This window comes from Vibrio sp. Y10_XG_PY6 (assembly GCF_024181795.1).
Classification (GTDB): domain Bacteria; phylum Pseudomonadota; class Gammaproteobacteria; order Enterobacterales; family Vibrionaceae; genus Vibrio; species Vibrio diabolicus.
On record NZ_JAMZAQ010000002.1, the window covers coordinates 114034 to 1036779 of the forward strand.

Genomic DNA, 922746 nt, shown 5'->3' on the forward strand with positions numbered 1-922746 from the left:
CGCTCTGATACAAACGACATCTCTCTACTGGTGGTACACAACATCAGTTTGCCTCCTGGGCAGTTTGGTGGACCATATATAGAGGACTTCTTCACTGGCAAGCTAGACCCAAACGCACATCCATTTTTTGAAGTTATTCACAAAATGGGCGTTTCTGCACATTGCTTGATTAAGAGAAACGGCGAGGTTGTTCAATTTGTTTCTTTTCTCGATAGAGCATGGCATGCCGGTCAATCCAGTTTCGCGGGTAGGGAGCGTTGTAATGACTATTCCATTGGTATCGAGCTTGAAGGGACTGAATTTACTGCCTACACAGAAGCGCAATATCAATCACTTGCAGAGATCACTGAGGTGATTATGCAGTCTTATCCTCAAATCACCCCGCCACGAATTACCGGTCATCAATATATTGCGCCCTTGAGAAAAAGCGATCCTGGTCTAAGCTTTGATTGGGTGAAATATAGACAGCTTATACAGCGTTGATTTGTAGCGAAAGTGTAAATTCAAAAAAGCGAAATAAATAAGGCATACGATCAGGTATGCCTTTTTTTGATACCAGAAATATTAATGATTGTTAAAAGTTAACTACATTTTTACGCTCGTATACGCCGTTTTGGTGAAGAAATAGACTGATAATTTTGTCATTTTCTGTATTTCTTTTCCAAAATTGCTAGCACGTCGACTTCCCATTTGTATGCTTTATGTAATTGGTCATACCAATTCTATTGCTGTTTTAACAGTCGATTGTTATCAGAGTGTTGGAAGTAAGCTCGTTCTATGATTTAGGTCAATTTTCGGCTGGACAGTGGCGTTTTAATTATGTTAATTTCTGCACCAACTTAAAATTGGTATTACCAATTACCTGCAAGAGTAGAAGAACAATAAATTATGGCTTATCAAAGGATTCGTCAGCCAAAACTCTCTGATGTTATAGAACAAGAGTTAGAAAGGTTGATAGTGGAAGGAACATTGTCTCCGGGGCAACAACTGCCTCCAGAGCGAGAACTGGCAAGACAGTTCGATGTGTCTCGTCCTTCAGTCCGAGAAGCCATTCAACGCTTAGAAGCGAAGCGTTTGTTAACTCGTCGCCAAGGTGGCGGAACATTCGTAAGTGAGAATATCTGGAAGAGCTTTTCAGATCCCTTGTTGAATTTGTTGTCTAGTCATTCTGAAACCCAGCTTGATGTGCTTGAGTCTCGTCATGCAATGGAAGGAATTTCAGCTTACTTTGCAGCTTTACGTGGTACCGAAGAAGATTTTGCGCGTATTCAAGGTTGCCTTGAACGCATTAGCCAAGAGCAAGCAAACAACGATATCGAAGCTGAATCTGCGGAAGTGATGCAATTTTTGATCGCTTTGACAGAAGCCGCGCACAACGTGGTTTTGTTGCACATTGTTCGAAGCTTAGCGCCTTTGCTTGAGCAAAATATTCTACAAAATTTTAAATTACTACGTCGCCGCCCAGAAGCGGTCGAGAAAGTCAGTAAACACCGAGCCAATATCGTGGATGCGATTGTTTCTGGTCAGCCTGAAAAGGCGCGAGAAATGTCCCACTCGCACTTGGCTTACATCGAAGAAACATTGTTGGATTTGACTCGAGAAGAGTCTCGACGAGAGCGTTCTCTACGTCGAATTCAGCAGGGTAATGACTCGTAAGAGCGTTACTTAAATAAGTAGATCCAACCAACAGAAGGATAGATCGCCATGTCTGATATGAAGCATGACGTAGATGCACTGGAAACTCAAGAATGGCTACAAGCGCTTGAGTCAGTTGTACGTGAAGAAGGTCTAGAGCGTGCTCAATTCCTATTAGAGCAAGTTCTAGATAAAGCACGTCTAGACGGTGTTGATATGCCAACAGGTATCACAACTAACTACATCAACACGATTCCTGCAGACCAAGAACCAGCATACCCAGGTGACACAACACTTGAGCGTCGTATTCGCTCAATTATTCGTTGGAACGCTATCATGATCGTTCTACGTGCATCTAAGAAAGACCTAGAGCTAGGCGGCCACATGGCGTCTTTCCAGTCTTCTGCTGCGTTCTACGAGACATGTTTCAACCACTTCTTCCGTGCGCCAAACGAGAAGGACGGTGGCGACCTAGTTTACTACCAAGGTCACATTTCACCAGGTATCTACTCACGTGCATTCGTTGAAGGTCGTCTAACTGAAGAGCAGCTAGACAACTTCCGTCAAGAAGTAGACGGCAAAGGTATTCCTTCATACCCGCACCCTAAACTGATGCCTGAATTCTGGCAGTTCCCGACAGTATCGATGGGCCTAGGTCCAATCGCTTCTATCTACCAAGCTCGTTTCCTTAAGTACCTAGAAGGCCGTGGTCTTAAAGATACTTCAGAGCAGCGCGTTTACGCGTTCCTAGGTGACGGTGAGATGGATGAGCCAGAATCACGTGGTGCTATCTCTTTCGCTGCGCGTGAGAAACTAGACAACCTATGTTTCCTAATCAACTGTAACCTACAGCGTCTAGATGGCCCTGTAATGGGTAACGGTAAGATCATTCAAGAACTTGAAGGTCTGTTCAAAGGTGCTGGTTGGAACGTAGTGAAAGTAATCTGGGGTAACAACTGGGATTCACTACTAGCTAAAGATACTTCTGGTAAGCTTCTACAGCTTATGAACGAAACGATCGATGGCGACTACCAAACATTCAAATCAAAAGATGGCGCGTACGTACGTGAGCACTTCTTTGGTAAGTACCCAGAGACAGCGGCACTTGTTGCTGACATGACTGATGACGAAATCTTCGCACTTAAGCGTGGTGGTCACGAGTCTTCTAAGCTATACGCGGCATACAAAAACGCGGCAGAAACTAAAGGTCGTCCAACAGTAATCCTAGCTAAGACTGTTAAAGGTTACGGCATGGGTGAAGCGGCTGAAGGTAAGAACATCGCGCACCAAGTTAAGAAGATGGACATGACTCACGTACTACACCTACGTGATCGTCTAGGTCTTCAAGACATCCTAACTGACGAAGCTGTGAAAGAACTTCCGTACCTGAAACTTGAAGAAGGTTCAAAAGAGTACGAATACCTACACGCTCGTCGTAAAGCGCTACACGGCTACACACCACAGCGTCTACCAAAATTCACTCAAGAATTCATCGTTCCTGAGCTAGAAGAATTCAAGCCACTACTAGAAGAACAGAAGCGTGATATCTCTTCTACTATGGCATTCGTACGTGCACTGAACGTTCTACTTAAGAACAAGAACATTGGTAAGAACATCGTTCCTATCATTGCTGACGAAGCGCGTACATTCGGTATGGAAGGTCTGTTCCGTCAAATCGGTATCTACAACCCGCACGGCCAAACTTACACACCAGAAGATCGTGGCGTTGTTTCTTACTACAAAGAAGCGACTTCAGGTCAGGTTCTACAAGAAGGTATCAACGAGCTAGGTGCTATGTCTTCATGGGTTGCTGCTGCGACTTCATACTCGACAAACGACCTACCAATGATCCCGTTCTACATCTACTACTCAATGTTCGGCTTCCAACGTGTTGGAGACATGGCGTGGATGGCTGGTGACCAACAAGCACGTGGTTTCCTACTAGGTGCAACTGCGGGTCGTACAACGTTGAACGGTGAAGGTCTACAGCACGAAGACGGCCACTCGCACATTTTGGCGGGTACGGTTCCTAACTGTATTTCTTACGACCCAACATTCGCGTACGAAGTAGCAGTAATCATGCAAGACGGTATCCGTCGCATGTACGGTCCAGAACAAGAAAACGTGTTCTACTACCTAACGCTAATGAACGAAAACTACGCAATGCCAGCAATGCCAGAAGGCGCTGAAGAAGGCATCCGTAAAGGTATCTACAAGCTAGAAACTTACACTGGCGACAAAGCGAAAGTTCAGCTAATGAGCTCTGGTACTATCATGAATGAAGTACGTAAAGCAGCTCAAATCCTAAGCGAAGATTACGGTGTTGCTTCTGATGTTTACTCTGTAACGTCATTCAACGAACTAACTCGCGATGGTCAAGATGCAGAGCGTTTCAACATGCTTCACCCAGAAGCGGAAGCAAAAGTACCTTACATCCAAACAGTAATGGGTACTGAGCCTGCTATCGCAGCAACTGACTACATGAAGAACTACGCAGAGCAGGTTCGTGCATACATTCCTGCTGAGTCTTTCAAAGTGCTTGGTACTGATGGCTTCGGTCGTTCAGACAGCCGTGAAAACCTACGTCGTCACTTCGAAGTGAACGCAGGTTACGTAGTAGTAGCAGCGCTAACTGAACTAGCGAAACGTGGCGAAGTTGAGAAATCTGTAGTTGCAGAAGCAATTAAGAAATTCGACATCGACACAGAGAAAACAAACCCGCTATACGCTTAATTAAGAAGGTAGATAAGAAATGGCAATCGAAATTAATGTACCAGACATCGGTGCGGATGAGGTTGAAGTTACTGAGATTCTTGTAAGCGTTGGCGACAAGGTTGAAGAAGAGCAGTCTCTGATCACAGTTGAAGGCGATAAAGCTTCTATGGAAGTTCCTGCTTCTCAAGCGGGTATCGTTAAAGAAATCAAAGTTTCAGAAGGCGACAAGGTTTCTACTGGTTCTCTAATCATGATTTTCGAAGCCGAGGGTGCAGCTGACGCTGCACCTGCTCCTGCGGCAGAAGCAGCTCCAGCAGCAGCAGCTCCAGCTCCAGCAGCAGCGGCAGAACTAAAAGAAGTTCACGTACCAGACATCGGTGGTGATGAAGTAGAAGTTACTGAAATCATGGTTGCTGTTGGCGACAGCATCGAAGAAGAGCAATCTCTTCTAACTGTTGAAGGCGACAAAGCTTCTATGGAAGTTCCAGCGCCATTCGCAGGTATTCTAAAAGAGATCAAAGTTGCAGCAGGCGATAAAGTATCGACTGGCTCACTTATCATGGTATTCGAAACAGCAGGTTCAGGTGCTCCAGCAGCACCAGCGGCAGCTGAAACTCCTGCGGCAGCAGCTCCAGCAGCGTCTGCGACAAAAGAAGTGAACGTTCCAGATATCGGCGGCGACGAAGTTGAAGTTACTGAGATCATGGTTGCCGTTGGCGACACAGTGGAAGAAGAGCAATCTCTAATCACTGTTGAAGGTGACAAAGCTTCTATGGAAGTTCCTGCACCATTTGCTGGTACGGTTAAAGAAATCAAGATTGCAGCTGGCGACAAAGTGTCTACTGGCTCACTAATCATGGTATTTGAAGTCGCAGGGACCCCTGTGGCGGGCGCAGCACCTGCTCCTGCAGCGGCTCCAGCTCAAGCGGCAGCACCTGCAGCTCCAGCTCCTAAAGCAGAAGCTCCAGCGGCAGCAGCTCCAGCAGCGACTGGCGATTTCAAAGAAAACGATGAGTACGCTCATGCGTCTCCAGTTGTTCGTCGTCTAGCGCGTGAGTTTGGCGTTAATCTTTCTAAGGTTAAAGGTTCTGGTCGTAAGAGCCGTATCCTAAAAGAAGACGTTCAAGCTTACGTGAAAGATGCACTTAAGCGTCTTGAGTCTGGCGCAGGTGCAGCAGCATCTGGCAAAGGCGACGGCGCGGCTCTTGGTCTACTACCATGGCCAAAAGTGGACTTCAGCAAGTTTGGTGAGACAGAAGTTCAACCGCTATCTCGCATTAAGAAGATCTCTGGCGCTAACCTACACCGTAACTGGGTAATGATCCCGCACGTTACACAGTGGGATAACGCAGACATCACGGCTCTTGAAGCATTCCGTAAAGAGCAAAACGCGATTGAAGCGAAGAAAGACACTGGCATGAAGATCACACCACTTGTGTTCATCATGAAAGCGGTAGCTAAAGCGCTTGAAGCGTTCCCAGCGTTCAACTCTTCTCTATCAGAAGACGGTGAGAGCCTAATTCTGAAGAAATACGTGAATGTTGGTATTGCGGTAGATACACCAAACGGTCTAGTTGTTCCTGTATTTAAAGATGTGAACAAGAAAGGCATCTACGAGCTATCTGAAGAGCTAATGGCTGTTTCTAAGAAAGCACGTGCAGGTAAGCTAACTGCTGCTGACATGCAAGGTGGCTGTTTCACTATCTCTAGCCTAGGCGGTATCGGCGGTACGGCGTTTACTCCAATCGTAAACGCGCCAGAAGTTGGTATCCTAGGTGTGTCTAAGTCAGAAATGAAACCGGTATGGAACGGTAAAGAGTTCGAACCGCGTCTACAACTTCCACTATCTCTATCATACGACCACCGTGTGATCGATGGTGCTGAAGGTGCGCGCTTCATCACTTACCTAAACTCATGTCTATCTGACATTCGTCGTCTAGTTCTGTAATAGAAATTAGATGAATGAGAGGCGGCAACTTAGCCGCCTCTGCTAATCATAATTACCGACAATTTGGTTATCAGCCTTGCTTCGTTCAGGGTTTTCACAATCGAATTGTTGTCTAGCTCACAGGCTAAATTGATTTACTTTTCACACCATTAACATCTCTGTAAACTGTTAGCGGTCTGAAAATAACTGTTTAAAACAAATCTCTCTTAAACATAAAAAATCGATACCCACTCAGCCTGTTAGGGATAATGACTACAAGAGGTCAAAATGAGCAAAGAAATTAAAGCCCAAGTTGTTGTACTTGGTTCTGGTCCTGCTGGTTACTCCGCTGCATTCCGTTGTGCGGACTTAGGTCTTGAAACTGTACTAGTTGAACGTTACAGCACGCTTGGCGGTGTATGTCTGAACGTGGGTTGTATCCCATCTAAAGCACTGCTTCACGTTTCTAAAGTAATTGAAGAAGCGAAAGCGATGGCTGACCACGGCGTTGTGTTCGGTGAGCCTCAAACAGACATCAGCAAAATCCGCATCTGGAAAGAAAAAGTTGTTAACCAACTAACTGGCGGCCTAAGCGGCATGGCTAAGATGCGTAACGTAACAGTAGTTAACGGTTACGGTAAGTTCACTGGCCCTAACTCTATCCTTGTAGAAGGCGAAGGTGAGCCAACAGTTGTTAACTTTGACAACGCAATCGTTGCGGCTGGTTCTCGTCCAATCAAACTGCCATTTATCCCGCATGAAGACCCACGTATTTGGGACTCTACTGACGCTCTTGAACTAAAAGAAGTGCCAGAAAAACTGCTTATCATGGGTGGTGGTATCATCGGTCTAGAAATGGGTACGGTTTACCACTCTCTAGGTTCTAAAGTTGAAGTTGTTGAAATGTTTGACCAGGTAATTCCTGCAGCAGACAAAGATATCGTGAAAGTATTTACTAAGCGTATCAAAGACAAGTTCAAGCTAATGCTAGAAACGAAAGTAACAGCAGTTGAAGCAAAAGAAGACGGTATCTACGTTTCAATGGAAGGCAAGAAAGCGCCAGCTGAAGCTGAGCGTTACGATGCGGTTCTAGTTGCTATCGGTCGTGTACCAAATGGTAAGCTAATCGACGGTGAAAAAGCGGGTCTAGAAATTGACGAGCGTGGCTTCATCAACGTTGATAAGCAAATGCGTACTAACGTTCCTCACATCTTCGCGATCGGTGATATCGTTGGTCAACCAATGCTTGCTCACAAAGGTGTGCATGAAGGTCACGTAGCTGCTGAAGTTATCTCTGGTAAGAAGCACTACTTTGACCCTAAAGTTATTCCTTCAATCGCGTACACTGAGCCAGAAGTGGCTTGGGTTGGTAAGACTGAGAAAGAAGCAAAAGAAGAAGGAATCAAGTACGAAGTGGCAACATTCCCTTGGGCTGCATCAGGTCGTGCAATCGCATCTGACTGTGCAGACGGTATGACTAAGCTAATCTTCGACAAAGAAACTCACCGCGTAATCGGTGGTGCTATCGTTGGTACTAACGGTGGTGAACTACTAGGCGAAATCGGCCTTGCAATTGAGATGGGCTGTGATGCAGAAGATATCGCTCTGACTATCCACGCTCACCCAACTCTACACGAGTCTGTAGGTCTAGCTGCTGAAGTATTTGAAGGTTCTATCACTGACCTGCCAAACAAAAAAGCAGTTAAGAAGAAGTAAGTTTTTTCTGACTGAATGATAGAAGCCGCTGCATTGCAGCGGTTTTTTTATGTTTGTTAGTTAGGAATATAAAACGTGTGTTCAGCTGACAGCAGACAATAAAAAGCCCACCAAACGGTGGGCTGATATATATCGTGAGTTAAGCTTTAGTGTTCACGGTTGTAAATGCAAAGCATGTCTAAGTATGAACTAACAAGGTGCTTAAGTTCCGCTTCACTTTTTGCACGGTTCGCTTGGACAAACAGTGAGTAACAAATACCGTGGAACAAGTTTGCCAAGTGTTCTGAATCGTGCTGGTCACATACTTCGCCACGTTCAATTGCTTTAATGAACATGTTTTGTACCAGCAACTGGTTAGTACGGTTAGTTGAAACAAACAATGGCCATACTTCATCACGTGTTGAAGCGCTCCACTCGAACCAAACTTTTAGCCAGTGACAATCTTGGCTGACAAGCTCGATCATCGCATTAGTAATATTGGCGATGTTTTCACGCGCGTGTAAGTCTAAGTCAATGTTATCCGATAGGAAGTTCGAGAACTGACGTACGACGTGGTTGAGTACTTCATCAACTAAGTCTTCACGAGTCGGGAAGTAGTTAAAAACGGTCGCCACAGAAACTTGAGCAATTTCTGCGATATCTGCGTGACCACCACGACCGATGCCGCGGCGCGCAAACACTTCCAATGCGATTTCCATTAACTGTTGCTTACGTTTGATCGGGGAAAGCCTAGTTCTAGGTCTCTTTGCAATTGAGTCCATATCCATTTTCCTTGCCATTTGAGTTGATATTGGGGATAACCCCCTAATTGATTATTTTAATAGTTGCTTAAAGCAGTGATGAGTGTAATGGTGCATATCAACAAGGTCAACATCTGTAGAACAATTTATATACAGTAATGTCATTATTATTGATAAAATTAGCTATGAACTTTATAAAACTAAGACCTTCTTCCAAGATTTTTTGGCAACAGGATGTGACTTTCAACCCAATGAACGTGGTGATACACTACACGCCGTAAGATTAGGTGATCGTTTGCGTGCGACTTACCTCAACCCACAAATTAGATTGAGCACAGTATGAAACATACAATAGAAGTCATGATTTCTGAGCAAGAAGTTCAGGAACGAGTTCGTGAATTAGGCAAACAAATTACAGAGCGTTATCAAGGTAGTGAAGATCTTGTGTTGGTAGGCTTATTGCGTGGCTCATTTGTATTTATGGCAGACTTGGCACGTGCTATCGAACTGACTCACCAAGTTGATTTTATGACAGCGTCAAGCTACGGCAACACAATGGAAAGTTCACGTGACGTTCGTATCTTGAAAGATTTGGATGATGACATCAAAGGCAAAGACATTTTGCTTGTTGAAGACATCATTGATACAGGTAACACACTAAATAAAATCCGTGAGATCTTATCGCTGCGTGAGCCGAAGTCTATCGCGATTTGTACGCTCTTAGATAAACCATCTCGTCGTGAAGTGAATGTTCCTGTGGATTGGATTGGTTTTGAAATCCCAGATGAGTTTGTCGTTGGTGTGGGTATTGATTACGCGCAGAAATACCGCCACTTACCATACATCGGTAAAGTTGTACCTCAAGAATAATCATTGAGAGCAGCATTAAAAATATAAAAAAACGCCCATCTCAGATGGGCGTTTTTTGTTCAATTTTTAGATGTAGCTTAGCGACAAAGCAGCTTGTTGTCTGTATTTAGAATCGTCGAAAGAGCTTTCTGATAAGACGCTTCTACGGTTTCCTTCGAGTTAGAACGAATGCCTAAGTACTCTAAGCGACCATCTTCAATTCCGTATACCACGCCATGAATTTCAACATCTTGCCCACGCTCCCAAGCGTTTTGCAGGATGGTTGAGTTACCCAAGTTGTACACTTGCTCTGCGACATTAAGCTCGCCTAGTTTATCTGCTCGATCTTGCTGCGGCATTTGATCTAGGTAAGTGCGGTGTTTGAAATAGATATCTCTGATATGTAACAGCCAATTATTAATAAGACCTAGCTTAGGGTTATCAATGGCAGCGTTTACGCCACCACAGCCATAGTGTCCACAGACAATGATGTGCTTAACCTTAAGAACGTCTACGGCGTATTGAACGACGGACAGACAGTTGAGATCAGTATGGATGACTTGGTTTGCAACATTCCGATGAACGAATAGTTCACCCGAGTATAGTCCGGTTAGTCGCTCGGCAGGGACACGGCTATCAGAACAGCCAATCCAAAGAAAATCGGGCTTTTGACCCTCTGCGAGTTTTGCGAAGTATTCAGGTCGATCAGATTTGATCTCTTGAGACCATTTTGAATTGTTTTCAAATAACTGTTTAATTTCCGGCATCTTGCAAACTACTTCCCTTAAAAGACAAAAGCGCTGCCGCTTATATGAACATGCAAGCGATCAGTGTTGTAACTATACACAATGTTACAATTTCGATCTCGTTAAATATTCGTCAGACAGGACTCATCTGACTAGTTTTCATCAATAAAAACGTAAAATTAGGCCTAATTATTTGTGGTGTGAATTTAGCCTTAATCTATTTATGGTTTAAATTTTCGCCTGGCTCGTTAAAGTAATGACATTTTACTTTTTAAAATTGAATGCAGGGAAATCAGCAGTGTTCGGTAGTCGTTTTGAAGATATTAATTTCAAAGGGGATGTATTTGGCGGGGTAACCACGGCGATTATCTCTCTTCCTTTGGCGTTAGCGTTCGGTGTTGCATCCGGTGCAGGGGCAGAAGCAGGCCTCTGGGGCGCAATAATGGTCGGTTTGTTTGCTTCGTTGTTTGGTGGTTCTAATACGTTAATATCAGAACCAACAGGGCCAATGACGGTAATCATGACCGCTGTGTTAACCAGTATGATGGCGAAGTATCCAGAAACGGGCATGGCCATGACCTTCACGGTTGTTATGATGGCTGGCGCGTTCCAAATCCTATTAGGGACGTTAAAACTGGGTAAATACGTTACCTTGATGCCATATAGCGTGATTTCGGGCTTTATGTCAGGGATTGGCGTGATTCTTATCATTTTGCAGCTATCACCTTTGATGGGGCATGCTGCTCCTTCTGGAGGAGTGCTCGGAACATTATCTGCTTTGCCGGAAACCATTTCTAACCTTAAGTTCAGTGAACTGTTTTTAGGTCTACTGACTTTGGGGATTCTCTTTTTCTTCCCTAAGCAATATCGAAAATATGTACCAGCGCAACTCGTGGCGTTGGTTGCGGTGACTTTGTTGTCTGTGATGCTCTTCGATATGGAAGACATTCGTCGTATCGGTGAAATCCCGGCAGGATTGCCTTCTCTCGTTGCACCTCATATTGATCCAGATATGTTTGTTGAGATGGTTATTGATGCGTTGGTGCTCGGCACCTTAGGTTGTATCGATACTTTGTTAACGGCGGTTATCGGTGATTCCTTGACTCGTAAAGAGCACGACTCAGACAAAGAACTGCGAGGCCAAGGTCTTGCCAACATGATCTCAGGCTTGTTCGGTGCACTACCTGGCGCGGGCGCAACCATGGGCACGGTGACTAACATTCAAGTTGGGGCTCGTTCGCCATTGTCCGGTGTGATTCGTGCACTTATGCTTGCATTGGTCGTATTGGTTGCGGGTGGATTAACGGAGCCGATCCCAATGGCTGTGTTGGCTGGCATTGCAGTATATGTCGGCTTTAACATTTTGGATTGGAGTTTTATTCAACGAGCACACAAGGTTAGCTTTTCCGGAATGGCGGTAATGTATGGCGTTATGTTGCTCACAGTGTTCGTTGATCTTATCGTTGCCGTGGGCTTGGGCGTCTTTATTTCCAACATTATTATCATTGAGCGTCTGAGCCGAGAACAGGCGAGACAAGTGAAAGCGATCAGCGACGCGGATGAAGACGATGTGCCGCTAACTGACAGCGAGCGTGGCTTGCTTGATCGCGCCAATGGCAAAGTACTGTTCTTTTATCTTTCGGGCCCAATGATCTTCAGTGTTTCTAAGGCAATTTCACGCCAGCACTCCAGTATTTCGGATTATGATGTGATGATTCTCGATCTTACCGATGTACCTATGATTGATGTTACTGTCGGTTTAGCGTTAGAAAACGCGATTAAAGATGCGCTCGATGCTAATTGTGCCGTGTATTTGTTGTGTCCAAATGAGCGCACGCGAGAACAGCTAGAAAAGTTCCACGTTATTGATCTTGTCCCGAATGACAATATGTACCAATTCCGTTATGAAGCATTGAATGCGGCGGTAGCACATGTCGAGGCGGACCAGTATCAGCGTATAACGGCGTAATCACTCTGATCGTTAAAAACGCAACAGCGCTCTGTTGCGTTTTTTATTCCCTAACTTTTCCTTACTTGCAGATAACCTTTACGTTGATAGGGACTATATTTCCAATATTATCGAAAGGTTTAATTGTAATCATCGTTATTCAACGATAAACTGATGGACCTCCAGTACAATACCCAAGGCGATTTCGTAGTAAACCGCTGATAAACATTGAGTCGGTATTAGTAATCACAAACAAACGGCAATCACGACCTTATGTACGCATTAGAAATTGAACAGCTGCGCAAGACGTATGCAGGTGGCTTTGAGGCGTTAAAAGGTATTAGTCTCCAAGTGAAAAAGGGTGACTTCTACGCGCTTCTGGGTCCCAATGGTGCAGGAAAATCGACCACGATCGGCATCATCTCTTCCTTAGTGAACAAAACTTCTGGGACGACGAAAGTTTTCGGTTATGACATTGATACCGACCTTGAGTTGGCCAAACAGAATTTAGGCTTGGTGCCACAAGAGTTCAACTTCAATCAGTTTGAAACTGTTGAACAAATCGTGATGCAGCAAGCGGGCTATTACGGTGTGTCTAAAGTATTAGCCAAAGAACGAGCTGAAAAGTACCTGAAAAAACTCGATTTATGGGAAAAACGTAAAGAGCGTGCCCGTAATTTATCTGGCGGAATGAAGCGCCGTTTGATGATCGCCCGAGCTTTGATGCACGAGCCGCAGTTGCTCATTTTGGATGAACCAACGGCTGGGGTGGACATTGAACTACGCCGCTCAATGTGGGAATTTCTGAAAGAGATCAACCAAGAGCAAGGGATTACGATTATTTTGACGACGCACTACCTAGAAGAAGCGGAGATGCTGTGTCGAAATATCGGCATTATCAACCGGGGTGAGTTGATTGAAAACACCACCATGAAGGCGTTGCTAGGTAAGTTAAGCGTCGAGACATTTATCCTAGACATTGAATCTGAAGGCGAGGTGCCTGAGCTTGAAGGCGTCAATCGACAAAGTATTGTTGATGGCTCTTTAGAGATAGAGCTAGATAAAAGCCAAGGATTGAACTCAGTGTTCAGTCAGTTAACAGAGCATGGTATTAGAGTTCTTTCAATGCGTAACAAAGCCAACCGACTGGAAGAGTTGTTTGTCAGCATTGTAAGAGAAGGGAGTAAGTAAATGTACGGTTTATATTGGACGGCATTTCGTAGCTTGCTGAGCAAAGAGATCACCCGTTTTACGCGTATTTGGGTGCAAACTTTAGTACCGCCAGCTATCACAATGACACTGTATTTCATTATTTTCGGTAATCTTATTGGCTCTCGAATCGGTGAGATGAGCGGCTTTAGCTACATGGAGTACATAGTTCCAGGTTTGATCATGATGTCGGTGATCACCAATTCATACTCGAATGTGGCGTCTTCGTTCTTTAGTGCAAAACTACAGAAGAACATTGAAGAGCTGCTGGTGGCACCGGTGCCAAATTACGTGATTATTGCTGGATACGTAATGGGCGGTGTGACTCGAGGTTTGTTAGTTGGCGCTATTGTTACCTGTGTGTCTCTATTGTTTGTGGATCTGCAAGTTGAACACTGGGGCATTATTGTTGCGACCGTCTTCATGACATCCGTTGTATTTGCTCTAGGCGGGTTGATCAATGCGGTCTATGCAAAAACGTTTGATGATATTTCGATCATTCCTACATTTGTGTTGACCCCGTTAACCTACTTGGGTGGTGTTTTTTATTCCATCAGCTTACTGCCTGAATTTTGGCAAGGTGTCTCTAAGATTAACCCAATCGTCTACATGGTGAATGCGTTCCGTTATGGTTTTTTAGGCGTATCGGATGTGGGTATTGTCACCTCATTCAGTGTGCTTGCGGTGTTTGTGATAGCGCTGTATGCCGTTGCTCATTACTTAGTAACGAAAGGTATTGGGCTAAGAAGCTAAGACTCTCCCACACAACAAAGAGCAGCGAATCATGCTGCTCTTTGGCATGCATAACAATACATACCCATACAATCATTCAGTTTTTATCATGATAGGTTTCAATCATTTGTAATAAATGAGTGACCCTATGAATATTGTCCCGCCGCCGCCTTTCTCCTATCAGTTACTTAAGCCCAAATATTGGTCTGTATGGCTGGCATTTGGATCTTTAGCGATTCTTGTTAATGTACTGCCATACATAGTATTGCGAATCTTAGGTAGAAGCATCGGTTGTGTTGCGATGCATGTAATGAAGCGCCGACACAAGATCGCTCTGCGTAATCTCCAGCTGTGTTTCCCTGATTTTACGGACTGGCAATGTAAGGACGTAGTACGAAAAAACTTTCAATATACGGGAATGGCGATCATCGAAACGGGGATCGCCTGGTTTTGGCCAGATTGGCGGATACGTCGGATAACCTCTATTGTTGGAAAAGATCGTTTACTCGCTGAGGAAAAGAATGGCCGTGGTGTGTTGGTGGTGTGCAGTCACCATTTAAACTTGGAGATAACCGCTCGTATTTTTAGCCAGTGTGCCAAAGGTTATGGCGTTTATCGCCCAAATTCGAACCCTGCTTATGAGTTTATTCAACATCGAGGTCGAACTCGTTTTGGGCATCAAATGATTGATCGAAAAGACGTTAAATCAATGCTCAAAGTTCTGAAAAATGGTCATCGACTGTGGTATTTGCCCGACCATGATTATGGCGTCAGCCATTCTGTTTTTGCGCCGTTCTTTGCTGTTGAACAAGCCGCGAGTACCGTGGGCTCTAGTGTGCTTATAGACGCAACAAAGTGTGCGGTCATATCTGGCGTCACAGTGAGCAAGAATCACCATTACACGTTATATATTGGAAAAGATATCAGTGAGCGTTTCGAGAGGCGTAATGCGATTAAAGCGGCAAGTATCTTGAACCAAGAGCTTGAGAAAATGATAAAACGTGATATTCCAGCGTGGATGTGGCTGCACAAGCGGTTTAAAACACGCCCTGAAGGGTTAGATTGCGTCTATACGTAGAAAATAAAAAAGGTCGACTAAGAGTCGACCTTTTTACGTCTTGATGGCTCAGAGCTTACTCTGCGCTCTCTGAGTTTGTATTACTAGACTCTGCTTCTTCCTTCGCTTCGACAACCATATCTACCGTTTGGTTATCGATAAGACGAGCTTTGCCTAAGAACGCAGACATCAGAATGACGGCTTGTGTCGTTTCTGGTGTGATCACTTGTAATGTACGAGCATCACGAATGAAGATCTCATCAGGGTGCAAACCTGCAGCTCGCAGTTGGTCGCTCGCATCTTCGATGATCGATGCGTAGTCATCACGGCCGCCACGAATGGCACTGCTGATCCAACGCATTGTACGAGCAAGTACTGGCGCACGTTGACGTTCGTCAAGTGTAAGCAGACCATTACGTGAGCTCATTGCTAAACCGTCCATTTCACGTACGGTTGGTACACCGATGATTTCAATGTCCATCGCAAGATCGACAACCATCTTGCGGATAACAGCAAGTTGTTGAAAATCTTTCTCACCAAAACAGGCCACATCTGGCTGAACGATGTTAAATAGCTTGTTTACGATGGTTGTGACGCCACGGAAATGACCAGGGCGTGAAGCCCCTTCTAAAATAGTCGATAGACCCGGAACATCAACAAACGTTTGTTTATCAAGCCCTTCAGGATAGATAACTTCTGGTGTCGGCGTAAATACCACATCGACCCCTTCAGAGGTTAACTTGCTTAAGTCTTCCTCTAGCGTACGCGGGTAATTATTTAAATCGTCTGCACGATCAAACTGCATCGGATTAACAAAGATGCTTACGACAACGATATCAGCGTATTCGCGTGCTTTACGCACTAAAGTTAAGTGACCTTCGTGAAGGTTGCCCATGGTTGGGACAAACGCAATTTTACGACCTTCACGTTTAAAGGTTTTAAGGTGTTCACGAACTGCTGAGATTTCCGCAAAAGTTTGCATGCATTTATCCTCTAGGCAATGGTATGAGCGTCGTCTGGGAATACACCGTTGGCTACATCTTCAATGTATTTAGCAACGGCTTTGCGCATATCACCTGTTTCAGCAAGAAAGTTTTTGGAGAATTTCGGCATGTAGTTGGCAGAGATACCGAACATATCATGCATCACGAGAATTTGACCATCTGTCACGTTACCAGCTCCAATACCGATAACAGGCACGTCGAGCACTTGCGTAATACGCTCAGCAAGCTCAGCAGGCACGCACTCTAGTAAGACGATTTGAGCGCCTGCTTCTTGCAGTGCTAACGCATCTTTCACCATGCGGTCCGCTTTTTCTTGATCGCGACCTTGAACTTTGTAACCACCAAAAATATTCACGGCTTGAGGAGTTAAACCAAGGTGAGCACAAACTGGAACCGAGCGTTCAGTGAGCATTTTTACAGTGTCGACTAGCCAGTCACCACCTTCAATTTTCACCATATTGGCACCAGCACGCATCAGTGTAGCCGCATTTTCGCAAGCTTGCTCTGGCGTGGTGTAGCTCATGAATGGCATGTCAGCCATCAACAAACAATTTGGGCTACCTGCGCGTACGCAACGAGTATGGTAAGCGATATCATCGACCGTTACTGGCAGAGTATCGTTGTGACCTTGCAAAACCATACCTAGAGAATCACCAACAAGAAGTACTGGCATTTCTTGGCTTTCAAACAGTTGGGCAAAGCTCGCATCATAAGCGGTTGAAGTAGCAAATTTACGACCTTCTTGCTTCCACTTGATTAGGTCGTTGATGGTCATTTTTTTCATGGTTTTATCCTTACTAGGAGTTGGCTATGACTGCCAGATACTGAGGCCGTTTCTATCTACTTGTTCCAGTAGTTTAGAGACCTCGGTCCCATCGGGGAGTTGTAAACTTGGTGCAATTTCCGCAAGAGGGTAGAGTACGAATTCACGCTCTTTCATTCCATAATGAGGAACGATCAGCCTCTCGGAATTAATCACCTCATTGCCATAAAGCACAATGTCGAGGTCCAAGGTTCTTGGTCCCCAACGTTCGTCTTTACGGACACGCCCTTGTTCTTGCTCAATGGCTTGTGTGCAATCGAGCAACTCAATAGGCGTCAAACTGGTGTTAATCGACACAACCGCATTGATGTAATCCGGTTGGTTTTGTGGTCCCATTGGTGTGCTGCTGTATAGCGAAGAAGCCTGAACAAATTCTGATTTAGGCAGCGTTTTTAACGCTTCAATCGCTTGCTTCGCTTGGCTGACAGGATCAGCCAAGTTACTGCCTACCGCAATGTACGCTGTGATCATGACTTAGGCTTACTCTTTTTCTTGCGATAGGTTTTACGGCGGCGCTGACCACTCTTCGGTGATTGACCGTCTAGGTCGGCAGCCATTGCTTGACGCATTTCTCGGCCTGCATTTTGGAAAGTTTCCCACCACTTGGCAAGCTTCTGAGTGTCACCACCTTCAATTTCACCGCGCATTTCAAGAAAATCAAAGCCAGCTCTAAATTTATTGAGCTCCATAAGACGGAATGCACGTTTACCGTTACGTCGAGGAAGGCGCAGCTGCAGCTGCCAAATCTCGCGAATGGTTGCGGTGTGGCGTCTTGGAATGGCAATTGTACGAACTTGTTCATCAAGAATGATGTTACTCGCTTCCATAATAGCGTCGTAATGGCCTAGGTTGCGCTCTTCCATCAGTTCATCGGCTTTCGCACACAGTGGGTACCACAGCATTGCAGCAAACATAAATGCTGGATTGATGCGTTTCCCATCTTCGATGCGCATGTCGGTAGAATCTAGGACAAGATCCAACATTTGCTCAGTGTGAGAGGAGTAATCTTCCGTGAAGTGCGCTGCAATCGTCGGGAAGAGCTGTTGGAATAAGTTGTACTCACGCAGTAGGTGGTAGGTTTCTAAGCCATGACCGGATTGCAATAACTTGAGTGACTCTTCAAAAAGACGCGCTGACGGAATGTCACCGAGCAACGGTGCCATGTGTTCGATTGGCGCCGCGGTGTCTTCTTCAATATCAAAGTCCAGTTTTACCGCGAAGCGAACTGCACGCAACATACGTACTGGATCTTCACGGTAGCGTGTTTCTGGATCGCCAATCAGTCGAATGAGGCGATCTTCTAAATCCTCAATACCACGTGCGTAGTCGTGAATCGAGTAATCCGCGATGTTGTAGTACATCGAGTTAATCGTGAAATCACGGCGCTCAGCATCTTCATCGATGGTGCCGTAGACATTGTCCCGCAGCAGCATTCCTTCTTTCGATTGCTGAGAGATGCTCTTATTCTTTTGCTCTTGGTGGTGACCACGGAATGTCGCAACCTCAATGATGTCTCGGCCAAACATAATGTGAGCCAAGCGGAAGCGGCGACCAATCAAACGGCAGTTACGAAATAGCTGTTTGATCTGTTCCGGCGTTGCGTTGGTCGCAATGTCAAAATCTTTTGGTTTCTGTCCAAGCAGTAAGTCTCGAACCCCGCCACCCACAAGAAAAGCATCGAAACCAGCACCATTTAGGCGGTACAGTACCTTCAGTGCATTATCACTGATCTGCTTACGCGAAATGTTGTGCTCTTCACGAGTTATTACATTGAGAGCGAGCTCTGGAATAGTGGCAGGTTCGCTTGGTGTATAGTCGTTTGTATTCATGTGCATCTGGCAATAACTGGGTTTAGTCCAATCTTGCTTTGGTTAGTTTTTGCGCCTCTAGGGCCTAATTTGCGGCTAATGATAGCCTACACAATGCCATTTGAGAATCACGCTGTGATCTCGATCTCTGTTGGAAGCTGTTCCAAGCGCCAGTTTTCGCAGCCCCAACGAAGAATCTCTTCTATGTTGGCCGCTTTTATGGCTTCAGGTATCTCGAAGCCCAAAAATGTCATGGCGCGTAATAGAGTAGGCTTTGGTGTCTCTATATCAATAGCCGTCGCGTGATTTTGTTTCGACAGTTTATTGCCGTTGTTGTCCATCGCCAATGGTAAATGCAAGTAGCTGACTTCAGGCTGCCCAAGTATCTGGTACAGACTGATTTGACGCCCTGTTGGCTCGATTAAGTCTGCACCACGCACGACTTCGGTGACGCCTTGGTCGATGTCGTCCAATACTACCGCAAGATTATAAGCAAATAATCCATCTCGACGTTTAATAATGAAATCTTCATTAACGAGTTGCTCTGGAATTTTAATTGTTCCACGCTTCTGATCGAAGAAATGAGCGACAGGCTTGGTCATTTTTAGGCGAATCGCGCCGTCTTTCAAGTTTTTATCGCGGCAAGTGCCAGGATAAAACCCGCCATGCTCTTTAATTTGCTTTCGAGTACATTGGCAATAATAGGCCTCACCATTTTCGAGCCATGTGTTTATTTGGGCTTGGTAAAGGTCATGACGTTCACTCTGGTATACCACCTCTCCATCCCAATGCAGCTGATAGGCTTTGAGCGCATCTAGGATAAGTTGCGCCGCACCTGGCATTTCTCTTGGTGGGTCCAAGTCCTCAATACGTACTAACCAGGTTCCGTTGTGTGCTTTCGCTTGAAAATAGCTGCCAAGAGCGGCAATCAGTGAACCAAAATGTAAAGGACCAGAAGGAGATGGGGCGAATCGACCTACATAGCGTGTCATGCGTGTATCTCGAATTTAGTAAACAAATGGGATGCAAAGGTAGTCAAAACAAAAAGGGAGCCTGAGCTCCCTTCAATAATCATAATGCTTGGTTGATTAACCTTGCATTTGCTTCTCTTTGATTTCTGCAAGTGTTTTACAGTCAATACATAGGTCAGCGGTTGGACGTGCTTCAAGACGGCGAACGCCAATCTCTACGCCACAAGACTCACAGAAGCCAAAATCGTCTTCTTTGATTTTATCCAAAGTCTTTTCAATCTTCTTGATCAAACGGCGTTCGCGGTCGCGGTTACGCAGTTCTAGGCTGAACTCTTCCTCTTGAGAGGCGCGGTCAACTGGATCTGGGAAGTTTGCTGCTTCGTCCTGCATGTGGTGAACGGTACGATCCACTTCAGCTCTCAGCTGGTCGCGCCAAGCTGTTAAGATTTTCGTAAAGTGTTCAACCTGCTCTGGTGACATGTACTCTTCACCAGGTTTTTCCTGATATGGCTCCACGCCGGCAATGGCTAGGATGCCTATCGTTTTCTTCTTTGATTCTGGCATACAGCATCTCCTACTTACACCTAGTCAACTGCTACGCAGTCAATTTAAGGCGGGTATCTATAGCAAAAAGAGGCGGTGCAAGCAAATACTGAATCGCAAAGTTATCGTCAATGTGAAGACGACATCATTTTTTCTCTTAATTGATAAAATCAATAGCGGAAATCAGCTTCATTCCAGTATCGCTCAGCTCAGCTTTGTAGCAGAGAACTTCCACTCCAGCGTCTTGTGCTTGTTTGAGTAATAGTGAATATTTCGCGTCTATATGGTGCGCCGCGGATACTTTTTCAATACCTGAATGTAAAACAGTGAATAAAAGTATGGCTCTACTTCCATTTTGTGCCATTTCTGTGAGCTCTCTCAGGTGCTTTTGTCCCCGAGTCGTGACCGCATCTGGGAAGTATCCTTGTCCAATAGAGTCGGTCTCATCAAGAAGAGTGACGCTTTTCACTTCTATATAGCACTTTGGCTTGTTGTCTGCGCTGAGCAAGATATCAATTCGGCTATTTTCATTACCGTATTTCACCTCAGTTTGAAGTGTGTCATAACCACAAAGCTCTGAAATGACATTATTTTCAATAGCCTCAACGGCTAATTGGTTGGCGCGCGCGGTATTGATACAAATGCGGTGGCCTTGTTCGGTTTCACTCAACTCCCAACTATTGGGATATTTTCGTTTCGGGTTGTCGGAAGTGGAAAACCAAACTTTGTTTCCGGGTGTCGCACAACCTGTCATAGCGCCAGTGTTTGCGCAGTGGATAGTACGAATTTCACCGGTATCGAGTTCGATATCGGCAAGAAAGCGTTTATAGCGTTTGAGTAGAGTGGCGGACTCTAAAGCGGGTGTGAAATGCATTTGCTTATTTAGACAAAAATTTTTTTATGTACAATGTTGCCACCATTACACCATAAGGTATTTCCTTTGTCACAATTGCCGATTGAAGCCGTGATGCCTGAGTTGCTGACGGCGGTCAAAAATCAACATCAAGTGATCTTAAAAGCGGCGCCTGGTGCCGGTAAGTCGACCTACTTCCCTTTACAGCTCCTCTTAAACCATTCGGTTGTTGGAAAAATCATCATGCTCGAACCAAGACGACTCGCGGCGCGTAACATTGCCCGTTATCTTGCTGAGCAATTGGGAGAACAAGTTGGTCAACGCGTGGGTTATCGAGTTCGTGGCGAGGCAAAGGTAAGTTCTGCAACGCAGTTGGAGATCGTGACTGAAGGGATCATGACTAGGATGATTCAAACTGACCCTGAACTGGATGGTGTTGATCTGCTGATCTTTGATGAGTTTCATGAACGCAGCATTCATGCCGATACCGCTTTGGCATTCAGTTTAGAAGTTCAAGAGGCATTGCGAGACGATCTCAAGCTGGTGGTAATGTCGGCAACGCTTGATCAACAAGCCTTACAGTCGTTGTTGCCGGAAGCCAGTTACATTGAATCAGAAGGACGCAGTTTCGACGTAGAAATGCGTTACCAACCGTTAGGTGTGAATGATCATTTACCTACGAGTATGGCAAAAACAATAGAAAGTCTTATGAACAAAGAGTCCGGCTCTTTGTTGGCTTTCCTACCGGGCGTTGGGGCCATTAAACAAGTCGAAGAACGTTTATCTCATTTGGCGGATGATATTGAAGTGTGTCCGCTTTATGGGCAACTGAGCTTTACTGAGCAACAAAAAGCCATCACGCCGGCAGAACACGGCAAGCGTAAAGTCGTACTCGCGACCAACATCGCAGAAACTTCACTGACGATTGAAGGCATTCGCCTTGTGGTTGATTCTGGGTTAGAGCGTATTGCCCGGTTTGATTTGAAAAACGGTTTAACACGCTTAGAGCAAACACGCATTGCACAGTCTTCAGCGATTCAGCGTGCAGGACGAGCGGGACGAATAGAAGAGGGCATTTGCGTTCGCCTCTATTCTGAAAGTCAGTTCAAGCAGCAACCTCTGGTTCCCCAGCCCGAAATTTTGCATTCCGATTTGGCTAGTTTAGTTATGGAGCTCACATTTTGGGGAGCGAGTGATATCCACGATCTCAAGTGGCTTGATGTTCCCGCTAATGCGTCATTGGAACAAGCGAAGCAGCTATTGGTGTCATTGGGACTACTGACGGAAAAAGGGCAATTAACGTCCGAAGGAAAACAGGCGCATGAACTAGGCGTTGAGCCTCGTGCGGCTGCGATGCTAATTAAAGCGCAATCTTACAGTGATAAGATGTTAAATGCTGCTTTGGCGGCGGTCGCACTGATTGAAGAGCCAGAGAGAAACGTTACCAATATCGCTCATAGCTTGCATCGTTGGCTTGTTGGTACTCATCCAAAAAAGTCGCTGTTGTTCAAGCGTGCTCAATCTCTAGCGTACAAATTGGATACAGTATTTGACCTGAAAGGCGTGGATGAAGATGCATTACCGCTGGTGTTAAGTTTGGCATTTCCAGATCGCATTGCGCAGCAGCGCACAAATCAATTTGGGCGATTTACTTTGGCTAATGGTCATGGTGCAGAATGTCGTCAGGAAGACATGCTAGGTGGCTGTGAGTATTTGGTTGCCGTTGACTTAATGCGTTCTCATTCTAACTCCAGTCAAATTCATTCGGCATGTGAATTGGATGTCAATATATTGCGAGCGACCTTTGAAGCGCTATTTTCGTCTGAAGAAGTTGTAGACTGGGATGAAAAAAGAGGGCGTCTAATGGCTGAGCGACAAACAAAACTCGGTCAGCTGGTGGTTGAACGCGAGCCTTTGCCAAGCCCTGGCAAAGAAAAAATGACACAAGCTTTACTCACGTATGTCCGCCGCCAGGGCTTACAGAGTCTAAACTGGACACCGGCAGCGGAGAGCTTGTTGGCTCGGGTTCGTTGTGCGGTGGAATGGTTACCCGAGCAATCATGGCCAATGTTTGATGAAGCCAGTTTGTTGGATTCATTAGAAGAGTGGTTAGAGCCGTACATGACGTCCGTCAGTTCGGTTAACGATTTGAGCAAGATAAACTTGGTCGAAGCGCTGAACGCTCGATTAGGTTGGCCACTCAATCAACAGCTGGATGAATGGTTACCAGAGCATTACCAACTGCCGACAGGTTCAAAGAAGCGTATCCGTTACCAGTATGGCCATGAGCCGAAATTATCGGTGCGTATGCAAGAGGTATTTGGTGAGAGTGGCTCCCCTACGGTAGCGCTTGGTCGCAAGCGTTTAGTGCTTGAACTGCTTTCACCGGCACAACGTCCGCTGCAAGTGACGTCTGACTTGGCGGCTTTCTGGAACGGAAGCTATAAAGACGTTCAAAAAGAGATGAAAGGGCGCTACCCAAAACACAGGTGGCCTGATGACCCTGCCAATCATGTAGCAACTACGAAAACAAAAAGACAATTGAATAATGACTAACAGCAAGAAGCCTAGCGCGAAAAAAGCGCCAGCGAAGAAAAGTACAACCAATAAAGGAACGACAAAACAGACTCGACGCACACCGAGTAAAAAGCCGGCTAACGAGAAACGTTCGTGGCTGAAAGTTTTGTGGTCATTTAGCTGGAAAGCCGGTGTTGCGCTTGCCGCTGTTTTGCTGTTTGTGGGTATTTATTTAGATAGTGTTGTGAAAGAGCGCTTTGAAGGCCAGCTGTTTGAACTGCCAACGGTGGTTTATGCTCGCATCTTGAACTTAAATCCGGGTGAAAATATCACCATTCAAGAACTTCGTAACGAGCTGGATGTACTGAATTACCGTAAGGTAAGTCAGCCTCGCTACCCTGGAGAGTACTCATCTTCTTCCACTCGGATTGAATTGATTCGCCGTCCATTCGAATTTGCCGATGGTCCTGAACCGGATCGTCACGTGATGCTCCATTTTTCAGATTCTGGCTTACAGCGTATTCAGTCTTTAGAGTCCCGAGGTGATCTTGGTTACTTACGCTTAGAGCCTAAGATGTTGGGTATGCTGGAGAAAGATCAAGATGAGCAGCGTCTGTTCTTGCGTCGTGATCAGTTCCCAGAAATTTTAGTTGATGCACTGCTTGCGACCGAAGACCGGGATTTTTATCAACACGATGGGGTGTCTCCACTCGCGATTGCACGAGCAATGGTTGCAAACATTAAAGCGGGTCGTACTGTTCAAGGTGGTAGTACGCTAACTCAGCAGTTGGCGAAAAACCTGTTTTTGACCCGTGATAAAACGCTGTGGCGAAAAGTTAGAGAAGCGTATATCGCGTTAATTTTGGATTACCGTTACAGCAAAGATCGTATTTTAGAAGCCTACCTTAACGAAGTGTATCTAGGGCAAAGCGGTGGTGAAGCGATCCACGGGTTTGGCTTGGCATCGCGTTATTACTTTGGACAACCGATCCAAGAGCTGCGAATCGATCAACTGGCGATGTTAGTTGGGATGGTAAAAGGACCGTCTTACTACAATCCAATTCGTTACCCCGAGCGCACGAAAGAGCGCCGCGATCTTGTATTACGTTTGTTGATGCAGCAAAACATGCTGACATCTGAGCAGTATGAGCAAGCCGTCAGTCGTTCGCTTGATACGCAGAGCAAACCACGTATCGCGAGCCGTCAGCCCGCTTATTTCCAACAATTGAGCATTGAATTGAAAGAAAAAGTGGGGGAGCGATTTAAAGCGGAAACCGGACTGCGCGTGTTTACGTCTCTGGATCCGGTATCGCAAAGCAAAATGGAGCAAGCCATCGCGAAAAAGATCCCGGAGCTAGCTAAACGAGGCGGTAAAGAATTAGAAGCCGCTGCAGTCGCGGTTGATCGTCATAGTGGTGAAATCCGTGCCATGGTTGGCGGTAAACGTGTTGGTTATGAAGGTTTTAACCGCGCGCTCAATGCCAGTCGTCCAATTGGTTCTTTAGTTAAACCAGCGATTTACTTGACGGCTCTAGAACAACCGGAAAAATATAACCTAGGCACGACGCTACACGACACGCCGCTAAGCCTGAAAAGCAGTAAAGGTAAAGTATGGACACCGCGTAACTACGACCGAAAATACCGTGGTGATGTGCCACTCTACATTGCTTTAGCGAAGTCACTCAACGTGCCAACGGTGCGCTTAGGCATGGCGCTTGGTATCCCAGAAGTATCCGATACTTTAGAGCGTTTGGGCGTCAACAAAGACGAAATCCGCCCAGTGCCTTCGATGTTTTTGGGCTCGTTTTCTTTGACGCCGTTTGAAGTCGCGCAGATGTATCAGACACTGACGAACTCAGGCAAACGTGCGAAACTGACCGCTCTGCGTTCAGTGATGGATATGGAAGGTAATGTGCTTTATCAATCCTTGCCTCGTTCATCAAGAGCCGTGGATGAGCAAGCAGCATGGCTAACGACCTACGCGATGAAACAGGGGGTTGCTCAAGGTACAGGCCGCTTCTTACAAAGCCAGTTTGGTTGGGCTGCACTGGCAGGAAAAACGGGTACCAGTAACGATAACCGCGATAGCTGGTTTGTCGGTGTTGATGGCCGTGAAGTGACGACAATTTGGCTAGGCCGCGACGATAACAAATCGGTTCATCTAACGGGATCGAGCGGTGCATTACGAGTGTACGCAGAGTATTTGAAGCAACGCATTCCTGAGCGTTTAGAGCTTCCATGGCCAAGAGAGATCACCACGTTAGGATTTAAGCCGACATCAGATGGTGGTTTAGAAATGAACTGTCGCAGTGATTATAAACTGCCAGTTTGGGATAAAACGGGTCAAATAAAGCAGCAGTGTGAGAAGAAATCAAACTGGCTTAACAGCTTATTTGATTGGTAGCATCGCCAAATCAACAACATTAGCTTGTCTCTCTGGTCAATTCTTAGTACATATTAGGGCGTGTTAGTGCGGTGCTGCTAGCACGCCCTACTTGATAAGAAATTCAACAAAGGAAGAAGTGAATGTTCAAAAAGCTGTTATCAAGCCCGTCGACTCGCCATTTCGCGCTTTGGGTTAGTGCCTTTTTGATCACCACTCCTTCAGTTTCCCTCGCCAACTCTCTAGCAAAAACGGATGACGTGGAGCCTCGTCCAAAGGTGGCAGTTGTGCTCGCCGGTGGCGGAGCAAAAGGCGCTGCGCATATCGGCGTCCTCAAAGCGTTAGAAGAGATGCAGATCCCGGTCGATATCGTAACGGGCACCAGTATGGGCGCTTATGTTGGTGGTCTCTATGCAACGGGGATGAGCGCTGATGAAATTGAAAGTTTTATCTACACCGTCGATTGGAGCAGTGGTTATCGAGATCGTGTCGACCGTAGTCAACGCCGAGTTCGTGATAAAGAGTATGAAGACCGCTATCAAATTAACACTGACCTCGGCTTAAGATTTGGTGAGGTTCGTGCCCCAACGGGTGTCGTGCAAGGCCAGAACATGTTGCGCGTATTGCGTGAGACTACAGGGAACTTAGGGCGATTCGATTCTTTTGATGATCTTGCCATTCCTTATCGCTCTGTGGCGACAGATATTCTTGCGCTAGAGGAAGTGGTTCTTGGCAATGGCTACCTTGTGGACGCCATGATGGCTAGCATGTCTGTACCAGGAGCGCTTCCTCCCTATAAGCTCAATGGCCATATGCTTGTCGATGGCGGCGTGGTCAATAACATGCCTGTCGATGTGGCTCGCGCCATGGGGGCTGATGTTGTTATTGCTGTCGATATTAGCACCGACTACAAAACCGAAGATGAGTTTACCGGGCTGTTTACTGTAGCGGATCAACTTTCTAATTACCTAGTTCGTCGCAGTACGCAACAGCAAGTGGACGAGCTTGAACCACAAGATATTTATATTCGTCCCAATGTGGGCACCATGGAAACGGTCGAGTTCGACAAAATGCCTTGGGCTTTTCAAGCGGGCTACGATATTACCAAGCAGCTTGAAGATAAGCTGCTTGGTCTAAGTTTATCGAACGCAGAATACCAAAAGTACATTGATCACAAGCAAGAGGTACGTAAGACGCTGGTTTACGGTGATAAACGCATTGTTGATGACATTGTGATAGTGAATAACACCCACTACAGTGATGTATTACTTACCAACCGTATCCAATTGAAAACAGGTCGTCGTATTCCAACGGCTGAAATAGAAAAAACCGTTGAAAATCTCTATGCGTTGGATCGTTTTGAGTTAATCACTTACCACTTTGAAGATGTTGATGGTAAGACATTGTTGGTTTTTGATGTTAACGAAAAGTCGTGGGGGCCGAATTACGTTAACTTTCGATTTTTCCTTGAAGATGACTTCGATACGGATAGCCAATACGGCATCGGTATGTCGACCAATTTTACTAATTTAAATTCGCATGGTGCGGAGTTGGCGTTCAACGTAGAAATGGGCACGGATAAGCTGATAGAAGCTGAGTTGTATTCGCCTGTTTTATCTAGCCAAACGCTTTTTGTTGCTGGCCGTGTTGGATACAGCAGTGAAGATAGAAACTTACCTTTTAGCGAGTTTGAAAACCCGGACCTCAGCTCAGTTAACGACTTCTTACCCGTTTCCTATAATGACTTTGCTTCTGAACTGGCTATTGGCATTCAACCTACGTTATGGCAAGAGTTGCGCCTTGGTGCTCGTTACTCTACAGGAGATATTGAGCTGTCTACCTTGGCCTCGGCAGGGCAGCTAGACTTCGAGCGCAAAGGTATATTTGCGAGCTATCGACTCGATACGCTTGATGATTTTGCATTTCCTACTCGCGGACTGCTGGTCGATCTTGAATATTTCGTATCTCATGACAAGAGTCCGGAAGGCATCACTCTGCTCGACACGGAAAAGATGATTGAAGATACTGTGTATGAAATCTCCGCGCGATTCAAAGGTGCGGTCAGTCATCAGCGTCATACTTTAGTCGGACATGCAGAATATAGTTTTGTAGAAAGTAAAAATTCATCGGTTCCACTTGATCCGAGAGAGTTAGGCGGCTTTTTAAACCTATCTGGCATCCCAAGAAATAGCTTGATTGGACAGAACCTGTTTTTTAGTAGCTTGGTGTACCGATACAAATGGTTCGACAACGACTTTGGACTATTTGAAGCGCCAGTCTACCTAGGTGCATCAGTGGAATACGGTGGAGTGTGGTCAGATAATGATCTGAAGCTGAATGAAGCGCCACTTTACAATGCTGGCTCTATTTTCTTTGGTGTTGACTCACCAATCGGGCCAATTATGTTGGCTTATGGTCGTACTGAGCAGGATATGGATGCTGTGTATTTGATCGTAGGAACGTCGTTTAATTAACCGGGTATAAGAAAGCAAAAACTTGGCATATTTGGTCAAAATTAGCAGAACTTTAGTCGTAAGTTGCTATGTTGGTCAAAATGATAAGATTTTAATTTAAGGTTAAATTTGCTATTATTTTGCCCACAGTTTGGCCTCTACGGCGCTGTTTCTCAATCATAATTGAATGAAAACAAGGGCAATGGAGAGCCAAGTTTCCAAGGATGTTCACTCCTTTACTTTAACAATAGTAATAATAGAGGAGGAACCGCAATGAGAGGAAAAAGTCGTGCTTGAAGCCTACCGTAAACACGTCGAAGAGCGTGCTGCTGAAGGAGTTGTTCCTAAACCGCTAGACGCAGAACAAGTTGCTGGACTTGTAGAACTTCTGAAAAATCCCCCGCAAGGTGAAGAAGAGTTCATTCTTGACCTACTTGAAAACCGTATCCCTCCAGGTGTTGATGAAGCTGCTTATGTAAAAGCGGGTTTCCTAACAGCAGTAGCAAAAGGTGAAGTTAAATCACCATTAGTGAGTCGTGAAAAAGCGGCTGAACTGCTAGGCACTATGCAAGGTGGTTACAACATCGAGCCGCTAGTTGAGCTACTTGATGACGAAGCACTGGCAGAGATTGCTGTAGAAGCACTGTCTCATACACTTCTGATGTTTGATGCTTTCTATGATGTAGAAGAGAAAGCAAAAGCAGGCAATGCGCATGCACAGAAAGTACTTCAGTCATGGGCTGATGCTGAGTGGTTCCTTTCTAAGCCTAAGCTTGAAGAAAAAGTCACTCTAACTGTATTTAAAGTAACAGGTGAAACGAACACGGATGACCTTTCACCTGCACCTGATGCTTGGTCTCGTCCTGATATCCCAGTGCACGCACTTGCGATGCTGAAGAACGAGCGTGAAGGCATCAATCCTGATCAACCGGGCAATATTGGTCCGATCAAGCAAATTGAAGAATTGAAAGAAAAAGGTCACCAATTGGTTTACGTTGGTGATGTTGTTGGTACTGGATCTTCACGTAAATCTGCAACCAACTCAGTACTTTGGTTCATGGGAGATGATATCCCTTACGTTCCAAACAAACGTGCTGGTGGTTATGTGCTTGGTGGTAAAATTGCACCTATCTTCTTCAACACAATGGAAGATGCGGGCGCACTACCAATCGAAGTCGACGTGACTAAGCTCAACATGGGCGATGTTATCGATGTTTACCCATATGAAGGTAAAGTTTGTAATCACGAAACAGGTGAAGTTTTAGCTGAGTTCTCGCTGAAAACGGAAGTACTGATTGATGAAGTTCGTGCTGGCGGTCGTATCCCATTGATCATCGGTCGTGGTTTGACAGACAAAGCGCGTCAATCGCTAGGTCTTGAGCCTTCGGATGTATTCCGTAAACCTGGTGAAATTGCAGATTCTGGCAAGGGTTACACGCTTGCACAGAAAATGGTTGGTAAAGCGTGTGGCGTAGAAGGCATTCGCCCTGGTACCTACTGTGAGCCGAAGATGACGACAGTAGGCTCGCAAGATACTACCGGCCCTATGACTCGTGATGAACTTAAAGACTTGGCGTGTTTGGGCTTCTCTGCTGACCTTGTCATGCAGTCTTTCTGTCACACCTCTGCGTACCCAAAACCAGTAGACGTAAACACGCACCACACACTTCCGGACTTTATCATGAACCGCGGTGGCGTATCTCTTCGCCCGGGTGACGGTATTATCCACTCATGGCTAAACCGTATGCTACTGCCGGATACAGTCGGTACGGGTGGTGACTCACATACTCGTTTCCCGCTAGGTATTTCATTCCCAGCAGGTTCGGGGTTGGTTGCCTTTGCTGCTGCGACAGGCGTTATGCCACTAGATATGCCTGAGTCAATCTTGGTTCGCTTTAAAGGTGAAATGCAACCGGGTATCACACTACGTGACCTTGTTCATGCCATCCCTTACTACGCGATTCAGCAAGGTCTACTAACAGTAGAGAAAGCGGGCAAGATCAACGAATTCTCTGGTCGTATCCTTGAGATTGAAGGCCTAGAAACGCTAACTGTTGAGCAAGCATTTGAGCTGTCTGATGCTTCTGCTGAGCGTTCGGCGGCAGGTTGTACTGTAAAATTGTCGCAAGAGTCGATCGAAGAGTACCTAAACTCTAACATCGTGATGCTGAAGTGGATGATCTCTGAAGGTTATGGTGACCGCCGTACTATCGAACGTCGTATTACAGCGATGGAAGAGTGGTTAGCAAATCCTGAGCTGATGCAAGCTGATAAAGACGCTGAATACGCACATGTTATTGAAATCGATATGGCTGAAATCAATGAGCCAGTACTATGTGCACCGAATGATCCGGATGACGCTCGCTTGTTGTCTGAAGTACAAGGCACAGCGATTGATGAAGTGTTCATTGGTTCTTGTATGACGAACATCGGTCACTTCCGCGCTGCTGGTAAGCTGCTAGATAAGTTCAACGGACAGCTTGCAACTCGTCTATGGATCGCTCCGCCAACGAAGATGGACAAGGATCAGCTAACGGAAGAGGGTTATTACGGTATCTTTGGCCGTGCTGGGGTTCGAATCGAAACACCAGGATGTTCACTGTGTATGGGTAACCAAGCGCGTGTTGCAGACAAATCAACAGTGATGTCGACCTCAACGCGTAACTTCCCGAACCGTCTAGGTACTGGTGCGAATGTTTACCTGTCGTCTGCGGAACTAGCTGCCGTAGGTGCAATCCTTGGTAAGATTCCAACCAAAGAAGAGTACTTGGAGTATGCGAAGCAAATTGATGCAACCGCTACAGATACTTACCGCTACTTGAACTTCCATAAAATGGATCAGTACACCAAGAAAGCGGATGAAGTGATCTTCCAAGAGCCTGCATAAGTTTAACTGCACAATTAAAAAGCACCTCAAACGAGGTGCTTTTTTTATGGGCGCAATTCGCTATACTCCGCACCAAATTGATACGAAAAGGCAATCTCGATGGAATTTGAATTCATCCGTAACACGTTGATGGGCGAGTACTACGTAAAATGCAGCATGGGGCATGAGATTGTTGGGCGCTGGCTACAAGAAGAAATTGGCAAAGATCCTATGAAGATAGCTCAGGTTGAAAAGCTAATTGAGCAGTCATTTTCAGCGCCTTCTCAAGAGCATAACCTAACAGGTACAGAAATTAGCTTGATGATTCTGGGCGATGAAGTCCTAGTGCAAGAAAACGCATTGGCCCATGACCATGATGTTGAGATGGAAAGTGAATTCGATTTCTACAATGCAGAAAGTACAGCAAGCTGTGGAATAGAGGACTTCATGATTCTTATCGAGCGATGGAAAGACTTTTTGAACATTTAGTGCACAGTTTTGGGTAACTTTCCTTCTGTTGCTTTAAATTTGTGAAAAGGGTGCACCGATATGGTGCGCTCTTTTTGTTTATAGATATGTAAATTGACGTTAGTTTTTATTATTCAATGACTTAAAAACTTGGCACGTAGATTGGATTATTAGAAGTGTTTCAGGATGAAAGCTTCGGAGAGAATTGAATGAAAATAATCAATGCCATTATTAAGCCGTTTAAATTAGACGATGTGCGAGAAGCATTGGCTAACGTCGGTATCGAAGGGATGACGGTATCAGAAGTTAAAGGGTTTGGTCGTCAAAAAGGCCACACGGAACTGTATCGCGGCGCTGAGTATCAGGTCGATTTCCTACCAAAAGTGAAAATTGAAATCGCTACTCACGCGGATAATGTTGAGCGAGTGGTTGAAGCGATTACAAAAGCTGCGCAAACAGGAAAGATTGGTGACGGTAAAATTTTTGTCTACGACCTGAACCAAGCGGTGCGTATACGAACGGGCGAAATGGACGCAGAAGCACTTTAAGAATTCAAGGGATTGGAGAAACTTATTATGGAATTAACAACAACAGTAACCGAGTTACGTTACGCACTTGACACCTTTTTCTTCCTCATTTCCGGTGCGTTGGTAATGTGGATGGCAGCTGGTTTTGCGATGCTAGAGGCTGGTCTTGTGCGCTCTAAGAACACAACAGAAATTCTTACGAAGAACATCTGTTTGTACGCAATTGCATGTACGATGTTTCTGATCGTTGGTTACAACATCATGTATGTCGACAACGGAGAAGGAGGCTGGTTACCTTCATTTGGTGCGTTGATTGGTACCCAAGGAGAAGGGGCTGATCACTCTCTAGAATCTGACTTCTTCTTCCAAGTCGTCTTCGTTGCAACGGCAATGTCCGTCGTTTCTGGTGCGGTGGCTGAACGTATGAAGCTTTGGTCTTTCTTGGTTTTCTCTGCAATTTTGACCGCATTTATCTACCCAATGGAAGGTTATTGGACATGGGGCGGTGGCTTCCTAGCAGAAGCTGGATTTAGCGACTTTGCAGGTTCAGGTATCGTACATATGGCTGGTGCTTCTGCAGCTCTTGCTGGTGTATTGCTTCTTGGTGCTCGCAAAGGTAAATATGGCAAAAACGGTGAAATCTACCCGATTCCAGGTTCAAACATGCCTTTGGCAACACTAGGTACTTTCATCCTTTGGTTTGGTTGGTTTGGGTTTAACGGTGGTTCTCAGTTGATGGTTTCAGACTTTGAGAACGCAACAGCGGTAGGTCAGATCTTCCTAAACACCAACGCAGCTGCTGCTGCAGGTGCTATTGCGGCGCTATTTGTATGTAAAACAACTTGGGGCAAAGCGGACTTAACGATGATTCTCAATGGTGCGCTAGCTGGCTTGGTTGCCATCACTGCAGATCCTCTATCACCATCGCCATTATATGCGGTTGCTATCGGTGCAGTATCTGGCGCGCTAGTCGTATTCAGCATCATTGGCCTAGATAAACTGAAAATTGATGACCCAGTCGGTGCGATTTCAGTGCACGGTGTTTGTGGCTTCTTTGGTTTGATGGTCGTACCACTAAGTAACGGCGATGCTACATTCGGTGCACAGCTTTTAGGTGCTGTCGTTATCTTTGCTTGGGTATTTGGTGCTAGCCTAGTGGTGTGGGCTATCTTGAAAGCAACCGTTGGAATTCGCGTCACGGAAGATGAAGAAATGGAAGGTATGGACATGCATGATTGTGGCGTCGGTGCGTACCCAGAATTTGTCACTGTGAAGTAATCAATAGCCTGTAATAAATAGTTACACTCTCAACATATAAAAACCTGCTCCGATGAGCAGGTTTTTTAATATTTGTCATTGTCTTCTTATTGAACATACATATAATAACGCAACTGATAAACGTTATCATTAGCATGGTAAAGGATTAAACAATGAAAAAACTGCTAACTCTTTCAGCATTAACTTGCGCAACCTTAGCTCCAACAGCAATGGCTGCTGAAGAAGTGAACGTCTACTCTTACCGTCAACCTTTCCTAGTTGAACCTATGTTCAACGAGTTCACTAAAGAAACTGGCATCAAAGTAAACGTAAAATTTGCTAAAAAAGGCTTAGCAGAAAAGCTAGCTCAAGAAGGCGAGTACAGCCCAGCTGACGTTATCCTTACGACAGACATCAGTCGTCTAGCTGAACTGACAAACAAAGGTTTAGTTCAGAAAGTAGATAGCAAAATCATTGAAGAAAACGTACCAGCTCAATACCAAGATAAAGAGAATGAGTGGTTTGCTCTAACTCTACGCTCACGTAGTGTTTACTCTTCACGTGATCGCGTAGGTAAACTAGGCGCAGATTTCAACTATGCAGATCTGGCTAAGCCAGAGTTCAAAGGTAAAATTTGTACTCGTAGCGGTAAGCACCCGTACAACGTTTCTCTAGTTTCAGCAATGATTGCTCACAATGGCGAAGCAGAAACCAAAGAGTGGTTGGAAGGCGTGAAAGCAAACCTTGCTCGCAAACCACAAGGCAACGATCGTGCACAAGTTAAAGCGATCAAAGAAGGTCTATGTGATGTTTCTCTAGGTAACAGCTACTACCTAGGTAAAATGGTTAACGACAAAGAGCAAAAAGCTTGGGCAGATGCAGTTTACATCAACTTCCCTAACCAAGAGACTACAGGTACTCACGTAAACATCTCTGGTATGGCGATGGCGAAGTACTCTCCAAACAAAGACAATGCTGTGAAGCTAATGGAATTCCTAACGGGTGACAAAGCGCAGCAGATGTACGCAGAAGTTAACTACGAGTACCCTGTTAAAGAAGGCGTGAAGCGTTCTGAACTTGTGGAATCTTGGGGTGACTTTAAAGCAGACAAGCTTTCTCTAGACGATATTGCAGCCAACCACGAAGCGGCAATTAAGCTATTAGACGAAGTGAAATTTGACCTTTAATTCCTTGTGGGGGTATAACAGTACCCCCATTTGATTAAAGGATATGAGATGTATTTGCAACAGCATTTGTATTTCATACAGCCTTGCAGTAATTAGGCGATGAAAGATAAACACTCTTTATGGAAAACCAGTAGTGGGGTAATAACTCTGTTACTGGTTTTGCCGATCTTAGCGATCTTCTACACCGCAATTGGTGAAACGGATGATTTGTTTGCCCATTTAATGGCGACAGTCATGCCGACTTATATTTTTAACACGGTTGCGCTCACTATTGGCGTAATGGTGTTGTCCTTAATTCTTGGTATACCAAGCGCTTGGATAATGGCCATGTGTAAACTGCCGACCGAAAAATGGTTGCAGTGGGCATTGGTGCTACCTCTTGCGATGCCAGGTTATATCATTGGTTATATTTTTACTGATTGGTTTGATTTTGCAGGACCGATTCAGATCTTTTTGCGTGATGTAACCGGATGGGGACCAGGCGAGTATTGGTTCCCTGATATTCGCACCTTGCCTGGCGCGACCTTTGTGTTGGCTTTAGTGCTGTACCCTTACGTGTATTTGCTGTGTCGAGCTGCATTTATGGAGCAAAATGTCTCTTTGTTGCAAAGCGCGCGTTTGCTCAAATGCTCTCCATGGGAAAGCTTTTGGCGCATCTCGATGCCACTAGTGCGACCTTCTATCGCTGTGGGCTTGTCGCTGGTCGCAATGGAGACTATCGGTGACTTTGGTACTGTAAGTTACTTCGCTGTGAATACGTTAACCACAGCGGTCTACGATACTTGGTTGGGGTACTCTAATCTTAATGCAGCAGCCAAGATTTCAGCCATGATGCTTGTCATTGTAGTACTGCTCCTCAGTGCCGAACGCTACAGTCGTCGTAAACAAAAGCTTTTTCAAAGCCAATTTAACAGTCACGAAGATTTTCGTTATGAGTTGACGGGCTGGAAAAAGTGGACCGCGCTGGTTTGGTGTTGGGGCTTGGTTTCGGTCGCGTTTATTTTGCCATTACTACAGCTGATTGATTATGCGATAACTTACTTTGCGCAGAGTTGGACCCCCGAGTTTCGTGAATACGCATGGAATAGTTTGGTCGTGTCGGTTATTGCCGCCATTATTGGTGTTGCTGTCGCACTGATCGTTAACTTTACCCATCGCGTCAATGGCAAGCGCGAAAGCTTGGCATTTATGCGTCTTTCTTCGATGGGGTATGCAGTGCCAGGAACCGTATTAGCGATTGGTGTGATGGTCGCAGTACTGTTTATGGATCACCGCGTCAACGACCTTGCTAAAGCCATGGAGTGGGGAAGACCGGGACTTATTTTTTCTGGCTCCATGTTCGCCCTGGTTTTTGCCATGGTTGTGCGCTTTTCAGCGGTGGCGATTGGTAGTATCGAAAGTAATTTAAATAAAATTTCGCCTTCGTTAGATATGGCGTCTCGCACCATGGGTTGTAAGCCTAATGCCATGCTGTGGCGTGTGCACTTTCCGCTGGTTAAACGTGGTGCACTGATTGCGGCTCTGTTAGTGTTTATCGAGTCGATGAAAGAGCTCAATGCGGCTCTATTACTTCGTCCATTTAACTTTGAAACACTAGCCACATACGTTTATAACTTCGCCTCGGATGAGCATTTAGAATTGGCCGCTTTGCCTGCGGTTCTGTTGGTTCTTGTTGGGTTGATCCCGCTTGTTGTTGTTAACCGTTCACTGGAGCAAAATCACTGATGAGCTGCGCATTATCAATTAAAAACCTAACTTGCCAATATGATGATCAAACCGTACTCGAATCATTATCTCTTGAGGTGGAACAAGGGCAAATTGTCTGTTTACTAGGTGCAAGTGGTTGCGGAAAAACAACACTATTAAAAGCCGTTGCAGGGCTATTGCCATTAACGTCAGGCGAAATGAGCTTAAATTGCGTCACGATTGATGATGGGGAGAACTGGTTGCCACCAGAACAGCGTAATATCGGGATGATTTTCCAAGATTATGCGCTTTTTCCTCACCTGACGGTGGAGCAAAATATTGCCTTTGGCTTAAAGCATTACTCGACAAAAGAGAAAAATGGCAAAGTTCAAGAGATGCTCGAGCTCGTGCATTTGCAAGGCTATGGCGATCGTTATCCACATCAGTTGTCTGGTGGACAGCAGCAGCGTGTTGCGATTGCTCGCTCATTAGCTTACAGCCCAGACTTATTGTTGCTAGATGAGCCGTTCTCTAATATTGATACGCAAGTTCGCCATGAGCTGATAAGTGAGATCCGTAAGATTTTTAAGGCGCAAGGCGTGACTGCCATTTTTGTTACGCATAGCCGTGAAGAGGCTTTTGCCTTCGCTGATAAAATGGCAGTGATGAACAATGGTGTTATCGAGCAATATGGCACGGCATCTGAGCTTTACTACCAGCCTTCAAGTAAGTTTGTTGCGGATTTCTTAGGTGGTGGTAGCTATCTGGCCGCTAAACGAGTTTCGGATTCAGAATATGAAACCCACTTGGGTGTGGTTGAAGCCACAGCCCAACAAGAGATCCCAGTGCAGTCTGAATGCTCTTTGTTGCTAAGGCCGCAACATGTACAAATTCAATCCGATGAAGAGAGCTCAGTAACGGTGCTGGAGCAGCACTTTATGGGTGACCATTGCCGTTACGTGATTGATGCGAATGGCGACCGTTTGTTGGCTACAGCATCGCAGGCATTAAATATTGGTGAGTCTGTTGCAGTGAAAATTGAAACGCAGGGCGTGCTGGCATTCGCATAATTACTATTCTCTTATGTCTTCCTACACAATAAAAAAGCCCGGCAGTGATGCCGGGCAAGTATTCTTCCCCTTAGCGACAGCTTGAATTACATGACAAGCTTATCCGAAGTGCTCGGGCACAAGGTCAGTTATAGAGACAAGAAGTCTTTAAACTGTTGAAGAACACGTTCCGCAGTGTCCTTATCTTGCATTTCTGCAAAAATACGTAGTAATGGCTCAGTACCAGAGAAGCGCGCGATGATCCAACCGCCGTTCTTGAAGTAGACTTTCGCGCCATCTTCGTAGCTGACTTTTTCAATATCGAACTCAAACTCAGGCAGTTGTTTTTCAACATATATCTTGTTGAATAGGACTTCTTTTTGCGCTGGTTTGAATTGGCAATCACCTTCTGCCATGTACGCGTAGCCGTACTTGCCATAAATTTCATCCAGTAGCTCAGACAACTTTTTGCCCGTTACCGAGATCATTTCAACCAGTAAGCTCGATGCGAACACACCATCTTTACCTTTGATATGACCGCGAATAGTTAAACCACCAGAGCTTTCTCCACCAATCAGTGAGTCATCTGCTTCCATTTGCGAGCTGATGTGTTTGAAGCCAACTGGAACCTCAAAACATTTCTCACCGTGATCTTCGGCGATTTTGTCTAGTAGATGTGTTGTCGCGATGTTACGTACGACTGAGCCTTTCCAACCTTTGTATTTCAATAGGTAGTAATACAGAAGAATCAGCACTTCATTTGGATGAATGAAGTTGCCTTTCTCATCGATGATACCAAGACGGTCTGCATCGCCGTCAGTCCCAATACCGATGTCGTAGCCTTCTTGCTCGACAAGGTGCATCAAGCGGTACAGGGTCGCAGCACTTGGAGAAGGCATTAAACCGCCGAAGTCTGGGTTTTTTCCGTCGTTGATCACGTCTACTTCACAGCGGCCGTTGATTAGGACGGTTTGTAGTGCGTTTTTCGCGACACCAAACATCGGGTCAATCAGCACACGAAGGTTGGCTTTTTTGATTGCTTCAATGTCGATAAAGTCGATGATTGAATCAACAAACTCGTTCATCGGGTTGATGATTTCAATCAACTTGTCTTCAACCGCTTGATCAAAATCGACACTTTTCACATCTTGTGCGGTAAGTGTGGAAATTTGAGTTTCAATTTTCTCGGTAATGATTTCATCTGCATCACGACCACCTTCAATGAAGACTTTGATGCCATTGTAATCGGCAGGGTTATGCGATGCGGTGATGCACGCCGAGTAAGCACAGCCCATCTCTTTTGCTTTGAACATCACGATTGGTGTTGGAACAAACTTATCGATAAAGCTAACTACAATGCCATTTGCCGCTAAAACTTCGGCAAACCAACGGCCAGCTTTATCAGATAGAAAACGTCGGTCATAGCCAATGATAAAGCCACGATCTGCCACTGATTCTCTGTTAGTGATGTTTGCTACTGCCTGAGCAACCAAACGAACATTATCTTTAGTGAATTCTTCACCGATGAATGCGCGCCAACCGCCTGTACCAAATTTGATCATGATTCGAACCTCAATAAGGGCGGCAATACACCGCGCCTTAAAATTTTGCTAGCGAACCCAATGCACAAGCTAAAGAGCAAAAGTGCATTGGGGCATTTTTAAGCGATTAACCTAGTGTTACGATCACTTCGTTCACGGAGCCTTCCGCTTGAACTGGTACTGATGCGCCAGTGATAGCTTCGCCGTTCAGAGTGATAGATTTCACGCCTTTGCTGACTGAATCAGGGTTAACAACTTTGATGTTGTAAGTCGCGCCTAGCCACTGACGAGTGACTTCAAATCCAGGCCAGTTAGTTGGAATACATGGATCGATAGTTAGACCATCAAAACCTGTGCGCACACCAAGGATAAAGTTGGTCACTGCGAAGTAAGCCCAACCAGATGTGCCGGTTAGCCATGGGTGGTTTGCACGACCGTGATCTTGGTGGTCTCGACCCATAATGAACTGCACGTAGGAGTACGGTTCTGCGATACGTTTTTCGATGATGTCGTTTTGGTTGTATGGGTTGAGTGCATCGTAGAACTTCATCGCACGGTCACCGCGCCCCAATTTTGCTTCAGCAACCCAAGCCCATGGGTTTGGATGTGAGAAGATCGCACCGTTTTCTTTTACGCCTTGGTAAACGCGCGTTACAAAGCCGATATCATCATTTGGTGTTGCGAATGATGGTGAGTTCAGATGTAGGCCGTATTCAGAGAATAGATTCTCGTCGACTGCGTCCATTGCCTTTTCACCGCGCTCTTGAGATACCGCACCAGACAGCACCGCAAGAGTGTTTGACTCTAGGTGTACACGACCTTCTTTTTGTTGCGCTGTGCCAATCTTGTCGCCGTTTTTCGTTAGACCACGAATGTACCAGCCGCCTTCTTCGTCCCAAAGGTGTGTTTCACACGCTTCACGCACGTTTGCTGCCATCTCGGTGTATTTCTCAACGTCAGCTTCTTTGCCTAGGTATTTTGCAAGGTCGATGAACTCTTGTAGCGCCCAGAAGTGTAGGAAAGACACCATTGAAGACTCGCCGCCACCTAGGTTTAGACAGTCGTTCCAGTCGGCACGTAGACCTTTACAGATGCCCGTTTGACCCACGTATTCAGCTGAGAAGTCTAGCGCAGCTTTCATGTGGTCATACACGGTTGCATCACCGCCATCCGCGTAAGGAATCACTTCGTCGAAGAAGCTGTGCTCACCGGTTTCCATCACGTATTTACAGATGGTTGGTACTAGCCATAGGTGATCATCAGAGCAAGTGTCTTCAATACCGTGGATCTTATCTTCATCGGACGGAGTAGGAACAACCGTTGGAGACTTAGATGGTTTAACATCTGCTTTTTCAGGATCGAACCAATCAGGATCGAATAGGTGTAGGCCGTAACCCGCTTTTACTTGACCACGCAGTAGATCAACGATGCGCTTGCGAGTCATTTTCGGGTTCGCGTGAGGAACTGAAATTGCGTCTTGCGCCGTATCGCGGTAACCAAGACCAGTACGGCCACCGACTTCGATGAACGAAGCAAAGCGAGACCAAACCACACATGTTTCTGCTTGGTATAGCGTCCAAGCATTGATCATGGTGTCTAGGCCTTCGTTTGGCGATTTCACTTGGAACTTGCCACAACGCTCATCCCAGTGTGCTTTGATGTCAGCAAATGCATTGTCGACTTCTGCAAGGTCTTGGTACTTAGCACGCAGACGCTCACCGTTGCCTTTACCGATACCTAGAATGTAAGCAAAGCGAACTTCTTCACCTGGTTGGATAGTAAATTGCTTGTGCAGAGAGCCACAGTGGTTGTAACACGTTTGTGCGGTGTTAAAACACTTACCTTGTTCTACTGCTAGTGGGTTTGCTTCGTCGCGGTATAGACCTAGGAAGCTATCACGTTGACCGTCGTATGAATCTGGATCAAACGTTGACGCTAGGTAGTAGAAGCCTTCGAAATCGTTAGTGTTGTAGTACAGGTCGTATTCAATCACGCCTTCGTTGTATGACGTACCAGCAGAGTAGAGAGACATCTGGTGGTTTTGGTTATCAGATTGAATGTGGCTGAACGAGAACTCAACAAATGAGAATGCGCTGATCGTACGCGGTTTGTCAGAGGTGTTCTTGATGACCACATCCCAAATTTCTGCATCTTCGCCTTTTGGTACAAAGAGCGTTTTGGTTGCGCTAATGCCGCTGTATTCACACTTGAATTTAGAGTACGACAAACCATGACGAACTTCGTAGTTCGCTTCGTCTAGGCTTTTGGCAACTGGTTGCCAAGAGATTGACCAGTAATCACCCGTCTCATCATCACGTAGGTAAACGTAGTGTCCTGGGCGATCGAATGTCGCGTTTGGACGGAATTTAGTAACACGGTTGTATTCTGGAGAGTTGTAGAACGAGTAGCCACCCGCGTTGTGCGAGATAACGGTACAGAATTTTTCTGTACCTAGGTAGTTGGTCCAAGGAGCAGGTACATCAGGGCGAGTAATGACGTATTCGCGATTCTCGTTATCGAAATAGCCGTATTTCATTTGTGTCTTTCCTTTTTACGAAGCTGCATCTGCAGCCAAAATTTAAAAACTCTTCAAGCGTGATGTTTCGACATCAGTTTTGTATTACTTCCACGGTTTACGGTAATTCACTCCCTGCAAATCAAGCAGAGGTAGATGGCCTTTCAAACGTGATAAATAGTCGGTCCAGTCTCGGTGTTGTTTGTCTGTCCAACATGCTTCTGCCATTGCGGTTAAGCGCGGGAAGACCATGTAGTCCATACGAGACTGGTTGTTAATGATTTCGCACCACAATGCGGTTTGAATGCCCCAAATGCGTTTACGTATTGGATCGTCGGCTGGCAATTCAGCGAGTGGTTCATAGTTGTAAGCTTTTTCTAGCGGCAACGGGTTAGCCCAATCCACGCCCGGTTCTTCTGGTGCGTAATCTTGGGTCATATCTAGGTAGGTGGTTTGTGCAGGTTGTAGCACCACATCGAAACCTTGGCGTGCGCAGTTCAACGCCGCCTCTTCGCTTAACCACGAATAGATCACTGTGTCTTTGCTGACTTTGTCGCCATGCTGTGCTTCTTCCCAACCCAGCATGCGCTTGCCAAGTTTGCGCAGTTTGTCTTCGGCATGACGCAAGAAGTGCCCTTGTAACTCTTTGTAGTCGCTGTAACCCAGTTGTTCCATTAGTGCTTGGCACGCTGGGCTTTTTGACCATACGCCGTTAGGTACTTCATCCGCACCGATATGAACATAAGGGGCAGGGAACAGCGCGGAGACTTCTTCCAACACTTTGTCGATAAACTCATAACTTCCCGGAAGAGCAGGGTTAATGACGTTGTCGTTGTAATGCTGAATGCTGCGGTATTCGGTGGTATCTTCTGCTTCTACCAATAGGTGTGGTAACGACTTGATGGCAGCTCGGCAGTGGCCTGGTACATCGATTTCAGGGATAACAGTGATGCCTCGTTTAGAAGCAAATGCAACCACGTCTTTGATGTCTTCTTGAGTGTAAAAACCGCCGTAACGCTCAGCAAGGTGCGTGTACTGTGGCTCATTGGTTTCATCCAGCCCACGCCATGCACCAATATCGGTTAGTTGAGGCAATGATTTGATCTCAATTCGCCAACCTTCATCATCGGTAAGGTGCCAATGGAATGTATTGAACTTGTAGTGAGCCAACTGGTTGATCAAACGTTTGACTTGCTCAACGGAGTGAAAATGGCGAGCACAATCTAGCATCATACCGCGGTAACGAAAACGTGGTCGGTCTTTGATTGAACAGCAAACCACTTCCATTGAGGCTGGTTGATCGCCAACTTTGATCAGTTGTAATAACGTTGCACAAGCATGGGTAAAACCAGACGAAGAGCCTGCTTCAATTTTGATCGATTCTTCTGCTACCTTCAGTTTGTAAGCGCCTTCATCCAAGGTTGGGTTGCCTTTGAAGATGATCTGACTGCCATTGTTTGATGCGAACTCAAATTGATGAATGCGCTTAAGCTCTTCAAGTAACCACTCTTTAGCTGCATTGGCTAGGTTTGAATAAACCGCAACGCCAGCGTGATGATTAAAGCTAAAGCAGTGATCGCTGACTTCTATATGGTTTGGTTTTGGCAATAAAGGCTGCGCATGCGTCAAGCTGGAAGGGATCTCACTACGTTCACGGTACGGTGAAGCCAATACGATCGGCGTGACATCGACTTGAGCTCGCTGAAGGTTGCCGTTGACTTCAAAGTTGACCAAGGCTTCATTGAATCCATCAGAATAGTAACGGAATGGGTTCGAACCAATACTGAACTCGCAGTAAAAATGATGGTTAGCTGCCAGCACCAACCCTTCTGGTTTGAGGGTGCAGTAGCTGCCAATTTGCTTGAGCTGACCATTCGAAATACTATCCGGCAGAATGTAGCGATCAAAAGCAAAAATCAGGCTCCAATTGTGGAGATCTTGATCGCTCAAGTTATGGAAAGTCAGTCCAAAACGGCAGTTTTGCTTTTGTTCTGATAGGACGACGAGATCAACACGATATTCCATATCTACTCCTACGCCGCATTGAGCGAGTAAAGGTTATGTTCAGGCTTCCCTGCAAACATAATTGCGCCTTCAATCGCGTCAAACTGTGGTTCAACAACCCATTGCTGAACGGGTGGCGAAAGCCAACGTAAAATACGTTCAGCAATGCTGCCCATTAAACAAATACGCGTTGCGCCGCGCTTATTTAATGCCACGAGAAACATTTCGATATCAGCTGCAGTTTGCTTTAGCATCTCAATTGCCAGTGCATCACCTTGCTCTGCATGTTGGAAAATTGCAGGAGAAAACTGGCCATAATCACGAGGAAGCGCTTGTTTAGACCAAGCCACCACGTTATCGACGTCATTTTCGAAATGTGCCATGACGTGTTGTGCTAGAGGCGTTTTCTCTCTGATGCCATCTTCAGCTAACAACACTTGTTGAACTAGGCGAAGCCCCATCACTGCGCCGCCACCTTGATCCGAAATCGGGAATTCACGACCACCGACAACGTGCTGTTCCAATCCTTTTAGATAGATGCCACAAGAGCCTGTTCCTGCGATCATGATTGCGCCATCTTCGCCATTGTGTGCACCAACGCACGCGCCGTAAGCATCAGTGTTTAGAGTCATACTGGCAAACGGATGAGGAAGAGACATGAAGGCTTGCCAAGATGCTTTGTGCTCGGCACCTGCAAGGGCTAAGCCGACATGCATCGATGCAAAATCTTGTTGTGTCAGGCCGCCTTGCTCGGCAGCCGAAGTGATGGATTCAAGAATCGAAGCCATTGCAATTTCAGCGCCTAGCATTATGTTGGCGCTGCCGCTTTTAGCCTCGCCAAGAAAATTACCTTGTGAATCTTTAATCCTGGCTCGACATGACGTGCCGCCACCATCGATACCGACAAAATACATCCCCATGATTATTGTTCCTTAATATTTTTAGAGGTTGCCAACTGAGAAATATGCTGAACTTGACTCATTATCGCGAGTAAGTACCAAGCGCCATGCGGGATCCATTGTTCGCCCCAGCGCCAGTTTTGTAACATGTCGTCTTTTTGTGCTGGTGGGTTAAATGCGATGTCTTCCTCGTCTTCAAAGCCGCCAGTGATTCCGTTACACACACCGCCTTTAGCGTTGAAGAAACCATATTGAGGAAGGTAATCAGGGTTGTTACGACCGTGGCCATCAAGCATGCACATGTCGTATGGGTTTAAGCCTACAATCCAGTTCAATGCATCTTGAGCAAACACGGAAAGTTGTTGCTGTATTTCTTGCGACGCTATATGCGGTTGAGCAAGATACGCCATGGTCGCGAGTGAGCCCAATCGAGCATTCTCGCCTTGCCACCAATAGCCGGATTCATTGTTGTGTGCGACAAAAAATGCATCGCGTTTTGACTCATTTACGCCTTTAACATACTGGCGAGGGTAACCGAATGGGTTGGTCACTTTATTCGATATATTGATCTCAAACTCGCACGCTCGGTTAACAATGCGTTTTACCGATTCTATCTGTACGGAGTCGTCTTCAATTGCTAGGTATTCGCACAGGGCAATAACGGGTAGACCTGCTTCGGCAGCGTGAAAGTATGGACGACTGCCGTCTTGGTTTGCTGACCAAAAGTGTTGAATCTGTTCGTCGCTCATTTGGCGAGCAATTAAGCGTTGTGCCCACAAACGGCCCTCTTCCAAGTAGCGAGTTTCTTTGGTGGCTGTAAACAGTTCTACACTGGCTAGTAGCGCACAGTATTCGTCGATAATGTTTTCTTCATTATCATTGAGGTACTGCGTATTGTGCTCTTTTAAGTGCCAGTAACCATTTTCAGCAGCGTTGCGGTATTTCTGTTGATCGTATTCGCCGTGAACACCTAAACGCGACGCCGCGGCCAGCGCAGCGATGGCGACACCGCCACCTTGTCGAAAGCCTGCTTGGTAGTCATCAAATTTGTGACCAAGTTGCGTTTCGTAGGCACAGATTTCTCGTTGCGCAGTATCTTTGCTCCACTTATCAAAGACCGTCATGTAGAAGAAGCCTTTTTCGTTTTGCATACGAACAAGGAAGTCTGCACCGAACAGGGCTTCTTCAATAAGACGTGTACGTGTGAAGGCTGCAATGTCTTCGCTTCCTTCAAGCAATGAAAGCCCTTTTAGGATGTTCCAAATCACCATTGGGGTTTGTTGAGGGTTCAAATAATTAGCGTATGAAAGATGACTTAAATATTTGCTAACGTCTCCAGATGCGTCGTACCAGCCTCCGTGTACATCAACCGTTTGGTTGGCGTTGAGCACTGGAACTTGTCGATCTTGTTGATCGAAAATTCCACCACAACGTTGTGATTTGAAGTAGTGGATCACATCCGACAAAGTTTGATCCAACAGAATATGTTCGCCAATGGTGAAAGAGGAAGAGCGCGTATCTTCCACTTGCAGGAAATAGTCGCCTGAATCTGTGAAAGATGAAAAGTCGATGAGGTAGAAATAGCCCTGATGCCAGTTCGCCACTTTCCCCTGTTCTTCAACCGCAAAAGTTGCCACGGTTTGCTCGGTAGTGGCACAAATCAATTGGGCAGTGTAAGAAGACAAGTGTGGTTGTTCGGTCTGGACAATGGCTTTCTTTGGGCCCAGATGTTCATAACCAATGTGGTTAGTCAGTAGCAGCATTCAATGTCTCCGGGAAACGATAAAACAGGAATGGGTCAGGCTGAACCTGACCCTCGTTATAATTAATCTTCAAATAAGTAACAGCGAACAAAGTGGTTCTCAGAAAGCTGAGTGACTCCTGGTAGTCGTTCGCGACATTTATCGGTTGCGTGTACGCAGCGTCCTGCAAATGGGCAGCCGACTGAATCCGGTGTCCAAAGTGGGATTTCCCCTTTGTTGCCTTTCAGCTTCTCGTGGATAGACTTCGATGGATCAGGCACAGCAGATACCAAGAGTTGCGTATATGGGTGCTGAGGATCGTGAATGATTTCCTCAGTATCCCCCCATTCAACCATGTGACCTACGTACATAACCGCGAGATCTTCAGCAATGTAACGCGCCGTTGCGATGTCGTGAGTGATGTAAAGCAGAGACATTTGTTTCTCGAACTTCATCTCTTCCATCAAGTTAAGAACACCAGCACGAATTGACACGTCCAGCATTGATGTTGGCTCATCTGCCAATACCACTTCTGCACCTACAGCGATGTTACGAGCTAGGTTTACACGTTGACGCTGACCGCCAGATAGCTGGTGCGGGAACTTTTGCGCGGTTTCTTTTGGCGGAATCAGACCAACTTGTTCTAGTAGGTCATACACACGCTCTTCCAGTTCCTTTTTGTTGCCTGGTGCAATCTTTTTATGGATCAGCAACGGGCGAGCAATATGGTGAAAGATATTGTGTGTAGGGTTTAGTGAGCCAAATGGGTCCTGCCATACCATTTGTACGCCTTCACGGTATGTCATCAAGTCATGTCGAGAGGTAATATCTTGGATATCACGACCTCTGTATTCGATTACACCCTCGGTAGGGGCGTACATTTTAGCTATCATTTTAGCGGTAGTAGATTTACCAGAGCCTGATTCACCTACTACTGACAAACCGCGGCTCTTGTACATCTTGAATGACACGTCGTTGATCGCGCGCATTTTTGACTGCTTGATTGAGTTACTATTTAAAGGGAAGTCCTTAACGACATGTTTACCCTCAATCAGCAGTTCGCCGAGTTGTTTGCTCATAATTCTCTCCAGTGTAATTTTGTTCTTAGCTAGCGTTATTTTTTGTTGTTAAACCTTAGCTTGAGCAATCGTGTCGCCGTATAAGTGGCAATTTGAAAAACGACCAGGTTCAATTTGACGCAGCTGAGTTGGTACTCGTGTACAAGCTTCGTGGACGCGGTCGCAGCGAGCTTGGAATCGGCAGCCTTGAGGAATCTCTAATAGGTTCAAAGGGTTGCCTGGAATACCAGTTAATTTGGTTTTAGGGCCAGTTAGTGGAGGGAAAGAGCTACCCAAACCTTTGGTGTAAGGGTGGTAAGGACTTTCCAGAATTTGCTTAGAAGGTGCGACTTCAATCAACTCACCGGAGTACATAATGCCGATTCGATCCGAGAACTCGACCATGAGTGACAAGTCGTGAGTGATGAAAAGGATCGAGAAGCCGAACTCTTCTTTCAGAGCATAGATTTTTTGTAAGATTTCACGCTGAACCACAACATCGAGTGCCGTCGTTGGCTCATCCATGATGATCATTTTTGGATTGAGAGCTAGAGCAATCGCAATGACTAAGCGCTGGCGCATACCACCAGAAAATTGGTGTGGGTAGTCATTCAAGCGGCTTGGGTGAATATCAACGATTTCCAACAATCCTTCGGCGCGCTTTTTCGCTTGTTCACGTGTCATGTTGGTGTGGCGCATGATGACATCGCAAAACTGCTCTTCCATCGTAAGCACCGGATTTAATGCGTTCATAGCACTTTGGAACACCATCGACATCTCGCTCCAGCGGAATGATTGCATACGTTCATCGCTGTACTTGATGATGTCTTCTCCGTTGAAGATGACCTCACCACCAGTGATGAATGCTGGCGGCTTATGAAGACGCATGAGCGAGAAAGCAACTGTGGATTTACCACAGCCAGATTCACCTGCCAGGCCAAAGACTTCACCTGGCGCAATGTCAAAGCTAACGTTGTTACAGGCGCGGACATCGCCCGCATCTGTGATGTAATCTACGCATAGGTTACGGATAGAAATTAGTGGTGCAGTCATGATTATTTATCTCCGCTCCATAGTGCATTTTGTGGTGCCATTTCAGGCGCGCGCTCTTTCTTGTCTTTCTCTGCCAGTTTCTTCCAGCGTTTCATGCCTTTGTGAGAACGAAGCTGTGGGTTCGCAATTTCATCAACGGCAAAGTTAAGTAGAGCAAGACCAGTCACCAAAAGAGTTAAGGCGATACAAGGTGCTAATACTTCCCACCATGCGCCAATCAACATCGCTGATGAGGTTTGCACGTTGTAGAGCATGATGCCCCAACTGATGGTGTTGGCATCGCCCAGGCCCAAGAACGAGATTACAGCCTCAGTATTGATAGCGAGCATTACTGAGCCGATGAAGCTTGCACCGACAATCGGGATTAGGTTTGGTAAAATTTCAACGAAGATGATGCGGAATGAAGACTCGCCCAATACTTCAGCGGCTTTCACAAACTCTTTCTCGCGTAGAGCCATGGTTTGAGAACGGACAACACGTGCGCCCCACGCCCAAGAGGTACCAGCGATAATCAAGGCAATGGTGAGTGGACCTGCTTCGCCAATAAAGGCTGCCAGTACAAAGAGCAATGGGTATTGAGGGATTACCAGCATGATGTTCATCGCTGCACTCAATATGTCATCCACTTTGCCGCCGAAGTAACCTGCCGAGATACCAATGACCGTCGCTAGGAAACATACGATGATGCCAGCACCAAAGCCGACACCTAGCGATACGCGAGCACCGTAAGCCACTTGTGACCAAATATCACGACCCATACGTGAAGTTCCCAGAACGTGATCAGCCTTTTTCGACATAATCAGCGTACGACGATCATCTGCTAGATTTTTAGCTACCCAGCCATCAGGATTATTTTGCGCTTGTTTTACGACAAAGCTAGGGTATTCGTGTGGATTACCGGTTCGCTTGTCTGGCGCATGTTTCGTAAGTAAAGGAGCTGCGATCGCAACGAATACGAATACGGTAACAATACCAAGACCGATTCGAGCGAATGAGTTACCTAAAATAAGTTTGAATAGTTCTTTCATGATTATTTGCCTCCCGTACGTAGGCGAGGGTCTAGAATCATGTACAGCATGTCAGCCATTAAGTTGAAGCACAGCATGAACATCGTCATGATAATTAACTGACCTTGAAGTACTTGGTAGTCACGAGCGTGAATTGCGTTAAGTAGCACGGTGCCTAAACCTGGGTAGTTGAAAATCATCTCGATGATCAATTGACCACCAATGGCCATACCCAAAGACATAGATAGCGCGGTTACACTTGGAAGTAGCGCGTTACGTGCGGCGTAATTGAAGACGACACGGTTCTCGCTCAGCCCTTTGCCTTTCGCCATCGTGATGTAGTCTTCGGCGAGAAGGTTGATCATGTTGTTACGCATATTGACGAGGAAGCCGCCGATCTGAACGATGGTTGCACAGAATAGAGGGAGTACTGCGTGGTAACCCACGTTTTTGATGAACTCCCAGCTTGACCAATCAGGGATAGTACCTGGCGTGTAAGCATAGCCAGATGGGAACCATTTTAGGCCAATCGCAAAGGTAAACAGCGCTAACATTGCGATAACCATCTGTGGGATAGCTTGAATGATCAATGTACCAGGCGTTACGAATGCATCGTACTTACTACCACGCTTCCATGCGGCAAAAATACCGAGTACAGAAGCGATTGAGAAAGAAAGTACAACCGCAGTACCAGCTAGGAAGAGAGACCAGCCAAATGCACTACCTAGTAAAGAGTTAACTGAAAGAGGGTAGAACTGGATTGATGTACCTAGCTCCCAACTTAGAATGTTTTTAATGTACGAAAAGTACTGAATGTAAATCGGCCCATCAACGAAACCGAGCAGTTCTTTCATTGCTGCGATTCGTTCTGGTGTCACCTGTACAGAAGCGTTAGCAAACATCATGGTAACTGGGTCACCAGGCATTGCTCGCGGAATAATAAAGTTTAACGTCGCTGCAACTAAGAGCGCGACAAGATAGAACGACAAACGTCTTAAAAAATAACCCATAACTCACACCTTACTCACCCAGATTTTTTCCCTGTTTCTGGTTTCAGGTCGCTCCTAGCGAAATTTAGAGCGAAAAATCCCCTGACGACGAGCGCCACATCTTGGTTTCGTTAACAAGGGATTTTTATAGGCGGCACACGGGATGTATGCCGCTTGAAATGAACTTCTACTTATTTAACTGGTTTTAGGTCCAGTACGTGAAGTAGACGCTCTGGGATACCAGCCCAAATGTTTGGACGGCCCTTAGGATTTTCTTCGTTCCACCAACCAGTGAAGCGAGTTGTGTTGTATTGATACATGTACGCGCCAGATAGCACAGGAATGGTTACTTGGTCCTGAGCAATGATCTTCTGGATACCATGAGCGATTTCTAGCTGTTCTTGCTTATCAGCGGTTTTGTAGAAGCTGTTAAGAAGACCGTCTAACTTATCGTTCTTGTAGAAGTGCATTGCAAAGCGAGGCATACCGTCACCAGACTGTAGCTTCGAGTTGTAGCCGCTGTCCCAGTACAAGTGTGGATCCGCACCGTGGAAGTAGTTGGTGTAAGCAACGTCGTATGTACCTTCTAGCATTGCTTGGTTGTATACCGAGAAATCTGGGGTACGAGCACGTGCTTTAATGCCGACTTCTGCTAGTTGCTCAACAGCTAGTTGTACAGTGTTGTTAAAGTCAGTCCAACCGTTTGGCGATTGAATGAGAAGCTCGAAAGACTTGCCAGATGGTGTATCTACAAAGCCATCTTTGTTTACATCTTTGAAGCCTGCTTTAGCAAGAAGCTTTTTCGCACCTTCGGCGTTGTATGTGTTGTAACCTTTGTACTTGTTGTGCGTCTCTTCGTCAGACCAAGCTTCGAATGCGTAGCCTAGACCTGAAGCGAAGTCATTTACTGTACCGCCACCGTAGAATGCAATGTCGATAATCGTTTGACGGTCTAGCGCCATAGAGAACGCACGACGGAAGTCAACGTTAGTAAGTGCTTCGTTTTTCGCCGCGTCTGGGTTTTTGAAGTTCACTACAAACGCTTGAGTACCCGCTGGTGGGTACCAGTAGTGGTGATTCGGACTTGCTGCAGCGTAAGTGCGGTCGATGTCTGGTACGAATGAAGACGTCCAGTCCATTTCGCCGTTAACGATTTTGCCCAAGAATTGGTCGTTGTTCGCGATTTGTGGCACTCGTAGACAGTCTACATCTAGGTTATCAGCATCCCAGTAATTCGGGTTCTCACACTGAATGTATAGTTGCGGTGTAAAAGTGTCGATTTCGGTAAATGGACCACTACCTACAGGATTTTCGTTTGTGAATGTTGCTGGATCTTTCACTTTGCTCCATACGTGCTTAGGTACAACTGGTACTTTCGCAATTTCGTAAGGAACGTTTGAGTTTGCTTCGCTTAGACGGAATTTAACTTTGTAGTCGTTAACTTTCTCTACGCCAGTAACCCAAGAGTTGATACCAGATTGGTCTAGCTCTGGCTTCTCTTTAACTAGGTTGAAAGAATAAACTACGTCATCAGCGGTAAACGCTTTGCCGTCAGACCATTTTACGCCCTTACGAATATCGAAGGTCACGCTCATTAGGTCATCAGCCATGGTGAAGTTTTCTGCTAGACGAAATACTGGCGTGTTACCGTGCATTTCGTTAAAAACAACGAGCGGCTCGTAAATAAAGTCGGTTGTTGTGTGCAGGTTAGTTGCACCCAAGAAAGGGTTAAAGTTACGAACGAAAGTTGTAAACTCTTTAGGGTGGATAGTCAGTTCACTGCGTTCAGCCGCAGTAGCTACCGATGCAAAACCTGTAGTAGCCGTTGCAATAATTGCTGTTGCTAGTGCTGTTTTTTTAATATTGGCAAGCATAGCTGTTCCTTACTATTTGCTTTCATTTCACTAAATGGAATTGAATGTCATCAATTGATAAACACTCTCCAAGACCTACCTCTTGTTTATGCATTACTCATTACAACATTGAGTTTCGCCAAGAGTGGCCTGTAGGCCTTAGGCAGGAGTAAGAAAACACCTTATCCATAAAATAATCAAACTCGATTCTCGTTAAAAACGTTAAAATATCGTCACTCTCCGTTATAAACGTTATTTTGGCTAATTTTGACTAGAGATAGACCAAAAAGTAAACGTTGATATGCGTCGCAGTTTATATCCTTGTTAATAGTGAGTGTTAGTGATTGCTAACCTATAATCTATTTAAAATAAAAGCCTTCTGATTCTATTCCTGGTTCGGAGATCTCGCTCACATGCAGAAAATGTGTTAATTAATTAGCTAAAAATTAATCTGCCGTTCTGTTGTGATTGAGTTCGCAATCTCTGTCAATTGTTGGTTAAAAACCGTTTGTTATCTGAAAAATAGTCTCTTTTATCGACAGTTTTCTCTCATTTATTGCTCTTTTTTTATTGTGAAAATGAAGTGTTTTATTCGCTCGACTCAACCTAATTTGGGCAGGTTAGAGTGATAGAAGCGTATGTTTGGAGTGCCTACCATGGACAACTTCGTCCAGAGGCTTATTCGGCATTTTAATGTGGTAACGGTAGAGAGTCGCTGTCTTGTTCGTCTTTAGAGAAAGAGAAGGCTTGGATAATAAAAAGCCCAGCGTATGCGCTGGGCTAGTTTTTTGATAGGTATTAGCTGGTCAACAGTCGCTGTAGTTTATCTCGTTGAGCTTCGATGTACGCACGCTCAGGACTCTGTTCTTTACAGTGTTCAAGGATGAATTCTATCGAGCTCAATACCGTTCTCCAACGTGGCGTTTTTGGCAGCGTTTCTATACGCATGTATTTATCCAAAGTGCGTGTTTGCAGAGTGCTACGGTCAAGATAAACGCGCCATAAGCCACTTTGTTCGGCAAATGCGAATTTACTTTCACCAGTGACTGACTCCCAATACTCTAAGGCATGTGTCATTGCGTCGACCAGAATTTCTCGCATTAGCTCTTGTTTGTCTTTTTTGTTACCAAGCGCTTTGTCTGCAAGGCGTGTAAACTCTCCACCGAGTTCTTTCAGCTTCTGCAGCTGGTCTTTATCGCCATCAAAAGCATAACTTGAAAGCACCTCTACTGCGGTTTCTAGGTTGTGTATGCGAGCGGCATTGGCTCCTCCGCCAACATTAAAGATATACATGACATCTAAGCCTGAGCCTTCAGGTAGTTTAAGAATGTCTGCTTCGATGTTTTGACGAATATCTTCAATATAGATATCAATCTTGCCACAGTAATGAGGTTGTTTGACGGTCAGATACTTAGGTGCAATCAACTCATCGGCAGATGAACGTTTTAATTGTTCTAAGTTACGCTTGAATAGCTTGCAAGCAGCTTCATTAGCAAACCGGATACGTTTATCTTCACGCAAACAGATAATCGCTTCAGGAGCCGATTCCAGTTGTTCCAACAATCGCCCTTGAGTTTCTAATAAGCTTGCCTCTACAGCCGCTCGTTGGCGAAGTTCAGATTCAAGTATCTTATTCTCCATGTGGCGCATTTCAGCTTGGCTTGCCGTTAAGTGCGCTTGGATGCGCGCAGCTAGCTCTTGTTTATTGAATGGCTTAGATAAATAGTCGTTGGCTCCTGCTTCAAAGCCTCGTACACGATCTTCTGTTTGACTAAGCGCGGTTAGCATAATGATAGGTAGCTCGGCATGGTCATAAGTTTCACGTAATTCACTGCAGACTTGATAGCCGCTCATGCCTGGCATCATTATATCCAATAACAGGAGTTCCGGTTTTTCCTGCTCAACGAGTGCTAATGTTTCTGGTCCATCAGAGACGGTACGTACGCGATAGCCCTCTAAACGTAAGAAACTCTCAAGCACACGCAGGTTTACTGGCTCATCGTCAGCGACATACAGTAACGGGCCGTCTGGATTCTCTGGCAGTGATAAGTCTTCATTGTTCTCTACATCGATTTCAGGAATCTGGAAGTGTCCGTGCGCTGCAAGGGTTTGAGTTGTTTGGATCTCTTCTTCACTGGCAAGTGGTAACGTGAAACTGAAGGTGGTGCCGACCATAGGCTGGCTGCTGACGTATAACGAGCCACCCATCAACTCAATCAATTGACGGCTAATCGAAAGCCCGAGCCCCGCACCTTGACGATAGCGACTTGCGTCTTGTCCCGCTTGGATAAGTGGTTCGAAAATATGTTCAAGATGTTCTGCGGGAATACCTTGCCCAGTATCCACAACTTGCACACGAACATGATCATCAACCACATTGGCGGAGATAACGATTTTACCTTCAGAGGTGTACTTAATCGCATTACCGATCAGGTTATATAACACTTGTTCAAGGCGTTGAGGATCGGCAGACACCGCTTTCAAATCCGCTGGTACTTGGTTGATGATACGGATGGTTTTATTTCCGAGTAAATGACTGGAAAGCTCTAGTACCAGTCGCGTTGCACTGGCTAAACTCACCGCTGACTTCTGGATATCCATGCTTCCGTAACGCATTTTATGATAATCCAATAAGTCATCAACAAGGTTTGCGAGACGTTGCCCACTTTTAATGATGATATCAAGCTGATATTTTTGGCTAGCAGGAATAGCACCGTTAGCGCCGGACGCTAAAGTCTCAGCGATTCCGACCATGCCGTGCAATGGTGTGCGGAGTTCATGAGAAGTGGTGGCTAAGAACTCATCTTTAAGTTTGTCGGCCAATTGCAGTTCATCATTTTGTTTTTGAATGATCTGTATGTTGCTCTCGAGTTCTTCATTTTGCTTCTTAATGGTTTGAATTTTCTCTCGAATAGAGCGTTGCATTCGTTCAAAACTCAGCGCAAGACGGCCAATTTCATCTTTGCGAACCGTATTAAAGGTGGTGTCATCAAGATCTCCGGCAGACACTTTTTCGGCAGCCCAAGTTAACTTCAGCAACGGAGAAGTAATAAAGTTTGATAAATAATGGGAAGCGATTACCACTAGAATGATGGCGATCAGCATGGCGATAACAAACAGTTTTTCTAGTTGATGAATACGAGCGAAAGCTTCGTTTTCTGGTAATTGCACGACGAGTGCCCAAATAACACCACGCGTTTTAATCGGTGCATAAGCAGCGATGATCTCTTCACCTAAACCGTTCGTGTAAGTGCCGACGCCAAATGCACCAGAGAGTGCTTTATCGATCACTTCTAAGCTGTTCTTAATGTCATCTTGCTTGGTGTTAATTGTGCGAGGTTGGTGATCATTTCCAACCAGTAAGGTGTTAATGGATGACTCTCGGTTGGCGTCTGCGGCTAACTTCGTGATGCCATTATTTGGTAAGCGGAACATAGCATAGCTGTGTAGGTAGCCTTGCTGAACAATTGGAGCACCTAACCAAGCGACTTGTTTACCATCTTCTAGTTCGAAGTCAGACACAATCACAGGGGTGTAGTCTTCATTCACCTTACGGCGTTCAGTGACGTCATCAGCTAGACGCTTGAAGGTTTTGCCAAGTGCTGAGTCTTTGTAGGGGCCTGATAATAAGTTTGTTCCGTAGTTATCGTCTTTGTTGATCGAGTAGGTGACATTACCGTTGATATCGACCAGCAAAATATCATTAAAATCAGAGCGCTTGAGGAGCTCCAAGTAGGCCCAGTGGTAACGTTTATGTAAGAGTCGGTAACGTTCACTTCCGACATAGTTGGAAGACTCGGGTAACGTTGACGTTTTGATTTGATCTCCGCTGCCTTCAATGTAGCGCTGTTGGGCATTTTTACGAGATTCTTCAATGTCATTACCTAAACGACTAAAAGCATTGACGAGACCGTAGAATCGACCACCACTGGCGTAAGCCAGTTCAGAGCGCACAAAGCCCATGACTTCGGTTTCCCGCGCCTCAAAGTAGTCGATAATTTGCTGTTGTTTTGTATCTCGAACAGACAACAAATGTGAGGTGCTTTGTTCTTGCAGATCTTTACTGTGGGACTGTAGGAAAAAGATCGCAGTAATAGTAAGAGGTGTGATACTGAGCACCAGAAATGCGGTCATCAGTGTACTCTGAAGGCGCTTAAATTTCTGTTTTTTGTAGAATTTAAACATGGATAAGATTACAACTCATAAAGGGCAGTTCTAAAATGTACTTCGCTGCCGAGGTTCTCGTTAAAAACGGATAAGAAGTTCAACTAGATAGAATTAACAAAATTAACGAGTTTTTTTTCTTTGACAAGAAAGTTAGTTGTAAAGCGTGCAGGGTGACGCAGTTTTTCTTATGAGTATTGAGTTTTTGAGAAAAAATCGCGCAGGTTTGTACCTGCGCGAGGGAAGATTATGACTTTTTCGCGTAGTAGATAGAAAACTTATTGGTCTTATTTAGCGTCTCGCAATTATTAAACGCTCGCTCAATAATTGGTGGATATTTTAAGAAGCTATTCGCGACAATGATCATTTCACCATGGCTATCTAGATACTTTGGAGCCTGACCCAATAGTGTTTCTGCTGCGTTGTAGTTCGTATCCAAACCACTGTGGAAAGGTGGGTTACTGATGATAAAACGATAATCGTCGGCAGTGTCTGAGTAAATATCAGAGGCGAATACATGGCCGGTTAATCCATTGGCTTTTAGTGTGGCTTGACTCGATGTGATGGCATACGCGTTAATGTCACACATCTCAATCGCAATTTCTGGATTGGCTTTTGCCATGAAAGCACCTAATACCCCAGCACCACATCCAAAGTCGAGGACTTTACCTGATAGAGTAGGTAGGGTTTCGAGTAATAGGCGGCTACCTAAATCGAATTCGCCATGACTGAATACTCCAGGCAAACTCTTAACAGTCAGTGATTGCTCACCAAGTGTGACCGTATAGGTTTTAAACCAGTCTGCTTGATTGAACGGCTTTGGTTCATTGAGGCAAGTGCCCCAGTAAAATGAACAGCGACGAGCGGAATCGTATTTATTGACCGGGCCATACTCTTTGAACATCTTCTCGATGCTTTTAACACCTGAGCGGTTTTCGCCAACCACTACAATTTCAGTGTTCACGCCTAGTTTCGCCATCAACATCGCCAGAAGGTATTCGGCTTCGGCTTTGGCTTTAGGCCAGTACAAAAGCACCATGTCTGCTTGTGTCTCAGTATTAAACTCAGAACCAAAATGGCTTTTAACCTTGTTATGAGTGCGAATTTGACGGTAGAAGCTGTAGTTTGATGTGAAGACTTCTACAGATTCACAGTGTTTGGTCAGTTCAAGTGTAAAGAGATCTTCGACTTCACCTGCAACTAAAACATGTTTTCCGTTGAAGTACTCGAGCTGACGCTGAGCTATTTGGCTAGGAGCGATATAAGCAGACATAAATTGGGTTCATCTGAAATAATTTGGGGCAGATTTTCGCACAATCTGCCCCAAGCTTGAAGTGATTAAGCTGTGACTAGCTGTTGTCTTGCTGGTTGAGGAAGTCTTTGAATTCTTCTTCGTAGATATTAAACAGTACCATTGTCACGGCAAAAATAAGTGGACCGTAAATCAGGCCGATCAATCCGAATAGATGCAGACCACCCAGTAACGAGAAGAAAATCATTAGGGTATTCATGCCTGCGCTGCCTTGCATTAGCAGCGGACGCAATAGGTTATCAATAGAACCAACGACGACCACACTCCACACCGTCAAGAAGATAGCCCAAGTCATATCGCCTGTTAAGAACAAGTACGCCGCTGCAGGAATCCAGATTAGTGCGGTTCCGACCACAGGGATGAATGATGCAAAGCCCATCATCGTTCCCCAGAATAACCCCGGGAAGCCAGCAAGCCACATACCGATACCGCCAGCCAGACCTTGAGCAATCGCTGTCATGAATGAGCCCATCACGGCTGATTTAGAAACTTGCTCTATCTCTGTCAATATGCGGTCTTCCTGGCTACGTGAGAGTGGCAGAATATGACGAATCGCAGAGATAATTTTGTCGTGGTCACGAAGCAGAAAAAACAGCACAAACAGCATCAGGAAGAAGTTCATTAGGAAGTTGGTGGCGTCTCCTAAAATCTTGGCGCTGATAGCAACTAAGTTAGAGCCAAACGATGTAGCAAATTGACCAATTTTCTCAGCAATGGCTTTTGGCTCGATTTTATCGAAAGGTAAGTACTCATTAACTATGGATAAGCCTTTGATAACAAAAGGATGTTGGAATATATCTTGGATTCCGCCATTAGTGACCCAGTTGTACGTATTTTGTGAAAAAACAGAGCCTTGTTGAACAATGGCTGCAAACACAAATAGCAGTGGGATAACGATAATAAACGTCAAGACGACACATGACAGCAGTGCGGCCATATTGGGGTGCTTGGGAATTTTTCGCTCAAACCATTCGTGTACCGGAAACATGAGCAAAGAAATGATAAAAGCCATCACAATGGAATTGATGTATGGCTCAACCAATAAGTAGCAAGCAAAAGCAGCGGCGAGCAAAGCGACCATTAGCACTCGGTGACTCGACGTTATTTTTACATTATTTGGCATGAGATTTGTCCAACTTACAGGTGACGTTTACGGTTTGCGCCTTCAAAGGTGGCGTTGAACCTTTATTACTTTGCACTCTTAACTCTTTCAAGCTTATGACAATGCCGAATTAGAGCAGAGCAATATACCTTGTTATAATGACCACAAATCAGTCGGTTATCAATCAAGAGATGAACTATGGGTTGTTGCAACGGTGATAAAAAGTGTCAAACCGAGAAAAAAGCCAAACGAATACCGTGGTTTGGCATTGTTATTGGTGTTTTAGCAGTATTGGTTATATTGAATTGGCAATAAAAAAGGACCGTGATGGTCCTTTTTTAAATTAGTTATCGCAGCTTTTAAGCGATTATTTTGCTTCTTCTGCAAGAGTTGCAAAACAGCGGTCAGCCGCTTCTAGCGTGGCATCGATTTCTTTAGAACCGTGAGCAAGGGAAGTAAAGCTCGCTTCGAACGCTGAAGGCGCTAGGTAGACACCGTGTTTGAGCATTAAGTGGAAGAAGCGCTTGAAGCGTTCCACATCGCACTTCGTTACGTCTTCGTAGCAAGTCACTTTTTCTTGGTCAGTGAAGAAGAAGCCGAACATGCCGCCCACTTGGTTCACAACCAGAGGAATACCGTGTTTCTCTGCTAGAGACTTAAAGCCATCTGCTAGTTGTTTGGTTTTTGAAGCTAGGCGCTTTTCGTTGCCTTCTTCTTTTAGAAGGTTCAAACATGCATAGCCTGCAGCCATTGCGACAGGGTTGCCAGAAAGCGTACCCGCTTGGTAAACCGGACCCGTTGGCGCAACGTATTGCATTACTTCTTTACGACCACCGAAAGCACCCACTGGCATACCACCACCGATCACTTTACCCAGTGTCGTTAGGTCTGGCTTGATGTTGTAGTGCGCTTGTGCGCCACCAAGTGCCACGCGGAAGCCTGTCATTACTTCATCAAAAATCAGTAGGGCGCCTTCTTGATCACAGATTTCACGTAGACCTTCGTGGAAGCCTTCCACTGGTGGGATACAGTTCATGTTGCCTGCAACTGGCTCAACGATGATACAAGCGATTTCGCCTTTGTTAGCAGCGAATAGCTCGCGTACAGAATCTAGGTCGTTGAATGTTGCTGTTAGCGTGTGCTTAGCAAAATCTGCAGGAACGCCAGGAGAGCTTGGTTGACCAAGGGTCAGTGCACCAGAGCCCGCTTTTACTAGTAAGCTGTCTGCGTGACCATGGTAACAACCTTCAAACTTCATGATCTTGTCGCGACCAGTGAAGCCACGTGCAAGGCGAATCGCGCTCATAGTCGCTTCTGTACCAGAACTTACCATGCGGATTTGCTCCATTGATGGAACAAGTTCAGAAACTAACTCTGCCATCGCGATTTCAAGTTCTGTTGGCGCACCGAAGCTAAGGCCACGTTGCGCTGCGTCAATGACGGCTTCGCGGATAACCGCGTGGTTGTGGCCAAGAATCATTGGACCCCAAGAGCCAACGTAATCAATGTACGCTTTACCATCGGCATCAAAAATCAGTGGACCGTCTGCTCGTTCGATAAATAGCGGAGAGCCGCCAACGCCGTTGAATGCACGAACTGGTGAATTGACACCGCCAGGTATGGTTTGCTGAGCTTTTTGATACAGCTCTGATGATTTGGTCATGGGGTTATCCTCTTTTGATTGCTCGGACCAAGTGGAGCGCATTGTACCTAGCTATAATCAAGTTAGAAACGTTTTGCTTAATTTATGTGTTGTTTCGCAGTGTAATCTTATATATCCGCATCTGTTATAAAGAATCGGCGGTGAATACTTGAACGAGTTTGTCAGGTATTGGATAATCGTCTCAATTAGCACAAATTTGACGTCTTGCTTCAGGCTTGACGCATTACACGAGTGAGAGAGGTCTTCGTGAGCGAAGTAAACGTACCATTATCTTTTTCTGACGCAGCAGCATTTCGCGTTAAAGCATTGATTGCTGAAGAAGAAAACCCAGCATTGAAACTGCGCGTATACATTACTGGTGGCGGCTGTAGCGGCTTCCAATACGGCTTTACTTTTGATGAAAATGTAAACGAAGGCGATACGACAATCGTAAACAGTGGTGTAACACTGGTTGTAGACCCTATGAGTCTGCAATATCTCGTTGGCGGCATTGTTGACTACACTGAAGGGTTAGAAGGAGCGCGCTTCTTTGTAAACAACCCAAATGCAACGACAACATGTGGTTGTGGTGCATCGTTCAGTGTGTAATTAACACCAATCAGGCAGCCAGTGGCTGCCTGAACTTTACGTAGAAGGATGTCACGTAAAGTCGCTCTCGCAGAATATGCAGAGAAATAATAAAAAGGACTTTATATGTCTGGATCGTCTTTCGGACGTCGCATTGTCGAGCGCCCGTGGCTAGTATCTCTTATCCTCATATTGCTTCTTGTTGCATGGTTGGCAATCGGTCAACTGAAAGCACAAGATGATAATCTCAATTCTTCATCCTCTTCAACGAACACCACGCCACTTGCAAAGGTGATGTTCGATACTTTTATTGCTGAACCCACAAGTAAAACCATCGAACTGTATGGGAGGACTGCACCCAATCGTCAAGCGCGCCTTGGCGCTGAAGTCGCCGGTAAAATAGTCAGCCTCAATATAGAAAAAGGTCAAACAGTCAAGCAAGGGCAAGTGATCGCAAGCATCGACAAGCGCGATCTTGGTATTCAGCTCAAGCGGGCTCAGGCGATGCTGTTGGTTAAAGAGAAAGAGTTTAATGCAGCTAAATCGCTAAAAAGTCGCGGACTACAGGGCGAAGTTGCGTTTGCGACAGCACAAGCGGCATTGGTGGATGCTCGAGCGAATTTGAGCAACGTGCAAACGGCATTGAGAAATACCGAGGTGAAAGCACCATTCGATGGCATTGTTGAGCACCACTTTGTTGAGTTAGGCGACTTTGTAGGGATTGGCGATCCTATTGCGACGGTCATTGATTTGGACACTTTGGTGATTGAAGCTGATGTCAGTGAGCGGCATATACAATACCTTAAGGAAGGTCTACAAGCCGATGTAAGAACCATTAACCAACAGCATTATCAAGGTCGGGTACGCTACATTGGGCGTGTTTCTTCTGCTTCTACTAACACCTTTCCAATTGAAATCGAAATTGATAACCAAGACGCAAGAATTCCGGCCGGTATGAGCGCTGAAGTACAGCTGCCGTTGAGTGAAGTGTTGGCGGTAAAGATTACGGCTGCAATGCTAGCACTCGATGAAGAAGGTAATTTAGGTGTTAAAACACTGCGTAATGAGCATGTTGAATTTGTTCCGATTCAGCTCGTTAAGGCCGAGGATGATGGCGTTTGGCTCTCTGGGTTAGGAGAGCGAGCCGATATTATCGTGCTGGGGCAAGGGTTTGTACGCGATGGCGATCAGGTGCTGGCCAATAAAGTTGATGACGTAGTTGTTGAAGCGGCTAGTGAGCAGTAAGGAGCACCTATGTACACTCTGATTGATGCTGCGTTATCTCGCGCTCGCACCATGCTGACATTATTGGTGATGATCTTAATTGCCGGTGTCATTACTTACGTCACTATCCCCAAGGAATCGAGCCCTGATATTACCATTCCTATTATCTACGTTTCCGTTGGACATCAAGGCATTTCTCCCGTCGATGCCGAGCGTTTATTAGTTCGCCCAATAGAGCAAGAGTTGCGCTCTATTGAAGGCGTAAAAGAGATGACCTCTGTGGCATCAGAAGGTCATGCTTCGGTGACGCTGGAATTTAGTGTTGGAGTGGATCTTGATAAAGCGATGGCAGATGTCCGAGACGCCGTTGACCTTGCGAAGCCAAAATTGCCTGAGGACAGTGATGAGCCAACGGTAAACGAAGTCACGTTTGCATCTGAAGAGCCTGTTTTGACCGTTGTGCTCTATGGCACCGTACCAGAGCGAACCATTGTTCAGATTGCTAGAACGTTACGTGATCGTTTGGAAAGTTTCCGTCAGATTCTTGAGGTTGAAATCGCAGGAGATCGCGAAGACATCGTGGAAATAGTTGTCGATCCACTATTAATGGAAAGCTACGGTCTCGATCAAGCGGATATCTATAATTTAATCGCCTTGAATAACCGGGTTGTGGCAGCGGGGTTTGTCGATACTGGGTATGGACGCTTTTCGGTAAAAGTCCCATCGGTGTTTGATTCACTGAAAGATGTGCTTGAACTACCGATCAAGGTGAATGGCAAAGAGGTGATCACTTTTGGCGATGTGGCGACAGTACGACGTGCATTTCGCGACCCTGAAAGTTTTGCTCGTTTAGATGGTGAATCTGCCATCGTTTTGGACGTAAAAAAACGGGCAGGGGAAAACATCATTGAAACGGTTGAGCTGGTCAAAGAAGTACTGGCTCTGGGTCAGAAGCGCGCCGAGTGGCCGGACAATTTGCAAGTCAAATACACTTGGGATCAATCCGACGATGTCAAATTGATGCTCAGTGATCTACAAAACAATATCTTATCCGCTATTATCCTCGTAGTTATCGTCATTATTGCCATATTGGGGGTTAGGACCGCGCTTCTCGTAGGGATTTCTATTCCGGGATCGTTCTTGACTGGGTTGTTGGTGTTATCGGTATTTGGGCTTACGGTCAATATCGTCGTACTGTTTGCTTTAATTATGGCGGTGGGCATGTTGGTGGATGGTGCCATTGTGGTGACAGAGTTTGCGGATAGGCGCATGCAAGAGGGTACACCTCGTAAAGAAGCCTATCGAGATGCAGCAAAGCGGATGGCATGGCCTATTACCGCATCCACAGCAACCACATTGGCTGCGTTTGCTCCGTTACTTTTCTGGCCAGACATCACAGGTGAGTTCATGAAGTACTTACCACTTACTTTAATTGCTACCTTGGCCGCTTCGCTGATGATGGCTTTACTGTTCGTTCCTGTCATAGGTGGGATCATTGGCAAGCCTCAAGTAGTCAATCAGAAAGCTCAGCGAGAAATGGTTGAGCTGCATAACGGCAACTTTGAAAAAGCGACAGGCATTACCAAGCTTTATTACCAGACTCTGTCGGTGGCGATTCGTCACCCATGGAAAGTATTACTCAGCGCGATACTGCTAGCGGCAGGTGTCGGTTTTACCTACAACAAAGCTGGCTTGGGCGCAGAGTTTTTCCCTGAAGTGGACCCTGCCTTTTTTACCGTTAAAGTTCGCTCTTATGGTGACCTGTCTATTCACGAAAAAGACGTTGTTATGCGCGAAATCGAGAAGGTGATGCTCGGTCATGACGAGTTTGAAAGTGTCTACACGCGCACAGGATCGAGCGATAATGGGGACGAGATTGGCCAGATTCAAATAACTCCTGTGGATTGGCAGTATCGACGCAAAGTGAAAACCATTATTGAGGAACTAAAAGAGACGACAGATCGCTTTTATGGTGTTGAACTTGAGTATAAATTCCCGGACGCAGGACCGCCTGTTGAGCATGATCTCGTGATTGAAGTTTCATCGCGAAACTTGAGTGTTAGTGCGTTAGATGAAGCGGCCAAAAAAGTCCGACACTGGGCTGATGGTAATCCTGCACTGACCAATTTGAGTGATACCACTAATAAGGAAGGGATTGATTGGCAAATTGATATCCAGCGAGATGACGCCTCTCGCTTTGCAGCGGATGCGACCTTAGTCGGGAATACTGTTCAGTTTGTTACAAACGGTTTGAAAATAGGCGATTATTTACCCGATGATGCGGATGAAGAAGTCGATATTTTGGTGCGCTATCCACAAGATAAGCGCGATATTGGTCGATTTGACCAACTGAGAGTGAAAACGGCTGCTGGTCTGGTACCGATTACGAATTTTGCTCAAATCAAACCAGATCATAAGCAAGACACCATTCGTCGGGTCGACGGCCATCGAGTTATCAATATTAAAGCAGATATGGTGGAAGGTTACAATTTGGCGCTTGAGCTACCGAAGATTGCCGCTGGAATGGAACAGCTCGACTTACCGGAAGGCATTGAATATAAGATTCGGGGTCAAAATGAAGAGCAGGAAAACTCATCAGCATTCTTGCAAAATGCTTTTATTGTCGCGCTTGGTGTGATGGCTCTGATTTTAATTACGCAGTTTAATAGCTTTTATCAAGCTTTATTAATCCTCAGTGCTGTGTTGTTTTCTACCGTTGGTGTCTTCGCTGGGTTGCTTATTTTCCAAAAGCCATTTGGCATCATTATGTCGGGAATTGGAGTGATTGCGTTGGCTGGTATCGTGGTAAACAACAATATTGTTTTAATCGATACTTACAATCAGATGCGTAAACGTGGCTTAGAGAAATCTGAGGCTATTTTGCGCACAGGTGTGCAGCGTTTAAGACCCGTTTTACTCACGACGGTGACCACCATATTAGGCTTATTGCCAATGGTGTTAGAAATGAACATCGACTTAGTTAACCAGAAAGTGGAGTTTGGCGCACCAAGCACTCAATGGTGGTCTCAACTTGCGACGGCTGTCGCGGGTGGGTTGGCGTTTGCGACTTTGCTAACACTGGTTCTGACACCATGCTTGCTCATGCTCGGGAGAGAGCATCACTCCGAAAAGTAAGCTTCATCGTAATGATATTAAAGAAACAAAAAGGGCAGCTGAGCTGCCCTTTTCAATACCTGGCTTACTTCATTGCTAGCAGTTTGCTGTAGCGCTCAAGTTTGTCCATGCTAATTTTCGCGTTTGCCATGAAAGTTTGTCTCGCTTTGCCTGTTAGGGATTTAGACTGTGGCAAATTCACCGTACGCGGGTTTTTGTGGACACCATTCACAAGGAACTCATAGTGCAAGTGAGGGCCTGTTACACGACCTGTTCCGCCAAGCGTACCAATGGTTTGACCTTGTTTAACGCGTTGACCCGCTCGTACCGTACGTTTGGTTAAGTGCAGGTACTTGGTAATGTAAGTATTACTATGTTTAATGAAAACGTAGTTACCATTAAATTTGTTGTAAGACGATTTTTGAACGACACCATCGCCAGCCGCCCAAATCGGGGTGCCCACAGGTGCCGCATAATCTGTGCCTCGGTGAGGACGAACGCGTCCCGTTACAGGGTGTAAGCGGCGTGGGTTGAAGTTAGACGATACTCGACGGAAATCCAACGGCGCGCGTAAGAATGCTTTTTTCATTGCACGCCCATTTTCGTCATAATACTTGCCACTTTTCTGATCCAGTATTGCGGTGAAAGTATCGCCTTGGTTTTTAAATATCGCAGCAATGATTTTTCCGCGTCCAATCACTTCACCTTCTACCACTTCCTCTTGGTAAAGCACTCGGAAGCTGTCGTTTTTACGAATATCTAAAGCAAAGTCGATATCCCAGCCAAATATGCCGGCCAGTTCCATGATTTGGTTGCCATTTAATCCTGAAGAGATTCCCGCATTCCAAAAGTTTGATTTGATGGTGGCTTCAGCGTAGTTGTACTGGAAGTCGACTTCTTTTTTATCGACTTCTGAGACGTATTTGCCGTCTTTTAACGTGATACGAAAAGTTTCGAATGCGCTTAATGTTCTTCTTAACTGTACTAAGTCGTTGTTTTCATCAAAACCGAATTGCAATCGATCGCCAGGTCGAAGTCGGGTTAATTGCTTTTCCACTTCTTTGTCTGATGAGACAAGCTCATGCAATAGACGGGCTGAAAGCCCCACGCGACTAAACAAGATGGCGGCACTCTCACCATTTTTCACTTTGTACGTTTCCCAACGCAGTACAGCGGGGGACGCTGGAGACGAACTGTTTAGTGCACTGAGTTCTAGGGAAACTGGCACAGGATAATGTTGACCAACTTTTAATCGGCTCTGCTGTGGGTCTAGGTCTTGCGGATCAGGTAAAAAGAAGAGCGCGAAGATAATCAGCGCACTAAAAAAACCGATCAATACTTTGTGCAAGAGTGGAAGTCGGACAAAAATCGAATGCATGAGGTACTTGATTGCTAAATTAAACGGAAAAATTCACAACTACCTAGTCTAACGTGTTTCAAAATGCATCGCTATTCAAGTAATATGTTCAGCTATTATATTTTTGCCAAATCTGTGGGAGTGAACAAGAATGGCGAGCATTGAAGCTGCACTAGCCGAGATTAAGCGCGGTGTTGAAGAGCTGATTCCAGAAGAAGAGCTTATCGCAAAACTAAAAGAAGGCCGTCCTCTACGTATTAAATTGGGTGCGGATCCTACGGCTCCAGATATTCACCTAGGTCATACGGTTATTTTCAATAAGCTTCGCTTGTTCCAAGAGCTAGGTCATGAGGTGACGTTCCTAATTGGTGACTTCACTGCAATGGTTGGTGACCCAACAGGTAAAAACACAACACGTCCACCGCTAAGCCGCGAAGACGTATTGCGTAATGCAGAAACTTACAAAGAGCAGGTATTCAAAATTCTAGACCCTGCAAAAACTAAGATTCAGTTCAACTCTGAGTGGTTATCTGAGCTTGGTGCAGAAGGTATGATTCGTCTTGCTGCAAACCAAACCGTTGCTCGTATGCTAGAGCGTGATGACTTTAAAAAGCGTTACGCGGGTGGTCAGCCAATTGCTATTCATGAGTTCATGTACCCACTTCTACAAGGTTGGGACTCAGTAGCAATGGAAACTGACGTTGAGCTTGGTGGTACTGACCAGAAGTTCAACCTGCTAATGGGTCGTGAACTGCAAAAGTCTCACGGTCAAAAACCACAGGTTGTACTGATGATGCCTCTTCTAGTGGGCCTTGATGGCGAGAAGAAGATGTCTAAGTCAGCAAACAACTACATCGGTATCAGCGAAGCGCCAAGCGAAATGTTTGGTAAAATCATGTCTATTTCTGATGACCTAATGTGGAGCTACTACGAGCTGCTATCTTTCCGTCCTCTGGAAGAGATTGCTCAATTCAAAGCTGATGTAGAAGCGGGCAAAAACCCTCGTGATATCAAAGTATTGCTAGCAAAAGAAATTATTGCTCGTTTCCACAGTGAAGCTGATGCAGATGCGGCAGAGCAAGAATTCGTAAACCGTTTTGCGAAGAACCAAATTCCTGATGAAATGCCAGAATTTGATTTTGATGCAGGTCGCCCAGTGAGCAATCTGTTGAAAGAAGCTGGCTTATGCCCATCATCGTCAGATGCGATGCGTATGGTTAAGCAGGGCGCTGTGAAGATGGATGGTGAAAAAATTGCGGACAGCAAATTTGCTCCACAAGCGGGTACTTACGTGTTCCAAGTGGGCAAACGTAAATTTGCACGTATTACTATTCAGTAATCAATAATCGCTGCAAATGAAAGCGCCTGATGGGCGCTTTTTTTGTATAAAAATTTAGCGAAAAAGACAAAGTAAAACTTCCAAACATGTTTAACTTTGCTACTATACTCACGCTGCCAATAATGGCAGCGTTATCGGAGATTTACATGAACAATACCGACCATCCTCCCAGTCGTTGGGTGAGTAAGAGCAAGGGAGCGAAATAACCCGCTTCGGTATTGGCGATCTCCGCCTTACCTAAGTGGTGAGGCATCTTTTCTAATTTTCTTCTCGTTATTTCCTTCATACATTCTGAATAGACAGTGCGTCCGCATTGGTTTTCTCTGTGCATCTTAATTGTTGTGTGACTTTAAGTATGCAAGAGTGACTTTGCGTGCCTTGTCGATGGTCGTTACCAATGCCAATCGGGAGATTCGCCATGACGGTAATGAACAACACTTTTATTGAAACAACACCAAACTTTTCTGAAGTAGAAATTGGTGCAGCTCGCAATGCATTTTTGCAGTATGAGCAAGAGCAACAAGTCCATTTGCTTACGATCATGCCGATTGATGAGGCGGTAGGTATTTTGCAGCATTGCTCTGTCGGTTATGTGAATAGTCTTATTGCTCAACTTGAGCAAGCAGGCCATGACAAACGCGCACGTCATTATGCTCACCAATTGGGTTTGCATATGTCTGAAGTTGATACACCTGATGGTTATTTATCGACTAGTGTTTTGGGGCACGTGAAGCAGCGTATTGGGTGGATCATTGCACTGGCCCTTTTAGGGATTGTGTCGGGTTTGATCATTGCTCAGTATGAGGACACCCTTAGCCAGCTCGTTTTGCTTGCGGTGTACATGCCTGTGATCGCTGCGGCTGGTGGTAATACAGGAACACAAGCTGCAACTTTGGTGATTCGTGCTCTTGCAACTGGAGAGCTAAAAAAACGCCAATGGTTAGAAGTTTTGTGGAAAGAGAGCCGCGTTGCTCTATTTATTGCGTTAGCTATCGCTATCGTGATGATTGGACGCATTATGTTATTTAGTGCCGGTCAATCAACAGGGGGCTTTGAACTTACCGATATCGCACTGGCAATAGCAGTTGCGCTGTTCATTCAAGTCACCATTTCTACAACATTGGGCGGGCTGTTGCCAATTATTGCACGAGCTTGCAAGATGGACCCAGCGGTATTGGTGAGTCCAGTTCTTGCGTCTATCGTCGATATTTCAGGAATGTGGGTTTACTTTAACGTGGTGAACTATTTCTTAGGTATTGCCTGACTAAAGTTCACAATATCATTGTAAAAAAGCTGCTCAAAATGTGTGATCGGGGCGATGACAGGCGTGTTATCGTCCCTTTTTTCTGGGAAGTAGTCTGAAACAAACTGAACAAAAATGGTGTTAGGTTGACCATTTTTATCCAAGCCATATCCGGCCATGTTGTAAGTTCCGTAGAGGGAGCCGCTTTTGGCGATCAGCTGTCCTTTAATTGGCAGTTTTCGCATACTTTGTCGGTACTTTAATGTGCCGGATTCACCTGATTTCGGCATGATAGCGATCAGTTTAAGCTCGTCTTCGTGCTTCCAAATATAACGAAGAATTTCCGCCATTTTGGTGGCGGAGATACGATTGTTTCGTGAAAGTCCTGAGCCGTCTTCTAGGCGCGCATTACGAATATCAATACCAGTATTGGCGAAAATGATCTGCTTGATCGCCTCTGTACCGTTGGCAAAGCTACCTGACTGAACAAAAAACTTAGCGCCAAGTGTTTTGGTTAATGTATCTGCAATCAAGTTATCAGAGTTTTTAAGCATCTCTTCCAGAATGTCTGGTAATGCCTCTGATTGATGCATGGCGATTAGCTTGCGCTGTTTTTCCGGAGCCGAACCGATCCTAATCTTTCCTGACAACTCAATATTGAGCTGCTTAAGCAAAGCTGCCAATCTATGGCTGGTATAAAGTTCGGGATCTTGAACGGCAAATTTAAGTGGCAATGGTTTCTCCCTCTCAACTAAGCATCCAGTTAGTTTGTAGTTGTTATCAGGGTTTGCGACTAAGCCTAAATCGCAATGACGACTTTTCTTAATGGTTTTAGAAACGGTCTCGACAGTACTTGTTACACGAATAGGTTGATGCTCAGGTACGTAGACTCGAGTCCCACCGTCTTTTTGCGTATAGATAGAAGCCTGCACACAGTTGTTATTGAGTGTGATGGTCGATGCCGGAGCGCTGTAGCAAACTCCCAAGATATCCCACGGCCAGCCTACTGCACGGTTGTAACCAGTGAATGCGTTGTTATCGAGCCATAAGTCACCGTCAATACGTTTTAAACCATTTTTCTTGGCTAGGGTAAGAAGTGATTTTAAATCGTTGGTTTGGAGCGTTGGATCGCCGACAAAGTAAATCACTGCGTCTGAGCCCGACGCTTCTAGCTTGGTTCGAAAGCGGAAGTTATCACCCAGCTCTAACTTCGCCGCTAATGCTGTGACGATTTTTAATGTACTGGCTGGTGGAAATAATTGTTCGGTAGGATGAACACCGTCAAGTTCAGCATTCTCACTGAGTTTTTCCGCGACTAAACTGATGCGAGAGCCTTCCGGCAACACTTCTTGATGAGGGTACGCTTGTGAAAAAGCAGAAAGTAATGAAGAGAATATGAGCAAGGGCCAACGTAAACGCATAATGATACTTTCTAAGGTGAGTTATGTGATTGAGTATACGCAAGTCCTTTCAATATGCTAGGTAACTAAAGAAATGCTTTATATGTCATCAGGAATGAGACATGAGAGAAAGGCGCGCGGCTTAAAATGGAGTATAAAAAATGCCCGCTTGAAGCGGGCATTCGATATTCTAGTCAAAGACCGGAATTAGAAGTCGTAACGTAGACCTAGAGCTAGCTCGTCTTCAGCATCGATCTTGTTCGCAACTGTCTTACCGCTAGTTGAGCCGAACTTATCGCCAGCGTCAATTAGGTTGAAGTTGTAAGAAACGTAACCGCGGAAGTTAGGTTTGAAGTAGTAAGAAGCATCAACAGCGAAGTTGTTTGCAGAAGTTTCGTTGTTAGTTTCTGCATTGTTGTACGTTGTTGTGAATACTGTTTGACCTAGCGTGTAAGCACCCGCTAGTTCGTAACCAGTGTAATCAACAGTGTTGTTGAATGTGTCAGTCATTTTTTCGCCATCTGTGAAGATACCAGCGAAGTAAAGATCAGACATTGTGTAAGATGCAGCTAGCATGTACTCGTTTGCATCGTATTGGTCTGCGTAACCAGCACCAAGCTCAAGACCAGTGTCCGCTACAGCGTAGATAGCTGATAGAGAGTAGCCGTCTTGTTTGTTATCAGAGTATTCACCGTTTTGTTCTACACGGTCAGCGAAGCGGTAGCTTGCTTTAACACTTAGGTTTTCGAATTGACCTTTGTAAGCCATCATGTTGTCTGTACGGTCTGCTACAGCTAGTTTGTCTGCTGCAGAGTTACCGTGGTAAGCCATGATATCTGTGAAGTCAGTGATAACGCCTAGTGCACCTTCAGTTTTACCGTATGCGAACTCACCGTAAGCACCGCCAAGACCAGCGTAAGCAAGACGAGTTTCTAGATCGCTCTTGTCGTCGCCGTCTACAGTACCGTTTTGAGCAGTCTCAAATTCACCTTCCCAGAAACCAACACCGTATAGGTTGTCATTGATCTCTTGTTTACCAAGGAAGTTTAGACGGATGCGAGATTTGTCTTGAGCGTCGCCATCTTTCATAGATAGACGTGCTTCAGCACGGCCGCCCATTTCTAGAGAAGTGCCGTCTTGGTTGTAAAGTTCAGCTGCGTTTACGCCAGTTGCCATAGCTGCTGCAGATACAGAAAGAGCAATTAGAGTCTTTTTCATCTTATTTGTCCTAGTTAGCTGTCCATAATCATTGTTGTATGGGGGAGAGGTAATCTCTCACAAGTTGTTGGTCTATAATCGGCCAATGAGCGGTATAATTCGCCCTTGTAAGCCTTTGATCTAACAACTCGCTGGACATGTTTTACTGCTAAAGTTTCCGTATGAGTTAGTAAAATGATATAAATCGTATCGATGAACACTGTTCGATTGTTCTGGTTTTTGATTTAACTTTTTGTTTTAAATGGCATTTTGTGGCTATAACATTCGTCTGACATTGATTAGTTTTTATCTTTTTTGATGTTTTTGGTGTAATGAACAGTGTTGTTTTTCAACAAATTGCGACAGTGATGCACTCTAGAATCGTTCTAAAAGTGACTTATATCATTATGCCGAAAGTGCATAGTCTTACGCCTTTCGAATTAAGATGATTTCGTCCGGGAGTTTGTTTACACTAAATGAAATACATCTTTAAGCGCACTACCCAGCCCTATGGCAGGGTGGGCTTTTTTTTGTCCAAAGACCCATTTGGGCTTGAGGTTATAAAATGGAAAAAGTTCCAATGACACTACGTGGCGAGCAAAAGCTACGTGCAGAACTCGATCGTCTACTTAAACTACGTCCTCAAATTTCAGAGGCAATCGCTGAAGCTCGTGAGTTAGGTGATTTAAAAGAGAACGCAGAATATCACGCCGCTCGAGAAGAGCAGGGTATCTGTGAAGCACAAATCCGTGACATTGAATACAAACTGTCAGTTGCTCAAGTTATTGATGTAACGAAGATGGAGAACACGGGTAAAGTTATTTTTGGTTCAACCGTAACCTTGATTGACATCGACACCGAAGAAGAAAAAACATACCAAATTGTTGGTGATGACGAAGCAGACATTAAAGCTGGCCGTATTTCAGTAAGCTCACCAATTGCTCGTGGCTTGATCGGTAAGATGGAAGGCGATGAGGTTGCTATTCAAACTCCGGGTGGCGCGAAAGACTTCGAAATCGACCGAGTAGAGTACATCTAAGTCGTTGAGAGTAGTCTGTTACTCCAATAAAACGCAAAAAGGTCGCCAATGGCGACCTTTTTTCTTCAGCAACGTAAGTAGAATTACTTACGAGGGATTTCGATTTTACGCTCTTCAGACTGGCGGTACAGCACAAGCACTTTACCAATAGTCTGAACTTTTTCTGCGCCCGTCTCACGTACGATAGCGTCGATGATTAGCTGTTTTGTTTCACGATCTTCTGAAGCAACTTTTACTTTGATTAGTTCGTGATGGTTAAGAGCGATTTCAATTTCTGCTAGCACGGCTTCTGTAAGTCCATTTGCGCCCATTAGCACGACAGGTTTTAAACTGTGAGCTAGGCCTTTAAGGTGCTGCTTTTGTTTGGTGCTTAGGTTCATTACGCGGCCAATTTTCTTTAAAATAAGGGTTGAAAAAAGCTATTTTAACGCCATCTATTGCTGAAGACTATAATTTATTGAGTAATAGGTAGCGCCTATTAAAACAATAGCTCCAATTTGCGCCTTGTTGGGATTAAAATGAGTAAACAAAAACATTCGGCTAGTTCTGGTCGTTGGTTGAAAGAACACTTTGATGATAAATACGCGAATGAGGCTCGTAAAAAAGGCTATCGCTCACGTGCTTATTTCAAGATCGATGAGATTCAAACGAAAGATAAATTGTTAAAGCCTGGGATGACAGTCGTCGATTTGGGTGCGGCACCGGGCGGGTGGTCTCAATATGCTGCTAAGATAGTAGGAGACAGTGGTCAGATCATTGCGTGTGATTTGCTTCCTATGGACCCGATTGCAGGTGTCAGCTTTTTACAAGGCGACTTTCGCGATGATGCAGTATTGGAAGCTTTGCTAGAAAGAATCCAACCTTCAATGGTAGACGTAGTAATGTCTGACATGGCACCTAATATTGCGGGAAATAACTCTGTTGACCAACCTCGTGCTATGTATTTAGTTGAATTGGCTTTAGATATGTGTCGACAAGTTCTAGCGCCTAATGGTAGCTTTGTCGTAAAGGTTTTCCAGGGGGAAGGCTTCGATCAGTATGTGAAAGAAGTCCGAGACATGTTTAAAGCCGTAAAAATTAGAAAACCAGACTCATCGCGAGCTCGCTCTCGAGAAGTCTTTGTTGTAGCCACTGGTTACAAAGGTTAACCATTTTGCTCTCTTGAGAGCGTGTTAACACTATAGCTACAGTGAATGAACTGTAGTACCCTACCTTTAATTACAATTAGTTATCGAGAGGCTTACACCTTGAGTGACATGGCAAAAAATTTAATTCTGTGGCTTGTTATCGCCGTCGTATTGATGTCGGTATTCCAGAGCTTTGGCCCTGGAGAAAGCAATGGCAGAACCGTGGATTACACCACGTTTGTACAGGAAGTTGGCCAAGGCCAGATTCAAGAAGCAACTTTTAAAGACGGTGAAATTAGCTTTGTTCGTCGTGGCGGCGGTGCCAAAATGGTCACTTACATGCCAGTGTATGACCAAAAGCTTCTAGATGACCTAATTAACCAAAACGTGAAAGTACAGGGCACGCCTCCAGAAGAGCAAAGCTTGCTTGGTACTATTTTCATTTCTTGGTTCCCAATGATCTTACTGATTGGTGTATGGATTTTCTTCATGCGTCAAATGCAAGGCGGCGGCGGTAAAGGCGCCATGTCTTTTGGTAAGAGCAAAGCTCGAATGATGAGCGAAGAACAAATCAAGACAACTTTTGCTGACGTTGCAGGTTGTGACGAAGCAAAAGAAGACGTGAAAGAGCTGGTGGACTACCTGCGTGATCCAAGCCGCTTCCAAAAACTGGGTGGTAAGATTCCTACTGGTGTGTTAATGGTTGGTCCTCCTGGTACTGGTAAAACGCTTCTAGCGAAAGCCATTGCTGGTGAAGCAAAAGTACCGTTTTTTACCATCTCGGGTTCAGATTTCGTAGAAATGTTTGTGGGTGTCGGTGCATCTCGTGTACGTGACATGTTCGAACAAGCTAAGAAAGCAGCGCCTTGTATTATCTTCATCGATGAAATCGATGCGGTAGGTCGTCAGCGTGGTGCTGGTGTTGGTGGTGGTCACGATGAACGTGAACAAACACTAAACCAAATGCTAGTAGAGATGGATGGTTTCGAAGGTAACGAAGGTATCATCGTAATCGCTGCTACTAACCGTCCAGACGTTCTTGACCCAGCGTTGCTACGTCCTGGTCGTTTTGACCGCCAAGTAGTGGTTGGATTACCAGATGTACGTGGTCGTGAGCAGATTCTAAAAGTACACATGCGTAAAGTCCCTCTAGCAGGTGACGTAGAGCCTTCTCTAATCGCTCGTGGTACACCAGGCTTCTCTGGTGCTGATTTAGCAAACCTAGTCAACGAAGCGGCGCTATTTGCTGCGCGTGGTAACAAGCGTAACGTTTCTATGGTTGAATTCGAATTAGCGAAAGACAAAATCATGATGGGTGCCGAGCGCCGTTCAATGGTGATGTCTGAAGAGACAAAAGAGTCAACGGCTTATCACGAAGCGGGTCACGCAATTGTTGGTCGTTTAGTACCTGAGCACGATCCAGTGTACAAGGTGTCGATCATTCCACGCGGTCGCGCGTTGGGTGTGACTATGTACCTACCAGAGCAAGACCGTGTCAGCATGTCTCGCCAGCATCTAGAGTCTATGATCTCTAGCTTGTACGGTGGTCGTCTAGCGGAAGAGCTCATCTACGGTGCTGATAAAGTCTCAACAGGCGCGTCAAACGATATTGAACGTGCAACTGATATTGCTCGTAAGATGGTTACTCAATGGGGTTTCTCTGAAAAGCTTGGTCCTCTACTGTATGCAGAAGATGAAGGTGAGGTGTTCCTTGGTCGTAGCGTGACTCAGACTAAGCATGTATCTGACGATACGGCGAAGTTGATTGATGATGAAGTTCGTCAGATCATTGACCGCAACTATGACCGTGCGAAGAAGATTCTTCAAGAAAACATGGATATCATGCATGCGATGAAAGATGCGCTGATGAAGTATGAAACCATTGATGCTCGTCAAATTGATGATTTAATGGAGCGCAAAGCTGAAATTCGTGAGCCTGCGGGTTGGAGTGATAACTCAACTAGCAAACCTGAAGACAGCGAGAAGCCTCAAGCAAAGTCAGAAGTTAAAGAAGAAGCAACGGACGCTGCGAAAGATGCAGAAAAGTCTAGCTCTCCAGAAGCGACTTCTAGCGAAGCGCCTGAAAAGAAAGACTCTGAATAAAGAGTGTTGATAATAATAAACCCCGAGTTATCTCGGGGTTTTTGTGTTTATGATGATGATTACAGCAAATAACAAATCTTTAGATCTTTCCCGTCCACATGTTATGGCCATTCTAAATGTGACTCCGGATTCCTTTTCGGATGGTGGTAAATACAACTCGATTGAACTCGCCCTTGCTCAAGTTGATAAAATGATAAAGGCTGGTGTAAGCATTGTTGATGTTGGTGGGGAGTCGACAAGGCCAGGCGCGCCAGATGTGTCTTTAGAAGAAGAACTTCGACGTGTTGTCCCAGTAATCAAGGCCATTCGTGAAAAGTACGATGTGTGGATTTCGGTCGATACCAGTAAAGCGGAAGTTATGCGTCAAGCTATTGATGCTGGTGCAGATTTGATCAATGACATTCGATCTTTGCAAGAACCTGGTGCTCTCGAAGTCGCAGCAGAAGCAAAGCTTCCAATTTGTCTGATGCATATGAAAGGTCAACCTAGAACCATGCAAGTTGCACCTCATTATGATGATGTGATGAGCGACGTATCTGCCTTTCTAGAAGAACGTATCGCGGCATGTGAAGCAGCAGGGATTGATAAATCTCAACTGATTCTCGATCCTGGATTTGGCTTTGGCAAAACGATAGAACACAATTATCATATGCTCGCTCATCTTGAAAAGTTTCATGAATTCGGCCTGCCAATTTTGGCTGGTATGTCTCGTAAATCAATGATTTTTAAATTGTTGGATAAGCCAGCGGCTGAATGTACAAATGCGAGTGTCGTTTGCGCTACGATTGCAGCAATGAAAGGCGCGCAGATCATTCGTGTGCATGACTTTGAAGAGACAATCGAAGCAATGAAAGTTGTTGAGATGACGAAAAACAATATTTAAAAATAATAAAGGAAAGTTTATGTCGAATAAAAGACGTTACTTTGGTACTGACGGTGTGCGCGGTAAAGTAGGACAATACCCAATCACTCCGGACTTCGTACTTAAGCTTGGCTGGGCTGCTGGTCGTGTACTAGCAAAACAAGGCACAAAGAAAGTTATTATAGGTAAAGATACGCGTATCTCCGGTTATATGCTCGAATCTGCATTAGAAGCAGGCCTTGCTGCAGCGGGACTTAAAGCAACATTTACTGGTCCAATGCCAACCCCAGCAGTGGCATATTTAACTCAAACTTTCCGCGCAGAGGCGGGGATTGTGATTTCTGCATCGCATAACCCATATTACGACAACGGCATTAAATTCTTTTCTTCTGAAGGTACTAAGCTACCTGACGATATCGAGTTGGCGATTGAAGCTGAGCTGGATAAAGACATTGAATGTGTTGAGTCTGCAGAACTTGGTAAAGCCACTCGTCTAAATGACGCTGCAGGCCGTTACATCGAATTCTGTAAGAGTACTTTCCCATCTGAATTGAGTCTTGCAAACTTTAAAATCGTGGTAGATTGTGCGCACGGTGCAACGTACCACATTGCTCCAAATGTCTTCAAAGAGCTTGGCGCAGAAGTTATTGCAATGGGCGTAGAGCCTAACGGCATCAACATTAATGAAGAAGTGGGCGCAACAGATGTTCGTGCGCTTCAAAAGCGTGTCGTTGAAGAGCAAGCGCACCTTGGTTTAGCATTTGATGGTGATGGTGACCGTATCATTATGGTCGACCACCTTGGCAACAAAGTCGATGGCGACCAAATTGCTTACATTATTGCTCGTGATGCTCTTCGTCGTGGCGAGCTAAAGGGTGGTGTAGTTGGTACGTTGATGACCAACTTGGGCATGGAAAATGGCTTAAAGCAGCTAGGCATTCCATTCGTACGTGCCGCTGTTGGTGACCGTTATGTCATGGAACAACTGCTAGAAAAAGGCTGGAAAATTGGTGCTGAAAACTCAGGCCATGTGATCTTATTAGATAAAGTCACCACGGGCGATGCGATTGTTGCAGCACTGCAAGTGCTTGCTTCTGTAGTTGGCAGTGATATGTCTTTGCATGAGCTATCGCAAGGCATGACGTTGTATCCTCAGGTTCTAGAAAATGTCCGCTTTGCAGGGGAAAGTAATCCTCTTGAAGCTCAAGCAGTACTAAACGCCGTCGCCGAAGTAGAAGCTACGCTGGGTGATAAAGGACGTGTATTGTTGCGTAAATCTGGCACAGAGCCTTTGATTCGCGTTATGGTGGAAGGTGAGGATGGCGAGCTAGTTCAAAGCTCTGCACTGAAAATTGCCGAAGCTGTAAAAGCAAGTTGTTAATCATTGCGTTAAAGTGTGCAGTGAATGAAAAGGGCATCTTTTGCCCTTTTTTTGAGCGCTTAGCGCATTGGCATTGATTTTTTACTAATTTTCCCTTGTCAGCGTTACCGGCTTTCGCTAGTATTGCTCCGCCTCCCGTTAGGAGGTCGCTAGCCTTGTTCAATTATGATTTATTCTCTTGAACGGCGCTGGCTCAACAATTTGGAACATAGGTGGAAAAAATGTTTTCAGTTCTACTTGTGATTTACCTGTTGGCAGCGCTTGGTGTGATTGGCCTTGTGTTGATTCAACAAGGTAAAGGCGCAGATATGGGAGCCTCGTTCGGTGCTGGTGCTTCAAACACAGTGTTTGGTGCTGGCGGCTCAGGTAATTTCTTAACCCGAACAACTGCTATTTTAGCAACCGTATTCTTTATCGTTAGCTTGTTGCTTGGTCGTATGTCTACGCACCAGACTGAATCACAATGGGTAGACCCAACATTAGGTCAACCAGTTGTTGAACAAGTTAAGGATGCAGCGAGTGAAGTTCCAGCCCCTGCGGGTGATGAAATTCCTCAATAAGCTGTAAGGTTTTGATGCCGAGATGGTGAAATTGGTAGACACGCTAGCATGAGGTGCTAGTGCCTTAGGTGTGAGGGTTCGAGTCCCTCTCTCGGCACCATGTATTTACAAACTTGTAAATCACTTGTTTGCGAGTATAATGCTCAGCAAGTCGGACGCGGGGTGGAGCAGCTTGGTAGCTCGTCGGGCTCATAACCCGAAGGTCGTCGGTTCAAATCCGGCCCCCGCAACCAATCTCTTTCTTTAAGAAGAAATCGTAGATTGGCAAGTTTGCGTAGTGCTAACCACACTACGAGTTAAGAGAAGCATTTGTTGGCTATTCTTAACGTATCAGGGTCCAGCAGCATAAAACCCCGACTATCGGGGTTTTTTGTTATCTGAGCTTTTTGAAATAGCTCAGAGACTGCTTGGTTTTTTGATTGGGCTCTGAGCCCTTTTTTTGTTTCTGGAGTGGTTAAATGACTGGTTTAGAAAGACAACTTACTGAAATGCTTGAAGCACCAGTAGAGGCATCAGGCTATGAGTTGGTTGGATTAGAATTCATTCGTGCAGGCGCGCACTCAACGTTACGCATCTACATTGACCATGAAAATGGTATTAACGTGGACGACTGTGCAGAAGTTAGCCACCAAGTTAGTGCGGTTTTAGACGTTGAAGATCCAATTTCTGTTGCTTACAGCCTAGAAGTGTCTTCTCCAGGTTTAGAAAGACCACTTTTTAAAGCAGCACATTACGAGCAATTTATTGGTCACGAGGTCAGCATCGTATTGAAAATGGCTGTAGCAAACCGTCGTAAGTGGAAAGGTATTATCCACGGCGTTGATGGCGAAACAGTGGCAATTACTGTAGACGGTCAGCAAGAAGAGTTTGCTCTAAGTAACATTTCCAAAGCTAACCTGATCCCTAAATTTTAGTTCCCTAAAAAAGTTTAAGCTTAGAGGCTAAATACAATGAGTAAAGAAATTTTAGCGGTAGCAGAAGCGGTATCGAACGAAAAAGCGGTACCTCGTGAGCGTATCTTTGAGGCTCTTGAGATTGCTCTAGCAACTTCTACAAAGAAAAAATATGAAATCGAAATCGACGTACGTGTTGCCATTGACCGTAAAACTGGTGAGTTTGTGACTTACCGTCGTTGGTTAGTTGTTGATGATGTTGAGAACCCTACAAAAGAGATCTCACTAGAAGCAGCACAGTACGAAGATGACTCAATCGAGCTTGGCGACTACGTAGAAGACGAAATCGAATCAGTAACGTTTGACCGTATTACGACTCAAACGGCTAAGCAAGTTATCGTACAAAAAGTTCGTGAAGCTGAACGTGCACAAATCGTTGAGCAGTTCATCGACAATGAAGGTGATCTAATCACTGGCGTTGTGAAAAAAGTAAACCGCGACACAATCGTACTTGACCTTGGTAACAACGCTGAAGCGGTAATCCTACGTGATGACCAACTTCCTCGTGAAAACTTCCGTCCAGGCGACCGCGTTCGTGGTCTTCTTTACAAAGTCGCGCCAGAAGCACGTGGTTTCCAACTGTTCATCACTCGTTCTAAGCCTGAAATGCTGGCAGAACTATTCCGTGTTGAAGTGCCTGAAATCGCTGAAGATATTATCGAGTTGAAAGGCGCGGCACGTGATCCTGGTTCTCGTGCTAAGATCGCTGTCAAAACAAATGACAAACGTATCGACCCTGTAGGTGCGTGTGTTGGTATGCGTGGTGCACGTGTACAAGCTGTTTCTGGCGAACTTGGTGGTGAGCGTATCGATATTGTGCTTTGGGATGATAACCCAGCTCAATTCGTTATCAACGCAATGGCGCCAGCTGATGTTGCTTCTATCATCGTTGATGAGGATGCACACTCAATGGACATCGCAGTTGAAGCTGACAACCTAGCGCAAGCTATCGGTCGTAACGGTCAAAACGTGCGTCTAGCATCTCAGCTAACAGGTTGGGAACTGAATGTTATGACAGTTGCTGATCTTCAGAAGAAACACGCTGAAGAATCACAAGCATCTATTGAAAACTTCATGAAGTACCTAGATATTGAAGAAGACTTCGCTCAACTTCTTGTTGAAGAGGGTTTCTCAACGCTAGAAGAAATCGCATACGTGCCAGTTAACGAGCTACTAGAAATCGATGGTTTGAATGAAGAACTAATCGAAGAGCTTCGTGGACGTGCAAAAGATGCACTAACGACGATCGCACTAGCACAAGAAGAGTCTTTTGAAGGTCTAGAACCAGCTGAAGATCTGCTTGCACTTGAAGGTCTTGAGCGTGAGATGGCATTTAAATTGGCAGCGAAAGGTGTAGCGACACTGGAAGATCTTGCTGACCAAGGTATTGACGATTTAGAAGGTATCGAAGGCCTGACCGAAGAACGTGCAGGTGAGCTAATTATGGCCGCACGTAACATCTGTTGGTTCGGCGAAGAAGCATAATTTTCGGCAAGGAGGAAGCGGCATGACACAATTAACAGTTAAAGCACTGAGTGATGAGATTGGTACGCCAGTCGACCGCTTGATTGAACAACTTGCTGACGCTGGCATTAAAAAGGCGAGCTCTGACAATGTTACTGATGAAGAGAAGCAGAAGCTTCTCTCTCATCTAAAGAAAGAACACGGTGATAAATCAGGTGATTCAGAGCCGACTCGCCTTACGCTTCAGCGTAAAACTCGTAGTACACTTAGTGTGAACGCGGGTGGTGGTAAGAGTAAGAATGTTCAGGTTGAGGTGCGCAAAAAACGTACATACGTGAAGCGCAGCACAATTGAAGATGAAGCGAAACGTGAAGCTGAAGAAGCAGCACAACGTGAAGCAGAAGAAGCAGCAAAACGTGCAGCAGAAGAAGCTGCAAAACGTGAAGCTGAAGAAGCTGCAAAACGTGAAGCTGAAGAAGCTGCAAAACGTGAAGCTGAAGAAAAAGCGAAACGTGAAGCTGAAGAAAAAGCGAAGCGAGACGTAGATACGAATGCACAACGTAATGCTGAAGAAAAAGCAAAGCGTGATGCTGAAGAGAAAATTAAGCAAGAAGCAGCGCGAAAAGAGGCCGACGAGCTTAAACGTCGTCAGGAAGAAGAAGCTAAGCGTAAGGCTGAAGAGGAAAGTCAGCGCAAGCTTGAAGAAGCTCGCGAATTGGCTGAAAAGAATAAAGAGCGTTGGTCTGCTGCAGAAGAGAAAAAGGGTGATATGGAAGATACAGATTACCATGTAACGACTTCACAATACGCACGTGAAGCCGAAGATGAAGCAGATCGCAAAGTAGAGAGCGGTCGTCGTAAGAAGAAAAAAGCTTCAGGTAAAGACGACCAAGCTCGCGGTGGCCGTAACAACCAACGTGGCGGTAGAGGTCGTAAAGGCAAACTTGCTAAACCGACTTCAATGCAGCATGGCTTTGATAAGTCAGCAACGGTTGCTAAGCAAGACGTTGTAATTGGCGAAACGATCGTTCTATCAGAACTTGCTAACAAGATGTCGGTTAAAGCGACAGAAGTTATCAAAGTAATGATGAAGATGGGCGCTATGGCGACTATCAACCAAGTGATCGACCAAGAAACAGCACAACTTGTTGCTGAAGAAATGGGCCATAAAGTAGTTCTTCGTAAAGAGAACGAACTGGAAGAAGCGGTACTATCTGACCGTGACACTAACGCGGAAGCAGTTCCACGTGCTCCAGTTGTTACTATCATGGGTCACGTTGACCACGGTAAAACGTCAACACTTGACTACATCCGTCGCACACACGTTGCTTCTGGCGAAGCGGGTGGTATTACTCAGCACATTGGTGCGTACCACGTTGAAACAGACAACGGCATGATCACGTTCCTTGATACTCCTGGACACGCAGCGTTTACTGCAATGCGTGCTCGTGGTGCTCAAGCGACAGATATCGTTGTTCTTGTAGTTGCAGCAGACGATGGCGTAATGCCACAAACAGTAGAAGCGATTCAGCACGCGAAAGCGGCAGGCGTTCCTCTAATTGTTGCTGTGAACAAGATCGATAAAGAAGACGCGAACCCAGATAACGTTAAGAACGAGCTTGCTCAATACGACGTTATTCCTGAAGAGTGGGGCGGTGAGAACATGTTCGTTCACATCTCTGCTAAACAGGGTACAAACATCGATGGTCTTCTAGAAGCAATCCTTCTTCAGTCTGAAGTTCTTGAACTTACAGCTGTAGCTGAAGGCATGGCATCTGGTGTTGTTGTTGAATCTCGCCTAGATAAAGGTCGTGGTCCAGTTGCAACAGTACTTGTTCAATCAGGTACACTAAACAAAGGCGACATCGTTCTTTGTGGTCAAGAATACGGCCGTGTTCGTGCAATGCGTGATGAGCTAGGTAAAGAAATTACTTCGGCTGGCCCATCTATCCCTGTAGAGATCCTAGGTCTTTCAGGTGTACCATCTTCAGGTGATGAAGCAACAGTAGTTCGTGACGAGCGTAAAGCGCGTGAAGTAGCTAACTACCGTGCTGGTAAGTTCCGTGAAGTGAAACTTGCTCGTCAGCAGAAATCTAAACTAGAGAACATGTTCTCTAACATGACTGCTGGTGAAGTTGCTGAACTTAACGTTGTACTTAAAGCAGACGTTCAAGGTTCTGTAGAAGCAATCGCAGACTCACTAGTTAAGCTATCTACTGACGAAGTTAAAGTGAACATCGTTGGTTCTGGTGTTGGTGGTATTACGGAAACTGACGTAGTACTAGCGGAAGCTTCAAACGCAATCATCCTTGGCTTTAACGTTCGTGCAGATGCTTCTGCTCGCCGTGCTGTAGAAGCCGCAGCTGTTGACTTACGTTACTACTCAATCATTTACCAATTGATTGACGAAGTTAAACAAGCAATGGGTGGTATGCTTGCTCCAGAATTCAAGCAAGAGATCATTGGTCTTGCTGAAGTTCGTGACGTGTTTAAGTCACCGAAACTGGGCGCTATCGCTGGTTGTATGGTTACAGAAGGTGTGATCAAGCGTAACAACCCAATCCGTGTACTACGTGATAACGTTGTTATTTACGAAGGTGAACTAGAGTCGCTACGTCGTTTCAAAGATGACGTTCAAGAAGTTAAGAATGGCTACGAATGTGGTATCGGCGTTAAGAACTACAATGATGTTCGCGTTGGTGACCAAATCGAAGTCTTCGAAATCGTTGAAATTAAACGTACTCTAGACTAATTGACTAAAATTACTAATATTGTCTTTGAAAGATAAGTAGTAATTGGTTGTTGAATACACCATGGGGGGCTGGCTTTGACCAACCCCCCATTCTTTCTATATAAGAGTAAAGATATGTCAAAAGAATTTAGCCGCACGCAGCGCGTTGCACAGCAGCTGCAAAAAGAACTAGCGATGATCCTTCAACGTGAAGTTCGTGACTCTCGCCTTGGCATGGTGACGATCTCAGACGTAGAAGTCTCTCGTGACCTAGCTTACGCAAAAGTATTTGTGACCTTCCTATGTGTGGGCGAGCAAACACCAGAATCATGTCTAGCAGCACTACGCGAGCACGAAGTGCACATTCGCATGATGTTAGGTAAGCGCATTCGTCTACGTTTAACGCCAGAAATCCGCTTCCATTATGACAATACGCTTGTTGAAGGTATGCGTATGTCTAACCTAGTGTCTGAAGTGGTAAGCTCAGACAAGAAAAAGCAAAAAGACTCTGGTCGTGAGGACGAAGAATAATGGCTCGTCGTCGTAAAGGTCGTCCAATTAATGGCGTTATACTGTTGGACAAACCAACAGGCATCTCTTCCAATGATGCACTGCAAAAAGTAAAGCGAATCTACTTTGCTGAGAAAGCGGGCCACACTGGCGCCTTGGACCCATTAGCGACAGGCATGCTGCCAATTTGCTTGGGTGAAGCGACGAAGTTTTCTCAGTTTCTTCTAGATTCTGATAAACGTTACCGTGTGATCGCAAAGCTTGGTGAACGTACCAACACGTCTGACTCGGATGGTGAAGTCGTAGAGACACGTCCAATCGATGTTACGTTAGACAAGCTAGAAGCGTGCATTGAGAAGTTCCGTGGCGAATCTGATCAAGTGCCTTCCATGTTTTCAGCGTTGAAATATCAAGGGAAACCCTTGTATGAATACGCTCGTAAAGGCATCGAAGTTCCGCGTGAATCTCGTAAGATCACGGTATATGAGATTGTTCTTCACCGTTTTGAAGGCGATGAAGTCGAGATGGAAGTGCATTGCTCAAAAGGCACCTACATTCGTACCATCGTGGATGACCTAGGCGAAATGTTAGGTTGTGGTGCGCACGTAACTATGCTTCGACGCACTGGTGTTGCGAAATACCCTTACGAGAAGATGGTGACACTTGAGCAACTGAATGAGTTACTAGAGCAAGCACACCGTGAAGAGCGCGCTCCTCGAGAACTACTGGACCCATTGCTGTTACCAATGGATACAGCGGTAGAAGACTTACCAGAAGTCAACTTAGTGCCTGAACTGGCGGATATGGTTCAGCATGGGCAACCTGTTCAAGTATTTGGTGCGCCTACCGAAGGCTCACTTCGCCTTACCATGGGTGAAGAGCGTTTGTTTATTGGCGTTGGCGAAATGAACGAAGATGGCAAAATCGCTCCTAAGCGATTGGTCGTGTTCCGAGATGACGTCGCATCCAAGTAAATGATTGAAAATACCGACCTGAGTGTCGGTATTTTTATATTGCACGAGATAGGAAATTTCCCTATAATCCGCGCTTCGCGTAGCGGCTGAATCAGAGATTGGCTGCTACAACTTTAAACCTACTCTTATTAGGAGAGAATTATGTCTCTGAATGCAGAAACTAAAGCAGCAATCGTTGCAGAATACGCACAAGGCGAAGGCGACACTGGTTCACCAGAAGTTCAAGTAGCTCTACTTACAGCTTCTATCAACCACCTACAAGGTCACTTCAAAGCGCACAAAGGCGATCACCACAGCCGTCGTGGTCTTCTACGCATGGTTTCTCGTCGTCGTAAGCTTCTAGATTACCTAAAAGGTAAAAACCTAGCTCGCTACCAAGACCTAATCAAACGTCTAGGCCTACGTCGCTAATCAGCGACTGCATAGCAGTTTGTCTAAAAAGGGGCTTTATGCCCCTTTTTTGTTGCCTAAATTTAGCCAAATTAGACTTATGCCGTTATAATACTGGCGGCTAAACCTCGTAAGAGGTTTTCTCAAAAGCTCATAGCATTACAGTCAACCACGTCGACCAAAAGGTCGCGACTATTCAAAAGGAATTTCCGAGTTTCTTTTTACTAGTCGCGATTCGTAATGTCTTGAGTGTCAATTAACACATCTAAGATTTCTTTTAGCACTAAAGGAAGATTAGAAACAAGGAATAACAATGTTCGAAAAACCAGTTGTTAAAACGTTCCAGTACGGTAACCACACAGTTACTTTAGAAACTGGCGTTATTGCACGTCAAGCTACAGCAGCAGTTATGGTCACAATGGATGATACGTCTGTATTTGTATCTGTTGTAGGTAAAAAAGAAGCCGTTGCAGGTCAAGACTTCTTCCCACTAACGGTTAACTACCAAGAGCGTACTTACGCTGCAGGTAAAATCCCAGGCGGTTTCTTCAAGCGTGAAGGTCGTCCTTCTGAAGGCGAAACGCTAACAGCTCGTCTAATCGACCGTCCAATCCGTCCGCTATTCCCAGACGCGTTTAAAAACGAAGTTCAGGTTATCGCGACAGTAATGTCTGTAAACCCAGATGTTCAGCCAGATATCGTTACAATGATCGGTACTTCTGCTGCTCTTGCTATCTCTGGCATTCCATTCAACGGCCCTATCGGTGCGGCGCGTGTCGGTCATATCGATGGTCAGCTTGTACTTAACCCTAGCCAAACTGAACTAGAAACTTCTAAGCTTGATCTTGTTGTTGCTGGTACAGAATCAGCCGTACTGATGGTTGAATCAGAAGCGGACAACCTAACTGAAGAAGAAATGCTAGCAGCGGTTGTTTACGGTCATGATCAACAACAAGTTGCTATCAAAGCTATCAACGAATTCAAAGCAGAAGTGGCAACTCCTGCTTGGGATTGGGTTGCTCCTGAAGAAAACACAGCGCTTAAAGATAAGATTGCTGAGCTAGCAGAAGCGAAGCTTGTTGAGGCTTACAAAATCACTGAGAAGATGGCTCGTTACGACCGTATCAATGAGATCGCTGCGGAAGTAAATGAAGTTCTTCTTGCTGAAGATCCTGAAGCGGATACAAAAGAAATCCACACTATCTTCCATGATCTAGAGAAAACAGTTGTACGTCGTAGCATTATCGCGGGTAACCCTCGTATTGATGGCCGTGAAAAAGACATGGTTCGTGCACTAGATGTACGCACTGGTGTTCTTCCTCGCACACACGGTAGCGCACTATTCACTCGTGGTGAAACTCAGGCTATCGTGACGGCAACTCTAGGTACTCAGCGTGATGCTCAAATCATTGATGAGCTAACAGGCGAGCGTAAAGATCACTTCCTACTACACTACAACTTCCCTCCATACTGTGTAGGTGAGACTGGTTTTGTAGGTTCTCCTAAGCGTCGTGAAATCGGCCACGGTAAACTGGCTAAACGTGGTATCGCAGCAGTAATGCCATCAGTAGATGATTTCCCATACACAGTACGTGTTGTATCGGAAATCACTGAATCTAACGGTTCATCTTCAATGGCTTCTGTATGTGGTACGTCTCTTGCGCTTATGGACGCAGGTGTGCCAATCAAGTCTTCTGTTGCGGGTATCGCAATGGGCCTTGTTAAAGAAGGCGACGACTTCGTTGTTCTTTCTGACATCCTTGGTGACGAAGACCATCTAGGTGATATGGACTTTAAAGTAGCAGGTACTAACACTGGTATCACTGCTCTTCAAATGGACATCAAGATCGAAGGCATCACTAAAGAAATCATGCAAATTGCGCTTAACCAAGCTCAAGGCGCACGTAAGCACATCCTATCTGTAATGGATGAAGCAATCTCTGGTGCCCGTGAAGACATCTCTGAATTTGCTCCTCGTATTCACACGATGAAGATTAGCGCAGAGAAGATCAAAGACGTTATCGGTAAAGGTGGTGCAGTTATCCGTGCTCTAACTGAAGAGACTGGTACAACTATCGAAATCGAAGACGACGGTACTATCAAGATTGCTGCAACTGAAGGCACTGCTGCGAAAGAAGCTATCCGCCGTATCGAAGAGATCACTGCTGAAGTTGAAGTTGGCCGTATCTACACGGGTAAAGTTGCACGTCTAGCTGACTTCGGTGCATTCGTAACGGTTCTTCCAGGCAAAGATGGTCTGGTACACATTTCTCAAATCGCAGAAAAACGTGTTGAGAAAGTGTCTGACTACCTAGCTGAAGGCCAAGAAGTTCAAGTTAAAGTTCTTGAAATCGACCGCCAAGGCCGTGTACGTCTAAGCATGAAAGAAGCGGTAGAAAAGCCAGCTGAAGAAGCTGCTGCTGAAGCACCAGCTGCGAAAGACGAGTAAGACAAAGTGAGACTTTCAGCCTTTTATTAGATTAAGGGCCTGAAAGCATGTTATAAAAGGGGAGCATTTTCGCTCCCCTTTTTTTGGTTTATTTCGACGCATTAACCTCAAACAAGGTTATCGCCTATATTGCATTAAGAGAAATAAATTTTGAGCGGTCCAAACAGGAGTATCAATTAGTGAAATGGTTTCAAACCGCAAGTTTATGTGTTGCTATCGCGCTGACCGGTTGTGCAAATACTTCTCAGCAATCAGCACAAAAGTGGCTATATCCACCGATGGCGGTGCCACTTCAGCCTAGCGTTCAACAAGAAGTACAAATCGCGCGTTTATCGCAGTTGCTACAACGTCCTGATCTCAGTGATGAAGTACGCGCTAAAATGCATTATGAGCGCGGTAGCTACTACGATAGCGTTGGTTTGCGTGATCTTGCCCGTTTGGACTTTAACCAGTCTTTGCAGTTGAATCCTGCTCAACCGGATATCTTCAATCTTTTGGGGGTGTATTTCACCCAAGTAGGGGAGTTTGACGCGGCTTATGAAGCGTTTGATTCGACCATAGAGTTGGCTCCGGATAATACCTATGCTGAGCGCAACCGTGCGATTGCGCTGTATTACGGTGGCCGAATCGATCTCGCTTTAGAAGATATGACCAAGCACTATCAAGAAATGCCAACGGATCCTTTTCGTTCATTATGGCTGTACATCATCGAAGCTGAGCAAAATCCAGAGCAAGCAAAAGCCAATCTTCAACAGCGTTATTTACGAGATCGTAGTGAAGAGTGGGGATGGGTTCTTGTTGCTATCATGCTACGAGACGTCTCGGACGAAGACGCTCTTAAAGCAATTATGGATGGAACGAGAGAGAACTATCGCCTAGCTGAACGATTGACGGAAACGTATTTCTACCTTGGAAAGCGTAATCAGCTTGAAGGTGATATCGCAAGTGCCATCTCACTTTATAAGCTCGCGATTTCGTTCAACGTTTACGATTATGTTGAGCATCGCTATTCTTTCTTGGAATTGGCGCAAATCTACGATCAATTACAGCAAGATAGATTGGCCAAGCTAAAGGCTGCTAAGAAGCAGGAAATTGAATGATTTAGAGCCGCTCGATGAGAGCGGCTTTTTTATGATTGAACTTGATTAGTGACTCATTTAAAATAGTTAGCCTTGCTAACTAAGTGGCGGTGGCTTTTATGGCACTAGAAGAAAGCTTGATTGATTTAGAGCGTTTTTGCGCCAAAGCTTGGCGTGTTTATGCCAAAGAAGATCCGTTATCACATCTAAGCTTTAATGAGTTCGATTATTTACGTGTGATTCAGGTTTACCCTGAGGGTGTACGAATAACCGATCTTGCAGAAGAGTTGCAAGTGACTAAGCCTTCCGCATCGACAATGGTTGTTCGTTTGGAAAAAAAGGGTTTGGTGAAACGCATCGCATGTAATGAGGATGCCCGTGCTAAGCGTGTATTGCTGACAGAAGAAGTCGCAGAAAAAATGTCTTTGGAGCAGGTGGTTTACAAAGATATCTCTGAACAAATGATGCAACAATTAAATCAGCAAGAAGCTGAGCAGTTACAAGCTTTACTGAATAAAGCATTGAGCAATAAGTCATTTTAAATTAAACCAAAGGCCTCCGCTGTACGCATTAGCCTTTGGTGTTTCATTTTTCTTTTATTTAATTTAACCATTTAGTTAGCCTTGCTAATTAAATGGTTAGCTTTGCTAACTACTGGTGGCAGTCATGCAAAACTCAATTTATAGACAGTTTTGGAAATATACGATTCCAACCGTCGCAGCAATGCTCGTGAACGGTTTATATCAAATAGTTGATGGGATTTTTATTGGCCGTTATGTTGGTGCTGACGGATTAGCAGGGATCAATGTTGCGTGGCCGATCATCGGTTCTATCCTTGGTATAGGGATGATGATTGGGGTGGGGACTGGTGCGCTAACGTCGATTAAGCAAGGAGAAAACGATCATGAGGGCGCGAAGCGTATTTTAACGACCGGATTGGGGTTGTTAGCGATATTGATGCCGGTCGTTGCTACCATATTGTTCTATTTTTCCGATGAATTTATTCGCTGGCAGGGTGCGGAAGGGCGAGTGTTTGAACTCGCGCTGCAATATCTGCATATTCTGATTGTCGCGTGCGTATTTACGCTAGGCTCTATCGCGGTTCCATTTCTTTTACGCAATGACGACAGCCCGAACTTAGCAACGATGCTGATGGTCATCGGTGCCGTCATTAATATTGTATTAGACTACGTATTTATTGCTTGGTTGGGGTGGGAGTTAACCGGAGCGGCCATTGCTACAGCGCTGGCACAATTGGTGGTAACCGGGCTTGGTATTGGTTACTTCTTTACTTCAAAAGCGACCTTACGCCTTCGAATCAGTGACTTTAAGGTTCGAGTTGATGTTGCACCAAAGATTATAATGATCGGTACATCTAGCTTCTTTATGTACGCGTACGGCTCTGTGATGGTGGCAATGCACAACGCATTATTTGCTCAGTACGGAAGTGCAATGTTGATCGGGGCGTATGCTATTTTGGGATATATCGTGACGGTTTACTATCTGATTGCAGAGGGAATCGCGAACGGTATGCAACCTCTAGTGAGTTTCAATCACGGGGCGCGCAACCAGGCGAACGTCAGAAAATTACTGCAAGTCGCAATGGGGACATCTGTGCTTGGTGGTGTAGCGTTTGTGGGTTTGATGAACCTTTTCCCGTACGAGTTGGTCTCGGTGTTTAACAATGCTGATCAGCAGTTGATTGATAGCACGGTGATCGGGATTCGTTTACACATGTTTGCGTTGTTCCTAGATGGCTTTTTAGTCGTGGCGGCTGCGTACTACCAATCGGTAAACAAAGGCAGCAAAGCCATGTTTGTGACATTAGGCAACATGTTGGTTCAACTGCCGTTTTTATTCGTTATGCCGAAACTGTTTGGCGTGACAGGTATTTGGCTGGCTTTCCCATTGTCCAATATTGCGCTGAGTTTAGTCGTGGTCAGTATGTTGTGGCGGGACGTGAAAAAGCTGCTAAACGAAACTTCGGCTGAGCCAACAGTGCAAGCCTGTTAACAATGGCTGATAGAGAAAAGCGAGGTTGGGCCTCGCTTTTCTTTTTTGGAGAGCTAAATGTTTTTTACTTCTAAGCCAGCTAGCTGATGCCAATAGCCATTGCATTGGCGGCTTTCGAGTTTTTCAGGGTTGTCGCCGTGCTCGTTTGAGCGAAAATGCTCTAACTCAGAAAGTGTACTCACACCGAGAGGGCTTAAGCGGACCACATCAACCAGCCCTTGCATGCTTGGTAAGTCATTGATCAGGTTATAACAATACCCTGATTGCGTTTGAATACCGTTAAGGTTAAAGACTTCTTGCCCTTCTTGGCTACTGACCTGGATTCCTGTTGGGTATTTGATACAGCAGGTTTCGCAATCGTCTTTCGCTCGGTTTTCAGCTCGGGCTGTGAAACAGCGAGCGGAATACGCTAAAGGTAAATAACCGTGGCTAAATACCTCAACTTCAAACTTGTTACGAATACCAAGCTCGTCACACTGAACTAAAGTATCGTTTAACCATTCGCGAGAGAGCTCGACAGGCATGCACCAACGCATCATACCTTGCTTCAAAAATAAGTTGAGCGTGTGTGCGTTATAAGTATTGATTGCAGGACCAACGACGAAAGGCACTTTATGCTCTGATGCTAATTGAACCGCCGATACGTCATTAGCCTCAATGGCGAAGTCACCGTTATTGATGTACTTCTTCATGATGTTTACTTCACTAGGTGCTTCCAGTAGCGCCATCGTAGAGATAACGACTTGCTTGCCAGAGGCAGATAAGTCTTTGGCGATTTCCAACCAGTGGGCTGGTTTCATTTCTCTGCGTTTAGAGCAAACCGATTCACCCAAGTAAATAATGTCTGCAGAGCTTTGTTTTGCTTGTTGGTAGAAGGCTTCTACATCTTGTTTTGGCCAAAAATAGAGTAGTGGGCCAAGTGCGTATTTCATTGAGTTATCCATCTTAACCTCTACTGCCATTTACGGTGGTAAGCACCTAGGGTGGTTTGCGTTCCTTCCGACACATTTGCGAGCGTCGCATCCCATGCGGCTTCAACTTGGTAAGCTTCTGGGTTGGCTTGGTAGCGATCGATCGCGGCTCGCCATGTTCGAGTGACTTGCTCTACGTAAGCTGGGCTGCGTTGGCGCCCTTCAATTTTTACAGATGCGACATTAGCGGCAAACAGTTCTGGCAGCATCGAAAGGGTGTTCAAACTGGTTGGCTCTTCCAGAGCATGATAGCGTTTTTTCTCACCATCAATTTCTGTTTCAAAACGACCTTTACAGAGCGTGGGGTAGCCTGCGTTTTCTCCTGCGCAGTAGCGGTCAATTAGGATATTGTTTAGACGAGACTCAAGACCTTGATCAGTTTCTTGCCAACGAACGTATTTGGCAGGAGAACAGGCACCCACAGTGTTTGGGGACTCACCCGTCATGTATGATGACAAATAACAACGGCCTTCGGACATAATACAAAGGCTACCAAAAGCAAAGACTTCTAGCTCGACATCGCTAGTGATGTTGCGCGAAAGCTGCTTCACCTGATGAATCGATAAGACGCGAGGCAGCACCACACGTTTTACGTTGAAGTTCTGTTTATAAAAATCAATGGCTGCGATGTTGGTCGCTGATGCTTGCACTGAAAGATGTAGTTCCAGATCGGGATATTTGCGAGCTGCATACTCCAGAACTGCAATGTCTGCAACAATCAGCGCGTCCACACCCAATGCCGCTGCATTGTCTACCGCGTTCGTCCAGCGCTCAAAGCCATTGGGATGAGCGAAGGTATTCAACGCGACATGAATTTTTTTGTTGCGGTCGTGAACGTATTGCACCGCTTTTTCTAACTTTTTGCCGTTAAAGTTGAGGCCAGCAAAGTGACGGGCGTTGGTATCATCTTTGAAGCCAATGTAGACGGCATCGGCACCGCAATCAATCGCAGTTTTTAACGCAGGCAGGTTACCCGCGGGACACAAGAGTTCCATATGCTCACAATCATTGAGAATAAAAAGGTGTCCGCATTTTATGAAGAATTATGAATAGCGAAATTGACCTAAGTTAGGTTTAGCTCAATAAAGTCGATATTTACCCCTTGAGAGTAAGGGTATCGAGTCGGGGTTAGTTCTTGTGACGACGATTCTGTACAAACAGCTCTTCAATTTCATGTTTTGGCTGTGGGCGATAAAAATGGAATCCTTGAATCGCATTACATTGAAGGTTAGAGAGCAAAGTAGCTTGCTGGTGGGTTTCCACCCCCTCGGCAACGACCGTCAAGTCGAGTGACTTACCCAGATTAATGATGTTTTCAATCACAGTGACCTGTTTGGGTAGCGTGTCGATATCGTTAATAAACGCGCGGTCGATTTTCAGCTCGTCGATAGGGAAGCGCGCTAAGTAGGAAAGGGAAGAGTAACCAGTACCAAAGTCATCGATAGAGAGGGCGAAGCCCAGTTTCTTAATCGCATTCAGCATTTGCAGTGTATGTTCGCTATCACTCATCACGGCACTTTCGGTTAGCTCGAAGGTAATGCAGCTTGGGTCAAGCTCGGTAGTGCGAAGTAACTTTTCCATAAAGTCGATCAGCTGTGGATTACCAAATTGCTCGGGAGAGAGGTTGATAGCGACACGACCTGGCAGTATGCCTTGTTGTTTCCAACGTTTTACCGTATTGAAAACATCACGCATCACGACGCGTCCAAGGTGTTCGATTAACCCTGCACGCTCGGCGACAGGAATGAATGAACCTGGGCTAATGTAACCTTCGACAGGGTGTTTCCAACGAACGAGCGCTTCGGCACCGTTAATGCTGAAGTCACGCGCGTTAACCTTTGGTTGATACCACACCTCCAAACCGTTCTGCTGCAATGCTTTTTGCAGTTCGATTTCAAGCCACAAACGCATGCGCGCTTCTTTGTTCATCTGGTCGTTAAATTTGATCAGGCGATTTCGGCCACGATCTTTGGCTTCATACATCGCAGTATCGGCATTTTGTAGCAGGATTCGCGCATCTTGCCCGTCTTCAGGGTAACGAACGCTACCAATTGAGCACGCAAGGCGTTTGCTGAAGTGGTGTAAATCGAAAGGCTGGTTGATCAACGAGATAATGCGATCTGACAAAATTTCAGCCATGCGGGTATTTTCTGGTTCTGGCAGAATGACGCCAAACTCATCGCCACCCAAATGACCAATAATCGCTTGATTTGGCAGTAATCGTTTAAGACGGGCCGATACCTCTTGAATCACTTTATCGCCAATGTGGTGACCAAGTGAGTCATTAATATTTTTGAAGTTATCGATATCCAAATAGAACACCAGAAGCGGTGTTTGCTTTTTGATCAGCTGTTCCAAACGTTTGGTGAAGCCAAAGCGGTTGTAGAGTTTGGTGAGCGAATCAATGTGTATGTCTTCATTCGATGCAGAAGACAAATTCTTGGGTGTATCGTCAGCGTCTTGGATCAAGATGATTTGAGACTCGCTGCCTAATATCGCCGTAGAATCTGCGTGCAACTGAACTTTTCGTTCAAAGCCACATCTCGCGCTGGTTAAGCAAACAAACGGCTTGTCAGAAATTAATGCACTCAAACGATGACTAAACACTTTCTTGCTGTTTTCATCGATGAATAAACGGCTGAGCTCTTCGCCTAACAACTCATGGGGAGAGTTCAGTCCCAGAAGGCGTGCTGATGCAGGGTTGGCAGAGATGATAATGTCATCTTCGATAAGCAGCAGGCCGTCAGGCAGTAGTTGTGTTAATTTCGCAAACTTACTTTCAGACTCCTCTAAGGAGCGTACGAGGATCTGCTTTTCTGAAGTATCCACGGCGTGAAAAACGACAAAGCGAATTTCGTTACCTTCAAAAACCGGTGACAGACTAAAGTGCAGGCTGGTTTCAAGGTCGGTTTCATCGAGGGTGATTTCGGCTTCGACATGCGTTCCTTTGAATGCACGCTGATAGTAAGGGGCCAGCTTTTTATAAAACTGCTCACCCAGTACCTGGCAATCGTTTAAGCCGATGATTTCCTCATGACTTAAACCTGCGATATCGCAGTAACGGTCACTTACCATTCGATAATTGTGTTTTTTATCAAGAATGGCAAAGAAGAAAGGGCTATTTGAGGTTAGCGTGGCAAACCAATGTTTTAATTGCTGGGAAGGCATTAGGGTATTACCGATCTCCAATGAGCCAGATTATTCGTCCGTGTATAAAAAGCGACACCCTGATAAGCCTGCGGCGGTCTACTATCAAGTCCAGTATCGCTTGCCATTAAAGGGCTCGCGGTTTTAACTTTACAGTCGACAATCACATGGATACGCTCAGATAACTATAACTTTGAAAATACGGTTGTAAAAGTGTTTATCCACCTGTTCGCATCAATAATACACGTAACTTCAAAAAAAGAAGCGTTAGTGAACAATAATCCACCAATCTAAAATAAGCACTTTATTGATACATAACAGTAATCTCATTGCCACGATTGCTTAATATAGGCAACCTAATGACAAAGTAACGGATAATGAACGTGTTAAACAAGATTCGCAGTCAACTAGTAAAGAACGCAGCTAACATTTTGCGTTCTCCAGTCCAGTTATTACCACAGCCAATTCAGCAAAAAGCATTGCTGGAGGGGCTAAAAATGGTGTTTAAAGAAGCCTTGGAAGATGGTGACTTTGAGTTCCTTGAAGACAAGTGGTTAAAAGTTGCGATTAAAGACTTGAACTTAGCATGGTACATCAGCTATCAAGACGAAAAATTAGTGGTAGCTGAAAAACCAGTTCAGGAAGATGTGAGTTTTAGTGGTAATCTAAACGACCTAGTACTGATTGCTGGTCGTAAAGAAGACCCTGACACACTGTTCTTCCAACGTCGCCTTTCAATTGAAGGTGATACTGAGCTTGGCTTAGAAGTGAAAAACTTAATGGACAGTGTCGACTTAGAGCAGTTACCGAAAGCAATGCAAGTCGCTTTGAATCAATTGGCTGATTTTGTTCAGAAAGGAGTTCAAGCGCCTGCACAACCAACCGGAGTAGCGAATGCTTATTCGAACTGAAGCCCCTGCGGACATTCTTACCATTGACCGCTTATTGAAACACGCCTTCCCGACGGAAGCTGAAGCTAAGCTTGTGATGCGTTTGCGCGAAAACAGCAAATTCACACTTTCCTTAGTCGCGTGTACAGATGAGGGAGAGGTAATAGGCCATGCTTTATTTAGCCCAGTGACCTTAAATGGTGAAGATTTGTCGTGGCAAGGGCTGGCGCCATTGGCTGTTCATGAAGATTACCGTCGCCAAGGCATCGCTGCAGAGTTGATCAAAGAAGGTTTTGATTCACTTCGTGATTTTGGCTATCCAGTGTGTGTGGTGTTGGGCGATCCTGATTATTACGCGCGCCAGGGCTTTCAATCATGCGACGAGATGGGATTCGAATGCGCTTGGGATGTTCCTAAAGGTGCATTTCGTATCGCAGAGTTGGTCGAAGGTCAATGTGCCGGACGCTCCGGACGCATAGATTACGCGCCAGAGTTCTCTGAACTGTAAATGAAAGAAGCCCACTAACTCAGTGGGCTTCTTTCTTAGTTCATTGAAAACTGAGATAGGGAGATTAAGACGACTGGTCACTTTTCTTCTTACCCCAAACCTCTATTTTTGCTTTCTTACTTAGCCCTAAAACATTGAGTTTTCTGCTGCCCCAACTGCTGTAAGTCATTTCAATCTGTTTTAGCTTCGCTTCTTTTGAGCCAGGAAGGCTCCATGCACGAGTCGATAATCCACTTGTTAGCACACCCATAGAGGTTAGCTTTTTCTCACTACCGTCCGTCATCACGACTTTTAAGTCGTTAATGTCTACCGTGCCCTGCACACATTTCAGTTTAATTTTACTGAAGCTGCGATTTCGGAATAGGCTATTTGGTGTCACGGTATCCGTTTCTGTTTGGAATTTGACGGTTTTCGTTGCAATCAGCTCCCACTCATCGCTGCTATTAGCAAAAACACTCATGCTTGTGGTGGCTACCAGTGCGCAAAGCAGCAGTGTAGGTAAGAATTTCATAATGTACCTCATATGTTATACCTACGGTGTGGCCATTGTCATAGGCAGAACAGTTCAATCATTCCAATGTATTGAGGTGTTCCTTGAAGTCCTTTAGGTATAATCACGATTATTTGTTAGGATTGCCCTCGTTCAAATAGGTGACGGAAAATGTCAATTAACGAGAAACAGTATTTACACGAAATGGGCATCAGCACATGGGAGCTGGTACACCCAGATAGATTGGCAGGTTACCAATCGCCAAAAATCGATTTGCAAAGTTCTTGCAAACTCCTGTTGATCTCTCCGGTATGTCCAGAGAATGAGACGGCGGTTTTGTTTGAAAACATCCTAAAGAGTATGAAGTTAACGCTTGACCAAGCGTTACATATTGAGCCAGAGCGATTTCCATTACTTGGCCAGCACGAGCTTGAGTGGGTTTGGTTTGCAGGGTGTGAAGCCGAAGTATTGCCTGACACTAAACCGCTGACATCGCCATTGTTGCAAGATGTGGATGGGAATACCCAACAAAAACGTGCACTTTGGCAACAGATTTGTTCTTACAACAATTCGAGCAAATAAGCATTAATTCCCGTTTTACTGCAATTGGTATTGCACATGAACCCCTAGGTAAATAATGACAACTAAAATCTTACCAATGTGCGCTGAGCACTTAGATCAAGTTTGGCAAATTGAGCAGCAAGCACACTCGCATCCGTGGGCAGAGTCTTTGGTACGTGATTTATCCAGCCGTGGAGCATGTCATCATGTGATGCTCGATGGCGAGATGGTGATTGGCTACTTCTATGCGCAGAATATTGTCGGTGAAGTTACGTTGCTGAATATTGCTATCGCGCCGCATCTTCAGGGTAAAGGCTATGGTCAAAAACTGTTGGATGCGTTCTTAGAGCATTGTGAGCAATCAAAAGCGGAGAGTGCTTGGCTTGAGGTGCGAGAGAGTAATAAGCCTGCTATTTATATTTATGAACAAGCTGGATTCAATGAAGTTGATCGACGTCATAACTATTACCCTGCGAAAACTGGCACGGGAAAAGAAGATGCGATCATCATGAGTTATCTCTTCTTTCACTAACGTTAACGCATCCCATAAGGGAAGTCGCCCCTAAAGCGATCAGTTGCCCCTGAGGCAATAATAAGCGAGAATACCGCGCAATATTGAATCTAAAAAGCGTGTTTGCTTTTCGAGCAAGCATTCAGACATCAAAGAAGACCAGTTTCATGTCAAATACACCTTTTCTAAGCGAAGTGTCTAAACGTAGAACGTTCGCTATTATTTCTCACCCGGATGCGGGTAAAACCACCATTACTGAAAAAGTCCTTTTATTCGGAAACGCGATTCAAAAAGCAGGTACGGTTAAAGGTCGTGGTAATGCACAGCACGCAAAATCAGACTGGATGGAAATGGAAAAGGAACGTGGTATCTCGGTAACCACGTCTGTGATGCAGTTCCCTTACAATGATTGCCTGGTAAACCTACTTGATACTCCTGGACACGAAGACTTCTCGGAAGATACATATCGTACTCTAACGGCAGTCGACTCGTGTTTGATGGTTATCGATGCAGCGAAAGGTGTCGAGGATCGTACTCGTAAGCTGATGGAAGTAACCCGTCTACGCGATACGCCAATCGTGACCTTCATGAACAAACTTGACCGTGACGTTCGTGATCCAATGGAAGTATTGGACGAAGTAGAAAACGAATTGGGCATGATGTGTGCGCCTATCACGTGGCCAATCGGCTGTGGTAAAGAGTTTAAAGGTGTGTACCACATTCACCGTGATGAAACGATTTTATACGAATCTGGTCACGGTCATGAGATTCAAGAAGTTCGAATCATCAAAGGTCTAGATAACCCAGAGCTTGATGAAAAAGTCGGTGCAGGCCTTGCGGAAAGTGTTCGAGAAGAGCTTGAGCTTGTTATGGGTGCTTGCCCTGAGTTTGATTTGGAAATGTTCTTAACAGGTGACCTGACGCCAGTTTACTTCGGTACCGCATTAGGTAACTTCGGTGTAGACCACATGCTAGACGGTCTAACAGAGTGGGCACCAGCACCGAAAACGCGTCAAGCGGTTGAGCGTGAAGTTGAAGCGACAGAAGAGAAGTTCTCTGGTTTCGTATTCAAGATCCAAGCAAACATGGACCCGAAACACCGTGACCGTATCGCATTCATGCGTATTGTATCGGGTACTTACACGCAGGGTATGAAGATGAACCACGTTCGTCTTGGCAAGCAGGTGAGTATCTCTGATGCAGTAACCTTTATGGCTGGTGACCGTTCACGTGCAGAACACGCTTACGCGGGTGACATCATTGGTCTGCATAACCACGGCACTATTCAAATTGGTGATACCTTTACTCAAGGTGAGTCATTGAAGTTCTCTGGTATTCCGAACTTTGCCCCGGAACTATTCCGTCGTATTCGCCTGAAAGATCCACTAAAGCAGAAACAGCTACTAAAAGGCTTGGTGCAACTATCAGAAGAAGGTGCGGTACAGGTATTCCGTCCTCTACAAAACAACGATCTGATCGTTGGTGCCGTTGGTGTACTTCAGTTCGATGTTGTTGTGGCTCGTTTGAAGTCTGAATATAACGTTGAAGCGATTTATGAAGGCATCAACGTTGCAACTGCGCGTTGGGTTGAGTGTGATGATGCGAAGAAACTGGATGAGTTCCAACGTAAGAACCAAGCAAACTTAGCATTGGATGGTGGTGATAACCTAACGTATATTGCACCAACAATGGTTAACTTAAACTTGGCGAAAGAGCGTTTCCCTGATATTGATTTCCGTGCGACGCGTGAGCACTAATCAAAAAGCGGTTTGGGTAAGCTTTAACGCAAACTAGATTTTAAAACGCCCTTGGCTATAAACTTAGCCAAGGGCGTTTTTTATAAGGATGAGATATGAACTGGTTTAAACGAGGATTGAAGCGTTACGACGACTGGTGCAAGGAGATGGGACTAACGCCCGATCAAAAACGCAGCTGCGTTCCGTATCGAAAAGATCCTGCCCATCAAAATGAAGAGAACAGTGAATCTCTGCTATTTTCTGATTCTCAGTTTGTCGGTACAGATAAAAAGTCTCAAGATGAAGCTCTTTGATACCCATTGTCACTTTGACTTTGATGTATTCCAAGGTGACTTTGCACATCAACTTCAGCTAGCTCAAACGCAAGGCGTGACAAGAATTCTGATTCCTTCAGTGGGACCTCAAAACTGGGCTCGTATTCAAACCTTGGCAGATCAACATGCCAATTTGTATTATGCCCTTGGGTTTCATCCGTATTTTCTTGAAGATAACGTCGAGCAGCACTTTGCTGAATTGGAACATTATCTAAAACAAAATGCTCCCCAGTGCGTGGCCATAGGAGAGTGTGGGCTAGATTTTGCCATTGATGTTGACCCACAGTTGCAAGAAAAGACACTTGAAGTTCAATTTGAACTGGCTAGACGCTTCGAACTCCCAGTTATTTTACATAGCCGAAAAGCGCACAATCGCCTTATTCAAATGGTTAAAGCGGCGAAGCTCCCTCGGGGCGGTGTGCTACATGCTTTCTCTGGGAGTTATCAGCAAGCAATGGAGTGGGTCAAATTAGGTTTTTTTATCGGTGTAGGAGGAACCATCACCTACCCAAGAGCGAAGAAAACGCGCGACGCAATTCAAAAATTACCACTCAAACATCTCGTGATCGAAACAGATGCACCGGATATGCCTATACTTGGATATCAAGGGGAGTCGAATCACCCAGCCAAACTCATTCACGTCTTTAATGAGCTCGTAGAGTTGCATAACGGCTCAAAGCAATCGATTGCCTCTCAGTTATGGAAAAATAGCAATTTTGCTTTCTCGATATGTGAATAAAATCTAAAGATGTGGTTTGAAATAGAAAACGTTTTCCTGCTTATTGTGAATTAACTCACAAAGCTGGCTGAATCAATCATGAATCTTATAGGAAAGTGTGAGGCTGGCATTACTTTAATTGATTCTGCATGAGTATAATTGCTCCCGCTTTATAGCTCCATTTTGTAACACGCCAATAAATAACTTATAAGGAAGTCATAAACTATGAGCCTGTTTATGAGCCTAATCGGTATGGTAGTGCTTCTTGCGATTGCAGTGGCATTTTCTAATAACCGAAAAGCTATCAATCTAAGAACTGTGGGTGGCGCATTCGCTATCCAATTCGCATTAGGTGCATTTGTTCTGTATGTACCTTGGGGCCGTGATCTACTAAACGGTTTCTCTTCAGGTGTTTCTAACGTTATCAACTACGGTAACGATGGTTCATCATTCCTGTTCGGTGGTCTTGTTTCTGACAAGATGTTCGAAGTATTCGGCGGCGGCGGTTTCATCTTCGCATTCCGTGTTCTTCCTACACTGATCTTCTTCTCTGCACTGATTTCAGTTCTTTACTACATTGGCGTTATGCAATGGGTTATCAAGATTCTTGGTGGCGCACTACAAAAAGCGCTGGGCACTTCACGTGCGGAATCAATGTCAGCAGCAGCAAACATTTTCGTAGGTCAAACAGAAGCACCTCTAGTTGTTCGTCCATTCGTTCCAAAAATGACTCAATCAGAGCTATTCGCGGTAATGTGTGGTGGTCTAGCTTCTGTTGCTGGTGGTGTACTAGCGGGCTACGCTTCAATGGGTGTTCCACTAGAGTACCTAGTAGCAGCATCATTTATGGCGGCACCAGGTGGTCTACTATTCGCTAAAATCCTTCACCCAGAGACTGACCAGCCTCACGAAAGTATCGAAGAAGCGATGGACGGCGGCGACGACAAACCAGTAAACGTAATCGACGCAGCAGCGGGCGGTGCGGCTTCTGGTCTACAACTTGCGCTTAACGTAGGTGCAATGCTAATCGCATTCGTTGGTCTAATCGCGCTGATCAACGGTATGCTAGGTGGCATCGGTGGTTGGTTCGGCATGCCAGAACTAACGCTAGAGCTAATCCTAGGTTACGCATTCTCTCCACTAGCATTCCTAATCGGTGTTCCATGGGCAGAAGCTGTAACAGCTGGTTCATTCATCGGTCAGAAAATCGTAGTGAACGAATTCGTTGCTTACTTGAACTTCACACCATACCTAGGTGAAAACGCTCAAGTAATCGCGGCAACTGGTGAAGTAATGTCTGAGAAGACAACAGCTATCATCTCATTCGCACTATGTGGTTTCGCGAACCTTTCTTCTATCGCGATTCTACTTGGTGGTCTAGGTAGCCTTGCACCAAACCGTCGTAGTGACATCGCTCGCATGGGTGTTAAAGCAGTTCTTGCAGGTACGTTGTCTAACCTTATGGCAGCGACAATTGCAGGCTTCTGCTTAAGCCTTGCAGCACTATAATTAGAATCGGTTCTTAATATATAGACGCCGTTTTACATCATGCCCTGTAGCAAGAGATTGCTGCGGGGCATTTTTCGTTTTTCGGGCTCCAAAATTTCATCGGGTGTTTGCCTTAGTCGAGGTATTACGCAGTCAATGGAATAGGGGCTAGGAAATTTTGAGATACAAACCGTTTGCGCTCTATTTGGTGCTACAGTTTTGCGGTGAAACTCTATAATGTATTAATCACAGGATAGTGGTTAAGCTTGATTCTTAATCACGTAATGAATATTACATAATCGATGGGCAAATGAATTGCCCTGCAATATCAGATCTAATAGGCGTTTTGCTTTGTGATGTGATATTAAAGACACCGCAATCATAGATTGTTGTGCCATAGGCCAAACTGGTACTGTGCGGTGACAAGGATAGCAATTGGCATATGATAAATTTTCGCTGTATATGCCGAGTCTTCAGGGAACCAAGTCCGTTCATTAATAGACTGTTTAGCCATTTACTCACATTGTCTCGACTTGTTGATTATAGTTAAAGACGTGATGTAAGGCTGAGTAGTGAATTTTTTGAATATTGATCGGAGATAGAAATGAGCGATTTAAAAGCAGCAGCGCTACGTGCACTTAAACTTATGGACCTAACTACGTTGAATGACGATGACACTGATGCAAAAGTGATCTCACTATGTCATGACGCGAAAACAGCAGTAGGCAACACAGCTGCAATTTGTATTTACCCTCGCTTTATTCCTATTGCTAAGAAGACACTTCGTGAGCAAGGTACGCCAGAGGTTCGTATTGCAACAGTAACGAACTTCCCACATGGTAACGACGACATTGAAATCGCAGTTGCTGAAACAAAAGCGGCGGTTGCTTATGGTGCAGACGAAGTTGACGTAGTTTTTCCTTACCGCGCGCTAATGGCGGGTGATGAGAAAGTAGGCTTCGAACTAGTTAAGCAATGTAAAGAAGCTTGTGGTGACATTCTTCTTAAAGTGATCATCGAAACAGGTGAGCTAAAAGAAGAAGCACTAATCAAGAAAGCATCTCAAATCTGTATTGAAGCAGGTGCTGACTTCATTAAAACTTCAACTGGTAAAGTGCCAGTAAACGCAACACCAGAATACGCTCGCATGATGCTTGAAGTTATTCGCGACATGGGTGTTGCAGAAACTGTTGGTTTCAAACCAGCAGGTGGTGTGCGCACTGCTGAAGACGCAGCAGCATACCTAGCAATGGCTGACGAAATCCTAGGTGACAACTGGGTTGATGCTCGTCACTACCGTTTTGGTGCGTCTAGCCTGCTAACCAACCTACTAAATACATTAGAAGTATCGGACGACGTCGCTGATCCAACAGCGTACTAATTCCAATAATACGTCTGAACGGTAGCACCTAAACGGGTGCTACCAAACCTCTTCTATCCTACTACAACCATGGCTCAAAAGAGCTTGGGAGGCACTAATGTATTTACCACAAGAAATCATTCGTAAAAAACGTGACGGTGAAGTACTTACCGCAGACGAAATCAACTTCTTTATTCAAGGCGTAGCGAACAACACGGTATCTGAAGGTCAGATTGCGGCGTTTGCTATGACGATTTTCTTTAATGAAATGACCATGGATGAGCGCATCGCCTTAACGTGTGCAATGCGTGATTCGGGCATGGTTATCGACTGGAGCCACATGAACTTCGGTGGTCCAATTGTCGACAAACACTCAACCGGTGGTGTGGGTGACGTAACTTCTTTAATGCTTGGCCCAATGGTGGCAGCGTGTGGCGGTTTCGTACCTATGATCTCTGGCCGCGGTCTTGGTCATACAGGCGGTACGCTGGATAAACTTGAATCTATCCCTGGTTACAACATTACGCCGAGCAACGATGTTTTTGGTCAAGTAACCAAAGACGCTGGTGTGGCGATCATCGGTCAAACTGGTGACCTTGCTCCTGCGGATAAGCGTGTTTACGCGACTCGTGATATTACCGCAACGGTAGACAATATCTCCCTGATTACGGCGTCGATCCTTTCTAAGAAACTGGCGGCGGGTCTGGAATCGCTAGTGATGGACGTAAAAGTGGGTTCAGGTGCATTTATGCCAACTTACGAAGCGTCTGAAGAGCTAGCAAAATCAATCGTTGCGGTAGCAAACGGTGCTGGCACTAAAACTACGGCAATTCTTACGGACATGAACCAAGTATTGGCGTCTTCAGCGGGTAACGCAGTAGAAGTTCGTGAAGCGGTTCGTTTCTTAACAGGTGAATACCGTAACCCTCGTCTACTTGAAGTGACCATGGCTTCATGTGCTGAAATGTTAGTACTTGGCAAGCTTGCTGAGAACACAGAAGACGCACGCGCAAAACTGATGGAAGTGCTGGATAACGGCAAAGCGGCTGAGTGCTTCGGCAAGATGGTTGCTGGCTTAGGTGGCCCTGCGGACTTCGTAGAAAACTACGACAACTACTTAGAAAAAGCAGAAATCATCAAGCCAGTTTACGCAACAGAAACGGGCATTGTCTCTGCAATGGATACACGTGCTATCGGCATGGCTGTGGTTGCTATGGGTGGTGGTCGTCGTGTTGCTACTGATGAAATCGACTACGCAGTTGGTTTCGACGAGTTCATCCGCCTAGGTGAGGTCGCAGACAGTGATAAACCTCTTGCGGTCATCCACGCTCGCACTGAAGAGCAATGGGAAGAAGCGGCAAAAGCACTGCGCAGTGCAATCAAAGTAGGTGGTGAATACACACCAACTCCAGAGGTTTACCGCCAAATTCGTGCAGAAGATATCTAATAGAACAAGCAATTACACAAGGCCTACTCAACCATAATAAAAAGCCGAGTGGGCCTAAGGAACGAGCAATGAAAAGAGCATTTATTTTAGTACTAGACTCATTCGGTATCGGTGCAACTGCCGACGCTAAAGAATTTGGTGATGTAGGTTCAGACACACTAGGTCACATCGCTGACCAATGTGAAAAAGGCTTAGCAGATAACGACAATCGCCAAGGTGCACTTCGCCTTCCAAATCTATCGAAACTTGGTTTGGCAATGGCGCATAAAGAATCGACAGGTCGCTTCGCACCTGGACTAGACGCAGACGCTGAAATTATTGGTGCATACGGTCATGCAGCAGAGCTTTCTTCAGGTAAAGACACGCCGTCTGGTCACTGGGAAATCGCAGGTGTTCCTGTTCTGTTTGACTGGGGTTACTTCACTGACAAAGCAAACAGCTTCCCGAAAGAATTGACTGACCGCATTCTTGAGCGTGCAGGTCTTGACGGTTTCCTGGGTAACTGCCACGCATCTGGTACTCAAGTTCTTGACGATCTTGGTGAAGAGCACATGAAGACTGGCAAACCAATCTTCTACACTTCTGCTGACTCTGTATTCCAAATCGCATGTCACGAAGAGACTTTCGGTCTAGACCGTCTACTAGAGCTTTGCCAAATCGCACGTGAAGAGCTAGAAGATTACAACATTGGTCGTGTTATCGCGCGTCCATTTGTTGGTGCTGGTAAAGGTCAATTTGAGCGTACCGGTAACCGTCGTGACCTTTCTGTTGAGCCACCATCAGCAACGGTTCTACAGAAACTTGTTGAAGAGAAGCAAGGCAACGTGGTTTCTATTGGTAAGATTGCTGATATCTACGCAAACTGCGGTATCACTAAGAAAGTGAAAGCGACAGGTATCCCTGCATTGTTCGAAGCAACGCTAGAGCAAATCAAAGAAGCGGGCGACAACACGATCGTATTCACTAACTTTGTAGACTTCGACTCAGCTTACGGTCACCGTCGTGACGTAGCGGGTTACGCAGCGGCACTTGAGTACTTCGATGGTCGTATCAACGAAGTGCTAGAGATTATGGAAGAAGACGATGTGCTTATCCTAACGGCAGACCACGGCTGTGACCCAACATGGCCAGGCACTGACCATACTCGTGAGCACATCCCAGTATTGGTTTATGGTCAAAAAGTACCAGCTGGTTCTCTTGGCCGCCGCGAAACATTCGCAGATATCGGTCAAACATTGGCAAGTTACTTCGGTACTTCTCCAATGGATTACGGTAAGAACTTCCTATAATTAGTTAGGTTTTTGAAAACTAGGAGCTTGATTGCTCCTAGTTTTATGTTTGCAGTATGTAAATGCTGCTTGTCGGAAATGATAATACTCTGGCTTATATCGCCTTAAGCGCGGAGCGCTAGAGAAAGGTTAAGGAAAAGAAAATGGCAACTCCACATATCAATGCTGAAATGGGTGCATTTGCAGACGTCGTACTGATGCCTGGCGATCCACTACGTGCCAAATACATCGCAGAGACTTTCCTTGAAGATGTCGTTCAAGTGTGTGACGTTCGTAATATGTTTGGTTACACAGGTACATACAAAGGCCGTAAGATCTCGGTAATGGGCCACGGTATGGGTATCCCATCATGCTCGATTTACGCGACTGAACTAATCAAAGACTTCGGCGTGAAGAAAATCATCCGTGTTGGCAGCTGTGGCGCAGTGAATGAAGACATCAAAGTGCGTGATGTTGTGATCGGCATGGGTGCATGTACTGACTCTAAAGTGAACCGTATCCGCTTTAAAGGTCATGACTTCGCGGCAATCGCAGACTACAACATGGTTCGTGCGGCAGAAGACGCTGCAAAAGCTCGCGGTATTGACGTTAAAGTTGGTAACCTATTCTCAGCAGAGCTTTTCTACACGCCAGATCCAGAAATGTTCGATGTAATGGACAAGTACGGCATTGTTGGTGTTGAAATGGAAGCGGCTGGTATTTACGGTGTTGCGGCAGAATACGGTGCAAAAGCTCTGACAATCTGTACGGTTTCTGATCATATCAAGACTGGCGAACAGACTACATCTGACGAGCGTCAAACGACATTCAACGACATGATGCTAATCGCACTAGATTCAGTATTGCTTGGTGACGAAGAGTAAGCGACGAAGAGTCATTCTATTTTTCGCTCTCAAGAGCTAAAAAAACAGCCCGCACATTGCGGGCTGTTTTTATATGAGTTGTTAGCGCTACCTAGTTACTTGGTTAGCAGCAGGTTTGGCGCTTTTTTACGACGTATCGGTTGTCGACGTAAAATCAAGATGAACAACATACCACAGACAAAGCTCATTAAGACCATCATGTACATATAACGATCGCTCTTGCGATAGTGGTGGTCAGAAATAGCCGTCACCCGGCCCGTCTCAAAGGTCACGCGAACAAAACCGATAAGCGCACCATCTGCAAAAACTGGTTCAACCAACTGCTGGCGACCAATGGAAGCTGTTGCCAAAGGCGTATCCAGGCCAAGAACTTCGCGTACCGATAATGCCTCTTCACTAGACGCTAAACGTACACCCTGTGCATCGTAGATTGTTGCATCAAACACTAAACGGTCTTGTGCTAGCTGGTTTGTTAGCTGAAGTAATCGTTCTTGATCTTTAGTTAAAATCATCTCACTGGCAGAAAGAGACGCCTGTGAAATCAAAACTTTGGTGAGTGTTTCAAGCTGTTGTGCTTGAATTTTCTCATTACCCTTACTGATCACAACACTGTTTTTTATTGTGATAAACAACATCACACACAGTAGGATTAGTGCCAGAATTCTTAGGGCATTCCTTACTGAGAACAAAGATTCACTCATGCTCTTTACTCATCCATTTAAAATAAAACAAAGACTTGCCTTTTTAGTTTGTTGAGGTAACGTTTTAGCAAAGTCATAAGGGATTATATACATGGACGCGTCAAAAAGCTTGCCTATCAGAAAACATACGACACTTTTAAAACGATTACCCGAGACTCGATTTGCCTCCCAATTAGATAAAGCAAAAGCAAACTGGATCGTATTTGCTGAGTACCTTTCGCCAAGTCACTTCGAAGACATTGATTTCTTCACCGGCTTTTACAACCCGATACTAGAAACGTGGAAAGTTGGCCAATATGAAGTAGCCCTGATGGCCGGAGAATTAACTCCTCAACATGAAACGATCTTACAAAGTCTCAACCTAGATTACGCCTCGCTTAATGAAGTGCCCGATCTATCAACCCAAGGGTTGATTGTATTTGATATGGATTCAACGGCGATCCAGATAGAGTGTATTGATGAAATCGCGAAACTGGCAGGAGTAGGGGATGAGGTCGCTGAAGTCACTGAACGTGCCATGCAAGGTGAGCTGGATTTTGAGCAAAGTTTACGTCAGCGAGTTGGTAAGCTCAAAGGCGCCGATGAATCAATTCTTGAACAAGTTCGTTCCCAGTTACCATTCATGCCGGACTTTGAAGCGCTAATTGCGACGTTGAAAGCCTTGGGCTGGAAAACAGCGATTGCTTCCGGTGGTTTTACTTACTTCTCTGATTACATCAAAGATAAAGTCGACTTAGATTTTGCTCGCTCCAATCAATTAGAAATTATTGACGGCAAACTCACGGGTAACGTACTTGGTGATGTGGTAACGGCGCAGATGAAGTCTGACATTCTAGTGGAACTGGCGGATGAATATGAAATTGAGCAGCACAACACGGTTGCTGTCGGTGATGGCGCTAATGATCTTGTGATGATGTCGGTGGCAGGATTAGGGATTGCGTATCACGCAAAACCAAAAGTGGAAGCTCAAGCGCAATCAGCGATTCGCTTTGCAGGGTTGGGCGGTGTGCTCTGTATTTTATCTGGCGCATTGGTGAAGCAGCAAAAGGTCAGCTGGAAAGCTAAACCTTAACCATCCATTCAAAAACACCGCCAGAAAGGCGGTGTTTTTTTTCAATTTGGTATGACTTTGAATTTACTCGGTTAACTCCAATCTAATTACTACCTCTTCAGTAATGTCTTCAAATTCACTGTAACCAACGAGCGCCGTCAACTCTTTTTCTAACTTGCTTGCTTGATGTACACCAAATTGGGTTAAGTCACTTAAATCTTGTTGCAGTAATGATGTCATCGGATCGAAAATTGGCGCAGTAGAAAGGCGAATCACGTAAAAGTCACCCATCATTCGCGCTTTCTTTATAAATTGAATCCGCTCTTTTACGCTGTTGAACTCTTGATGAAGCTTTGACTCAATGCCTGTAATTTTATTGCCTACTTTTGCGGCGCTTATGTAGATATCCTGATGTCTGGCTTGAGCACCTTCTACACGTTTTATTGGCTCTGCGATTAATGTGCTTGTCCGGCCTTTAAAGATAGGTTCAAGTGACAACAGTTGGTCATGCCCAAGACGGGCAAAAAGCTCAATGTGTTTAGGTAGCGGCAAGTTCACCCCGATAACGGGGGTTTTGATTGAAGATGACGTACTCTTACTGATAAAAATGGGCGTGCTCAGCGTACGCGAGAGCAACATGCAGTGTAGCCTTTCAAGTAGAGCATTACTTGGTAGCGTCTCTTTTTGCGGGATTAGCTTGTCTTGATTGTGCTCGATAATGCTGTTGAAAAAAGCGATTACCTTCATGGTTTGGCTGCTTTCATCAATAACTAGCTGCACGCTACAACCGTCTGGGCTTACACGAATTACTCGGTATGGCACCGACATTAACGGCAATTTTTTATCGTAGAGTTGTAATTCTCGAAAGTTGATTCTTACCTCTTGCCCAGAACGTAACATCGTGGGCTCACTTAGCCTAATTCCGAGTCCTCGTTTGGAAAGGTCAACAGTACTGCCGCCTGTTTTAGTCTGTCCTGAGTACAACTCTAAAGGTGTTTTAAAACGATAACGAGGCTCTTTTCGACGAGACTTTGCATCAAAATAAATGCCCTTTGGATTGCCGATAACTCTTCTCGGATGGCGAAACGCGTTTAATGTATTAGCGGGTAAGCGCGGCTTTTCAGTTAGCAGGTAATCCTGCCCTGACTTTTCGTCAGCAATTTCTTGCAAAATACCAATATGGGTCAGTGATTGAGACGTTTCTGCCAACTCTGGAGAGAATGCTGCTAGGTCTTCCTGTTCTTGCTCTGATAGTTCAAAGATTGAAATTCTAAAGGCGCGCCAACTCTCTCGTTTGCCACCTAAATGCCAAAATAGCTGGCGCTGTTCGCGAGTTGCTTCTGGGCGAAACATCGAATAGAAATAGGTTCGATTCTCGTGCTCGTGAGTAAATGAATAAAGGACATTGGTTGTTCCTTTAACACCAGGCTTAATGAGTGACGCGATGCGTTGCTCGTTGAATAAGGAACCAAACATTTGCTGGTTTCTCTCATCGTGCCAGTATTGCCAAAGCTTTTGATTGTTTGGCGTTAACATTGCTAATTTTAGGTCACTACCATCAAAGAATAGAGGCAAGCTGCTGGTGTGCTTTAGTGCGATGTGCTCATAACCGCGAGTTCGAGCTCGAATAATCTTGTCTTGATTGTCGTGACGAGCCCTTTTAACAGCACTGTTGAGCGCTTCATCTATCACTCTGGTGACGACATTGGTATCAGTTAAGCGTATGGTTCTGAGGTATCGAACTGAGTCATTTTCGTAACAGTCATCAACCGCGAGTATGCGGTATGCAAGCGGTTTCTCTATACCTGCAACGTTAGATTTGCTGGCAAATTCAGTAAACGTGACCTGAATAATTTCCCCAAGGTTATATTTAAATGCGCTAGGGACTTTGAACTTTGCGCCAGAGCTAGATAAATCAATGCTTAATCCATGAAGAAGCTGTCCTTTAGAACGGCAAATTTCAACTTGAGATTGGACTTTCAAGCGTTTTTCTTGGCGCTTTAAATCGTAGCCTAGGTGAACGGGTTCTGCTAAGAACGGGCTTTTAGGATCCGTTAACGATTGCGTTTTTTGCTGAGTAAGGCGCTTGCTCATTACGCGAAAGTTATTTCGCGTGTTGACCAATGCTTCCCACATTCCTTCCGTGTAGCAGCCAAACTTTTTGATGTTTTTATGGTAAGCGTTGAAAGCAACATCATCCAACCAATGTGGAATACCATCCAAAATATACTCGCGACATTCGCCTTGAACGCGACCTCGCAAATCAATACTTTTTTTGCATGGAGCCATTAAGCGGTTAAGTTCCATTTTAACCAAAATTTTGGCCGAAGGCGGCTCTTCCTCGGTCAGTTGGCCAAGGACAAAGTCAAAGTCATTCGTACCGTAAACGGGAATGAGTCGTTCTGCGAGCGAGAGAATTTCAGATTGCTGCATTATTTCTGTTAGAGTATGTCGTTACTTTAAATTGTATCGGCTAAGCGAAGTAATACTTAAGTATATCAATAGTTCATTTCAGTTCAGGTCTGACTTGGCTGTGCTTAGTCACATTTGTAGAAAAAATTGAGGCATCATGGCGAAAGCAAAACGAGCGTATGTTTGTAATGATTGTGGCGCGGACTTTCCCCGTTGGCAGGGGCAGTGTAACGCATGTGGTGCATGGAATACGATAACAGAAGTACGTATCGCTGCATCGCCAACCGTTGCTCGCAACGAACGCTTAAGTGGCTACGCTGGTTCCGCAACAGAAGCAACGGTTCAAACGCTATCCGAAATTGATCTGCAAGAAGTACCTCGCTTCACCAGTGGGTTTAAAGAGCTTGACCGCGTATTGGGTGGTGGTGTTGTGCCAGGTGCCGCAATTTTGATTGGTGGTAACCCTGGCGCTGGTAAATCAACCCTTCTGTTGCAAACCATGTGTAGTTTATCTGCGCAAATGCCAACGCTTTACGTAACCGGTGAAGAGTCGTTACAGCAGGTGGCAATGCGTGCTTCCCGATTAGGCTTGCCGAAAGATCATTTAAAAATGCTATCGGAAACGAACGTCGACAAAATTTGCCAAATCGCCGAAAAAGAGCAGCCTCGTATAATGGTAATAGACTCGATTCAGGTGATGCACGTTTCTGATGTTCAATCGTCGCCTGGCAGTGTTGCTCAGGTACGTGAATCTGCGACGGCTCTGACACGATACGCAAAACAGAATAATGTTGCGGTATTTATTGTTGGTCACGTAACAAAAGATGGTACCCTTGCGGGCCCCAAAGTTCTTGAACACATTATCGACTGTTCGGTACTACTCGATGGTGGAACGGATAGCCGATTCCGCACTTTGCGTAGTCATAAAAACCGTTTTGGCGCTGTGAATGAGCTTGGTGTCTTTGCAATGACAGGCCAAGGATTGAAAGAAGTGAGTAACCCATCAGCGATCTTCCTTTCTCGTGGTGAAGAAGAAACATCAGGCTCTTCCGTCATGGTGGTTTGGGAAGGCACGCGCCCTCTGCTAGTAGAGATTCAAGCGCTGGTGGATTACTCGCAGTTAGCCAACCCTCGTCGTGTTGCGGTCGGCTTGGAGCAGAACCGCCTATCACTTTTGCTCGCGGTGTTGCATAAGCATGGTGGCTTACAAATGGCAGACCAAGATGTCTTTGTTAATGTGGTTGGCGGTGTTAAGGTGACGGAGACGAGCGCTGATCTTGCTTTAGTTATGGCGCTTTTATCGAGTTTTCGTGACCGTCCACTCCCTAAAGATGTGGTGATTTTTGGTGAGGTAGGGCTTGCGGGCGAAATCCGTCCAGTGCCAAGTGGGCAAGAGCGTTTGAATGAAGCGTTCAAACATGGTTTCAAGAAAGCCATCGTGCCAGCAGCCAACATGCCGAAAGGTGGCATCCCTGGCATGCAAATTCACGGCGTTAAGAAATTGTCGGAAGCTATAGAGGCTTTTGACGAGCTGTAATGCTCATAAGAATGGTATTTGTGCAATCACAAACTGTTCTATCCGTCCTCAATAAAATGCGAATAAAGTACATAAATTGCTGTGTTTGACTATGCTTTGGGGACGGAAATTTCACGTTAAAATTTTTTTTCTTCCATCCGCACGCAAGGGTATCAGTATTGACAGAATGTGATATACTCTGCGCGCACTTTATACCTTATTAACAGAGTAAGACAATGACTGATTTATCAAAATACAGAAACATTGGTATTTTTGCTCACGTAGACGCGGGTAAAACTACCTCTACAGAGCGTATCCTAAAGCTAACTGGTAAGATCCATAAGATCGGTGACACTCACGACGGTTCAACTACTACTGACTTCATGGAGCAGGAAGCTGAGCGTGGTATCACAATCCAGTCTGCAGCAACAACTTGTTTCTGGAACGATCACCGTCTAAACATCATCGATACTCCTGGACACGTTGACTTCACTATCGAAGTTTACCGTTCTCTAAAAGTACTTGACGGTGGTATCGGTGTATTCTGTGGTTCTGGTGGTGTTGAGCCTCAGTCAGAAACTAACTGGCGTTACGCTGACGAATCACACGTATCACGTCTGATCTTCGTTAACAAACTAGACCGTATGGGCGCAGATTTCTACAAAGTTGTAGATCAAGTACAGAACGTACTAGGTGCTACACCTCTAGTTATGACTCTACCTATCGGTATCGAAGAAGATTTCGTAGGTGTTGTAGACGTACTAAGCCAACAAGCTTACGTATGGGATGAGTCTGGCCAACCAGAGAACTACGAAGTTCAAGATATTCCAGCAGACATGGTAGAAAAAGCTGCTGAATACCGTGAAATGCTAATCGAAACTGCTCTAGAGCAAGACGAAGATCTAATGATGGCTTACCTAGAAGAAGGCGAAGAGCCATCTCTAGAAGACATCAAACGTTGTATCCGTAAAGGTACTCGTGATCTAGCATTCTTCCCAACTTACTGTGGTTCAGCGTACAAGAACAAAGGTATCCAACTTATTCTTGACGCGGTAATTGATTACCTACCATCTCCAACAGAAGTTGATCCACAGCCTCTAACTGATTCAGAGACTGGTGAGCCAACTGGTGAAGTTGCGACTGTATCTGCAGACGAGCCATTACGTGCTCTTGCATTTAAGATCATGGATGACCGCTTCGGTGCTCTAACCTTTATCCGCATCTACTCTGGTAAGATGAAGAAAGGTGACACAATCCTTAACTCTGCAACTGGTAAAACAGAGCGTATCGGCCGTATGGTTGAGATGCACGCGGACGAGCGTAACGAGATCGATTCAGCACAAGCTGGTGACATCATCGCTGTAGTTGGTATGAAGAACGTTCAAACTGGTCACACTCTATGTGATCCTAAGCACGAATGTACTCTTGAGCCAATGATCTTCCCAGATCCAGTAATCTCTATCGCAGTTAAGCCTAAAGATAAAGGCGGTTCTGAGAAGATGGGTATCGCGATCGGTAAAATGGTTGCAGAAGATCCATCATTCCAAGTTGAGACTGATGAAGATTCAGGCGAAACTATCCTGAAAGGTATGGGTGAACTTCACCTAGACATCAAGGTAGATATCCTTAAGCGTACTTACGGCGTTGAGCTAGAAGTTGGTGCTCCACAGGTTGCTTACCGTGAAACTATCACTCAAGCAATCGAAGATAGCTACACGCACAAGAAACAGTCTGGTGGTTCTGGTCAGTTCGGTAAGATCGATTACCGCATCAAACCAGGTGAGCCAAACTCTGGCTTCACGTTCAAATCAACAGTTGTTGGTGGTAACGTACCTAAAGAATTCTGGCCTGCAGTTGAGAAAGGCTTTGCGTCAATGATGGAGCACGGTGTTCTAGCTGGCTTCCCTACTCTAGACGTTGAAGTTGAACTATTCGACGGTGGTTTCCACGCAGTTGACTCTTCAGCTATCGCTTACGAAATCGCAGCGAAAGGTGCATTCCGTCAGTCTATGCCTAAAGCTGGCGCGCAACTTCTTGAGCCAATCATGAAAGTTGACGTGTTCACTCCAGAAGATCACGTTGGTGACGTAATCGGTGACCTTAACCGTCGTCGTGGTATGATCAAAGACCAACAAGCAGCTTCTACTGGCGTACGTATCAAGGGTGATGTACCTCTATCAGAAATGTTTGGTTACATCGGTACTCTACGTACTATGACTTCTGGTCGTGGTCAGTTCTCTATGGAGTTCTCACACTACGCACCATGTCCAACAAACGTTGCAGAGCAAGTAATTGCTGACGTTAAAGAGCGTAACGCTAAGAAGTAATTCTTAAGTTAACTCTATAACTTGAAAGCCCCGCTTAGTGCGGGGCTTTTTGTATTTAGCAGTCTTATAAGCAGAGCGTGTTTGTTTTGATGATTGTTATGATGCCGTTCTAGTACTATTGCCTTTTAGGTCAATGGTCTTAAAGTCTGGTACCACTGACTTTTCAAATATTTCTATTTCTTCCTTCAACCATTGCGCAAACAATTGAGCTTTAGGTCTTTTTAAGTAGCCTTTTGGCGCACACAAGTAATACGCAAAGTTGGGCTTGATAGCGATATCTCCAATTCGGACCAATTTGCCAGAACGAAAATATTGATGGGCTAAACTGTGTTTTACTAATGCCACGCCTTGAAGTGATAGTGCAGCCTCAAGCACGAGATGTGATCCACTGTATTTTAAGGTAGGCTTTGCTGCGCAGTGACCCAAGGTTGCTAACCACATATTCCAATCAAGATCAGGCCAAACATCTTCAATCAGCTCAGCTTTGCTTAAATCCTCGATGTTATAGATCCCGTGCTCTTTCTGGTACACCGGATGACAAGCAGGATAAAAAGCTTCGTCCATCAGCCATTGTGATTCTAAATTGGGATATTTTCCTAAACCGTAACGAACACATAAATCTATCTGACTATCTTGAAAAGACACCAAATCATTGGTTGGTTCTAATAGCAAGGCGATATCAGGGTGACGCTGGCGAAAAGCCGTAATTTTCGGGACTAACCAATGATGAGCGAAAGAGGGGAGTGTTGATATCGAAAGGTGGTTCGGGTTTGGATCTTGATTGACTAATCTAACCCCTTACTGCAAATGAGCAAACCCTCTTTCTGCCTGACTAAACAGTAGCTCTCCCTCTGGTGTGAGCACGATTTTTCTGTGCTGACGAACAAATAGGTCCGTGCCTAAGAACTCTTCTAAATGACGAATTTGCTGACTAATGGCCGCTGGCGTAACAAACAGTTCTTTTGCTGCCGTTTTAAAGCTTCCTTCCTTTGCTGCAACGAAAAAGTAATACAAGCCCTGTAAGGGAGGCATTCGATCTTTCACATTAGTTTTCCTTAACTCTATGGCAGATTCTATCGTTTGAGGATATCAGCGTAGTCGCTGATTATTAAGTGGTCAACATTGTATAGGAATCTTTGAAATGGAAAACATGACACACACTTGTGAGCGTACTATACCTACTGCCCATCAGAGCGGGTTACAGTTAATTTATTCTAAACTGGCGGCTTGGAGAAGGAACTATAAGACACGTCGTCACTTGAGAGAGTTACCAAAGCACCTTTGGGACGATATTGGATTAGGTGAAAGGGAGATTAGTTGTGAAGTGAGTGAGCCATTCTGGAGAGAGTAGTCTATGAGTTTGATTCAAGCTCAAAGTTAAGTTGCACTCCCCAATGGTGTTGAGGAGTGCAAGCAAAATTACAAGTCTTCTTCCCACACGACCAATTCATCTTTTGGCCAATTGTGGCCTATCTCATGATACTTTTGTTCGAGCACATGACGTTTAATTTTAAGCGTTGGCGTCAGTACGCCATTTTCTATACTCCAAGGTTCTTTAATCATTAACACACCTTTGATTTGCTCATGAGAGGCGAGTTCTTGATTCATCCTGGCAATAACTTTACGTGTGGTACGTGCGTATCGCTCTCGATCAAAGTTAGGGAAGTCATGTGGCACAACCAAAAGAATCGGAGCGGGTAGCCCTAAACCGATGAGACACATCATCTCTACGCGACTGTACTCGAAAAGCTTTTTCTCGATAGGAACCGGAGAGACAAATTTACCTTTGGCGGTTTTGAAGTTATCTTTTTTACGGCCTTGAATCGTTAGATAACCATCTGAGTCGATAGCGCCGATATCGCCTGTGTGTAGCCAGCCCTCTGAATCAAAAGACTCTTGGGTGGCAATGTCATTTTTGTAGTAGCCAGAAAATAGCCCTTTGCCACGCACCATGATTTCATCATCGGCTGCGATTTTTAACTCAATACCTGGTCCAGCATTACCGACACTACCAATTTTGTCAGCTCTAAATGGGTAGTTGAGCGTGCTATAGGCAAATGATTCTGTCATGCCCCAAGCTTCAGTAATATTGAGTCCTACAGAGTGGTACCATTCCAGCAGTGCTGGTGATACCGGGGCTGAGCCACAGCCTAATACTCGAGCCTGATCCAACCCCAATCCTTCTGCGAGCTTTTTCTTGATCAGAGAATTGACGAATGGGATTTTCAATAGAATGTTGAGCTTCTTCTGTGGAAGTTTGTCTTGAATACGTTGTTGGAATAGCGTCCATAATCGTGGGACTGAGATAAACAGAGTCGGGCGGTGCATTTTTACATCTTCTATAAAGGTATCCAATGATTCTGGAAATGCTGTTGGTACACCACCCATGATGGATGAGCCAAAAATGTAGACGCGCTCTGTAATATGAGCCAAAGGTAAGTAAGAAAATAGACGATCATTTTCTTGAATACCGATATGGTTTATCAGTTGTTGTACTGACCAGTTAAACGCTCCGTAGGTCAGCATCGCACCTTTCGGTAATCCTGACGTACCAGAGGTATACACCAAAGACATTAGCTTATCGTCGTAGTGCTGTGGACGCTCTTCACTTGGCACTGCATCTGCAATGAGCGCTTGGTATTCGTGCTTACACTTTGGTGCCGTGTCATAAGGTAGAGCGATGCTAATGAGTTCAGGCATAGCATCAATGACTTGCTGAGTTGCTTTGGGATCATCGAGTTTTCCGCCAATGATCGCTTTACTTTCACTATGAGTCACACAGTATTCGATGGTGTCTGCTCCGGCGGTAGGAAAGATTGGCACACTGACATAGTCACCAAGCATCATAGCAAGATCGCAAATAAACCATTCTGCACAGTTTTTAGATACTAACGCGACTTTGTCGCCAGGCTTTACACCAAGCGAGCGTAGTGCGCTGACAAGTTTTAAGGCTTGATCGGCAACATCAGAGAATGTGTACTCAACAAACTGTCGGTTAATAATTTGTTTTAGGTAGACCTCATTTGGGCGCTCTTCAGCCCATTTGAGGATCATGTCGTTTGGTGGTGGGAGAGCGCAATCAGCAGCGCTATGTCGTATCGGCTGATTCATTATGGTGACTCCATGTCTTTGGATGATTTCCCCTTGCTACTTAAAGCTCAAGTAGCGTGGGTATGGTTATTATTATAATTTCATGGTTGTTAACGCATTGTTAACTTTAGCATGTTTATTTAAGACACGGGAACGGATTTTGCGCAAATATGTGCACCGTGCATCTGCGGCGTGATGCACTAAAATTGACGCCGGTAGTTGGCAGGGGAGAGACCGGTTTTTTTCTTAAAAATACGCGAAAAGTAAGACACATCACGATAACCGCACTGATAAGCGATATAAGCAATTTTCATTGATTCATCTTCAAGCAACATTTTTTTTGCCAGTGCGATGCGTTTTGCCGTCACATAATCGCGAAAGCACATGCCGACTTTGCGGTGGAAAACTTTAGAAAAATAGCTAGGCGAATAATGACACAACGAGGCAGCATCCTCCTCCCTGATGTCTTTATGAATATTGCTAGAAATGTAAAGCACCACATCAGAGAACGAGCACTTCCCGCTTCTGGAAAACGCTTTTTCTAGCGATACCTGCTCGCCCTCTAGCTGACTGTGTAAAAAGTATTTTAATTTAATTTGGCTTAACCACGCTGGGAGCGTGAGCATATTTAAGGCGTAATGCTCGGCGCAAATAGCGTCGGGGAAAAAACGGGGTTGGCTCCCTTCGGGATGAATGACAATCAAGCGTTTGTCCAAATTTTCACACAGCGTGACCACGCCCTTGGCCTCTTCTGGGGGATCGTCCGTCAGGTAATAAAAGAAATAACGGTGCCCCTTATCGCTGAGTACCGATATGTCACCGCGGCAATCCATCAGCTCAAAGCTCTCTGCAAACGCGTCATGAAAAGGCGCGGCCAAGTTGGTCACAGGTTCTCCCATCCAGTAAGCCTTACTCAGTTTTTCCATATCCATCTCACTTTTCGCTCGCCATCTCACTTGCCATCGTTGTGCGCATAAGTTTGCACGTCAGCACGCGAATTGGTTTAAATGTCTTGTATGAACAAGCACTTTACTGACTATTATTAAGATTAGACTTACTATCAGCAGCGTGCAAATGAGGTATTTGTCGCACGAATGTAACATTTTATGTCTCGTTGTTGATACGAATCACTGAAGTGATGCAAGTGGACAAAAAAATACCAACAATTGGCAAAAAAGTCCTAACTCACCCATTTTTTGCTGACTAACTTAAAAGTATGACTCAGGTGCACATGGCACTTTTGTCATTAGGATGTGAATATTTTGTTATTTTAAGGTGAGCAATGCGTTTCACTGGTAACGCTTCACTGGTAACAATGGAAAGGGGATAACCGTATGAACAAGTTTCGTAATTTAATCACAGACTTCATGCAAGATGAAGAGGGGCTCACACTGCTAGAGTACATCTTGGGAGCGGCACTCATTGTAGCGGCATTTTTAGTCGGTGCTACATCATTCTGGGATACGTTGAAAGCTAAGTTTGATTCAGTGGCGAGCCAAATTAGTGACACGGGTACTGGCACGGGTACTGGCACGGGTACTGGCACGGGTACTGGCGGTTAACACCTTAGTAAAGGTATTAGACATGCTTATTGCTGAACTCGTTGTCTGGTTTTTACTGATTACGATAGGCGTGTCCGACGCGCAAAAAAACAGAATACCGAATAAAGCGGTGCTGTTACTTTTGGCGGCGGTAACTGCAAGCGTGATCGCCCACCCTACGGGGGAAAATGGTCTTGACCATGTGTACGGTGGGTTGGTGGCGTTTGCAGTCTGTTTCGCGCTCTATCTTGGCAAGGTAATGGCCGGGGGAGATGTCAAGTTACTCGCCGTCATTGGGGCATGGTTGGGTCTGAGTAACCTTGGGGACACAGCGATTGCGATCATACTCGCCGGAGGGGTCGTGAGCGTGTTTTACCTCATGCTGCATGTGGCATCGAGCGGTGTGGCGTGGTCACACCAAATTAAAGGGTATTGTTTAGAAAAAGTCACCCCAGGCTTTAGGTCAAGTAAGCCGTTAGTCATTCCTTTCGCACCTATAATTGTCATCGGACTCGCTTATTTCTCCTACACTCATTAAGCAACGCTCTAAACATAATAATGGCAAACCGCAACCGTTGGTTGGTTAGGCTACATCAAGAGGGGAAGCATGATGGGCTCAGTGTATGGGGAAAAACTTGTGCCACAAATTAATCCACCTAAAGTACCGTCATCCGCAGAGGGGTTGGGCATTCCCGCCACCGTGGTTGAAAACCTAGTACTGAAACATTTGGCAGCGTATCCGAAGTCCGATCTTGTCGAACTGACGCAGCGCTTGTGTGTGGTCTCTAACATTGTTGAGTTTGCGCTCGCGCAGTTGCGTAAGCGCAGTTGGATAGAGGTGTATCAACCGACATCAGAAAAACTCAGCACCGCTTATTCCAATGTGCGTTACAGCCTGACCGAATTAGGGCTGGCAGAGGCGGACATTGCCTACCGAAAAGACGCGTATGTCGGCCCGGTGCCGGTCTCTATCGAATCCTACTGGGAGATCGTCGAGGGGCAAGACTTGCGCAAATATCCCGTCACTCGCCCAGATGTGGAGCGGGCACTGAGTGACGTCTTTGGGTCAGAAAAGCTCATCCCGATTTTGGGGCCAGCGATCAACTCTGGGCGTGCTTTGCTGCTGTACGGTGATGCCGGTACCGGTAAAAGTTACGTCGCCGCAAGGGTGCTTAACGCCATGAGCACCTCGGTGTTTATCCCGTATTCGGTGTACGCCGATGGCAACATCATCAAGGTGTTTTCCGAGCATCATCACCGCCGTTTGGATAACTCCCACTCGCAGGTGTTCGTTAAGCTCGATATGCACTACGACAAGCGTTGGGTACTGTGTGAACGGCCGAATATTCAAGTTGGTGGTGAGCTCACCATGGACATGTTGGAGGTCAACCACAGCGACAGCAACCGAGTGTGGAATGCGCCACTACAAATGATGGCAAACAACGGCATTTTGGTGATCGACGACTTAGGGCGTCAGGCCATGCCGGTGGATGCCTTGCTCAACCGTTGGATTGTGCCAATGGAATACCTGTTCGACCACCTTGCACTGCCAAATGGGCAACAGGTGACGGTTCCATTTATGTTGACACTCGCTTTTTCATCCAACCTCGCACCAAGCAAAATTGCAGACCCCGCGTTTTTACGCCGTCTCGGTTATAAGATCGAGTTTAAACCGCTGAGCCTCACCGATTACCAAGCACTGTGGCTATCACTTGCAGAGGAATATGAGATGACGCTTGTGCCGGAATTTTTCGATACCTTAGAACAGTTGCATCGCAAGAATGATATCGATTACTTCCCGTGTTTGCCGAAAGATCTTCTCGGCATCAGCCGAGACATCTTGCTTTTCGAAGGTAAGCAAAAAGTGGTGTCATCAGACATAGTTACCCGCGCTTGGGGACTATACTTTACTGTAGATGCATAGTGTGGATGCATAGAGGGGGAACCAAATTATGAGTCGGACTCAAGTCGTCATGTTATTGCTGCTCTCCATTGTTCTCGGCCTTGCTGCCGTATTAATTGCCAAACAATGGATAGACGGCAATACCCAACCAACCGTCGAGTTAGAAGAAGTAGAAAGGCACCCAGTTTTGGTCGCCGCGATGGAGTTGGAACCGGGTACCATTTTGGAGGAAAAACACCTGACTACCAAGCTTCTGGAAATCGACTGGATAGAAGAGGTCACGCTAGAAGATAAAGATCAGGAACAGATATTAGGGCGCATCGTCTCCAACACCATTTATAAAGGTGAAATGCTGCACCCTAATCGCCTTGCTCGGCCGGGTGAGGGGGCAACCCTTGCAGCGTTAATCCCAGAGAACAAACGTGCTTTGACCATACGGGTAAACGATGTAATTGGGGTGGCCGGTTTTCTATTGCCGGGTAATAAAGTCGATGTGCTTAATACCGTGAGTTACGGCAGCCGCAGCGCCTCAACCACCACCGTGCTGAAAAACATCAATGTATTAGCCGTGGACCAAACGGCAAGAACCAACGACAACAAACCCGTTATTGTGCGCGCCGTAACCTTGGAAGTGACTCCGAAAGAGGCAGAAAAACTCCTCTCGGCCAACAGCAAAGGCAATATTCAGCTTGCGTTGCGTAACCCTCATGAAGTCGAAAAACCGGTGGTGGCAAGAAAATACACGCCAAGACCTAGTGTGACCATTATTAAGGGATCTCAGGCATCGAATGTCCGAGTCAGCAATTAGGTGAATTATGAAAACAATAATAGCAATCGCGATTCAGTTACTTTTTTTCAGCTTGTGTGTTAACGCAGCAACCGTGCAGTCAGGAAGAGTGGTTACCGTCGCGCATCATCAATCTACTCAGTTGATGATCTCCGGCCAAGCGAGAAAGGTGACATTGGGGGATCCAGAAGTACTGGATCTGTTAGTGCTCAGAGCCAATGAGCTGTTTTTGATCGGGAAGAAACTCGGTACCACCAACGTGGCGGTGTGGGATAGCCGAGGGCGTTTAATCGAGCAATTTAATGTCGAAGTGACGCACGATCTCAATACGCTCAAAACCAAGTTGCACCAGTTTTTACCCGATGAGGACATCGAGGTGCACAGCTCGCAAGAAAAAATCGTGCTCAGGGGCTTGGTCAGCAATCAACAAAACATGGATACCGCAGTAAAAGTGGCGGAGACGTTTGCCCTTGGTGATGCCGCCGATGAAGAAGATAGCAATGAAGAAGATGAGAGTATGGTGATCAACCTACTCACCATTGGTGGCGCGCAACAAGTAACCCTAGAAGTGACGGTCGCGGAAGTGCAACGCACATTGGTGCGACGCTTTGACTCTAACTTCCATTTTTTCCAAAAAAGCGGTGATTTTACTTGGGGAACCACCTCCGCAGGGGGCGCGATTGCCGGTGTCGACCCGATCCTGAATGTGCCAGGGGTAGAGAATTTCGGCTTCCTTGGCTCCTTTATTGACAGTAACACCTTGTTCACCTTTGCGCTTGATATCGCCAAGCAAAACGGGGTGGCAAAAGTGCTCGCCGAGCCGAGCTTGACCGCACTGAGTGGCACACGAGCGGAGTTTGTGGCAGGGGGCGAGTTCCCGATCCCAGTACCGAATGAAGATGGGATCACCATTGCTTACAAAGAGTATGGCGTGCAGCTTGGGTTTGTGCCGTTCATCCTCTCGGACAAACGCATCAATTTAAAAATGAACGTTAACGTGAGTGAGATCGCCAACGCGGGTGTGTTGACGTTTACGCCCGGTGAGGTCAACGCCTCTTTCTTTGTGCCGCCTATCACCAAACGCAGCGCCGGAACCACGGTAGAACTGGCCGACGGACAAACCATCGGTATTGCAGGCTTGCTGAGTGAAAACTCACGTAATGTCGCCAATGGCCTGCCGGGCGCGAGTGAACTGCCAATTTTAGGCCGTTTGTTCAAGAGTGAAGAGTTCACCACAGGGGAGACGGAGCTGGTGATTCTGGTTACGCCAAGGTTAGCGACACCGATCGACCGACGCCGTGTTTCGCTGCCAACCGACGCGTTTGTGGCACCGAATGATGTGGAATTTTATTTACTCGGTAAAGGCGCAGTGTTGGACTTTGATAAGTATCAACTCAACGATTTAAAAGAAGACGATAGCAGTAATAATATTCGTCAATATGGTACATCAGCAGGTGGCTCAGAGGGCAAATTTGGGCACAGTCTATAAGTAGGAGAGCAAGATGAAAAGCATAATGATGATAACCATTTGTTTCACATCGTTCGGCCTACTGGGCTGTGCGAACGACCCTGAACTTGGTATCTCGGTGAGTCAGTTGCGCGCCGAACAAACGCTCAATACCAATGCATGGTATGAGAATTTGGGTTACTTGCCAGAAGGCAGTGGCGAGCGTACACAAGTGAGCCTAGAGATATACAACAACAATGGGGTAGCCAAAAAGAAATAAGTGGCACGGACACTTATAGGAGGGGCTATGCGAAGGAATAAATACAGTGCGCCAAGGCACACCCAAAAAGGGATCACCTTGGTATTGGTGAGCTTGGTGTTGTTAATTTTGCTCGGCGCCGCGGCGTTTGGGATTGACTTAAACCACCAAGTGCTGAACAAAACACGGCTGCAAAACGCTGTTGATTCTGCCGCATTAGCCGCTGCTGTGGTCGCGGATGAAAGAACCGACACAGCGAATCTAAGCGAGCGGCTTGCTTTAGCAACGCAAGCGGCAAACGATGCGCTAACGCACTTTGCCGCCTCGGATGGCAACCAAGAGATGGTATTTGGTGTAGGAGGCGGTCAGGTTTCTGTCACCTTTTCCAACGATAATCAAACGTTTGGTGAGGCCGGTACGTTTACCTTAGGCACTGATGGCGATATCTATATTCGCGTTGCGGTCAGCGATGTCCCGTTAACGCAGTATCTCAGCTTTATATTTGGCTTTGATAAAGCGGTATCGGCGAGTGCGGTTGCTGGGCCAAGCGCCGATATTATCAGCACTTGTAATGTGTCACCGGTTGCCATGTGTGGCGATGTCGCCTCTGCGGAATTGGCGTGGGGTTACGTTCCCGCCTCCAACCCCGACTACAACGGGGATGTGGATCGAAATGCCGACACCATTCATGTGCTGAAACCATCGGGACACAAAGATGGTGGCATTGGTGCCGGTAACTACCACCTTTTGGATTTTGGCTCGGGTAAAAACACGGTTAGAGAAATGCTTGCTGGTGACACCGATGAATGCTTGACCGTTGGTGACCTTGTCACTACGGAGACCGGTAAAGGGACAGGGCCAGTAGCGCAAGGATTGAATACCCGTTTTGATGGCGGTAAACCGAAAGAAGGGATCACGTCAGATAAGTACATTGAAGAGTCCAACGTCACGTATGAAAATTACCAACAACAGTATCAAGATGCGGAAGATCCAGCCGTTGATAACGACGCCTTTTACTATGCCGATTATGTTGAAGGCTTAGCCGCCTGTACGGGCGGGTCGGGCACTTGCAAGTCGCAATACTACCGTGAGGACGGGAAAACCGACAGAAGGGTGTTACGAGTGCCGATCGTTCGTTGTGATACGGCCCCAAAAAAAGGCGGGAAGATGGATCTAGAAGTGCTTGGTATCGGCTGCTTCTTTGTTACTCAACAAGTACAAAATAAAGGGAATGAATCCGAGATATACGGTCAATTTTTGGAAGATTGCACGGTGAAAAACGCCTCAACTGGGGTTGATCCGGATGACGATGGTATTGGGCCGTACAAAATCGTGCTCTACAAGGACCCATTAAGTGGAGGGTCTTGATATGCGTTATTTAACAAAAAAACGTCAAAAGCACACCGCGAGCATGTCGCGAACCGTTAAGCAGGGCAGACAGAAACAAGCGGGACTGGCCGCCCTTGAGTTTATTCTTGTGTTGCCCGTGCTCTTAATGCTAACGGTGTTAGTGATTGATGTGAGCCGCGCTTTTATTCAGTACACCGAGGTGAACAAAGCACTGCAAAACGGGGCAAGGTATGCGGTGGTCGACACTTATGGCACCTTAGATTTTGGTGCCATAGCCGAGGATGCCAACATCAAAAATGTGGTGATCTACGGTGTTGCAAGCAGCGCAGGTACGCCGGTGATCGACTATATCGAGGCGGGTGACATTATGGTGACACGACCAACGGAGACCAGCAAAGTGGTGACCGTATCCGCCACCTATAATTACGTGCCGATTTTTGCGACCTTACCTTTTGCCGACACCTCTTTGGCATTTAGCATTGGCGCTTCAGCATCCATGAGGACGAGCCCATGAAACGATGGTTAAAAAAACAGAAGGGGTTAACTCAACTTGAGTTCTCGCTCATTGCGTTGGCGGTGGTATTGGTGCTGTTCATGATCATTGAATTTGCGCTCTACTTCTATTCTGTGCAAATGGTGAATGAAATCACAAGGCGATCAGCAAGGCTCGCTACTGTCTGCTTTATTGCGGATCGGGATGAGATACCGCAGATGCCTGCGGTGGCGAACTTGTATCCCTCTGGTTTTACTGCCGCTAACCTACAAATTGATTATTTAGATAGCAGTGGCGCAAGCGTGGATGTCTCGGGCTTTTTAACCACGCCGCCTGCCGCTTCAACCGTCTTAAATGCGCAATTTGCTCAAATAAAATACGTTCGGGCACAAGCGGTGGATTACGAGTTTCGGTTTTTTGTACTCGCCGCCTTAATTAACGCAGTGGGGACTACGCCAGCGTTTGAAACCATATTACCGGCTGAGAGTTTAGGCGTACTCAAGCCTGAAGGGGAAAGCCCTGCCGTTTATTCGGATTGTTCCGCGGAGTAGCAATATGTTGAAACCAGTAAAAATGAATGGCCAAAGCTACAAAAACTTAAAAACCAATCTGGTGGTGTGGGTGGTGTATTCAACGTCAGGTTTTAAATCACATTTAACGGACGAATTATCCGCATGCGTCAATGTCAATATTGAATGGATTGAGCTGGATCTGTTTAACCTTGATTTGGTGAAAAACAAACATACGCCCGATCTTTTGTATGTGGAAACCGGCGACAACTGGGCGCAAAAAGTGGCCAATGTTTATTCCAACGATAGTGATTTACAAAACAGCCATACCGCTCTGATTGTGTTTGGCGATGAGAACGACACCGCATCGCTGAAAATGGCGCTCAAACTTGGCGCGACCGACTATTACTCTCGCTTTGTTGAGCTCGGTGAGCTGTACCCGCTGCTAAAATCGACGGCGGATGAAAAAATCGCCAATAAGAAATTGGGTGATTTAACGCTGTTCATCAATACCAAAGGGGGATCGGGGGCGACAACGTTAGCCATTAATACCGCTATTGAGCTGTCCAGTTACGTCAAAAGTAAGGTACTGCTCATTGATCTCGATATGCAGTTTAGTGATGCGGCAGATTATTTAAACTGCAAGCCCAAATACAGCATTAACGATGTCATAGACTCGGTGAGTGATTTGGACGAGTTATCCCTTGATGGCTTGGTGTACAAGCACTCTTCTGGGCTTAATTACTTATGTTTTAATCAAGCTGACGCCCCAAATAACCACAAGCACGCTGCTAAGGTCAGCAAGTTGTTGCCGGTGCTAAGGCAGTTTTACTCGCATATCATTGTTGATATGTCGCATGGGGTGGAGCACGTCTATCAACAGATCGTTTCTCCTGCTACGCACGTCTTTTTAATCATGCAACAGAATGTAACGTCAGTAAAACATGCGGTTAGCTACATACGCTCTTTGGAATTGGACTATGGTTTAAGTAGCCATCAGATTGAATTGATAGTGAACCGTTTTGAGAAGAATACCAGTATCTCTTTGAAAGACATCGAAAACGCAGTAAACGGACATTCAATACATTTGGTACCGAACAACTTTGCGATTGCCATAGAGAGCGCGAACTTGGGCAACCCAATTGTTCAATCTAAGAAAAATAGTGCGCTAAAAGCGTCTCTGGCAGAGATTTCACACTTATTAGAAAGCCCTAAAAAAGAGAAGCAAAGTTGGATTAAAAAACTATTTTCTTAGGGTCAGTAGACCTAGGTAAGGGGGAGAGTTATGTTTTTCAAGCGGAAAGGCGTCGGGAGTTCTTTTAATTCCGTAGATGAAAAAAAAGATTCTAAATCAGTGAATGTGGCGTTATCAGATTCTGATGATAATGACTCAAACGAAAAAGAGTCGCTATCACCGGTAGAAGCCAAGCTGAAAGCGATCGATGAGCAGAAAAAGCAGCTTGAACAAGAGCTTGCGGTTAAGCATTACTATCACAAAAAATTGCTAGATACGTTAGATCTTGGCTTGTTGTCACACCTGCAAGAAGCGCGCGCGAAAGAAGAGTTGCGTGAGGCCGTGGTGCAACTGATTGCCGAGGATCAAACGCACCCGCTCAGTTCGGAAGCGCGCAATCGCGTGATTCATCAAATTGAAGATGAAGTGTTTGGCTTGGGGCCACTTGAGCCACTGCTAGAAGACCCCACCATCTCTGATATTTTGGTCAATGGCCCGAAAAGTATTTATGTCGAACGTTTTGGTAAACTGGAAAGAACCCCACACACATTTTTAGATGAGCTTCATCTGCGCAACATCATTGACCGTATTGTCAGCCAAGTAGGGCGACGCATTGATGAAGCCTCACCCATGGTGGATGCTCGACTTAAAGACGGCTCTCGTTTTAATGCGATTATTCCACCTCTTGCCATTGATGGCCCTTCTGTCTCTATTCGTCGTTTTGCGGTGGAACGTTTGAATATGGAAAACCTCCTTGAGTTGGGGTCTTTGTCGCCTGAAATGGCGAAGTTTCTTAATGCTGCGGTGGTGGGGGAGCTGAATATCCTGATTTCTGGCGGTACGGGCTCTGGTAAAACCACCACGCTGAATATCCTCTCGAGCTTTATTCCTCGTGACCAACGTATTGTCACTATTGAGGACTCGGCAGAGCTGCAATTGCAACAGCCTCATATTATTCGCTTAGAAACGCGACCTTCCAACATTGAAGGTAAGGGAGAAATTACTCAGCGTGACTTGGTGAAAAACTCCTTACGTATGCGTCCAGACCGGATTGTTGTGGGTGAGGTTCGGGGCTCGGAAGCGGTGGATATGCTGTCTGCCATGAACACGGGGCACGATGGCTCATTAGCCACCATTCACGCCAACACGCCAAGAGACGCGCTCAGCCGAATAGAAAATATGTTTTCTATGGCGGGGTGGAATGTGTCCACCAAAAACTTAAGGGCGCAGATTGCTTCTGCCATCCATGTGGTGGTGCAAATGGACCGTCAGGAAGACGGTAAGCGTCGTATGGTTAGCATTCAGGAGATCAACGGCATGGAAGGCGATGTGATCACCATGTCCGAGATCTTTACCTTCCAAAGGCAAGGGATCGATCAAGAGGGCAACGTGTTGGGTGAGTATAAAGCAACGGGCATTGTACCAAGTTGTCATGATCAATTAGTTAAACGCGGCTTAGACGTACCGTTTGAAATATTCAACGAAAAAGCGCGTTAGGAGATTGCTATGGAAAGTCAATTCCCTCTTTTTCTCTTGCTGCTGTTTCTGTCTGTCTTTTTCATCAGTCAGGCGTTGATCTTGCCATCGGCTGGGAAAAAGGTAAAACACAAGCAGTTAATCAAGCGGATACACGAAAGCCACAAGCACATTGACCAAGAGAGCATCTCTCTACTGCGAGAAAACTCGTTGAAAAATCTTTCGTCATTAGAGCGTTGGCTTGTCAAATTTGGTCCATTCGAAAACTTCAGGAAAAAGTTGGAACTTGCCGGCATCTCCATGGGCTTTACTCGTGTTATCGCGCTTGTTTTTCTTGCCGGTATTGCGGTTGGACTATTGCTTTTGTTATTCGGGCAGCTTTGGTACATGTGCGTTGGTGTGGTCGTAGCGTGTTGGGTTGCTGCTTATTTCTACTTACAGAAAAAAATCACCGATCGTTTAATGAGGTTTGAAGAGCAACTGCCAGAGGCGCTCGATATTATTAAACGCGTGTTACAAGCAGGGCGGCCAGTTAATCAGGCGTTTGGCGAGGTAGGCAGGGAAATGAGTGCCCCGCTTGGCCCTGAGTTTTTGAATACCTTTAACCTGCTTAACTACGGTTACGATCTGCGTTTGGCGATCATGCAAATGTCGGAGCGCACACCTACGGTCTCCATGCTCGCTTTTTCTAGTGCGGTCTTATTGCAAAAAGAGACCGGTGGTAACTTGGTCGAAAACATCGAAAAGCTCTCTCATATTCTTAGAGCGCGTTTCAAACTGGCGCGAAAAATTAAAACCATTTCGGCGGAGTCACGCATGTCTGCCTGGGTGTTGGTGTTGGCACCTTTTGCGCTTTATTTATTCATTTCAATTGCTAAACCAGAGTTTCTAGAGCCTCTGCATAATACACCGATAGGGCATAAACTCATCATTGGGGGAATGGTCTCTCTATTCATCGGTACGCTGTGGATACGTAAAATAATTAATGTTGAGGTGTAGCTATGGAAACGATTCAAAGTTTATTGAACGGTTTTGCTATTAACCAAGAGACACTGTTTATGGCGCTGATACTCATCACGACAGTCTTAGTCGTGATGACGCTTGGTTCTGTCATTATTGGTGTTAACTCACCCATCAGAAGACGCCTAGCCGAACTATCGGGGGATAAAAAGGCCTCTTCTAGTCGTAGTAAAAAAATGAGTGAGACCTTAGAGTCCTTAGCACCTTTGACATCGCCAACTAACGAAAAGGAACGGCAAAATGCACGCACCAGACTGATGCACGCAGGTTTCCATGAAAGTAATGCGTTGTCCTTATTTTATGCTCTTAAATCGACTACTACGATAATCGGTGTTTTCTTTTCTGTGTTGATATATATGTATATGCCAGATGCTGAATCTGTATATTTTTTCATGATTTTGGCAATAACTGTCGGCCTATTTATCCCTGATTTTTTCTTGCGCAGAATGGTGAAACAGCGTCAGAAAGCCATAAAGTCGGGTGTTGCCGACATGCTTGACTTACTCATAGTGTGTACTGAATCGGGGTTAGGTTTTAACGCGGCTTTGCGTCGTATTGCGGATGAGCTCGTGATTTCCCATCCAGAACTGGCTGACGAGCTAGACACGGTGTGTAAAAAAATTCAGGCCGGTAAAACAATGCCGGAAGCACTTCATGAAATGGTGTTGAGAACGGGAGTTGAAGAACTATTAGGTCTCATAAGCATACTTAGCCATGCTTCACGAATTGGCGGGAGCTTGGTTGAGTCATTGCGTGAGTACACGGAGGATTATAGGGATAAACGCCATCAGGCGGCAGAGGAAATGGCTGCAAAAGTACCCGTTAAAATGTTATTCCCTACCATTCTCTTTATATGGCCATGTTTCTTCATTGTGGCTGTTGGCCCAGCAATAATAACGTTAATAGAAGCATTTTCTAAATAGAACAATAAAATAGGGATCGCTATGTGGATAAAAAAATTCGTCATCATTTCGTTGTTGCTGCTTACGGCATGTTCAACAACACAGCAGTCATCTGATTTTGATTCATCGCTCTATTCGGGCAAACCGGTTGAATCACTCACCAACGATGAACCACCCAAAACAGAAGAGGAGGCCATTTCTCGCGGGGACACCGCATTAAGGAACAATAATGTTGACTTAGCCTTGTACGAATATTTGCGCTCTCTCTCTTTTCCTAACGCGGTGCATAAAGATAAAACCTTATACACCGTCGGTCGTATTCATTTAGCAAGAGAGAATCAAGAGCTTGCAGACCGATCGTTTCGCGCAGCGTTGGCGCAAAACCCCGATCATATTGGCTCCCTGACTGAGCTTGGTACTTTATACACGAAGCGTGGAGAAAAGGACGTTGGGAAAAGCTACTACATACGCGCTTTGAATGCTGACCAAATTCGCATGGATGGCGATCCTACCATCACTAAAGACAACATTACTGCAGAGAGCGTTGCAACATATCGCTATGATGATAAATCACCAGTCTCTGCTTACTCCGGTCTAGGTGTGCTTTACGACATTCGTGGCGACCACGATATTGCGCAGGCGTTAATTCGAAAAGCGTTGGATATTGACTCAAGAAACGTAAACGCTTTGGTCAGCCTTGGCTACTCCTACTACATGGAAAAAGCTTACTCAAAAGCGGCGCACTTTACTCAAGCCGCACTAAGTATCAAGCCAGGAGATGAGAGAGGAATCAATAATTTAGGTCTCATTGCTTTAGCTAAAGATCAGCCACGACAAGCTCTGAGTATTTTTAGTCGACACATGACAGAACCCGAAGCGCTCAACAATGTTGGTTATTTCTTGATCCTTCAAGGCAAACCAGGAGAGGCGATTCCTTATTTACAACAGGCTATTGATAAGAACCCTGCCTATTATGAACTGGCAAATAAAAACCTAGAACGAGCATTGGCAATGGTCAGAGAGCGAGGAGATACCTCTACCGCGCTTCTCCAATAAATTTGAAGACCCTTTTAAAAGAAAGCCACTCTGCAAGATAGAGTGGCTTTTTCATTTATGGGGAGTAGTCCGTTGCAAAGGTGTTTGTTCAATTAGCCGTCATTCGCTTCTTTCAGGGTAAGAAGCATAGCGCCGTAAAGCCCAACCAACTATCTTCCATAACATCACCATCAAGAGTGTTGCGAGGTAGCCATCAATCGCATAATGCCAGGCTAAATGTACCGAACCGATTTGAATGATGACTGCGAAAGCGTAAGCAAAGTAGCCGATGGTTTTGTTGAGTCTATAAATTGATAGCGCCATCAAAACAGCAATGGAAACGTGCAAACTCGGCATTGCCGAAATGCCAGAGCCAATACCATTGGCATTCGCGATGTACTCATCCCAAAGATATTGCTGTGTAGGCAATGCCCACAATTGCCCAGCGTCTACATTGGTAAGATATTGGCTTTGGACTTCGAGCGTTTTCATCAGAGGAACAAACTGTTCATCTCCAGTGATAAGCTCCACATAACATGGGCCTGCTGAAGAAAGCAACGTGGCGAAGAAGACACCAAGAATCATCCAAGACAATGCGAACGTGAGTAAAAACTGTTGCCTTACCAACGGGTATTTTTTGTAGATAAGGAAAAAGATGAGTATGCCCCACATACAAAAAAACCATGCGTTGTAGGCTACATTTAGCCCTAATGAGGCCCAAGCATTGGAGAATAATGCATGGGTCAACTCCCACGGAGCAACGCCGAAGTGCAACAGCGTATCAATATTCGCAAAGGTTAGATCCCATTTAAAAGGATTGATGATTGGAATAAGCGATTTCAAAAACGTGTGGTTAGAGAAAATCAGGTTAAGTGCCATCATCGAAACAAACACTGATACAGGGCGGTGCAGTGGAAAAATAAGATGTTTCAGTTTTCCTATGAAGCGCTTTGCTGGCTGTTTTTCTTTGCGCAGTATGAGATAGAAATAATAATAGATACACCAGCTTAAGCCTGTGACATACAAAGCTTGCATTAGCGTTTCAAGGTAAGTGGTAAAAGAGTAATCAATAGGGAAATCGAGATATAAAGAACAAAGATAAATGACAGCAGTCGAGATAAAGCAATAGGTGTAGAAAATCTTATCGATCAATAACTCGTTCTTCACAGACTGGAGCCAAGTCGCTGCTTTTTGCTGCCAACTTACGTTGATCTGGTAATTGTTGTCTTGTTCCATCGACGATCCGTCATCTCTATCCTTCCAATGTCATTAAGCTTAGTTGAGAAAACGGGCACTTGTATTTAAGTGCCCGCTAAGAGTTTGTCGTTTGAGATTTTTACATCATGCCCGTGACAAGGCCTGCCGCCACAAAAAACACGATCATCCATAGCACCGAAAGGTTGAGTTTTTTATGTAGATAGAAACCCGCAATCACTAACGCCATGTCGATGGGAGCAACAACTGCGCTGCTAAATACTGGCTGGTAAAGTGCCGCGAGTAGCAACCCTACAACTGAGGCATTTACACCGTTGATGGCGCCGGAGACCAGCGGTTTGCCTGCCAGTGCTTGCCAGTTTTTAAGAACGCCAAGCAGTAAAAGAAACCCTGGGAGGAATACGCCAAGCGTTGCGATCAGCGCACCTAAAATTGGCGTATCCGAAAGCTCATAACCGATAAAAGTCGCAAAGGTGAACATTGGCCCCGGTACAGCTTGTGCAGCGGCGTAGCCTGTTAAAAATGCATCTTGGCTGAGCTGGTCGCCAACAATGTTTTGCAGAAGCGGCAGCACTACATGACCACCACCAAACACTAAACTACCAGCTTGGAAAAAATCACTAAACAGTCCAAGCAAAGGTAACGTATGAGCCACTAACGGTAAGCCGAGTAAAAGCACCGCAAATAGAGCCAATGGCGCGATAGACGGTTTAAACGGCTCGGCTGATGGCGCGGAGTCTTTCTTCAGATATCGCATTCCGACAAAACCTGCTACGAGTAGCACGAGCATTTGCGTCATGATGCTTGGTGCCACCAGCAACGCAATCGCAGTCGCGACGCACAAACCCGCGGTCAGTTTACTTTGGCAGAAGTTTTTGTACATGCCCCAGGTTGCATCTGCCACGACCACGACTGCGAGCAGTTTTAGGCCGTGAACGATGTTTTGAAACACAGCGGTGTCGGTGATCTGGCTGCTCACCATCGCCAGTGCCAACATGATGATCACCGAAGGAAGCGTGAATCCGACAAATGCTGCGCATGCGCCATTTAACCCGCCGCGCTTATAACCCAATGCAAAGCCGACTTGGCTTGATCCCGGTCCCGGCAAAAACTGACTGAGCGCGACGATTTTTGCGTACTCGCTGTCATCAAGCCATTTCAGTTTCTCAACAAAGGTTTGGCGAAAATAACCAATATGAGCCGCCGGGCCGCCGAAGCTGAACCAACCCAGCCAGAAAAAAGTTTTGAAGATGGTGAACATGTCGAGCCTGTTTATCTAAAAAGCATTGTTGCTAATTTATCGGACGCTCTAAAATGACTCAAATTGATAAATTTAATTTCATTTATGAATGAAATGGGATAAGGGGGCTGAGGTGAAAGAGGACATTCAGTGGCGCAACATTGACTTGAACTTATTGGTGACGTTTTCCTACTTGTATCGCCATCGAAGCGTTAGCGTCGCGGCAGAGAAAAGTTACGTTAGCCAGTCGGCGATGAGTCATAGTTTGTCTCGTTTAAGGTTGTTGTTTGACGACCCGCTTTTTGAGCGAAAAGGGCACAAGATGGAGCCCACCGAGCACGCTCACCACATCGCGCCAACCGTGCATCATTTGCTGGACTCTATCGCCAAAGACTTGCTCACTAAGTCTGCCTTCCAGCCTGAAAATTATGCAGGTGTATGTCGCATTGGGTTAACGGATTATGCCGAGTTTATTTTTGCTCCTCGGCTTTATGACGAAATACGCCAGCGCGCACCAGAGGCCCAGATCAGTTTTATTAACGTCAATCGTAGCAACTACGTGGCATTAACTGAGCACGAAAAGCTCGATGTCATTATTGGCAGCATGCCGGTGTTGGATGACAACTTTGAGAGCTTGTACTTGTACACGGAAAAACACGTGTGTATGTGTGATAAACAGGTATTGAAAGGGGAAACACAGCTGACTCTGGAAGCGTTCGCGAACATAGAGCAAGCTCTGGTAAGTCCCGATGGGAGCTTAAAGACACAAGTAGACCAAAAGCTCGCAGAACATGGCTTGAGCCGTAAAGTCACCGTGGCGTCGCGCAACTTTCTCACGATTCGGCATCTATTGAAAAAGCGCGATCTCATTGCCATCGTGCCAGAAAAAATGGCGTTGGCGGAGGGCTTTTCGGACGATCTCATTACTGTTAAGCCGCCGATCGCCGTTGCGGATTTTGATATTGCCATGCTGTGGCATTCCAGCCGAAACAATGAAGACAAAGGCATTTGGCTACGCGAGCTGGTTTCTTCGACCATCACCTCTCACATATAAAAAAGGGCACCAAAGGGTGCCCAGAATGTTTGTCATTGAGAGTCTGTGTTATACCGCTTGCGAAGCTGGCGCGGCTTCTTTTATACGCTCTTCTTGATTCAATGATTTTTCGTATTGGCTGTACTTCCACCAAGCAAAGCCAAGGAAAATCACGATACCGCCAACGTTGTAGAAAATGATGGTCATGATGTCGGCCCCAGTAGGGAAGGTCGATGCTAAGAAACCAACCGTAAAGATAGCGATCAGTACCGATACGGTAGCGATGCCCATTTTGCGTGAGCCCATTTTGAAATCACGCTCAACGTGATCCAGTTTCAAGCGCAGATTCAGGTACGCCAACATGATGAACAGTGGTGGCAGCATGGATGCCGCTGCGGTCATGTTGATCACCGTGTTCATCAGATCTTGAGCGGTGTTAGAACCTAATGTTGGGATGATCATCAATGGGATAACGATAAGGAACTGATACCAAGCTGCGCGAGCTGGTACGCCGTTTTCGTTCAGCTCTACGGTTTTCTTACCAAAAATGCCTTCTGGAATCTCAGAGAAGAAGATTTTCACTGGCGTTGCTGTCCACATTAGTAGAGAGCCAAACATAGCGGTGAAGGATACCAAGCCTACAAAGCGGTTCATCAATACTTCTGGCAAACCAAAGTACGCAGCCAAACCTTCAAATACTTGTACCGAGCCACCTGTGTATTTTAGGGTTTCGCTAGGAACAAACACGTTAATCAAAACAGACGCGACTGAGTAAAGTACACCGATAAAGATACCTGCGATGATGATGACTTTAACGAACGATTTCGAGCCGCCTTTCACATCGTTTACGTAAACCGCGACCGATTCCGCACCGCCTGCCGCCATAAAGATCCATGTAGTAATGCCTAAAAATGCCCAGCTGAAATCAGGGATCATCGCTTCTACAGTAATTGGGTCAGCTGGTTCTACGCCGCCGATCAACGCTGCGCCAGCCAGTAAAATGTACGACATTGTCAGTAGCAGCATGAGGGAGGAGGTCACCGACGTAATTGGCCCCAACATTTTCGCGCCGTTTGTCGATACGTAGGTCGCAAACGCAAACAAAATCATACTGAGCACGGTAGTGGTGAATGGCGTCAGAATGTATTCATAGCCCAAGAACGCGTAAGACGCATAAGCGATAACACGCGGCAGCAAGGACGTGAAGAAGAATAGGTTAACGAACCAGTAAGTGTAGGCAGAGATAAACGCCCAGCGACCGCCAAGTGAGCTTTTTACCCATGCGTAGACCCCCGCTTCAGAATCTTTATTCAGAGATACGAATTCTGCGATGATCAAACAGAAAGGGATGAAATAAAAAATGGTCGCCAGAAAGAACATTGGCGCAGACGCTAGACCGATCTCGATGTTGTTATTGATTACGTTATTAAAGCTAAATACTGCGGCAAAGGTGAGGGATAACAACCCGAATTTACCTATCGTATTACGTTTGGATTCAGACATGTTCTATCTCCGGTGAATCACGTTGGAATTGTAGGGAGGAAGGGCTTGTAATGCTGTGACCACAGCCCTTCTCTTGTTTTATTTATTTAGGAAGTAGCCATCTTCGATGGTCACTTTGAGCACCACTTTTCTTACGCGGTTTTCTCCGTGGAAGCGGTACGCTTCACTGTTTTCAAAAATCGCCACTTGGCCTTCGCAAAGCTCGCGTGTTTCACCCTGACCAGAAAAAAATTCGCGGTCGGTTTCATCACGATAAGCTTGTTCTAGTGTCAACGCGGTTTTATCCGCGAACTCAACGGTTTCTCGGCCTTCGAGGTAGTAATGCACATCGAAGTAACGACGGTTACCGATGAACGTTTCGGTTTGTTTCGCGATGCCATCTTCAACCATGTAAACCAGTGAATCGCCAATCGAGTGCATCACGCCATCTTTGATGTTGCCGATGTTGCCGATGTTGCCAATGGCTTCCACACAGCGGTTCCATTTACGACCGTTGCGATATACCTGTTTGAATTGCTCTAAGCTGTCTAACACGATCATGGGTTACGCCTCGTTGACTGATTGAGTATTGGTTTGAGTGAAAAACGCGTTGTCGAAATCATGGTTTGCCATCACTTGTGCGTTGCAATCGCCTGCTTGCAGTGGCATCAGCGTCAAACCGTAACGGAACTCGTCCATGTACACGCGGTAAGAGTCGAGCACTTCGCTGCCCCATGAGTTCGAGCCCAATCCCATCACTTGATGGTCAAGGTTAAGGGTGATGTAGCCACTCTTTTCTAGCTCGATCGTATGTTGCGCTTCATGCAGATTTTGGTTGGTGTAGAACCACGCGCTGAAGTTGATTTCTTGCTGAGGTTTCACCAATAACCCTGTGCCATGACGGTTCGTGAGCGATGCCCAGCGCACGTGTTGGCGGTTGCCGTTGTTTTGCGGGAACGGGTAGTTCTCGAACATGTCTTCTACGGTGCTGTGGTAAACATCAATGAGGTTAGCTTGGCGACTGTCTTGGTAGTTTTCTTCTGGGCCGCGACCGTAGTAGCTCACTTGGTCAAAGCTGCCGTTGATGCCCAAATCCAAGCCGATGACCGGAATCACGTGAGGGTAGTCGCCGTAGCGCTCGCCACTCAGTTCCATGTTCAAATGGCCTTGAGCATTGATTTGATAGCGATAGGTACAACGCATGCCAAAATCAAAGACCGGCGGCGCAATGATGCTGGTGGTTGTAATCAAGACGGAATCATCAGTTGCTTCCACAGCAAGTGTGCGGAAGTGCTCCTGCATGATTTGCAGATGCGCTGGGTGCCACAAACCTTCATACTCTTGTTTGTGGTTATCAATCATCGGTTTGAAGAAGTTCAGTCTCGGCTCAGATTGAATGATCTCTTCGCCATTTACGCGCCAAGAAGTCAGCTTGCCGTTTACTTTCGAGAAAGTAAGCGTGAAGTTATGGCCTTCAATTACGTGTTCCAAACGGCTTTCGTTAATCACCAAAGGTTGTGCGTTGCGATTGATGAACGCAGGTGCAGACGCGGTCTTTTCTTTCAGTTGGAACTGATACACCGCAATTTCATGGTTGGCTTCGCTGTAAAGTGTGCGACTGTCTTTGCGTACGGTGAAGTTAACAAAGGCTTCGCGCTCATCCAACTCTGGCAAGTCGATGGTCACTTCACGTTCGCTGTTGGCGACCAAAGCTTCGACTTTGAATTGCACGCTGCGCAGGGTTTCACCTTCGGCACGCACGTCAGCAGTAATGGTGTAATCATCGAGGTTGGTGAACCACAATTTGTTCTCAACGATAAAGCGGTCATGGCAACCTTCAACGGCGCGGATTTTCACCGGTGCAATGACTTGTTTGTATTCTTTCAGGCCAGGGCCCGGGGTTTGATCTGGGTAAATCAGACCATCCATGCAGAAGTTGTAGTTGTTTGGGTAATCGCCGTAATCGCCGCCGTATTTGTAGAACTCTTGGCCGTGTTCATCACGCGCTAGAATGCCGTGATCACACCATTCCCAAACGTAGTGACCTTGAATGTGGTCGTGCGCATAGAACACGTTTTGGTATTCCGTCAGACCACCCGGCCCGTTACCCATCGCGTGTGCGTATTCGCAGATAATGCGTGGCTTCTCGTGTGGGTGTTCGCCAAAGTAATTCATCAGTTGAGCGCGTGAGTACATCGTCGAAATCACATCCACCACTTCAGCATCGCGGTCTTCTTCGTAGTGAACCAAACGGGTGTCATCAATTGCTTTGGTCGCGGTATACATCGCACGGATGTTACAGCCATAACCCGATTCGTTACCGAGTGACCACATGATGATAGAAGGGTGGTTCTTTTGCGCATGAACATGACGCACTGCGCGATCGACAAACACTGCTTCCCAAGCAGGATCATTGGTGATGCGGCTGAGGTCGCCAACGTTGGCAAAACCGTGGGTTTCCACATCAGTTTCTGCCATCACAAACAGGCCGTAAATATCACACAACTCGTAGAAGCGTGGGTCGTTAGGGTAGTGTGCGGTGCGAACTGAGTTGATGTTGTGTTGCTTCATCAACATCAGATCTTTTTCCACGCGGTCCATACCCACTGCACGACCTTTTAGGTGATCGTTATCATGACGGTTTACACCATGCAGCATCACGTATTGATTGTTGATGTAAAACAGGCCATCACGCACCTTGATATCACGGAAACCCACGCGTTGTGGGATCACTTCCACTACGTTGCCTTGGTGATCTTTTAAGGTGATGAACAAGTGGTAAAGGTAAGGGTTTTCAGCCGTCCAATGCGTTGGGCTCACCATATCAATCGCAAAGCTTGTTGAGTGGTGGTTTTGGATAGTCAGTGAATCGCATTGACCACTGGCTACGATAGTGCCTTTGTCATGCAGCGCGTATTCCAGCGTGTAGCCAGACGCGATAGCGGTGGAAAGGTTTTCCAATTCGACTTGAGCACTGAGCGTCGCACTTTGGTAATCGTCGGCGAAATCGGTGCGAATTGTTAGGTCTTGGACGTGAACCTGCTCTTTGCCCACAAGGTAAACATCGCGGAAGATCCCCGCCGTCCACCACATGTCTTGGTCTTCAATGTAAGTGGAATCGGCCCACTGCATCACGCGTACAGAGAGCAAGTTTTCGCCTTGGTGTGCGTAGGCAGAAATGTCGAACTCCGCAGTAAGACGGCTGCCTTTGCTAAAGCCGACGTACTCGCCGTTTACGTACACTTCAAAGTAGGTTTCCACGCCATCGAACTTGATGATGGTTTGTTGGTTATCCCACTGTGGACCAAGTGTAAATGTGCGTTGATAAGCGCCCGTTGGGTTGTCGGTTGGTACAAACGGGACATCGATCGGGAATGGGAAGCCTTCATCGGTGTATTGCAGATCGCCGTGGCCTTCCATTTGCCACATGTTTGGGACGGTAATGCGTCCCCAGTCGTTCATTGTTTGTGAGTAAAACTCATCAGGTACCAACATTGGGTTGGTGAAATAACGGAATGTCCATTCGCCGCTGAGCAACATAAAGCGGCGACTCAGTTCACGTTGAAAGGTTTGTGCGCTCTGAATAGAGTCGTAGGAGAAAAAGTACGCACGCGGTGCCATACGATTCTCGTGTAAGTGTTGGAAGTTTTCCCAATTGTTCACGTTTTGATCTCCCCTCGGCTTGGTGCGCTTATGTTGGAGTCCGGATTGGTTTCATCGCGGCTCAACATCAGTGCAAAAACAACGGCCGATGTATTGTGAAAAATGCTTATGAATAATCTGGGAAAGATATTAGTAAAAGTTTTACTAAAATAAATCAGTGGAAACGTTTTACTTTAACTTTGTCACGTTTTAAATGACCAATGTTGAGCAAGATGTGATCAGCGTAAAGGAATGAGATCTAGATTGTTTTGGAAAGTAAAAACAGTAAAAATTCGGTAGAAAGTAAAAGAAGAAATAAAAAAGCACTGAAAATTCAGTGCCTTATTTGAGCAGTTTTGAGGGTGTTTTTATCGAGTTGTGCCGCGTAGCTTGAGCTTGCTTGGAACGTACACTTGAAGGGGCAGTGCGCGTCCGTCACGGTATTTTTCTACTAACAAGTTCACGCCTTGAATACCCATCATTTCAGAATGAATACGAACGGTAGATAGAGGTGGGAAGGTAAAGCGCGCGGTAGGAATGTCGTTCACGCTGATCAGCGCAATATCATCAGGAATGTTTAAACCAAACTCATGCACTGCACGTAACACACCAATCGCAATGGAGTCCGAAGCAATGAACATCGCTTTTGGGAAATCGCCTTTGGCCAGCATCTCTTTCGCTAAGTCATAACCGGACAAGCTAGAGAAATCGCCACGATAAATGTCGTCTTCAGAAACCACACCTTTTAGACTGCCGTAGTCCACAAACGCATTTTCACGAATGTCTGCGGTGTTGGGTTCGTCTTGTCCACCAATAAAGCCGATGCGTTCATAGCCTTGTTGTAGAAAGAAATCAACCACTTGCTTGCTGATTCTTACAAGGTCGATATCAACGCAATCGTAAGGACTAGTTGGATCTGAAAAGTCAATGTAACAGATGCTATCGGCTAGGCGTTTAGGTAACTTATTGACCACCTTTTGGTCGACTTTCCCGACTAAAAGGACACCCGTGATCTTCTGCGTTTCAACATCAATTTCGCTGTTGTAGCAATTGGTTAGCGTAATGCCGAGTTTGTCGCACTGAGTTTCAATCCCATGACGAATCGACAAGTAGTACGGGTCGTTCACTTCTGCTTCTTGTTTGTAATTGTACAAGGCCAAAAAGTGATGTTTTTGCTTGGCTTCTTTGGTGGCTTTCTTCGAGCTGCTGGTGCGGTACTCCAGCTTTTCTGCGATTTCTAAAATGCGGCGTTTGGTTTCTTCTTTAACGCTCAACGTCGGATCGTCATTCAAAACTCGCGATACAGTTGCAAGTGAGACGCCCGCTTCAGTGGCGATATCTTTTAGTGTTGCCATGTACATTTCCCGTTGGCATTGCTCACTTCTCCAAGTGAGAACTCAATAATCTGGCTATTGTAAACAGCTACTTAGGGATGCACAAACTTTTAGTAAAATCGTGCGATCCACGAAAGAGAGCGGTATCTGTTCGACTCATCTTCACTGCTCATCATCTTCCCGGTTTAATTTAACTAAAGTCTTCATCTAAAATAAGGCTTTTTTGTAATTTTGTGGAAACGTTTACACAATTTGAATTCGATCACGGATCTGGATCGAGATTGGTTGCTAGACTTTTAGCCAGTTAAGAAATGGGCGTACCGATTCGATGCAATGGCGATTGGCTTTTAGCGCATCAGAGTGAGGTATGAACAGAAAGCAGCAAACGTGGAGAAGCAAAAAGTGAAAGTTCTTGTCACAGGCGGTATGGGATACATCGGTAGTCACACTTGCGTTCAGATGATTGAAGCGGGAATGGAACCTATCATCGTTGATAACTTGTGTAACGCCAAACTGGAAGTGTTAAACCGTATTGAAGCGCTGACTGGCAAACAGCCTGCGTTCCACCAAGGTGACATCCGTGACGAAGCCTTTTTGGATACGGTATTCGCGCAGCACGAAATCCAAGCCGTGATCCACTTTGCTGGCCTCAAAGCGGTTGGCGAATCGGTGGCAAAACCACTTGAGTACTACGACAACAACGTCAATGGCTCATTGGTGTTAGCGCGCAGCATGCGTAAAGCGGGCGTGAAAAGCATCGTATTCAGTTCATCGGCAACGGTTTACGGTGACCCTGAAATAGTGCCGATTACGGAAGATTCACCAACAGGCGCAACCACCAACCCATACGGACGCAGCAAATATATGGTGGAGCAATGCTTAAGCGATCTGTTCCATGCTGAAAACGATTGGAGCATCACCTTACTGCGTTACTTCAACCCAGTTGGCGCGCACCCATCGGGCTGCATGGGGGAAGACCCACAAGGCATTCCCAATAACCTGATGCCATTTATCGCCCAAGTCGCTGTTGGTCGCCGAGAAAAACTCTCGGTATTCGGTAGCGACTACCCAACACCAGACGGCACTGGTGTACGTGATTACATCCATGTGATGGATTTGGCCGACGGCCATATTGCGGCATTGAAATCGGTGGGGGAAACATCGGGTTTGCACATTTACAACTTAGGTACAGGTAAAGGCTCGAGCGTACTTGAGATGGTGGATGCGTTCGCGACCGCTTGCGGTAAACCTGTGCCTTACGAGTTATGCCCGCGTCGTCCTGGGGATATTGCTGAATGTTGGGCAAGCACGGAAAAAGCTGAGCGTGAACTAGGCTGGAAAGCAATACGCACGGTGGCTGAAATGACCGCTGATACGTGGCAATGGCAGTCAAAGAATCCCAATGGCTATTCCCCTGCGTAGTTTACGTCGCCGCATTGTTGTTTGCACTTTCCAATTCCATTGAGAAATGCAGATGAAAGAATTCTTAAAAGTTGAGTAAGTAACATGTCGAATGTCGAATTTAACCCAGTGGATCATCCACACCGCCGTTACAACCCTCTGACTGGGCAATGGATTTTGGTTTCACCTCACCGTGCAAAACGCCCTTGGAGTGGCGCAGATGAAAAGCCCGCGTTGGATGAGCTACCAAGCTATGACGGTAAATGTTTCCTTTGTCCAACCAATGAACGTATCTCTGGCGATGTTAATCCAGACTACCAAGGCACTTATGTGTTCAATAACGATTTTGCTGCGCTGATGGTGGATTCACCAGATGCACCGGAGTCAAACAACCCGCTATTCAAAACGCAAGGCGTGCGTGGTTTGAGCCGAGTGATTTGCTTCTCGCCAGATCACAGCAAAACCTTACCAGAGCTGCCAGTGGATAAAATTCGTGGCGTGATAGATACATGGAACGAACAAATTGAAGAGCTAGGCAAAGAGTACGTTTGGGTTCAGGCGTTCGAAAACAAAGGCGAAACCATGGGCTGTTCTCAGCCTCATCCGCACGGTCAAATCTGGGCGAACAGCTTCTTACCAAATGAAATCGAGCGCAAAGAGCACAACCTAAAAGCCTACTACCAAGAACATGGCAGCAACTTGCTGGTGGATTACGTGCAAGCGGAACTCAAAGACGGCTCACGCATTGTGGTGGAAACCGAACATTGGCTGGCGGTGGTGCCTTACTGGGCTGCTTGGCCGTTCGAAACCATGTTGTTGCCGAAAACGCACATTCGTCGCATGAGCGAACTCAGCGATGAGCAACGAGACGATTTAGCGCTAGCGATTAAGAAGCTGACCAGCCGTTACGACAACCTATTCCAATGCTCTTTCCCTTACTCAATGGGTTGGCATTATGCGCCGTTCTTTGAAGAAGATACCGATATCGACCATTGGCAACTGCACGCGTTGTTCTACCCGCCACTGCTACGTAGTGCAACGGTTCGTAAGTTTATGGTTGGCTATGAAATGCTGGCAGAAAGCCAACGTGACCTAACCGCAGAACAAGCGGCGCAGCGTCTGCGTGATGTGAGTGATGTCCACTACAAAGAATGCTAAGTCTTTAAATTGGACTGATTACGAATAACGGGATAGCGCGACTTTACAGATAGAAAGTTAGGCTCAACGCGCTATCCCAATACCAAATTTATAATTTAAGAGAACGTCCCTATGTCTGAACTTATCCAAAATGTGAAAGCGTCATTTGAGCAAGTGTTGGGCTACGCACCTAGCCATATTATCCAAGCGCCTGGTCGTGTGAACTTGATTGGTGAGCACACCGATTACAACGATGGTTTTGTCCTACCGTGTGCCATTAACTACCAAACCGTTGTGGCGGCAGCGAAGCGTGAAGACAACCTAGTGCGCGTAGTTTCTGTGGATTACGGCAACGCCGTTGATGAGTTCGATATCACGCAAGCCATTACCTTCCAGCAAGACAAAATGTGGGCGAACTACATTCGCGGTGTAGTGAAGTGTCTTCTTGTTCGTGGTTACCAATTCACTGGTGCGGATATTTCTGTTAGCGGTAACGTGCCTCAAGGTGCGGGTTTAAGCTCGTCGGCAGCGTTGGAAGTGGTGATTGGTCAAACGTTCAAAGTGCTGTTCAATCTAGAAATCAGCCAAGCGGAAATTGCGCTAAACGGCCAGCAAGCTGAGAACGAATTCGTTGGTTGTAACTGCGGCATTATGGACCAAATGATTTCGGCAGAAGGTCGTGAAAACCACGCTATGCTGTTGGACTGTCGTAGCCTAGAAACTGAAGCGGTATCGATGCCTGAAGATATGGCCGTGGTGATCATCAACTCGAACAAAAAACGTGGCTTGGTAGACAGTGAATACAACACTCGTCGTCAACAATGTGAAGAAGCGGCGCGCATTTTCGGTGTGAAAGCTTTGCGTGATGTGACGATTGATCAGTTCAACGAGAAAGTCGCTGAGCTGGATGAAATGGTGGCCAAGCGTGCTCGTCACGTCATCACAGAAAATGATCGTACTGTGGAAGCGGCGCAAGCGCTACGAGCACACGACATGAAGCGCATGGGTGAGCTGATGGCCGAGTCTCATGCCTCGATGCGCGATGATTTCGAAATTACGGTAAAAGAAATCGATACGCTGGTGGAGATAGTCAAAGAGGTGATCGGCGATCAAGGCGGCGTGCGCATGACTGGCGGTGGCTTTGGTGGTTGCATCGTGGCACTTGTACCGCCAGCACTGGTTGATGACGTGAAAGCGGAAGTTGAAGCGAAGTACCAAGCGGCTACGGGCTTAAAAGAGTCGATTTATGTTTGCCAAGCCCAAAATGGTGCGGGTTTGGTTGAAGTGCTGTAAGGAATGATGATGAAAGCCTATTTTCAACAACTAGAACAAGCGATGGCGCAAACGCCGTCGTTTGATGGCCAAACTGCGAATCTGATTCATTTGACCAACGCGAATGGTATGACGGCGTCGTTTATGGATATCGGTGCGACGTGGTTGAGTTGCACATTACCGATAAATGGTGAAAACCGTGAAGTGTTGTTGCGCTCACCAAATATGGCTGAACACATGAAGCAAGACGCTTACTTCGGTTCCATTGTTGGCCGCTTTGCTAACCGAATTGCGAAGGGGCAGTTTGAGATAGACGGAGAGAAGTATCAACTTGGTATCAATAACGGTGAAAACTCACTGCACGGTGGGCTGGAAGGGTTTGATAAACGCCGCTGGAAGGTTGAAGAGCAAAATGATCAACAGGTCACTTTTTCACTTCGATCCCCGGACGGTGACCAAGGCTATCCGGGAAATCTCGGTGTGAAGGTGACGTACACGCTCACTGACGAGAATGAACTAGCTATTGCCTATGATGCTAAGACCGACAAAACATCTCCAGTGAATTTAACCAATCACGCCTACTTTAACTTGGCTGGTGAGGCGAGCCGAGCGAAAAGTTTGGAGCATACTTTACAGCTCAATGCTGGGCATTACTTGCCAACGGATGCGGGGTTAATTCCTTCCGGTGAACAAAAGCCAGTTTCGGGTACCAGTTTCGACTTCACCGAGCCAAAATTGATTGGCCAAGAATTTCTTGCTGAGCAAGATCAGAAAACCGCTGGTGGCTACGATCACGCCTTTGTATTCATGCCTGAAGTGATCGATGGCGTGTCTGTCGCTGCGGTTTTAATTGCACCAAAAGAAGATGTGGTGATGAAGGTGAAAACCACCAAACCTGCCATCCAGTTCTATTCAGGGAATTTCTTAGCCGGTACGCCAGGTGCAAGTAAAACTTACGAACGCTATGACGGCCTAGCATTGGAAACGCAATACTTTCCAGACGGGCCAAACAAACCAGAATGGGGACTCAACAATGGGGTGTTGAGCTCTGGGGATTGCTATCAGCATCAAACTACTTATCAGTTTGAATTTTAGATAGCACTTCTGCCCTTTGAACTTGCAGCGGCAGCGATGCTGCAACTCCAACGACTTTGGGTGTTATGGTGGGCTACATGCCCACCTTTTTTGTTTTTGTCGAAGAGGTTCGAACGATGAGCTCACCCTCTACTTTGCGTTTGTTAGAAAGCAACGGTTGCCCTTCAATCAGTGCCATCAACGATTCGATTGCGAGTTTACCCATGTCTGAGTAGGGCAGTTCAACCGACGTTAATGCTGGGAAGCTTTCAGAGGCGATTTGCTGATTATCGTAACCGACAACGGCAACATCCTGAGGAATCTTCAACCCCAACTCCGCTATCGCTTGATAGCACCCCATTGCCATATAGTCGCTGCCACAGAAAATCGCTTCTGGCGGCTGCTCCATATTCAGTAGTGCCAGTGTTTGCTGGTGCGCTTTTTTTAGCGACCAGTTTGCATCGACTAAATACTCTGAGTTAGGAATGATGTCTGCATCAATGAGAGCCTGACGATAACCATCGGCACGTTGCTTACTGGCTAGCATCCAACTTTCACCAGACAGCATGGCAATGCGACGATAACCTTGCGTCGTGAGGTGTGAAACTGCTTTGTAAGCTCCAATCATATCGGCCGGCAAAATACTTGGCATTTCGGTGTGTTCTTCGTTGGTGCAGTTCAGCAGTACAGTCGGTAAGGAAGTTGTGACGCGTTGCTGCTCCAACTCTCGCGTCATACTGGATGCGTAAACCAAGCCTGCGTAATCACCGCCGTTGATCTCCGACTCAATCTTGCTTGCCAACACTTCATCATGGCTGTAATTGAAGGTCACCAATATGTAGTCGTTCGACCACGCTTCTTCTCTCGCTGCATTGATGGCATCGATAAATGGGTCATAACTGGTTAAGCCGTTGATCACCAATGCGATCTTTTTAGGGCGTCCCAAAGCATGGGCAACCTTTTTGTTTTTGTAGCCAAGTGATTCTGCGGTTTCGAGCACTTTACGTTTGGTCGCTTCCGCGATTTTTACGGAAGTTGAGCCATTCAATACCAGCGATACGGTCGACTGAGAGACGCCAGCCGCCGCCGCAATGTCACTCATGGTGATTTTTTTAGCCATTCTGCTCTTTTACGTAATTTCGTTAGCTAAAGATATTAGCTAAAGATTAAGTTCGGATCATCCTTTAAAGATAAAGATCACAAAAGTAAGTCAGAGCAACTTAAAAGCTGTGATTTTCACCACGTTTATTCTTTGAGCACCTAGTCATTAAATTATTAATTAATATATTAGCTAATATTATTAGTTAATAATTTAGTTTTAAGGTGAGTAAGATGAAAAGATGGTCGGAAGAGAAAGCGTGGCAATGGCAAAAAGAGCATGGCTGGCTACGTGGCTTTAACTATTTACCGCGCACAGCGGTTAACTGGAATGAGATGTGGCAAGCGGAATCTTTTGCACCTGAGGTGATGGAACAAGAGTTAGCTTGGGCGCATGATGTGGGTTACAACACTTTACGTACCAACTTACCATTTATAGTTTGGCAAGCGGATCGCGATGGTTTACATGCGCGAATTGAGCGCTTTCTGGATATTTGCGAACGCAATCAAATCAAAGTGATGCTCACGCCGATGGATGACTGCGGTTTTTCGGGCGACCATCCTTATCTTGGTGAACAAAAAGCGCCAGTACCGGATTTGCACAACAGCCAAGCAGCAGCAAGTCCTGGTCGCAATGTGGTGATGGACAAATCTATGTGGGGTGAGGTCGAAGCGTATATTCGCGACATCATCTCTACCTACAAAAATGACCCTCGAATCGTTATTTGGGATCTCTATAACGAGCCAACCAACCGCATGATTTTCACCACTACGGGTGAGATCGCTTACGACGAAGAAATGGAAACCTTTAGTCATGAGCTGATGGAAAAAGCGTTTGAGTGGGCACGTGAAGAAAACCCAACTCAGCCTCTCACCGTTGGCGCTTGGCATGCGCCAAGCATTCTTGACCGAAGCCTACCGATTTATGAACACCCAACCGATCGCAAAGCGATGGAGCTATCGGACATCATTACTTTCCACGCTTACTTACCACTCGATCTGTTCCATGAAGCCGTTGAAATTGTAGAAAGCTACAACCGACCAATGATGTGTACTGAGTGGCTTGCTCGTCATGCGCAATCGTACATGCACGAACAGCTTCCGGTCTTTAAACAGAAAAACATTGGTTGCTACCAGTGGGGATTAGTGAAAGGAAAAACACAAACGCATCTGCCTTGGCCAGAGATAAAACGTAGCGATGCAAACTATGCGAGTCAATGGTTCCACGATCTGCTTGATGAGCAAGGACAGCCGTATGACGCAAGCGAAGTGCAATTGATCAAAACACTCGCAGAAGTGGATTAATTGCCTGTGAGCCGACTCTGAGAAATGGGTCGGTTTCTTATTTACAATAAAATCAATTGAGACGTGAACAATGACTACTCTACAAAACAAACTCACTAATAAGGAGCTGATGTCTTACTTCGGCTATGGGGTAGGCCAGTGCTTTAGCTTTGGTCTAGTCGGCTCTTTTATTCTTTATTTCTATACCGATATTTTGGGCATTTCTCCAATTGCGGCGAGTACGATTTTTTTGATTGCTCGTGTGTGGGATGCGGTGAACGATCCGCTCATTGCCGGATACATGGACACGTTAGACTCTCGCTTTGGTAAATTCCGCCCTTACATGCTGTTTACGCCGGTTCTGATTGTTCTGGTCACGGTTGCCGCTTTCTATAACATTGATGCTGATACGTCGACAAAAGTGATCTATGCCGGTATCACTTACATTCTTTGGGGTACGCTTTACACCATTTCTGATGTGCCGTTTTGGTCTATGTCTTCTGTTATGACGGATGAACCGCAAGAGCGAGCAAAAGCGGCAACTTGTGCCATGTTAGGGGTGAATGCAGGTATTGGTGCAACTTTGGTTGTGTTCCCGAAACTGAGCGCTTACTTCGCTGATGGCCGAGCAGATCAGGGTTACTTACCAGCTGTGATTGTGTTGATGATCGCGGGTTTGTTCTTCATGCTGAACGGTTTTTATAACACCAAAGAACGCATCTCGACGAAGAGCTGTGAAAAAGTCACGCTAAAACAAACCTTTCAAGCCGTTCGTAAAAACAAGCCGTTGTTTTTTATTCTGGCAGCGTTTTTCATGAATGTGTTCTTCAATCTGGTGAATGGCTTATACATTTTCTTCTTCACATACAACATGGGTGACGCAGGTTTAGTCTCTCTGATTGGTACCATCACTTTGGTAAGTGCGATTGCGTGTTTAGCTACGCCTGTGCTGACAAAGCGTTTCAAAAAACGTGACATCTTTATTGCGCTGTGCGTTTTAGAGATCATCGCTCGCATTGGGTTCTATTTTACTGGCTATGATAATCCAACCGTCGTGATGGCGTGGTTAGCGGTGATTACAGGCATCTTTATGATGACCAACCCTCTTATCTCGGCCATGATTGCAGACACAGTAGAGTACTCTTACTACCACAGTGGCAAACGTACCGCGGCGATCACGTTCTCGGGACAGACCTTTACAGGCAAACTCTCTGTTGCGGTAGCGGGCGGCTTAACGGGGGTTATCTTGACGATGATTGGCTATGTACCAAATACAGCGCAAACGGAGACCGCGCTCAGTGGTATGTTCTTCTGTATTGCGTTGTTACCTGCATTGGGAGCTCTAGTGCGCATTTTCATTATGTCTCGCTACACATTTACCGAAGACCAACACGCGATTTTACGAGAAAAATTACAGCGTGGTGAGTTTGCGGAAGGCGTTGACGTGAAGTCTGCAAAACCGAACGAAGCCTTGAGCTAGAATCCATATCGTCTCGACAAGTGCTCAAAGAAAAAGCCCGCTCAATAACCTGAGCGGGCTTTTCGTTTTCAATTGACAGGTTATCCACCATCAACAACGCTCAACAGAATTTCTTCGTACTAAAGTTGGGCTAAAAATTATGGTTTCGTCTTCAACTGTTTCGTCACGAGATAGCGCCAAAGCCAAACGCGCGGCTCGTTCTGCCATCATCTCGATTGGGTAGCGAATAGTAGTCAAGCTAGGGTGAACAAAGCGGGCGATCAAGCCATCATCGAACCCGACCATAGAAACCTTACTTGGTACGTCAATGCCATTTTGATCCAACGCTGCCAGTGCGCCAGCGGCCATGTAGTCGTTGTAGGCCACCACTCCAGTAATCTCCAAAGATTTGGTTAACAGGTTGGTCATCGCAACTTCGCCACCATCACTGTTGGGTTCACCGTATTCGATGTAGCTTTTGGAGAGTTCAATACCATGTTCTTTCAATGCTGCTTGGTAACCTTGCAATCGCTCATCGGTATCTTCGATATCGTGGGATGAGGCAATGCAAGCAATTTTGCGATGCCCGTGACGAATCAAATATTCTGTCGCGAGGAATGCCCCCTTGCGGTTATCAAGGGAAATACAGCGTTCAGCCAGCTCTGGGATATGTCGATTGATAAGCACCATACCTTTCACTTCTTGGGCATAGCCAATTAGCTCCTCATCAGATAAGCCTTTCGAGTGGATGACTATTGCATCGCAACGGCTGTTGATCAGCAATTCTAGGGCTTGACGCTCATCTTCTGGATTATGGTAACCGTTGCCAATCAAGATATGTTTGCCATTTTCGCGCGCGACATTATCGACGGATTTGACCAACGTGCCGAAGAAAGGATCGGACACATCACTCACCAACACACCCATGGTATTTGTGCTTTGACTCACCAGTGCGCGAGCTGCGGCATTGGGTCTGTAGCCCAATTTGCTCATTGCTTTGGTGACCGACTCTACCGATGATTGACTGGCTTTTGGGGACTTGTTGATCACGCGAGAAACCGTTGCGACCGAAACACCGGCTTCTTTCGCGACATCCTTGATCGTTGCCATATAGAACCTTTAGTGGCTAAAAATTTTGACTGGAAGTATTAAACACCCATTGTGTAATAAGTGCAATTTGATAGGGGATTTGCTTTCGGAAATGAGATCTTTACCACTTGTATTTATTAAGCTTACTGATAGTGTAAACGTTATCTTTTTAGTAAAAATTTACTAAGGTTTTAATTATGGAAACTATCGCTTACTCAGATTTTGCCAAACTGGAAATTCGTACCGGAAAAATCATTGAAGTGGCTCGTCATCAAAATGCAGACAAGCTGTACATTGTGCAAATTGATATTGGTGAAAAAACACTGCAAACCGTAACCAGCTTAGTACCTTATTACACCGAGGAAGAGTTGATGGGCAAACAAGTGGTCGTGTTGTGTAATCTTGCCAAAGCCAAAATGCGCGGCGAAACCTCAGAATGTATGTTGTTGTGCGCAGAAACGGATGATGAATCCGAAAGTGTGTTGCTAACGCCAGAAAGAGCGATGCCGACTGGGGTGAGAATTGTTTAGAGTTTAATCAAGCAAACGTTTTATTGTTTGTGTTTATGTTTTGTGTCTCATTTTATAAATAAATCAATAGGAATATATTCAACTCTATTTATAATCTCCGCGCTTTTAAAAACTGTTTAACAGTATGAAAAACATAGGAAATTATAATGAAAAAAGTATTGCCATTATTGGCTTTAGGTGCAGTGGTTGCTTCAGCGTCAGTTCAAGCAAAAGGTAACTGGTATGTTGGCGCAGATATTCTTAACTCTGATCTTGAAGTTGAAGGTCACTCTTACAGCTCTTCAGCTACAGGTTTGGGCATTGCGGTAGGTAAAGAGCTGCAATATTCAGAAAACTTCAAATTGGCTTTAGAAGGTGAGTACATTTACTACGGTAGCTTCGAAGAAAAAGCATCGGGCGCGGGTAATTGGTTAGAAGCTACTGTTGAAGGTTATTCATTCAACCTTAATGCTAAACCTAAGTACCAATTCTCTGGCACTGGTTTTTATGTTGGTGCTGTTGTTGGTCTAGGTGTAACTGGGGTTGATTTAGAGGCAAAATCAAACCTTTCTGGTTTCACTGGTAAGACTGATGGTAGCGATGCTGGCTTTAACTATGGTGCTGAAGTGGGTTATGAATTTGCTTCAGGTCTGGTTGTTTCTGGTGGCTACCGTGCTTCTACAGTAACCATCGATGTTGAAGGTGGTGGCGATCTTGAATTTGATTTTGACAGCCTGTACGTTGGCGTTGATTACAAGTTTTAAGCTCGCATAAGCAAAACATAGATACTAAAAAGGAGCCGTTAGGCTCCTTTTTTGATTAGATTATCAATCAACTCGTAATGATGCTCTTGCACGCCTGCAAGGTTGCCGTATTTGGGTTGATGGCGGTCATTTTCTTTTGCGTGTTGCCAGCCAATGGTGTGACGCACAAAATGCTCTGCAAACGCATGAGATACTTCCAAGCAACCTGCTAGCACGGTATCGACATAGCTTTGCATGATTGGGCTTTTTACGCACGGTGGTAATGGCTCGTCTTTTACGTAAACCCAGATGCTATGTTCTTGGTTAAAGTTCGCGTCCGATTCGATTTGATCTGGCTGAATTTGAATACGATGATAACCACGCTCACGGCGATCGAATTCTGCGAGAGCTTCTTCATTCACTTCGAGTAAAACGCCGTTGACCTGCCCATCGCCTTGGTTTACAACCAGAGGAGACAGAGTGTAGCTGTCATCAATCTTTCCCCAGTAGCGCACCAGTCCATGAGCAATGACGGGAATGGCTTCTCCCGTTTGTCCGGTTAACTTACGTGACGCAGAATTAATCAAACTGCCATAGCCAAATATGTACATCTTCGTTGCATCCCTTAACTGATGGTTGTGTCTCTCACCGTTTATACCTAACCCGCCTCTGAAGCACAACTTTACCTCTTAAGTATAATCCTAACTAATAACATGTATTTTCCATGCATGTTTATGGTAGCATCAATATTGTAGCTGAGTTAACCAGCATCGAGAGACGCTTGAGGGCAAGATAATGCTGAATATCACCGATAAAAAAGTGGAAGAAAAAATCCCCGCATGGCTGCGATTAGGCTTTCGGCCGTTTTTTCTGTTTGGGTCGATTTACGCCATTGTTGCGATCGCGTTGTGGGTGTGGATGTTCCAGAGCGGACAGCCAAACGCATTAACTGTACCGGCATTATGGTGGCACGTTCATGAAATGTTGTTCGGCTTTTCGATGGCGATTGTGGTTGGTTTTGTATTGACCGCGGTACAAAACTGGACTGGCATTAATGGCACCAAGCATTACACGCTTTTGGTCTTATTTGGCTTATGGCTCGCGCCCCGAATATTGCTTTGGACGTCAGCGCCGTTATGGTTAACCAGCAGCATTGAAGCGGTATTTTTGTTGTTTGTTGCCTATGAGGTAGGCATTCGTGTTTATCGAGCCAAAGGTTGGCGTAATCTGTTTTTTGTACCGCTGTTTCTTTTGGCCATTTTTGCGAACTTTGCAAGTTACGCGACGATAAAAGGCATGCCGCCGTTTAGCTCTTCTGCTGTATGGCAGGCGATGTTGTGGTGGTTTACGCTGTTATTGTCGGTCATGGGCGGACGTGTGATTCCATTCTTTACTGCGCGTCGATTTAATTTCGAAAAAGCGCAACCACTGGCTTGGTTAGAATGGTTCGCGAACTTGCCGTTGGTAATGCTATTTGTGCTGAGCTTTTTCCCTGTGACGTTTGCAGAATTAGGCAATCCGTTGATGCTGTTTGCAGGAGTTGCTCAGTTGGTGCGTTTTGTTCGCTGGAAACCTTGGTTAACCCTGAGCGAGCCTTTAGTGTGGTCGCTGCATACTGCGTATTTGTGTTTGCCACTAAGCTTAATTTTACGAGGCACTTGGGGAGATGCATTTGCCAGCCATAACCTGATTCACCTGTTTGCGATAGGTGCATTAGGCGGCTTGATTTTGGCGATGATCGCGCGCGTGACGATGGGGCACACTGGTCGCATGATCTACAAAGGTCCGAACATGAGCCTTGCGTTTGCGGCGATTACCGCGGCAGCTTTGGTTCGCAGTTTTGCCGTGATATTTGATCCTGCCAATATGATGCTGTGGATTAATATCAGTGGCGGATTGTGGATTGTCGCATTTGGCCTGTTTGTGTGGCGCTTTGGCGTGATGCTTATTACCCCTCGCGTTGATGGTCATCCCGGATAGGGCTCTAATGTGAGTAGAGAAAAGAGGAGCCACGCGCTCCTCTTTCTCTTTTGATTTTTGTTCTTTATAGGATTAGTGCTTATTCGTCTTCGTCGTCCGCTTTATTCGTGAACCCCAAGCGTTTGAATAGCCACCACTCTAGAGCAAAAATCACAATTAAAGCGATACAGAACCAGGTGAACGCCATGGCAGATTCCACGCCTGGCATACCGCCAATGTTGATGCCAAGCAAACCTGTAAGGAAGCTGGTTGGCAAGAAAATAGTCGCCACTAAGGTAAATAGATAACTGTTTTTATTAGTTTTCTCGTCACGATGATGTTTGATTTCTTCTTGAAAGAGTGCGACTTCTCCAAGATAAAACTCAAGTGTTTCATTTATGCGCGTAATATTATTGTGGGCGAAGCGATATTGATGGGGCCTTAAAGCCACCAACTCGGACTCTGATTCAACGAGATCACGAATAGCATATTGCTGAGGGCGAATAAAACGTTTGATGGAGATAAGCGCTTTTTGAGTCGCCATATGCTTGTACGTCGATTCATCATTCACATCAAACTGGTTTAACGTCTCTTCAATCGTATCGAGGTAAACGTCTATTTTGCTATTTAATCCTTCAATAATCTGATGAAGTAAACCAGCAAGGCTTTTCGGACCTTTATGTTCCGCCAATGCTTGACGAATTTCCATGATGGCACGCGATGGGATCTTACGTGTTGAAATCAGTGCCCCTTGAAAATAGAGAATTCGAATACTGAGCATGTCTTCTGGTGAAGCATCGCCATTCATATTGACGCCTCGTAAAATCAACATGAAGTTCTCGTCATCCAAAGGGTGGAAAGACGGTCGGCTCTCGTCGGCTAACAGGTGATCAACAGTGGCACGTGGTACTTGGTTTTGCTCTAGCCAGCCACGAATATCGGGATGCAGCCGTTCACAATGGTACCAATGTTTGGCTTGAATCTGCTCCGCCGTTGTGGATTGCTGAGTTGCTTCTGGGGTTGAAAAATCCCAATGTTCAATCATAAAACCCATTTTCTTTTCCTTGTCTGAGCCTTTCCCCAAATAACTCGGAAAGAGCCTGTTCTTCCACTGCATTTTTCCGGGAAGTGCATCAGTGATAACGTTCTGAACCCAGCGCCATGAAGTTATTCAGGGATAATTATTTAAATGAGTATGATTGCATTTAACGCTAAATGTCTATGAATAGTTGCTCTTATTTGTAATCAAGTGAAGCAAGCCAAAGTGTGGTGTAAAAACAGCAAAATAAAAAAGCCTGCAGCGAGGCAGGCTTTCTAGTGGGGAGGGGAGGAGCAGCTAGCCAACTTGAGAAAGATTAACCACTTTCTGCTGTAGCTTTTCTTTTAAATAGTCCGATAAAGCCAGCTTTTCTTCGTCGTTCATGTACAGACCAAGCTTGGTACGACGCCACAAAATGTCTTCATCGGTCATTGCCATTTCATGGTTCATTAAGTAGTCGATCTCACGTTGGTAAACACCGCCGGCTTGCGATGAGAACGCGTGTCCAAGGTCAGCTTCGCTTGCTGTGCCTTCCATTAAGTTCCACGTTTGGGTACCAAATTGTGTCACGTAACGAAGAATCAATGCTTCTGGCGCCCAAGCGTATTTAGCATGAATTTGTTTAGCTAATTGTTCACGACTACAGCTGAAGTTACCACCAGGTAGGGTTTGATTTGCCGTCCAGTCGCTTCCCATCTCTGGTAGGAAAGGAGCCAGCTTTTTCATTGCCGCTTCACCCAGCTTACGGTAGGTCGTCAGCTTACCACCAAAGACAGAAAGCAGAGGTGCATGGTCGTATTCCACATCGAGTTCTAGCGTGTAGTCTCGTGTGATCGCTTGCGGAGAGTCAGATTCATCGTCACATAAAGGACGAACACCGCTGTATGTCCAAACCACATCTTCGCGAGTCAGCTGGTGGACAAAGTGTTGGTTTACGATGTCGATGAGGTAATCGACTTCGTCATCTGAGATTGCCACTTCGCGTGGGTCACCTTTGTATTCCACATCTGTTGTACCAATGATTGAGAACTTATCTAAGTAAGGAATCATAAATACGATGCGGTTGTCTTTGTTTTGAAGAATGTAGGCTTGCGGTTCGTTGTGGATACGAGGAGCAACGATGTGCGAGCCTTTGATTAAGCGAATGTTACGAGGAGAGGCTTGCTCTAATCCATCATCAAAGAACTGTTTTACCCAAGGGCCAGCTGCGTTTACTAGTGCTTTTGCTTTGCGTTCGAAACGTTGGTCTGTCATCACGTCATGAATTGTGACATGCCAGATACCACCTTCACGGTGTGCTTTTTCTACGCGGCAGTAGTTACGTACTTCTGCATGGTTTTCACGAGCAGCCAGAACGTTAAGTAATACTAAACGCGCGTCATCAACCCAACAGTCAGAGTATTCGAAACCGGTTTTCATTTCTGGTTTTAGCAAGCCCGATTTCGCTAAGTTGACGGTTTTGCTGCCTGGCAGAGTTGTACGTTTACCCAAGTTATCGTAAAGGAACAGACCACAGCGAATCATCCAAGCTGGGCGTAGGAATGGGCGATGAGGCAAACGGAAACGCATTGGTAGGGCAACGTGAGGCGCTTTGCGAAGAATAACTTCACGTTCTGCGAGCGCTTCCGAAACCAAACGAAACTCGTAGTGTTCAAGGTAGCGTAAACCGCCGTGGATCAGTTTAGAACTTGCCGAAGAAGTAGCGGACGCGAAGTCACTTGCTTCGTATAAGCCAACACTCAAACCGCGGCCAGCTGCGTCTGCCGCAATACCAGCCCCGTTAATGCCGCCACCAATTACGATCAAGTCTAAGGTAGTGGATGAGCTAGTAGTGGAAGCATTTTTTTGTATACTCATAAATTTGACCTCTTGGTGAGCGAACGAGCATTTTGGAACATGATCTAATCCTAGCTTAGGTTTCGTTTGTGATCATCTATTATTTTCGTTTGTGAGCGTTTTGTGTGATTTAGGCACAAAAAAACCTCTGCCTAATTAAGACAGAGGTCATTTGAGAGGCAAATTAATGATTGAAACTACTCGTTTTCGAAGTTTGTCTCGTTCGCTTCAACGACTTCAAGTGGAATTGAAGCTTCTTTTAAAATCGACAAGATTTCTTCTGGTGGCTGCTTGTTGGTAAAGATCATGTTGAGCTGAGCGATATTGCCTAGCTTCACCATGGCATTGCGCCCGAACTTGGTGTGGTCGACGGCAAGAAATACACTGCGGCTGTTGTCGATGATCGCTTGTTTGACTCTTACTTCGTGGTAATCAAAGTCTAATAGCGAGCCATCAAAGTCGATACCACTGATGCCAAGAATGCCAAAGTCGAGACGGAACTGTTTAACGAAGTCGAGAGTGGCTTCTCCAACAATGCCGCCATCGCGACTTCGAACTTCACCGCCAGCTAAGATGACTTTGATCTCTGGGTTGGGGAAGAGAATGGTTGCCACGTTGATATTGTTGGTAACCACGCGTAGCTGTTTATGGTTTTTATTGAGCGCTCGCGCAACCGCTTCTGGTGTGGTGCCGATATCAATAAATAGAGTCGCGCCATCAGGAATGTGCTTGACCACCTCGTCTGCAATGACATCTTTTTCATTGAAGTTGAGCGCTTTACGCGTGTTGTAAGATGTGTTTTCAGAACTGAGAGGGATGGTTGCACCACCGTGATAACGACGAATTTTGTTGTCGTCGGCGAGTTCATTAAGATCGCGTCGGATGGTTTGTGGGCTGACATTGAATCTTTCTACCAACTCATCCGTGCTGACATAGCCTTGTTTTTTCACCAACTCAACAATCTGTTGGTGTCGAGGTATTTGCTTCACTTACCACTCCCTTGTGCATTGGTAACGGCCAATGCTTCAAATTCGAAGCTCTATTGTGCTCGAATTTGCGCGTTGTGAGAAGTAAGCGAGTTCAGGAATCAGGGGCAAAGCGCAAAAAAGAGCGCACCAATGGCGCTCTTTTTTCGTATGGAGGTGAGATTAATCTTCTTCGTCGTGAAGCTCAGACCAGGTTTGCGCACATTTCACTGCGCGTTTCCAACCCTTGTAACGACGATTGCGCTTTTCTTCATCATCGTGCGGCTCAAACGTGCGATCAAGCACCGCTTTATTCTGCAACTCGTCAATGCTGTCCCAGTAACCCACGGCAAGACCTGCAAGGTAGGCTGCACCAAGAGCGGTAACCTCTGTTACTTGAGGGCGGTGTACTTCTGTATTCAATACATCTGATTGGAACTGCATTAGGAAGTTATTCGCTACCGCACCGCCATCGACGCGAAGATTCGCAAGTTTAATACCTGAGTCGGCTTGCATCGCATCCAGTACGTCACGAGTTTGGTAAGCGATGCCTTCCAAAGTCGCACGGATAATGTGGTTTGAGTTCACGCCGCGAGTAAGGCCGACAATCGTGCCACGTGCGTAGGCATCCCAGTATGGTGCGCCTAAACCAGTAAAGGCAGGCACGACATAAACGCCGTTTGAGGTATCCACTTTGGTTGCGAAGTATTCAGAGTCTTCTGCACCGTTTAGGATTTTCAATTCATCACGTAGCCATTGGATAGAAGCACCACCCATGAATACGGCACCTTCAAGTGCATAAGCAGGCTCACCTTTAGGACCACAAGCCAAAGTTGTCAGTAGGCCGTGCGTCGAAGTGACTTTTTCTTGGCCCGTATTCATTAGCAAGAAACAACCCGTGCCGTAAGTGTTTTTCGCCTGACCCGCTTCAACACACATTTGGCCGTAAAGCGCAGCTTGTTGGTCACCAGCAATACCAGAAATAGGAATACGAGTACCGCCTTTACCACCAATGTTGGTCTTACCGTAAACTTCCGATGAGCGTTTCACTTCTGGCATCATAGACGCTGGGATACCAAGCTCATCTAACATTTTCTGATCCCAACATAGATCGTTGATGTTAAATAGCATGGTACGCGATGCGTTAGTGTAGTCGGTCACGTGAACGCGGCCTTGAGTCATCTTCCAAACTAACCAAGTATCGACGGTACCGAACAACAGCTTGCCTGCTTCTGCGTCTTCGCGCGCGCCTTCAACGTTGTCCAGAATCCATTTCACTTTGGTACCTGAGAAGTAAGGGTCAAGCACCAAACCAGTGTTGTCACGTACGTAGTTTTCTAGACCACGCGCTTTTAAATCTTCACAGATGTCAGCAGTACGGCGACATTGCCATACGATCGCATTGTAAACGGGTTTGCCTGTTTCTTTATTCCAGACGATGGTAGTTTCACGCTGGTTAGTAATACCGATAGCCGCCAATTGGTCGCTACGGATGCCAGACTTAGCTAGAGCTTCTACCAACGTAGAGCTTTGTGTTGCCCAGATTTCCATTGGGTCATGTTCTACCCAACCTGCCTCTGGATAAATCTGAGTAAATTCGCGCTGTGCGACGCTTACGATGTTCGCGTCATGATCAAGAATTACTGCGCGAGAGCTTGTCGTACCTTGGTCTAGGGCAACAATGTATTTTTGCTCAGTCATGGTAAGAATCCTTTTGTTTCGTTATTTATATTTTAGTAAATGTTCGAGTTGCGTCAGTTTTAAGCTCTAGCTTCTTCTGTTTCTTCTTCCGTCTCACATTGGTTTGGAATTGTACAGCCGTGGCCTTGTTGTGGAAGGTAAGCCGCAATCGCTTTTGGATACAACCAACCACCAAAACACGCACCTGCAATCGGAGCAAGTAAAGGCACGATAAAGTAAGGAATGTCTTTAGCACCTGTCAGAGCGTAATCCCAGCCTGCGAAGTAAGCGAACAGTTTCGGTCCAAAGTCGCGCGCAGGGTTCATCGCGAAGCCAGTTAGTGGACCAAGAGAACCACCGATCACGGCAATCAAAATACCGATTAACAGCGGGTTCATTGCGCCTCGTGCAGCGCCGTTATTTTCATCGCCCAAAGCCAAAATCGCAAACATCAGCACGGCAGTGATAACGAATTCCACAGCAAAAGCGCCAAAGAAAGAGAGGGAAGCATGTGGATAGGTTGAGAAGATACCAGCGGTTGCTAGTGCATCTTGGCTACTGCGGACGAAGTTATGTGCGATTTCGTAGTCGGTGAAAAGGTTGCTGTATAAGCTGTAAACCAACGCAGCAGAGCAGAATGCGCCAAGCATTTGGGCGATGATGTATGGCACCACTTTCGCCTTATCAAAACCATGGAACATAGCGAGTGCGATGGTTACCGCTGGGTTGATGTGCGCGCCTGAAACGCCGGCAGTACAGTAAATAGCGATGGCGACACCTAGGCCCCATACAATACTGATTTCCCATTGTCCAAATGATGCGCCTGTTAGAACTAAGGCTGCGACACAGCCTACGCCGAAGAAGATAAGTAGTCCTGTACCGATAAACTCGGCCAAACATTCTCCGAGCAGAGAGGGGTGTTTGTTCGTTGTCATGTTAAAAGTCCTTTGATCATTTTTGCCTGTCTAGCACGATACTATTGTGCACATATAAACGTTTGCGAAAACAAACGCGCGTTAAAAATGAGCGTTTGAGCATAAAATTGTTAATCAAAGTCTTCGTTTTTGTTAAATGGCGCATCTTTTAATCGAAAAAGAAAACAACGAAAAGAATTTCTTTACTACGAAGTGTGTTTTGGAAGCGCTCAAATTACCGATGTGAAAAAGAATGCACAACTGGTAAGAGGAGTTTTGTGAAGCTGCTACGTGCTTGGGGATTTATTACTCAGATTTTGCGTAGTAATTAACCCTAAAGAGGTAAGGTGAGGTCAAGTACATCAAGGACTAGCGGTGATATAAGAAAATGCGTTGCTATGTTTATATCTCGAGAGGAACTTGTTATCCAAATTAGTGTTAATTATGAAAATGGAGAGGAAAATAAACGCGGTTTATGTCTTGTGTTCGTGAATCACTGTCTAGGTTTGAGTTCAGATAACATTAGTTTTGTTATTTCGTTTGATACTAAGCGCGAACATTTTTCATTTTTTTAGTTATTTAGTGGTTTCGCGTAACAAGGATGGATGTGAAACACCCTTTTTACGGTTAATTTGTGTTCTTATTCGAGCCTTTGTTTCATTGGTTTCGAATTAGAATGCTCAAATGAGAGGTTGAAACATCAGTTTCATATTAACTAATTATGAGTAAAGTTGAACGATGGTCTAATTAATGCGCTCTAATTTACTGTATTTACTTATATTTAATTCATGTGCAACATTTGTCACAGAAATAAAATCCTAACTCAATACAATTCATGAACTTTCGAACGAAGATTTTTTTGTTTCGTTCGCTCCTTTTGTGTTTTTTACCATCGCATACAAAATAATGAGGTTCCTATGTTTGGAATATTCAAACCTAAGGCGCACATTGATCGTCTGTCCCCAGGCAGTATCGATAGCACCTACTCTCGCCTCCGTTGGCAACTATTTATCGGTATATTTGTTGGTTACGCCGGTTACTATTTGGTTCGTAAAAACTTCAGTTTGGCGATGCCTTATCTTATCGAGCAAGGCTTTAGCCGCGGTGACTTAGGTGTCGCGCTGGCAGCTGTTTCCATTGCATATGGTCTCTCTAAATTTCTAATGGGCAGCGTTTCTGACCGCTCCAACCCTCGCTATTTCCTTAGTGGCGGCCTACTGATGTCTGCATTAGTGATGTTTTGCTTTGGCTTTATGCCATGGGCGACTGGCAGCGTCACTGCGATGTTCATTTTGCTTTTCTTGAACGGTTGGTTCCAAGGCATGGGGTGGCCCGCATGTGGACGAACCATGGTGCACTGGTGGTCACGTAAAGAGCGTGGTGAGATCGTTTCGGTTTGGAACGTGGCACACAACGTGGGTGGCGGTTTGATTGGTCCACTATTTATTCTTGGCCTGTGGGCATTTAACGATGATTGGCGCACTGCATTTTATGTTCCTGCATTTTTCGCCACGTTGGTTGCTGTGTTTGTTTGGATGACGGTTCGCGATACGCCTCAATCTTGTGGTTTGCCACCGATCGAAGAGTATAAAGACGATTATCCTGATGACTATGACAAGTCGCACGAACAAGAAATGACAGCCAAGGAAATCTTCTTTAAGTATGTATTCAACAACAAGCTGCTTTGGTCGATTGCAATTGCAAACGCATTTGTTTACCTAATTCGCTACGGCGTACTGGACTGGGCACCTGTTTACCTAAAAGAAGCGAAGGATTTCTCGGTAGATAAATCGTCATGGGCTTACTTCTTATACGAATGGGCCGGCATTCCAGGCACATTATTGTGTGGTTGGATTTCAGACAAATTGTTCAAAGGTCGTCGTGCACCTGCTGGCATCTTATTTATGGTGTTAGTGACCGTTGCAGTGATGGTTTACTGGTTTAACCCTGCTGGTAACCCAATGGTGGACATGATGGCGCTGATTGCAATTGGCTTCCTAATCTATGGTCCGGTTATGCTGATTGGCTTGTACGCACTTGAACTCGCTCCGAAGAAAGCCGCTGGTACTGCTGCTGGTCTTACTGGTTTATTTGGATACTTAGGTGGGGCAGTTGCCGCAAACGCGATTCTGGGCTACACAGTAGACCACTTTGGCTGGGATGGTGGCTTTATCATCTTAGTGGGTTCTTGTATTACTTCTATTGTGTGTTTGATGTACGCCTTCTTAGGTGAGCGTGCGCACCACGAGCAAAAAGAGCGCGAAAAGGAAGCGCTAGCGTAATATTTATTTAAAGAGGCAGTGGAATACTGCCTCTTCGCTTTATCAAGGAAATAACAATGAAAACAAAGTCAGTATGTCTTACTTTTTTAGCACTTAGCCTCTCAGCTGGTGCGATTGCGAAACCGCTTGTAATTGCACACCGTGGCGCATCGGGTTACTTGCCTGAGCACACGCTAGAAGCCAAAGCGCTTGCTTACGCAATGAAACCTGACTACATAGAGCAAGATGTGGTAATGACGAAAGACGACCAGTTGGTCGTGTTGCATGACCATTATCTAGATCGTGTAACGGATGTTGCGGAGCGTTTTCCTGATCGCGCACGCAAAGACGGTCGCTACTACGCGATTGATTTCACACTGGCGGAAATCAAATCGCTGCGAGTAACTGAAGGCTTTAATATCGATGATAAAGGTAATAAGGTCGCTGGTTATCCGACACGATTCCCAATGTGGAAATCGGATTTTACCGTGCCGACGTTTGCTGAAGAGATTGAGCTGATCCAAGGACTTAACAAGACGTTGGGTTACGACATCGGTATTTACCCAGAAATTAAAGCGCCTTGGTTCCATCGTCATGAAGGTAAGGACATTTCTAAAGCGGTGCTTAAAGTCTTGAAGCAGTACGGTTACGACTCGCAAGACGACAAAGTTTACCTGCAGTGTTTTGATGCGAACGAACTGCAACGCATTAACAGTGAGTTGATGCCCGCAATGGACATGGATTTAAAGCTCGTTCAGCTCATGGCTTACACCGATTGGAACGAAACTATGGTGTACAAAGGCGATACAGCAACGCCATACAGCTATGATTGGATGTTCGAAGCCGACGGCATGAAGAAAGTGGCGAGTTACGCCGAAGGTATTGGACCTTGGAAGCCGATGCTGGTGGATGATAAGTCAACCAAAGACAATATCATCATCAAGCCGTTGATGAAGGCTGCAAAAGACGCTGGCTTGCAAGTGCATCCATACACGTTCCGTGCCGATCCAGGACGCATTCCAGCGTACACGGACAGTTTTGAAGGCATGATGGATGTGTACTACAACCAAGTGAAGGTGGATGGTTTGTTTACTGACTTCCCAGATAAAGCGGTCAGCTTTTTAAATCAGTAATCACGCATTTTGCTGTAAGCTAAAAAATCCCCCAACAGTTTCCTGCTGGGGGATTTTTCTTAACTATTTATTAGTTGTTTTTATGCAATTCGCTGTTCAGTTCAACCGCGCTCTTGTTTGCAAGACACTCGATTTGACCTGTTACAGAGTTACGACGGAACAGTAGGTCAGAAACACCAGCAAGGTCACGTGCTTTCACCACTTCGACTTCTTGACCTGCAGAATCTAGCATGCGCACTTTAGAACCAGCAGTTACGTACAAACCTGATTCGATAGTACAACGGTCACCCATTGGGAAACCAAGACCTGCGTTCGCGCCTAGTAGTGAATTTTCACCAATAGAAACCACCACTTTACCGCCGCCAGATAGTGTACCCATGATGGATGCACCGCCACCGATGTCTGAACCGTTACCAACAACCACACCCGCAGAGATACGGCCTTCAACCATGCTCACGCCAGTAGTTCCCGCGTTGAAGTTGATGAAGCCTTCGTGCATAACAGTTGTGCCTTCGCCAACGTGTGCGCCAAGACGTACGCGAGAAGTATCTGCGATACGAACGCCAGTTGGAACCACGTAGTCCACCATTTTAGGGAACTTGTCTACGCAATCTACGCTTAGCGTACGGCCAGCTAGGCGAGCTTCGATTTGACGCTCAGCCAGCTCAGGTAGGTCGATTGGACCTTCGTTAGTCCATGCGATGTTGTGTAGTAGACCGAAGATGCCATCCAGTACGGTACCGTGTGGCTTGACTAGACGGTTGGAGATAAGTTGAAGTTTTAGGAAGCCTTCAGCAACAGATTGTGGTTGTTCATCCGTAGCTAGGATAACCAGTACAAGCGGCTGTGCTGATTCTGCTGCTTTGGTTGCGAAAGATGCGTTTGCTGCATCGCCGTTTGCTTCGAAAGCCGCCGCAAGTTCTGCGCTTTGTGCTGCAGAGATCTCGATAGCTTGGTTGCCTTGTTCGTAACCTGTTACTGCTGCTAGTGCGTTAACAAGCTCTTCATTTGGGTTAAGAACTGGGTTTGGAAAAAACGCTTCAATGATTTTGCCATCGCGGTTTTTAGTCGCTGTACCAAAGGCTAGAGAAAAGAAAGCCATAGTTGATCTCCATGTGTTGAGTCTTGTGTCTCGTCTGTTCACTGACAAGAAATAATTAAGTTGTCAGCCATCATAATGAGAGTGCTAGGGAGTTTAAAGAGGGGAAATAGATAAAGTCTGTAGATGGATACCTTTTGTCTTCTGGGAGATATGTCTGTCTGATGAGAAATGTGGTTGTGAGGTGGTCAATTAGCAGGTGTTTGTTGAAATTAAAGAAGGCGATTTGTCGTATCTGTGCTCGAAAGAAAGGGCGATCTTTCCATGATGATGTGTGCCTTCAGATATAAAAAACGCCACATGATGCGGCGTTTCTTTAACAAATGAGAGGCTTATGCAGCGTCTTCTTGCTTGTCTTCTTCTACAGATTCAAGCTTTTTTGCTTTCTTTGGTGCCGGTTTGCGTTTTGCACCCAGTGCGTAAAGCACTTCTTCTTTGTTTTGAGCGAGGTACATCGCAAGATCTTCTTGCTTACCTTCGTCTTCTAGAAGTTCACTTTTACCTAGCAGCGTGAATAGTTCGTCTGCCATGTCTAGCATTTTATCGTATGCGTCAGCTTCCGCTTTAGAGGTAAAAGTCATTTTCTCTTCTCCATTGCGTTCTACCACGTACTTGACGATTACAGCCATGGTTGGTCCCCTAACTTGGTGTATTGATACTGGCTTTTTATACAGTTTTTGACCAGTTAAGTCTAGCGACAAGCCTAAGAATGAGAGACACGTACAACTAACTGACCAGCATTTAAACTATCTCCGTTTCACTTGGAGGGCGTATTCTCTAGATAAAGGTTATTTGGTCGTTCCCAATCTTGGCAAAATTCGATAAACGTTCTGAGTAGTGGGCTTTGGTATTTCTCTTTGTGAACCAGTAGCCAGAAGCGACGTTTCATATCTAAAGGCATGTCGAGCAGTTGCACGCGACCGTCACGAATAGCAGGTTCTGCAGACAAACGTGACAAGCAACCTAAGCCTAGCCCAGCAGATACTGAGTTGATCAACGCTTCGGTGGTATTGAGCTGAAAAGCTTCATGCCAATGTTCCAAGCGCGGCGCGACAACGCGCATAAAAAATTCGCGTGAACCAGACCCCGCCTCTCGCAATATCCATTCGCTGTTTTCTAGCTCGGTTAAATTTACTGGCCCTTCGTGCGCGGCTGGGTAATCTGGCGCGCAAATCACGCACATTTCATCTTCGCTAAACTGGGTGGACTGCAATTCAGGGTGAAGTGTTTTGCCTTCAATTAGGGCGATGTCTAACTCGTAATCGGTCAGCATGTCGCATATTTGTGCAGAGTTAGAAATAAACAGGCTTTGAGAACGATGGTTCGTTTGCTGACGAAATTCGCTAAGCAAATAGGGCGCGACTTGGTTGCCAATGGTGTCACTGGCACCAATGCGAAGTTGGCCCGACAGCGCTTGATCACCATCGAAAATGCTCTCGATGTCCTTGGCTCGGTTGAGTAATTCATCCGCCAGTGGCAGCAGTTTTTGACCTTCTTGGTTCAAAATTAGTCGGTTATTAACACGATCAAACAAATGATGGCCGATCTGTTTTTCTAATTCTGAGAGTGCCATGCTCACTGCGGCTTTCGATAAAAAGAGACTATCAGAAGCTGCTGTGAGCGTTTTGTGCTGCGTGATCGTCGTAAACACTTTCAGTTGTTTAAGAGAAATGTGACTTGCCATACCCCACCGTTAAGTAATTCTGAACGTTTGTTTTAAATAATTAGATATATCGGAACGAAGTGCAAGCGTATTATACGCTCCATCAAGAGTGAGTCTGGTTGAGGTCATCATGATTCAAAGAACAAAAGCAAAAGTAATGGGAGCACCAACTCCGATGGCGGGTTTGGCTCTTGGTATTGCAAGCTTAGGCTGGAGTTGGGAAAACTTTGCCGAATTACATGGCTACGGAAAGTGGATTAGTGCGGGTATTGCGAGCGTATTGTTGGTTATATTGGCAACCAAGTTTTTGCTACATAACCATCTATTGAGACAAGATCTTGCTCATCCGGTTGTGGGTAGCGTGGTTCCGACATTTGCGATGGGCACTATGGTGGTATCGAACTCTCTCGGCCATTTTTACCCATTGGCTGGTGATGTGCTTTGGCTGATTGCGGTGGTTCTGCACATCGTGTTCTTGGTGAGCTTTGTTTACCATCGCGCCAAAGATTTTGAATTGCACCACATGGTTCCAAGTTGGTTTGTGCCGCCAGTGGGTATCATCGTTGCGGATGTGTCTTTCTCTGGCAACCCGATGTTAGCGCCAGTGGCACAAGGTGCATTGATGTTTGGTATGGTGGCGTACGCGATCATGTTGCCGATGATGATTTACCGTTTCATGTTTACCCATGAAATTCCGGATGCAGCGAAACCAACAATGGCAATCATGGCAGCGCCAGCAAGTCTATCATTGGCAGGGTACTTAACGGTCACTGCGACACCATCACCAGTGATCATCGCTATGCTATTTGGTATCGCGGTATTGATGACGGCCATCATTTACCTCGCATTCTTTAAATTGCTTAGACTGCCATTTAGCCCAGGCTATGCGGCGTTCACTTTCCCGATGGTGATCGGTGCGACGGCGCTGTTTAAAATGGCGAATTGGATGGAGTTGCAAGGATTGGCTGCGCACTATGTTCAACAAGTGCGAGGCTTAGCTGGTCTTGAGTTGATTGTGGCAACATTTGTTGTCTCTTATGTGGCTTTACAATACATCAACAACTTATTGATTCAGCCACGCTTGATGCACGCTCATCACGCTTAAATAGCAGATAGGGAAAAGCCTCTTGGTCTTACAGCCAAGAGGCTTTTTTTATTTCAATCGGCGTCGATGTTGGACACTAGCCTTTTTTGTAAAATCGCGACATCTCATCCAGAGAATGACGAATGATATCGACAGGAACTTTCTGTTCTTTCTCGACTTTTAACTGGCGATTCAGTTGCTGAGAGTGCCCGCCAGGATTGACCACAAGCATCAGTTCTTTGCCGACCAATGCATAGTTGTAGTAGCTGCCAGCAATATACCAATCGCGAGGGGCAGAGCTATCAAACAAGTTATGACCAACGCTGTATGAACTCGTTGTGCCTTGAACGTCAAACAGCGTATTCATCATGGTTGGCACGACGTCAAAATGGGTCGTGCGGTAATCAATTTGCTCTGGTTGACGATTTGGCATGTACACGTAAAGAGGCACATGTACTTGAACGTCACTGTAGTTACCCGTGTGGCCCCAATAGTTCATCTTATGGTCGTTAAACTCTTCACCATGATCTGATGAAATCACCACAATGGTGTTGTCTAAGTCGACGTTTTTCAGCACATCACCAATCAAGCTATCGATGTAGTACAACGAGTTCTTGTATCGATTGTGGTAAAGCGAAGCGTCAAAATCGTTGTTGAGCAAAATGTGGTCAACGCGTTCCCAGTATGGTTTGAATTTCGCAAATTCAGGTTCGGGAAATACTGTGCCGTGGGCGGCATCGTAGAACAGAAACCCAAAGTACGGTTTGTCGCTGTCCTGCTTTTGGAACTCGATGAACTTGTCTGTGATCTGCTGATCGCGCTCGACTGCTGTTTCCCCTGTTTGTTTCAAGGTCAAGTCCGACACTTTTTTGAATACCGTGCGAGAAAGTGGCGGGCTGGTGAGCGGTGCTGAGCCAAAAATGCCCATGCGGTAGCCTTCTGCTTGCAGCGTATCCATAAAAACAGGAGAGCGTTGGCTTGCGTAAAAGCTTTCCCAGTAGGTCGCTGGCAAGCTGTAAAACAGGCTGAAAATACCCGCTTGAGTTGAGTTGCCGCCGCTCATATGTTGTGTGAAATTCACTGTCTTTTCGGCGAACTTGCTGACATTTGGCATGACTTCCGGCGTCGCATCACTGTAGCGCCACGCGTCAACCAAGATAAACAAAACATTGGGCTGTTTCTCTTTGCTTTGCACTTGAATCGGCGCAAGCGGGTAGTTGAGTGAGCTCCGTTCAATGTTGGTTAACTCTACGCGGTTCTTCGATGCAATGTTCTCATCCACTAGGTCGTGTTTGTAAATAAATTTACGAGCCGTCAGCGGGTAGTAAAGTGGCCAGTTATTCGAAAACTGACTGACTTCATCGTCGTAAAGCGCGTTTTTGTACGCATGAATCATCTGTGTGCTGAGCAATACAGCAAACCAGACGCTGATCAAAACGAACTTAGCTCGGCTTTGTGCCAGTTTATTACTTACCCAAACGGTACAGGCGAGCCCGATCACCAGAACGGCAACTTCACTGATGAAGATTAGCCAACTCATCCAAGAAATATCGAAGACATCACCGCCACCTTCGAAAAACATACGGATTAATAGGGCGTTGATGTGAAGTTTGTATTGCTGAAAAACGAGGATATCGACTTTAAACATGATCAATAGACAGATCGCGATAGCGATCACGATACCTTTGAATGCTCGAGTCGGTAGAAAAGAGAGCAATAAACTCAACAACATAAATGGAAGAGCGATCAAGCCCAGCCAGCCATATTGAGTCGAAACTAAATAGTAACCTTGCAACAAGGTTAGCGGTTCATTCTGATTGTTAGACAACACAAAAGGATAACAAGCGATCGACAGATACACTGCAAAGCAAGCAAAAAAAGCAATCAGCCAAGCGCTGTTGGAAGACAGTTTGCGAAACATACTTTTTGTTTGTTTATAAATTATGGGTAGAGGGAGTATAAAACAGTGTTTTTTATTATGGAATAGTTGCGACGAATGTCACATTTTGTATGGAAGTGTCATACTTGATTGACATGTGAAAATTCAGAAGATTCATACTCTATTTGAGTGATATATAACCTTTTGTTTTTTCCGAACGCGAGATCACTGCGGGTTTAAATCGGGCTGTGCTAAGCTAGCTAACAGTTTCAATCGGCGCTCGGTATTCCCAATTTGTTTACTGTTTATCACTCCAACCAAGTTGACGTTCTTAAATCACTCCTTGTCGAACTGATTCGAATCAGTCCGCTGGAAAACCCGTTCGAAAAAGAACAAATTCTGGTTCAAAGTCCGGGCATGTCCCAGTGGCTAAAAATGGAATTGGCCAAAGAGTTTGGTGTTGCCGCGAACATTGACTTTCCGCTCCCTGCAACCTTCATTTGGGAAATGTTTACGCAGGTGTTGCCAGACGTGCCAAAACGCAGTGCGTTTAACAAAGAAGCGATGACGTGGAAGTTGATGCATCTGCTGCCGGGGCTTCTCAACCAAGACGTGTTTTCGCCGTTAGCGCAGTACCTCAAAGATGACAGTGATCACTCTAAGCTGTATCAGCTGGCTGAGAAAATTGCCGATATTTTCGATGGTTACTTGGTGTATCGTCCGGAGTGGATCGCAAGTTGGGAAGCTGGGCATAGTGTGCCAGAGCTGGAAGATGAGCATCCGTGGCAGCCGATCTTATGGCAAGCGTTGTATGATCACACTGTGTCATTAGGACAGTCTCCATATCACCGTGCCAACCTTTATGAGCACTTTATCGACACGTTAGAGAGTTTTAACGGCAATTTTGACCATTTACCCAAGCGTTTGTTTGTTTTTGGCATTTCTTCGTTGCCGCCTCGCTATATGGATGCGCTAAAAGCAATTGGTGAACACATCGACGTGCATCTGATGTTCACCAACCCGTGTCGTTATTACTGGGGTGAAGTTCGAGATCGCAAATATCTGGCTCGTTTGGCGGCGAAACATCGTCAGCACGTTGTGTGGCATGACGATCACTCGGAAGTGCAAGGTGAAACTGAGCAACTGAAAGGATCACTGGAAGATAATGTGATCGATGAGCTGCACACCGATGTGGTCGGAAACAGTCTGTTGGCGTCCATGGGTAAACTCGGGCGTGACAATATGTATCTGTTGTCTCAGCTGGAGTCTCATGAAATTGAAGCGTTTGTTGATGTTGAGCGCGACAGTCTGCTCCATCAATTGCAAGCGGATATTCTCAATCTTGAAGAACATCAAGATGACCAACAGATTGAAAACAGTCATCACAAACAAGTGGTTCGCTTGGGTGATAAATCACTGAGCCTACACGCTTGCCACAGCCCGATGCGTGAAGTGGAAGTGCTGCATGATCAACTATTGGCGATGTTCGATGCTGACCCAACGTTAAAACCGCGCGATATTATCGTGATGGTCGCGGACATCAACGCTTACAGCCCTGCGATTCAGGCGGTCTTTGGTAACGCACCGGGTGAGCGTTTTATTCCCTATTCGATTTCTGACCGAACCGCCGATCAAGAGAGCCCAATTCTGGCCGCATTTATGCAGTTTGTGAACTTACCCAATACGCGCTGTTTGGCATCAGAACTACTCGAACTTCTGGAAACTCCGGCGATATTAAAGCGTTTTGAACTCAGCGAAGATGATTTCTTACAAGCCAAACAATGGGTTGAAGAATCGGGAATTCGCTGGGGGTTGGATGCCAATACCGGACGCGAATTTGAACTGCCGGAAACCCGTCAAAACACATGGCAATTTGGTATTCAACGCATGTTGCTTGGCTACGCGATGCCAGAATCCGCAGGTTTGTTTGAAACCGAGCAAGGCAGTTTGTCTCCGTACAACGAAGTGCAAGGCATGGGCGCAGAGCTTGCGGGCAAGTTGGCACACTTTATCCAACAAATTAGCACTTATCGCAGCAAACTTTCTCATGTTCAGACTATTGATGGTTGGCGAGAGACTTTAGTTTTACTGCTGGATGACTTCTTCTCAGTTGAGTTAGAAGGCGAAATGGCGCTCAAATCCATTCGCGATACGCTCAGCCAACTCAAAGAGCAATTAGCTGATGCCGCATTTGATGATGCGTTATCGCCGTCGATCATCAGCCAATACCTTCAAAACAAATTATCTGGCACACGAGTCAGCCAGCGCTTCCTGGCTGGTCAAGTGAACTTTTGTACTCTGATGCCGATGCGCTCTATTCCGTTTAGAACCGTTTGTCTACTCGGGATGAATGACGGCGTGTACCCACGCTCCATGCCGCCGGAAGGCTTTGACTTGATGACCGGAAGAACCAAACCGGGCGACCGTTCGCGCCGAGATGATGACCGTTACCTATTCCTCGAAGCGATGTTGTCTGCACAGCAAACGCTCTACATCAGTTATGTTGGCCGTTCAATCCAAGACAACACCGAGCGAGTGCCTTCGGTTCTGGTTTCTGAGCTGATGGAATACTGCCACCAAAACTATTGTTTAAGTGGTGATGAATCGTTGCCCGTTGATGAGTCTGGCGACAACTTATTAAATGCGTTGGTGAATACCCACGCCATGGTGCCGTTTAGCCCAAGTGCGTTCCAAGGCACGCACGCCAGCTACGCGAAAGAGTGGATTCCAGCGGCATTAACTCAAAGTAGTCAATCGCAAGGCTATGTTCGTCGTGATTTTAATCGGGCATTAGACGACTATCTGTTAGGAGCGACGTTCCCACTTGAGCTCGACTTAGTCGAGTTGCAACGTTTCTGGCGCTTACCTGTGCAGTATTTTTTCAATCGTCGTTTAAAAGTAATCTTTGAACCGCCACTGCCGGTGATGGAAGACGACGAACCCTTTGTTTTAGGTGGTTTGGAAAGCTATCAAATGCGTGATGAGCTGTTAGAAACCTTGCTTGAAACGACATTGATGCAGCCAGAGAAAAAAACAGAGGTGCTTAAACACTTTATGAGTCAACAGCGCGCGCAAGGCAAACTGCCGGTGGGAGCGTTTGGTGATATCGAATTTGAAACCAACCGAGTTCAGGCGGAAGAGCTGGTGGATAAACTGGCGTTTTTATCTGGTGCGCCTCAAGACGATCTGGAAATCGACCTGACGTTTGATGCCTTGTTTGAGCGAAATGAAGGCGAAGAGAAAAACGTTCGCCTAACAGGTTGGCTAACCCAGTGTTACCAATCTGGGTTGATTCGCTATCGAAGCGGTAAGATTCGATCGCAGGATTACCTTGCAGCGTGGATCGATCACCTTGCCATGTCGGCGTCGGGTCATGCTAAGAAAACCCACATCATTGGTTACGATCGTAAAGAAGGTGCGCTGCATTTAATCTACCCAGAAATTGCCGATGCGCAGTATGCCAAACAGCTACTGACTGAATTAGTTCGCTTATTCTTCGAAGGCATGACTAAGCCTTTGCCTTATTTCCCGAAAACGGCGTTGGCTTGTGTTGAAGCGGGCTTTAGCCGCGGTCAGTGGGTCGATGACGAAGAGAAATCTTTGAAGAAAATGGCTGACGCATTCAATGATGGCTTCATGAGCCCGGGCGAAGGCAATAATGCGTACATCTCTCGAATTTGGCCAGCTTGGAATGATGAGTTGGCCTCAGAAGTTCGTTTGCTGACAGCATTAGTTTTGCAAGGTGCGCGCTTAGCGATTCAAGACGCTGATGACGTAAAAGCGTAATAAAGACAGTTGGATAAAGAGAAGGAAGAGTAGGGTGGCCGCCAGAAAATCATTATTTTTTGTAGGGCGTTCGCTGTACGGCCACAAGGTCAGAGGGACCATGATACTTTTGTTTAATTCATTTGAGTTGTGCCGCCAAAAAGGTTTGGCTTATCTCGTGGGGCGCATACTAACGGTACGTCTTATGGATAACCGTGAGAAAGATCTCACAAAGCTCTAAATTATCCAACTTGTTAAACATATTAATAGAATTTTTAACTATAGATCACATTTATTAGGTGATACGCCCTAGTAAATAATCCGGAGAGATTCAGCGTTATGGATCAAATGTCAGGTGCAGAGTGTCCTCTACATACGTTAGACCGCACAGAGCAACCTCAACCAACGCCACTAGAACCGATGACGTTTCCTCTGCATGGCACGAGGTTAATCGAGGCATCAGCAGGTACAGGTAAAACCTTCACTATTGCAGGTTTATATCTGCGCCTTTTGCTTGGTCACGGCTGCGCGGAAACTCGACATCGCGTACCGCTTACGGTCGACCAAATTCTGGTCGTAACCTTTACCGAAGCGGCAACTGCGGAATTGCGCGATCGTATCAGGGCAAGAATCCATGATGCGCGAATCGCTTTTGCGCGTGGACAGAGTTCCGATCCGGTGATCCAACCTTTGCTTAATGAGTTTGATGATCACAAGCAAGCCGCAGAAATTTTATTGCAGGCAGAGCGTCAGATGGACGAGGCGGCGGTCTACACGATTCACGGTTTTTGCCAACGTATGCTAACGCAAAATGCGTTTGAATCTGGCAGCCGATTTAATAACGAGTTTGTGACCGATGAAAGTCACCTAAAAGCGCAAGTTGTAGCCGATTACTGGCGCCGCAATTTCTACCCGTTGCCATTTACCTTGGCTGGGGAAATTCGCCAGCTATGGAGCTCTCCATCTGCGTTGTTGTCTGACATCAGCAATTACTTAACTGGTGCACCGTTAAGCCTTTCCGTTCCTGCAATGAAAGGCAGTTTGGCTGATCTTCATACTGAAAATTTGAAAAAAATTGATGAATTAAAAGCACAGTGGCGAGAAAGCCAAGATGACTTCTTCACGCTGATTTCAGATTCAGATATTAACAAACGCAGCTACACCAAAAAGTCTCTGCCGACGTGGTTGGAGGCGGTAAACGCTTGGGCAGCAACGGAAACCACAGGTTACGATTATCCAGACAAGCTGGAGAAATTCGCGCAAAACGTCTTGTTGGAAAAAACACCGAAAGGCAGTGCGCCGCAGCATGCGGTATTTGAAACCATTGAAACATTTCTTGCCAATCCAATCAGCTTAAAAGCGCCACTGCTTGCTCATGCGATTGAGCATTGTCGTGCAATGCTGGCCAACGCGAAAAATCAAAAACAGTGGCTCTCTTTCGATGATTTGCTGACGCAACTTTCTGCTTCTATCGATACGGACGAAAGCGAGCTTTTAGCGGCGCGTATTCGTACTTTGTATCCCGTCGCAATGATTGACGAGTTCCAAGATACCGACCCGCTTCAATACAGTATTTTCAGTCGTATTTATCTGAACAACCCGGAATGTGGTTTGTTTATGATCGGTGACCCCAAGCAGGCGATTTATGGCTTTCGTGGCGCAGACATTTTCACTTATATCAAAGCGCGTAACCAAGTAAGTGCCCACTATACGTTAGGAACCAACTGGCGTTCTAGCGCCGATATGGTGCAGGCGGTAAACCAAGTATTTGCTTTGCCAGACAGTCCATTTATCTATGATTCAGATATTCCGTTCTTACCCGTTAAGTACAGTCCCAATGCCGAAAAACGCATTTGGACTATGGGTGGCCAAAAGCAACCGGCGCTGACTTATTGGTTGCAAGAAGCGGACGATAAACCGCTACCAAAAGGCGAGTATTTGACTCGAATGGCAGAGGCGACCGCAAGCCAAATCCAAACTATTTTGACGCAGGCTCAACAGGGGCAAGCGTGTCTGGTGAATGGCGAAAAACAGAAAGCGGTTCAAGCGGGCGATATCGCGGTATTGGTTCGAACAGGTAGCGAAGGTCGAATGATCAAACAAGCGTTGGCTGATCAAGGCATTGCCAGCGTGTACCTGTCTAACCGAGACAGTGTGTTTACCAGTTCGGTGGCGCAGGATTTACAGCGCCTGCTGCAAGCGGTGCTGACTCCAGAAAATGACCGTGCGCTGCGTGCAAGTCTTGCTTCTGAGCTGTTTGCCCTTGATGCAGCAAGTTTGGATGCGCTTAATAACGATGAAGTGGTGTGGGAAAACGCCGTTAACGAATTCAAAGAATATCGCAAACTTTGGGTTCAGCGTGGTGTGCTGCCGATGTTGCGCGCGGTGATCAGCAAACGCCATATTGCCGAGCGATTACTAGAAGAAGGCGCGAGTTCACAGGGTGAGAATGGTGAGCGAGTACTTACCGATTTAATGCACATCGGTGAACTGCTTCAACAAGCCAGTAATGAACTGGATAGCGACCACGGTCTGCTGCGTTGGCTCGCTCAGTCTATCAGTGATGCGGAAAACGGTTTGGGTGGCAGTGATGACCAAATCCAACGTTTAGAATCGGAACGTAACTTAGTGCAGATCGTAACTATTCACAAATCAAAAGGCTTGGAGTATGACCTCGTATTTCTGCCGTTTGTGTTCAGCTATCGAGAAGCCAGCGAAGCCAAATATTACGATGCAGCCAGTGACCGCACGGTACTGGATATCACTGGCAACGATGCGTCCATGAAGCAAGCGGATAAAGAGCGTTTGGCGGAAGACTTACGCTTGATATACGTGGCACTAACGCGTGCTGTGTATGCGTGTTTTATTGGAGCCTCGCCTTTGCGAAATGGTCGTTCGACCAAAGAGCCAACTGGCGTACACCGCAGTGCGATTGGCTATTTGATTCAGAATGGTCAAGAAGGTGGCATTAACGATTTGCACCAAGGTTTAACACAGCAACAAGACGAGCTTGATTGTGTCGTTGTGGCCGATCCGCCGCAGCAACTCGAAGAGAAGTACGTAGCGCCACAAGAAGAAATACACGATCTTAGCGCGAAAGAGCTGCAAAACCCTATCGACAGAAACTGGCGCATCACCAGTTATTCTGGCTTGGTCAAGCAAGGCTCTCATCACGCCGAGCATGATGCCACGATTGAGATTACGGGTTTTGATATCGACTCATCTGAAGAGCAAGACGAAGCGGATTTGGTGGAGCCAGAGCGTTCTATTTTTACCTTCCCTCGTGGTGCGCGTCCGGGTACGTTCCTGCACAGCTTGTTTGAGGAAATTGAATTTACTCAGCCAGCCACGACGGCAGAGAATACACAAATCATCCTTGGCTTGATGGAAAGCGAACAGTTCGATGAAGAGTGGTTGCCCATTTTACAGCAATTGATTGATACCGTACTCGCAACGCCGTTGGATGGTAAGTCTTTGCTGCTGAATCAAAAAGCACCGTCGCAACGTTTGGTGGAGATGGAATTTTTGCTGCCGATTGAAGTGTTGTCTGCACCGGCGTTAAACCGAGTCATTCAACGTCACGATCCGTTGTCGGCGAAAGCGGGGGATTTAGGTTTCCAAACCGTGCAAGGCATGCTCAAAGGTTTTATCGACTTGGTGTTTGAACATCAAGGTAAATACTACGTGCTTGACTGGAAATCGAATCATCTTGGCGACGATGTGACGCACTACCATGGTGAGGCTCTGAAATCGGCCATGGCGGATCACCGCTACGATTTGCAGTATCAGATTTATGCGTTAGCACTGCATCGTTTCCTACGCAGCCGATTGGCGAATTATCAATATGAGCAGCACTTCGGTGGTGTGTATTACTTGTTCTTACGCGGCATGGATGGGCAGAGCGACCACGGCATTTTTGCCGCGAAACCAACCTTAGACTTCTTACAAGAGATGGATCGTTTGATTGATGGTCAAGCACTTGAAACGCGCTCAACTCAAGCCGGGCAGATGGAGCTACTTTAATGACGACAAATCACAATCTTCATTCTGGCCAAGATAGTCTATTGGTAGTGCTGGAACGCTTGGCGAACAAAGGTGCTATTCGTCAGCTCGACTACCAATTCGCCTGTTTTATTCATTCTCAAACGCATGATGAATCGTCGGACAGCCAAGCACTGGCGTTTATCGCTGGTGTTGTCAGTAGTGAGCTTGGCAAAGGACATATCTGTCTGTCTCTGTTCGATGCGCAAGGGCAATCTGCGGATTTAGCCAGTAAGTTAGGGCTGTTTGGTGAGTCGGCATTGGCGCTCAATACACAGTTGCAAGACATAGACTGGATTCAAGTATTACAAAATTCCAGCTTGGTCGGCGCGCAAGGAGAAGCCTTACCGCTGATGTTCGATGGCGAGCGTCTGTATCTGCACCGCTATTGGCATTATGAAGTGACATTGGCGGAAAAGCTCAATCAGTTGGGCGCCGCAGTTAACTTGCAACCACAAGAGTTTGCGCGATTATCCGCGTTGCTCAACCATTTGTTTGCACGCCAATACCATTTTCTGTTTAACGCGTTGGGCAAAGCAGTAGAAGCGGGAAGCAGCAACCAAGTGTTGCGTCAACAATTGGTGTGTGACCACCTTGATGTGGTCGCAAGCGAATCGTTGGATTGGCACGCCATTGATTCCGTGCTTAGCAATGCGCGCAAGGTTCAAGATTTGCAAACACTGGATGAACTCGTACCACTCTCGGCTTGCGTGAACTGGCAAAAAGTCGCGGCGGCAGTTGCGTTAACCCGTCGATTTGCTGTGATTTCTGGTGGCCCAGGTACGGGTAAAACGACGACAGTAACCAAATTACTTGCCGCTTTGATTGAACAGGCGACGCACGAGAAAAATCTAACCATCAAGCTGGTAGCCCCGACGGGGAAAGCGGCGGCGCGATTAACCGAGTCCATTGGTAAAGCGGTGCAAGAGCTGCCAGTTTCTCTGGAGCTAAAAGCCAAAATTCCGACTGAATCAAGCACCTTACATCGGTTGCTGGGCGCGATTCCTAATAGCGCAGAATTTCGTCACAACAAGCAAAATCCACTTCATTTGGATATTTTAGTTATCGACGAAGCGTCGATGGTCGATTTGCCAATGATGTACAAAGTGGTCGATGCCTTACCGAAACATGCGCGGCTGATTTTGCTAGGTGATAAAGACCAACTTGCTTCAGTTGAAGCTGGGGCTGTGTTGGGTGATATCTGTTCGTTCCATGCATTGGGCTATGGCAAAGAGCAGGCATCAGCCATCGCAAAACTGACGGGTTTCGATACTTTAGCGCATACGGGTAACAGTGCATCTAGCATTGCCGATAGTTTATGTATGCTGCAAAAGAGCTACCGATTTGATGCTCGCTCAGGCATTGGTCAGTTGGCAAAAGCGGTTAATTCCGGTTCTGCTGCGAGCGTAGATAACGTCTGGGCGCGTGACTTTTCCGATATCGAACATTTCGCGCTAAGTAGTCAACATTACAACCAAATGATGCAGACGTTGGTGCAGGAATACGGTCGTTACCTCAAACGCATTGGACAACAGGAAACTGATCCTAAAACCGGAGAGCCAGAGTCGCTAACGCACAAAGCCAAAGCGGTGTTAGATACCTTCAACCAATGCCGACTGCTGTGCGCGATCCGTGAAGGTGACTTCGGTGTGGCTGGGCTAAACCAACGCATTGAGAAAGCGCTTGCGGCGCGCAAGTTCATTCAAGTTCAGGATGAAATTTGGTATCACGGCAGACCTGTCATGGTTACGCGTAATGATCATGGTTTAGGTTTGTATAACGGTGATATTGGTATTTGCATGCGAGATGACAGTGAAGAAGAACCGCGTTTGAAAGTCTTTTTCGAGTTACCTGACGGCAGTGTGAAATCGGTCTTGCCAAGCCGAGTACCTGAACATGAAACGGCTTACGCCATGACCATCCATAAATCGCAAGGCAGTGAATTTGATTACACCCTGATGATTTTGCCACCAGACTTTAGCCCGATATTAACTCGTGAGTTGATTTACACAGGCATTACCCGCGCGAAAAAGCGTTTAGCTCTTTACGCCGAACTCAACGTTCTGAAGCGAGGCATTAAGGTGAAAACGGCTCGCGCGAGTGGATTAGTACAGCGGCTTACGAATTAATTTTTACTTGTGATTGTGACATTTTCGAAGATGATTCTTTGTGGCGGGTCTTATATCCGCCATTTCGTTTTCATGAAAAATGGATTGCTATTGAGTAATATTCTTCCTTAAAGGTATATTTCTCCTTTCTCATTCGCATATCAAAGGCAACTGAATATGAGTTTGCTCGACTCGTCCTTTCTAACCTTCTTTATCGCCGGAGGAGTCGCGTTTTTATGGTTCGTTATTATCGGAGCAATTTTTATATTTTTTATACCGCCAAAGGTGAAGCGGTTTGCTTTTAATCCGAAACATTATTCAGAAGTAGAGTTAGCCTTAGTCTCGGGTTTTCACTTTGGTGCTTTAGTACATGGTGTAGGCTTAGTTGCGGCGGTCGCTTTACCAACTTTAGCGAGGAGAAGGGGCTTTGCTGATATTCATCAAGTTTGCTCCGGTCTATTCATCGGAATTTGCCGTATTTATATAAGCGTTTTATTGCTTCTAGCTATGATCACTTTAGGCTCAATGGTGGTTTGGATGTCTATTACTTGAGAGCTGGAATAGAAGGTCGGTGAAGTTTGCAGTTATTAGAAGTTTCTTTTATTACATTTTTTGTTGCAGGTGCTTTGTTAGTTTTTTGGTACCTGATAGTAGGTATTTTGCTTATTGTTATCACGCCGCAAAAAGTAAAGCGCTATGCGTACACTAGTGAGCATTATACAGATATTGAGCTTGCTTTAGTTTCTGGATGTCACTTTGGGGCCTTAATACATGGATTAGCCCTTGTTGCCGCAGTTGCATTTCCTAAGTTGGCCAAAAAAAGAAAGCTAACAGATATTCGTAGAGTTTGCCCAAAGTGGTTCATAAGTATTGGGGTAGTGTACTGGACTATTTTAATCTTTATCGTAGTCACTATTTTTGCATCTTTGTTGGCTATGATTTTGTTTTGAATTGATTACGTACGTAAAAGAAGACCGAGCTTATGGCTCGGTCTTCTTTTATGCATGTTTTGCAAACGCATTGGTAAAAGACACGCTGCGTATTTTGTATTGCTGTTGATAAGCAAGAATAAAATCTCGGACAGCGTCATTTACGGGGAAAACACAGTGGACATCTAGGCCTTCTAAAAACTGATTGTCAGCCATATCCCAGAAGCTTTGAAGCGAATTACAAATGATTGTTCTCATAACAGTGCTCGTCTCGGCTTATTTAAAGTCAGATTAACAACTGTCCTTGGTGTGCAATACGGAGCTAACTAGTTTTTCAATTGCCCAGTATTTTAGGGTGAAGGCTACATTACATCACCTAGATCCATTCGTATTGGTTAAAAACCAATCACTAGCGAGCAGAGTATAGCCAACCAAATGTATATTTAAAAGATAAAATTGGAACAAAAATCAAGCAATGGTTTGCGCATTTCTAAGTTGGGTTTACATGATGACCCGCTAGTCCGGAGTAGGGTTTATGTGTGGCCTTACTCCTAAACAAACTCGTTCCTAAACAAGCTCGATGTGCAGGGTTGAGCGTTAATGAACTGAATCCTGCCCTTTGAGGTTAGTTGGTATAGTGGAACGTTAAATTTCGCTCCCTGATTTAAGGTTAAGCTATAAATCTAACGCTAAGATTTTGGACTTACGCTGGAAGTTATATAACCCTTGTTTGGCTCCAGGCAAATAGTCGACACTGACTTCGTAAAAACCTTGCTCTCTAAACCAATGCAAACTGTGTGTCGTGAGGACAAAAATCTGATCAATGGTTTCGGATTTAGAACGATGTTTCATGTAGTTGAGCAGTAACAAACCTCGGTTTCCATCACGATAGTCAGGGTGAATTGCTACGCAAGCCATCTCAGCTTTACGCTCTTCTGGGTATGGATAAAGGGCAGCACAGCCAATAATCAAACCGTCTTTTTCGATGATGGTAAATTTTCCAATCTCTTGCTCTAGCTGCTCTCGAGAGCGCCTAACCAGTACACCTTGTTCTTCTAACGGGCGAATGAGGTCTAAGATACCGCCAATATCGTCAATATTAGCTTGCCTCACTTGTTCAGCACTCGCCATAACAACTTGGGTTCCGATGCCGTCGAAAGAGAACAACTCCTGAATTAAGGCGCCATCTACTTTATAACTGATCAAGTGGCTACGAGGTACTCCGGCACGGCAAGCGGCAATAGAGCCTTTAAGAAAGCGCAGTGTCCCAGTGTTGTAATCTAGGTCAGGAGACGTATTTTCAGAGAGTGTTTTGATGACATGCTCCGCCTCAATTGGCAGTAACTCGGCGACAGCATTGCCGTTGTCATCAATGACACCTTGTTCGGAGCAAAAACCAATCAGCTTATCCGCACCCAGCTTTATCGCTAGTTGGGTGGCGACTTCTTCCGATAATAAATTGAAGCACTCGCCAGTCACAGAGCTAGCAATGGGACCTAGCAGAACAATTGAACCTTGATCAAGAGTGCGGTTGATAGCATCGGTGTCAATGCGGCGAATACGTCCACTATGGCAATAGTCCACACCATCATCAACGCCGAGTGGTTGGGCAATGATGTAGTTTCCGCTAACGACATTGAGCTGGGTACCTGCCATCGGAGTATTGTTGAGGCTCATTGATAGGCGCGCAGTAATCGCAAGCTGAAGTTGTCCGGCAGCTTGCATAACAACAGATAAAGCCGATTCATCCGTAATGCGGATATTTTTGTGGTAAGGCGTAGTGAGGTCTTGTTTTTCTAGCAGCTGATTAATTTGAGGACGTGCACCATACACCACCACGACTTTGATTCCGAGGCTGTGCATGAGGGCGATATCATTAATAATGTTGCCAAAATTTTTGTGTGCGACGGCTTCTCCGCCCAGCATGATCACCATGGTTTTTCCGCGGTGAGCATTGACATAAGGTGTTGATTGACGGAATCCTTTTACGAGAGCAGTACTACGAATTTTCACTACAGCCATTCCTTTGTTTAATTATGTCAAAATAATGCCTTTTTATTCACTTGGTGGCAAGGTGAAATTTTGGAATAAAGCACAAACATATTGAGGTAGGTTCTTGGTCCCGTTGAGGGGGAGAGTTACAATGAGCGCGTCTTTTCTCAATACGTGAACCTCATGTCTTCTGCTGTTAATAAGAATGCTGCGATCACTGCTTCAAATCTGCCAAAAACGTCATCTAAATCAATGCTTCGTAAGTGGCTAGAGCGTTCTCTTATGCTTATAGCGATAGTTGGAACCGTTGTCGTGTGCATGCTGTATAGTGATTTGATTACTCGAACCATTAATCCGCCCATTCCTAAATCGACTATTTATGGCCGCTGGGTTGAGCAAGATGTTGCGCCTTATGCTCGTGAAGAATTTGTGTTGAGTGAGCGCGGTGTTACTGTAAATGGTTCTACAGTGGCTACCAGTTTTGAATTCGATGGGGATTCGTTTTCGTATCGAGTGGGTTCAAATGAGCGGCACTTCAATTTTGTGGGTAAGCAGCATGCAGAAATGAAACTGGATGCCAATGCACATTATCTACCTGTATTCCGTTTGGAGGGGCGTTCAAGGATTGCGGTAAGATAGTCGTTTTTATTATTGTCTCTTAAGCTGAGAGTCCTTGCGTCTGTGAGTCACATGGATGATCACATTTTCATCTCTCAATCAGTAAATCTTACTTTCAAACATAATCCGGACAATTCCGTAATTCTTCCGCTGCTATCATGTTGCATTAACTGAATGAATTCACAACGAGTAAACGGATTGGCTTAGCGTTGAAACATTTTGTCGTTGCTTTTCAATTGCACCGTATGCATTTGTTTGCCATCCTTTTGCTATTCTCTTTTACGGAAAAGACACGTGTTAAAAAAACTCCTTCCTATTATCTCTTTGAGCCTACTCTTTGGCTGTGCTCAACAAAATGATCGTGCTCAGCAATATCTTGATGGTGAGTTTCCTCAGATCCTCAATCAAGTGGATGTGGTTGAGTCTAACAAACCACGCGATTTTACTGAATTTAACAAGCAAGCTGAGCAAGTGGTGATAAAGTCACCATCCATGGCGAAGATGTACCAACCGCTATATCAACGATTAAGTGAGTGGGCGCAACAGAGCGGAGATACCAGTGCGTTGAGTGCGTTTGGCATTCAAGCCGCGCAATTGGGTGGTGGTGATAAAAAAGGTAATGTGCTGTTTACCGGATACTTTTCTCCCGTGATGGAACTGCGTCATACACCAAACGACATTTTTAAGTACCCAGTTTATGGCAAGCCAAACTGCTCATCAGATTGTCCGACTCGCGCGGAGATCTACAATGGAGCACTAGATGGACAAGGTTTGGTGCTAGGTTACGCGCCTAATCGTATCGACCCATTTATGATGGAAGTGCAGGGCAGTGGCTATGTGCATTTTGAAGATGATGATACGTTGGAGTACTTTGCGTACGCGGGTAAAAACAACAAAGCTTACGTCAGCATTGGCCGAATTTTGATTGAACGTGGTGAAGTGCCGCGTGAAAAAATGTCTCTCAAAGCGATTAAAGAGTGGGTGATGGACAACGACGATGCGACAGTGCGCGAGTTGTTGGAGCAAAACCCTTCTTACGTTTTCTTTGCGCCAAAAGCAGAAGCGCCAGTAACAGGCTCGGCTGGTATTCCGTTGTTGCCAATGGCCGCTGTCGCGGGTGACCGTTCTATCTTACCAATGGGTACGCCAATCTTGGCGGAAGTGCCACTGTTGAATGCTGATGGTACGTGGAGTGGTGCGCATCAACTGCGAATGCTGATCGTTTTAGACACTGGTGGTGCGGTAAAACAGAACCATTTGGATCTGTATCATGGCATTGGTGCGAGAGCAGGAACGGAAGCAGGGCACTACAAGCATTTTGGTCGAGTGTGGAAACTTGGGTTAGAAAACTCACCAACTCAAGCGCCTTGGGCTTTACCGCCAGAAAAGCTACAATAGTCGTCCAAGAGAGAGGAACACTCTCTTATCTAGACATTTCATCAAAGAGTGCGTATAAATCGCACTCTTTGTTTTTCTATCGATCATCTGGACTTCAATATGCGTGAACTCGATACCCCAGCATCTGACAGCTACAATCAACGCTTTGGCGGCACTCGTCGTCTTTATGGCAACAGCGAAGTGGACATTCTTCGCGCTGCACACGTTTGTGTGATTGGTATTGGTGGCGTGGGATCATGGGCGGTGGAAGCGCTGGCTCGTACAGGGATCGGTGAGCTAACTCTGATTGATATGGACGATGTTTGTGTCACGAACATTAACCGCCAAATTCATGCGATGACGGGCACCGTTGGCCAAAGCAAAATTGAAGTGATGGCCGAGCGTGTCAAATTGATCAACCCAGAGTGTAAAGTCAACCTGATTGATGATTTCATCACGCCAGACAATCAACATGAGTACTTAAGCAAAGAGTTTGATTACGTGCTGGATGCCATTGACAGCGTAAAAGCGAAGGCGTCTTTGTTGGCGTATTGCCGCAGCAACAAGATCAAAGTGATCACTACGGGGGGCGCTGGTGGTCAGGTTGACCCAACGCAGATCATGCTCGCTGATTTAACGAAAACGATCCAAGATCCTCTAGCGAAGAAAATCAAAGACACCCTGCGTCGTCATCATAACTTCCCTAAGAACCCGGCTCGTAAGTTTGGTATTGATTGCGTGTTTTCAACCGAGCAGCTGAAGTACCCTCAAGCAGACGGTTCAGTGTGTGGTGTGAAGTCGACAGCGGAAGGCCCAAAACGTATGGATTGTGCTAGCGGTTTTGGTGCGGCGACTGTTGTAACTGCAACGTTTGGCTTTGTCGCGGTATCGCGAATCGTTGAGAAGTTGATTTCAAAATATAAGAAGTAAACTAGAAGAAGAGCGCATCATGACAGATTTTCCCGTTTCTCCATTTGGTACAGATATCACCAGCGAAGACATTGTCGCGACTATGCAGCAATTTAAAGGCTGGGAAGATCGTTACCGTCAGGTTATTCAGTGGGGTAAAAAGCTGCCACAAATGCCAGAAGAGCTGAAATCAGAACAAGTTACCGTTTCGGGCTGTGAAAGCTTGGTGTGGTTAGTGAGCCAAGAGCAAGATGGCGTTTGGCATTTTTGTGCGGACTCCGATGCGCGTATCGTCCGTGGATTGATTGCCTTGGTAATGGCAGCTTATGACGGTAAAACGGCCGATCAAATTCAAGCATTTGATATTGATGCTTATTTTGATCAACTGGGGCTTGTCTCCCATTTAAGCCCGTCACGTGGTAATGGTTTGAAAGCTATTGTAGAGCAGATTAAGCAAACCGCCGTGTAACGAGTCATTTTCCCAATTTAAAAAAAAACGCCGAATAGCCTAGCTGTTTGGCGTTTTTTGTATCTGAGTTGAGATATTTTTTGCATGTGGATAAAAAGTATGCAAATGGTCGACTATTTTAGCGTTAATTAACCATTCTATTGATCCTGGTTCATTATATTGCCCACTTGGTTTTTATAAACTCAATTGTATTTAAAATTTGTCTATATTAGATAATAGACATATGCCCCATTCGCTCTTATTCCCCAATGTGGAAACACACTTGGAAGCGATTGGGTTACTTAGATACAAATGCTAGGAACCTCCCTATATGCAATTCACCTTGGAACATGCGCAAGACGTGTTATCCGGAATGCCAGACCCCACTTTTATTCTGAGTGAAGATGGTATCTATATTGATGTTTTTGGAGGAACAGATAAAAAAGCCTATCACGATGGAAGTAATTTGATAGGTGAGACGCTGCACAGCGTACTTGAGAAAGATAAAGCTGACTGGTTTATCGAACAGATAAATCGGTCACTGAAACAAGACAGTATTGTGACGATCGAGTACAAGATGTGCGCCGACAGCATTCAGGGAATAGATGCTAACAGTGGGCCAAGAGGCGACCTATACTACGAAGGCAAGATCTGCCCACTCGCTATAAAATACCGAGGTCGTCGCGTTGTCCTTATTCTTACACGTAACATCTCCAATCGCCACCGAGTTGAAACCCTTCTTCGCCATCAAAGCCAAATTGATGCTCTTACCAACATCTACAATCGACGTGTCTTTTTCGAAAAGCTCACAGAAGAAGTTATTAAATCCCAAGCTCCGGATTATCACTCCGCGTTGTTATTATTTGATTTGGATTTTTTTAAAGTCATCAATGATAAACGTGGTCATGATGCGGGGGATTATGTCTTAGAGACGTTAGCTGATTTGGTTTCTCACTTACTCGTCAAAGACGAAATTTTTGCAAGAGTCGGAGGGGAGGAGTTTGCGATTATTTTGCCAGAAACTTCTCTGTCGGCGGCGAAAGAGGTAGGAGAGGAAGTACGTTCCCATATTCAAAATTGTCAGTTCGAATTTGAAAAGATTGAAATTCCGGTCACGGTGAGTGTAGGCGTGGTGGAAATAGGCAGAAATGAAACCACCAAACGTTTGTATGCGCATGCAGATAAAGCGCTTTATGCTGCGAAAAGAAATGGCAGAAATTGCGTGGCGACTCTGGATAGGCAGATGGAGTAACCTTGTTGGTTACTCCAAATCAAACCGTTGGCGTTATAGCATGTCGACGGCTTTTTCTACGGCGGCGATGAATCTATCCACATCTTCAGCCGTGTTATAAATACCAAAAGAAACGCGTACCGTTCCTTTCACGTTTAGCGCATCCATCAATGGGTGAGCGCAGTGGTGTCCTGCTCGTACCGCAATGCCTTGTTGATCGAGCAGCGTTGCCATGTCTTGGTGATGAACGCCGTCCATGACGAACGTCAGTACAGAGGCGTTCGGTTGGTAGCCTAGAATATGGATGTCATCCAACGCGCTTAGTGCTTGGTAGGACTTATCCTGAAGCACATGGAGATGATCCTCTACTTCGTGATGGTCAAAACCTTGGTACCACTCAATGGCTTTCGCTAGAGCAATCGCGCCCGCAACGTTTGGTGTGCCCGCTTCAAATTTACCAGGAAGTGCAGAAAACGTCGTTTTCTCGAACGAAACGCGTTCAACCATTTTACCACCGCCGTGCCATGGTGGCATAGCTTCTAACAACTCTAGTTTGCCGTATAGGACGCCAATACCTGCTGGCGCATAAAGTTTGTGACCTGAGAAAACGTAAAAATCGATATCTGATACCGATAAATCAAGCTGCTCATGGACGATGCCTTGAGCGCCATCAATCACAACAACCGCGCCAACGCTGTGCGCTAGTTCAGTGATTTTTTCGATAGGTTGTCGTGTGCCCGTGACGTTGGTGATTTGCGCACAAGCAACAATTTTACAGCGGTCAGACAGAAGCGCCTCAAATGCACTGATGTCGAACTGGCAATCTGATGTCATTGGAACTTTTATGACTTTGGCGCCCGTTTGCTCTGCCACGATTTGCCAAGGCACGATGTTAGCGTGGTGCTCCATCTCGCTAATCAAGATCTCATCACCCGGTTGTAACGTGCTGCGGGCGTAAGTCTGAGCAATTAAGTTCAGTGCTTCGGTTGCGCCCCGTGTCCAAATGATCTCTTTAGAGCTGTTTGCACCAATAAAGTTTGCCACTCGTTCTCGTGCCGCTTCAAATTGGCTGGTGGCATTAGCCGTTAAACTATGACTGCCACGGTGAACATTGGCATTTTGCGCACTGTAGTAATGACTGATGACATCAATCACACATTGCGGTTTTTGCGTTGTCGCTGCGCTATCTAGATACACTAAGGGCGTATCGTTGACGGATTGATTTAGAGCGGGAAATTGCTCACGTACAGCATTTACGTCAAACATTATTCTTCACCAAGCTTATGGTAATGCAGAGTAGGCAGAGGGATCATTGGTTCAGCAACTGACCATGCGTGTTTTTTACCTGAGAGTTGAATGATTACTTCCATTGTGAACTCTAAAGCAGTGCCCGGACCTTGACTGGTGATAAGGTTGTGGTTGATATCAAAGGTCACGCGTTTGCTGCGCCACTTCTCTTCCGGGATATGTGACTGAAAGCTCGGGTGACAGGTCATCAGTGATTGTGGGAAAAGATCATGGTGTTGCAATACCAACGATGGTGCTGCGCAGATAGCAGCGACCAACTTTCCCTCGTAGATGTGCTGCTTAAGGATTTCTATCATCACCGTACTATCACGGAAAATTTCTGCACCACCAACACCACCAGAAAGCGCTATGGCGTCAAACTCATCATCAGCGATATCGACCAGCTTACAATCGGCTGTTAATGTGACTCCGCGAGAAGCTTTCATCGTCAATGAGCCATCAAAAGCAGCACTCGCTACCGTAACGTCATAACCCGCGCGAACCATCATGTCGATAACGGTGACGGCTTCCATTTCTTCGGTGCCCGGAGCGATTGGCACTAAGATTTTCTTACTCATTGTTCTGTCCAGCTTTGTTCTATTTGTTTGATGCGTTGGTAAAGTTTTAAATTCTCAGGCGTATTGATGCGATGTTTCTTGGCAGCCTTTAACAAGTATCCGGTTATAAAATCAATTTCCGTTCGACGCTGATGGAATACGTCTTGTCTCATTGAAGAATAGTTCTCAGCTGTGGCGTTCACCACTTGCATTACCGTATCGAAAAGAGAGCGAAACTCGATAGCAATACCTTCTTTACTCATTACTTCAACCAGTTCTTGAGTGATACTTTCGAGTTGTATCTTAAACTTGGGCTGCGCAAGCTCACCATTCTTACACTGGTGAATCGCAGTCAGTGGGTTAATCGCGCAGTTGATCGCTAACTTAGTCCATAACGCAGATTGGATGTGTGGATTCCAAATGGCCTCTGAAAGGGCATGATGCATAACATCTTGCAGAAAAGCGCACTGCATTCCTTTGTCATTATAACCACCCACTTGCGTTGTTCCGTGACCGGTATGCAGTACGTGTTGGTTATCTGGTTTGTATGCGCCGTGCGTCGTTGTGGCGAGCACTATCGGATTGTTTGGCAGAGCCTTCTCCACGCCAGAGGCGGTACCCATACCATTGTGCATCAGCATGATAATAGTGTCTGCGTTGATATGAGGCAGTAAAGGTTGAATAGCGTCTTCCACTTGCCAAGCTTTTACCGTGATCAAAATGAGATCCGCTTGATTTACGGAGGAAATATCTTGATTACTGAATACGATTGCGGGTGTGTCATCCAACTGAAGTGATTGTTGGCTCTCTGAACTTCTTCCCCACAATGAAACATTGTGCCCGGCAAGCTGAAATTTTGTTGCCCAGAGTGAGCCCACCGCACCTGGACCGAGGATAAGGATATTCACCAAACGCTCTCATTAAAAAGGTTTGCTGCAAGGATAATGAGGGAAAAAAGGAAAGCAAATAAAAATGGCGCCGAAAGGCGCCATTTTTGATGAAACTTAGTGGTTCAATTAGAACTTGTAAGTTACAGCTACATAGTGACCTACACCAGAAGACTCTGGCTTATGACCCCATGGTAGAGCTTCGCCATCTTTAAAGCCGTATACGTCTTTGTATAGCTTCAGACCGTAGCCAACAGCAAAGCGGTCAGAGTGCCAGTAGATGCCGTTGAACATAGCACCGCCGTTAGATGCTGTAGTGTTGAACTTATTGCCTTTGTCGTCATCCATACCGAATTGGTAATCAATGTAACCTTGGTAAGAAATGAATGAGCCGTTCTCGAAGAAGTAGAATGGTTTGAACCAGTTAGTAGAAACTTGGAAACCGTTCCAGTCTTTTTTGTTGCCATCGTATGTACCGTAAAGGTTTAGGCCAACTTTGCCGAACCAAGGTACCATTACGTCAGAACCTAGACCGATTTTTTGAGAGTTAACATCAGAGTTACCACCCCACTCGATTAGAGTTGCAACGTATAGCTCTTGAACTGGACCGAAAGATAGGTCTTTACCAGTTACCGCATCTAGAGACATACGTGGAGCAAATTTCATGAAGATTTTCTCGCCACCAGCTTTGTCGCTGCCTGGATCAGAAGCTAGGTTGAATACGTCAACGTAGCCGTATAGATCGAAAATACCAGAGCGACCGCCAAATTCCATCTCTAGGTAATCATGAGAAGATTCAGCATAACCTTTCTCGTTGAATGCACCCATTAGGTTAAATTGCATCCACTTGTAATCGTTTTTGTGGATATCGCCGTCAGAGTAATCTGCAGCCAATACTGGAGCTGAAGTAGCCGCTAGAAGGCTAAGAGCTAAAAGTGATTTACGCATAAGGGGACTCTCTATGTTTGTAATGATTCAGAACACGCAATCTGTGCTGCGCTTTCCAATTGGCGGGAATAATAGCGATAAAAATCCCAAATGAAAGTGATAAAGGGTGCAAAAATGAACGTTTTTGGTGAGTTGTGTCACGAAATTATCTTTATTTACGGAACTTTTTGTTTGTTGCATTTAATTGCAATAAATATGTGATTTGGATCGTTTGCGTAAGCGATTTTATGACTTTTTAAGCCAGTCGATTAACCAACATAAATCGTTAGTGATCGGAGTGATAAGGGATTCGTATGTATCGGTGAATCAAAGAGGACGTTTGAATGAAAGAAGTCATGTTATTCCCACTCACTTCAGTTGTACTCCCTGAAGGTAAAATGAACCTGCGCATTTTTGAGCCACGATATAAGCGAATGGTAAAGGAATGCAGCCTACAAAATGTGGGTTTTGGAGTTTGCCTAGTAGGTAGTGAAGGTGACCCTAAAGACGTGGGAAATGTTTCATCTATCGGAACTTTGGTCAGGATCGTTGATTTTGAAACACTCAGTGATGGTCTTCTTGGTATTACAGTCGCTGGTGAGAAACGCTTTGTTGTCAAACGAGTTCGTGCAGATGCGGACGGCTTACGCCATGCAGAGGTCGAATGGTTAGACAATTGGCAACATCCAGACAACTCACCAGATTTCTTCTATTTAAGCCAGCAGTTATCCCATGTTTATGAAGAGTTTCCTCAACTTGGAAACCTCTACCAGCATCGTTTTTACGATGACTCAGCTTGGGTGACCCAGCGCTGGCTTGAATTACTTCCTTTAGACTGCAATCTGTTCGAACAGCTCGTTGGCGCAGAGAACTGCATTCCTGCGTTGCAATTTCTGACAGAAGCCATAGAAGCCCCGACTAACAAAGAGGCAAGGATATGAAAGGATTTAGCAGAGCTGCGCTAACTATGGTGGCGGCATTAGGACTGGCGGCGTGTGGCTCCGACAGCGACACCATCGAGTATTCCAATTTGCAAGCAGTACATGCGTCTTCTGATGCGCCGCTTGCAAATGTGTGGATAAACGATAAATCATCATTGACAGGTGTTGATTATGGTATGGGTTCTGGTTACATGAAGTTACGTGAGGGCATGAACTCCATTCAAGTTGATGTTCAACTTCCAGGCGATGAAACCGCGACCGTAATACCTAAAACAGAACTAGACCTTGATTCAGACCTCAATTACAACGTGTTCGTTGTTGGTGATGCCGATGGTTCGCCAAACCCAGTAGAACCTTTAGTTGTGACTCGCAGCGCCGATTCAATGGCTGATGCCAATAGTCTAGATGTTCAAGTTGTTCATGCAGCGTCTGGCGTTCCTGCCGTTGATCTCTACGTCACTGAGCCAGGGGCTGATCTTGCTAGCGCGACACCGCTTATGAATCTTGCATATAAAGCATCTACAGACGTATTGAACATCCCCGCTGGTGAGTACCAAGTTCGACTTGCTGTTGGGGATAGCGTTGCTTTTGATTCGGGCACAATATCTCTTGCTGCTAATTCAAACTTGACGATTGCCGCTATCAGTACCGGAGATTCAAATAGCACGTCACCGGTTAAGTTGTTGGTATTGGATGGTTCAGGATCTTCTATAATCGAGGATATTGGCAGCCAAGCTGAAGTCAGAGTCGGACATCTTGTCGATGGAGCGCCGATCGTCGATGTCAACGTTAACGGGGCGGCCTTCGGTCCTCTTGCCGACTTAGCGTTCAAAGAGATTCGTGGTTATTTGGATCTCGATGCTGGCGCTTACGATATTGACGTTTACGTGGATGGCACAACAACCAATCCTATTATCGATGTTGACGGATTAATGGTTGCGGGCGGAATGGATTACAGTGTTTACGCAGTCGGTGTTGTTAGCCCAGCTATTGATATCGAACCTCTAGTTGTTGAAGGCATGAGACGTGCAGTGGCAACTAGCGCGACGCTGAATGTGACACATGCGGCGGCGAATCCCGTAGCGGAAATGGTGGATATTTATCTCACTACAAGTGCTGGAATAGATGGAAGTGATCCAACTATTGCTAATTTTGCGTACAAAGATAGCGTTCAGGGATTATATGTCGCTGAAGGTACCTATTATGTAACCGTGACAGTGGCAGGCGATCCAAGTACGGTTGCTATTGATTCAGCACCAGTCAATGTGATGAATGGTGTTGTGTATCAAGTGGTTGCCATTGATGATGGGAACAACGGTGGCTTCAACTTGTTGGTTGATGACGTTACCGATTAGGACGAATGGGAGGAGATGACTCCTCCCTAAAATTAAGGCCGATTATGATGAGTGATAGCCCAAAAAAACTGGGGCGCAGTGATTGGAACGATTACATGGACAAAGTGAAAGCTCGAGATAAAGACGCGTTCGCTTTTGTATTCCGTTTTTACGCACCCAAGCTGAAGCAATTCGCTTACAAACATGTTGGTAATGAGCAAGTTGCTATGGAGATGGTGCAAGAGACCATGGCGACAGTTTGGCAGAAAGCGCACCTCTATGATGGGGAAAAGAGCGCGTTATCGACTTGGATATACACCATAATCCGAAACCTATGCTTTGATCTGTTGAGAAAGCAGAAAGGTAAGGAGTTACACATTCATTCTGATGACATTTGGCCGTCAGAATATTATCCACCAGATCTTGTTGATCACTATTCACCAGAGCAAGACATGTTGAAAGAACAGGTGGTTAAATTTTTAGATATTTTACCGAAAAATCAGAGAGACGTTTTACAAGCGGTGTATCTTGAAGAGCTACCTCATCAGCAGGTCGCTGAATTATTTGATATACCCCTCGGTACCGTAAAATCCAGGCTGAGGCTTGCAGTAGAAAAGCTAAGGCATTCAATGCATACGGAGCAACTATGAACAAACACCCAGATAACAGCTTGTTAGAAGCATACGCTTCGGGAAGCATTGATGCAGTTTCTGGTCTTGTGGTCGCAACCCATTTAGAAACATGCACCAAGTGCCGAGCTTATGTGAACCATGTCGAAGCCAGCCAAGCGAATATCGTGAGCGACATCCCCTCTGAATATGTCCCTGAATTCGACGATATGTTCAATGATATTATCAATGCGGAGCCAGCGACAGATAGCATCGTTATCCGAGATCCTGCCGCAGTGAATGTTGCAGGAAAGAGCTTTGAGCTTCCCAAAACCTTAGCGCGTTTCTCTGACCTTGTAGGGTCATGGAGAAGTTACGGAGGCAAGGTTTTCAGTGCTCAGATTGATCTAGGGGAAGATGCTCGTGTTAGCTTAATGTACATCGGAGAAGATGTGCAAATCCCTCAACATACGCACAAAGGCTTAGAATCTACATTGATCCTACATGGTGGGTTTAGTGATGAGGATGGCCAATATGAAGAGGGCGACTTGATGATTCGAGACGCGTCAGTGAAGCACAGCCCTTACACTAAGGCCGGAGAAGACTGCTTGTGTTTAACCGTATTGACTGAGCCGATGATCTTTACTCAAGGTGTGGCACGTATATTTAATATGTTTGGCAAAGGGCTATACCCATAGACCTCTTATCTTATATCTCGCATCAAAAAACCACCGAATTCGGTGGTTTTTTGATGCGCTTCTTAGTGCTTGTGACGTGCTTTTTCCAATAGAGCATCAAAGTAATGTCGTAGCGAGTACAACATAATCAAGCTTGGCACGACCATAACAGCGGTAAGCACAAAGAACGTGCTCCAGTCATTGAGGTAGTCCACCAGTTCTCCACTGAAAGAAGCAAGAGTCGTTCGTCCGAAGTTCCCCAAAGAGGCAAGCAAAGCATACTGCGTTGCTGAGAATGCTTGTCCGGTTAGAATCGTCAAAAATGAAACAAAAGCGACAGTTGAGAAAGCAGTCGTAAAGTTATCGACAATAATGGTTGCTAAATACAGGTGCTCATTTGGGCCTACCGATGCAATCCAAGCAAACATCAAGTTGCTGGCAGACATAGCAATACCGCCGATCATTAATCCACGTACAATACCAAACCTGACGTTGAACATGCTTCCGACAAAGGTAAAGAAGATAGTGGCTCCCCATCCGATCAGTTTGGAGTAATAACCAATTTGTTCGTTACTAAAACCAATATCTTTATAGAACGCGATCGACATCCTGCCCAAAAACGCTTCGCCAATTTTGAATAGGAAAACGAACAGCAAAAGAGTAATCGCGACACGGACGCCATTGCGATTAAAGAAGTCAAGGAAAGGTTCTACAACAGTCACAGTAAACCAAGCCACGACTTTTGAACCAACCACTTCTTTGTGGCGTTGTTCAGCGGCAGACTGAAGTTGTTCGCGTTGAGTCTTCGGTTCACCGACTAAAATCGTAAAGACCATTAGAATGCCGACTATCACCGCCATCCCGTAATACACGCCATTCCAACCGACGCTATCAGCATTAACAAACGCTAAATAACCCGGTAGTGAATAACCTGTCCACCAGCCAATGACCGCCATTGCAGAAGCTTGTGGCAGCTTAGATTCTTCTGATTTTGGGAAAGTATCAATACGAAAAGCATCTATCGCGATGTCTTGTGTGGCTGATGCGGTTGCAATACACAAGGCGAGTAGAGACGCAAACACCAAGTTCTCTGCTGGATTCACGCCCGCAATAAATACCGTCGCGACGAGTACAATACTTTGACAGAAGAAAATCCAGCTACGCCTTTGTCCAAGTAGTCGATAGAGCACTGGTAGCTTCACCCGGTCTACGAGTGGCGCCCAGAGAAAGTTAATTGCATAAACCGCAAAGACACTACCAAAGTAGCCTATTGCGGATAGGGTCAAACCAGCGTCTTTTAGCCAGCCAGACATATTTGAACCGATAAGTACCCACGGAAAGCCGCTAGAGCAGCCCAACATGAAAACCCACATGAGTCGTTTATCGAGGTAACTTTTTACCGTTTCCAACCAAGTGATGGAAGGTAATGAAGACATAAATCAATCCAATAAAATGAAGCCGTTGAAAGAGAAAGCCCTTCGATTATTCAAAGGGCTTATCGTTTTGGCTATTTAAGTAGTGTTGCTTTAGTGATGACGATTTGAGTCTCGGGAACATCACGCATACCGCGAGTCGTCGTAGTTGGCTGTTTTGCCATTTTTTGGATAATGTCGAATCCTTCCGTGACCTCGCCAAATACCGAATAACCCGGTGGGCGAGCGCCGTAGTTTAGAAAATCATTGTCGACTAAATTGATAAAAAACTGACGAGTAGCCGAGTCAGGCGCGTTGGTGCGTGCCATTGCAATCGTCGCACGGTCGTTATTTAAACCGTTATTACCCTCGTTTTTGATTGGAGCGTAAGTCTTCACCATTTGCATATCTTGGTTAAAGCCACCACCTTGCGCCATAAAGCCTGGAATAACGCGGTGAAAAATAGTGCCTTCATAGCTACCGTCTTCTACATATTTTAGGAAGTTCGCTACCGTAATCGGCGCTTTCTCTTCATTCAGTTCGACAGTAAATGAACCTAACGTTGTTTCAAACGCCACTTTTGGTCCAGCCCAAACGCTGCAACTGAGTAGCGCGAGAGAAAGAATTGCCTTGCGTAACATTAGAAACGCTCCTGCATGTACTGACGAAGCTCAGGATCATTGGCAATTTCCTTAAGTGTTAATGTCACTACATCATTCAGTGTTTGCTCAATGTCGGCATCAGACGCACTCAATGTGCCAGAACGCTTCGCAGTGCCTGTGTAAGTTTTGACCAGCTTGCCTTCTGGTGTTTCTGCGGTGATTTCAAGCACGACTTTCGCATCCATCTCATTTTCCATCACCGAATGTTTTACGTTAACTAATGCTTCTTGAACGTTTAATTCAATTGCATTGTTGCTGTTTAGATCGGCATGGAAGCCCTGAGATGAAAACTGCTTCTCTAATGCTTCTTCTAACGCAATACGTAAATTCTGTTTAGCATGAAGAGGAAGAATGTTCGAACGGCCGTTATCCACCAACGCCACGTACTGCGCTGCACGTACATCTTTGCTGGTCAAGCTGTAAGTCTTGCCTTGAACAATTGGATTGGTGCTCAGTGTGCTTTCTGGCATCAAATTCAGCTGAGGCTGTTGAGGCGCTGAACACGCAGCAAGCAACGCAACCGAAGCCGCAAGTACCAATTTTCTCATTTTATTATTCCTTTTAACTATTTTGCTAAAGCTTATTTTGCGCTTAATTTAGCAGGATTTTTTGTGGCCTGTAAAATCACAAACTTATTGTTGGAAGCGATAAGTTTCACATTCTTATCGCCAAACAGCCGTTTTAGTTTTGCGTCGTAACCAAGATGACGATTTCCAATCACCAGTAACTTACCACCTTCACTTAATACTTGCTTTGCATCACAGAACATTTGCCAAGCAATATGATCGGTGATTGCCTGCTGTTGGTGAAAGGGTGGGTTACACATAATCATAGAGCAGCTGTTGTGTTTAAAACCGTCCAAACAATTGTTTGCAACACACTGTATGTCTCTATCTTCACCAAGGTTATCTAGCAGGTTCTGCTTCGCGGACTCAAGCGCCATAAAGCTTTCATCAACACATGTTAATCGAGCATTCGGATTCAGCTGACCAAACTTCACAGACAGAACACCATTACCGCAACCGAGATCGATAACATTATCTATCAATGGGTCTTGAGGTAGGTGCTGCAGCATAAAACGCGCACCTAAATCTAAGCTTTCTCCTGAATAGACATTTGGCATGTTCTTGAGTTCGATATCTTCGCCTTCAACGCGCCAAGTAGTGAAAGGGCTTACTTCAATTGTTGGTTCAACCGTTGCTTGAGCAAATACCAATCGGTGCTTTTTCCAGGCCAGAGATGTTTTTGTCTCACCCAAATATTTTTCAAACAGTTTTAGCGTTGAAGTATGAATGTCTTTCGCTTTATTAACTGCAATGACGGGGCAGGATGCAGGCAGTGCTTTTCTTAACTGACTGAGTATCCAAACGAGGTGACGGTTACTTTTTGGCAGTTGCAGCAATACGAGATCAGTATTGGAAGGTACGGGGTCCATCGTGGTTGCAAATGCTACCTTATTGCACTGGTTTTGCTCAAGGTTCTGCAGCACACCCTTATGAGAAATGAATGAATCACTCATTAGCGTTACATGGTGCTTTTCTGAAAACCAGCAGGAGAGGGCACCAAAGCTGTCATTAATCACGAGGATGTTTTGATTGTCTGGCAAAGCAAGTTCTTCAACATGATTAATAAGATACTCATCACCGGCATCCCACGCTTGTAGAGTTTCATTGCTGCGTTTTGGGAAACGATGAAGTGTTAAGCTTCGCTCGTGAAGATTCAGTTCGGTTTTCATAGCTAAATGTAAGTTGATTTAGAAATTAAGTGTTATTGTCGCAAATGATGACGTGTCGAGATACAAAAAGCTGTCAAATTTTACGTGTTCAGTGGTGGTCGCTCTCTAGGCATGTTCATGGCGTCAAGCGCTTTGAAATCAGTTGAACGTAAAATGCATCAATAATGAGAGTGATGTTTGAGTGATACACGTCTGCTTTACTTAGGTATATACTTATGGAATTCGCATCAATGAGGAACGAATATGATCCAAGAAATCATAGAGAAGAAACTACACAGTGAGCTGCAACCAAGCTATCTCAAAGTGATTAATGAGAGCTACATGCATAATGTGCCACCAGGCTCGGAGAGTCACTTCAAAGTGATTGTTGTGAGTGATTCGTTCGCGGGACAGCGTTTGATTGGACGCCATCGCCAAGTTCATCAAATTTTGGCAGATGAGCTGGATAACCACATTCATGCACTAGCTATCCATACATACACTGATGAAGAGTGGAAGCGAGAACAAGATGGCGCTCCTGATAGCCCTATGTGTATGGGTGGCGGTCACTAAAGACGCAAAATATAAAGGTGCAGAGAAAAGGTGGCTAAGGCCATCTTTTTTCGTTTTACATTCTTTAGGGGCATTGATGTGGCACAAATTCTGGTTAAAAAATGTGTTAACAGTGTTTCAACAAATGAATGGAAATTGCAGGATATTTCAGGCGATGAATATGACTTTTCCATAAGATATGTATGGAATATGGCATTTGTGCGATCGGTCAAAGTTATGACTATTCTTTGACCTTTTAGACCTGATTCTACCGAAATAACCCCTCTATTCTAATGATTGGTCATGGCATCAAGTTCCTAAAAAATGCTAGACTACGGCACCTGATAAATCTCGCGTATTCCTTGTGACGAGATTTTTAATAGGATGTTGCGATTTTGATGTTTAAAACAACATCAAAACCGGACACTGATGTCGTGTCTAAAAGTTACGCAATCAAAAGAATCTTTTTCCCGATAAAAGTAGTGCAAGTGCGTATGATTACAATAAAGAAGGGCTTGGATCTTCCTATCGCAGGAACTCCATCCCAGGTGATTAATGATGGTAAGACCATCAAAAAAGTCGCCTTGCTTGGCGAAGAGTACGTTGGCATGCGTCCTACCATGCATGTCCGCGTTGGTGATGAAGTGAAAAAAGCGCAAGTTCTTTTTGAAGATAAAAAGAACCCTGGCGTGAAATTTACTGCACCAGCAGCCGGTAAAGTGATCGAAGTTAACCGTGGCGCTAAACGTGTCCTTCAATCTGTAGTGATTGAAGTGGCAGGTGAAGAGCAGGTGACATTTGATAAGTTCGAAGCCGCTCAACTTTCAGGTCTAGATCGTGAAGTGATCAAGACTCAGTTGGTTGACTCTGGCCTATGGACCGCTTTACGTACTCGTCCGTTTAGCAAGGTTCCTGCAATCGAGTCTTCTACTAAGGCTATTTTCGTAACTGCAATGGATACTAATCCATTAGCAGCTAAGCCTGAGTTGATCATTAATGAGCAACAAGAAGCATTCATTGCTGGTCTAGACATTCTTTCAGCCCTGACAGAAGGCAAGGTTTACGTATGTAAATCTGGCACTAGTTTGCCACGCTCTTCACAGTCTAACGTAGAAGAACACGTCTTCGATGGCCCTCACCCAGCAGGTCTTGCTGGCACCCACATGCATTTCCTATACCCAGTGAATGCAGAAAATGTGGCATGGAGCATCAACTACCAAGACGTTATCGCGTTCGGTAAGCTGTTCCTAACTGGTGAGCTATACACAGATCGTGTTGTGTCTCTAGCTGGTCCAGTTGTGAATAACCCTCGTCTAGTTCGTACCGTAATCGGTGCAAGCTTAGATGACCTAACAGATAACGAGCTGATGCCTGGCGAAGTTCGTGTGATTTCTGGTTCTGTACTGACAGGTACACATGCAACTGGTCCACACGCATACCTTGGCCGTTACCATCAACAGGTTTCTGTATTACGTGAAGGCCGTGAGAAAGAACTATTTGGCTGGGCAATGCCTGGTAAGAATAAGTTCTCGGTAACTCGCTCTTTCCTTGGTCACGTATTCAAAGGTCAGTTGTTCAATATGACAACGACGACCAATGGTAGTGATCGTTCAATGGTTCCAATTGGCAACTACGAACGCGTAATGCCTCTAGATATGGAGCCTACTCTGCTGCTTCGTGATCTATGTGCAGGTGATACAGACAGTGCTCAAGCACTGGGTGCGCTTGAACTGGATGAAGAAGATCTAGCATTGTGTACCTTTGTATGTCCAGGTAAGTACGAGTACGGTACGTTACTTCGTGAATGCCTAGATACTATCGAGAAGGAAGGGTAATTTTCATGGCTCTTAAAAAGTTTCTTGAAGACATCGAGCATCATTTTGAGCCTGGTGGTAAACACGAAAAATGGTTTGCCCTGTACGAAGCTGTAGCAACAGTTTTTTACACTCCAGGTATCGTAACAAATAAAAGCTCGCACGTTCGTGATAGCGTTGACCTAAAACGTATCATGATCATGGTTTGGTTTGCGGTATTCCCAGCAATGTTCTGGGGTATGTACAACGCAGGTGGCCAAGCTATTGCAGCGCTTAACCACATGTACGCTGGTGATCAACTAGCGACAGTTATCTCTGGTAACTGGCACTACTGGCTAACTGAGATGCTGGGCGGAACGATTGCCGCTGATGCCGGGGTTGGCAGTAAGATGCTACTAGGTGCGACCTACTTCCTACCTATCTACGCAACAGTATTCCTTGTTGGTGGTTTCTGGGAAGTGCTTTTCTGTATGGTGCGTAAGCACGAAGTAAACGAAGGCTTCTTTGTTACTTCTATCTTGTTCGCACTTATCGTTCCACCAACGCTACCTCTATGGCAAGCGGCACTAGGTATCACATTTGGTGTTGTTGTTGCGAAGGAGATCTTCGGTGGTACAGGTCGTAACTTCCTTAACCCTGCACTTGCAGGTCGTGCATTCCTATTCTTCGCTTACCCAGCGCAAATCTCGGGTGACGTAGTATGGACTGCAGCTGACGGCTTCTCTGGTGCAACTGCTCTTAGCCAATGGGCTCAAGGTGGTAACGGTGCTCTAGTTAACACAGTAACTGGTTCTCCTATCACTTGGATGGACGCTTTCATCGGTAACATCCCTGGCTCTATTGGTGAAGTATCGACTCTAGCTCTAATGATCGGTGCAGCGATGATCGTTTACATGCGAATCGCTTCATGGCGCATCATTGCGGGCGTAATGATCGGTATGATTGCAGTATCGACTCTGTTTAACGTGATCGGTTCTGACACTAACCCAATGTTCAACATGCCATGGCACTGGCACCTAGTTCTAGGTGGTTTTGCATTCGGTATGTTCTTCATGGCAACGGACCCAGTATCAGCGTCATTTACTAACAAAGGTAAATGGTGGTACGGCATCCTGATTGGTGCAATGTGTGTGATGATCCGTGTAGTTAACCCGGCGTACCCAGAAGGTATGATGCTGGCGATTCTATTCGCGAACCTATTCGCACCTCTGTTCGACCATGTAGTGATTGAGAAGAACATCAAGCGGAGACTAGCACGCTATGGCAAGTAATAACGACAGCATTAAAAAGACGCTGGGTGTTGTTATCGGGTTGAGCCTTGTTTGTTCAATCATCGTATCAACAGCAGCAGTAGGTCTGCGTGATAAGCAAAAAGCTAACGCTGTCCTAGATAAGCAATCAAAGATCGTTGAAGTTGCAGGCATTGACGCGAACGGTAAGAAAGTACCAGAGCTATTTGCTGAGTACATCGAACCTCGTCTGGTAGACCTTGAAACAGGTAACTTTACTGAGGGTAATGCATCTACGTACGATCAGCGTGAAGCATCAAAAGATGCAGAACGTTCAATCGCATTGACACCAGAAGAAGATGTCGCTGATATCCGTCGTCGTGCGAATACAGCAGTGGTGTACTTAGTAAAAGACCAAGATGAAGTCCAAAAAGTTATCTTGCCTATGCACGGTAAAGGACTATGGTCGATGATGTATGCCTTTGTAGCCGTTGAAACTGATGGTAACACTGTGTCTGCTATTACTTACTACGAGCAAGGTGAAACTCCTGGACTTGGTGGTGAAGTAGAGAACCCTTCATGGCGCGATCAATTCATTGGCAAGAAATTGTACAATGAAGATCATCAGCCAGCGATTAAGGTCGTGAAAGGCGGCGCACCGCAAGGTTCTGAGCACGGTGTTGATGGTCTATCAGGAGCAACGCTCACTAGTAATGGTGTTCAACACACATTTGACTTCTGGTTAGGTGACAAGGGCTTTGGTCCTTTCCTAGCAAAAGTTCGTGACGGAGAACTTAACTAATGTCTAGTGCACAAAACGTTAAAAAGAGCATTCTAGCGCCAGTATTGGATAACAACCCAATCGCGCTACAAGTTCTTGGTGTATGTTCTGCTCTTGCAGTAACAACTAAACTAGAAACAGCTTTTGTAATGACGCTAGCGGTAACATTTGTAACTGCGCTGTCTAACTTCTCTGTTTCATTGATCCGTAACCACATTCCTAACAGTGTGCGTATCATCGTTCAGATGGCAATTATCGCATCGCTAGTAATCGTGGTAGACCAGGTGCTAAAAGCTTACCTATACGATATCTCTAAACAGCTATCTGTATTCGTTGGTCTGATTATCACTAACTGTATAGTAATGGGTCGTGCTGAAGCATTCGCAATGAAGTCTGCGCCAGTACCATCTCTTATTGACGGTATTGGTAACGGTCTAGGTTACGGTTTCGTTCTTATCACTGTAGGTTTCTTCCGTGAGCTATTTGGCTCAGGCAAACTATTTGGCCTAGAAGTTCTACCTCTAGTGAGCAACGGTGGTTGGTACCAGCCTAACGGCCTAATGCTACTAGCACCATCAGCATTCTTCCTAATCGGCTTCCTTATCTGGGTAATCCGTATTCTGAAACCAGAACAAGTAGAAGCGAAGGAGTAAGGACGTCATGGAACATTACATTAGTCTGTTAGTTAAATCGATTTTCATCGAAAACATGGCTCTGTCTTTCTTCCTAGGTATGTGTACTTTCCTTGCCGTATCTAAGAAGGTTAAGACCTCTTTCGGCCTAGGTGTTGCAGTTGTGGTAGTACTGACTATCGCTGTTCCTGTGAACAACCTAGTATACAACCTAGTTCTGAGAGAGAACGCGTTAGTTGAGGGCGTGGACCTTAGCTTCCTAAACTTCATCACCTTTATCGGTGTAATTGCAGCACTTGTACAGATTCTAGAGATGGTTCTAGACCGTTTCTTCCCACCTTTGTACAACGCGCTAGGCATCTTCCTACCGCTGATCACAGTAAACTGTGCAATCTTCGGTGGTGTATCTTTCATGGTACAACGTGACTACAACTTTGCTGAATCTATCGTTTACGGTTTCGGCTCTGGTGTGGGCTGGATGCTGGCAATCGTTGCTCTTGCAGGTATCCGTGAGAAGATGAAGTACTCTGACGTACCTCCAGGTCTACGTGGTCTTGGTATCACATTTATCACTGTAGGTCTTATGGCGTTAGGCTTTATGTCTTTCTCTGGTGTTCAACTGTAAGTCGGGTAAACCGCAACAATTAAGGAATAGTCAATGGACATTATTCTTGGTGTAGTGATGTTTACTCTGATCGTACTTGCACTAGTACTAGTGATTCTTTTCGCTAAGTCTAAGCTTGTACCAACAGGTGACATTACAATTTCTGTGAACGATGACCCTTCTCTGGCGATCGTTACACAACCAGGTGGTAAGCTACTGAGTGCTCTAGCCGGTGCTGGCGTATTCGTATCTTCTGCTTGTGGTGGCGGTGGCTCATGTGGTCAGTGTCGCGTAAAAGTTAAATCAGGTGGTGGCGACATCCTACCAACTGAGCTTGACCATATTACTAAAGGTGAAGCACGTGAAGGTGAGCGTCTAGCGTGTCAGGTTGCTATGAAAACTGACATGGACATCGAGCTTCCTGAAGAAATCTTTGGCGTTAAGAAGTGGGAATGTACCGTTATCTCTAATGATAACAAAGCGACATTCATCAAAGAGCTTAAGCTACAAATTCCAGATGGCGAATCAGTACCTTTCCGTGCTGGTGGTTACATCCAGATTGAAGCACCTGCTCACCACGTGAAATACGCAGACTACGATATTCCTGAGGAATACCGTGAAGACTGGGAGAAGTTCAACCTTTTCCGTTACGAGTCTAAAGTTAATGAAGAGACAATCCGTGCATACTCAATGGCTAACTACCCAGAAGAGCACGGTATCATCATGCTTAACGTTCGTATCGCAACTCCGCCGCCGAACAACCCAGACGTACCACCAGGCATCATGTCTTCGTACATCTGGTCTCTAAAAGAAGGCGACAAGTGTACTATTTCTGGTCCATTTGGTGAGTTCTTTGCGAAAGATACAGATGCAGAAATGGTATTCGTAGGTGGTGGTGCTGGTATGGCTCCAATGCGCTCACACATCTTCGACCAACTTAAGCGTCTACACTCTAAGCGTAAGATGTCTTTCTGGTACGGCGCGCGTTCTAAGCGTGAAATGTTCTACGTAGAAGACTTCGATATGCTACAAGCTGAGAATGACAACTTCGTATGGCACTGTGCACTGTCTGATCCACTTCCAGAAGATAACTGGGATGGTTACACTGGCTTTATTCACAACGTTCTTTACGAGAACTACCTACGTGATCACGAAGCGCCAGAAGACTGTGAATACTACATGTGTGGTCCACCTATGATGAATGCGGCTGTTATCGGCATGCTAAAAGATCTAGGTGTAGAGGATGAAAACATCCTACTAGATGACTTCGGTGGTTAATCCCTCCAAGTGATTGAATCTATGGCTAGCTCTCTAAGAGCTAGCCATTATTTTTTGTAGAAGTAAAAATAATATTCAACAGTTGATATAGGTAATTGGATTTAAGTAATCGGTCCCATTCCCCATATCAATTCAACAACATTGGGAGTTAACAAGTGAAAACGTGGCTTGTTGCATTCGCTTCTCTATTGATTTTGGCTGGCTGTGAGCAGCCAGCAGATCAAATTCATCTAAGTGGCCCTACCATGGGGACTTCTTATAACATCAAATATATCGAGCAAGATGGTATTCCAACGCCAAAAGCGATGCAGACGGAAATTGATCGCTTATTGGAAGAGGTTAATGACCAAATGTCGACCTACCGTGATGATTCAGAGTTAAGTCGTTTTAACCAGCATCAAACGAGCGAGCCATTTACAGTTTCGACACAAACTGCAACGGTAGTGAAAGAAGCAATTCGCCTTAACGGTCTTACTTTAGGTGCGTTGGATGTGACAGTCGGTCCTTTAGTTAACCTGTGGGGCTTTGGCCCAGAAGCTCGCCCTGATGTCGTTCCTACAGATGAAGAGCTAGCGGCACGCAAAGCCAATACTGGCATTCATCATCTATCTGTTGATGGCAATAAATTGTCCAAAGATATTCCTAACTTGTATGTCGATTTATCAACTATTGCTAAAGGTTGGGGGGTTGACGTGGTTGCTGACTACCTTCAATCTGAAGGGGTTCATAACTTCATGGTAGAAGTGGGCGGCGAAATGCGCCTCAAAGGCGTGAATCGTGAAGGCGTGCCGTGGCGCATTGCGATTGAAAAGCCGACTATTGATGAGCGCTCAATTCAAGAAATTATTGAGCCAGGGGACATGGCAATTGCAACAAGTGGTGACTATCGTAATTACTTTGAGAGTAATGGTGTGAGATACTCTCATATTATTAATCCAAGAACAGGCAAACCTATTCATCATAAAGTGGTGTCTGTAACGGTATTAGATAAATCGTCGATGACTGCTGATGGTCTTGCAACTGGTCTTATGGTGCTAGGTGAAGACAAAGGCATGGCAATTGCGAACGAAAATAATATTCCTGTTTTCATGATTGTGAAGACGGAAAATGGTTTTAAAGAGCTGGCTTCGGAAGCATACAAGCCGTTCATGAAGAAATAACAACAGAAGTGAGCATGTTCTTATGAGTACATTTCTAATTACGTTTGCAGTTTTTGTTGCGGTAATCGCAGCGATGGCTGTTGGCTACATCTTCCAGAAGAAAGTAGTGAAGGGTAGCTGTGGCGGTCTTGGTGCAGTAGGTATTGAGAAAGTATGTAACTGTCCAGAACCATGTGACGCGCGTAAGAAACGTGAAGCACGTGAAGCGGCGCGAGCTGAGAAATTGGCTGCATGGGAAAAAGATCGAATTGCTTAAGTATCGGTCATCCAAAGAGTAATACAAAATAACCCAGCTAAAGCTGGGTTTTTTTATATTTCTCGCTCTACTTCTCTGAGAGTTTATACTTTGCTTGCTACGTTTAATCTAGGATGACCGGAAGCTTAAGTCGGTGCAGACTTCACAGCCAAGTCATTTCCCTTTAATCACCGTACTTAACTGTTATTTGGTTATATACTCAAACTAAAGCGCGTCAACTTAGGAGGAAATATGGAAATGCATCAACACGGTATGGCTGAATTGTTTCAACAACTAGGCCTCGGCAGCTCTCCTCAAGAGATAAAGGACTTTATTAACGAACATCGGCACAAAAGAGCTTCAGCCCCTCTGCATGAAGCCAGCTTTTGGACAAGTTCGCAAGCCACATTTCTCAAACAAGCCATTGAAGAAGACGCAGACTGGGCAGAGTTGGTCGATCAGCTTGATGTGATGTTACGAGATTAAAGCACGTTTACAAACTCTCATTTCTATCAAGGCAGATTTAATTTATACTGTTTTTTTGAACAGTATTTGATGGCTATGTCAGACCGAATTAGAAAAATCATTCACGTCGATATGGATTGTTTTTATGCTGCCGTTGAGATGAGAGATAATCCTAGTTACCGTGGCATTGCACTCGCCGTTGGCGGTCATGAAAAACAGCGTGGCGTGATTAGCACCTGTAATTATGAGGCGCGCAAATATGGCGTTCGTAGTGCAATGTCAACGGCGCGTGCATTGCAACTCTGCCCCCATCTACTGGTGGTTCCCGGTCGAATGCACGTGTACAAACAAGTCTCTCAGCAGATTCGTGCTATTTTTGAGCGTTATACGCCTATCATTGAACCTCTATCATTAGATGAAGCATACCTCGATGTCACGGACTCGACAGCTTGTCGTGGCTCCGCAACGTTGATCGCAGAGTCTATTCGACGCGACATTTGGAATGAGCTTGGACTGACGGCATCGGCGGGCATTGCACCGATTAAGTTTCTTGCCAAAGTCGCCTCTGATATGAATAAACCCAACGGTCAGTTTGTTATCCCGCCAGATAAGGTCCAGGAAGTTATCGATACACTTCCGCTGGAAAACATTCCTGGTGTTGGGAAGGTGAGTCTTGAGAAGCTACATCAAGCGGGCTTTTATCGATGTGAGGATATTAAAAACAGCGACTATCGTGAATTGCTGAGACAGTTTGGTCGTCAGGGAGCATCTTTATGGCAGCGTAGCCATGGAATTGATAATCGAGAGGTCGTCGTTGAGCGAGAGAGAAAATCCGTCGGTGTGGAACGGACATTCAGCCAGAATATCTCGAGCTATGATGAATGTTGGCAAGTGATCGAGGATAAACTTTATCCTGAACTCGAGAAACGCTTAGAGCGTGCAAGCCCAGATAAATCGATTATTAAACAAGGTATTAAAGTTAAATTTGCCGACTTTCAACTGACAACAATTGAGCATATCCATCCGCAATTAGAGCTTGAGGACTTCAAGATCTTGTTAAGAGATATTCTTAAGCGCCAAAACGGACGGGAAATACGCCTTTTAGGCTTGAACGTGATGCTCAAGCCCGAGAACCAAGCGCGTCAATTGAGCTTTTTCTAGGCTCTTACTGCTTCTACCTGATCTAATACTTGCTCAAAGCTTGTGTTGGCCATCGCACCATAACCTGACAGTTTTGAAGCTTTTAGCTGGCTAATTAAAGGGGTACTAATGCCACACAAGAAGCGAGCGACAGCATCATTGCTGATAGTTGAAGGGGAGAGCTGAATAAATTCCTGCACCCACATTGCTACTTGAGGTGGCTCAATATCCTCATTTTGTGGTGCTGGGAACGAAGCGACTTGACCACGACACACGGAGCAGTGACCACATTGCTCTGGTGCATTGTGATCAGCAAAGTAGTTCGCCAATTGTGAGCTCAAACAGTGCTCTGACTGGAACAAGCGCAGCATGGTGTGAATTCTTTCGATATCTTTGCTTTCTTTGGATTGGAACAGTTCATACAGTTGTTGGATTAAAACATCAGAACCCTGTGTGGTTGGCAAAACAGAGTACACGTCGGTCAGTTGTTTGCTCTCTAGCTCTATCCAACCATTCTGGTGAAAATAGTCGAGGGCTGCGACAACTCGGCTGCGTTCCGATTGATAGTTCATCCATAACGCTTCTAGGTCAACTTGGCACCACACTTTGGCTTTTTGCGAACAGGAGAAAATAGCCTCCACGAATTGACGTCGCTCGCCTTGAAATTGATTCACAATAAATTGCTGATCGTGCAAAAACTTAAAGCGATATTCCGCAAAGTAACTGTATTTTGCTTCAATGAGTTTATGTAGCTCCAAATAAACCAACAAGGTTTTGAGTGGCAATTGGCGGATGTTACTTTCACGCGATAAACGCAGTGGCACTACCTCCCATTGTGGAGCATGTTCTTTCGCTTGCTCGACTACATAGTTAATCGAGGTTAGTTCAGGTGTGTCACCATAGACAAAGTTTTCCAACACCGTTAAGCCGGACGTATTGCCCAGCAGAATGCACTCAGAACGTTGCCCGTCCCTGCCTGCACGTCCAATCTCTTGTGCGTAGTTCTCGATCGATTTGGGTAAGTCGAAGTGAATGACGCGGCGGATATCAGATTTATCGACCCCCATACCAAATGCAATCGTTGCAACAATACAGTCAATTTGGCTATCCATGAACTGCTGTTGGATTTGTTCACGAACGTCGCTTTTCATGCCGGCGTGGTAGGCGTGAGCATTAATGCCAATACGGATTAGTGACTTTGCTACTTGCTCTGCTGTCTGCTGTTGTGTCACATATACGATAGTCGGAAGCTTAGGTGAAGAGGCGATGATCTCACTTAGCTTTTCTTGTTTCGTTGCTTCCTCGCACGGGATCACCGAGATATCCAGATTGGGGCGGTAGAAGCCTGTAACGGTAATATGTTCACTGGCAATATCGAACTTTTGTTTCATGTCTTCAATAACTGCGGGCGTTGCTGTTGCAGTGAGAAGCAAAGATTGTGGAATGTTTAGTTCACGTTGATATTGCGGTAGCTTGAGATAATCAGGGCGGAAGTTATGTCCCCATTCGGAAATACAGTGCGCTTCATCAACCACCATCAAAGAGATCGGTACTTGGCGAATGAACTCACGAAAACGCTCGTTTTTTAGGCGTTCAACAGAAATCATCAATATTTTGATCTGTCCATTTTTTACCCCTGCCATGACGCGTTGTGACTCTTCTCTGCTTTGACTGCTATCGATAGAAGCGGCCGGGATCCCTTTACTTTGCAAAAAGTTCAGCTGATCTTTCATTAGCGCCAACAACGGCGAGATCACCAACGTAAGATTGGGCAATACGGTTGCTGGCAATTGGTAACAGAGAGACTTACCCGAACCTGTAGGAAAGATGGCCGCAGCAGAGTAACCATTCATAACCGCTTCAATAACAGGTTGTTGACCTTGGCGTAATGAGTCAAAACCAAATACGGATTGAAGTGTTTGATGCAGCGAGTCACTTTGCATAATAGGGAAACCTTTCTTTGATGGTAAACTTAGGTACATTAACACACCCTGAGTGCCAAACGCGCGTCCTAAAAGTATGAACAAAGCTGACTTAGTCCAAATTATCATCCAACATCTGGAAGAAAAACTTCAAGTGGCCCATGCATCGGCTCAGCTAGCCATTGATGCCGCGACAGATGAAGAAACTGTTCCCGAGCATAAGTACGATACGTTAGCACTTGAAGCCGCGTATCTTGCTCATGGACAAGCTATGCGAATCCAAGAGAGTGAAGACGAGCTGCGTCAATATCGCGCTCTAGTGACTCGCGACTTTAAAGGCGCACCTGTTGGTGTAGGTGCTTACGTCGTTCTCGCAGATGAGAATTTGCTTGAAAAACACTTCTTTGTAGGCCCTTGTTCTGGTGGTCTGACTGTTAAATATCAGGCTCAGGAAGTTTTTGTCTTAACAGCAAAATCTCCTCTTGGTCGAGCGTTATTCGGGAAAGAAGAAGGCGATGAGATTGATGTGAAAATAGGAGAAAAAACAACTTGTTACGAAGTCGTGACGGTTTGCTGACATCTCATGTATCACTCAGTGTTATGTTTAACACGAGTAATGTTAAATAAAAGAGAATGACATGAAAAAGCTTTTTACACTCTCATTGCTGATGGTCAGTGCTACTGGTTATGCAGCGCAGTGTCGTGTGGACATCAATAATGAAGTCCGTATGGATGGGCAAAGCTTGGAAATTCGCCAAACGACAGGTGATAAAGCTGTCGTGGATGAGGATAACAACCTATTCATCAAAGGTGAGCTAATTGAACTCAATGCCGACCAAAAAGCGGCAATTGAAGACTATCGCGAAAAAATGAACGCGTATATTCCACAAGCAAAGCAGTTGGCGAGTGATGGTTTAGCGCTTGCAAATGACATCATCGATGATGTTGCGGAAAGCCTAGACGCACCTGGCGCGTTTGATAACGTCAAAGTCGCAGTACAGGACTTTTTCGCTGATGTTGAATCACGTTACTACAAAGATGGCGATTTCATTCTACCAGCGGAAAGTTTTGAGTCCATGACACAAGGGTGGACTGAAGACTTTGCAAAAGCACAAGAGATCTTCAATAAAGAGTTTTTAGCGAGTTCGTTGGATGCTTTATCGAAAAAAATGAAGGAAGAGGGGGGAATAAACCTCACTGCATTATCGGAGAGTATGGCTGAACTCAGCGCGAAAGTAGAAGAGCGTTTAGCTGAGCATTCGAAAGAGGTAGAGCAACAAGCAGAAGACTTGTGTGACTCGTTGGATGACATGGCAGGGCAAGAAGACGATTTGTTGAAGAAAATCCCTGAGCTAAAAGATTACCGAGTATTTACGATTTAATTACCCTTCAAAAAGTAGAACTCAATGGTATAAAGAAAGAGAGCACTATTGTGCTCTCTTTTCGTTTTTACATACTTGAACAAGTAATGAAAGCAAGACGATATTTCCGTTTTACCCGCTTGTTCTTTGATAGCTTATTGCGCGTTCATCTCGGTGAGCTTATCGCCGACAGGTTTTGAGAAATTAAAACCATCATGCTGATCCCAGTTGATAGACCACGTCATTACCCCTGCATAATTCGGGTAATTGAACGCTGGCTTAATGGTGCCGCATGAAGTGCCTTTGGTTAAACAATCTAGTGCGCTGATAATATTCTGTGTCGGAGCCTGGCCTGAATTTGCCGAGTTAGGACCTGAAGGTAAGCCGATTGCGACTTGATCATCACGTAGTGGTGCAAACTGAGTGCCGTCGGCCAATTCAAAGCCTTCGATAAGCATTTTAGATTGCGCTACCATCATATCCACAGAGCCTTCTGGTGCACTGCCTGGCAGATATGGGTTTGGCAAACCACCGTTGTTATATAGCTGGACGTGAAGCAGGTCGAGCGTGCTGCGTGTCTCATTAATCACAGGAATGTAAGCTCCCCAAATACCGCTGTAAGCCACATAGCCGCCTTGAACATAAGGATGCTCAGGTGCCATGGTTAGGTACATATCGCCACCCATGTTTTGCTCTATTTGAAGCAAAGCACGACCAAGGCGAGCTTGAATTTGCGAGCCATGAACCAAGTTAGATCCACTCTCTAAATCCACATCAAGACCATCAAAGCCCCACTCAGCGATAAGACCTGTTAGGCTAGAGACAAAGTTGGCTTCATCTTGGTCGGTATTCAGCGTAATCGTGCCTTCTGCGCCGCCAAGAGAGAGAACAAACTTCTTACCTTTAGCTTGAAGCGCTGCCATGTCCTGCTTGAATTGTGTTGGATCGAGTGCTGGACAATCGCTGTAAATATCGCCTGAATATAGATTAAAGTGCACGGTGCCATCACTGTTGCGGTCATTTTCGGCAAAGGCAATATCAATCACATCCCACGTATCAGCCATATCCGCTAGACGAATTGGACAGCCAGCCCCATTTACAAAATTGTGCCAGTAACCGATGAGTTTGTGACGTTTCTCTGCTTGCTCAACCACCGTTATTGCTGCCGCGTCAGATAACGTCGCGCTTCCAGCAAGATCAATGGCTTGAGCGCTTACGGTAAACTGTCCGATTGCGGCTGGTGTCCAATTCGCAGAATAAGGCGCAGTCGTATCTGTGGCGACAACTGAACCATTGACCATGAAATCAACTTGTTTAATGCCTGAGGTTAAAGACGTTGCATCGGCACTTAATGCGAGGTTTTTGCCTAAGCCGACGGTTTGACCGCTGCTTGGTGAAGTCAGTGAGACGACCAAATCTTTATCGCTGACTTCCACACCAACCAAGGACTCTGACGTGTTGTTATCATTATCGGTTGCGACGGCTTTAAGCTGGTTAGCGCCAATAAGTGTGGCGTTCCAAGTAACGGAATATGGTGCTTGAGTGATGACCCCTAAGCTGGTGTTGTTCGCAAAAAACTCAACTTGCGTGACTGTGCCATCAGCATCGCTTGCGTTAGCCGTGATTTCGTTATTGCTGCCAGCGAGCACGACTTGTCCATCCGTTGGTGCCGTAATGGTAACTTGCGGTGGCGTCGAACAAGCACCTAGGCCACTCCAAGCATCTTGCCAGTATAGCCCTTCACCTGGCTCGTAAGCCCATGTCGCATCCGAGGAACACCAACCAGCAACATCACAACGATATTTTTGGTTGAAGTGAGAAACTAGGTCGCCAACTTGATAACTCGTGCCCGCCGCGTAAGGCGCTGCATCTGCACATCCGCCCGTCCCTGTTTCTGAATTACTAACAACAAGCGTTACTTCTTGGCTCATGGTTGCGAGGTTTGTGTCATCAGTCGCTTGTGCTTTAAACGAATGTGTACCTGCATTCGCGGTCCATTGATATTCGTAAGGTACGCTGGTATCAATCGCGACGGATTGATTGTTCACGAAGAACTCAACTTGTGTGACCACACCATCAATATCATCAGCTTGAGCGGCCACCGTGAGGTTCCCACCCACGTTAAGCGCTTCCGTTCCCGATGGGCTTGTCAGTGAAATGCTAGGTGGTGGCAACTCGACTTGTGGTTGAACTTGGATAGAAATCGTCGTGGTGGTAACGGCTCCCTCATTATCGGTCGCAATCGCGGTCAATTGCGAGACACCTTCAATAGCGGTCCAAGATGCTTCGAATGGTGCTTGAGTTACCACAGCAACCGTTTGGTTGCCTGCAACAAACTCAACTTGTGCGATTTGACCATCTTCGTCGGCTGCGTTGGCTAGCAAGGTGATCGCACTGCCTTCGGGAATTTGTGCGTTGTTTGTTGGAGAGGAGAATGACACTGTTGGCTCTAGGTTGTTGCTTCCACCATCACATTGCCCTAACGCTTTCCATGCCTCCCAAGCCCCTGAATTGGTAACAGGGTCATTGCCTTGCGTCCAATACGCGGCCTCGTAAGCGGCTCCTTGCGTTTTTACTAAAGTGCCCGATGTATAAGTCGCAGTGCTGTCCCAGTCGGGTAAGCTTTGGCAGTTATAGGCTTGAGCTTGGTAGCTGACGCTGAGTGCTGCAACCATCGCTCCGTGAAGTAGAGTGACCTTCATTTTCCTCTCCTTGAGTCATGGATATAAATGAGAACAGAGTAATAACTAGCTGATAAATAGACATAAGGGGGAAAAAGCGAAGCACAATATTCTGCTTTTCGACACAGTATCACGAGGAACTATTCGTTCCTTACACCAAAGCTCATTATTTTTCGGCTCACTTCACGATGGGAGAATCACAAATTCTAGGCGTGTGAAAAAGACAAAAGTCGCCAGGTCTTAGAATGATGAATGTGAGATGTACGTTAAAATTTACAAGCTGAATGACTGTGAATTGTTTCAACTGTCGAGTATTTAACCGGAGTGCTCTTGTTGAATAGTGAATATTGCTATAGTGTACTAGTTAGCTAGTTCAATGATATTTTGTGTGAGTAGTATGACACAGCAAACCTCTTCTCAGACTCGTGAGCATTTTGGCTCTCGTCTCGGATTCATCTTAGCAGCCGCAGGTGCCGCAGTTGGCCTTGGCAATATTTGGGGCTTTCCAACCCAAGCTGCCAGTAATGGCGGCGGTGCTTTCCTGTTGGTTTATTTGGTGATGATTCTTATCGTCGCATTTCCTATGCTGGTGGTTGAAATGGCGATTGGTCGTCATGGTCAAGCCAACCCGGTGGATAGTATGCGTTCGCTTACCAATCATCCGGTAGGTAAAAAGCTCGGCGGTATTGTGGGCTGGATTGGTTTAAGCGTACCAAGCGCTGTTTTAGCGTTTTACTCTATTGTCGGTGGTTGGTTGATCTGCTTTTTACTGGGTGCAATCACAGATCTAATGGGGTTAGAAGCTGCAACTCAATGGCTAAAGGGCTTTAGCGTTGAACGTAACTTGTTCGGAGCCATTACTTTTTATGTGCTAACGATTCTCATCGTACAAGGTGGCGTAAAACAAGGTATTGAGAAGTGGTCCACACGTTTGATGCCAGCATTGTTTGTTTTGTTTGCTCTACTGTTTGCTTACATCATGACGCAAAACGGTGCGATGGAAGGGCTAAAGCATTACTTGGTACCGGATTTCGAAAAGGTATGGGACCGCAAGTTGATTCTTGCTGCAATGGGGCAGGGCTTCTTCTCGCTTACGATCGGTGGCTGTTCAATGCTGATTTATGGCTCTTACTTGAGTAAGAAAGAGAACCTACCAAAGATGGCGATGAACGTGACCATGGTAGATACTGCCGTTGCTTTCATTGCAGGGTTAGTGGTGATGCCAGCGATGTTTGTTGCGATGCAAAAAGGCGTTCAAATCTATGCTGAAGATGGCTCTCTATTAAGCTCTGATACGTTGGTATTTACCGTATTGCCATTGATGTTTGATAGCTTAGGTTTGCTTGGTCAATTGTTCTCTATTGTGTTCTTCTTATTGCTGACGATTGCGGCGCTAACGTCTTCCATTTCAATGTTAGAGTGTCCAGTGGCGTTAGTGAGTGAGCGTTTCAACACCAAGCGTAGCGCAACGAGCTGGGTTTTAGGTGGTCTCATCGCCTTGTTCAGTGTGGTGATTGTTTATAACTTTGGCGCTCTGTTTGGTATGGTCGCGACGGTTGCTACTCAGTATCTACAACCAACCGCTGCGCTCTTATTCTGCTTATTTGGTGGTTGGGTATGGAATCGCAACTCAAAAATCAAAGAGCTTGAGCAAGGTTGCCCGGAGTTTACGCAAGGTTGGTTTGGTAAGTTATGGCCAGCGTATGTGAAGTTTGTATGTCCAATTCTTGTGGCTACGGTCATCTGGGCTTCATTCGGCTAATCGAAACGTCTATTGGACAAAAGAGAAGGGCTTGATGAGTGATCATCAAGCCCTTTTTCATGTTGGTTATTCCCAGTTTCAGTTACCCGCGGTGATTGCAGCGGGTTAACGGAATTGTCCTGCTTCTGGAAGAAAGTCAAAACCAGCAGAAGCCAGTTTTGCTTCTAGTGCTGTGCGATCGATATCGAAGAAAGCTACCAGTTTATCTAAGTCACCACCGAAGTCGTCGCGTAGCTTCATATTTACAATGCTCATGAGCATGACAGGATCCATGGATTCAAAGTTAGCTAGATTCATTACTTATCCTCAAAATCTGAAATCAGTAGGTTTGCTGCAGCAAATGCCGCTTTTTCACGCACTTCTTTAGGCAGAGACTCATCCGCCGCAACATCGTTCAGCGCTTTAACAGCACATGAAATTGCCTGAGGAATGTAAGCTTGATCGCCACTACCAATTTGAGCATAAAGCTCACGAACCAGTTCACAACAGCCGTATACTTGCATGTTTTCTTTCCACTAAATGATAACTTATCTCAATATACACACAGCAGATTTGAAACTCAAAGTGCAGAGTTGTTTTGGCTCAAGTTGAGGAGTTGCTTGAGCGAGATTTAATCACTGCATTTGTACTTCTAACTGCTGAGTGACTTCTGGTGAAAGCTGAAGCTGTTTTGCCAGTTCTTGCAAATACGCTTTTTCCATGAAGTTTTGCTCATCAGCAACAATCAAAGATGCGAGATAAATTTCTGACGCTTGCTGGGGAGAGGTCGCCTGATTAGCAATTTCAGCAGGATCGAGCGGTTTGTTTAGTTCTTGCTGAACGAGCTGACGTACGTGCTCATCTGCGCCCATATCTGCGAGGGCTTGCTCGATGCGGGCCATTTCCTCTTCATCGACATGGCCATCGGCTTTTGCGGCTCCAATCATTGCTTTTAAAATTAGTACACTGTGTTTGCTGTCATCGGGGTCAAAGGTCTCATGAACACCTTGACCGGACTGTTTGGCTTGCCAGTCGTTATAAACTTTGTAGGCTAATGCTCCAAGCGCAGCAGCGCCACCGACTTTTAATGCGCCCGAGCCTATTTTCTTGGTCATTTTTTTACTTTTCTTCGAGCCCATCAGCATGCCGATAAGGCCTCCGCCAACGGCGCCTGCTCCTAGCGTTTTCAGGCTACTTGAGTTTGATGAGGATTTGATGTTGTTAGTTTGTTTACCTAACGCATCAGCCCCTTGCTTGAGTAAGTCTGATTTGAGTGCTTGGTTTAGAAGACTTTTTAAATCCATAACTGACCTCCTTTAGATGATGAAATCAGTTTAATAGCAAGAAGCTGAACCAAAGATTAACAAAGTGAATAGATCTAAAGGGGAGTAGTAAGGTTGCCCAGTAATAAAAAAGGGCTGACCGAAGTCAACCCTTACTAATTATTTTGAAATTACTTCAAATGAGAACCGTCGAGCGCTTACTTTAGTTGAGCCTTTACGTGCTCGATAATATCAGTCATTGCGACTGGCGTTTTCTCACCAGTAGCACGGTTCTTGTATTCGAAGTTGCCTTCTTTCATTGAGCGGTCACCGATAATAATGGTATGCGGTACACCAATAAGCTCCATGTCAGAGAACATTACACCTGGGCGTTCTTTACGGTCGTCAAATAGGACTTCGATGCCCATTGCCGTTAGCTCAGCGTACAACTTCTCAGCGGCTTCTTTTACTTCTTCTGACTTGTGCATGTTCATTGGAACGATCGCAACCTGGAATGGTGCGATTGCATCTGGCCAGATGATGCCGTATTTGTCATGGTTTTGCTCAATAGCAGCCGCTACGACGCGAGTGATACCGATGCCGTAACAGCCCATTTCTAGGATGACGTTCTTACCATCAGGACCAAGTACACCACAGTTCATCGCTGCCGAGTAAGCGTTGCCAAGTTGGAAGATATGGCCAACTTCGATACCACGCTTAAGCTGGATAGTGCCTTTACCACATGGGCTTGGATCGCCTTCAACCACGTTGCGTAGGTCTTCAACTTGACCAAGCTCTGCGTCACGACCCCAGTTAATGCCGAAGTAGTGTTTGCCATCGATGTTCGCGCCCGCACCGAAATCATTCATTACCGCTACGCTGCGGTCAACGATGAACGGCAGTTTAAGACCAACAGGGCCTAGAGAACCAGGACCAGCACCGATAAGCTCACGAATTTCTTCTTCAGATGCCATTTCCAGTGGAGCTGCAACCTGAGGAAGGTTTTCTGCTTTCACTTCGTTCAGCTCATGATCGCCACGAATGATAAGCGCGATGATTGGTGCATCAACTTCGTCAGACGCTTTCACAAACAAAGTTTTCACTGTTTTTTCAATTGGCAGCTCGAACTGTTCAACCAATTCAGCGATTGTTTTTGCGTTTGGCGTATCTACCAACGTCATTTCTTGCGTTGGTGCCGCTGCTTCAGAGGCTGGAGCTAGTGCTTCTGCTTTTTCGATGTTTGCCGCGTAATCTGACTCGGTAGAGAATGCGATGATGTCTTCGCCACTTTCAGCCAGTACGTGGAACTCTTGAGAGCCGCTACCACCGATAGCACCGCTATCTGCTAGTACAGGACGGTAATCCAGACCCATGCGATCGAATGCTTTGCAGTAAGCATCGTGCATTGCGTCGTATGACTTTTGTAGGCCGTCTTTATCAATGTCAAAGCTGTACGCATCCATCATTGAGAATTCACGTGAACGCATTACACCGAAGCGTGGACGACGTTCGTCACGGAATTTGGTTTGGATTTGGTACAGGTTTAGCGGAAGTTGTTTGTAAGAGCTCACTTCATTACGAACAAGGCTAGTGATCACTTCTTCAGCTGTTGGGCTAAGTACAAACGGACGAACATGACGGTCAGTAAAGCGAAGTAGCTCAGGACCCATCTTTTCGCTGCGGCCTGTCTCTTCCCATAGTTCAAACGGCTGAACAACGGGCATCAAAGTTTCGACTGCGCCTGCATTGTCGATTTCTTGACGAACGATGTTTTCGACTTTACGCAGTACACGTAGACCAGTAGGTAGCCAGGTGTATAGACCTGAAGCCAGCTTACGGATCATACCTGCACGTAGCATGAGCTGGTGGCTCACTACTTCTGCGTCGTTTGGAGTCTCCTTCAGAGTAGAAAGAAGATAATTACTGGTACGCATTAAATTTATCCGTTTATTTAAGTTAGATACTCAAGCTTGAACAAGCTGGAGTATAGGAGTTCCCGAAAGGGAAATTTATTAGCCGTCTATAATATCAGCCAATTGCGTTTGTCAAAAGCTTTCAATAGCGGTAACCGTTATTAAGTTGCTTGTTGCTGTGAACTTTACGTTCAAGTCGAACAAATTTACCGCATATTCTTTATCGTCCGGCTTGTTTTTCTTGTATGCAGGACGAGGATCTTGGGCCAGAACTTGTTCAATGACTGATCTTACATAGTCAGTATCGGATCGATTTTCTATCGTTGCTAATGCTTGAGCAGAAAAGTTGACTTGTGACTTTTCTGGTTCTTGGTCTGCGTATCCGCCTTGTGCTTCTGGAATAGAATCTGAATAAGGTATATAGGGCTTAATGTCCACAATCGGTGTGCCATCCACGAGATCAACGCTGCCTAAATCAAGATAGATTTGATCGCCTTGCTTAGTGACTCCTTTCACTTCAACGGCTGACATTCCGATTCCGTTTGGGCGGAAAGTCGAGCGTGAGGCAAAGACACCTATTCGTTCATTGCCGCCTAGTCGTGGCGGACGGACGGTTGGCTTCCAACCTGCTTCCAGATTTTGATCAAACAAAAATAACAGCCAAACGTGAGAGAACTGTTCTAGCCCACGCACTGCTTCAGGGCTATTCGCTGCGCCTAACAGTTTTACGCGTGCTTTCGCTGTTGGTACTAAGCGAGGCTGGCGCGGTACTGCAAACTTTTCTTTGTACGGTGTCTCAATGACGCCGATGGGTTCAATGGAATACATGGTGGACATCTTTAAGAATTCATTGAGATGAAAAGTATCACAAATTTCTCTTGCTTTTCTTGTTGATAATGATTATTAATTAAAATGTTATAACATAACACTTTAATTAAGAGGAAAAGTATTATGAAACCAGGAATCCACCCTGAATATCGTCCAGTGGTGTTCCACGACACCAGCGTAGATGAATACTTCGTTGTTGGTTCTACGTTGAAAACAGAGAGAACCATCGAATGGAAAGATGGCAAAACCTACCCTTACTTTACGTTAGATGTGTCGTCAGCCTCCCATCCGTACTACACCGGTAAACAGCGAGTGGTTCAAACAGAAGGTCGTATTGCGAACTTCAACCGTCGTTTTGGTCAATTTAAGAGTGAAAAGGAATAAATCATGAAGGTAGTCAAATCATTAAAAAGTGCAAAAAGTCGTCATCCGGATTGCCAGGTCGTAAAACGAAGAGGGCGTCTATATGTCATTTGTAAGGCGAATCCGAGGTTTAAAGCAGTGCAGAAGTAATCGTTCTGCATATTTCTGGCTTATGGTTTTGTTTAATTGATAATTTTGACTTAACTGTTTTACATGGATGAAATATCTGCATTTTTGTTTATTGTTGGTTATAAAACTCTCCAATGGTCACAGTTTGTAACATTTAGGGCTTTTCTTTAACCTTCTACTCAAGTACCCTTCGCTTGCTTTTTTGACATTTTTGTCACATTTGCACAGGAATAAAAACAAGGAGGGAACAGATGAGTTCATCTGATTCAATTAAACAAAACTCGCCTAAGAAGCCGCTGTTTACGCGCTTTTTGGATACTGTCGAATATTTGGGGAACTTATTACCTCACCCGATCACACTATTTGCCATTTTCTGTTTAGCCATTCTGGTGATGTCGGGCATTGCAGGATACTTCGAAGTTTCCGTTGTAGACCCTCGTCCTGAGGGCGCAAAAGGTCGTGCCGCAGATGGCATGATTCATGTCGTCAGCTTACTTAACGCTGATGGACTCGAACTTATCGTTACCAATTTAGTGAAAAACTTTGTTGGCTTTGCGCCTTTAGGCACGGTTTTGGTTGCGATGTTGGGTGTTGCTATTGCCGAGTACTCTGGTTTGCTATCTGCAGCTATGCGTGGCTTGGTCATGGGCGCATCTCAACGCATGGTAACAGTGACTGTTGTTTTCGCTGGTATCATTTCAAATACGGCATCAGAGCTGGGGTATGTGGTACTTATTCCACTGGCAGCAATGCTGTTCCATTCTCTAGGTCGTCACCCACTTGCAGGCCTTGCTGCGGCATTCGCTGGTGTATCTGGTGGTTATTCAGCAAACCTACTTATCGGTACGGTTGACCCGCTACTGTCAGGTATTACTGAAACAGCAGCGCAAATGATTGACCCAACTTACACTGTTGGTCCAGAAGTTAACTGGTACTTCATGTTTGTTTCGACGTTCTTCATTGCAATCACTGGTGCGTTTGTTACTGAAAAAATTGTTGAGCCAAAGCTTGGCAAATACAGTGAAGAAGAAGCCTCAGAAGATTTGTCGAACGACAAAATGGGCGGCTTAACAGACATTGAGAAGAAAGGTCTAAAACTAGCAGGTGTTGCTGTACTGGTTGTTTCTGCGTTGCTTGCTTGGACGGTTGTTCCAGCAGACGGCATTCTACGTTCTGATGCAGGTACAATTGCAGGTTCTCCATTCCTGAAAAGTATCGTGGCATTCATCTTTGTGTTCTTTGCTATCCCAGGCTTTGTGTTTGGTAAAGTTGTTGGCACGATGAAGACGGATCGCGATGTGATTGATGCAATGGCGAAATCTATGTCTTCTATGGGCATGTACATTGTATTGGTTTTCTTTGCTGCTCAGTTCGTTGCTTTCTTTAAATGGACTAACTTCGGTCAGGTATTCGCAGTTGCTGGCGCTAGCTTCTTGCAAGAAATTGGCTTAACTGGCCCAATGTTGTTCTTTGCCTTCATCCTCATGTGTGGCTTTATCAACCTAATGATTGGTTCGGCATCGGCACAGTGGGCAGTGACGGCACCGATTTTTGTTCCTATGTTGATGCTTGTTGGTTATGCACCGGAAACGATTCAGGCTGCTTACCGAATTGGTGACTCGACGACAAACATTATTACTCCAATGATGAGCTACTTTGGTTTGATTCTTGCCGTAGCAACTCGTTACATGAAGAACTTAGGTATCGGTACGCTGATCGCGACCATGCTACCTTACTCAATCTGCTTCATTGTAGGTTGGAGTGTGCTGTTCTACCTATGGGTATTCGTATTTGGTTTACCAGTAGGCCCTGGCGCAGCAACATACTACACACCGTAAAAAACGGTTACCTCACACAGCTCCATTACAAAAGCCTGCTAACGTCGCAGGCTTTTTTATCGTTCCAGATTGTGTGCACGCAGGCTTGCCTGATTATAGATGTAGGTTTATAGCTGAAAACGCATCAATAAAGGGCGATAAAAGTGCTGAGTGAGCCAGCACAAGCTTTTCCAAATTACGCGTTTGTACCAAGGTAAGTGCGCAATATAAACATAGCTAAATTCAATTTCTGGCTGGGCTTTTCGGTTGCGTTTAAAAGCTGGAGCCCCTGAGCTCATATTAAAGCGACGCTGGCATATCATTGCATGGCGGATGGTATAAGCAGATATTCTTCTATACAGCGCAAAACTCTGCGGCTTATTGGTATCGTAGCCAAAAATTGGGCAAGTCATGTCGTTATCAATTTCTACTATGCCTAACGTAGCCAGCATCTCTCCTTGATAAAACAGTCCCACTAAATGCACTAAGTTATTCTGGCTAGCCTGTTTTAAATATTGGGTTGAAAACTGGATGTTATTCCGGCTGTATTTATCAAGGTAAAGCATGTCATATAACACTTTGGCGCACTGAAACTCTTCATCAGTAGCCAGAGGCTTAAACTGCCAATCTTTATCATTAAACAGCTTGAAGTCTTTTGTTAAATCTCGGTTGAAGCTGAATGCTTGCCAATCCTCAAGTAAATACACTTGTCGTGTTACCAAGCTTTGCCATTGTTGCTGTTCTAATCGCTGAATTAAGTGTGAGTACTGAAGTTGGTTGAGGGAGCGAAGCACCAAGGGAAAGGTGGGGTATTGATCGAGTGCCACGCGACGCAGCTCATCAAGGTTTAAGGATTCCCATTGTTCGCTATACATATTGGTGGACAAGCACTGATTGTTGAGCGTTTGGACTTGATCCAATCCAGCCAATGATAAGATTGGTTTAGTCATATTAATAAGTAGCTTACATACCCATCGAACAGCCACATTTTTGACTTTGTGAAGCTCTTCTTCGGCGTAGCCACTAAGCAGTGTCATAGGGGACACGGCATAACAGTTGTTTGGTATTTTTGGTGTTACGGAGTAGGGAATGGCAACATCATTGATATAGTAGCAACCAAAGCTTGCTGTGCATTCATTAATAGGATTCGATTGCATAAGAGTGATAAAGGTTTTATGCCATTCTTGAGAGGAAAGTGTCATGATGGCAACGCTTCTCCATTCCACTCAATATCAACGGTAGAAGCGGCGCTCCATTTTGCCTTGTTCTGCCTAGCTAACCGGAGTAATTCAAACACACTCCGGATTTGGCTCCCTACCGGCAAGTTATGCTGTTGCATTACATTCACTCCAGACCACCAATCTTGCCAAGTTCGAGCCTTAAATAGGGATAATCCACCTTCAGCGATGAGTGTTATTGGACCTAAATGATGCAATCGCTGCTTGGAAGGACTGGTAAACTCCATATTAGGAAGCAGTTGATTGCATCGAGATGAGAGTAGGTGCAAACCACTTGTGGCTCTTGGGTTGCATTCAATCACGTAGAGTTCATTTTGTGATTGGATGAAGTCAAACGAAACTTGCCCATGATAAGTATGACGTTTACCAAAAGCGGCGATAAATGTATCTAGTCGATCGCATGAGATCGGCTGAAAAGCACTGGCGGCCGATCCGTTTACACAGTATTTCGGCACATAAGCTTGGTGTGCTTTAAGGTCACCATGTTCAAAAATCGCATAGTTACACACCGGAGTCCCATGGATTTTTTGTTGCTGAACCCAAGGATAAAGTGACGATATCGTGACGGCAGAAATAGACTGAGTTGTCACATCTCTTATTACTTGCCCGCCAAACCGAGAGTAAACTGGTTTTAGAACGGTTCTTTCATTAGTTTCAACCTCACTTTTATCAGCGACCAAACGAGTTTTTGGAAGTGTAATTTCTGGCAAGCCTTGAAGCTGTTCAAAGACGGTCAACTTGTTGTGTAGGGAATTGAGCAGCGCCACATCGGGCAGAAAGAAATTCACATCTGGGCATTGCTTGGCAACATGAGCCAAGTAATAAACTTCTTCACAAGTGGGTATCACTATATTAATACGCATCTGAGTAATGATTTTTAGGATCTGCTGTTGATAGCTGGGAAACGCAAATCGAGGTGAAGCGGTGGGTATATAAGACTCGATGCCTCGCAAAAATGATCCCAGAGGCTTTTTTAGCGAATCTGTGAGAATTACTTCATGCCCATGATGCATACACATAGTTGCCCACTCTAATGCAACTGGAGCCCGGGCTCCGGTGATTAAGACCCGCATATGTTCACCACACGTCGTTGTTTATTCATTGGCGTCCAAATAGGCGCAGGGCGGTAACTAAATCTGACAGGATCAAGCCGTAATTGGTCAAACAACTTTATTAAGGCTTGATGTATAACCCGATGGTGGTGAACATCCGCTTCAATTTGAATGGTTTGTGACCCTGTTTGGGTGATTCGGTAATCCACGCGACCTTGGGCTAATAGTGTTATAGCGCGGTAGATGAGATCTGGTAACACCGTCACTGGGACGTGGTTTGCGTTTAGTGTGAGGCGATCACCACATCGTCCGGCAATTGCGCCAAGAGGTTCAAATACACCATTATCCTGTTTATTCTCAATAATATCGTCGAGCTGATAACGAATAATTGGCTGAGTTTTACGACGAAAATCGGTGATGATTGGGCTGTAGTGAGTACGTTCGGTATTCAGCCAGTGTTTTTCGATATAAACAACATCTTGATTCCAGCGCATTTGGCCATGCTGATCAGTACATGCAAGAAAACCTTCAGTGCATTGATAGACTTCATGGAGCTCGCTGTCGAACCGTTGAGAAATATAATGACGGTCACTCTCGGTTAGAACCTCTGCCCCAGAAATGATCCGTTGTGGTTGAATTGCGGGTTGACCAAATTGACCGCTGAACTGGGCGCAGAGCTGAAGAGCTTGCGCACTACCAACCAAAAGCGTGGGTTGGAACTCATCCAGCTCTTTTATCCATTCTTGGTAAGGTTTGGTTAAATCGGCATAAAAGAATGTGACAGGCCCTTTCGCGACGGATTTATACAGTGGGCTGTTGGCTCGCAAGGCTAGTGCAATTCGGTGCTTTTGCCATAGGTTGGGCAAAAGGCGAGCCAATATATTGCCGGCCCACAGTTGTGTTTCCTGCTTGTCAGCAAGAAACAGCCCGCGCATGCCTGATGTGCCCGAAGAAAGCCCAACCGTAACATCACCAACTTTCGAAGCGGCAAAGTTGCGTGACTGCTCTGCTTTGAGTGCCTGCTGCATTAACTGTTCAGCATCTAAGCCCTTCGTATTTAACTCTGAAAGGTTCTCCATCATGGTTTGCTTATTCATGATAGGGAAATCACTGAGTGGTGCACCTTGAAAAGAGCGGTAATACGGTGAATGACAGCATACCCAATCCAGGTGTTGCGTTAAATGTTGTTGCTGCCACGCTTCGACTTGTTCCCTTGAACCGAAAGGGCGGTAGCGGGTTCGCCAGAATTCTGAGATAAGCGTTCTCACTTCATCCATCCTTCTTTGATTAGCTGCTGGATAGTTTCCTGACAATGTGAAGGCACGAAGCGAACAAAGTGGTGGGTTTGTTGGTAGCAACTTCTCAATTCGGAGAGGGTGTTTTTATAGGCCTTTGTGTCATCGCAAAGCATGTTCGCCAGCCAATGCTGATCGATATTTTCACTCAAGCTCTCGATTAACCAGCATGCATCGGCGAGTAAGAATAGCCAACCTTGGTCTCTTTTAACCAGCAAGCCCACTTGGCCAGCAGCATGGCCTGGCAAGCTAACCATATAAATAAATCCATCGTCGAACATGTCTTTACAGAGCAAGTTAACCCCTTGGCACTGAGGAAGAATTTGGCTGATTGGCACAGAAAAATCACCATGAATGATGAAGTTAGATTCTAGTTGTGGAGGGAGCAGAGCTTTTAGGTAGCCTTTTCTTACGCCTCCAATTCGACCACTTTTAGTAATCGCATCTACCCCTTTTTGTTGGCAATGCAATTGAGAGTGAGAAAACTCAGACACGGCGGCAATGTGATCAGCGTGAAAATGGGAGAGCACTAAATGCTCAATATCATGAGGTTTGAGATTTTCTTTTGCTAACTGCGCAACAATCCCATGTTCTTGTTGATAGCGGCAAGGTGTTGTCCAAGCATAAAAACGTTCAGGGAAGGGACGAGTCGCGCTAAAAAAGTGCTCGTGATATCCCGTATCAAACAGGATGTTGCCTTGTGTCGGGTGCTGAATTAACGCAACGGCTGCAGGAAATGCTCTAGGCTTTATACCAGAGCCTGGTTTGACAACAAAGCCTGGGTGTACGCAGTGTCCAGCCTCAAAGATTTTTATTTTTAGACCAGTTTGCATACTGCTGTATTCCTTCTTGAATTGAAAAAAGCGGTTGGTAATTCAGGTTTTTTATCGCCTTGCTGATATCCAGAGTTTGATGATAGTTAAACAATCCTGCGCTGTATGAAGTGAGCCTTGGCTCTGGCTGATGTGGTAAGCGCCTTCGTATTTGCTCACTGAGCTTTAATAATGGTGATACCACACCGTATGGTAATGATTGTAACGTTACTTTTAGGTTCAACCCCACACATAAAGCTTGTAGAACAGTCTCAATTGGCATTGGTTCGTTGTTGGAAATATTGAAGACATCACCATGCTGAAGCCGGTCTGCCTGAGTGCAAGCGAGCATCGCCGCATGGGCAACGTTGTCGACATAAGTTAGATCAACCACTGGGTTTCTACCCGATGGCAGAAGCAGAGTGTTGTTTTTTATCGCCTTAAGCACTCTTGGGATAATCGCGCGATCGTTGGGACCAAAAATGCCACGCGGTCTTAAAATGATCGCTTTGCTTTGGCCTTTTATGGCTTCAAGTTCAGATAGGTATTTGGTGTGTGCGTAATCATTACACCAGTGTGAAGCAATGGCGTCGGTTTCTCGAATATTCCAACGGTCTTGATGGTCAAAGTAGACGCTGGTGGAGGAAATATGGATAAAACGCGAGATTTGATGCGTATTAGCCGCATTGACGAGGTTTTTGGTGGCATCTACATTGGCTTGATAAAACGCCTGCCACTTTCCCCATGGGCTTGAGAGAGCGGCACAATGGATGATTGCATCCATACCTTGGCATACCGCATGAACTGCTGAGTGGTCTCTTAAATCGACTATATGTGGGATAACATCGAATTGCTTGGCGAGTTGTTTAGCGATGACTGTGTTTCGTGCTGTAAAATGCAGTTCATGCTGCTGGTGAAACATTCTTAGAATTGCGCTACCCAACATCCCACTGCCGCCAGTGACTAATATCTTCATAGTTTTAGCACTCCCATACCTAGTGACAACCCTGCGGCGGTGCCAGCTAATAACACATGTTTTCCTGCTGTTTCTGGCTGATTACGCAGCCAGTGTAAGTTAATTGGGAGTGAGGCGGCGACTTGGTTTCCCAAAGTCGAAAAGTGATTAACGGTTTTCTCGGTTGGTAACCCGGTGAGTGATGGCAGTTTTTTTAATCCGTGCGCACTGGCTTGATGCGGAAGAAAATAATCAATATCGCTGAGTGTTACCGGAGAGGCGTCAAAGCCTTTTTTTAGAAACGCCGGTAAGGTTTTACGCACATGTTTAAAGAGTGCTTTGCCCTCCATCTCAAACTGGCAGCTTTTTAAATAGGCTTGATGCTCCGAGGTGTGAGGGTTGACATGACTACCTCCGCCCTTAATTTGACAAAATGAATACCCGGTATGATGCGTTTCAAAGTGACTGGTGAGCAATCCATCACCGTTGTGTTCTTCGAGCAAAAATGCGGCGGCACCGTCTGCGAATAGAGTTGCAACTTCTGGTTTGAGTGTAAAATTTCGATTCAGTGTGATGCCAGTAGCGAGTTCGCTGGTGACAATGAGAATCCGACGGTATCGTTTTGCGAAGAATAGACTCTGAGCAAGATCAAGCGCAGAAAGAAATGATAAACAGGTGCTGTTCAAATCAAAACTTTCTAGCCATGTTGGAGCGTCTAACGCGGCGAGAACCGCTGAGGCGTCGTAGGGCAGAGACTGGTGGTGAGTGCCGCTGGCGTAGATAAGGAGATCAATGGAGCCCAAGGTATATATGTTTCCTAAACACTGCTCTATCGCCTGCACCGCCATGTAAATAGCGGTCTCTTTTGTATTGGCTACATGACGATATTCAACGTCGAATTTATTTCGGCAGGTCCCAGGCGCCAATTTTAGGAAGCGATCCATCTCTCGATCTGACCATTGATTCGTTGGCAGGTAGCTTCCACTGGAAACGATGTTAAAGCCCATTATTCTCTATACATTTATTAAAAACGTCGTTCAAAATAAACCACGTTGCATATTGAAGCTATGGCGAGCGAGATGAAAAATAAACAGAACAAAACAAATGGGAGTAAGAGCACGCTTTGGGTGCAATATTGAAAATGAATTTTCAGTAATGAGCCAGGCTTTGATTTGCTGGCTCAATATGAATAGAGTGAGTATTACTTCTTAAATTTAGCCAAAATACGATCTAAATGGTTCGCAAATTCGCGGCGATCGGTTTGGGAAAGCGCAGCGGGTCCACCTGTCTGAATTCCGCTTGAGCGCATGGTTTCCATGAAGTCGCGGATATTTAGACGAGCTTTGATAGTATCTTTTGTATAAAGCTCGCCACGTGAACTGAGGGCTTGAGCGCCTTTAGAGATGACCTCATCTGCAAGCGGAATGTCTGATGTGATCACCAAATCGTTGGCCTCCACACGCTTGACGATTTCGTTGTCAGCGATGTCAAATCCAGCTGGAACTTGCAGCGAGTGGATGTTGTCTCTTTTGGGCACCGGGACAACGTGGTTGGCGACAAACGTACATTCAATCCCCGTGCGTTCGGCGGCACGCACAATGGTTTCGCGGATGACTTTCGGACACGCGTCTGCATCTACCCATAACTTCATGATGACTTCCCACTTAGCTTGGCTTCTAGCTCTTCAATGCGAGCGACTAGTTTTTTCACCGTGCTTTCTAGCGCTGCAAGACGATCATTATCGGTATGCGCTTGCGCTGCGACTTCAACCTTGGGAACACGCTGAGCACTTTTCCAACTTTTTATTGCGGTGATTAATGCAGGCATTGGGACGGGCGTTTTCAAGCGTGCTTTCACTAACGCTACGGTTGGCTCTTTTCCTTGTTGTTGCAGTTGTTCCATTACCGCTTCTAATTCTTTAGTAACGTCTTGAGTTAACATTTTTAATCCTTAACAACGATATATCTATCATCATACGTTGAGTCCCCTAATTTGGCGAATAGCAATTTGGAATGTGTGGTGTGAGAGATCTCTTACATGGGTTGTGAGAGAAAACGATTTCGTGAGCGGAAAAATAGAAATTATAATCATCAACTTATTGATAAATAATGACTTAACAACTATTTAACCAATGTGGTGTATAAATATTTATCTAGGATAGATTGTCAATTTTTAGGAAAGGCGTAAATTGAGAGTTGTCAGCAGGAAGCAGACATGGAACAGGAAGCACCAAGGATTTGGTTATCGTCAGGAAGATGATTTGGTTGGTCAGGATGATTAATCAAGCATGGAGCGTAGGACATTGTAAGGACACTATCATCAATAGGATGTTGATGACTAAGGATAGACAATGGACCCCTCTAGGATAGAGGTTATGGACAGCGTCAGGAAGATGCAAGGGACACCGCTCAAGGAACAAGTGATGTGTGCTAACGGGGAATGTTAGCTATCAGGATGATAAGGACACCGCTAGGACGGCGACGTAAGGAATAAGCTGACGGAATCAGCCACTATTATGGATGATGCATGGAGCACTTTTAGTAGCCGGACTGCTGCGAGTAAGACCATGACCCCGATACTTATGTGTCGGGGTCTTTCTTATATAAAAAGATACCTAGTCGTTCTCGTTGAATTAAGCACCTAGAGGTGGCTTGGGTATATCAATATCACAAAATTTATAAATTCCTAATAACACTTAATAAAAAACAATCCAGATCAATATCCTTTCCAATCAGTTGGTTTAACTTTCGGCTTCTCTACAAGGTGTTATGCCCCGCAGCTATTGAGCATATTCAAGCTCATCGAGTTTGTGATCTGCGGATAAATAAAGTTTGTTGTAATCAAGGAACAGATGTGGCCATAGTAACCAGAAGAATGCTTCTTCTACCCTACAATGAGTCGTTGCAACTAGAGTTCGTCATGCTGAATTGCTGTGCGAAAAACCGTGCTGAAATGAACGGTCCGTATACTGTCGCGTCTGCCAAACAGATGTTTGAGAAAATACTGGATGATGAAAATATTTATAGTATGGCGGTGCTAGAAAGTACCAGTCGTGACTATATGGGGCACGTGTTCATTTCCCATCTCGATTCCGAGCCTGAGTTAGGGTTTATTTTTGATAAATCTTATTGGGGTAAAGGGTTAGCGACAGAAGCTCTAAAAGCGTTTTTCCCAAAGGCGTGCCGTGAGCTGGGGCTACACAAGGTGAAAGCTAATGTGAATAGCAACCATCAAGCTTCTATGGCGGTGCTGAAAAAACTGGGATTTGTTGAAACAAAAGAAAGTAAGGATCTATATGGTCCTTACTTTGAAATGGAATTTACAAGCGATGCGGTGGTAGGTGAAAGTTCTGCGGCCTGAAACCGACCATGGTTAACTCCCCTTGGTAGCAATCGTCACCAAGAGATGAAAACTCAAATTGATACACCGTATGCCAACGCCAGACTCCGTCTGGCGTTTTTAGTTTATGGGCACCAAAGGCGATGCTGATTAATTGGAGATCCAATTGCTCACATTTACGCGTGATTGCCACTTTTGCGAGTTCGGCTTGACGACGTTGTTGCCAAAACAGATAACAGAAAAAGCATAGCCCTAAAATTGCTAAAAGATCACCAATCATCCCTGAACCTTTATTATCCCTTTGTTGCTTGTTGTAAGCTTACTAGCGCGTTTGCTAGTTCTTCAGATGGATTTGAATGTAGCAAGGGCAATAGCACCATTCTTAACTCTGGTAGCATCACTAAATCGGCAAATAACTGATTAAATAGGGCTTGATTACCGGTTTGAGCTAAACGCAGCAAAAACTGTTCTGCTACCTTTTCATTGGCTAGTAAGTGCCAAGCTCGGCCAGCCACGCCAATCAGTACTTCCTGATGGCTTAAACGAGGGCTTTGTAATATCGCTTCTAACACTGGAGAGGCAATGGCTGTTGGTGCGCCAGCCAAAGCTCGGATAAGCGCTGAAAGTAGGAAGAGATCCGGTTCGCTACTTGCGATTTCTTGTTGTGCTTTGTCGGCGATACGCTCAGCTAAACGCTCTTGTAACTTTACATGCTCAAGCGCACCCAACAGAGCATAAAGTGGTTCATTCGGTAGGTGGTTCAACGCTTTGCGTATCATTACCCCGTTTTGCTCTTTGTCCAAACGAGCGGCCATGTCGGTGATCCCTTGCAGACCTACGGTTTGCCAATTATCCCAGCCTAAACCACCTGAAAAGTAATGCTGAGTGTGCTCATAATATTGGCTGGTAGGAAGATCGAGGTTCGCGCGGACCTGGCTATGAAACACGGCCATTTTGTCTTCGGAAGGTTTGAACGTATATGGGTTATTAGACAGCTTTTTCTGTTGCTCTTCAGTGATATCATCATTGAGGCGTGTTCCCATGGCTTCCACTACGTATTTAATGAAATTGCCGATATCCGCTTGCTTTAACAAACCGCGCTCGTCCAATTCAAACTTTAGAAACCAAATCCAAGGTTGCTTTTGTTCATTCCAATAAGCGATGGCAAGGTGTGCTTTACGCTGCATTGGGAATGGGTACGGTGCTTGACCTTTTTCTACATCGGTAAACTCTTTCTTAGCGATGGTTTTGATACGACGACCAAGATCGAAGATTTGATAATCACAGTGGCTGTTGTTCAACAGTTGAGTGAGGGTTTGAATGTTTTCCATTAAATACGACGTCCTAACGTTCTTTTCACAAGAAATGGTATCATTCTCGGCTAATTCAAGGTTCGAGATAGAATTAATGGTAACAAATACTCAATTGGTCGACTTACTTCACCAACTTGAAACGCAGCTTAAAGAACATAAGTTGTGGCAACACACTAGGCCTTCAGAGCAAGCCTTACAAAGCGTGGAGCCATTTGCGATTGATACATTGCATCCTCATGAGTGGTTGCAGTGGATCTTTATAGACAGAATGCACGTGCTAGTGGAAAACAACCAACCATTGCCAAGAGGGTTTTCTCTCGAGCCCTATTTTTCAGAAGCGTGGAAGCAGGAACCGCAGTTCGCAGAGCTGCTTGTTACAATCCGAACCATTGACGAACTGTGTAAGTAAACGAATGCTAGAACAAGAAATAGCGCGATCTTCAGAACCAGTGGAACTGGAGATCGTTTATCAGGATGAATATTTTGTAGTGGTCAACAAGCCTGCCGGCATGTTAGTGCATCGCAGTTGGTTAGATAAACACGAAACTCAATTTGTCATGCAAACTTTGCGCGACCAAATTGGTCAGCATGTGTTCCCATTGCATCGTCTGGATCGTCCAACATCTGGTGTGCTTGTGTTTGCTTTGTCGAGTGAAGTCGCGTCACAAGTCATGCCGATGTTTGCTGAACATAAAATGGAAAAGACATACCACGCAATAGTACGCGGTTGGATTGAGGAAGAGGGCGTCTTAGATTACGCGCTCAAAGTCGAGTTAGACAAGATTGCGGATAAGTTCGCTTCACAAGAAAAAGAAGCGCAAGAAGCGGTGACGGAATATAAACCGTTGGCTAAGGTGGAAGTTCCCTATTCGACGGGTAAATTTCCTACAACGCGTTATTGCTTAGTTGAGATGAAACCTAAAACGGGGCGTAAGCACCAACTTCGTCGTCATATGGCACATCTACGCCATCCGATCGTGGGTGATACAACGCACGGGGATGGAAAGCACAACAAGCTGTATCGCACAGAGTTTGATTCTCATCGTTTGCTACTGCATGCTTCAGAGTTACGGTTCGTCCATCCATTTACCGATCAAGAGATTGTCATGACGGCCAATATTGATGAGACTTGGCAGCAATTGTTTACTCGATTTGAGTGGGATGAATCGATGATCAACCGATAATCGGCGCAGTTAGATCTAGATAATGATTGAGTACAAATAAAAAGGGTTAGCATCAATGCTAACCCTTTTTTAATATTTAAGACTTAACGTTTTACTTTAGTTTTTCGAGATCCGCCTCGATCTCTGCGATCTTGCTCGAAACAACTTTTTCTAAATGACGAAGGTCTGAGAGAATTTTCTCTTTGACATCAACCTCAGGTTGTTTCGTTGGCTTAGTGATCTTATTCAGTTCATCAATGACCAATGTGAGGTTACGGTTGATTTCCGTTACTTCTTTATATTTGTGACTGCCACTGTCCACAAGAACATTTTTGATTTGGCGCGGGTATTTGAATTTAACGCTTTTGGCGAACAGCTCGCCTTTTTGCTTGTGGAAATAGATCTTGAGCACGTCTTTGTGTGCTTCTTGGCGTAGGGAATAACGTTCAATCTGCTTAGGGTCGTGAATACCCAAACCAGTGAGGTGGGGATACATAGGCTACCTCTATTACATCGAATTGATATTGATATAACTGTAGCAGCCAATGTATGAGCTAGATAGCTGATATTTAGCCAAAATGCTTAACTTGTGGGCAAGATCGCTCTCGCCCTGAACCGAAAAGATTGGCAGGTTTGATCTAAGCTGCGACCTCATCAGATAACTTTTCGATCAATCTCTCTCTTAGCTCATCTTGCTGTTCTTCACTTAATCTTCCCCCTGCATCACTGGTTAAAATAAACAAGTCTTCTGCTCGCTCACCAATGGTGGTGATTTTGGCACCGTGAAGGTTGATATTTAAATCAGCAAACGTACGGCCTACTTTGGCCAACAGCCCCGGTGTGTCTAGCGCGACAAACTCCATTAAAGTGTGTTTTTTACCTTTGGTTGGTAAGAAGTCGACTTTGGTTTTCACATTAAAGTGCTGAAGTTTGTTCGGAGTACGGCGCGTTTTAATCTTGGTTGGTCGGCCCGCCTCCAGTACATGGGTGAGGTGCTTAATCACCGCGGCATGACGGGACTCATCAATCGCTTCGCCATGTTGATCGAGCACCATAAAGGTATCAATCACGTGCCCATCTTTGCTGGTCATGATTTGCGCGTCGTGTACATTAAAATTACGCCTATCTAACTCCGCCACGACCGTCGCAAATAAAGCTGGCTGGTCTTTCGTATATACAAACACCTCAGTGCCGCCGCGAGTGGCTTTTTTGCTGATCAAGACCAAAGGCTTAGTTGGATCTTCCATGCGAAGTAAGTGTTCGCAGTGCCACGCGATTTGCGTATGGGTATGACGAAGGAAATAGTCAGCTTTGAAGCGTTGCCACAATACTTCAATTTCGCGCGCGGCAAACCCCTCTTTGCGTAGCATTGCGGAGGCCATTTGTTGATTGTGACGAATTCTCTCACGCACATCGACAGGATTCTCTAGGCCTCTGCGTAAAGCACGTTGTGTGGAGTAATACAGCTCCGCAAGTAAAGTTCGTTTCCAAGCATTCCAAAGTTCTGGGTTGGTTGCACAAATATCTGCAACTGTCAGGCATACAAGATAATCGAGAGATTCTTCGTCTCTGACTTTTTTGGCAAATTCGGTAATGACATCGGGATCATAAATATCTCGGCGCTGTGCGGTGACGGACATTAATAGATGATGCCTTACCAACCAAGCGACAAGTTTGGCCTCGGGCTTTGATAAGCCATGCTCAATACAGAAGTCGTAAGCCTCACCTTCGCCTATAACAGAGTGATCGCCGCCACGTCCTTTACCTATATCGTGGAAAATAGCGGCAATAATCAGCAGCTCTTTCTTTTGCATCCGTGGGTAGACGTCACAACAAATAGGGTGCTTCGCATGATTGTCTGGGTCACTAAAGGTATTAATGTGTTTCAGTAAGCGAATACTGTGCTCATCAACCGTGTAGGCGTGGAATAAGTCAAACTGCATTTGACCAACAATTTGGCTCCATTGCGGTAAATAGGCCGCCATAACCCCCAATCTGTGCATCAGGCTGAATGCTTTATGCAGAGCATTAGGGTGACGACATAACGCCATGAACTTTTCACGCGCAGCAGGAATGGTGTGCAAAAATTTGTTGAGTCGACGGCGCGCGGTGCGCAGCTGACGTAGTGTTGGTGGGCTCACCCCTTCAATGGTTGAGTCGTTCGCGATATGTAAGAACATATCCAGAATAGTTTCTGGGCGAGCTTGAAACAATGCGGGTTTCCGCGCTTCAATCAAAGAGCCACGACGTTGGAAGTCGGCATCGAGAATCTCGGCACTTTCTGTCGCACCACCATTAATGATCGCTTGATCAAAAAGTTTGAGTAGCATTTTATTGAGCTCTGCCACACGACGAAGTGTGCGATAAAACTCTTTCATCATCATTTCTACGCCTCGGTTGCCTTCACCGACGTAGCCTAGATTTTCCGCAACTTGTGCTTGATGGGCAAAGGTCAAGCGGTTGTCATAGCGGCGAAGCTCCATGTGCAGAGCGAAACGCACTCGCCAAAGGAAGTCCTGACATTCAACCAATTCTCGGTATTCTGCGTCAGTTAAAAATCCGTATCGGCTCATTTCCAGCAATGACGTGGCACCAAAGTGACGTCGGGCGACCCAGCTTAATGTATGAATATCGCGCAGCCCGCCAGGGGTCGACTTAATGTCTGGTTCTAAGTTGTACGTCGTATCGTGGTAACGGGCATGGCGTTCGCGCTGCTCTTGAATTTTCGCGCGGTAAAACGTTTCACTTGGCCAAAAGGAGTCTGATAATACGACTTTCTTCAGTGCCTGAAAGGTATCCTCGCTGCCACACAGTAGACGCGCTTCTTGAAGGTTTGTCGCGACGGTCAGATCGGCTTTACCAATTTCCGCACATTCGTTAACGGTGCGAACAGCGTGTCCGACCTCGAGTTTTAAATCCCACAACAGCGTAATGAATTCGCTGATTTTTGCTTCTAGCGCGGTCGGCAGCTTATTGTTCGACAGAATCAAAATATCGATATCGGAGAGCGGATGCAGCTCGCCACGCCCATAGCCACCCACGGCAACTAGGGAAATGTTGTAAATATCTTTGAAGCCAAAATGTTGCCACAAACGATTCAGAAGCAGATCCATGTATTCTGCCCTGGCTAAAACCAAGCTTGTTACCGGATGATGATTGAGAAACTCTTGGTTTTGATCGGAGCTAAATTTCTCTAACTCTTGTTTGAGCTCTCCGATATTGATTTGTTCATCGGAAAAGGTAAGAGGGGACTGAAGTGTCATATTTGCCATCCGTGCAAGCTAATCTAGTTACAATCTAACAAATTTGTGGCAGATAAAAAATATCCCCGCCGAAGCAGGGATATAGTAAACAACGAGTGGTCGTTAGCTTTACGCGTTTTTCATTAGGCGAGGAATCGTATCGTCGCTACGAAGCGTCAGTACTTCACAACCTTCTTTTGTTACAACAATGGTATGTTCCCATTGCGCAGAGTTCTTGCCGTCGCCTGTGTAAACGGTCCAATCGTCTTGAGCGTCAACAGAGCAACCAAATTTACCTGCGTTAATCATCGGCTCAATAGTAAAGCACATGCCTTCTTTTAGTACGCGGCGGTCTTTGTTCTTGTAATGAACCACTTGTGGTTCTTCATGGAACTCATCGCCGATACCGTGGCCACAGAAGTCTTTCACAATAGAAAACTTGTTGCGAGGGTTGTTTTTGTTGTTCTCTTTGATGTACTTCTCGATAGCTGTGCCGATGTCACCAACCGTTGAACCTGGCTTTACGGTACGCATACCAACATACAGTGCTTCTTGAGCAACCATGCATAGACGTTTGTTTGCAGGTGAAACATCACCGACTAGGAACATCTTAGAAGTGTCACCATGGTAACCTTGAGGACGCACGCTCAGATCCGCATTTTCGTCATTTGGAACGATTACGGTAATATCAACGTTTAAGATGTCGCCATCTTTTAGTACCGCTGGCTTCATTTGACCGTTGCTACCGATTTCGTCTTTTTCTGCTGGAATACCGTGGCATACGATATGGTTGATTGAAGTACAAATCGACTTAGGGAAACCATGGTAATCAAGCGGAGCAGAGTATGCGCCTTTTTCTAGAGCGTACTCATGGCAGATTTTGTTCAACTCTTCTGTCGTCACACCAACTTTGATGTGTGGTTCGATCATTTCTAGAATCTCTGCGGCCAGCTTGCCCGCAATGCGCATGCGTTCTATTTCTTCAGCAGTTTTAATCTTGATTGACATTGGCTTTCTCTACTTATTCCTAAGCACGTAAACGTGCGAATGGCCGCATTCTATCAGACATCGGGGCGTTAACCCAAGTTAGATAGGAATATGCATCATTCTTAATTCGATCGTATGTTTAAAGTTTTGCTTATAAATAGGAGAAAGTGGCACGGTGAAGAAATAATTTTTACTAGCCACAGTGAGCTAAAATATGGTATAAAGCGCGCCGGAATAGAGGACTGTTCTCTTCGTTTAGCAAAGCTAAGCGGCGAAGCAAGCTTCATCCGAATAACCTTTTATCTTTAAATCACACACATTCCGTCACATATTCCGGGGTGCTGAGCAGAAGCTTGGTCGGAGTTATGGGGAATGTGGAGGCCTAACCCCATAGAGGAATTTAAAATGGCAACTGTATCAATGCGCGATATGCTAAAAGCTGGTGTTCACTTCGGTCACCAGACTCGTTACTGGAACCCAAAAATGAAGCCATTCATCTTTGGCGCTCGTAACAAAGTTCATATCATCAACCTAGAAAAAACTGTACCAATGTTCAACGACGCTCTAGCTGAACTAGCTAAAGTTGGCGAGAAGAAAGGTAAAGTTCTATTCGTAGGTACTAAGCGCGCTGCATCTGAAGCTGTTAAAGAAGCTGCAATCGCAAGCAACCAGTTTTACGTGAACAACCGCTGGTTAGGCGGTATGCTTACAAACTACAAAACAGTTCGTCAGTCTATCAAGCGTCTAAAAGATCTAGAGACTCAATCTCAAGACGGTACTTTTGACAAACTAACTAAGAAAGAAGCTCTAATGCGTACTCGCGAAATGGAGAAGCTAGAGAAATCTCTTGGTGGTATCAAAGACATGGGCGGCCTACCAGACGCTCTATTCGTAATCGACGCTGATCACGAACACATTGCAATTAAAGAAGCTAACAACCTAGGTATTCCAGTATACGCTGTGGTAGATACTAACTCTAACCCAGACGGCGTTGACTACGTAATCCCAGGTAACGACGACGCGATCCGCGCTGTACAGCTATACCTGAACGCTGCTGCTTCAGCAGTATCTGAAGGTCGTAACAAAGACGTAGCTGCAGTTGCTGAAAAAGACGGTTTCGTAGAAGCTGAATAATAGCGGCTCTGTGTCACACTTGGTCTATGTGAAACCTTTGTGTAGCATAAACTAAGTTATAGTTAGCAATGGGGGCCGACAATGTTAGGCCCCTGTTTTTTACCTTATTTCGAATCAAACGAGGAATACAGAATGGCAACTGTAACTGCTGCTCTAGTTAAAGAACTTCGCGAGCGTACTGGCGCTGGCATGATGGAATGTAAGAAAGCGCTTGTAGAAGCAAACGCTGACATCGAACTAGCAATTGAAAACATGCGTAAATCTGGCGCAGCGAAAGCAGCTAAGAAAGCTGGTAACGTTGCAGCTGAAGGCGCAATCATCATCAAAGAAGAAAACGGCGTTGCTGTTCTTCTTGAAGTTAACTGCCAAACTGACTTCGTTGCTAAAGACGGTAACTTCACTGCATTCGCAGAAGAAGTTGCAGCTGCAGCTCTAGCTTCAAAAGCGACTGTTGAAGAGCTACAAGCACAATTCGAAGACGCACGTGTAGCTCTTGTAGCTAAAATCGGTGAAAACATCACTATCCGTCGCGTAGAATACGTTCAAGGCACTGCAATTGCTTCTTACCGTCACGGTGAGAAAATCGGTGTTGTTGTTGCTGGTGAAGGCGACGCAGAAACTCTTAAGCACGTTGCAATGCACGTTGCTGCTTCTAAGCCTGAGTTCGTTAACCCAGAAGACGTACCAGCTGACGTAGTAGAAAAAGAGAAAGCGGTTCAAGTTGAAATCGCAATGAACGAAGGCAAGCCTGCTGAAATCGCTGAGAAGATGGTTGTTGGCCGCATGAAGAAATTCACTGGCGAGATCTCTCTAACAGGTCAAGCTTTCATCATGGAACCTAAGAAAACTGTAGGTGAAATGCTGAAAGAAAAAGGCGCTTCAGTTTCTACATTCGTTCGCCTAGAAGTAGGTGAAGGTATCGAGAAGAAAGAAGAAATGAGCTTCGCTGAAGAAGTTGCTGCAGCTCAAAAAGGTTAACCCTTAGAGACTGTATAAAGATTAGACCGTAGCCTTGGCTGCGGTCTTTTTATGAGCAGTGAACGATTAGCCGTGATGAATAGCCATAACTGAATTTGTGTCTATTCATGACTGTTAATCAACAACTCTCTTTGGAAGGTAAACTCCATGACTACGAACCCTAAACCAGCGTATCAACGTATTCTATTAAAACTGAGTGGTGAAGCTCTTCAAGGTGAAGACGGTTTTGGTATTGATCCTGCGGTCCTTGATCGCATGGCACAAGAAGTTAAAGAACTGGTTGAACTGGGTGTTCAGGTTGGTGTAGTTATCGGTGGCGGTAACTTGTTCCGTGGTGCAGGCCTTGCTGAAGCTGGTATGAACCGCGTAGTTGGTGACCACATGGGTATGCTTGCTACAGTAATGAATGGCCTAGCGATGCGCGATGCTCTTCACCGTGCATACGTGAATGCGCGCGTTATGTCTGCGATTCCTCTAAAAGGCGTATGTGACGACTATAATTGGGCTGATGCGATCCGTGAGCTTCGCCAAGGCCGTGTTGTCATCTTCTCTGCTGGTACGGGTAACCCGTTCTTTACAACGGATTCTGCTGCTTGCCTACGTGGTATTGAAATCGAAGCGGATGTTGTACTAAAAGCGACGAAAGTTGATGGTGTATTTACTGCTGACCCTGTAGCAAACCCAGACGCAGAGCTGTATGATAAGCTATCTTACGCAGAAGTTCTGGATAAAGAGCTGAAAGTGATGGACTTGGCGGCGTTTACGCTAGCTCGTGACCACAAAATGCCAATCCGCGTATTTAACATGAACAAGCCAGGCGCACTACGTCGCGTGGTTATGGGCGAAGCAGAAGGCACGCTAATCAACGAATAAGCTTGTCCCAAGGTGCCACCCAAAGCGTTAGGGTGGCGTTTGCTTTGCTCAACCGTTTTAGGCTTTCTTCAGGAAAGATGACATTTTTAAGGTGAAACTGTGATTAACGAAATCAAAAAAGACGCGCAAGAGCGCATGGATAAAAGCGTTGAAGCGCTTAAGAACAACCTTTCTAAAATTCGTACAGGTCGTGCACACCCAAGCCTACTATCTGGTATTTCTGTAGAATACTACGGTGCAGCAACACCTCTAAACCAAGTAGCAAACGTTATTGCTGAAGATGCACGTACACTTGCAATCACGGTTTTCGATAAAGAGCTGACTCCGAAAGTAGAAAAAGCGATCATGACGTCTGATCTTGGTCTAAATCCTATGTCTGCTGGTACTATCATCCGTGTTCCACTTCCACCACTAACGGAAGAGCGTCGTAAAGACCTAGTTAAGATCGTTCGTGGTGAAGCTGAAGGTGGTCGTGTTGCTGTTCGTAACATCCGTCGTGACGCAAACAACGATCTAAAAGCGCTTCTAAAAGATAAAGAAATCTCTGAAGATGAAGATCGTAAAGCACAAGACGAAATTCAAAAACTAACTGACGTTGCAGTTAAGAAGATCGATGAAGTTCTTGCTGCAAAAGAAAAAGAGTTGATGGAAGTTTAATACTCCCACACACATCACTGTTGGAAAACGCTGTGCTCACAGCTCAGCGTTTTTTTATGTTAGTCTATCCAACTGATGGAACTCAATTAACTCCCTATGCAAAATTCTCAAGCCTTCTCTGATTCCCTTCCTAAGCATATTGCCATCATTATGGACGGTAATGGCCGTTGGGCTAAGTCCAAAGGAAAACCTCGCGTATTTGGTCACAAAAAAGGCGTTAATGCCGTTCGTAAGACCGTGGCTGCTGCTTCAAAGCTTGGCATTAAAGCCATGACGCTATTTGCTTTTAGTAGTGAAAACTGGCGTCGTCCGGAGGAAGAAGTGGGTCTTTTGATGGAACTGTTTATCACGGTCCTGTCTAGTGAAGTAAAAAAACTACACAAAAATAATTTACGGTTGCGCGTGATCGGTGATACCAGTCGATTTAGTGAGCGTCTACAAAAGAAGATTGTAGAAGCTGAAAATCTAACGGCAGGTAACACGGGGATGGTGATAAACATTGCAGCCAATTATGGCGGTAAGTGGGACATCACAGAAGCGGCCAAAACGTTAGCGTTAAAAGCACGTAACGGTGAGATTCGTGTAGAGGATATCAATGAGCAGCTAATCACTGAGCATTTGACCATGGCAGACTTACCTGAAGTGGATCTTTTGATTCGTACCAGTGGAGAGTGTCGCATCAGCAACTTTATGTTGTGGCAAATGGCTTATGCAGAAATGTACTTTACACCCGAGTATTGGCCGGAATTCGACGAAGACAGCTTAGTTGAAGCTGTAACTTGGTTTATCAATCGAGAACGTCGTTTTGGCTGTACAGGTGAACAAATAAAGGCATTGATGGCAGCTCAATAAGGACTAGTTAGTTTGAAACAGAGAATAATAACAGCACTAATTTTAGCTCCCCTGGTTATTTTAGGCATTTTTAAATTACCCCTAATGGGCTTTATTGCCGCTTTAACTGCAATTACCCTATTAGGCTTTTGGGAGTGGACTCAATTTACAGGAAGCAACTCTCGCTTTGCTGCCCTCGTTCCGGCAGTCATTGTTACCGGACTTAGTTTTCTATATATTTCGCCTGACGCACATAGCCTCAACCATTTAGCAACGCCTCATTATGTTGTGCTGGGCCTTGGTTTTGTTTGGTGGATTATTGCTAGCTTAATGGCGATTACTTATCCCAAAACGACGAAATCTTGGCAAAATAATTTTGTTTTACGCCATGTGTTTGGTTTTCTGACATTAATTCCATTCCTTTGGAGTGTAGTTATTCTTAGAGCTCATGACATTACGGTAGATCCATACCACGGAGCAAAGCTCGTGTTATACGTTTGTTTCTTGGTATGGGCTGCAGATAGCGGTGCTTACTTTGCAGGCAAAAGCTTAGGCAAACGCAAGATGGCGCCACATGTCAGTCCGAATAAAACCATTGAAGGGCTTATTGGCGGCATTATCACGGCATTGATCGTGGCGTGGGCATTTGCTGATTGGTTTGATATTCAGTTCTCCAGTCCTGTCCATATGGTGTTGATTACGTTGGTTACTGTTGTTATATCAGTGCTCGGCGATCTGGTGGAAAGTATGTTCAAGCGTGTCTCAGGCATTAAAGACAGCAGCAACATTATCCCAGGACATGGCGGTGTGCTCGATCGTATTGACAGCCTAACCGCAGCATTCCCAGTTTTTGCTCTTCTTTACTACGTATTCTAATTTATCAGGAGCGGCATTGTCGCTCCTGAGCTTTCTAACGGTCTTACAACATGCAAAAGTTAACGATTCTTGGTGCTACTGGATCCATTGGTGCAAGCACGCTTAAAGTGGTCGAACAAAACCCAGAGCTGTTTTCTGTCGTTGCCTTAGCGGCAAGCACCAACGTTGAAAAGATGATCGGGCTATGTCGTCAGTGGCAACCTAAGTACGCGGTCATGGCGGACAAAGCCGCAGCGGTTCAACTCCAATCTGAGTTACATTTGTTTTCTCCAAGCACCGAAGTATTAGGTGGTGTGGATGCTCTATGCCATATTGCTTCATTGGACGAAGTTGACAGTGTGATGGCCGCTATTGTCGGAGCGGCTGGTCTACTACCCACCATGGCTGCCGTGAAAGCTGGTAAGCGAGTATTGTTGGCAAATAAAGAAGCATTGGTCATGTCAGGCCAGTTATTTATTGATGCCGTAGAAGAGTTTGGTGCGGAGCTACTTCCCGTCGATAGTGAACACAATGCTATTTTCCAGTGCTTACCACAGCAAGTACAAACCAATTTAGGTCGTTGTAATTTACAAGAACATGGCATTTCTCATATTTTGCTGACTGGTTCTGGTGGTCCTTTCCGTTACACTGACATCGCAGAACTGGAAAAGGTGACTCCTGAACAGGCGATCGCCCATCCAAACTGGTCGATGGGACCAAAGATTTCCGTTGACTCAGCCACGATGATGAACAAAGGCTTGGAGTATATCGAAGCTAAATGGTTGTTTAATGCGGCTCGCGAGCAGCTAAAGGTTATTATTCATCCGCAGTCTGTTATTCATTCAATGGTTCAATACCGCGATGGTTCGGTTTTGGCACAAATGGGTGAGCCGGATATGGCGACTCCTATTGCACTGACTATGTCATACCCATCAAGGGTTGAAGCTGGGGTTAAGCCACTAGACTTCACGCAAATTGGCGACTTGACGTTTTTGCAACCTGATTTTGCTCGTTACCCATGTTTAAAACTAGCAATTGACGCTTGTTATGAAGGTCAACATGCAACAACAGCACTGAATGCAGCGAATGAAGTCGCTGTTGATGCATTTTTAAATAACAGCCTAGGTTTTACGGATATCGCTCGCATCAATGAGTCTGTGTTGAATAAAATCAATGCAAGCTGCAAAGCTGAGAATGCGAATAGCTTGGAAAGCTTGTTAGAGCTAGATAGAATGGCACGAACTATTGCCCTAGAAACCATACGCGAGCGTATCTGATGACTGGTATATTGTGGAATCTCATTTCTTTTATCGTCGCACTGGGCATTCTTGTCGCTGTGCACGAGTTTGGGCACTTTTGGGTTGCTCGCCGTTGCGGCGTGAAAGTTGAAAAGTTTTCAATCGGTTTCGGTAAGTCTATCTGGAGTAAGGTAGGCAAAGACGGAACGGAGTACAGCATCTCAATGATCCCTCTCGGCGGCTATGTAAAAATGGTTGATAGCCGTGTTGATGAGGTGCCAGAACATGAGAAGCACTTAGCGTTTGATAAGAAGCCGCTATGGAAGCGAACCTCTATTGTTGCGGCAGGCCCTATCTTTAACTTCCTTTTCGCAATCTTCGCCTATTGGCTCGTATTTCTTATTGGTATCCCAGCAGTTAAGCCAGTAATTGGTGAAGTTACGCCCAATTCGATCGTCGCAGAAGCCGGAATTGAATCTGGAATGGAACTTAAATCGATATCTGGTATCAAAACTCCGGATTGGGAATCGGTAAATATGGGATTGATTTCTCATATTGGCGATGATTTGATGACAGTAACACTGACGTCAGCGAATGAAGTTGGTTCAGAAGTAACGAAAACGCTCGATCTGCGCGAATGGGAGTTCGACCCTGAAACTCAGTCTGCGATGCAGTCATTAGGTTTTGCGCCGTATACACCGGAGGTGTATCGCGTTATCGAACAGGTTTCGCAAGGTGGAGCGGCGGAAAAAGCAGGTGTGCTTCCAGGTGATGAGATTGTCGCTATTGGTGAACAACGCATCATGGAGTGGAAGCAAGTTGTTGAAGCGGTTCGCTCTAATCCTGATACACCGATTGAATTAACGGTATTGCGTCAGGGCTATGAGCAAACATTAACGCTGACGCCTGGTAGCCGTGAGCTAGCTAACAAAGAAGTCGTTGGTTTTGCAGGTATTGCACCTAAAGTCGCAGAATGGCCAGAAAGTTATCGCTTCGACCTTCAGTTTGGTGTATTCGAGTCAGTAGGTAAGGCGGTAGACAAAACCGGCCAAGTCATTGGCTTGACAATCAGCATGCTTAAGAAACTGATTGTTGGTGACGTTGGTCTGAATAATCTGAGTGGTCCAATATCAATAGCCAAAGGCGCAGGTGCGACGGCTGATTATGGCTTGGTCTACTTTTTAGGTTTTCTCGCTCTAATTAGTGTTAACCTAGGTATTATTAATCTCGTTCCTTTACCAATGTTGGATGGCGGTCATTTGTTGTTTTTTGCAATTGAAGCAGTCATTCGACGTCCCGTTCCTGAGAGAGTGCAGGAAATGGGCTTTAGAATTGGTGGTGCGATCATCTTCTCGCTCATGGCGTTAGCGCTATTTAATGATTTTACTCGTCTGTGATAGTTCAGAGACAAAAGCAGTAGCAAGGAATAATTAGAACAAGTATGGCGATTAAGCGAATTCTATTTGCAAGTTTACTGGCGACCAGTGTATCTGCAAATGGAGCAGAGAACTTCGTAGTTCAAGATATTGAAATCGATGGATTGCAGCGTGTAGCACTGGGTGCTGCGTTGTTGAAAATGCCTGTACGTGTCGGTGATACCATTGGCCAAGGCGATGTTGCAGAGATTATCCGTGCACTGTATGCATCTGGTAACTTTGAAGATGTGAAAGTGTTACGTGACGGCGGCGTTCTGATGGTTCAAGTCAAAGAACGTCCTACCATTGCCAGCATCTCATTTTCTGGTAACAAAGCAATCAAGGACGAGCAGCTACAAGAAAACCTGAACGCATCTGGCGTTCGTGAAGGTGAAGCGCTTGACCGCACCACGCTAAGCAACATTGAAAAAGGCTTAGAAGACTTTTATTACAGCGTAGGTAAATACAACGCCACAGTAAAAGCGGTGGTGACTCCACTGCCACGTAACCGTTCTGACCTAAAGTTTGTCTTTACTGAAGGCGTGTCGGCAAAAATTCAGCAAATCAATTTTATCGGCAATGAAGTTTTCAGCGATGAGGACCTTCTTTCTCGTTTTAACTTGAATGTTGATGTGCCGTGGTGGAATTTCCTTTCTGATGAAAAGTATCAAAAGCAAGTCCTTGCAGGTGATATTGAAGCACTCAAATCATTCTACCTGGATCGTGGTTACTTAAAATTTAACGTTGATTCGACACAAGTTGCAATCTCTCCTGACAAGAAAGGGGTATACATTACTCTTGGTCTAGAAGAGGGAGAGGTTTATACCGTCAAGGACGTAAAGTTCCGTGGTGATTTGATTGGTGAGGAAGCGACGTTCGAAAGACTTGTGCCATTTGAAGACAATGAGACATACAACGGCTCGTTGGTCACTTCAATGGAAGAGGGTATTAAACGTGTGCTTGGTGAGTCCGGCTACGCTTATCCACAAGTGAATACCATTCCTGAGTTTGACGACGAGAATCAAGAAGTTTCTTTGGTCGTTAACGTCGATCCAGGTAACCGTATTTACGTACGTGATATCCGCTTCACGGGTAACAACTCAACCAAAGATGAAGTCCTTCGTCGTGAAATGCGTCAGATGGAAGGCAGTTGGTTGAACTCGAAATCGATTGAAACGGGTAAAACTCGTCTAAATCGTTTGGGCTACTTTGAAAATGTTGAAGTACAGACGGTTCGAGTTCCTGGTAGTGATGATCAAGTTGACCTAGTTTACTCTGTCAAAGAAGCGAACTCTGGTAGCGTTAACTTCGGTGTTGGCTACGGTACAGAATCGGGTGTGAGCTTCCAGGTTGGCCTGCAACAAGATAACTTTATTGGTAGCGGTAACCGTGTTGGTATCAACGCGATGATGAATGACTACCAGAAAAACATCAGTCTAGATTACCGAGACCCGTACTGGAACTTAGACGGTGTAAGCTTGGGTGGTAAGGTTTTCTATAACGAATTTGAAGCTAAAGAAGCCAATATCGTTGACTATACCAACGAAAGCTATGGCGCGAGCTTAACGTGGGGCTTCCCATTCGATGAGTTGAACCGTTTTGAATTCGGTGTCGGTTATACGCACAACAAGATCGGTAACTTATCGCCTTACTTGCAGGTAGAGCAGTTCTTAGAAGCGCAAAAAGATAATATAGATTCAAGTGGGGCATTGAATACGAACGACTTCGACTTCAATATCTCTTGGACACGTAATAACTTAAACCGTGGTTACTTCCCAACGGCAGGTAACCACCAACGTGCATTCTATAAAATGACCGTACCTGGCTCTGACGTTCAATACTTTAAACTGCAGTACGATGTTCGCCAGTATGTACCATTAACTAAAAAGCATGAGTTTACCCTCTTGTTCCGTGGCCGCTTGGGTTACGGTAATGGTTACGGTCAAACGGATGGTAACGATAACTTGTTCCCATTCTACGAAAACTACTACGCAGGTGGCTTTACATCGCTTCGTGGCTTTGGCTCAAACTCTGTTGGCCCTAAAGCGGTTTACCGCGATACATCCGGCTCTAACAATGGTACAGATATTGCGACAGATGATTCAGTGGGTGGTAACGCAGTCGCATTAGCAAGTATTGAGTTGATCGTTCCAACGCCGTTCGCATCAGAGGAAGTACAAAACCAAATTCGTACCAGTATCTTCTTTGATATGGCAAGTGTTTGGGATACCGAGTTTGATTATCGAGAAAATAGCAACATTTCGGGTGCTAACTACTACTACGATTACTCAGATCCAACCAACTACCGCTCTTCTTACGGTGCGGCGTTGCAGTGGATGTCTCCAATGGGGCCACTAGTATTCTCACTAGCGAAACCAATTAAGAAATTTGATGGCGATGATGAAGAGTTCTTCACATTCACTATCGGTAGAACTTTCTAAAGAGGAAAATATTTTGAATAAAATGATCAAAGCGGCTGGGATTGGCCTTCTTGTACTGAGCTCTTCAATGTTTGCAAATGCGGCAGAAGCTGCACAGAAAATTGCTTATGTAAATACAGCTCAAGTTTTCCAAGCTCTTCCTCAACGTGAAGTTGTACTACAAAAAATGCAGAAAGACTTCAAAAGCAAAGCTGATGAACTGAAGTCAATCCAAGCGCAAGCTAAAACAAAGATCGAAAAGCTACAACGTGACGGTGAGCTTTTGGGTCAAGACGAAGTTGAAAAGCTACGTATCGATATCGCGAAGCTAGACAGCGAGTACAAAGTGAAAGCACAAGCACTTGAAAAAGCAAGTGCGCGTCGTGAAGCTGAAGAAAAAGCGAAGCTTTTCAAAACGATTCAAGATGCAGTTAAGAAAGTCGCAGACAAAAATGGTTACGATCTTGTGATTGATATCTCTGCTTTGCAGTACGGCAAGCCAGAATACAATATCTCTGAAGACGTAATTAAAGCTCTAAAATAAGAAGTTATGAAGACATTAACATTAGCCGAATTGGCGACAATTACCGGGGGTGAGCTGTTTGGTGACGAGTCTCTCGTTGTAAGCCGTGTTGCCCCAATGGATAAAGCACAAGAAGGTGATGTAACCTTCTTGTCTAACCCAAAATACGCAAAACACCTTTCTGAGTGCCAAGCTACCGTTGTTATGGTAAAGGCTGAGCATAAAGAGCAATGCGTTGGAAACGCGCTAGTGGTTTCGGACCCTTATGTCGCATTTGCTCGTGTGGTCCAAGCGATGGATACCACACCAAAACCGGCAGACGATATTGCACCAAGTGCTGTGATTGCCGCTGACGTTAAGATGGGTGAGAACGTTACAATCGGCGCTAACGCCGTGATTGAAACGGGCGTGGAACTCGGCGACAACGTAAGCGTTGGCGCTGGTTGTTTTATCGGTAAGAACGCCAAGCTAGGGAATAACACCAAGCTTTGGGCTAATGTCACTATCTATCATGAAGTGTCATTGGGTGATGACTGTCTTGTTCAATCGGGCACCGTCATTGGCTCTGATGGCTTCGGTTATGCGAATGACAAAGGCGAGTGGATTAAAATTCCTCAGCTTGGTTCAGTGCGTATCGGTAACCGCGTTGAGATTGGTGCTTGTACTACGATTGACCGCGGTGCACTCGAAGATACTATCATTGAAGACAATGTCATTCTGGATAACCAACTTCAAATCGCGCACAACGTGCAGATCGGATATGGTACCGTGATGCCTGGTGGTACTATTGTCGCGGGCAGTACAAAAATTGGTAAGTACTGCCAGATTGGCGGCGCGTCTGTTCTGAATGGCCATATCACTATCGCAGATGGTGTGGCTATTACAGGTATGGGCATGGTAATGCGCAGTATCGAAGAAAAAGGCCTTTACTCATCAGGTATTCCACTACAAACGAACAGAGAGTGGCGTAAAACTGCAACTCGAGTTCACCGTATTGATGAGATGAATAAGCGCCTGAAAGCGGTTGAAAAACAGCTGGAACAGAAAGAAGAAATTTAGAACAAGTTATCTTTCGCTCTGTATTTAACGTGAAAGCTAACAGGCTCTAGTTCCATATTCTGTACGAAGACTCGCGAAATGCGGGTCTTTTTCTTCTATAATGACGCGCTCTAAATAGATTTAACTCCAAGATGGTGCGTATTTTGCTAGTATATTGCAAAGCGATTCGGCTTTACGACCTGTTGCCACGTTTGCCATCTTGGCGGCAAAAAATTGATATAGGAAGACGACTTTGACTACTGAAAAGAAAACGATGAACATCTCTGAAATTCAAGAGCTACTACCTCATCGCTACCCATTCTTATTGATCGACCGAGTGATAGACTTCCAAGAAGAGAAGTACCTTCACGCGATTAAAAACGTGTCGGTTAACGAACCTCAGTTCACAGGTCACTTTCCTCAACTACCAGTATTCCCAGGTGTTTTGATTTTAGAAGCAATGGCTCAGGCAACAGGCTTACTTGCATTTAAATCATTTGGTGCACCAACAGAAAATGAACTGTACTACTTTGCAAGCGTAGACGGCGCGAAATTCCGTAAACCAGTGGTTCCGGGCGACCAATTGGTTATTGAAGTAGAATTTCTGAAAGAACGTCGCGGCATTGCTGCATTTAGCGGTGTAGCAAAAGTTGACGGCGAAGTGGTATGTTCTGCAGAACTGAAGTGTGCTCGTCGAGAGTTTTAATATGATTCATGAAACCGCTAAAATCCACCCGGCAGCGGTGGTAGAAGAGGGCGCCAAAATTGGTGCTAACGTAACAGTAGGTCCTTTTACGTACATCACCTCTACGGTTGAAATTGGTGAAGGCACAGAAGTGATGTCTCACGTTGTGATCAAAGGTCACACGACTATTGGCAAAGATAACCGTATTTTCCCGCATGCTGTCATTGGCGAAGAAAACCAAGACAAAAAATATGGTGGTGAAGACACAACTGTGGTTATCGGTGATCGTAACGTCATTCGTGAAGCGGTCCAAGTTCACCGCGGCACAGTGCAGGACAAAGCAACCACGATCATTGGTGATGACAACTTATTGTGTGTGAATGCACACGTTGCGCATGATGTTGTTATTGGTAACCACACTCATATCGGTAATAACTCGATTCTTGGTGGTCACGTTACTGTTGATGATTATGCTGGTGTGATGGCACTGTCTGCGATTCACCCGTTTTGTACAGTGGGCGCTTACGCGTACATTGGCGGCTGCTCAGCAGTGGTGCAAGATGTCCCTGCTTACGTACTCGCGCAAGGCAACCACGCGACTCCTTTCGGCTTGAACCTTGTTGGCTTGAAGCGTAACGGCTTTGAGAAACCAGAGATTCGTGCGCTGCAAAAAGCGTATAAAGAAATCTATCGTTCAGGTAAGACGCTAGAAGAAGTGAAGCCTATTCTGGCTGAAATGGCTCAAGAGTGGCCGGCTGTGAAGCGTTTCTCAGATATTCTGGAAACGACGGAACGTGGCATTATTCGTTAATTGGCGAATGAAGCAATAAATAAAAAGATCGTGACCGAATTTGAGGTTACGATCTTTTTGTGTTTTATGGATAAGGCAAACCGTTATCCATAGCGCACAGGAAAAATAGCGAAGTAGATATGGAAAGACCATTACGTATTGGCATCATTGCCGGAGAATTGTCTGGCGATACGCTAGGTGAAGGCTTTATCAAAGCAGTAAAGCAGCAATATCCAGACGCAGAGTTCGTAGGCATTGGCGGTCCGAAAATGATAGCCCAAGGTTGCGAGTCTCTGTTTGATATGGAAGAGCTTGCGGTGATGGGGTTAGTCGAGGTTTTAGGCCGCTTACCGAGACTTCTTAAAGTGAAAGCTGAGCTCGTTCAGTATTTTACTCAGAATCCGCCTGATGTTTTCATCGGGATCGATGCTCCTGACTTCAACTTACGCCTAGAGCTTGACCTCAAGCAAGCGGGCATTAAAACCGTTCATTATGTGAGTCCGTCTGTTTGGGCTTGGCGTCAGAAGCGCATCTTTAAAATAGAAGCGGCAACGAACTTGGTGCTAGCATTTCTTCCGTTTGAGAAAGCGTTCTACGACAAATTTAATGTACCTTGCGAGTTCATTGGTCATACCTTGGCTGATTCCATCCCACTAGAATCAGAACAAGCGCCTGCACGTGAGTTGCTTGGTTTAGAACAAGATAAAAAGTGGCTTGCTGTCCTGCCAGGCAGTCGTGGTAGCGAGTTAAAAATGCTCTCTGAGCCATTTATTGAAACCTGCAAGTTACTCCATAAAAAATTTCCAGAACTGGGGTTTGTTGTCGCGCTTGTTAATCAAAAACGCCGTGAGCAGTTTGAACAAGCCTGGAAAGAACTCGCACCAGAGTTGGACTTCAAGTTAGTTGATGACACCGCACGCAACGTCATCACCGCATCCGATGCCGTGATGCTGGCCTCTGGTACCGTAGCGTTGGAGTGTATGCTTCTCAAGCGTCCAATGGTGGTGGGTTATCGTGTGAATGCATTTACTGCTTTCTTAGCTAAACGTCTATTGAAAACGAAGTATGTGTCATTGCCGAATATCTTAGCGGATGATGAGCTCGTCAAAGAATATCTACAAGATGAGTGCACACCAGACAATTTGTTTGCTGAGGTTTCTCGCTTATTGGAAAGCGACAATAAACTGATGTTAGATAAGTTTACGGAAATGCATCATTGGATTCGTAAAGATGCGGACCAACAAGCCGCAAACGCGGTTCTAAAACTGATTGAAAAATAGAGATTTATCATGGCTGTTAAACCAAAAGCGACCAAAACCAAAGTTGAACTCCCTCCGTTTGAATATCCGCAAGGTTACCAGCTTGTGGCCGGAGTCGACGAGGTCGGACGTGGCCCTTTGGTGGGAGACGTCGTCACCGCTGCGGTTATCCTTGATCCTAACAATCCTATTGAAGGGTTGAACGATTCGAAAAAATTGACCGAAAAGAAACGCATGGCGCTGCTTCCTGAAATCAAAGAAAAAGCATTGGCGTGGGCGGTCGGGCGTTGTTCTCCTGAAGAAATCGATCAACTGAATATTTTGCAGGCGACTATGGTTGCGATGCAGCGTGCAGTGGCGGGGTTACAGGTTCAACCTGATTTGGTGTTGATTGATGGTAACCGTTGTCCGGAGCTGCTAATGGATGCTCAAGCTGTAGTAAAAGGCGATCTACGTGTTGCCGAAATCAGTGCGGCTTCAATTATTGCCAAAGTCGTGCGTGACCAAGAGATGGAAGAGTTGGATAAACTTCATCCACAATTTGGCTTCGCGAAGCACAAAGGTTACCCAACTAAAGCGCACTTTGAAGCGATTGAGCAACACGGAGTGATCAGTGAACACCGCAAGAGTTTCAAGCCAGTAAAAAAAGCGTTAGGCATAGAATAATCAAACGATCTAATTGGTGTTATAAACCCAACCTCTTTAGGTTAGAATCCCCAACAAAATAGAGTTACACGGTACCTGTTAATGTCAGATCCCAAATTCATCCACCTGCGTGTTCATAGTGACTTCTCGATGGTGGATGGCCTCAACAAAGTTCCGCCAATCGTAAAGAAAGTTGCTGAGCTCGGTATGCCCGCAATGGCGTTGACCGACTTTACCAACCTATGTGGTTTGGTGAAGTTTTACGGTACGGCGCATGGCAGTGGTGTTAAACCGATCATTGGTGCTGACTTTAAAATGCAGTCGGACGAGTTTGGTGAAGAGCTGACACAAGTGACTTTGCTTGCGGCGGATAATGTAGGTTATAAGAACCTGACGTTATTGATATCAAAAGCGTACTTACGTGGACATGTTCAACACCACCCGGTGATTGATAAAGCCTGGTTGGCTGAAATGTCTGAAGGCCTGATTGTATTATCCGGCGGTAAAAGCGGGGAAATTGGTCGCGGCCTTTTGAAAGGCAACCGTCAAATAGTGCAAGGGTGTGTTGATTTTTATAAACAGCATTTTCCAGATCGCTTTTATCTTGAGTTACTTCGTACCGGTCGTCCAGATGAAGAGACTTATCTTCACTTTGCAGTTGAATTGGCAGAGCAGCAAGACTTGCCAGTAGTGGCGACCAATGAAGTTGTATTCCTGAGTCCAGACCTATTTGATGCTCATGAAATACGCGTAGCGATTCACGATGGTTACACATTAGAAGATCCGCGTAGGCCAAAAAACTACAGTCCGCAGCAATATCTTCGTACAGAAGAAGAAATGTGCGAGCTGTTTGCTGATATTCCTGAAGCGTTAGAAAACAGTGTCGAGATAGCGAAGCGTTGTAACGTGACTGTGCGCTTAGGGGAGTACTTCCTACCAGCCTTCCCAACTGAAGGGATGAAAGAGACTGAGTTCTTAGTCATGAAATCCCGAGAGGGGTTGGAAGAGCGTTTAGAGTTCCTATTTCCAGATGAGGAAGAGAGAAAACGTCGCCGCCCTGAATATGATGAACGTCTTCAGATAGAGCTAGATGTTATCAACCAAATGGGATTTCCTGGTTACTTCTTGATCGTAATGGAGTTCATCCAGTGGTCAAAAGATAATGGAATTCCTGTAGGTCCTGGACGTGGTTCCGGTGCCGGTTCTTTGGTGGCTTACGCACTAAAAATCACCGATCTGGATCCACTAGAATACGACTTGCTGTTCGAACGTTTCTTGAACCCAGAACGTGTTTCGATGCCCGATTTCGACGTCGATTTCTGTATGGATAAACGTGACCAGGTTATTGACCACGTTGCAGAAATGTATGGTCGCGACGCGGTGTCTCAGATCATCACGTTTGGTACCATGGCGGCAAAAGCGGTAATCCGTGACGTTGGCCGCGTATTGGGCCATCCATTTGGTTTTGTTGATCGTATTTCAAAGCTGATCCCGCCCGATCCGGGCATGACGCTAGATAAGGCGTTTAAAGCGGAACCTGCACTACCTGAATTGTATGAGGCCGATGAAGAAGTCAAAGAACTCATCGACATGTGTCATATTTTGGAAGGCTGTACGCGAAACGCCGGTAAACACGCTGGTGGTGTTGTAATTTCACCTACAACAATTACCGATTTTGCGCCAATTTATGCAGACGCTGAAGGTCACTTTCCGGTTACTCAATTTGATAAAAACGATGTTGAGACCGCTGGCCTAGTTAAGTTTGACTTCTTGGGCCTACGTACCTTAACCATTATTGACTGGGCGTTAGGGCTGATTAACCCACGTCTAGAGCGAGAAGGTAAGGAGCCGGTTCAAATTGAATCCATACCGTTAGAAGACCCTGCCTCTTTCCGTTTGTTGCAAAACTCTGAAACGACAGCGGTATTCCAGCTTGAATCTCGAGGCATGAAAGAGCTGATCAAACGACTTCAGCCAGACTGTTTCGAAGACATTATCGCATTGGTAGCACTCTTCCGTCCGGGTCCTTTGCAATCGGGCATGGTAGATAACTTTATCGACCGTAAACATGGTCGAGAAGCGATCTCTTATCCAGATGAAAAGTGGCAACACGAGTCGCTAAAAGAGACGCTTGATCCAACCTACGGCATCATCCTGTATCAAGAGCAGGTAATGCAGATTGCGCAGATCTTAGCAGGTTACACGCTAGGTGGTGCGGACATGCTTCGTCGTGCAATGGGTAAGAAAAAGCCAGAAGAGATGGCAAAACAACGTGCTATCTTTGAAGAAGGTGCGATAAAGAACGGTATCGATGGCGAGTTGGCGATGAAAATCTTTGACTTGGTAGAGAAGTTCGCCGGTTATGGTTTTAACAAATCGCACTCTGCTGCTTATGCATTGGTTTCTTATCAGACTCTTTGGCTGAAAACCCATTATCCTGCCGAATTTATGGCTGCGGTAATGACAGCCGATATGGATAACACGGAAAAAGTCGTTGGCTTGGTCGATGAGTGTTTCCGTATGAAGCTTACCGTGCTGCCACCAGACATCAACTCTGGCCTATATCGCTTTAATGTTGATGAAAATGGCGCAATTGTTTACGGTATTGGTGCGATAAAAGGGGTAGGTGAAGGTCCTATCGATGCGATTCTTGAAGCGAGAAATAAAGGTGGTCACTTTAAAGACCTATTTGATTTCTGTGCTCGAGTTGATCTAAAACGCGTCAATAAACGAGTGATAGAGAAGCTGATTTACGCGGGCGCGTTGGATCGACTCGGCCCACACCGCGCGGCGATGATGGCGTCACTCAATGATGCGGTAAAAGCAGCAAGTCAACATCACCAAGCTGAGGCGTTTGGTCAAACGGATATGTTTGGTGTGCTAACGGATGCGCCTGAAGAAGTAGAGCATAAGTATACGCAGGTTCCGCCTTGGCCAGAAAAAGTGTGGTTAGAGGGCGAGCGTGATACCCTAGGCCTATATTTGACAGGGCACCCAATTAACGCCTACGTAAAGGAACTAAACAAATACACCAGTTGTCGACTAAAAGACGCAACGCCAACGCGTCGCGACCAATCTGTCACGGTGGCTGGTTTGGTTATTGCCGCTCGTGTAATGACGACTAAGCGTGGTACACGAATTGGCATTATGACACTGGATGACCGAAGTGGTCGCATGGAAGTGATGTTGTTCTCAGATGCACTGGATCGATACGCTGAACTTCTCGAAAAAGACAGAATTTTGGTCGTTTCTGGACAGGTCAGCTTTGATGACTTCAACGGTGGCCTTAAAATGTCGGCGCGTGAAGTTATGGATCTCGGCAGTGCGCGCGAGAAATACGCTCGTGGTTTGTCGGTATCGATAGATGCAACTCAGATCAACGATCAGTTTTTTGAGCAGTTCAGCCGTATTTTAGAACCGCACAAAGCCGGAACCGTACCCGTCAATGTATACTACCAGCGTGCCGACGCCAGAGCGCGGTTAACATTGGGCACCGAGTGGCGAGTAACGCCAAGTGATACATTACTCGACGATTTAAAACAGTTACTTGGCAAAAGCCAGGTAGAACTCGAATTTAACTAAAAATTCAGCGCAATATGTTAGACGCTGAGTAAACAAGGATTCATAGATGAGCCTAAACTTTCTTGAATTTGAAAAGCCAATTGCAGAACTAGAAGCGAAAATTGAAGCACTACGTGATGTCTCTCGTCACGGTGGTGATTCTGCGATTGACCTGGATAAAGAAATCGAACAGCTTGAGAAGAAAAGCTTAGAGCTGAAGAAAAAAACCTTCAGCGACCTAGGCGCATGGGAAACAGCTCAACTGGCTCGTCACCCACTACGTCCTTACACGCTGGATTACATCCAACACGCTTTTGAGGAGTTTGATGAATTAGCGGGTGACCGCGCGTTTGCAGACGACAAAGCGATTGTGGGTGGCATGGCTCGACTTGAAGGCCGTCCAGTGATGATCATCGGTCATCAAAAAGGTCGTGAAACCAAAGAGAAAGTGAAACGTAACTTTGGTATGCCAAAACCAGAAGGCTATCGCAAAGCGCTACGCTTGATGGAAATGGCAGAGCGTTTCAATATGCCAATCATCACATTTATCGACACGGCTGGCGCGTATCCAGGTGTGGGCGCAGAAGAACGTGGTCAATCTGAAGCTATCGCGAAAAACCTAAAAGTGATGTCTGGTCTTAAAGTGCCAGTAATCTGTAACGTTGTTGGTGAAGGTGGTTCAGGCGGCGCACTAGCAATTGGTGTAGGCGACTACGTGAACATGCTTCAGTACTCTACGTACTCAGTAATCTCTCCTGAAGGTTGTGCTTCAATCTTATGGCGTGATTCTGACAAAGCACCGCAAGCTGCAGAAGCGATGGGTCTAACTGCTCCTCGTCTTAAAGAGCTTGAACTGATCGACGAAATCATTGAAGAGCCACTAGGCGGCGCTCATCGCGATCATGTTCAAATGGCAGCGAATATGAAAGCAACACTACTTCGTCAGCTAGAAGATCTAGAACAATTGGATGAAGAGACGCTACGTGAACGTCGTTACCAGCGCCTAATGAGCTACGGTTACTGTTAATTTCGGTGATTGCTATTAAGCGTTAGCTGATATCTCAAGTGATAACAGTTAAAATAGAAAGGGTTGGATGAGAGTCCAGCCCTTTTTTGTACCTATCGGATCGCTTATGGAATCGCTTTACCCGCATTTTGCTCAAGTTCTCGGCCGCTACTATAAATCAGGCACTAAGGTTGTCTTGGCGTTTAGCGGAGGAGTGGATTCACGTCTTTTACTCGAATTACTCAGTCGCTATCAACAAGCGCATTCGATAGAGTGTCACGCTGTGTATGTGCACCATGGTTTGAGCTCGAATGCCGATGATTGGGCCGATAAATGCTTACTTTGGGCAAAACAAGTGGGCATATCATGCTCGATTGAGCGAGTGAGCTTAGACATCAGCAATGGTGAAAGTATTGAACTTCTTGCTCGTGAAGCTCGCTATCAAGCCTTAACTAAGTACATTCAAGAAGGCGATATACTGTTGACCGGCCAACATGCTGATGATCAACTAGAGACTTTTCTCCTTGCTCTTAAGCGAGGCAGTGGGCCAAAAGGGTTATCTTCGATGGCGGAGAGTATGCCGTTTTCTAGTGGATCCCTAGTTCGACCATTGCTTACTATCAAGCGGAAGAGCATCGAAGACGCGTCTACTAAATTAGGCTTGGAGTGGGTGGAAGACGAAAGCAACCAAGATACCCGTTATGATCGTAACTTTCTTCGTCATTGTGTTATTCCTGAATTGTCTGGTCGCTGGCCGAGTATCCATCAAGCGGTTCAGCGCAGTGCAAGCTTATGTGCTCAACAAGAAGCGCTATTGGATGAACTATTGAGCGCGGTGTTTGAACACGCTTTACAAACGGATCTAAGTTTGAGTATTGAAGAACTGGCTAAGCACAGTGAATTAGCGCGTGCGCGCTTGATTCGTATGTGGCTGGCTAAGCTTAATACTAGTATGCCGACTCAGGTACAACTCAATCTTATCTGGAATGAAGTCGCATTAGCTCAGCAAGATGCCAACCCCAAACTACAACTTAAACAAGGTGAAGTGCGCCGTTTTCGAAATCGTCTCTATTGGGTAACGGAAATCGCTGACGTCACTGAGTGGCAAAGTACGATTCAAGTCGATACCGTTTTATCGCTTCCAGAGCGGTTAGGGGAGCTGACCTTAACGACGAGTTCTAGCAACGCAACGATTGCGCTTCCGAGTCAGCCAGAATTGCTTCGCGTGACCTTCAATCCGGAAGGCTTATCAGCGCATCCAACCACGCGTAATCACAGTCGAAAACTGAAGAAGTTGTTCCAAGAATACAATGTGCCAAGCTGGCTGCGTCGTCAAATTCCGATTTTGATGTATCAAGACCGAGTCGTTGCTGTGGCAGATCTGTTCGTTGATCAGGCGTTTAATGGTCAAGATTGTGAACTTATTTGGCGCAGGTAATGAAAATTCATGCCACAATGTCGATTATAAAATATAAAAATCCTTAAATAATAATTGATTAGGTGAAGCAATGAAGAAAACAATCATGGGCGCAATGGTGGCGCTAACCATGCTCAGTGGGCAGGCTCTAGCTGCGGGAGATGCCACAGCAGGTCAAGCAAAGGCAGGAGTATGCGCTGCGTGTCATGGCGCCGACGGCATTGCTGTCATTCCGGGTTACCCAAACCTGAAAGGGCAAAACGAGCAATACATTATCAGTTCAATTAAAGCCTATAAAAACAAAGAGCGAACAGGTGGTCTTGCTGCTGTTATGCAAGCTCAAGCTTCACTGTTGTCTGATGAAGACATCGCTAATCTAGCGGCTTACTACGCAAGTTTGAAGTAAACGCGAGTCTGAAAAAGCTTGGACGATTGGGCATTGAGCAGTCCTTACTGGGGTTTTATCAACTCACGATATTCGCTATGTTAATTTGCTCAATCTGGATTTTCGCTGGTGGATCATAGACAAACATTGAATGTTGCGAAACGCTAAACGATAATAAGCGCAATCGATTGAAGCTTAAGGGATGAACATGAAAAAAATTGAAGCGATTATCAAGCCATTTAAATTGGATGATGTTCGAGAAGCGCTAGCTGAAGTTGGCATTACAGGGATGACCGTCTCTGAAGTGAAAGGCTTTGGTCGCCAAAAAGGTCACACCGAGCTTTACCGTGGTGCAGAGTACATGGTGGACTTTCTGCCTAAAGTGAAGCTCGAAATCGTTGTAACGGAAGATGTGGCTGATAAATGCGTAGAGACGATCATTGAAACCGCGCAAACCGGCAAAATTGGTGATGGTAAAATCTTTGTTACTGATGTTGAGCGTGTGGTTCGTATCCGTACTGGTGAAGAAGACGAAGACGCGATCTAAGGTTTCTTGTTACCTGTCTCGTATTTATTATGCTAAAAGGGAGCCAAGTGGCTCCTTTTTTGTTTTTTACTTTCAGTGAAATCCAATAACCCGAGGTTGGTTGTTCCAGTTTTAGGGTGTGTATATTCAGGTTTGTCGTATGTTTAAGCGTTTTTTTCTGGCGTTAGCTTTTCTTATTATGGCGGTATTGGTCGGCTTCCAGGTTGTTTTCACCGTACCAGATCAGCCGCAAATCATTACTCAAACAGGCTCAGAGCTGACGCAGGATATTAGGTGTATCGAATTTAGCGGCTCAAAAGCTCTGGATCAGGGCGGTGAAATCAATGTACTTGTCTGGAATATCTACAAACAGAGCCGAACTAATTGGCAAAGCGCACTCAATGAATTCTCTGCTGATAAGCAGCTGCTGTTATTGCAAGAAGCCAGCATGACACCACCTTTTAAGCAATGGTTGGTGGATGGCAACTGGGTCAGCAACCAAGTGAGTGCCTTTAAGGCGCTGGGCAGCGGTGCGGGTGTGATTAGTATCGCTCAAGGGCAACCAGAAAAAGCTTGTGCTTATACGTCTAAAGAGCCTTGGCTGCGTTTACCCAAGTCTGCACTATACAGCCAATATCAATTAAGCAATGGCGAGAGACTCGCTGTGGTGAATGTACATGCGATTAACTTCACGGTTGGCACGCAAGAGTATGTCTCTCAGCTAACGGCTCTTGAAATGCTTTTAAAGCATCATACAGGGCCGATCCTATTCGCTGGAGACTTCAATAGTTGGAGTGAATCTCGCGTTAATGCGATGCGACAGGCCTTAAAAGCCGCGGACTTGCAAGAAGTGACGTTCTCGCCTGATCATCGAGTCCAATTTATAACGGGATTACCGTTGGATCACGTATTTTACCGAGGACTGACCCTCAAATACGCGAAAGCGCCGCAGAGCGACGCTTCCGATCATAACCCATTGTTACTGTCATTTACGTTAGATGACTAGCTTAGGTCACCACAATATAAAGCGCCCAAATAACGTAGAAGAATACCCATGGCAGGCTTGCAATCACCAAGGCTTGCCCGCGTTCAAACTCAGTCCAAGTAAGCACAACACCGTAGCCGAGTACAATGTACCAAGGTAGAAGCAAAGGCAATGAGCTCGCGAACTGAGACCACTCACTGGTAAGCGGCAGTTTTAATAGACCATTGAGGCTGTTTAAATCTGCTGCGTAAGTCATCACCTGGCCATGCTTGAGCAATAGGCTCGCGTAGCTTGCTATATCGCCTAGTACTGCTGGGAATAAGATTGCACACGACGCGGCAAACCACTTCCAGTAACCATATTGTTGCTTGCTTGCCTTCGTTGCAAGAAAGAACCAAAGCGCAAGCAACAGTAAGGTGGCAAAGCGGTTGAATACATCATTGATGATCGCACTTGCCATTAGCGTGTTTGGCTCTAATAGCTCAATCTGCTTTGGGTCGATTTGCTGAAACTGCGCGGCAAGTTGGTCACTGAGCCACGTGAAATCGACATTCGAAAAGTAAGCGCCCCAGAATAAAAACGGACTAAGCATCAAGAAGATGAACGGTTGCCATCCCCATCCGCCGCGTTGGTAAAGCGCTAGAAAGCAAGATGTTGGAGAACGAAAAATGTCCAACAGCATCACAAGTGGGTTGCTTGATGGGTTCATACACTTACCTTCGTTACGTCAACGTACAACTTAAGTTTTTGACCTGGTTGTAAGTATTTTTTCTTGTGTAGCGAGTTCCATTTCACGATGTCGTTCGTTTTTACTTTGAACTTGCTTGCAATGCCGCTAATGGTGTCACCAGAGCGAACGTTGTAGAAAACGGTACGAATCACAGCACCTTTGTCTGAGTCCTTCCAAATCACGAGCTTTTGACCCACACGCAATGGATCTTTAGGGCCCATGCCATTCCATTTTGCTAACGATTTATACGACACTTTATTTTCACGTGCGATTGACCACAAACTTTCTCCAGACTGAACGACATGAGTGAGCTTGAGTTGTCCACGAGCACGTGATTGAGTCTTGCTTAATCGATTTTGTGCCGTTAGTGCGTATTTCGCATCGTCTTTTGTTGACGTCGGAATCAGTAGGTATTGGCCAATACGAATATTGTTATTCGACAGGCCGTTTGCACGTCGAATCACTTTTGTGGTTGTGCCGTATTTATTAGCTAGCACACTTAAAGAGTCACCAGACTTCACCTTGTAGCGAGCGACCTTCATCCCTTTACCACGGTTTTTCTCCACCTTAGTGAGAAAAGTCTCTTTTTTCTCTACCGGAATCAGAAGTTGGTGCGGACCTTCAGGCGCAGTTGACCATTGGTTGTATGCAGGGTTGTAACTTTGTAACTCTTTCACACCAATGCCGGCATAATCTGCAGCAATGGCTAGATCAAGCTGTTCTTTCGGATCGACAAGCGTTAGAACAGGCTTGTTTGGAATCGCAGGAATATTAAGTCCGTACTTGTCTTGGTTTGCGATGACATCAGCCAAAGCTAGCAGCTTAGGTACGTAACTGCTGGTCTCTTTTGGTAAGTCCAATGAGAAGAAATCGGTAGGTTTACCGAGCTTTTTATTCTTACGAATTGCGCTAGAAACACGGCCACCACCACTGTTGTAAGCAGCAATTGCATGCTCCCAGCTACCATCAAAACGCTCGTTTAGTTGTACAAGGTAGTCCAGTGCGGCATCCGTTGCTGCTGCCACATCTCGGCGACCGTCATACCAGTAGTTTTGCTCTAGTCCCATCATCTTTCCGGTGCCAGGGACAAATTGCCACAATCCAGCCGCGCTACCGTGTGAGTAGGCAAAGGCATCGAATGAGCTTTCCACCACAGGAAGCAAAGCAAGCTCCATTGGGAGTCCACGCTCTTCGATACGTTTTGTGATCATGTATAGAAAAGGAGTCGCACGCTTAGACACTGTGTAAAGGTGATTCGGGTGCTTTAGATACCACGTACGGTAGTAGTCCACTTTCTTATGGTTTGGGATATCCATTTCAAGTTGCATGGCGATACGTTGCCATACATCTTCTTGTTCCTGAGGGGAAAGAACTTTAGGCGCGTCGTTAGCGGATTTTTTTGCTAAAGACGATGTGTTGCCCGGTTGAGTCTTCGCTGCATTTTGTTTTGCAGTCTGCTCAGATTTATTGGTTTCTGGTGTAGAAGACGTTGAGTCTGACTGAGTCAATTGACAGCCAGATAATAACAACGCCAACGCCCAGGTATACTTCAAACGCATGGATTCAGCCTATTTAGGGCCTTTTTATCTTCACCTGCCTGTCGCGCAACACAATGTGCGTGGCAGTCGCAAGATAATAGACATCTTTTAAACACTAACTAATTAATAGAGGCAAAGAGCTTCTAAATTATGCAATGGGGAGAAATTCAAATAGATTTATATCAACCCCAAACGTAAGAGAAGCGCCAGTGGCGCTTCTCGAAAAATCAGCCCCTGATAATACTGGGGTCTTGCAAACTTACAAGCAGAAAATGGTTAAAATTCGTTCTTCCACTCACGCAAAGCCGTAAAAACCGAGCATGGATCGCTATTTTTAATGCGACTAGCAACAGATTGAACCACGTCAGGATTGGTGGTTCGCAAGAACGGATTAATCCACTTTTCTTTGCGTATTGTTGTTGGAAGTGTCGGAATGTTTAGAGCTCGCAGTCGGTTCACATCATCGCGATATTGACGGAGCTGCTCATTATCAGGCTCAACCGCTAAAGCAAACGCCACGTTACTCGCGGTGTATTCATGCGCGCAGAAGACTTGAGTTTCTTCTGGTAGAGACGTTAGCTTGTTTAGTGACTCAAACATTTGCTCTGGCGTACCTTCAAAAATACGACCGCAGCCTGCGGAAAACAACACGTCACCGCAAAACAGTTTTCCGTCTCCAACGTAACCGATATGACCTAAGGTATGGCCTGGTAAACCTAGCACCAAAAAGATTTCGCCAAATAACTCCAGTTTGTCGCCTTCTTCCATGGGGGTGGTTAGGGTTGGAATTGGCTCAGATTTCGGGCCCACAACGGCGACTTCAGGAAAGGCACGCACTAAGTCTGGAACGCCACCAATGTGATCGTTGTGGTGGTGCGTAATTAAAATCGCTTCTAAAGTTAATTCGTTAGCCTGCAAGTATTCTAACACTGGCTTCGCATCGCCCGGATCAACGACTGCGCAACGCTTATCGCTATTTTGTATCAGCCAGATGTAATTATCATTAAATGCGGGTATGCTTTTGATCTCTAACACGATTCGTTCTCCGTCACCCATTTTAGTCAGGTGGTTAATGAAACCAGCACTCAGCAACAAAACTATACCACACCCGTCGACTTGGTCAGCAATGAACAACGGTCCGTGGGTGCTTGAGTCAATCCAGACCCGACTTGATGAATGGTGTCCGAAACTCTTCGGTTACCATATGCTCAAACTGGGCGGGTTGAGCTGTGAGCTAACCAGCTGTAATTGTAACATTCAACACCAAGTCAACGTAGATATCCAGAACCCGTTGCATAATGTGATTGCAGATGGTTACGAATTGCCCTTTTTGGAAAAAAGCTTTGATGTTGTGATACTCGCTCATCAGCTCGACTATGCAAGCGATCCACACCGTTTGCTACGGGAAGTCGATAGAGTGATGATGGATGATGGTTATTTGATAATCACTGGATTTAACCCACTAAGTTTGACTGGATTAGCGAGTTTGCTTCCATGGCGTAAACATAATTTGCCTTGGAGTGGACGAATGTTTACGTCGAACCGCATCAACGACTGGTTAGGGTTACTTAATTATCAAGTGATTCATTGCGATCGTTACGCGCTGTTTCCGATGAAGCGTTACCGCACGATGTGGACATGGTTGGAAAACAGTCTCGGTGATTGGGCGTCACCTGCAGGGAGTTTGTATTACATTGTGGCAAGGAAACGAACATACCCTCTCAAGCCTATCAAACCGCATTGGCGTTTGAAGAAAAAGCTCACACCACTAGGGGTGATGAATCGAGAGGGCAATACTATGAGGAAAGAATCTCGTTAAGAGGGTTGGTAACCAGTATCTTCCTCGGTTGGGTTTTCTGCGGCGGTACGGGCTAGCTCATCACAAATTTCATTCTCACGATGACCAGCGTGGCCTTTTACCCAGTGCCATTCAACTTGATGGCGTGCAGTTTCTTTGTCTAGAGCTTGCCATAGATCGGCATTCTTCACGGGTTTTTTATCCGCTGTTTTCCAGCCACGCTTCTTCCAGTTATGGATCCACTGAGTAATACCTTGGCGCACATATTGACTGTCAGTCGTTAAAGTGACTTTGCAAGGTTGTTTTAACGTCTGCAGCGCGACGACAGCCGCCAACATTTCCATACGGTTGTTGGTGGTTAGCGTGTAGCCTTTGGAAAGCGTCTTTTCTACGTCTTTGTAACGCAATACAATGCCGTAACCACCTGGTCCTGGGTTACCTAAACAAGAACCGTCAGTGAAAATCTCAACGTGTTTGGTCATATTTTTTGGTACTATTAGCCGAAACATTTAATAAAGCATAGTCTGACATACATAACCTTATGAATACCAGCAGCAATTCTGAATATAACCGCATTGTCGTTCTCGATACCGAAACCACAGGTATGAACCGCGAGGGTGGTCCTCACTACATGGGACACCGCATTATTGAAATCGGTGCCGTGGAGATCATCAACCGTAAGCTGACTGGTCGTCACTTCCACGTTTATTTAAAACCCGATCGTGAAATCCAACCAGAAGCGGTTGAAGTTCACGGTATTACGGATGAATTCTTGGTTGATAAACCGGAATACGCGAGCGTGCACCAAGAGTTTCTTGAGTTTATTAAAGGCGCAGAACTTGTTGCCCACAACGCACCCTTCGATACGGGCTTTATGGATTACGAGTTTGGCATGCTCGATCCCAACATCGGCAAAACGGACGACTACTGCAAGGTGACCGATACCCTTGCTATGGCGAAGAAAATCTTCCCTGGCAAGCGAAACAACCTTGATATCTTATGTGAACGCTACGGTATTGATAACTCGCACCGTACACTCCACGGAGCTTTGCTCGATGCGGAGATTCTAGCCGACGTTTACCTCTTTATGACGGGTGGTCAAACGAGTCTAGAATTTAACGCGAATAAACAAGAGGGTGGGGTAGAAACCATTCGTCGTATTGAAGGAAGAAAAGCGCTAAAGGTTTTGCGCGCAAGTGCCGATGAACTAGAAGCTCACCAAAAAAGATTAGAGTTGGTGAACGACTGTATTTGGCATCAATAGGAGAAGCTATGCTGAGGGCTTTGTTGGTCGCGTTTTTAGCGATATGGAGTAGTCTCTCGAGTGCATCGAGTGAATCTGCTATGTCTTTGTTAGACAATCGCTTTCGAGTGGATCCAACCATCGAGCAGATCACTTTTTTAGTTTATCGTGAGCAAAGTTCTCAGCCAGTTGTTTTAGTCCGCCCTGACGGTAAAAAGTACTATGCTTGGGACGCCTACGACAATGTACGTTGGTACCAAGAAGCTTCACTCGATATTATCTCCGTTGACAACCCTATGCCAGGCCCATGGCAGGCTGTGGGGAAAGTCACTCCTAAAAATAACATCCGCTTAATTTCTCACTTAAAGCTCAGCACGGATGTGTTCCCAAACCGATTATATAATGGGGAAGCGCTTAAGTTTACAGCTCGCCTAACCTCCGACGACAAACCTCTTGTACTGCGCGACTTCCTTGACCGCGTGAATCTACGCGTGACATTTACCAAGTTTGTCGACAATGAAGATGAGTTGATCAAAGAAGCACGTCCAGTGCCGATGGTTGTGGATGAGTTTGCTGATGATGGCCGCGGCTTGGATGAAAAAGCAGGGGATGGTGTGTTCACTGTCCAACTACCAATAGACGTTGAGCCCGGTAAGTACCGTGCGCGAATCACCTCTGGTAATGGCGTATTCTTACGAGCGCAAGAGCAAGTCATCTTGGTTTATCCGAACCCCATTTCTCGTACTTTTATTCAGGCGCGCAATCCTGACAAACCACACCAATTGGTGGTGAGTGGTGAGCAAGGTATGATCGCGCCAGGCTCAATCGCAGTCACGGTGGAACAAGATGCACCCGATGGCTTCGTTAGCTACAGCCAAGGGCAGGTGTCTGAAGATGGAATGAGAACCACGCTGAACCTCAATAACGATGCTGAGCTAGGTAAGTACGCATGGCGCGGCGAGATCTTTGCCACTGATTTTGCGACTCAACGTCCACTGGTGTTTCCTATTCCAGAGCAAACCTTCAGTGTTGTTGATGAAGTTGATCTAGAAGCCGCTCGAATTGCAAAAGAAGCTGAATTAGCCGAGCAGCGCCGTATTGAAATGGAAAAGCAAATTATCGCTGAGCGGGAGGCTGAGCGTAAGCGCAGCATGATTATTATCGCGGTGGGTAACGTGATAATGCTGCTGATTGTGATCATTGCATGGATAGTCTGGCGCAAAATTAAAGCGAAGCGCGATGCCATGCCAGAGATGCAGTTAGAAGCGCCAAAGAAATAGTAGTAACACATGAAGCGAGAAACGGAGCCAATCGGCTCCGTTTTTTTCAGTTTAAGTTTGAGGCATAAGTTGATGTTTCTCATGGTCATTAATCATTTTATTTTAAAGTAACACCATGATTTAGCGTTGATTAATCATAATAAAGCTCGCATGATACTCTTTAAGTTTCGACTTGATTTTAGTGAGTATCGACGGAGTGAGTTATGACAATTGGAGCGTTAGAACTAGAACACCTACCACGACAAAAGGCCTTGGTTGAGTCTGCTTATGATGCCTTTTATTCTGAAAAAGACGTTGTTGCTGCGGTATTGCTTGGTTCATTGTCATCAGGAAAAGGTGACCGCATTTCGGACGCTGATATTGTTGTCTTTACTCAAAATAACTTCCATAAAGCCTCAGAGCCTTGCTTTACCCACTTTGAAGCTAATAAAGATATTTTTTATCGCCTTGAGGGAGAGCACAACGAAAATGCGTGCTTCAAAAAATACATTTTTAATGACCTAACCAGTGCAGAGATTCATTGTTTAGATCTCTGTGAGCCTTTCAAACTTTCTAAGCCGTTTAAGACTTTATTTGATAAAGCTGATGTGATTGCTGGCATGGTTACTGATGAACCTGCGCCAAAGCATGAAGATTTCCCAGTTTATACCAGTGGTGATCAAGGCCTGATTTGGGAACTCTTTGATTGTATTAAGTGGTTGAGCAGAGATAACCATGATCTTGCAAAGTCCTACTTGAAAAAGCTCTCTGAGAAACTCTAATTTGAGAGTTATCCCCGTTCCTCCCACTCAAGTTAGTTAGGCGGTTAGGTTATGAAATACAAAAAGCGTCAGAAGTACAAATACACTCTCCATTCTGAAGAAAAGATTGAGACTCGCATTTCAGTGAGTCAGGTGTATGACAGCCCTTTTCTTAGTTTGTCCAAACAAGGCGTGTTAACGATTAAAAAGGGCTACGCATGGGATGGAGCGAGTGGGCCGGCGTTAGACACAAAAAACATTATGAAAGCTTCTTTAGTTCATGATGCTCTTTACCAACTAATGAGGGAAGAGGTGTTGCCACAAAGTGCTCGAAAGCATGCGGATATGTTACTGAGAGAAACATGTTTAGAAAAAGGAATGTCCAGCTTCAGAGCGACTTATATCTATTATGGCGTCAGAGTTGTCGGTGGCTTCTTTTCCAGACCCGATACTTTGTGTGCTTAACGGGAACATCTTTCCAATGTTTAACTGTTTATTTATACAGTTTGGTTGTGTAAGCTCCAAGATGATATAAAGGAGTCGTACATAATGACAATAAGATATGAAGAGCATGTGCCAAGCCCGAAAGAATACTGTGATATGCGTGTCAAAGCCGGGCTATCACCCAAATCGTTGAAAGCTGCTGAAATTGGTCTACCCAATTCGTTGTATGGCGTATCTGTCCGGGATGAAGGAAAGCTCATTGCAATGGGTCGGGTTGTTGGTGACGGGGCGTGTAACTTCGAAATTGTCGACGTTGCCGTTGATTCTGATTATCAAGGTAACGGTTTAGGTAGAAAAGTCATGGAATACATCGACGGTTATCTTTCTTCTGTTGCACTTGAAGGCTCTTACGTTTCTATGATTGCTGATGAACCGGTCTTTTACGAAAAGCTTGGTTATAGGCTGGTGGCTCCTAAAAGCCAAGGGATGACAAAAAAGTTTAAGCCGAAGGTGTAACACGTATTCAGCTGTGCAAATAAGCAATAGAAAACAGGAGTTTAATTTCCTGTTTTCTATATTAAATTTCTACTTAAGCCACTTCTGGAATTGGTTTGGGTGGCTGCTCTAAATCAGGCTCTTTTTGAACAGTAGGAATTTGTCCCTCACCCACAGCACTGATGTAACAGCCACTAAGTTTAATGGCAAGGTACATATCGGCTCGCAGTAAGATGCCTCCTTCACTGGTGCTGATACCAGTAAGCTCACACCATTGACGTAAGCGTCGTTTCCTTCCTGCGAGGATTAAGCGTACGCCTCTCTTTTTTAAAGTATTGTGAATATCTGCCAGTGTTGCCATCACACTGAGATCCAAGTGAGTAAAGCTCGATACGGCGTCGATGACAACGCAACTTGCGTCTTTGTGATGTTCTACTTGCTCTAACACTCGGCGTTTAAAGTAAGGTGCGTTGAAGTAAGTCAGCGGCGAGTTAAAGCGGTAAATCACCATTCCTGGAATAGGCGAAGCTTTTCCTGAGTCGTCGATGGTCCGAATGGTGCCTTTTTCATCCAAGCCAAGTAGCTGATCACTCGGTCGCATGACAATACGTAAAAATTGAAACAGCCCTAGCAGTACCGCCAAAGTGATCCCCGGTATTACGCCTACGATCAAAACAGAAATAAAAGTGATGATTGCTAGATAGAACGCATCTTTGTCACGAGATTTTAATTTCCAAATGGCTTTGAGATCGAGCAGAGACAAGGATGCGATGATCAACACGACACCAAGTGATGCGATGGGAATAAACTGTAAAGGCTCATAAATAAATACCGCAATAATGGCAATGGTGATTGCGGCGACAATCGAAACTAATTGAGATTTACCGCCATTGGCATCATTTACCGCTGTGCGTGAGTCAGCTCCACTTATCGCGAAACCTTGTGAAAACGCCGAGGCAATGTTGGCAAAGCCCAACGCCTGAAACTCTTTATTTGCATCAATATCATAACCGTTTTTAGCGGCGAAACTGCGCGCGGTGAGCATCATGCTAACAAAGCTGACAATCGCAAGGTTGAGCGCCGGGACCACTAGCTCACGAACTTCACCTAGCTCAAACTCCGGCGTTTGAAACTGAGGGAAACCACCTTGAGTGAGTCCAACCACGGATACGCCCATCTCTTGTAAATGGAAAAACCAAACTGACGCGGTAGTCACGAGTATCGCCAGCATGGCAGCAGGCCAAGTTGGTCGGTAGCGTTTGGTGAGTAAATAAACGACAACCGTCACGATACTCAGAGTTACGGTAGGCCAATGAAGCTCGGTTAATCGTTGTGGAGCCTCCCATAAGCGTTCCAGCAAATAACGTTGTTCGTATTTCAAACCGACCACTTTGGCAAACTGACCAACGATAATCGTGAGAGCGACACCGTTGAGTAGACCCAAAAGAATCGGGCGAGAAAGGAAGTCTGCAAACACCCCTAACTTGAAACGACTTGCCAGTACACACCAAATACCAGTCATCGCTGTCATGGTCATGACTAACTGCCAATGTTTTGTGGGATCACCTGCGGCAAGCGGCGTAACAACGGCGGCAATCACTGCACAAGTTGCTGCATCGGGTCCGACAATCAGTTGTCGAGATGTGCCCATCATGGCGTACACCAACATTGGCAGTACACACGAGTACAGACCGACAATTGCAGATACACCGGTTAGCTGTGCATAAGCTATGGCAACTGGCAGGGCAACCGCGACAACAGAAAAGGCGGCTCTAAAGTCGTTAACAAACCATTCTTTTTGATAATGCTTAAGCTGAACAAGCCCAGGGAACCACTGTGCGAATAATATTTTAGCCAACGGATTTACCATATATGTGAGTGAGTTACTTAAAAGTATACACCGCTTGCTTGGAACGTCTGTGAGTTAGTTATCACTGGAAATCGGGGGGAAGGTTCGGAGTGCGTGGATTTTATTGCGCTTGCGCAGAGGTTCTTCGTGGTGTGAGGTGTTATGAACGCTATTCTGGTAGCAATAAAAAACGGGAGTTGTCACTCCCGTTTTATGGTTTCAGATTAGAGAGTTAGGCAACGCTATCCATCTGAGGGTATAGCGGCTTTGCTGCGAGCAATTCCGGCTCAAAGTCGTCAACGTTGATTGTATCCAGACGATGCTGTTCAGCTTCTCTTAGTAGGTCGGCTTCTTCTTGCGTGATCAAGCCTTGCTCTAGCCCTTCCTGAGCAATCATATCCAAACGTAGGAATGGACGACGTTTGCCTTGAGCTTTACATACTTTGTCGAACACTGGCTCAGCTTGAAGAATGACTGACAGGGCAAGCTCAATCTTACCTGCTGCGTTGTGCTCGGTTGGTTCAAGGTACTGACCGCGACCAATGCGTGAGCGCGTTGCACTAGGCGTTTGTAGAATGCGCGCCACTTTGCTGTCTAGTTTATCGCTTGGCGCTTTGCGTACACGACCGAATGGCATGATTAACACGCGCAGTGCACGACCAATCACTTTGTTCGGGAAGTTTGCTAAGAATTCGTCTACCGCCACTTCCGCTTGTTTCAAACTGTCTTGTAGACCCCAGTGTACTAATGGTAAATCTTCGACTGGGCGGCCATCTTGCTCAAAACGTTTCAACGTCGCAGAGCTTAAATATAGCTGGCTTAGAATGTCACCAAGACGCGCTGATAGACGCTCTTTACGCTTCAAAGAGCCACCTAGCACTGCCATCGATATATCCGATAGCAAGGCAAGGTTTGCACTGTAGCGGTTCAATTGTTGGTAGTAACGCTTGGTTGCATCTTTGGTTGGTGATGAAGAACCTAAACCGTCGCTCAAACCAAACCAGATGCTGCGAACGAGGTTACTCATTGTAAAGCTCACGTGACCAGCCAGCGCTTTATCAAACTTCTCTACAGCATCACTGGCATCAGAGTACGCGGCGTTCATTTCTTCAAGAACGTATGGATGACAGCGAATCGCACCTTGACCAAAGATGATCATTGAACGAGTTAGGATGTTTGCACCCTCAACCGTTACCGCGATTGGCGCACCTTGGTAACCACGGGCTAGGAAGTTCGAAGGTCCCATACAGATACCTTTACCGCCTACGATGTCCATTGCGTCGATGATGCTTTGTTGTCCACGGTGCGTACAGTGGTACTTCACGATAGCTGAGATTACTGATGGCTTTTCACCTAAGTCGATACCTGCCACGGTTAAGTTGCTTGCTGCATCCATCACGTAAGCATTACCACCTAGACGCGCTAATGGCTCTTCTACGCCTTCCATGTGACCGATAGGTTGTTTGAACTGACGACGAATGCGTGAGTAAGCGCCCGTTGCCATTGCCGCAGTTTTGATGCCACCTGTTGAGTTTGAAGGTAGCGTGATACCACGTCCAACCGACAGACACTCAACCAGCATACGCCAACCTTGGCCCGCCATTTTTTCACCACCGATAATGAAATCGATAGGAACAAAGATGTCTTTACCGCGCGTTGGACCATTTTGGAATGGTACATTGAGCGGGAAGTGTCGGTTACCAATCTCAACACCTTTGACACCAGTTGGGATAAGCGCACAAGTGATGCCAAGATCTTCTTTGTCGCCTAGCAAACCTTCAGGATCGCGAAGTTTAAATGCTAAGCCTAGTACCGTTGCGACTGGCGCTAGGGTGATGTAGCGCTTGTTCCAAGTCAGGCGCATACCCAGTACTTCTTTTCCTTCCCATTCTCCTTTACAGACCACACCGTAATCTGGAATAGATCCAGCGTCAGAACCCGCTTCTGGACTTGTTAGGGCGAAACAAGGGATTTCCTTACCTTCAGCTAGGCGCGGTAAGTAATGATTTTTCTGCTCTTCAGTACCGTAGTGTTGCAGTAGTTCACCAGGACCCAAAGAGTTAGGAACACCAACGGTAGACGATAGAACGCCAGAAACACCCGTTAGTTTTTGTAGTACTAGTGATTGCGCGTATGCTGAGAACTCAAGACCACCGTACTTTTTCTTAATGATCATGGCAAAGAATTTGTGATCTTTCAGGTATTGCCATACTTCTGGCGGTAAGTCTGCGAGTTCGTGAGTCACTTGGAAATCGCTCACCATGGCACACACTTCATTCACTGGACCGTCTAAAAAGGCTTGTTCTTCTGCACTTAATTTAGGTGCTTGAATTGCGTGAAGCTTTTGCCACTCTGGTTTGCCTTTAAATAGCTCGGCTTCCCACCAGACGGTACCTGCGTCTAACGCTTCTTTTTCGGTTTGAGACATAGCTGGCAGCACTTTCTTGAAAAGCGCTAATGCTTTGCGGCTTATCAAAGACTGACGTACGCCAGGAACCGCGAATACAGCGGCAGCAAGAACGTAAATAGCCCAACCAGTAACGTCAACCGCGCCTATTACTGTGAGAGCTAACATAGCTGCTGTGAGTAAACTAATAGATTTCACGAGAGACATGCGGTGGTAGAGCGTAATGCCTAGCACGACCGTCATCGTGATGATTGAGAGCAAGATGTCCATATGTATTTTCCTTTTCAGACTTTATAAGTGTTGTACGTCTGTATGTTAGGTAAGAGGTCTAACCAGTTGGTTTAAGTGTAATCAAAATATTAAGGAAATGTAAAACATAAGATTGGGTAAAAAGTGATCTAAGTAGAGTTAAAGTTCTAAAGTTGCGATTTGAGTGATGGTTTCATGAGCAAGTTGACAAGTTTATTACCATCACCAATCTAAATCTGTTGGTTCACTATCGACACTAATTCTCGTTTGTGGGTAAACTCAGAGTAATCAAACCCGAGTTCAGGTTTATGAAATGTCCGATACCAAATTGGTATCAGAACAATTTGCTCAGTGAATCTAGGACTGACTGAAGCCGAAATAATAAAGAGAACGTCTTATGTACCATGATCTGATTAGAAGTGAATTAAACGAAGCTGCTGAAGTGCTCAACAAATTTTTAAGCGATGACCATAACATTGCGCAAATCGAAGCAGCGGCGAAAATGATTGCTGACTCATTCAAGCAAGATGGTAAAGTACTGTCATGTGGTAACGGTGGTTCTCACTGTGATTCGATGCACTTTGCCGAAGAGTTAACAGGCCGTTACCGAGAAAACCGTCCTGGCTATGCTGGTATTGCTATTTCAGATCCAAGCCACCTTTCTTGCGTGAGTAATGACTTTGGTTATGACTTCGTGTTTTCCCGTTATGTAGAAGCGGTTGGCCGAAAAGGTGACGTACTGTTTGGTCTGTCGACTTCAGGTAACTCAGGTAACATCCTGAAAGCGATTGAAGCGGCGCAAGCGAAAGGCATGAAGACGATTGCGCTAACAGGCAAAGATGGCGGCAAAATGGCAGGGCTTGCCGATATTGAAATCCGCGTGCCACACTTTGGTTATGCAGACCGTATTCAGGAAATTCATATTAAGATTATTCATATCATCATTCAGTTGATTGAAAAAGAGATGGAATAGTCGTTTCACGGCCACCTTTTCGAGCTGTGTTGTTAGGGAGTTTTTTTAATCATGTGTGAATTGCTCGGTATGAGCGCTAATGTTCCGACGGATATTTGTTTCAGTTTTACCGGGCTCATGCAGCGTGGAGGTCGAACTGGCCCACACCGTGACGGATGGGGAATTACCTTCTACGAAGGGAAAGGTTTTCGAACTTTCAAAGATCCCAAGCCAAGTTGTGAGTCGCAAATTGCAGAGTTAGTGCAAAATTATCCTATCAAGAGTCGTGCTGTCGTTAGTCATATCCGGCAGGCGAATCGTGGTGGTGTTAATTTAGAAAATACTCATCCCTTTACACGTGAGTTATGGGGTAGGTATTGGACGTTTGCGCACAACGGTCAGCTCTCAGGCTATCAAGACTTACATACGGGTCGACACCGACCTGTCGGCGAGACAGATAGCGAACTGGCCTTTTGTTGGTTGCTGAAGCAAATGGAAGATCGATATCCTGAGCCGCCAAAGGATATGGAATCGGTATTCTTATATGTTGCTAAATGTTGTGATGAGCTAAGAGAGAAGGGTGTATTTAACATGCTTCTGAGTGATGGTGAGTATGTAATGACGTATTGCACCAATCATTTGTATTGGATCACGAGACGCGCACCGTTTGGTAAAGCCGCTTTGCTTGATGAAGATGTGGAAATTAACTTCCAAGAAGAAACAACGCCACATGACATTGTTTCTGTGATCGCGACTCAACCTTTAACGGGTAACGAAGCTTGGCAGCGGATGAAACCTGGCGAGTACGGCTTGTTTCACCTAGGTGAACTAGTGAAAAACAATGCCTCTGAACTGGTGAATGTGCCGTTTGCAGCGGCGAAACCGGGCAATCAGGCGCCAACTGAGCCGTTAGAATAGCGGTTCATTCGGAACAACTCGTAAAGCTCGCTTAATCGCGAGCTTTATTTTTATGCGTTTAAACCGAGGGCGGATACTGGTGAACTCTCATACTTTCTAGCCTCCTAGTCTCGCTAAGGCTTGCCGGAAAGATGGAACTGATAGAAATTTCTCATAAAACACCACGTCATTCTGAACGGTGAGGAACGAACCAGATTCAGAATCTACTTTCCGAGTGTCGTGTTACTCAAGTGGTTATGGGATTTTTTAGAATGTTGGGTTTTAGGTTTCTAGTCTCACTACGGCTTTCTTGAATCAAGTTTATATGTTTCAAAATAACAAAAGGCAGCTCTCAGGCTGCTCTTTTGTGTTTGGAGTTTGGTGTTCAGGACTACTCATCGGAGGCGTAGCCGTGTGTGCCAAGCTCTGCGCCATCTAAATAGGCTTTACCATCCTTCATGATTAAGCGCTCATCTACTAACCACTTCGCCACCATAGGGTAGATTCGGTGTTCCTGAGCCTGAACACGCGCTGCAAGTACACTAGCATCATCGTCTTCGAACACCGGAACTTTTGCTTGCAGTATGACAGGGCCACCATCAAGCTCTTCAGTTACAAAGTGCACACTCGTACCATGTTCTTTGTCGCCAGCATCTATTGCTCTCTGGTGTGTGTGTAGCCCAGGATATTTTGGTAGAAGAGAAGGGTGGATATTGATCATCTTACCCATGTAATGAGAAACAAACTCGCTGCTCAGAATACGCATGTAGCCCGCCAGAATAATCACGTCTGGTTGGTATTCATCGATTTGACTCATTAGCTCTGCATCAAAGCTTTCACGCGAGTCGAATGCTTTAGGGTCGACAAAGTGACCGTCTACATCAAATGTTTTTGCACGTTCTAAACCAAAAGCATCGGCTTTGTTAGAGAACACGGCTGCCACTCGTGCGTTTGGCATGCTGTCTTCGCAAGCTTCCAAGATAGCTTGCAGGTTACTTCCGTTACCCGAGATGAGGACCACAATGTTTTTTAGGGTATGGTTTTTCATGATGTCGAGAGTGCCTTGGTATTGTAGGTTGGAGTTATGTAGCTTCTAAACTACCTACTAATAGAATGGTTTTTATTGTTCTAGATAGCAAAATGAGGACCTAGTCATCTAGTGTCCTCATTCTTTTTATCTTGTGAGCTCGATTTGCAAATTATTGGATTTCAACTTGCTCTTCATTCGCTTCAGCTTGAGCGATTTGACCAATCACCCATGCGTTTTCACCTTCTTCTTGAAGAAGAGCAACCGCGGCTTCCGCTTGGTCTTTAGGTAGTGCGACGATTAGACCCACACCACAGTTGAATGTACGGTACATTTCGTGTGTGTCGACGTTGCCTTTCTCTTGTAGCCACTTGAAGATCACTGGCCATTCCCAGCTGTTACCATCGATAACTGCTTTTGTGCCTTCAGGCAGCACACGTGGGATGTTTTCCCAGAAACCACCACCAGTGATATGAGAAATCGCATGGATGTCGTGTTTCTCAATCATCTTAAGTGCTGATTTGATGTAAATCTTAGTTGGTTCTAGTAGGTGCTCACCGATAGTGCGACCTGCTAGTTCTTCGTTCTTATCTGCACCTGATACTTCTAGGATTTTACGGATAAGGGAGTAACCGTTTGAGTGTGGGCCGCTTGAGCCAACAGCGATAAGTGCATCACCAGCAGCGACTTTCGTGCCGTCAATCACGTCTTCTTTTTCTACTACGCCAACACAGAAACCAGCTACGTCGTAGTCTTCGCCTTCATACATGCCAGGCATCTCCGCAGTTTCGCCACCAATTAGGGCGCAACCTGCTTGAACACACCCTTCAGCGATACCTGAAACAACATCCGCTGCGGTATCAACGTCTAGTTTGCCTGTTGCGTAATAATCTAGGAAGAACAGTGGCTCTGCGCCTTGCACGATAAGATCATTTACACACATCGCAACAAGGTCGATGCCGATAGTGTCGTGCTTGTTCATATCCAGTGCTAGGCGAAGCTTAGTACCTACGCCATCAGTACCAGAAACCAGTACAGGTTGTTTGTATTTGGTTGGCAATTCGCATAGCGCGCCAAAACCACCGATACCACCCATAACTTCAGGGCGACGAGTACGTTTTACCGCACCCTTAATACGATCCACAAGCGCGTTGCCTGCATCAATATCTACACCAGCGTCTTTATAGCTAAGAGAAGAGTTGTTACCACTCACAGGGAAGTCCTCGGTATTAAGTTGGATATGAAAACGGCGCTATTCTAACAGTGCTTAAACATAGATAGCAAACGTTTGCGTCTGTTTTTTTCTTTAGTGATTTATCCTGATATCCCTGTAAAAATCATGTATAATCTGAAGGTTTGTTTAAATATTGCCAACTATAGCCGGAGATGGACATGAAAGTTGTTGAAGTAAAGCACCCTCTAGTAAAACATAAAATTGGTCTAATGAGAGAAGGTGACATCAGCACAAAACGTTTTCGTGAGTTAGCGACTGAGGTCGGTAGCCTACTTACTTACGAAGCAACGTCAGACTTTGAAACAGAAAAAGTGACCATTGATGGTTGGAACGGTCCGGTAGAAGTAGACCAAATTAAAGGTAAAAAAGTAACCGTAGTACCAATCCTACGTGCAGGTCTAGGCATGATGGACGGAGTTCTTGAGCACATGCCAAGCGCACGTATCAGTGTTGTTGGTATTTACCGTGATGAAGAAACACTTGAGCCAGTTCCTTACTTCAACAAGCTTGCTTCTAACATCGATGAGCGTATTGCGCTTGTTGTTGACCCAATGCTTGCAACGGGTGGTTCTATGATTGCTACGATTGATCTTCTAAAAGAGAAAGGTTGTAACCAAATCAAAGTGTTGGTACTTGTTGCTGCACCAGAAGGTATTGAAGCGCTAGAAAAAGCACACCCAGATGTGGAGCTATACACTGCGGCCATCGATGAGAAGCTAAATGACAAAGGCTACATCGTACCGGGTCTAGGTGATGCAGGTGATAAGATCTTCGGTACTAAGTAATTCTTTAATGTATTACTACGACTGAACAGAAAAAAAGGCTTGGTGAAAACCAAGCCTTTTTTATATCTATAATACGAGAAGAATAAAATGCGCCACTCAGTAAAGCAGCGCAGACGCACTATTTCGCGTTCTCTTCTTCCATTTGTGCGTTATCTACAACGTGGTTTTCACCTAAATCGTTTGGTAGCACAAGGTTAAGAATAATTGCCACGATACCGCATAGGCTCACACCTTGTAGGCTGAACTCGCCAATACCGAAAGCCATACCGCCAATACCAAATACAAGTGTTACGGCAACGATCACTAGGTTGCGAGACTTATGTAAATCAACGTTATTCTTGATCAGTGTGTTGAGGCCTACTGTGGCGATAGAGCCGAACAGCAGAATCATGATACCGCCCATGACAGGTACTGGAATCGTTTGAAGAACCGCGCCTAGCTTACCTACCAATGCAAGTACGATTGCAGTGATCGCAGCCCAAGTCATGATCACAGGGTTAAATGCTTTGGTTAGCATTACCGCTCCTGTAACTTCACTGTAAGTGGTGTTTGGTGGAGCACCCACCATCGAGGCTGCGATAGTTGCCACCCCGTCACCTGCGATTGTGCGATGAAGGCCAGGTTTTTTCAGGTAGTTTTTACCTGTAACGTTTGAGATAGCAAGCATGTCACCTACGTGCTCTACCGCAGGTGCGATAGCGACAGGAATCATGAACAAGATTGCGTTTATGTTGAACTCTGGCGCGGTGAAGTTTGGCATAGCTAGCCAAGCCGCTTGTGCTACTGGAGTGAAATCAACCACACCGTAGAATAGAGAAACAGAGTAACCAGCAAGAATACCACCAACAATAGGAACGAGCTTCAAAAAGCCTTTTGCAAACACGCTTAGTACAATGGTTGTGAGCAGTGAGACCGCCGAGATGATGATCGCAGCATCACCATTAACAAGCTGTGCAGCACCATCACCGGTTTTACCTACCGCCATGTTCACTGCTGTTGGAGCAAGGCCAAGACCAATCACCATGATCACAGGGCCAACGACAACAGGCGGGAGAATTTTATGGATAAATCCAACACCACGCACTTTGATCATCGCCCCTAGAGCCACATAAACCAAGCCCGCTGCCATTAAGCCGCCCATCGTTGCGCCGATACCCCAAGTTTGGATACCGAACATAATAGGAGCAATAAACGCAAAAGAAGAGGCAAGGAAGATGGGAACAGAACGTTTAGTCATTAATTGGAAGAGGAGAGTACCGACACCGGCACCAAAGAGGGCGACATTTGGATCAAGGCCAGTTAGCAGCGGCACAAGCACCAAAGCACCAAAAGCGACAAAGAGCATTTGAGCGCCTTGTAACGCGTTTTTCATAATAATTCCCTATTTTCAAGATACGCAGACAAATCCGGCGAATACTATCATCCTGCAATCGTTTGCAACGTTGCATGGATCAAACTTTCGATTGAATCTTTCCCATAAATAGCGTTTTTGAGAGTTAGTTGCTTGCAAATTGGCCTCTTTTACGAGTCTTGCGTGACGATGAAAAATGAACTGTCTAACTTGTTGAGATAGCTGGATAAGCAATGAGTTTATTATGAAAAACAACGCTAGAGTGCTCGTTGAGACCCGAGTTAACAAAACTGGTCATAATACAGACAATTTACTCAGTACTTACCTTGCTCAAGATTTGATAGTTGCTTATTATTCGGGTTCTTGTTCAGAGGATTATAAAAACTATGCGCTATTTAGCTCTCTTACTGATAGGTTGGTTGTCCCTACCAGTATATGCATTAACTCAGGTGGATATCTATCGTGCCGAAGTGGTTATCGACAGTGAGCAGAACGACGGTGAGTCTCTGGCTCGTCAACAAGGTATGCAGGATGTGATTGTTCGAGCGACCGGTTCTCAATCCTCTTTAAGCAATCCAGTGATTAAAAAGGCACTTGGTTCAAGTGCGCGTTACATTTCCCAACTGAGTTATGGGCAGGTTGATGGAAAAGCGAGCTTAAAAATGTTGTTTAACAGCGACCAAATCAGCTCGCTTTTAACACAAGCACAATTGCCATCTTGGTCGCCAAATCGCGCCAATATTTTGGTTTGGATGGTGGAAGAGCAGGGCTACGATCGTAATATTGCTTGGGAGCATTCCGACTCTTCAAACGTTGTAGCACTTCGCAGTGCTGCGAAATCGAGAGGCTTGCCGATCACGATCCCGGTTGGTGATTTTGATGATGTAACTGGTGTGAATGTTTCTGATCTTTGGGGCGGCTTTATTGAGCCTATTGGCCAAGCCAGCCAGCGATACCCAGCGGATGCTGTTTTAGTTGTGCGCGCTCAAGGTGAACAAATTCGCTGGACGTTATACGATCAATCACCAATGAGAATTGTTGAAGCACAGCGCTCTCCGCGTAACGGTTCCGCATCAGGCGCCAATGCCATTGCTGAGATGGTTGATGGCATCGCTGACTACTACGCGAGTAAGAGCGCAGTGGTAGTATCTGGAAAATCTTCAAAAGCGTTGGCGGTGAAAGTCCTTAATGTAACGTCTGCCACGGACTTCTTCCGTTTAGAGAATGCGTTAAAACAACTTAATTCGGTTGCGGGTACGGAAATTAAGCGTGTCCAAGGTGATGAGCTGACGCTCAACATCCATCTTTTGGCATCTCAACAAGCTTTTGAGAAAGAAGCTTCTTCTATTTCTCAATTAATGGTTTTTGAAGATCCTTTGGGTGAAGTTGATGCCCCAGCTTTAACTCAAGAAGCAGAGCCAATTGCTCCGATGAATGAGGCGAAAGATACAGCTATGGTAGAAAAAGTGCAGTCTGAAGTGCCTGCGGATATCGCGGCGGAAGCAAAGGACGAAACGCACCCAACTCAGCCGATGATTGTGGAGCCTGCCCGAGAACAGTATGACTTGATCTACGAGTGGCGCTCGGCATCGTAATTGCGTTGATAGCGTTCCAGGCGTCAAGCGCAAGGATCAAACACCAATGTGGTAAGCGTAAAAAAGAGTCGCAATCGCGACTCTTTTTGTTTTCTAAATTCGTATTCGAACCAATGCTCAGTGATTGAATGAGATTGGCGTTATTTATTGAATTTCGCTTTTTCTTCTTTTTCTACTTGAGAGAGGCGCTTCAACTTAAGACCTAGCTCTTTGCCTCTCGCTCTAGCAAACAAAATATTGCCAGCGAAACCGAGTGAAGTCAGGAGCAACTCTACTGCCGCAAGCCAACGTTCTCCACCATCCACATAAAGGATGGTCAGCGCATGCAAGAAATACAGCATAAGAACAAAGTTAGCCCAAGCATGAGTGTAAGGCTTACCAGCCAAAATACCAGGCAACGGAAGTAATAGCGGAATACACCAAGCAATAGCAAGTGTTGTGCTGCTAAGGTGAGGGTGAGGGGACAACGCAAGCTGCCAAATTGCGACCCAGGCTAATAAGGCTAAGTTGCCAAATAAAGCTAGGTAACGATAGGTTTTAGCCTGTGTACCGAGTGGTGTTTGGTCTAAAGAGTCAGACATCGATTAACTATCCTTGATTTTACTAACAGACTTTTAGTTTTAACGCTGCAGTTGCCAGCCTTTTGCCTAATTGTTGTGCCAGACGAATCTCTTCACTGCTGAGGGTTGCCTCATGGCCTACACTGCTGGCGCCATACGGAGTGCCTCCGGACTGCGTAGTGTGTAGCTCTGGTTCGGCATAAGGAATGCCCAAAACCATCATCCCGTGATGCAATAAAGGGGTCATCATGCTTTGTAACGTTGTTTCTTGACCACCATGCATCGAAGAGGAAGAGGTAAAGACACAAGCTGGCTTATCGATTAAGTCACCACTGACCCATAAAGATGTAGTCTGATCCCAGAAGTGCTTTAAAGGCGCAGCCATGTTGCCAAACCAGACGGGACTGCCAAACGCTAGACCGTCGCACGTTTTCAGTTCCTCTAGAGTAACAATTGGATCAGAAGGGGAGTGTGAGTGAGGTGACAATTCTTCAACTGTACGCAAAATTGCTTGGCATTGAGGAGTCGATTCGACTCCTCTTGCTATCTGTCTTGCCAGTTGTTTTGTCGAGCCGTGACGGCTGAAATACAAAATAAGGATCTGGCAATCCATTTATAGAATATCCAACACTTGCTCTGGTGGTCGACCAATTTTCGCTTTGCCGTTGGCAACTACCACCGGACGCTCAAATAATTTTGGATTTTTCGCCATTGCTTCGAACAATTGCTCATCGCTAACAGAGTCTTCGCCTAGGCCAAGTTCTTTGTATTCGCTTTCTTTGGTGCGCATCATTTCACGTACAGATGAAAAGCCAAGTTGTGCGTACAGCGCTTTTAGCTCATCTACGTTAAGTGGTGTGTCTAGGTATTTGACGACTTCCGGTGTAACACCATTTTGCTCAAGCAGTTCAAGTGTTTGACGGCTTTTTGAGCAACGAGGGTTGTGATAAATCACGACTGACATGGTTTTCTCCATTTCGTTATTGTAATGCCATGAATCGATCTCTTTGGATCATGAGTTGGTCAATACGGGCATCGTATCGAGCTTGCTCTAAGCTGCCCAACTTGGCCATTTTACTTGCTTCACTATAATATTGAATCGCTTTATTCCAGTTTGCTCGCAACGCCAAAATTTCCGCTCGCGCAGCCAACTCTTCATCACTACGTCCTAGTGCGTGGTAGCTCTTCGATATTAGGTGCCAGCCATTTGTATCTTCAGGATAATCATGAGTGTATCGCTGAAGAACTCGCGTGGCTTGATCGTTTTTATTGTCCTCAAGTAGCGCATTGGCATAGTTAATGGTCAATACTTTATTTTGAGGGTTCCGAGATAACGCTTTACGGAGCATATCGGTTGCTTTTTCTGGCTGCTTCTTCTCGATATATAAATCCGTCATAGCATCCAGGTAGAACGGGTTACTTGGGTCCTGCTCCAGCAACTTTTTCAAAATAGGTTCCGCTTGAGACAAGCGTTTGCTGTCTAAATGTACGAGTGCTCGCCCATAGTCAAAAGCAGGTGTGATGTCCGCAGAGGCTTTCTTTTGAGTTCGCTCAAACCAGCCCAAAGCAGCTTGTCCATCAATGCCAGCGTAACGAGCCACAATGCGCGCACGCGCTAGGTGATAGTCTATTGAAGGCACAACACGCATTGGTGGATAGGTTCTTGCTCGCGCACGGCTATCGGTAATTCGATCTTCAGGTAGAGGGTGAGTCAGGAGCATTGGTGGCGGTTTACTCGCATAACGATACTCATCAGCAAGACGGCCAAAAAACCTTGGCATTGCTTGAACATCAAAACCAGCTTTTGCCAGTGTTGAAATACCAAAGCGATCCGCTTCTTTTTCATTCGCGCGAGTGTAGTTGATTTGGCTTTGCATGTTACCTGCGGTTGCCGCCGTAATTGCAGCCATCCCCGCTTCTGGTGAGGCAATCGAAAGCAGTAATGCGCCAGCGAGTGCAGCCAATGTGGCCGGAGAGCGACGTGCTTGCTCTTCCATACTGCGCGCAAGGTGGCGTTGTGTGACGTGCGCAATCTCGTGAGCAACTACAGAGGCTAACTCGCTTTCTGAACGTGCATGAAGAAACAACCCAGAGTGCAACGCTACGTAACCACCAAAAAACGCGAACGCGTTAATATTGCGGTCGCGAATCATAAAGAAGTGAAACGGTGTTTTTACATCGTTCGCATTGGCTACTAATCTGTGCCCGAGAGCATCAATATACTCATTGATAACAGGATCATTAACGATAGGTTTACTGGCTCTGAGCATACGCATATAGGCGTCGCCGTAAATCAACTCTTGGTCTATTGAGAGCGTGCCACCAGCAGCCGTACCAATGTCTGGCAAGTCAATGCTATTGGCATAAGTTGTCGGCGAACTGATTGCAGCTGCAAGACATAAGCAAACTAGCGAGCGAGTGCGTTTTAACATACGTTTAAAAGGTTCTCCAAAATACATAAGCATGTGGTTAGAGGCTGAGAACCTCTCAACAGCGCCACATGCGTTTTGGTTATCCGCGAGGATATAAGCTAGCAATAAGACCGGAAATAAATGAATTGGTTTCGTAAATTATTTTATATCCGAGTCATTTCAGCATGTGGTTAAATCATGTCAGAAGTGCTAGCACCAGCTCAAAAAGCCGTTACAATACAACCCTATCATAAGTGCAGAGCAATACAATGGAATCCATGTTACTTGATTTGCGTGAACAACGTTGCCCTATGGCACTGTTACTTGCAAAGCGTCACGCTGCTGAAGTCTTTCAAGGAGAAACGCAGCAGTATCATCAACTTGTTATTCAAGTGGTGGATAACAGCTCTAAACGAGACATTGTGAACTATCTCAGTGCCCAAGGGTACTCAGTTGATTGCCAATCTACATCAGAGCACTACACATTGACTGTATTCAATAAGGAATCCGCATAAGATGTTTGAAATGGTTAGTCGTTGGTATAAACGACGTTTCTCAGACCCTCATGCAGTAAGTCTCGTCGCGATCTTGCTGTTTGGTTTTATCACCATTTACTTCTTTGGGCATTTGATTGCGCCATTGCTTGTCGCGATCGTTTTGGCTTATTTACTTGAATGGCCAGTCGTAAATATGTGTCGCATGGGCGTGCCGCGCACTTTGTCGGTCATCATCGTGATCTTAATGTTCGTCGGGTTGATGTTGATCGCTTTGTTTGGTTTGGTTCCGACGATTTGGACTCAGGTCGGTAATCTAATTAACGATATTCCAAACATGTACAACGGGTTACAAAAGTTTATTGTCACGCTACCAGAGCGTCATCCTGAGTTAGCAAACTTAGAAATTGTAGAAACCGTGGTGACAAATGCCAAAAACCAAGCGTTGGGACTTGGTGAGAGTGTAGTAAAAGGCTCACTTGCGTCATTAGTCAGTATTGCGACGCTAGCGGTATACTTGATTTTAGTGCCACTACTTATCTTCTTCTTACTGAAAGACAAAGAAGAGATGCTAAGAATCGCGAGTGGTGTTTTGCCGAAAAACCGTAAACTCGCGAATAAAGTTTGGCATGAAATGAACGAGCAGATCTCCAATTACATTCGCGGTAAAGTGCTCGAGATTTTAATCGTGGGTGGCGTGAGTTATGTGACTTTTGCCATTTTAGATCTTCGCTATTCGGCGCTGCTTGCCGTAGCTGTCGGTCTATCGGTGTTAATTCCTTATATCGGCGCAGCAGCTGTAACTGTGCCTGTCGCCATCGTTGGTCTGTTCCAATGGGGTCTTGCGCCTCCGTTTTATTGGTTGCTGCTTGCTTACGGTATTATCCAAGCGCTGGATGGTAATGTGTTGGTTCCTGTTCTGTTTTCCGAGGCGGTAAATCTACACCCAGTTGCCATCATTGTGGCAGTGTTAGTCTTCGGTGGCTTGTGGGGTTTTTGGGGCGTATTCTTCGCCATTCCGTTGGCGACACTAGTTAAAGCCGTATGGCATGCCTTACCAAGTACGGAAGAAAACGAACCAGTCGAACAAGAGTAGGCGTTACCAAAGTACAATGCTCAAAAGAAAGCCCAGCAGTTTGCTGGGCTTTTTGTTATTTGAGAACGGATCGCGCTTATGCGTTTTCGTTCAGGTAATTTAATACGACTTCGTGGTGATCTTTGGTTTTGAACTTGTTGAACACGTGTTCAATTACGCCTTCTTCATTGATCAGGAAGCTAATGCGGTGAAGACCATCGTATACTTTACCCATGAATTTCTTTTCGCCCCAAACGCCAAATTGGTCTGCAACGGCATGATCTTCGTCTGAAAGCAGGGTGAAGTTTAAATCATCACGCTCGATGAATTTGCCTAGGCGTTTTACAGGGTCGATGCTTACGCCAAGTACCACCACGTTGTGTGCATCGAGTTCAGCTTTGATGTCACGAAGACCTTTTGCTTGTGTAGTACAACCCGGAGTCATCGCCTTAGGGTAAAAGTAGAAAAGTACTTTCTTGCCTTTAAAGTCTTCAAGAGAAACGGTATTTCCGTCTTGGTCGAGCAAAGAGAAGGCTGGCGCTGGCGAGCCTGCTGTCAGCGTATTCATGGTGATTTCCTTTACTTTATAGTGTGTTTTTAATGAAATTCAGAGAACCTTGTACGTTGAGCGACTGACAAAGTTCATCGAAATCTTCTTGTAATTGCATTAAGTTACAATCCGCACTTACTGATGCGGTAATCGCAATGTGGAATTGGTCCGCATCAAGTTGAATTTTCGACTTACTGATAGTTTGGGCGCTAAGAGAGTCCAAACCAATCTGTTGATCCGCGAAGAACTTAGTAAACTTTTCAGTCAGACCTGGGCGGTCTTCAGACTCAATAAACACTTCCATTGTGTAGCTGTTGTCGAGCAATTCGTGCGCCGACGTACGCTTCATAATCGTAATCAGGTCATGCTCTTGGCCAAGTAGAGGCAATTGCGTCTCTACCCGAGTCACGCTACTGGCGTTCCCAGTTAGGAGCATGATCAGCGTAAATTCACTTCCAAAGATAGCGATACGGCTATCGACTATGTTACAACCGGCTTGAGTAACGAGGTGTACGACTTGGTTACAAATGCCTGGACGGTCCGTTCCAACTGCTGTAAGTACCAGATGTTGCTTCATAAATGAGCTTCTTGTCCTTTCTTCAATAGAGAGATGTTAGCACAGATATTGCGGAGAAATATCGAGTCAGTTCTTTTTTTAGTTTACAAAAAAGTAGGTTGGCTCTTGAGGTGAACGATTGGAGGCAAGCAGTAAACGAGGGAGTTGGGGGGAAATAAAACGTTTGCATGATGTGCTTGCGTATTGTTTGGTCTTTTTATTCACTCAGGTCTGACTTGGTGAGCGCAACCCAAGAGTATATTTTCCTGGCTTGTGCACTTCAGTATTTTCCAAATCACTGATAGATTCTAAAGTCACTCGAAAGCCCAACACGATTATCAATATTGCCGCTAATCAAACCAAATAGAGCAATTAAGTTGCTAGACCTCTAACAACTGATAATTATTCATTCATTTGTACTTTGTAAGCGAGTTTACGCTCTTGTGTTTTTCAATCGCATTACAGTACCATGCAGAAAGAGTTAAATGAGGGAGATAAACATGTTTTCAGGAAGTATCGTAGCGCTGATTACGCCATTCAAAGCAGATGGCGAAGTAGACTTTGACAGTCTGCAAAAGCTAGTAGAGTACCACGTTGAAGCGGGTACAGACGGTATTGTGGCAGTAGGCACAACAGGTGAGTCAGCGACACTGACCATTGAAGAGCATGTAAAGGTCGTTAATAAAACTGTTGAGTTTGCCGACGGTCGCATCCCTGTGATTGCTGGCACGGGTGCAAATGCAACCCATGAGGCAGTAACATTTAGCAAATTACTGGCTGATTCTGGTATTGCTGGCTTCCTGAGTGTGACACCGTATTACAACAAACCAACTCAAGAAGGTTTGTTCTTGCACTACAAAGCAATTGCTGAAGCGAGTGATGTGCCTCTAATTTTATACAACGTACCAGGCCGTACTGCTGTTGATATGCAGCCAGAAACAGTGGCACGCTTGTCAAAGCTTGATAATATCGTGGCTTTAAAAGATGCAACGGGCGATTTGGACCGAATTGCAATTCACCGTGAACTTTGTGGCGAAGATTTTATCTTACTAAGTGGCGATGATGCGACGGGTCTCGATTTTGTGAAACTTGGCGGCAATGGTGTTATCTCGGTAACAAACAATATTGCAGCTAAAGACATGGCAGACATGTTCCATTTGGCAAGCGAAGGTAAGTATGAAGAAGCAGAAGCGATTAACCAACGCTTGATGACTCTACACAAAAACCTTTTCATTGAAGCAAGCCCTATCCCAGTAAAATGGGCAGCGCAAAAGCTTGGTTTAATTGAAGAAGGTGGTTTGCGTCTTCCTTTAACCACACTTTCTGAAAAATCGCAGCCGATCGTTGAACAGGCGTTAACCGACGCCGGTATTTATTAAAATTGAGCTATTAAGATTGAGTTACTAGGATTGAAGTTCATACTGGGGGCCAAAGCGCCCTCGGTGTTTTAGGAGTATAGATGAAGCTTTCAAGCCAGTTAGTGTTAAGTTCATTAGCTGTATTCGTATTGACTGCCTGTTCAGGTGGTGCCAATCAACGTCGTCAAGCAAAAGATGACTTCGAGTATTTGAACTCCCCCAATTTGGGTGAGTGGAATGTCCCACAAGGCGCACAGCCACAGTTTTATCCGAACTATGAGATCCCTCAGGGTAACTATGCTGGTGGTGTAGGTAAAGATGTCGACATTCGTCCACCTCAACAAGTCCTAGAGCTTATTCCTGGTGCACGTCTGGACCGCAGTAGTGATGGTGAAGTGACACTTTGGCTACTTCGTAAAGATGAACTAGATAAAGTTTGGCAAACGGTACAAAACATGGTCGCGGCCAACGAGATTCCAGTTGAAAGCCAAACAGATTCTCGCATCGAGACGGGTTGGGTGACGTGGGATTCGCCAGACGAAGAGCTGGAAATTGGTAGCCGATATGAGATCGTACGTGCTGAAGCAAATGGTCGACACGGCTTTAAAGTTAGTCTTATTGACTGGCGTGAAGGCAATCAAGTGAAAGAAGTAACGGCGACCAACCGTGAGCGCTACAATGTGTTCATGACGAACTTGGTAACCGCTCGCTACGATCAAGAAGTACGTGAAGAAGCACAACGTAAAGCGCAAGAGTTGGTTAAACAGATCCCAATTACAATGGGTAAAGACCGTAGTGGGCTTCCTGTGATTGTCGCGCGCGCGCAATACAACATGCTTTGGCAACGTCTGCCTAATATTCTACCTAAGATGGGCTTTAAGATTGAAGAGCGTAGCCAGTCTCAGGGCACAATCACTGCGAAATATGCGTCTCCGGATGATGAATTCTGGAACGATATCGGCGTTAAACCAGTGGAGTTAGACGCTGGTAAGTACACATTCTTACTTGGCGATTTAGGCAACCGTACGTCTATCAATATTACGGATTCCTCTGGTAAGCCAGTAGAAGAAGAGTTTTTGAAATCACTAGCGCCTGTATTGGCTGCGACGGTGAAGCAGTAACCAAAGCGAACTTAACGCGATACGTTTACACAATAATTGAAAAGGGACCCAGTGGTCCCTTTTTTGATGCTTATATTCGGCGTGTCGGGATAAAGTAGGTGTTTAACTAACGAGGCTCGTTTTTGTTGCTCTCCTCGTCAGCGGAGCGCTGTTTATCCAACGTGTTCAGCTTATCTAAATCGTTCTTACGGCTTTTATCCATCTGACCAAACTTCATTTTTGCGGTGTATTTGAGTGCGGCAATGTTACCAATGACCACGCTCAACACTACAATGATAATGACCCAAGGGTTGGTGAGTATTTCTATCATAGAGCCTCCGGCGGCGTGATATTGTGAATAAATTTGGCAACGACGTTATCCAAATTATTCAGTATGACGTCAATCCCTGCAATGTTGTCGGTCTGATTTTGCTGAATCAGCTGGTTTCTGAGTACATCAGGCGTCAATTGCGCGAGGCACTGTTGCCCGACAGTGCGGTGGCTAATGTGCCAAGGCTCAATCGAAACGCCACCTAAATCTTGCTGATAAGGGAAGAAGAAGCCGAATCGACCAAGGTTGGCTTTTAACCATTGGTAGAACGCTTGTTGGTGGCCTTCAAGGTACTCCCAAGGCTCCAGCTTGAGTTTGGTGTCAGTAGGCAATAAATTGCGCGCATAGACATCAAAATCACAACCCCAATGATGACGACTTCCTCCAGGCAGTGCCGACCAGCGCAAAATGGCCATCAACTTCTCTTCGTCATTTAACTCTGCTTTGTTTAAAGGGCGGGAGTTGACGTCGAGAATTGGCAACTCACCAGAAAACTTCCCGTTCCAGATCGCTTTTTGGCGGTTGAAGTCACGAAAACCACTGGCGATTTCCATTTTAAAACCTGCTTCTGTTGCCGCTTCAATCATCTTTAGCAGATCGTCAGCTACTTCAGGGTGGAGTAGAAACGCTTTTTGACCCACTAAAGTGGATTGCAGATGAGAATCTGTGGTGCCGGTGAGTTGCTCTGGTGTCATGGTGTTCTCGCTGATTACTTCGCTAACAGGTGTTTCAACGTGTTCTCGTACATGTCAGTCAACTTTTCTAGATCGTCCACTTTCACGCATTCGTTCACTTTATGAATCGTAGCATTAACAGGGCCTAACTCTACGACTTGACCACCCATTCGAGCGATAAAGCGACCATCAGACGTACCGCCAGTTGTAAGTAGGGCTGGCTTCGTATCATTCACGTCGGCAACAGCAGCAACAACCGCATCTAGCAGCGCGCCTGTATCGGTCAGGAATGGGTCGCCGTTGAATGTCCATTTTAGATCGTAGTCCAGCTCATGCTTGTCCAATGTTTCGGTAACACGCTGAACAATTGCGTCATTGTTAAGCTCAGTACTAAAACGTAGGTTGAACTGAACATGGAACTCGCCAGGAATGACGTTAGACGCACCAGTGCCAGCCGATACGTTCGGGATCTGGAAGCTGGTTGGTGGGAAATAATCATTTCCTTTGTCCCACTCTGTTGTTGCGAGTTCATGAATCGCGAGTAGAGACTCGTGCACAGGGTTATTGGCTAGGTGAGGATAGGCCACGTGGCCTTGTGTTCCTTTTACCGTTAAATCGCCCGTGATAGAACCGCGACGTCCATTTTTCACCACATCGCCAACCACTTCGGTGCTGGATGGTTCACCGACGATACACATGTCGATATTTTCGCCACGTGCCATCAACGTTTCTACAACACGAACGGTACCATTGATAAATGGTCCTTCTTCATCCGACGTAATTAGAAAGCCGATTGAGCCTTTGTGGTCTGGGTTTTCTGCAATGAAGCGTTCGACAGCAACGACCATAGCGGCTAGCGACCCTTTCATGTCCGCTGCACCGCGACCGTGTAGGTAACCATCAATAATAGTTGGTTCAAACGGATGTGTATCCCAGTGCTCCAGTTTGCCAGCAGGTACCACATCGGTGTGGCCAGCGAACGCAAATAGTGGCGCTTCTGAACCACGGCGAGCCCAGAAGTTCGTGGTGTCTTCAAATACCATCACTTCAATTTCAAACCCGAGTGCTTTTAAGCGCTCGATCATCAAATCCTGACAACCTGCGTCTTCCGGCGTTACAGATTGTCTACTGATCAGATCTTTAGCAAGTGCCAATACTGGACTGTCTGTCATCCTTGAGTATTCCTTTATTTAAGAGTTGAAAATGGTAGCGTATTGATCAGCTTTAAAACCGATATGAAGTTGATCATTCACTTTTAAAATTGGGCGCTTGATCATCGCCGGATTTTCTACCAAAAGAGCGATCGCGTTTTCTTCGTTAAGCGTGTCTTTTTGTTCTTGTGTCAGTTGGCGGTAGGTCGTGCCACGTTTGTTGAGCACCTGTTCCCAACCTAAAGCGCGACAAAATTCGCTTACCATAGCTACATCAACGCCTTGCTTACGGTAGTCATGGAAGTCGTAAGTAATATCCTCAGCTTCTAACCATTTTTTGGCTTTTTTGATCGTATCGCAGTTGGGAATACCAAACATGGTAATCGACATAGTGTTTCCTTTTTTCTTTGTTCTATTTTTCACTGGCGCGGTTAAGACGCACTTAAGTGATTTGGGCTGCTATAGCATCCTATCAAGAAGCAATCAAACTGACAAAATGCGGTGGAAAATATTTTCAGATAGATTGAGATAACTGATGTTACGTAACTTATTTACGATGAATGCACTATAAATCGAATAAAAAATCGTCTAAATCAAATGGAAAAGTCGAGTTATTGATCAAACGCAACATCTCGCTGAGCAAAAACGAAATAATGAATCAGCACAATTTTAGGAGGTGTCAATGGAATTGAGTCCTGTTTTTGCAAGGCGGCTATATTTGGCCTTGTTGGTGGAAAACCTAGAAAGGCCGAATGTGCCAAAGTTGATCGAAAAAACGGGGTGGCCTCGTCGTACAATTCAAGATGTACTCAAGGCGTTACCTGGGATCGGCATTGAACTCATATTCGTTCAAGATGGCCGACGTCATAATGACGGCTATTATCAACTTTCAGATTGGGGGCCTTTTGATAGCCAATGGGTTCTAGAGCGGGAGAGAGATATCGCTAGCAGTCTTGGATTTCGTGCATAAGCCAGCAATTGCTGGCTTTTTTCATATTCAGGCGTCATCCATTGCAGCGGTAAGCGGAGCCCAGCACGCTAAATGAGGTGATAAAATCTTGCGGGGAGACCATAAAAACGGTGTCCGCATCGATAGCCGCTGCATTGTTTTTTAAATCATTCATCGCGCCTTGCATCATCGCGTCATTAGTCATAAAAATGTAGTTATACCAATGACCCTCGCTTCCGGTGACTTCGCCTTTGTATTCGCATCGATCAGGGTTGAACTGAGCGTCAATGCGAATATGAACATCTTGACTTTGAGCATGAGTAAGGTGAGAAGGCATCGTGCAACCAGAGAGAAGTACGACAAAAAGTCCAAGTAACAGGCGTCTCATCAGCTATTTCCCCAATACTATGTAAGCAGCAAAGCCAATCCAGCTCAGAGCGAGCAGTATCCAAGGCAGTTTGCTTGATGCATGGTTTGGCGCATCGTCTGTGATGCTGTCTTGTTCGATAGCCTTTTCATGCTGACGTTGCTTTTCACGTTGCTGTTTTTTCTTCGCCTTATCGGCTTGACGATTTCGCTCTTTTTGCTGCTTCTTATATTGAGCGATGCCTTTTTCGATACCTTGAGCGATCAGCTTGGTTTGCTCTTTGGTTTGCCCCGGTTTCTGTGTGGATTTGGCAATTCTCATCGCTTCGGCTTGAGTTTCTTGAGAAGGCGCTGGGGTAGCTGGAGTTCTTTTTTTCATGTTTCTCATCAACGTCATTGTAAATCTTTGTTTAGTTTACCTGTGTAAGATGATGAAATGAACTTTAGTTCTCATCTTTGCTGGCTTGCAACTCTGAAATGATAGGTTAAAGTGGCGTTTTATCACATTAAGAAGAAGATGTTGTGCGCTACTCGTTTGACCAATATGACGCCCATGGATTTTTAAAAGCGCCGATTATTTTATGGTTTGGATGGATGTTTCTTGTACGTTCATGGGTTGTGTTTGCGATGGCAGGCGTAAGTCGTGATAGTGGCAGTAAGCTACTCGCTATTGTTTATCCAGACTCAAGTACGCTGTATTTGGGTTTGGCGATGGGCATTCCAAGCCTGCTTCTCATGTGGTTGATGGGGCTCCGTCACCCCGATAGAGGATGGGTAAACAGAATTACTCGCTATGGTCGAGAGATCACTTTGATCTTGTGCGGTATCCAACTGGCTCAGACCATGTATCATGTGTATCTGGAACATGGTGTATTCAACTGGGCAAACGCCCTTACCATTACCTTATTAGCTTGGTTTATGATCTATCTTCTAAATGGAAGATGGGTAAAAGACTGTTTTCATGTGCCACAATTGGAGCGCAATGAAGAACAGCCTTCGAAGAATTAAAAACAATAACTTCCCACACCGGGGCAAAGTATAGAGGAAACCTCAATGTCACAAGCTCAAACGGCGATCGTGCCAGAAGCAGGGCCATTTGCACTGTACACTCAACTTAAAGTGAACCAAAACCGTGAAAACGTATTGGATAAGCTGAAAGCACTACCAAAGTTAGTGGAAGAGTTAAATATTACCCAGCCAGGCGCGGCGCTGACCCTTTCTATCGCATTCACAAAATCGTTTTGGCAACACCTCAATGTAGACGCGCCAGAAGAGCTTATTGATTTTACTCAACTTGGCGAAGGAGACATCGTAGCGCCTGCAACGGATGTTGATGTGCTGATTCACTGTCACTCTACTCGTCACGACTTGCACTTTTATGTTCTGCGTAAGTTTCTAGAAGAGACGGCACAAGATGTCACCATTGTGGACGAAACGTATGGGTACCGTTACCTTGATGCTCGTGATATGACAGACTTTATTGATGGGACAGAAAACCCGAAAGGGGAGGCTCGCGCTGATGTGGCTCTAGTAAAAGAGGGCCCATTTGCTGGAGGTAGTTATGTCATGGCTCAACGCTTCGAACATAACCTTGCCGCTTGGAATCGCTTGAATGTCAAAGCGCAAGAAAAAGTGATTGGTCGTACCAAACCAGACTCTATCGAGCTAGAAGACGTTCCTGCTGCATCACACGTTGGTCGCGTTGATATTAAAGAAGAAGGAAAAGGCCTCAAGATTGTTCGTCATAGCTTGCCATACGGGACGGTAACAGGGCCTCATGGCCTGCTGTTTATTTCTTACTGCAATACACTTCATAACATTAAAGTGATGCTAGAAAGTATGTACGGCGTGACAGATGGTAAAACAGACCAAATGCTTCGTTTCACAAAAGCGGTAACTGGTGCGTACTTCTTCGCGCCTTCGCAAGAAATGCTAGCAGAGCTAGCCATCAAGTAAGCTCTCAGACTTTATTTCTTAAGCCCTCCAATTGGAGGGCTTTTGTTTTCTATTTCTATTCCAATCTCTTTTCAAAAAACACTAAACTTTTCTGTTACTTGGTCGATAAATACTCAAAGCCTTAATTTTAGGACCCTTTATTCGTGGCGATCACCGTTAATACCAATGTGGCAGCACTTGTCGCACAGCGTCATTTGACCAGTGCAACGGATATGCTGAACCAATCCATGGAGCGTTTGTCTTCAGGGAAGCGTATTAACAGCGCAAAGGATGACGCTGCGGGTCTGCAAATCTCCAACCGTCTGCAATCGCAAATGCGTGGTTTGGATGTCGCGGTACGTAACGCGAACGACGGCATTTCCATCATGCAAACCGCCGAAGGGGCGATGAATGAGGTGACCAATATCATGCAACGTATGCGTGATTTGTCGCTACAGTCAGCCAATGGTTCAAACAGCAAAGCGGAACGCACTGCACTGCAAGAAGAAGTGACGGCACTTAACGATGAGCTAAACCGCATTGCCGAAACGACCTCCTTTGGTGGGCGTAAACTGCTCAATGGCAGCTTTGGTAAGTCGGCATTTCAAATCGGTGCAGCGTCAGGTGAAGCTGTGCAAGTTGAATTAAAGTCGATGCGCAGCGATGGCATTGATATGGGCGGCTTTAGTTACATTGCAAACGGACGTGCAAGCTCTGATTGGAAAGTAAAAGACGGTGCGAATGATCTTAGTATGTCATTTACGAATCGTTTTGGTGAGACGGAAACCATTCAAATTAATGCCAAAGCTGGCGATGATATCGAAGAGCTTGCGACTTATATCAATGGTCAAACTGACAAAGTCACGGCATCGGTGAATGAAGAAGGTCAGTTACAGCTATTTATGGCTGGAGAAGAAACTTCAGGCACTTTATCGTTTTCAGGTGACTTAGCGAGTGAACTGGGGTTACAGCTAAAAGGTTACGATGCGGTTGATAACATCGACATTACGTCTGTCGGTGGTGCGCAACAAGCCGTGGCCGTCCTAGATACTGCGATGAAGTACGTTGATAGTCATCGTGCTGAGTTAGGCGCGTATCAAAACCGCTTTAATCACGCGATCAATAATCTGGATAACATCCACGAAAACTTAGCCGCTTCCAACAGTCGTATCCAAGACACTGACTACGCGAAAGAAACCACGCAAATGGTGAAGCAGCAGATCTTGCAGCAGGTCAGTACTTCTATTCTTGCACAAGCAAAACAAGCGCCAAACCTAGCATTAACCTTACTTGGCTAATGATCGACCTCGCTCGAATTTAACGCAAAACCTGCCTGTATCGACAGCTCGAAAAGAAGCTTTAGCGAAAGTTTGACGTTTTTTTGCTTTTTTATCTGCTTCATCACGATTCCTTCTCCAAATGAACTTTTTTCAAAAAAATCCAAAGAATTCCCTAAAGAAATCAGTTTGAGCGCCGTTAATAAAAGTAACTTTGAGAGAACTACTTGGTTTTCCGAGACGTCGGAAACCGCTATACCGGAAAATCAATTGGAGAAATCACCATGGCAGTGAATGTAAACACTAACGTATCAGCGATGACCGCTCAGCGTTACCTAAACAACGCAAACTCAGCTCAACAAACTTCTATGGAGCGTTTGTCTTCGGGTTTCAAAATCAACAGCGCAAAAGATGACGCTGCGGGTCTACAAATCTCGAACCGTTTGAACGTACAAAGCCGTGGTTTGGATGTGGCGGTTCGCAACGCGAACGACGGTATCTCAATTGCACAAACCGCTGAAGGTGCAATGAACGAGACCACTAACATTCTTCAACGTATGCGTGACTTGTCTCTACAATCAGCAAACGGCTCAAACTCGAAATCAGAGCGTGTGGCGATTCAAGAAGAAGTGACCGCGCTAAATGACGAACTAAACCGTATCGCAGAAACCACTTCTTTCGGTGGTAACAAGCTACTAAACGGCACACACGGCGCGAAATCGTTCCAAATTGGTGCGGATAACGGTGAAGCCGTGATGCTTGAGCTAAAAGACATGCGTTCAGACAACAAAATGATGGGCGGAGTGAGCTACCAAGCTGAAAGTGGTAAAGGTAAAGACTGGAACGTTGCTGAAGGTAAGAACGACCTAAAAATCAACCTAACGGACAGCTACGGTCAAGAGCAAGAAATCAACATCAGCGCAAAAGCGGGTGACGATATCGAAGAGCTTGCGACTTACATTAACGGTCAAACTGACCTAGTGAAAGCCTCAGTAGACCAAGACGGTAAACTGCAAATCTTTGCTGGCAACAACAAAGTCGAAGGCGAAGTCGAGTTTTCAGGCGGCCTATCTGGCGAGCTAGGTTTGGGCGAAGGTAAAAAAGTAACGGTAGATACTATCGACGTAACCTCAGTTGGTGGCGCACAAGAATCTGTGGCTATCATCGATGCGGCACTGAAATACGTAGACAGCCACCGCGCAGAACTGGGTGCATTCCAGAACCGTTTCAACCATGCAATCAGCAACTTGGACAACATTAACGAGAATGTGAACGCGTCGAAGAGCCGTATCAAAGATACTGACTTCGCGAAAGAAACGACTCAAATGACCAAGTCACAAATTCTATCGCAAGCGTCAAGCTCAATCCTTGCGCAAGCGAAACAAGCGCCAAACTCAGCGCTAAGTCTGCTAGGTTAATTTCAAACCTAAGACGAGAACCTCATTGGCTCGTGGTGAGAGATGAGCGAGTAAACCCAGCTTCGGCTGGGTTTTTTTCTGTCTTTTGGGGACTCAGGATTTCTGCGAATCACGACATTAGAGCTTCATCACATTTCAGTAAGCCAAAGAAAATAATCGCAAAAAATTGAAAATTTCTTCTAAAGGATATTCATCGGTCGCCGTTAAAGGGACTGAGAGAAATGAGATGTACCTAAGTGAGGTGAGAGACACGACGGTACATTCACTAAAGCCTTAAGGAGATCAATTATGGCGATTAACGTTAATACTAACGTTTCTGCGATGACTGCACAGCGTTACCTAAACCAGGCAGCTGACGGTCAACAAAAATCAATGGAGCGTTTGTCTTCGGGTTATAAAATCAATAGCGCGAAAGACGATGCTGCAGGTCTACAGATTTCAAACCGCTTGAATGCACAAAGCCGTGGCCTAGACATGGCGGTGAAAAACGCAAACGACGGTATTTCTATTGCACAGGTTGCTGAAGGTGCAATGAATGAATCTACCAACATCCTACAACGTATGCGTGACCTATCGCTTCAATCTGCGAACGGTTCTAACTCAAAAGCAGAACGTGTTGCGATCCAAGAAGAAGTAACAGCGCTAAATGACGAGCTAAACCGTATTGCTGAAACTACCTCTTTCGGTGGTAACAAGTTGCTGAACGGTACATACGGTACGCAATCTTTCCAAATCGGTGCAGACTCAGGTGAAGCAGTGATGCTTTCTATGGGTAGCTTGCGCTCAGACACTTCTGCAATGGGTGGCAAGAGCTACGCAGCAGAAGAGGGTAAAGATGCATCTTGGACTGTTGGTGAGAAAACTGAGTTCAAAATGAGCTACACCAACAAACAAGGTGAAGAGAAAGAGCTATCGATCAGCGCAAAACAAGGCGACGACATTGAGCAGCTAGCAACGTACATCAACGGTCAAAACGATGATGTAAAAGCGTCTGTTGGTGAAGATGGCAAGCTACAAGTATTTGCTTCTTCTCAAAAAGTTCAAGGTGATGTTGAGTTCTCTGGCAACCTAGCGGACGAGATCGGCTTTGGCGGCCCGAAAGACGTAACAGTGAAAGACATCGACGTAACAACAGTAGCAGGCTCTCAAGAAGCTGTGGCTGTTATCGACGGTGCCCTGAAGTCAGTAGACAGCCAACGTGCGTCACTTGGTGCTTTCCAAAACCGCTTCAACCACGCAATCAGCAACTTAGACAACATTAACGAGAACGTTAATGCGTCTAACAGCCGTATTAAAGATACTGATTACGCGAAAGAAACCACTGCGATGACTAAGTCGCAAATTCTTCAGCAAGCAAGTACTTCAATCCTGGCTCAAGCGAAGCAGTCTCCATCTGCAGCGCTAAGCTTGTTGGGCTAAGTGGTTGACCCAGCCTGAGGTAAATACCTTAGTGCTGGGGCACCAAAGCGATAGGTTCTATCGTTAGCCCATAAGGTGGAAGGGAGATTGTAATGGATATATCCTCCTACGCATCGAACATCCAGCCTTACGGCACGCCAAGTGGCACAAAGTTTGCAAATAAAAATGGCAATGATATAGGCACGTCTAGCCCAGCAAATTCAAATGGTGAGGTTTCGCCGCAAAAAGCGAAAGACACCGAATACGACTTCTCTGTTCAAGCTGCGATCGAGATGGCGGAAAGCCGTCAAGAGCTGAACAAAGAAGAACGTGAAAAATTGGTCGCGCAAATGAATGAGTTTGTGACGTCCATAAACAAAGGAGTCGCGTTTCGAGTGGATGAGGAATCCGGGAGAGATGTGGTGACGATTTACGAAGCCAAAACGGGCGACGTGATTCGTCAAATTCCTGATGAAGAGATGCTAGTGGTATTGCGTCGCCTAGCTGAGCACACAGCCAACAGCGGGTTGTTGACTGAAAAAGTGTAAGTCGTTTTTAGAGGTGATTTGATGAGTTTAGGCCCTTTGGGGATGTCTGGCGGCATGGATATCAATTCCATGGTCAGCAAAATTGTGGATGCCGAACGCGTACCAAAGCAGCAACGCATTGACAACGAGCGCACGACAATTAATGCCAGTATCAGTGCCTATGGGCGACTCAGAGAATCACTGGATACGATGAAAAATCTCATGGCGAACTTTCGTCAAGAGAAAGCGTTTGCCGTTCGTACTGTTGAAACGACAGACGACAATATCGTATCTGCTACTGCAACTACAGATGCTATCGCTGGCAAATATGCTATCGATGTGTTGCAGCTTGCCCAGAGCCACAAAGTCGCTTCTGACGTACTGCCAGAAGACGCAAAGTTTGGCCCTGGTAAGCTGCAGATTTCGCTTGGTGATGACACCTTCAACGTGAACGTTCGTTCGAGCTCCAAGCTCGCAGATGTCGTACGCGGCATCAACGGCTCAAAAGACAATCCCGGTGTTCGAGCATCTCTCATTAACGACGTTGAAGGACCACGCCTTATCCTTGCCTCAAATCTCTCTGGTAAGGATCATCAAATCAGAGTCAGTGTGGAGGCCGACAAAGGCAACCCTCTAAAGTATTTCGAATATCAAACACTTGAAGACCGTGTTAACGCGCTTGAAGAAGCTCGTTCAGCGGCGGAAGAAGTGTTAGGTCCTCTTCAATTCCCCGAGCAACCAGTAGAACTGGATGCAAACGGCAATCCTCTACCTCCAGAAGAGCAAAAAGCGGCAGAAAATGGACAAGATGATGGCTCCCAAGAGCCAATCTATGCTGCGGGTGCAGAAGCTGCTAAAGCTGGGCAGGAAGCGATTGATGAAGCCAACCGACGTGCGAGTTTGCGCCCTGAAGACCGAATTCCAGGGTGGACAGAAACTGCGTCAGGCACTTTGCTGGATTCTTATGAAGAGCCAGAGCTCGAACTCGACGAGAAAGCAATAGAGAAGGCACCAGATGTACCGGGTTGGAGTAATGCGGCATCAGGCACATTAACCGACTCTTACGTTACGACGAAAGAGGCCAAGCAGCTTCTTGAGCAAGAAAAAGCTGAAATTGAGCAAAAAATTGCGAGTGAAAAACAAGCGCTAGACGCAAAAGTTGAACGTGGTGAATTGACCGAAGAGCAAGCGAAACAAATTCATCGCGCTAAGCTGGATCCTCAAGAGCGTGAACGTTTAGAAAAAATTGATGAAGCAGAAGCGAAAATCGCAAAAGCGCAATCTGCTTTTGAAGAATACCTTGGTATGACAGAGGTACAAGCAGGGCAAGATTCAGAAGTTCTGCTTGATGGAGTAGCAAAGCTATCTAGTCACAACAATGTGATTGAAGATGCCATAGAAGGTGTTGATTTAACACTTAAAGGCAAATCAGAACCGAACAAGCCACCTGCTGAAATTGGCGTCGAATACGATCGTCAGAGTGTGCGTAACGACATCGAAAACTTTGTGGCTGCGTATAACTCGTTTTATCAAACGTCTCAAGCGTTGGCGAGTGTGGATCCGGTCACTGGTCAAAAAGGACCGTTGTCGGGTGACAGTACCGTACGCAGCGCAGACTCACGATTAAAATCGGTATTTTCCACTCAAATTGATAAAGCGCCTGAAAACCTAAAGTCATTAACTGAATTTGGCATTACTACCACGCGTCAAGGTACCTTAGAAATCAACTATGACATGTTGGATCGTCAGTTGAACAACAACTTCAACGAGCTAGAAAAGTTCTTCGGTGGCAACACAGGTTTTGCTAAACGAGTCGAAGACGCGATTCATGGTATTACAGGCATTACAGGCAGCATTCGTACTCGAGAAAAAAGTCTCACAGAACAAAATTATCGTTTGAGTGATGATCAAGCGGCATTAGATCGCCGCATGGAAAGCCTAGAAAAGCGCACTCACGCGAAGTTTACCGCCATGCAAGATGCGACTGGCAAAATGCAAGGTCAGTTAGGTGCCTTAATGAGTGCGTTGGGTTAATAAATGCAAAAAGAACTCATAGATATTAGTGATATAGATCAACTAATTACGCAAGAATTGGAAAAAGTCGACTTTAGTACTGAAGAAATTCTTCGCTTGGTCGATATCAGGGAACGGTTATTGCAAAACCTGTTACCAATTATTCATCAAAATCCTTTGGTTAAGCAGGATGCAGAGTGGCAAGCGTTGCTTACTCGTACCAAAAGAATTGTCGAGCTGATGCAATCGGAAACGTCAAAGGTCGGAAAAGAACTTCATAAGTTTCGTTATGGCCAGCGTTCGCTTCAGCAGTACAAAAAATTTATTTAAAAGAGGATTACTATGCGCGGTTCTTTGCAAGCATACAAAAAGGTATCAGTCGACAGCCAGCTAAGCGCGGCTTCTCCGCACAAAGTCATTCAAATGCTTATGGCTGGTGCGATTGAGCGCCTTATTCAAGGTAAAGCGGCCATGCAAGCAGGCAACATTCCAGCGAAAGGCGAGCGTTTAGGTAAAGCGCTAGACATCATTATTGCGCTACGTAGCTGTCTATCGATGGATGACGGTGGTGATATTGCTTCAAACTTAGATTCACTCTATGAGTTTATGATCACGCAAATTTCAGCTGCTAACCATCAAAATGATCCTCAACTGATCGACGACGTTATCGACATTATCCGTGAGATCAAATCCGCTTGGGACCAAATCCCTACAGAGTTTCATAATCTTACAGCAGCTGAAGTCGGTATTTAATAACCAAAACAACGCGTTAAGATATTAGAGGAATATATTTGTCAATTGCGCAACGAGTTGTGTAGCAAAGTTTCTATCAAGCTCACACCTCTTTATTGCTTGGTTGCCTTATTTTTATATTCAAATAAAATAGAAGCCATTAGTAGCCCTAATGGCTTTTTTTGTTGCTGATTTTCCTATTTTGTCTATCGTAAATTGAGTGTGGTGGTTCTGCCTTCTTTTAGCACCCAATTGCGCAAATCAAGGTTTGGCCGCAACGCACCTAAAATAAAGGCAATCATTCTTACTTATGCAAGGTTTGGCAAAGCTGCTTGTAATTGATGATGACGCATCAAGTCGTTTAAATTTAAGCAATATATTGGAATTTGTTGGAGAAAATTGCGAAGCGGTCAGTTCTGATCAGCTCAGCGATGTTGATTGGTCTAGCGTATGGTCGTGCTGTATTGTTGGTAACATTCCAGCAGGTCAAGCGGCGAATACGGTTATCTCTCATTTAAACAGCGCCTACCACATCCCACTTTTAGTCATGGGCCGATTTCCGTTGCCCGTGGATGATCTTCCAAATTTTGTAGGTGAGCTAGAACTACCTCTTAATTACCCACAGCTTAGTGAGGCGTTACGCCACTGCAAAGATTTTCTGGGTCGAAAAGGGGTCAATGTCGTTGCCAGTGCACGAAAAAACACGCTTTTTCGCAGCTTAGTTGGTCAAAGCAGAGGTATTCAAGAAGTTCGTCACCTGATCGAGCAAGTCTCAGACACTGAGGCAAACGTGTTGATCTTGGGTGAATCTGGTACCGGTAAAGAAGTCGTTGCGCGTAACATTCACTATCATTCGTCGTACAGCAGTGGTGCCTTTGTGCCCATTAACTGTGGTGCCATTCCACCGGAGCTTCTAGAAAGTGAATTGTTTGGCCACGAAAAAGGCGCGTTTACTGGTGCGTTAACGGCACGTAAAGGTCGATTTGAGCTCGCAGACGGTGGCACGATCTTTCTTGATGAGATTGGCGATATGCCGATGTCGATGCAAGTGAAGCTACTTCGCGTATTACAAGAGCGCTGTTTCGAACGTGTGGGTGGCAATAGCACCATCAAGGTCAATGTTCGAGTTGTCGCGGCAACACACCGTAATCTAGAAAGTATGATTGAAGAAGGCACGTTCCGAGAAGACTTGTTCTATCGTTTGAACGTGTTTCCAATCGAGATGCCTGCGCTGAAAGAGCGCAAACAAGATATTCCATTGCTGCTGCAAGAGTTGATGACGCGTCTGGAAGCGGAGGGTGGCCAGCCTATCTGTTTTACCCCTCGTGCGATCAATTCATTGATGGAGCACAACTGGCCGGGTAACGTGCGTGAGTTAGCCAACCTTGTTGAGCGAATGATCATTCTGTACCCAAATAGCTTGGTCGATGTAAACCACTTACCAACCAAATATCGCTACAGTGATATTCCGGAGTTCCAACCAGAAAGTAATCCGTTTATTTCGGTTGAAGAACAAGAGCGTGATGTGTTCCAAGACATCTTCTCAGAAGACTTTAGCTTTGATGATCAAGACGATCTTGACCACAGCATGAACGCTCCGCAAGCGCTGCCGCCTGAAGGTGTAAATCTGAAAGAGCTGTTGGCTGATTTAGAAGTTAATATGATCAGCCAAGCGTTAGAAGCACAAGGTGGAGTCGTGGCACGAGCCGCTGATATGTTGGGTATGCGACGCACAACGTTGGTGGAAAAAATGCGTAAGTACAACTTACAACGCTAGGCAACGTTGAGATTTAAGACGATATCTAAATCATTTGGGCTATTTAGCATCGTTTTTCTGACACCAAAAACCGTTATCTGAGGGTGTCAACTTATTGTCGATGACTTAACGTCATGATAAATATTAAAAAATAGCTTGGTACGCTAATTGCTTACCAAGCTATTTTAGTTTTAGCGGCGATATTTCGACAGGCAGTAATGGATAACAACACCAACCAATCCCATTTAGATTCCGTAGAAAATCAGGTTGAGCGCTATAAGCAGGTGCTTGATGTGATGCCTGCCGGAGTGATTCTGCTCGACACGTACGGCATAGTGCGTGAAGCAAACCCAGAGGCGCACCGAATTCTTGAGATTCCACTGGTTAATGAAAAATGGTTCAACATTATTCAGGCGGTGTTTGATCCTCGTGAGGATGATGGTCACGAAGTTTCCCTGCGGAATGGTCGTAAAGTTCGATTAGCCATTTCGGCTTCTACGACAGGTCAATTGATCCTGATTACCGATTTAACCGAAACTCGCTTACTTCAAGCTCGTGTGAGTGATTTACAACGCTTGTCGTCGTTAGGGCGCATGGTAGCTTCGCTTGCTCATCAGGTAAGAACGCCGCTATCGAGCGCTATGCTATATGCATCCAATTTGGGAGCGCCAAACCTTCCACCAGCGACAAGGGATCGCTTTCAAACCAAATTAATGGATCGACTGCACGATTTGGAAAAGCAGGTTAATGATATGCTGCTTTTTGCTAAAGGTGGTGATAATAAAGTCATTAAGCCATTTACGATTGCTCAGTTGGTGGCGGAATATCAGCCGATGGTCGAAACCGCGCTAAAAAATAACGGTATTGACTACTGCCTAGAAGTGGAAGAAGAACAAACTGAGTTGCTAGGCAATGCGAATGCGATTGCATCCGCGTTGAGCAACCTTGTCATGAATGCGATTCAGATGTCTGGTAAAGAGTCGCAAGTCGATATATTTTTCCGCCCGGTAAATGGCGAGTTGCGCATTTCAGTGCAAGACAGCGGACCGGGTGTACCTGAAGAACTACAAGCCAAAATTATGGAGCCATTTTTTACCACGCGTTCTCAAGGAACCGGGTTAGGGCTGGCTGTTGTTCAAATGGTTTGCCGTGCCCATGACGGTCGATTGGAACTTATTTCAGAGCAGGGTGATGGAGCCTGCTTTACCATGTGCATTCCGCTAGAGCGAGTGCAACCAGAAGCGCAGTAAGCAGCTTCTGGTAATAACAATTACTGGAGAATCAGAATGGCGCAAAGCAAAGTGCTGATCGTAGAAGACGATGAAGGTCTTCGTGAAGCCCTAGTGGATACTCTGGCTCTGGCAGGGTATGAGTGGTTAGAAGCTGACTGTGCGGAAGACGCACTACTAAAACTCAAATCGAATACTGTCGATATCGTCGTTTCTGACGTGCAAATGGCAGGTATGGGCGGGTTGGCTCTGCTCAAAAACATCAAGCAGAATTGGCCTAACTTACCAGTACTGTTAATGACGGCGTACGCCAACATTGAAGATGCCGTGTCGGCAATGAAAGACGGCGCGATTGACTACATGGCGAAACCATTTGCACCAGAAGTATTGCTAAATATGGTCAGTCGATATGCACCGATCAAAAGCGATGACAATGGTGACGCGGTCGTGGCAGATGAAAAAAGTCTGCGTCTACTTGCTTTGGCCGATAAAGTGGCACGTACAGATGCGAATGTCATGGTGCTAGGTCCGAGTGGCTCAGGTAAAGAAGTGATGTCGCGTTATATTCACAACGCATCAAACCGTAAAGATGGTCCATTCGTTGCGATCAACTGTGCGGCGATTCCAGACAACATGCTGGAAGCGACACTATTTGGTTATGAGAAAGGCGCGTTCACTGGCGCTGTTCAAGCGTGTCCGGGTAAGTTTGAACAAGCGCAAGGCGGCACAATCTTGCTGGATGAAATCAGCGAAATGGACTTAAACCTGCAAGCGAAACTATTACGTGTTTTGCAAGAGCGGGAAGTGGAGCGCCTTGGCAGTCGTAAGAGCATCAAGCTGGATGTACGCGTGCTCGCGACCAGTAACCGTGATCTCAAGCAGTACGTCTCAGAAGGCAACTTCCGTGAAGATTTATACTACCGCCTGAATGTGTTCCCAATTGCGTGGCCAGCACTGAACGAACGCAAAGGCGATATTGCGCCACTTGCCAAGCATCTTGCTGAGCGTCATTGCAGCAAGATGGGGATGCCAGTGCCTCAATTTTCAGCCGTTGCGGTAGAAAAACTGCTGCAATACCCTTGGCCAGGTAACGTTCGTGAGCTGGATAACGTGGTGCAACGAGCTCTTATTTTAAGTGAGAATGGTGATATCGACGCTGAGCACATCTTACTAGAAGGGGTGGATTGGCAAGATGCCAACAGCTTGCAACATGTGGTGCAAAATGCAGAGATGGTGGTACCTAATGTTAAGCCAGTCGCTCAACCTGAGAGTGTGAACCGTCCGGTATCTGGCGGGGAAGGCTTGGGCAGCGAGCTGCGTGACCAAGAATACGCCATTATTTTGGAAACCTTGGTGGAGTGTAACGGCCGACGCAAAGAAATGGCGGAGAAACTGGGCATAAGCCCACGAACCTTGCGCTACAAACTTGCCAAAATGCGTGATGCTGGTATAGATATCCCAAATTAACATGTGCAATCGCCATAAGACAAAAAGTGTAAGCAAACCGCTAACTAATGTCTTATGGCACGTTAATTGCTGTGTTAATAATCAGTTTTGTTAATAGTCAATCTTTTGGCTTAGAGGTGCTAATGAAAGTTGATGGTATTCAGGCAGAAATGCGCGCCATGATGGTAGAAGCAACCAATACTGCTCCTACTGCAAGTGGGGCGAAAGTTGGAGCAGATTTTAATGATCTCCTAACTAAAGCCATCAATAACGTGAACACACTTCAAAAAGCATCCGGTGATTTACAAACCCGTTTTGATCGTGGTGATGCCGATGTTTCCCTTTCTGACGTTATGATTGCTCGTAACAAGTCTAGTGTCGCTTTTGATGCGACGGTTCAAATTCGCAATAAACTCGTTGAGGCGTATAAAGACCTCATGAACATGCCAGTGTAATTTAGGTAATAAGTGTGGCAGACAAGTCTACAGATTTAACCGTCACTGAAGGCGGCTCAGATGGTGCACTGGTAGCAAGTTCCGACGTAGATGTGGAGAGTCAAAATCCAGATCTAGAGGAGCGCAGTGCGTCAAAATTTGATATGGCAGTGGGTGACCTTGATTTACTTCGTCAAGTTGTACTTGTGCTGTCAATCTCCATCTGTGTTGCATTGATCGTGATGCTGTTCTTTTGGGTCAAAGAGCCGGAGATGCGCCCGCTTGGAGCGTATGAGACCGAAGAGTTGATCCCCGTTTTGGATTATCTGGACCAGCAAAAAATCAATTACAAGCTTGATGGTAATACCATTTCTGTTGAATCGAGCGAATACAACTCGATCAAACTTGGCATGGTTCGCTCGGGCGTAAACCAAGCCACAGAGGCGGGCGATGATATTTTGCTGCAAGATATGGGTTTTGGCGTATCACAACGTTTAGAGCAAGAGCGCCTTAAACTCAGTCGAGAACGTCAATTGGCTCAAGCGATTGAGGAAATGAAGCAAGTTCGTAAAGCACGAGTCTTATTGGCGCTGCCAAAGCACAGTGTGTTTGTACGTCACAATCAAGAAGCATCTGCGTCCGTATTTTTGACACTGTCGACTGGCACGAACCTCAAACAGCAAGAAGTTGATTCTATCGTTGACATGGTGGCGAGTGCCGTTCCGGGAATGAAAACCTCCCGAATTACCGTCACAGATCAGCATGGTCGTTTGCTCAGTTCAGGCTCTCAAGACCCTGCTTCTGCCGCGCGACGCAAAGAGCAAGAATTAGAGCGTAGCCAGGAACAAGCGCTGCGTGAAAAAATTGATTCAGTGCTATTACCTATTTTAGGTTATGGCAACTACACGGCGCAGGTCGATATCCAAATGGATTTCAGCGCGGTTGAACAAACTCGCAAACGCTTTGATCCCAATACCCCTGCAACCCGCAGTGAGTACGCATTAGAAGATTACAATAACGGCAATATGGTAGCGGGTATTCCAGGGGCGTTAAGTAATCAGCCTCCAGCGGATGCCTCTATTCCGCAAGATGTGGCTCAGATGAAAGACGGTTCTGTCATGGGGCAGGGTTCGGTGCGTAAAGAATCCACGCGTAACTTTGAGCTTGATACCACTATCAGCCATGAGCGTAAGCAGACGGGGACGGTTGCTCGCCAGACAGTTTCTGTTGCGATTAAGGATCGTCGTCAGGTCAACCCAGATACGGGAGAAGTGACTTATACCCCGATGTCCGAATCGGAAATTAATGCCATTCGCCAAGTCTTAATTGGTACGGTTGGTTTTGACCAAGGCCGTGGTGATTTGTTGAATGTACTGAGTGTGAAGTTTGCAGAGCCTGAGGCTGAACAGCTGGAAGAACCACCAATTTGGGAGCACCCTAACTTCAGTGACTGGGTTCGTTGGTTCGCAAGTGCATTAGTGATCATCGTTGTTGTGTTGGTTCTGGTTCGCCCAGCAATGAAGAAATTGCTTAACCCTACCAGTGATGACGAAGACGAAATGTACGGACCAGACGGCTTGCCGATTGGTGCAGATGGTGAAACTAGCCTGATTGGCAGCGACATTGAAAGCAGCGAATTGTTTGAGTTTGGTTCAAGTATTGATTTGCCAAACCTTCATAAAGATGAAGATGTATTGAAAGCGGTTCGCGCTCTGGTTGCGAATGAACCTGAACTTGCTGCTCAAGTAGTGAAAAACTGGATGAATGACAATGGCTAACGATATCGTACCTCAAGATGACAACGCCGCGGGAATGCCAGTTGAGCTGGATGTCTCAACCATTACTGGCGAAGAAAAAGCAGCAATTTTGCTACTGAGCCTCAATGAACAAGATGCCGCTGGCATTATTCGTCACCTAGAGCCAAAACAGGTCCAGCGTGTGGGTAGTGCGATGGCTAAGGCGAAAGACCTCAGCCAAGACAAGGTGTCGGCCGTTCACCGTGCGTTTTTGGAGGACATCCAGAAATACACCAACATCGGCATGGGCAGCGAAGACTTCATGCGTAATGCGCTGGTGGCGGCTCTTGGTGAAGACAAAGCCAACAATTTGGTTGACCAGATCCTACTTGGTACGGGTTCAAAAGGCTTGGATTCGCTGAAATGGATGGACCCACGACAAGTGGCGAGCATCATTGTCAACGAACACCCGCAGATCCAAACCATCGTATTGTCTTATTTAGAAGCAGACCAATCCGCGGAGATTTTGTCTCAGTTCCCTGAGCGCGTGCGTTTGGACCTGATGATGCGTATTGCCAACCTTGAAGAAGTTCAGCCATCGGCACTGGCAGAGCTGAACGAAATCATGGAGAAACAGTTCGCGGGTCAAGCTGGCGCTCAAGCAGCCAAGATTGGTGGCCTGAAAGCGGCAGCGGAGATCATGAACTATCTAGACAACAACGTCGAAGGTTTGTTGATGGAACAGATTCGCGATCAAGACGAAGACATGGCGACGCAAATTCAAGACTTGATGTTTGTCTTCGAAAACTTAGTCGAAGTGGACGATCAAGGTATTCAGAAATTGCTGCGTGATGTACCACAAGACGTGTTGCAAAAAGCACTTAAAGGTGCCGACGATTCTCTGCGTGAGAAGGTATTTAAGAACATGTCGAAACGAGCGGCTGAGATGATGCGTGATGACATCGAAGCGATGCCGCCAGTTCGCGTGGCGGATGTCGAAGCGGCACAGAAAGAAATCCTAGCGATCGCTCGTCGCATGGCCGATGCAGGCGAACTCATGTTGTCTGGCGGTGCGGACGAGTTCTTATAATCTCTATTGCTCCGCGATTATCCTATTGCGGAGCGCCCTCACTTCTTAATCGAATACATAATAGGTAACCCATGGCTGGCGAAAGAAAACGTGGATTTATCCGTCCTGATGAAGATGATTCGATGATCGAACCACAACGTTGGGGGTTGCCTGATTACGGCGAGCCCAAAGCCAAGCAAGCAAAACAAACCGCGTTTAACTATGACCCGGGTTGGGTACCGAATCTTGAAGAGCCAGAAGAAGAGCAAGCACTTGAGCTAACCGAAGAGCAGATAGAGCTGATCAAGCAAGGCGCTTATCAGGAAGGTTTGTATCAAGGTCAAGAAGCCGGCTTTAAGCAAGGTTACGACAAAGGCAAAGAAGAAGGCCTGCAAGCGGGCCATGCTGAAGGGCTGGAGCTTGGAAAAGCCGAAGGCGTGACCGCAGGTCAAGAATATATTCAACAGCAAGTCGAAACCTTTATGAACTTAGCGAACCAGTTTGCTCAGCCGTTAGAGCTAATGAATGCTCAGGTTGAAAAGCAGCTGGTAGACATGGTGCTCTGTTTAGTAAAAGAAGTCGTGCATGTCGAAGTACAAACCAACCCTCAGATTATTTTGGACACGGTTAAGCAGTCGGTTGAAGCGCTGCCAATATCAGGTCATCCCATTACCTTGCACCTGAATCCAGAAGACGTTGCGATTATTCGCTCAGCTTACGGCGAAGAAGACCTTGATTGCCGCAACTGGACGTTGGTTGCTGAGCCATCACTCAATCGAGGCGACGTCCAAATTGAAGCGGGTGAATCAAGCATTAACTACCGTATGGAAGAGCGCGTCAAAAGCGTGTTGCACAGTTTTTGTGGTGCAAACCGTCATCAAGAGGGTGAGTAATCCATGCAAGCATTGGCTGACCGTTTAAGAAACTACAAAGTTGAAGGCTTAACGACGCGCCCAGTTGCCTCTGGCAAACTGGTTCGAGTGGTTGGGTTAACGTTGGAAGCGACAGGCTGTCGCGCGCCAATTGGCAGTTTATGCTTAGTGGAAACTATGTCCGGTCAGATGGAAGCCGAGGTCGTCGGTTTTTCAGGTGATAACCTATTTTTGATGCCAAGCGAGCAAATTACGGGCATTTTGCCTGGCGCTAGAGTGACGCCATTAACCAGTGACGCTGGCTTGCCTGTTGGCATGGAGTTACTTGGTCGAGTGATTGACGGGGTTGGTAATCCGCTTGATGGACTTGGCCCGTTGTATACCGATCATCGCGCCTCTTTTAATGCTGAGCCAATCAACCCGCTGGCTCGAAAGCCAATTTCAGAGCCACTTGATGTGGGCTTGAAAGCGATTAACGGATTATTGACGGTAGGTAAAGGTCAGCGTATCGGTCTGTTTGCCGGCTCTGGTGTGGGTAAATCGGTCACGCTTGGCATGATGACACGAGGTACAACCGCACAAGTTGTTGTGGTCGGTCTGATAGGTGAGCGTGGACGCGAAGTTAAAGAGTTTATCGAAGAGATTTTAGGTGAGGATGGACGACGTCGCTCTGTCGTGGTGGCTGCGCCTGCCGATGCTTCACCATTGATGCGTTTGAAAGGCTGTCAAACCGCCTTAACCATTGCCGAGTACTTTCGCGATCAAGGTTTGGACGTTCTGTTATTGATGGATTCCTTGACGCGTTTTGCGCAAGCACAGCGTGAAATCGCCCTTTCTGTTGGTGAGCCGCCAGCGACAAAAGGCTATCCGCCATCTGTGTTCGCCAAGCTACCTGCTTTGGTTGAGCGTGCGGGTAACGGAAGCGCCGAACAAGGCTCAATTACGGCGTTCTTTACCGTGTTGACCGAGGGCGATGATTTACAAGACCCGATTGCGGATGCATCGCGGGCAATTCTTGATGGTCACATTGTGCTGTCCCGTGAAATGGCGGATGCAGGTCATTATCCTGCGATTGACGTCGAAAAGTCGGTGAGCCGTGTTATGCCGCAAATCACCACTGAAGAACATGTTCTGATGTCGAAAGCCGTACGTCAGGTCTTGTCGATTTGCCGCAAGAACCAAGATTTGGTCTCGATTGGGGCGTACAAGCCGGGCACCGATCCTGCTATCGATGGTGCGTTTACATTGAAGCCGAAGTTAGACGAATACTTACAGCAGAGCATGAAAGAATCGGTGCCATACGATATGTGCGTCAACATGCTTAGAAACATTTTAGGCGGGTGATAGCGCATGAACAATGCGATGGAGTTCCTACTTGAGCAGACTAAAGAGCGTGAAGATCAAGCCGTACTTGCGCTGAACAAAGCGCGCTCTGAACTTGAAGATTATTACCGTCAGGTTGAGCAAATCGAAAAGTATCGCCTTGATTATTGCCAACAGCTTATCGACCGTGGGCAGGCGGGCTTAACGGCAAGCGAATATGGGCATTTAAATCGCTTTCTCACTCAGCTAGACGAAACGTTATCTAAGCAGAAACAAGCAGAAAGTCATTTCAAAGAACAGGTAGAAAACTGTCAAGAATACTGGTTAACAGTACGCAAAGAACGCAAATCCTATGAGTGGATGATCGAAAAGCGAGAGAAAGAGAAACAGCTTGCTGAAGCCAAACGGGAACAAAAGCAAATGGATGAGTTTTCAACGTTGCTTTACAGCCGTCGAGCGAAGCCTTTTTAATGTTTAAAAATTGACGTTGCTTCCACTTATGGCACTCGATTTGTCACTGCGGCAATGAGCTTGTTATTGGCGTAATTTTTGCAGATAACTCTGTAGATTATCATCCCAATAACCTAAATTTGCCACCGTGTGCAATTTAGCAGCGGCCTAGCGCTCGAAGCTGCTGATAATGAGAATTTCTATATGAATGTGAATTTGTCCAATGTTTCTGCGACGAGCAAGACGTCAGTGTCTGACTCTGCCGCACAAGCACCTACAGAAAACGCGGAGAACAAGGGATTTTTAGAAACCTTGACGGATGCGTTTTCAGGTTCACAAAAATCAGAAAAAGTAGCAACGAAATCACTAAACGGTGAAGACCAAAATAGTGCCGAGATTAACAAGCTTTCGTCTGGCAAAGCTGATAGTCAAGAAGTGGTCACAGACGTGGCTCAAGCGAGCAGTAACGACGCCGAAGAGTTGCTGGCGCAAGAAAGCCAAGATACTGCTATTCAAGAGCAAAGCCGCTCTGGCGACATGCTGACAGAGCATGCGAACACCATTCAAAGTGATGAGGCAAGCCTACTGGAAGCCAAACAAGGCGCTCACTCGCAAAATGATGCTGATGTCACTGAGAAAGTCGGTTCACTCTCGAACGCCCCTTCAGCTGCTAATGGCGCAAAAAGCGCGATGGGTGAAGGACAACAGCTGCTTGGTCGTATTGAACAAGCGAATCAAACCTTGAAAGCGAATAATGCATCCATCGATAGTGGCAAAGTTTTGCCTCAACGAGCGGGTTTAGAACACTCGTTCAACGGGCAAACAACAGACATTGATGAACTTGCTTTGAATGACATGCCATTAGCTCAATCGCTTGAACAAGTGCAGGCAATGGCTGGGCAAGGCTTAGAGCCAATTTTAGATAAGAATGGTCAACCTATCGATGTCGATAAGCTCTCGTCTGAGTTTGCTACTTGGCAAGGTCTGGCTAAACAAGTCAGTCACCCAACCGAGAAGGGCATGGTCAGTGGTGACGTTGCCAATGAACTATCGCCACTGGAGGTGGGTTTGGATGGCTCTAAAATTGATGCGCTTCAGCATGTTTCCTTGGATGAACTCGAACTCATAGATACCAAACTGGCGCAGGGAAAACCACTGACTCAGCAAGAAGCTGAGATCATAGAAGGGTTGAAAAAAGGGACGGTCATTGCCGATATTCCTGAGCAAGATCTTGCCCAGTTTGTTGCGCTTCCTACTGACGTTAAACAGGTTCTCGCCGAGCAGCAAGTACAACATCATTTGGCTCGCCAGGCTGCGCCTATGGGGATGTCTCAGCAAGCCCTTAATTTTGCGACTCAATCAGCTCAGCCGCAAGCTGTTCAGAGTGCAGATAAAGTCGCAGTATCTCCGATGCCAGATGCGTTGGCCGCAGCTCATTTGCCGACTGCGCTTCAAGGCGTGAAGGATGGAGAGGTTAACCAGAAAGTTGTGAATGCCGCATTGGCTGCTGGTGCACTTAAAGCGACAGCGGATAAGCAAGATAAACCAGAACTTCAACATGGTTTAGCAGGGCAGCTTCAGGCGATGGCGGGTCAACAAGGAACAAACGTGCAGCAACAAGCGCGTATTGATGCCGCGCAGCAAGCTCAGCTTCCGCTGCAACTGACCAAAGAGTTGGCCAATGAGCAAGTGGCGGAAAAAGTGCAAATGATGATGTCGAAGAACCTAAAAAACCTCGATATTCGTCTTGATCCACCAGAATTAGGTCGTATGCAAATTCGTATGACGATGAACAACGATGTGGCTAATGTGCATTTTACGGTGAACAACCCGCAAGCGCGTGACATCATTGAACAGACGCTTCCTCGCTTGAGAGAGATGTTGGCGCAGCAGGGCATGCAACTGGCTGACTCTTCTGTTCAGCAACAAAACAGCGGACAGCAGCAAGGTAGGTATACTGCTGAGCAACATGGTCAAAGTGCTCAAGGCAGCGGTTTTTCTGGACAATCAGAAGAGAGCTTTGATGCTGACGTCAATCTGGATTTGAATGTGGCTTCAAAGCGTGATGGAATTAGCTTTTACGCATAACAGGCCGTTTAAAGGCAATAATACAAGGTTACCAAACGACTTTCTCAAGCATCTCGGTAACCTAAAAGAATAATAAGAGACAACAATGGCAGAAGAACAGCTACAAGGGGCCGATGCGCCGAAAGGAAAAGGTAAGTTACTTATCATCATAATCGCTGTTGTGGTATTGCTACTTGGCGGTGCTGCAGCAGCATTCTTTCTCATGGGCTCTGATGAACCAGCTCAGGCTGAAGCGTCTCAACAGGTTCAAGCGAAGGCATCAGATGCCTCGCCCATTGCCTACGTGAATCTTCCTCAGGCATTTGTATTTAACGTTACTGGGGACCGTCGCGACAGACTGGTACAAATTAAAGCGCAGTTAATGGTTCGTGGCGCAGAGAATGAAGAGTTGGCGCGGTACCATTCGCCACTAATTGAGAGCTCTTTGTTATCAACGTTTGCTTCGGCGACGGTTGATCAGTTGCGTTCTCCAACGGGACGAGTGGAATTGCGCGATCGTGCTTCCGAAGATATCAAAGCAGCGCTAAACGCTGCGGTCGGTAAGCCAGTGATTGAAAAAGTACTGTTTACAGATTTTGTTATTCAATAGGTAAAACGTGACCGATCTATTAAGCCAAGACGAAATTGATGCGCTATTGCACGGGGTTGACGATGTTGATGACGTCGATGAACCGATAGAAAACGACAACGAAGGTGCCGTCAATTTTGATTTCTCGTCGCAAGACAGGATTGTACGTGGTCGAATGCCGACGCTCGAACTTATCAACGAGCGCTTTGCACGACACATGCGTATTAGTCTGTTTAATATGCTGCGTAAAACGGCAGAAGTGTCGATCAATGGCGTGCAGATGATGAAGTTTGGCGAATACCAAAACACATTGTACGTGCCAACCAGTTTGAACATGGTGCGTTTTCGTCCGTTAAAAGGTACAGCGTTGATCACCATGGAGGCTCGCTTAGTCTTTATTCTGGTAGAAAACTTCTTTGGTGGGGATGGTCGATTCCATGCCAAAATCGAAGGGCGCGAATTTACCCCAACGGAACGCCGCATCATTCAGCTGCTGCTGAAGATTGTATTTGAAGACTACAAAGAAGCGTGGTCGCCAGTGATGGGGGTGGAGTTCGAATATCTCGACTCTGAAGTAAACCCAAGTATGGCTAACATTGTCAGCCCGACAGAAGTGATTGTCGTGAGTTCATTCCACATTGAGGTCGATGGTGGTGGCGGCGATTTTCATGTCGTTATGCCTTACTCCATGGTTGAACCTATCCGTGAACTGTTGGATGCAGGTGTTCAGTCCGACAAGATGGAGACTGACGTCCGTTGGAGCTCAGCATTGCGTGAAGAGATTATGGATTGTCCGGTTAACTTCCGCGTTAACTTGCTTGAAAAAGACATCTCTTTGCGTGACCTCATGGAATTGCAACCGGGTGACATCATTCCGATTGAAATGCCAGAACATGCGACAATGTTTGTGGAAGACCTGCCGACCTATCGCGTAAAAATGGGCCGTTCGGAAGACAAATTAGCGGTGCAAATTTCTGAGGAAATTGAGCGCCCACATGTAGTCAAAACAGATTTAGCTTTCTTGGGCAAAGACATCATGTCTGAGCTTGAGAATGAAGACGATATAGACGATTAAGATACCTTATTGAACAGACATGCTTTGGCATTAAATAAGGCTTAACACAGGATAGAAAAATGGAACCAAGTGACGATCAAAAGCTAGCAGATGAATGGGCAGCCGCTCTTGGCGAAGACCCGTCTGCACCTTCTGTTGATGTAGATGAAGTATTGGCCGCGCCACTGGAAGAGCTAAAAGACACTTCAAGCCCAATTACCGAAGATGAGCGCCGTAAACTCGACACCATCATGGATATTCCGGTGACGATTTCGATGGAAGTCGGTCGTTCACAAATCAGCATTCGGAACTTATTGCAGTTGAACCAAGGTTCGGTTGTTGAGTTGGATCGTCTAGCGGGCGAGTCATTGGACGTATTAGTCAACGGTACACTGATTGCACATGGCGAAGTCGTGGTCGTGAACGATAAGTTTGGTATCCGTTTGACGGATGTGATCAGCCAAACTGAACGAATTAAGAAGCTACGTTAAGATGAGCCGCTCAATCAAAACGCGATTGAAGCAAATCACTGGAGCACTGAGCTTAATGCTGAGTGCTCCTTATGCATTTGCTGCCGCACCAAATAATCTGGATCTTGCGACGACACTGGGCTCGCTTGTGCTTGTGATCGGCGTGATTCTTTTGTTGGCTTGGCTACTTAAACGTATGCAAGTGCCGGCGATGGGACAACAAAAAGGCTTGCGTATTGTGAGTCAGTTGCCAGTGGGCACCAAAGAAAGAATCGCCGTAGTTCAAGTGGGTGAAGAGCAGTTTTTGGTTGGAATTACCAGCCAATCAATCCAAACGTTAGCCAAGTTAGATAAGCCACTGAAAGAGGAAGAGTTGGCGACCAATGCTTTTGCGACTCAATTTAGCCAACTGATCAAAAAACATGACAAAGGGTAACCCGATTCGTTTGCTCCTGAGCACGTTGTTGCTTTTCGTCGGCGTGCTGTTTTCTTCATTTTCGTTTGCTGAGGCAGAGGAGTCTGCTCTGCCTGACAACTTGGCCGATGGAAGTAGCGTCACTGTTCAGGCGATGCAAAGTGATACTGGCGCCAGTCGTGCTATGTCCGTTTCTAGTGGTGGTGGCATCCCTGCGTTTACCATGACCACAAACCCAGATGGCAGTGAAGATTACTCGGTTACGCTACAAATCCTAGCGTTAATGACCATGCTTGGCTTCTTGCCTGCTATGGTGATTCTAATGACGTCGTTTACTCGAATTGTGGTGGTGATGTCGATATTGCGTCAGGCAATGGGTTTGCAACAAACGCCGTCTAATCAGGTCATCATTGGTATAGCGCTTTTTTTGACCTTTTTTGTTATGTCTCCTGTCCTGAACGAAATCAACGATAAAGCCGTTCAGCCTTATTTGAATGAGCAAGTCACTGCGAGAGAAGCGTTTGATGCTGCACAAGCACCAATGAAAGCATTTATGCTTAAACAGACCCGAATCAAAGATTTGGAGACGTTCGTAACCATGTCAGGAGAGCAAGTTGAGAACCCAGAAGATGTGTCGATGGCGGTGTTGATTCCGGCTTTCATCACCTCGGAGTTAAAAACTGCATTCCAAATTGGTTTTATGCTCTTCTTGCCGTTTTTGATTATTGACCTCGTGGTAGCGTCGGTACTGATGGCAATGGGTATGATGATGTTGTCACCAATGATTGTTTCGTTGCCGTTCAAGTTGATGCTGTTTGTATTGGTCGATGGCTGGAACTTGATACTTTCGACACTCGCGGGCAGTTTCGCCCTTTAGATAAGCGCAGATAGAGGATAAGACATGACACCAGAAATGTTTGTCGAGCTTTTCCGTGAAGCACTTTGGATGGTGCTTATCATGGTCTGCGCCATTATCATCCCAAGTTTGCTTATCGGCCTTATTGTTGCGATTTTCCAAGCTGCGACTTCCATCAACGAACAAACATTGAGCTTCTTGCCGCGTTTGATAGTCACTCTTTTGGCTCTAATGCTATTTGGTCACTGGATGACGCAAATGTTGATGGAATATTTCTATGGCTTGATTGAGCGCTTACCTCAGGTGCTTTATTAGAGGCGCCTATGGAGTATCCCACTAGCGTTGTCTTAGATTGGATCGCAAACTATTTCTGGCCCTACGTTCGTATCTCTTCCATGCTGATGGTGATGACGGTAACTGGGGCTCGATTTGTCTCACCACGAATCCGCCTTTACCTCGGGTTAGCCATCACTTTTGCCGTCATGCCTGCGATCCCTGCAGTGCCTCAAGACATTGAGTTGCTCTCGTTTCGGGGGTTTATGACCATTGCCGAGCAAATGATCATCGGTATTGCGATGGGGATGGTCACTCAATTTATGATTCAAACCTTTGTCTTGTTGGGACAAATATTGGGTATGCAGTCAAGTTTGGGTTTCGCTTCTATGGTTGATCCCGCAAATGGTCAGAACACGCCATTGCTTGGTCAGCTATTCATGTTTTTGACGACAATGTTTTTCCTTGCCACCGATGGGCACTTGAAAATGCTGCAACTGGTCGTGTTCAGCTTTAAAACACTGCCGATTGGCTCCGGCTCGCTCAACGCGGTTGATTTCCGTGAAATGGCAGGCTGGCTTGGTATTATGTTCCAAACGGCACTGAGTATGTCTCTATCTGGCATTATTGCACTACTTACCATTAACTTGTCGTTTGGTGTAATGACCCGTGCCGCACCACAGCTGAATATCTTCTCGCTTGGTTTTGCTTTTGCTTTGATGGTGGGCCTATTACTTTGTTGGTACATATTGGCTGGCCTTTATAGTCATTATGAAATGTTCTGGACAGTGGGTGAGGCGCAGATTTGTCGACTCATTCGCTTGGAGTGCTAAGAATTGGCAGAATCAGACGGTCAGGAACGCACCGAAGAAGCCACGCCCCGACGGTTACAACAAGCCAGAGAAAAGGGGCAGGTTGCTCGGTCTAAAGAACTTGCATCAGCATCTGTACTGATCGTTGGCGCCATTTCACTGATGTGGTTTGGCGAGGCGTTAGCACGCTCACTGTTTTCCATCATGAGCCGTTTATTTGATCTTCAACGAGAAGAGATTTTTGATACGGCAAAGCTATTTGACATTGCTTTAGGGGCGATGACCGATTTGTTGTTCCCTCTATTTTTGGTGCTAGCTACGTTGTTTACTGCCGCCATGATTGGTGCTGCGGGTGTGGGAGGAATCAGTTTTTCTGCTCAAGCGGCCATGCCAAAGCTGTCGAAAATGAATCCGCTTAGCGGTTTAAAGCGGATGGTGGGAATGCAAAGCTGGGTAGAGTTGATCAAATCAATACTTAAAGTGGTTTTGGTTACTGGTGTCGCGATCTATTTGATCCAAGCATCGCAGGCGGATCTGATTCAATTAAGTATGGATGTGTATCCGCAAAACATCTTCCATGCTTTAGATATTCTGCTGAACTTTATCTTGTTGATCAGCTGTTCACTGTTGATCGTGGTTGCCATCGATATTCCATTTCAAATCTGGCAGCACGCCGATCAGTTAAAAATGACCAAGCAAGAAGTCAAAGACGAATATAAAGAAACCGAGGGTAAGCCAGAGGTCAAAGGACGCATTCGTATGCTGCAAAGAGAAGCGGCTCAACGTCGTATGATGGCAGATGTTCCTCAGGCTGATGTTATTGTTACCAACCCAGAGCACTTTTCGGTTGCGCTTCGTTATAAACAGAAGACAGACCGTGCGCCGGTAGTGATCGCTAAAGGCACCGATCACATGGCAATGAAGATTCGAGAAGTCGCCCGAGAGCATGACATCACAATTGTACCTGCTCCGCCACTTGCTCGTGCGCTGTACCATACTACCGAGCTAGAACAAGAGATCCCCGATGGATTGTTTACTGCGGTGGCTCAGGTTTTGGCATTTGTATTCCAGTTGAAGCAATACCGAAAGCGAGGTGGTCAGCGCCCCAAAATTCAGGATTACGATTTGCCAATCCCGCCAGAACACCGGCACTAATGCTAAAAGAAGCCTAATTCTAAAAAGGCTAATTGAATCAGATATTAAGCTCTACTTGAGTGTTTAGTCATTATTTTGGCGTTAATTATGGTACATAGCTTGCTTAAAACGCCTTAATTATCAACCATACCTAAACTTTTAGGCCAAAGCGGTCGCGTATTAATAGTAAGAGCTAACGTGACGCTTCAATCGATTGAGATCTCTCGTAGTATGAAGTTAAGCCTGCCATTTGCAGATAAATTGCCACGAATCCCTCAGCGTGAAATGCCAGCTATTGGCGCGCCGGTGATGGTTTTGGCCACCTTAGCGATGGTGGTGCTGCCTATTCCAGCCTTTTTGCTGGATATGTTCTTCACCTTTAACATCGCGTTGTCGATGGTGGTGTTGTTAGTGACCGTTTACACACGTCGTCCGTTGGACTTCGCCGCTTTTCCGACGGTACTACTGATAGCGACTTTGTTGCGTTTGGCGCTGAACGTTGCCTCGACACGTGTCGTCTTACTGCATGGTCACGAAGGCGGCAACGCGGCAGGTAACGTAATTGAAGCGTTTGGTAATGTCGTTATTGGTGGTAACTACGCGGTCGGCTTAGTGGTTTTCCTTATCTTAATGATCATCAACTTTATGGTGGTGACCAAAGGTGCGGGTCGTATCTCTGAGGTAAGTGCTCGCTTCACCCTTGATGCGTTGCCAGGTAAGCAGATGGCGATTGATGCGGACTTAAATGCTGGATTGATAGACCAAGAACAGGCAAGAGTTCGTCGTTTTGAAGTGACCAAAGAAGCGGATTTCTACGGCTCGATGGATGGTGCCTCGAAGTTCGTAAAAGGTGACGCGATTGCCGGTATTTTGATTCTGTTTATCAACATCATCGGCGGTCTGTCGATCGGTATGGCGCAGTATGGATTGGGTTTCGGTGAGGCAATTGAAATCTATACTTTGCTGACGATTGGTGACGGCCTAGTTGCACAGATACCATCGCTATTGCTGTCGATTGCAGCGGCGATGATGGTGACGCGTCAAAACACCGATGAAGACATGGGTGAACAGCTGGTCTTCCAGATGTTCGACAACCCAAAAGCACTGATGATTACCGCAGCTATTCTCGGTGTGATGGGCATCGTACCGGGCATGCCACACTTTGCGTTTTTGAGTCTGGCGGTCGCAGCTGGCGCGGCGGCGTATTTCATCGATAAACGCCAAAAGCAGAAAGCGAAAGAACCGGCTTTACCAGCGAAAGCCGACGAAGGTGCAGAGCCTTCATCACAACGCGAGCTTTCTTGGGACGACGTCCAGCCAGTCGATATTATTGGCCTAGAAGTGGGTTACCGCTTGATTCCGCTAGTGGACCGAGACCAAGGCGGAGAACTGTTAGAGCGCGTAAAAGGTGTGCGTAAAAAGCTATCGCAAGATTTTGGGTTCTTAATCCCTGCGGTTCACATACGTGACAACCTTGAACTGACGCCAAACAGCTATCGAATCACATTAATGGGGGTTGCGGTCGGCGAAGCTGAGATTCGTCCGGATCAAGAGCTAGCGATTAACCCAGGTCAGGTGTATGGCATGATTGATGGCGAGCCAACCATTGACCCTGCATTTGGACTGGAAGCCGTATGGATTCGCGAAGATCAGCGTGAGCATGCTCAGGCGTTAGGTTATACGGTTGTTGACTCATCGACAGTATTAGCGACGCACCTGAGCCAGTTACTGACCAATAACGCATCGCAGTTGATTGGTCATGAAGAAGTAGAGAATTTATTAGAAATGTTAGGACGCAGCGCGCCTAAGTTGGTTGAGAACTTTGTTCCTGACCAATTACCATTAGGTGTGGTGGTGAAAGTCCTACAAAACTTGTTAAACGAGGCCATTCCAATCCGCGATATTCGCACGATTGTTCAAACTTTGGCTGAGTACTCAAGTAAGAGTCAAGAAGCTGACATATTGACGGCAGCAGTTCGAATTAGTCTGAAACGTCTAATTGTTCAAGAAATCAATGGTATAGAGCCTGAGCTGCCAGTGATTACTTTGATACCTGAACTGGAACAAATATTGCATCAAACTATGCAAGCATCAGGAGGCGAATCTGCGGGGATTGAACCGGGGCTCGCTGAACGATTGCAGTCTTCACTAAGCCAAGCGACACAGGAACAAGAATTGAAAGGCGAGCCAGCCGTTCTGCTTACTTCCGGTGTATTACGCTCGACGTTGGCGAAATTTGTGAAGAACACAATACCTAATCTCCGGGTACTGTCTTACCAAGAAATCCCGGATGAAAAACAGATCAGAATTGTGCAAGCCGTGGGTAACTGATCTCACGCATCATTAATGGATTCATAGTTTGAAAATAAAGCGATTTTTTGCCAAAGACATGAGAACGGCGCTGCTCCAAGTGAAAGAGGAGTTAGGCGCGGAAGCGGTGATCATGTCAAACAAGAAAGTGGCTGGTGGGGTGGCGATTGTTGCGGCGATAGATAGTGAATCTAACCCGTCTCAAGCAAGCGCAGCGTCACAACAAAATCGCGGTGCTTCTCAATCGAATCGCTATAACGAACATCGTCAAATGTCATCGTCTTCTGCTGATCGTTATCAAGATCGTCATTTAGATGAAGATAAAATTAGCCTGAACAGTAACAACAGTAACAACGAAAAAACAGGCTCGATGACGCAGCGATTCGCTAACATGCTTAAGCAATATAGTGGTGGTGCAGCAGATGCTGACGATCATGTAGCGGAAAATGAAGATTCGCTCTCTGCTTTATTGCAACGCCAGAATAAGCATCGCGACGGCTACAACCAAGAAAAGCCAGCGCCATATCAACCAGATTCACCTTTGGCGAAGTTAATCGCACAAGATAATCGATTTGAGCGTCCAACGCCGAAGTTGGATCCGACACGCTATGATCGCCGCCGTCCAAGTGATGAGCGAGAAGAGTCTGCTGATGAGCTGGAGAGTATGCGCGAAGAGATGACGTCAATTCGTCGTCTTCTAGAGCATCAAGTCTCTGGCCTAATGTGGCAGGAAGTGGAACGTCGAGAGCCGCTCAGAGCAATGCTGATTAAGCGCTTAGAGCGTATGGGCGTTTCTCCGGAGTTAGCAGACCAAATGGCGTGCTATATCCCGGAAGATACAAAACCAGCGCGAGCGTGGAAAGCGTTGTTGTCGCTGGTGGCGGATCAAATCAATATTCCTAAACAGGACATTTTAAAACGTGGTGGTGTGGTCGCACTGTTAGGTCCGACGGGGGTGGGAAAAACAACCACCGTTGCGAAGCTCGCAGCACGTGCCGCCATGGAATACGGTGCCGACAATGTGGCCCTTGTGACAACAGATACATATCGCATAGGTGCACATGAGCAGCTCTCAATTTACGGAAGAATCATGGGTTGTCCCGTAAGAGTTGCTAAAGATTCTAACGAGTTAGCCGATGTTATATATCAGCTAAGAAACAGAAGACTGATTTTGGTCGATACGGCAGGGATGGGGCAACGAGATGTCAGGCTTTCTGAGCAGCTCGATACTCTAATGCAAGAGAGCGGAGAAGTGATTCACAGCTACCTTGTTTTGCCAGCTACCGCACAACGTCGCGTTCTACAAGAAACGCTGGATCACTTCCGACGCATACCACTTTCGGGTTGTATTATGACGAAGCTTGATGAGTCATTAAGTCTAGGCGAATTCATCAGTGTAGTGATTCAAAACGCAATGCCAGTGGCTTACATCGCTAATGGTCAGCGCGTGCCAGAAGACATTGTGATAGCGCAACCAAAATATATGCTTGCGAAAGCAAATGAACTGTTAGAGAAGTCGACAGAGAACGAACCTCACTTTTGGAACAGTGACAGTGAAGGACTCTAAGGCGGCGGACTACTATGACTGAGAATATGATACACGATCAAGCAAGCGGCCTCCGTCGCTTAACACAACCATCGTTGACCAAAGTGATTGCTGTTACTGGCGGCAAAGGTGGTGTGGGGAAATCAAACGTAACACTGGGTCTGGCGATTTGTATGGCTCGCCAAGGCAAGAAGGTGATGGTTCTCGACGCTGATTTAGGTCTGGCCAATGTGGACGTGATGCTCGGAATTCGTGCAAAACGCAATCTAGGACATGTCTTAGCGGGTGAATGTGAGCTAAAAGATGCGATTGTCGAAGGGCCTTATGGTATAAAGATAATCCCTGCAACTTCTGGCACGCAGAGCATGACTGAGCTTTCTCACGCTCAACATGCTGGACTCATTCGAGCATTTGGTAGTCTTGAAGACGAAATGGATGTCCTGCTGATAGATACCGCCGCAGGCATTTCTGACATGGTAATCAGTTTTTCGCGAGCAGCTCAAGATGTCGTTGTGGTTGTGTGTGATGAACCAACTTCAATCACAGATGCATATGCGTTAATTAAGCTGTTAAGTAAAGAACACCAGGTCCAACGCTTTAAAGTTGTAGCAAATATGGTCAGAAGCTACCGAGAAGGGCGAGAATTGTTTGCAAAGTTGACGCTAGTCACAGAGCGATTCTTGAATGTCAGCCTTGAACTCGTAGCATGTATTCCATTAGATGATAAAGTACGACAGGCTGTAAAAAGACAAAAAATTGTCGTTGATGCGTTCCCTCGCTCACCTGCCGCTTTAGCTATTAGCTCACTAGCAAACAAAGCGTTAACGTGGCCACTACCGAAAACACCAAGTGGACACTTGGAATTTTTTGTGGAAAGGTTGCTAAATCGTACCGAATTCGCAGAGGACCCTTTTGGTGAATAAAGCGATAACCTATGACCAACATGGCAAGTTTAATAGCCAGCAAGCGTTTATAGAGCGCTACTCAGTGTTGGTTAAGCGCATTGCTCACCACCTATTAGGCCGTTTACCGCCGAGTGTTCAGGTAGAGGATTTAATTCAGGCCGGCATGATCGGTCTTATCGAAGCTCAGCAGAATTATGATGGTTCTAAAGGTGCGAGCTTTGAAACTTATGCAGGTATCCGTATTCGTGGCGCAATGTTAGATGACATGCGCAAAGGCGATTGGGTACCGCGTTCTGTTCATAAAAATAATCGAGAGATTAACCAAGCGATTGCGGAACTGGAAGGCGAATTAAATCGAGATCCTACTGATTCTGAAGTAGCCACGCATCTCGGTATGACACTGGATCAATATCATAGTGCTCTGACCGATATCAACTGCTCAAAATTAGTCGGTATTGAAGATTTAGGCGTTTCTGATGATGTGATTTCACCTGCAGATGAAACTGATGACAGTAACCCGTTTAAAGGGGTTGCCGATGAATCATTTCGAAAAGCACTGGTTGAATCAATAAAACAGCTTCCAGAGCGTGAAGCTTTGGTACTTTCGCTTTATTATGATGAAGAACTCAATTTGAAAGAAATTGGCGATGTGTTAGGCGTAAGCGAATCTCGCGTAAGTCAAATACTGAGTCAAGCGATGCAACGTTTGCGCACCAAGCTCAGTGCGTGGACACAAAATGACTAAAAACACTGATTTTACGATTCAGTGGAGGCAATTTTGAATAAAAACATGAAGATCCTTATTGTTGATGATTTCTCAACAATGCGCCGTATTGTTAAAAACCTGCTTCGTGACTTGGGTTTCAATAACACTCAAGAAGCGGACGATGGTTTAACCGCATTACCAATGCTGAAAAAAGGTGACTTCGATTTTGTTGTAACTGACTGGAACATGCCAGGTATGCAAGGCATCGATTTGCTTAAACACATCCGCGCGGATGCAGAACTTAAGCATTTGCCAGTTCTAATGATCACGGCTGAAGCGAAGCGTGAGCAGATCATTGAAGCTGCTCAAGCAGGCGTAAACGGCTACATTGTTAAGCCATTTACTGCTGCAACATTAAAAGAAAAATTAGATAAAATTTTCGAGCGTTTATAACTCTCTCTTTTTCTCTTTGTTATTCGAGTCATTCATACCAATTATTAAATACCTATTAAATGACTCGTTTAGCGTTTTTAAAGTGATAAGAAGAACTAAACGTAAAAGGGTCTATTCAGAATGATCTCACTAGAGCAGGCGAAGTCACTCGTTCAAATGCTAGAAAACGGGGAACAAGACCAAGCCAATATGCTTGTTGCCTCGATCTACGAAGGTGCCGAGAATCCAATGCTGCAAGAAATTGGAGCCTTAACTCGAGACCTTCACGAATCACTCAAGCAGTTCAGTCTCGATCAGCGCATGACCGAAATTGCGAAAGACGAAATCCCTAACGCAAGGGATCGTCTTAATTATGTGATCGAGAAGACAGAGCTAGCAGCCAACAAAACGATGGATGCAGTCGACTGCTGCCTTCCTATCGCTGACAACCTGCATGATTGCCTTCAGAAAGTTCGTCCTCAATGGAATGAACTCATGCACGGGCGCATCGAATTAAGCGAATTCAAAGCACTTTGTCACCGAATCGACGAGCTATTAGTTCAAGTCGAAGGTGACAGCACTGAGTTGCGTGGTCAATTGACCGAAATTCTCATGGCGCAAGACTTCCAAGACCTAACTGGCCAGATTATTCGCCGCGTAATTACGTTGGTAAATGAAGTAGAAGGCCGCTTAGTGGAAATCCTAACCGTATTCTCTGGAAATAAACCTGAAGAACACATTCAAGTTTTGTCAGAACCGGCAGATAAAAAGAATACACAAACAAGCGAAGCCGAAGGCCCGATTCTTCATCCAGAACTGAGAGAAGATGCGGTTTCATCGCAGGACGAAGTCGATGACTTGTTGTCCAGTCTTGGATTTTAAAGGTAACGTATGAGCTACGATTTAGACGAAGATATTCTTCAGGACTTTCTCATTGAGGCTGGGGAAATTCTCGAACTGCTTTCTGAGCAGTTGGTTGAATTGGAAAATAACCCAGAAGACAAAGACTTACTTAATGCAATTTTCCGCGGGTTTCACACCGTAAAAGGCGGTGCTGGCTTCCTGTCTTTGGCAGAGCTAGTCGATACTTGTCATGGTGCGGAGAACGTGTTCGACGTTTTACGAAACGGCCAACGCACGGTCACGCAAAACTTAATGGATACGATGCTAAAAGCGTTGGATACGGTCAATACCCAGTTCCAAGCTGTTCAAGATCGTGAGCCATTGGAAGCTGCGGATCCTGCCCTTCTTGAAGAACTTCATCGTCTATGTAAACCTGAATCAGAAGATGAAGTCGCTGCAACCGTGGTTGAAGAACCAGTGGTTACTCCTGAACCTGTCATTCCTGAGCCTGTTATTGAAGAACCTGCCGCGCCAGCGTCAAGTGTCGGCTCTGTTGATGAAATTACCCAAGACGAATTCGAAAAGCTGCTGGATGAGCTTCATGGTAAAGGCTCAGCTCCAGGCGCTTCAGAACCTGCGACACCAACAACGCCATCTGAGCCCCCTCAATCAAGTGCGCCATCAGTTGAAAGTGGCGATATCACTGACGATGAATTTGAGCGTCTACTTGACGAACTTCACGGCGTTGGCAAAAGTCCATCAGCGGCAGAGGCTGCAGCATCTGCACCAGCAGAACCTCCTAAAGCGGCAGAACCAGCTGCGCCAGTTGCATCGTCAGCAAATCAAGATAGTGACTTAATGACGGACGAAGAGTTCGAAAAGTTACTCGATGAGCTACATGGTGCGGGCAAAGGTCCTACGCTAGAAGAACTGGATATGGCAACGAAGCCGGCATCAGCAAACGTAGAGGAAAGCCCTGCGAAACCTGAGCCTGCGGTTAAGCCAGCACCAGCAGCGCCAACTCCGGCTCCAGCACCAAAACCAGAATCTAAACCTGTCGCGGTGAAAGAAGAGGCGAAAGCGCCAGCGGTTACAAAGCCTCAGGCCGAGGCAACCGTTCGTGTCGATACCTCGACGCTTGATACCATCATGAACATGGTAGGTGAGCTTGTATTGGTCCGAAACCGTCTATTAAGCCTTGGTTTGAACAGCGACAATGAAGAAATGTCCAAAGCGGTCGCCAACCTTGATGTCGTAACGGCGGATCTGCAAGGCGCGGTAATGAAAACGCGTATGCAGCCAATCAAGAAAGTATTTGGCCGTTTCCCACGCGTTGTCCGTGACTTGGCGCGCAACCTAAATAAAGACATTGTGTTGGAAATGCGCGGTGAAGAAACCGATCTCGATAAAAACCTTGTAGAAGCATTGGCCGATCCATTGATTCACTTGGTTCGTAACTCGGTTGACCACGGTATTGAAATGCCAGACGACCGTGCGAAAGCAGGTAAATCACGCACAGGTAAAGTGATTTTGTCTGCATCACAAGAAGGGGATCACATTGAGCTATCCATCGTGGATGATGGCGGCGGTATGGACCCGAACAAACTGCGTGGTATCGCGGTTAAGCGTGGCATGATGGACGAAGATGCGGCGGCCCGTTTAACAGACAAAGAGTGCTTCAACCTTATCTTTGCGCCAGGTTTCTCAAGTAAAGATAAAATTTCTGACATCTCTGGCCGTGGCGTTGGCATGGATGTGGTTAAGACGGCGATCAACACCTTAAATGGTTCAATCGATATCGATTCTGAGCTAGGTAAGGGCACTAAGATCACCATCAAAGTACCACTGACGCTTGCGATCCTACCAACACTGATGGTTGGCGTTGGCGGTCATCCGTTTGCACTACCACTGGCTTCGGTGAGCGAAATCTTCCACTTGGATCTGAGTCGCACAAACGTGGTAGATGGTCAGTTGACGATCATTGTGCGTGAAAAATCTATCCCGCTATTTTACCTACAGAACTGGTTAGCATCCAAATCACAAAACGTCGAAGAGCGTACTGGTCACGGTCATGTGGTTATTGTACAGATCGGTAACCAGCGCGTTGGTTTTGTTGTGGATACGCTTATTGGTCAAGAAGAAGTGGTTATTAAGCCACTCGATAATCTATTGCAAGGCACTCCGGGCATGGCTGGTGCAACAATCACTAGCGATGGCCATATTGCATTAATTCTAGATGTGCCTGATTTACTTAAGCGATATGCTGCGGCTTCACGCCTTTAAGCAAAGCTGACGTTATTAAAAGGAATAAGATGGCGATTAAAGTACTAGTCGTTGATGATTCGAGTTTTTTTCGACGTCGCGTGAGCGAAATCATCAACTCAGAATCGCGCCTAGAAGTGATTGACGTTGCGGTAAATGGCAGAGAGGCGGTTGAGAAAGCCAAATCTCTTAAACCGGACGTCATCACGATGGATATTGAAATGCCAGTGATGGATGGCATTACCGCTGTGCGTGAAATCATGGCAGCGGCTCCAACGCCAATCCTAATGTTTTCGTCCCTGACTCATGACGGGGCGAAAGCCACGCTTGATGCGCTAGATGCGGGCGCATTGGATTTCTTACCGAAAAAGTTTGAAGACATCGCACGTAACCGCGAAGAAGCGGTATCACTGCTTCAGCAACGAGTTATTCAGATTGCTTCGAAGCGCGCTTTTATGCGTCGACCAATCACTCGCGCTGCTGCGAGTACCAGTGCGGCAGCTCGTCCACTAGGCTCAAGAACGGCTTCGCCAGCGACTCCAGCTCCTGCTCGACCGGCTGCGGCAAAGTTCCGAGCCTCTGGTAAGAAGTATCAACTGACCGCAATTGGCACGTCGACTGGTGGTCCGGTTGCTTTGCAAAAAATTCTGACGCGTTTACCGATGAACTACCCGCATCCGATCGTATTGATCCAACATATGCCAGCAACCTTTACTGCTGCATTTGCCAGCCGTTTGAATACCTTGTGTAAGATTCAAGTGAAAGAAGCACAAGATGGCGACGTCTTGCAGCCAGGTGTGGCATACCTGGCTCCAGGTGGTAAGCAAATGATGGTGGATGGTCGAGCAGGGGCTGCTCGTCTTCGTATCATTGATGGCGGCGACCGCATGAACTACAAACCATGTGTGGATGTGACTTTTGGTTCTGCAGCCAAAGTATACGGTGACAAAGTACTCTCTCTAGTGCTGACAGGCATGGGTGCAGACGGTCGTGAAGGCGCTCGCATGTTGAAGTCTGCAGGCTCAACTATTTGGGCTCAAGATGAAGAAAGTTGTGTTGTTTATGGTATGCCCCAAGCTGTTGCTAAAGCAGGCATTTCTTCAGAAGATTTACCGCTTGACCGCATTGCAGAACGCATGTTGGTGGAAGTTGGCCTAGCGTAGGATTCATCATGATTGTTTGGAGTGTAGCTAACCAGAAAGGTGGCGTGGGTAAAACCACCTCAACAGTGACATTAGCGGGTTTGCTGAGTCAAAAAGGTCATCGCGTACTGATGGTCGATACTGACCCTCACGCATCACTGACTACCTATCTTGGTTATGATCCTGACGCAGTAACTTCGAGCCTGTTTGATTTATTCCAGTTGAAGACATTCTCTCGTGAAACGGTGAGGCCGTTAATCCTAGAGACAAAACTGGAAGGGATGGATATCATTCCCGCGCATATGTCTCTTGCGACGCTTGATCGTGTCATGGGGAATCGCAGTGGGATGGGGCTGATCTTAAAACGAGCTCTACAAGCGGTCTCACAAGACTATGATTATGTGTTGATTGACTGCCCGCCAATTCTTGGTGTGATGATGGTCAACGCACTGGCCGCCAGTGACCGAATTTTGATTCCCGTTCAAACCGAGTTTTTGGCGATGAAAGGCTTAGAACGCATGATGCGCACGTTAACCATTATGCAAAAGTCTCGTCCGGGTGGTTTCAAAGTGACTATCGTTCCAACAATGTATGACAAGCGCACCAAAGCGTCTTTGCAAACATTGATGCAACTGAAGAAAGATTACCCAAATCAAGTATGGACCTCTGCGGTGCCGATTGATACCAAGTTCCGTGATGCTAGTTTAAAGCATTTGCCAGCATCGCATTTTGCATCTGGTAGTCGTGGTGTGTTTGCGTATAAACAGTTACTGATTTACCTGGAGAGGTTAGCGTTCGATGAGCAGTAACGACGTGCTTTCCAGTGAACAAGCGCTTGATGACTACTTTAATGCGCTATTGGGTGATGAGGCTGAAGCAACGACTCTTGAGGAAGAGCTTGACTTGCTGGCTCAAGAAATATCATCTGCAGAGCCAGAGCCAGAGCCAGAGCCAGAGCCAGAGCCAGAGCCAGAGCCAGAGCCAGAGCCAGAGCCAGAGCCAGAGCCAGAGCCAGAGCCAGAGCCAGAGCCAGAATTGCAGTTTCAATACTCGGAGCCGGAAACTTACCAGTTTCAAGAAGCGTACCCGCCAGAATTGGAAGCCCCAAATCTGGAAGATGTGCAAAGGTTATTAAGTCAGCTTGAAGCAAGCAACCCTGTAGCCGAGTTAGATATTGATAGTATTCTTGAACAAAATACGATTGATATTGCAGCAGAAATAAAAGCGGCTGAGCCAGACGTACAAACCGTTAGTGAGGCGCCCGAGTTACAAACAGTTGAAGAGATACAAGACTGGGTGATTGATGCGCCAGTTTTTGAGGAAACTCAGCCAGAACTGGTTGAACCTCAATCGGTGATTGAGCATGATGTCAATATAGAATCGAACGTTGATACCGAGCTCGAGACACAAACAGGTTCCGAAATACCAACTGACTGGGAAAGCACGAAGCGAAGTGAAGATTTTCAAGTGCTTTACTTTGATGTGAATGATGTCACGTTTGCCGTACCGCTTGATGAGTTAGGTGGTATTCATCGCATCAGCGAGCTTAACCATTTGATAGGAAAGCCCGCCTGGTATTTGGGGCTACAAACAAATCGTGAGCAACAGTTTGATGTCGTCGATACCGCGAAATGGGTGATGGCAGATAAGCTTCGCGATGACAGTTACAAAGATAATTACCAATACGTTGTCATGCTTGGAGAGAGCATGTGGGGGCTGGCCAGTAACCAACTAATGGGGACGGAAACGCTCAATATCGACAAGGTTCGCTGGCGTGAACAGGCGGGTAAGCGCCCTTGGCTAGCGGGCATGGTAAAAGAAAAAATGTGCGCCTTAATTCATGTCCAGGCGCTCATTGACATGCTAAACGCCGGTTTAGATGTCAAATCACTGAATTAGATTTAAGTCGGGAACGACATTAACGAGGATTAACTATGTCTCAAGCTTTTGAAGTAGAAGTGAAGAAAGATGCATCGAATGACGAAGTTCTTCAGTGGGTGACGTTCCAGCTAGAAGAAGAAACGTACGGCATCAACGTAATGCAAGTTCGTGAAGTACTTCGTTATACTGAAATTGCACCCGTTCCAGGTGCGCCAGATTATGTTCTGGGTATCATCAACCTGCGTGGTAACGTGGTTACTGTTATCGACACGCGTTCGCGTTTCGGCCTGATGGAAGGCGAAGTTACAGATAATACTCGTATTATTGTGATCGAGTCAGAGCGTCAAGTGATTGGTATTTTGGTAGATAGTGTGGCAGAAGTGGTTTACCTACGTTCTTCTGAAATTGACACGACGCCTTCTGTTGGTACTGATGAAAGCGCGAAGTTCATCCAAGGTGTGAGCAACCGTGACGGCAAACTTCTTATCCTTGTGGATTTGAACAAGCTCCTAACGGATGACGAATGGGACGAGATGGCTCACCTATAATGGGCTGAATAATGATGGCTGAAGAGACTCTTTTATCTGTTCCATTCCTTGCGGGTGGCGTCGCTTTTATCGTGTTGGTGTTGGTTGTTTTGCAACTGCGCATTCGCTCGGGGTTGCAAAAGCAAGTAGACCAGCAACGAGCACAGTCTCGACATGTAGATAAAGAAGTACAAAAGTTGAGTAAGCAGTTACTCGAAGTGCGTTCGGTTGTCGTTGGTCTTGGACAAAAAGTAACGGAACAACAAGACATTATTCAGCACCTAAACGAGAGAATTCGTGAACTCGAGCACGCTGATACTGATGGTCGCTTGTACAGTCGAGCTTCTAAAATGGTACAGCTTGGTGCAGATATCAATGAGCTCATTGAAGAGTGTGAACTGCCAAAAGCTGAAGCGGAATTGATGCTTTCACTACAGAAAAAACTGGCGGGAAAAGAGAAAATTCCACCACTAAGCGGTCAGCCATCAGATGATGCAGAATACCCGACGCGTGGACGTCGTCGACGCTAAAGGTTTTAAAGCGATAAAAAGAGGCGATAAGCCTCTTTTTTTTGTATTCGGTTACTAATTATCTTTTTGCAATATAGCCCTAGATTACCTTAAGCTATTTTCATTCTTAGCACTCGCTCCCCAAGTTAAAATGAGAGCTTATAACTACTTATAGTTAATTTTATTAAAGTGTGACGATTAATTAACAAAAATACATGAACTTACATACATCCCAGCCCTCTTATCCTGTTTTGTCATAACTAAGCTGTGCTAATATAGCGCTTCGTTCATTTTTTAGTTGAAGCTCTATGTTAGAAGTATCTAACCTGACAGCGATCCGTGATGAGAGGGTCCTGTTTGAAAACCTGCAGTTTGAAATTAAGCCTGGTGAATTGGTCCAGATAGAAGGGCGCAATGGTACTGGCAAAACTACTTTACTACGTATTGTGACAGGTTTAGGTGATAGAGAAGAAGGCATCATTAAGTGGAAAGGAGAAGAGGTTGAAAAATCTCGTGATGTTTTCCATCAAGATCTGCTGTTCTTAGGGCATCAAACTGGAGTGAAACGAGAGCTTACCGCACTAGAAAACTTACGTTTTTACCAATCTATTCAAAATAACCGCTCTTCTGACGAAGAAATCTTCACTGCTTTAACTCAAGTTGGTTTAGCCGGTCGAGAAGATGTGCCTGTAGCACAGCTTTCCGCAGGTCAGCAACGACGAGTGGCATTAGCAAGGTTATGGCTCAGTAAGCAAATTTTATGGATTTTAGATGAACCGTTGACCGCCATCGATAAGCAAGGCGTCAAAGTGCTTGAATCTTTGTTCGCAAGTCACGCTGATAATGGCGGTATTGTCGTGTTGACGACGCATCAAGATATGTTTTCGGACAGCCCGAAACTTAGAAAAATAAAGTTGGGTGATTGATATGATTCCATCTATGACCACCATCATTCGCCGCGAGCTATTGATAGCATTTCGCCGTCAGGCAGACATTCTGAACCCGCTTTGGTTCTTTATTATTGTTATTACTCTGTTTCCTCTTAGTATCGGTCCTGAACCAAATTTGTTAGCACGTATTGCAGCGGGCATTGTTTGGGTTGCCGCATTGCTATCCGCCTTATTATCATTAGAGCGTCTATTTCGTGATGATTTTCAAGACGGTGCATTGGAACAAATGATGCTAATGCCGATTCCATTGCAACTTGTAGTGGTTTCAAAGGTCATAGCACATTGGTTGTTAACAGGGTTACCTCTGATCCTAATTAGCCCATTATTGGCGGTTTTACTTTCGCTCGATTTCAATACTTGGCTATCTGTTGTACTAACCTTGATGATCGGTACACCGACACTAAGTTTTATTGGAGCTATTGGTGTGGCTTTGACGGTTGGGTTGCAAAAGGGTGGCGTTCTTTTGAGTTTGCTTATTCTTCCGCTCTACATCCCAATTTTGATTTTCGCAACATCAGCAATTGATGCCGCCGCGCTTGGTATGGCGTATAACGGTCAACTAGCAATTTTAGGTGCGATGCTAATGGGAGCGATGACGTTAACGCCTTTTGCCATTAGTGCCGCATTGAGAGTTAGTGTTAACTAACTCAATAAAGTGCCAATGAAGCGGCGCTTGATCAAAGAATTATTATTAAAGCACTGCTACGGTCTCAACCCTTTAGACAGTGTCCCTGAAGTAAGAGTGAGAACAAAACATGTGGAAATGGCTACATCCTTATGCCAAGCCAGAAACCGCTTACCGTTTGAGTGGTAAGTTTCTGCCTTGGTTTTCTGTATTGGCCCTCGTATGCTTATCGGTTGGTACGGTTTGGGGGCTTGCATTTGCGCCTTCAGATTACCAACAAGGTGACAGTTTCCGAATCATCTATATTCACGTCCCATCAGCTATTTGGTCTATGGGCGTTTATATGTCGATGGCGATTGCGGCATTTATTGGCTTAGTATGGCAAGTACGTCTATCTGATATGGCGGCACTTGCGATGGCGCCGATTGGTGCGGTATTTACCTTTATTGCTCTACTTACTGGTGCCGTTTGGGGTAAGCCAATGTGGGGCACTTGGTGGGTATGGGATGCGCGTCTTACTTCAGAGTTGATTCTTCTATTTCTCTATCTTGGTGTTATTGCGCTTTATCACGCGTTTGACGATCAGAAAACAGCCGCAAAAGCGGCGGGTATTTTAGCGATCGTAGGCGTTGTTAACCTTCCGATCATTCACTTTTCCGTAGAGTGGTGGAACACGCTTCACCAAGGCGCGACGATCACGAAATTTGAACAACCTTCTATTTCATCCGACATGCTTTGGCCGTTATTGCTAAACATCTTTGGCTTTGCGTTCTTCTTTGGTGCAGTGACGATGGTCCGTTTCCGTAACGAAATCATCAGTAAAGAAAGTCACCGCCCTTGGGTGCGCAAACTCGCAACAGAACAAACTCAGTGAGGTAATTGATTATGCATTTTGAATCTCTGAGCGACTTTTTTGCCATGGGTGGCTACGCATCATACGTATGGAGTGCGTTTGGTATTACTTTCTTATCCATGCTGATTCTTCTGATCACTAGCCTTCGCCGCGGTGATGCATTATTGAAAGAAGTGAAAGCAAAAATTGACCGTCAAGCTCGTATCGACGCAGCGAAGAACATGGAGAACACCTTATGAATCCGAGACGTAAAAAGAGGCTAGGTATCGTACTAGCGATCTTTATCGGTATTAGTGCCACCATTGGTTTGATACTTTATGCGCTTAACCAAAATATGGACCTTTTCTACACTCCTACGGAATTGGTTAATGGTAAGCCAGATGGCACCAAGCCAGAAGTAGGCCAGCGTCTGCGTATTGGTGGTATGGTGGTTGTGGGCTCGGTTCGTCGAGATCCTAATTCTTTGAAAGTGAGTTTTGACCTGCACGATGTCGGTCCTAAAGTGACGATTACTTATGACGGTATTCTTCCTGACTTGTTCCGTGAAGGGCAGGGTATTGTGGCTCAAGGTGTACTGAAAGATGCCACGACAGTTGAGGCATTTGAGGTCCTAGCGAAGCACGATGAAGAATACATGCCACCAGAAATTGCGGAAGCGATGAAGAAAACGCATGAACCGCTTCAATACAGCACAGAACAGAAACAAGGAAGCGGCCAATGATTGCTGAAATCGGTCACTTTGCTCTCATTCTTTCGCTTGCAATGGCTGTGCTGCTGAGCGTATTGCCATTGTGGGGAGCATCGAATAATAACACCATGCTCATGAACACAGCGCGACCGCTATCTTGGTCTATGTTCCTAATGCTGTTGTTCTCTTTCGCCATTTTATGTTGGGGATTTTATACCAACGACTTCACGTTACAGTATGTAGCGAGCAACTCGAATAGTCAGCTTCCTTGGTACTACCGTTTAACCGCAGTATGGGGTGCACACGAAGGTTCACTGTTGCTATGGGTTTTAATCCAGGCTGCTTGGACTGTCGCTGTAGCGACATTCAGTCGTGGTATGCCGCAAGAGTCGGTTGCACGTGTACTTGCCGTAATGGGCATGATCTCAGTGGGTTTCCTACTGTTTATAATCCTAACGTCAAACCCATTCCTACGTACGTTACCGTTCTTCCCGGTTGACGGGCGTGACTTGAACCCTCTGCTTCAAGACCCTGGTTTGATTGTTCACCCGCCAATGCTTTACATGGGCTACGTTGGTTTCTCGGTTGCCTTCTCTTTTGCGATCGCATCCCTAATGACCGGACGCCTTGATACGGCTTGGGCCCGTTGGTCTCGTCCTTGGACTACCGCTGCATGGGTATTTTTAACACTCGGTATCGCACTAGGCTCTTGGTGGGCTTACTACGAACTTGGCTGGGGTGGCTGGTGGTTCTGGGATCCAGTAGAAAACGCATCATTCATGCCTTGGTTAGCGGGTACCGCATTAATGCACTCTCTTGCAGTGACAGAAAAACGCGGCACATTTAAAGCGTGGACGGTACTATTGGCAATCTCTGCATTTTCGTTGAGTTTGTTGGGCACATTCTTAGTCCGTTCCGGTATTTTAGTATCGGTGCACGCGTTCGCGTCTGACCCGTCGCGCGGTATGTTTATTCTAGGTTTCTTAGTTTTCGTTATCGGTGGTTCTTTACTGCTGTTTGCCGTGAAAGGGGCGGCAGTGCGTGTGCGAGGTAACTTCGACTTAGTCTCTCGTGAAAATGCGCTCTTAGCCAACAACGTATTACTTATCGCAGCACTTGTTGTGGTGTTAGTGGGGACGCTGTTGCCGCTCGTACACAAGCAGCTTGGTTTGGGGTCGGTTTCTATCGGTGCGCCATTCTTCGACATGCTGTTTGCGTGGTTGATGATGCCATTTGCTTTCCTACTTGGTATTGGTCCACTTATCCGTTGGAAGCGAGACAATTTATCTAAACTTGTGAAACCAATGCTCGTTTCAGGTGTGCTTGCTTTTGCTTTGGCCGCGGTATGCGTATACCTGTTTGCCGACTTCTTCTCAACTATGGCTTACATTGGCTGGGTAATGGCGATTTGGATTATTGCGATGCATGGCTTTGAATTGTACGAGCGTGCAACGCACCGTCATAGCTTTAGTGAAGGCGTTCGCAAGCTGCAGCGTAGCCATTGGGCGATGATGTTGGGTCATGTTGGTCTGGCGGTATCTGTTATCGGTATTGCGATGGTACAGAACTACAGCATCGAGCGTGATGTACGTTTAGCACCTGGCGAACACTTCCAAATTCAAGGTTATGATTTCTACTTCTCAGGCCTTCGTGATAAAGATGGTCCAAACTACGATGGCTACATCGCGGATTTTGAGATCACACATGATGGCAAATACGTGAATACGCTTCACGCTGAGAAGCGCTTCTACCGTACGGCTAAGTCTATGATGACCGAAGCTGCCATTGACCGTGGAATTAGTCGTGACTTATACATTGCAATGGGTGAACGTTTAGACGACAACCGATCTTGGGCTGTTCGTATTTACTATAAACCGTTCGTTCGTTGGATTTGGGCTGGCTCTTTGATTATGGCATTAGGCGGCGCACTAGCGATTTCTGATAAACGCTACCGCTTCCGCAAATCTTCAAAGAAAAACGCGAAGTCAAAAGAGCAGGAGGCATAACATGAATAAGAAAATCTTATTTATTCCGCTCGTCGCTTTCATGATTTTGGCGGGCATTTTCGCAACCCAGTTAATGCGCAACCAAGAGGGCGATGATCCAACGAAATTGGAGTCGGTTTTGGTTGGTAAGCCAGTTCCTGAGTTTCACTTAGAAGACTTAGCTGAACCTGGAAAACAATACGACCAGTCAATTTTTAAAGGTGAACCGTTGCTCTTGAACGTTTGGGCAACGTGGTGCCCAACGTGTTATGCAGAGCATAAATATCTGAACGAGTTGGCGGGTAAAGGCGTTAAGATCATCGGTATGAATTATAAAGATGATCGTAACAAAGCGGTAGGCTGGTTGAATGATCTCGGCAACCCGTACTTAATTAGCCTATTTGATGGTAGTGGTATGCTTGGTCTTGACCTTGGCGTTTATGGTGCACCAGAAACATTCATTATTGATGCAAATGGTGTGATTCGCTATCGCCATGTGGGGGATGTAAACCCACGTAATTGGTCAGAAACACTGGAGCCGCTTTACAACAAATTGGTTGAGGAGGCGAAGCAATGAGAAAGCTGATCCTTGCAGTCTTTGCTGCCATGACATTATCTCTTGCTGCTCACGCTGCCATTGAAGTGTACGAGTTCGATAACTTGGAACAAGAACAGCAGTTCAAAGAGTTAAGCCATACGCTCCGTTGCCCTAAATGTCAGAACAACACGATCTCGGATTCTAACGCTGAACTTGCTCAGGACTTACGCCATAAGGTGTACGAAATGACCAAAGAAGGTAAGTCCAAAGATGAGATTGTTGATTACATGATCGCCCGTTACGGTAACTTCGTGACTTACAACCCACCATTTACGGTTGCGACTGCGATCTTGTGGCTAGGGCCACTCGCTGTAGTATTGGGTGGTTTTGGTTTGATTGTACTGCGTAGCCGTAAATCTAAAGTTAAGGCAAAAGCGAGCAGTGACGAGCAATGGGATGAGCAAAAAGAGGCTCGTTTAAAAGCATTGCTTGAAGAAGAGAACAACGGAGATAAGAAGTAATGACACTATTTTGGATTTCCACCGTTGCTCTTACGCTTATTGCTTGTGCGCTGGTGGCTTTGCCGCTGCTTAAACAGAAAGCGAACAATGATGATGTGTTACGCGATGAGCTCAACAAGGCATTTTATAAAGACCGTCTATCAGAGCTTGCAGAAGAAACCGACGAAGGGCTGGTTGAAAGCGAAGACGAACTGATTTCTGATCTAAAGCAGTCTCTCCTTGACGATATTCCTGGTGATAAAGCGCAAAAAGAAACCAAGGTTTCACCAATCGCGGTTTTAGTCCCATCGGTAATTCTGACGGTGGCGTTGAGCTATGGCTTGTATTACAAATTTGGCGCGTCAGAAGATATTGTTCAATGGCAAGAAGTGTCTGCAAATCTACCTGAGTTATCGAAAAAGCTGATGTCGGCTTCTTCTGAGCCGTTGAGTGACGATGAAATGGCGGATTTGACCCTTGCCCTCCGAACTCGCTTACATTACCAGCCGGAAGACTCGACAGGTTGGTTACTGCTAGGTCGTATTGCGTTAGCAAATCGTGATGTCACCACAGCTATCGATGCGATGGAAAAATCGTACCGCCTAGAGCCAAAAGATCCTGATGTGATGTTGGGTTACGCACAAGCTCTGATGCTGTCTCAAGAGGAAATGGATCAAGCGACGGCTCGCTCATTACTCGGCAAGCTGATGCAGCAAGACTATGTCGATCTGCGTGTGTTTTCTTTGTTAGCGTTCGATGCGTTTGAGCGTCAAGACTTTCCGGCAGCGATCAAGTACTGGGGAATCATGCAGCAAATGATTGGTCCAGAAGATAGCCGCTACGAGATGTTGTCACGCAGTATTGAGAGTGCTCGTAAGCAAATGGGCGAAGCGGTTTCACCGGATAAGAGTGTCGCTGTGACAATTAATGTGGCCCCAAATGCTCAGTTAGATCCAAACGCAGTTCTCATTGTATCGGTACATCGTGCAGATGGCTCACCAATGCCTGTTGCGGCAGCTCGCTATCCGCTGGGTACTTTCCCTCGTACAGTCGTATTAGATGATGGTAATGCCATGATGCAGGGGCAAAAACTATCTTCACTCGACAAGCTCATTGTGCGTGTGCGTGTAGACTCTGACGGTAACGTAGCAACGCGTGACCAAGATTGGCACGGAGAGAGTGACGTCGTTGAATTTGGCACGCCGGTTGAAGTGACCATTGACCAGCAATATTAATCGTTAACGTCTGTCTCTGAAATATGACAACGGGGTAGAGTCTGTTGCCTTTAGTGGTATGACTCTAAACGATCGAGTAGAATACCGAAGGCCAGCGACTGCTGGCCTTTATTTATTCCCATATCTGAGTCATCTTTACTACGTATACTGCTCAACATACGTACAACTGTTCATTGGGTGACTTAGGTACATTAATAGTCGTTATGGAAAATAAAATGTATAACAAGGGTAAATCTACCTTCTTGTTACTGCTTGCAGTTGGACTGGTTGGCTGTTCAACTGCGCCTGATGAAGCAGTAACAGGACAAGAAACAAATCAAACGACTTCTGATGTGTATGACCCGTTGGAAGGCTTTAACCGAACCATGTGGGAAATCAACTACGAATATTTAGATCCGTATTTGGTTCGTCCTGTATCACTTGCGTATGTGGAATACACGCCAGTTCCTATTCGTTCCGGTATTGCTAACTTCTTGTCGAACTTAGATGAGCCAGCCAGCATGGTTAATAACTTAGTCATGGGTAACGGCACGAAAGCCGTGGACCACTTTAACCGTTTTTGGATTAACTCGACGTTTGGTATTTTCGGTTTATTCGATATTGCAAGTGCCGCGGGTATTACGAAATACGACGAGAAAGCGTTCAGTGATGCAGTAGGTCATTATGGTGTTGGAAATGGCCCTTACTTCATGATTCCAGGTTATGGCCCGTATACCTTACGTGAAGTGACAGATACCGTAGATAGTACGTATTTACCCCTCTCTTACCTCAACTTCTGGGCGAGTTTGGGCAAGTGGGCGTTTGAAGGCATGGAGAAGCGTGCTTTATTAGTACCGCAAGAAGCACAGTTAGACTCGTCGCCGGATCCATATATTCTTACTCGCGATGTTTATATTCAGCGCCAAAACTTTAAAGCAGAAGTTGAAACCGTTGAAGAAGTTAATATCGAAGAAGAAGAGTATTTAGACGAATACCTAGAAGACTTTTAAGCGCTGTTCTTTACAATATACAAACAAAAAAGGCTTAGCTGATGCTAAGCCTTTTTTGTATTTTTGCTGTTTGGTTAGAAACGGTAGTTTGCTTGAACACCGATTAGCCAAACATTACCCGTAGTTTCGCCTACGAATTGGCCGCCGACTTGTTCCGCAGCGTCGTCTGACTTATAACCACGAGACTCAACGATTGGCGCGTCTTTCGCGAAAATATAGGTGAAGCCAGCGTCTAGGCTGAAGTCTTTTGTCCAATCGTACGTTGCACCAATACTTAGCCAAGTACGGTCAGTTTCTGGAATAGTGATCGTACGGTTTTTGTCGCTTACCGCTGAAGTATCGTATGCAATACCAGTACGTAGCGCTAGCTTAGGATCAAGCTGGTAAGTGGCACCAACAGCAAAGCGGTAGTTATCTTCCCAGTTTTCTACTTTAACCATATGCGTGCCAGCGGTATCTAGGCGTGCTTCCAATTTCTCGAAAGAGCTCCAATCCGTCCAGTTAAAGCTTGCGTGTAACGCAAGTTGGTCTGTTACTTGGTGGAAGCTTGCCAACTCAGCCGTTGCAGGCAGGTTTAGGTACATGTAGCCGTTGTCACGTAGTTGTGGAAGCTCAGAAGTACCGAAGCCAAAACCTAGACCTTCAGCATGGCCTTCAAGCTTCAGTTCAACTTCAGATTTGTACGCGAAGCCGATACGGTTATTTTCATTGATCTGCCATGCAGTACCAACTTGCCAGCCCCAAGCGGTATCGTCACCTTCCATGTATTTTAGAGCGGTACCTTGAGGAACACTGATAGGATCGCCAGTTAAAGGGTGCTTTCCTACAACGTTATTCTTAGGAGCTGCTGCGCCAAAGCTGCCTTCGCCGATGATGTAACGGATACCACCACCAACGCTGATTGATTCATTGACTTTGTAAGCTGCGTTTAAGTTCGCTTCCATTGTCGTTACGCTTGCTTCGTTACCGAAGTGTGATGCACCAAAGCCTTTACCTAAATCGGTTTCCATACCGTAGTTGGTGCCAAATGCCAAACCAATCGCGAATTTCTCATTGTATTGGTGTGATAGGTAGAAGTTTGGAATGATTGCATCATGTGCGAAATCATCTGAAGATGCAGAAGAAGTACTACCGTGGAAGTTTACATCACCTTCAATATCAATATTTGGGTTCACATAGATTGCACCAACGGACACTTGAGTGCCTTCCAAATAAGTTAGCATTGCTGGGTTACGCCATTGTGCACTTGCGTTGTCAGCCATTGCTGCTTCACCAGCATATGCTCGACCTAGGCCTGTTGCAGAATATTCAGCAAGTTGGAAACCTGCTGCGTTAGCCATGCCCGTTGTGCCAAGTAGGCTTAATGCCACTGCTGTTGATAGAAGAGTCTTGTTGGTTTTCATTCGAATGTTCGCTGATTTGTTTATAACGTGGGACGAAAGTTTAAAGGTAGAGTTTTTACTTTAGAAATGAAAATCCAACATAAGTAGTCATTTGGAATATTATTCTTTCAAGTGTTACTTGGGTGGTTTAATAATCTAACTGTGAAGGGCTTGTAAATGGAATTCAGCGAACAGCTGTGCGTCCTAATTGTGAGATTTAGATACACGTGTTCACTCAAATTGAGTGGGCAATAAATCGCAGATATGAAAAAAGGCTGGAAATCCAGCCTTTTATATAAAGTATTTTTCTACTAACTAACAGCGAAGCGCTTAGAAGCTACGGCTGTATTGTAAGCCGAATAGAATTGCGTCAGCATGAGTTGTTGCTGTTACACCGGTAGAAAGACCAGGAGCTAATTGAGTATTCTCATTAACTTTTACATCTTCACCTAACAAGTATGTGAAGCCAAAATCGATGTTTGAGCTATTATCAATATGGTAAGAGAAACCTGTTGAGAACCACTGGCGATCTGAATCTGGTACCGAGATAGACGTTACTTTATCTTGAGCGCTTGTGTCGTACATGTAACCAGCACGAAGTGTCCAGTTGTTGTTTAGGTAGTAAGTACCACCAATTGCGTAGTGCCAGCCATCTTGCCATTGATAGTCTTTCGAGTAACCACCTTTAAGTAAACCCTGATTTAGGTTCTCAAAATCAATTTGGTCGAAATCTTTCCAACCGATGTATTGGATGCTGTAGTGTACAGCAAACTTAGTGTCTTGGATTTTGTGGAAACCAGAAAACTCGGCCATATCTGGTAGAGGTAGCGTGATTTCCTGACCTTTGTCGTCTTTTGCTGTAAATTCAGGGCTGTAACGATACGCTAGACCAAAACGGTTGTTTTCATCTAGTTCGTACACAGTACCAACGTTGAAACCAACAGCCCAACCATCAGCTTTATCTACGTCCAGAACTTTTTGACCGCCAACCCGTGGGACTGAAGAGCTAGTTGTACGCTTCATTGTGCCTTGGCCGTAGATTAAATCTAAACCAGCACCAAAGCTCCATTGTTCGTTTAAACGGTAAGAACCCGCAAAGCCAAAGTTGAAGCTTTTTACATCCGTAAGACCACCGTACTCGGTTGCGGTATAGTTATCTGAAAATTCAGTTTTAGTGCCGAAATTAGAGTATGCGTTTACGCCCCATGCAAACTTGTCATTTACTGGAACGATTAGGTGAATGTTTGGAGCTATTGACGTATCACCCACATCATCAGTGTCAGCAACATTTACAGTACTAGAACCCAAAGGAGTATTAACGTTATATTTCGCATCTTTCACTTCAATCATTGAAGTAATGCTTTCGAAACCTAGCGAAAGCTCCATTTTATCAAATAGAGCCATTGCTGCTGGGTTACGAGCCATTACTGCGGCGTTATCTGCGATTACTGCATCACCAGCAAATGCACGGCCGATGCCAGTTGCTGATTGAGCGTTGATTTGGAAACCCGCTGCCATCGATTGACCTGAGGCAAAAGCTACCGTTACTGCTAGGAGAGTCTTTTTAAACAGACGCGTGTTCTGAGTCATTTGTTTTTCCTTATTAGATTCGTCTCTTTGGACGATAAATTGAGCTTTTGCTCAGTGGCGCAGATAGTAGTATCAATAGTTGCTTGGACAAATCCGACCATTGGATAAAATTGAATAAAAACTGCAGAAATGATGTCTAAAAGACGGGAAATTGCACTTAAAATGCATAATTTAGAGTTTAAGCTCTAAATGCTATAGCAAGGGTGAATGTTTTGTGTTCTATTTATACAAAAATGCCGCTAAATAAGATCATTTAGCGGCATTTAACCTTTTGAAGGCTGGAAATCGTCGAAGTTATTACATCGGTTTAATCATTGATGCAAGAGTCGTAGCGATAGCATCAATATTTTCACCTTCTTCTCCGACTAAAATCAGGCTTGAACTCCCGACGGGCTGAACGATTCCGGTCATGCCATCCTTATTAAAGTCGGTACTTTGTTCGCTAGGAATACCAGTAATAAATAACGTTACTTTACCTTTTGGACCTTGGAATACCATATGCACCGCATTGGATTCGCCAAAACCGCAGTGGTTTAGGTAGTAAACGTGATATGGAAAGTTTTCACTAAACTGGTAATGAAATGGCGACATTTTCGCATTAATTTGCGAGCTCGGTACATCCTCATCAAGATGACGAACAAAAGGTTCTTCATGAATAACGTGTTTCATCGCGGTATCCGCTAAACTGGCTTGTGCTGGAGACACCAAAACATTTCCCCAGTTTACTTGACCAACTAATAATCCTGCGGTGAACGCAATAGAAGCGGCAAGTGCCATTGCTTTGCGCACAAAGTTTGGTCTGACGACCTTCTCTTCATCAAGTGCACTCGACGTCTGACTAAATAAAATCTTATCAGCGAGATCTTCAGGTACATCCACATTCATGGCTTGTTTAATTTTTACGTCGAGATCCAAAACGTCATCAACAAACTTATTGTTGGCGTCGCTACCAGCTAAAGCTTGCAGAATCTCTTCATCCTTTTGTTTTGGATCCGACAAAATACGACGACGAAATTCTAAATCATCCATTCTTTTGTCCTCTCTTAGTATCTTGAGAATCCAACATCTCTTTGAGTTGATTACGAGCGCGAAATAATCGAGTCATCACTGTATTTTTATTTAAATCAAGAATGTCGCCAATCTCTTCTCCGCTGAAACCACCGACAACTTGGAGAAATAAAGGCTCGCGGTATTCAACATCGAGTTTCATGATCTGTGCTTGCAGCCATTCTTGCTGATGATGTGGGTCATCGCTGACTTTAGCATCATTGCCGTAATCATCGATATCAACTAAATCAAATTGTTTACGTTCGAAGCGGCGCGCATTTTCTCGTCTCAATATGGTGATGAGCCAAGACTTGGCAGCTTTTTCGTCCTGAAGGCTATCGAGTGACTTCCAAGCTCTAAGACAGGTTTCCTGAACTAGATCTTCCGCTATCGCTTTATCTTTGCACAACCAGTATGCGTAGCGATATAAGTCACGATGGTACCCTCGGACGAGCGCTTCGTATTTTCTTTGCTTGTCCATATCAGAGTTGACCGGACTGTTGGAATTTTTCTTTCCAAACATTTTTAATATGGCCACAGGAGCCTCCATCCTCGCTCTGTGAGTTTCTTATTTGTTCTGAGCATGACTTTACTTTTCAATAGCCTCGCGGTTTCGGTTGAGCGTGTGTCGTAGATAACTTCTGACACAATAAGCTATGTGGTTACTTAAAAGTGTATACGCAAATGCCAAATATCATCGAACATGAATTGGTAAAGATTGTTAACAATATCATCATTAGTAATCAATGGTTTGGATAAGTTCATTCGATGGGACATAAAAAGAGACTGCTAGCGGTGAATTTTTGAATCGGTTTGCATCGCTGAGCCTTTTAGATGTGCTTAAAGCTCGTAAAATCACTATAAAATTGATCTATTTCAAAATATCAAGCAGTGAAGGGGTTATAGTACATCTTGTCATCTCGTTAGTCATTGCGACTAACATGTTGAGCAAGATGACACTTCCTTTTGAAGGCTGACTTTACTTTCTCCTAATCAGGAAACTGATTAATTTTCAATTGGCGTAAGTTAATTGTTTTATAGATATTCCGACCACACAGTTATGTGTGGTTTTTTTTTGCTTCGATTTTACCTTCCATATACCTCTTACCGTTTTAACTCTCTATAGTTAATCATTATTAATCGCATAAGAATCAAAGAAGTAGAGTAATTGATCTACTTGCTTCACGTTTATTTAAACGCATGTTTGATAAATTTAACAAATTCATTACAATGCATCAGGTCAGACCTCTTGTATTTAAGGAGAAACAATGGGCAAGCAGGAAGTAAAAACACGCAATGGTGAGCGTGTCGCTATTGTCGCGGGGCTTCGAACTCCCTTTGCTCGTCAAAGCACGGAATTTAGCCAAGTGCCAGCGGTCGATTTAGGGAAAATGGTAGTAAGCGAAATGCTTGCTCGAACAGATATTGATCCGAAGTTAATCGAACAAGTGGTATTTGGACAAGTAGTACAAATGCCTGAAGCGCCAAACATCGCACGAGAAATCGTGTTAGGCACCGGTATGAACATCCATACTGATGCTTACAGTGTGACTCGTGCGTGTGCAACGAGTTTTCAAGCGGCGGTCAATGTCGCAGAAAGCATCATGGCGGGAACCATCGATATCGGTATTGCTGGTGGTGCAGACTCTTCTTCCGTCCTGCCTATTGGCGTATCTAAGAAACTGGCCGCTAATCTGCTTGCTCTAAGTAAGACAAAAACAATGGGTCAGAAGCTTAGCATCCTCAAAAACTTGAGCTTTAAAGACCTTATGCCAGTGCCTCCTGCAGTAGCCGAGTACTCTACGGGTTTATCCATGGGACAAACTGCGGAGCAAATGGCAAAGACGCATGGTATTTCTCGTGCAGAGCAGGATGCGCTAGCACATCGCTCTCATACGCTGGCTTCCCAAGCTTGGAAAGAAGGCAAGATCCAAGGTGAAGTGATGACGGCTTTTCCCGAACCATACAAAAAATGGATTTCGGAAGACAACAATGTCCGTCACGACTCAACCGTAGAAGGGTACGCGAAACTTCGACCTGCCTTTGATCGCCAGTATGGCAGTGTTACGGCAGCTAACAGTACGCCACTGACTGATGGTGGTGCGGCAGTGATGTTGATGCGCGAAGGTAAAGCGAAAGAGCTTGGCATGGAGATTCTTGGCTACATCCGCGGCTACGCATTTTCAGCGATCGGTGTGGAAAAGGACATGCTGATGGGACCGACTTATGCCACAGCGAAAGTGCTAGAAAATACAGGCTTGGAATTGTCTGATCTGACGTTGATCGACATGCACGAAGCGTTTGCTGCGCAAGCATTGGCGAATGTGAAGATGTTTGCTTCAGATAAGTTTGCTCAAGAAAATCTAGGTCGTTCGAAAGCGATCGGTGAAATCGACATGGATAAGTTTAACGTGCTTGGTGGCTCAATCGCTTACGGTCACCCATTCGCGGCGACAGGTGCACGAATGATGACGCAAACCCTACGTGAACTGAAACGCCGTGGCGGCGGTATTGCGTTGAATACCGCATGTGCAGCTGGCGGTCTTGGCGCAGCAATGATTCTGGAGGTTGAGTAATGAGCGAGCAAAAAGCATTTAGTCTAAAAGTTGATGAGCAGAATATTGCTTGGTTAGCGATTGACGTACCTAATGAAAAAATGAATACGCTACAGGCGGCTTTTGCTGATGAAATGAAAGAAATCTTTGCTCAGCTAAAAGACGCCAGTGGCATCAAAGGGATGATCATTCATTCCCTAAAACCGGACAACTTTGTCGCGGGGGCCGATGTGCGCATGCTAGAAGCGTGCACGACCGCAAGTGAAGCAGAAGCATTAGCGAGGCAAGGTCAAGAGCTATTCCAGCAGCTATCGGACTTACCATATCCTGTGGTTGCCGCTATTCACGGTCCATGTTTTGGCGGTGGCTTAGAGCTTGCTCTTGCATGTGATTATCGTGTTTGTACGGATTCAGATAAAACGCGTTTAGGCCTGCCAGAAGTACAACTTGGTTTATTGCCAGGTTCTGGTGGTACTCAGCGTCTGCCACGTTTGATTGGCCTATTACCGTCGTTGGACTTGATCCTGACGGGTAAACAGCTTCGCGCAAAGAAAGCTAAAAAGCTGGGTGTGGTTGACGCCTGTGTCCCTGACACCATTTTGCTCGACGTAGCAAAACAGTTTATCGACAAAGGTAAAAACAAGGGTACGAAAAAGCTATCGACGAAAGAAAAAGTGATGTCGGGTAGCGGGTTAGGGCGCAAGTTTGTGTTTGAACAGGCAGCGAAGAAAACCAATCAGAAAACCCGTGGTAACTATCCTGCAACGGTCGCGATTTTAGACGTTATTCAGCATGGTTTAGAGAAAGGTTTCTCCCAAGGACAAGAGCTTGAAGCGAAACGCTTCGGTGAGCTTGTGATGAGCTCTGAATCAAAAGCGCTCCGTTCTATCTTCTTTGCGACAACGGAAATGAAGAAAGAAAATGGTACGGATGCGAAACCCGCGCCAGTTCATAAAGTTGGCGTGCTTGGCGGTGGCTTGATGGGCGCAGGAATCAGCCATGTGTCTGTTGCAAAAGCGAAGGTGCCTGTCCGCATCAAAGACGTCAGCAACGATGGCGTTCTAAACGCACTCAACTATAACTACAAGTTATTCGAGAAACAGCGTAAACGTCGCATTCTATCAAAAGCCGATCTGCAAGCGAAAATGTTGCAACTGTCTGGCGGTGTCGACTTTACCAGCTTTAATCATATTGATGTCGTAATTGAAGCCGTTTTTGAAGACTTAGATCTTAAACAAAAAATGGTGGCGGATATTGAAGCGAATGCCAAGCCGGAAACCATCTTTGCGACCAATACTTCTTCGTTACCAATCCACAAAATTGCAGAAAAAGCGGAGCGTCCAGAAAACGTAGTGGGTTTGCATTACTTCAGCCCGGTAGAAAAAATGCCGTTGGTGGAAGTGATTCCGCATGAAACGACCTCAGATGAAACCATTTCAACAGTCGTTGCACTTGCTAAAAAGCAAGGTAAAACCCCGATCGTAGTGAAAGACAAAGCGGGCTTTTACGTGAACCGCATTCTTGCGCCATACATGAACGAGGCGGCGCATATTCTGCTGGCCAACGAACCGATCGAAAAGATTGATACGGCGTTGCTTGATTTTGGTTTCCCTGTCGGCCCAATCACCTTACTGGATGAAGTCGGTGTCGACATTGGCGCGAAAATTATGCCGATTCTGGTCAACGAGTTAGGTGAGCGATTCAAAGGACCTGACGTGTTCGATATCTTATTGAATGACGGTCGCAAAGGACGTAAGAGCGGGAAAGGTTTCTACACTTACAAAGGTAAGAAGAAAGATGTCGATAAATCCATCTACAAGCTGCTTAAGCTCGATCCTGAATCTAAGTTGAGTGATAACGATATTGCGTTGCGCTGTGTACTACCAATGCTGAATGAAGCGGTACGTTGTTTGGATGACGGCATCATTCGCTCGCCACGTGATGGTGATATTGGTGCAATATTTGGCATTGGTTTCCCTCCATTCTTGGGCGGTCCATTCCGTTATATGGATCAGTTTGGCATTAAAGAACTGGTTGAGAAAATGAATGAGTTTGCATCGAAGTATGGCGATCGTTACGCACCGTGTGATGGTTTGCTTACTCGAGCTGGAGAAGGAACCACATTCTATTAAACGTTGCTTCGGTAAAGAAAAAGGCTTGCCAGTGGCAAGCCTTTTTCATAAATAAGAAATAGTTACTTCTTCTTGTCTTTCTTATCTTTATTGTGGCCTTTACCTGGGTTGTCGTCCCCGTGAACGCTGCTGTTGCCTTTGTTGTCTTTATCTTTCCACTGTTTTGAAGAGCAATCATCTGATTTGATGGAAACATTGTCTCCGCTTAGGCGGACACAATCGTTACTTAGCTCAAAGCCATCACCTTTCACCGAGATTTCAGCGTGTGCAGATGCCAGTGGCAGTATAATAGCCGCAAGTAGTAGTGCTTTTTTCATGATTACCTCATTAATTTATTTTTAGTGTGGTAATTAGAGCATAAGCCGCAATGGCGTAATTTCAATTTTCTGCCAATTATGGTGTCGATTCTATTTATGAGACCCACAACCTCATTGGCATGTAGGTATATACTTACTAATCGATAATTTTATTACTGCGCAATTAGATCATCCTAAGCCGCAATCTTTTGGCCTAAGTTGGAACTCTTCAATCGATCCAATTTCTTGCCCTAAGTGGATGCGCGGAGCGTCCGAATGCGATTGCCCTTGAGAGTGCATGACCAATCGGTTTGCCGTGCGAGGTTTCAACTCATTAACGACAAAGCGAATCATGTCTGCTCGGGTCAATTTCTTCAGTTCAGCAAGTACCTTGTCACGTTGGTTAAACTCGGTGTCTTTGTTTCCTATTGCAACCCAAAGACGCTGAGCACGACCTCGCAGTGTGGTGTCCGGCGTCGCTATTTGATTCCATAAGCCGCGCTTACTGCTATGCCATTGGTAATCGTTCAGTTCTAACAGCACCATATAAAAGGCATTTAAGAACTCATCGATTGAGGTAACCAGCTCGGCAGGCGCTGCATTGGGTGACTGCACATAAAGCACAATACCCGGATGACGGTTAAGTGGCATATTGCCAGTGCCCACCATGTAACCTAATTGCTGTTTTGTGCGGATCTCGTGGAAAAATGTTGCCGACATGAGATGGTTCGCCAATGAGTATAGAGCAATGCTACGAGGCTCAATATCCTCACACTGGTGGTAAATAACGACCGCCGAATCTTGCTGGTTGCAATGTACTTCACGTTGAAAACTGCCGTTTTTTCCCAGCATGATGAGTGGGCGGAGCGCCTCTTCATAACGCTGCTCTTTTACTCTTAGGGCATCCTTTAAGGTCGTCGCCATGTCATGCGCTTGTTGACGCTGCCAATCTCCGTAAACAAACATTTCAACGTGCAGCTCTGCAAGAATTGATTCTACGAATACTGAGAGTTCATCGACTTCGATTTCTTCTAGCGCTTCGACTAAGGTTGCGAAAGGCGGGTTATTGGGTTGAAGTAGCCCTGTAAGTGCGTTAAACAGCTGCGAAATAGGACGATCTTGTGAAGCATTTCTCCAGTTACGTAACAGTTGCTGCTTGATGGTTTCAAAGCGTGCAGGGCTGAAATCTCGAGAAGCAAAACGGTGCAGGATCATTTCCAACAATTGAGGCAGTTTTTGGCTGAACCCTGAGAGGGTTAAGGTAACCCCGCCTTGGTGAGCGTACATGTTGTAACCCATCCCTGCGATTTCAGCTTGATAGGTTTCTTTTGCTAGCGAGTCGAGGAACATCTCGACACATAGGCGAGTTTTGACAATGTTCTTCGGTGATGCAACAGCATGAGAGCTGTCGATAGCGACATATACAACGCCTTTTGGCACGCGAAATTCATCATCTTGTAAATGCCAAAGTCGGAAGCCTTCGAGATCTTCAATTAACTCTGGTAGTGAACCACCATTTTCGAACGGCATGGGATCGAGATCGTAGCAAATATAAGGGTTCTTTTCTGGTAAGACGAACTGCCAGCTTGGATCGATTTGTTGATAGAAGCGGCGTTGCTCATCACTAAAAGGCGTGACGGAATACGGAGTAAAGTACCATTCGGCAGTACGATTGTATTCCAGTCCTTTTGCAATCAGGGTTACGCGGACATTATCGATGGTTAAGTATTGCAGCAACGAACGCTGCAGTTGTTCATCATAGCCCGCCATTTTGTAGTCGCCATAAATGGTATCGTCTGGCTGATAATGCTGCATATTGATAACAAGATGGCTAACCAAATCCATTGGTCGAGATGGTTCCTGGAAACGAAACGCCGACTCAAGCACCGCTTGTTTTTCGAGATAGCGCCATTCATCTAGCCCGTCTTGTTTGATCATCGAGAGGTATTGAAAAACCGCTTGGATGATGTTGTCAACGTGGTTGAGACCCAGCGGGGTGAGTGTGCAGCTAACCGTAAAATCTCGATAGTTGCTACCACTAGCGCCGCCTCCTGCAGAAAGTGACGTAATCCAGCCTTCATTTTTTAGCTGGAGCATTAAGCTGCCTTCGCCTTCATAGCCGAGTAAATGCGCGAAGTAAGAGAGTGGTTTAACGCCGTAGTGCTTATCCATTCCCGGCATTGGGAAGGTGAGAATGAGTTTTCGAAATTCTTTGATTGGTTCAACTTGAACTAAAATTCCGGTACTTTCTTTGGTGTTAATGGGGACATCAATCGATTTTCCACGAAGGTGGTGGTTTGGGATATTGGCAAACATGGCTTCTACCCACGCTTGCTGAGCATCGAGCGACTGCGGCCCAAAGAGCGTCAACGTCATGAGATCGGCAGAGTATTGAGAGTGGTGAAACTCGACAATTTCGTCGCGGATGGATTTACCATCTCGGTCACCTAATGTATCTAGGTTGCCGACTGAGAACTTAGAGAAAGGGTGATCTGGATTGATGACTTCTTTGTTGACTTGATACAGGCGGCGAGAATCGTCATTAAGTTTGAGTTTGTATTCGGAGTCGACAGCCTGGCGTTCTTTGTCTAAAGCTTCTTCGTTAAACAATGGTGCGGTAAAAAATTGGCTAAATCGATCTAAGGCATTTTCAAAGGCATTCGGAGTAACATCAAAAAAGAAACAAGTGTGCTCAGTACCCGTCCAAGCGTTATTTGTTCCTCCATGCTGGCTAATATAACTTTGAAACTCGCCCACTTTAGGGTATTTTTCCGTACCCAAAAAAAGCATATGTTCTAAATAGTGTGCCAGACCTTGGCGATCGTTTGGGTCGTCGAAGTGTCCAACGTTCACTGCTAGAGCAGCTGCTGACTGTTGAGCTGTCTCGGAATGAATCAGCAGTACACGCAGATCATTGCTCAAGGTAATGTAGCGGTATTGATTTGAATCGTTAGGACTTAGATGCACGATGCGTCTCCAGATTTCGCATTACAGTAATTATGAACCCCTAGCTAGGGGGCGCAAAGTTTGCGTTTCGACAAATACTGCTTGCCGTATTTTTGTTATTCGTAGACTTCTGCACAGGCCCATCGCGTTTGCGTATGGGGAAGAACTGTTTGAATGAATGCTCTGAACTCATAGCACAGTTAAATACTGTGATGAACTGAGTACATTCTTTTTAATAGATTGTTAAGAAAGTCGCTATCTTTAGCAAGCGAATTGGTATAATGAACAGATAATTATATCAGTATTTTTGTTTCGTCATTATTAAAGTTAGCCCCGTCTATCTAATAAAGATAGCAGTCAACCTTTTGGTAGCGTTAGCTATCCCTAGGAAATAACATGAAAATATTCATCATGCGTCACGGCGAAGCCGAGCATTTTGCAGATTCAGACGCAGCACGACAATTGACCCCAAGAGGCAGAGTCGAATCAGAAGCGGTTGCGAGAGCCTGTAAAGAACAAGGTTTTGCGCAATTCGATAAAGTGTTGGTGAGTCCGTACATTAGAGCTCAACAAACTTGGCAAGAGATCAGCGAGTATTTTGCTGCAAAAAGCATCGAAACTTGTGAAGATATTACACCTTACGGCCAATCTGAGCATGTATTTGATTTTGCAAGTGCATTGATTGAAGTGGAAAAACTAGACTCGCTTCTGCTTGTCTCTCACTTGCCTTTGGTTGGTTATCTCACTTCAGAGTTTGTAAAAGACATGGCACCACCGATGTTTCCTACATCAGGTCTAGTGTGTATTGAATACGATCTACAAACGCAAAACGGTGAAGTGCTGTGGCATATTACGCCATAAGCGTCGAAACCAAATAAGCATTTAAACATTAGATATAGAATGAAGAAAGGCAGGAAATTTCCTGCCTTTTTGTTTAATTGCTTCTACAGTGAGCTAGTTACTTTTCTGGAATCGAGAGCAAAACTAACAACGCACCATCACCGCCGAATTCTAGTGGCGCTTGGTGGAAAGCCATTACGTCTGGGTGTTGTGCTAACCAAAGTGGCGCTTTCTGTTTCAGGATGTGTTTACCAATGCCATGTTGCACACACGCACAGTGAATCTCGTTTTTGACGCAGTAGGCGATCATCGCACCAAGTTCACGCTTAGCTTCTTGTTGTGTCATGCCGTGCATATCGAGGAATACGTCCGGTACATACACGCCGCGACGTAGACGTTTAACTTCATAAGTGGAGACGTCGTCACGTGCATAACGAGTTGGGCCTTCTTCATTTAAGAGAGGGACAAACTCGTCGGAGAAGTAAAACTCAGAATCACTCGCTTCACGGTTGGAGCGCTTGATTTCTTTTTGCTTAGTATTTTTTTTTGGTTGCTGGATTATGGTATCCTGTCGCAACTTTTTTACGCCCTGTACTGCTTCCTGAAACAAGGCGAAATCGTCATCGTGTTCGGTGTCTTTTTTGCTCATTAGGTAAACAATTTCATTAATAAACTTTTATTGGCAGTATTGTAGCGCTTTTCGGAGGCAATTTTGGATAAGATTTTTGTAGAAGAAGCGGTATCGGAGCTGCATACCCTTCAAGATATGATTCGTTGGACGGTAAGCCGCTTTAACGCAGCGAACCTGTTTTACGGTCATGGTACTGATAATGCGTGGGATGAAGCGGTTCAGCTTATCCTGCCAACCTTATACTTGCCGATTGATGTGCCTCCGCACGTATTAAACTCTCGCCTAACGACCAGCGAGCGTCTGCGTATTGTTGAGCGTGTAGTAAAACGTATCAATGAACGTACACCAACTGCATACCTAACCAACAAAGCTTGGTTCTGCGGTCTTGAGTTCTTCGTTGACGAGCGTGTACTCGTGCCACGTTCTCCAATTGGTGAGTTGATTCAAGCTGAATTCCAACCTTGGTTGGTAGAAGAGCCAGCGCGCATCATGGACTTATGCACAGGCAGCGGCTGTATCGCAATTGCATGTGCTCACGCGTTCCCTGAAGCTGAAGTGGATGCGATTGATATCTCAACGGACGCACTACAAGTCGCGGAGCAAAACGTACAAGATCACGGCATGGAGCAGCAAGTATTCCCAATTCGCTCTGACTTGTTCCGCGACCTACCAAAAGAGAAGTACAACCTGATCGTGTCTAACCCACCATATGTGGATGAAGAAGACATGAACAGCCTGCCAGACGAGTTCACACACGAACCTGAGCTTGGTTTAGCAGCCGGTACGGATGGCCTAAAACTTGTGCGTCGTATTCTTGCAAACGCACCAGACTACCTAACAGATAACGGCATTCTTATCTGTGAAGTTGGCAACTCAATGATTCATATGATGGAACAGTACCCACAGATTCCGTTCACTTGGATTGAGTTTGAGAACGGCGGTCACGGCGTATTCATGCTAACGCGTGATCAGCTGGTTGAGTGTGCCGAAGAGTTCAAACTGTACAAAGACTAATAGGGTCTTGCACTAAACGTCAAAACACCGAGCTTTATGCTCGGTGTTTTTTTATACATAACTCGCCGATATTAACTCTTTACATCAAAACGTAATAAAGCCACTATGAATCCACGAAGAATTGGAAAGCAGTTGCGCTCTGGTTTGAGAGGGCGTAGCGATAAAAACTTGAGGAAGTAATGGCAGGAAACAGTATCGGACAACATTTCCGAGTGACGACATTCGGGGAAAGTCACGGTATCGCACTGGGATGTATCGTAGACGGATGTCCTCCGGGGTTAGAAATTACAGAAGCAGATCTGCAAATCGATCTCGACCGCCGTCGTCCAGGCACATCACGTTACACCACACAACGTCGTGAACCGGATGAAGTTAAAATTCTTTCTGGTGTTTTTGAAGGCAAAACCACAGGCACATCGATCGGTTTGCTAATTGAAAACACCGATCAGCGCTCAAAAGATTACTCGGACATCAAAGATAAATTCCGTCCGGGTCATGCTGATTATACTTACCACCAAAAGTATGGCATCCGTGACTATCGAGGTGGCGGCCGTTCGTCTGCTCGTGAAACCGCAATGCGTGTGGCGGCGGGTGCAATCGCGAAGAAATACTTGAAAGATGAGTTTGGTGTTGAGATTCGCGCGTACTTGTCACAAATGGGTGATGTCTCTATCGACAAGGTAGATTGGAACGAAATCGAAAACAACGCGTTCTTTTGCCCAGATGTGGACAAAGTAGAAGCGTTTGACCAACTTATCCGTGACCTGAAAAAAGAAGGCGACTCAATTGGCGCGAAAATTCAGGTTGTGGCAACTAACGTGCCTGTTGGGCTTGGTGAACCTGTATTTGATCGTCTTGATGCCGACATTGCACACGCGCTAATGAGCATTAATGCGGTGAAAGGCGTTGAGATTGGTGATGGCTTTGATGTGGTAAACCAAAAAGGCAGTCAACACCGTGATACGCTTGCTCCTGAAGGTTTTGGCAGTAATCACGCGGGCGGTATTCTTGGCGGTATCTCAACTGGTCAAGACATTGTGGCTAACATTGCGCTTAAGCCAACATCAAGCATCACAGTTCCGGGTGAGACCATCACAAAAGAAGGTGAGCCAACTCAGCTGATCACCAAAGGCCGTCATGATCCTTGTGTGGGTATTCGTGCCGTACCAATAGCTGAAGCGATGCTAGCGATCGTGGTGATGGATCATTTGCTGCGTCATCGTGGTCAAAACCATGGCGTAACAACTGAAACACCGAAGATTTAAGAGCTTTGTGTCATTCCAGCGAGCTATAGCGAGACTAGGAATCTAATTTCAGCGCGATGAAAAGAGAAAGAAACATCTCTGACAACAGAGTGCTCGGATAATAGATCCTGAATCATGCTCCTTCGTCGCTGTTCAGGATGACTGAATATAAAATTATGCCACTCACTTAATCGCGGGTGGCACAATTTTATCAGGCAACCTTTTTTGTTTAAGTAGTTTTTGCTTAATGGAGTGAGCCTTCCGTTTCCAAATTGAAAGAAGGGAGACGCCACTTAAAACGTACCGCGGCCATACGCAGCATATAACCGGTGATCAGTGTAATGATAGTGGCTGTTACATCGGGAACATTAAATTCTAATAGCGCTAAGTACATTCCTGATGCGATAAGAGCGACAGAAGCGTAAAGTTCTTCATGGAGCACCAACGGTGTTTGGCGACAGATTAAGTCGCGGAGTAGCCCACCGAATACACCCGTTACTAGCGCTGAAACCATACAGATCCCAGGGTGTAAGCCCATGCCCATCGCAATCTTAGTTCCGATGATGCTGAACACGATCAAACCTAACGCATCAAGGCGGATGAATAGACCTTTTAGCTTAATCACCCATTTCGCTAAGCCTGTGGTAAGTACACCCGCAACACACGTGATTGCTAGGAACTCTGGGTTTTTTACCCAACCAAGAGGGTAGTGTCCCAGTAAAATGTCACGTACGGTGCCACCACCAATGGCCGTTGCACTGGCCACCAACATAACACCAAACCAGTCCATTTTTCTTCTACCAGCGCTCAACGCACCTGTCATGGCTTCAGCCGTGATACCAATGATATACAACACACTTAGCAACATAGGGAGACACTCAACGTAAAAAGTCACTACGTTCTACATGAATCATCGTAGGCGCAGCAACAACACTTACAAAAGGTTTTATCAATCTTAAAAAGTGATTAAAACCAGCAACATGCTTGTAATCAAACCGCTTAAAAAACAGCAGTTTGAGCAGCATCAAAATAAGGCGAGAGTGTAGTAGCAAATGAGTACGCTGACGAATGAGAAATTATATGGAGAAAGCGATGTTCAGATAAATTCAACTAATAACCAAAACTGTGGGAGCATCTTTACCTAATAGATAAAAACAGCGACAATACCCAGCGCATGTCAAACTGAAGTACAAACTCGACGATGACCCACGAATACCAAGACCTTATTACCATTTTTAATGACACCTTTTTAGACCAATTTAATACGAAATTGGAGTTAGGTGGTGATGAGCCTATTTATCTTCCTGCTGATGATGAAGATCCTCATCATCGGATTATTTTTGCTCGGGGTTTTTATGCCTCCGCATTACACGAAATCTCGCATTGGTGTGTGGCAGGGCCAGAGCGTCGTTTGCTGGAAGATTTTGGCTATTGGTATGAACCCGATGGGCGCACGGCAGAAGTTCAAGCGGAGTTTGAGAAAGTTGAAGTGCGTCCGCAAGCTTATGAATGGATTCTGGCACAAAGTGCTGGCTTCCCTTTTACGGTGAGTTGTGACAATCTACACGGCGATTTTGAACCAGATAGGCTTGGCTTTATGCAGAAAGTGCATAAAGAAGTGTTGGGCATTTTGGAAGCTGGCTTGCCTTTACGAGTGAAAATGCTTTCGGATGCTCTGCGTGCGTTTTACCAAACCAAGCCGCTGGAAGCGTCAGACTTTTGCGTTAAATAACCTCAAATAACCTCAGAGATACACCATGATTATTGAATTTGAAGAAAAACTACTGGAACTGATTGATGCTCGAATTGAAACAGCATCTGACGATGAATTGTTTGCTGGTGGTTATCTACGTGGTCACATCTCTTTGTCTGCGGCATCTTGTGAAGAAGAAGGCATTAGCGATATTACTGAGCTGAAGTCACGCATTGAGAGCAGTTTGGAAGACGCTCGTACCGAATTAAGCCCAGCTGATCGCGCGATCGTCAGTGACTTGTGGCAAGAACTGCAGGCTCAGGCTTAATCTCCGAACGTCGTTCTCCGTTTATTAGTCCAAGTCATTTACTACTTCGAAAAATTCGAACCTCTCCATAAAATTTTTGTGGTTGTAGCGAAACTGTTCAACTTTTATTCTGGTTAGCATAAAACGTGAACAAAGGATTACAACCATGAAAATTGTCGCATTTGGTGCTTCTACCAGCTCTACCTCAATCAATAAACTACTTGCTACTTACGCAGCAAACCAAGTCGAAGACGCTCAAGTGAACGTTTTAGACTTAAACAATTATCAAGTACCGATGTTTAGCGAAGACAAAGAGAAAGAAATTGGTCAAGCTGAAGGTGCTGTCGCATTTTTACGTGATTTGGCTGAGGCTGACGCTATTGTTGTTTCCTTCGCAGAGCATAACGGCTCATACCCAGCAGCGTATAAAAACCTGTTTGATTGGGCGACGCGCATTGAGCGCAACGTATTTCAAAACAAGCCGGTCGTTTACTTAGCAACTTCTCCTGGCCCGGGTGGTGCACAGAGCGTTCTTGCGGCGGCAACAGGTTCCGCGCAATTTTTCGGAGCAGATGTGAAAGCATCGCTATCTGTGCCGAGCTTCTACGAGAACTTTGATGTGGAGTCTGGTGAGGCGGTAAATCCGGAAGTAGCAGAGCAAGTGAAACAGGCAATTGCACAGCTGAAGTAATTTCAACACGAGTGACTTAATGAGTTAGCGATTCCCGACACATACCTGCGTCGGGAATGTAAACGAGAGAATACTCTTACAGCTCAGTAATGGCTTTGCCTTTTCTTAGTTTACGAACCCACATTCGACTTGGATGAAGTTCGGTCAATACATCAACAGGTAATGGCAGCGGGTCTCCACAGATTTGCGAGGCCAACACTTCAGCTAACAATGGTGCAGAGCTCAGCCCACGAGATCCTAAACCTAAGAAGCAGAATAAGTTAGTGAACTGATGAACGGTTTCTACCTCTTCTGCTTTTTGATTTTGTAAGTTGGCGTATTGCGTTTTTATCGTCTCAAAGTCACCCACATTTCCGACAAATGGTAAGTGATCTCGGCTCACGCAGCGAATACCTTGGCGAGATCGATTGCCCCTGATATCTACCTCTTTTGGCCATTCTTGGTTCGGTACGCACTTAACTAACTTTTCTGCGTTATCCTTCTGAGCGTTTTCATCAAATTCGTAGTCTAGGTGACTGCGATCGTAGCTCGCGCCTATGCACAGGTGCTGATTGTTTGGGTTAACAGGCGTCATGTAGCCGTCGTAACACAATACCGTTTTCAATTGACTCAGCGTTTCGGTTGCCGGAGCATGACTGACTTGCCCTTTCACCTGTCCCATCGGCAGGGAAGCGGTTTGGCTCAATGTCTGGAACTCATGGCCATTCGCAATCACAACGGTTGAGTGCTCAAATGTTTGACCATTGACCGTTAGTGTCCAAAGCTGATGCTCTTCATCCCAATTTAATGCTTCAACGTGATGTTCAAACTTCGTTGAGAGTAACGATGTCTGTTCTAATTGTTTGATTAACCCACGCGTTAGCTCGGCAGGGCACAACCACCCTCCCATTGGGTAGTGCACAGACGACATATCGATAGGTAATCCGATAGTATTCGCAGTTTCCTCGGCGGACAGTTTTTGAATCAATTCAGAAGGAAAATTACCCGCAAGCATCTTTTCCAGCTTATCAGCAGATTTTTCATCCCACATTAGCTGAGTTACACCACACCAATCGTGATCGAATGTAACCGACTCCGCAGCTTGTCCAATAAATTGTCTTGCAAACAAAAATGCAGGCGCAAACACACGCGACACACCAGTATGAGGACCGTTCAACAATGGATACACGGCCCCTTGACGATTACCCGACGCTCCTTCGCCTGGTTGAGTGTCTTTGCAGTAAAGCGTGACGTTTTGGCCACGACGAACCAACGTTTTCGCTAACGCCGCGCTGGCAATACCGCCTCCGATTATGGCAATCGAATCAAGATTGCTGGACGCCATGCGATTGAACCACGGAAGGTGGTTCGACTGCTTTTCGCGTTGTTCCATCGAACCTGCGATCATTTCACGCTTGGTGCCAAAGCCTTTGACTTTTTTCATTGCAAAGCCTGCTTCGTTCAATCCTCGACGCACAAAGCCCGCTGCGGTAAAAGTGGCAACTGTACAGTCTTGCTTGGCTAACTTAGCCATGTTGTTGAACAGATTTTGGTTCCACATTTCTGGGTTTTTACTTGGCGCGAATCCATCTAAAAACCAAGCGTCAATCAAACCTTGTTCGTTGTATGGGACTTGCGGCATGCAGTCTTTGATGTCGCCAAACCAAAGGTCGAGTGTAATTGCGCCATCTTCAAGCACAATGCGGTGACACTCAGGTACGGCGGCAGGGTAGTGTTTTTGTAACTTTTCCGCGTACTCAGCTAGCTCAGGCCAAGCTTCATGCGCCTTCTTTAAATCCGCTTGGCTTAGCGGGTATTTTTCAAAACTAATAAAATGCAGTTCTTTCAATGTTGCGTCTGGATGCTGACGACGAAACTCACTAAACCACTGGCATACTGCTAAGAAGTTTAATCCCGTGCCAAATCCTGTTTCACCAATGACAAAACGTCTTTGGTCAAATTCCTGCCATCTTTCTGGGAGATGATTTTGTTTTAAGAAAACGTAGCGTGTCTCTTCAAGACCGTTTACGTTAGAGAAGTAAACATCATCAAATTGGTCTGAAACCGGAGTACCAGCTTCGTTCCAACCAAGTTCTGCGTTTTTTATTGAAGTCATAATGGTGCAAATTTGTGATTTGGCGCGGTAAGAATGGGGCGATTGTACGAATTTATGGGAAAGCTGACCACTTTTGTTGACTATCTTAGTTATCATCTAGCGGATTTTTGAATTATAGGAATGTCATAATGAAACGAGTCGTAATCACCGGTATGGGTATTGTTTCAAGTATCGGTAACAACGTCGAAGAAGTTCTAGCGTCTCTTAAAGCGGGCAAATCTGGCATCACTGCATCTGAGCAGTTCAAAGAACACGGTCTTCGTTCGCAAGTATGGGGTGACCTAAAAATCAACCCGGCGGAACACATCGACCGTAAGCAGATGCGCTTTATGGGTGATGCGGCTGCTTATGCATACCTATCAATGGAGCAGGCAATCGCAGACGCTGGTCTTACAGAGGATCAGGTTTCAAACGATCGTACCGGTATCGTTGCGGGTTCTGGCGGTGCTTCTGCATACAACCAAACGGTAGCGACAGACACGATGCGCGCAAAAGGCGTAAAACGAGTTGGCCCTTACATGGTTCCTCGTACTATGTCTTCTACGGTTTCCGCTTGTCTTGCTACGCCATTTAAGATTCGTGGTGTGAACTACTCAATGAGCTCTGCATGTGCTACCTCTGCACACTGTATCGGTCACGCGATGGAGCTTATTCAACTTGGTAAACAAGACATTGTTTTTGCGGGTGGCGGTGAAGAGCTTGATTGGTCTCAAACCATGATGTTTGACGCCATGGGTGCGCTGTCAACGAAATACAACGACACTCCAGACAAAGCATCTCGTACGTATGATGCGGACCGTGATGGTTTCGTTATCTCTGGCGGTGGCGGCATGCTGGTTATCGAAGAACTTGAGCACGCTCTAGCACGTGGCGCGAAAATCTACGGTGAGATCGTAGGTTACGGTGCGACTTCAGATGGCTATGACATGGTAGCACCATCAGGTGAAGGCGCGATCCGTTGTATGAAGATGGCGATGCAAGACGTTGACGGTGTGGATTACATCAACACGCACGGCACGTCGACACCAGTTGGTGACGTGAAAGAGCTTGGTGCGATCCAACAATTGTTTGGTGAGAACAGCCCAGCAATCTCTGCAACAAAAGCAATGACTGGTCATGCACTAGGCGCAGCTGGTGTGCACGAAGCGATTTACTCAACACTTATGCTAGACAAAAACTTCATTGCTCCAAGCATCAATATTGAAAACTTGGACGAAGCAGCTCAAGGTCTGGACATCGTGACAGAAGCACGTGATGCAGAGTTAACAACCGTAATGTCAAACAGCTTTGGCTTTGGCGGCACAAACGCAACTTTGGTTATTAAAAAGTACCAAGGTTAACTGAATTTGTTGGCGCGCCACGTGAGTGAGAACAGCGTCAACAATCCAGTTTCCAGAGCTTGATCAGTCACACTGATCGAACAGACGCAGACTCTATCCCATGGAGAGCGGGATAGGATCCTTTTGTTCTGGAACTTTGCCCGGCTATTTAGCCGGGCTTTTTCTTTTCTCAATTTCTGCTTTTTACATTGCTTCCCGTTAAACGATTTCTTTGGAACTAATCTCCTTGAGGTTTATTAGGGTTATTTCTTGAGATTTTTCGGGAAAAGGGCACAATCGCTTTAGTTTCGCATCTTGCGAATAAACGAACTCATACAAATGGATGTTAAAACGCTGGCGCTATGAAAATTATTGTTGATGAAAATATGCCGTACGCTGAAGAGCTATTCAGCCAACTCGGTAACGTAATTCTAAAACCAGGTCGTACACTGACGGCTGATGATTTAGTGGACGTTGATGCCCTAATGATTCGCTCAGTCACCAAAGTGAATGCTGACCTGATCAGCAAAGCAAACAAGCTGAAGTTTGTTGGTACGGCAACAGCAGGTATGGATCATGTTGACCAAGCACTTTTAAAAGAGAAAGGTATATTCTTCACCGCTGCGCCGGGTTGTAACAAAGTGGGTGTGGCGGAGTATGCGTTCAGCGTAATGATGGTGCTCGCTCAGCAACAAGGCTTCTCGGTATTTGACAAGACGGTAGGTATTATTGGTGCAGGCCAAGTAGGTAGCTACCTAGAGAAATGTTTGAAAGGCATGGGGATTAAAGTTCTCATCAATGACCCATTCAAACAAGAGGCTGGTGATCCTCGTAGCTTTACTCCGTTGACAGAACTGATTGAAAGCTCAGACATCATTACACTACATACGCCAATCACCAAAGATGGCCCATATCCAACTCATCATTTAATTGATGAAACGGTTTTAAACTCGCTTCGTGGTGATCAGATTTTGATTAACGCCGCGCGAGGTCCAATCGTTGATAACGAGGCATTGAAGCAACGTCTTTTCAAAAACGATGGTTTTACCGCAGCGCTTGACGTATTTGAATTTGAACCAGAGGTTGATATGGAGCTTCTGCCTCTGCTAGCATTCGCAACCCCTCACGTTGCAGGCTACGGCTTGGAAGGGAAAGCTCGCGGTACGACGATGATTTTCAACAGCTACTGTGAGTTCTTAAATAACGAATTACGTGCGCATGCCAGCGATTTACTGCCAACCGCGCCTGTTCCTACTATGGTATTGGACAGAGCTTGGGATGAAGCAACACTGCATAACATCACGCAGTTAATCTATGATGTGCGTAGAGATGACGCTCTTTTCCGTCGTGAGATCAGTAAGCCAGGTGCTTTTGACCTGATGCGTAAAAACTACTGGGATCGCCGTGAATACAGCGCTGTCACGCTAGTGGGTAACAAAACATGTAACCTTGCTCCATTAGCAGAACTAGGTTTTCAGATTGAGGTAAGTCAATGAGCCAGCAATATAATGTTGCCATTTTAGGTGCGACCGGTGCGGTCGGTGAAACAATTTTAGAAGTGCTTCAAGAACGTAAATTCCCAGTGGGAGACATTCACTTATTGGCAAGTGAGCGTAGCGAAGGCAAGACTTATCGCTTTAATGGCAAAACGGTTCGTGTACAGAACGTTGAAGAGTTTGATTGGTCTCAAGCTCATATTGCGTTGTTCTCTGCTGGTGGTGAGCTATCTGAAAAATGGGCGCCAATCGCGGCAGATGAAGGTGTTATCGTTATCGACAACACTTCACACTTCCGTTACGAGTACGACATTCCTCTTGTTGTGCCAGAAGTAAACCCAGAAGCGATTGCAGAGTTTCGTAACCGTAACATCATCGCGAACCCAAACTGTTCGACCATTCAAATGCTGGTGGCACTAAAACCAATTCACGATGCAGTGGGTATTGAGCGTATTAACGTATCTACATACCAATCCGTATCTGGTGCGGGTAAAGCGGGCATTGACGAACTAGCAGGTCAAACGGCTAAGCTTCTAAACGGTCTGCCTGCGGATAAGAAGCAATTCTCTCAACAGATTGCGTTTAACTGTATTCCGCAAATCGATCAGATGATGGAAAATGGCTACACCAAAGAAGAAATGAAAATGGTGTGGGAAACACAGAAGATCTTTAACGATCCATCAATCACAGTAAACCCAACGTGTGTGCGTGTGCCGGTATTCTATGGTCATGCTGAAGCGCTTCACATTGAGACTCGCTCTCCAATCGATGCACAAGAAGTCGTTAACTTGCTTGAGCAAACTGACGGTATCGAAGTCTTCCACGGTGATGACTTCCCGACACAAGTGCGTGATGCGGGTGGTAAAGATCATGTTATGGTTGGTCGTATCCGCAACGATATCAGCCACCACAGTGGTGTAAACTTGTGGGTTGTGGCGGATAACGTGCGTAAAGGCGCAGCAACTAACGCGGTACAAATCGCTGAAGTCCTGATCCGCGATTACTACTAAGTCACTTACTGTTCATTTCAAAGCCTCGCATTATGCGAGGCTTTTTTGTACGAACGGAACAAAATAGTGTGAGATTAGTACGAATATGGCGAGAGCCACACATTTTTTATTCTCAACGCTATAGTTTTGCATGTGATATCCGATATATTTAACCGATCACCATTTCAAATTGTATTTAGCACAAAACTGAGCCTTCTATGCGTCAAAATTATAAGCGTTTGTTAGCAGCCCTTGTGTTGATGAGCGCGACTCAGACATCATCAGTGGTTCAAGCCGAAGGAATTCGTCTTGTTGGACCATCTGGTGAAGTGCAATCATCTCCGAGCTATGCTGAAGATATTGAGCGAGCATTACCTGCTCCTCCTGCAAATACTCAGCCGTCACGTTTCTTTGGTCCGACTGGTGAAAATCAAACACTATGGTCGATCGCTTCAGAATTACGACCTTCACGCGGTGTTACCGTTCAACAAACGCTTCTTGCCATTTATCGAATTAACCCTCAAGCGTTTGAGAACCAAAACATTCATGAGTTGATCCCAGGGAGTCGACTACGAGTACCGTCTCTAGAGCAAGTGCAAAGCGCGACTACAGAGCAAGCTGTTGCGATTATGAAAGCGCACGAGGCTAAGTTAAAACAGCCGAAGCCGACAAATAGAGCCACGCCAGCGCAACGCGTCACCGAGCAACCAAAGCCACAAATAAAAGTAGAACCCAAGCCTGTTGCTCCTAAACCAGAAACCACTGTAGCTGCGGAACCAAAACCGGTTCAAAAAACAATACCAGTTATTCCTGCGCCACCTGTGAACACCTCTCCGCAGGGTGAAAAGCAGGTCAGTGCGTTAAAAGACAAACTTCAAGGCTCACAAAGTGAATTAGAGTCATTGGAAGAGAAGAACCATCGTCTTCGCTTAATGTTGTCAGAAGTGCAAAGCGAAGTTGAAACCTTGAAAAATGAACTGAATGACGAAGAACGCATTCGCTCGGAAGTCGAGAAACTGCTTGCTGAAGAGCGCCAACGCCTTGCCGAGCAACAACGCATGCAGCCAAGTACGGTTGACAAGATTTTGTCTAATGGTTGGCTTGTCGGCTTAGCGGCGCTTATTCCAGGTGCATTGCTGGCACTGTTGGTTGTGATGTTGCTTGGTCGCCGTTCTAAAAACAAAGAGGAAGAGCCTGCTGCGCAATCGCCTCAGGAAACCGATCCATTAGCTGCGCCAATTGGTTTAGCGGCGACGGACGAGCTGGATGAAGAACTCACACTTGATGATGAGTTGTTCGCAGATGAAGATATAAATACTCAGGCTACACAAGAAGAGAAGCCAGACTTAGAAGAAGACGTCTTTGCCAACCTTGACGATGAAGAACTTGATTTCAATCTAGAAGGGGACGATGACCCATTTGCGGGTATCGGTGATGACGGCGACCTGGATGTTGGTCTGGATGAGTTTGAGTCATCAAACAATGGTATCCAAGTTAACGGCGAAGAAAAAGCGCTTGGTTTAGAAGAGATGGAGCGAGCCTTAGATGAGGTTGCTCCAGAACTAGAAGTGCTCGATGACGATGAGGCTGGCTTCGATCTTTCAGATGATACGAACGAGAAAGCAGATTCGCTCTCAGATGACGCATTTGCGGAACTACTTGCAGCAGATGAGCCGTCAGAAGAGTTACCAAGTGACACTGTCGATCAGGATATGCTTGATGACTTGTTTGCGGAACTTGGCAATGACGACTTCGACCTAGATACCGATGAACCTGAACTAAAACAGCCCGTATCGGATGATGATTTCAGCGCAGGAGAGGCATCTGATGACGATATCGATAAGCTATTAGCTCAATACGAGCAGCCTGTTACTGAGTCGACAGAAGTTGAAGGTGACGCCAGCGAAGACGCCGTTCTAGATGAAAACAGTACGGACTTACTCGATGAACTGATCGATTTTGACGAAGATGAAACAGACGACGAGTTTGACCCACTGAATGAGCTAGAAGCACTCTCTGGTTTTGAAGGTGATGACTCGATTGAAGAGTTAGATGCAGATAGCACAGATTTACTGGATGAAATCATTGATGACGTCACACCAGAACTTGATGAAGAGACAGGAACTGAGACTGAGTTAGACCCGTTTGATGATCTGATTCGAGAGGACGAAAGCCCTGCACAGACTAAATCGGAAAAGGAAGAGTTACTCGCTTCACTTGGTTTTGGCGAACCAGACGGCGACGAAAAACCATCTTCAATAGCCGAGTCAGAGCCCGCTCATGAAGAGTCGGAAATTGAGTCTGGTTTGGACATCGACGCTTTATTAAGTGACAGTCAACCAGACCCACAACAAACAGCGCCAGAGCAACCATTAACCGAGCCAGAAACTGCTTCAGAGCCATTTAGCAGCGATGAGTTTCTTGGTGATTTAGAGGATCTCTCATCAGAGAACGATCCTTTAATGAGCGAGCTAGACGACTTGTTTGAGTCAGACAGTGAAGAGCTTCAGCCTACAGAGCAAGAAAAAGCGGACTTTTCTGCTGAACTGGATGCACTATTTGATACTGAAGATGATTTAACGCAACAACAAGTTGAAGAGCCGCAAGCTGAGATAGAGGAATCTTCGCCACAACAAGAAGAGGATGCCAATTCTAAGTCAACGCAAGATGCATCAGTAGAGCCTGATGCTAAAGTGCCGCCTCAAGTTGAGACAGAAGAAGACGCTCCGGCGTTCACTCCGACACCAAATACAGTAGAAAATGAATTTGGTGTTCCACAAGAAGAAGATTGGCTACTGGATGAGCCTGAACTAGAAAGTGAAACTCAACCAGAACAAGAACAAAACTCGGGTAACAAAAGTGAGCCAGAAAGTTCAGAACTAGCATCAGAAACTGATTCGGCCACCAATGCAGAAGAAGAGTTCGATTTTGATGAACTCGATCTACCAGAGTTCAGTGAAGAAGACGCACTGGCGTCCATGGCGGACGAACCTGCGTTTGATGAACCAGAGCCTGTCGAGCCTGAGCGCTCTGAAGCTGATTCGGCCACTGAAGCAGAAGATGAATTCAATTTTGATGAACTCGATCTACCAGAGTTTAGCGAAGAGGACGCATTGGCGTCTATGGCGGGCGAACCTGCGTTAGATGACCCAGAATCTATCGAGCCTGAGCGCTCTGAAGCTGAGTCGGCGACTGAAGCAGAAGAAGAGTTCGATTTCGATGAACTCGAACTGCCAGAGTTTAGTGAAGAGGATGCATTGGCGTCCATGGCAGGCGAACCTACGTTAGATGAACCAGAATCTATCGAGCCTGAGCGCTCTGAAGCTGAGTTGGTGACTGAAGCAGAAGAAGAGTTCGATTTCGACGAACTCGAACTGCCAGAGTTCAGCGAAGAGGACGCATTGGCGTCTATGGCCGACGAATCTGAGTTTGATGACCCAGAATCAGAATCTGTCGAGCCTGAGCGCTCTGAAGCTGAGTCTGCTACTGAAGCAGAAGAAGAGTTCGATTTCGATGAACTAGAACTGCCAGAGTTTAGTGAAGAGGATGCATTGGCGTCCATGGCAGGCGAACCTACGTTAGATGAACCAGAATCTATCGAGCCTGAGCGCTCTGAAGCTGAGTCTGCTACTGAAGCAGAAGAAGAGTTCGATTTTGATGAACTCGATCTACCAGAGTTCAGTGAAGAAGACGCCTTGGCATCTATGGAAGAAGAGCCAGAATTACCGAGCTCTGAAACCGCAGATATAGAACCAATCTCCGGTGAGGATGAAGAGCTAAGTTTTGACGACCAAGATCTTCCTGAGTTCAATGAGGAAGATGTTCTCGCATCAATGAATGAGAGTGCGCCAGAGACTCCTAATGTTGAAGCTGAGACATCGAGACCAACTCTTCAAGCCGATAACGATCATGATGCTTTGTTTGAAGTTTTTGCGCAGCAAAACGGTTTTGATACTGAACCAGAAGTGCAGCCAACGGCGGCAGAGGGTGAGCCGCTAAGTGACTTAGATGATGAATCTTCAATGGCTAACCTTCTTGCTGAAGACGCAAGTTCAGAGGTATTTGAAGGTCAGTTAGACAGTGACACCATCGCAAGCGCAGGTATGGATTTTGAAACCATGCTTGATGTTGGAGATGATTGGGATGGCTTTAAACCCGCTGCCGATAGCGTAAGTTCTACGGAAGATGTGCCTGAGGACCAGCGTGATGTTTGGAATTCGAGTGACGCACTAAGTCAGCCAGAGATCGCGCAAGAAAACTGGGCAGAGCAAAGCGACTTGGATGACTTCGACCCAAAGAAAAATCAATTTATGACGATTGATGAATTGATGGCTCAGGTCGATAAAGAAGGTGGTGAATTCGAAGAAGAAGATCTGAAGCTTGATGTCGGATTGAACGAATTTCCAGATGTTATCGGTGAGATCGGCGATGTTGACGTAGATAGCAATGCTGAAGCTGCTGGAAAACTGGACCTTGCTAAAATCTATCTCGAGATGAATGATTCTCAAGGGGCGATAAAATTACTAGAAGAGGCGATTGTTTACGGTGAAGATGATATTCGCCGCGAAGCAAAGAGCCTGATTGATGCCATTAATGGCCGATAAATCGAAAAGGGTAGCGTTGGCTACCCTTTTTGTGTCTCGCTAGTATGGTGATGCCTTTACGTCATCCTTGTTGAAACTGGCAACTTGAGGTGACTTGAGTATATACTTCCCGCCCCATTTTAGAGTTCGAAGGTTAAGATGAGAATCGCATTAGGTATCGAGTACAACGGTACAAACTACTTTGGTTGGCAGCGCCAAAGAGAAGTGAAAAGTGTCCAAGAAGAGCTAGAGAAAGCATTGTCCGTTGTTGCTAATCACCCAGTTGAAGTGCAGTGTGCTGGTCGGACAGACGCTGGCGTGCATGGCACAGGACAAGTTGTGCACTTTGATACCAACGTTACTCGAAAAATGGTAGCTTGGACTATGGGCGCAAACGCGAACATGCCGAGTGATATAGCGGTTCGTTGGGCTAAGGAAGTCCCAGATGATTTCCATGCACGATTCTCAGCGACAGCGCGCCGTTATCGTTACATTATTTTCAATCATGCTTTACGGCCTGGCATCTTAAACTCTGGTGTGAGCCACTATCATGGTGAGCTCGACGAGAAAAAAATGCATGAGGCAGGGCAGTATCTGCTTGGTGAAAATGATTTTACGTCGTTTCGTGCGGCGCATTGTCAGTCTCGTAGCCCATTTCGAAACTTGATGCATCTGAACGTTACGCGCCATGGGAACTATGTGGTTATTGATATTAAAGCTAATGCGTTCGTGCATCATATGGTTCGTAACATCACGGGTAGCTTGATAAAGGTTGGACGTGGTGAAGAGAGCCCTGAATGGATCAAATGGTTGCTAGAGGCTAAAGATCGCAAACTAGCGGGTGCGACAGCGAAAGCGGAAGGTCTGTACCTGGTAGATGTAGACTATCCAGAAGAATTTGGGTTACCTGAAGTGCCGATCGGTCCACTGTTTTTGCCAGATAATTTGAACTAATTTTACAAACTTATTTCAAAATATCGGTAGTGTTTACATTGAATGTGAGCGGAAAACATACGCTATTTATGATATCAAAAATAGGTACAACCAGTTTTTTATCTACAGTAGCTGCAAGATATGGTTTAATCCGTCGGTATTATGTCGAATTTATATCTTTCGCAATGAAGCGGAAGAGTTGAGAGAAAAGGTCTTCCATGAGTTGGCTTGAAAAGATTTTAGAGAAAAGCAACCTAGTAAGTTCACGCAAAGCTTCTATCCCAGAAGGTGTGTGGACTAAATGTACCTCTTGTGAACAGGTTTTATACCATGCTGAACTAGAGCGTAACCTAGAAGTTTGTCCAAAGTGTAACCATCATATGCGCATGAAAGCGCGTCGTCGTTTGGAAACGTTTTTAGATGAAGGCAATCGAGTTGAATTAGGTACCGAACTTGAGCCACAGGATAAACTGAAATTTAAAGATTCTAAGCGATACAAAGAGCGTATCTCTGCAGCACAAAAAAATAGCGGAGAGAAAGATGCGCTAGTTGTGATGCAAGGTGAACTGCTTGGTCTACCCCTTGTGGCGTGTGCGTTTGAATTCTCCTTTATGGGCGGTTCAATGGGTTCAGTTGTTGGTGCTCGCTTCGTAAAAGCGGTGGATGCAGCAATTGAAAACAATTGCGCACTTGTTTGTTTCTCAGCAAGTGGTGGCGCTCGTATGCAAGAGGCATTGATGTCTCTTATGCAAATGGCAAAAACCAGTGCTGCGCTTGAGCGTCTATCAGAAAAAGGTCTGCCGTTTATTTCGGTTCTAACTGACCCTACAATGGGTGGTGTATCAGCAAGTTTGGCTATGTTGGGTGATATCAACATCGGTGAACCTAAGGCGCTGATTGGCTTTGCTGGTCGTCGTGTTATCGAGCAAACAGTACGTGAAGATCTTCCTGAAGGTTTCCAGCGTAGTGAGTTCCTGCTTGATCACGGTGCGATTGATATGATCGTTGACCGTCGTGAAATGCGTCAGCGTGTGGGTGGTCTAATCGCTAAGATGACTAACCACAAGTCTCCTTTGGTGGTTTCGGTTAACGAATCTCCAAATGAAGAACCATATTCTGTACCAGAAGCGGACGAAAAAGGGTAAAGTATCAACTAACATAAAAACCAAAGAATTTAATGGTTAAAGTTAGATGACCCAAAACCCAATTCCTCAAGCCACATCTTCATTAGAGATGTGGCTTGATTATTTAGCAAATATTCATTCCTCAGCAATTGATCTAGGCTTAGACCGTGTCCAAGCGGTAGCAAACAAAGCCAATCTTACCAAACCAGCTCCAACCGTAATCACTGTTGCCGGCACCAATGGCAAAGGCTCAACGTGTGCGTTAATGGAAGCCATTTTACTCGATGCTGGCTATTCAGTCGGTGTTTACAGCTCTCCGCACCTGATTCGTTACAACGAGCGTGTACGCATTAATGGCGTCGACGTTGTAGATGCAAAGCACTGTGAAGCATTCGACTATGTAGAAAAGCAGCGTGGTGATATCAGCCTTAGTCTCTTTGAATTCGGTACGCTTGCTGCGCTACGTATTTTCCAAGCAGAGAAAGTCGACGTTGTGTTGCTTGAAGTAGGACTTGGCGGCCGTCTAGACGCCACCAACGTTGTTGACCATGATGTTTCTGTTATTACGAGCTTAGCGATCGATCATGTGGATTGGCTTGGTGATGACATCAATGTCATTGGTTTTGAAAAGGCAGGCATTTACCGTTCAGGGAAGCCAGCAATTTGTGGTCAACCAACGCCACCGGCGACCGTGGCGGCTCATGCTGACGATATTGGCTCTGAGTTTTTCCAAGTTGGTATTCAGTATGATTACCAACTAACTAATAATGGTTGGAAGTGGAGCAGTGGCGCATTTGCGTTAGAGGATTTACCTGTCCCATCGTTACCGCTACAAAACGCGGCAACAGCATTGATGGCGTTGGGAGCATCGGAATTGCAAATCACTGACATAAACATTGTCAATGGCTTGAATAATGCTCGCCTGGCAGGGCGTATGCAGATATTGCATCATGAGCCGGAGATAATCCTTGATGTCGCGCACAACCCGCACTCTGCTGAGTATTTGGTAGAGAAAGTGAAGCACCAATATTTGGGTAAGAATATCCATATTGTAGTCGCGATGCTGCATGACAAAGATATTAAAGCAACCATTGAAGCGCTAACTCCAATTGCAACACAATGGTATCCAGCGTCGCTAACCGGACCGAGAGCGGCGACTGCTGGAGAGTTGTGCCAATACTTACCCGATGGGCAAGTTCATTTTGAAAACCCTGTTGACGCCTTTGAGAATGCAAGAAGCCACGCAAAGCAAGAAGACGTCATTCTGGTGGTTGGTTCATTCCATACTGTCGGAGAGGTATTGGAACATTGGCAATCAAAGAATAAATAAGCAAAGGTATTTTGATGGCAAGTAAATTCCAAAGTCGTTTAGTCGGCACCATCATTCTAGTCGCAGTCGGAGTGATTGTTCTTCCCGATGTGCTAGATGGTAAGAAACTGCACTACAAAGAAGAATTTGCCAGTATTCCTATCAAACCTGAACTTGATAGTGATGTGGAAAACTTCGAAATATTAGAGCCAGTGGAAGACGACATAGCGTTACCGGACTCTCCAGTTGAAGCGGTGGTGCAGGAGCAAGAGGGCGCCCAAGTGGCTGCTTCTGAGCCTGACCCAACGCCGACGCCTAAACCAGAGGTCATCAAACAGCCAGAGCAAGTTGAGGTGGCCACTCGTCCTGTGCAAGAAAAAAATCAATATGAAGATTCTGCTTGGATCATTCAGTTGATGGCGCTTAAGAATCACGAAAATGCGGTCGCGCTTGTCGCTGATTTGCAAAAGCGTGGCTATCAAGCTCATACAAAGAAAGAAAACGAGTTTACGAGAGTGATTGTTGGTCCTGATGTGTCAAAAAGTAAACTTGAACGACAAGTCAAGGAATTACAAAAAATTACAGGCTCAAAAGGTCAATTGCTTAAATTTAAGCCATTAAATCCATAAGAAAACGTTTGCGTCAGCATTTTTTCTGTTAAAATGCGCGCCAACTTAAGATGAAGAAAACATGAATTGGATAGATTTTATCATTTTAGGTGTGATCGGATTTTCAGCTCTGATCAGTTTAGTTCGCGGTTTTGCTAAAGAAGCTTTGTCTTTGGTGATTTGGTTTGGAGCGTTTTTTATCTCCAGCAACTACTACGCCAAATTGGCGGTGTACTTCACCAACATCGAAGATGACATGTTTCGTAACGGAGCGGCGATTGCGGCTTTATTTGTCGCGACCTTGGTAGTTGGTGCAGTGGTGAATTACGTCATTGGTCAACTGGTACAAAAAACAGGGCTATCAGGTACGGACCGAATTCTTGGGATTGTATTTGGTGGTCTACGCGGAGTCTTAATTGTTTCTGCGGTGCTGTTTTTTATGGATGCGTTTACTGCATTCCCAAGCTCGGATTGGTGGAAAGATTCACAGTTGATCCCTGAGTTCAGCCGTATCATCGCCCCATTCTTCGAGCATTTACAAGCAACATCAAGTTTTCTGTCTGGCACTATCTAGTAGTGCCAGCTACTGTCGCAAATCGAGGATTAGGACATGTGTGGTATTGTTGGAATCGTGGGCACAACGCCTGTAAACCAGTCTATTTATGACGCGTTAACGGTGTTACAGCATCGTGGCCAAGATGCCGCTGGTATTTGTACCATAGAAAGCAATCGTTTTCGTCTGCGCAAGGCGAACGGTTTAGTCAAGGATGTATTTGAAGCAAGACATATGCAGCGCCTGCAAGGCGAGGTCGGAATTGGTCATGTTCGTTACCCAACAGCAGGCAGCTCAAGCGCTTCAGAAGCTCAACCTTTCTACGTAAACTCTCCTTTCGGTATTACACTTGCCCACAATGGCAACTTGACCAACGCTAACGAAGTTCGTCAAAAGCTGTTTGAAAAAGATCGCCGTCATATCAATACCACTTCAGACTCCGAAGTATTACTAAATGTACTGGCACACGAAATTGACTCAGTAAAAGGAAATGTCACGACAGAAGACGTATTCCGCGCAGTCACCAATGTGCATCGCACAATTCGTGGTGCTTACGCTGTGACTGCCATGATCATTGGTCATGGTATGATTGCGTTTCGTGACCCACACGGTATTCGCCCGCTGTGTTTAGGTAAGCGTGAAGTTAATGGCAGAGCGGAGTACATGGTTGCGTCTGAATCGGTAGCATTGGATGCCGTCGGTTTTGATTTTGTCCGTGATGTTGCACCTGGTGAGGCAATCTACGCAACGTTTGATGGTGAACTGTACACGAAGCAGTGTGCAGATAATCCTAAGCTGAACCCTTGTATTTTCGAGTTCGTGTACTTTGCTCGTCCAGACTCGTTCATCGATAAAATTTCGGTATACAGCGCTCGCGTTGAAATGGGTAAAAAGTTAGGCGAACGTATTCGTGAAGACTACGCAAATCTTGATATTGATGTCGTTATTCCTATTCCTGAAACATCGTGCGACATCGCACTTCAAATCGCTCAAGCGATCGATATCCCTTACCGCCAAGGCTTCGTGAAAAACCGTTACGTGGGGCGTACGTTTATCATGCCTGGTCAGCAACAACGTAAGAAATCAGTACGTCGAAAGTTGAATGCAATTCGTTCGGAGTTCAAAGATAAGAATGTGTTGCTGGTGGATGACTCTATCGTTCGTGGTACTACGTCAGAACAAATCATCGAAATGGCACGTGATTCTGGTGCGAAGAAAGTGTACATGGTATCAGCAGCACCAGAAGTTCGATTCCCGAACGTGTACGGCATTGATATGCCAAGTGCTACCGAGCTTATTGCTCATGGCCGTGACAACGATACAATTTGTAAGCAGATTGGTGCTGATGCATTGATTTATCAACGTCTAGAAGACTTGGTTGAGGCCGTCGGTCTTGGAAACCAAGATATTACTCAGTTCGATACATCCGTGTTTAACGGCGAATACGTAACGGGTGATATTGACCAACAATACCTAGACTTCTTAGATGGTCTTCGTAACGATGATGCGAAAACACAACTTGAAATCCAACAGGATTTAGCAAACCTAGAGCTGCATAACGAAGGCGCATAATAGGCGTTTTCTTGAGGCGTAAAAAAACCAGAGCTCCGGCTCTGGTTTTTTGTATTCGCTATCGAATTAGTGAATGTTGTAAGCGATCACAAAGTCGATAAAGAGACGAACTTTCTCTGGCAGGTGATCTTTGTGGTTGTAAAGCATATAAATGTCGCGCGGGTTTGCACTCCAATCTGGCAGTATGCGTACCAAATCGCCGCTTTCGATGTATTCTTTGATCATGACATCTGGCATTAGCGTGATGCCTAAACCTTCGGAACAAGCACTGCGTACTACATTTAGTGCATTCGCCTGAAAGCGACCACGATCAACGTTTACGACAGACTCGCCTTTGCTATTAATTAAGGTCCACTTGATAAGAGGGTAGCCTTTTAGCAATGAATGGTTAGAGAGCTCTTCTGCGTGGTTTGGTGCCGGATTCGAGGCAAGGTAGTCAGGACTTGCGACAAGAATATCCTTCACTTCGCCAATCTTACGTGCGATCAGGCTAGAATCACGTTGGGGCCCCACTCGAAAAATGACATCCCATTCAGTTGGGTCAAGCTTGTCTGCATTATTTTCTGTCGTTAGTTCGATATTGATGTCCGGATACTGCTTCATAAAGCTGTTGAACATCGGCATCATCATGCGCTTAGTTAAGTTATAAGGCGCCGATATCTTAATCTTGCCTGATGCTCCTCGGCAGTCGTCAGTGATTTCCTCTGCTGCCGTGGTTAGCCTTTGTAGCAAAGGAGAGCACTCATGGTAAAAACGTTCCCCGGCTTCTGTAAGCGAGAGTTTGCGAGCGTGACGGTTCAACAGTCGAAGATTGACAGAGTCTTCTAGCGCTTGAATGCGTCGGGTGATGGTCGCAACCGGGATCATGGTTTTTCGCGAAGTTGCGGTGTAGCTCCCATTTTCGACAACCAGTCGAAACAGGTTTAAGTCATCTAATTTCATATTTCCAGACACATTAAATTACCGATTACGGCTAATTTATAATTAACTTTGTGATCAAAGCTTGCTTTAAGTCAACATGTTGCATCATTTGAACACAGCAACCCTGTTTGAGTAAATACTGTTATACCCCGTAATATTTGTATAAACGCCGTTTTCAAGCTACGTTTTATAACAAGGTGGAACGGCCTCAAGTCTTGCTGCGCAACGTTTCGCCGGATGTAAACACAACAAAAATAATGACTTAATAATAAATCTGTTTTTTGACTTAGCTTTGTGAGGTGTAAAGGTATGTTTAAGACTCACAGTCAAACGGCAATGGTCTCGGCACAGGAAGTGGTTAATCAAAAACTAATTATGTTGGTGGATGATGATCCAATATTTCGTAAAGTAACCAATGCTTATTTAGAAAGTCAGGGTTTTAAAGTAGTAGAAGCTGAAAACGGCCTAGAGGCGCTTCAACAACTCAGGGAATGCCAACCCGATCTTATCTTGTGTGATTTATCGATGCCGGTGTTAGATGGCATTGAATTCGTCGAAGAAGTCAGTCTTGAATATCCATACTTGCCGCTTATCGTGGTATCCGGCACGGATGAAATGTCCGATGTCGCGAAAGCGTTGCGATTTGGTATTAAAGATTTTCTTCCTAAACCGATAGGTAATTATGAGCACCTATCTCAGGCGATAGACAATACGCTCGAAGATACCGATAGCCATTTCTCAGAACAGCGAGACTTTTCAAGTCAGTGGTTCCGAGTCGATGACGGTGGCGAAATCCCAGATGAGCAAGAGCTTCACTGGCATCTAGAGTATTTGCAGCAGAACCCGAGTGCTGCAAGAGATTTACTGCATGCTTTATTGCCAGAGAAAGATGCTTCTCAAGGTGATTGGCGCTGCTCATACCGTTTATTGCAATCGACGGACGTTATGCCACTGGTGTTCGATTATCGTTGGTTAATGAACGGGCAATTTGCGTTCTATCTCGTTGACTCTGCTTCCCAGAGTAATGATGGTGTCGCGACGACATTGCTTGTTAGGGCTTTGTTTGACGATTACCTGCGTAATTTGAAGAGTTTCAGTGCTGATCTGAAGGATATGGTAGGGATCATTGAAAAAGGAATCGAGTGTTCAGAGTGCGCTGGTGCGGTTAATGCTGTATTTGGTGTCGCCGATCTGGCTTCGTCTTCCGTTTCTATCCTGCCTGCGGGTTTAGATAGCCATTGGTCTGACGGAAATACTAATCAACATATCGCGGCAGGTAACTGTTTAGGGGCAGGAAGTATGAAAAACTTCATAACCCGAGATTTACCGCTAGGTGTTGCTGGTCAGTTATCCATCGGTTGTTTAGGCTCTTCAAGTTTCAGCTTAAATATTGCCCGGAAATCACGACTGGTATAATTCTGACTTCATAACACAATAAGCAGCGTCTTGGCGCTGCTTATTGTCTTTTTAGAACCACAAAAAACAACAAATGCTCGAACAATAACCTTACTTTTTACTGGTGTTTAGATTTGGCTGTTTAAGGTATAGTCAACGCCTAAAACAATAATGACCCATTTGTGCAACGATAATTTAACGCTGTGCCTTGGGAGAAGCAAAGTCAACTAGTGAGAAGATACATCATGGCAGACAAAGATTTTAAAGAGCCTTATAATATTTTTTACTTTTTAGGTTTCATTGCAGTACTTTTAATTCCAACATTACCTGCAACGCTAACCTGGCTTCGTGTAATGAATGGTTACGCAGGCTTTTAATCTAGCTATTTTGTACCGGAGTTCACCATTCGTATTAAGCGTTACTTTTTCAATACCGTTGGTGGACTCTGTATTGTGCTCGGCATTGCCGGCATAGCCCTTCCGCTTTTACCCACCACTCCTTTCATTCTACTTGCTAGTGCATGTTTTATGCGTGGTAGCCCCGCATTTCATCATTGGCTACATAACCACAAAACGTTTGGACCGATTCTCGATAATTGGCATAAGCACCGGGCTGTTACTTCAAAAGTAAAACAGCGTGGCGCCATTTTTATTGCACTTAGTTTCATGGTTTCAATCGTTGTTGTTCCCCTTGTTTGGGTGAAAATTGGTCTTTTAGTGATGCTAATCGTTTTACTCGGCTGGTTTATACGTCTGCCTGTGATTGAGTTGGTTGCTGACAGAGAAGAAAATCACTAAGATTGTAGAGAATAGTGTGCCCGCTCTTCGAGTGGGCGTTTGTATTTTCAGCGCCTGTGACTCTTACGAAAATAAGCACATAGTGGTGAAAACCTATTGTTCGTTGCCCTCGTGATACTGCGATTAGAGAGGGCGATGAGCCAATCTAAGTAAATCGGTATTATGACTACAGAAACAATTTCACTGATCAAATCTAGCATCAAAAGCATCCAAGACTACCCAAAGCCAGGCATTCTATTTCGTGATGTAACGAGCCTTCTTGAAGACGCAAAAGCATACCAAGCGACGATCAATCTTCTTGTTGAACGTTACAAAGATATGGGCTTTACCAAGGTTGTGGGTACGGAAGCTCGTGGCTTTTTATTTGGTGCGCCTTTAGCGCTTGAGCTAGGTGTTGGTTTTGTACCAGTGCGTAAACCAGGCAAGCTACCACGTCCTACTGTTGCTCAATCTTATGAGCTTGAATATGGCGTTGATACACTAGAAATCCATACAGATGCTATCGTTGAAGGCGACAAAGTACTGGTTGTCGACGATTTATTGGCAACGGGCGGTACTATTGAAGCGACGACTAAGCTGATTCGCCAACTGGGCGGTGAAGTTGAGCACGCTGCGTTCGTTATCAACCTACCAGAAATCGGTGGTGACAAACGTTTAGAAGCACTAGGTCTAAACGTATACAGCATTTGCGATTTTGAAGGACATTAATACATTCAATGAGTTATTTAGCTTTAGCGCGAAAATGGCGTCCTAATCAGTTTGACCAAGTTGTCGGACAAAAACATGTCCTGACGGCGTTGGAAAACGCACTGGCGCAAAACCGTTTACACCATGCTTATCTGTTCAGTGGGACTCGTGGTGTGGGTAAAACGAGTATCGGTAGGTTGTTTGCCAAAGGCTTGAACTGCGAAACCGGTATTACCGCGACACCTTGTGGTAAGTGCGATACTTGTCGTGAAATTGATGAAGGTCGCTTTGTCGATCTTCTTGAAATCGATGCGGCATCACGTACTAAAGTTGAAGACACTCGCGAACTGTTAGACAACGTTCAATACAAACCTGCTCGTGGACGTTTTAAAGTGTACCTCATCGATGAGGTACACATGCTATCGCGTCACTCTTTCAATGCGTTGTTGAAAACCCTGGAAGAGCCGCCAGAGTATGTGAAGTTCTTACTCGCGACAACCGATCCACAAAAGCTGCCAGTTACTATATTGTCGCGTTGTCTACAGTTCCATCTCAAACCGATCAGCGTTGATGATATTCATCAGCAACTTGACTACATTTTGGGTCAAGAGCAAGTATCGGCAGAACCAAAAGCACTGGGTATGATTTCACATGCTGCAGATGGCAGTATGCGTGATGCTCTCAGCTTGACTGATCAAGCAATTGCATTAGGTAACGGTGCGGTGCAAGCCGATATTGTCAGCCACATGTTGGGGACGATTGATACCGACCAAGCGATTCACTTACTAGAGTCAATCAGCAGCAAGAAACCTCAACAAGCTATGGATAAAATCCAACAATTAGCGGCAAATGGTGTTGAGTGGGATGGTTTGTTGCAGCAAGTCGCAACACAGTTACACCGAATTGCGATGTATCAAGCGTTGCCAGCGTCGCTAGACCGAGCGCAGCCAGATGCAGAAAAGATCGAATTATTGAGTAAAGCACTAAGCCCGCAAGATGTGCAGCTTTACTATCAAATTGCATTGAAAGGTCGTGAAGATTTGACTCTCTCGCCAAATGGGCGAGTCGGTTTGGAAATGATTGTGCTGCGTATGATGGCGTTCCGCCCATCAAATAACAGTGGGGCAAATGTTGTTTCTAGTAACTGCGAACCAGCTTCAGCCCCAGCTCAAAGTGCCAGTCAGCCAAAGACTGCACCAGCTCAGACAGTAGCTGCTCCTCGAACTCAGCAGCCGAGTCCAGCGCAAAGCACACCACAAGTGGCGCCTCAACCTTCATCCAATTCACAACCTGAGTATCACGCGAGTGGATATGAGACGGTTCCGCCACAGTATGATATGGCGCCGCCGATGAGCGAAAACCCAGCGCCGCAGCATGAAACGCCACCTCAACAAGTGCAAGAGAGCGTTTCAACACCGGCGCGCGGTGGTCTAAGCGGTTTACGTCACCAATTACGTTCTCAGCGTCAAGGCCTACAACAGAACACTCCTCAAAATGGTGGCTCAAAAAAGCCTAAAGCGGCATCTGCACAACCAGAATCGGTTATCGACCGAGTAGCGCAATTGCATGGCAATTCCGCGCAGGTGTCGCCAAACTCAGCTCCGAAGTCGACGGAGCCACAAGTTGAGGAAGCGTATCGCTGGCGTCCAAGCAAGCCTGTTGAGACAAAAGTGAATACAAAACTGACACCTACGCAGCTCAAGCAGGCACTTGAGCATGAGAAAACGCCTGAAATGGCACAAAAGCTCATCGATGAATCGTTAGAACATAATGAATGGGCGAAGCTAATCAGCTTAATGGAGATCCCTAAGCTGGTAGAGCAACTTGCGCTAAACTCTCATTATAGTAAGGAAGGAACAACCGTTTCGTTGCTATTGAGAAGCAGCCAAGCTCATTTGAATACAGATAGAGCTCAAGCCGAATTGCTTAAAGCACTTAATACCGTGTTAGGTGAAGAGTGCCACATGAGCATCGAAATAGGGGAGAGTGGAGAAACACCACTTGAACTGAGAGATAGGCTCTACCAAGAGAAATTACAGCAAGCGCTGAACAGTTTAGAAAACGATCCAAATGTTCAATTTATTGAACGTCGTTTTGCTGCAGAGCTTGATAAAGATAGTGTGCGCCCTATCTAATAATCGAATGGAATGGGGTTGAAAACCCAAAGGTATAACCCCATTAATTGATGCAACACCTCATTAAACCAGAGAGATAAACATGTTTGGTAAAGGCGGTATGGGCAACCTAATGAAGCAAGCCCAGCAAATGCAAGATCGCATGCAAAAGCTTCAAGAAGAAATCGCGAATATGGAAGTAACTGGCGAGTCTGGTGCTGGCCTAGTTAAAGTTACTATCACTGGTAGTCACAGCGTACGTCGTGTTGACATCGATGAAAGTTTGATGGAAGACGACAAAGAAATGCTTGAAGATTTGATCGCTGCGGCGTTCAACGATGCGGCCCGTCGTGTTGAAGAAACTCAAAAAGAGAAAATGGCTTCTGTAACTGGCGGTATGCAACTACCACCAGGTATGAAAATGCCATTCTAATCTGCTGATATTTAATTAAGCGGACTTTTAATGCGTACCAGTCATATGCTGGAGCAATTGATGGAGGCCTTACGTTGTCTACCTGGGGTTGGCCCCAAGTCGGCGCAGCGTATGGCCTTTCATTTGTTACAGCGCGATAGAAAAGGCGGTTTGCAACTTGCAGATGCGCTTAGCCAGGCAATGACAGAAATCGGTCATTGTACTGAGTGTCGAACCTTCACCGAAGAAGAAGTCTGTCATATTTGTACTAACCCAAAACGCCAAGAAAATGGTCAAATTTGTGTGGTAGAAAGCCCGGCAGACATTGCTGCAGTCGAAGCAACGGGCCAGTATTCTGGTCGATACTTTGTTCTTATGGGACATTTGTCACCACTAGACGGTATTGGTCCAAGTGATATTGGGCTGGATGTGCTGGATTACCGCTTACGTCGCGGTGATATAGCCGAAGTGATTTTGGCAACAAACCCGACGGTTGAAGGCGAAGCCACTGCACATTACATCGCAGAGCTATGTAAAGAACACCAAGTTGATGCCAGCCGCATCGCGCATGGTGTGCCTGTCGGTGGAGAACTTGAGCTTGTTGATGGCACGACGTTGTCACACTCGCTGTTAGGTCGACACAGAATTTAATAAAAAGCCGCTGAATTCAGCGGCTTTTTTGAGCTTGTGAGTTGGGAACGATTAATCGTTCGATTCTTTACCAAGAAGGTTTTTGTAGATGACTGCACCAAGTACACCACCCAAAATAGGCGCAACCCAGAACAGCCATAATTGAGAAACTGCCCAGTCACCCACATACATTGCGACTGCTGTACTACGAGCCGGGTTTACTGAGGTGTTTGTCACAGGAATGCTGATCAGGTGAATAAGAGTCAGACACAAACCAATCGCTATAGGTGCAAAACCTTGAGGTGCACGTTTGTCTGTCGCCCCCATGATTACGATAAGGAATATCATCGTCATCACGATTTCAGAAACTAACGCAGCAAGCATTGAGTACTGACCTGGTGAGTGTTCACCATAACCGTTGGCGGCAAAGCCAGAACCAACAACATCAAATCCAGCTTGTCCTGTCGCGATGACATAAAGAATACCACCAGCGATCAGCCCGCCGATCACTTGTGCGATGATGTAAGGCGCAACGTCTTTTGTATCAAAACGACCGCCAGCCCAAAGGCCAACCGTTACTGCAGGGTTCAAATGGCAACCTGAAATATGACCGATTGCAAATGCCATGGTTAAAACGGTTAAACCAAAGGCCAGAGCGACACCCAGCAGACCAATACCAACATCTGGAAAACCTGCAGCCAACACTGCGCTGCCGCAGCCGCCCAATACTAGCCAGAACGTACCAAAAGCCTCAGCCAAATACTTGTTCATGTTATTTCCTAATTTCTAATTAAATGACCCGCTGAACATAGTCGAGAATTGTCAATAAAGTGTGAGAGAGATCGCGTAAAAACTGCAAATAGGACGGTATGTGGCAAGAGTTCTCAAGGATGAGAGAAAAGCAGGGAGAGGAGAGGTTGAATCTTAAGGTTGCCTTGGCCATCACTACCTGAGTAACAGCCAAGGCAAAGTAGGTTTTAGCTAAATGCGACGAAAGGTGATACGCACAACAAAATACCAGTCGCAATAATCAAGTAAAGCGACGCGCCTTTGTATTTGTGTAAAGAAGGCACTTGGTAGACAAGGTAAGCTGGAATCAAACAGCCAATCAAACCAAAGATAGGGCTACATACTGATGTGAAGCTCAGAACTGGTAGATTCAATACAATTGCACCCCACGCCATGAGAATCGCAAAGAGAATGATTCCCTTGGTGACTAAGTCTTTATTGATCTTATCTTCAGGCATGACCTTTTTTAGAGCCAGCATCGCTAGACCTTGGCAAGAATCGCGGAAACCTAAGTACACGCCAAAAAACGCAGTCATTACTGAGAAAATATTCAGCATCAAACTCATTAGTTTTAGCGTCGTGCCGTCCATGCCTTGCGCAACCATCGCAAGAGCAGAGATGTTCTCTTCTGCTGCTTTAACCGCTTGTTCATGTGACATCGCAAGCGTAAAGGAAATCGCGTAGAAGAAGACGGTCACAAACAAGATACCGAAAGCAATTTTCATTGCGCGCATGGCTTTAAAGCGAGCAACCTCAATCGATTTTTCTTTTGATCGGTACGAGATCACCATTGGGCTCAAGCTTTGAATGAAGAGAATAGACGTTAGAGTAAACGGCAGTAGCTCAATTGCATCTTTCAAACCAGCGCCTGTTTCTGGAATTGCACCGACATTCGCTACATCCCATTTTTCGATCATCATGACGCCAAGTAATGCAACGGTACAAAGTTTAATCAGTACAAGACCAGTACTGACCTTAAACAAAATCTTTTCACCACGAGATGCAATAGCGACCAGCGCGCACACTAAAGCCAGACCATATAGCGGGTTTTCAGACAATAAACCTTCCGTGATGCCAAAACTATGTAGGAAAGATGCCGAGTCATTGTTGATAGCTGTTGAGTAAACAAAGACCCAAATCACCAACATGATGAAGTAGAGCACACCTAATAACGCCCCCCATTTGTTACCAAGGTAGCCGGAAATGACGCCAGCGTAATCTTGGCACTTTGGTGAACTTGAGAGAGTGTTGATGAAAAGGCGTTGGAATAAGTACATTGCTGGGTAGCCGATCACGGCAGAGGCCAAGAATACCCAAAGGCCCAATACGCCTACTTTTACTGGTAAAAAGACAATACCGGCACCGATTGCCATGCCGATACTCATGATCACCCATCCCCAGTCTGTGCTATCAAACTTGATCGCGGCTTTCCACTCGTCTAGGGCCATGCCTGCTTTTACGTGCGGTGGCTCTTTACCGATAGGTAAGGTTTGTGTAGGTGCTGTCACGCTCATTTTATTGTTTCTCTTGTTAGTATGAATTTTTCTCAAATTTAATTGAGAAAATGTATATCACCAATTTTTTTGTGGAAAATTCAGATAAATTTGAGATCTTGGCGAAGAAGTTCAAATAAATTGGAGTTTTTAACGAATTTTGTGATCTGATCTAGTTGTTTGATTCATATTTAATTGAAAAAATAACGCTAATACGGAAGTTGAATTAGAAACTTCTTAATAAAAAATAAAATTTATGTGAGGATTTGAAAATGAAAAAATTGATTTCATCTGAACACGCGCCTGCTGCTATCGGACCTTATTCACATGGCACTAGCTATGGTGATTTGATTTTTACTTCTGGCCAATTACCCGTTGATAAGGCAACAGGAAAAGTAGTTGAAGGCGGCATCAGTGCACAAAGTCATCAATCTCTTACTAACTTGAAGCACGTTTTAGAGGCTGGTGGTGGCAGTATCGATACTGTTTTAAAAACAACGTGTTACCTATCGAATATTAATGACTTTGCCGAGTTTAACAAGGTCTACGCAGAGTTTTTCCAACAAGATTGTCCGGCACGCAGTTGCTTCGCAGTGAAAGATTTGCCTCTTGGCGTGTTAATTGAAGTCGAAGCGATTGCTCATAAAAAGTAATACGGAGAACAGAGCATGAACCAGCAATGGACACAATATATCCAAATCATTAAGCAAGTTGTGAAACCTGCATTAGGATGTACAGAACCCATTGCTGCTGCGTACGCGGCAGCAGTTGCTAGAAAAGAGTTAGGCACATCCGATATTGATGCGATAGAGGTGCGTGTTTCAGACAACCTATTTAAAAACTCGATGGGTGTTTTCGTACCCGGAACGGGCAAGATAGGCCTCAAAATTGCCGCCTCAGTTGGTGCATTAGCCGGTGACCCAACAGCAGAACTGGAAGTGTTGGCTCGGATTAATGAGCAGGATGTCGCTGCTGCGCAACAATTGATAGATGAAGAGCGGGTAACTGTAGCGCGCATGGATACGCAAGAATTCATTTATTGCAGCGTAACGCTCACCTCTGGTGACGATGTTGTTTCGGTCACGATCAGTGGCGGTCACACCAACATTCTCCAAATCATGCGTAATGGCGACTTGATTTTTGATGCACCACCACAGCAACGCGTTGCAACCGCTTCCGTTTGTGAAGGTGTGGATATTTCGATCAAACAAATCTATGAGTTTGCCACTCAAGCGCCTTTTGAAGAGATCAAATTCATTCTCCAAGCTGCAGAGCTTAATACCTTGTTGGCTCAAGAGGGTATCGACCGAGGTTACGGCCTAGAAATTGGACGCACGCTAAAAGGCAACATCGAGCAAGGCTTATTGGGCAATGACTTAATGAGTCGTATACAGATGATGACATCAGCGGCGTCTGATGCTCGCATGGGAGGGGCAACGTTGCCAGCCATGAGCAATTTCGGCAGTGGGAACCAAGGTATTGCCGCTACAATGCCAGTTGTAGTTGCGGCAGAAGTATTCCAAAACGACGAAGAACAGTTGGCTCGCGCGTTGATCATGAGCCATTTAGGGGCTATTTACATCAAATCTTATTACCCACCGTTATCCGCATTTTGTGGCAACACTGTTACCAGTGCGGCAGCTTCTATGGCGCTGGTGTATTTAGCTGGTGGTACATTTGAGCAATCATGCTACGCCATTCAAAACGTCATCAGCGACAGTTCAGGTATGGTGTGCGATGGTGCGAAGTCCTCTTGTGCGATGAAAGTGTGTACTTCGTCGACAACGGCGGTGCGCTCATATTTGATGGCGATGGGTAACCACAGTGTTAAGAATCAAGGTATAGTAGGCGAAGAAGTTGAGCAAACGATAAGAAATGTTGGCTCAATGGTTCGTTTCGGTATGCCGTATACTGACAAATCTATTATCGATATTATGTCGGCCTAACCTCCAGTTTTTGCTAAGGGAAGTAACATTGCTACTAAAGAAACTCACCAAGAGTGATCTCGATATTTTGAACTCTATGAAAAACGTCGTGGATGGCATTGCACGTATGTATGGTGAACATACTGAAGTGGTTCTCCACAGCTTAGATGCCGAAGCGCCGGAAATCATCAAAATCGCAAATGGGCACGTGACGGAACGCAGTGAAGGTGCCCCAATTACCAACTTAGCGAGAATGAAGTTAAGAGAGGGCAAGGACGTTTCTGATTCGTACCTGACGAAAACGTCGAACGGAAAGACCTTGCACTCCATTACGACAATTGTCAGAAATCCAAAAAACAAACCGATTGGTTTGCTGTGTATCAACGTGGATATGGATGCACCGATGCAGGCGTTTTTAAAGGCAATGTTGCCTCAGCAACACACCGAGTGTTGTGTTGGTGGTGCTCGCTCACCAGAAACGTTTGCGCGTAATATTGATGAAACCATCATCAGTACGATAGAAACCGTGCAAACAGAAGTGTGGGAAAATGAAGCCATTGCGCCTTCTAAACGCAACCGTGAACTGGTGACGCGACTGCATGGCCTAGGCATTTTTAAATACAAAGATGCTGTTTTAATGGTTGCAAACCATCTTGGTATATCGCGCGATACCATCTACTTGTATTTGCGAGAGCTGGGGAACGATTAAACAGGTGCGCTGAATAGATTAAGTAAGTTGCTCTAGCTGAGTGATGTTGTCGAGCGCTTCTTGGTTGGTTTTGCCACACACAACCGGACACGGCTTAAAATCGTGACAAACTTTAGGGCGCTCAGGCTTACCAAACAGCTTACACAAATTGTCATCGTTGAGTTGCACGCAACGAACACCTGCTGGTTTGCCCTTGGGCATTCCAGGTATCGGTGAAGAGATACTTGGCGCAATACAGCAAGCTCCGCATCCTAATCGACAATCCATAATGTAAACCTCTTAAAAATTGAGGGGGCAATTATGGTCATTTTGACGTGGATTGGAAGAGTCGCTTAAGAAAAAATAAAAAGGAGCACTCAATAGAGTGCTCCTTTTTGCTTTTAAACCGTTGTGATCATCTCAAGAAGCGATTGTAAACAAACAGCAGAATAAACGCGCCCAGCGTTGCGGTAATGATGCTGCCGATATTTACGCCAGTTGCCCCGCCGAAACCCAGAATACCGCCAAGAAAGCCGCCGACAAAGGCACCGGCAATACCGAGTAGCATTGTTGCAATCCAGCCACCCCCATCTTTTCCTGGCATGAGCCATTTTGCGAGTGCACCGGCGATTAAGCCCAAAATAATCCAAGAAATAATACCCATGAAAACTCCTTAATGCCTTCTTGATCAATTGAGTGTAATGGAAACTCGTTTAAGGATAGAACAGTAAAGCGAAAGTAGTTGAATATCTCTACTGTTATGTGTGAATGATTCGAGATCTTCTCAAAACTTGAACTTTTGCGTCGAGAGGGGTATAAATCGCCCCCTAAATTCCCTTGGTGAGACCTGAAGTATGAGCACTCCATTTTGGCAAAGTAAATCGTTAGAGCAGATGACAGAAGAGGAATGGGAATCTCTCTGTGATGGTTGTGGTAAATGTTGCCTGCATAAGCTAATGGACGAAGATACCGACGAAATCTATTACACCAATGTGGCCTGTAGCTGGTTAAATAGCAAAACGTGTTCTTGTAAGGATTACCCAAATCGTTTTACTTCGGGTGAAGAGTGCACCAAGCTGACGCGCGAAGACATTGACGATTTTACTTGGCTGCCGCATACGTGCGCTTACCGCCTGTTGGCTGAAAAACAGCCTTTACCAGAATGGCATCCGTTGATTACGGGCTCGAAATCTGCGATGCACGCGGCGGGCGAAAGTGTCCGCAATAAAGTGGTATACGAGATTGATGTGGTGGATTGGGAAGACCATATTCTGAATCACCCCAATCGCCCGTAGTTAAATTTACACAAGCCTTTCATCTAATAATGAAAGGCTTGTTTGTTATTGGGTTTCTCAACTTTGACGCCCAACTAACGAAATGCTGCTCAGTTTATTATTTAGTGTTGTAAACTTAGGTATATAATTTCAAGGCTTTACACTTCTATTCTTGGTCGTTTTGATCAGAACTGTTCCCTAAGAGGTAAACATGACGTTTCATTTCCCCCAGAAAATACGCCTGACATCTTGGGTGGCATTATTCACGCTCATCCTCGGTATGATGGCCCCTATGGTCATCAATGCGAAAGATATTCAGGATACGCCAGAGCCCTCTGCTGCCGAAACTTCTATTGATAACTTGAATCGAGAAATTGTGGATTTATCCCAAGGTCTCTCGCAAGCGAGTGGTGATGAGCGCGACGCGCTTCAACTACAGCTATTCCAAAAAAATGAAGAGTTAAGAAGTCAGTTAGCATCAGCGATTGAACGTGAAACTATCCCTCACGACAAATTGATCTCCTTGGTTAAAAAGCAGGAAAAATACTCTGAGGACGCCACGAACTATCTGTCGGAAAAAATAAAGAAAGTCGTTGAAGATTTAAATAAAGCCAAGGATGAAGAGAAACTTGCTCTTGTTAATGATTACCGAGAGTTACAGCATTACCTCGATGTCAGCTTCGATTCAAGTTGGCAAAACCTTGCTTGGCTGAAAGAGTTAGGGGCTCAAAATGAGCGCGCAGAAGCGGAACTAAAGGATAAAGTTGATAAACGTATGCGTTTGCTGTCTGCCTCAATTGAGTACTTGAGCCAGCAAAGTGAAATCATCGGCTCTCAACTTTCGTCAAGCCCTGAATCGGAAAAAGCGTCACTGCAGCTAAGTCAGCTTATTACTAAACAAAGACTGAATATTGCGACGGAAAGCCTACGCAATTTAATTTCGATTGGCGATAAAGTCGGTTTAGAAACGTCCGAATACAAACGCCAAATTTTCGAAGTGACAGGGAATATCACCCATGACTTGCTGAATACCAAAGTAGTGTGGTCAATACTGAGCCATTGGTCCAACTCTGCGCTAGACTGGTTTGCCGAAAATGCGCCGCAGCACATTTTCCAGTTGTTTGTATTTGCGCTGATTTTATTGATCGCTCGTGGGCTCGCGAAGTTAACGCGCAAAGTGGTCAGCAAGGCGGTTTCATCGAAAAACTTAAAGCTCTCACACTTGATGCAGGATTTCTTTATCTCAATGTCCGGCAAGTTCGTGTGGGTGATTGGTATCATGGTGGGCCTATCTCAGCTCGGATTGAACCTAGCACCGATCCTAACCGGTTTTGGTATTGCTGGTGTGATTATCGGCTTCGCCTTACAAGACACCTTGTCCAATTTCGCGGCGGGTATGATGTTGCTTATTTATCGCCCATTTGATGTTGGTGACTTTGTGTATGCTGGTGGCGTGGATGGTAAGGTAAGCCATATGAGCTTGGTGAACACCACAATCCGTACGTTTGATAACCAAATTATTATTGTACCTAACAGTAAAATTTGGGGAGATGTGATTAAGAACGTCACACACGAGCGCATTCGCCGTGTGGATATGGTGTTTGGCATTGGTTATGCGGATGACTTGCTGAAAGCCGAGTCAGTGCTGTCTGATATCATTACTTCTCACCCTGCAGTACTTCGTACACCAGAGCCGATGATCAAAGTGCATACGTTAAACACATCATCTGTAGACTTTATTGTTCGTCCATGGGTAAAAACTGATGATTATTGGGACGTGTATTGGGATGTGACAAAAGAAGTGAAACTGCGCTTTGACCGAGAAGGCATTTCGATTCCTTTCCCACAACAAGATGTGCATTTGCACATGGTAGAGAAACAAGACGCGTAATCACAGCCAAAACAGTACGAAAAGGCACTCTAGAAAGAGTGCCTTTTTATTTGCATTAAGCGGTGTTTTTACAGTTCGTTAAAGAACACCAATTTCGGTTCGTATTCTAGCAAGTTGTCGATTTGGCTAATCAAAAGAGCAAAGTGTTCTGTTTCACCATGAAGATCGAACGCTTGTTGGTCTTTAAATTGCTCTTGAAAAACGAAGTGGCACGTATTGTCTTTATCTTGGAATAATTGATAACGAACACAACCTTCTTCATTGCGAGTGGGTTCAAGTGCCCGGGTGAGCACTGCTTTCAGTTCCTGTTCTTTTCCCGGTTGTGCGTGAAAGGTAGCAGTCAAGTGAATCATGATGTTTACTCTTTTTGTTATAGGTAACGCCCTTGGCGTTGTAAGAACTCAATTTTGTAACCATCAGGATCAGTCACAAAAAAGAACGTTGCCAAATGCTTTTGTTGGTGATCAAAAGCTTTGATGTCACCCGCTTCAATACCGAGAGATTTAATGCGTTTGTGAGTTTGTTCGATGTCCTCTACGCTGACAGCAAGGTGACCGTAGCCTGAGCCGTGAGTGTAAGGCTCAGTTTGATCGTGATTGTGTGTTAGCTCTAATTCAAAGCCAGTTTCTTCGTTGGCTAGATAGGTCAGAGAAAAACCATCAAAGATGTATTGGTCTTTGATTTCTAGCTCTAGTATGTCGCGGTAAAATTGTAGAGAACGGTCCAGATCGCTGACTCGGATCATGGTGTGAATCATTTTTGTCATGGGTACTCCTTGATAGTCCGCATAGGTTAGCGAGTTCAAAAGGAGTCTGGGTAGTACTCTAGTACGACAAATTAGAGCATGCTCAATGGCTTACAACTCTGTTGCATAGCCTATGAGGGTTATTGGTAGGTTGGTCAGTGGTTGGTTGTTATTAAGTGTTTAGTTGTGTCAGTGCTTGACGAATCGTCTCTTTAGGCTGGCGAGCGTAAGTGAGACAGGCGCAGCGGAGTAGGGAGGCAAAGTTGTTTACTTCACCATTGTATTCGAGCGCTTCTTGATAGACCGTACTAATAAACTTAGGAACAGTCATGTTTTGAGCGTTAGCAATTTCCTCAAGAATCGTCCAAAAGCTCGCTTCAAGTTTTACACTTGTGGCGTGACCATCAATACGGATAGAGCGGGTGATGAACTGATAGTTGTCTTGGGGCTGCTTAGCAAATATTTCGCACATTTTCTTCATTCATATAATCAAAGACCTATAATTATTGAGGTTTGTTGTTTAAAACGTCAACTATTTTCATGCATAAAAAAACGCTCCCTTACGAGAGCGTTTGAACATCACGAGTCGTGAAGTAAGTGCAAGCCGATTATTTGATTTGTTGCTTTAAGTACTCGCCTAACTGAGAGTGGTGCATGATTTTTGATACCGGAAGGATAGTTTCTGCCGGCCCCCAAGCAAATACGTTGACTGGGGTATGCGTATGAGTACCCGTTCCCCATACTGTGTTTTGCTTTGTTGCATGCTCACGAGCTAGCAAGTTGCCACGGTCGTTGTAAGGAAAGAACGCATCAAAGTCATTGATTGTAGGAACGTTCTCTTCGCTTAAGTATTTGTGTCCAGCGAGTCGGTATGGATTTGGTTTACTTGCTAATACGCGTTCTGCTTGCTCAGGCGTAATCGAAAAAGCGCTATTTGCATTCACAATTTCTGCAAACTTCTCTGGTGTTTGAGCTTTCTTATCAAGCGCTTGGAATTCGCTGATCATACCGTAGTAGCTTTTCTTCTGGTTGTATAAACCATCGAGGATTTCGAACTGACCAAAGTTGAAGTTTGGCGCGTAATCTTGATTTTTGAATGCTTCGCCATCGCGTTTTTGCGGTTTAGGCAAGTTTGCTGATGAGTAACTAAAGCCGAAAGAACCGGTCTCGTGGTCAGCGGTAACAATGATCAGTGTGTCATCACGGCCTTTTGCCCACTCATAAACCGAGTCTACCGCTTCGTCGAACTTGATCATTTCATGCAGCATCGTACCCGCATCGTTACTGTGGCCAGCCCAGTCAATTTGACCGCCTTCAACCATTAAGAAAAAGCCGTCTTTGTCTTTTGAAAGGATGTCGATTGCTTTGGTGGTCATTTCTTTCAGTGATGGCTGCGTACGTTTTGGATCGTTTTTGCTTTGACTGTAGGCAATACCATCGTTCATGCCCGAGTAAGCAAAAAGTCCAAGTAATTTGTCACCTTTAGCTTGTGTGAGCATATCGCGGCTGAAAGCCAGGTTGTAACCTTGGTCTTGCGCCTCAGTAAGCAAGTTGCGCTCATCTTTACGTTTCGACTTTAGGTAGACATTACCTTCAGTGAGCTTTTCAAGTTGCTCGTATGTCTCTCCCTTGTCGTTTGTCGACTTTGGAATCCAATGACGAAGTCCGCCAGACATCATCACGTCAACGCCAGTTTCTAGCATGTCCGCCGCAATACTGTTTTCTAGAGAGCGGTGTGGTTGATGAGCGGCAAATGCGGCTGGCGTTGCATGAGTAATACGTGTATCAGAGACGAGACCCGTAGCCTTACCTTTGCTTTTGGCTTTTTCCAAAATGGTTTCAACGTGGTTGCCTTGGCTATCAATGCCAATGACTTCAGAAGCGGTAGGTATTCCTGTTGCTAGCATCGTTGCGGAGCACGCAGAGTCGACGACAATCGCGTCTTCTGGATTGGTCAGTGATGATCCAATCACACCTTCTTGAGCGAGTTTATACAAAGCGGTAGTTTCGCCTTTGTAAATCGAGTTAGGTGCGTGTTTGGCGTAAGTCTCTAGTAGACCAACTTGTTGAGGCCCCATGCCATCGCCGATCATCAGAATAACGTTTTTGATTTCGGCCGAGAGTGCATTAAAAGAGAGAGTTGATGCTGCCACTGCGGTAACGATTGGAGATACTAAGCGCTTCATTATATTTTCCTTGTTTATTGAAAGCGCTGGCATTAAAACAATGATTTATGACGATTTTGTGTCGGTAATAAAAGTTTAACTAAATTGTCGTCTTTGCTTGGGTTTGTAGAAAAAGTGAGTCAACCTCTAACGTTTGTGAATTTAGAAAGAAGAAAGCCCACAAACGTGGGCTTGGATTACGCTTAGGAGTTGAAAGCATGGACTAAAGTTATCCATTCAGTGCCTTCACAAGAAACCTAGTTTAGGGAGCAATAAACGAGTATGCGTTCTAAGGTCATAAGAGCGGTCGAATTGAGGAGTATATAACCTACGTTTACGACATATCGTTCTTTGACGTATCAAATTATGGGCTGCAGTTAGTGATTTATTCAAATAGGATTTATTGTCGTAACGATTATTAGACCAACGCTAATATGATGCCACCGACAGTGAGGGCTGCAGAAAGGTATTGACCCGCAGAGTATGAGCCGTCTTCTTCTTCCTCGATTTTGTCAGGGTGCTCCATGCCAAGTGCGCCATGTGTAAAGGACTCCACTTTTTCACCAACAGATTTATCTTCTGCTTCTACTCTCTTACTGTCGTGTTCGATTTGCTGCAGAGCGGCAAGGAGCGCTTTGCCCTCCGTAGACAGTGTCACCTTATTGTGTTCGACTTTTAGCGGTGAAGCGTTGCCTTCCTCTTGTGCAATACTTGTTTGCTTAGAGGCGACAGATTGTTTGGCATAGCTATTAACAGAAGTGCTTCCTACTGGATTCATCGAATACTCCTTGGAACATCGACACTCGGTCACTGAGTGCGGGTAAAAAGCAGTTATATTACTATCGGCGGCAAAGTCTATTTCTGAAGCTATTGGGATAAAAACAGGTCTGCTTTTGCCGCTTCTGGTTTATATTCGTGATCATTAGCAAAAAATAGACCAGCAGGAAGCAGACCGTTGTCATTCCATGAACTCGGAGCAGTGTGATGCTACGCGCAACGACAAGGTAGTAACTTAAATTGGAGACCAGCTACTTACATTGAAGATCGCTATTGCGCTTAGTGAGGTGTTGATATGCCGCCATGCGGTGAGCATCTTGTACATACCGTACTGGTGGTGCAAGAACCTCTAACTGATAATCAGTATGATCAGCAAGCACATTATCTGTTGGGCTAATTACAACCACTTTTAAGCTCGGGTTGCGGCTTAAGATTGATGCTGCCGTACCCAGCCCTTGCTCGGTGTGAAACTTGCCCGCAACATGGATAACCTGAGCGCCTGGGTTGTCGTCTAGGTAGCTAACGATAGATTCCGCCATAGTTTCATCCCAAGTTACTTGAGCTGCAAACTGTTTCTCGGTTTGTTCTGGCTTCCCATGATGCATGGATGCCATAAACTTCTCTTTGTATGGACTACTGGCCGTGTTGATGGATTCTGCAATAAACGTTCGCTGCTCATCATCGAGCTTGTTAACGTAGTCTATCCCCTGACGACCAATACATCGGACAATGCCCTTTGGTGCATTCGCTGCAATCACCGGGAGATTTTTCTGCTTAGCAAACTCAACGAGAGGGCGATAGTCGCTCTCATAATTGGGCCAAGCATTGGCTTGTTTCATCAAGTACTGTTCACCGATTTCCCCACGCAGGTAAGCGTCAACAACAGGTTGTTTGTCGCGGGTAAATTGTTCCATTGATAACGCGAGTGGGCGGTCATAAGATGAAAGTTGTTTGAGCATATCGGTTTGAAAGCGATGAACGCCGGCATGTGTGTGCCATTCACCAATAAGAATAACATCTGCTTGTCGCAGCTCTTTTGGTAGTTTGCTTAGAGCGATGTGCTCGCCAGAAGGGGTGTAAAGTTGGTAGTCGTAAAAAGTAGTGACTTCCGCAGAGGTAGGGTGAGAGTTGGTTGATGGAACAGAAGAACAACCAGTAAGTAAGCCAGCAAAGAGCAAGCTTAAAATAGAAAAGCGCATTGAAAAGCCTCCAAAAATGTCCGGATGATATTAATGGAGGCTGAGCAATGAATCAATATAAATGATAACTATTTGCGTTTATTGGCTGCCACTATTATTACTGAGTGGACTTTTTGCGATATACGCGCAGCATAAAATCAGCCTCACACTGATAGAGTGTAGCGGACTTCAACTCTTCACGAAGTGCATCGGTTGCTTTCCATGCGAATGGCGTCATTTGCAATAAATCGAATGCGGCCCCGTTCTTCAAATTCATAACATAGTTAAGATGTTGTTGATGCTCTAATTCATATCCTTCAATGTGTTCTGGCTCTTCACTGTGAAGACGAACATCTTGATAAATGCGTTCACGTAGTTGGTATAAGTGACGGCTTGCAGGTGTCACCGTGATGACCACACCGTTCTCTTTTACAACGCGCTGAAGCTCTTCTGCCTTGCAAGGGGCATAAATGCGCAAAATAGCATCTAAGGATTCATTCGCGAAAGGAAGCCGATGGCTAGAAGCGACGCTAAAGTGACACTGTGTGTAGCGCTTCGCCGCATAACGAATCGCAACTTTTGAAATGTCCAATCCATATATCGTCGCATCGTCCGTTTGCGTTTGTATCGTTTTCTGCACTTGATCCGTGTAGTAACCCTCGCCGCAACCAATATCTAATAATTGATGATCGGTTCCCTCTGTGTATTTCGCACACAGCTGCGCAACCTCTTGGCGCATTGGGTTGTAGTAATTCCCCTCAAGGAATCGACGACGAGCTTGCATCATCTCTTTATTGTCACCAGGATCTTTAGAACGTTTGTGGTGCGCTGGCATCAAGTTAACGTAGCCTTCTTTTGCTAAGTCAAACTGATGATTGTTTTCGCACTTAAACGTTTTTTCGTTTAACGCTAGAGCTTGGTGGCATAAAGGGCATTGATAGTTCATGACGATCTCGAACAGAAAGTAGGGCGGCAAATTCTATCAAAAAGCGTGGTCTCAAGTGAAACAAAAAGAGCCGATGGAATCGGCTCTTATTCAGTATTAGTGGAAGAAGTCGACTTGCTCTTTCAAGTTCCGAGCTTGTTGTTGCAGTTCAATGGCACTTTGCGAGGTTTTCGCGCTGGTGTCGCGGCTTTCTCGGTTTAGCTCACTGATAGAATGGGCATTTGCAGCAATTTCTTGGGATACTTGCGCTTGCTCTTCTGAGGTCGCAGCAATGGCGTCGGCTTGAGACGCTATCGACTGGACTTGTACTGCGATAGCTTCTAATGCTGTACCCGCGTCTTGTGCTTTGTCTAAGACCTGATTGGCACTGCGTTGGCTGTCAGTCATCATATTAACTGCATTATGAGTAGAGCCTTTTAGCTTCTCAATAATTTCAACAACATCCTGAACTGAGCTTTGTGTACGGTGCGCAAGTGTACGCACTTCATCTGCTACAACTGCGAAGCCACGACCTTGCTCACCTGCTCGTGCGGCTTCAATGGCTGCATTCAACGCAAGTAGGTTGGTTTGCTCTGCAATCTCATCAATCATCTTCGTGACGGTTTGAATACTCTCACTATCGCGATTGACTTGCTCGATAGCCGCTGCTGATTGATCCAACTGATCGTTAAGTTGAGCAACATCGATACATACGCCTTCTACAATCGCGAGACCAGATTGACTATCGGTATTCGCTGAGCGTACGTTTTCCGCAATACTTTCGACTTGTTGGGCAACCGATTGAGCAGAAGAGGCCATCTCTTCGATTGCTGTTACCACTTGTTCTACTTCTTCTTGTTGGCGGTCAGCTTGGGTTAAATTGCTATGGGCATCATTGGCAACGCTGGTGGAGTTGCTCTCTACTAAGTCGCTTGTGGAACGGATCTTACCAACAAGTTCATTGAGTTGACTTGCCATACTGGCGACACCCGTATTCAGGTTCGTAATTTCATTTTTTGATGCCTTACGAGACGATGGGACGTTCAAGCTGACCTCGCCGCCCGCCAAGCGAGTCATATAGGAGTTTAGAACGGTCAGAGGTTGTAAGCTGCGATTCAAGAAAAGTGTCAGTACAACAAAAGTAATGATTGCCGCTACCGAAGAAATGATGGCGATAAGTTTGAGTAGTGTATCACTGCCTTTGGTCACTTCTTTGATGAACGTACCACCCAGTAGTTTCCAGTTCCAGCCTGGTACTTCGGTAAACACTAAGTACTTTTCGCCGACTGTTGAGCCGAATTGGTAAGGGTAGAGAATTAATCCGCTCTTTTGTTCAAAAATTTTATGGAAAGGCTTATTACCCTCGTAGTCACGAACTTCTGTGATTGAAGGGTCGGTTGCACTTTTGGTCGGATGGAGTAGGTACTTACCAAGATTGTTGTCGTCGTTGTCGACAATGATGGTATAGCCAGTATCGCCCCATTTAATCTCCTCTAGCGCATCGAATAGCGTTTGTGTTGCTTGATCTACGGGCAAACCAATAAACGATAACCCTGCAACTTTTCCTGTAGCATCTTTAATTGGAGAGTAATAGGTAATGTAGCGTTCGCCGTACAACTTTATTTGAGCGTAATATGGCTGACCAGCTTTTAGTTGCTGATAACCTGGGTGGTCGAGACCTAGCGTGGTTCCCACTGCTCGTTGACCTTGTGGATCTTTTAGTGAGGTAGATACTCGAATAAAGTCATCTCCCAAAGGCGCGAATAAAGTCGCGATAGCACCGGTATCACGTGTGAAGCTATCGACCAGCTTTGTGTCGTTAATTAAGCTTTCACTGTATTGAGTGATGTTTGGTATTTCATGCCCCATGAAATCAACGGTATAGTTTTCGACATAAACACCGGCAAGGTAACCATTACGAAAAGTGGACTCGAGCACTTTAGCGGTATGCAGATAAGCATCGAATTGGCCAGCAATGGTTTTAGCCATCGACTCTACTTTAGATTGGTGCTCTTTAAGGGTGCTTTCCAATAGAACATCGGAAGCGTTACGGTAAACAAGCGCAGCAATACTGCTGAAAGCAATGAATAGACACAAAGTGATAACCAGCTTTAACTGGAATCCGACACTTTGATTTCGGTATCTCTCTAACATAGATTAGTTCCTGATATTTTTATTATTTATGAGTTTTGTATCGGCATGCTATCGGTTTATATGATCGAATTTTTTGATATTTATTAATGAAATAGTCAAAAGTGACTGATAACCAATAAGTTAGTTGAGAGAGGACCATCTAGGTGGGGCTTTTATTACAAAAAAGGTCGGGTATTCCCGACCTTTGATCTGGTTATAACTACTGCACTGAAATTACAGTGACAAGTTCATGAGTCTCACCTGGCTGGAGCGTTTTACCTTGCTCGATACTTGGAGCGTGAACAGTAGATTCAACACACAGCATGGTTTGGTAACCATCGTCAGCCATATCTGCCATACCTTTTGCACCTTCTGCCCAAGGGTTCCAAAGTACCGCGGAGTTATGACCATGGTTTTCCACGCTTAATGTACGATTCAGTTCCGGATCTTTTACCAAAATTTTCGCTTCTGGTTGCGTGTAAACGCGATCAATGGTGTCTGTGAGTTGCAGAACATCACCACCTTGGCATACCGCATCAGCTTTCAAGCTATCAATGTACTCGGCACCCATGCCTGTCGTTTGTGCTTGCTTAATGTCTCCAACGTTTAGGTAAGTATGTAACGCGCCAGAGAAGGTCCAAGCTTCGTCATCGATGTTCATGACTTTGAGTGTCACTTTTAGCTCATCGCCAACTTCAACCACCAAACGAGCGTCAAACATATGTGGCCAAATATCGTGGATTTCTTCTGTCGGGAACAGAGCAAGTTCAACAATCACGCCGTTATCGTTCTCGCGATGTTCAACCAGCTCCCATTCAGCAGTACGTGCGAAACCATGAGCCGGTGCTGCAATACGCCCAAACCATGGCCAGCAAACGGGAATGCCGCCTCGTAAGGCTTTTTTCCCGTCGAAAATCGCCTTCTCGCTCATCCAAATCAAATCTTCATGACCAGCAGGAGTGAACGAAACAACGTGACCACCATGTAAGGAGATGCCTGCTGTCGCTTTCTCATGAATAACACGTACTACTTTGACCTGATCAATTTCAACGACAGTAACGTTATCAGATAACACGGTTAGAGCTGGGAGAGTTTTTAAATCCATGTGCTGTTTCCTATCATTGGGGAAAGTAGGGTTTCGACATCCGTCGCAAATACAATGCAACAGCGCCGAGGTATTCTCTCAAATTCCAGATACAAAAAAGGCGACTCTAGAGCCGCCTTTTCTTTAACGAAGTTATTCGCTAATTGCTAACTATCTAATTACTTAGAGATGTGAGCGATTAGGTCTAGAACTTTGTTTGAGTAACCGATTTCGTTGTCGTACCAAGATACAACTTTAACGAAGTTATCAGTTAGAGCGATACCAGCTTTAGCATCGAATACAGAAGTTTGAACTTCACCGATGAAGTCTTGAGATACTACTGCATCTTCAGTGTAACCTAGAACACCTTTTAGCTCGCCTTCAGAAGCTTCTTTCATTGCTGCACAGATAGCTTCGTAAGATGCGCCTTCTTTTAGGTTAACTGTTAGGTCAACTACAGAAACGTTAGCTGTTGGTACGCGGAAAGCCATACCAGTTAGTTTGCCGTTTAGTTCTGGAAGAACAACGCCTACAGCTTTAGCAGCACCAGTTGAAGATGGGATGATGTTTTGAGAAGCACCACGACCACCGCGCCAGTCTTTAGCAGAAGGGCCGTCTACAGTTTTTTGAGTTGCTGTAGTAGCGTGAACTGTAGTCATAAGACCAGATTCGATACCGAACTTGTCGTTAAGAACTTTAGCGATAGGCGCTAGACAGTTAGTAGTACAAGAAGCGTTAGAAACGATGTCTTGACCAGCGTAAGTAGCGTGGTTAACGCCCATTACGAACATTGGAGTAGCGTCTTTTGAAGGACCAGTTAGAACAACTTTCTTCGCGCCAGCTTCGATGTGCTTACGTGCAGTCTCGTCAGTTAGGAAAAGACCAGTTGCTTCTGCAACAACGTCAACACCGATTTCGTCCCACTTAAGGTCCGCTGGGTTGCGCTCTGCAGTAACACGTACAGTTTTACCGTTAACGATTAGGTTACCGCCTTCAACTTCAACAGTACCGTTGAAACGGCCGTGAGTTGAGTCGTACTTAAGCATGTATGCCATGTAATCTACGTCGATAAGGTCGTTGATACCTACAACTTCGATGTCAGCACGCTCTTGCGCTGCACGGAATACGAAACGACCGATACGGCCAAAACCGTTAATACCTACTTTGATAGTCATTATAGTTGCTCCACAACTTAATTTCTGATTAAAGATAACTGGTAGTAAAATTACAGAATCCAGTAAACATCTGCAAGTGATAATCGGACTTAACTTGTTTAAAGTCAAAAAAAAGCGACGCTTTTTTTAACAATTCTTCGCAAATGTTCGTTTTTTAAACTTTTAACTGATTCTTCTGTAGTCCAGTTGGCGTAATATAACTGGTGAGATAAGTGCTCTTATCAAATTAATTACGCATGGTGTCCTGGTGAGAAAGTATGTGCTACAACTGTTAAGAGAAGCAAGTTTTTTGCTAAAAAAGTCAATACCAAAAACAGTAAAGAAGGAGCAGAAAGTCGTGGAACAAAACGGGAAAAAAGTGGCGAAGTCAGATGAGCAGTGGCGTGAGCAACTTTCTGAAGAAGAGTTTCGTGTCTGCCGAGAGCAAGGTACAGAACCGCCTTTCAGCGGTAAACTACTGCATAATAAAGAGACGGGTGTTTATGCTTGTACCTGTTGCAATGCCCCTCTCTTTGTCTCTGATAACAAGTATGACTCTGGCTGTGGTTGGCCAAGTTTTGATGCGCCCATCAATGATCAAGCGGTGCGCTATTTAGAAGATCTGAGTCACGGAATGATACGTACAGAGATTCGTTGTGCCACATGTGATAGCCATCTAGGGCACGTTTTTGAAGATGGCCCACAGACCACGGGTGAGCGTTTTTGTGTTAATTCAGTGTCGTTAATTTTCAACAAATCAGAACAATAACGACAAAATTGTGCTCGATAGTGTTTTATCCTTTCAATACGATTTGTTGTAAGTAGAAAACAGAGTGTAGTTTGACCCAAAGAAAAACTCCCGCCAATTGCGGGAGTTTTTTCGTTTATATCTCTTTGGGTATCATTGCTGGAGAGTAGTTCCCTCTCTCTATGGCTTTTGCCACCGATTCAGCTAATTCATCTAGCTGCTGATATTGCTCTGCATGACTAAAATTAAACATACGCTTGAGCTGCTTTTCATCAGCAAGCGGGACGTCGAATCTTTTTGCAACCATTGCCCACAGATACGCGCGCTCTTTTTCTCCAAGCCCTTGATGAATGCTTGCCATTGATTTGAGAATGATCGGATTAAGGTTGTCTTCATCCGATAAAGACAACGCTTTATTCAGCAGTATTAACGTTTTCTTGGCATCTCGATTAGTATAGAAAGTAGCTAATGCATATTGCATCTCAGCAGTATTTAACTTGGGTGAGCCTTCCATTTGTAAAAATGCGCGACGAGCTTGGATGTCACCCGTTTGAGACCACAAAAAATACAAAGTTGCGGGGTCTTCTGAGCCTTTTAACTCGTTTACGATGCGTTCTAGCTCATCAATACTGTGTACCAAAGCGTTAAAACGCTGTCTCTTGAGAGCACTTTGATCAATAGGTGTGATCTGAGAGGCGAGTTCTAAGCATTTCCTATATTCAGCGACCAGAGCGTATTCGATAATTTGACTGGCTTCTGATGGATGTTTCAGTTGCTCAAACCGATGCCATACTAAGTTTGTTCTGGGAACTCGACATTGCCCGTCATCCATATTGAGCTGTTCGCAGCGCAGCTCTGGTGTTTTTTGGCACAACTCTTCGGTTGTCACGTTACCTTCGAAACAGCCCGTTAGTGCGAGACTTGTGAGGCTGATAAGTAACCAGTGTGTTCTTTTCATGGTTTTGCTTGTGATCCGTTACACCAATTCATTTTCGTATTCTTGACTCAGTTTCTTAACCCGTTATGTTCTGTAAATAGAATGTAATAAGAAGGTACATTATGGACGCAGAACAACTATTACAAGCGATGACTCCAGAAGTTTATGATCGCTTAGTCTATGCAGTAGAAACGGGAAGATGGCCTGAGGGTACAACACTTTCTAAAGAGCAGCGAGATTCGTGTATGCAAGCTGTGATGTTGTATCAATCAAAACATAATACTGATGCGCAGCATATGACGGTTGCGGCAGGTGGTGAAATCAGCTTTAAATCGAAGCAAGAACTTAAAAAACAATTTAGCGGAGAAGAGAGCGACATTGTTCGTGTCAATCCGAACATTGATTAAGCGAACCTTTGATTTTTACAGGGTGTCGTTTACCGCTACTACTTTGACTTTAAAAGAAAAAAGCCCAATCTCTATTGGGCTTTTTAGATCGTAGTAAGCTTGAATTTACAGGCTCATCTCACCACGCAGTACTTGCTGCATTCTCTCTTTCACTTCTTCGTAAGAAAGGTTTTGGCTTAGAAGGTAATGCAGTTTTGCTAGTGCCGCTTCTGGCGTCATGTCAAAGCCGCTGATAACTCCAGAGTCTGCCAGTGCACAACCCGTGGCGTAGCCGCCCATATTCACTTTGCCTGCCAAACATTGAGTTAGGTTCACGACAATAACGCCGCGCTCAGAGGCTTCTTTAAGGTGACCCAGTAGCTCAGGGTTTTGAGGCGCGTTGCCCACACCAAAAGTCAACAGAATCATCGCATTTACAGGCTGACGAAGCGTATTACGAATAACTTCATGTGATATACCAGGATACATAGTGATCACGCCGATTGGCTGTGGTGTAATGTTGTGAACCTTAAATTCACCTTCTGGTTGTGCACCAACGGTTACGCTGTTGCTTACTTGAATATTGATCCCAGCTTCCAGTAGTGGAGGAAGGTTTGGTGAAGTAAAGGCATTAAAACCGTCCGCATGAGATTTTGTGCTGCGGTTACCACGCATCAATTGATTATTGAAGAACAAAGTCACTTCGTTGATCGGGTAGTTTGCCGCAATATGTAGCGCGTTTAATAGGTTTGCTTGGCCGTCAGAACGCAGCTCTGCGAGAGGGATCTGTGAACCTGTAACAATCACTGGCTTGCCAAGGTTTTCAAGCATGAAAGACAATGCAGATGCTGTATATGCCATGGTGTCAGTACCATGTAGGATGACGAAACCATCGTATTTGTCATAGTTGTCACGAATATCATCCGCAATCTGCTGCCAGTCGGCAGGCGTCATATCTGATGAGTCAATCAGAGGATCGTATTCGTGGATAGTGTAATCCGGCATTTCAGGACGGTGAAACTCTGGCATGCTTGCTAGTTGCTTTTCCATAAAGCCAGCAACAGGCACATAGCCGTGATCCGATTTTTGCATTCCGATGGTGCCACCGGTGTAAGCGATGTAGATGTGTTTTCTAGTCATCGTTTTTTCTTTCATGTAGGGGAACAGAGGCGGGGATTATATACCTAAATAACCTTGAGATGCGAGGCTATGCGCACAGCATCAGAAAGTCATCTGAGGAGATGTTGAGCGTAATAAAAAGGGCACCTCAAGTAGAGATACCCTTTGTAATCTTAATGAAAAAGCTACTGCACTTGGCAGTTCAAACAAAATGCGTATTGACCTTTAGGATCGTTAAAGCTTTGTAGCAAGCTTGCGTCTTGTTCGAACTGTTGAGCTACGGGTTGAAGACTTTTTGGTAGCAAGCTGGTTGCATCAATACCTAGAGAGACTTTCACCTGTTTCATGAACTCTTGTAAAAATAGTTCAGTGGGAGAAAGCGGTTCTTCTACCCAGTAAATGCCGTAATCAGTCACATTCGCCAGTTTTGCCGCTAGTTCTACGGCATCATCAAAGTCACCCATCTGGTCGACAAGACCAAAGGATAGTGCGTCTTGTCCTGTCCAAACTCGACCTTGAGCGACGTTGTCGACTTCCTCTAGAGACATATCGCGATTCTCGCCAACCAAAGAAATAAAGCGCTTATAACCGTGCTCGATACCTAATTGGAATACTTGAGACGCGCCGTCAGAGAGGCCAGTGGTAATGCCGTCACCAGAGAACGGCGATGTGCCAACGCCATCAGTATTAATGCCTAACTTGCTAAAGCCTTTTTCAAACGTGGTGATGACACTAAAAATACCAATGGAACCCGTCAGTGTTGTTGGCTGAGCAACGATCTTGTCTGCGCTCATTGAAATCCAATAACCACCAGAAGCGGCTAAACTCGACATGGATACAACAACTGGCTTGCCTGCTTGTTTCAGTGCTTCTACTTCGTTGCGAATCACTTCAGAGGCAAAGGCACTACCCCCAGGGCTATCTACTCGCAACACGACCGCTTTCACCTTTTCATCATTGCGTGCTTGACGCAACAAGCTTGCGACGGTGTCACCTCCGACAGTACCACGAGGTTGTTGACCATCCATAATCGCGCCACTGGCTAGAACAACGGCGATATCGTGCTGAGGTAGTGTGTAATCAGGACGAATCGTTGCAAGGTAGTCGTAGTAACCAATCGCGTTGTAGCTGTCTTTGCCGTCACTACCAAACTGTTTGGCAAATAGAGTGCGAATGTCTTGGCGTGTCGCGAGTTCATCGACCAAGCCCAGTTTAACCGCGAGCTGAGCAAGATCACCGTCCACTGACTTCATTTCGTCAATCAGCTCATCCATGGTTGGGTTAAGCACTTTCGCATCAATATTTCGGTTTGTCGTTACGTCATCAACAAAAGCACTCCACAATTGAGTAACCCAACGTGTTGCAGACTCTTTCGCCGCATCGGACATGTCATCACGAATAAACGGTTCGATAGCGGATTTATAAGTACCTACGCGAAAAACATGAGTAGAAACATCAAGCTTTTCCAATAACGTTTTGTAGTACATTGAATAGGCACTGTAACCTTTAATCAATACGCCGCCATCCGGTGCCAGGTAAACTTTATCAGCGTAACTTGCCAAGTAATATTGGCTTTGGTTGTAGAAATCACCTACAGCGTAAACTGGTTTACCTGACGCTTTAAATTCGTTCAACGCTTTCGCGATGTAACGTAATTTCGTGAGATTTGTTTCTGGCATGTCTCGCAGTGCTAGCACTAATCCAGACACTTTAGGATCGTCTTTCGCGTAGCGAATAGTATCAACGATATCGAAAAGGACGTTTTCTTTCGGTAACTCATTGCCCAAAAGGGAACCAGCAAAAGAGTCCATTGGATTTACATAGCGTCTTTGTTCGACAATCGGACCTGAAAGATTCATCACCAATGCCGACTCTTTTTCGACGACGGGTTGACCGTCTCCGGTATAAGTAAAAGCAAAGTAGAAAACGGCAATCATCAGCAAGAAGATCAGGTTTGCCAGTGCGAGTCTGATAAAGGTGATGCTCTTCCATATCCCTTTAAATATCAAACCAATAAATTTGAAGAGTTTTTTCATCTTGTCTCCATAACGAGATAGTTACGCCGAGTCTAACAAAGTATGGGTTCTTATCTCTAAGATCTCAAAAGATAACATTTTTTTAGCTTATCACGACCACTCAACAATTGGCATATTTTCACGCGAGATTGATCGGTGTTACAAAAATGTAAACACTTGTTTGATTTTTTGGTTGAGCGGGCTTAATCTGGTCAGACCATGATAATAACAATGGATGTTAAGTGATGTCTGCCATGTACCCAAACCTATTAAAGCCACTGGATCTCGGTTTTACACAATTACGAAACCGAGTCCTGATGGGATCAATGCACACGGGCTTAGAAGAGCACAAAGAAGGATTACAGAAGCTCGCCGCTTTCTATGAAGAACGCGTGAAAGGCGGTGTTGGATTGATTGTAACCGGAGGTTTTTCTCCGAACTTACGCGGTCGTTTGCACCCGTTGAGTGCTGAGTTCAGCAAGCCAAAGCATGCTAAGGCCCACAAAGTTGTGACAGAAGCGGTGCACAAGCACGGTGGCAAAATTGCCCTACAAATTCTCCATGCTGGGCGTTATGCCATGCATCCATTCTCGCAAAGTGCGTCTGGCATTAAAGCGCCAATTGCAAAGTTTGCTCCGAGTGAAATGAGCGACCGCCAGATTAAGAAAACCATTGATGCCTTTGCGAATAGCGCTGAGTTAGCCCAGCTTGCTGGTTATGATGGCGTCGAGTTAATGGGCTCGGAAGGTTACCTGATAAACCAATTCTTATGTAAGCGCACGAACATGCGTTACGACGAATGGGGTGGCAGTTACAAAAAACGTATGCGTTTTCCGCTAGAAATTGTCAAAGCGGTTCGTAATGCGGTGGGTGACAAGTTCATCATCATTTTCCGTCTCTCTATGCTGGATCTTGTCGAGCAGGGCAGCACATTTGAAGACGTTATCGAATTGGCGAAAGCGCTTGAAGAGGCTGGCGTCACGATTATCAATACGGGTATCGGTTGGCACGAGGCTCGAGTTCCTACCATTGCGACTCAAGTACCACGCGGTGCGTTTACGTGGGTTACGGAAAAAGTTAAGCCTCACGTTTCGGTTCCTATCATCACTTGTAACCGAATAAATACGCCAGACGAAGCAGAACGTATTCTATCTTCTGGGCATGCCGATATGGTTTCGATGGCGCGCCCATTCTTGGCTGATCCTTACTTTGTTGCTAAAGCCGAACAGGAAAAAGCGCAGCTTATCAATACGTGTATTGGCTGTAATCAGGCGTGTCTAGATAACGTGTTTAAAGGTAAGCGCGCCAGTTGCTTAGTGAACCCTCTAGCGTGCTATGAAACCGAAATTGTTGTTGAACCAGCCTTTAAGAAGAAAAACATTGCCGTTGTTGGTGCAGGCCCTGCGGGCTTGGCTTGTGCGACTACACTGGCTGAACGTGGCCATAAGGTTGATTTGTTCGAAAAGAGCGACCGCATCGGTGGTCAGTTCCGTCTTGCGATGCAGATCCCTGGTAAGGAAGAGTTTCGAGAGACGATACGATATTTCGCTAATCGTATTGATGAAACAGGCGTGAATCTGCACTTATCGACGGAAGCGAACTATGACCTACTAACAGAATACGATGAGATCGTGATGGCGTCGGGTGTCGAGCCACGTAAAGTCAATATTGATGGAATTGAGAACCCAGAAAAAGTCGTCGACTATCAAACACTCATTCGAGACAAAACGCCAGTCGGTGAGAAAGTGGCTATCGTTGGTGCAGGTGGTATTGGCGTAGATGTCGCGACCATGCTCACAGAGCCAGTTGGGCAAACGTTGGATGACTGGTTGCATGAATGGGGAATCGACAAAGAGATGTCTCAACCGGGTGGTTTATACCCTTACCCTGATGCGGTCAGCGATAAAGAAGTCTGGGTGCTTCAGCGTCGTAAAGGTCGCGTAGGTAAAGGTCCGGGTAAAACGACAGGTTGGATCCATAAACGTACCCTTGAAAAACGGGGCGTACATTTAGTCGGTGGCGTGTCTTACGATAAAATTGATGATCAAGGTTTGCACATTCATGTAGATGGAAAAGAACAATTATTGAACGCGGACAAAGTCGTCATTTGTGCGGGGCAAGAGTCTGTTCGTCCATTTGAAGATAAATGGTCTGAACTCGGAGAGAAGATTCATATCATTGGCGGAGCTGACCATGCGGGTGAACTTGATGCTGTGCGTGCGATTCGTCAAGGTGTTAAATTGGCGGTAAAACTCTAGCTTTTTAATGTGTGTTTACCATGAAAGCTGCGCTTTGAGCGCAGCTTTTTTTGTATAGAACTAGTCACTGATATCTGGCAGTTGTTTGGCCATTACTACGCCAGCAAGAGTAATAAAAGAGAACACTAACACCACTGCTGAAAGGCTCAAAAAGTTCGACATAACACCAAGAGAACTCATTAGAAGCAGCATTATTCCAACCACCGTGTTACTCACGGCTACATAGCTTGTCCGCTTGTCACCTTCTGCGATATCAATTAAGTAGGTTTTTCGTCCGACTCGTATTCCGTCGTGGGCAATACACACACAAAAGTAGAGCAGAGGAATCACGAATAGGAAGCTTTGGCTAGCGGTGACCCACGTATCGTAAACAAATAAAACAACGCCAAGTAGCGCGCTCATCGTTGCGCCGATGACCATAACACTGCGGCTAGAGCGATCGGACATTCTTCCCCAGAAAGGACCTGACACAAAGGAGGCCAAGCCACTCGCAAACATAAAGAGAGCTAGCACCCAGAGCTGTCCACCGAGAGATTGCTGTGCCAGCACAACGTAGTACGGTGCACTCAGCGCAGAACATAAAAATAGTGTCCGCGTGATAACGAATCGACGAAAGGTCACGTCTGTTTTAAGTAACGCGAGTTGTTTAAATGCCTCAAGGACGCCATTTCGACCACCGTCTACCTCACCTGCATACTCATTAATTTGTGCATAAACTAATGCCGCAATAAGCCATATGGCGCCCGCTAAGCCTAAACTCAGACTGTAAAAGTGCTCCGTCGGCTCTACGTCCCATAGCCAGGCTAGTGCCAGAAGGCTAGCGAAAAGCAACGTAACAAGGCCAGCAGCGCTTGAAGACCAGCCGTTGACTTGACCTCGTTGGTTTTTGGGGATGGTTTTGCCCAACACATCTTTTGATGCGACGGAATTTAAACCGCGTGAGAGGCTGAAGATCACAAGACATGCAATTACACCATAACCCGCAGCAGCTCCTGTCAGAGTTAATGCGACCACTCCGATTGCAAATATGGAAAGAGCCTGCAAGATGCTGCCAATTACCCAGACCCATTTTCTTACTGGGATGCGTCGGATGTAGTGCGCGATGCTAAGTTGTGGGATAAGTGAACCTGATTCACGAATAGGAACGAGCCAACCAATTAAGTAAACCGGTGCCCCGAGGCTTTGTAGTATCCACGGCAACGTGACTTTGGGGTTGATTAACGCATCGCCGACCTTCGTTAAAAACTGAGCAAGAATGATTTTAAGAAAGTTGCCGGGAACTTGATGACAAGCTGATTCAGGAATCGCCTTACAGGCACGGGCATCTTCGTCATTAACGATCTTTTCGTAAATGCTGTTTTGTTTATCCTTGTTCATCAACCTGCCTATGTTCAACTTATTCATTTCGCGAATAAATTAACATTAAATCCAGCTTGATGTTAAGTGAAGCACGTTATCAAGCCCACAGAAAACCGGTTGTTATTCGCAGGAGCAGATTGTGCTAAAGTAGCGTAAACAAAATAACAACGATATTCGATAAGGACTCTTTCATGGACGCTCTCGATCTTTTGCTCAATCGCCGATCTATCGCGAAGTTATCTGCGCCTGCACCAGAAGGTAAAGCGCTTGAGAACATCATTCGTGCAGGCCTTCGTGCGCCTGACCATGCGGGATTAACCCCTTGGCGTTTCGTTATCGCACAGGGCGATGGTTTGAAAAAACTGTCAGATATCTTGGTAAAAGCGGCAGAAGCTGAAAATAGTGATGGATCGGTGGTCGAAAAGGTGAAAAATGCGCCATTTCGTGCACCAATGGTGATCACGGTGATTGCTAAAGTAACGGAACATGAGAAAGTGCCTGCACTAGAGCAACACTTATCTGCTGGATGTGCAGTACAGTCCATGCAGATGGCAGCCGTAGCGCAAGGCTTTCAAGGATTTTGGCGCTCAGGTAAGTGGATGTTCCATCCAGAAGTTCATCAAGCGTTTGGTTTAGAAGGCGACGATGAGATTGTTGGTTTCTTGTACCTAGGTACGCCTGGTTGCACACCGATGAAAGTTCCTGAGCGTGACCTTTCTCAGTTTGTTGAGTTTCTATAACTGAGCATCTAGGCAAATTGACTGTTTATTTATACAGTTTTTCTTGATTTATTAGGGCTACATTCGTTAATGTGGCCCTAATTATATTTATTTCCAAAACGTTATGTCTCGTCTGTTTATTGCTGAAAAACCAAGCTTAGGCCGTGCGATTGCCGCTGCACTGCCAAACCCTCAAAAGAAAGATCAAGGATTCATCCGCTGTGGGAACGGGGATATCGTTACTTGGTGTATCGGCCATTTGCTCGAACAAGTCGAACCTGACGCTTACGATGAGCGTTATAAAAAGTGGAATATGGCAGATTTACCAATTGTTCCGCAGCAATGGCAGCTCAGACCGAGGAAAAGCGCAAGTAAGCAATTAACAGTGATTCGTAAATTGCTCAAAGAAGCTAACGAAGTCATTCATGCAGGAGACCCAGACCGAGAGGGTCAGCTGTTAGTTGATGAAGTTCTCGACTATTGCAAGTTATCTAAAACCAAGAAGGAATCCACACAGCGTTTGCTGATTTCCGACTTGAACTTACCTGCGGTTAAACGTGCACTCAGTTCTATGCGCAGTAATCGCGAGTTTATCCCACTTTCAGTTTCTGCATTGGCTCGCTCTCGGGCTGATTGGTTGTATGGCATGAACATGTCTCGTGCTTATACCTTGCTTGGTCAAAAAGCAGGGTATCAAGGTGTTCTCTCGGTAGGGCGAGTGCAAACGCCAGTTCTTGGCTTAGTGGTGCGTCGTGATGAGGAAATCGAAAACTTTGTACCGAAGGACTATTTTACCCTACATGCTCTGATTCCGTATCAAGATGCCAATGGTACATTTGATATTCGTGCTCGTTGGAAGCCGAGTGAGGCATGCAAGCCTTGGCAGGATGAAGAAGGGCGAGTGTTAAACCGTAAGTTAGTGGAAAACGTTGCAAACCGTATTGCAAATCAACCCGCTAAAGTGACGGAGTCGGAACAAAAGCAAACCAAGCAATCAGCACCATTACCTTATTCGTTATCTGCTTTACAGATCGATGCAGCGAAGCGCTATGGTATGAGTGCGCAACAAGTACTAGATACTTGTCAGGCATTGTATGAAAAGCACAAGCTGATCACTTACCCGCGTTCAGATTGTCGCTATTTACCGATGGAACACTACTCACAAGCGGGGACGGTGACAACAGCTATTGCGAATAACGCAAAAGAGCTGCAAGGTGCCGTTCAGGGAGCAGACTTAACATTAAAGTCCAAAGCCTGGAACGATAAAAAAGTGGATGCGCACCATGCGATTATCCCTACACCAAAACAAGCTAATGTGAATGCGCTTTCGGGCAATGAGATGAAAGTGTATCAATTGATTGCGCGCCAGTATCTCATGCAGTTTTATCCGGCGGCGGTTTACGCAGAAGCGAAATTGGTTTTCGATATCGCTGGTGGTACGTTTATCGCGAAAGGTCGTCAGTTAGTTTCACCGGGTTGGAAAGCGCTAATGGGCAAAACTGACAAGGAAGATGAAGGTATTGATGCCGTGCCACCGTTACCAGAAGGCACCGTGTTAACTTGTCGTGAAGGGGAAATAAAAGACCGAAAAACCGAGCCACCAAAGCACTTTACCGAAGCATCGCTGTTGCAAGCGATGACCGGGATCGCCCGTTACGTTGCGGATAAAGAACTGAAAAAAATCCTTCGTGATACTGATGGGCTAGGTACGGAAGCGACTCGCGCTGGTATTTTGGACACGCTGTTCAAACGCCAACTGCTCACGCGTCAAGGTAAATCAATTCTCAGCTCTCCTGCGGGAAGAGGTCTCATTCATGCCTTGCCAGAAGATTCAACGTACCCAGATATGACGGCTCATTGGGAGCACCAGTTACAAGGTATGGCAGAGAGAAATCAGGCATATCAGCCGTTTATGCAAGCATTAGAGCAACGCATTGATAGCTTGATGGCACAAGTAAAAGCAGGGCCGATCCCTGATTCATTGCGTCATCTACCCAAGGTGGAACGTCCTGCGTTTAAACGTAAAAAGCGTAGTTATTCAAAGAGTGGTAGTGCGACTAAATCCCGTGCAACCAAAGGTAAGCGGGCATAGGACAAGCGCGGCGTAATTAAACACCGCGCATGCTTGAAAATAGATTACTCGAACAGGTCGCCGTGGTTTTGGATCGCGCCTCTTACTTCACCTTGAGTTAACACGCGTTTGTCCAGTACCTCTTTCACCTGGTTGCCCAAGTCAACTAATGTATCTCGATTCGCCTGAGTTTGGCGTTTACCAGCACTTCTCAAGCAGTAATTTAGTTCGTGCTCTTCGCTAAAATTAACCAAATCCCTATCTGCTGCCATCGTGCTTTCTCCTTATTTGTTCTACTTTTTCCTAAGTCTGGATTGGATGTAGATAAATTCAAGTTAGATTGCGCGAATTATGCTGGTGGATCACTGATGAACATTATGTTTGCCAACCAAGTCACGATTATGAAGCCTGGCTTTGATGGTATTTGGTTTAGTGATGGTTGTGTCTTAATGCTGCTACCAAGGTAACTCAGTACCATCGTAGTTAATAAATCGACCTGAAAGTTGCGGTGTACTCAGCTCTACCACGTTCGCTAGGCCCTGCGCGGAGGTTTGCGTATCGATCAATGCATTTGGCCCGCCCATTGCCGTTTTTACCCAACCAGGATGAAGCGCTAAAACGGTAAATCCTTCAGGTGTTAAATCATTACTCAAGCTTTTAACAACCGAGTTTAGCGCCGCTTTCGATGAACGATAAATATAACCGCCACCGGACGTATTTTCGGTCATGCTCCCCACTTTTGATGAGATACAAGCAATCTTTTTTATCTTGCCTTGTTGTAAGCGAGGGTAACAGTGCTCAACCAGTTTTAACGGTGCAATGGTGTTTACTTCGAAGACTTTACGCCATTCTTCTACGTCAGTGTTTCCAAAGCCATATCCCTTGGGGCCGTAATATCCCGCATTGTTAATGAGTAAGTCGATGGCGGGGAGCTTATCTGCAAGCAGAGCGACTTGTTCGTAGTGAGTAACATCCAGTTCGTGCAAAACTAGATTGCTGTAATGTGAGGCTAGAGTTTGTAGTTCAGAACTGTTCTCTAAGGAACGGCTAGTAGCGTGTACTTGATGGCCTTGCTTCAGGTACAGCTCAGTTAAGCTAAGGCCAATGCCGCGATTTGCTCCGGTAATAAAGACGGTTTGACTCATACAAACACCTATATTTTTTTGATTTCAGTTGAAAGTCATTGTGTTAGCTAAGCGCAATAAAATCAACCAGCCACCACGCACCAACAACGAAAGATGAAAATAGGGACAGAGCACAAAGAGAGCCAAACAGTGCGCCGAGAATAGCAAAGAAAGTAGAATTCATATGTATATTAAATTTAATTGATATTGAAAATCATTATCAATTAAATTGCATTTTATTCAACCCTTGAAGTTGATACTATTTCGTTACCATTGTTATTAAGAATTTCTCATGCTGCCATTTATCTACCACCCGATTTATTCTCAACTTGAGTTGCCAGAGGGGCATCGTTACCCAATTATGAAGTACCAGTACCTCTATGAATCGGTATTGGTACATATGGAGAAAGATAACTGGAAAGAACACGTGCAGTTTTTCCAGCCAGAAGCATTAACTGTTGAGGAAGTAAAACGTGTTCATGACCAGGAATACGTCGACTTACTTGTGAATGGAAACATGCCAGCTGCGAAGATGCGCCGAATAGGTTTTCCTTGGAGTGAGTCTCTCATTACCAGAACGCTAACTTCAGCAGCGGGCACGGCTTTGACCGCAAATAAAGCACTTGAGTATGGTGTTGCCATTCATTTGAGTGGCGGGTATCACCACGCACACAAAGAGTTTGGCAGTGGTTTTTGTTTATTTAATGACTTAGTGATCGCGGCTAGGCAAGCGCTCGAAGTCGAGCATGTCGATAAAGTATTGATCATTGATAGTGATGTTCACCATGGGGATGGAACAGCAACTTTGTGTCACGATGAGCCAGATATCATCACGCTTTCTTTCCACTGTGATAAAAATTTCCCAGCGAGGAAGCCTCAGTCTGATCTAGATGTGCCTTTGGTGCGAGGAACAGATGATGAGGATTTTTTAATGGCGTTTAAGGAAGTGGTTGAAATGGCACTTAATCTTCATCGTCCTGATTTGGTTATCTACGATGCTGGTGTTGATATACATCAAGACGATGAGCTTGGATATTTTGATGTGTCGACGCAAGGGATTTTAGAACGTGATAGATTTTTAATGCAAACAATGAAATCGCGAGGTATCCCTGTCGCAGCTGTCGTCGGAGGTGGATATCGAACGAATCATTCAGACCTCGTCCCAATCCATTTACAGCTCATTAATGCCGCTAAAGAAGTTTTTGTTGGTAAGTAAATGCAACTAGACGTGAGTATCAACCTGATTCATAACGGGACACTGGAACGAAAAGGGCGCTAATTTTCTAATGGGTTCTTTCTGAATGTGGCGATTGCTTGGCTTGTATTCAAGGAGGGATTTGTACAAATCTTTTCAAATCTGGATATACGAAAAAGCCCGCTAATTTCTTAGCGGGCTTTTTCTAAATGTGGCGGAGAGATAGGGATTTGAACCCTAGATACGCTATTAACGTATGCCGGTTTTCAAGACCGGTGCTTTCAACCACTCAGCCATCTCTCCGTTGTTGAGGCGCATAATATAAGGCTTTGAAAATGTTGTAAACCCCTAGTTGAACTGATTGGATGTTTACTGCGCAAATTTGTGGTTTGTGTTGTTTAAATAAACAAAAACTCCCCAAAAAGGGGAGTTTGAATAGTATATGGATTGCTAGGTATTAATCGTTTTTAGAATAAAAACGCTGTAACTCAGTTAAACCTTGCATCAAAACTGGCAACTTCGGTGCATCATCTCGAAGTCGTTTGTAATTTTTGTCATACAACTTGTAGTTGCCAAACTTATCGATCACTGTGGTTTGTGAGCTAGTAATTAAGGCAAGCTCACGAGTGTCACCCGCTAGGATCCAACGGCGACGACTTTCGTCAAATAGGTTACGACCACTACTGTAATCATATGGGTTGGAAGATACACCGAGCATATCCTGCAATAACGTGACCGAAAGGTCCAAGTGGCTTGTGCTGTGATTAAATTCACCAGCCAACATTCCTGGCCATTGGATTACCATAGGAACTTGTAACTGATAACGGCTGTAGTTGCTGTTTGCGCCCCAGCTGTTCGTATTGGTTTCGTTAAACTCACTACCGTGATTAGAAGTGATAATCACGATGGTGTTTGTCAATAGTCCATTTTTTTCAAGCTCATCAATAATACTAGCGACGGTTTTATCCGCTGATTTCACCGCATATTCATAAGCTTTTTTGAAGCGATCACTTGCGGACATTTCTTCGTCATTATTTGAAGGGATCGATTCAAAATTATCAACGGTGGTGACTTCGATGTAACTAAACCATGGTTGACTCGCTTTCTCTGTTAACCATGTATTCCAGTTCGCGATAGATTGCTTATCGGTATGAGCTTGTGTGCCATCGAGGTCTTCCGCTAGTTTTAAGTCGCGGAAAATAATCTCTGAGTAGAGATCATCTTCAAACCCGCTGCCACTGAATAGGCCGAAGTTGTAACCCTGATCTTTCAGTACATCGAGTAACACTGGCGAAGCACCTTGCGCCTTGATGCTTGAGGCGTAACTGGTTGGTAAGCCGTAGAACAAACCAAAAGCCCCGTAAGTATCATTACTTGAACTGTAATGATTACGGAAGTTCTGATTGTTTTCGGCAAACTCATAGAGGTTAGGCATCTCTTCTGGATTCAGCGCGTCTGCACGCAGGTTATTTACGCTGATCATCAACACGTTGAGCTTATTGACTCGACGGTTAAACTCTAGCTTTTCTAGAGGGTAATTGACTAACTCTACGTTGCCTTCATTTTCCGCTAAGCGTTTTAGGTATTCCTCACGGTCAAGTAGACCATGTTTTTCCATAAAGCTCTTCGCCGTCATCGGATAAGACAATGGGAAGTTTGAACGCTGACTGGTAATTGGATTGTAGAAGTATGCATCAGCCCAAATATAAACCAAATGGCTGGTCATAAAGCTGAGGAAAAATACAGCTGCTAGAGGACGTCCTACGTGCTTATGAGATAGTTTGCGCTGTTTTCGCCATACCCATTCGGATAGAGCGAGCTGAATAAGGAAGATCAGCGGCATTACAACAAACAGATGTTGTAGATCAGTGCTGAGTGCACTTTTATCTTCGCTGAATAGTAACTCCCAAACGACAGGAGTTAAGTGCAAATTGATAGACTGATACGCTTGGGTATCAATCAATAATATGGTTTGCCCAACGGTCGCGAAAATCACTGCCACCAAACGGAACAATTTCCGCGATGGCAGGATAAACGTTAACGGGAATAGAACGAGCAAGTAAAGCGCGAAAACTAGAAAGCCAAAGTGACCAACCCAAGAAACCGCCAGATAAAACTGACCAAGTAACGTCTCGGGCCAAGGAGACTGAACAATGTAGCGTGTGCCTATCAACATCGATGCAACGATATTGAAGAATGCAAACCAGTGACCCCAACCAACCAGTCGAGATACGCGTTCGCCGTATGAGTTTCCGCTGTCTACCATGTATGTGTTCTATTGTCCGTTATTAGTGTGTTTTTGGTGTTTCTAAAGAAGACATCAGCGCCTGAGCAAATTTTTCAGCAATCGCTTTGCGTTGTGAAGCAGCAACACGTTGATTTAAGACATTGGTTGCGATATTTCCGGCAATCATTAGCGTCAACTCAGGAGAAGCAGCGTGTTTTTCAAGAACTGTTGCTACTTCAGCAAGAATTTTCTCTACTTGCTCGTCAGTATATTTAGATGTAATCGGCATAAAGACTCTAATAATGATAGTAAAAGCGGCTTATGATAACCTACAATGCCCATCAACTAAAACCTTGTAGCAAGATAAAATCACTATGAGCCTTCATCTTTCAAACGTTATTCTGCATCAACTGTGCAAAAACGATCAGGACGAGCTAGTTGTAAACTTTCGTCCAGCATCATTAGAGAACGATGCATCTACTGAAAACTTAGTCGCTGAGCTTCACCGAGTATTCCATTCTAAAGCTGGTAAAGGTTTTGGCTCTTTCCAGTCAGACAGCGAATTTCAATTTTGGCTTCAAGAAATGCGCAAAGGAGAGCGAGATTTTTACGACTTCTCACAAATTAGTGCAAATCGCTTGAAAGAAGAGTTGATTAAGTACCCATTTGCGGATGAAGGTATTCTGGTTTTCGCTGAGTATCAGAGTTTAGCAACGGACTACTTGTTCATCGGTATCTTACCAATGAACCAAAGTTTAAAAGTGACCGAAGGTTTGGACATCAGTGCGACGGATTACCTAGATATCACCAAAATGGATATTGCGGCACGCATTGACTTGTCGAGCTACGACACTGACAAGGAATCTAATCGTTACTTGCAATACATCAAGGGACGCGTCGGCCGTAAAGTGGCGGATTTCTTCCTAGATTTCCTGCAAGCGGACATCGGCTTAGATACTAAACAACAAAACTTAGTGTTAATGCAGGCGGTGGATGATTTTTGTGCTGATTCGAAGCTAGAAAAGCAAGAAGTGAATGAGTACAAGAAACAAGTTTACGATTACTGCAATGAGCAAATTAAATCCGGTGATGAGGTTCAAATCTCAGAGCTTTCTGGAGAGCTTCCTCCAAGCCAAGATGGCACAAGCTTTATGGATTTTACCAAAGAGCAAGGGTACGAACTTGAAGAATCTTTCCCAGGTGACCGTGCGACGGTTCGCAAACTGACTAAATTTGTTGGCGCTGGCGGTGGCTTGAATATTAGCTTTGATAGCCTATTGCTTGGCGAGCGTATTTTTTATGACCCAGAGACGGATACCTTAACGATTAAAGGTACGCCACCAAATCTAAAAGATCAGTTGAGTCGCAACTAAAACCATATCGTCAAATTAAGAGAGCCAATGGCTCTCTTTTTTTATGTGAATAAGAAACATCCATAGTATATGCTTGTAATTAATGGAGATATGCGAGGGGCGAGTGTTGCTGAAGCTAAAAGAAGGAATGAGGCGGTTTGTTTGGTTCTGGTTCGTTTTATGGTGTGTTTTAGCGCTAGGGATTTGGTTGCAAGCCAAACAAACGATTCAAACCATTTCAACAGTGAATGAGCTAGGAAGCAAAGTCGAAGAAGTCAGACATTTTTTTAACTTTGATCTGCCTTATCGTGTTAAGCACGTCGACCAAGTTTCACTAAAACTTCAGTTAGCCTATGCAGTTCGCTTACAGCTTGAAAGTGAGTTTTCTGAAGGAAAAATCACACCAGATATTACTCAATTGCTTTATGCGACCGATCGATTTTTAGAAAGTGCTCGAGCCTTTGTAGGGAGTGACAGTGAGCTTGTATCATTGGCTGAACAGTTGCGAAGGAGCCGTGCCCGAGCTGAAAACTCTGAGCAAATTCAATCAATGTACTATCGCTTAGGCGCACTTGTTTTGGAGTCTATTTTTAGTGACTCAGCAACGAATAGCGATACTTATCGTGATTTAGACCGACTCTTTATCGAGTCGGACACGCTTTCTCCTCAAGAGCGAAGTGCTTTTCAGCGTCAACTTGCCCAGACTTCAAGCGCGCTATCTGCCAAGGCGCAAGGCAGCTATCTAGTTAATCAACTGCTTAATCCTGATTTCCCGAACCAGTTAACTTCGATAAATGACCAGTTGGAACAAAAGTTGATGACCTTTGTTACTTGGTTGTCAGTAATCAGTGGTTTATTTCTTTCTCTTATTTCATGGGGGCTTTTCTCCCAAAGAACCGTTCAGCCGCTAATACCATCAAGAGCAGAAGATAAAGAGTCTGAGCAAGCTGGTGGGTCTTACGTTGTTTTTTCTGCTCAGTCCGAAAGCGCTCAAAACGGCCAAGTTAACGAACAGAGTCATAATGAGCCGAACACATCACAAGTGGCAGTAGTGGAACGTAAGCCGTATATAGATATCAATAAGATGCTGGACTCGCTATCGGGAGATGAAAGCGCGGTGCGAATGTTACTTGAAGTCTTTATTCAGGATCACTCTGGCGATGGTTCAAAAATGCATCGGCTATTAGAAGAGGATAAAGAGCAAGCGCAAAGAGCGGCTCATAGTCTTAAAGGGGTCTCGGGAAGTTTAGGGGCAATGCCATTGCACTGCATTTCGAGTGATATTGAGCTGTTGATTAAACAAGGGCAACAAGTGCCGGAAGAGAAACTGACACGTTTAGATGATGTCCTAAAGCAAACCATACTTTTCGCTAACCACGTTCTCAATAGTGAAAAGATACAAGAAGCGCTAACAGATTGATATTGCTCTGACTTACAATCATCAGAGTTGGGGTATTAAAGGCCCGAACTATATGACTTAGTTCGCTTTATTCCTGTTCCATACAATTTGTTAAAGGTACTTTCATGTCCGTTCGTCGATTGTCTTCAATGATGTTGATAGGGTTGGTTGTGATGCTTTCAGGGTGCTCCCTGTTAGAAGTGAAAATCGAGAGTCAAACCGTCCCTCTTACCAAACAAGAGCTTAATATGCGTCTCCTGACTCGTGAGTATGCGCAACAGTTTTTTGCTCAGGTAGAGCAAGCTGCTGATGCATTGCACGATCAATATGAGCCGCATGATAAAGTCCATCAATCTTATATTTTGCTTTGGAAGATAAATGCTGAAGAAGGTCTTCAAGCCGCAGCATACCAAGTCTCGCCAATGGCAGCACTGATTGATACTTGGACTTTTACGCTACAGATGGATCAATTCTTTACGACTGGCCCTGGTAATGAACTATTTGCGACAGATGAGGCAAAGTTAGTTTCTGCTCACTTAGCGAAAGAGGTGGATAAACTGGCTCAATCTCTGTTGAAACAAGAAGCGTACATCAAGACACAAGCGTTTGTTGCAGAGTTCGTTAAGCAACATCCATTCGCGGACTTAAGTATGATCAGGACGCCAGCTTACCGTGGGTGGTTAGATGCGAATCAAATTAGCGAGGAAGAGGCAGTGACTACGCTAGGTACAATGCCAGAAGCATTAGGGGATGTCTCGGATCGTCTAAGCCTTGTATCAGAACAGACCCCCAAAATTATGACTTGGAAGGCGCAGTTATTAGCATTAAATAGCTCTGCCAGCATCGAAAAAGTTAATGCTGCGCTAAATAGCCTACAAGTTACGGCTGATTCGATGAAGGACTTTATTGATAACAATCCAGAGTACATGCGCTATTTGGCAGAGCAAATGGCGGTGGAGTTACAACCTTTGATTGACGATATTGACCAAAAAACGCAAGCGCGTTTATCTCAATTGGGTGAGGAGCGCCAAGCTTTAGAGCTGATGGTAGCCAGAGAGCGCCAAGAAATCGCGCAGATCATTACCCATGAGCGTGAGAAGTTTGCTCAAGATATGGACCGAGTCTCGCAGGAAGTGGTCAGTTTAGCGATGACCAAGCTGATTGAGCTCGTTAAAAGTACCATTATCTACTTCATCTTGTTCATTGCCGTTATATTCTTTGCACCACTTGGCTTGGGCTATTGGTTTGGTAAGCGTGCAGCAGTGAAAACGCAAGTCAAACAAAGTTAACGTTTGGTTGAGATATAAAAAAGAGCGCTCATGCGCTCTTTTTCTTTGTCTTTCACTCGGAAAGAGAGATTCTTCCTATCTATGCGAACTTAAGCGGTTTGCTGCTTCAGTTCGCCTTCTGCTTGTTCAACTGCTTCCGCTGTTGGTTCGCATTTATCAACAAACCAACCCATGTAGGAACTGATGATGGTCACAATGATACATACAAAGCTTAGCCACATGAACGGTGCATAAGACAGTGTCGCAACACCCAGAATACTTGCCATGTAGATACCGTTGTCACTCCAAGGGACCATACCTGAGGTTAATGTGCCGCCGAACTCTGCGTTACGAGACAAGTTCTTACGTTTGTAGCCTAGGCGATCGTAGTTCTTCGCACAGATTTTTGGTGTCAGGATAAGTGAAACGTACATCGCTGAACCAAATACGTTCCCCATAAAGGCTGTACCGATTGTACTTGTTGCCAGTGAACCTGCACTTTGAACGCGTTTTTCAAACAGCTTAGCGATAGTTTCTAACACCCCCACTTTATCTAGTAGACCACCAAAACCAAGGCCGAATACGATGACAGCAACCGAGCCAAGCATTGAAGACATGCCGCCACGGTTAAGAATGGAGTCAATGAAATCTACGCCTGAAGAAATCGCAAACGGAGCCCAAGCGGTGTTGAACGCGGTTAGGAAGTCCACATCTTGAATCATTACTGCCCAAATAATACCAAGCAGAGAACCAAAACTGATCACTGGGAATGAAGGCATACGCATTGCTAGAAGTGACAATACGATGATCACAGGAACAAATGAGTAAGGGGTGATGTAGAATTGCTGCTCCATCGCTTTAATTACAGAGTCTACCTGGCTCATGTCAACTTGACCTGCGTAGTGGAAACCAAATGCAGTAAACATAATGCCTGTAATAATGTAGCTAATGAGTGCGATCGGCAGCATGCCTTTAATATGTTCCATTACTTCAACGTTAGACATAGATGAAGCAAGGATGACGGAGTCCGATAGAGGCGACATTTTGTCACCAAAGTAACAACCTGAAAGCACCGCACCAGCTGTAATTGGTGCAGGAACGCCAAGGCCTTGGCCAATACCCATCATCGCAATACCGGCAGTACCAGCAGCGCCCCAAGAGGTGCCAGTCGCTAGCGCAGTCAATGAACAGATGATCATGGTTGCGAGCAAAAAGATAGAAGGGTGAATTGCTTTAAGGCCGTAGTAAATAATGGTTGGAACAATACCACCAGATATCCACGTACCAACAAGCGCGCCAACGGCAAGAAGAATTAAGACGGCTCCAAGTCCATTGGAAATGCCATTTAGTGCAGCTTTTTCCAGATCTTTGTACTGATGACCAAGCTTAATGCCTAATATCATGATAATGAACCAACCGATGTACAGCGCTAGCTGGATCGGTAGGTCTAGCTTGGCAGTGAACGAAAATGCCAGCAGTAGAAATAAACCGAGCGAGATAAATACCTGTATCAAGCTTGGTAGGCGTGGTGTAACTTGCTTCATATGTGCCTCTGTCAATCTTGGAGCAATAGAGGAAGGCGCTCCTTGTTGTAATCGCGCATAACATACATTAACAAAAATTATATTTCGAATATTTGGTGTTTTATCTTGATGTTCGTCGGCAAAAACGTTTGCTTGTGAAATTAACTGTTAGTTTGTTTTAACTTTTTTGGTTTTAAATGTTGTGTGATGTGAAATTATTGTGCTTCATGTGTTATTTTATCACTGAGTGGTAAGACCAATTTGGAGTAACAGGGCTTTCCCTACTTGAAAAATGGCCGAAATCGCAAACCAAACACTAAAAAATCTCGTTTAACACGAATTTTCATAGGAAAAGGTTAAAAAATAGGCTTATTTACAAAATAGGGGTTGAGATTTTGATGCGAAAAATTAACTATGGGGTAGGTTTTTTAATACATGGAGAGTTAATACGATGAGAGTTGGTTTAGTTGGTTGGCGCGGTATGGTTGGTTCAGTCCTTATGCAGCGTATGGTTGAAGAGAAAGACTTCGACCTAATCGAACCAGTATTCTACAGTACTTCTCAAGTTGGTATTCCTGCTCCTAACTTAGGAAAAGACGCAGGCTTACTGCAAGACGCGTATGATATTGAAAGCTTAAAACAGCTTGATGCGGTAATTACATGTCAAGGTGGTAGCTACACAGAAAAAGTTTACCCAGCACTTCGACAAGCCGGTTGGAAAGGCTACTGGATTGACGCAGCATCTACGTTACGTATGGCGGAAGATTCCATCATCACGCTTGATCCTGTGAACTTAAAGCAAATCCAACAAGGCATCCACGGTGGCACGAACACATTTGTTGGTGGTAACTGTACGGTTAGTTTAATGCTAATGGGTCTAGGTGGCTTATTCGAAAAAGGCCTTGTTGAGTGGACAAGCGCAATGACATACCAAGCCGCTTCTGGTGCTGGCGCGCAAAACATGCGTGAACTGATCTCGCAAATGGGCGTTATCAATGACTCTGTAAGTTCCGAACTTGCAAACCCATCAAGCTCTATCCTAGATATTGATAAAAAAGTTGCAGACACAATGCGCAGCGGTTCTTTCCCTACCGATAAATTCGGTGTACCACTAGCTGGCTCGCTTATTCCGTGGATCGATGTGAAACGTGATAACGGTCAGAGTAAAGAAGAGTGGAAAGCGGGCGCAGAGGCAAACAAAATTTTGGGCTCACAAAGCTCGCCTGTGCCAATCGATGGTACTTGCGTCCGTATTGGTGCGATGCGCTGTCACTCTCAAGCACTCACTATCAAGCTTAAGCAAAATGTCCCAATGGACGAAATCGAAGAAATCATCGCCACTCATAACGACTGGGTTAAAGTGATTCCTAACGATCGTGACATTACTGCGCAAGAACTTACACCTGCAAAAGTAACAGGCACTATGTCCGTACCAGTAGGTCGTCTACGTAAGATGGCAATGGGTGATGACTTCCTAAATGCTTTCACTGTTGGTGACCAACTACTTTGGGGCGCAGCAGAACCATTGCGTCGTACGTTACGCATTATTCTTTCTGAGAAAGCATAATCACATCAACCTTTGTTTGATGACAAAATAAAAGAGCTCCCTAGGGAGCTCTTTTTTATGCTTCGTCTTCTCCACGAACAACGCGTTTGTCAGGATCGGCCAGTTCACTACCACAGTGTTTACAGTAAGTCGCATCAGAGTCGTGCCCGGCGTGAGAACAGTTCGGACACTTCACTAATACTTTGTGCGATTGCATTTCTTGGTGAAGTTCTGCTGTGAAAATACCAGTAGGGACCGCCAAAATTGAATAACCCAACAACATGGTGAGTGAGGCAAGCCCTTTTCCGAGATCTGTTTGAGGTACCAAGTCACCATATCCAACCGTTGTGATGGTCACAATAGCCCAATAAATACTTTTCGGAATGCTAGTAAATCCGTTTTCAGGCCCCTCAATGACGAAAATCAGCGACCCAAAGATCGTGACCATAATGGCGACAGAGCTAAAGAAGATAAAAATCTTTCTGCGCGCCATCAGTAGAGAGCGTAAGAGGATGTTGGACTCTTGAAGATAGCGGACCAACTTGAGTATGCGGAATATTCGCATGACTCGCAGTGCTCTTATTACGCCCATAAAGGAGGCAGAAGGGAAAAACAGTGCTAAGTAAGTAGGTAAAATCGCGAGTAAATCAACGACGCCATAAAAGCTCTTCGCATAGGCCGCTGGTTTTGGAGAGCAGTAAAGTCGGAGAAAATACTCAATAGTGAATAAACCGGTAAAAGTGTACTCCAAGTATTTCAGCTCTTTTGCCCACTCGGCGCGCACGGATGGTATTGAGTCTAAGACCAGTACGATTAGAGAACTGATAATCGCGATAATGAGTGCAATATCGAAGGTTCGACCAGCTTTGGTATGAGTACCAAAAATGGTGACATATAGAGTATGTTTGAGAGAGTCAGTCGTCATGACAAAGCGATCCATTGTTGAATCGCTCTATCATACAATTTTATAGAAACTCAGGCTAATCCTGGAAATAAGTTGCGTAAACCATTGGCGATAAACTCAATACCCAATGCGCCTAATATCAAACCCATGATACGGGTAATGACGTTGATACCAGTTTGGCCCAAAAATCGCACGATCAGTGGGGCAGAGCGGAACAACAGCCACGAGCATAGACAGAACAAGCCAATTGTAATGCTGATGCCTACCGTATCAAACATGCTTGGGTAGCGTGCACCGTAAACAATAGTCGAACTGATTGCGCCTGGTCCTGCCATTAGCGGCATCGCAAGAGGAACAACACCGATCTGCTCGCGACTCACGTATTCTGATTTTTCCTGTTTGTTTTGTTTATCTTCCCCCAGTTTACCGCTCATCATAGAGAACGCGATGCTAAGTAGCAGTAGCCCACCTGCAACACGAAACGAATCCAGAGAAATGCTGAACATATCTAATAGTAACTGGCCAGCAAAGAGCGAAATGATCAGAATGATAGCAACAGCCACGTTCGCTGTGGTTGCCGTATTGCGCTTTTCGTCTGGTGTCATATGTCCGGTTAGTGACACAAACACAGGCATGATACCAACAGGGTTTACTGCGGCGACCAAACCAAGAAAAAACTGCAAGAAGATAGCAAGTTCAAAAGTTTGCATGTTGCGTACTCATTAAAGTTCACATTAGTGAAAAGGCGAAGGGGTAATTTGGGCGTAATGTAAGGCAAAAGTTGGGTTGGAAGAAATGAAAAAAACTAACGCATTTCCTACTGTTTTAGTGAGAAAAACTAATTCTTTAATAAACTGTATCTAGTCTGGAAAAGAATTGTTGCGTATAAAGTTGCTGTCAAAGCGTGCTGTTTTACATAAACGTTAACATTCGCACACTTTTGATAAAAACTAAGGTGGTTTGTAGAGAGATGTATTCGGTTCGATATACTCTCAGTAGCACAAGGAATTGGGCCTACATGTAATTTTGTTGGCTAAAAATGAAACTTTTTTACAGGTTGTTGTAGTTTCTTTTATTTATTTGTCTATTTGCTTTTTTTTTGTTCAATAAAAATTGAAGATTAATTTATTTGTTTATCAGTGAGTTATGTCGTTTTAGTGTGATGGAGCACCACTTTGGTGGTATTTAGGTCGTGAGAACTGATCCAAGTCAATTTTTTTCACACTCTGAAATATTATACTCAGTCCTGAAAGCAATTTACTAAGACGTTTGTTTTCTAAGTGACTGATAAACAGTAAAAACGATAAGTAATAGCCTTAGTAAAAAGTTTTTAATATTTGTTAATTTTAGGAGATTCCCTATGCCTGTAACTAATATGGCTGAACTAGATGCAATGATTGCTCGCGTTAAGAAAGCGCAAGAAGAGTTCGCTACTTACTCTCAAGAGCAAGTAGACAAAATCTTCCGTGCAGCATCGCTTGCAGCTAACCAAGCCCGTATCCCGCTAGCTCAACAAGCGGTTGAAGAATCTGGTATGGGTATTGTTGAAGATAAAGTAATCAAGAACCACTTCGCTTCTGAGTTTATCTACAACAAATACAAAGACGAACAAACGTGTGGCATCCTAGAAGAGGATGACAACCTAGGTACTATGACTATCGCTGAACCTGTAGGTATCATCTGCGGTATCGTACCAACGACTAACCCTACATCTACAGCGATCTTCAAATCTCTAATCTCTCTGAAGACTCGTAACGGTATCATCTTCTCACCACACCCACGTGCGAAAAACTCGACTAACGACGCAGCGAAACTGGTTCTAGACGCAGCAGTAGCAGCGGGTGCACCAAAAGACATCATCGGTTGGATCGACCAACCTTCTGTTGAGCTTTCTAACGCTCTTATGAAACACGATGACATTGCTCTTATCCTTGCAACTGGTGGCCCAGGCATGGTTAAAGCAGCTTACTCTTCTGGTAAACCAGCAATCGGTGTAGGTGCAGGTAACGTTCCTGTTGTTATCGACGAAACTGCTGACATCAAACGTGCAGTGGCTTCTATCCTGATGTCTAAGACTTTCGACAACGGCGTAGTATGTGCTTCTGAGCAGGCTGCAATCGTCGTTGATGAAGTGTACGACGAAGTAAAAGAGCGTTTTGCTTCTCACAAAGCTTACGTACTAAGCAAAGCAGAAGCAGAAAAAGTTCGTAAAGTTCTTCTTATCGATGGCGCGCTAAACGCGAAAATCGTAGGTCAGCCAGCAGCGGCAATCGCTGAAATGGCAGGCGTTAAAGTTCCAGCAGACACGAAAGTCCTTGTTGGTGAAGGTCTAGGTAAAGTGTCTCACGATGACGCATTCGCTCACGAGAAACTATCTCCAACTCTAGGTCTATTCCGTGCTGACAACTTCGAAGACGCGGTTGCTCAAGCGGTAACTATGGTTGAGATTGGTGGTATCGGCCACACATCTGGTCTTTACACTAACCAAGATACTAACGCTGACCGTATCCGTTACTTCGGTGACAAGATGAAGACAGCTCGTATCCTAATCAACATCCCGACTACTCACGGTGGTATCGGTGACTTGTACAACTTCAACGTTGCGCCTTCTCTAACTCTAGGTTGTGGTTCATGGGGTGGTAACTCTATCTCTGAGAACGTAGGTCCTAAACACCTAATCAACAAGAAAACTGTAGCGAAGCGAGCTGAAAACATGTTGTGGCATAAACTACCTAAGTCAATCTACTTCCGTCGTGGTAGCCTTCCAATTGCTCTAGGCGACCTAGAAGGTAAGAAACGCGCATTCTTAGTAACTGACCGTTTCCTATTCAACAACGGTTACGCAGATGACGTAGTAAGCCTACTTAAAGCTCAAGGCATGGAAGTTCAAACATTCTTCGATGTTGAAGCTGACCCAACGCTTTCTGTTGTAGAGAAAGGTGCGGCTCAAATGGCTAGCTACCAACCAGATGTTATCCTAGCATTAGGTGGTGGTTCACCAATGGATGCTGCGAAGATCATGTGGGTAATGTACGAGCACCCAGAAACTCACTTCGAAGAACTAGCAATGCGCTTTATGGACATCCGTAAACGTATCTACAAGTTCCCTAAAATGGGTCAAAAAGCTGAGCTTGTATGTATCACTACAACTTCAGGTACTGGTTCAGAAGTTACACCATTTGCGGTTGTTACTGACGACAAGACTGGTGCTAAATACCCACTAGCTGACTACGAAATCACGCCAAACATGGCTATCGTTGATGCTAACCTAGTGATGAACATGCCTAAGTCTCTAACAGCATTTGGTGGTTACGATGCAGTAACTCACGCTCTAGAAGCTTACGTATCTGTTCTTGCGAACGAATACTCTGACGGTCAGGCTCTACAAGCACTTAAGATGCTAAAAGAATACCTACCTTCAAGCTACGCGAACGGCGCTAACGACCCAATCGCTCGTGAGAAAGTACACAACGCAGCAACTATCGCTGGTGTGGCATTTGCTAACGCATTCCTAGGTGTTTGTCACTCAATGGCGCACAAACTAGGTGCTGAGTTCCACATTCCACATGGCCTAGCAAACGCACTACTTATCTCTAACGTTGTACGTTACAACGCGAACGATAACCCAACTAAACAAACAGCGTTCTCTCAATACGACCGCCCACAAGCACGTCGTCGTTACGCTGAAGTTGCTGACCACTTAGGTCTGAGCCAAGCTGGTGACCGTACTGCTCAGAAAATTGAACGTCTACTAGCATGGTTGGATGAGCTAAAAGTGAACCTAGACATCCCAATGTCTATCCAAGCGGCAGGCGTAGCTGAAGCAGACTTTATCGCGAAACTTGATGAGCTAGCAGTTGAAGCGTTCGATGACCAATGTACTGGTGCGAACCCTCGCTACCCACTAATTAGCGAACTTAAAGATGTGTTAATGGCTTCTTACTACGGTAAAGCATTCGTTGAAGGTGAAACTTTCGAAGGTACAACAGTTATCAAGAAGAAAGCAGACCAAGAAGCAGCGAAAGCGGCGCCTAAAGCAAAGAAAGAAAAAGCTGACGCGTAATTAAGAGTCGTGTGAGTAAGGTTTTCGCTAGCACGAAACCTTAACCGGGAAAAAGTAAAAGCCCCAGTCATTTGACTGGGGCTTTTTTGTTGAGAAAGTTGAGTAATAGCGATCCATTGACGCAACAAACACGTTGTCCATTCATACTTCTGTAGCAACCACTCTGCCACTAAAATACTCATTTGATACGATATATGCGGTATTGCGAACCAATTCATCTTGGATCTCGGCCCAGTGTCTTTCGTTAAGTTCTTCTCTTGTATGGTTTACCGAAGGAATGACGCCACCCACCCGAATATTAAATGGAGTGAGCTCTTTTGCCCAGCTGTGAGTAAAACCTGACACCAAAGCAGCCATGCTTTCGACTCCCGTTAAATCTTCATGGCTGTCATGGGAAATGACGTTAACAATTACCCCTTTCTTATTTCTAGCGCGAAATCGTTCGGCTCCCACTTGGCCATAGGTGTAGAGGAAACGCGCTGCAGAAGACAAGTGATCAATGTAAGTACTCATAGGTTCGGGAGCCATCAAGCCTGGCATGGGAGAGCTCGTCCAGCAATTGACTATCACGTCTGGTGTCGCACGCAGCTGCGATTCTATTTGATCAAACAGTAAGTTAATGGACGTTGTGTTATCACTGCACACATTCATCGCATAGACTTTATCTGTGAAGGCACTAATCTGCTCATAGCTCGCTTTTAGAGCGCTAGAGTTTTGGTCACAAAGAATCAACGTCGCTCCAAGGTGAGCAAAGTGACTAGCACAAGTCCTTCCTATAACAGAACCTGCAGACGTGACGAGAATAATTGATTCTTTAATATCCATAACACCTTCACAGTATCCCTGTGTGAAAAAAATACACCAGTGGTTTGTGCTATTAGCATGGTTGAAATTAGAAAGGCTCAGTGTGAAAGACTTCAAACTAACGCTTTTGGATGAGGACTATTGTGCGGTAATTTGTAAGGCGTCACATTTCTGACTGTGGATACTGCAAGCTGTTGGTTGAACAATGATCTCTATACTTGCAGTTGAATTTGATACTGACGTTGAGCCGTCACTAGTTGATTGTATAGCCCTGCATCTGGGATGAGGTTTTTGTTGCGCTCGCCCAATTTGCGTCGCTCATGACCGGATAGGTTGTGATAAACGTCTTCAGGAAGATTAAACGTATCTTCCGGCAAGTAGGTCAGGGCGTCTGGTTTCAAGTAGTGACTCAGTTTCGCTGAGGGTAGACCTGCACCGTGGAATTGTTTTGCTTGCTGTGCTGCTAGCTCATAGCTGCTGCTATCAGAACGAAGAGCTTGAGGCGTTGACAATTCAAGTTGTTGACGGAGTATATCTTCGCTGGTGGCTACTTCTTTGATTTCCTCTACAGGTACAACGTCGCGTACATCGTTAGAAAACATCGACAAAATCAGTGCAAAATCGGCACGACGTCCTTCGTGGACAGCATGGTTTATACCATTGCCGAACTGAAGTTCGTTAATAATTGCCGCTTTGTCTAAAGTATGAATTTGCATGATGTTCCTCGCTCGATGCCATTTTAACGGCGTGTCTGAGAAGAACTTTAGGAAAAAGAAGAGATTAAATTGGAGTTTTTAAGCGAAAAATAAAAAGCTCGCTGGTTCAGCGAGCTTTTAAAATAAGACTAAATTGAACTTAGGGGGAAGTAAAATTACTTCGCTAGGTTCTCAGCTACGAAGTCCCAGTTTACAAGTGCCCAGAAGCCGTTCATGTAATCAGGACGTACGTTGCGGTAATCGATGTAGTATGCGTGTTCCCACAGGTCAACAGTTAGAAGTGGTGTTGTACCTTCTTCTGTTAGAGGAGTAGCAGCGTTAGAAGTGTTAACGATCTCTAGAGAGCCGTCAGCTTTCTTAACAAGCCAAGTCCATGAAGAACCGAAGTTGTTGATTGCTGAATCAGTAAACTTCGCTTTGAATTCTTCGAAAGAACCGAATGCTGCGTTGATTGCGTCAGCAACTGCGCCAGTTGGTTCGCCGCCCGCGTTTGGAGCAAGACAGTGCCAGTAGAACGTGTGGTTCCAGATTTGCGCTGCGTTGTTGAATACGCCACCAGTAGAAGTCTTGATGATCTCTTCTAGAGTTTTGCCTTCGAACTCAGTGCCAGGGATAAGACCATTTAGCTTAACAACGTAAGTGTTGTGGTGCTTACCGTGGTGGTAGTCTAGAGTCTCTGCTGAGATGTGTGGTTCTAGTGCGTCTTTCGCGTAAGGAAGAGCTGGTAGTTCAAATGCCATTACTCGATTCTCCATTGATTTGAAAGGATGACCTTTCGATTGCTTCCAGTGTTTTTTTATAGCTATGTAGCCTTTAAGGCTGACTTGCTAAGTATTTTAGCAAGTTTTTACTTTATTAAAACCCCGATATGAAAATATTTTAAGGGGTTAGCGGCTGTGAAGTGCTGAATTGTTCGCCATCAAGCAACCTGAATTTAAGCCTTATTAATTATATGGTTTTTATTCTGTCGTTATTGAGTAGAATGTGGCAAATAAACAAAGTTCAAACCCATGAATGAGGAAGCGATGGAAACTATCGACAAAATCAAACAGCAGATCTCTGAAAACTCAATCCTGCTGTACATGAAAGGATCACCGAAACTGCCAAGCTGTGGTTTCTCTTCTCAAGCGTCACAGGCTCTAATGGCATGTGGTGAGAAGTTCGCTTACGTAGACATTCTGCAAAACCCAGATATCCGTGCTGAGCTACCAAAGTACGCACAATGGCCAACATTCCCTCAACTATGGGTTGAAGGCGAGCTTATCGGCGGTTGCGACATCATTCTAGAAATGTTCCAAAAAGGTGAACTTCAGCCTCTAATCAAAGAAGCTGCAGCGCGCGCTGAAGATCAAGCTGAGTAATTCGTAAATACTTACATTTAGCGATAGAATACGAAGGAGCCGTACTGGCTCCTTTTTCTTTTTAGGTTAGTGGAATGAACATAAAGCTTTACTACGTGCATGACCCAATGTGCAGTTGGTGTTGGGGTTACAAACCGACGCTTGATAAATTGAAACAGCAACTGCCAGGCGTTATTCAGTTTGAGTATGTGGTGGGTGGTCTTGCGCCAGATACTAGTTTGCCGATGCCACCAGAGATGCAACAAAAACTCGAAGGTATTTGGAAGCAGATTGAGCGTCAGTTGGGCACTAAGTTTAACTACGATTTCTGGAAGCTTTGTACGCCAGTAAGAAGCACTTACCAATCTTGTCGTGCGGTTATTGCAGCGGGCTTTCAAGATTCTTATGAGCAGATGCTAGAAGCGATTCAGCATGCGTATTACTTACGTGCGATGCCTCCTCATGAAGAAGCCACTCACTTGCAACTAGCGAGAGAAATTGGCTTGAATGTTCAGCAATTCAAGAATGACATGGATGGCTCTTTCTTAGAAGGTGTGTTCGAAGATCAATTGAGCCTTGCAAAGAGCCTAGGTGTGAGCTCTTACCCTAGCTTGGTTCTTAAAATTAACGACGCTTATTTTCCGATTGCCATCGATTACCTGTCGACAGAACCAACCTTGAAGCTGATTCGTGAGCGTATTATTGACAATATGCCAGCGCAATAACCACAGTTATGAATAACAAAAAGCCGCTCATTGAGCGGCTTTTTCGTAACTAAATGTATATCCATCCAAACAATAGTATTAAAGCACCATTGCTGCAATCCAACCAAAGATGATTAGAGGGATATTGTAATGGATAAAGGTTGGAACGACTGTTTCCCAAATGTGCTCATGTTGACCGTCGGCATTTAGACCAGATGTAGGGCCTAATGTAGAGTCAGAAGCTGGAGAGCCTGCATCACCTAACGCCGCCGCAGTACCTACCAGTGCAATCGTTGCCATCGGCGAGAAGCCAAATGCTAGCGCAAGAGGCACATAGATAGTTGCAAGGATTGGAATCGTAGAGAACGATGAACCAATGCCCATTGTTACCAACAGACCAACGATCAGCATCAGTAGTGCAGCTAAAGGCTTATTGTCACCGATGCTGGTTGATAGCGATTGTACTAGTGTTTCAACACCGCCAGTTTGCTTCATTACTGCTGCAAAACCTGCTGCTGCAATCATGATGAAGCCAATCATTGCCATCATGTGTACACCTTTAGTGAACACGTCGTGCGTCTCTTTCCATGCAATAACGCCGCCGAAAGTAAACACCATAAAGCCAGCTAGAGCACCGATAATCATTGAACCCGTGTAAAGCTGAACACCCAATGCAGCGACAATACCAAGTGCCGCAACCAAGATGTGCTTTTTATTGATGACATGATCGGTTTCGTCAACGACAGTCAACTCAGTTTCTTTGTAGACACGCGGTTTACGATAGCTAACAAAGATAGCCAGTAATAGACCAAACAGCATACCTGCACCAGGCAGTAACATGGCGGTTGGGACTTGGCTTGCAACCACATTCTCCAAACCGTTGTCATGTAGGTTCTTTAACAGAATGTTGTTTAAGAAAATACCGCCGAAACCAACAGGCAAGATCATGTAAGGCGTGATCAAACCGAAGGTAAGAACACACGCGACCAAACGTCGGTCGAGTTTAAGTTTCGCGAATACGCCCAAAAGAGGTGGAATCAAAATTGGAATAAAGGCGATATGGACCGGAATTACGTTCTGAGATGACATAGTGACAAGAACGAGCGCGACTAACACCGCGTACTTTAACCCGGTAGTTGACGCCGAGTTTTCTTTACCATTTAAGCGCTTGATAACACTTTTGGCCAGTAGATCCGTGATGCCTGATTTCGAGATGGCAACAGCGAAAGTACCTAGCATGGCGTAGCTTAGCGCAATAGTTGCACCGCCACCTAGACCACTTTCAAATGCAGCAACCGTATCCCCAAGGCTCATGCCTGCGACTAGGCCGCCTACGATGGCACTAAACGTGAGGGCAACCACCACGTTTACGCGCATCAATGCTAACACGAGCATGACGCACACTGATATAACGACAGGATTCATACTTTTCCTAATATGTTGTGTTTACTTATTATTCTTCGTCGACAAGCGGCCAACCGCCGAGGGCCTTCCATTTGTTGACAATACCGCAGAATAATTCTGCTGTTTTTTGTGTATCGTAAAGCGCAGAGTGTGCTTCACGGTTATCAAATTCCATCCCGGCTGTTTTGCATGCTTTAGCGAGAACTGTTTGGCCATAAGCAAGGCCACTTAAAGTAGCCGTATCAAAAGTAGCAAAGGGATGAAAAGGGACTCTTTTTAGTTTACAGCGTTCATTTGCTGCGTTTACAAAACCCAAGTCGAATGCTGCGTTATGAGCAACCATAATTGCACGTGAGCAATCTGCGGCTTTTTGTTCTTTGCGAATAAGCTTATAAATTTCCTTTAGCGCCTCTTGCTCAGAAACAGCACCACGAAGAGGGCTGAAAGGGTCACGAATACCATTGAATTCAAGCGCTTCTTTTTCTAAGTTAGCGCCTTCAAATGGTTCCACATGAAAATGAATGGTGGAGGCCGGATGCAACACGCCATGTTCGTCCATTTTCAACGTAACGGCACAGATTTCTAAAAGTGCATCAGTTTGAGCATTGAAACCAGCGGTCTCAACGTCTACTACCACAGGGAAATAACCACGAAAGCGTTTTTTCAAGGTTAGAGCTTCATTTTCTAGTGTCATGTTGGCTTATTTTTGTGTGACGAAGGCTGCATTATTGCAGATTATACCGATGAGAAAAACCGCAATTTAAGAGAAAACCGGAATTCTATTTTGCATCCAATCAATAAGTTTGTATTGCATATTATGTAGACGTTTATTCGCCATACTTTGCATCATGTAAACCGATAAAACATGAGTAAGTAAAACGCTAAGTGGCGGTTAAGGTGATTGGAACACGGTGGCTCACATTAATGGCAGTGTGACAGATAACCCTATATTGGCGAGATTTTTGCATGCCCGTTGAAGTGGTTTTATTGATGCAATTTGACGGCAACAGACTGCCGTTTAAGAGACAGTATTAGATGAAGAAATGGCTGATTATCAGTGGTGTTGTATTTTCGTTGTTTAGCACAAGCAGCTTCGCTTTGATGGGCAAACGTTATGCTGCAACTCCACAGCAATCTCAATGGGAAATGGTGGTCAATACACCATTAGAATGTCAGCTTGTACACCCCATTCCAAGCTTTGGAGATGCGGTATTTTCATCTCGTGCGAATAAAAAAATCAATTTAGACTTTGAGTTAAAAATGCGTCGCCCGATGGGAGAAACACGTAACGTCAGTCTCATTTCTATGCCGCCACCTTGGCGACCAGGTGAACACGCCGATCGAATTACAAACCTAAAGTTTTTTAAACAGTTTGATGGTTATGTCGGAGGGCAAACAGCATGGGGCATTTTGTCTGAGCTGGAAAAAGGCCGTTATCCGACTTTTAGCTACCAAGATTGGCAGAGCCGAGATCAGAGAATTGAAGTCGCATTGTCATCAGTACTATTTCAAAACAAGTACAACGCGTTTAGCGACTGTATTTCAAACTTATTGAAATACAGTTTTGAGGACATTGCTTTTACGATTTTGCACTACGAAAGACAAGGTGATCAGTTAACCAAGGCTTCTAAAAAGCGTTTATCACAAATTGCAGATTATATCCGACATAATCAAGATATCGATCTCGTGCTGGTGGCGACGTACACAGATTCAACCGATGGTAAAAGTGCGAGCCAAAGTTTATCAGAGCGACGTGCAGAGTCACTTCGTGATTATTTTCAGTCTCTAGGGCTACCGGAAGATCGAATTCAAGTGCAAGGGTACGGCAAGCGTCGTCCTATTGCAGATAACGGTTCGCCAATAGGAAAAGACAAAAACCGCCGAGTCGTGATATCTCTAGGGCGAACCCAAGTGTGATGCTTATAAAAACGCCGAAGCTGAAAGCTTCGGCGTTTTTGATTTACTGACGTTGTTAATAATATTTTAGTGGTATTTTGCCAAGCACCTTTCGGTGATTCCTGCTGTATAATTTGAATGTTAGTTTAAGCGGAATTTGGCAATGACTTCGCAATTGGTTGCGGTATCTATTTTTTCAACCTGTTTGGCAATAGCTGGATTAGGGTGACGCTTCATAAAGTCTATCAACGCCTTAGTACAGCATCCTATCGAGTCGATAAAGCTTGCACACTCTTTATTTGGGCATTGTGGGATAAGTGTTAAGACTTTCTCAGAGGCCAGTTGAAGGTATTTGAGTTCATAGTCAGTATCTCCGGCCCAACGCCAGAACTGAGCTAAGTTATGACAAGAAATCACAGAAATTAATAATCGCTCGTCCGCCTCAATTTCCACACATTCGCTAATATCTTCACTCAGGCTTAGGGCTTGCTGGTAATGAAGAATGCTGCGAACAGGGTCATCTAGTTGAAGTGCCGTATCGGCTAGAAGTGTGTGTTTTTCCCATTCACTGATCATTATCGTAATCCCGCATATCGAAGTTGCGGATAAATCTAAACGATAACCATTATCAAGTAAAGAGTTTTGTTTATAAAAGGACAGGCAGATCGCAGACCTGCCTGTAATCGGAGTTGAACTTGCAGTACAAGTGATTATTAGAAGTGCTGCTTAGCCTTCAAGACCTGATGAAGCTTGCTTGTTTTGAATAAGCTCAATCATGTAACCGTCAGGGTCTTTTACGAATGCAATGTGCGTGCTTCCGCCTTTTACTGGACCTGGCTCACGAGTCACATTACCGCCCGCCGCTTTGATAGCGTCGCAAGTTGTGTAGATATCATCAACACCAATGGCGATATGACCAAAAGCAGTACCTAGGTCATACTCAGTTTTACCCCAGTTGTAAGTCAGTTCGATCACTGCACCTTGGGATTCGTCACCATAACCAAGAAACGCTAGCGTGTATTCGTACTCTTTATTTTCGTTAGTACGAAGCAGCTGCATGCCCATAACTTCAGTGTAAAACTTGATGGATTTGTCTAGATCACCTACGCGAAGCATAGTGTGGAGAATTCGACCGTTTGACATTTTTTGCTCCTAGCTTTGATTTACAAATAGCGTTAGCTATCTGGGTATACTTTCTCTTTATATTCGCACAAATCTTCGATAATGCAGCTACCGCAGCGAGGCTTTCTTGCTACGCACGTATAACGACCATGAAGAATGAGCCAGTGGTGCACATCGAGTTTGAACTCTTTTGGCACAACTTTTAATAGCTTCTGCTCGACATCATCAACCGTTTTTCCCATCGCAAATTTAGTGCGATTCGACACGCGATAAATGTGCGTATCGACGGCAATAGTTGGCCAACCAAAAGCGGTGTTGAGCACGACGTTTGCGGTCTTGCGACCTACGCCTGGCAGCGCTTCTAACGCTGCACGATCTTCAGGAACTTCACCATTGTGTTTTTCCAACAAGATCTTACAAGTCTTGATTGTGTTTTCTGCCTTTGAGTTAAACAAACCGATGGTCTTTATGTATTCTTTTAAGCCATCGACTCCCAAATCAAGAATGCTTTGAGGTGTATTCGCTACAGGGAAAAGCTTGTCGGTGGCTTTATTGACGCTTACATCGGTTGCTTGAGCTGATAGTAATACAGCGATTAGCAGCTCAAAAGGGGAGCTCCAGTTAAGCTCAGTTTGAGGATTCGGATTGTTTTCTCGTAATCGCTCAAGAATTTCGATTCTTTTTATTTTGTTCATTGCTGACTTCCAATACCGTCTCTGCGGTTTATGAAAAAGGCTCCTATGACAGAGCCTTATCTTGTTATGCGTTAGTGACGCGAGCACGTTCTATGGTTGGTTTTTCTTCTTTTGGTTGACGTGCCTGAATTGAATTATCTATGACATTTTTGAGCGCTATCAACAGCCCAACACCGATAAATGCACCAGGTGGGAGAAGCGCTAACAGGAAGCTATTGTCAAATTGGAAAACTTGAATGCGGAGAGCTGAAGCCCAGTCTCCTAGGAGAAGGTCTGCTCCGTCGAATAGTGTGCCATTACCAATTAATTCGCGCATGGCACCTAGCACGACCAAAACGCTTGTCATACCAAGCCCCATCCATAAACCGTCTAATGCTGCAGGCGCAACATCATTTTTTGAAGCATATGCTTCAGCTCGACCAATAATGATGCAGTTGGTTACAATCAGAGGAATAAAGATACCAAGAGATAGGTATAAACCATACGCATAGGCATTCATCAATAACTGAACACAGGTAACGAGAGAGGCAATGATCATCACGAACACAGGAATGCGGATCTCTTTTGGTACGTAATTACGAATAAGAGAAACCGTGACGTTGGAGCCGACCAGCACTAATAAGGTTGCAATACCAAGACCTAAGGCATTGGTTATCGTGGAAGAAACCGCTAGTAGTGGACACAGACCCAGCAGCTGTACGAGAGCAGGGTTATTGCTCCACATACCGTTTTTCATCAGCAATTTATTTTCACTCATTACTGCTCTCCTTCACAGCCCAAAGGCTGGCTAAGAATGTCTTCACGAGATTGGTTTACGTAGTTAACGGTATTTCGCACCACTTTTACGACGGCTCTAGGCGTGATCGTTGCACCAGTAAATTGATCGAAATCGCCGCCATCTTTACGAACTTTCCACGAATTCCAATTGTTTTCCGTGACTTGTTTTCCTGTAAAGCTCAGGATCCAGTCGGTGACACGAAGATCGATTTTATCGCCCAGACCAGGGGTTTCTTGGTGGTTTAGGACGCGTGTCCCCAAAATATTGCCCTGATTATCAATCCCAGTAATCACTTTTATCTCACCATTGTAGCCATCTGGCGCGATAGATTCTATTGCGATTGCTGTTGGTTCACCATTCTTCGTGGCGAGGTAGGCTGGCATTGCACGTAATGTCCCCAGATCTGGTGACGTGACCATAGTGCAGGCTTGCGTGAGTGCGTTGTCATGCATGTTTTCTGGAATGACTTGATTCAAAACAGAAAGTAATTGTTTTTGCTCTTGTACCTTGATTTGGTCTTTTGTTAGGTACTGAGTAAGGGCGACTAATCCGGTTGTTGCACATGCAAATATCGCGAGTGTCAGACCATTTTTTCTAATAGCGGTTAACATGTTTACCTCAGTGACCGTAAGTTCTAGGTTTGGTGTAGTAATCGATCAGTGGCACACACATATTTGCAAGCAACACTGCAAATGCAACACCATCTGGGAAACCGCCCCAACTGCGAATGATAAAAACCAAAGCACCAATAAGCGCACCGAAGATTAAACGTCCTTTGACGGTGGTAGACGCCGAAACGGGATCGGTTGCAATAAAGAATGCGCCAAGCATGGTTGCACCAGATAACAAGTGTAAAACTGGCGACGCAGTTTCCCCTGGCGTCAGCAACGTGAACACTAGGCTAAACAGAGTCAGACTCGCAAGGAAACCTGCTGGAATATACCATTGGATGATACGCTTTTTGATCATGACTATGCCGCCAAGAAGGTAAGCAAGGTTTACCCATTGCCAACCAATACCACCTAAGCCATCAAATATTGGCTGCGACATTACTTCGCTTGGAGTGGCACCTGTAAGAATGCCAGTCTTAAATGCATCAAGTGGTGTCGCCATTGTCACGCCGTCAACACCTGAGCGAACTTGCTGAAGTGATAAGCCGTCGTAATCATAGCCCGTAAAAATTAAAGAGAGTGTATCTGCAAAATTTACATGATCAGGTATGAGTGATGTCGGTGCACTCCAACTCGTCATTTGTACTGGGAAAGAGATCAACAAGACCACATAAGCGACCATTGCAGGGTTGAATAAGTTTTGTCCAAGGCCACCATAGAGGTGTTTAGCGATTACTATCGCAAAAATAAGCCCGATCACCATAATCCACCACGGAGACCATGGTGGTATAGCAACGGCTAACAACCAAGCGGTAACTATTGCACTGTTATCACGTAGCGCTCTCATTGGTGAGCGTTTACGACAGATCATGACTAAGGCTTCAAGGGATACAGCGACTGCAATGGCAAAAATCAGTTGAATAAGCGTACCCCAGCCAAAGAAGTAGGTTTGAGCTACTAAACCTGGAAGTGCGCAAAGTGCCACCCATTTCATTAAGTCTGGCGTACTACGACGACTGTGGGTATGCGGTGAACTGGCAATAAAAAACGACACTACTCGTTCTCCTCAGTATTATTTTTATTAGCTTCTTGTTGCGCTTTGCGGGCCTTCGCGCGCGCGATTGCTGCGGCAACCGCGGCTTTTTTCGGATCCACTTCTGGTTCTTCAGAAGTTGCTTCTTCAACAGGCTCTGTTTGCATTTCTTGCTTAGCTTTACGCGCTTTGGCACGTGCAATGGCAGCAGCCACGGCGGCTTTTTTCGGATCTTCGGTTTGCTCGGTATGTGCTTCAGCTTCTTCCGCTTCAGTTGAGTCTGCTTGTTTCGCTTTACGGGCCTTCGCGCGCGCAATTGCAGCGGCAACCGCGGCTTTTTTCGGATCCACTTCTGGTTCTTCGGAAGTTGCTTCTTCAACAGGCTCTGTTTGCGTTTCTTGCTTAGCTTTACGCGCTTTGGCACGTGCAATGGCAGCTGCCACGGCGGCTTTTTTCGGATCTTCGGTTTGCTCGGCAGGTGCTTCAGCTTCTTCCGCTTCAGCTGAGTCTGCTTGCTTCGCTTTTCGCGCTTTGGCTCGAGCAATTGCAGCGGCAACTGCGGCTTTTTTCGGATCGTCGGTTTGCTCGGCAGGTGCGTCAGCTTCTTCCGCTTCGGTTGAGTCTGCTTGCTTCGCTTTGCGCGCTTTGGCTCGAGCAATTGCAGCGGCAACTGCGGCGTTTTTCGGATCGTCGGTTTGCTCGGCAGGTGCGTCAGCTTCTTCCGCTTCAATTGAGTCTGCTTGCTTCGCTTTTCGTGCTTTGGCACGTGCAATCGCAGCAGCCACGGCGGCTTTTTTCGGATCGTCGGTTTGCTCAGTAGGTGCTTCAGCTTCTTCCGCTTCAGTTGAGTCTGCTTGCTTCGCTTTACGTGCTTTGGCACGTGCAATGGCAGCAGCAACCGCGGCTTTCTTCGGATCGCCGTCTTGCTGTGCAGACGTTTCCGATTCTACAGATTCAGTTGAATCTTCTTGTTGTGCTTTTTTCGCTTTAGCTCGGGCGATGGCGGCCGCAACTGCCGATTTTTTATCATCAGCGTTATTGTCTGGCGTTTCGCCTTGTTCTTTTTGCGCTTTACGTTCGCGAGCAAGACGTTTGCGTTCTTCGCGCAGTTTTGCCATTTCTGAGTTATCAGGTTCACTAGAGCCTGCTTTAGCTGCAGCAGCTTGTTTCGCCTTCGCTTTGGCAATGGCTGCCGCTACGGCGGGTTTTACTGCTGGCTCTGCTTTTTCTGTGGTTTCTGTCTTTTGAGCTTTCACTCGTGCGATCGCTGCTGCTATCGCATCATCGCCGCCAGAAGACTTCATCTCTTTTCGGCGTTGATCGGCAGCTTTCTTGAAGCGATTTTCACGTTCTGCTTTTTCGCGTTCCATACGCGCTTTTTTCTCTTCAAAACGCAGTTTTGCTCGCTCTGCTGCTTCCGCTTCTTGTGTTCTAGTTCTAATTTCTGCTTTCGCTTGGCGGTAGTACTGTACGAGCGGAATTTCACTTGGACATACAAACGCACAAGCGCCGCACTCGATACAATCCTTTAAGTTTAATTCTTCGAGTTTGTCATACTCTTCAGCTTTCGCATGCCATTGCAGTTGTTGAGGCAGCAGCGAAGCAGGGCACGCTTCGGCACATTGGCTACAGCGAATACATTCCATCTCATACTGGTGCGGAGAGATCTCACGACGAGTCGGAGCAAGGATACAGTTTGCTGTCTTGGTAATCGGCACTTGGGAGTGAGGAAGGGTAAAGCCCATCATTGGCCCACCCATAATTAAACGCTGTAACTTCTTATCTGCTTTATAGCCAAACTCATCCAACAGTGCTTGTACTGGTGTCCCTAATAGTGCCCAAACGTTGCATGGTTGTTTGAAGGTTTTACCAGTGAGAGTCACGATGCGTTTTATCATCGGTTCACCGTCGATGACTGCGCGTTTTATAGCGTAAAGAGAACCAACATTCTGAACCAAAATACCAATATCGGCTGGAATCGCGCCACTTGGCACCTCTTTATTGGTTAAAATTTTGATCAGCTGTTTTTCACCGCCAGAAGGGTATTTAGTTGGGATAACGCGAATAACGATATCTTTGTTTATAGCCGCAGCTTCTAGCGCTTTGATTGCTTCTGGTTTGTTGTCTTCAATGCCAATAATCGTGAGCTTTGGTGTCAGGATATGTTCGACAATTTCGATACCTTGAATAAGCTCTTCGGCATGTTCTTGCATGAGCTTGTCATCAGACGTGATGTATGGCTCGCACTCTGCTGCATTAACGATAAGAATCTCGGTACGAGCAAAACCTGATTGGATTTTTTTTGCAGTAGGGAAGCCTGCGCCACCCATACCAGAAATACCAGCGAGACGAATAATATCAATCAGTGCGTCAGGGGTTTCTTGTTGGTAATCTGCGACGGGGTTTCTTTCACACCATGCATCTTTCCCATCAGGCGTGATGACTGCGCACAACTCACTTAACCCAGAAGGGTGCGCGACAGTTCGTGGCTCAATCGCGGTGAGCGTACCTGATGTTGGAGCATGCACTGGAACAGTAAAGCCGGTCTCCGATTGCGTTAATGGCTGACCTTTTAATACGTAGTCACCTTCGGCAACCAGTAGGTTACCCGCTTTACCAATGTGCTGTTTTAGCGGCAATACAATTTCTGACGGGATAGCCGCATGAGCGAGTTCAGTTTTGTTGGACTGCTTTTTATTTTCTGCCGGATGCACACCACCTGGGAAATCCCAAAGCGCGCCTGTACGAATTTGTTCAATCAAAGACAACATGTGAAACCTTACTTAATTGAATCTTTCACGTTCGCTGCATTGTCGGCAGCATCCGTAATGTTAAGTACCGGAATGGAGTGAAGTTGCCACTTCCAGCTTTCTGTGGTCGTTGCCACAGGAATCATTTCAATACAATCAGTCGGACATGGGGCAACACACAAGTCACAGCCCGTACATTCGTCTTTGATTACGGTATGGACCGCCTTTGTTCCGCCTACAATTGCATCCACCGGACACGCCTGAATACACTTAGTGCAGCCAATACACATGTCTTCATGAATAAACGCAACGGTTGGAATTTTGCTGTCGAGATCGTGCGCAGATTCTTCTGGCTCAACACCCATTAAGTCGGCGAGCTTTTCGATTGTTGCCTGACCACCAGGTGGACATTTGTTGATGTGGTCGCCATTTGCAATTGCTTCAGCATAAGGGCGACAACCAGGGTAGCCACATTGACCGCATTGAGTTTGCGGTAAAATGGCGTCGATTTGATCCACAATAGGGTCCGCTTCAACTTTAAAGCGAATAGAAGCAAAACCAAGTATCGCGCCGAAAATCGCAGCCAGAACCGCTAACGCGATAATCGCAATTAAAATCGTACTCATCGCTTACTTCACCAAACCTGTAAAGCCCATAAAGGCGAGTGACATTAAACCTGCTGTAATCATTGCTATTGATGCACCTTTAAAAGGTACAGGAACGTCGGCGGCGGCTATGCGCTCTCGCATGGATGCGAAAAGTATCAACACCAATGAGAAACCAACAGCGGCGCCGAAGCCGTAGATGATCGATTCAATAAAGTTATGGTTTTCATTAATGTTAAGAAGTGCCACGCCCAATACTGCGCAGTTTGTTGTGATCAGCGGTAAGAAAATGCCAAGCAAGCGATAAAGCGTCGGGCTGGTTTTGTGCACAACCATTTCGGTGAACTGCACCACAACGGCTATCACCAAAATAAAACTCATGGTTCGAAGGTACTCAATACCCAGTGGACGAAGGATGTAGCTTTCCACTAAATACGCACACACTGACGCGAGCGTTAGCACAAAAGTTGTCGCTAAGCCCATACCTATTGCTGTTTCCAGTTTTTTGGACACGCCCATGAAAGGACATAGGCCCAAAAACTTCACCAGTACAAAGTTGTTCACCAGCACAGTGCCGACCAACAACAAAACATATTCGGTCATAGTTATTACGTTCTTAAAATCCGATCTTGATATTATCGTGTTTTGTGACACCAATAACAACCAGTGAACGATGTGGTTTTACATACACGATGGAAAAATAGTCGTCTATGTGAGGTATTTTGATGAATCAATAAGAAATTGAACAGATTGCTGAATGGATTTTACAAAGACGCTGGTGCTGTCTTTCCTCAAAGAATCTTTTGCTCAGAAGGCGGGAATTACATTTAGCGAGTAATTTTAAGTCGTCACTTGAGATATTGATGGTGAAAGAAGTTTTTGATTTCAAAACGAAAAAAGCCGTGTCTTGCGACACGACTTTTCTGGAATTTGGCTCCTCCTGCTGGGCTCGAACCAGCGACCTGCGGATTAACAGTCCGTCGCTCTACCAACTGAGCTAAGGAGGAATTGCTTTGCTTGAAAGCGGAACGAATCTTACCGAGCAGCCAAACTACTGTCAACAGTAAAAAAATACATTTTTAGCAAAAAATATTGGGGGAAGGGCTTTACTTTTCTGTACTGCTTGTCAGTAAAGGGGTGAGGTTAGTTATCCACTAATTTTGTGGATAACTATGTTGATGAGATCTGAGTAAAGATCTTTTATATGCAACCTGGTTTTTATTTAGTGAATTTTTAATCAGAGCTATACAGAGAATATGCAATTAAAACATAGATTTATTGATGTTAAGCAAAATGTATTCAAGGTGGATAAAAATCTAGCTTTTGGGGATAAAGAGTGTTTAGGTCAATTTTTGGGGAAAAGTTGTGGAAACTGCAATGTGAAGAATGGGTGTGGCTCTTCAACTAGGGCGAAGTACTATATCAGAGTAGGTTTTGTATGGCTATAGCATTCTAGACAAACAAGAAAATTTATTAACAATGGTGGGTAAATTTTCAATAGACGTAGATTTCATTGGCTAAGGTGTATATATATACAGCCAAAGCGCAGTAAAGTTGAGGAAGGGTATGAGTAAAGTCTATGAATTGGTCTCCGATTATCAGCCATCGGGTGACCAGCCGGGAGCGATCAAGCAGCTGCTTGAGGGGCTCGATGCTGGACTGGCACATCAAACACTATTGGGGGTAACGGGATCGGGTAAAACGTTCACACTAGCGAATGTTATCGCTCAAGCCCAGCGACCTGCAATATTACTTGCGCCAAACAAAACGCTCGCAGCGCAATTATATGGCGAGATGAAATCATTCTTTCCCAATAATGCGGTGGAGTACTTTGTTTCCTACTACGATTACTACCAGCCTGAAGCTTATGTCCCGACGACGGATACTTTCATTGAAAAAGACGCATCGGTTAACGCTCACATAGAGCAAATGCGCCTTTCCGCAACGAAAGCACTATTGGAACGTAAAGACGCGATTATCGTTGCGTCTGTTTCTGCTATCTATGGTTTAGGTGACCCAGAATCTTACTTGCAAATGATGTTGCATTTACGTCGTGGTGACGTGATTGATCAACGGGACATGCTACGACGTTTGGCAGAGCTACAATATTCGAGAAATGACGTGGCATTTGAGCGAGGACAGTTTCGGGTTCGTGGCGAAGTGATTGATATCTTTCCAGCGGAATCTGACCAAGACGCAGTTCGTGTCGAAATGTTTGATGATGAAATTGACTGCATCAGTGTTTTTGATCCATTGACTGGTGTGGTGAAACAGCGAGATTTACCACGCTACACTATTTACCCTAAGACGCACTACGTGACACCAAGAGATCGCATTCTTGAAGCGATCGAAAATATTAAGGTTGAATTAGAAGTACGCAAAAAACAGCTTCTAGACAACAACAAGCTACTGGAAGAACAGCGTATTAGCCAGCGGACTCAATTCGATATCGAGATGATGAATGAGTTAGGTTTTTGCTCAGGTATCGAAAACTATTCTCGCTATCTCAGCGGACGATCGGAAGGCGAGCCGCCACCAACATTGTTTGATTACTTGCCTCATGACGGTTTGTTGATCATCGATGAATCTCACGTGACGGTGCCGCAGATTGGTGCCATGTATAAAGGTGACCGCTCTCGTAAAGAAACGCTGGTGGAGTTTGGTTTTCGCTTACCTTCTGCGTTAGATAATCGTCCGCTCAAGTTTGAAGAGTTTGAAGCATTAGCACCGCAGACGATTTTTGTCTCTGCGACGCCAGGAAATTATGAACTAGAAAAATCTTCAGGCGACGTGGCAGACCAAGTTGTTCGTCCAACAGGCTTGCTTGACCCAGAATTGGAAGTTCGCCCAGTGGCGACCCAAGTGGACGACTTGTTGTCTGAAATTCGCCTCCGTTCTGCTAAAGATGAGCGAGTTCTAGTGACAACATTGACCAAACGAATGGCCGAAGATCTCACCGAGTACTTGCACGAACATGATGTTAGGGTACGTTACTTACACTCAGATATTGATACCGTAGAACGTGTGGAGATCATCCGCGATCTTCGTCTTGGCGAGTTTGACGTGCTGGTGGGAATTAACTTGCTACGAGAAGGCTTGGACATGCCTGAAGTTTCGCTGGTTGCAATATTGGATGCAGATAAAGAGGGCTTCTTGCGCTCCGAGCGTTCACTGATTCAGACCATTGGTCGTGCTGCGCGAAATCTTGAAGGTAAGGCGATCTTGTATGCTGACCGAATCACCAACTCCATGAAAAAGGCGATGGATGAAACTAACCGCCGCCGCGAGAAGCAGAAAGCGTACAATGAAGAAATGGGCATTTCGCCGCAAGCGCTCAAACGAAATATCAAAGATATTATGGAATTGGGCGATATTACCAAGTCTAAACGTCAGCGTAATACTAAACAGGTACCGTTGTCGAAAGTGGCGGAGCCTTCGCAAACATACGAGGTCATGTCTCCTCAACAGTTGGAAAAAGAAATCAGTCGACTTGAGGCGGCAATGTATCAGCACGCGCAAGATTTAGAGTTTGAATTGGCGGCGCAAAAGCGTGACGAGATTGAAAAACTAAGAGCGCAGTTCATCGCAAATAGTTAAAAATAAGCTTAATGATCTAGCTCAGCCAAGTGTTTTAGATTGCTTGCAAAAAAAAGAAGCCAATAGGCAGTCGGGTCTATTGGCTTGTTTTGTGAACATCTCGTTCACTAACAACGTCAGTTGGCTAGGTGACCCGAGGGGTCACTAAACTATCAGCATGGTTTATGCCATTTTTTAAATAATTGATATTATTTTTGAATCCTTTCTCTTCCCCATAATTTAGCTAATGTTATTTGCAAAATGCAAAGCGTAATGCGATTATTGTTTAAAACACAACAAAATATTAGCTAGGTTATGCAACAAAAATCTGAAGGTCCTAAATCTCGTTACCTTTTAATGGTTGAGGATACCGCATCTGTTGCGGCACTGTACCGCTCATACCTGACACCGCTTGGTATAGATATCAATATTGTCGGTACAGGTAGGGATGCCATTGAAAGTCTCAACCATAGAATTCCAGATCTTATTCTGCTCGATCTTCGTTTGCCAGATATGACGGGGATGGACGTTTTACACGCTGTAAAAAAGAGTCATCCAGACGTACCTATTATTTTTATGACCGCTCACGGTTCTATCGATACCGCGGTAGAAGCAATGCGTCATGGTTCTCAAGACTTTTTGATCAAACCGTGTGAAGCTGACCGCTTACGTGTCACGGTTAACAATGCGATTCGTAAAGCGACTAAGCTAAAAAACGAGGCTGATAACCCGGGAAATCAAAGTTATCAAGGCTTTATTGGCAGTAGTCAAACAATGCAACAGGTTTACCGCACGATTGATTCAGCAGCGAGCAGTAAAGCGAGTATCTTCATCACTGGTGAAAGTGGTACGGGTAAAGAGGTATGTGCCGAGGCAATCCATGCGGCAAGCAAGCGTGGTGACAAGCCTTTTATTGCGATTAACTGTGCTGCAATTCCAAAAGATTTGATTGAGAGTGAACTGTTTGGTCACGTGAAAGGTGCTTTTACCGGCGCAGCAAATGATCGTCAGGGTGCAGCGGAATTAGCGGATGGTGGCACACTTTTCCTTGATGAACTGTGTGAGATGGACTTAGATTTGCAAACCAAATTGCTGCGATTTATTCAAACCGGCACGTTCCAAAAAGTGGGCTCATCAAAAATGAAGAGCGTGGATGTTCGCTTTGTTTGTGCAACTAACCGTGATCCATGGAAAGAGGTACAAGAAGGTCGATTCCGTGAAGATTTGTACTATCGTTTGTATGTCATTCCTTTGCATTTGCCGCCTTTACGTGAACGAGGTGAAGATGTCATTGAAATTGCATACTCACTGTTAGGCTATATGTCGCACGAGGAAGGAAAAAGCTTCGTGCGTTTTGCGCCTGATGTAATCGACCGATTTAATAGCTATGAGTGGCCAGGCAACGTTCGTCAGTTACAAAACGTGCTGCGCAATATCGTTGTTCTAAACAACGGTAAAGAAATCACGTTGGATATGTTACCGCCACCGCTGAATCAACCGCTTGACCGTCCGTCTTCTGTGGCGAAATTTATTGAGCCGAAAGTGATGACTGCGTCTGAGATTATGCCGTTGTGGATGACAGAAAAAATGGCGATAGAGCAAGCGATTGAAGCGTGTGATGGCAATATCCCCCGAGCGGCGGGATACCTTGATGTCAGTCCGTCGACGATTTACCGCAAGTTACAGGTTTGGAATGGCAAGGAAGAGCGGCAAAAAGTATGAGTGTGAATGTATTAAATCAGCAAAAAATCGATGAACTGTCGATGGAGATTGGCAGTGACAATGTTCCTGTTTTACTCGATATTTTCTTGGGGGAGATGGATACCTACATCGAGAATTTATCTCAGTTTCAAGGGACAGAGCGATTACGTTACCTAAAAGAAATCAGTCACGCGTTAAAAAGCAGCGCAGCGAGCTTTGGAGCAGACCGTCTTTGTCAATTGGCGATGTCGATAGATAAAAAAGCCAAAGCAGGTGAGTTAGCTGAAGAGTCAGACGAGTTAAAAACGATGTTCGATCTTTTGCATGAAACACGCGACGCTTACCGTGATTGGCAGCAGTAATGCGCTGTTCTAATGAGGCTCTTACACAAAACCCTTCACTTGAGTGAAGGGTTTTTTCATTGCTGACAGCGAGTAAACTTGAAGCTATCCCCTAGCTTTAGAGGGCTTTTTTAAATTGAAAGCCTTAGCTGGCTTTCAATAGCGAGCTTGAGTTTATCTCGGTCGTGACGCCAATCTCGGTTCGACGAAGCTAACGATTCCGTCACTACATTCCACTGGCTCAATACTTCTTGCTCGGTTTCCTCTGCTAGAACCACGTCTATCTTCCTACCTTGGCAGGCACGCTCACACCATTCTAATTTTTGTGCCATGGTCATTCGTCCGGCTGGGCCGTACTCCGGGCTCAAGTTGGCAACGAAAATGACTTTTGCTTTCTCATTGGCGGCAATGGCTTTGCCGAGCTCAGGCAACAGCAAAGGAGGCATGATGCTGGTTAAAAAGCTGCCAGGACCAAGAATAATAGCGTCTGCCTCTGCCAATGCAGTTACTGCTTCTTTAGTTGCAGGGACTTCTGGTGATAGATCGAGACGGCGTAAATCGGTGTTCATCTCGTCTACATTCGTTTCTCCCGTGACCCACTTCCCATCCACGGATAACGCGGAAAGATCGGAAGGGTGTTCAGACATAGGAAGAATGTTAACGTCGACTTTTAACATGTTTCGAATCAGATTGATGGCATCTAACGGTCTGACCGATAAGTTATCGAGCGCCGTAAGCATCAAGTTACCGAGGTTATGACCATCAAGCTCGCCAGTACCTTTGAAGCGATATTCAAACATCATTGAACTGATCGACGGCTCTGTGATCAGCTGATTAATGCAGTTCCGTGTGTCGCCCCAGGCGATTCCACCTTGGCAGTGACGAATTCTTCCTGTTGAGCCACCATTGTCTGTTGTGGCGACAATGCCAGTTGCATTGCCGCCAAAATCCCGTAGTGCGGCCAACATTCGACCTAAGCCATGACCACCGCCAACAGCGACCACTTTTTTATCCGTGTAGATATTCATTACGTTCTTCTAATAATCTTGTAAAAAACGGCTACAATTTATCTCAAGGAGTGCTTGAAAGGTACTCACTTAGCGGTAAATTGTGTCTCTAGAGAGTTTTTTATCACTCAAGTCTGGATTCCAGTACAAATATTAAGTATTTTACACCGCAAAGCTATCAGAGGTTTCATATCTCTGGTTGCCATAACTCCGAGCTCACTATTGCTAAGTCCGAGGATAAGCGTTTTGAGCCAGTGGCGTACTGTCACAAGGGCATGATTGGAAATGGCCATGCCTCCCGTGTTTGGAAAGGTGTTCCGTGGCGCAACAATTCGAAGACAAATTTCATCGTAAGTTCTATTACTTGCGTCTGTCTGTGACCGACGTATGTAATTTCAAATGTACCTATTGCCTTCCTGATGGCTATAAGCCTTCGGGCAATAAAAACTCGTCTTTTTTATCTCTTCCTGAAATCAAACGGGTCGTAAAAGCGTTTGGTGATTGTGGCACGTCAAAAGTGCGCATTACTGGCGGTGAACCAAGTTTACGCAAAGATTTTACCGACATTATCCACTCAGTGGCGACGACGCCCGGTATCCAAAAAGTTGCAACGACGACCAATGGTTACCGCATGGCGAAGCAAGTCGCAGAGTGGCGTGAAGCGGGCTTAACTCACATCAACGTTAGCGTGGACAGCCTTGATCCGCGTATGTTCCATCAAATCACGGGTGAAAATAAGTTCACTGAGGTGATGAATGGTATCGAGCGTGCGTTTGAAGTTGGTTATGAGCAAGTCAAAGTTAATGTGGTTTTGATGAAAGATCTTAACCATCAAGAACTGCCAGCGTTTCTCAACTGGATAAAAGATCGTCCAATCCAACTGCGCTTCATCGAATTGATGCAAACGGGTGAGATGGATGATTTATTCAATAAGCATCATGTGTCCGGCGTAGCAATTCGTAATCAGTTGATTGCAAACGGTTGGCTGCTTAAAGTGCGCTCTCATAATGACGGCCCCGCGCAAGTGTTTGTTCATCCAGATTACAAGGGTGAAATTGGCCTGATCATGCCGTATGAAAAAGACTTTTGTGAGAGCTGCAACCGACTACGCGTCTCTGCGATGGGTAAGCTGCATCTGTGTTTGTTTGGAGACCACGGTGTAGAACTACGTGATCTATTGGAACGTGATGAGCAAGAAAGCGAGCTTATTGAACGCATCCAAGCGCAGTTACAAACTAAGTCGGTGAGCCACTTCTTGCACGATGGTAATACGGGTATGACGCCACATCTGGCGTCTATCGGCGGCTAAATCAACTCAAATTTTGTAGGGAAAGCTTATTTATAGGCTAGCTTTCCCTCGCTTTTCTAGAATCGATACCAAACGTATCAAAGTTAAAAGAGAATAGGTGAACACATGGGTCACGCTGAAAGCAAATTTCAACCTGCAAATATTGCCGTTCTAACGGTATCTGACACTCGTACCGAAGAAAACGATACCTCTGGTCGCTACCTTGTTGAACACGCTCAAGAAGCGGGTCACAATGTTGTCGATAAGCAAATTGTTATTGATGACATGTACAAAATTCGCGCAATTGTTTCTCAGTGGATTGCGGACGACAATGTTCAAGCGATCATGATTACTGGTGGTACAGGGTTCACGTCACGTGACAGCACGCCAGAAGCGCTGAAGCCTCTGTTTGATAAAGAAGTAGAAGGTTTTGGTGAGTTATTCCGCATGGTGTCTTACGAAGAAATTGGTACGTCAACGATCCAATCGCGTGCAATTGCAGGTTTTGCTAACCATACAGTTATCTTCGCAATGCCTGGTTCAACAGGTGCGTGCCGCACTGGCTGGACGAAGATCATCAAGCAGCAGTTAGATGCAAGCCATCGCCCTTGTAACTTCATGCCGCACCTATCTGTATAACCTTTCCTAAAAGCGAAGGAAAAACAATGACTCAATTTACCCATATCAACGCGTCTGGCGAAGCTAACATGGTCGACGTGTCTGCAAAAGCTGAAACGGTTCGTGAAGCACGTGCAGAAGCATTTGTTCACATGGCCCCAGAAACCTTGCAACTGATTGTTTCCGGTCAGCATCATAAAGGTGATGTGTTCGCGACGGCTCGAATTGCTGGTATCCAAGCTGCAAAGAAAACGTGGGATTTGATTCCACTTTGTCATCCTCTGTTGCTTTCTAAAGTCGAAGTTCAGTTGGAGGCTATTGAGTCAGAAAACAAAGTTCGTATTGAATCTGTTTGTAAGCTTGCAGGTAAAACGGGCGTAGAAATGGAAGCGCTCACGGCGGCTTCTGTTGCTGCACTGACGATTTACGATATGTGTAAAGCGGTGCAAAAAGACATGGTTATCGGTCAAGTTCGTCTCCTAGAAAAGACGGGTGGAAAATCTGGACACTTCAAGGCGGAATCATGATTAAAGTACTTTTTTTTGCTCAGACTCGTGAGCTGATTGGTATCGACAGTGTCGAATTAGATGATCAATTTGAAACGGTTGAAGCGATTCGCGCACATCTCGTGGAAGAGGGCGCTGATAAAAATGGTAAGTGGGATTTAGCTTTAGAGCCAGGAAAGCTACTTGCTGCTGTTAATCAATCTATTGTCCCACTTGATACCGAAGTAAAAGCGGGGGATGAAGTTGCATTTTTCCCACCGGTAACCGGAGGTTAAGATGGACCCACGCGTCTCTGTACAAGTTGAAGACTTTTCCGTTGATCACGAATATCAACGTTTATCCGAAGGTACGGCTGCTGGTGCTGTCGTAACATTCATTGGTAAAGTTCGAGATATGAACCTTGGCGATAATGTTGTTGGTTTGCACTTGGAACACTACCCAGGCATGACTGAGAAGAGCTTGAGCGACATTTGCGATCAAGCTGAATCACGTTGGCCATTATTGGGCGTACGCGTGATTCATCGCGTTGGTGACATGGATAGCGGTGATCAAATCGTCTTTGTTGGTGTTTCAAGTGCACACCGTGGAGCAGCATTTGATGCTTGCGAGTTCATTATGGACTACTTGAAAACCAAAGCACCATTTTGGAAGAAAGAACGCACGACGAATGAAGATCGTTGGATTGAGTCGCGCGATACTGATCACCAAGCTGCGCAGCGTTGGGAAAAATAGAACCCACTCCTCATTCTAGTGAAAAAAGCTAAGTGTCAATGGCACTTAGCTTTTTTTGTACTTATCTTCATAATTCTGCTCATTTGACTTCAACACAACCCGTACTCGCTCTGGTGATATTCTTCACAATAAAAGTTTTTAGCCCAATATATAAACAATTATTTGTTAGACTTCATTTGTCATAAATGTTAAATAATATGTAAATATCTAGCATAAGATGCTATCAAATGGTTTAAATGTAGATTAATCGAAAGTTTTGTCTGTGGAATGTCGCTTCTGGTCTCCATTTGGCTGGTGAATACTTTTTGATTAGAGTTTACTGCTAGATATGTGTGGTTTAGTCAGGATTATTGGTTTTTTTGCTACATTTTTATGGCAAATTACTTCAATGATTGCTAATGTGTGCCGCAGTCTTTGTAAGGTTTTAGGCTTTTGTGCTCAGAAAACGCACTAAAAAAATCTAAAACTCTGACCGTTCCAGGCCCTTACAAAGAAGTCATGGATGCTAACGAAAAAATTTGGAGTTTTACGCATGTATAAGAATAAAATCACGCGCGCTTTATTTATTGGTGCTGGTCTTTCTCTCGCTTTAGCTGGTTGTGGCGAAAAGGCTGCAGAGAAGCAAGCTGCTGAGCCTGCTCCGGCTCCAGCCCCTGAAGCTAAATCTGATTCTAAAGAGCCAAAACTTGCTGCTGTTCAAGAATTGGTGCGTGGTAACGGTACAGAAGTTGCGACAATAGACCCTCATAAATCTCAAGGTGTTCCAGAATCCCACGTGATTCGCGATCTTCTTGAAGGCCTAGTAAACCAAGATGCGGACGGTAACACTATCCCTGGTGTTGCAGAATCTTGGGAAACTGAAGACAACAAAACATACACTTTCCACCTACGTGAAGACGCAAAATGGTCTAACGGTGATCCTGTTACTGCAGGTGATTTTGTATACAGCTTCCAACGCGCAGTCGACCCAGCAACCGCTTCTCCATACGCTTGGTACATGGAATACACCAAGATGAAGAACGCAAAAGACATTGTTGCGGGTAAAAAAGACAAGAGTGAGTTGGGTGTTAAAGCGGTTGACGACCACACGTTAGTGGTTGAGCTAGACACTGCTGTACCATACTTTGTGATGATGATGGGCCACACAACAGTGAAGCCTGTTCACCAAGCAACCGTTGAAAAGTTCGGCGATCAATGGACGAAGCCTGAGAACTTTGTAGGTAACGGTGCTTATGTTGTTGACAACTGGGTTGTAAACGAGCGTTTAGTTCTAAAACGTAACGAACAATACTGGGACAACGAAAACACGACGCTTGATCAAGTTACTTTCCTACCAATCGAAAACCAAGTAGCGGAAATGAACCGCTTCCTAGCAGGTGAAATCGACTTCACGAATGAACTGCCTACAGAGCACTTCAAGCGTTTGAAGCAAGAGCATCCAGAAGACGTGTCTGTATCGGGTAACTTGTGTACTTACTACTACATCTTCAACACGAAGAAAAAGCCGTTTGATGATGTTCGCGTACGTAAAGCGATTTCTTATGCGATTGACCGTAATATCGTGACTGATGCGATCCTAGCACAGGGTCAAAAGCCAGCTTATTTCCTAACGCCTGAAATCACGGCGGGTTTCAACCCAGAAATCCCTGCATACGGCAAAATGACGCAAGAAGAGCGTAACGCTGAAGCGGCGCGTCTATTGGAAGAAGCGGGTTACGGCGCAGACAACCCTCTTGAATTTAACCTTCTATACAACACGTCAGAGAACCACAAGAAACTTGCGGTTGCACTGGGTTCAATGTGGAAGAAGACGCTTGGTCTAGACGTTACGCTAGAAAACCAAGAGTGGAAAACTTACCTATCTACCAAAGATTCTGGCAACTTTGAGGTTGCTCGTGCAGGTTGGTGTGGCGACTACAACGAAGCTTCATCTTTCCTAACGCTGATGATGAGTAATAACACTACTGGTGGTATTCACTACGACAGCAAAGAGTACGATGCAATCATGAACAAAGCATTTGCTTCAACTTCTGACGAAGAGCGTCAAGCGCTTTACCTAGAAGCAGAGAAGTTGATGGCAAAAGATATGCCAATCGCACCTATCTACCAGTACGTGAAATCACGTCTACTATCACCGAAAGTTGGTGGCTTCCCAGTCAATAACGCGGAAGACAAGATTTACTCTAAAGATCTCTACATCACAGAGTAATTCGTAACTCGATAGAACTATAAAAATGAGGCTCTACATGTGAGAAATTGCATGTAGCGCCTATCTTTAGTCCAAAAGAATTGGACGACTTCTTTAATTTAACTGTCACAGACTGAAAGAGTGAGTTTATGCTTAAATTCATCGCAAAAAGGATATTTGAGGCGATCCCAACAATGTTGGTTTTGATCACCGTATCTTTCTTTCTTATGCGCTTTGCACCGGGAAACCCTTTCTCGACAGAGCGTCCATTGCCACCCGAAGTAATGGCAAATATCGAAGCTAAATATGGCTTGGATAAACCTGTATTTGAACAATACACCACGTATTTGACCAATGTTATCCAAGGGGATTTCGGGCCGTCATTTAAATACCTTGATTACTCTGTTAACGAGCTGATCGCAGTTGCCTTACCTGTTTCGGCTAAAGTGGGCTTCATCGCCTTTATCTTTACCCTGATTATGGGGGTTACCGTCGGTACCATTGCTGCGCTCAAGCAGAATACTTGGATTGATTACACCATCATGTCGACAGCGATGCTCGGCGTGGTAATGCCTTCTTTTGTATTGGCACCTGCGCTTATCTATCTATTCTCGCTTCACTGGAATATCTTCCCTGCGGGCGGTTGGCAAGATGGTAGCTGGCAGTATTTAGTGCTTCCTGTCATTGGTATGTCACTACTGTATGTTGCAACCTTCGCTCGTATTACGCGTGGTTCGATGATCGAGACACTGAACAGTAACTTTATTCGTACGGCTCGTGCTAAAGGTCTAAGCTACCGTTACATTATCATCAAGCACGCTCTTAAGCCGGCACTTCTCCCTGTTGTTTCTTACATGGGTCCTGCTTTCGTAGGTATCATCACCGGTTCTGTTGTTATCGAAACCATTTTTGGTCTACCAGGTATTGGTAAGCTATTCGTTAACGCTGCGTTTAACCGTGACTACTCGCTAGTAATGGGTGTAACCATCCTGATTGGTTTCCTATTCATTTTATTCAACGCGATTGTAGATATTCTACTTGCAATGATTGACCCGAAAATTCGCTACTAACAGGGACGTTTGGTTATGTTAACGAAAAAAGAAAACCTAGAAGCGATTGAGAAGTTCTCCGAAAACTTGGAGATTGAAGGTCGCAGTCTTTGGCAAGATGCTCGTATCCGTTTTATGCGCAACAAAGCGGCAATGGTGAGCTTATTCCTTCTTGTTCTAATGACGTTGGCGGTGATTATTCTGCCAATGATCGCACCGCACACCTTTGATGATACTGACTGGTACGCGATGCACGTTGCACCGAATGCTGACCATTGGTTTGGTACCGACAGCTTAGGTCGTGACTTATACGTACGCACGCTAATCGGCGGTCGTATTTCGTTGATGGTGGGGGTCATGGGTGCATTTGTAGCCGTACTGATTGGTACGCTCTATGGCGCAGCATCTGGTTTTATAGGCGGTAAAGTTGACCGTGTGATGATGCGTATTCTAGAGATTTTGTACGCGGTACCGTTTATGTTCCTGGTAATCGTACTGGTAACATTCTTCGGTCGTAACATCATGCTGATCTTCGTTGCGATTGGTGCTATCGCATGGCTAGATATGGCGCGTATCGTACGTGGTCAGACACTCAGCTTACGTAGCAAAGAGTTCATCGAAGCTGCACATGTGTGTGGTGTTAGCAACTGGAAAATTATCACTCGTCATATCGTGCCGAACGTACTGGGCATCGTAGCGGTTTACTCTACGCTGCTTATCCCGAGCATGATCCTGACGGAGTCATTCTTATCATTCCTTGGTCTTGGTGTTCAGGAACCAATGACAAGTTGGGGCGCTCTTCTACAAGAAGGTGCGCAGACAATGGAAGTAGCAATCTGGCAGCTGGCATTCCCAGCCGTGTTCATGGTTGTGACGCTATTCTGCTTCAACTACGTTGGTGACGGCCTGCGCGATGCGCTGGATCCAAAAGACAGATAATTAAAAGATAAGATTAAGGAAGCAATGATGAGCTTATTAGATGTCAAAGATCTGCGCGTCGAATTCACCACGCAAGATGGTATCGTAACCGCAGTAAACGATTTGAACTTCTCTCTCAACCAAGGCGAAACCTTAGGGATCGTTGGAGAGTCGGGATCAGGTAAATCTCAAACCGTATTCGCAATCATGGGCCTGTTGGCTAAAAACGGTATTATTTCTGGTAGCGCAAAGTTTGAAGGCAAAGAAATCTTAAACTTACCAGAAAAAGAACTGAACAAAGTTCGCGCTGAACAGATCGCGATGATCTTCCAAGACCCAATGACGTCACTGAACCCTTACATGAAAGTCAGTGACCAGTTGATGGAAGTGCTAATGTTGCACAAAGGCATGGGCAAAGCAGAAGCGTTTGAAGAATCAGTACGCATGTTGGAAGCGGTGAAAATCCCTGAAGCGCGTAAGCGTATCACGATGTACCCGCATGAGTTTTCAGGCGGTATGCGTCAGCGTGTAATGATCGCGATGGCGTTGTTATGTCGCCCTAAACTGCTTATTGCCGATGAGCCAACAACAGCACTTGATGTGACGGTTCAAGCACAGATCATGGACCTGCTTAATGAGCTTAAAGACGAGTTCAACACGGCGATCATCATGATCACGCACGACCTTGGTGTTGTTGCAGGTTCGTGTGACAAAGTGCTGGTGATGTATGCTGGTCGTACGATGGAGTACGGCAACGTAAACGAAATCTTCTATAATCCAAGCCACCCTTATGCAGAGGGTCTGCTGAAGGCGATTCCTCGCCTTGATACGGAAGGTGAAATTCTGCCAACCATTCCTGGTAATCCACCAAACTTGCTTCGTCTACCACCGGGCTGCCCTTATCAAGAGCGTTGTCACCGAGTGATGGATCGTTGTAAGCGTGAAGCGCCAATTCTGACTCCATTTGGTGATGGCCGTCAGCGCGCATGTTTTTCTGAATGGGAGGCTTGGAACAAATGAACGCAGTAGATAAAAAGCTAATTCTGGACATTTCAGAGCTGAAAGTTCACTTCAGCATTGCGTCAAAATCGGCATGGCCATGGTCAAAGCCTTCAAGCCTAAAAGCGGTTGATGGGGTGAACGTTCGATTATACGAAGGGGAAACGCTTGGTGTAGTGGGCGAGTCAGGTTGTGGTAAATCGACGTTTGCGCGCGCCATCATCGGTCTTGTTGAAGCGACGGATGGAGAAGTAGTTTGGTTGGGTCAAGATCTAACTAAGATGAAAGACGTCCAACGTCGTGAAACGCGTAAAGAAATCCAAATGATTTTCCAAGATCCTTTGGCTTCTCTTAACCCACGTATGACGGTTGGCGACATTATTGCTGAGCCTCTTGAAACGTTCTACCCAGAACTGTCTAAGCAGGAAGTGAAAGACCGCGTTAAAGAGATGATGGCGAAAGTGGGTCTACTACCAAATGTGATCAACCGTTATCCGCACGAGTTCTCGGGTGGTCAGTGCCAGCGTATCGGTATTGCGCGTGCGCTTATCCTTAAGCCTAAGATGATCATCTGTGATGAACCCGTATCGGCGCTTGATGTATCTATTCAAGCTCAGGTTGTTAACCTGCTTAAAGAGATTCAAAAAGAACTAGGCCTTTCTCTGGTATTCATTGCGCATGACTTGTCAGTGGTTAAACACATCTCAGATCGTGTTTTGGTCATGTACTTGGGTAATGCTGTCGAGCTCGGTGAGGCGGAGGCGCTGTTTGCTGATCCTAAGCACCCATATACACGCGCATTGATGTCAGCGGTTCCGATTCCGGACCCGAACATTGAACGCAGTAAGAAAATCCAAATGCTGGAAGGCGACCTTCCTTCGCCGATCAGTCCACCATCGGGTTGTGTGTTCCGCACTCGTTGCCCACAAGCAACCAAAGAGTGTGCGAAGACGAAGCCAACGATTCAAGGCAACGACGTTCACGCGGTATCTTGTTTGCACGTTAGTGTCTAAATTCAGCCTGTGACGGGCTTAAGCGCGACACCTTCATCGGGTCGCGCTTTTTTTATGCATCTGATTTATACATTCGAATTTCTTGAACATGATGTCCTAAGTTCAGTGATTTTCTGTTTGATAGGAAACGCTAATATAGACATAAACAGAATGAGAGGAGCGCAATCATGGGTAAGTTGGTCGAAGGTGTTTGGCATGACGTCTGGTATGACACAAAATCAAATGGTGGCAAATTTGTGCGTGAAGATGCCGGATTCCGTAACTGGGTTAAAAACGAACCTAATGCGGAGTTTAAACCAGAGTCTGGTCGATACCATTTGTATGTCTCTCTTGCTTGTCCTTGGGCACACCGAACGCTCATCTTCCGCAAGCTGAAAGGCTTAGAAACCCATATTGATGTCACGGTTGTTTGCCCTGATATGTTAAGCCAAGGCTGGCAAATGGGGCTTCCTGAGCCACTATTTGGTCACACTCGTATGCACCAAATCTACACGCAGGCCAAACCAGATTACACAGGCCGTGTAACTGTGCCTGTGCTTTGGGATAAAAAGACCAATACGATCGTGTCGAATGAGTCGTCAGAAATTATTCGTATGTTTAACTCGGAGTTCAATGCGTTAACAGGAAACCACGATGACTATTATCCAGAACAGCTAAAGCATGTTATTGACGAGTGGAACGATTTTGTTTATCCAAACGTCAACAATGGAGTGTATCGCTGTGGTTTTGCGACCACGCAAGAGGCATATGAAGAAGCATTCGATTCTTTATTTGCTGCGCTAGATAAAATCGATTTGCACCTAGCGACGCATCGTTATTTAGCGGGGAATACTATTACTGAGGCTGATTGGCGTTTGTTTACGACTCTGATCCGTTTCGATGTCGTGTATGTGGGTCACTTCAAATGTAACAAGCAGCGCATCGCAGACTACGAAAATATTCAAGGATACTTAAAAGAGTTGTATCAAGTCGAAGGCGTCGAAGAAACCACGGATTTCTACCATATTAAACGTCACTATTATTTCAGCCACACTGGTATTAACCCGACGCAAGTCGTACCCAAAGGGCCTGATTTAGACTTAAACTCTCCTCATGGAAGAGAAATAATTAGCTAGTTTGCTGCCTCTATCAGAAATGAAAAAGTACTTAACGGTTAGCAATGTCGTTAAGTACTTTTATGCCAACTAAATACTAGGAGTAGGAGAGTGACTTTTAAGTGTGCGTACGTCTTACTTAGCGCGTACGACGTCCATCACTAGTTTTCCGTCGACTTTTACAGGGCCATCTTCTTTGGCTCCTAGTGTATATTCAAATACGCCAGTCTTCATTCCACCTTTTTCTCCGTGGACCATTAGCATCAGCATGTCCCCAGACTCAACCGGTTCCATCAAAATTGCATTCACGTTCTCATTCTGTCCCATCTTTAGTGGGGCATAGCCGATAACAGGGCCAGGCTTCATTGATTCGTCTGTTCGGTGGACTACCATCCATCCGTTGTCGTCAGCATGAGCCATTTTTGCGGTTACCGTTCCTCCGGACATATCTTGATCAACGCCTTTAATGCTTGGGGCAGAAAAGCTGAATGAAGAAAAACTGAACAGAATTGCAGCTAAACCAAGCTTTAGCAGTGAGTTGTTGATGGAGTTGTTCATATGTATTCCTTACTTATGTGTGAGTTTGCGTAATTGCAGTCCATCTTCGTTACGTAGTTCGAGTAAGAAAGTTCAGTTGAAATGTAAATAATGCTGATAAATGGAACAGGGAGGATCGCTTCGTTCTATTACGTTTTGGTGGTAAGTAAAAGAATAATGAAATTATAAGACGCAATGGTAAGCGGGGAGCCGGGGCCATTTTCTGATTATCCTCTCATCGTCACAGCTTCTTACCCATATTGAAATAAACTAATGATATAACAACCGCTTTTTAACGGGGGTGATGCATGGATATCAATGAGTTTGTCAGTGGCGAGCATCTAATTTGGAATCTGCTTATTGCTCTATTACTGGGGGCAATTGTTGGCACCCAACGTGGCTGGGTGATGCGCAATAGCGTAGAAGGCAGTCGTGTCGCGGGCATTCGTACTTTTTCTTTAGTCGGTTTACTCGGTGGTTTAGTTGGTATTCTCGCCAACATCTATACACCTTTACTCATTGGTTTTGCGCTTATCGCTTTAGTCATCCTCACTTGCATCGCTTTTGTTATACAGCAGAAAAAGAGCGGAGATGTGAGCATCACTGGTGTGGTTAGTATTATGGTGGTGTTTGTTCTGGGTAACCTTGCCGTGTCGGGTGAGGCTGTTTTGGCTGCAGCAGCGGCCGTCATAACCGCGGTGGTGCTCGATAACAAAAGAGAGCTACATCAAGCGCTACAAAAACTGCAAGAGTATGAGTTAGACGCAGCACTGCGTTTATTACTTATCTCGATAGTCATGTTACCACTGTTACCAAATCAATCTTACGGCCCTTGGAATGCACTTAACCCGTATGAGATTTGGTGGATGGTTGTGCTGATCGCTAGTATCTCGTTTGTCGGTTATTTTGCGATAAAGATCGGCGGGGCGAAGCGAGGTATTTTGTTTACGTCTGTATTTGCTGGTCTTAGCTCTTCGACAGCATTAACGTTGCAGTTTTCCCATCTTTCTCGTGAGCAAGCGAGCATCAGCCCGTTACTCGCTAGTGGTATTCTTTTGAGCTGCGGAACCATGTTCCCTCGTTTACTTATCGTACTGTCCGTTATCAATCCGCAATTAGTGAAACTGCTTTGGCCAATTGTGATGGCGATGATGGTTGCGCTGTACATTCCGGCATGGTGGATTTGGCGCAGAAGTGAAGTTGAGCAGATTGAGCAATCAAATAAGCAAACGAACCCTCTTGCTTTGCAGTCGGCACTGTTCTTTGGCCTCGTGTTGGCGGTGATTATGCTGCTTGCTCACGCTTTGTCTGACTGGTTTGGCAATGCGGGGGTGTTGATCCTTTCTGCTTTATCAGGGATTACTGACGTTGATGCGATCTCGTTAACCCTCGGACGTCAAAGTACGCAAACATTAAGCGTGACCACTGCTGCGTTAGGCATTTTGATTGCCGCTTCGGTTAATACCATTGTGAAAATGGGGATGGTTATCGCGATAGGGGATAAGAAGCTTTGGCGCCGAATCGCACCCGTGATGACAGGTTGTGTTGTGGTTGGGGCTGGGGTATTTATGGCGCTATATTCATAAGAGCGTATTAGTGCTATTGCTCATAGCCTCTTTGCTGTTTGGCCAACAATAGAAAAAGCCCTCGACGAATCGAGGGCTTTGGATAGTTGTCCAACTAGATGTCAGAAGCGATTATTTAGCTTCTTGGTCTGCTTGGATTGCTGTTAGAGCGATTGTGTACACGATATCGTCTACTAGCGCGCCACGAGACAAGTCGTTTACAGGCTTGCGCATACCTTGCAGCATTGGACCGATAGAAACTAGGTCAGCTGAACGTTGTACCGCTTTGTAAGTCGTGTTACCCGTGTTTAGGTCCGGGAATACGAATACTGTCGCTTTACCTGCTACTGGAGAGTTAGGCGCTTTAGACGCTGCCACGTTTTCCATGATAGCTGCGTCGTACTGCAGAGGACCGTCGATCACTAGATCAGGACGCTTCTCTTTCGCGATGCGAGTTGCTTCACGTACTTTATCAACGTCTGCACCCTTACCAGATTCACCAGTAGAGTAAGAGATCATAGCAACGCGAGGGTCGATACCGAATGCTGCTGCAGAGTCAGCAGATTGGATAGCGATTTCAGCAAGCTGTTCAGCGGTTGGATCTGGGTTGATCGCACAGTCACCGTAAACCAGTACTTGATCAGGCAGAAGCATGAAGAACACTGAAGATACGATAGACGCATTTGGTGCAGTCTTGATGATTTGGAACGGAGGAACGATGGTGTTCGCCGTAGTATGAACAGCACCAGAAACTAGGCCGTCAACTTCGTCGTTCTCAAGCATCATTGTGCCTAGGAATACTGAATCTTGTAGCTTCTCACGAGCCACAACTTCAGTCATGCCTTTCGCACCGCGCAGCTCAACTAGACGAGCAACGTAGTTTTCACGAACAGCATCGGCATCGATGATGGTTACGCCAGTACCTAGCTCAACGCCTTGTTGAGCTGCTACGCGACGGATTTCATCTGGGTTACCTAGAAGCACACAGTCTGCAATGCCGCGTTCAGCACAGATTGCTGCCGCTTTAACAGTACGTGGTTCGTCACCTTCTGGAAGAACGATACGCTTGCCTGCTTTACGAGCAAGTTCAGTTAGCTGGTAACGGAACGCTGGTGGGCTTAGACGACGAGACTTCTGAGTACCTTCAGTCATTGACTCGATCCAGTTACCGTCGATGTGACCAGCAACGTGCTCGTTGATGAACTCGATACGCTCTTTATCGTCTGCAGGTACTTCGATGCTGAAGCTCTGTAGGTTTAGAGATGTCTGCCAAGTGTTACCTTGTGCTTTGAAGATAGGTAGACCAGTGTCGAACGCTGGTTTACATAGACCTTCGATTTCGCGAGGGATGTCGTAACCGCCAGTTAGCAGTACAGCACCAATATCCACACCGTTCATTGCAGCAAGAGAAGCAGCAACGATAACATCAGGACGGTCTGCAGAAGTAACAAGTAGAGAGCCAGGTTTGAAATGCTCAATCATGTTTGGCAGAGAACGTGCACAGAAAGTGATGCTCTTGATGCGACGAGTGTTGATGTCACCTTCGTTGATGATATCTGCTTTCAGGTGCTTAGCCATGTCGATTGCACGAGTCGCAATCAGATCAATGCTCCATGGCACGCAACCTAGTACACGAATTGGAGAAGTGTTGAAGATTTCCATCACTTTCAATTCGTTTTGTTTCGCGCTATCTGCATCGTCAAAGATTTCAGATAGGTCAGGGCGAGTACGGCCAGCTTCGTCAACAGGAGCGTTTAGCTTGTTGATGATAACGCCAGAGATGTTTTTGTTCTTAGTGCCGCCGAAGTTAGAACATGCTACTTCGATACGCTCTTTCAGTTGCGCTGGGTTATCAGTACCTGGAGTCGCAACTAGCACGATTTCTGCACCAAGTGTTGCCGCGATTTCCGCGTTTACTTGGTTTGCAAATGGGTGCTTACGAGTAGGTACAAGACCTTCGATTAGCGTAACGTCTGCGTCTTTGTTGATTTGGTTGTAACGTTCAACAACGGTTTCTAGCAGCTCGTCCATGTTGTCGTTACCGATTAGGCTTTCAGCAACAGACATCGCCATTGGTTCACCGATCTTCATATCGCTGTTGTGGCCAACGATAGTTGAAGTCAGATCTGGCTGATCACCACCTGAACGTGGCTGACAGATTGGCTTGTAGAAAGAAACTTTAACGCCTTTACGCTCCATAGCGCGAAGAACACCCATGCTAACGCTTGTTAGGCCAACGCCTGCGCTAGTAGGGATAAGCATAATAGTACGAGACATTCGTAGAGTACCTTTAGCTATTTGGGGGATAAAAGCTCAACTCTTATTCCATGAAGCTCGAAGAATAGGAGTTGAGCCCCTAAGAAATTCGTTTGAATTACTGGCTAGCCGAGTGGCTAGCCAGTAATTCAATTAAAGACCTGTCAGGCGTGCAGTGTCTTCAGCGATGACTAGCTCTTCGTTAGTAGAGATAACCATTGCAGGGATACGGCTGTTTTCAGTCGTGATAACGCCTTCGCCGCCGAAGCGAGCTTTAAGGTTAGCTTCGCTATCTACTTCGATACCGAAGATGCCAAGACGGTTTAGAACCATTTCACGGATAGGGCCAGAGTTCTCGCCGATACCGCCAGTGAAAGTGATTGCGTCTAGACGGCCGTCCATTGAAGCAGTGTAGCCAGCTACGTACTTAGCTAGACGGTGGCAGAACACGTCCATTGCGCGTGTTGCTTCTTCTTTCTCACCGTAGTTGTCTTCAACGAAACGACAGTCAGAAGTCACTTCAGTTAGACCTTGAAGGCCAGACTCTTTAGTTAGCATCGTGTTGATTTGATCAACAGAGTAACCTAGAGCGTCGTGTAGGTGGAAGATGATCGCAGGGTCGATGTCGCCACAGCGAGTACCCATTACTAGACCTTCAAGTGGAGTAAGACCCATAGAAGTGTCTACAGATTGACCGTTCTTGATTGCACATACAGACGCGCCGTTACCTAGGTGACAGTTGATGATGTTTACTTCTTCAACTGGTTTGTTTAGTAGGCCTGCGACTTCACGAGTGATGAACAAGTGAGAAGTACCGTGCATACCGTAACGACGGATACCGTGTTCTTTGTATAGGTTGTATGGAAGAGCGTATAGGTAAGACTCTTCAGGCATAGTTTGGTGGAACGCAGTGTCAAATACAGCAACGTTTTTAAGCTCTGGGAAGTTTTTCTTAGCCGCTTCGATACCGATGATGTGAGCAGGGTTATGAAGAGGTGCAAATGTTGCAGCGTCTTGAATACCTTTTAGAACTTCATCAGTGATTAGTGCAGATTGAGTGAACTGCTCGCCGCCGTGAACGATACGGTGACCGATTGCGCCTAGGTTAGCTTTAAGCTCTGGCTTAGAAGCAAGAATAGTTTCTACCATAAACGCTAGTGCTTCTTCGTGAGCTGCACCATTGCCTAGTTGAGCTTCGTGCTTGCCATCAAGTTTCCACTTGATGCGAGCTTCAGGAAGGTGAAGACACTCAGCAAGACCTGATAAGTGCTCGTCGCCGTTCTCGGCATCAACAACGGCAAATTTAAGAGAAGAACTACCGCAGTTTAAAACTAAAACTAGCTTAGACATGTATGACTACCTGTTATTCGTCTGATAAAAAATCAGTTAAAGAATGAAAAATTAATCACAAGAATAGCCGATACCCAGAAGGCTGCGTACTAATCCTGGTCAAAAATTGTTCTAATTCCATATAAAGAAATAGTGATGAACCCATCCATCACTATGATGCGATCCGTGCAGATAGATATCTCGGAGTTGCTTAAATTGTAAATAACAGCAACAATGAGATTGAGGGTCTGCAAAGGATAGCGATAATAAGCAATGATAACAAAAAAAATTTGAAAGAATATTAACTTTCATCAATTTTTTGTACCTTCAGTTGAAATGTTCAACTATTTTTTAGTGAGAGAGCGGTATGAGTAATAAAGTCGGATTGATCCATAGCCTGAAAGATGGCCAGAATTACATGGAGATCTGGCCGGTTCGTAAAGAGCTAAGCGCCATATTTCCGGAACAGCGTATCATTAAGGCGACTCGCTTTGGCATTAAAGTCATGCCAGCCGTTGCTGCGATCAGCGTACTCACTCAAATGGCATTCAACAATTACCACGCGTTACCTCAGTCTATTGTTGTCGCCTTGTTTGCGATTAGCTTGCCACTCCAAGGGATTTGGTGGCTTGGTGCTCGATCCAACACGAAATTGCCGCCTTCTCTGGCGTCTTGGTATCGGGAACTGCATCAAAAAATTGTGGAAACAGGGTTTGCACTAGAGCCTGTCAAAGCTCGCCCTCGTTATAAAGAGCTTGCGATAATACTGAATCGAGCGTTTCGTCAGCTTGATAAGTCCTCACTAGAGCGTTGGTTCTAGTCTAAGTTTTTTGAAATGGAGTGTGCATTAGCCACTCCATTTTTGATCCTGCCTGTGATTACCTTGCGCTTCAGCCACTCCTACCATCTTTGATGGTGCGTACATTACTTGGTTTACCAAGGATTCATATCGAGATGAAGAGACCTCTCGATCACAAATGTTGCTTTAGTGTTAAATCTTTCTTTTCTTTACTAAGACTTAGTAGTAATAATAAAAACAAGATGCGCAAGAAGTGCACAGTTATACGAACACAACATTACCCCCTTCAAACATTTGAATTCACGAGTCGATATTCATGTTGAATGCTCGCGAAACAAGGACGAAGTCACATCAAGGAGTTATGATGAAAACGAAACGTTTATTAGCCACTGCCGTTCTATCTGCTACTGCTATTTTCTCTTCTGCCAATGTACTGGCCGCCACTGCAACCGTTGCAGTTTCACAAATTGTCGAACACCCCGCGTTAGACGCGACGCGTCAAGGATTGCTTGATGGTTTAAAAGCGAAAGGCTACGAAGAAGGCAAAAATCTAGAATTTGATTATAAGACCGCACAGGGTAACCCTGCGATTGCAGTGCAAATTGCCCGTCAGTACGTCGGCGAAAACCCTGATGTGTTAGTGGGTATCGCGACGCCTTCGGCACAAGCCTTGGTGTCGGCAACGCGCTCTATTCCTGTTGTCTTTACTGCGGTAACAGACCCGGTCGGTGCGAAATTGGTTAAGTCGATGGAACAACCAGGCAAAAACGTAACTGGCCTGTCTGATCTTTCACCCGTTGCTCAGCATGTCGATCTCATCCAAGAAATTCTTCCTCAGGTGAAAAGCATCGGGGTTGTATTTAATCCAGGTGAAGCTAATGCCGTGACTTTGGTTGAATTGCTAAAAGAAAGTGCAAAAGCAAAAGGCATACAAGTGGTTGAAGCGACCGCCCTAAAAAGTGCTGATGTTCAGTCTGCGACTCAAGCCATTGCAGCGAAATCAGATATTCTTTACGCCCCAACAGACAATACAGTTGCAAGTGCGATTGAAGGGATGATTGTGGCAGCGAATCAAGCGAAAAAACCTGTCTTTGGTGGTGCGACGTCATATGTCGAAAAAGGAGCAATTGCAGGCTTAGGTTTTGACTACTACCAGGTTGGTGTGCAAACCGCTGATTACGTGGCGGCGATTCTTGATGGTCAAGAACCAGGCAAATTGGATGTAAAAGTCGCGACGGGCTCTGACCTCGTAATTAATGAAAGCGCGGCATCTAAGCTCGGTATCAAGCTGCCAAGTTCTGTGGTTGAACGTGCGACAAGCATGCAATAAGTAACGCTCTTTTTTGGGGTTAGGGCCGTCACGTATGTTGATAGAGGCTTGCCCCAAAATTGATACTCGCCGGACTTCTCGTGTAGAGCATTCTGCTAGAGAAGAATGGGAGTATACGTTAGAAGTCTTAAGTTCAGGTTGGTATTCGTCAGCCTGAACATGCAGAAAGGAGCAGTTATGTCTGCATTTGCTTTTTTTGGCGCACTCGAAATTGGCTTAATTTATGGCCTAGTTGCCTTGGGTGTGTATCTTACATTTCGTGTTCTCGATTTCCCCGATTTGAGTGTGGATGGCAGCTTTCCAATGGGAGCGGCGGTGGCTGCAACGGCGATTGTCGCAGGTATTAATCCTTGGCTTGCGACAATAATGGCGATGATAGCCGGTAGTATGACGGGTTGGATAACCGCTTTTCTGGCTGTTCGATGTGGTATTTTGCACCTGTTAGCGTCCATTCTTACCATGATCGCGGCATTTTCAATCAATATTCGTATTATGGGCAAACCTAATATGGCGTTGCTTGGAGAGGATACGATTCTCACGCCGTTTGAAGCCTTGGGCGATCCGATGTTCATTCGTCCTCTGGTTGTTGGGGTCTTAGTTCTTTTGTCCGCTTTCTTTGTGATTCGCTTGCTCAATAGCGACTTTGGTCTTGGTTTACGAGCCACGGGCGTGAATGCGCGTATGGTTTCTGCGCAAGGGGCGAGCACTGGTTTTTATACCTACTTTGGGTTGGCTTTATCCAACGGTTTTGTCGGATTCGCAGGCGTGTTGTTTGCACAAACGAACAGCTTTGCAGATGTGACCTCTGGCGTGGGCACCATTGTGGTTGGTTTGGCTGCTGTGATTTTGGGCCAGACCCTTATTCCCGGGCGAAAAATTTGGGTTGCGGTATTTGCTGTCATCATCGGTTCGGTACTTTATCGTCTTGCAGTGGCTTTCGCTTTGAGCTCTGGCATGTTTGGTTTACAAGCTTCAGACCTCAACCTGGTTACCGCAGTATTGGTGGCTGTGGCGCTTATTGCTCCAAAGCTAAAACAGAGCATGAGAGCGAAACAACGCGTTACTGATGCTAAACAAGCGGCATCAAAAAATGGTTCTGGGGAGGCGTTATGATTGAACTTAATAACATTCAGGTCACGTTCAACCCTGGGACGATTTTGGAAAATCGTGCACTGAAAGGTGTCTCTTTAGAGGTTCCAGAACATCAGTTTCTGACTGTGATTGGTTCTAATGGCGCAGGAAAATCGACGTTGCTTGGTGCGGTGACTGGTGAGACACCGATGATAGGTGGTCAGGTGATCATTGATGGCAAAGACGTCACCAAGCAGACGGTTGCCCAGCGTGCGACGCAATGCGCACGAGTGTTTCAAGATCCATTGGCCGGAACTTGTGGAGAGCTAACGATAGAAGAGAACATGGCTTTAGCGTACATGCGTGGTAAAAAACGCAGCTGGGGGTTGGCGCTCTCTACTAAACGTCGCAAGCTGTTCCAAGAGCGAATTAGCATCCTAGGGCTTGGCTTAGAAGATCGTCTGGGCGATAGCATTGGCTTACTGTCCGGTGGACAACGACAAGCCGTTAGCCTTGTGATGGCGACGTTATCGGAGAGTAAGTTGTTACTGCTTGATGAACACACGGCTGCGCTTGATCCTCGTATGGCGGCGTTTGTTATCGACTTAACTAAACGTATTGTCGATGAGTTCGATTTAACCGTGATGATGGTGACGCATTCGATGAAAGACGCATTAGCATGTGGCGATAGGACCGTAATGCTTCACCAAGGTGAAATTGTGCTTGATGTGGCTGGAGAGCAGCGCGCTAACATGCAAGTACCAGACTTGTTGGATATGTTCTCCAAAGTGCGTGGTGAAGAGCTTGCAGATGACAGTCTCTTGTTGAACTAAGCGGTATCCGACAAGTCACTACGCCTACTAAGTGTGATCCTCCTTGGGAAAATTGGCTTATATGCCAACTCGCAAGGAGGATTTCTTGTCTCTCATTCTTCAATAACATAGTGGCATATCCGATGACGAGGAGTGCCCATAATGAACCTGCCATTTATTTTTCATAGTCAAACCATTGATGGTTTAGCTTTTAATCACGAGCAAGTCACAGTCAGACTGAAAACCGAGACATTGGATTTTGATTCCGTATATGTGCGTCTTGAGCCGGACAATGAAGAATATCTGGTCGACATGGCTCAAATTGGAACAACTGGGGAATTGTTACTATGGGAAGCATCGTTCCGACCAAATCGAGATCGAGATGTCACACATTATGTGTTTAAGCTCCTCAAAGACGGACAACAATACTGGCTCGATGCACGAGGCGTACAAAAGCGTATTCCACCCAAAGAGTTCCACTTTAAGTTGAATGTAAACCATCAACCACCAAGCTGGGTCCAAGAGCAAGTGTTCTATCAAATCTTTCCTGACCGTTTTTCTGCTAGTAAAAGTGAATCTGACATTCGTAAAGCTTATGCTCAGCATGATTCAGAAGCGATCATTAAATCGTGGGGAGAAGCGGTGGGGTCTCACAAAAATACAGGAGCAAGAGAGTTTTTTGGCGGCGATCTCAAAGGTGTAGAGCAGAGGTTGGATTACCTTGAGCAGCTCGGCGTAACAGCGCTTTACTTCAATCCGATCTTTTCTTCACCAAGTAACCACAAATACGACACTACGGATTACTTCACTGTTGATCCTATGTTTGGCACCAATGCTCAGTTTGCGGAACTGTGTGAGAAGATTCGCGGTAAGAATATGAAGATTGTCTTAGACGCGGTGTTTAACCACACGTCAGTGCATCATCCTTGGTTTGATATCCAACAAAAAGGAGAAGGGGCGTATAGCAATCCACAGTCAAAGTTCCGCGATTACTACTTTTTTGAAGGCGAAACCAATCACTATATTGGTTGGAAGGGCATTGGTAACTTACCGGTTCTGAACTTCGAAAATGAACAAGTGCGTGACTATATCTATCAAAGCGAAGCATCTGTCATTAAGCACTGGCTTAAGCCACCATACTCAGTCGATGGTTGGCGATTTGATGTTATTCATATGCTTGGCGAAGGAGAGGGAGCGAAAAACAATGCTCATTATGTTGAAGCGTTTCGCCATGCGACGAAGTCAGTCAATCCGAATGCCTATGTGCTAGGTGAGCACTTTTTTGAAGCAACACAGTGGCTGCAAGGTGATCAAGAGGATGGGGCGATGAACTACTACGGTTTTGCTCATCCAGTTCGAGCTTTTATCGCGCAGCAAGATATTATGTATGAACCAATCAACATTGATGGTTTGGAGTTTAAAGCATGGTTGGACGAAGCCAGAGCAAAAATTCCATTTTCGAATCAGCTATCGCAGCTAAATCAACTCGATAGTCATGATACTGCTCGTTTTATCACACTGGTTGATGGTGATAAGCGTAAAATGAACATCGCACTTGCTCTGCTCATGACATACGTCGGTACACCTTGTATTTACTATGGGAGTGAAGTCGGACTAGAGGGAGGGCTGGACCCGGATAATCGTCGCTGTTTCCCTTGGAATGAAATTGAAAACTCAGCATGGCTGTCGATTTACAAGCAATGGATTTCGATACGTAAACAGTACAAGTCTTTACAGTCTGGTAGTATTCAATGGCTGCATTGTGATACCAACGTGCTGGCTTATGCGCGCGTACTTGGAAGTGAAGCGATCGTTGTTGTGATGAATCTAAGTGGCGATGAGTGTTCAATTGACTTGCCTCTGTGGCAACTTGGTTTGGAGGCTACCCATCTTTCGTCACTTCTGGATGTACGCGAACTTATTGATTATAAGGGTCATCTTTCTGTCAATATACCTGCACAGAGCTTCAAATTGTGGCAACTGAAGTGACACTACATTCTATATTGATTAAACTTCTTTAATATATAAACAGTCTCCTACAATGCGTACACATTTGTTGGTTATCTGATTATCTGGCAATGCGCACTACGCATTGCCAGTTGATAAGACAGCGTAATCCCATTGTTTGATAAGAGACGATCTACCTTTCACATACATGGTACTCAATGGTTAACCAAAGGCGATTTAGTCTCTCATTTGTCATCTTTTTTCCCCTCGCATTATTTGTCGTGGTTTTGCTTGTTACGACAAAAAACTACTACGATGCGGTCAATCGCTATATTGATTCTGAGTATGCACGTATTGATCGTGCCATGTCCCGTGGTATTAAAGTCCTCACCGCCTTAGATTATAGTTTTACTAACTATACGAATTACGCTAACCCATTGTCTGAAGAGCACAATTCTTTAGTCAAAAAGGGGCTTTGTTATATTTGGCCGATAGACGTCTTGTTGCTGGAGAGTGTCTACAGTGAGGGGTTACCTGCGGTTGATCTTGATTACATGATTGTGGGCGATGAAAGCTTATGTCAGCAAGGTTCAACGATTAACCAATTAGCTGAACAAAAGGCGGGTTTTGCACCGTCATTGTCTTTTCTGCACGATATTGAATCCCATATCGTTGGTATTCATTACATCGATAAACGTGGTTACGTCATTTCGTCTCCTGACACGTACGCGAAAAACTTCACTAGAGAGCTTTGGTCAACGCTAAAAGCGCGCCCATTTTGGCAAAAAACCGCACAAGATAAAGTGAACATCACCTTGGCCGGACCTGGGCCGATGTTGGATTCGATGGAAGGCCAAATCATTAGTATGACGGTGCCTGTTTACGAAAAAGGGAGGCATCAAGGTGTGCTGTCCATTGATTTTGATGTCAATGCGTTGATGGCTTCGTCACTAGGTCTTGTTGGTAAGTTTCATTTGGTTTCCAATTTACAATCCATTCCTCCAAACAGTACACGTATCAAACCAGTCGAGTTAGATCGATTGAGTGCGAATCACAGTATGTATTACGAGTACAACCTTTGGGATGAAGCTAAGAACCTAGCGGTGTTTGAAAAATACAGCCTTATTGTTGCGATCTCTATTTACGTTTTGAGCACAGTCGTATTGTTCTATGTGAATATGCATAGTGAGCGACGTTATTTTAAAGATCTCGCCGCCAGAGATCCGATGACGAGCTTGTTGAACCGTCGAGGAATGCAAACCGTGTGGCGCAATAAGATGACGAAAAAACAGGTTGCATTAGCAGTGTTCGATATTGATAACTTCAAGAAGATCAATGATACCTATGGTCATGATGTCGGCGACTCTGCGATTCAGCTAGTTGCAAAATGTATACGTGAAAATATTCGCCACACCGATGTCGCCTCAAGATTTGGTGGCGAAGAGTTCGTGTTGGCGATTTACGACGAAGACTCGGAAGGCATTAAGCTAATTTTAGAGCGGGTAAAAAAAGCCATAGACGAACGCTCGACACGCGTGACTAAAGAAGGTTTTACGATCTCTGGCGGTGTGGTGTTCAGTAAAAAGAACCGAGTGGAAAGCTTTGATCAGTTATTTAAAGCGGCGGATGAAAAGTTATATCAAGCCAAGAGTACAGGTAAAAATAAGATTTGCTACGAAGATTTAAGCGCTTAAAGGGCGAGCAGTTCGCCCTTTGCAATGCTCAGGTTTTATGCAACCTGAGAATTTAACTCATCACGATAACGTTGAATATGCTCAACAATCGGCGCGGCTTTGTTAAACGTTCGGATTTCTCTGAATAGATCTTTTGCTTCAGGATAGGCCTGACGTAAGTAAGAGAACCATTGTTTTACGCGGTTTGGATAGTACAAGCCTTTGTCGCCTTTCATCTCAAACTTGGAGTAGTAGATCAGTAGCTCAACCACCTCGGGCCATGACATTGGCTGGTGGTTGTGTTTTACCATGTTGCCCAAGTTAGGGATATTGAAAGCGCCGCGGCACACCATCAAAGAGTCAACGCCAGTCGTTTCAATGCAACGTTGACCGTCTTGGTAATTCCAGATTTCGCCATTCGCAATAAGCGGAATATCAAAACGTTCGCGAATTTGGTTGATGTAATCCCATTTTATCTCAGACGCTTTGTAACCACCCTGCTTAGTCCGAGCGTGAACGGTGAGTTCATTTGCACCAGCAGATTGAATGGCATCAACAATTTCAAAGCAATCTTCAGGGTTTTCCCAGCCAAGACGAATTTTTGCGGTTACAGGAATAGCCTCTGGAACGGCTTCTCGACAAGCTTTAACCACACGGTGAATTAGCTCAGGATGCTGAAGTAGAGCAGCACCACCCTTACTTTTATTGACCATTTTGGCTGGGCAACCAAAATTTATATCGATGCCTCTAGCGCCAAGGCTTGCCGCTTTAATTGCGTTCTCAGCCATCCAGTTTGGTTCTTGTCCTAACAATTGCACATGTACTGGCACACCTGATGCGGTTTGAGAACCTTGCAACAGCTCCGGGCATAAACGGTGAAATACATGATCGGGCAATAACTGGTCGATGACTCGAACAAATTCCGTAACACATAGGTCATAGTCGTTTATCTCGGTCAGGATTTGGCGCATCAAATGGTCTAAAACGCCTTCCATTGGGCCTAGTACAACTCGCATAGTTTGCCTAATACAGTTTGGTGATAAAAAGGAGGGCGATTGTAGCGATGTCAGCTAAGTTTGTCATTAAAAGACTCAAAGCACTCAATACAGTCAAACTCGCAACTCCCGGTTACGTGCTTTTATGCTCTGAGGTATAATGCCGCCAAATTTATGGGAAACCAGATGTCATGCAATACACATTGATTGAGAAAGGCGAAATTCACATCGATGAATCTTGCCTATTTATCGAAGGCGCAGTGCTCGCTGCTAATCTGACGACAAAACCACTCGCTCCTGAAAAGTGGTTAGAGCCGCTATTAGGTGAAGGATTCAAAGCGATTCAACCGGCAGTAGAAGAGCAAATTCACAAGCAGCACAACCGAATTCAACGAAACGAATATTCCGTGCTAGAGCTAACAGGCAAAGAACCTGAACAACTTGCTGATTTTGCCGAAGGCTTTATGTCTGTTTGGCCAATGATTGAAGAACAATGGCAAGACGTTGAGCTCAATGATGGATTGCAGCGTATGCTACAAGCATTACTGACCACTTTGATGCTGGCTATCGATGAGTCGGCAACGCAGCAACAGATGCGCGACGCCGGTATTGAAACGCCTCCAGCTCTTGCAGACTTGATCGACCAGCTTGATTTGATGGTCGGTGAAGTGGCGTTAGGTGCGGATGAGTTGATGGTAGGCAATAAGGCTCAAAGCCTAAACCCATTCAAAGGTATTGGGCGCAATGATCCTTGTCCTTGTGAGAGCGGCAAAAAGTTCAAGCAGTGTTGTGGTCAATCACGTGGTTGAGTTAACGTGGTTAAGTTAAATAGCCGCGATGTTTACTCAGTAAAAAGCCGACCATCTGGTCGGCTTTTTTCGTTATCATTTCTCTGAAGGATTAACGAATCGGATTAGTGCGTCTTGCTGGGAAGAATTGTGCGATCACAATTAATGCTAAAGCAATTAAATTGCCAGCGAAAATAACTACTAACCATTGTGGCATTGATAAATCGAGGAATTGCCAAACAATCTTCGAGCAATCGCCGTATGCTTCGAACATCCAAGGAACCCACTGATTAAGCGGAGCCCAACTAGGGAATGTTACGAATAAATCACAAGTCGCGAATGGTGATGGGTTAAACTGATAATCAACGTGCTGCTGAGCAAGCAACAGTCCTTTGTAAGAGCTTAATCCCCAGCCAATCAAACCTAGCCAACGGAAAACTGGGTTATTTGGTGCCATAAGACCAACGATTGCAGCGACACCCACTCCCATCATCGCGACTCGTTCGTAGATACACATGACACATGGTGCAAGCATCATGACGTGCTGAAAATAGAGGGCACATGCTTCAAAGAAAACGACGAATAGCAGAAGCAGCAGCCACGATAAGCGTCCCTTCGAAAACTGGTTAAGTGAATTTAAAATAGTCACGTTTTTGTTCCTGTCTGAAATAGAAAAAGCTCTGAATACTCAGAGCTTTTTAACGTGGATAAGTTTCCTAATCAACTCAAATTTTAGTGACCGCCAGAGACTACGGGAGTCAGATCACCACTATGAGGTAAAATCCAGCCTGCATCGTAGAAAGAAGCCGTTGCAGGCTCTAGGAAGAACATAATGCCCATTAGCCCGACAATCGCAAGAACGATGGTGTAAGGCAGCGCCATGATAACCATTCGACCGTAAGACAGACGAATTAATGGAGCGAGAGCCGAGGTGAGTAGGAATAGGAATGCTGCTTGACCGTTTGGCGTAGCAACAGATGGTAGGTTAGTACCAGTGTTGATAGCAACTGCCAGTAAGTCGAACTGCTCGCGAGTAATGAGACCCTCAATGAGTGCTGTTTTTACTTCATTGATGTAAACCGTACCGACGAATACGTTATCCGACACCATTGATAGTAAGCCATTCGCGACATAGAACAAAGCTAACTGAGTGCCTTTATCTTCAACGGCAAGCACCGCGTCGATAACTGGTTTAAACAACTCTTGGTCGATGATTACCGCAACGATCGAGAAAAATACCGCAAGTAGTGCAGTGAAAGGCAGAGCCTCTTCAAACGCTTTACCCATGGAATGCTCTTCAATGACGCCAGTGAAAGCCGTCGCTAAGATGATCACTGAAAGACCAATTAAGCCTACCGCTGCCAAATGCAAGGCTAATGCCACGATCAACCAAACAGCAATAAGCCCTTGAACCCATAGCTTTGCAACGTCTTGATTGGTACGCGTTTTGCGCTCTTCATTGTCAAAGTCAACGAGGATTTGACGAACGTTGTTAGGAAGTTTTGCACCGTAGCCAAACACTTTAAGCTTTTCGACTAGAGCACAAGTGATGAGACCGCAGAAAAATACGGGTAGCGTCACTGGAGACATACGGATTAGGAATTCACCAAATAACCAACCCGCTTGGTCTGCAATAATTAAGTTCTGAGGTTCACCCACCATAGTGGTTACGCCACCTAACGCAGTACCTACACCAGCGTGCATCAACAATGAGCGTAAAAAGGCGCGGTAATTTTCTAAGTCATCACGCGTTAGCTCAGTGATCGTGTCATCTTGTGTGTGGTCATGGTCACCAATCGGGTTACCTGACGCCACTTTGTGGTAGATAGAGTAGAAACCGATCGCCACACTGATAACAACGGCGATAACCGTCAAAGCATCCAAAAACGCAGATAAAAATGCAGCGGCAAAGCAAAACGCTAGTGATAGAAGGGTTTTGGAGCGAATACCAAGTAAAATTTTGGTAAAAATGAACAGCAATAAATGCTTCATGAAGTAGATGCCCGCAACCATAAATACCAGAAGCAGTAATACTTCAATATTTGCCACCAACTCGTGCTTAACTTGCGCAGGGCTAGTCATGCCGATAGCGATGGCTTCAATAGCAAGTAAACCACCAGGTTGTAATGGGTAGCATTTTAATGCCATTGCAAGCGTGAAAATAAATTCAGCAACCAGCAACCACCCAGCAACAAATGGGTTTATTAGGAAGAATACAATCGGGTTAATTATTAAGAAGGCTATAATGGCAACTTTGTACCAATCAGGCGCTTTACCAAGAAAGTTCTTGATAAAAGCGTTTCCGAGCGATATCGGCATGATAATTCTCTTTATAACAAAATTATGAATAGACACTACAATAGTGCTTAAGTATCTGTTTGTTAGACTTATTAACTAGTCTTTTAAAACAATAACTTAGTAAAACAACAATCCTTGTTTATTGCAGTCTTGCCAAGTTACTTCCCCTGAACTCAAGCACCGCTCACTTTCGACCGCAAACTCTACACTCAGGCATTTATTAGTCAATAACAAAACGTGATGCTACCGACTAAAATGACTTTTTAAATGTAATAACGCGATCAAAACGGCGTTACTATATCATGAAAGGCTCAAAAAAATCCTCTTGGATTTTAAATGACGGTCAGTGACGAGAAAAGGCAAATTAAGAAAGAATAGTAACTGTGATATACAAAGTAATTTTTCATATTTTGAATATAAAATTGTGACGCAGTAGTCTTTATTTCTCCGCAATTTGTGAGCTGTTTAATTAAACGAAAATTCAGATTTTACCGCTTTCACTCGCACGTCAGACCGTCCTAGATTGACATAACATATAGAGTATTAACTCTATATTGTGGAATCGTTTCAATTATTGATCGTAAATTTTCTCAAACCGTTAAGTAGTGGTATGATGAGTAGTATCGACCCTCAGAAATCAATATTGGATAAAAAGTAGAATGGTCATAAAGGCGAAAAGCCCTGCGGGATTCGCAGAAAAATATATTATCGAGAGCATTTGGAACGGCCGTTTTCCTCCAGGCTCTATTTTACCTGCTGAACGCGAGCTGTCTGAGCTAATTGGTGTTACTCGAACGACTTTACGAGAGGTTCTTCAACGACTAGCCCGTGATGGTTGGTTAACAATCCAACACGGTAAACCAACGAAGGTAAACCAATTTATGGAGACCTCTGGTCTGCATATTTTGGATACGTTGATGACGTTGGACGTAGATAACGCAACAAACATTGTAGAAGATTTGCTTGCAGCACGTACCAACATCAGCCCTATCTTTATGCGTTATGCATTTAAAGCAAATAAAGAGAACTCTGAGCGCACCATCAAGAATGTAATTGAATCTTGTGAAGCTTTAATGAATGCTGCTTCTTGGGACGATTTCATCGCTTCTTCACCTTATGCTGAGAAAGTCTTACAGAACGTGAAAGAAGACAACGAGAAAGATGAAGCGAAGCGTCAAGAAATCTTGATTGCTAAAACGTTCAACTTTTACGACTACATGTTGTTCCAACGCCTAGCATTCCATTCAGGGAATCAGATTTACGGTTTGATTTTTAATGGCTTGAAGAAGCTCTATGATCGCGTTGGTAGCTATTACTTCTCAAACCCAGCTTCTCGTGAGCTAGCGCTGAAGTTTTACCATCAGTTGCTAGAAACTTGTGAAAGTGGTCAGCGTGAACAACTGCCAGTTGTGATTCGTCACTATGGTATGGAAAGCGCGCTAATCTGGAATGAGATGAAAAAGCAATTACCAACGAACTTCACAGAAGATGACAGCTAAGCGCTAAGAAGTTAGATGAATGAAAAACCGCAGAACCTAAGGTCTGCGGTTTTTTTGTTTTTACCAATAGATACCAGTTACGTTCCTGTTGTGACAATTGGCACGGTACTGTATAGAGCTTATCTTGCTACAGAGAGTTTGGGCAACGGTAGATACAATGCTTCAACGATGTCTGAAAGTACGTGGTCGTAAGTATTGAAGATGGTCAACGATAAGTCTGATGTGACTCCATAAAGCTCAGCTTCTGTTAAATCGACATGACTTCCTGTCACATAGTTATTTAATATCTGTATTGAGCGTGTGGAAGCAGGAGAAACGATACTAAGCGGAGCGATAACTGCTAATTGATTTAGCTTACGTGTCATAACCGATGCGTAATTTTTGAAACGCTCATTCCCCCCTTGCTCTCCCAAGTCTTGAATGCTAATTCTCAATTGAGTCAGGGTTTCTAAGCTATCCATGATGTTTTGCCAGTTCATGTGGTACTCATTATGTAGATCATCTCGTTGTTCTACCGCTAACCAAGCAATCGTGACTTCATCCATCAAGAACAAGCAATGACGAATTAACTTACCATGCTCCATCTGGTTCCTTGCAACACTGTGATCGTTCCATTGTTCAAGCAGTTTTCCTACTTTGATCTGCAGCACGCGATACATGGGTTTATTTTCAAAGCGTGAGGTTTCGACCAAATGATGCAGTTTGTTGGTGAGATCGTTATGAAGGACTTCTAATTCTTGTTCGTTATTTTGTTGAAATTGAAGTGAGTAGTGCGTCGCAGCTCGATGGCGTCTCAGCAGATGAACAACATCTCGCAACAATGTTAACAGCTGATATTTGCGCGCATGTTGCTGCTCTCGTTTAGAAGATAAGTGATATATTCCGGCTAAAATAGCGATGGACAATAGTGTGGAAATCAAAACAAACATAACCCACTCCTTGTTAGTGTTTGGACCTAACAAGGAAGGTTTGCAGTTTTGATGCCAAACAAAAATTAAATTAAAACAATTGGTTATATTAAATGTTCTTTTGGGACGGTCGTTATTGGTGCATGGATTCACCAAATTTGTGAATATGGTTGATTATTCGGTGTCGATGCTTGGTGTACGCGTTATTCTTTGTGAGTTACATATTGCTTACTTTTTGTAGTCTGATTCAAGTCACAATGTTTAGAAATTAAAATACTCGGACACTTCATATGATATAAGTTGTCTATTTTGTTGATTGTTCGAGGTAATTAATTTGTCTAATAAATTCGACCTATGCTTCAGTACTCACTCAAAGATAACGCTCCCTATCGAAACAAATGATGAGGATAGGTACCTTCAGTTTCGTAAGGACAACCCACATATATTTGGTAGTTTTATTCCCGCAGGTACTCCTTTCATACTGAACGAAGGCTCTGTGATCAACATAGCTAAGTTGCGTAGCGAGAGACCTGATATAGCTTGTGCTCTTGATACTGTAAAAAGTTGGTCACAAGAAACCAAAAGAAATGTAGCCAATCTAACAAGTGAGTTTGGCGATGAAAACTTACAAGCGGTAGCCCTCCTCTATGAAAAAGAGATTAAGCCTTTTTTAGATGCTACTAATCATACTATGGGGGGGGGGGGAAATCGATGAGTATACTGCAGTAGGTGCTGCCGCTACGGCGGTTAATGAAAAGTAAGTCAGATTGAGTAATTTCGGGAAAGCTTTGCTCAAATATCAAAACGCCTTACTAGATGTACGGACAGCGTCACGAAGTGGTGCGCAGAAAAAGGAGCTTGTGAAGCTTGGATATAGAGTTAAAGAAGCTCATAGTTCTTTGAATGCAAAATTTACAAAAGAGCTTGCCCATTATGCAGGGTGAATTAAAAGTAGCCGCGGTAACATTTGGAGCAACCCGAATAGGGCTGTCAATATCGCGCGAAGCGGTAGGGATATAACTTAGTTACATTTAACATCTATAGCTAACATCCGCTCAATTCAAGTTCTTGAACAAAGCTCTAGTATTGTAGGTAAAAAGATCATCATGATTGATGCTGGTGTTCGCTTTAACAATGTTCGAAATGCCAAGAATAACGGAGAAAATTGGAAAAAAAGAGCGGCAATGGAAGTTGCTGGGTTTGGTGCGAGCAACGCTGCTGGCGTTTGGACCACATCCAAAGTGATTGCATCTGGAATGGGAATCGCTTTAGCTGCTGGCCCATTTGGAGTAGTCGTATTAATAGGTGTTGGTTTAGGGGCTGGTTATGCGGCTGCAAAAATGGGTGATTGGTTTGGGCAAGGTTTAGCAGAAAAAACCTATGAAACTAGCTCTAAAGTAAATTGGTTTTAAAGGAGTAATTGTGTTTTGTTTCGATCTTATAGTGATGATTGTTGGTTGGACATGGTTACTGAGCACATTGGTTTTTATTCGTGTATCAGCAAAGCGGATTGAGACAAAAATATTGCAGGATGGTCATGATCCAATTGGCTGGGACAGAAATGGGTGGGGTTTTAGATTTCCCATGTACGCCTCAGTGTTGATGCGAGGTAAACCTGCGAAAGTATCGCTGGTAGAAGACAAACTTATTCTAAAGTACGCGACAGTCTTTGACCGAGTGCTTGCGTATATTGTCACAATAAGCTTCGTGATGGCACTTGCTTTGGGAGCAGTAATGGGGTTGGGGCCTGAAGAGTACAGAGTGAAAACCAGTTAAGCGCAGGGCTCTGTAGAACGGTGAATACAAGTCTAGTTGAAAAGCCAAATCCTGATAAAGGGAGCAACGTGTCTTATTTTGATATTGCAAATATGATTATCGGATGTACTTGGTTAGTTAGTACTTTGCTTTTCATTCGTGTATCGGTAAAGCGGATTGAGAAAAAGATGTTGCGGGATGGTCATGACCCTATTGGTTGGGACAGAAATGGGTGGGGTTTTAGATTTCCCATGTACGCATCAGTATTGATACGAGGAAAGCCAGTCAAATTATCACTAGTGGATGACCAACTAATACTAAAATACGCAACAACGTTTGATAGAATACTTGCGTATGTTGTAAGCATCAGTTTTGTACTTTTCCTTGTGTGTGGCGCGACCATTACTTGGGGACCGGAAGAGTATAGGTTGCATTAAGTAATTTTATCTTGTTGTAAAAAAGGCTTAACTGAAATAGTTAAGCCTTTCTATTATGCGAAGAGCATTACATTACACGCATCCCTGGTTGAGCGCCTTCGTGTGGCTCAAGGATCCACAGGTCGCTACCACCAGGGCCAGCGGCTAGGATCATGCCTTCTGACATACCAAACTTCATCTTACGAGGTTTTAGGTTTGCTACCATTACCGTTAGTTTGCCTTCTAGCTCTTCAGGTTTGTACGCTGACTTGATGCCAGAGAACACTTGACGAGTTTCACCACCGATGTCCAGTTGGAACTTAAGCAGTTTGTTTGCTTTTGGCACTTCTTCACAAGAGATGATACGAGCGATACGCATATCTACTGCTGCAAAAGCGTCGAACTCAATCTCTTCAGCGATTGGCTCTTTGTCTAGCTCAGTTTGGCTAGCCTTGTTCTTTTCCGCTTCTGCTTTCTCTTTCGCCGCCATTTCTGCCGCCGCATCTTCTTTAGATGCTTCGATCATCGCTTCAACATTCTTCGGATCGATACGGTTGAACAGTGCTTTGAACTTAGTGATCTCGTGGCCTGTTAGTGGCGCAGCGATGTTTTCCCAAGTCAGCTCTTGGTTTAGGAATGCTTCAGTACGTGCAGCTAGCGCAGGCATTACTGGTTTCAGGTAAGTCATCAGTACACGGAACAGGTTTATACCAACAGAACAGATGTCTTGTAGTTCCTGATCTTTGCCTTCTTCTTTTGCTACAACCCACGGTGCTTTTTCATCAACGTATTGGTTAGCTTTGTCTGCCAATGCCGTGATTTCACGGATTGCACGACCAAACTCACGTGTTTCGTAAAGCTCAGCGATACGGTCAGCAGCAGCAACAAATTCGTTGTAAAGTTCAGGTTCTGCAAAGTTGTCAGACAGTTTGCCTTCAAAACGTTTTGCGATGAAACCTGCGTTACGAGATGCCAGGTTAACGATCTTGTTAACAACATCAGCGTTTACGCGCTGAGTGAAGTCTTCAAGGTTAAGATCTAGATCGTCGATACGGCTGTTTAGCTTCGCCGCGTAGTAGTAACGTAGACACTCAGGGTCTAGGTGCTCTAGGTAAGTGCTTGCTTTTACGAAAGTACCTTTAGACTTCGACATTTTCGCGCCGTTTACGGTTACGTAACCGTGTACGAATACGTTGTTAGGCTTGCGGAAGCCAGAACCTTGTAGCATTGCTGGCCAAAATAGGCTGTGGAAGTAAACGATGTCTTTACCGATGAAGTGGTACAGTTCTGCTGAGCTGTCTTTCTTCCAGTACTCGTCGAAATCTAGGTCGTCGCGCTTGTCACATAGGTTTTTGAAAGAGCCCATGTAGCCGATAGGTGCGTCTAGCCATACGTAGAAGAATTTGTTCTTCTCACCTGGGATCTCGAAGCCGAAGTATGGCGCGTCACGTGAGATATCCCATTGTTGTAGACCTGATTCAAACCACTCTTGCATCTTGTTCGCGGTTTCAGCTTGTAGCGAGCCAGAGCGAGTCCACTCTTTTAGCATGCTTTCAAACTGAGGCAGGTCGAAGAAGAAGTGCTCAGAATCTTTCATTACTGGCGTCGCACCAGAAACCGCAGATTTAGGATTGATCAGTTCTGTTGGGCTGTAAGTCTCACCACAGTTGTCACAGTTGTCACCGTACTGGTCTTCTGACTTACATTTTGGACACGTACCTTTTACGAAACGGTCCGGTAGGAACATCTCTTTTTCTGGGTCGAACAACTGAGAAATTGTGCGGCTAGAAATGAAACCGTTTTTCTTCAGCTCAAGATAAATGTGTGACGCTAGCTCACGGTTCTCATCTGAGTGTGTGCTGTGGTAGTTATCAAAGCTGATATCAAAGCCAGCAAAGTCTTTCTGGTGCTCTTCGCTAACTGCGGCAATCATTTCTTCAGGAGTAATACCCATCTGTTGCGCTTTAAGCATGATTGGCGTGCCGTGAGCATCGTCAGCACAGATGAAGTTTACAGTGTTGCCGCGTAGGCGTTGGTAACGAACCCAAATGTCCGCTTGGATATGCTCAAGCATATGACCAAGGTGGATCGAACCGTTAGCGTACGGAAGGGCACAAGTTACCAGCATTTTCCTTGACGGAAAGTTTCTTGGATCGTTTGCCATACTTAATATTCGCTTTTCTTGATAGGTATAAATAAATTTTGATGGATAATACTACCCCATGAACTCACTAACTCCAAGGTGTCAAACTGCGGAATGCCTTAGTTTTTTTGGGGTTCTGGTTGAGGCAGGACGGTGTTAGCATGACATCTAAAAGGAGGACTTATGCATCAGTTCACTTCAAAACAAGATTTTTGTCACTGGTTTAACCAATTCCAGCATCCACAGTTGGTGGAAAATTGGGCAGATATTCATGGCGCAATTTCGATTACGGCACAAGGTTCTGTTGAGATAACGTTGCCATTCGCAAGTAATGAGCTTCAAATTATATTGCATGACTGGATTAAACAGCAACAAATCGCAGGTAAAGTGGCTGAATTCCCATTCAATATTCGCCTTGGAGTTAAAGCATTAGAAACTCAAGTGGCCAATCCGGTTAAAGGTGTTAAGAACATCATTGCCGTTAGTTCTGCGAAAGGTGGGGTCGGTAAATCAACGACTGCTGTTAACTTAGCGTTGGCGATTGCTCAATCTGGGGCGAAAGTGGGATTGTTGGATGCGGATATCTATGGCCCGTCTGTACCTATGATGTTGGGGCAAGAAGATGCAAAACCAGAAGTTCGTGATGGCAAGTGGATGGAGCCCATTTTCGCTCACGGCATCTATACTCATTCTATCGGCTATTTAGTGGACAAATCAGAAGCGGCAATATGGCGCGGGCCAATGGCTTCAAAAGCGTTGTCGCAGTTATTAACGGAGACAGACTGGCCAGATTTAGATTATTTGGTGATTGATATGCCGCCAGGCACGGGTGATATACAGTTGACGTTGTCACAACAGATTCCGGTGACAGGTAGTGTGTTAGTCACTACACCGCAAGACTTGGCGCTTGCCGATGCAAGAAAGGGAGCGGCAATGTTTAACAAAGTCCATGTCCCGGTTATAGGTGTTGTGGAAAACATGAGTTATCACATTTGTAGTCAATGTGGCGCGAAAGAGCATATTTTTGGCATGGGTGGTGCAGAAAAAATGTCGCAAGAGTTTGGCTTAGCACTGCTAGGACAAATTCCGCTTCATATCTCTATGCGAGAAGATATTGACGCTGGCGTGCCAACAGTAGCAAGGCGCCCAGAAAGTGAGCATGCAGGGTATTACAAGCAGCTTGCCGATCGCGTATGTAGCACGATGTTTTGGCAAGGCAAAGCAAAACCAGATGCGATTAGCTTTACAATGGTGAACTAAGTTTACTATGCCTATTGGTTGATAATTGCACATTTTAACGTTTGCTCGGAGGTTAATCCTCTGAGCAGGCAGAAACTTATGACTAAACCCTAATTCCAGCTAGTAACTATGGGGTGAACTCCCTATAATCAGGCAGTTTATCTTTTTATGTGACTAGAAATCATCATCGGGTGCAAACTAATGTCTGATAATAATCAATGCGTCATCGTAGGTATTGCTGGCGCTTCTGCTTCTGGAAAAAGTCTGATCGCGAGCACTATTTATAATGAGCTTCGCGCGAAAGTAGGCGATCATCAAATCGGTGTCATCACGGAAGATTGCTACTACAACGACCAAAGCCACCTAAGCATGGAAGAGCGAGTAAAGACGAACTACGATCACCCGAGTGCGTTGGACCACGACCTACTGTGTGAGCACCTTGAAAAATTGGTACGTGGTGAAGCAGTAGAAGTACCTGAGTACAGCTACACTGAACACACAAGAACAAGTAACACGACCACAATGACGCCTAAAAAGGTGATCATTCTAGAAGGTATCCTTCTTCTTACTGACCCTCGTCTTCGTGATTTGATGCACGCGACAGTATTTATGGATACACCGTTAGATATTTGCTTGCTTCGTCGTGTTAAGCGTGACGTGGAAGAACGAGGCCGAACTATGGAATCTGTTCTCAAGCAGTATCAACAAACAGTACGTCCGATGTTCATGCAGTTTATCGAACCTTCTAAGCAATATGCGGACATTATTGTTCCTCGCGGTGGTAAAAACCGTATCGCAATCGATGTATTAAAAGCTCACATTGCAAGACTTTTGAAAGCTTAAGCCTTTAGACGGCTATATCGCTTTATTTTTAAGAGAAGAAGTGGCACCTTAAGTGCCACTTCTTTTTTTGTTTTTAAATTAGTCAGTTGCAGGTTAAAACCAGACATTTTTCACGCTTTTGTGGAACTGTCAGCGGTAAATGGAGTCTGCGCTTATAATTGTAAAAACACTCGAGCAAGGAAAAACAAATGAAGAAACTGCTCTTAATTCTAGCAATACCGATTGTGGTCATTTTGGTCGCAATTTTAGCGTTAACCATCTTCGTCAATCCTAACCAGTTTAAGCCCCTTATTGTTGAGCAAGCGCAAAAGCAAACCGGTTTAGAACTAGTGATTGAAGGAGATATCAGTTGGCAATTTTTCCCATCGATCGGCTTTGAGTTGGGACATACAGAATTGCGAAACCCACAAGGCTTTAGTAAAACCAATTTATTCAAAGTTGATACCGTTGGTGTAGATATCTCTGTCATGCCACTTTTTAGTCAACAGCTTGAAATTGGAAACGTCACGCTTGATGGGGCTGAGTTCTATATCGAAACCAAGAAAGATGGCAGCAAGAATATTGATGCATTGACGAAAGCCCAAACACAACAAGCAGAGCAAGCGAGCGATACTGCGCCTACGCAAAATGGTGAAACGCAGCCTTCTGGCTCTGATTGGAGCATTAATCTTGCTGGTGTTACGGTTTCTAATGGCTCATTAGAAATGCAGGATAAGCAAGCCGGTAGTTACACCAAACTTTATGATATCTCATTAAACCTTTCCGAATTCGCTTTTGACAACTGGACAACGGCTGATTTTGGCGTGAAGGGCGAAATGAATGACCAAAAGTTCACAGCGAAAGGTCAGGCCGACTTTAAGCTAGAAAAAGGTTTGGCAAACTACGCGCTAAAGAACATCAACTTTGATGCGACATACTCTGATCCTGCCAATAAGATTGAATCGGCAACGATCGGTTTAGATACGTTTGAATTCGATAAAGTAAATAACCTGACTTATGCCATGAAGGGCGACGCTGGTGGTATGAAGTTAGATATGCAGGGTGCTGGTCAACTTAGTGTAGACAAGGCTATCAGCAAAGTGCAGTTGGATAAGTTAACTCTTAAATCGACTTTTGAGGGTGATGCATTACCTCAGTCACCGATGAAAGTCGACATGGTGTCTGATCTGTCTTTCGACCTAACGAAAAACCAACTGAGTTTTGTCCTAGAGAAGTTAACAGCGAATGCTATCGCCTTAGATGGTAAGGCAGATGTGACACTTGGCGATATTCCTAAAGTACGATTTGCTCTCCACAGCCCAAATATCGATCTTGATGAGTTCTTAGGGTTAGATAAGCAAGCTGCCGAAGGTAATAAGCCTGCTTCTGGTGGCGAGAGTGCTCCAGCTAGGTCTGAGGTTGAGCCTGATTTGTCTGCGTTGAAAACGTTAGATGTAAAGGGTGAGATTACCATCGACAAATTCAAAGCGGCAAATGCGAAGATGGAAGCGGTAAAAGCGAGCTTCACTGTATATCGTGGCGTATTTGAGCTTACTTCATTTAGTTCGAAGCTGTACCAAGGCACAATCTCAGCGACAGCGAAGTTAGATGCACGCCAATCACCAGCGACTTACAGTGTGAAAAAGTCAATCAAAGGCGTGAAAGTTCAACCGCTACTTATTGATGTCGCTGATAACGACAAGCTTGAAGGGACGGGTAACATTGATGTGAATGTTACCGGTAAGAGTCTCACGCCTACCGGTATCAAGAAGAATCTTTCTGGTACGGTTGTTATCAATTTTGCTGACGGTGCGGTAAGTGGCATCAACGTTGCTCAATTGATTCGTGAAAACTACGCGAAATTTAAAGGGCAAAAAGTCGAAGGCAACAATGAAGTTAAGAAAACAGATTTTAGTGCGATGACGGCGACATTGAAGCTCAATAAAGGTGTCGTATCAACGGATAATATGCAAGCTCAGTCTCCATTGCTCCGTGTTCGTGGTAAAGGCACCGCAAACTACATCAATGAAACTGTTAACTTTACTATCAGCACATCAGTCGTAGGTAGCCTAGAAGGCCAAGGCGGCAAAGATATAGATGAGTTGAAAGACATTACTATTCCGATCAATGTGTCTGGTAAGTGGGCGGATCCTAAATTCAAGCTCGTATTTGATGATGTTTTGAAACAGAAAGCTCAGAAAGAAATTGACCGTGGTGTAGAGAAGCTAACGGACAAGATCAAAGACGAAAAAACCAAAGAAGCAGTCGATGGTTTGATAAAGAATCTATTCAATTAGATTCGAGCCAAAGCAAAAAGGGTTGGCATTAGCCAACCCTTTTTTAATTCTGCTGGTGAGCTTTACCAGTCGACACCTTTCAGCGCTTTGACGCCTGACTCAAATGCATGCTTTACATTCTTCACTTCAGAAACGGTATCAGCCATTTCAATCAGAGTGCGATGAGCGCCACGACCAGTAATGACAACCGACTGCATTTTAGGGCGGTTGTTCAGCGCTTCAACGACCTCGTCTAAATCAATGTAGCCGTAGCTCACCATGTACGTCAGCTCGTCAAAAAGAACCACATCGATAGATTCATCTTTGAGCATGCGCTTACATTCTTGCCATATGCCTTGCGCTGCTTCGGTATCAGCGGCTTTGTTTTGAGTTTCCCATGTAAAGCCGGTCGCCATTACTTGGAATTCAACGCCGAGTTTCTCAAGTAGGTTGCGCTCACCATTATCCCAAGTACCTTTAATAAACTGCGCGACAGCACAATTCAAATCATGACCCACTGCGCGTGCTATCGTACCGAACCCTGATGTCGATTTACCTTTACCATTTCCGGTAATGATCAGTAGCAGACCTTTTTCCTCTTGAGCAGCAGCAATTTTTGCGTCTACCTGTTCTTTGACTTTTTGTTGGCGAGCCTTATGGCGTGCTTCTTTATTTTCTTCGATAGACATAATACTTCCTCAATTCCTTTTCGTGCTGTGCCCAAGCTAATTTGGGTTCATTGATTTATCTCGCTATGATAGACCAACATATCGTGAAGAAAAACCACCGATAATTCAGGGAATAAAATGAAGAAAATACTTGTTGTTTGTATGGGAAACATTTGTCGGTCACCAACCGGAGAAGCAGTGTTAAGAGCGAAAGCTCAAGAGTTGGGTATTGCCGTGGAGGTTGATTCGGCAGGTACGATTGGCTACCACGCAGGAAACCCACCGGATTCAAGGGCAATGGCCGCAGGAAAGCAGCGAGGTTACTCTTTTAAAGGAATGCGTGCGCGTCAAGTTACCATTGATGACTTTGAAAAGTTTGACCTGATATTAGCCGCAGATAAAGCAAATTTAGCCGATTTATTGGATATTTGTCCGTTGAAGTATCGACACAAAGTATCGTTATTTTTAAGTCATTCTGGGTCAGATTACGATGAAGTCCCAGACCCATATTACGGTGGAAAAGATGGCTTTGAACTGGTGCTTGATTTAATCGAAGAGGCATCAGAGGAGATTTTGAAGAAGCTATAATCGCCGGGCTTAAAGACAATAGGAAAAGGGATGAGCTGAGCCCATCCCTTTTTATTTGTATTAACCCGCTAAAATGTCGGTTGCCACTTTGTAGCTTGGGTCTTCCTTCACATTGATTTCAACCAAGCTGCCAGCTTTGTCCAAAAGTTTACGACAATCTGGGCTTAGGTGACGAAGGTGCAGCGTTTTACCTTGAGCATTGTAACGCTCTGCTAGTGTTTCAATCGCTTCAATTGCAGAGTGATCAGTCACGCGAGAGTCTGCAAAATCGACAATCACATCTTTTGGATCTTCAGGCGCGTTAAACAACTCCAAGAAGTTAGCGGCAGAACCAAAGAAAATAGGACCGTGAATCTTGTACTCTTTTGAACCTTCCTCGTTTAAGCATGTGTCGGCATAGATGTGCTTAGCGTGTTGCCATGCAAACATTAATGCAGAAACGATAACACCAACTGCTACGGCAACAGCAAGGTCAGTAAGAACAGTAACAACGGTCACAAGAACAATAACGAAGAAGTCTTGCTTCGGTACGCGGCGCGCTAGCTTAAATGTTGCCCATTCGAATGTACCAATTACAACCATGAACATCACACCAACCAGAGCAGCGAGTGGGATCATTTCAATTAGCGAAGAAGCGAATAAGATAAACATCAATAGAGCGATAGCAGCAACGATACCAGATAGACGACCGCGACCACCTGAGTTTACGTTGATCATCGACTGACCAATCATTGCACAACCACCCATAGCCCCAAACACAGAACAAGTCATGTTTGCCATACCTTGACCGATACATTCGCGGTTAGATTGACCACGAGTGTTCGTCATCTCATCTAAAACTGTCAGCGTTAGTAGAGATTCAATTAGACCAATTGCCGCGAGAATGATCGCGTATGGAAGAATGATTTGTAGTGTCTCTAGTGTAAATGGTACCGCAGGAATAGAGAAGGTTGGTAGTGAACCTGCGAGTGTTGCAGCTTCATCACCAGACATTGTACGCAGGAAGTCAACAACAGTGCGAGTTTCCAGATCCAAGCCAACCACTAAAGCAGTCACCGTTACGATCGCAACAAGTGAAGAGGGTACAGCTGTTGTGATTTTTGGTAGAAAGTGAATGATTGCCATAGTTAGCGCAACCAAACCAAGCATTAGCAGCATTTGGTCTTGTGGTAGCCAAGTAAGCATGCCGTTGATATCTGGCGCTTTAAACTGACCCAACTGAGCTAGGAAGATAACAATAGCCAGACCGTTCACAAAACCAATCATCACAGGGTGAGGCACGATACGGATGAACTTACCCAATTTAAACATACCAGCGGCAATTTGAAGTATACCAGCGAGCATGATGGCTGCGAATAGGTACTGGACACCGTGAGTCGCGACAAGCGAAACCATTACGACTGCCATGGCACCTGTTGCACCAGAGATCATGCCGGGACGACCACCGAAAATGGAAGTAATAAGACCAACGATGAATGCAGCGTAAAGACCGACCATCGGATCTACGCCTGCGACGAACGCAAATGCGACAGCTTCAGGAACCAATGCTAGCGCAACGGTTAAGCCTGATAGCACATCATTTTTTACGGAGTGCTTAGAAAATTGGGGAAATTCGAACATGTTTGTTTTTAAGTTCTCTTTGCAATGAGTTAAACCCGACACATATTCGTATTTGCACAAGCCACTGAGTGGTTGATTTCTAATCAAACATTGCAGTGTAAACCGTAGTATTAAAAGAGCAGCATCAGAATGGTGTCGAAAACTTGAGTCGGCGCATGCTACCGAAAAGTGTGATTAAGTTCAAGAATGATACGAATAATGGCGTACAAATGTGATCACGAATTGGTATTTATATGAACAATTTATTGGGGAAATATGAAGATAAAAAAGGCTACCAGATGGTAGCCTTTAATTTATTTATGCCGTTAAGCTGTTGAACGTAATGATTTAGCCTAGTTAAAGTTAGGCTTTGTCATCTCTGCCGATGCGCGGTTTTTAGCCACTTGGCTACCCGCACCTTTAGCTTGGTAACGTTCGGTTTTGAACGGTGCTGCTGCAACAGTGATTTCGCGTAGCTCTTGAGGGCCAGGTGCTTTCGTCATCGGTGCGCTAGCGTTTAGCTTAGCCGCAACTTTAATGGCTTCGACTTTAGGCTCTGGTTTAGCTACTGGCGCTTCGGCTGCAACCTCTTTTGCCGCTTCAACCACTGGCTCTTCAGCAGGTACTGTTTCTACAACACCTTCGGTCGAATCAGCTTGTTCAGTTGTAGGTGCTTCAACGATTGGCTCTACAGAGGCTGTTTCTACTACTGCCGATTCAGTTTTTTCTGCGATTACTGCTTCCACAACAGGTGCTTCTACTGCTGGAGATTCAACTTTCGCTTCAACTGTTTCTTGAACCTTTGATTCAACAACTGGTGCTTCTGTTACAACAGGTTGCTCGCGGCGAATAATCACTTTACCCATAGCCATTTCTGGGCAAGCAAAACCACCTTGCATTGTAGGTACTGCTGCTACTGCTTCTTCCTTAACTTGCTCTTCTTTCTTAGGTGCTGGTTTCGGAATGTAGCGTGGCATTACTTTACCCATAGCCATCTCAGGAGAAGCTACACCACCTTTACGCAGGCGGAACGGGTTAGGACGGCGATCGCGACCACGGCGACGGCGCTGACCGCTTGCACGCAGGTGACGTGGCGAACGACGGTTACGACGTTGCTTAGACTCTGCTTGCTTGTTGTCTTGCTGTGCTTCTACCGCTGCTTCTGTTGGCTTCTCAACTTTGGTTTCAACTGTTTCTTGAGTCTTAACCGCCGTTTCTTCTGTTTTCTTCTCAACCGCTTCTTGGTCTTTAACGCGTACAGACTTGTTCAGTTTGCGACGTTGGCGACGCTCCTTCACTTTTTCTGCTTTCGTGTTTTGTTGCTTTGGTTTGCTCTCTTCTGGTTTTGTTTCAGTTCGAGCTTCCGCTGCTAGCTGCAGACCTTTTTCCGCTACTTTTGCATTTGCTTTTTGCTCTTGGGCTTTGTCTGCTTGTTGAGCTTTAGGCTTACGCTTTTGGTTGCGGTTTTGCTGTTTATTGGTTTGTTGTTGAGCTTCGTTTTGCTCATTCGCTTGCTCATCACGAGGCTTACGACGACGTCGGTTATCACGGTTATCACGATTGTCGCGGTTCTCACGATTATCGCGTTGGTTGTTATTGCGACGACGATCATTGCGATCACGTTTGTTGCGTCGATTATCGCGATTTGGCTTTTTCTCTTCCTGAGGTTTCGGTTCTTCTTTTACTTCTTCAGAACCGCCGAATAGGAAACTACCAAGTGCTTTAAACAAACGGCTGAACAGTCCAGGTTTTTCTTCTTGTTCAACTTTCTGTTCTTTCTTCTTCGCCTCAGGGGCAGGTTTAGCTGCTGGTGCAGGTGCCGTTTGAGAAGGCGCCGCAAAGCCTTTAAGAACAGGTTCTTCGATTCGTTTAGGTTTTACGTCAACTTCCGCTGGCTCTTTACCTTCCGCTTCTTTCATTGCTTCCAGTTTTTTAGGAAGTAGGTAAGAAATCAGATCGAACTCTTCACCTTCACGAACACGGATAACTTCGAAGTGCGGCGTTTCCATGTCAGAGTTTGGAACAACCGTAATCTTCACTTCTTGAATGCGTTCGATATGGTTAACTGAACGACGTTTTTCGTTCAACAAGTAAGAAGCGATTGGCACAGGTACAACTGCGAGAACTTGCGCTGTATTGTCTTTCAGTGCTTCCTCTTCGATTAAACGAAGCACAGAAAGTGCTAGAGATTCGTTGTCGCGAACGACTCCAGTACCGCTACAGCGAGGACAGATGTGGTGGCTTGCTTCTGCTAGAGAAGGGCTTAAACGTTGACGTGACATCTCCAACAAACCAAAGCGAGAAATACGACCGATTTGTACACGAGCGCGGTCAAGACGAACGGCTTCACGTAGACGGTTTTCTACTTCTCGTTGGTGGCGAACAGGTGTCATATCGATAAAGTCGATAACCACTAAGCCACCCAAGTCACGTAGACGTAACTGGCGAGCAATTTCGTCGGCTGCTTCTAGGTTCGTGTTTAGGGCTGTTTCTTCAATATCGCCGCCCTTGGTTGCACGAGCAGAGTTGATATCGATAGACGTTAGTGCTTCGGTTGGGTCAATAACAATAGAACCACCAGATGGCAGACGCACTTCACGTTGGAAAGCTGATTCAATTTGGCTTTCGATTTGGTAGTGGCTGAATAGTGGAACTTCGCCTTCATATTTCTTAACGCGGTTAACGAAATCAGGGCGCACCAATTGAATGTGCTCTTTTGCACGTTCGTAGATGGTGTTGCTGTCAATTAAGATTTCGCCAATATCACGACGCAAATAGTCACGGATTGCACGAACGATAACGTTACTTTCTTGGTGGATTAAGAATGGAGCAGGGTTCGAGTCCGCTGCACCTTTGATTGCACCCCAGTGGTTAAGTAGTACATTCAAATCCCACTCAAGTTCTTCAGCACTCTTGCCAACGCCAGCAGTACGTACGATTAGGCCCATGCCCTGAGGCAGTTCCAAAGTACTTAATGCGGCTTTTAGTTGAGTACGCTCGTCACCTTCGATTCGACGAGAAATACCGCCAGCACGAGGGTTGTTAGGCATCAGAACAAGGTAACTACCAGCAAGAGAAATGAAAGTAGTAAGAGCTGCGCCCTTGCTTCCACGTTCTTCTTTTTCCACTTGAACGATAACTTCTTGGCCTTCCGTTAGCACTTCTTTGATGCTTGGACGACCTTGGTAGGTGTAACCTTCAGGAAAATATTCGCGGGCAATTTCTTTGAGAGGGAGGAAACCGTGACGCTCGGCGCCGTAATCAACAAATGCGGCTTCTAAGCTTGGTTCGATACGTGTGATACGTCCTTTGTAGATATTCGCTTTTTTAGATTCATGACCTGGACTCTCGATATCAAGATCGAAAAGTCGCTGGCCATCAACCAGAGCGACACGCAACTCTTCTTTTTGAGTTGCGTTAATTAACATTCTTTTCATTGAAAATTCTCGTTGTCTTTTCTTTTATATCTTTCTTGTCGACTTGCCACTGTTTTTTCGCTCTTTCACGGTGCCTGATCCCATGGCTTGTATTTTGCAGCCTCCCGGCTGGAAGGGGATGCTCTCGGGCACTTCAGTCATCACAAGCCTCTTGCGGTTTCTGTTGGAAACGTAGACTTGTGACCCGCTATTTGGGCGGTAGGTACTCAACGTGAATATGCGAGGAGTAGGGTGGCAAGAGTGTTGAATTCGATGTGTCTCACGCCAATGCTGCACTCGACCTTCAACGATCTACTCACATTGCTTGAGGATAAATGATTGGTAATGAATAAAATGTAACCAAACCTTCCTTAGCAGCTGTGAACTATAGCAGTGCGCGTGGCTATCAGCAATCTGCTTTCACGCAAACGATAGAAAATTTGCCGCTAAACTCAAAATTTCTAATTTATAACTGGCTGTTTCATAAGCAATTGAGATGTGTAAACTGATCAAGACAGAAAACAAATTGAGAACTCGATTGAGAGTTTTAATAATTTAAACAAAAGCTTGGCGAAATTTAGATCAGTTTGTACTATCGAGTGTTTCTTTTACGACAAGAATAATGTGAAGTCACGCGAAATTGAGTTTACAATAGCGCCCATGAGCGAAATAAGAACAAAAGTCCAGTTCGTCGACATTGACGAAGATATGGCGGGTCAGCGCATTGATAATTTTTTGCGCAACCAATTAAAAGACATCCCTAAAAGCATGATTTACCGAATCGTGCGTAAGGGCGAAGTACGTGTAAATAAAAAGCGTATAAAAGCAGAGTACAAGTTAAAAGCAGGCGATCTCGTTCGTATTCCACCAGTGACAGTCGAGAAAAAAGATGACGATGTCGCGCCAAGTACGAAACTAAACAAAGTCGCAGAGTTGGAAGATATGATCATCTTCGAAGATGATCATATGTTGATTCTAAACAAGCCATCTGGTACCGCTGTGCATGGTGGCAGTGGCTTAAAGTTTGGCGCGATTGAAGCGCTTAGAGCTCTGCGTCCTCAAGCTCGCTTTCTTGAACTTGTGCATCGTATTGACCGTGATACTTCAGGTATCTTGCTGGTTGCTAAGAAGCGTTCTGCACTTCGTCACTTGCAAGCCCAGTTTCGTGAAAAGACAGTGAAGAAGTTTTACTTAGCTCTTGTCATGGGACAATGGAAAAGCAGTTGTAAGGTTGTGAACGCGCCATTGCTTAAAAACGAAGTGAACAGTATTGTTCGTGTTAACCCAAACGGTAAGCCGTCTGAAACGCGTTTTAAGATTTTGGAAAAGTTTGAACAAGCAACATTGATTCAAGCGAGTCCGATTACTGGTCGAACTCACCAAATCCGAGTTCATACACAATACACGGGCCACCCAATCGCTTGGGATGATCGCTACGGTGACCGCCGCTTTGATGCTTACACAGGTCAAGTTGGTTTAGATCGTTTGTTCCTACACGCGGCAAACATCAAGTTTCAGCACCCATCAAATGATGAGTGGATGGAAATCAACGCACCGATGGAACCGAAGCTAGAAAAAGTGTTGGCGGGTTTAAGAAACGCGTAACCATGTTTTCCTCGTGGATGCGAAAAGGGAGCCTGTGGCTCCCTTTTATAGTATTTGGATTAAAGGACATCGAGTCCCTGAACATGCAACATATCAATCAAATCAATCAGTGGTAGCCCGATAAGTGTATTCGGGTCTTTCCCCACTAATTTGTTAAACAAACAAATTCCCATTCCTTCGCTTTTAAAGCTACCAGCGCAGTAAAAAGGCTCTTCCCTGTCGACGTAGCGTTCGATTTGTTCAAGCGTCAAATCTCTAAAGTGTACTTCGAAAGAATCAAAGCCGACTTCTGTATGGTTTGTGACGGTGTTATGTACCGCAAGACCAGTATAGAAAGTGATGACTTTTCCACTTTGAGACAAAAGTTGATTTATTGCGTTGTCTCTATTTAAAGGTTTGCCAACGATTTCACCATTAATGACACAAACCTGGTCACTGCCGATAACTAAACTTGCTTTATCCGTCTGGCAAGATGTTGCTTTCTCTTGGGCCAATCTTTGCACCAGTTCAAGAGGCGTTTCCTGGTCAAACGGTGTTTCATCGCAATCAGGTGATAAACAAATGAACGGTAGTGAAAGCTTTTCAAGCAGTTGTTTACGAAAAGGAGAGGTTGAGGCTAAAACCAGTTGGTAATTTTTCATTTTGAATTACAATTCGTGGGAGCATTTCCGATAGGATAATCGATCAAAAATGATTCTGGCTAATGCTCTGTATGTTAAGCGTAAAAAAGTACAACTTTTTTGCCTTTTTCTTTGACTAATTTTGATTTGGAAGATAATATTCGCGCCCTATGCAAAAGGTAAAAATACCGCGAACGGTTGACCCAGCAAAAGCTGCACAGAAACGATTAGATTACGATGGCATCATCCAAGCTAGTCTTTTCAAGCGCTTAGCGGAAACAACTGAAGGCGTAAAACGCGACGCAGAAGTCTCATTGTCATTTGGGATGGATGAACAGCGACTCGTTGTTATCTCTGGTAAAGCTAACATCGAAGTCGATTTAGAGTGTCAGCGTTGTAATGAGGTATTCGCACATGAGTGCGAAGTTGAATTCCTTTCTACTCCTTACTACGGTGAGAAAACGGAACAGGAAGCACCAGAAATTTATGATTTGGTAGATCTAAATGAATATGGTGAATTAGACCTTATACAACTGGTTGAAGACGAGTTCATCTTAGCATTACCTCAAATTGCGATGCACGATGAAGCGGATTGTAGCGTTGATTCAAATAACATGGTTTTTGGTGAGATTCCTGAAGAAATTGAGGAAGAAAAACCGAATCCATTCGACGTTTTGAAAAGTCTGAAAAAGTAATAGGTGTGGTAACCGATTCTTCTTCAGGTTTTTAACCCAATAGTATAGGAGTAGGGTCAATGGCCGTACAGAAAAACCGTAAAACTCGTTCTAAGCGCGGTATGCGTCGTTCACACGATGCGCTAACTACAGCTGCTCTATCTGTAGACGCGACTTCTGGTGAAACTCACCTACGCCACAACGTAACTGCTGAAGGTTACTACCGTGGTCAAAAGGTTATCAACAAGTAAGGTTGAACCTTTGCAAAGTATTACCGTTGCACTTGATGCAATGGGCGGGGATTTCGGTCCACGCGTAACAGTGCCTGCCGCCGTGCAGGCACTGTCTCATTTCCCAGAGCTAAAAGTGATTCTTATAGGTGATCAATCTCTGATCACGTCTCAATTATTTCAACTCGGTACCTCGACCAGTTCCCGCTTGACTATTCTTCATAGTGAGAAAGTTATCTCGAACTCAGAAAAACCTTCATTGGCACTACGTAATAGCCAAAATAGTTCCATGCGTATGGCTATCGATTTGGTTTCTGAGCAGAAGGCGGATGCTTGTGTTAGTGGTGGCAACACCGGTGCATTAATGGCACTATCGCGTTTCATTCTTAAGTTACTTCCTGGTATTGAACGTCCTGCTTTAGTTTCAGCTCTACCGACGATTACTGGAAAGCGTACTTGGATGCTAGATCTAGGTGCGAATGTATCGTGCGATGCTGATAGTTTGTTCCAATTTGCTGTAATGGGCAGTGCATTAGCAGAAGAACACTTAGGTTGTCCTCCTCGCGTTGCTGTACTCAATATTGGCGCAGAAGAGATTAAAGGTAACGATTTAGTCAAACGTTGCGCAGAAATGCTTTCTCAGACCGACGCGATTAACTTTGTTGGTTATATTGAAGGTAATCAAATTTTGCATGATGTTGCAGACGTCATTGTATGTGATGGGTTTGTCGGCAACGTATGCTTAAAAGCCAGTGAGGGAACAGCTCAACTTTTTATCGAAAAAATTAAAACCAGTATGATGGCGTCAACGATAAAGGGTTGGATTGCTAGAAAGTTGTTTTCTCGGCTATTTAATGAACTAAAAACACTGAACCCCGACCAGTATAACGGCGCAAGTTTGCTAGGATTGCGCGGCATTGTCATAAAAAGCCATGGAAGTGCGGATGTATCTGCGATTGTCAATGCACTTGGCGAGGCAGTACACGAGGTCAAACGACAAGTACCAAGCCGTATTAGCGATCGTTTGGAAGCGGTTTTACTCGAGAGGCATTATTAGTCTTCATGTATAGCAAAATTTTAGGTACTGGCAGCTACCTGCCATCTCAGGTGCGTACAAACGCAGATCTAGAGAAAATGGTAGATACAAGTGATGAGTGGATCGTTGCTCGCACGGGTATTAAAGAGCGTCGAATTGCTGCAGAAAATGAGACTGTAGCGGACATGGCATTCTACGCAGCTGAAAACGCTATCGATATGGCGGGTATTGATAAAAACGATATCGACCTGATTATCGTAGCCACAACGAGCAGTAGCCATACTTTCCCTTCATCTGCGTGTCAGGTGCAGGCAAAGCTTGGCATTAAAGGTTGTCCAGCTTTTGACTTAGCCGCTGCTTGTTCTGGTTTTGTGTACGCATTATCTGTTGCAGACCAACATATTAAATCGGGTATGTGTAAAAACGTACTTGTTATTGGTTCAGATGCTTTGTCTAAAACGTGTGATCCGACAGACCGTTCAACCATTATCCTATTTGGTGATGGTGCTGGAGCCGTTGTCGTAGGCGCTAGCCAAGAGCCTGGTATTATTTCTACCCACATATACTCAGATGGTCAATTCGGTGAGCTACTAAGCCTACCTGTACCTGAGCGTGGTCAAGATGCCGACAAATGGCTTCATATGGCAGGTAACGAAGTATTCAAAGTCGCTGTCACTCAGTTATCGAAACTAGTAAAAGATACGCTTGAAGCCAACAACATGCATAAGTCTGAACTAGACTGGCTAGTACCGCATCAAGCGAACTATCGAATTATTTCGGCAACAGCGAAAAAGCTTTCAATGTCTTTGGACCAAGTCGTGGTGACACTAGACCGACACGGGAATACTTCTGCGGCGACAGTACCATCTGCGCTGGATGAAGCTGTGCGCGATGGTCGCATTAAACGCGGGCAGACTTTATTGCTAGAGGCGTTTGGTGGCGGTTTCACTTGGGGCTCTGCTCTGGTGAAGTTCTAAGTTTCACGAGAATTCAAAATTTAAGGTGCACTTGGTGCATCTTATTTCTTTTTACTTTGCTTAAAGGAAAACAACATGAGCAAGTTTGCTATCGTATTTCCAGGTCAAGGTTCTCAAGCTGTAGGTATGCTTGCAGAACTTGGCGAACAATATGACGTAGTAAAACAAACATTTGCAGAAGCATCTGACGCACTAGGTTACGATCTATGGGCGCTTGTTCAAAATGGACCTGCAGAAGATTTAAACGAGACTTTCCGCACTCAACCAGCTTTGCTAGCTTCATCTGTTGCAATCTGGCGTGTATGGCAGGAGCTCGGTTTAGAGCAACCAGCAAACCTAGCCGGTCACAGCCTAGGTGAGTACTCAGCACTTGTATGTGCGGGTGTGATTGACTTTAAAGAAGCAATCAAGCTGGTTGAATTACGCGGTAAGCTAATGCAAGAGGCGGTACCAGCAGGTACTGGCGCTATGTACGCGATTATCGGTTTGGCTGATGATGCGATTGCAAAAGCGTGTGAAGACGCAGCGCAAGGTGAAGTGGTCTCTCCAGTAAACTTTAACTCGCCTGGTCAGGTAGTTATCGCGGGTAGCAAAGACGCTGTAGAGCGTGCGGGAGCGCTATGTAAAGAAGCTGGTGCGAAACGTGCGCTTCCTCTTCCTGTTTCAGTGCCATCACACTGTGCGCTTATGAAGCCAGCAGCGGAAAAACTTGCAGTAGCTCTTGAGTCTATCGAATTTAACTCACCACAGCTGCCAGTTATCAATAACGTTGATGTGGTTGCTGAGACAGATCCTGCAAAAATCAAAGATGCGCTTGTTCGTCAGCTACATAGCCCAGTTCGCTGGACTGAAACAGTCGAGCTTATGCACGAGCAAGGGGTAGAACAGCTTCTTGAGCTTGGTCCTGGTAAGGTTTTAACAGGTCTAACAAAACGTATCGTGAAAACGCTAACTGCAGCAGCAGTGAATGATGTTGCGTCGCTAGACGCGGCGAAGTAATCCATCAAGCGATAAAACTTGCGATAAGAAAAGGAAACACAACATGATGAATCTAGAAGGTAAGATCGCGCTAGTTACCGGCGCAAGCCGTGGTATTGGCCGCGCGATCGCGGAACTTCTTGTAGAGCGCGGTGCGACGGTTATCGGTACGGCTACTTCTGAAAGTGGCGCTGCAGCTATCAGCGAGTATCTTGGTGATAACGGTAAAGGCCTAGCTCTTAACGTGACCGATGTCGAGTCTATCGAAGCGACACTAAAAACGATCAACGAAGAATTTGGTGTGATCGATATTCTGGTGAATAACGCTGGTATTACTCGTGACAACCTATTGATGCGTATGAAAGATGATGAGTGGAACGACATCATCGATACCAACCTAACGCCTATCTACCGCATGTCTAAAGCGGTTTTACGCGGCATGATGAAAAAACGTGCGGGTCGTATCATCAACGTAGGCTCTGTTGTTGGTACCATGGGTAACGCAGGTCAAACTAACTACGCAGCAGCGAAAGCGGGCGTGATTGGTTTTACTAAATCAATGGCTCGTGAAGTTGCGTCTCGTGGTGTAACAGTGAACACTGTTGCCCCTGGTTTCATCGAAACTGACATGACGAAGGCACTAAATGATGAGCAACGTGCGGCAACGTTGTCGAACGTGCCAGCTGGTCGTTTAGGTGACCCACGTGAAATTGCATCAGCAGTAGTTTTCCTTGCTTCTCCTGAAGCAGCGTACATTACTGGTGAAACTTTGCATGTAAATGGTGGCATGTACATGGTTTAATGAGACAGTTTGTGCAAAATAAGCTATTTTACATTGTGAAAAATAGCCTATAGTTGCAGTTAACTGTCATGAACTTGTCATGCTTATGCGCAAGATTTGTGCATGATTTAAGTCAAAAATGTATTGAAATTCGGTTAAATTCGCTAATTTTGTGGTTTGACCAGCAAGGACCCCCTTGCAACTTTCAATAGTTCGAATAAACTACGGAATCATCGCATTAGGCGAAATCTGTAAAGGAAAAGAAAAATGAGCAACATCGAAGAACGCGTAAAGAAAATCATTGTTGAACAGCTAGGTGTAGACGAAGCAGAAGTTAAAAACGAAGCTTCTTTCGTTGACGATCTAGGTGCTGATTCTCTAGACACTGTAGAACTAGTTATGGCTCTAGAAGAGGAATTCGACACTGAGATTCCTGACGAAGAAGCTGAGAAGATCACTACTGTTCAAGCTGCAATCGACTACGTAAACAGCGCTCAGTAATTAGCTCTCCCAGGCGGTCTCCTAGACCGCCTGTGTTCTTTCTAACTTCTTCTATCCTCTCATAGAAATATTCAATTCCCGGAGAATTATATCGTGTCCAAGCGTCGTGTAGTTGTCACTGGCATGGGTATGTTGTCACCGGTAGGCAACACAGTAGAATCATCTTGGAAAGCCCTGCTAGAAGGTCAAAGTGGTATCGTGAATATCGAGCACTTTGATGCTACGAACTTCTCAACTCGTTTTGCAGGTCTTGTTAAAGATTTCGATTGCACAGAGTACATGTCTAAAAAAGATGCTCGTAAGATGGATCTTTTCATCCAGTACGGCATTGCAGCGGGTATTCAAGCTCTTGATAACTCTGGCTTACAAATTACCGAAGAAAATGCGGCTCGAGTTGGTGTTGCTATCGGCTCAGGCATTGGCGGTCTAGATCTGATTGAAACAGGTCACACTGCATTAGTAGAAAAAGGCCCTCGCAAAGTTAGCCCATTTTTTGTTCCTTCGACCATCGTAAATATGGTTGCAGGTAACCTATCTATCATGCGTGGTCTTCGTGGTCCAAATATCGCGATTTCTACAGCATGTACTACTGGCCTACATAACATCGGTCATGCTGCACGAATGATTGCGTACGGCGATGCAGATGCGATGGTTGCTGGTGGCGCAGAAAAAGCGTCTACGCCTCTTGGCATGGCTGGCTTCGGTGCAGCTAAAGCGCTATCTACTCGTAATGACGAACCTCAAAAAGCGTCTCGTCCATGGGATAAAGGCCGTGATGGCTTTGTTCTAGGTGATGGTGCTGGCATGATGGTGCTTGAAGAGTACGAACACGCGAAAGCACGTGGCGCGAAGATTTACGCAGAACTGGTTGGTTTTGGTATGTCTGGTGATGCTTACCACATGACTTCTCCAAGCGAAGATGGCTCGGGTGGTGCACTTGCGATGGAAGCGGCAATGCGTGACGCCAACATCACAGGTACCCAAGTAGGTTATGTGAATGCTCACGGTACATCTACTCCTGCTGGTGACGTTGCAGAAATCAAGGGCGTGAAACGTGCTCTTGGTGAAGAAGGTGCGAAGCAAGTACTTGTATCATCAACTAAGTCTATGACTGGTCACCTATTAGGTGCAGCAGGCTCTGTTGAAGCAATTATCACGGTTATGTCTTTGGTTGACCAAATCGTTCCACCAACGATTAACCTTGATGATCCAGAAGAAGATCTAGACATCGACCTTGTGCCGCACACTGCGCGCAAAGTTGAAGGTATGGAATACGCTATCTGTAACTCGTTTGGCTTTGGTGGTACAAACGGTTCTTTGATCTTCAAAAAGTTCGCTGAGTAACACTATCTAACCTTATTTAGATAAGCGAAACTTGTATTCTAACGGCTCGATGCTTAGCATTGAGCCGTTTTGTTTTATTTGTTGTCTGCTAATTTGAAGGTACGCGAATGTTTTGGGTAAATGGAGTTCCACAAACGCATGTAGAACTGGGTGATCGCTCATTCCAATACGGTGATGGAGGTTTTACCACCATCCTGACCCAAAACGGAGAGTTGGTTTACTGGCAAGAACACATTGAGCGCATGAAGTCCTGCCTTGACGTATTGAAGATCTCTTCCCCTGACTGGCAAGTTGTGCGTGATTGGGCAAGCAAAGCGGCTTTATCTGATGCACAAGCTGGGGTGAAAATTCACGTTAGCCGTGGTATTGGTGGGCGAGGGTATAGTCCTAATGGGATTGAAGGCCCTATCGTGACGATCTCCAATTTTGCGTTTCCTTCTCATTACTCTTCTTGGCAAGAAAAAGGCGTGGATTTGGGCGTTTGTGAGACTCGTCTCGGGATTCAACCTTTACTTGCTGGACACAAGCACAACAACCGTTTAGAGCAGATTCTCGCCAAGGCTGAAATCGACGATACCGAGTTTGCAGATGCAATAACGTTAAATGTGCAAAACCATGTCATTGAAACTACAATGGCCAACCTTTTTTGGGTTAAAGGTTATAAAGTATTTACACCGGAGCTGACCTTATCTGGCGTTGCGGGCGTAATGCGTCGTAAGGTGCTTGAGTTACTAAAAGTAAGTCATATTGAAGTCATCGAGGGGCGTTTTATACTTCCAGATTTGCTGAGCGCAGACGAGGCTTTCATGTGTAACTCAATATTAGGTGTCGCACCAATTCGCAGCATAGTGGCATCTAACTCTAAGACTATATTTCCGATAGGAAAATTGACTCAACGACTGCAAGGGAATTTAACTACGTGATTAAAAAACTGTTGGCTTTTGTTGTGCTGATCGCAGTGATAGGCGCAGCAGCTGTTTTTTATATAATTTCACAGGCTAAACAATACGTTGAAAAGCCTATTCTATTGGAACAACCTCAGCTGTTTACTGTAGAAAGTGGTACAAGCTTTCATCGTGTCATGCGCGCCTTAGTTGAAGGTGAGGTAATTGAAACGTCGGAGTACATCCGTTTAATACCTCACTTATATCCAGAACTGTTGCAAGTGCGAGCGGGTACTTATCAACTAGAGCCTGGTATGTCGCTTTCGCAAGCATTGGAGCACCTGAATACCGGAAAAGAATACCAGTTTGCGATCACTTTTGTTGAAGGCAGCCGCTTTTCTGAGTGGATAGAGCAATTGAAAAGTGCTCCTTATTTAAAGCATGATTTAACCGATCTTTCAGAAAAAGAAATGGCTGCGAAGCTCGGAATTGAGCGAGAAAAGCTAGAAGGTTTGTTTTTAGCAGAAACCTACCATTACACAGCGGGTGCGAGTGAAAGCCAGTTATTAAAACGAGCGCATCAAAAACTCAATAAAATACTGGATGCTAGCTGGGAAGCTCGTCAAGAAAAGCTGCCATTGCAAGACAAATATGAAGCCTTGATTCTGGCGTCTATCATCGAGAAAGAGACGGCCATTGACTCTGAGCGTGAGCGCGTCGCTTCTGTGTTTATCAACCGATTGAACAAACGCATGCGTTTACAAACGGATCCGACGGTTATTTATGGTATGGGTGATGCTTACGACGGAAATATTCGTAAGAAAGATTTGCGCACGCCGACACCATATAACACCTATACCATCAATGGCTTACCTCCAACCCCAATCGCGATGGCAGGTGAAGCCTCTATTGAAGCGGCTTTGAATCCAGAAAGCAGCAACTATTTATATTTCGTAGCAAGTGGAAAGGGCGGGCACGTATTTTCGAAGTCCCTTGCAGAGCACAATCGTGCTGTTCGAGCCTATTTAAGAGAACTAAGAAAGAACAAATGATGAAAGCAAACTTTATTGTCGTTGAAGGCCTAGAAGGCGCGGGTAAAAGCACTGCGATTAAAACCGTTTTAGATACGCTAAAAGCGGCAGGTATTGAAAATATCGTAAATACTCGTGAGCCAGGAGGCACGCCGCTAGCAGAAAAGATGCGCGCTCTGGTGAAAGAAGAGCATGAAGGCGAAGAACTTAAAGACATGACGGAGTTGCTTCTTCTATATGCTGCACGTGTCCAGTTGGTTGAGAACGTGATCAAACCAGCTTTGGCGAACGGTCAGTGGGTGGTGGGTGACCGCCACGATATGTCGTCGCAGGCTTATCAAGGTGGTGGCCGTCAGATTGACGCGTCGCTAATGAAAAACCTTCGAGACACAACGCTTGGTGATTTTAAACCTGCTTTCACTCTCTATATGGATATCGACCCTCGCGTTGGGCTTGAGCGTGCGCGTGGGCGTGGTGAGCTCGATCGTATCGAGAAGATGGATATCAGCTTCTTTGAACGTACACGAGAGCGTTATTTGGAGATTGCTCATGCTGATCCTTCCATCATTATCATTAACGCTGAGCAGGCGATCGAAGACGTGTCGCGTGATATTCGGGACGCTCTTAACGAGTGGTTAGCTCGTCAATAATAAGTGAAACTTAAATTTAGGTGACTCATGTTAAATGATTATCCATGGTTGCAGCCAGTATGGGATAACCTCAAAGTAGGGCTAGAGTCGGACAGAATACCAGGTGCGCTTTTATTGCAAAGCGAGCAAGGCTTAGGCATCGAAAAGCTTATCGAGTTTTTTAGCCAAGCACTTCTTTGCCAAAATTACGCCAGTGAAGCGTGCGGTTTTTGTCATAGCTGTCAATTAAATCAATCACACAACCACCCAGATTTACACTGGATCAAACCAGAAAAAGAAGGAAAAGCGATAACGGTGGACCAAGTTCGAGCTTGCAACCGTCTTGCACAGGAATCATCACAGCTTAATGGTTATCGCCTATTTGTTATAGAGCCAGCGGACTCTATGAATGAATCGGCATCGAATGCATTGTTAAAAACGCTAGAAGAGCCTGGGGCAAAGTGCTTGTTTTTGCTCGTTACCCACAATCAGGAGCGCCTGCTTCCAACGATTCGTAGCCGTTGCCAACACTGGGTTGTTGCGCCGCCGTCAACGGAACAAGCGATGCAATGGATGCGCGAACAAGGGGCGCAGCAAGTTCCTGCTTACGCCTTAAAACTGAATATGGGCTCTCCGATAAAAACATTGGATGCGTTAAATAATGGCGATCTCGATGCTTACTTGGCTTTTGAGCGCACTTTTATTAAGGCGATGTCTTCTCCTGCCTCAGACATTTCTGAGTGTGCTTCTTTAATGGCTAAACACTCGGAGCAATCACTAGACTGGGCGTGGTATTTACTGACAGACGCTCAGAAAGCGCAGTTTGGTGTATCAGAAGCACAAATGCTTCCTGGCGCTATAAAGTTTCAACCGAACAACTACAACGGTTTGTACTCATCAGCGAAGGCGCTGATGGACCTCAAAGCTCAGGTGCAAGCCTTTCCTGGTCTAAACCTTGAGCTACTATCAATGAACTGGTTAATTGAATCACGAGAGGCATTATGTTCGTAGATTCTCATTGTCATTTAGACAAATTGAATTACGACGATCTCCACATCAATGTGGAAGACGTTATTAACAAAGCTAAACAAGCAAAGGTAACCGAGCTGCTTTCTGTGGGAGTTACGCTGGATTCTTTCCCTAAAATGATGGAAATGATTGAGCCTTATGAGAATGTTTATGCTTCGTGCGGTGTACACCCACTTGATGTTGAAAGCGACTTTTCGATGGACGTGCTACGTCACCACGCATCGAATGAAAAAGTCGTTGCCATTGGTGAAACAGGCTTGGATTATCATTATAAGCCAGAAACGGCAGCGTTACAGAAAGAGCGTTTTGAGCAACACGTTGATCTTGCGGTGGAGCTTAACAAACCTTTAATTATCCATACCAGAAACGCACGTGCGGATACTCTAGATATTTTGCGTAAGGGTGGGGCGGAGAAATGTGGTGGTGTTATCCACTGTTTTACAGAAGATCTTCCATTTGCTGAAGCTGCACTTGAGCTGGGGTTTTATATTTCTATCTCGGGGATTGTCACTTTCCGTCAAGCTACAGAGTTGAAAGAAGTGGTGAAGACTCTACCTCTAGAGAAGCTTCTCATTGAGACAGATTCTCCTTACTTGGCTCCAGTCCCTCACCGAGGTAAAGAGAATCAACCTGCTTATGTTGTCGAGGTGGCTTCTTATATTGCGCAACTCAAATCGTGCTCTCTTTCTGAAGTGGCACAAAAAACCACCGAAAATTTCCGAAATCTTTTTTTGCGATGAAAAATCAATAAGAGCATAAAAAAGGAGCGTATGCTCCTTTTTTGTTGATAAAAACAACAGATATACTCATGAGTTTAATGTTTACTAAAAATGTTGATTTAATAACATTCAAAAATCACAAATGTAATTTTGTTACTAAAAATAACATTGGGGCGTATTTTATTTACGCCTTAAAATTAATTATATAAATAATAAACTCTTTATAAAACAGTAATATAACTGCAATGCAAACCTTTTCATCAGCTGTTTTTGGGTGTGATCCAAGACTTGTTTTGAAACTAAATTTCGTAACTGTGTGGAAAGTTTGAGGGTCATCAATATATATTTAGAGCCGGAAAATATAATGCAGTTGTGGTTACATTTTCATTGGGTGCTAACCTTTAGGCTACGGGGGTGTGCCGTTAGTGCCCAAATAATACTTATAAATTTATCAGGAGCATAAACATGTTTAAGAACCTTTTTGCTAACCTGCAAAAAGTTGGTAAGGCGCTGATGCTTCCAGTATCAGTTTTACCAGTTGCAGGTATTTTATTAGGTGTGGGTGCTGCCCATCTAAGCTTTATTCCAGAGATCGTTTCTAATCTTATGGAACAAGCTGGTGGTTCAGTATTCGGCCAAATGGCACTTCTATTTGCAGTAGGTGTAGCTCTAGGCTTCACTAATAACGACGGTGTTGCTGGTCTTGCAGCAATCGTTGGTTACGGCATCATGACGGCAACGCTAGGTGTAATGGCGGGTGTTATGGGTGTTGAGAAAATCGATACAGGTGTACTAGGTGGTATCCTTGTCGGTGGTGTGGCTGCTTGGGCATTCAACCGTTTCTTCAAAATTCAACTTCCAGAGTATCTTGGCTTCTTCGCTGGTAAGCGTGCAGTGCCTATCATCACTGGTTTTGCAGCGATCATCCTTGGTGTTATCCTTTCTGTAATTTGGCCACCAATTGGCGGTGCAATCTCTGCATTCTCTGATTGGGCTGCGCACCAAAACCCACAACTAGCATTCGGTATCTACGGTGTTGTAGAGCGTTCTCTAATCCCATTCGGCCTACACCACGTATGGAACGTACCGTTCTTCTTCGAAGCTGGTTCTTGTATTAACGCTGCTGGTGAAGCTCAAAACGGCGTACTAACTTGTTACCTAGTTGCTGATGAAGCATCTCGTGCTGCTGGTAATGGCTTCGGTCAGCTAGCGGGTGGTTACATGTTCAAGATGTTTGGTCTACCAGCTGCAGCAATCGCAATTGCTCACTGTGCTAAACCAGAAAACCGCGCAAAAGTAATGGGTATCATGGCGTCAGCTGCACTGACTTCATTCCTAACTGGTATTACTGAGCCTATCGAATTCTCATTCCTATTCGTTGCTCCACTACTATACGGTATCCACGCTCTACTAGCTGGTTCTGCATACATTGTTTCTAACACTCTAGGCTTTGTACACGGTACTTCTTTCTCTCACGGTCTGATCGACTTCCTAGTTCTATCTGGTAACGCTCAGAAGATGGGTCTAATGATTGCTGTTGGTCTAGTATACGCAGTGATTTACTACGTAGTGTTCCGTGGCGTAATCACAGCACTTGACCTAAAAACTCCTGGTCGTGAAGATGAAACAGAAAGTGCGGCAGCAACTTCTGGCTCTGACATGGGTGGTGAACTGGTTGCAGCGTTCGGTGGTAAAGCTAACATTACTGGTCTAGACGCATGTATCACTCGCCTACGTGTAGCGGTTGCAGATACAGCAGCTGTTGACCAAGACAAACTGAAACAACTTGGCGCTGCTGGTGTTGTAGTTGTTGCAGGTGGTGTACAGGCTATCTTCGGTACTAAGTCTGACAACCTAAAAACTGAAATGGATGAGTGGATCCGTAACCACGGCTAATCACCGTCATTCATAACAATGAATAAAAGGAGGCTTCGGCCTCCTTTTTTAGTTCCTCTCCCATTGCTAAAAGTGCTTTCTGAGTGTGATCCTAAACTCATCTTTACTTTTGCCAGTCTTTTCATACATCGCGCTTACTCATCGTTGACATATTGAAACACCACTATGTTTGAATAACGCATGATGTTTTTTAATAATTGATAACGTGTATGAAGAGCAAATTAATTTTATTAGCAGGACTAGTTTCTAGTACCGCAATTGCGGCAAATGAGCCAACGAACTTGTCTGTTGGTATGGCTGTCGATCAACAGTTGAGTGTTGTTGTTGAGTTAGATAATAAGTATCGCGGCATTATCGGTAACGATGGTATGGCGTTTGATTACATCGCTAAACGTGGAACATTCGATCAAAACATGCCTGTGACCTGGTATGTTGGCGTTGGTGGTTGGTATGAATGGGATGATGAGTTTGGCGTGCGTGTACCTCTCGGTTTGAACTGGGATTTATCACGCGGCTGGGATCTTTATGGTCAAATACACCCAGAGCTAGATCTTTACAAAGGTGCTGACTTACAACTTGGTGGTGCCGTTGGCATCAAATACAGTTTCTAGAATAAAAGAAACATAAAAAAACGCCGGTAAATACCGGCGTTTTTTGTTTGGAATGCAATACTGCTATTGTTTATCCATGGCTCGCTTGATACAAACGGCCGCGCCGCCCCAAGTGATACCTAAACCAATAACCATCATAATAATTGCGCTGATTGTCATTTCGCTGTCTCCTTGCGATTCACTGCGTTAATCACTAGACCAAAGATAAATAGTGCGGCGATAAGTGCCCAGCCTACAGTTAGATCATAACCACCGTAGCCTTCAGTAAATAAAGCATAAAGCTTAGTCGCTAAGATAATGGCGAGCATAATCGGTGTTACGAAGCGTAAACAGATCTCAAACCATTGACCAATAGAGAAATCAGAGCGCTCATTTACGTAATTACGTACTTCAGGCACGCGTTTCAATAGCCACGCCATCAATACAATCTCAACCAAGCCGCCTACCATAATGCCAACGTTGTTTGCAAAGTGGTCTACTAGGTCTAGCAGCAATAGACCGCCATTTGTTGCGAACGCCATAGAAACCACAAAACCAGTTCCAATTACAACGTTTGCAGCTTTTTTTCGGCTCCACTTTAGCTTATCGATGATGGCGGATGTTACGGCTTCCATGATAGAAATGTGCGAACTTAGACCAGCAACCACCAGTGCAAAGAAGAACAGAGGACCAAGAATATATGGTGCGGGTAATAAGTTAATTGCCGCAGGTAAAGTAACAAAAGCAAGGCCAACGCCAGCAGATACCACTTCTGTTAGCGGTTTTCCTTGTTCTTGAGCCATGTAACCCAAGACAGAGAAGATCATAATACCAGCGAGGATGGAGAAGCCACAGTTGATCAACACGGTCATAAACGCGTTATTCGTGATGTCCGACTTTTCTGGCAGATAGCTAGAGTAAGCCAGCATGATCGCGAAGCCGATGCTTAGGGTAAAGAAGATCTGACCGTACGCAGCTGCCCATACTTTCACATCCCAAATTTTGCTGAAATCGGGTTCAAACATGTAGTTAACGCCATCCAAAGCTCCTGGCAAGAAAACCATACGTCCGATTAAAAAAATCACCATCAAGAATAGTATTGGCATCATGATTTTAGATGCGCGCTCAATCCCTGATTTCACGCCTTTGGCAATGGCGGTATAAGTAATGGCCCAAGCAATCACCATAGATAAGGCTATCTTCCATTGAATACTGCCTAAGTCTGTTGGTGAGTTATCACCTAACTTTAGGTACTCGCTAAAGAAAAATGCGTTTGTATCGGTTCCCCAACCTTGAGTGAACGACAACCCAAAGTAAGAAATCGACCAACCGATAACTGCAACATAGTAAACGGCGATAACTGCTGCAACACCAACTTGGAACCAGCCAAGCCATTCAAATTTGGAGTGAATTTTCGCTAGCGTTTTGGGTGCCGAGCCTCGGTACTTTTGTCCCATGCTGAACTCAAGGATCATAAATGGAATACCGGCCGTGATCATGGCAAAAATGTAAGGAATAAAAAATGCGCCGCCACCGTTTTCATAGGCCATGTATGGAAAACGCCAAATGTTTCCCAAACCGATAGCAGAACCGACTGCTGCTAAGATGAATCCCGCTCGGGATCCCCATTGTTCTCGCTTCATATTTGACTCCTATACGACTCCCTGAGGAATGAAGCTCTCTCCGTAACATAGTAATATTTGCGCAAACTGTTGGAAGAAAGGACCGCTGTTATCTATCAGCTTTTCTATCCTTAATTCTAGTTTATTATAATTTTCTAGAGCTATATTCTGGTTACTGTGAGAGAAAGTAGATTATTAATCTTAAAGTTTTGATGTGTGTTTGATAAAACTGAAATATTTATCTGTTTTCACTAATCAGACTAACTTCTAATAATACTTAGCGCAATAGAATCTAAATGTTAACTCGGATGCGTTGTCTGGTTTTAATCTTGTTAAATTTGAGTTTGATTATGGTTTTGTGTGGGGGATTGGTTGGTTGTATGGAATAAATGACTAGAATCCAATAATCGACTTGGTGTTTAAAACTATTTTGATGAACTAGGGCGTACGGCTATCTTTTGCGCACCCCGCTAGAGAATGCTTCGTTACTTTTCTAAGCGATGATGTTTAGATGATATTCTCTATCTGCTTTGTGTAGGGCTCGCCCAGCACTCTTTGTGGCGAGCCCTACGAAGTGAAGTGTACAAAAAATTAGAAACGGAAACTAAAACCAATATTTGATTGGAATTGGTTCATCCAATCGGTATCGAACTTAATGATGCAGTTTGAGCCGTCATTAGGTAGGGTGCAGGCTCCAGAGGTATCGTTATCAACGACCGTTCCTAACCATCTCAATTGGGCTGTCAACGCAAAGTTCTTTGAAAACTCATATTCCAGCCCTGCAAAAGCGCTAGCCGAAAATCCGTATTTTTTGTCTACCCAATCAACATCTGCGTAAGAGGCTCCCAAGCCAACACCAATATAGGTTTGCCAGTTTTCTGCAACAGGGTAGTACATGCTGCTTTGAAATTGCAGGTAATGGATATCTGCCGAATTTGATAACTTTTCAAGTTCTGTTGATTGGTTGGAGTAAAATAATCCAATTCTTCCTTTCTCAAAAGGCGTCTCGATTGAAATTGCGTAGTTCACTGCGGGATCGAGGTCGTATGTATTGCCACCTTCGTCTTCTACTTGACCGCCACCTGTATAGCCTATGAATGGAGTAACGATAATATTGGCTTGTGCACTTACCGCGGTGCTGAGCAGTATGCTTCCTACCAGCCAGCTGAGTTTTTGGTTCATGTCCTATCTCCTTATTATGACTAAGCTAATTGTGATGGGTTAGTCAAAATTGCGCGACTAAATTAAGCAAATCTTGAACATATTTCACACTGGTGTTATTAATTTGTTACATATTAAGGAGGTGTTTATGGAACACGATCTAAAATCCGCATTAATCATCGTGGTGACTGTTTTTGCAGTACTTTTGTCGTTTGGTATCATTGCGATTACAACGGCTTAAGATAACTACTTTTACCAAACGTTTTAACAAAATGGCGTGAGCCTATGATACGTAACAGCGGTATAATCACAGAAAGCCACACTGAGCTTGATGTCAAAGTTTATGAGCATTTCAGGCATGGAAAAACTGCTTTAGTCACGCAAGGTGGAGGGCAGAGAGGGATTTTTACCGCTGGCGTATTAGACGCATTTTTACTTTCCAACTTTGATCCTTTCGATGAATTCTACGGTACCTCTGCTGGGGCACTTAATTTATGCTCTTACTTATGTCGTCAACACGGTATGGGCAAAGCTTTTATTACCGAACTGACAACGTCTCCTGAATTTTTTAATCTGTTTCGTTATATTCGAAAGCAGCAGTACTTGGGTTTAGAGTGGGCGTTAGAGCGGATTCAAGATTTCCCTTACAAGCTTGATCTTGATTTAGGCCGCAGTGCACTAGGAGGACGAGGTGCGTTTGCAGCGGTAACAAATGTAGAGACGCTATCGGATCAATATTTACCAATCTTGGGTGACACGTGGTTTAACACCATGTTAGCAACATGCGCGATTCCTAAGTTGTACCAAGGACCTGTCGACGTTAATGGCAATAAGTTTGTTGATGGTGGTGTGTCGGCTTCTATCCCTGTTCAAGAAGCGTGGCGTCAGAATGCTCGCAACATTATTGTCATCCGAACAGAACCGTTCTCGGAGATTGAAGCGAGAGCGCAAAGTGAAGTAGGGGATGTGCCTGTCGAGTGGTATCGAGAGTCTATTAATTCGGTGCAGCAATCATGGCAGCAAAAAGTGAATCGATGGAAGTTGGATTGGGCTTCGTTCTTCCAACAAAAAATTAATGCCGCCCATCAATCGAAGCTTGCCGGAAAAATGCTATTGAATGGAGGCCGTTGGTTGTTCGGTGCTGATAATTTGTATCGTTTAAGCCATTTAATCGGTGAGAATTTTGACTCAGGTTTAGCCGACATGCTGATGATTCACTATCAAACATTTGAGCTCACTCAGGCCTTTATATCTGCTCCACCTGACGATACTTTCATTTTACAAATCGCGCCTAAAGAGGGGCTTCGTTCTTCTTCTTTGTTAAGTGACCAAGAATCACTAGAGCATGATTATCAACTCGGACTTCAGGCGGGGTTTAATCTGGTTCAACTCTATGACCAACTGAATATTGAAATTGATGGCAGAGAGAGTGCATAACCTTTTGTATTAACGACATAAGCTAAATACAAAGTGAAGTGTAAATAAATGAGGCTCCGTTTTCGGAGCCTCATTCGTGTGCGTACCTAATCTCTATGATTAATAGGGTTAGGTATAAAGGTTATGCTTGCAGAATTCGCATGCAGTTGGTTGAACCAACGACATCCATTACATCGCCTTGAGTGATCATGACTAAATCACCCTTGTGCAAGAACCCTTGTTCTTTAAGGCTGGCAATCGCAGCTTGAGCTGTCGGTAAACCTGCATCACTTCTTGACTCGAAATATACCGGTGTCACGCCTCGGTATAGTGCAGCTCGATTGAGCGTGGATTCATTACGTGATAAGGCAAATATTGGTAAGCCAGAGCTTAAGCGAGACATCATCAACGCAGTCCTGCCAGATTCTGTTAACGAGATCATCGCTTTAATTCCTTCCATGTGATTCGCAGAGTACATGGTTGCCATTGCGATGGTTTCTTCAGCGGTTTCGAAGGTGCGATCTAAGCGATAAGTGGATAGGCTTGCCTCAGACATCTTTTCTGCGCCCACACACACCTCGGCCATGGATTTGACCGTTTCTACAGGGTATTTACCTGCTGCGGTCTCTCCAGATAGCATCACCGCGTCAGTGCCGTCTAGAACCGCATTGGCCACGTCCATCACTTCAGCACGCGTCGGCATCGGGCTAGTAATCATGGACTCCATCATTTGTGTCGCAGTAATTACGATGCGGTTTAAGCTGCGTGCTCGGCGAATCAGCTTTTTCTGGACGCCAATAAGTTCAGGATCGCCAATTTCGACACCCAAATCGCCACGCGCTACCATCACCACATCGGATGCGAGAATAATATCGTCAATAGACTCATTGGTTGCGACGGTTTCTGCTCGTTCGACTTTGGCCACCAGCATGGCTTCGAGGCCCGCATCTCTGGCTAGGCGTCGAGCATAATGCATGTCTTCGCCGTTACGTGGGAACGAAATAGCAAGGTAGTCCACTTGAATTTCTGCGGCGGTAAGAATGTCGGCTTTATCTTTCTCTGTGAGCGCATCGGCTGACAATCCGCCGCCTTTTTTGTTGATCCCTTTATTATTAGATAGTGGACCACCAACAATCACACGGGTATGAACTTTATTGCCTTCGACGCTGGTGACTTGCAGTTGAACGCGTCCATCATCGAGTAACAGAATGTCGTTTGGTGACACATCTTGCGGCAGTTCTTTATAATCTAGCCCTACGGACTCTTGGTTGCCTTCACCTTTTGGTAAATCACTGTCTAATGTGAATTTATCGCCCACATTTAACATGACTTGGCCGTCTTTAAAGGTCGATACGCGGATTTTAGGGCCTTGCAAGTCGCCGAGGATAGCAACTTGACGCCCAAGCTTTGCCGCAATGGTACGGACTTTTTTGGCGCGTTGAATGTGGTCTTCACTGGTTCCATGTGAGAAATTCATACGGACAACGTTTGCACCGGCTTTGATGATCTCCTCAAGTACATTGTCCTTATCCGTTGAAGGACCAAGCGTGGTGACAATTTTTGTTCGTCTTAGTTTGGAAGTCATAGATTCTCCGATGAATGTATGTGTAAAGGTAACTTGAACTCTATCCTTACTTTCCTCAATCGCTCTCAAGGTCTGCCTCGTTGCTGAGCCCACACCTAAAGCTGCTTGAGTATAAGTATATGCACAGAATGTTTACATTAAGAGTAATCCCGGTAAAACAGACAGATATTCCATAGGCTTCAGCCTCTATTGGAGAGAATGCGCTGTTGTAACAGGAGTTGCTTCATAATTTAGTGAATAAAAATAAGTTATTTTTCAAACAATTTAACAGGAGTAGATTCTTCGTTATTTGATTGAATACACAAACAAACAGGTTTATACGTGATGCTTGTCACGGGGATTTATTAATTCACTTCACAATTAGTTCGCAAAGTAAAAAAATTGTCTCGTTATAGAATTTCGGAGTGCAAGATGTACATGGCTCAACCGGGCCATATTGATCATATCAAACAGGTCAATGCTGGTCGTGTATATAAACTAATTGACCTAAAAGGTCCTATTTCTCGAATTGATTTGTCCAAGCAGAGTGAGCTTGCTCCTGCCAGTATCACTAAAATCACTCGAGAATTAATTGAAGCGCACTTGATTCATGAAACCACAGTACAAGAAGCGACGAGTCGTGGTCGACCTGCCGTCGGTTTGCAGGTCAACAACGAAGGGTGGCAATTTCTGTCAATGCGTTTGGGGCGAGGTTATTTAACTATTGCTCTGCATGAGCTAGGTGGCGATGTGTTGATCGATACTAAAATCGAGATACACGAACGTGACCAAGACGATGTGCTTGAGCGTCTGCTCTACGAAATTGATGAATTCTTCCAAACTTACGCGGATCAACTTGACCGTGTTACCAGTATTGCAATTACGCTGCCTGGCCTTGTGAATTCAGAGCAAGGTGTCGTGCTGCAAATGCCTCATTACAATGTCGAAAATCTTGCTCTTGGACCAGAGATATACAAAGCAACGGGCTTGCCAGTGTTCATTGCCAATGACACGCGAGCTTGGGCATTAGCAGAAAAGCTTTTCGGCCATTCTCAAGATAATGACAACTCCGTTCTTATCTCTATTCACCATGGTTTAGGTGCCGGCATCATTCTGGATGGGCGCGTTTTGCAAGGTCGTCACGGCAACATTGGTGAGCTTGGGCATATTCAAATCGATCCAAATGGAAAACGTTGTCATTGTGGCAACATTGGTTGTTTGGAAACCGTTGCCAGTTCTCAAGCCATTCGTGAAGAAGTCGTAAGACGAATTGCTGATGGCGAAGACTCTATTCTTGCTGAACAAGAAGAAATGAGTATTGAGAGCATTTGTGAAGCGGCAGCGAACGGTGATCCGTTGGCAGTTGATGTGATTGAAAAGCTTGGACGCTACTTAGGTTCCGCAATTGCTATTGTGATCAACTTATTTAACCCTGAGAAGATCTTGATCGGTGGTGTGATTAACCAAGCAAAAGATGTACTTTATCCTGCGGTGCGTCGCTGTATCGAAGAGCAGAGTTTACCGGTTTATCACCAAGATCTTGAGCTGGTGGAATCTCGTTTCTATAAGCAAGCAACAATGCCTGGTGCCGCGTTGATCAAGCAAGCGTTGTACGATGGTCAGTTATTGATGAAGGTTGTGGAAGGCTAATTGCTTCAAACATGATGAAGTGCTTAGGTGTCGAGCCTATACATTTTTAGATGATTTAGGGTGAGGCTTAACAGCTCACCCTTTTTGATCGCCTATTACTAGAAGGTGAATTTGAGTTGTGCTGCATTGCTATATCTGCGCCATTCATGTAATTTCCTAAAAAGCTCAAGTAAATAAACCCAAATGGCTTTCAATGTGTAGAGTGACTTTGTGTCTGATACAAATAGAAGGGAAGTAATACGCTGAAACCGTTGTACTTTCAAGCCATGCTCGAAAAACAAATATCTTAAGGTTATTTGGGTTTAGAACCTTGATGTGTCTGTATTGATTTCGAGTAAAAATAAGAATTATCCATAATTTAGGTAGTAGTATGTCCGGAGTGTTAAATACGGTTGACCAGCGTACGAACTTGGTTGGTGAAAACCGACTAGAGCTTCTGCTGTTCACTTTAAATAGTCGCCAATTGTTTGCGATTAATGTGTTCAAAGTGAAAGAGGTCATCAAGCTGCCACCGTTAACCAAGCTTCCTGGCTCACACTACAACATTCGTGGGGTCGCTTCTTTACGAGGTGAAGCGGTGCCAGTGATTGATTTGCGTGGCGCAATAGGTTTCCCAGCTTTGCGTGGTGAAGCGGAAGAAGAAAATTTGATCGTGACAGAGTACAACCGTACGGTGCAGGGCTTCTTAGTCGGTCCGGTTAAAAACATTATTAATACGGCATGGACTGAAATTCAGCCGCCTCCTTCCACGTCTGGTCGCTCGAATTACCTCACGGCGATCACGCAAATCAAAGAGGGGGATGCCTCTCAAATTGTCGAAATTATTGACGTAGAAAAAGTTTTAGCAGAGATCGTGCATTACGATGTAACGATTTCAGCGGACATTCTGGATCAAGAACTTGCCCAAGCAATGGTCGGGCGTAATGTTCTGATTGTGGATGATTCCTCTACAGCTCGTAATCAAGTTCGCGATACGCTTTCTCAATTGGGTATGAATATCATCGAGTGTCGTGACGGACTAGAAGCGCTAACAGTTTTAAAGCGCTGGTGTGATGAAGGGAAAGACGTAGAAAAAGAGCTGTTGATGATGATTACGGATGCTGAAATGCCTGAAATGGACGGTTATAAACTGACTCATGAAGTGCGCCAAGATCCACGTATGTCTAAGTTGTTTATTACGTTGAACACCTCTCTGAGCGGCAGCTTTAATGAAGCCATGGTACAAAAAGTAGGTTGTGATCGTTTTATCTCTAAATTCCAACCAGATCTGTTGGTTGAAGTTGCTCAAGACCGATTACGCCAGATGCTTTCTAAAAGTGCATGATTAGATATAGTGAAATCAGAGGGGGAGCAGCTCTCCCTCTGATTTTTTAACGCCTCGCTTATTAATATCTCTGTACTAATGAAAGTCGCGAGATTTACTTTGTAGATTATTCAAATAGTGCGTGCAATCAATCAACTTGCCAGCAATAACGTGCGTGACTTCTCCCTCTCTTTCAAGAATGCCTTTCACCATTAATACTTTAGCGCCTAAATACGCTTGCTTTTGGGCTCGTGCTGTCGCTTGCCAAACGACCACATTAATGTTGCCTGTGTCATCTTCTAACGTAAAAAATGTCACGCCAGCGGCGGTGCCTGGAGATTGTCTTCCCGTTACCACGCCTACCACTGTGACCAATGACCTATGCGGTTTCTCTGCCAGTTGCCTCATGCGGGTAAAATGAGGGAGTTTGCCCGTTTCTTCTAATAATTTAATCGGGTGGCGGCTAAGAGATAGTCCCGTGCTCGCGTAATCCTCAATTAAATTTTCATATTCTGAGGGCTGAGTTTGGTAGCTAACACTGGGTTCTTCGACCTTGTGAAACAATGGTAGGTCAGATAAGGAATCCATTGCTGCCCAGCGTGCGTTATAACGATTCCCCGATAGGATCTGAAATGCATTGGCTGAAGCCAATAATTCAATGTCACTTCGGCTTCTTAATATCTGCTTTACTTCTTGAATCGAGCGGTAACCATTAAGTGGTTTGCGCTCAATAAGCCTTTGCGCACTTTCTGCGTTAAAGCCTTTCACCAAGCGAAAACCAAGTTGCACGCCGAGCCTGCCATTCGGACGTGAGACGAGATGATGCTGATATTTTGAATGATTGACGCACACCGGCAATACTTCGACTCCATGTCGGCGAGCATCTTGTACTAATTGCGATGGGCTATAAAATCCCATTGGTTGGCTGTTCAACAGTGCAGTGTAAAATTCTGCTGGGTAATAATATTTTAACCATGCAGAACAATATGCCAGCACTGCGAAAGACGCTGAATGGCTTTCAGGGAAGCCATACTCACCAAAGCCGCAAATCTGATCGAAAATGCGCTCAGCAAACGCTAAGTCATAACCTCTCTCTTGCATACCATTGATCAGTTTTGGCCTGAATTTAGCGAGATCGCCATTCTTTTTCCATGATGCCATTGCTCGACGGAGTTGATCGGCCTCGCCGCCGCTAAACCCAGCTGCTACCATGGCTAACTTGATTACTTGCTCTTGGAAAATTGGGACGCCCATAGTCCGCTCAAGAACGCTTTTTACTTCTTCCGATGGATAACTGACAGGCTCTTTGTGATCACGTCGTTTTAAAAAAGGATGCACCATATCACCCTGAATAGGGCCTGGACGAACAATCGCAATTTGAATCACTAAATCGTAATAACAAGCGGGCTTTAAGCGAGGGAGCATGCTCATTTGTGCACGAGATTCAATTTGGAATACGCCTATCGTGTCGGCTTTTTGGATCATGCGGTACACGTGTGGATCATCTTGTCGGCGAGTGATCTCAGAAATAGAGAGGGATCGCTGGTGGTGTTTCTCGACCAGTTGGAAGCACTTTCTGATGGCGTTTAACATGCCGAGTGCGAGTACATCGACTTTTAGTAGCTTCAAGCTTTCTAAATCGTCTTTGTCCCATTGAATGATAGTGCGATCTTCCATCGAGGCATTTTCAACAGGTACCAACTCATATAAAGGGCCAGATGAAATTACAAAACCACCCACGTGCTGAGATAAGTGGCGTGGGAAGCCAATTATCTCGTTGACCAATTGGATAAACTGCTGCCCTTTGAGAGATTCTGGTTGTAAGCCAAGTTCAATAATTTGAGCTTGCCAGCCTTGGCTGCGATCTCGGCGATTAACGTTCTTAATGAAAAAATCTAGTTGGGTCTCTTCAATCCCTAGCGCTTTACCGACTTCACGCACGGCACTTTTAAAGCGATAGCTGATTACTGTTGCAGCAAGTGCTGCACGCTCACGGCCATATTTTTTGTAAATATATTGGATAACCTCTTCACGGCGCTCGTGTTCAAAGTCCACATCAATATCCGGCGGTTCCTTACGTTCTTTACTGATAAATCGTTCGAATAAGACTGCGATTTGTCGAGGGTCGACGGCGGTAATTTCCAGGCAATAGCACACCACAGAGTTTGCGGCGGAACCTCGACCTTGGTAAAGAATGCCTTGTTGTTTCGCGAACATTACGATGTCGTGGATGGTAAGGAAGTAGTAGTGGTATTTCAGCTCTTGAATAAGCGCAAGTTCATTCTCGATGGTTTGATTGACTTCTGCTGGCACGCCTTCAGGAAAACGCAGCTTTTTACCATGCTCGACTAACATACGTAAGTAAGAGTCGGGTGTATAACCATTTGGGATCAGCTCGGTAGGATATTCGTATTTTAAATCGGAGAGCTTAAACTCGCATAAATCGGCGATGTAAGTACTTTCTTCCAGCCATTCTGGTTTGTAAATCCGAACCAGTTTTTTAAAAGGACGAAGCGCTCGTTCTGTATTCGAAATACGATCAAAACCGAGTTTATCGACGCTACACCCATGCTTTATAGCGGTAAGTACATGCTGTAATGGCAAGCGTTCAACATCATGCATGAGAACGCCTCCGCAGGCAGTTATAGGTAATTGAAATTCATGTGCTAACTGCTCGCAGTGCGCAATGTACTCAGTATCGTTGTTACTCAAATGGCGCTGAATCGCTACCCACAAACGATTAGCGTGGTGTTGATTGAGCCAGCGTCCCCAATAGTGGTCACTCTCTTGATGTGTGGGCAGCCACAATACCAAGCAATGTCGAATCGACATCAAATCCCATTCGAACAGTTGATAGTTGCCTTTTTCACTTCGTCTTCTTGCGTTTGTGATGATACGACACAACTCGGCATAAGCCTTGCGACAAGGGCAAAGCAGTACGATTTGGCATTCATCATTTAACCAAAACATACTTCCAACGATTTGTTTGATATCGAGTTTATGTTGTTCGATGGTCGCATGGGCTTTGACAACGCCCGCGACCGAACATTCATCAGTTATGGCTAGAGCTTGATAGCGATAGAAAGCAGCTTGGAGTACAAGCTCTTCTGCATGAGAAGCCCCAGTCAAAAAAGAGAAGTTAGACTGACAAAATAGTTCCGCGTAACTCATAATGACCCAACAAAAATTACTGTCGATTTAACAAAAATAGCCATGAAGAAACCAGTGCTTGTGCTGATCGCGAAATATCCATAACCAGCGGCCTTGCTTGGTGTGTGCAATGTAGTAATCACGCATGATCTCATCACCATCCCACCATCCAGAAACGATTCGCTCAGGTCCGTGGACCAAAGAGACTTGCTCTTGCAATGCAATGGGAGTGGGCAATTGCATTGCGGGGCGTAGTATGGAGGGTATGGCGTGCTCCTTTTCATCTGGAGCATCAGCAGGGCGATATTGACTGGCCTTTTCTGGTCTAGGATCACAAGCGATGTTGGGTTTTAACACAGCACTTTTCCCCAATTTAGCTTGCAGTAAAGAGAGCAGTTCTAAAGCATTCATGTTCCCTTTTTGCCCAGCAAAGAGATTGCGTGATGCACTAAGAGGCTCACCTTGACGGATGACTTTTAACGTTAGCCCTGTGACTGGGCCATTGAGCGAGAGTGACTCTAAGCTTAAACTCGCTAACTGCTGCCAACGCTGACATAGGTAATCACCTTGCGCAGAAGTGAGTTGAAGGTGTTGCTCTTGTTTCTCACGCTGGTGGAGTGTTAAACACAGCTCAAAAGCGACCTTATCTCTTAATTTAAGAAAGGTTTCGAGTTGACGAAGTAACTTGGCCAGCGGCTTTTCAATCCACTGAACGTTTTCGAACTCAAACAGCAGTTCTAAATAAACTTGGAAGGATTCGGTCGGGTGATAAAAGTCGACAGGATGCTTAAACTGCCCAGTCAGTCGACCAACGTAGTTCACCAAATCGATATCAAAGCGTCGAGCGATGTCTTGCAACGGCAGTTCAAGTAACCCTTTTAAGGAAGTAACGCCTACGCGGTGCAGCTTTTCAACCATAGAGCTCGATAAATCGGTTAGAGGCAGAGGTAATGGGAATAACATTTGTTCGATAAGAGATTTGTCGTCACTAAGAACATTTGCTCCTGCCAATGCCATTAACTTGGCTGACAGAGGTGAAAAACCACAACCAAATTGAAAGCTTAACTGCAGTTTAGTTAAGTGAGCACTGACTTTATTCCAGTAATTGTCCAACCCTTCATATAGGGTGAGCATCGGTGTGGCACGTAGCAAAATACCTTGGTTTGGCATCAACACAACGTCAGATGTGATCAAATACAACCACTGAGCTACCTCTTGTAATTTATTTAATTCGGTTTGTGGATGATAAGGATGCACTTGTAAATCTCGACACAAGGACGCAGCACTGCCTAAGCCCATACCAGGCTTAATGCCTTGTTGTTCGGCAATCTCGTTGTATTGAATAATCTGGCAACGTTGGCTTTCGACAATCACCACGGGTTGATCTTGGTTATCACCAAAGAGTGCGTCTAGCTGTAGGCGAGGGAAGTGCAAGTAAATCCACAAAGCCATATCACTAACCTTGGTTCGCCAGTGGGAAATTGACCACCGTTGATGGAATGTGAGTCGTGCTTGGCATTACCAGTTGTGGGTAGTGGTGTTGGAAACTGATATCGACACTGCCTTTGCTCCAACCGCCTTTTCGCTTGAGAACTTCCACTTTGACGCCTTGTACATTACCTTGCAGCTTTAGGCTTAATGAAACAGGTAAAGACAAGCGGTTTGTCATATTAGGCTTGAGCATGAATAGAGGACAAGTGCCTTGCCCACTCGCTACCTGTAAGCGTTTCACTTGATGTATTTCAAGCTCTTCTTGCCATAACAAAACATTACTGCATACCCCACTTTTCAGACATTGCTCTGCAGCCCAAAGAGCATCTTTGGGATGAGCTGGATTAACGACCCACACTTGGTTTATATCCAAACCGATGTAGTGTAAGAACAGAGAATTCACTAACGCGGGAGGTTGAATAAATGCAGTCACACCATTGGTCTGGGTGGCTTTTAAATAAGGAGCGAGCAAACGCAATTCACCAATACTACCAATAGATTCCATCTCCACTACGCCATGAGGTGGAAAGCCTCCGCCGAGCAAATCATCTAATTCAGAAAACCCGGAACTAGTCCGCAACTGCTGAGGATCTGTTTTCGTTAAATTTGCTTGCCAAACAAGGTGCTGGCTTTTTAAGTGCTGAATAATATCGTGCATAATAAATACCTGTATATATGTACAGTATATTTCTATGGCAGAAAGTCGCAAGATTTTTATGAAGAGAGAAATGAAAAAAGGCAGCGTTTGCTGCCTTTTCAATCGATTATGTGAGGTAACCTGAATTAGTTATTTACGCTTCGGTTGAGCGTCGATGCACTGACCATTCACATCGGTAACCGCTGGATCCATTAAGTGCAAATATAGCGGCATGAGATCCAATGGCGTTTTGAGAGTATTTGCGTCTTCACCCGGGTATGCTTTTTCACGCATGCGAGTACGAGTTGCTCCAGGGTTAATTGCGTTAACACGGATCGGCGTATCACTCAGCTCGTCAGCCAAAACTTGCATCATGCCTTCTACGGCAAACTTAGAGATAGCGTATGGCCCCCAGAACGCGCGACCAGAGTGGCCGACGGTCGAAGAGGTAAAGATAATACGCCCAGCTTCTGATTTACGCATCACAGGCAGTAGTGCTTGAGTCATTAACACTTCTGCTTTCACGTTGATCTGCATGATATCGTCGAAATCTTCCTCTTTGATTTGATCAAATGGACACAGCGAACTCAAGACACCTGCGTTGTGTAATAGGCCATCCAAACGACCAAACTGTCCTTCGATTGTCTCTGCCATATCAATGTAATTTTGCTTAGTTGCGCCCTTGAGATCCAGAGGAATGATAGCAGCTTGTGGGTAGCCAGCGGCTTCAATCTCATCATAGATAGATTCAAGGTTTTGCACATTTCTACCCAAGAGAATAACAGTTGCACCGTGCTCGGCATAAGAAAGCGCGGCTTGACGGCCGATGCCATTACCAGCGCCAGTAACAAGAATGACTTTACCTTTTAGAGCATCAGCTGAAACGGAGTAGTTCACGGCGATAAATCCTTATTATTGTAAGAGGGTCCATGATAGTTAATTGACGCTAAAAAACGCCTGTTTCTCAATGGAAAATCTTGGTAATCGTGACAAGATGGTTACAATACACCAATTCATGTGTTATACCAATTCCAGAACTTTCGTTAGGTATGCTATCAATCAGAACAAGTGGTTACAAACCGCGCTGCCTTCTCGCTGATGTTTCTGCGTAACATACTAACGTCATCTGAAATGAGATAAAGGAGCTCTCGTTGGAATTTTTATTAGATTATGGTCTGTTTCTGGCCAAAATTATCACGGTGGTTGCTGCGATAATTGTTCTGCTCATTATTGCAAAATCGGCTGGTGGCAAATCGGGTGCGGCGAAAGGGGAGTTAGAGATTACCAACCTTTCAGAGCAACATAAACAATCTGTTGAGCAGTTAGAACATCATTTACATGACGATGCTTTCATCAAGGCTCGAGATAAAGCGGTCAAGAAAGAAGAGAAAGAGAAAAACAAATCTCGTGAAAAAGAGATCAAACAAGCGAGCAAAGACGGTTCATTAGATAGCAAGCGTGAACCACACCTATTCGTTCTTGATTTCAACGGTAGCATAGACGCAAAAGAAGTCGCGTCTCTACGTGAAGAGATCACTGCTATTTTGGCTGTCGCACGTGAAGGTGATGAAGTATTACTTCGTTTAGAATCTGGCGGTGGTATGGTTCATGGTTACGGCCTTGCCTCTTCTCAACTGGACCGAATCAAAGCTGCGGGTCTTCCTCTGACCATCTCTGTTGACAAAGTTGCGGCAAGTGGCGGTTACATGATGGCATGTGTAGCAGATAAGATTGTTTCTGCACCGTTTGCAATTGTGGGTTCTATTGGCGTTATCGCACAAATTCCTAACTTCAACAAACTGTTGAAGAAACATGACATTGAGTACGAACAACTAACCGCGGGTGAATATAAACGCACGCTAACGATGTTTGGTGAGAATACCGATAAAGCGCGCGATAAGTTTAAGCAAGAGCTTGAAGAAACGCATGTCTTGTTTAAAGACTTCATTCGCGAGCGTCGTCCTAGTTTGGACCTAGACAAAGTAGCCACTGGTGAGCACTGGTTCGGTACACAAGCGAAAGAGCTTGGTTTGGTGGATGACATTAGTACATCTGATGATATCGTTGTTGCGGCATGCAAAGATAAAACCGTACTTTCTGTGCATTATGTGCAGAAGAAAAAACTGGCAGACAAGCTAGCAGGTGTCGCGGGCAAAGTTGCTGACAGCGTGATCTTAAAGTTAGCTGAGCGTGGTCAAAAACCGATTGTTTAATCGAACCTAAGATCATGACATTTAAAACGGCGAGGGTGGAAGCTCTCGCCGTTTTTGTTGAACCTTATGTTTATTGATGAATCCAATTGCGCATTAGGTGTAATGCTTTACACGACATTTTTCCTCGCTCCAAAGGGCGATTACCCGTATAATGCGCGCCTCGAAAACCGAGCAAATTGCTGAAAAGAAACTATAGGTGGAGAAGAACATGTCCTCTCAAACTCCGGTTGTAACCGTAGATGGACCTAGTGGTGCAGGTAAAGGCACTTTATGTATGTTGCTGGCGAAAAAGTTGGGTTTCCAACTCTTAGATTCTGGCGCAATTTATCGTGTACTTGCACTCGCTGCGATTCACCACGGTGTCGACACAGAGTCAGAAGACGCACTTGTCCCTCTGGCAACACACCTAGACGTTCAATTTATCGCAGAGGGTGACTTAGTTAAGGTCGTTCTAGAAGGCGAAGATGTGTCAGGGGAGCTTCGCAAAGAAGAAACGGGTATGGCAGCATCTAAAGTTGCGGCTCTGCCACGTGTTCGTGAAGCATTATTACGTCGTCAGCGTGCATTTGAGGCCGCTCCGGGCCTAGTGGCTGATGGTCGTGATATGGGCACAATTGTATTCCCAAGTGCACAAGCGAAAATCTTCCTTGATGCGAGCGCAGAAGAGCGTGCAAATCGACGCCTTAAACAGTTGCAAGAGAAAGGGTTAGATGTTAAATTTGCTGACCTTTTAAGCGAGATCCAAGAGCGTGACGACCGAGATCGTAACCGCCCAGTGGCGCCACTACGCCCTGCTGAGGATGCGCTTGTGCTAGATTCTACGTCGATGACTATCGACGAAGTAGTAGAAAAGGCACTACAATATATCGAATCGAAGCTAGCTGAGTAATGATACTCGGCTAGACTAAGAGCGTTGGTCGCAAGGATGATGACTGGCGAATTTAATAACCCCATGCGGTAGGATACCCGTGGAAGTTTAATTTATTGAAGATTAACTAAATGACTGAATCTTTTGCTCAACTCTTTGAAGAGTTTCTAAACGAAACAGAATTCCAACAAGGCAGCATCGTTAAAGGTACTGTAGTAGCTATCGAGAACGGTTTCGTTCTTGTTGACGCTGGTCTTAAGTCTGAATCTGCTATCCCTGCTGAACAGTTCAAGAACGCTGCTGGCGAACTTGAAGTTGAAGTTGGCGCTGAAGTAGACGTAGCTCTAGACGCTGTTGAAGATGGTTTCGGTGAAACTCAACTTTCTCGTGAGAAAGCTAAGCGTCACGAAGCTTGGATCGTACTTGAGAAAGCTTACGAAGAAGCTGAAACTGTTGTTGGTATCATCAACGGTAAAGTTAAAGGCGGTTTCACTGTTGAACTAAACGGTATCCGTGCTTTCCTTCCTGGCTCTCTAGTAGACGTACGCCCAATCCGCGACACTGCTCACCTAGAAAACAAAGAGCTAGAGTTCAAAGTTATCAAACTTGACCAAAAACGTAACAACGTAGTTGTTTCACGTCGTGCTGTTATCGAATCTGAAAACAGTGTTGAGCGTGACGAGCTTCTAGAAACTCTACAAGAAGGTTCTGAAGTTAAAGGTATCGTTAAGAACCTTACTGACTACGGTGCGTTCGTTGACCTAGGTGGCGTTGACGGTCTTCTACATATCACTGATATGGCTTGGAAGCGCGTTAAGCACCCATCTGAAATCGTTAACGTTGGTGACGAGATCCAAGTTAAAGTTCTTAAGTTCGACCGTGAGCGTACTCGCGTATCACTAGGTCTTAAGCAACTAGGCGAAGATCCATGGGTAGCAATCGCTAAGCGTTACCCAGAAGGTCACAAACTAACTGGTCGCGTAACTAACCTAACTGACTACGGCTGCTTCGTTGAAATCGAAGAAGGCGTTGAAGGTCTAGTTCACGTTTCAGAAATGGATTGGACTAACAAGAACATCCACCCTTCTAAAGTTGTTAATGTTGGCGACGAAGTTGAGGTTATGGTTCTTGAAATCGACGAAGAACGTCGTCGTATCTCTCTAGGTCTGAAACAGTGTAAAGCTAACCCATGGCAGTCATTCGCTGAAGCACAAGCTAAAGGCGACAAAGTTACTGGTAAGATCAAGTCTATCACTGACTTCGGTATCTTCATCGGTCTAGAAGGCGGCATCGACGGTCTAGTTCACCTATCTGACATTTCTTGGAATGTTGCTGGCGAAGAAGCTGTACGTGAGTACAAGAAAGGCGACGAGATCTCTGCAGTTGTTCTAGCAGTAGACGCTGAGCGTGAGCGCATCTCTCTAGGCATCAAGCAAATGGAAAACGACCCATTCAATGCTTACGTTGCTGACAACAAGAAAGGTGTTCTAGTTAACGCTACTGTAACTGCTGTTGACGCTAAAGGCGCTACTGTTGAAATCGCAGAAGGCGTTGAAGGTTACATCCGTGCTTCTGAAGTATCTCGCGATCGCGTAGAAGATGCTTCTCTAATCCTAAGCGCTGGTGATGTTGTTGAAGCTAAGTTCACAGGTGTAGACCGTAAGAACCGCGTAATCAACCTATCTATCAAAGCTAAAGACGAAGCTGACGAGCAAGAAGCAATGGCATCTATCAACAAGCAAGATGACAATGCATTCGGTAACGCAATGGCTGACGCTTTCAAAGCTGCTAAAGGCGAATAATATACTCGCTTAAGCAAAAAAGGAGCCGCAAGGCTCCTTTTTTATATTTGAGCATATTTAAGTAGTAATACTAATGACGGTAAACTATCTTAATAAAAGGCATTTCTTCATTGCGCATTTTGCATAAAATTTGTCTAGAATTGTCAGCAAGTGTTTGTTGGAATTAGTATTACTTACTATAATAAGTGATAAAGATACTCAAAGAGGGCAACTATGACTAAGTCTGAACTGATTGAAAGACTCTGCGCTGAGCAAACACACTTATCAGCGAAAGAGGTAGAGGATGCTGTAAAAGATATTTTAGAGCACATGGCCTCTACGCTAGAGAGCGGTGACCGTATCGAGATCCGCGGCTTTGGTAGTTTTTCTCTTCATTACCGCGAGCCTCGCGTAGGTCGTAACCCTAAAACGGGCGATAAAGTGGAATTGGAAGGTAAATACGTTCCACATTTCAAACCTGGTAAAGAGCTTCGTGAGCGTGTAAATATTGGCTAACGCACTCTTATTAGTTTGAAAAAAGCGGCATACGTTTGTGTATGCCGCTTTTTTGTAATGTATCCAAGCAGTTTACGAAGCGAGCTGTTGATTCTGGCTGTTTTCTTTGCAGCTTTCTACACCCAAGTAACTTTAACTTCTAGGCGTGTCTACAAACTAAGCATCTTGAGGTTACTTGGGTATAGATTATTGCTAATATACGTAGTCTGAAGAAGCATTTTCCTGCATAATCTTACCGACTTACTCCTAGAAGGGTGATGTAAATGAAAATTATAAAAATCGTTGCTGTTTTAGCTCTCTTTTTAATTGCATTGGCGTTAGGTTCCCAAAACCAAGAGCTCGTGACTTTTAACTATCTTCTAGCCAAAGGAGAGTTCCACTTATCTACACTATTAGGTGTGGTATTTGTGGTTGGCTTTGCTTTAGCGTGGGTTATCTTTGGTAGTATCCAGCTGAAAACTCAGCTACAAGTTCGTCGTTTAAAGAAAAAACTGAAAAAGTACGAACCTACAGATGCAAACAAACCTGCTGATAAGCCAGCCATCGAAAAACAGGCATAAGGATAAGGCTTAACTTTAATGCTTGAACTACTCTTCTTGTTGTTGCCTATAGCTGCTGCGTATGGCTGGTATATGGGGCATCGCAGCGCTCAGCAAGACAAGCAGAAGCAATCTCATCAAATCTCTCGTCAGTATATGACGGGTCTTAATCTGCTGCTCTCTGACCAATCAGATAAGGCTGTCGATCACTTTATTGAATTGCTCCAAGTTGATAACGAGACCATCGATACTCACCTTGCGTTGGGTAACCTATTCCGGTCTCGTGGCGAAGTCGACCGTGCAATCCGAATTCACCAAAATCTCATTTCTCGCTCTGGCTTAACATTGGATCAAAAGAATCTTGCACTTCAACAGTTGGCGAAAGATTACATGGTCTCTGGTTTTCTCGATCGTGCAGAGAAAATCTTCGAACAGTTAGTCGAAGAGCCAGATTACAAAGAAGCGGCCCTTCAGCAATTGGTAACCATTTACCAACAAACACGTGAATGGGAAAAAGCAATTTATTACGCCAATCAATTGGCTAAGTTGGGTAATAAACGCTCCAGAATGCGTGCGAATATTGCTCATTTTTGGTGTGAAATTGCAATGCTCGACCAAGCCGATGGTAATACTAATAAGGCAATACAGCACTTTAAAAAAGCCCTAGCAGAAGACCCAAAGTGTGTTCGAGCGAGTATTGCTTTGGGACGAATTTATCTAGAGTCTGAAGATTATAAACACACGATAAAATACCTGACGGGTGTGCTTGAGCAAGACAAAGACTTTATCAGCGATGTCTTACCAACCATTGCAGAGTGCTACCATCATTTGGGCCAGGAAGATGAACTTGTAGAGTTTCTGCGAGCTTGTATTGATAAGAAAGCAGGCGTATCAGCCGAGTTAATGTTGGCTCAGTTGGTTGCTCACCACGAGAACGTCGGGGCTGCACAAGAGCTGCTGACCAAACAGCTGCTGAAAAATCCAACCATGAAGGGCTTTTATCGATTAATTGACTACCACATTGCTGAAGCAGAAGACGGTCGCGCGAAGGACAGTCTGTCGACGCTACAAGCGATGGTGGGTGAACAGTTAAAAGTGAAACCACACTACCGATGCCGGAAGTGTGGGTTTTCTACTCATTCCCTTTATTGGCACTGCCCATCCTGTAAAGGGTGGGGGACGATCAAGCCAATCCGCGGATTGGATGGTGAATAATTTTAATGCAGCTGACAGAGTTTCTGTCCGCTGCATTTTTTTAACTTTTTATTTAATAAGAACCAAAATAGTTAGGAGATGAAATGATCGACCAAAAAGTTATTGTCGCACTGGATTATGATAACCAAGCAGACGCACTTGCGTTTGTAGATAGAATTGATCCTGCGTCATGTCGCCTAAAAGTTGGCAAGGAAATGTTTACGCTATTTGGTCCTGATTTCGTACGTGAACTCCACAAACGTGGTTTTTCAGTCTTCCTGGATTTGAAATTTCACGATATTCCAAATACGTGTTCTAAGGCGGTCCGCGCAGCCGCAGAATTAGGGGTTTGGATGGTGAATGTGCATGCGAGCGGTGGTGAGCGCATGATGACGGCATCACGTGAAATTCTTGAGCCATACGGTAAAGATCGCCCACTTCTGATTGGAGTAACGGTACTAACCAGTATGGAACAAAGTGATTTAGCGGGTATTGGTTTGAACATTGCGCCTCAGGATCAAGTTATTCGTCTGGCGACATTGACCAAAAACGCTGGTTTAGATGGTGTTGTATGTTCAGCTCAAGAGTCTTCATTGCTTAAGAGCGAACTGGGTCAAGACTTTAAGTTAGTTACACCTGGAATCCGACCTGCCGGCTCTGAGCAAGGTGACCAGCGCCGCATCATGACACCAGTAGAGGCTATTCAGTCAGGCTCTGACTATCTTGTTATTGGGCGTCCAATTACTCAAGCTGTGGATCCTGCTGCAGTGTTGAAATCGATCAATGACAGCTTGTCTAGTATGTAAGCACAGTCTTGTATTGTATAAAGAAAGGTGAGGCTGTGATGCCTCACCTTTTTTGTATCTAATAAAAATACCAACCGTAGTAAGCAACTGCTCATTTTTACCAGTTATATCTGCTCGCTTACTTGCTTGCTTTAATTGGTGTAGGGGGGATCTTATTCGGATAAAGGTTCTACGGTTTATTATGAGGAAAGTAGGGCTTGGTACTATATCGATCACACTTTTGTAACATAACTCACTGTGATGCATAGAAAATGCGACCATGTATTATTGATGACTTGCGTTACAAAAGCCTAAAGAATACTATGGCGAAGATGCATTCACTGCGTTGTAAGGTCTAGGATGACCTAGTGAAACTCTTTGAAATTAATATAGAAGCTGGCAGGAAGTCACTTCATATTACGCTCCTATTATTTCCTATCTGCGTATTTTCTATTTGCAGCTTTCACACGCCGTCTTCCTTGCTACGACCTTAATCGCAAACACAACAAGGAAGAAACATGACTAAAAAACTGCCATTTTCAGTACTTGCAACACTGACCGCTGCCAGTTTTCAACTGAGTGCGGCAGAGCTACCTGCTGATATAGAATGGATTTCAAATAACAATGAACCTCTGTTCGCCTCTGAAGAAGCGGTACGAGGTGGTACTTATCGTACTTACATTCAGAGCTTTCCTCAGACATTACGAAGTGTTGGTCCAGATGCGAACTCTGGCTTGCGCCAATATTTAATGGATGGTTCACCAAAGCTTGCTCAGCGTCATCCAAATACTGGTAAATGGATCCCCCAACTTGCTAAGTCATGGGCATTTGGAGAGGACAACAAAACCGTATTCTTTAAGCTTGATGAAACGGCCGAGTGGTCAGATGGTGAAAAAATTACGGCAGATGATTACGTCTTTATGATGAAGTACTACACGTCAAAAGACATTATCGACCCGTGGTACAACGACTTCTTCACGAACAGCGTTGTTGGTGTTGAAAAAATTGACGACTACACGATCAAAGTCAATCTTGCTGTAGCTCAAAGTCATGACTCGCTCATGGTTATGATTAACATGCCGAGTAATGGTTTTCAGCCTCGTCCGGAACACTTCTTTGAAGGAGAAAAGGACGCAAATAACGATGGCATGCCTGATAACTTCGTCAGAAAGTTCAACTTTAAATCTGAGCCAACTGCGGCGCCTTACTACATTGATAAAGTGAAGAAAGGTAAGAGCGTGACATTCAAACACGTGGGCGAAGATTGGTGGGGGTATAACAACCGCTACTATAAAAACCGTTACAACGTAGAAAAAGTCCGCATTAAGGTGATTCGCGATCCTGATATTGCCATGAAGCACTTTGAGAAAGGCAACTTGGACTACTTTGAGATGGTGCTACCAAGCTTTTGGCATGACAAAACCGATAGTGATGTGTACAAAAAAGGCTATATCCAAAAGTACTGGGGCTTTAACGAAGCACCACAAGGCGCCGGTGGCCTTTGGATGAACACAGCGATGCCGATGTTGGATAACCTAGAAGTGCGCAAAGGTGTTATGGCAGCCACTGACTATGACGGCATGATTGAAAATATCATGCGTGGGGATTATTCACGTAAACCACATGGACTCGGCTTTGGTCATGGCGAATACGATGATCCTAACAATACACCGCCAAAGTTTGATGCTGATGCGGCGGTTAAACACTTCGAAAAAGCGGGCTTTGACAAAGTGGGCGCAGATGGTATTCGTGTCAACGATAAGGGCCAACGCTTGAGCTTTGCTATCACCTACGGATACAACTCTTGGACTCCACGTATTGCATACCTGAAAGAGCAAGCGAAACTTGCTGGTCTTGAGTTCACGTTAAACTTGGTTGATGGCTCATCTGCGTTTAAATACATTCTTGAGAAAAAGCATCAGTTAGCGTTCTTGAATATGGGCTCTGGTGAGATTCCTGCGTATTGGGAATACCTGCACTCTGATAATGCGAATCGACCACAAACGAATGCTCACACCAACTACAGCAGCCCTGAGCTGGACCAGTTGATTGAAGCTTATGACTCTGAGTTTGATCAGGAGAAGCGTTACGATTTATCGCATCAAATCCAAAACTATGTCAGCAAAGCGAATATCATCGTTCCTGGATACATGGTGCCTTATTCTCGAGTTGCACATTGGCGCTGGGTTAAAATTCCTAAAGATGGCATGACAAAAGCGACAGAATGGGTGCTTCATCCAATGGATATTGGTAATTTCTGGATCGATAGCAAAGTAAAAGAAGAGACTGAGGAAGCGATGGACGAGGGTAAAACCTTCCCAGAGACAACGGTCATTGATGATCGCTACAAGTTGTAACTCCACAACTTAGCGGCGATAAAATGAAAGCCCCGGTAATTAAGTTACAGGGGCTTTTTTATTTTTACTTAACTAAGTAAGACGCTTCTAAAAGGTAGGTTTTCACATCACCAAGCAAAGAGAAGGCCTTGTCGATGGTTTTAAATCGCTCATCAAGTGAGTCACTAGATATAAGTTGGCTGAACGTTTTTACCGAGAAAGCTTCGTTTGCTTTAAAGAACTGATGCACATTTTCAAGTTGAACTTTATGAATATGCTCCACCTTATTTAGGGCGGTGGTTAAATCGGAAATGTTAATCGACATTGCTACTCAAGAACCTTATCAACAAGACCTCTACATAAGGTCATAGGATGGGGCTTTATATTTTGCCGTAGAGTAGCACCAAAGAACGGATTGCAGTCTGACTAAGATCAATTTGTCTCGCTTGATTATCTACATCTATTTCGATCGAAAAAACTTCTTGCAGCACAAAAAAGGGAAGCAACTTGCTTCCCTGTAATTAACATCGATCTTAGATTTTTTTGGCAATCTCCGAAGTCATTTCTTCCAACCCGACGGACAGTGCGTCGACAAGTGCTCCATAGCCTTCGTCCTGTAGAGGCTGAGAGATTTGTATTGGTGCACTGTTTTCTACCTTACCTTCAGCATTGATGAGTAACCATTCCCCCTCAATTTCGATATTGCCTTTGTAGCTACCATTAAATTTATTTAACGTAAGCTGTAGTTTGGCTTCATCATTTTGATCCAACAGGTTGTTCATTTCAGTCGGCCAGTAATGAGTCTGTTTGTGGCGTAGTTCTGTGACGACTCTCTGAGTGATTTGCTCGGAAATACTATGCGCCCATTGATTGTTTCTTGCCTGGATAACTTGAGTCTCAGAGGTTCGGTAAACGATACCACTGTCGTTTAAATAACTTGCCAGTTTTACTGGACGAACAACTAAAGTAGGGCGCTGTGAGATATCAGAAGAGCTCAGAGTTACTGGTTCCGCCTTAGGTAGAAGGTACAAAGCCCCTTTAGTTTCTGGAGTGCTACTGCAACCCGTTAGACCGACAAATAGCGCGATAGACAAAAAGAATACTCGTTTCATTAGTTTTGGCCTTTAACTGGGATTGGGTCACTGATTTCATCTTCTCCAAACACGAGAGAGTTTGGCTTTTCGTTTAGCTGTTTAAGTACTGGTTTAAACTCTGTCATCACGCTTTCTAGTTCTTTGAGCGTGGCTTCCATTTCATTGTACATGGTTGAGTTTGGTCCATAACCATCGAGTGTTTTTTGCAACTGCTGCAAGCTTTGGCGAATATCTGTTGGGATCTCTTGCGTCTCTTCTTGATTTAAAAGTTTATCAATACTGTCCGCGACACGTTCTGCTGACGCCAACGTCTTTTCCGACGTTTTTAACGTTGAATTGAGAGAGTTAAGCGTTTCTTCCATTGGTAAGCTATTAATCTTATTTAGGAAGTCATTGACTTGGCGCTGGACTTGGGCAAAACCACCACGCATGGTTGGGAAAACATCTAAACCTTCAAATTCACTTGGAACGTACTGATCATCATTAGGGTAAAAGTCTGCATCAATATAAAGCGCGCCAGTTAACAAGTTACCAGTCTTTAAGGTGCCACGGAGACCGCGAGCAAACTCTTCCTTCAACTTCTCTTTGAACATAGATAAAGATTGGGATTCTAAATCTCCGTACACTCGACCGAGCTCAACGCGCACCAAAACAGGAATTTTTTTCGCAGAGAAGTTTTCTTCTGGTGTTGGTAAACGCATCGGTACTCTCGTCACGGTACCGATACGAAGACCGCGGTACTCAACAGGCGCATTCGCTTTTAAGCCACGTACCGATTCATCAAATAACATGACGAACTCAATGTAGTCATCGTACATACCCTCTCTCAGCTGCTTAATATCATCGTACAAGCGGAAATTAACCATGTCTTCTGTGAGTTGTTCACCGGACTCAAGACCTGGAACGGTATCGAAGGTAACGCCACCCGTTAGCATGCTCTCTAGCGAGCCAAACTTAACTTCAAACCCTTCGGCATTGAGCTGTAAATCAACACCAGAATTCAGCCAAAACTTAGTACGAGTGCGCACTAAGCTGTCATAAGGTTTGAAAATAAAGAGTTGATACAGCGCTTTGCGAGTATCAACATCAAAGCTGGTTTTCTCTACACGACCAACAGTAAAGCCTTTATAAATAACCGGGTCACCAACACCTAGTTTGCCAGCTTCGCGGTGTGTTAATACAAGACGCAGGCCTTCTGCATCAGGAGAAGCGACCGGTGGCACATCTAATACCGTAAAGTGCTCCTTTTCTACTTTAGATTTACCCGGCTGAAGTTGGATGTAAGCGCCAGAGAGCAAGGTCTCTAAACCTGAAACACCATCACGGCCAATTCGAGGCTTCACCACCCAAAACATGGTGTCATCTCGCAGCATGCGCTTCGCGTCTTTATTCATCTGCGCCTTAGCGATGATGTGATCGTAGTTTTCACTGAGAGTGACTTCGGTAATCAGACCGACTTTAACATTCAGTGCTCGGATTTCGGTTTTACCAACCTCAATCCCATCTGCGGTTGGCAGTTGGAGAGTAATTTGTGGGCCTGTACTGTTGATGTATTGGAACAGCATCCACGCTCCCATGGCTAGCGCAAGGATCGGGACAATCCAGATCGCAGAAATCTGCTTTTGCGGTTTTATTTGAGCGGTTACGTTGTTCTCATCACTCATATTTGGCTTTCTCGTTTAAGTTGTCAGAAATCGGCTCCTGCACTTCGTTTTGTGGCAACTGCCACAACAAACGTGAGTCAAATATCATTGCAGAAAGCATAGTGAAAATGACCACTGCCGCGAAAGAGAGCGCAGCAGGGCCAGGATAAATCGCCATTAAGTTTTGCAACTGAACCAGTGCAACTAAGATGGCAACGACAAAGATATCGATCATGGACCAGCGACCAATAAACTCAGTTAAGCGGTATATCTTTAAGCGTGAAATACTTTCTTTGGGAGGAAGATATCGCGCTTTTTGCGCATTGTAATACAGCCACGCGAGTGCCAGCATTTTCGCCATTGGAATGAATACGCTAGCAAAGAAAATTACCATCGCAATAGGGTAAGAACCTAAATGCCAAAGCAGTATTACCCCTTCCATGATAGTTGAACCTTCTGAATGTCCAAGGCTTACGGTATACATCATTGGATAAAGGTTCGCGGGTATATAGAAAATGACTGACGCAAACAAAAGCGCCCAAGCTTTTTGTAAATTATCTGCTGGGTTGTATTTATGAATAGGGCTTTTACAACGAATGCAGTATTGGTGCTTTTTCGCTTCAATTGGGTTGAGTTGGTGACACGTATGGCAACCAATATGGTTGTGGTTATGGTGCGTATCGCCCTCATTTACATCGGGCAGCACGATGGCTGGAATGAAGTGTCCCCAGAGCCAGCTTTTGTCAACCATAGAAATACATTTGACTACCAGCACGGTATAAACGCAGAACGCCCAGAATGAAGTCCCCATTCCAATGTCTGCCAGAGAAGCGATTTTAATTAAGCTGACTAATACGCCAATCAAGAATACATCGACCATCAGCCAGGGTTCGACTCGAAACAGAAGGCGACATAAAACTTTCGCCATTCGTTGCTGTTTTTTGGATGGCGTATGTTTACGCGCTTTTAATGCTTCGAGATGAAGAAAGAGAATGAGACCGACATAGATAGCAGGCAATACGACGACCGTTGCGAGAAGCAACACACCTAAAAGTACATTTTGAAATTCAGCCAGCATTTTGGCCGCATGCAATAAGGTGATTTCTTGCGATAGCCCTTGCACACTGAACGACATAAAAGGGAAAGAAATGCTTAACACCAACATGATCAAACATGCCGATGAAATGGCGATCACGCTTTGATAGGGTTTAGCATTCACTTTTGTCAGAGAATGCGCGCATCGAGGACATTGAGCTTTTTGCCCTTGATCGATATCGGGAATACGAACAACAAGGCCGCACTCTTCGCATGAAATTAACTGACGGGAATTAGGTTGAATACTCATCGGGTAGGTTTTGGATTCATTTGTCCTAAGAATACTCTTTTTTCATTAGGCACGCTTGTTTTGATTCAGGAGTTTACGAGTTTCTTACTTTTGGCATCATAGTATATGGAAGCTCTAAGATATAAACAAAGTCGCGTTTGGCGCATTATTTTACTGCGAAGATTGGTATGTTGGAAGCCGAAAACTACTTAACGTTGCTGGTTTGGAGGGGGGCAGTGATTGCTTCAGGAGAGTAAAACAACCCTGCCCAGAGAGCCTGAGCAGGGAGGTGGGAGCACTGGTATTTAAGATGAATGGTTGTCTTTTACTCGACGGTACCGCTCTTGAAAGCATTCGAGCCGACTTGCTTACCACTAATTGTTTTTCCGTAATAGCCTTGATGTTGGTGATATCTCTCTGCGTTTGCGGCCACGTTGCCTTTAAATCGTGGATCTTGTGGACGCTCGTGGCTATTGACGTATGCCGCGACATCCCACGCTTCTTGTTTGCTTAACTGGACACTTTTCCCAAGCGGCATGTTTTCGTAAATAAAATAGGCCGCAGTGTTAATACGGTGCATACCTGCACCCCAGTTATACGCATATTCGCCCCAAAGCGGAGGAATGTATGAATGGCCGTCGGTGCCTTTGATACCCGAGCCGTCGGCGCGATGGCAAGTTTCGCAGTTCTTTTCGTAGACTAATGCCCCTCGCTCTGGTGATGGTTCTTGCTCAGGGGCGGCGATTTTTGGGTAGCCACGTCCAGAGAGATTACCTCGTTCTTCAATTGGTAATGCTTGCGCGATGGCTTCTGGCAGCGGGAAGTCTTTTGCTTTTCCACCAACTTGCAACGCTTTTGCGTCTAGCTCCGGAATTGGTTCATCCGTCATACCATGTTTGTCGAGCAAGCCGCCCATCGCCAACCAGTAGGCGTAAGCACTAAGAGCAACAATTTCTGGCGAATCGTAAGCGGGCGCTTTACCGTTCATGGAATATTCGAAACAACCCTGGATACGGTCAGCATAGTTGTTTACGCGATCGTTTTTCTTACGATATGCCGGGTATGCCATGTAAGCCGCCCACAGCGGTGCTGCATTGGCTTTTCGTCCTGCTTCCATATGGCAATTCACACAGTTTTGTTCGTTGCCAACGTATTTTCCGCGCATTTGTTGCGAGTTAACAAATAGGGAATAACCACGTTTTACTTGCTCACCAAATGCGGTGTTTGGAATTTTACTCAGATCGCGAGGCTGCAAATATTCACTGTGACTCTCTTTTTTCACCGCGGGCAGTTCAGTTTGACGATCCGGCAGTGGCTCGTTGGCCAAAGTAGCAGCAGAGATGAGAGGTAATGCGAACAAAGAATAGAAACGTTTCATGTCTGCTCCTAGTAACGTAATGAGGCAAAGTAGTAGGAAAGGTTTTCAATCTCTTCGTCAGTGAGATTTTTCGCGATAGTACCCATCATATTGAGCGGGTCACCACTGCGAGTGCCGTTTTTCCATGCCATCAATTGCGTTTTTAAGTAATCAGCATGTTGGCTTGCGAGGCGAGGGAATTTGTCGACGCCCATTCCGCTGGCTCCATGACAAGTCGCGCAAGCTGGAATGTTTCTATCCCAATCACCTTGGAAGATTAATTTACGATACGGGTTACGAATGTCGGCTTGGTCGCCGCGTTGCTCTGGGCTAGTGAACTCGTAGCTCGGGAGGTTAGCAAAGTAATCCATGACTTCTTTACGAACGGCAGGATCGCTAAGCTCTTTCGCCATGCCTTGCATGACTACGTTTTGGCGTTCACCACTAAGGAAGAGTTCGATTTGAGTGTTGAGATAATTCGCGTTTAAACCAGCGATCATCGGAGCGATATTTGGCTGTCCCATACCATCTTGGCCGTGACAACCACTACACACGCTGGCTTTTTCCGGAATAGACGAGGCGCTTGCGCCCATAGTGGTGGCTAGCAAACAGGCTGTCACCACAGGAAGAATCTTTGACATGCTGACTCACTTTAATTCTTATTAATATGTCCAAGTGCTACTTGGTAGTCACTGGGACGATATTGTCGGCCTTGTCAATAACGAAAGGTATTGTGGATTTCCACATATTTAGAGGATGTGAAGAGCTGCTAAATGACAGCTCTTCAGGTTAGGTTTTCTACTAAGCTTTGCGGATTTTGGCCGGCAGGGACTGACGTGCCGCCGCGCCCACTACCCAATCCAACAATACGCCTTTGCCTTCTCGGGTAGGGTCAATTAAGCCAATGTCGTTAATGTTGACGCCATCTTGGCTGCGCGTTTTTACGGGTTGTTGTTTATCGCCGATCCAGTGCGAGCGTTGTCCTAGCTCGGTATGACCAAACCCATGTTCAAACCCGAGTGTGCCAGGGCGAATCCCGCTGACTATCATCGCAAGTGCTTTGGTGCTTGCAGATGGAGTTTCGATAACAAACTCATCACCCGTTTTAATGCCTGCGCGCTCGGCATCGATTGGATGGATGTACACAGGGTTTACGCCTTTGATCGAGTTCAACCTTGGCGATAGGTTGGATACCGCACTGTGAATGTTGGATTTAAAGTTCGTCAGGCTGAATGGCCATTCTGAGCTTGGGAACTGTTCTTCCATTGGTGTGCCATCGGCCAGCTTTTGTGGATGCCATGTTGGGCAACCGGTGTAGAAATCACCGGTCATGGTGTTTCTTGCGCTGCCGACACGTTCATTCCATATCGCAACTGGTCGTGTCCATTTATGCTTCATCTGCTGACCTTGATACGCTTCGCTGGCATTTTCAAAGCGTCCACCGCGAGCAAAAATAAACGCCACACGTTTCATCTCTTCCGCTGTCAGTGTCTTCTGCATGGCTGGCATTAAACGCTCTAGGCCGGACCACGCGATGTCCTCTGCCGAAACTTCAGGCACGCCGCCTTTCACATAAGCCAAGTTTGCCGCGGAACGTAAGTAGAAATCTTCAGCGCTGTGGAGAGCGTGCCAGTTGCCTTGCGCATCTTGAATTGCATTGTCACCAAAACCGCCCAGCTGCATTTTCTTAGCAACATCAATCAGAAAGTTCTCTAAGCAAATCGAGCGACCGTCGGCGGTTTTCTCTGTTCGCGCTTCCACTATCGGCCAACGAGCGGTAACGGTTTTCACCGGAACATCGTGCCAAGGCGTTGCCATGCCCCAGCTTTCGTAAGTAACGGTGTCCGGCACAATGTAATCCGACAACGCGGTGGTTTCGTTAATGAATGCATCAACAGACACAATCAAACCGAGCTGCTTTGGATCTTTAAGCTTGTCTTCCAGTAGTGTTTTCAAACCGGGTACACCATACATCGGGTTCGCCATGTGGTTGATCCACGCTTTAACGCGATATGGATAACCATCAATAGCCGCAGATAGGTGTTCTGTCAGCAGTGGCGCTGCAAACGGATACCAAGGTGCGCGAGTTGGGTAAGGGGATTTTCCTGCCTCAACGCGACGTTTGTATTCGCTGGTTTTGTGGTATGGGAATTTACTGCGCGATAAAAAGACGCCTTTCGGGCCGACTTTGCCAGCAAACTTGGTGAAGTCGTAACGAGGACCCGCAGCGGAAGTTGGGTAGCCACCCGCTTTGGCCATCGCGCCGCCTTTCATGTTGATGTTACCAATCAACGCATTGAGCATCATGATGGTAAACGAGTTATAGAACCCATTGGTGTGCATGTTGCCGCCGTGGGTATCGACCACCGCTTTGGTTCCGTGACTGGTGAAGCGTTTTGCTAGTTCAACAATTTGTTCGACAGGGATTTCACATTGTTGGCTGTAGAACTCAAGGCTGTATTTAAACGCCTCTTCTTTGAGTCTTTGTAGAGACGACTTTACGCGCACTTCGCCTGATGCAAGCGAAACCGTTTTATCGACAAACAGTGCCGCTTCCTCAGCTTGGGTATGAACACCAAATTCGCCACTTTGATCATCCACGATGACGTACGGATCGGAATCAGACAACGCTTCGCCCTCGAATGGCAGATTCAAGTCCGACGCGCGTAAAAACGTGCCGTTTCTCGGGTGCTGCTCATCGCTTATCACGAGATGCGTAGCATTACACCAGTGCGCTGTGCCTGCACGTTTCATCGCATTCGCCCCCGGCTGCGCCAAGAAGGTTTTGTTGTAGCGTTGGTTTTCGATGATCCATTGGATCATGCCAAGCACGAGGGCAGAGTCGGTGCCCGGCTTGATTGGTATCCAGCGGTTGTTGTCACCGGCTGCCAAGCTCGATGAACCCGCAGGCAAACTTGGCGTGATGATGGTGTATTCTAAGCTGCCTTCTGTTCGCGCATTGGCGAGTTGGCGCGCCTGACGCTTAAAAGGGTTGCCAGCTTGAGCTGGCGACATACCAATAAAGATGATGTATTCGGCATTATCGAAGTCTGGTTTTAAATGGGCAAATTTATCCAAATCATTCATAAATGCACCGCTGCCAGCACGAAATGCGTAGCCACAATAAGAGCCATGATGCCCAAAGTTACGCGTACCAAAGCTGTTGAACGCGAAGCGTTTGAAGATGTCGTCTCGGCCTTCGTTACCGGCATTGGTCATTAACAGCTGATTGGCTTTCGGGCCATATTCTGGGTTTTCAGGATCTACGGGTGTTGTTAAATCGCGAATGTCGCGTAAGCCATCAACATGGCCTTCACCAAATAAATCACCACCTTCCACGACTTCTTCTATCAGTTGCTCGTAGCTGATCGGAATCCATTTTCCTTCGCCGCGTTTGCCAACTCGTTTCAGGGGCTGAGTAATGCGGTACGGGCTGTTGCGAATTTCTAACATCCCATTGCCACGTGCGCATGCTGTTGAACGACCTTCAAGGCCCGCTTCTCCAGCCAAACTTAAATAAGCATCTTTGACTGGCGTTTCGAATGGAATGTGTTGCTGATGAGACAATGGGTGATATGGGTTGCCAGTGATACGCAAAATCTCGTCGTTGCGGTTATCAATACGCACACGCAACCCGCACAGTGACCAACAACCAAAGCACATCGATGGTGCAACACGCTGGTTTGGATTCGGGATTAAGTGGCCTTTGTTGTTGACCGTGTACTCTGGTTCAAGAGAATTACCGTGGTGAATATCACGCGTTTTTTCTCCTGCGGTGCCTTCGAGCGCACCTTCGACCATATGTTTGGTGGTGGTGGCGTAACCCGCAGCGAATGCGCCAAGCCCACCCACTGCAATGCCTGATTTCAAAAACTGACGGCGTTTGTTATCCATGATGAAATCCTCTTTGATTAGCGTTCAGTTAAGGTGAGTGATGTTGGTGTCACTTCGGAGTTTCGCTTTGGCTGGATTAACTCTGAAGCGAGTAATGCCAGTGCAAGCCATAATCCGAGCATGCCGATAATGCCTATCCAGCCATTTCCATCCATAGTGAGTTGGTATGGATATAGCCCTGCATCGAACTTGGCGATGGTTTGTACTTCCATGATGGTAAACCAGCGAATCAGCCACGCACTTGCCAACGTGATCAACGACAGGCACAAGGTGCCCATGACACGATACATACGAGATGTTGTTGACCATTTGGCGTCTCTCATTGTCATCAGAGCGAAGATGATGCTGCCTAAAGTAACCAAAGTGAGCAGAGCGATGTTTTGTATCCATTGCTCACTGGAATAGAGTGAAAATGCGGAATTGTTGGATGCCCAAATCGGTAGCAGTATCAGCGTTAATACACCGCTGGTAACCACCGATTTTTTCAGTAAATTAGTATCGCCAGATGTTAGCGTCTTTGACTGACTAGGTAGCAAGAGCCAAATCAGCAGAGCGAAACCGACCGAGCCCATAAATGCAGTGACAAACCAAAGAATTGGTGACACGGGTTGGTGCCATAAAGAGCGCGATTTAACGACCGCAATTTCAGCACCTGTGTAAATTGCAATGGTTATGCCGGATAGCACAGTGATGGCAGACACCATAAGCATGGCTCTCCGAGAGAGCACCCATTCACCCAGTGACAGCTTTGAAATTAAAGGCAGTACTTTCCCTGGCTGATTACGTAAGTTGATCAGATCCTCGCGGAGATACAGCCATGCGGTTATTACCGCTAAACCTGAGAAAACAGGCAAGAAAAGCGACCCTAAAGACATCCATGACCACGGCGTGATGTGTGCGTAAAAATGCCAAGCTCGTCCCGGTTGGTGAAGGTCGCCTGTTAACGCTAATGGCCCCACGATGGCGCCGATGGCCAGAGTCAGCACAAGTGCAGCGCGCAGTCTGTGGCTGGTGTGTTTTTCAAATAATAGGGCGATTAAGAATAAAATAGCGGCCGCATAAGCCGAACCGATGTAGAAGAAATACTGCACCGCCCACGGTAGCCATGCCATCGCTTGAGGTTGGACTAACACTTCGGTGATGTTCATGCGTGCTCTCCTTGTGGATCGTAAATGGCCGGTTGTCCGTCGATATGGCTGGTAAAGCGTTCATCCATGCCGATGTAAAACACGTGTGGCTTGGTCTCTTCATTGGGCTTTAGCACTTTGATGTCGTCTTGGTGCTTCGCAATTAAGCGGCGGACTTCACTTGATGGATCATTCAAATCACCAATCACACGCGCACCGCCAACACAGGTTTCCACGCAGGCAGGTAATAGGCCTTGTTCTAGGCGGTGAGCGCAGAAGGTGCACTTGTCTGCGGTGAGGGTGTCCTCATTGATAAAACGAGCATCGTAAGGGCAAGCTTGTACGCAATACGCGCAGGCAACACAGCGACTGTTATCCACCATGACGATGCCATCTTCTCGCTGAAAGGTCGCTTGAACCGGACATACAGCCACGCAAGGTGGGTTTTCGCAGTGGTTACAAAGGCGAGGCAGCATAAAGGCCTTTGCTTCTCGCGTGGCTTTCGAACCGTCATCCAGTGTGACTTCGTATTGCTTTACGGTGGTCCGGAACTGGCCGATAGGCGCTTGGTTCTCAATGCTGCAACCCACGGTGCAAGCCTGGCAGCCGACGCACTTTCGCAAATCCACCACCATGGCATAACGTTTCCCCACTTGTCCTTTTCGGTCGGCGGACTGGTTATTTCGAATAATGTTTCCCGCGGTTGCCGTGCCAATGCCCGCGACTGGAATTAACGCGGCTCCAGCTGTGACCGCGCTAAGAAAACGACGTTTGGTGGAATCCATAACTCACCTGCTTTTTTGTTGTATTTGAATTGACTGATTCCATTGTGAGAAATGCACCGCGAGGCTTATATTGTGGATTTCCACATACCCAGATCAAACTTGATCTAAAACAAATGTGGTTTAGGGAAGGTAGCTGTTATTCTTGCTTCATTATTTTCGAAGGAACGATTCGACTCATCATGAAAAAAGCACTGTGGCTTCAGCTTTGGATTCTTTGCTTAGTTGCCTTTGCATCTTTGGCTCAGGGCGCAGTTTCTGAACAAGCAGATCTGCAAGAGCAAAAAGCAGTGCAGCTAGAGGCCAAGCAGAAAGTCGAAGTGGGCGTGTTAGCGATACGTGGTCATCTTTATGCTGAGCAGAGATGGCAACCGACCATTGATTGGCTCAATCAGCAAATTTCCGATGTGCATTTTGTTCTTCATCCCCTTAACTTGGATGAAATGGGCCAAGCGGTGAAGTTTCAGACGATGGATTTCATCTTAACTAACCCAGGTCAGGCAGTGCGATTGGGCAGGCAATACGCGCTATCGTGGATGGCAACGCTAACCAGCCGAGCGCCGCAAAATTCGAACTACGGCATTGGTTCGGCGCTGGTGGTTCGAGCCAACTCAAGCCATCAAACATTGCAAGATGTCTCAGGGCTTCCCGTTGCGGCAGTATCAGAAAAAGCCTTTGGTGGTTATCTAACGATGCGCTATCAAATCTTGGAAATGGGTCTTAATCCGAACGATTTCTTTGCTGATGTCCGTTACCTCGGCTTTCCTATTGACGCCAACCTGTATCAATTGCGTGATGGCAATGTGGAAGCCGCTGTCGTCCCTGCTTGTTTATTGGAACAGATGCAAAATGAAGGTCTGTTACAGCAAGGTGATTTTCGAGTCCTAAATCAACAGCTAAATGAACATTCTTCGTGCGCTGTTTCTACGCCGTTATATCCAAACTGGTCATTTGCTAAAACAGAGCGTGGCTCAGCTCAGCTCGCCAAACAGATTGCGCAAGTCTTGCTTGCTATGCCGCCAGATCACCCTGCGATTATTGCGGCAGGCGCGTCAGGTTGGACGTCACCCGTCAGCTTGCTGAGCATCGACAAACTTTATCAGGCGCTAGACCTCCATCCGTTGCAACAACCTTGGTGGAGTGAGGCGCTGCGCTGGCTGCGTAGCCATCAGGAATGGGCGTGGGCACTGTTCATTTTTGTGATTGTATTGAACGCTTACCACTTCTGGCTTGAGTATCGTTTTAGCAAGAGCAAGCAGGCGTTGGAACAGACATCGTTACGTTTAAAAGAGAAAAGTGAACAGTTAGAGCATTCACAAAGAGTCGCGATTGTCGGTGAAATCGGCACTAGTCTTGCCCATGAACTCAATCAGCCATTGGCGGCCATTCGCAATTACAGTGAAGGCGGTTTACTTCGCTTGGCCAAAAAACGCCCTCATGAAGATATTGTCCCAGTGCTTGAGAAAATACAGGGGCAAGTTGAACGAGCCGATGCAATTATTCAGCGCTTAAGAACGTTGATCCGCAAGCGCAGTGTCGACAAAGCGCCGTGCGATCTTCAAGTTCTTATTGATGACACGATTGAATTGCTCCATTTTCGAATGCAGAAGCAAAATATTTCGATTGTGACCAGTATAGAAGGGAACGTCCGTCCGGTACTTGTCGACGCTGTGGGCGTTCAACAGGTTTTAGTTAATGTGATCAGTAACGCGATTGATGCGTGTACTTTGTTCCAAGAGAAATATCACTCGTCAGGTTATCAAGGTAAAATTGCCCTGCATAGTGACTACCAAGTCAATCAACTTTCCATTCGAGTATTGGACAACGGCACAGGGTTGCAGCAAGAGAATCCAACTCAAGCGTTTGTGAGTAGCAAAGAAGAGGGGCTCGGGCTGGGGTTAGCCATTTGTCGTGATGTAATGGAAATGCATGGTGGCGAGTTTCTCATCAGCTCGACAGCGCCACATGGCTGTTTGGTTGAGCTCGTGTTTCCATATCAAAACTAATCTGAACTAGGCATAGGAGCATTCAATGAGCAGCGGTGAAAAGCAGTTACCTGTTTTTGTAGTCGACGATGATGAATCGGTGCGTGACTCGCTCGCTTTTATGTTGGAAGAACATGACTTCAACGTCACCACTTTTGCTGATGGGCAGTCTTTCCTCGATGAGGTGGACGTTCAGCAAGCGGGGTGTATCATTCTTGATAGTCGAATGCCAAATCTTCGTGGTCAGCAAGTCCATCAAATTTTAAATCAAGCCAACAGTCCCTTGGCCGTTATTTACCTGACCGGACATGGTGATGTCCCGATGGCGGTCGATGCATTACAAGCTGGCGCGGTCAATTTTTTCCAAAAGCCAGTCAAAGGAGATGAGTTGGCACAAGCCATTTTGCAGGGGCAAGTGCAGTCGGCTGCAAACCTTGATATGGCGGCGGCAAAATCGGCGTATGAATCGCTCACTCCTAGAGAAAAAGACATTTTACGTTTGATCATTGCAGGCAAGCGCAACATTCGAATTGCTGACGAACTTTGCATTGCAATGCGCACGGTTGAAGTACACCGCGCCAACCTATTGAAAAAGTTCTCAGCGAAAACCGTCGCAGAGTTGGCATATATTTATGGCAAGCTAGATTAGAGCTTAGTGAGTGAAGTTTCTTAATGTTATTTGTGGATACAACTTGAGCTTTATGACGACTCGCGTATTATCTTCTTCGTTCCTACTTTATCTGAATTCTTATGAGTTTATTGACTAAACGACATCACACACCACATAAACGGGTGAAATGGCTACTAGCGATTATTGGCTGGGTGGTTGTCGTGTGCCTGATGCAAAATTCAGGTTTTGCATCGTCATGCTCTATGAAGTACGAGACGGTATCGCCTGCTGTTTCACTTACAGATGAGGGTTCGAGCGTCAAGTCGATTGATGCTAAAGAAACCAGCAAATGCGAATTGTCTGAAAAGTTAATTCAATTTTCTCAACATCAGATCGATGCATTTATTGTTGTTCTGTTTGTCGGTCTTTTGGCGTCGGCTATTTGGATGTGCTGCGCTTATATTCGCGCACAACATTGGACGGAGCCGATAGGTCGTAAGTATCGAGTCCATCTGACTCTCTGTGTATTCCAAGAATAAAAACGTGCTTTCTGACCAATAACGTCAGCGGTTTAGCACATTTGTTTTTATTATTAGGAATTACTATGAATCAAATTACCAAACTGACTCAGTTCGCGTCTATGTTCTTTATGACGCTGGCTTTGAGTTTGTTCTCTCTGAATATTTCAGCACAAACTACCGATACCGGTTGGATGACCAACCCGCAACATCCTCCAGTGCAAACGCGCTTTGTACTAACGGGTCAACAAGATCCGCAAGCCAAAACACTTACAGGTTATTTGGATGTCAAGTTAACCGGAGACTGGAAAACTTACTGGCGATCGCCGGGCGAGGGTGGTGTCGCGCCATCGATAGATTGGCAAAACTCGCAAAACCTGAGCAAGGTTGATTGGCAATGGCCATATCCGCAAAAGTTCGAGTTATTGGGCATTGAGACTCTCGGTTACAAAGGCGACACTTTGTTCCCAATGACGCTGCATATCGACGATATGTCGAAACCCGTCACGATTGATGCAGTGCTCACGCTTTCTTCCTGTACTACGATTTGTGTGCTGACGGACTACCAAATTCAATTGACGTTCTTACCCTCTGAGCTGAAAGTGGACGAAGACGTGATGTTCAGTTACGCCCAAGCGGTGAGCAATGTTCCTCAATCTTCGCCTTTTGTTGAGGTCACGCAAACAAATTGGGATGCGACTCAATCCAAATTACAAATCAAACTAAAGAACACGCAAGGTTGGCAAAATCCTCAAGTGTTGGTGGATGGTGTTGGTGATGCGATTCGTGACTACAGCTTCAAGTTGGATGGACTTCAGCAAGAAGGTGATATTGTCACAGCAAATTACTCGGTTGATACCTGGCTGGGTGAGGTAGAGCTTAATGAACAATCGTTATATGTTTCCATCAAAGATGATAACTTGCTGGTCGAAGAGGTAACACAAGCACAAGCAGGAGCGGTTACATCGTCACTGCCAACTACCTCTTTAGCGAGTATTTTCTTATTTGCACTGTTAGGCGGTTTGATTTTGAACATCATGCCGTGTGTGCTGCCTGTATTGGGGATGAAGCTCAGCAGTATTGTGGCTGCGCATGGTGTAGAGCGCCGTCAAATTCGTACCCAGTTTATCGCTTCTTCTCTGGGGATTCTCACTTCGTTCTGGCTGATAGCTGGATTCATTTTGGTGTTGAAGCTTACAGGTAACGCGATCGGTTGGGGCGTGCAGTTCCAAAGCCCTTGGTTCCTAGGATTGATGGTACTAGTCACTGCTTTATTCGGTGCCAATATGTTGGGGTTATTTGAAATCCGTCTGTCATCGGGTACCAATACATGGCTGGCATCGAAAGGTGATAACTCTCTAGTGGGTCACTACGTTCAAGGTATGTTCGCCACTTTGCTTGCGACACCTTGTTCCGCACCGTTTTTAGGCACTGCCGTTGCTTTTGCCTTGGGCGCGGACGTATTAACGTTATTTGCAACCTTTACAGCATTAGCATTGGGTATGGCACTGCCTTGGATCTTAGTCGCTGTGTTTCCAAGTATCGCGCTAAAACTTCCAAAGCCCGGTCCATGGATGAATGTCGTTAAGATCGTGTTTGGCATAATGATGTTGGCAACCAGCGTTTGGCTACTTTCATTAATGGCAAATCATGTACCGATGTTATGGATTGCACTCATCGCTGTGGTTGCTTTTGTCGTCATGATGGCAAGAATTAAGCGTGTGTATGGTGAGAAAGCACTTGCTGTATCGGGGACCGCATCGTTAGTGTTAATAGCTGGCGGCTTACTACTTGGCAGTGTCACTGCTGACCAATGGGCAACGCCACTTCCGGATGATCTAGCTTGGCAAAAGCTTTCTAATTCAGCGATTGAAGAGCACGTCAGTAATGGGCGAGTGGTGTTTGTGGATGTGACTGCGGATTGGTGTGTCACGTGTAAAGCGAACAAGATCGGCGTGATCTGGCAAGATCCTGTCTACTCATTGCTGCAAAGCCCTAATGTGGCGACGTTAAAAGGAGATTGGACACATCCGGACGGCTCGGTAACGGACTTTTTACGAGCTCATGGGCGTTACGGCGTGCCGTTTAACATCGTCTATGGCCCGGCGGCGCCACAAGGTATCCCGTTACCTGTGATTCTGACTGATGATGTTGTTTTAAGCGCCGTGAAACAAGCGAGTGGGGGATCCATTCAATGAGTTCGACAAAGCAGCGTAGAACAGTCCGATATTGGCTCGTTCAAATCGTACAGATGGTGCTCATTGTCACCGTTATTTCTATCGCGATGGATTGGTATCGCACCAAAGATATTCCCAAACAGGAGGCACCACCATTGAGCTCCGTATTGAGCGATGGTGAATACTTCGATGCAATCGCACAAAGTCATGAACAACCTGTCGTTGTTTATTTTTGGGCGACTTGGTGTCCCGCTTGTAAATTTGTAAGCCCAAGCGTGAGCTGGCTGAGTGATGACTATGCCGTAGTTGGTGTTTCTGGCTCATCAGGGCCAAATGAGCGTGTGGCGCAGTTTATGCAGGCAAAAGAATATCGTTTTGAAAACATAAACGATCCTTCAAGCGATATTATGCGTGAATGGAAAATTAGCGTGACTCCAACCATTTATATTTTAAGAAATGGTGAAGTGACCTCTATTACGACAGGCATCACAACGCCGATAGGAATATTGGCGAGAATTTGGTTGGCTCGATAACGAAATAAAAATCCGATATTCAAAATACTGAATATCGGATTTTTTCTTTTTATTTTCTCGCTCCAACGGGAATCATAATGTGTGCGTATGGCGTGCCTTTCCACATCACGTATGGGCCACCATAACTTGGGTCGGTTGGTAGAGAGTCCAGCAACGCTTGGTCTGGGGTAATAATCATCAAGTGTGGTCCTTCCACAATCCATTGATTATCGTCCGTCATCCCTTCTGCAAATGGGTCGGTGTTACTGGCACCTCCATCACCCGCTAACATGTAAGAAATGCCTAATGCTTTGGCTTGGAAAGGTTTTTTGTTCATCCAAGCGTCTGCCCATTCCATCCAAGGACCATCCATACACATTGGAGCAATGCCTTCCAATTGAGGTGGCGTTGGGAAGCAAGTGTATTGGCTAGAACCTTCTTGCAGAACGTTATTGTTCCAGTCCATCACTGTTACTTTATCGCGAATAGTCGGTGGTGCAGCACTCAGTGCATCTTCTAAAAGTGCTTTTGAATCATCGGCTGCGAATGCGCCAAAAGCGCAGCTGACCGAAACAACAGCAGTTAAATAAGGATTTAGTTTCATAAATTAAACCTCAAGTTAATACAACATGAGAATTTGAGCACTTTAATTATAGGTTGATATTCAAAATAAGAATCATTATTTAAATGAAAAATAATAAGCGATAGGTTTGTTATATTAATTTAAGTGTTCTTTCATATACAGTTTATCGTCTACTAATACGTGTAGTTTAAAAACATCCGGCTGTTCTGCTTTGAAGCGTTACCAAAAGATGCTAGATAGGTGTTTTTAGTGATATGAGCTGAGTTTATTTGTAATCTATATTTTCAACACCTAATTTCCCTCGTATGGCTAATCGTATAAAAAATATTTCATCTTTATTGTTGCCACGCTAAGGCGTACTTTCTTAAGTATATGATTAGCTATAAAGGTAATGAGAATGGGACTAAAAATCCGTGGTTCTGTTGGTATAAATGGCACTAACTCTAAAAATGATGTTAAAGCAGTTCAACAATTTTTAAATGATAACCAAAAGAGAATAGGGTTTACCCGACTGTTGGTTGTTGATGGCTCGTTAGGGCGGAGCCCTCATTTATCGAAAACAGTAGAGGCAATAAAAGTGTGTCAGCGTAAGCTGCTTTATATGGTAAAGCCAGATGGTCGGATTGATGTAAATGGTAGAACTCATCGTAAGCTCAATGGATTACCAACCTATAGCTCAGTGAAAAATGATCCTCATGATGCTCAAAAACTAGTAACCAAAGTACCTTGGATGAAAACAGCGTTGGGAGAAATTGGACAAAAAGAAGTTTCAGGCACTAAGGCCAATCCAAGGATTTTAGAGTATTTTACAGCATCTAAGTTCTGGGGCACTGATGACTCTGGAGGTCAAAATGCTTGGTGTGGTTCGTTTGCCGCTTGGGTTTTTAAACAACACGGAATCACTCCAGTAAAAGAAGCTTATCGAGCAAAGGAGTGGAAGGGTTTTGGTAAAAACATCTCAGAACCTATACATGGAGCTCTAGGGATTAAATCGAGAAAAGGTGGTGGGCATGTTGCTTTTGTCGTGGGAAAGAGCCCTGATGGTAGGCATTTGTACATGTTAGGAGGAAACCAAAGCAACCAAGTCAATATAGCAAAGTACTCTATTGATGTCTGGGACAAGTTCGTAGTACCGAGTAACTACGATGAAACAAAAGGTACTTTACCTGTATATACAAAAGGCTCTGCCTTAGCAGGAACGGAAAGTTAAATATGAAGAAATTTATAAGTTTGCTAGGCTGTGTAAGCTTATCAGCTTGTGCTTCACAGGGAGTGTACTCTCAGAATGAGGTACTCAAAGATGCGATAGTTCAAACGCCCTATTCTGCAGTGGTGAAAATTACAGGTTTTGAAAAGTTTGCTGAACACGAGGAAGATGTTCTCTTTAAAGTTCAAGCAGAAGTGATTCAGAAACTTCGTGGAGACGTTGGGTCTGAGATTACTTTCAGTATGTATGGCGAGCTAGGAGATGAGCCCAATATACACAATGATCCTGTCATTCTCACACTATGTCGTGATAAAGATACATATTATTGGCCTGGAACAGGGGCTGAGTTTGGGGCTAATCAAGAGAATATATTAAACGCTCAAGAAACAGCTGCTCACTTGGATACAGAGCAGCGCCATTTTGCACATTGTTCAGAATGAAATGGGGGGGGGCGGTTGAAACGAGCGGTTACAGAGCTTGTTAGTCGCCATCGTAGACAGCGTCTTTGCTGAATGATTCGTCGAGATTTTTTAGTCTTTGATTGTCAGAGGCGACTGACAAAACCATACCAACTGTGACAACCAAACCGCTATTAAAGCAGGATATTATTCCTTCAACTTTGTGTTTTAGGAGTAGTCATTAGACTACCCAATAATTGTTGGAATAAATAATGACGAAACGTTGGCTTGTCTCCGCTGTGAGCATTGCGCTGCTCGGCGGTGGTACGTATTTCTATCTCCAATCTGCCGCTCAACCAGAATTGCTGCCTACATTGATTGTGGAAAAAGGCACGATTGAAAAACAAGCGGTGGCTGTTGGTAAAATTGTCCCTGCACACTCCGTGTCTATCAAGTCACAAATCGACGGTATCGTCGGTGAAATTTACGCGAAAGTTGGTGAAAAGGTGAAGCAAGGCCAGCCGCTGATCAAAGTGCGTCCAAACCCAACCCCCCAAGCATTAACGGATGCATCGGCAGAACTCATGCGTAGTGAAGCCGATCTGGAATCCGCCAAACAAAAACTGTCCAACTTAGAAAGCTTGGTCAAGCAGGACATTATTCCAAGTAACTACGACGAATACGTAAGTGCGCGCTCGGCAGTCAAATCTGCGCAAGCGGACGTATTGCAAAAGCGCCAGAATCTCGAACTCATCCGCATTGGTGAGGCGTCTATCGGTGATGCGCGTTTAACGTCGACGATCTACGCGCCAATTGATGGCACGGTACTCAACCAGAAAGTTGAGGTCGGAGAGCCGATCATCTCGACTCAATCAAGCCAAGCCGCGACTGAAATGATGTCATTGGCCGACATGAACAGTCTGATTTTTAAAGGTAGCGTCAGTGAGCATGATGCTGCGCAGTTGTCTCCGGGAATGCCCGTTATGTTGACGGTTGCGCCTTATCCTGATGTGGCGATTTCTGGTGTGCTAACCAAAGTGGCGATTCAATCTGAGAACCTTAACTCACCAGAGGGCAATGCTTCTGCAAAAAGTTTTGATAACGGTTTTGAGGTTGAAGTGGGAGAACTCAAGATCCCACAAGATGTGTTGCTTCGTTCTGGTTTTTCATCGACGGCTCAAATCATTCTGAAGAAGTCTGAAAACGTGCTCACTCTACCGGAGCGCGCTCTGCAATTTGATGGTGACGCACCGAATGTTCTGATCCCCGATAGCTCAGAACAAGGGTTTCATAAACAACCTGTGAAACTCGGTCTGTCAGATGGCATCAATGTCGAAGTGCTTGACGGCGTGGAGCTTGATGAAGAGGTTATCGACAACAGCATGATGGGAGCGGCGCATGGTTAAGCTGCAACGATCAAAAATCGCCTTTGCATTGTTGGCTGCCACACTCAGTTTGCCGACCTACGCAATTTCTATTGAACAAGCTTGGCAACAAGCAAAGCAGAACGATCCAAATTACGAAAAAGCGAAAATCGGCGTCCAGCTTGGCGAGGTTGGCGTACAGAGTAGCCGCAGTGCGTTATTGCCGGGTTTAAGTGCCAGTGCATCAGCGGATTGGAATGAGTCCTCAAGCCATTCCAACAGTTACGGCGCTACCTTATCTCAAACTATTTGGGATAGCAGTTTGTGGTCGGAACTGGATCAAGCGAATGCCAATTATCTCAAAGCACAGTTAGAGCTATCTCAATCGCATAACGAGCTTGCGCAGAAGTTGCTCACCGCTTACCTAGATGTGGCAAGCGCACAGGGCGACCTCAAATTGGCGCAGTCCAAGCTGGAGGAGGGGAAGGAACTTCTCAACATCATCGAGAAACGCTATCGAGCAGGCAAAGTGAAGTCGGTTGATGTCGAAGAGACGCGAGCGAATCAAGTCTCTGAGCAAGCAAGTATCCTCAATGCAAAAGCCGATCTCGAAGTGAAAAAAGCAGAGCTTGCGGCGTTAATCAATCAAATGCCGGAGAGTGTCGACCAAATTCGAACGGATTCTTTAATTCAGCCGCCGATGCTGGTGGACTCTCTGGAGCAATGGCTAAAGCTGGCGAAAGACAGCAGTCCAGAGCTGCTGGTGGCGGCGCAGATGGTGAAAGCGAGCGAGTTCGCGAAAGATTCAGCTAAAGGTGGATACTACCCGACAGTCAAAGGCAGTGTGGGCTACAGCGATGGTGATAATCGTTCAAACGGCGAGTTTAACGCTGGGATTAGTTTGAGTTTGCCGATTGACCTCAATGGTGCAGTGCGAGCGAAAGTGGACGAAGCATCGTTGAACATTTTAAGCGCCAAGCAAGAAATGCGTAGAGTGGAAATTGATATTCAGAAACGGGTTATTCAGCAGTTTACGCAGGTCGATATCAACTGGAATCAAGTTTTGATAGCGAACGAGCTGGTTGAGTCGCGCGCCAGAGTGTTGCAAAGCAAAGAGAAACTTTACGACGCTGGTCTGCTTGAAGTGTCGGAAGTTATCAGTGCACACAACAGCTTGTTTGAGGCGAAAAACAGTCTGCAAACCAACTTGTACAGCTATTGGCGTAAGAGAATCGGCTTACTGCAAACCGCAGGGAAACTCGATGACGATACCATGGCGTTGATCTCTCGGGCTTTTCATTCATGAGCAGCCTGTTGCAGCAAATTTGGCAAACGTTGATGGCGCACCGTATGAAGAGCGTGCTAGCCATTATTGCGATTGCTTGGGGCGTGATCTCTGTGGTGGTGTTAATCGCACTTGGCGAAGGCTTTTATCGCCATCAGACCCAGTCGTTTTCATTTATGATCAACAATGTGCAAGTGGTGTTTCCGTCGAGTACCAGTAAACCGTGGCAAGGGTTACCTTCAAGACGACAAATTGATATTCCACAAGAAAAAGTCGACATGATCAAACAGTCGGGCTTCGTGCAACAGGCGTCGAGCGTTTACGCCAAATGGGATGCGAATATCACCAATCTCAAAGGACAGAATTTATCGAGTACGGTCAGCGGTATTGATACGTCTTACTTTCCTTTAATGCAACGCAAGCTGCAATCCGGTTCGAGAAACCTGTCACCAAGTGATATGGACAACCACACTCGCGTGGCAGTGTTAGGCGATCAAATTGCGCAAATGGGCGGAATCCAAATCGGGGATAGGCTCAAAGTCAACGGCATTCCGTTTTTGGTGATTGGGATAACCGTTGGTGAGGACACTGGCATTTCATTCGGCGATAGCCGCACGGTTTTCATTCCTCAAACAACGTACCGCGATTTGTGGGATGCGAAACCTTGGATGGTATTGATGAAGCCGAGAGATGGGATGGATGCACCGTCGTTTCGACAAAATATCGTGAACTTTTTCGCCAAGCAGCTTCATTTTGACCCAAGTGATAAAGATGCGGTCGAATTACCCGATTTTAGTGAAGGTGCGGCGGTCATCAGTGGAATTTTGCGCGGCATTCAGATTTTTCTCGGAGCGAGTGGCGCGATGACCATGGCGGTCGGTGCGCTTGGCGTTGCCAACATCATGTTTTTATCTGTCACGGAGCGCACGCGTGAAATCGGTGTGCGTTTGGCGATCGGGGCGACTCAAAAATCCATACTCAGTCAGTTTATTCTTGAGGGGCTTATTTTGGTAGCTGTGGGCACGGCATTAGGTCTGATGTTTTCGTATGCCGTGGTATCTGTCTTAAGCAGCATGGCATTACCGGAATGGATTGGTTTGCCTGTGATCACGCCAGATTCCATTGCTTGGTCTTTACTTGTGACGCTTGTCTTGGCATTGATGGCATCGTATTTCCCAGCAAGGCGAGCATCGCGTCTCACGCCAGTCATTGCTTTGAGTGCGAGGGCCTAGTCATGTTGTTACCGATGAGACAAATTTTCCAAGAAATGGCTGCAGAAAAGCTGAGATTGGGTTTGACCATTCTGGCTGTAGCGTGGGCGACCCTCTGTATCGCTGCTATGTTGGCGGTAGGTGAGGGTATTCGTCAGGGCGTATTGAAAACCGCACAAAATGGTAACGGCAACTTGATTTATTTGACCGGAGGGATGGCCACCGTCGACCACGGTGCTTTTCACCAAGGTAAATTTCTGACATTAAAAATGGACGATTCAGAGGTCGTTCGAGCGTTACCCGATGTAAAAAGTGTTGCGCCAACTGCGAAGTGGAAAGAGCGCATCACCGTTGGTGACAGAAGCTCGTGGCAAGAGCCCTTAGCGGTCACGAGCGAGTTTCAATCCATGACCAATTTGGTGCCGATGGCGGGAGGGCGATGGTTAAATCCACTCGATCAAAAAGAGACGCGCAAAGTCGTTGTACTGGGTTATGAACTGGCAGCCGACTTATTCAACCCGAATGAGGACTTTAGTTGGTTTGCGACAGTCACATTGCAACTCAACCCTGTGGGGAAAAAGGTAAAAATCGGCAATGAGGAGTTCACCGTTGTGGGCGTATTGGAGAAAAACAGCGCTCAAATAGAACTGGGGGATCTTATCAACTATTCCAGCTTTGTGCCGTTAGCGACGTGGAAGCGATTTCATGTCAACGGTGAAATTGGTGGCATCAATGTGCAACCACAAGCGGATGTAGACCGAGAAGCCTTAGCAAAGACGATAAGGCAAGTGATTGCCCGTAAACATGGGGCAAGTGTCAGTGATGAACAGGTCGTCCAAGTCGATGATATGTTCCTTAAGCAAAAGAGTATGCAGCAATTTCTGATAGGTTTGCAGAGTTTCCTTGGCATTATTGGCTTCGTGACGTTAGCTGTTGCTGGCGTCGGCATTGCCAATGTGATGTATGCCACCGTAAAGCGATCTACGCGTGATACCGGCGTGCGCATGGCAGTCGGTGCAACCCCAACGGCTATTCGCATGCACTATTTAGTGCAGTCTTTATTGACAATGATGATGGGGGGCGCGCTTGGCTTAGGCGTGACGTACGCGCTGGTGTCTGCCATCAGTTCCATTCCTTTAGAGGGCAATGCTTTTTATGAACAACTGGGTAAACCTGTCCCTGAGTTGTCGTGGGTCGTTGTCGCGATTGTCATCCTCACCTTAGTGATCATTGGTGTGGCATCTGCATGGTTACCTGCAAACCGAGCCGCAAAAGTCAGCCCGTTGGAGGCGCTACAAAGTGAATAACAACAATAACTCTGGAGAGAACATGTCGAACAAGCCGCTTGTTGAGCTGACCAACATCTGTAAATACTACTCAAGCGGGGAGGCGGAAGTTCGCGCGTTAGACGGCGTTGACTTAACCATCAATCAAGGCGAGTTTCTTTCGATTCTTGGCCCGTCCGGTTCGGGTAAATCAACGTTGATGAACATGCTCGGCTGTTTAGATAAGCCCACTGATGGCGAGTACCAACTTGGCGGCCAAAACGTCGCAAGTTTAAGTGCGAATGAGCTGGCTGGCATTCGTAACCAAAAGATTGGATTTGTCTTCCAAAGCTTTAACTTATTGGAATACGCGACGGCGCTCGATAACGTGGCACTGCCGTTGGTTTACTCTGGCATCAAAGCCAAAGAACGTCGCCAGCGCGCCGCCAAATTGCTAGAGCAAGTCGGGCTAGGGGATCGTTTAGACCACAAACCAAACCAGCTTTCTGGCGGTCAAAAACAGAGGGTCGCGATTGCAAGAGCCTTGGTCAACGATCCGCAAATCATCTTAGCGGATGAACCAACGGGTGCATTGGATTCAAAGTCCGGCGCGGAGATTGAAGCCTTGTTCAACCAACTCCATGCCGAAGGTAGAACGTTGATCATCGTGACGCACGATAACGCCCTCGCAGAACGCACCAAGCGCATCATCACTATCAAAGATGGCAAGGTGATTTCGGATAGGGATCCGGAGGGAAGATAAATGAATTTTTCTTGATTGAGACTGGAGTTATTTTAAGGAAGATAGCCATGGAATAGGAGACGCTATCTTCCTTTATTTTTATTCGCGATGTTCGCCTTGTCTCTCTTTTATCAAGTCATGCTTTTGTTCTTTAAGTAGAGTGATTGCGAGCTTAGTGTCCTCAATCAATTTACTGTTATCGTTGAGATCTTTGCTCTTCAAAGGCAAAACCAGATAATGAATGCTGCCATCCTCATTCTGTACTCCGGTAGCAATGATGACATCACCTTCAGACGCCGTACCAAAATACTCTGAAACCACTTTGGTTTCGCTGACACCGTAACTATCCAAATAGGATGATTCCGTGTTGTCAAACAAGATAGGAACCCCTTGCTTAGCTAATGTTCGCAATTGTTCTTGCTTTTGCTCGTCGAATGGATAGTCGGTTGTACTGATATAACTTACCTGTTCAGCTTCAATAAAATCGTACAGTTCATTGCTCAATTCATTTAATGGGGCAGATATCCAAGGTGTAGCTGGAATGACGTCGGAAGTAGCGTCATTGTCATTCTGTGGTGTTGGAACGGTAACCACCTTTTGAGCAGCATCGCTCTCAGGAGGCGTTACACTTTTTGTCTCAGTTTTCTCTGTCTTGATTTGCTCGTCAAAGCTTGCAACAGAATCGCTCTGGGAATTCTTGTTATTTGAATTAATTAGAAATATGGCGAGTACTGCACCAAGTGCTAGCGCCGATCCAGTCAAGAGTTTTTTATTACTTGTCATGTCTTACCGTTTATTTCATTAGTAAATACGGCGGCCACTTATTCACTCCGTGGCCGCAGGCTAATAAGTTAGTGGTAGAGCGCGTCATTCCAAGAGATAGTTACGGCTCGGCTAGTCTCTGTCCATTGACTGCTATCACGATTTTTCTTCCAGGTATTTTCTGGAGTGGTATACCAGCTACACCAGTCACGACCAAAGTAGTAATTGGTTTTTCGCCAACCTGCAACCAGCTTGACTTCTGACGTATCTAGGCCATCTTGAATATCATTTTTTCGATATACAACACCGACTTGCGGTTTAAAGTCAGAGCGCATCACTACAGGTAATTCGCTATAGTCAATTAGGTTGCCCATGTCACAGCTGGTCCAACGGTACAATAACCAGTCTTTAGGTGGAGTATTGTGGCGGATAGTCTGGTTTTCGATAAGCCAATTAATGCTCTCATTGGTCTGATCAAAATCAGCCACCGTCTGAAATTCTGGTTGATCGTAAGTTACGCGGTTACTCCAGGAGATACCACCGCTAATATTTGGAGAATCAGAAGCACTGAAGCCAAGATTAAAGTCCAAAGACTCACTGACAGATGCTGTTGCAATAGTGTTTTCTGGAGCATGGCTCATATGACGTAAAGGGGCACCATTTAAATAACTCAGTGCCAGTTTAAAGGCTGTTGGGATTGTGTAACGGTAGTCTCCACCGGTGGCAAAACCATAGATCTGCTCTTTATTCGGTACATTAGTCATGTCGAAACCAGAACCTCCGTTTAGAAGCAACTTGGCTTCCTTAGCTCCATTCGGCAGCAAAGATTGGTTCCAGACATTTTCTAAGGAGTAAATTAAGCGGATCTTCTTCGAGCGTGCATCGCTATCATCGAGCTGTAGCAAGGTCGAAGTGTAAGCTTTTAATGTATCTTCAGCATGTGCTGGAGCTAGAGAACCAAGTAATGCGAGCGCGATAATACTCGCGGAAAGATGCTGTTTTTCCATTGTTGTTTCCTATTAGTCAGCCCATAAAGGTTATTATTGGGTTTTAACAATAACTCTATAGGTGTTTTATAATTATGGACAGGTTATTAATTGGTGCTCAATAATTGAGCGGTGAAATATTGCATCTTGTTTTTTAATAAAAAAAGGAAAAGTATAGATTCGTGGGATTAATGTCTCATAGTTTTTAAATTCATTAATCAACTGTAATAAATAAGAATGTGGTTATTAAGTCTTACCTTTTTAAGTTATTACTTAATTTTTATCTTCTAATGTTATGTTTATATTTTCTTATTGATAGAAGTGAAATTTATAAGTGTTAACCATGTTATTGTTGGGGTTTTTGTTATGCCAAACTAAGTAAAGTGTCGTTATGTGGTCATTACGGCTTACTGAATTTAATTTAAATTAAAACAGTGGTTTATGTTTGTTTTATTATTGGTTGTTTCGAGCTTAATGTAATAGTTGGGTGACAAAGTCCGTCAATGAATTTGTCATATTCGTGTATGAGGTTATATGTTCTTTTAAAACAGAAAAATTAAACTTTACGTTTGAGATGGTAAATATAGGAAAAGAAATAATTAAATAATCATGTTTCCGAGGATATAAAATGTAAGGTACTTTTAATTAAACGAATGCTTGAATAAATTATGGAGTGTGAAAAAGTGCTATTTAAGCTACGCTGTCCTATATTCCAGGTAGCGTCTTGTTTATACAATGCGTTTTCTAGGCTTAAAACTGGTTTACGTACTGTTAATCCCTTATCAGTTTCTTAATTACACATATTGGCAATATGCTCGCCAAGTTACGTGTATTGGTGTCAATGAAAAACAGTATCTACGATAGTTCCCTCTGGGTTGGAACTCCCACTATGAATTTCTTTCATGTTCAATGTGAAGCAATACCAATATTACTCAACTCGTGAAGCAAGTATAAAAAAAGGACTGCTCTGGTGTTAGGCACTGCGACCGTCATTTTTAGAACGAACTGTTCGTCGTAAGTGCTGTTGAACCTAACGATTGGGAAAACCAAAAACAAAAATGTCCCCATGCACAGAGTTAGGAAAAGTCTGCTTTATCTAAGGAAATAGGATACCAACTCACGATGAATAACGATTTCACATTTGCTATCAAAAGCATTCGCTTTGATGAGAATTACCAACCATCAGACAACACGCGAATCACTACCAACTTTGCTAATCTGGCTCGCGGAAACTACCGCCGAGAGAATCTGCGCAATGCACTCCGAATGATCGACAATCGTTTTAACGCGTTGGCATATTGGGATAACGCGCAAGGTGACCGCTACTCAGTAGAGCTTGAAATCATCTCTGTTGATATGGGTATCCAAGGCAGTGGAGAAGCCTTCCCAACGATTGAAGTGCTCAAAACTAACATTGTTGACCACAACACTAACGAGCGCATCGAAGGCATTGTGGGTAACAACTTCTCTTCATACGTGCGTGATTACGACTTTAGTGTTTTGCTGTTGGACCACAACAAAAACCAGCCACAGTTCAGCATCCCAGCGAACTTTGGTGATTTGCATGGCAAACTGTTCAAAGCTTTCGTTAATTCTGAGTCTTATAAACAGCATTTCAAAAAGCTGCCTGTGATTTGTCTGAGCGTATCGGACAACAAGGTATACCGACGCACCGAAAACCAACATCCGGTTTTGGGCTTTGAATATCAGCCGAACGGATCTTCGTTGACGGAGCAGTACTTCAAAAAGATGGGCTTACAGGTGCGCTACTTTATGCCACCAAACAGTGTCGCACCATTGGCATTCTACTTCTTCGGTGACTTGTTGAACGACTATTCAAACCTAGAGCTTATCAGTACGATTAGCACGATGGAGACATTCCAGAAGATTTACCGACCTGAGATTTACAATGCCAACGCGGTTGCCGGTAATTGCTACCAGCCAAACCTAAAAAACCTAGACCACTCGCTAACTCAAATCGTTTACGACCGAGAGGAGCGCAGCCAACTGGCAGTTGAACAAGGGAAATTTGCCGAGGAGCATTTCATCAAACCTTATCAATCTGTGCTTGAACAATGGTCTGCAAACTACGCGTAAAAGATAACGAGAATCTAGAAAGGAATGACGATGAAAACATTATTACCGACTTCAACGGCTGGCAGCTTACCGAAACCTTCTTGGCTAGCGGAACCAGAAAAACTTTGGTCACCGTGGAAACTGCAAGATGAAGAACTGATTGATGGCAAACGCGATGCGCTACGTGTCGCTTTGCAAGAGCAAGAATTGGCAGGCGTTGATATCGTCAGTGATGGCGAGCAAACTCGCCAACATTTTGTGACGACCTTTATTGAGCATTTGAGCGGCGTAGATTTTGAAAACCGTAAAACGGTGACCATTCGCAACCGTTATGAAGCAAGTGTTCCGACGGTGGTTGGCCCAGTAAGCCGCACAAAGCCCGTGTTTGTTGAAGATGCAAAGTTCTTGCGTCAGCAAACTAAGCAACCAATCAAGTGGGCGCTGCCAGGCCCTATGACGATGATCGACACGCTTTATGATGATCATTACGGTAGCCGTGAAAAGCTGGCTTGGGAATTTGCAAAGATCCTCAATCAAGAAGCGAAAGAGCTTGAAGCGGCAGGTGTCGACATTATCCAATTTGATGAGCCTGCGTTCAATGTTTTCTTCGATGATGTGAACGAGTGGGGCATTGCATGTTTAGAGCGTGCGATTGAAGGGCTGAAATGTGAAACGGCGGTGCATATCTGCTATGGCTACGGCATCAAAGCGAACACGGATTGGAAGCAAACGCTAGGCACTGAATGGCGACAATACGAAGAAGTATTTCCGAAATTGCAGCAGTCTAATATCGATATTATCTCGCTCGAATGTCATAACTCACGAGTGCCTATTGAGTTGCTTGAGTTGATTCGCGGTAAGAAAGTGATGGTTGGTGCGATTGACGTTGCAACCAACGAAATTGAAACGCCAGAAGAAGTGGCGAACACACTGCGAGAGGCGTTGAAGTACGTTGATGCCGACAAGCTTTACCCATGTACCAACTGCGGTATGGCACCTTTGTCTCGTGAAGTATCAACCGCTAAGCTTAATGCGCTAAGTGCGGGAGCGGAGATCATTCGTAAAGAGTTGGTGGGTTGATATTAAGACTTGGGCTCGACACCATAAACTAAAGTTAGGGTCATTCCAGCGAGTTTAAACGAGACTAGGAATCTGATTACAGCTCGCTAGGAAATGGCGATAACCTTAGAACTTCACAGCACTCGGTGGGTAGATCCTGAATCACGCTCGTTCCTCGCTGTTCAGGATGACGGTTGTTGAGATATACGTTACTCATGTACACAACTATTTGGTTTGTATCCAAAGTTGGGTCATTCCAGCGAGTCTAAACGAGACTAGGAATCTACTAACAACTCACTGGAAAATGGCGATAACCTTAGAACTTCACAGCACTCGGTGGGTAGCTCCTGAATCACCTCGTCCCTCGTTGTTCAGGATGACGGATGTTGGAAGATACATCGCTCGCCACAAAGTCGGTATTTGAGCAGCCCCGAGATCGGGTCATTCCAGCGAGCCTAAGCGAGACTAGGAATCTGCTAACAACTCGCTGGGAGATGGCGATAAGCTAGGAACTTCAAAGCTCTCGGTGGGTAGATCCTGAATCACGCTCGTTCCTCGATGTTTAGGATGACCGTTTTAAATAAAAATGCCGCTCGCAGTAAAGTGAGCGGCATACATTTCCCGTTTCCAGCCTCTGCCAAGGCTTAATTCAACTCCACGTTCTTCATCTCAGGATGCTCTAGCAACATCACACGAATCCAGTGATGCACCACCCACATCACCATCGCGGTGAGCAGAACCGCGACGAAAATCGAGCTAAAACGGTACAAGATCGAAAAGAACGCGTCTTTTTGTTCTGGCACCAATGAGGTCGTCAGCGGAACCGATAGGGCAGACATGGCAGAAAACGCGATAGCCGCTTTAATTTGCCCCTTGGTGAGCCACAAGCAGAATGGCCCCATGGCAATGGTAAAGGCGAGCCAAAAGAGTAGCCCATGCCCATACCAACTGCCCAATATCAGCTGAACAGCCATCCCTGCGATGCAGCCTAGTGCGGTGCCGATGATGCGAATTTTTGCCATGGCGAGCGAGCCCGCTAAAGTCATTGGGGTTAGGATGATCAAAATGGAAGCTTGTGCGGATAGCGAGTCATATAAGTCTGCTACTTGGAATACGATAAATGCCGCCATCGCCACTACCCAACCCATGGCAACTTGGCTGATGTAGTCAATATCGCTTTTCACTGGGGTCGACATCTCAATGTGCTCGGCGGAGGATTTTGGCTCAGGGAACAACCAATACGCGAATGCGCAAACAAAAATATTGCTGAACGCCATCACCCACATGTTGACGTTGAACTCTTCAATATCCATGAAGTTATAGCTGGCAAAGTTCAACACAATTGATCCCACCAACAACCCCATGTAACCAAACAAATAGGTTTTCTGGTTCATCATTGCAATGCACTTAAACAGCATCATGATTCCAACGGCTACGGTCATTAATGTTGGATGAAACTGCAAGTATTCCAGTAAAAATGTGGCTTGTATGGTTGTCCACACCGCAGAGAAAAACACGATCAATAAAGCCGCTAGGTTAAAGTGGTCCATTCTGCCCAAAATAAACAGCGGCATCATGATGGCAAAAAATCCGTAAGACCAACCGAAGATCATGCTTAGCGCGAGCCCTAAAGAGCAGCCGAACCAAATTCGTAAGGTTTTCATTGTCGCCGCCTAGTAAATGAAGTGGAACCAGCTTGCTAGGTGAATCTGTGCTTGCGCCATCAACTGCCAGAAAATGCTGTTGTCTGGGTACAAAACAATGGTAGCGCGAGAGCCGACAAACAGTGCTGGTGGTAACTCTTCGCTGCTGGTTAGGTTCACTCGTGTACGCTGCGCATCACGTACCCAGCGGTTGTTCACTTCCACTTTGGTTAGTGCGCCATTAGGCGTTTGTTGTGCGGCTGCTACACCGTAATCGCGGCTAGCTAAATCAAAGTCGTACACCGAACCTGGATTGGCATCAAATGTGACCAAGGCGTGGAAAGTCTTGTCTACGTTCGCGACGGATTTTTCACGAAAATCAGCGGCTACCCAGAGTGATCCTGTTGGTACAAATGTCAGCAATGGCATGTTGGTGTTTGCCATCGTGCCAACTTCTAGTTGCAGGTTGGTCACGACACCATCACTGGGAGCGAGTACCGCGGTATTTGCCAAATCAAGTTGCGCCTTTTCGATCCCGTTTTTGGCAATTCGAACGGCGGTGCTTTGACCTTTTTGATCGCCTAATTGCGCCTCAATGACTTTTAAGTTTTGTCGTTCCGCTTTAAGCGCTGCGCGTGATACCTGATTTTGGGCAAAGGCATTATCGAGTGTCGATTGAGAGATGACTTTCTGCTTCGATAACGTCAGTAAGCGGTTGTACTCGCGGTGTGCATTATCAAATGTCGCTTGTGCGCGGGCAATATTGGCAAGAGCGGCTTCGCGTTGAGAATACAGCGTTGCTTCTTGTTCATAAGCGGATTGCAGAGACAGCTCCGCCTGTTCAAGCGCTATCTTGTATTTACGATCATCAATCGTAAATAACACATCGCCTTTTTGAACGGACTGGTTATTCTCGATGAGAACGTCGGTCACTTTACCAGATACCTCGGGCGCGACTTGGACAACGTATCCTTGCACTCGTCCTTCGGTCGTTAAGGGGGCGTGGCGGTCAGCAATGATAATGTACAAAAATAGTACGATGAACAGGACAATCAAAGTTCGCATCCAGTGTTTGAATTTTTGGTCAGCCGTCATTACAAGTTCCGTTAAACATATTGGATAGCGGATTATAGAGAAGTCACTCACAATTCAGTAGAATGAGAATACGAACATAAATGACCTAAAAATAGGACAATGAACGTTAGTTTTGATGATATTTATCTATTCACTCAGACGGTGGTTCACGGCGGTATAAGTGCAGCGGCAGAGGCGAATCAACTACAACGCTCAAAAGTGAGTCGTCGCCTGCAAGAATTAGAGAAATCACTCGGGGTACAGCTTTTGATCCGCACAACACGCAGCATTGAGTTGACGGAGCACGGGAAACGCTTGTTTGAGTTGGTGGGGCAGCCTATTGACCATATTCAGCAAGGTTTAAATGCCATGCATGAATATCAACAAGAGCTGACGGGCAAGGTGCGTTTAGCCATTCCTTCCGCATTGATGAGCTCTGCCGCGTTTAACGCGATCATCACCGAGTACACAACGCGGTATCCGGAGATTTCGGTCGAGATTGAAAACCATCAAGAGAGTGTCGATCTCAAGCGTCAATCGTTTGATTTGCAGCTTCTTCCGAGCGTGGTCAAAGTCACCGATGACAGCTATGTGCAGTTCAGTCTTTTGCCTTATCGTAGTCACTTTGTTGCGTCAAAAGCCTATCTAGAATCGCATCCGCCAGTAAAAACGGTGGAAGATCTTAAGCAGCATCGCCTTTTAACTAATCGTTACAATGCCGATTTGCTCGATTCAGATCTGCATGTGGCGTTGCGCTCGGACGACCTCAACTTGCTGCGCTCGATGGCGATAGCAGGAAACGGCATCGCGTTTATTCCTCAAATTCATTCCAAGCCTGCACTGAGAGACGGTTTGTTGGTCGAGGTGCTGCCTCAATTCGCGCATCCGAAGCAGCATCTTACTCTGATTTATCCCTCGGCCTTATTTCTGCCCAATAAAGTCAAAGCCTTGATTGAACTAATTCGAGAGAAATTTAAATAGTCAGTTCAAACCACTCTTACCTAAGGGCAAAGGTGTGAGCGAAGGTCATCTTTCTAGGTTTTATTGTTCTAACATGAAAGGATTCTGATACATTAACTGTTGTTCAACTTGTTGAGTATGGTTTGTGGTCGCACAAGATAGGAGATGGAAATGTTATCGAAAGGAAACACGGGCCTGATTGTGGTGGATGTTCAGGGCAAACTCGCTACATTAATGCATGAAAGCGACGCACTGATTGAAAATATCACAAAACTGGTAAAGGGCGCCAAAGCACTAGATTTGCCTATTCTGTGGCTAGAACAGAATCCTGAAAGGTTGGGCCCAACCGCGGAGCCGATTCGTGAAGTGCTTGAAAGCACGCATTTACCTATTACCAAGTACACGTTTGATGGTTGCAAAGAGGCGACGTTTAAGGTCGCGGTGGAGAACGCGAAAGTTGATACCTGGTTGGTTTGCGGTATTGAATCCCACATTTGCGTCTATCAAACCGCGGTTTCTCTGCGCCAGTCCGGTTATCGCGTTGAATTAGTCACGGATTGTGTATCTTCCCGAACCGCTGCCAATAAAGCGCTCGCTCTTGCGAAGTTAACCGCTAACGGTGTGGTGCTCACTGGGCTAGAAATGTGTTTGTATGAAATGGTCGAAGATTGCCGAGCACCTGAATTCAAAGAAATTCTGGCGCTCATCAAATAGTGTAATCACTGGAATCAACAACAACTTTATCTGAACACGCTATTCAAATTCTCGTTGATATCTTGGCAACATCGACTCGTTGCCAAGTAACCCGCCTTGGTGAATGTAAATCACCGTTTTATCTGTGTTCTCTTCCAACCAAGGGGTGAGGCATTGCCACATATACGGGTCGTATAACAGGTCAAATTCGAGGTCGGTTTGCTCAAAGAGTGCTTTCCATGTGATGTAATCTTCTTCGTACAAGCGGCCAAAATGGTGTTTGTTGCGCACGGTTAAAATGGTTGGGTGGCTGTTTTCACCGAGCTGGTTGAACTGTTCAGTTAAGTAATCTGCATCGCTTACGCAAGGGCAAGTTAGCACTTCTATGCCGTGTGGGCTTAAATGTTTATGAAGATATAAAGCGGTCGTGCCGGTGCCTGATGGCAGGGCGACCGTAAACTGCTCTTTACCTCTCAATCGCGTCCAATCAAGAATTTCTCGTGCTAACTGTTTGATGCCAGCTTCAGCGAGGTGGGAACGTCCACCTTCTGGAATAAGCAATGTCGACTCATCTAATCTTCGTACTTGGTGGATGTATTCACTAGGGTGGAGTTCGCTACCGATGTCTTGCATGGCGGTGATTTTCATACCCAAATCGAGAGCGCCGCGATAGTTTCCGATGGGGGAGCTTTTTAGCCAAGATGGAATGTGATGAACATAAAACTCAAATGCCCAACCTTTAATCTGGGCGAGAGCCGCTAGCGAGTACATGGCATTAGATTGAGCGGAGCCAAAGCTTATTAACGTGGTGATGTCGGGATTTTGCTCTTCCATTAACGTCATAAACTTACGTGCTTTGTTCCCAGAAAAGTGGGAGTGGAGCATGTCGTCACGTTTAAGGAAAAATTTGCGCCCATTAAAGCTATGTTGGGTGATAGGACTTTCTGAGAGTTTCATGTCGATGCTGACGGAATAAACCGTGTCACCTTTGCCATTTAAAAAGGGCGCGTAGTGTAACGCCATTAAACCAAGATAAAAAGTCTGGGTTTCAGGACTTCCATTTCGGTTATTCCTGATGTTTTGACTCGCACTCACCGGTGCTGTAATACCATTGCAATGGTTTCACTTCTATCCTTTGGTTGCTTTGATTCCATGGTATTCCATCCCATGACTCGCCTTTCTGCCTCTAGCCACGTACACTACTCCGCTTATTTCCATTCAATCAGAAGGCTTGGTTTTGCAGACTCTAGAACAATTAAAAACAGGACAATTAGTAGGAATTAAACAACTGAAGTTGGCGGAAGGGCTAACTGAGTTCCCTATGGAAATTTTAGAGCTTGCAGACTCACTTGAAGTGTTAGATTTATCCGGCAACGCACTGTCAGATTTGCCACAAGAACTGGAACAGCTGACCAAACTAAAAATCATCTTTGCGTCCAATAATCAGTTCACCCATTTACCAGAGGTATTGGGCAAGCTGCCAAACCTTGAGATGGTTGGGTTTAAAACCAACAAGATCAAAGTGGTGAGTGAAGCCTCACTACCAAGTCAGTTACGTTGGCTGATCCTGACCGACAACGAGATTGAAACGCTACCAAACAGTCTGGGTGAAAGGCCGCGCTTAAGAAAGCTTGCACTGGCGGGGAATCGCATCAAACGACTGCCAAGTAGCATGGAAAACTTAGTTAATTTGGAATTGGTTCGTCTCTCTGCGAACCAGCTAGAGCACTTTCCGGATGTGCTGATGAAGCTACCTAAATTGGCATGGTTTGCTTTTGCAGGTAATCCATTCTGCAAACACCCATCTTCGCTAGACAGTGTGCCGAAAGTGACCACAAACAGTTACTCGCTTAACCATGTTCTCGGCCAAGGGGCAAGTGGCGTGATTTCTCATGCTAACTGGACTGACGCTCAATACAACTTCCCGAGTGAAGTTGCGGTAAAAGTGTTCAAGGGCGAGGTCACCAGTGACGGTTACCCTCATGATGAACTTGAAGCGTGTTTGCAAGCTGGGCATCACAACAACTTAGTAAAATCCATCGCGCAAGTGGATGACGGTAAAGAGCTTGCGTTGGTGATGGAGCTGATTCCAAACAATTACTACAACTTAGGTTTGCCACCAACGTTGGAAACCTGCACCCGAGATACGTTCCCACAAGGGTTTACGCTGACAGTCGAGCAAGTGAATTCTATTGTTGAGCAGATGGTGGACGTATTTAATCACCTACACGACAACAAGGTGTGTCATGGTGATTTGTATGCGCACAATACGTTGGTGAACGAGCAAGGGGAGATGATCTTCGGTGACTTTGGCGCGGCGAGCATTTACGGCTATTTATTGGACGAGCAGCAAGCTGCGATCAGAGCCATTGAATCCAGAGCGTTGAAGTACTTTATCGAAGATGTGTTTTCTGTGTGCGAAGCGTCGGAATCGGCATCGCAAGCATTCGAACGACTAGTTGCGCTTGCGGCATAAGATTTCATTCAATCGAATCAGAAAGAGGTATCGAACTGCCCGTTTTGATACTGAGCAAATGAGATACCTCTTGATTGAATCTAGTGCCGAGGAAGTTGCTCTGAGCAAGCCTCATGATGCTCTGACGAAAGGTCAATCACTGCCTCACATCCACCCTCAGGATGTGTATCAATAGTGAATTGCCAGCCATAGCGTCGGCATAAGTCGTCCACAATCATGAGTCCCAAACCATGGCCTTCGGCATCTGGCACGGAAGAGAAGCCTTCACCTTCATCTCTCACCGACAGTGTGGTATCGGTCATGGTGATATGAATCGTTCCCGCTGACGTGGCTGCAATGCCGTTGCGAATTAAGTTACTCAACGTAATGTTAAGCACTGCAGTGGTCGCTTTGGTTTGCGGATGGCCCAATATCTGTACATTAAATTCCAACGACTTTTCATCGGCTTGCGCTTGGCTAAGAGCAACGATGTTGTGAAGCTCTTGCTTTGAGATGGTTCGAACGGGGCTGTCGTCTGTGTTGCGTTCATATCGCACCAAACCCAACAAAGCATCAACCATGGTCGACATCTGCTGAGTAGCATCTTGAATACGGCCAATCTGACGTTCTTGAAATGACGTACTTGGGCTTCTGGCTAGCAAGCTGCTTGAACCTTTCATCACTGTGAGCGGAGTTCTCAGTTCATGACTGGCATATCGTGCAAAAGCTTGTTCACGTTTAATCACTTGATTGATTTGATGTCGATATTCATTAAGCTGATTTGCGAGCGTTTGGAATTCATTTGCAGAGCCTTCAGGAACAAAAAATTTTTGTGTGGTGTCACCTTGATGGCGGTCCAGTTGCGTTTTAAGGGCACTAACAGGTTCAATGAGACGCAGAGAAAGTCTCGATAATAGGCTGCCAAAAATCAAAAGTAACCCGATGACAACCGCAAGCACCATAACGAGAACAAACATGAACTCGTTAGATGTAATTTCTATCTCATCAATCAGAGAGATCAGAATAATAGGATGTTCCTCTCCATCTTGCGTGTAGGTGCTCATGTAAATCATGCGAGTGTCTGGTTCGTCAGCAACTTCAGCGAGAAAATATTTTTTATTTTGAATAAAGGGTTGATAGAGCTCAGGAACGAGATTGATGTCGTTGTATGCCGTTGTCAGTAAATCGAGTTTGATGATTCCGCTATCAGGATGGTTTCGAAAGTGCTCAATCGCCTCTTTTTTATCGATCATAATGCGTCGTTCACCGACGCGATCTTCCGACCATAATAGCGCTCCGCTAACCAATGCGAAGCATAGCAAGCCAATCACAACCGACACTAGAAGGAAGAAGAGTTCAAGGCGTCCGGTTAAGCTTTGTGTATTGTTAAATAAGCGGCGAATCATGCCCCGGGCTCCAATCGGAAGCCGACTTTTGGAATAGTTTTCAAAACGTGCTCTTTGAATGGTTTGTCGAGCTGCCCACGCAATTGATAAATATGGCTACGCAACACATCGTTATTTGGCTCATCTTCTTGCCATAATCGGAAAGCAATCTCCTCACGTGTGACCACTTCTGGCGCGTTTTTCACCAGCATTTCTAGAATCGTGTACGTGGTTGGATTCAACGCCAACAGCTTATCTTGACGGTAGGCTTGATGCGTTTTTTGATCGATAGACACTTCGCCATACTGGAGTTTGGTTGATGCAACCGTACCGCGGTAGCGTTTAATCAATGCAGTCATGCGTGCTTCAAGAATATCGAGATCAAACGGTTTGGTGAGGTAGTCGTCGGCGCCGTGTTGGAAGCCTTTGAGCATGTCGTCTCGGCTATCAAGTGCTGTCAGCATCAACACCGGAGTGTTATTACCTGCATCGCGTAGCTTGTTGCACAGTGTTAGGCCATCCATGCGCGGCAGCATGAGGTCGAGCAAAATGATGTCAAACGCATTATCCATCGCCAGTTTTAAGCCTAGCTCACCGTTGTCGGCATAATCCAGCTGCATGCCAGCACACTCAAAATAATCAAACAACATTCCCGCTATTTCACGATTATCTTCTACCAAAAGTACACGCTTCATTTATTCTTATCCAATCTCGATAAATTCGAATGTTGATCTTAACGAACATTATTCACTATAGGTGTGAAAAAGTTGTCGACGATGATTTTCTCACCTTTGTGTCGGTTTTCAATGTCTAGCTTGAATACCGTCTTATTATCCAAGTAAATCTACGATCTTTTGTTCATATCTATCAATTTCTCTTGATGTATAAATAGGGTAGATTGTTTGATTCTGTTAACTCTATATAAAACATGAAGATACTAAATTATTTATGTGACCTTGAGCACATTGTTAGTAATTACTGATTTTTACTGACTCACTCATAGAAAAAGTTCTTACTTCTCTTAAGTCCCTTTTTTAATTATGGCTATTGCTTTTAAATACAAACGCTTAGATTCTCCTTTTTGAGATAATTCAATTAAATCAATGGCTTCATGTATAAGCGAAAATCTGCATTATTTTATTTTTATTAATAAAACTACATTTTCTGTTCTTGCTCTGTTCATAAATGAAAGCCTTCCATTAACTTTACTTGTTTAAAATCCATGATCCTTCCAATGCTTAATGCCAGATAAAAATCAATTTGTGAGGCGATCATGTTTAACAGTATACGCACTCGAATTGCTGTCAGTGCGGGTGGGGCAATGGCCTTCACTCTATTGATTGCAATGGGTATGACAACCAATGCGTTCACGCAAGTGAATGAACAAATCACTACAAAAGTAAAATCTCAACTGACCGAAGCCACCACGACCGACTTGAGCAATACGGCGATTCAGCAAGGGCTGAATATTTCCAACCAGTTAGAGCCAGTGTTGGCGAACTTAAAGCAAGCGCGTTCAATTATCGAATTAAGCGCAGAGACGGCCGCAACGCCAGACATTATTGTTAAACAGTTTATTGCGTCGCTAGAAGCTCAGAACAAAGCTGTGTTTGCTGGTTACATGGTATGGGAAAAGCCATCGTGGGTTGAGCCAACGATTCAAGACAAAAGCCTTGGCTTTAATAGCGAAGGCTACTTAGCGCCATTCTTTTCGCCAAATTCGCACAACAGTTTTGATGTCGTGGCGATGGATAGCTTTAGCAATACTGAATTAAACAACAACGGTGAGCGTAAAGACGATTGGCACTTGATGCCTTACGAAACGGGCAAAACGTTCGTGATGGAACCGTACATGTATCCGGTTCGCGGCAAACAAGAACTGATCACGACCATCAGCCAACCAATCAAGTTACGTGGCGAGATCATCGGCTCTCTCGGTTTTGATTTGTCATTGAACGAGTTACAAAGCCAAAGTGAAGATTACGCGAGCGACTTGTTTGATGGACAAGGCCGAATTCTGATTTCTTCGTGGAAAGGCATCACACTGGCGAACAGCAGCCAAGCGGATCAAGTGGGCAAGAAAGTTTCTCATGAGTTGGCGTCTCAATGGGCTCGTATTCAATCCATTGCGAAACAAAAAGGCGCAGGCCTTGTGACGTTTGGCGGGGATGAGTATGCGATTACTGCAATTGAAACCAGCGATGCACCTTGGATCGTTATGGTGTCGGTTCCCAGTAGCTTCCTTAAAAAGAACGTGGATGACTACGAGCGATGGAGTGAAGAACAAAGTGCAGAAGCTCTTGAAAAGGGAGTGTGGGCAGGGATTATTGCGGCTCTGATTGGTATTGTTGCGATGACGATGATCGCGACCTCGTTGGGCAAAGTGTTAACTAACTTAGTGGAGCGTTTTAAAGACGCAGCACAAGGCGAGGGCGACCTAACTTACCGCATTGAGGTGAAAGGTAAGGACGAAACCGCCCAACTGGCGCACTGGTTTAATACCTTCCTCGCTCGCATTCAGGAAATGCTTTTAACCGTAATGGCGACGGCAGACCAAGTTGATAAAAACGCAAGTGAAGGCCAAGCTCGCGCGGCGGCTTCGAGAGATCAACTGAACGTTCAAGTGAACGAAGTCAACTCGCTAGCAACGGCGATTAATGAGATGAGCGCAACCGCACAAGAAGTGGCAAATTCTGCGGTACAAGCAGCAGCGGCGGCAAGCCAAGTTCAAAGCAATAGCGCGAATGGCATGTCGCGTATGGACAATGCTGCAAGCGCAGTGGATAACCTCGCTTCGCAAGTGAATGATGCACAGCACCAGACGCAGAATTTGGTGGCTTCAAGCACGGCGATTCAGGGGATTCTGAGTGAGATTGGTGGCATTGCCGATCAAACCAACTTGTTGGCTCTGAACGCTGCGATTGAAGCTGCGCGTGCTGGTGAAGCGGGTCGTGGTTTTGCTGTGGTAGCCGATGAAGTCCGCAACCTTGCAACGCGCACACAAGGCTCGACAGAAGAAATTCGTGCAATGTTGGCTCGTTTGGAGCAAGAAACGCAATCAATCGTCCTGTTAATGGAGCAAAGCCAGAAGCAAGCGGTGGATACTAAAGAAGAAACACAAGCAGCGCAGTTGGCGTTGGCCGAAATCAACCAAGCTATTGAAGTGATTAATGATATGAATAATCAGATCGCTTCAGCGGCAGAAGAGCAAAGCTCGGTGTCAGAAGAGATCAACCGTAATGTGGTTGTGATTAATGATACGGCGATGGAAGTGATGGATACCATGTCATCTTCTGTAGCGATCAGCAATGAACTGACGGCAAAAGCGAGTGATCTTCACGGTGAGTTGAGCAAATTCAAGTTGTCTTAATCAAGTAAGTGAGAGAGTTTAACCCAACTTAAAACGTTTACTTCTCACAAAACAAAAGGCTCCAGAGTTACCTCTGGAGCCTTTTTTAATGCTTGCTGCAAACTATGAAGCGGGACTTGCTGGCTGTTCACCAGCCGCTTTTAAGCGTTCGATTTCCGATTCGGTTTGCCACTTGCCGTTGTAAAGGTATTCACGCTCAGGAAGCGGGGCTTTTGAAGCCCTTAAATCAAATACCTCATCGGTTTGATATTCTCTACTACAAACCGGAATACTAAAGAGCCTTGATTCTGGCTTTGCTTCAAACAACTTTTTATGGTCATCGATCTCGGTACAATTCAGTTTGTAGACCTTTGACAGTTGCGCGACCATGGATTCTAAATCCGCTTCAGTTTTAAAGAAAACATAACAATCGAATCGATCTTGTGAGCGAAAGATAGTCTTATGAGCAGTATCTCGATATCTGCATATGTCATGCTTAAAATAGAACTGGATCACTTTCCTTTTCTTGTTGTAGTCCGCAAAAAGCCAATCTTCTCGTTCGCCCACTTTAACTTCTGTTCGTTCATCAGGCTGGCGTTTTAACATACCAAATGAAAGCAAAATGAATGCACCTGCTCCAGCTAATGCCATCGGACCAACCAGTGCTACCATAATCACACACACCACTGCACCTATCCAGCCAACAGCTTGCGTAGCGGTATTTACCCATTTAGGCATATTGCGACGCTTTTTCATCACAAAGCCTTTGCTAGAAAAAATATAGTCATAGCGATAATCGAGGCCAAACAAAAGGTAGCTGAGTCCGTACCCCATTATTAGTACACCAACAGCAACATACCCCATCAGAGGGTCTTGGCCTAAGGTATACCAAAACAAGAAAAGAACCACTGACATGATGGCAATTGGAACTAAGCTGTCAAGTATATATGCAAAACGATTCGCTTCCTCGATATCATATTTACGCCATGTTGTTAAATTGTCTCCTGAGAGGATCTCTTGCTCTTGCGCCTCTTGATAAACCGCCAACTCTTCTGGGGTGATATAAAATGGTGAATATGCCAAGGGTTACTCCTGAAAACCTAATGTACCAACAGCGGGTGTGAGTGATTTTTTAATGATGTTTTGTTTGGTATTGTCTGAAATCACGCTATGAGTTGCACTCTGTTTTACGCTGTTTTGGAACCAATACTCACGCTTTGATGGGGCATCATCTTCCATATCATACGCTACTTGCATGGCAAGGTATTGATCGGTCTCTTTAATCGGCAACGTTACCTTATACACCAGTAACTCTTTGCTAGCTTGGCTCTGCGTTTCTAGCGTGACTAAATCTGCGTTTTGATGCCAAGAACCTGACGTCAAATCATCTTCTGTTGCCTTGGTGTTGGTACGCACTGTAACACCATTCGTTGCAGCACGACGTGGCAGCTGAATATGCACTTCCAAGCCAACTAACTCACGATGTGTATAGCCTGGATAAGCCTGAATTTTTTCAATCGGCTGATGGTATACCGTTGGCTGTTGAATAATAGATTGTAAGTCAAACAGTGCTTGCTGCACCAATGCTGAATTGTGCTTCTCTCTTTCGGGCAAACTTACAGATTGGCTCCACTGAGTACGACTCGGGTGATAACCCCAAGGCAGTTTATCTAACCATTTTTGGAAGTCATCTTGTTTCAGTTTGTTGAGTTTATAATTGATGGCTAGGTATGCTAACGTGAGAACAGCTAAAACTGCGGTAACAGGTCCACCAAAGGTTAAGTTTAGTGTTAATTTCCCTGTGAATCCTCCGTACGCTTGGATTATACCGACTATCGACATACCGGTTAATGCAGCAGCATTTGCTACATGCAGATATTTTTCTTGACCATAAGCGTCATCAGCACTCTGCCAAGAACGATATGCCTCAATACCCGCAGCCAACGCTCCTAAAGCCCCAGTAATCGCGAGCCATTTATTAAATACTTTTAAGTCATCAAGAATCAGGTTTTCAAAGCCTTTTGTATTTCGTTCTACTAACTTTTTAAGAGTTTTTAGCGAGTGCTCTCTGAGTTCGTCATTTCCCTTAACTTTATCCCATAACTTCCCTGTTCGAATGCCCGTCCAAGCACCGGCCGTGTAAAACAGCTTTTGTTGAATATCTAAGAAATCATCTTGGGTAATGAGCCCAGTTTTTTGAATACTGTTCATTGCATCAGCAAGTGCGAGGCAGTTAAAAATCAGAGCTAAGAAGCCCAAACCGCCTACATCTTCAAACCGTTTCTTGAGGTTGTTTAATCGGTTATCCCATATGTCTTTACGCATTCGAATTGTTGCCTCAAGTACGTCATCTGGAAGTTCTATGTACTGAGGGTATTCCAACGTCGCAACGGCCAAGCTTTTTTGAAGGTGCCGCTGTTGCTGGAGAACCTTCTTATACTCCGTGTTTGATATAGTTTTATCACCCTTGTTGAAGGCTGCTAACACTTCCTTGTTTTGGTTCGATGCGATGAGTTTTTTATCATGATTGGATTTCCAAGAACCAAAATTTTGTGCGTAGCCTTTGTTGATATTGATTGGAGTGTCTATCGACAAACGTTCTACAACGGCAGCTCTTAGGTAAAAACTTGTTCGGGTGAGCGGTTTTGACAATAGAGATATCATTAAGATAGACGCTTGGGCTGTTAGGCTAACGCCAACCTCTATTACCCCCTTGAGTAAAGCGCTGTTCGTCGCTTTGAATATGGTATCTAGCCCATCGAATCCTTTTGCTATATCTCTTAAAAACTCGGTTTCTGCAGTATTTGGGTTAGAAATAAAGTCCATTACTTTTGCATACATACCCACACGGTTACTTGCTGCCGAAACGTAGTCCATAAATTGTTTGTCTGAGCTTTCAGTGTCTGGAACAATTTTGGCGACGTCTACTTCACCTACCTGATTTGAAACTTGTTCAGGAATTAACTTCTCCACTTGTTTAAAGAGGCTACGACTAAACCCGGAAGTGTAGAGTGCGAGTAAGCTGGTTGGTTTCTCCCATTGGCTTTCTGCCCATTGGCGGTCTTCTTCTTGCACCACCAAAGTAAATGACTCAACGGCTTGTTTATGGAGTTGGTACAAGCTGTACTGCGTGTCTTCGCTGTATAGGTCGAAGGTTCTCTCGAGATGATGCGGCGTCAAAGATTCCATTACAGCAATAAAGTCCCTTTTTACCGAGACAACTTGGGCTAGCATGGTTTCTTTTTGTTCTGACAGCTTTTGCATTTCGCTCAGCATTTGCTTCCAGTTGAGCTGCTTGCGCCAGCGCTCAGTCGCTATCCATTGTTCGTATTTACCAAATCGGCTCGCAGAAATTCGATATTTGTCCTGTATTGCTTTGGCAATGTCACTTTGGGTATGTTGGTGTGATTCAATCGCTCCAGCGGAAAATTTGGCAGGATAGCCGGACTGGACTGAGCTTTTGTTCTGCTCTGCCAAATCGAGTTGACTCGAGGAGTCATAATATTCTGCCATGTCGGTATAAAACGACAGCTCTTCACTGTTACGCTTAACGCTAGCTGGCATGTCTATCTCGTCACTTGCCCCGAACATGCACAATTGCATGGCGGTCTGCATCAAGTTCCACTGGTTTGAAAACTGGTCAGTGAAAAGACGGTAAGGGCTTGCAGCACCAACAAAATGCAGAGACATATCTTGAATGTCTGCGGCGTAATCTTTTATCGCGACGAAGTAGCCCGACTCTTCTTCTGGAATCGCAGAGGTTAAGTCACTCTCGGCAGCGACAGGTTTAAAGGTAGAACCATCTTCGTCAGCTTTGGTAGCGATGCCAGAATCTGCAAAACGCCCATCATCAACGGCAGAAGATTCAATATCAGCCACTTGAGTTAACTTATCGATTGGTGCAATGTTGTGCTGATTCTCGTTTGCAGACAGAACAACAGTCTGCATGCGATCGATATGATTACTTGGATTGTTAAGGACGCGCATGAACATGTTCCATGTCCAACGGTGTTCAGAGTAACAAATCGACAGCACGCTCCCATCTTCGTAAGTAAGAAAAGGTTTTGCCCCTTCTGGTGTCCCACGCTGTTCGGATTCTGGGCTTTCCGACTCTCCCAGCTTGTAGAGCGTGAATTGCGTTCCTTTGATTTCGTATTCGTCTAGGCTTTTATTGATTGCATCATAGACATACAACCAACCATCACGAAGCTGACGCAGGGTGTAGCCAACGGTATTGAGTTTGGCTGGGCCTTGGCCTTTCCATTCTTCAGGCAAACCAAAAGGTTGTGTCTCTTCTGTTTCTAGCTGATCGATAGCGTAGCGAACAGGGATGAAATGTGCCGGTAAAGCCTCTGTTGGTTCTTTCTCGTTTTTTAAATTGAGAGGCTCTGGTTCAGACGGCGGTGGCGGATCGATTTTTTTTGTTTCTCCCTCCCAAAACATACTGCGCTCTGGGGGTGAGCCAGCAAGATCATCGGATTCCGTGGTTGGAACGATATTCAGCGATTTCAGCGTACCATCGCTTTCAAATGCCTGAACGGCCTCCTCATAGGTATAGCTGTTGTCGTGCCAGAACATCGAAGTTTTTGGAGGAAGTGGATTACTCATCGTTAGCCCATGTTTAAGAGTTTTACTCTATTACGCAAATATCGCACCAAAATAAAGTAATTTAAAATCAATGAGTTAGTTTTTTATTATTTTTCTTCAATCAAATAATTGTTTGTTTTTCCAATAAGTTGGTTGGTGTTTACCATTTTTTGTATTGATTGAATCAAAGTTTGAGTTGTGAGTGATACCTCAATGAACCGACAAAACAAAAGGGCTCCAGAGTTACCTCTGGAGCCCTTTCTAGTATTTAAGTGCTGAAGAATTAACGACGCTTTGGTTTACGTTGACCAGCTGGTTTGCCTTGTCCTTGTGGGCGACCTTGACCTTGCGGCTTGCTACCTGCTGGGCGGTTTGCACCGTTACCGCTAGGACGTTGGCCGTTGCTTGCAGGGCGTTGACCACCTTTTGCTTTGTCAGAGCCGTTACGGTTGCCAGATGGTTTACCATCTTTTGAACCGCCTTCAGAGCGTTTGTTCAAATGACCACCGAAGCCCGGTTGGTTTTTGGTATGTTTCGTAGCAAAGCGGTTTGCACCGTGACGACCAGATTTACGACGTTGTGCAGGTGTTTGTGCTTCAATGTCTTCCGCAGGAACGAGACAGCCTTGTTTGTCACCAATCAAATGTTTTTTACCCATGCTGATTAGGGCTTCTCGGATCATTGGCCAGTTTGCTGGATCGTGGTAACGCAACAGCGCTTTATGTAGGCGACGTTGACGTTCACCTTTTGCTACAGGTACATCTTCACGTTTCTTATACTTCACTCGTTTCAGAGGGTTTGTCTCTGAGTAGTACATCGACGTTGCGTTACACATTGGCGAAGGGTAGAAGTTTTGTACTTGGTCACACTCGAAGTTGTTTTTCTTCAGCCACAGAGCAAGGTTCAGCATGTCTTCGTCTTCTGTGCCTGGGTGCGCAGAGATAAAGTAAGGGATTAAGTACTGCTTCTTACCCGCTTCTGCGCTGTACTTCTCGAACATCTCTTTAAAGCGATCATACGTGCCCATGCCAGGTTTCATCATCAGATCAAGAGGGCCTTTCTCTGTATGTTCCGGTGCAATCTTCAAGTAACCACCTACGTGATGAGTTACGAGCTCTTTCACGTATTCTGGTGATTCAATCGCAAGGTCGTAACGTACGCCAGATGCGACCATCACTTTCTTCACGCCTTCAACTTTACGCGCTTCGCGGTATAGATCGATGGTGTGTTTATGGTCTGTATTTAACTTGTTACAGATGCCCGGGAATACACAGGATGGACGACGACAGTTCGCTTCCGCTTTTGGATCTTTACAGCCCAGACGGTACATGTTTGCAGTCGGCCCACCAAGATCGGAAATTGTGCCGGTAAAGCCCGGAACTTTGTCGCGAATTTCTTCAATCTCGTTAATGATTGACTCTTTCGAGCGGTTTTGAATGATTCGGCCTTCGTGCTCGGTAATCGAACAGAAAGAACAGCCACCAAAACAACCACGCATGATGTTCACAGACGTTTTGATCATGTCATACGCTGGAATTTTCGCTTTGCCGTACATAGGATGAGGAACACGCGCGTAAGGCAAGCCAAACACAAAGTCCATCTCTTCGGTTGTCAATGGGATTGGGGCTTGGTTTACCCAAAGTTCACGATCACCATGGCTTTGAAGTAACGCTCGGCCAGAGTACGGGTTTGTTTCTAAATGCAATACACGACTTGCATGAGCATAAAGAATGCGATCGTTTCTTAGTTTTTCAAACGAAGGTAAGCGAACCGCAGTTGTTGCAGCATCGTGGCGTGATGGGCGAATCGTGATTGGTTGTGCAACTGGCTCATCTTTTTTAGTTTCACACTGAGTTTCTACTTCGTATGGGTTCTTTGGTACGAACGCTTCTTTACGAGGTTTTTCAATGCGAGAAGAATCGATAACCGTGTAGCCTTCTGGCGCGGCTGGCAAGTTCACGGCAGTACCACGAATATTGGTCATGGTGCTGATGTCTTCACCATTTGCGATGCGATGCGCCACTTCTACAAGTGCGCGTTCTGCGTTACCGAAAAGTAGGATGTCTGCTTTTGCATCAAACAGTACCGAACGGCGAACTTTGTCTGACCAGTAATCGTAGTGCGCAACACGGCGTAGGCTGGCTTCGATACCACCTAAAACAATAGGCACTTCTTTATAGGCTTCACGACAACGCTGAGAGTAAACCAAAGTCGCGCGGTCTGGGCGTTTGCCACCTTCGTTGTTTGGTGTGTACGCGTCATCGTGACGAAGTTTTTTATCCGCGGTGTAACGGTTGATCATGGAGTCCATGTTACCCGCAGTGATCCCGAAGAACAGATTTGGCTTACCAAGCTGCATGAACGCATCTTTGTTTTGCCATTCTGGTTGAGCAATGATACCGACACGGAAACCCTGCGCTTCTAGCAGACGGCCAATGATAGCCATACCAAAGCTTGGGTGATCTACGTAAGCGTCACCGGTTACGATGATAATGTCACAGCTATCCCATCCTAGGGCGTCCATTTCTTTGCGACTGGTCGGCAAGAAAGGTGCCGTACCAAAACACTCTGCCCAGTATTTTTTGTACTCATGAATAGGAGTGATGTTATTGGTCATATTTTGCTCTCTGTTCCAGGGAGCGCGAATTATAGCGATTTGAGGATCAGGTATCTATACCAAACTCATCTATTCAAGCTTAGTTCATCGAGTTTTATTTGGTTTGCAAAAATATCAAGGCTATATCGGCGATTTTATGTCTAATATCACCTTGAAAGCCTCATGGTTATAGGTCGAGTCGTGAAAAAATGTCGCAATGTTAATACAACCAATAAGCAATGGTGTGCTTATTAAAAACAACGCCTATAATCAAATTAATGCATAGGAAAATGCAAAAAGCCGAACAAGCTCTGAAAAGGTTCTAAGTCGATTGGCTTACGTTGCCAGAATCTATTTTACAAGAGGATCAGCAGGTCCCAAATGGAATAAGGCACGTTGACTACGAACCTTGAGCATGAGGCTAATTAAAAAGGGGGCTAGGGAATGAGTGACTCAACAACAATAGCACATGAAAAAGTGCAACCGACATCCAATCCGACTCCAGTGATTGAATGGTCTTACAAGATTGATACTCGCGAGTTCGAATGCGACCAGCAAGGAATGGCAAATGCTTTTGGGTTAAATACGCCTGTCACCTGTTTAGATGATTTGTTTGAGCATATGCTGATGGGGCAACAGGAAACACTAAGGCAACGAATTTTAGAAGTGGAGCTCCTAGGTGGGCAAGGTCGTTTTTCTTGTTGCATGATGCTTAATGAAGCTCGCCTAATACATGTCACAATTAGCTTTGAAAAGCTCAATGAGCGTATTGTTCAAGGCTCTATCATCCCGCAATTGACGATCACTGGCTGCGAAGAGTTAGCGAAAATTCTCGAAACGATTTTTGATTTACCGAATGTAGGGGTTTTAGTCGCGGACGAAGACACCCGAATCTTAGGTTGTAACCGTGCCTTTGAATTGCAAATGGGTTATCAAAACCGTGATTTGGTTGGACTTAAAACCTATATCTTTAGCACATCTCACCATAGTCAGGCGTTTTACGACCAACTCTGGCAGCATATTGATGATGAAGGATACTGGAGCGGTAATTTATTGAGTAGAACTGCAAATGGTAGTAATCAGGCACATCATCTTTGTATCTATCGGCTAACGTTTCATTCTGGACGGATTCTTTATCTCGGCTTCTCTACTGACATTTCGGCTTCCTTGTTGTGGATGAAAAATCGCTGTGAACAACAACATGATTGGTCAGCGTTTTTGCCTTCTAGAGAAGAGTTCGAACTGCAATTAGCTAATTTGGCGAACGAAAGTGGGAGTAAAGAACTCAATATCGTCATGACTCTCAGACCAAATTTTTCTGAAAAATGCTTACTTGAACAGCAATTAGGCTTCGCCGATTTTATTATGCGAAGCCGCTACACCAGTATAGCGGGTCAACTTTCTAGGGATGTGTTTGTTGTCTGTTTACAAACTCCTCACTGTCAATGGCTAAGTCCTTTACGTTTGATTCAAATTGCGATGAAAGGGTTCTTCACTGAGCTTAGGAATGAAATGGGAACAAAAATGCATACCACTATCGTCGAGGGACAAATGGGTGTGTCAATCCTCGGCTATGATACTAACAGGCCAAAGCAAGCGTTAGCGCATGCAGCCCAGGCGATGTTGTCCTCACTTTCTGGAGAAGGTGGCTATTTTAATTTTTATAATAGTGAGCTTCATTCTGAGTTAGTAAAACGCCAGCATTTAGAGGCGTTTTTGGAAGCGCAAATCGACAGTGGGCTGGTGGATGTTCATTTTCAACCAATAATTGACAGCCGAACTGGTAAAGTCGTTAAGTTCGAGGCCTTAGCGCGCTTTTATCATGAAAGTGATGCCTATAGCACTCAAGAGATGATTACTGTTATTGAAGATTTAGAGTTGATTGCGGCTCTGGATGATGAGGTTTGTCAAGCCGCGCTCAAACACTTTCCGCGCTTGCAAGACATATATGGCGAGGAAATAGGGTTAACCATCAATCGCTCACTGAATACTAAATTGGATTCGCTCCAGGTTCTTCAGCGTTCGCATGACCTAATTAAAGCCAGTGGTGTCGATCCTAAACGAGTCACGATTGAGCTGACGGAAACAGCGTATTTTGAGCAAGACGAAGAGCATACGCAAGTGCTAGAGCAAGTGCGCAAAGAGGGCATTAAAATTGCGATTGATGACTTCGGTACAGGGTATTCTTCTTTTTCTTACCTAGAGAAAGGGCAGTTTGATTTACTGAAAATCGACCGAAAATTCGTTAAGAACATTCAGCATGGCAATACCAGTTATAATATTGTCAAAATGGTCACTGATCTTGCTCAGCAAATGAATGTAAAAGTGGTTGCCGAGGGCGTGGAGTCAGAACAGGAGCTTCAAACATTGGCTGAAATAGGTGTGGATTACATGCAAGGCTTTTTGTTCTCTCGTGCTCGGCCTGTCGATTTGATGGAGAAAGCGGAAAGTTACGAACATTTGTTTTCGGGTGTTGCTGTCAAACCAAAACAAGATGATGTATTGCAATCACTGAGCCATGAAGAGGTCAGACACCTTGATCCCGGGGAGCCATTATCGTTGGCGGTGGAATATATGAATTTAAGTCCAAGTTCGCCGTTGGTTGTCATTAACGAAAAGCGCTGTGTTGGCTTAGTTACCAAAGAGCAAGTTAACTTACACCTGACGCCTTCCATGGGGACAGAATTAGAGACTGAGCGAGAAAATTGGATTTGGAAACGCCCGGTGAACCAGATAATGAGCACTGAGTTTGTGCTCGTCAATGCGCATTTGTCCGTCGCTGCTATTCGAGAGCTAATCAAAACAGGCATTCGCTTCCCGTGGGTTTTATGTGATGAAAAAGAAGAATACAGAGGCGTGTTAACTCAAGAAGATGCGTTGAAGTATCTCGCTTCTTGTTGAATAAAAAGTCTCGCTGTTCTAGTACATTTGGGGATAGACTTTCGGTGGTTTGACGATAGGTGATTTGCTATTATCGCCACCCCAAAATGACTTTTGAGCGTGCATTTAACATGATTCAACAATTGCTGGTTACTTTTCCTCCGATGCTATTTGGCGCGCAAGCGCTACTGACTTTACTTCTCATCAAGGGCGATATTTGTCCGGGTCAGAGAGGCCGTCTTCATAAAATGTTGCCAGCAGTGGCGTTATTGTGGCTTGCGGTTGCTTCTCTTCGCATTGAAGCATTTATGATCGTGTTCGCTATTTTCTATTTCTACTCTCAGGTTCAAACCAAGAAAACGCGTGAAAAAGGCCCTCTTTGGGCGATGCATTTAGCGAATGGTTTGGCTTTTGCGTATGTAAGTATTCAAGCATTTGAACAGCCAAGCTGGCCTGCGTCTATTGCGATGGCAATAATGATATTTTTCCTTGGGGCGTCATTTTCTCAATTGCTTCTGACTATCGCTCGTAGCAGATTGCAGGCATTTCACCGCATTTTGCCAGTTACGGGCATTGTGTCTGGAATGCTGCTGGTAATCGCAACGCTATTTGCTTCTTACCAGTTAAATGAAGCGACATTGAGCGCCGCAACACAACCAATTTTATTGTCTTTAGCCATGCTCATTTCTTCAATCATTGTTTGGTGCTGGCATATCTTCACACATAAAAAACCGGAAAAGGTTCAACTGAGCGTCGCCCTGTTGCTCGCGCTTGCGTCAATGACGAGCCTACAAGGTTTATTCTCTCTGGCGGCTTAATCGCGAGTCGAGAAACAGAGCAATACTGCTTGTACTCAAGTCCTTTCTAGGTTGCTTGAGTATAAGGCACTCACGTTTTGGATCGCGCTCACTTTAAATTCACGTGATTACGTCTACGCTTGTCTATATACCTTGTCGAAGAGGAGAGTCGCGATGGATTTAAGCAATGTAGGTAATTTGGACAGTATTATTTTGCTAGGTATCGTCAATGAAAAGCTACGTTTAGAGTGCGACAGTTTTGACGAGTTAGTATCGGTGTATGAAATGGATGTAGAGTCCGTTGTAGGCAAGCTTGATATGCTTGGTTATCAGTACGATCCATTGACCAACCAATTTAAAGCATATCAACGCTAAACCTTTCTTAATCCATATCCCTAAGCCATCTTGATTCCGTCAAGGTGGCTTTTACATTGTAGCCTTGCGGTTGCAAAAAAGGCTTGTAAGTAACGTTTATCTTTCTCTGAGTGACGCGTTGCAGCAAATAAGCGACGCCATAAGCCTTGACCAAAAGGTTTACTGGTAATAAGGCCTTGGCGAGAAAATTCAGAAATCGCCCAATTTGGCAGTGCTGCAACCCCTAATCCTGCGGAAACCATTTGCACTAACATCAGAGTATTGTCGGCTTGCTTCCATTTGGCGGGTTCTACCCCCGCTGGCTGCAAGAAGTGTTTTACGACGTCTAGCCTTTGTTTTTGAACCGGATAAGAGAGCATGGTTTGATCTGCGAGATCTTGCGGATCAATAACTTCTTTTTCCGCCAGTGGGTGGTTGGTCGCGGTAATTAAGCGCATTTCAAAGTCGAACAAAGGTTCATAATGTACTTCAGAACGAGGTTGAATATCTGACGTGATAACGAGATCTAACTCGCCAGCCAACAATGCGGGTAGGGGCTCAAACCCAAAGCCGGACGAAAAATCCAACGTGACGCTTGGCCACGCTAATTGATATTCCCTAAGAGCAGGCATGAGCCATTGGAAACATGAGTGACATTCAATCGCCATATGCAACCGACCATTGACGTCTTCTTTCAAGCTTGCCAAATCATTTTCTGCTCTTGCGAGTTTGGGAAGAATATCTTCTGCAAGACGCAATAGGATTTCTCCCTCTGAAGTGAACTTCACCGGACGAGTTTTTCTAAGGAATAATTGTCCCCCAATCCGTGCCTCTAAATCTTTGATCTGGTGAGACAAGGCCGATTGAGTGAGATGCAACGCGGTCGCGGTCGCGGTTAGAGAGCCGGTGTCTCGAAGCGAAGTGAGTGTCCGCAAATGTTTTAGCTCTATCATGAATTCCTTTCATCCTTTGTTGCTCGCTATGAACAGAATAGCAATCGTATAAATAACTTAACGACAAAAAATGGATATGTAAACGTCTAGACGTCTATTTGTTGTGTTTATTTGCGAATCATGTCTCCTCATGATGAATTTTTTTAATAAACAAGTTGAATAAATGGACGTTGTTCAAACCGCAGATGAGAGCGATAGTTTAGCCATCCAGACATCTTTTATGACGAAAGATACTCTGGCCCAAACAAATTGAACAAGATTGAAAAAGGAATAGGGACATGGCTACAACAACGCACGTACTAGGTTATCCACGCATCGGTGAAAAACGAGAATTAAAATTCGCTCAGGAAAAATACTGGCGCGGAGAAATTGATCAAGCAGAGCTTAAAAAGGTTGGGGAAGATCTGCGCGCTAAAAGTTGGCAAACGCAAACAGATGCTGGCTTGAGTTTTACCACCGCTGGCGATTTTGCTTGGTACGATCATGTACTGACGACCACGTTGTTACTGGGTCACGTGCCAAAACGTCACGCAGACGGTTTCCCTGATTTGGATACGCTATTCAAAGTGGGTCGCGGTCAATCTCAAGCGGGTTGCGGCTGTGCGGGCGCTGCAGCATCGGATATGACTAAATGGTTCAACACAAACTACCACTACATCGTACCTGAATTTAGCAAGGACGATACATTTGAAGTGAGCTGGCCTCAACTGTTTGAAGAAGTCAACGAAGCAACCCAAGCTGGGCATAAAGTGAAGCCAGTTTTGCTTGGCCCAGTCAGTTATCTTTACTTAGGTAAAGAGGTAGAAGAAGGGGTCGATCGCCTGACGCTACTTCCTCGATTGCTTACGGCTTACCAAGCTATTTTGGCAAAGCTCGCGAGTCAAGGTGTTGAGTGGGTTCAGATTGATGAGCCAATTTTGTCACTAGAGCTTGAAAGCCAGTGGGCTGATGCGTTCAAGCTAGCGTACCAAGTGATTCGAAGCGATGTAAAAGTGCTGCTAACGACGTACTTTGACTCTATAAGCGATACGCTAGACAAAATTGTAAAGCTACCAGTGGATGGTTTACATATCGATTTATCTGCCGCGCCCCAGCAGCTTGACGACGTGGTTGCCAAACTACCGGAGGGGTGGGTGCTGTCTGCTGGCGTGGTCAACGGTCGTAACGTGTGGCGCTCGGATTTGAGTGCGCAACTTGAACGCCTACAGCCAGTAAAAGAAAAACTGGGCGACAACCTTTGGGTTGCGAGCTCATGCTCTTTGCTACATAGCCCGGTTGATCTGGAACTGGAAACAGAACTCAGTGAGGAAGTGAAAAGCTGGTTTGCGTTCGCAAAACAAAAAGTAACAGAAGTCGCCTTGCTTGGCCGCGCACTCGATGGTGATCAAGATGCGATTCTCGCTTGTGATACCTACAGCCAGCCAATCAAAGCACGTAAAACGGCAACGCATGTGAATAAGCCACAAGTTCAAGCTCGTTTAAACAGTATTACTGCGTCACTTGCCGAGCGCAGCGCACCTTACGCGGAGCGTGCTGCGCATCAAGCTGAAGTATTGGGCTTGCCTCTGTTGCCAACTACGACAATCGGTTCTTTCCCTCAAACGGGTGAAATTCGTGTTCAGCGCAGCGCTTATCGCACTGGCCAGTTATCTGAGTCCGACTATATCCAAGCACTAAAAGGACATATTGAGGATGCCGTAAAACGCCAAGAAGCCCTTGACCTAGATGTGCTTGTTCACGGTGAAGCTGAGCGTAACGACATGGTAGAATACTTCGCGGAGAACTTGGCGGGCTTCCAAACGACGAAATTTGGTTGGGTACAGAGTTATGGCTCTCGCTGTGTGAAACCAGCCATTGTGGTTGCCGACATTGAGCGTGAAAAGCCGATTACGGTGGAATGGTCGACGTACGCACAATCGCTAACCAGCAAGCAGATGAAAGGTATGCTGACGGGCCCGGTAACGATTTTATGTTGGACATTCCCGCGTGAAGACATTACTCGTCAAGAAATCGCCCAGCAACTGGCACTGGCACTGCGTGATGAGGTTTCTGATCTGCAAGATGCAGGCATCAATATCATTCAAATCGATGAGCCTGCGATTCGTGAAGGTCTGCCGTTGAAAAAGCGCGATCACAAAGCGTATTTAGAATGGGCGGTGGATGCATTTAAGATCTCGGCAGCGGGTGCAAAACCAGAGACTCAGATTCACACTCACATGTGTTACAGCGAGTTCAATGAAATCATCGATTCAGTCGCGGCGCTCGATGCGGATGTGATTACCATTGAAACGTCACGCTCAAATATGGAACTGCTTAAAGCGTTTGAAGAGTTCAATTACCCGAATGAAATCGGTCCAGGTGTTTATGACATTCACTCACCAAACATTCCGACGGAAGAGTGGATTGAAGGCCTAATAAAGAAAGCGGCAGAAAAGATTCCGGTACAACGTTTGTGGGTGAACCCAGACTGTGGTCTGAAAACACGTAACTGGGCAGAGACAGAAGCGGCATTGGCGAACCTCGTGTCAGCGGCGAAGAAACTTCGTGCTGAGCTGGCGTAAGGCACCTTTTTAGCAAATAAAAACGGAGACCGTTGTCTCCGTTTTTCTATTCTTAGCCGTTCATTTTCGTCGTTATACTATCCCGCAATAGCGGATGAATTGCTCGTATCGAAAACAACGCACTCACTGTGACTATTTCATTTGAGTACAAGTTTGCGCGGAAACCAACTCATCTGCCATCAACTGACCGCGAGAGTTACGCACTTTAATACGGTACATTAAGCCCATATCAATTTGCTTACGAACTTCCGGGTTATTGCAATAGGTGTAGATACTGGTATTCAGTACTTGATTTAACGGCTTTGCACCGAGTGCGTCATCGTTATAAATCATCATCATCTCAACAACATTTTTGTTGGATGAGACACGCATTATCTGCAGTGGGCCGTATTCCAAAGGGAGACCTGCGGACAAGACTCCCGCTCGGTTTGATGCCAATAGCTCAAGCTGGCGTTGATTATCATCGGTAGATGAACAGCCCGCTAACGCACCAAATGCCAAGAAAAGACACAGTAATTTTTTCATAAATTAAAACACTTTTTTGAACGGTTTCACGATTACATTATCGTAAACACCAGCCGCTACGTAAGGATCAGCTTCTGCCCACGCTTTAGCGTCTTCTAGAGAGGCGAACTCAGCGATGACAGTCGAGCCCGTAAATCCAGCTTCTCCTGGGTTGTCAGAGTCTATCGCAGGCATAGGGCCAGCAGTAAGAAGGCGACCTTCGTCTTGAAGCTTTTGTAAGCGCTCCAAGTGTTGCGGGCGAACGCTCATGCGTTTTTCCAGCGAGTTCTCGACGTCCTGAGAAAAGATGACATACCACATAGCATAGTTCCTTAATTGGTAGGGTAAAGTGTTAATTTAACGCCTTTTTTGTGTCTCTCACAAGTGAACAACAGAAAATGTGAGATCCTTTCTAACAGTTAGCGCTGTAGGTTGACTAATTCTGAACCGGGCGTGGTTTGCCTTCACTGTCAATGGCTACGTAGTTGAAAGTCGCATCACAAACCATGAAGCGCTCGCCGACACCGTGTGCTTTTACCGGCTTGACCCATACTTCCAGATCGACACTCATTGAGGTGCGACCAATCTTAGTGCATTCGCCATAGCAGCAAACGACATCGCCAACACCTACAGGCTTCTTGAAGGTAATGCTGGACACTGAAACGGTAACAACGCGACCAGAAGAGATCTCTTTGGCCAGAATCGCACCTGCTAGGTCGAGCTGAGACATAATCCAACCACCAAAAATATCGCCATTGGCATTAGTATCGGCAGGCATTGCAAGGGTACGAAGCAGCAGTTGACCTCTCGGAGAGCTAATTTCTTGACTCATTGTGACATCCTAAATCTTAAAGGCGCTCAAACTAAGCGCCAACATAGTAAATACCTAGAACCAAAGGTCCTTAAAAAAACGCAGACACCGGACCAGAGAAAGTTGGTTTACAGCAGCAAGAATGGTCTGAATCCGGTATGTCGTTTGATCGGTTTAGTGATACATGGAGCAAAACAGCGACCCGAAGGTCGCTGCAAAGTGCGCGGATTATAGCAAAACTGAGTTTTTAATCATCAGTCGACACATCGGATGAGTTATTTTTTTGTTCTTTTGGCATGTGTTTGTAAATGTAGAAGCCAGTCGCAATCATGTAGGCAAATGTCGCAATCAACATTCCGAATACTTTGAAGTTGACCCAAACATCCAGTGGTAGCTCGTAAGCGATATAAATGTTCAGACCAGCAAAGAATGAGAAGAAGCCGACCCAAGCCCAGTTGATCTTAGCCCAAATAGCATCAGGTAGTGAAATTTCTTTGCCCAACATGCCTTTAATGGCCGATTTCCCCATTGCGTGACTCGCTGCTAAACCGATAGCTAGAATCACATAAATGATGGTGACTTTCCATTTTATGAAATTGTCGTCGTGGAAGAAAAGGGTCATGCTGCCAAATATCGTCACGATAACGAACGTAATTAACTGCATTTTCTCGACTTTTTTATACAGAGCATAGGTGACGACAAGCTGAATTGCCGTTGCAACGATCAGCGCTCCTGTTGCTGCGTAGATGTCGTACATCTTGTACAAAGCGAAGAAGACGATGAGTGGGATAAAATCTAGGATTTGCTTCATGGTGGCAAAATCTACCTAATTAGTGAATTGAAGACAGTCTAACGGAATCTGACAAGATGTGAATACCGTCAAGGTTAGAGGTAAGAGAAGTAATCCCCTGACTGAATGATACAACAAGCAACATTTCGCAAAGATGAAGTAGCAAATCGAAGGCATAAAAATTGCCGCGATAGAGCGGCAATTGAGTTGATAGAATTTAAGATTTAAGCAACACGTTGATATTGAGAAATAAGCGTTTTGACATCTTCTAAATAGCCTTCACGTAACAGATTATCAACGGTTGCTTCAAGCTCTTCGAGAGACGTCGTAAAGCAAGTGGATTTGCCGGTCATTAGGCTCAGATACTGATGGTATTCTTCTTCTGTATAGTGGCCTAAGCGATCGAGTAGTAGTGCTTTGATTCCATGATGAATCAAGCCGTAGTATGTGTGTCGATGAAGTAACATGGCGATCTCCTTATCAAGCTCATCCGCTAACCATTTGCAGCTTGCTTGACCCTCTGGATAATTCGATTTACTTCAGTAATGCACATCTAGTGCCAGTTTTATCTTCGCAAATTAGAAAGTGTTGGAAGTAGCAAAACTCTCATGTTGCAACCAGCGCTTGATGACGGTTTGGAGCGCATTTAACGTGGTTGGCTTTTCAAGTCTGTCATCCATGAGTTTCGCAATGAGCTCCAGCTCTTTAGCTCCAGACTCTCCAGATAGTGCGATGATAGGAACGGAAGGCGCAATTTGCTTAATTCGTTGGCTTGCGTCAAATCCATTCATCACTGGCATCTGTACATCCATAAGCACCAAATCAATCTTGTGCGACTGAAATAGCTCCACCGCAGAAGCGCCATTATTTGCTTGTAAGCTGTTGACTCCCAGCCTTTTTAAGTACATTTGAACCAAAGTACGCTGCACCTCTTTGTCATCAACAATGAGCACTGTTGGTGCATCGTTACTTACTTGTACGTGTTGGTCTGTGCGAGGTTCAGAATGTGGTGCATTTACTTTCCAGCCATTGAAGTCCGGTGTTCTCAACGTCTCTGGTTTGGGGGCGTTTGGGACGACCGGGAAATACAAGTAGAACTCAGTAAATTCGCCTAATTCAGACTGGCACTCAATGCGTCCGCCAAAAGAGCGCATAACGCGTTGACAGTAGCCCAAGCCAAGGCCGCTGCCGCCACTTTTTTGATACGAGAAGAAGTCGTCAAATATCTTGTGTAAGATACTGCTATCTATGCCAGGGCCACTATCTCGGAAGACCAGAATGTTTTCGTAGGCCCCCGTTTGGCTACGAATCTCAATTTGACTATCGGGATAAGAATCAAAATAGTAGATAGCATTGCGAATCAAATTGAAAATGACAAAGTTAAACAGAGTTTCGTTTAATTTCGCGACAAAATCGTGCTCTTGAGGCAGATTGATCCTTTCAATTATTTGATCGTTTTCAAAGCCATAACGGCTGACCGCTTGATCGACAGCTTTATGTATAGACGTAATAGTTAAGGGTTCGTGCTCAGGTGAGCTGTCGCTGACTTCTCGCAAAATAATGTCGATAAGTTGGCGACCACGCTGAATCGCTGCTTCTCCTTTATCAATCTCACTCTTTAACGTCTCAAGTGAAGCGTTTGATTCGATATGCTGTTTTAAAGCTTCAAATCGTAATTGCACTTGAGCGAGAGGGTTACGCATTTCATGCGCAATAGAGTTAGCGAGCGCACGGCTTTGGCGTACTTTTCTATCGGCCTCTATGGTGCTCTGGATGCGAACTAATAAGGTTTGCAATGCTGAAATTTCTTCATTAGAAAACAGCTTATTATCCATTTTGTGTGAAGAAATCAGTAAGTGCGTAACGGACTTTCCACGACCAAAAAGAGGCATTACGAGCGCCGTATTGCTGGATCGCATACGTTCGTAGAGCTTGCGCATTGAGCCTTTAGACGAGGAGGCATAATCAATTTCTTCAGACAGTTCATCAAGCACCAGAACAGACTTGCTTGACGGCAGATAATCTTCATAAAACGTTTCGGTGTAACTGCTGGTGACGAGCTGCAATTTATTATTTGGTATATTCAGTAACGCTGCTAACTGGCGCATTGCATCATCTATTGAGCGTTTAAATTCCTCTTCTAATCCAAGAATTTGTTGAACGGGTGTATGTCGTTTCCCATAAATAAAATAGGACGCGAAACGACTGACGCGTTTGTAAAGCAAGTGCCAAGTGATACCGATGAGTGCGCATAAAGGCACCGCTACAAGCCATTGGTTATCTTCCGAGATAGGAATAAATATTGCGCCCAGCGGGAGGACGAAAATGGCACAGACAAACAGCGCGCTAACGGTTAAGTATGTGAGGTATTTAGCGCTATAAAAGCGAGAGGTAAGCAGGGCATAGCCTACAAACAACATTTCACTAATTGAAAGTGCTGGTGGTAACCAGGTTAAGGAAAAGTCACCAAGGAAGTAAGTCATTCCAAGGTGTATCACTGCAGTTGATAACATGAAGACCAAAATGCCGGCGATCATATAGTTACTTTTTGCCAGCGTGAGTTTGCTGCTGTTCGCTCGCATGGTAATCAAGTTCAGCAGTGTTAATACAACAAATGTCAGCAAACTAATAAAGAAATATGAGGTATGGGGACCAAACTCGATCACGAACTGGCTTGGACCGCTAATGGTGACATTTTCGACAGTAAGGTTTGGTACTAAGTTGATGTAAAGCGAGTACGTTGCTAGTGCCACAAAGACGATTTTTTGCCAGGCTTTGACCGCAGTTTTTTTGATATCAGCCGCTAGCTGGCAAGAAAAATAGAACGCGAATGCAAAGGCAAAGAATGACGCCAAGTTCGCCAACTTAGCCATAAAAATACCGCCAGCGGAGCCCAACTCCGGCAATAAGTCGGTATGGAAGTATGCGTTGCTGCTGATCCAAACGATGATGCAACTAGAATAAGCAATGTACGGCGCATGATGCGAGCCTAAAATCGTTTCACTCTTCTGTTTTAGGCGATAGCAGTAATATAACAACCAAGCGAACACCACCAGTACAGTGGCGTATAGTGTCATTGCTTTTGGATAAAAAAGGCCGTGAAGATGAATATCAAGCATGTACATTCACCTTTTCATCAATTCTTTTTGTTCGTACGCGGTGTTTGTAGTCGCGAAACTGTATGTCTTGAAATGCTTCAACCATCATACCTAAATTCCAGAAACCGCGGTATGTCTTGGTACCGTCACTGTTAATGTCGCGGTATCCTGAGTGAAAGTAGGCCTCTAAATCAATAGATTGATAGAAATTTAACATAAATATTTGTTCAATAATGGTAAAGCTGAGCTTATAGCCTGCTTTATATAGCTCACTCATCAATGCTTTTTGTGCCAAATACAAAAAGTACAGTTTTTGTTGGATGTTGCCACCCACTGTCAGACGCAGCACTTCGCAAACCGCTTCAGTGTTTTCCAAGTGAGATTGGAACTGCGTATCAAATTCAATAAGAGCCCGTTGGCGAGTTAGATCGTTACCTCCAAAAAGGCCTAATTGATTAAGAGTCATGTAGCCATAATCAGGAAGGCAAAACTGCCATTGCTCACTACTAAATGGTGATGAATAACTGAGCCAGGTATTTCTTTGGTGCCAGTTTTGCACCAAAGCGGAGGAGACCATGATTGGTGTAGATGACTGCTTGAACAATAGCACAAAGTGTTGACCTTTCTGCGAGAGTGATAATAGAGGCAATATCTCAAACCATTGTTCAGTTTGGACGAAGAGCTCAAGATTGCTCAGTGTGATTGCTGCGGAAATCGGCATTAATGCAGCGTGATTTGGCAGTGTTACCTTTAGGTCGCATTCGGCAATATCTTCGATCAATATGCTTGAATAGTCGCGGTCGTCAAACGAGAGCTGAGTTGGTCTTGTCGCTTCATTTAAAGGGTGCTTTTGCTTGATCGCAGCAATCTCACATTCACACCAGAAAACCATCCAATGCGGGTAACAATCTGCGGCAACTTGTTCAAGTAAGAGCGCCTCTTCGGAGAAAGGCGTTGGATACTGCTGTACTAAATTTCGATAATCCATTAATTCAAACAGTACGGACAGACTCTTAGATGCGTATTTAGGAAAGAGGGACTTGAGAAGCTTTATTCTATACAAAGCAACTTGTTGAAAAAGAGAAGACCTTTCTTGCGGTGTAAGAGTAAGAAGAACCGTGTCAACCAGCGCCTGTTGTTTTGACTCGATCGGGAAATCTGTACTGGCGAGGGGCTCCAAAGACAGCTTAAGACTCATGATATAACCTAGTTCTGACGTTTTTTATATTTTGTAATGGTTTATATCATTTTGATAAATTTATGCTATTGGTTTCTATTTATATAGTTACGTAATGCAAGAAAAGACAAAAAAACCGCTCATAGTGAGCGGTTTTTAGTTCATTCGAGAAAGGACTAAGCTTCTTGCTTTTTAAGCTCAGCTTCTGCCGCTTCCTCTTCAATTAGCGCATCAACGATAACTGCACATGCTGCATCACCAGTGATGTTTAGTGCTGTACGAATCATATCGAAAATACGGTCAAGAGCGAATAGCAGTGGTAAACCTTCGATTGGAATACCAGCGGCAAGAAGCACGGCAACCACTAGGAAAGAAGGACCAGGAACACCCGCTTGACCAACCGCACCCAATGTAGACGTTACGATAATTGCAATGTAAGCGCCCATACCTAAATCGATATTGAACAGTTGAGCAAAGAAGATAGCAACCAAGCCATAGTAAATCGCATTACCTGACATGTTGATCGTTGCGCCTAGAGGCAGAACAAATGACGCGGTTGAATTTTTTACGCCCAGTTCTTTTTCACAGGTGTCCATTGTGACAGGCAGTGTTGCCATAGAAGAGGCCGTTGAAAGCGCAACAGCTTGTGGTTTTTTCATTGAAGACAGGAACTTCTTCGCTGATGTCTTGGTGAAAATATGCACCATTGCTGGGTAAACAACGAAACCGAAGATTAGGATTGCGGCAACGTAAACAACGAACAGTTTGAATACCACCATTAGTGCGCCAAAACCGAATGTACCGACTGCTTCTGCCATCAGGCCGAACACACCGATAGGGGCAATGATCATCACTTTGTTGATCATCCAAACCATTGCGTCAACGATGCAGTTAACACCATTAATGATTGGCTCACGACGCTCTTTTGCTTGCTTAGAAATTGCAATACCAAAGAACATACAGAAAACGAGGATCTGTAGGATGTTTGCTTCATTTAGTGATTGGAAAACGTTGGTTGGGATCATACCAGTGATGGTTGCCCAGAAAGTAGGTAGCTCACCTTTTGAAGCGTATTCTGCTGAGAACATGCCTTCAACGCCAGAGACGTCGATCCCCATGCCTGGTTGGAATACTTCACCCATAAATAGTGCAAGCGCAACGGCTAGGGCGGATGTTAAACCGAAATAACCTAGAGTGACGATGCCAACTTTGCCTGCTGACTGGCTGTTCCCAAGACCAGCTGCGCCAGAAATCAAGGCTACAGCGACCAAAGGAATAACCAACATTTTGATTAAGTTGATAAAGATAGCACCTAAAGGAGCGAACACCGTCGCATCATGACCCATCATGGCACCAACGGCTGTGCCCACGATCATGGCGATTACGACTTGTACGCCAATGTTGTTTAGCAAACTCTTTTCTTTTAACACTTCCATAACCTCTGTGCTAATAAAATGTAAAATCCTAAAATTACCCACTAACCATAAATGGTTTTATGGATAATTATCTCGCCTTGCTTTTTACACTTATCGTTTACAATTGGCAATATGCAGCAAGGTATTATTGATGGATTAATCGATATTTTATTGACGAACGATAAAGTTTTGTTCAATAGCAAACGTTTGCTATTGATTTTTGTTATGCCTATTAGCTGTGTAATTGTTTTTGTTTATTTCTTTTTCTTGTTTGTTTTTTGTTAACTGAGATGAGTTTTGTGTTTGCGAGCGTAGTCTGCGTCTTGCGTGACTTGGATTGATATTTATAACAATTAATTTCTTTCAAGCTCACACTTTTACCAATTAGCTTTGTGAAATGTTAATTGTTTTACATTCTTAGTTTTGATTGCATTGTAAACATAATGTTAATCAGAAATGGGCGAGACAAATATTAAGTACCAACATTTTAGTGTAGGGGAGTGCTCTCTCTGTTAATGCTCCCGAGCCGATAAAACGAAAATCAACAAGTAAGAGGTGAAGCGATTATGATGAATCTTGCTGCTGCATTACAAAGAAATGCTGCGAGTAAACCAGATAAGACGGCGTTGATATGTGGTGATGTCGAGATAACTTATGCGCAGTTTGATGCGATTACCGGAAAGATCGCGGCATCTTTAATCAACAAAGGGGTCGTTCCGGGCGATCGTATTGCGCTCTCATGCCCAAACATTCCTTTTTTCGCGTTTGTTTATTATGCGATACAAAAAGCTGGCGCGGTTGCTGTCCCATTAAATGTGCTTTTGAAAGCGCGAGAAATTAAGTATCACTTAGAAGATTCAAAAGCGAAGTTTTACTTCTGTTTTGAAGGGACAGCAGAACTGCCAATGGCAAAAGAGGGGGTTAAAGCGTTTGAGCAGGCTGATATATGTGAAAGTATGGTCGTGATGACTCAATCTCAAGTTGAAAACGAATGGAATGGTGTGCCAACTCTCAATGCGTTTATAGCGGATGCAGAACCATTGTCAGATTATGTACCGCGTAATGCGGATGATACTTGTGTTATTTTGTATACATCAGGGACGACAGGCTTACCAAAAGGAGCTGAACTGACGCAGCAGAACATCATAATGAATGCTCTGGTGGCACAAAACATTATGGGTAGCCAGGCCGACGATATTCACTTAGTAACTTTGCCTTTATTTCATACCTTTGGTCAAACCGTCCACTTAAATGCTAGTGTTTTGGGCGGGGCAACCTTGGTGTTAGTGCCTAGGTTTGAGCCTAAACATGTTCTTGAGCTGATGGAAAAACACAAAGTGACGTTGTTTGCTGGAGTGCCAACGATGTATATCGGCTTGCTTCATGTCCAGCACCAATTTGATACATCCTCACTACGTGTTGCTATCAGCGGTGGAGCCCCGTTGCCAACCGAAATCTTTAGATCCTTTGAGGAACAATTTAATGTCCCAATTCTTGAAGGATACGGGTTATCAGAAACAAGTCCTATTGCATGTTTTAATCATTTAGATCAGGAACGTATACCAGGATCGGTAGGTCAACCGATTCAAGGCGTTGAAGTAAAAGTTGTCGACATTGAAGGCAATGCGCTACCGATCGGTGAAGAAGGTGAGATTGTTGTGCGTGGGCATAATGTTATGAAGGGATACCTTGACCGCCCGGAAGTCACTGAATCCGCGCTACAAAATGGCTGGTTCCATACTGGTGATGTTGGCCGTTTTGACAGTTCAGGTAATCTATTTATCGTCGATAGAATGAAAGATCTGATCATTCGAGGTGGATTTAACGTTTACCCTAGAGAAATTGAAGAAGTGTTTATGACTCATCCTGCAATCTCAATGGTAGCGGTGATAGGGATTCCAAATGAAGAGTATGGCGAAGAGATAAAGGCTTACGTTGTGCTTAAACCGGGAGAGTACATTGACGCGGAAACATTACAAAAGTGGGGCAAAGAGCAGTTAGCCTCTTTTAAATATCCTCGTTATGTTGAAATTCGTGAGCATCTCCCGATGAGTGCAACAGGAAAGATCTTAAAGCGTGAATTGAAATCTGAATTGAATGTGGCTTAGTCAATTCAATGAACTTCGGGTCACAGCGCCACTTGTCTGGAGCGAGTGGTGTTGTGCGCCTGGTTACTAAGGAACAGAAGATGGCAATCTCTCGCTAGCGTGTACATATGAACTATCTGTTTACTCTATTGTTCGAGTTGTTTTATGTGCGCTTCTAAGCGTTTTGGATTGGTAATGGTCACTGAACCATATTTCAGTTCTAGCATCCCAATACTCTCCAAATTTTTTAGTACTTTATGAACACTTTGACGAGTTAGCCCCATCATGTTGGCGATATGCTCTCTAGTCACTCTCACGACACACGGCTGAGTATTGATAGCTTGGTTGTGTTGGTATTCAGCAAGCAACAGCAATCTTCTTGCAATCCGCTCTTCGATTCCTCTAATCGCATCATCTTCGATAACAGAAATGGCAGACCATAAGCGGCGGCTAAGTAAGTCGAGAATCGTAGGGTAACTTTGAGGATATTTGGCGAGTAATTGGCGAAATTTATCACCAGGTAGTTCCAGTAAGGTCACGCCCGAATGCGCGGTTGCGCCAAAAATACGGGGCATGCCGGGAGAAAAAACATTGTCTCCAAACCAGCCTCCTGCCTCGAAAATCATTAATGTGACTTCTTTGCCTTTTGAACTCATCGAATTAATTCGTACGGCACCCTGTGCAATGACCATAAGAGAAGATTGAGGTTCCCCTTTATTGCAAATCAGTGCTTTTTCGTCGAAACAGCGAACTTTAGCTATTTGTGCTGCTTCACTAAGTCCTTTCTCGGGCAGCCCTGATAATACAGGACATTTGGCTAATAATGCTTTGACTTCTTCCATGTGCACCTTACTGCATCCTGCTCTAGTTATTATTTGTGCTGGTTAAGTGGCAAAGTTTATCACTCTTTGATTGCTCTGCTTTAGATTGGTTTGGAAAGTGCGGGCGTTGAATAAAAAATGATATGGTATAAACGCCATACAAGAAAACGCCCGCTAAACAGAATGTTAAGCGGGCGCTATAGCGTTACATCAAATGGAAATTATTTCTGAGTGGCAGCTTTCATCGCTGACACAAAATCACCAAGTTTATCGAGCATAATTTGTGGCTGCTCGACATTCGCTTCAATGATTTTCACCACAGCTGAGCCGGAGATGGCCCCTGCTGCGCCAGACTCTATTGCTTGTTTCACCTGTGCTGGTTCAGAAATACCGAAGCCAAGCAGCGCTGGTGGTGCATCGAACTGGTTTAATCTATCTAACATGTGACCAACTGGCATATTTGCTTTTGTCTCTGCGCCTGTCACGCCAGCACGAGAAAGCAAGTAAGTGTAGCCACCACCCAGTTCTGATACTTGCTTCAGTGTTTCGTCACTTGCCGTTGGCGGTGCGATGAAGATTGGGTGAATACCAAACTTCTCTGCTGCTGCAACAAACTCTGCACTTTCATTGGTTGGTACGTCTGCAATCAAAACAGAATCGATGCCTGCTTTTGCACAGCGCTCGTAGAAGTTTTCGAAACCGCGTGAGTAAACTAGGTTCGCGTACATCAGAAGGCCAATAGGCAGATCTGGGTATTTAGCACGAATCTTACCAATTTGTTCAAAGCAGATATCTGGTGTAGCGCCTGAATCCAGCGCACGAATGTTAGCGCCTTGGATGGTTGGGCCATCTGCAAGCGGATCTGAAAATGGAATACCAAGTTCAAGGGCGTCTGCGCCAGACTCAACGAGGGTTTCCATGATCTTGTAAGAGTGTTCTGCGTTTGGATCGCAAACCGTTACGAACGGTACAAATGCGCCTTGGCTTTTTTCGTTTAGACGCGCAAACATCTTCTCATAACGGCTCATTAAATCACTCCTTTTTCTTCTAGGATGGCGTGTACGGTGAAGATGTCTTTGTCACCACGACCAGATAGGTTTACGACCAATAGTTGTTCTTTCTCAGGATTCTCACGAGCCATGCGCAATGCATGAGCTAGAGCGTGAGAAGACTCTAGAGCTGGGATGATCCCTTCGCTGCGAGCCAGTTCTTGGAATGCCTCGAGCGCTTCGTCGTCCGTTACGTTGTCGTATTCCGCACGGCCAATTGCATTTAGGTGCGCGTGCTGTGGTCCTACAGAAGGGAAATCAAGACCCGCAGATACAGAGTAAGACTCCTCAACTTGGCCGTTAGGATCTTGCATCAATGGCGCCTTCATACCAAAGAAGATGCCCGTTTTGCCATGTTTAAGTGGTGCACCGTGTTGGTCTGTATTGATACCTTTACCTGCTGGCTCAACCCCAATGAGGCGAACGCTTTCTTCTTCGATGAAGTCAGCAAACATACCAATCGCGTTTGAACCGCCGCCCACACACGCGATAACTGCATCAGGAAGACGACCTTCACGTGCCAAAATCTGATTCTTAGTTTCTTCACCGATCATTCGTTGGAAATCACGCACGATGGTTGGGAATGGGTGAGGACCAGCTGCTGTACCTAGTAGGTAGTGCGCATCTTCATAAGTTGCAGACCAGTCGCGCAGCGCTTCGTTACATGCGTCTTTAAGCGTTGCTGAACCCGAGTGGACAGGAATGACTTCTGCACCCATTAGTTTCATACGGAATACGTTCGGGCTTTGACGCTCAACGTCTTTTGCACCCATGTAAACGCGACACTTAAGACCAAGCAGTGCACACGCTAGTGCGGTTGCAACACCGTGTTGACCTGCGCCAGTTTCAGCGATGATTTCGTTTTTGCCCATGCGTTTCGCAAGTAGCGCTTGACCCAACACTTGGTTAGTCTTGTGGGCACCACCGTGAAGCAGGTCTTCACGTTTTAGGTACAGTTTGGTTTTCGTACCTTTAGTTAGGTTACGAGTTAGAGTTAAAGCCGTTGGGCGGCCCGCATACTCTTGAAGAAGCGTCATGAACTCACTGCGGAATTCTGGATCTTCTTGCGCGTCGATAAACGCTTGCTCTAGTTGCTCCAATGCAGGAACTAGAATTTGCGGAACGTACTGACCGCCGTATTCGCCAAAGTAGGCATTCAGTTTTGCCATCGTTATATTCCTTCTCGTATTTTTCGCTACGAATAGCTTTAAATTTTTTAGCTGATATCCAGCTTTAGTAGTTGCGAATGGCGGTGAATGCCGCAAGCAACTTCTGTGAATCTTTTTTGCCTGGTGCACTTTCTACACCAGAGTTTAAATCTAACCCCAAGCAACCGAGTGTCGCTGCTTGTTGAGCATTTTCTGGCGACAGTCCGCCCGCTAGCATAATTTGACTTGGGTCGCCGATCAGTGACCAGTCGAACACTTGACCAGTTCCGCCAGTTTGGGTGCCAACTTGAGCATCTAATAGATGGCGGTCAATGTGGTCTGCAAGTAGTTCTGGCTTCGCATCAGTCACGCCATAAGCTTTCCAAATTTCTACCGCTGCTGGCAGTTCGGCTTTGAGTTGGTTTACGTAAGCTTGGTCTTCTTGACCGTGCAGTTGCACCGCTTTTAAACCCAAAGAGGTCACAACAGAAGCAACAAAATCGATATCGTGATTTTGGAAAACGCCTACGTAGTTAAGTGGAGCACCGCTCATGGTTAAGCGAGCACTTTCAAGGTCAACTGCACGCTTCGACTTCTCGACAAAAATCAGGCCACCAAATACCGCACCAGCTTGATATGCTTTTGCTGCGTCATCTGGATGCGTTAAGCCACAGACTTTGTTTTCACCCAACGTGACTTTGCGTACTGCAAGCTCTAGGTTGTCTTCCGCCATCAGCGAACTACCAATCAAGAAGCCGTCTGCGTATTCCGCTAAATCACGAACTTGTTGATGCGTATAAATGCCAGACTCTGAAATCACGGTCGCGTTTGGTGCTAATTCGCGAATTGTCGGTGCCAGTTCTTTAGTACGATTCAAATCGGTACTTAGGTCGCGCAAGTTACGGTTATTGATGCCGATAACGCGTGCTCCTAGATTAACGGCACGATGAAGCTCGTCTTCGTTGCTGACTTCGGTCAGGATACCCATGTTCAGGCTGTGTGCTGCTTCTTCTAGCGCTTTGTACTCTTCGTCATTTAAGACAGAAAGCATCAGAAGTACGGCATCAGCACTGTAATGACGTGCTAGGTAAACTTGATAGGTATCTACCATGAAGTCTTTGCACAGAACGGGTTGTTTGACTTGACCACGTACTTGAGGAAGAAAGTCAAAGTTGCCTTGGAAGTACTTCTCGTCTGTTAGGACTGAAATCGCATCAGCATGGTTGTTGTAAACCGATGCAATGTAATCCAAGTCGAAGTGATCACGAATCAAACCTTTAGAAGGAGATGCCTTCTTACATTCGGTGATGAATGCCGTCTTTTCGCCACTCAGAGCATCGTAGAAGCTGCGGTCCGATGGCAGCAAATCAGACTGAAATGTGCTTAGCGGTTGAGACACCTTACGGTCTGCTACCCACTGATATTTGTCGCGGACAATTTTCGCCAGTACTTCTGCCATTTCTGCTTCTTTCTTAGAAACGTGTTCAGACAGATTGTCAGCTTGCTGAGTGTTGAAGTCAGTCATCTTCTTCAATTCCTTAAGCGTGTGCGGCAAGTTGTTGTACCAATTGGTACGCCTTGCCTGAATTCATTGCCTCAATCGCTTGTTGCGTGTTGGCTTTTAAATCTTCGTTACCGAATAGACGCATTAGCAGAGCAACGTTCACCGCTACTGCACCCAATTGTGCGTCTGTACCTTTACCCGTCAGGATATTGGTAATGATCGCCTTGTTTTCTTCAGGATCGCCACCTTTGATTGCTTCTAACGGGTGCGCTTCTAGACCGAAGTCTGCAGGCGTTAGTTTGTATTCTGTGATCTTACCGTCTTTGATTTCTGCAACCATTGTTTCGCCATGAATCGCGACTTCGTCCAAACCACTTCCGTGTACCACTGCGGCGCGCTTCATACCCATTTGTAGCATGGTTTCCGCGATAGGACGAACCAGTTCTTCACTGTAAACACCCATCAATTCGATGTTTGGACGAGCTGGGTTAATCAGTGGACCAAGAATGTTAAAGATGGTTCGTGTTTTCATAGTTTGACGCACAGGCATCGCATGGCGCACACCACCGTGGTATTGAGGTGCAAATAGGAAAGCAACACCGATATCGTCGACCGCTTTGCGTGTATCTTCTGCGCTCATGGCTAGGTTGATACCAAATGAATCAAGAAGGTCAGAAGAACCAGATTTGCTTGAAACGCTGCGGTTACCGTGTTTCGCTACTTTCAGACCACATGCTGCAGCAACAAACGCCGCAGTGGTTGAAATGTTGATGGTGTTGTGACCGTCGCCGCCCGTACCTACGATATCTGCGAAATCGTAATCTGGGCGAGGGAATGGGTTTGCATTTGCCAGTAGAGCTTTGGCCGCGCCTGCAATTTCATCTGGCGTTTCGCCTTTGATTTTTAGTGCAGTCAGTGCTGATGCCATCAAAATTGGGTCTAGTTCACCACGGATGATGATGTCAAACAGCTGTTGGCTCTCTTCCTGAGTAAGCGATTCTTGCTCGTACAGTTTGGTAATAATAGGGTTGATGATTGCGTCCATATTTCCTCTCCTAAATTTCTTATGTGCCAAGTGCTTTTTAAGCAGTTAGTGGGTTCACTGAAGTTTGTTCTTCAAGAGCCCATTCAATGGCATTGGCCAACAGTGTTGCTCCGTAGGTCGTCATAATAGATTCCGGGTGGAACTGGAACCCGCAAACTTTATCTTCTTCATGTACAACAGACATTACCAAGTCATCCACTTCTGCTGTGATGGTTAGGCTCTCAGGAACCTTGGTCGCAACCAGCGAGTGGTAACGTGCAATTGCAAGTGGTGATGGTAGGTTTTGGTAAATCGCATGGTCTTGGTGCTCCATCATAGAGACCTTTCCGTGAATGATTTCGCCCGCGCCAGCAACGGTGCCGCCGTACGCTTCAACAATCGCTTGGTGACCAAGGCAAATGCCGATCATCGGTACTTTGCCTTTCATGCGTTGGATCAGCTCTGGCATTGAGCCTGCTTCTGAAGGAGCACCAGGGCCTGGCGATAGCAGAACCACTGGGTTTTCAAGCTCGTTTACCGCTTGTTCAATGGTTTCTGCTGGGATGTTGTTTCGGTAAATCTTGACTGAGTGACCTAGCGAGCGGAATTGATCCACAAGGTTGTAGGTGAACGAGTCAAAGTTGTCGATAAAAATGATATTAGCCATCTCTGAACCCTATTCCTTATTGTGACTTATGCGCTGCTTGGATAGCAGAGATTACCGCTTGTGCTTTGCCGCGCGTTTCGTCTGCTTCCGCTTGTGGATCAGAGTCGAACACCACGCCAGCACCAGCTTGAACTTGAGCAATGCCGTTCTCAACGTAAGCTGAGCGAATTACGATACATGTGTCGAGTGTACCTTCACCAGTAAGGTAACCCACAGCACCGCCGTAGCTACCGCGTCGTGCGCCTTCTACATCGCGAATCAACTGCATTGCACGAATCTTTGGTGCACCAGTGAGCGTGCCCATGTTCATACATGCTTGGTATGCGTGCAGCGCGTCTAAGTCTTCACGCAGTTGACCAACCACACGAGATACTAAGTGCATTACGTGGCTGTAGCGGTCGACTTTTAGTAGGTCTGCTACGTGGCGAGTGCCAGCTTGAGCAATACGAGCGACGTCGTTACGTGCTAAGTCAACCAACATCATATGTTCTGCGTTTTCTTTCATGTCGGTGCGCAGTTCAAGTTCGATGCGGCTATCTAGGTCGAAATCGATCTCGCCGTTAGGGCGTTTACCACGGCGACGTGTACCTGCAATTGGGTAGATTTCAATTTGGTTGGTGTCGGTTTCGTACTTAAGCGCGCTTTCTGGTGATGCGCCAAACAAAGTGAACAGCTCATCTTGCATGTAGAACATGTAAGGGCTTGGGTTACTTTGTTTCAGTTCTTTATAAGCAGCGAGTGGAGAAGGGCAAGGTAGAGTGAATCGGCGAGATGGTACGACTTGGAATACATCGCCCTTAACTACGAACTCTTTTAAGTCGCGAACGATTTGGCAGAAGTCATCGTCAGATACGCTAGGTTCTACCGTTACGTCGGCGATTTTCTCTGCACTTGGAAGTAACTTTGGCGCCGCACATTGAGCGCTGATTTCTGCGATGCGAGTCTCTAGCGCTAGTTTTTCTGAATCATCCACAAACAATGTAGCTTGAAGCTGGCAAGATTCCGTTTGATGGTCGACAACCAGCAGTGTTTCGGCGACGTAGAAAACGTAATCTGGACATTGATTGGTTGCTTCTGCATTACCAAGCGGCTCGAAGTTTGCGACTAAGTCGTAGGCAAACAGACCACCAAGGAAAATAGCGTGTTTATCTTGCTGTGAAATATCAAAACTATGCTGAACCAAACGCAGCGCATCGAAAGAAGAGGCTTCACGTAGTCGAGAGTCTTCATCTAACGTGTCGCATGGCTGGCTAAACTCCAAAGTCAGCGTTTCGCCATCGAACTTACTTTCAACGTCACCACGGATGTTCTGGTTTAGGTGAGACAGTAGGTTTTTACCGTTGTTGGTTAACGCCTGCATGTTTACAGTGTGGCCGTAACAAACGATGCGCACTGCTGAATCGACGATTAAAAGTGATTTTAGATTCTGTTTCGAATCAATTTCAGCGGATTCGAGAAGCAAGCTATCTCTTTTGTTCTCACAAATGGTATGGAACAAACGTGTTGGGTCTTGAGTGTAAGGAACCGAAGTCTTTAATACTTCTAGGCATCCAAGTTTCTTGATTTCTATGGCCTTATTCACAAGACCTCCTTGTAGCTGGCTAAATCTTCCTGCCGTACATAGTCGCATAAAGCAAACGTTCTCCCAATCTAGAGTTAGCCATATTCGATTAATGTTTAGGCAGTTGAATGTGAAATGAGCAACAAAACAAAAAAGCCCGCTTAAGTAGCGGGCTTTACAACGTTTGGTTCTATAAACTAGAAGTATACGTTTGCCCACCAAGAACTAGTCCAAGTGCGCCACCAAGCAAGATCTGATGAGTTTGTCTTATTAAGACAAACCGCAACTTTCGCTTTTTGGTTTTGGTTAAATTCTTGTAACATGGTGAACCTTAAATTACGTACTTTGTATTTGCGTACTAGTTAACTAGTGCGAGAGTAAAAAGTCAACCCCAAAACAGCATTAAAACGATAAAAATATGAGAATTGATTTACATAGTCACACCACTGCATCGGACGGTCGGTTAGAGCCTAAAGATTTAGTGGAAAGGGCGCTGAGTTTTGATATCGAGGTTTTGGCGATCACTGATCACGATACGGTTGACGGCTTGGCGTTAGCCAAGCAACACGTTCAAGACAATAATTTGCCGATCAAAATCATCAACGGCATTGAGATATCGACTGTCTGGCAAAACAAAGACATTCATATTGTCGGTTTGAATATCGATCCGGAAAATGAACAATTATCCTCCCTCATCGAGCAGCAGAAGCAGCACCGCATAACAAGGTCGGAGTTGATTGCAGAGCGACTACAAAAAGCAACTCGGGAAGGTGTGCTCGAAGAAGTAAGGCAGATCGCCGGTGATGCGCCTGTTACGAGAGCGCACTTCGCGAAATGGTTGGTGGATAATGGTTACGCAAAAACCATGCAAATGGTGTTTAAAAAATACCTAACGCGTAATAACCCAGGTTATGTACCACCGAATTGGTGCTCGATGAAAGATGCGGTTGATGCTATCCATGCGGCTGGTGGGATGGCGGTATTGGCGCATCCTGGAAGATATAAGTTGACAGCGAAGTGGATTAAGCGTCTTCTAGCAGCGTTTGTAGAAGCAAACGGCGATGCGATGGAAGTTGCACAGCCACAGCAAGCGCAACAAGAAAGGCGCAACTTGGCTGATTATGCTATACAATACAAACTATTAGCGTCTCAAGGCAGTGATTTTCACTACCCATCCCCTTGGATGGAGCTAGGAAGGAACCTTTGGTTGCCCGCAGGCGTCGAACCAGTTTGGAAAGATTGGGGTATTGATCCTTCGTTGGATATATCAAAGTAACCTCAAAGCGTGGGTTTCAGCATCAAATAACTGGAAAGTGTATATTGGGTATTAATGTGGCTTTCCTTGTCGTTGGAACTGAACAACACTTTGAATCTTGAAGTCACTTGATAAAACACAACAAGGCGGCATTCAAGCTCCACATAAGAATATAGAGCCGAGAGGCTCGATAATGAGGAATTACAATGAGCCAGTTTTTTTACGTTCACCCAGAAAACCCACAGGCTCGCTTGATTAATCAAGCAGTAGCAATCATTCGTAACGGCGGCGTTGTGGTGTACCCTACCGATTCAGGGTACGCACTTGGCTGTCAGTTGGAGAACAAACAGGCACTGGAACGAATCTGTCAGATCCGTCGTCTGGATGATAAGCATAACTTTACATTACTGTGTCGTGATTTGTCGGAACTTTCTCTATATGCGCGAGTGGATAACTCTGCATTCCGACTACTGAAAAACAACACACCAGGTCCTTACACCTTCATCTTCAAAGGCACGAAAGAAGTGCCGCGTCGTTTGATGAACGCGAAACGTAAGACCATCGGTATCCGTGTTCCAGACAATCAAATTGCCTTGGACTTGTTGGAAGCATTAGGTGAACCGATGATGTCTACGTCGTTGATTCTACCTGGCAGTGACGTAACAGAGTCTGATCCGGAAGATATTCGCGATAAACTAGAACATGCGGTTGATGTGATTCTTAATGGCGGTTACTTAGGTGAACAGCCTACGACCGTCATTGATTTTAGCGAAGGTGAACCTGTTGTGGTGCGTTTGGGATCAGGTGACCCGGCACCATTCGAATAATTCGACGAATAGTCGTACACCACCGTCAAACAAAATAGGAGGCATCGCGCCTCCTATTTTAGTTGTCATATCGAATATCTCATTGAACTTAACTGTTTGAGATTAAGCGAAATCGAAAATGTCGATACCATTTTGTTCAGCATAGTTGATGTATGCAGAGCTCACGCCGTTTAATGTTACTTCGACATTGTATTCATCACTAGAGAATACTGCCCAGCCACACTCATTATAAGATAAAGTCAGATCATCCGCTGAATCCAAGAACGTATCTCGAATGCCATCATTGTCGGTGTCTCTGCCCATATCGAAGACAAGTTTGTCATGAAAAATATTAAAATCGACAATATCGGCTTTAATATCAATATCGTTGGAGGATACAGGTTGATCCGGTACACCAATAGCCAGGCGGTTTGTAAGCACGAAAGTGTCGTCTCCACAGCCGCCGCTCAGTACTGATTCACCATCGCCAACGACGAGCGTGTCGTTACCCCAACCCCCACTCAAGTAGTTGTTGCCTGAGTAATCAAAAATTGTATCATCGCCACAACCACCAAAGAGCTTGTCATTTCCTAATCCGCCCGATAGGAAGTCGTTGCCAAAGCCGCCAGAAACAAAGTCGTTCCCTCGGCCACCGAGCAAGGTATCGTCTCCCCAGCCCCCGAAGACAACATCATTGCCTCCGTATCCTACGAACTTATCATCACCACAGAAGCCGAAGAAAATATCGGTTGTTTCAGACCCTTTTGTACCGGTCATATCGTCATCTTGAGATGTCCCAAAAATCCAATTTAGGTCTAGATTTAGCATAGACATTGTTCTATTCCTTTTTGTCTGATTTATGCCAATCGCCGAAAATGCAGAGCTAATCTAGCTAGTTAAAATACACGATAACGTTAGTGTCATTTTTAATAGTAAATAGTGACTTACCGATGCTTCTTGTCTTGCTATGAGTGCTCATTTATCCACGATGATTGGTATTACTTAGCAGCAAACTGGGACTGTTTATTCTTCGTTGCCTTTAAAGCAACACGAACAGTAAACACACCCCAAGTGGTTATCGTTGTAACCCTGACAATTTTATCAGGTACTGCACGGTTAAAGTGGCTCGGGAAGACCGATATTAGTGGGATTCTCGCTGGGCAATATCAGTATTAAGTAGGAAAAAAGTTGCAGAATAGAGTAAATATTTTCGACGTTTTAAAGTGAATTTTGGGTGTGGAGAATGGCGCCGATTTAGCTTACATTAACTGAGAAAGTTACGTATAATGTCGGACCGAAAAATCCCACTGAAATGGGTAATTAGCAAAATACAGACCAATCCTGGTCTAGACGTCTGTGAAGACGACACATAGGTAGATAAATGAGCGAAAAGTTACAAAAAGTATTAGCACGTGCTGGTCACGGTTCTCGTCGTGAGATTGAATCGTTAATTAAATCTGGTCGCGTTAGCGTGAACGGTGTAGTCGCTAAGCTTGGTGAAAGACTTGAAGACGAGAGCAGCGTAGTTCGTATCGATGGTCACATTGTCTCTGCAAAGATTCAAGAAGAAGTGATTTGTCGTGTACTTGCGTACTACAAACCTGAAGGTGAACTGTGTACTCGTCACGATCCAGAAGGTCGTCGTACTGTTTTTGATCGTCTGCCAAAAATTCGTGGCTCTCGTTGGATTTCAGTTGGTCGTCTGGATGCGAACACTTCTGGTCTTCTGCTTTTCACAACGGATGGTGAACTGGCGAACCGCTTAATGCACCCAAGCCGCCAAGTTGAACGTGAATACCTAGTACGTGTGTTCGGTGAAGTAACTGAACAGAAAGTTCGTAATCTAGTAAAAGGTGTTGAACTGGAAGACGGTTTAGCTCGCTTTGAAGATGTTGTTTACGCGGGTGGTGAAGGCATGAACCACACGTTTTACGTTGTTATCAACGAAGGTCGTAACCGAGAAGTTCGTCGACTATGGGAATCGCAAGAGTGTACCGTTAGTCGTCTGAAACGTGTTCGTTACGGCGACATCTTCTTAGACAAGAAACTGCCTCGTGGCGGTTGGATGGAGCTTGACCTGAAAGAAGTAAACTACTTGCGTGAGCTTGTAGAGCTTCGTCCAGAGAAAGAAACCATGCTTGATCTGAACAAAGACAACACGTCACGCAAACGTGAGCGTGCACGCAGCCAAAAAATTCGTCGCGCAGTTAAGCGCCATGAAGAGCGTGTTAACACGCCAAAAGGTCGCAGCAACAACCCTTCTCGTCGTAAGCCGAAGAAGACCGCTGGTGATCAAGGTGCACGTAACAAGCATCGTTAATCGATAGCAAAACATCAGAAAGGCTTGCCAACTTGGCAAGCCTTTTTCTTATCTGTTACATAGCGAAAGGATCTAAAGCCGATATAGAGAAGGGTGTTTGGATAAACAAATATCGCAGCTAAACAAAAACAGCAGATAAAAAAATACCAGCGCTAGGCTGGTATTTTTTATCATGATGAAGAAACGTTAATCGCGTTTCCAAAGCATATGGCAGAACTTATGTTCAGGGTCTCGGCTGATTAGCATACGAGCAAATACGTCATCAAGAACGTCATTTTCCTCATTTACTAGGCCGATACGAACCTCTGCATATACTTCTTTGTCGATCTCGAAGCCAACATGTTCAACCCAGTCATCACCAGTTTCAACAAGTTCTGCGGCACCACGATCTTCAAATTGCGCAGTAAACAGAATTACGTCAGCAGGCTCTAGGTTATCTGGAGCCATCTCAAGGAAAATGTCGTACGCTGCGTCGATGACGTCGTCGTAAGAAATCAAATCAGACATGCTTATGCTCGGCTCATGTATTTACGTTCAGCTGTGTTAATGATAACACGGTCACCAGTTGCAATGTACTCAGGAACCTGGATGACAAGACCTGAAGCGAAGCGTGCTGGTTTAGTACGAGCAGATGCAGAAGCACCTTTGATTGACGGGTCAGTTTCTTCAATCACTAGCTCAACAGAAGATGGCAGTTCAATACCCACAGCAGCACCGTTAACAAGGATAATGTGGATACCTTGTGTATCTTCGTTGATGAACAGCATGTCGTCTTCAACTTCATTGTGCTTGAATGTGTATTGTGAGTAGTCTTCGTTATCCATGAAGATGTGCTCATCGCCGTCAGCATATGAGTACACAACTGCACGTTTGTTCATTTCTACCGTTTCAACAACGTCATCAGACTTGTAACGCTCATCTACACGTGCGCCCGTGTTTAGATCTGTACAACGCATTTTGTAGATTTTAGCGCCGCCACGACCGCCAGGAGTCGTTACTTCGATGTCTTTAACTAGAAGAGTTTTACCATTAGACTCGATTGCGAAGCCTTTTTTGATTTCACTTGCCTTTGGCATTGTATATTCCTATTCATACTTATTAAGCAAAACTCGGTGATTATAGCGCTAAGTTAGCCGCCTAGCATTAAAATTCATTGCAGAAATTTGTTGTTACTCCCATGACTAAACACCTGAATGGACTTGATTCAGTGAGTCGGCTAAGAGAACATATAGTCCAACTTCTTGAACCATCTGAGAACACGTTTTAAGTCATGTCTCTGCCTGTTATCGATCCTAAACAACCATTTCAACCAGAGTTTGCGCCTTTAATTAGGGAAGTCACCGCTTGTCTCAAAGGTGGACTGGGGCAAAACTTGCACAGCGTTTATGTATACGGTAGTGTTGCTCGCAAAACAGCGATCGTTGGGAGGTCGAACTTAGACCTGGTTGTCGTTACTCAATCATCCTTTGAGCACAATCGCGCGACTTTGCTCAACACAATTAAGTGGCGTGCGCAGCAGAGTTACCCTCAAGTTAATGGTGTATCGGTCCGTACAGCCTTAGTGAGCGAAGTAGCTAATTTAGATAGTATTTTCACTTGGGGCTTTATGCTTAAGCATTGCTGTGTCTGTGTTTATGGTGATGATCTAGCAGACTGTTTTGGTGATTACGTCCCAAGTTGGGAAATTGCTAAGCACTGGAATATGGATGTGGAAGATTGGATTACGGTGTATCGCAAAAAAATCGTACAAGCGAAGACGATAGAAGAGCAGGTGGCCGCCCAGCGCGTGATTGCTAAAAAGTTACTAAGAGCGTCATACTCTTTGGTGATGTATCGAGATAAACGTTGGTTTGATGACCCTATACAATGTGGCAAGGTATTCTTAACTTATCATCCTGAAAAGCAGCTTGAGATCGAGCGGCTAGAAATTTTACTTTCTGGCCGGGGTATTCCCAAGCGTTCTGTTATCGGGCTAATTGATGCGTTTGGTGATTGGTTAGTCAAACAGTACCAGAAAACAGAGTTTCGTATCGGTTAAAACAACCCCATTTGTGGTGCTGAAAGCCTGTCAAAATCCGTCCCAATGAAAGGGAGAATCGCATCTGCAACGGGTTTGAGTTGTTTATCAATGTAATGTTGATAATCAATCGGGCTATTGAGGTACTCATAAGGTTCAGGACCGTTCACGGTTATAATGTATTCAATTCGTCCTTTGTTTTGATACTGTAATGGGCGTCCAAGCTTGGCATTTATCTCATCCGCTAAACGAGCTGCACGCACTTGTGGCGGGACGTTCTTCTGATACTCATGCAGTTTTCTGCGCAGTCGCTTTTGATACACCAACTGTTCATCAAATTCACCGTTGTTAGTTTTCTCAACCATCTCTCGGACATAGTCGCTTGGATCTTCACCATGGAAAATCATGCTATAGAGTGTATTTTGAAATTTCTGTGCTAACGAGGTCCAATCAGTACGGGCACTTTCTAACCCTTTAAATACAATCCGTTCTTGCTCTCCTTCACCGATTAAACCCGCATAGCGCTTTTTCGAGCCAGTTTCTGCGCCACGAATCGTTGGCATAAGGAATCTGCGATAATGGGTTTCATACTCGATTTCCAACATAGATGTTAGGTTGTACTCAGAACGCAGGTGTTCTTGCCACCAAGAGTTGATGTAATCAACTAATTGATTTCCAACAGCGTCAGCTTCTACTTGACTGTATGGTCGATTCAACGACACGAATGTGGAATCCGTATCGCCGTAAATCACTTGATAGCCTTGCTCCTCAATCAGCACCTTAGTTTGCTTCATGATTTCATGTCCGCGCATGGTAATACTAGAAGCTAACCGAGTATCAAAGAAACGACATCCCGATGACCCCAGTACGCCATAAAACGAGTTCATGATGATTTTGATTGCCTGAGAAAAAGCTTTTTCATTGTTCTTTTTCGCGACATCACGTGCCGCCCAAAGCTTTTCAATCATTTCTGGCAAAAAGTGTTTCGTACGATGGAACTGACCACCGCGAAAGCCAGGTACTGCCTGATCACCTTCTTTACCAATATCGAGTAATAACCCCTCAACCAAACCCATAGGATCAATCAAGAAAGAGCGAATAATCGATGGGTATAGACTCTTAAAGTCCAACACTAAAACGGAATCATATAGGTTAGGGATGGAGTCCATCACGTAACCGCCGGGGCTCGCAATCCAATTTTCTGGGTGTAGATTCGGGGCAACATAGCCTGCGCGGTGTATTTGCGGCATGTATAAGTTAGTGAATGCCGCTACCGAGCCACCGACACGATCCAGTTCTACACCAGTGAGGCGAGAGCGTTCAATTGCAAAGTCGAGCAGGTGAGTGTGATTGAAAATCTTGTTCACCAACACGCAGTCTTGTAAGTTATATTTAGCCAGCGATGGTTTGTCGGAGCGGTACATACGATTGATCTCATCCATACGGTCATGAACGTTGTGGATTTCTTTACCTTCCCCCAAGAGTTCTTGAGATACAGACTCTAATGACCAAGATCGAAAGTGGTAAGTAGCAGTTTTTAGCGTATCGATACCATCCATCACAACTCGCCCGGGAATGGAGATAAACCCTTGTTGGCTTTGAGATGAACTTCTAAAAAAGCTGGCTTGGTCTGCTCTGCCAAGCATTAGCTTCATGTTGTGCCATTCTGCTCGTTTGTGTAACAGACGAAAGTCAAAATCAATGACATTCCAACCGACAATGACATCGGGGTCGAATTTTTTAAACCAATCGATGAGTGCTTCTAGAAGCGCCTTTTCATCCTGGACCCATTGTATCGGTGTATCCGAAGGTTCTGGTTCTCCGATCATGATAACGCGGGAATCCATGACGCTGTCTAACCCGATGGAGTAAAGAATGCCTTTCTCAGAGCATTCTAGATCTAACGAGACAACGTTTAACTTCGGCTCATATTGCCCCGCACGGCATTTTGCGTTCTGGACGCGTTGGTAGCCATTGGTACGAGTAACATTGCCTGTAAACTCAATACTGCCTTTAATAAAACGCTCCATGAGGTAGCGATCGGCGAGGCGAATATCACTTTCGTAAGTGGTGATATCATTTTGAGCGAACGTGTCTTTAAGTGTGAGAGCGTCTCTGGTTACGTTGGTATAGCATGCAGAAAGAGGCGTATGTTCAAACGTTTTGAGATCCAAAAGGCGGATGTCGACGGGTATGTTTTTTTCTCGCGCGAGTGTTTTTGCTTGCTCTGAGTGTTTCTGAGCGATGAAAAATACTGGCTTCTCACCATTAATAATTAACTGAGTAGGACCTGCTTCTGTCGAAAGCCACAGCTCGATTTGAGTTTGACCTTTGATGTCTCGTGCCTGTCGAGTAAGCAGAAAGCCTTGTTGGATATTCAAATGTGAGAAACCTTAGAAAACTTGAAGAACGCTAGTTTAACATTAAGAACTGTAAAAATAACCAGTAAAGAAAACGGTTCAAATTTTTGCTGGAATTAGTGATTACAAGTTAGCCTCTGGTGCAAGAGGGACAGTGTCATTTTAAGTTATAGCGTGTTTCTCTGGGCAATATGAAACCTAGTTACTTGATTTATTGTACTTAATGTTGTTAATTGTCTTTTCTTAGATTTCGGTTCTGCTCATCACGCTCTAAAATAATAGAGTGGTTTATGAATAAGTTCTTGCTAAAGTTTGCGTTTCAGCACATATTCATAGAAAGCAATTTTTTGTCGATTACGTTAGTATATAGGCAGTCATACTGATATCCACATTTAACAAATAATGGTTATGTGGGTGCAGAACCAATACAAAGTGTGGAGATACAAGTTTGATAAATGTTTTCCTTGTAGATGATCACGAGCTGGTTCGCACAGGGATACGACGTATTATTGAAGACGTCCGTGGAATGAACGTAGCAGGAGAAGCTGACAGCGGTGAAGATGCAGTAAAATGGTGTCGCAGTAATCATGCTGACGTCGTTTTAATGGACATGAACATGCCAGGAATTGGTGGCTTGGAAGCCACTAAAAAAATTCTTCGCGTGAATCCTGATGTGAAAATCATCGTACTTACCGTTCATACAGAAAACCCGTTTCCAACCAAGGTGATGCAGGCAGGTGCGTCTGGTTATTTAACCAAAGGTGCTGGCCCTGATGAAATGGTGAATGCGATTCGTGTAGTTAATAGTGGGCAGCGTTACATCTCACCAGAGATTGCGCAGCAGATGGCATTGAGTCAATTTTCTCCAGCCTCTGAGAACCCTTTTAAAGACTTATCCGAACGTGAATTGCAGATCATGCTTATGATCACCAAAGGCCAAAAGGTAACGGATATTTCTGAGCAACTTAATTTAAGTCCAAAGACAGTCAACAGCTATCGCTACCGACTCTTTAGTAAATTGGACATTAATGGTGACGTTGAGTTAACTCACTTAGCGATTCGCCACGGAATGCTGGACACCGAGACCCTTTAGCGTGAATCCTCCCTTCGATTCGGCTTCCTTTCTCAAGACAGTAACTCATCAGCCCGGCGTTTACAGAATGTACAACGCCGAAGCTGTTGTCATCTATGTAGGTAAAGCCAAAGACCTAAAAAAGCGCCTTTCAAGCTACTTTCGAAAAAAAGTAGACAGTGAGAAAACTCGCGCGCTTGTCAGTAATATCGCCAAAATAGACGTCACGGTGACTCACACTGAGACAGAAGCGCTGATCTTAGAACATAACTACATCAAGCAGTATTTACCGAAATACAATGTGTTGCTGCGAGATGATAAGTCTTACCCTTATATCTTTATTAGCGGCCATAAACACCCACGGCTTTCTATCCACCGTGGCGCCAAGAAGCGCAAAGGTGAATATTTTGGCCCCTACCCAGATTCTGGTGCAGTAAGAGAAACATTGCATTTGCTGCAAAAGATATTTCCTGTGCGCCAGTGTGAAGACACTGTCTATTCCAACCGAACGCGCCCATGTTTGATGTACCAAATTGGCCGTTGTGCAGGGCCATGCGTTGATACCATCATTTCTGATGAAGAATACGCAGAGTTGGTTGGCTTTGTGCGCATGTTTTTGCAAGGCAAAGACCAGCAAGTACTCAAACAACTGATCGAGAAAATGGAAGTTGCCAGTCAGCAATTGCGCTTTGAAGATGCCGCTAAATTTCGCGATCAAATCCAAGCGATTAGACGTGTTCAAGAGCAGCAGTACGTCTCAGAAGACAGCATGGATGATATGGATGTACTAGGGTTTGCTCAGGAGAATGGTATTGCGTGTATTCATATCCTGATGATACGCCAAGGTAAAGTGCTTGGTAGCCGTAGCCATTTTCCGAAAATCCCACAAAATACAAGCCAGCAGGAAGTGTTCGATAGTTTTCTGACTCAATACTATTTGAGCCATAACGAAGCGCGCACGATTCCTTCTCGTATTATTTTGAATCAAGAGTTGGCAGAAGATATTGCGCCAATACAGAAAGCGTTAAGTGAAGTGGCTGGTCGTAAGGTTCATTTCCATACCTCGCCAACTGGCTCTCGAGCAAGGTATCTCAAGCTTTCGAACACGAATGCACTAACGGCGATTACCACCAAAATCAATCACAAGATGACGATTAATCAGCGTTTTCATGCGCTTCGCGAAACATTGAAGTTGGAGTCTATTGCTCGAATGGAGTGTTTTGATATCTCCCATACCATGGGGGAAAGTACGATTGCATCGTGTGTGGTGTTCAACAATGAAGGCCCCGTTAAGCAGGAGTATCGTCGCTATAACATCACTGGCATTACCGGTGGTGACGATTACGCTGCAATGGGACAAGCGTTGGAGCGCCGTTATTCGAAGCAATTGGACGTAGAGAAAATTCCCGACATCATCTTTATCGATGGTGGTAAAGGTCAGTTAAATCGTGCGCATGACATCATTTCGCAGTACTGGGGGGATTGGCCAAAGCGTCCTATCATGATTGGTATTGCAAAAGGCGTTACTCGCAAACCAGGTTTAGAAACGCTGATTACAGTCGATGGGGACGAGTTTCATTTACCAAGCGATGCTCCTGCGTTGCACCTTATTCAACATATTCGTGATGAAAGCCATAACCATGCTATAGCGGGGCATCGTGCTAAGCGAGGTAAAACCAGACGTACTAGTGCACTTGAAGGGATTGAGGGAATTGGCCCTAAACGACGTCAGGCGTTACTCAAGTACATGGGTGGGTTACAAGAACTTAAACGTGCAAGTGTCGAAGAAATCGCCAAAGTACCGGGAATAAGTCACTCTTTAGCAGAAATTATTTTCCAAGCATTGAAACAATAAGGAAAATCGCGCAACATTAAGCCGCAATGTGTAAGAGAATAATAAAATGCGTTTGAATATCCCGAACATTCTGTCTCTTCTTAGACTGTTCCTAATCCCTGTTTTTGTGGTTGTCTTTTATCTACCTTATTCATGGGCACCGTTTGCAGCAGCAATGGTGTTTTGGGTAGCGGGTTTTACTGACTGGCTTGACGGCATGTTGGCCCGTAAACTTGGCCAAACTTCTCGTTTTGGCGCGTTTATTGATCCTGTCGCTGATAAAGTGCTAGTGGCAACGGCATTGATTTTAATCACGGAACATTATCATTCAATTTGGGTGACCATTCCTGCGGTAACGATGATTGCGCGAGAAATCATTATCTCAGCATTGCGAGAATGGATGGCTGAAATCGGTAAGCGAGCGAGTGTTGCGGTATCTTGGGTTGGCAAAGTAAAAACTGTTTCGCAAATGTTCGCCTTATGGGTATTGATATGGCGTTACGATGAATGGATGGTTTGGCTAGGCTTTGCGGCCTTGTATGTGGCAACTTTCTTGACGTACTGGTCAATGATTCAATATTTAGCTGCTGCGAAAGATGATCTGTTGAATGAAGAGCATCATTAAATTCTGATATTAGAAAGCAGGCTTAATAGCCTGCTTTTTTGTATCTAAGATAATCTACAGCATTTCCTTGCTTCTCACGTTTTTTAATGCTTGCTAACGGCCATGCTTGAAATTTCTATCTGAGTTCCTGTTTCGATAGAATTCCATATGTGATCTAAGTCTTGTTTTTGCCCTTGGAGAGTCTCAGAGAAGCGAGTCTCCTGATTGTTAACGCTTCAATACACGTAACGCACGGCCAGCAGTGTAAGGCGTAGCCAAAGTTTTATGATAAACAAGTGTATTTAAGCTATTTTTAGTATTAAAACTAAGCAATCTACCGTCTTTCGCACAAATTCTAGTCAAACGATTTAAAAAAATAAAAATAGTGTTGACTCGATCGCTCGAATCCGTAGAATGCATCCCGTACCCAAGAGAGCACAGCTCAGTAGGGTGGTGAAAAAGCTTAGCTTTATTCACAAATGAGGCGCCTTGGCAGAGTGGCTATGCAGCGGATTGCAAATCCGTGGACCTCGGTTCGACTCCGGGAGGCGCCTCCATTATTCTTTTGAGAGTGAATGGCTTTCGAGAATAAATGCGACACTAGCTCAGTTGGTAGAGCGCAACCTTGCCAAGGTTGAGGTCACGAGTTCGAACCTCGTGTGTCGCTCCAAATTTTATTGATATGGCGTTAGCGGTATCAGATGGTGTTTTACTTTTCTGTAAAGGCATCACAAAGAATATTTGTGTGCCCTGGTGGTGGAATTGGTAGACACAAGGGATTTAAAATCCCTCGACGTTCGCGTTGTGCCGGTTCAAGTCCGGCCCGGGGCACCATCTCATATTAAACGCGACACTAGCTCAGTTGGTAGAGCGCAACCTTGCCAAGGTTGAGGTCACGAGTTCGAACCTCGTGTGTCGCTCCAGATTTAAGGCCCAGCATGAAAATGTTGGGCCTTTTTTGTATTTCTTAAAATCTTAAATTTCTTCTTCGCGATGTATTTCTTTAAGCACTGAGCTACTTCAGCTTACTAACTTAACTCCTTGTTAATTTTAGCCATAGCAACGTCACTTCATGGCCATACCCATCCGGCTAGTTTAAGTTTAGTCAATCAAAGTTCTGTGAATAAAGACTCATCGCTTTAGGCTGAGCAGTAACGTAAATACTAGCTCTGTTAAATACCTTGGATACTGAAAATAATGTTCTACGATTAAAGAGTGGTATGTTCATAAACCGTTTTGGTTCATGGCGCTGATATTGTAAGGATATTTGTTTAAATAACAGGTATTTGAGAAAAGAAGAAAAGCGTTGTAGATGAGTATGAATGTACAAATATCACTAGGGGGACTTTGTTGTGATTTGCGTCACTGTTACTAATATGAAAAATCGTTGCCAGAAGATTTTATTTTGTGATAAATTCGCGCGCAATCTCGGAGCGTAATTAACAACGTTTGATCTCTGGGGGATACGCGTAGTGACCATTCAAGCTGATTGTGACACTGCGTAGGGTAGGTATCGGCAAAGCCTTTTGTCGATAGACGGGATACTAATGCTGTAAAAGCGGCATATTAATGGGAAACCCAACATTGAAACCTTTGAATAAACACACACTAATCAGCTTCATACTGCCGAAATGTCCTGTTTTACAAAACGGGTGCATTACGGAACCTTGATTAATCCCTTTTACATATAAAGTCACGAGTATCGTGGCAGATGATCTGTATTTGTCATTTTGCACTGACAAATGCGGAGGGGTATACACACCTCCTGTAACTTCATTCCAATGATTATTAATACAGGATATAGAATTATTATAATTCAAGGGATTATGTAGTATGAGCACTGCCTTTGAAGTCGATAGCAATATCGCAAACATTTTTTCGTCTCAGGTTCCTATCGTTGAGGGAACGTATGACTTAACGCCAGATCAAGTATTGATTGATCAGGCTGAGCATGAATCTGAAGTACGTTCTTATCCACGTCGCTTGCCAATCGCAATCAAACAAGCTTTTGGTTGCTTGGTTGAAGATACACGTGGACAGATCTTTTTAGACTGCCTTGCGGGGGCGGGCACTCTAGCTTTGGGGTATAACCATCCTGAAATAAACCAAGCTCTGAAAGAGCAATTAGATTCGGGTCTGCCATATCAGACGCTAGATATTGCAACATCAGCAAAAACGACGTTTATTCAATCTGTTAAATCTTTTCTTCCTCAAGAGTTAAGTGAGAACAGCGTTATCCAATTTTGTGGTCCGTCTGGAGCCGATGCAGTTGAAGCCGCGATCAAACTCGCAAAGCAGACTACTGGTCGCAACACCATGTTTGCTTTTCGTGGCGCATATCATGGTATGACTAACGGCACAATGGGCATGATGGGCAACCTAGGTACGAAAGCGCGTCGAACTGGTTTAATGTCAGATGTGCACTTTATGCCTTTCCCATACAATCTGCGTTGTCCATTTGGGCTTGGCGGTGATGAAGGTGCGAAAGCAAGCATTCGCTATATCGATCGTCTTTTAAACGATGATGAATCGGGCATTATGAAGCCTGCTGCGCTCATCGTTGAGCCAGTGCAAGGTGAGGGTGGTGTTGTTCCTGCGCCAGCATTCTGGCTGCGAGAGTTACGTCGTATTTGTGATGAACACGGTATCTTACTGATCTTCGATGAGATCCAGTGTGGTGTTGGTAAAACTGGCTACAATTTCGCATTTGAAGAGTCGGGAATTGTTCCAGATATCCTGTGTTTATCAAAAGCTATTGGCGGTGGCTTACCAATGTCGCTATTGGTTATCAACAAGCAGCATGATACTTGGAAGCCGGGCGAACACACAGGTACGTTTCGTGGCAATCAGTTAGCCATGGTCTCTGGTGCGAAAGCATTAGAAATCATCCAGCGTGACAATCTGGTTGAGCACGCCAATATTGCGGGCCAGTATTTGCGCTATGGTCTTGAAAGCATTCAAAAGCGCGTGAACTGTATCGCAGAAGTACGTGGCAAAGGCTTGATGCTTGGTGTGGAGATTAAAAATCCAAACGGTGAGCTCAATAAATTTGGCGAACCTCAAGCGGATAGTGAACTCACTCTTTCCATTCAACGCGCAGCACTTGAGCGTGGCTTGATCGTTGAGAAAGGCGGACGTGAAGGTGCAGTAATTCGCTTCCTTCCTCCTCTTATCATCTCGTTTGAGCAAATCGACTTTGCTTTACGTGTATTTGAAGATGCGATTTTAGCAGCAGGCGGTAGTCACATCGAAACTCAGCCACAAGATGAATGGAAGAAGCATTTCATCCACACTGGAGAGTTGGGCAGCAATGAGTTTGCTTCGGTGATGAATCACACTACGACAGCAATGAAATCAGTGTTTGAACAGGTTGCTGCACCATACTCAGGTATGGATCCAAAAGCATTGGAAGCAGCGATCCATGCTGTTGATCTTGACAATAAAAATGCGCCTCTCAAAACGGTTATTGATGATGCTGCCGAGTTGGTCGCAAAAAATGCGATTTTTACTCAACATCCAGATTGTATTGCTCACCTTCATACTCCACCGTTGATGCCTGCTATTGCCGCAGAGGCAATGATTGCGGCTTTGAACCAGTCAATGGACTCATGGGATCAAGCTTCATCAGCGACTTATGTTGAACAGAAAGTTGTGAACTGGCTATGCGATAAATATGAGTTAGGTGCAAAAGCGGACGGTATCTTCACGAGCGGCGGCACGCAAAGTAATCAAATGGGTTTGATGCTTGCGCGTGATTGGATTGCTGACAAACTCAGTGCGCACTCAATTCAAAAGCTTGGCCTTCCTGAATACGCAGACAAGCTGCGTATAGTGTGTTCGAAAAAATCCCACTTCACGGTTCAAAAATCAGCGTCTTGGATGGGATTGGGTGAAAAAGCGGTTATGACCGTCGATGCTAATGCCGATGGAACGATGGATGTCACTAAGTTAGACGAAGTTCTAAATCAGGCAAAAGCAGAAGGTTTGATCCCATTTGCAATTGTCGGCACAGCGGGTACTACGGATCACGGTGCTATTGATGACCTAGACTTTATCGCCGATATGGCAGCGAAACATGACATGTGGATGCACGTCGACGGTGCATACGGGGGAGCTCTGATTCTAAGTAGCCAAAAAGCCCGTTTGAAAGGTTGTGAGCGTGCACACTCCATCAGCGTAGACTTCCACAAGTTATTTTACCAAACCATCAGTTGTGGTGCGCTGTTGGTGAATGACAAGTCTAACTTTAAGTTCCTGCTTCATCATGCAGACTATTTGAACCGCGAGCACGACGAACTACCGAACTTGGTGGATAAGTCTATTGCTACAACTAAGCGTTTTGATGCGCTAAAAGTGTTTATGACGATGCAAAGCGTGGGGCCAAAAGCCCTAGGCGATATGTACGATCATTTGCTTGATCAGACGCTTGAAGTTGCGGACATGATTCGAGATAACAAACACTTTGAGTTGTTGGCTGAACCATCGCTATCTACGGTTCTGTTCCGCGCGACACATGAATCAGCGGATCTTGATGAACTGAATAAAACGTTGCGCTTAGAAGCGTTAACACGCGGTATCGCGATATTGGGTGAAACCATTGTCGACGGTAAAACTGCATTGAAATTTACGATTTTGAACCCGTGTCTGACGACGGCGGACTTTGAATCTTTGCTCTCAAAAATCAATACGCTAGCGGCAGAGCTAGTTTAACAAAGGTAACGGAAAACTATGGCAATTCTACAGATTGGTGCAGGCGGTGTTGGCTGGGTAGTTGCACATAAAGCAGCACAAAACAACGACGTTCTGGGTGATATCACAATCGCATCACGTACCGTAGGTAAGTGTGAGAAAATCATCGAATCGATTCAGAAGAAAAACAATCTGAAAGATTCAACTAAGAAACTAGAAGCTCGTGCGGTAAACGCGGACGACGTAGATTCTTTAGTTGCTTTAATTAAAGAAGTGCAGCCTGACTTAGTGATCAACGCGGGTCCTCCTTGGGTGAACATGTCTATTATGGAAGCATGTTACCAAGCTAAAGTGTCATACCTTGATACATCTGTTGCGGTTGATTTGTGTTCTGAAGGCCAACAAGTACCTCAAGCTTACGATTGGCAGTGGGGCTACCGTGAGAAGTTTGAAGAGGCGGGTATCACAGGTATTCTTGGTGCCGGTTTCGATCCGGGCGTAGTATCGGTGTTTGCCGCATACGCAGTGAAGCATCTGTTCGATGAAATCGATACTATCGACGTAATGGATGTCAACGCAGGCGACCACGGCAAGAAGTTCGCAACTAACTTTGATCCAGAAACGAACATGCTTGAGATTCAAGGTGATTCCTTCTACTGGGAAAACGGCGAGTGGAAACAAGTACCTTGTCACTCACGTATGCTTGAGTTTGAATTCCCGAACTGTGGTTCACATAAAGTGTACTCAATGGCACACGACGAAGTTCGATCTATGCAAGAGTTCATCCCGGCGAAACGTATCGAATTCTGGATGGGCTTTGGTGACCGTTACCTAAATTACTTCAATGTAATGCGTGACATTGGTCTACTCAGCCCAGATCCACTAACGCTGCACGACGGCACGGTAGTCCAACCTCTACACGTATTGAAAGCGCTACTGCCGGACCCAACATCTCTCGCACCAGGTTACACAGGCTTAACGTGTATCGGTACTTGGGTACAAGGTAAGAAAGACGGTAAAGATCGCAGCGTATTTATCTACAACAACGCAGATCACGAAGTGGCGTACGAAGATGTTGAACACCAAGCTATCTCATACACCACTGGCGTACCTGCGATCACCGCGGCTTTGCAGTTTTTCCGTGGTAAGTGGGCAGACAAAGGCGTGTTCAACATGGAGCAGCTAGATCCAGACCCATTCCTAGAAACCATGCCATCGATTGGTCTAGATTGGCATGTTCAAGAACTGGAGCCAGGACAACCTGTTATCCATAAATTGAAGTAAGAATTTAGCGACTCTTATTCGTACGTTTAAGCCGATGCACTTGCGTCGGCTTTGTTCGATTTTATAGTGCCTTTGCTAAGGCGAAGGGACGTAAGGTATCAAAATGCAACAAAACGAACTAAAAACGCCATACTTCATGATCAATGAAGACAAGCTGATTGAGAACCTAGAGAAAGCAAAACAGTTAAAAGACATCTCTGGTGTGAAGCTTGTATTAGCACTGAAGTGCTTCTCAACATGGGGTGTATTCGACATCATCAAGCCTTACCTAGACGGAACAACCAGCTCTGGCCCGTTTGAAGTGAAGCTTGGCTACGAAACATTCGGTGGTGAGACACACGCATACAGTGTGGGTTACAGCGAAGATGACGTTCGCGATGTGGCGAACATCTGTGACAAGATGATCTTTAACTCTCAGTCACAGTTAGCGGCTTATCGTCATATTGTCGAAGGTAAAGCATCGATTGGCTTGCGCCTAAACCCAGGTGTGAGCTACGCAGGGCAAGACTTAGCAAACCCAGCTCGTCAATTCTCTCGTCTTGGTGTTCAGGCTGATCACATCAAACCGGAAATTTTTGATGGTATTGATGGCGTAATGTTCCACATGAACTGTGAGAACAAAGACGTGGATGCGTTTATCGGCTTACTCGATGCTATTTCAGAGCAGTTTGGCGAGTACCTAGATAAGCTGGACTGGGTAAGTATGGGTGGCGGCGTTTTCTTCACATGGCCGGGGTACGACATCGAGAAGTTGGGTTTAGCGCTTAAAGCATTCTCAGAGAAACACGGCGTACAAATGTATCTAGAACCGGGTGAAGCGATCATCACTAAGACAACCGATCTTGTCGTAACAGTGGTTGATATTGTGGAGAATGTAAAGAAGACGGCGATTGTCGATTCAGCAACAGAAGCCCACCGTTTGGATACACTTATCTACAACGAGCCAGCGTCCATTCTTGAAGCATCTGAAAACGGTGAACATGAATACGTGATTGGATCGTGCTCTTGTTTAGCTGGTGACCAGTTTTGCGTGGCGAACTTCGAACAGCCTCTCGAGATCGGACAGCGTCTGCACATTCTAGATAGTGCAGGTTACACCATGGTGAAACTGAACTGGTTTAACGGTCTACGTATGCCTTCGGTTTACTGTGAACGCTCGAATGGTGACATTCAAAAACTGAATGAATTTGACTACTCTGATTTCAAACGTTCACTATCTCAGTGGTCAGTGAAATAAAACGTATTGAGTATTAGAACGACAAAGAGCAGCTGAATTGCTGCTCTTTTTTATTGGGGAAGCGTTAAAGGCATGCAGTTAGCTTTCTACAATTACACGAGTGTCTTCACTCAGAGATTCTAACTCATTCGCCACGTCCTCTATCTCTAGCTCGCTAGGCAATTTAATCGCCATTTTTGCGCTGAATAAGCTGGAGCTTACCCCACCGCCGCCTGCAATGAATACGCGTTGGCAATCCATATCTAGAATTGAAATGCCTTGATTATCGAGAACGTGAGTAATTTCATTCACAATACCTGCTCTATCGTTGGCATCTAAGCGAAGCTGAAAGATAGTGTCTTCACGATGCGAGTGAGGATCCGAGTCAACGAACCTAACCACAAGAGTTTGACATGAAGAGAACGCCTCTTTAACGATGTCGGCATTTTCTCTTGGAAGCTCTACTTTGATGACACCTGCAACTTGATCTTCAATAAAGTTTACTTTGCTTATCAGCCATTTACCGCCATTTTCATGAGTAATTGCTGCGAGTTCTTTGATAGTTGCGGGTGACGCTTGTCCGACAAAATTAACAATAAATACGGTGTTCATAATGTCCCCTCCTGGAATAAGGTTTGGACGCAGTACGAATAAACGTGCTACTTAAGTTATTGGAATAAATCCTTTTATTTAGTGTAGGTGCTAGGAGAGGGTTATGTTTGATGAAAGTCAATTTTTGACACTAATTCGTGAAGCAAATAATTAAAACGATGTTTAGGGCACAAAAAAGCAGCCACCATAAGGCTGCTTTTCTACTGAGTATCAACTCAACTCAACTCAACTCAAGTCAAGGCTAAAATGTTACTTTTAGTTCGACACCGTAAAATTGGCTGTCGTAGTTGGCGCCTGCGTCCATTGCGAATTTTGCGACGTCTTGATTACCAAACCAAGGTGATGAATTAAATTGTAGCTCTGCACTACCGCCCCACGCATCGGTTACCCAATAATGGATATGCCCAACAGGGTTTAGGAAGAAGAGTGATACATCACCGACGGTTTCAGAGCCCATGACTTCGCCGCCGTTTGCTACAATATCTTGCTCAGCAGTGAGCATCATTTCGCCAACCACAGCACCAAAGAATGGTGTGATAAAAATATCCTGCCAAGATGGCACTTCTGCAAATGCCTCTACTCCGTACTCCCAAAAGAACGTTGACATGGTTGCGGAGTACAAGAATGACTGAAACTCGTTATAGCCAGCGTGGCGTGCGGCTGTGTAGTAAACGCCGCCAAAATAAGGGTGCATGATGTAGTTGAGGACATGTTCATCACGATCCCAAACAGGCCCGTCAGAGACATTATCTTTCCATTTTTGACCCAGCTTACTCATGTCTCGGTCTTCTTCGTCCCACTTAGTGATACTTTCTGGAAGGAAAGTCATCATACCAACGGTTGCGATACTCAGGCCAAGAATGGTGTAGGTTTGACCCATGAGGTAATCCCAGTCTTTATCTTGAGGGATTATGAGATGTTTAGGCTGAAGCCCTGCATCAAGATTTAATGAATCATCATTATTCTGTTCAAACATAAGACCGCGATTTTGAGACTCGAAGGTGTACAGAGTCGTCGTTTCGCAGTAACCTGACAAGCAATCAGGTGTGTAAGAAAACTCCGTATGACTGGTCATATCGTACTGACTTGCGTGCGCAAGCGCTGACGAAGTCAAGCAAAGGCCAGTTAGAGTTTTCTTGAACATGGATGATTTTGACACAAAGGTCTCCGAGTTGATGGTGTGATGATCGGGCTCGCAATTATCCCTCAAAACATCAACCATTTAAATACTTGATCCTTATTTAGTCCCAATATATCTCGTCGAGATTCGTCCAAATAAAAAGAAAAATAAGCACTATAACGAATAATAGGATTGTGCTTATGTTCAGGAGTCAGTTGTGAAAATAGCAATGCTTAGTACCGGTGAGGAAGTGCTCCACGGTGATATTGTTGATACGAATGCGGCATGGTTATCTAGCCTGTTTTATCAACATGGATTTGGCTTAACAAAGCGCTCAACGGTTGGTGATAGCCTGTCGAGCTTGGTTGAAGAGTTTTTAATGTTGAGCTTCAACAATGACGTGGTGATCGTGAATGGTGGTTTAGGGCCAACGACCGATGATATGAGTGCGGCCGCCGCCGCGAGAGCTGCTGAGTGTAAACTCGTGCTTTTCAAAGAGTGGTTGCAGCATCTAGAAAGTTTGTATGCTCGACGTGGCATCCCAATGCCAGACAGTAATTTAAAACAAGCCATGCTACCAGAAACGGCTGAGATTCTGGATAACCCGATAGGCACGGCCTGTGGTTTTAAGATGCTGATTAATGATGCCATTTTTTATTTTACGCCGGGTGTGCCAAGTGAATTTAAGCTTATGGCAGAGACGCAAATTTTGCCTGATCTGAGAAGAGCTTTTCCAGAGGTGCAAGGTTCATGTTGTAGTCGAATCTATACGTTTGGCCTTTCCGAATCCGGCATCTCGGACAAGCTTGATCAGCTAAAATTTCCTCAAGGGTATGAGCTTGGTTATCGCTCTTACTTACCTTTTATTGAAGTGAAACTCTTTGGCCCTTCTGACCAGCTTGAACAGCGTTTGAAGTTGGTACAGATGATCAATAAGCATCTTGAAAGCAATACCGTTAGTATTGATTTACCTATGGTTGAAAATGTCGGCCAGTTGTTGGTCGATAAAGGACTAACGGTGTCTATCTCCGAAAAAAGCAGCGGGGGATACTTAACTTATTGGTTAAATAGTGATGAAAACGCTGAAAGGCAACTTGGACATGGTTGGGTACTACCAAGCCAGACTCAAGCGATGAGCAACAGCGGAGACCCATTAGCGGAAACCTTTGCTCTGGCAGGAGCGACGCGAGAGAAGTGTGGGACGGATTTATCACTCGTCACTGGCGATATTGAAGAGGGTGTTTTTTCCGTCGCTTTATCGACACCGTCAGGCGAGTGGGGAGCATTATATAAACTCTCGAAAAAGTATCCGCGTAATGACCAAGTTAAAGTGATCAGTACGGCAGCACTAGACTTGTTGCGTCGCTACCTAGAACGTAAACCGATGTTTGCACATTATGCATTTTTAGAGAAAGTTAAAGAGATGCATCTCCCAGATAGTGCTTTATAACCAGAGACCTATAACAGCCTGAGAGATAAAACACGTAGATACAAAAAAGCCAAGGTAATCACCTTGGCTTTTGCGTTTTATACCGTCGAGTCACGTTATGCGCGCTGCTTTTCTTTCATCGCGTAGTTAACGCCACTGAGTGACAAATCCGATTTTGCTTTACAAATACAAGGTAATATCTCATCACTTTGCGTGTAAGCCATGGCAAAACCAACATACTCCACTTCACCAGATTCCAACTTGCAGCGACAAGCACCACAGTGTCCATCACGACAGTTGTATTCTGGTAATAAGCCAGCTTGCTCCATTGTTTCCAAAATTGTATTGGAAGGGTTGGATTCAATACTGATGAGTTTGTTGATTTTGAGTGTTGCCATTACAGCTCGAATCCTTCGAAGTCGTCTGCGCGAACTTCATTGTCAATTTGACCCACAAGGTAAGAAGAAATTTCCGCTTCTTGAGGTGCAACTTGAACGTTATCTGAAGACAACCAAGCGTTAATCCATGGGATTGGGTTGGTTGTTGCTTCTGGATAAGCTGCAGGTAGACCTACTGCTTGCATACGGATGTTGGTGATGTATTCAACATATTGGCTTAGGATGTCTTTGTTTAGACCGATCATAGAGCCATCTTTGAATAGATACTCTGCCCACTCTTTTTCTTGCTCAGCCGCTTCTTTGAATAGGTCAAAACAGTCTTGTTTTGCTTCTTCTGCGATTTGCATGAAAGTGAAATCATCCTGACCGTTACGTAGCAAGTTGATCATGTGTTGCGTACCGTTCAGGTGAAGCGCTTCATCACGTGCAATCAGCTTAATGATTTTCGCGTTACCTTCCATTAGCTCACGCTCAGCGAAAGCGAATGAACATGCGAAACTAACGTAGAAACGGATGGCTTCTAGAGCGTTCACAGACATCAGACAGATGTACAGTTTCTTCTTCAGATCGTACAGACTAACCTTAACCGTTTCACCGTTAAGGACATGCTCACCTTCACCGTAGCGATGGTAATCATTCGTCGCTTGAATCAAATCGTCGTAGTAGTGCGCGATGTCTTTTGCACGCTTCAGGATGTGCTCGTTCTCAACGATATCATCAAATACCACAGCAGGGTCGTTCACGATGTTACGAATAATGTGCGTGTAAGAACGAGAGTGAATCGTTTCAGAGAAAGACCAAGTCTCAATCCAAGTCTCTAGTTCCGGCAGAGATACAAGCGGCAGCAGTGCCACGTTAGGGCTACGACCTTGGATAGAGTCTAGAAGCGTTTGGTACTTCAAGTTAGAGATGAAGATGTGCTTCTCGTGATCTGGCAGTTTGTTGTAATCGATACGGTCACTAGATACGTCTACTTCTTCTGGACGCCAGAAGAAAGAAAGTTGTTTCTCGATAAGCTTTTCGAAAATCTCAAACTTTTGTTGGTCGTAGCGTGCAACGTTTACTGATTGACCTAGGAACATTGGTTCCTTCAACTGGTCATTCTTTTTTTGGTTAAAAGTACTGTAAGCCATAATGCCTCAATTCCTTTTAAACCTCCCCATAAGGGGAGGTTATCGATAGTCTGTCTTTACGGAGTGTTGGGTGCGGGTAGATTAAATCTTGTTATGCCGCGAGTTTTGAATGTAACATCGAGTGGGTGGGTCGGTATCATATCATTCAGCCCATGTGCGGTACATAATTAAACCTATCTAGCCCACCTCTTACAACCCTATAGCAGCAAGGTAATGTATAATGTTGTTATTGTAACATGAACCTTACCCATAATATAAACATAAATTGACTAAAATCAGATGTTATCTCTCCCAAGTATGTTACTCGAATGTCGGTAAGAACAAACTTGCATATTTGCCAGTTCTCAGGAAAAAATGTTACATATTTGAAGATAAAAAGTGTTGTGCGTAAAAGGAGTGTATCTCCTCGTAACATGGAGCTATCCCGTTAAAAGTGTTGGAGTGACTCAATGTTTGAAACATTTGTGCTATTCGATGCTTTATTTACTAATTCGAGTTCAGTTAAAAACGAGCCTAATATGACGAATTCTTAGGCAATAACTATCGCTTCAGGAATACCTAGCGTCGTAGCATCAATGACTAGATGCAGGACTGTTCCTTTAGTCTTTGTTTTGAATGCGACGTTAACTGTTTTGGCTCGCTTACTAATACATGAGTAATGAGGGCATGACAACGGCAGTTGTGCGAGCTTGAAAATAGACTTTATGAACCCTTGCAGACCTCTCGACTGCATTGAAAATACTCATTTAATCATAAGAGCAGTCGTAATCACTAAACAAACGAGGCCTCCCACGCTACCTTGTCTGATTTGCTTCCATAACTGGATAGCTTCTTCATCAATCTAAAATGTCAGTGAACTGCAATTGATTAAAGCCTGGTGATAGTGTTTCCAATTGGTTGTTTTGTAGTGAGGCTTGGCCATTGGTCTAAGTATTTGAATGAACTTAGCTGATCAGATCGTAGGTTGATGATATAGGTGATGTCTCCAGCCCATTTTTCATTCGGAGCCGATGCGCTAAAGTTCTGAGCCAACAAGTTTGGAGCAACAGGCATTTGATGCTTGCTGTCCGTAGTGCACTTAAACTTGCGTGTAGCTTTCGGCGTTAAATCTTGACGTTTCATACTGGCAGCAATGGTTTTAACATTGTAGTTATCACCGCTCTCAGACAGTTCTTATTGGATACGCCTTGAGCCATCTCGGCCTTTGCTGTTGTCGAAAGCTTCTTTGACCTTTGTATCAAGCTTTTGGCGAATTGCCTCGTGTTGGATGGCCTTATGGCGATGCTTAACCCAGTAATAAAACCCACTTCGGGATACCCCGAACACCTTAGCCATACGCACAATACTGAAGCTCAGCAGGTGTTCGAGCATAAATTCATAGCAATTTACTTTAGATTTTTCGCGATGTATGGAATCCACTCATTCTCTGCAAAACTTAAGCATAGGCAGGAACATGAAAACGAGGTGTCATCATGCTAAGAACGAACGTCATCGGTATAGATTTAGCAAAAAACGTGTTACAGGTTTGCCATATTAGCCGCCAAGGAGAACTGCTCAGTAACAAAGCAGTAAGCAGGCAGAAACTTAAGGAGTTACTCGCTAAATCCAAGCCATCTCTTGTTGCTCTAGAAGGCTGCGCTAGTTGCCACTACTGGGGCAGATACGCTGAGTCTTTCGGACACGAAGTACGGATAATCAATCCGAAAAAGGTAAAGGCATATGTTGATGGCCATAAAACTGATGCCAATGATGCTCTTGCCATCGCTAATGCGGCGCTCCAGATAGGAATAAAATACAGCAAGCCCAAATCAATGGAGCAACAAACCTTGATGTCTCTTGAAGCAAATCGTCAGTTTCTATCAAAAACCATAGTGTCATTGGGGCTGCACATCCGAGGCATTATTAACGAGTACGGTATCGTCAAAGCCAAAGGTACTAAAGGGCTGGCTGAATTGGTCACTTCAACACTCTATGAAAGTGATGTTTTGCCAGCAAGCTTGGTCACAACCTTGTCGATGCTATGGCAGCAATACCTTAACCTGAAAGATGAACTGAGCAAGCTCCAGAAATCCATGAACTCGACAACTCGTCAGATAGAACCTTGCAAAAGACTCATGGCACTGGAAGGTGTCGGTGAAACAATAGCTTCCATGCTCTACGCTACTTTAGGTAACGGAACGCAATTTACCAATGGACGGCAAGCTTCAGCGTTTGTTGGGCTAACACCGAAACAATACAGTTCAGGCGGTAAAGTAACAATGCTGGGCATAGATAAATTTGGCGGTGTCAAAGATCTCCGTTCAATGCTATACCTTGGTGCCATGGCATATATTTACCGATTGCCCGAATCGCCAAAAAACCAGAAGCAGGCATGGCTTATCAAGTTGGTCGATAGGGTTGGGTTCAAAAGAGCCTGTATCGCTTTGGCAAACAAGACGGTCAGGACAGCTTGGGCAATGCTCCACTATGAAACGGCTTATCAGCCAAAGCCATTATCTATTTAGCTATATGAATTAACAGATTACAAATAATGATGTTCAATGGTTAGACCAACCTACTGAGACCCTGACTACTTCGCAATGCTTTTAAAAGCTTCTTTCGCGACAAGGACAGTAGGTGCGTACACATCAAAGGTTAGAAGGTAGCTCCTTCAATAAGAAACCGAATATACGACCGCATCTTATCCATTGCACATTTTTATCTTGTAAAACCCGTGGATTCCATATACGAAGTAGGTGGCGGCCTTTTTTACAATTTCTAGCTCTTCTGCTTGCTCAGCCAATTGCCTTTTTAGCTTGGCAACCTCTGCGGCTAGCTCTTGCTCTCGCTGACTAGTATTGGTGTCTTTCTTCGAGTTCTTCCGCCACCCGTAGATTTGAGATTCATGTAAAGAAAGCTGTCTTGCTGTCGCAGCTACTCCCACTTTCTCTGCTAGCTTCAGGGCTTCTGCCTTAAATTCAGGGGAATGTTTAATTCTAGTTTTCTTAGTTGTCATTGTTCACCTCGTTAGTGATTGTACTCACTTAACTCGGTGTCCAAAACTGCTGGGACGGATCATTCGTAAGGACATTCGTTTGAACTTAATAACGATACTACTTTTCTCTTTATAAAGTCCGATACTTCATTAGTCGTTTTAGAAGAAGTGAAGGTGTAACCTATTTCGTTAGCTACCGCTATAAAATCCTTCTTTGTTTTAAAATCTATACTCCAATCGTAACTCGATGTAGTCAGAGTAGAGAACAATTGATTCATCGCCACACCTTATATTTACAATAATATCAAAAACTTGCCAAATTATATGGTACTAAGTCAGAATACACCTTTTAAACTCACAGAGCGAGATAGATAGTGCCAGTGAACCAAATAAGGAAGCCCTGATAGGCCTTTTATCTATTCATTACTTTATGTACGTCAAAACTCAGTATCGTGAGCTGCACTGAGTATTAACATTAACTTGGAATGGGGCTGCCACTTTTCTGCATTGGCAAACCATTAATTAACTCAGGAATGGAAAGTCTCTTAACTCTCACCTCTAAGGCGATAAGCTAACCTCCCGTATTTCATGTGGGCAAATGAAGCAGCAACGAATAGAGTTATCTGCAACACGCCGACCCATTTACTAGGTTGCATTAAAGCAACAACATAAATCGTAACGCTAATTGCTGACATCACACTGGTAACCGTCATAAACCAATCAAGACCAACTTCGTTTAGCTCGCCATGATACTTTCTAGTAGCACTTCGAACATTGATAATTGAACTTGAATAAATCATCGCACTAGCAATAGACCAATCGCCTGTAAGCAACAAATCATCATACTTCCCCGTCAAGACCTTAACCAAGACAAGCAAGATGAATGGGGTGATAATGAACAGATAAGATGTAGCTACCGCCTTAAACTCATTCTGATGTTGGTATTTCATTCTGAGTTCCACGATAAGTAATGACTTCTTTGATCTCTTTTATCTTTGCATTTTTGATACGTTCTTCACCTTTCTCAACGACAACGTCATACTCTGCGTGAACTCGCAGATAGTCACTTCCCCCCAGACGAACCTCAGAGTTCAGATATTCATCCAACCACTCTTTGTGTGTAATTTCTGCGCTGTATCTCTTATGAGTCCTAGTGCTAATTACTTCCCACTTAGAAGTAGCCTTTTTACAAGGTTTAAAAACTTCAACGATTTCTTCACCGTCAAAGTGACCTCGGTCACTAGAGAACATCTTTTTTACATTACCAGTGAATCTAAAGTTAGGATCAAAAGGGATTACCTCAGCTAACTTAGCACCTTCATTGCAAACTTTAAGATACTCATCAGGTAACAGCTTTTTATTGCCCTCAGACCACTTCTCAGCAACTAAAGCAACATCTAAATCACTAATGTAAGGATCAAGGCGACTTGAACGACCTCTTATAGCCATCTCATTCTTCAGTCTATCTCTTTCATTATTAGTGACGTGTTGAACCTGCTCTTTTTGAGACATCTCACCAGTCAACTCCCTGAAAAGGGAGTCAGGCCTTGTCCACTCCTCAACCTTTAATAACAACTTAGCGAGAATGCAACCATGAGTAACCTCTTGCAACTCAACATCAAAAATCATCTCTGAATCAACAGCCTGAGCAATAATTTGCCCCATCTCCTGATACGCTGAAATGAAATCCCCCATAGCGTGAAATACTTCCGCAGGATTCTTCCTGTTAGAGTTGTATTCAAGGTGAAACTCTAAAACCGTTGCTTCCATTGCCTAGTCCGTTAATCATTATTGTTCATATGGTTATAAATTTTACATCATATTTAAGTGCCAACAAATGTTTGACCTCACCATTAGCTAGACTAAACATGTTGGCTTCTTAACTTGCCTACCAGAATCGACCTCGATTTTTTAAAGTCATATGTGATCAAACTTCATTGTTATCCGACTTACCTCACGCTTATTGGATAACATTTAGTAGGGCAAATTAGCACTAACGATTAACAGGACATAAAGTGCGATATGACTAAAACGGTTTGGGGCGTGCGATGTGAGGTCGTATGAAGCGCTGTTCACCGCTCAATGTGTGAACCATCAGTATCACCAGATGAACCTAAGAGCCTGAATAAAGTAGCGGATCCGACAATGTAACGAAGGTTGGCATTCGCCAATCGGGATCTAAATCGTGAGAGGACGATCCTCCTGATAACCACAAAATTGGGTGAGTGCTAGGTAATCAGCATGATGAGCATACGTGAATTCGCATAAGGTGCGTTATACGTTGAAACAGCGGAAGTAGTTAATACGCTGTAGCCAAAAGGCAAGAGAATCGAAAGAGATTACCCCATGATCTTTCGTTGTCATTGAACTCTCCGCAACATAGCTGTGAAAAACAGCCCTATCCCTAAAATAAACTCCAATCGATTCAGTCTGAACTGCATACAAACCTAACTCATTAAGGCAGAAGTTCCTTCACATCACAGCCCAAAGTGTCTGCAATCTGATACAACTTTTCAAGCGTGATATTGATTTTACCGCGTTCTATGCGGCTCATATAGCTTCTATCTATCTCAGCGAGAAGGGCTAGTTTCTCTTGAGGTAAACCTTTGGATCTTCTCATTTGTACAATACGTTGGCCTACAGCTTCGGCAAGTTTCGTGTTCATGTTTTTTATTTATGAAATTAATTTCCTGAACAATGCACACTTGCGGACTATATGACCACGGATTATAATCCTCAAAATCAACTCAATTGGTCATTTTTTATGCAAACGAAGGTAAGAATCAGAAAAGAGCTATTTCTCGCCATTTATTACAATGAACACTTCTCTGCCAACGACCTAAAATCCTTTCCATTAGACAGTGATGAAAAAGAATACTTATCGGATGAATACGTCGAAAAAAAATTGAAGGAAATGTCGTTGATCGGCGCAGTCCTTTCATGCGGTTTCGACAAGCATGGTGATGAAGAATTTTCCAAAGGTTTTATGTTTAACCATATCGACTGGGAGGTCGTGGATTGCGACAATTACAGTGAGGACTCCAACTGCCTTTCTTTCAAAAGAGAAAGTCTTTTGACGATTTTGCAAGATAAACAGTCAGAGCTGTCAGAGTCCTATTCTCTTCATAAAAGGACATGGAAGCATTTCAATCAGTTGTGTGCTCAACACTCAGAACTTCGGCTGTGTTTAGACGAGTATATATCCGAGTATGACAATCGTAGATTGGATCTCAAAGCCGAAATGCTTGCAGTAGAAAACGCAATTACCTTCTACAAAAATACAGCCCACCCAGTAGAAAGTGGGAGCTAATTTGCACAATTCTATACTTTACGCACATGCCACAAACAACAACATGCTCGTGGGGCAGTTTGTCCAACAGTCGAAGACCTACTGGTCATTTTCATACTCTGATGAGTGGTTAGCATATGATTCAGCTTTCCCTATCTCGTTGAGCCTGCCGCTCGTAAAGGGACAATGCTCATCATTTAATACACTGAATTTTATTCACAACCTGCTTCCTGACTTGAAAGAAGAACGATTAAGCCTTGCTCACTCGGTAGGTGTGCAATCCAACGATGCATTCAATTTACTCTCCAAGATAGGTCATGATTGCACGGGCGGCATTTCATTTAGTCAGAGTAGGGAGCCGCCAAAGATAGGATGGAAATATCGAGAGATCTCGGCAAGTGAATTAAATGAACTCGTTACCCAGCGTAAGTCATTTCTTCCATTTTTTGGGGATTATCGACCTTGTATTTCGGGAACACAGCGAAAAACAACTCTAACTAGGTTGAACGGTAAATGGTATGTACCTCAAGAGAAATCACTAAGTAGCCACATTATCAAATACCCAATGGATGCAATTGCGCAAAGCAACTCAGTACTGGATATGAGCAGCAGTGTTGAGAATGAATTCATCTGTACTCAAATAGCGAAGGAACTTGGTTTTAAAGTGCCCGATATGGAGATAATAACGACTGAATCAGGAGCTAAAGCCCTTGCAGTAAAACGGTTCGACCGATGTTTTGGTGACGGAGTTGTGACTCGTAGACACCAAGAAGATTTCTGCCAGGTTTTTGGTGTACCTGAACATCAAAAATATCAATCGGAGAACAAGCTAAGTGTCTCCAAAATTGTTGATGCTTTAAGTCTCTCTGCGGAAAGTAAGGCGAACAATCATGACTTTTTTAAGTTTATGGTTTTTCAGTATTTTATTGGTGCAACTGACGGTCATCTCAAGAACTTTTCCGTACATATTGCTCCTAGCGGACACTATCAACTTACACCGTTCTACGATTTGCTATCAGCTTACCCCGCTATCGGTAATAGAGGCTTAAATAAGCGTAAGCTAAAGCTAGCAATGGGACTGAAAGCATCACGAGGATACAAATATCATATCAGCAAAATTTGCTTACGGCATATAGAGCAGACAGCTAATCAGTTCGGTATCAGCAATACGAACTGTCATGAAATCGTCTCTGCCTTTCTCGCTCAATTTAGTAGCGCACTTAGCTCTGTAGACAATCGATTTCCTGAAAAGGAATTTTCGCTAGTAAAGGACGCAATATTTCAACATGCCACTAAGATCGTCGAAAAGTTAAACAGATCAATTAAGTAAACATCTCGGGTAACAATTATTGCCCATTTTGTAAACATACTCGTTAGCAGTGAGGGAAAGATGGCTGAAACCACGACCAATGGAAGTAACACGACTCTTGATTTGAAGCAGTCTTTCGCTCTGTTAAGTGTCGATAAGAATGGAATCGTAACGATGAAATTTGGTGATGAAGTAACGGTTTTTATGAACGACAAATGCCCAGCAATCGCAACAGATTTGTTAAAAGTGATCGCGTCAATAAAAACGGAAGCAGCTAACAATGGAACGTGAGGAAGATAAGAGTAAAGAGCTAACAGAACCTTCTTGTGAGAACCTGAGCGTAGCTCGCTTTTTAGCCTTGCTCGAAAAAGACATCGAGCAGCATACAGATAAATTAGTCGTTCCTTCTCATGAAATGAAAGAAGAATTAGATGAGAGCGTCGGTGATTATTCAGTCGATTTAGATGGCGACTATTAGGAGTGAGGATAGTATGAAAGCAAAAATCGGCATTCTATCAGAAGAGCTTGCTCGTAAGCGCATGATTCGGATTGCAGAAGGAAAAGTGACGTCTAAAGAACATTACCCTCAATTTTTGTTTGAGTCACTGGCTGTGCTTTCACAACTGTTGTCTAACGAAAATGTTGAGCTGCTGAATTTGATTGCTCGCGAAAAGCCAAACAGTCTTGATGAGCTTGCTGAAAAGAGTGGGCGCAGTATCAAGGATGTTACTGATACTTTCGAAGCTCTTTCATCTAAAGGTTTTGCTTGTATAGATACGAAGAGAGGTCAATCTCGACCAATTGCGTTGTTTACAACGTTCGAGATCGTTATGGGCAGGTCTCTTTTACTTTGAATTGCTAACATACAATTGGACAAAAGCGTGTTAGCGACTTTACTAATTTAGTTCATGACGAATAACTAGAAGTATGGCTAACGTACAATTGACTGCCAACAGGCCTCAACAACTATACTTACTAACTTATATGTGAGAAATTCCATATTAATACAATCGGATAGTGTGGATAATCACATGGGATTCAGAGTTAATACCATCGCAAATCATGAGCTTTGGCATTTGGGGTCAACTGAAGAGAACGCTTTTACTGTAATAATAGGAAATAACGGGTGTGGAAAAACGCAGCTGTTAGTTGATACTTGTGCTTATTATCAAGAAATGTACTCTCAGTTGCTCAATAGCGACAAACCTAACGTAGCTACAGCAGTCCGTGATGTAAAGGAATATTCTGCTGAGTGGAGTCTATTAGGAGAAAGGTTCGGCCTTTCTTTACCAAAAAAGTTGATTGCAGCGTCAACGAGTCAGTTTGAAAAGTTCCAACAAAGATGGAAGAGTAAGAAGGACATTCAACAAAACGGGTTTTATGCCTACGTAGGTTCTAAACCTTATTCACCATTTCAAGCACCTTCAACACGTATCGCGTCGAAAGCAATTCAACAATTATTGGGCAATGAAAAATTTGAAACGAGAAAACTTGTTGCGTTAACAAATTTCCTGCATAAGTTCGATTTTGGTGGTTTATTGCGTTTGCGTTTTAATGTGGCTATTTCTAGCGATGACTTTACAAATTTGCAAAATGGCCAACAATTACAGCCCAAAACAACTCTGATACTGAAGGAAGCCCTAGAAGAATATGAACAAGAAGAAATCCTTGGGCTAATCCAATATTGTGAAGAAATCTACAAAGAACCAGAATTCCTTCTTTCTTTAGATCGCAATGCTTTTACATTAAAACACTTAAGAAAACACGAAGAGAACTTTTCTGACGTTGACATTGATCGTCATGTCGTTTCCACGCTGCTTAGGGCTGGACTTATCGAGCTAGAAAATCTTGAGACAGTTCGTCACACAAAAAGTCCCTCAAATTATGTAGACGATCTTGATATATCAGATGTACCTCTGACGGGCTTAGCTAAGCGTAGTTCTGGCGAGCAATGCTTATTCTTGCTCTTTTTGGGTATTATTTCTTCTATAGAAGATGATGCACTGATCTGCATCGATGAACCTGAAATCAGCCTTCATCCGCAATGGCAAGAGAAGTTTGTAGACATTCTTAGGGACTCATTTTCAGGCTATCAAGGGTGCCACTTCCTTATCGCAACGCACTCTCCCTTAATTGTGTCAGACATCTCCGCTTCAAATAGTTGCGTGTACGATATGGTTAATCGCAAGTTAATTGATGCTCGCCCTCATAAAGAGCGCTCTGCAGATTATCAGTTGGCGACGTTGTTCCATAATCCAGGCAATAACAATGAATATTTGATTACTCAAATTATTGAGGTCTTGGATTCTGTCTGTAAGACAGAAAACCCTCCCGAAGAAGCGTTAATAACTGCGAATTGGCTATTGAGCTTTGAATCTCAATTGGAAGAACACGATAAAGTCAGAGTCTTACTGGGAATTATGCGCTCAACTTTGTTGGCTGGAGGGTATCTATGACCCCTTTTGTTCTGAACGAAAATGACGAAGCGATCATCAAAAGCGTGTTGGAAAAAAACGTATCCCCTAATGAAAAATGGGCGGATCCTGCGGTGACAGAACTCAAAACTAGAATGAAACGACATTACATCGAACAGCAAAAATATTGCTGTGCTTATTGTAAGGTTCACAAACCTTCTTTGCACGGTGGGGATTGGGATTTAGAACATATCATGCACAAAAACAATTTTGATAAGTGGATGTTTCACCCAGAGAACCTCTGTGTCTCCTGTAAAGAATGTAATGGATACAAAGGTACATCGTTAATTACCAAATCCCCTACTTATAACAAATTCCCCACTCGGTCATCGAGTTACACTATCGTCCATGCACACTACGATAGGTACGAAGACCACATAACCGCACTGGTACCTGGAATAACCTATAGGTATAAGGGGGATAAGCATGGTAAAGGATGGAAAACCATCGAAGTGTGTGGGTTGTTGCGCTACCACGAAGAGGGAGGCCGAACACAGGTTGACCCAATCATCCAAGCTGTATTGCGTTTGGCTGCTGATGACCAGAGACAAGAAAACTTGCAGCTTGCTATCGAAATGTTACAAAGCAAAATCAACGCACTAAGTTAGTCTGAGTTGCACTCTTAACTGATTGTATCCGAAAAGTTGTTTGGTATTAGAAAATCTATGAAAAACTCTTGAAGTTAGACGGGGCGCATTTACTTTCTCCAGCACGAAATGGGGCATAAGTGTGCCAGCAGTGATAGTTCTGGCACATCTCTGGACAAGTCTGTTTTAGGGCGTTTGCTAATTTAGCTATTCATAAATAAGTTCTGGTATTGAAAACTGGCTACTAGCTACCGACTAATATCTCAAAATCATCCGCAGTCCTCACCACCATCATCTCACTTCTGCCACTGTGGGTGAAAAATTCGAACAAGTCTACTTGACCTGTCTAATACTCTACAGTTCATACTATCCAAATACTAAGAACACTTGGGTCAAATCTCACATGTACTTGATTTCGGAATTGGCAGCAAAGGCTGGCATCTCTCGCACCACCTTACTCTATTACGAGAAGTTAGGGCTGATTAACGGTCAGCGTCTTGACAATGGATATCGCTATTACAACGAAAACGATTTGCAACGACTGTTTTTGATTCAGCAACTTCAAAGCGCAGGACTCTCATTGAAAGAGTGCGAACAGTGCTTAGTCGCGAAGTTAAGTAGAAGCTTATTAGAAAATCGGCTGACGCAACTCAACCATGAAATTGATAAAAAAATCCAGGCTCGTGAGTTGCTACTGGCGTTACTTGGGGAGCGTCCACAAAGAGAGTTACATTACTCTCTTAGTCAAAGTGCGCCTAGCGCTTACTTAAACTGGTTAAGTACGCAGGGTTACAGTGAAAAAGAAGCGCTCCGATTAAAGTGGCTATCAAAAGATATGAACGAACACGAGAGTTACATGAAAGACTTTATGACTGTCTTTGCAACATTAGAAAGATGGGGGCCAGGGAGTCACAAGGACTCTTTAAAAGCGATTTCATTAATGTCTCCTCAGACAATGACCGATATTTTAGACATTGGTTGCGGCACTGGCACCTCAACATTACTGCTAGCCGATAACAGTACCGCGCACATTACCGCCGTGGATAATGAGCCTATTGCCATCGAACAGCTCAATAAAAAAATCCAAAATGCACAGTTACATGAGCGGATTTCTCCTGTTTGTGCCTCTATGACGGAACTGCCATTTCAGGCAAAGAGTTTTGATGCCATTTGGGCGGAAGGCTGCGTCTACATTATGGGAATGGAGAACGCACTAAAACAATGGAAGCCTCTGTTGAAAGACAATGGCGTCTTGATGGTGAGTGATTTGGTTTGGCTCACTGACTCTCCCGACGAAGAGACAAAACAGTTTTGGCTGGCAGACTACCCAGACATTCAATCGATACCTAAACGGCTCGCTCTGTTCAAAAAGCATGGCTACGAAATGATCGAACACTTCTCATTAGGCGTCGATGCATGGCAAAACTACTGGCAACCGCTGCAAAGCCGAGTTGAGGAATTACAAGCTGTTATGCCTGCGTCCCAAGCGTTACTGGACATTAAGAAAGAGATTTCAGTTTACGAGCGCAGTGCCGCAAAAGACTTTACCTATCAGTACTTTATTTTAAAAAATTGCAAACTAGAGATAGATATATGAAATACGCTTTGTACAAACAAGAACAAGCTCAAGAAATCATTACACTGTTCAATAACACATTTTCGGATTCAGAAGGTAAAGAAGAAGGTGCATTAATTGCGAAACTCGTGGAAGACTTTCTCACTTTACCAACCAAAGATGAGGATCTTTATGTTTTTATTGCTCAAGATGAAAGTGAACGCATTGTCGGTAGCATTATTTTCTCTCGCCTATCGTTTCCAAATGGTGAAAACATATTCCTTTTAGCTCCCGTGGCCGTTGCAACAGATTGCCATGGGCAAGGTGTAGGTCAAGGATTGATCAAATTTGGGTTAGCGACACTGAAAGAAAAAGGCGTCACCGTTGCCATTACTTACGGGGATATCAACTTTTACTCAAAAATAGGATTCGCTCCAATCAGTCAGGACGTAGTTCAAGCTCCGCTAGGCTTATCCTACCCTGAAGGATGGATTGCCCAACCTTTGGTTGGTGAAGTAATCCCTCACGTTGTGGGCAAACCAACATGCTTACCTGCTATCGACAATCCTTATTATTGGTAGTTAATTGGCGTGAAAACCCCTTCGTTTCTGAATTTAGATGGCTATGCTTAAACGCTATTTTCTAAGCGGCGCTCTTACCATGCTCACCTAGTCACAACGGACATACCGTGTATGTTATAAGCAATTATTCTTTGATAACCTGTAGAAACCACTGATAAATTTGAGGGCTATGATGAAAGTAAGAAAAGCCGTTTTAGATGACTTACCCTACCTTGTTAACTTCACTGCTGAAGAAGCAAGAGAGGCAGAGGGGAGCATTAAGATCCCAGAAACACTTGAAAAGGGCATTCTGGTCGCGCTTCGTGACCCTTCAATTGCTACCTATTGGGTTTTAGTTGATGAGAACAACACTCCCGTAGGGAGTGTCTCTGCGGTTCGCGAGTGGAGCGACTGGAACGCTGGTTATTACTGGTGGATTCAAAGCATGTTCTTATCCAAATCACAGCGAGGCAAGGGGCGTATGTCATTGCTTTTGGATGCGGTAAAACATGAAATGAAGGAACAAAATGGCTTAGAGCTGCGCCTATATGTTCACAAAGACAACAGAACGGCTGTTAGAGCTTATCAAAATGCTCATTTTTCAAAGTCCGATTATGAAATCATGATTTTAAGCGATTGAGAATGAGTTTTAGTCAAATAGCTTCATTTAATGTGAAGCTATTTGGATATAAAATACGACTAGGCGATGACCGTTTTTGTTTTCATAAGTTCGCTGTGCTCCAACGCTTCGGCCATCTGTTCGAATTTAAAATATACGGGTAAACTAACGTCAAAACTGCCTTTTGAAATACGCTCAAGCAGCGCTTCACCATTTTGCATTAATGCATGCCAATCATCTTTATCACCAAAATTATGTAACGCTCCAAGGGCTATTTCGTGGTAAGAAATAGTGCGTGTAAATGGAGGGTCAATGGGTTTAGCAATACGATCTTGAATGCAGACAATATGTCCATTCGCTCTTAACAGTGGCACTAAATGGGCGGCATTTTCCCCACTCACCGCATCAAAAATGGCTAAGTATTTCATGTCGATTTGAGATTGCTCTCGATAAACGTGGCGAATACCTAACCTTTTGGCTCGCTCTTCGCCCAGACTAGTTGAGACAACATCAACCACATAACCAGCATTGACAAGGAACTGGGATAACAAATTATTCACCGCGCCAAAACCAACGACAAGCACTTCTCTTTGTCGGGTTAATGGAATTTTTTCAAATGCCTGCCATGCAGTCAGCATCGGACAAGGCAGTGCCGCAGCAAGTTCAAAAGATAGGCCCTCAGGCAGTGTCATCACTCGCTCAACGTTCAAAACCGTATATTCAGCGAAGCTACCATGGCGATTTAGTGAACCATGATATGCCACTCGACGGCCAATCAAACTTGTGTCAACTTTAGACCCTACTTGTACGACGACGCCTGCACCATCAACACCTGGAACATGACCATTCGGCCAATTTAAAGGGTTGGCTTTAATAAATTTCCAATCGACAGGGTTAATACCAATCGCTTTGTTTTGTACTAAGATCTCGCTGTCATCTAAAGCTGGTATTTCAGCCTTACCTAAAACAAGACTGTGTGTCTCAGTTTGATATTGCCAAATTCGATAGGGTTCCATATCACTTCCACTCGCTTAATGAAAAGGTTAGGCACCAAAGAGTTATCGTCCTTGGTACCTAGTGTATTAGGCCTGATAAGTTGGATAATCGGTGTAGCCTTCGGCTCCGCCTCCATACAAGGTTAACCTAGCATCGGCATCAAACTCGGCCAATGGTAAATCATGAGCAAATCGGGCGACTAAATCTGGATTCGTTACAAAAGGAGTACCAAAGGCAACGAAATCAGCATACTGCTTATCTAGCAACTGTTGGGCAGATTGCTTGGTCAACTTTCCTGCAACCATGATTGGATTAGAGTATATTCGGCGTACTTGCTGGCGAAACTCTTCAGGCACCTCTACATAGCGTGATATGTTTTCTGAAAAATGCACATACGCAAGGTTCATCGGTTGTAGTTTTTCCAGCAATGCTAACGTTAGTGGAACAATTTCAACATCATCCCCAGCAAAACCCTCTCCGATATGAGGAGACAGACGAACCGCTACTCTTTCCCCACCAATTTCCTCGGTAAGTGCTTGTAACGTATCAACCAGAAAGCGCATACGATTCTCTTGGCTGCCACCATATTGATCACTTCTTTGGTTGCTTTCTAAGCGTAAAAAGGTATCAAACAAGTAACCATGCGCAGCATGTACTTCAACACCATCAAACCCTGCTTCAACAGCATTTCTTGCAGCTTGAACAAAGTCGGCAATGGTTGCTTGGATTTCATCTGCACTCATTGTTTTTGGCTGCTGGGTCTCCACCATGCCAAACCCGCCTTCAGGTAATGGGCCGAAGACCTGATCTGGAATTTTTATCGCTGATGGTGCCAGGGGTTGTGAACCTGAAATATCGGAATGACTACGACGGCCAACATGCCAGAGTTGGATAAATATCTTACCCCCTTCCTCATGAACAGCCTGAGTCACTTTCTTCCAGCCTTCAATGTGTTCTTCTGTGTAAATGCCTGGCGTCATAGAGTAGCCCCGACCAACGGCTGAGACAGGTGCGCCTTCTGTGACAATCAAGCCAGCACTAGCACGTTGACGGTAGTAGGTTGCCATCATCTCGTTTGGTACATCACCAGGTTGAGACGTGCGTGAACGAGTCATCGGCGCCATAGCGATACGGTTGCTAGTCTCGAGTCCGTGACCTTTAAATACCTTAAACATACTTCCCCCTTAAGCTTTATACGTTGGGTAATCAATAAGCCCTTTTTCACCGCCGCCAAACAAGGTGTTTGGATCGTGCTCTGCGAACGGGTAACCATGAAGTAGACGTTCAGGAAGATCAGGATTCGCAACAAAAGGGCGACCAAAGCCGATCATATCAGCCAGTCCGTCATCAATGGCTTGCTCCGCTTTTTCCGCATTATAACGACCTGCGTAAATCAAAATGCCTTGATAAGCCTCACGTAAGGCACGTTTGAAAGAAACTGGCGTATCAGGGGCGTCATCCCAATCGACTTCAGCGATATGCAGATAAACGATACCGTGCTTATTTAGTACCGCAGCGGCAGCGGTATAAGTTTCGATAGGGTTCGAATCTACCGTACCATTTAAGGTAGTCAAAGGAGCCAGACGCACCCCAACACGGTCAGCGCCAATCGCTTCAACTAATGCTGCAACAACTTCATCAAGAAAACGAAGACGATTTTCCAGGCTACCACCGTATTCATCGGTACGGCTGTTAGCTTCGGAGTCTATGAATTGGTTGATCAAATAACCATTCGCCGCATGCAGTTCAATACCATCAAAGCCTGCCTCAACAGCATTCAATGCCGCTTGACGATAATCTGCGATGACTTGTTGAATATCCGCTTTTGTCATTGATCTAGGCTGGACGACGTCAACAAAACCAGGTTCATCACTGCCATTATCAACGAATACTTTTACGTTTTCCGCTTTTAACGCTGATGAAGAAATCGGTTGATCACCACCAATGTTATCTGGGTGAGTGACTCTACCTACATGCCACAGCTGAGCAAAAATTGCGCCATTTTCTGCATGCACTGCTTGAGTTACTTTACGCCAGCCTTCAATCTGCTCAGGTGTGTATATACCTGGCGTCCACGCATAGCCTTTTGCATTTGGTGAAATTTGTGTTCCTTCGGAGACAATTAAACCTGCACTGGCTCTCTGAGCGTAATACGTCGCCATCATGTCATTAGCGACATCCCCAGGTTGAGTTGCTCTGGAGCGTGTCATCGGTGGCATGACGATGCGGTTTTTGAGTGTCAAGGACCCCAATTGGATAGGTTGAAAAAGTGATTTAGACATAATAAGCCCTCTTATTTCTTGAGAGGGATATTAACAAACTCAACGCATGACATTGATAGCAACAAGGACAAATGATATTTGTTAAAATTGCAACAGTCTAAGCGCATACAGCAATGGTCTTATTGGATGTCGATGACTCATCGACTTTTATAGGAATCTATCTTGCCCAGGGTGCCAGAGGAAATAGCCTAGGCGAGGTACGGAGTTACCTCGCGTTGAACGATTTACAGATCCAGTTTCGGCTGAATAAAATCGATAAAAGCAGAAATCCGCTTGGCAACAGAAGAAGACTTATAGTAGACGGCATTAATTTGCTCCCTGCCTGAGTTGCCGATTTTTTCACCTTCTAACAACGCAATTAATCTTCCTTCCGCAATATCTTTTTTCACCATAAAGCCTGATAGGCAGGCGATTCCATTTCCCATCAATGCTAGCTGTCTCACCGTTTCACCGTTACTTGAGGTCAGCGTGGGTGTCAGCCCTGAAAATCCTTTCAGAGGCCATTCGTTGAGTGTTTTTGGTGTTGAAAATCCGATGGTATCGTGATGTTCCAAATCACTGCTCTTACTCGGAAAGCCGCGCTTTGATAAATAATCAGGTGAAGCAACAATGTAAAGTAAACTTCGGCCAAGAGGCCTTGCATGTAAAGTTGAATCATTTAATGCACCGATACGAATAGCGATATCGGTTTTCTTTTCCAGCAAATCAACAAAACCTTCATTAGAAGTTAACTCCAACTCAATATCAGGATAGGCTTGATTAAATGGCTGAACGAGTGGAACTAACTGGTGAAACACAAATGGACTGGCGGCATCAACACGCAGCCGCCCTTTGGGTAATTCCCCACGGGATATGATCTCGTCTTCCGCTTGCTGCAACTGCATCAGCCCTATTCTTACCGACTCAACGAATTGCCGCCCCTCATCCGTTAATTCAATCCGTCTTGTGGTTCGGTTTAATATCGTCACGCCAAGTTGGCTTTCTACCTTACTCACCGCTCGTGATACGCGTGCCACCTGTATATCGAGACTTTCTGCCGCCGCAGTAAATCCACCAGTATCAACGACAGTAAGTAGAATTTCTAAATCGTCCGATTTCGTGCGCATGCTTGCCTACCATTTACTCAACAGTTTCGTTTAATTATTGCATTTATAGCAAATATCATTTGTTAAATAACCTATTTTTTGCAACTACATTTCCACGCAAAATCCCTCCATCAAATCACGGCAGCACGACACGTTGATAAGTACATTCGCTGCTGTTTACTAGAACCTAATAAAAGAGAGTAAATGATATGCCATTAGCACTTCTTGCATTGACGCTCAGCGCCTTTGCTATCGGAACGACGGAGTTTGTGATCGTGGGGTTGCTCCCGACCATGGCTTCGGACCTAAACGTCTCACTGCCATCCGCAGGACTGCTGGTGAGCCTTTATGCACTCGGTGTTGCGATTGGCGCACCTGTCTTAACTGCACTAACGGGAAAGTGGAACCGTAAGCACGTCCTCATTGCTGTTATGTCATTGTTTGTGATTGGCAACTTATTGGCATGGCAAGCACCTGGTTACAACACCCTTATCGTTGCTCGCATTTTGACTGGTTTAGCTCACGGTGTCTTTTTCTCTATCGGCTCTACGATTGCAACAAGCCTAGTCCCCAAAGAAAAAGCAGCCAGCGCGATTGCGATTATGTTCACGGGATTAACCGTGGCATTAGTAACGGGCGTGCCGCTCGGTACTTACATCGGCCAAACCTTTGGTTGGCAATCGACGTTTTTGATTGTAGCGCTATTGGGACTGATTGCGCTGATTGGTAGTGCGTTCTTAGTGCCAAGCAACCTAAAACAGCCTGCTGCCGCGAAACTGTCATCGCAGCTAAAAGTGCTCACTCAACCAAGGTTACTACTGGTGTATGCAATTACCGCACTCGGCTACGGTGGTACCTTTACCGCTTTCACTTTCCTAGCGCCGATTTTGCAACAGGAAACAGGATTCAGCGCCAATGCAATCAGCCTAATTATGTTGGTATACGGCGTATCAGTAGCGATTGGTAATATTTGGGGCGGCAAAATGGCCGATAAGATGGGGCCAATTAAAGCGCTGACAATTATTTTTGCGGGACTCGCCACCGTATTAGTTGTATTTAACTTTACGGCCGTTAACCCTATCGCCGCAGTAGCGACCATTTTAGTTTGGGGGGCCTTTGCATTCGGTAATGTTCCTGGCTTACAAGTCTATGTGGTTAAACTGGCTGAAAAATACACTCCTGATGCGGTAGACGTCGCTTCTGGTCTAAACATTGCGGCGTTTAACGTGGGTATTGCGCTTGGCTCTTGGGGCGGCGGTATGATTGTGTCAGAAATGGGCTTAATGCATACCCCTTGGATTGGAGCCGTGATAGTGATCGTTGCGCTCGCTCTTACTCGAATGAGTGGACGTCTTGATAAACGTACAGCAGTTCATTTGTCGGAAGCAAACGTACTTGTGAAGTAAGTATCACGACAATGGTTACAAGCTGGTCAAGGCTCGGCATTGACCAGCTAATTCTTACTTACAATCAACTTAGGTAGCTCACAATGAAAACGGTTTTTATCACTGGCGCCAATCGAGGTTTGGGCCTAGAGCTTGTTAAACAATACGCTCAGCGTGGATGGCGTGTGATTGCATGCTGCCGTGACATCAATACAGCTCAGGCTTTGTGTCTCTTGGTACAAACTTATCCCACCATTTGTATTCATCCGCTCGACGTGAGTAATGAGTCCCATATTCTCGCTTTGACAGAAAAATTTGCGGGCATCGCCATTGATGTACTCATTCATAACGCAGGAGTGAGCGGAGATGAATGTGAAAGCCTAGGCAACATGGGGCAAAAGGAGTGGATAAATGTATTAAACGTCAACACCATTGCGCCCATGTTAATCACGCAGGCTTTGCTTAATAACATTCTTGCGGGTGAAGATAAAACCATCATTGGGATGACTTCAATACTCGCTAGCATCGATGACAACCGCTCTGGTGGTCGATACAGCTATCGCGCATCAAAAGCCGCCCTCAACCAAATAATTAAATCTCTGGCTTGTGAGCTATCCGAAGTGGGAGTGAAGACTATGGCAATTCATCCTGGTTGGGTACAAACCGATATGGGCGGAAAGGATGGCAAGGTAACAGTAGAAGAGAGTGTTAAAGGCATGCTTAATGTTATCGACAATTTAAAACTTAAGCATTCAGGTTCATTTTTTGTCTACGATGGCACTCAATTGCCGTGGTAAGCCCTGTAGTTACGTCACATGCAAGTTCTAAGGGTATGATATGCTTTTATTTTTAGTTTTAATCCTTTCTATTGTCGGTTTGATCTGGTGGTATTTACACAAAGTCTCCCGTGATATTTCCCAAATTGACTGGGATTGGGATGACGATGAGATCCTATAAATTGATATTGCCTGAATCTATGGCAGGTCACATTACATATTCTAAGGAAAAACTACGAGCCTGCTCTGGACTGAGTAAATACTTTAACGTGAAATGGGGCATAGGCGTGCTAGCGCGATCGCAGCCAGCATGCCATTGGACAGAAGTACGTTAGAATACATACCCTAAAGTAGCCATAGATTTATTCAACTACTGCCTGAAAATGAGCCAGCCGCTCCCATTAATCAGAATGATAAAATGTCCAATAGAGATACATGAAAAAGCCAACTGTAATCACAGTTGGCTCAGTATTCCCCCCTTGAACTTTTAAGCCTTATCTTGACTAGAGCTGTTAGTTCGGAAAGTGTTTATTTAAGAAGTCCAAAACATGAGTAACGTACTTCTCGGTATCAAAGACAGGTGCACTGTGTCCTACACCTTCTTCAATGAAAAGTTGGTTGGTAACTCCATACTCATCAAGCTTAGCCTTAAGTATCTCACTTTGAGATAGAGGCACTCGCTTATCCAAGGTGCCGTGTAACTGTATATATGGTGGAGTATTTTCATTCACATAACTCGTCGTTGATGCTTTCTTGGCAAGCTTTGGAATATTGTTTGGAATATCTCCTAAGAAACGAGATACAGACGACTTTTTGCTGGTTTTCTTGCCACCTTTATTACTTAACTCAAGTAAATCGGTAGGGCCAAAAAAGCTTACTACGGCTGAGACCTTGTACTTTGGTGGCTCATAGAAATCTACTTGGTTGTATGTCGAGTTAGTCGCACCAATAAAGCCAGCGAGGTGCCCGCCAGCAGAGCGTCCCATGATCACAACATTGTCCGCTTTAATACCGAGCTTTTCAGCATTGTCGTACAAATAGTTCAGTGCATCATTAATGTCTTGTACTGGTTGAGGAAAGATCGCTTCTCCACTTAAACGATAATCAACTGAAGCTAGCGCATAACCTTCATTCAACACAGACTGAAGTAATAATGGGTTCTTTTCTGGGATGGCGTCTTTGCTCCCACGTTTCCATGCACCACCATGTACCCAGACTAATAACGGGTACTGAGTATTTGATTCAACCGAAGGAGTATAAAGATCAAGTTTAATCTCTCTCTCACCTACAGTTTTGAACAAGATATCCTTCTCTACATTGAACTCCCCAGCCAAACAGACAAAGGGCATAAGTAGCAGAGAGGTCATCGCAGACTTAATTTTCGTATTCATTGTTTTATTATTCGCTTAAAAAAGTGAGTAGATTAGAAAGTCGCTTCAGCCGCTAACCAGTAGCGTCGGCCATCTTCAATGTAGCCAAACTCTTCCTCTGTGGTTTGCTCATCGAACAAGTTATAAACCGCTGCCATTAACTTCACATTCTTAGTTACACGCCAGTTCACACCGAGATCCACGTAAGTAATAGAAGGTGCCAACGTTCTTGTGCTATCACTAGTTGTGTTGTTTTTCTCTTTGCCTTGATAGTTCATGCGGGCCCATGAAGCAACATCATCACGCACTGCCCAATCACCATTAAGTGAGAAGATATGTTCAGGTGCTTGTACAAGAGGCAAGCCATCATCATCGTCATTAGTGTTCTTTTCACTACGAGTATACGAGTAGGTTGCACTTAGTGTAATTGACTCTGTAATACCCTTAGATACGGAACTTTCTACACCATAGCTGTTCGCATCATCAATGTTGACGTAAGTGCGGTCGCAACTTCTGCTATCAGTACACGTCGGATCGACAAACTCACTTTCGATCTTGTCTTTGAAATCGCTGTAAAACAAAGTAATGTTTGCAGAAAGGTCTCGCTCATTAACGTAATACAGTCCCATCTCTGTATTGATGGAGGTTTCTGCTGTTAAGTCTGGATTACCGTAAATAGAACAACGTCCTCTACAGCTCTCTTGAACCCACTCTTCGTCCATTTGTGTCAAACTAGGTGCTCGATAACCCGTAGACACACCACCTTTTAGCGTCCAACTAGGGTCAATAGACCAGACCCCGTAAGCTCTTGGGCTAAATTGCCCGTCAAAGATCTCATTGTCGTCGTAACGTAAACCAAGGGTGAGAGCGAATGTATCCGTGAGATACCACTCGTCCTCAGCAAATACTGCCCATTGCTTGTTTTTAGAGGTCAATGAAAGTTTATTATCAGTCAGATCCTTTTGCTCGAAAGATGCGCCCAGTGTTAAGTAGTGAGCATTAAGAGGCAGACCCCATTGCGTATTAATTTGACTATTCTCGACTTCTTTATCTGCACCGATATTTTTTACTGTTTCATTACTGATAAATGAAGAACTTGTACCCCAAGAGTAGTTTCCGTCGTGGCTAAAACCAATAGATTGGCGTTCATATTCTCGTACTGCAACTTGAGACTCTCGCTCCACTGATTTACCTAGAGTGGTCTCTCGCTCTTGGTTATGATTGGTGAACTCCAGAGTAAAAGTGTCATCCGAGGTAGGTGTGAGGTACAAAGAAGCTCGATAGTTGTCGAGTGTCTTACCTGCATAACCACCTTCAATTTCATCTTCTTTTCTTTCCTGATACAGTCCAGTCAAAGAAGTACTCAACAGACCATCAATGACAGGGCCAGCAAGGTAAAGCTGCCCTTGATAGCTATTGCCAGATTTTGAATTTTCTTGAAGCGTCGTTTCTGCACGCAAGCTTCCGTGCCACTCTTGATAATTTTTACGCGTAATAATATTAATAACACCCCCCAAAGCATCAGACCCATAAAGGGTTGACATAGGGCCACGTACAACTTCAATACGTTCAATTGCACTCAACGGGGGAAGCCAGTCTTGTTCAGTAAACGTACTACCATTAGTTTGAGTTTCTCGACCAGACTGCTTCCTGCCATCAACAAGAATGGCCGTATATTGAGCAGGCATACCTCGAATTGAGATATCTTGGCCATCACCACCTCCTGTAACGGTTACACCAGGTATATCACTTAAAGCATCAGTCAAATCTTTATATGAGCGATTTTCAAGTTGCTCTCGGGTGAGAACACTTATTGTTGCTGGCGCTTCTGTGACATTCTGTTCGTAACCAGAGGCTGTAACCACTACGGTTTCCATTGCTGTTGTATTGATACCAGTCTCAGGTAACTGGTCATTTGCAACAACGACCATAGGTACAGTAATACAAGCAGAAACAACTGATGTAGAAAATAGAGAGTATGTGAAAAGAGGCTTCATATTGAATAGGCTTAAAATGTAATTGCATTTAATAATTATTATCAATTAAACCTGATTATCATAATCACTGACAAGTTAATCACTATCGAGAAAAGAGAATATCACTATCCAATATACGAATAGTTAACCACGAATTACCCGATATAAGCATTTAAGCTAAAGTATCGGTTCCAACATAGAGCTGTTTAAAGATCTCTCGTACCCATTCACACATAGGATCATCGTTAAAGCGTTTGTGCCAATATAGGAAGACTTCTTGAAAGTCCAACTGTAGCTCGGCAGGTACTTCTCGAACGATCAAGCGAGGGTCTTGACAAGCTGCCTCTGCAAAAGGTGTCGGTAGATGAAATATAATCTCAGTCTCGGCTGCGATACTTGGAGCAGAACTAAAGTTATTCAGTTGCACTGGTGCTGATAAACGCTTTTTTTTGTTCGCTAACCCTAGCTCTTGGTATTTATGCTCAAACGACAATCGCTTCTCACCCTGCAAAGAGACTTGTCCAAAGTCAAATTCGGCCAAACGCTCTGGAGTTAGCTCTAAATCGGCCAGTGGATGATAGCGGTTCATAAGCAAACGGAAAGTGCGCTTAGCAACAACCATTCGATAGATATTTTGCTCAGAGCTTGGCGGTTGATGAGAGGAAAGTGCGAAATGAACATCTCCAGCCACCAACGCATCAAAATGACGTTTTGGTGCTGAGTCCAAACTGACCTTAAGGTTTGGAGCCTCTTGCCGAATCTTAGCGATAACCTTAGGCATTAAGGTATTAATCTGAGGAAGAAGGCCGTAAACCTTAACGGTGCTTGATACAGTGCTCGGATCAAACGAGTCTCTATGGGCAAGTTTTTCTAAACTGGTAATCACATTATTGATGTCTTGCCTTACTGACTCTGCTTTTGGAGTCAGTTCATAGCCGTATTTCTTGCGCACCAGTAATTCGTCATTAAAGAAAACTCTCATTTTTTGCAGTGCTCGACTTACCGCAGACTGGCTCATATTTAAAGCCATAGCGGTGTTAGATACATGCTTTTCTTCGAGCAAGTGCTTTAAAACAAAGAGCAAATTCAGATCAATTTGAGATAAGTTCACGTCAATACCACCCATCAAGCTTCCAGTAGGTGGTATAGTACATAAATCTCTAGAGTTTGAGGTAAGTATTTTCGATACTACAAGGCACTATTGAAACACAATTCTGGTAACAGGACTGTCTCCGTGCTAACACGAAAAGGGGCAAAGACGTGTTTGCCGAGTCTGAGTCAACACGTCCTTTGAAAAAATCATTTTCAACTCTTGCTAGTTTAGCGAGCGGTGAATTAACTCAGGTCTGGCTAATCGCTACGTCTGACAAAAGAAAGTGCTACTAGGTCAGCAGACTTAACTCTCAAAAAGGCTATTGCGAAGGGAGTTATTAATAAAGAAAGTATTGGTGTTGACGATGTTTAGTTGCTGGAGCTGTACGTATGAACTACATTGAAAAATATTTTGGTCATACAAAGCCTACTGAAATACTTTTCCGAAATACAAGCACGGCGTCAAACTTAGATAACATGTTTGGCTCGTTTTATTATTACGCCAAAGTAGAAGCAGGTGAGAGCGAGCGACAAAAGCCTAAAGCCTGCGTTTGTGATGTAGCCCATGGTTATGTCGATAGTTTATTGATTACACTGCGTGAACAGCCAAAAGAGCAAACTATTGAATAACTTATGTCACATTAAAGAACAAAAAGCACCGCATTGAGCGGTGCTTTTTTGTGGCTAATCAATCGTCTGACCATAGCTGCTCTAGGTCAACATCTTCACTGTCAGGTTGTTTTTCTTTAGCTAGCTCGTCAACCTGAAGCAGCATAGGGAGGTCGAATGCAGTGCCAGTAATGACACAACTTCCTCTCGATAAGTTGGGAATCATGCTTCTAGACATGCTATCAAGGGTGCTGATAGTGTTATCTATCAAAAACAAATCCCTGTCATTAACAAGTCGATGAATGAAGAAGTTATGAATCTGAGACACAATCGTGGGTGAAATGTCTGCTGGCCTTTGGCTTGATAGCGTTAAGAACATACCAAACTTCCGCCCCTCTTTGATGATTTCCTCAAAGGTTTCAAGTCTATAGTCTTTCCAGCTTTCGCTTTCTCTGTTCGACTGCTGAGATAGAATGTTATGAGCTTCGTCGATAATAAGGTGAATGGTCTTATCGGGTGGGTTGGCTACGCTTGTTTTGTGAGGATTGTAATAATGCTTGGCGACAAGTAGCGGCATGACCTTTTTTATGTCTTGATTGCATTTTCTTAGTGAAATCACCGTTACAGCTTTATTAGCTGGCGGCGTGTCTGTAACTCGAATGACCTTGGTTAGGTTCGTTAGAGAAGATTCAATCCTCTTTAATAGTGGCTGTATGAAGTCAAACTGCACATAGCCACTAATGAGGTCGCGAATCAACTGTATGTGACAGCGAATGCTGAACTGGTCTAGATTGCTTAACCCTTTGGGTATGGTTATAGCGTCAACGTCATCCCTGAGTCTGTTTCTATAACCAGCACCGTCAGCATTAAAATAAGTACCACCAATGGTGTAGAAGACTTTGTTTGTTCCGTGGAACGCAACCGTTTTTAACGTGTTTTTAATCTTCTCATTCCCTAGTGTACTTGTTATGCCACGAATGAGGTCAAGTAGCTCAGGATGGGGTGCTGCTGTGGTAAAAACTTTTTCGTATGTGGTTTTGATGTAGTTTAGAAAGTTCGCTTTTGAATCATAGAGTTGCTTTCCTTTGACTATACGATTGATGAATGGCTTTTGGGTATTTTGAGTGGCTTGAAACAATAAGCTCAAGGTGTCAGTATCCCAGAATTCTGACTTGGCCAGTGGAAACTTGTTTTCTGCCTTGCGAGTGTTGAGTGTATAGATGCGCTTGTGCTGCTCGCTTGTTAGCTGACCGTTGGTGTATTCTCCGTTAAAGTCGATTATAACAAACTGACTTTTGTCTTTGATTAACTTGATTTTTTTATCAAACAGCGTGGTGTACAAATTGGTTAAGGTGTTCGATTTTCCGCTGCCTGTGTTTCCAAAAATCCCAATGTGAGTGTTAAACAGCTTTTGCCAAGGTAAAGAGACTGGGAACTCCTCTTTTAGTAGCTTGCCAATCACAAAATCTCCCCCAACATTGCCATAGATGTCAGAAAGCTTGTTTTCTTCAAGCAGATAAACAGGGTCTTTGATTAAAGGTAGGTGCTTAATGCCCTCAAAGAATCTGCCAGACTCAAAGTAACCAATGGGCTTTAAGTCCACCGTCCTTATGCACTGCTGTTCGTCATCAACTCGTTTCTCGTCTAGGTATTCGCCCTCAACGATACAAATGATTTTCTTAAAGCCACGCTCTATTTGAACATATTCGCGAATGGACACACCTTTGTACTTTGTTCCATCGTAAAACAACGTGTCTTTATTTGAACTCTCAAAGACCTTAATGGACACCTTTACGCCGCGAACGGCTATCACTTCGCCAACTAGAATCGACATGTAAGACTCCTAGCTTGGAAGCTTGAAAACTTCGGTATTGAACAAGTTGAAATCAAGAAATGTGTCACGAGACACTAGTTTTACGTTATTGAAGCTACCGAAAAGCTCTTCCATTGCTTCAGTTGTCGGTATGTCGAAGCAGCAGATGTACATCGTGAGAGACTTGTTTCCGAGTGAACGTTTGATTAAGTTAGTTATGTGTTCGTCCGCAAACGAAAACCCAAAAACAACAAGTACAGAGTCTTGCTTTTCAAGCTCATAGCTCATTAATCTGAGCATTTGATAGTAGTGTTCATCAAATACGGTTTCGTGAAACTTCCACTTTGTAGGGTTTACTATCGGGAGTTTCTTGTATATCTCCCAGAACTTCTTTTCTTTGCCGCTGAACTCTGCGCAAAAATCAATGGAGTCGAAGTCATCTCTATCTGAGTGCTCGTCGTTTAAAATATCTTCTAGCTCTTCTAGTTCACCCTCAATGTCATCGAAGAAATCATCATCGTATTTTGGTTTATTGTCGTCGTAGTTTACTGAGATTCTTGCATCATCTAGATTCCAAAATGCAGAGCCGTGTAGATGAACAAGATTAGCCTGCGGAATCTCGCACTTGTTTTTGCCAAATACGCTGTGTCGAACTTCCAAGGTATCGAAGTTACGAGCCTCAAGGAACTTGCGGCGAAACCCTTTTGCGCCATCATTTAGCGTAAAGTCGAGATTGGCATGGTCTAAGAGTAACTCTTCATAAGCTTCAGCAAAGCAAGAATCATAGTTAGTAGTAAAAATGTTTGCCTTGAGTTGCGATTTATTTCTTGAAGCAATCGCTCTTAACGTTAAAAGCAACTGCTTGTAGTTCTCGATAACGGCCAGTTTTTTCTTGTCATCGGCATCGTTTAGTATGTCAGCGCCAATCTTTATAGATTCGAGGTCGAACATAATTACTGGCTCAATGCAGTTTCTATAGTAATGCATGAAAAGCAGTGTTTTAAGCTCGCTCTTTCCAGTGTCCTCAAAGTATTTCCCAAGCGTTTCAATAGACTCGCCGTCCATCTCGGTCGCAAGGGTAGGGAAAAGCCCGAAGGATGCGCCTGAGCCAATCAGAAGGTTGACGTTGTGTTGCCAGACATCATTGATGCTTATTTCTTCTATGAGTTCCATGGTTTCTTTCTTGAGAGCTTGTTGTTACAGGCATTATACCGAAATAAATTTTTCCCAGTCAGTGACTTAGGTTAAGTATGGGTTGTTTATTGCGCTTGTATTTCGCGTTAAAACACTAGTTGAGAAAAATGTTTACTTTTCTTAATCCAAACACTAAATACAGATGTGAAAATAGAGATGCTGACCTGCTCCACTACTTATTGGTGCCATGGTTAGGCTCCTGGCCTCCTGAACAATTCAATGCATTCCAATTACCACGTAGAGGCGGAGAAACTACTATTGCTTCCATCATGTTTCCTGTTTTCAGGTGGCATGTTGCATATCTTTTCACAGATTACCGACATGACGAAAACTAAGTCAAGTTACGCTTTGCCGACATTAGGATTTATACAGTACTAACACCGAATGGGGCAGATGTGTTTTAGGTTTTACTCTAGCTCAGCCGATTTCGATTAATAAAGTAAGTTTGAACCCTACAGAGCAGGACATTATCCTTCATCGAACAGCCTTTTGTAGGGCCAGATAATACTCGATATCATCAGGCTTTACTTTTTGCTTATTGCGACCAGAGCGAATATAGAAGTGTTCTCTACCCACCTTCTCTTGGTAAAAGAATAAGTAATCTTTTGATGGCCTTATCTTAACCCAAGCGACGGTATGACCATTGATCGGCACTAGAGTAGTGGATAGTAGTTCGCTTGGCTTTGATTGTTTTTGATTGGTCATCGTTAATAGCACGAATGGAGATCTTATCTCGAAAAAGAGAAGTTAGTTGCATCACAAACTTGTCTTCAGAAGAATTATGATAGTGCTCTAGCTCCTCTTCAATCCCATGAAATTTGAGATAGTGTCGCTGCTGTCTAGTGCTCTCTTAAAATGTTTGTTATGCGCGTGGTTGGGGAAGAACCATTTAGGGTAACCTGTCAGATCTTGTCACATCGAAGTAACGAAACTGACAGTTTAGAGTCAGATTAATTCATCTAAATGACCTAGATATAACTTCTAGGTGACCTGGCGAGTTTATGCATTATCTTCAGCGTTAATTAGTGACTAACGCTTCATCTATAAATTTTGATATCTTTGTATGGCGGCTAAAAGCCTTTGATATAAGGAGAGATTCGTATAGAACCGACACATCTCCTACAAACACAACTTGGTGCTTTGCTCTGGTTAACGCTGTATAAATTAGATGTCGGTCAATGACCCTCGACTTTTTGATTACAACAATTACACGGTCAAATTGACTACCTTGGCTTTTATGAACTGTCAGTCCGTATGCATGCTCTAAGTGCTTTAACTCTGACGGGTTTAAGGTTACTTGTGTACCTTCAAAGTCCACAAAAACCTCTTGATTGGTTGAGTTGATTATCTTACCAATAGATCCATTTCTAATCCCTTTGGAATAATCGTTTCTTGTATACATGACAAGCTCACCAACCCTCAAGGTGCTACCATTTATAGCGTGTTGTACTGTTCCATATTCGGTATCTGTAAACTCTATAGCATCTCCCTTGGAAAACTTGTCATGTATGAGCGTATTTAGGCTTAGAACGCCGCCTGAGGAGGATTTAATTGCTGACAAGAGAAGGACATCATTATTTTCACCGTTTCCACCTAATTCTTCGTATAGCCGCAATGATTCTGTCTCAATATCTGCGTTGCTACACTGAACGAAACTAACGCCTTGCCCAATACCTTTATAGGGAGCGAAAGGGATGGGTTCTCTCGTCATTGGATAGCATCTCACTTTGTTTGCTACCGTAGGTATGCCAGAGGCTTCTGACTGTCGCTTAACCGATGTCAGGTTAGGATTGAAAATATTTTCTACACCAACGAGAGCATGGAAAATAAGACCGATTCCGACTGGTGGTAACTGTTCTTCATCTCCCGTCAGTATAATTCTCCCATTACTTGGAATTCTTTTTAGTAATTGATATATAGAAAGAATATCTATCATGGACGCTTCATCAATGATGAATGTAGCATCCTCTGGAATGTCATCCTGATTGACGTGATACATGAACGCTGCAATTGTCATGGCTTGACGTCCTGTAGCCTCCGTAATTCTCATGGCGGCTTTTCCAGACAATGCCATCAAATAGATTTTGCTAGTCAGTTTTAAACTTTCCAATGCGAAACAGATAGCTTCAAGTACGGTTGTTTTGCCGCATCCAGCACCGCCTGTCAGGACAGATAGTCTGGCAGCAGTACAAATCGATACTGCATGTTGTTGCTCTTCAGTAAGCTCAAAACCAACTCGTGATTCGTATTGCGCAATAATGGCATCAATATGCTTGCTAACAATTGGATTTAATGGATATTTAGTAAGACTAGATATTATTGAAGCGACACCTGATTCAACGATATCCATGCTTCTGACCTGCGCTATGTCTTCGTCAACAATTACTTCTTTATCTTCAATCGAGATATCAATAGCTGTCAGGGCTAAGTCACCAATTTTTCTTCTTAGTTTCTGCCTTAATTCTGCAAGCGGTAGGCACGTGTTACCTGATTTGAATCCTTCATAAAGTGTTTCTTTTGCATACGCTACAAGGCGTTCTGGGGAGTCAGATTTAAAGCCAAGCCGATTTATTGCATACTCATCCAGGGCTTCTAAACTCGCCATAAACATTACAAGCACATAGGGATTAGCTTTAATCTTGTCATAAGCACTTAGCCCCCATATTTTTAAGACAGATTCACCCACATATGCTGGTACACCTAAGTCGTCTAATAGCTTTAGACAATGTAACTCTTGATACGCATTCAGACCATCGATCAACGTCTGAGCAACGTGTGCGCCTAAGATTGGGGTCAGCCTATCAGCATCATTATTAGCCGCAATTTGGTATAGTTCGTCGCCATAAAAGGACACTAGTTTTTCAGCCTTTACTCCACTTATCCCTTTGAATACTTTGGATTCTGACAGGAGTCTCTTTAAATTTTCGTTTGCAGCCTTAACAAAAGATATCTTTGTGGGTTTTATGACTTTTTCTTCCTTTGACGTGCCATCTTTCCACGTTATTTTTTGTTTTTCTACGGTGCCTTCGACATGCCAAAAATGCTTTTCTTTGAATATTGAAGGAGTGGGTGCTACATCAAATCCAGCTTTAATGACAAAACGCGTGGGACTATCACAAAGAGTTACAGCAGAAAATATAATTCCTCCCTTTGCCCCTTTACTACGAATGGAACGAATTTGCACATCACCAGAGAATTGCTCCATTACAAGCGTCCTGTTTCCATCATGTAGCTTTCAATCACTTCTAGATGCTTCAGTTTTTCTTCAGTTTTTTGAAGCTGAATTTTGGTTTCTCTAAGTTCTTGTTCTAGTGCAGCATTGCATTCCTGAGCAAATTTCAGAGTCTTTTTATCTACACTATTTGAGATAGCGGCAGATTTTTCACTTACCTTGTCTGTACCAGTTCTTGAATCCTTGGTGAGTATCCCTTTCTTTAATAAATCAGTGACGACTTCATCAAATTTTTCAATGATTTTAGAATTTTCATTAATTCTTTTCCTGTCAAAGCCACATTCTTTAGCGATAGCTTGTTTGTTCAAACTGTGATTGTCTCTAGAGCGATAATCTTCCCAATCTCCCTCAGATTCTCGCTCTCTCACAAATGTTATGAACTTTTGGTAATTAACTTCTGCTTGAGGATTCGCCATTAATTTTCCTTATGTTTTTTCAGCTTTGTCGGATAAATAAACTCAGGGTCAATACCTTGATCTTCCAGCATTTGATAACAGTCATTTAAGCGTAATTGAAGGGCTTCAATCTTACGGGTCAATTCCTGATTCGCTTCCTTTTGTGCTTCATACTTTTCCTTGTAGCCATCAATAGGCGTTGCTCCTTGCGAAGGATCTACGGTTTTATATCCTCGCAGAAATTCTCTGACTTCTTTATACCGCTTCATATATGGTGTGTTGCGATTCAAAGTCATACGAGTTACACCACATCTGTCAGCAATGTAATCATGTCCAAATTCGTGCTTATACTCTGGGTTTTTAATAAAAAACTCTAAACTACTCAGCGCAATAGTTTGCCACTCTGGAGCCTTACTCATCTTTTATATTCTCTGGATTAAATATTTGAACGATAGGAATTTTATGAGCTTCATTTTTTTCTGCGTTTTCATAGGCTTTTAGTGCAGCAATGCAACCGTTTATTGTGTCTATACAAAACTGTACATGTTGGTCTAGAGGTTCTTGGTTATTCAGTTTCAATGAAAGCTCATCGTAGTTTGGCAATAGCGCACTTAGCTGATTTTCATAATGAACCTTTGTATTGTGAATATTAACTAGAGCTTCTTTATCGGTTGGATCTATTCCAAAATGATTGCATGTTTCACCATCATTACCCCGTAGACACATCATTCCTTTTTGACACGGTGATACGTCTAAATCTCTGTCGCAAGTTCCCCAAGGGGTGTAATGAACAGCAGACATGGTGTGATTTAGAGCTGTCTCTATTTCATCTAGCGAAACGTTATTATTTCTCATACGCTTTATGCGTCTGCCCAGAACATCATCGGGTGGATTTTCAGACATATACCGTTTACGCATTGCCTCAGCTCGTTCTTTCGCTGTTCGATGGTCGTAATGTCTTGTTTGTCCAGGCGTTCGCCCCATCCATAGGTCAATTGCTGATTCGTTTTTTCCCGCCCGAATTAGGGCTGTAGTAACCCAGTGGCGTATTTGATGTGAATTCAAAGAAACAACGTCACCGTTTTCATCTTTAATATCGTAGTTTTCGAATATCGTTTTATGGCGGCTTCCTTTTTCGTCATTGTTTATCCATCGAGTGTAAGCCCTATATGTCAAAGGACATGGAATTAAGCCATGAGATTTTGTCCCTGCGTCAAAAGTATCATTCTTAGCAATAAACAAAAATTCACTAAAAGGCATATCAATTGTATAGGAGGTTGATACAATCTCTTCTTTTGCATCAACGTTATCATTAGCTCGATACACCATCCTTTTGGTGTCTTCATACTCTTTCAAACAAAGTTTGCTAAGCTCTTCTTTTGAGATAATGACTCTTTGTCTTGCGGCTCTTTCGTCACCATACTTACACTTTAATTTACCGACAATTGATTGTGAGTATCGACCCTGAATAGCTTTACTTTCTCTCAACAAACTTACGGTTAGTCCCGAAACATGTATGTCACCACTTGTGCCTATTTCACTACGAGCAAAATGAAGATCGGGGTCATATCCATGTTCCTTGAGAGCATTCTCAAAATTCTCAGGTCGATCTGGAAAGGTAAATGAATTTATAAATGCTTGAGCACCTTCTTGCTCAACTTTACGAGCAAAGTCTCGGTGAGGCTTTGTTATTTCAAGGATTCTTGCATGGGCATCTACTATCACTTTTTCCCAAATTTTAGGGATAGACTTAGCGAAAGCAAGTTCCCCTTTTTCGACTGGCACTCTGAGGAAATAACGCTGTCTGTCTTCATCGAACCCAAGGCAATCTTTGTGAAGACGAAGTACTTCTCCGATACGTAGCCCTAGACCTTCCATAAAAGGTGTAGCTAGCAATCTAAGCTCATCATATCCATCTTTTGGTTGAAAGTATTCTGGTGTACCGCCTGATTCGACAAGGCGTTTAGCCGCATCAAATTTTTGTTTTATGCGCCCAAAGTACAGACCAATATCTTCAACATGTTTTTCTTTCTGAGCTTCCTTTTTTGTATTCGTGGTTACGTCATTACGTTCCAATGCAGGGTTTTTCATGTTAACTTTAGGCACAAAGGTCTTACAAAAGCTCTTCTTAACTACAAAATTCTTGATAAAAGATACCGAGTCTTTATAACGCTCAAAGGTGCCTCTGGGCTTTTCATAATAGGTTTGTAGTAATGGTATTAGGGCATCAATTTTACTTTGATCCATTGATAGCAATGCGTTTTCATCAAAGTTTAGTGAAGTTCCTAGCCAGGCGATACGACTAAGTAAGCCTGGAATAGTTCGTTCATTTCCAGATTTGTGTTTTTTAATACTATGTAGTGTAAAAAGGCGATATATGTCTCCCCATATCCCTTGCATCAAGACGCTATCTTCAATTTTTGTATGGGAAGTAACGATTGCTCCATTTATATCAAGACATCCTCTAAAATAGATAGTGCGACCGCGATACTGCCAACCGCTCTCATCCCATTGACCTCTTATGGTTCCTTTCGACACTAATGTGTCGAAGTCAACTTGTGCTAAATTCCTCTCTTCATGAACACGGTCTATTAGTGTTTGTAGAGCCTTATTTACTTTTTGAGAGCGAAAATCGATAGGGTTCATCGTTATTTTTCACCCCTCATAATTTTTTGAGCTTCAACAATTTGTAAAGCACCTTCATATGCTTCGTTTAACTGATGTTGAACCGCTCCTGTTGAATTATTTTTGACAAATTCGACTTCTTTCTCGATTACTTCTAGTTGTTTTTGATGATTAGCGTCCTTGAAGGGTCTAAAGCGGCTACAGCCATAGCAACTCACTGTTGGATGATATTCACATAAGGTCTTTTTTAAACACTTCCCAATAGAGAGAACATCCGATACACGAATTAGGCTACCTTCAAGATTATCGTCTTCATCGATAAAATAACCTTGCCATCGTAAAGCGGCATTTTTTAGAGCAGTAGATACTTCAAACGTATCATCGATAAAATCAATAAGATCTTGATTGTATTTAAAATAGTGCTGTACTGATGCTGTTGTTGAATGGTCTAGAGCTAACGCAACTTCTTCAGGTGTCTTGCCCTCCATCACCATGCGAGTGCCTAACGTATAACGGAAACGATAGGCGTTCATTTTAAGTGGATAAGGATTACCGTCTTCATCCCTGCAATACACAGACTTTAATTGCAATAGTTGAGGAATTTCAATGCCAAATATGGAAGTGATTCTTTTTGAGTTGACATGCCATGCATAAGGAGCCAATAGCTTATGTTTTAAGAATTCACTATTAACTTTTTTTGCTTTAAATAATGGTCTCGGAAGTTCTTTACCGTCTGCATCCATTTCAACTAAGTTGGAATGGTCTTGAATTAATTGATTAATCTCTGCTGCTAACTCTACTGGCAATTCGCGAACAGTAAAGTTCCCTTCGGTTCTACGCAATTGTGCGGCACGCCCCTTTACTCGTGGGATCAGAATATACCAAGCTAGCTTCTTTTTATCGTAATAAATATCGTCTTCACGTAGTAAAGCTAGTTGTATAGGTCTAAGTCCAAATCTTTTGGCTAATCCAACTAAAACGCGAAACTCAGTCTTAACTTTTTCATCCTGTATTGCTGTTGTTATTTGAGAAATTTCTGAGCGAGTGAAGGGGCCATATTCATGATCTAACATAGATACGCGCTCTTTACGTCCAATCGCTTTAACCGCGACTTCAGAAACTTTTAGTTCTAACTCATCTGTAAAGCCCCAGTAATCATTGGCGATACCGTACTTAACAAATTGTCTAATAGATAAGAAAGCTCGCTGATTATCCTTATTTTTGAGGATAACTGAAGATAGTTTTCTGCCTAGTTCTTTCGCAAATTTTCTTTCATTTGAGTAGGTATCTTCGGTAAAGCTAATACCTTGTAATACGTTAAAACCTTCGGAGATATGATTAATTGAAGCTGGAGATCTTTCAATTGCTGTATCTATCCAACATTTAGCAGCGATGTAGTCGAGGTAAGTATCGCCAGAATAATGATCACTTAAGTTATAAAAATCATGGCCTTTACCTACGTTGATTAGCTGAATTCTATTCAACAAACGTCCGCTTAGATCCCGTAACTGAACAGTTTGTCCAAAATAAGTTTCAATCTGAGATGGGAAAGGGTCACAATCACCATTTAAGCTTGAGACGAAATCATATACTTGAGAATAAGGATCAAATGAATCTTCTGATAAATATTGTGTAGCCGCATGCCCCATATTTATTCACTCTTTGCTAAATATTCAGATAGCTTTCTTTGTAGAAGCCCTTTTGTATAGTGCTTAGGCATATTACTGGTTGAAGACCAACCGCCCCAAGTCGTTAATGTATCTTGCATATCTCCCGATTTAGTCATTGGAGAGTTGGAACCTTCATAATCTTTATCAACGGCATCGCGAACTTCAATCCCTTTAGTAACTCGTAAGCGGTGAGGATGAATAGTGTTAACCAGTTCAGGCATTTTTCGATAAAGGCTGTCGATCAAATATGATAGCCCATCGGTAGTCATTGCTCCCCCATCTGATTTACTTACAAATAGGTAGTCTGTTAATTGATCATTAAATGGTTTACGTAGCTTAGGTCTATCTTCTTCAATATAATCAATAATTAAGTTCGACAAACCTTGAGATATGGGCAATTCTCGCCCTAAGGTTTTATGCGAAGCTCCGTCTGCTCGACCCCGAAAACTTTTACTGTTTTTATCTTCTGTGGTAATCACCACAGTTGGATTGGTTGTTAGTTTCAGATGCTCGTCGTTATTTTTAATTAAAACTAGCTCAGCAGCACGGCAACCTAGCTCAATGAGTAATAGAATCGCACAAGCATTTCTTCTTTGAAGTTCTGGGCTAAAAGGGTTTACTTCATTAAAAAAGTCTATAGTCGAGGGTCTTACAATATCCCTAATTATGTTCACTTCCTCGACTGATAATGACTTAGCTTGGTTCGTATGGATTTCTATCTCTGTCTTGGAGTAGCGTTTTTTCCTAAACCGTCCGATCATCGCAAAAACATGTTTTTGTCGGTCATCCATACGTTCCAAGTCATTCAATCTATTAACATAACGAGAATAATGAAAACTTAAAAATTGTGATATAGAGTCAATTCGACGATTAAAGGTGGACGGTTTGACCACTACACCATCATCAACAGTGTAATTGTAATTCACTAATAGAGCTGAGCTTATAGCCGTAATTTGCCGATGGCTGAGAATTTTAATGGCTGCGGCATCTTCGAAAAATGAGGGATGATGTCTATCGACATACTCATAGAAAACAGCTAAGTCACGTAATCGCGCTTTTACTGTATTTAGCGGTTTGCTATGCCACAAATCGAATCCCCATAGCGCAGCCGATGGAAGTGGGCAGTCGCAATCCTCGGTATCAACCAGCATTGGAAGGAGTTGATTATCATATTTAGGGTGACGAATGTTTTTGACTTTGTATCTCATAACCGATGTTACATATCCATGTAAGGTGAAATATCCTTATGGGTTTTAGGTTATATCTTAAATGTTACATATTCAAGTGGCGTGAAATATTTTCACTTTAAAATAAAAAAAGGCGTCACAAGGACGCCATTATAAGTAATTGTTTAATAAAAACATTTTTTAGTTAACCACAAAAAATGTTACATATATAAAAACACACCAGTTATATCTTACAACCGCCGCCAGCACAATCGTCATCTTGTGGTTGAACAGCGTCTTTCTGTTCATCTTTTGCGCCATCACGAGTGTTATGGTAGTAAAGCGTTTTCACACCAAACTTGTACGCTGTTAGCAGGTCTTGAAGTAGTTTCTTCATTGGTACCTTGCCAGTCTCGTAGCGTGACGGATCGTAGTTAGTATTAGCAGAGATAGCTTGGTCAACAAACTTCTGCATAATACCCACAAGATGTAGGTAACCGTCGTTCGAACCGATGTTCCAAAGCAGTTCATAGTTGTCTTTAAGTTCAGTGAACTCAGGTACAACTTGCTTCAGAATACCGTCTTTCGAAGCTTTTACTGAAACATAACCACGTGGTGGCTCAATACCGTTAGTTGCGTTTGAAATCTGAGAAGAAGTCTCAGACGGCATTAGCGCAGTCAGTGTTGAGTTACGTAGGCCGTGCTCCATAATTTCTTTACGTAGGCTGTCCCAGTCGTAGTGCAGCGCTTCGTCACAAATTAGGTCGATATCTTTCTTGTACGTATCAATCGGCAGTAATCCTTTCGCGTAGTTCGTTTCGTCGAATGAAGGACACTTGCCTTGCTCTTTCGCCAGTTCTACCGATGCTTTTAGTAGGTAGTACTGCATTGCTTCGAACGTACGGTGAGTCAGGCCATTTGCGCTACCGTCAGAGTATTTCACGCCATGCTTCGCTAAGTAGTAAGCGAAGTTGATCACACCAACACCTAGCGTACGACGGTTCATCGTCGATTTGTATGCCGCTGGTAGAGGGTAATCTTGATAATCAAGCAGTGCATCTAGCGCACGAACAACAAGATCAGATAGCTCTTCGAAATCATCTAGAGACTTGATAGCACCAAGGTTGAAGGCAGAAAGCGTACATAGTGCGATCTCGCCCGAGTCATCTTCAACGTTAGTTAATGGCTTCGTTGGCAGTGCGATTTCTAGACATAGGTTCGATTGACGAACTGGCGCTACTTCAGAATCGAATGGGCTGTGAGTATTACAGTGGTCCACGTTCTGAATGTAGATACGACCTGTTGATGCACGCTCTTGCATTAGCAGAGTGAACATTTCAATCGCTTTAACCGTTTCTTTCTTGATTGAAGGATCGTTCTCGTACTTCACGTATAGACGCTCAAACTCTTCTTGGTTTTCGAAGAATGCGTCGTATAGACCTGGTACGTCTGAAGGTGAGAATAGTGTGATGTTGCCACCCTCAACCAAACGTTGGTACATCAGTTTGTTCAGCTGTACACCGTAGTCCATGTGACGAACACGGTTCTCTTCAACACCACGGTTGTTTTTAAGCACCATTAGGGAGCGAGCTTCGCCGTGCCACATTGGGTAGAATACAGTCGCTGCGCCACCACGAACACCACCTTGCGAACAACATTTTACTGCGGTTTGGAAGTATTTGTAGAACGGGATACAGCCAGTGTGGAACGCTTCACCACCGCGAATCTCTGAGCCTAATGCACGGATACGACCAGCGTTGATACCAATACCAGCGCGCTGAGATACGTAACGAACAATCGAGCTTGCTGTTGCGTTGATAGAATCAAGACTGTCGCCACACTCGATCAGAACACATGAGCTGAACTGGCGAGTAGGGGTACGTACGCCAGACATAATTGGCGTAGGTAGAGAAATCTTAAATGTCGATGTCGCATCGTAGAAACGCTTGATGTAATCAAGACGCGTTGCTTTTGGATATTTCGCAAATAGGCACGCTGCTACAAGGATATATAAGAACTGAGCACTTTCGTAAATTTGGCCCGTTACACGGTTTTGTACGAAGTACTTGCCCTCTAGCTGCTTAACTGCCGCGTATGAGAAGTTTAGGTCGCGTTTATGGTCGATGTACGCATCAAGTTCGTCGAGTTCTGCTTTTGTGTAGTCTTCTAGAATATGTTGATCGTACTTACCCATATCGACGAGGCGAGACACGTGATCATAAAGCGTTGGTGGCTCGTATTGGCCATACGCTTTTTTACGCAGATGGAATACCGCTAGGCGAGCAGCTAGGTATTGGTAATCCGGAGTCTCTTCAGAGATCAGGTCTGCCGCAGACTTGATGATTGTCTCGTGAATATCTGTCGTTGTGATGCCGTCGTAAAACTGGATGTGAGCGCGAAGTTCTACTTGAGAAACCGAAACATTATCTAGACCTTCTGCAGCCCAAGTGATAACGCGGTGGATTTTATCCAGATCGATACTTTCTTTACGGCCATCACGCTTGGTGACGGTAAGTTGTTGGTTCATTCTGCTTTATTTCCCTAAGAAAACTGATAAAAGCCGTATTTTTGTTTGTTTATGTGCAATATGAGTAAAGCTTGCGGCGGCTTTGTGATCAAAGTCTATCTATATATTGTCGCTTAAACACAACATATAGGGGTTCATTTGTTTGCGGGTTACAAGATAGTGCTATTACACTGATTTATCAAGGTACAGATCGGGGATGACTTGTGGATAACTGACAAAATGAAAAAAATCAGTAAGTGAACACTAACCGATGAGAAAAGGGCAGACTTGAATGGTTAAAAGCACGGTTTTGAGATCGGTTTAGAAATAACCGCATGCAAAAATATTTTCCTTGATCTTTGGCCGTTTTTATCTACGAAAAATAGGTTGGTTAAAATGGAATCTAGAGCACGAATTTTAGGCATAAAAAGACAAAAAAAGCGGCAACTTTGTGCTACCGCTTTCGATTCATTTTCTACAAAAAATGTCAATCACAAAACGCATTTTTTAACATAACGGCGTTCAGTATTTTTTAGTATGAACGATGTAGTTTACATCTACATTACGGCCGAGTTTGTAACTGTCATTAAGAGGGTTGTAATGCAGGCCTGTAATGCCCATTTCTGTTAGGTCTGTTTGGTCTATCATCTTCATCATTTCGGCAGGCTTGATAAACTTCTCGTGCTCGTGAGTCCCCTCAGGAACAATCTTAAGAAGCTTCTCTGCACCGACAATAGCAAACAAGTATGACTTGATGTTTCTGTTCAAGGTTGAGAAAAACACGTGACCACCAGGTTTTACTAGCGCAGCACAAGAGCGGATAACGGAGAGAGGATCTGGAACGTGTTCAAGCATCTCCATACAAGTCACGACATCGTAAGTCCCTGCGTTTTCTATAGCGTGGTCTTCTATTGTGCTCTGAATGTAGGTCAGTTGAGTACCTGTTTCTAATGCATGTAGTCGCGCGACTTCTAAAGGTTCTTTGCCCATATCAAGTCCAGTCACAATAGCGCCTTCTTTCGCCATGCTTTCAGCAAGAATGCCACCACCACAGCCGACATCAAGTGCGCGCTTGCCAAACAAGCCATTTGCTTTTTCAAGTACATAGTTCAAACGAAGGGGGTTAATTTGATGAAGTGGCTTAAACTCGCCTTCTAAATCCCACCATCGAGAAGCCATGTCCTCGAATTTCTTAATTTCACTTGGGTCGACGTTTTGTGCTTTAGTCATAATTGGTTTTATTGCATTCAATCTGAGTCCTTTAGAGGGCGTCAGTATACTCCAACGTTTTATAACCAAACAACCTCGACGTGCTTAGTGAAGGGACAATGACAGAGTTCACTGGTGCGGCAACAACAGGCTCCTGTAACTTTGAAAGGGCTTGCATGTTTTTTGTTCATCCTTGAACTAGTGCCAGTGACAATACTCTAAAACCGGCATTTTTGACGTTGTGTGGATATATTGGGATTAACGATTTCAACTAAGTTCCATACGTACAGAGTCCGATTTTGCTCAATATTGACCGAAATATAACCACTAATCAGAAAGATATGGGATGAGTGTGCAAATTCTCGACATTTGATTCATAACCAAGCTCACAACCTGATAAAAGGAGAGGGAAAGTGATGCCGAAGTGATGAATTGTGTGTTATATTTTTGCACCTTACACGTATCGTAATTACGATCAGATAATAGAGGGATAATGGCTCTATGAGCGATTTAGCTAAAGAGATCACGCCCGTAAACATTGAAGATGAGCTTAGAGGTTCATATCTAGACTATGCGATGTCAGTCATCGTGGGTCGTGCTCTTCCAGATGTGCGTGATGGCCTAAAACCAGTACACCGCCGCGTTTTATTCGCGATGAACGTACTAGGCAACGATTGGAACAAACCATATAAAAAATCAGCCCGTGTTGTCGGCGACGTAATCGGTAAATATCACCCACACGGTGATAGTGCTGTGTACGACACAATCGTACGTATGGCTCAACCGTTCTCGCTTCGTTACATGCTGGTCGATGGTCAAGGTAACTTTGGCTCTATCGATGGCGACTCTGCTGCGGCAATGCGTTACACCGAAGTTCGAATGGCAAAAATTGCCCACGAACTATTGGCTGACCTAGACAAAGAGACCGTAGACTACGTACCAAACTACGACGGTACTGAGCAGATCCCAGCGGTTCTTCCAACTAAAATTCCAAACCTATTGGTTAACGGTGCTTCTGGTATCGCAGTAGGTATGGCAACCAACATCCCGCCTCATAACCTTGGCGAAGTGATCGATGGCTGTCTTGCATACATCAATAATGAAGAAATCACTATTGATGAACTAATGGATTACATTCCTGGTCCTGATTTCCCAACGGCGGCGCTGATCAGCGGTCGTAAAGGCATTGTAGACGCGTACAAAACAGGTCGCGGCAAAATCTACATGCGTTCGAAAGCGGACATCGAAGTGGAGAAGAATGGTAAAGAAACCATCATCGTCACTGAGATCCCATACCAGGTAAACAAAGCTCGCTTGATCGAAAAGATCGCTGAGCTAGTTAAAGATAAGAAAGTTGAAGGCATCAGTGCACTGCGCGACGAGTCAGATAAAGACGGTATGCGTATTGTTATTGAATGTAAGCGCGACGCTGTGGGCGAAGTGGTTCTAAACAACCTATACGCTCAGACTCAGTTGCAAACCACTTTCGGTATCAACATGGTGGCCCTAAACAATGGCCAACCACAGCTATTCAACCTGAAAGATATGTTGAAGTGCTTCGTTGATCACCGTCGTGAAGTTGTGACTCGTCGTACTATTTTCGAACTACGTAAAGCGCGTGAACGTGCCCACATCCTTGAAGGTTTAGCGCTAGCGCTTGCCAACATTGATGAAATCATTGAGCTTATCCGTAAGGCGCCAACACCGGCTGAAGCAAAAGCGGGTCTTATCGCTCGTGGTTGGGATTTAGGCAACGTTTCAGCAATGCTAGAGCGTGCTGGTACAGATGCAGCACGCCCTGAATGGCTAGAACCTCAATACGGCATTCGCGATGGTCAGTACTTCCTGACTGAGCAACAAGCACAAGCTATCCTAGATCTTCGTCTACACAAACTAACAGGTCTAGAACACGAGAAGATTCTTGGCGAATACAAAACACTTCTAGAAGAAATCGCTGAGCTCATGCATATCCTTGCAAGCACTGAGCGTTTGATGGAAGTGATCCGCGAAGAACTTGAAGCGGTTCGTGACGGCTTTGGTGATGCTCGTCGTACAGAAATCACAGCTGCGAGCCATGATATCGACATGGAAGAGCTGATCGCACGTGAAGACGTTGTGGTTACTCTATCGCACGGTGGTTACGTTAAGTACCAAGTACTGAGCGACTACGAGTCACAGCGCCGTGGTGGTAAAGGTAAGAGTGCGACCAAGATGAAAGATGAAGACCACATTGAGCGTCTTCTAGTGGCGAATACCCACGATAACATCTTGTGTTTCTCTACTCGCGGTAAAACATACCGTCTGAAAGTTTACCAATTGCCTCTAGCGAGCCGCACTGCTCGTGGTAAGCCAATTGTGAACATCCTTCCACTAGAAGAAGGTGAGCGCATTACCGCGATTCTGCGTGTTGATGAATTCTCTGAAGACAAATTCATCTTCATGGCAACAGGTGACGGTACGGTTAAGAAAACGCCGTTGAACCAATTTGCAAATGTTCGTTCAAATGGCCTGATTGCAGTAAACCTACGTGAAGACGATTCGTTAATCGGTGTGGATATCACTAACGGCGAAAACGAAATCATGCTGTTCTCTAAAGCGGGTAAAGTGGTTCGCTTTAAAGAAGCAGAAGAAATTCCAGTACTTGACGAAAATGGTAAGCCAGTTCTTGATGAGAATGGTCAGCCAGAGATCAAGTTTAAAGGTGTTCGTCCTATGGGTCGTACCGCCTCTGGTGTGCGTGGTATGAAACTGGCTGAAAATGACCAAGTTGTATCACTTATCGTTCCTTCACACGAAGGCGACATCCTAACAGTTACAGAAAACGGTTACGGTAAACGTACAGCGCTGAGTGAGTACCCGACAAAAGGTCGTGGCACTCAAGGTGTCGTTTCTATCAAAGTTTCTGAGCGAAACGGCCCGGTAGTTGGTGCTATCCAGGTTGTTGAAGGTGATGAAATGATGATGATCACCGACGCTGGTACACTAGTACGTACTCGTGTGGGTGAAGTTAGCCAGGTTGGTCGTAACACACAAGGTGTAACGCTTATCCGTACTGCGGAAGACGAATCTGTTGTTGGTTTGCAACGTATTGAAGAAGTTGATGACGAAGAGCTGCCTGCTGGTGAAGAAGCAGAAGCATTAGAGTCAACAGATGAAAATACGCAGCAAGATACTCCAGAAGCGCCAGCCGCTGATGATGCAGAGGAAGGTAACGAAGAGTAATCTTTCGTTACTATTCTAATGTAAAAAGCCGAGCCTCAGTTGCTCGGCTTTTTTGTACCTGTATCAACGCAATACAAGCATTAAACCAGTACACTAATACTCAGTTTGTCTAGGGAGCGCGTTATGTCTGTTTGGTTTTTCATTGCCATCACTTTGATGGGATTATTCGTCGTCGTATTATCGCTCAGCGCTTCAAGAGTAAGAGCGGCACAATGGTTCGGTTTTTGTGCTTTGGTACTAGTGTTAACCAGCGCTAGCTTCTTATTGTTGCGTCAATCTCCTCCACAACCTATTCAAGCTGAAGTCTCTCGAATGATGACTGCTCGCGATATCATGCAGGAAATTCAAGACCAATTACGTGAAGACCCAAACAATGCCGAATTGTGGTTTCAGTTAGGGCAGGGCTACCTGCTAGAGGGAGAACTGGATGGCGCACTGATTTGTTTTGATTACGCCATCCAACTAACTGAGCCAGTCGGTGCCACGCAACTTGCTGCGAAAGCAACGACCTTATACTACATTCACCAGCAATCAATGACGCAAGAAGTCAGTTTGCTTCTAGAACAAGCTTTGCAGATAGAACCGCATAATGAAGCGGCTTTGTCGTTGATTGCCAATGATCATTTTCTGTCATTCCGCTTTCAGGAAGCCATTGATACTTGGGTGCTATTACTCGACTCGAACGATCCAAGCTTAGATCGAGTACAAATTATTAACTCGATCAATAAAGCGAAAGAGCTGTTGTAGGCGTAGACTCTAATAAGTAATAGAAGAAAGGTGGGGGACGAATGAAGAATAAAGCGTTCGGAATATTTGTGGTGCTGTGCGGCTCCGTGTTAGTGGGTTGTAGCTCTTCCGAACATTCTGGCACCTCATCTACGGTTTATTACTCTTCCGGTTATTACGACCCTTGGTGGTACGATCATGACGACTACTGGATTTATTACTATCCGGGTTGTTGCGACAACGACGATGAATACAAAGAGAAACTAGAAGAGTGGTGGAATGGCTTGGATGAAGAGCAACAGCAATCCATCAAAGACAAAGTCGAAGATTGGAAAGACGATGATATGTCCGCCAATATCGATAACATGAAGCGACAGCTTGACGATCATTGGCAATCGCTGCCTGACGAGCAAAAGCAGGAGATTCAAACCAAGTGGGAGAACCGCCCCGAGCGCATCGAGCCTACGGCTTTACAAGACAAAGCCGTGGCGGAAAAGCTTCAACAAAGAAAAGCATTGCCGGAAACGAAGATCCAGCGCCCAGTTACACGCCCAAATGTGCAGATGCCTAAAACACGTCCACATATTCAGCCTAGGCTGAGACTTCCTCGTCGCTAATCTGTTTTCCTCTGCCTTCTATCAAACAAAAAGGGCGCAACGTGCGCCCTTCGTTTTATCCATTTAAGCTAGTGTAATCGATACTGATCAGTACGTTGCTTCGCGCTCAGCAGCTGCTTTATCCCATTCTGGTGCCACCGTTTCTAGGAAGTGTTTCTTGTCTGCGTTCATCTTCTCCATATCCATACCTAGTGCTTGTTGCGCTTTTGCTTTGGTCGAGATATCTGGAATTTGAACAGGGTCAGTAATGCCTTTGGTTGCCAGTAAACGAACCAATTTGGTACGGGCGTCAGCAGCGCGATCAACTGCAGTACCTAGCACTTCAAGTGCTACCTCAGGAGCATGCATGTGGACACCGTGAGAAGCAATCGCGTAGTCCCAACGCCATTGTGCATGGCGAATATCTTGTAGGATAGGTTGCATCTCTTCTTCTGTTGCTCCTGCTTCCCATGCTGCACCTGCTTCAAAGTGCGCCGCTACGATTTGCTTCTCGGCGGTTAGCTTCATGTTTAGTACTTGCGCTTTGCGAGTCGAAACGATGCCTTGTAGCTGCTCTTTGGTTTGAGTATGGCATTGCGCACAGGTGTCTTCAAAACGATCAAACGGGTTACCCACTTTGTGGTCGGTGTATACCGTACCGTCTTCTTTGGTTACTTTAGGCATGTGACAGTCCACACACACCACTTTGTTTTTGCCATGAATACCCGCTCTCCAAGTTTCGAAACCTGGGTGTTGTGCCTTGAGCATTGGTGCTTTTGAAACGGCGTGCGTCCAATCTTTAAAGTTCAACGCGTCGTAGTATTTCTCCATATCAGCGACGTTGGTCCCCATGTCCCACGGGAATTTGACTGCTTTAGTCGGACCTGTGAAGTAGTACTCGACATGACATTGAGCGCAGACTGACGCTTGTTTATCTAAGCGAGATTGTTGGTCAAAATTTTTGCCGATGGTGTCAAAAGCACGCTCGACGTATGGGCGAGTCAGTGCCAGTGCGGGTTCGCCCTTCTTGAAGGCTTCAGAACCCGTATTGTGACAGTCGGAACAACCGATAGGGTTGACGATTTCTGAGCCTAAGCGTGCCCATTTACCTTCGAAATAACCGTCTTCACCGCGCTCTTCAATTACGCGGGCGACATCTGGGCTTTTACAACTCCAACAAGCCATCGGCATTGGCCCGGAGTCTTCGTCTGCTGGTGCGCCGGTTCTGAGGGTTTGCCTCACATCATCAAGCGCGTAAAAGTGACCGCGCGCTTTGTTGTAGTCTTTAGCAAAACCATAACCGGCCCACAAGATCACCATGTTTGGGTCTTCACTTAAGGCATCTTCAATATGCTCGCTTTCCGATGTGGCTTTCCAAGAGTGATATTGGTCAGGATGGTTTTGTTCAAAGGTATCATTGCGAGGTTCTATGAGACCAGTATCCTCTGCCGCCAAAGGAGCACCAACCAAAAATAATTGGCTGGCGAATAAGGTCGCAACCGCGATAGGTGCGCTCATCCAGTGTTTTATGCTCACGGTGTTATCTCCATATTCGTTTTTATTAGCAGCGTTGTGAGGAGCTATTCCAAATAAGAATCGGAGATCTATCGTTAATATTAATAGTGAATTGAATAGATGAAATAGTGACCGAAAATGGCCTTGTTTTAGATCAATTTATGCTAGTGATCTTAATCATGTTTAAGTTCATATAACCCTAAAGTGGTATTTTGTAATCCCCTTTAATCACAGCGTGTTATGGGTATAACCATTCTAAAAATAAGGTGATTAAGGTCGCTTTTTGAACATGTGATTCTACCTCTTAGGAATTATAGAGGTATTATAAATACAGGTTTAGCGTTGTGGCTTTCCAAAATAAGAATTGATGTCATTTGAAGGTGTAAAAATATCTTCAGAGGAAATTAATTGTTGCTCAAATAATAGTTGATAAGAGTTATCAATTATTATCGAGCTAAGGAAAGAAAAATATGGGCAATATAAAATTGACCATAGAGACAATGCTGAAATTTCTCTTCATCTTTGCCATCTATGGTTTTTTCACCGCCGCCCATGCGACTTCTTCAGAGCCAGTTGAAGGTGCTCAAGCTGAGCGTCATCAAGTCGAGTTGATTCGTGACCGAGACTATAAATGTCTTCAATGTCATAAGGATGCTAAAGATACTCTGAATCTATCGCATGATTCGCAAGCGTTATTGAGTCAAGGTAAGCAGCTCAATTGCACTAACTGCCACAGCAACATTGGCCCTGATCACCGTGAAGGCGCACCCGATGTGATTAAGTTTTCTGCTGCGCAATCGAAAGCGGTGCACGACAAAGTGTCCCTTGACCCAAGCATGATTCTTAAAGCTAATAGCCAGTGTGTGGATTGTCACGCGCCACTTAAGTTAAGAGAAAAGCATTGGACGCACGATGTGCACGCCAAGAATCTCACTTGTTCAAATTGCCACGATGTACACGCAGCGAAAACCAAAGCGTTGTCGTACGACAGAAAACAACTGATCAAGCAGTGTGTGGATTGTCACTCTGAATTTGCCGTCGAACCTGAACTTGCCAAAGAAGAGGAGAGATAGCATGAAATGTTCGAGAAGAAACTTTTTAGCCGGCAGCGGCGCGTTGATTTTAACTACAGGCGTTGCGGGCACTTCCGTTGTTAGCTCCTCTCTTTATGCCAGCAACAGTGAACAAGCGAAGCGCATGGGTATGGTTCATGATGAAAATGCCTGCATTGGCTGTACCGCTTGTACCGATGCTTGTCGCGAAGTAAATAAAGTCCCTGAAGGCGTGACGCGACTTAAAATTCATCGCAGTGAACCGATTGGCGAATTCCCAGATGTGGAATACCAGTTTACTCGCGAATCCTGTCAGCACTGTGATAATCCACCATGTGTCTATGTGTGCCCAACAGGCGCAGCATACAAAGATGAAGCGACGGGCATTGTGGATGTACACAAAGAGAAATGTGTCGGATGTGGTTATTGCCTTGCTGCTTGCCCTTACCAAGTGCGTTTCTTTAATCCAGTCGATCACTCTGCGGATAAATGTAACTTCTGCCGTGATACCAACCTAGCGCAAGGTAAGCAGCCAGCTTGCGTGGAATCTTGCCCAACAAAAGCTCTCATTTTTGGTGATTTGAATGATCCAACTAGTGAGGTGAGCAAAGCCATTGAAAGCCATGTTGTCTATCGCGATAAATCGCATTTAGGTACACAGCCTAAACTGTACAAAATTCCGCATAGCAAAGGGGAGGTGTCATCATGAACGGCTTCGAAAGTGCATTCCACTTTGACTCGTTAGTCTGGGATTGGATTATTGCAATTTACTTATTCCTTGCTGGGATGTCAGCAGGTGCGGTGATGATTTCTATCTATTTAAAACGCAAAGTGATTGAAGGTGATCCCGCAAACAATGGCATTATAAAAGCAATGGCTTGGCTCGCGCCATTTGGCATTATTTCTGGCTTAGTGATTTTGATTTTCCACTTAACTAAACCGCTTGAGTTTTGGAAGATCATGATTTACTACAACCCGACTTCCGTGATGTCGATGGGCGTTGTCTTGTTCCAAGTGTACATGCTAGTGCTGTTTGTTTGGATCGGCGTTATCTTCCGTCATCAAATCATCAGCTTCTGCGAAGGAAAGTTGCCGAGTAAATTATTGGATTTTGCCGATGGCATCTTGATTAAAGCAGGGAAAGCAAACAACGCGATTGAGTTGTTCTTAGGCTTTTTAGCGATCGTGCTTGCGGCATACACTGGCTTCTTATTGTCTGCATTGAAGACTTACCCAATGCTAAACAATCCAGTACTGCCAATCTTATTCCTATTCTCTAGTTTGTCATCTGGCGCAGCAGCATGTTTGATGTTCGGCATCTTGGTGTTTGAAGAGTCGACCAGCAGCCCAAGTGTGTCTTGGGTACACGGATTTGAACGCCCAGTAGTATTGTTTGAGCTGTTTGTCTTAGTGACATTCTTTACTGGGCTTATCTTTAGTGGCGGGCAAAATGAAGCTGCGGCTTGGAATGCCATTTCGAGTGGGTTCTGGGCTCAGTGGTTCTGGGTTGGGGTGGTGCTCATCGGAATGATCACACCGTTGACACTAAACTGGCTAACGCCTTCAGAAGTTCGTCATAGAGGAAGTTACGTTTTTGCGGTCACAACGTTGAGTTTGGTTGGCGTACTCATGCTGCGTACTTTCATTCTCTATGCTGGTCAAATGACCATCGTGTAAGGAGGCTAAATGGAGGCTGAGCTCGGTTTCTTTTTGTTGATATTGGTGGCTGTCGCATCGACATGTGCGACGCTGCTGCATTGGGTTTGCTTTATGCTGCGGAAGAAGGGAGTGTTGCCACACCAAACCGCAACGTCTCATATTATCAGCTTAGCCTCCTTAGTTTGTTTGGCGCTTTTGATAGTCTGTTTTATTCAGGATAATTTTGCGCTTGAGTATGTGGTTACACACTCGAACAGCCAGTTACCTATCGCGTTTAAGATTGCAGCTGCTTGGGGCGGCCATCAAGGGTCTATGTTGTTTTGGGTGGTTACGTTGAGCTTATGGGCCTCTTTTATTGCTATCAAGTCGCCAGTTTGCACTCAATATACAGGCGATTGCTTGGGTATCATGAACTTACTTATTGCTATTTTCGCTTGGTTTACCCTCACCACGTCCAATCCTTTTGAGTATGCTCAGACGCTAGCGTTGGAGGGGCGAGATCTCAATCCGATGTTGCAAGATATCGGGCTTATTATTCATCCACCGCTGTTGTATTTGGGTTACGTTGGTTATGCCGCGATACTGGCGTTCGCCTTAGCTGCGTTATTAGCGAAACGACCTATAAATGAATGGTATGGTGTTGCCCGTAGTGCCGCTTTCTTTGCTTGGGGTACGCTAACAATTGGAATTTTGATCGGTTCTTGGTGGGCATACAATGAATTAGGTTGGGGCGGGTGGTGGTTTTGGGACCCGGTAGAAAACGCGTCTTTGCTGCCTTGGTTAATGGGTACCGCACTACTGCATAGCGGTGTGTTGTCGAAGCGTAATAAAGGAGCAATTTGGAGCACCTACGCATTGGCTTTTGCGACGTTCAGTTTGAGTATTCTCGGCACATTTGTTGTGAGATCGGGTGTATTAACCTCAGTACACGCGTTTGCGGTTGATCCAACCAAAGGTGTAGTACTTCTTGCTGTTCTTAGCGTTTTGGTGATTGTTACCTTTGGTGTGCTCATTATGCGAGGGCTACATATTCCTCGTTTTACGCTCGATTCGTTAATAAGTCGTGCCTACATGGTATACATCGCTATTGGACTTCTCGTTGTTTGTATGGCGATTGTTTTCCTCGGTACCTTTTACCCAATGCTTTATCAACTGCTTGGCTTGGGTAATATATCCGTTGGGGCACCTTACTTTAAAAGCCTCGTGTTTCCCCTTACATTACTTGCTCTGACCTTTCTCGCCTTTATGCCCGTGTTGAAGTGGACGAAAGGAGCCAGTCCTCATGCCGTTAAAACCATTGGGTTTGTCGGTATTCATGTTATTGCGGTTAGCGCTATTTTCGTTTTTGCTACTAAAGAGCTTCATATAACGACTTTGATTACTCTGGTATTAGCGACGTGGGTAGTGGTTTCTCATGTGCTATTGCTGTTTTGTGCAGAAAACAAGAGCAAATTAATGCCTATGTTTCTTGCTCATGTTGGCTTTGCGTTGGCTGCAAGCGGGGCAGTATTTAATAGTGACTATTCGTATGAATACAACTTACGGGCAGGGCCTGGTAGCTCGTATCAAAAAGCGGGTATCACCGTTGATTACCACGGGATTGAATGGTTAGTTGGGCCGAACTACACCGCAGAACAGGGGAGTGTTGATCTTTATTTGGAGAGCGGTAAGGCGCTGAACTTTCAACCCGAGAAACGGCATTACCCTGTGCGCGTGATTAATATGACCGAGCCCGCTATTCGATCACTATGGCATGGAGACTACTACATCACTTTGGGTGACAAGCTCGACAACAGCGCCTACGCAATTAAAGTGCAATATCGGGCGGGTATCTGGTGGATATGGTTTGGTGGCGCTTTAATCGTAATAAGTGCTTTGGGGAGTATGACGAATCGAAGGGGAAAAGGTAATGAGATCGAAAAATACGCTTAAACTGATCGTTCTCATATTGTTAGTTGCGATTTTTGTTGTCACCGCGACAATGGCATTGTCCGATAGACCAAACGTGGAGATACAACAAAATCGTGTGTTATCTATCCCGGATTTTACCGCTTACTCACTTATTTCAGGCAATCGAATTACCGATGCAGTACTAGAAAATCAAGGTTATGTGCTATTGAATGTTTGGGCGTCTTGGTGCGGGGTTTGTAAACAAGAACATGATGATTTGCTCAACTTAGCTCGACAAGGTGTGCCCATCGTTGGTCTTAACTATCGAGATAAAGAAAGCGCGGCTAAACGCTATTTGAGCTCTTCACACAATCCATATACCGAAGTTATATCTGATCCTAATGGGCAACTGGCGGTTGAACTTGGTGTAATAGGAACGCCGGAAACTTACTTAATTGATCAAAATGGCAATGTTTTGATCAAATATAGAGGTAAGTTAACAATAGACAAATGGAACTCGTTATTTTCGGGGTATTTTAATGTCTCACTTTAAATATGCTTACTTCATTATTGTTTTGTTTTCTTTGTGTTCTTCTTGGGTCAAAGCAGAGCAAATTACGCAGCATGTTGATCTGTTTGAATTTCATTCCGTTGAACTGCAACAAAGAGCAAATGCATTAGCTAAGGCTTTACGATGCCCGCAATGTCAAAACCAAAACCTTGTTGAATCTAATGCACAAGCCGCTAAAGATTTAAGATTGAAAGTGTACTCGATGGTAAACGAAGGAAGCACGGATCAAGAGGTAAAAGATTATTTGGTTCAGAGATATGGGAATATCGTTTTGTATCAGCCACCATTTAATTATTCGACAGCGGCGTTGTGGATCTTTCCTCTATTACTTTTGATCTTTTTTATCCTATTTTCGATCAAAATGATAAAGCGTCAATAATGTGACCACTATTCCACTATGGGAAATAAATCGTGCAGATAACAAACAGAATGTTATCATTTTTCCGAATTTATGAAGATTCCAGTATAAAGAAAATCAACGATTTGAGCTGGAGAAGTAATAAAAGAACTAAGTAGGTGCACGCAGTGGATTCAGTTATATTACAGTTAAAAAAAGACTTTTATTCGCAGATTCGTGCATTGCAAACCTCGAAACTGCCTCAAGTTACATCGTCTCTTGCCGTATTAACCGAAGAAGAAATTCAAGAACTCGAAGCGGTATGGATAGAGCTTACGGTTTGGAAACGTAGCCAAACACATTAAATCATCACCCCTACATACAACTCCTTATCAACCCCAGACAAAATTTGTCTGGGGTTTTTTATTGTAGTTTTTCAAAATTGTTATACTATAACAATTCGTCAGCGCGGGGAGTTGTTCTCTTTGGCTGTCTTTAGGGGATAACTGCTCTCAATTGTGATCTCTATATTGAAAAATGCGGTATCAGTCCCCATAGTTGAAGAGCAATGAGTGAATCCCATGAATGCAATAACGAAAACGCATCAAGCGCATCAAGCAATAAATCGAGTGAGTATAGATATGGCGGAAGTACGTGCCAGAGTAGATTTTAAAGTCGGGGCTAAAAGTAATATCGATGCTGAAATCCTGTCTTTTCGTGGCCTGAAGACAGATAAAGAGCATGTAGCAGTTATCTTTAGGCAAGCGGATCAAACGCAAGAAACGCCTTTGGTGCGTATGCATTCAGAATGTCTTACTGGTGATGTTTTTCACTCATCCCGTTGTGATTGCGGCGAGCAATTAGAAGAAACCATTCAACGCATGGGCGAATCTGGCGGTATTATTTTGTACCTACGTCAGGAAGGTCGTGGTATTGGTCTATACAACAAGATTGATGCGTACCGTTTGCAAAGCCAAGGTATGAACACCTATGAAGCAAACAACCATTTGGGTTTTGACGATGACCTTCGTGATTTCACTGAAGCAGCGCAAATGCTCGAAGCATTAGGTGTAAGTAAAATTCGCCTTGTGACCAACAACCCTAAGAAAATCCGTGAATTAGCAGAATACGGCATCGAGATTGTTGAGGTTGTCAATACCTCTGCACATATTAAAGATGGTAATGAAAGCTACCTAAAAGCAAAAGTTTCTCATGGTAAGCACAATCTAAAATTCTGATTTTATTTATTAAATTATCAGTTTTGCATGTTAAAAGCCTCACAATGATGAGGCTTTTTTTGTATCTAGAGTTGAAAATAAATTGTAAATTTGTATTATCTCGTGACTAATAGTGTAAATAAGAATAATTAGCACTACGAATAAAACAAATAAATTGCTCAACAAGGATGCTTCAGATGAATGCAAAAACAGTTTTAGTCCAATCTATTGCTGCATCACTCCTCATTGCCAGTGGTTCTACCGTTGCTGCCCAAGTAACGAAACAACAAGTCGTTGAACATTATGCAGACGTTGCACATGCAGTCTTTGCTGACTCAGTGACAACGGCGAAAACGCTCGACGTAAAAATCGACGAATTCCTAAAATCGCCATCAGCGGATAAGCTTGAAGAAGTAAAACAAGCGTGGCTAGACTCTCGCGTTCCGTACCAACAATCTGAAGTATTCCGTTTTGGTAACGCGATTGTTGATGACTGGGAAGGGCAGTTAAATGCATGGCCACTTGATGAAGGCCTAATTGACTACGTCGCGACAGATTACCAATATGAACTCGGTAACGAAGGCGCTGCTGCAAACATCATCGCAAACACCAGTTTACAGATTGGTGCTTCTAAACTAGACGTTTCAAAAATTACTCCAGAATTGCTAGCGGATCTCAACGAAGTAGGTGGTTCTGAGGCAAACGTTGCGTCAGGTTACCACGCGATTGAATTCTTACTTTGGGGTCAAGACCTAAACGGCACAAACGCAGGCGCAGGTCAGCGCGCTTACACAGACTTCGTTGTCGGTTCTGAGTGTACGAATGGTCACTGTGACCGTCGTGGTGAGTACCTAAAAGCGGCAGCCGATCTACTGGTTCAAGACCTTGAATGGATGGAAAAACAGTGGTCTGCGGAAGTGAAAGGCAACTACCGTGAAACGCTTCTTAATGATTCTGCTGATAATGGCTTACGTAAAATGTTGTTCGGTATGGGGTCATTGTCTTTAGGTGAGCTTGCTGGTGAGCGTATGAAGGTGGCGTTGGAAGCAAACTCGACAGAAGATGAGCACGATTGTTTCTCAGACAATACGCACAACTCTCATTACTACAACGAGCAGGGCATCTATAACGTTTACACAGGTCTTTACAAGCGTGAAGACGGCACATTGCTTTCTGGTCCGAGTATTGCTGACCTAGTGGCTCAAAAAGACAAACAAGCAGCTAAAGAGATCCAGAAGCAGTTTGATGTTACGCGTAATCAAGTTGGTAAATTGGTTACGTCTGCGGAGAAGAACAACCAACACTTCGACCAGTTAATTGCAGCGGGTAATGCACAAGGCAACACGTTAGTGAATGACACCATCATGTCATTGGTTGCTCAAACCGGTTCAATTGAACGTGCTGCGGGTATCATTGGCATTGATAGCCTAAGCCCTGATACTGCAGACCACGAGTTTTAATCAAAGTACAAAAAATAATTGAAAGGGCTCGTTTGAGCCCTTTACCGTTTTAACTCGCTGTTATCCCACCCCTCTTGTTGTGTTTTAGAGCAATGATATGAAGCCTTACTTAATTTCGGCCTTGGCCGTGATCTTTTCTTCTACTGCTATCGCGTATGATGTGAAATCTGGTGGACAAACGAGCGTGAAAAAAGAAGGCGCCAACGCGTATTCTCTTCCTGCCGCGAACCTTCCTATGAGTAAACGTCTTGATTTTAGCGTGGGCAATAGTTTTTTCCGCAACCCTTGGGTACAAGCGCCAGCGTCTACCGATGCCAGAGATGGTTTGGGACCTCTTTTCAATACAAATGGTTGTCAAAACTGCCACATCAAAGATGGTCGTGGTCACCCTCCAGAGCAAAATGATTTGCATGCGGTGTCCATGTTAGTGCGTTTGAGCATCCCTGCGATGACGTCAGAACAAAAAACAGCGTACATCAGAGACGGCGTTATACCTGAGCCGACTTATGGCGGCCAGCTCCAAGACTTTGCCCTGCAAGATCAAACGCCAGAAGGAACAATCGAAATCACGTACACCGATGTGCCAGTGAAGTTTAAAGACGGCACGACGGTGACACTAAGAAAACCTCATTTGAATATTACCGATCTAGGTTACGGCGATATGCACCCTGATACGGAATTTTCAGCGCGTGTTGCACCGCCAATGATCGGCCTTGGTTTGTTAGAGAGTATTCCTGACGAAACGCTACTGGCTTGGGTTGATGAACAAGATGCCAACAAAGATGGCATCTCAGGCAAAGTAAACAAGGTTTGGGAGATTGAGAAGGACGACTTCTCGATTGGTCGTTTTGGTTGGAAAGCCGGACAACCGACGTTAATGCAGCAAAATGCAGCAGCATTCAATGGTGATGTGGGTCTGACGAGCCATTTATTCCCCAATGAAAACTGTACCTCGAAACAAAGTATTTGTGACGACATGCCAAATGGCGGCAAACCAGAAGTGAGTGAAAATATTCTCGACTTCGTTGAGTTTTACAGCCAGCACTTAGCCGTACCTATTCGCCGAAATATGAACGATCCTAGCGTGAAACTCGGTCAGAAAATCTTTGCGGCTTCTGGCTGTGAAAGCTGCCATAAGACCAGTGTCAAAACGGCGAAGCGACCAGAGTTACCAGCGCTTTCTGAGCAGCTTATCCATCCATATACAGACATGCTTCTGCATGACATGGGGGAAGGTTTAGCCGATAACCGTCCTGAGTACTTAGCAAACGGCCGTGAATGGCGAACGGCACCCCTATGGGGCATTGGTTATACCGAAGAAGTAAACGGGCATACTTACTTCTTACATGATGGCCGCGCCCGTAACCTGATGGAAGCGGTGTTGTGGCACGGCGGCGAAGCTGAAACGGCCAAACAAAACGTGCTAGCACTGAACAAAAAAGAACGTGATGCATTGATTGCGTTTCTGAATTCTCTATAAGGAAGCAACCATGAAAAAAACACTGTTAGTGAGTGCGATTGCCGCAACGTTAAGTTTGGTTGGTTGCCAATCGACAGTCGGTTCGAGCTCTGCCAAGCCTGAGAGTACAAGTCATATTTCTCAAGCGGTCTACGAAGTTGAGTTTCAATCTGCGCAGACGTTTTTAGCGCAAACCACAGAACTTGAACAAAGCTTCGCGGATTACTGCACATCAGAGACGAAAGATGATGCGCAAGTAAAACAGCAATGGCACCAAACTATGCTGACGTGGATGGCATTACAAGGTCAAGAGCGTGGCCCTGCTACGGCGTTGGAGCAAAGTTGGAATGTCCAGTTTTGGCCAGATAAAAAGAACACCACTGGCCGAAAAATGTCTGTGCTGACGAAATCTGACCAAGTTTGGAGTGCGGAAGAGATCTCCACGCAAAGCGTCACTGTGCAAGGTTTAGGTGCGCTCGAATGGCTGCTTTACGATAAAGCGTCGACCTTATCTAGCAACAGCAATACCTGTGCGACAGGTGTTGCAATTGCTGAAAACCTAGAGAACAAAGCGCAGATCATCGCAGATTCTTGGGCACAAAATCCCTGGAAGTCGTTAGAGATGACGGAATGGAAATCCGAGTACATTTCGCTGCTCTCTAATCAGCTTGACTACAGCATGAAGAAGTTGAGTCGTCCATTAGCGAAGATTGGTAAGCCTCGCCCGTATTTTTCAGAATCGTGGCGTTCAGAGACCTCACTTTCAAACTTAAAAGCCAACCTTCAAGGGATGGAAGCGTTGTACTTTGCTAACGGAAATGGCCTAGATGCGCTACTAAGAGAGCAAGGCCATGCAGATCTCGCTGACCGTGTTGTTCACCAGTTTGAAATGGCGTTGGAAACATGGCCGGAAGATAAGAGTTTGTTCACGGCTTTACAAAGTAAAGAAGGCTACCGCATGATACTCGCTCAATACAACAAGCTAGAGCAATTGAAGTACTTGATTCACGAAGAAGTGGCGATCGAGCTTGGCGTGGTTATAGGATTTAATGCAACCGATGGTGACTGATCAAACCCGCCGAACCTTACTGAAAGCCGCTCTATTCGGGGCGGCTACACCTATGATGCCATTTGGTTGTGCTTCAACAAGCTCACGTGAGCCTGCGTTGATCGGCTGCTCTATCATTGGCCGAGATAAATATGCAGCGGTGGTGGCGGATGAGCATGGTATGCCGCTATCTTCATTGCCGATTCCTGACCGTGGACATGGTGTAGCAACAAACCAACAAGGTCACGCTGTGGTCTTTGGTCGTCGACCGGGTACTTTCTTCATGGTGTTTGATTATCGCTCTGAGCAGATGATCAAGCTGCAGCTAGCAGAACCGGATCGCCATTTCTATGGTCATGGTGTTTACTCCCATGACGGTATGTTGCTATTTGCTACAGAAGGGGAAAGGGGCACAAGCCGTGGGATCATCGGTGTTTATGATGTGCAAAATCAATATCAAAAGATCGATGAGTTAACGGGTTTTGGCCTTGGCCCTCATGAAGTGATCATGATGCCTGATGGCGCATTAGCGATTGGCGTCGGTGGCGTACACACCAACGGCCGTGAACCGCTCAATCTAGATAGCATGAGACCAAGCCTGAGTTACCTTTCACAAGAAGGTGAGCTGTTGGATCAAGTCTCTTTACCAGATCATAAGTTGAGCATCCGTCATTTAGCGCATGATGGTGCAGAGACGGTACTGTGTGGTCAGCAATATCGTGGAGAGCCGGATGAATACCCAGCTTTACTTGCGATGCACACTCGTGGAGGCGTGATGCAATCTTTGCATGCGGAACCCGAAGAGTGGGCGAGATTTAATCACTATGTCGCGAGTATCGCGGCGACGGATGAATGGATCCTTGCGACTTCTCCTCCGGGCAGTTGTTATGGGATATGGTCCAAAGCTACAGGTAAGTTGGTTGAGTTAAGTGCTTTGCCAGATGCATCGGGAGTGGTGACGTATGGAAAGGAATTCAGGGTCAGCTCTGGTGCTGGCAAAGTGGTTGAGCAAAGGCCAACAACACATAAAAGCGCTTCTGTTAGTGGTGTTCAATGGGATAACCATTGGTCAAAGATTGTTTGAACCCAAATAGATAAAGAAACTTGATGTTAATTTCGACATCAGATTCTTAATTTTAAACCTGCAAGCTGTGAGATATTTGCCATACTTTTCATTATGGCAAGTAGCGCAAGGATCGTTTCAGTGTTTGCTAGGGTTTTAATCATGACGGCACTTATGGTGCCGTTTTGCAGCTTTTCTACCGTCGTTTCTCTCGAAGCTTCTGCACAAACAGAGCAAGAGGGAGCGGTACAAAAGCTGTCTGTCGAAAAAATGATCCATTATCCAGAGGTGATTGACCAGCTTTATCAAAGTACCAATTACCGTTTGAACTGGGAAAATGAAAGCGATATTGAGCAGTTTCTTTTTCAAGTAAACCTGGTTGCTCTTGCTGGCGTCACGGACGAATTCGAGAATCAACTCCATCGTATAAACCAAGTTCGATGGCAGGGAGATAACCTCGACTTTGATTTGGTGATGACAGATTCACTGTTGATGTATCTCAGCTATCTCGAGCAGCTCCCTGAAGAAGGTATCAACTGGTTATTTGCTAACAAAGCCCACGTGATTTTACCTGCTCCTAGCATCGATACTTTGTCCGTACTGAGTAACGAAATTACGGTTGGCAAACTTAGTCAATTCTTAGCAAGCCTTCGCTCTCCTTTACAAACGGACGAAGCTTTTTATTCCGCTTACTCCTCTTTATCCGAGCACGCTCAGTATCAATATCCAATCTATGAACAAACGGGCCTTGCCCGTGTCGGTGACCAATTAGAAAATAAACCGCTTCTGATTGAGCGTATGGAAGTGGTCGGTGTGGATGTATCGTATTTAGATATCACGACCCAACAGTATGATGAAGAATTAGAGTTAGCGGTGAAAGAGTTTCAGCGTATTCATGGCTTGAAAGAGGATGGGGTGATTGGCCCGAATACCATTCGATGGATCAACTTTTCTCCTCAAGAACGATTGCATCTATTGGCGCTGAACTCAGAACGTTCAAGGATTTGGTCCAAAGACAGAGATAATGTTGTCTTTGTAAATGTACCTGGATACGAAGTGACGTATTGGCACGATGGTCAACCGTTGTTCGAGTCTAAAGTTGTGGTTGGCAGAGCCTCAAGAAAAACACCAATCATGTCGGGAACTCTTGACTCCGTCATTCTCAACCCCACATGGAATGTGCCATGGACCATAATGGTGAAAGACATTATTCCTAAAGTGAAACGTAATCCGATGTATTTGATTAACCACAACATTCAAATCATCCGGTCTTGGACGTCAAACGAAATTATTGACCCTACAACCATCAATTGGGCGACGGTGAACCCGAGAACATTTCCTTATCGTATGCGGCAGGCATCGGGCTTACACAATGCATTGGGATTGTATAAGTTTAATATGCCAAACCCCCAAGCTATCTATTTGCATGATACGCCAAGTAAAAACTTGTTCGAACGAGATAGACGCGCATTCAGTTCCGGGTGTGTCCGCGTTGAACATGCCGACCAACTGGCGGAGCTCTTATTCAAAACTCAGGGATTAGAAGAACGCCTAGCGAAAAAACGGGAAAGTACGCGTCGCTCTAACACGTCGGTTCCTTTAGGAGAACGCATCCAAGTGCACATTATTTATCAAACCGCATGGCTAGAAGAGGGAACACTTTACTACCGAGATGATATCTATAAATACGATCACCGTAGTTGAAATCTTTAAATAAAATTTACAAAACTAAGAATCTTCTGTTTGTTCAATAATTAAGCGTTAATCGACACGTCTTAAAATTAGGGTGGAGCGATTTATGCATTTGACGTGACAAATGTGTTTGGGTAATGTCCGCGACTTGTTTAGTTGTTGAGCATTGTTTTTTGAAATGGTAAGTCGTAATTTTTCCCGCCGAGATTTCCTTAAAATGACCGCTGGTGGCGTGGTTTTGGCATCTGCCTTGCCATCGATTTCATGGGCTTCATTCCCTGACGAGCCACGTGAGTTGGCGATGAACAACCTTAATACTGGAGAGCTCCTCGAAACATGCTATTTCGATGGTAAACGCTATCTTGATGATGAACTAGAAAAGCTGAATGAGTTTTGTCGTGATCACCGTCGAAACGAAGTTCATCCTATGGATCGACGCTTGTTCGATCAAATCAGCCAGATTCAAAAGCTGATCGGTACAGATGCAGAAGTCATTGTAATTTCTGGTTACCGTTCGCCTTTGACCAATGCGTCCCTGCGCAAAGGGGCTAGCGGAGTGGCAAAGAAAAGTCTTCATATGGAAGGTAAGGCCATAGACTTCCGTCTTGATGGAGTGAAATTGTCTACTGTACGCGATGCAGCAATTAGCTTGAAAGCTGGTGGTGTTGGGTATTATCCAAGTAGTAACTTTGTCCATATCGACACAGGTGCTGTGCGTTCTTGGTAAGTCAATAGCAAGCCTCAGCAGGTCTTGAAGTCGCATGGGGTTAGTGTCATAGTTGCGCCAGTTTTAACGCAAATTTGTTTGGTAATAGGTTTTCTATGGCTCTGAAATACCAAGTTGTCCCAGTGACATCTTTTTCTCAAAACTGTTCTATCGTGTGGTGTGATGAAACGATGAAAGGCATCGTTATTGACCCAGGCGGTGACGAAAAGCAACTTGCTATGCTCATTAAAGAGCTTGGCATCGAGATCGTCAACTTGGTGCTAACCCATGGTCACCTAGATCATGTTGGCGGAACAGAGCCGCTGGCTGCAATGCTTGGTGGTACTGAGATCATTGGTCCTCATAAAGCGGATAATTTTTGGCTACAAGGTCTAGAAGGGCAAAGCCAAATGTTTGGTTTCCCATTGACTGAAGCCTTTGAACCGCATCAATGGTTAAATGAGGGTGACACTGTCACATTTGGTAATCAAGTATTAAAGGTATTCCACACACCAGGTCATACCCCTGGTCACGTTGTTCTTTATAGTGAAGAAGCGCGATTGGCGTTTGTGGGCGACGTATTGTTTAACGGTAGCATTGGCCGAACTGACTTCCCACAAGGTGATTTCAATACCTTGATTAGCTCTATCAAAGAGAAATTGTGGCCTTTAGGCAATGATGTCACGTTTGTCCCTGGTCACGGCCCTCAATCGACTTTCGGTCACGAACGTAAAACTAACCCGTTCGTTGCTGACGAGATGCCGCTTTACTAAAAGCGCGTGTAGTAAGCATTATTCTGGCTCGGCGGCAGCTAAGTATCGCCGAGTCAGTCCCACAAAATCCTCTGCTTCACGATCTAGGTCACTGGCTGATATAAACAGATCGTAGCCGTAAAATCCTCTTTGATATTTCATACGGTTGGCGAGCATCGCCAGTAAGCCTTTATACTCAATCCCATTGCTGTTTATGTATGGCTTAGGATCAAGCACCATATCTTCAAACTTATCTTCACACTGATTTTGCTTCGCACCTAAATAAAGTAGTGCGCGTTGGCTAAGGAGAATTTCTGTCGCTATACGAGGGCAGATCGAATCTAAATAAGGTGAGTAGTGTTTTAGACGAATACCAATCCAAGGTAGCGGCTGATGCCACCCTTCCTGCTGGTAGCTACAAATCCCTATTGACTCAATATTTCGCCATCGGACGACCCATCCGCCTTTAAAAAGATGTTGTTGGAAGTGAGAAGCTGTCAGCGTAAAAGTGACTTGGCTTTTTTTGATCATCAAGATGGCGAAACCAACAATTGCAGACATCAAAATGACCGACAACATGGCTTGCTTCCATCCCGGAGAAATGACAACCAAAAACAGGGTTATCAGTGCAACGAGCAACAAAAGTATTCTGTTGATAGGGGAGTCGGGTTTGAAATGTGAATTTGTTAGGTGCAGCGTTTCCATGCTTATAACCTCATCGAATACTTGATCAAAAATGCGTGGATGACTAAATGTGCATTGACTTGCATTTGAAATAAAAGAAACCTCTGTTTTTATACCCAGTATTCAATAAATCCGTTCATAAAATATCTGATTAAATAGTAGACGTTCTATGCTTTGAGCGCATTTTTCATCGCGTTTCGCCGCTAAAACCTACAAATTGCTTGTGAATTTTGGTATAAAACGCGCTTCAAATTTTCATCCCTGCTGAGATGCAGTGAACTGGAGAAATATTCAATGAGACTTGCTCATAAGCGTAAAGTGCAGATGAAACTGCAAAAACGCATTAAAGCGACAGTAGCAAACTTAGCTGCAGCACCTAAAGCAGTGAAGCCTGTTGCCGAAAAAGCAGTAGCACCTTCTGTTGCTGAAAAAGCTGTTGCGGAGAAAGTAGTAGCTGAGAAAAAAGTAGCTGCAGTGAAAACAGTTGATGTTGCCCTTACTCCTAAGCAACAACAAGTATTAGACATCGTTGTAGCAAATGCTGAAGGTATCAACCCTAAAGGCATTGGTTTAGCTGCAGGTCAAGAAGATACTAAAGCGGCATCATGGGCTACTGGCGCACTGAAGAAGCTTCTTGAAGAAAACCTAGTTCAAAAAGAGCAGTTAGCAGGTAACAAAGTTATCTACAAAGCAGTTTAATTACCGCTACCGTGCTAGATTGAATACCTCGGCCAATGCCGAGGTATTTTTTTATCTTCGTATTGAAAGTAATCCATTAGGTATTGATTTTAACGCTGCCAATAAGTGCTTTGTCACATTTTCTTAAATACTATGTAAATTTTTTGGCAGAGAAGTACGTACGTATCATTTTTCTTTTTACATCGTTAAGGGAAAAGTAACTCATTAATTTTATGATGGTTAAACTTGTCGCATAACAGCTGTCCTACGTAGTTATACGTAATACCTAAGGCTAATATCTTATTGATGAATTACTCGCTTCCGTGTTCATGCCCATTTCGCATTCGACAACATTGTTACATCTTTTATACCGAATACAGCCAATCCTAATGAAATGGATGACAACAATAACCTTGGTGATAAAGGACGTGAACGATGAGTCTAATCCAAAAATCTTTAAAACGAGTGCTCAAAACAACCGCTGTCGTTGCCGCGATGACATTCGTTGTGACTTCTGCAAATGCTGCTGAAAAAGTCTATCGTTTAAAGCTTGCTGAAACTTGGGGACCTAACTTCCCTATTTTTGGTGATGCGACAAAAAACATGGCAAAAATGGCAGAGGAGATGTCCAACGGGCGTCTGCAAATCCGTATTGATTCCGCAAACAAGCACAAAGCGCCTTTTGGGGTGTTTGATATGGTTAAGTCTGGCCAATACGACATGGGCCACTCGGCGTCTTACTACTGGAAGGGCAAGGTTCCAAACTCACTTTACTTCACTTCTATGCCTTTCGGTATGTTACCAACTGAGCAGTATGCGTGGTTTTACTACGGCGGTGGTATGGAGCTGATGGAGAAGGTGTACTCTCCACATAATTTGATGTCTTTCCCTGGAGGTAATACCGATACTCAGATGGGCGGGTGGTTCCAGAAAGAGATCAAGTCCGTCGAGGATTTGCAGGGTTTGAAAATGCGTATCCCAGGTTTTGCAGGTGAGATCTTGGCAGAGTTAGGTGCAAAACCAACGAATATCGCCCCTGGTGAGCTATATACCTCTCTAGAGCGTCGCACAATTGATGCCTTGGAGTGGGTTGGTCCATCATTGGACTTGCGCATGGGCTTCCACAAAATCGCGCCATACTACTACACAGGTTGGCATGAGCCAGCAACTGAGCTTCAGTTCCTTGTTAATAAGCGTACTTGGAACCGTCTACCTGATGATCTAAAAGCGATTTTACAAGTAGCAATGAAAACCGCCGCTTACGATATGTACACACAATCGAAACACGAAAGTGGCAAAAACTGGGCATCTATCAAATCTGAATACCCAAATGTTGAAGTCAAAGACTTCCCGCCTGAAGTAGTGGCTGCGTTGCGAGAAGCAAACGATCGTTTGTTGAAAGAGCACGCAGAAAAAGATGCTTTGGCGAAAGAGATTCAAGAGTCGCAAGCGAACTACATGAATCAAGTTCGACCTTGGTCAGACATTTCACACCGAGCTTACTTAAACAGTCAAGCTCAACAATAACGTTATGACGCAGGCGACGCCGAGAGGTTTAGCCTGCGAACGAAGCCCAAGAAAACTTCATAATGAATGCTCCGCACCATAGCGGAGCGTATCCAAACGTTCCACGGAGTTCGGAATGAGAAGTCTTATTTATATTGAGCGATTATTTAACCGCTTTAGCGATTTCCTCGGATGGTTGTCCAGCATCCTGTTTATTTTATTGTTGGTGAATGTGGTTTACGACGTTGTGATGCGATATGTATTCAACGATGTATCCATTGCATTCCAAGAAATGGAATGGCATCTATTCTCCGCTGTATTTCTGCTTGGTGTGCCTTACGCGATTAAGTCTGGTGGCCATGTTCGCGTTGACATTTTTTATGAACGCTTATCTTACAAAGCACAATCCATCATCGACATCATAGGCACGCTATTTTTCTTATTCCCTTTTTGCCTACTGGTGGCTTGGTTTGGTATCGATTTCGCCAAAGAAAGTTACGCGCTAGGCGAGACGTCTGGTGATCCAGGCGGATTGCCATATCGTTGGATCATCAAAGCGATGATTCCGCTGTCATTTTTCTTTATGGCAGTTAGTGGCATTGGACTGCTGCTGCATTCGATCAACAAGATTGTTAACCCTCATCTTATCTATGCCGGTAATAACGGTAAGTCGTAAAAGGAAGTCATTATGATCGGTATAGTGATGTTTTTTGTCGCGCTCTTTGCGCTTTTATTGGGATTCCCCGTTGCCTTTACTTTTGGCGGTATTGCACTGATTTTTGGTGTTTGGGCTGAAGGCATCGAGATGTTTGCTTTCATGCCATATCGTATTCAATCCATTATGGAAAATACGGTGCTAATGGCCGTACCATTGTTTGTCTTCATGGGACTAGTACTTCAGAAGACGAAGCTTGCAGAGCAACTGCTTGAGTCGATGGGACGTCTGTTTGGCGGCGTCCGTGGTGGTATTGCTATTTCGACAGTATTAGTTGGCGCATTACTTGCCGCGTCAACGGGCGTAGTCGGCGCATCAGTTGTTGCGATGGGGCTGATCTCACTCCCTGTGATGCTTAAATACAATTACGACAAAGGCTTGGCGTGCGGGACTATTTGTGCGTCTGGTACCTTGGGACAGATTATCCCGCCTTCTATCGTGTTGATCTTGTTAGGGGATGTACTCGGTGTTCCGGTCGGGGACTTATTCCAAGCTGCAATCTGGCCCGGTATCACGCTCGTCGGCGCCTATGTTATCTACATTCTTATTTATGCGAAGTTGAATCCTCAAGCGGCACAGGCGATAGAGCGCGATGAGTCGATTAGTCGAAAGCAAGAAGTGTTCACCGCGCTGAAAGCCGTTTTACCGCCACTAGCACTTATCATTGTGGTATTGGGCTCCATCTTTGCTGGGATTGCAACGCCAACAGAGTCGGCGGCTCTGGGCGGCGCTGGTGCGATAGTTCTGTCGTTACTGTATAAGCAGTTTAGTTGGTCGATGATTTATGATGCATCGAAAGAAACCGTTAAAGTAACCGCAATGGTCTTTGCTATTTTGCTAGGGGCAACCGCCTTCTCAATGGCATTTACCTACACCGGCGGTGATTATCTAGTCGAAGAGTGGATGTTAGAATTGCCTGGAGAAAAGTGGGGCTTCCTCATCATTACCATGGTGGTGATTCTGATTTTAGGCTTCTTTATCGATTTCGTTGAAATCTGCTTTATCATCGTGCCAATTATTGCGCCGGTCGCTGAGTTGATGGGTATCAACATGACGTGGTTTGCGATTCTTATCGCAATGAACTTACAGACATCATTCCTAACACCGCCATTTGGTTTTAGTTTGTTCTATCTAAAAGGCGTCGCACCAGCAGGTGTCACTACGCGAGATATTTACAAAGGTGTGATGCCGTTTATCGCGATTCAAATTGTCGTGTTGGCTTCTTTGCTGTTTTTCCCTGGCTTTTATGGCATGAGTTGATCACTCGATAATAAAAGAGATTTTGTGAACTGAGAGTTTTTACCTTTTGAGACAAGTTGTTAAGCTGCTATTTATGTCTAGGCGGACGAAGTCGAGTTATTTGTGCTGCTAAGATTGTGAGCTGTAAAGCAGCGTTTCATGGAGGAAAGGGATGCCTCTCAAAGCAAAGTTAATTCTGCTGACATTGATACCCGTGGTATTGGTGTCAGCGAGTATCAGTTGGATTTCTATCTATCAAACCAAGACTCTTGGCAAAAGGGAGGTAGAGATCTTTCATCAAAACCTGATCCAATCAAAAGAGGCGGCGCTCAAAGACACGGTCGACGTCGCCTTTGACTCCATTTCTTATATTTACAACGATCCAACCTTAGAAGAGGGCGTTGCTAAAACACACGTGAAAGCGATTTTAAACCGTTTAAGCTACGGAGCAGACGGCTACTTTTTTGCTTACGATAAATACGGCACCAACCTTGTACATCCTGTTCTTCCAGAGCTAGTCGGGGAGAACTTACTCTATCTTGAAGACGAGAATGGCGATCGTCTAATCGAAGCTTTGTTGTATCAAGCTCAATCAGGTGGCGGATTTCATCAGTACCTGTGGCAAAAGCCATCTACGGGTGAAGTCGTCCCAAAGCTTAGCTACGCCGCATGGCTCGATAAGTGGGAATGGATGATAGGGACAGGGCTCTATATTGAGGACGTAAGCCAAGAAGTCGCCAATATGCGCGCTGCGGTGAACAAAAATATCGAAACGACTTTTTTCTCGGTCGTCGTGATCTTAGCGGTGACCGTTGCTGTAATTATCGTTCTCACTTTAGCGATCAATCTGCATGAACACCGTCTTGCCGATAAAAACCTTAAAGAGTTGGCACATAAAACCGTCATGTTTCAAGAGGATGAGAAAAAGCATCTAGCGAGAGAGTTGCATGATGGAATCAACCAGTTGTTAGTTTCTAGTAAATGTCATTTGGATTTAATGAGTCATAGACTGGAAGACGAAAAACTCAAATCTCACTTAGATAAATCACAACGATCGCTCGTCACCGCGATAAATGAGGTGCGTCATATTTCTCATCAGCTCCGTCCAAGCGCCCTTGATGATATCGGCTTAGAGGCGGCACTGACCACTTTACTGCAAGACTTTCACTCTCACTCTGGGATTGATATCGAGAGTAATTTTGATACTCAGCAGTACAAACTGACGTCGGAGGTCGCGACGACCTTATATCGTGTTGCTCAAGAGTCTTTGAACAACATCGAAAAACACGCAAGAGCGAAAAAAGTGACGGTTACTTTGCAAAAAATGGGCAATATGCTGCAATTACTCATACGTGACGACGGTGTTGGCTTTGTGGTTAACCAAGCAGTGCACCAACAAGGGATTGGGTTAAGGAACATGCAAGAGCGTGTAGAGTTCATTGGTGGTGAGTTTGAACTGATGAGTGAGCTTGGTTTAGGAACAGAGATTACCGTGCTGCTTAATTTGGATGAATTAGTTTATGGATAAACCGATTAGTGTGGTGATTGTTGATGATCATCAAGTGGTCTTAGATGGCTTCATGGCTCGCTTGGAGTTAGAGCCTGACATTGAAGTGGTCGGTACGGCAAGCAATGGGCTGGAAGCGATAGAAGTCGCAAAGCACCTTCAGCCTGATGTCATCTTGATGGACATTAGCATGCCGATAATGAACGGTATTGAAGCGACTGGGGTAATTAAAGAAGAGCGACCAGAGAGCAAAATACTTATGCTGACCATGCACGATAACCGTGAATACATCATGAAGGTCATGCAAGCTGGCGCAGTAGGGTACATGCTCAAGGAAATCTCGGCCGAGAAAATGGTGCAAGCAATAAAAACGGTGAATCAAGGTTCAACGTATTTCTGTGAGTCTGTCACACAAACGCTTTTTACCCAAGAGGTGGTGCCAGCCACTCAAAAAACGAATCCACTCAGCCGCAGGGAAGAAGCGGTGCTTAAATTAGTCGCTCAAGGAAACAGCAGTAAGAAAATAGCCACACTACTTAACATTAGCTACCGAACGGTAGAAACGCATCGCCATAACATTAAGCACAAGTTGGATTTACATTCGACGGCAGAGCTAGCGAAATATGCGTTTGAAACAGGGTTAACTGAGTAGGAGAGTAGTGCCCGCAAAAAGCGAGCACGTGAGAGCGAAATTAATCGACTTTTGTAATGCTGCCAAGCTCTAGCATTGGAGCGACATCGATATCCTCTGCATTCATCATTGTTGAGATGCGTTGAACGGAAGATAGCAGCAGAGACTGCTCCCATTCTTCCAGTTTTTGGAATCGATTAATGAAGTGTTCCTGCAATGGCGTTGGTGCTTGCTTTAGGGCTTCCTGGCCTTTGCTCGTAAGTACAGCATGCACTTTACGCTTGTCTTGAACACTGCGCTGACGCTCAACAAACTGGCCTCGTTCTAGTCTATCTAGAATGGTCGTTGCGGTCGCTTGGCTCATGTTAGTGTGGCTAGACAACTGTTTAATCGTTACGTTATCTAACTCATTGATAGCACGCATCAAAATCAACTGTGGAGCGGTCAATCCAGACTCTTTGCTCAGCTTTTTAGAATGTAAATCAATAGCGCGGATGATCTGACGAATCGAGACCAATACTTCTTCGTACTTTTCCAATTTATTCATCCAGTCTGTAGGGAACATTTATCGAGGCGACACTAACTTAAATGCGCCCTTATTTAAAGGGGTGGAATCAAAAATTACCACTACAATTTTAAGTAGTGTCTCCAATTTCATTTTGTTGCGTCGTGTAGACAAAATAAGAAGACCTAAAATTATTATAGCAATAAATGTTTGTGGTCTAACTATTGCGCTAGTGGTTTATCCTTTTAAAGGTGGAAATTGCTGAGTGAAAAGTAAGTTATTGGATTTTTTCATAGCAAAAAGATAGACAAAAACGTGTCAAATGATAGGATCTTGCGCCTTCACGGAATGTAAAACGTATCGTGTTCGAAAGATTTTTTTGTTTGGTACGTAAAAACAGTACAAAAATAGAGAGGAACGATGACAAAGGGTATAGATAAGTACAGTATCGATAGTACCGACTATACGGTAGGTCAAGACAACGTTCAAAAATGGGGTTTTGATGTTCATAACCCAGTTTTTGGTATTAGTGCAGGTTTAATTGCGCTGTTTCTTGTCGCTGCATTAGTTCTAGATGCACATACCGCAAAGACGGCACTTGATGGGCTGAAATGGAAGATCATTGGTTCATTCGATTGGTTGTTCATTATTGCAGGTAATATTTTCGTTATTTTCTGTTTGGCACTTATCGTTTCGCCAATGGGTAAAATCCGCCTAGGTGGTAAAGACGCTGTTGCCGATTACTCGTTCATGTCATGGCTTGCAATGCTATTTGCGGCTGGTATGGGTATCGGTTTAATGTTCTGGAGTGTCGCAGAACCTGTCGCTTACTTCACTGGTTGGTATGAAACGCCACTCGGTGTTGAAGCAAACACACCAGAAGCAGCGAGATTGGCACTGGGTGCGACGATGTTCCACTGGGGTCTTCACCCATGGGCAATTTACGGTGTTGTAGCACTTTCTTTAGCATTCTTTGCCTACAACAAAGGTTTACCGCTTTCTATGCGCTCGATCTTCTACCCGCTTCTGGGTGATCGCGCGTGGGGCTGGGCTGGTCATATCGTGGATATCTTGGCCGTTCTTGCGACCTTGTTTGGTCTTGCAACGTCACTGGGCTTAGGTGCACAACAAGCGGCAAGTGGTATTCATCACGTATTTGGTGTTGAGCCAGGCCTGGGCCTACAAATCGTCGTCATTACCGTTGTAACTTTGCTTGCTGTTGTTTCAGTCGTACGTGGTATTGATGGTGGCGTTAAAGTCATTAGTAACATCAACATGGTTGTGGCGTTCTTGCTACTGATTCTTGTTGGTCTTATCGGTTGGGCGGCGAGTTTAGGCTCGATTCCAACCACACTTATGGCATACGTAGAGAATATTATTCCGCTAAGTAACCCGTTTGGTCGTACAGATGAGGCATGGTTCCAAGGCTGGACAGTATTCTACTGGGCTTGGTGGATTTCATGGTCACCATTCGTAGGTATGTTCATTGCGCGTGTTTCTCGCGGTCGTACCGTTCGCGAATTCATTACAGCCGTTCTATTGGTTCCAACCGCTGTTACTGTTGTTTGGATGTCAGTATTTGGTGGTCTAGCGATCGAGCAAGTTGTTGATAAAGTAGGTGAGTTGGGCACGAAGGGTTTGACTGACGTTTCACTTGCTATGTTCCAAATGTTCGATGTTCTTCCATTTGGTAGCATGCTTTCAATCATTGCTGTTGTGTTGGTACTTGTGTTCTTCATCACGTCTTCTGACTCTGGTTCACTTGTTATCGACAGCATCACAGCGGGCGGTAAAGTCGACGCTCCTGTACTTCAACGTGTTTTCTGGGCATTTATGGAAGGTGCAATTGCGGTTGCTCTACTGTGGATTGGTGGCTCAGAAGCAGTTCAAGCGCTTCAGGCAGGTGCAATTTCTACAGCACTACCGTTTACCTTCATTCTGCTTGCAATGTGTGTGAGCTTATTGATGGGTATGAGAACAGAACGTCAATAACTCAGGCATTTTATAAATCTGTCTGAGTAACAAGTAATCAAAAGGCCAGTATTTTGCTGGCTTTTTTTTGTGCGGTTTTTATGACGGTGAGACAAAAAAATGACACATGAAAGTTCATATTTTACAAAGAGTTAATGTGCTATTTTGTTTTTTAAAAATTAGTGAATAGTCGTGAAAAAGTGTGTAATATTCACACACCTTAACTGTTCTCCCAACTCAAAAACTATAAATATGAAATTATCATTAAAACAAAAGCTTATTGGCGCAAGCCTTTCTGCTGTTGTTGTGATGGCAACAGCACTTACTTGGTTGTCGGCTGGTCAATTATTTGATCAGACTCGTTCAGGTGTCTATTCACGTGCGCAAAGTCTAAGTACTACTGCGTCAGAAGGAATTTCTGATTGGGTCAATATCCGTAAAGATATTGCTACCGCATTCAACGACTACTCGACAGAGCAAGACGTTGTCCCTTTCCTACAACAAGCTCGCAAGGCTGGTGGCTTTGATGACATCTTCCTTGGTACACCAAACGGTGATATGTATCGCTCTCACCCTGAGCGTAACCGTGCTGATTACGACCCTCGTACTCGTCCTTGGTACAAAGATGCTAACGCCGCAGGTAAGCAGATCATCACAGCTGCATATCAAGATGCAATCACTAACGCGCTGCTTGTAACCATTGCTGAGCCAGTAATGAAAAATGGTCAGTTTGTTGGTGTTGTTGGTGCAGATGTACTGATCGATCAGCTCATCAGCGACGTGATTAACCTAGATGCAGGTGAAAATGCGCATGCGATGTTAATCGATATGAACGAAGGTACGTTCCTAGCGCATCCAGATAAAAGCTTAACGCTTAAGCCTATCACCAGTGTTCTAAAAGACTTTTCAGAAGATGCAATCGAGCGCGCTGCAGATGAAGGTCGTATCGAAGATACGGTAATCAAAGGCAAAGAGAAGCTTTACTACTTTAATAAAGTACCTGGCACGCATTGGATGTTCGCGATTGAAATGGATCGCGCAACGGAAGAAGCAGGGCATGCGGTATTGCTACGTGACCTATTGATCACTGCAGTGATGATCACCATTGTGGTTATTCTTGCGGTATCTTGGTTAGTTGGTTTCTTGTTCCGTGACTTGAGCCGCGTATCAAATGCACTTGAGGAAATTGCATCTGGTGAAGGTGACTTAACGCAACGACTAGAACCACGCAGTGATGATGAAGTCGGTAAATTGGCTGAAAACTTCAACCGCTTTGTTGGCAACATGCACACGATGGTGACCAAGCTTAGCCACGTATCATCTGCGCTTTCAGAGCAAGCACGCACGACGGCACAGCAAGCTGAAGAGCGTAGTCAGCGTATCTCTTACCAGCAAGATGAGATCAACATGGTTGCGACGGCTGTGAACGAAATGGCAGCAGCAACACAAGAAATTGCAGGTAATGCAGATAGCACGGCAAGTAATTCAGAGGAAGCGGTTCAAGCTTGTTCACACGGTTCTAGCCAAGTGACTCAGACGCAAGGTTCTATCCAGAACTTGGCGCAAGAAGTTCAAGTTGCCACTGATGTGATTCAAGAGCTAGAAGCACACGGAAATAGCATCAATACGATTCTATCAACGATTCAAGGTATTGCTGAGCAAACTAACCTACTTGCACTTAACGCGGCAATTGAAGCAGCACGTGCAGGTGAACAAGGCCGTGGCTTTGCTGTGGTTGCGGATGAAGTTCGCGTATTGAGCCAACGCACTCATGCTTCAACGCAAGAGATTCAAGAAACTATCGAGATGCTACAGGGCACAACAGCGAAAGCGGTTGGCATCATGGGTGATAGCCGTCGTCTGGCTGACACCAGTGTTGATGATGCAAACGCGGCAGCAGCGAGCTTGACGCAAATCCATACTGCTGTTGAGCGCATCAGTGACATGGCAACGCAGATTGCATCGGCGGCAGAAGAGCAAGCATCGGTAACAACCGAGATCACGCGTAATACTGAAGGCATTCGTGACGTTTCTAACGAGCTGTCGGTAGAAGCTCATCAAGCAGCAGAACAAGCTGCCCACCTATCTGAGCTTTCACACGAATTAGAGCAAGAGATTCAACGCTTTAAGCTGTAATCGGATACCGACCTAAATAAAAAGGAGCCATTTGGCTCCTTTTTTGATCGCTTATTAAGCTAGAAAGACGTTATAGCCAGAACTCACTGATCGGTTGGTCTTCGCTATAATGATGGGCGATTTGCGCTTGTAGCAGTTCTGCCGTAGCAATTGCATCGGTTAATGCATGGTGAGGGGTATAGTCTGGCAGACCATAACGGCGTCGAGATTGCGCTAGCCGAACCGATTCTGGCTTTTTCCCTTTTAAACGCTCCCAGAGTGAGCCAGAGCGTTTCTGTTGAATGGTTTCTTCAAGATGCAACGTATCTATCACTGGAAACTCAATTCCTTCCCCTAAACGGCTTTTGAGTGCTTTATCCAGAAATTCTCTCTCGATACGACGATAATGCACAACAATGATTTTTCCGCTTAAGCATGGTAGTAGCTCGCTTAAGATGTCACCCAAGTCAGGTGCATCGATCAATTCACTGTGAGTAATACCATGTATGATTACCGAGTCTTCATCGAGTGCTCGCTGCGGGCGAACTTTCCAATGACGCGAATTGCGCAAAAAAATCCGCTTCAAGTTAAACGGCACTAAACCAATGGTAATGATGTCATGTTTTTCGGGGTTCAACCCCGTCGTTTCGAAATCTAGCGCGACGAACTCCACCTCAGACAGGGGGGTCTCTGGTGCAGGTGGTTTATTGCTATAAAACGCAATTAAATTCTCATCTTTAGCCATCTCCAACTTTTGTTCAAATTTCGTTGGCCACTGAATGGTTGGCTTCTGAAAGAGCTTTTTGATCATGTTCAACCTCACTTAAAGCTCTTATTCGCTTGGTAGCGGAACTTAAGGAAGTTCTGCCCATTGCTTAGGATTTGGAAAGCATCTTTTAGGTTGCGACGTTCAAATTCAGAGAGATTTTCTGGTTCGATATTGTTATCTGGGTCAATGCCTAATTCCACGTCCGTCGCTTGGTGACGAATACGCACCATGGAAATAAACTCTAGTGCGTCTTTTAAGTCTTGTGCACGACCTTTTGGCAAAATGCCAGCATCAATGATGTCGTCGAGACGCTCAAACGAATTCTGTGCGCGTGAGCCAACCGCCAGAGAGTGAACGCGAATTAAGTCGACCAGAGGAGCCGTACCACGACGTTTGAGGTTGATGGAGTTGTTGTGTCTGCCATCTTTCTCCATCACAAAGTCTTTAAAGAAGCCAAGTGGCGGCGTTCGGTTAAGTGCGTTGCGAGCCAGACAGGCTAAGAAGCGATTGTTTTTACGCGCACGACGAACAATAAAGCTGGTTAATTGTTCTGCCCATTTTAAGCGACCGTAAACGCCATCCAAATCGAAAAAGATGGACGCGTTGAGTAGCGCTTTCGGGTTCGGGTTATCAATCCAGTCAGCGAAGCACTCTTCCCACTCTGAACGAGTCATGCGCCATAATGGGTTGGTTGCCATAATATCGCCCGTACAATACTTGTAGCCACAGGCATCTAATCCATCACTGACGTATTTTGCTAAAGCTTCGAAGTACTTACCATGTTTCTCTTCTTGGTAGGTCTCATCTAGAATGATGGCGTTATCTTGGTCAGTCACCAACAGTTGCTCATCACGTCCCATTGAGCCAAGTGCAAGGAAACAATAAGGAATTGGTGGTGGGCCAAGCTCTTCTTCAGCCATTTCTAACAGACGCTGTTTGAAGCTTCGACCAATCACGGACATCGCACTGCCCACCATGTGTGAGTTGGCATCTTCGTTGACCAGGCGTACAAAGCTGCTTTTTACTTCTTCAGCAACAACTGCCAAATCTTCGATAGTCTGTTGTTGGAAAATGCTACTCACCAATAAGAGCGAGTTTTGTGATTCATAGCGAACAATGTCGGTTGTTTCGATAATACCAATAGGCAATTGGTTTTTAACCACAGGCAGGTGGTGCACGTTGTAACGCAGCATGGTTAACATTGCTTCATAGATGTAGGCATTGTGATCAAGAGACATGACTTCAGTGGTCATCACACTTGATACATCGTCCTGTGGAGACAAGCCTTCGGCCAACACACGGGTACACAAGTCACGGTCAGTAATAATACCAAGTACCGGAGACTGTGGGTCATCTTCGTCACGAACGAAATCTGGATCGACGATAAGTAGAGCAGATACGTTGTCATTCGCCATCTGCTGCGCGGCTTGCTGGATTGTCTGTCCTCGATCAATCGTATGAGCATCGCCAGTCAGCAAGGTTTTCACTTTCGATGTCGTCAGGTCATTGGCATCTTTGTTTTCTGAAATGGCTTGGCGTAAACGAGCACTATTTTCCACTTCGACAAAGTCTGCAAAGGAATCAAAGTTGTCGTATATTTCTTGGAAAACGTCACCAGGAATACAGTAGAGCAGAGTATCTTCAATGGCTTTTACCGGAAAGCGTACTTTGTTGTTGGTTAGCATTCCCATCTGGCCAAATAGGTCACCTTCATCAAGACGGTTATAAAGCTCTCCTTTGCGTCGATAAACTTCTACGACACCGCTTCGCACCACGTAGAGATCTTGGATATAGTCTCCAAAATGGATGATTGGGGTATCTTCTCGGTAGTACGAGATCTCGACACTCTCTGTCACCTTGTTTAGTGTTTCTTCAGGGAGTTCATTGAACGGGGGGTACTTGGCGAGAAAGTTATAAATCTCGAGAAGTTCTGCATCCATCGAAGGTGCCTTTTAGTTCGCAAATAATAAAGTAATCTTAACTTAGTTTTAAAACAGAGTCTTATCTGAACCGTGATTTTCGTACTCAGTCATAAGATTCTGACATATCGCACGATAAGGAATCGGCATTTCTACTACTATATAGTCACTTAAAAGGTGAGCGGACGTGGTCGATATATTTTGGGCCAATGCTTGATTTAGAGGCATAGCAGGTTTCAAATCGTTACCGCGTCTGTAAACTAAGTTATTTTTGTTGAACTAAGCCACTCAAGGTGATTTGGGGGCAGTGTTTAAATAATTCTCATGAAAGGAAGTCGAATGGTGAGAAGTTTATTGCTTGCGTCTTTAGCTGCTTTGCCAGCAGTAACTAGCGCGGCGGTCATGGACCAAGCAGAAAAATTTGGGTATGAACACATTCACCTGGATGTGGGTGCCGGAACCACAAATGAAGAGTGGTTAGATAATTCGAACGCGACCACAATTGGGCTCGGTGGTAATTACTTATTTACTGAGAACTGGTTGTTTAATGTCGATTACTCGGCGCAGTTTTTCCATCCGGACGACTTTACTCTTCGCATTGACCGTTTGTTGTTTGGTGGTGGTTATCGTTATGGGATTACGGATCAATTCGATATCTACGGTAAATATGGAATAGGTGCAATCAAAGCGAAAGCGACGGACGACAAAACGGATAATACGTTATCTTCAGATAGCGAATTGCTTCAAGCCGTCACCGTTGGGGTGAATTACTTATTCAGTGAACAACTTATTGCGACGGCCGAGGTGGAAGTTAACCGCAGTGATATCGTCGATGAGAACAATTTTAAGATAGGTTTTAACTACCAATGGCATGATGTTATTGGTACTGGTCTTTTTTATCAGTTTAGAGATACCGATTACAGCGGTGAGAGCTCTGATTATGTCAATGAAGTGGGGCTGAGTTTGAAGTTTGTCTACTAGCGGACTGGTTCATTTATTGGCAATAAATAAAAACAAAAAGGTCAGCTTATGCTGACCTTTTCTTTTAATAAAGTATGCGACTATCGATTATAAAACCGCTGCAATGCCTTTACACAGAGGGCCCATATTTGACTTCGTCATACCAGCAACACTGATTCGGCCTGAACCGACGATGTAAATACCGAACTCTTCTTTCAGACGGTTTACTTGCTCTTTAGATAGGCCAGAGAAAGAGAACATACCATTTTGACGTTCGATGAAGCTAAAGTCTGCGTCCACACCTTCTGATTTTAGTGTCGCTACAAATAGTTCACGCATCTCTTGGATACGGTCACGCATTTCTGCTACTTCAGCTTCCCATTCCGCACGCATTTCGGTGTTGCCAAGAATGTGAGTCACGACAGCGCTGCCGTGCGCAGGTGGGTTAGAGTAGATAGAGCGAATAATGGCTTTAACTTGCGAAAATGCGGTTGTTGCGACTTCTTCTGATTCCGCTACTAACGTGAAGGCACCAACGCGTTCGTTGTAAAGGCCAAAGTTTTTCGAGAACGAGCTCGCGACTAGGATTTCTTTGTTGTACTTAGCAAAAGTACGAAGACCCGCCGCATCCTCTTCCACGCCTTTAGCAAAGCCTTGGTATGCGAAGTCAAATAGAGGAAGCAATTTCTTCTCTGCGACTAGTTTCGCCAATGTTTCCCATTCTTCAGCAGTTGGGTCGATACCTGTAGGGTTGTGGCAGCAGCCGTGTAGAAGCACGATGTCACCTTCAGACGCAGATTGCAGATCGTTTAGCATTGCATCGAAGTCTTTGTCTTTTGTTTCAGCGTTGTAGTAGCTGTATTGTGCCGTTTCGATACCAGCGGCAGTAAATACGCCGTTGTGGTTTGCCCAAGTAGGATTGCTGATCCAGATTTTTACATCGCCAAGTTGGCGTTTAATGAACTCACCAGCAACACGTAATGCACCAGTACCACCTGGAGCTTGAGCTGTTTTAGCGCGTTTTTCGTTTACAATTTCTGCATCAGAGCCGAAAAGCAGTTTTTGTACGGCAATGCCGTACTCAGCTGTGCCTTCGATAGTTAGGTAAGATTTGGTTTTTTCAGTTTCAACAAGCGCTGCTTCAGCTTTCTTTACTGTTGCAAGAACGGGAGTTTCGCCTTGCTCGTTTTTGTAAATACCTACGCCAAGGTTAATTTTGTCTGCGCGAGCATCTTTTTTAAACTCTTCAGTAAGGCCAAGAATAGGGTCAGCCGGAGCGGCAACTACTTTTTCAAACATAATCTTCATCCATGTTAATCGAAGGGGTGTGCTAACATTTATACCTTTCAGCAATATTGGTTACAACCGTTACTGAAAAGAAAACCTAAAAAAGTTGCGATTTGAAACAGAATTCTAACATAACTAAAGTTTTTGCCATGAAAACGTTTGGTAGGCACAGAGTTTGAAGGGGATTTATACCATGGTTGATGAAGTTTTGTTCACGTACCAATCGTTTGACTTCAGTGCTTTGCGTTAGTGATTTACGTGGAGTGGCGGTTACTAGTTGAGACAAAAACGCCCCACTAAAGGTGGAGCGTTTGCTTGTAAGAAGTATAGAGGCCGATTGATGTTATTTCTTCAGATCGATTTCAGACTCAACCGCATTGGTTTCGATGTCTGGATTAGAAGAAAGCTTCTCAGTCGCCCAGTCGTTCATATGCTTTAAGATTGCTTTTAACGCGTGCTTCTCTGTTGGGACTTCCGCTTTTTCGACTTCAAGCTTTTGTTTCGGGTGTGTGCCCGTCGCATCTTCCGCTACGTGTAGCCAATCTGGGTGCCAGTAATAAGGTTGGCCGGAAGGAGAACTCCAAGAATGTACGCCGTTGGATTCACCTTTGTATTTAATGTCTTCTTCGTTGTATTTCGCCATTATTGTTTTCTCTCATAATTCATGAGTTGAGGTGTGCATCACCATTACTATCTAAATGTAACAGATGTAACGAAAATTAATGTGATAACTATCGACTTATTTTGTCATTCGATAGCTACAGACGATGCGTACTTCTCATTCAGAAGAATTTATTATTTGGCAGGTTTTGGCTTTATATGCGTTTAAAGCATACGACGATGGATTCGCCTACCTAACGCTATTCTTGAACGGTGATAGAGCCTAAACTACTCGTCATTCAAGTGTTTGAGAATCGCCGCTTTTGCATGCTCTTCTGTTGCGGCCTCTCCGTCAGGGACTTCAAGGTCAGCCTTTTTGTGTTCACCCAAAGCATCTTCAGCGATATGCAACCAATCAGGATGCCAGTAATAAGGGGTTGTGCCGCCAGGATGGTCCCAGCTATGTACACCTTTATGTTTCCCGCGATAAGAGAGATCGTCCATTGTAAATACTTTCATCGCTTCCTCCCGACTTAAAAGATAGATGTCTAAGTGGATTTAACACTCTCAGTCCCGTGAAATGCCTTGCTTTTCAGACAAGGCAAAGATTTAAGACCACTCGGACGTATCAGTAAAAGTATGGAACATAAATTCTCACTTCGTCGTCGAAATTGCTATAAACAAGCTTGATAAATTACGTTGCTAAATTGACTACTGCCATATCAGAATGCTGGCGCGAAGTATGCTATGGTGCGGCTGCAAGTGAAATGAGGGATACATGAATCGATACCGTCAATTGGCCGAATTGTTTAAGGCACAAATTCAGCAAGATACTTGGAGAGCAGGGGAGAAGCTGCCTTCAATACGCGTCACCAGCCGCAATCATTCCGTAAGTGCAGGTACGGTATTACAAGCCTATCAATTGCTAGAGGCGCAAGGCTGGGTGATAGCAAAGCCTCAATCTGGTTACTATGTGACTGCCGATCTTGAACGTCTCACTAATACGAATGGAATTAAAAGCAACAATACACCATGCACCAAGTTGAATGATGAGTTGTATTCGTTTTTGAAGCATCAAGCAACATCGGATGTTGTTCATTTAGGCTCGGCGTTTCCGGATCCGTGTTTGTTTCCTTTAGAGTCGCTTAACCGTAATTTGGCCAGCTCGGGACGAAAAATGGGGCCGGATAAGTTGCTAGACAACCTACCTCCTGGTGCTGAGTCGTTAAGGCGACTCGTCGCTCAGAGGTATATTCATCATGGGATATCACTAACCCATGATGATGTGGTTATTACTTCCGGTGCGCTAGAAGCATTGAACTTGAGTTTGCAAGCGGTCACCCGACCAGGTGATACTGTCGTTGTCGAATCCCCAACGTTTTATGGCGCACTTCAAGCGGTAGAACGGTTAGGTCTCAAAGCTATTGAAATCAGTGTCGATGATGAGAGTGGGCATTCGCTTGAACAAATCGAAGCAGCTTTTGCCAATGAAGATGTTCGGGCTTGTTGGTTAATGACGAACTTTCATAATCCAACCGGGGCTTCTTTGTCTGATGAACACAAACGATACATTGTTGAGTTAGCCAATCGATATGATGTGTATCTCATCGAAGACGATGTGTACTCTGAGCTGTATTTTTCTGACAAAAGGCCGAACTCATTGAAGACCTTTGATGAGCAAGAGCGTGTCCTTCATTGTGGTTCTTTTTCTAAGAGTTTATGCCCTGGGTATCGCTTGGGTTGGGTGGTGAATAAGCGTTTTAACGAGACTATTCAAAAGCTCCAGTTAATATCGACATTATCTGGGAGTGCCCCTATTCAGCAGGGGGTTGCACATTACTTACAAAACGACAGTTACGACAACCACCTGAGAAAGCTGCGTAAGGCACTGCAACAACGTCAAGCTGACTTCGTGGATTTACTTGCAAAGCACCTACCTAAAGAGGTTACCTATCAACGTCCTGATGGTGGTTACTTTCTTTGGCTGAAATTGCCAGATGGAATATCAAGTAAAGCGGTATATCAAGCACTATTGTCTGAGCAGGTTACTGTCGCTTATGGCAAACTCTTTTCGATAAGTGATCAATACGAAAACTATTTAAGACTGAATACATCGCTTCCTTTAGAAACGAGTTTAGAACGTGCTATCAAAAGGTTAGGTGATTTGCTTCGCGAATTACTCAGAATTGAAACTCATTAAACTGCTTAGTGTTTTTTTGCTCCAACTGTATCAGCGCCATTTTTGCAAATTGTGCTTCAATCATTATTCAGGTCGAAAGACCTTGGATGATTAAGCAGGATTTAAGATGAAAAAGCAGTTGGTTAAGCATGAGTTAAGGTTAATCGCCGTTGCTATTTTTAGTGCGTTTTTACTGGTATTTGCGCATCTCATTTTGGCGAAATCTTTCTCTCATATGGCATGGACAGAGTACACCGCGGCCGTGATCCCTTTCGTAATGTTTGGCTTATGTATTGTGGGCGTAAAGTACGCTGAAAAAGCGGACAGAGATAAGGAAGAAGACTAACTCAAGCTTGAGTTGCTTGGCAGATAGTATTGACGGTTGAGCACAAAATAAAAGACCTCCACTAGGGAGGTCTTTTCTAATTCTGTCTCACTAAAAAGTGATTAGAAGTTCGCAGAGCGAGGCGTACGTGGGAATGGAATCACGTCACGAACGTTGCCCATGCCTGTTACGTAAGATACTAGACGCTCAAAGCCTAGACCAAAGCCTGCGTGTGGCACTGTGCCGTAACGACGCAAGTCGCGGTACCAGCTCATGTGCTCAGGGTCGATACCCATTTCGCGCATACGTGCATCCAGTACGTCTAGACGCTCTTCACGCTGAGAACCACCGATGATTTCACCGATGCCAGGTGCTAGAACGTCCATTGCCGCTACCGTCTTACCATCATCGTTCATACGCATGTAGAATGCTTTGATGTCTTTCGGGTAGTTCTTAACGATTACCGGCGCTTTGAAGTGCTCTTCCGCTAGGAAACGCTCGTGCTCAGATGACATATCGATACCCCACTCAACTGGGAATTCGAACTCACGGCCAGAATCCAACAGGATTTGGATCGCGTCAGTGTAGTCAACTTGTGCGAAGTCAGAAGAAACAAAGTTCTCTAGACGGCTAACGGCTTCTTTGTCGATGCGCTGAGCAAAGAACTCAAGGTCATCGCGACGCTCTTCAAGTACTGCTTTGAATACGTACTTAAGCATGTCTTCAGCCAGTTTCGCAACGTCGTCCAGTTCTGCAAACGCAACTTCAGGCTCAACCATCCAGAACTCTGCTAGGTGGCGGCTTGTGTTTGAGTTTTCAGCACGGAAAGTAGGGCCGAAAGTGTAAACCTTACTTAGTGCACAAGCGTAAGCTTCCGCGTTTAGCTGACCAGATACCGTAAGGAAAGTTTCTTTACCGAAGAAGTCTTCGTTGTAGTCTACTTTGCCAGCGTCTGTACGAGGTAGGTTTTCCATGTCTAGCGTAGAAACGCGGAACATTTCACCAGCGCCTTCAGCATCTGAGGCAGTGATCAACGGCGCAGATACCCAGAAGTAACCTTGCTCGTGGTAGAAGCGGTGGATCGCTTGAGATAGGCAGTTACGTACACGTGCTACCGCACCGATTACGTTTGTGCGCGGACGTAGGTGCGCTACTTCACGTAGGTACTCAATAGAGTGACGAGTTTTTGCCATCGGGTAAGTTTCTGCGTCTTCAACCCAACCAACCACTTTAACGCCAGTGGCAGCAAGTTCGAAGTCTTGGCCCTTTGCAGGAGATTCAACAATCTTACCAGTTACTTCAACAGAGCAGCCAGTCGTTAGCTTTAGTACTTCGTCTTCGTAATTATTAAGATTATTTGGGACCACGGCCTGAATCGGGTCGAAACAAGAGCCGTCATATATGGCAAGGAAAGAGATTCCAGCTTTGGAATCACGACGTGAACGGATCCAGCCACGAACAGTCACTTCGCTGTCTACTGCTAGCTGACCTTTCAATACGTCTGATACAGGCGCGTAAGTCATGTTTTCAATATTCTCCATTGAGGTAAAAATTCAACCCAACACTTATTAAAGTACTTGTCTAATAACATTTTTGTTCAAAAAAACAAGCTAAGTGCTGAGTTGGGTAGCATTTTACAGATTCAACGAGACATATTACCTGTCAATTCGCTCGCATCAACCTTTATATTCATTTTGATGGGGAGAATCTCTCTATTTATTCACTCTTTGATGCTCTGAAAGTGTGAATTGGTTAAGTAATTGCTCTAAACGTTCGGATAGATGCTCTAAATCAACACTAATATCACGCGTGTGCGATGCTGATTGCGATGTGTCGTCAGCATGCAGTGTGATCACATCAATTTTGGATTGAATACGCTGACTGACGTCGGATGTGGTTTGCGTCTGGCTTTGAATGTTTTCCGCATGTTTCAGAACTTGATGCATTTCATCGACAACGTTATGCATCGTGACTGAAAGTGTCTCGACATCGACGGAACGTTGGTGAGCAAACTGGCAGACAGTATCCACAGAGGCTAAGGACTCTTCACTCCCTTGCTGGAATTGAGAAATGATATGCTCAATGTTGCCTGTGGCTTCGGCGGTCCGAGAAGCTAGGTTACGCACTTCCTCCGCGACGACGGCAAAACCGCGTCCTTGCTCTCCGGCTCGGGCGGCTTCAATTGCAGCATTCAACGCGAGCAGGTTGGTTTGTTCTGCAATGCCTTTAATGACCCCAAGAATGGATGATACTTCTTCGGTTCTTTGGTTTAACGAACTGATTTTTTCCCGTACGCCGTCAATATTGCTCACCAAGTGTTTGATGTCTTCGCTCACGCTGTGTGCTTGGCTTGCGCTGTGAGTGGCAACATCAACGGTATGGTTGACTAGAGCTGTGGCGTTATTGGTCGAGTCTTCAACGGCGGTTTGTTGTTGCAACATGTCGGTGATGTTGCTTTGTACGTCACTGGTTTCCAATTGTTGATTATTGGCCGCTTTGTCTGTTGATTGTGCAACATCCGTTAACTGACTGGCTGAATTGGCAAGAGAGTGGGAGGTGTCTTGTACACGCTCTAAACTCTCGGATACCGTATCCATAAACGAATTAATCGCGGTAGAAAGTTGGCCTACCTCATCTTTTTGGTGATGAACAAGTCGTTGAGATAGATCTTTACTATGGCTCACATTCGCCATGAATTGCGACGTTTTTTGTATTGGGCGAACAATGATCTTACGAATCAAACTCATCGTTATAATAAAACCAACAAACGCGATAACGGCCATTATTCCCATCGCAAACATTGCCTGTTTATTGATCATTGAATTGACGTGGTTCATGTTGTATTCCAAACGAATCGCGCCCAATACTTCGCCTTCTGGTGCTACATGGCAAGAAACGCAGTTGGTGCCACGATAATTTTTGCTTGATTTCATTGGTAGCGCGACAACTAGTCCGTTCCCCCAATTGGCTGAAATTGGCTCAATGACCAGTTCGCCATTTAAAGCTCGTTGGTCAATATCATCGACCGGTTGTTGGTTTGCTTGTCCTGGTCCGTAAAGCTTGGTTACGGTATCGGCCCGCAACACGCGAACTTCTTCAATCCCTTCTTGAGCGAGTGCTTTTTTTCGCAAAGTTTCTTTTTGCGACATGGTGCCTGTTAGCATCATCATGTTTAGGCTATCGAAGTAATTACTGGCCTTATCATGAAGCTGTTCACTGAGAACATCATTGATTAAGGTTTTTTGTTGATGGTATTGATAAGCCGTAGAGGCAGCCAGAACACAGCTGAAGACGGCAATTAACGCGAGCAAGAGCTTAAAAGTGATAGTTGAGCGCATAAATTTATAAGTGTAATTGGAACGAACTGCACAATCTTAATGTGCACAAATGCGCACTGCGAACAACGAAATGAATGATTGTGACCCCACTCATGTTGGGGATATGTAATTGTGATGTGAGTGCTGTGTAATCAAATGTTTGGCGCATGACAGAAATACGACGATCAGGACAAAGGTTTAATTATTTTCGCTGAGAACAAACGGCGTTTTGCTACGCTTGTATTGAGTAGCACTTGTCTGTTGGCAGTGAATTCCTTAGTATTGCGTGTCTTTTTAAAGCCTGAGAATCAAGATGAAAACAGAATTGTACAAAGAGTTTATGTTCGAAGCGGCACATCACTTGCCACATGTACCTGAAGGCCATAAGTGTGGTCGTTTGCATGGACACTCTTTCTTAGTTCGTCTTTATGTAGAAGGTGAGGTAGACCCGCATACTGGTTGGGTAGTGGATTTCGCTGAAATCAAAGCGGCATTCAAACCAATTTACAATCGTTTAGACCATTATTACCTGAACGACATTGAAGGTTTGGAGAATCCGACGAGCGAAGTGCTAGCAAAATGGATTTGGCAACAGCTTAAGCCAAGTTTACCGTTGCTAAGTAAAGTTGAAATCAAAGAGACGTGCACAGCCGGTTGTATTTACAAAGGTGAATAAGTCACTTTTTATTGAGCATTGAAGACAAAGGCAAGCCATGAGCTTGCCTTTGTTGTATCTGGATATTCCCTAATTTTTTATACTTTTCTTGCTAGCTCAGTGGATGACGTAAAATCCACTCTTTTTCATTCTCACCAAACGTTGTTTTCTCTGTATTGATGAATCCACACGCATCAAGAAAACTGATAGCGTATTGCTGACTCTGTGGCACAGTGACGCAAAGAGAGTTGCTTTCAGGGTCAATGGTATACGCGTAAACGAACAGTTTGCGTAACGCTTCACTCCCAACCCCTTGGCGTTGGAAACGTTGATCAACCATCAAGTACTTGAGCCCCAGTTCGTGCCTTTTGGCAAAGGGCGCATGTTGGGAGAAGCCTTTATCGATAACAAGATAGCCAACTAATAGATCGTCAGAATAAATCGTAAAGAACGCTTCAGACTTATTGCGTTTTTGATAAGCCACTTCAAACGGCGTAGAAAATCCTTTCTGCTCTTCCTGCACATCCAATTGCATCAAACTCGAAAAATCTTTCAGTTTGGTGGGTTTAATAGCAATCATGGTTCAACCACAAATTGGCGGCATATCCTCATGCCGCCACGAACTTTAATAGAGTATTCCCTCTAGTTTAAGTAACTCACGAGGTTAAGAAAAGCTAGAAATGCAGAGGATAATAATAACCTTGGTGAATATAGGCACCTAATGTTGTGAGTAAGTGAGCGCTATCGGCGGTTTCTACGCCTTCAACAATGACCGTGCAGCGATACGTATTTCCCATGGCGATTAACTGACGCAACGTTTCCACTTTCTTATCGTCCGACTTTAAACCAATCACAAATTCCCGATCTATTTTCAAATAATCTGGATTGATTTTACTGATGAGCGACACGTTGTTGTTGCCAGTGCCAAAGTCATCGATACTGATTTTACAATCCAGTGCTTTTAGTTTCGCGACATTGCCATAAATCTCGGAGGTATAGTACATAGATGCATTTTCCGTGATTTCAATCGTCAGCAAACGACAATCTCGGTTAGATAGTTCTCTGTGTAGGATTGAAAAGTTGCGTCCTCGCAGCAAAGAAGGACAAATATTGATGCTGATAGGAATAGGCAGCGCTTTGTGCTTAGTATAGATGGACTCTATCACCAGTAAGGTATGAGTAAGGAGCAGCCCATTGCGGATCAGTGTTTCAATAAAGCGTTGCGTATTTTTTACCTTAAACCGCGAGAGCGCTTCGTAATGCACAATCTTTTGCGCTGAAGTGTCATAAATCGGCTCCAGTTTGATTTTAAATTGTCGAATTGCGCACAAATAAGCTATAAAGGCTTGTAGGGAGCGATGACGCAGTATTATTAGAAACAGCAAGCTTAATAAAATGATGCTTTGAAACGGTCCAGAGATGTAATACACCTCTTTATAGCCGCTGTTCTTAACGTGATAGTTGAAAAAGCGTTCATTGGTGTTACCAATTTCTAAAGAGGTCCCTGTATTGGTTGATAGCTTCATACCGGAAAGAAAAAAACGCGAAATATGATTTTCAACGTTGTCGGATAAGTTAATGTTTTTGACACGAACCAAAACGGTTGCGTTATTCAAGTCAAATGATTGGGTCGTATAATTGCTATTATAACTCCACTCTTCAAATGCTTTTTTGCTGACAGGGACAACGGTTTCTGGAGTGACTAAACACCGGATATTGAAACGGTCCAGCATCATGCTCGATTCCACCAGCTTTACATTATCAAAGAGCGACTTCAATTCTCTTTCATCAGCAAAGCAGCTCTTTTGGGAAAGGTTTTCTGCAATTTCGAAGGCGTTATCCAGATAATTATGTTTCACAATGCTGTTTATCGCGTAATAACAGATGGCAAAGAAAATGATCGCTGTGATCAACACGACCCACAGCGTATCTGAATAGATCTTTTTATTACGCAGACAAATACGAAGGGCTTTGCCAAGGCTGTTTGTTGTGTACTGATTGATCTTATGTTGATGGTCGATGCCATTCTGATGGTTGTTTTGCATAGTAAAAGGGATGAAGTATCCGGTCCGGTGAATATTTTCGATAATATTTTTTTTTGTGGTTACGTGTTCTTCCGTGAGCTTGCGAAATTTCCTTCTTAGAGCGGCCACCGCGTTTTTAAAGCCATTTTCAGGCAGTGTCATTTTGTATTGTTGAGTGATTTTGCTTTCTATCAATCGCTGGCTAATTGGCGTATTTAAGCTGCCGTATTTGGCGATGGTTGACAGAATGGCGTACTCATTTGGGTTGACTGGAATGGAGTGGTGGAGTGATTGATTGAGCTCTAAAGATATTTCGTTTTCGGACAAGCAAACGCAGATTTGGTTTCCAATTTCAAACCTAATCATGTGTTGGTGTGCTCCAAGTTTAATTTTTGGCTACGTTATCAATAAAGCTAGGAGAGGGATGTGATTTTTTACGGGGATATCCATAATAATTGGATATATTCAAGGTTTTAGGTTTTTTTATGCTGGGCGTAGCAACCCATTATTCATAGTTAATGAGGTATAAAAAACCCGAGCGGCGGCTCGGGTTTCGTCGATATTCAGCAAGGCTTATTAACAGATAACTTTTACTGCTAGGCCGCCTTGAGAAGTCTCACGGTATTTCGCGTTCATGTCTTTACCTGTCTCTAGCATTGTTTCGATAACTTTATCTAGAGAAACAGTAGGAGCAGAAGAACGACGCAGTGCCATACGAGTTGAGTTGATTGCTTTTACAGCTGCAATACCATTACGCTCGATACATGGAACCTGAACCTGACCTGCAACCGGGTCGCAAGTTAGACCTAGGTTGTGCTCCATCGCAATTTCAGCCGCCATACATACTTGCTCTGGGCTACCACCCATAAGCTCAGCAAGGCCCGCTGCTGCCATAGAACATGCCACGCCAACTTCGCCCTGACAGCCAACTTCTGCACCAGAGATAGACGCGTTACGCTTGTAAAGGCCGCCAATTGCACCAGAAGCTGCGAAGTAACGGATGTAGTCTTTCTCAGTTACGGTTTGGATAAACTTGTCATAGTAAGCCAGTACTGCAGGGATGATGCCGCATGCACCGTTAGTCGGCGCAGTTACAACACGACCACCTGCTGCGTTCTCTTCGTTTACTGCAAAAGCAAACATGTTTACCCAGTCAACAACAGACATTGGATCGTTCGTTGTTTTTTCAGAAGTAAGCAGTTGCTGACGAAGTGCTGCTGCACGACGAGGCACGCGTAGTGGACCAGGCAGAATGCCTTCTTCGTTCATACCGCGATCCATACATTCGCGCATTGTGCGCCAGATGTTTGCGAAGTAAGTACGAGTTTCTTCGTCAGAATGAAGCGCATGTTCATTTTTCATGGTTAGCGCACTGATAGACAGGCCGCTTTCATGACATTGCTTTACAAGCTCTTCTGCCGTTGTAAACGGGTAAGGAACTTTTACTGGATTCTCAACTTCTTTACCGAAGTTTTCTTCATCAACGATGAAACCACCGCCGATGGAGTAGTAAGTTTTTGAGTACGCTTTTTCGTCATCAATCCAAGCGTGGATTTGCATGCCGTTTTCGTGTAACTCAAGGTTTGTTTTGTGGAAGTTCATTCCACCTTCACGTGGGAACGATACTGTGTGACAGTGCATGCCAACAGGAAGGCGTTCAGTTTCTTCTACGCGAGCGATAAAGCCCGGGATAGAATCGATATCAACTTTCTCAGGAGTGTTGCCTGCAAGACCCATGATGATAGCAATATCTGTGTGGTGACCTTTCCCTGTCAGTGATAGTGATCCATAAACGTCAACGGTGATTTTAGTGATGTCGCGCAGTTTTCCCATCGCACGAAGATCATCAATAAACTCTTTACCCGCTTTCATTGGGCCTACAGTGTGTGAGCTTGAAGGTCCAACACCGATTTTATAGATATCAAAAACACTAATCATATCGATTACCTCAGAAGAAAGCCTCCCAAGGGGAGTTGGGAGGCTTAATTTTATCGTTATATTTTTGGATTAATCATACCGTGCTAGGGCAGGGATGATTAAAGAGCGCCGTAGATTACAGAACTAATGGCAGCAAGACCACAGATTGCTGTGAAAATTTGCACAGGTGCTGAAGTTTTGTACTTAGCCATCGCTGGAACTTTTTGCATTGCGAAGATAGGCATCAAGAATAGGATTGCCGCAATCATCGGTGCGCCCATTGTTTCAATCATACCTAGGATGCTTGGGTTAACGATAGCAACGATCCAAGTTGTGATTACGATGAAGATAAGAGACATCTTCTCGATCTTGCTTACTGGCGATTTTGAACGAGATTTCACTAGACCAACTAGACCTTCATGCGCACCTAGGAAGTGGCCGAAGTAGCTAGAAGTGATAGCCGCGAAAGCAACCAGTGGACCTAAGTAAGAGATCAGTGGAGACTCATGAACGTTTGCTAGGTAAGAAAGAACAGAGATGTTTTGCTCTTGTGCTGTTGCTAGTTGCTCTGGAGACAGAGAAAGTACAACAGAGAAAACGAAGAACATTACAAAGCCCATTAGCATCATCGCTGCGCCACCAGTGATAGCGTCAGTTTTCTTAACTGCGTCATCACCGTATACACGACGTTGTTCTTTAGAGAACTGAGAAATGATTGGGCTGTGGTTGAAAGAGAACACGATAACAGGGATTGCTAGCCATACGATAGCTGGCATTGCACCCCAGTCAGGTGATACTTCCATCATTGAAGTGTTCCAACCAGGAATTAGGTACACAGACAGCGCTAGTAGGATGAACACTAGAGGGTAAACCATCGCTGAAGTTGCTTTCAGCATAAGCTCTTTACCGAACACTACGCCCGCTGTCATTGCAGCGATAAGTGCACCGGAAAGTAGCCAGCGAGGAATAGATTCCATACCCATTTGGTTAACTAGGAAAGAGTCAACCGTGTTTGTGATACCAACACCGTAGATAAGTACGATTGGGTAGATAGCGAAGAAGTAAGCGAACGTAATAAGGTTTGCGCCAGTCTTACCAAAGTGCTCTTCTACTGTGTCAGTGATGTCCGCTTCTGGGTTTTTCGCAGAAAGAACGAAGCGAGCTAAAGATTTGTGTGCGAACCAAGTCATTGGTGCTGCGATTAGGGCTAGGATTACTAATGGCCAAAAGCCACCTGCACCTGCTTTAATAGGAAGGAATAGTACACCGGCACCTACTGCCGTACCAAAAAGGGACAGACACCAGGTAAAGTCTTTGTAAGAAAACTTACTAGACGATTGTGCGGTAGAAACCGCAGAAGTAGTTGTATTCATTTTTTAGTTACTCATTTTGGGAACAGGAAATAAGTCGGGAGTAATTTTGCAAGATTTTACACTAGGAAAATTAGATCTAAATCATTTATTGCTTACGCTTATTGAATGATATGTCAAAAACCTGCTTTTTATCACGAAAATGATGTGCTACTCGTGATTTCTGCTAATGAGTAAAATTAGAAAAACTTATCGATAGGGCTGTTTGTATAAATTTATTTCACCGCAAGCGTTTGCGGTGAAAACGGCAAATTAATCTAATGTGAATGAATGTTTATGAAGCAACGTTTTATTAATATTGATGCGCATGATGATCGCATCCATAAAAATACCGATATCAGAAGTTTTTAATGTGAAATGATATGTTTTTGCATCGATTCGATGATTTGTGCGGTCATGCCCCAGATGAAATGCTGTCTATATGGGATAGCAAATACACGATGACTGCTGTTTTTTAGGTCAAACTTGGTGCTGTACAATTTTGTCGGATTCAGAATGTGGTTAGCAGGAACTTCAAAAACAGACTCCACCTCATTTGGGTCAATATGCGTTTTATACTCAGGAGAAATAAAGGCCAAAAACGGTGTCACATTAAACTGACTAATCGTAGGCAATGTTGGAAGCTGGCCAAATACATGAATATGTTCATCTTCTATACCGATCTCTTCTTTGGTTTCTCTTAATGCCGTATTGATTAGATGATGATCTTCCTGCTCAAACTTACCGCCGGGGAAACTGATTTGTCCCGGATGATGACGCAAGTGCGCTGCTCGCTTTGTCAAAATGACCTGTAGCCCCTCCGGGCGTTCTACAAAACCAATTAAGACCGCTGCGTCTCGCAGTGATTTTCCTTTCATCCATTTCAGTCGCGCGAGGGACTCTTTGTGGTAACCCGTTGGAAGCCGAAATTGAAAGTTTTGCAGTAATTGAGTTTTGTCGATAACCAAACCAAATCCTTATTTATTGTGCCTAACCACTATTTATTATACTCAATGGCCGCAAGAGGCGTGGTGCTATCGCCGTTGGTACGGTATTAAAGTAGTAGTACGGCAATACCAAAGCACGTCCATTGGTCTTTCCCTGCTTTGTGTCGTGTGTCTCACTCTGCTTGGATATAATAATTTGAAACTTATAAGGTTATAAACCATTCTTTATTTTAAGACGTCACCATAAGGCAAGTATTGACTAATGAAAGGGATTATTTTCACCGAGTTCATGGAGTTAGTGGAAGAGAAGTTTGGTCTCGATGTGTTAGACCAAGTGCTCGACCTTTCTAATGACGAAGGGATTTATACGGCGGTTGGCAGTTACGATCATAAAGACTTGGTTAAATTGATTGTGAGTCTCAGTAAAGTATCTGGCATTCCACCTGAACAACTGCAAGAAGTATTTGGAGAGTGCGTTTTTTTGAATTTACTTCGCTCGATTCCTAGTCACGCGAGTTTGCAGCAGTGTGAAACGACATTTCAATTTGTTCGCCATGTTGAAGATTTTATTCATGTCGAGGTCAAAAAGCTCTACCCAGATGCTAATCCTCCTCAGTTTGATTTTATCAGCGAGACTCAATCAAACATGGTGTTTGATTATCGAAGTGCGCGGTGTATGTCTCACGTATGTTTAGGTCTAATAAAAGGCTGCGCGGCGAACTTTGGTGAAGTTATTCATATTAAACACCAAAACCAGTCAGAAGATGGTAGCCAGGTTCGCTTTTGGTTAGAGGCACAATAAGAACGATATGACAGGAAGTTCCTCGCTAGAAAGGAAACTCAAACGAGAAATCGAATCAAGAAAAGCAGCTGAGCGGTTATTGGAGCAGAAGAGCTTCGAACTTTATGAATCTACTCAACAGCTAAGTGTTGCTTTGAAAAAGCTTGAGTTGAAATCAAAAAAGGATTTACGCAAGTTTGAGTTCGAAGAGAAAGTTGACGCGACGCTGATTAAGTTTGGTCGAACTTTTTTGTCGAGCACCTTTGATGAAGCCATGATTGCCAGTTTTATTGAGCAGCTCACTTCGAACTCAATCATTTCTGCGGCTTACTTACATCTTGATTCCACAAAACTCTCTTCTTTGCGCCGACATCATTTTGGTCATTTACAGCTTCGCCATGAGAATACGATTAAGACTGTCCCCAATTGGCAGGGGGAGAACTTGCATTTGCCTATCATCATTGACAAGCAAACAGTAGGGGAGTTGATCTTCTCTGTTCAGTTGGATCAAATCGATCAGTCGTTTATTTCCAAACAGATGGAGCTGGTATCGGATTTGGTTCATGGGGTCATTGGCCGGCATTTGAGTTTAGAGCGAGAAGTGGAGCTGCGAAAGCGGGCAGAGGAATCGGAAAAAGCGACGAAAGAGTTTGTCGCCATGATTAACCACGAGTTGCGAACACCTCTTAATGGCGTGTTAGGTAGTGCTGAACTACTAAGTCGAACACAGCTAGGTGAAGAGCAACGCCATTACCTAAACAACTTGACTCAATCGGGAGACTTGTTGAGGGTCATCATTAACGATCTTCTCGACTTCAGCAAGATGAATGCCGGTATGATGGAAATCATCGATAAGGTCTTTGCTTGGGAAGAGCTTGAAAAAGCCATCATGGGCGTATTTTCAGCTAAAGCAGCAGAAAAGCGAATTCATTTCTCCATCGATAAAAAGCTCGGAATTCCCGAGTTTTTAGTTGGTGACTTAGAGCGAATTACACAGATCTTGGTCAACTTGGTGGGAAATGCTATTAAGTTTACTCATTTGGGTGGGGTGGTGCTGCGAGTGGAGTGGATAAACGGTATTGCGCATTTTGAGGTTGAAGACACGGGTATTGGCATCCCGATAGAAGCACAGCCCTCATTATTTGACCCATTTGTGCAAGTAGATCGCTCGGCGAAGCGCAGTTTTGAAGGCTCAGGTTTGGGCCTTGCGATTTGTAAAAATCTAGTGGATTTGATGCAGGGCGAGATTAGCTTTGAAAGTGAAGAACGCAAAGGTACCACCTTTAAAGTCTCTATTCCTCTAAAGGAGGGGCAAGCCCAAGGCGCAGCAGAGGGGGAATTAGCTACCATAGAGCGAAGTGATTTGGCAGGACGCTCAATACTGGTGGTTGACGACATCAGAATGAACCAAGTGATAGTTACTCAAATGCTGAAAAAACTCGACATTACGCCTGATTTAAAAGCCAATGGGAAAGAAGCCTTAGAAGCGGTGAAAAACAAAGATTACGAACTGATATTTATGGACTGCCGAATGCCAGAAATGGATGGTTATGAGGCGACGATGTATCTGAGAGAGCGTGGCTTTACCCATCCTATTATCGCCTTAACCGCCGGTACAACCATTGAAGAGCGTCAAAAGTGTATTGATTCAGGCATGGACGACATCCTCACTAAGCCGTACACCGCAACCGATATTGAACAGATCATGTGTAAGTGGCTTGAGCAGTAGCCGTTGCCTCTTAAAAAACGGATGCTTGTTGGCTAACGGCTAAAAGCCAAAGTACCTGTAAATAAAACACACAAAAAAACGCTCCACACCGGATAATGCCGATCGCTTAACGATGTTTTTTGTGTCATTCCAGCGAGCCTTGGCGAGACTAGGAATCTAATAGCAGCACTCTGAGCGGATAATGAAACAAATTTGACCATAAAGTGCTCGGATAGAAGAGCCTGTATCACGCTCCTTCGTCGCGGTACAGGATGACGAGATACAGAAATATGCCACTCGCTGTTAAACGAGCGGCATTCTCAGTACTGGAGGCGTTTTAGCTTGTTTTCGTTAGCAGGATTCATAGACCGTTGCCATTTGGCGAAACCTACTATTTCAGCGCTGGTAAAATCTTTGAGAGCTTATCCAACGTTTCTTGATATTCAGAGGCGCAATCGCTATCTGCAACGACGCCGCCGCCTGCCCAAGCGTACAGTTTGTGATTCTCCGCTACGAGAGTGCGGATGGTGATGCTGGTATCCATACGACCATGGCGAGAAATGTAGCCAATACTGCCGCAATACGTGCTGCGTCGATGCGGCTCCAATTCTTCAATGATCTGCATTGCGCGAACTTTAGGTGCGCCAGTAATTGAACCGCCTGGAAAACACGCTCGCAGCAAATCTGCAGGAGAGTATTGTTCATCCAAATTCGCACGAATGGTGCTCACCAAATGATGCACTGCGGGGAAGCTTTCAATCTCAAACAGCTTTGGCACGTGAACGCTACCAGGTGATGCAACTCGACCAATGTCATTACGCAGCAAATCGACAATCATCAGGTTTTCTGCCTGATCTTTTTCCGCTGTCTGCAAGTCATGGGCATTAGCGTTATCTTGCCTTGGATCTTCGCTGCGTGGTCGAGTACCTTTGATTGGTTTCGTTTCAATGACGCGATCTTTGAGTTCTAAAAAGCGCTCTGGAGAGATACTCAAAATCGAAGATTCCGGCATACGGATAAAAGCGGAAAATGGCGCTTGGTTGGCGGACTCTAATTTTAGATACGCTTGCCACTCACAGCCTTGATACGGTGCGTTAAAGCGTTGCGCCAAATTGATCTGATAGCAGTCACCGCTCAACAAGTATTCTTGCACCTTGTCAAAGCGAGTAGCGTAGCTCTCTTTCGTCATGTTTGACTGCCAATCGCCAGACAGAGCGAAGTCTACGCTTTGCTCCGCTTCTTGTTTGTCTAACCATTGCCAAGCTAGCTCGATATTCTGACCGACTAAGTATGCTTTTTTAAGCTTGTGGTCAACAACGACGGCCCATTCATACAGACCTACCGCCATATCGGGCGTGTTGAGATCCTTTTCGGCTTGTTCTGGCATTGTTTCTACGCGTCGACCTAAATCGTAACTGAAGTAACCGAGCGCTCCGCCGACAAAAGGCAAATCCAATTCTTTATTTAACTCAACGTGAGGAAGCCACTGTTCTTGCAACTGATGAAGCAGCGCGAATGGGTCATCTTGAGTTGAATAGGCATTCGATGGTGTTTCAACTTGTGTGCTTTCGGCAGTGGTTTCTAACGTTGCAATTGGGTTGGCAACCAACACATCGAAGCGGCTATCGATATGCGTTTCTGATGCAGAACGCAGCAACATCGCCCAAGGCAGGTGTTGAATGCGAGAAAAGAGGTGAAGAGCAAACTCTGGTGCGTATTCCAGCGCTTTAAAATCAATGAATTGATTGTCCATGTTGTTCATTTGTGTAATTTGTGACAAAGAGATCGTTCACTGCATGGCATGTCATGGGCAGCAAGAGTATCATATTCCTCTGTATAGCCAAACTCCCTCTATTCATAGGGTTTTGAGATGGTTTACAAGTAGGCGACTTCAGCGTTTCGTGTGTCGATATCAGCCGTTCGACAATTGTTTATAAAAAAACGAAGCTCAAAAGAGCAATAAGCTCAACAAACACGATTGAAGCCAAGCCAATAATGGAAGCATAACTATAACGAGGCATGTAATGACGGTAATACGCAAGCAGGATGTGATCAGCAGTGTCGCTGATGCGCTACAGTATATTTCTTACTACCACCCGCTAGACTTTGTTCAAGCTCTTGAAAAAGCCTACCACCGCGAAGAGAGCCAAGCCGCTAAAGACGCGATGGCTCAGATCCTAATTAACTCCCGAATGTCCGCAGAAGGTCACCGACCAATTTGTCAGGATACTGGTATCGTGACGTGTTTCATCAACATCGGTATGGGCGTGCAATGGGACTCAACCGACATGACGGTTCAGCAGATGGTAGATGAAGGTGTTCGACAAGCGTATACGAACCCAGACAACCCGTTGCGTGCGTCAGTACTTATGGATCCTGCTGGTAAACGTATTAATACCAAAGACAACACGCCTGCTGTCGTACACATCAACATGGTTCCGGGCGATAAAGTTGAAATTCAGATCGCAGCGAAGGGCGGCGGTAGTGAAAACAAGACTAAGATGGTGATGCTAAACCCATCTGACGATATTGCTGAGTGGGTAGAGAAAACGCTACCAACAATGGGCGCGGGCTGGTGTCCACCAGGCATGCTTGGCATTGGTATTGGCGGTACGGCTGAAAAAGCAGCGGTATTGGCAAAAGAATCTCTAATGGAACACATCGATATTCAAGAGCTTATTGACCGTGGCCCGCAAAACGCAGAAGAAGAGCTTCGTCTTGATATCTTCAATCGCGTGAACAAACTTGGTATCGGTGCGCAAGGCCTTGGTGGTTTGACGACGGTTGTCGACGTTAAGATTAAAACGGCGCCAACGCACGCGGCTTCTAAGCCTGTTTGTTTGATCCCGAACTGTGCGGCGACTCGTCACGTGCACTTCACGCTTGACGGCAGCGGCCCAGCAGAGCTCACGCCACCTAAACTAGAAGATTGGCCAGACATTACTTGGGAAGCGGGAGAAAACACGCGTCGCGTAAACTTAGACACGATTACTAAAGAAGAAGTACAAGAGTGGAAGACAGGCGAAACCGTTCTTCTATCAGGTAAAATTCTGACTGGCCGTGATGCTGCGCATAAACGTATTCAAGGCATGCTAGATAATGGCGAAGGTCTACCAGAAGGCGTAGATCTCAACGGTAAGTTCATTTACTACGTAGGCCCTGTCGATGCAGTTGGTGATGAAGTCGTTGGTCCTGCTGGCCCAACAACATCAACGCGTATGGATAAATTCACCGATATGATGCTAGAAAAAACAGGCATCATGGGCATGATCGGTAAAGCTGAGCGTGGCCCTGCAACGGTTGAATCTATCAAGAATCACAAAGCGGTTTACCTAATGGCTGTCGGCGGTGCTGCGTACTTGGTTGCGAAAGCGATCAAGAAAGCTCGCGTTGTCGCATTTGAAGATTTAGGTATGGAAGCGATTTACGAATTTGAAGTTGAAGATATGCCAGTAACAGTGGCTGTAGACTCAAATGGCGTTAACGCGCACCAAATCGGTCCTGACACTTGGAAAGTGAAAATCCAAGAGATGGAAGCGTAAGGCAAACGGTAATCTTACATTGTCTCAGTAGGGAGAATGTGACAAGGTGCTGATTTACCTAGCAAACATTTGACAAAAGTGCAGCGAAAACTGCACTTTTTGTCTATATAATGTAGATATAAACCTCAGGGCATAGCAATCAAACGTTATGCGAACAATAATTAGGAGACGGCATGCCTCGTTTTATTCAGATTCTACAAATTATTCTTGCTGTAGTGGTAGGTGGCTTTGTTGGCTACGACTTGATCCTTCACGGCATCAGCATCTTTGATGAGAAGTACGTGACCATCACGTGTGTATTGTGGCTGATTTTAGAAATCGCTCTATTTGTTATCTATAAATTAATCGAAGACGACTAGACTCAAAGAAAGCAGGTTTCTGTTCAACACAGTAATCAGCCTAAATAGGGTCACTAATGCTTTAGTGTTGATTAAGTAAGCCTCTGAACCACTCAGAGGCTTTTCTTTTTTCATCCTGCTTTAAGCGAATGTTTTGTTCATCTTTTATTAAGGTATATAAAGTTAGACTCATAGAGTTCAGTATTGAAAGGTAAGTATTCATAGGTTAACACCCGAAGTGGCTGATAACGTTGTTTTAGAGCGGAGTAAGATAAAGAAGCGCAATGAAAAGAATAAAGAAAGAAGTCAATGACTTTATCAACAGAGGTATGGACTCCAATGTTCGAATTGCCGTCACCGGACTTTCTCGTGCAGGTAAGACTGCATTCATCACGTCATTAGTGAATCAGCTCCTCCATACCGCTACCCATGATAATTTGCCTCTTTTGACTGCAGCCAGAGATAAGCGTCTTATTGGAGCGAAGCGTGAACCTCAAGCGAATATGATGGTGCCACGTTTTGCTTACGACGAAGCGATGAGCCAGATCCATGCGACCCCACCTCAATGGCCAGTACCAACACGGGATGTGAGTGAGATTCGCTTAGCGCTCAAGTACAAACCAAATAAAACCACGAAAAAGCTGTTGAGTAAAACCGCAATTTTAAATGTTGATATTATCGACTATCCAGGAGAGTGGCTGCTCGACCTGCCGTTATTGGACATGGACTTTGCGACGTGGTCGCAAACTCAGTTTGATGCACTTAAAGGCCAGCGTGGCGATTTAGCCAAAGCTTGGCTGTCTGAATTAGAAAAGGTGGATCTTTCTGCTGAAGTGAACGAGAAACTACTCGAGAAAGTTGCGCATACATACACCGAGTACCTTCATGCCTGTAAAGACGCAGGTCTTCATTGGGTACAGCCTGGCCGCTTCGTATTACCTGGTGAGCTCGCAGGCGCGCCTGTGCTACAGTTTTTCCCGTGTCGTGCTGATTCTGAAAGCAAGGCGCTTAAGGGCAGCAACTTGGCGATGCTCGAAGCGCGTTTTCAGGAGTACCAACAGAAAGTAGTGAAAGCGTTTTATAAGCATCATTTTGCGACCTTCGATCGACAGATTGTACTGGTGGATTGCTTGCAGCCTCTCAATGCCGGCGATGAAGCGTTTTACGACATGCGCCAAGCGCTAGAGCAGATCATGCATAGCTTTCGTTATGGTCGCAGTAGCTTTTTACGTCGTTTGTTCTCGCCAAAAATAGACAAAGTGCTATTTGCTGCCACAAAAGCGGATCACATAACGCCCGATCAGCATCCCAATTTAGTGTCTTTGCTACAACAAATGGTGCATCCAGCGTGGCAAACCGCAGCCTACGAGAATATCGAGATGAGTTGCATGAGTATCGCTTCTATCCAATCAACCACGACGGGATTTATTTCTTCTGGAGATAAGACGATTCCGGCGTTACAGGGTACGACGTTGGATGGTGAGCCGATGACGATGTTCCCGGGAGAAGTGCCGAAAAAACTACCAAATGCGGCTTATTGGCAAAACAACGGGTTTGATTTTACGTCATTCCGTCCAATGCCCTCACAGAATGATGAGCCAGTGAAGCACATACGCTTAGACAAAGCACTGGATTACCTGATTGGAGATAAATTGAAATGAGTGAGTTGAAGCAAAAACAAGTTTTCTCTGAAAAGGCGATGGAAAAAGAGCAGCAATCGAATCAACCGGAGTTGACGGCGCAGCAAACATTCGGCGAAAAAGAAACATTCGTACCTGTTGAACTTAAAGAAGAGCGCCAGGAGACCGAACAGGAATTGCAACTCGAGCATGTCATTCGTCCAAAACCGGGCAGAAAATGGCTTGCGACTGGCGCATTTGCCACCTTTGCTGGTTTGGTTGGCTGGCAAGCGGTGGACTCGGTTATAACCGCAATTCAAACTTCTGATTGGCTGGCTTTAAGCTGGACGGGGTTTATTGCTGCGATCGCTTCGCTTGGTTTAGGGGCAATGGGTAAAGAGCTTTGGAAACTGCGCAAACTACGAAATCATTTTAGTGTTCAAGAAGAAGCCGAAGCACTTGTTAATAGTGAGAGTGTGGGGAAAGGGAAAGCCTTTTGCGAAACAGTGGCAGAACAAAGTGGTGTGATGGCAGAGAACCCGGGCTTTGATCGTTGGCAGAACAGCATTAACCCTGCTCATAGTGATGCTGAAATCCTTGATATGTATGACTCGATGGTTGTGAGCCAACAAGACAAATTGGCAACGAAAATCGTATCGCAGCACGCAACCGAGTGTGCGGCCCTAGTCGCGGTGAGCCCTCTGGCTGCCGCTGATATGTTGCTGGTGGCGTGGCGAAATTTCAAAATGATCGACAACCTCTCCAAGGTATATGGGGTAGAGCTAGGTTACGCCTCTCGCATCAAGCTACTAAAAGCGGTATTTGTCAATATGGCGGCGGCTGGTGCCAGTGAGCTAGCTATTGATGCCAGTATGGACTTGATGTCGATGGACCTTGCGGGCAAAGTCTCCGCTCGTGCGGGGCAGGGGCTAGGTGTTGGTATTCTAACGGCACGTTTGGGCTTGAAAGCGATGACCTTATTGCGTCCACTACCATGGTATCCTGACCGTCAGGTTAAATTGGGCACCATACGCAAGGCTGTGGCGGCGAAAGTTGCATCAATTACGATGAAACCGTAACGAATATCAACTTTGATGGATAGGATTGCTTGACGCCATTCCAAGCATGATAGAAACTACTGTCAACTTTTCCTGACAGTCGTGAATTGGGATATTTTCAGTGCGTCTTGAAGTCTTATGTGAAGATCGACTCGGCTTGACCCGAGAACTGCTCGATATTTTAGCGTCTAAAAGCATCGACTTGCGTGGTATCGAAATCGATATTAGCGGTATTATCTATTTGAATTGCCCAGATATTGATTTTGATACGTTTAGTGAGCTGATGGCTGAAATCCGCCGTATTCCGGGGGTGAAAGACGTACGTAAAATCCAGTTTATGCCAATGGAGCGCCACAATACGGAGTTGCTCTCGCTAGTTGATAACTTGCCCGATCCGGTCTTTGCCATCGACCTTAAAGGTGCCGTAGACATGGCAAACATGTCTGCACTTTCACTGCTTGGTCTTCACAAGCAAGAAGTAATTGGCACGCAGATCGGAGTTTTGCTGCCAAGTGTTCGTTTTTCTCGCTGGTCTGAAGGTGTGAATGGCAGAACGCGGGAAAACCTTGTGATTGATGGCTTGGACTATGTTCTTGAGTTGATGCCAGTTTATATCCGAGACGAAGCGCAAAACTCCACTCTAGCGAGTACACTGATGACGATTCGCTCTAGTCAGCAAGTTGCCAGAATTGAAGAATCGCTACCGCTGCATAATCCTCTGGGTTTTGAGCACTTTGTTGGAATATCGAACCGCCATAAAGCGCTAATGAATCAAGCTAAGAAGCTGTCTGTGCTTGACCAGCCACTGTTGATTGAAGGCGATACGGGGACTGGTAAAGAAATGCTTGCTAAAGCTTGCCACAGTCGTTCTAGCCGTGCGAATAAGCCATTCTTAGTTTTGAGTTGTGCTTCGATGCCTGACGATGTAGCAGAAACCGAACTTTTTGGTCATGCGCCGGGTTCATTTAATCATGAACAAGGTCACAAAGGCATCTTTGAGCAAGCAAATGGCGGTACGGTATTTCTTGATGAAATCGGTGAAATGAGTTCGCACCTTCAAATCAAGCTGTTACGTTTTCTACAGGATGGTAATTTCCGTCGTGTCGGTGCAGAAGATGAGATGCATGTCGATGTTCGTATCATCGCTTCAACAAAACATAACCTTGCCGAGCTTTCTGAAGCAGGAATGTTCCGTGAAGATTTGTATTATCGTCTCAACGTACTTACGCTCAGCATTCCTCCGTTACGTAAGCGCTCAAATGACGTTGCGCCATTGCTTGAGTTATTTGTGGCGAAACATGCTCAACAGCTTGGGATTGATAAACCAGAGTTTGATGATGGTCTAGTTGATGCCCTTGCAAATTATCAGTGGCCAGGAAACATGCGCCAGCTGGATAACATGGTTCTTCGAGCGCTCACAGAAATGGATGGTGGTATACTAAACGCGGAGCACTTCAATTTACCTCAGCCTCAATCAGTCGGCGCAGGTAGTGCAACGCTTAACATCGACGGTTCATTGGATGAGATCATGCGTGACTATGAATCTCAGGTTCTGGAGCGTTTGTATCAGTCATTCCCATCAAGCCGCAAGCTTGCTAAGCGCTTAAATGTATCGCATACCTCAATCGCTAATAAACTGCGTGATTACGGTATCCGCAAGAATTAATCGAATTGAACGAAAAGACGGAATTAATCATTTGTAATGGAAGATAACAGCTCATCTATCGCCGTTCATAAGTTGGACGGTGACTTGCTTCTGCGTACCGCTGAAATCGGTGATGCAGATATGATTGCCGAGTATTTTCAAGGGAACCGAGAATACCTGAAACCGTTTGAGCCGAAACGTGAAGAGGCTTTTTTCTCAGTGAACGGTTGGTTGCAAAAGCTTATCAAGCTCAATGAGCTGCATCGAATGGGGCTGGGGTATTATTGCCTCTTGGTCAGAGCCTCTTCGGGTGAAATGCTAGGTACGATATCCTTTAGCAATTTGAGTCGTTTCCCTTTTTATTCTTGTAACGTAGGATACTCTCTCGCTGAAAAAGCACAAGGGCATGGTTATATGCGTCGTGGATTAACCATGGCTTGCGACTACATGTTTAACGTGCAGAAGTTACATCGTATTCAAGCCGGCTACATGCCTCACAACAAACGTAGTGAAGCTGTGCTAGAGCATGTAGGGTTCAACCGAGAAGGGTATGCAAAAGATTACCTTTTGATTAATGGTGAATGGCAAGACCACGTTCTAACGTCACTTATTAATCCGAATTGGCGACCAGAAGGGCGATAGTATGGAGCGATTGGAAAAGCAATTAGCACTTGTAATCGAGCTCGATAAACTCAAAAGTATTTTGCGCCGAACCCGAGTTAAAAGTGCTGAAGGGCGTCTCGAAAATAGTGGTGAGCATAGTTGGCATGTCACACTGATGGCAATATTGATGGAAGAGCATGCGAATGCACCAGTAGATATTTGCCGAGTGATGAAAATGTTATTGATACATGACGTAGTAGAGATCGACGCGGGGGATACCTTTGTTTATGATACTGCCGCGTCTCAAGAGCAAGTAGAAAAAGAAATTAGAGCGGCAGAACGCTTGTTTGGTATGTTACCCAGCGATCAGGAGCAAGAGTTATTGGCGCTTTGGCATGAATTTGAAGCCGCGCAGACCGATGATGCTAAGTATGCAAAAGCACTCGATCGGTTAATTCCAATGCTCTTGAACTACCATAATAATGGTCAGAGTTGGAAGGAGCATGGCGTCTCTCGTGAACAAGCACTTACCATTAATAAACGAATTGAATTTGGCTCTGTTACCTTATGGGACAAAGCGAAAGAGTTGATAGAAGAAGCCACAGAGAAAGGTTGGCTGAAATCGTAATAAAGGAGACTGAATGTCTTATTTGCCTTTGGATGAATACCAAAGAAAATGGATTTTTACGCATCAGTCGATGCCTGTGCCAAAAGAAGATTTGGCTTTTATTAAGCCGATGAGCCAAGCTCGTTCAGCACAATTTTGGAAAGAAAATATTAGTGCTCAAAGCCCTGATATGGATCGACTTAGCTCCCAAGATTGGCCAATGAATGAGGCGAACTGGTCTGAAGTCGTTGATTGGATGGCTGCGTGGGAGTTGGATGATCCGGACATGCCAGCGGAAGTAGAAGCACATATCGATTGGCAAGACGATGTGACCGTTTACTTTTGCTACGAGAAGTACAATGTCATCGAAACTAAGTGGTCGATTTTTAAAAAGCATTGGAAGAACTTTCTCTTTTATGATGATGGTCCAATATTGATTGGACGTCGCCGTTCACAAGCGCTTTGGTTTGATTCAAAAGGCAATGTGAAACTCGGTGTTCGTCAATAGCGAGTTATACAGCAAGCCACCTTTTCGAGGTGGCTTTGTTTTTCTAAAGGCTGGATAATGGACTCAACACGCCACCAGCCCCGCGCTCGATAACGTGAGTATAAATCTGGGTGGTTTTTACATCGGTGTGACCAAGCTGCTCTTGTACTGTTCTAATATCAGCACCAGACTCCAATAAATGCGTGGCAAAGCTGTGCCTGAGTGTATGGCATGTTACTGTTTTCTCGATACACGCATCCGTTGCAGCGCGCTTTACCGCTCTTTGTATTGCACTTTCATTGATATGATGCCTTCTGAGCTCTCCGGTGTCCCGATCTGCGCTTAACTTTGTTGATGGAAACAAAAAGTGCCAGTTAAAATCTAGCTCCGCTTTTGGGTATTTACGTCGTAAACCTTCAGAGATGTATACGCCCGCATAACCAGGCATGTGTCTATCTTTAAAATAGTAATCTCTTGCTAAATTAACTTGAGCTTTGAGTGGTTCATGCAGTTCTTTGGCTAATGTGACTGTACGATTTTTACCTCCTTTTCCTTGCCAAACGCGAACTGCACCATAATCATAATCGATGTCTTGAACTCTTAAGCGCAAGCACTCCATGACTCGAAGCCCTGAGCCATAAAGCAGCTGAATATGGAGTTTATACCTCGGGTCGATATGTTGAACGAATCGTCGGATCTCCTCCCTGGTTAACACAACGGGAAGTTTCTTTTCGGTCAGAGATTTCTGAAATCTCATATCAAGTGATAGTGGAGTTTTGAAATAATCACGATATAAAAATGATATTGAGTTCAGTGCCAAAGCTTGCGTTTTTACCGCAACTTTTTCTTTTACCGCTAAGTAACTCAGGAACTGAACGACATCATCTTCTGCTAGTGTTGAAGGGTGGGCAAGCTGGTGGAAAGTGATAAAGCGTTTTATCCAAAATAGATAACTTTCGATGGTTTTATTCGCATAATGACGAGTAAGCATGTGCTCTTTTACACTAAGTAAAAACTGACTTTTCATGATAAAATTTACCTGTTTATTTATACAGCCCCTTCAATCTATCAGCTCTTTTGTAATTAGCGTGCATTGCGCCGTCTAATTGCGCGCGCGACCACACATATTCATACTGTTTTTCTATTTGTTTCATGTATATAGGTGCTACGATTCATAGCGCTTTTGATCAGAAAGAGGGCGGTAGCTTGCCAGAAAGGAGGCAAATTGCCGTATAGAAAGCGTTATGTGCTTAATATCAATAATATAGCTCCGTGATCTATAAAGCCCAAATTCTGTAAAAGGTTGCTCTTTCCTACTGTCCTCACAAATTTAAGGTTGGCAATGCGGTATTGTCTAGCGAGCCTTAAATAGCAGTAATGCAGGCTAGTTTCCATCTTGTTATACAAGGGAGGTAAAAAATGGAAAAAGTACATATCGGATATGATATTCCGAGCCAAGAGTTTGTTTTCATCGAGAGGTTCTACAATGACGATGGAAGTGAAGCGGTGAAAACTGGAGCTACAACATGGACTCTTTGACTGAAGATGAATTTGAAGTCCTCATCGACAGAGATGAACCGATGCATGAGAAAGAAGAAATATACATAGATAATTTGGGTGGCGAAGTTGCGTCATATTTCACGTTCTTCTAATAGATAGCACCGCACATAACAATCTGTTTAAGAGTGATTCGCAACGCTTGGCATTTTTGCTATGCGTTGCGTTTAGTGTTTAAGGTGGTATGCGGGAGCTTCGGCATTGCGTTGTTCACACCTTAACAGGGCGTTAAGCCCTTATCCATCCATTCAAGTAAGGTATTTTGAATGAGTCTAATATTTGCTAAGAAAGATGAAACAGGAAACGTCTGCATCGTTAGCGATACAAGATTAAACTATCAAGAGAGTCGAGAATTACCAGCACACTCTGATTATCAAAAAAACGGTGGATTGAAGTTATTTTTAGTCGATAGTCGGAGAGTTGCAATTGCGTTTGCAGGCTGTAGTGTTGAAGCACAAGATGCGTTCGATAAAATAGACGTTCAAACCTTTGAACTAGATAAAGTAGTTCATACTTTGACTCAAAGTAGCTTATCAAAAAACACAGACTACATAGTGTGTCATGCAGTTGATAACTTAATATATAGGATTTCATGCGGTCAGGTGTCGCAACCAGACTTTGCATATATTGGTGACTTTGATGGATATCAGCTTTTAACTCGTAATATTCAACACACTTCTGGGCTCGGTGATCTTGAAAGAGCTATGGATGTCGTAATTTCGGATGCAAATGTAGAAAGTGTTGGTGGTTTTTGTATTTCAGCAATCTCTGATGTTGGTAAATTTAGGTATGTAAAAAAGCACTATTTTTCTCAGTTTAAAGGTCGTATTCAACTGTCAACAACACCAGTCCAGATTCCGTTTGTATCAAATGCCGCAAATGACACCTATTCATACGCTTGGACTGGTGATGAAAATGGGTTTGGGTTCTTCTTCTATGAGGCAAAACTAGGTTTAATCTATTTACCTTTAACAATTCGACCTGTAGAGGTGTTGCCGGGGGTAGACCTTCAGCAGTTTGGTATAGTGCTAAGTAAATACAGTCTTACATTACCAGTCAAAATGGATGTAACAAATGAAGAAGAGTCATTAATCGATTTTGCCTATGAACTCTATAAATCGTCACAGTATGTACGTTGCATTGATAAGGTTGAGTCCTTTACAAGCAGCGTGAAAGTTAATCCTAAAGTCTATTTTCAAGCTAACTACCTTCTTAGCTGTTGCTACAAAGAGTTAGGCATTGCAACTGAAGCTAAATGCCAAATATCTGCTGTAGAGTATTTGGAGCGAGCAGTTCAGGGCTTTGAACTGCTAACTGCAAATTACGAGCCTGAATTTAATGTGTTGGCTAATAAAGGTATTGCTTTAAATTATCTTGGTTACATTCAAGACGATCTTTTGGTCAAAAAAGCACGTTTTGACAATGCAGTTCATGATTTTACATTAGCTTTAGAGTTGGACAGTAAACAAGCTCTTCCTTATCAAAACAGGGCTGCCGCAAATTATGAGTTACTGAGGTTTTGTCAAAATCAGTATGAGTTCGCCCAACTGATTAAGAAGATTGTTTTGGATTGTGATTTAGCTTTGACTATCGAACCGAATCTTCAAATAGCTGCTAGTCTAAAAATGCACGTGCTTTCAATACGGGCTTAACAAGCTGTTTAAGAGTGATTCGCAACGCGTGGCATTTTCACCATGCGTTGGTTTAAGTGATTAAGGTGGTATGCGGAAGCTTCGGTATTGCGTTGCTCACACCTTAACAGGGCGTTAAGTGCAATCAGCGAGAGTCACATCAAAAAAGTAGGGAAGTATGAGCATTAATATAAAATGGGATGGTGATTGTCGCTTTAAAGTGTCAACTGAAGGCGGTTTTACGTTTAATGTTGACGCTACAAGTGAGAAAGCCCCTTGTCCAACGGAAGTTCTATTGTCGGCTTTAGGTTCATGTAGTGCTACGGATGTCGTCTTGTTACTACAAGATCAAGGTTTTGAAGTTCAAGGTCTAGAAAATACGGTTACTTTTGCCCTAACGGAATCAGAACCTCGTTTATATAAATCGGCAAACTTACACTTTACAGTAAATGGCAGTGGTTTTAAGGAATCTGACATTTTGCGAGCAGCTCAAGAAGCGGTGGAAAAGCATTGTCATGTTTGTCTTATGTTGAGCCCTACGATCGATATCACTTGTTCAGCCGAAGTGGGTAAAAATTGCACTTAACAAAGCGTTTAAGAGGGATTTGGCACGCGTGGCATTTTTAACATGCATTGAGTTTAGTGTTTAAGGTGCTTTGCAGAAGCTTTTGTATTGCGTGCCGGCACCCCTTAACGCGGCGTTATACGATTTTCCCACCATGACGAAAAATAGTGTATTATTTCAGCGAGTTATTTAGGCGCGAAGGTTGTGTATGAACAAGTCTTTGACAGACCAAGAACTTGAGCATGTTGCTCGGGTTATTAAAGACAAGATTTTTGTACCTCGTAATCGAAAGCGAGTTACAGTATTTTTGTGTGGTGCAGACATAAAAAATGATAAGACAGCACGTTCTCAAATGGCTGCTGTTTTTTCGCATTATCCTCGATATGAGTTATTGTATCCTGAGGATCTATTTGACGATTTGTTAGCGGGTCAAGGTCAACATAGCTTGTTAAAGCTTGAGGGAATTCTGGCGGATAGTGTTGATGCAATAGTACTATTCCCAGAAAGTCCGGGGTCATTTGCAGAGATTGGTGCTTTTTCCAATAATGAGCAACTTGCTCGTAAAATGGTTGTTCTTTCGAATAGAAAATATAAAAGTAATAAAAGTTTTATTAATTATGGACCTTATAGATTAATAAAGTCATCAGGCACAGGAAAGGTTATCCATATCAATTATGATCATTTGACTGTTACTGATGAATATCATCGAATCTATCGAAATGTTAACAACTATATAACTCAAATACGGAAAGAGCACCCCGTAGAAAAAGACGTTGCGAATATACTAGAAGCTGAAAACTTTATTCTTCCTTGTATCTACTTACTCGATAAACTCAATAACGTAATGCTTTCAAAATTGATTGGCTTTGCAACCAATCAAGATAAAGTGTTATGTGATATCGCGACTAAGTCATCACTAGGAAGGTTGGCTTTTAAGAAATTTATATCACGAACTGCGACTGGTTACCAAGTGACACCCTTAGGTGCTGAGTATGTAAGAAATACATTTGATAACATATACTTGGATAAGGTAAGGATCGAAATATTGAATGCGGAAAATCGTAGAAATGCAAGTGTGCGTTATGATAGAATCGTCTCCGGTGCACACCCTTAGCGAATGAGCTTACTTAGTTCATTGGATAGCGTTTCGCTATCCTGCATACAATCTGATTCAATGCCGCATGAAAATGTGCAGAGCCAGAATACAGTCGTTTCTGGAACTGCACCTTTTCATCCGCGACTTAAGACGTAAGGGTGTGTCGCCACAAATGACCTCAAAAAATATATATAGCCTCAAAAACATTGGATTGCCTGCAATGCTATCCATTGACGATTTCGCTAATCAAGCTCGACTTTCTGCTGGTAAAATTCGTTATCTTTCTGCAACTGCCGAATCTCATTACAGAGTTTATCCAGTCCCTAAAGTAAGCGGAAAGAGTCGACTTATTTCTCAACCGTCCAGGGAACTTAAAGCTGTACAGGCTTGGATTTTGCGAAATATCTTAGACAAGCTTTCATCTTCTCCTTGCTCAAAAGGTTTCGAAGTTGGAACGTCAATTCTAGACAATGCTCGACCACATGTTGGTTCTAACTATGTATTAACTATAGATCTAGAGGATTTTTTCCCCAACGTTTCAGCATCTAAAGTGTATGGGGTTTTTAGTTCTATTGGGTACAACAAAGAGTTGTCGATTTTGCTAACCAATTTATGTACATATGGTGGTGGGCTACCTCAAGGGGCTCCAACTTCTCCAAAGCTAGCGAATCTAGTATGTGCGAAACTCGACGCTAGGATACAAGGTTATGCTGGACCAAGAGGTATTGTTTACACTCGTTATGCTGACGATATGACGTTTTCTTCTCATACGGCTTCTAAAATAAGAAAAGTTAAACACTTCATCGGGACCATTATCAGTGATGAAGGATTTAAGATTAACCATAAAAAGACAGCCATATGTGGTACGAAACGCCAGAAAAAAGTTACTGGTCTTATACTCTCGGAGAGCAGTGTAGGGATAGGGCGTGTTAAACACAGAGAAATTAGGGCAAAACTTCATCATCTATTTACGGGTAAGTCAACGGAGTTCTCTCATATCAATGGGTTACTATCCTACACTTATTCTGTAGATCGACGTGCATATAACAAGTTGTATGCTTACATTGGTGGTTTAACCCAAAAGTATCCTCTTTCAAACGCAATCAAAGAAATTAGCCCCAAAATCGTATAACAAACTGTTTAAGAGTGATTCGCAACGCGTGGCATTTTTACTATGCGTTGCGTTTAGTGTTTAAGGTGGTATGCGGTGGCATCGGTATTGCGTTGCTCACACCTTAACAGGGCGTTAACTGTACTTCGATATAAAAATTACGAGCAAGTTGCACAAAAACAGGTCGTTTCTAAAATGAAAAAGTGGTTTATATTTTTGGTTCTTTTGCTAACAGGGTGTGTTGCTAAGCAAGTACCTTACTCTCCTTCTGATATGGTAAGCACAGAAGTTGCGGCGAATGTGATTGAACAGGTCATAATGGAACAGCCCCCAAAATTTAGACCTGAAGGTCTTGTTGTGACCAGTTCTTATATCGGGTTATCAGAAGGTCAAAACTCAAAAGTAGTGGCAGTTAGCAATTATAATGACGCTTCAAATTTGCTCCTGTCATCTTCAAACGTAAGGCTATCAGAAATCAATTCAAGGTATTATTTCAACTCGATATTGGCGCTTGAACTCTATAGCAAAAGAGATTGGTTTATCATTCAGCTAAAGAACGATGAACAACAGGTTGTTAAGCGTTTTTATACGAGAAGTTTAGAAAAGGCACAGTGGTTTGTCGATTCAATAAATTACATGAAAATTTCGACTAAGCCATTTGCTGCTGAGTAGTACAGTTAACAAACTGTTCAAGAGTGATTCGCAACGCGTGGCATTTTTACTATGCGTTGTGTTTGTTGTTTAAGGTGGTATGCGGAGGCATCGGCATTGCGTTGCTCACACCTTAACAGGGCGTTAGTTGCCAAGAAGATAAACGTAACCAAATCAAAAGGTTTAAGGACAGGAAGCCTGAAAGTCGGAAGCTAGATCCTAGGTGGTAAAATTGTTCTGATGTGATTTGGCAGTTTCATTTCTCAGGTTCAATTTTTAGCAAACGAAAGCTCACTTGTTCTTTGTTTTTGAAGCAGTTTGTACAATCGAAGCGACATTGTTTGCTGAAAATATGCTCGGTGAGTTTGTCGTTTTAAAAGCCGATTTACGCGCTGAAATACCGTTTTCTTTGGTGGTGTAAGTGCTACGTGGTTTCAGTGATTTTGTTGAACCTCCGCATTGTGAGATTATCGGTACAAAAGCGCTTTTTGGTGTTGCTAGTTGGTTTTCTGCGGCGTTGCGTGTTCTACGTGGTTTCATTGAGTAGCTGCTTTGAAACTATGCCTGACTTTAATGCATCAAAGCACATAACTTTTGATGTTCGCAAAGTTCAAACTGTCATAAAATCAGTGTTCGGATCTGGCAACTAACAAAATGTTCAAGAGGGATTCGCAACGCGTAGCATTTTCACTATGCGTTGATTTTAGTGTTTAAGGTGGTTGCAGCAACTTCGGTATTGCGTCGCTCACCCCTTAACATGGCGTTAGCACTGGGTTGGAATCAAAGGCTAAAAGTTTTTGTTTTTATTGGTTTCTTTTCCTCGCTTTACAACTGACCAAATGTGCCTTTCATGTTCGCTCCGGTGGCACTAGATGTGAAGTTTTCGCTTTGAGTTTATCGTTTACGGTTTCTAACTTTCGGGCTATTTCTCTGGCGTGGTTTCTTTGGTGCTGAGAAATTTTCGGCAAACAAGCGTTTCTTTGTCGCTGTTGTTCAAGTTCGAAGCCCGTATTCTTTGCTAATTTGAAAGCGGTGAAAAAGGGCAGTTAAGCATGTTTTCCGTCTAGCCAACTGACGTCTTGATGTTTGTTTTTAGTTTGGCAGTTGTCTGTTTGGTTTAGGGTTTTAAGCCATTAGTTTCGTGCTATATTTCAATATCTTGGCGTGTACCAAAAGCTTAAAGGGCAGCGTGCTAACAAACAGTTCAAGTGGGATTCAGCACGCGTGGCATTTTTGCCATGCGTTAGGTTTAGTGATTAAGGCGTGATGCGGTAACTTCAGTGTTGCGTGCTTCACCCCTTAACTGGGCGTTATACGTAATGAGAGTATGAAGATATTTTTAATAGTAGCCACACTGGTTCAATTGACTCTCCTGAGTTTCTCGAAATATTATCGTTCAATTGCGAATGATGTGCTTAGAAACGCGGTGGAAACGAAAGAGGCTGATCTTTTATCTTCACTTGATAAGTTTGATTATTACAGTGACTTAGATAATGATTTATTTCTTGCTGCTGTTACGGTCTGGGTTATGGTCTTGGTCGTAACAAAATTGAAAAGTATATCAAGCACTGATATGGCTAATTTAGCGATTTGTTTACCGCTGTTCTTTAATATGATTTTGATGTCGATTTAGGCACCATAGCCATGGAAGGGCAATCACGCATAACAAACAATTTAAGAGTGATTCAGCACGCGTGGCATTTTTGGCATGCGTTGGTTTTTGGTGTTGAAGTGCCATGCAGCGGCTTGGTCATTACGTGCTTCACACCTTAATTGGGCGTTATGTGTTTTTAGGATAAAAATGGAAATTTTCGAAATTAAATTAGGAAACTCAATCGGTCCAGTTAAACTCGGTATGACAGAAACTGAAGTGAACAATGTTATCGGAGATCCTGATTGCACCTATGGACATCGCCATCATTTTTTAGACGGTCTCATGGTAGATTTTGATAATGAAGGAAGAGTTGAGTTCATTGAAGTCGCTGCTTCTGAGTTGTTTTCAACGACATTGCTTGGCTTTGACGTACATAGGACATTAGCGACTAATTTGCTCGAACGAATTCAGCTAGAAGGTAACTATGATCATTCTGATCCAGAGTTAGGCTATAGCTACGTATTTAGAGAGCTTCAGTTATCCTTCTGGCGTCCAACTCTTCCTGACTTAGAAGAAGGTGAAGGGTTGTACTTACAATCAGTCGCAATTGCTTCCGAGGGTTACTTTGAGTAAACACATAACAAATTGTTCAAGAGGGATTCGCAACGCGTGGCATTTTTACTATGCGTTGGTTTTAGTGTTTATGGCGGTATGCGGCGGCTCTGGTATTGCGTTGCTCACCCCTTAACAAGGCGTTATGTAGCCGCGAGAGGACGGTAAGTTAAAAGGATTTATATATGTTAAATATTCGCCAAGCTCGCATTGAAGATATCAGTGTTATCAAAAAACTACAGTTTCAGCTTAATGAGTATCATCAAGCAAATTTACCTGATGACTTCTTATCACCGGAAGAAATTGAACAAAAAATAGACCTACACAAGATAATCGAAAGTGAAAGCTCGATTTTTCTGGTAGCCGAAAGCAAAGGGCAGTTAGTAGGTTTTGTTTTTGGTGAGCTATGGGTTCGTAAGTCTTGGACGCTCAAACAGCGAAAAATCGCGAGCATTGAACAAATAGTAGTGGATTCATGCTTTAGAAGCCAAGGCGTTGGATTGGCGCTAATAGAGGCATTTGAGGAAAGGGCTATTTCTAACGGCGGAGAAGAGCTGTGGTTAGAAGTATATTCTTTCAATGAATCTGCTCTAGCTTTGTATCGCAAAGCTGGTATTGCGCCCAAAATCCAAATTGGACAGAAAGCACTACCCTGAAAGTCGGCTACATAACAAATTGTTCAAGAGTGATTCGGCACGCGTGGCATTTTTACTATGCGTTGGTTTTAGTGGTTAAGGTGGTATGCGGAAGCTTCGGTATTGCGTGCCTCACACCTTAACGCGGCGTTAGTTGTCTGTAACTATTGATTACATTAGAATCGTGAATTATTTTTCTTACAACCAATGGTTTTTTATATGTACAAGTCAATTTCAGTAGTTTTCTCTTTATTTTTAATGGGGTGCCAGTCTACTTATAAACCCTTAAATGATTTTTCAGGTTATGTGGTAATTCCTCATAATGATGCGTACTACATTGAATATCATGATCTTGATGAGCACTTTGCTCAACAGAGTTGGCTACATACAGCGAGTGAAACATGCCCAAAAGGTTACGAAATTCTTCCGAGAAAAGAGCTCGACAATGGTTCGGAATTTATTCCTGAAGGTACAATGATGCGTTCTCCTTATACGAATCTTAAAGTTCTATTAGGTAAGATAAAATGTAACAACGAAGATACACCCAAGAGTAATTTGACAGATAATGCGTGGTCAAAATCTGATTATGTGGGAACGGATTCAGAGGTAACTGATTACTTTAGTGATGCCTACGTTGGTATGCAAATTGGTTTAAAACCTCGCGAAATAAGGTTCTTAAAAACAGCATCAACAGCTAAAGTTACTGAATTTTTGAATGATAAGATCGGAAAAAGTGATGCATACAGTGTCGGTAATGGTATTAGTGCTAATGTTTGGCTAACAGGTGAGCAACTCTTTGATGTAGGGGTTGTGGTTAATTATGAAGATGAATGCCCTACAAACATTAAAGTAGTACCTCAAAATGCGATGTTTAGTATTCTTATCTTGAAAGAAGGAAAATCAGAACAACCAAATGAAGCCGTAAGCGCAAGAGTACTGAGATCATCGCGCGACATGTTCACTATTAATTCTGAATGTGGTCAGGGGAAGGTTGTACATAGCAACTAACAAACTGTTTAAGAGTGATTCGCAACGCGTGGCATTTTTACTATGCGTTGGTCTTAGTGTTTAAGGTGGTATGCGGCGGCTTAGGTATTGCGTTACTCACACCTTAACAGGGCGTTATGAATATTCAGTTTATAACCCGCTGATTATGCTATATAATTAGTAAAATTCAGTATTGTTGTATCGCTATGAAAATTAAAATAAAAAACTACTATGATGTACTCGATTATAATTATGTTTTGATATGTACCTCAAACAACAACGAAAAGAAAGCCATTAATCGAATTTTAAAGCATCGTCGAGAATTGGTTATAAATATGAACTCGCTGGGTTGTAGTGTAGGTCTTGTAAATGATGTTTTTGTAATTCATCTGACGGGAACGTCAGGAATGGAAGCAAGGGAATCTATATCTAGATTGGTCATAGAGTTTCTTAAGAGGGAATCAAATCCCAATCCTAGTCTAATATTACTGGCTGGGTTTTGTTGGGGTAACCCAAAACTCACCAATCAAAATGATGTTATCATTTCCAGTGATATTATCTCTTTGAATAGTGATACCTATCTTCCTGATGGACAATCTTATAAAGCAACTTCTTATGCTAGTTCAATTGATGTAGATTTTATTAAAAATAAAATCAAGACAGTAATCACTGGAACAATGGTTAGTTTAGAATCACTAATCGCAAAAACATCCAAAAGAGATGAGATTATTAAAAGTTTTTCTCATGTAGTTGGTGGGGAGATGGAAGCTTGGGGATTTGTTCCTAGTGTTGGTAATACCCCATGGGCTGTTGTCAAGTCCGTTTCAGACTTTGGTGATGACTTATTCAACCGAAATACTCAGGCAGCCGCAGCTAGTGAAGCTGCTACAGTAACCAAAGATTTAATTGGTTATTATCAGAGTGAGGGGCATTTAGACTTCAATACCACTTCATCTGATAACCTACCTTTAACTAATGCTTTGTATGGCAATGAAATAAAAATAACTAATGGTGAAGTAAATGCAATTAATCTTAATGATTATTTGCATAATATGTCATTTTTAATACAGTATAAGCTTGGATATTATGTAACAAGTGATGAGTATGGTGATGATTTTATTAAATACTTTAGTTATTTAATATTGGAAGCTGTACAGAACTCATTTAAACATGGTAGGGCTACAGAAGTTAATATTAAATTTGATGATAAAAGTATCTTTATTCAATGTAATGGAAATGATTTTGACTTGAATAAGTTAAGTAATGCGGACGGGCGTGGAGGCCAATTCGCTTGGCTTAAATTCAAAGAGAACTTCATTGATAATGAATATGTGACCTATAAATTTCACAAGAAAAAGCACAAATTTAATCTAGTAAAGGTTAATCAGGATATTGTTAGAATCATTAACAATTGTACAGCTAAAATAGTTGAAAATAAAATTGGTACTGGGTGGAGTGAATCTGAAGTCTTGAGTTACGATAATGATTGTGAGGCTGTATATATAGATGATCGACAAATATCCCTTCCATCTAGGCGATTCTCATTGATTGAGGAAGCTAAACGGATTATTGAGTCTGGGCGGATCGTATTTGTATCAGTTAGTGACCAAGAGAACGAAGAGTTATATAAATCAACAGGCTATGGTCCGGATAAACTGAAAATATGGGTACACAATAAATATTCATAACAAAGCATTTAAGAGTGATTCCCAACGCTTGGCATTTTTCATTCCATCGTTGGGTTTCGCGTATAAGGTGCTATGGTTGGGTTGTGTGGTAGCGTTGCTCACACCTTAATGCGGCGTTATACCTCTTAGGGAAATTATGAAGAAATTACTAACAGCAGCCATGGGATTATTCGTTTCAAATACCAACGCAAATATTAGCTGGGAAGATTTTGTTACTGAAGCGCATACTGCTCTGACAGAAAAGCAGAACAAGCTGATGAGCGAATTCAAACTTGGTGAACATGAGCGTTTCGACTGGGATCAGGAAAGCGGTACTCTTATATTTTCAAACGATGGAAAGGTTGCTGTTATTGCAAAAGTACAGTTCGTCGGTTCCATTTCTACCACGTCAAATACATGGCTTTGGTCTTGGGCGAATTCTTACATTTATGACAATGTAAAAGATCAGATGCACATCGTTCGAGAGTTTGGCGAATCAAAAGGCTATGAATCGCTTACCATAGACAAGTGGCAAGCGGATGAGATTGATGGGTGGGAAATGACTTCCGTAACCTCTTATCTTTTGGAAGCTAAAGGCGCTTACCGAACCACGGAAGAGACGGGGTTTACTTACATGGTGATAACTGACATAAGTTGGGCAAACTAGGTATAACAAACTGTTTAAGAGTGATTCGCAACGCGTGGCATTTTTACTATGCGTTGATTTTAGTGTTTAAGGTGGTATGCGGTGGCTTTTGTATTGCATTGCTCACACCTTAACAGGGCGTTATACCGTTTTAGCAATTACAAATATTTATTGTGGGATTTAAAGTGAACAATAGATTGAATATAACGTTACCAATTGTGGTCGACGTGGATATGGAAGAAAGCCAACTACAGCAAAGTATTCAGGACTCAATTTTGCATCATGAGTCTGAATTTTATGAACGAATGGCATCTGTGTGCGTTCAATATGACATGAGAGCGGAGTTGTGTGAGGGAAGCTTAGATGTAGAAAGCGTTTCATTAGGTGCTCTTGAATTGACGGAAGATGACGAGCTTGTTTTGAACTTTACTGGCAGTGTTGAAGTAACCTATGACTGGTATGCCCATTATGGATGTAAAGATATGTGTGGTGGTGACCAAGTCAATGATCGTTGGGAATTCAATGCTGTCGATAGCGAAATTAGTTTTTCTCTAGAAATTCAACAGGAAAGAGTTGACGAGCTGTAAAGCAACGGTATAACAAACTGTTTAAGAGTGATTCGCAACGCGTGGCATTTTTGCTATGCGTTGCGTTTAGTGTTTAAGGTGGTATGCGGGAGCTTTGGTATTGCGTTGCTCACACCTTAACAGGGCGTTAGTTTGCAAGAGGAAAAATGCAGCTATATCGCAAGATCTATAGGTAAAAGCTCAAAGTCTAAATTGTTATGTCGGCGTTCAACTTCAGTGTTAACTAGCGTGTTGAAAATCCAAAATTGGCATCGTTCCAACGGTTGCTTTGTTCTTTGGAGCGGCGACTTTGGGGTTACCTGAATTGAACTTTTTGCTGAAACTCTGCTCGTTGAGTTTGTTGGTACAAAAGCCGATTTACTCGCTGAAATGACGTTTTCTCTGGTGTTGTAAATTCCACGTGGTTTCAGTGACTTTGTTGAAAGTCCGCATTGTTAGATTGGTTTTCCAAAAGCGCTTTTTGGTGTTGTGAGTTCGTTTTCTTCGGCGTTGTTTGTTCCACGTGGTTTCATTGAGTAGTCGCCTTGAGACTACGCCTGACTTAAGCGCATCAAAGTACATAAAGTTTATTGTTCGCAAAGTTTAAAATGACTTAAAATCAACGCTTTGGGTTTGCAAACTAACAAACTGCTCAAGAGGGATTCGCAACGCGTGGCATTTTTACTATGCGTTGAATTTTGTGATTAAGGTGGTTGCGGCGACTTCGGTATTGCGTTGCTCACCCCTTAGCAGGGCGTTATGCTTATTTGGTTAGGAACTGTGCAAGATATCAAAATTATGACAGCTTATATATATATTGTTGTGCATCTAATATTAGGCTTTTTATTTCTTTGGTTAAGTCACTATAGAATCAAAGAGTTTGGAAGTATTGATTTCTTTTGGCTTACTACTTTAGAAACTGCAAATTTGGTAATTGGTGTTTTTTGGGGAAATTGGGGTTGGGATAACTTTAAAAAACTGCAGGAAGATTCACACTTATTCCTTTCAACTTTTTTTGGATCTTTTTTAGGATCAGGTTTGATCGTTGTTATAGGGAGTGCTAGTTATTATTTAAGTCTGCCTGAAGATGAATTGTCTCAATTTAATATATTTAAAAATGCATATTTTTTTATTTTCTCTAATATCACAGTGTGCTCACTGATCGTAGTAGCATGGATAAATGTGACGAATTACAATTCGAGAAGGTCATAAGGCTTTATGTTATGTATATGATTTTAATTGATATTTTATAATCTAATGCTGGGGAATCAAAAAGCATAACAAACTGTTCAAGAGGGATTCGCAACGCGTGGCATTTTCACTATGCGTTGGTTTTAGTGATTAAAGTGGCTTGCGGCGGCTTCAGTATTGCGTTGCTCACCCCTTAACAGGGCGTTATATGCAGGTAGGTAGAAAATGATAGATTCATATAAAAGCTTTACTAAGTCACTTCAAGATCTAGGATTTGACGACTTCTATCGAAAGAATATTTCTAACTTGAGTCTTTCTATTAATTATGGGAAGGCAAAAGGAGATATCCAGTTGGAATCAGTATTAGATGCGGGACATAAATATTACTATGAGGCTAACTTGGATTATGAGGTATCTATCGACCAACCTATAAGTATTTTCAAAAATGGTCACGGTCTAGATGATCGAGATGTCCTGATTACTTGTATAGAAATATTTGATTGGGGCGGTGTGCAAAAGTCAAATATTCTCTCTGCATTATCCTTCCATAGAAAAGGTGAGCTAGTTACTTATCTGGAAAAATGTATGGAGTGGTTTGAGGATGAAAGCAGTTTGTCTGAACCTGACTTTGAAGTCATTTGGTCTAGTGGATGGACAAAAGTCTATTCGTTTATGTTTGATTTTGTGACTATATATGACTCAAGAGTTGCTGCATTCATTAATAAGATATTCTTGGATTTTTACTTATCCTTAGATGAAGACGATAGAAAAAAACTAAAGAGTGTGACGTCAGGCCTACTATCATTTGGTGGCACGACAAAGCGAGCGCGCACTCTAAGTTCAGAGTATCGAAGGGAGTTGTCATTATATGGTAACCCGAGTGATAAACGGAAAATGGTCGCGAATAAAAAGGCTTCTTGGTTTATCAGGCACATATCAGAGGTTGAGGGGTTAGCTGGAACACAAAGTTGCTTTCGATTAGTGGATAAGGCTGCATTTATGTTGGGTTTTGATCTTAAACAGTGGAATCAAAGCATATAACAAAGCATTTAAGAGTGATTCGCAACGCTTGGCGTTTTCGCTTCGCTCAAGTATAGCCAAGCGCCGCTCACACCTTAATGCGGCGTTAGGTTTTCGGAGGTAAAATGGCCAATCCACGAATTTTGAAGGCTCAAGTGAAAGATGTTACCTGTGGTGAAGATGTCACTATTATTGAGCCTGCTAATGTTTATGGCTGCGAACTGGGAACTGGTGTGTTTGTTGGACCGTTTGTCGAAATACAGAAAAACTCAGTTATTGGCGAGCGCACTAAAATCCAATCTCATAGCTTCATCTGTGAGTACGTCACTATTGGAAGTGACTGCTTCATTGGTCACGGTGTCATGTTTGCCAACGATCTTTTCAAAAGTGGTCAACCTGACTCAAATCCAGATAATTGGGGACGCACAGTTATCGCTAACAGTGTGACAATCGGGTCAAATGCTACAGTGCTGCCTGTCAACATTTGTAGTGATGTGGTCATTGGTGCAGGTAGTGTTGTAACTAAAGACATTACAGAGAAAGGTATTTACGCAGGTAATCCAGCTAGAAAGTTACGCGACTTGCCTTGAGTACAAACCTAACAATCTGTTCAAGAGTGATTCGCAACGCTTGGCATTTTTACTATGCGTTGCGTTTTGTGTTTAAGGTGGCATGCAGGAGCTTCGGTATTACGTTGCTCACATCTTAACAGGGCGTTATAAGCTAATACAAAATTTTGAATCTGAGAGGTCCCATGAGTTGCAATGAAGTAGGGCGAGACCTATTTATAGGCTCTGCTAGAGAGCAGTTAATCTCTGAGTTAGAACTAGCGCTCAAGAAAGCAAAAGATCCTGAAAGTTCGTTGGTTAAGTTCAATGTGTTAGATTATGAAGTCGAATATTACTTTGATGAAACGGGATCAGATGTAGAAAAGGTATACAAAAAAGATTTTAATCAACGACACATTCTACAAACGATTGGTGATCAACGTTATTTTATTGAACCTAAAGGTACTCATTTTTTTATCTCTCGTTACAACAATTCTGAAGAACGTTTAGAAAGGTTAAATCGCCACGATGATTGGGAATTCGCATCATGGTATGGAAAAAAGTTTCGATCAGCCACTGAATTAGTTGAGTATTTTCTGATACATATAGACCCTTCAGCTAACAGGAGCGCATTGAAAAAACGTGTTTATGAGACATTTGGTTGCTCTTGAGCATCGCTTATAACAAAGCATTTAAGAGTGATTCTCAACGCTTGGCATTTTTCATTCCATTGTTGAGTTCAGTGTTTACGGTGGTAAGGTCAGGTTCAGTGGTCGCGTTGTTCACACCTTAATGCGGCGTTATATGCTATTGTGCCGATCTTCATCAAGGTTCTCATTAGTTCTATTTAGTAAAGTCCACGCTGTACTTTAATTTATCTACAAACCATCGAATGAAAAAATATCTTTTAATTTTGTCGGCTTTGTTGGCAAATTCAGCTTATGGTAAATCGCCAGATGAGCTTTTAAATGGGCTTAAACCGGATTTGAAAAGCTGGGTTGAGAAGTCTTGTAGCAAGAACTTAGGTCCCTCTCTTTGGTCCAGCTGCGTTACTCGTGAAGTTAATGCTCTAAATGGTCACTTTCCGGACCTTTCTATATTGAGCAAGAATCAAAAAACGTGGCTAATGAATTCATGCCCTAATTCGCTAGGTCCAAGCTTAACTATTAGCTGCTATAACCGAGAGTATGAAGCGTTGGGGCGTATTCCCTCTTTTTCTGGTTTATCGGAGCAGCAGGCGAATTGGGTAAAACAAAGTTGCTCTACATCTTTGGGACCATCTCTATATGCTAGCTGTTTGAATCGTGAAATTTCAGCTGTCAAAAATGCTGGTAGCCCACAACCTCAAGTCGTTTCAAAACCAAACTTACGAGCTCAAACGCGACCGGTTGGCTCTAATAGCCGAAACTCGTACGCAATAGAAGTTTCATCATAATGATGAGCTATTTATAATCAATGGTGAAAAATTTGAGGCAAAAACATACTGTTTGGGGTGGTATGAAGGCGATGAGGTAATATTTGTTGACGGTAGTCCTTATGGAGCGTGTTCTAGTGCAAAGCTTTTGAACTTAAGTAATAAAGAGCTCTGTGAAGTGTGGTGTGAATAGCATATAACAAACTGTTTAAGAGTGATTCGCAACGCGTGGCATTTTTACTATGCGTTGCGTTTAGTGTTTAAGGTGGTATGCGGGAGCTTTGGTATTGCGTTGCTCACACCTTAACAGGGCGTTATGCGATTCATGAGGTCAGCGAAAGGAATAGAGATTTATGTACAAAGTTGGCGTTGTTATATTTGATGATTTCACAGATGTAGACTTTTTTCTTATGTATGATTTGCTTGGGAGAACAACCGATAGTTGGACGGTCAGCATACTGGGAACTAAACCTGAACATCATTCCCACCTTGGTATGAAAGTTATAACAGACGGGCATATTTCAGAGGTGACGAACCAAGATGTCGTTCTTATCACTAGTGGTAAACGTGGTATTCCAGCAGCGATGAAAGATGCTGAATTTATGTCAGCGTTGAGCCTTGACCCAAATAGACAGCTAATTGGCTCGATATGTGCTGGTTCATTTATCCTTCATGAGCTCGGTTTACTAAAAGGTAAGCCATTAACAACCAATCCAGATGCTAAAGGTGTTCTACAAAAGATGGGAGGAGACGTTAAGGATCTACCTCTAGTAGTAGAAGGTAACATAGCCACTGCAGGAGGTTGTCTTTCACTGATGTATCTCATTGGTTGGGTAGCAGAGCGGCTGTTTGACTCAAGTAAACGAAAAACTATTCAGAATCAATTAATTCCAGCCGGGCAGTTAGAAATTTTTGAAGAGCTTATTACCACAACTATGCAGTCAGCAGAGTTGAAAAATTCGCATAACAAAGCGTTTAAGAGTGATTCGTAACGCTTGGTATTTTTAATTTGCGTTGGTTTTTGGTGTTTAAGGCGCAATGCAGAAAGTTCGGCATTGCGTTACTCACACCTTAACGCGGCGTTATATGCCTAAAGAGTCGTAGTTCCGTTTAGGAGACATATTTGAAAACACTTATAAATTCTTTGCAAGAAAACACGGTTAGTAGGCTGAAGAACCCTCTAGTCGGAGCTTATGTTTTTTCTTGGACGATCTGGAACGTTACAGATGTAATGCTCTTTTTATTGAGCAATAATGCTGAAAAAATCGAGATGGTTAAAGGCTCCAGATTTGAACTTCAAAATGATCTTCTGTTTCCTCTTGTAATATCTGTTGTGTATTTAATTGTAGTACCTGTGTTAAACATGCTTTATGAGCGCATTATCGATGGTGTAATCAATAAATACCGAAACGCATTTAAGCAAAAGACACTTCAAGATCATTACTATTCAGTAAAAAGAACAACGATTGCCAAGCTTGATTCAGATGAAGAGGAGAACCGAAAGCTCAGAGATAGACAGCTAGATACATGGGCAGAAGAAAAGCAAAGAATGTCAGAAACAATTATCCAATTTAGGGCAGAGCATGCTGCGAGAATGGCTAAACTCGATAATGAAGTATCTAGTTATCGTGAGGAAATTCAGCGCCTAACATCCGAAGTTTATGACATTGGCACCAGAGAACAGTCAATTAGTCAAGAGTTAAGAAATGTAGTTAGAGATGTAGGTATGGCAGTAGAACAACTAGTCAACGTATCAGATTTGCCTGATAGGGGGTTCGACTTAACCAAAGGTATTAGCGATGCCACTAACCGAGCGCGAAAAATACTAGATATGCCATTAGTTGTTTATCAGCCTCAGTACTCATACAATGAGCCACCAATGGATTTTGATGACGAAATTCCATTTTAGGCGGCATATAACAAAGCATTTAAGAGTGATTCGCAACGCGTGGCATTTTTAATATGCATTGCTTGTTGTGTTTAAGGTGGTATGCAGTAGCTTCGGTATTGTGTTGCTCACACCTTAATGCGGCGTTATGTTTCTACATGAGTAAGGTGTAATAATGAATATAGATACTGCGTCAGTTAGTATTGTGATAGCTACAGTTAGCATGTTCATTTCGTTTTATGTTATGTGGCGTGATCGACGGAAATTCATTGTACATGGTGAATACCTAGAGTCGTGGGAGCACATGGCTGATGGTGTTTATTTTAAGATTGTGAATAGTGGAAGACGTCCTGTTACTCTGCATAAAATAGAGTTTATATCCAAGAGTAAAGGTTCACAGGCATTGTTACTTACTAGATCGATATCAGAGTATAAAACGACGCCTTTTGAGGAAAAGGACTTGAGCTATCCATGCCTATCTGAAAGTCAGTTCTTCGAGTTCGCTCTGCATTCAAATAAGTTCGACTTCTCGGAATATGAGCTTAGTGACCTTACGTCGATAAACATTCATTCATCAACAAATGTTGTTAAGTGTAAAGAGCTTGCAAAGGTAATAAAGGCTAATCATAAGTACTTGAAGTAACAAACATAACAAGCAATTTAAGAGGGATTCACAACGCTCGGCATTTTTGCTTCTACTTCAAATTTAGTGTTTATGGCACAATGCTTTAGGTTTGGGTGGAGGCGTTGTTCACCCCTTAATTGGGCGTTAGCTCTCAAAGGAAAGTTATGAACTCGGATTTAAAGAATAACCTAATAATGGCGTTAGTGGGGGCTATTCTCGCCTCTGCAGGATTTGTCGCTAAGGGATACTTTGAGGCTGAGAGTGAAAAAGAGAAATTTGCTTTCAACCTACATAAAAAACTTTATGATGAGGGGGCAGCATCGATGGCTGCGCTCAATAATGCATACTCAGAACTCTACGCCTTATACGGTGAAGGCTATGGGCTAACTCCTTCTGAGTTATCTGAAAAACACGAAAACCTCCGGAACTCATTAAAAGATCACTCAGATTATATTGGTGAACTTGAGCGTTACGGTACTACAGGACAGATTGAAATCGCTAAAAATCACTTCGATTGGTTTTGGGGAGTTTATTCAGAACTGGATCTACAGTACAAGACTGCAAATCAAGTTGAAAAAAGGGCTAAAGAACTATTGTTAATAGAAGATGTTGCATCTGAACATTTTGATTTCGTAGATAAGGCTCTTGAGTCTGAAATAGAGAGATTGGTCAGAAATGAAAATCGGATATTTTATTCTATCGGTTGGTATAAAAAACCTGTGATAAACGGAATTGAGCAATATTTAAACTTACAGTTTAGGGAGGCTCTTGGCTTGCCAGCAACAAAGGACATGGCGGAGAAAATCAACTCGCTTCCTGAATTGAGACAAAAAAGCAACAACTTTGAGTATAAAGAAAAGAGGCTTCCATTTATGTTTGCTGAGGGGCGTTCCTTCCAAGCACCGACATTAGAGTTTCAAGGTGATACTGACTTTTTTGAAACCAAGAATGATGTTCTTGCTGCAAACGTAAAAATGAAGTTTATAGCTTCTGCTATTGAAAATGATAAGTGGCTCCAAGAGGAGCTAAAAAGAAGAAAAACTACGGCTCAAAAAGAAAATGAGAGCTAACAAAGCATTTAAGAGTGATTCCTAACGCTTAGCATTTTTCATTCCATCTTTGGGTTCTGTGTTTACGGTGGTAAGGTTCAGTTTCGTGGTTGCGTTACTCACACCTTAATGCGGCGTTAGCCGCCTTTGCCCATTGACTGTACTCGGTCCGAGGTTTGGATAGCCAAATCCACTTTTCATAGCCGGTGGTTATTATCGGGTTTTGTCATCAAACAGGCTTTGTGGATCCGGTGGTTTTTCAGATTACGCGCACTGCGGCCTAGGCGGTTTGTGCCCAGTGTCTAAACCTTCAATGCAGTAATTGAATTCATAGCCAAGCTGCTGTTTCCTGGTTGTTTAAACGAGCGATTGTTTTGGAAGCGAGTTCAGCGCATTGGTTCCAGAGCAGGTTGGAGGCAAGCCGCGAGAGGCCGGAGCAAACGGCTAACAAACGCTTTAAGACGGATTCGCAACGCGTGGCATTTGTGGTTTGCGGTAAGTTTAGTGATTTAGGTGGTGTGCGGAGGCATCATATTGCGTTGCTCACCACTTAAGCGGGCGTTATGTGCTTTCAAGGTTCAAGGCAAGTGCGAGTAGTCTGAATAGATTCTATCCAACACATTTTGTGACTATTGTTTAATATCAGCGGACAAGGAAGCGTAATGACTATAGATGACACATTTTGGCTAGCAGCCAAGAGGAAGGGTTTTGTTCGGTTCATAGTTGAAACAGGTTTACCATTTATTCTAATCATGTTTATTGCAACTGGAGTCATTTACGAGCAATTTGGTGATGGCTTTCTAAATTTGAACGTATTGAAACATTTGGTTGTTTGGCTAGTCGGTGGCGTATTTTTTGGTATTTACCAGTGGTATAACTTAAAACGGCGAGCGTCCGGACAGGTCTGAAATAGGTAAACATGTACTTGGATGGTACGCACATAACAAAGCGTTTAAGACGGATTCACAACGCTTGGCATTTTTGGTTTGAATCAGCTTTAGTGTTTACGGCACAATGGTTTAGGTTTGGTGGTCGCGTTGTTCACCACTTAACGCGGCGTTATGTGAATGGAGTCAATATAACAAATGGAATATCAAGTCGTTAAAGAATATCAAGATGCTCCAGAGTCACCTATTCATGTAGTAAAAGGTGAAAAATTGCAGTTTGTGGAAGAATCAAATCCGGAGGGTGATTGGCCAAATTGGGTCTTTTGTCGCGGAACAAGTAAAGAAGGTTGGGTTCCAAAGCAAATTCTAACTATCGATAGTGAACAAGCGACAGTTCTTAAGGACTATTTCGCTAAAGAGCATGCGCTTACAGTGGGCGAAACCTTAATTAGTGAGTACGAGCTAAATGGTTGGATCTGGTGCTCAAAGTTAGGGGAAGGAGGTGAGTTGGCATGGGCTCCTTTAAATCACCTAACTAAACAGTAAATTCACATAACAAAGCGTTTAAGACGGATTCCCAACGCTCGGCATTTTTAGTTTGCTTCAGTTTTGGTGTTTACGGCACAATACTTTAAGTGCAGTGGTCTGCGTTGCTCACCACTTAACGCGGCGTTAGCAATCAGGGAGAAATTGGAGTTGAGTGGTTATCAATCGAATTTAGAAAGTCAGCTGAACATGCTCAATGAGACTTGGGATTCATTAATAAGTAACGGAGTCACCAACGAAACAGAGTTAGTTCTAGAATTTAGCTACTTATGTCCAAATAAAGCATCAGCCATTCAACTAAACGATGCTCTCGAAAACTATGAGTCACTGATCAGAAGTGAAGGGTTTATTAACCGCTCATGGTTTGTTGAAGGATATTCTCACCCGACAACGGTAACCAAAGACATCCTTGCTCAATGGTTAGACTTTATGGTTACAAAAGGTTGGGAGTTTCAATGTACCTTTGATGGTTTTGGGGCTTCGTTTAGTTAAATTGCTAACAAACTGTTTAAGAGTGATTCGCAACGCGTGGCATTTTTACTATGCGTTGCGTTTAGTGTTTAAGGTGGTATGCGGTGACTTCGGCATTGCGTTGCTCACACCTTAACAGGGCGTTAGTTTGCAAGAGTAAAACGCAGCTATATCGCAAGATCTAGTGGTAAAAGCTCAAAGTTGAAATTGTCGTATCGGCGTTAAATTTCAGTGTTAATTAGCGTGGTAAAAATCCAAAATTGGCATCGTTGCAAGGGTAAATTTGTTCTTTGGTGTTGTGAGTTTTGGGGGCATCGAGTCGAACTTTTTTGCTGAAACTCTGCTCTGTGAGTTTGTTGGTGCAAAAGCCGATTTACTTGCTGAAAGGATGCTTTCTCTGGTGTGGTAAGTTCACGTGGTTTCAGTGGCTTTATTGAAAGTCCGCATTGTGAGATTGGTTTTTCAAAAGCTCTTTTTGGTGTTGTGAGTTCGTTTTCTGCGGCGTTGTTTGTTCCAAGTGGTTTCATTGACTAGCTGCTTTGAGACTACGTCTGACTTAAATGCATCAAAGCACATAATGTTTGTTGTTTGCAAAGTTTAAAATAACGTAAAATCAACTCTTTGGGTTTACAAACTAACAAACTGCTCAAGAGGGATTCGCAACGCGTGGCATTTTTACTATGCGTTGATTTTAGTGATTAAGGTGGTATGCAGCGGCTTCAGTATTGCGTTGTTCACCCCTTAGCAGGGCGTTATACGAATAGAGGGAAATTATGTACAAAAGTACTGATTTTAACTTGGATTCAAAAGAGTTCAGGTTTAAGAAAGACTCATATCCTTTGTCTAAGATAAACAATGTTAGGGTTAAAAAGTTAAGTTTTCTTGATAATTTAGGTCAAGTTTTATTCTGGGTGTGTGTGTTTTCAGGGGCAGTTTGGTTAGTTATTCCAAGGTTGGAAGAGGTGCCACAATGGCTACTCGTTTTAGTTCTTAGTCTGACGGTTGTAGGTTTGGTTTTTGCTCTTTTTCGTTGTTCTAAATATGCACTTCAAGTCGAGTTTCGCCACATAGATGAAACGGGCGTTCAATGGGTTAATGTAGCTAAGTCATACTCAAAGTCAGATTGTGAGTTATTTGAACAGCAAGTGTTGGCACTGAAGAAATTCGTATAACAAATTGTTCAAGAGTGATTCGGCACGCGTGGCATTTTTACTATGCGTTGGTTTTAGTGGTTAAGGTGTTATGCGGAACCTTCGGTATTGCGTGCCTCACACCTTAACAAGGCGTTAGCAAAATAGGAGTCATTTATGAGTGTTGTGGATGAAGTAAAGAAAATTGATATAAATACGGCAACTGCTGTGACGTTGTTTTTCTTCTCTGTTCTAGCGCCGGGGTTGTTAATGATGTTTCTTTATAAAAGGGAACTGTTTGTTGAACTGGAGACTTTAAAACTGGTGTTACTTTCCTTAGCTCTTGGTGCTCCTGGAGTTGTTCTTCCCCAGTTTATGTCGACTATTTGCACTGCTGTATATCCACTAAAGTTGAATGTTCCTAGACCACTATTTGGTGATCCCAAAGAATGGTTTTTTCGACACTCAATCAGTAATGCTATTAACATGTATTTGCTCATTTTTATAGGTTACGTATTCGAGTTTCAGTTTTATATATTTGCTTGGGTATATTTAGTATCTATTGTTCTACTAAGTGTTTATGAAATTATCTACCTCATCAAGAGGGGGATTAATCCGGAGAAATATCCTCCGATTGACGTGGAGTAATATTGCTAACAAACGCTTCAAGACGGATTCGCAACGCTCGGCGGTTTTGGTTTGAATCTGCTTTAGTGTTTACGGTGTACTAATTGACTGTTGTGGTGGCGTTGCTCACCACTTAAGCGGGCGTTATGTACTTTGGAGAAAATATGGAAGTAGTTACTACTGAAAAGCACGTCTCAGAATATCCCAATCCGTTTTATTTGAAACAAGGCGATAAAGTAGCTCTAGGTACAATTGACGACGAGTTTCCCAACTGGATCTTTATAACCAGCAGTGAAGGGGATCAGGGTTGGGCTCCAGTTCAATATATCGAGAAGATTGAAGGTTGCTCTGAAGGAATCTTGCTTAAAGACTATGACAATGTTGAGCTCAATACTGTCATTGGTGAAAAACTATCAGTGCTATTCGAACTCAATGAGTGGTATCGAGTTTCGAGGTCAACGGGTGAAGTTGGTTGGGTACCAGTGCGCTCGGTACAACGTACATAACAAACAATTTAAGAGGGATTCCCAACGCTTGGCATTTTTGCTTCTACTTCAACTTTAGTGGTTACGGTACAATGCCTTAGGTTGGGTGGTAGCGTTGCTCACCCCTTAATTGGGCGTTATAAGCTTATCCGTAGTTGTAGGTTTGGAGAGTTAGGTGTACGAAACCCGTAAAGCTGAAAATAGTGACTATGAGTTCCTATTCGAACTTAAGAAATCAGCAGAATTTGAACCAATCAAAGCTGTATTTGGTTGGGACGAAAGTGTTCAAAGAGAAATTCATCACAATGAGTGGGGCGAAGAAAAGCCAACCATAATCGAAGTCGATGGAATCGCAGTGGGCAGTTACTTGGTGCAGTATCATTCTGAGCACCTGTACTTTGGTCGCTTTTTCCTATTACCAGAATATCAGGGTAAAGGAATTGGTAGCCAAGTATTAAAAGCGGTCATTGAGCTTGCTGAACAAAAGTCGTTACCGATAAAGCTTTGCTACTTACAAGGAAACCGAGTAGGGCAACTTTACCAAAGGTTTGGCTTTGAGGTTACAGGGCAGGATGAACAGTTCGTGCACATGCTCAAACCACGCTTATAACAAGCAATTTAAGAGGGATTCACAACGCTCGGCATTTTTGCTTCTACTTCAAATTTAGTGTTTATGGCACAATACTTTAGGTTTGGGTGGAGGCGTTGTTCACCCCTTAATTGGGCGTTATGTAGCCGCGAGAGGACGGTAAGTTAAAAGGGTTTATATATGTTAAATATTCGGCAAGCTCGTATTGAAGATATCAGTGTTATCAAGAAACTACAGTTTCAGCTTAATGAGTATCATCAAGCAAATTTACCTGATGACTTTTTATCACCGGAAGAAATTGAACAAAAAATAGACCTACACAAGATAATCAAAAGTGAAAGCTCGATTTTTCTGGTAGCCGAAAGCAAAGGGCAGTTAGTAGGTTTTGTTTTTGGTGAGCTATGGGTTCGTAAGTCTTGGACTCTCAAAGAGCGAAAGATCGCAAACGTTGAACAGATTGTTGTGGATTCATGCTTTAGGAGTCAAGGTGTTGGAGTGGCGCTAATAAAGGCATTTGAGGAACGGGCTATTTCTAACGGCGGAGAAGAGCTGTGGTTAGAAGTATATTCTTTCAATGAATCAGCTCTAGCTTTGTATCGCAAAGCTGGTATTGAGCCCAAGATCCAAATTGGACAGAAAGCACTAACCTGAAAGTCGGCTACATAACAAATTGTTCAAGAGTGATTCGGCACGCGTGGCATTTTTACTATGCGTTAGTTCTAGTGGTTAAGGTGGTATGCGGAAGCTTAGGTATTGCGTGCCTCACACCTTAACAAGGCGTTAGTTCCCCAGAGAAAGCAATCAATCCATAGGAAATTTTTGTTTCTGGTGGAGTACGCGCATGATTCGGATAATGTCGCCTTCGATCCAATAGGAGACGATCATCGAAATCTCGGGAATTATAAGTAATCGCCCACGAACACCGTCTCGCTGTACACCCATAAGAGGCTGCTCTAGCAAGTTTTCTACCTTTGCTTCAATGAGGTTGTCAGTTTTTTCTGCCGCATCAGGGTTAAAGTCATAGAGAAACTCAAAGATCTTTTCACGATCATTAAGTGACTCTTCTTCCCATAAAATCATTGCTTACCTCGATTACGGATTCTGGCTTTGCGTTCTTCCATTCGAGATTTAGCAGTTTGGTGCTCAACGAAAATGGATTTTCCTGAGTCAAACTTCTCAAATGCTAGGTTTACTTGTTCAGTTAGCCACGCATCGTGAGATAATGTTTTTCTTTGTTGTTCAGCGAGTTGCTCAGTAAGTTCTCGGCAAGCATCACTTAGTGTGCGACCTTGGCTCTCAGCCATTTGTTGAGCTAGGCGTTTTGTTTCTTCATCAACACGAAATTGAATTCTAGTGTCCATGATGTATTCCTTTTTTGGTGTGTGTACAAATGTTAGCACTAGCCTTTACGATGGGCAACTAACAAACAATTTAAGAGTGATTCGGCACGCGTGGCATTTTTACTGTGCGTCGGTTTTAGTGATTATGGTGGTATGCGGCAGCATTGGTATTGCGTGCCTCACACCTTAATTGGGCGTTAGGCGCAGTAAGAAATTTCTTGGTTCAAATCTCTAATTTCTCTTTAGCTACTTGTTCCAGTTTTTCGGCAATTTGGCCTTATCTACCCAAGTTCATGAATCACTCAACCCGTAAAACATGTCAAAGTTCGCGGGTTGCCTCATTGAGTTTTGTAGTCGGTTTGTTGTTAGTTTCTTGGGCTCAAATCGCTTCAAGTTTGTCTGTCGTGGAAATGGATTTATTGGCTGAAATTTCGCACTGAAAGTTAGTATTTCCAAATTCCATATGTATGCGCTGATTCGCCAATTTCTTTGGTGTTTTGGTTGCAGTGGGTTTCAGAGACTTAGCCGCTTTAGCATTTGGGTTTTAATTAAATTCAGTGGATTACGTGTATTTCTTTTTCCCAAAAGGTGGTTTTCTAAATCCCATTTTAACTATTTGCGTGAAGCGCCTAACAAAGCATTTAAGAGTGACTCTCAACGCTTGGCGATTTCAGTTTAAACTTGGTTTTAGTGTTTAAGGTGCGGTGGTTTAGGTTAGGTGTTTAGCGTTGTTCGCACCTTAATGCGGCGTTAGGCTTATCGGAGGAAATATTTGTGGATAATACTTTGATTACGACATTTTTAGCCGTTGTAGGAGCTGTAATAGCAGTAGCAACATATATCCGTACTAGAAATAAAGATAAAACCAAGATTAAAATATTTGTAAAGCCGCATCCCAAACAAGCAGAAAATATAGAAAAATTACATGAGAATAAAGATAGCGTTTGGGACAATGATAAGTCACTACCTGTATATCAGATTGAAGTGAAAAATGTTGGCTTTACTGATGTAAATATAACTAAGCTCAACGTTGTCTGTTCAAATGGTATGGTGAGAACCGTACGGTTACCAGCTGATAGTTTAATTAAGCCTAATAACCGTATGCTGTTTAACAGTTTTCTCGACTGCGAGGATAGCTTATATACTATTGCAAGAGTTAACTTAGAAGACGCTACCGGAAAAGAATTGAGCCAAAAAGCCTAACAAACTGTTCAAGAGGGATTCGCAACGCGTGGCATTTTTACTATGCGTTGGTTTTAGTGTTTAAGGTAGTATGCGGGAGCTTCGGTATTGCGTTGCTCACCCCTTAACAGGGCGTTAGGCGACGGGCAGAAAAGTTCTTTGTTCTCATCTTCTTAGCTCTCTTTGAGCATTCGTTTTTCTAAGTCGGCAATTAAGCGTTGTCGGCTCAAATTCTGGAATCTCTTCGGCCATAAAACATGCCAAGGTTCGCGGGTTGCCTCATTGGTTTTCACAGTCGGTTGGTTGTGAGTTTCACTGGCTCAAAGTGTGGAAAGGACAGGTTAATCGAGGCTTTCGTTCTTGCTTTACGTTTGCAGCTTTATGCTTCGTCTTCTCAAAAGCAATTTGATCGCTGAAAGTCTGTATTTCGTGATCGTTGGCATCTTAGCTGAAACATAGTGACATTTGTGGTTCTTGAATCACAAAAAGTCAGTGGGTGTTTGGTTGCTTATTTGGTTTCGGGTAATCTGCTTGCAAACATCATTGAACACTGGTGGGAAACTTCGCCTAACAAGGCGTTTAAGGCGGATTCACAACGCTTGGCGGTTTTGGTTCAAGTTAGGTTAAGTGTTTAAGGTACAATGGTTTAGGTTTGGTGGTTTGCGTTGTTCACCACTTAACGCGGCGTTATTTTGCTTATTTTAATTATGGAGGATAAGGGTAAGTGATATTCCCACAAGCTTTAAAAGTTGGTGATAAAATTGGCTTTTTCTCACCCTCATCACCAGCAACGGCTTTTGCGCCAAATCGCTTCAGGCGAGCAAAATCTTGTCTGGAGTCTCAAGGCTTTGAGCTAGTGGAGGGTCATCTTACTGGCTGTTCTGACTCATATCGCTCAGGCTCAATTCTAGAACGTGCAGAAGAGTTTAACCGATTAATCCGTGACCCTAATGTACGGTGTATCATGTCTACAATTGGTGGTAGCAATAGTAATTCTCTATTGCCCTACATCGACTATGAAGCACTCAGAAACGATCCCAAGATTATCATTGGTTACTCTGATGTAACAGCTTTGCTACTGGGTATCTATGCTCAAACAGGGCTTATTACTTTTTATGGTCCTGCACTGGTTGCATCACTTGGTGAGTTTCCTCCCTTAGTTGAAGAAACACTTAAGTCCTTTCTGGAAATCTTATGCTCGGAGTCTGACTCATACCAGTACACAATGCCTTCGTCGTGGACAGATGTTAAGCACGACTGGGAAACTCAAGACTCTCCAAAAACTAGTTACGTAAATTGAATGGCAATTTTTAGGTAATGGCCAAGTTAGTGGTCGTATAATTGGGGGCAATCTGAATACCATAGCAGGCATATGGGGTAGCCAATATATGCCTAAGATAGAGCCAGGCGATATCCTCCTGCTTGAAGACTCTCTCAAAGGTATAGAAACAGTCGAGCGCTCTTTTGCCCATTTAATGGCTTGCGGTGTGTTTGAAAAGGTTGGTGCAATTGTATTAGGCAAGCATGAACTGTTTAATGACAAAGGGACGGGGCGCACGCCGCTTGACGTTTTGTTGGAAGTGTTAAATGGTAAAAACGTTCCTATACTTTACGGTTTCGATAGTTGTCATACGCATCCAATGCTGGTTACACCTCTGGGTGTTCATGCTTCAATTGATTTTGACAGCCACACCATTGGGCTTGAAAGCCAGTGGGTAACAGCAAAATAACAAAGCATTTAAGAGTGATTCGCAACGCTTGGCGTTTTCGCTTCGCTCAAAGTATAGCCAAGCATTGCTCACACCTTAATGCGGCGTTATGCGCTCGCAGAAATGGAGATAATCAATCATGGAAGATTTAGCTAATTCGTTAAGAAGTTCTGGCCTAAAAGTCAAAATTAAAAAAGGAAAAATTGCAGTTCGGCTTGACGGGCTTTCAAATCCGGTTTCGATAATAAAAGATATACCTGCTGATGAGTATAAAGTGAAAACGAATGATTCGATTCTATCGATAATTGCCTGTCTTTTGCTATTTATTGGTCTGTCAGGTATTTATGAGTTTAGTGGTAATGCTTTGATAAATATTGCACTTATCTCCGTTTCTATATTGTCTTTTGTTACAGTGTTACTTACAGAGTTTAAGCTGACTAAATTACGCGCTACTGTAGTTGCGTTCAATCGTGGAGAACGCGCATAACAAATTGTTCAAGACCGATTCGGCACGCGTGGCATTTTTACTATGCGTTGGTTTTAGTGGTTAATGTGGTATGCGGAGACTTAGGTATTGCGTGCCTCACACCTTAACAAGGCGTTAGTTTTTAGAGATATTTATGAAAAATTTAACTTTGCTATTTGTATTAATATTTCCAATGTTAGCAAATGCTGAACTTCAGTGCCCTCCTAATTCTTCTCCTGATTATCTCGGTAAAAATTGTTATTGTGATACTGGGTTTGAGGTGAAAAATAATCAGTGTTCAAAAATTGAAGTCCCAGAAAATGCAACGATCTCAATGTTAGGTGGTTGGCAATGTAACATGGGCTACAAGAAGACTGGTGACAAATGTACAAAGGTTAAAGTACCTGAAAATGCCACCTTAACTTATGGTGGCAGTTGGTCTTGTAACACTGGCTATAGGAAGGTGGGAAATGGATGTGACAAAGTTCAACTACCTGAAAATGCACAATTTACATATGGCGGTAGTTGGTCGTGTAACAAAGGATATAAAAAGAACAATAACAAATGCGATAAAGTAAAACTGCCAAAAAATGCACATTTTACCTTTGGTTCGACATGGCAATGTGATTCAGGGTTCAAACAAACTGGTAATTCTTGTGTATCGATGACAAATAGTGAATTGATTCAACAAGTAAACTTGTTAAATAGAATGCTAATGATGCAGATAGCTAAATCCGGAGGTGGTGACTGTACTGCTGCATTTAGAGCTTGTGAAGATGAATGTGATGACCAGTTTTCTTCATACCGTGATGAAGATATGTGCGTAGAAGCATGTGAAGAAGGTAAGCGTGCGTGTGAATAAAAACTAACAAAGCATTTAAGAGTGATTCGCAACGCTTGGCGGTTTCGCTTCGCTCAAGTATAGCCAAGCGTCGCTCACACCTTAATGCGGCGTTATGTGCTCGGAGGAAATATGGAAATTCAGAAAGTTCTAAAAACGGATTTAGACGTAGTAACAAGGCTTGTTTCAGAGGTCTCTACCAAGGATGTGCTTCCATTGCTTAATGAACAAGGCAAGCAAGAGTATAAGGACAGAGTGTTACCTGACCTAGTGTCTACTCTTGATGATGAGAAGTTTTCATCAATTAAGGCGGTATCGGGTGGAGAAGTTCTAGGTTTTGCTGCCTTGCGTGGTGGAAATTATCTAACCCATTTGTTTGTTGCAAATTCACAGCAGGGTTCAGGTTTAGGTCGTACTTTATTGAATCATTTGCTTAATCAGACAGACGCTCGTGAAGTTAGCCTACGTTCATCGGTGAATGCTGTTGGTTTTTACAATCGTAATGGTTTCGTAGCAACAGGTGAAGAAGCAGAGTTCAACGGAATTCGGTTCGTGCCAATGTCTTTAGTACGCACATAACAAGGCGTTTAAGACGGATTCACAACGCTTGGCGATTTCAGCTCAAGTTAGGTTAAGTGTTTAAGGTACAATGGCTTAGGTCTGGTGGTTAGCGTTGTTCACCACTTAACGCGGCGTTATACGCATTCGGTTGTCACAGAATCTAACTATTGATATTCATCTTGTTTCTCATTGCTGATACATTGTGTGGGTGTTCATCCTTGTGCGAGGTTGCTGTGGGAAATAATAGTATTACTTATGCAATTTATAATCCTCAATGGAAATATGGAACAGACGAAAGGCTGCTTAAAATAAGCGGGAAAAAAGTCAGTCCAGAAGATTATGAGCAATATATGCAGGGCTTAATATATTGCCCAGAATGTTACACCCCTCTTTCTCGAAATCCTTCGCATAAGAATCTTTCTAAGAATGCTAAAACTGCTCATTTTAGGCATTTACCAAGTTTTAAAGATGTGCCATGTCTTTATCATACAACGCAGCAAGCTGGCTTAAACTATGTGAACGATGAGTTGACCAGTGAAACTGAAGAAGATAATCAGTTTAGGAAAGTCAAAGAATGGGCTAAGCTTCCACCTGAAAAGTATATGAAGGCAAAATCTCAAGTTGTATATCAAGGTGTGAATCATGATCCTGAGGGAGAAAAAACAGAGGTACCTCTTCCAAGGCATACTGGCGACAAGATAAAACGTGGAGCCAATATTGAAACTGTTCAGTATATCTGTTGGCATTTGGACGAGTTAATTAATGTAGGTTTCACATTACCTGGAAAACAAGTAAGTCTTCCGCTGAAAGATTTATTGTATAACGTCAAATTTATTAAACGCGGCATAAGCGAAGTTCCTCAACTTTTTTATGGCAAAATGAGCGGGGTTCATCTTCAAATCTTCCGAAATCGCTCTAAGATTCAATGTAATGGTAAGCAATTTATGTATTTGTTTACACACAGCGAGCATGATGAAAGAAAGCGATATGACGCAACATGCATAGGGCGATATGTTATGTTTTTTGGTTCGGTGAAGTGGGATGAGCATGGTGTTCCATATGTTATGTTGGATGACTGGGGGACTTACGCAGTAATACCTAAAAAGTTCGAATCGTTGTTACGGTCAATCCCTAGTTTTTACTAATGTCATGCGCATAACAAACAATTTAAGAGTGATTCGGCACGCGTGGCATTTTTCTATGCGTTGGTTTTAGTGGTTAAGGTTGTATGCGGTAGCATTGGTATTGCGTGCCTCACACCTTAATTGGGCGTTATATTTTATATGGAGATTGTAGTTTGGGTAACCCAGGTAGTAATTCTGATAAATCAAGTTGTAAGTTTAAAGAATCAAATTGTAAGTATGAAGAGCCAAAAATAAAACCGTTTCTGGTGCTTTCTGTCGCATTTTGTAGTGCTTTAGGGGCTGGTCTTGCTGGACTCTTTTTCAAGCCACTCAATTCACTTTTAGAGAAAGATGCGACGTTTATTTATGTTGACTCGGGAACTAATAATCTCAAGTTCGTTAATGAAGACCCTAAATCAAATGAACCGCCCTTTTTCTATAGAAAATACAGTTCAATTGTATTAAGAAATGAAGGCGACAAAGCTGGAATAGTGACTTACATCAAAATTAACGGTGGCAAACAGATAGAACAGTTTTATGCTAGCCATACAGCTACTGATTTGAAATTAAGAAAAAAAGAGTTCCAAAAATCTGAAGCTTTGGTTTGTCCTCCAAAAACGTACTGTGAAATAACTTTTGAAGGCGAGTACAAAGTTACTAAACTTGAAATATCCAATGGTTTAAAAACCGACGAACTTAAAATATAACAAACTGTTTAAGAGTGATTCGCAACGCGTGGCATTTTTGGTTTTATTCAGCTTTAGTGTTTACGGCGCAATAATTTAGGTTCTGTGGTAGTGTTGCTCACTACTTAACGCGGCGTTAGGCGCTATTCACTTTAGGATTAGGGATGAACGTAGAATTTAAAGTGATCAATTTGGCGCGTGACATTTTAATATGCGTTGAGTTTTGTGTTTAAGGTGCATTGCAGAAGCTTTTATATTGCGTGCTTGTCCCCCTTAACGCGGCGTTAGCTGTCTACACTAAAGTTGGTGTAAAAAACTTAATGCTCAATTTCATTTAAGTTAGCGATGTCTCTATTAATGATGAAACGGATCTGTTGTAACAATACTCTTCTGTTAATTTCATTGATTTGATAGCTAGGATAAGAGCAATGAAAAAGCTAGATGAAGTTAAACTAAATCTAAAGCGAACAAATCAAATGGGAGAGACAACTTTAGGTAAGTTGACGATTGAGGGAGTAAGTAAAAGTTGGTTTGTATTGGAGCCCGCAGGACCAGACTCGATAACTGAAGGATCCGATAAAAGGATCAAGGCAGGGGCTTACAAATTATTGCCTTATAGCTCACCGAAGTATCCTAATGTATATGAATTACAAAATGTTCCAGGGAGAACGTTTATTCTAATCCATGCCGGAAATTATCACAAAGACACTCTTGGGTGTTTGATGCCTGGTAAAACGTGGGGGAGTGTGGCTAAATCTCATTACTATGTAGGTAATAGTAAATCGGCTCTGAAAGAAATTTTTGCTGAAATCGCGAGCTACAAAAAAATTACCATAAATATATCTAATCAGTTGGAGCAGCAATGATGATAAGGAATATGGCAATCTTAATTGTGTCTGTTTTTTGTTCAGGACTACTGTATGCTAAGACGCCAGAAGTAAGTCTCTTACATAACTGGATGATAGAAAACTACCAATCTATTGAATCAAACCTTGAAAAGAAAGGCGGTTCGAAAATAGTTCCTACGCTTTTTTCTTTGGTAGAAATTTGGAAACGTAGAGACGGAGCTATTTCCGGAGAAGTTTCTCCTTTATTGTTGGTTGCACTAAAAGTTGAGCCTCAGAATACTTTACTTTTACTATCTGAAAACCCGGAGTCTTTTGACAAATGGTTAAGTGAGCTAGAAGGGATGGTGTTCACAGACCATACAGGCAATGAGGCGAATCGGTTAGAAAAGTTAAGAGTTGATGTATTAGCAACAATGAAATCCTACTCTATAAAACAGCCGGATAAGTTAAAGTTAATGGCTGACGCACTTGTTGAAAGGTTGGAGGTTATAAAGGTGAGCGTGATAGATTAAGCCAGTGCTAGCAGCCAGCTAACAAAGTATTTTAGAGTGATTCGCAACGCGTGGCATTTTTACTATGCGTTGCGTTTAGTGTTTAAGATGGTGTGCGGCGGTTTCAGTATTGAGTCTCTCACACCTTAACAAGGCGTCAGTCGCCAGAGAAAGCTAGCAATCAAAATCATGTTTCTAAGCTCAAAATTTGGAAGCTGCTTGTTTGGTACACAGGCTCACCGTCGATGGTCAAAACTCAGTTTCAGCTGTTTTAGGTCCAAAGTTTTGCAATTGTTCTAGCGGTTTTTTTATTCTTTGGTGCTGGCAGAGTAGGGTAATCGAGAGCCTATTTTGGGTTGAAACTCCGCTCGGTAAGTTTCTTGGTACAAAAGCTAATTTATTTGCTGAAAGAACGTTTTCTCTGGTGTGGTAAGTTCCACGTGGTTTCATTGAGTAGCCGCTTTGAGGCTATGCCTGACTTAAGTGCATCAAAACACATAAGTTTTGTTGTTTGCAAAGTTTAGCTCAGCTTAAAATTGTCGCTCGTGCCTCGCGACTAACAAACTGCTCAAGAGGGATTCTCAACGCTTGGCAATTTGGGTTCTAAGTTTAGCTTTTGTGTTTATGGCACAATAAGTTAGGTTTGGTGGCTTGCGTTGTTCACCCCTTAACGTGGCGTTATGCAGCCACTTGAAATTCATTTACAATTATAGATTTATTAAAAGAGATGTAAAATGTACAAGAAACTAATCATTCTTAGCTTGTCTATTCTACTGGCGGCATGCGCAGCGCCAAAATATACAGTTAAAGCTATTTCGGAAGAGAACCAGAGCAAGGAAATTACTATTGTAAAAGATAACGCCACACGAGATGTTTTCTTGGACTCGGTACAAGAATGGTGTTTGGATACAGCACATAAATGTACGGTTGTAAGTGATGGAACTCTTCCTAAGAGCTCTGAACTTACGTTGACTTATGTATCGCGCTGGAGTTGGGACTTTAGAACGTTTATTGCAGATGCCCAAGTTAAGGCATATAAAAACAGTAAAAAAGTTGGCGAAGTAGAGTTCAAAGCGCCAAATAGTGCCAATTCAGATAAGTGGGGAAATGACAATAAACGAATCATCGCGATGATGGATTTACTGTTTGGGAAACAGTCGGTTAATGAAGCTCAGTTCAAAATTAAATCGGGCGAAATGTAGCGACGTAACAAACAGTTCAAGAGTGATTCCCAACGCTTGGCATTTTCAGTTCGAGGTTGGGTTTCGTGTTTAAGGCAAAATCGTTTAGTTTGGGTGGTAGCGTAGTTCATGCCTTAACTGCGCGTTATGCGCTTTTACGAATTGAAACATGGAGAGTGTGATGGTTGTATATGGAGATTTGCAGTCAGGTAACTGCTTAAAAGTAAAATTACTATTGTCATTCCTTGGCATTGAGCACCAATGGAAGCACGTTAATCTCTTAGATAACGAGACTAAAACAACAGAATTTTTAGCCCTCAATCCAAATGGTAAAATCCCGACAGTCGTTTTAGATGACGGTCGAGTACTCTGTGAGTCCAATGCAATATTGGGGTACTTTGCAGAAGATACACCTTATCTACCTAAGGACAGTTATCAAAAAGCAAAAATGTACGAATGGCTTTTCTTTGAGCAATACTCACATGAGCCTTATATTGCAGTAGCGCGTTTTATTCAGAAGTATCAAGGTATGCCGGAGCACCGTCTAGAAGAATATAAATCACTACAATCAGGCGGCCATAAAGCATTACAAATCATGGAGCTACAGCTGTCAAAAACTAAGTTCTTAGTTGGTGATAATATTTCTATTGCTGATATAGCACTGTATGCTTATACCAATGTCGCAGATGAGGGTGGTTTTAACCTAGAAACTTACCCAAATATCGAGCGTTGGATTGGGGTAATTCGCAAGTTGGACGGTTATGTAGGTATGTATTAACCACGCGCATAACATAGCGTTTAAGATAGATTCGCAATGCGTGGCATTTTAACTATGCGTTGAGCTCAGTGATTAAGGCGGTATGCGGGAGTTTCGGTATTGTGTTGATCACTCTTTAACAGGTCATTAGCCCTCAAAGGTCAAATATGGATATTTACCCAGAAATAGAGTTATCTAAAGCGCAGCATAATGCAATTGAGGCTCTGAGAAACAAGTCGTTTCCTGAACATCAGGTTGCTCGTTCTTACTATAAGCAACTCCCGCATATGAGAGTTCTGAAGTACGAAGGTGACCAGTTAGTTGGTTATATGGGATTAGACTACAGAGCTGTTCGCGTTGGTGATGAAATTTATAAAGTATTAGGTGTGAGTGACTTTTGTGTCGAGAGCACAGTTCAAAGACAAGGTATTGGTACAACAATGTTGTCTCAACTCAGCGAGTATGCGTCAACTAAAGATGTCGACTTCATCATTTTAGTCTCCGATTTGGATCGTTTTTATGTGGCTAATGGTTATGTGCTCCTTAACTCTCTAAGTTCTTGGTTGCGAGTTCATGAACATAAAAATTACGGTGTTGCTATAGAGCAAGTCGATGATTTATATGTTAAACCTATCAGCGGCAAAACTTGGGCTGTTGGTCATATAGATTGGTTAGGGTATATGTACTAGTCTGTAGTGGGTTAATAAACAGTTTGAAAAGAAACGCTACACGTGGCACTTGCAATTCGCGTAGCTTATACCTTACGAGAGCGTTTTTCCACAAGGAGTAATATGTGATTGTTGTAGCAAGGTTTTCTTTTCCTCATGAAGCTCATATTGCGAGAGCAAGCCTAGATAGTATCGGAATAGAAAGTTACATCGCTGACGAGCACACGGTGAATACTCAGTGGCTTTATTCAAATGCAATGGGCGGCGTTCGTCTGATGGTGGCCAAAAGTGATGCAGAAGACGCGAAACAAATATTTAGCAGTGATTTCTCAGAATCATTAGAAAATGAACTTGCCGTTGATGAAGGAAAAGATGTTTGCCCTAACTGTGGTAGTAAAGAGCTATATACATTTACAAAAGGTAAGCGTCCAGCTTTCTTAGTCTTTATTTTACTGGGTTTTCCATTGTTCTTTTACAAGCACGGTTATAAGTGTAAGCAGTGTGGGGAGTTCAGTGAAAAACTTTAAGCCGTTAGATAACAAAGCGTTGAAGAGGTAATTTGCACGCGTAGCATTTTTACTTTGCGTTAGGTTGAGTGACTATGCAGAAGTCAGGGTTCTGCTTACTTCCAAGCAAAGCATTATACGATAGTGAAGGGACAGCATTGAATGAGTGAAATTAAAACAATAGAGCAGTTAAAAGAAATTTACGCAGAGCCAAGTGCGAGAGCTAAAAATAAAGCGTTGCCTGCCCTGGATGTTCATGCGATTACATTAATTAATAATTGCCATTTTGCAGTTCTAAGTACCGCCGATACACAAGGCTATATCGATCTCTCTCCGAAAGGAGGGGAACCTGGCTTCGTAAAAGTTTTAGATGAATCAACATTGTTGTTCCCTGATAGCTCGGGAAACAATCGTATAGATAGTCTAAAAAATATCATTAGTAACCCCAAAGTTGGGTTGTTATTGATGGTAAATGGTATTGATGAAGTACTGCGTATTAAAGGAATTGCAAGTATTCACACAGACCCCAAATTGATATCTGCTTGCCCCGATGGAAGTAAAGATCCTAAGGTTGTTATCAAAATAGTCATCGAGAGTATGTACTTTCATTGTGCGAAAGCTGTGATGAGAGGGAAACTTTGGTCTGATGACTATAAAGTCAATCGCTCAATTCTCCCTTCATTAGCTCAAATCTTTAAAGATCAACAAAAGTTAGAAAATAAAGCGCTTAATCAAGAAGAGATGTTGAAATATTACCAATCCAGTCTTTAGAGCGAGTGTAGTAAAGTGTTTAAAAGGGAGAAAAATGCTTGGCTCTTTAGGTTTGACCTGCTGTACGGCACTATGGATTAGTTTTGGTGGGGATGTTACTCATCCCATAACGTTAGTCCACAAATAAACAATTGTTAGTCCAAATTTTAAAATGAAAAATGTAGAAAACTTTACTCTAGAAAATTACGTTTTGGCTAGTCCGGGAATTAGGTGTGTTGGACAAATGATTGATCTTTTTGTCAGTTTTAGCATTTTTACTCTCGTTTTATGGGGCGGCTTAGAAATCGGTATTGAAAAAGAGCTTGTTCGCGCTATGGGAGTAACTGCGACTGTATCGTATTACCTTTTTTCTGATTGTTTACCAAATGGTCAAAGTGTGGGTAAAAAACTTTTGGGCATTGCAGTTATAAGTGCAAGAACGGGTAAAAGGTGCAATATTTTTCAGTCACTTTTTAGAAATATTATTACTCCATTCTTCGGTTTTATTGACTCAATTTTCATTCTTGGTAAAAAGAGGCAACGGCTCGGTGATAAGTTAGTGAGAACAGTGGTGGTAGTTCACTAGCTTGTTTAAAAAATTGACAGCGCTGGGGGCTTGGGTTCAAGTCGGGCTTTGTTTTCAGGGTGGAACAGCTTCGCTTAGGTGGTGGCCTTGCTCACACCTCAATTCGGTGTTACGCAATCAGAATCAGTACGTAATTATGAATAAAGAACATTCCGAAGCTTTCATTTTGGAGATTGATAAGGTTTTAGCCCCGAGCGGTTTCAAGTTTATCAAATCTAGACGAGTATGGCAGCGCTGGGAAGTGAATGGAGTCGTATCAGATTCCGCAATTTATGGGTTGTTAGCTAAACCTCTGGATAGCGCTTAATATCCAGCCTTAAAAGCATCTAATAGATATAGCCTGCCAGCGCTCTATACGTAGCCTTACACTTGACGTTGAGGTTTCTCGGATTGACTTGGTAGACACTGAATGTACTATCAAGGATAGGACTTACTGCAAGGATAGCAGCATGAGCGAGAAATTATTTTGGGTTAATCCCTACCAAACAGAACTTAACTCAAGAGTGACCAATGTAGACGGAAATAAGGTTGAATTGGATCAGACTATCTTCTTTGCGGAGTCTGGAGGTCAAGAGAGTGATAAAGGAACGATTAATGGTATTCCGGTTTTGATTGCTCAAAAGTTAGGGGTTCGACTTATTTACACATTGGAATCTACTCCAAATTTTACTTTTGGTGACACTGTAACCACGCGTGTTGATTGGAAGCGTAGGTACGCCTTAATGAAGCTACACTTTGCTGCCGAAGTGGTGCTCGAGATGTTTTATCAGCATCGGGAAGGCATTGTTAAGATAGGCGCGCATATTTCTGAAAATAAGAGTCGCATAGATTTCGAGTGGTCTGAAAATATTGGTCCGTTATTGAAAGAAATTGAAACTGATGTGCAAGATTTGATTAACTCTGATTCAGTTATTATTAGTGACTTTTCCGATCAAGAGAGTGAAAGAAGGTATTGGAGAGTGGATGGGTTTGCGCAAGTACCTTGCGGTGGCACTCATTTAAAGCGCACATCAGAAGTCGGCCAAATTCAACTAAAACGCAAGAACATCGGGAAAGGCAAAGAAAGGGTTGAGATAACCTTATGCTCGTAAGTCGATACACGTGGCATATTAGTTCATGGTGAGATTCACATTTGCGATATGATGATTGAGATAGAGGGCGTGTTGGCTACTTCTTAACGAAACGCTACACGATAGGAGCGGGAGGATGATATGTCGAAGGTAGCATTGAAAGGCTTTATTTTAGTTCCGGAAAAGGATTTAGAATTAGTAAAGCATGAGTTAATAACTCACAAAAGGCTCACGCTAGAAGAGCCGGGCTGCCTTACTTTTCTTGTGACTCAAAGCCCGACTAATCCTTTTCGTTTTGATGTCTATGAGGAGTTCGTCGACAAAGCCTCTTTTAAACAACATCAGGAAAGAGTTCAAGCATCACATTGGGGAAAAGTAACAGCCAATGTTAAACGTCAATACCAAATCTTTGAATATGTGCATGACTAATCGAATCGGAGTGATTTAGAGCGTTTACGCTTTGTTTTTTAGGTTGCTCTACGCTCTACTATGTTGCTTTATTCATCTATTCACCTGGCCTAGTGTTCTTGATACTTTGCCGTGTTAAATCTAGAAATTTTAATGGAAGTGTTATGTTTAGAGTTGTGTATGAATGGCGTGTGCCAAGTGAAAAAATGGATGAGTTTCAAAATATCTGGCGTTCGACGACAGATTCAATTCATCAGTCAGTAGATGGGGCGTTTGGTAGTTTTATGCTTCGTTCTTACGATGTACCGGAAAAGGTTTTAACTATTGCCAAGTGGCGAACACGTGAAGACTGGGAGCGGTTTTGGGGAACTAATAACCCAGAAAAAATGAAGAAGATGAGTGAAATTGCAGAGCGTATTTCAGTTGAATCATTCGATGAAATTGAAGATAGAACTAAGTAGGGCCAGAGGCAAACAATAGAAACGTTAAAGTGATGCCTAATGCACAGTTTGGCGGACAATATGAAAGACAACCTTAACCAAGGAATAGGGTTATGCAGATTTTAATCGTTGGAGGTAGCAAGGGTCTAGGAAGGTTCTTGGCTACGAACTTACAGGATACAGAAACTTATACTATTTCTAGATCAAAGCTAGTTGAGGATGGAGTAGCTTCTGTTCGTCTTGATGTTAGTCCGGAGAAAAAACCAGATTACACGTGCTTCAAAGGTGTAGAGTTTGACATCATAGTTTATTTGGCGTCGATGTGGGGAGAGTCTTCAGAATTGACAACAAACGAACTGATTGAGTTTATGAATGTTGGCCCGATTGGGTATCTTAATTTAGTCAATGAGCTTAACGCTTTAGGTTCACTTAACGATAAATGCAATATTGTATCTATTGGCTCTACAGCAGAGCTTTCAGAAAGTAGTGAATACCCTGCATTCGCCCTCAGTAAAAGATTACTCAAAGATATTTCTAGCCAGCTGCAAAACGTTTATCGTGATTACCGCTTTACTCACTTTACAATAGGTGGGATCGGGCATGCAGAAGAGGAACGTATTGAGTATTCGAGCGTTCTGGAAATTATAAATACGCTAACTAAGCTAGATCCAAACACATACCTTTCAAATATGCATATAAAGTCCAAGCTAGGAATGTAGCTCTCAAGCTGTATTACGTACCTGCTTCTATGATTTGGCATCATGTGCATTCTTTTTATTGAGCTATGGTTATAACTCTAATGAAAGGAGTTTACTTATGTCATACATTGATGGGGTTGTCGCTGCAGTACCGACAGCGAATAAAGAAAAGTATATCGCACACGCAAAAATAGCAGCAGAAATGTTCAGGGAGTTTGGGGCCTTAAAGGTTATTGAGACGTGGGGAAGTGAAGTACCAGATGGTGAGATCACATCATTTCCCATGGCAGTTAAAGCTGAAAGCAACGAAACCGTTGTGTTTTCATGGGTAGTCTGGCCTTCAAAAGAAGTTCGAGACTCAGGGTGGCAGCGGATCATGGGTGATCCTCGAATGAGTCCTGAGAATAACCCAATGCCCTTTGATGGAAAGCGTCTCATTTATGGTGGATTTGATGTTATTTTGGAGCAGTAAAATACCAGAGAGCCCCAGCTTGATTCGTGACACTTGGCGCGTTAATCAGGATTACGCTTCTGATGTACATTATTCCGCGATAAGCGTTGATAAAACTCCATGTGGAGGCTTAGAGTAAAAATGGAAGGGATAAATTATTCACTGATTGTCGTATCAGCTATAGCTAGCCCCGGGCCTGCGATGGCAGGCACGTTAATGAACTACGGTCAACGCCTTGATAACCAACGGAAACCTAGACGTTGCATTACTTATAGTTCGATGAGATGTTATCCCGCAAGACGTTAATTTGGAGAAAAGAATGGATTCAAACTCACTATTATTATTTGTTGTCGCTTGTCTCGCTATCAACATGATTCCTGGACCTGATGTAATTTATATTGTTTCCAATACAATGAAAGGTAAATTATCTGCTGGGCTGAAAGCGGCTCTGGGGCTTGGTGTTGGTTACTTTTTTCATACACTAGCGGCATGTTTAGGTTTGTCAGCAATAATTCTGAGTTCATCTTTGGCTTTTAGCGTTGTTAAATGGTTAGGGGCCGCTTACCTAGTTTATTTAGGTGTTAAGTCATTACTGTCCATGTGGCGTGGAGAAAGTAAAATCGTTGAAAACAAAAATGTTGATAATAATAAAAATGTGTTTGTTCAGGGGGTTATTGTCAGCGTGTTGAATCCAAAAGTAGCGTTATTCTTCCTGTCATTTCTGCCTCAATTTATTGATACGTCTGCAAGCTCAACATCAATGCAATTATTAGTACTTGGCTTGCTGTTCAGCGCACTTGCGACGACATGTAACGTTTTGTACGCATCTGTGGGGAATTGGGTATTTAGTCGTTCACACTCTCAGCGTTACTCTAGAACTCTTGAAGGTGTTTCGGGTATTCTGCTTATCAGTCTAGCGAGTAAAGTGGCATTTAGTGATCGTTAGATACAGGGCATTTTATTCTCGTGATTTTTATATGGCTAATGTTTGCTCAACCTATACGTAAAATGAGTGCTATTGCATAGGTTGAATCACAAATTTCATAAATACCAATAAGTGAACGTATTTATTTATAGTATGGTTGGCGCGATTTTATCGTAGCTAGGTTAATAACATGAAAAATAAAGTAATTCTGTGTTCCGCATTCCTTTTGGGTTTGTCAGGTTGTGCTTCTGTTCCTACTGTTGATTCGACAGTATCAAATCAAATGAAATCATTTGAAGCACCTCAAAAGGGGAACGCAGGGATTTACATTTATCGAGAAGATGCTTTTGTCGGAGCAGCGCTTAAAAAGTATGTTTACGTCGATGGGGAATGTATTGGTGAAACAGCTCCTGGTGTATTCTTCTACCATGAGGTCGAAGGCAATAAAGAACATCAAGTAAGTACAGAGTCTGAGTTTTCTGAAAATCACTTAACTATCTTAACGGAAGAGGGCCGTAATTATTTCATTAATCAATACATTAAAATGGGTGTATTTGTTGGTGGTGCGGGCGTAGAACTCGTGGACGAAAGCAAAGGTAAAGCAGAAGTACTAAAAGTAGACATGGCAGAAAAAGGAAACTGTCCTTCGATCTAGTTTAACTGACTGATTTTACATTTAAAAGTACTTAAAAAAACACAACCCAGCGCTTGACATGAAAAGTTCAACGTTGGGTTGCGTTTTTATGGCCAACAGCTTTTACTTGGTGTTGTTATTGGTAATACATAAGCGTAAATCAGCAACAAGGATGTGTAATGAAAAATAAGATGTGGATCTTCGCAATTATCTTACTCATTGGTGGGCCTTCACTATTGCCATTTAGTCTGGAAGTTATTTCTATCATCGAGTTATTTGGGCTGTTAGGGTTGTGGACGGTTTATTCATCCTATGCTGAGTATTTGATCAAGCATCCTCGGCTCAAAAGAGGCGCATCTTTAGCTACATGTTGGGATCTTCAACCTCAAATATTATTCTCATTTCGTGATATTAAAGTATTCCCACCGCTGATATTTCATATGTTTCCTGTTCAAAGTGTGTTGGTTTGGTCTTTAATTTTTACCTTTTCGGGCGGTGTTATTTGCCATTATGTAATTTGATCTAACCATTGTTCAAAGCATTTCCTTATTAAGTTTAATTACTTGTTTAAGCGGTTACGCGGGGATGAAACAGGTCATTAAATAACTTGGCGATCATCAAAATGAGCATGATGTTTACCAGCATGAGTAAAGGTGTTTCGATACGATACTCCGGGGTCAAGTTAAGTGCGCCTGAGGTTAATACCACCAATAAATTGACGCCTAAGACTCTATGGATCATCAGCTGTGGTGTAGAAAATACCTCCCAAATCAAAATAATATTGATGAAATAAAATAACCCTAGTTGCCATAGCTCAGTCATCATGGGCATCAAGAAGATGTATTGCAGCAGTATCACTGAACCTGTTCCCAAAACGCCAAAGAAGGCATCTTTAACAACGCTAGGAGGCATTGTAGGTACTATTGATGAAAAGACACCGGCCAACATAGGGAAGATAAACCCACCTGGTACAGGGAGATAAATCCAAACCAATAACGAGGTGATAAACATCGATAGGCCTTGCAAAACCTTTCTGCGGTCTTCTTTCAAGTGCTGTATGAAAGTCCGGTGTTCACGATGCCAAGATGTTTTCTGTTTCACTTGTTCTGTCAATAAGGTACGACCAATTAGATGCGTGGTTGGCTGAGCGATATTAAATAGCGTCAGGTTTTGAGCCACAGGTTTCCAGTCAATATCATCACAGTGGGGCTTTTCCACTTGTTCAAGTAATCGTTCTTGAATACGTTTCATCTCTTCGAGGCGCTGATGCCACAGCTTTCGATGTTCTTTGAGGTGGTAACTGCCCGTGAGCGGTAATCCCAGTAGTTGGCACATCTTCTCAATGTTTGCTGTGTTGGTTTCAAGGGCATCAATATCAATGTCATTTGGTTTGTCTATAGCTTTAAGCAACACCTCACGGCTGCTCTCAAAGCGTTGAATGAAATTCTCTTCAGTATTCACTGGCCAAACCAAACGATAAACAACGGAGAAGGTAATGATGCCAAGAATAGTTTCCTGCATTCGAAGTACTGCGAAATGGAACGTCACTTGACTATCAAACCCTCCCATACAAGCGATGATAGAGCACACCGCAAAGCCTATGGAGAACACATAACCGTACTTTTCGTCGCTCGACATGAAAATGCATACACCTAAAAATAGGGTAAAAAAAGTCAGGAACAAGAAGCGATCTTGAGAAAATGCTGTGATGAGGAAAAAGGCATAGCCAATGCCCAGTAGGGTTCCCACTAGGCGGTTATGACCTTTGTTTATCGAGTGAGCGAAGCTTTCATTTAATGCCATTACCGCGACGGCGATCGCTGCCCAATAGGGTTTCTCCCATTGAAACCATAAGGCGAGGCAGATTGCGATAACGATAGACAGCGCAGCTTTAATTGCTTCTTTGGTTGAGGCATTAAACATACATTTCACCGCACTTATTGTTTGATTATTTTGATGGATGCCGTCATACCGACGCGTAGTTGAAAATCTTTTGGTAAGTTGTCTAATTTCACTTTAATTGGAATGCGTTGAGCTAAGCGTATCCACTGAAAATTAGGATTCACATTAGGCAGAAGGTTGTTACCTGTACTACCGTCTTGCTTCGCGATGCCATAACCAATGCTCTTGATTTTACCTTCCAGCACCATTTCGTCGTGCATCATTAAGGTCACGTATGCTTTATCTTGTGGATCAACACCAACTAAATCCGTTTCTTTGAAATAGCCTTCGATCCAAAAGCTGTCTTCATCAATTAATGCTACAACTGGTGAGTTTGCGACAACTTGGGAGCCGGTGCGCAGATTAAAATTGGTGATGTAACCATTCGTTGGAGCGTACACCTTGGTGTAATCAAGGTTCAGTTTTGCTTCTTCGACGTTTGCTTTCGCCAGCTCCACGTTTGCTTTCGCCAGCTCCACGTTTGCGATTGCTGTCTCTACGGCGTTGTTCAAATTGTTCAACGTCAGCACAGATACCGCGCCAGGTGTACGCTTTTCTAGTTCCAGTGCACGTTGTTCTTCATTTTTGGCTTTCGCTAACAACGCAATGGCTTGCTTTTGAGCCGCCTGGGCTTTGTGGTAAGGCGCTTTATAAATGCTTGGGTCAATTTCAAACAGTAAGTCGCCCGCATTAACTTGGGAGTTGTCTTCAACATATACCTTGATGACTTGCCCGGTTACACGGGGCGTTATAGACACAATATACGCGCTGACATGACCATCTCTAGTCCAAGGATTGTTTGAGTATGATTGGTAGTAACTGAAAATCACAGTGCCAGCGGAACACAGTAATAAAAATGTGATTAGATAACGTTTTATCACGGAATTTGCCTCAAAAGATGGTTATGAATCGACCAATAACGCCAGTAAAAATCACAATTAGGCTCAGCTCAGCAAGTGCTGGAAACGCAACGTATTTGTGTACCCCTAATTTTGTTGCAACGGTTCCAACCAAAATGGTGAGAATGTAAGCCAATGCAATAACCAGCAACAAGGGGGGGAAGTAAACTTCACCCCACACAAGCTCATGTGGTATTGAGTTCATAGTGCTTTTCTCTATTTATTTGATGAATGCAAAGATAAGAGAAATCCTACAAATGTAATAATCGCTTTTGTAGGATCAAATCCATCAATGTATTTTTTAGAGAGTTCATAATGAGTTACGTCTAATGTCGAACGTGCTTTAAGGGGAGTGTGAGTGCGATAAGTTTTCGCATTTACGTGCGGAATAACTACGTATCTAATGATGAAGATAAAAGCCTCGGGTTAACCGTCGCTCTTTCGAGCTAGCATTCTCAATAACTTGTGATAGTTTAGCCATGTAGCCCTAAGATATAAGAAAACCTATGAATTTTAGTTTTGAACAACTATTGGCATTCGTTGCTGTTTACGAGGAGCTTTCGTTTAGCAAAGCCGCTGTAAAATTGAATAAGCACAGAACAACCATCGGGCAGGTTGTTACGAACTTAGAAGATTTACTTGCTGTGAGCTTGTTTACTCGGGTTGGCCGTTCCGTAGAACCCACTGAAGATGCTCGCCTTCTTTACCACTATGCAAAGCAAACAATTGAACAAGCCCGTACGTTCGACAAAGTCGCATTGAGCCTTGCTCATGGTGGCTTAGAGAGTGTCAGTATTGCCTATTCTAGTGCTATCCCACATCGTTTGCTGGTGTTACTTCGTGTTCAATTAGCGGCAGATTTTCCGATGATGCGAGTTAACTTTTTTGTTCGTAACCGTAACGAGATCAAAGAAGGTTTAGCGACTGGTGAGTACCAGTTCGGTATTGTCAATGTACATGATAGCCGTGCAATACACAGTCTAGACTCGACGTTTTTAGGTCACTTTGAATTTGTTCCCTTTGTCCAGAAAGGTGGTGAACTGGCTTCTATGGCACCCGACCAAGTGTTAACTGCGTTGAGGAATAGCAAGCAATTTGTGTTGCGATCTTTCATTGAAGAAGGAATGGGTGAAAAAGTTATCGTCAGTTCGAATCATGAAGAAGTCGATCAGTTGGCTCTTGTTGTAAAAATGGTTGAAGCAGGGCTAGGGTGGGCGATTCTTCCTAGAACGCTGGCTCATTCCGAATTTGCTAATAATGATATAGAGCCCGTTGAAGTCTGTGAATTACTAGAAGGCTTTAAGTTTGGTTTTGGCCTTTGGTGTCAACCCTCTAAGCAAATAGGGGATGTAAAAGACTCTATCATGAGGGTTGTTACGGCGTATCGGGAGAAGCTAATCCGCGATTTTAAAGCGACGCCATAACCGTATTCATCCAGACCACATTTATAAACAAGACTCAATTCGAGTCTTGTTTTTTTACTTGAAAAATTCTTTTCTTCTGATTGGACGTTAATGGTTATTGGGAGGGAGTAATCCTCTGTATGTGAGTATAAGATCGATGCTTTTTTTTATTTATTCAAGCTTCGTTCAATGAGAAAGCTCATATCGCTCAGCCGCTGTTAGTTTAAGAAAGAGAGGCTGCAGTTATTTCACCTCTTGCTCTGATCTAAATAAATTGAGAACCAGTACCCCTAGAACTATAGCGATAGAAATAGAGACGAATCGAGTCATTTGAGCAGAAAATGATTCGATGCCCGTATTGTTAATAATCTGGTAAGTCAGCACAGTGAAGTTAGTAAAAAGCAATTGATAGATGGTTAAGTGTGTCTGTCGACGTATTGCAAAACACGCTAGTTGCAGGCCACAAAAGATGGTAACGCCAAGTACAACGTAAGTAGGTGCACCTGTGGCTACTGCAAGCATGCATGGAATAGTAAACAAGATCCCTAGGCTTGTAGTGATAATTCGATACCGCCCAAAGGAATGACTGTCTTGATTAATTGGGTGCTTAATCATGCTGCCAAATGTTATTGCGATCAATAGCGTTTGAGAGCTTCCAGATGATATTAGCGCGTACAAAACAACACACAATGCGGTTGCTTTAAAGACGATAAGCCCGATATGTTCGTTTGCACCATCAAGAGTGGTTTGGTCTGGTTGTATATCTTTTTCGTCCCCAGGGAATAGCCAAAAGCTAATGTATGTGGCAACCAACGCAACGATGAAACTAGTAAATAAGACCCATGGCAACCCCTCAAGCGACAACTCCATTTGTTGGCTTGTGACCACGATAATCAATACAACAATCAAAGTGAGTGTCGAAACGATGTCTTTGGGATCGCGATGACTTCGGTAATAACTCCAACAGAGAAGTGACCAAGTAAACAGTAAGAAGCCACTAGGAGAGCTCATGAGCGCTCCTGCTAAAGTTACGATGCCAAAGCTGAGAAGTGAGAGTATTACCAGCAATTTCAACATCATGTTGAACGGGGGTTTAGATGGCATCAGTGTTAGAAAAATTACAACGAATATTGGCGCGATAAAGGGAGTAGGAGCACCTGAATACTGTAAGTAAAACAGTAAAAGAATCGGAGTGAAAACCAATCTAATGATTGGGTTTGCTGAACTATGAAACATAAGTCCAGATACTCAACACTCTCATCCAGAAAGAGGCCAGCCACTCTCCAAAGGTGCTTTGCTCAGTTAAAAAAGCGACCGTTGCTTTCGAACCATAACGTACGTTTTCGGGAATATCTCCGCCTTCAAAAACAATATTTACAGGATAGCGCTGTGCGTTTAAGGAATTATTGTCTGCAACCAAAAAGCCAGTTGTCGGATCGACGTCGTTACTGCCACCAGTACCCCAACCAATGCTTTCTACTCGCCCTTCAAACACTCTGCCAGGTAAAGCATCCAACACAATCTTTGTTTTTTGTCCCGCACGAACATGCTCGAGTGAGTTTTCGCGAACAAGCGCTGATACCCACACGCCTCTCGGATCAATGAAAGTGACAAGAGGTGAGCCAGTCGTCGCTTTTTGCCCAACAGTGAGTTGTAAGTTAGAAACGATCCCCTTTGATGGAGCAATCACTTTCGTTCGTTGTAAGTCGAGTTGCGCTTTTTCTAGATTTGCTATAGCTGCGAGAATCTGGGGATTATCTTGCCCTTCGGGACCAAGATTATGCTTGGCTTGAGCTAAGGACGCTTCTGCTGCCTCTAATGTGGCTTGAGCTCGTGCTTTGGCTTCGATGGCGTTGTCTAGCTCAGATTTACTCAATACCCCTTTTGCGGCGAGCTCGGTTACGCGAGCTGCTTGTTCTCTTGCGTTGTCACGAGCTGCGAGTGATTCAATGACCTTAGCTTGTGCCACTTCAACAGCCGCTGTGTTGGCTCCAATGTTTTGGCCAGCAATGGCTAAGTTTGCTTCGGCTGAACGCAGATTAATTTGATAATCTCTTGGATCAATTTCGAAAAGCACATCACCAGCATTAACGACTTGATTATTACGAACATGGATTTCAGTTAGGTTCCCCGAAACCTCTGGAGTAATACGGACAAGATAAGAATGAATCCGAGCGGTGCCAGTGATTGGTGTTACTCGATCAGCCCACAAGCTATATAGCCAAACCACAAAAACGAGGCCAATAATAATAAAGCTTAACTTTCTGGAAGATGATTCCGCTTTAGACATCCAATTCTCTCTTGTTACAATACGTTAGGTAAGCAATGTTACAACATGTGACATAAACAATGCTTCCAAAAAATCAACTATTTGTCGATAAGGTCATGGGATCGTTCCGAAGGTGCCATTTAGAGAGGCTGAAGCATGCTAAACGAACTTTCCAATCACGTTGGCTAACGTCGCCAATAAAAAAGGGGCGATACTTCGCCCCTCAGATCGTCCATCAGGTTTTTGATTTGTGATTATATCTTTGAGCTGTAGAGAGAAATCAACTTAGACTTTCTGTTACAACTGGCTTGTTATTGCGCTTAGCAATCCAGTACGCAACGCTACCCCAAAGCACGGTGAGTGCCCAAAGTGCCGTCCAATGTGGAGCGACTTGTTGCCAGGTTGCCCCCATTTGGTTTAGCGCTAAGAAAGCTTTGATCGCCCATGTACTTGGACTTAAATCTGCAATCCATAGTAGGGGAGCAGGAATGGCTTCAATCGGCCAAATAAAACCCGCCAAGAAAATGAGCGGCATAGAGCTCACTAAGACGACTAAGGTGACAAGTTCACGCCGAGGTAATAAGTAGCCTAGCCAGAAGCCTAGTCCGCAACAACCTAAAAAGAACGGGAACAACATAGCTAGCAATTCGCCCGCGTTGGCGATATGGTTTACGTTTAAGCGTTCGAAGCTAAAACCAAAATAATAGGCGCCGAGTAAATAATAAATTGCCACAAATACTAACGTTCTCACAAGCAGCAGCGATCCCGTTGATACTTGTGACCAATAGCCACGACCATGACGCTGTGTTCCCGTTTGTAATCCAACCGCCATGATCAACGTTTGTTGTAAAATCAGAACAAATACTGCCGGCACTACGTATTCGATGTAACCCATGGTTGGGTTGAACGTCGGTTTCATATTAAGCTTAATAGCAGAGTAATTATGGCTAGCCATACTCATGGGCACACCATCTATCACCATTTTACTGACTTTCACTTGGGCCCCTAATGTGCCTCCAGCTTGGGCCAATCCTTCTACCACGGTTCCGTACACGAGAAAATACGAGGCGTCCGCAGCGTAGGCTAGAGTCGGGCTTTTACCTAGCATTAGGTCTTTGTAAAAGTGTTCCGGTATGACTAAAAAACCGGTGATCTCTCGTTGTAAAAATGCTTGCTTTGCATCGGCAATCGTATGAAGTCGAGTGACTACGTTGACTTGTGGGGTGGCATCAACCATACGTTCCAGCTTTAAACTCGTCTGACTACCATCTAAATTAACAATCGCGATTGGTTGTTCACGAGGCGTTTGTTGTGCATAAGGCAAAGGGTATAAAAACGAGTAAAATACGACACCACCAAAAACGGTCAACGTAACGACTGGATTGGTTAGAACGGCCTTTAGTTCCGCTTTAATCAGTTGCCACAATGTCATACCGCCTCCTTCGCTTGGCGTGTTGATGAAGCTGTTCGATGTTTACCCATCAAGGCTGCGGTAATGAGCAGGGGCACAACGTAGCCAACCATAGGCCATAGCGAGCTTAAAGATTGTGCGGCCGATGCTCCATAGCTTGCTTGACTCACTTGCACTTCAATGTAATGGGTAATCGGCAATAATGAACGCCATGCATAAGCGAGCGTGTTCATGTCAGAAACTGGGAATGTAATTCCCATGAACGCGAAACTTGGAGCCGTAAACGCGCCAGCAAAACTCATCGCACGTGCAGGATCCATCGACAAGAAGAAGAACAACGCCCCCATAATGATACAGGCGATAACCGTCGCCAATTGTGCTAATAGCATAACCAAAAAACTGCCTTCCATTGGCCAATCAAGCACGGAATAAAACCAGTATAAGAACAATGCACCTTGCGCCATAAAGACCGGAATGTACTGACTTAATAGGGAAGTGAGCTTGGCGTATGGCTTTTCGCCCAAAAACGCAAAGCCATTCTTTCCACCATAAATGCGAAAGTGCGCGGTAAGAATCAAAATAGTGCTTACTACAATACATATTTGCCAAATGGCTGGCACGATAGCCGTTACCAAAAATTGAGCGTAGTTATTGTTACGGTTAAATAATGCGGTTATTTGTGTCGACACGGGTACAGCCTGTCCAGCCGCGGCTAACGTTGTAGTGTTACCCTTAGCCAAGTTGCCCATTACTTCAACCTGAGCATCGAAATAGCCTTGTGCTTGCGCAACGGCAGAGTTGACCAGTTTCGCAACCAAAATGTACTGACTGTTGTAGAAGACAGAAAGTTGAGGTTGGCGGTGTTGGAGAATATCTTGATCGAACTTAGATGGGATGACCGCGTAAGCGTAGATATCGCCTTCAATCATCGCATTTTTTGCTTCGCTTGCACTGGTGTAGTGATAATTAACAGCCAGACTCGACGACGCATCCAAAGATTGAATGAGCTTTCGAGAAAGTTGGGAATGTTGTAGATCAACCACACCGATTGGCAGATCCCGGGCAATGCCCGCAGAGAACACTCCCCAAATCATCATCGCGAGCAAAATCGGTATCCAAGTAAGGCACGAAAGCAACCACTTATCTCGTCGTAAGATATGCCGCTGTGAAATCTTAATCGTCATAGCATTAACCTAGTGGTTGTGATTAAAGTTCAACGACAACACTCATTCCCATACGCAGTTCAGGTTCGGGTTGAGCTGGACGAGCTTCTACTTCAAAGGTACGAAGATCAAAACCTTGAGAAGCATCGGTTGCTCTCCACGTTGCAAAGTCACCCATAACAGCAACATGCGTTACTTTGAACTCGACATTTTTATTTAAGGCAGGCAAATAGGCATCAAAGGTTGCTCCTTTTTTAAAGTGTTGAAGGTAATCTTCACGCACATTAAGTGTCGCCCAGGCATCTTCTGTATCTATCACAGTGACAACCGGGAAGCCCTGAGGTGCTAATTCACCACTTTGAAGTAGAACTTGAGAGACTTCGCCGTCAAACCAGCTGTAGATCTGAGTATCTTTCGCATACGCTTCTACTTCGGCTACGGCACCTGATGCCATGCGCGCTTTTTCCGCCGCTGCCACTTTGGTTTCACTTCTCGCGCCTTCTTTTGCCATTTCGTACATTTGAAATGCGGCACTTTCGGTGTATTTCGCTGCTTGCCACTGAGTTAAAGCTTCATCGCGCTTTTGTTCTGCAACCACGCCATCGTTATAGAGGTTATTCACACGATTGTAGGTTTTTTCCATTAAATTCGCAGCGGCTTTAGCTTTCATCCACTGATCTTTTGCTGCTTGGATTTGTTGCTCACGTGCGCCTTTCTCAGCTTCTTGAGCTAAGGCGTCCGCCGCTTTTTCACCTGCTTTTGCTTGTTCTAACTTCGCTTCAATTTCAGGACTATGAAGGGTGAAAATAAGCTGGCCTTTCTCTACATCGTCGCCTTTACGGACCATGACCTCATCAATACGCCCTGGAACTTTTGAGGAAATGCTGTATTGCTGGGCTTCAATTAATCCCTGTAAGCGGATCGGTTCCGGTTGATAGGCTTGGTAAAATTGATAGCCAACCCAAGAGGCAACACCCAAAGCACAAAGTGAGAGTAAAACGGGTTTTAGTGATTTAGCTGCCATGATTTATTTCACCTCTTTGGATGTTGAAGCAGGGATATAAGCGGTATTTTGATATTGTTCGAAGCTGTTCATTTCACTGCTCAATGCGAGTAGTTTGGTTAAAGATATTAAATAGCGGAAACGTGCCGCTGAACGTTGTGTTTCTATACTCGCGACATAAAGCTGCGCATCCACAACATCTAGAGAAGAAGACAGACCCTGAGTAAATGCTTTTTCACGCAAGCGCAGGTTTTCGTTAGCAAGTTCAATGCTAGATTCGAGCCCTTGTGCTTCATCAATGGCTTGCTTAGCCTCCAAGTATGTCTTTTGTACTAGCAGCGATAAATCTTGTTTGGCTTGGGATTTTAATGAGTCGACCTGTGAGACGACGCTTTGAGCGGCTTTGACTTTTTCGCTTCGCCCTGTTGATTCAATCAGTGGAATGCTCACACCGACACCAACTAACCAATCAGGCTTCATTTGGCTTGCGAGAGAGTCGTCTTCATACAAGCTGTAGTCTCCGTAAAGGTAAACTTCAGGATAGTATTTCCCTTTTTCTGCTTTGATTAAGCTAGAGGCTTGTTTGTGTTTAGCGCTCAGAAGGTCTAACCCCGGATAGGTAAGCAACGTTTGATCGACAAAAGCGGTTAGAGGGGGAAGACTGTCGTTGATAAACAAAGATTCAGCGGGCTCTACGGCGTCATCTTGCGCAAGTAATTTACCTAATGCTGCTTGAGCGATACTCAAATCGCTGGCGGCTTTACGTGTTTCTACTGATGCTTTATCTAGAGAAGCCTCGGCTTGCAGGCGCTCAACGTGTGCGATTTGTCCTTGCTCTTCAAGCTTAATGGCAAAATCTCTATGCTTTTTTAGTCCAGCTTCAACCGTTTGCCGCGTTGCGAGTACTTCCTTTGCCAGCACGACAGAAAAGTAGTACTTCGACAAATCTTCAAAGCGCGCTTGTTGTTCCATTAGAAGCTGGCTTTTAGCCTCATCTGTTTTGCCTTCTGCTGCTGATTGAGCCGCAGAAATACGACCACCAGTAAAAATTGGCCAAATGGCACGAATAGACGAAGAGAAAATATCGCGCTCGGTTATGGTCGAAGTAGTATTAGCTAAGGCACCAAAAATAGGTTGAAAAGCAGGAGGTACGTTAATGTGTGCTCCTGTGCTGTCTAGGATCTGTTTTCCTGACAGCGTGATATCGGTATCTAAACGCGTGTAATTCGCGCCAATGGTAACCTGAGGTAAGTTGAGATTGCTGGTGGCACTCTCTTGGTATTGATAATTCTCGACGTTTGAGCGTTGAGCTTTAAGAGAATAGTTGTTTTCTAGCAATAGCTGCCATGCGGTATCAAAAGTGATCGGTGCCGCATGACAGGCAAGGGAAATCGAGCTGCTAAGTAAGCCCAGTATCCAAAACTTTCCTGTTTTTTTCATAATGGCTGCTTTGTCGTAGAGTATAAGCTCTAATATAAAGGATTCGTAACTTGGTGTTAAGTAGGAGGGGAAATTGGATAGTAGTATGCGCCCAGTTATGTTTGTGCTGGGCGCGGGAGATGTTACAAGTTTACTTCGTATATGGGCAGTGAAACTCTGCTCTCCACTCGAGCTGACGAGAACCTCGCATCGTATTCAATAAGTCTTTTCCACTCATTTGAGGGAACGATAACAGGACCTTGAGATCAGAAGTACCGCCTCCGTTTTTTTCATAAGCCCTGACGTGTGTAAACGTTGAATACATATTCTCTGACAGCATGGCCTTATTCAGGCATATTCCAAAGGTATCGCGTTCCATGTTTGGTGTTCCTTCTAACTATAAATGCACCTCTGTTTATAGTTTTCCAGTTTTCAGATGGTGTCTAAGTGTTTGTCATATAGTCAGTATTTGTGTTTTGTTTTATTTGTGTCCAAATCACTGACATCAATGTTGAGCTTTTAATAGACTTCCAGCTTCACTGCTTTCTAATCGAAACTCTCAAAGGTTTCGTTGATTAAAAATTATACGTTGGAAAGTCTAAAAACGCCTCAAAAACCGCTAAAATCGATGTGATCACGATCATGTTTTTAAGGGCAATTTATGTATGGAATTGAGTATCAGAGAGGAATGCTGAATTTGGTGAATGGTTGTAATTTTATGTTTCAGCTCGTCGATTAATTAACCGTAAACTCTGCGGTTTGCTTGCCTTCCTCACAGATTTATCACCGCAACAAAGCCATGCTGTTAACTGAGTGTTAACGTAATCGCTTGGGAGTGAATCATAAGGATGTATCAATGAGTTGGAAAACGATCAGCTTTCGTAAGCGAATGCTCATTATTATGACGCTGTCGGGGTTGATAGAGCTTCTATTGCTTGTCGCTGCAGGATTCACTTATCTCAAAATCAATCAAGAGCAAGAAATGGGAGAAAAAGCACTGGGTGTTGCCCGTTTTTTAGCAGACTCCGCCGTTGTTCGCGAAATGGTCGTAACCCAAAATCCCCAGCCATACCAACTTCGTTTCCGAGAATTAACCGAAGCCATCGGTGCTGCATTCATCGTTATTGGCGATCACGAGGGAGTGCGCTTAATCCACCCCGTTGATGAGCGGTTGGGTAAGCCAATGAGAGGTGGTGACAATCGTCGAGCGCTAGAGCAGGGATTGTCTTATATTTCGACGGCACAGGGCTCGTTAGGTTATTCAGTTCGTGGTAAAGCTGCGATTTTTGACGAGCAAGGGAACATCATTGGTGTGGTTTCGGTTGGCTATTTGCTCGAACGGCTGCAAGACCGCATCGAACCATTTTTGGCCTTTTTGATTTTAATGGTCATCGTAGTTGTCGTCGCTAATGCCATTGTATCCAATTATGCGTCGAGAAAGTTTCAGCGCGCCATTTTGGGGTTCGAGCCTGAAGAGATAGGGCGGTTGTACGGCGAATTAGAAGTGACGATGAGTACCATTAAAGAAGGCGTGTTAAGTATTGATGCCCAAGGGATACTTCGTTCGATCAATCGTAGCGCCTGTCAGATTCTCGGTATTGATAGAGAGGCAGCTCTTAATAAACCGTTGACTGAGACGTTACGCGATAGTGACTTATATACGGTGCTAGAAACCGGACAGGAAGATCATGATATTGAGATATTCCTTAATCATAAACGTCTGATCGCAAACCGTTCGCCAATTTATGTGGATGGAAAAATAGTGGGGGCAGTATCGAGTTTCCGTTTAAGGGATGAAATCAATGACCTAACCGAGCAGTTATCACAAACCAAAGAATATGCAGATTTATTACGTTCGCAAACCCATGAGCATCGAAATAAGCTCAACACCATTAGCGGGTTAGTCCAGATGGGTGAGCTGGATGCCGTACAAAAGTTAATTGGGCAAGAAACCGCACACTATCAAGCGATGATCGAATTTTTAAGAGACACCGTTAAAGACCCGTTAATTGCAGGTATGTTGCTTGGAAAAACTGAACGTGCTCGCGAGTTAGGCTTACAGCTGGTGGTTGAAGAAGGCAGCCGTTTGGAGCCTCTGCCTGAGTGGCTAAATTCGGAAGACCTTGTCACCATTCTGGGCAACTTAATTGATAACGCTTTTGATGCAACGTTAACCTCGATTCGTGATGAATCGAATGTCGCATCGGAGCGCAGAAATATCGATGTGTCAGTGAGCGATTACGGAAATGAAGTGATACTTGAGGTGATAGATCAAGGCTGTGGTTTACCAAGCGATATAGAGCCGCAGGCGCTATTTAAAAAAGGGGTGTCGACGAAATCTCGTCAAAATCGGGGGGTAGGATTGCATCTTGTCAACCAGTTGGCTACTCGATATCACGGCCATGTTGAGATGACGCCCAACACAAATTATGGAACAAGAATAACGGTGTATTTACCCAAGGAAGAACAATTATGAGTATGGCGACTCGCGTAATGATCATTGAAGATGATCTGGCTATTGCTGAGCTGCACCACAAATACTTGAGCCAATTGGCAGGTTTGGAAGTGGTCGGCATTGCGACCACGAGAATAGAAGCGGAAATGCAACTCGATATTCTTAAGCCAGACCTCTTGTTGATGGATGTATACCTTCCTGATGGAACAGGGCTTGAGATACTCAATACATTACGTGCGAACAACCAAACGTGTGATGTCATTTTGATTACCGCGGCAAGGGATGTCGATACGCTACAACAGGCAATGAGAGGTGGCGTTGTCGATTACCTGTTAAAACCAGTGATGTTTCCACGCTTAGATGCCGCACTGAAAAAGTATGTGTCCCAACGCCAACAACTAGACATCGCAGAGAGTTTGGATCAGAACCTCGTTGATAAAATGCTGCAGTCTCACGCCAATCAAGACAACTTGCCGAACCGATTACCGAAAGGGATTGATGGTGTAACCTTGGATAAGATCAGAGAGTTGTTCCCAAATGGTAGTGTGCTGACCGCTGATGAGGCAGGCGAAAAGATTGGTGCGAGCCGAACAACGGCAAGGCGCTATTTGGAGTATCTGATCAGCACTGGTGAACTAGAGGCTGATTTAAACTATGGGTCGGTAGGTAGGCCGGAAAGGTGCTATAAGAAAGTGATACGGTAACGTAGATTTTGATGCTAAATACGAAATGAAAGCGATGGCTTGTTTTAAACAAACCATCGCTTTTTCGCGCTGAGGAGTTAGAAATTATATTCTAATTTCGCTTCGATAGAGCGCTCAGCGCCAAACCAACAGTTATTTTTGTCGTAACAAGAATAGTATTCTTTATCGAATAGATTGCTTGCAGAAAGGGTGACGCTAGCCCCTTTCATTGATTCAGATACTGTTGAGAAATCGTAACTTGCTGCTAAATCAAACAAGGTGTAGTCAGGCACTTTTTCGCTGTTTTGAGCATCAATTTGTGCTTCTCCGACATAGCGAACGCCAGCACTGGTACGAAGGCCTGAAAGATTTCCTTCAAAGAAATAGTTGGCCCATAGAGAGGCCGTTTGCTCAGGTACCCAAACCGGCGTTTTACCTTCTTGGTTGTAATAACTGTCCTCGGTAATCTCCATATCGGTATACGTGTAGCCTAGAGTGAAATCAGCTTGTGCTGTGGCTTGCCATTTTGCTTCAAGTTCAATACCTTGTGATACCACTTCGCCCGCTTGATAGTTCGGTGCATAAGGATTATTCGGATCGGTCAAGATCGCGTTTTTCTTCGTAATATGGAAGAACGCTAAATTACCCGAAATATCGCCAGACAATGGCGCGTATTTAAAACCGAGTTCCCACTGATGCCCGGTTGATGGTTCAAACGCTTTGCCTGTGGCATCTGCACCTGCAATCGGCTCAAAACTCTCGGAGTACGTAAGGTATGGGGATAGGCCGAAGTCGAGTTCATACAAACCACCGACTCGGAAAGATACGTTGGTGTCGTCTAACTCTTCCTTGCTGTTGGATATTGTTCCTAGGTAATCGCTCTCGGCGTCTGTATTTGAATCGTATTTATCCCAACGAAGACCCGCAATCATTACAAGTTGGTCGTAACGAACTTGATCTTGCAAATAAACGCCAATTTGCTTCGTTTTGATATCTAAGTTTTGTTTGTATTGGAAATTCAGTGCATTACGGTCAATGCTGTTGTGGTCAGGATTAAAAATGTCCTGAGTTAGCGAATACCCAAGCGTGTCTTTGTATTTTACATCCGAATCTAGATACTGATAATCAAGTCCGAACAATAAGTTATGTTCAAAGTCTCCCGTTTTAACGTAGCCAGAGAGTTGGTTGTCAATCACAAAGGATTTGGACTTTTCATCGGTTAAATAAGCATTTCGACCAACGGTAAGGTTATCCGCTTCAAGTGCACCGTTATATGTGTTTTCCTGATAGGCATCGGCGGTCATGTAGCGGGCATTCTGTAGAAATTGCCAATTGTTGTTAAAGTCGTGTTGGACTTTGTAACCCATCATCAGAACTTCGCGTTCGTAAGTGTTCCAGTCCTCATCCCCCAAATAAGTGCTTGGTGACATCGAGCCAAGTGGGTTGTCAATCACTGAGCCAGACGCTGGCACGGTCGTGTAGATACCTGCTGATGGATCATTTTGATAGTAAACATTCACGTTGACTAAGGTGCTTTCTGTCGCTTGCCAATTGAAAGATGGAGCGAGGACATAACGTTCGTCTTCAGACGTATCGGCTTGACCATCTCGCTGTTTTGCGAGGCCGATAATACGGTAATCAACATTAGAATCACCAATTTGTCCTGTGGTGTCGAACGTCAGTTCTTTTAGGCTGTTAGTCCCAGTACTAATCGAGACAGAGTGCGAAGGTGTTGACTGAGGCGCCTTGGCGATAATATTGACCATGCCTCCTGGTGGAATATTGCCGTAAAGAACAGACGTTGGCCCTTTAAAAACCTCGATTTGTTCAAGGGCAACGGAATCGACCTGAGGTTGAAGGTTCCAGCCGTTGTACAGCAAAGGAAGACCATCATAAAAGTTGGTGTAGTTAATAAAACCACGAATATTGAATAGGTCAAGTCGGGAAACGGCACCGCCACGCAGCTCTGTATTTACGCCAGGCGCGTAACGCAATGCTTCGCTCACCGAGTTTACGCCGCGCAGGTCCATGTCATCTTTAGTGATTACCGTGATCGCTTGCGGTGTTTCTTCCGGTTCTAAAACGGTTTTAGTTGCGGTGTTTCGGTATGTTTCGCCAAGTACTGTGATAGTCTCGTGCTGAGAAGTGCTCTCAGTGGCACTGGCGTGACCAGCAATAAGCGCGGATACCACGACTGCAACCGCAGAACGATGAAATCGATTCGGACTTTCCATATTTATTAATTCCACTACTTTTATTTGTTGATAATGATTGTTGTTTGCATTCTATAGCGAAAGAAATAGGAAAAGTTAACAATTTGGTGCAAAGCCAGAACCTAAGTGCTTAGGCTTCTATCTAATAGGCGTGGCTTCGTTCGGTTTGACAGGTATCCAGTAATGCATTTGGGCATTCTCGCTCTCAACCTCATAGTCTTCTGGATAAACTTCTAACTCGTATCCATCAATACCGTGATAATTGGAATAGGGGAGCCAGTGCAAAATGAACCACTCAAGCGTCGCCGCTAGATTTGATGCTTTACCTATGTGCGTAATCACTGCGTAGGTTTGCTCAGGAACAACCAGAAGATCTGGTTCTTGCGTAGAGCCTTTGGATATTGAAGTTCTTGACGCTGAGTTGTACTCATAACCTGCCCAATACTCGAGTTGCTGGTTGCTTGAATACGCTTTTGTTACGTCAATCACACCAAGATAGTTTCTTTCCAGATGAGTATGGTTTTCAGATGAATAGAGCTGTGACCACAGAAAGGGCACTTTGGATTGGAAGTTGGGCGTTGCGGAAAACAATCCATAAATAGGTTCATGATAACCAGCAAGCACAAAAGCAGGTTTTGTTTCTATTCGAACTTCGATAAAGCACTTATGTCTATTTTCGTCTTCTGGTGTATCGCGCAACGTTAAAGGTTGCCTCAAGCCCGTTAGTTGCTGAGCTTTACGATAATCTCGAGGACTCTTTGAAAACATATTTTTGAACGCTCGACTGAATGCATGTTCAGAAGCAAACCCCATTTCTATCGCAATATCTAACGAGCGATCTGATGTATGGATTAAGCGTTCAGCCGCAAGGCTTAGTTTAAGCTCTCTAATATAGTGAGCGACGGACACGCCAGTGTGTTGCTGGAAAACGCGTTGCAGTTGCCAACGTGACCAGCAGCTTGCTTTCGAGATTTCATCCACACTAAGTGCGATATCTAGATTGTTGTGAATGTAATCAAGCACAGAGTGTATTCGGTTTATCGGGTGCAGATTCTTTGTGCTTGGTTTCATGACATTCTAATTTCGCATTAATAGTATCCTCATTATCTTTAATTGAGTATCATTATCAATAGAGTGAGAGGATAAAATTCAGGCCACATAGATCACAATAAAATTGTAATGGATTGCAAGGGTGGATAAGGATTGTCCATATTAGAGTTTTTGCTTAATTTTTGTCTTACGTTAGTGCAACTTTTTTTATCCATAAAATACAAATATTTATGATGTTTTGTGCAACTTATTTAAACGTTTGCACTGGCAAGTGTTGATGTAAATCAAATAGTCGTAGACAATACTGCACCGTGTCGGACTCTCCTCCAGCGAGTACAGTGTGTACTTTTGAGACATAAGTGACCTAAATGACCTTAATACGTCGTGTTTCCAACAGATTTGGGAGTGCTACTTCTTGAGGTTCTTTGGGCCTATAGACTTTACCTATCAACGTAATAGGTAAGACCAATTTTCTATTTTGAGGTGCCATTGATAGGGTTGGCTCATCCTTTAGCCGTATCCGGGCACACAATAAGTACCTCGTTTTTAAGGGAAAGATGATGGTAATACCAGAAAACAGCAGCATCGTTATTTTTGGTGCTTCAGGTGACCTTACATACCGTAAGCTCATTCCTGCTTTATACCACCTCTATGCGAACAAGCAGCTTCCAGAAAATTTTGCCATTCTGGGTGTAAGTCGCACTGAATACAGTGATGAGTCTTACCGCGCGAAGCTGAAAAAATCGCTTCAGGAAATGGAAAAGACTGAGCCAGAAACGCTTGATGCATTTATTAACCATCTGCACTACCAAGCTATCAATACTTCTGACACACAAGATTACAGTAAGCTATCTTCTCGTTTAGACCAACTTGCTGACGAATATCGTTTCGATCAGCGCAATACGCTTTTCTACTTAGCAACCCCACCAAGTTTATACAGTGTGATTCCTGCAAGTCTTGCAGCACACGGCCTAAACAAAGAAGAAGATGGTTGGAAACGCCTAATTATTGAGAAACCATTCGGTTATGACCTTGAATCAGCGCGTATTCTGGATAAAGAAATTCACGAGCACTTCCAAGAGCATCAAATCTACCGAATTGACCATTACTTAGGTAAAGAGACGGTACAAAACCTTCTTGTACTTCGTTTCTCAAACGCGATGTTTGAGCCGCTTTGGAACCGTAACTTCATTGATTATGTTGAAATCACGGGCGCAGAATTCCTCGGCGTAGAGGAGCGTGGTGGTTACTACGACAACTCGGGTGCCGTGCGCGATATGTTCCAAAACCACCTGCTACAAGTATTGGCGATGGTGGGTATGGAGCCACCTGCACAGATCAATGCAGATTCGATGCGTGATGAAGTCGTTAAAGTACTCCAGTGTCTAAAACCTTTGGACGAAAACGCTCTGCGTAACGATCTAGTATTAGGTCAATACACCGCTTCTGAAGTTCGTGGACAAAGTCTACGTGGCTACCGTGAAGAGCCGGGGGTTGCAGACGACTCACGTACCGAAACTTATATCGGTTTGAAAGCATACATTAACAACTGGCGTTGGAATGGCGTGCCATTCTACGTGCGTACTGGTAAGCGTCTTCCAACACGCGTGACTGAAGTGGTTATCCACTTTAAACAAACACCGCACCCAGTGTTTGGTCAAAACGCACCAGAAAACAAGCTGATCATTCGCATTCAGCCAGACGAAGGTATTCAAATGAGCTTTGGCTTGAAAGAGCCAGGCGCAGGTTTTGAAGCGAAAGAAGTGAAAATGAACTTCCATTACGCTGATCTACAAGAAACGCAAATGCTAACTGCGTATGAGCGTCTTCTACTTGATGCTTTGAATGGTGATGCTACGCTATTTGCACGTAGTGATGCGGTGGAAGCGTGTTGGCAGTACGTACAGCCAATTTTAGACTTTAAACAAGATCCACAATCCCTCTTCGGGTACGCATGCGGCACATGGGGTCCTAAAGAGTCAGACGACCTGCTACAGCGTGATGGTCGAGCTTGGCGCTTCCCATGTAAAAACTTAACAGATACGGATTACTGTGAACTATGATCAACCATAAGATCTACCAAACAGCAGAGCAGGTAGTTGAAAGCCTAGCTAACGACATGAAAGCGTTCAGCGAAATGGGCCGACCTGTTCACATCTCTCTTTCTGGCGGCAGCACTCCTAAAATGCTGTTCAAACTGTTGGCTTCAGAGACTTACGCAACCTCTATTCAGTGGCAAAATCTCCACTTCTGGTGGGGTGACGAACGTTGTGTCGCACCTGACGATGCGGAAAGCAACTACGGAGAAGCGAACGCGCTACTGTTTAGCCAAGTAAACATTCCAACAGAAAACATCCACCGTATACACGGTGAAGATGACCCTAAAGTGGAAGCGGAACGCTTTGCGAAAGAGATGTCAGAGGTGATTCCGACTGAAAACGGAACCCCTGTGTTTGACTGGATCTTATTAGGTGTTGGTGCAGATGGTCACACAGCTTCTCTGTTCCCTGGCCAAACCAATTATGATGATGCGAATCTATCTCTTGTGGCGTCTCATCCTGAGTCAGGCCAGCTTCGTGTGTCAAAAACGGCACGCGTTTTAGAAGCAGCAAAACGCATCAGTTACTTAGTGCTTGGTGCGGGAAAAACGGACATCGTTGAAGAGATCAACAGCTCACCTGCACACGCACTGCCATACCCAGCGGCTAAGATTCAAGCGAAATCTGGCCTGACGGAATGGTATTTAGATTTGGACGCAGCAGCAAAAATTGCTTAAAACGCTGCTCGTCAATGAAACAAAATTGGAGAGAAACAATGAAAGGTGATATCGGTGTAATTGGCCTAGCGGTAATGGGTCAAAACCTTATCCTAAACATGAACGATCACGGCTTCAAAGTGGTCGCTCACAACCGTACTGCTGCTAAAGTAGACGAGTTCCTGGAAGGTCCAGCAAAAGGCACGAACATCATCGGTGCATACTCTCTAGAAGAACTAGTAGAGAAGCTAGAAACGCCGCGTAAAGTAATGTTGATGGTTCGCGCTGGTGACGTTGTAGACAAGTTCATCGAAGCGCTAGTACCTCTGCTAGACAAAGGCGACATCATTATTGACGGTGGTAACACTAACTACCCAGATACAAACCGTCGTGTTGCTGCACTACGTGAAAAAGGTATCCACTTCATCGGTACTGGTGTATCTGGTGGTGAAGAAGGTGCGCGCTTCGGTCCATCTATCATGCCTGGCGGCGCTCCAGAAGCTTGGGAAGCGGTTAAGCCTATCTTCCAAGGTATTTCTGCGAAAACTGATGCAGGCGAGCCTTGTTGTGATTGGGTTGGTAACGATGGTGCGGGCCACTTCGTTAAGATGGTTCACAACGGCATCGAATACGGCGACATGCAGCTGATCACAGAAGCTTACCAGTTCATGAAAGACGGTCTTGGTATGTCTGCAGACGAGATGCAAGCGGTATTCGCTGAGTGGAACAACACTGAGCTAAACAGCTACCTTGTTGAAATTACGGCTGACATCCTTGGCTACAAAGATGAAGACGGTGAGCCTCTAGTTGAGAAAATCCTAGACACTGCTGGCCAAAAAGGTACAGGTAAATGGACGGGTATCAACGCTCTAGACCTAGGTATTCCTCTAACGCTAATCTCTGAGTCTGTATTCTCTCGCTGTCTATCTGCATTGAAAGATCAACGTGTTGAAGCTGAGAAACTGTTCGGTAAGACAATCACACCAGTTGAAGGTGATAAGCAAGAGTGGGTTGACGCACTACGTCAAGCGCTTCTAGCGTCTAAGATCATCTCTTACGCTCAAGGCTTTATGTTAATGCGCGAAGCATCAAACGAGAATGGCTGGGACCTAAACTACGGTAACGTTGCTCTTATGTGGCGTGGTGGTTGTATCATCCGCAGCGCGTTCCTAGGCAACATCCGTGATGCATACGAAGCGAATCCAGAACTAGCATTCCTAGGCTCTGATGATTACTTCAAAGGTATCCTACAAAACAGCCTAGTAGCATGGCGTAAAGTGGCGGCTAAGTCTCTAGAAGCAGGCATCCCAATGCCATGTACGACTTCCGCACTAACGTTCCTAGACGGTTACACAACAGCTCGTCTACCTGCGAACCTACTGCAAGCTCAACGTGACTACTTCGGTGCTCACACTTACGAGCGTATCGACCGTGAGCGTGGTGAATTCTTCCATACGAACTGGACGGGTACAGGCGGCGACACAGCGTCTACAACTTACGACGTTTAATCGTTTTAAGTAAATCGACTAAGTATAAAAGGATGCCTAAGCATCCTTTTTTGTGTCTGGCTTTATGAAACTCAAAGAGCGCCTAGGCGCTCTTTTCTGTGGTCGTTTTCTTGTTTTGATAAAACCTGTCTTTGAGGTAGAGAATTGCGCTGACCACAAGAGCCACTACAGAAACAGTAAATAGGGCATACATGCTAAGAATCCATGCGAATGTAGCCGTCAAAAACGCAATGAAGGAAAACATTCTGCTGAAAGACATCACATGGCCAAGTTTGTTACTTTTCATAAACGCCTCCCAAAGCTGAGTGGGGATAGACAAGTGTGGTCATATACCACGCTTTGATTGTCTGTTCTTTTTTTGCGTTTCACACAAAAAAGCGGCTAAAGATTTCTCAAAAAAGGTGAAATATTGAACTGGTAGACAAATCCATAAACGGATTTACAAATATATGAATGCATTTGTCTATCACTTCAAAGTTTTTGCTGTGTGGATTAAGGCCTTTTAACGCTATTATTGCAGCCTTCGAGTTTACTAGGCGTAATTTCAAGTCAATAATTTCGGGAAGCTCATCCTCATGATCAGTCACGATGAAAATCACTTTTCTTTGCTTAACAATACTTTATTGAATATGTGTGATTGCATCAGATTTGAGAATGAAACTAAGGTTGCAAGAAAGGCGAAAAAGAGTGCTAGGTAAGCCTTTGAACTACGCCTATAATTGGCGCCCACATGGAGGATGTTTAATAAATGAACATCCTCTATTTTTTGAAACCAGCAACAAGGATCCAGTAAAACGTGTTTTTCTGGTGTTGTTTACGTTGACCAAGAAGGTGATTAACACAACAAATTGAGGTTCTAAGATGACTCTTAACAAGTACTTTGTTTTCATTCCGGCAGAATTGGATCAGGAAATACACAAGGACAACCAAGTGATCTCTGAGAAGGAAACTCAACGTCAGGCATTAGTAAAACAGGCTCAACAACAAGGCGGCCTGTAAGCTAGGTTTCAAATAGAAAGAGCACCGCAAAGGTGCTCTTTTTGTATCTGAGATTATGGATTAACCCAATATGCCGAGGTTTTTCAGCTTTCTATAAATCGTATTTCGACTGACGCCAAGCATACGAGATGTTTTGCTGATGTTCCCCTGATTGGCTTGATATGTTTTGAGCAGTTTGTCTTCGACGGTTGCACGCAGTTTTAATGTCGGCTCTGTAGCGGTTGTTACGTCTTGAGCTTGGCTGAGCTTCTTACTCAGGTGAGTCGGTACGTGAGCGAGCTCCAACGTTTCTTCACCTTGCGCCATTAACGCGGATACTTTGATTAAACTATCGAGTTCTCGCAGGTTTCCTGGCCAAGAGTAAGAAAGCAGTAGAGAAAGTAGGTGAGGACAGAGTTGTTGTTCAGATTCAGCGTGACGTCGATGAATATTCTCGATCAGTTGTTGCTTATCATCTCGCTCTTCGAAGCGAGGCAATTCGATGATCAAACCATTGAGGCGATAGTATAAATCTTGACGGAACAATCCTTCGCTAACCAAGTTCTCGATATCTTTATGTGTGGCCGCAATGATTTGCGTATCGACTTGAACACTTTGGTTTGACCCCACAGGAAGCACGGTTTTATCTTGCAATACATGCAGCAAGCGGCTTTGAGCTTCCAAGGGTAAATCTGCGATTTCATCCAGAAATAAAATCCCTTTGTGTGCTTGGCGAATTTTTCCCTGATAGCCTTTGCTGTTTGCGCCAGTAAATGCACCAGCCACGTAGCCAAACAATTCGGACTCAACCAAATCTTTTGGTAGTGCGCCGCAGTTTACGGAAACCAACGGCCCCTTTTTTCTCTGGCTGTTTTTATGTAGCGCTTTCACAAACTCATTTTTACCAACACCAGTCTCTCCGAGAATCAGTAAACTGATGTCTTTATCGATAACGCGATTGGCTTGTTGCCAGCAATGCTCGACAGTGGAATCACCATAATGCAGATCATTGGAAGCGGTAACAGAACGAGACTTCACTTTTTTTTCGGTCAGCGGCTTTGTTTTGAACACGAAAGGGTGCTCGTCACTTTGGATAGAAAGAATGTCGTCGAGCGATTGCCCGATGACGTTTTGTTGCGCGAGGAGCTGAGAAGCAACTTGATTGTGCGCAAGAATCTGTCCATCTTCATTGGCGATGATAATCCCTTGCCACCCACTGTTCAGTAAGCCTTTCTCACATGCCAAATCCACACGAATATGCCCTTGTGGAATCAAGTTAAGCAATTGATTTTCAACTTGCTGGACCATGTTTTGCACCAGCACCTGAGTTGAGAAATCATGTTTCTTTTGTTCGCTGGTGATATCTAGCACGCCAATCAAATGACCAAGATGATCGAAAATAGGATTGGCCGAGCAGCTAATAAAACGATGATGTTGGATGAAGTGTTGATCGCCGATGACTGAGACCGGTTTTGCTTCAACTATCGCAGTCCCAATCGCGTTGGTGCCTTTGACCTTTTCTTGCCAGCACGCACCAGAGCTTAGCGCAATTTCGGTCAACTTCTCGCGGAACTTAGGTTGTCCCCAACTGCCGATGATGACGCCGTCGGCATCCGTCAGAATTAAGCGGCTGTCACTATGAGCAAAAAGCTGATTAAACAGCGGGAGAGCAAACTGGGTGACGGTTTCCAATAAGAAGTTGAGTTGGTTACGCCTATCTTGAAGTGTCGCTGGTGTCACTCGAATATCGTCAGGGCGTCGACGCTGTTTTAAACCCGCCTGTTCACTTCGGATCCATGAAGTTGAAAGCCAATTGTTATCGCTAATGTGTTGAAGTTCCATGACTGTACCATTTTGTCACAGTGAGGGTGTGCCATTTTGGAACACTTGAACATTGGTGTTCACACCATACATCCGCTCAAACATCGCTCACTTGGTTTGTTATCGCTTGGTAATCATAGTTTTACATTTAATTAACAACAAGTGTGGTGTAGTTGGCGTGTGACTTGCGTAATGCTCTTTGTGAACAGTGCGATACGACATTGCAATAACACATTGAACGAGAAACAAAAGGAAGAGTTATGATCTATGCACAGCCAGGTAGTGAAAATGCCATCGTTAATTTCAAATCGCATTACGATAACTTTATCGGTGGGGAATGGGTAAAACCAACGGGCGGTGAGTACTTTGATAATATCTCACCAATCAACGGACAAGCGTATTGTAAAGTTGCTCGTTCTGGCGAGGCGGATATCAACTTAGCATTGGATGCGGCACACAACATCAAAGCAAAATGGGCGAAAACCAGTGTGACTGAACGCTCTAACATCTTGCTGAAAATCGCTGATCGTATCGAACAGCATTTAGAAGAACTTGCAGTTGCAGAAACATGGGAAAACGGCAAACCAGTTCGTGAAACCTTGGCTGCGGATTTACCTTTGGTGGTGGATCATTTCCGTTACTTTGCTGGCTGCATTCGCGCGCAAGAAGGCAGTGCGGCGGAGCTGGATGAGCACACGGCAAGCTATCACTTCCCAGAGCCGATTGGCGTAGTTGGTCAAATCATCCCTTGGAACTTCCCTATGTTGATGGCGGCTTGGAAACTGGCACCGGCACTTGCGGCAGGTTGTTGCGTGGTATTGAAGCCAGCAGAACAAACTCCAACGTCGATTCTGGTTCTTATGGAAAAGATCGGTGATCTACTGCCTCCGGGCGTCATCAACGTTGTTAATGGTTTTGGTTCAGAAGCGGGCCAAGCGCTTGCAACCAGCAACCGCATTGCGAAGTTAGCGTTTACCGGTTCAACACAGGTTGGTAATCACATTCTAAAATGTGCAGCAGACAACTTGATCCCATCGACAGTTGAGCTAGGTGGTAAATCTCCAAACATCTACTTCTCAGATATTTTCGATTACGAAGATGAGTACCTCGACAAGTGTATCGAAGGTACGCTACTTGGTTTCTTCAACCAAGGCGAAGTTTGTACCTGTCCATCTCGCGTATTAGTTCATGAAGCGATTTACGATAAGTTTGTAGAGAAATTGACGGAACGTGCGCAGTTAATCAAGCAAGGTAACCCGCTCGATACCGATACTCAAGTAGGCGCCCAAGCTTCTCAAGAACAGTTTGATAAGATTTTAAGTTACCTGGAAATCGGCCGTGAAGAAGGTGCAAAAGTGGTCTTTGGTGGTGGTGTCTCTGAGCAGCCAGAGTCAATCAATCAGGGTTACTACATTCAGCCAACGATGTTGGAAGGCCACAATAAGATGCGTATTTTCCAAGAAGAAATCTTTGGCCCCGTCATTGCCATCACTAAGTTTAAAGATGAAGCGGAAGCTCTGGAAATCGCGAACGACACCGAATATGGCTTAGGCGCAGGCGTTTGGACTCGTGATGCGAACGTCGCATATCGTATGGGCCGTAATATCGAAGCTGGTCGAATTTGGATTAACTGCTACCACGCTTACCCTGCACACGCTGCGTTCGGTGGCTATAAAAAGTCAGGTATTGGACGTGAAACACATAAGATGATGCTGGATCACTACCAAAATACGAAAAACCTATTGATTAGCTACAGTGTTGATCCACTAGGCTTCTTCTAAATTGAAGTAGTTAACAAAGAAAAAGCAGTACTAACCAAAACCCCGAGCCTTCGGGGTTTTTTATTGCATGGGCTTGCGGGTGGGAGGGTGTATATACGTGAAATTTATATTTTGAACCCATTTATATTGCGTGATCAGGAACGTTGAATTACGGTCACTTTTCGTTCAAGTAGTTTTTCGACCGCGGTGTTTTGCTTTTCAAGACTAAACTGCTGATCAAAATCCAAGACGCGATTACAAGACTCAAGACTCGCAAACTGGTTTAAACACTCGCTAAGTTCTCTTTTAGAGCTCATTCGAGCCAAACTGCTTTCTGATGAAGAGAGTAGGGTCACTCTGCGGCCATGAAACGTTCCTTGTGGCAGAGCATCACTTTGCTGTGCTTGCTTTACTTCATGAACCGGTAAGTTAGTGTATTTAGATTGGATGTCGTTGGACATAGAGACACCTAAACTCTTAAGTCTAAAGTTTGTGGCATCGGAGCTACCTCAGCTGTGGCGACATGAGCAGACAATAACGACTCCCACGACTCACTTTGCGTCAACAATTCCGCCAAAGCAGTTTCAAAATACTCATAATCCAGTCGCTTAATGTTAATGAGTCGGTTTAAACAGAGTACATGTCGATGATTATCTAAACTAAAGAATAATTGATGCTCAGGCCAGTGATAATTAAAGGCTAGGAAAGAACGATAGAGATCGGAATTAACGATTTGAAGACCAACAATCTCAGCTTCGAGCTGGAGGGTTGTCGATTCAGGATGAAAGATGATATGCACTCTTAGATTATCATCAAACGCTAAGCTTACTTCATTTTCCGTTAGATGCAGTGCAGGCAAGCCTATTTGATGAGCAAACTTTAGCAAAATCTCATCGATAGTTTGGCGTGCTGACATAGGAATAGTCCCTTTTGAAATTTTATCAAGGAAAATATTAGATGTATCTCTTCGTGTTTATCAATATTGGTCGGTTGTTATTATATTTTGGTTTTTAATTTCGGTGAGCTAAATAGAACAGCGATAACAAATGTGCTCTGATGCATATTGTGGTGCTTCTTAGATATTTAAATATCTTTGTTCTCTAATATATCCGCCTAATTGAAAGTGTATTAAGGTGCAGTCACGATGAGTTAAATTAAATCTAATGTTAAATATGTGTTGTTGAAGAATGCGATTTATTGTCCGCTTGTAGTATAAATATAAGTTGATCTTTTATATTTTTACATAAAGAATTGTGTGAAATTAAAATGAACTAAGTCTATAAAATAAGTTTATGGTGTCATAATGAACAATTCTATGTGGGCTGGTTTTGTCGGACTATTCCTACTATGTGGGTGTAGTCAATCTGTGCCGATTGTAAGGGAAGGTAGCTTTGACACAAAGAGTCAGGCGACACTCTATGGTTGGGTTTCTGTCGATGGATACTTTCCACCTTCGATTACGTCTCTTGATGTGGAGATATGCAAAGTGATTGAAAATCAGTGCCTTAGGTCTGCATCGCAGCACTACCAAGGCGTTCAATTACCCGTACAGTATTCATTTTTAATTGCACCGATTCAAGCTGGTGACGGAAACATGAAGATAATTGGAAAGCTATACTCGAATGGGGAACTTGTAGCGGAAAAAGAAAAGAACTATTTATTTTCAGTGGAGGGAAAGCAGGAAAATTTGATGCTCGTGCCAAAAAAATAACCAGATTAAAAGTAATCGGTTACATTTAATTAGACCTTACTAAATTATTAAAAATAAAGATTTGCTCTTTCCTGTTGTGAAAGTTTTGTTGTTTTTTACAAACATTAATCACATGGCTTAAGTCATCGGGTCAGTTGTTTTTTAGACTTATACTTGTTGCAAAAATAGCATTCTTTATGATTATATCTCGCTCCTTGAACACGTTGGCTTGGCGTTTTAGGCTATAAAACATACAATTTTAAGATTTTGGAAATTTCAGTTTGTTCGATAAACGATACCATAATCTATTTAATCTTATTCTAATGTATAACAAAAATCCTAAACTTTAATAACGAAATGATATTTAAGTTTTGGCTAATAATAAACGCTATCTGATAAAAATAATAAAGACGGACAGCAGAGTTTACTAAGATAAACTTTTACCTTTAGGTAAGGGTAATGCTTAGGATATTCGCTAATTATTCGGGGGGTATGGTAAGTGATATGAACTTCTATGCTCTTTTCTTTGCTTCTTTAATTGATATAGCAGTACTTAGAAATAACAACAATCAAAGTATTGCTTTGAAAGTTTCTCAACACTCGTACTGAGAAACTCAAAATAATGAAGGGTAGAAAATGGATGTGTCAGGCCAACTAAACACAGAAAAGGTCGGCTCGAGCTCGCGAAAAATTCGTAGTTTTTCCCGCTATGAAAAATCTGACGAAGTATTTCACTCAGACCAATCTCACATTGTTGTCGTTCACAATGGTCAGCTTCGAGTTCAAACAGGTGATTGCACAATCGATGTCGCGGCAGAAAACGGGGTGTTTCTATCCCAAGGGGATTACTTATTCGAGTACTCGCCCATAGACGGGGCATACAAAGCGTCGATTATAACCTACGACAACGAACTCGTTAGTCAGCTATTACAGAAGCACAGTGATCTTTTGATGATGCTGCCCAAGGTAGATAAAGTTTGTTCTGGCTTGTTTACTTTTGGTTTGAACATACTCGTAGAGCAAGTGCTTTCCAGCATGCAGACGCTTGAGCAACAGGCGTATCCAGATGCGATCATGTGCCTAAAATATGAAGAGTTACTCATTCTTTTGCTGCACGGCAAAGGGGGAGAATCACTCTATGCGTTGCTGTCACAACAAACTAACCGAACATCGGAACGGTTACGTCGATTTATGGAACAACACTATCTCAAAGAGTGGAAGTTGACTGACTATGCGCAAGAGTTTGGTGCTAGCTTAACGACTTTTAAAGAGCTATTTAATGAGCACTATGGCATTTCTCCAAGAGCTTGGATCAGTGAGCGTCGATTGTTGCACGCTCATAAACTCCTGTTGACGAGCAAGATGAGCATCGTGGATGTGGCGATGGAGGCTGGGTTTTCTAGTCAGTCTTACTTTACGCAGAGTTACCGCCGTCGTTTTGGAACGACGCCAAGCCGTGTACGTTCGGGAGACGATCAAGTAGCTATCGCGAAATGAAATGACTTGGGACTAAAATTTTCTGACTAATTTTGAAAGTCACTCATCAGCGTAAATTCTATTATGCGTCATGTAACAACGAACGATTAAAAATTATTACACCTCTTTCTTTCTGGATCGTTCGAGAGGGGTGCGGAGACGAACATAAATGAAAAAGCAGCATTGGCGACGCCGTTCGCTTTTTCCAGACAGCATTGTGACACAACGGAAAGTGACTGTTTTGCAGAGAGGAGCTCGATATGAAAGTGCTTCTAGATCAACGCAGGATTTCAATGTTGTGCACGTCAATCACCGACAATTGTTGAGTGAAGGCGTCATTAATTATGAACAGTTATCTTTACTTCAGCGCTTGTTGGATAGAAGCGTCGTCGATAGCCTGTGCGCAAGCCAGTTGGTGAAAACGTATCAAAAGCTCGGTGCGTCGCTTGACCGATTCGCCATGCGTTTATTTTTGGAAATTGGGTCGCAGCTCAGTGATAGCCGCACACTCGTGACCTTTGAACAAAGACTGGAATACATCAACGCGCGTCTTGGTTTTCGCTTCAATTTAGCGGTGCCAAAAACGTTGATGCTTTGTTTTCATTTATCGCTAAACGAGTGGATTAACCGTCAAGTTGATCAAAGCGCTTTGCATGCCTCCATTAAAGTGGAACAGCTTATCAATCAGCTCGATATTCAAAAGGAATATTGGTCGAAACTATCGGGAGAGGACACCAGTGCGGTGTTTGTACAACAGCAACTCGATTTAATTGAGCGCCAACAACACCAGTTGAAAGATCAACTCGGGACGTTGAGTGAACAACAGATGCAAGTGATTGAATGTCATCGTTCGTTAATTGAGAAGTGGCAACCGTCCTTAGACGAGCTTAAAGGGTTCGCAGAGTACACTTCTACGACTGCTCAGTTTATCTCTGAGTGGAAAAAGTGGTGTTCGGAAGTTCGACTTGAAGCTCCTGAGCTGAACGAAGTCTGGGATGCATGCGATGTGGTTTACAACGACCAAAATGCGGTTGCGAAAGTATGGCAGTGGTTCAAGAGCATGCAAATTGTTGGCGACATCGATCACTACTATTTTGACACTCAAAGCGGCCAGTGCGGCCAGGCTTGCAATCACCTCAGCCAGATTTAAATAGGGCGTTAAATGTTAGATAAGATGATGAAATCTTTAGCGGAAACGCTAAAGGTAGGGGATTTTATTGCCTCAGAAAATGGCTCTTACAACATCGAGGTTGATCAGTTGTCACTGACCATCAAACAACACGCATCATGGTTTTTATGGGAAGCGGCTTTACCCTTCCAGTTTAAAGAGCATCTAGATTATCAACAAGAACAAGCGTTGCAACGTTGCATGCAGCTCTCATTAAAAACAATCCGTGAAGATGGCTGCGTACTAACAGCGAATGATGATCAGCAGCTGATTTTGCAAAGCAAAGTGAGGATCGAGGACTGTTCGATTGAGCTGTTCTCTTCTTTGCTTTCTAAGCACGTTAATCTATGTGAGCGTTATATGGCATTATTGGAGCAAGAGCGCGTGAACCACACGATTAATCATAATGTGTGGTTGCCATGATGCGAAAAGTCTTTCCGAACATCAGACGTGCTGCCACAAAGATACTGTTGTGTGCTGTGAGCTTTGCTCCGTTGGGATTCGCACAAGCAACAGACTTACACTGGCCCGAACAACCATTCCGATACTATGCAGATAACGACTCATTAAAAGAGTTGTTGAATAACTTTGGCGCAAACTATCGCGTTTCGGTTTCTGTGAGTGACAAAGTTAATGATCGAGTGAGTGGACGTTTTACTCCTGATGACCCGGCTGAGTTCCTCGACTACTTATCGCAAGTCTATAACTTGATGTGGTATTTCGATGGTGCCGTCTTACATGTCTATAAGGCGACAGAAACGCGCTCACGTTTACTCCAATTAGAATTATTGACCGCCAGAGAGCTACGAAGCACGTTAATTTCCACTGGAGTGTGGGATTCGCGCTATGGGTGGAGAGCCGCTGAAAGTAAAGGGTTGGTTTATCTTGCAGGTCCTCCACGTTATGTCGACTTAGTTGTACAAACGGCCGAAGCATTAGAAACGCGCCTGCTGCAGAAATCGAATTCAACCGACGAGTTATTCGTTGAAATAATTCCTTTGAAGTACGCTTCTGCAACGGATAGAGAAATTGCATATCGAGATCAGACCATTACGGTTCCGGGTATCGCATCGGTTTTAAAGCGAGTCGTGTCTGGTGTTCAAACTCAAGTGACGAGTGCGTCGAGTAAAGAAGTTACCAGTTCAGATAAGCCTGTAAAAAGCAATAAAACCGCCTCAGTTCATGGCGGAGCAACGGTTGAAGCAGAGCCGGGCCTTAATGCGATTATTGTTCGTGATACTCAAGCGCGATTACCGCTCTATCGCAAACTGGTCGCTCAATTGGACCAACCGCAATCAAGAATTGAAGTTGCATTATCGATTGTCGACATCAGTGCCAACGATTTAAGTCAGTTAGGCGTGGATTGGCGAGCGGGAGTATCTGTCGGAAATAATCGAATTGTTGATATCAAAACAACAGGGGATGTGAGTTCGGGTGATGTGACTCTCGGCAGCGGACAAAATTTTAAGTCTTTGCTTGATTCAACCAATCTGAATTACCTGTTGGCTCAAATCCGATTATTGGAATCTCAAGGCAGTGCTCAAGTGGTTTCAAGACCAACACTGCTAACCCAAGAAAATGTCGAAGCGGTACTGAACAACAGCAGCACGTTTTACGTCAAGCTGGTTGGGAAAGAGACCGCAGCACTGGAAGAGGTCACGTATGGCACGTTACTGAGAATTGTCCCGCGTATCGTTGGTGACAGGTTTGCTGCCCGACCAGAAATCAATCTGAGCCTTCATCTCGAAGACGGGGCAAAGATTACCGATGGTGGTGTCGACGACCTTCCTTCCGTTCGTAAAACTGAAATCAGTACGTTGGCGACGGTGAAGCAAGGACAGAGCTTGCTCATCGGTGGTGTGTACCGAGATGAAGTGAGTCATCAGTTACGTAAAGTACCACTGTTGGGAGACATCCCATATTTAGGTGCGTTGTTTAGAAGCAATACCAACACTAAACGCCGCACGGTGCGCATGTTTATTCTAGAACCGCGAATCGTTGTGGATGGTATTGGCGATAGTGTGTTGATTGGTAATGAGTACGATCTGCGACCAAGCATTGGTAAGCTCAACAACATTTCCAACAACAGTGCTGAATTTAAATCGGTCGTCGAAGTGTATAGCTGCACATCAAAGACTCAAGCAGAGCGCTATCAGCAAGACTTATTGTCACAGCAACAGTCGTCTCAATTGACGCAGTGCCAATTGCCGACAGGACAAAAGGGTTGGCGTGTAAAAGTATTGGAATGCGATGACTCACAAAGTGAGTGTGTGCGTCCATCAGAGGAGCCTTAACCGCGATGCAGCAATGGAAAATTCGTATTTTATCAGGCGTGCATTCCGGAATTGAAGTCACCTTACCTGAGGGCGCTCTTGTGCTTGGCAGTGACGACTTTATCGCAGATCTCGTGCTGTCTGATGCTGGGGTCGAAGCTAACCATTTCACGTTGGTTTGCCAGCAAGACTCGGTCATTTTACGAGGCTGCAAAGAGGCAAATATTAACGGTGAAAACATCTCTGTTGAAGATGATGGGATCGAGTTGTCACGCCATGCCGTTGTCTCTATAGGCGTTGTGAAGTTCGCACTGGGGTACGCAGAAGATGCGTTAATCGTGAGTAACGTCAGCGACGAATCTAGCGAACAGGATACACCTGTTGTTGCTGTGCAACGCTCTAGCTGGAAAAAAACAACGCTCATCGCCTTGCTTTGTAGTTTTGTCCCGAGTGTTATTTTTGCTGGTATGTGGTACAGCCAAGCTAACGGAAACAATAATGAGACTGTCACAGAAGCAGAACCCATTGTTTTGGTGCGCAACATCTTAGGCGAGCTCAAACTTAGCGACGTTCGTGTTGAATGGAATGCCGCCGCACGCCAAGCGGTTTTGGAAGGCTATGTTGAAGATCGAACTCAGAAACTCGATCTGCTTGGTCGAATTGATGTACTAGGTATCAATTACAAAAGTGACTTAAGAACGATGGAAGAAATCCGTCGCGGGGTTCGATTTATTTTGCGAAACCTCGGCTATCACCAGGTGAAAGTCGAAAATGGGGATGAGACGGGCACACTGTTACTGACGGGTTATATCGATGATGCAAGCCGCTGGAACCAAGTTGAGCAAATTTTAGAGCGAGACGTACCGGGCCTAGTAGCGTGGAAGGTTGAACTGCAAAGAGCGGGTGCCTACATGGATACGCTAAAAGCCTTATTGACGGATGCAGAGCTACTGAAAAAAGTCCAGTTGGTTACCAGCGGTGATCGCATCGAAGTACGCGGGGAGCTTGATGATATCGAAACGACTCGATTTTACGGTGTGACTCGAGACTTCCGAGAACAATATGGTGAAAAACCATATTTAGTTTTGAAATCCATACCTAAGGTGAGTAAAGGCACCAACATCGATTTCCCGTTTCGTAGCGTTAACTTTGGTCAGGTTCCATATGTGATTCTGACCGATAACGTTCGTTACATGGTTGGTGCAAGAACGCCTCAAGGCTACCGCATATCCAGTGTTACGCCTGCTGGCATTGAGCTGGTCAAAGGCGGGCGGGTGATAACAATAGAACTCGGATACGAGGGCGAGACGAACAATGACAAATCTTGAACAAATTTTAAATAACGACAAAAACGGTGCGGAAGTGCACAAGATTAAGAGCAAGCTCTTAGAAGCACAAGCGGTGGTGAAACGTCAGTTGGATTTAGGGTGCTCACCACAGCAGTACCAATTGCTACTCAAACAGTATGAAGCTTACACCGCCGCACATGCGGTCGTTGAATCATACGAAGCGAACTAAAAATACGAGGAAGTCTTATGTCATTTTACGATGCTAGTAACAGTGTAAACCTTGATGATGTTAAAGCTAAGTTAGAAAAACAAGCGAAAGATGCCAACACAGAAGTGACGACTGCCATCAAGAACCTAGAAACAAACGCCGATGATCCATCTAAGCTGGCTGAACTTCAGCACGCGATCAACAAATGGTCTGTTGTTTACAACATCAATGCGACCACCACTCGTGCGATTAAAGATGTGATGCAGTCGATTCTCCAGAAGGTATAAAGCATGGAACGAGAAATGCGCCAATTGCTGGCTGAAATCGCGCTGATGGCAACCGGTATGCATCGTCATCAAGAAGCTAACACGATTGCGGACGGCCTTGAAGCAAGCTCTGGTTCTGAAGAGACCGTGGTGATGATTCGTACAATGAGCCTTATGAATAAAGGCTTGTACGAAGAGGCTCATCAATTGCTCGAACCACTTTGCAACGCCTATCCAGATCTGATCAGTTTAGCGGCCCTTGCTTCCGCCAAAGCTGGTTTATTGAGCAAAGCGGAAAGTTGGGTAGAACTCGCATCACAGGGAAGCGAAGAAAGCCAAGCATTTGCTGCAAGCTTTTCTCAGGACATTAGGAACCTTGGATGATCGTTGATTCAAGTAATCTAACTCTTCAGCCTCAACCTCTGCGCCAATCGGAGTCGCGCCATTATGAGCGGAGCGATGAAGATAAGATGAATGTGCTCATGGAGCGTAATGCCAAGCAAGCGGAAGCCTCACACGCCTCTCCAAAAGAGACGTTAGAGAAAACAGAAGCGAAACTGGCGGACATCAAAGCGTGGTATGAATCACTAAAAGAAGCAGATGTTGTCAGTAAACAAAGCGTCTTATCATCGTTGAATGAAGCGTTCTCCGATCCTCAAGTTAAACGAGAGGCAATGTGGTACGCCTTTTATGAGGCGAAGAGTGCAAAGGGCACCGAACACCCGCAAGCCGATTTATTAAAGGTGTTGAAGCAGGAGTTGCTAGGGGATTTTTCGGGCCAGCTTATTGCCGAGCCACCTGTCGATAAAGCAGCACTTAAAGAAATGTTGGCGCAGCATTTTCCACTTGGTGCCCAGAAAGAACAAGCCTTGTGGCACTGTTGGGCTGAGTTGAAGTCGTTACCTGGTATGGCATCAACACTGGACATGGTTCGTGATGAGCTTAGCTTCATGATTCAAAAAAATGCGATGGTGAAAAACATCGTGACTCATAGTCACAAGTTAGATTTGTCTTAGGAGTACATATGATAAACACGCAGTACACCGAGGTGATGCAAACCAACATTGATAAGTTGCAGGATGCACAAGTCGAGGACGGTTTAAGTGAACGTTTCGAACAAGCTATGTCGGTTCCCGAGGCGAATAATGGCTTGGAGGGCGGTTTGCTCGAAAACATCAGCGAGTTAAAAAATACTATCGATAACGCGAAAAGTAACCTGCAAGACAACATGAAGATGGTGGGTGATGATCCGGCGCAATTACTGCAAATGCAGTGGGCACTGACGCGCATTACTTTTCAAGAAGAGCTGATCGCGAAAACCGTGGGTAAAACCACACAAAATGTAGAAACCTTATTGAAGGCACAATAGTGATGATGAATAAAATGAGAGCGGTTTTCATCATGCTCACGTTGTTTCTGGTGGGGTGTCAGACCGAGCTGTACACCAACGTAACTCAGAAAGAGGGGAATGAGATGTTGTCGATCTTATTATCCGAAGGTGTCGTTGCAACAAAAGAACCTGACAAAGACAACACCGTCAAGTTAATGGTAGACAGTTCTCAAATCGCCTTCGCTGTAGACGCGCTGAAGCGAAAAGGTTACCCAAGAGAGCAGTTTTCTACATTGAAAGAGGTGTTTCCCAAAGACGATTTGATCTCGTCGCCATTAGCAGAACGAGCACGTTTGGTGTACGCGAAATCTCAAGAACTTTCTTCAACCTTATCTCAAATTGATGGCGTGCTGGTGGCACGTGTTCATGTTGTTTTGGAAGATCAAGATCTACGTCCAGGAGAGCGTCCAACGCCTGCATCTGCCTCTGTGTTTATTAAACATGCGGCGGATATTGCGCTTGACTCGTATGTTCCGCAGATCAAATTATTGGTGAACAACAGTATTGAGGGGTTGAATTACGATCGAATCAGCGTAGTGATGGTACCCTCATCAGAGGTACGAGTTGCTACTCAAAACAATCAATTTAAAAGCATTTTGTCGGTTCAGGTCACCAAAGAGACGGCGAATAATTTTGTCGCCATCCTGGTGTTCTTGGTAGCTGCGCTTATCGGTTCAAATATCGCTACTTTTACTTGGTGCCGCAGGAACACAAAGCGTGGTTAAACCAGAAACACCACTCGCGCAGGTACAACATCAATTTAACTACGCGCCTTGCCAATACATCCATAAAAGTTGGATAGAACAGAAACAGCCTTGGTTATTAAATATTGAAGGTTGGAGAGATAACCCCATGTTTAACCAATGGTGCATAAATGAGTGGGCGTTATCTCCAGTTCCAGAGACGGCTTTTAACAAACCTTGCCATAGCTTGGCGTTGCTCCCAGCGGATGCGTTGAATCAACTCGTATTGATGGTGGGCGGAGCTTTACATTGTGTGGCAATGCGAGGCGTTGTTTTAAAACATCCGAAACAGGTTCTGAACAACGTCTTTGGATTGGAAGGCGCTCGGTTCTTGATTCAAAACGGGCCGATGTTGTTATCCAGTTGGCCGCAAGGTTGGCAACATCCGTTGCCAGAATCATTGGATGAGCGGTCTGTTGAAGCAAAAATGCAAGCGCTTGGGTACTCCTGGATAAGGTTTGTTTTAGTTAACTCGCCAGAAGACATTGTCCTGCGTTGGCAATTCAAACTAGAACAGCAGCTCAGCGAGAGTACGGAAATGGCTAGCTGGTTGGCAAAAGATCAGCTAGATCTGGCGTATCGACTCACAAAAAAAATCGCAAAACAGGTTATTCCCCAATGGTTTCATTTGTTGAAATAAAAACAGACAACTTGCAGCTGGCACCTGGCTTAAAGGTGCTGAAAGCGAAAGATTATGCCAGTTATCTTGATTCGCAACACTTAGTTGAAGCCGCGAACTCCAAAGCTGAAAGCATCATTGCTAATGCCCAACAAGCCTACGAAACCGAAAAACAACGTGGTTATCAAGATGGCCTTGCACAAGCCAAGATTGAAAATGCGCAAACGATGGTTGAAACCCTAGCGCGTTGTAATGATTACTATCAGCAAGTCGAAGAAAAAATGACAGGCGTGGTGTTGGAAGCGGTACGTAAGATCATCGATACCTTTGATGATGTCGATACCACGGTGAGCGTCGTGCGAGAAGCGTTGCAATTGGTGAGCAACCAAAAGCAGGTCATTTTACATGTCCATCCAGAGCAGGTTGTTGATGTGAGGGAAAAGGTGGCTGGTGTATTGAGTGATTACCCTGAAGTCGGTTATGTTGACGTGGTAGCAGACGCTCGCTTGAAAAATGGAGGCTGCATTCTGGAAACTGAAGTTGGGATCATCGACGCCAGTATTGATGGACAGTTGCATGCATTAAAGCAAGCGATGGTGAAGCAGCTCAGTGAGCGTAAAATTACGATTCATGAATAAATCTTAAAAACTCAGCACTTGCTGAGTTTTTTCATTTTAATGCCTTTAAACAAAAAAAATCCGACCATTTCTAAAATATTCACTGCCATAAATCCTTAAGAATACACCTAAGAAAGCTGCTTAGTTGATAAGTGTTGCAACCAAGCAGCGCCTCTAAAACAACAAAAATAGGATTATTTAGTCGAATGGCTAATGGATTTATAACTTCTTTACTGACAGATTTTGCCAGCCGCTGCCAACTGGAGTCGCTGGTTTTTGATGAGGATGATTGTTGTCATCTACTCATTGACCAAAACACAGCAATCACAATTCGCGCACAAGAAGATCGCCTGACACTTATTGGGCTGATTTCAGGCGATAAGCCGAGTGATGATGTTTTGCGTCAACATATGAAAGATGCCTTAACGCAAGGCTCTCCAGCGGTATTCTGGGAGGCAGAAACGGGATACATTGGTTTCACACACCTGCACCAGCAACTGTTAACTGCTTCTTTTCTTGATGAATCATTAGCGAATTTCATCGAATGGCTAAAAAGTGCGAACACGCAAAAAGTAATCAATAAAACAACCGAAGTCCCGGTAACGAGTACTACTCATTTTTCCACATTAAGGGTTTAAAACATGATCAGTTTTGGAAGTGTTAGCGCATTGCAGGTTGCCATGCCGCAAGCTCGCAACGAGATACTAAACGAAGGCAAGCTGAGTATTGGTGGCAAAGAATACCAAATCAACGCAGCGACCCAAGAATTTACTCGTACCAATCCTACTAATGGTGCGGTAGCGCGATTTTTTGAAGCGACAGGAAAATTGTTTCGCGAAGGCAGCTCACAATCGGTTGCGAAAGCCCTTACAAAAGCCGTATTTGATAATGAGCAAGGCCAAGCTCAGCGTTTACGAGCTGCTTCTTCTGTTGAGCATGGACAAATGTTCTTCAAAGATGGAAACATAAAAACCGCATCAGATGTATTAAATGCATTCGCGAAATTGGATAGCAAAACGGTCCAATCGCACTCTGCTGAGCTAAACCAGTTAGCGGAGCGAGCAATGACAGAATCAATGCTAGAAACCGATTCTGGTAAAAACCTCACGTCACTGATTGGCGGAAGTGCAGCGAAGTCGCTTGCTGGACGTGTAGTAAAAGACTATGGCGGTGGTGTGTCTGCAGCGCAGAAAAACCCGGCAGGTAGCATCAATCAAATGCAAGGGGTGTTTGATATGGAGGTGATGCATCTTAAATCGGCGCAACGTCATATCGAAGGTCTAGCAAGCACCGATCTAAGCCAAGGTGTATACGCTGAAGGACTGGCAGAGGACGCGTTTAACAAAAGTGGCGTCACCGATAATGTCGAACGAGCTGCGGCGTGGATCATTAATGCTTCTAACTCTAAAGGAAACGATGCCGAAAACATTACGTCTTTACTTAAAGAGTACGCGTCTAATGGTAAAGACTTATTGAATATGGACAACTTAAAAGAGCTACACGCTCGATTGGTACCTGATGTTGAACGTGACTACCGAGGGCCAAATATTTCGGGTGGTACTCTGCCTTCAAGTATTGGCGGTGAGGGGATGCTAAAGCAGCACATTGAAGAATTTTTGAAAGAAAACCCAGTGGCGGATAAAGACCTGGGTAAACACTTGTTTGCAGGAGTCATTGGGTATCACGGGTTCACCGATGGAAACGGTCGCATGGGACGCATGCTATACGCGATAGCAGAACTTCGTAACGACTCATTCAATCCTTTAGCTATGAATGCAGAGAACAGCCTTCACGGTATCAAGTAATCTTTCTCTTCTATTCAAATTTTAGAGCGGCGATTGCCGCTCTTTTCTTATTTCTTTATCCAACTTACTCTTCATTTTTCTACCTCGCTAAAACGGCTAATAGAAATAAAATTGAGACGTTTAAATAAAGCTCCTGTGTCTATCACGCCATAAAATCGCTCTTATCCTTATGAGCTTATTTAAATAAGCCGTTATACCCAAGTCGTCTCGCTGCATCAGATATTTCGAGGCTACTTAGGTATATTAAATTAGACAGGACACAACATGGATACAGGAAAGATTAATATGCTTCTCTCTGAATTGGGAGAAGTGCTGAACCTTGAACGCGTGACAGCGTATGACGATCAAATGTGGTCACTGCATTTTGCTGAAAATAACAGTGTCGATGTTCTGCTCGTGGAAGAAAAAGGCGAGTTGTTGATTTCTAAAAACCTGCACATAGAACAAGAGGATATTACGTTAGACAAACTTCAAGTTTTACTTGAATACAACTTCTTATATCGAGAAACCGGCGGTGTGCAGTTTTGCGTTAATCCAACCACTAAAGATGTGGATCTTCAGGTTGCCATTGCGGCCGAAAGTGAACTCACCAACATCGCTAATTTGATGATTCAACTGAATGAGCTAGTGGATACTTGGGCTCAGTTATTTCAGAACAATACGGTCGTAGATTTTAGCCAAACAGACGTACACGCATTTATTCAGGTTTAAGGCATCAAACATGGTCAATATTAATACATCACACATGCATTCGTTGAGTCAGTTAACGTCCCATTTGGCGACACAAAATCAAGCTGACGATAAAGAGGTTCGAGCGCATAATGGCAAAGATATTTTTGTTAAAGAAGGGGCGCCTAAAAACAAAAGCGTCAGCGCGCGTATTAGCCACCAGAATAAAGCGAAAGACATTGTGGTGAATCTGCTCACGAAGCAGGGCATTCCTAAAGACGTTGCGAAGTTGATGCTGCAAAATGTGTTGAACGGTGAAAACAAGTTAACGCTTGGTAGTCTGAAAAATCTTGAGAGATTGTCGTCTGGTCCGAGCTCACATTGGCCAGCCCCACAAACGGCGGCCTCTTCTTCTAAAGCGAATAAAACCTCATCGAGTGTAGCGCTGATCAACGAACATAAAACTAACCTTCAAAAGCTTGGTGATTTTGCCTGTACAGACTTAAATACATTTGGTGTAAAAGGTTCGCAGTTTTATGAAACCAAAGGAAAGCCTAGATTAGAAGCGCTTCACGCGAACCAAGCGCGAATCATGCAAGATCAACGAGCGACTATGTCCGCAAACGGAGTTCAAGCTGCAGCACAAAGAGGAACCGCACCGCAATTAAGCACTCTACAGAACATTGCTAAGGCAGTACAAAACGCGAAAGCCGGCTGCTGTACTACATTTGCCTTTGCTGCCGCTGCGGAGATGATTCAAGGCATGTCAGGCACACCTGAAGGTGAGCCTAAAGTCGAAGTGGTTGCGTTTAAAAAGGGTCATTCAGGTACACACCTTTATGTACTGGTTGGTCGACAAGAGGGGAGTGATATCAAAGATCCCTCAACATGGAGTAAGGATGTGAAAATTGTTGACCCTTGGGCCACATCCGCATTCGGTGCACCAATGTTTGGAGATGCGCAACGACCACCTGTTTCGAATATGTTCCCGCCAACAGAAGTCATTTTTGATAGCCATAAACTGGGTTAGTCACTCTGCAAAAGAAGTGAGAAACCACATAATGCTAATCATCTAACCTTGATTAAAAGAGCAGCCCTGAGCTGCTCTTTTTGATTACTCTGGCAACTCGTTTTTAGAGCGAGATTTCTGCGGAAAACCTCACAATGAAGGCGAAAAAGTGACAAAAATAAAGCCATTACCGACATCGTTCAATCTGCAATCGTTGTTCAATAGAGTTATTGAAACAAAAGGAAAAAGTTATGAACACGATTCAACAACTGCTCTTGGAGTTTTGCCAACTCAATGAGTTACCCGAACTGAATTTTGAAGACAATGAACGTTGTCAGCTACTGGTCGACGACCGCTACATGCTGTATTTCATCGCGACAGATACGGATGACTTAATGTTGTCCGTGACGTTCGGAGGATTAGAAAAGTCGGGCGAACAAAGACTAAAAGGTTTAGAGCTTCTTGCTCATGCTAATTATCAGGGCATCGGTAGTGGCAGCCTTGCACTTGCTTTAGCCCCAAATGGTCGACAGCTTGTCTTAGCGGGACGTAAACCCGTTGAGCACCTAAACACGACGAATCTTACTGCTTGGTTTCATGAGGTTATTGAACAGACTGAATTGTGGCAAGCGCGTTTTGCAATGTTGGATCAAGCGATTCCAATCACCCCTAATCATGAACAAGCTCATGTTCAATCACTTCGTGTGTAGGAGAGAAAAATGGTCAATACAACGCAAAAAATCAGCCAAAGTCCAGTACCTGATCTAGAACAGTTTCGTGCAGTCGCTGCGCAAAAAGATGACCGAGTGATCAGTAAAAGAGGTGAGGTAAAAGAACCTTCAACGTTCCATAAAGGTCACAAGTTTGCTTCTATCCACGAAGGCGTGTTGAGAAGTAAATACACTAAGTTTTTCCAAGAAAACATCAAAACTCACCTTGATTTGAAACAGGCGCTACTTAAACAAGAAAAGCCTGAGGTTGCCTTGCTAGCTTACTCATTAGTTAGCCCTTCTGGTTATCGCGGTGAGCCGCTTACTGAGCGAAAAATCTTAGAAGTTGTCAGCTTGTTGGATGAAGTCAAGGTGAGCAGCGATACGTACCAGCAGCTTAAAAATACGTTTGACGCGATCAGCAAAGATCCGCGTATGCAGGTGAGTTTAGAGGCTCAGTACCCGGGGAAAATGGATGGTTTTGGTGCCGAACTGTTACAGATGGGCAAAGAAAAACTGAAAGGTTCTGGCGTTAATGCAGTCATCAACCTAGCTTTGCCTGGCGTAGGGCTATTAATTTCAACAGGACGTGAGCTGCACAAAGCGGCAGTCAATGGCGATGCTGAAGCTTACCACCATCAGCTGGAGCAAATTTCGCAGCTTCCAGGGCGAGACCAACGTCTCTCTATGCCGATGCAACAAACATTGGCTCAAGGTCATGCAATGTTATCAGCTGAAGGTGCAGTTGGGGCAACATTGGGCATGGCGACAGGGAGCTTGGGTACTTTTGGTGTGAGCTCCGTAGCGACAGCGGGTGTTACGCCGATAGCAAAAGAAGCCATTGGTTCGGCTGCCACGACTGGCATTATCAGTGGTGGTGGTTTTGTTGCGAACCAAGCTGGAGCATACGGACTAAATACAGAAGTCAAAGAACAACTCATGCAAGGTGAGATGTCTGGTGTTTTACCAAGGCTTGAAGTTTCTAATGCCAAAGGAGATTTTACCTTCAGCATGCAAGATCCAGCTTCTGTACGCGCATTGATGGCGTACCTTGGTCCTAAAGAGAACACGGCGATGACATCACCTCAAGCGCCTAAAGAAGCACAAGAGATGGAAGCTGCTCGCTTAACGTTGAAAAAGATGTTGGGCTCAGAGCCAAGTGAACACTTAGTCCCTGACGTTGATTCTATCTTGAAGCTAAGTCCAGAAGATGCGCCAAGTAAAACTGAGGCAACTGCTCATAGTGCGTTTAAAAAGCTGTTGGGCGAAGATTGGGATTGGCTCATGCCTGCAGTTCGAGCGATCGATAAAGGTGAGGCGAGTCAAATCAATGAAAAGCTGACTTACAAACTGCCACTTGATGCAGAAAATGGACGAGTATACCTTGATAAATGCCCAAACCTGAGTGACGCTCAGTTGGATGCATTAGATAAACTGGGCTCACCAAGTCAATTGCGACTGATGTACTTAGCGGAAGGTTGGGTTTAATTGAAAGTAAGGGAGCAGATGCTCCCTTACCGTATATGGTGTTTTGCCGGATGTTTATCTAGGCGTTAAATTGGCCTACTGATTTCGCTTAAAAAAGCGCTCGGCATTAGCAAATAGAGATTCACAGTGCTTTTTCTGCTTGTCGTAGTCAGCCGAACCTTCTGGCATTGCGTCTAATACTTCTTTTGCGCTGTGGTATTCTTTTACCATCAACTCAAATTTATCTTCATAATTGCTTTTTTTATTCTTTTTTTGAAAGCTATCTCGTTTTTTTCTCATTTTTATTCCTCTAGATCGTGTTTATTAAAGGTCAATCTAATTAACCTCTACTTTTATAGGAATAACGAAGTCAAAATGGTTTAAATTAAGTCTAAATATTCCATTGCCATCGCGCTGATTAATATATTCCACCGCTAATGACTATTCCTAAATAGTGGTGATATATACACGACGTGGCTATGCGCGTTATGTCTTATTTTGACGCTTACTGATTGTTTTTATAAGGTTAAATTCCTTATAAACCTATCGATGTAAAGACAGCGCGTTGTGATAACCATGCTAAGAGAACTAACTCTCGTTCGTATTTAAATCAAAACTGAGGCTATTTAATGGAAGATAAAGAATAAGTTGCTACAGGAGTTGAGTAACGAAATGACTCGAAAGAAAACTAAGAAGAGACTCGAACTAAATATTTCATCAATAGCTCACGGTTAGGAGCTGAGCTCACTATACACCGATTATAAGAAATAGATAGGACTTTCTATTTTTCTTCAGACAAAACCGCCCATGAAGGAAGCTTGCGCGTTGCAAAGCAATACCTAAAGATACAAAGGCATGGGTACATGCCTTTGTATTTGTGCCTAGCACACTTGGCGCTATGGTAGGTATGCGCCGCCACATACTGGATTGTATGTGCCCGTGATATGTCCGCTTTTTTCACTTGCCAAGTAGCTCACGGTGTTTGCTACGTCTTCAGGTGTGGCAATTTTCTGCGTTGGCGTGAACATTCGAATGGTTTCTTTAAACTCTTCAGGAGCACCTTTTGTTGCGTCTGTTTCTACAAGGCCCGGAGCAACGACATTAGACGTAATCCCGAAAGGACCAAGTTCTTGAGCGAGGTATTTACTAAAGCTATCAAGTGCACCTTTTGCACTACCATGAGCAATAAAGCTTGGTGCAGGAGCTTCTGATAAGGTGCTAGAGATAAAAATTAAGCGACCAAACTGGCTGGCTTTCATGTTTTCTACCGCCAATTTTGCCGTTTGATATGCAGCGTGCATTTCGTCATTTAGCTTTTGTGAAAACTCTTCCCACGACTGCTCAGTGAAAGGTTTAGCGGTAAAGCTCATGTTTGCGTTTGAGACAAGAACATCAACGCCACCATGTTCATTTGCGATGCTGTCGAACATCCCTTGTATTTGTGCGTCATCACGAACGTCAGCTTTTAAAGTGTACGCCTCACCACCGGCGTTTTGAATTTCCTGAGCTAACGCTTCCGCGACCGCAGCACTATTTACGTAGTTGATAAAAACTCGGTAACCATCTGCAGCGAGTGCTTTTGCTGTTGCTGCACCAATTCCACGAGCGCCACCTGTAATTAAAGCATTGCGTTTTGTCATCGTATTTCTCCAAGGTTGAGCCTGACTGTTAAACCAGCTTCTGTCGCAACGTACGCTGATAAGTTAAATTTGTCCGTTAAGCTTGCGTAAGTTCGCTACCACGCTAGAAAGTTGCTGTTTGCTGTTGTCTAGGTCGGCATCAGCAAGGTTCTGTTGGGCTTCTTGCAGTACTAGCGAAGCGATATTTGCACATGTATCAACGGTGTCTAAAGATTTTTCTGTTAGCACGACTAACTTGCTTCGACTATCCGTTGGCGAAGGTTTCCTCTCTGTCCAACCGCGCTTTTCAAGCCCATCAATTGAGCGACTGACGCTCGATTTTTCTAAGTACAACAGTTCACAAATCTGACTTTGAGAAAGGGCACCGTTGTTTCGCAACAGCAACACGACACCCCATTGTTCTGCTGTCATATCAATACCAGCATCTTTGAAACGGGTAGTGAGTAATCGGTTAAACAGGCGACTAGCAAGCCCCGTAAGGTGACCGAGAGACTGATGATGGTTGTATTGGGACATGGAAAATTTCACCAAATAACATTAACGAACAATATGGTTGTATACACAACTATGTTGGGCGATGTCAAATTCGTTTGAAGAAAATGCTACTAGCTTGTGCTTATCGTTGGGTTGATGTGTCAGATTGAGGTGCTAATGAAAATTGGTGAGGTAGATTCGAAAACTTCGGCCAGTCAAATGTTTGCGCCTGATGCACCGAGTTGGGGAGCAAGCTTCATTAAAGGTAGGGGAGTTGCAGTCCTCTCTTTACTTATTCAGTTTAAATGTGTTTTTTGTTTACATTACAAATGGTTAGATTTTAATTCTTTTCATTCGAAACACTTTTCTCAAGAAGTTCATGATAAATCAATGAGATTGATCTTTTTGATTGGCAATGATCAAATGTGTCTTTACTAAAACTGTACGGTACAGTACAGTTTGTGAAAATCATAAAATGGGTTTCAAACATGAAGAAGAAAGTTATCGCCTTGTCGCTTGTTGTTGGTTCGTTATTTGCTGCTGGCTGTGCCTTATACCAGCCGAATACTGTAATGACGGATAACGCATATGTTCATTCAGACGTTACGGCCATTTCACCTGAGGTTGGGGGGCAAGTAAGCGAAATCTTTGTCAAAGATAACCAGTGGGTAAGAGAAGGAACTCCTTTGTTTGTCATTGACGATGAAGACTTTATTGCCAACCAAGAAATTGCTCGAGCAGCACTAGATGTTGCGAAATCTGAGCTTACTGCAAATCAAATAAAAACGGATATGCAGTTAATGAAAATTGAGCAGGCGAAGCAAGGTATTCGCCGCGCGAGTGCAAATGCCGAACACCAAGCGGCGGAGTTTCAACGTCTTTCTCGTTTGGTGCAAAAGCAATCTGTGAGCAAAAATCAGTTTGAAGCACAAAAAACGCGATCTATTGAAGCAAGCAGTAATCTTGAAACCGCTAAATTGGGCTTAGCTGCTGAGCAAAAGCAGCTCGACACATTGATGACTGAGAAGTTGCAACTGACAGCACAGCGTAAAAAAGCAGAAGCAAGCTTACGACTGGCTAATATTTCACTGGAAAGAACCACGGTGCGTGCACCATTTGATGGCTATGTGGCAGATAGACAAGTGCAAGTCGGCAAGTTTGTACAACCAGGAATGGGGCTCATCGTGATGGTGCCAGATTATGTTTGGATAGAGGCAAACTTTAAAGAAACACAACTTGAGAACGTTGTGCCTGGGCAAGAGGTTGAAGTGGTATTGGATATGTTTCCAAACCATCCATTGCATGGCCGTGTTTCTTCGATAACCCCGGCGACTGGTGCACAGTTTAGTTTATTGCCACCCCAAAATGCGACAGGCAATTTCGTAAAAGTAGTACAACGTGTGCCAGTACGTATTGAGCTAGAGATCCCTCAAGAGTTGAATCAACGAGTCTATCCGGGGTTGTCTGCAGAAGTATCGATCGAGACCGCGGCACAAGGTTAACTGCAATGGAAAAACGTTCACCGCTGCTGATTTTGACGCTTTTTGCGATTGCTGCTTTTGGTATTAACTCCGTGATGTTTACCGAGTTATCGTATGAGATGGCGGCAACGTCAGGCTTATCTGTCGATGAAGTTGCTCTGGTTAAAGTCGGCTTTATGATTACCCAGATATTAGGTTTTATATTCACACCAATATTGGTGCGTAGATTGGGTACGTTAATTCTCTTACATGCCATTTTATTGGTAGGCCTAGCGAGCAATCTTGTACTTTACTGGGGCGGACAGCAAGAACTGGTGTTCACTCTGACTTGGCTCTCGAGTGGCTTTTTTATGAGCATGTTAATGGTGGTATTAAACCTTTACCTGCTCCACTTTTTTGAACAGCGTTGGCTACCAGCCATTATTGCTTTAACGTTAGTATTCTCAACCTTGCTACCGATCGGCGCTTACCCTTGGGTAGTGGCCAATATTGTCGAAATCTTTGATTGGTCACTGTTGTGTGTCGTGTCGGCTTGGCTGTACTTCTCTGCCTTGGTAATTGCATGCATCTACAATCCTAAGTCGATTCAAATCGAGGCCGAAGCCAAGTCGGGCTGTTGGTTTTATTTAGTTTTTGCCCTGACAATAAGCCTCGTTGTATTTCTATTGATGAGAGGCAGTTATTACAACTGGTTTGACTCGGAATGGTTTGTTAAAGCCTCTTCGATAGCCGCGGCTCTGACTTTATTAGTGGTGTATTACTTTGTGAAAACCAGTCCTTTAAATACAGCATCAATACAGCTGCATAGTAAGTTGAAAACTAATGTTTTTATGTACAACGCTTTTTTGGCAGGTTTTGCTGTTATGGCGAGCAATGTGTTGTTTACTAGCTTTTTGAAAATGGCGTTGCAGTACAACAACCTTAATGCTGGATATGCCCAATTGCCGGCATTTTATGCCATGTTAGGTGGTATGCTAGTCAGTGTGCTGGTGTATTACTTCCGCCGTCCATTAGCGGATGCAGTCGTCCCGTTTGGTGTGGTGATGATTATACTTTCGGTACATAAGTTTAGTCTGTTACCTAGCTTTGCTGGTACGGAATCTTTGTCCGTTCCGATGATGTTGCGTGGGTTTGGTGTCGGCTTATTGAATGTGTCTGTGACCATTGCAGTCTTGATGTACTTCCAGGTCGGGCAGCGTTTAGAAGGCATCGCCAATTTCTACCTCTTTCGTACCATTGGTGGTGTGATCGCTGGTGCCGTGTTCTCACGGGTAATGCAAAGCCATAGTGCGCAAGCTGCTGGAGAGATTGGCCGAACGCTAGATGATGTGAATCATGCTTTTGGTGCTTATAAAAATGCGTTGAGCAGTACGATTCTGACTCATGGACACTTGCCAAATTCGGCATTAGGAATGAGCCAAATTAGTTCTGTTGTCAAAGAGCAGGCGACCACTCTAGCACTGAGTAATTCATTATTGATGTTTATTATCTCGGTCTTTGCTCTCGCGCCAATCTTAATAATCGGTAAAAAGCTAGCGGCGAAGCGAGAGATTCACTAAGCCATAGAAACAAAAAGGGAGCGATGATGCTCCCTTTTATATTCAGTGAGTTTATTTTTGGTATAGATTTAGGAAGGCGGTGACCGCTTTTTTCGTATGTGCATCTAACTCTTCATCTGTCGGAAAATCGAAGCCAATTAGTGCCATGTTCTGGTAATCAAGTTTAATTAATGCAAGTAGTTGCTCACAAGCGAGGTCGGCATTTTCAACATCGAGCTGTGAGCTGACAGTTTCACTCTTTAAAAAGTCGATGAGGTATTGATGAATGCGATGCGGCCCTGTCTGCCAGAATTGATTTGGTACGGAATCATGTTTGTTGAAGTCAGCCGAAACGATCCGATAAAGTGATAGCATAGGATTGGAGCATACACCTTTTAGGTACTTCTTGGCGAAGTCATTCAATGTTTCTTGTAAAGGCTCCGATTGCTTGTCGGCAAGCTGGAAGACGGACTCTAAGCTGGTTTTGGTATTGTATGCTAAAACTTCAACAAATAACCCTTCTTTGTTCGAAAAATAGCGATATAACGTCTGCTTTGAGCCTCCACAAATCGCGACGATTTGATCGAGTGATGTGTCTTTGTAACCTTGCTTTATAAAAAGGTCAGTGGCAACTTTGATGATTCGAGTTCGTTTCTTTTCGGTAGATATGCGCATAAATAAATCAACCTAAGCAAAAATCCACCTTTGTTGTGGCTGGCGTGGTTTCTTACCGAGCTCTAGGTGGTTTAGAGATGAAAGTAAAACTGTCCAGTACAGTACCACTATTGACGTTAGTAAACACGACTTTTCATGAACCAAGTGCTTCATTGAGACAAGCAAAAGTAGGCAAATTCGATATGCTGAAACCTATAGCGAAGGATGACTCATTTAAAAATCTCATTACGTATAGAAAAGTGATAACCGTTCTTCGTACGATAGCCTTTACTCTCGAAATCATGTTAATTCAGCGTCTTATCGGACTCCAATGATGCCAACCAACGAAGCACTTCGGCGGTTGCCTCAATAAGATCACTTGGGATGTACTGGTCGACGTTGCCGTCCGCGTATAGTGCGCGAGCAAGAGGGACTTTTTGCATCACAGGCACACCTTCCTCTTTGGCGATTGCGATCATACGTTTGGCTACCGCATCGGTTTCCATCAAGGTGATGACGGGCAGGGGCGTTTCGCCTTTTTTGTAGTACAGACCAACCGCGATATGCGTTGGGTTTGTTACCAACACATTGGAGCGTTTAACATTTTCACGTTGATTGGAGGCCTGTAGCTCTTGGTGTAGCTGACGACGTTTACTTTTGATTTCAGGGCTGCCTTCCATCTCTTTGTATTCGCGCTTCACTTCGTCCTTGCTCATTTTGAGCTTCTTCGTGTGATCAAACTTTTGGTACGCAAAATCAGCGGCAGCGATGACGATGAAACCTACCGAAGAGATAATCATTAATTGTTTAATCATGACACCAGTAATGGTCGGGACACATTCTAGCCCGCAAGTTGGAATTTGCATCAAAGCGTTGATGTTACCGCGTAAGGTCACCCAGATAATGCAGGAAAGAAGAGAGACTTTAAGGATCGACTTGATAAACTCAATCACACTCTTAAGCGAAAAAATGCGTTTGGCACCTTCGACGGGATTGATCTTTTTGATGTCGGGTTTAACGGATTCACCACTAAATAGGAAGCCGAACTGCCCCATATTGGAAAAGATGGCGACGAGTGCAGCAACCAGAATAATCGGGGCGAGTAGATAGGCAATTTCTTTTGCGATGGCAATTGCGACATCGACTAGCGCATCTTGGAAGCCCTGATAAGCAAGCTTACTTGGTAGGAGAATAAGCGCTGAGATGTGCGACATGTAATAATCTGCGAACGCAAACAGTACAATTATGAGCGCTAAAATTAATGCAGACGATACTATTTCTTGGCTTTTGGCTACCTGACCTTTCTGCCTGGCATCGCGTAACTTTTTCGCGGTGGGTTGCTCTGTTTTTTCTGCGCTCATAAAGAATCCTAAGCGTTATTGCCAAATGGTATTGAGTTGTTCTGCGAATCGGGTAATGCCGTAAAACTGTACTTCAAAGTGATCCATCATTAACCCGAGATACACGATCAGTAAAACACTCGCGATGGCACTTTTTATTGGCATGGCAAGGAAAAAAACATTCAATTGCGGTGCAAAACGACTGATAAGCGCCAGACCAAACTCAGCAAGAAACATTGCCAACACTAATGGAGCGGACATCAACACACCAAGCCACATAAGCTGTTCAAATTGCGCGTAGAAGAAGCTTACCCATGCATCGCTAACGGTTGGGAAAAAGTCCACGATCGGCCAAGATGTGTAGCTTTTGAATAACGCGTAGATAAAAGTGACAAAGCCCCCGCCAGAGAAGAACAGGGTAATCAACGTTTGGGTCAGCAACACTGCGGTTGGCGTCGATTGCGAGCCTAGCGTTGGGTTAAACATACTTGCCATGGCAGCACCACGTTGGTTGTCGACCAGAAATCCGGCCGCTTCTATTGCCCAAAAGGGAATAGCTGCAACAAACCCGATCAACAGCCCAATTAATACCTCCTTACCCAAAATCACTATCAGCCAAATACCGTCGGTTTCTGCGGGCAAGCTTTGCTTATTAATCATCGGAAATATAAACAGTGCGAGTGAGCAAAGCACACCATTTCTCACCATGGTGCCGCCTAGCATTTGCTTGCTCAAAATAGGCAAAAAGATGAAGCATGCCATTAACCGAGGTAACGTCAGGCTATACAAAAATAAAGCCTGGTGTAAGTCGTGATAACTCATCGTATTTGAGGAATTTTATCCATGGCAAGCGAGGCGAAGGCGTGGAGCTCTGCCCCTAGCCACTGCGTTGTGACGAACAGCGTAATAATGACCGCGATAAGCTTGACGACAAACCCCAACGTTTGTTCTTGGACCTGAGTTAACGCCTGAATAAGCGACACCAATGTACCAACCAACGCAGCGACTAAAATCGGCGGTAACGACAAGTATAAAACTAGGGTTAATGCTTGAGTCGTGAAATGAATGATTTCAGCAGAATGCATACTTTCTCCGTGATTAACCGTAACTCAGTACTAAGCCGTGAGTGAGTTTCGTCCAGCCGTCAAGCAAGACAAAAAGCAACAATTTGAAAGGGAGAGAGATGGTCATTGGCGATACCATCATCATGCCCATGGCGAGCAAGATATTAGAAACAATTAAGTCGATAGCGATGAACGGCAAGTACAATAGAAAGCCAATCTCAAAAGCACGGGTAAGCTCACTGACCGTAAACGCTGGCAGCAACAGCAACAAGCTATCTGACTCTAAACGGTCCACGTACTTTTGAGGCCATAATGTGCGCGCAGCATCGGTAAAGAATATGGCTTCGGTTTCCCGAATATGTTTTTTCAAAAACTCTCGATAAGGCTGTAAACCGCTTTCAATGAGGCCTTCTACACTTGCAGAATCTTCGAGGGAGATATCATGCTGCTTTACGTAGTCGTAGGTTTCAAAACCGACGGGAGCCATGATGAAAATAGACAAAATGATCGCCAATCCGTACAGCGCCATGTTCGGTGGAATTTGCTGTACACCGAGAGCGTTACGCAGCAGTGAGAATACAACGGCGAGTTTTACAAACGACGTCGCCATCATCGCGATAAATGGGATCAGTGCCAGCAGTGCTAAGCTGACAATGAGATTGAGTTCGTCAGGTAACTGGATCATGCTGGCTCCTGCGTGCCACCAAACAGTTCCAGTACGCGCACACCTAAATGCTCATTAACATTAACCAGTTCACACTCACCGACGATTTTGCCGTTGGCACGCAATGTTACCGGCTTAGATACAGGTTGGTTTAGCTCGAATACGTACCCAGGCTGAAGCTGGTTAAGCTGTTCTAGAGTGATGGTTTGATGGCCGATATCAAACGTGAGTTCCACGGGCAGTTGCTGGTGGTCGGTTAACATTTCTGAAGTGTTTACGTCATTCATATTGGTTTCTTTTTCAATAATGTGAAGAATTTGGTCATCCAGTTGGCAGCGCCAGAGATTCTGGTTAGATACTTGAAAAATGGCTTGTTGTTGGGCGATATAACAATCGTCAAAAAAGATCACATCTCCCAGTTCGAGCGAATTAAATTCGCTTAACGTCAAATGGGTCCTTCCAAGACTTAACCACACAGGTAAAGCGAGATGTCGCGCCTGAAGAGAAGCGCTGTTTGGTAGCGCATCCAACAGCACGTTTGCTCCTTCGCTAACCCACAAACAAAGAGAGTCGTTAGGTTTATTGAGGGTTAACATCAAGGTATGTTCTTGAACTTGGCTCGACTCTAACAGTTGTAACTGGCTAAGAATGGGCAACTGACCAAATAGTGCTTTGAATGCCTCACTATGCGGTTCAATCTGAGAACTCAAAAGTGCTAACTGGAGGGAGTTAGGCAGCGACTCAAACGCAGTAGCATTCAGAGTAGACTCAAACCATTTCTGGAGTTGCGCACGACAAAAATCCACTTGGATCGTTTGCCCTCCAATCAACGTGGTTAAACGGAATCCTTCAAATGAAGGGATTTGAGAAACAGTAATCGATACGCTCTGACCATCAGCCCCTTGGAAATGGCATTGCTTTGCACAAAGTTGATTACTGAGCGCAATACTGTCTGAATCGACTTTGGGTATCGTTAACGGCGTCATAGGTCATTCTCCGCTTGCCATTCTTCATACACGCTACGTTTCTGGCGTGAGTGTTGTTGTTCATGTTGTTGTTGATCGAGCTGCTGAGTCTGTTCGCTGATCGCTAGACGAAGTGGCTGCTCACCGCCAAATCGGTTTAGGCGTTCGGCAAGATCTTGTCTAGCTTGCTGGCTAATAATGGAAAGGGCATGCTCTTGTCGAATCGTCACGCTATAACCTTGCGCGTCCAACTTGATGTGGATTTCGCCACCTTTTAATTGTCCTTCACTCAGAAACAGCCGAACCTCTTTGTTGTCCGATGCGGTTGGCAGCGAAACATAGATTTTGTCCACCAATTGTTGGAGTAACGTGTTTACTTCTCGAGCTGGGGCCGGCTGAGCCTGTGAAGCGACACTCTTTAAAATGACATCGCCTTGCGTTGCCGCGCTCGCAAGGTGTTGAGGATCTGCTTTTTCGTCATCCGCTTTACCGGACAGTAGTGCGCTTTTCGTCTCGATTTTCTCAAGCGATTTAGTTTCAGAACGACTATCGGTTTTGTCTGTTAGTTTGCCTGTCTCTTGTAGTCGCTGAGTTGCACGCTTATTGTGTGTCGTTTCGGTTTGTTTCGTCGTGAAGTTAGCATTGTTAATTGCATCTTGAGCGAGCGATTTCCCTACGGCCTTTTTAGGGAGAGAACCGTCGAGAGAAGCTTGTGCTTGAGAATGGGGGCCAACGCGCTCAATCGAGGATGAGCTTGGAGCCTGATCGCTCTCAAGTTTCTTATCTTTCTCATGCAATTTACTGTTTTCAATCAGGCTTTCTTCGCGATTTAGTGAAGAGCTTTCGTGCTTCTCTACATTATTTTTGGTCACAGTGTCACTTTTGTCTTTTAATGTAGCGGTATTTCTATAAGTGCTGGCTTCTTGGTTAGAAAGTTTCGATTGTTTGTCTAGGCTTTGAGATGCTTCATGTCTTAACGGAAGGCTCTCGTCTCTGCTCTGAGTGTCTTTTTTGCTCGCAACGGTAGATTTTTCTTCCTTGCTAGGTTTCTCCGTCATTGCACGCTCGAACTGTGATTGAAGCTCAGCTTCTCGCTCCAGGGGCTTTTTTTCTGGCGTTGATTTGTACAGCGTATTCGGTGTTTCTTCTGTTGGAGTAATGCGCATAATGAACCTTTAGATAATATCGACAGTGCGAAACTCTTCTTGTTCGAGTTCTTCTTGGTATTGTCTTTCTCGCGACTGTTCCGCGAGTTCTTGTTGTTGCAACTGAACGAATTTTTCTTTGGCTTTATGGGCTTGCCGTGCCTCTTTTTGTTTTTCTTTAAGTACCGAGCGTTCGTGCTCAAGCGCTTTTTTTGCTTCGGCAACGCGCTGTTTAAGCTCGGCTTCTCGCTCTCTCAACAACGCGATTTCTTGTCTCAATGTTTCCAACTCTTTGAGAACGAGTGTTTGTTGCTTTGCTTTGGCAAAACGTCGTTCTTCTTCTTCCTGACGCCAAACGTGATAGTCCGCGACGGAACGTTCGGCCTTTTGAAACAGTGCTGCTGAATTTGATACTCGGTATTCTTGGCGCTTTACGGCTTTGTCCGCACGTTCAGCTCGAATTTGTTTGATTTCTAATAACCGTTCGATCATTGGTTCGCCATCCCTTTTAGTTGAGCGATAGCACCATCAAGATCACTTGGCTCATGCGTTCCTTGGCGTAAAAAGGCGCGTATATCATCACTTTGCGCAATCGCCATATCTGCTCGACTATCTGCCCCATGCTGGTACTCGCCAATTTTGATCAGTAGCTCAACTTCTTCGTATTTGGCTAACATTTCGCGAAGGTGAGCAGCAGACGCCTGATGATCCGGTTCAACGATTTGATTCATCACGCGGCTTGCTGATCGGAGTACATCAATGGCAGGATAATGGTTCATTGCCGCAAGTTTGCGCGAGAGAATGATGTGCCCATCTAAAATGGAGCGAGTTTCATCGGCGACAGGTTCTGTCATGTCGTCGCCTTCAACCAACACGGTGTACAGCGCTGTAATTGACCCTTTGTCAGATTGACCGGCTCGTTCCATCAGCTTTGGCAAAGCGGCAAAGACGGAAGGCGGATAACCACGTCGTGTTGGTGGCTCACCTGCGGCTAGGCCAATTTCTCTCTGTGCGCGGGCGAAACGCGTTACAGAGTCCATCAGCAGTAACACGCGTTTACCTTGGTCACGAAAATATTCCGCAATAGAAGTGGCAACAAAAGCGGCTTTGGCACGTTCCATGGCCGGGCGATCGGATGTCGCGACCACTAAAACCGATTTGGCCATTCCTTCTTCGCCCAAGTCATGCTCAATAAACTCTCGTACTTCGCGTCCGCGTTCACCAATCAAGGCGAGAACGGTCACGTCGACGTCTGCGGATCGAATCAGTTTTGCCAGTAGGGTACTTTTACCACCGCCCGCCGCTGCAAAAATGCCCATGCGCTGACCTTCACCACAGGTCAGTAGTCCATCAATGGATCGAACACCAAGAGAGATTGGCTTTTTAATCAGTTTACGTTGCATTGGTGGTGGTGCATCGCGATAAACCGGATACCAAGCACTTGGTTCCTGACTTTGCGTACCATCGAAAGGACGCCCAAGCCCGTCAAGCGTTGTACCTAATAGGTGATCGCCAACGCCGACCTCATGCATTTTTCCCATTGGGCTAACTTCTGTATTTGAGGAAATCCCAAACATATTTCCTAACGGTGTGAGCAGAGCGTGATGCTGTTGAAAGCCAACGACTTCCGCTAATAAAGACAGAGTTTGATCAGGATTACGCAACTCACACAGCTCACCAACACGAACGCCGGGGACAACGGCCTTGATGATGGTGCCGGTTACTTGCGTAACGCGCCCGCGAATTTGGATCAGACGAGTTTGCCTGATCGCAGATTGTTGGATATCAGTGATGTATGAGAAATCGTTCAAGGTAAAAATATGCGCAATGATTGATGTTGGGAGGATAGAAAGGATGAGGGGGTATTTATAGTGAATATCAGTCGGGAGTTTTTAGAAAACTGAAAACGCACTAAAAAAACACGTCTGATTTTGACAGCTTCGAGAAAGCGCACTTCCTATAATTCGCCTGTATTGTACGGAAGGAGTGCAAGTGAATGAGTATTATCAACAATCATATCGCAACAAACCCAAAGTTTGATGCGTCTATCCAAAACGGGTTGGAATCGTCTCGTACCGACGCTTCACGAAAAGGCAATTACCGCGGTGAAACGGTCCGTGTTCACAATGCCACACAATCACTTTTTGATGCGATGGAAGAGCTCACTTCACTCGGTTCCGAAAAAGCAGAAAAAGATTTGACCAAGCGTAAAGTAAAAGACAGTGGCGTTCGAGTTAATGAAGCGCACGAACTCGTTTCTGACTATCTGCGAAAAGTCCCTGATCTTGAAAAGAACCAAAAGATCAAAGATCTGGCTGCAAAAATGGCGGGAGGAAATATCTCGACCATCGCTCAATTGCAAGCTTATTTGAATGGATTTTCAGAGGAGAAAAGCCATCAATACCTTGCGTTAAAAGCCGTTAAAAAGTTTTTGAGTGCGAGCCCAGAAAGTAAACATCTACTAGCGCTGATTGACCAAGCGATTCTGAGAATCGAGCAAAACCCAGATTCTTGGGCTCAAATTGATACGGAAATTCGCGTCTCAAACTTTGCTGATGAGTACAGCCAAGAGCAAGAGTTTAGCTCATTACATCAGCTGCGCGGTTTCTATCGCGATACCGTTCATAGCTATCAAGGGCTCGGCGCTGCTTATCAAGACGTAGTGGCGCGCTTTGGTGAACAGGAGGTATCGACCGCTGTTGAGTTTATGCTGCAAGGCATGAGTGCAGATCTTAGTGTTCAAGGCAGCAGTATCGACTCGGTTAAGTTGCAGTGGTTGATGTCCGATATGCAAAAACTCAAAACTCTAAATACGTTGCAAGATCGCGTGAGTCAGTTGTTCCAAATGTTTAAACCGGAAAGGACGAGTTATGGCTTATCAAGTTTCTAATTTGATGGCTGATGTGATTGCGTTGGTAGAGCAGCGATGGGTAAGCAGTGATGAGATTTGGAAAGTCGCCAACGCAATGGAATTGACGGCGGTACAACAAAAAATCGATTTTTTTCGAGAGTTCCACAAGTTAGTTCGCACGATCCCTATTGATGTATTCGCCGATGAAGAACAACGACAGAATTTAATACAAGCGGTACAAAAGGCGCTAGACGAAGCCATTGATATAGAAGAAGAGGAAGCGTGGGAAGATGAGTTGGATTGATGCATCCGTCAATGAATTTTGCCGAGGAATGGGGCTCGATGCCGTCGATTTCTCATCAGCTGGACGGGTGCAGCTGGATTTTGAGCAAAGCGGTACACTACATATTGAGCGACACGGAGAACAGCTATTCTTGATGTTGTCTCAAGCGTTATCTTGGCATCAAACCAGTGACATCATTCAAAGCGCCCTCAGTTTGTGTCATGCCGATCAAGGCTGGCCTTTCGAAATTAAAACTGGTTTGTTAGATGAGCAAACTTTGGTTTTTTCCGCGCGGTTAAACGGAGAAGAGGTCACACTTCCGACTTTAGAACAAGCGTTTACGCTTTTGGTTCGTCTACATAACGATGTGGCAACCTCATGACTCGAGTAAGCACTTTAAACGTAGGCATAGAAGCCTTCACGCATGTTACTCATAGTGAGGTTAAGGCCGATTTCCCTGAACGGTTTCAATTACTTCCTGATGGACAGGCGGTCGCTACGCATTTAGAGAAGCTCTATGACCTCAGGCCTTCAGACCAATACCTAATCGCGTTAACCAAGCCAAAATTGTTGCACTCAGAATTGTTGCGTCCAGAAAAGTACCGCCAACAGTTCGATGAAACGTTAGCTCAGTTGCAAGTTCTTGCACAGGATTCAGGCTCCGCTTCTTTTATCAAAGCATCCGAAACGCTACAAAGTACGCAACTTGATCAGCGTTATCTCACTATGGCGCTCAATCTCCTTATCCAGGTCTAACCAACATGTTGAGATCCAAAGACATTGAACTGTTGCTTGTTCACGCTGCACTACAAGTTCAATACCAAAAGCCAGAGCATGCTATCTCTATTCTCGATGCGGTTTTAGAGATAGACCCGCAACACAAAGAGGCGATGCAAACGCTCGCAGTGGCGTGTTTACAAAGTGGTCGATATGCCCGTGCGGTTGAGGTATGTGAGCACTTATTAAAATCCGACCTTAAACCTGATTCGGCAGGACTCTGGTTTTGCTTAAGCCAAGCTCGTTGGAAACAAAATGACGTCGATGGGGCACGCCAAGCGCACCGACGCTATCTGCAATCTTTAAATAGTGAATCACATGAATAAGTTGATCGATATTTTAAACAAGGTAGGGCAACGTAAAGACATTATGCTTGCTGTGATGTTGCTCGCGATCGTCTTTATGATGATATTGCCACTGCCTACCGCGCTGGTGGATGTGCTGATTGGCACCAACATGAGTATTGCGGTGGTGCTGCTTATGTTAGCGATTTACATCACTACGCCGCTTGAGTTCTCTGCGTTTCCCGCGGTGCTACTGATCACGACATTGTTTCGTCTGTCTTTATCTATCACGACAACCCGTTTGATCTTGCTGCAAGGCGATGCTGGTCAAATCGTTTATACCTTCGGTAACTTTGTCGTGGGCGGTAACTTAGTGGTCGGTATTGTTGTTTTCCTGATCATTACTATTGTCCAGTTTATGGTGATCACCAAAGGCTCGGAGAGGGTTGCAGAAGTTAGTGCGCGATTCTCACTTGATGCGATGCCTGGTAAGCAGATGAGTATTGACGGTGACATGCGCGCTGGGGTGATTGACGTACACGAAGCACGGCACCGACGATCACTGATTGAAAAAGAAAGCCAAATGTATGGCTCGATGGATGGCGCGATGAAGTTCGTTAAAGGCGACTCCATTGCCGGTTTGGTCATCATTGTGGTCAACATCTTAGGTGGCGTCACGATCGGGGTAACGCAAAAAGGCATGAGTGCTTCTGAAGCGCTTGAGTTGTTTGCGATTTTGACCGTTGGCGATGGTTTGGTGTCGCAAATTCCGGCTCTGTTTATCGCGATTACGGCCGGTATTATCGTGACGCGTGTTTCTCATGAAGACTCTTCTGATCTTGGTTCGGACATTGGTGGGCAGGTCATTGCTCAGCCACGTGCGCTTCTTATTGGCGGTGTGCTTTTGGTGCTGTTCGCACTGATTCCTGGTTTTCCAAAAATTACTTTTCTGGTCTTGGCCACAGTGGTTGGTGGTGGTGGTTTCTTCCTTTTCTATCAACAGAAAAAACAGGCTGAATCAGATAGTACCGACTTATCAAGCTTTGTTTCGCAAGGGGCGGGTTCACCAGCAGCGAAGCCAAGCAAACCAACCCCATCTAGAAACAGTAAAGGAAAATTAGGTGAGCAAGAAGAGTTCGCTATGACGGTCCCACTCTTGATCGATCTTGACGCGAGCCTTCAGGAAAGCTTGGAAGCGGTCGCATTGAATGAAGAGCTAGCAAGGGTGAGGCGCGCACTATATCTCGACCTCGGCGTGCCTTTCCCGGGTATCCACCTGCGTTTTAACGAGGGGATGCAAAATGGCGAATATTTAATTCAGTTACAAGAAGTTCCGGTTGCACGAGGACGAATTGTAAAAGACCAACTCTTGGTGACAGAAGGGAATGAGCAGATCGACTTATTAGGCGTGCCTTATGAGCAAGATGAAGATTTTCTACCCGGTATTTCTAGCATTTGGGTGGCACAAAGTTACGAGCAAAAACTCACGACTAGCCATGTCGGCTTTCTCACACCCGACAGAATTTTAACGTACCACTTGTCTCATGTTCTCAAGGAGTACGCACAAGACTTTATTGGTATTCAGGAGACGCGTTATCTATTGGAGCAGATGGAAGGCAGTTATTCGGAGCTTGTTAAAGAGGCTCAACGCATTGTCCCGTTACAAAAAATGACGGAAATCTTGCAACGCTTGGTTTCTGAAGACATTTCCATCCGAAACCTTCGCGTGATCTTGGAAGCCATGGTTGAGTGGGGCCAAAAAGAGAAAGATGTTGTACAGCTGACGGAGTACATTCGTTCCAGCTTAAAACGTTACATTTGCTACAAATACGCGAGTGGACAAAACATGTTGCCCGCTTACTTATTGGATCAAAGTCTCGAAGACACAATACGCAGCGGTATTCGTCAAACCTCTGCAGGAAGTTACTTGGCGTTAGACCCGTCAGTAACGCAACAATTTGTGAGTGATGTGAAACAGACCATTGGTGATTTAAGCCGCATGCCGAATAAGCCTGTGTTAGTTGTGTCTATGGATGTACGCCGATATGTGCGAAAGCTTATTGAATCGGAATACTACGATCTGCCCGTTTTGTCATTTCAAGAACTAATCCAGCAAATCAATATTCAGCCACTTGGAAGGGTGGGGATGTAATGAAAACAAAACTAATGCTCTCGCTTGCGCAAGCGGGGATCGAAGTGACGCCATACTTTTGGCAAAAAAGTGAAATTCAACTTGGTTATCGAATTGAAGTTGAGGGTTTAGAGCTCGTTTTTCGGGTCGAGGACGGAGAAATCATCATCGTTCTTTTGAAACGTGTGCATCCAAACCTAGGGTTGAGTAACCCTTTTGCAGGCTTATTTCTCTTAGCTGAGCATGCTGTTCAACTTTATCCCTCCGATTGGGTCATTCGCGGAAACGTCGATGTGTTACGTGGTAGCAACATGAGCAGCCAGCGATTAGCCCAGTTTTATTTAAGAGCATGTGGTGCTAGCCATGATGAGCAGGCCGATTGGTACTGTTTACGTCTGGCAGATTATAGACCTTTGAAAAAGTTGAAAAAGTAAAAACTCACGACTGTTACTGACAGCACCGATGAGATGACCCGCTTTAAGATAGGAATCAAGATGAAGCAACCGTTTACCGATGCGATTGAGAACGCTGAGCTTGCCATTAGAAAAGCTGAAGACAGAACCGATATTTTTAACGAGCTATTGGAAGGCCTAGGTGTTGGTCCTGTTGCGGGTGATGTTTTACTTGGCGGCATAAAAGCGCCAGTAGATACCATGAAACGTGCAGAGCAAGAGCTAATAGACGAAGTCCAGCGCCGCCGGCAACAACAAAATCAGCTACAGGGTACGTCAGGTAAACGCAGAAAGCGTCCTACAGTGATGCGCGGCATGATGATTTAGAGGTTTGGAAATGACGAATATGAAAACGACTGGCTCTACGACAGGAGCAACAGACACAGCTGCGAGTAGTGCACCATTACCCACTTTCCAACAAAACTTGATAGAGGCATTTACACCTGTACTGGGTGAAGCAGAGACTCAGCAACTTGCCTCTCTAATTTCTTCATTGCCAACTATCTCGGGACAAACGGAATCACAAAGCATCGCGCTTTATGTTGATACACTTGAAAACCTAAAAGCGAAAAATAACGCATTTGCTGATATATCATTGACCGACACCGCATCTGTTTGGATAAAGTCGCTACAAAGTGTTAACTCAGATGGCGAATTAACCGCAGCCGAGTTCAATGCTCAAACAAACCAAACACTATCAAATCAGTTTCAAGCTTGGTTTAGTAAGTTACTGACGGAAAGCGTAGATAGCTCGTTATCTACGGAGTTTGTTAGTCAATTTAATTTGGGGACTCAGAGTAACCAAGCGGAGCAGATCGCTAACCTCTCCGAGACAGAACTGGTTAATGCCACCAAAGAAATTTCTCTTTTTGTTGCAGAGCTTGCTAATCAAATGGGCTCCCGTGAAGTGAGAGATGCTTCTATTTCTTTTCTTCGCAATGCCTTTAGTGGTTTAGGTTCCGTTAATCTCGCGCAACTGAAGAGCTCGGACTTTCTGTTGACTAAAGAGAGTTTCGCTCTTCAAGTCTCAGCTCAATTAAAAAGTAGTTTTCAAGGCATCGGTATTACTTTAAGCACCGATGACGCAAGTGCGCTAGCTAACAGAATTACCTGGACTCCTGGTATTTCTAAACAGCAGCTTAAAGAAGCGTTAGATGAAATGGCCGCTCAAGTGAAAGGCCAATATAGCGCAGCTTATGGAGATGCGGCTGGAACAAACAACCTAAAAGCAGCACTTAATACTGTCATTGGCGGAACCGAACCTTTGACTCTTTCTGGCTTGTTCGCCAACTTCGCCGTGAGTTTAACAAAGATAGAAATCGACAACTTTTACCAAGACAGCGCGATAGACGATGTCCAAAAGACACAAATAACGGCAGCTCAAGTTAATTTGATCAAAGAAAACACCGAACGAGACATCCGATTACAGTTTGAAAAAATAGTAAAAGGTGAATCTACCGGGGCTTCGTTTACCGAGCGGTATGAGGCATTGCGCAAGAACTTAGGGGCATTGAAAGAGCGTCTACTCAATATCACCGATAAAGAGAAAGCGGATCGCGAGGTGAGAGCAGAGCACTCTCTAACGGCTCGTGATTTGTTGGCCGTTGTTGAGTCTAGCATTGGAGACCGTTTTGATGAGCGCGTGCTGTTTGCCTTAAACGAGCGTCGCGTAAATCGCTTAGAAAAACGTAACGAGCAAAAGGAAGCACTGCAAGATTTAACCGTGCAACTAAAAATCTTTGGTGTTGTTCAGTCGAAAATTCACTCTACGCAAAGTGTTGATGGAGTTTATAAACCGGGAGATCCAGAAAGTAACTTCAAAGCGAGTGACTTTAACTACAGCAATCAAACGGATTTCGAAGCTTCACCTGAGTACAAGTATTTGACGGATAATAAGATAACAAACCATCGAGACTTCCTTCAAAAACAAGGTATTACTATCGGTGATGGTGCGTCGTACCAAGACGAAGAGAAGTCGAAAAAACTGTCTAATTTTTCTAGTTCTGTCAGTGCTAAATCCAAGTTGCTTAACGATGAAGTGCAAATCAAAACCACTGAGCTGAACGACACCAGTTCTCAATACAACTCTACCGTTGAAGCGATGAACAAGTTTGTTCAGAAGTACCACAGTATTTTACAAGAAATCCTACGAGCCATTTAAGGATATCCAACCATGACTAAAACAAACGCGACCGATCCATCCCAAATGCAAGCAGAAGAGCTGCTGTCTTTTCTGGAAGAGGGAGGCACGCTAAAAATGTTGCACGATGTGTCTCAGGACACCATCGAACACATTTATGCCGTAGGTTACAACTTTTTCCAATCGGGAAAGATTGAGCAAGCAGCGAAAGTATTTCAATTACTCAGCATGCTTGATCATTATCAGGCGCGATTTTTCATTGGCCTTGGCGCGGCTCGTCAGGAGTTGGGTGAGTATCTGCAGGCAATAGACGCCTACAGCTACGCAGCGCTAGTGGACGTAAATGATCCACGCCCACCTTTTCACTCTGCTGAATGTCACCTGAAACTGGAACAACTGACAGAAGCAGAGAGTGGGTTTTACAGCGCGAAGGAGATGTCTGCCGGAAAATCACAATATACAGATTTGCATGAGCGTGCAGGCATCATGTTAGAAGCGGTGAGAAATAAAAAGGAGTAATTAGACTATGAGTTCTATTGCACTTGACCGCATCCAGACACAGGTTTATAGCCCTGAATCTGGCCAAACCACGTTAGATAACGTGCAGAAAACGGCGTCTACAGCGACGCCTTCTGTGACGGTAGAAAACGTGAAGAGTAAAGATGCAGATGTACTGAACACTGGAAAAGTGAAAGTTCAGTTAGATGCACCTAACGCAGCTGTTAGCGACAAAGTGAATGATTTGACGCTAAAAGCCATGGCACAGCTGCAAAAGATCGTCGATACCATTGCAAAATCTCTCCATGCAGTTGCAGATCAAACAGGTTCGATTGCAGTCAAAATCATCGCAGGTTCTGCTGATGATTTTGAAGTAGAGCTTGCTGCTATCACGGATAAACTGAAAAGTGCTCAAAACGAGCTGAAAATTCAGGAAGTGAAGGTCGCAAAAGCTAAGCACGAAAAAGAGATGGTGGAAAACCAAGACAAAATCAAAGAGTCGGAAGCCGCTGCAAAAGAAGCCCAAAAATCAGGCTTAGCAGCGAAGATCTTTGGTTGGATCAGTGCGGTGGTTTCTATTGTTGTTGGTGCTGTGATGGTGGCAACGGGTGTTGGTGCCGCAGCCGGTGCGCTTATGATCGCTGGTGGCGTCATGGGAGCTGTGAGCATGGCGCTGCAAGAGCCAGCCGTTCAAGATGCGCTAAAAGAAGCGGGCGTAAATGTCGATGTGCTAAACAAAGTGGTGATGGGGTTAGAAATTGCTGTCGCCCTTATCGGCGCAGCCGTGACTTTCGGTGGCGCGGTGGCTGGCAGTATTGCGAAAGTAGCGAACATGGCTTCTAAAGTAGCGGACATGGGCTCAAAAGCTGCGACAACAACAGCGAAAGCGATTCGTTATGGCGCAGAAACCGTCGATATTGCCGTCAACGTGGGTAAAGGCGCAACAGACAGTGTCCATGCTGCTAACAATGCTCACGTAACTGAGATTCAGGCAGATATCACGGACCTTCGCGCCAAAATGACCTTAAGCCAGGCCGTCATCGACAAGCTTAAAGAAGAAATTGGCAAGTTGATGGAAGATTTCCAAGAGCTGATGAGCGTCATCATGCAAATGATCCAAGCGAAAAGTGAAACCATGCAAACGGTGTTAAGCCGTCCTGCAACGGTATAAGGAGTTTATTATGCTAGATAAAGTAGGCGGAACGGGACGCGGCGAACTGTATGGTTTAGGCGACACTATCAAAACAAACAAAGCAGAAAAAGCACCAGAAACAAAGCTTGAAGCGGGCGCTATTAAAAGCCAAAGTGAATCAGGTGTTTATGGTGGAGCGCGCCACCAATTAGATGCACCTAAAGCACCAGCGGTGAGCAACCAAGCTCAAGTTGTTGCAAACTTAATGAACGCTCTTGCACCGACGGTCAGTTCGCTAATGAGTACAACAATGAAAGCGCTTAACGGTGAAGAGGTGATCAAGTCACCATCAGATGCGGTATCACAATCGTTGACGCTACTAACATTGTTGTATCAAGTATCAAAGCTGAGCCGTGAGCAGCAAGTGCTACAGCGTGAAATTGCTGTAGAAGCAAACGTCGCGAGTTTAGAAAGCCAAGCGGCTGAACTAAACAACTCAGCAAGCGCGATGATCGCTATGGCAGTAGTTTCGGGCGTATTAGCGGGTGCAACAGCCATTATTGGTGCGCTTGGTTCTTTCAAAGCGGGGAAAGAAATCAAGAATGAAATGGCAAGCAATAATGTACTGAAGACGCAAAAAGCAGGCTTTGAACAAGCAGAAGAGTTGATGAATAACAATGGATTATCTAAAACTCAGCAAGATCAGGTTAAGCGTGCGCACTCACTAGCAAAAGACAATATCGCGGACACGACAGCACAGCTGACAAGTGGTGGTCGTAAGTTCGATAAGTTGATGAGCTCAAACCAAGCGAAGAACGCTATTCTTCAAGCTTTGGGCCAGATGGCAAACTCTGCATCGAATGTAGAGCAAACCAAAGCGCAAGCGCGCAGCAAAGATGATGAAGTACAAGCGACTCGCGCACAAGCAGCCAAACAGAAAGCTGATGAAAACATTGGTTTCCAAGAAGGCTTATTGAAAGAGCTACGTGACTTGTTCCGTTCTATCTCAGATAGTCAGAACCAAGCGTGGCGAGCGTCAGTCCCAACGGTGTAACCGTCCATCTTACTAACTACAAAGCGTTGTTTATACAACGCTTTTTTTGTTTCAGTTATCTAAGCTAATAACTAGATATGGATACTTACTGAGGAATTGGTTTGTAACACATATAACGTAGTTAGACATTTACTCTATCCCGCTTCCTTAGTAATCATCAATGATTTGATCACCATGCTAAAAGAGATTTATCTTGCATAGAAGTTGTTGTTTTTGTTGAACTCAGCTCAAAGTTATCACTCCATAGTGGCTTTGTTGCATAAGATTGAGTTAGAGTGTCATTATTACTCACAAAAAGTGTTTTTTTGTAGTGGGAGTACTTAAAAGGAAAATATGGCGGTTCGACTGGTGAGTATTTGGGAACAGAATTATATAAAACTCAACTTAATAAGTAGTCGAAGATGGAAGATATCAGTTTAGCATCAGATTTAGTTATTTATCTGACTACGGTTGGAATTTTAGGTATATTCACTTGGGTTTTGTTTGTTATTTATTTGAAATCTAACTGGTTGAAGTATCTTGAAGACGCTCTTGATAATGGCGTCCGATACTACACTCTGAATATATTCTTATCAGGTCAAGGTGTCCTACAATATGGCACTGTCTTTCTGAGCAAGTTTCATGCGAAACGGTATAAAATGCTAGAGAAGAGAGATAAAGTTCCAAATCATATTAAACGATTATTTGTTCTCTCTTTCGTCTTGTTTATTTCAAGTGCCTCATGTCTTTTGTCTGGAGTTATAATTCATCATATTTATATAGAATAAAGGTTGTTTAACAATATTATTGTAATTGACCTGATTGTTTCTATTTAATAGATAATTTCGAATAGATATGTATGTCTAAACATTTAATAAATTAAAAAATTTAAAAAGATTTAATTTTCTATGCGATGTGGGGTTCGCTTATATAGAGTCTTGTACGATGGCAGAATATGCAGATAAAAATGGTGATTGCTAAGCTAATCTGCAAGGATGAGAACTCAAACGTTATCAAATTGTTAACGGTTGCTATACTTAAACGGTCATCAACACAGGTAAAAAGGATGTTCAATGTTTAAGTTTAAGCAAATCGCACTTGCTGCTTCTTTAGCGGCACTCACAACAGGCTTTTCTGCATCTGCGGAAGAAACGTTTGTCACGATTGGTACTGGTGGTGTAACAGGGGTTTATTATCCGACTGGTGGCGCTATTTGTCGCTTGGTTAACAAATCGCGAGAAGATCACGGTATCCGTTGTTCGGTAGAAAGTACTGGGGGGTCGATTTATAACATCAACACTATTCGTGCTGGTGAATTGGATCTCGGTATCGCTCAATCAGACTGGCAGTATCATGCTTACAAAGGAACCAGTAAGTTTAAAGAAAGCGGGCCTTTTAAAGAACTACGCGCCGTATTCTCCGTTCATCCAGAACCGTTCACTGTCGTTGCACGTAAAGACGCGAACATCAAAACTTTTGATGATTTGAAAGGTAAGCGCGTCAACATTGGTAACCCTGGCTCTGGTCAACGAGGCACCATGGAAGTGTTAATGAGCCAGTATGGTTGGAGTAACGATGACTTTAAGCTTGTCTCTGAGTTAAAAGCAGCAGAGCAATCAAAAGCACTTTGTGATAACAAAATTGATGCGATGATTTATACCGTTGGTCACCCAAGTGGAGCGATTAAAGAAGCTACTACGTCGTGTGATAGTAATATCGTAACGGTAGCTGGACCTAATGTAGAAAAATTGGTTGCAGACAATAGCTTCTACCGTGTCGCAAATGTACCGGGTGGTATGTATCGTGGCACAGATAGTGATGTTCAAACCTTTGGTGTGGGTGCGACGTTTGTTTCCTCTACTGCGGTACCAGAAGATGTGGTTTATAACGTGGTCAAAGCGGTATTTGAAAACTTCGATGATTTCCGCCGTCTCCACCCAGCGTTTGCGAACTTGAAGAAAGAGGAAATGGTAAAAGACGGTTTATCTGCGCCTCTTCACCCAGGTGCGCTTAAATACTACAAAGAAGTAGGGCTGATTAAGTAACCGTTACTTTCTCTTATTATTGATGTAGAACCCTATCTTTCGCGACTAATGCCACTCGTTTAACAGCGAGTGGCATATTTCTATCTCTCGTCATCCTGTACAGCGACGGAGGAGCGTTATACAGGATCTTCTATCCGAGCACTTTATGGTCAAAATTGTTTCATTAGCCGCTCAGCGTACTGCTATTAGATTCCTAGTCTCGCCAAGGCTCGCTGGAATGACACAAAAACCTCGTTAAGCGATCAGCATTAATCTTTCGCGATGGCGTTTTTTGTTGGGGTGTTATCTACTTGTGCAAGCTTTGTTTAAGCATAAACATCAATGAAAAAGTAGATAGTGATCAGAATAGAAGAAAGAGCAACAAACCCTTTAACATGATTGGGATTAAGTTGACGAGATACACGAGCTGCAAGATAACCACCCACCAACGTACCGACCAAAACAACGCTACCTGTGCGCCAGTCAATGGAACCATTCGCAACAAAAATCACGATAGCAATGAGTGAAACACACGTAGATACCAGCAATTTCAAACCGTTCATTAAATTAATATCTTGGTGACCCGCTACTACCAGATAACTCAGAACAATAACCCCTAAACCTGCGTTGAAAAAACCACCGTAAGCAGAGACACCAACAAGTAATAGACCCAAAGCGATTGCTCCGAGTATTCCTGCGTGTTTGTGCTCTTTCGCGACAGTTTTGATAAGCATTGTTAAACGAGAACCAGTCAGGAAAAGCACGGTGGCAAACAAGAGTAGCCAAGGAATGGCTTCCAAAAATAGCGACTCTGGTGTGTTGAGCAGCAGATATGCTCCGACAGCGCCACCTACTAAACTGAATGAGACTGTGAACAACAGTTCTTGTTTGTTCTTCATGATCTCTTCTCTGAAGCCAACGGCTCCGCTAATGTACCCCGCACATGAAGCATAAGTATTTGTTGCATTGGCCATAATTGGAGGCACACCAACCGCCAATAGGGCCGGAAAAGTAATAAAGCTTCCGCCTCCCGCAATGGAGTTAATGATCCCACCAACTACGCCGGCAACGAATAAAAGCGCTAGTTCTAAAAGCATAAACAATCCTTGTTATGTTCTTTTTCATTGTTAGAGCTTTAGATGACCCATCCCACATGCTCTAGTGTTCTGATATGAAGTTTACTTTACCCGCTCTAAAACAAAATTGTTCAGTTCTGTGACGTTTTTGATGACATGAACGGTTTTACTTTGAGAGTACCCTTCGAGACGAGACATGAAGTCATCATTCCAGAATGCAGGGCATTGCTGAAGAACTTTGTAGCTTTGTAATGTCCCTTTAAATACCGAACTGCCATCAGGCCACCCTTCGGGTTTAATAAATAGTCCTTTAAGGAGACGTTTCGTCACAAACCAATAGCTTACGGAGTATGGTAGATCAATATAAACGAGAGTATCGGCTGCATCTAAACGAGCATTAAAGGAGCTGATAGGCCCCAGACCATCTATGATCCAACGATCTGAGTGAAGTATATTGCTATGTGCTTCATCAAAAACGTCACGCTCAACGGGCTCACCGTTTGGTTTATAGACTATGGAATCTAATTGATGAAGAGGGAGATCGGTAGCAGACGCGATTGCTTTACTTATCGTCGATTTTCCGCTGCCGGGCTTACCAAAAACCGCTACTTTTTGCATGTGACCGCCTCCAAGAGAGTATTTCCCATACGGTAGAGACAGAAAACCCACCGTTATGGGTGGGTTCGATAAATATTGAGCGCATCAAATATCCCACCATTCCTATGGAATGATGATAATTCGTTGGTTAAGTTGCGCTAAGTGTGTATTCATGCAACTACTCTTATATATAGGCGATGACTTGTCAATATTATTTTGCTTAATAAGTGAACGATTTGATAGGAGAAAGAAAAGCCATCGCGATGGATGGCTTTATCTAGGTTGTAAGAGACAGTTATTACTGCTCAACGCTCACTGGCTGTGCTTTAAACTTTTGAATCAGCTTTACGATTAGTGGACTTGCCAGTACCAATACGGCTAAAACAGTAAAGGTAAGGGTAATAGGGCGCTCCCATAGGAAACTCAATTCGCCGTCTGAAATCATTAATGCGCGGCGTAAGTTCTCTTCCATTAATCCCCCAAGGATGAAACCAAGCAATAAAGGCGCAAGTGGGAAGTTAGCGAGTCGAAGTGCAATGGCAGCCATAGCGACAATCAGCATCACGAACACATCCATGGTATTGAATGAGACCAAATAAACTCCGGTGATTGAGAAGAATAAAATCATCGGCAGAAGTACCGTTCTTGGAACCGCCAAAAGCTTTGAAATGTACGGAATCAACGGTAAGTTCAGGATCACGAGTACGATGTTGCCGAAGTACATGGAAATGATCACCGACCAGAACACGTCTGGGTGCTCAACAAACAGGCGAGGACCAGGTTGAATACCATAAGCGATCAGCGCACCGAGCATTATTGCTGTTGTACCAGAACCCGGAATGCCAAGCGTTAGCAGCGGTACAAATGAACCACTAGAGGCTGCATTGTTCGCTGATTCTGGCGCGACCAAACCACGGATACTGCCTTTACCGAACTCTTCCTTTTTCTCTTTAGGTGCGAGGTTGCGCTCCATGCCATAGCTTAAAAAAGCAGCAATGGTTGCCCCTGCGCCAGGAAGAACGCCAGTGAAGAAACCTAATATTGAAGAGCGAATTGAAACAGGCGCAACATCTTTGATTTCGTCCTTGGTCACTTTCATTGAGCCAATGTTGCTCAGCTTTTCCTGTTCTTCATCGCTGGTGTCTTTTGATGGTTTAAGAATGCCCATCAGCGTCTCACCCAGTGCGAATGTCGCCATTGCAAGCAACAAGAAGCTAAAGCCATCCATTAAATCCGTTAAACCGAAGGTAAAGCGTTCAACGCCTACGCCTTTATCGATACCAACTGTAGATAGCATCAAACCAAGAATGGTCATCATCCACGCTTTGATGACCTGACCTTTCCCCGCAAAAGCCGCGACTGCTGATAACCCAAGTAGCATCAACGCAAAATAGTCTGACGATTGGAAGCTAAGTGAAACGCTAGCCAATGCTGGTGCGGCAACAAGCAACATAATGGCAGATAGCGTACCGCCAGTGAAAGAAGAATAAGCTGCCAAAGCTAATGCTTTACCTGCTTGGCCTTTTTGAGCCATCGGGTAGCCGTCGAATGCTGTCACCACGGTTGAAGAACAACCCGGCGCGTTAATTAAAATCGACGACGTAGAACCACCAAATACCGCACCGTAATAAACACCCGCCATCAAAATAAGGCCAGAAGATGGCTCTAGGCCATAAGTAATTGGGATCATCAAAGCAATGGCTGAGATCGGCCCAAGCCCAGGTAACATGCCGATAAATGTACCGACGAAACAACCAACGATCACCATCATGATGTTCATTGGCATTACTGCAGTGGATAAACCTTGTAGAATTCCATCTAACATAATTCAGTCCTTTCCTTGACTACCAGATGGTGAAAATCAAACCCGGTTCGAGATAGATGTCCAAACCTTGAGTGAGTAATAAATAGAACGCGATCACGAATGGAAACGACGCGCCGAACAGAACGGGTTTACGTCTTTCCCCCAGCAGATAAAAGCCAGCCAATAAAAAGAAGCCAGTAGCTATAACAAAGCCTAGGTAAGTCAGGCCCACACCGTAAAGCGCCATCAAAACCAAGAAAGCGATCAGTAACTTCCAATTAAAGGTCAGCACCGCGCCACTTTGTTTATCTGGTTGTCCTGTTACCAGTAATAACAAAGAAAGGCCTGCACCAACGTAAGTCAGGATGGTTGGCAAAGTACGTGCGGTGAACGGTTCGTATTCATCACCAGGGAACAATGGAATTTGCGAGGTTTGATAACCGTAGCAAAGACAGAAGAGTAGAAAGATCATTGCGCCGACACGGTCACGACAGAGCAAATATTCTTTGGTGAAAAAGTTGGTTGAACGAGACATATTCAACTCCTAACAAAAATAAAAAAGACCGCATATGGACGTTAATGAATAAACTAACCCATTAACAATTAAGCATTTCGCTGCTAGTCGAGCTGCTTTGGGTATATAAACAAAGGAGTGTGCATGCCGATTGTCGACAATATCCATATACGGTGAAACTTAGAGTGCAAATACAGTTGGGGAAATACCAACCCCACGTTATTGGGTGAGGTTGGAATCTAAGGAACCCAGTTCGACTGTTACTTTAGGAAGCCTAACTCGCGCATTAAGTCACCCATTTGCTGCTCTTGCTCTTCAAGGAACGCGAAGAACGCTTTGTCCGCCTTGTAGTTGTCTATCCAACCATTGCGGTCACGGACGACTTGCCATTCGTCAGTGTTGTACATTTTGGTAAATGCTGCATTCCATTCATCCAGCTTTTCTTGGCTAGTACCTGGTGCAGCAAAGAATCCACGCCAGTTAGCGAAGACCGTTTCGTTACCATATTCTGTTAGCGTAGGGATGTTTGGTGCGGCTTCTAGGCGTTTTGGTGCAGTTACCGCTAGCACTTTGACTTGACCAGATTTTGACATCTCCAGTACTTCACCTAGGCCCGTAGAGAGCAGTTGAGTTTCGCCTGAAAGAAGGGCTGCCATGGCTTTACCGCCCGCATCGTAAGCGATGTAACGCACTTTACGCGCATCAAATCCTTCGCCTTTAAATGCGGCGGCAACGACGAGGTGGTCCATAGAACCACGAGCAGAGCCACCCGCGATTTTCACTTTGCGAGGGTTAGATTCAAATGCTTTTACTACGTCTTCCCAAGAATTGTATGGCGAATCAACAGAGGCTACGATGGCACCGTAATCCGCAATGGTGGCTGCAACGGGAGTGAGATCTCTAAAGGATTGAGGGAAAATACCTGTTAGAGAGCGAACGACGATCGGCGTTGAATTCACCATCAGTGTATCTTCTTGACGATCTGCCGTTTCAATCAAGTGCGCAATGGCTTTACCGCCGCCGCCACCAGAAAGGTTTTGAAAAGATACCGTCTCAACGATGTCTGATTTGAGTAGCACATCACCTGTACCTCGTGCGGTCATGTCCCAGCCGCCACCGGCACCTCCAGGGATCAAGAAATGCATTTTTTCTACATCAGCAGCAAAAGCGTTAAATGAAAATGAAGCTGCGATGATCGATGCGGCGAGCGTTGGTTTGATTACCTTTAACATGTTCACGTTCCTTATGTTGGTGACTCTATTTTTAGATGAGTCTTATTTTTGTTTCAGCTTTTAACTCGAACTGGATGCTGATGTGTCAAAGGTTAATCAAGTGTTAATTTGATGTCTTTAAAACGTCGATAAAGAGAATATTGAGCATAACGGATATTTTGTTCATAAAGTTCACGCTGAAAAATTGGTTGCACATCACGCGTGCGTGCTAACAATTGCGTCATAATGGAATGACATCAAACGAATAAGGAAACAGAGAATGAAAGGGACATGTTTGTGCGGCGCTATTGAAGTGATCGCAGATGCTAAGAATGAAGTGAGTCTATGCCACTGCTCGATGTGTCGAAAATGGTCGAGTGGAGCACTCCATGCTGTGCATTGTGGTCCTAACGTAACGTTTAAGGGGGCCGAGCCAAAGCGTTATCAATCGTCTGACTGGGCGGTGAGAGGTTTTTGTGGCGAATGCGGCACAAACCTTTTCTATCATTTGTTACCGACAGGCGAGTACATTCTCTCCGCTGGTTTGTTCGACAATCCAGATTTCAAACTCTCATTAGAGATCTTTACCGATGAAAAGCCCGCGTATTATGACCTCAACCCCACCTCACAAAAGATGACATCGCAGCAAGTTTTTGAGCAATTTTCATCTAAAGAATAGCCTTTTGTATCCTTAATTGTTCGACAGCTTAATTGTTTTTCTTTTATATCATAATGTTAAGAGGCATTTAGTTGTCGACAATTTGCTTTTTCCTTCGCAATTACCCCTCAATTTAGCTCGTAATAGATGATTTTCATCGATTTAAATTACGACCTTAGTCTAAATTGTCGACAATTTACTTGATTGTCGACACTTTGATCGACTACTTTATATTCAGGTTAAGAAATTGTAGACATTTTGATGTCGGTAACGTGAGTATCTGAGTATGAACTCTGAGTTGAAAACTCGTTATAAAGTACTGGGTTCTGAGAAAGAACACACCAAGTCAGAAACACTGACAGAAACACTGATTGAAGTCATTGTGAATGGCGATGTTAAGCCTGGTCATAAAATCTCGGAGCCTGAACTGGCGAAGAAATATCAAGTCAGCCGCGGCCCTTTGCGTGAAGCATTAATGCGTTTAGAGGGGCTAGGGCTCATTGAACGTATTCCTCATGTCGGGGCTAGAGTGACCACTTTTTCTCCAGAAAAGCTGATAGAACTCTATGCGGTTCGCGAAGCGCTAGAAGGTATGGCGGCAAGGTTAGCAGCGCGACATATTACGCAAGAAGAGCTCTTGAGCTTGGAAATGCTATTGTCGACACATTCTAAGCACATTGATCAAGTGGAAGGAGCCTCTTACTTCCATCAGCATGGAGATTTTGATTTTCACTATCGCATCATCCAAGCAAGCCGAAACAGCAAGCTGATTTCTCTGCTGTGCGACGAGCTTTACCACTTGTTACGCATGTACCGCTATCAGTCACCGCGCGCGCAATCTCGTCCAAATGAAGCGTTGACTGAACACAAATTCATTCTGGAAGCCATCCGTAATCGCGATGAAGAGCTTGCAGAAATGCTGATGAGAAGACACATCTCAGGAAGTCGAAAGCTCATCCAATCGCAAATTATACATACAGAAAGTTTAGACAAAGACTAGAAGGAATTCGTCATGAGCTTAACACCGGGAGCGAAGTTCAGACTCGCCATTGAACAAAACAATCCGCTGCAAATTGTCGGCACCATTAACCCTTACTGCGCCATGATGGCGAAAAACTTGGGGCATCAAGCGATTTATTTGTCTGGCGGCGGTATTGCAAACGCGTCATACGGATTGCCGGATCTCGGTATTACAACATTGAACGACGTACTGGTCGATGTTGACCGCATCACTAACGCGTGTGATTTACCGCTATTGGTCGACATCGACACCGGTTTTGGAGGCGCATTTAATATTGCTCGCACGATCAAAGCAATGGAAAAGGCGGGTGCTGCTGCGGTTCATATGGAAGATCAAGTCGCACAGAAACGTTGTGGGCATCGTCCGAACAAAGCAATAGTCAGCCAGCAAGAGATGGTTGATCGCGTAAAAGCCGCGGTTGACGCACGCAATGATGAAAGCTTTGTGATTATGGCTCGTACTGACGCGCTAGCTGTTGAAGGTATGGACAGTGCAATTGAGCGTGCGATTGCCTGTGTGGAAGCAGGCGCAGATATGATCTTCCCAGAAGCAATGACCAAGCTGGATCAGTACCTTCAGTTCTCAAACGCACTTGAGCAAGCAACTGGAAAGCACGTTCCTATTCTGGCCAACATTACCGAGTTCGGCGCAACGCCACTGTACGGCTGCGATGAGCTTGCAAAAGCGAAAGTCGATATGGTGCTTTACCCATTAAGTGCGTTCCGTGCCATGAACAAAGCCGCTGAAACGGTTTACAAGCATTTGCTAGAAGTGGGCAATCAGGAAGCTTTGGTTGATTCAATGCAAACACGCAAAGAGTTGTATCAGCACCTGAACTACCACGATTACGAAGACAAACTTGACCAGCTATTCTCTGAAGGAAAATAGCGGGAAAAGAAAAGATAGACGGAAGCCCAAGAAAAGATAATCGGAATTTATCTAATTCAATAACGTGAAATTCGTCTGGCTAAAAAAACGCTCCAAAGAGGGCAAAGCCAGACAGAAAAGGAGTTCAAACAATGTCTCAAACTGCAGAAAAGAAAGCAGAGTTAGGTGGTGCAGGCCTACGCGGTCAAAGCGCTGGAAGCACAGCTTTATGTACTGTCGGAAAAACGGGGACCGGTCTGACTTATCGCGGTTACGATATTACTGACCTTGCCAATAATGCTCAATTTGAAGAAGTTGCACATCTTCTGTTACGCGGTCACTTACCAACTCAGAAAGAACTGGATGCGTACAAGACACATCTCTTAAACCTTCGCGGCTTACCAACTGAGCTTAAGCAAGCGTTAGAGCTTATTCCTGCTACTGCTCATCCAATGGATGTGATGCGCACTGGTTGTTCTGTGTTAGGAAACCTAGAGCAAGAAATGAGCTTCGATGAGCAATTGCATTCGACGGAACGTATGCTAGCGCTTTTCCCAGCTATCATCTGCTACTGGTATCGTTTTAGTCACGATGGCGTTCGTATCGATACAGAAGATCAAACCGAAGACTGCATCGGCGGTTACTTCTTGCGATTGCTTACAGATAAAGAGCCATCAGCGCTACACAAGCAAGTGATGCACTGTTCCTTAATCCTTTACGCTGAGCATGAATTCAACGCATCAACTTTTGCAGCGCGTGTTTGTGCATCAACGTTGTCAGACATTCATTCTTGTATCACGGCAGCAATCGGTACGCTTCGCGGGCCACTTCATGGCGGCGCAAACGAAGCAGCGATGGAAATGATTGAAGATTGGCAAACGCCAGACGAGGCGGAAGCGAACATCATGAAAATGCTGGCCAACAAAGACAAGATCATGGGCTTTGGCCATGCCATCTATCGCGAAAGTGATCCTCGCAACGCGTTGATTAAGCGCTGGTCGAAAGAGCTGTCACAGCAAGTCGGTGATACACATCTATATGCTGTTTCTGAGCGTGTGGAATCAGTGATGAAGCGAGAGAAAGGTCTGTTCTGTAATGCGGACTTCTTCCATGCATCGGCTTACCACTTCATGGACATTCCAACCAAGCTGTTCACACCAATTTTTGTGATGAGTCGTTTAACGGGCTGGGCGGCACACGTTTATGAGCAACGTGCCAATAACCGCATCATTCGCCCAAGTGCTGATTACACGGGCCCAGACCATCAAGAATGGGTACCTATCGAGAATCGCTAGCGCGAAGGTCAATTAGGGCACATACGCTTTGATTGACCACCTCCTTCCTTTGTACCTCTCTCTGACAGAGGAAGGAGCTCCTCTCATCACGATGTTTCTGGAGCAATGGAAAAACGTTGATGAAGGCAAGATGTACAGACTGAATGGAAGCAAACCATGAACACAAATATTAATACCCAATATCGTAAGCCGCTTCCGGGAACTCAACTGGATTACTTTGATGCACGCGAAGCCGTCAATGCCATTTCTCCTGGAGCCTATGAAAAACTCCCTTATACCTCCCGCGTGCTAGCTGAGCAACTGGTCCGTCGCTGTGATCCGAACACATTGACGGATAGCCTGAAACAGTTAATTGAACGTAAACGTGATCTTGATTTTCCTTGGTATCCAGCACGCGTTGTTTGTCATGACATTCTTGGTCAGACCGCTCTAGTCGATTTAGCGGGTCTGCGCGATGCTATTTCGGATCAGGGTGGCGATCCTGCAAAAGTGAACCCTGTTGTTGAGACTCAACTGATCGTTGACCACTCTTTAGCGGTTGAGCATGCGGGCTTTGATCCTGATGCTTTCGATAAAAACCGCGCGATTGAAGAACGCCGTAATGAAGACCGATTTCACTTTATCGAGTGGTGTAAAACAGCGTTTGAAAACGTCAGTGTGATTCCTGCGGGTAACGGCATCATGCACCAAATCAACTTGGAGAAAATGTCTCCTGTGGTGCAAGCGAAGCAGGGTATTGCCTACCCAGATACCTGTGTGGGTACGGACAGTCACACGCCTCACGTAGACGCCCTCGGTGTTATCGCGATTGGTGTCGGTGGTCTGGAAGCTGAAACCGTAATGCTTGGCCGACCATCAATGATGCGTCTACCTGATATTGTCGGTGTCAAACTGACGGGTAAACGTCAACCTGGCATTACCGCAACGGATATTGTTCTGGCGATTACTGAGTTCCTACGTAACGAGCGTGTGGTCTCTTCATATCTTGAATTCTTTGGTGAAGGTGCACGCGATCTAACGATCGGAGACCGCGCAACTATTTCAAATATGACACCAGAATACGGCGCGACAGCTGGCATGTTTTATATTGATGAGCAGACCATCAATTACTTGAAACTAACTGGTCGAGATGAAGAGCAAGTTGCTCTAGTAGAAAAATACGCAAAACAAACCGGTCTTTGGGCTGACGATCTAGATACTGCCGTTTATGAGCGCGTACTTGAGTTCGATTTATCATCAGTAAGTCGTAACATGGCCGGCCCGTCAAACCCTCACCGCCGTTTACCAACATCTGAGTTGGCGCAGCGTGGCATTTCTGGTGCGTGGGAAGAGAAAGAAGGCGAGTTACCAGATGGTGCAGTTATCATCGCTGCGATAACATCTTGTACTAACACCAGTAACCCTAGAAACGTGGTTGCCTCAGGCCTTGTCGCGAAGAAAGCCAATGAGCTCGGCCTTGTACGTAAACCTTGGGTGAAGTCGTCTTTTGCTCCGGGTTCTAAGGTAGCGCGTCTTTACCTGGAAGAAGCGGGCTTATTACCAGAGTTAGAAAAGCTTGGCTTTGGTATCGTCGGTTACGCATGTACCACTTGTAACGGCATGAGTGGCGCGTTGGATCCAAAAATCCAGCAAGAGATCATTGATCGCGATTTATATGCGACAGCCGTTCTGTCTGGTAACCGCAACTTCGATGGCCGAATCCATCCTTACGCAAAACAAGCTTTCCTTGCATCACCACCATTGGTTGTCGCTTATGCGCTAGCGGGTACGATTCGTTTCGATATCGAACGCGATGCTTTGGGTACTGACCAAAACGGTAAACCAATTTACTTAAATGATTTGTGGCCTAGCGACGAAGAGATCGATGCTGTGGTCGGCAAACACGTTAAGCCAGAGCAGTTTAACCAAGTTTACATCCAGATGTTTAAGCTCGATGACGCAGAGAAAAGCTCTAGTCCGCTTTACGACTGGCGTCCGATGAGTACCTACATTCGCCGTCCACCTTACTGGGAAGGTGCGCTGGCGGGTGAAAGAACACTGTCTGGCATGCGTCCATTAGCGATTCTGGGCGACAACATCACGACTGACCACCTGTCACCATCCAACGCGATCATGGCGAGCAGTGCTGCGGGTGAATACCTTGCCAAAATGGGCGTTCCGGAAGAGGACTTTAACTCTTATGCGACTCACCGTGGCGATCACTTAACGGCGCAACGTGCGACCTTTGCTAACCCGAAACTATTTAACGAAATGGTGAAAGAGAACGGTGAAGTCGTTCAGGGTTCTCTGGCGCGAATTGAACCAGAAGGCCAGGTTGTACGCATGTGGGAAGCGATTGAAACCTACATGAATCGTAAACAACCATTGATTGTTGTCGCCGGCGCGGATTACGGTCAGGGTTCATCTCGTGACTGGGCAGCAAAAGGTGTTCGTTTGGCAGGCGTAGAAGCCATTGTTGCTGAAGGCTTTGAGCGTATTCACCGTACTAACTTGGTTGGCATGGGCGTACTGCCGCTGCAATTCAAACCAGGTGTAAACCGTAATACGTTAGAACTGGATGGTACGGAACTTTACGACGTAGCTGGCGAGATTAAACCGGGTGCGGATCTGGCCTTGGTTATCACGCGTAGCAACGGCGATAAAGTTGACGTTCCTGTTACCTGCCGCCTAGACACCGCTGACGAAGTTCACGTGTACAACGCAGGTGGTGTTTTGCAGCGTTTCGCGCAAGATTTCTTGGCGCAATAAGGAGTGCGTATGTCAAATAATACTCCGAATCAAACAAGCCAAATAAAAGTGCCCGCGACGTACATGCGTGGCGGCACGAGTAAAGGTGTCTTTTTCAACCTAGAGGATTTGCCTCAAGAAGCGCAAGTGGCTGGAGCCGCACGTGACAAACTGTTGTTACGTGTTATCGGCAGCCCGGATCCTTACGCGAAGCAAATCGACGGTATGGGTGGTGCAACCTCCAGCACTAGTAAAACAGTGATTGTTTCGCGCAGTAGCCAAGACGGTCATGACGTTGACTATTTGTTTGGACAAGTGTCGATCGACAAACCATTCGTCGATTGGAGTGGTAACTGCGGCAACTTGTCTGCGGCAGTTGGTCCCTTCGCCATTCATGCTGGGCTGATTCCACAAGATCGCATTCCAGAAAATGGTATTGTGACGGTGCGTGTTTGGCAGGTGAACATCAGCAAAACCATCTTGATTCACGTTCCAATTGTTAATGGTTTCGTCCAAGAAACCGGCGAGTTTGAGCTTGATGGCGTGACGTTTCCGGCCGCTGAGATTCAAGTCGATTTCGTTGACCCTTCTGATGGCGAAGGCAGCATGTTTCCAACAGGCAACTTAGTCGATGATTTGGTGGTGCCTGATGTGGGTACGTTTAACGCTACCTTTATCAACGCAGGTATTCCAACCATTTTCATTGATGCTGAGTCTATTGGCTATCAGGGCACGGAACTGCAAGATGACATCAACAATGATGATGCGGCATTAGCGATGTTTGAATCGATTCGTGCATATGGCGCGTTAAAAATGGGCCTGATTTCTGATTTAGAAGAAGCTCAAACACGCCAACATACGCCGAAAATAGCATTTGTTGCTAAACCGAAAAGTTACCTGTCTTCAAGTGGCAAAGCGGTCAATGATACAGACATAGACGTGTTGGTTCGTGCGTTGTCGATGGGCAAACTTCACCATGCAATGATGGGAACAGCAGCCGTTGCTATCGCTTCAGCGGCGTGTGTGCCGGGTACGTTGGTTAACTTGGCTGCTGGTGGCGGTGAAAAAGAGTCAGTGACTTTTGGCCACCCCTCAGGAACGTTAAAAGTTGGAGCACAAGCGAAGCAAGTTGAACAGGGCTGGGTGGTGCAAAAAGCCATCATGAGCCGAAGTGCGAGAATACTAATGGAGGGATTTGTGCGTGCACCCTCTGATGTCTTTGAGTGAAAAGAATGGTCTTTGAATAGAACGAGAGCAATGTCAGGACATACTGGAGGAAGCAATATGTCTTCATACGAAAAAGAATATTTATGGGCGAAAAACGAACCGGAGAGTTTTTGGCGCGCTCAAGCGGAGAATATCGATTGGTTCGAATCTCCTAAAACTATCTTGAAATCTGATGGAAACGGCATAGAACGTTGGTTTCCAGATGGTGTAATGAATACGTGCTGGTTAGCATTGGATTACCATTGCGAGCAAGGACGCGGTGATAACACGGCACTCATTTATGACTCGCCAGTAACCGGCAATAAAACCACGTATACCTATAGTAACCTGCGTGACCAAGTGGCAAAAATTGCCGGCATGCTGTCTGCCCAAGGAGTTGAAAAAGGCGACCGAGTCGTTATTTACATGCCGATGATTCCAGAAGCCGCAATGGCGATGCTAGCCTGTGCGCGTTTGGGGGCAATTCACTCCGTTGTATTCGGTGGTTTTGCACCTAATGAACTTGCTGTACGAATTGAAGATGCAGAGCCGAAAGTCATCATGACGGCGTCGTGTGGGATTGAGATCAACAAAGTTATTCCATATAAGCCAATGGTAGACAAGGCCATTATGGACAGCCGATGGAAGCCTGAAAAAGTATTTATATTCCAGCGTCCTGAGTGCGAAGCCGATCTAAACCAAGAAAGAGATCTGGATTGGCAGCAAGAGTACAACCAAGCGTTGCCACACGGGTGTGTTCCGGTGTTAGCAACCGATCCACTCTACATTCTTTATACGTCGGGTACGACAGGTAAGCCAAAAGGCGTTGTGCGTGATAACGGTGGCCATGCCGTCGCGATGAAGTACTCCATGAGCGCAATCTACAACATTCCTCAAGATGGCGTATTTTGGGCGGCATCTGATGTTGGCTGGGTAGTAGGGCACTCTTACATTGTTTACGCGCCACTGATTCACGGTTGCACAACAATCTTATTCGAAGGCAAGCCCGTCCGAACACCGGATCCTGGTGCATTCTGGCGAGTGTGTGACGAATACAAAGTAGATGCGTTGTTCTCTGCCCCGACAGCGTTCCGTGCGATCAAGAAAGAAGACCCAGAAGGTGAGTTTTTAAAACAGTATGATCTCTCTAAATTGAAAACCATCTTTATGGCCGGAGAACGCCTTGATCCTCCAACACTGGAATGGGTTCAGAGCAAAGCAGACAAACCCGTTATTGACCACTGGTGGCAAACGGAAACGGGTTGGGCTATCGCGGGCAACCCAACAGGTGTTGAAATGATGCCAGTTAAAGCGGGTTCTTCGACGAAGCCAATTCCGGGCTATCAGGTCGAGATTCTGAATGAACTTGGAGAGTCGGTCGGGCCTAACCAACAAGGCTTTGTCGCATTAAAACGTCCGCTGCCACCGAGTTGTCTGCCAACGGTTTGGCGTAACCATGACCGTTTTGAAACCGGTTATCTCAGTCAATTCCCTGGCTACTATGTGTCAGGTGATGGTGGCTATCTGGATGAAGACGGTTACCTGTTCATTATGGGACGTATTGATGACGTGATTAATGTCGCGGGGCATCGTTTATCGACAGGCGAAATGGAAGAAATTGTCGGTGGCCACCCAGCGATTGCGGAATGTGCAGTGGTGGGTATTCACGATGATCTGAAAGGGCAACTCCCACTTGGCTTTGTGGTACTTAAAGATGGTGTCAAAGTGGACGAGCTTGATCTTGAAGGTGAGCTTGTTGGCAAGGTACGTAGTGAGATCGGTGCGGTTGCCTGCTTTAAGCATGCATTGGTTGTGGATCGCTTACCGAAAACACGTTCGGGTAAAATTCTGCGCCGAACCATACGTCAAATAGCCGATGGTGAAAAATACACCGTTCCGTCAACGATTGATGACCCAAGTAGCTTGAACGAAATTGAACGAGTGTTAAGACGCTAATTAAAACTCAATTCTAACTAACCCCTGATCCTCGAACTCTGTAGGTTGGTTCTGCCTCTGTACGCTTATTAAGTGCAGGGGCTTTTTTGTTTGTAGATAGCGTAAACGTCTCGTGCAGGCAATTTTGTGACTTGCCAATACGGCATTTTCCTCACAAACTACAGCCATTCAATTTTTAGTGACCCTTTGTATGACCACGTTTGTAATTAAATCTGCGTGTTTTAGCGACCTTGAGTCGCTCAACGACCTTATGTTTGAGCTGCATGATGAGCATCATCTTCAATCTCCGGAGCTGTTCAAAACTGCAGAGGAGATAGAGCAAGAAAAAAGTATTGCTCGATACATTGATGATCCTGAATGTCTTGTTTATGTAGCAAAACAAGGAGATGAAATGATTGGTTTTATCTCGGGTCATTTCTGTGAACTTGTTTCTACCGTCAGTCAGCCGGTTATGATGGGAAGTGTGGATGAGCTCTATGTGTTACCTGAGTTTCGGAAACAAGGCACGGCTCAGGCATTGATTAACAAAATTGAGTTAACGTTCTCTGATTACGGTGCAAAACAGATGTTTGTTGAAGTATGGCACTTTAACCAAGGTGCAGTCTCTTTGTATGAAAAACAAGGGTTTGCACACCATATTCACTATCTAAGAAAGCCGTTGAGCTAATGATCATGCTTAATTTTAATATTGTGATACACATTCTAGCGAATTGAAATCATTCAGTTCGTCAATAGACTTTTCTCTATAAGTTGCTCGCAATGTTAGTAAATTAATATGCGCCCACATTGGTATTGGCGTTTTTGTCTGCTTGTTTATTAGTAGCACGAGGATCGTGCTTACAAAAACAAGAGGACAATATTTTGAAACTAACAAAATCGTTACTTGCGTTGGCTGTTTTGCCAATGTTCGCAAGTGCTGATGATTTGTCACAGACACAAAATCACACTATACAACCCCAGATCGTAGGCGGCATCACTGCTGATCCTAGTGAGTGGAGATTCTACACCCAAATTGTCAGCCGTTATGGTAACCGATCATATTGTGGTGCCAGTTATATTGGGAATGGCTACGTCCTGACTGCGGCCCACTGTGTCGAGGGTGATTCACCGAATCAGATTGCGGTTAAAATCGGTGGCGTCGTTTACAATGGCACTGACGGTGTTCGAGCTAACGTCAGTGAAATCCACATGCACCCGGCATATCGCCGAGCAACGCTTTCTCATGATCTCGCAGTCTTAAAGTTAGACTCTGTACCTCAAGGTGTTGCTGCGGTTGAAATTGCCGATGGCAGTCTAACGCAATACGCCAGCATCGGAGATTGGCTTACAGTCGCAGGTTTAGGGAGAACCTCTGAAGGAGGAAGCTCTCCATCTCGATTGCAAGAGGTTGACGTTCCGCTCGTGTCGGACACGACTTGTCGTCAAGCCGGTGGTAATTACACAACCGTTGGAGAGGTGTCTTTCTGCGCGGGAATTCCTCAAGGTGGGATAGATTCCTGTCAGGGAGATAGCGGTGGCCCAATCGTTATTAATCGTGGTGGCGTAATTACTCAACTTGGTGTGGTCAGTTGGGGGATAGGTTGTGCTCGTCCGGGTATGTATGGTGTTTATAGCGATATCGCCGCCATGCGTAATTTTGTTAATGGTGTCATTGGCACGACTACACCTCCGAAAGAGAATGTTTCTGTTGGGTATACCACCGAACAGACATTGGCATCATTTAATGTTGGCGAGTTGCAGCAACATAGTTTTGTTATCAAAAATTCAGGTAACACGACGTTCACTGTAGAAAACGTTCGCGCGTTTGCTTCTGGCGTTGCTGATGCTGCCGTTATTGCAAATGATCAGTGTTCTCAGGCGACGTTAGCAATGAATGCAAGTTGTCGTGTCGATGTCGAATTTGGAGCAGCTCAGGCGGGAGAAGCAAGAGTTGCTTTGAACTTCAACATTGATAAGACCAGCACACAATATCAGGCGCTAGTGTCGGCTCAAGCGAAAACAGTGACAACGCCTCCAACAGATCACTGCGCAGCAGAATGGCGAGCGAGTACGGTGTATCTCAAAGGAGATAACGTTACTTGGAATGGCAAAGTGTGGCAGGCGCAGTGGTGGACTCAAGGCGATAACCCCGCAGACTCTGGACCTTGGGGTGTTTGGCAAGAAGTTCGCGACGCACATTGCAAGTCTAACTAACCATCAAGCATTCAAAAGCTGATTCGTTGGTGACTTGAGGTAGAATTCATTCTTGGTTTCAACGAACAGCGCATAGTTATCATAAGCAGGGTTTATTGTTTTCGAATAATAAGCCCTTTTTTATTGTTCCAACTTTGAGAACCCATAAAATGTGTATGACTTTATCCTGACGCTACCTTCATATAACTGGCAGAATTGCGATCAATATTTCATGTTTTGTCTGATTTTTGTCAGGTTTGCATTAAATTACTCTCCAATGAGCTTCAAGATCATGCTTTATTCGATCAACGTTGTTTGGCATAACTCGTTACTTAATTTTTATCGAAAAAGATAAGATTAACTGCCATTATTCATTGGTTATCATAATGTTTACTTAAGGTCATATTTTGTGTTGAGACAGCTGTTATTACTCATCCTTTGTTTTATTTTGTTACCTGTTTCACCAATCTCTACGGTTAAAGCTGCCGCGAGCGAAGTAAAAGGGGCACTCTGCGTTGTTCGTGCTGACGACAAGTTAGTGCTAGTTCATGAAATATTGACGGATAAGATTTCTCTACCTGGTGGGACAATTATTGATGGAGAATCCCCCAAAGTTGCTGCGCAACGAGAAACGTGGGAAGAAACGGGGTTAGTGGTCACGGTTGGGGAGGAACTTGGCAGAACAGACACCGCGGTTTATTACGATTGCATATCAGATTCTGAGATTATTGCTTTTTCGATGAACAATTCCTTAGGTGGGAATGAGTTACCTATTTGGTTTGCTCCTCACTACGGAGTAGAAATCGCATCTGCAATGTTACTTGGACCATCCGAGCTGCCATCATTTTTGTACCGCTATCCCGCTCAATGGCCACAAGCCATTCAGTTTTTTGAACAAGCTACTCAGCAGTCCGCATCTTATGTGACTCAGCTGATCGAATCCGCGCCTTCATTTCGTCAGATTGAATTGAGGTGGATGAAAGACTTACAAAGCTGGGTAGGGGCTTTATCAGAAACGAGTTTCGAGGTAGCGAATCAGATCTCAAATCTTGTTATAGAACTGACAGAACCTACGATACTGCTTTTTCTATTTCCGTTGGTAATGATGCGTTTTGGCAGTCGATTTGTATTCCGACTTTTTTTCGCTATTAGCGCGACGTCCCTGATGGTACTTGTAGCTCAACAGGGCTTTGCGCTTCCTCGCCCGCATGTCTATATACCAATGATGGAGTTAACACACAGCTTTGGATTTAGTTTTCCAAGTTTGCCTATTGCCGTTTGGTTTTGTGTTTTAACCTTTTTATTTCAGAGAACGCATTATTTCGGTTTGAATGGTACAACCGCTGTCATGATGCTCATCACGCTTACTATTATGTTATGTAAGTTTTTCCTTGGTAGCGCCTTTTTCTTAGATATGTTGTTTGGTGCGCTGTTAGGAAGCTTGGTGGCCTGGCATGTTCTGCGATTGGAAACAAATCAAGACGTGAATGTTGATCAAGTGCTGAGCTCAAAAGGCGTCTGGTTCATTATGACTGCGGTGACGGCGGTCATCTCTGTTATCTGGCCATTACCTGTGTTTGGCCGCTGGTTAGCTATTTTAATTACGGCATCAGCGTTGGTTATGACGTTTAGAGAGTCAAAAGTGCATTTGGATTCTCGTCAGATGATTTTTGTAACGCTTGCGTTGGTATTCGTTGAGCAACTTTATTTGTACTCAAGCTCTGTTGTCTCGTTTAGTGGTTTGTGGTCATTGGTATTGTCGACGTTGCATTATCCATTGTTGATGTTGCTGTTTATCTTGCTTGCAAGAAAGCTGATTCATGAAAAACAACAGAGAGAAACAGTGCTAGATTGATGGTTGTATGTTTTTTTCTCAGGCATACGAGTAAAAAGAAAGCCTTGCTTTACAGCAAGGCTTTTTTGTATGTTGAGTAGCTCAACAATGTGGCTTTGCGCATATCTGACGCCATGGCTGAGTTAAAGGTAATAACGTTGATGCCATAGCGGCGGAGAGAATTAAGCGTTAAGGACGAATTTTTCAATCGCTTTAGCTACACCGTGTTCATCATTACTTGCCGTAATGTAATCAGCGATTTGTTTGGTCTCTTCCATCGCATTTTCCATCGCGATACCAAGGCCAGCGTACTTCAGCATGTGGTGGTCATTTTCAGCATCACCCATACAGATCACTTCTTCCGGTTGAATACCTAGATACTCAGCAATTGCAGCAACACCAATACCTTTGTTGCTCGCTGGGTTAAGAAATTCCAGGAAAAACGGGGCGCTTTGAACCACCGTAAACTCTTCACGTATTTCAGACGGAAGCGCTGCGATGACCTCAGTTAACTTACTTGGCTCGGCAACCATCATTGCTTTGATGATTGGATGATCATCTTCTAGCGATTCAAAATTAATCTCTGTTACATTTAAGCCATTAATGCTGGCTTCAATGTCAGTGTATGGGTTTTTCTCATTGGTGATCAAGCCATGTACTTGGCTGAATGCGTGCACATAAGCGCCTAATTCTTTCGCTTTACGAGCGACTAATTTTGCTGCCTTACCATCAATGATTTGCTGGTGGATGATTTCATTTGTTCCTACGTTCTTAACCATAGAGCCATTGTAGAAAAGGACAAAATCTTTATCGGAATGGATATTCAGTTCGTCGAGCTTGCCTTGCATTCCTTCTAATGGGCGACCAGAAGCGAGAACGACAGTTACGCCTGCTTCTCGAGCCTTTGCGATCGCTTGTTTGTTTTCTTCAGAGATTGCTTTATCACTATTGAGCAGTGTGCCATCCATATCTAATGCGATCAGTTTATACATCATTTCTTACCTTAAAGTTTTTGGGAACTGTAAGTGAATAAGGTTTGGTATAACGCTAACCAGAAACCTACGCTCACCGCGACTATGAAACTACAAAATGGTCTATTTTAACAATTAATTTTTGGTTTAAATTGACCTAGACACGTGTGTCCATTAAGGTCTTCGCCTCGAAGTATTATGAGTTGAGTGAGTTCTACGTTGTATAAGCTAAATGAGATGTTTGAAACCATCCAAGGGGAAGGGGTTTTCACTGGAGTACCTGCTGTTTTTGTTCGCCTTCAAGAGTGTCCGGTTGGTTGCTCATGGTGCGATACCAAACAAACGTGGTATGCAGATGAGAATGACCAACGTCAAATTGGTGATATTTTGGTGAAGACGGAAGATTCTCCGACATGGTGCGTCGCATCTGCCGAGAACATCGTAGAGCAATATCAACTGCAAGGCTTTAATGCTAAACATATCGTGATTACTGGTGGGGAGCCTTGTATTTATGACCTCCGCCCTTTAACAAAAGCGTTTGAGGATATGGGTTGCCAATGCCAAATTGAAACGAGTGGCACATCAGAAGTCATCACGTCAGAAAATACATGGGTGACCGTGTCACCAAAAGTGGCGATGAAGGGTAAACTGCCAGTTCTCAATAGCGCGTTAGAGCGTGCGAATGAGATTAAGCACCCAGTTGGTACGCAAAAAGACATCGACCACCTTGATGAGCTATTGGCAAATGCGAATGTCGCGGTTGAGACTGTCATTGCATTGCAGCCTATTAGCCAAAAGCCTCGTGCAACGCAATTGTGTATTGAAACGTGCATTGCTCGCAATTGGCGCTTGTCTGTTCAAACTCATAAATATCTAAGTATTGCTTAAGAGCGGAGAGAGAAATGAAAAAAGCCGTTGTTGTTTTTAGTGGTGGTCAGGATTCCACGACTTGTCTGGTTCAAGCACTTAAAGAGTTTGATGAAGTTCATGCCATTACTTTTGATTATGGTCAGCGCCACAAGTTAGAGATAGAAGTGGCACAAAAGATCGCAAAGGATCTTGGTGTTAAAGCGCATAAAGTGATGGATGTTGGCCTTTTAAACGAACTTGCGATTAGCTCTCTCACGCGCGATGACATTCCTGTCTCACACGAATTGCAAGAAAACGGTCTACCAAACTCTTTTGTTCCTGGCCGTAACATTCTATTTTTAACGCTCGCAGGAATCTACGCCTACCAAATTGGGGCTGAAACCGTAATTACTGGCGTGTGTGAAACTGACTTTAGTGGTTATCCAGATTGTCGTGACGATTTTGTGAAAGCAATGAACACGGCTTTGGTGAAAGGGATGGACCGTAACCTGACGATCAAAACACCGTTAATGTGGCTAAATAAAGCAGAAACGTGGGCGTTAGCTGATCAATATGACGCGTTGCAACTGGTTCGTGAAAATACGTTGACCTGCTACAACGGGGTCATTGGTGATGGTTGCGGTGAGTGCCCATCGTGCGATTTGCGCAAAGCTGGCTTAGATGATTACCTAAACAATAAAGAGACCGTAATGCAGTCTCTTGTGAACAAGCAGGCTGCTGACGTTTAGTCGTGCCTTGCTTTACTGGCTAACATAGTCAGAACTTAGGCTAATTGGCTCATCGTATGCGTCTATAATGATGTTTTTTCCCTGCTTTTTAGCCTGGTATAAAGCTTGGTCTAGTATCGAATAAAGTTCATCAAAGTTGGTAAGCGGCATTGATGTTGATAGATAGGCCAAGCTAGCAGTTACACTCAAATCACTATTATTTACCGTGCGTACGCGCTTCTCTGAAATCGTTTTGTGTAGGCTTTGCACCCGGAAAGGAACGTCAATTTCATCGACGTTTTTCAATAATAAGATAAACTCTTCTCCACCCAAACGGCCGATATACTCTCCCTTATTGAGCTTAGCTTTAAGCACTTGGCAAACTTGCTGTAACACCAAGTCGCCAGTCGGATGACCGTATTGATCATTTATCGTCTTAAAGTCATCAAGGTCGATTAATGCTAAAACATAGCGTAAGTCTTCGTCCGCTTTGGAGGTTTGACCTTTGATGGTCTCTATAATTGCCGCTCTATTCAACGCACATGTTAGACTATCTATTTTGGCTTTTTGTCGTGTTTGTCGCTGAAGTATCAATGCCAGAATGAGCAAGACCAACAAACAGGAAACCACAAAATTATAAGTGCGCTTTTGATCGGTAAGCTTCTCAAATTGATGCTGATTTAAGCTTTTTTCATTATTCAACCGAGCGACTTGAAGATCATATTCGTACTCTTTCTTTGTGAGGTCTAATGCCTCTAATGCTTTAATATTGCTAGCGTCTCGGTTGGCCAATTCAATGGTTGAATAGGCTTCGTGGTGCTCTAATGCCAGTTTATAATCACCTTGGGCTTGGTATGCTTCGGAAAGGAGTAATTGAGCTTGTGCCTGTAATAATGGTCTAGAGTTATTGATCGCTAGTGTTAACGCGACTTTGCCATGTGCAATCGATTTTTCAGTAGCATGTTTTTTCAAATACGCGAACCCAGCAGCTAAATGCCCTTCCGTTTCGAGGTGCGTATTTTCATACGTTTCAGCAATGTCTAAAGCTTTTCTAATGTAATCTACTGCGGTATCCAGTTGCCCACTTTCGGCTAAAACCGCAGACAGCCCTAAGTAGCTTAACCCTTGACCATATGGGTAGTGGAGCTGGTTGAGTATTGTTAATGCATTTTGATAATGATTGATGGCTTTATCGAATTCTTTGGATTTCTTATACATTGCCCCAAGGCTATGTTCGACTTGGGCGACTTTGAGTGGTGTCCCTTCATCTTGACGAGCGAGTAGGGCTTGGATGAGATATTGTTCTGATTGTTCAAACTGCCCAAGCTCTGCAAGTAAATTTCCGACGTCATTGTAAATGCCAGAAGGATCGCTTTGAGCAGACATGTTCGCCAGCAGCTTTCTATAAAGACTCAGCGCTTTTTCATAGTCGCCACGATAGTTATAATTGTTCGCTACCACACGTAACGCGAGATCAATAGGGAAGTTTTCTTGGTGTTGTTGACTTAGATGGCTTTCTAACGACGAGCAATAAAAGTTTGCTTTGTGATAACGACCTTGTTGATTCAAGGTATAACAGAGCTGATAGTTCATCAAAGCTTTGCCTTCAGAATCTGAAGTCTGCTTCATTTTTTTTCGCAACGAAGAAAAGCTATTTACTGAGGCGTCATAACTACCATGCTTACGTTCATTTAAGGCAAGAATGTACTCTGACTCTAACTGAGCAAAGTTATTGTTGAGAACTTGGCTGCTACCATAGTACGGCTGTTTTATGTTCGACATATATTCATAAATCAGCCCGCTGACGTAGAGTTTTTCGCTGTGCGATTTCGCTGTGTGGTATCGATCTTGAAGCATGCTTAATGCTGAGTCAGGATTACTTCTCAATGTGGTTTGATAAACGGCGTGCCACTGCGTGATATTTTGTTCTGGCTCAATATCTTGAGTGTCACTAGCATATACCGGGGCGAGTAAGAGTGACGCAAGCAAAGGATAGAGCGTGCGCATATTTAAACGTGCCTTATGTTCTTTTGTTGCTTTGGAATTGGAGAATCATAGCGCTATTAATTGATCAGCGTTGTGATTGAGTTGGGTGTACGAAGAAAAAGAATAGGAAAACTATGCACTTGGTCGACATATCAAAAAAAGAGCATAAAAAGAAAGACCCCAACATAAAGTTGAGGTCTAGAAGTCGTTATGCAATGTAAAGCTTAGCTAGATCTTGAGGCTCCATTTCTTTGCCTTCTAGCTGATCGTTCCAGTTAGTACCAACAAGAACACCATCTTCTGCAAGAGTTAAAAGCCAATCTTCAACAAAGATATCTAGTGGGATTTCTAGTACAGTGAAGTCAGCCCATTCTTCAACATTGTGCGCTTCTGCATCTTCTTTAGAAGACCAGAAAGGCATGACTTCACTGTTTTCGAATTCAGTTGAATCGCAAGATAGCCAACCTTCTTCATTGCGTAAACCCCAAACCAGTTGGTTTTCTTTTGTTTCTGCAACAAAAAGGTCAAGGTTTGCTTGGATATCTGATGTAAGTTTGCTCATTTCAAAACTCTCGTTGTTATGACGCCGCTAGGGTAACACTAAAGTGCCGATTCCTAAAGCATAATACGGTTATTGCAATGAGTAAAAATAAAGGAGCCGAAGCTCCTTTTCTTATGTCGTCCTAGATGTATTAATGCTTGTTTGAACAAACATTAATACAGACATTTTTACCTTTCAGGGAGGGTAGTGAATATTGTCCACTCTTTTTTAATCTCGCCTTTATAACCAACGACAGAAGCAGTTACTCGGCGGTTTAAAGCGTGGCTGACTTCATCGGTACCTTGTTGCGCTAGGTGAGTATCTCCAAAGCCAACAATACGAACTCTGCTCGGTTCGATGTTGTAGCTCAATAGCGCCTCACGGACATTGCGTGCTCGTCTCTCTGATAGATCTTGGTTGTGCTGAGAGCCACCAACTTTACTCGCGTAGCCGTGCAGTTCGATCGACGTAGTAGGGCATTCTTTTAAAAAATCGGACAGTTCACGTACTTGTCTTCTGAACACGGGATTGATTTCATCAGAATCATTGGCAAAAAGTATTCTTACTTGCATGTTATCTGATGCTTTAATGTATTCGCCGCAACCGTCATTATCGACTTCTGAGCTTTCAGGTGTGCCAGGGCACATATCTCGAGCGTTGATGACGCCATCGTTATCTTCATCTTGAAGATCAGCAATTTGCTCTGCACTTGGTACAGGTCGATAGTCATACTCGTCTTCAGCAGCAACCTGTTGAGTAACGGCGAGAAGACTTAATACAAATAGAATTTTCATTGGTTTCATGATCAGTACTCCACCTTTTCATTCCATTCCGTAGGCACATCGACTCGCAAGGCATTTAACAATTGGCCGGTCGCATTCATTACACGGTATTTCGCGTATTGCTCTGAATATCGAGCATCCAAGTAGTTTTTTCTCGCTTCAAATAACTCGTTTTCAGTATTTAACAAATCCAAAAGGGTTCGTTTACCGATGCGATACTGTTTCTCGTAGGCGATAACAGTTTCAGATGCCGAATCTACGTGATCCGCCAGAAACTCTTTTTGCTGAAGCGTTAAATCTAACGCGCTCCATGATAGACGAAGCCCTTCTTCAACGCTGCGGTATGCGCGTTCTCGTAAATCTTTGGCTTTGTTTAGTTGATAGGCAAAGTTTTCAGCATTGGCGACATCACTACCACCATTAAAGAGGTTATAACGCATACGCAGCATCGCTGTCGTTTCATCACTGCTTCCTTCGATACCGCTTGCATCATCACGCCACGTTTGAGCCGCTTCTACAGATATCGTTGGATAGTAAGTTCCCTTAGATTGCTTATATTGGAACTTAGCTGAGTCTACATCTGCCATCGAAATTTTGATTACTGGATGCGATTCAAATGCCAAGTCAATTGCTTCATCTATGGTGTAGGGAATAAAGTTCTGGTCCGCTCGCGGAAAAATCAATCCTTGTGGGGACTGTCCGACAAGGCGTGTAAACGTGGTGTGGCTGTCATATAAGTTGTTCTGAGCCGCCACCAAGTTACCGTGAGCTTTTGCTAAACGAGCTTCTACTTGAGTTAGGTCAGCAGTAGACCCAAGTCCTGAGTTAACTCGCTTTTTAATGTCTTCGTAGATCTTCTTATGAACCTTCAAGTTGTTTTCTGAAAGTGTAAGAATTTCATAAGCTTTTACTGAATCTAAGTAAACCTTTGCCACTTCGAGTGCCGTGTCTTGAGCGTCAGCGAGCAGTTGATAACGAACTGATTCTGCGTCAGCTGCTGTTCGATCCATATCGTTAAGTGTCGCAGAACCGTCCCATATCAGCTGGGTTAGTGTCACGGTGGCTTCTTTTCTTGTCAGATCCGTTGAATCTCGCCCTGCTTCTGCTGGGTTAATGCCTTCATAACCGATACCGGCGTCTAAATCTACGGATGGGAGGTAAGCACCGCCAGATGCTTCATTCACATACTGCTTGCTAACGAATTCATTGAACGCACTTTTGATGTCAGGATTGGTTTTTAATGTGTTTTCAACCGCTTGCTCTAGTGTTTGCCCAAAAGCATGACTAGCTGCGAACACACCAATGCAAAAGGCGTTGGCACGAGTCCACTTCACTGTGATTCTCCTAGATAATAATAAAATTTCTCGAGGTGAGAGGGCTTATAAGTGGGATACCTATAAGGGCGTCAATAATTTAGCGCACAATAACATTAATACACGATGAAGTAACCTGTTGATTCATTGTTCATTCGTTTCATTCTTGATAAATCAATTCATTTGGTGGGTCTAAATTTTGAATAAGGATCCCGATTTTAAAGTGAAATTGATGTTTAACAAGCGTTGAGTGGCTTTTATTAAAACAAGATAAATATGCACCTAGATTCCTATTGATGTATGACACATAATTACTTAATTGAGCATCAAATTGCTGTTATTGCACTATATAATCAGGCAATATATAGCAAATTAGTATTGTTAGTCAAAAACTTGACAGTTATTTAGGGTTAAGATTTATATGGATCGTACAGCGTTAGTGTCACTCGGTAATCAAGTCGTCGTAATAGGTTTAGATGGGGAGCTGAGAGTCCTAACAGAAGGACAACAGCCCCTACCAGGTGAAGTGGTAGTGGCAACGACAGATGCTGCACCTCTAAATTTGAACATTCAACTAACTGAAGAGCAAGGCTCAAAAGATATTTCTGATGATGTAGCACGAATTATTGGTGCTATTGAGCAAGGTCAAGACCCTTCTATAGTTGATGAAGAACTCGCGCCAGCTGCGGGTGAAAACAGTGGTTCAAGTTTACAAAATAGTGCCACGATTGCACGGGATGGCACTGAAGTACTGGCCTCAACAAATTTTGAAACTATTGGCTTGGAATCCCTCGGTTTATCTGAAACACAAGCGTTGACCTTAAATGACTTTTTCGCAACAAATATAGAAACCAGTGGAGATGGCTCAAATAAACCACTTACTAATTCTCCAGTGACATTAAGCGCTATCGAAGAAGATAGCGATCCCATCACGATAACTACCGAAGAATTACTATCGAATGTCGATGTTGACGATGCTGATACTCTTATCGTTACAAACGTCACTATTGAGAGTGGGAATGGCACTTTAATTGATAACAACGATGGATCTTGGACTTATATCCCAGAAGCTGATGATGATACTGAAGTGTCATTCTCCTATGACATCATTGATGACGATGGGGGTGTTATTAATGGCACTGCTAATTTAGATATTAAGCCTGTTAATGACGCGCCAATAGCGACTAACGATGCGATTCAAACTGACGAAGATTCCCAGGTTGTAATTGATGTGCTCGCTAACGACAGTGACATTGAAGGTGACGATTTATCCATTACTTCTGCTTCTGTATCAGAAAAGCAAGGTATCGTTGAGATTGTCGATGGTAAGCTTGTTTTCACTCCGGCTGAAAACTTCAATGGTAATGCAACTATTAGCTACACCATCTCAGATGGTGAGCTAGAGGATGAAGCTCAAGTCTCGGTAACAGTAAACTCAGTTAACGATGCGCCTATTGCCCTTAATGACGCAACAATTACAGAGGAAGATACCTCAGTAACGATTGATGTTCTGCCAAACGACACTGACATCGATGGCGATGCGTTAAGCATCGAATCGGCGTCTGTGCTGAGTGACCAAGGTCAAGTCGAGATTATTGACGGCAAGCTTGTATTTACTCCAACTGAGAACTTCAATGGCGACGCTGAGATCACTTACACCGTCACCGATGGTGCGCTGACTGACGAAGCGACGGTCAAAGTTACGGTGAATGCCGTGAACGATACGCCTGTGGTTGAGAGTAGCATTGCAGACCAAACCTTGGCGGAAGATTTCACGCCATACACGATCGATCTGAATACGGCCTTCAGCGATGTGGATAACGTTGATGGCGAGCTGAGCTTCAGCGTTTCTGGTAATAGCAATGTAAATGTCTCAATAGAGAATGGTATTGCTACCATCAGCCCAACGGCAGACTGGAACGGCTCAGAAACACTGACCTTTACCGCCACCGATCTAAGCGGCGAGAGTGTTAGTCAAACCGTGAACTTCACAGTTGCCCCTGTGGCGGACATCGTGGCAGACAGCGCGACGGTTGTGGAAGATACGCCGACCATCATCAAGGTTTTAGGTAACGACACGTTTGAAGGCACTGATAAAGTGGTGTCGCTCGATACCAATAACGGCCCTGCCAACGGCACGGTCTCGGTCAACCCTGACGGCAGCGTAACCTACACGCCAAACGACAACTACCACGGTACAGACAGCTTCACCTACATCGTTACATCGGGCGGGGTATCGGAGTCCACCACAGTGAACGTCGATGTGACGCCAGTCAACGATGCGCCAGTGGCAAAAGATGACACGGCGATTACTGACGAAGACACACCAGTGACGATTGATGTCCTGCCAAACGACACTGATGTGGATGACGATAAGCTGAGTGTTGAATCAGCCTCTGTACCTAAAGAGCAGGGTACGGTTGAAGTGGTGAATGGCAAACTGGTGTTCACTCCGGCAGAAAACTTCAATGGTGATGCTGAGATCACTTACACCATCACCGACGGTGTGCTGACTGACCAAGCGACGGTCAACGTCACCGTGAATGCGGTGAACGACACGCCTGTAGTTGAAAGCAACATCGCAGACCAAACCTTGGCGGAAGATTTTACGCCATACACCATCGATCTAAATACCGCTTTCAGCGATGTAGATAACGTGGATGGCGAGCTGAGCTTCAGCGTTTCTGGTAACAGCAACATTGAAGTGGCGATCGTCAACGGCATTGCCACGATCACTCCAACGGCAGACTGGAATGGCTCTGAAATCCTAACCTTTACGGCTACCGATCCAAGCGGCGAAAGCGTCAGTCAAACGGTGAACTTCACAGTTACTCCTGTGGCAGATATCGTGGCAGACAAAGCGACGGTTGTGGAAGACACGGCGACCATCATCAAGGTCTTAGGTAACGACACGTTCGAAGGCGACGACAAAGTGGTGTCGCTCGATACCAATAACGGTCCAGCCAACGGCACGGTCTCGGTCAACCCTGACGGTAGCGTAACCTACACGCCAAACGACAACTACCACGGTACAGACAGCTTCACCTACATCGTTACATCGGGCGGGGTATCGGAGTCCACCACAGTGAACGTTGATGTGACGCCAGTCAACGATGCGCCAGTGGCGACCAATGACAATGCCGTTACTGACGAAGATACACCAGTGACGATTGATGTACTGCCAAACGACAGTGATGTGGATGGCGATAAGCTGTCGATTGAATCGGCGTCTGTTCCTGAAGCACAAGGTACAGTTGAGATTGTTGATGGAAAATTGGTGTTTACACCTGCTGAGAACTTCAATGGCGACGCCGAAATCACTTACACCGTCACCGATGGCTCGCTGACTGACCAAGCGACGGTCAACGTCACCGTGAATGCGGTGAACGACACGCCTGTAGTTGAAAGCAACATCGCAGACCAAACCTTGGCGGAAGACTTTACGCCATACACCATCGATCTAAATACCGCGTTCAGCGACGTGGATAACGTGGATGGCGAGCTGAGCTTCAGCGTTTCTGGCAACAGCAACATTCAAGTGGTGATCGTCAATGGCATTGCTACGTTCACTCCAACCGCAGACTGGAACGGCTCAGAAGAGTTGATGTTCACAGCCACCGACCCAAGCGGCGAGAGTGCTAGCCAAACGGTGAACTTCACGGTTGCACCTGTGGCGGATATTGAATCTGACCGCGCGACAGTCGTGGAAGACACACCAACTATCATCAAAGTCTTAGGTAACGACACGTTCGAAGGCGAAGATAAAGTGGTGTCGCTCGATACCAATAACGGCCCAGCCAACGGCACTGTCTCGGTCAATCCTGACGGCAGCGTGACTTACACGCCAAACGACCACTACCACGGAACAGACAGCTTCACCTACTTCGTCACCTCCGGTGGCGTCAGCGAGTCCACCACGGTGAACGTCGATGTGACACCGGTCAACGATGCGCCTGTGGCGAAAGATGACATCGCTACGACACAAGAAGACACTGCAGTTACTATCGATGTTCTGACAAACGACAATGATGTGGATGGCGATAAGCTGAGTATTGAATCAGCCTCTGTACCTAAAGAGCAGGGTACGGTTGAAGTGGTGGATGGCAAACTGGTGTTCACACCGGCAGAAAACTTCAATGGTGATGCTGAGATCACTTACACCATCACCGACGGTGTGCTGACTGACCAAGCGAAGGTGATCGTTACCGTTAACCCAGTAAACGATGCACCGACTATCAAGGTTGATGCCGTGGAAAGCATCACTGAAGACGCAGTGAGCACTGATACGGTAGTAGCGACGTTGGAAGTCGCTGATTCTGATACGCCAGAAGACCAATTGACCATTTCTTTAGAAAACAACTCAAACGGTTACTTTGTGTTAGTTGGCGATGAAGTCAAGCTGACTCAAGCGGGTGTTGACGCGGTTAACAACGACGAACTCAACCTTAAAGATCTGACTATCAGCGCGTCAGTATCGGATGGTGTTAATCCAACGGCTAGCGACAGTGATAGTTTGGTTGTGAATCGTGTTAACGATGCACCGACTTTAGAAAATGCCATTGCAGACCAAGTGTTAGCGGAAGATTTCGATGCATACACGATCGACTTTAATGAAGTATTCAAAGATACTGATTCCTCGCTAAACTTCTCAGTGTCTGGCAACAGCAACGTGTTGGTTTCGATTGAAAATGGCATCGCGACCATTTCACCAACCGCAGACTGGAACGGCTCAGAAGCGTTGACGTTTACTGCCACCGATCCAAGTGGTGAAAGCGTCAGCCAAACGGTGAACTTCACGGTTGCACCTGTGGCGGATATTGAATCTGACCGCGCGACAGTCGTGGAAGATACGCCAACCATCATTAATGTCTTAGGTAATGACACGTTCGAAGGCGACGATAAAGTGGTGTCGCTGGATACCAATAACGGTCCAGCTAACGGCACTGTCTCGGTCAACCCTGACGGCAGCGTAACCTACACGCCAAACGACAACTTCCACGGGGCAGACAGCTTTACCTACATCGTCACCTCCGGTGGCGTCAGTGAGTCCACCACGGTGAACGTCGATGTGACGCCAGTGAACGATGCGCCAGTGGCAAAAGATGACACGGCGATTACTGACGAAGACACGCCAGTGACAATTGATGTCCTGCCAAACGACACTGATGTGGATGACGATAAGCTGAGTATTGAATCAGCCTCTGTACCTAAAGAGCAGGGTACGGTTGAAGTGGTGGATGGAAAACTCGTTTTCACTCCTGCAGAAAACTTCAATGGCGACGCTGAAATTACCTACATCGTAACGGATGGTCAATTGACCGACGAAGCGAAAGTGGTAGTTACCGTTAACCCAGTAAACGATGCGCCAACTATCAAAGTTGATGCCGTAGAAAGCATCACTGAAGATGCAGTGAGCACTGATACGGTAGTCGCAACCTTAACGGTTCGTGATACTGATACGCCAGAAGACCAATTAACCATTTCTCTAGAAAACAACTCAAACGGCTACTTCGTGTTGGTTGGCAATGAAGTCAAGCTAACTCAAGCGGGTGTTGACGCGGTTAACAACGATGAACTCAACCTTAAAGACCTTACTATCAGCGCGTCAGTGTCGGATGGTGTTAATCCAACGGCTAGCGACAGTGATAGCTTGGTTGTGAATCGTGTTAACGATGCGCCAACAGTTGATAATGCCATTACAGATCAAGTGTTATCGGAAGATTTCGATGCATACACGATCGACTTGAATGAAGTATTCAAAGATTCCGATTCCTCGCTAGAATTCTCAGTCTCTGGCAATAACAACACCCAAATCTCTATTGTGAATGGCGTTGCCACCATCACTCCGACTGCGGATTGGAATGGCAAAGAGACAATTACGTTCACAGCTAAAGACCCAAGTGGTGAAAGCATCAGCCAAACGGTGAACTTTACGGTTGCACAAGTAGTCGACATCGAGGCAGACAGTGCGGATGTAGTCGAAGACACACCAACCATCATTAACGTCTTAGGTAACGACACGTTCGAAGGCACTGATAAAGTGGTGTCTTTGGACGCCGATAATGGTCCTAAAAATGGCACCGTCATTGTGAATAACAACGGCACGGTGACCTACACACCAGATGACAACTACGTCGGCAAAGATACGTTCACTTATGTCGTGACATCAGGCGGTGTATCCGAATTCACTACCGTTGAAGTCAATGTGACGCCGGTCAACGACGCGCCAGTGGCGAAAGATGACATCGCTACGACACAAGAAGACACCGCAGTTACTATCGATGTTCTGACAAACGACAATGATGTGGATGGCGATAAGCTGAGTATTGAGTCAGCCTCTATACCTAAAGAGCAGGGTACGCTTGAAGTGGTGGATGGAAAACTCGTCTTCACACCGGCAGAAAACTTCAATGGCGACGCCGAAATTACCTATATCGTAACGGACGGTCAATTGACCGATGAAGCGAAGGTGACCGTTAACGTTAATCCAGTAAACGATGCGCCAACCATCAAGGTTGATGCCGTAGAAAGCATCACTGAAGATGCAGTGAGCTCTGATACGGTAGTCGCAACCTTAACGGTTCGTGATACTGACACGCCAGAAGACCAATTAACCGTTTCTTTAGAAAACAACTCAAACGGTTACTTCGTCTTAGTTGGCGATGAAGTCAAGCTGACTCAAGCGGGTGTTGACGCGGTTAACAACGACGAACTCAACCTTAAAGATCTGACTATCAGCGCGTCAGTATCGGATGGTGTTAATCCAACGGCTAGCGACAGTGATAGTTTGGTTGTGAATCGTGTTAACGATGCACCGACTTTAGAAAATGCCATTGCAGACCAAGTGTTATCGGAAGATTTCGATGCATACACGATCGACTTGAATGAAGTATTCAAAGATACTGATTCCTCGCTAGAATTCTCAGTCTCTGGCAATAACAACATCCAAATTTCTATTGTGAATGGTGTTGCTACCATCACTCCGACTGCGGATTGGAATGGCAAAGAGACAATTACGTTCACAGCTAAAGACCCAAGCGGCGAGAGCGTTAGCCAAACAGTGAACTTCACGGTTGCGCCTGTGGCAGACATCGTGGCAGACAGCGCGACGGTCGTGGAAGACACGCCAACCATCATTAACGTCTTAGGTAACGACACGTTTGACGGCGACGATAAAGTAGTGTCGCTTGATACCAGTAAAGGCCCAGCTAACGGCGCGGTCTCGGTCAACCCTGATGGCACCGTGACCTACACGCCGAACGACAACTACCACGGGGCAGACAGTTTCACCTATATCGTCACCTCCGGTGGTGTCAGTGAATCCACCATTGTTAACGTCGATGTCACGCCAGTAAACGACAAACCTGACAGTGAGGACTTTACGCATGTGGCCGATGATCAGCTTACGCACGTTGTGTTTGATACCGATACGAAACCTCTGGGTAGCGGTGACTCTCAAGATCATATCGCGGATGTTGAAGACGACTTAAAAGGCAACGATCTACATGTCCGAATTACTGAACTGCCAACCTCAGGTACGTTGTTCTTTAAAGATAGTGACGGTGAGTTGCACGAAATTAAAGAAGTAAGCGATACGCTTTATGACAAAGACAGCCTTTACTATGAAGCTGATAATGTTGGCTTCTTATTGGGTATCAAAGATCGTCCTAATACGCCCAATAGCTCGGAATCTACAACAGATTTCAATAACTGGGGTTTAAGTGAGGATGGTGGTCCATCACATTCCCGTACTGAGCATTTAGCAAATGGAGCTTCTATCACCATTTCTTCTGATAGCGGTGAGCTTGCGCAGTACAACCGCCAGGTGTCACACATCGGCAATGGTATCGCTGACAATGATGGGCAGGGTATTGAGAAAGGTGAAACGATTACGATCGATTTGTCTAATAACCCTGTGGGCAGCGTAAACCTTGGACTAGATGGACTAGGTGGATTGTTTGATTACGGTGATGACAACGCAGCGCTTATTACGGTTACATACTTAGATTCAAATAATGTCCAACAGACTCAAACGTTCGAGTTTTTGAAGCCTGAAGGCAACTTCATGCTATTCCAAGAAACAAGCGTTGGTTATGGGAAAGATCTAGCTCTTCCTGAAGGTTCGGTCATTACTCAGTTAGATTTTTCTACGAAAAATGAAGGGAACTGGGAGTTACGTTATGTAGAAGGTGTTCCTGCCGAAGACAGCTTTGGATATGTGGCAGTCGACTCTGAAAGTAGCGTTAGCGATCCATCTACAGTCAATATCGTTAATGAAATGCTAGATGGTAATATTGCTGAAAATGGGCCAAGTCTGTCTGTGGTCGGTGATAGCGTGACTGAGGGTGACAATGTCACGTTTTCGGTTGTTCTAGATGAAGTCACCAGTACTGCTGTTAAGTACCAAGTTGATATGCTTGCTCAAGGTTCTTCAGTTGATAAGAATGACGTAAATTTATCAAATGCAACCTACACAAATGGTGTTGTTTTCTTAGGTGGTTACTTGATTGTTCCTGCAGGTATAAGTAGCTTCGAAATATCGATTCCGACTATTGATGACTTGGTTGTGGAAAGCAGCGAAACGATCGTTCTTGAGCTCGGCGGTGAAACGGGGACGGCAACAGTTCTTGATAATGATAGTTCAGAACTTAGCGTAGTAGATGCCGGCGATGTCATTGAAGGAACTGACGCAATATTTACCGTTTTACTCTCTAACCCTGTTCAAGAGGCCGTTGTCGTCAATCTGAAGTCAACAACAAATGATAGCTATACTGCAGAAGATGTTGATCTAGGCACTATGGTAGTGACCTATGTGGATACTCATGGTCAAACTCAAACATTAGATATAGCGCCTAATGGAGACGTTACTATACCTCCAGGTGTCGCTGAAATTAAAGTCGCAGTCCCGACCAAACTAGATAATGTCCATGAAGGTGATGAGAGCTTTGGTCTGACGGTTACGGAAATCGGTAGTGTCACCAGTAATGGTATTGCAACTGGTAACGCAAATATTGTGGATTCTGATCCTGCACCTTTAGTTAGTATTAGTGCCGATCAAAACAGCGTAAATGAAGGTGAAACGGCAGGCTTTACGCTGACACTTGATAAAGTTGCAGATGAGAGTGTTACGGTTCATGTCGAATATAGTGGCGTGGCCCAAGATGGAAAAGATTTTGTTGGCGTTCTGAGTGTTGAAGTTCCTGCGGGTCAATCTTCAGCTGCTCTTGACTTACTGACGCTCACCGATGGTATTTATGAGGGCGCAGAATCTTTCACAGTAACCATTAAAGAGGTGGATGGCGCTGATGCGAGCATTGCTTCAAATAACAGCGCAAGTGTTGTGATCGTTGATGCCCAAAGTGCACCGAAAGTGACTATTGGCTCAGATCAATCCTCAGTTGATGAAGGTAGTGATGCAAAATTTATCGTCAACATTGACCAAAAAGCAGATGAAGATGTACTGGTAGCATTCACAATCGGCGGGAATGTTGATGACAAAGATTATATTGATCCAAGTACTTACACAGTCACGATTCCAGCGGGTAAAACGTCGGCGCCGATTGATATAAAAACTCTTGATGATGGTATTTACGAAGATCTTGAAAACCTAACCGTGACTCTAATTAATACGGTTGGTGCAGATTCGACGCTTGCAAGTGACTCGAATGAAGCAACAGTCTCTATTATAGATGCTCAGCACGCTCCAGAGTTTATTTCTGGCGGCGATAGTGCTGGTGACAAACCAAATGATGATGTTTACGACTTCGGGTCAGTTAACGAAAACACGGTGAGTGGGTCCGTTATTGGTACGGTCGTTGCTGAAGATCACGATAATGACGTGCTTGTATACCGCTTTGCAGATGGCTCGACCACTAATGGTATTTTTGATATCGACCCGACAAGCGGAGAGATTTCATTGAACAAGACAATCGATGATGTTGACTTGGGCGATTATACGCTTCAGGTTGAGGTTATCGATGGAACTGGCGGGGTTGATACTGCCGAGGTCAATGTTTCTCTGGTAAATGTGAATGATGCACCTGAATCTTCGCCTTCCACGGTTGAGATGAGTGAAGATACCCAAGTGATGCTTGATTGGTCATCATTCGGTATTAGCGATGTGGACTCTAACGTATCAGAGCTCTCCGTCCAAATCACAACGCTTCCTAGCGATGGGTCATTAGAGTATAAAGATTCGCAAGGTGATTGGCAGTCTGTCCAAATCGATCAAGTGCTTGATAAATCGCTCTTTGATGAAAACAGTGTTCGTTTTGTACCTGAATTAAATGAGTCTGGCAGTGACAGTTTCGGCGGAAATCAAGTCGGAGACCAGGAGTCTAGTTACGCTCAAATAGGCTTTAAACCAACAGATGGACAGAGTACCGGTCAAGAGTCAACACTGACAATAGACGTAAACCCTATCGCTGATAAACCGAACTTGATCGCAGTGACGCACGAGAACTCATTACCCCAACAAGAGTTTAACGTTACAACATGGAGCAATGTTCAAGTTGGTTCTAGTAATGGCATGGGGGTCAGCGGAGAGACTCTAATTGCAGCGATCAACGCTCTTGATGCAGCAGATGGTACTCAATTGAGTTGGTCAAATATGGAAGATTTAGGGACTCATGCAACCTTGGCAAATGAGGCCGTTCTAGTCACATCTCTTGTTTATCTCGAAGCTGGCTCGAGTTACGACTTTGTCGGTCAAGCCGATGATAGCCTTGCAATCAAGTTGGGTGGTACGTTACTTGATCAAGCTCGTTGGGGTAGCGACAGTGGTGATATTAAGGGTGCTAGCTTTACCCCTTCGGTATCTGGCTTTTATCCAATTGAAATCTATCACCATAACCAAAGTGGTCCGGGTAACTTTAATGTGGATGTATCCATTAATGGACAAGCGCCTGTCAATCTGAGCAATAGTAGTCTTTACGTAGTTAGTGATGAAAGTGCACTAGAAGCACCTGATATCAGAACGTCTGAACTACAAGAAGTTAATGGTGTTGCGTTTTACGAAACATATCAGCTGAACGAAGGGTTACAAGATACAGCGATACCGCTCTCTGAAATTAAAACAAGCTTAAATGATAAAGATGGCTCTGAATCACTTAAAGTCACGCTAACTGGCTTACCTGTAGGTGCGATCCTTTCAGATGGAAACAGTTCTATTACTGTAGCAACCATTGATGAAGAACTGGACGTGACAAGTTGGGCATTAGATACACTTACTGTGACTCCACCAGCTGGCTCCCATGATGACTTCACAATCAATTTGACGGCAACGAGTACAGAACGCGCGAATGGTGATTCAGCAGAGTCTAACTTAGCGATCAATGTTGTAGTACATGAGAACTTACCGACGGAAACGGAAAGTGATATTGGGAAGACCAACGAAGATAGTTCGCTACAGGGTAACGTATTGCGTAATGACTTTGATGACGACAACACCCTGATGGTTGATCACATTACTATTAATGGCACTGACTATGCGGTAGGTGAAAACGTATCTTTGACCAGTGGCACTTTATTAGTAAACCAAGATGGTAGTTACGTATTTGAACCTACCGAGCACTGGTCAGGTGATGTTCCATTAATTAATTACACCACAAATACTGGCGCAACAAATACGCTTGATATCAACGTTGTCGCCGTTGCAGATGCCCCTGCGATCACGATTAATGTTGGAGAGTTAGTAAAAAGAGATGCTGTTGATCCTAATCACAACTTAGCCACTTCTGCGATAGATAAGACGCCTACAGAGAATTAACTCGTCGCTGCTGATCTTGGTTTGGATGATGTCGTGCAAAAAAATCACTCATACGCCGGAGTGATGCTAGGAGACAACAACGACAGAAGTGATACCGATAGTTTATTCGTTGGGACTGATTACAATGACACCTTCTACGGTGGCGGCGGTGATGACGTATTTATTGGCGGTGGTAATAACGACTCTTTCTATGGTGATGATGCGTCCACTATTACAGATTATGATGGCCAAGATACGGTTTACTTAACTGGAAACTTCAGTGACTACAAAATGACCTTCAAAGACGATCATGGAGGTCAAGTCCCATATTGGATTTTGCTAGATAATCGTTCTATCGATTCGGTAAACGACCACACAGGTAGTGATGATCGTGGTGATCACTTATATGAAATTGAACGAATTGTTTTTGCAGACAAAGTCGTTGAATTGAAGCCCGACGGCACCTATGAAGTGCTTCAAGAGCGTTGGATTCCCGTTGATATTAACGTTGATTTGGTTGATGTCGATGGAAGTGAAAGCTTGGCGCAAACTGTTTTTGTGGAAGGTTTGCCGGATGGTGTAGAGCTGTATATCGATGGACATGCCGTTAATCAGGACGCAAACGGTAATTACCTTGTCACCCTGGATGCTAACGGTAAGGTCTCTTTAGATATCAGAGTGCCGTTTGATTATGAAGGTAGTCTAGAGTTCCCACTAAGCGTTACCGCGACGTCGGTTGAAGAAGCAAATAATGATGCTGCTTCAACAACAGAGTCTGTTGCGCTTACAGCTCGTGACTATGTTCTAGAGTCGGGTTCACATGGGAACGATCAGATAACGGGCAGTGACGATCACGATATTATTGTTGGCGATGTCCAAGGATTGGAGATTATTGCGGGTCAGGACTACAACATCGCCTTTGTTTTGGATACTTCAGGGAGCATGGGTAACTGGGTAGGAACTGCGAAGCAAGAAGTACTAGATGTGTTTGATGAACTGTTAAGCGCTGCAAATCAGGGTGAGAAGCCTGGAACAGTGAATATTCACCTCAGTGAGTTTGCTTCAAGTGCGTCAGCAGTTATTTCCGTTGACTTGAGTTCTCCAACAGCAAGAGATGAGTTTGTAAAAGAACTGAATAGTGCTATAGGTGATGAGGGTGACGGCGGCACAAACTATGAGGCGGGTTTACAGTCAGCTGTTGAATGGTTTAGCAGTCAACCTAACCCTAATGGCCAAAATATCACGTACTTTGTTACTGATGGTCAACCAAATAGAGCAACGCATCTCTATCATTTAGCGCCGAATGAATTCTCGAAAGTGATTTTGGATGTCGATGATTCTGGCAAGCTTGTTACCCTGCAAGATATAGTTAGTAACAGTAGTTATTCATACGGACAGACGGTTATCTACAAAGGTGATGTTGTTATAGATAGTTACGGTCAGGTATATTCACCGCTAACAGGCAGAACTCTAGGGGATATCGACAGATATTATGGTTCTATCCGTTACGATGATGAACGTGGCAGCTCAACACAAGCTCAACATATGTATCAAGTATTAGCAGCATTGTCTTCAGTAGAGTCGATAGGTCTTGGTAGTGGTGTTGATGAACAGGCACTTAAGCAGTATGACACTGATGGTGTGGTAGAGTCAGATATCGATGTTACTAAGCTTGCTGAAACGATATTGGGTCAAGATGTGCCCCTAAAACAAGGTTCAGACACTATTCAGGGTGGAGAAGGTGACGATATCTTGCTGGGTGATTTAATTGAATTTGGCGGTAATGAGCAAGGTTTGAGTGCGATTCAATCACATGTGGCACAGCAAACGGGTCAAGATGTTTCTACCATTGATGGTGAAGACATCCATGAATACGTTAAAAATAACCTAGAAGAATTCAACCAATCTCACCAAGGTGATAAGTCGGATAACTTATCTGGTGGTGCTGGCAACGATTTACTGTTTGGTCAGGGTGGTAACGACATACTCGTTGGTGGTGAAGGTGATGATATTCTGATTGGTGGTTTAGGTAATGATATCTTAACGGGAGATGAGGGCTCTGACATCTTTAAGTGGAGTGAAGTGACCAACGAGGTTGATACCGTTACTGATTTCAATAAAGATGAAGACACTCTAGACTTCTCTGATCTCTTTGATGACTTATCTAAAGATGAAATTGGAGAGCTTCTTAATGATCTTCAATCAGGTGATCATACTGGTGATGTCGGAGAGTATCACGTAGAAGTGGCACCAGATGGCGGCTCGGAAGCGAACTTGAGTATTACGAAAGGTGGCTCGACATTGGACATCCATTTTGATGGTGCAAGTGTCGATGATGTGACTCAAAGTCTGATTGCAAGTTTAGAAGCGCAATACAAAGACATGTAGCAGCCTAGCCACAGGGAAAATTGAAAATCAAAAAAGGTCTAGCATTTTGCTAGACCTTTTACTTTTTAAACTCCGTTCATTGCGATGTTAGCTCTTAGGAAGCGTAGTGAAAACGGTCCATTCTTTCTTCACTTCACCTTTGTGGCCAATCACCGTTGCGGTGACTCGACGGTTCAACGCATGACTCACTTGGTCGGTGCCTTGTGTTGCAAGTACCGTGTCTCCATAGCCGACAATGGTGACTCTATCTCCACTAATACCATTCATCATGAGTTCTTTTCTAACGTTCTCAGCGCGGCGTTTAGATAAGTCAAGATTGTGTTCTGCAGTACCAGTACGACTGGCATAGCCCTGAATCTCTATCGATGTATTTGGATACTCTTTCAAGAAGTCGGATAGTTCTCGAATTTGCTCCGTAAAGATAGGATTGATCACATCGGAATCATTCGCGAACAGAACTCGAATTTGCATTTCTTGCGAGGAGTCGACATACGAACCGCAGCCATCGTTATCTATCTCGGCACCTACAGGAGTACCCGGACATAAATCGCGCTCATTAATGACTCCATCAGAATCATCATCAAGATGATCTGCCCACTGATCGGCAATTGGCGTATCAATATAATCATATTCATCGCCTTTATCGGATGAACTGCATGCCGAAATCATCAATGAGAGTGCAATAAGAGTTATGTATTTCATAATTAATACTCCACTTCTTCTAGCCATTCTTTAGGCATTTCAACCCTTAATGCACTCAACAGTTGACCTGTTGCGTTCATCACTCGATATTTGGCGTACTGCTCTGCATATTTAGAATCTAAGTAGTCTTTACGTGCCTCAAAGAGTTCGTTTTCAGTATTCAATAGATCAAGCAGTGTTCGCTTACCAATGCGATATTGTTTTTCATACGCAATAACGGTTTCAGATGCCGAGTCTACATGATCTGACAAGAACTCTTTTTGCTGTAGGGTCAAATCCAGTGCGCTCCATGAAAGCCTTAACCCTTCTTCAACATTGCGATAAGCACCTTCACGTAAGTCTTTCGCTTTATTTAACTGATAGGCGAAGTTTTCTGAGTTTGCAGCGTCACTGCCGCCATTAAATAGGTTGTAGCGTAGACGTAGCATGGCAAGTGTCTCATCACTGCGGCCTTTTAAGCCATCAGCGTCGTCACGCCATGTTTGTGAAGCTTCAATGGAAATGGTTGGGTAATTAACACCTTTAGATTGTTTGTATTGAAACTTAGCAGAGTCTACGTCTGCGAGCGCGACTTGAATGACAGGGTGCAGCTCAAATGCCAAACCTACCGCTTCATCAATGGTGTATGGAATGAAATTCTGATCCGCTCTTGGAAAGATCAACCCTTGCGGGGTTTGACCCACTAAACGAGTGAACGTAGTGTGAGAGTCGTACAAATTATTTTGAGCAGCTGCCAAATTACCGTGTGCTTTTGCCAAACGTGCTTCTACCTGTGTTAAGTCAGCGGTAGAGCCGATACCTGAGTTGACTCGTTTTTTAATGTCTTCGTAAATATCTTTGTGAACCGCCAAGTTATTTTCAGAAAGCTTGAGTATTTCGTAAGCTTTTACTGCGTCTAAATACACTTTGGTGACTTCAAGCGCTTTATCTGATGCATCGGCCAAAAGTTGAAATCTAACTGACTCTGCATCGGCTGCGGTACGATCGATATCATTTAAGGTTGCACTGCCATCCCATATGAGCTGAGTTAGTGTTACCGAAGCTTCCTTTCGAGTGTAATCTGTATCCCCACGTCCCACCTCGTCAGAAGGGTCTAATCCCTCGTAACCAATGCCCGCATCTAAATCAATAGAAGGTAAGTAGGCGCCCGAAGAGGCTTCATTTACGTATTTTCGACTGGTGAACTCGTTAAATGCGCTCTTAATGTCAGGATTGTTTTTTAACGTCAATGCCACGGCTTGCTCTAAAGTTTGACCGAAAACGGGTAAAGACACTATTAAACTACAGCAGCAAGCAATATTTAGTCGGTTCCATTTCACGGTATTTCTCCTAAAAATTCGTGTTGCTTTTTGCTATTTCATCTCATAACTGAGACGAAACATCATAAATAACAGTGCTTGAGTAAGGGATTTATCAACCTACTGTTAAAACTAGGCTTTTGTTTAAAAATTCCAGAATTTCGCCTTTTTAAACCTTAGCACATATGGCAAATGTTGCTCAGCAACACAGCATGTTTAGGCCAGAGAAAAGCTTGAATTCTTAATATCATAGCGTTTCGCAGCTAGCGTAACTCTATACTTTTTGAATAACTCCGCCCCTTGAGTTATCAAGCATCCCACGAGCTGCGCATACAACGAAAAAATGATGATTTTGACTAAACTATAGACGTAAATGTAGGGGTGACAAACTTTTGACTTGGTTTGAAGTGGGGCGAGGTAGATATGGATCGAGTAACTTTGAGCTCATTGATGGGCAACATCGTGGTTATCGGGCTGGATGGGGAAATTAGGACCCTAGAAGAGGGACAACTACCTCAACCAGGAGAGTTAATAATTGATGAGGTATCAGATACTTCTGAGCTTGTGATCGAGCAGGTGACACCACAAGGAAGTTCGATAAACGTAACTGATGATATCACAGCGTTAATTGAAGCAATTGCTAGTGGGGAAGACCCGACTGAGCTGGGTGAAGAGTTTGATCCTGCTGCAGGTGAAGGAAACGGGTCTAGCCCACAAAATACGGGGGCTATAGATCGCACAGGTGCTGAATTACTCGCCAGTACCAATTTTGAGACAGTGGGAACTGACGGAACAGGATTTTCAAGTACTCAGGTAGAGACGCTACTCGATATTTTCCAAATACAACCACCAGAACCAACAGCAATATCAGTTCCTACAACAGTAATTGTTCAAGAGATTTCCAGCCCAACTGTCAATGAGGGTGATCTAGTTTCCTTCGACATCACACTTAACCAACCAACGGAAGACAATATCAATATCACTTTTTCTCTGTTCGATCAGACTGCGACTGGTGGATCTACTGACGAGAGCGGAAGTGACTACGTCAACGAGAGTGTTCTCATAACATTTTCCGATGGTACAACAGAAGAGATCTCAGTCGATGACAACGGTATTTTTACTGTGTCGGTCCCGTTAGGTGAAAATGGTTTTACGGTTTCTCTCGACTCTATAAATGACTCTATATTCGAAGGTCCAGAAACATTTACGCTTTCTGGCAACACAGAAGAACAAAGTACACCTGCAACTGGGATTGCAACCATTGTTGATGATGGTAGCGGGTCTGGTTTAAGTCCTGATGATGATCGTCCAACGGTAACGATGAGCGATGCAGGGACGATTAATGAAGGTGAGTTAGCCAGCTTTAAAGTGTCTTTATCGAATCCATCAGCTACAGATGTTGAGGTCGAACTAAGTCTCAACCTCGGTGATACAGAAGCCGGTGACTTGGGCACCTTAGAATACAACACGGGAAGTGGTTGGGTCGCAGTGCCAAACGATGGCGTGGTGACGGTGCCAGCCGAGCAAACCGAATTTGATGTTCGTATTGCTTCCATTGATGACGCTGTTTATGAAGGCCCTGAAGACTTCAGTGTGACGGTGACCGGTATTGGTGCGGTGCAAGGCAGCGATACGGGTACGGCGACGATAGTGGATGACGGCAGTGGCCCGGGGCCTGATCCGGATGATGACCGTCCAAGTGTGACTATTACCGACGCTGGCACTATTAATGAAGGTGAGTTAGCCAGCTTTAAAGTGTCTTTATCGAATCCATCAGCTACAGATGTTGAGGTCGAACTAAGTCTCAACCTAGGTGATATAGAAGCCGGCGACTTAGGCACCTTGGAATACAACACGGGCTCCGGTTGGGTTACGGTGCCAAACGACGGTGTGGTGACGGTGCCTGCCGGGCAAACTCAGTTTGATGTGCGCATTGCTTCCATTGATGACGCCGTTTATGAAGGTCCTGAAGATTTCAGTGTTACGGTAACGGGCATTGGTGCGGTACAAGGCAGTGATACCGGCACGGCAACGATTGTGGATGACAGCAGTGGCCCAGGTCCCGATCCAGACGATGACCGTCCGAGTGTAGCTATTACCGACGCTGGCACCATTAATGAAGGTGAAACAGCTAACTTCAAAGTGACGCTATCGAACGCGTCTGAAGCGGAAACGCAAGTAGAGTTGGGTCTTAATCTCGGCGACACCGAAGCCGGTGACTTAGGTATCTTAGAATACAACACGGGAAGTGGTTGGGTCGCAGTGCCAAACGATGGCGTGGTGACAGTACCTGCCGGGCAGACTCAGTTTGATGTGCGTATCGCTTCCATTGATGACGCGGTGTACGAAGGTCCAGAAGATTTCAGTGTTACGGTGACGGGCATTGGGGCGGTGCAAGGCAGCGATACGGGTACGGCGACGATTATGGATGACGGCAGCGGCCCTGGACCTGATCCCGATGATGACCGCCCAAGTGTGACTATTACGAATGCTGGCACCATTAATGAAGGTGAAATAGCTAACTTCAAAGTGACGTTATCGAATGCGTCTGAAGCCGAAACGCAGGTGGAGTTGGGTCTTAATCTCGGCGATACCGAAGTTGGAGATTTGGGCACCCTAGAATACAACACGAGAAGTGGTTGGGTTGCAGTGCCAAATGATGGCGTGGTGACGGTGCCAGCCGGGCAAACCGAATTTGATGTGCGTATTGCTTCCATTGATGACGCCGTTTATGAAGGTCCTGAAGATTTCAGTGTTACGGTAACGGGCATTGGTGCGGTGCAAGGCAGCGATACGGGTACAGCAACGATTGTGGATGAGGGCAGTGGCCCTGGACCTGATCCCGATGATGACCGCCCAAGTGTGACTATTACGGATGCTGGCACCATTAATGAAGGTGAAACAGCTAACTTCAAAGTGACGTTATCGAATGCGTCTGAAGCCGAAACGCAGGTGGAGTTGGGTCTTAATCTCGGCGATACCGAAGTTGGAGATTTGGGCACCCTAGAATACAACACGGGAAGTGGTTGGGTTGCAGTGCCAAACGATGGCGTGGTGACGGTGCCTGCCGGACAGACCGAATTTGATGTGCGAATTGCTTCTATTGATGACGCCGTTTATGAAGGCCCAGAGGATTTCAGCGTTACGGTAACGGGCATTGGCGCAGTACAAGGCAGTGATACGGGCACGGCAACGATTGTGGATGACGGCACTGGCCCAGGACCCGATCCAGATGATGACCGTCCAAATGTCTACATCGTTGAAGATAGCGTGGGTGTTAACGAAGGTACCGATGCTGTGTATACCGTTAGATTATCGGCGGCGGCCGATATCGATGTGACCGTCAGGTTGAACACCTCAACCGACGGCAGCAACACGGCGGAAGCGGACGATATAGGTAGCTTTGTGGTGACCCTTGCTGATGGTGTGACAGTGGTGAATGCCAACAGTGACGGTACGTATACCATTCCCGCCGGTGAGAACGAGCTGAAAGTCACTGTGCCAACCACAGATGATGGCGTCTACGAAGGGGATGAAACCTTCACTGTGGCGGTACAAGGTGACACGGGCGTCCTAGGCAGTGACAGTGCGCTGGGCATTATTTACGACGGTGGTAACGGCCCTGGTCCCGATCCAGACGATGACCGTCCAAGTGTCTATATTGTCGAAGATAGCGTGGGCGTGAATGAAGGTACTGAGGCTGTGTATACCGTCCGGTTGTCGGAGGCTGCCGATATTGACGTGACGGTAAGGTTGAGCACATCAACAGGAGGAACTAATACGGCAGAGCCTGGCGACATTGGTGCTATTAAGCTGACATTATCTGATGGAGTAACTGTCGTGACCGCCAACAGTGATGGCACGTATACTATCCCAGCAGGTGAAACCGATCTCAAACTGTTTGTCCCAACCACGGACGACGATGTGTATGAAGGAGATGAAACCTTCACGGTTGCAGTGCAAGGTGCAACTGGAGTACTTGGTACTGACACTGCGTTGGGCATTATTTACGACGGCGGTAACGGCCCTGGTCCTGACCCGGATGATGATCGCCCGACCGTATCTATCTCAGATGCGGGTATCGTAGATGAGGGTGATATCGCGACGTTTACCGTGTCATTGAGTAATGCTTCGGAAGGTACAGTCCAGGTGCAGTTGACCTTAAACCCAGACGAAACAGAAGTGGATGATCTTGGCTCGCTAGAATATAACACCGGAGCAGGTTGGGTTGCTGTGCCTGTCGATGGCATCGTGACAGTGCCAGCAATGCTTACCGAATTTGATGTGCGCATTGCGACCATTGATGATGAAGTTTATGAAGGTCCGGAAGACTTCAGCGTGACCGTGACGGGTTTGGGCGCAGTTCAGGGCACCGATACTGGTTTGGCGACCATTGTGGATGATGGCACTAAAACGGACGACGATCGACCAACTGTGTCTATCTCGGATGCGGGTACCATTGATGAAGGTAGTTTCGCTACATTTACCGTGTCATTGAGTAATGCCTCAGAAGCAGCGGTCGAGGTTCAATTAACGCTGAATCTGGATGAAACAGAAGTCGGTGACCTTGGCACTCTAGAGTACAACACCGGTTCAGGTTGGGTAAGTGTACCTGTAAGCGGCATTGTGACGGTGCCGGCAGGTATGACGGAATTTGATCTACGCATCGAATCAATTGATGACGGTGTGTACGAAGGCCCTGAAGATTTCAGCGTTACAGTAACTGGCTTGGGATCAGTGCAAGGCAGCGATACTGGTCTGGCGACCATCGTGGATAACTCACCACCTACAGCCCGTGATTTCATCATTTCGCTCGATGTTCAAAATGGTATTTTCCCGGTTCAGGATGTTGAATTTGATGGAATAACGACGTCTGGGGAACAGCGTGTTGAAGATCTCGAAGATGACGCAGTTACTGCAAATGATGATGATATTTTAATTCAGGTCGTTAGCCTTCCTGAACACGGTGAACTGTATTATGTGGATGGAAATGGACAGGAAGTCATTATAGACGAAACCACACAGTTCCCTGAAAACACAGAGGTTAAGTATCGTCTGACTGAAGATTTCTTTGAGGAGCAGAGCTTTGACTCAGCCGACCTTCTTGAAGAACAAGGGAAAGATATCTTGGTGGGATCCTACACTCCTCCTAACTCGAACTTAACGTTCACTGGAGGCCAGATCATCACCATTGGCAACAGCATCATCTTTGATTCCGACGCTCAGATTTCAGTCGATTTTGCGAATCAACAAGTCGGGTTGGTTGTCGTTTCGCCAAATGAAACGGGTCAGGGTGATGAAATCAGTACTGGTGAATATATTACGTTAGAACTGGATGAGGATTTATCAGCTAACGAAGCGAAACTGAACTTAGCCAGTCTGAATGACCGCTTCAACAGTGGTGGTGCATGGTTAACGGCATACATCTTCCTAAATGGTGCACTTGTTGATGTTCAGCAGTTTTACTCAACGGATATTACTTATACCAGCAACCACGAAGGTTCTATTACCGTTGCGTTAGCAAATGGCAGCTTTGATGAAATTCGACTTACTCCAGAAACCGATAGCGCGAGTGATAAAGCGGGCTTTACCTTGGTGGGAACTGAAATCACCAGTTTTACTGACGTGAACGATGACTTTACCTACCAAGCTATTGACACTGATGGTGCGGTAAGTAACGAAGCTACGGTAGCGGTTGATTTCGAGAACGTCACGGTAGACGCTGTCACGGCGCTTGGTTATCAAACCATGGCCTTAAATTCGGATCTGAATCTGGTTATGGGGACAGATGGCGATGATATTCTGGTTGGTACTGAAGGCAATGACCTGATCATCGGTGGTTTAGGTAATGATATCTTGACTGGCGGTGAAGGTGATGACGTATTCAAATGGACAGAAATGCAATCCGCAACTGATACCGTGACAGATTTCAGTGACGGGGATCAGCTTGATTTTACCGATGTATTTGACGATATGAGTGGTACGGATATCTCCGCCTTGCTTGATGATCTTGGTTCGGGTGACTATCGCGGCAGTGTGGATGACATTTCCGTTGAAGTGACTGAAAGTGGAGGTAACTCGACGTTGACCATCAACAAAGATGGACAACAGCTAGAGGTTAACTTTGATGGTGCCTCTGCAGCCGATATTGCCAATAGTCTGATTTCTAATCTCGATCAATTACGAGAATAGATGGCCAAAGATAAAAAACGGAGCGTTTTTTCGCTCCGTTTTTTATTTAATAATACGGTAAACTAACACTGTGATTACAGAACTTTACATGCAAAACCTTTCAGGTAGAAACCTTCCGGGTATGCTGTATCGGTTGGGTGGTCAGCAGCTTGTTCAAAGCGCTCCACAAACTTTACTTGGCGGTTAGCATCTAAGGCTGCGTCAGCAATGATTTTCTGGAACAAAACTTGATCCATTAAGCCAGAGCACGAATAGGTCAGTAGCGTACCGCCAGGTTTTAGGATTTGCATTGCTAGCATGTTGATGTCTTTGTAACCACGACATGCGCCGTTTAGTTGGGCTTTACTGTCTGCAAACTTAGGTGGATCCATGATAACCACATCGAACTGAGTTCCTTGGTCACGATACTCACGAAGCAGTTTAAACACGTCTGCGTTTAGGAACACGGCGCGCTTCTTCGAGATATCAAATTCATTCAGTTCTGCGTTGAACTTCGCAGTGTCTAGAGCAGGTTGTGATACGTCAGCGTTTATCACACGCTTTGCATCACCTTTCAGAGCGTAAAGTCCGAAGCCACCTGTGTAAGAGAAGCAGTTAAGAACTTCCTTGCCTTTCACATATTTCATCGCTTGCTGGCGACTATCACGTTGATCTAGGTAGAAACCTGTTTTATGACCGCCAACGATATCTACACTAATCTTTACGCCATTTTCTTCGATGACGACCGATTTAGGTGGCTCTTCGCCGTGCAAGACGCCCGTGGTTTCTTTCAAACCCTCTTTCTTACGTACCGCGACGTCAGAACGCTCGTACACATTACAATCAGGGAAGCACTCAACTAGAGCATCAACAATGGCCTGTTTATTGTGTTCTGCGCCAGCACTGAGAAGTTGACACACAAAGAAGTTTTGGTAACGGTCAATCGTAACGCCTGGCATACCATCAGACTCTGCCGCGATAAGGCGGTAACCCGTAAGGCCATCACGTTCGATAATGTCTTCACGAAGAAGTTGTGCGTCTTTTAATCGTTTTACGAAAAACGCGGTGTCGATTTCTTCTTTATCAAAACTCCAAATACGAGCACGAATTTGTGAAGCTGGCGAATATGCCGCTTTAGCTAGCCATTTACCGTCGTGAGTGAATACATCAACCGTTTCGCCAAGAGCCGGTTCGCCCTCAACTTTGTTGATGCCTCGAGAGAAGATCCAAGGGTGCTTGCGCTTGACCGATTTCTCACGACCTTTTACCAAATAGATAGCAGCTGTCATTTCATTAGCTCTTGTTGAATTTTGAAAGGGGCGTATTGTCCGGGATGTGAATGGTAAAAGCAATATCCCTCGGCAATCCAGTACATTGTAGTGGCTTTTAAATACAAAAAAGGGTCACCAAAGTAACCCTTTTATTTGAACTGGTCGTAACAGATTACGTTGCTACGCTTTAAGTCCAGTAAGGAGCGATTCCATGGTGTCGCTTTGCGTACGCAGGTGATCCACGTTTTGTGAAGTCGTGCTGATCATATTGCACACGTTATCTGCTTGAACTCGAATCTCTTCAACGCTTGAGGCGATATTGTCCGCGACTACACCTTGTTCTTCAGCCGCTGTTGCAATTTGAATGCTACTGTCGGAGATAGTTTGATTTTTATCTGCCAAAGAGCCGATTTCGTGATTCACTTCCGTCATGAGGTTTTGTCCCTCATTTGCATTGTTGACAGTCACTTCCATCAGTTTAGTAAGTGATTGACTGTTACGCTGTAATGATTCGATCATCGTTTGGATTTCAACAGTTGCTTGTTGAGTACGTCCCGCAAGAGCGCGAACCTCATCCGCAACGACCGCAAATCCACGACCTTGCTCACCAGCACGTGCTGCTTCAATGGCTGCGTTCAATGCAAGTAGGTTAGTTTGCTCGGAAATCCCATTAATGGTTGTCACGACTTCATCAATTTGTGCGGCATTGGCATCTAACTCCGCTACTGCTTGAGACGCAGATTGAATCTCATTAGAGAGGTTCGAAATCGAGTGAAGCGTATTCTCTACTTTTACTTGTCCAGACTGAGCCACGCTGCGCGCATCATCGGTTTGCGCGCTTGAATCGTGAGCTAATGTCGCAACTTCTCGAATCGTTGATGCCATCTGTTCCGTTGCACTCGCAAGAGAGTTGAGGTGCTCTTGTTGCGTCGCAGAAATATCTGAACTGTGATGAATTGATTGATTCAGGTCTGAGCTAATTTGTTGCATTAACGCCACAGACTCTTGAATCGACAGCACCATTTGTTGCTCTCGTTCTGCAACTTTGTCTATCGTAATAGCAATTTCACTAAACTCGTCGCGAACTGGGAAGAAGTTCATTCTCGCGGTTAGGTCACCATCCGCTAGGGTGTTTAATGCTTTATTCATCGTGAACATTGCGCCGCCGATAAACGTCATGATGTAGTAAACGCCAAGCGCGAGAATAAACAAGCTCACACAGATGATGCTCACTTGAGTCGTTGATAGGGCAGTCCATAGAGAAAGTTCATGGTTTGCAACCAAGCTGTACGCACCATTTAGAACAGACACGGATTGCGGACCAGAGCCAAGAGAAACGGTTTCTGAACCAGCTATGAGGTTTGCTACTTGCGATTGAGAAAGGTTGCCTGCCTCTATCAGACCTTTCATAAGCATGAGCTCTTCTTGGTACATACTTGAGATCAACGTATTAGCCGCGCTATTAAGGACGAGAGTGAGAATGACTAAAGCAAGAAGAGGGAGAACGAAGAGCAAATAGAACTTTTCTTGAATCTTTAAGTGAATGAGATACTTATCAATCCAGCGGAATGGAATTTCTTTCATAATTATAATAACCGTGCAAAAACCCACTATCCTTAGTGGGGTGAATAGACGAAAAGAATATATCACTCAGTAAAAAGAAGCGGTACAAAGATGAACGTAAAGTGTGAGAGATTTATAGTAAAAGGTCACGTTCAAGGCGTCGGCTTTCGTTACCATACTTCCCATCAAGGATTGAAACTGGGTTTGACGGGTTACGCGAAGAACCTAAACGATGGTGATGTTGAAGTGATGGCGTGTGGAACAGACGCACAAATAGCTGCGTTTTCCGAGTGGTTGAAAGAAGGCCCGCGAACGGCAACAGTAGAGAGTGTGATTCAGGAGTCTGCGTCATATAAGCCGTTGCGCGGTTTTAAGATTTTGTAAATTCTACAAGCATTTAGCTGGCTTTGGTAGGCCGGCTAATTTAGTCGCTTGTTTGGCTGGCCCCTTTTTAAACAGCTTGAATAGATACTTACTGTTACCTTTTTCTGGGCCGTGCGCTTTTTCCATTGCTTTGACAAGCATACGCACAGCAGGGGAAGTATTAAACTCTTCATAAAAATCTCGCACAAAGTGCACAACTTCCAAATGAGCATCCGTAAGCTCGATGTCTTCTTCTTTTGCTAAAAGCTCAATCATACCTTCTTCCCATTGAGTATGATCCAGTAAGTAGCCTTGAGCATCAGTTTCAATTTCTTTGCCGTTGTAAACGAACATAACGTTTTATCCGTTAAGTGAACATGGATGTTTATAGATTAGCGACAGGTGAGGATGTTCTCAACAAAAGAATCTCGAAGTAGTGCCGAGCGAAGCAAAAGCGTACAAAATGGTGAGTGCTTTTTGACTGAGCCAGGTGCTTTGATATAAATACTCTTTTATTCAAATAAATAGGAAACTATTCAGTTTGTTAGAAATTTTTCGGGGTGAGTACCAATAAAATCGCATGGATATCCAGGCTTATTCATTTTTGTTTTGGTTTTTTCTTGGCTACTTGTCTGAATATGGAATTTTATCGGTGAATGAATAGCTTACGACGTTGTGTTTGCTCTTATAGACCGATATTCTCTTGGTTGATAAGCAACCTACATTCTGGTTGTAAACAATAATGATGACAAGGAGTTAGTCATGTCGAAACAACGTTACATTGAAATAAATGACAACGTAAAATCCATTTGGTCTATTGAGCGTATTTGGGAGCTCGCGGAGTCCCTACCTGTAGAAGAAATTGCTATTGATGATATCAAAGGCCCTAATGAAGTGACCTGGTTTAGTGATGATGGACCACAGCCAACCTGTCGTGAGATCGCGAAGCATTGCCAACGCATCAACAATGCCGATTTGTCGTATCCCGTAATTTTAACCAATGATTACCGTGTTTTTGATGGTATGCACCGAATTGCTAAGCAAATCATGTTGGGTGAAGATACGATTAAAGTGAGACGTTTTAGAGAAAATCCTGAGGCTGATGAAGTTATCGAGTTAGCAGTCGAACAGGCGTAATGCACTTAACCACTAGCAAAGAAAAAGCCCGAAGGAATTACCTTCGGGCTTCTAGTATTCACCTTAGAGCGAACGATTAATCGTCGTTCATAATACCTAGAATGCTTAGTAGGCTAGTGAACAAGTTAAGGATGTTTAGGTACATCGAAATTGTCGCACTAATGTAGTTAGTTTCTTCGCCGCGAACGATACGGCTTGTATCAAACAAGATGAAACCAGAGAACACTAGTGCAGAGACGCTGCTTATTACTAGTTGGGCCATTGTTGAACCAACGAAAATGTTAATCAGCATCGCCACGATAACAATGATCAAACCTGCCATCAGGAAGTTACGCATGAAAGAGAAATCTTTCTTGCTCGAAATGGTGTAAGCCGATAGGCCTAGAAACACCATGCCAGTCAACCCTAGAGCTTGAGCAATGATCGTTGGACCGTTTGGAATCGATGCGTAGTAGTTAAGCATTGGACCTAAAGCACCACCCATTAGAGTTGTGAAAACAAATGTCCAAACGATACCAGATGATGAGTTGATTGCTTTTGGCATGACAAAGAACAAAATACCAATCGCTGCAATTTGCATCACGATCGCCATGATTGGTGAAATTTGCATTGCCATTGTTGCTACTGCTGCGATCGCACTGGTCATCAGTGTCATCGACAGTAGGAAGTAAGTGTTTTTCAGTACTTTGTTAGTTTCAAGTGTGTTGGGAACACTTGTTGAACGAGTAAACATTGGACTGTTCATAATTATCCTCAGTAAGGGAGTTTACTATTGGTACATTTATGGGGCTGAAAGTTCAAAAAATCAAGCCCTAACCATGCGTAACTTAGATAAAATAATAATAGAAATAAGATGTTATGTATTTGACAACTTGTAACACAATATTACTGCAGAGCAAAGTCACAGTGATTGTCACACAGAATTTTGAATTTACTAACAAAAAGCACTGACTTCATTGAAATCAGTGCTTTTATTATGCGAATTGCAAAAGATCTTAGTGATGTAAGATTTGCGCTAGGAAATTTTGAGTTCGATCTGATTGAGGGTTTTCAAAGAAATCAACAGGGTTGTTCTCTTCGATGATCTCTCCTGCGTCCATAAATATCACGCGATCGGCAACCTCTTTCGCAAACCCCATTTCATGTGTCACACAGAGCATGGTCATGCCTTCCTCGGCGAGTTCGACCATTACATCCAACACTTCGCGAACCATCTCAGGATCAAGCGCTGATGTTGGTTCATCAAAAAGCATAACTTTAGGGTTCATACACAACGAACGGGCAATCGCCACGCGTTGTTGCTGACCACCAGACAACTGACCAGGATATTTCTCTGCTTGGTCCGGAATTTTAACGCGTTCCAGATATTTCATCGCGACCGCTTCTGCCTCATCTTTAGGCATCTTCTTCACCCAAATAGGCGCGAGCGTACAGTTTTCCAGTACGGTTAAATGAGGGAAGAGATTAAAGTGCTGAAAGCACATGCCCACTTCACGGCGCACAGCTTCAATATTTTTCAAATCTTCAGTTAATTCCGTACCGGAAACATAAATACTGCCAGCTTGGTGCTCTTCGAGGCGGTTAATACAGCGAATCATCGTTGATTTTCCTGACCCTGATGGGCCACAGATTACGATTTTTTCCCCGCGCTTAACATCGAGGTTAATATTTTTTAGTACGTGAAACTCACCATACCATTTATTCATGTCCTTCAATTGGATCATATAGTCTTGTTGTTGCGTCATAATACGTCCTTGAGCTTGATGAGTTATCGTTTGTGACCGGTATGAAGTTTGTTTTCAAGCCATATCGAATAACGCGACATGCCAAAACAAAATACCCAAAACACTAACGCGACAAATACATAACTTTCAGTAGCAAAGCCTAGCCAGTCAGGGTCGGTGTTTGCTGCTTGTCCTATACCTAGTACGTCAAACATACCAATGATAAGAACCAAACTGGTGTCTTTAAACAATCCGATAAACGTGTTCACGATAGAAGGGATCGTAATCTTCAGCGCCTGTGGCAAGATAATAAGCCCTGTTTTTTTCCAGTAACTTAACCCAAGTGCGTCGGCAGCCTCATATTGGCCTTTTGGAATCGCTTGTAAGCCGCCCCGTACCACTTCGGCCATGTACGCCGAGGCAAACATCACCACACCAATAAGAGCGCGAATAAGTTTGTCTGTCTCTGATCCTTCGGACATAAACAAAGGCAGCATAACGGAAGCCATGAACAGAACGGTAATCAGTGGCACACCACGCCAAACTTCAATATAGACGGTACAAATACTGCGAATGATGGGCATCTCTGAACGTCTACCGAGCGCGAGTACCACACCAATCGGTAATGAAACGACAATACCGACTAACGCAATGATGAGCGTAACGAGTAATCCGCCCCATTTGTGTGTATCGACCACTTCTAGCCCAAATATCCCACCGTATAACAGCCCAGCGATAATGAATGGGTAGATGTTTACGAAGAAAAGCCAAATCCAAATCCGTTTCGGTGTCTTTTCATACGCTAGCAACACAGTAAATATAGCCAATGTGATGTAGAAAAGGCGAGGGCGCCACAGTTCAGACTCAGGATAGAAACCGTACATGAACTGCTCCCAGCGCACGCTGATAAATACCCAGCAAGCACCTTCTCGGCTGCAGTCGTCACGCGTCGAACCAATCCAGTCTGCGTTGATAAACGCCCAATCAACGATATGCCAAACTGCACTAAAGACAAGATAAGCAAGAATTACGGTAACAATGGAGTTGACAGGTCCATTAAATAGGTTTTTCCGCATCCAACCAACGAAGCCGACGGTATTGGCTGGTGGCGGGAGATCCGGTTGAAATTGATGAGTACTCATATTATCTCTCCACCAGCGCGACTTTACGGTTATACAAGTTCATTAATGCAGACGTAATCAAACTTAAGGTTAAGTACACGCCCATCGTCATCGCAATGATCTCAATCGCTTGCCCAGTTTGGTTCAGGGTAGTACCAGCAAAGACAGAGACAAGGTCTGGGTAACCAATCGCCATCGCTAACGATGAGTTTTTGGTGAGGTTGAGATATTGACTGGTTAAAGGTGGAATAATAATTCGTAACGCTTGCGGAATGACAACAAGCTTTAAAGTTTTCGCGCGTGGTAAGCCCAGCGACATCGCCGCTTCCGTTTGACCATGGCTAACCGCATTAATACCAGAACGTACAATTTCGGCAATGAAGGAGGCGGTATAAACGCTCAGTGCCAAAAGTAGTGCAGCAAGTTCAGGAATAATGCTAATACCACCTTGGAAGTTAAACCCTTTCAGTTCAGGATAATTTAGTGAAATTGGCATACCAGCAAGGAAGTAGACAATCAGCGGAAGGCCAACGACTAAGCCTAAAGCTATTCTTCCCATTGGCGTTTGTTGTCCAGTTAGGCGTTGCTTGTTATTCGCCCATACATTGATCAGCAAGCTGGCGATCACCCCGAAGATTAATGCAGCAATAACAAAGCCACTGCCTGGCTCCATTTCTGGTGCTGGAAAATATAAACCACGAACATTCAAGAAGATGGCTTCGCCAAGGCTCAAGCTTTGACGAGGTGAGGGTAATGCTTGAAGAACAGCGAAATACCAGAAAAATATTTGTAGAAGAAGTGGGATATTTCGGAACGTTTCGATATAAACAGCAGCCAAGCGACTTACTAACCAGTTAGAAGAAAGGCGAGCGACCCCCATTGTAAAACCAATCACGGTAGCCAGAATAATACCTAATACGGAGACTAACGCCGTATTAAGAAGGCCGATGATAAATGTTCTACCGTAAGAGTACGTTTCATCGTATTCAATTAATGTTAACCCAATACCAAACCCGGCTTCTTGATTTAAAAAACCGAAACCCGTAGCGATCCCACGAGCATCTAAGTTGTTCAGTGCGTTATTTATAATCGTGTAAAAGAAAAATACCAGTGCAGCTATGGCAATGATCTGGAAAATAGCAGAACGAAAGGCGGGATTATAAATCAAGCTCTTGCTTCCGCTCGGTTTGGACATCGTACTTGGCGATGCATCTTTTGTCGGTTTCATACAGCGATAACCTCAAACCTTAGTTATAGATATCTGCCTGTATAAATAGTCACGTCCTTGCTGGTCGAAGCATGTTTTCACCAGAGTTAAACGGCGATATTCGAGTTGAAATAGCCTACCTAAGCGAATACTTCTTACCATTCAATGAGCGGTCTTTACTCATACAGATGGATAAAATCAAGAAAAAGGGCGGCATGAACCGCCCTGATTAACTTGTTCTATCGGATTGGTGGCGCGTACATAAAGCCGCCTGCATTCCATAGCGCATTAACGCCACGAGAAATTTCTAACGGCGAACCAGTACCGACTGTGCGTTCGAAGCTTTCACCATAGTTACCGACTTGCTTGACAACTTGGTAGCCCCAATCATCACGAATACCCAAACCTTTGCCTTTCGGACCGTCAACACCAAGAATACGTTTGATGTTTGGATCTTTCGATTTCAGCATTTCATCCGCATTTTTCGAACTAATACCATACTCTTCGGCGTTAATCATTGCTGATAATGTCCACTTCGCAATATTGAACCATTGGTCATCACCTTGACGAACGACGGGACCTAGTGGTTCTTTAGAAATGATTTCCGGAAGAACGGCTGCAGAAGAGGGATCTTTCAGGTTCAGGCGCAATGCATAAAGACCAGATTGGTCAGTCGTTAACACATCACAACGTCCTGCATCGAAACCTTTTGACGTTTGGGCTGCCGTATCAAATACGACCGGCTTGTATGACATACCGCTGTTACGGAAGTAGTCAGCAAGGTTCAGCTCAGTTGTTGTACCGGACTGTACGCAAACTGATGCACCATCAAGCTCTTTTGCGCTTGAGATGCCAAGATCTTTCTTCACCATGAAGCCCTGGCCATCGTAGTAGTTTACCCCTACGAAGTTTAGGCCAAGTGCAGTATCACGATGCAGTGTCCAGGTGGTGTTACGAGAAAGCACATCAATCTCACCTGATTGAAGCGCAGTGAAACGTTCTTTCGCGGTTAGGGGTACATATTTAACTTTCGTTTTATCCCCAAGAACGGCTGCAGCCAGTGCTTGGCAATATTCTACGTCGATACCTTCCCATTCACCTTTTGAGTTAGGGTTAGAGAAACCAGGTAGACCGGTACTTACGCCACAAGTAAGAAAACCTTGTTTTGTGACTTTGTCCAGAGTAGTGTCTGCTGCTTGAGCTGATGTTGCCATCATCGCAGTAGAAGCCGCTACGACGGAAGCAAGAACTGTGAGTTTATTTGCCATTTGTATCCTTCCTGTATGATCCATGTTTAATCAGGAGTGACCTGAAATAACGTGTCCAATTCGTTAGAGTTATCGTCCTACGTGATTGATTTTCGAAGAAACGGTATTCGATAGATCAACCAGTTATAAGCGTAGGAAAGGATCTGTTAATTCTCAAATATATAATTTAAATGAAGTTTTGAGAGAACTTACAAAGCGCCTTGAGATTTAGAATGACGAAATGTTAATTGTTTGTAAATAGTGCAAATCATGGACAATTTGGTGCATCAGAACAATCAATAGAAGAGTGAACAATACAAGAGAATAAAAAGTTGTTATTAAAACTGTCATTAGCTGAGCTTGGTGAAGTTCAGTAAAAATTCGAACAAAAATTATTTGTGATACCGAAACAGGGTGATGAGCTTGCCCCATTTTTGGTAGCATGGTCTGCAACAGCTAATTAGAGTAATCATGGATTGAAATGCGATATTTTCCTCTGTTCTTAGATTTAATCAATAAACCCGTTCTTGTCGTAGGCGGCGGTGAAGTGGCAAGCAGAAAGGTGGAAGCTTTGCTAAAGGCAGGGGCGGATGTCACTATCGTTTCTCCAACGTTGGTCGATTTTCTCTCTAAGCTTGCTGCAGAGCATCAAGTGCGTTGGATACAACGTTTCTATTCAAGTGACATTGTCACTAAAAACTTTGTTCAAGTGTGGGCCACGACAGATAATCCTGAGCTAAATCACCAAGTGTATAAAGATGCGAAAGAATTAGGCATCCTAGTGAACGTTGTTGATGATAAGCCTTATTGTGATTTCATTACGCCCTCTATGATCAATCGTGGCCGCATACAAATTGCTATTTCTAGTGGCGGCGCCTCACCAGTTTTAGTTCGAAACATCCGTGAAAAGCTTGAATCGATACTGCCACAAAACATGGGGTTGATGGCGGACTTTGCTAACTCAAAGCGTAATTCGATTAAAGAAGCACTACCTAGTGTCGATTTACGTCGTAAGTTTTGGGAGCAATTCTTCTCGAATCCTGAGGTTGAAAACGCGCGAGATAATAGAGAGTTAGAAACGATTTACCAAGCGACCATGGCAACACCTTTGGATGAAAAGGGAAGTTGTACTTGGATACAGGTAGGGAAAGACGTTGAGATGTTGCCAATTAAGGCCGTGCGCTACATGCAACAAGCCGAGCTAGCACTTTACTCAACTCGATGCGAAGCGAACGTGTTAGAGCTAATACGAAGAGATGCAGAGCGAGAAGCTTTCTCCAGCGCAGCTGAACTCTCTGATATGTTGACCAAGGCTAAATCTGAAAAGCTTCGAGTTTGCGTGTTTATCCCTAAAGGGACGAGCGAGTTCTTATTGCTGCAAGGGCAGGACTTGGTGATATAACCACGTTAAAAAGTGGGCACTTGGCTTGCTCGATTAAAAGGCCAACAAAAACGCCAGCGAACTATGCGCTGGCGTTTTTAAACTAAGTTACTTCTCAGACTGATTAATCACGGAAGTTGTTAAACTGGAATGGTATGCCCATCTCTGCTTCACGAATCGCTGCCATTGTCGCTTGCAGGTCATCACGTTTCTTACCAGTAACACGTACCTTGTCGCCTTGAATAGAGGCTTGTACTTTTAACTTTGCGTCTTTGATAAGTTTCACTACTTTTTTGGCTGTTGGTGTATCGATACCTTGGCGGAAAAGCAGAGTTTGGTGCCAGTTCTTACCAGTTACATCTGGGTCCTGTGCATCCATTGCGTTTGCATCAATATTACGCTTTGCCAAGTGGCCACGTAAAATATCGCGCATTTGCTTAAGTTGGAAGTTACCTTCCGCAGACATTTTTACGTTTTCTTCTACTAGCTCAAAGCTCGCATTAACGTTGCGGAAATCGAAACGAGTAGACAATTCACGGTTAGCATTATCAACGGCGTTACGTAGTTCAACCGTATCGATTTCAGAAACAATATCAAACGATGGCATGAAGATTCCTTGATTATTTTGTTATAGGGACTTTCGGGATTTAACGGCGTTTGCCAGCATATCTAGCATTGTAGCAGTATCTTCCCAGCCTAGGCATGGGTCTGTAATAGATTGACCATACGTTAGGTTGTTGATGTCAGTCATTGGCTGATTGCCTTCAAGAATAAAGCTTTCAGCCATGATACCCGCAATACGAGTACTGCCTGACTTAATTTGGTTACAAATGTCTTGAGCAACGTCGATTTGTTTTCTGTGCTGCTTCTGACAGTTTGCGTGGCTGAAATCCACAACCAAACGTTGTGGCAAGCCAAACTCGGCTAGAGCATCACACGCTTGTTTTACTGACGCTTCATCAAAGTTAGGGCCTTTCTCTCCGCCGCGTAAAATAATATGACCATATGGGTTACCACTTGTACGATAAACCGTCATGCGGCCATTCTTATCTGGAGAGTAGAAGTAATGCGAGGCTTTCGATGCGCGAATTGCATCAATTGCAATTTTTACGTTGCCATTTGTGCCATTTTTGAAACCAACTGGGCAAGACAGCGCCGATGCCATTTCACGGTGAATTTGCGATTCTGTTGTACGAGCACCGATCGCGCCCCACGTGATCAAATCCGCTATGTATTGACCAGTAATCATATCAAGAAACTCAGTAGCAGTCGCAAGACCAAGCTTGTTGATATCCAGTAGTAGTTTACGTGCTTTATGGAGGCCAGCTTCAAGCGCGTAAGAGCCATCTAGGTTAGGGTCGGTAATCAAACCTTTCCAACCAACTACTGTACGAGGCTTTTCAAAGTAAGTACGCATCACGATAAACAGTTCGTCTTTGTACTTGTCTTGGATTTCACTCAGGCGAGTGGCGTAATCAATGGCAGCTTCAGTGTCGTGAACAGAACACGGACCTACAATCGCAAGAAGGCGATCGTCTTCACCCGATAAAATGTTTTCAATCTGACGACGAGATTGAGCGATACGGTCTGCAACGTCATCCGTAATAGGATGTACACTACCTAGCTCTGCTGGGGTAGGCATTGGACCCAAAGGTTGGGTTCTCAATTCATCTGTTTTTATAGGCATGTTATAGCTTTATTCTCTATTGCGAAGGGGTAAAGATAACGGAATTACAGGCAGGAATAAACCGTTTCACGGGAATCTTCGCCAGGAAATACCGAATTGTATACAAAGGTGTAGGTATTCATTTAAATGACTTATGTATAAATGACAAAACTTGATCATTAAATCAATATATATACATTTGAATTTATAACCATTTCATCTATCTCACCGTTAGGCAATCAAGATAACTGCGGCAAACCTCATGTTTATCTGTGTGACAATGTCATTAAAATGGTGGCTAAATAACTCGTGAGATCGAGCTTTTGTTAACATTTCTTTGACATCTATTTCTTTCGTTGATTAACTGGTCTGACTAGATTGGTAAGGAGACCAAAATGTTATCAGCTGTACGTCGTGCAAATTTGTATCTAAATCTATTCGGCTTTTCTAAAGTGCCTCTGATTTGGCTTTGTCACCCTAAGATCATTGCGATAGATAGCGAGCACGTTGAGGTTCGAATCCCTTTGCGAAGAAGAACAAAGAACCATTTGAATAGCATGTATTTCGGCGCTTTAGCTGTTGGGGCGGATGTAGCTGGTGGTTTTCTTGCTATGAGCAAGGCGCAAGAAAAAGGAGAAGCGATCTCTTTAGCATTTAAAGGCGTCAAAGCCGAGTTTTTAAAACGTCCGGAAGCGGATGTACACTTTGTGTGTAACGATGGTGATGTTATTGATGAGATGCTCGATCATACGTTGGCAACGGGTGAACGAGTGAATCGCGATGTAAAAATCGTCGCATTGTGTCCTAGCTTACATGGTGACGAACCTATGGCTGAATTCTCGTTGACTCTTTCGATAAAAAAAGCAGCCCAACAAGGAAAAGAGGCTGCTTAGTGGTTTGCTGTTTTAAAGAATATCGCTTTAATTGAGTTCAATCTGCTCAATCGAGACGATTTTGGAGCGGTTTAAGACCACTTTCCAACGGTAATAAACAGGCTCATCGGTGTGGTTGTCCTCTTTGACAATCACATTGAGCAAATGACGTTTCTCTACCGACTCTTTGGTCACTTGCCCTTCATTTAAACGGTAAACTCGGTTTGAGCTTTTATCCATCAAGCGGATGATAGGGCGCAAACTGATGTTCAGTGTTTCTCTTGTTTGCTCATAACCACTTAAGAATAGAGAGGTCGCCATTTCGGTTTTCTCGTGATAATGAAGTATCTGCTCTTCGCGCTGCACGACGCGCTTCTTACGTATTCTTTGAATCTTATCTGGCAAGCTACTTAACGTACGATAATCGAGCCACTCTAATTTTCTGCCGACCACTTTTTTCGTTGTTGGATCAACATACTTCTTACGCCACTTTGGCTTGCCTTTACGGATCCATCGCCACATCGCATCGCGCAAATCATCTTTAAAGATTTCTCGTAGAGCATAAATAAATGACATCGCGATAATGAAGGACGCGGAAATTTCCCCAAGGTAATCGCGAGCGAGAATCACGGTTGAGGTCACGACAACCATCACCAAGCCAGTAGCAATACCTTTGATAGCACGCTTGATGTTGTTACCCATTGATATGGTTTCTTCACGAAGCACGATAGGGTGTTCAATCAAGCGTCTTAGCAAGCGCATTTTGTTAGATAGGCGAGTAACGTCTTCAACGACTCTTGGAGAGTTGTACTTGTTGAGTTTTCGATGGGCTTGCTCTTTTTCACAGAGCGTGATCAAGCGTTTCTTAATCGTGCCATAATCGCCTTCACGCGGGAGATGAGCCACTAGAGATAAAAACTTCTGCTCGGTATACCAAGACAGGTAGTTATCGATGTTAACGTAGTACCGTTTTAAGTTCTCTTCATAAGGAATAGAACGTCGCAAGCGCTTTAAGATCTCAAGCGTGAGCTCGATAACTTCGTCTACTTCATCTTCCGTTACGGAGTTGTTCTGATGCTTGTTTAAACTTGCCACCGCTTTGTCTAGCGCAATAACGTATTGGTACGCGAACAAACTCAAACTTACTCGGTATTGTTGATTCGACAGGCGTCCACGTTTGGCAAGTCGACTGTGTACTAGCGGTAGAAGGATTTCAGTACTGTAATAAGAGCGTTGCTGTGTGATTGAAGTGTAATAAAATTCGGATTCACTGATGATATCGGCGTTTAAACCAAGCTCACCAGGTATAAAAAAGTAAATATCTAGGTCGACACTTTTGCTCTTTGCGAGTGCATGACTGATTTTTAATGTTATTGAGTCTTGTTTATCGACGGTGACCAAAGAAAGCTCCTGACTTTGTTAAAGCATTCTTAACTTATGCGTACTGTTGAGCAGGTAAGCATAAAAGTGCTAAAAGAGTGACTGGGGCATATAGCTGAACGACAACAGCATAACAGAGCACTATGCTTTTCTCTCTGATTTTCTTGTTAGTTTAGGTATAATTCCACGTAAATTTAAAAAGAGACAAAATCAATGATTAAAATTGGTCAAATTAACAGCTTAGAAGTCATTAAAAAGGCTGATTTTGGCGTATTTCTGGATGGTGATGATTACGGTTCTGTTCTACTGCCTAATAAGTATGTACCAGAGGGTACTGAAATTGGTGATCATGTAGACGTATTTTTGTACTTCGATTCAGAAAGCCAGCTTGCTGCGACCATTGAAAGACCTATTGCCCAAGTGGGTGAATGGGGCTTAATGAAGATTGAGGGCGTCAACGCGACAGGTGCTTTTGTAAATTGGGGCATCAAAGAAAAGGATCTACTTATTCCTTTTAGTGAGCAACGCACTCGCTTCTCTGCGGGACAAACTATTCTTGTCTATGTATATACTGACAAAGCGTCAGGCCGCATTGTTGGTACGACTAAGTTCAACAAATGGTTAGACAAAACTCCGGCGAATTATGAAGTTAACGAACAAGTTGATTTGATCATCGCAGAGCGCAGTCAACTTGGCTACAAAGCGATTGTTAACGGAAAGCATTGGGGCATGATTTTCCCATCAGATGTGTTTGGTAAGCTTTACATCGGTAAGAAACTGAAAGGCTTTATTAAGCAAATTCGTGAAGATGGCAAAATCGATCTCGCGCTACAAAAAGTCGGCGTGGCAAAAATGGACGATCTTTCTAGCAAGATTCTTGATCTGTTAGAGAAGAAAGGCGGCTTTTTACCTTTGAACGATAAGTCTTCTCCTGAAGCGATTTTTGAAGCTTTCCGTACAAGTAAAGGTACTTACAAAAAGACCATTGGTGGATTGTACAAGCAGGGCAAGATTGTTATCGAGAAAGACGGCATTCGTCTGGCGTAGCCCAAACTCACGTATAGCGGATCGGCAGCCAAAAAAACGGCCCAAACTTTTCCTTTTTTTGGGCCTAGGGGAAACGGCTCCGCAGAGCCTGCGCTAAACTTTTTCCAACAATAATTTTGTTGGTGAACATAGAGAGAAATGCCATATCAAAGCATTACTTTGATACAACTAGTTTAGTACAGCGTATCCGGATCGCTAGCGAGCCCAGTTGCTTTCATACTTACGAATTAAAAAGCCATCGCAAATACGATGGCTTTTCATTTATTTATGATTCGTTACTTCTTTAAAATAAGTTCTTATCTCGTACTAATTCGCGAGGAAGACCATTCTTTATTCTGTTGCTTACCCACTTTCCAAGGCCAATGACTGCGCCTTGATAGGTGACAAGCACTTCGCCTTTACCTGTTTTCATATCCTCAGGAATGATTTGAGGGCGAACATCGCGTCCCATGTACCATTCGCGCGCTTCTTCAATGGTTAGCTCGATGGCGTTTGCCTCAGAGCCTGTCGCTAAGGCCGTCGCCACCTGATGCTGCCAACGGTAGCCATTTTTATGGGCTTCCGCGATCTTTATACCCATACGAGAGAAGCGTAATTCGCCGATCATTGGCTCTAAAGAATTAGGGAACAACCAGACATCTTTATCGCGAAGCCATACAGAACTGTCATTCGGAAGTTCAATACCTAACGCACTTTGCAGCTGTTGGGCAATTTCAACCGATTCTTTTTTCGATGCTTTGGTAAACGGGAACTTGCCCATGCGCTTTTTGACCTTTGGTGGTTCAACAGCTGCCAGTTTACGAATTCTTGCGACAAAGAATCCTTCGCAGTCGTAGACCTGTGGAAAGATATGCAAAAAGCCTTCTTCAGTTAGAGCAGCATTTGCGTTTTCAAACAAGGTCTCAAGGCTTTCAAACTCAACGGCATCACCAAAGGTTTCTTTCAAGTGATGACAAACTTGTTGGTTTTCTTCGGTACTGAGTGTGCACGTTGAGTAAACCATCACACCACCGGGCTTTAGTGCATGGAAGGCGCTTTCAATAAGATCTTTCTGTGTGTCAGCTATGTCGAGCACGGAAGCTTGCGTCCAGTTTTTCATTGCATCTTCGTCTTTGCGAACGGTGCCTTCGCCGGAGCAGGGCGCGTCGAGCAGAACCGCATCAAATTGTTCTGGTAGCCAACCGCCAAAAACGCGCCCATCGAAGTTACTTAGTGCGGCGTTACGTACACCACAACGTTCCACGTTGGCATGCAGCACTTTTACACGACTTGCGGCGTATTCATTAGCCACGAGAACGCCTTCATTGTTCATTAAAGCCGCGATTTGAGTGGTCTTTGATCCTGGTGCAGCTGCTGTATCTAACACGGCATCGTAAGATTCGTCATTCATAAACAGCGCAGATACTGGCATCATTGAACTGGCTTCTTGAATGTAGAATAAGCCTGACATGTGCTCTGCAGTGTTGCCTAATGGTACAACTGACTCGTCCGCTTCAATCCAAAACCCTGTGTCACACCAAGGCACAGGAGAAAGCTTCCAGCCTTTTGCGTCTGCACGTTCTAGAAACGCTTCAACACTGATCTTCAACGTATTAACACGAATACTTTTGCGCAGTGGCTTTTGGCACGATGCGATAAAGTCTTCCATGTTGAGGTGAGCAGGAAGGATAGTTTGGATTTTTTCCAGAAACGCGTCTGGGATGTAAACATTAGGATGCAATGTGGGATCTCGTTTGCAGAATTTGTGGCAAATAATATACGAAAGCGAAGCAGAAACGAATAGTGACAAGGACCGAGCAATAAAAAAGAGCAGCGATTGCTGCTCTTTTAAGGTAATCAAACTTCAATTGTATGTGAATTGAGCTTTATTCTACGGCTTAGGAATCGCAGTACGCCATTGAGTCCAGCCTTCTTCAGCTTGTGGATATAAAAAGAAAGATTGCCCACTTTTTGCCGCTGGTGGAATAGTCGATTGCTCTGGCGTTGAAAACGCAATTCCTCCGCGAACTAAACTATCAAATGTGCCCGCTTTGATGTTCGCACCAGTAATTCCGATGGAGACATCTACTCCTGAAACATTCCAAAACACACTGTTTTGACGAACGAGGTAAGCATATTCAGGCTGTATCTTGATGGTCGTGACGACGCGATCGGCAAATTCTCCTAGGCTCACGTCGGTTACTTGGCCGACTTCCATCTGGCGGTAAAGAATAGGCGTTCCGACTTGTACTGAGCCTCGTTGTTCACTTTGTAAAGTAAACATCATGCCCTGAACACGTTCTGAACCGTTTTCCAACTGAAAATCAAATTTAGCTTTACCTTTACCTGGCTCAACACTGATGGATTTCGACACCAATGCGCCAAGGTTTTTCACGCCCCCTAAGCCAATCTCTGGCTCAGTTAGCCAAAAATGTGAGCCTTCCACCGCAATATTTTCTACGTATTCAGGTAGAACTCTTGCGGTAATTTCAACCATATTGCGACGAAAATTCGGTACAACCAGTGTGACTTCACCAACTTTGACGCCTTGATACTCAATCGGCATTCCTTTAGCAATCTCTTGCGAACCGTCGGTTTCTAAAGCAATGACGCGTCCAAACTTGCGAGCAGTTTTTTGATCTGTATATAACTTCCAGTTGTCTCCAATTTTGTTTTCAACGCCAGGAACAGAGTCAAAAGCGATGCCACCTTCGATTAATGATTTTAAAGGGTGAGCTTTCACACTCACGCCAGCTAACGATGCATCTATCTCGATCCCTGAACGGTTCCAAAAGACGGTTTGCGGCGTTACGAGGTAAGCAAAACGGTTTTCAATGGTTGCTTTAATCAACACACCGCCATCAACCAATTGGAAATCGGAGACGTTACCAACAGGAAGATTACGATAGAGCAGAGGGCTGCCTTTGGAAATCGGCGGCAATTCAGAAGCAAACAGTGTGAGTGCTCTAGAGCCACTTTGGTTGTACTGTGCTAGTTCTGCCAATGATTCGTTTTGGAACAGTTGATACTCCTTTTGAATATCTTGCTTGCCTTCGCTTACAAAGCTAATGGACCCAGTTAACAACTGTTTTGCCGGAGGAACGGTAACGCTGAGGCCCGATTCCGTTAACTCTGCAGAGGCACTTCCGGTTACATAAAAACGGTTGTTTGATTTGATCAGGTGTTTGTATTCATGATCAATCAATACATCCATAAATACTTCATGTTGCGATTTTTTACCTTCTTCAACTAAGCCTACGTTGATAATTGAACCGACAACGATGCCTTTGTAAAGCACGTTGGCACCGCTATCTAGGCCAAACGAGTTGTCAGACACTAAACGAATAGCGATGGACTTTTCTTGCTGTTGGTTAAAAACGTTTTTACGAATGGCAGTAAAGCGGCGAGAGCGATCACCGGCACCTGGCACAATGGTTAAGAAGTTTCCTCTCACGAGATTGGCAATGTTTTCAACACCAGAGAGGGACACTTTTGCTTCTTCTAAGACGAATCGGGTACCTGTCGTCAGCATGTCACTGAAAGCTGGTTGAATTGCCGCTGACGCTAATATCACTTCTCGCCCTTCGGATAGGTTTAAGTCTGTAACTTGGCCAATCTCGATTCCGCGATACATAATGGGTGCGCCTTCGCCACTGATTTTACTGTCATCAGGGAGGACGATTTTAACAGCGATACCTCGACCTGCAGTTTTCAAATCTTTATACAGACGGAATTCAGTATTCTCTTCTACAGGCTCACCGTCATCCGGAGAATCGACGGCGATCGCGCCTCCGAGTAGAGCACTCATGCTTTCTAGCCTTACATCGACGCCTTCAAAACCGATGCTGGCACCGATTCCACTTACGTTCCAGAACCGACTGCGGTTGTTAATGATATGTCGGTATTGATCCTGAATGTTGGCTTGAATCGTGATAGATTTTGCGTCTTCATCCAGCTGGTAGCTGTAGACTTCACCGATTGGAATTTTCTTATAAACAATTTGAGATCCAATCGACACACCACCTAAATCGCGGCTTTTGAGTTTAATGTTCAAACCTTGTGAAACGCGCAAATCTGTTGGTGCAGAGTCTAACGCATGGAACGTTGTTTCAAACTCTTGACCATCTCCAGGTTGAATCGATATGTAATTACCCGACACGAGCGCATCGAGTCCAGAAACTCCCGTTAGGCTTGCTGTTGGTTTTACCAGCCAAAAGCGAGTTTTATCGTTCAGCAATTTTGCCGCTTCAGGGTAGATATCGGCATCAACATAAATACTGCCGAGATCTTCAGTGAGGTTAATGTCTCTCACCATACCGACTTCTAGCCCTTGGTAACGGATAGTGGTTCGCCCGGCGACCAAGCCAGCAGCGTCAGAAAAATAGATTTGCACCCGTTGTCCGGCATCGTGTATCGACTTCACCACAAGCCAGCCAGCTAAGACCATAGTCAAAATTGGCAAAAGCCAAAGAGGAGATATGCCTTTGCTCCGCTTTACATCTGGTACGTATGACGTTTGAGAACTGTTCTGATCACTCATTCATTGACTCTTTTTCTGATTGTGTTGGGCCTGTTTGGTCCCAGATTAGCCTTGGATCAATACTTTCCGCTGCAAGCATGGTCAATACCACGACAACACCAAAGGCCACGGCGCCATAACCTGGTGTGAAATCAAGTATCTGACCACGATCGACTAAGGTCATCATGATAGAAATAACAAACAAGTCCATCACAGACCATTTACCGATCCATTTAACAACAAAGTAAACCATCATTCGTTGTCTCTTAAACACCGAACGTTTGAATTGAATGCAAAGCATGATGTAGGCAAGGCCAAGTATTTTTACAACTGGCACAACAATACTGGCCACAAAAATGATCACTGCGATGCCATACATACCGCTTTTTACCAACCCAGCTACGCCTGAGAAAATAGTATCTTCCAAACGTTTGCCATTGGTCAGCAAGATGGAAATAGGAATCAAGTTGGCTGGGAAAATCGCTATCGTTGCCGCAATGAGGTAAGCCCACGTCTTCTGAATGGAGTTGGGCTTGCGATGATATAACTCGTGGTGACAACGCCGACAATGGTCACCTTCAGGTTGAGACAGGTGGCACTCATGGCAATGCACGTCTTTGTGTTCAAAGGAATAAAGGCTTTCTGGTTTCCAGGCTTCCCAGTAACGACGCACACTGATTCGAGAAACTAACAAAACGGTAAATATCTGCAAAAGAACCAGACCAATTAACCCTGGGCCTACAAAAATGTCGGAATAATCTTGGAGTTTGAAGCAGGAAATGGCGATGCTAACTAAGAACACATCCAGCATTACCCAATGTTTCAAATGTTGAATTAGCCACAGTGAAACACGAAGCCCTCGAAACCATCGTTGATGCAGCGAGATATGTGCCGTAACCACTGAAACACAAACCGTCAGAGGCGCTAGAGAGCTACAAAATAGAATAAGCAGTGAAAGAAGAACAAAGCCTTCTTCCATCAATGTGATCATCCCTGAAGGTAGGGTTGCCGGAATCATCACACCAAAGAGTCGGATACTAATAAAGTTAAAAAAGTGTGATGGAATAAATAGCAGGATACAGGTTATCGCGACGGCTAAATTACCTGAGAGGCTAGGGCTACCGCCTCGATACAACTGTGTGCCACAACGAGGACAGTGTGCATTTCTTCCATTGGGTAAGTCGACGATATCGACAGGCAATTCGCAACCTTGGCACAAGCGCACATTATTTGGCTGCATGGCGTGCTTAGACAGAGAGGTCATAACGACCTCTCTAACTTGAACGATTTAAGCGTGGGACTGTATGCCCCCATATAAGGTTTGATATAAGCCTTCTTGCTCAACTAACTCACCATGAGTACCTGTTTGCGTTACTTTTCCATCTTCAAGCACGTAGATCA

The 922746-nt window shown here is 44.7% G+C and carries 822 protein-coding genes, 8 tRNA genes, 10 pseudogenes, 1 riboswitch and 1 other annotated feature (2 of these 842 cut by a window edge); of the genes and pseudogenes, 519 read left to right on the forward strand and 321 right to left on the reverse strand.

The genetic code is table 11. The features are described from left to right. From ampD to lpdA, 5 genes are all read left to right on the forward strand, one after another. Positions 1-483 carry the 3' portion of a 1,6-anhydro-N-acetylmuramyl-L-alanine amidase AmpD gene (gene ampD / locus NL644_RS08915; RefSeq protein ID WP_005396682.1) on the forward strand. 69 nt of this gene lie to the left of the window's left edge, so 483 of the gene's 552 nt are visible here — the last part of the coding sequence; its start codon lies off the left edge, out of view; its stop codon occupies positions 481-483. A gap of 405 nt (positions 484-888) precedes the next feature. Then, a complete protein-coding gene (gene pdhR / locus NL644_RS08920; protein ID WP_005396680.1) occupies positions 889-1656 on the forward strand; it encodes a pyruvate dehydrogenase complex transcriptional repressor PdhR in 768 nt (255 codons plus the stop codon). Between the two features lie 48 nt (positions 1657-1704). After that, complete coding sequence (gene aceE / locus NL644_RS08925) at positions 1705-4368, forward strand: pyruvate dehydrogenase (acetyl-transferring), homodimeric type (protein WP_005396679.1); 2664 nt, start codon at positions 1705-1707, stop codon at positions 4366-4368. Positions 4369-4387: 19 nt separating this feature from the next. After that, complete coding sequence (aceF, locus tag NL644_RS08930; RefSeq protein ID WP_253658325.1) at positions 4388-6298, forward strand: pyruvate dehydrogenase complex dihydrolipoyllysine-residue acetyltransferase; 1911 nt, start codon at positions 4388-4390, stop codon at positions 6296-6298. Between the two features lie 267 nt (positions 6299-6565). Continuing rightward, positions 6566-7993: a dihydrolipoyl dehydrogenase gene (gene lpdA / locus NL644_RS08935; RefSeq protein WP_005379993.1), complete on the forward strand. Its 1428-nt coding sequence runs from the start codon at positions 6566-6568 to the stop codon at positions 7991-7993. A gap of 146 nt (positions 7994-8139) precedes the next feature. Here lpdA and opaR read toward each other — a convergent pair whose 3' ends face one another. Continuing rightward, entirely contained in the window at positions 8140-8754 is a 615-nt protein-coding gene (gene opaR, locus NL644_RS08940; protein WP_031780576.1) for a transcriptional regulator OpaR, read from the reverse strand. Between the two features lie 318 nt (positions 8755-9072). Between opaR and hpt the strand changes: the two genes are divergently transcribed. After that, positions 9073-9603: a hypoxanthine phosphoribosyltransferase gene (hpt, locus tag NL644_RS08945; RefSeq protein ID WP_005379995.1), complete on the forward strand. Its 531-nt coding sequence runs from the start codon at positions 9073-9075 to the stop codon at positions 9601-9603. Between the two features lie 77 nt (positions 9604-9680). On the opposite strand, the gene can is transcribed toward hpt, so the two are convergent. Next, entirely contained in the window at positions 9681-10349 is a 669-nt protein-coding gene (gene can / locus NL644_RS08950) for a carbonate dehydratase (RefSeq protein ID WP_005379996.1), read from the reverse strand. A gap of 277 nt (positions 10350-10626) precedes the next feature. Between can and NL644_RS08955 the strand changes: the two genes are divergently transcribed. From NL644_RS08955 to NL644_RS08970, 4 genes are all read left to right on the forward strand, one after another. Further along, positions 10627-12297, forward strand: coding sequence for a SulP family inorganic anion transporter (locus NL644_RS08955; RefSeq protein WP_253658326.1), 1671 nt, complete (start codon positions 10627-10629; stop codon positions 12295-12297). 252 nt (positions 12298-12549) lie between these two features. After that, a complete protein-coding gene (locus tag NL644_RS08960) occupies positions 12550-13467 on the forward strand; it encodes an ABC transporter ATP-binding protein (RefSeq protein WP_047008973.1) in 918 nt (305 codons plus the stop codon). Continuing rightward, a complete protein-coding gene (locus tag NL644_RS08965; protein ID WP_005396714.1) occupies positions 13468-14238 on the forward strand; it encodes an ABC transporter permease in 771 nt (256 codons plus the stop codon). 127 nt (positions 14239-14365) lie between these two features. Continuing rightward, positions 14366-15295, forward strand: coding sequence for a Kdo(2)-lipid IV(A) acyltransferase (locus tag NL644_RS08970; protein ID WP_253658327.1), 930 nt, complete (start codon positions 14366-14368; stop codon positions 15293-15295). Between the two features lie 55 nt (positions 15296-15350). Here the strand turns inward: NL644_RS08970 and panC are convergent, their stop codons facing one another. The 7 genes from panC to sfsA all read right to left on the reverse strand — a co-directional run bounded on the left by panC (position 15351) and on the right by sfsA (position 21297). Then, positions 15351-16256, reverse strand: coding sequence for a pantoate--beta-alanine ligase (panC, locus tag NL644_RS08975; RefSeq protein ID WP_005396717.1), 906 nt, complete (start codon positions 16254-16256; stop codon positions 15351-15353). An 11-nt stretch (positions 16257-16267) separates the two neighbouring features. Next, a complete protein-coding gene (gene panB / locus NL644_RS08980) occupies positions 16268-17062 on the reverse strand; it encodes a 3-methyl-2-oxobutanoate hydroxymethyltransferase (RefSeq protein ID WP_005396718.1) in 795 nt (264 codons plus the stop codon). 24 nt (positions 17063-17086) lie between these two features. Continuing rightward, the gene (gene folK, locus NL644_RS08985) at positions 17087-17572 is read right to left on the reverse strand and encodes a 2-amino-4-hydroxy-6-hydroxymethyldihydropteridine diphosphokinase (protein WP_253658328.1); all 486 of its coding nucleotides are present in this window, start codon (positions 17570-17572) and stop codon (positions 17087-17089) included. Then, complete coding sequence (pcnB, locus tag NL644_RS08990) at positions 17569-18936, reverse strand: polynucleotide adenylyltransferase PcnB (RefSeq protein ID WP_046875073.1); 1368 nt, start codon at positions 18934-18936, stop codon at positions 17569-17571. Before pcnB ends, folK begins: the two co-directional genes overlap by 4 nt. Positions 18937-19037: 101 nt before the next feature. Beyond that, positions 19038-19901 (reverse strand): tRNA glutamyl-Q(34) synthetase GluQRS, encoded by an 864-nt coding sequence (gene gluQRS, locus NL644_RS08995; protein WP_114323613.1) that lies wholly within the window; start codon positions 19899-19901, stop codon positions 19038-19040. 96 nt (positions 19902-19997) lie between these two features. After that, positions 19998-20444 carry an RNA polymerase-binding protein DksA gene (dksA, locus tag NL644_RS09000; RefSeq protein ID WP_005386584.1) on the reverse strand — a complete coding sequence of 149 codons (447 nt, stop codon included), beginning with the start codon at positions 20442-20444 and terminating at the stop codon, positions 19998-20000. A 136-nt stretch (positions 20445-20580) separates the two neighbouring features. Continuing rightward, positions 20581-21297, reverse strand: coding sequence for a DNA/RNA nuclease SfsA (sfsA, locus tag NL644_RS09005; RefSeq protein WP_114323612.1), 717 nt, complete (start codon positions 21295-21297; stop codon positions 20581-20583). A gap of 66 nt (positions 21298-21363) precedes the next feature. Here sfsA and hrpB point away from each other — a divergent pair, with 66 nt between their 5' ends. From hrpB to NL644_RS09055, 10 genes are all read left to right on the forward strand, one after another. Next, on the forward strand, positions 21364-23832 hold the full coding sequence (gene hrpB, locus NL644_RS09010; protein WP_253658329.1) for an ATP-dependent helicase HrpB: 2469 nt from the start codon (positions 21364-21366) through the stop codon (positions 23830-23832). Continuing rightward, positions 23825-26197, forward strand: coding sequence for a penicillin-binding protein 1B (mrcB, locus tag NL644_RS09015; RefSeq protein WP_114323610.1), 2373 nt, complete (start codon positions 23825-23827; stop codon positions 26195-26197). The genes hrpB and mrcB overlap by 8 nt, the downstream gene beginning before the upstream one ends. A gap of 122 nt (positions 26198-26319) precedes the next feature. Beyond that, positions 26320-28650 (forward strand): patatin-like phospholipase family protein, encoded by a 2331-nt coding sequence (locus NL644_RS09020; RefSeq protein ID WP_253658330.1) that lies wholly within the window; start codon positions 26320-26322, stop codon positions 28648-28650. 268 nt (positions 28651-28918) lie between these two features. Then, complete coding sequence (gene acnB / locus NL644_RS09025) at positions 28919-31516, forward strand: bifunctional aconitate hydratase 2/2-methylisocitrate dehydratase (RefSeq protein ID WP_012841427.1); 2598 nt, start codon at positions 28919-28921, stop codon at positions 31514-31516. A 99-nt stretch (positions 31517-31615) separates the two neighbouring features. Beyond that, complete coding sequence (locus tag NL644_RS09030; protein ID WP_005396728.1) at positions 31616-31984, forward strand: YacL family protein; 369 nt, start codon at positions 31616-31618, stop codon at positions 31982-31984. Positions 31985-32172: 188 nt separating this feature from the next. Next, entirely contained in the window at positions 32173-32511 is a 339-nt protein-coding gene (locus tag NL644_RS09035; RefSeq protein ID WP_005396729.1) for a P-II family nitrogen regulator, read from the forward strand. A 27-nt stretch (positions 32512-32538) separates the two neighbouring features. Beyond that, on the forward strand, positions 32539-33768 hold the full coding sequence (locus tag NL644_RS09040; RefSeq protein ID WP_046875065.1) for an ammonium transporter: 1230 nt from the start codon (positions 32539-32541) through the stop codon (positions 33766-33768). A 152-nt stretch (positions 33769-33920) separates the two neighbouring features. Further along, positions 33921-34934, forward strand: coding sequence for a Fe(3+) ABC transporter substrate-binding protein (locus tag NL644_RS09045; protein ID WP_005386566.1), 1014 nt, complete (start codon positions 33921-33923; stop codon positions 34932-34934). Positions 34935-35033: 99 nt separating this feature from the next. Further along, positions 35034-36659, forward strand: a complete 1626-nt coding sequence (locus NL644_RS09050; protein ID WP_005396731.1) for an iron ABC transporter permease — start codon at positions 35034-35036, stop codon at positions 36657-36659. Further along, on the forward strand, positions 36659-37690 hold the full coding sequence (locus NL644_RS09055; RefSeq protein WP_005396732.1) for an ABC transporter ATP-binding protein: 1032 nt from the start codon (positions 36659-36661) through the stop codon (positions 37688-37690). Before NL644_RS09050 ends, NL644_RS09055 begins: the two co-directional genes overlap by 1 nt. A 128-nt stretch (positions 37691-37818) precedes the next feature. Here the strand turns inward: NL644_RS09055 and NL644_RS09060 are convergent, their stop codons facing one another. The 14 genes from NL644_RS09060 to hemL form a co-directional block, all read right to left on the reverse strand. After that, a complete protein-coding gene (locus NL644_RS09060) occupies positions 37819-39231 on the reverse strand; it encodes a phosphoglucomutase/phosphomannomutase family protein (RefSeq protein ID WP_025575563.1) in 1413 nt (470 codons plus the stop codon). Between the two features lie 106 nt (positions 39232-39337). Then, positions 39338-41746: a N,N'-diacetylchitobiose phosphorylase gene (locus NL644_RS09065; RefSeq protein WP_024702440.1), complete on the reverse strand. Its 2409-nt coding sequence runs from the start codon at positions 41744-41746 to the stop codon at positions 39338-39340. Positions 41747-41830: 84 nt separating this feature from the next. Beyond that, complete coding sequence (locus NL644_RS09070; protein ID WP_114323608.1) at positions 41831-43750, reverse strand: beta-N-acetylhexosaminidase; 1920 nt, start codon at positions 43748-43750, stop codon at positions 41831-41833. Between the two features lie 8 nt (positions 43751-43758). Next, positions 43759-44649, reverse strand: a complete 891-nt coding sequence (locus NL644_RS09075; protein ID WP_114323607.1) for an N-acetylglucosamine kinase — start codon at positions 44647-44649, stop codon at positions 43759-43761. A 2-nt stretch (positions 44650-44651) separates the two neighbouring features. Continuing rightward, the gene (locus NL644_RS09080) at positions 44652-46391 is read right to left on the reverse strand and encodes a glycoside hydrolase family 9 protein (protein ID WP_253658331.1); all 1740 of its coding nucleotides are present in this window, start codon (positions 46389-46391) and stop codon (positions 44652-44654) included. A 62-nt stretch (positions 46392-46453) separates the two neighbouring features. Next, a complete protein-coding gene (locus NL644_RS09085) occupies positions 46454-47449 on the reverse strand; it encodes an ABC transporter ATP-binding protein (RefSeq protein WP_005394711.1) in 996 nt (331 codons plus the stop codon). Between the two features lie 48 nt (positions 47450-47497). Next, a complete protein-coding gene (locus NL644_RS09090) occupies positions 47498-48481 on the reverse strand; it encodes an ABC transporter ATP-binding protein (RefSeq protein WP_005394709.1) in 984 nt (327 codons plus the stop codon). A 2-nt stretch (positions 48482-48483) separates the two neighbouring features. Further along, positions 48484-49509: an ABC transporter permease gene (locus tag NL644_RS09095; RefSeq protein WP_005394707.1), complete on the reverse strand. Its 1026-nt coding sequence runs from the start codon at positions 49507-49509 to the stop codon at positions 48484-48486. A 2-nt stretch (positions 49510-49511) separates the two neighbouring features. Beyond that, a complete protein-coding gene (locus NL644_RS09100) occupies positions 49512-50498 on the reverse strand; it encodes an ABC transporter permease (RefSeq protein ID WP_005394705.1) in 987 nt (328 codons plus the stop codon). A gap of 170 nt (positions 50499-50668) precedes the next feature. Continuing rightward, entirely contained in the window at positions 50669-52351 is a 1683-nt protein-coding gene (locus NL644_RS09105; RefSeq protein ID WP_005394703.1) for an ABC transporter substrate-binding protein, read from the reverse strand. A 777-nt stretch (positions 52352-53128) separates the two neighbouring features. Next, on the reverse strand, positions 53129-56515 hold the full coding sequence (locus NL644_RS09110; protein ID WP_114323605.1) for a response regulator: 3387 nt from the start codon (positions 56513-56515) through the stop codon (positions 53129-53131). Between the two features lie 226 nt (positions 56516-56741). Further along, on the reverse strand, positions 56742-57767 hold the full coding sequence (gene rsmC / locus NL644_RS09115) for a 16S rRNA (guanine(1207)-N(2))-methyltransferase RsmC (RefSeq protein ID WP_006743286.1): 1026 nt from the start codon (positions 57765-57767) through the stop codon (positions 56742-56744). Positions 57768-57843: 76 nt separating this feature from the next. Further along, the gene (locus NL644_RS09120; RefSeq protein WP_074191761.1) at positions 57844-58929 is read right to left on the reverse strand and encodes an AI-2E family transporter; all 1086 of its coding nucleotides are present in this window, start codon (positions 58927-58929) and stop codon (positions 57844-57846) included. Positions 58930-59275: 346 nt separating this feature from the next. After that, positions 59276-60571, reverse strand: a complete 1296-nt coding sequence (hemL, locus tag NL644_RS09125; protein WP_012841437.1) for a glutamate-1-semialdehyde 2,1-aminomutase — start codon at positions 60569-60571, stop codon at positions 59276-59278. Positions 60572-60817: 246 nt separating this feature from the next. On the opposite strand from hemL, the gene erpA reads away from it, so the two are divergent. From erpA to vmeK, 3 genes are all read left to right on the forward strand, one after another. Next, the gene (gene erpA, locus NL644_RS09130) at positions 60818-61159 is read left to right on the forward strand and encodes an iron-sulfur cluster insertion protein ErpA (protein WP_114323604.1); all 342 of its coding nucleotides are present in this window, start codon (positions 60818-60820) and stop codon (positions 61157-61159) included. Between the two features lie 105 nt (positions 61160-61264). Then, the gene (locus tag NL644_RS09135) at positions 61265-62383 is read left to right on the forward strand and encodes an efflux RND transporter periplasmic adaptor subunit (protein WP_114323603.1); all 1119 of its coding nucleotides are present in this window, start codon (positions 61265-61267) and stop codon (positions 62381-62383) included. A gap of 9 nt (positions 62384-62392) precedes the next feature. Further along, a complete protein-coding gene (gene vmeK, locus NL644_RS09140; protein ID WP_114323602.1) occupies positions 62393-65497 on the forward strand; it encodes a multidrug efflux RND transporter permease subunit VmeK in 3105 nt (1034 codons plus the stop codon). A gap of 64 nt (positions 65498-65561) precedes the next feature. Here vmeK and NL644_RS09145 read toward each other — a convergent pair whose 3' ends face one another. Continuing rightward, on the reverse strand, positions 65562-66854 hold the full coding sequence (locus tag NL644_RS09145; protein WP_046875053.1) for a peptidoglycan DD-metalloendopeptidase family protein: 1293 nt from the start codon (positions 66852-66854) through the stop codon (positions 65562-65564). A 130-nt stretch (positions 66855-66984) separates the two neighbouring features. Here NL644_RS09145 and tyrS point away from each other — a divergent pair, with 130 nt between their 5' ends. Next, positions 66985-68172 (forward strand): tyrosine--tRNA ligase, encoded by a 1188-nt coding sequence (gene tyrS, locus NL644_RS09150; RefSeq protein WP_114323601.1) that lies wholly within the window; start codon positions 66985-66987, stop codon positions 68170-68172. A gap of 418 nt (positions 68173-68590) precedes the next feature. Continuing rightward, positions 68591-69436, forward strand: a complete 846-nt coding sequence (locus NL644_RS09155; protein ID WP_181869529.1) for a magnesium transporter — start codon at positions 68591-68593, stop codon at positions 69434-69436. Here the strand turns inward: NL644_RS09155 and dacB are convergent. After that, positions 69415-70836 (reverse strand): serine-type D-Ala-D-Ala carboxypeptidase, encoded by a 1422-nt coding sequence (gene dacB, locus NL644_RS09160; RefSeq protein WP_253658332.1) that lies wholly within the window; start codon positions 70834-70836, stop codon positions 69415-69417. The genes NL644_RS09155 and dacB overlap by 22 nt on opposite strands. A gap of 186 nt (positions 70837-71022) precedes the next feature. Beyond that, the gene (locus NL644_RS09165; protein ID WP_114323598.1) at positions 71023-72033 is read right to left on the reverse strand and encodes a porin; all 1011 of its coding nucleotides are present in this window, start codon (positions 72031-72033) and stop codon (positions 71023-71025) included. 544 nt (positions 72034-72577) lie between these two features. Between NL644_RS09165 and greA the strand changes: the two genes are divergently transcribed. Beyond that, the gene (greA, locus tag NL644_RS09170; RefSeq protein WP_005380065.1) at positions 72578-73051 is read left to right on the forward strand and encodes a transcription elongation factor GreA; all 474 of its coding nucleotides are present in this window, start codon (positions 72578-72580) and stop codon (positions 73049-73051) included. A gap of 83 nt (positions 73052-73134) precedes the next feature. On the opposite strand, the gene yhbY is transcribed toward greA, so the two are convergent. Beyond that, positions 73135-73431 carry a ribosome assembly RNA-binding protein YhbY gene (gene yhbY, locus NL644_RS09175; RefSeq protein ID WP_005380066.1) on the reverse strand — a complete coding sequence of 99 codons (297 nt, stop codon included), beginning with the start codon at positions 73429-73431 and terminating at the stop codon, positions 73135-73137. Positions 73432-73569: 138 nt separating this feature from the next. On the opposite strand from yhbY, the gene rlmE reads away from it, so the two are divergent. The 17 genes from rlmE (at position 73570) to NL644_RS09260 (ending at position 91647) form a co-directional block, all read left to right on the forward strand. Then, on the forward strand, positions 73570-74199 hold the full coding sequence (gene rlmE / locus NL644_RS09180) for a 23S rRNA (uridine(2552)-2'-O)-methyltransferase RlmE (RefSeq protein ID WP_005388985.1): 630 nt from the start codon (positions 73570-73572) through the stop codon (positions 74197-74199). 108 nt (positions 74200-74307) lie between these two features. Continuing rightward, entirely contained in the window at positions 74308-76281 is a 1974-nt protein-coding gene (gene ftsH, locus NL644_RS09185) for an ATP-dependent zinc metalloprotease FtsH (RefSeq protein ID WP_253658333.1), read from the forward strand. Positions 76282-76333: 52 nt separating this feature from the next. Continuing rightward, the gene (gene folP / locus NL644_RS09190) at positions 76334-77164 is read left to right on the forward strand and encodes a dihydropteroate synthase (RefSeq protein ID WP_031780413.1); all 831 of its coding nucleotides are present in this window, start codon (positions 76334-76336) and stop codon (positions 77162-77164) included. Between the two features lie 19 nt (positions 77165-77183). After that, on the forward strand, positions 77184-78524 hold the full coding sequence (glmM, locus tag NL644_RS09195) for a phosphoglucosamine mutase (protein ID WP_005394663.1): 1341 nt from the start codon (positions 77184-77186) through the stop codon (positions 78522-78524). Between the two features lie 221 nt (positions 78525-78745). Continuing rightward, positions 78746-79084, forward strand: a complete 339-nt coding sequence (gene secG, locus NL644_RS09200) for a preprotein translocase subunit SecG (RefSeq protein ID WP_005380080.1) — start codon at positions 78746-78748, stop codon at positions 79082-79084. 16 nt (positions 79085-79100) lie between these two features. Further along, positions 79101-79184, forward strand: a tRNA-Leu gene (locus tag NL644_RS09205). Positions 79185-79240: 56 nt separating this feature from the next. Further along, positions 79241-79317, forward strand: a tRNA-Met gene (locus NL644_RS09210). A 225-nt stretch (positions 79318-79542) separates the two neighbouring features. Further along, positions 79543-79998: a ribosome maturation factor RimP gene (gene rimP, locus NL644_RS09215; protein ID WP_114323596.1), complete on the forward strand. Its 456-nt coding sequence runs from the start codon at positions 79543-79545 to the stop codon at positions 79996-79998. Positions 79999-80034: 36 nt separating this feature from the next. Then, entirely contained in the window at positions 80035-81522 is a 1488-nt protein-coding gene (nusA, locus tag NL644_RS09220; RefSeq protein ID WP_005380084.1) for a transcription termination factor NusA, read from the forward strand. A 22-nt stretch (positions 81523-81544) separates the two neighbouring features. Beyond that, a complete protein-coding gene (gene infB, locus NL644_RS09225; protein ID WP_012841448.1) occupies positions 81545-84253 on the forward strand; it encodes a translation initiation factor IF-2 in 2709 nt (902 codons plus the stop codon). Positions 84254-84367: 114 nt separating this feature from the next. Then, positions 84368-84763 carry a 30S ribosome-binding factor RbfA gene (gene rbfA / locus NL644_RS09230; RefSeq protein WP_005394657.1) on the forward strand — a complete coding sequence of 132 codons (396 nt, stop codon included), beginning with the start codon at positions 84368-84370 and terminating at the stop codon, positions 84761-84763. After that, complete coding sequence (gene truB / locus NL644_RS09235) at positions 84763-85716, forward strand: tRNA pseudouridine(55) synthase TruB (RefSeq protein WP_005394656.1); 954 nt, start codon at positions 84763-84765, stop codon at positions 85714-85716. Before rbfA ends, truB begins: the two co-directional genes overlap by 1 nt. A gap of 141 nt (positions 85717-85857) precedes the next feature. Continuing rightward, a complete protein-coding gene (rpsO, locus tag NL644_RS09240) occupies positions 85858-86127 on the forward strand; it encodes a 30S ribosomal protein S15 (RefSeq protein WP_005380094.1) in 270 nt (89 codons plus the stop codon). A gap of 292 nt (positions 86128-86419) precedes the next feature. Beyond that, positions 86420-88555 carry a polyribonucleotide nucleotidyltransferase gene (pnp, locus tag NL644_RS09245; RefSeq protein WP_114323595.1) on the forward strand — a complete coding sequence of 712 codons (2136 nt, stop codon included), beginning with the start codon at positions 86420-86422 and terminating at the stop codon, positions 88553-88555. A 179-nt stretch (positions 88556-88734) separates the two neighbouring features. Further along, positions 88735-89655: a lipoprotein NlpI gene (nlpI, locus tag NL644_RS09250; protein ID WP_012841449.1), complete on the forward strand. Its 921-nt coding sequence runs from the start codon at positions 88735-88737 to the stop codon at positions 89653-89655. Between the two features lie 98 nt (positions 89656-89753). Next, a complete protein-coding gene (locus NL644_RS09255) occupies positions 89754-90176 on the forward strand; it encodes a MarR family winged helix-turn-helix transcriptional regulator (protein WP_005394653.1) in 423 nt (140 codons plus the stop codon). A 124-nt stretch (positions 90177-90300) separates the two neighbouring features. Then, the gene (locus NL644_RS09260; protein WP_114323594.1) at positions 90301-91647 is read left to right on the forward strand and encodes an MATE family efflux transporter; all 1347 of its coding nucleotides are present in this window, start codon (positions 90301-90303) and stop codon (positions 91645-91647) included. Positions 91648-91700: 53 nt separating this feature from the next. Here the strand turns inward: NL644_RS09260 and NL644_RS09265 are convergent, their stop codons facing one another. The 3 genes from NL644_RS09265 to NL644_RS09275 form a co-directional block, all read right to left on the reverse strand. Beyond that, complete coding sequence (locus tag NL644_RS09265) at positions 91701-92579, reverse strand: U32 family peptidase (protein WP_085342718.1); 879 nt, start codon at positions 92577-92579, stop codon at positions 91701-91703. Positions 92580-92599: 20 nt separating this feature from the next. Next, positions 92600-93613, reverse strand: a complete 1014-nt coding sequence (locus NL644_RS09270) for a peptidase U32 family protein (RefSeq protein WP_253658334.1) — start codon at positions 93611-93613, stop codon at positions 92600-92602. A 133-nt stretch (positions 93614-93746) separates the two neighbouring features. Continuing rightward, a complete protein-coding gene (locus NL644_RS09275; protein ID WP_005394646.1) occupies positions 93747-95786 on the reverse strand; it encodes a bifunctional diguanylate cyclase/phosphodiesterase in 2040 nt (679 codons plus the stop codon). A 362-nt stretch (positions 95787-96148) separates the two neighbouring features. Between NL644_RS09275 and NL644_RS09280 the strand changes: the two genes are divergently transcribed. Both NL644_RS09280 and NL644_RS09285 read left to right on the forward strand, forming a co-directional pair. Further along, entirely contained in the window at positions 96149-96676 is a 528-nt protein-coding gene (locus NL644_RS09280; protein WP_005394645.1) for an SCP2 domain-containing protein, read from the forward strand. Next, positions 96660-97163, forward strand: a complete 504-nt coding sequence (locus tag NL644_RS09285) for a GNAT family N-acetyltransferase (RefSeq protein ID WP_012841450.1) — start codon at positions 96660-96662, stop codon at positions 97161-97163. The genes NL644_RS09280 and NL644_RS09285 overlap by 17 nt, the downstream gene beginning before the upstream one ends. A 64-nt stretch (positions 97164-97227) precedes the next feature. Here the strand turns inward: NL644_RS09285 and NL644_RS09290 are convergent, their stop codons facing one another. Beyond that, on the reverse strand, positions 97228-97674 hold the full coding sequence (locus tag NL644_RS09290; RefSeq protein WP_012841451.1) for a hypothetical protein: 447 nt from the start codon (positions 97672-97674) through the stop codon (positions 97228-97230). A gap of 150 nt (positions 97675-97824) precedes the next feature. Here NL644_RS09290 and NL644_RS09295 point away from each other — a divergent pair, with 150 nt between their 5' ends. The 10 genes from NL644_RS09295 (at position 97825) to deoD (ending at position 107961) form a co-directional block, all read left to right on the forward strand. Further along, on the forward strand, positions 97825-98235 hold the full coding sequence (locus NL644_RS09295) for a DNA polymerase III subunit psi (protein WP_005394642.1): 411 nt from the start codon (positions 97825-97827) through the stop codon (positions 98233-98235). A gap of 55 nt (positions 98236-98290) precedes the next feature. Next, a complete protein-coding gene (gene rimI, locus NL644_RS09300; protein ID WP_005394641.1) occupies positions 98291-98746 on the forward strand; it encodes a ribosomal protein S18-alanine N-acetyltransferase in 456 nt (151 codons plus the stop codon). Positions 98747-98892: 146 nt separating this feature from the next. Then, a complete protein-coding gene (prfC, locus tag NL644_RS09305) occupies positions 98893-100482 on the forward strand; it encodes a peptide chain release factor 3 (RefSeq protein WP_012841453.1) in 1590 nt (529 codons plus the stop codon). 95 nt (positions 100483-100577) lie between these two features. Then, entirely contained in the window at positions 100578-100775 is a 198-nt protein-coding gene (locus NL644_RS09310) for a DUF5363 family protein (RefSeq protein ID WP_104974844.1), read from the forward strand. Continuing rightward, positions 100762-101535 carry a TatD family hydrolase gene (locus tag NL644_RS09315; RefSeq protein ID WP_145532595.1) on the forward strand — a complete coding sequence of 258 codons (774 nt, stop codon included), beginning with the start codon at positions 100762-100764 and terminating at the stop codon, positions 101533-101535. Before NL644_RS09310 ends, NL644_RS09315 begins: the two co-directional genes overlap by 14 nt. A 204-nt stretch (positions 101536-101739) precedes the next feature. After that, on the forward strand, positions 101740-103023 hold the full coding sequence (locus NL644_RS09320; RefSeq protein ID WP_006742377.1) for a NupC/NupG family nucleoside CNT transporter: 1284 nt from the start codon (positions 101740-101742) through the stop codon (positions 103021-103023). A gap of 583 nt (positions 103024-103606) precedes the next feature. Beyond that, positions 103607-104383, forward strand: coding sequence for a deoxyribose-phosphate aldolase (deoC, locus tag NL644_RS09325; protein ID WP_005380133.1), 777 nt, complete (start codon positions 103607-103609; stop codon positions 104381-104383). A gap of 97 nt (positions 104384-104480) precedes the next feature. After that, positions 104481-105809 carry a thymidine phosphorylase gene (gene deoA / locus NL644_RS09330; protein WP_005380134.1) on the forward strand — a complete coding sequence of 443 codons (1329 nt, stop codon included), beginning with the start codon at positions 104481-104483 and terminating at the stop codon, positions 105807-105809. A gap of 68 nt (positions 105810-105877) precedes the next feature. After that, positions 105878-107098 carry a phosphopentomutase gene (locus NL644_RS09335; RefSeq protein WP_005386434.1) on the forward strand — a complete coding sequence of 407 codons (1221 nt, stop codon included), beginning with the start codon at positions 105878-105880 and terminating at the stop codon, positions 107096-107098. 143 nt (positions 107099-107241) lie between these two features. Next, the gene (gene deoD, locus NL644_RS09340; protein WP_005380140.1) at positions 107242-107961 is read left to right on the forward strand and encodes a purine-nucleoside phosphorylase; all 720 of its coding nucleotides are present in this window, start codon (positions 107242-107244) and stop codon (positions 107959-107961) included. 95 nt (positions 107962-108056) lie between these two features. Here deoD and NL644_RS09345 read toward each other — a convergent pair whose 3' ends face one another. After that, positions 108057-108662 carry a YtjB family periplasmic protein gene (locus NL644_RS09345; RefSeq protein ID WP_005391677.1) on the reverse strand — a complete coding sequence of 202 codons (606 nt, stop codon included), beginning with the start codon at positions 108660-108662 and terminating at the stop codon, positions 108057-108059. A gap of 91 nt (positions 108663-108753) precedes the next feature. Here NL644_RS09345 and serB point away from each other — a divergent pair, with 91 nt between their 5' ends. Beyond that, positions 108754-109734, forward strand: a complete 981-nt coding sequence (serB, locus tag NL644_RS09350; RefSeq protein ID WP_005386439.1) for a phosphoserine phosphatase — start codon at positions 108754-108756, stop codon at positions 109732-109734. A gap of 63 nt (positions 109735-109797) precedes the next feature. On the opposite strand, the gene NL644_RS09355 is transcribed toward serB, so the two are convergent. Then, positions 109798-112146, reverse strand: a complete 2349-nt coding sequence (locus NL644_RS09355) for a PilZ domain-containing protein (RefSeq protein WP_005386442.1) — start codon at positions 112144-112146, stop codon at positions 109798-109800. Between the two features lie 136 nt (positions 112147-112282). Between NL644_RS09355 and radA the strand changes: the two genes are divergently transcribed. Then, entirely contained in the window at positions 112283-113662 is a 1380-nt protein-coding gene (gene radA, locus NL644_RS09360; protein WP_005386443.1) for a DNA repair protein RadA, read from the forward strand. Positions 113663-113877: 215 nt separating this feature from the next. Further along, complete coding sequence (gene fusA, locus NL644_RS09365; RefSeq protein ID WP_005386444.1) at positions 113878-115968, forward strand: elongation factor G; 2091 nt, start codon at positions 113878-113880, stop codon at positions 115966-115968. 96 nt (positions 115969-116064) lie between these two features. On the opposite strand, the pseudogene NL644_RS09370 reads toward fusA, so the two are convergent. Then, positions 116065-117012, reverse strand: a pseudogene (locus tag NL644_RS09370) (LysR substrate-binding domain-containing protein). Between the two features lie 106 nt (positions 117013-117118). On the opposite strand from NL644_RS09370, the gene NL644_RS09375 reads away from it, so the two are divergent. Further along, entirely contained in the window at positions 117119-117319 is a 201-nt protein-coding gene (locus NL644_RS09375; RefSeq protein WP_253658615.1) for a DUF1127 domain-containing protein, read from the forward strand. Positions 117320-117387: 68 nt separating this feature from the next. Here NL644_RS09375 and NL644_RS09380 read toward each other — a convergent pair whose 3' ends face one another. Both NL644_RS09380 and NL644_RS09385 read right to left on the reverse strand, forming a co-directional pair. Continuing rightward, positions 117388-119079, reverse strand: a complete 1692-nt coding sequence (locus NL644_RS09380) for an AMP-binding protein (protein ID WP_213912228.1) — start codon at positions 119077-119079, stop codon at positions 117388-117390. Positions 119080-119258: 179 nt separating this feature from the next. Beyond that, a complete protein-coding gene (locus NL644_RS09385; protein WP_213912229.1) occupies positions 119259-119984 on the reverse strand; it encodes an AraC family transcriptional regulator in 726 nt (241 codons plus the stop codon). A 408-nt stretch (positions 119985-120392) separates the two neighbouring features. Here NL644_RS09385 and NL644_RS09390 point away from each other — a divergent pair. From NL644_RS09390 to NL644_RS09455, 14 genes and pseudogenes are all read left to right on the forward strand, one after another. Further along, positions 120393-120569, forward strand: a pseudogene (locus tag NL644_RS09390) (Flp family type IVb pilin); the annotation flags it as partial. Positions 120570-120642: 73 nt separating this feature from the next. Next, positions 120643-121137 carry a prepilin peptidase gene (locus NL644_RS09395; RefSeq protein WP_213912231.1) on the forward strand — a complete coding sequence of 165 codons (495 nt, stop codon included), beginning with the start codon at positions 120643-120645 and terminating at the stop codon, positions 121135-121137. Between the two features lie 72 nt (positions 121138-121209). Then, positions 121210-122523 carry an AAA family ATPase gene (locus tag NL644_RS09400; RefSeq protein ID WP_203347249.1) on the forward strand — a complete coding sequence of 438 codons (1314 nt, stop codon included), beginning with the start codon at positions 121210-121212 and terminating at the stop codon, positions 122521-122523. A gap of 28 nt (positions 122524-122551) precedes the next feature. Further along, positions 122552-123310, forward strand: a complete 759-nt coding sequence (gene cpaB / locus NL644_RS09405) for a Flp pilus assembly protein CpaB (RefSeq protein WP_213912232.1) — start codon at positions 122552-122554, stop codon at positions 123308-123310. Between the two features lie 7 nt (positions 123311-123317). Next, a complete protein-coding gene (locus NL644_RS09410) occupies positions 123318-124778 on the forward strand; it encodes a type II and III secretion system protein family protein (protein ID WP_203346959.1) in 1461 nt (486 codons plus the stop codon). Between the two features lie 13 nt (positions 124779-124791). Beyond that, positions 124792-125016, forward strand: coding sequence for a hypothetical protein (locus NL644_RS09415; protein ID WP_203346960.1), 225 nt, complete (start codon positions 124792-124794; stop codon positions 125014-125016). A gap of 27 nt (positions 125017-125043) precedes the next feature. Further along, positions 125044-126363 (forward strand): pilus assembly protein TadG-related protein, encoded by a 1320-nt coding sequence (locus NL644_RS09420; protein WP_213912233.1) that lies wholly within the window; start codon positions 125044-125046, stop codon positions 126361-126363. Positions 126364-126406: 43 nt separating this feature from the next. Continuing rightward, positions 126407-126859, forward strand: a complete 453-nt coding sequence (locus NL644_RS09425) for a TadE/TadG family type IV pilus assembly protein (protein ID WP_213912263.1) — start codon at positions 126407-126409, stop codon at positions 126857-126859. Beyond that, complete coding sequence (locus tag NL644_RS09430) at positions 126856-127389, forward strand: TadE/TadG family type IV pilus assembly protein (RefSeq protein ID WP_213912234.1); 534 nt, start codon at positions 126856-126858, stop codon at positions 127387-127389. Before NL644_RS09425 ends, NL644_RS09430 begins: the two co-directional genes overlap by 4 nt. A gap of 4 nt (positions 127390-127393) precedes the next feature. Further along, positions 127394-128602, forward strand: coding sequence for an AAA family ATPase (locus tag NL644_RS09435; RefSeq protein WP_213912235.1), 1209 nt, complete (start codon positions 127394-127396; stop codon positions 128600-128602). Between the two features lie 30 nt (positions 128603-128632). Further along, positions 128633-130078 (forward strand): CpaF family protein, encoded by a 1446-nt coding sequence (locus NL644_RS09440; RefSeq protein ID WP_213912236.1) that lies wholly within the window; start codon positions 128633-128635, stop codon positions 130076-130078. Between the two features lie 9 nt (positions 130079-130087). Next, a complete protein-coding gene (locus tag NL644_RS09445) occupies positions 130088-131056 on the forward strand; it encodes a type II secretion system F family protein (RefSeq protein ID WP_213912237.1) in 969 nt (322 codons plus the stop codon). A 2-nt stretch (positions 131057-131058) separates the two neighbouring features. After that, on the forward strand, positions 131059-132000 hold the full coding sequence (locus NL644_RS09450) for a type II secretion system F family protein (protein WP_213912238.1): 942 nt from the start codon (positions 131059-131061) through the stop codon (positions 131998-132000). Positions 132001-132021: 21 nt separating this feature from the next. Then, positions 132022-133035, forward strand: a complete 1014-nt coding sequence (locus NL644_RS09455; protein WP_213912239.1) for a lipopolysaccharide assembly protein LapB — start codon at positions 132022-132024, stop codon at positions 133033-133035. Between the two features lie 99 nt (positions 133036-133134). Here the strand turns inward: NL644_RS09455 and NL644_RS09460 are convergent, their stop codons facing one another. Together NL644_RS09460 and chrA are read right to left on the reverse strand one after the other, a co-directional pair. Further along, positions 133135-134250, reverse strand: a complete 1116-nt coding sequence (locus tag NL644_RS09460; protein WP_253658335.1) for a phosphatase PAP2 family protein — start codon at positions 134248-134250, stop codon at positions 133135-133137. A 100-nt stretch (positions 134251-134350) separates the two neighbouring features. Next, positions 134351-135490, reverse strand: coding sequence for a chromate efflux transporter (gene chrA, locus NL644_RS09465; protein ID WP_253658336.1), 1140 nt, complete (start codon positions 135488-135490; stop codon positions 134351-134353). Between the two features lie 88 nt (positions 135491-135578). Between chrA and NL644_RS09470 the strand changes: the two genes are divergently transcribed. Further along, positions 135579-136523: a LysR family transcriptional regulator gene (locus NL644_RS09470; protein ID WP_253658337.1), complete on the forward strand. Its 945-nt coding sequence runs from the start codon at positions 135579-135581 to the stop codon at positions 136521-136523. Between the two features lie 48 nt (positions 136524-136571). Here the strand turns inward: NL644_RS09470 and NL644_RS09475 are convergent, their stop codons facing one another. The 4 genes from NL644_RS09475 to ebgR form a co-directional block, all read right to left on the reverse strand. Further along, complete coding sequence (locus tag NL644_RS09475; RefSeq protein WP_006742400.1) at positions 136572-138005, reverse strand: amino acid permease; 1434 nt, start codon at positions 138003-138005, stop codon at positions 136572-136574. Between the two features lie 78 nt (positions 138006-138083). Beyond that, the gene (locus NL644_RS09480; RefSeq protein ID WP_253658338.1) at positions 138084-138545 is read right to left on the reverse strand and encodes a beta-galactosidase subunit beta; all 462 of its coding nucleotides are present in this window, start codon (positions 138543-138545) and stop codon (positions 138084-138086) included. Between the two features lie 3 nt (positions 138546-138548). After that, positions 138549-141647 carry a beta-galactosidase subunit alpha gene (gene ebgA / locus NL644_RS09485; RefSeq protein ID WP_253658339.1) on the reverse strand — a complete coding sequence of 1033 codons (3099 nt, stop codon included), beginning with the start codon at positions 141645-141647 and terminating at the stop codon, positions 138549-138551. A 347-nt stretch (positions 141648-141994) separates the two neighbouring features. Next, positions 141995-142981: a transcriptional regulator EbgR gene (gene ebgR, locus NL644_RS09490; RefSeq protein WP_253658340.1), complete on the reverse strand. Its 987-nt coding sequence runs from the start codon at positions 142979-142981 to the stop codon at positions 141995-141997. 381 nt (positions 142982-143362) lie between these two features. On the opposite strand from ebgR, the gene galE reads away from it, so the two are divergent. From galE to galM, 4 genes are all read left to right on the forward strand, one after another. Beyond that, a complete protein-coding gene (galE, locus tag NL644_RS09495; protein ID WP_253658616.1) occupies positions 143363-144382 on the forward strand; it encodes a UDP-glucose 4-epimerase GalE in 1020 nt (339 codons plus the stop codon). Between the two features lie 84 nt (positions 144383-144466). Further along, a complete protein-coding gene (locus NL644_RS09500) occupies positions 144467-145519 on the forward strand; it encodes a UDP-glucose--hexose-1-phosphate uridylyltransferase (protein WP_253658341.1) in 1053 nt (350 codons plus the stop codon). Positions 145520-145630: 111 nt separating this feature from the next. Continuing rightward, positions 145631-146791 (forward strand): galactokinase, encoded by a 1161-nt coding sequence (gene galK / locus NL644_RS09505; protein ID WP_253658342.1) that lies wholly within the window; start codon positions 145631-145633, stop codon positions 146789-146791. Between the two features lie 9 nt (positions 146792-146800). Beyond that, positions 146801-147865 carry a galactose-1-epimerase gene (gene galM / locus NL644_RS09510; RefSeq protein ID WP_253658343.1) on the forward strand — a complete coding sequence of 355 codons (1065 nt, stop codon included), beginning with the start codon at positions 146801-146803 and terminating at the stop codon, positions 147863-147865. A 73-nt stretch (positions 147866-147938) separates the two neighbouring features. Here galM and NL644_RS09515 read toward each other — a convergent pair whose 3' ends face one another. After that, the gene (locus NL644_RS09515) at positions 147939-148964 is read right to left on the reverse strand and encodes a LacI family DNA-binding transcriptional regulator (protein ID WP_253658344.1); all 1026 of its coding nucleotides are present in this window, start codon (positions 148962-148964) and stop codon (positions 147939-147941) included. Between the two features lie 212 nt (positions 148965-149176). Between NL644_RS09515 and NL644_RS09520 the strand changes: the two genes are divergently transcribed. Next, positions 149177-150247 (forward strand): cellulase family glycosylhydrolase, encoded by a 1071-nt coding sequence (locus tag NL644_RS09520; RefSeq protein ID WP_167426285.1) that lies wholly within the window; start codon positions 149177-149179, stop codon positions 150245-150247. 70 nt (positions 150248-150317) lie between these two features. Continuing rightward, positions 150318-151706, forward strand: coding sequence for an MFS transporter (locus NL644_RS09525; protein ID WP_253658345.1), 1389 nt, complete (start codon positions 150318-150320; stop codon positions 151704-151706). Between the two features lie 90 nt (positions 151707-151796). Here NL644_RS09525 and NL644_RS09530 read toward each other — a convergent pair whose 3' ends face one another. Next, positions 151797-152795, reverse strand: a complete 999-nt coding sequence (locus NL644_RS09530) for a substrate-binding domain-containing protein (protein ID WP_253658346.1) — start codon at positions 152793-152795, stop codon at positions 151797-151799. 176 nt (positions 152796-152971) lie between these two features. Here NL644_RS09530 and NL644_RS09535 point away from each other — a divergent pair, with 176 nt between their 5' ends. Next, complete coding sequence (locus tag NL644_RS09535) at positions 152972-153304, forward strand: tRNA-binding protein (protein WP_005494151.1); 333 nt, start codon at positions 152972-152974, stop codon at positions 153302-153304. Between the two features lie 146 nt (positions 153305-153450). Beyond that, positions 153451-154047 carry an outer membrane beta-barrel protein gene (locus NL644_RS09540; RefSeq protein WP_012841470.1) on the forward strand — a complete coding sequence of 199 codons (597 nt, stop codon included), beginning with the start codon at positions 153451-153453 and terminating at the stop codon, positions 154045-154047. A gap of 38 nt (positions 154048-154085) precedes the next feature. Here the strand turns inward: NL644_RS09540 and NL644_RS09545 are convergent, their stop codons facing one another. Beyond that, positions 154086-154637, reverse strand: a complete 552-nt coding sequence (locus tag NL644_RS09545) for a gamma-glutamylcyclotransferase family protein (RefSeq protein ID WP_114323574.1) — start codon at positions 154635-154637, stop codon at positions 154086-154088. A 184-nt stretch (positions 154638-154821) separates the two neighbouring features. Here NL644_RS09545 and NL644_RS09550 point away from each other — a divergent pair, with 184 nt between their 5' ends. Then, a complete protein-coding gene (locus NL644_RS09550) occupies positions 154822-156006 on the forward strand; it encodes an NnrS family protein (RefSeq protein WP_253658347.1) in 1185 nt (394 codons plus the stop codon). 79 nt (positions 156007-156085) lie between these two features. On the opposite strand, the gene NL644_RS09555 is transcribed toward NL644_RS09550, so the two are convergent. The 5 genes from NL644_RS09555 to NL644_RS09575 all read right to left on the reverse strand — a co-directional run bounded on the left by NL644_RS09555 (position 156086) and on the right by NL644_RS09575 (position 162440). After that, a complete protein-coding gene (locus tag NL644_RS09555; RefSeq protein ID WP_104969730.1) occupies positions 156086-157039 on the reverse strand; it encodes a CorA family divalent cation transporter in 954 nt (317 codons plus the stop codon). Between the two features lie 282 nt (positions 157040-157321). Continuing rightward, positions 157322-158881 (reverse strand): glycerol-3-phosphate dehydrogenase, encoded by a 1560-nt coding sequence (glpD, locus tag NL644_RS09560; RefSeq protein ID WP_253658348.1) that lies wholly within the window; start codon positions 158879-158881, stop codon positions 157322-157324. A 176-nt stretch (positions 158882-159057) separates the two neighbouring features. Next, positions 159058-159849, reverse strand: coding sequence for a DeoR/GlpR family transcriptional regulator (locus NL644_RS09565; RefSeq protein WP_006742414.1), 792 nt, complete (start codon positions 159847-159849; stop codon positions 159058-159060). A 159-nt stretch (positions 159850-160008) separates the two neighbouring features. After that, positions 160009-161526: a glycerol kinase GlpK gene (glpK, locus tag NL644_RS09570; protein WP_006742415.1), complete on the reverse strand. Its 1518-nt coding sequence runs from the start codon at positions 161524-161526 to the stop codon at positions 160009-160011. Positions 161527-161585: 59 nt separating this feature from the next. Then, positions 161586-162440, reverse strand: a complete 855-nt coding sequence (locus tag NL644_RS09575) for an MIP/aquaporin family protein (RefSeq protein ID WP_046875005.1) — start codon at positions 162438-162440, stop codon at positions 161586-161588. Positions 162441-163336: 896 nt separating this feature from the next. Here NL644_RS09575 and glpT point away from each other — a divergent pair. Then, positions 163337-164701 (forward strand): glycerol-3-phosphate transporter, encoded by a 1365-nt coding sequence (gene glpT, locus NL644_RS09580; RefSeq protein WP_006742417.1) that lies wholly within the window; start codon positions 163337-163339, stop codon positions 164699-164701. Positions 164702-164757: 56 nt separating this feature from the next. Continuing rightward, positions 164758-165813, forward strand: coding sequence for a glycerophosphodiester phosphodiesterase (gene glpQ / locus NL644_RS09585; protein WP_068864588.1), 1056 nt, complete (start codon positions 164758-164760; stop codon positions 165811-165813). A gap of 70 nt (positions 165814-165883) precedes the next feature. Here the strand turns inward: glpQ and dapD are convergent, their stop codons facing one another. The 3 genes from dapD to NL644_RS09600 all read right to left on the reverse strand — a co-directional run bounded on the left by dapD (position 165884) and on the right by NL644_RS09600 (position 168596). Then, positions 165884-166915: a 2,3,4,5-tetrahydropyridine-2,6-dicarboxylate N-succinyltransferase gene (dapD, locus tag NL644_RS09590; protein ID WP_134647122.1), complete on the reverse strand. Its 1032-nt coding sequence runs from the start codon at positions 166913-166915 to the stop codon at positions 165884-165886. A gap of 329 nt (positions 166916-167244) precedes the next feature. Continuing rightward, positions 167245-167541 (reverse strand): YebG family protein, encoded by a 297-nt coding sequence (locus tag NL644_RS09595; RefSeq protein WP_041852896.1) that lies wholly within the window; start codon positions 167539-167541, stop codon positions 167245-167247. Between the two features lie 128 nt (positions 167542-167669). Then, a complete protein-coding gene (locus NL644_RS09600) occupies positions 167670-168596 on the reverse strand; it encodes a LysR substrate-binding domain-containing protein (RefSeq protein ID WP_053302003.1) in 927 nt (308 codons plus the stop codon). A 109-nt stretch (positions 168597-168705) separates the two neighbouring features. Between NL644_RS09600 and NL644_RS09605 the strand changes: the two genes are divergently transcribed. Further along, positions 168706-169680, forward strand: a complete 975-nt coding sequence (locus NL644_RS09605; RefSeq protein WP_047008907.1) for a TDT family transporter — start codon at positions 168706-168708, stop codon at positions 169678-169680. Positions 169681-169756: 76 nt separating this feature from the next. Here NL644_RS09605 and NL644_RS09610 read toward each other — a convergent pair whose 3' ends face one another. Continuing rightward, complete coding sequence (locus NL644_RS09610; RefSeq protein ID WP_025795842.1) at positions 169757-171580, reverse strand: DUF3413 domain-containing protein; 1824 nt, start codon at positions 171578-171580, stop codon at positions 169757-169759. A gap of 252 nt (positions 171581-171832) precedes the next feature. Between NL644_RS09610 and recC the strand changes: the two genes are divergently transcribed. The 5 genes from recC to NL644_RS09635 all read left to right on the forward strand — a co-directional run bounded on the left by recC (position 171833) and on the right by NL644_RS09635 (position 182402). Further along, entirely contained in the window at positions 171833-175324 is a 3492-nt protein-coding gene (recC, locus tag NL644_RS09615) for an exodeoxyribonuclease V subunit gamma (RefSeq protein ID WP_253658349.1), read from the forward strand. 327 nt (positions 175325-175651) lie between these two features. Then, on the forward strand, positions 175652-179326 hold the full coding sequence (gene recB, locus NL644_RS09620) for an exodeoxyribonuclease V subunit beta (RefSeq protein ID WP_253658617.1): 3675 nt from the start codon (positions 175652-175654) through the stop codon (positions 179324-179326). Next, positions 179326-181473, forward strand: coding sequence for an exodeoxyribonuclease V subunit alpha (gene recD, locus NL644_RS09625; RefSeq protein ID WP_253658350.1), 2148 nt, complete (start codon positions 179326-179328; stop codon positions 181471-181473). The genes recB and recD overlap by 1 nt, the downstream gene beginning before the upstream one ends. 156 nt (positions 181474-181629) lie before the next feature. Continuing rightward, positions 181630-182004, forward strand: a complete 375-nt coding sequence (locus NL644_RS09630) for a hypothetical protein (RefSeq protein ID WP_054867163.1) — start codon at positions 181630-181632, stop codon at positions 182002-182004. A gap of 26 nt (positions 182005-182030) precedes the next feature. Continuing rightward, positions 182031-182402 (forward strand): hypothetical protein, encoded by a 372-nt coding sequence (locus NL644_RS09635; RefSeq protein WP_046874995.1) that lies wholly within the window; start codon positions 182031-182033, stop codon positions 182400-182402. A gap of 48 nt (positions 182403-182450) precedes the next feature. Here NL644_RS09635 and NL644_RS09640 read toward each other — a convergent pair whose 3' ends face one another. Together NL644_RS09640 and argA are read right to left on the reverse strand one after the other, a co-directional pair. Beyond that, on the reverse strand, positions 182451-182639 hold the full coding sequence (locus tag NL644_RS09640; RefSeq protein ID WP_074191720.1) for a hypothetical protein: 189 nt from the start codon (positions 182637-182639) through the stop codon (positions 182451-182453). Positions 182640-183056: 417 nt separating this feature from the next. Further along, on the reverse strand, positions 183057-184394 hold the full coding sequence (gene argA, locus NL644_RS09645) for an amino-acid N-acetyltransferase (RefSeq protein WP_012841478.1): 1338 nt from the start codon (positions 184392-184394) through the stop codon (positions 183057-183059). Positions 184395-184556: 162 nt separating this feature from the next. On the opposite strand from argA, the gene NL644_RS09650 reads away from it, so the two are divergent. The 5 genes from NL644_RS09650 to NL644_RS09670 all read left to right on the forward strand — a co-directional run bounded on the left by NL644_RS09650 (position 184557) and on the right by NL644_RS09670 (position 188977). Further along, positions 184557-185012: a DUF2850 domain-containing protein gene (locus NL644_RS09650; RefSeq protein ID WP_114323564.1), complete on the forward strand. Its 456-nt coding sequence runs from the start codon at positions 184557-184559 to the stop codon at positions 185010-185012. Positions 185013-185285: 273 nt separating this feature from the next. Next, positions 185286-186389 carry a murein transglycosylase A gene (gene mltA, locus NL644_RS09655; RefSeq protein ID WP_012841480.1) on the forward strand — a complete coding sequence of 368 codons (1104 nt, stop codon included), beginning with the start codon at positions 185286-185288 and terminating at the stop codon, positions 186387-186389. Between the two features lie 99 nt (positions 186390-186488). Then, entirely contained in the window at positions 186489-187298 is an 810-nt protein-coding gene (gene tcdA / locus NL644_RS09660; protein ID WP_114323563.1) for a tRNA cyclic N6-threonylcarbamoyladenosine(37) synthase TcdA, read from the forward strand. Positions 187299-187317: 19 nt separating this feature from the next. Continuing rightward, a complete protein-coding gene (gene csdE, locus NL644_RS09665) occupies positions 187318-187746 on the forward strand; it encodes a cysteine desulfurase sulfur acceptor subunit CsdE (RefSeq protein WP_053809816.1) in 429 nt (142 codons plus the stop codon). Between the two features lie 310 nt (positions 187747-188056). Beyond that, on the forward strand, positions 188057-188977 hold the full coding sequence (locus tag NL644_RS09670; protein WP_046874992.1) for a GGDEF domain-containing protein: 921 nt from the start codon (positions 188057-188059) through the stop codon (positions 188975-188977). 33 nt (positions 188978-189010) lie between these two features. Here NL644_RS09670 and csdA read toward each other — a convergent pair whose 3' ends face one another. From csdA to NL644_RS09690, 4 genes are all read right to left on the reverse strand, one after another. Next, the gene (csdA, locus tag NL644_RS09675; RefSeq protein ID WP_114323562.1) at positions 189011-190222 is read right to left on the reverse strand and encodes a cysteine desulfurase CsdA; all 1212 of its coding nucleotides are present in this window, start codon (positions 190220-190222) and stop codon (positions 189011-189013) included. After that, entirely contained in the window at positions 190222-190821 is a 600-nt protein-coding gene (locus tag NL644_RS09680; RefSeq protein WP_253658351.1) for a DJ-1 family glyoxalase III, read from the reverse strand. Before NL644_RS09680 ends, csdA begins: the two co-directional genes overlap by 1 nt. After that, entirely contained in the window at positions 190818-191708 is an 891-nt protein-coding gene (gene panE / locus NL644_RS09685) for a 2-dehydropantoate 2-reductase (protein WP_114323560.1), read from the reverse strand. The genes NL644_RS09680 and panE overlap by 4 nt, the downstream gene beginning before the upstream one ends. Before the next feature lie 108 nt (positions 191709-191816). After that, complete coding sequence (locus NL644_RS09690; protein ID WP_046874988.1) at positions 191817-192635, reverse strand: outer membrane protein OmpK; 819 nt, start codon at positions 192633-192635, stop codon at positions 191817-191819. Between the two features lie 323 nt (positions 192636-192958). On the opposite strand from NL644_RS09690, the gene NL644_RS09695 reads away from it, so the two are divergent. The 4 genes from NL644_RS09695 to NL644_RS09710 are packed head-to-tail and all read left to right on the forward strand — an operon-like array spanning position 192959 to position 196195. Then, positions 192959-193555, forward strand: coding sequence for an LON peptidase substrate-binding domain-containing protein (locus NL644_RS09695; RefSeq protein WP_005380253.1), 597 nt, complete (start codon positions 192959-192961; stop codon positions 193553-193555). Then, positions 193552-194910, forward strand: coding sequence for a DUF4397 domain-containing protein (locus NL644_RS09700; RefSeq protein ID WP_114323559.1), 1359 nt, complete (start codon positions 193552-193554; stop codon positions 194908-194910). Before NL644_RS09695 ends, NL644_RS09700 begins: the two co-directional genes overlap by 4 nt. 44 nt (positions 194911-194954) lie before the next feature. Then, positions 194955-195539 (forward strand): RNA polymerase sigma factor, encoded by a 585-nt coding sequence (locus NL644_RS09705; RefSeq protein ID WP_005380255.1) that lies wholly within the window; start codon positions 194955-194957, stop codon positions 195537-195539. Continuing rightward, complete coding sequence (locus NL644_RS09710) at positions 195536-196195, forward strand: ChrR family anti-sigma-E factor (RefSeq protein WP_114323558.1); 660 nt, start codon at positions 195536-195538, stop codon at positions 196193-196195. Before NL644_RS09705 ends, NL644_RS09710 begins: the two co-directional genes overlap by 4 nt. A gap of 62 nt (positions 196196-196257) precedes the next feature. On the opposite strand, the gene NL644_RS09715 is transcribed toward NL644_RS09710, so the two are convergent. From NL644_RS09715 to NL644_RS09730, 4 genes are all read right to left on the reverse strand, one after another. Next, positions 196258-197610, reverse strand: a complete 1353-nt coding sequence (locus NL644_RS09715) for an MFS transporter (RefSeq protein WP_006742554.1) — start codon at positions 197608-197610, stop codon at positions 196258-196260. A gap of 71 nt (positions 197611-197681) precedes the next feature. Continuing rightward, a complete protein-coding gene (locus NL644_RS09720) occupies positions 197682-198227 on the reverse strand; it encodes a peptidylprolyl isomerase (RefSeq protein ID WP_114323557.1) in 546 nt (181 codons plus the stop codon). Beyond that, positions 198227-198796, reverse strand: a complete 570-nt coding sequence (locus tag NL644_RS09725) for a YajG family lipoprotein (RefSeq protein WP_012841484.1) — start codon at positions 198794-198796, stop codon at positions 198227-198229. Before NL644_RS09725 ends, NL644_RS09720 begins: the two co-directional genes overlap by 1 nt. Before the next feature lie 32 nt (positions 198797-198828). Beyond that, entirely contained in the window at positions 198829-199983 is a 1155-nt protein-coding gene (locus NL644_RS09730; RefSeq protein ID WP_114323556.1) for a methyltransferase, read from the reverse strand. A 243-nt stretch (positions 199984-200226) separates the two neighbouring features. Between NL644_RS09730 and bolA the strand changes: the two genes are divergently transcribed. The 11 genes from bolA to dinB all read left to right on the forward strand — a co-directional run bounded on the left by bolA (position 200227) and on the right by dinB (position 209873). Then, entirely contained in the window at positions 200227-200535 is a 309-nt protein-coding gene (gene bolA / locus NL644_RS09735) for a transcriptional regulator BolA (protein WP_005380262.1), read from the forward strand. Between the two features lie 473 nt (positions 200536-201008). Beyond that, positions 201009-202349 carry a Na(+)-translocating NADH-quinone reductase subunit A gene (locus tag NL644_RS09740; RefSeq protein ID WP_041853022.1) on the forward strand — a complete coding sequence of 447 codons (1341 nt, stop codon included), beginning with the start codon at positions 201009-201011 and terminating at the stop codon, positions 202347-202349. Between the two features lie 5 nt (positions 202350-202354). After that, positions 202355-203599 carry an NADH:ubiquinone reductase (Na(+)-transporting) subunit B gene (locus NL644_RS09745; protein ID WP_006742551.1) on the forward strand — a complete coding sequence of 415 codons (1245 nt, stop codon included), beginning with the start codon at positions 202355-202357 and terminating at the stop codon, positions 203597-203599. Further along, positions 203589-204359, forward strand: coding sequence for a Na(+)-translocating NADH-quinone reductase subunit C (locus NL644_RS09750; RefSeq protein WP_006742550.1), 771 nt, complete (start codon positions 203589-203591; stop codon positions 204357-204359). Before NL644_RS09745 ends, NL644_RS09750 begins: the two co-directional genes overlap by 11 nt. Further along, positions 204359-204991, forward strand: a complete 633-nt coding sequence (locus NL644_RS09755; protein WP_005380269.1) for an NADH:ubiquinone reductase (Na(+)-transporting) subunit D — start codon at positions 204359-204361, stop codon at positions 204989-204991. Before NL644_RS09750 ends, NL644_RS09755 begins: the two co-directional genes overlap by 1 nt. A gap of 7 nt (positions 204992-204998) precedes the next feature. Continuing rightward, entirely contained in the window at positions 204999-205595 is a 597-nt protein-coding gene (gene nqrE, locus NL644_RS09760) for an NADH:ubiquinone reductase (Na(+)-transporting) subunit E (protein ID WP_005380270.1), read from the forward strand. 33 nt (positions 205596-205628) lie between these two features. Further along, positions 205629-206852 (forward strand): NADH:ubiquinone reductase (Na(+)-transporting) subunit F, encoded by a 1224-nt coding sequence (gene nqrF, locus NL644_RS09765; RefSeq protein WP_005380271.1) that lies wholly within the window; start codon positions 205629-205631, stop codon positions 206850-206852. Positions 206853-207007: 155 nt separating this feature from the next. Continuing rightward, positions 207008-208012 carry an FAD:protein FMN transferase gene (locus tag NL644_RS09770; protein WP_047008896.1) on the forward strand — a complete coding sequence of 335 codons (1005 nt, stop codon included), beginning with the start codon at positions 207008-207010 and terminating at the stop codon, positions 208010-208012. Between the two features lie 22 nt (positions 208013-208034). Further along, a complete protein-coding gene (gene nqrM / locus NL644_RS09775; protein WP_005436655.1) occupies positions 208035-208268 on the forward strand; it encodes a (Na+)-NQR maturation NqrM in 234 nt (77 codons plus the stop codon). Between the two features lie 231 nt (positions 208269-208499). Next, complete coding sequence (locus NL644_RS09780; protein WP_012841486.1) at positions 208500-208733, forward strand: DUF2789 domain-containing protein; 234 nt, start codon at positions 208500-208502, stop codon at positions 208731-208733. Positions 208734-208844: 111 nt separating this feature from the next. After that, positions 208845-209873: a DNA polymerase IV gene (dinB, locus tag NL644_RS09785; protein WP_230198196.1), complete on the forward strand. Its 1029-nt coding sequence runs from the start codon at positions 208845-208847 to the stop codon at positions 209871-209873. Here dinB and NL644_RS09790 read toward each other — a convergent pair. Continuing rightward, complete coding sequence (locus NL644_RS09790) at positions 209870-211795, reverse strand: ATP-dependent DNA helicase RecQ (RefSeq protein ID WP_181869534.1); 1926 nt, start codon at positions 211793-211795, stop codon at positions 209870-209872. The two genes, dinB and NL644_RS09790, sit on opposite strands and share 4 nt — an antisense overlap. Before the next feature lie 76 nt (positions 211796-211871). On the opposite strand from NL644_RS09790, the gene NL644_RS09795 reads away from it, so the two are divergent. Then, positions 211872-212351: a GreA/GreB family elongation factor gene (locus tag NL644_RS09795; RefSeq protein ID WP_012841488.1), complete on the forward strand. Its 480-nt coding sequence runs from the start codon at positions 211872-211874 to the stop codon at positions 212349-212351. 61 nt (positions 212352-212412) lie between these two features. Next, entirely contained in the window at positions 212413-213156 is a 744-nt protein-coding gene (locus NL644_RS09800) for a YggN family protein (RefSeq protein ID WP_005385316.1), read from the forward strand. 134 nt (positions 213157-213290) lie between these two features. On the opposite strand, the gene NL644_RS09805 is transcribed toward NL644_RS09800, so the two are convergent. Next, positions 213291-215837, reverse strand: a complete 2547-nt coding sequence (locus NL644_RS09805; protein ID WP_253658352.1) for an Ig-like domain-containing protein — start codon at positions 215835-215837, stop codon at positions 213291-213293. A gap of 376 nt (positions 215838-216213) precedes the next feature. On the opposite strand from NL644_RS09805, the gene NL644_RS09810 reads away from it, so the two are divergent. Continuing rightward, positions 216214-217578 (forward strand): sodium-dependent transporter, encoded by a 1365-nt coding sequence (locus NL644_RS09810; RefSeq protein ID WP_253658353.1) that lies wholly within the window; start codon positions 216214-216216, stop codon positions 217576-217578. Between the two features lie 105 nt (positions 217579-217683). Here NL644_RS09810 and NL644_RS09815 read toward each other — a convergent pair whose 3' ends face one another. From NL644_RS09815 to tsaA, 5 genes are all read right to left on the reverse strand, one after another. After that, positions 217684-217875 (reverse strand): DUF4250 domain-containing protein, encoded by a 192-nt coding sequence (locus tag NL644_RS09815; protein ID WP_012841490.1) that lies wholly within the window; start codon positions 217873-217875, stop codon positions 217684-217686. After that, on the reverse strand, positions 217875-218081 hold the full coding sequence (locus NL644_RS09820; RefSeq protein WP_005391765.1) for a YaeP family protein: 207 nt from the start codon (positions 218079-218081) through the stop codon (positions 217875-217877). Before NL644_RS09820 ends, NL644_RS09815 begins: the two co-directional genes overlap by 1 nt. A 111-nt stretch (positions 218082-218192) precedes the next feature. Continuing rightward, a complete protein-coding gene (locus NL644_RS09825) occupies positions 218193-218861 on the reverse strand; it encodes a tellurite resistance TerB family protein (protein ID WP_046874978.1) in 669 nt (222 codons plus the stop codon). A gap of 176 nt (positions 218862-219037) precedes the next feature. Continuing rightward, positions 219038-220753 carry a proline--tRNA ligase gene (locus NL644_RS09830; protein ID WP_253658354.1) on the reverse strand — a complete coding sequence of 572 codons (1716 nt, stop codon included), beginning with the start codon at positions 220751-220753 and terminating at the stop codon, positions 219038-219040. Between the two features lie 111 nt (positions 220754-220864). After that, the gene (tsaA, locus tag NL644_RS09835) at positions 220865-221560 is read right to left on the reverse strand and encodes a tRNA (N6-threonylcarbamoyladenosine(37)-N6)-methyltransferase TrmO (protein WP_109169598.1); all 696 of its coding nucleotides are present in this window, start codon (positions 221558-221560) and stop codon (positions 220865-220867) included. 123 nt (positions 221561-221683) lie between these two features. On the opposite strand from tsaA, the gene NL644_RS09840 reads away from it, so the two are divergent. The 3 genes from NL644_RS09840 (at position 221684) to NL644_RS09850 (ending at position 223890) form a co-directional block, all read left to right on the forward strand. Further along, complete coding sequence (locus NL644_RS09840; RefSeq protein WP_012841491.1) at positions 221684-221944, forward strand: type B 50S ribosomal protein L31; 261 nt, start codon at positions 221684-221686, stop codon at positions 221942-221944. A 3-nt stretch (positions 221945-221947) separates the two neighbouring features. Next, positions 221948-222073 (forward strand): type B 50S ribosomal protein L36, encoded by a 126-nt coding sequence (gene ykgO, locus NL644_RS09845; protein ID WP_074191703.1) that lies wholly within the window; start codon positions 221948-221950, stop codon positions 222071-222073. Between the two features lie 230 nt (positions 222074-222303). Next, the gene (locus tag NL644_RS09850; RefSeq protein ID WP_006742541.1) at positions 222304-223890 is read left to right on the forward strand and encodes an AbgT family transporter; all 1587 of its coding nucleotides are present in this window, start codon (positions 222304-222306) and stop codon (positions 223888-223890) included. A 107-nt stretch (positions 223891-223997) separates the two neighbouring features. On the opposite strand, the gene NL644_RS09855 is transcribed toward NL644_RS09850, so the two are convergent. The 8 genes from NL644_RS09855 to NL644_RS09890 all read right to left on the reverse strand — a co-directional run bounded on the left by NL644_RS09855 (position 223998) and on the right by NL644_RS09890 (position 231162). Then, positions 223998-225071 (reverse strand): hypothetical protein, encoded by a 1074-nt coding sequence (locus NL644_RS09855; RefSeq protein ID WP_114323551.1) that lies wholly within the window; start codon positions 225069-225071, stop codon positions 223998-224000. Continuing rightward, positions 225068-226180 carry an ATP-grasp domain-containing protein gene (locus NL644_RS09860; RefSeq protein ID WP_114323550.1) on the reverse strand — a complete coding sequence of 371 codons (1113 nt, stop codon included), beginning with the start codon at positions 226178-226180 and terminating at the stop codon, positions 225068-225070. Before NL644_RS09860 ends, NL644_RS09855 begins: the two co-directional genes overlap by 4 nt. Continuing rightward, positions 226168-227436: a F390 synthetase-related protein gene (locus NL644_RS09865; RefSeq protein ID WP_253658355.1), complete on the reverse strand. Its 1269-nt coding sequence runs from the start codon at positions 227434-227436 to the stop codon at positions 226168-226170. The genes NL644_RS09860 and NL644_RS09865 overlap by 13 nt, the downstream gene beginning before the upstream one ends. Beyond that, positions 227424-228287 carry an MBL fold metallo-hydrolase gene (locus tag NL644_RS09870; protein WP_114323549.1) on the reverse strand — a complete coding sequence of 288 codons (864 nt, stop codon included), beginning with the start codon at positions 228285-228287 and terminating at the stop codon, positions 227424-227426. Before NL644_RS09870 ends, NL644_RS09865 begins: the two co-directional genes overlap by 13 nt. Next, positions 228256-229242: an NAD(P)-dependent oxidoreductase gene (locus NL644_RS09875; protein WP_253658356.1), complete on the reverse strand. Its 987-nt coding sequence runs from the start codon at positions 229240-229242 to the stop codon at positions 228256-228258. Before NL644_RS09875 ends, NL644_RS09870 begins: the two co-directional genes overlap by 32 nt. Continuing rightward, positions 229239-230228, reverse strand: a complete 990-nt coding sequence (locus NL644_RS09880) for a ketoacyl-ACP synthase III (protein WP_006742535.1) — start codon at positions 230226-230228, stop codon at positions 229239-229241. Before NL644_RS09880 ends, NL644_RS09875 begins: the two co-directional genes overlap by 4 nt. Before the next feature lie 194 nt (positions 230229-230422). Continuing rightward, the gene (locus tag NL644_RS09885) at positions 230423-230872 is read right to left on the reverse strand and encodes a YaiI/YqxD family protein (RefSeq protein WP_005380310.1); all 450 of its coding nucleotides are present in this window, start codon (positions 230870-230872) and stop codon (positions 230423-230425) included. Then, on the reverse strand, positions 230869-231162 hold the full coding sequence (locus NL644_RS09890; RefSeq protein WP_047008886.1) for a hypothetical protein: 294 nt from the start codon (positions 231160-231162) through the stop codon (positions 230869-230871). Before NL644_RS09890 ends, NL644_RS09885 begins: the two co-directional genes overlap by 4 nt. 933 nt (positions 231163-232095) lie before the next feature. On the opposite strand from NL644_RS09890, the gene NL644_RS09895 reads away from it, so the two are divergent. Continuing rightward, complete coding sequence (locus tag NL644_RS09895) at positions 232096-232581, forward strand: GNAT family N-acetyltransferase (protein ID WP_080936742.1); 486 nt, start codon at positions 232096-232098, stop codon at positions 232579-232581. Here NL644_RS09895 and NL644_RS09900 read toward each other — a convergent pair. Both NL644_RS09900 and NL644_RS09905 read right to left on the reverse strand, forming a co-directional pair. Beyond that, entirely contained in the window at positions 232541-232840 is a 300-nt protein-coding gene (locus NL644_RS09900; protein WP_012841498.1) for a DUF3301 domain-containing protein, read from the reverse strand. The genes NL644_RS09895 and NL644_RS09900 overlap by 41 nt on opposite strands. Before the next feature lie 13 nt (positions 232841-232853). Next, complete coding sequence (locus tag NL644_RS09905) at positions 232854-233891, reverse strand: DUF3549 family protein (RefSeq protein ID WP_253658357.1); 1038 nt, start codon at positions 233889-233891, stop codon at positions 232854-232856. 76 nt (positions 233892-233967) lie between these two features. Here NL644_RS09905 and NL644_RS09910 point away from each other — a divergent pair, with 76 nt between their 5' ends. Together NL644_RS09910 and truC are read left to right on the forward strand one after the other, a co-directional pair. Beyond that, on the forward strand, positions 233968-234282 hold the full coding sequence (locus NL644_RS09910) for a YqcC family protein (RefSeq protein WP_005391784.1): 315 nt from the start codon (positions 233968-233970) through the stop codon (positions 234280-234282). A gap of 4 nt (positions 234283-234286) precedes the next feature. Then, positions 234287-235057 carry a tRNA pseudouridine(65) synthase TruC gene (gene truC, locus NL644_RS09915; protein WP_253658358.1) on the forward strand — a complete coding sequence of 257 codons (771 nt, stop codon included), beginning with the start codon at positions 234287-234289 and terminating at the stop codon, positions 235055-235057. Positions 235058-235148: 91 nt separating this feature from the next. Here the strand turns inward: truC and NL644_RS09920 are convergent, their stop codons facing one another. The 3 genes from NL644_RS09920 to map form a co-directional block, all read right to left on the reverse strand. Next, on the reverse strand, positions 235149-235532 hold the full coding sequence (locus tag NL644_RS09920; protein ID WP_005380322.1) for a DUF3461 family protein: 384 nt from the start codon (positions 235530-235532) through the stop codon (positions 235149-235151). 142 nt (positions 235533-235674) lie between these two features. Beyond that, the gene (glnD, locus tag NL644_RS09925) at positions 235675-238299 is read right to left on the reverse strand and encodes a bifunctional uridylyltransferase/uridylyl-removing protein GlnD (protein ID WP_085344087.1); all 2625 of its coding nucleotides are present in this window, start codon (positions 238297-238299) and stop codon (positions 235675-235677) included. Between the two features lie 108 nt (positions 238300-238407). Beyond that, on the reverse strand, positions 238408-239286 hold the full coding sequence (gene map / locus NL644_RS09930) for a type I methionyl aminopeptidase (RefSeq protein ID WP_005380326.1): 879 nt from the start codon (positions 239284-239286) through the stop codon (positions 238408-238410). A gap of 384 nt (positions 239287-239670) precedes the next feature. Here map and rpsB point away from each other — a divergent pair, with 384 nt between their 5' ends. The 21 genes from rpsB (at position 239671) to NL644_RS10035 (ending at position 262507) form a co-directional block, all read left to right on the forward strand. Further along, positions 239671-240399 (forward strand): 30S ribosomal protein S2, encoded by a 729-nt coding sequence (rpsB, locus tag NL644_RS09935; RefSeq protein ID WP_012841501.1) that lies wholly within the window; start codon positions 239671-239673, stop codon positions 240397-240399. 132 nt (positions 240400-240531) lie between these two features. Continuing rightward, positions 240532-241377, forward strand: coding sequence for a translation elongation factor Ts (tsf, locus tag NL644_RS09940; protein ID WP_012841502.1), 846 nt, complete (start codon positions 240532-240534; stop codon positions 241375-241377). Positions 241378-241524: 147 nt separating this feature from the next. Further along, positions 241525-242250, forward strand: coding sequence for a UMP kinase (pyrH, locus tag NL644_RS09945; protein WP_005380329.1), 726 nt, complete (start codon positions 241525-241527; stop codon positions 242248-242250). Positions 242251-242349: 99 nt separating this feature from the next. Then, positions 242350-242907, forward strand: a complete 558-nt coding sequence (frr, locus tag NL644_RS09950; RefSeq protein ID WP_005380330.1) for a ribosome recycling factor — start codon at positions 242350-242352, stop codon at positions 242905-242907. Between the two features lie 96 nt (positions 242908-243003). Continuing rightward, positions 243004-243759 (forward strand): isoprenyl transferase, encoded by a 756-nt coding sequence (locus NL644_RS09955; RefSeq protein ID WP_006741661.1) that lies wholly within the window; start codon positions 243004-243006, stop codon positions 243757-243759. A 12-nt stretch (positions 243760-243771) separates the two neighbouring features. After that, positions 243772-244614 (forward strand): phosphatidate cytidylyltransferase, encoded by an 843-nt coding sequence (locus NL644_RS09960; protein WP_048625888.1) that lies wholly within the window; start codon positions 243772-243774, stop codon positions 244612-244614. A gap of 50 nt (positions 244615-244664) precedes the next feature. Beyond that, positions 244665-245870 carry a 1-deoxy-D-xylulose-5-phosphate reductoisomerase gene (ispC, locus tag NL644_RS09965; RefSeq protein ID WP_085344091.1) on the forward strand — a complete coding sequence of 402 codons (1206 nt, stop codon included), beginning with the start codon at positions 244665-244667 and terminating at the stop codon, positions 245868-245870. After that, positions 245870-247228, forward strand: a complete 1359-nt coding sequence (gene rseP / locus NL644_RS09970) for a sigma E protease regulator RseP (RefSeq protein ID WP_253658359.1) — start codon at positions 245870-245872, stop codon at positions 247226-247228. Before ispC ends, rseP begins: the two co-directional genes overlap by 1 nt. Before the next feature lie 44 nt (positions 247229-247272). Further along, on the forward strand, positions 247273-249687 hold the full coding sequence (gene bamA / locus NL644_RS09975) for an outer membrane protein assembly factor BamA (protein ID WP_047008880.1): 2415 nt from the start codon (positions 247273-247275) through the stop codon (positions 249685-249687). A gap of 13 nt (positions 249688-249700) precedes the next feature. Then, positions 249701-250210: an OmpH family outer membrane protein gene (locus NL644_RS09980; RefSeq protein ID WP_005391804.1), complete on the forward strand. Its 510-nt coding sequence runs from the start codon at positions 249701-249703 to the stop codon at positions 250208-250210. Positions 250211-250216: 6 nt separating this feature from the next. Then, positions 250217-251248: a UDP-3-O-(3-hydroxymyristoyl)glucosamine N-acyltransferase gene (gene lpxD / locus NL644_RS09985; protein WP_065645509.1), complete on the forward strand. Its 1032-nt coding sequence runs from the start codon at positions 250217-250219 to the stop codon at positions 251246-251248. A 232-nt stretch (positions 251249-251480) separates the two neighbouring features. Beyond that, complete coding sequence (gene fabZ, locus NL644_RS09990) at positions 251481-251933, forward strand: 3-hydroxyacyl-ACP dehydratase FabZ (RefSeq protein WP_005380349.1); 453 nt, start codon at positions 251481-251483, stop codon at positions 251931-251933. Between the two features lies 1 nt (position 251934). After that, entirely contained in the window at positions 251935-252723 is a 789-nt protein-coding gene (lpxA, locus tag NL644_RS09995) for an acyl-ACP--UDP-N-acetylglucosamine O-acyltransferase (protein WP_005380357.1), read from the forward strand. 119 nt (positions 252724-252842) lie between these two features. Then, on the forward strand, positions 252843-253982 hold the full coding sequence (gene lpxB, locus NL644_RS10000; protein ID WP_114323543.1) for a lipid-A-disaccharide synthase: 1140 nt from the start codon (positions 252843-252845) through the stop codon (positions 253980-253982). Positions 253983-253991: 9 nt separating this feature from the next. Next, on the forward strand, positions 253992-254627 hold the full coding sequence (rnhB, locus tag NL644_RS10005) for a ribonuclease HII (RefSeq protein ID WP_114323542.1): 636 nt from the start codon (positions 253992-253994) through the stop codon (positions 254625-254627). A gap of 81 nt (positions 254628-254708) precedes the next feature. Continuing rightward, positions 254709-258188 carry a DNA polymerase III subunit alpha gene (dnaE, locus tag NL644_RS10010; RefSeq protein ID WP_006741668.1) on the forward strand — a complete coding sequence of 1160 codons (3480 nt, stop codon included), beginning with the start codon at positions 254709-254711 and terminating at the stop codon, positions 258186-258188. 46 nt (positions 258189-258234) lie between these two features. Continuing rightward, positions 258235-259194, forward strand: a complete 960-nt coding sequence (gene accA / locus NL644_RS10015) for an acetyl-CoA carboxylase carboxyl transferase subunit alpha (protein WP_005380365.1) — start codon at positions 258235-258237, stop codon at positions 259192-259194. 106 nt (positions 259195-259300) lie between these two features. After that, on the forward strand, positions 259301-260611 hold the full coding sequence (gene tilS, locus NL644_RS10020) for a tRNA lysidine(34) synthetase TilS (protein ID WP_253658360.1): 1311 nt from the start codon (positions 259301-259303) through the stop codon (positions 260609-260611). 70 nt (positions 260612-260681) lie between these two features. After that, positions 260682-260996, forward strand: a complete 315-nt coding sequence (locus tag NL644_RS10025) for a cytochrome c (protein ID WP_012841507.1) — start codon at positions 260682-260684, stop codon at positions 260994-260996. Between the two features lie 187 nt (positions 260997-261183). Continuing rightward, positions 261184-261522, forward strand: coding sequence for a nitrogen regulatory protein P-II (gene glnB / locus NL644_RS10030; protein WP_005436810.1), 339 nt, complete (start codon positions 261184-261186; stop codon positions 261520-261522). Positions 261523-261661: 139 nt separating this feature from the next. Beyond that, positions 261662-262507, forward strand: a complete 846-nt coding sequence (locus NL644_RS10035) for an endonuclease/exonuclease/phosphatase family protein (protein WP_114323540.1) — start codon at positions 261662-261664, stop codon at positions 262505-262507. Between the two features lies 1 nt (position 262508). Here the strand turns inward: NL644_RS10035 and NL644_RS10040 are convergent, their stop codons facing one another. The 3 genes from NL644_RS10040 to gloB all read right to left on the reverse strand — a co-directional run bounded on the left by NL644_RS10040 (position 262509) and on the right by gloB (position 265789). After that, positions 262509-263195, reverse strand: a complete 687-nt coding sequence (locus NL644_RS10040; protein ID WP_053809793.1) for a YIP1 family protein — start codon at positions 263193-263195, stop codon at positions 262509-262511. Further along, the gene (locus NL644_RS10045) at positions 263192-264775 is read right to left on the reverse strand and encodes a LysM peptidoglycan-binding domain-containing protein (protein ID WP_053809792.1); all 1584 of its coding nucleotides are present in this window, start codon (positions 264773-264775) and stop codon (positions 263192-263194) included. The genes NL644_RS10040 and NL644_RS10045 overlap by 4 nt, the downstream gene beginning before the upstream one ends. Positions 264776-265030: 255 nt before the next feature. Further along, entirely contained in the window at positions 265031-265789 is a 759-nt protein-coding gene (gene gloB / locus NL644_RS10050; protein ID WP_006741673.1) for a hydroxyacylglutathione hydrolase, read from the reverse strand. A gap of 37 nt (positions 265790-265826) precedes the next feature. On the opposite strand from gloB, the gene NL644_RS10055 reads away from it, so the two are divergent. Further along, positions 265827-266573 carry a class I SAM-dependent methyltransferase gene (locus NL644_RS10055; RefSeq protein WP_012841508.1) on the forward strand — a complete coding sequence of 249 codons (747 nt, stop codon included), beginning with the start codon at positions 265827-265829 and terminating at the stop codon, positions 266571-266573. Here the strand turns inward: NL644_RS10055 and rnhA are convergent. Beyond that, positions 266570-267034, reverse strand: coding sequence for a ribonuclease HI (rnhA, locus tag NL644_RS10060; protein ID WP_012841509.1), 465 nt, complete (start codon positions 267032-267034; stop codon positions 266570-266572). The genes NL644_RS10055 and rnhA overlap by 4 nt on opposite strands. 59 nt (positions 267035-267093) lie before the next feature. On the opposite strand from rnhA, the gene dnaQ reads away from it, so the two are divergent. The 5 genes from dnaQ to NL644_RS10085 all read left to right on the forward strand — a co-directional run bounded on the left by dnaQ (position 267094) and on the right by NL644_RS10085 (position 270775). Next, a complete protein-coding gene (dnaQ, locus tag NL644_RS10065; protein ID WP_005380385.1) occupies positions 267094-267816 on the forward strand; it encodes a DNA polymerase III subunit epsilon in 723 nt (240 codons plus the stop codon). Positions 267817-267824: 8 nt separating this feature from the next. Further along, complete coding sequence (locus NL644_RS10070; protein ID WP_253658361.1) at positions 267825-269075, forward strand: TIGR03503 family protein; 1251 nt, start codon at positions 267825-267827, stop codon at positions 269073-269075. Between the two features lie 203 nt (positions 269076-269278). Continuing rightward, entirely contained in the window at positions 269279-269836 is a 558-nt protein-coding gene (locus NL644_RS10075) for a hypothetical protein (protein WP_046875511.1), read from the forward strand. A gap of 51 nt (positions 269837-269887) precedes the next feature. Continuing rightward, entirely contained in the window at positions 269888-270280 is a 393-nt protein-coding gene (locus NL644_RS10080; protein WP_114323538.1) for a DUF1353 domain-containing protein, read from the forward strand. A gap of 84 nt (positions 270281-270364) precedes the next feature. Continuing rightward, on the forward strand, positions 270365-270775 hold the full coding sequence (locus NL644_RS10085; RefSeq protein ID WP_114323537.1) for a GNAT family N-acetyltransferase: 411 nt from the start codon (positions 270365-270367) through the stop codon (positions 270773-270775). 73 nt (positions 270776-270848) lie between these two features. Here NL644_RS10085 and NL644_RS10090 read toward each other — a convergent pair whose 3' ends face one another. Further along, on the reverse strand, positions 270849-272624 hold the full coding sequence (locus tag NL644_RS10090) for a SulP family inorganic anion transporter (RefSeq protein WP_046875514.1): 1776 nt from the start codon (positions 272622-272624) through the stop codon (positions 270849-270851). Positions 272625-272835: 211 nt separating this feature from the next. After that, on the reverse strand, positions 272836-275280 hold the full coding sequence (gene fadE, locus NL644_RS10095; RefSeq protein ID WP_114323536.1) for an acyl-CoA dehydrogenase FadE: 2445 nt from the start codon (positions 275278-275280) through the stop codon (positions 272836-272838). Positions 275281-275656: 376 nt separating this feature from the next. Between fadE and lpcA the strand changes: the two genes are divergently transcribed. Continuing rightward, positions 275657-276232 carry a D-sedoheptulose 7-phosphate isomerase gene (lpcA, locus tag NL644_RS10100; protein WP_005380392.1) on the forward strand — a complete coding sequence of 192 codons (576 nt, stop codon included), beginning with the start codon at positions 275657-275659 and terminating at the stop codon, positions 276230-276232. A 51-nt stretch (positions 276233-276283) separates the two neighbouring features. Beyond that, positions 276284-277129 (forward strand): class II glutamine amidotransferase, encoded by an 846-nt coding sequence (locus NL644_RS10105; protein WP_006741678.1) that lies wholly within the window; start codon positions 276284-276286, stop codon positions 277127-277129. A 370-nt stretch (positions 277130-277499) separates the two neighbouring features. Here the strand turns inward: NL644_RS10105 and purN are convergent, their stop codons facing one another. Continuing rightward, a complete protein-coding gene (gene purN, locus NL644_RS10110) occupies positions 277500-278156 on the reverse strand; it encodes a phosphoribosylglycinamide formyltransferase (RefSeq protein ID WP_253658362.1) in 657 nt (218 codons plus the stop codon). A 151-nt stretch (positions 278157-278307) separates the two neighbouring features. After that, on the reverse strand, positions 278308-279348 hold the full coding sequence (gene purM, locus NL644_RS10115; RefSeq protein WP_054867197.1) for a phosphoribosylformylglycinamidine cyclo-ligase: 1041 nt from the start codon (positions 279346-279348) through the stop codon (positions 278308-278310). A gap of 179 nt (positions 279349-279527) precedes the next feature. Between purM and upp the strand changes: the two genes are divergently transcribed. After that, a complete protein-coding gene (upp, locus tag NL644_RS10120) occupies positions 279528-280154 on the forward strand; it encodes a uracil phosphoribosyltransferase (RefSeq protein ID WP_041852906.1) in 627 nt (208 codons plus the stop codon). A 118-nt stretch (positions 280155-280272) separates the two neighbouring features. Here the strand turns inward: upp and NL644_RS10125 are convergent, their stop codons facing one another. Then, a complete protein-coding gene (locus NL644_RS10125; protein WP_053809782.1) occupies positions 280273-281526 on the reverse strand; it encodes a uracil-xanthine permease family protein in 1254 nt (417 codons plus the stop codon). 365 nt (positions 281527-281891) lie between these two features. Between NL644_RS10125 and NL644_RS10130 the strand changes: the two genes are divergently transcribed. Then, the gene (locus tag NL644_RS10130) at positions 281892-283100 is read left to right on the forward strand and encodes a DUF2066 domain-containing protein (protein WP_085342903.1); all 1209 of its coding nucleotides are present in this window, start codon (positions 281892-281894) and stop codon (positions 283098-283100) included. A gap of 140 nt (positions 283101-283240) precedes the next feature. On the opposite strand, the gene NL644_RS10135 is transcribed toward NL644_RS10130, so the two are convergent. From NL644_RS10135 to NL644_RS10150, 4 genes are read right to left on the reverse strand one after another with little or no spacing between them, the layout of a single operon-like run. Further along, positions 283241-283681: a DUF2069 domain-containing protein gene (locus NL644_RS10135; protein ID WP_012841511.1), complete on the reverse strand. Its 441-nt coding sequence runs from the start codon at positions 283679-283681 to the stop codon at positions 283241-283243. Between the two features lie 22 nt (positions 283682-283703). Beyond that, entirely contained in the window at positions 283704-284273 is a 570-nt protein-coding gene (gene wrbA / locus NL644_RS10140) for an NAD(P)H:quinone oxidoreductase (RefSeq protein ID WP_012841512.1), read from the reverse strand. Next, positions 284274-284624 (reverse strand): arsenate reductase (glutaredoxin), encoded by a 351-nt coding sequence (arsC, locus tag NL644_RS10145; protein ID WP_005380410.1) that lies wholly within the window; start codon positions 284622-284624, stop codon positions 284274-284276. Positions 284625-284640: 16 nt separating this feature from the next. Beyond that, positions 284641-286092 (reverse strand): M48 family metallopeptidase, encoded by a 1452-nt coding sequence (locus NL644_RS10150; RefSeq protein WP_046875521.1) that lies wholly within the window; start codon positions 286090-286092, stop codon positions 284641-284643. Positions 286093-286349: 257 nt separating this feature from the next. Here NL644_RS10150 and NL644_RS10155 point away from each other — a divergent pair, with 257 nt between their 5' ends. Then, on the forward strand, positions 286350-286586 hold the full coding sequence (locus tag NL644_RS10155) for a sulfurtransferase TusA family protein (RefSeq protein ID WP_046875522.1): 237 nt from the start codon (positions 286350-286352) through the stop codon (positions 286584-286586). 1 nt (position 286587) lies between these two features. Beyond that, on the forward strand, positions 286588-287661 hold the full coding sequence (locus NL644_RS10160; RefSeq protein ID WP_253658363.1) for an AI-2E family transporter: 1074 nt from the start codon (positions 286588-286590) through the stop codon (positions 287659-287661). Between the two features lie 76 nt (positions 287662-287737). Here the strand turns inward: NL644_RS10160 and bcp are convergent, their stop codons facing one another. Continuing rightward, the gene (bcp, locus tag NL644_RS10165) at positions 287738-288208 is read right to left on the reverse strand and encodes a thioredoxin-dependent thiol peroxidase (protein WP_005380418.1); all 471 of its coding nucleotides are present in this window, start codon (positions 288206-288208) and stop codon (positions 287738-287740) included. Between the two features lie 16 nt (positions 288209-288224). Further along, complete coding sequence (locus tag NL644_RS10170; RefSeq protein ID WP_012841515.1) at positions 288225-288767, reverse strand: glycine cleavage system protein R; 543 nt, start codon at positions 288765-288767, stop codon at positions 288225-288227. 479 nt (positions 288768-289246) lie between these two features. Here NL644_RS10170 and dapA point away from each other — a divergent pair, with 479 nt between their 5' ends. Next, complete coding sequence (dapA, locus tag NL644_RS10175) at positions 289247-290125, forward strand: 4-hydroxy-tetrahydrodipicolinate synthase (RefSeq protein WP_012841516.1); 879 nt, start codon at positions 289247-289249, stop codon at positions 290123-290125. 80 nt (positions 290126-290205) lie between these two features. Next, on the forward strand, positions 290206-291225 hold the full coding sequence (gene bamC / locus NL644_RS10180; protein WP_006741687.1) for an outer membrane protein assembly factor BamC: 1020 nt from the start codon (positions 290206-290208) through the stop codon (positions 291223-291225). 106 nt (positions 291226-291331) lie between these two features. Here bamC and NL644_RS10185 read toward each other — a convergent pair whose 3' ends face one another. Genes NL644_RS10185 through NL644_RS10200 form a run of 4 tightly spaced genes read right to left on the reverse strand, consistent with a single transcriptional unit; the run spans position 291332 to position 293750 of the window. Beyond that, positions 291332-291535: a DUF2897 family protein gene (locus tag NL644_RS10185; RefSeq protein ID WP_253658364.1), complete on the reverse strand. Its 204-nt coding sequence runs from the start codon at positions 291533-291535 to the stop codon at positions 291332-291334. Further along, the gene (locus NL644_RS10190; RefSeq protein WP_182034642.1) at positions 291532-292230 is read right to left on the reverse strand and encodes a M15 family metallopeptidase; all 699 of its coding nucleotides are present in this window, start codon (positions 292228-292230) and stop codon (positions 291532-291534) included. Before NL644_RS10190 ends, NL644_RS10185 begins: the two co-directional genes overlap by 4 nt. 14 nt (positions 292231-292244) lie before the next feature. Further along, positions 292245-293381: a succinyl-diaminopimelate desuccinylase gene (dapE, locus tag NL644_RS10195; protein ID WP_047008854.1), complete on the reverse strand. Its 1137-nt coding sequence runs from the start codon at positions 293379-293381 to the stop codon at positions 292245-292247. Between the two features lie 18 nt (positions 293382-293399). After that, positions 293400-293750 (reverse strand): ArsC family reductase, encoded by a 351-nt coding sequence (locus NL644_RS10200; protein ID WP_048625863.1) that lies wholly within the window; start codon positions 293748-293750, stop codon positions 293400-293402. Positions 293751-294042: 292 nt separating this feature from the next. Here NL644_RS10200 and NL644_RS10205 point away from each other — a divergent pair, with 292 nt between their 5' ends. Next, a complete protein-coding gene (locus tag NL644_RS10205; protein WP_005380433.1) occupies positions 294043-294330 on the forward strand; it encodes a helix-turn-helix domain-containing protein in 288 nt (95 codons plus the stop codon). 34 nt (positions 294331-294364) lie between these two features. Here the strand turns inward: NL644_RS10205 and NL644_RS10210 are convergent, their stop codons facing one another. After that, a complete protein-coding gene (locus NL644_RS10210; protein ID WP_081441201.1) occupies positions 294365-294697 on the reverse strand; it encodes a DUF4156 domain-containing protein in 333 nt (110 codons plus the stop codon). Positions 294698-294700: 3 nt separating this feature from the next. Beyond that, positions 294701-295054, reverse strand: coding sequence for a DUF2956 domain-containing protein (locus tag NL644_RS10215; RefSeq protein WP_253658365.1), 354 nt, complete (start codon positions 295052-295054; stop codon positions 294701-294703). Between the two features lie 143 nt (positions 295055-295197). Between NL644_RS10215 and NL644_RS10220 the strand changes: the two genes are divergently transcribed. The 49 genes from NL644_RS10220 (at position 295198) to NL644_RS10460 (ending at position 343386) form a co-directional block, all read left to right on the forward strand. Beyond that, the gene (locus NL644_RS10220) at positions 295198-295683 is read left to right on the forward strand and encodes a DUF2919 domain-containing protein (RefSeq protein ID WP_012841521.1); all 486 of its coding nucleotides are present in this window, start codon (positions 295198-295200) and stop codon (positions 295681-295683) included. Positions 295684-295728: 45 nt separating this feature from the next. Then, on the forward strand, positions 295729-296631 hold the full coding sequence (locus tag NL644_RS10225; RefSeq protein ID WP_139060391.1) for a Dyp-type peroxidase: 903 nt from the start codon (positions 295729-295731) through the stop codon (positions 296629-296631). Between the two features lie 143 nt (positions 296632-296774). Further along, on the forward strand, positions 296775-297908 hold the full coding sequence (locus tag NL644_RS10230; RefSeq protein ID WP_046875529.1) for a flagellin: 1134 nt from the start codon (positions 296775-296777) through the stop codon (positions 297906-297908). 263 nt (positions 297909-298171) lie between these two features. Next, entirely contained in the window at positions 298172-299305 is a 1134-nt protein-coding gene (locus NL644_RS10235; protein ID WP_005393103.1) for a flagellin, read from the forward strand. Positions 299306-299593: 288 nt separating this feature from the next. Further along, entirely contained in the window at positions 299594-300724 is a 1131-nt protein-coding gene (locus NL644_RS10240; protein ID WP_006741693.1) for a flagellin, read from the forward strand. Between the two features lie 92 nt (positions 300725-300816). Further along, complete coding sequence (flaG, locus tag NL644_RS10245; protein WP_047008849.1) at positions 300817-301251, forward strand: flagellar protein FlaG; 435 nt, start codon at positions 300817-300819, stop codon at positions 301249-301251. A 21-nt stretch (positions 301252-301272) separates the two neighbouring features. Then, a complete protein-coding gene (fliD, locus tag NL644_RS10250; RefSeq protein WP_134647223.1) occupies positions 301273-303264 on the forward strand; it encodes a flagellar filament capping protein FliD in 1992 nt (663 codons plus the stop codon). Between the two features lie 3 nt (positions 303265-303267). Continuing rightward, a complete protein-coding gene (locus tag NL644_RS10255; RefSeq protein WP_012841523.1) occupies positions 303268-303573 on the forward strand; it encodes a flagellar protein FliT in 306 nt (101 codons plus the stop codon). A gap of 12 nt (positions 303574-303585) precedes the next feature. Then, on the forward strand, positions 303586-303996 hold the full coding sequence (gene fliS / locus NL644_RS10260; protein WP_012841524.1) for a flagellar export chaperone FliS: 411 nt from the start codon (positions 303586-303588) through the stop codon (positions 303994-303996). Between the two features lie 289 nt (positions 303997-304285). Then, positions 304286-305752: a sigma-54 dependent transcriptional regulator gene (locus tag NL644_RS10265; RefSeq protein ID WP_006741695.1), complete on the forward strand. Its 1467-nt coding sequence runs from the start codon at positions 304286-304288 to the stop codon at positions 305750-305752. Positions 305753-305949: 197 nt separating this feature from the next. Further along, complete coding sequence (locus NL644_RS10270) at positions 305950-306981, forward strand: PAS domain-containing sensor histidine kinase (RefSeq protein WP_046875535.1); 1032 nt, start codon at positions 305950-305952, stop codon at positions 306979-306981. A gap of 36 nt (positions 306982-307017) precedes the next feature. Further along, positions 307018-308427, forward strand: a complete 1410-nt coding sequence (locus tag NL644_RS10275; RefSeq protein WP_046875536.1) for a sigma-54 dependent transcriptional regulator — start codon at positions 307018-307020, stop codon at positions 308425-308427. Positions 308428-308549: 122 nt separating this feature from the next. Continuing rightward, positions 308550-308861: a flagellar hook-basal body complex protein FliE gene (gene fliE / locus NL644_RS10280; protein WP_012841525.1), complete on the forward strand. Its 312-nt coding sequence runs from the start codon at positions 308550-308552 to the stop codon at positions 308859-308861. A gap of 14 nt (positions 308862-308875) precedes the next feature. Further along, complete coding sequence (gene fliF / locus NL644_RS10285; RefSeq protein WP_006741698.1) at positions 308876-310618, forward strand: flagellar basal-body MS-ring/collar protein FliF; 1743 nt, start codon at positions 308876-308878, stop codon at positions 310616-310618. Further along, positions 310611-311666, forward strand: a complete 1056-nt coding sequence (gene fliG, locus NL644_RS10290; RefSeq protein ID WP_012841526.1) for a flagellar motor switch protein FliG — start codon at positions 310611-310613, stop codon at positions 311664-311666. Before fliF ends, fliG begins: the two co-directional genes overlap by 8 nt. A 71-nt stretch (positions 311667-311737) precedes the next feature. Further along, positions 311738-312538, forward strand: a complete 801-nt coding sequence (gene fliH, locus NL644_RS10295; RefSeq protein ID WP_006741700.1) for a flagellar assembly protein FliH — start codon at positions 311738-311740, stop codon at positions 312536-312538. Positions 312539-312541: 3 nt separating this feature from the next. Then, on the forward strand, positions 312542-313861 hold the full coding sequence (gene fliI / locus NL644_RS10300) for a flagellar protein export ATPase FliI (RefSeq protein ID WP_006741701.1): 1320 nt from the start codon (positions 312542-312544) through the stop codon (positions 313859-313861). A 6-nt stretch (positions 313862-313867) separates the two neighbouring features. Beyond that, positions 313868-314311 (forward strand): flagellar export protein FliJ, encoded by a 444-nt coding sequence (gene fliJ / locus NL644_RS10305; protein ID WP_012841527.1) that lies wholly within the window; start codon positions 313868-313870, stop codon positions 314309-314311. Between the two features lie 183 nt (positions 314312-314494). Next, positions 314495-316378 (forward strand): flagellar hook-length control protein FliK, encoded by a 1884-nt coding sequence (locus tag NL644_RS10310; RefSeq protein WP_114323333.1) that lies wholly within the window; start codon positions 314495-314497, stop codon positions 316376-316378. Between the two features lie 85 nt (positions 316379-316463). Next, the gene (fliL, locus tag NL644_RS10315) at positions 316464-316967 is read left to right on the forward strand and encodes a flagellar basal body-associated protein FliL (RefSeq protein ID WP_114323332.1); all 504 of its coding nucleotides are present in this window, start codon (positions 316464-316466) and stop codon (positions 316965-316967) included. Between the two features lie 7 nt (positions 316968-316974). Further along, positions 316975-318021: a flagellar motor switch protein FliM gene (fliM, locus tag NL644_RS10320; RefSeq protein ID WP_006741703.1), complete on the forward strand. Its 1047-nt coding sequence runs from the start codon at positions 316975-316977 to the stop codon at positions 318019-318021. A gap of 59 nt (positions 318022-318080) precedes the next feature. After that, a complete protein-coding gene (gene fliN / locus NL644_RS10325) occupies positions 318081-318491 on the forward strand; it encodes a flagellar motor switch protein FliN (protein WP_012841530.1) in 411 nt (136 codons plus the stop codon). Position 318492: 1 nt separating this feature from the next. Then, positions 318493-318906 (forward strand): flagellar biosynthetic protein FliO, encoded by a 414-nt coding sequence (gene fliO / locus NL644_RS10330; protein WP_012841531.1) that lies wholly within the window; start codon positions 318493-318495, stop codon positions 318904-318906. After that, positions 318893-319762 (forward strand): flagellar type III secretion system pore protein FliP, encoded by an 870-nt coding sequence (fliP, locus tag NL644_RS10335; protein ID WP_006741704.1) that lies wholly within the window; start codon positions 318893-318895, stop codon positions 319760-319762. The genes fliO and fliP overlap by 14 nt, the downstream gene beginning before the upstream one ends. Positions 319763-319786: 24 nt before the next feature. Beyond that, on the forward strand, positions 319787-320056 hold the full coding sequence (gene fliQ / locus NL644_RS10340) for a flagellar biosynthesis protein FliQ (RefSeq protein WP_012841532.1): 270 nt from the start codon (positions 319787-319789) through the stop codon (positions 320054-320056). Between the two features lie 8 nt (positions 320057-320064). Beyond that, positions 320065-320847, forward strand: coding sequence for a flagellar biosynthetic protein FliR (gene fliR, locus NL644_RS10345; RefSeq protein ID WP_005384463.1), 783 nt, complete (start codon positions 320065-320067; stop codon positions 320845-320847). Between the two features lie 3 nt (positions 320848-320850). Continuing rightward, positions 320851-321981, forward strand: a complete 1131-nt coding sequence (gene flhB / locus NL644_RS10350) for a flagellar biosynthesis protein FlhB (protein ID WP_006741705.1) — start codon at positions 320851-320853, stop codon at positions 321979-321981. Between the two features lie 210 nt (positions 321982-322191). After that, on the forward strand, positions 322192-324291 hold the full coding sequence (flhA, locus tag NL644_RS10355) for a flagellar biosynthesis protein FlhA (RefSeq protein WP_041853026.1): 2100 nt from the start codon (positions 322192-322194) through the stop codon (positions 324289-324291). Positions 324292-324319: 28 nt separating this feature from the next. Further along, positions 324320-325837: a flagellar biosynthesis protein FlhF gene (gene flhF, locus NL644_RS10360; protein ID WP_012841533.1), complete on the forward strand. Its 1518-nt coding sequence runs from the start codon at positions 324320-324322 to the stop codon at positions 325835-325837. Positions 325838-325851: 14 nt separating this feature from the next. Continuing rightward, positions 325852-326739 carry a MinD/ParA family protein gene (locus NL644_RS10365; protein WP_005380498.1) on the forward strand — a complete coding sequence of 296 codons (888 nt, stop codon included), beginning with the start codon at positions 325852-325854 and terminating at the stop codon, positions 326737-326739. Beyond that, a complete protein-coding gene (locus NL644_RS10370; RefSeq protein WP_048625854.1) occupies positions 326732-327466 on the forward strand; it encodes an RNA polymerase sigma factor FliA in 735 nt (244 codons plus the stop codon). The genes NL644_RS10365 and NL644_RS10370 overlap by 8 nt, the downstream gene beginning before the upstream one ends. 45 nt (positions 327467-327511) lie before the next feature. Continuing rightward, positions 327512-327880 (forward strand): chemotaxis response regulator CheY, encoded by a 369-nt coding sequence (gene cheY, locus NL644_RS10375; RefSeq protein ID WP_017635949.1) that lies wholly within the window; start codon positions 327512-327514, stop codon positions 327878-327880. A 120-nt stretch (positions 327881-328000) separates the two neighbouring features. Next, positions 328001-328741, forward strand: a complete 741-nt coding sequence (locus tag NL644_RS10380; protein WP_006741709.1) for a protein phosphatase CheZ — start codon at positions 328001-328003, stop codon at positions 328739-328741. Between the two features lie 9 nt (positions 328742-328750). Further along, complete coding sequence (locus NL644_RS10385) at positions 328751-330985, forward strand: chemotaxis protein CheA (protein ID WP_253658366.1); 2235 nt, start codon at positions 328751-328753, stop codon at positions 330983-330985. A gap of 29 nt (positions 330986-331014) precedes the next feature. Beyond that, complete coding sequence (locus tag NL644_RS10390) at positions 331015-332127, forward strand: chemotaxis response regulator protein-glutamate methylesterase (RefSeq protein ID WP_047008842.1); 1113 nt, start codon at positions 331015-331017, stop codon at positions 332125-332127. An 8-nt stretch (positions 332128-332135) separates the two neighbouring features. Then, on the forward strand, positions 332136-332915 hold the full coding sequence (locus NL644_RS10395; RefSeq protein ID WP_006741712.1) for a ParA family protein: 780 nt from the start codon (positions 332136-332138) through the stop codon (positions 332913-332915). Continuing rightward, positions 332905-334005 carry a chemotaxis protein CheW gene (locus NL644_RS10400; RefSeq protein ID WP_074191669.1) on the forward strand — a complete coding sequence of 367 codons (1101 nt, stop codon included), beginning with the start codon at positions 332905-332907 and terminating at the stop codon, positions 334003-334005. The genes NL644_RS10395 and NL644_RS10400 overlap by 11 nt, the downstream gene beginning before the upstream one ends. Before the next feature lie 35 nt (positions 334006-334040). Beyond that, a complete protein-coding gene (locus NL644_RS10405) occupies positions 334041-334535 on the forward strand; it encodes a chemotaxis protein CheW (protein ID WP_005380507.1) in 495 nt (164 codons plus the stop codon). Between the two features lie 14 nt (positions 334536-334549). Beyond that, entirely contained in the window at positions 334550-335044 is a 495-nt protein-coding gene (locus tag NL644_RS10410; protein ID WP_046875563.1) for a DUF2802 domain-containing protein, read from the forward strand. A gap of 287 nt (positions 335045-335331) precedes the next feature. Continuing rightward, a complete protein-coding gene (gene ccmA / locus NL644_RS10415; RefSeq protein WP_012841536.1) occupies positions 335332-335949 on the forward strand; it encodes a cytochrome c biogenesis heme-transporting ATPase CcmA in 618 nt (205 codons plus the stop codon). Between the two features lies 1 nt (position 335950). Continuing rightward, positions 335951-336619, forward strand: a complete 669-nt coding sequence (gene ccmB, locus NL644_RS10420; protein ID WP_006741714.1) for a heme exporter protein CcmB — start codon at positions 335951-335953, stop codon at positions 336617-336619. 109 nt (positions 336620-336728) lie between these two features. Next, positions 336729-337472: a heme ABC transporter permease gene (locus NL644_RS10425; RefSeq protein ID WP_005394301.1), complete on the forward strand. Its 744-nt coding sequence runs from the start codon at positions 336729-336731 to the stop codon at positions 337470-337472. Positions 337473-337483: 11 nt separating this feature from the next. After that, complete coding sequence (gene ccmD / locus NL644_RS10430; protein ID WP_005380515.1) at positions 337484-337690, forward strand: heme exporter protein CcmD; 207 nt, start codon at positions 337484-337486, stop codon at positions 337688-337690. Further along, the gene (gene ccmE, locus NL644_RS10435) at positions 337687-338172 is read left to right on the forward strand and encodes a cytochrome c maturation protein CcmE (RefSeq protein ID WP_005380516.1); all 486 of its coding nucleotides are present in this window, start codon (positions 337687-337689) and stop codon (positions 338170-338172) included. The genes ccmD and ccmE overlap by 4 nt, the downstream gene beginning before the upstream one ends. Continuing rightward, positions 338169-340145: a heme lyase CcmF/NrfE family subunit gene (locus NL644_RS10440; protein ID WP_005394299.1), complete on the forward strand. Its 1977-nt coding sequence runs from the start codon at positions 338169-338171 to the stop codon at positions 340143-340145. The genes ccmE and NL644_RS10440 overlap by 4 nt, the downstream gene beginning before the upstream one ends. A 1-nt stretch (position 340146) precedes the next feature. Continuing rightward, positions 340147-340701 (forward strand): DsbE family thiol:disulfide interchange protein, encoded by a 555-nt coding sequence (locus NL644_RS10445; RefSeq protein WP_012841537.1) that lies wholly within the window; start codon positions 340147-340149, stop codon positions 340699-340701. Further along, a complete protein-coding gene (locus tag NL644_RS10450; RefSeq protein ID WP_005380519.1) occupies positions 340698-341183 on the forward strand; it encodes a cytochrome c-type biogenesis protein in 486 nt (161 codons plus the stop codon). Before NL644_RS10445 ends, NL644_RS10450 begins: the two co-directional genes overlap by 4 nt. Then, complete coding sequence (gene ccmI / locus NL644_RS10455) at positions 341183-342397, forward strand: c-type cytochrome biogenesis protein CcmI (protein WP_161443123.1); 1215 nt, start codon at positions 341183-341185, stop codon at positions 342395-342397. Before NL644_RS10450 ends, ccmI begins: the two co-directional genes overlap by 1 nt. Before the next feature lie 215 nt (positions 342398-342612). Next, the gene (locus NL644_RS10460; RefSeq protein ID WP_193447004.1) at positions 342613-343386 is read left to right on the forward strand and encodes a VacJ family lipoprotein; all 774 of its coding nucleotides are present in this window, start codon (positions 342613-342615) and stop codon (positions 343384-343386) included. A 74-nt stretch (positions 343387-343460) separates the two neighbouring features. Here the strand turns inward: NL644_RS10460 and NL644_RS10465 are convergent, their stop codons facing one another. The 4 genes from NL644_RS10465 to NL644_RS10480 all read right to left on the reverse strand — a co-directional run bounded on the left by NL644_RS10465 (position 343461) and on the right by NL644_RS10480 (position 347955). Then, entirely contained in the window at positions 343461-344789 is a 1329-nt protein-coding gene (locus NL644_RS10465) for an outer membrane protein transport protein (protein ID WP_046875549.1), read from the reverse strand. A 309-nt stretch (positions 344790-345098) separates the two neighbouring features. After that, entirely contained in the window at positions 345099-346358 is a 1260-nt protein-coding gene (locus NL644_RS10470) for an outer membrane protein transport protein (RefSeq protein ID WP_253658367.1), read from the reverse strand. A 297-nt stretch (positions 346359-346655) separates the two neighbouring features. Next, positions 346656-347387: a DUF3379 domain-containing protein gene (locus NL644_RS10475; protein ID WP_005380527.1), complete on the reverse strand. Its 732-nt coding sequence runs from the start codon at positions 347385-347387 to the stop codon at positions 346656-346658. Continuing rightward, on the reverse strand, positions 347380-347955 hold the full coding sequence (locus NL644_RS10480; protein ID WP_029836529.1) for a sigma-70 family RNA polymerase sigma factor: 576 nt from the start codon (positions 347953-347955) through the stop codon (positions 347380-347382). The genes NL644_RS10475 and NL644_RS10480 overlap by 8 nt, the downstream gene beginning before the upstream one ends. Before the next feature lie 718 nt (positions 347956-348673). Between NL644_RS10480 and fadI the strand changes: the two genes are divergently transcribed. Both fadI and fadJ read left to right on the forward strand, forming a co-directional pair. Further along, entirely contained in the window at positions 348674-349981 is a 1308-nt protein-coding gene (gene fadI, locus NL644_RS10485) for an acetyl-CoA C-acyltransferase FadI (RefSeq protein WP_005394284.1), read from the forward strand. Continuing rightward, positions 349981-352092: a fatty acid oxidation complex subunit alpha FadJ gene (fadJ, locus tag NL644_RS10490; protein WP_253658368.1), complete on the forward strand. Its 2112-nt coding sequence runs from the start codon at positions 349981-349983 to the stop codon at positions 352090-352092. The genes fadI and fadJ overlap by 1 nt, the downstream gene beginning before the upstream one ends. Before the next feature lie 62 nt (positions 352093-352154). On the opposite strand, the gene NL644_RS10495 is transcribed toward fadJ, so the two are convergent. Both NL644_RS10495 and NL644_RS10500 read right to left on the reverse strand, forming a co-directional pair. Next, complete coding sequence (locus NL644_RS10495; RefSeq protein ID WP_046875551.1) at positions 352155-352409, reverse strand: hypothetical protein; 255 nt, start codon at positions 352407-352409, stop codon at positions 352155-352157. Between the two features lie 168 nt (positions 352410-352577). Further along, complete coding sequence (locus tag NL644_RS10500; protein ID WP_253658369.1) at positions 352578-355355, reverse strand: insulinase family protein; 2778 nt, start codon at positions 355353-355355, stop codon at positions 352578-352580. A 375-nt stretch (positions 355356-355730) separates the two neighbouring features. Between NL644_RS10500 and sixA the strand changes: the two genes are divergently transcribed. Beyond that, entirely contained in the window at positions 355731-356195 is a 465-nt protein-coding gene (sixA, locus tag NL644_RS10505) for a phosphohistidine phosphatase SixA (protein WP_005397904.1), read from the forward strand. 97 nt (positions 356196-356292) lie between these two features. Here the strand turns inward: sixA and smrB are convergent, their stop codons facing one another. Continuing rightward, on the reverse strand, positions 356293-356823 hold the full coding sequence (gene smrB, locus NL644_RS10510; RefSeq protein WP_012841540.1) for an endonuclease SmrB: 531 nt from the start codon (positions 356821-356823) through the stop codon (positions 356293-356295). Between the two features lie 63 nt (positions 356824-356886). On the opposite strand from smrB, the gene prmB reads away from it, so the two are divergent. Both prmB and aroC read left to right on the forward strand, forming a co-directional pair. Then, positions 356887-357819, forward strand: coding sequence for a 50S ribosomal protein L3 N(5)-glutamine methyltransferase (gene prmB, locus NL644_RS10515; protein WP_005397909.1), 933 nt, complete (start codon positions 356887-356889; stop codon positions 357817-357819). A gap of 179 nt (positions 357820-357998) precedes the next feature. Beyond that, entirely contained in the window at positions 357999-359084 is a 1086-nt protein-coding gene (gene aroC / locus NL644_RS10520; RefSeq protein ID WP_005397911.1) for a chorismate synthase, read from the forward strand. Between the two features lie 223 nt (positions 359085-359307). Here the strand turns inward: aroC and NL644_RS10525 are convergent, their stop codons facing one another. Then, on the reverse strand, positions 359308-359931 hold the full coding sequence (locus NL644_RS10525; protein WP_074191661.1) for a trimeric intracellular cation channel family protein: 624 nt from the start codon (positions 359929-359931) through the stop codon (positions 359308-359310). Positions 359932-360264: 333 nt separating this feature from the next. Between NL644_RS10525 and NL644_RS10530 the strand changes: the two genes are divergently transcribed. From NL644_RS10530 to NL644_RS10540, 3 genes are all read left to right on the forward strand, one after another. Next, positions 360265-360795 carry an elongation factor P hydroxylase gene (locus NL644_RS10530; protein ID WP_114323324.1) on the forward strand — a complete coding sequence of 177 codons (531 nt, stop codon included), beginning with the start codon at positions 360265-360267 and terminating at the stop codon, positions 360793-360795. A gap of 25 nt (positions 360796-360820) precedes the next feature. Next, the gene (locus NL644_RS10535; protein ID WP_005397926.1) at positions 360821-361084 is read left to right on the forward strand and encodes a YfcL family protein; all 264 of its coding nucleotides are present in this window, start codon (positions 360821-360823) and stop codon (positions 361082-361084) included. A gap of 145 nt (positions 361085-361229) precedes the next feature. Further along, entirely contained in the window at positions 361230-361754 is a 525-nt protein-coding gene (locus NL644_RS10540; protein ID WP_053808780.1) for an NADPH-dependent FMN reductase, read from the forward strand. Positions 361755-361830: 76 nt separating this feature from the next. Here the strand turns inward: NL644_RS10540 and mnmC are convergent, their stop codons facing one another. Then, the gene (gene mnmC / locus NL644_RS10545; protein ID WP_253658370.1) at positions 361831-363849 is read right to left on the reverse strand and encodes a bifunctional tRNA (5-methylaminomethyl-2-thiouridine)(34)-methyltransferase MnmD/FAD-dependent 5-carboxymethylaminomethyl-2-thiouridine(34) oxidoreductase MnmC; all 2019 of its coding nucleotides are present in this window, start codon (positions 363847-363849) and stop codon (positions 361831-361833) included. 128 nt (positions 363850-363977) lie between these two features. Here mnmC and fabB point away from each other — a divergent pair, with 128 nt between their 5' ends. From fabB to purF, 10 genes are all read left to right on the forward strand, one after another. Continuing rightward, a complete protein-coding gene (fabB, locus tag NL644_RS10550) occupies positions 363978-365189 on the forward strand; it encodes a beta-ketoacyl-ACP synthase I (protein WP_006741726.1) in 1212 nt (403 codons plus the stop codon). A 341-nt stretch (positions 365190-365530) separates the two neighbouring features. Then, positions 365531-366664 carry a 4-phosphoerythronate dehydrogenase gene (locus tag NL644_RS10555; protein WP_253658371.1) on the forward strand — a complete coding sequence of 378 codons (1134 nt, stop codon included), beginning with the start codon at positions 365531-365533 and terminating at the stop codon, positions 366662-366664. Beyond that, complete coding sequence (locus NL644_RS10560; protein WP_005397941.1) at positions 366661-367674, forward strand: aspartate-semialdehyde dehydrogenase; 1014 nt, start codon at positions 366661-366663, stop codon at positions 367672-367674. The genes NL644_RS10555 and NL644_RS10560 overlap by 4 nt, the downstream gene beginning before the upstream one ends. 197 nt (positions 367675-367871) lie before the next feature. Beyond that, on the forward strand, positions 367872-372257 hold the full coding sequence (locus tag NL644_RS10565) for a FimV/HubP family polar landmark protein (RefSeq protein WP_253658372.1): 4386 nt from the start codon (positions 367872-367874) through the stop codon (positions 372255-372257). 138 nt (positions 372258-372395) lie between these two features. Continuing rightward, positions 372396-373190 carry a tRNA pseudouridine(38-40) synthase TruA gene (truA, locus tag NL644_RS10570; RefSeq protein WP_047010110.1) on the forward strand — a complete coding sequence of 265 codons (795 nt, stop codon included), beginning with the start codon at positions 372396-372398 and terminating at the stop codon, positions 373188-373190. 197 nt (positions 373191-373387) lie between these two features. Next, on the forward strand, positions 373388-374314 hold the full coding sequence (gene accD, locus NL644_RS10575) for an acetyl-CoA carboxylase, carboxyltransferase subunit beta (protein ID WP_005397203.1): 927 nt from the start codon (positions 373388-373390) through the stop codon (positions 374312-374314). Between the two features lie 46 nt (positions 374315-374360). Then, complete coding sequence (gene folC, locus NL644_RS10580) at positions 374361-375623, forward strand: bifunctional tetrahydrofolate synthase/dihydrofolate synthase (RefSeq protein WP_065645033.1); 1263 nt, start codon at positions 374361-374363, stop codon at positions 375621-375623. Between the two features lie 14 nt (positions 375624-375637). Beyond that, a complete protein-coding gene (locus tag NL644_RS10585) occupies positions 375638-376231 on the forward strand; it encodes an SPOR domain-containing protein (RefSeq protein ID WP_005397207.1) in 594 nt (197 codons plus the stop codon). A gap of 61 nt (positions 376232-376292) precedes the next feature. Next, positions 376293-376784 (forward strand): CvpA family protein, encoded by a 492-nt coding sequence (locus NL644_RS10590; RefSeq protein ID WP_005380590.1) that lies wholly within the window; start codon positions 376293-376295, stop codon positions 376782-376784. Positions 376785-376820: 36 nt separating this feature from the next. Next, entirely contained in the window at positions 376821-378335 is a 1515-nt protein-coding gene (gene purF / locus NL644_RS10595) for an amidophosphoribosyltransferase (RefSeq protein WP_005397209.1), read from the forward strand. A 66-nt stretch (positions 378336-378401) separates the two neighbouring features. On the opposite strand, the gene NL644_RS10600 is transcribed toward purF, so the two are convergent. Next, positions 378402-379277 carry a LysR family transcriptional regulator gene (locus NL644_RS10600; RefSeq protein WP_005397211.1) on the reverse strand — a complete coding sequence of 292 codons (876 nt, stop codon included), beginning with the start codon at positions 379275-379277 and terminating at the stop codon, positions 378402-378404. 288 nt (positions 379278-379565) lie between these two features. On the opposite strand from NL644_RS10600, the gene NL644_RS10605 reads away from it, so the two are divergent. The 7 genes from NL644_RS10605 to recR all read left to right on the forward strand — a co-directional run bounded on the left by NL644_RS10605 (position 379566) and on the right by recR (position 385312). Continuing rightward, positions 379566-380672 (forward strand): response regulator, encoded by a 1107-nt coding sequence (locus tag NL644_RS10605; RefSeq protein WP_005397213.1) that lies wholly within the window; start codon positions 379566-379568, stop codon positions 380670-380672. A gap of 224 nt (positions 380673-380896) precedes the next feature. Next, positions 380897-381028: a hypothetical protein gene (locus tag NL644_RS23045; RefSeq protein WP_005380608.1), complete on the forward strand. Its 132-nt coding sequence runs from the start codon at positions 380897-380899 to the stop codon at positions 381026-381028. A gap of 33 nt (positions 381029-381061) precedes the next feature. After that, the gene (locus NL644_RS10610; RefSeq protein WP_181869515.1) at positions 381062-381448 is read left to right on the forward strand and encodes a YbaN family protein; all 387 of its coding nucleotides are present in this window, start codon (positions 381062-381064) and stop codon (positions 381446-381448) included. A 162-nt stretch (positions 381449-381610) separates the two neighbouring features. Further along, entirely contained in the window at positions 381611-382156 is a 546-nt protein-coding gene (apt, locus tag NL644_RS10615; protein ID WP_005380615.1) for an adenine phosphoribosyltransferase, read from the forward strand. An 8-nt stretch (positions 382157-382164) separates the two neighbouring features. Continuing rightward, positions 382165-384270: a DNA polymerase III subunit gamma/tau gene (gene dnaX / locus NL644_RS10620; protein ID WP_253658373.1), complete on the forward strand. Its 2106-nt coding sequence runs from the start codon at positions 382165-382167 to the stop codon at positions 384268-384270. 82 nt (positions 384271-384352) lie between these two features. Next, on the forward strand, positions 384353-384682 hold the full coding sequence (locus NL644_RS10625) for a YbaB/EbfC family nucleoid-associated protein (RefSeq protein WP_005380618.1): 330 nt from the start codon (positions 384353-384355) through the stop codon (positions 384680-384682). A 30-nt stretch (positions 384683-384712) separates the two neighbouring features. Next, the gene (gene recR, locus NL644_RS10630) at positions 384713-385312 is read left to right on the forward strand and encodes a recombination mediator RecR (RefSeq protein WP_031780610.1); all 600 of its coding nucleotides are present in this window, start codon (positions 384713-384715) and stop codon (positions 385310-385312) included. 51 nt (positions 385313-385363) lie between these two features. On the opposite strand, the gene aqpZ is transcribed toward recR, so the two are convergent. Both aqpZ and NL644_RS10640 read right to left on the reverse strand, forming a co-directional pair. Beyond that, entirely contained in the window at positions 385364-386062 is a 699-nt protein-coding gene (gene aqpZ, locus NL644_RS10635; protein WP_253658374.1) for an aquaporin Z, read from the reverse strand. 206 nt (positions 386063-386268) lie between these two features. Beyond that, entirely contained in the window at positions 386269-387528 is a 1260-nt protein-coding gene (locus tag NL644_RS10640; RefSeq protein ID WP_031780611.1) for an amino acid permease, read from the reverse strand. A gap of 317 nt (positions 387529-387845) precedes the next feature. On the opposite strand from NL644_RS10640, the gene NL644_RS10645 reads away from it, so the two are divergent. From NL644_RS10645 to NL644_RS10655, 3 genes are read left to right on the forward strand one after another with little or no spacing between them, the layout of a single operon-like run. After that, positions 387846-388226: a RidA family protein gene (locus NL644_RS10645; RefSeq protein ID WP_005397224.1), complete on the forward strand. Its 381-nt coding sequence runs from the start codon at positions 387846-387848 to the stop codon at positions 388224-388226. A gap of 15 nt (positions 388227-388241) precedes the next feature. Next, positions 388242-389519 carry a serine dehydratase subunit alpha family protein gene (locus tag NL644_RS10650; RefSeq protein ID WP_085342863.1) on the forward strand — a complete coding sequence of 426 codons (1278 nt, stop codon included), beginning with the start codon at positions 388242-388244 and terminating at the stop codon, positions 389517-389519. A gap of 28 nt (positions 389520-389547) precedes the next feature. Then, positions 389548-390207, forward strand: coding sequence for a transcriptional regulator (locus NL644_RS10655; protein WP_005397228.1), 660 nt, complete (start codon positions 389548-389550; stop codon positions 390205-390207). Positions 390208-390225: 18 nt separating this feature from the next. Here NL644_RS10655 and NL644_RS10660 read toward each other — a convergent pair whose 3' ends face one another. Continuing rightward, positions 390226-390474: a YkgJ family cysteine cluster protein gene (locus tag NL644_RS10660; RefSeq protein ID WP_253658375.1), complete on the reverse strand. Its 249-nt coding sequence runs from the start codon at positions 390472-390474 to the stop codon at positions 390226-390228. A 127-nt stretch (positions 390475-390601) separates the two neighbouring features. Beyond that, a complete protein-coding gene (locus tag NL644_RS10665) occupies positions 390602-390850 on the reverse strand; it encodes a GlsB/YeaQ/YmgE family stress response membrane protein (protein ID WP_005397239.1) in 249 nt (82 codons plus the stop codon). A 190-nt stretch (positions 390851-391040) separates the two neighbouring features. Between NL644_RS10665 and NL644_RS10670 the strand changes: the two genes are divergently transcribed. Together NL644_RS10670 and NL644_RS10675 are read left to right on the forward strand one after the other, a co-directional pair. Next, positions 391041-391481 carry a YcgN family cysteine cluster protein gene (locus NL644_RS10670; protein WP_005384948.1) on the forward strand — a complete coding sequence of 147 codons (441 nt, stop codon included), beginning with the start codon at positions 391041-391043 and terminating at the stop codon, positions 391479-391481. Between the two features lie 190 nt (positions 391482-391671). Then, positions 391672-393351 (forward strand): mechanosensitive ion channel family protein, encoded by a 1680-nt coding sequence (locus tag NL644_RS10675; protein WP_114323314.1) that lies wholly within the window; start codon positions 391672-391674, stop codon positions 393349-393351. A gap of 68 nt (positions 393352-393419) precedes the next feature. On the opposite strand, the gene NL644_RS10680 is transcribed toward NL644_RS10675, so the two are convergent. The 10 genes from NL644_RS10680 to gap form a co-directional block, all read right to left on the reverse strand. Beyond that, the gene (locus tag NL644_RS10680; protein WP_253658376.1) at positions 393420-393704 is read right to left on the reverse strand and encodes a putative quinol monooxygenase; all 285 of its coding nucleotides are present in this window, start codon (positions 393702-393704) and stop codon (positions 393420-393422) included. Between the two features lie 17 nt (positions 393705-393721). Then, positions 393722-394117 (reverse strand): VOC family protein, encoded by a 396-nt coding sequence (locus NL644_RS10685; RefSeq protein ID WP_012841552.1) that lies wholly within the window; start codon positions 394115-394117, stop codon positions 393722-393724. 151 nt (positions 394118-394268) lie between these two features. Continuing rightward, on the reverse strand, positions 394269-394568 hold the full coding sequence (locus NL644_RS10690) for a ribbon-helix-helix domain-containing protein (protein ID WP_031780613.1): 300 nt from the start codon (positions 394566-394568) through the stop codon (positions 394269-394271). A gap of 136 nt (positions 394569-394704) precedes the next feature. Beyond that, positions 394705-396282 carry an alkaline phosphatase gene (locus NL644_RS10695; protein WP_253658377.1) on the reverse strand — a complete coding sequence of 526 codons (1578 nt, stop codon included), beginning with the start codon at positions 396280-396282 and terminating at the stop codon, positions 394705-394707. A gap of 397 nt (positions 396283-396679) precedes the next feature. Next, on the reverse strand, positions 396680-397039 hold the full coding sequence (locus tag NL644_RS10700; RefSeq protein WP_253658378.1) for a hypothetical protein: 360 nt from the start codon (positions 397037-397039) through the stop codon (positions 396680-396682). Between the two features lie 250 nt (positions 397040-397289). Further along, positions 397290-398237, reverse strand: coding sequence for a ChaN family lipoprotein (locus tag NL644_RS10705; protein WP_253658379.1), 948 nt, complete (start codon positions 398235-398237; stop codon positions 397290-397292). Between the two features lie 97 nt (positions 398238-398334). Beyond that, positions 398335-399162: a 23S rRNA (guanine(745)-N(1))-methyltransferase gene (gene rlmA / locus NL644_RS10710; RefSeq protein WP_074191650.1), complete on the reverse strand. Its 828-nt coding sequence runs from the start codon at positions 399160-399162 to the stop codon at positions 398335-398337. A 96-nt stretch (positions 399163-399258) separates the two neighbouring features. Further along, positions 399259-401295, reverse strand: a complete 2037-nt coding sequence (locus tag NL644_RS10715) for a methyl-accepting chemotaxis protein (RefSeq protein ID WP_182019786.1) — start codon at positions 401293-401295, stop codon at positions 399259-399261. Between the two features lie 199 nt (positions 401296-401494). Next, positions 401495-402379 carry a D-hexose-6-phosphate mutarotase gene (locus tag NL644_RS10720; protein ID WP_253658380.1) on the reverse strand — a complete coding sequence of 295 codons (885 nt, stop codon included), beginning with the start codon at positions 402377-402379 and terminating at the stop codon, positions 401495-401497. A 158-nt stretch (positions 402380-402537) separates the two neighbouring features. Further along, complete coding sequence (gene gap / locus NL644_RS10725) at positions 402538-403533, reverse strand: type I glyceraldehyde-3-phosphate dehydrogenase (protein WP_012841556.1); 996 nt, start codon at positions 403531-403533, stop codon at positions 402538-402540. Between the two features lie 337 nt (positions 403534-403870). On the opposite strand from gap, the gene msrB reads away from it, so the two are divergent. Further along, entirely contained in the window at positions 403871-404281 is a 411-nt protein-coding gene (gene msrB / locus NL644_RS10730; RefSeq protein ID WP_167394173.1) for a peptide-methionine (R)-S-oxide reductase MsrB, read from the forward strand. Between the two features lie 115 nt (positions 404282-404396). Here msrB and NL644_RS10735 read toward each other — a convergent pair whose 3' ends face one another. Further along, positions 404397-405218 (reverse strand): DUF2989 domain-containing protein, encoded by an 822-nt coding sequence (locus tag NL644_RS10735; RefSeq protein ID WP_253658381.1) that lies wholly within the window; start codon positions 405216-405218, stop codon positions 404397-404399. Between the two features lie 101 nt (positions 405219-405319). Between NL644_RS10735 and NL644_RS10740 the strand changes: the two genes are divergently transcribed. Further along, a complete protein-coding gene (locus tag NL644_RS10740; RefSeq protein WP_005380700.1) occupies positions 405320-405604 on the forward strand; it encodes a YeaC family protein in 285 nt (94 codons plus the stop codon). A 105-nt stretch (positions 405605-405709) separates the two neighbouring features. Here NL644_RS10740 and ansA read toward each other — a convergent pair whose 3' ends face one another. Next, positions 405710-406723 (reverse strand): asparaginase, encoded by a 1014-nt coding sequence (gene ansA / locus NL644_RS10745; protein ID WP_046874512.1) that lies wholly within the window; start codon positions 406721-406723, stop codon positions 405710-405712. A 164-nt stretch (positions 406724-406887) separates the two neighbouring features. Further along, positions 406888-408738: a signal peptide peptidase SppA gene (gene sppA / locus NL644_RS10750; protein ID WP_012841560.1), complete on the reverse strand. Its 1851-nt coding sequence runs from the start codon at positions 408736-408738 to the stop codon at positions 406888-406890. Between the two features lie 224 nt (positions 408739-408962). Between sppA and NL644_RS10755 the strand changes: the two genes are divergently transcribed. Continuing rightward, positions 408963-410975 carry an NADPH-dependent 2,4-dienoyl-CoA reductase gene (locus NL644_RS10755; protein WP_253658382.1) on the forward strand — a complete coding sequence of 671 codons (2013 nt, stop codon included), beginning with the start codon at positions 408963-408965 and terminating at the stop codon, positions 410973-410975. 60 nt (positions 410976-411035) lie between these two features. On the opposite strand, the gene NL644_RS10760 is transcribed toward NL644_RS10755, so the two are convergent. Further along, positions 411036-412352, reverse strand: coding sequence for an MFS transporter (locus NL644_RS10760; RefSeq protein ID WP_253658383.1), 1317 nt, complete (start codon positions 412350-412352; stop codon positions 411036-411038). Positions 412353-412525: 173 nt separating this feature from the next. Here NL644_RS10760 and NL644_RS10765 point away from each other — a divergent pair, with 173 nt between their 5' ends. Both NL644_RS10765 and NL644_RS10770 read left to right on the forward strand, forming a co-directional pair. Continuing rightward, the gene (locus NL644_RS10765; RefSeq protein WP_253658384.1) at positions 412526-413074 is read left to right on the forward strand and encodes an NAD(P)H nitroreductase; all 549 of its coding nucleotides are present in this window, start codon (positions 412526-412528) and stop codon (positions 413072-413074) included. A 103-nt stretch (positions 413075-413177) separates the two neighbouring features. Further along, complete coding sequence (locus NL644_RS10770; RefSeq protein ID WP_237308156.1) at positions 413178-415145, forward strand: DNA topoisomerase III; 1968 nt, start codon at positions 413178-413180, stop codon at positions 415143-415145. A 44-nt stretch (positions 415146-415189) separates the two neighbouring features. Here the strand turns inward: NL644_RS10770 and NL644_RS10775 are convergent, their stop codons facing one another. Together NL644_RS10775 and NL644_RS10780 are read right to left on the reverse strand one after the other, a co-directional pair. After that, complete coding sequence (locus NL644_RS10775) at positions 415190-415396, reverse strand: hypothetical protein (RefSeq protein ID WP_005380717.1); 207 nt, start codon at positions 415394-415396, stop codon at positions 415190-415192. Positions 415397-415579: 183 nt separating this feature from the next. Further along, positions 415580-416269, reverse strand: a complete 690-nt coding sequence (locus NL644_RS10780; RefSeq protein WP_253658385.1) for an SDR family oxidoreductase — start codon at positions 416267-416269, stop codon at positions 415580-415582. 271 nt (positions 416270-416540) lie between these two features. On the opposite strand from NL644_RS10780, the gene NL644_RS10785 reads away from it, so the two are divergent. Further along, on the forward strand, positions 416541-417464 hold the full coding sequence (locus tag NL644_RS10785) for a histone deacetylase (protein ID WP_253658386.1): 924 nt from the start codon (positions 416541-416543) through the stop codon (positions 417462-417464). Between the two features lie 191 nt (positions 417465-417655). Here the strand turns inward: NL644_RS10785 and NL644_RS10790 are convergent. The 3 genes from NL644_RS10790 to NL644_RS10800 form a co-directional block, all read right to left on the reverse strand. Further along, a tRNA-Ser gene (locus NL644_RS10790) sits at positions 417656-417746 on the reverse strand. A gap of 154 nt (positions 417747-417900) precedes the next feature. After that, on the reverse strand, positions 417901-419709 hold the full coding sequence (locus NL644_RS10795; RefSeq protein ID WP_046874519.1) for a DUF3413 domain-containing protein: 1809 nt from the start codon (positions 419707-419709) through the stop codon (positions 417901-417903). A gap of 22 nt (positions 419710-419731) precedes the next feature. Further along, complete coding sequence (locus tag NL644_RS10800; RefSeq protein ID WP_005380722.1) at positions 419732-419959, reverse strand: YejL family protein; 228 nt, start codon at positions 419957-419959, stop codon at positions 419732-419734. An 85-nt stretch (positions 419960-420044) separates the two neighbouring features. On the opposite strand from NL644_RS10800, the gene yejK reads away from it, so the two are divergent. The 3 genes from yejK (at position 420045) to NL644_RS10815 (ending at position 423710) form a co-directional block, all read left to right on the forward strand. Beyond that, the gene (yejK, locus tag NL644_RS10805; protein WP_005396521.1) at positions 420045-421043 is read left to right on the forward strand and encodes a nucleoid-associated protein YejK; all 999 of its coding nucleotides are present in this window, start codon (positions 420045-420047) and stop codon (positions 421041-421043) included. A gap of 82 nt (positions 421044-421125) precedes the next feature. Beyond that, positions 421126-422442, forward strand: coding sequence for an Hpt domain-containing protein (locus NL644_RS10810; RefSeq protein ID WP_167426360.1), 1317 nt, complete (start codon positions 421126-421128; stop codon positions 422440-422442). A gap of 104 nt (positions 422443-422546) precedes the next feature. After that, a complete protein-coding gene (locus NL644_RS10815) occupies positions 422547-423710 on the forward strand; it encodes a chemotaxis protein (protein ID WP_253658387.1) in 1164 nt (387 codons plus the stop codon). 89 nt (positions 423711-423799) lie between these two features. On the opposite strand, the gene nhaC is transcribed toward NL644_RS10815, so the two are convergent. Then, on the reverse strand, positions 423800-425233 hold the full coding sequence (gene nhaC, locus NL644_RS10820) for a Na+/H+ antiporter NhaC (RefSeq protein ID WP_005396525.1): 1434 nt from the start codon (positions 425231-425233) through the stop codon (positions 423800-423802). Between the two features lie 430 nt (positions 425234-425663). Between nhaC and asd the strand changes: the two genes are divergently transcribed. Next, entirely contained in the window at positions 425664-426779 is a 1116-nt protein-coding gene (gene asd / locus NL644_RS10825) for an aspartate-semialdehyde dehydrogenase (protein ID WP_005396526.1), read from the forward strand. Between the two features lie 55 nt (positions 426780-426834). Here the strand turns inward: asd and NL644_RS10830 are convergent, their stop codons facing one another. Together NL644_RS10830 and NL644_RS10835 are read right to left on the reverse strand one after the other, a co-directional pair. After that, complete coding sequence (locus NL644_RS10830) at positions 426835-427698, reverse strand: ion transporter (protein WP_005396527.1); 864 nt, start codon at positions 427696-427698, stop codon at positions 426835-426837. Positions 427699-427733: 35 nt separating this feature from the next. Next, entirely contained in the window at positions 427734-428372 is a 639-nt protein-coding gene (locus tag NL644_RS10835; RefSeq protein WP_005396528.1) for a YchE family NAAT transporter, read from the reverse strand. Positions 428373-429022: 650 nt separating this feature from the next. Here NL644_RS10835 and adhE point away from each other — a divergent pair. After that, positions 429023-431725 (forward strand): bifunctional acetaldehyde-CoA/alcohol dehydrogenase, encoded by a 2703-nt coding sequence (adhE, locus tag NL644_RS10840; RefSeq protein ID WP_012841564.1) that lies wholly within the window; start codon positions 429023-429025, stop codon positions 431723-431725. 141 nt (positions 431726-431866) lie between these two features. On the opposite strand, the gene NL644_RS10845 is transcribed toward adhE, so the two are convergent. From NL644_RS10845 to sodB, 3 genes are all read right to left on the reverse strand, one after another. Beyond that, positions 431867-432550 carry an SDR family oxidoreductase gene (locus tag NL644_RS10845; protein WP_046874522.1) on the reverse strand — a complete coding sequence of 228 codons (684 nt, stop codon included), beginning with the start codon at positions 432548-432550 and terminating at the stop codon, positions 431867-431869. A 191-nt stretch (positions 432551-432741) separates the two neighbouring features. After that, positions 432742-433245 carry a VC2046/SO_2500 family protein gene (locus tag NL644_RS10850; RefSeq protein WP_012841566.1) on the reverse strand — a complete coding sequence of 168 codons (504 nt, stop codon included), beginning with the start codon at positions 433243-433245 and terminating at the stop codon, positions 432742-432744. A 155-nt stretch (positions 433246-433400) separates the two neighbouring features. Then, positions 433401-433985 carry a superoxide dismutase [Fe] gene (gene sodB, locus NL644_RS10855; RefSeq protein WP_005396533.1) on the reverse strand — a complete coding sequence of 195 codons (585 nt, stop codon included), beginning with the start codon at positions 433983-433985 and terminating at the stop codon, positions 433401-433403. A 285-nt stretch (positions 433986-434270) separates the two neighbouring features. Here sodB and NL644_RS10860 point away from each other — a divergent pair, with 285 nt between their 5' ends. Together NL644_RS10860 and NL644_RS10865 are read left to right on the forward strand one after the other, a co-directional pair. Continuing rightward, positions 434271-434606: a Grx4 family monothiol glutaredoxin gene (locus NL644_RS10860; protein ID WP_017635833.1), complete on the forward strand. Its 336-nt coding sequence runs from the start codon at positions 434271-434273 to the stop codon at positions 434604-434606. Positions 434607-434680: 74 nt separating this feature from the next. Continuing rightward, positions 434681-435310, forward strand: coding sequence for a DsbA family protein (locus NL644_RS10865; RefSeq protein ID WP_253658388.1), 630 nt, complete (start codon positions 434681-434683; stop codon positions 435308-435310). 78 nt (positions 435311-435388) lie between these two features. Here NL644_RS10865 and NL644_RS10870 read toward each other — a convergent pair whose 3' ends face one another. Next, a complete protein-coding gene (locus NL644_RS10870) occupies positions 435389-436714 on the reverse strand; it encodes a Na+/H+ antiporter family protein (RefSeq protein WP_017821192.1) in 1326 nt (441 codons plus the stop codon). Positions 436715-436742: 28 nt separating this feature from the next. After that, positions 436743-437387: a ribonuclease T gene (gene rnt, locus NL644_RS10875; RefSeq protein WP_005384888.1), complete on the reverse strand. Its 645-nt coding sequence runs from the start codon at positions 437385-437387 to the stop codon at positions 436743-436745. Between the two features lie 341 nt (positions 437388-437728). Here rnt and NL644_RS10880 point away from each other — a divergent pair, with 341 nt between their 5' ends. Further along, positions 437729-438610 carry an OmpA family protein gene (locus NL644_RS10880; protein ID WP_253658389.1) on the forward strand — a complete coding sequence of 294 codons (882 nt, stop codon included), beginning with the start codon at positions 437729-437731 and terminating at the stop codon, positions 438608-438610. Between the two features lie 120 nt (positions 438611-438730). Here the strand turns inward: NL644_RS10880 and NL644_RS10885 are convergent, their stop codons facing one another. The 10 genes from NL644_RS10885 to NL644_RS10930 all read right to left on the reverse strand — a co-directional run bounded on the left by NL644_RS10885 (position 438731) and on the right by NL644_RS10930 (position 447190). Continuing rightward, positions 438731-439165: a DUF2753 domain-containing protein gene (locus NL644_RS10885; protein WP_005384886.1), complete on the reverse strand. Its 435-nt coding sequence runs from the start codon at positions 439163-439165 to the stop codon at positions 438731-438733. A 150-nt stretch (positions 439166-439315) separates the two neighbouring features. Further along, positions 439316-439732 carry a lactoylglutathione lyase gene (gloA, locus tag NL644_RS10890; RefSeq protein ID WP_017635317.1) on the reverse strand — a complete coding sequence of 139 codons (417 nt, stop codon included), beginning with the start codon at positions 439730-439732 and terminating at the stop codon, positions 439316-439318. Between the two features lie 32 nt (positions 439733-439764). Continuing rightward, positions 439765-440406, reverse strand: a complete 642-nt coding sequence (gene nth / locus NL644_RS10895) for an endonuclease III (RefSeq protein ID WP_005380743.1) — start codon at positions 440404-440406, stop codon at positions 439765-439767. Positions 440407-440470: 64 nt separating this feature from the next. Next, positions 440471-441163 carry an electron transport complex subunit E gene (locus NL644_RS10900; protein ID WP_005384881.1) on the reverse strand — a complete coding sequence of 231 codons (693 nt, stop codon included), beginning with the start codon at positions 441161-441163 and terminating at the stop codon, positions 440471-440473. Continuing rightward, a complete protein-coding gene (rsxG, locus tag NL644_RS10905) occupies positions 441163-441795 on the reverse strand; it encodes an electron transport complex subunit RsxG (protein ID WP_005380747.1) in 633 nt (210 codons plus the stop codon). Before rsxG ends, NL644_RS10900 begins: the two co-directional genes overlap by 1 nt. A gap of 7 nt (positions 441796-441802) precedes the next feature. After that, positions 441803-442849: an electron transport complex subunit RsxD gene (gene rsxD, locus NL644_RS10910; protein WP_005390256.1), complete on the reverse strand. Its 1047-nt coding sequence runs from the start codon at positions 442847-442849 to the stop codon at positions 441803-441805. Continuing rightward, on the reverse strand, positions 442849-445599 hold the full coding sequence (gene rsxC, locus NL644_RS10915) for an electron transport complex subunit RsxC (protein WP_253658390.1): 2751 nt from the start codon (positions 445597-445599) through the stop codon (positions 442849-442851). The genes rsxD and rsxC overlap by 1 nt, the downstream gene beginning before the upstream one ends. Before the next feature lie 8 nt (positions 445600-445607). Continuing rightward, entirely contained in the window at positions 445608-446204 is a 597-nt protein-coding gene (gene rsxB, locus NL644_RS10920) for an electron transport complex subunit RsxB (RefSeq protein WP_005380760.1), read from the reverse strand. A 3-nt stretch (positions 446205-446207) separates the two neighbouring features. Then, entirely contained in the window at positions 446208-446786 is a 579-nt protein-coding gene (rsxA, locus tag NL644_RS10925) for an electron transport complex subunit RsxA (RefSeq protein ID WP_005380762.1), read from the reverse strand. A gap of 328 nt (positions 446787-447114) precedes the next feature. Next, positions 447115-447190 (reverse strand) — tRNA-Asn (locus tag NL644_RS10930). Positions 447191-447749: 559 nt separating this feature from the next. Here NL644_RS10930 and uvrB point away from each other — a divergent pair. From uvrB to luxU, 3 genes are all read left to right on the forward strand, one after another. Beyond that, positions 447750-449780, forward strand: a complete 2031-nt coding sequence (gene uvrB / locus NL644_RS10935) for an excinuclease ABC subunit UvrB (RefSeq protein ID WP_065646646.1) — start codon at positions 447750-447752, stop codon at positions 449778-449780. Between the two features lie 294 nt (positions 449781-450074). Beyond that, positions 450075-451481, forward strand: a complete 1407-nt coding sequence (gene luxO, locus NL644_RS10940) for a quorum-sensing sigma-54 dependent transcriptional regulator LuxO (protein WP_253658391.1) — start codon at positions 450075-450077, stop codon at positions 451479-451481. Then, complete coding sequence (luxU, locus tag NL644_RS10945; RefSeq protein ID WP_012841577.1) at positions 451478-451822, forward strand: quorum-sensing phosphorelay protein LuxU; 345 nt, start codon at positions 451478-451480, stop codon at positions 451820-451822. Before luxO ends, luxU begins: the two co-directional genes overlap by 4 nt. A gap of 110 nt (positions 451823-451932) precedes the next feature. On the opposite strand, the gene NL644_RS10950 is transcribed toward luxU, so the two are convergent. Then, a complete protein-coding gene (locus NL644_RS10950; RefSeq protein ID WP_074191595.1) occupies positions 451933-452829 on the reverse strand; it encodes a YvcK family protein in 897 nt (298 codons plus the stop codon). A 175-nt stretch (positions 452830-453004) separates the two neighbouring features. Beyond that, positions 453005-453139: riboswitch (molybdenum cofactor riboswitch) on the forward strand. Between NL644_RS10950 and moaA the strand changes: the two genes are divergently transcribed. The 11 genes from moaA (at position 453128) to NL644_RS11005 (ending at position 463234) form a co-directional block, all read left to right on the forward strand. Beyond that, positions 453128-454117: a GTP 3',8-cyclase MoaA gene (gene moaA, locus NL644_RS10955; protein ID WP_253658392.1), complete on the forward strand. Its 990-nt coding sequence runs from the start codon at positions 453128-453130 to the stop codon at positions 454115-454117. Its footprint overlaps the riboswitch before it by 12 nt. A gap of 105 nt (positions 454118-454222) precedes the next feature. Next, positions 454223-454735, forward strand: coding sequence for a molybdenum cofactor biosynthesis protein B (moaB, locus tag NL644_RS10960; RefSeq protein ID WP_005396648.1), 513 nt, complete (start codon positions 454223-454225; stop codon positions 454733-454735). A gap of 26 nt (positions 454736-454761) precedes the next feature. After that, on the forward strand, positions 454762-455241 hold the full coding sequence (moaC, locus tag NL644_RS10965) for a cyclic pyranopterin monophosphate synthase MoaC (RefSeq protein WP_005396647.1): 480 nt from the start codon (positions 454762-454764) through the stop codon (positions 455239-455241). Then, positions 455238-455495, forward strand: coding sequence for a molybdopterin synthase sulfur carrier subunit (gene moaD, locus NL644_RS10970; RefSeq protein ID WP_005396646.1), 258 nt, complete (start codon positions 455238-455240; stop codon positions 455493-455495). Before moaC ends, moaD begins: the two co-directional genes overlap by 4 nt. Before the next feature lies 1 nt (position 455496). After that, positions 455497-455952: a molybdopterin synthase catalytic subunit MoaE gene (gene moaE / locus NL644_RS10975; protein ID WP_114323293.1), complete on the forward strand. Its 456-nt coding sequence runs from the start codon at positions 455497-455499 to the stop codon at positions 455950-455952. A 532-nt stretch (positions 455953-456484) separates the two neighbouring features. Then, positions 456485-458161: an ABC transporter substrate-binding protein gene (locus NL644_RS10980; protein WP_114323339.1), complete on the forward strand. Its 1677-nt coding sequence runs from the start codon at positions 456485-456487 to the stop codon at positions 458159-458161. Positions 458162-458289: 128 nt separating this feature from the next. Further along, the gene (gene oppB, locus NL644_RS10985; RefSeq protein ID WP_006742810.1) at positions 458290-459210 is read left to right on the forward strand and encodes an oligopeptide ABC transporter permease OppB; all 921 of its coding nucleotides are present in this window, start codon (positions 458290-458292) and stop codon (positions 459208-459210) included. 15 nt (positions 459211-459225) lie between these two features. Then, the gene (gene oppC / locus NL644_RS10990; RefSeq protein ID WP_005396642.1) at positions 459226-460128 is read left to right on the forward strand and encodes an oligopeptide ABC transporter permease OppC; all 903 of its coding nucleotides are present in this window, start codon (positions 459226-459228) and stop codon (positions 460126-460128) included. A 27-nt stretch (positions 460129-460155) separates the two neighbouring features. Continuing rightward, complete coding sequence (locus NL644_RS10995; protein WP_005396641.1) at positions 460156-461127, forward strand: ABC transporter ATP-binding protein; 972 nt, start codon at positions 460156-460158, stop codon at positions 461125-461127. Next, positions 461106-462119: a murein tripeptide/oligopeptide ABC transporter ATP binding protein OppF gene (oppF, locus tag NL644_RS11000; protein ID WP_114323292.1), complete on the forward strand. Its 1014-nt coding sequence runs from the start codon at positions 461106-461108 to the stop codon at positions 462117-462119. Before NL644_RS10995 ends, oppF begins: the two co-directional genes overlap by 22 nt. A gap of 167 nt (positions 462120-462286) precedes the next feature. Beyond that, entirely contained in the window at positions 462287-463234 is a 948-nt protein-coding gene (locus NL644_RS11005) for a glutathione S-transferase family protein (RefSeq protein ID WP_114323291.1), read from the forward strand. A gap of 114 nt (positions 463235-463348) precedes the next feature. On the opposite strand, the gene NL644_RS11010 is transcribed toward NL644_RS11005, so the two are convergent. Continuing rightward, positions 463349-463771, reverse strand: a complete 423-nt coding sequence (locus tag NL644_RS11010) for a hypothetical protein (RefSeq protein WP_012841581.1) — start codon at positions 463769-463771, stop codon at positions 463349-463351. A gap of 287 nt (positions 463772-464058) precedes the next feature. Here NL644_RS11010 and NL644_RS11015 point away from each other — a divergent pair, with 287 nt between their 5' ends. Further along, positions 464059-465336, forward strand: a complete 1278-nt coding sequence (locus NL644_RS11015; RefSeq protein WP_046874406.1) for a DUF4010 domain-containing protein — start codon at positions 464059-464061, stop codon at positions 465334-465336. A 111-nt stretch (positions 465337-465447) separates the two neighbouring features. On the opposite strand, the gene pta is transcribed toward NL644_RS11015, so the two are convergent. Both pta and NL644_RS11025 read right to left on the reverse strand, forming a co-directional pair. Continuing rightward, the gene (gene pta, locus NL644_RS11020) at positions 465448-467592 is read right to left on the reverse strand and encodes a phosphate acetyltransferase (protein ID WP_005396636.1); all 2145 of its coding nucleotides are present in this window, start codon (positions 467590-467592) and stop codon (positions 465448-465450) included. A 132-nt stretch (positions 467593-467724) separates the two neighbouring features. Then, positions 467725-468921 carry an acetate kinase gene (locus NL644_RS11025; protein WP_005396635.1) on the reverse strand — a complete coding sequence of 399 codons (1197 nt, stop codon included), beginning with the start codon at positions 468919-468921 and terminating at the stop codon, positions 467725-467727. A gap of 346 nt (positions 468922-469267) precedes the next feature. On the opposite strand from NL644_RS11025, the gene yfbV reads away from it, so the two are divergent. The 6 genes from yfbV to NL644_RS11055 all read left to right on the forward strand — a co-directional run bounded on the left by yfbV (position 469268) and on the right by NL644_RS11055 (position 476553). Beyond that, positions 469268-469720 (forward strand): terminus macrodomain insulation protein YfbV, encoded by a 453-nt coding sequence (gene yfbV / locus NL644_RS11030; RefSeq protein WP_005380809.1) that lies wholly within the window; start codon positions 469268-469270, stop codon positions 469718-469720. Between the two features lie 343 nt (positions 469721-470063). Further along, positions 470064-471029 (forward strand): ABC transporter substrate-binding protein, encoded by a 966-nt coding sequence (locus NL644_RS11035; protein ID WP_012841583.1) that lies wholly within the window; start codon positions 470064-470066, stop codon positions 471027-471029. A 177-nt stretch (positions 471030-471206) separates the two neighbouring features. Beyond that, the gene (locus tag NL644_RS11040; RefSeq protein WP_253658393.1) at positions 471207-472142 is read left to right on the forward strand and encodes an ABC transporter permease; all 936 of its coding nucleotides are present in this window, start codon (positions 471207-471209) and stop codon (positions 472140-472142) included. Further along, positions 472139-472933 carry an ABC transporter ATP-binding protein gene (locus NL644_RS11045; RefSeq protein ID WP_114323289.1) on the forward strand — a complete coding sequence of 265 codons (795 nt, stop codon included), beginning with the start codon at positions 472139-472141 and terminating at the stop codon, positions 472931-472933. Before NL644_RS11040 ends, NL644_RS11045 begins: the two co-directional genes overlap by 4 nt. 141 nt (positions 472934-473074) lie before the next feature. Then, complete coding sequence (gene malZ, locus NL644_RS11050) at positions 473075-474901, forward strand: maltodextrin glucosidase (protein WP_114323288.1); 1827 nt, start codon at positions 473075-473077, stop codon at positions 474899-474901. A gap of 176 nt (positions 474902-475077) precedes the next feature. After that, the gene (locus tag NL644_RS11055) at positions 475078-476553 is read left to right on the forward strand and encodes a sensor domain-containing diguanylate cyclase (RefSeq protein WP_046874411.1); all 1476 of its coding nucleotides are present in this window, start codon (positions 475078-475080) and stop codon (positions 476551-476553) included. Between the two features lie 35 nt (positions 476554-476588). Here NL644_RS11055 and dusC read toward each other — a convergent pair whose 3' ends face one another. Further along, positions 476589-477548: a tRNA dihydrouridine(16) synthase DusC gene (dusC, locus tag NL644_RS11060; RefSeq protein WP_104974980.1), complete on the reverse strand. Its 960-nt coding sequence runs from the start codon at positions 477546-477548 to the stop codon at positions 476589-476591. Between the two features lie 170 nt (positions 477549-477718). Here dusC and NL644_RS11065 point away from each other — a divergent pair, with 170 nt between their 5' ends. Next, positions 477719-478336, forward strand: a complete 618-nt coding sequence (locus NL644_RS11065; protein ID WP_048625767.1) for a YecA family protein — start codon at positions 477719-477721, stop codon at positions 478334-478336. A 91-nt stretch (positions 478337-478427) separates the two neighbouring features. On the opposite strand, the gene dsbB is transcribed toward NL644_RS11065, so the two are convergent. Both dsbB and nhaB read right to left on the reverse strand, forming a co-directional pair. Then, the gene (gene dsbB / locus NL644_RS11070; RefSeq protein WP_005396949.1) at positions 478428-478964 is read right to left on the reverse strand and encodes a disulfide bond formation protein DsbB; all 537 of its coding nucleotides are present in this window, start codon (positions 478962-478964) and stop codon (positions 478428-478430) included. Between the two features lie 83 nt (positions 478965-479047). Next, positions 479048-480634: a Na(+)/H(+) antiporter NhaB gene (nhaB, locus tag NL644_RS11075; protein ID WP_005396952.1), complete on the reverse strand. Its 1587-nt coding sequence runs from the start codon at positions 480632-480634 to the stop codon at positions 479048-479050. A gap of 638 nt (positions 480635-481272) precedes the next feature. Here nhaB and fadR point away from each other — a divergent pair. Continuing rightward, the gene (gene fadR, locus NL644_RS11080; RefSeq protein WP_005396954.1) at positions 481273-482112 is read left to right on the forward strand and encodes a fatty acid metabolism transcriptional regulator FadR; all 840 of its coding nucleotides are present in this window, start codon (positions 481273-481275) and stop codon (positions 482110-482112) included. Positions 482113-482231: 119 nt separating this feature from the next. On the opposite strand, the gene NL644_RS11085 is transcribed toward fadR, so the two are convergent. After that, a complete protein-coding gene (locus NL644_RS11085; protein ID WP_114323287.1) occupies positions 482232-483041 on the reverse strand; it encodes a hypothetical protein in 810 nt (269 codons plus the stop codon). Between the two features lie 313 nt (positions 483042-483354). Here NL644_RS11085 and NL644_RS11090 point away from each other — a divergent pair, with 313 nt between their 5' ends. The 3 genes from NL644_RS11090 to NL644_RS11100 all read left to right on the forward strand — a co-directional run bounded on the left by NL644_RS11090 (position 483355) and on the right by NL644_RS11100 (position 484796). Next, the gene (locus NL644_RS11090) at positions 483355-483735 is read left to right on the forward strand and encodes a hypothetical protein (RefSeq protein ID WP_253658394.1); all 381 of its coding nucleotides are present in this window, start codon (positions 483355-483357) and stop codon (positions 483733-483735) included. A 391-nt stretch (positions 483736-484126) separates the two neighbouring features. Beyond that, positions 484127-484432: a hypothetical protein gene (locus NL644_RS11095; RefSeq protein ID WP_226977475.1), complete on the forward strand. Its 306-nt coding sequence runs from the start codon at positions 484127-484129 to the stop codon at positions 484430-484432. A gap of 10 nt (positions 484433-484442) precedes the next feature. Further along, complete coding sequence (locus NL644_RS11100) at positions 484443-484796, forward strand: hypothetical protein (protein ID WP_074191586.1); 354 nt, start codon at positions 484443-484445, stop codon at positions 484794-484796. Positions 484797-485279: 483 nt separating this feature from the next. On the opposite strand, the gene metG is transcribed toward NL644_RS11100, so the two are convergent. Then, on the reverse strand, positions 485280-487355 hold the full coding sequence (gene metG, locus NL644_RS11105; protein WP_114323284.1) for a methionine--tRNA ligase: 2076 nt from the start codon (positions 487353-487355) through the stop codon (positions 485280-485282). A 162-nt stretch (positions 487356-487517) separates the two neighbouring features. On the opposite strand from metG, the gene apbC reads away from it, so the two are divergent. The 3 genes from apbC (at position 487518) to NL644_RS11120 (ending at position 491692) form a co-directional block, all read left to right on the forward strand. Then, positions 487518-488594, forward strand: coding sequence for an iron-sulfur cluster carrier protein ApbC (gene apbC, locus NL644_RS11110; RefSeq protein ID WP_253658395.1), 1077 nt, complete (start codon positions 487518-487520; stop codon positions 488592-488594). A 180-nt stretch (positions 488595-488774) separates the two neighbouring features. Beyond that, entirely contained in the window at positions 488775-489416 is a 642-nt protein-coding gene (udk, locus tag NL644_RS11115; protein ID WP_005396962.1) for a uridine kinase, read from the forward strand. A 188-nt stretch (positions 489417-489604) separates the two neighbouring features. Next, positions 489605-491692 (forward strand): AsmA family protein, encoded by a 2088-nt coding sequence (locus NL644_RS11120; RefSeq protein WP_253658396.1) that lies wholly within the window; start codon positions 489605-489607, stop codon positions 491690-491692. Between the two features lie 62 nt (positions 491693-491754). Here NL644_RS11120 and cobO read toward each other — a convergent pair whose 3' ends face one another. Continuing rightward, the gene (gene cobO, locus NL644_RS11125) at positions 491755-492360 is read right to left on the reverse strand and encodes a cob(I)yrinic acid a,c-diamide adenosyltransferase (protein WP_253658397.1); all 606 of its coding nucleotides are present in this window, start codon (positions 492358-492360) and stop codon (positions 491755-491757) included. Between the two features lie 117 nt (positions 492361-492477). Here cobO and NL644_RS11130 point away from each other — a divergent pair, with 117 nt between their 5' ends. Continuing rightward, positions 492478-492927: a low molecular weight protein-tyrosine-phosphatase gene (locus tag NL644_RS11130; protein ID WP_046874419.1), complete on the forward strand. Its 450-nt coding sequence runs from the start codon at positions 492478-492480 to the stop codon at positions 492925-492927. Between the two features lie 60 nt (positions 492928-492987). On the opposite strand, the gene NL644_RS11135 is transcribed toward NL644_RS11130, so the two are convergent. Together NL644_RS11135 and rne are read right to left on the reverse strand one after the other, a co-directional pair. Further along, positions 492988-494547: a SulP family inorganic anion transporter gene (locus NL644_RS11135; RefSeq protein WP_005380840.1), complete on the reverse strand. Its 1560-nt coding sequence runs from the start codon at positions 494545-494547 to the stop codon at positions 492988-492990. A gap of 332 nt (positions 494548-494879) precedes the next feature. After that, positions 494880-497963: a ribonuclease E gene (rne, locus tag NL644_RS11140; protein WP_253658398.1), complete on the reverse strand. Its 3084-nt coding sequence runs from the start codon at positions 497961-497963 to the stop codon at positions 494880-494882. 639 nt (positions 497964-498602) lie between these two features. Between rne and rluC the strand changes: the two genes are divergently transcribed. Further along, positions 498603-499547 (forward strand): 23S rRNA pseudouridine(955/2504/2580) synthase RluC, encoded by a 945-nt coding sequence (gene rluC / locus NL644_RS11145; RefSeq protein ID WP_005396975.1) that lies wholly within the window; start codon positions 498603-498605, stop codon positions 499545-499547. A 59-nt stretch (positions 499548-499606) separates the two neighbouring features. Here the strand turns inward: rluC and NL644_RS11150 are convergent, their stop codons facing one another. Beyond that, positions 499607-500188, reverse strand: coding sequence for a nucleoside triphosphate pyrophosphatase (locus tag NL644_RS11150; protein WP_046874421.1), 582 nt, complete (start codon positions 500186-500188; stop codon positions 499607-499609). Between the two features lie 149 nt (positions 500189-500337). Here NL644_RS11150 and yceD point away from each other — a divergent pair, with 149 nt between their 5' ends. The 15 genes from yceD to NL644_RS11225 all read left to right on the forward strand — a co-directional run bounded on the left by yceD (position 500338) and on the right by NL644_RS11225 (position 513487). Further along, positions 500338-500862, forward strand: a complete 525-nt coding sequence (gene yceD, locus NL644_RS11155; protein WP_005396977.1) for a 23S rRNA accumulation protein YceD — start codon at positions 500338-500340, stop codon at positions 500860-500862. Between the two features lie 59 nt (positions 500863-500921). Further along, positions 500922-501092 carry a 50S ribosomal protein L32 gene (gene rpmF, locus NL644_RS11160; RefSeq protein WP_005396978.1) on the forward strand — a complete coding sequence of 57 codons (171 nt, stop codon included), beginning with the start codon at positions 500922-500924 and terminating at the stop codon, positions 501090-501092. A 10-nt stretch (positions 501093-501102) separates the two neighbouring features. Beyond that, positions 501103-502128: a phosphate acyltransferase PlsX gene (gene plsX, locus NL644_RS11165; protein WP_104974988.1), complete on the forward strand. Its 1026-nt coding sequence runs from the start codon at positions 501103-501105 to the stop codon at positions 502126-502128. A 5-nt stretch (positions 502129-502133) separates the two neighbouring features. Then, complete coding sequence (locus NL644_RS11170) at positions 502134-503084, forward strand: beta-ketoacyl-ACP synthase III (protein WP_005396980.1); 951 nt, start codon at positions 502134-502136, stop codon at positions 503082-503084. Between the two features lie 75 nt (positions 503085-503159). Beyond that, complete coding sequence (gene fabD, locus NL644_RS11175) at positions 503160-504083, forward strand: ACP S-malonyltransferase (RefSeq protein WP_012841591.1); 924 nt, start codon at positions 503160-503162, stop codon at positions 504081-504083. A gap of 46 nt (positions 504084-504129) precedes the next feature. After that, complete coding sequence (gene fabG / locus NL644_RS11180) at positions 504130-504864, forward strand: 3-oxoacyl-ACP reductase FabG (protein WP_031780596.1); 735 nt, start codon at positions 504130-504132, stop codon at positions 504862-504864. A 246-nt stretch (positions 504865-505110) separates the two neighbouring features. Beyond that, positions 505111-505344, forward strand: a complete 234-nt coding sequence (gene acpP, locus NL644_RS11185) for an acyl carrier protein (protein ID WP_004406112.1) — start codon at positions 505111-505113, stop codon at positions 505342-505344. Positions 505345-505437: 93 nt separating this feature from the next. Continuing rightward, complete coding sequence (gene fabF, locus NL644_RS11190; protein WP_253658399.1) at positions 505438-506688, forward strand: beta-ketoacyl-ACP synthase II; 1251 nt, start codon at positions 505438-505440, stop codon at positions 506686-506688. Between the two features lie 107 nt (positions 506689-506795). Continuing rightward, complete coding sequence (gene pabC / locus NL644_RS11195) at positions 506796-507611, forward strand: aminodeoxychorismate lyase (RefSeq protein ID WP_114323280.1); 816 nt, start codon at positions 506796-506798, stop codon at positions 507609-507611. Then, a complete protein-coding gene (gene mltG / locus NL644_RS11200) occupies positions 507608-508624 on the forward strand; it encodes an endolytic transglycosylase MltG (protein ID WP_114323279.1) in 1017 nt (338 codons plus the stop codon). The genes pabC and mltG overlap by 4 nt, the downstream gene beginning before the upstream one ends. Continuing rightward, positions 508621-509253 carry a dTMP kinase gene (tmk, locus tag NL644_RS11205; protein WP_031780597.1) on the forward strand — a complete coding sequence of 211 codons (633 nt, stop codon included), beginning with the start codon at positions 508621-508623 and terminating at the stop codon, positions 509251-509253. The genes mltG and tmk overlap by 4 nt, the downstream gene beginning before the upstream one ends. A 27-nt stretch (positions 509254-509280) precedes the next feature. After that, a complete protein-coding gene (locus NL644_RS11210; RefSeq protein WP_104969633.1) occupies positions 509281-510243 on the forward strand; it encodes a DNA polymerase III subunit delta' in 963 nt (320 codons plus the stop codon). Then, positions 510234-511001 carry a TatD family hydrolase gene (locus tag NL644_RS11215; RefSeq protein WP_005396993.1) on the forward strand — a complete coding sequence of 256 codons (768 nt, stop codon included), beginning with the start codon at positions 510234-510236 and terminating at the stop codon, positions 510999-511001. Before NL644_RS11210 ends, NL644_RS11215 begins: the two co-directional genes overlap by 10 nt. Before the next feature lie 444 nt (positions 511002-511445). Beyond that, positions 511446-512876, forward strand: coding sequence for a PTS glucose transporter subunit IIBC (gene ptsG, locus NL644_RS11220; RefSeq protein ID WP_114323278.1), 1431 nt, complete (start codon positions 511446-511448; stop codon positions 512874-512876). Positions 512877-513085: 209 nt separating this feature from the next. After that, on the forward strand, positions 513086-513487 hold the full coding sequence (locus NL644_RS11225) for a hypothetical protein (protein WP_114323277.1): 402 nt from the start codon (positions 513086-513088) through the stop codon (positions 513485-513487). 63 nt (positions 513488-513550) lie between these two features. Here NL644_RS11225 and NL644_RS11230 read toward each other — a convergent pair whose 3' ends face one another. The 3 genes from NL644_RS11230 to NL644_RS11240 all read right to left on the reverse strand — a co-directional run bounded on the left by NL644_RS11230 (position 513551) and on the right by NL644_RS11240 (position 516270). Beyond that, the gene (locus NL644_RS11230; protein ID WP_005372963.1) at positions 513551-513646 is read right to left on the reverse strand and encodes a MetS family NSS transporter small subunit; all 96 of its coding nucleotides are present in this window, start codon (positions 513644-513646) and stop codon (positions 513551-513553) included. After that, positions 513643-515109 carry a sodium-dependent transporter gene (locus NL644_RS11235; RefSeq protein ID WP_005398219.1) on the reverse strand — a complete coding sequence of 489 codons (1467 nt, stop codon included), beginning with the start codon at positions 515107-515109 and terminating at the stop codon, positions 513643-513645. The genes NL644_RS11230 and NL644_RS11235 overlap by 4 nt, the downstream gene beginning before the upstream one ends. Before the next feature lie 570 nt (positions 515110-515679). Next, positions 515680-516270, reverse strand: coding sequence for an outer membrane beta-barrel protein (locus NL644_RS11240; RefSeq protein ID WP_104974994.1), 591 nt, complete (start codon positions 516268-516270; stop codon positions 515680-515682). A 127-nt stretch (positions 516271-516397) separates the two neighbouring features. Between NL644_RS11240 and NL644_RS11245 the strand changes: the two genes are divergently transcribed. Both NL644_RS11245 and NL644_RS11250 read left to right on the forward strand, forming a co-directional pair. Further along, a complete protein-coding gene (locus NL644_RS11245) occupies positions 516398-516490 on the forward strand; it encodes a YnhF family membrane protein (RefSeq protein ID WP_005372970.1) in 93 nt (30 codons plus the stop codon). Between the two features lie 44 nt (positions 516491-516534). Continuing rightward, positions 516535-517686 carry a patatin family protein gene (locus NL644_RS11250; RefSeq protein WP_114323275.1) on the forward strand — a complete coding sequence of 384 codons (1152 nt, stop codon included), beginning with the start codon at positions 516535-516537 and terminating at the stop codon, positions 517684-517686. A 121-nt stretch (positions 517687-517807) separates the two neighbouring features. On the opposite strand, the gene pyk is transcribed toward NL644_RS11250, so the two are convergent. Continuing rightward, entirely contained in the window at positions 517808-519250 is a 1443-nt protein-coding gene (gene pyk / locus NL644_RS11255; RefSeq protein ID WP_114323274.1) for a pyruvate kinase, read from the reverse strand. A 411-nt stretch (positions 519251-519661) separates the two neighbouring features. On the opposite strand from pyk, the gene NL644_RS11260 reads away from it, so the two are divergent. Together NL644_RS11260 and NL644_RS11265 are read left to right on the forward strand one after the other, a co-directional pair. Next, complete coding sequence (locus NL644_RS11260; protein WP_005398213.1) at positions 519662-520879, forward strand: ROK family protein; 1218 nt, start codon at positions 519662-519664, stop codon at positions 520877-520879. A gap of 370 nt (positions 520880-521249) precedes the next feature. After that, positions 521250-522203, forward strand: a complete 954-nt coding sequence (locus tag NL644_RS11265; RefSeq protein WP_005398212.1) for a chemotaxis protein CheV — start codon at positions 521250-521252, stop codon at positions 522201-522203. Positions 522204-522278: 75 nt separating this feature from the next. On the opposite strand, the gene NL644_RS11270 is transcribed toward NL644_RS11265, so the two are convergent. The 4 genes from NL644_RS11270 to NL644_RS11285 form a co-directional block, all read right to left on the reverse strand. Continuing rightward, positions 522279-525353, reverse strand: coding sequence for an error-prone DNA polymerase (locus NL644_RS11270; RefSeq protein WP_253658400.1), 3075 nt, complete (start codon positions 525351-525353; stop codon positions 522279-522281). Positions 525354-525380: 27 nt separating this feature from the next. Further along, a complete protein-coding gene (locus NL644_RS11275; protein ID WP_253658401.1) occupies positions 525381-526784 on the reverse strand; it encodes a DNA polymerase Y family protein in 1404 nt (467 codons plus the stop codon). Positions 526785-526788: 4 nt separating this feature from the next. Then, a complete protein-coding gene (gene imuA, locus NL644_RS11280; protein WP_253658402.1) occupies positions 526789-527481 on the reverse strand; it encodes a translesion DNA synthesis-associated protein ImuA in 693 nt (230 codons plus the stop codon). Between the two features lie 129 nt (positions 527482-527610). After that, on the reverse strand, positions 527611-528357 hold the full coding sequence (locus tag NL644_RS11285) for a YciK family oxidoreductase (protein WP_006743161.1): 747 nt from the start codon (positions 528355-528357) through the stop codon (positions 527611-527613). Between the two features lie 254 nt (positions 528358-528611). Here NL644_RS11285 and sohB point away from each other — a divergent pair, with 254 nt between their 5' ends. The 8 genes from sohB (at position 528612) to NL644_RS11325 (ending at position 537713) form a co-directional block, all read left to right on the forward strand. Next, complete coding sequence (gene sohB, locus NL644_RS11290; protein WP_005385819.1) at positions 528612-529673, forward strand: protease SohB; 1062 nt, start codon at positions 528612-528614, stop codon at positions 529671-529673. Between the two features lie 208 nt (positions 529674-529881). After that, the gene (cmk, locus tag NL644_RS11295) at positions 529882-530562 is read left to right on the forward strand and encodes a (d)CMP kinase (protein ID WP_005397113.1); all 681 of its coding nucleotides are present in this window, start codon (positions 529882-529884) and stop codon (positions 530560-530562) included. Between the two features lie 110 nt (positions 530563-530672). Next, the gene (gene rpsA, locus NL644_RS11300) at positions 530673-532343 is read left to right on the forward strand and encodes a 30S ribosomal protein S1 (protein WP_005385817.1); all 1671 of its coding nucleotides are present in this window, start codon (positions 530673-530675) and stop codon (positions 532341-532343) included. Positions 532344-532556: 213 nt separating this feature from the next. Continuing rightward, positions 532557-532838 carry an integration host factor subunit beta gene (ihfB, locus tag NL644_RS11305; protein WP_005385816.1) on the forward strand — a complete coding sequence of 94 codons (282 nt, stop codon included), beginning with the start codon at positions 532557-532559 and terminating at the stop codon, positions 532836-532838. Positions 532839-533101: 263 nt separating this feature from the next. Beyond that, a complete protein-coding gene (locus NL644_RS11310) occupies positions 533102-533398 on the forward strand; it encodes a LapA family protein (RefSeq protein WP_005397112.1) in 297 nt (98 codons plus the stop codon). An 18-nt stretch (positions 533399-533416) separates the two neighbouring features. Continuing rightward, on the forward strand, positions 533417-534592 hold the full coding sequence (gene lapB, locus NL644_RS11315) for a lipopolysaccharide assembly protein LapB (protein WP_005376665.1): 1176 nt from the start codon (positions 533417-533419) through the stop codon (positions 534590-534592). An 83-nt stretch (positions 534593-534675) separates the two neighbouring features. Next, a complete protein-coding gene (gene pyrF / locus NL644_RS11320) occupies positions 534676-535377 on the forward strand; it encodes an orotidine-5'-phosphate decarboxylase (RefSeq protein ID WP_005397105.1) in 702 nt (233 codons plus the stop codon). Between the two features lie 497 nt (positions 535378-535874). Then, complete coding sequence (locus tag NL644_RS11325) at positions 535875-537713, forward strand: extracellular solute-binding protein (protein WP_114323270.1); 1839 nt, start codon at positions 535875-535877, stop codon at positions 537711-537713. Positions 537714-537777: 64 nt separating this feature from the next. Here the strand turns inward: NL644_RS11325 and NL644_RS11330 are convergent, their stop codons facing one another. The 9 genes from NL644_RS11330 to dsrO all read right to left on the reverse strand — a co-directional run bounded on the left by NL644_RS11330 (position 537778) and on the right by dsrO (position 548916). After that, positions 537778-538017, reverse strand: coding sequence for a hypothetical protein (locus NL644_RS11330; protein WP_005397103.1), 240 nt, complete (start codon positions 538015-538017; stop codon positions 537778-537780). A 208-nt stretch (positions 538018-538225) separates the two neighbouring features. Continuing rightward, positions 538226-538804: a membrane integrity-associated transporter subunit PqiC gene (locus NL644_RS11335; RefSeq protein WP_114323269.1), complete on the reverse strand. Its 579-nt coding sequence runs from the start codon at positions 538802-538804 to the stop codon at positions 538226-538228. Then, entirely contained in the window at positions 538804-540450 is a 1647-nt protein-coding gene (gene pqiB, locus NL644_RS11340) for an intermembrane transport protein PqiB (RefSeq protein ID WP_253658403.1), read from the reverse strand. Before pqiB ends, NL644_RS11335 begins: the two co-directional genes overlap by 1 nt. Further along, on the reverse strand, positions 540443-541774 hold the full coding sequence (locus tag NL644_RS11345; protein ID WP_046874435.1) for a paraquat-inducible protein A: 1332 nt from the start codon (positions 541772-541774) through the stop codon (positions 540443-540445). Before NL644_RS11345 ends, pqiB begins: the two co-directional genes overlap by 8 nt. Before the next feature lie 304 nt (positions 541775-542078). Beyond that, positions 542079-543131, reverse strand: coding sequence for a c-type cytochrome (locus tag NL644_RS11350; RefSeq protein WP_253658404.1), 1053 nt, complete (start codon positions 543129-543131; stop codon positions 542079-542081). A gap of 8 nt (positions 543132-543139) precedes the next feature. Then, positions 543140-543751 carry a c-type cytochrome gene (locus tag NL644_RS11355; RefSeq protein ID WP_114323266.1) on the reverse strand — a complete coding sequence of 204 codons (612 nt, stop codon included), beginning with the start codon at positions 543749-543751 and terminating at the stop codon, positions 543140-543142. Positions 543752-543911: 160 nt separating this feature from the next. Next, on the reverse strand, positions 543912-547004 hold the full coding sequence (locus NL644_RS11360) for a tetrathionate reductase subunit A (RefSeq protein ID WP_253658405.1): 3093 nt from the start codon (positions 547002-547004) through the stop codon (positions 543912-543914). Between the two features lie 17 nt (positions 547005-547021). Then, positions 547022-548152: an NrfD/PsrC family molybdoenzyme membrane anchor subunit gene (gene nrfD / locus NL644_RS11365; RefSeq protein WP_253658406.1), complete on the reverse strand. Its 1131-nt coding sequence runs from the start codon at positions 548150-548152 to the stop codon at positions 547022-547024. Next, positions 548149-548916, reverse strand: coding sequence for a sulfate reduction electron transfer complex DsrMKJOP subunit DsrO (dsrO, locus tag NL644_RS11370; RefSeq protein WP_053394878.1), 768 nt, complete (start codon positions 548914-548916; stop codon positions 548149-548151). The genes nrfD (NL644_RS11365) and dsrO overlap by 4 nt, the downstream gene beginning before the upstream one ends. Before the next feature lie 179 nt (positions 548917-549095). Between dsrO and NL644_RS11375 the strand changes: the two genes are divergently transcribed. The 5 genes from NL644_RS11375 (at position 549096) to NL644_RS11395 (ending at position 554736) form a co-directional block, all read left to right on the forward strand. Beyond that, the gene (locus tag NL644_RS11375; RefSeq protein WP_253658407.1) at positions 549096-550919 is read left to right on the forward strand and encodes a sensor histidine kinase; all 1824 of its coding nucleotides are present in this window, start codon (positions 549096-549098) and stop codon (positions 550917-550919) included. Positions 550920-550944: 25 nt separating this feature from the next. Beyond that, positions 550945-551547, forward strand: coding sequence for a response regulator transcription factor (locus NL644_RS11380; protein WP_047010025.1), 603 nt, complete (start codon positions 550945-550947; stop codon positions 551545-551547). Between the two features lie 101 nt (positions 551548-551648). After that, positions 551649-552047, forward strand: coding sequence for a hypothetical protein (locus tag NL644_RS11385; RefSeq protein ID WP_114323261.1), 399 nt, complete (start codon positions 551649-551651; stop codon positions 552045-552047). A gap of 65 nt (positions 552048-552112) precedes the next feature. Beyond that, the gene (locus NL644_RS11390; protein ID WP_114323260.1) at positions 552113-554224 is read left to right on the forward strand and encodes a protein-disulfide reductase DsbD; all 2112 of its coding nucleotides are present in this window, start codon (positions 552113-552115) and stop codon (positions 554222-554224) included. Beyond that, entirely contained in the window at positions 554221-554736 is a 516-nt protein-coding gene (locus NL644_RS11395; RefSeq protein ID WP_041852915.1) for a protein disulfide oxidoreductase, read from the forward strand. Before NL644_RS11390 ends, NL644_RS11395 begins: the two co-directional genes overlap by 4 nt. Before the next feature lie 49 nt (positions 554737-554785). On the opposite strand, the gene NL644_RS11400 is transcribed toward NL644_RS11395, so the two are convergent. Continuing rightward, a complete protein-coding gene (locus NL644_RS11400; protein WP_114323259.1) occupies positions 554786-555319 on the reverse strand; it encodes a hypothetical protein in 534 nt (177 codons plus the stop codon). 376 nt (positions 555320-555695) lie between these two features. Between NL644_RS11400 and NL644_RS11405 the strand changes: the two genes are divergently transcribed. The 7 genes from NL644_RS11405 to NL644_RS11435 all read left to right on the forward strand — a co-directional run bounded on the left by NL644_RS11405 (position 555696) and on the right by NL644_RS11435 (position 562791). Beyond that, complete coding sequence (locus NL644_RS11405) at positions 555696-556508, forward strand: TIGR02594 family protein (protein WP_046874446.1); 813 nt, start codon at positions 555696-555698, stop codon at positions 556506-556508. Positions 556509-556510: 2 nt separating this feature from the next. Further along, positions 556511-556945 carry a hypothetical protein gene (locus tag NL644_RS11410; protein ID WP_052708172.1) on the forward strand — a complete coding sequence of 145 codons (435 nt, stop codon included), beginning with the start codon at positions 556511-556513 and terminating at the stop codon, positions 556943-556945. A 230-nt stretch (positions 556946-557175) separates the two neighbouring features. Next, positions 557176-558309 (forward strand): efflux RND transporter periplasmic adaptor subunit, encoded by a 1134-nt coding sequence (locus tag NL644_RS11415; protein ID WP_114323258.1) that lies wholly within the window; start codon positions 557176-557178, stop codon positions 558307-558309. After that, positions 558302-559573 carry a TolC family protein gene (locus NL644_RS11420; RefSeq protein ID WP_253658408.1) on the forward strand — a complete coding sequence of 424 codons (1272 nt, stop codon included), beginning with the start codon at positions 558302-558304 and terminating at the stop codon, positions 559571-559573. Before NL644_RS11415 ends, NL644_RS11420 begins: the two co-directional genes overlap by 8 nt. Next, positions 559570-560784, forward strand: a complete 1215-nt coding sequence (locus tag NL644_RS11425) for an ABC transporter permease (protein WP_253658409.1) — start codon at positions 559570-559572, stop codon at positions 560782-560784. The genes NL644_RS11420 and NL644_RS11425 overlap by 4 nt, the downstream gene beginning before the upstream one ends. Positions 560785-560786: 2 nt before the next feature. After that, a complete protein-coding gene (locus tag NL644_RS11430; RefSeq protein WP_253658410.1) occupies positions 560787-562070 on the forward strand; it encodes an ABC transporter permease in 1284 nt (427 codons plus the stop codon). A gap of 22 nt (positions 562071-562092) precedes the next feature. Continuing rightward, complete coding sequence (locus NL644_RS11435; protein ID WP_114323338.1) at positions 562093-562791, forward strand: ABC transporter ATP-binding protein; 699 nt, start codon at positions 562093-562095, stop codon at positions 562789-562791. A 78-nt stretch (positions 562792-562869) separates the two neighbouring features. On the opposite strand, the gene NL644_RS11440 is transcribed toward NL644_RS11435, so the two are convergent. Both NL644_RS11440 and NL644_RS11445 read right to left on the reverse strand, forming a co-directional pair. Continuing rightward, positions 562870-563553 (reverse strand): topoisomerase I, encoded by a 684-nt coding sequence (locus NL644_RS11440; protein WP_253658411.1) that lies wholly within the window; start codon positions 563551-563553, stop codon positions 562870-562872. A 68-nt stretch (positions 563554-563621) separates the two neighbouring features. Beyond that, positions 563622-564539: a leukocidin family pore-forming toxin gene (locus tag NL644_RS11445; protein WP_053809756.1), complete on the reverse strand. Its 918-nt coding sequence runs from the start codon at positions 564537-564539 to the stop codon at positions 563622-563624. Positions 564540-565640: 1101 nt separating this feature from the next. On the opposite strand from NL644_RS11445, the gene NL644_RS11450 reads away from it, so the two are divergent. Both NL644_RS11450 and NL644_RS11455 read left to right on the forward strand, forming a co-directional pair. Beyond that, the gene (locus NL644_RS11450) at positions 565641-566615 is read left to right on the forward strand and encodes a DUF1852 domain-containing protein (protein ID WP_114323254.1); all 975 of its coding nucleotides are present in this window, start codon (positions 565641-565643) and stop codon (positions 566613-566615) included. Between the two features lie 30 nt (positions 566616-566645). After that, positions 566646-567674: a methionine synthase gene (locus tag NL644_RS11455; RefSeq protein WP_005392823.1), complete on the forward strand. Its 1029-nt coding sequence runs from the start codon at positions 566646-566648 to the stop codon at positions 567672-567674. Between the two features lie 623 nt (positions 567675-568297). Here NL644_RS11455 and NL644_RS11460 read toward each other — a convergent pair. Continuing rightward, positions 568298-569317, reverse strand: a complete 1020-nt coding sequence (locus NL644_RS11460; RefSeq protein WP_005392824.1) for a DUF2955 domain-containing protein — start codon at positions 569315-569317, stop codon at positions 568298-568300. 9 nt (positions 569318-569326) lie between these two features. Further along, on the reverse strand, positions 569327-570391 hold the full coding sequence (locus NL644_RS11465) for an HlyD family secretion protein (protein WP_005392825.1): 1065 nt from the start codon (positions 570389-570391) through the stop codon (positions 569327-569329). Positions 570392-570490: 99 nt separating this feature from the next. Between NL644_RS11465 and NL644_RS11470 the strand changes: the two genes are divergently transcribed. Then, positions 570491-571351: a LysR family transcriptional regulator gene (locus NL644_RS11470; protein ID WP_005376746.1), complete on the forward strand. Its 861-nt coding sequence runs from the start codon at positions 570491-570493 to the stop codon at positions 571349-571351. 150 nt (positions 571352-571501) lie between these two features. Then, entirely contained in the window at positions 571502-572044 is a 543-nt protein-coding gene (locus tag NL644_RS11475; protein WP_005457944.1) for a hydrolase, read from the forward strand. Between the two features lie 39 nt (positions 572045-572083). Here the strand turns inward: NL644_RS11475 and NL644_RS11480 are convergent, their stop codons facing one another. Next, complete coding sequence (locus NL644_RS11480; protein WP_140251604.1) at positions 572084-572980, reverse strand: 1-aminocyclopropane-1-carboxylate deaminase/D-cysteine desulfhydrase; 897 nt, start codon at positions 572978-572980, stop codon at positions 572084-572086. A 280-nt stretch (positions 572981-573260) separates the two neighbouring features. Here NL644_RS11480 and NL644_RS11485 point away from each other — a divergent pair, with 280 nt between their 5' ends. Continuing rightward, positions 573261-574499 (forward strand): leucine-rich repeat-containing protein kinase family protein, encoded by a 1239-nt coding sequence (locus NL644_RS11485; protein WP_181869510.1) that lies wholly within the window; start codon positions 573261-573263, stop codon positions 574497-574499. A gap of 80 nt (positions 574500-574579) precedes the next feature. Here the strand turns inward: NL644_RS11485 and NL644_RS11490 are convergent, their stop codons facing one another. Further along, the gene (locus NL644_RS11490) at positions 574580-575884 is read right to left on the reverse strand and encodes a HAMP domain-containing sensor histidine kinase (RefSeq protein WP_114323251.1); all 1305 of its coding nucleotides are present in this window, start codon (positions 575882-575884) and stop codon (positions 574580-574582) included. Beyond that, positions 575881-576558 (reverse strand): response regulator transcription factor, encoded by a 678-nt coding sequence (locus NL644_RS11495; RefSeq protein ID WP_048625732.1) that lies wholly within the window; start codon positions 576556-576558, stop codon positions 575881-575883. The genes NL644_RS11490 and NL644_RS11495 overlap by 4 nt, the downstream gene beginning before the upstream one ends. 578 nt (positions 576559-577136) lie before the next feature. Between NL644_RS11495 and NL644_RS11500 the strand changes: the two genes are divergently transcribed. Continuing rightward, positions 577137-579233, forward strand: a complete 2097-nt coding sequence (locus NL644_RS11500; protein ID WP_114323250.1) for a methyl-accepting chemotaxis protein — start codon at positions 577137-577139, stop codon at positions 579231-579233. Between the two features lie 102 nt (positions 579234-579335). Here the strand turns inward: NL644_RS11500 and NL644_RS11505 are convergent, their stop codons facing one another. From NL644_RS11505 to NL644_RS11515, 3 genes are all read right to left on the reverse strand, one after another. Then, positions 579336-580295 (reverse strand): hypothetical protein, encoded by a 960-nt coding sequence (locus NL644_RS11505; protein ID WP_253658412.1) that lies wholly within the window; start codon positions 580293-580295, stop codon positions 579336-579338. A 3-nt stretch (positions 580296-580298) separates the two neighbouring features. Further along, the gene (locus NL644_RS11510) at positions 580299-583820 is read right to left on the reverse strand and encodes a T6SS effector BTH_I2691 family protein (RefSeq protein ID WP_114323248.1); all 3522 of its coding nucleotides are present in this window, start codon (positions 583818-583820) and stop codon (positions 580299-580301) included. A gap of 262 nt (positions 583821-584082) precedes the next feature. Then, complete coding sequence (locus tag NL644_RS11515; RefSeq protein ID WP_048625729.1) at positions 584083-586416, reverse strand: YgiQ family radical SAM protein; 2334 nt, start codon at positions 586414-586416, stop codon at positions 584083-584085. Positions 586417-586839: 423 nt separating this feature from the next. Here NL644_RS11515 and NL644_RS11520 point away from each other — a divergent pair, with 423 nt between their 5' ends. The 3 genes from NL644_RS11520 (at position 586840) to NL644_RS11530 (ending at position 590447) form a co-directional block, all read left to right on the forward strand. Beyond that, positions 586840-589296 carry an EAL domain-containing protein gene (locus NL644_RS11520; RefSeq protein WP_253658413.1) on the forward strand — a complete coding sequence of 819 codons (2457 nt, stop codon included), beginning with the start codon at positions 586840-586842 and terminating at the stop codon, positions 589294-589296. An 86-nt stretch (positions 589297-589382) separates the two neighbouring features. Continuing rightward, a complete protein-coding gene (locus NL644_RS11525; RefSeq protein ID WP_012841615.1) occupies positions 589383-590093 on the forward strand; it encodes a hypothetical protein in 711 nt (236 codons plus the stop codon). 153 nt (positions 590094-590246) lie between these two features. Beyond that, positions 590247-590447: a DUF4250 domain-containing protein gene (locus NL644_RS11530; RefSeq protein ID WP_005392843.1), complete on the forward strand. Its 201-nt coding sequence runs from the start codon at positions 590247-590249 to the stop codon at positions 590445-590447. 20 nt (positions 590448-590467) lie between these two features. Here the strand turns inward: NL644_RS11530 and metR are convergent, their stop codons facing one another. Further along, positions 590468-591379, reverse strand: coding sequence for an HTH-type transcriptional regulator MetR (gene metR, locus NL644_RS11535; protein WP_005392844.1), 912 nt, complete (start codon positions 591377-591379; stop codon positions 590468-590470). Positions 591380-591657: 278 nt separating this feature from the next. On the opposite strand from metR, the gene metE reads away from it, so the two are divergent. Continuing rightward, positions 591658-593940 carry a 5-methyltetrahydropteroyltriglutamate--homocysteine S-methyltransferase gene (metE, locus tag NL644_RS11540; protein WP_253658414.1) on the forward strand — a complete coding sequence of 761 codons (2283 nt, stop codon included), beginning with the start codon at positions 591658-591660 and terminating at the stop codon, positions 593938-593940. 132 nt (positions 593941-594072) lie between these two features. On the opposite strand, the gene gspS2 is transcribed toward metE, so the two are convergent. From gspS2 to NL644_RS11580, 8 genes are all read right to left on the reverse strand, one after another. Then, on the reverse strand, positions 594073-594465 hold the full coding sequence (gspS2, locus tag NL644_RS11545) for a GspS/AspS pilotin family protein (RefSeq protein WP_048625727.1): 393 nt from the start codon (positions 594463-594465) through the stop codon (positions 594073-594075). A 3-nt stretch (positions 594466-594468) separates the two neighbouring features. After that, positions 594469-594765, reverse strand: coding sequence for a YciI family protein (locus NL644_RS11550; protein ID WP_005392847.1), 297 nt, complete (start codon positions 594763-594765; stop codon positions 594469-594471). A gap of 115 nt (positions 594766-594880) precedes the next feature. Next, entirely contained in the window at positions 594881-595276 is a 396-nt protein-coding gene (gene yciA, locus NL644_RS11555) for an acyl-CoA thioester hydrolase YciA (protein ID WP_005392848.1), read from the reverse strand. A 226-nt stretch (positions 595277-595502) separates the two neighbouring features. Beyond that, on the reverse strand, positions 595503-596066 hold the full coding sequence (locus tag NL644_RS11560; RefSeq protein ID WP_005392849.1) for a septation protein A: 564 nt from the start codon (positions 596064-596066) through the stop codon (positions 595503-595505). A gap of 203 nt (positions 596067-596269) precedes the next feature. After that, positions 596270-596512, reverse strand: a complete 243-nt coding sequence (locus tag NL644_RS11565; protein WP_253658415.1) for a hypothetical protein — start codon at positions 596510-596512, stop codon at positions 596270-596272. A 111-nt stretch (positions 596513-596623) separates the two neighbouring features. Then, entirely contained in the window at positions 596624-599164 is a 2541-nt protein-coding gene (locus NL644_RS11570) for a hybrid sensor histidine kinase/response regulator (protein ID WP_114323243.1), read from the reverse strand. Continuing rightward, the gene (locus NL644_RS11575; RefSeq protein ID WP_114323242.1) at positions 599157-600341 is read right to left on the reverse strand and encodes an acyl-homoserine-lactone synthase; all 1185 of its coding nucleotides are present in this window, start codon (positions 600339-600341) and stop codon (positions 599157-599159) included. Before NL644_RS11575 ends, NL644_RS11570 begins: the two co-directional genes overlap by 8 nt. Before the next feature lie 155 nt (positions 600342-600496). Continuing rightward, positions 600497-601756, reverse strand: a complete 1260-nt coding sequence (locus NL644_RS11580) for a dicarboxylate/amino acid:cation symporter (RefSeq protein ID WP_012841620.1) — start codon at positions 601754-601756, stop codon at positions 600497-600499. Positions 601757-602301: 545 nt separating this feature from the next. On the opposite strand from NL644_RS11580, the gene NL644_RS11585 reads away from it, so the two are divergent. After that, positions 602302-603843 carry a long-chain fatty acid--CoA ligase gene (locus NL644_RS11585; protein WP_114323241.1) on the forward strand — a complete coding sequence of 514 codons (1542 nt, stop codon included), beginning with the start codon at positions 602302-602304 and terminating at the stop codon, positions 603841-603843. Between the two features lie 125 nt (positions 603844-603968). Here the strand turns inward: NL644_RS11585 and NL644_RS11590 are convergent, their stop codons facing one another. From NL644_RS11590 to NL644_RS11625, 8 genes are all read right to left on the reverse strand, one after another. After that, complete coding sequence (locus tag NL644_RS11590) at positions 603969-604664, reverse strand: Crp/Fnr family transcriptional regulator (protein WP_006743300.1); 696 nt, start codon at positions 604662-604664, stop codon at positions 603969-603971. 200 nt (positions 604665-604864) lie between these two features. Next, entirely contained in the window at positions 604865-605671 is an 807-nt protein-coding gene (gene trpA, locus NL644_RS11595) for a tryptophan synthase subunit alpha (protein WP_253658416.1), read from the reverse strand. Further along, on the reverse strand, positions 605671-606861 hold the full coding sequence (trpB, locus tag NL644_RS11600) for a tryptophan synthase subunit beta (RefSeq protein ID WP_114323239.1): 1191 nt from the start codon (positions 606859-606861) through the stop codon (positions 605671-605673). The genes trpA and trpB overlap by 1 nt, the downstream gene beginning before the upstream one ends. 64 nt (positions 606862-606925) lie before the next feature. After that, positions 606926-608365, reverse strand: coding sequence for a bifunctional indole-3-glycerol-phosphate synthase TrpC/phosphoribosylanthranilate isomerase TrpF (gene trpCF / locus NL644_RS11605; protein WP_114323238.1), 1440 nt, complete (start codon positions 608363-608365; stop codon positions 606926-606928). 13 nt (positions 608366-608378) lie between these two features. Further along, positions 608379-609389, reverse strand: a complete 1011-nt coding sequence (gene trpD / locus NL644_RS11610) for an anthranilate phosphoribosyltransferase (protein ID WP_114323237.1) — start codon at positions 609387-609389, stop codon at positions 608379-608381. Between the two features lie 37 nt (positions 609390-609426). Beyond that, a complete protein-coding gene (locus NL644_RS11615) occupies positions 609427-610035 on the reverse strand; it encodes an aminodeoxychorismate/anthranilate synthase component II (RefSeq protein WP_005394822.1) in 609 nt (202 codons plus the stop codon). A 16-nt stretch (positions 610036-610051) separates the two neighbouring features. Beyond that, entirely contained in the window at positions 610052-611617 is a 1566-nt protein-coding gene (locus NL644_RS11620) for an anthranilate synthase component 1 (RefSeq protein WP_104971909.1), read from the reverse strand. A 126-nt stretch (positions 611618-611743) separates the two neighbouring features. After that, positions 611744-611847 (reverse strand) — a sequence feature (Trp leader region). Beyond that, entirely contained in the window at positions 611794-611919 is a 126-nt protein-coding gene (locus NL644_RS11625) for a trp operon leader peptide (protein ID WP_005394819.1), read from the reverse strand. It overlaps the preceding feature by 54 nt. A gap of 95 nt (positions 611920-612014) precedes the next feature. Here NL644_RS11625 and NL644_RS11630 point away from each other — a divergent pair, with 95 nt between their 5' ends. Next, positions 612015-612872 carry a PHP domain-containing protein gene (locus NL644_RS11630; RefSeq protein ID WP_114323235.1) on the forward strand — a complete coding sequence of 286 codons (858 nt, stop codon included), beginning with the start codon at positions 612015-612017 and terminating at the stop codon, positions 612870-612872. 185 nt (positions 612873-613057) lie between these two features. Further along, entirely contained in the window at positions 613058-613678 is a 621-nt protein-coding gene (locus NL644_RS11635; protein ID WP_005376791.1) for an L-threonylcarbamoyladenylate synthase, read from the forward strand. Between the two features lie 102 nt (positions 613679-613780). Here NL644_RS11635 and NL644_RS11640 read toward each other — a convergent pair whose 3' ends face one another. Next, a complete protein-coding gene (locus NL644_RS11640) occupies positions 613781-614491 on the reverse strand; it encodes a calcium-binding protein (protein WP_005394815.1) in 711 nt (236 codons plus the stop codon). Between the two features lie 547 nt (positions 614492-615038). Between NL644_RS11640 and rluB the strand changes: the two genes are divergently transcribed. Next, on the forward strand, positions 615039-615977 hold the full coding sequence (gene rluB / locus NL644_RS11645; protein ID WP_005376798.1) for a 23S rRNA pseudouridine(2605) synthase RluB: 939 nt from the start codon (positions 615039-615041) through the stop codon (positions 615975-615977). A 186-nt stretch (positions 615978-616163) separates the two neighbouring features. Here the strand turns inward: rluB and NL644_RS11650 are convergent, their stop codons facing one another. Then, positions 616164-616484: an HI1450 family dsDNA-mimic protein gene (locus NL644_RS11650; protein WP_005376800.1), complete on the reverse strand. Its 321-nt coding sequence runs from the start codon at positions 616482-616484 to the stop codon at positions 616164-616166. Between the two features lie 2 nt (positions 616485-616486). Next, positions 616487-617053 carry an elongation factor P-like protein YeiP gene (gene yeiP, locus NL644_RS11655; protein ID WP_005376801.1) on the reverse strand — a complete coding sequence of 189 codons (567 nt, stop codon included), beginning with the start codon at positions 617051-617053 and terminating at the stop codon, positions 616487-616489. A gap of 194 nt (positions 617054-617247) precedes the next feature. Here yeiP and NL644_RS11660 point away from each other — a divergent pair, with 194 nt between their 5' ends. Then, positions 617248-618015: a nucleotidyltransferase domain-containing protein gene (locus NL644_RS11660; protein ID WP_114323234.1), complete on the forward strand. Its 768-nt coding sequence runs from the start codon at positions 617248-617250 to the stop codon at positions 618013-618015. On the opposite strand, the gene NL644_RS11665 is transcribed toward NL644_RS11660, so the two are convergent. Then, on the reverse strand, positions 618012-620375 hold the full coding sequence (locus NL644_RS11665) for a DNA polymerase II (protein ID WP_253658417.1): 2364 nt from the start codon (positions 620373-620375) through the stop codon (positions 618012-618014). The genes NL644_RS11660 and NL644_RS11665 overlap by 4 nt on opposite strands. 427 nt (positions 620376-620802) lie before the next feature. Here NL644_RS11665 and uvrY point away from each other — a divergent pair, with 427 nt between their 5' ends. The 10 genes from uvrY (at position 620803) to nspC (ending at position 631074) form a co-directional block, all read left to right on the forward strand. Next, entirely contained in the window at positions 620803-621447 is a 645-nt protein-coding gene (gene uvrY, locus NL644_RS11670) for a UvrY/SirA/GacA family response regulator transcription factor (RefSeq protein WP_005386783.1), read from the forward strand. Position 621448: 1 nt separating this feature from the next. Then, complete coding sequence (gene uvrC, locus NL644_RS11675; protein WP_025767270.1) at positions 621449-623281, forward strand: excinuclease ABC subunit UvrC; 1833 nt, start codon at positions 621449-621451, stop codon at positions 623279-623281. Between the two features lie 46 nt (positions 623282-623327). Next, positions 623328-623885: a CDP-diacylglycerol--glycerol-3-phosphate 3-phosphatidyltransferase gene (pgsA, locus tag NL644_RS11680; protein ID WP_005394805.1), complete on the forward strand. Its 558-nt coding sequence runs from the start codon at positions 623328-623330 to the stop codon at positions 623883-623885. Positions 623886-624347: 462 nt separating this feature from the next. Then, a tRNA-Cys gene (locus NL644_RS11685) sits at positions 624348-624421 on the forward strand. A 37-nt stretch (positions 624422-624458) separates the two neighbouring features. Further along, positions 624459-624534, forward strand: a tRNA-Gly gene (locus NL644_RS11690). Between the two features lie 77 nt (positions 624535-624611). Then, positions 624612-624698: transfer RNA gene (locus tag NL644_RS11695), tRNA-Leu, on the forward strand. A gap of 13 nt (positions 624699-624711) precedes the next feature. Beyond that, positions 624712-624787 (forward strand) — tRNA-Gly (locus NL644_RS11700). A 910-nt stretch (positions 624788-625697) separates the two neighbouring features. Next, positions 625698-628574, forward strand: coding sequence for a pyridoxal phosphate-dependent class III aminotransferase (locus NL644_RS11705; protein WP_114323232.1), 2877 nt, complete (start codon positions 625698-625700; stop codon positions 628572-628574). A gap of 18 nt (positions 628575-628592) precedes the next feature. Further along, positions 628593-629837, forward strand: coding sequence for a carboxynorspermidine synthase (locus NL644_RS11710; protein ID WP_005394799.1), 1245 nt, complete (start codon positions 628593-628595; stop codon positions 629835-629837). 103 nt (positions 629838-629940) lie between these two features. Then, positions 629941-631074 (forward strand): carboxynorspermidine decarboxylase, encoded by a 1134-nt coding sequence (gene nspC, locus NL644_RS11715; protein WP_048625711.1) that lies wholly within the window; start codon positions 629941-629943, stop codon positions 631072-631074. A 78-nt stretch (positions 631075-631152) separates the two neighbouring features. On the opposite strand, the gene NL644_RS11720 is transcribed toward nspC, so the two are convergent. After that, positions 631153-631665 (reverse strand): glycine cleavage system protein R, encoded by a 513-nt coding sequence (locus NL644_RS11720; RefSeq protein ID WP_005394795.1) that lies wholly within the window; start codon positions 631663-631665, stop codon positions 631153-631155. A 241-nt stretch (positions 631666-631906) separates the two neighbouring features. Beyond that, on the reverse strand, positions 631907-632809 hold the full coding sequence (locus tag NL644_RS11725) for a DUF3943 domain-containing protein (protein WP_031780425.1): 903 nt from the start codon (positions 632807-632809) through the stop codon (positions 631907-631909). A gap of 193 nt (positions 632810-633002) precedes the next feature. Here NL644_RS11725 and NL644_RS11730 point away from each other — a divergent pair, with 193 nt between their 5' ends. Beyond that, the gene (locus NL644_RS11730; RefSeq protein ID WP_114323231.1) at positions 633003-634235 is read left to right on the forward strand and encodes a CinA family nicotinamide mononucleotide deamidase-related protein; all 1233 of its coding nucleotides are present in this window, start codon (positions 633003-633005) and stop codon (positions 634233-634235) included. Positions 634236-634330: 95 nt separating this feature from the next. On the opposite strand, the gene yfaE is transcribed toward NL644_RS11730, so the two are convergent. The 4 genes and pseudogenes from yfaE to NL644_RS11750 all read right to left on the reverse strand — a co-directional run. Beyond that, on the reverse strand, positions 634331-634612 hold the full coding sequence (gene yfaE, locus NL644_RS11735; protein WP_005376817.1) for a class I ribonucleotide reductase maintenance protein YfaE: 282 nt from the start codon (positions 634610-634612) through the stop codon (positions 634331-634333). Further along, positions 634612-635745 carry a class Ia ribonucleoside-diphosphate reductase subunit beta gene (gene nrdB / locus NL644_RS11740; RefSeq protein WP_005376818.1) on the reverse strand — a complete coding sequence of 378 codons (1134 nt, stop codon included), beginning with the start codon at positions 635743-635745 and terminating at the stop codon, positions 634612-634614. The genes yfaE and nrdB overlap by 1 nt, the downstream gene beginning before the upstream one ends. A 553-nt stretch (positions 635746-636298) precedes the next feature. After that, a pseudogene (locus NL644_RS11745) lies at positions 636299-636667 on the reverse strand (transposase); the annotation flags it as partial. After that, positions 636634-637149 (reverse strand): annotated as a pseudogene (locus tag NL644_RS11750) (IS3 family transposase); the annotation flags it as partial. The pseudogenes NL644_RS11745 and NL644_RS11750, both read right to left, overlap by 34 nt. 68 nt (positions 637150-637217) lie before the next feature. On the opposite strand from NL644_RS11750, the gene NL644_RS11755 reads away from it, so the two are divergent. Then, positions 637218-638249, forward strand: coding sequence for an IS110 family transposase (locus NL644_RS11755; RefSeq protein WP_253658418.1), 1032 nt, complete (start codon positions 637218-637220; stop codon positions 638247-638249). A 222-nt stretch (positions 638250-638471) separates the two neighbouring features. Here the strand turns inward: NL644_RS11755 and NL644_RS11760 are convergent. The 4 genes and pseudogenes from NL644_RS11760 to NL644_RS11775 form a co-directional block, all read right to left on the reverse strand. Then, positions 638472-638740: pseudogene (locus NL644_RS11760) on the reverse strand (transposase); the annotation flags it as partial. 524 nt (positions 638741-639264) lie between these two features. Continuing rightward, positions 639265-639669, reverse strand: coding sequence for a hypothetical protein (locus tag NL644_RS11765; protein WP_039453131.1), 405 nt, complete (start codon positions 639667-639669; stop codon positions 639265-639267). Further along, positions 639647-640489, reverse strand: coding sequence for a hypothetical protein (locus NL644_RS11770; protein ID WP_039453133.1), 843 nt, complete (start codon positions 640487-640489; stop codon positions 639647-639649). Before NL644_RS11770 ends, NL644_RS11765 begins: the two co-directional genes overlap by 23 nt. Positions 640490-641174: 685 nt before the next feature. Continuing rightward, the gene (locus NL644_RS11775; RefSeq protein WP_039453138.1) at positions 641175-641384 is read right to left on the reverse strand and encodes a helix-turn-helix domain-containing protein; all 210 of its coding nucleotides are present in this window, start codon (positions 641382-641384) and stop codon (positions 641175-641177) included. 99 nt (positions 641385-641483) lie between these two features. On the opposite strand from NL644_RS11775, the gene NL644_RS11780 reads away from it, so the two are divergent. The 10 genes from NL644_RS11780 (at position 641484) to NL644_RS11825 (ending at position 649133) form a co-directional block, all read left to right on the forward strand. Further along, entirely contained in the window at positions 641484-642029 is a 546-nt protein-coding gene (locus NL644_RS11780) for a hypothetical protein (RefSeq protein ID WP_039453146.1), read from the forward strand. A gap of 1 nt (position 642030) precedes the next feature. After that, a complete protein-coding gene (locus NL644_RS11785) occupies positions 642031-643338 on the forward strand; it encodes a HipA domain-containing protein (protein ID WP_253658419.1) in 1308 nt (435 codons plus the stop codon). 60 nt (positions 643339-643398) lie between these two features. After that, a complete protein-coding gene (locus NL644_RS11790) occupies positions 643399-643608 on the forward strand; it encodes a hypothetical protein (protein ID WP_047725754.1) in 210 nt (69 codons plus the stop codon). Beyond that, positions 643598-643795: a hypothetical protein gene (locus NL644_RS11795; RefSeq protein WP_253658420.1), complete on the forward strand. Its 198-nt coding sequence runs from the start codon at positions 643598-643600 to the stop codon at positions 643793-643795. Before NL644_RS11790 ends, NL644_RS11795 begins: the two co-directional genes overlap by 11 nt. A 13-nt stretch (positions 643796-643808) precedes the next feature. Then, positions 643809-644171, forward strand: a complete 363-nt coding sequence (locus NL644_RS11800) for a transcriptional regulator (RefSeq protein ID WP_068864088.1) — start codon at positions 643809-643811, stop codon at positions 644169-644171. 177 nt (positions 644172-644348) lie between these two features. Next, the gene (locus NL644_RS11805; RefSeq protein ID WP_253658421.1) at positions 644349-645773 is read left to right on the forward strand and encodes an AAA family ATPase; all 1425 of its coding nucleotides are present in this window, start codon (positions 644349-644351) and stop codon (positions 645771-645773) included. Continuing rightward, positions 645770-646399 (forward strand): HNH endonuclease, encoded by a 630-nt coding sequence (locus NL644_RS11810; protein ID WP_182052701.1) that lies wholly within the window; start codon positions 645770-645772, stop codon positions 646397-646399. Before NL644_RS11805 ends, NL644_RS11810 begins: the two co-directional genes overlap by 4 nt. A 382-nt stretch (positions 646400-646781) precedes the next feature. Further along, the gene (locus NL644_RS11815; RefSeq protein ID WP_222133562.1) at positions 646782-647975 is read left to right on the forward strand and encodes a methyltransferase domain-containing protein; all 1194 of its coding nucleotides are present in this window, start codon (positions 646782-646784) and stop codon (positions 647973-647975) included. Then, positions 647972-648514, forward strand: coding sequence for a GNAT family N-acetyltransferase (locus NL644_RS11820; RefSeq protein ID WP_047725747.1), 543 nt, complete (start codon positions 647972-647974; stop codon positions 648512-648514). Before NL644_RS11815 ends, NL644_RS11820 begins: the two co-directional genes overlap by 4 nt. A 169-nt stretch (positions 648515-648683) precedes the next feature. Continuing rightward, on the forward strand, positions 648684-649133 hold the full coding sequence (locus tag NL644_RS11825) for a GNAT family N-acetyltransferase (RefSeq protein ID WP_047725746.1): 450 nt from the start codon (positions 648684-648686) through the stop codon (positions 649131-649133). 59 nt (positions 649134-649192) lie between these two features. Here NL644_RS11825 and NL644_RS11830 read toward each other — a convergent pair whose 3' ends face one another. From NL644_RS11830 to NL644_RS11845, 4 genes are all read right to left on the reverse strand, one after another. Further along, positions 649193-650128, reverse strand: coding sequence for a zinc-binding dehydrogenase (locus NL644_RS11830; protein ID WP_047689321.1), 936 nt, complete (start codon positions 650126-650128; stop codon positions 649193-649195). A 66-nt stretch (positions 650129-650194) separates the two neighbouring features. After that, positions 650195-651283, reverse strand: coding sequence for an alkene reductase (locus NL644_RS11835; protein ID WP_017790830.1), 1089 nt, complete (start codon positions 651281-651283; stop codon positions 650195-650197). 9 nt (positions 651284-651292) lie between these two features. After that, positions 651293-652390: an alkene reductase gene (locus tag NL644_RS11840; protein ID WP_017790829.1), complete on the reverse strand. Its 1098-nt coding sequence runs from the start codon at positions 652388-652390 to the stop codon at positions 651293-651295. 224 nt (positions 652391-652614) lie between these two features. After that, entirely contained in the window at positions 652615-653496 is an 882-nt protein-coding gene (locus tag NL644_RS11845) for a LysR family transcriptional regulator (RefSeq protein WP_001259369.1), read from the reverse strand. A gap of 188 nt (positions 653497-653684) precedes the next feature. On the opposite strand from NL644_RS11845, the gene NL644_RS11850 reads away from it, so the two are divergent. Together NL644_RS11850 and NL644_RS11855 are read left to right on the forward strand one after the other, a co-directional pair. After that, positions 653685-654881: an MFS transporter gene (locus NL644_RS11850; RefSeq protein ID WP_045545247.1), complete on the forward strand. Its 1197-nt coding sequence runs from the start codon at positions 653685-653687 to the stop codon at positions 654879-654881. An 83-nt stretch (positions 654882-654964) separates the two neighbouring features. Then, entirely contained in the window at positions 654965-655657 is a 693-nt protein-coding gene (locus NL644_RS11855) for an SDR family oxidoreductase (protein WP_053816374.1), read from the forward strand. Positions 655658-656148: 491 nt separating this feature from the next. On the opposite strand, the gene NL644_RS11860 is transcribed toward NL644_RS11855, so the two are convergent. The 3 genes from NL644_RS11860 to NL644_RS11870 all read right to left on the reverse strand — a co-directional run bounded on the left by NL644_RS11860 (position 656149) and on the right by NL644_RS11870 (position 660108). Next, positions 656149-657027: an alpha/beta hydrolase gene (locus NL644_RS11860; RefSeq protein WP_253658422.1), complete on the reverse strand. Its 879-nt coding sequence runs from the start codon at positions 657025-657027 to the stop codon at positions 656149-656151. Between the two features lie 32 nt (positions 657028-657059). Further along, positions 657060-659003: a TonB-dependent receptor gene (locus NL644_RS11865; protein WP_253658423.1), complete on the reverse strand. Its 1944-nt coding sequence runs from the start codon at positions 659001-659003 to the stop codon at positions 657060-657062. Positions 659004-659154: 151 nt separating this feature from the next. Next, positions 659155-660108: a LysR family transcriptional regulator gene (locus NL644_RS11870; protein ID WP_218955748.1), complete on the reverse strand. Its 954-nt coding sequence runs from the start codon at positions 660106-660108 to the stop codon at positions 659155-659157. Between the two features lie 356 nt (positions 660109-660464). On the opposite strand from NL644_RS11870, the gene NL644_RS11875 reads away from it, so the two are divergent. Beyond that, the gene (locus NL644_RS11875; protein ID WP_047725743.1) at positions 660465-660704 is read left to right on the forward strand and encodes a hypothetical protein; all 240 of its coding nucleotides are present in this window, start codon (positions 660465-660467) and stop codon (positions 660702-660704) included. Between the two features lie 58 nt (positions 660705-660762). Here the strand turns inward: NL644_RS11875 and NL644_RS11880 are convergent, their stop codons facing one another. The 11 genes from NL644_RS11880 to ubiG all read right to left on the reverse strand — a co-directional run bounded on the left by NL644_RS11880 (position 660763) and on the right by ubiG (position 676514). Continuing rightward, the gene (locus NL644_RS11880) at positions 660763-662517 is read right to left on the reverse strand and encodes an ATP-binding protein (RefSeq protein ID WP_047725742.1); all 1755 of its coding nucleotides are present in this window, start codon (positions 662515-662517) and stop codon (positions 660763-660765) included. A gap of 9 nt (positions 662518-662526) precedes the next feature. Then, on the reverse strand, positions 662527-663669 hold the full coding sequence (locus NL644_RS11885; RefSeq protein ID WP_047725741.1) for an SIR2 family protein: 1143 nt from the start codon (positions 663667-663669) through the stop codon (positions 662527-662529). 495 nt (positions 663670-664164) lie between these two features. Further along, positions 664165-664395 carry a hypothetical protein gene (locus NL644_RS11890; RefSeq protein ID WP_047725740.1) on the reverse strand — a complete coding sequence of 77 codons (231 nt, stop codon included), beginning with the start codon at positions 664393-664395 and terminating at the stop codon, positions 664165-664167. Positions 664396-664708: 313 nt separating this feature from the next. Next, positions 664709-666895, reverse strand: coding sequence for an ATP-dependent RecD-like DNA helicase (locus NL644_RS11895; protein WP_047725739.1), 2187 nt, complete (start codon positions 666893-666895; stop codon positions 664709-664711). Next, a complete protein-coding gene (locus NL644_RS11900) occupies positions 666895-667338 on the reverse strand; it encodes a hypothetical protein (RefSeq protein ID WP_047725738.1) in 444 nt (147 codons plus the stop codon). The genes NL644_RS11895 and NL644_RS11900 overlap by 1 nt, the downstream gene beginning before the upstream one ends. Next, a complete protein-coding gene (locus NL644_RS11905; RefSeq protein ID WP_047725737.1) occupies positions 667338-667736 on the reverse strand; it encodes a hypothetical protein in 399 nt (132 codons plus the stop codon). The genes NL644_RS11900 and NL644_RS11905 overlap by 1 nt, the downstream gene beginning before the upstream one ends. Continuing rightward, positions 667729-669963, reverse strand: a complete 2235-nt coding sequence (locus tag NL644_RS11910) for a hypothetical protein (RefSeq protein ID WP_253658424.1) — start codon at positions 669961-669963, stop codon at positions 667729-667731. The genes NL644_RS11905 and NL644_RS11910 overlap by 8 nt, the downstream gene beginning before the upstream one ends. Positions 669964-669965: 2 nt before the next feature. Further along, the gene (locus NL644_RS11915; protein WP_253658425.1) at positions 669966-671591 is read right to left on the reverse strand and encodes a hypothetical protein; all 1626 of its coding nucleotides are present in this window, start codon (positions 671589-671591) and stop codon (positions 669966-669968) included. A 2-nt stretch (positions 671592-671593) separates the two neighbouring features. Beyond that, positions 671594-672820, reverse strand: a complete 1227-nt coding sequence (locus NL644_RS11920) for a hypothetical protein (RefSeq protein WP_222133566.1) — start codon at positions 672818-672820, stop codon at positions 671594-671596. A 202-nt stretch (positions 672821-673022) separates the two neighbouring features. Beyond that, complete coding sequence (gene nrdA, locus NL644_RS11925) at positions 673023-675305, reverse strand: class 1a ribonucleoside-diphosphate reductase subunit alpha (RefSeq protein ID WP_005394788.1); 2283 nt, start codon at positions 675303-675305, stop codon at positions 673023-673025. Positions 675306-675806: 501 nt separating this feature from the next. After that, a complete protein-coding gene (ubiG, locus tag NL644_RS11930; protein WP_031780424.1) occupies positions 675807-676514 on the reverse strand; it encodes a bifunctional 2-polyprenyl-6-hydroxyphenol methylase/3-demethylubiquinol 3-O-methyltransferase UbiG in 708 nt (235 codons plus the stop codon). A gap of 480 nt (positions 676515-676994) precedes the next feature. On the opposite strand from ubiG, the gene gyrA reads away from it, so the two are divergent. From gyrA to NL644_RS11945, 3 genes are all read left to right on the forward strand, one after another. After that, positions 676995-679715 carry a DNA topoisomerase (ATP-hydrolyzing) subunit A gene (gene gyrA / locus NL644_RS11935; protein WP_005394780.1) on the forward strand — a complete coding sequence of 907 codons (2721 nt, stop codon included), beginning with the start codon at positions 676995-676997 and terminating at the stop codon, positions 679713-679715. A 123-nt stretch (positions 679716-679838) separates the two neighbouring features. After that, positions 679839-680462, forward strand: a complete 624-nt coding sequence (locus NL644_RS11940) for a cytochrome c (RefSeq protein WP_006743142.1) — start codon at positions 679839-679841, stop codon at positions 680460-680462. Between the two features lie 41 nt (positions 680463-680503). After that, the gene (locus tag NL644_RS11945; RefSeq protein WP_114323230.1) at positions 680504-681058 is read left to right on the forward strand and encodes a hypothetical protein; all 555 of its coding nucleotides are present in this window, start codon (positions 680504-680506) and stop codon (positions 681056-681058) included. Between the two features lie 87 nt (positions 681059-681145). Here the strand turns inward: NL644_RS11945 and nrfA are convergent, their stop codons facing one another. Next, positions 681146-682573, reverse strand: coding sequence for an ammonia-forming nitrite reductase cytochrome c552 subunit (gene nrfA / locus NL644_RS11950; protein WP_114323229.1), 1428 nt, complete (start codon positions 682571-682573; stop codon positions 681146-681148). A gap of 449 nt (positions 682574-683022) precedes the next feature. On the opposite strand from nrfA, the gene nrfB reads away from it, so the two are divergent. The 15 genes from nrfB (at position 683023) to NL644_RS12025 (ending at position 697479) form a co-directional block, all read left to right on the forward strand. Further along, a complete protein-coding gene (gene nrfB / locus NL644_RS11955) occupies positions 683023-683625 on the forward strand; it encodes a cytochrome c nitrite reductase pentaheme subunit (RefSeq protein ID WP_005394776.1) in 603 nt (200 codons plus the stop codon). A gap of 1 nt (position 683626) precedes the next feature. Next, on the forward strand, positions 683627-684313 hold the full coding sequence (gene nrfC / locus NL644_RS11960) for a cytochrome c nitrite reductase Fe-S protein (protein WP_017636123.1): 687 nt from the start codon (positions 683627-683629) through the stop codon (positions 684311-684313). Beyond that, positions 684310-685281 carry a cytochrome c nitrite reductase subunit NrfD gene (nrfD, locus tag NL644_RS11965; RefSeq protein WP_005394774.1) on the forward strand — a complete coding sequence of 324 codons (972 nt, stop codon included), beginning with the start codon at positions 684310-684312 and terminating at the stop codon, positions 685279-685281. Before nrfC ends, nrfD (NL644_RS11965) begins: the two co-directional genes overlap by 4 nt. A 9-nt stretch (positions 685282-685290) precedes the next feature. Beyond that, the gene (locus tag NL644_RS11970; RefSeq protein WP_114323228.1) at positions 685291-687195 is read left to right on the forward strand and encodes a heme lyase CcmF/NrfE family subunit; all 1905 of its coding nucleotides are present in this window, start codon (positions 685291-685293) and stop codon (positions 687193-687195) included. Next, a complete protein-coding gene (locus NL644_RS11975; RefSeq protein WP_170902998.1) occupies positions 687173-687706 on the forward strand; it encodes a DsbE family thiol:disulfide interchange protein in 534 nt (177 codons plus the stop codon). Before NL644_RS11970 ends, NL644_RS11975 begins: the two co-directional genes overlap by 23 nt. Then, positions 687693-688103: a heme lyase NrfEFG subunit NrfF gene (gene nrfF / locus NL644_RS11980; protein ID WP_005394762.1), complete on the forward strand. Its 411-nt coding sequence runs from the start codon at positions 687693-687695 to the stop codon at positions 688101-688103. The genes NL644_RS11975 and nrfF overlap by 14 nt, the downstream gene beginning before the upstream one ends. A gap of 146 nt (positions 688104-688249) precedes the next feature. After that, on the forward strand, positions 688250-688426 hold the full coding sequence (locus NL644_RS11985) for a hypothetical protein (protein ID WP_005394761.1): 177 nt from the start codon (positions 688250-688252) through the stop codon (positions 688424-688426). A gap of 216 nt (positions 688427-688642) precedes the next feature. Next, the gene (gene ribA / locus NL644_RS11990; RefSeq protein WP_005394759.1) at positions 688643-689299 is read left to right on the forward strand and encodes a GTP cyclohydrolase II; all 657 of its coding nucleotides are present in this window, start codon (positions 688643-688645) and stop codon (positions 689297-689299) included. 176 nt (positions 689300-689475) lie between these two features. Then, positions 689476-690738, forward strand: coding sequence for an imelysin family protein (locus NL644_RS11995; protein ID WP_047009973.1), 1263 nt, complete (start codon positions 689476-689478; stop codon positions 690736-690738). Between the two features lie 97 nt (positions 690739-690835). Further along, positions 690836-692218, forward strand: coding sequence for a di-heme oxidoredictase family protein (locus tag NL644_RS12000; protein ID WP_114323226.1), 1383 nt, complete (start codon positions 690836-690838; stop codon positions 692216-692218). Positions 692219-692228: 10 nt separating this feature from the next. Then, positions 692229-693266, forward strand: coding sequence for an imelysin family protein (locus tag NL644_RS12005; RefSeq protein WP_114323225.1), 1038 nt, complete (start codon positions 692229-692231; stop codon positions 693264-693266). Further along, a complete protein-coding gene (locus NL644_RS12010; protein ID WP_114323224.1) occupies positions 693247-694329 on the forward strand; it encodes a DUF1513 domain-containing protein in 1083 nt (360 codons plus the stop codon). The genes NL644_RS12005 and NL644_RS12010 overlap by 20 nt, the downstream gene beginning before the upstream one ends. 141 nt (positions 694330-694470) lie before the next feature. After that, entirely contained in the window at positions 694471-696012 is a 1542-nt protein-coding gene (locus tag NL644_RS12015; RefSeq protein WP_181869509.1) for a murein L,D-transpeptidase, read from the forward strand. Between the two features lie 166 nt (positions 696013-696178). Further along, complete coding sequence (locus NL644_RS12020) at positions 696179-696727, forward strand: DUF882 domain-containing protein (RefSeq protein ID WP_074191505.1); 549 nt, start codon at positions 696179-696181, stop codon at positions 696725-696727. 95 nt (positions 696728-696822) lie between these two features. Further along, entirely contained in the window at positions 696823-697479 is a 657-nt protein-coding gene (locus NL644_RS12025) for an MBL fold metallo-hydrolase (protein WP_048625699.1), read from the forward strand. Positions 697480-697497: 18 nt separating this feature from the next. Here NL644_RS12025 and NL644_RS12030 read toward each other — a convergent pair whose 3' ends face one another. Beyond that, positions 697498-698163, reverse strand: coding sequence for a DUF2982 domain-containing protein (locus tag NL644_RS12030; protein ID WP_046876193.1), 666 nt, complete (start codon positions 698161-698163; stop codon positions 697498-697500). Between the two features lie 273 nt (positions 698164-698436). Here NL644_RS12030 and NL644_RS12035 point away from each other — a divergent pair, with 273 nt between their 5' ends. From NL644_RS12035 to NL644_RS12060, 6 genes are all read left to right on the forward strand, one after another. Continuing rightward, positions 698437-698841, forward strand: a complete 405-nt coding sequence (locus NL644_RS12035) for a hypothetical protein (protein WP_005394736.1) — start codon at positions 698437-698439, stop codon at positions 698839-698841. 414 nt (positions 698842-699255) lie between these two features. Further along, positions 699256-700347 carry a TRAP transporter substrate-binding protein gene (locus NL644_RS12040; RefSeq protein ID WP_114323222.1) on the forward strand — a complete coding sequence of 364 codons (1092 nt, stop codon included), beginning with the start codon at positions 699256-699258 and terminating at the stop codon, positions 700345-700347. Between the two features lie 115 nt (positions 700348-700462). After that, positions 700463-701002, forward strand: a complete 540-nt coding sequence (locus NL644_RS12045; protein WP_012841642.1) for a TRAP transporter small permease subunit — start codon at positions 700463-700465, stop codon at positions 701000-701002. A 12-nt stretch (positions 701003-701014) separates the two neighbouring features. Then, positions 701015-702301, forward strand: coding sequence for a TRAP transporter large permease subunit (locus NL644_RS12050; protein WP_005394731.1), 1287 nt, complete (start codon positions 701015-701017; stop codon positions 702299-702301). Between the two features lie 151 nt (positions 702302-702452). Further along, entirely contained in the window at positions 702453-703808 is a 1356-nt protein-coding gene (locus NL644_RS12055) for a cache domain-containing protein (RefSeq protein WP_253658426.1), read from the forward strand. Then, positions 703801-704439 (forward strand): response regulator transcription factor, encoded by a 639-nt coding sequence (locus NL644_RS12060; protein ID WP_005394727.1) that lies wholly within the window; start codon positions 703801-703803, stop codon positions 704437-704439. The genes NL644_RS12055 and NL644_RS12060 overlap by 8 nt, the downstream gene beginning before the upstream one ends. Positions 704440-704479: 40 nt before the next feature. Here the strand turns inward: NL644_RS12060 and NL644_RS12065 are convergent, their stop codons facing one another. Next, entirely contained in the window at positions 704480-704956 is a 477-nt protein-coding gene (locus NL644_RS12065; protein ID WP_031780419.1) for a MarR family winged helix-turn-helix transcriptional regulator, read from the reverse strand. A 387-nt stretch (positions 704957-705343) separates the two neighbouring features. On the opposite strand from NL644_RS12065, the gene NL644_RS12070 reads away from it, so the two are divergent. Then, positions 705344-706915 carry a BCCT family transporter gene (locus NL644_RS12070; RefSeq protein ID WP_114323221.1) on the forward strand — a complete coding sequence of 524 codons (1572 nt, stop codon included), beginning with the start codon at positions 705344-705346 and terminating at the stop codon, positions 706913-706915. Between the two features lie 231 nt (positions 706916-707146). After that, entirely contained in the window at positions 707147-709030 is a 1884-nt protein-coding gene (locus NL644_RS12075) for a methyl-accepting chemotaxis protein (RefSeq protein ID WP_114323220.1), read from the forward strand. 70 nt (positions 709031-709100) lie between these two features. On the opposite strand, the gene NL644_RS12080 is transcribed toward NL644_RS12075, so the two are convergent. Continuing rightward, a complete protein-coding gene (locus NL644_RS12080) occupies positions 709101-709820 on the reverse strand; it encodes a 3'-5' exonuclease (RefSeq protein WP_080936826.1) in 720 nt (239 codons plus the stop codon). Between the two features lie 8 nt (positions 709821-709828). Further along, the gene (locus NL644_RS12085) at positions 709829-711718 is read right to left on the reverse strand and encodes a DUF294 nucleotidyltransferase-like domain-containing protein (protein WP_005396868.1); all 1890 of its coding nucleotides are present in this window, start codon (positions 711716-711718) and stop codon (positions 709829-709831) included. Between the two features lie 318 nt (positions 711719-712036). Between NL644_RS12085 and NL644_RS12090 the strand changes: the two genes are divergently transcribed. Further along, positions 712037-712678, forward strand: a complete 642-nt coding sequence (locus NL644_RS12090; RefSeq protein WP_005396869.1) for an outer membrane beta-barrel protein — start codon at positions 712037-712039, stop codon at positions 712676-712678. An 87-nt stretch (positions 712679-712765) separates the two neighbouring features. On the opposite strand, the gene NL644_RS12095 is transcribed toward NL644_RS12090, so the two are convergent. The 3 genes from NL644_RS12095 to NL644_RS12105 all read right to left on the reverse strand — a co-directional run bounded on the left by NL644_RS12095 (position 712766) and on the right by NL644_RS12105 (position 715063). Beyond that, positions 712766-713956, reverse strand: coding sequence for an amino acid aminotransferase (locus NL644_RS12095; protein ID WP_114323218.1), 1191 nt, complete (start codon positions 713954-713956; stop codon positions 712766-712768). A gap of 331 nt (positions 713957-714287) precedes the next feature. After that, positions 714288-714587: a hypothetical protein gene (locus tag NL644_RS12100; RefSeq protein WP_005396873.1), complete on the reverse strand. Its 300-nt coding sequence runs from the start codon at positions 714585-714587 to the stop codon at positions 714288-714290. Between the two features lie 245 nt (positions 714588-714832). Then, the gene (locus NL644_RS12105; RefSeq protein WP_005396877.1) at positions 714833-715063 is read right to left on the reverse strand and encodes a hypothetical protein; all 231 of its coding nucleotides are present in this window, start codon (positions 715061-715063) and stop codon (positions 714833-714835) included. Positions 715064-715322: 259 nt separating this feature from the next. Between NL644_RS12105 and NL644_RS12110 the strand changes: the two genes are divergently transcribed. Both NL644_RS12110 and NL644_RS12115 read left to right on the forward strand, forming a co-directional pair. Continuing rightward, positions 715323-716744, forward strand: coding sequence for a PLP-dependent aminotransferase family protein (locus NL644_RS12110; protein ID WP_114323217.1), 1422 nt, complete (start codon positions 715323-715325; stop codon positions 716742-716744). Positions 716745-716850: 106 nt separating this feature from the next. Beyond that, the gene (locus NL644_RS12115) at positions 716851-717069 is read left to right on the forward strand and encodes a hypothetical protein (RefSeq protein WP_012841649.1); all 219 of its coding nucleotides are present in this window, start codon (positions 716851-716853) and stop codon (positions 717067-717069) included. Positions 717070-717170: 101 nt separating this feature from the next. Here NL644_RS12115 and asnS read toward each other — a convergent pair whose 3' ends face one another. Further along, on the reverse strand, positions 717171-718571 hold the full coding sequence (asnS, locus tag NL644_RS12120; protein WP_046876186.1) for an asparagine--tRNA ligase: 1401 nt from the start codon (positions 718569-718571) through the stop codon (positions 717171-717173). Positions 718572-718760: 189 nt separating this feature from the next. Further along, positions 718761-720386 (reverse strand): methyl-accepting chemotaxis protein, encoded by a 1626-nt coding sequence (locus NL644_RS12125; RefSeq protein WP_114323216.1) that lies wholly within the window; start codon positions 720384-720386, stop codon positions 718761-718763. 292 nt (positions 720387-720678) lie between these two features. On the opposite strand from NL644_RS12125, the gene queD reads away from it, so the two are divergent. After that, positions 720679-721041: a 6-carboxytetrahydropterin synthase QueD gene (gene queD / locus NL644_RS12130; RefSeq protein WP_005376896.1), complete on the forward strand. Its 363-nt coding sequence runs from the start codon at positions 720679-720681 to the stop codon at positions 721039-721041. A 91-nt stretch (positions 721042-721132) separates the two neighbouring features. Here queD and NL644_RS12135 read toward each other — a convergent pair whose 3' ends face one another. The 5 genes from NL644_RS12135 to NL644_RS12155 form a co-directional block, all read right to left on the reverse strand. Further along, on the reverse strand, positions 721133-721600 hold the full coding sequence (locus NL644_RS12135; protein WP_065646580.1) for a GNAT family N-acetyltransferase: 468 nt from the start codon (positions 721598-721600) through the stop codon (positions 721133-721135). Positions 721601-721694: 94 nt separating this feature from the next. Beyond that, the gene (locus tag NL644_RS12140) at positions 721695-723410 is read right to left on the reverse strand and encodes an EAL domain-containing protein (protein WP_114323200.1); all 1716 of its coding nucleotides are present in this window, start codon (positions 723408-723410) and stop codon (positions 721695-721697) included. Positions 723411-723620: 210 nt separating this feature from the next. Next, a complete protein-coding gene (locus tag NL644_RS12145; RefSeq protein ID WP_005396900.1) occupies positions 723621-724982 on the reverse strand; it encodes an L-serine ammonia-lyase in 1362 nt (453 codons plus the stop codon). A 98-nt stretch (positions 724983-725080) separates the two neighbouring features. Beyond that, on the reverse strand, positions 725081-726334 hold the full coding sequence (locus NL644_RS12150; RefSeq protein ID WP_005396901.1) for an aromatic amino acid transport family protein: 1254 nt from the start codon (positions 726332-726334) through the stop codon (positions 725081-725083). A gap of 344 nt (positions 726335-726678) precedes the next feature. Next, positions 726679-727278 carry a CoA pyrophosphatase gene (locus NL644_RS12155; RefSeq protein ID WP_048625691.1) on the reverse strand — a complete coding sequence of 200 codons (600 nt, stop codon included), beginning with the start codon at positions 727276-727278 and terminating at the stop codon, positions 726679-726681. Between the two features lie 241 nt (positions 727279-727519). Between NL644_RS12155 and NL644_RS12160 the strand changes: the two genes are divergently transcribed. Beyond that, positions 727520-728059, forward strand: coding sequence for a heme NO-binding domain-containing protein (locus NL644_RS12160; protein WP_114323199.1), 540 nt, complete (start codon positions 727520-727522; stop codon positions 728057-728059). 7 nt (positions 728060-728066) lie between these two features. Next, positions 728067-729767: an ATP-binding protein gene (locus NL644_RS12165; RefSeq protein WP_114323198.1), complete on the forward strand. Its 1701-nt coding sequence runs from the start codon at positions 728067-728069 to the stop codon at positions 729765-729767. Positions 729768-730137: 370 nt separating this feature from the next. On the opposite strand, the gene pabB is transcribed toward NL644_RS12165, so the two are convergent. After that, positions 730138-731499: an aminodeoxychorismate synthase component I gene (pabB, locus tag NL644_RS12170; protein ID WP_114323197.1), complete on the reverse strand. Its 1362-nt coding sequence runs from the start codon at positions 731497-731499 to the stop codon at positions 730138-730140. Positions 731500-731770: 271 nt separating this feature from the next. Here pabB and NL644_RS12175 point away from each other — a divergent pair, with 271 nt between their 5' ends. From NL644_RS12175 to NL644_RS12210, 8 genes are all read left to right on the forward strand, one after another. Continuing rightward, positions 731771-733288: a fumarate hydratase gene (locus tag NL644_RS12175; protein WP_114323196.1), complete on the forward strand. Its 1518-nt coding sequence runs from the start codon at positions 731771-731773 to the stop codon at positions 733286-733288. Positions 733289-733461: 173 nt separating this feature from the next. Next, entirely contained in the window at positions 733462-733647 is a 186-nt protein-coding gene (locus tag NL644_RS12180) for a hypothetical protein (protein ID WP_012841654.1), read from the forward strand. Between the two features lie 263 nt (positions 733648-733910). Beyond that, complete coding sequence (locus tag NL644_RS12185; protein ID WP_114323195.1) at positions 733911-735287, forward strand: YcjX family protein; 1377 nt, start codon at positions 733911-733913, stop codon at positions 735285-735287. Then, positions 735284-736324: a YcjF family protein gene (locus tag NL644_RS12190; RefSeq protein WP_114323194.1), complete on the forward strand. Its 1041-nt coding sequence runs from the start codon at positions 735284-735286 to the stop codon at positions 736322-736324. The genes NL644_RS12185 and NL644_RS12190 overlap by 4 nt, the downstream gene beginning before the upstream one ends. Positions 736325-736424: 100 nt before the next feature. Further along, a complete protein-coding gene (tyrR, locus tag NL644_RS12195) occupies positions 736425-737969 on the forward strand; it encodes a transcriptional regulator TyrR (RefSeq protein ID WP_253658427.1) in 1545 nt (514 codons plus the stop codon). 36 nt (positions 737970-738005) lie between these two features. Further along, a complete protein-coding gene (rimJ, locus tag NL644_RS12200; protein ID WP_114323192.1) occupies positions 738006-738590 on the forward strand; it encodes a ribosomal protein S5-alanine N-acetyltransferase in 585 nt (194 codons plus the stop codon). A gap of 1 nt (position 738591) precedes the next feature. Beyond that, positions 738592-739179 carry an HD domain-containing protein gene (locus tag NL644_RS12205; RefSeq protein WP_005396932.1) on the forward strand — a complete coding sequence of 196 codons (588 nt, stop codon included), beginning with the start codon at positions 738592-738594 and terminating at the stop codon, positions 739177-739179. Positions 739180-739192: 13 nt separating this feature from the next. Next, on the forward strand, positions 739193-739666 hold the full coding sequence (locus NL644_RS12210) for a DUF2947 domain-containing protein (RefSeq protein WP_046876177.1): 474 nt from the start codon (positions 739193-739195) through the stop codon (positions 739664-739666). A gap of 43 nt (positions 739667-739709) precedes the next feature. Here NL644_RS12210 and NL644_RS12215 read toward each other — a convergent pair whose 3' ends face one another. Next, a complete protein-coding gene (locus tag NL644_RS12215; RefSeq protein ID WP_170891537.1) occupies positions 739710-740672 on the reverse strand; it encodes an integron integrase in 963 nt (320 codons plus the stop codon). A gap of 499 nt (positions 740673-741171) precedes the next feature. On the opposite strand from NL644_RS12215, the gene NL644_RS23050 reads away from it, so the two are divergent. The 26 genes and pseudogenes from NL644_RS23050 (at position 741172) to NL644_RS12410 (ending at position 762623) form a co-directional block, all read left to right on the forward strand. Beyond that, positions 741172-741297, forward strand: coding sequence for a hypothetical protein (locus NL644_RS23050; RefSeq protein WP_301338964.1), 126 nt, complete (start codon positions 741172-741174; stop codon positions 741295-741297). A 171-nt stretch (positions 741298-741468) separates the two neighbouring features. Next, positions 741469-742854 carry a hypothetical protein gene (locus tag NL644_RS12225; RefSeq protein WP_253658428.1) on the forward strand — a complete coding sequence of 462 codons (1386 nt, stop codon included), beginning with the start codon at positions 741469-741471 and terminating at the stop codon, positions 742852-742854. 157 nt (positions 742855-743011) lie between these two features. Continuing rightward, on the forward strand, positions 743012-743419 hold the full coding sequence (locus NL644_RS12235; protein ID WP_025527517.1) for an OsmC family protein: 408 nt from the start codon (positions 743012-743014) through the stop codon (positions 743417-743419). A 187-nt stretch (positions 743420-743606) separates the two neighbouring features. Then, positions 743607-744512 carry a retron St85 family effector protein gene (locus tag NL644_RS12240; RefSeq protein ID WP_253658429.1) on the forward strand — a complete coding sequence of 302 codons (906 nt, stop codon included), beginning with the start codon at positions 743607-743609 and terminating at the stop codon, positions 744510-744512. Between the two features lie 154 nt (positions 744513-744666). Beyond that, the gene (locus NL644_RS12245) at positions 744667-745626 is read left to right on the forward strand and encodes a retron St85 family RNA-directed DNA polymerase (protein WP_025553496.1); all 960 of its coding nucleotides are present in this window, start codon (positions 744667-744669) and stop codon (positions 745624-745626) included. After that, positions 745580-745733: pseudogene (locus NL644_RS23105) on the forward strand (DUF3265 domain-containing protein). Before NL644_RS12245 ends, NL644_RS23105 begins: the two are co-directional and overlap by 47 nt. Then, positions 745702-746277: a sensor protein gene (locus NL644_RS12255; protein WP_253658430.1), complete on the forward strand. Its 576-nt coding sequence runs from the start codon at positions 745702-745704 to the stop codon at positions 746275-746277. Before NL644_RS23105 ends, NL644_RS12255 begins: the two are co-directional and overlap by 32 nt. Positions 746278-747583: 1306 nt before the next feature. Continuing rightward, positions 747584-747889, forward strand: a complete 306-nt coding sequence (locus NL644_RS12270) for a hypothetical protein (protein WP_013571662.1) — start codon at positions 747584-747586, stop codon at positions 747887-747889. A gap of 168 nt (positions 747890-748057) precedes the next feature. Beyond that, complete coding sequence (locus NL644_RS12280) at positions 748058-748483, forward strand: hypothetical protein (protein WP_253658431.1); 426 nt, start codon at positions 748058-748060, stop codon at positions 748481-748483. 164 nt (positions 748484-748647) lie between these two features. After that, entirely contained in the window at positions 748648-749118 is a 471-nt protein-coding gene (locus tag NL644_RS12290; protein WP_253658432.1) for a GNAT family N-acetyltransferase, read from the forward strand. A gap of 198 nt (positions 749119-749316) precedes the next feature. Beyond that, positions 749317-750105, forward strand: a complete 789-nt coding sequence (locus tag NL644_RS12300) for a hypothetical protein (protein WP_253658433.1) — start codon at positions 749317-749319, stop codon at positions 750103-750105. Between the two features lie 185 nt (positions 750106-750290). Further along, the gene (locus tag NL644_RS12310; RefSeq protein WP_253658434.1) at positions 750291-751772 is read left to right on the forward strand and encodes a hypothetical protein; all 1482 of its coding nucleotides are present in this window, start codon (positions 750291-750293) and stop codon (positions 751770-751772) included. Between the two features lie 136 nt (positions 751773-751908). After that, a complete protein-coding gene (locus NL644_RS12315) occupies positions 751909-752418 on the forward strand; it encodes a DUF6882 domain-containing protein (protein WP_198421128.1) in 510 nt (169 codons plus the stop codon). A gap of 164 nt (positions 752419-752582) precedes the next feature. Further along, positions 752583-752984 carry a hypothetical protein gene (locus tag NL644_RS12325; RefSeq protein WP_253658435.1) on the forward strand — a complete coding sequence of 134 codons (402 nt, stop codon included), beginning with the start codon at positions 752583-752585 and terminating at the stop codon, positions 752982-752984. 738 nt (positions 752985-753722) lie between these two features. Beyond that, positions 753723-754175, forward strand: a complete 453-nt coding sequence (locus tag NL644_RS12340; protein ID WP_114324168.1) for a hypothetical protein — start codon at positions 753723-753725, stop codon at positions 754173-754175. Positions 754176-754379: 204 nt separating this feature from the next. Then, entirely contained in the window at positions 754380-755195 is an 816-nt protein-coding gene (locus NL644_RS12350) for a hypothetical protein (protein ID WP_114324167.1), read from the forward strand. Positions 755196-755299: 104 nt separating this feature from the next. Continuing rightward, complete coding sequence (locus NL644_RS12355) at positions 755300-755764, forward strand: acyltransferase (RefSeq protein WP_114324166.1); 465 nt, start codon at positions 755300-755302, stop codon at positions 755762-755764. A 164-nt stretch (positions 755765-755928) separates the two neighbouring features. Next, entirely contained in the window at positions 755929-756393 is a 465-nt protein-coding gene (locus tag NL644_RS12365) for a hypothetical protein (RefSeq protein ID WP_114324164.1), read from the forward strand. A gap of 221 nt (positions 756394-756614) precedes the next feature. Continuing rightward, a complete protein-coding gene (locus tag NL644_RS12370; protein WP_220235815.1) occupies positions 756615-757157 on the forward strand; it encodes a hypothetical protein in 543 nt (180 codons plus the stop codon). 168 nt (positions 757158-757325) lie between these two features. Continuing rightward, positions 757326-757443 (forward strand): annotated as a pseudogene (locus NL644_RS12375) (DUF3265 domain-containing protein). 46 nt (positions 757444-757489) lie between these two features. Next, a complete protein-coding gene (locus NL644_RS12380; protein WP_114324163.1) occupies positions 757490-758128 on the forward strand; it encodes a DJ-1/PfpI family protein in 639 nt (212 codons plus the stop codon). A 131-nt stretch (positions 758129-758259) separates the two neighbouring features. Next, a complete protein-coding gene (locus NL644_RS12385; protein ID WP_114324162.1) occupies positions 758260-759045 on the forward strand; it encodes a hypothetical protein in 786 nt (261 codons plus the stop codon). A gap of 768 nt (positions 759046-759813) precedes the next feature. After that, positions 759814-760719 carry a hypothetical protein gene (locus NL644_RS12395; RefSeq protein WP_114324160.1) on the forward strand — a complete coding sequence of 302 codons (906 nt, stop codon included), beginning with the start codon at positions 759814-759816 and terminating at the stop codon, positions 760717-760719. Between the two features lie 641 nt (positions 760720-761360). Beyond that, entirely contained in the window at positions 761361-761606 is a 246-nt protein-coding gene (locus tag NL644_RS12400) for a hypothetical protein (protein WP_114324159.1), read from the forward strand. Positions 761607-761783: 177 nt separating this feature from the next. Further along, on the forward strand, positions 761784-762131 hold the full coding sequence (locus NL644_RS12405) for an SH3 domain-containing protein (protein ID WP_114324157.1): 348 nt from the start codon (positions 761784-761786) through the stop codon (positions 762129-762131). A 150-nt stretch (positions 762132-762281) separates the two neighbouring features. Further along, positions 762282-762623: a hypothetical protein gene (locus tag NL644_RS12410; protein WP_009696098.1), complete on the forward strand. Its 342-nt coding sequence runs from the start codon at positions 762282-762284 to the stop codon at positions 762621-762623. A gap of 200 nt (positions 762624-762823) precedes the next feature. Here the strand turns inward: NL644_RS12410 and NL644_RS12420 are convergent, their stop codons facing one another. Next, positions 762824-763129 carry a hypothetical protein gene (locus NL644_RS12420; protein WP_181869569.1) on the reverse strand — a complete coding sequence of 102 codons (306 nt, stop codon included), beginning with the start codon at positions 763127-763129 and terminating at the stop codon, positions 762824-762826. 246 nt (positions 763130-763375) lie between these two features. Between NL644_RS12420 and NL644_RS12430 the strand changes: the two genes are divergently transcribed. From NL644_RS12430 to NL644_RS12455, 5 genes are all read left to right on the forward strand, one after another. Continuing rightward, positions 763376-763774: a DUF6232 family protein gene (locus tag NL644_RS12430; RefSeq protein WP_017058505.1), complete on the forward strand. Its 399-nt coding sequence runs from the start codon at positions 763376-763378 to the stop codon at positions 763772-763774. 135 nt (positions 763775-763909) lie between these two features. Then, the gene (locus NL644_RS12440) at positions 763910-764380 is read left to right on the forward strand and encodes a hypothetical protein (protein WP_114324156.1); all 471 of its coding nucleotides are present in this window, start codon (positions 763910-763912) and stop codon (positions 764378-764380) included. A 143-nt stretch (positions 764381-764523) separates the two neighbouring features. Next, positions 764524-764865, forward strand: coding sequence for an SH3 domain-containing protein (locus NL644_RS12445; RefSeq protein ID WP_180769110.1), 342 nt, complete (start codon positions 764524-764526; stop codon positions 764863-764865). A 154-nt stretch (positions 764866-765019) separates the two neighbouring features. Further along, complete coding sequence (locus NL644_RS12450) at positions 765020-765454, forward strand: GNAT family N-acetyltransferase (RefSeq protein WP_114324154.1); 435 nt, start codon at positions 765020-765022, stop codon at positions 765452-765454. Between the two features lie 159 nt (positions 765455-765613). Then, complete coding sequence (locus NL644_RS12455) at positions 765614-766084, forward strand: GNAT family N-acetyltransferase (protein WP_253658436.1); 471 nt, start codon at positions 765614-765616, stop codon at positions 766082-766084. Between the two features lie 150 nt (positions 766085-766234). Here NL644_RS12455 and NL644_RS12465 read toward each other — a convergent pair whose 3' ends face one another. Further along, on the reverse strand, positions 766235-766513 hold the full coding sequence (locus NL644_RS12465; RefSeq protein WP_114324153.1) for a type II toxin-antitoxin system RelE/ParE family toxin: 279 nt from the start codon (positions 766511-766513) through the stop codon (positions 766235-766237). Beyond that, positions 766510-766794: a type II toxin-antitoxin system RelB/DinJ family antitoxin gene (locus NL644_RS12470; RefSeq protein ID WP_114324152.1), complete on the reverse strand. Its 285-nt coding sequence runs from the start codon at positions 766792-766794 to the stop codon at positions 766510-766512. Before NL644_RS12470 ends, NL644_RS12465 begins: the two co-directional genes overlap by 4 nt. Positions 766795-767547: 753 nt before the next feature. Here NL644_RS12470 and NL644_RS12480 point away from each other — a divergent pair. The 25 genes and pseudogenes from NL644_RS12480 (at position 767548) to NL644_RS12620 (ending at position 784276) form a co-directional block, all read left to right on the forward strand. Continuing rightward, positions 767548-767976, forward strand: a complete 429-nt coding sequence (locus NL644_RS12480) for a hypothetical protein (protein WP_114324150.1) — start codon at positions 767548-767550, stop codon at positions 767974-767976. A 4-nt stretch (positions 767977-767980) separates the two neighbouring features. Next, a pseudogene (locus NL644_RS12485) lies at positions 767981-768083 on the forward strand (DUF3265 domain-containing protein). Positions 768084-768679: 596 nt separating this feature from the next. Next, positions 768680-769685 (forward strand): annotated as a pseudogene (locus tag NL644_RS12490) (S66 peptidase family protein). Positions 769686-769803: 118 nt separating this feature from the next. Next, positions 769804-770151, forward strand: a complete 348-nt coding sequence (locus NL644_RS12495) for a hypothetical protein (RefSeq protein ID WP_031780756.1) — start codon at positions 769804-769806, stop codon at positions 770149-770151. Between the two features lie 133 nt (positions 770152-770284). Next, the gene (locus NL644_RS12505) at positions 770285-770992 is read left to right on the forward strand and encodes a hypothetical protein (protein WP_031817710.1); all 708 of its coding nucleotides are present in this window, start codon (positions 770285-770287) and stop codon (positions 770990-770992) included. A gap of 111 nt (positions 770993-771103) precedes the next feature. Then, a complete protein-coding gene (locus tag NL644_RS12510; RefSeq protein ID WP_114324148.1) occupies positions 771104-771550 on the forward strand; it encodes a GNAT family N-acetyltransferase in 447 nt (148 codons plus the stop codon). A 215-nt stretch (positions 771551-771765) separates the two neighbouring features. Next, the gene (locus NL644_RS12515; RefSeq protein ID WP_147269936.1) at positions 771766-772677 is read left to right on the forward strand and encodes a hypothetical protein; all 912 of its coding nucleotides are present in this window, start codon (positions 771766-771768) and stop codon (positions 772675-772677) included. Positions 772678-772829: 152 nt separating this feature from the next. Next, a complete protein-coding gene (locus NL644_RS12525) occupies positions 772830-773363 on the forward strand; it encodes a hypothetical protein (RefSeq protein WP_114324146.1) in 534 nt (177 codons plus the stop codon). Positions 773364-773770: 407 nt separating this feature from the next. Further along, the gene (locus tag NL644_RS12535; protein WP_041852942.1) at positions 773771-774208 is read left to right on the forward strand and encodes a DUF5675 family protein; all 438 of its coding nucleotides are present in this window, start codon (positions 773771-773773) and stop codon (positions 774206-774208) included. 11 nt (positions 774209-774219) lie between these two features. Next, entirely contained in the window at positions 774220-774702 is a 483-nt protein-coding gene (locus tag NL644_RS12540; protein WP_253658437.1) for a hypothetical protein, read from the forward strand. A gap of 713 nt (positions 774703-775415) precedes the next feature. Beyond that, a complete protein-coding gene (locus NL644_RS12550; protein ID WP_253658439.1) occupies positions 775416-775883 on the forward strand; it encodes an Sbal_3080 family lipoprotein in 468 nt (155 codons plus the stop codon). Positions 775884-776043: 160 nt separating this feature from the next. Next, positions 776044-776640 (forward strand): glutathione S-transferase family protein, encoded by a 597-nt coding sequence (locus NL644_RS12555; protein ID WP_114324208.1) that lies wholly within the window; start codon positions 776044-776046, stop codon positions 776638-776640. Between the two features lie 146 nt (positions 776641-776786). Beyond that, positions 776787-777308, forward strand: a complete 522-nt coding sequence (locus NL644_RS12565) for a GNAT family N-acetyltransferase (RefSeq protein WP_114324207.1) — start codon at positions 776787-776789, stop codon at positions 777306-777308. A 104-nt stretch (positions 777309-777412) separates the two neighbouring features. Next, positions 777413-777814 carry a DUF2007 domain-containing protein gene (locus NL644_RS12570; protein ID WP_114324206.1) on the forward strand — a complete coding sequence of 134 codons (402 nt, stop codon included), beginning with the start codon at positions 777413-777415 and terminating at the stop codon, positions 777812-777814. Positions 777815-777955: 141 nt separating this feature from the next. Then, positions 777956-778564, forward strand: a complete 609-nt coding sequence (locus NL644_RS12575; RefSeq protein ID WP_114324205.1) for a pyridoxamine 5'-phosphate oxidase family protein — start codon at positions 777956-777958, stop codon at positions 778562-778564. A 151-nt stretch (positions 778565-778715) separates the two neighbouring features. Further along, the gene (locus tag NL644_RS12580; RefSeq protein WP_301338968.1) at positions 778716-779129 is read left to right on the forward strand and encodes an RDD family protein; all 414 of its coding nucleotides are present in this window, start codon (positions 778716-778718) and stop codon (positions 779127-779129) included. Between the two features lie 205 nt (positions 779130-779334). After that, positions 779335-779436 (forward strand): annotated as a pseudogene (locus tag NL644_RS23110) (GNAT family N-acetyltransferase); the annotation flags it as partial. Positions 779437-779578: 142 nt separating this feature from the next. After that, positions 779579-780220 (forward strand): alanyl-tRNA editing protein, encoded by a 642-nt coding sequence (locus NL644_RS12585; RefSeq protein ID WP_253658441.1) that lies wholly within the window; start codon positions 779579-779581, stop codon positions 780218-780220. A 120-nt stretch (positions 780221-780340) separates the two neighbouring features. After that, on the forward strand, positions 780341-780628 hold the full coding sequence (locus NL644_RS12590; RefSeq protein WP_047009857.1) for a putative quinol monooxygenase: 288 nt from the start codon (positions 780341-780343) through the stop codon (positions 780626-780628). 143 nt (positions 780629-780771) lie between these two features. Beyond that, a complete protein-coding gene (locus NL644_RS12595; protein ID WP_047009856.1) occupies positions 780772-781068 on the forward strand; it encodes an antibiotic biosynthesis monooxygenase in 297 nt (98 codons plus the stop codon). 92 nt (positions 781069-781160) lie between these two features. After that, entirely contained in the window at positions 781161-781766 is a 606-nt protein-coding gene (locus tag NL644_RS12600) for a hypothetical protein (protein WP_114324203.1), read from the forward strand. Between the two features lie 97 nt (positions 781767-781863). Beyond that, positions 781864-782217 (forward strand): DUF1428 domain-containing protein, encoded by a 354-nt coding sequence (locus tag NL644_RS12605; RefSeq protein WP_114324202.1) that lies wholly within the window; start codon positions 781864-781866, stop codon positions 782215-782217. A gap of 298 nt (positions 782218-782515) precedes the next feature. Continuing rightward, entirely contained in the window at positions 782516-783142 is a 627-nt protein-coding gene (locus tag NL644_RS12610; protein ID WP_114324201.1) for a LysE family translocator, read from the forward strand. 169 nt (positions 783143-783311) lie between these two features. Then, positions 783312-783776, forward strand: a complete 465-nt coding sequence (locus NL644_RS12615) for a DUF2846 domain-containing protein (RefSeq protein ID WP_114324200.1) — start codon at positions 783312-783314, stop codon at positions 783774-783776. Positions 783777-783934: 158 nt separating this feature from the next. Continuing rightward, positions 783935-784276, forward strand: coding sequence for a hypothetical protein (locus NL644_RS12620; protein WP_041852946.1), 342 nt, complete (start codon positions 783935-783937; stop codon positions 784274-784276). A 46-nt stretch (positions 784277-784322) separates the two neighbouring features. Here the strand turns inward: NL644_RS12620 and NL644_RS12625 are convergent, their stop codons facing one another. The 3 genes from NL644_RS12625 to NL644_RS12635 are packed head-to-tail and all read right to left on the reverse strand — an operon-like array spanning position 784323 to position 786800. Then, positions 784323-785678, reverse strand: coding sequence for an FUSC family protein (locus tag NL644_RS12625; protein WP_046875198.1), 1356 nt, complete (start codon positions 785676-785678; stop codon positions 784323-784325). A 14-nt stretch (positions 785679-785692) separates the two neighbouring features. Then, complete coding sequence (locus tag NL644_RS12630; RefSeq protein WP_253658442.1) at positions 785693-786577, reverse strand: HlyD family secretion protein; 885 nt, start codon at positions 786575-786577, stop codon at positions 785693-785695. A 10-nt stretch (positions 786578-786587) separates the two neighbouring features. Then, entirely contained in the window at positions 786588-786800 is a 213-nt protein-coding gene (locus NL644_RS12635) for a DUF1656 domain-containing protein (protein WP_005397347.1), read from the reverse strand. A 301-nt stretch (positions 786801-787101) separates the two neighbouring features. On the opposite strand from NL644_RS12635, the gene NL644_RS12640 reads away from it, so the two are divergent. Further along, complete coding sequence (locus tag NL644_RS12640) at positions 787102-788019, forward strand: LysR family transcriptional regulator (protein ID WP_253658443.1); 918 nt, start codon at positions 787102-787104, stop codon at positions 788017-788019. Between the two features lie 222 nt (positions 788020-788241). On the opposite strand, the gene NL644_RS12645 is transcribed toward NL644_RS12640, so the two are convergent. From NL644_RS12645 to NL644_RS12675, 7 genes are all read right to left on the reverse strand, one after another. Continuing rightward, on the reverse strand, positions 788242-789234 hold the full coding sequence (locus tag NL644_RS12645) for a DUF2955 domain-containing protein (protein ID WP_114324196.1): 993 nt from the start codon (positions 789232-789234) through the stop codon (positions 788242-788244). Then, the gene (locus tag NL644_RS12650) at positions 789224-790288 is read right to left on the reverse strand and encodes an HlyD family secretion protein (RefSeq protein WP_046875202.1); all 1065 of its coding nucleotides are present in this window, start codon (positions 790286-790288) and stop codon (positions 789224-789226) included. The genes NL644_RS12645 and NL644_RS12650 overlap by 11 nt, the downstream gene beginning before the upstream one ends. Positions 790289-790547: 259 nt before the next feature. Then, positions 790548-791699: an ABC transporter permease gene (locus NL644_RS12655; RefSeq protein WP_074191253.1), complete on the reverse strand. Its 1152-nt coding sequence runs from the start codon at positions 791697-791699 to the stop codon at positions 790548-790550. Continuing rightward, positions 791696-792862 (reverse strand): ABC transporter permease, encoded by a 1167-nt coding sequence (locus NL644_RS12660; protein WP_114322271.1) that lies wholly within the window; start codon positions 792860-792862, stop codon positions 791696-791698. Before NL644_RS12660 ends, NL644_RS12655 begins: the two co-directional genes overlap by 4 nt. Before the next feature lie 22 nt (positions 792863-792884). Further along, positions 792885-793865: an HlyD family secretion protein gene (locus NL644_RS12665; protein WP_005377122.1), complete on the reverse strand. Its 981-nt coding sequence runs from the start codon at positions 793863-793865 to the stop codon at positions 792885-792887. A 3-nt stretch (positions 793866-793868) separates the two neighbouring features. Beyond that, positions 793869-795284, reverse strand: coding sequence for a TolC family protein (locus tag NL644_RS12670; protein WP_114322272.1), 1416 nt, complete (start codon positions 795282-795284; stop codon positions 793869-793871). A 130-nt stretch (positions 795285-795414) separates the two neighbouring features. Continuing rightward, positions 795415-795642 carry a hypothetical protein gene (locus NL644_RS12675; protein ID WP_005377125.1) on the reverse strand — a complete coding sequence of 76 codons (228 nt, stop codon included), beginning with the start codon at positions 795640-795642 and terminating at the stop codon, positions 795415-795417. 477 nt (positions 795643-796119) lie between these two features. Between NL644_RS12675 and NL644_RS12680 the strand changes: the two genes are divergently transcribed. Next, a complete protein-coding gene (locus NL644_RS12680; protein WP_114322273.1) occupies positions 796120-797739 on the forward strand; it encodes a sensor histidine kinase in 1620 nt (539 codons plus the stop codon). After that, the gene (locus tag NL644_RS12685) at positions 797736-798422 is read left to right on the forward strand and encodes a response regulator (protein WP_114322274.1); all 687 of its coding nucleotides are present in this window, start codon (positions 797736-797738) and stop codon (positions 798420-798422) included. The genes NL644_RS12680 and NL644_RS12685 overlap by 4 nt, the downstream gene beginning before the upstream one ends. A 77-nt stretch (positions 798423-798499) precedes the next feature. On the opposite strand, the gene NL644_RS12690 is transcribed toward NL644_RS12685, so the two are convergent. Further along, entirely contained in the window at positions 798500-800635 is a 2136-nt protein-coding gene (locus NL644_RS12690; protein ID WP_114322275.1) for a TonB-dependent siderophore receptor, read from the reverse strand. Positions 800636-800752: 117 nt separating this feature from the next. After that, positions 800753-801685, reverse strand: coding sequence for an AraC family transcriptional regulator (locus tag NL644_RS12695; RefSeq protein WP_114322276.1), 933 nt, complete (start codon positions 801683-801685; stop codon positions 800753-800755). A gap of 539 nt (positions 801686-802224) precedes the next feature. Here NL644_RS12695 and zwf point away from each other — a divergent pair. The 3 genes from zwf to gnd are packed head-to-tail and all read left to right on the forward strand — an operon-like array spanning position 802225 to position 805927. Beyond that, positions 802225-803727 (forward strand): glucose-6-phosphate dehydrogenase, encoded by a 1503-nt coding sequence (zwf, locus tag NL644_RS12700; RefSeq protein ID WP_005397367.1) that lies wholly within the window; start codon positions 802225-802227, stop codon positions 803725-803727. Next, positions 803724-804440 carry a 6-phosphogluconolactonase gene (gene pgl / locus NL644_RS12705; RefSeq protein ID WP_114322278.1) on the forward strand — a complete coding sequence of 239 codons (717 nt, stop codon included), beginning with the start codon at positions 803724-803726 and terminating at the stop codon, positions 804438-804440. The genes zwf and pgl overlap by 4 nt, the downstream gene beginning before the upstream one ends. A 38-nt stretch (positions 804441-804478) precedes the next feature. Continuing rightward, a complete protein-coding gene (gene gnd, locus NL644_RS12710) occupies positions 804479-805927 on the forward strand; it encodes a decarboxylating NADP(+)-dependent phosphogluconate dehydrogenase (protein WP_114322279.1) in 1449 nt (482 codons plus the stop codon). An 82-nt stretch (positions 805928-806009) separates the two neighbouring features. On the opposite strand, the gene NL644_RS12715 is transcribed toward gnd, so the two are convergent. Then, complete coding sequence (locus NL644_RS12715) at positions 806010-806213, reverse strand: hypothetical protein (RefSeq protein ID WP_005464314.1); 204 nt, start codon at positions 806211-806213, stop codon at positions 806010-806012. A gap of 575 nt (positions 806214-806788) precedes the next feature. On the opposite strand from NL644_RS12715, the gene NL644_RS12720 reads away from it, so the two are divergent. After that, complete coding sequence (locus NL644_RS12720; protein ID WP_005464410.1) at positions 806789-806926, forward strand: hypothetical protein; 138 nt, start codon at positions 806789-806791, stop codon at positions 806924-806926. A gap of 60 nt (positions 806927-806986) precedes the next feature. Here NL644_RS12720 and NL644_RS12725 read toward each other — a convergent pair whose 3' ends face one another. Further along, positions 806987-808747 (reverse strand): sigma-54-dependent Fis family transcriptional regulator, encoded by a 1761-nt coding sequence (locus NL644_RS12725; RefSeq protein ID WP_253658444.1) that lies wholly within the window; start codon positions 808745-808747, stop codon positions 806987-806989. Between the two features lie 239 nt (positions 808748-808986). On the opposite strand from NL644_RS12725, the gene NL644_RS12730 reads away from it, so the two are divergent. Further along, positions 808987-810507 carry an aldehyde dehydrogenase family protein gene (locus NL644_RS12730; RefSeq protein WP_065646409.1) on the forward strand — a complete coding sequence of 507 codons (1521 nt, stop codon included), beginning with the start codon at positions 808987-808989 and terminating at the stop codon, positions 810505-810507. 134 nt (positions 810508-810641) lie between these two features. Here NL644_RS12730 and exsE2 read toward each other — a convergent pair whose 3' ends face one another. Together exsE2 and exsC are read right to left on the reverse strand one after the other, a co-directional pair. Then, the gene (gene exsE2 / locus NL644_RS12735) at positions 810642-810947 is read right to left on the reverse strand and encodes a T3SS regulon translocated regulator ExsE2 (RefSeq protein WP_114322281.1); all 306 of its coding nucleotides are present in this window, start codon (positions 810945-810947) and stop codon (positions 810642-810644) included. A gap of 8 nt (positions 810948-810955) precedes the next feature. Then, positions 810956-811402, reverse strand: a complete 447-nt coding sequence (gene exsC, locus NL644_RS12740) for a type III secretion system regulatory chaperone ExsC (protein ID WP_005397386.1) — start codon at positions 811400-811402, stop codon at positions 810956-810958. Positions 811403-811789: 387 nt separating this feature from the next. On the opposite strand from exsC, the gene NL644_RS12745 reads away from it, so the two are divergent. From NL644_RS12745 to NL644_RS12840, 20 genes are all read left to right on the forward strand, one after another. Beyond that, positions 811790-812197, forward strand: coding sequence for a YscW family type III secretion system pilotin (locus NL644_RS12745; protein WP_114322282.1), 408 nt, complete (start codon positions 811790-811792; stop codon positions 812195-812197). Positions 812198-812812: 615 nt separating this feature from the next. Then, entirely contained in the window at positions 812813-813673 is an 861-nt protein-coding gene (locus tag NL644_RS12750; protein ID WP_048626466.1) for a helix-turn-helix transcriptional regulator, read from the forward strand. 148 nt (positions 813674-813821) lie between these two features. Further along, positions 813822-814802 carry a T3SS regulon anti-activator ExsD domain-containing protein gene (locus NL644_RS12755; protein WP_006741518.1) on the forward strand — a complete coding sequence of 327 codons (981 nt, stop codon included), beginning with the start codon at positions 813822-813824 and terminating at the stop codon, positions 814800-814802. Between the two features lie 12 nt (positions 814803-814814). Next, positions 814815-815243 (forward strand): YscB family type III secretion system chaperone, encoded by a 429-nt coding sequence (locus NL644_RS12760; protein WP_074191269.1) that lies wholly within the window; start codon positions 814815-814817, stop codon positions 815241-815243. Beyond that, positions 815231-817114 carry a type III secretion system outer membrane ring subunit SctC gene (sctC, locus tag NL644_RS12765; protein WP_114322283.1) on the forward strand — a complete coding sequence of 628 codons (1884 nt, stop codon included), beginning with the start codon at positions 815231-815233 and terminating at the stop codon, positions 817112-817114. The genes NL644_RS12760 and sctC overlap by 13 nt, the downstream gene beginning before the upstream one ends. 5 nt (positions 817115-817119) lie before the next feature. Continuing rightward, complete coding sequence (gene sctD, locus NL644_RS12770) at positions 817120-818421, forward strand: type III secretion system inner membrane ring subunit SctD (protein WP_114322284.1); 1302 nt, start codon at positions 817120-817122, stop codon at positions 818419-818421. Next, positions 818408-818611, forward strand: a complete 204-nt coding sequence (locus NL644_RS12775; protein ID WP_012841766.1) for an EscE/YscE/SsaE family type III secretion system needle protein co-chaperone — start codon at positions 818408-818410, stop codon at positions 818609-818611. The genes sctD and NL644_RS12775 overlap by 14 nt, the downstream gene beginning before the upstream one ends. A 17-nt stretch (positions 818612-818628) precedes the next feature. Further along, positions 818629-818877, forward strand: a complete 249-nt coding sequence (sctF, locus tag NL644_RS12780; protein ID WP_005395161.1) for a type III secretion system needle filament subunit SctF — start codon at positions 818629-818631, stop codon at positions 818875-818877. A gap of 3 nt (positions 818878-818880) precedes the next feature. Beyond that, on the forward strand, positions 818881-819240 hold the full coding sequence (locus NL644_RS12785; RefSeq protein ID WP_005395153.1) for a YscG family type III secretion system chaperone: 360 nt from the start codon (positions 818881-818883) through the stop codon (positions 819238-819240). Then, positions 819237-819872, forward strand: coding sequence for a YopR family T3SS polymerization control protein (locus NL644_RS12790; protein WP_114322285.1), 636 nt, complete (start codon positions 819237-819239; stop codon positions 819870-819872). The genes NL644_RS12785 and NL644_RS12790 overlap by 4 nt, the downstream gene beginning before the upstream one ends. Positions 819873-819880: 8 nt before the next feature. After that, positions 819881-820225: a SctI family type III secretion system inner rod subunit VscI gene (gene vscI / locus NL644_RS12795; protein ID WP_005377202.1), complete on the forward strand. Its 345-nt coding sequence runs from the start codon at positions 819881-819883 to the stop codon at positions 820223-820225. Beyond that, positions 820225-820971, forward strand: coding sequence for a type III secretion system inner membrane ring lipoprotein SctJ (gene sctJ / locus NL644_RS12800; protein ID WP_086015689.1), 747 nt, complete (start codon positions 820225-820227; stop codon positions 820969-820971). The genes vscI and sctJ overlap by 1 nt, the downstream gene beginning before the upstream one ends. Then, positions 820964-821629, forward strand: a complete 666-nt coding sequence (vscK, locus tag NL644_RS12805; RefSeq protein WP_253658445.1) for a SctK family type III secretion system sorting platform protein VscK — start codon at positions 820964-820966, stop codon at positions 821627-821629. Before sctJ ends, vscK begins: the two co-directional genes overlap by 8 nt. After that, positions 821608-822246 carry an HrpE/YscL family type III secretion apparatus protein gene (locus NL644_RS12810; protein ID WP_006741524.1) on the forward strand — a complete coding sequence of 213 codons (639 nt, stop codon included), beginning with the start codon at positions 821608-821610 and terminating at the stop codon, positions 822244-822246. The genes vscK and NL644_RS12810 overlap by 22 nt, the downstream gene beginning before the upstream one ends. Positions 822247-822431: 185 nt before the next feature. Continuing rightward, positions 822432-822863 carry a CesT family type III secretion system chaperone gene (locus tag NL644_RS12815; protein WP_074191274.1) on the forward strand — a complete coding sequence of 144 codons (432 nt, stop codon included), beginning with the start codon at positions 822432-822434 and terminating at the stop codon, positions 822861-822863. Between the two features lie 3 nt (positions 822864-822866). After that, a complete protein-coding gene (locus NL644_RS12820) occupies positions 822867-824030 on the forward strand; it encodes a VopS family T3SS effector adenosine monophosphate-protein transferase (protein WP_253658446.1) in 1164 nt (387 codons plus the stop codon). 264 nt (positions 824031-824294) lie between these two features. Continuing rightward, a complete protein-coding gene (locus NL644_RS12825) occupies positions 824295-824741 on the forward strand; it encodes a type III secretion system chaperone (protein WP_253658447.1) in 447 nt (148 codons plus the stop codon). Between the two features lie 10 nt (positions 824742-824751). Beyond that, a complete protein-coding gene (gene vopR, locus NL644_RS12830) occupies positions 824752-825729 on the forward strand; it encodes a type III secretion system effector VopR (RefSeq protein WP_048626458.1) in 978 nt (325 codons plus the stop codon). A gap of 230 nt (positions 825730-825959) precedes the next feature. Further along, positions 825960-826418, forward strand: coding sequence for a CesT family type III secretion system chaperone (locus NL644_RS12835; RefSeq protein WP_253658448.1), 459 nt, complete (start codon positions 825960-825962; stop codon positions 826416-826418). A gap of 9 nt (positions 826419-826427) precedes the next feature. Continuing rightward, positions 826428-827906 carry a cation transporter gene (locus NL644_RS12840; protein ID WP_104971775.1) on the forward strand — a complete coding sequence of 493 codons (1479 nt, stop codon included), beginning with the start codon at positions 826428-826430 and terminating at the stop codon, positions 827904-827906. Positions 827907-827981: 75 nt separating this feature from the next. Here NL644_RS12840 and NL644_RS12845 read toward each other — a convergent pair whose 3' ends face one another. The 3 genes from NL644_RS12845 to NL644_RS12855 form a co-directional block, all read right to left on the reverse strand. After that, positions 827982-828185, reverse strand: a complete 204-nt coding sequence (locus tag NL644_RS12845; RefSeq protein ID WP_005395134.1) for a hypothetical protein — start codon at positions 828183-828185, stop codon at positions 827982-827984. Positions 828186-828781: 596 nt separating this feature from the next. After that, a complete protein-coding gene (locus NL644_RS12850; RefSeq protein ID WP_048626454.1) occupies positions 828782-829525 on the reverse strand; it encodes an SDR family NAD(P)-dependent oxidoreductase in 744 nt (247 codons plus the stop codon). 63 nt (positions 829526-829588) lie between these two features. Next, positions 829589-830041 carry a MarR family winged helix-turn-helix transcriptional regulator gene (locus NL644_RS12855; RefSeq protein ID WP_005395130.1) on the reverse strand — a complete coding sequence of 151 codons (453 nt, stop codon included), beginning with the start codon at positions 830039-830041 and terminating at the stop codon, positions 829589-829591. Positions 830042-830487: 446 nt separating this feature from the next. Here NL644_RS12855 and NL644_RS12860 point away from each other — a divergent pair, with 446 nt between their 5' ends. Beyond that, positions 830488-831501 carry an HlyD family secretion protein gene (locus NL644_RS12860; protein ID WP_253658449.1) on the forward strand — a complete coding sequence of 338 codons (1014 nt, stop codon included), beginning with the start codon at positions 830488-830490 and terminating at the stop codon, positions 831499-831501. A 5-nt stretch (positions 831502-831506) separates the two neighbouring features. Next, positions 831507-833039, forward strand: coding sequence for an MFS transporter (locus tag NL644_RS12865; protein WP_253658450.1), 1533 nt, complete (start codon positions 831507-831509; stop codon positions 833037-833039). A 51-nt stretch (positions 833040-833090) separates the two neighbouring features. Here the strand turns inward: NL644_RS12865 and NL644_RS12870 are convergent, their stop codons facing one another. The 9 genes from NL644_RS12870 to vscN all read right to left on the reverse strand — a co-directional run bounded on the left by NL644_RS12870 (position 833091) and on the right by vscN (position 840661). After that, positions 833091-833693, reverse strand: coding sequence for a TetR/AcrR family transcriptional regulator (locus NL644_RS12870; protein ID WP_150918788.1), 603 nt, complete (start codon positions 833691-833693; stop codon positions 833091-833093). A 284-nt stretch (positions 833694-833977) separates the two neighbouring features. Then, the gene (gene vscU / locus NL644_RS12875; protein WP_048626449.1) at positions 833978-835033 is read right to left on the reverse strand and encodes a SctU family type III secretion system export apparatus subunit VscU; all 1056 of its coding nucleotides are present in this window, start codon (positions 835031-835033) and stop codon (positions 833978-833980) included. A 15-nt stretch (positions 835034-835048) separates the two neighbouring features. Continuing rightward, the gene (gene sctT / locus NL644_RS12880) at positions 835049-835834 is read right to left on the reverse strand and encodes a type III secretion system export apparatus subunit SctT (RefSeq protein WP_253658451.1); all 786 of its coding nucleotides are present in this window, start codon (positions 835832-835834) and stop codon (positions 835049-835051) included. After that, complete coding sequence (vscS, locus tag NL644_RS12885) at positions 835831-836097, reverse strand: SctS family type III secretion system export apparatus subunit VscS (RefSeq protein WP_005377227.1); 267 nt, start codon at positions 836095-836097, stop codon at positions 835831-835833. The genes sctT and vscS overlap by 4 nt, the downstream gene beginning before the upstream one ends. Before the next feature lie 13 nt (positions 836098-836110). Then, positions 836111-836761, reverse strand: a complete 651-nt coding sequence (gene vscR, locus NL644_RS12890; protein ID WP_005377232.1) for a SctR family type III secretion system export apparatus subunit VscR — start codon at positions 836759-836761, stop codon at positions 836111-836113. Further along, positions 836758-837726: a type III secretion system cytoplasmic ring protein SctQ gene (gene sctQ, locus NL644_RS12895; RefSeq protein WP_253658452.1), complete on the reverse strand. Its 969-nt coding sequence runs from the start codon at positions 837724-837726 to the stop codon at positions 836758-836760. Before sctQ ends, vscR begins: the two co-directional genes overlap by 4 nt. Beyond that, a complete protein-coding gene (locus NL644_RS12900; RefSeq protein ID WP_253658453.1) occupies positions 837723-838871 on the reverse strand; it encodes a type III secretion system needle length determinant in 1149 nt (382 codons plus the stop codon). The genes sctQ and NL644_RS12900 overlap by 4 nt, the downstream gene beginning before the upstream one ends. Positions 838872-838880: 9 nt before the next feature. After that, positions 838881-839342, reverse strand: coding sequence for a type III secretion protein (locus NL644_RS12905; RefSeq protein ID WP_253658454.1), 462 nt, complete (start codon positions 839340-839342; stop codon positions 838881-838883). After that, positions 839339-840661: a SctN family type III secretion system ATPase VscN gene (vscN, locus tag NL644_RS12910; protein WP_167426535.1), complete on the reverse strand. Its 1323-nt coding sequence runs from the start codon at positions 840659-840661 to the stop codon at positions 839339-839341. The genes NL644_RS12905 and vscN overlap by 4 nt, the downstream gene beginning before the upstream one ends. Positions 840662-840846: 185 nt before the next feature. Here vscN and sctW point away from each other — a divergent pair, with 185 nt between their 5' ends. The 14 genes from sctW (at position 840847) to NL644_RS12980 (ending at position 852476) form a co-directional block, all read left to right on the forward strand. Next, the gene (gene sctW / locus NL644_RS12915) at positions 840847-841740 is read left to right on the forward strand and encodes a type III secretion system gatekeeper subunit SctW (protein ID WP_005395115.1); all 894 of its coding nucleotides are present in this window, start codon (positions 840847-840849) and stop codon (positions 841738-841740) included. After that, the gene (locus NL644_RS12920; protein WP_253658455.1) at positions 841721-842005 is read left to right on the forward strand and encodes a TyeA family type III secretion system gatekeeper subunit; all 285 of its coding nucleotides are present in this window, start codon (positions 841721-841723) and stop codon (positions 842003-842005) included. The genes sctW and NL644_RS12920 overlap by 20 nt, the downstream gene beginning before the upstream one ends. Further along, complete coding sequence (gene sycN / locus NL644_RS12925; protein WP_012841776.1) at positions 841992-842366, forward strand: type III secretion chaperone SycN; 375 nt, start codon at positions 841992-841994, stop codon at positions 842364-842366. The genes NL644_RS12920 and sycN overlap by 14 nt, the downstream gene beginning before the upstream one ends. Next, positions 842363-842740 carry a type III secretion system protein VscX gene (gene vscX / locus NL644_RS12930; protein WP_005377246.1) on the forward strand — a complete coding sequence of 126 codons (378 nt, stop codon included), beginning with the start codon at positions 842363-842365 and terminating at the stop codon, positions 842738-842740. Before sycN ends, vscX begins: the two co-directional genes overlap by 4 nt. Before the next feature lie 5 nt (positions 842741-842745). Next, positions 842746-843087 (forward strand): type III secretion system chaperone VscY, encoded by a 342-nt coding sequence (gene vscY / locus NL644_RS12935; protein WP_005395110.1) that lies wholly within the window; start codon positions 842746-842748, stop codon positions 843085-843087. Next, the gene (gene vcrD, locus NL644_RS12940) at positions 843071-845197 is read left to right on the forward strand and encodes a SctV family type III secretion system export apparatus subunit VcrD (RefSeq protein ID WP_367618274.1); all 2127 of its coding nucleotides are present in this window, start codon (positions 843071-843073) and stop codon (positions 845195-845197) included. Before vscY ends, vcrD begins: the two co-directional genes overlap by 17 nt. Then, positions 845197-845610, forward strand: a complete 414-nt coding sequence (locus NL644_RS12945; protein ID WP_237309580.1) for an LcrR family type III secretion system chaperone — start codon at positions 845197-845199, stop codon at positions 845608-845610. The genes vcrD and NL644_RS12945 overlap by 1 nt, the downstream gene beginning before the upstream one ends. 60 nt (positions 845611-845670) lie before the next feature. After that, positions 845671-845955, forward strand: coding sequence for an LcrG family type III secretion system chaperone (locus NL644_RS12950; protein WP_005395092.1), 285 nt, complete (start codon positions 845671-845673; stop codon positions 845953-845955). A gap of 10 nt (positions 845956-845965) precedes the next feature. Continuing rightward, positions 845966-847789, forward strand: a complete 1824-nt coding sequence (locus NL644_RS12955; protein WP_301338970.1) for a virulence-associated V antigen — start codon at positions 845966-845968, stop codon at positions 847787-847789. 12 nt (positions 847790-847801) lie between these two features. Next, positions 847802-848287 carry a SycD/LcrH family type III secretion system chaperone VcrH gene (gene vcrH / locus NL644_RS12960; protein WP_054867032.1) on the forward strand — a complete coding sequence of 162 codons (486 nt, stop codon included), beginning with the start codon at positions 847802-847804 and terminating at the stop codon, positions 848285-848287. A 7-nt stretch (positions 848288-848294) separates the two neighbouring features. Beyond that, positions 848295-849437 (forward strand): type III secretion system translocon subunit VopB, encoded by a 1143-nt coding sequence (vopB, locus tag NL644_RS12965; protein ID WP_054867033.1) that lies wholly within the window; start codon positions 848295-848297, stop codon positions 849435-849437. A gap of 10 nt (positions 849438-849447) precedes the next feature. Further along, a complete protein-coding gene (gene vopD / locus NL644_RS12970) occupies positions 849448-850452 on the forward strand; it encodes a type III secretion system translocon subunit VopD (protein WP_054867034.1) in 1005 nt (334 codons plus the stop codon). A 401-nt stretch (positions 850453-850853) separates the two neighbouring features. Further along, complete coding sequence (locus NL644_RS12975) at positions 850854-851219, forward strand: hypothetical protein (RefSeq protein ID WP_253658458.1); 366 nt, start codon at positions 850854-850856, stop codon at positions 851217-851219. A 285-nt stretch (positions 851220-851504) separates the two neighbouring features. Further along, positions 851505-852476: a TAXI family TRAP transporter solute-binding subunit gene (locus tag NL644_RS12980; RefSeq protein ID WP_006741544.1), complete on the forward strand. Its 972-nt coding sequence runs from the start codon at positions 851505-851507 to the stop codon at positions 852474-852476. A 305-nt stretch (positions 852477-852781) separates the two neighbouring features. On the opposite strand, the gene NL644_RS12985 is transcribed toward NL644_RS12980, so the two are convergent. The 5 genes from NL644_RS12985 to NL644_RS13005 all read right to left on the reverse strand — a co-directional run bounded on the left by NL644_RS12985 (position 852782) and on the right by NL644_RS13005 (position 857678). Beyond that, positions 852782-853552, reverse strand: coding sequence for a sulfite exporter TauE/SafE family protein (locus NL644_RS12985; protein ID WP_005395076.1), 771 nt, complete (start codon positions 853550-853552; stop codon positions 852782-852784). A gap of 81 nt (positions 853553-853633) precedes the next feature. After that, positions 853634-854149 carry an adenylate kinase gene (locus NL644_RS12990; protein WP_253658459.1) on the reverse strand — a complete coding sequence of 172 codons (516 nt, stop codon included), beginning with the start codon at positions 854147-854149 and terminating at the stop codon, positions 853634-853636. 277 nt (positions 854150-854426) lie between these two features. Continuing rightward, on the reverse strand, positions 854427-855953 hold the full coding sequence (locus tag NL644_RS12995; RefSeq protein ID WP_005395074.1) for a tripartite tricarboxylate transporter permease: 1527 nt from the start codon (positions 855951-855953) through the stop codon (positions 854427-854429). A 19-nt stretch (positions 855954-855972) separates the two neighbouring features. Further along, a complete protein-coding gene (locus tag NL644_RS13000; RefSeq protein ID WP_048626438.1) occupies positions 855973-856467 on the reverse strand; it encodes a tripartite tricarboxylate transporter TctB family protein in 495 nt (164 codons plus the stop codon). 239 nt (positions 856468-856706) lie between these two features. Next, a complete protein-coding gene (locus tag NL644_RS13005; RefSeq protein ID WP_005395072.1) occupies positions 856707-857678 on the reverse strand; it encodes a tripartite tricarboxylate transporter substrate binding protein in 972 nt (323 codons plus the stop codon). 259 nt (positions 857679-857937) lie between these two features. On the opposite strand from NL644_RS13005, the gene NL644_RS13010 reads away from it, so the two are divergent. From NL644_RS13010 to NL644_RS13055, 10 genes are all read left to right on the forward strand, one after another. Further along, positions 857938-858336 (forward strand): GFA family protein, encoded by a 399-nt coding sequence (locus NL644_RS13010; RefSeq protein WP_046874937.1) that lies wholly within the window; start codon positions 857938-857940, stop codon positions 858334-858336. A gap of 265 nt (positions 858337-858601) precedes the next feature. Continuing rightward, on the forward strand, positions 858602-859315 hold the full coding sequence (locus NL644_RS13015) for a GntR family transcriptional regulator (protein ID WP_005395069.1): 714 nt from the start codon (positions 858602-858604) through the stop codon (positions 859313-859315). 12 nt (positions 859316-859327) lie between these two features. After that, a complete protein-coding gene (gene prpB, locus NL644_RS13020) occupies positions 859328-860224 on the forward strand; it encodes a methylisocitrate lyase (protein ID WP_005395068.1) in 897 nt (298 codons plus the stop codon). Between the two features lie 131 nt (positions 860225-860355). Next, positions 860356-861498, forward strand: coding sequence for a 2-methylcitrate synthase (gene prpC / locus NL644_RS13025; protein WP_012841784.1), 1143 nt, complete (start codon positions 860356-860358; stop codon positions 861496-861498). 156 nt (positions 861499-861654) lie between these two features. Further along, positions 861655-864246, forward strand: coding sequence for a Fe/S-dependent 2-methylisocitrate dehydratase AcnD (acnD, locus tag NL644_RS13030; protein WP_253658460.1), 2592 nt, complete (start codon positions 861655-861657; stop codon positions 864244-864246). A 9-nt stretch (positions 864247-864255) separates the two neighbouring features. Continuing rightward, positions 864256-865452 carry a 2-methylaconitate cis-trans isomerase PrpF gene (gene prpF / locus NL644_RS13035; protein ID WP_253658461.1) on the forward strand — a complete coding sequence of 399 codons (1197 nt, stop codon included), beginning with the start codon at positions 864256-864258 and terminating at the stop codon, positions 865450-865452. Positions 865453-865509: 57 nt separating this feature from the next. Then, positions 865510-867387, forward strand: a complete 1878-nt coding sequence (locus NL644_RS13040; RefSeq protein WP_047009794.1) for a propionyl-CoA synthetase — start codon at positions 865510-865512, stop codon at positions 867385-867387. A gap of 190 nt (positions 867388-867577) precedes the next feature. After that, positions 867578-868054, forward strand: coding sequence for an N-acetyltransferase (locus NL644_RS13045; RefSeq protein ID WP_065646441.1), 477 nt, complete (start codon positions 867578-867580; stop codon positions 868052-868054). A 194-nt stretch (positions 868055-868248) separates the two neighbouring features. Next, positions 868249-869580 (forward strand): trypsin-like serine protease, encoded by a 1332-nt coding sequence (locus NL644_RS13050; protein ID WP_139060562.1) that lies wholly within the window; start codon positions 868249-868251, stop codon positions 869578-869580. Between the two features lie 388 nt (positions 869581-869968). Continuing rightward, entirely contained in the window at positions 869969-871414 is a 1446-nt protein-coding gene (locus tag NL644_RS13055; RefSeq protein WP_253658462.1) for a bifunctional NUDIX hydrolase/phosphatase PAP2 family protein, read from the forward strand. 161 nt (positions 871415-871575) lie between these two features. Here NL644_RS13055 and NL644_RS13060 read toward each other — a convergent pair whose 3' ends face one another. Next, a complete protein-coding gene (locus NL644_RS13060) occupies positions 871576-872385 on the reverse strand; it encodes a Cof-type HAD-IIB family hydrolase (protein ID WP_253658463.1) in 810 nt (269 codons plus the stop codon). 216 nt (positions 872386-872601) lie between these two features. Here NL644_RS13060 and queE point away from each other — a divergent pair, with 216 nt between their 5' ends. Continuing rightward, complete coding sequence (queE, locus tag NL644_RS13065; protein ID WP_041852955.1) at positions 872602-873252, forward strand: 7-carboxy-7-deazaguanine synthase QueE; 651 nt, start codon at positions 872602-872604, stop codon at positions 873250-873252. 14 nt (positions 873253-873266) lie between these two features. Beyond that, a complete protein-coding gene (queC, locus tag NL644_RS13070; RefSeq protein WP_005395054.1) occupies positions 873267-873962 on the forward strand; it encodes a 7-cyano-7-deazaguanine synthase QueC in 696 nt (231 codons plus the stop codon). Between the two features lie 12 nt (positions 873963-873974). Here queC and NL644_RS13075 read toward each other — a convergent pair whose 3' ends face one another. The 4 genes from NL644_RS13075 to NL644_RS13090 all read right to left on the reverse strand — a co-directional run bounded on the left by NL644_RS13075 (position 873975) and on the right by NL644_RS13090 (position 878584). Continuing rightward, a complete protein-coding gene (locus NL644_RS13075; RefSeq protein WP_253658464.1) occupies positions 873975-875948 on the reverse strand; it encodes a diguanylate cyclase in 1974 nt (657 codons plus the stop codon). Positions 875949-876135: 187 nt separating this feature from the next. Next, positions 876136-876489, reverse strand: coding sequence for a DUF2750 domain-containing protein (locus NL644_RS13080; protein WP_005395049.1), 354 nt, complete (start codon positions 876487-876489; stop codon positions 876136-876138). A gap of 167 nt (positions 876490-876656) precedes the next feature. Further along, the gene (locus tag NL644_RS13085) at positions 876657-877271 is read right to left on the reverse strand and encodes an OmpA family protein (protein ID WP_253658465.1); all 615 of its coding nucleotides are present in this window, start codon (positions 877269-877271) and stop codon (positions 876657-876659) included. 2 nt (positions 877272-877273) lie between these two features. After that, positions 877274-878584 (reverse strand): TolC family outer membrane protein, encoded by a 1311-nt coding sequence (locus NL644_RS13090; protein WP_005395046.1) that lies wholly within the window; start codon positions 878582-878584, stop codon positions 877274-877276. Between the two features lie 400 nt (positions 878585-878984). On the opposite strand from NL644_RS13090, the gene NL644_RS13095 reads away from it, so the two are divergent. Continuing rightward, positions 878985-890330: a tandem-95 repeat protein gene (locus tag NL644_RS13095; RefSeq protein WP_253658466.1), complete on the forward strand. Its 11346-nt coding sequence runs from the start codon at positions 878985-878987 to the stop codon at positions 890328-890330. 33 nt (positions 890331-890363) lie between these two features. Then, a complete protein-coding gene (locus tag NL644_RS13100; protein ID WP_253658467.1) occupies positions 890364-892697 on the forward strand; it encodes a VWA domain-containing protein in 2334 nt (777 codons plus the stop codon). Positions 892698-892784: 87 nt separating this feature from the next. Here the strand turns inward: NL644_RS13100 and NL644_RS13105 are convergent, their stop codons facing one another. Beyond that, a complete protein-coding gene (locus tag NL644_RS13105; RefSeq protein ID WP_253658468.1) occupies positions 892785-893399 on the reverse strand; it encodes an OmpA family protein in 615 nt (204 codons plus the stop codon). A gap of 2 nt (positions 893400-893401) precedes the next feature. Next, complete coding sequence (locus NL644_RS13110; RefSeq protein WP_253658469.1) at positions 893402-894718, reverse strand: TolC family outer membrane protein; 1317 nt, start codon at positions 894716-894718, stop codon at positions 893402-893404. 402 nt (positions 894719-895120) lie between these two features. Between NL644_RS13110 and NL644_RS13115 the strand changes: the two genes are divergently transcribed. Then, positions 895121-900889, forward strand: a complete 5769-nt coding sequence (locus tag NL644_RS13115) for a Calx-beta domain-containing protein (RefSeq protein ID WP_253658470.1) — start codon at positions 895121-895123, stop codon at positions 900887-900889. A 74-nt stretch (positions 900890-900963) separates the two neighbouring features. On the opposite strand, the gene NL644_RS13120 is transcribed toward NL644_RS13115, so the two are convergent. Both NL644_RS13120 and NL644_RS13125 read right to left on the reverse strand, forming a co-directional pair. Beyond that, positions 900964-902157 (reverse strand): class I SAM-dependent methyltransferase, encoded by a 1194-nt coding sequence (locus NL644_RS13120; protein WP_046876203.1) that lies wholly within the window; start codon positions 902155-902157, stop codon positions 900964-900966. 162 nt (positions 902158-902319) lie between these two features. Then, a complete protein-coding gene (locus NL644_RS13125; RefSeq protein WP_114322313.1) occupies positions 902320-903723 on the reverse strand; it encodes a methyl-accepting chemotaxis protein in 1404 nt (467 codons plus the stop codon). Positions 903724-903813: 90 nt separating this feature from the next. Here NL644_RS13125 and yccX point away from each other — a divergent pair, with 90 nt between their 5' ends. Then, on the forward strand, positions 903814-904086 hold the full coding sequence (yccX, locus tag NL644_RS13130; protein ID WP_005396574.1) for an acylphosphatase: 273 nt from the start codon (positions 903814-903816) through the stop codon (positions 904084-904086). A gap of 3 nt (positions 904087-904089) precedes the next feature. Here yccX and NL644_RS13135 read toward each other — a convergent pair whose 3' ends face one another. After that, positions 904090-904419 carry a TusE/DsrC/DsvC family sulfur relay protein gene (locus NL644_RS13135; protein WP_005377396.1) on the reverse strand — a complete coding sequence of 110 codons (330 nt, stop codon included), beginning with the start codon at positions 904417-904419 and terminating at the stop codon, positions 904090-904092. 408 nt (positions 904420-904827) lie between these two features. Here NL644_RS13135 and NL644_RS13140 point away from each other — a divergent pair, with 408 nt between their 5' ends. Then, positions 904828-905202, forward strand: a complete 375-nt coding sequence (locus NL644_RS13140; RefSeq protein WP_005396572.1) for a hypothetical protein — start codon at positions 904828-904830, stop codon at positions 905200-905202. 76 nt (positions 905203-905278) lie between these two features. On the opposite strand, the gene NL644_RS13145 is transcribed toward NL644_RS13140, so the two are convergent. From NL644_RS13145 to NL644_RS13165, 5 genes are all read right to left on the reverse strand, one after another. Next, positions 905279-905947, reverse strand: a complete 669-nt coding sequence (locus tag NL644_RS13145) for a Bax inhibitor-1/YccA family protein (protein WP_046876207.1) — start codon at positions 905945-905947, stop codon at positions 905279-905281. A gap of 250 nt (positions 905948-906197) precedes the next feature. After that, on the reverse strand, positions 906198-906947 hold the full coding sequence (locus NL644_RS13150) for an amino acid ABC transporter ATP-binding protein (protein WP_005377400.1): 750 nt from the start codon (positions 906945-906947) through the stop codon (positions 906198-906200). A 23-nt stretch (positions 906948-906970) separates the two neighbouring features. Continuing rightward, positions 906971-908068, reverse strand: a complete 1098-nt coding sequence (locus NL644_RS13155) for an amino acid ABC transporter permease (protein ID WP_046876208.1) — start codon at positions 908066-908068, stop codon at positions 906971-906973. 1 nt (position 908069) lies between these two features. Continuing rightward, positions 908070-909275 carry an amino acid ABC transporter permease gene (locus NL644_RS13160; protein ID WP_006743259.1) on the reverse strand — a complete coding sequence of 402 codons (1206 nt, stop codon included), beginning with the start codon at positions 909273-909275 and terminating at the stop codon, positions 908070-908072. A 218-nt stretch (positions 909276-909493) separates the two neighbouring features. Next, complete coding sequence (locus tag NL644_RS13165; RefSeq protein ID WP_053807446.1) at positions 909494-910522, reverse strand: amino acid ABC transporter substrate-binding protein; 1029 nt, start codon at positions 910520-910522, stop codon at positions 909494-909496. Positions 910523-910982: 460 nt separating this feature from the next. Between NL644_RS13165 and NL644_RS13170 the strand changes: the two genes are divergently transcribed. Further along, positions 910983-911903 (forward strand): bifunctional precorrin-2 dehydrogenase/sirohydrochlorin ferrochelatase, encoded by a 921-nt coding sequence (locus NL644_RS13170; RefSeq protein WP_114322314.1) that lies wholly within the window; start codon positions 910983-910985, stop codon positions 911901-911903. Positions 911904-912006: 103 nt separating this feature from the next. Here NL644_RS13170 and NL644_RS13175 read toward each other — a convergent pair whose 3' ends face one another. Next, the gene (locus NL644_RS13175; protein WP_253658471.1) at positions 912007-912489 is read right to left on the reverse strand and encodes a YajQ family cyclic di-GMP-binding protein; all 483 of its coding nucleotides are present in this window, start codon (positions 912487-912489) and stop codon (positions 912007-912009) included. A gap of 21 nt (positions 912490-912510) precedes the next feature. Next, positions 912511-913569, reverse strand: coding sequence for a 3-deoxy-7-phosphoheptulonate synthase (locus tag NL644_RS13180; protein ID WP_006743262.1), 1059 nt, complete (start codon positions 913567-913569; stop codon positions 912511-912513). A 374-nt stretch (positions 913570-913943) separates the two neighbouring features. Between NL644_RS13180 and NL644_RS13185 the strand changes: the two genes are divergently transcribed. Beyond that, positions 913944-914441, forward strand: a complete 498-nt coding sequence (locus NL644_RS13185) for a DUF4442 domain-containing protein (RefSeq protein WP_065646463.1) — start codon at positions 913944-913946, stop codon at positions 914439-914441. A 27-nt stretch (positions 914442-914468) separates the two neighbouring features. On the opposite strand, the gene NL644_RS13190 is transcribed toward NL644_RS13185, so the two are convergent. Further along, positions 914469-915821, reverse strand: coding sequence for a hypothetical protein (locus NL644_RS13190; RefSeq protein ID WP_006743263.1), 1353 nt, complete (start codon positions 915819-915821; stop codon positions 914469-914471). A gap of 192 nt (positions 915822-916013) precedes the next feature. Here NL644_RS13190 and NL644_RS13195 point away from each other — a divergent pair, with 192 nt between their 5' ends. Continuing rightward, a complete protein-coding gene (locus NL644_RS13195) occupies positions 916014-916847 on the forward strand; it encodes a S1 RNA-binding domain-containing protein (RefSeq protein ID WP_104974087.1) in 834 nt (277 codons plus the stop codon). 283 nt (positions 916848-917130) lie between these two features. On the opposite strand, the gene rsmF is transcribed toward NL644_RS13195, so the two are convergent. The 4 genes from rsmF to NL644_RS13215 form a co-directional block, all read right to left on the reverse strand. Next, on the reverse strand, positions 917131-918567 hold the full coding sequence (rsmF, locus tag NL644_RS13200; protein WP_253658472.1) for a 16S rRNA (cytosine(1407)-C(5))-methyltransferase RsmF: 1437 nt from the start codon (positions 918565-918567) through the stop codon (positions 917131-917133). Between the two features lie 150 nt (positions 918568-918717). Beyond that, positions 918718-921366 carry a PqiB family protein gene (locus tag NL644_RS13205; RefSeq protein ID WP_193447068.1) on the reverse strand — a complete coding sequence of 883 codons (2649 nt, stop codon included), beginning with the start codon at positions 921364-921366 and terminating at the stop codon, positions 918718-918720. Next, positions 921359-922609, reverse strand: coding sequence for a paraquat-inducible protein A (locus tag NL644_RS13210; RefSeq protein WP_046876213.1), 1251 nt, complete (start codon positions 922607-922609; stop codon positions 921359-921361). Before NL644_RS13210 ends, NL644_RS13205 begins: the two co-directional genes overlap by 8 nt. A 24-nt stretch (positions 922610-922633) precedes the next feature. After that, on the reverse strand, positions 922634-922746 hold the final stretch of the coding sequence (locus tag NL644_RS13215; RefSeq protein WP_053807440.1) for an ABC transporter ATP-binding protein. The gene runs 1684 nt beyond the window's last position; 113 of the gene's 1797 nt are visible here — the last part of the coding sequence; the start codon falls outside the window, past its right edge — the gene reads right to left on this strand; it ends in the stop codon at positions 922634-922636.

Bases quoted from the DNA above. Each gene is read 5' to 3' on its own strand.
- ansA (WP_046874512.1), bottom strand. From the start codon at position 406,723: ATGACTAGAAAACACATCTACATCGCTTACACCGGTGGCACCATCGGA.
- yfaE (WP_005376817.1), bottom strand. From the start codon at position 634,612: ATGGCAACACTCAAAATCAACAAACTCATCAGTATTGAATCCAACCCT.
- NL644_RS12855 (WP_005395130.1), bottom strand. From the start codon at position 830,041: ATGTCCCAATACAACCATCATCAGTCTCTCGGTCACCTTACGGGGCTT.
- ubiG (WP_031780424.1), bottom strand. From the start codon at position 676,514: ATGACTAAAGCACAAAACGTCGACCCAAGTGAAATTAAGAAATTCGAG.
- NL644_RS09290 (WP_012841451.1), bottom strand. From the start codon at position 97,674: ATGAAATTCTTACCTACACTGCTGCTTTGCGCACTGGTAGCCACCACA.
- NL644_RS11150 (WP_046874421.1), bottom strand. From the start codon at position 500,188: ATGAAAAATTACCAACTGGTTTTAGCCTCAACCTCTCCTTTTCGTAAA.
- vscR (WP_005377232.1), bottom strand. From the start codon at position 836,761: ATGATCCAGTTACCTGACGAACTCAATCTCATTGTCAGCTTAGCACTG.
- nrfD (WP_005394774.1), top strand. From the start codon at position 684,310: ATGAACGGCTTCGAAAGTGCATTCCACTTTGACTCGTTAGTCTGGGAT.
- NL644_RS12175 (WP_114323196.1), top strand. From the start codon at position 731,771: ATGACGGTAATACGCAAGCAGGATGTGATCAGCAGTGTCGCTGATGCG.
- NL644_RS11135 (WP_005380840.1), bottom strand. From the start codon at position 494,547: ATGTTCGAATTTCCCCAATTTTCTAAGCACTCCGTAAAAAATGATGTG.
- NL644_RS11890 (WP_047725740.1), bottom strand. From the start codon at position 664,395: ATGACCAATCAAAAACAATCAAAGCCAAGCGAACTACTATCCACTACT.
- NL644_RS10475 (WP_005380527.1), bottom strand. From the start codon at position 347,387: ATGGATGATTTAGAATTTCGTCGTCGTATTTTGTCGGATCCAAAACAA.
- NL644_RS11870 (WP_218955748.1), bottom strand. From the start codon at position 660,108: ATGGGTGGTATTGACGTGAACTTATCTCAAATTGATCTGAATTTGCTC.
- tcdA (WP_114323563.1), top strand. From the start codon at position 186,489: ATGCGTGAACTCGATACCCCAGCATCTGACAGCTACAATCAACGCTTT.
- NL644_RS11355 (WP_114323266.1), bottom strand. From the start codon at position 543,751: ATGTCAAAGATTCTTCCTGTGGTGACAGCCTGTTTGCTAGCCACCACT.
- NL644_RS12720 (WP_005464410.1), top strand. From the start codon at position 806,789: ATGACTCTTAACAAGTACTTTGTTTTCATTCCGGCAGAATTGGATCAG.
- NL644_RS09455 (WP_213912239.1), top strand. From the start codon at position 132,022: ATGTGGATAAAAAAATTCGTCATCATTTCGTTGTTGCTGCTTACGGCA.
- NL644_RS12690 (WP_114322275.1), bottom strand. From the start codon at position 800,635: ATGGAAAGTCCGAATCGATTTCATCGTTCTGCGGTTGCAGTCGTGGTA.
- cheY (WP_017635949.1), top strand. From the start codon at position 327,512: ATGAAGATCCTTATTGTTGATGATTTCTCAACAATGCGCCGTATTGTT.
- dsrO (WP_053394878.1), bottom strand. From the start codon at position 548,916: ATGGATTCCACCAAACGTCGTTTTCTTAGCGCGGTCACAGCTGGAGCC.
- NL644_RS11450 (WP_114323254.1), top strand. From the start codon at position 565,641: ATGAATAACGATTTCACATTTGCTATCAAAAGCATTCGCTTTGATGAG.
- NL644_RS11845 (WP_001259369.1), bottom strand. From the start codon at position 653,496: ATGCGCACGAAATCGGACGATTTAGAAATTCTACTTACTGTCGTTGAT.
- NL644_RS10670 (WP_005384948.1), top strand. From the start codon at position 391,041: ATGAGCACTCCATTTTGGCAAAGTAAATCGTTAGAGCAGATGACAGAA.
- NL644_RS11480 (WP_140251604.1), bottom strand. From the start codon at position 572,980: ATGAAACTCTCAGAAAGTCCTATCACCCAACATAGCTTTAATGGGCGC.
- trpB (WP_114323239.1), bottom strand. From the start codon at position 606,861: ATGGCAAAACTGAATGCCTACTTTGGCGAATACGGCGGTCAGTACGTT.
- acpP (WP_004406112.1), top strand. From the start codon at position 505,111: ATGAGCAACATCGAAGAACGCGTAAAGAAAATCATTGTTGAACAGCTA.
- fadJ (WP_253658368.1), top strand. From the start codon at position 349,981: ATGAGCGAGCAAAAAGCATTTAGTCTAAAAGTTGATGAGCAGAATATT.
- ccmD (WP_005380515.1), top strand. From the start codon at position 337,484: ATGCATTTTGAATCTCTGAGCGACTTTTTTGCCATGGGTGGCTACGCA.
- NL644_RS11275 (WP_253658401.1), bottom strand. From the start codon at position 526,784: ATGGCTTTGTGGATTTACTTGCACTTCCCTCGCCTACAGCTAGACGCA.
- NL644_RS11940 (WP_006743142.1), top strand. From the start codon at position 679,839: ATGTCTGTTTGGTTTTTCATTGCCATCACTTTGATGGGATTATTCGTC.
- NL644_RS10870 (WP_017821192.1), bottom strand. From the start codon at position 436,714: ATGAATCCTGTCGTTATATCAGTGTGCGTCATGCTCGTGTTAGCATTG.
- NL644_RS10585 (WP_005397207.1), top strand. From the start codon at position 375,638: ATGGCAAGTAAATTCCAAAGTCGTTTAGTCGGCACCATCATTCTAGTC.
- ribA (WP_005394759.1), top strand. From the start codon at position 688,643: ATGAATGCAATAACGAAAACGCATCAAGCGCATCAAGCAATAAATCGA.
- ccmA (WP_012841536.1), top strand. From the start codon at position 335,332: ATGTTAGAAGTATCTAACCTGACAGCGATCCGTGATGAGAGGGTCCTG.
- NL644_RS09900 (WP_012841498.1), bottom strand. From the start codon at position 232,840: ATGATTGGTGATCTTTTAGCAATTTTAGGGCTATGCTTTTTCTGTTAT.
- NL644_RS11495 (WP_048625732.1), bottom strand. From the start codon at position 576,558: ATGAAGCGTGTACTTTTGGTAGAAGATAATCGTGAAATAGCGGGAATG.
- NL644_RS09335 (WP_005386434.1), top strand. From the start codon at position 105,878: ATGAAAAGAGCATTTATTTTAGTACTAGACTCATTCGGTATCGGTGCA.
- NL644_RS10685 (WP_012841552.1), bottom strand. From the start codon at position 394,117: ATGACAAAAATGATTCACACCATGATCCGAGTCAGCGATCTGGACCGT.
- glpT (WP_006742417.1), top strand. From the start codon at position 163,337: ATGTTTGGAATATTCAAACCTAAGGCGCACATTGATCGTCTGTCCCCA.
- NL644_RS11800 (WP_068864088.1), top strand. From the start codon at position 643,809: ATGAAAGCAAAAATCGGCATTCTATCAGAAGAGCTTGCTCGTAAGCGC.
- rnt (WP_005384888.1), bottom strand. From the start codon at position 437,387: ATGACACTAGAAAATGAAGCTCTAACCTTGAAAAAACGCTTTCGTGGT.
- luxO (WP_253658391.1), top strand. From the start codon at position 450,075: ATGCAACAAAAATCTGAAGGTCCTAAATCTCGTTACCTTTTAATGGTT.
- galK (WP_253658342.1), top strand. From the start codon at position 145,631: ATGTCTGAACTTATCCAAAATGTGAAAGCGTCATTTGAGCAAGTGTTG.
- NL644_RS11130 (WP_046874419.1), top strand. From the start codon at position 492,478: ATGAAGAAAATACTTGTTGTTTGTATGGGAAACATTTGTCGGTCACCA.
- NL644_RS10760 (WP_253658383.1), bottom strand. From the start codon at position 412,352: ATGAACAAGGATAAACAAAACAGCATTTACGAAAAGATCGTTAATGAC.
- NL644_RS09745 (WP_006742551.1), top strand. From the start codon at position 202,355: ATGGCTCTTAAAAAGTTTCTTGAAGACATCGAGCATCATTTTGAGCCT.
- nrfB (WP_005394776.1), top strand. From the start codon at position 683,023: ATGGGCAATATAAAATTGACCATAGAGACAATGCTGAAATTTCTCTTC.
- NL644_RS11215 (WP_005396993.1), top strand. From the start codon at position 510,234: ATGTTCGTAGATTCTCATTGTCATTTAGACAAATTGAATTACGACGAT.
- NL644_RS11825 (WP_047725746.1), top strand. From the start codon at position 648,684: ATGATGAAAGTAAGAAAAGCCGTTTTAGATGACTTACCCTACCTTGTT.
- NL644_RS12610 (WP_114324201.1), top strand. From the start codon at position 782,516: ATGGATTCAAACTCACTATTATTATTTGTTGTCGCTTGTCTCGCTATC.
- NL644_RS12110 (WP_114323217.1), top strand. From the start codon at position 715,323: ATGAATCGATACCGTCAATTGGCCGAATTGTTTAAGGCACAAATTCAG.
- NL644_RS12990 (WP_253658459.1), bottom strand. From the start codon at position 854,149: ATGCAAAAAGTAGCGGTTTTTGGTAAGCCCGGCAGCGGAAAATCGACG.
- NL644_RS12020 (WP_074191505.1), top strand. From the start codon at position 696,179: ATGGTAAGTCGTAATTTTTCCCGCCGAGATTTCCTTAAAATGACCGCT.
- NL644_RS09595 (WP_041852896.1), bottom strand. From the start codon at position 167,541: ATGGCTGTAATCGTCAAGTACGTGGTAGAACGCAATGGAGAAGAGAAA.
- NL644_RS09815 (WP_012841490.1), bottom strand. From the start codon at position 217,875: ATGAATCTAGCTAACTTTGAATCCATGGATCCTGTCATGCTCATGAGC.
- NL644_RS10815 (WP_253658387.1), top strand. From the start codon at position 422,547: ATGTCCGTTCGTCGATTGTCTTCAATGATGTTGATAGGGTTGGTTGTG.
- NL644_RS11550 (WP_005392847.1), bottom strand. From the start codon at position 594,765: ATGTGGTATGTCATCTTTTCTCAGGACGTCGAGAACTCGCTGGAAAAA.
- NL644_RS11970 (WP_114323228.1), top strand. From the start codon at position 685,291: ATGGAGGCTGAGCTCGGTTTCTTTTTGTTGATATTGGTGGCTGTCGCA.
- NL644_RS11415 (WP_114323258.1), top strand. From the start codon at position 557,176: ATGACGAAACGTTGGCTTGTCTCCGCTGTGAGCATTGCGCTGCTCGGC.
- NL644_RS10540 (WP_053808780.1), top strand. From the start codon at position 361,230: ATGAAAATTGTCGCATTTGGTGCTTCTACCAGCTCTACCTCAATCAAT.
- NL644_RS10605 (WP_005397213.1), top strand. From the start codon at position 379,566: ATGTTTAAGACTCACAGTCAAACGGCAATGGTCTCGGCACAGGAAGTG.
- panB (WP_005396718.1), bottom strand. From the start codon at position 17,062: ATGAAAAAAATGACCATCAACGACCTAATCAAGTGGAAGCAAGAAGGT.
- NL644_RS11945 (WP_114323230.1), top strand. From the start codon at position 680,504: ATGAAGAATAAAGCGTTCGGAATATTTGTGGTGCTGTGCGGCTCCGTG.
- aceF (WP_253658325.1), top strand. From the start codon at position 4,388: ATGGCAATCGAAATTAATGTACCAGACATCGGTGCGGATGAGGTTGAA.
- fliO (WP_012841531.1), top strand. From the start codon at position 318,493: ATGAGCCGCTCAATCAAAACGCGATTGAAGCAAATCACTGGAGCACTG.
- NL644_RS10235 (WP_005393103.1), top strand. From the start codon at position 298,172: ATGGCAGTGAATGTAAACACTAACGTATCAGCGATGACCGCTCAGCGT.
- NL644_RS12180 (WP_012841654.1), top strand. From the start codon at position 733,462: ATGCCTCGTTTTATTCAGATTCTACAAATTATTCTTGCTGTAGTGGTA.
- NL644_RS10810 (WP_167426360.1), top strand. From the start codon at position 421,126: ATGGAGATATGCGAGGGGCGAGTGTTGCTGAAGCTAAAAGAAGGAATG.
- NL644_RS11895 (WP_047725739.1), bottom strand. From the start codon at position 666,895: ATGGAGCAATTCTCTGGTGATGTGCAAATTCGTTCCATTCGTAGTAAA.
- tyrS (WP_114323601.1), top strand. From the start codon at position 66,985: ATGGCGAGCATTGAAGCTGCACTAGCCGAGATTAAGCGCGGTGTTGAA.
- NL644_RS12095 (WP_114323218.1), bottom strand. From the start codon at position 713,956: ATGTTTGAAAAAGTAGTTGCCGCTCCGGCTGACCCTATTCTTGGCCTT.
- NL644_RS11625 (WP_005394819.1), bottom strand. From the start codon at position 611,919: ATGTTACAAGAATTTAACCAAAACCAAAAAGCGAAAGTTGCGGTTTGT.
- NL644_RS11435 (WP_114323338.1), top strand. From the start codon at position 562,093: ATGTCGAACAAGCCGCTTGTTGAGCTGACCAACATCTGTAAATACTAC.
- NL644_RS09890 (WP_047008886.1), bottom strand. From the start codon at position 231,162: ATGTTAACTCAAGACGTTACTAAAGAATTAGAAGCGGTAATGGAACAA.
- NL644_RS12850 (WP_048626454.1), bottom strand. From the start codon at position 829,525: ATGACAAAACGCAATGCTTTAATTACAGGTGGCGCTCGTGGAATTGGT.
- NL644_RS09755 (WP_005380269.1), top strand. From the start codon at position 204,359: ATGTCTAGTGCACAAAACGTTAAAAAGAGCATTCTAGCGCCAGTATTG.
- NL644_RS13000 (WP_048626438.1), bottom strand. From the start codon at position 856,467: ATGTCTCGTTCAACCAACTTTTTCACCAAAGAATATTTGCTCTGTCGT.
- NL644_RS12280 (WP_253658431.1), top strand. From the start codon at position 748,058: ATGGAAATTTTCGAAATTAAATTAGGAAACTCAATCGGTCCAGTTAAA.
- NL644_RS09295 (WP_005394642.1), top strand. From the start codon at position 97,825: ATGTCAATTAACGAGAAACAGTATTTACACGAAATGGGCATCAGCACA.
- NL644_RS09030 (WP_005396728.1), top strand. From the start codon at position 31,616: ATGGAATTTGAATTCATCCGTAACACGTTGATGGGCGAGTACTACGTA.
- sctQ (WP_253658452.1), bottom strand. From the start codon at position 837,726: ATGACGCCGTTAACGATACCCAAAGTCGATTCAGACAGTATTGCGCTC.
- NL644_RS10055 (WP_012841508.1), top strand. From the start codon at position 265,827: ATGAAACCAGCACTCAGCAACAAAACTATACCACACCCGTCGACTTGG.
- NL644_RS09285 (WP_012841450.1), top strand. From the start codon at position 96,660: ATGCTTATTCGAACTGAAGCCCCTGCGGACATTCTTACCATTGACCGC.
- NL644_RS13150 (WP_005377400.1), bottom strand. From the start codon at position 906,947: ATGACGCAACAACAAGACTATATGATCCAATTGAAGGACATGAATAAA.
- NL644_RS12150 (WP_005396901.1), bottom strand. From the start codon at position 726,334: ATGAATACAACTACTTCTGCGGTTTCTACCGCACAATCGTCTAGTAAG.
- NL644_RS09105 (WP_005394703.1), bottom strand. From the start codon at position 52,351: ATGCTTGCCAATATTAAAAAAACAGCACTAGCAACAGCAATTATTGCA.
- apbC (WP_253658395.1), top strand. From the start codon at position 487,518: ATGCATCAGTTCACTTCAAAACAAGATTTTTGTCACTGGTTTAACCAA.
- NL644_RS11795 (WP_253658420.1), top strand. From the start codon at position 643,598: ATGGAACGTGAGGAAGATAAGAGTAAAGAGCTAACAGAACCTTCTTGT.
- NL644_RS13040 (WP_047009794.1), top strand. From the start codon at position 865,510: ATGTCTTCATACGAAAAAGAATATTTATGGGCGAAAAACGAACCGGAG.
- bcp (WP_005380418.1), bottom strand. From the start codon at position 288,208: ATGAATACGCTGACAGCAGGCTCGCCAGCGCCAGCCTTCTCTTTGCTC.
- NL644_RS09310 (WP_104974844.1), top strand. From the start codon at position 100,578: ATGAACTGGTTTAAACGAGGATTGAAGCGTTACGACGACTGGTGCAAG.
- NL644_RS10950 (WP_074191595.1), bottom strand. From the start codon at position 452,829: ATGAATATCTACACGGATAAAAAAGTGGTCGCTGTTGGCGGTGGTCAT.
- glpQ (WP_068864588.1), top strand. From the start codon at position 164,758: ATGAAAACAAAGTCAGTATGTCTTACTTTTTTAGCACTTAGCCTCTCA.
- NL644_RS12050 (WP_005394731.1), top strand. From the start codon at position 701,015: ATGATCGGTATAGTGATGTTTTTTGTCGCGCTCTTTGCGCTTTTATTG.
- dnaX (WP_253658373.1), top strand. From the start codon at position 382,165: ATGAGTTATTTAGCTTTAGCGCGAAAATGGCGTCCTAATCAGTTTGAC.
- NL644_RS11455 (WP_005392823.1), top strand. From the start codon at position 566,646: ATGAAAACATTATTACCGACTTCAACGGCTGGCAGCTTACCGAAACCT.
- vopD (WP_054867034.1), top strand. From the start codon at position 849,448: ATGCTAGATAAAGTAGGCGGAACGGGACGCGGCGAACTGTATGGTTTA.
- NL644_RS12445 (WP_180769110.1), top strand. From the start codon at position 764,524: ATGGAAGTAGTTACTACTGAAAAGCACGTCTCAGAATATCCCAATCCG.
- NL644_RS12945 (WP_237309580.1), top strand. From the start codon at position 845,197: ATGAAAACAAAACTAATGCTCTCGCTTGCGCAAGCGGGGATCGAAGTG.
- nrfC (WP_017636123.1), top strand. From the start codon at position 683,627: ATGAAATGTTCGAGAAGAAACTTTTTAGCCGGCAGCGGCGCGTTGATT.
- pgsA (WP_005394805.1), top strand. From the start codon at position 623,328: ATGCGTTTGAATATCCCGAACATTCTGTCTCTTCTTAGACTGTTCCTA.
- NL644_RS09410 (WP_203346959.1), top strand. From the start codon at position 123,318: ATGAAAACAATAATAGCAATCGCGATTCAGTTACTTTTTTTCAGCTTG.
- NL644_RS11875 (WP_047725743.1), top strand. From the start codon at position 660,465: ATGAACTACATTGAAAAATATTTTGGTCATACAAAGCCTACTGAAATA.
- pabB (WP_114323197.1), bottom strand. From the start codon at position 731,499: ATGGACAATCAATTCATTGATTTTAAAGCGCTGGAATACGCACCAGAG.
- NL644_RS10470 (WP_253658367.1), bottom strand. From the start codon at position 346,358: ATGACTCAGAACACGCGTCTGTTTAAAAAGACTCTCCTAGCAGTAACG.
- NL644_RS11375 (WP_253658407.1), top strand. From the start codon at position 549,096: ATGAAAAAAGCACTGTGGCTTCAGCTTTGGATTCTTTGCTTAGTTGCC.
- NL644_RS12080 (WP_080936826.1), bottom strand. From the start codon at position 709,820: ATGATCAAAAAGCTCTTTCAGAAGCCAACCATTCAGTGGCCAACGAAA.
- sycN (WP_012841776.1), top strand. From the start codon at position 841,992: ATGAGTTGGATTGATGCATCCGTCAATGAATTTTGCCGAGGAATGGGG.
- yeiP (WP_005376801.1), bottom strand. From the start codon at position 617,053: ATGCCAAAGGCAAGTGAAATCAAAAAAGGCTTCGCAATCGAGTCTAAT.
- NL644_RS11025 (WP_005396635.1), bottom strand. From the start codon at position 468,921: ATGTCTAAGCTAGTTTTAGTTTTAAACTGCGGTAGTTCTTCTCTTAAA.
- NL644_RS10035 (WP_114323540.1), top strand. From the start codon at position 261,662: ATGTTTAAGCGTTTTTTTCTGGCGTTAGCTTTTCTTATTATGGCGGTA.
- NL644_RS11245 (WP_005372970.1), top strand. From the start codon at position 516,398: ATGGAACACGATCTAAAATCCGCATTAATCATCGTGGTGACTGTTTTT.
- NL644_RS11385 (WP_114323261.1), top strand. From the start codon at position 551,649: ATGAGTTTATTGACTAAACGACATCACACACCACATAAACGGGTGAAA.
- fliJ (WP_012841527.1), top strand. From the start codon at position 313,868: ATGAACAATGCGATGGAGTTCCTACTTGAGCAGACTAAAGAGCGTGAA.
- NL644_RS10720 (WP_253658380.1), bottom strand. From the start codon at position 402,379: ATGGATTTAAAAACTCTCCCAGCTCTAACCGTGTTATCTGATAACGTT.
- rsxG (WP_005380747.1), bottom strand. From the start codon at position 441,795: ATGTTAACCGCTATTAGAAAAAATGGTCTGACACTCGCGATATTTGCA.
- NL644_RS10660 (WP_253658375.1), bottom strand. From the start codon at position 390,474: ATGGATTGTCGATTAGGATGCGGAGCTTGCTGTATTGCGCCAAGTATC.
- pabC (WP_114323280.1), top strand. From the start codon at position 506,796: ATGTTTTGGGTAAATGGAGTTCCACAAACGCATGTAGAACTGGGTGAT.
- NL644_RS11920 (WP_222133566.1), bottom strand. From the start codon at position 672,820: ATGAGATACAAAGTCAAAAACATTCGTCACCCTAAATATGATAATCAA.
- rsxA (WP_005380762.1), bottom strand. From the start codon at position 446,786: ATGACCGAATATGTTTTGTTGTTGGTCGGCACTGTGCTGGTGAACAAC.
- NL644_RS09610 (WP_025795842.1), bottom strand. From the start codon at position 171,580: ATGTTTCGCAAACTGTCTTCCAACAGCGCTTGGCTGATTGCTTTTTTT.
- NL644_RS13125 (WP_114322313.1), bottom strand. From the start codon at position 903,723: ATGAAAGAAATTCCATTCCGCTGGATTGATAAGTATCTCATTCACTTA.
- vscY (WP_005395110.1), top strand. From the start codon at position 842,746: ATGTTGAGATCCAAAGACATTGAACTGTTGCTTGTTCACGCTGCACTA.
- cpaB (WP_213912232.1), top strand. From the start codon at position 122,552: ATGAGTCGGACTCAAGTCGTCATGTTATTGCTGCTCTCCATTGTTCTC.
- NL644_RS12365 (WP_114324164.1), top strand. From the start codon at position 755,929: ATGAGTTGCAATGAAGTAGGGCGAGACCTATTTATAGGCTCTGCTAGA.
- NL644_RS12605 (WP_114324202.1), top strand. From the start codon at position 781,864: ATGTCATACATTGATGGGGTTGTCGCTGCAGTACCGACAGCGAATAAA.
- NL644_RS10075 (WP_046875511.1), top strand. From the start codon at position 269,279: ATGACAATTGGAGCGTTAGAACTAGAACACCTACCACGACAAAAGGCC.
- NL644_RS12440 (WP_114324156.1), top strand. From the start codon at position 763,910: ATGAGTGTTGTGGATGAAGTAAAGAAAATTGATATAAATACGGCAACT.
- galM (WP_253658343.1), top strand. From the start codon at position 146,801: ATGAAAGCCTATTTTCAACAACTAGAACAAGCGATGGCGCAAACGCCG.
- dksA (WP_005386584.1), bottom strand. From the start codon at position 20,444: ATGCCAGAATCAAAGAAGAAAACGATAGGCATCCTAGCCATTGCCGGC.
- NL644_RS12310 (WP_253658434.1), top strand. From the start codon at position 750,291: ATGAAAATTAAAATAAAAAACTACTATGATGTACTCGATTATAATTAT.
- vopR (WP_048626458.1), top strand. From the start codon at position 824,752: ATGGTCAATATTAATACATCACACATGCATTCGTTGAGTCAGTTAACG.
- trpCF (WP_114323238.1), bottom strand. From the start codon at position 608,365: ATGACTGACTTCAACACTCAGCAAGCTGACAATCTGTCTGAACACGTT.
- NL644_RS09895 (WP_080936742.1), top strand. From the start codon at position 232,096: ATGCTTCTTCTACCCTACAATGAGTCGTTGCAACTAGAGTTCGTCATG.
- NL644_RS10270 (WP_046875535.1), top strand. From the start codon at position 305,950: ATGGATAACAACACCAACCAATCCCATTTAGATTCCGTAGAAAATCAG.
- queD (WP_005376896.1), top strand. From the start codon at position 720,679: ATGAAAACAGAATTGTACAAAGAGTTTATGTTCGAAGCGGCACATCAC.
- NL644_RS10155 (WP_046875522.1), top strand. From the start codon at position 286,350: ATGTTACTTGATTTGCGTGAACAACGTTGCCCTATGGCACTGTTACTT.
- NL644_RS10765 (WP_253658384.1), top strand. From the start codon at position 412,526: ATGGACGCTCTCGATCTTTTGCTCAATCGCCGATCTATCGCGAAGTTA.
- NL644_RS09865 (WP_253658355.1), bottom strand. From the start codon at position 227,436: ATGGATGAAGTGAGAACGCTTATCTCAGAATTCTGGCGAACCCGCTAC.
- NL644_RS11055 (WP_046874411.1), top strand. From the start codon at position 475,078: ATGGTTAACCAAAGGCGATTTAGTCTCTCATTTGTCATCTTTTTTCCC.
- NL644_RS09515 (WP_253658344.1), bottom strand. From the start codon at position 148,964: ATGGCTAAAAAAATCACCATGAGTGACATTGCGGCGGCGGCTGGCGTC.
- pyrH (WP_005380329.1), top strand. From the start codon at position 241,525: ATGACTACGAACCCTAAACCAGCGTATCAACGTATTCTATTAAAACTG.
- dinB (WP_230198196.1), top strand. From the start codon at position 208,845: ATGGATTGTTTTTATGCTGCCGTTGAGATGAGAGATAATCCTAGTTAC.
- NL644_RS10885 (WP_005384886.1), bottom strand. From the start codon at position 439,165: ATGATCAGTGAATGGGAAAAACACACACTTCTAGCCGATACGGCACTT.
- rsxC (WP_253658390.1), bottom strand. From the start codon at position 445,599: ATGTTGTCTTTGATTGAACAAATTCGTACAGGCGCGCTTTGGGATTTC.
- NL644_RS12355 (WP_114324166.1), top strand. From the start codon at position 755,300: ATGGCCAATCCACGAATTTTGAAGGCTCAAGTGAAAGATGTTACCTGT.
- NL644_RS09135 (WP_114323603.1), top strand. From the start codon at position 61,265: ATGTCTGGATCGTCTTTCGGACGTCGCATTGTCGAGCGCCCGTGGCTA.
- NL644_RS13145 (WP_046876207.1), bottom strand. From the start codon at position 905,947: ATGAACAGTCCAATGTTTACTCGTTCAACAAGTGTTCCCAACACACTT.
- rsmC (WP_006743286.1), bottom strand. From the start codon at position 57,767: ATGTCTGCTTATATCGCTCCTAGCCAAATAGCTCAGCGTCAGCTCGAG.
- pyrF (WP_005397105.1), top strand. From the start codon at position 534,676: ATGATCGACCAAAAAGTTATTGTCGCACTGGATTATGATAACCAAGCA.
- NL644_RS10690 (WP_031780613.1), bottom strand. From the start codon at position 394,568: ATGTGCGAAATATTTGCTAAGCAGCCCCAAGACAACTATCAGTTCATC.
- NL644_RS10170 (WP_012841515.1), bottom strand. From the start codon at position 288,767: ATGAAGCAACATCTGGTACTTACAGCAGTTGGAACGGACCGTCCAGGC.
- nusA (WP_005380084.1), top strand. From the start codon at position 80,035: ATGAGTAAAGAAATTTTAGCGGTAGCAGAAGCGGTATCGAACGAAAAA.
- rimJ (WP_114323192.1), top strand. From the start codon at position 738,006: ATGGAAGATAACAGCTCATCTATCGCCGTTCATAAGTTGGACGGTGAC.
- NL644_RS11500 (WP_114323250.1), top strand. From the start codon at position 577,137: ATGTTTAACAGTATACGCACTCGAATTGCTGTCAGTGCGGGTGGGGCA.
- NL644_RS11835 (WP_017790830.1), bottom strand. From the start codon at position 651,283: ATGTTTAAGGTATTTAAAGGTCACGGACTCGAGACTAGCAACCGTATC.
- NL644_RS12845 (WP_005395134.1), bottom strand. From the start codon at position 828,185: ATGAGAAAAAAACGAGATAGCTTTCAAAAAAAGAATAAAAAAAGCAAT.
- NL644_RS09905 (WP_253658357.1), bottom strand. From the start codon at position 233,891: ATGGAAAACATTCAAACCCTCACTCAACTGTTGAACAACAGCCACTGT.
- NL644_RS12865 (WP_253658450.1), top strand. From the start codon at position 831,507: ATGGAAAAACGTTCACCGCTGCTGATTTTGACGCTTTTTGCGATTGCT.
- vcrH (WP_054867032.1), top strand. From the start codon at position 847,802: ATGACTAAAACAAACGCGACCGATCCATCCCAAATGCAAGCAGAAGAG.
- NL644_RS10460 (WP_193447004.1), top strand. From the start codon at position 342,613: ATGTATAACAAGGGTAAATCTACCTTCTTGTTACTGCTTGCAGTTGGA.
- truC (WP_253658358.1), top strand. From the start codon at position 234,287: ATGCTAGAACAAGAAATAGCGCGATCTTCAGAACCAGTGGAACTGGAG.
- rlmE (WP_005388985.1), top strand. From the start codon at position 73,570: ATGAGTAAACAAAAACATTCGGCTAGTTCTGGTCGTTGGTTGAAAGAA.
- nqrF (WP_005380271.1), top strand. From the start codon at position 205,629: ATGGACATTATTCTTGGTGTAGTGATGTTTACTCTGATCGTACTTGCA.
- NL644_RS11360 (WP_253658405.1), bottom strand. From the start codon at position 547,004: ATGGATAACAAACGCCGTCAGTTTTTGAAATCAGGCATTGCAGTGGGT.
- NL644_RS12715 (WP_005464314.1), bottom strand. From the start codon at position 806,213: ATGAAAAGTAACAAACTTGGCCATGTGATGTCTTTCAGCAGAATGTTT.
- NL644_RS09880 (WP_006742535.1), bottom strand. From the start codon at position 230,228: ATGGGCTTTAACATCGTTTCCAGTGGAAGCTACCTGCCAACGAATCAA.
- NL644_RS12430 (WP_017058505.1), top strand. From the start codon at position 763,376: ATGTACAAAAGTACTGATTTTAACTTGGATTCAAAAGAGTTCAGGTTT.
- prpF (WP_253658461.1), top strand. From the start codon at position 864,256: ATGTCAAATAATACTCCGAATCAAACAAGCCAAATAAAAGTGCCCGCG.
- NL644_RS12665 (WP_005377122.1), bottom strand. From the start codon at position 793,865: ATGGCAGCTAAATCACTAAAACCCGTTTTACTCTCACTTTGTGCTTTG.
- fliH (WP_006741700.1), top strand. From the start codon at position 311,738: ATGGCTGGCGAAAGAAAACGTGGATTTATCCGTCCTGATGAAGATGAT.
- NL644_RS12540 (WP_253658437.1), top strand. From the start codon at position 774,220: ATGGCAATCTTAATTGTGTCTGTTTTTTGTTCAGGACTACTGTATGCT.
- secG (WP_005380080.1), top strand. From the start codon at position 78,746: ATGTTTTCAGTTCTACTTGTGATTTACCTGTTGGCAGCGCTTGGTGTG.
- NL644_RS11270 (WP_253658400.1), bottom strand. From the start codon at position 525,353: ATGAGTTACGCGGAACTATTTTGTCAGTCTAACTTCTCTTTTTTGACT.
- NL644_RS11975 (WP_170902998.1), top strand. From the start codon at position 687,173: ATGAGATCGAAAAATACGCTTAAACTGATCGTTCTCATATTGTTAGTT.
- NL644_RS12115 (WP_012841649.1), top strand. From the start codon at position 716,851: ATGAAAAAGCAGTTGGTTAAGCATGAGTTAAGGTTAATCGCCGTTGCT.
- ykgO (WP_074191703.1), top strand. From the start codon at position 221,948: ATGAAGGTAGTCAAATCATTAAAAAGTGCAAAAAGTCGTCATCCGGAT.
- NL644_RS11445 (WP_053809756.1), bottom strand. From the start codon at position 564,539: ATGGAAAAACAGCATCTTTCCGCGAGTATTATCGCGCTCGCATTACTT.
- NL644_RS09910 (WP_005391784.1), top strand. From the start codon at position 233,968: ATGGTAACAAATACTCAATTGGTCGACTTACTTCACCAACTTGAAACG.
- serB (WP_005386439.1), top strand. From the start codon at position 108,754: ATGGACGCGTCAAAAAGCTTGCCTATCAGAAAACATACGACACTTTTA.
- NL644_RS09805 (WP_253658352.1), bottom strand. From the start codon at position 215,837: ATGAAGGTCACTCTACTTCACGGAGCGATGGTTGCAGCACTCAGCGTC.
- NL644_RS11805 (WP_253658421.1), top strand. From the start codon at position 644,349: ATGGGATTCAGAGTTAATACCATCGCAAATCATGAGCTTTGGCATTTG.
- NL644_RS10835 (WP_005396528.1), bottom strand. From the start codon at position 428,372: ATGCAAACTTTTGAACTTGCTATCTTCTTGCAGTTTTTTCTTGGTTTG.
- NL644_RS11465 (WP_005392825.1), bottom strand. From the start codon at position 570,391: ATGACGGCTGACCAAAAATTCAAACACTGGATGCGAACTTTGATTGTC.
- NL644_RS11830 (WP_047689321.1), bottom strand. From the start codon at position 650,128: ATGGAACCCTATCGAATTTGGCAATATCAAACTGAGACACACAGTCTT.
- NL644_RS09090 (WP_005394709.1), bottom strand. From the start codon at position 48,481: ATGACTGCACCACTAATTTCTATCCGTAACCTATGCGTAGATTACATC.
- NL644_RS10445 (WP_012841537.1), top strand. From the start codon at position 340,147: ATGAATAAGAAAATCTTATTTATTCCGCTCGTCGCTTTCATGATTTTG.
- NL644_RS11640 (WP_005394815.1), bottom strand. From the start codon at position 614,491: ATGTCTATGCTAAATCTAGACCTAAATTGGATTTTTGGGACATCTCAA.
- NL644_RS10555 (WP_253658371.1), top strand. From the start codon at position 365,531: ATGAAAATTATTGTTGATGAAAATATGCCGTACGCTGAAGAGCTATTC.
- NL644_RS12625 (WP_046875198.1), bottom strand. From the start codon at position 785,678: ATGTTTAATGCCTCAACCAAAGAAGCAATTAAAGCTGCGCTGTCTATC.
- NL644_RS10665 (WP_005397239.1), bottom strand. From the start codon at position 390,850: ATGGGTATTATTTCTTGGATTATTTTGGGCTTAATCGCCGGTGCACTC.
- pta (WP_005396636.1), bottom strand. From the start codon at position 467,592: ATGTCTCGTACTATTATGCTTATCCCTACTAGCGCAGGCGTTGGCCTA.
- NL644_RS11765 (WP_039453131.1), bottom strand. From the start codon at position 639,669: ATGAAATACCAACATCAGAATGAGTTTAAGGCGGTAGCTACATCTTAT.
- NL644_RS12405 (WP_114324157.1), top strand. From the start codon at position 761,784: ATGGAATATCAAGTCGTTAAAGAATATCAAGATGCTCCAGAGTCACCT.
- NL644_RS13155 (WP_046876208.1), bottom strand. From the start codon at position 908,068: ATGAGTACTCATCAATTTCAACCGGATCTCCCGCCACCAGCCAATACC.
- NL644_RS11460 (WP_005392824.1), bottom strand. From the start codon at position 569,317: ATGAAAACCTTACGAATTTGGTTCGGCTGCTCTTTAGGGCTCGCGCTA.
- NL644_RS12585 (WP_253658441.1), top strand. From the start codon at position 779,579: ATGAGCGAGAAATTATTTTGGGTTAATCCCTACCAAACAGAACTTAAC.
- NL644_RS09075 (WP_114323607.1), bottom strand. From the start codon at position 44,649: ATGGGGATGTATTTTGTCGGTATCGATGGTGGCGGCACGTCATGTCGA.
- NL644_RS09550 (WP_253658347.1), top strand. From the start codon at position 154,822: ATGCTGAATATCACCGATAAAAAAGTGGAAGAAAAAATCCCCGCATGG.
- fabD (WP_012841591.1), top strand. From the start codon at position 503,160: ATGAGCAAGTTTGCTATCGTATTTCCAGGTCAAGGTTCTCAAGCTGTA.
- NL644_RS11635 (WP_005376791.1), top strand. From the start codon at position 613,058: ATGAGCCAGTTTTTTTACGTTCACCCAGAAAACCCACAGGCTCGCTTG.
- NL644_RS10205 (WP_005380433.1), top strand. From the start codon at position 294,043: ATGGAATTGAGTCCTGTTTTTGCAAGGCGGCTATATTTGGCCTTGTTG.
- accA (WP_005380365.1), top strand. From the start codon at position 258,235: ATGAGCCTAAACTTTCTTGAATTTGAAAAGCCAATTGCAGAACTAGAA.
- NL644_RS12100 (WP_005396873.1), bottom strand. From the start codon at position 714,587: ATGGCGAAATACAACGAAGAAGACATTAAATACAAAGGTGAATCCAAC.
- ispC (WP_085344091.1), top strand. From the start codon at position 244,665: ATGCAAAAGTTAACGATTCTTGGTGCTACTGGATCCATTGGTGCAAGC.
- NL644_RS12835 (WP_253658448.1), top strand. From the start codon at position 825,960: ATGAACACGATTCAACAACTGCTCTTGGAGTTTTGCCAACTCAATGAG.
- deoA (WP_005380134.1), top strand. From the start codon at position 104,481: ATGTATTTACCACAAGAAATCATTCGTAAAAAACGTGACGGTGAAGTA.
- NL644_RS12580 (WP_301338968.1), top strand. From the start codon at position 778,716: ATGAAAAATGTAGAAAACTTTACTCTAGAAAATTACGTTTTGGCTAGT.
- NL644_RS11720 (WP_005394795.1), bottom strand. From the start codon at position 631,665: ATGAACACCGTATTTATTGTTAATTTTGTCGGACAAGCGTCACCCGCA.
- NL644_RS12695 (WP_114322276.1), bottom strand. From the start codon at position 801,685: ATGAAACCAAGCACAAAGAATCTGCACCCGATAAACCGAATACACTCT.
- NL644_RS10125 (WP_053809782.1), bottom strand. From the start codon at position 281,526: ATGAAAAACGCGTTACAAGGCGCTCAAATGCTCTTTGTCGCTTTTGGT.
- NL644_RS13105 (WP_253658468.1), bottom strand. From the start codon at position 893,399: ATGAAATACATAACTCTTATTGCACTCTCATTGATGATTTCGGCATGC.
- NL644_RS10190 (WP_182034642.1), bottom strand. From the start codon at position 292,230: ATGACACCAGAGCAACTCACCGGCACCACAGATTCTCATCTGCAATCC.
- oppB (WP_006742810.1), top strand. From the start codon at position 458,290: ATGCTTAAATTCATCGCAAAAAGGATATTTGAGGCGATCCCAACAATG.
- NL644_RS10215 (WP_253658365.1), bottom strand. From the start codon at position 295,054: ATGAAAAAAAGAACTCCAGCTACCCCAGCGCCTTCTCAAGAAACTCAA.
- NL644_RS12350 (WP_114324167.1), top strand. From the start codon at position 754,380: ATGATAGATTCATATAAAAGCTTTACTAAGTCACTTCAAGATCTAGGA.
- NL644_RS12650 (WP_046875202.1), bottom strand. From the start codon at position 790,288: ATGTCTAAAGCGGAATCATCTTCCAGAAAGTTAAGCTTTATTATTATT.
- NL644_RS09400 (WP_203347249.1), top strand. From the start codon at position 121,210: ATGGGCTCAGTGTATGGGGAAAAACTTGTGCCACAAATTAATCCACCT.
- NL644_RS12165 (WP_114323198.1), top strand. From the start codon at position 728,067: ATGACAGGAAGTTCCTCGCTAGAAAGGAAACTCAAACGAGAAATCGAA.
- NL644_RS12670 (WP_114322272.1), bottom strand. From the start codon at position 795,284: ATGAAAAAAACAGGAAAGTTTTGGATACTGGGCTTACTTAGCAGCTCG.
- NL644_RS13115 (WP_253658470.1), top strand. From the start codon at position 895,121: ATGGATCGAGTAACTTTGAGCTCATTGATGGGCAACATCGTGGTTATC.
- NL644_RS09020 (WP_253658330.1), top strand. From the start codon at position 26,320: ATGTTCAAAAAGCTGTTATCAAGCCCGTCGACTCGCCATTTCGCGCTT.
- NL644_RS12575 (WP_114324205.1), top strand. From the start codon at position 777,956: ATGAGTGAAATTAAAACAATAGAGCAGTTAAAAGAAATTTACGCAGAG.
- NL644_RS09450 (WP_213912238.1), top strand. From the start codon at position 131,059: ATGGAAACGATTCAAAGTTTATTGAACGGTTTTGCTATTAACCAAGAG.
- NL644_RS12030 (WP_046876193.1), bottom strand. From the start codon at position 698,163: ATGGAAACGCTGCACCTAACAAATTCACATTTCAAACCCGACTCCCCT.
- NL644_RS10025 (WP_012841507.1), top strand. From the start codon at position 260,682: ATGAAGAAAACAATCATGGGCGCAATGGTGGCGCTAACCATGCTCAGT.
- NL644_RS10645 (WP_005397224.1), top strand. From the start codon at position 387,846: ATGAAAAAATTGATTTCATCTGAACACGCGCCTGCTGCTATCGGACCT.
- yccX (WP_005396574.1), top strand. From the start codon at position 903,814: ATGAACGTAAAGTGTGAGAGATTTATAGTAAAAGGTCACGTTCAAGGC.
- glpD (WP_253658348.1), bottom strand. From the start codon at position 158,881: ATGAGTATACAAAAAAATGCTTCCACTACTAGCTCATCCACTACCTTA.
- bolA (WP_005380262.1), top strand. From the start codon at position 200,227: ATGATCCAAGAAATCATAGAGAAGAAACTACACAGTGAGCTGCAACCA.
- oppC (WP_005396642.1), top strand. From the start codon at position 459,226: ATGTTAACGAAAAAAGAAAACCTAGAAGCGATTGAGAAGTTCTCCGAA.
- NL644_RS09095 (WP_005394707.1), bottom strand. From the start codon at position 49,509: ATGAAAGAACTATTCAAACTTATTTTAGGTAACTCATTCGCTCGAATC.
- NL644_RS12680 (WP_114322273.1), top strand. From the start codon at position 796,120: ATGAGTTGGAAAACGATCAGCTTTCGTAAGCGAATGCTCATTATTATG.
- NL644_RS10200 (WP_048625863.1), bottom strand. From the start codon at position 293,750: ATGTCGATTACCATGTTTGGTATTCCCAACTGCGATACGATCAAAAAA.
- exsE2 (WP_114322281.1), bottom strand. From the start codon at position 810,947: ATGTCCAACGACATCCAATCTAAATACACTAACTTACCGGTTCATGAA.
- nrfF (WP_005394762.1), top strand. From the start codon at position 687,693: ATGTCTCACTTTAAATATGCTTACTTCATTATTGTTTTGTTTTCTTTG.
- NL644_RS11040 (WP_253658393.1), top strand. From the start codon at position 471,207: ATGTCTGCATTTGCTTTTTTTGGCGCACTCGAAATTGGCTTAATTTAT.
- bamA (WP_047008880.1), top strand. From the start codon at position 247,273: ATGGCGATTAAGCGAATTCTATTTGCAAGTTTACTGGCGACCAGTGTA.
- NL644_RS09650 (WP_114323564.1), top strand. From the start codon at position 184,557: ATGTCTTCTGCTGTTAATAAGAATGCTGCGATCACTGCTTCAAATCTG.
- NL644_RS11350 (WP_253658404.1), bottom strand. From the start codon at position 543,131: ATGAAACGTTTCTATTCTTTGTTCGCATTACCTCTCATCTCTGCTGCT.
- ccmI (WP_161443123.1), top strand. From the start codon at position 341,183: ATGACACTATTTTGGATTTCCACCGTTGCTCTTACGCTTATTGCTTGT.
- adhE (WP_012841564.1), top strand. From the start codon at position 429,023: ATGCCTGTAACTAATATGGCTGAACTAGATGCAATGATTGCTCGCGTT.
- vscU (WP_048626449.1), bottom strand. From the start codon at position 835,033: ATGAGCGCAGAAAAAACAGAGCAACCCACCGCGAAAAAGTTACGCGAT.
- NL644_RS12185 (WP_114323195.1), top strand. From the start codon at position 733,911: ATGAAAAGAATAAAGAAAGAAGTCAATGACTTTATCAACAGAGGTATG.
- dapD (WP_134647122.1), bottom strand. From the start codon at position 166,915: ATGGCTTTCTTTTCTCTAGCCTTTGGTACAGCGACTAAAAACCGCGAT.
- NL644_RS09055 (WP_005396732.1), top strand. From the start codon at position 36,659: ATGAGCTGCGCATTATCAATTAAAAACCTAACTTGCCAATATGATGAT.
- NL644_RS12505 (WP_031817710.1), top strand. From the start codon at position 770,285: ATGAAAAATTTAACTTTGCTATTTGTATTAATATTTCCAATGTTAGCA.
- NL644_RS11210 (WP_104969633.1), top strand. From the start codon at position 509,281: ATGTTAAATGATTATCCATGGTTGCAGCCAGTATGGGATAACCTCAAA.
- ccmE (WP_005380516.1), top strand. From the start codon at position 337,687: ATGAATCCGAGACGTAAAAAGAGGCTAGGTATCGTACTAGCGATCTTT.
- NL644_RS13170 (WP_114322314.1), top strand. From the start codon at position 910,983: ATGCGATATTTTCCTCTGTTCTTAGATTTAATCAATAAACCCGTTCTT.
- yceD (WP_005396977.1), top strand. From the start codon at position 500,338: ATGCAAAAGGTAAAAATACCGCGAACGGTTGACCCAGCAAAAGCTGCA.
- NL644_RS09415 (WP_203346960.1), top strand. From the start codon at position 124,792: ATGAAAAGCATAATGATGATAACCATTTGTTTCACATCGTTCGGCCTA.
- NL644_RS12025 (WP_048625699.1), top strand. From the start codon at position 696,823: ATGGCTCTGAAATACCAAGTTGTCCCAGTGACATCTTTTTCTCAAAAC.
- NL644_RS12420 (WP_181869569.1), bottom strand. From the start codon at position 763,129: ATGAAACCACTTGGAACAAACAACGCCGCAGAAAACGAACTCACAACA.
- NL644_RS09800 (WP_005385316.1), top strand. From the start codon at position 212,413: ATGAAAAAGCTTTTTACACTCTCATTGCTGATGGTCAGTGCTACTGGT.
- uvrB (WP_065646646.1), top strand. From the start codon at position 447,750: ATGAGTAAAGTCTATGAATTGGTCTCCGATTATCAGCCATCGGGTGAC.
- NL644_RS11430 (WP_253658410.1), top strand. From the start codon at position 560,787: ATGTTGTTACCGATGAGACAAATTTTCCAAGAAATGGCTGCAGAAAAG.
- NL644_RS13205 (WP_193447068.1), bottom strand. From the start codon at position 921,366: ATGAGTGATCAGAACAGTTCTCAAACGTCATACGTACCAGATGTAAAG.
- NL644_RS11855 (WP_053816374.1), top strand. From the start codon at position 654,965: ATGAAAACGGTTTTTATCACTGGCGCCAATCGAGGTTTGGGCCTAGAG.
- NL644_RS12240 (WP_253658429.1), top strand. From the start codon at position 743,607: ATGAACAAGTCTTTGACAGACCAAGAACTTGAGCATGTTGCTCGGGTT.
- NL644_RS09780 (WP_012841486.1), top strand. From the start codon at position 208,500: ATGGAAATGCATCAACACGGTATGGCTGAATTGTTTCAACAACTAGGC.
- NL644_RS10785 (WP_253658386.1), top strand. From the start codon at position 416,541: ATGCTGCCATTTATCTACCACCCGATTTATTCTCAACTTGAGTTGCCA.
- NL644_RS09725 (WP_012841484.1), bottom strand. From the start codon at position 198,796: ATGAGAAAATTGGTACTTGCGGCTTCGGTTGCGTTGCTTGCTGCGTGT.
- NL644_RS10860 (WP_017635833.1), top strand. From the start codon at position 434,271: ATGGAAACTATCGACAAAATCAAACAGCAGATCTCTGAAAACTCAATC.
- deoD (WP_005380140.1), top strand. From the start codon at position 107,242: ATGGCAACTCCACATATCAATGCTGAAATGGGTGCATTTGCAGACGTC.
- NL644_RS10535 (WP_005397926.1), top strand. From the start codon at position 360,821: ATGATTATTGAATTTGAAGAAAAACTACTGGAACTGATTGATGCTCGA.
- NL644_RS10255 (WP_012841523.1), top strand. From the start codon at position 303,268: ATGCAAAAAGAACTCATAGATATTAGTGATATAGATCAACTAATTACG.
- NL644_RS09395 (WP_213912231.1), top strand. From the start codon at position 120,643: ATGCTTATTGCTGAACTCGTTGTCTGGTTTTTACTGATTACGATAGGC.
- NL644_RS11335 (WP_114323269.1), bottom strand. From the start codon at position 538,804: ATGAAACGAGTATTCTTTTTGTCTATCGCGCTATTTGTCGGTCTAACG.
- NL644_RS09555 (WP_104969730.1), bottom strand. From the start codon at position 157,039: ATGGGTTTTATGATTGAACATTGGGATTTTTCAACCCCAGAAGCAACT.
- pqiB (WP_253658403.1), bottom strand. From the start codon at position 540,450: ATGAGTGATGAGAACAACGTAACCGCTCAAATAAAACCGCAAAAGCAG.
- NL644_RS09870 (WP_114323549.1), bottom strand. From the start codon at position 228,287: ATGCAAACTGGTCTAAAAATAAAAATCTTTGAGGCTGGACACTGCGTA.
- queC (WP_005395054.1), top strand. From the start codon at position 873,267: ATGAAAAAAGCCGTTGTTGTTTTTAGTGGTGGTCAGGATTCCACGACT.
- NL644_RS12685 (WP_114322274.1), top strand. From the start codon at position 797,736: ATGAGTATGGCGACTCGCGTAATGATCATTGAAGATGATCTGGCTATT.
- NL644_RS13175 (WP_253658471.1), bottom strand. From the start codon at position 912,489: ATGCCATCGTTTGATATTGTTTCTGAAATCGATACGGTTGAACTACGT.
- NL644_RS09875 (WP_253658356.1), bottom strand. From the start codon at position 229,242: ATGAAGATATTAGTCACTGGCGGCAGTGGGATGTTGGGTAGCGCAATT.
- NL644_RS23045 (WP_005380608.1), top strand. From the start codon at position 380,897: ATGGCAGACAAAGATTTTAAAGAGCCTTATAATATTTTTTACTTTTTA.
- glmM (WP_005394663.1), top strand. From the start codon at position 77,184: ATGTCGAATAAAAGACGTTACTTTGGTACTGACGGTGTGCGCGGTAAA.
- NL644_RS11790 (WP_047725754.1), top strand. From the start codon at position 643,399: ATGGCTGAAACCACGACCAATGGAAGTAACACGACTCTTGATTTGAAG.
- aqpZ (WP_253658374.1), bottom strand. From the start codon at position 386,062: ATGAACAAGTATTTGGCTGAGGCTTTTGGTACGTTCTGGCTAGTATTG.
- NL644_RS10450 (WP_005380519.1), top strand. From the start codon at position 340,698: ATGAGAAAGCTGATCCTTGCAGTCTTTGCTGCCATGACATTATCTCTT.
- chrA (WP_253658336.1), bottom strand. From the start codon at position 135,490: ATGTTCACCATCTTCAAAACTTTTTTCTGGCTGGGTTGGTTCAGCTTC.
- NL644_RS10650 (WP_085342863.1), top strand. From the start codon at position 388,242: ATGAACCAGCAATGGACACAATATATCCAAATCATTAAGCAAGTTGTG.
- NL644_RS12900 (WP_253658453.1), bottom strand. From the start codon at position 838,871: ATGCGCATTACTCCAACAGAAGAAACACCGAATACGCTGTACAAATCA.
- NL644_RS12140 (WP_114323200.1), bottom strand. From the start codon at position 723,410: ATGATTAGGTTTGAAATTGGAAACCAAATCTGCGTTTGCTTGTCCGAA.
- NL644_RS10495 (WP_046875551.1), bottom strand. From the start codon at position 352,409: ATGAAAAAAGCACTACTACTTGCGGCTATTATACTGCCACTGGCATCT.
- nqrM (WP_005436655.1), top strand. From the start codon at position 208,035: ATGAGTACATTTCTAATTACGTTTGCAGTTTTTGTTGCGGTAATCGCA.
- NL644_RS11915 (WP_253658425.1), bottom strand. From the start codon at position 671,591: ATGGGGCATGCGGCTACACAATATTTATCAGAAGATTCATTTGATCCT.
- rlmA (WP_074191650.1), bottom strand. From the start codon at position 399,162: ATGAACTATCAATGCCCTTTATGCCACCAAGCTCTAGCGTTAAACGAA.
- truB (WP_005394656.1), top strand. From the start codon at position 84,763: ATGGCTCGTCGTCGTAAAGGTCGTCCAATTAATGGCGTTATACTGTTG.
- NL644_RS10085 (WP_114323537.1), top strand. From the start codon at position 270,365: ATGACAATAAGATATGAAGAGCATGTGCCAAGCCCGAAAGAATACTGT.
- NL644_RS09695 (WP_005380253.1), top strand. From the start codon at position 192,959: ATGAAAGAAGTCATGTTATTCCCACTCACTTCAGTTGTACTCCCTGAA.
- NL644_RS09855 (WP_114323551.1), bottom strand. From the start codon at position 225,071: ATGACACTTTCCTCTCAAGAATGGCATAAAACCTTTATCACTCTTATG.
- NL644_RS11910 (WP_253658424.1), bottom strand. From the start codon at position 669,963: ATGAACCCTATCGATTTTCGCTCTCAAAAAGTAAATAAGGCTCTACAA.
- NL644_RS09460 (WP_253658335.1), bottom strand. From the start codon at position 134,250: ATGGAACAAGACAACAATTACCAGATCAACGTAAGTTGGCAGCAAAAA.
- NL644_RS11470 (WP_005376746.1), top strand. From the start codon at position 570,491: ATGAACGTTAGTTTTGATGATATTTATCTATTCACTCAGACGGTGGTT.
- NL644_RS11815 (WP_222133562.1), top strand. From the start codon at position 646,782: ATGTACTTGATTTCGGAATTGGCAGCAAAGGCTGGCATCTCTCGCACC.
- NL644_RS10210 (WP_081441201.1), bottom strand. From the start codon at position 294,697: ATGAGACGCCTGTTACTTGGACTTTTTGTCGTACTTCTCTCTGGTTGC.
- NL644_RS09315 (WP_145532595.1), top strand. From the start codon at position 100,762: ATGAAGCTCTTTGATACCCATTGTCACTTTGACTTTGATGTATTCCAA.
- NL644_RS09525 (WP_253658345.1), top strand. From the start codon at position 150,318: ATGACTACTCTACAAAACAAACTCACTAATAAGGAGCTGATGTCTTAC.
- NL644_RS11250 (WP_114323275.1), top strand. From the start codon at position 516,535: ATGATACGTAACAGCGGTATAATCACAGAAAGCCACACTGAGCTTGAT.
- NL644_RS10390 (WP_047008842.1), top strand. From the start codon at position 331,015: ATGGCGATTAAAGTACTAGTCGTTGATGATTCGAGTTTTTTTCGACGT.
- NL644_RS10780 (WP_253658385.1), bottom strand. From the start codon at position 416,269: ATGAGTCAAACCGTCTTTATTACCGGAGCAAATCGCGGCATTGGCCTT.
- NL644_RS09705 (WP_005380255.1), top strand. From the start codon at position 194,955: ATGATGAGTGATAGCCCAAAAAAACTGGGGCGCAGTGATTGGAACGAT.
- NL644_RS09710 (WP_114323558.1), top strand. From the start codon at position 195,536: ATGAACAAACACCCAGATAACAGCTTGTTAGAAGCATACGCTTCGGGA.
- NL644_RS09790 (WP_181869534.1), bottom strand. From the start codon at position 211,795: ATGCAAAGTGACTCGCTGCATCAAACACTTCAATCCGTATTTGGTTTT.
- NL644_RS09540 (WP_012841470.1), top strand. From the start codon at position 153,451: ATGAAAAAAGTATTGCCATTATTGGCTTTAGGTGCAGTGGTTGCTTCA.
- mnmC (WP_253658370.1), bottom strand. From the start codon at position 363,849: ATGACTTCAATAAAAAACGCAGAACTTGGTTGGAACGAAGCTGGTACT.
- NL644_RS09690 (WP_046874988.1), bottom strand. From the start codon at position 192,635: ATGCGTAAATCACTTTTAGCTCTTAGCCTTCTAGCGGCTACTTCAGCT.
- NL644_RS11650 (WP_005376800.1), bottom strand. From the start codon at position 616,484: ATGTCTGATTTGATTTCTTACGACGACGTCATCGACGCAGCGTACGAC.
- NL644_RS12840 (WP_104971775.1), top strand. From the start codon at position 826,428: ATGGTCAATACAACGCAAAAAATCAGCCAAAGTCCAGTACCTGATCTA.
- NL644_RS12820 (WP_253658446.1), top strand. From the start codon at position 822,867: ATGATCAGTTTTGGAAGTGTTAGCGCATTGCAGGTTGCCATGCCGCAA.
- rluC (WP_005396975.1), top strand. From the start codon at position 498,603: ATGAGCGAAATAAGAACAAAAGTCCAGTTCGTCGACATTGACGAAGAT.
- NL644_RS11035 (WP_012841583.1), top strand. From the start codon at position 470,064: ATGAAAACGAAACGTTTATTAGCCACTGCCGTTCTATCTGCTACTGCT.
- NL644_RS12870 (WP_150918788.1), bottom strand. From the start codon at position 833,693: ATGCGCATATCTACCGAAAAGAAACGAACTCGAATCATCAAAGTTGCC.
- lpxB (WP_114323543.1), top strand. From the start codon at position 252,843: ATGGAAAGACCATTACGTATTGGCATCATTGCCGGAGAATTGTCTGGC.
- NL644_RS09110 (WP_114323605.1), bottom strand. From the start codon at position 56,515: ATGTTTAAATTCTACAAAAAACAGAAATTTAAGCGCCTTCAGAGTACA.
- dnaE (WP_006741668.1), top strand. From the start codon at position 254,709: ATGTCAGATCCCAAATTCATCCACCTGCGTGTTCATAGTGACTTCTCG.
- NL644_RS11520 (WP_253658413.1), top strand. From the start codon at position 586,840: ATGAGTGACTCAACAACAATAGCACATGAAAAAGTGCAACCGACATCC.
- NL644_RS11325 (WP_114323270.1), top strand. From the start codon at position 535,875: ATGACTAAAAAACTGCCATTTTCAGTACTTGCAACACTGACCGCTGCC.
- mrcB (WP_114323610.1), top strand. From the start codon at position 23,825: ATGACTAACAGCAAGAAGCCTAGCGCGAAAAAAGCGCCAGCGAAGAAA.
- NL644_RS11395 (WP_041852915.1), top strand. From the start codon at position 554,221: ATGAGTTCGACAAAGCAGCGTAGAACAGTCCGATATTGGCTCGTTCAA.
- NL644_RS09380 (WP_213912228.1), bottom strand. From the start codon at position 119,079: ATGAATCAGCCGATACGACATAGCGCTGCTGATTGCGCTCTCCCACCA.
- fusA (WP_005386444.1), top strand. From the start codon at position 113,878: ATGACTGATTTATCAAAATACAGAAACATTGGTATTTTTGCTCACGTA.
- fliD (WP_134647223.1), top strand. From the start codon at position 301,273: ATGAGTTTAGGCCCTTTGGGGATGTCTGGCGGCATGGATATCAATTCC.
- NL644_RS10080 (WP_114323538.1), top strand. From the start codon at position 269,888: ATGAAATACAAAAAGCGTCAGAAGTACAAATACACTCTCCATTCTGAA.
- NL644_RS11170 (WP_005396980.1), top strand. From the start codon at position 502,134: ATGTATAGCAAAATTTTAGGTACTGGCAGCTACCTGCCATCTCAGGTG.
- NL644_RS11265 (WP_005398212.1), top strand. From the start codon at position 521,250: ATGTCCGGAGTGTTAAATACGGTTGACCAGCGTACGAACTTGGTTGGT.
- NL644_RS11850 (WP_045545247.1), top strand. From the start codon at position 653,685: ATGCCATTAGCACTTCTTGCATTGACGCTCAGCGCCTTTGCTATCGGA.
- accD (WP_005397203.1), top strand. From the start codon at position 373,388: ATGAGTTGGCTTGAAAAGATTTTAGAGAAAAGCAACCTAGTAAGTTCA.
- NL644_RS11510 (WP_114323248.1), bottom strand. From the start codon at position 583,820: ATGAGTAATCCACTTCCTCCAAAAACTTCGATGTTCTGGCACGACAAC.
- NL644_RS12760 (WP_074191269.1), top strand. From the start codon at position 814,815: ATGTTAGATAAGATGATGAAATCTTTAGCGGAAACGCTAAAGGTAGGG.
- NL644_RS12635 (WP_005397347.1), bottom strand. From the start codon at position 786,800: ATGAACTCAATACCACATGAGCTTGTGTGGGGTGAAGTTTACTTCCCC.
- NL644_RS09820 (WP_005391765.1), bottom strand. From the start codon at position 218,081: ATGCAAGTATACGGCTGTTGTGAACTGGTTCGTGAGCTTTATGCTCAA.
- folC (WP_065645033.1), top strand. From the start codon at position 374,361: ATGACCCAAAACCCAATTCCTCAAGCCACATCTTCATTAGAGATGTGG.
- metG (WP_114323284.1), bottom strand. From the start codon at position 487,355: ATGGCAAACGATCCAAGAAACTTTCCGTCAAGGAAAATGCTGGTAACT.
- NL644_RS11900 (WP_047725738.1), bottom strand. From the start codon at position 667,338: ATGGCGAATCCTCAAGCAGAAGTTAATTACCAAAAGTTCATAACATTT.
- NL644_RS13165 (WP_053807446.1), bottom strand. From the start codon at position 910,522: ATGGCAAATAAACTCACAGTTCTTGCTTCCGTCGTAGCGGCTTCTACT.
- NL644_RS09040 (WP_046875065.1), top strand. From the start codon at position 32,539: ATGGAATTAACAACAACAGTAACCGAGTTACGTTACGCACTTGACACC.
- moaD (WP_005396646.1), top strand. From the start codon at position 455,238: ATGATTAAAGTACTTTTTTTTGCTCAGACTCGTGAGCTGATTGGTATC.
- NL644_RS12005 (WP_114323225.1), top strand. From the start codon at position 692,229: ATGAAAAAAACACTGTTAGTGAGTGCGATTGCCGCAACGTTAAGTTTG.
- NL644_RS12745 (WP_114322282.1), top strand. From the start codon at position 811,790: ATGAACAATTCTATGTGGGCTGGTTTTGTCGGACTATTCCTACTATGT.
- NL644_RS11755 (WP_253658418.1), top strand. From the start codon at position 637,218: ATGCTAAGAACGAACGTCATCGGTATAGATTTAGCAAAAAACGTGTTA.
- yejK (WP_005396521.1), top strand. From the start codon at position 420,045: ATGAGCCTTCATCTTTCAAACGTTATTCTGCATCAACTGTGCAAAAAC.
- lpxD (WP_065645509.1), top strand. From the start codon at position 250,217: ATGAAGACATTAACATTAGCCGAATTGGCGACAATTACCGGGGGTGAG.
- NL644_RS11615 (WP_005394822.1), bottom strand. From the start codon at position 610,035: ATGGCTAATATCATTTTTATCGACAACTTTGACTCGTTCACCTACAAC.
- NL644_RS12860 (WP_253658449.1), top strand. From the start codon at position 830,488: ATGAAGAAGAAAGTTATCGCCTTGTCGCTTGTTGTTGGTTCGTTATTT.
- NL644_RS11590 (WP_006743300.1), bottom strand. From the start codon at position 604,664: ATGGAAGAAGTCAAAGCATTATTAGCCAAATGTCCTGTATTATCAGGG.
- fliI (WP_006741701.1), top strand. From the start codon at position 312,542: ATGCAAGCATTGGCTGACCGTTTAAGAAACTACAAAGTTGAAGGCTTA.
- NL644_RS10565 (WP_253658372.1), top strand. From the start codon at position 367,872: ATGCGTCAAAATTATAAGCGTTTGTTAGCAGCCCTTGTGTTGATGAGC.
- NL644_RS12565 (WP_114324207.1), top strand. From the start codon at position 776,787: ATGGATATTTACCCAGAAATAGAGTTATCTAAAGCGCAGCATAATGCA.
- fliE (WP_012841525.1), top strand. From the start codon at position 308,550: ATGAAAGTTGATGGTATTCAGGCAGAAATGCGCGCCATGATGGTAGAA.
- fliR (WP_005384463.1), top strand. From the start codon at position 320,065: ATGGAGTATCCCACTAGCGTTGTCTTAGATTGGATCGCAAACTATTTC.
- gyrA (WP_005394780.1), top strand. From the start codon at position 676,995: ATGAGCGATTTAGCTAAAGAGATCACGCCCGTAAACATTGAAGATGAG.
- fabG (WP_031780596.1), top strand. From the start codon at position 504,130: ATGAATCTAGAAGGTAAGATCGCGCTAGTTACCGGCGCAAGCCGTGGT.
- opaR (WP_031780576.1), bottom strand. From the start codon at position 8,754: ATGGACTCAATTGCAAAGAGACCTAGAACTAGGCTTTCCCCGATCAAA.
- NL644_RS12675 (WP_005377125.1), bottom strand. From the start codon at position 795,642: ATGGAACGCGATACCTTTGGAATATGCCTGAATAAGGCCATGCTGTCA.
- NL644_RS10380 (WP_006741709.1), top strand. From the start codon at position 328,001: ATGATCTCACTAGAGCAGGCGAAGTCACTCGTTCAAATGCTAGAAAAC.
- NL644_RS12380 (WP_114324163.1), top strand. From the start codon at position 757,490: ATGTACAAAGTTGGCGTTGTTATATTTGATGATTTCACAGATGTAGAC.
- NL644_RS10625 (WP_005380618.1), top strand. From the start codon at position 384,353: ATGTTTGGTAAAGGCGGTATGGGCAACCTAATGAAGCAAGCCCAGCAA.
- cmk (WP_005397113.1), top strand. From the start codon at position 529,882: ATGTCCTCTCAAACTCCGGTTGTAACCGTAGATGGACCTAGTGGTGCA.
- NL644_RS12055 (WP_253658426.1), top strand. From the start codon at position 702,453: ATGCCTCTCAAAGCAAAGTTAATTCTGCTGACATTGATACCCGTGGTA.
- pdhR (WP_005396680.1), top strand. From the start codon at position 889: ATGGCTTATCAAAGGATTCGTCAGCCAAAACTCTCTGATGTTATAGAA.
- NL644_RS11725 (WP_031780425.1), bottom strand. From the start codon at position 632,809: ATGTTCAAGAAAACTCTAACTGGCCTTTGCTTGACTTCGTCAGCGCTT.
- prpC (WP_012841784.1), top strand. From the start codon at position 860,356: ATGTCTCAAACTGCAGAAAAGAAAGCAGAGTTAGGTGGTGCAGGCCTA.
- yfbV (WP_005380809.1), top strand. From the start codon at position 469,268: ATGAGTAATAAAGTCGGATTGATCCATAGCCTGAAAGATGGCCAGAAT.
- fliQ (WP_012841532.1), top strand. From the start codon at position 319,787: ATGACACCAGAAATGTTTGTCGAGCTTTTCCGTGAAGCACTTTGGATG.
- NL644_RS09045 (WP_005386566.1), top strand. From the start codon at position 33,921: ATGAAAAAACTGCTAACTCTTTCAGCATTAACTTGCGCAACCTTAGCT.
- NL644_RS12555 (WP_114324208.1), top strand. From the start codon at position 776,044: ATGGTTGTATATGGAGATTTGCAGTCAGGTAACTGCTTAAAAGTAAAA.
- NL644_RS11570 (WP_114323243.1), bottom strand. From the start codon at position 599,164: ATGCTTGATATTCATCTTCACGGCCTTTTTTATCCAAAAGCAATGACA.
- NL644_RS11120 (WP_253658396.1), top strand. From the start codon at position 489,605: ATGAAGAAACTGCTCTTAATTCTAGCAATACCGATTGTGGTCATTTTG.
- NL644_RS10775 (WP_005380717.1), bottom strand. From the start codon at position 415,396: ATGGCAGCAGATAGGGATTTGGTTAATTTTAGCGAAGAGCACGAACTA.
- NL644_RS09375 (WP_253658615.1), top strand. From the start codon at position 117,119: ATGACACACACTTGTGAGCGTACTATACCTACTGCCCATCAGAGCGGG.
- NL644_RS10265 (WP_006741695.1), top strand. From the start codon at position 304,286: ATGCAAGGTTTGGCAAAGCTGCTTGTAATTGATGATGACGCATCAAGT.
- NL644_RS12160 (WP_114323199.1), top strand. From the start codon at position 727,520: ATGAAAGGGATTATTTTCACCGAGTTCATGGAGTTAGTGGAAGAGAAG.
- NL644_RS12290 (WP_253658432.1), top strand. From the start codon at position 748,648: ATGTTAAATATTCGCCAAGCTCGCATTGAAGATATCAGTGTTATCAAA.
- NL644_RS10800 (WP_005380722.1), bottom strand. From the start codon at position 419,959: ATGCCGATTACATCTAAATATACTGACGAGCAAGTAGAGAAAATTCTT.
- NL644_RS10395 (WP_006741712.1), top strand. From the start codon at position 332,136: ATGATTGTTTGGAGTGTAGCTAACCAGAAAGGTGGCGTGGGTAAAACC.
- NL644_RS11885 (WP_047725741.1), bottom strand. From the start codon at position 663,669: ATGGAACTCATAGAAGAAATAAGCATCAATGATGTCTGGCAACACAAC.
- sctW (WP_005395115.1), top strand. From the start codon at position 840,847: ATGAGTATTATCAACAATCATATCGCAACAAACCCAAAGTTTGATGCG.
- dusC (WP_104974980.1), bottom strand. From the start codon at position 477,548: ATGCGAGTTGTACTAGGCCCAATGGAAGGCGTTTTAGACCATTTGATG.
- nrdA (WP_005394788.1), bottom strand. From the start codon at position 675,305: ATGAACCAACAACTTACCGTCACCAAGCGTGATGGCCGTAAAGAAAGT.
- NL644_RS09255 (WP_005394653.1), top strand. From the start codon at position 89,754: ATGGCACTAGAAGAAAGCTTGATTGATTTAGAGCGTTTTTGCGCCAAA.
- NL644_RS13045 (WP_065646441.1), top strand. From the start codon at position 867,578: ATGACCACGTTTGTAATTAAATCTGCGTGTTTTAGCGACCTTGAGTCG.
- NL644_RS13015 (WP_005395069.1), top strand. From the start codon at position 858,602: ATGAACTCTGAGTTGAAAACTCGTTATAAAGTACTGGGTTCTGAGAAA.
- nspC (WP_048625711.1), top strand. From the start codon at position 629,941: ATGCAACAAAACGAACTAAAAACGCCATACTTCATGATCAATGAAGAC.
- NL644_RS11810 (WP_182052701.1), top strand. From the start codon at position 645,770: ATGACCCCTTTTGTTCTGAACGAAAATGACGAAGCGATCATCAAAAGC.
- NL644_RS09670 (WP_046874992.1), top strand. From the start codon at position 188,057: ATGCAATTCACCTTGGAACATGCGCAAGACGTGTTATCCGGAATGCCA.
- NL644_RS10090 (WP_046875514.1), bottom strand. From the start codon at position 272,624: ATGGTAAATCCGTTGGCTAAAATATTATTCGCACAGTGGTTCCCTGGG.
- NL644_RS08965 (WP_005396714.1), top strand. From the start codon at position 13,468: ATGTACGGTTTATATTGGACGGCATTTCGTAGCTTGCTGAGCAAAGAG.
- NL644_RS11660 (WP_114323234.1), top strand. From the start codon at position 617,248: ATGTCTCTGCCTGTTATCGATCCTAAACAACCATTTCAACCAGAGTTT.
- NL644_RS10675 (WP_114323314.1), top strand. From the start codon at position 391,672: ATGACGTTTCATTTCCCCCAGAAAATACGCCTGACATCTTGGGTGGCA.
- NL644_RS09345 (WP_005391677.1), bottom strand. From the start codon at position 108,662: ATGAGTGAATCTTTGTTCTCAGTAAGGAATGCCCTAAGAATTCTGGCA.
- NL644_RS12035 (WP_005394736.1), top strand. From the start codon at position 698,437: ATGAGACTTGCTCATAAGCGTAAAGTGCAGATGAAACTGCAAAAACGC.
- rnhA (WP_012841509.1), bottom strand. From the start codon at position 267,034: ATGACCAAACACGTTGAGATTTTCACTGACGGTTCTTGTTTAGGTAAC.
- NL644_RS12615 (WP_114324200.1), top strand. From the start codon at position 783,312: ATGAAAAATAAAGTAATTCTGTGTTCCGCATTCCTTTTGGGTTTGTCA.
- NL644_RS09065 (WP_024702440.1), bottom strand. From the start codon at position 41,746: ATGAAATACGGCTATTTCGATAACGAGAATCGCGAATACGTCATTACT.
- yhbY (WP_005380066.1), bottom strand. From the start codon at position 73,431: ATGAACCTAAGCACCAAACAAAAGCAGCACCTTAAAGGCCTAGCTCAC.
- NL644_RS12920 (WP_253658455.1), top strand. From the start codon at position 841,721: ATGGCTTATCAAGTTTCTAATTTGATGGCTGATGTGATTGCGTTGGTA.
- ebgR (WP_253658340.1), bottom strand. From the start codon at position 142,981: ATGGCAACACTAAAAGATATCGCCACTGAAGCGGGCGTCTCACTTGCA.
- NL644_RS09270 (WP_253658334.1), bottom strand. From the start codon at position 93,613: ATGGAACTCTTGTGTCCCGCGGGTAACCTGCCTGCGTTAAAAACTGCG.
- metR (WP_005392844.1), bottom strand. From the start codon at position 591,379: ATGATAGAGCTAAAACATTTGCGGACACTCACTTCGCTTCGAGACACC.
- NL644_RS10830 (WP_005396527.1), bottom strand. From the start codon at position 427,698: ATGGATCGCTTTGTCATGACGACTGACTCTCTCAAACATACTCTATAT.
- malZ (WP_114323288.1), top strand. From the start codon at position 473,075: ATGAACCTGCCATTTATTTTTCATAGTCAAACCATTGATGGTTTAGCT.
- fadE (WP_114323536.1), bottom strand. From the start codon at position 275,280: ATGGACATCTTGCTCTCAATCATCACGATGACGGTCGTGCTAGGCATT.
- NL644_RS09715 (WP_006742554.1), bottom strand. From the start codon at position 197,610: ATGTCTTCATTACCTTCCATCACTTGGTTGGAAACGGTAAAAAGTTAC.
- glnD (WP_085344087.1), bottom strand. From the start codon at position 238,299: ATGACACTTCAGTCCCCTCTTACCTTTTCCGATGAACAAATCAATATC.
- queE (WP_041852955.1), top strand. From the start codon at position 872,602: ATGTTTGAAACCATCCAAGGGGAAGGGGTTTTCACTGGAGTACCTGCT.
- tilS (WP_253658360.1), top strand. From the start codon at position 259,301: ATGGAATCGCTTTACCCGCATTTTGCTCAAGTTCTCGGCCGCTACTAT.
- folK (WP_253658328.1), bottom strand. From the start codon at position 17,572: ATGATCACAGCGTACATTGCGGTAGGCAGTAACTTGGCTGATCCTGTC.
- NL644_RS13180 (WP_006743262.1), bottom strand. From the start codon at position 913,569: ATGCCTATAAAAACAGATGAATTGAGAACCCAACCTTTGGGTCCAATG.
- NL644_RS10135 (WP_012841511.1), bottom strand. From the start codon at position 283,681: ATGTCTGACTCTTTAGACCAAACACCACTCGGTACACAGGCTAAAACC.
- NL644_RS10525 (WP_074191661.1), bottom strand. From the start codon at position 359,931: ATGTTGCTAAGTGTGTTGTATATCATTGGTATCACGGCTGAAGCCATG.
- NL644_RS12510 (WP_114324148.1), top strand. From the start codon at position 771,104: ATGGAAATTCAGAAAGTTCTAAAAACGGATTTAGACGTAGTAACAAGG.
- smrB (WP_012841540.1), bottom strand. From the start codon at position 356,823: ATGAGCAAAAAAGACACCGAACACGATGACGATTTCGCCTTGTTTCAG.
- NL644_RS12655 (WP_074191253.1), bottom strand. From the start codon at position 791,699: ATGACATTGTGGCAACTGATTAAAGCGGAACTAAAGGCCGTTCTAACC.
- fabB (WP_006741726.1), top strand. From the start codon at position 363,978: ATGAAACGAGTCGTAATCACCGGTATGGGTATTGTTTCAAGTATCGGT.
- NL644_RS12045 (WP_012841642.1), top strand. From the start codon at position 700,463: ATGAGAAGTCTTATTTATATTGAGCGATTATTTAACCGCTTTAGCGAT.
- imuA (WP_253658402.1), bottom strand. From the start codon at position 527,481: ATGCACGATATTATTCAGCACTTAAAAAGCCAGCACCTTGTTTGGCAA.
- gspS2 (WP_048625727.1), bottom strand. From the start codon at position 594,465: ATGAAAAAATTACTGTGTCTTTTCTTGGCATTTGGTGCGTTAGCGGGC.
- NL644_RS09530 (WP_253658346.1), bottom strand. From the start codon at position 152,795: ATGGCAACGATCAAGGATGTCGCGAAAGAAGCCGGTGTTTCGGTCGCA.
- greA (WP_005380065.1), top strand. From the start codon at position 72,578: ATGGAAAAAGTTCCAATGACACTACGTGGCGAGCAAAAGCTACGTGCA.
- map (WP_005380326.1), bottom strand. From the start codon at position 239,286: ATGTCAATCAAGATTAAAACTGCTGAAGAAATAGAACGCATGCGCATT.
- NL644_RS12620 (WP_041852946.1), top strand. From the start codon at position 783,935: ATGAAAAATAAGATGTGGATCTTCGCAATTATCTTACTCATTGGTGGG.
- NL644_RS12190 (WP_114323194.1), top strand. From the start codon at position 735,284: ATGAGTGAGTTGAAGCAAAAACAAGTTTTCTCTGAAAAGGCGATGGAA.
- NL644_RS10130 (WP_085342903.1), top strand. From the start codon at position 281,892: ATGCGCTATTTAGCTCTCTTACTGATAGGTTGGTTGTCCCTACCAGTA.
- aroC (WP_005397911.1), top strand. From the start codon at position 357,999: ATGGCAGGAAACAGTATCGGACAACATTTCCGAGTGACGACATTCGGG.
- NL644_RS09860 (WP_114323550.1), bottom strand. From the start codon at position 226,180: ATGCGGGTCTTAATCACCGGAGCCCGGGCTCCAGTTGCATTAGAGTGG.
- NL644_RS10735 (WP_253658381.1), bottom strand. From the start codon at position 405,218: ATGAAAAGAACACACTGGTTACTTATCAGCCTCACAAGTCTCGCACTA.
- apt (WP_005380615.1), top strand. From the start codon at position 381,611: ATGACTACAGAAACAATTTCACTGATCAAATCTAGCATCAAAAGCATC.
- NL644_RS09080 (WP_253658331.1), bottom strand. From the start codon at position 46,391: ATGCTGCTACTGACTAACCACATTGGTTATGAACATCTGGGCCCAAAG.
- NL644_RS11410 (WP_052708172.1), top strand. From the start codon at position 556,511: ATGAAGAAATTTATAAGTTTGCTAGGCTGTGTAAGCTTATCAGCTTGT.
- NL644_RS13120 (WP_046876203.1), bottom strand. From the start codon at position 902,157: ATGACAGCTGCTATCTATTTGGTAAAAGGTCGTGAGAAATCGGTCAAG.
- NL644_RS11045 (WP_114323289.1), top strand. From the start codon at position 472,139: ATGATTGAACTTAATAACATTCAGGTCACGTTCAACCCTGGGACGATT.
- NL644_RS11995 (WP_047009973.1), top strand. From the start codon at position 689,476: ATGAATGCAAAAACAGTTTTAGTCCAATCTATTGCTGCATCACTCCTC.
- lpdA (WP_005379993.1), top strand. From the start codon at position 6,566: ATGAGCAAAGAAATTAAAGCCCAAGTTGTTGTACTTGGTTCTGGTCCT.
- NL644_RS11240 (WP_104974994.1), bottom strand. From the start codon at position 516,270: ATGAACCAAAAACTCAGCTGGCTGGTAGGAAGCATACTGCTCAGCACC.
- NL644_RS12815 (WP_074191274.1), top strand. From the start codon at position 822,432: ATGGCTAATGGATTTATAACTTCTTTACTGACAGATTTTGCCAGCCGC.
- NL644_RS10465 (WP_046875549.1), bottom strand. From the start codon at position 344,789: ATGAAAACCAACAAGACTCTTCTATCAACAGCAGTGGCATTAAGCCTA.
- bamC (WP_006741687.1), top strand. From the start codon at position 290,206: ATGAAGCTTTCAAGCCAGTTAGTGTTAAGTTCATTAGCTGTATTCGTA.
- NL644_RS09850 (WP_006742541.1), top strand. From the start codon at position 222,304: ATGAGTTCATCTGATTCAATTAAACAAAACTCGCCTAAGAAGCCGCTG.
- NL644_RS11425 (WP_253658409.1), top strand. From the start codon at position 559,570: ATGAGCAGCCTGTTGCAGCAAATTTGGCAAACGTTGATGGCGCACCGT.
- NL644_RS13185 (WP_065646463.1), top strand. From the start codon at position 913,944: ATGTTATCAGCTGTACGTCGTGCAAATTTGTATCTAAATCTATTCGGC.
- fadI (WP_005394284.1), top strand. From the start codon at position 348,674: ATGGGCAAGCAGGAAGTAAAAACACGCAATGGTGAGCGTGTCGCTATT.
- NL644_RS11490 (WP_114323251.1), bottom strand. From the start codon at position 575,884: ATGATTCGCCGCTTATTTAACAATACACAAAGCTTAACCGGACGCCTT.
- dnaQ (WP_005380385.1), top strand. From the start codon at position 267,094: ATGAATACCAGCAGCAATTCTGAATATAACCGCATTGTCGTTCTCGAT.
- moaB (WP_005396648.1), top strand. From the start codon at position 454,223: ATGGGTCACGCTGAAAGCAAATTTCAACCTGCAAATATTGCCGTTCTA.
- moaE (WP_114323293.1), top strand. From the start codon at position 455,497: ATGGACCCACGCGTCTCTGTACAAGTTGAAGACTTTTCCGTTGATCAC.
- NL644_RS11400 (WP_114323259.1), bottom strand. From the start codon at position 555,319: ATGAAACTAAATCCTTATTTAACTGCTGTTGTTTCGGTCAGCTGCGCT.
- NL644_RS10410 (WP_046875563.1), top strand. From the start codon at position 334,550: ATGGCTGAAGAGACTCTTTTATCTGTTCCATTCCTTGCGGGTGGCGTC.
- NL644_RS09575 (WP_046875005.1), bottom strand. From the start codon at position 162,440: ATGACAACGAACAAACACCCCTCTCTGCTCGGAGAATGTTTGGCCGAG.
- NL644_RS12995 (WP_005395074.1), bottom strand. From the start codon at position 855,953: ATGTTAGATGGAATTCTACAAGGTTTATCCACTGCAGTAATGCCAATG.
- NL644_RS10480 (WP_029836529.1), bottom strand. From the start codon at position 347,955: ATGGAGGCTCCTGTGGCCATATTAAAAATGTTTGGAAAGAAAAATTCC.
- NL644_RS11865 (WP_253658423.1), bottom strand. From the start codon at position 659,003: ATGAAGCCTCTTTTCACATACTCTCTATTTTCTACATCAGTTGTTTCT.
- NL644_RS09795 (WP_012841488.1), top strand. From the start codon at position 211,872: ATGAACAAAGCTGACTTAGTCCAAATTATCATCCAACATCTGGAAGAA.
- NL644_RS11515 (WP_048625729.1), bottom strand. From the start codon at position 586,416: ATGACCAATAACATCACTCCTATTCATGAGTACAAAAAATACTGGGCA.
- NL644_RS12590 (WP_047009857.1), top strand. From the start codon at position 780,341: ATGTCGAAGGTAGCATTGAAAGGCTTTATTTTAGTTCCGGAAAAGGAT.
- NL644_RS11585 (WP_114323241.1), top strand. From the start codon at position 602,302: ATGATGAATCTTGCTGCTGCATTACAAAGAAATGCTGCGAGTAAACCA.
- NL644_RS10980 (WP_114323339.1), top strand. From the start codon at position 456,485: ATGTATAAGAATAAAATCACGCGCGCTTTATTTATTGGTGCTGGTCTT.
- NL644_RS10040 (WP_053809793.1), bottom strand. From the start codon at position 263,195: ATGAACCCATCAAGCAACCCACTTGTGATGCTGTTGGACATTTTTCGT.
- NL644_RS09165 (WP_114323598.1), bottom strand. From the start codon at position 72,033: ATGAAAAAGACTCTAATTGCTCTTTCTGTATCTGCAGCAGCTATGGCA.
- NL644_RS12315 (WP_198421128.1), top strand. From the start codon at position 751,909: ATGAAGAAATTACTAACAGCAGCCATGGGATTATTCGTTTCAAATACC.
- NL644_RS09810 (WP_253658353.1), top strand. From the start codon at position 216,214: ATGACACAGCAAACCTCTTCTCAGACTCGTGAGCATTTTGGCTCTCGT.
- rseP (WP_253658359.1), top strand. From the start codon at position 245,870: ATGACTGGTATATTGTGGAATCTCATTTCTTTTATCGTCGCACTGGGC.
- sctF (WP_005395161.1), top strand. From the start codon at position 818,629: ATGTCATTTTACGATGCTAGTAACAGTGTAAACCTTGATGATGTTAAA.
- NL644_RS12975 (WP_253658458.1), top strand. From the start codon at position 850,854: ATGGAAGATATCAGTTTAGCATCAGATTTAGTTATTTATCTGACTACG.
- rne (WP_253658398.1), bottom strand. From the start codon at position 497,963: ATGAAAAGAATGTTAATTAACGCAACTCAAAAAGAAGAGTTGCGTGTC.
- sixA (WP_005397904.1), top strand. From the start codon at position 355,731: ATGAAAATATTCATCATGCGTCACGGCGAAGCCGAGCATTTTGCAGAT.
- NL644_RS09830 (WP_253658354.1), bottom strand. From the start codon at position 220,753: ATGCGTACCAGTAATTATCTTCTTTCTACTCTGAAGGAGACTCCAAAC.
- infB (WP_012841448.1), top strand. From the start codon at position 81,545: ATGACACAATTAACAGTTAAAGCACTGAGTGATGAGATTGGTACGCCA.
- NL644_RS09605 (WP_047008907.1), top strand. From the start codon at position 168,706: ATGATTCAAAGAACAAAAGCAAAAGTAATGGGAGCACCAACTCCGATG.
- NL644_RS12075 (WP_114323220.1), top strand. From the start codon at position 707,147: ATGAAATTATCATTAAAACAAAAGCTTATTGGCGCAAGCCTTTCTGCT.
- NL644_RS09720 (WP_114323557.1), bottom strand. From the start codon at position 198,227: ATGTTACGCAAGGCAATTCTTTCTCTCGCGCTACTCAGTTGCAGCGTT.
- NL644_RS10405 (WP_005380507.1), top strand. From the start codon at position 334,041: ATGTCTCAAGCTTTTGAAGTAGAAGTGAAGAAAGATGCATCGAATGAC.
- NL644_RS12400 (WP_114324159.1), top strand. From the start codon at position 761,361: ATGACTATAGATGACACATTTTGGCTAGCAGCCAAGAGGAAGGGTTTT.
- NL644_RS09265 (WP_085342718.1), bottom strand. From the start codon at position 92,579: ATGAAATACGCACTTGGCCCACTACTCTATTTTTGGCCAAAACAAGAT.
- NL644_RS12245 (WP_025553496.1), top strand. From the start codon at position 744,667: ATGACCTCAAAAAATATATATAGCCTCAAAAACATTGGATTGCCTGCA.
- NL644_RS12210 (WP_046876177.1), top strand. From the start codon at position 739,193: ATGTCTTATTTGCCTTTGGATGAATACCAAAGAAAATGGATTTTTACG.
- NL644_RS10560 (WP_005397941.1), top strand. From the start codon at position 366,661: ATGAGCCAGCAATATAATGTTGCCATTTTAGGTGCGACCGGTGCGGTC.
- csdE (WP_053809816.1), top strand. From the start codon at position 187,318: ATGACAGATTTTCCCGTTTCTCCATTTGGTACAGATATCACCAGCGAA.
- vopB (WP_054867033.1), top strand. From the start codon at position 848,295: ATGAGTTCTATTGCACTTGACCGCATCCAGACACAGGTTTATAGCCCT.
- NL644_RS12495 (WP_031780756.1), top strand. From the start codon at position 769,804: ATGGAAGATTTAGCTAATTCGTTAAGAAGTTCTGGCCTAAAAGTCAAA.
- trpA (WP_253658416.1), bottom strand. From the start codon at position 605,671: ATGAGCCGTTATGAGAAGATGTTTGCGCGTCTAAACGAAAAAAGCCAA.
- NL644_RS09470 (WP_253658337.1), top strand. From the start codon at position 135,579: ATGAAATGGGATAAGGGGGCTGAGGTGAAAGAGGACATTCAGTGGCGC.
- NL644_RS11565 (WP_253658415.1), bottom strand. From the start codon at position 596,512: ATGTTACTTCATCGACACACATACTACGGCTTGATTCATCATGGAATC.
- NL644_RS12465 (WP_114324153.1), bottom strand. From the start codon at position 766,513: ATGATTTTATGGGAAGAAGAGTCACTTAATGATCGTGAAAAGATCTTT.
- NL644_RS13075 (WP_253658464.1), bottom strand. From the start codon at position 875,948: ATGCGCACGCTCTATCCTTTGCTTGCGTCACTCTTACTCGCCCCGGTA.
- panC (WP_005396717.1), bottom strand. From the start codon at position 16,256: ATGCAAACTTTTGCGGAAATCTCAGCAGTTCGTGAACACCTTAAAACC.
- NL644_RS12600 (WP_114324203.1), top strand. From the start codon at position 781,161: ATGCAGATTTTAATCGTTGGAGGTAGCAAGGGTCTAGGAAGGTTCTTG.
- NL644_RS09435 (WP_213912235.1), top strand. From the start codon at position 127,394: ATGTTGAAACCAGTAAAAATGAATGGCCAAAGCTACAAAAACTTAAAA.
- asd (WP_005396526.1), top strand. From the start codon at position 425,664: ATGAGAGTTGGTTTAGTTGGTTGGCGCGGTATGGTTGGTTCAGTCCTT.
- NL644_RS11770 (WP_039453133.1), bottom strand. From the start codon at position 640,489: ATGGAAGCAACGGTTTTAGAGTTTCACCTTGAATACAACTCTAACAGG.
- sctD (WP_114322284.1), top strand. From the start codon at position 817,120: ATGCAGCAATGGAAAATTCGTATTTTATCAGGCGTGCATTCCGGAATT.
- NL644_RS10365 (WP_005380498.1), top strand. From the start codon at position 325,852: ATGACTGAGAATATGATACACGATCAAGCAAGCGGCCTCCGTCGCTTA.
- NL644_RS12950 (WP_005395092.1), top strand. From the start codon at position 845,671: ATGAAGCAACCGTTTACCGATGCGATTGAGAACGCTGAGCTTGCCATT.
- pcnB (WP_046875073.1), bottom strand. From the start codon at position 18,936: ATGCACATGAATACAAACGACTATACACCAAGCGAACCTGCCACTATT.
- NL644_RS12105 (WP_005396877.1), bottom strand. From the start codon at position 715,063: ATGAAAGTATTTACAATGGACGATCTCTCTTATCGCGGGAAACATAAA.
- truA (WP_047010110.1), top strand. From the start codon at position 372,396: ATGAGAATCGCATTAGGTATCGAGTACAACGGTACAAACTACTTTGGT.
- NL644_RS12825 (WP_253658447.1), top strand. From the start codon at position 824,295: ATGGATACAGGAAAGATTAATATGCTTCTCTCTGAATTGGGAGAAGTG.
- NL644_RS09275 (WP_005394646.1), bottom strand. From the start codon at position 95,786: ATGCCTTCCCAGCAATTAAAACATTGGTTTGCCACGCTAACCTCAAAT.
- NL644_RS12215 (WP_170891537.1), bottom strand. From the start codon at position 740,672: ATGAAAAGTCAGTTTTTACTTAGTGTAAAAGAGCACATGCTTACTCGT.
- NL644_RS10150 (WP_046875521.1), bottom strand. From the start codon at position 286,092: ATGTTAAAACGCACTCGCTCGCTAGTTTGCTTATGTCTTGCAGCTGCA.
- NL644_RS11775 (WP_039453138.1), bottom strand. From the start codon at position 641,384: ATGAACACGAAACTTGCCGAAGCTGTAGGCCAACGTATTGTACAAATG.
- trpD (WP_114323237.1), bottom strand. From the start codon at position 609,389: ATGGACGCAATCATCAACCCTATTATTACCAAACTGTACGAGCAAGAA.
- NL644_RS12785 (WP_005395153.1), top strand. From the start codon at position 818,881: ATGGAACGAGAAATGCGCCAATTGCTGGCTGAAATCGCGCTGATGGCA.
- NL644_RS13210 (WP_046876213.1), bottom strand. From the start codon at position 922,609: ATGACCTCTCTGTCTAAGCACGCCATGCAGCCAAATAATGTGCGCTTG.
- pnp (WP_114323595.1), top strand. From the start codon at position 86,420: ATGTTCGAAAAACCAGTTGTTAAAACGTTCCAGTACGGTAACCACACA.
- NL644_RS13195 (WP_104974087.1), top strand. From the start codon at position 916,014: ATGATTAAAATTGGTCAAATTAACAGCTTAGAAGTCATTAAAAAGGCT.
- flhA (WP_041853026.1), top strand. From the start codon at position 322,192: ATGAAGTTAAGCCTGCCATTTGCAGATAAATTGCCACGAATCCCTCAG.
- NL644_RS13095 (WP_253658466.1), top strand. From the start codon at position 878,985: ATGGATCGTACAGCGTTAGTGTCACTCGGTAATCAAGTCGTCGTAATA.
- NL644_RS11015 (WP_046874406.1), top strand. From the start codon at position 464,059: ATGGATATCAATGAGTTTGTCAGTGGCGAGCATCTAATTTGGAATCTG.
- NL644_RS09825 (WP_046874978.1), bottom strand. From the start codon at position 218,861: ATGGATTTAAAAAGTCTTCTAAACCAAGCACTCAAATCAGACTTACTC.
- NL644_RS11405 (WP_046874446.1), top strand. From the start codon at position 555,696: ATGGGACTAAAAATCCGTGGTTCTGTTGGTATAAATGGCACTAACTCT.
- NL644_RS11530 (WP_005392843.1), top strand. From the start codon at position 590,247: ATGGATTTAAGCAATGTAGGTAATTTGGACAGTATTATTTTGCTAGGT.
- NL644_RS08960 (WP_047008973.1), top strand. From the start codon at position 12,550: ATGTACGCATTAGAAATTGAACAGCTGCGCAAGACGTATGCAGGTGGC.
- NL644_RS09640 (WP_074191720.1), bottom strand. From the start codon at position 182,639: ATGAGAACAATCATTTGTAATTCGCTTCAAAGCTTCTGGGATATGGCT.
- NL644_RS12730 (WP_065646409.1), top strand. From the start codon at position 808,987: ATGATCTATGCACAGCCAGGTAGTGAAAATGCCATCGTTAATTTCAAA.
- hemL (WP_012841437.1), bottom strand. From the start codon at position 60,571: ATGACCAAATCATCAGAGCTGTATCAAAAAGCTCAGCAAACCATACCT.
- tsf (WP_012841502.1), top strand. From the start codon at position 240,532: ATGGCAACTGTAACTGCTGCTCTAGTTAAAGAACTTCGCGAGCGTACT.
- NL644_RS09420 (WP_213912233.1), top strand. From the start codon at position 125,044: ATGCGAAGGAATAAATACAGTGCGCCAAGGCACACCCAAAAAGGGATC.
- udk (WP_005396962.1), top strand. From the start codon at position 488,775: ATGTCTGATAATAATCAATGCGTCATCGTAGGTATTGCTGGCGCTTCT.
- NL644_RS10740 (WP_005380700.1), top strand. From the start codon at position 405,320: ATGGACGCAGAACAACTATTACAAGCGATGACTCCAGAAGTTTATGAT.
- NL644_RS09730 (WP_114323556.1), bottom strand. From the start codon at position 199,983: ATGAAAACCGAACTGAATCTTCACGAGCGAAGCTTAACACTTCATCGT.
- luxU (WP_012841577.1), top strand. From the start codon at position 451,478: ATGAGTGTGAATGTATTAAATCAGCAAAAAATCGATGAACTGTCGATG.
- vscS (WP_005377227.1), bottom strand. From the start codon at position 836,097: ATGCATTCTGCTGAAATCATTCATTTCACGACTCAAGCATTAACCCTA.
- rluB (WP_005376798.1), top strand. From the start codon at position 615,039: ATGAGCGAAAAGTTACAAAAAGTATTAGCACGTGCTGGTCACGGTTCT.
- NL644_RS12085 (WP_005396868.1), bottom strand. From the start codon at position 711,718: ATGGATGCAGAACTTCTCGAGATTTATAACTTTCTCGCCAAGTACCCC.
- NL644_RS11310 (WP_005397112.1), top strand. From the start codon at position 533,102: ATGAAAATTATAAAAATCGTTGCTGTTTTAGCTCTCTTTTTAATTGCA.
- NL644_RS12660 (WP_114322271.1), bottom strand. From the start codon at position 792,862: ATGACGATTAAGATTTCACAGCGGCATATCTTACGACGAGATAAGTGG.
- NL644_RS09700 (WP_114323559.1), top strand. From the start codon at position 193,552: ATGAAAGGATTTAGCAGAGCTGCGCTAACTATGGTGGCGGCATTAGGA.
- NL644_RS10425 (WP_005394301.1), top strand. From the start codon at position 336,729: ATGTGGAAATGGCTACATCCTTATGCCAAGCCAGAAACCGCTTACCGT.
- NL644_RS11580 (WP_012841620.1), bottom strand. From the start codon at position 601,756: ATGGAAGTGTTAAAAGAAAAGAGTTTGCTAAACAACATTGGCGTACAA.
- NL644_RS09680 (WP_253658351.1), bottom strand. From the start codon at position 190,821: ATGAGTAAGAAAATCTTAGTGCCAATCGCTCCGGGCACCGAAGAAATG.
- NL644_RS10845 (WP_046874522.1), bottom strand. From the start codon at position 432,550: ATGGATATTAAAGAATCAATTATTCTCGTCACGTCTGCAGGTTCTGTT.
- NL644_RS11345 (WP_046874435.1), bottom strand. From the start codon at position 541,774: ATGAGTATTCAACCTAATTCCCGTCAGTTAATTTCATGCGAAGAGTGC.
- pyk (WP_114323274.1), bottom strand. From the start codon at position 519,250: ATGACTTCCAAACTAAGACGAACAAAAATTGTCACCACGCTTGGTCCT.
- NL644_RS10310 (WP_114323333.1), top strand. From the start codon at position 314,495: ATGAATGTGAATTTGTCCAATGTTTCTGCGACGAGCAAGACGTCAGTG.
- prfC (WP_012841453.1), top strand. From the start codon at position 98,893: ATGTCAAATACACCTTTTCTAAGCGAAGTGTCTAAACGTAGAACGTTC.
- can (WP_005379996.1), bottom strand. From the start codon at position 10,349: ATGCCGGAAATTAAACAGTTATTTGAAAACAATTCAAAATGGTCTCAA.
- dacB (WP_253658332.1), bottom strand. From the start codon at position 70,836: ATGCGTTTACGTTGGCCCTTGCTCATATTCTCTTCATTACTTTCTGCT.
- tsaA (WP_109169598.1), bottom strand. From the start codon at position 221,560: ATGTATTCCATTGAACCCATCGGCGTCATTGAGACACCGTACAAAGAA.
- NL644_RS09060 (WP_025575563.1), bottom strand. From the start codon at position 39,231: ATGATCAAATTTGGTACAGGCGGTTGGCGCGCATTCATCGGTGAAGAA.
- NL644_RS10865 (WP_253658388.1), top strand. From the start codon at position 434,681: ATGAACATAAAGCTTTACTACGTGCATGACCCAATGTGCAGTTGGTGT.
- rpmF (WP_005396978.1), top strand. From the start codon at position 500,922: ATGGCCGTACAGAAAAACCGTAAAACTCGTTCTAAGCGCGGTATGCGT.
- NL644_RS11390 (WP_114323260.1), top strand. From the start codon at position 552,113: ATGAATCAAATTACCAAACTGACTCAGTTCGCGTCTATGTTCTTTATG.
- NL644_RS10225 (WP_139060391.1), top strand. From the start codon at position 295,729: ATGTCACAAGCTCAAACGGCGATCGTGCCAGAAGCAGGGCCATTTGCA.
- gluQRS (WP_114323613.1), bottom strand. From the start codon at position 19,901: ATGACACGCTATGTAGGTCGATTCGCCCCATCTCCTTCTGGTCCTTTA.
- pgl (WP_114322278.1), top strand. From the start codon at position 803,724: ATGATCAACCATAAGATCTACCAAACAGCAGAGCAGGTAGTTGAAAGC.
- purF (WP_005397209.1), top strand. From the start codon at position 376,821: ATGTGTGGTATTGTTGGAATCGTGGGCACAACGCCTGTAAACCAGTCT.
- yciA (WP_005392848.1), bottom strand. From the start codon at position 595,276: ATGAGTCAAGAAATTAGCTCTCCGAGAGGTCAACTGCTGCTTCGTACC.
- NL644_RS11840 (WP_017790829.1), bottom strand. From the start codon at position 652,390: ATGTCTAAATCACTTTTTCAACCTATCCAATTGGGGTCCTTGACACTC.
- NL644_RS10850 (WP_012841566.1), bottom strand. From the start codon at position 433,245: ATGCAAATTCATACTTTAGACAAAGCGGCAATTATTAACGAACTTCAG.
- prpB (WP_005395068.1), top strand. From the start codon at position 859,328: ATGAGCTTAACACCGGGAGCGAAGTTCAGACTCGCCATTGAACAAAAC.
- NL644_RS10900 (WP_005384881.1), bottom strand. From the start codon at position 441,163: ATGAGTGAAAATAAATTGCTGATGAAAAACGGTATGTGGAGCAATAAC.
- upp (WP_041852906.1), top strand. From the start codon at position 279,528: ATGAAAGTTGTTGAAGTAAAGCACCCTCTAGTAAAACATAAAATTGGT.
- NL644_RS10045 (WP_053809792.1), bottom strand. From the start codon at position 264,775: ATGCGTTTGAAGTATACCTGGGCGTTGGCGTTGTTATTATCTGGCTGT.
- NL644_RS11710 (WP_005394799.1), top strand. From the start codon at position 628,593: ATGGCAATTCTACAGATTGGTGCAGGCGGTGTTGGCTGGGTAGTTGCA.
- NL644_RS09155 (WP_181869529.1), top strand. From the start codon at position 68,591: ATGACGGTAATGAACAACACTTTTATTGAAACAACACCAAACTTTTCT.
- recR (WP_031780610.1), top strand. From the start codon at position 384,713: ATGCGTACCAGTCATATGCTGGAGCAATTGATGGAGGCCTTACGTTGT.
- NL644_RS12595 (WP_047009856.1), top strand. From the start codon at position 780,772: ATGTTTAGAGTTGTGTATGAATGGCGTGTGCCAAGTGAAAAAATGGAT.
- NL644_RS12640 (WP_253658443.1), top strand. From the start codon at position 787,102: ATGAATTTTAGTTTTGAACAACTATTGGCATTCGTTGCTGTTTACGAG.
- deoC (WP_005380133.1), top strand. From the start codon at position 103,607: ATGAGCGATTTAAAAGCAGCAGCGCTACGTGCACTTAAACTTATGGAC.
- NL644_RS11525 (WP_012841615.1), top strand. From the start codon at position 589,383: ATGACTTTTGAGCGTGCATTTAACATGATTCAACAATTGCTGGTTACT.
- csdA (WP_114323562.1), bottom strand. From the start codon at position 190,222: ATGTTTGACGTAAATGCTGTACGTGAGCAATTTCCCGCTCTAAATCAA.
- NL644_RS10795 (WP_046874519.1), bottom strand. From the start codon at position 419,709: ATGGTAGACAGCGGAAACTCATACGGCGAACGCGTATCTCGACTGGTT.
- gnd (WP_114322279.1), top strand. From the start codon at position 804,479: ATGAAAGGTGATATCGGTGTAATTGGCCTAGCGGTAATGGGTCAAAAC.
- NL644_RS10705 (WP_253658379.1), bottom strand. From the start codon at position 398,237: ATGCGCTTTTCTATTTTAAGCTTGCTCTTTGCTGGCTTACTTACTGGT.
- NL644_RS09320 (WP_006742377.1), top strand. From the start codon at position 101,740: ATGAGCCTGTTTATGAGCCTAATCGGTATGGTAGTGCTTCTTGCGATT.
- NL644_RS10995 (WP_005396641.1), top strand. From the start codon at position 460,156: ATGAGCTTATTAGATGTCAAAGATCTGCGCGTCGAATTCACCACGCAA.
- nth (WP_005380743.1), bottom strand. From the start codon at position 440,406: ATGAACAAAATAAAAAGAATCGAAATTCTTGAGCGATTACGAGAAAAC.
- acnD (WP_253658460.1), top strand. From the start codon at position 861,655: ATGAACACAAATATTAATACCCAATATCGTAAGCCGCTTCCGGGAACT.
- dapA (WP_012841516.1), top strand. From the start codon at position 289,247: ATGTTTTCAGGAAGTATCGTAGCGCTGATTACGCCATTCAAAGCAGAT.
- sctT (WP_253658451.1), bottom strand. From the start codon at position 835,834: ATGAGTTATCACGACTTACACCAGGCTTTATTTTTGTATAGCCTGACG.
- NL644_RS11005 (WP_114323291.1), top strand. From the start codon at position 462,287: ATGGGTAAGTTGGTCGAAGGTGTTTGGCATGACGTCTGGTATGACACA.
- nqrE (WP_005380270.1), top strand. From the start codon at position 204,999: ATGGAACATTACATTAGTCTGTTAGTTAAATCGATTTTCATCGAAAAC.
- ihfB (WP_005385816.1), top strand. From the start codon at position 532,557: ATGACTAAGTCTGAACTGATTGAAAGACTCTGCGCTGAGCAAACACAC.
- NL644_RS12135 (WP_065646580.1), bottom strand. From the start codon at position 721,600: ATGATTGCTATTAAACCCACCAAACTGAAAGATTTTTCGAGTTTGATG.
- NL644_RS10160 (WP_253658363.1), top strand. From the start codon at position 286,588: ATGTTTGAAATGGTTAGTCGTTGGTATAAACGACGTTTCTCAGACCCT.
- NL644_RS10880 (WP_253658389.1), top strand. From the start codon at position 437,729: ATGAAGAAATGGCTGATTATCAGTGGTGTTGTATTTTCGTTGTTTAGC.
- NL644_RS09085 (WP_005394711.1), bottom strand. From the start codon at position 47,449: ATGAGCAAACAACTCGGCGAACTGCTGATTGAGGGTAAACATGTCGTT.
- NL644_RS10640 (WP_031780611.1), bottom strand. From the start codon at position 387,528: ATGGCCCTAGACGAGTGGAAAGCCGCGATCAAGTTTGATAGCACAGAC.
- NL644_RS09955 (WP_006741661.1), top strand. From the start codon at position 243,004: ATGCAAAATTCTCAAGCCTTCTCTGATTCCCTTCCTAAGCATATTGCC.
- NL644_RS12395 (WP_114324160.1), top strand. From the start codon at position 759,814: ATGAACTCGGATTTAAAGAATAACCTAATAATGGCGTTAGTGGGGGCT.
- NL644_RS12790 (WP_114322285.1), top strand. From the start codon at position 819,237: ATGATCGTTGATTCAAGTAATCTAACTCTTCAGCCTCAACCTCTGCGC.
- NL644_RS12235 (WP_025527517.1), top strand. From the start codon at position 743,012: ATGAGCATTAATATAAAATGGGATGGTGATTGTCGCTTTAAAGTGTCA.
- NL644_RS12145 (WP_005396900.1), bottom strand. From the start codon at position 724,982: ATGATTAGTGTTTTTGATATCTATAAAATCGGTGTTGGACCTTCAAGC.
- NL644_RS09600 (WP_053302003.1), bottom strand. From the start codon at position 168,596: ATGGCAAGTCACATTTCTCTTAAACAACTGAAAGTGTTTACGACGATC.
- NL644_RS11440 (WP_253658411.1), bottom strand. From the start codon at position 563,553: ATGACAAGTAATAAAAAACTCTTGACTGGATCGGCGCTAGCACTTGGT.
- NL644_RS13085 (WP_253658465.1), bottom strand. From the start codon at position 877,271: ATGAAACCAATGAAAATTCTATTTGTATTAAGTCTTCTCGCCGTTACT.
- NL644_RS11380 (WP_047010025.1), top strand. From the start codon at position 550,945: ATGAGCAGCGGTGAAAAGCAGTTACCTGTTTTTGTAGTCGACGATGAT.
- arsC (WP_005380410.1), bottom strand. From the start codon at position 284,624: ATGTCAGTCGTGATTTATCACAACCCTCGTTGCTCAAAAAGCCGTCAA.
- nhaB (WP_005396952.1), bottom strand. From the start codon at position 480,634: ATGCCGATATCGCTCGGAAACGCTTTTATCAAGAACTTTCTTGGTAAA.
- lapB (WP_005376665.1), top strand. From the start codon at position 533,417: ATGCTTGAACTACTCTTCTTGTTGTTGCCTATAGCTGCTGCGTATGGC.
- aceE (WP_005396679.1), top strand. From the start codon at position 1,705: ATGTCTGATATGAAGCATGACGTAGATGCACTGGAAACTCAAGAATGG.
- NL644_RS10600 (WP_005397211.1), bottom strand. From the start codon at position 379,277: ATGAAATTAGATGACTTAAACCTGTTTCGACTGGTTGTCGAAAATGGG.
- radA (WP_005386443.1), top strand. From the start codon at position 112,283: ATGGCGAAAGCAAAACGAGCGTATGTTTGTAATGATTGTGGCGCGGAC.
- recB (WP_253658617.1), top strand. From the start codon at position 175,652: ATGTCAGGTGCAGAGTGTCCTCTACATACGTTAGACCGCACAGAGCAA.
- NL644_RS11475 (WP_005457944.1), top strand. From the start codon at position 571,502: ATGTTATCGAAAGGAAACACGGGCCTGATTGTGGTGGATGTTCAGGGC.
- NL644_RS09545 (WP_114323574.1), bottom strand. From the start codon at position 154,637: ATGTACATATTTGGCTATGGCAGTTTGATTAATTCTGCGTCACGTAAG.
- NL644_RS11065 (WP_048625767.1), top strand. From the start codon at position 477,719: ATGCAATACACATTGATTGAGAAAGGCGAAATTCACATCGATGAATCT.
- gap (WP_012841556.1), bottom strand. From the start codon at position 403,533: ATGACTATCAAAGTAGGTATTAACGGTTTTGGCCGTATCGGTCGTTTC.
- ccmB (WP_006741714.1), top strand. From the start codon at position 335,951: ATGATTCCATCTATGACCACCATCATTCGCCGCGAGCTATTGATAGCA.
- NL644_RS12905 (WP_253658454.1), bottom strand. From the start codon at position 839,342: ATGATCGAACGGTTATTAGAAATCAAACAAATTCGAGCTGAACGTGCG.
- NL644_RS10070 (WP_253658361.1), top strand. From the start codon at position 267,825: ATGCTGAGGGCTTTGTTGGTCGCGTTTTTAGCGATATGGAGTAGTCTC.
- lpxA (WP_005380357.1), top strand. From the start codon at position 251,935: ATGATTCATGAAACCGCTAAAATCCACCCGGCAGCGGTGGTAGAAGAG.
- glpK (WP_006742415.1), bottom strand. From the start codon at position 161,526: ATGACTGAGCAAAAATACATTGTTGCCCTAGACCAAGGTACGACAAGC.
- glnB (WP_005436810.1), top strand. From the start codon at position 261,184: ATGAAAAAAATTGAAGCGATTATCAAGCCATTTAAATTGGATGATGTT.
- NL644_RS09480 (WP_253658338.1), bottom strand. From the start codon at position 138,545: ATGATCGTGTTAGACAGCTTAGAGCAATTCAAACAGGTATATCGCAAC.
- NL644_RS09100 (WP_005394705.1), bottom strand. From the start codon at position 50,498: ATGGGTTATTTTTTAAGACGTTTGTCGTTCTATCTTGTCGCGCTCTTA.
- NL644_RS09260 (WP_114323594.1), top strand. From the start codon at position 90,301: ATGCAAAACTCAATTTATAGACAGTTTTGGAAATATACGATTCCAACC.
- NL644_RS10400 (WP_074191669.1), top strand. From the start codon at position 332,905: ATGAGCAGTAACGACGTGCTTTCCAGTGAACAAGCGCTTGATGACTAC.
- NL644_RS09120 (WP_074191761.1), bottom strand. From the start codon at position 58,929: ATGCCAAATAATGTAAAAATAACGTCGAGTCACCGAGTGCTAATGGTC.
- NL644_RS12470 (WP_114324152.1), bottom strand. From the start codon at position 766,794: ATGGACACTAGAATTCAATTTCGTGTTGATGAAGAAACAAAACGCCTA.
- NL644_RS11420 (WP_253658408.1), top strand. From the start codon at position 558,302: ATGGTTAAGCTGCAACGATCAAAAATCGCCTTTGCATTGTTGGCTGCC.
- NL644_RS10440 (WP_005394299.1), top strand. From the start codon at position 338,169: ATGATTGCTGAAATCGGTCACTTTGCTCTCATTCTTTCGCTTGCAATG.
- NL644_RS09355 (WP_005386442.1), bottom strand. From the start codon at position 112,146: ATGCAGCAATCTGAAATTCTCTCGCTCGCAGAACGACTCATTCCCGTT.
- NL644_RS10530 (WP_114323324.1), top strand. From the start codon at position 360,265: ATGACCCACGAATACCAAGACCTTATTACCATTTTTAATGACACCTTT.
- NL644_RS12070 (WP_114323221.1), top strand. From the start codon at position 705,344: ATGACAAAGGGTATAGATAAGTACAGTATCGATAGTACCGACTATACG.
- NL644_RS12125 (WP_114323216.1), bottom strand. From the start codon at position 720,386: ATGCGCTCAACTATCACTTTTAAGCTCTTGCTCGCGTTAATTGCCGTC.
- NL644_RS11095 (WP_226977475.1), top strand. From the start codon at position 484,127: ATGATTGATGCTGGTGTTCGCTTTAACAATGTTCGAAATGCCAAGAAT.
- NL644_RS12980 (WP_006741544.1), top strand. From the start codon at position 851,505: ATGTTTAAGTTTAAGCAAATCGCACTTGCTGCTTCTTTAGCGGCACTC.
- gloA (WP_017635317.1), bottom strand. From the start codon at position 439,732: ATGTCAAACGGTCGAATTCTCCACACTATGCTTCGCGTAGGTGATCTA.
- rpsO (WP_005380094.1), top strand. From the start codon at position 85,858: ATGTCTCTGAATGCAGAAACTAAAGCAGCAATCGTTGCAGAATACGCA.
- NL644_RS11905 (WP_047725737.1), bottom strand. From the start codon at position 667,736: ATGAGTAAGGCTCCAGAGTGGCAAACTATTGCGCTGAGTAGTTTAGAG.
- NL644_RS09445 (WP_213912237.1), top strand. From the start codon at position 130,088: ATGGAAAGTCAATTCCCTCTTTTTCTCTTGCTGCTGTTTCTGTCTGTC.
- NL644_RS09520 (WP_167426285.1), top strand. From the start codon at position 149,177: ATGAAAAGATGGTCGGAAGAGAAAGCGTGGCAATGGCAAAAAGAGCAT.
- rpsA (WP_005385817.1), top strand. From the start codon at position 530,673: ATGACTGAATCTTTTGCTCAACTCTTTGAAGAGTTTCTAAACGAAACA.
- tmk (WP_031780597.1), top strand. From the start codon at position 508,621: ATGATGAAAGCAAACTTTATTGTCGTTGAAGGCCTAGAAGGCGCGGGT.
- nrfD (WP_253658406.1), bottom strand. From the start codon at position 548,152: ATGAACATCACCGAAGTGTTAGTCCAACCTCAAGCGATGGCATGGCTA.
- NL644_RS09475 (WP_006742400.1), bottom strand. From the start codon at position 138,005: ATGTCTGAATCCAAACGTAATACGATAGGTAAATTCGGGTTGTTATCC.
- rbfA (WP_005394657.1), top strand. From the start codon at position 84,368: ATGTCAAAAGAATTTAGCCGCACGCAGCGCGTTGCACAGCAGCTGCAA.
- NL644_RS10770 (WP_237308156.1), top strand. From the start codon at position 413,178: ATGTCTCGTCTGTTTATTGCTGAAAAACCAAGCTTAGGCCGTGCGATT.
- NL644_RS09035 (WP_005396729.1), top strand. From the start codon at position 32,173: ATGAAAATAATCAATGCCATTATTAAGCCGTTTAAATTAGACGATGTG.
- NL644_RS11010 (WP_012841581.1), bottom strand. From the start codon at position 463,771: ATGAACAACTCCATCAACAACTCACTGCTAAAGCTTGGTTTAGCTGCA.
- NL644_RS12645 (WP_114324196.1), bottom strand. From the start codon at position 789,234: ATGTTTCATAGTTCAGCAAACCCAATCATTAGATTGGTTTTCACTCCG.
- recD (WP_253658350.1), top strand. From the start codon at position 179,326: ATGACGACAAATCACAATCTTCATTCTGGCCAAGATAGTCTATTGGTA.
- ftsH (WP_253658333.1), top strand. From the start codon at position 74,308: ATGGCAAAAAATTTAATTCTGTGGCTTGTTATCGCCGTCGTATTGATG.
- NL644_RS13010 (WP_046874937.1), top strand. From the start codon at position 857,938: ATGAAAGGGACATGTTTGTGCGGCGCTATTGAAGTGATCGCAGATGCT.
- NL644_RS09070 (WP_114323608.1), bottom strand. From the start codon at position 43,750: ATGGAATATCGTGTTGATCTCGTCGTCCTATCAGAACAAAAGCAAAAC.
- NL644_RS09385 (WP_213912229.1), bottom strand. From the start codon at position 119,984: ATGGAAAAACTGAGTAAGGCTTACTGGATGGGAGAACCTGTGACCAAC.
- NL644_RS10680 (WP_253658376.1), bottom strand. From the start codon at position 393,704: ATGATTCACTTGACTGCTACCTTTCACGCACAACCGGGAAAAGAACAG.
- NL644_RS11575 (WP_114323242.1), bottom strand. From the start codon at position 600,341: ATGAGTCTTAAGCTGTCTTTGGAGCCCCTCGCCAGTACAGATTTCCCG.
- vmeK (WP_114323602.1), top strand. From the start codon at position 62,393: ATGTACACTCTGATTGATGCTGCGTTATCTCGCGCTCGCACCATGCTG.
- NL644_RS12010 (WP_114323224.1), top strand. From the start codon at position 693,247: ATGCAACCGATGGTGACTGATCAAACCCGCCGAACCTTACTGAAAGCC.
- fliG (WP_012841526.1), top strand. From the start codon at position 310,611: ATGGCTAACGATATCGTACCTCAAGATGACAACGCCGCGGGAATGCCA.
- cobO (WP_253658397.1), bottom strand. From the start codon at position 492,360: ATGTCTATCGAAGAAAATAAAGAAGCACGCCATAAGGCTCGCCAACAA.
- NL644_RS09750 (WP_006742550.1), top strand. From the start codon at position 203,589: ATGGCAAGTAATAACGACAGCATTAAAAAGACGCTGGGTGTTGTTATC.
- NL644_RS12535 (WP_041852942.1), top strand. From the start codon at position 773,771: ATGAAAAAGCTAGATGAAGTTAAACTAAATCTAAAGCGAACAAATCAA.
- rimI (WP_005394641.1), top strand. From the start codon at position 98,291: ATGACAACTAAAATCTTACCAATGTGCGCTGAGCACTTAGATCAAGTT.
- hpt (WP_005379995.1), top strand. From the start codon at position 9,073: ATGAAACATACAATAGAAGTCATGATTTCTGAGCAAGAAGTTCAGGAA.
- NL644_RS12750 (WP_048626466.1), top strand. From the start codon at position 812,813: ATGGATGTGTCAGGCCAACTAAACACAGAAAAGGTCGGCTCGAGCTCG.
- purN (WP_253658362.1), bottom strand. From the start codon at position 278,156: ATGAAAAACCATACCCTAAAAAACATTGTGGTCCTCATCTCGGGTAAC.
- NL644_RS12040 (WP_114323222.1), top strand. From the start codon at position 699,256: ATGAGTCTAATCCAAAAATCTTTAAAACGAGTGCTCAAAACAACCGCT.
- NL644_RS13140 (WP_005396572.1), top strand. From the start codon at position 904,828: ATGTCGAAACAACGTTACATTGAAATAAATGACAACGTAAAATCCATT.
- NL644_RS09840 (WP_012841491.1), top strand. From the start codon at position 221,684: ATGAAACCAGGAATCCACCCTGAATATCGTCCAGTGGTGTTCCACGAC.
- fliN (WP_012841530.1), top strand. From the start codon at position 318,081: ATGGAACCAAGTGACGATCAAAAGCTAGCAGATGAATGGGCAGCCGCT.
- NL644_RS10105 (WP_006741678.1), top strand. From the start codon at position 276,284: ATGTGTGAATTGCTCGGTATGAGCGCTAATGTTCCGACGGATATTTGT.
- NL644_RS10700 (WP_253658378.1), bottom strand. From the start codon at position 397,039: ATGAATCCAGTAGGAAGCACTTCTGTTAATAGCTATGCCAAACAATCT.
- NL644_RS11330 (WP_005397103.1), bottom strand. From the start codon at position 538,017: ATGTCGATTAACATTTCCGATTTAACCACCGCCCTAAATAAGGTGGAG.
- sfsA (WP_114323612.1), bottom strand. From the start codon at position 21,297: ATGCATTTCACACCCGCTTTAGAGTCCGCCACTCTACTCAAACGCTAT.
- folP (WP_031780413.1), top strand. From the start codon at position 76,334: ATGATGATTACAGCAAATAACAAATCTTTAGATCTTTCCCGTCCACAT.
- sppA (WP_012841560.1), bottom strand. From the start codon at position 408,738: ATGAAAAAACTCTTCAAATTTATTGGTTTGATATTTAAAGGGATATGG.
- NL644_RS12060 (WP_005394727.1), top strand. From the start codon at position 703,801: ATGGATAAACCGATTAGTGTGGTGATTGTTGATGATCATCAAGTGGTC.
- NL644_RS09535 (WP_005494151.1), top strand. From the start codon at position 152,972: ATGGAAACTATCGCTTACTCAGATTTTGCCAAACTGGAAATTCGTACC.
- NL644_RS11860 (WP_253658422.1), bottom strand. From the start codon at position 657,027: ATGAATACGAAAATTAAGTCTGCGATGACCTCTCTGCTACTTATGCCC.
- rnhB (WP_114323542.1), top strand. From the start codon at position 253,992: ATGGCTGTTAAACCAAAAGCGACCAAAACCAAAGTTGAACTCCCTCCG.
- NL644_RS12090 (WP_005396869.1), top strand. From the start codon at position 712,037: ATGGTGAGAAGTTTATTGCTTGCGTCTTTAGCTGCTTTGCCAGCAGTA.
- nhaC (WP_005396525.1), bottom strand. From the start codon at position 425,233: ATGAAGCAAGTTACACCACGCCTACCAAGCTTGATACAGGTATTTATC.
- flaG (WP_047008849.1), top strand. From the start codon at position 300,817: ATGGATATATCCTCCTACGCATCGAACATCCAGCCTTACGGCACGCCA.
- NL644_RS10185 (WP_253658364.1), bottom strand. From the start codon at position 291,535: ATGATAGAAATACTCACCAACCCTTGGGTCATTATCATTGTAGTGTTG.
- NL644_RS09050 (WP_005396731.1), top strand. From the start codon at position 35,034: ATGAAAGATAAACACTCTTTATGGAAAACCAGTAGTGGGGTAATAACT.
- NL644_RS12755 (WP_006741518.1), top strand. From the start codon at position 813,822: ATGAAAAAGCAGCATTGGCGACGCCGTTCGCTTTTTCCAGACAGCATT.
- sodB (WP_005396533.1), bottom strand. From the start codon at position 433,985: ATGGCATTTGAACTACCAGCTCTTCCTTACGCGAAAGACGCACTAGAA.
- NL644_RS11880 (WP_047725742.1), bottom strand. From the start codon at position 662,517: ATGTCGATTCTAGTTGGCGAAGTGATAGCCGTTCGCGGCGTAAAGGTG.
- NL644_RS12550 (WP_253658439.1), top strand. From the start codon at position 775,416: ATGTACAAGAAACTAATCATTCTTAGCTTGTCTATTCTACTGGCGGCA.
- NL644_RS13135 (WP_005377396.1), bottom strand. From the start codon at position 904,419: ATGTTCGTTTACAACGGCAAAGAAATTGAAACTGATGCTCAAGGCTAC.
- NL644_RS11560 (WP_005392849.1), bottom strand. From the start codon at position 596,066: ATGAAGCAAATCCTAGATTTTATCCCACTCATCGTCTTCTTCGCTTTG.
- NL644_RS13080 (WP_005395049.1), bottom strand. From the start codon at position 876,489: ATGAGCAAACTTACATCAGATATCCAAGCAAACCTTGACCTTTTTGTT.
- NL644_RS09630 (WP_054867163.1), top strand. From the start codon at position 181,630: ATGAGTTTGCTCGACTCGTCCTTTCTAACCTTCTTTATCGCCGGAGGA.
- exsC (WP_005397386.1), bottom strand. From the start codon at position 811,402: ATGTCAGCACGCCAAACTATCGATGAGATTTTGCTAAAGTTTGCTCAT.
- wrbA (WP_012841512.1), bottom strand. From the start codon at position 284,273: ATGGATTGCCAGATCCTTATTTTGTATTTCAGCCGTCACGGCTCGACA.
- NL644_RS11705 (WP_114323232.1), top strand. From the start codon at position 625,698: ATGAGCACTGCCTTTGAAGTCGATAGCAATATCGCAAACATTTTTTCG.
- NL644_RS12000 (WP_114323226.1), top strand. From the start codon at position 690,836: ATGAAGCCTTACTTAATTTCGGCCTTGGCCGTGATCTTTTCTTCTACT.
- lpcA (WP_005380392.1), top strand. From the start codon at position 275,657: ATGTACCATGATCTGATTAGAAGTGAATTAAACGAAGCTGCTGAAGTG.
- NL644_RS09885 (WP_005380310.1), bottom strand. From the start codon at position 230,872: ATGAAGTTATGGGTAGATGCAGACGCGTGTCCGAAAGTCATCCGCGAA.
- NL644_RS13060 (WP_253658463.1), bottom strand. From the start codon at position 872,385: ATGTATAAACTGATCGCATTAGATATGGATGGCACACTGCTCAATAGT.
- NL644_RS09425 (WP_213912263.1), top strand. From the start codon at position 126,407: ATGTCGCGAACCGTTAAGCAGGGCAGACAGAAACAAGCGGGACTGGCC.
- rpsB (WP_012841501.1), top strand. From the start codon at position 239,671: ATGGCAACTGTATCAATGCGCGATATGCTAAAAGCTGGTGTTCACTTC.
- NL644_RS12015 (WP_181869509.1), top strand. From the start codon at position 694,471: ATGACGGCACTTATGGTGCCGTTTTGCAGCTTTTCTACCGTCGTTTCT.
- fliP (WP_006741704.1), top strand. From the start codon at position 318,893: ATGACAAAGGGTAACCCGATTCGTTTGCTCCTGAGCACGTTGTTGCTT.
- NL644_RS09430 (WP_213912234.1), top strand. From the start codon at position 126,856: ATGAAACGATGGTTAAAAAAACAGAAGGGGTTAACTCAACTTGAGTTC.
- NL644_RS11085 (WP_114323287.1), bottom strand. From the start codon at position 483,041: ATGTTTGTTTTGATTTCCACACTATTGTCCATCGCTATTTTAGCCGGA.
- NL644_RS11630 (WP_114323235.1), top strand. From the start codon at position 612,015: ATGAGAATTGATTTACATAGTCACACCACTGCATCGGACGGTCGGTTA.
- NL644_RS11820 (WP_047725747.1), top strand. From the start codon at position 647,972: ATGAAATACGCTTTGTACAAACAAGAACAAGCTCAAGAAATCATTACA.
- NL644_RS12775 (WP_012841766.1), top strand. From the start codon at position 818,408: ATGACAAATCTTGAACAAATTTTAAATAACGACAAAAACGGTGCGGAA.
- vscX (WP_005377246.1), top strand. From the start codon at position 842,363: ATGACTCGAGTAAGCACTTTAAACGTAGGCATAGAAGCCTTCACGCAT.
- NL644_RS12455 (WP_253658436.1), top strand. From the start codon at position 765,614: ATGTTAAATATTCGGCAAGCTCGTATTGAAGATATCAGTGTTATCAAG.
- NL644_RS23050 (WP_301338964.1), top strand. From the start codon at position 741,172: ATGGACTCTTTGACTGAAGATGAATTTGAAGTCCTCATCGACAGAGAT.
- asnS (WP_046876186.1), bottom strand. From the start codon at position 718,571: ATGACTTACGCGCCTGTATCAGACGTATTGAAAGGTCAGCTAGCAGTA.
- fadR (WP_005396954.1), top strand. From the start codon at position 481,273: ATGGTCATAAAGGCGAAAAGCCCTGCGGGATTCGCAGAAAAATATATT.
- zwf (WP_005397367.1), top strand. From the start codon at position 802,225: ATGGTAATACCAGAAAACAGCAGCATCGTTATTTTTGGTGCTTCAGGT.
- dapE (WP_047008854.1), bottom strand. From the start codon at position 293,381: ATGACAGACAGTCCAGTATTGGCACTTGCTAAAGATCTGATCAGTAGA.
- fliS (WP_012841524.1), top strand. From the start codon at position 303,586: ATGCGCGGTTCTTTGCAAGCATACAAAAAGGTATCAGTCGACAGCCAG.
- NL644_RS13005 (WP_005395072.1), bottom strand. From the start codon at position 857,678: ATGTTAAAGGTAATCAAACCAACGCTCGCCGCATCGATCATCGCAGCT.
- fliL (WP_114323332.1), top strand. From the start codon at position 316,464: ATGGCAGAAGAACAGCTACAAGGGGCCGATGCGCCGAAAGGAAAAGGT.
- NL644_RS12225 (WP_253658428.1), top strand. From the start codon at position 741,469: ATGAGTCTAATATTTGCTAAGAAAGATGAAACAGGAAACGTCTGCATC.
- NL644_RS11260 (WP_005398213.1), top strand. From the start codon at position 519,662: ATGTACATGGCTCAACCGGGCCATATTGATCATATCAAACAGGTCAAT.
- NL644_RS09500 (WP_253658341.1), top strand. From the start codon at position 144,467: ATGTCGAATGTCGAATTTAACCCAGTGGATCATCCACACCGCCGTTAC.
- NL644_RS10755 (WP_253658382.1), top strand. From the start codon at position 408,963: ATGTCTGCCATGTACCCAAACCTATTAAAGCCACTGGATCTCGGTTTT.
- NL644_RS10590 (WP_005380590.1), top strand. From the start codon at position 376,293: ATGAATTGGATAGATTTTATCATTTTAGGTGTGATCGGATTTTCAGCT.
- NL644_RS12270 (WP_013571662.1), top strand. From the start codon at position 747,584: ATGAAGATATTTTTAATAGTAGCCACACTGGTTCAATTGACTCTCCTG.
- NL644_RS10275 (WP_046875536.1), top strand. From the start codon at position 307,018: ATGGCGCAAAGCAAAGTGCTGATCGTAGAAGACGATGAAGGTCTTCGT.
- NL644_RS08970 (WP_253658327.1), top strand. From the start codon at position 14,366: ATGAATATTGTCCCGCCGCCGCCTTTCTCCTATCAGTTACTTAAGCCC.
- NL644_RS12810 (WP_006741524.1), top strand. From the start codon at position 821,608: ATGGTTTCATTTGTTGAAATAAAAACAGACAACTTGCAGCTGGCACCT.
- NL644_RS11780 (WP_039453146.1), top strand. From the start codon at position 641,484: ATGCAAACGAAGGTAAGAATCAGAAAAGAGCTATTTCTCGCCATTTAT.
- NL644_RS10695 (WP_253658377.1), bottom strand. From the start codon at position 396,282: ATGAAGCGCTTAGTATCTCCAATCGTTACCGCAGTGGCAGCATCAACT.
- NL644_RS11230 (WP_005372963.1), bottom strand. From the start codon at position 513,646: ATGACAATCAGCGCAATTATTATGATGGTTATTGGTTTAGGTATCACT.
- NL644_RS12985 (WP_005395076.1), bottom strand. From the start codon at position 853,552: ATGCTTTTAGAACTAGCGCTTTTATTCGTTGCCGGCGTAGTTGGTGGG.
- ptsG (WP_114323278.1), top strand. From the start codon at position 511,446: ATGTTTAAGAACCTTTTTGCTAACCTGCAAAAAGTTGGTAAGGCGCTG.
- NL644_RS12340 (WP_114324168.1), top strand. From the start codon at position 753,723: ATGCTTATTTGGTTAGGAACTGTGCAAGATATCAAAATTATGACAGCT.
- NL644_RS12205 (WP_005396932.1), top strand. From the start codon at position 738,592: ATGGAGCGATTGGAAAAGCAATTAGCACTTGTAATCGAGCTCGATAAA.
- NL644_RS09440 (WP_213912236.1), top strand. From the start codon at position 128,633: ATGTTTTTCAAGCGGAAAGGCGTCGGGAGTTCTTTTAATTCCGTAGAT.
- oppF (WP_114323292.1), top strand. From the start codon at position 461,106: ATGGGAGGCTTGGAACAAATGAACGCAGTAGATAAAAAGCTAATTCTG.
- rimP (WP_114323596.1), top strand. From the start codon at position 79,543: ATGACTGGTTTAGAAAGACAACTTACTGAAATGCTTGAAGCACCAGTA.
- NL644_RS12725 (WP_253658444.1), bottom strand. From the start codon at position 808,747: ATGGAACTTCAACACATTAGCGATAACAATTGGCTTTCAACTTCATGG.
- NL644_RS09920 (WP_005380322.1), bottom strand. From the start codon at position 235,532: ATGTATCCCCACCTCACTGGTTTGGGTATTCACGACCCTAAGCAGATT.
- vscI (WP_005377202.1), top strand. From the start codon at position 819,881: ATGATAAACACGCAGTACACCGAGGTGATGCAAACCAACATTGATAAG.
- NL644_RS10240 (WP_006741693.1), top strand. From the start codon at position 299,594: ATGGCGATTAACGTTAATACTAACGTTTCTGCGATGACTGCACAGCGT.
- metE (WP_253658414.1), top strand. From the start codon at position 591,658: ATGGCTACAACAACGCACGTACTAGGTTATCCACGCATCGGTGAAAAA.
- rsxB (WP_005380760.1), bottom strand. From the start codon at position 446,204: ATGAGTACGATTTTAATTGCGATTATCGCGTTAGCGGTTCTGGCTGCG.
- NL644_RS11225 (WP_114323277.1), top strand. From the start codon at position 513,086: ATGAAGAGCAAATTAATTTTATTAGCAGGACTAGTTTCTAGTACCGCA.
- nrdB (WP_005376818.1), bottom strand. From the start codon at position 635,745: ATGGCTTACAGTACTTTTAACCAAAAAAAGAATGACCAGTTGAAGGAA.
- NL644_RS13160 (WP_006743259.1), bottom strand. From the start codon at position 909,275: ATGAAACCGACAAAAGATGCATCGCCAAGTACGATGTCCAAACCGAGC.
- moaC (WP_005396647.1), top strand. From the start codon at position 454,762: ATGACTCAATTTACCCATATCAACGCGTCTGGCGAAGCTAACATGGTC.
- NL644_RS12370 (WP_220235815.1), top strand. From the start codon at position 756,615: ATGAAAAAATATCTTTTAATTTTGTCGGCTTTGTTGGCAAATTCAGCT.
- NL644_RS09145 (WP_046875053.1), bottom strand. From the start codon at position 66,854: ATGCATTCGATTTTTGTCCGACTTCCACTCTTGCACAAAGTATTGATC.
- NL644_RS11235 (WP_005398219.1), bottom strand. From the start codon at position 515,109: ATGAAGCGAGAACAATGGGGATCCCGAGCGGGATTCATCTTAGCAGCA.
- NL644_RS09740 (WP_041853022.1), top strand. From the start codon at position 201,009: ATGATTACAATAAAGAAGGGCTTGGATCTTCCTATCGCAGGAACTCCA.
- NL644_RS10385 (WP_253658366.1), top strand. From the start codon at position 328,751: ATGAGCTACGATTTAGACGAAGATATTCTTCAGGACTTTCTCATTGAG.
- NL644_RS12300 (WP_253658433.1), top strand. From the start codon at position 749,317: ATGTACAAGTCAATTTCAGTAGTTTTCTCTTTATTTTTAATGGGGTGC.
- NL644_RS12955 (WP_301338970.1), top strand. From the start codon at position 845,966: ATGACGAATATGAAAACGACTGGCTCTACGACAGGAGCAACAGACACA.
- NL644_RS10715 (WP_182019786.1), bottom strand. From the start codon at position 401,295: ATGTTAGAGAGATACCGAAATCAAAGTGTCGGATTCCAGTTAAAGCTG.